General features: G+C 71.8%; 774 protein-coding genes, 4 tRNA genes, 1 other RNA gene and 6 pseudogenes (2 of these 785 cut by a window edge). 319 read left to right on the forward strand and 466 right to left on the reverse strand.

Annotation, left to right across the window (positions count from 1 at the left end; all coding sequences use genetic code 11):
- The 5 genes from BJ981_RS01035 to BJ981_RS01055 all read left to right on the forward strand — a co-directional run.
- Window positions 1–632, forward strand: partial view of an NAD(P)/FAD-dependent oxidoreductase gene (locus BJ981_RS01035; protein WP_184607870.1) — the 3' portion only. 343 nt of this gene lie to the left of the window's left edge; only the last 632 of its 975 coding nucleotides appear in the window; its start codon lies off the left edge, out of view; the stop codon is at window positions 630–632.
- A 221-nt stretch (window positions 633–853) separates the two neighbouring features.
- Window positions 854–2,344, forward strand: coding sequence for an AAA family ATPase (locus BJ981_RS01040; RefSeq protein ID WP_184607871.1), 1,491 nt, complete (start codon window positions 854–856; stop codon window positions 2,342–2,344).
- A 227-nt stretch (window positions 2,345–2,571) separates the two neighbouring features.
- Window positions 2,572–3,813, forward strand: a complete 1,242-nt coding sequence (locus BJ981_RS01045) for a glycosyltransferase family 87 protein (protein ID WP_184607872.1) — start codon at window positions 2,572–2,574, stop codon at window positions 3,811–3,813.
- A gap of 170 nt (window positions 3,814–3,983) precedes the next feature.
- Complete coding sequence (locus BJ981_RS01050) at window positions 3,984–4,862, forward strand: decaprenyl-phosphate phosphoribosyltransferase (RefSeq protein ID WP_204070175.1); 879 nt, start codon at window positions 3,984–3,986, stop codon at window positions 4,860–4,862.
- On the forward strand, window positions 4,855–6,405 hold the full coding sequence (locus BJ981_RS01055) for a DUF2079 domain-containing protein (RefSeq protein WP_239139160.1): 1,551 nt from the start codon (window positions 4,855–4,857) through the stop codon (window positions 6,403–6,405). Before BJ981_RS01050 ends, BJ981_RS01055 begins: the two co-directional genes overlap by 8 nt.
- A gap of 22 nt (window positions 6,406–6,427) precedes the next feature.
- Here the strand turns inward: BJ981_RS01055 and BJ981_RS01060 are convergent, their stop codons facing one another.
- The gene (locus tag BJ981_RS01060) at window positions 6,428–7,351 is read right to left on the reverse strand and encodes an AraC family transcriptional regulator (protein ID WP_184615441.1); all 924 of its coding nucleotides are present in this window, start codon (window positions 7,349–7,351) and stop codon (window positions 6,428–6,430) included.
- A gap of 242 nt (window positions 7,352–7,593) precedes the next feature.
- Between BJ981_RS01060 and BJ981_RS01065 the strand changes: the two genes are divergently transcribed.
- Window positions 7,594–8,505 (forward strand): NADP-dependent oxidoreductase, encoded by a 912-nt coding sequence (locus BJ981_RS01065; protein WP_184607874.1) that lies wholly within the window; start codon window positions 7,594–7,596, stop codon window positions 8,503–8,505.
- Between the two features lie 111 nt (window positions 8,506–8,616).
- Window positions 8,617–9,030: a VOC family protein gene (locus tag BJ981_RS01070; RefSeq protein ID WP_184607875.1), complete on the forward strand. Its 414-nt coding sequence runs from the start codon at window positions 8,617–8,619 to the stop codon at window positions 9,028–9,030.
- Window positions 9,031–9,045: 15 nt separating this feature from the next.
- Here BJ981_RS01070 and BJ981_RS01075 read toward each other — a convergent pair whose 3' ends face one another.
- The gene (locus BJ981_RS01075; protein WP_184607876.1) at window positions 9,046–10,473 is read right to left on the reverse strand and encodes a hypothetical protein; all 1,428 of its coding nucleotides are present in this window, start codon (window positions 10,471–10,473) and stop codon (window positions 9,046–9,048) included.
- Window positions 10,474–10,862: 389 nt separating this feature from the next.
- On the opposite strand from BJ981_RS01075, the gene BJ981_RS01080 reads away from it, so the two are divergent.
- The 10 genes from BJ981_RS01080 to BJ981_RS01125 all read left to right on the forward strand — a co-directional run bounded on the left by BJ981_RS01080 (window position 10,863) and on the right by BJ981_RS01125 (window position 25,808).
- A complete protein-coding gene (locus BJ981_RS01080) occupies window positions 10,863–11,762 on the forward strand; it encodes a hypothetical protein (protein ID WP_204070174.1) in 900 nt (299 codons plus the stop codon).
- Between the two features lie 260 nt (window positions 11,763–12,022).
- Window positions 12,023–13,237: a pyroglutamyl-peptidase I gene (locus BJ981_RS01085; RefSeq protein WP_239139159.1), complete on the forward strand. Its 1,215-nt coding sequence runs from the start codon at window positions 12,023–12,025 to the stop codon at window positions 13,235–13,237.
- Window positions 13,238–13,498: 261 nt separating this feature from the next.
- Entirely contained in the window at window positions 13,499–14,686 is a 1,188-nt protein-coding gene (locus BJ981_RS01090; protein ID WP_184607878.1) for a thiolase family protein, read from the forward strand.
- A complete protein-coding gene (locus BJ981_RS01095; protein WP_184607879.1) occupies window positions 14,683–15,384 on the forward strand; it encodes a 3-oxoacid CoA-transferase subunit A in 702 nt (233 codons plus the stop codon). Before BJ981_RS01090 ends, BJ981_RS01095 begins: the two co-directional genes overlap by 4 nt.
- Window positions 15,381–16,046 (forward strand): 3-oxoacid CoA-transferase subunit B, encoded by a 666-nt coding sequence (locus tag BJ981_RS01100; protein WP_184607880.1) that lies wholly within the window; start codon window positions 15,381–15,383, stop codon window positions 16,044–16,046. Before BJ981_RS01095 ends, BJ981_RS01100 begins: the two co-directional genes overlap by 4 nt.
- 172 nt (window positions 16,047–16,218) lie before the next feature.
- Complete coding sequence (locus tag BJ981_RS01105) at window positions 16,219–19,458, forward strand: DUF4132 domain-containing protein (RefSeq protein WP_184607881.1); 3,240 nt, start codon at window positions 16,219–16,221, stop codon at window positions 19,456–19,458.
- Window positions 19,455–20,531, forward strand: a complete 1,077-nt coding sequence (locus tag BJ981_RS01110) for an ATP-binding protein (protein ID WP_184607882.1) — start codon at window positions 19,455–19,457, stop codon at window positions 20,529–20,531. The genes BJ981_RS01105 and BJ981_RS01110 overlap by 4 nt, the downstream gene beginning before the upstream one ends.
- A 2-nt stretch (window positions 20,532–20,533) precedes the next feature.
- Window positions 20,534–22,777, forward strand: a complete 2,244-nt coding sequence (locus BJ981_RS01115) for a DUF5682 family protein (RefSeq protein WP_184607883.1) — start codon at window positions 20,534–20,536, stop codon at window positions 22,775–22,777.
- The gene (locus BJ981_RS01120; protein ID WP_184607884.1) at window positions 22,774–23,892 is read left to right on the forward strand and encodes a VWA domain-containing protein; all 1,119 of its coding nucleotides are present in this window, start codon (window positions 22,774–22,776) and stop codon (window positions 23,890–23,892) included. Before BJ981_RS01115 ends, BJ981_RS01120 begins: the two co-directional genes overlap by 4 nt.
- Window positions 23,889–25,808 carry a YehQ family protein gene (locus BJ981_RS01125; protein WP_184607885.1) on the forward strand — a complete coding sequence of 640 codons (1,920 nt, stop codon included), beginning with the start codon at window positions 23,889–23,891 and terminating at the stop codon, window positions 25,806–25,808. The genes BJ981_RS01120 and BJ981_RS01125 overlap by 4 nt, the downstream gene beginning before the upstream one ends.
- Window positions 25,809–26,024: 216 nt before the next feature.
- Here BJ981_RS01125 and BJ981_RS01130 read toward each other — a convergent pair whose 3' ends face one another.
- The 3 genes from BJ981_RS01130 to BJ981_RS01140 all read right to left on the reverse strand — a co-directional run bounded on the left by BJ981_RS01130 (window position 26,025) and on the right by BJ981_RS01140 (window position 27,738).
- On the reverse strand, window positions 26,025–26,453 hold the full coding sequence (locus BJ981_RS01130) for an Imm51 family immunity protein (protein WP_311745209.1): 429 nt from the start codon (window positions 26,451–26,453) through the stop codon (window positions 26,025–26,027).
- A 705-nt stretch (window positions 26,454–27,158) separates the two neighbouring features.
- Window positions 27,159–27,230 (reverse strand) — tRNA-Arg (locus BJ981_RS01135).
- 130 nt (window positions 27,231–27,360) lie between these two features.
- The gene (locus BJ981_RS01140; RefSeq protein WP_239139157.1) at window positions 27,361–27,738 is read right to left on the reverse strand and encodes a C40 family peptidase; all 378 of its coding nucleotides are present in this window, start codon (window positions 27,736–27,738) and stop codon (window positions 27,361–27,363) included.
- A gap of 1,450 nt (window positions 27,739–29,188) precedes the next feature.
- Here BJ981_RS01140 and BJ981_RS01145 point away from each other — a divergent pair.
- A complete protein-coding gene (locus BJ981_RS01145) occupies window positions 29,189–29,584 on the forward strand; it encodes a response regulator transcription factor (protein ID WP_239139156.1) in 396 nt (131 codons plus the stop codon).
- Between the two features lie 602 nt (window positions 29,585–30,186).
- Here the strand turns inward: BJ981_RS01145 and BJ981_RS38945 are convergent.
- Window positions 30,187–33,132, reverse strand: coding sequence for a helix-turn-helix transcriptional regulator (locus BJ981_RS38945; RefSeq protein WP_184607887.1), 2,946 nt, complete (start codon window positions 33,130–33,132; stop codon window positions 30,187–30,189).
- A gap of 144 nt (window positions 33,133–33,276) precedes the next feature.
- Here BJ981_RS38945 and BJ981_RS01155 point away from each other — a divergent pair, with 144 nt between their 5' ends.
- Window positions 33,277–33,903, forward strand: a complete 627-nt coding sequence (locus BJ981_RS01155) for a LysE family translocator (protein ID WP_184607888.1) — start codon at window positions 33,277–33,279, stop codon at window positions 33,901–33,903.
- A gap of 3 nt (window positions 33,904–33,906) precedes the next feature.
- On the opposite strand, the gene BJ981_RS01160 is transcribed toward BJ981_RS01155, so the two are convergent.
- From BJ981_RS01160 to BJ981_RS01170, 3 genes are read right to left on the reverse strand one after another with little or no spacing between them, the layout of a single operon-like run.
- Window positions 33,907–35,124: a hypothetical protein gene (locus BJ981_RS01160; protein WP_184607889.1), complete on the reverse strand. Its 1,218-nt coding sequence runs from the start codon at window positions 35,122–35,124 to the stop codon at window positions 33,907–33,909.
- 34 nt (window positions 35,125–35,158) lie between these two features.
- Window positions 35,159–38,428, reverse strand: a complete 3,270-nt coding sequence (locus BJ981_RS01165; protein WP_184607890.1) for a DUF4153 domain-containing protein — start codon at window positions 38,426–38,428, stop codon at window positions 35,159–35,161.
- On the reverse strand, window positions 38,425–39,108 hold the full coding sequence (locus BJ981_RS01170; RefSeq protein WP_184607891.1) for a response regulator transcription factor: 684 nt from the start codon (window positions 39,106–39,108) through the stop codon (window positions 38,425–38,427). The genes BJ981_RS01165 and BJ981_RS01170 overlap by 4 nt, the downstream gene beginning before the upstream one ends.
- An 82-nt stretch (window positions 39,109–39,190) precedes the next feature.
- Between BJ981_RS01170 and BJ981_RS01175 the strand changes: the two genes are divergently transcribed.
- The gene (locus BJ981_RS01175; protein ID WP_239139155.1) at window positions 39,191–40,075 is read left to right on the forward strand and encodes an arylamine N-acetyltransferase family protein; all 885 of its coding nucleotides are present in this window, start codon (window positions 39,191–39,193) and stop codon (window positions 40,073–40,075) included.
- 6 nt (window positions 40,076–40,081) lie between these two features.
- On the opposite strand, the gene BJ981_RS01180 is transcribed toward BJ981_RS01175, so the two are convergent.
- Window positions 40,082–41,743: a class I adenylate-forming enzyme family protein gene (locus BJ981_RS01180; protein ID WP_239139154.1), complete on the reverse strand. Its 1,662-nt coding sequence runs from the start codon at window positions 41,741–41,743 to the stop codon at window positions 40,082–40,084.
- An 89-nt stretch (window positions 41,744–41,832) separates the two neighbouring features.
- Window positions 41,833–42,900 (reverse strand): winged helix-turn-helix transcriptional regulator, encoded by a 1,068-nt coding sequence (locus BJ981_RS01185; RefSeq protein ID WP_184607893.1) that lies wholly within the window; start codon window positions 42,898–42,900, stop codon window positions 41,833–41,835.
- 99 nt (window positions 42,901–42,999) lie between these two features.
- Between BJ981_RS01185 and BJ981_RS01190 the strand changes: the two genes are divergently transcribed.
- Complete coding sequence (locus BJ981_RS01190) at window positions 43,000–44,436, forward strand: carotenoid oxygenase family protein (protein WP_204070169.1); 1,437 nt, start codon at window positions 43,000–43,002, stop codon at window positions 44,434–44,436.
- Window positions 44,437–44,587: 151 nt separating this feature from the next.
- Window positions 44,588–45,544, forward strand: coding sequence for an LLM class F420-dependent oxidoreductase (locus BJ981_RS01195; protein ID WP_184607895.1), 957 nt, complete (start codon window positions 44,588–44,590; stop codon window positions 45,542–45,544).
- Window positions 45,545–45,601: 57 nt separating this feature from the next.
- Here BJ981_RS01195 and BJ981_RS01200 read toward each other — a convergent pair whose 3' ends face one another.
- Both BJ981_RS01200 and BJ981_RS01205 read right to left on the reverse strand, forming a co-directional pair.
- A complete protein-coding gene (locus tag BJ981_RS01200) occupies window positions 45,602–45,793 on the reverse strand; it encodes a tail-anchor membrane protein (RefSeq protein WP_184607896.1) in 192 nt (63 codons plus the stop codon).
- Window positions 45,794–45,994: 201 nt separating this feature from the next.
- Complete coding sequence (locus BJ981_RS01205; protein WP_184607897.1) at window positions 45,995–46,315, reverse strand: DUF3817 domain-containing protein; 321 nt, start codon at window positions 46,313–46,315, stop codon at window positions 45,995–45,997.
- Between the two features lie 310 nt (window positions 46,316–46,625).
- Between BJ981_RS01205 and BJ981_RS01210 the strand changes: the two genes are divergently transcribed.
- The gene (locus BJ981_RS01210; RefSeq protein ID WP_184607898.1) at window positions 46,626–47,501 is read left to right on the forward strand and encodes an SURF1 family protein; all 876 of its coding nucleotides are present in this window, start codon (window positions 46,626–46,628) and stop codon (window positions 47,499–47,501) included.
- A 195-nt stretch (window positions 47,502–47,696) separates the two neighbouring features.
- Window positions 47,697–47,867, forward strand: coding sequence for a hypothetical protein (locus BJ981_RS01215; protein ID WP_184607899.1), 171 nt, complete (start codon window positions 47,697–47,699; stop codon window positions 47,865–47,867).
- A 222-nt stretch (window positions 47,868–48,089) separates the two neighbouring features.
- On the opposite strand, the gene ggt is transcribed toward BJ981_RS01215, so the two are convergent.
- Window positions 48,090–49,919, reverse strand: coding sequence for a gamma-glutamyltransferase (gene ggt / locus BJ981_RS01220; RefSeq protein ID WP_184607900.1), 1,830 nt, complete (start codon window positions 49,917–49,919; stop codon window positions 48,090–48,092).
- A 303-nt stretch (window positions 49,920–50,222) separates the two neighbouring features.
- Here ggt and BJ981_RS01225 point away from each other — a divergent pair, with 303 nt between their 5' ends.
- The 5 genes from BJ981_RS01225 (at window position 50,223) to BJ981_RS01245 (ending at window position 55,122) form a co-directional block, all read left to right on the forward strand.
- A complete protein-coding gene (locus BJ981_RS01225) occupies window positions 50,223–51,389 on the forward strand; it encodes a sensor histidine kinase (RefSeq protein WP_184607901.1) in 1,167 nt (388 codons plus the stop codon).
- Window positions 51,386–52,033 (forward strand): response regulator, encoded by a 648-nt coding sequence (locus BJ981_RS01230; protein WP_184607902.1) that lies wholly within the window; start codon window positions 51,386–51,388, stop codon window positions 52,031–52,033. Before BJ981_RS01225 ends, BJ981_RS01230 begins: the two co-directional genes overlap by 4 nt.
- Before the next feature lie 179 nt (window positions 52,034–52,212).
- Complete coding sequence (locus BJ981_RS01235; RefSeq protein WP_184607903.1) at window positions 52,213–52,482, forward strand: SHOCT domain-containing protein; 270 nt, start codon at window positions 52,213–52,215, stop codon at window positions 52,480–52,482.
- A gap of 140 nt (window positions 52,483–52,622) precedes the next feature.
- Complete coding sequence (locus BJ981_RS01240) at window positions 52,623–53,612, forward strand: sulfite exporter TauE/SafE family protein (RefSeq protein WP_184607904.1); 990 nt, start codon at window positions 52,623–52,625, stop codon at window positions 53,610–53,612.
- An 85-nt stretch (window positions 53,613–53,697) separates the two neighbouring features.
- Complete coding sequence (locus BJ981_RS01245) at window positions 53,698–55,122, forward strand: tetratricopeptide repeat protein (RefSeq protein ID WP_184607905.1); 1,425 nt, start codon at window positions 53,698–53,700, stop codon at window positions 55,120–55,122.
- 94 nt (window positions 55,123–55,216) lie between these two features.
- Here BJ981_RS01245 and ald read toward each other — a convergent pair whose 3' ends face one another.
- Window positions 55,217–56,329 (reverse strand): alanine dehydrogenase, encoded by a 1,113-nt coding sequence (gene ald / locus BJ981_RS01250; RefSeq protein WP_184607906.1) that lies wholly within the window; start codon window positions 56,327–56,329, stop codon window positions 55,217–55,219.
- A gap of 74 nt (window positions 56,330–56,403) precedes the next feature.
- Window positions 56,404–57,795 (reverse strand): aspartate aminotransferase family protein, encoded by a 1,392-nt coding sequence (locus tag BJ981_RS01255; protein ID WP_184607907.1) that lies wholly within the window; start codon window positions 57,793–57,795, stop codon window positions 56,404–56,406.
- A 302-nt stretch (window positions 57,796–58,097) separates the two neighbouring features.
- Between BJ981_RS01255 and BJ981_RS01260 the strand changes: the two genes are divergently transcribed.
- On the forward strand, window positions 58,098–59,489 hold the full coding sequence (locus BJ981_RS01260; protein ID WP_275422293.1) for a M20/M25/M40 family metallo-hydrolase: 1,392 nt from the start codon (window positions 58,098–58,100) through the stop codon (window positions 59,487–59,489).
- Between the two features lie 72 nt (window positions 59,490–59,561).
- On the opposite strand, the gene BJ981_RS01265 is transcribed toward BJ981_RS01260, so the two are convergent.
- Both BJ981_RS01265 and BJ981_RS01270 read right to left on the reverse strand, forming a co-directional pair.
- The gene (locus BJ981_RS01265; protein WP_184607908.1) at window positions 59,562–59,966 is read right to left on the reverse strand and encodes a YbaB/EbfC family nucleoid-associated protein; all 405 of its coding nucleotides are present in this window, start codon (window positions 59,964–59,966) and stop codon (window positions 59,562–59,564) included.
- Window positions 59,967–59,988: 22 nt separating this feature from the next.
- The gene (locus BJ981_RS01270) at window positions 59,989–60,387 is read right to left on the reverse strand and encodes a YbaB/EbfC family nucleoid-associated protein (RefSeq protein ID WP_184607909.1); all 399 of its coding nucleotides are present in this window, start codon (window positions 60,385–60,387) and stop codon (window positions 59,989–59,991) included.
- Window positions 60,388–60,543: 156 nt separating this feature from the next.
- On the opposite strand from BJ981_RS01270, the gene BJ981_RS01275 reads away from it, so the two are divergent.
- Genes BJ981_RS01275 through BJ981_RS01285 form a run of 3 tightly spaced genes read left to right on the forward strand, consistent with a single transcriptional unit; the run spans window position 60,544 to window position 61,995 of the window.
- Entirely contained in the window at window positions 60,544–60,885 is a 342-nt protein-coding gene (locus tag BJ981_RS01275; protein ID WP_184607910.1) for a hypothetical protein, read from the forward strand.
- Window positions 60,876–61,748 carry a DUF4258 domain-containing protein gene (locus BJ981_RS01280; protein WP_184607911.1) on the forward strand — a complete coding sequence of 291 codons (873 nt, stop codon included), beginning with the start codon at window positions 60,876–60,878 and terminating at the stop codon, window positions 61,746–61,748. Before BJ981_RS01275 ends, BJ981_RS01280 begins: the two co-directional genes overlap by 10 nt.
- A 16-nt stretch (window positions 61,749–61,764) precedes the next feature.
- Window positions 61,765–61,995 carry a DUF2283 domain-containing protein gene (locus BJ981_RS01285; RefSeq protein WP_184607912.1) on the forward strand — a complete coding sequence of 77 codons (231 nt, stop codon included), beginning with the start codon at window positions 61,765–61,767 and terminating at the stop codon, window positions 61,993–61,995.
- Window positions 61,996–62,004: 9 nt separating this feature from the next.
- Here the strand turns inward: BJ981_RS01285 and BJ981_RS01290 are convergent, their stop codons facing one another.
- Window positions 62,005–62,904: a LysR family transcriptional regulator gene (locus BJ981_RS01290; protein ID WP_184607913.1), complete on the reverse strand. Its 900-nt coding sequence runs from the start codon at window positions 62,902–62,904 to the stop codon at window positions 62,005–62,007.
- 75 nt (window positions 62,905–62,979) lie between these two features.
- Here BJ981_RS01290 and BJ981_RS01295 point away from each other — a divergent pair, with 75 nt between their 5' ends.
- Window positions 62,980–63,936 (forward strand): threonine ammonia-lyase, encoded by a 957-nt coding sequence (locus tag BJ981_RS01295; RefSeq protein WP_239139153.1) that lies wholly within the window; start codon window positions 62,980–62,982, stop codon window positions 63,934–63,936.
- A 133-nt stretch (window positions 63,937–64,069) separates the two neighbouring features.
- Window positions 64,070–64,711 (forward strand): LysE family translocator, encoded by a 642-nt coding sequence (locus tag BJ981_RS01300; protein ID WP_184607915.1) that lies wholly within the window; start codon window positions 64,070–64,072, stop codon window positions 64,709–64,711.
- A gap of 85 nt (window positions 64,712–64,796) precedes the next feature.
- On the opposite strand, the gene BJ981_RS01305 is transcribed toward BJ981_RS01300, so the two are convergent.
- Both BJ981_RS01305 and BJ981_RS01310 read right to left on the reverse strand, forming a co-directional pair.
- Window positions 64,797–66,380, reverse strand: coding sequence for an acyl-CoA synthetase (locus BJ981_RS01305; RefSeq protein WP_184607916.1), 1,584 nt, complete (start codon window positions 66,378–66,380; stop codon window positions 64,797–64,799).
- 208 nt (window positions 66,381–66,588) lie between these two features.
- The gene (locus BJ981_RS01310) at window positions 66,589–68,145 is read right to left on the reverse strand and encodes an acyl-CoA synthetase (protein ID WP_184607917.1); all 1,557 of its coding nucleotides are present in this window, start codon (window positions 68,143–68,145) and stop codon (window positions 66,589–66,591) included.
- Window positions 68,146–68,443: 298 nt separating this feature from the next.
- Here BJ981_RS01310 and BJ981_RS01315 point away from each other — a divergent pair, with 298 nt between their 5' ends.
- Both BJ981_RS01315 and BJ981_RS01320 read left to right on the forward strand, forming a co-directional pair.
- On the forward strand, window positions 68,444–69,403 hold the full coding sequence (locus BJ981_RS01315; protein ID WP_184607918.1) for a LysR family transcriptional regulator: 960 nt from the start codon (window positions 68,444–68,446) through the stop codon (window positions 69,401–69,403).
- A gap of 224 nt (window positions 69,404–69,627) precedes the next feature.
- Window positions 69,628–70,983 (forward strand): S1 family peptidase, encoded by a 1,356-nt coding sequence (locus BJ981_RS01320; protein ID WP_239139152.1) that lies wholly within the window; start codon window positions 69,628–69,630, stop codon window positions 70,981–70,983.
- Window positions 70,984–71,073: 90 nt separating this feature from the next.
- Here the strand turns inward: BJ981_RS01320 and BJ981_RS01325 are convergent, their stop codons facing one another.
- Complete coding sequence (locus BJ981_RS01325; RefSeq protein WP_184607920.1) at window positions 71,074–71,607, reverse strand: hypothetical protein; 534 nt, start codon at window positions 71,605–71,607, stop codon at window positions 71,074–71,076.
- 351 nt (window positions 71,608–71,958) lie between these two features.
- Here BJ981_RS01325 and BJ981_RS01330 point away from each other — a divergent pair, with 351 nt between their 5' ends.
- The 7 genes from BJ981_RS01330 to BJ981_RS01360 all read left to right on the forward strand — a co-directional run bounded on the left by BJ981_RS01330 (window position 71,959) and on the right by BJ981_RS01360 (window position 80,231).
- Entirely contained in the window at window positions 71,959–73,116 is a 1,158-nt protein-coding gene (locus BJ981_RS01330) for a S1 family peptidase (protein ID WP_184607921.1), read from the forward strand.
- A gap of 209 nt (window positions 73,117–73,325) precedes the next feature.
- Window positions 73,326–74,096 (forward strand): GntR family transcriptional regulator, encoded by a 771-nt coding sequence (locus tag BJ981_RS01335; protein ID WP_184607922.1) that lies wholly within the window; start codon window positions 73,326–73,328, stop codon window positions 74,094–74,096.
- Between the two features lie 43 nt (window positions 74,097–74,139).
- The gene (locus tag BJ981_RS01340) at window positions 74,140–74,367 is read left to right on the forward strand and encodes a 4Fe-4S dicluster domain-containing protein (RefSeq protein WP_184607923.1); all 228 of its coding nucleotides are present in this window, start codon (window positions 74,140–74,142) and stop codon (window positions 74,365–74,367) included.
- Between the two features lie 11 nt (window positions 74,368–74,378).
- Window positions 74,379–75,773 carry an ABC transporter substrate-binding protein gene (locus tag BJ981_RS01345; protein WP_184607924.1) on the forward strand — a complete coding sequence of 465 codons (1,395 nt, stop codon included), beginning with the start codon at window positions 74,379–74,381 and terminating at the stop codon, window positions 75,771–75,773.
- A complete protein-coding gene (locus BJ981_RS01350; protein WP_184607925.1) occupies window positions 75,773–76,618 on the forward strand; it encodes an ABC transporter permease in 846 nt (281 codons plus the stop codon). The genes BJ981_RS01345 and BJ981_RS01350 overlap by 1 nt, the downstream gene beginning before the upstream one ends.
- A complete protein-coding gene (locus tag BJ981_RS01355) occupies window positions 76,618–77,373 on the forward strand; it encodes an ABC transporter ATP-binding protein (protein WP_204070165.1) in 756 nt (251 codons plus the stop codon). Before BJ981_RS01350 ends, BJ981_RS01355 begins: the two co-directional genes overlap by 1 nt.
- Window positions 77,370–80,231 carry a fumarate reductase/succinate dehydrogenase flavoprotein subunit gene (locus BJ981_RS01360; RefSeq protein ID WP_239139151.1) on the forward strand — a complete coding sequence of 954 codons (2,862 nt, stop codon included), beginning with the start codon at window positions 77,370–77,372 and terminating at the stop codon, window positions 80,229–80,231. Before BJ981_RS01355 ends, BJ981_RS01360 begins: the two co-directional genes overlap by 4 nt.
- Here the strand turns inward: BJ981_RS01360 and dprE2 are convergent.
- From dprE2 to BJ981_RS01380, 4 genes are all read right to left on the reverse strand, one after another.
- Complete coding sequence (gene dprE2 / locus BJ981_RS01365; protein WP_184607926.1) at window positions 80,208–80,987, reverse strand: decaprenylphospho-beta-D-erythro-pentofuranosid-2-ulose 2-reductase; 780 nt, start codon at window positions 80,985–80,987, stop codon at window positions 80,208–80,210. The two genes, BJ981_RS01360 and dprE2, sit on opposite strands and share 24 nt — an antisense overlap.
- Before the next feature lie 61 nt (window positions 80,988–81,048).
- On the reverse strand, window positions 81,049–82,374 hold the full coding sequence (gene dprE1 / locus BJ981_RS01370; protein ID WP_184607927.1) for an FAD-binding oxidoreductase: 1,326 nt from the start codon (window positions 82,372–82,374) through the stop codon (window positions 81,049–81,051).
- Between the two features lie 75 nt (window positions 82,375–82,449).
- Window positions 82,450–84,660, reverse strand: a complete 2,211-nt coding sequence (locus tag BJ981_RS01375) for an acyl-CoA dehydrogenase family protein (protein WP_184607928.1) — start codon at window positions 84,658–84,660, stop codon at window positions 82,450–82,452.
- 222 nt (window positions 84,661–84,882) lie between these two features.
- Entirely contained in the window at window positions 84,883–86,079 is a 1,197-nt protein-coding gene (locus BJ981_RS01380; RefSeq protein ID WP_184607929.1) for a hypothetical protein, read from the reverse strand.
- Window positions 86,080–86,448: 369 nt separating this feature from the next.
- On the opposite strand from BJ981_RS01380, the gene BJ981_RS01385 reads away from it, so the two are divergent.
- Both BJ981_RS01385 and BJ981_RS01390 read left to right on the forward strand, forming a co-directional pair.
- The gene (locus tag BJ981_RS01385) at window positions 86,449–87,483 is read left to right on the forward strand and encodes a S1C family serine protease (RefSeq protein ID WP_239139150.1); all 1,035 of its coding nucleotides are present in this window, start codon (window positions 86,449–86,451) and stop codon (window positions 87,481–87,483) included.
- 344 nt (window positions 87,484–87,827) lie between these two features.
- On the forward strand, window positions 87,828–89,654 hold the full coding sequence (locus tag BJ981_RS01390) for a hypothetical protein (RefSeq protein WP_184607931.1): 1,827 nt from the start codon (window positions 87,828–87,830) through the stop codon (window positions 89,652–89,654).
- Between the two features lie 16 nt (window positions 89,655–89,670).
- Here the strand turns inward: BJ981_RS01390 and BJ981_RS01395 are convergent, their stop codons facing one another.
- From BJ981_RS01395 to BJ981_RS01410, 4 genes are read right to left on the reverse strand one after another with little or no spacing between them, the layout of a single operon-like run.
- Window positions 89,671–90,327 (reverse strand): 4Fe-4S single cluster domain-containing protein, encoded by a 657-nt coding sequence (locus tag BJ981_RS01395; protein WP_184607932.1) that lies wholly within the window; start codon window positions 90,325–90,327, stop codon window positions 89,671–89,673.
- On the reverse strand, window positions 90,324–91,622 hold the full coding sequence (locus BJ981_RS01400) for a hypothetical protein (protein ID WP_184607933.1): 1,299 nt from the start codon (window positions 91,620–91,622) through the stop codon (window positions 90,324–90,326). Before BJ981_RS01400 ends, BJ981_RS01395 begins: the two co-directional genes overlap by 4 nt.
- 11 nt (window positions 91,623–91,633) lie before the next feature.
- Window positions 91,634–92,365 carry a hypothetical protein gene (locus BJ981_RS01405; protein WP_184607934.1) on the reverse strand — a complete coding sequence of 244 codons (732 nt, stop codon included), beginning with the start codon at window positions 92,363–92,365 and terminating at the stop codon, window positions 91,634–91,636.
- Window positions 92,362–92,973 carry a hypothetical protein gene (locus BJ981_RS01410; RefSeq protein ID WP_184607935.1) on the reverse strand — a complete coding sequence of 204 codons (612 nt, stop codon included), beginning with the start codon at window positions 92,971–92,973 and terminating at the stop codon, window positions 92,362–92,364. Before BJ981_RS01410 ends, BJ981_RS01405 begins: the two co-directional genes overlap by 4 nt.
- Before the next feature lie 190 nt (window positions 92,974–93,163).
- Here BJ981_RS01410 and BJ981_RS01415 point away from each other — a divergent pair, with 190 nt between their 5' ends.
- The 9 genes from BJ981_RS01415 (at window position 93,164) to BJ981_RS01455 (ending at window position 105,477) form a co-directional block, all read left to right on the forward strand.
- A complete protein-coding gene (locus tag BJ981_RS01415) occupies window positions 93,164–95,311 on the forward strand; it encodes a protein kinase domain-containing protein (protein ID WP_184607936.1) in 2,148 nt (715 codons plus the stop codon).
- Entirely contained in the window at window positions 95,308–96,762 is a 1,455-nt protein-coding gene (locus tag BJ981_RS01420) for a hypothetical protein (RefSeq protein ID WP_184607937.1), read from the forward strand. The genes BJ981_RS01415 and BJ981_RS01420 overlap by 4 nt, the downstream gene beginning before the upstream one ends.
- Window positions 96,759–98,627, forward strand: a complete 1,869-nt coding sequence (locus tag BJ981_RS38950) for an AAA family ATPase (protein ID WP_204070155.1) — start codon at window positions 96,759–96,761, stop codon at window positions 98,625–98,627. Before BJ981_RS01420 ends, BJ981_RS38950 begins: the two co-directional genes overlap by 4 nt.
- Window positions 98,624–99,043 carry an FHA domain-containing protein gene (locus tag BJ981_RS01430; protein ID WP_184607938.1) on the forward strand — a complete coding sequence of 140 codons (420 nt, stop codon included), beginning with the start codon at window positions 98,624–98,626 and terminating at the stop codon, window positions 99,041–99,043. Before BJ981_RS38950 ends, BJ981_RS01430 begins: the two co-directional genes overlap by 4 nt.
- Window positions 99,040–102,396: a CHAT domain-containing protein gene (locus BJ981_RS38955; protein ID WP_184607939.1), complete on the forward strand. Its 3,357-nt coding sequence runs from the start codon at window positions 99,040–99,042 to the stop codon at window positions 102,394–102,396. The genes BJ981_RS01430 and BJ981_RS38955 overlap by 4 nt, the downstream gene beginning before the upstream one ends.
- Before the next feature lie 4 nt (window positions 102,397–102,400).
- Complete coding sequence (locus BJ981_RS01440; protein WP_184607940.1) at window positions 102,401–103,030, forward strand: hypothetical protein; 630 nt, start codon at window positions 102,401–102,403, stop codon at window positions 103,028–103,030.
- 3 nt (window positions 103,031–103,033) lie between these two features.
- The gene (locus BJ981_RS01445; RefSeq protein ID WP_184607941.1) at window positions 103,034–103,684 is read left to right on the forward strand and encodes an RES family NAD+ phosphorylase; all 651 of its coding nucleotides are present in this window, start codon (window positions 103,034–103,036) and stop codon (window positions 103,682–103,684) included.
- Between the two features lie 135 nt (window positions 103,685–103,819).
- Window positions 103,820–104,830: a macro domain-containing protein gene (locus BJ981_RS01450; protein ID WP_184607942.1), complete on the forward strand. Its 1,011-nt coding sequence runs from the start codon at window positions 103,820–103,822 to the stop codon at window positions 104,828–104,830.
- Window positions 104,831–105,075: 245 nt separating this feature from the next.
- Entirely contained in the window at window positions 105,076–105,477 is a 402-nt protein-coding gene (locus tag BJ981_RS01455; RefSeq protein WP_184607943.1) for a helix-turn-helix domain-containing protein, read from the forward strand.
- Here the strand turns inward: BJ981_RS01455 and BJ981_RS01460 are convergent.
- From BJ981_RS01460 to ftsE, 13 genes are all read right to left on the reverse strand, one after another.
- Window positions 105,455–106,138 (reverse strand): alpha/beta fold hydrolase, encoded by a 684-nt coding sequence (locus tag BJ981_RS01460; protein ID WP_184607944.1) that lies wholly within the window; start codon window positions 106,136–106,138, stop codon window positions 105,455–105,457. The genes BJ981_RS01455 and BJ981_RS01460 overlap by 23 nt on opposite strands.
- A 95-nt stretch (window positions 106,139–106,233) precedes the next feature.
- Complete coding sequence (locus BJ981_RS01465) at window positions 106,234–109,002, reverse strand: AfsR/SARP family transcriptional regulator (RefSeq protein WP_184607945.1); 2,769 nt, start codon at window positions 109,000–109,002, stop codon at window positions 106,234–106,236.
- Window positions 109,003–109,039: 37 nt separating this feature from the next.
- On the reverse strand, window positions 109,040–109,540 hold the full coding sequence (locus BJ981_RS01470) for a S26 family signal peptidase (protein ID WP_204070154.1): 501 nt from the start codon (window positions 109,538–109,540) through the stop codon (window positions 109,040–109,042).
- On the reverse strand, window positions 109,537–111,405 hold the full coding sequence (locus tag BJ981_RS01475) for an ABC transporter ATP-binding protein (protein ID WP_184607946.1): 1,869 nt from the start codon (window positions 111,403–111,405) through the stop codon (window positions 109,537–109,539). The genes BJ981_RS01470 and BJ981_RS01475 overlap by 4 nt, the downstream gene beginning before the upstream one ends.
- Complete coding sequence (locus tag BJ981_RS01480; RefSeq protein ID WP_184607947.1) at window positions 111,402–111,935, reverse strand: TlpA family protein disulfide reductase; 534 nt, start codon at window positions 111,933–111,935, stop codon at window positions 111,402–111,404. The genes BJ981_RS01475 and BJ981_RS01480 overlap by 4 nt, the downstream gene beginning before the upstream one ends.
- Before the next feature lie 13 nt (window positions 111,936–111,948).
- A complete protein-coding gene (locus BJ981_RS01485; protein ID WP_184607948.1) occupies window positions 111,949–112,485 on the reverse strand; it encodes a MauE/DoxX family redox-associated membrane protein in 537 nt (178 codons plus the stop codon).
- Window positions 112,486–112,535: 50 nt separating this feature from the next.
- On the reverse strand, window positions 112,536–112,745 hold the full coding sequence (locus BJ981_RS01490; protein ID WP_184607949.1) for a hypothetical protein: 210 nt from the start codon (window positions 112,743–112,745) through the stop codon (window positions 112,536–112,538).
- A gap of 63 nt (window positions 112,746–112,808) precedes the next feature.
- Complete coding sequence (locus BJ981_RS01495) at window positions 112,809–113,018, reverse strand: hypothetical protein (protein WP_184607950.1); 210 nt, start codon at window positions 113,016–113,018, stop codon at window positions 112,809–112,811.
- Window positions 113,019–113,403: 385 nt separating this feature from the next.
- Window positions 113,404–113,781: a transfer-messenger RNA gene (ssrA, locus tag BJ981_RS01500) on the reverse strand.
- Between the two features lie 351 nt (window positions 113,782–114,132).
- Entirely contained in the window at window positions 114,133–116,013 is a 1,881-nt protein-coding gene (locus BJ981_RS01505) for a penicillin-binding transpeptidase domain-containing protein (protein WP_184607951.1), read from the reverse strand.
- Window positions 116,014–116,036: 23 nt separating this feature from the next.
- Window positions 116,037–116,504, reverse strand: a complete 468-nt coding sequence (smpB, locus tag BJ981_RS01510) for an SsrA-binding protein SmpB (RefSeq protein WP_184607952.1) — start codon at window positions 116,502–116,504, stop codon at window positions 116,037–116,039.
- Window positions 116,505–116,527: 23 nt separating this feature from the next.
- Window positions 116,528–117,436, reverse strand: a complete 909-nt coding sequence (gene ftsX, locus BJ981_RS01515; RefSeq protein ID WP_184607953.1) for a permease-like cell division protein FtsX — start codon at window positions 117,434–117,436, stop codon at window positions 116,528–116,530.
- 34 nt (window positions 117,437–117,470) lie between these two features.
- The gene (gene ftsE, locus BJ981_RS01520; protein WP_114029179.1) at window positions 117,471–118,160 is read right to left on the reverse strand and encodes a cell division ATP-binding protein FtsE; all 690 of its coding nucleotides are present in this window, start codon (window positions 118,158–118,160) and stop codon (window positions 117,471–117,473) included.
- Window positions 118,161–118,396: 236 nt separating this feature from the next.
- Between ftsE and BJ981_RS01525 the strand changes: the two genes are divergently transcribed.
- Window positions 118,397–118,588, forward strand: coding sequence for a hypothetical protein (locus BJ981_RS01525; protein ID WP_184607954.1), 192 nt, complete (start codon window positions 118,397–118,399; stop codon window positions 118,586–118,588).
- Window positions 118,589–118,669: 81 nt separating this feature from the next.
- Here BJ981_RS01525 and prfB read toward each other — a convergent pair whose 3' ends face one another.
- A complete protein-coding gene (gene prfB / locus BJ981_RS01530; protein ID WP_184607955.1) occupies window positions 118,670–119,788 on the reverse strand; it encodes a peptide chain release factor 2 in 1,119 nt (372 codons plus the stop codon).
- Between the two features lie 76 nt (window positions 119,789–119,864).
- Here prfB and BJ981_RS01535 point away from each other — a divergent pair, with 76 nt between their 5' ends.
- Window positions 119,865–120,938, forward strand: a complete 1,074-nt coding sequence (locus tag BJ981_RS01535; RefSeq protein WP_184607956.1) for a DUF8094 domain-containing protein — start codon at window positions 119,865–119,867, stop codon at window positions 120,936–120,938.
- Between the two features lie 10 nt (window positions 120,939–120,948).
- On the opposite strand, the gene BJ981_RS01540 is transcribed toward BJ981_RS01535, so the two are convergent.
- On the reverse strand, window positions 120,949–125,859 hold the full coding sequence (locus BJ981_RS01540; protein ID WP_184607957.1) for an NAD-glutamate dehydrogenase: 4,911 nt from the start codon (window positions 125,857–125,859) through the stop codon (window positions 120,949–120,951).
- Window positions 125,860–126,344: 485 nt separating this feature from the next.
- Here BJ981_RS01540 and BJ981_RS01545 point away from each other — a divergent pair, with 485 nt between their 5' ends.
- Window positions 126,345–127,961, forward strand: coding sequence for an FAD-binding oxidoreductase (locus BJ981_RS01545; RefSeq protein ID WP_184607958.1), 1,617 nt, complete (start codon window positions 126,345–126,347; stop codon window positions 127,959–127,961).
- Window positions 127,962–128,044: 83 nt separating this feature from the next.
- Here the strand turns inward: BJ981_RS01545 and BJ981_RS01550 are convergent, their stop codons facing one another.
- From BJ981_RS01550 to BJ981_RS01605, 12 genes are all read right to left on the reverse strand, one after another.
- Complete coding sequence (locus BJ981_RS01550; protein ID WP_184607959.1) at window positions 128,045–130,069, reverse strand: acetoacetate--CoA ligase; 2,025 nt, start codon at window positions 130,067–130,069, stop codon at window positions 128,045–128,047.
- A gap of 775 nt (window positions 130,070–130,844) precedes the next feature.
- On the reverse strand, window positions 130,845–131,552 hold the full coding sequence (locus tag BJ981_RS01555; protein WP_239139147.1) for an HAD family hydrolase: 708 nt from the start codon (window positions 131,550–131,552) through the stop codon (window positions 130,845–130,847).
- A gap of 151 nt (window positions 131,553–131,703) precedes the next feature.
- Window positions 131,704–132,342 (reverse strand): HAD family hydrolase, encoded by a 639-nt coding sequence (locus BJ981_RS01560; protein ID WP_184607960.1) that lies wholly within the window; start codon window positions 132,340–132,342, stop codon window positions 131,704–131,706.
- 61 nt (window positions 132,343–132,403) lie between these two features.
- Entirely contained in the window at window positions 132,404–132,910 is a 507-nt protein-coding gene (locus BJ981_RS01565) for a DUF6912 family protein (protein WP_184615463.1), read from the reverse strand.
- 99 nt (window positions 132,911–133,009) lie between these two features.
- On the reverse strand, window positions 133,010–133,657 hold the full coding sequence (locus tag BJ981_RS01570; RefSeq protein WP_184607961.1) for an HAD family hydrolase: 648 nt from the start codon (window positions 133,655–133,657) through the stop codon (window positions 133,010–133,012).
- 50 nt (window positions 133,658–133,707) lie between these two features.
- Window positions 133,708–135,450 (reverse strand): glycoside hydrolase family 3 protein, encoded by a 1,743-nt coding sequence (locus BJ981_RS01575; protein ID WP_184607962.1) that lies wholly within the window; start codon window positions 135,448–135,450, stop codon window positions 133,708–133,710.
- Window positions 135,451–135,566: 116 nt separating this feature from the next.
- Window positions 135,567–137,225, reverse strand: a complete 1,659-nt coding sequence (gene ptsP / locus BJ981_RS01580; RefSeq protein WP_184607963.1) for a phosphoenolpyruvate--protein phosphotransferase — start codon at window positions 137,223–137,225, stop codon at window positions 135,567–135,569.
- Window positions 137,226–137,244: 19 nt separating this feature from the next.
- On the reverse strand, window positions 137,245–137,502 hold the full coding sequence (locus tag BJ981_RS01585; protein ID WP_184607964.1) for an HPr family phosphocarrier protein: 258 nt from the start codon (window positions 137,500–137,502) through the stop codon (window positions 137,245–137,247).
- 77 nt (window positions 137,503–137,579) lie between these two features.
- Entirely contained in the window at window positions 137,580–138,218 is a 639-nt protein-coding gene (locus tag BJ981_RS01590; protein WP_184607965.1) for an HAD family hydrolase, read from the reverse strand.
- Between the two features lie 101 nt (window positions 138,219–138,319).
- Window positions 138,320–138,766: a PTS sugar transporter subunit IIA gene (locus tag BJ981_RS01595; protein WP_184607966.1), complete on the reverse strand. Its 447-nt coding sequence runs from the start codon at window positions 138,764–138,766 to the stop codon at window positions 138,320–138,322.
- A 65-nt stretch (window positions 138,767–138,831) separates the two neighbouring features.
- Complete coding sequence (locus BJ981_RS01600) at window positions 138,832–139,068, reverse strand: PTS sugar transporter subunit IIB (protein ID WP_184607967.1); 237 nt, start codon at window positions 139,066–139,068, stop codon at window positions 138,832–138,834.
- A 40-nt stretch (window positions 139,069–139,108) separates the two neighbouring features.
- Window positions 139,109–140,143: an SIS domain-containing protein gene (locus BJ981_RS01605; protein WP_184607968.1), complete on the reverse strand. Its 1,035-nt coding sequence runs from the start codon at window positions 140,141–140,143 to the stop codon at window positions 139,109–139,111.
- A 156-nt stretch (window positions 140,144–140,299) separates the two neighbouring features.
- Here BJ981_RS01605 and BJ981_RS01610 point away from each other — a divergent pair, with 156 nt between their 5' ends.
- The 3 genes from BJ981_RS01610 to BJ981_RS01620 all read left to right on the forward strand — a co-directional run bounded on the left by BJ981_RS01610 (window position 140,300) and on the right by BJ981_RS01620 (window position 143,031).
- Complete coding sequence (locus BJ981_RS01610) at window positions 140,300–141,040, forward strand: GntR family transcriptional regulator (protein WP_184607969.1); 741 nt, start codon at window positions 140,300–140,302, stop codon at window positions 141,038–141,040.
- Between the two features lie 31 nt (window positions 141,041–141,071).
- A complete protein-coding gene (locus BJ981_RS01615) occupies window positions 141,072–142,406 on the forward strand; it encodes a PTS transporter subunit EIIC (protein WP_184607970.1) in 1,335 nt (444 codons plus the stop codon).
- 97 nt (window positions 142,407–142,503) lie between these two features.
- Window positions 142,504–143,031, forward strand: a complete 528-nt coding sequence (locus tag BJ981_RS01620) for an Rv3235 family protein (RefSeq protein WP_239139146.1) — start codon at window positions 142,504–142,506, stop codon at window positions 143,029–143,031.
- 78 nt (window positions 143,032–143,109) lie between these two features.
- On the opposite strand, the gene secA is transcribed toward BJ981_RS01620, so the two are convergent.
- On the reverse strand, window positions 143,110–145,911 hold the full coding sequence (gene secA / locus BJ981_RS01625) for a preprotein translocase subunit SecA (RefSeq protein WP_184607972.1): 2,802 nt from the start codon (window positions 145,909–145,911) through the stop codon (window positions 143,110–143,112).
- 307 nt (window positions 145,912–146,218) lie between these two features.
- Between secA and BJ981_RS01630 the strand changes: the two genes are divergently transcribed.
- Window positions 146,219–146,494 (forward strand): HGxxPAAW family protein, encoded by a 276-nt coding sequence (locus BJ981_RS01630; protein ID WP_184607973.1) that lies wholly within the window; start codon window positions 146,219–146,221, stop codon window positions 146,492–146,494.
- A 40-nt stretch (window positions 146,495–146,534) separates the two neighbouring features.
- Here the strand turns inward: BJ981_RS01630 and BJ981_RS01635 are convergent, their stop codons facing one another.
- The 7 genes from BJ981_RS01635 to mtrA all read right to left on the reverse strand — a co-directional run bounded on the left by BJ981_RS01635 (window position 146,535) and on the right by mtrA (window position 154,973).
- Window positions 146,535–147,764 (reverse strand): winged helix-turn-helix domain-containing protein, encoded by a 1,230-nt coding sequence (locus BJ981_RS01635; RefSeq protein WP_184607974.1) that lies wholly within the window; start codon window positions 147,762–147,764, stop codon window positions 146,535–146,537.
- Window positions 147,765–147,835: 71 nt separating this feature from the next.
- A complete protein-coding gene (locus BJ981_RS01640) occupies window positions 147,836–148,537 on the reverse strand; it encodes a response regulator (RefSeq protein WP_184607975.1) in 702 nt (233 codons plus the stop codon).
- Between the two features lie 138 nt (window positions 148,538–148,675).
- Window positions 148,676–149,347: a ribosome hibernation-promoting factor, HPF/YfiA family gene (gene hpf, locus BJ981_RS01645; RefSeq protein WP_184607976.1), complete on the reverse strand. Its 672-nt coding sequence runs from the start codon at window positions 149,345–149,347 to the stop codon at window positions 148,676–148,678.
- 565 nt (window positions 149,348–149,912) lie between these two features.
- Window positions 149,913–150,584 (reverse strand): ComF family protein, encoded by a 672-nt coding sequence (locus BJ981_RS01650; RefSeq protein ID WP_239139145.1) that lies wholly within the window; start codon window positions 150,582–150,584, stop codon window positions 149,913–149,915.
- 139 nt (window positions 150,585–150,723) lie between these two features.
- Window positions 150,724–152,529 (reverse strand): LpqB family beta-propeller domain-containing protein, encoded by a 1,806-nt coding sequence (locus BJ981_RS01655; RefSeq protein WP_184607978.1) that lies wholly within the window; start codon window positions 152,527–152,529, stop codon window positions 150,724–150,726.
- Window positions 152,519–154,261 carry an MtrAB system histidine kinase MtrB gene (gene mtrB / locus BJ981_RS01660; RefSeq protein ID WP_184607979.1) on the reverse strand — a complete coding sequence of 581 codons (1,743 nt, stop codon included), beginning with the start codon at window positions 154,259–154,261 and terminating at the stop codon, window positions 152,519–152,521. Before mtrB ends, BJ981_RS01655 begins: the two co-directional genes overlap by 11 nt.
- A gap of 34 nt (window positions 154,262–154,295) precedes the next feature.
- Complete coding sequence (mtrA, locus tag BJ981_RS01665) at window positions 154,296–154,973, reverse strand: MtrAB system response regulator MtrA (protein WP_184607980.1); 678 nt, start codon at window positions 154,971–154,973, stop codon at window positions 154,296–154,298.
- Window positions 154,974–155,279: 306 nt separating this feature from the next.
- Here mtrA and BJ981_RS01670 point away from each other — a divergent pair, with 306 nt between their 5' ends.
- From BJ981_RS01670 to BJ981_RS01690, 5 genes are all read left to right on the forward strand, one after another.
- Window positions 155,280–156,710 (forward strand): DUF7847 domain-containing protein, encoded by a 1,431-nt coding sequence (locus tag BJ981_RS01670; protein ID WP_184607981.1) that lies wholly within the window; start codon window positions 155,280–155,282, stop codon window positions 156,708–156,710.
- A complete protein-coding gene (locus tag BJ981_RS38960; protein WP_239139144.1) occupies window positions 156,707–157,417 on the forward strand; it encodes a DUF4129 domain-containing protein in 711 nt (236 codons plus the stop codon). The genes BJ981_RS01670 and BJ981_RS38960 overlap by 4 nt, the downstream gene beginning before the upstream one ends.
- Before the next feature lie 98 nt (window positions 157,418–157,515).
- Window positions 157,516–158,694, forward strand: coding sequence for a DUF4350 domain-containing protein (locus tag BJ981_RS01680; RefSeq protein ID WP_260324603.1), 1,179 nt, complete (start codon window positions 157,516–157,518; stop codon window positions 158,692–158,694).
- Between the two features lie 206 nt (window positions 158,695–158,900).
- Window positions 158,901–159,860, forward strand: a complete 960-nt coding sequence (locus BJ981_RS01685) for an AAA family ATPase (RefSeq protein WP_184607982.1) — start codon at window positions 158,901–158,903, stop codon at window positions 159,858–159,860.
- Window positions 159,860–161,221: a DUF58 domain-containing protein gene (locus tag BJ981_RS01690; protein ID WP_184607983.1), complete on the forward strand. Its 1,362-nt coding sequence runs from the start codon at window positions 159,860–159,862 to the stop codon at window positions 161,219–161,221. The genes BJ981_RS01685 and BJ981_RS01690 overlap by 1 nt, the downstream gene beginning before the upstream one ends.
- A gap of 48 nt (window positions 161,222–161,269) precedes the next feature.
- Here the strand turns inward: BJ981_RS01690 and BJ981_RS01695 are convergent, their stop codons facing one another.
- A complete protein-coding gene (locus tag BJ981_RS01695; protein WP_184607984.1) occupies window positions 161,270–164,911 on the reverse strand; it encodes a WD40 repeat domain-containing serine/threonine protein kinase in 3,642 nt (1,213 codons plus the stop codon).
- Window positions 164,912–164,982: 71 nt separating this feature from the next.
- On the opposite strand from BJ981_RS01695, the gene BJ981_RS01700 reads away from it, so the two are divergent.
- From BJ981_RS01700 to BJ981_RS01715, 4 genes are all read left to right on the forward strand, one after another.
- Window positions 164,983–167,718, forward strand: a complete 2,736-nt coding sequence (locus BJ981_RS01700; protein ID WP_184607985.1) for an AfsR/SARP family transcriptional regulator — start codon at window positions 164,983–164,985, stop codon at window positions 167,716–167,718.
- 220 nt (window positions 167,719–167,938) lie between these two features.
- Window positions 167,939–170,167 (forward strand): M4 family metallopeptidase, encoded by a 2,229-nt coding sequence (locus BJ981_RS01705; protein WP_184607986.1) that lies wholly within the window; start codon window positions 167,939–167,941, stop codon window positions 170,165–170,167.
- Window positions 170,168–170,258: 91 nt separating this feature from the next.
- Entirely contained in the window at window positions 170,259–170,735 is a 477-nt protein-coding gene (locus BJ981_RS01710; RefSeq protein ID WP_239139142.1) for an NUDIX domain-containing protein, read from the forward strand.
- A 143-nt stretch (window positions 170,736–170,878) separates the two neighbouring features.
- Window positions 170,879–172,408, forward strand: coding sequence for a discoidin domain-containing protein (locus tag BJ981_RS01715; protein WP_184607987.1), 1,530 nt, complete (start codon window positions 170,879–170,881; stop codon window positions 172,406–172,408).
- Between the two features lie 55 nt (window positions 172,409–172,463).
- Here the strand turns inward: BJ981_RS01715 and BJ981_RS01720 are convergent, their stop codons facing one another.
- Window positions 172,464–173,453, reverse strand: a complete 990-nt coding sequence (locus BJ981_RS01720) for a stage II sporulation protein M (RefSeq protein WP_184607988.1) — start codon at window positions 173,451–173,453, stop codon at window positions 172,464–172,466.
- Window positions 173,454–173,490: 37 nt separating this feature from the next.
- On the opposite strand from BJ981_RS01720, the gene BJ981_RS01725 reads away from it, so the two are divergent.
- Window positions 173,491–174,396 carry an RDD family protein gene (locus tag BJ981_RS01725; protein WP_184607989.1) on the forward strand — a complete coding sequence of 302 codons (906 nt, stop codon included), beginning with the start codon at window positions 173,491–173,493 and terminating at the stop codon, window positions 174,394–174,396.
- Window positions 174,397–174,544: 148 nt separating this feature from the next.
- On the opposite strand, the gene BJ981_RS01730 is transcribed toward BJ981_RS01725, so the two are convergent.
- The 7 genes from BJ981_RS01730 to ahcY all read right to left on the reverse strand — a co-directional run bounded on the left by BJ981_RS01730 (window position 174,545) and on the right by ahcY (window position 183,592).
- Window positions 174,545–175,507 (reverse strand): ABC transporter permease, encoded by a 963-nt coding sequence (locus BJ981_RS01730; RefSeq protein ID WP_239139141.1) that lies wholly within the window; start codon window positions 175,505–175,507, stop codon window positions 174,545–174,547.
- 4 nt (window positions 175,508–175,511) lie between these two features.
- Window positions 175,512–176,507: an ABC transporter permease gene (locus tag BJ981_RS01735; RefSeq protein WP_239139140.1), complete on the reverse strand. Its 996-nt coding sequence runs from the start codon at window positions 176,505–176,507 to the stop codon at window positions 175,512–175,514.
- Complete coding sequence (locus BJ981_RS01740; protein ID WP_184607990.1) at window positions 176,504–177,565, reverse strand: ABC transporter ATP-binding protein; 1,062 nt, start codon at window positions 177,563–177,565, stop codon at window positions 176,504–176,506. Before BJ981_RS01740 ends, BJ981_RS01735 begins: the two co-directional genes overlap by 4 nt.
- Window positions 177,552–178,592 (reverse strand): ABC transporter ATP-binding protein, encoded by a 1,041-nt coding sequence (locus BJ981_RS01745; protein ID WP_184607991.1) that lies wholly within the window; start codon window positions 178,590–178,592, stop codon window positions 177,552–177,554. Before BJ981_RS01745 ends, BJ981_RS01740 begins: the two co-directional genes overlap by 14 nt.
- 117 nt (window positions 178,593–178,709) lie before the next feature.
- Window positions 178,710–180,527 (reverse strand): ABC transporter substrate-binding protein, encoded by a 1,818-nt coding sequence (locus BJ981_RS01750; RefSeq protein ID WP_221314628.1) that lies wholly within the window; start codon window positions 180,525–180,527, stop codon window positions 178,710–178,712.
- Between the two features lie 279 nt (window positions 180,528–180,806).
- Window positions 180,807–182,057 (reverse strand): adenosylhomocysteinase, encoded by a 1,251-nt coding sequence (locus BJ981_RS01755; RefSeq protein ID WP_184607992.1) that lies wholly within the window; start codon window positions 182,055–182,057, stop codon window positions 180,807–180,809.
- Between the two features lie 107 nt (window positions 182,058–182,164).
- Window positions 182,165–183,592, reverse strand: coding sequence for an adenosylhomocysteinase (gene ahcY / locus BJ981_RS01760; protein WP_184607993.1), 1,428 nt, complete (start codon window positions 183,590–183,592; stop codon window positions 182,165–182,167).
- 156 nt (window positions 183,593–183,748) lie between these two features.
- On the opposite strand from ahcY, the gene BJ981_RS01765 reads away from it, so the two are divergent.
- Complete coding sequence (locus tag BJ981_RS01765; protein WP_239139139.1) at window positions 183,749–184,039, forward strand: MerR family transcriptional regulator; 291 nt, start codon at window positions 183,749–183,751, stop codon at window positions 184,037–184,039.
- Between the two features lie 66 nt (window positions 184,040–184,105).
- Here BJ981_RS01765 and BJ981_RS01770 read toward each other — a convergent pair whose 3' ends face one another.
- The 5 genes from BJ981_RS01770 to BJ981_RS01790 all read right to left on the reverse strand — a co-directional run bounded on the left by BJ981_RS01770 (window position 184,106) and on the right by BJ981_RS01790 (window position 188,406).
- Window positions 184,106–185,065 (reverse strand): cation diffusion facilitator family transporter, encoded by a 960-nt coding sequence (locus BJ981_RS01770; protein WP_184607995.1) that lies wholly within the window; start codon window positions 185,063–185,065, stop codon window positions 184,106–184,108.
- 65 nt (window positions 185,066–185,130) lie between these two features.
- A complete protein-coding gene (locus tag BJ981_RS01775; protein ID WP_239139138.1) occupies window positions 185,131–186,252 on the reverse strand; it encodes an SIS domain-containing protein in 1,122 nt (373 codons plus the stop codon).
- A complete protein-coding gene (locus BJ981_RS01780) occupies window positions 186,249–186,422 on the reverse strand; it encodes a Trm112 family protein (protein WP_184607996.1) in 174 nt (57 codons plus the stop codon). Before BJ981_RS01780 ends, BJ981_RS01775 begins: the two co-directional genes overlap by 4 nt.
- 2 nt (window positions 186,423–186,424) lie before the next feature.
- Window positions 186,425–187,837, reverse strand: a complete 1,413-nt coding sequence (locus tag BJ981_RS01785; protein ID WP_184607997.1) for a phosphomannomutase/phosphoglucomutase — start codon at window positions 187,835–187,837, stop codon at window positions 186,425–186,427.
- Between the two features lie 203 nt (window positions 187,838–188,040).
- Window positions 188,041–188,406, reverse strand: coding sequence for a DUF3499 domain-containing protein (locus BJ981_RS01790; RefSeq protein ID WP_184607998.1), 366 nt, complete (start codon window positions 188,404–188,406; stop codon window positions 188,041–188,043).
- 428 nt (window positions 188,407–188,834) lie between these two features.
- Here BJ981_RS01790 and BJ981_RS01795 point away from each other — a divergent pair, with 428 nt between their 5' ends.
- Entirely contained in the window at window positions 188,835–189,230 is a 396-nt protein-coding gene (locus BJ981_RS01795; protein ID WP_184615479.1) for a metallopeptidase family protein, read from the forward strand.
- Between the two features lie 110 nt (window positions 189,231–189,340).
- On the opposite strand, the gene BJ981_RS01800 is transcribed toward BJ981_RS01795, so the two are convergent.
- The 4 genes from BJ981_RS01800 to BJ981_RS01815 form a co-directional block, all read right to left on the reverse strand.
- On the reverse strand, window positions 189,341–190,825 hold the full coding sequence (locus tag BJ981_RS01800) for a DUF5719 family protein (RefSeq protein ID WP_239139137.1): 1,485 nt from the start codon (window positions 190,823–190,825) through the stop codon (window positions 189,341–189,343).
- A gap of 410 nt (window positions 190,826–191,235) precedes the next feature.
- Window positions 191,236–194,316 (reverse strand): glycosyltransferase family 2 protein, encoded by a 3,081-nt coding sequence (locus BJ981_RS01805; RefSeq protein WP_239139136.1) that lies wholly within the window; start codon window positions 194,314–194,316, stop codon window positions 191,236–191,238.
- 288 nt (window positions 194,317–194,604) lie between these two features.
- The gene (locus tag BJ981_RS01810; protein WP_114031515.1) at window positions 194,605–194,847 is read right to left on the reverse strand and encodes a WhiB family transcriptional regulator; all 243 of its coding nucleotides are present in this window, start codon (window positions 194,845–194,847) and stop codon (window positions 194,605–194,607) included.
- A 280-nt stretch (window positions 194,848–195,127) separates the two neighbouring features.
- Window positions 195,128–197,491 (reverse strand): hypothetical protein, encoded by a 2,364-nt coding sequence (locus BJ981_RS01815; protein ID WP_184608001.1) that lies wholly within the window; start codon window positions 197,489–197,491, stop codon window positions 195,128–195,130.
- A gap of 214 nt (window positions 197,492–197,705) precedes the next feature.
- Here BJ981_RS01815 and cofD point away from each other — a divergent pair, with 214 nt between their 5' ends.
- Both cofD and BJ981_RS01825 read left to right on the forward strand, forming a co-directional pair.
- Window positions 197,706–198,632, forward strand: a complete 927-nt coding sequence (gene cofD, locus BJ981_RS01820; protein ID WP_184608002.1) for a 2-phospho-L-lactate transferase — start codon at window positions 197,706–197,708, stop codon at window positions 198,630–198,632.
- The gene (locus BJ981_RS01825; protein ID WP_184608003.1) at window positions 198,629–199,900 is read left to right on the forward strand and encodes a coenzyme F420-0:L-glutamate ligase; all 1,272 of its coding nucleotides are present in this window, start codon (window positions 198,629–198,631) and stop codon (window positions 199,898–199,900) included. Before cofD ends, BJ981_RS01825 begins: the two co-directional genes overlap by 4 nt.
- Here BJ981_RS01825 and BJ981_RS01830 read toward each other — a convergent pair.
- Entirely contained in the window at window positions 199,890–200,552 is a 663-nt protein-coding gene (locus BJ981_RS01830) for a class I SAM-dependent methyltransferase (RefSeq protein WP_184608004.1), read from the reverse strand. The two genes, BJ981_RS01825 and BJ981_RS01830, sit on opposite strands and share 11 nt — an antisense overlap.
- A 136-nt stretch (window positions 200,553–200,688) precedes the next feature.
- Between BJ981_RS01830 and BJ981_RS01835 the strand changes: the two genes are divergently transcribed.
- Together BJ981_RS01835 and BJ981_RS01840 are read left to right on the forward strand one after the other, a co-directional pair.
- Window positions 200,689–201,957 carry a sensor histidine kinase gene (locus tag BJ981_RS01835; protein WP_239139135.1) on the forward strand — a complete coding sequence of 423 codons (1,269 nt, stop codon included), beginning with the start codon at window positions 200,689–200,691 and terminating at the stop codon, window positions 201,955–201,957.
- 7 nt (window positions 201,958–201,964) lie between these two features.
- Window positions 201,965–202,639, forward strand: coding sequence for a response regulator (locus BJ981_RS01840; RefSeq protein ID WP_184608005.1), 675 nt, complete (start codon window positions 201,965–201,967; stop codon window positions 202,637–202,639).
- 2 nt (window positions 202,640–202,641) lie between these two features.
- On the opposite strand, the gene BJ981_RS01845 is transcribed toward BJ981_RS01840, so the two are convergent.
- From BJ981_RS01845 to BJ981_RS01885, 9 genes are all read right to left on the reverse strand, one after another.
- The gene (locus BJ981_RS01845) at window positions 202,642–203,220 is read right to left on the reverse strand and encodes a GNAT family N-acetyltransferase (RefSeq protein WP_184608006.1); all 579 of its coding nucleotides are present in this window, start codon (window positions 203,218–203,220) and stop codon (window positions 202,642–202,644) included.
- Window positions 203,221–203,347: 127 nt separating this feature from the next.
- Window positions 203,348–205,903 carry a bifunctional FO biosynthesis protein CofGH gene (locus BJ981_RS01850; RefSeq protein WP_239139148.1) on the reverse strand — a complete coding sequence of 852 codons (2,556 nt, stop codon included), beginning with the start codon at window positions 205,901–205,903 and terminating at the stop codon, window positions 203,348–203,350.
- A 333-nt stretch (window positions 205,904–206,236) separates the two neighbouring features.
- Window positions 206,237–207,160 (reverse strand): DNA-3-methyladenine glycosylase family protein, encoded by a 924-nt coding sequence (locus tag BJ981_RS01855; RefSeq protein WP_184608008.1) that lies wholly within the window; start codon window positions 207,158–207,160, stop codon window positions 206,237–206,239.
- A gap of 157 nt (window positions 207,161–207,317) precedes the next feature.
- Window positions 207,318–208,445 carry a glycosyltransferase family 4 protein gene (locus BJ981_RS01860; protein WP_184608009.1) on the reverse strand — a complete coding sequence of 376 codons (1,128 nt, stop codon included), beginning with the start codon at window positions 208,443–208,445 and terminating at the stop codon, window positions 207,318–207,320.
- A gap of 142 nt (window positions 208,446–208,587) precedes the next feature.
- Window positions 208,588–209,535 (reverse strand): lysylphosphatidylglycerol synthase domain-containing protein, encoded by a 948-nt coding sequence (locus tag BJ981_RS01865; RefSeq protein WP_184608010.1) that lies wholly within the window; start codon window positions 209,533–209,535, stop codon window positions 208,588–208,590.
- Window positions 209,532–210,380: a class I SAM-dependent methyltransferase gene (locus BJ981_RS01870; protein WP_204070151.1), complete on the reverse strand. Its 849-nt coding sequence runs from the start codon at window positions 210,378–210,380 to the stop codon at window positions 209,532–209,534. Before BJ981_RS01870 ends, BJ981_RS01865 begins: the two co-directional genes overlap by 4 nt.
- A 23-nt stretch (window positions 210,381–210,403) precedes the next feature.
- Entirely contained in the window at window positions 210,404–211,480 is a 1,077-nt protein-coding gene (locus tag BJ981_RS01875) for a glycosyltransferase family 4 protein (RefSeq protein WP_184608011.1), read from the reverse strand.
- A 12-nt stretch (window positions 211,481–211,492) separates the two neighbouring features.
- A complete protein-coding gene (locus BJ981_RS01880; RefSeq protein ID WP_184608012.1) occupies window positions 211,493–212,422 on the reverse strand; it encodes a glycosyltransferase family 2 protein in 930 nt (309 codons plus the stop codon).
- A 407-nt stretch (window positions 212,423–212,829) separates the two neighbouring features.
- Entirely contained in the window at window positions 212,830–214,893 is a 2,064-nt protein-coding gene (locus BJ981_RS01885) for a hypothetical protein (protein ID WP_184608013.1), read from the reverse strand.
- 187 nt (window positions 214,894–215,080) lie between these two features.
- On the opposite strand from BJ981_RS01885, the gene BJ981_RS01890 reads away from it, so the two are divergent.
- The 6 genes from BJ981_RS01890 (at window position 215,081) to BJ981_RS01915 (ending at window position 223,669) form a co-directional block, all read left to right on the forward strand.
- Complete coding sequence (locus BJ981_RS01890) at window positions 215,081–216,688, forward strand: phospholipid carrier-dependent glycosyltransferase (protein WP_239139133.1); 1,608 nt, start codon at window positions 215,081–215,083, stop codon at window positions 216,686–216,688.
- A gap of 145 nt (window positions 216,689–216,833) precedes the next feature.
- The gene (locus tag BJ981_RS01895; protein WP_239139132.1) at window positions 216,834–218,657 is read left to right on the forward strand and encodes an LCP family protein; all 1,824 of its coding nucleotides are present in this window, start codon (window positions 216,834–216,836) and stop codon (window positions 218,655–218,657) included.
- A 217-nt stretch (window positions 218,658–218,874) separates the two neighbouring features.
- Window positions 218,875–220,818, forward strand: coding sequence for an acyltransferase family protein (locus tag BJ981_RS38965; protein ID WP_184608014.1), 1,944 nt, complete (start codon window positions 218,875–218,877; stop codon window positions 220,816–220,818).
- Window positions 220,819–220,898: 80 nt separating this feature from the next.
- The gene (locus tag BJ981_RS01905; protein WP_184608015.1) at window positions 220,899–222,014 is read left to right on the forward strand and encodes a glycosyltransferase; all 1,116 of its coding nucleotides are present in this window, start codon (window positions 220,899–220,901) and stop codon (window positions 222,012–222,014) included.
- A gap of 63 nt (window positions 222,015–222,077) precedes the next feature.
- Window positions 222,078–222,863, forward strand: a complete 786-nt coding sequence (locus tag BJ981_RS01910; protein WP_184608016.1) for an acetoacetate decarboxylase family protein — start codon at window positions 222,078–222,080, stop codon at window positions 222,861–222,863.
- A gap of 38 nt (window positions 222,864–222,901) precedes the next feature.
- Complete coding sequence (locus BJ981_RS01915; protein WP_184608017.1) at window positions 222,902–223,669, forward strand: nucleotidyltransferase domain-containing protein; 768 nt, start codon at window positions 222,902–222,904, stop codon at window positions 223,667–223,669.
- Between the two features lie 5 nt (window positions 223,670–223,674).
- Here BJ981_RS01915 and BJ981_RS01920 read toward each other — a convergent pair whose 3' ends face one another.
- Window positions 223,675–223,971 (reverse strand): DUF397 domain-containing protein, encoded by a 297-nt coding sequence (locus BJ981_RS01920; RefSeq protein ID WP_184608018.1) that lies wholly within the window; start codon window positions 223,969–223,971, stop codon window positions 223,675–223,677.
- A 5-nt stretch (window positions 223,972–223,976) separates the two neighbouring features.
- Between BJ981_RS01920 and BJ981_RS39585 the strand changes: the two genes are divergently transcribed.
- A complete protein-coding gene (locus tag BJ981_RS39585) occupies window positions 223,977–224,534 on the forward strand; it encodes an ATP-binding protein (protein ID WP_372436893.1) in 558 nt (185 codons plus the stop codon).
- Between the two features lie 20 nt (window positions 224,535–224,554).
- On the opposite strand, the gene BJ981_RS01930 is transcribed toward BJ981_RS39585, so the two are convergent.
- From BJ981_RS01930 to BJ981_RS01960, 7 genes are all read right to left on the reverse strand, one after another.
- Entirely contained in the window at window positions 224,555–224,911 is a 357-nt protein-coding gene (locus BJ981_RS01930) for a VOC family protein (protein WP_184608020.1), read from the reverse strand.
- A gap of 123 nt (window positions 224,912–225,034) precedes the next feature.
- Window positions 225,035–225,913, reverse strand: a complete 879-nt coding sequence (locus BJ981_RS01935) for a glycosyltransferase family 2 protein (RefSeq protein WP_372436892.1) — start codon at window positions 225,911–225,913, stop codon at window positions 225,035–225,037.
- 225 nt (window positions 225,914–226,138) lie between these two features.
- Window positions 226,139–226,906 carry a CDP-alcohol phosphatidyltransferase family protein gene (locus tag BJ981_RS01940; RefSeq protein WP_184608022.1) on the reverse strand — a complete coding sequence of 256 codons (768 nt, stop codon included), beginning with the start codon at window positions 226,904–226,906 and terminating at the stop codon, window positions 226,139–226,141.
- Window positions 226,884–227,942 (reverse strand): iron-containing alcohol dehydrogenase family protein, encoded by a 1,059-nt coding sequence (locus BJ981_RS01945; RefSeq protein WP_184608023.1) that lies wholly within the window; start codon window positions 227,940–227,942, stop codon window positions 226,884–226,886. The genes BJ981_RS01940 and BJ981_RS01945 overlap by 23 nt, the downstream gene beginning before the upstream one ends.
- Window positions 227,930–228,664, reverse strand: coding sequence for a phosphocholine cytidylyltransferase family protein (locus BJ981_RS01950; protein ID WP_184608024.1), 735 nt, complete (start codon window positions 228,662–228,664; stop codon window positions 227,930–227,932). Before BJ981_RS01950 ends, BJ981_RS01945 begins: the two co-directional genes overlap by 13 nt.
- Window positions 228,665–228,854: 190 nt before the next feature.
- A complete protein-coding gene (locus tag BJ981_RS01955; protein ID WP_184608025.1) occupies window positions 228,855–229,523 on the reverse strand; it encodes a DUF5941 domain-containing protein in 669 nt (222 codons plus the stop codon).
- A gap of 49 nt (window positions 229,524–229,572) precedes the next feature.
- Window positions 229,573–231,267: a CDP-alcohol phosphatidyltransferase family protein gene (locus BJ981_RS01960; RefSeq protein ID WP_260324604.1), complete on the reverse strand. Its 1,695-nt coding sequence runs from the start codon at window positions 231,265–231,267 to the stop codon at window positions 229,573–229,575.
- A gap of 365 nt (window positions 231,268–231,632) precedes the next feature.
- Between BJ981_RS01960 and BJ981_RS01965 the strand changes: the two genes are divergently transcribed.
- On the forward strand, window positions 231,633–232,922 hold the full coding sequence (locus BJ981_RS01965; protein WP_239139131.1) for a bifunctional cytidylyltransferase/SDR family oxidoreductase: 1,290 nt from the start codon (window positions 231,633–231,635) through the stop codon (window positions 232,920–232,922).
- A 7-nt stretch (window positions 232,923–232,929) separates the two neighbouring features.
- On the opposite strand, the gene BJ981_RS01970 is transcribed toward BJ981_RS01965, so the two are convergent.
- Entirely contained in the window at window positions 232,930–233,970 is a 1,041-nt protein-coding gene (locus BJ981_RS01970; protein ID WP_184615497.1) for a glycosyltransferase family 2 protein, read from the reverse strand.
- Between the two features lie 233 nt (window positions 233,971–234,203).
- On the opposite strand from BJ981_RS01970, the pseudogene BJ981_RS01975 reads away from it, so the two are divergent.
- Window positions 234,204–235,406, forward strand: a pseudogene (locus BJ981_RS01975) (LCP family protein); the annotation flags it as partial.
- Here BJ981_RS01975 and BJ981_RS01980 read toward each other — a convergent pair.
- The gene (locus BJ981_RS01980; protein WP_239139130.1) at window positions 235,355–236,410 is read right to left on the reverse strand and encodes an RNA-guided endonuclease InsQ/TnpB family protein; all 1,056 of its coding nucleotides are present in this window, start codon (window positions 236,408–236,410) and stop codon (window positions 235,355–235,357) included. The pseudogene BJ981_RS01975 and the gene BJ981_RS01980 sit on opposite strands and share 52 nt — an antisense overlap.
- Before the next feature lie 23 nt (window positions 236,411–236,433).
- Here BJ981_RS01980 and tnpA point away from each other — a divergent pair.
- A pseudogene (gene tnpA / locus BJ981_RS01985) lies at window positions 236,434–236,843 on the forward strand (IS200/IS605 family transposase).
- A gap of 120 nt (window positions 236,844–236,963) precedes the next feature.
- Here the strand turns inward: tnpA and BJ981_RS01990 are convergent.
- Window positions 236,964–237,794, reverse strand: coding sequence for a phosphoribosylaminoimidazolesuccinocarboxamide synthase (locus BJ981_RS01990; protein ID WP_184608028.1), 831 nt, complete (start codon window positions 237,792–237,794; stop codon window positions 236,964–236,966).
- Window positions 237,795–237,866: 72 nt separating this feature from the next.
- A complete protein-coding gene (locus tag BJ981_RS01995) occupies window positions 237,867–238,931 on the reverse strand; it encodes a ketoacyl-ACP synthase III family protein (RefSeq protein ID WP_184608029.1) in 1,065 nt (354 codons plus the stop codon).
- Between the two features lie 359 nt (window positions 238,932–239,290).
- Here BJ981_RS01995 and BJ981_RS02000 point away from each other — a divergent pair, with 359 nt between their 5' ends.
- The 15 genes from BJ981_RS02000 (at window position 239,291) to BJ981_RS02070 (ending at window position 261,921) form a co-directional block, all read left to right on the forward strand.
- Window positions 239,291–240,211, forward strand: coding sequence for an AfsA-related hotdog domain-containing protein (locus BJ981_RS02000; RefSeq protein WP_184608030.1), 921 nt, complete (start codon window positions 239,291–239,293; stop codon window positions 240,209–240,211).
- Window positions 240,208–240,867, forward strand: coding sequence for a methyltransferase family protein (locus BJ981_RS38970; RefSeq protein WP_184608031.1), 660 nt, complete (start codon window positions 240,208–240,210; stop codon window positions 240,865–240,867). The genes BJ981_RS02000 and BJ981_RS38970 overlap by 4 nt, the downstream gene beginning before the upstream one ends.
- Before the next feature lie 10 nt (window positions 240,868–240,877).
- On the forward strand, window positions 240,878–243,961 hold the full coding sequence (locus BJ981_RS02010) for a PEP/pyruvate-binding domain-containing protein (protein ID WP_184608032.1): 3,084 nt from the start codon (window positions 240,878–240,880) through the stop codon (window positions 243,959–243,961).
- A gap of 89 nt (window positions 243,962–244,050) precedes the next feature.
- Window positions 244,051–244,932 (forward strand): UbiA prenyltransferase family protein, encoded by an 882-nt coding sequence (locus BJ981_RS02015; protein ID WP_184608033.1) that lies wholly within the window; start codon window positions 244,051–244,053, stop codon window positions 244,930–244,932.
- A 509-nt stretch (window positions 244,933–245,441) separates the two neighbouring features.
- Complete coding sequence (locus BJ981_RS02020) at window positions 245,442–246,542, forward strand: cytochrome P450 (RefSeq protein WP_184608034.1); 1,101 nt, start codon at window positions 245,442–245,444, stop codon at window positions 246,540–246,542.
- A 256-nt stretch (window positions 246,543–246,798) separates the two neighbouring features.
- A complete protein-coding gene (locus BJ981_RS02025) occupies window positions 246,799–247,608 on the forward strand; it encodes a nitroreductase family protein (RefSeq protein WP_184608035.1) in 810 nt (269 codons plus the stop codon).
- A 255-nt stretch (window positions 247,609–247,863) separates the two neighbouring features.
- Window positions 247,864–251,490: a nitrate reductase subunit alpha gene (locus BJ981_RS02030; RefSeq protein ID WP_204070159.1), complete on the forward strand. Its 3,627-nt coding sequence runs from the start codon at window positions 247,864–247,866 to the stop codon at window positions 251,488–251,490.
- The gene (narH, locus tag BJ981_RS02035; protein ID WP_184608037.1) at window positions 251,491–253,116 is read left to right on the forward strand and encodes a nitrate reductase subunit beta; all 1,626 of its coding nucleotides are present in this window, start codon (window positions 251,491–251,493) and stop codon (window positions 253,114–253,116) included. It abuts the gene before it with no gap.
- A complete protein-coding gene (gene narJ / locus BJ981_RS02040) occupies window positions 253,113–253,823 on the forward strand; it encodes a nitrate reductase molybdenum cofactor assembly chaperone (RefSeq protein WP_239139129.1) in 711 nt (236 codons plus the stop codon). The genes narH and narJ overlap by 4 nt, the downstream gene beginning before the upstream one ends.
- Window positions 253,820–254,572 (forward strand): respiratory nitrate reductase subunit gamma, encoded by a 753-nt coding sequence (gene narI / locus BJ981_RS02045; protein ID WP_239139128.1) that lies wholly within the window; start codon window positions 253,820–253,822, stop codon window positions 254,570–254,572. Before narJ ends, narI begins: the two co-directional genes overlap by 4 nt.
- Window positions 254,569–255,600: a tellurite resistance/C4-dicarboxylate transporter family protein gene (locus BJ981_RS02050; RefSeq protein ID WP_221314630.1), complete on the forward strand. Its 1,032-nt coding sequence runs from the start codon at window positions 254,569–254,571 to the stop codon at window positions 255,598–255,600. Before narI ends, BJ981_RS02050 begins: the two co-directional genes overlap by 4 nt.
- Window positions 255,601–255,645: 45 nt before the next feature.
- Window positions 255,646–256,101, forward strand: a complete 456-nt coding sequence (locus BJ981_RS02055) for an ester cyclase (protein ID WP_184608038.1) — start codon at window positions 255,646–255,648, stop codon at window positions 256,099–256,101.
- 319 nt (window positions 256,102–256,420) lie between these two features.
- Window positions 256,421–259,414 carry an AfsR/SARP family transcriptional regulator gene (locus BJ981_RS02060; RefSeq protein ID WP_239139127.1) on the forward strand — a complete coding sequence of 998 codons (2,994 nt, stop codon included), beginning with the start codon at window positions 256,421–256,423 and terminating at the stop codon, window positions 259,412–259,414.
- A gap of 128 nt (window positions 259,415–259,542) precedes the next feature.
- A complete protein-coding gene (locus tag BJ981_RS02065) occupies window positions 259,543–261,153 on the forward strand; it encodes an FG-GAP repeat domain-containing protein (RefSeq protein WP_184608039.1) in 1,611 nt (536 codons plus the stop codon).
- Between the two features lie 126 nt (window positions 261,154–261,279).
- Complete coding sequence (locus BJ981_RS02070; protein WP_184608040.1) at window positions 261,280–261,921, forward strand: M15 family metallopeptidase; 642 nt, start codon at window positions 261,280–261,282, stop codon at window positions 261,919–261,921.
- A 110-nt stretch (window positions 261,922–262,031) separates the two neighbouring features.
- Here the strand turns inward: BJ981_RS02070 and BJ981_RS02075 are convergent, their stop codons facing one another.
- The gene (locus tag BJ981_RS02075) at window positions 262,032–263,399 is read right to left on the reverse strand and encodes an ATP-binding protein (RefSeq protein WP_311745257.1); all 1,368 of its coding nucleotides are present in this window, start codon (window positions 263,397–263,399) and stop codon (window positions 262,032–262,034) included.
- Between the two features lie 147 nt (window positions 263,400–263,546).
- Window positions 263,547–264,710 carry an acyl-CoA dehydrogenase family protein gene (locus tag BJ981_RS02080; protein WP_184608042.1) on the reverse strand — a complete coding sequence of 388 codons (1,164 nt, stop codon included), beginning with the start codon at window positions 264,708–264,710 and terminating at the stop codon, window positions 263,547–263,549.
- A 174-nt stretch (window positions 264,711–264,884) separates the two neighbouring features.
- On the opposite strand from BJ981_RS02080, the gene BJ981_RS02085 reads away from it, so the two are divergent.
- Window positions 264,885–266,204, forward strand: coding sequence for a UDP-glucose dehydrogenase family protein (locus BJ981_RS02085; RefSeq protein WP_184608043.1), 1,320 nt, complete (start codon window positions 264,885–264,887; stop codon window positions 266,202–266,204).
- 94 nt (window positions 266,205–266,298) lie between these two features.
- Here BJ981_RS02085 and purE read toward each other — a convergent pair whose 3' ends face one another.
- From purE to BJ981_RS02100, 3 genes are read right to left on the reverse strand one after another with little or no spacing between them, the layout of a single operon-like run.
- Window positions 266,299–266,781, reverse strand: coding sequence for a 5-(carboxyamino)imidazole ribonucleotide mutase (gene purE / locus BJ981_RS02090; protein ID WP_184615507.1), 483 nt, complete (start codon window positions 266,779–266,781; stop codon window positions 266,299–266,301).
- Between the two features lie 50 nt (window positions 266,782–266,831).
- On the reverse strand, window positions 266,832–268,001 hold the full coding sequence (locus BJ981_RS02095; protein WP_275422291.1) for a 5-(carboxyamino)imidazole ribonucleotide synthase: 1,170 nt from the start codon (window positions 267,999–268,001) through the stop codon (window positions 266,832–266,834).
- Between the two features lie 24 nt (window positions 268,002–268,025).
- Window positions 268,026–268,973 (reverse strand): DUF8094 domain-containing protein, encoded by a 948-nt coding sequence (locus BJ981_RS02100; protein WP_184608044.1) that lies wholly within the window; start codon window positions 268,971–268,973, stop codon window positions 268,026–268,028.
- A 187-nt stretch (window positions 268,974–269,160) separates the two neighbouring features.
- Between BJ981_RS02100 and BJ981_RS02105 the strand changes: the two genes are divergently transcribed.
- On the forward strand, window positions 269,161–269,799 hold the full coding sequence (locus BJ981_RS02105) for a GtrA family protein (RefSeq protein ID WP_184608045.1): 639 nt from the start codon (window positions 269,161–269,163) through the stop codon (window positions 269,797–269,799).
- A gap of 4 nt (window positions 269,800–269,803) precedes the next feature.
- Here BJ981_RS02105 and BJ981_RS02110 read toward each other — a convergent pair whose 3' ends face one another.
- From BJ981_RS02110 to BJ981_RS02145, 8 genes are all read right to left on the reverse strand, one after another.
- Window positions 269,804–271,075 carry a sensor histidine kinase gene (locus BJ981_RS02110; RefSeq protein ID WP_184608046.1) on the reverse strand — a complete coding sequence of 424 codons (1,272 nt, stop codon included), beginning with the start codon at window positions 271,073–271,075 and terminating at the stop codon, window positions 269,804–269,806.
- Window positions 271,076–271,086: 11 nt separating this feature from the next.
- Window positions 271,087–271,755: a response regulator transcription factor gene (locus BJ981_RS02115; protein WP_030451323.1), complete on the reverse strand. Its 669-nt coding sequence runs from the start codon at window positions 271,753–271,755 to the stop codon at window positions 271,087–271,089.
- 205 nt (window positions 271,756–271,960) lie between these two features.
- The gene (gene bfr, locus BJ981_RS02120; RefSeq protein WP_184608047.1) at window positions 271,961–272,446 is read right to left on the reverse strand and encodes a bacterioferritin; all 486 of its coding nucleotides are present in this window, start codon (window positions 272,444–272,446) and stop codon (window positions 271,961–271,963) included.
- A gap of 15 nt (window positions 272,447–272,461) precedes the next feature.
- Window positions 272,462–272,641, reverse strand: coding sequence for a (2Fe-2S)-binding protein (locus BJ981_RS02125; RefSeq protein ID WP_184608048.1), 180 nt, complete (start codon window positions 272,639–272,641; stop codon window positions 272,462–272,464).
- 110 nt (window positions 272,642–272,751) lie between these two features.
- Window positions 272,752–273,387, reverse strand: coding sequence for an MBL fold metallo-hydrolase (locus BJ981_RS02130; protein ID WP_239139125.1), 636 nt, complete (start codon window positions 273,385–273,387; stop codon window positions 272,752–272,754).
- A complete protein-coding gene (locus BJ981_RS02135; RefSeq protein WP_184608049.1) occupies window positions 273,384–274,469 on the reverse strand; it encodes an S-(hydroxymethyl)mycothiol dehydrogenase in 1,086 nt (361 codons plus the stop codon). Before BJ981_RS02135 ends, BJ981_RS02130 begins: the two co-directional genes overlap by 4 nt.
- A gap of 105 nt (window positions 274,470–274,574) precedes the next feature.
- A complete protein-coding gene (locus BJ981_RS02140; RefSeq protein ID WP_184608050.1) occupies window positions 274,575–275,087 on the reverse strand; it encodes a PH domain-containing protein in 513 nt (170 codons plus the stop codon).
- 106 nt (window positions 275,088–275,193) lie between these two features.
- On the reverse strand, window positions 275,194–276,012 hold the full coding sequence (locus BJ981_RS02145) for a biotin--[acetyl-CoA-carboxylase] ligase (RefSeq protein ID WP_184608051.1): 819 nt from the start codon (window positions 276,010–276,012) through the stop codon (window positions 275,194–275,196).
- Between the two features lie 292 nt (window positions 276,013–276,304).
- Between BJ981_RS02145 and BJ981_RS02150 the strand changes: the two genes are divergently transcribed.
- Both BJ981_RS02150 and fdhD read left to right on the forward strand, forming a co-directional pair.
- Window positions 276,305–278,518 (forward strand): FdhF/YdeP family oxidoreductase, encoded by a 2,214-nt coding sequence (locus BJ981_RS02150; RefSeq protein WP_184608052.1) that lies wholly within the window; start codon window positions 276,305–276,307, stop codon window positions 278,516–278,518.
- Window positions 278,515–279,465 carry a formate dehydrogenase accessory sulfurtransferase FdhD gene (gene fdhD / locus BJ981_RS02155; RefSeq protein ID WP_184608053.1) on the forward strand — a complete coding sequence of 317 codons (951 nt, stop codon included), beginning with the start codon at window positions 278,515–278,517 and terminating at the stop codon, window positions 279,463–279,465. Before BJ981_RS02150 ends, fdhD begins: the two co-directional genes overlap by 4 nt.
- A gap of 60 nt (window positions 279,466–279,525) precedes the next feature.
- On the opposite strand, the gene BJ981_RS02160 is transcribed toward fdhD, so the two are convergent.
- The 3 genes from BJ981_RS02160 to BJ981_RS02170 all read right to left on the reverse strand — a co-directional run bounded on the left by BJ981_RS02160 (window position 279,526) and on the right by BJ981_RS02170 (window position 284,731).
- Entirely contained in the window at window positions 279,526–282,312 is a 2,787-nt protein-coding gene (locus BJ981_RS02160) for a phosphoenolpyruvate carboxylase (RefSeq protein WP_184608054.1), read from the reverse strand.
- A 77-nt stretch (window positions 282,313–282,389) separates the two neighbouring features.
- Window positions 282,390–283,946 carry a hypothetical protein gene (locus BJ981_RS02165; RefSeq protein WP_184608055.1) on the reverse strand — a complete coding sequence of 519 codons (1,557 nt, stop codon included), beginning with the start codon at window positions 283,944–283,946 and terminating at the stop codon, window positions 282,390–282,392.
- Entirely contained in the window at window positions 283,922–284,731 is an 810-nt protein-coding gene (locus BJ981_RS02170; RefSeq protein ID WP_184608056.1) for an ABC transporter ATP-binding protein, read from the reverse strand. Before BJ981_RS02170 ends, BJ981_RS02165 begins: the two co-directional genes overlap by 25 nt.
- Window positions 284,732–284,809: 78 nt before the next feature.
- Between BJ981_RS02170 and BJ981_RS02175 the strand changes: the two genes are divergently transcribed.
- The 5 genes from BJ981_RS02175 to BJ981_RS02195 all read left to right on the forward strand — a co-directional run bounded on the left by BJ981_RS02175 (window position 284,810) and on the right by BJ981_RS02195 (window position 289,830).
- On the forward strand, window positions 284,810–286,408 hold the full coding sequence (locus BJ981_RS02175) for an acyl-CoA carboxylase subunit beta (protein ID WP_184608057.1): 1,599 nt from the start codon (window positions 284,810–284,812) through the stop codon (window positions 286,406–286,408).
- A gap of 11 nt (window positions 286,409–286,419) precedes the next feature.
- Window positions 286,420–286,623, forward strand: a complete 204-nt coding sequence (locus BJ981_RS39590) for an acyl-CoA carboxylase subunit epsilon (RefSeq protein ID WP_184608058.1) — start codon at window positions 286,420–286,422, stop codon at window positions 286,621–286,623.
- Between the two features lie 106 nt (window positions 286,624–286,729).
- The gene (locus BJ981_RS02185; RefSeq protein WP_184608059.1) at window positions 286,730–287,677 is read left to right on the forward strand and encodes an NYN domain-containing protein; all 948 of its coding nucleotides are present in this window, start codon (window positions 286,730–286,732) and stop codon (window positions 287,675–287,677) included.
- A gap of 72 nt (window positions 287,678–287,749) precedes the next feature.
- On the forward strand, window positions 287,750–289,333 hold the full coding sequence (locus BJ981_RS02190) for a DNA-3-methyladenine glycosylase 2 family protein (RefSeq protein ID WP_372436891.1): 1,584 nt from the start codon (window positions 287,750–287,752) through the stop codon (window positions 289,331–289,333).
- Window positions 289,330–289,830, forward strand: a complete 501-nt coding sequence (locus tag BJ981_RS02195) for a methylated-DNA--[protein]-cysteine S-methyltransferase (RefSeq protein ID WP_184608060.1) — start codon at window positions 289,330–289,332, stop codon at window positions 289,828–289,830. The genes BJ981_RS02190 and BJ981_RS02195 overlap by 4 nt, the downstream gene beginning before the upstream one ends.
- On the opposite strand, the gene BJ981_RS02200 is transcribed toward BJ981_RS02195, so the two are convergent.
- From BJ981_RS02200 to cutA, 14 genes are all read right to left on the reverse strand, one after another.
- Window positions 289,831–298,194 carry a DUF4951 domain-containing protein gene (locus BJ981_RS02200; protein WP_184608061.1) on the reverse strand — a complete coding sequence of 2,788 codons (8,364 nt, stop codon included), beginning with the start codon at window positions 298,192–298,194 and terminating at the stop codon, window positions 289,831–289,833.
- Between the two features lie 10 nt (window positions 298,195–298,204).
- Window positions 298,205–308,662, reverse strand: coding sequence for a Tc toxin subunit A-related protein (locus BJ981_RS02205; protein WP_184608062.1), 10,458 nt, complete (start codon window positions 308,660–308,662; stop codon window positions 298,205–298,207).
- Between the two features lie 715 nt (window positions 308,663–309,377).
- Complete coding sequence (locus BJ981_RS02210; protein WP_184608063.1) at window positions 309,378–310,352, reverse strand: hypothetical protein; 975 nt, start codon at window positions 310,350–310,352, stop codon at window positions 309,378–309,380.
- Window positions 310,349–311,029: a hypothetical protein gene (locus BJ981_RS02215; protein WP_184608064.1), complete on the reverse strand. Its 681-nt coding sequence runs from the start codon at window positions 311,027–311,029 to the stop codon at window positions 310,349–310,351. Before BJ981_RS02215 ends, BJ981_RS02210 begins: the two co-directional genes overlap by 4 nt.
- A gap of 177 nt (window positions 311,030–311,206) precedes the next feature.
- Window positions 311,207–314,242: a bacterial transcriptional activator domain-containing protein gene (locus tag BJ981_RS02220; RefSeq protein ID WP_239139124.1), complete on the reverse strand. Its 3,036-nt coding sequence runs from the start codon at window positions 314,240–314,242 to the stop codon at window positions 311,207–311,209.
- 67 nt (window positions 314,243–314,309) lie between these two features.
- Window positions 314,310–314,747, reverse strand: a complete 438-nt coding sequence (locus tag BJ981_RS02225) for a pilus assembly protein TadG-related protein (RefSeq protein WP_239139123.1) — start codon at window positions 314,745–314,747, stop codon at window positions 314,310–314,312.
- Window positions 314,744–315,109, reverse strand: coding sequence for a TadE/TadG family type IV pilus assembly protein (locus BJ981_RS02230; RefSeq protein WP_184608065.1), 366 nt, complete (start codon window positions 315,107–315,109; stop codon window positions 314,744–314,746). The genes BJ981_RS02225 and BJ981_RS02230 overlap by 4 nt, the downstream gene beginning before the upstream one ends.
- A gap of 47 nt (window positions 315,110–315,156) precedes the next feature.
- The gene (locus BJ981_RS02235; protein WP_184608066.1) at window positions 315,157–315,384 is read right to left on the reverse strand and encodes a Flp family type IVb pilin; all 228 of its coding nucleotides are present in this window, start codon (window positions 315,382–315,384) and stop codon (window positions 315,157–315,159) included.
- A complete protein-coding gene (locus BJ981_RS02240) occupies window positions 315,385–316,308 on the reverse strand; it encodes a type II secretion system F family protein (protein ID WP_184608067.1) in 924 nt (307 codons plus the stop codon).
- Complete coding sequence (locus BJ981_RS02245; RefSeq protein ID WP_184608068.1) at window positions 316,301–317,212, reverse strand: type II secretion system F family protein; 912 nt, start codon at window positions 317,210–317,212, stop codon at window positions 316,301–316,303. The genes BJ981_RS02240 and BJ981_RS02245 overlap by 8 nt, the downstream gene beginning before the upstream one ends.
- A complete protein-coding gene (locus BJ981_RS02250) occupies window positions 317,209–318,516 on the reverse strand; it encodes a TadA family conjugal transfer-associated ATPase (protein WP_239139122.1) in 1,308 nt (435 codons plus the stop codon). The genes BJ981_RS02245 and BJ981_RS02250 overlap by 4 nt, the downstream gene beginning before the upstream one ends.
- Window positions 318,517–318,547: 31 nt before the next feature.
- Entirely contained in the window at window positions 318,548–319,366 is an 819-nt protein-coding gene (locus tag BJ981_RS02255) for a CpaE/TadZ family protein (protein ID WP_184608069.1), read from the reverse strand.
- Window position 319,367: 1 nt separating this feature from the next.
- Window positions 319,368–320,069: a hypothetical protein gene (locus BJ981_RS02260; RefSeq protein WP_184608070.1), complete on the reverse strand. Its 702-nt coding sequence runs from the start codon at window positions 320,067–320,069 to the stop codon at window positions 319,368–319,370.
- A gap of 375 nt (window positions 320,070–320,444) precedes the next feature.
- The gene (cutA, locus tag BJ981_RS02265) at window positions 320,445–320,798 is read right to left on the reverse strand and encodes a divalent-cation tolerance protein CutA (RefSeq protein ID WP_184608071.1); all 354 of its coding nucleotides are present in this window, start codon (window positions 320,796–320,798) and stop codon (window positions 320,445–320,447) included.
- A 461-nt stretch (window positions 320,799–321,259) separates the two neighbouring features.
- Between cutA and BJ981_RS02270 the strand changes: the two genes are divergently transcribed.
- Window positions 321,260–321,886, forward strand: a complete 627-nt coding sequence (locus tag BJ981_RS02270) for a COG4315 family predicted lipoprotein (protein ID WP_184608072.1) — start codon at window positions 321,260–321,262, stop codon at window positions 321,884–321,886.
- A 102-nt stretch (window positions 321,887–321,988) separates the two neighbouring features.
- The gene (locus tag BJ981_RS02275) at window positions 321,989–326,617 is read left to right on the forward strand and encodes an FtsK/SpoIIIE domain-containing protein (protein ID WP_184608073.1); all 4,629 of its coding nucleotides are present in this window, start codon (window positions 321,989–321,991) and stop codon (window positions 326,615–326,617) included.
- A 9-nt stretch (window positions 326,618–326,626) separates the two neighbouring features.
- Here BJ981_RS02275 and BJ981_RS02280 read toward each other — a convergent pair whose 3' ends face one another.
- A complete protein-coding gene (locus BJ981_RS02280) occupies window positions 326,627–327,136 on the reverse strand; it encodes a TadE/TadG family type IV pilus assembly protein (protein ID WP_239139121.1) in 510 nt (169 codons plus the stop codon).
- Between the two features lie 10 nt (window positions 327,137–327,146).
- Complete coding sequence (locus BJ981_RS02285; protein ID WP_184608074.1) at window positions 327,147–327,419, reverse strand: WXG100 family type VII secretion target; 273 nt, start codon at window positions 327,417–327,419, stop codon at window positions 327,147–327,149.
- 267 nt (window positions 327,420–327,686) lie between these two features.
- On the opposite strand from BJ981_RS02285, the gene BJ981_RS02290 reads away from it, so the two are divergent.
- From BJ981_RS02290 to BJ981_RS02300, 3 genes are all read left to right on the forward strand, one after another.
- Complete coding sequence (locus BJ981_RS02290; RefSeq protein ID WP_184608075.1) at window positions 327,687–329,429, forward strand: acetyl/propionyl/methylcrotonyl-CoA carboxylase subunit alpha; 1,743 nt, start codon at window positions 327,687–327,689, stop codon at window positions 329,427–329,429.
- Window positions 329,430–329,533: 104 nt separating this feature from the next.
- Window positions 329,534–330,946, forward strand: coding sequence for a hypothetical protein (locus tag BJ981_RS02295; protein WP_239139120.1), 1,413 nt, complete (start codon window positions 329,534–329,536; stop codon window positions 330,944–330,946).
- Window positions 330,947–331,253: 307 nt separating this feature from the next.
- Entirely contained in the window at window positions 331,254–332,480 is a 1,227-nt protein-coding gene (locus BJ981_RS02300) for a pentapeptide repeat-containing protein (protein WP_184608076.1), read from the forward strand.
- 15 nt (window positions 332,481–332,495) lie between these two features.
- Here BJ981_RS02300 and BJ981_RS02305 read toward each other — a convergent pair whose 3' ends face one another.
- Complete coding sequence (locus tag BJ981_RS02305) at window positions 332,496–333,890, reverse strand: NAD(P)H-quinone dehydrogenase (RefSeq protein ID WP_184608077.1); 1,395 nt, start codon at window positions 333,888–333,890, stop codon at window positions 332,496–332,498.
- A 220-nt stretch (window positions 333,891–334,110) separates the two neighbouring features.
- Between BJ981_RS02305 and BJ981_RS02310 the strand changes: the two genes are divergently transcribed.
- Complete coding sequence (locus BJ981_RS02310; protein WP_184608078.1) at window positions 334,111–334,563, forward strand: gamma-glutamylcyclotransferase family protein; 453 nt, start codon at window positions 334,111–334,113, stop codon at window positions 334,561–334,563.
- A 15-nt stretch (window positions 334,564–334,578) separates the two neighbouring features.
- Here BJ981_RS02310 and kynU read toward each other — a convergent pair whose 3' ends face one another.
- The 8 genes from kynU to BJ981_RS38975 all read right to left on the reverse strand — a co-directional run bounded on the left by kynU (window position 334,579) and on the right by BJ981_RS38975 (window position 342,321).
- Window positions 334,579–335,763 (reverse strand): kynureninase, encoded by a 1,185-nt coding sequence (gene kynU, locus BJ981_RS02315; RefSeq protein WP_184608079.1) that lies wholly within the window; start codon window positions 335,761–335,763, stop codon window positions 334,579–334,581.
- A gap of 153 nt (window positions 335,764–335,916) precedes the next feature.
- A complete protein-coding gene (locus BJ981_RS02320; protein WP_184608080.1) occupies window positions 335,917–336,429 on the reverse strand; it encodes an RDD family protein in 513 nt (170 codons plus the stop codon).
- Between the two features lie 84 nt (window positions 336,430–336,513).
- On the reverse strand, window positions 336,514–337,665 hold the full coding sequence (locus BJ981_RS02325; protein WP_184608081.1) for an LLM class flavin-dependent oxidoreductase: 1,152 nt from the start codon (window positions 337,663–337,665) through the stop codon (window positions 336,514–336,516).
- A gap of 48 nt (window positions 337,666–337,713) precedes the next feature.
- The gene (locus BJ981_RS02330; RefSeq protein ID WP_239139119.1) at window positions 337,714–338,913 is read right to left on the reverse strand and encodes an SfnB family sulfur acquisition oxidoreductase; all 1,200 of its coding nucleotides are present in this window, start codon (window positions 338,911–338,913) and stop codon (window positions 337,714–337,716) included.
- Window positions 338,914–338,989: 76 nt separating this feature from the next.
- Window positions 338,990–339,544, reverse strand: coding sequence for an NADPH-dependent FMN reductase (gene ssuE / locus BJ981_RS02335; RefSeq protein ID WP_184608082.1), 555 nt, complete (start codon window positions 339,542–339,544; stop codon window positions 338,990–338,992).
- A gap of 124 nt (window positions 339,545–339,668) precedes the next feature.
- Window positions 339,669–340,886: an acyl-CoA dehydrogenase family protein gene (locus BJ981_RS02340; protein ID WP_184608083.1), complete on the reverse strand. Its 1,218-nt coding sequence runs from the start codon at window positions 340,884–340,886 to the stop codon at window positions 339,669–339,671.
- Between the two features lie 47 nt (window positions 340,887–340,933).
- Entirely contained in the window at window positions 340,934–342,064 is a 1,131-nt protein-coding gene (sfnG, locus tag BJ981_RS02345) for a dimethylsulfone monooxygenase SfnG (protein ID WP_184608084.1), read from the reverse strand.
- A 137-nt stretch (window positions 342,065–342,201) separates the two neighbouring features.
- Window positions 342,202–342,321, reverse strand: coding sequence for a putative leader peptide (locus BJ981_RS38975; protein WP_311745289.1), 120 nt, complete (start codon window positions 342,319–342,321; stop codon window positions 342,202–342,204).
- 189 nt (window positions 342,322–342,510) lie between these two features.
- On the opposite strand from BJ981_RS38975, the gene BJ981_RS02350 reads away from it, so the two are divergent.
- The 3 genes from BJ981_RS02350 (at window position 342,511) to BJ981_RS02360 (ending at window position 346,025) form a co-directional block, all read left to right on the forward strand.
- Window positions 342,511–343,437 (forward strand): LysR family transcriptional regulator, encoded by a 927-nt coding sequence (locus BJ981_RS02350; RefSeq protein WP_184608085.1) that lies wholly within the window; start codon window positions 342,511–342,513, stop codon window positions 343,435–343,437.
- A gap of 53 nt (window positions 343,438–343,490) precedes the next feature.
- The gene (locus tag BJ981_RS02355) at window positions 343,491–344,294 is read left to right on the forward strand and encodes a purine-nucleoside phosphorylase (protein WP_184608086.1); all 804 of its coding nucleotides are present in this window, start codon (window positions 343,491–343,493) and stop codon (window positions 344,292–344,294) included.
- A gap of 81 nt (window positions 344,295–344,375) precedes the next feature.
- Window positions 344,376–346,025: a phospho-sugar mutase gene (locus BJ981_RS02360; protein ID WP_184608087.1), complete on the forward strand. Its 1,650-nt coding sequence runs from the start codon at window positions 344,376–344,378 to the stop codon at window positions 346,023–346,025.
- Window positions 346,026–346,080: 55 nt separating this feature from the next.
- On the opposite strand, the gene BJ981_RS02365 is transcribed toward BJ981_RS02360, so the two are convergent.
- From BJ981_RS02365 to BJ981_RS02385, 5 genes are all read right to left on the reverse strand, one after another.
- The gene (locus BJ981_RS02365) at window positions 346,081–346,701 is read right to left on the reverse strand and encodes a PH domain-containing protein (RefSeq protein ID WP_184608088.1); all 621 of its coding nucleotides are present in this window, start codon (window positions 346,699–346,701) and stop codon (window positions 346,081–346,083) included.
- Window positions 346,702–346,777: 76 nt separating this feature from the next.
- Entirely contained in the window at window positions 346,778–347,857 is a 1,080-nt protein-coding gene (locus BJ981_RS02370) for an adenosine deaminase (protein ID WP_184608089.1), read from the reverse strand.
- Window positions 347,858–347,949: 92 nt separating this feature from the next.
- Window positions 347,950–348,303, reverse strand: coding sequence for a cupin domain-containing protein (locus BJ981_RS02375; protein WP_184608090.1), 354 nt, complete (start codon window positions 348,301–348,303; stop codon window positions 347,950–347,952).
- 41 nt (window positions 348,304–348,344) lie between these two features.
- On the reverse strand, window positions 348,345–349,001 hold the full coding sequence (locus tag BJ981_RS02380) for an AMIN-like domain-containing (lipo)protein (RefSeq protein WP_184608091.1): 657 nt from the start codon (window positions 348,999–349,001) through the stop codon (window positions 348,345–348,347).
- A gap of 331 nt (window positions 349,002–349,332) precedes the next feature.
- Entirely contained in the window at window positions 349,333–350,805 is a 1,473-nt protein-coding gene (locus BJ981_RS02385) for an MFS transporter (protein WP_184608092.1), read from the reverse strand.
- A 59-nt stretch (window positions 350,806–350,864) separates the two neighbouring features.
- On the opposite strand from BJ981_RS02385, the gene BJ981_RS02390 reads away from it, so the two are divergent.
- Window positions 350,865–351,254: a MarR family transcriptional regulator gene (locus tag BJ981_RS02390; protein ID WP_184608093.1), complete on the forward strand. Its 390-nt coding sequence runs from the start codon at window positions 350,865–350,867 to the stop codon at window positions 351,252–351,254.
- 97 nt (window positions 351,255–351,351) lie between these two features.
- Here BJ981_RS02390 and BJ981_RS02395 read toward each other — a convergent pair whose 3' ends face one another.
- On the reverse strand, window positions 351,352–351,783 hold the full coding sequence (locus BJ981_RS02395; protein ID WP_184608094.1) for a PPOX class F420-dependent oxidoreductase: 432 nt from the start codon (window positions 351,781–351,783) through the stop codon (window positions 351,352–351,354).
- A 97-nt stretch (window positions 351,784–351,880) separates the two neighbouring features.
- Complete coding sequence (gene rpoB / locus BJ981_RS02400) at window positions 351,881–355,357, reverse strand: DNA-directed RNA polymerase subunit beta (protein WP_184608095.1); 3,477 nt, start codon at window positions 355,355–355,357, stop codon at window positions 351,881–351,883.
- A gap of 391 nt (window positions 355,358–355,748) precedes the next feature.
- Here rpoB (BJ981_RS02400) and BJ981_RS02405 point away from each other — a divergent pair, with 391 nt between their 5' ends.
- Window positions 355,749–357,101: an FAD-binding oxidoreductase gene (locus tag BJ981_RS02405; protein WP_239139708.1), complete on the forward strand. Its 1,353-nt coding sequence runs from the start codon at window positions 355,749–355,751 to the stop codon at window positions 357,099–357,101.
- 85 nt (window positions 357,102–357,186) lie between these two features.
- Here the strand turns inward: BJ981_RS02405 and BJ981_RS02410 are convergent, their stop codons facing one another.
- From BJ981_RS02410 to BJ981_RS02425, 4 genes are all read right to left on the reverse strand, one after another.
- Complete coding sequence (locus BJ981_RS02410; RefSeq protein ID WP_184608096.1) at window positions 357,187–357,915, reverse strand: AfsR/SARP family transcriptional regulator; 729 nt, start codon at window positions 357,913–357,915, stop codon at window positions 357,187–357,189.
- Between the two features lie 364 nt (window positions 357,916–358,279).
- Window positions 358,280–359,476 carry an MFS transporter gene (locus tag BJ981_RS02415; protein WP_184608097.1) on the reverse strand — a complete coding sequence of 399 codons (1,197 nt, stop codon included), beginning with the start codon at window positions 359,474–359,476 and terminating at the stop codon, window positions 358,280–358,282.
- A 99-nt stretch (window positions 359,477–359,575) separates the two neighbouring features.
- The gene (locus tag BJ981_RS02420; protein WP_184608098.1) at window positions 359,576–360,202 is read right to left on the reverse strand and encodes an NADPH-dependent F420 reductase; all 627 of its coding nucleotides are present in this window, start codon (window positions 360,200–360,202) and stop codon (window positions 359,576–359,578) included.
- A complete protein-coding gene (locus tag BJ981_RS02425) occupies window positions 360,199–361,593 on the reverse strand; it encodes an FAD-binding oxidoreductase (RefSeq protein ID WP_239139707.1) in 1,395 nt (464 codons plus the stop codon). The genes BJ981_RS02420 and BJ981_RS02425 overlap by 4 nt, the downstream gene beginning before the upstream one ends.
- A gap of 273 nt (window positions 361,594–361,866) precedes the next feature.
- Here BJ981_RS02425 and BJ981_RS02430 point away from each other — a divergent pair, with 273 nt between their 5' ends.
- Window positions 361,867–363,021, forward strand: a complete 1,155-nt coding sequence (locus BJ981_RS02430) for a LuxR C-terminal-related transcriptional regulator (protein ID WP_184608100.1) — start codon at window positions 361,867–361,869, stop codon at window positions 363,019–363,021.
- A 21-nt stretch (window positions 363,022–363,042) separates the two neighbouring features.
- Here the strand turns inward: BJ981_RS02430 and BJ981_RS02435 are convergent, their stop codons facing one another.
- The 16 genes from BJ981_RS02435 to BJ981_RS02510 form a co-directional block, all read right to left on the reverse strand.
- Window positions 363,043–364,683 carry a carboxylesterase/lipase family protein gene (locus tag BJ981_RS02435; protein ID WP_184608101.1) on the reverse strand — a complete coding sequence of 547 codons (1,641 nt, stop codon included), beginning with the start codon at window positions 364,681–364,683 and terminating at the stop codon, window positions 363,043–363,045.
- Between the two features lies 1 nt (window position 364,684).
- Window positions 364,685–366,544 carry an asparagine synthase (glutamine-hydrolyzing) gene (gene asnB / locus BJ981_RS02440; RefSeq protein WP_184608102.1) on the reverse strand — a complete coding sequence of 620 codons (1,860 nt, stop codon included), beginning with the start codon at window positions 366,542–366,544 and terminating at the stop codon, window positions 364,685–364,687.
- Between the two features lie 21 nt (window positions 366,545–366,565).
- On the reverse strand, window positions 366,566–367,483 hold the full coding sequence (locus tag BJ981_RS02445) for a tyrosinase family protein (RefSeq protein ID WP_184608103.1): 918 nt from the start codon (window positions 367,481–367,483) through the stop codon (window positions 366,566–366,568).
- Window positions 367,484–367,500: 17 nt separating this feature from the next.
- On the reverse strand, window positions 367,501–367,878 hold the full coding sequence (locus tag BJ981_RS02450; RefSeq protein WP_184608104.1) for a tyrosinase family oxidase copper chaperone: 378 nt from the start codon (window positions 367,876–367,878) through the stop codon (window positions 367,501–367,503).
- 68 nt (window positions 367,879–367,946) lie between these two features.
- On the reverse strand, window positions 367,947–369,053 hold the full coding sequence (locus BJ981_RS02455) for a 3-dehydroquinate synthase II (protein ID WP_184608105.1): 1,107 nt from the start codon (window positions 369,051–369,053) through the stop codon (window positions 367,947–367,949).
- A 39-nt stretch (window positions 369,054–369,092) separates the two neighbouring features.
- The gene (locus BJ981_RS02460; RefSeq protein WP_184608106.1) at window positions 369,093–369,905 is read right to left on the reverse strand and encodes a 2-amino-3,7-dideoxy-D-threo-hept-6-ulosonate synthase; all 813 of its coding nucleotides are present in this window, start codon (window positions 369,903–369,905) and stop codon (window positions 369,093–369,095) included.
- A 39-nt stretch (window positions 369,906–369,944) separates the two neighbouring features.
- Window positions 369,945–371,252, reverse strand: coding sequence for an aspartate kinase (locus BJ981_RS02465; RefSeq protein ID WP_311745737.1), 1,308 nt, complete (start codon window positions 371,250–371,252; stop codon window positions 369,945–369,947).
- A gap of 301 nt (window positions 371,253–371,553) precedes the next feature.
- Window positions 371,554–372,831 (reverse strand): thymidine phosphorylase, encoded by a 1,278-nt coding sequence (locus tag BJ981_RS02470; RefSeq protein ID WP_184608108.1) that lies wholly within the window; start codon window positions 372,829–372,831, stop codon window positions 371,554–371,556.
- Between the two features lie 46 nt (window positions 372,832–372,877).
- The gene (locus BJ981_RS02475; RefSeq protein ID WP_372437058.1) at window positions 372,878–373,282 is read right to left on the reverse strand and encodes a cytidine deaminase; all 405 of its coding nucleotides are present in this window, start codon (window positions 373,280–373,282) and stop codon (window positions 372,878–372,880) included.
- Window positions 373,283–373,325: 43 nt separating this feature from the next.
- Window positions 373,326–374,597 carry an ABC transporter permease gene (locus tag BJ981_RS02480; protein ID WP_239139706.1) on the reverse strand — a complete coding sequence of 424 codons (1,272 nt, stop codon included), beginning with the start codon at window positions 374,595–374,597 and terminating at the stop codon, window positions 373,326–373,328.
- Window positions 374,594–375,721 (reverse strand): ABC transporter permease, encoded by a 1,128-nt coding sequence (locus BJ981_RS02485; protein ID WP_184608110.1) that lies wholly within the window; start codon window positions 375,719–375,721, stop codon window positions 374,594–374,596. The genes BJ981_RS02480 and BJ981_RS02485 overlap by 4 nt, the downstream gene beginning before the upstream one ends.
- Window positions 375,718–377,340, reverse strand: coding sequence for an ABC transporter ATP-binding protein (locus tag BJ981_RS02490; RefSeq protein WP_184615533.1), 1,623 nt, complete (start codon window positions 377,338–377,340; stop codon window positions 375,718–375,720). Before BJ981_RS02490 ends, BJ981_RS02485 begins: the two co-directional genes overlap by 4 nt.
- Window positions 377,341–377,451: 111 nt before the next feature.
- Complete coding sequence (locus BJ981_RS02495; protein WP_204070686.1) at window positions 377,452–378,537, reverse strand: BMP family lipoprotein; 1,086 nt, start codon at window positions 378,535–378,537, stop codon at window positions 377,452–377,454.
- A gap of 215 nt (window positions 378,538–378,752) precedes the next feature.
- Window positions 378,753–379,991 carry an amidohydrolase gene (locus tag BJ981_RS02500; RefSeq protein WP_184608111.1) on the reverse strand — a complete coding sequence of 413 codons (1,239 nt, stop codon included), beginning with the start codon at window positions 379,989–379,991 and terminating at the stop codon, window positions 378,753–378,755.
- Complete coding sequence (locus BJ981_RS02505; RefSeq protein WP_184608112.1) at window positions 379,978–381,159, reverse strand: glutamate--cysteine ligase; 1,182 nt, start codon at window positions 381,157–381,159, stop codon at window positions 379,978–379,980. Before BJ981_RS02505 ends, BJ981_RS02500 begins: the two co-directional genes overlap by 14 nt.
- Before the next feature lie 188 nt (window positions 381,160–381,347).
- Window positions 381,348–381,560 (reverse strand): SCO4848 family membrane protein, encoded by a 213-nt coding sequence (locus BJ981_RS02510; protein ID WP_239139705.1) that lies wholly within the window; start codon window positions 381,558–381,560, stop codon window positions 381,348–381,350.
- Between the two features lie 111 nt (window positions 381,561–381,671).
- On the opposite strand from BJ981_RS02510, the gene BJ981_RS02515 reads away from it, so the two are divergent.
- Complete coding sequence (locus tag BJ981_RS02515) at window positions 381,672–382,805, forward strand: D-alanyl-D-alanine carboxypeptidase family protein (protein ID WP_184608114.1); 1,134 nt, start codon at window positions 381,672–381,674, stop codon at window positions 382,803–382,805.
- Window positions 382,806–382,809: 4 nt separating this feature from the next.
- Here BJ981_RS02515 and BJ981_RS02520 read toward each other — a convergent pair whose 3' ends face one another.
- From BJ981_RS02520 to BJ981_RS02530, 3 genes are all read right to left on the reverse strand, one after another.
- A complete protein-coding gene (locus tag BJ981_RS02520) occupies window positions 382,810–383,751 on the reverse strand; it encodes a YihY/virulence factor BrkB family protein (RefSeq protein WP_184608115.1) in 942 nt (313 codons plus the stop codon).
- 97 nt (window positions 383,752–383,848) lie between these two features.
- On the reverse strand, window positions 383,849–384,853 hold the full coding sequence (gene trpS, locus BJ981_RS02525; RefSeq protein WP_184608116.1) for a tryptophan--tRNA ligase: 1,005 nt from the start codon (window positions 384,851–384,853) through the stop codon (window positions 383,849–383,851).
- A 43-nt stretch (window positions 384,854–384,896) separates the two neighbouring features.
- Window positions 384,897–386,213, reverse strand: coding sequence for a hemolysin family protein (locus BJ981_RS02530; protein WP_184608117.1), 1,317 nt, complete (start codon window positions 386,211–386,213; stop codon window positions 384,897–384,899).
- Window positions 386,214–386,369: 156 nt separating this feature from the next.
- Between BJ981_RS02530 and galE the strand changes: the two genes are divergently transcribed.
- Entirely contained in the window at window positions 386,370–387,329 is a 960-nt protein-coding gene (galE, locus tag BJ981_RS02535; protein ID WP_184608118.1) for a UDP-glucose 4-epimerase GalE, read from the forward strand.
- Window positions 387,330–387,462: 133 nt separating this feature from the next.
- Window positions 387,463–387,966 carry a hypothetical protein gene (locus tag BJ981_RS37385; protein WP_204070685.1) on the forward strand — a complete coding sequence of 168 codons (504 nt, stop codon included), beginning with the start codon at window positions 387,463–387,465 and terminating at the stop codon, window positions 387,964–387,966.
- A 37-nt stretch (window positions 387,967–388,003) separates the two neighbouring features.
- Here BJ981_RS37385 and BJ981_RS02545 read toward each other — a convergent pair whose 3' ends face one another.
- Both BJ981_RS02545 and BJ981_RS02550 read right to left on the reverse strand, forming a co-directional pair.
- A complete protein-coding gene (locus BJ981_RS02545) occupies window positions 388,004–388,840 on the reverse strand; it encodes a DUF11 domain-containing protein (RefSeq protein WP_184608119.1) in 837 nt (278 codons plus the stop codon).
- Between the two features lie 126 nt (window positions 388,841–388,966).
- Window positions 388,967–390,469, reverse strand: a complete 1,503-nt coding sequence (locus tag BJ981_RS02550) for an MDR family MFS transporter (RefSeq protein WP_239139703.1) — start codon at window positions 390,467–390,469, stop codon at window positions 388,967–388,969.
- 87 nt (window positions 390,470–390,556) lie between these two features.
- Between BJ981_RS02550 and BJ981_RS02555 the strand changes: the two genes are divergently transcribed.
- The gene (locus BJ981_RS02555) at window positions 390,557–391,099 is read left to right on the forward strand and encodes a PadR family transcriptional regulator (RefSeq protein ID WP_184608120.1); all 543 of its coding nucleotides are present in this window, start codon (window positions 390,557–390,559) and stop codon (window positions 391,097–391,099) included.
- Window positions 391,100–391,114: 15 nt separating this feature from the next.
- On the opposite strand, the gene BJ981_RS02560 is transcribed toward BJ981_RS02555, so the two are convergent.
- The 4 genes from BJ981_RS02560 to BJ981_RS02575 form a co-directional block, all read right to left on the reverse strand.
- The gene (locus tag BJ981_RS02560; RefSeq protein ID WP_184608121.1) at window positions 391,115–392,995 is read right to left on the reverse strand and encodes a serine/threonine-protein kinase; all 1,881 of its coding nucleotides are present in this window, start codon (window positions 392,993–392,995) and stop codon (window positions 391,115–391,117) included.
- 187 nt (window positions 392,996–393,182) lie between these two features.
- Window positions 393,183–394,400 carry an NADP-dependent isocitrate dehydrogenase gene (locus BJ981_RS02565; RefSeq protein ID WP_184608122.1) on the reverse strand — a complete coding sequence of 406 codons (1,218 nt, stop codon included), beginning with the start codon at window positions 394,398–394,400 and terminating at the stop codon, window positions 393,183–393,185.
- Window positions 394,401–394,500: 100 nt separating this feature from the next.
- Window positions 394,501–394,785, reverse strand: a complete 285-nt coding sequence (locus BJ981_RS02570; RefSeq protein ID WP_184608123.1) for a DUF3017 domain-containing protein — start codon at window positions 394,783–394,785, stop codon at window positions 394,501–394,503.
- Window positions 394,772–395,893: a citrate/2-methylcitrate synthase gene (locus BJ981_RS02575; protein WP_184608124.1), complete on the reverse strand. Its 1,122-nt coding sequence runs from the start codon at window positions 395,891–395,893 to the stop codon at window positions 394,772–394,774. Before BJ981_RS02575 ends, BJ981_RS02570 begins: the two co-directional genes overlap by 14 nt.
- 182 nt (window positions 395,894–396,075) lie before the next feature.
- Here BJ981_RS02575 and BJ981_RS02580 point away from each other — a divergent pair, with 182 nt between their 5' ends.
- Complete coding sequence (locus BJ981_RS02580; RefSeq protein ID WP_114031322.1) at window positions 396,076–396,723, forward strand: FHA domain-containing protein; 648 nt, start codon at window positions 396,076–396,078, stop codon at window positions 396,721–396,723.
- 220 nt (window positions 396,724–396,943) lie between these two features.
- Entirely contained in the window at window positions 396,944–397,543 is a 600-nt protein-coding gene (locus tag BJ981_RS02585) for a Uma2 family endonuclease (RefSeq protein ID WP_239139702.1), read from the forward strand.
- Between the two features lie 26 nt (window positions 397,544–397,569).
- Here BJ981_RS02585 and BJ981_RS02590 read toward each other — a convergent pair whose 3' ends face one another.
- From BJ981_RS02590 to BJ981_RS02620, 7 genes are all read right to left on the reverse strand, one after another.
- A complete protein-coding gene (locus BJ981_RS02590; RefSeq protein WP_184608125.1) occupies window positions 397,570–400,491 on the reverse strand; it encodes an AfsR/SARP family transcriptional regulator in 2,922 nt (973 codons plus the stop codon).
- Window positions 400,492–400,749: 258 nt separating this feature from the next.
- On the reverse strand, window positions 400,750–401,106 hold the full coding sequence (locus tag BJ981_RS02595) for a hypothetical protein (protein WP_184608126.1): 357 nt from the start codon (window positions 401,104–401,106) through the stop codon (window positions 400,750–400,752).
- Window positions 401,107–401,185: 79 nt separating this feature from the next.
- Window positions 401,186–402,571 (reverse strand): FAD-dependent oxidoreductase, encoded by a 1,386-nt coding sequence (locus BJ981_RS02600; protein WP_184608127.1) that lies wholly within the window; start codon window positions 402,569–402,571, stop codon window positions 401,186–401,188.
- Between the two features lie 7 nt (window positions 402,572–402,578).
- Window positions 402,579–402,746 carry a hypothetical protein gene (locus BJ981_RS02605; protein ID WP_184608128.1) on the reverse strand — a complete coding sequence of 56 codons (168 nt, stop codon included), beginning with the start codon at window positions 402,744–402,746 and terminating at the stop codon, window positions 402,579–402,581.
- 192 nt (window positions 402,747–402,938) lie between these two features.
- Entirely contained in the window at window positions 402,939–405,863 is a 2,925-nt protein-coding gene (locus BJ981_RS02610; protein ID WP_184608129.1) for an AfsR/SARP family transcriptional regulator, read from the reverse strand.
- A gap of 236 nt (window positions 405,864–406,099) precedes the next feature.
- Entirely contained in the window at window positions 406,100–407,560 is a 1,461-nt protein-coding gene (locus tag BJ981_RS02615; protein ID WP_184608130.1) for a multicopper oxidase family protein, read from the reverse strand.
- Between the two features lie 184 nt (window positions 407,561–407,744).
- Window positions 407,745–408,176: an ATP-binding protein gene (locus BJ981_RS02620; RefSeq protein ID WP_184608131.1), complete on the reverse strand. Its 432-nt coding sequence runs from the start codon at window positions 408,174–408,176 to the stop codon at window positions 407,745–407,747.
- Window positions 408,177–408,863: 687 nt separating this feature from the next.
- Here BJ981_RS02620 and BJ981_RS02625 point away from each other — a divergent pair.
- Both BJ981_RS02625 and BJ981_RS02630 read left to right on the forward strand, forming a co-directional pair.
- Window positions 408,864–409,979, forward strand: coding sequence for a right-handed parallel beta-helix repeat-containing protein (locus BJ981_RS02625; protein WP_184608132.1), 1,116 nt, complete (start codon window positions 408,864–408,866; stop codon window positions 409,977–409,979).
- Between the two features lie 161 nt (window positions 409,980–410,140).
- On the forward strand, window positions 410,141–411,322 hold the full coding sequence (locus BJ981_RS02630; protein WP_184608133.1) for an NAD(P)/FAD-dependent oxidoreductase: 1,182 nt from the start codon (window positions 410,141–410,143) through the stop codon (window positions 411,320–411,322).
- A gap of 79 nt (window positions 411,323–411,401) precedes the next feature.
- Here the strand turns inward: BJ981_RS02630 and BJ981_RS02635 are convergent, their stop codons facing one another.
- The 4 genes from BJ981_RS02635 to BJ981_RS02650 are packed head-to-tail and all read right to left on the reverse strand — an operon-like array spanning window position 411,402 to window position 416,057.
- A complete protein-coding gene (locus tag BJ981_RS02635; RefSeq protein ID WP_184608134.1) occupies window positions 411,402–412,331 on the reverse strand; it encodes an SCO2521 family protein in 930 nt (309 codons plus the stop codon).
- 14 nt (window positions 412,332–412,345) lie between these two features.
- Window positions 412,346–413,302: an SCO2522 family protein gene (locus tag BJ981_RS02640; RefSeq protein ID WP_184608135.1), complete on the reverse strand. Its 957-nt coding sequence runs from the start codon at window positions 413,300–413,302 to the stop codon at window positions 412,346–412,348.
- Entirely contained in the window at window positions 413,299–414,210 is a 912-nt protein-coding gene (locus BJ981_RS02645; RefSeq protein ID WP_184608136.1) for an SCO2523 family variant P-loop protein, read from the reverse strand. Before BJ981_RS02645 ends, BJ981_RS02640 begins: the two co-directional genes overlap by 4 nt.
- Window positions 414,210–416,057, reverse strand: coding sequence for an SCO2524 family protein (locus tag BJ981_RS02650; RefSeq protein WP_184608137.1), 1,848 nt, complete (start codon window positions 416,055–416,057; stop codon window positions 414,210–414,212). The genes BJ981_RS02645 and BJ981_RS02650 overlap by 1 nt, the downstream gene beginning before the upstream one ends.
- A 366-nt stretch (window positions 416,058–416,423) precedes the next feature.
- Between BJ981_RS02650 and BJ981_RS02655 the strand changes: the two are divergent.
- Together BJ981_RS02655 and BJ981_RS38980 are read left to right on the forward strand one after the other, a co-directional pair.
- Window positions 416,424–417,281, forward strand: a pseudogene (locus BJ981_RS02655) (2-hydroxyacid dehydrogenase); the annotation flags it as partial.
- A gap of 56 nt (window positions 417,282–417,337) precedes the next feature.
- Window positions 417,338–418,210, forward strand: coding sequence for a thiamine pyrophosphate-dependent enzyme (locus BJ981_RS38980; protein ID WP_239139701.1), 873 nt, complete (start codon window positions 417,338–417,340; stop codon window positions 418,208–418,210).
- A 21-nt stretch (window positions 418,211–418,231) separates the two neighbouring features.
- Here the strand turns inward: BJ981_RS38980 and BJ981_RS02665 are convergent, their stop codons facing one another.
- The gene (locus BJ981_RS02665; protein WP_184608140.1) at window positions 418,232–419,083 is read right to left on the reverse strand and encodes a bifunctional methylenetetrahydrofolate dehydrogenase/methenyltetrahydrofolate cyclohydrolase; all 852 of its coding nucleotides are present in this window, start codon (window positions 419,081–419,083) and stop codon (window positions 418,232–418,234) included.
- 574 nt (window positions 419,084–419,657) lie between these two features.
- On the opposite strand from BJ981_RS02665, the gene BJ981_RS02670 reads away from it, so the two are divergent.
- Together BJ981_RS02670 and BJ981_RS02675 are read left to right on the forward strand one after the other, a co-directional pair.
- Window positions 419,658–420,872 carry a right-handed parallel beta-helix repeat-containing protein gene (locus tag BJ981_RS02670; protein WP_184608141.1) on the forward strand — a complete coding sequence of 405 codons (1,215 nt, stop codon included), beginning with the start codon at window positions 419,658–419,660 and terminating at the stop codon, window positions 420,870–420,872.
- Between the two features lie 105 nt (window positions 420,873–420,977).
- Window positions 420,978–422,318 (forward strand): NosD domain-containing protein, encoded by a 1,341-nt coding sequence (locus tag BJ981_RS02675; protein ID WP_184608142.1) that lies wholly within the window; start codon window positions 420,978–420,980, stop codon window positions 422,316–422,318.
- A 125-nt stretch (window positions 422,319–422,443) separates the two neighbouring features.
- On the opposite strand, the gene purH is transcribed toward BJ981_RS02675, so the two are convergent.
- Entirely contained in the window at window positions 422,444–423,988 is a 1,545-nt protein-coding gene (gene purH, locus BJ981_RS02680) for a bifunctional phosphoribosylaminoimidazolecarboxamide formyltransferase/IMP cyclohydrolase (RefSeq protein WP_184608143.1), read from the reverse strand.
- Window positions 423,989–424,102: 114 nt separating this feature from the next.
- A complete protein-coding gene (purN, locus tag BJ981_RS02685) occupies window positions 424,103–424,726 on the reverse strand; it encodes a phosphoribosylglycinamide formyltransferase (protein ID WP_184615541.1) in 624 nt (207 codons plus the stop codon).
- An 84-nt stretch (window positions 424,727–424,810) separates the two neighbouring features.
- Here purN and BJ981_RS02690 point away from each other — a divergent pair, with 84 nt between their 5' ends.
- A complete protein-coding gene (locus BJ981_RS02690; RefSeq protein WP_184608144.1) occupies window positions 424,811–425,221 on the forward strand; it encodes a hypothetical protein in 411 nt (136 codons plus the stop codon).
- Between the two features lie 125 nt (window positions 425,222–425,346).
- Window positions 425,347–425,643, forward strand: coding sequence for a UBP-type zinc finger domain-containing protein (locus tag BJ981_RS02695; RefSeq protein WP_184608145.1), 297 nt, complete (start codon window positions 425,347–425,349; stop codon window positions 425,641–425,643).
- A gap of 10 nt (window positions 425,644–425,653) precedes the next feature.
- On the opposite strand, the gene BJ981_RS02700 is transcribed toward BJ981_RS02695, so the two are convergent.
- Window positions 425,654–427,240 (reverse strand): cell division protein PerM, encoded by a 1,587-nt coding sequence (locus BJ981_RS02700; protein WP_184608146.1) that lies wholly within the window; start codon window positions 427,238–427,240, stop codon window positions 425,654–425,656.
- Between the two features lie 440 nt (window positions 427,241–427,680).
- Here BJ981_RS02700 and BJ981_RS02705 point away from each other — a divergent pair, with 440 nt between their 5' ends.
- On the forward strand, window positions 427,681–427,953 hold the full coding sequence (locus BJ981_RS02705; RefSeq protein ID WP_184616454.1) for a hypothetical protein: 273 nt from the start codon (window positions 427,681–427,683) through the stop codon (window positions 427,951–427,953).
- A gap of 404 nt (window positions 427,954–428,357) precedes the next feature.
- On the opposite strand, the gene sucD is transcribed toward BJ981_RS02705, so the two are convergent.
- Both sucD and sucC read right to left on the reverse strand, forming a co-directional pair.
- A complete protein-coding gene (gene sucD, locus BJ981_RS02710) occupies window positions 428,358–429,245 on the reverse strand; it encodes a succinate--CoA ligase subunit alpha (RefSeq protein ID WP_184608147.1) in 888 nt (295 codons plus the stop codon).
- A complete protein-coding gene (sucC, locus tag BJ981_RS02715; RefSeq protein WP_184608148.1) occupies window positions 429,245–430,423 on the reverse strand; it encodes an ADP-forming succinate--CoA ligase subunit beta in 1,179 nt (392 codons plus the stop codon). Before sucC ends, sucD begins: the two co-directional genes overlap by 1 nt.
- Before the next feature lie 438 nt (window positions 430,424–430,861).
- Here sucC and BJ981_RS02720 point away from each other — a divergent pair, with 438 nt between their 5' ends.
- Window positions 430,862–431,722: a hypothetical protein gene (locus tag BJ981_RS02720; protein WP_184608149.1), complete on the forward strand. Its 861-nt coding sequence runs from the start codon at window positions 430,862–430,864 to the stop codon at window positions 431,720–431,722.
- Between the two features lie 94 nt (window positions 431,723–431,816).
- Here BJ981_RS02720 and pcrA read toward each other — a convergent pair whose 3' ends face one another.
- The gene (gene pcrA / locus BJ981_RS02725; protein WP_184615543.1) at window positions 431,817–434,042 is read right to left on the reverse strand and encodes a DNA helicase PcrA; all 2,226 of its coding nucleotides are present in this window, start codon (window positions 434,040–434,042) and stop codon (window positions 431,817–431,819) included.
- Window positions 434,043–434,246: 204 nt separating this feature from the next.
- Here pcrA and BJ981_RS02730 point away from each other — a divergent pair, with 204 nt between their 5' ends.
- Window positions 434,247–434,975 carry a PIG-L deacetylase family protein gene (locus tag BJ981_RS02730; protein ID WP_239139699.1) on the forward strand — a complete coding sequence of 243 codons (729 nt, stop codon included), beginning with the start codon at window positions 434,247–434,249 and terminating at the stop codon, window positions 434,973–434,975.
- On the opposite strand, the gene BJ981_RS02735 is transcribed toward BJ981_RS02730, so the two are convergent.
- From BJ981_RS02735 to BJ981_RS02755, 5 genes are all read right to left on the reverse strand, one after another.
- Window positions 434,939–435,670: a CPBP family intramembrane glutamic endopeptidase gene (locus BJ981_RS02735; protein ID WP_239139698.1), complete on the reverse strand. Its 732-nt coding sequence runs from the start codon at window positions 435,668–435,670 to the stop codon at window positions 434,939–434,941. The two genes, BJ981_RS02730 and BJ981_RS02735, sit on opposite strands and share 37 nt — an antisense overlap.
- 161 nt (window positions 435,671–435,831) lie before the next feature.
- On the reverse strand, window positions 435,832–436,098 hold the full coding sequence (locus BJ981_RS02740; RefSeq protein ID WP_184608151.1) for a WhiB family transcriptional regulator: 267 nt from the start codon (window positions 436,096–436,098) through the stop codon (window positions 435,832–435,834).
- Between the two features lie 158 nt (window positions 436,099–436,256).
- Window positions 436,257–436,967, reverse strand: a complete 711-nt coding sequence (locus BJ981_RS02745) for a neutral zinc metallopeptidase (protein WP_239139697.1) — start codon at window positions 436,965–436,967, stop codon at window positions 436,257–436,259.
- A 40-nt stretch (window positions 436,968–437,007) separates the two neighbouring features.
- A complete protein-coding gene (locus BJ981_RS02750) occupies window positions 437,008–437,640 on the reverse strand; it encodes a response regulator (RefSeq protein WP_184608153.1) in 633 nt (210 codons plus the stop codon).
- 31 nt (window positions 437,641–437,671) lie between these two features.
- On the reverse strand, window positions 437,672–438,853 hold the full coding sequence (locus tag BJ981_RS02755; RefSeq protein WP_184608154.1) for an ATP-binding protein: 1,182 nt from the start codon (window positions 438,851–438,853) through the stop codon (window positions 437,672–437,674).
- Window positions 438,854–438,986: 133 nt separating this feature from the next.
- On the opposite strand from BJ981_RS02755, the gene BJ981_RS02760 reads away from it, so the two are divergent.
- The 6 genes from BJ981_RS02760 to BJ981_RS02785 all read left to right on the forward strand — a co-directional run bounded on the left by BJ981_RS02760 (window position 438,987) and on the right by BJ981_RS02785 (window position 445,282).
- Window positions 438,987–440,528, forward strand: a complete 1,542-nt coding sequence (locus BJ981_RS02760; protein ID WP_184608155.1) for a PspC domain-containing protein — start codon at window positions 438,987–438,989, stop codon at window positions 440,526–440,528.
- A complete protein-coding gene (locus tag BJ981_RS02765) occupies window positions 440,518–440,694 on the forward strand; it encodes a hypothetical protein (RefSeq protein ID WP_184608156.1) in 177 nt (58 codons plus the stop codon). The genes BJ981_RS02760 and BJ981_RS02765 overlap by 11 nt, the downstream gene beginning before the upstream one ends.
- Window positions 440,695–440,762: 68 nt before the next feature.
- Window positions 440,763–441,218: a nuclear transport factor 2 family protein gene (locus tag BJ981_RS02770; RefSeq protein WP_184608157.1), complete on the forward strand. Its 456-nt coding sequence runs from the start codon at window positions 440,763–440,765 to the stop codon at window positions 441,216–441,218.
- Window positions 441,219–441,411: 193 nt separating this feature from the next.
- On the forward strand, window positions 441,412–441,894 hold the full coding sequence (locus BJ981_RS02775; RefSeq protein ID WP_184608158.1) for a (2Fe-2S)-binding protein: 483 nt from the start codon (window positions 441,412–441,414) through the stop codon (window positions 441,892–441,894).
- A 29-nt stretch (window positions 441,895–441,923) separates the two neighbouring features.
- On the forward strand, window positions 441,924–444,317 hold the full coding sequence (locus tag BJ981_RS02780; RefSeq protein ID WP_184615547.1) for a xanthine dehydrogenase family protein molybdopterin-binding subunit: 2,394 nt from the start codon (window positions 441,924–441,926) through the stop codon (window positions 444,315–444,317).
- Window positions 444,314–445,282: an FAD binding domain-containing protein gene (locus BJ981_RS02785; RefSeq protein ID WP_184608159.1), complete on the forward strand. Its 969-nt coding sequence runs from the start codon at window positions 444,314–444,316 to the stop codon at window positions 445,280–445,282. The genes BJ981_RS02780 and BJ981_RS02785 overlap by 4 nt, the downstream gene beginning before the upstream one ends.
- A 48-nt stretch (window positions 445,283–445,330) precedes the next feature.
- Here BJ981_RS02785 and BJ981_RS02790 read toward each other — a convergent pair whose 3' ends face one another.
- On the reverse strand, window positions 445,331–446,635 hold the full coding sequence (locus BJ981_RS02790) for an FG-GAP repeat domain-containing protein (protein WP_184608160.1): 1,305 nt from the start codon (window positions 446,633–446,635) through the stop codon (window positions 445,331–445,333).
- A gap of 278 nt (window positions 446,636–446,913) precedes the next feature.
- Here BJ981_RS02790 and BJ981_RS02795 point away from each other — a divergent pair, with 278 nt between their 5' ends.
- The 3 genes from BJ981_RS02795 (at window position 446,914) to BJ981_RS02805 (ending at window position 451,740) form a co-directional block, all read left to right on the forward strand.
- Window positions 446,914–447,846, forward strand: coding sequence for an SRPBCC family protein (locus tag BJ981_RS02795; RefSeq protein ID WP_184608161.1), 933 nt, complete (start codon window positions 446,914–446,916; stop codon window positions 447,844–447,846).
- 136 nt (window positions 447,847–447,982) lie between these two features.
- On the forward strand, window positions 447,983–450,637 hold the full coding sequence (locus BJ981_RS38985; RefSeq protein WP_184608162.1) for a bifunctional glycosyltransferase/CDP-glycerol:glycerophosphate glycerophosphotransferase: 2,655 nt from the start codon (window positions 447,983–447,985) through the stop codon (window positions 450,635–450,637).
- A complete protein-coding gene (locus tag BJ981_RS02805; RefSeq protein WP_184608163.1) occupies window positions 450,634–451,740 on the forward strand; it encodes a glycosyltransferase in 1,107 nt (368 codons plus the stop codon). The genes BJ981_RS38985 and BJ981_RS02805 overlap by 4 nt, the downstream gene beginning before the upstream one ends.
- Window positions 451,741–451,745: 5 nt before the next feature.
- Here the strand turns inward: BJ981_RS02805 and BJ981_RS02810 are convergent, their stop codons facing one another.
- Together BJ981_RS02810 and BJ981_RS37720 are read right to left on the reverse strand one after the other, a co-directional pair.
- Entirely contained in the window at window positions 451,746–452,792 is a 1,047-nt protein-coding gene (locus BJ981_RS02810; protein WP_184608164.1) for a sulfotransferase family protein, read from the reverse strand.
- 4 nt (window positions 452,793–452,796) lie between these two features.
- Window positions 452,797–454,053, reverse strand: coding sequence for a CDP-alcohol phosphatidyltransferase family protein (locus tag BJ981_RS37720; protein ID WP_239139696.1), 1,257 nt, complete (start codon window positions 454,051–454,053; stop codon window positions 452,797–452,799).
- A gap of 300 nt (window positions 454,054–454,353) precedes the next feature.
- On the opposite strand from BJ981_RS37720, the gene BJ981_RS02820 reads away from it, so the two are divergent.
- Together BJ981_RS02820 and BJ981_RS02825 are read left to right on the forward strand one after the other, a co-directional pair.
- On the forward strand, window positions 454,354–455,073 hold the full coding sequence (locus BJ981_RS02820; protein ID WP_184608165.1) for a polysaccharide deacetylase family protein: 720 nt from the start codon (window positions 454,354–454,356) through the stop codon (window positions 455,071–455,073).
- A gap of 153 nt (window positions 455,074–455,226) precedes the next feature.
- The gene (locus BJ981_RS02825; protein ID WP_184608166.1) at window positions 455,227–455,457 is read left to right on the forward strand and encodes a DUF397 domain-containing protein; all 231 of its coding nucleotides are present in this window, start codon (window positions 455,227–455,229) and stop codon (window positions 455,455–455,457) included.
- Window positions 455,458–455,467: 10 nt separating this feature from the next.
- Here the strand turns inward: BJ981_RS02825 and BJ981_RS02830 are convergent, their stop codons facing one another.
- Window positions 455,468–456,667 (reverse strand): acyltransferase family protein, encoded by a 1,200-nt coding sequence (locus BJ981_RS02830; RefSeq protein WP_184608167.1) that lies wholly within the window; start codon window positions 456,665–456,667, stop codon window positions 455,468–455,470.
- A gap of 94 nt (window positions 456,668–456,761) precedes the next feature.
- Entirely contained in the window at window positions 456,762–458,312 is a 1,551-nt protein-coding gene (gene guaA, locus BJ981_RS02835) for a glutamine-hydrolyzing GMP synthase (RefSeq protein ID WP_184608168.1), read from the reverse strand.
- A 130-nt stretch (window positions 458,313–458,442) separates the two neighbouring features.
- Here guaA and BJ981_RS02840 point away from each other — a divergent pair, with 130 nt between their 5' ends.
- Window positions 458,443–460,638 (forward strand): beta-propeller domain-containing protein, encoded by a 2,196-nt coding sequence (locus BJ981_RS02840; RefSeq protein ID WP_184608169.1) that lies wholly within the window; start codon window positions 458,443–458,445, stop codon window positions 460,636–460,638.
- A 121-nt stretch (window positions 460,639–460,759) separates the two neighbouring features.
- On the opposite strand, the gene glpD is transcribed toward BJ981_RS02840, so the two are convergent.
- Together glpD and BJ981_RS02850 are read right to left on the reverse strand one after the other, a co-directional pair.
- Window positions 460,760–462,460 carry a glycerol-3-phosphate dehydrogenase gene (gene glpD / locus BJ981_RS02845; RefSeq protein WP_239139709.1) on the reverse strand — a complete coding sequence of 567 codons (1,701 nt, stop codon included), beginning with the start codon at window positions 462,458–462,460 and terminating at the stop codon, window positions 460,760–460,762.
- A gap of 395 nt (window positions 462,461–462,855) precedes the next feature.
- A complete protein-coding gene (locus BJ981_RS02850; protein WP_184608171.1) occupies window positions 462,856–463,626 on the reverse strand; it encodes a DeoR/GlpR family DNA-binding transcription regulator in 771 nt (256 codons plus the stop codon).
- A 127-nt stretch (window positions 463,627–463,753) separates the two neighbouring features.
- Here BJ981_RS02850 and BJ981_RS02855 point away from each other — a divergent pair, with 127 nt between their 5' ends.
- The 4 genes from BJ981_RS02855 to BJ981_RS02870 all read left to right on the forward strand — a co-directional run bounded on the left by BJ981_RS02855 (window position 463,754) and on the right by BJ981_RS02870 (window position 467,691).
- Window positions 463,754–464,638, forward strand: coding sequence for an SIS domain-containing protein (locus tag BJ981_RS02855; protein WP_184608172.1), 885 nt, complete (start codon window positions 463,754–463,756; stop codon window positions 464,636–464,638).
- Window positions 464,635–465,768, forward strand: coding sequence for an N-acetylglucosamine-6-phosphate deacetylase (nagA, locus tag BJ981_RS02860; RefSeq protein WP_184608173.1), 1,134 nt, complete (start codon window positions 464,635–464,637; stop codon window positions 465,766–465,768). Before BJ981_RS02855 ends, nagA begins: the two co-directional genes overlap by 4 nt.
- Before the next feature lie 70 nt (window positions 465,769–465,838).
- On the forward strand, window positions 465,839–466,879 hold the full coding sequence (locus BJ981_RS02865; protein ID WP_239139695.1) for a 1-phosphofructokinase family hexose kinase: 1,041 nt from the start codon (window positions 465,839–465,841) through the stop codon (window positions 466,877–466,879).
- The gene (locus BJ981_RS02870; protein ID WP_184608174.1) at window positions 466,867–467,691 is read left to right on the forward strand and encodes a class II fructose-bisphosphate aldolase; all 825 of its coding nucleotides are present in this window, start codon (window positions 466,867–466,869) and stop codon (window positions 467,689–467,691) included. Before BJ981_RS02865 ends, BJ981_RS02870 begins: the two co-directional genes overlap by 13 nt.
- Window positions 467,692–467,825: 134 nt before the next feature.
- Here BJ981_RS02870 and BJ981_RS02875 read toward each other — a convergent pair whose 3' ends face one another.
- On the reverse strand, window positions 467,826–468,944 hold the full coding sequence (locus BJ981_RS02875) for a GuaB3 family IMP dehydrogenase-related protein (RefSeq protein WP_184608175.1): 1,119 nt from the start codon (window positions 468,942–468,944) through the stop codon (window positions 467,826–467,828).
- A 522-nt stretch (window positions 468,945–469,466) separates the two neighbouring features.
- Window positions 469,467–470,945 (reverse strand): IMP dehydrogenase, encoded by a 1,479-nt coding sequence (gene guaB / locus BJ981_RS02880; RefSeq protein WP_184608176.1) that lies wholly within the window; start codon window positions 470,943–470,945, stop codon window positions 469,467–469,469.
- 223 nt (window positions 470,946–471,168) lie between these two features.
- Between guaB and BJ981_RS02885 the strand changes: the two genes are divergently transcribed.
- Window positions 471,169–471,546, forward strand: a complete 378-nt coding sequence (locus BJ981_RS02885) for a DUF5319 domain-containing protein (RefSeq protein WP_184608177.1) — start codon at window positions 471,169–471,171, stop codon at window positions 471,544–471,546.
- On the opposite strand, the gene BJ981_RS02890 is transcribed toward BJ981_RS02885, so the two are convergent.
- From BJ981_RS02890 to groES, 4 genes are all read right to left on the reverse strand, one after another.
- Window positions 471,507–471,713, reverse strand: a complete 207-nt coding sequence (locus BJ981_RS02890; protein ID WP_184608178.1) for a hypothetical protein — start codon at window positions 471,711–471,713, stop codon at window positions 471,507–471,509. The two genes, BJ981_RS02885 and BJ981_RS02890, sit on opposite strands and share 40 nt — an antisense overlap.
- Entirely contained in the window at window positions 471,710–472,336 is a 627-nt protein-coding gene (locus BJ981_RS02895; protein WP_184615551.1) for a sigma-70 family RNA polymerase sigma factor, read from the reverse strand. Before BJ981_RS02895 ends, BJ981_RS02890 begins: the two co-directional genes overlap by 4 nt.
- A gap of 317 nt (window positions 472,337–472,653) precedes the next feature.
- Window positions 472,654–474,276: a chaperonin GroEL gene (gene groL, locus BJ981_RS02900; RefSeq protein ID WP_184608179.1), complete on the reverse strand. Its 1,623-nt coding sequence runs from the start codon at window positions 474,274–474,276 to the stop codon at window positions 472,654–472,656.
- Window positions 474,277–474,384: 108 nt separating this feature from the next.
- Entirely contained in the window at window positions 474,385–474,696 is a 312-nt protein-coding gene (gene groES, locus BJ981_RS02905) for a co-chaperone GroES (RefSeq protein ID WP_055482820.1), read from the reverse strand.
- Window positions 474,697–474,935: 239 nt separating this feature from the next.
- Here groES and BJ981_RS02910 point away from each other — a divergent pair, with 239 nt between their 5' ends.
- Window positions 474,936–476,120 (forward strand): class I SAM-dependent methyltransferase, encoded by a 1,185-nt coding sequence (locus tag BJ981_RS02910; RefSeq protein WP_184608180.1) that lies wholly within the window; start codon window positions 474,936–474,938, stop codon window positions 476,118–476,120.
- A 216-nt stretch (window positions 476,121–476,336) separates the two neighbouring features.
- Window positions 476,337–477,848, forward strand: a complete 1,512-nt coding sequence (locus tag BJ981_RS02915; protein ID WP_184608181.1) for a hypothetical protein — start codon at window positions 476,337–476,339, stop codon at window positions 477,846–477,848.
- Window positions 477,849–477,857: 9 nt separating this feature from the next.
- Here the strand turns inward: BJ981_RS02915 and tsaD are convergent, their stop codons facing one another.
- The 10 genes from tsaD to BJ981_RS02965 form a co-directional block, all read right to left on the reverse strand.
- The gene (tsaD, locus tag BJ981_RS02920) at window positions 477,858–478,889 is read right to left on the reverse strand and encodes a tRNA (adenosine(37)-N6)-threonylcarbamoyltransferase complex transferase subunit TsaD (protein ID WP_184608182.1); all 1,032 of its coding nucleotides are present in this window, start codon (window positions 478,887–478,889) and stop codon (window positions 477,858–477,860) included.
- Window positions 478,882–479,334 carry a ribosomal protein S18-alanine N-acetyltransferase gene (gene rimI, locus BJ981_RS02925; RefSeq protein ID WP_184615553.1) on the reverse strand — a complete coding sequence of 151 codons (453 nt, stop codon included), beginning with the start codon at window positions 479,332–479,334 and terminating at the stop codon, window positions 478,882–478,884. The genes tsaD and rimI overlap by 8 nt, the downstream gene beginning before the upstream one ends.
- Before the next feature lie 20 nt (window positions 479,335–479,354).
- The gene (gene tsaB / locus BJ981_RS02930; RefSeq protein ID WP_184608183.1) at window positions 479,355–480,026 is read right to left on the reverse strand and encodes a tRNA (adenosine(37)-N6)-threonylcarbamoyltransferase complex dimerization subunit type 1 TsaB; all 672 of its coding nucleotides are present in this window, start codon (window positions 480,024–480,026) and stop codon (window positions 479,355–479,357) included.
- Window positions 480,027–480,255: 229 nt separating this feature from the next.
- Window positions 480,256–480,831 carry a class F sortase gene (locus BJ981_RS02935; protein WP_184608184.1) on the reverse strand — a complete coding sequence of 192 codons (576 nt, stop codon included), beginning with the start codon at window positions 480,829–480,831 and terminating at the stop codon, window positions 480,256–480,258.
- A gap of 22 nt (window positions 480,832–480,853) precedes the next feature.
- Complete coding sequence (locus BJ981_RS02940) at window positions 480,854–481,498, reverse strand: hypothetical protein (RefSeq protein WP_184608185.1); 645 nt, start codon at window positions 481,496–481,498, stop codon at window positions 480,854–480,856.
- Between the two features lie 167 nt (window positions 481,499–481,665).
- A complete protein-coding gene (gene tsaE / locus BJ981_RS02945; RefSeq protein ID WP_184608186.1) occupies window positions 481,666–482,151 on the reverse strand; it encodes a tRNA (adenosine(37)-N6)-threonylcarbamoyltransferase complex ATPase subunit type 1 TsaE in 486 nt (161 codons plus the stop codon).
- Complete coding sequence (locus BJ981_RS02950) at window positions 482,148–483,224, reverse strand: alpha/beta fold hydrolase (RefSeq protein WP_184608187.1); 1,077 nt, start codon at window positions 483,222–483,224, stop codon at window positions 482,148–482,150. The genes tsaE and BJ981_RS02950 overlap by 4 nt, the downstream gene beginning before the upstream one ends.
- Window positions 483,225–483,235: 11 nt before the next feature.
- Entirely contained in the window at window positions 483,236–484,381 is a 1,146-nt protein-coding gene (gene alr / locus BJ981_RS02955) for an alanine racemase (protein ID WP_184615555.1), read from the reverse strand.
- Between the two features lie 149 nt (window positions 484,382–484,530).
- A complete protein-coding gene (locus tag BJ981_RS02960) occupies window positions 484,531–486,021 on the reverse strand; it encodes an NAD(P)H-hydrate dehydratase (protein ID WP_184608188.1) in 1,491 nt (496 codons plus the stop codon).
- Between the two features lie 57 nt (window positions 486,022–486,078).
- The gene (locus BJ981_RS02965; protein WP_184608189.1) at window positions 486,079–486,429 is read right to left on the reverse strand and encodes a holo-ACP synthase; all 351 of its coding nucleotides are present in this window, start codon (window positions 486,427–486,429) and stop codon (window positions 486,079–486,081) included.
- A 307-nt stretch (window positions 486,430–486,736) separates the two neighbouring features.
- Here BJ981_RS02965 and coaA point away from each other — a divergent pair, with 307 nt between their 5' ends.
- The 6 genes and pseudogenes from coaA (at window position 486,737) to BJ981_RS02995 (ending at window position 492,137) form a co-directional block, all read left to right on the forward strand.
- Window positions 486,737–487,660 carry a type I pantothenate kinase gene (gene coaA / locus BJ981_RS02970; RefSeq protein WP_184608190.1) on the forward strand — a complete coding sequence of 308 codons (924 nt, stop codon included), beginning with the start codon at window positions 486,737–486,739 and terminating at the stop codon, window positions 487,658–487,660.
- A 29-nt stretch (window positions 487,661–487,689) separates the two neighbouring features.
- Complete coding sequence (locus BJ981_RS02975) at window positions 487,690–488,655, forward strand: DUF389 domain-containing protein (RefSeq protein WP_184608191.1); 966 nt, start codon at window positions 487,690–487,692, stop codon at window positions 488,653–488,655.
- A gap of 132 nt (window positions 488,656–488,787) precedes the next feature.
- Window positions 488,788–489,603, forward strand: a pseudogene (locus BJ981_RS02980) (ABC transporter ATP-binding protein); the annotation flags it as partial.
- Window positions 489,596–490,510, forward strand: coding sequence for an ABC transporter permease (locus BJ981_RS02985; RefSeq protein WP_184608193.1), 915 nt, complete (start codon window positions 489,596–489,598; stop codon window positions 490,508–490,510). The pseudogene BJ981_RS02980 and the gene BJ981_RS02985, both read left to right, overlap by 8 nt.
- Complete coding sequence (locus BJ981_RS02990) at window positions 490,507–491,424, forward strand: ABC transporter ATP-binding protein (RefSeq protein WP_184608194.1); 918 nt, start codon at window positions 490,507–490,509, stop codon at window positions 491,422–491,424. The genes BJ981_RS02985 and BJ981_RS02990 overlap by 4 nt, the downstream gene beginning before the upstream one ends.
- Complete coding sequence (locus tag BJ981_RS02995) at window positions 491,421–492,137, forward strand: ABC transporter permease (protein ID WP_184608195.1); 717 nt, start codon at window positions 491,421–491,423, stop codon at window positions 492,135–492,137. The genes BJ981_RS02990 and BJ981_RS02995 overlap by 4 nt, the downstream gene beginning before the upstream one ends.
- 6 nt (window positions 492,138–492,143) lie before the next feature.
- Here BJ981_RS02995 and BJ981_RS03000 read toward each other — a convergent pair whose 3' ends face one another.
- Complete coding sequence (locus BJ981_RS03000; protein ID WP_184608196.1) at window positions 492,144–492,518, reverse strand: hypothetical protein; 375 nt, start codon at window positions 492,516–492,518, stop codon at window positions 492,144–492,146.
- Window positions 492,519–492,652: 134 nt separating this feature from the next.
- Between BJ981_RS03000 and BJ981_RS03005 the strand changes: the two genes are divergently transcribed.
- Window positions 492,653–493,180 (forward strand): hypothetical protein, encoded by a 528-nt coding sequence (locus BJ981_RS03005; RefSeq protein ID WP_184608197.1) that lies wholly within the window; start codon window positions 492,653–492,655, stop codon window positions 493,178–493,180.
- 85 nt (window positions 493,181–493,265) lie between these two features.
- Here the strand turns inward: BJ981_RS03005 and glmM are convergent, their stop codons facing one another.
- The 3 genes from glmM to rplM are packed head-to-tail and all read right to left on the reverse strand — an operon-like array spanning window position 493,266 to window position 495,646.
- Window positions 493,266–494,627, reverse strand: a complete 1,362-nt coding sequence (glmM, locus tag BJ981_RS03010; protein ID WP_184608198.1) for a phosphoglucosamine mutase — start codon at window positions 494,625–494,627, stop codon at window positions 493,266–493,268.
- A complete protein-coding gene (gene rpsI / locus BJ981_RS03015; protein ID WP_184608199.1) occupies window positions 494,624–495,151 on the reverse strand; it encodes a 30S ribosomal protein S9 in 528 nt (175 codons plus the stop codon). The genes glmM and rpsI overlap by 4 nt, the downstream gene beginning before the upstream one ends.
- A gap of 51 nt (window positions 495,152–495,202) precedes the next feature.
- Window positions 495,203–495,646, reverse strand: a complete 444-nt coding sequence (gene rplM / locus BJ981_RS03020; RefSeq protein WP_184608200.1) for a 50S ribosomal protein L13 — start codon at window positions 495,644–495,646, stop codon at window positions 495,203–495,205.
- A gap of 475 nt (window positions 495,647–496,121) precedes the next feature.
- Between rplM and BJ981_RS03025 the strand changes: the two genes are divergently transcribed.
- The 3 genes from BJ981_RS03025 (at window position 496,122) to BJ981_RS03035 (ending at window position 502,348) form a co-directional block, all read left to right on the forward strand.
- Window positions 496,122–496,862 carry a CAP domain-containing protein gene (locus BJ981_RS03025; RefSeq protein ID WP_184608201.1) on the forward strand — a complete coding sequence of 247 codons (741 nt, stop codon included), beginning with the start codon at window positions 496,122–496,124 and terminating at the stop codon, window positions 496,860–496,862.
- A 152-nt stretch (window positions 496,863–497,014) separates the two neighbouring features.
- Window positions 497,015–498,907 (forward strand): hypothetical protein, encoded by a 1,893-nt coding sequence (locus BJ981_RS03030; protein ID WP_184608202.1) that lies wholly within the window; start codon window positions 497,015–497,017, stop codon window positions 498,905–498,907.
- Between the two features lie 2,316 nt (window positions 498,908–501,223).
- Window positions 501,224–502,348: a hypothetical protein gene (locus BJ981_RS03035; protein WP_184608203.1), complete on the forward strand. Its 1,125-nt coding sequence runs from the start codon at window positions 501,224–501,226 to the stop codon at window positions 502,346–502,348.
- Window positions 502,349–502,411: 63 nt separating this feature from the next.
- Here the strand turns inward: BJ981_RS03035 and truA are convergent, their stop codons facing one another.
- The 49 genes from truA to BJ981_RS03280 form a co-directional block, all read right to left on the reverse strand.
- The gene (gene truA / locus BJ981_RS03040) at window positions 502,412–503,254 is read right to left on the reverse strand and encodes a tRNA pseudouridine(38-40) synthase TruA (protein ID WP_184615557.1); all 843 of its coding nucleotides are present in this window, start codon (window positions 503,252–503,254) and stop codon (window positions 502,412–502,414) included.
- Between the two features lie 480 nt (window positions 503,255–503,734).
- Complete coding sequence (gene rplQ, locus BJ981_RS03045) at window positions 503,735–504,295, reverse strand: 50S ribosomal protein L17 (protein ID WP_184608204.1); 561 nt, start codon at window positions 504,293–504,295, stop codon at window positions 503,735–503,737.
- A 143-nt stretch (window positions 504,296–504,438) separates the two neighbouring features.
- On the reverse strand, window positions 504,439–505,455 hold the full coding sequence (locus tag BJ981_RS03050) for a DNA-directed RNA polymerase subunit alpha (RefSeq protein WP_184608205.1): 1,017 nt from the start codon (window positions 505,453–505,455) through the stop codon (window positions 504,439–504,441).
- Window positions 505,456–505,564: 109 nt separating this feature from the next.
- Window positions 505,565–506,191: a 30S ribosomal protein S4 gene (gene rpsD, locus BJ981_RS03055; RefSeq protein WP_184608206.1), complete on the reverse strand. Its 627-nt coding sequence runs from the start codon at window positions 506,189–506,191 to the stop codon at window positions 505,565–505,567.
- Between the two features lie 20 nt (window positions 506,192–506,211).
- Entirely contained in the window at window positions 506,212–506,616 is a 405-nt protein-coding gene (rpsK, locus tag BJ981_RS03060) for a 30S ribosomal protein S11 (RefSeq protein ID WP_012887860.1), read from the reverse strand.
- A gap of 90 nt (window positions 506,617–506,706) precedes the next feature.
- Complete coding sequence (gene rpsM, locus BJ981_RS03065; RefSeq protein ID WP_184608207.1) at window positions 506,707–507,087, reverse strand: 30S ribosomal protein S13; 381 nt, start codon at window positions 507,085–507,087, stop codon at window positions 506,707–506,709.
- A 198-nt stretch (window positions 507,088–507,285) separates the two neighbouring features.
- Complete coding sequence (gene rpmJ, locus BJ981_RS03070; RefSeq protein WP_003956441.1) at window positions 507,286–507,399, reverse strand: 50S ribosomal protein L36; 114 nt, start codon at window positions 507,397–507,399, stop codon at window positions 507,286–507,288.
- 102 nt (window positions 507,400–507,501) lie between these two features.
- Complete coding sequence (gene infA / locus BJ981_RS03075) at window positions 507,502–507,723, reverse strand: translation initiation factor IF-1 (RefSeq protein ID WP_012887858.1); 222 nt, start codon at window positions 507,721–507,723, stop codon at window positions 507,502–507,504.
- A 545-nt stretch (window positions 507,724–508,268) separates the two neighbouring features.
- Window positions 508,269–508,712 (reverse strand): DUF1707 SHOCT-like domain-containing protein, encoded by a 444-nt coding sequence (locus BJ981_RS03080; RefSeq protein ID WP_184608208.1) that lies wholly within the window; start codon window positions 508,710–508,712, stop codon window positions 508,269–508,271.
- Between the two features lie 66 nt (window positions 508,713–508,778).
- Entirely contained in the window at window positions 508,779–509,621 is an 843-nt protein-coding gene (map, locus tag BJ981_RS03085) for a type I methionyl aminopeptidase (RefSeq protein WP_184608209.1), read from the reverse strand.
- 153 nt (window positions 509,622–509,774) lie between these two features.
- On the reverse strand, window positions 509,775–510,428 hold the full coding sequence (locus tag BJ981_RS03090; RefSeq protein WP_184608210.1) for an adenylate kinase: 654 nt from the start codon (window positions 510,426–510,428) through the stop codon (window positions 509,775–509,777).
- Window positions 510,428–511,735, reverse strand: coding sequence for a preprotein translocase subunit SecY (secY, locus tag BJ981_RS03095; protein ID WP_184608211.1), 1,308 nt, complete (start codon window positions 511,733–511,735; stop codon window positions 510,428–510,430). Before secY ends, BJ981_RS03090 begins: the two co-directional genes overlap by 1 nt.
- Window positions 511,736–511,904: 169 nt before the next feature.
- Window positions 511,905–512,378 (reverse strand): 50S ribosomal protein L15, encoded by a 474-nt coding sequence (rplO, locus tag BJ981_RS03100; protein ID WP_184608212.1) that lies wholly within the window; start codon window positions 512,376–512,378, stop codon window positions 511,905–511,907.
- Window positions 512,379–512,380: 2 nt separating this feature from the next.
- The gene (rpmD, locus tag BJ981_RS03105) at window positions 512,381–512,563 is read right to left on the reverse strand and encodes a 50S ribosomal protein L30 (protein ID WP_020542293.1); all 183 of its coding nucleotides are present in this window, start codon (window positions 512,561–512,563) and stop codon (window positions 512,381–512,383) included.
- Between the two features lie 2 nt (window positions 512,564–512,565).
- On the reverse strand, window positions 512,566–513,198 hold the full coding sequence (gene rpsE / locus BJ981_RS03110; RefSeq protein WP_184608213.1) for a 30S ribosomal protein S5: 633 nt from the start codon (window positions 513,196–513,198) through the stop codon (window positions 512,566–512,568).
- Between the two features lie 49 nt (window positions 513,199–513,247).
- Window positions 513,248–513,628, reverse strand: a complete 381-nt coding sequence (gene rplR, locus BJ981_RS03115) for a 50S ribosomal protein L18 (RefSeq protein ID WP_184608214.1) — start codon at window positions 513,626–513,628, stop codon at window positions 513,248–513,250.
- 2 nt (window positions 513,629–513,630) lie between these two features.
- The gene (gene rplF, locus BJ981_RS03120; protein ID WP_184608215.1) at window positions 513,631–514,173 is read right to left on the reverse strand and encodes a 50S ribosomal protein L6; all 543 of its coding nucleotides are present in this window, start codon (window positions 514,171–514,173) and stop codon (window positions 513,631–513,633) included.
- A 19-nt stretch (window positions 514,174–514,192) separates the two neighbouring features.
- On the reverse strand, window positions 514,193–514,591 hold the full coding sequence (rpsH, locus tag BJ981_RS03125) for a 30S ribosomal protein S8 (protein WP_184608216.1): 399 nt from the start codon (window positions 514,589–514,591) through the stop codon (window positions 514,193–514,195).
- Between the two features lie 140 nt (window positions 514,592–514,731).
- Window positions 514,732–514,917, reverse strand: coding sequence for a type Z 30S ribosomal protein S14 (locus BJ981_RS03130; RefSeq protein WP_114032742.1), 186 nt, complete (start codon window positions 514,915–514,917; stop codon window positions 514,732–514,734).
- A gap of 2 nt (window positions 514,918–514,919) precedes the next feature.
- Window positions 514,920–515,495, reverse strand: a complete 576-nt coding sequence (rplE, locus tag BJ981_RS03135; protein WP_184608217.1) for a 50S ribosomal protein L5 — start codon at window positions 515,493–515,495, stop codon at window positions 514,920–514,922.
- Window positions 515,495–515,809 (reverse strand): 50S ribosomal protein L24, encoded by a 315-nt coding sequence (gene rplX, locus BJ981_RS03140; RefSeq protein WP_204070683.1) that lies wholly within the window; start codon window positions 515,807–515,809, stop codon window positions 515,495–515,497. Before rplX ends, rplE begins: the two co-directional genes overlap by 1 nt.
- Before the next feature lie 9 nt (window positions 515,810–515,818).
- A complete protein-coding gene (rplN, locus tag BJ981_RS03145; protein ID WP_114032739.1) occupies window positions 515,819–516,187 on the reverse strand; it encodes a 50S ribosomal protein L14 in 369 nt (122 codons plus the stop codon).
- Between the two features lie 145 nt (window positions 516,188–516,332).
- Window positions 516,333–516,623: a 30S ribosomal protein S17 gene (rpsQ, locus tag BJ981_RS03150; RefSeq protein ID WP_184608219.1), complete on the reverse strand. Its 291-nt coding sequence runs from the start codon at window positions 516,621–516,623 to the stop codon at window positions 516,333–516,335.
- Window positions 516,616–516,852, reverse strand: coding sequence for a 50S ribosomal protein L29 (gene rpmC / locus BJ981_RS03155; RefSeq protein WP_184608220.1), 237 nt, complete (start codon window positions 516,850–516,852; stop codon window positions 516,616–516,618). Before rpmC ends, rpsQ begins: the two co-directional genes overlap by 8 nt.
- Window positions 516,852–517,271: a 50S ribosomal protein L16 gene (gene rplP / locus BJ981_RS03160; protein WP_184608221.1), complete on the reverse strand. Its 420-nt coding sequence runs from the start codon at window positions 517,269–517,271 to the stop codon at window positions 516,852–516,854. Before rplP ends, rpmC begins: the two co-directional genes overlap by 1 nt.
- Before the next feature lie 2 nt (window positions 517,272–517,273).
- Entirely contained in the window at window positions 517,274–518,116 is an 843-nt protein-coding gene (gene rpsC / locus BJ981_RS03165) for a 30S ribosomal protein S3 (RefSeq protein WP_184608222.1), read from the reverse strand.
- Window positions 518,116–518,484, reverse strand: coding sequence for a 50S ribosomal protein L22 (gene rplV, locus BJ981_RS03170; protein ID WP_184608223.1), 369 nt, complete (start codon window positions 518,482–518,484; stop codon window positions 518,116–518,118). Before rplV ends, rpsC begins: the two co-directional genes overlap by 1 nt.
- Before the next feature lie 27 nt (window positions 518,485–518,511).
- Entirely contained in the window at window positions 518,512–518,790 is a 279-nt protein-coding gene (gene rpsS / locus BJ981_RS03175) for a 30S ribosomal protein S19 (RefSeq protein ID WP_184608224.1), read from the reverse strand.
- Window positions 518,791–518,801: 11 nt separating this feature from the next.
- The gene (rplB, locus tag BJ981_RS03180; protein WP_184608225.1) at window positions 518,802–519,635 is read right to left on the reverse strand and encodes a 50S ribosomal protein L2; all 834 of its coding nucleotides are present in this window, start codon (window positions 519,633–519,635) and stop codon (window positions 518,802–518,804) included.
- 47 nt (window positions 519,636–519,682) lie between these two features.
- The gene (gene rplW / locus BJ981_RS03185) at window positions 519,683–519,985 is read right to left on the reverse strand and encodes a 50S ribosomal protein L23 (RefSeq protein ID WP_184608226.1); all 303 of its coding nucleotides are present in this window, start codon (window positions 519,983–519,985) and stop codon (window positions 519,683–519,685) included.
- A complete protein-coding gene (rplD, locus tag BJ981_RS03190; RefSeq protein WP_184608227.1) occupies window positions 519,985–520,635 on the reverse strand; it encodes a 50S ribosomal protein L4 in 651 nt (216 codons plus the stop codon). The genes rplW and rplD overlap by 1 nt, the downstream gene beginning before the upstream one ends.
- Window positions 520,632–521,285 (reverse strand): 50S ribosomal protein L3, encoded by a 654-nt coding sequence (gene rplC, locus BJ981_RS03195; RefSeq protein ID WP_184608228.1) that lies wholly within the window; start codon window positions 521,283–521,285, stop codon window positions 520,632–520,634. The genes rplD and rplC overlap by 4 nt, the downstream gene beginning before the upstream one ends.
- A gap of 14 nt (window positions 521,286–521,299) precedes the next feature.
- The gene (gene rpsJ, locus BJ981_RS03200) at window positions 521,300–521,608 is read right to left on the reverse strand and encodes a 30S ribosomal protein S10 (RefSeq protein WP_012887830.1); all 309 of its coding nucleotides are present in this window, start codon (window positions 521,606–521,608) and stop codon (window positions 521,300–521,302) included.
- A gap of 268 nt (window positions 521,609–521,876) precedes the next feature.
- On the reverse strand, window positions 521,877–523,070 hold the full coding sequence (gene tuf / locus BJ981_RS03205; RefSeq protein ID WP_184608229.1) for an elongation factor Tu: 1,194 nt from the start codon (window positions 523,068–523,070) through the stop codon (window positions 521,877–521,879).
- A gap of 107 nt (window positions 523,071–523,177) precedes the next feature.
- On the reverse strand, window positions 523,178–525,226 hold the full coding sequence (gene fusA / locus BJ981_RS03210; protein WP_221314638.1) for an elongation factor G: 2,049 nt from the start codon (window positions 525,224–525,226) through the stop codon (window positions 523,178–523,180).
- A 90-nt stretch (window positions 525,227–525,316) separates the two neighbouring features.
- Complete coding sequence (gene rpsG / locus BJ981_RS03215) at window positions 525,317–525,787, reverse strand: 30S ribosomal protein S7 (protein ID WP_184608231.1); 471 nt, start codon at window positions 525,785–525,787, stop codon at window positions 525,317–525,319.
- Between the two features lies 1 nt (window position 525,788).
- On the reverse strand, window positions 525,789–526,163 hold the full coding sequence (gene rpsL, locus BJ981_RS03220) for a 30S ribosomal protein S12 (protein WP_184608232.1): 375 nt from the start codon (window positions 526,161–526,163) through the stop codon (window positions 525,789–525,791).
- Between the two features lie 793 nt (window positions 526,164–526,956).
- The gene (locus tag BJ981_RS03225) at window positions 526,957–530,832 is read right to left on the reverse strand and encodes a DNA-directed RNA polymerase subunit beta' (protein ID WP_184608233.1); all 3,876 of its coding nucleotides are present in this window, start codon (window positions 530,830–530,832) and stop codon (window positions 526,957–526,959) included.
- A 22-nt stretch (window positions 530,833–530,854) separates the two neighbouring features.
- Window positions 530,855–534,322 (reverse strand): DNA-directed RNA polymerase subunit beta, encoded by a 3,468-nt coding sequence (gene rpoB, locus BJ981_RS03230; RefSeq protein ID WP_184608234.1) that lies wholly within the window; start codon window positions 534,320–534,322, stop codon window positions 530,855–530,857.
- Between the two features lie 457 nt (window positions 534,323–534,779).
- A complete protein-coding gene (locus tag BJ981_RS03235) occupies window positions 534,780–535,376 on the reverse strand; it encodes an Rv1363c family protein (RefSeq protein WP_239139755.1) in 597 nt (198 codons plus the stop codon).
- The gene (locus BJ981_RS03240; protein WP_184608235.1) at window positions 535,346–535,864 is read right to left on the reverse strand and encodes an Rv1363c family protein; all 519 of its coding nucleotides are present in this window, start codon (window positions 535,862–535,864) and stop codon (window positions 535,346–535,348) included. Before BJ981_RS03240 ends, BJ981_RS03235 begins: the two co-directional genes overlap by 31 nt.
- A 316-nt stretch (window positions 535,865–536,180) precedes the next feature.
- Window positions 536,181–536,573 (reverse strand): 50S ribosomal protein L7/L12, encoded by a 393-nt coding sequence (gene rplL, locus BJ981_RS03245; RefSeq protein ID WP_184608236.1) that lies wholly within the window; start codon window positions 536,571–536,573, stop codon window positions 536,181–536,183.
- Between the two features lie 107 nt (window positions 536,574–536,680).
- Window positions 536,681–537,220 (reverse strand): 50S ribosomal protein L10, encoded by a 540-nt coding sequence (gene rplJ, locus BJ981_RS03250; RefSeq protein WP_184608237.1) that lies wholly within the window; start codon window positions 537,218–537,220, stop codon window positions 536,681–536,683.
- Window positions 537,221–537,540: 320 nt separating this feature from the next.
- Complete coding sequence (locus BJ981_RS03255; RefSeq protein ID WP_184608238.1) at window positions 537,541–538,431, reverse strand: SCO4651 family lipoprotein; 891 nt, start codon at window positions 538,429–538,431, stop codon at window positions 537,541–537,543.
- 246 nt (window positions 538,432–538,677) lie between these two features.
- Window positions 538,678–539,397 (reverse strand): 50S ribosomal protein L1, encoded by a 720-nt coding sequence (rplA, locus tag BJ981_RS03260; protein ID WP_184608239.1) that lies wholly within the window; start codon window positions 539,395–539,397, stop codon window positions 538,678–538,680.
- 103 nt (window positions 539,398–539,500) lie between these two features.
- Window positions 539,501–539,932, reverse strand: coding sequence for a 50S ribosomal protein L11 (gene rplK / locus BJ981_RS03265; RefSeq protein WP_184608240.1), 432 nt, complete (start codon window positions 539,930–539,932; stop codon window positions 539,501–539,503).
- 180 nt (window positions 539,933–540,112) lie between these two features.
- The gene (gene nusG / locus BJ981_RS03270; protein WP_184608241.1) at window positions 540,113–540,883 is read right to left on the reverse strand and encodes a transcription termination/antitermination protein NusG; all 771 of its coding nucleotides are present in this window, start codon (window positions 540,881–540,883) and stop codon (window positions 540,113–540,115) included.
- Window positions 540,884–540,966: 83 nt separating this feature from the next.
- Entirely contained in the window at window positions 540,967–541,218 is a 252-nt protein-coding gene (secE, locus tag BJ981_RS03275) for a preprotein translocase subunit SecE (protein WP_184608242.1), read from the reverse strand.
- Between the two features lie 75 nt (window positions 541,219–541,293).
- Window positions 541,294–541,366, reverse strand: a tRNA-Trp gene (locus tag BJ981_RS03280).
- 210 nt (window positions 541,367–541,576) lie between these two features.
- Between BJ981_RS03280 and BJ981_RS03285 the strand changes: the two genes are divergently transcribed.
- Complete coding sequence (locus tag BJ981_RS03285) at window positions 541,577–542,782, forward strand: pyridoxal phosphate-dependent aminotransferase (protein WP_184608243.1); 1,206 nt, start codon at window positions 541,577–541,579, stop codon at window positions 542,780–542,782.
- A 77-nt stretch (window positions 542,783–542,859) separates the two neighbouring features.
- Here the strand turns inward: BJ981_RS03285 and BJ981_RS03290 are convergent, their stop codons facing one another.
- Together BJ981_RS03290 and BJ981_RS03295 are read right to left on the reverse strand one after the other, a co-directional pair.
- Complete coding sequence (locus tag BJ981_RS03290; protein ID WP_184608244.1) at window positions 542,860–543,660, reverse strand: hypothetical protein; 801 nt, start codon at window positions 543,658–543,660, stop codon at window positions 542,860–542,862.
- Window positions 543,657–544,157, reverse strand: a complete 501-nt coding sequence (locus BJ981_RS03295; RefSeq protein WP_184608245.1) for a SigE family RNA polymerase sigma factor — start codon at window positions 544,155–544,157, stop codon at window positions 543,657–543,659. The genes BJ981_RS03290 and BJ981_RS03295 overlap by 4 nt, the downstream gene beginning before the upstream one ends.
- Window positions 544,158–544,253: 96 nt before the next feature.
- On the opposite strand from BJ981_RS03295, the gene BJ981_RS03300 reads away from it, so the two are divergent.
- The gene (locus BJ981_RS03300; RefSeq protein WP_184608246.1) at window positions 544,254–545,267 is read left to right on the forward strand and encodes an adenosine deaminase; all 1,014 of its coding nucleotides are present in this window, start codon (window positions 544,254–544,256) and stop codon (window positions 545,265–545,267) included.
- A gap of 105 nt (window positions 545,268–545,372) precedes the next feature.
- Here the strand turns inward: BJ981_RS03300 and BJ981_RS03305 are convergent, their stop codons facing one another.
- On the reverse strand, window positions 545,373–547,010 hold the full coding sequence (locus BJ981_RS03305; RefSeq protein ID WP_184608247.1) for a hypothetical protein: 1,638 nt from the start codon (window positions 547,008–547,010) through the stop codon (window positions 545,373–545,375).
- A gap of 31 nt (window positions 547,011–547,041) precedes the next feature.
- Window positions 547,042–548,775, reverse strand: coding sequence for a sigma-70 family RNA polymerase sigma factor (locus tag BJ981_RS03310; RefSeq protein WP_184608248.1), 1,734 nt, complete (start codon window positions 548,773–548,775; stop codon window positions 547,042–547,044).
- A 213-nt stretch (window positions 548,776–548,988) separates the two neighbouring features.
- Between BJ981_RS03310 and BJ981_RS03315 the strand changes: the two genes are divergently transcribed.
- Window positions 548,989–549,654 (forward strand): hypothetical protein, encoded by a 666-nt coding sequence (locus BJ981_RS03315; protein WP_184608249.1) that lies wholly within the window; start codon window positions 548,989–548,991, stop codon window positions 549,652–549,654.
- A 60-nt stretch (window positions 549,655–549,714) separates the two neighbouring features.
- On the opposite strand, the gene BJ981_RS03320 is transcribed toward BJ981_RS03315, so the two are convergent.
- On the reverse strand, window positions 549,715–550,491 hold the full coding sequence (locus BJ981_RS03320) for a hypothetical protein (RefSeq protein ID WP_184608250.1): 777 nt from the start codon (window positions 550,489–550,491) through the stop codon (window positions 549,715–549,717).
- Window positions 550,478–550,987, reverse strand: coding sequence for an RNA polymerase sigma factor (locus BJ981_RS03325; RefSeq protein WP_221314640.1), 510 nt, complete (start codon window positions 550,985–550,987; stop codon window positions 550,478–550,480). Before BJ981_RS03325 ends, BJ981_RS03320 begins: the two co-directional genes overlap by 14 nt.
- A gap of 257 nt (window positions 550,988–551,244) precedes the next feature.
- On the opposite strand from BJ981_RS03325, the gene BJ981_RS03330 reads away from it, so the two are divergent.
- The 3 genes from BJ981_RS03330 (at window position 551,245) to BJ981_RS03340 (ending at window position 554,266) form a co-directional block, all read left to right on the forward strand.
- Complete coding sequence (locus BJ981_RS03330) at window positions 551,245–551,955, forward strand: class I SAM-dependent methyltransferase (RefSeq protein ID WP_239139754.1); 711 nt, start codon at window positions 551,245–551,247, stop codon at window positions 551,953–551,955.
- Window positions 551,956–552,138: 183 nt separating this feature from the next.
- On the forward strand, window positions 552,139–552,852 hold the full coding sequence (locus BJ981_RS03335; protein ID WP_184608252.1) for a response regulator transcription factor: 714 nt from the start codon (window positions 552,139–552,141) through the stop codon (window positions 552,850–552,852).
- A 58-nt stretch (window positions 552,853–552,910) separates the two neighbouring features.
- Window positions 552,911–554,266 (forward strand): sensor histidine kinase, encoded by a 1,356-nt coding sequence (locus BJ981_RS03340; RefSeq protein WP_184615563.1) that lies wholly within the window; start codon window positions 552,911–552,913, stop codon window positions 554,264–554,266.
- Window positions 554,267–554,332: 66 nt separating this feature from the next.
- Here the strand turns inward: BJ981_RS03340 and BJ981_RS03345 are convergent, their stop codons facing one another.
- From BJ981_RS03345 to BJ981_RS03385, 9 genes are all read right to left on the reverse strand, one after another.
- Window positions 554,333–555,304 carry an NAD(P)-dependent alcohol dehydrogenase gene (locus BJ981_RS03345; RefSeq protein ID WP_184608253.1) on the reverse strand — a complete coding sequence of 324 codons (972 nt, stop codon included), beginning with the start codon at window positions 555,302–555,304 and terminating at the stop codon, window positions 554,333–554,335.
- Window positions 555,301–555,534 (reverse strand): helix-turn-helix transcriptional regulator, encoded by a 234-nt coding sequence (locus tag BJ981_RS03350; protein WP_184608254.1) that lies wholly within the window; start codon window positions 555,532–555,534, stop codon window positions 555,301–555,303. Before BJ981_RS03350 ends, BJ981_RS03345 begins: the two co-directional genes overlap by 4 nt.
- Window positions 555,528–555,956 carry a hypothetical protein gene (locus tag BJ981_RS03355; protein WP_184608255.1) on the reverse strand — a complete coding sequence of 143 codons (429 nt, stop codon included), beginning with the start codon at window positions 555,954–555,956 and terminating at the stop codon, window positions 555,528–555,530. The genes BJ981_RS03350 and BJ981_RS03355 overlap by 7 nt, the downstream gene beginning before the upstream one ends.
- 605 nt (window positions 555,957–556,561) lie before the next feature.
- Window positions 556,562–557,707 carry an acetyl-CoA C-acetyltransferase gene (locus tag BJ981_RS03360; RefSeq protein WP_184608256.1) on the reverse strand — a complete coding sequence of 382 codons (1,146 nt, stop codon included), beginning with the start codon at window positions 557,705–557,707 and terminating at the stop codon, window positions 556,562–556,564.
- 103 nt (window positions 557,708–557,810) lie between these two features.
- On the reverse strand, window positions 557,811–559,370 hold the full coding sequence (locus tag BJ981_RS03365) for a hypothetical protein (protein WP_221314641.1): 1,560 nt from the start codon (window positions 559,368–559,370) through the stop codon (window positions 557,811–557,813).
- 143 nt (window positions 559,371–559,513) lie between these two features.
- The gene (locus BJ981_RS03370; protein WP_239139753.1) at window positions 559,514–560,422 is read right to left on the reverse strand and encodes a class F sortase; all 909 of its coding nucleotides are present in this window, start codon (window positions 560,420–560,422) and stop codon (window positions 559,514–559,516) included.
- Between the two features lie 13 nt (window positions 560,423–560,435).
- Window positions 560,436–561,344 (reverse strand): hypothetical protein, encoded by a 909-nt coding sequence (locus BJ981_RS03375; RefSeq protein ID WP_184608258.1) that lies wholly within the window; start codon window positions 561,342–561,344, stop codon window positions 560,436–560,438.
- A gap of 412 nt (window positions 561,345–561,756) precedes the next feature.
- Window positions 561,757–562,083 carry a DUF397 domain-containing protein gene (locus tag BJ981_RS03380; protein ID WP_184608259.1) on the reverse strand — a complete coding sequence of 109 codons (327 nt, stop codon included), beginning with the start codon at window positions 562,081–562,083 and terminating at the stop codon, window positions 561,757–561,759.
- Window positions 562,074–562,853, reverse strand: coding sequence for a helix-turn-helix domain-containing protein (locus BJ981_RS03385; RefSeq protein ID WP_184608260.1), 780 nt, complete (start codon window positions 562,851–562,853; stop codon window positions 562,074–562,076). Before BJ981_RS03385 ends, BJ981_RS03380 begins: the two co-directional genes overlap by 10 nt.
- A 143-nt stretch (window positions 562,854–562,996) precedes the next feature.
- Here BJ981_RS03385 and BJ981_RS03390 point away from each other — a divergent pair, with 143 nt between their 5' ends.
- The gene (locus BJ981_RS03390) at window positions 562,997–563,482 is read left to right on the forward strand and encodes an ATP-binding protein (protein WP_204070731.1); all 486 of its coding nucleotides are present in this window, start codon (window positions 562,997–562,999) and stop codon (window positions 563,480–563,482) included.
- Between the two features lie 4 nt (window positions 563,483–563,486).
- On the opposite strand, the gene BJ981_RS03395 is transcribed toward BJ981_RS03390, so the two are convergent.
- Window positions 563,487–564,182: a hypothetical protein gene (locus BJ981_RS03395; protein WP_184608261.1), complete on the reverse strand. Its 696-nt coding sequence runs from the start codon at window positions 564,180–564,182 to the stop codon at window positions 563,487–563,489.
- Window positions 564,179–564,448 (reverse strand): hypothetical protein, encoded by a 270-nt coding sequence (locus tag BJ981_RS03400; protein WP_184608262.1) that lies wholly within the window; start codon window positions 564,446–564,448, stop codon window positions 564,179–564,181. Before BJ981_RS03400 ends, BJ981_RS03395 begins: the two co-directional genes overlap by 4 nt.
- 347 nt (window positions 564,449–564,795) lie before the next feature.
- Between BJ981_RS03400 and BJ981_RS03405 the strand changes: the two genes are divergently transcribed.
- A complete protein-coding gene (locus BJ981_RS03405; protein WP_184608263.1) occupies window positions 564,796–565,482 on the forward strand; it encodes a class I SAM-dependent methyltransferase in 687 nt (228 codons plus the stop codon).
- 52 nt (window positions 565,483–565,534) lie between these two features.
- Here the strand turns inward: BJ981_RS03405 and BJ981_RS03410 are convergent, their stop codons facing one another.
- Both BJ981_RS03410 and BJ981_RS03415 read right to left on the reverse strand, forming a co-directional pair.
- Complete coding sequence (locus BJ981_RS03410) at window positions 565,535–566,362, reverse strand: class F sortase (protein WP_184608264.1); 828 nt, start codon at window positions 566,360–566,362, stop codon at window positions 565,535–565,537.
- Window positions 566,359–567,609, reverse strand: coding sequence for a hypothetical protein (locus BJ981_RS03415; RefSeq protein ID WP_184608265.1), 1,251 nt, complete (start codon window positions 567,607–567,609; stop codon window positions 566,359–566,361). Before BJ981_RS03415 ends, BJ981_RS03410 begins: the two co-directional genes overlap by 4 nt.
- Before the next feature lie 356 nt (window positions 567,610–567,965).
- Between BJ981_RS03415 and BJ981_RS03420 the strand changes: the two genes are divergently transcribed.
- The 3 genes from BJ981_RS03420 to BJ981_RS03430 all read left to right on the forward strand — a co-directional run bounded on the left by BJ981_RS03420 (window position 567,966) and on the right by BJ981_RS03430 (window position 570,544).
- On the forward strand, window positions 567,966–569,111 hold the full coding sequence (locus BJ981_RS03420) for an acyl-CoA dehydrogenase family protein (protein WP_184608266.1): 1,146 nt from the start codon (window positions 567,966–567,968) through the stop codon (window positions 569,109–569,111).
- A 232-nt stretch (window positions 569,112–569,343) separates the two neighbouring features.
- Complete coding sequence (locus BJ981_RS03425; protein ID WP_184608267.1) at window positions 569,344–569,508, forward strand: hypothetical protein; 165 nt, start codon at window positions 569,344–569,346, stop codon at window positions 569,506–569,508.
- Window positions 569,509–569,887: 379 nt separating this feature from the next.
- Window positions 569,888–570,544 (forward strand): hypothetical protein, encoded by a 657-nt coding sequence (locus BJ981_RS03430; protein WP_184608268.1) that lies wholly within the window; start codon window positions 569,888–569,890, stop codon window positions 570,542–570,544.
- Between the two features lie 164 nt (window positions 570,545–570,708).
- Here the strand turns inward: BJ981_RS03430 and BJ981_RS03435 are convergent, their stop codons facing one another.
- The 4 genes from BJ981_RS03435 to pdxH form a co-directional block, all read right to left on the reverse strand.
- A complete protein-coding gene (locus tag BJ981_RS03435) occupies window positions 570,709–572,931 on the reverse strand; it encodes a SpoIIE family protein phosphatase (RefSeq protein ID WP_184608269.1) in 2,223 nt (740 codons plus the stop codon).
- Window positions 572,932–573,102: 171 nt separating this feature from the next.
- Window positions 573,103–573,807, reverse strand: a complete 705-nt coding sequence (locus tag BJ981_RS03440; RefSeq protein WP_184608270.1) for an iron-dependent transcriptional repressor DtxR — start codon at window positions 573,805–573,807, stop codon at window positions 573,103–573,105.
- A 235-nt stretch (window positions 573,808–574,042) separates the two neighbouring features.
- Entirely contained in the window at window positions 574,043–575,293 is a 1,251-nt protein-coding gene (locus tag BJ981_RS03445) for an MFS transporter (protein ID WP_184608271.1), read from the reverse strand.
- 71 nt (window positions 575,294–575,364) lie between these two features.
- A complete protein-coding gene (gene pdxH, locus BJ981_RS03450) occupies window positions 575,365–576,018 on the reverse strand; it encodes a pyridoxamine 5'-phosphate oxidase (protein ID WP_184608272.1) in 654 nt (217 codons plus the stop codon).
- Window positions 576,019–576,187: 169 nt separating this feature from the next.
- Here pdxH and BJ981_RS03455 point away from each other — a divergent pair, with 169 nt between their 5' ends.
- A complete protein-coding gene (locus BJ981_RS03455) occupies window positions 576,188–577,294 on the forward strand; it encodes a citrate synthase 2 (RefSeq protein ID WP_184608273.1) in 1,107 nt (368 codons plus the stop codon).
- A 272-nt stretch (window positions 577,295–577,566) separates the two neighbouring features.
- Window positions 577,567–578,679 (forward strand): phosphoserine transaminase, encoded by a 1,113-nt coding sequence (gene serC / locus BJ981_RS03460; protein WP_184608274.1) that lies wholly within the window; start codon window positions 577,567–577,569, stop codon window positions 578,677–578,679.
- Window positions 578,680–578,735: 56 nt separating this feature from the next.
- Here the strand turns inward: serC and BJ981_RS03465 are convergent, their stop codons facing one another.
- From BJ981_RS03465 to BJ981_RS03505, 9 genes are all read right to left on the reverse strand, one after another.
- Window positions 578,736–579,152, reverse strand: a complete 417-nt coding sequence (locus tag BJ981_RS03465; protein WP_184608275.1) for a BlaI/MecI/CopY family transcriptional regulator — start codon at window positions 579,150–579,152, stop codon at window positions 578,736–578,738.
- Between the two features lie 93 nt (window positions 579,153–579,245).
- Window positions 579,246–579,902, reverse strand: a complete 657-nt coding sequence (locus tag BJ981_RS03470) for a rhomboid family intramembrane serine protease (RefSeq protein WP_184608276.1) — start codon at window positions 579,900–579,902, stop codon at window positions 579,246–579,248.
- 171 nt (window positions 579,903–580,073) lie between these two features.
- Window positions 580,074–580,838, reverse strand: coding sequence for a crotonase/enoyl-CoA hydratase family protein (locus tag BJ981_RS03475; protein WP_184608277.1), 765 nt, complete (start codon window positions 580,836–580,838; stop codon window positions 580,074–580,076).
- 18 nt (window positions 580,839–580,856) lie between these two features.
- On the reverse strand, window positions 580,857–581,630 hold the full coding sequence (locus BJ981_RS03480; protein WP_184608278.1) for an SDR family NAD(P)-dependent oxidoreductase: 774 nt from the start codon (window positions 581,628–581,630) through the stop codon (window positions 580,857–580,859).
- 47 nt (window positions 581,631–581,677) lie between these two features.
- Window positions 581,678–582,019, reverse strand: coding sequence for an STAS domain-containing protein (locus BJ981_RS03485; protein ID WP_184608279.1), 342 nt, complete (start codon window positions 582,017–582,019; stop codon window positions 581,678–581,680).
- Window positions 582,020–582,160: 141 nt separating this feature from the next.
- Window positions 582,161–582,904 carry an energy-coupling factor ABC transporter ATP-binding protein gene (locus BJ981_RS03490; protein ID WP_184615569.1) on the reverse strand — a complete coding sequence of 248 codons (744 nt, stop codon included), beginning with the start codon at window positions 582,902–582,904 and terminating at the stop codon, window positions 582,161–582,163.
- 2 nt (window positions 582,905–582,906) lie between these two features.
- Complete coding sequence (gene cbiQ, locus BJ981_RS03495; protein WP_184608280.1) at window positions 582,907–583,671, reverse strand: cobalt ECF transporter T component CbiQ; 765 nt, start codon at window positions 583,669–583,671, stop codon at window positions 582,907–582,909.
- On the reverse strand, window positions 583,671–584,711 hold the full coding sequence (locus BJ981_RS03500) for an energy-coupling factor ABC transporter permease (RefSeq protein WP_184608281.1): 1,041 nt from the start codon (window positions 584,709–584,711) through the stop codon (window positions 583,671–583,673). The genes cbiQ and BJ981_RS03500 overlap by 1 nt, the downstream gene beginning before the upstream one ends.
- 96 nt (window positions 584,712–584,807) lie before the next feature.
- A complete protein-coding gene (locus tag BJ981_RS03505; protein ID WP_184608282.1) occupies window positions 584,808–586,640 on the reverse strand; it encodes a glycosyltransferase family 2 protein in 1,833 nt (610 codons plus the stop codon).
- 140 nt (window positions 586,641–586,780) lie between these two features.
- Here BJ981_RS03505 and BJ981_RS03510 point away from each other — a divergent pair, with 140 nt between their 5' ends.
- From BJ981_RS03510 to BJ981_RS03520, 3 genes are all read left to right on the forward strand, one after another.
- The gene (locus BJ981_RS03510; RefSeq protein ID WP_184608283.1) at window positions 586,781–587,152 is read left to right on the forward strand and encodes an STAS domain-containing protein; all 372 of its coding nucleotides are present in this window, start codon (window positions 586,781–586,783) and stop codon (window positions 587,150–587,152) included.
- A gap of 154 nt (window positions 587,153–587,306) precedes the next feature.
- Window positions 587,307–589,622 carry a HelD family protein gene (locus BJ981_RS03515; RefSeq protein ID WP_184608284.1) on the forward strand — a complete coding sequence of 772 codons (2,316 nt, stop codon included), beginning with the start codon at window positions 587,307–587,309 and terminating at the stop codon, window positions 589,620–589,622.
- Window positions 589,623–589,838: 216 nt separating this feature from the next.
- Complete coding sequence (locus BJ981_RS03520; RefSeq protein ID WP_184608285.1) at window positions 589,839–591,077, forward strand: monooxygenase; 1,239 nt, start codon at window positions 589,839–589,841, stop codon at window positions 591,075–591,077.
- 66 nt (window positions 591,078–591,143) lie between these two features.
- On the opposite strand, the gene BJ981_RS03525 is transcribed toward BJ981_RS03520, so the two are convergent.
- Window positions 591,144–592,256 (reverse strand): winged helix DNA-binding domain-containing protein, encoded by a 1,113-nt coding sequence (locus BJ981_RS03525; RefSeq protein WP_184608286.1) that lies wholly within the window; start codon window positions 592,254–592,256, stop codon window positions 591,144–591,146.
- 145 nt (window positions 592,257–592,401) lie between these two features.
- Entirely contained in the window at window positions 592,402–593,979 is a 1,578-nt protein-coding gene (locus tag BJ981_RS03530) for a glycosyl hydrolase family 18 protein (protein WP_184608287.1), read from the reverse strand.
- A gap of 400 nt (window positions 593,980–594,379) precedes the next feature.
- Between BJ981_RS03530 and BJ981_RS03535 the strand changes: the two genes are divergently transcribed.
- Complete coding sequence (locus BJ981_RS03535; RefSeq protein ID WP_184608288.1) at window positions 594,380–594,700, forward strand: trypco2 family protein; 321 nt, start codon at window positions 594,380–594,382, stop codon at window positions 594,698–594,700.
- Window positions 594,701–594,706: 6 nt separating this feature from the next.
- A complete protein-coding gene (locus BJ981_RS03540; protein ID WP_184608289.1) occupies window positions 594,707–598,315 on the forward strand; it encodes a tetratricopeptide repeat protein in 3,609 nt (1,202 codons plus the stop codon).
- Window positions 598,316–598,451: 136 nt separating this feature from the next.
- Here the strand turns inward: BJ981_RS03540 and BJ981_RS03545 are convergent, their stop codons facing one another.
- Both BJ981_RS03545 and BJ981_RS03550 read right to left on the reverse strand, forming a co-directional pair.
- A complete protein-coding gene (locus BJ981_RS03545) occupies window positions 598,452–599,000 on the reverse strand; it encodes a DinB family protein (protein ID WP_184608290.1) in 549 nt (182 codons plus the stop codon).
- Between the two features lie 118 nt (window positions 599,001–599,118).
- Entirely contained in the window at window positions 599,119–599,790 is a 672-nt protein-coding gene (locus tag BJ981_RS03550) for a hypothetical protein (protein ID WP_184608291.1), read from the reverse strand.
- A gap of 387 nt (window positions 599,791–600,177) precedes the next feature.
- Between BJ981_RS03550 and BJ981_RS03555 the strand changes: the two genes are divergently transcribed.
- Complete coding sequence (locus BJ981_RS03555) at window positions 600,178–601,053, forward strand: hypothetical protein (protein WP_184608292.1); 876 nt, start codon at window positions 600,178–600,180, stop codon at window positions 601,051–601,053.
- A 111-nt stretch (window positions 601,054–601,164) separates the two neighbouring features.
- Here the strand turns inward: BJ981_RS03555 and BJ981_RS03560 are convergent, their stop codons facing one another.
- From BJ981_RS03560 to cuyB, 3 genes are all read right to left on the reverse strand, one after another.
- Complete coding sequence (locus tag BJ981_RS03560; RefSeq protein WP_204070730.1) at window positions 601,165–601,593, reverse strand: GNAT family N-acetyltransferase; 429 nt, start codon at window positions 601,591–601,593, stop codon at window positions 601,165–601,167.
- A gap of 79 nt (window positions 601,594–601,672) precedes the next feature.
- Window positions 601,673–603,193, reverse strand: coding sequence for a flavin monoamine oxidase family protein (locus BJ981_RS03565; RefSeq protein WP_184608293.1), 1,521 nt, complete (start codon window positions 603,191–603,193; stop codon window positions 601,673–601,675).
- 238 nt (window positions 603,194–603,431) lie between these two features.
- Entirely contained in the window at window positions 603,432–604,163 is a 732-nt protein-coding gene (cuyB, locus tag BJ981_RS03570; RefSeq protein ID WP_184608294.1) for a cysteate racemase, read from the reverse strand.
- Between the two features lie 136 nt (window positions 604,164–604,299).
- Here cuyB and BJ981_RS03575 point away from each other — a divergent pair, with 136 nt between their 5' ends.
- Window positions 604,300–605,337 (forward strand): Lrp/AsnC family transcriptional regulator, encoded by a 1,038-nt coding sequence (locus BJ981_RS03575; RefSeq protein ID WP_184608295.1) that lies wholly within the window; start codon window positions 604,300–604,302, stop codon window positions 605,335–605,337.
- Window positions 605,338–605,340: 3 nt separating this feature from the next.
- Here the strand turns inward: BJ981_RS03575 and BJ981_RS03580 are convergent, their stop codons facing one another.
- The gene (locus tag BJ981_RS03580) at window positions 605,341–606,576 is read right to left on the reverse strand and encodes an amidase (RefSeq protein ID WP_184608296.1); all 1,236 of its coding nucleotides are present in this window, start codon (window positions 606,574–606,576) and stop codon (window positions 605,341–605,343) included.
- A 140-nt stretch (window positions 606,577–606,716) separates the two neighbouring features.
- On the reverse strand, window positions 606,717–607,592 hold the full coding sequence (locus BJ981_RS03585) for a LysR family transcriptional regulator (RefSeq protein WP_184608297.1): 876 nt from the start codon (window positions 607,590–607,592) through the stop codon (window positions 606,717–606,719).
- A gap of 112 nt (window positions 607,593–607,704) precedes the next feature.
- Here BJ981_RS03585 and BJ981_RS03590 point away from each other — a divergent pair, with 112 nt between their 5' ends.
- The 4 genes from BJ981_RS03590 to BJ981_RS03605 are packed head-to-tail and all read left to right on the forward strand — an operon-like array spanning window position 607,705 to window position 611,937.
- Window positions 607,705–609,273, forward strand: a complete 1,569-nt coding sequence (locus tag BJ981_RS03590) for an amidohydrolase (RefSeq protein WP_184608298.1) — start codon at window positions 607,705–607,707, stop codon at window positions 609,271–609,273.
- An 11-nt stretch (window positions 609,274–609,284) separates the two neighbouring features.
- Window positions 609,285–610,247 carry an ABC transporter substrate-binding protein gene (locus tag BJ981_RS03595; RefSeq protein ID WP_184608299.1) on the forward strand — a complete coding sequence of 321 codons (963 nt, stop codon included), beginning with the start codon at window positions 609,285–609,287 and terminating at the stop codon, window positions 610,245–610,247.
- A 2-nt stretch (window positions 610,248–610,249) separates the two neighbouring features.
- Window positions 610,250–611,158 carry an amino acid ABC transporter permease gene (locus tag BJ981_RS03600; RefSeq protein ID WP_311745315.1) on the forward strand — a complete coding sequence of 303 codons (909 nt, stop codon included), beginning with the start codon at window positions 610,250–610,252 and terminating at the stop codon, window positions 611,156–611,158.
- Between the two features lie 29 nt (window positions 611,159–611,187).
- A complete protein-coding gene (locus BJ981_RS03605; RefSeq protein WP_184615573.1) occupies window positions 611,188–611,937 on the forward strand; it encodes an amino acid ABC transporter ATP-binding protein in 750 nt (249 codons plus the stop codon).
- Between the two features lie 54 nt (window positions 611,938–611,991).
- Here the strand turns inward: BJ981_RS03605 and BJ981_RS03610 are convergent, their stop codons facing one another.
- Window positions 611,992–612,927 (reverse strand): TIGR03619 family F420-dependent LLM class oxidoreductase, encoded by a 936-nt coding sequence (locus tag BJ981_RS03610; protein WP_204070729.1) that lies wholly within the window; start codon window positions 612,925–612,927, stop codon window positions 611,992–611,994.
- A 97-nt stretch (window positions 612,928–613,024) separates the two neighbouring features.
- Here BJ981_RS03610 and BJ981_RS03615 point away from each other — a divergent pair, with 97 nt between their 5' ends.
- The 11 genes from BJ981_RS03615 (at window position 613,025) to BJ981_RS03665 (ending at window position 626,289) form a co-directional block, all read left to right on the forward strand.
- A complete protein-coding gene (locus BJ981_RS03615; RefSeq protein WP_184608301.1) occupies window positions 613,025–614,224 on the forward strand; it encodes an ABC transporter substrate-binding protein in 1,200 nt (399 codons plus the stop codon).
- Window positions 614,224–615,081, forward strand: a complete 858-nt coding sequence (locus tag BJ981_RS03620) for a branched-chain amino acid ABC transporter permease (RefSeq protein ID WP_184608302.1) — start codon at window positions 614,224–614,226, stop codon at window positions 615,079–615,081. The genes BJ981_RS03615 and BJ981_RS03620 overlap by 1 nt, the downstream gene beginning before the upstream one ends.
- Entirely contained in the window at window positions 615,068–616,975 is a 1,908-nt protein-coding gene (locus BJ981_RS03625; protein ID WP_184608303.1) for a branched-chain amino acid ABC transporter ATP-binding protein/permease, read from the forward strand. Before BJ981_RS03620 ends, BJ981_RS03625 begins: the two co-directional genes overlap by 14 nt.
- Before the next feature lie 15 nt (window positions 616,976–616,990).
- The gene (locus tag BJ981_RS03630; protein ID WP_184608304.1) at window positions 616,991–617,674 is read left to right on the forward strand and encodes an ABC transporter ATP-binding protein; all 684 of its coding nucleotides are present in this window, start codon (window positions 616,991–616,993) and stop codon (window positions 617,672–617,674) included.
- Window position 617,675: 1 nt separating this feature from the next.
- Entirely contained in the window at window positions 617,676–619,238 is a 1,563-nt protein-coding gene (locus BJ981_RS03635) for an amidohydrolase (RefSeq protein ID WP_239139752.1), read from the forward strand.
- 37 nt (window positions 619,239–619,275) lie between these two features.
- On the forward strand, window positions 619,276–619,773 hold the full coding sequence (locus BJ981_RS03640; protein ID WP_184608306.1) for a MarR family winged helix-turn-helix transcriptional regulator: 498 nt from the start codon (window positions 619,276–619,278) through the stop codon (window positions 619,771–619,773).
- Between the two features lie 722 nt (window positions 619,774–620,495).
- Entirely contained in the window at window positions 620,496–621,968 is a 1,473-nt protein-coding gene (locus BJ981_RS03645) for an alkaline phosphatase D family protein (RefSeq protein WP_239139751.1), read from the forward strand.
- 11 nt (window positions 621,969–621,979) lie between these two features.
- Complete coding sequence (locus tag BJ981_RS03650; RefSeq protein ID WP_184608308.1) at window positions 621,980–623,200, forward strand: hypothetical protein; 1,221 nt, start codon at window positions 621,980–621,982, stop codon at window positions 623,198–623,200.
- A 455-nt stretch (window positions 623,201–623,655) separates the two neighbouring features.
- The gene (gene egtD / locus BJ981_RS03655) at window positions 623,656–624,600 is read left to right on the forward strand and encodes an L-histidine N(alpha)-methyltransferase (RefSeq protein ID WP_184608309.1); all 945 of its coding nucleotides are present in this window, start codon (window positions 623,656–623,658) and stop codon (window positions 624,598–624,600) included.
- A gap of 88 nt (window positions 624,601–624,688) precedes the next feature.
- A complete protein-coding gene (locus BJ981_RS03660) occupies window positions 624,689–625,567 on the forward strand; it encodes a class I SAM-dependent methyltransferase (RefSeq protein ID WP_184608310.1) in 879 nt (292 codons plus the stop codon).
- On the forward strand, window positions 625,564–626,289 hold the full coding sequence (locus BJ981_RS03665) for a sulfotransferase-like domain-containing protein (RefSeq protein ID WP_184608311.1): 726 nt from the start codon (window positions 625,564–625,566) through the stop codon (window positions 626,287–626,289). Before BJ981_RS03660 ends, BJ981_RS03665 begins: the two co-directional genes overlap by 4 nt.
- Here BJ981_RS03665 and BJ981_RS03670 read toward each other — a convergent pair.
- The 3 genes from BJ981_RS03670 to BJ981_RS03680 all read right to left on the reverse strand — a co-directional run bounded on the left by BJ981_RS03670 (window position 626,271) and on the right by BJ981_RS03680 (window position 629,530).
- Entirely contained in the window at window positions 626,271–627,530 is a 1,260-nt protein-coding gene (locus tag BJ981_RS03670; RefSeq protein ID WP_184608312.1) for an MFS transporter, read from the reverse strand. The genes BJ981_RS03665 and BJ981_RS03670 overlap by 19 nt on opposite strands.
- Window positions 627,531–627,801: 271 nt before the next feature.
- A complete protein-coding gene (locus tag BJ981_RS03675; RefSeq protein ID WP_184608313.1) occupies window positions 627,802–628,806 on the reverse strand; it encodes a MerR family transcriptional regulator in 1,005 nt (334 codons plus the stop codon).
- 55 nt (window positions 628,807–628,861) lie between these two features.
- A complete protein-coding gene (locus tag BJ981_RS03680; RefSeq protein WP_184608314.1) occupies window positions 628,862–629,530 on the reverse strand; it encodes a HEAT repeat domain-containing protein in 669 nt (222 codons plus the stop codon).
- Window positions 629,531–631,728: 2,198 nt separating this feature from the next.
- Here BJ981_RS03680 and BJ981_RS37390 point away from each other — a divergent pair.
- The 3 genes from BJ981_RS37390 (at window position 631,729) to BJ981_RS03695 (ending at window position 638,084) form a co-directional block, all read left to right on the forward strand.
- Entirely contained in the window at window positions 631,729–635,325 is a 3,597-nt protein-coding gene (locus BJ981_RS37390) for a metallophosphoesterase (RefSeq protein ID WP_239139756.1), read from the forward strand.
- 427 nt (window positions 635,326–635,752) lie between these two features.
- Entirely contained in the window at window positions 635,753–637,084 is a 1,332-nt protein-coding gene (locus tag BJ981_RS03690) for a M20 family metallopeptidase (protein ID WP_184608315.1), read from the forward strand.
- A 184-nt stretch (window positions 637,085–637,268) separates the two neighbouring features.
- Complete coding sequence (locus BJ981_RS03695; protein WP_184608316.1) at window positions 637,269–638,084, forward strand: IclR family transcriptional regulator; 816 nt, start codon at window positions 637,269–637,271, stop codon at window positions 638,082–638,084.
- 75 nt (window positions 638,085–638,159) lie between these two features.
- Here BJ981_RS03695 and BJ981_RS03700 read toward each other — a convergent pair whose 3' ends face one another.
- From BJ981_RS03700 to BJ981_RS03715, 4 genes are read right to left on the reverse strand one after another with little or no spacing between them, the layout of a single operon-like run.
- Window positions 638,160–639,038 (reverse strand): alpha/beta fold hydrolase, encoded by an 879-nt coding sequence (locus tag BJ981_RS03700; RefSeq protein WP_184608317.1) that lies wholly within the window; start codon window positions 639,036–639,038, stop codon window positions 638,160–638,162.
- A 34-nt stretch (window positions 639,039–639,072) separates the two neighbouring features.
- Window positions 639,073–639,963: an alpha/beta fold hydrolase gene (locus BJ981_RS03705; RefSeq protein WP_184608318.1), complete on the reverse strand. Its 891-nt coding sequence runs from the start codon at window positions 639,961–639,963 to the stop codon at window positions 639,073–639,075.
- Entirely contained in the window at window positions 639,960–640,922 is a 963-nt protein-coding gene (locus BJ981_RS03710; protein ID WP_184608319.1) for a DODA-type extradiol aromatic ring-opening family dioxygenase, read from the reverse strand. Before BJ981_RS03710 ends, BJ981_RS03705 begins: the two co-directional genes overlap by 4 nt.
- 42 nt (window positions 640,923–640,964) lie before the next feature.
- Window positions 640,965–642,197, reverse strand: coding sequence for an aromatic ring-hydroxylating oxygenase subunit alpha (locus tag BJ981_RS03715; RefSeq protein WP_184608320.1), 1,233 nt, complete (start codon window positions 642,195–642,197; stop codon window positions 640,965–640,967).
- Between the two features lie 264 nt (window positions 642,198–642,461).
- Here BJ981_RS03715 and BJ981_RS03720 point away from each other — a divergent pair, with 264 nt between their 5' ends.
- Window positions 642,462–643,448, forward strand: a complete 987-nt coding sequence (locus tag BJ981_RS03720) for an NAD(P)/FAD-dependent oxidoreductase (RefSeq protein WP_184608321.1) — start codon at window positions 642,462–642,464, stop codon at window positions 643,446–643,448.
- A 43-nt stretch (window positions 643,449–643,491) separates the two neighbouring features.
- Window positions 643,492–643,836, forward strand: a complete 345-nt coding sequence (locus BJ981_RS03725; RefSeq protein WP_184608322.1) for a ferredoxin family protein — start codon at window positions 643,492–643,494, stop codon at window positions 643,834–643,836.
- 40 nt (window positions 643,837–643,876) lie between these two features.
- Here BJ981_RS03725 and BJ981_RS37395 read toward each other — a convergent pair whose 3' ends face one another.
- From BJ981_RS37395 to BJ981_RS03750, 5 genes are all read right to left on the reverse strand, one after another.
- Window positions 643,877–644,908: a helix-turn-helix transcriptional regulator gene (locus BJ981_RS37395; RefSeq protein ID WP_204070728.1), complete on the reverse strand. Its 1,032-nt coding sequence runs from the start codon at window positions 644,906–644,908 to the stop codon at window positions 643,877–643,879.
- A gap of 163 nt (window positions 644,909–645,071) precedes the next feature.
- Window positions 645,072–645,536, reverse strand: a complete 465-nt coding sequence (locus BJ981_RS03735) for a flavin reductase family protein (RefSeq protein WP_184608323.1) — start codon at window positions 645,534–645,536, stop codon at window positions 645,072–645,074.
- A 29-nt stretch (window positions 645,537–645,565) separates the two neighbouring features.
- Window positions 645,566–646,777 carry an acyl-CoA dehydrogenase family protein gene (locus BJ981_RS03740; RefSeq protein ID WP_184608324.1) on the reverse strand — a complete coding sequence of 404 codons (1,212 nt, stop codon included), beginning with the start codon at window positions 646,775–646,777 and terminating at the stop codon, window positions 645,566–645,568.
- Between the two features lie 40 nt (window positions 646,778–646,817).
- A complete protein-coding gene (locus BJ981_RS03745) occupies window positions 646,818–648,317 on the reverse strand; it encodes an aldehyde dehydrogenase family protein (protein WP_204070727.1) in 1,500 nt (499 codons plus the stop codon).
- A 34-nt stretch (window positions 648,318–648,351) separates the two neighbouring features.
- Window positions 648,352–648,744 carry a YybH family protein gene (locus BJ981_RS03750; RefSeq protein ID WP_184608325.1) on the reverse strand — a complete coding sequence of 131 codons (393 nt, stop codon included), beginning with the start codon at window positions 648,742–648,744 and terminating at the stop codon, window positions 648,352–648,354.
- Between the two features lie 664 nt (window positions 648,745–649,408).
- Between BJ981_RS03750 and BJ981_RS39595 the strand changes: the two are divergent.
- Window positions 649,409–649,587: pseudogene (locus BJ981_RS39595) on the forward strand (transposase); the annotation flags it as partial.
- 1,180 nt (window positions 649,588–650,767) lie between these two features.
- Here the strand turns inward: BJ981_RS39595 and BJ981_RS03760 are convergent.
- The 6 genes from BJ981_RS03760 to BJ981_RS03790 all read right to left on the reverse strand — a co-directional run bounded on the left by BJ981_RS03760 (window position 650,768) and on the right by BJ981_RS03790 (window position 663,619).
- Entirely contained in the window at window positions 650,768–655,675 is a 4,908-nt protein-coding gene (locus BJ981_RS03760; RefSeq protein ID WP_184608327.1) for a LamG-like jellyroll fold domain-containing protein, read from the reverse strand.
- A gap of 1,313 nt (window positions 655,676–656,988) precedes the next feature.
- Window positions 656,989–657,432 carry an ATP-binding protein gene (locus tag BJ981_RS03770; protein WP_184608329.1) on the reverse strand — a complete coding sequence of 148 codons (444 nt, stop codon included), beginning with the start codon at window positions 657,430–657,432 and terminating at the stop codon, window positions 656,989–656,991.
- Between the two features lie 197 nt (window positions 657,433–657,629).
- Complete coding sequence (locus BJ981_RS03775; protein ID WP_184615580.1) at window positions 657,630–658,391, reverse strand: GntR family transcriptional regulator; 762 nt, start codon at window positions 658,389–658,391, stop codon at window positions 657,630–657,632.
- A 4-nt stretch (window positions 658,392–658,395) separates the two neighbouring features.
- Complete coding sequence (locus BJ981_RS03780; protein ID WP_184608330.1) at window positions 658,396–658,944, reverse strand: GntR family transcriptional regulator; 549 nt, start codon at window positions 658,942–658,944, stop codon at window positions 658,396–658,398.
- Between the two features lie 427 nt (window positions 658,945–659,371).
- Window positions 659,372–662,350, reverse strand: coding sequence for a discoidin domain-containing protein (locus tag BJ981_RS38990; protein WP_184608331.1), 2,979 nt, complete (start codon window positions 662,348–662,350; stop codon window positions 659,372–659,374).
- A gap of 66 nt (window positions 662,351–662,416) precedes the next feature.
- The gene (locus BJ981_RS03790; protein ID WP_184608332.1) at window positions 662,417–663,619 is read right to left on the reverse strand and encodes an ROK family protein; all 1,203 of its coding nucleotides are present in this window, start codon (window positions 663,617–663,619) and stop codon (window positions 662,417–662,419) included.
- Window positions 663,620–663,964: 345 nt separating this feature from the next.
- Between BJ981_RS03790 and BJ981_RS03795 the strand changes: the two genes are divergently transcribed.
- The 4 genes from BJ981_RS03795 to BJ981_RS03810 all read left to right on the forward strand — a co-directional run bounded on the left by BJ981_RS03795 (window position 663,965) and on the right by BJ981_RS03810 (window position 669,101).
- Window positions 663,965–665,857, forward strand: coding sequence for a DUF5107 domain-containing protein (locus BJ981_RS03795; protein ID WP_184608333.1), 1,893 nt, complete (start codon window positions 663,965–663,967; stop codon window positions 665,855–665,857).
- A 63-nt stretch (window positions 665,858–665,920) separates the two neighbouring features.
- Window positions 665,921–667,261 (forward strand): ABC transporter substrate-binding protein, encoded by a 1,341-nt coding sequence (locus BJ981_RS03800; RefSeq protein ID WP_184608334.1) that lies wholly within the window; start codon window positions 665,921–665,923, stop codon window positions 667,259–667,261.
- An 8-nt stretch (window positions 667,262–667,269) separates the two neighbouring features.
- Window positions 667,270–668,253 (forward strand): carbohydrate ABC transporter permease, encoded by a 984-nt coding sequence (locus BJ981_RS03805; RefSeq protein WP_184608335.1) that lies wholly within the window; start codon window positions 667,270–667,272, stop codon window positions 668,251–668,253.
- Window positions 668,253–669,101, forward strand: a complete 849-nt coding sequence (locus BJ981_RS03810) for a carbohydrate ABC transporter permease (protein ID WP_184608336.1) — start codon at window positions 668,253–668,255, stop codon at window positions 669,099–669,101. Before BJ981_RS03805 ends, BJ981_RS03810 begins: the two co-directional genes overlap by 1 nt.
- 543 nt (window positions 669,102–669,644) lie before the next feature.
- On the opposite strand, the gene BJ981_RS03815 is transcribed toward BJ981_RS03810, so the two are convergent.
- Window positions 669,645–672,644 carry a galactose-binding domain-containing protein gene (locus BJ981_RS03815; RefSeq protein WP_184608337.1) on the reverse strand — a complete coding sequence of 1,000 codons (3,000 nt, stop codon included), beginning with the start codon at window positions 672,642–672,644 and terminating at the stop codon, window positions 669,645–669,647.
- A 727-nt stretch (window positions 672,645–673,371) separates the two neighbouring features.
- Between BJ981_RS03815 and BJ981_RS03820 the strand changes: the two genes are divergently transcribed.
- The gene (locus tag BJ981_RS03820) at window positions 673,372–673,647 is read left to right on the forward strand and encodes a hypothetical protein (RefSeq protein WP_184616455.1); all 276 of its coding nucleotides are present in this window, start codon (window positions 673,372–673,374) and stop codon (window positions 673,645–673,647) included.
- A 407-nt stretch (window positions 673,648–674,054) separates the two neighbouring features.
- On the opposite strand, the gene BJ981_RS03825 is transcribed toward BJ981_RS03820, so the two are convergent.
- The 4 genes from BJ981_RS03825 to cysS all read right to left on the reverse strand — a co-directional run bounded on the left by BJ981_RS03825 (window position 674,055) and on the right by cysS (window position 677,497).
- The gene (locus tag BJ981_RS03825; RefSeq protein WP_184608338.1) at window positions 674,055–674,801 is read right to left on the reverse strand and encodes a lytic polysaccharide monooxygenase; all 747 of its coding nucleotides are present in this window, start codon (window positions 674,799–674,801) and stop codon (window positions 674,055–674,057) included.
- Between the two features lie 170 nt (window positions 674,802–674,971).
- Window positions 674,972–675,044, reverse strand: a tRNA-Thr gene (locus tag BJ981_RS03830).
- 71 nt (window positions 675,045–675,115) lie between these two features.
- Window positions 675,116–676,081 (reverse strand): 23S rRNA (guanosine(2251)-2'-O)-methyltransferase RlmB, encoded by a 966-nt coding sequence (gene rlmB, locus BJ981_RS03835; protein ID WP_184608339.1) that lies wholly within the window; start codon window positions 676,079–676,081, stop codon window positions 675,116–675,118.
- Between the two features lie 21 nt (window positions 676,082–676,102).
- A complete protein-coding gene (gene cysS / locus BJ981_RS03840; protein WP_184608340.1) occupies window positions 676,103–677,497 on the reverse strand; it encodes a cysteine--tRNA ligase in 1,395 nt (464 codons plus the stop codon).
- A 486-nt stretch (window positions 677,498–677,983) separates the two neighbouring features.
- Between cysS and BJ981_RS03845 the strand changes: the two genes are divergently transcribed.
- The gene (locus BJ981_RS03845) at window positions 677,984–679,216 is read left to right on the forward strand and encodes a DUF2637 domain-containing protein (protein ID WP_184608341.1); all 1,233 of its coding nucleotides are present in this window, start codon (window positions 677,984–677,986) and stop codon (window positions 679,214–679,216) included.
- A 169-nt stretch (window positions 679,217–679,385) separates the two neighbouring features.
- Here the strand turns inward: BJ981_RS03845 and BJ981_RS03850 are convergent, their stop codons facing one another.
- The 3 genes from BJ981_RS03850 to BJ981_RS03860 all read right to left on the reverse strand — a co-directional run bounded on the left by BJ981_RS03850 (window position 679,386) and on the right by BJ981_RS03860 (window position 680,840).
- The gene (locus tag BJ981_RS03850; protein WP_184608342.1) at window positions 679,386–679,655 is read right to left on the reverse strand and encodes a GlsB/YeaQ/YmgE family stress response membrane protein; all 270 of its coding nucleotides are present in this window, start codon (window positions 679,653–679,655) and stop codon (window positions 679,386–679,388) included.
- Window positions 679,656–679,851: 196 nt separating this feature from the next.
- Window positions 679,852–680,340: a 2-C-methyl-D-erythritol 2,4-cyclodiphosphate synthase gene (gene ispF / locus BJ981_RS03855; RefSeq protein ID WP_184608343.1), complete on the reverse strand. Its 489-nt coding sequence runs from the start codon at window positions 680,338–680,340 to the stop codon at window positions 679,852–679,854.
- Window positions 680,341–680,357: 17 nt separating this feature from the next.
- Window positions 680,358–680,840: a CarD family transcriptional regulator gene (locus tag BJ981_RS03860; protein WP_114028347.1), complete on the reverse strand. Its 483-nt coding sequence runs from the start codon at window positions 680,838–680,840 to the stop codon at window positions 680,358–680,360.
- A 263-nt stretch (window positions 680,841–681,103) separates the two neighbouring features.
- Between BJ981_RS03860 and BJ981_RS03865 the strand changes: the two genes are divergently transcribed.
- Window positions 681,104–681,718 carry a copper chaperone PCu(A)C domain-containing protein gene (locus BJ981_RS03865; RefSeq protein ID WP_239139791.1) on the forward strand — a complete coding sequence of 205 codons (615 nt, stop codon included), beginning with the start codon at window positions 681,104–681,106 and terminating at the stop codon, window positions 681,716–681,718.
- Window positions 681,719–681,787: 69 nt separating this feature from the next.
- Here the strand turns inward: BJ981_RS03865 and BJ981_RS03870 are convergent, their stop codons facing one another.
- A complete protein-coding gene (locus BJ981_RS03870; RefSeq protein WP_504747984.1) occupies window positions 681,788–682,468 on the reverse strand; it encodes a response regulator in 681 nt (226 codons plus the stop codon).
- Between the two features lie 5 nt (window positions 682,469–682,473).
- Complete coding sequence (locus BJ981_RS03875; protein ID WP_184615584.1) at window positions 682,474–683,589, reverse strand: sensor histidine kinase; 1,116 nt, start codon at window positions 683,587–683,589, stop codon at window positions 682,474–682,476.
- Between the two features lie 175 nt (window positions 683,590–683,764).
- Between BJ981_RS03875 and phoU the strand changes: the two genes are divergently transcribed.
- A complete protein-coding gene (gene phoU, locus BJ981_RS03880) occupies window positions 683,765–684,424 on the forward strand; it encodes a phosphate signaling complex protein PhoU (protein WP_184608345.1) in 660 nt (219 codons plus the stop codon).
- 58 nt (window positions 684,425–684,482) lie between these two features.
- On the opposite strand, the gene BJ981_RS03885 is transcribed toward phoU, so the two are convergent.
- The 3 genes from BJ981_RS03885 to mshA form a co-directional block, all read right to left on the reverse strand.
- A complete protein-coding gene (locus tag BJ981_RS03885) occupies window positions 684,483–685,226 on the reverse strand; it encodes a phosphoglyceromutase (RefSeq protein ID WP_184608346.1) in 744 nt (247 codons plus the stop codon).
- A 67-nt stretch (window positions 685,227–685,293) separates the two neighbouring features.
- Window positions 685,294–685,782: a type III secretion system chaperone family protein gene (locus BJ981_RS03890; RefSeq protein WP_184608347.1), complete on the reverse strand. Its 489-nt coding sequence runs from the start codon at window positions 685,780–685,782 to the stop codon at window positions 685,294–685,296.
- A 56-nt stretch (window positions 685,783–685,838) separates the two neighbouring features.
- Complete coding sequence (mshA, locus tag BJ981_RS03895) at window positions 685,839–687,077, reverse strand: D-inositol-3-phosphate glycosyltransferase (protein ID WP_184615586.1); 1,239 nt, start codon at window positions 687,075–687,077, stop codon at window positions 685,839–685,841.
- A 304-nt stretch (window positions 687,078–687,381) separates the two neighbouring features.
- Here mshA and BJ981_RS03900 point away from each other — a divergent pair, with 304 nt between their 5' ends.
- Entirely contained in the window at window positions 687,382–688,122 is a 741-nt protein-coding gene (locus BJ981_RS03900; protein ID WP_184608348.1) for an SDR family NAD(P)-dependent oxidoreductase, read from the forward strand.
- A 4-nt stretch (window positions 688,123–688,126) separates the two neighbouring features.
- Window positions 688,127–688,945, forward strand: coding sequence for a class I SAM-dependent methyltransferase (locus BJ981_RS03905; protein ID WP_239139790.1), 819 nt, complete (start codon window positions 688,127–688,129; stop codon window positions 688,943–688,945).
- A gap of 4 nt (window positions 688,946–688,949) precedes the next feature.
- Here BJ981_RS03905 and BJ981_RS03910 read toward each other — a convergent pair whose 3' ends face one another.
- Both BJ981_RS03910 and BJ981_RS03915 read right to left on the reverse strand, forming a co-directional pair.
- Window positions 688,950–689,465, reverse strand: a complete 516-nt coding sequence (locus BJ981_RS03910; protein WP_204070766.1) for an O-acetyl-ADP-ribose deacetylase — start codon at window positions 689,463–689,465, stop codon at window positions 688,950–688,952.
- Window positions 689,466–689,467: 2 nt separating this feature from the next.
- The gene (locus BJ981_RS03915; RefSeq protein ID WP_184608350.1) at window positions 689,468–690,088 is read right to left on the reverse strand and encodes a TetR-like C-terminal domain-containing protein; all 621 of its coding nucleotides are present in this window, start codon (window positions 690,086–690,088) and stop codon (window positions 689,468–689,470) included.
- Between the two features lie 78 nt (window positions 690,089–690,166).
- Here BJ981_RS03915 and BJ981_RS03920 point away from each other — a divergent pair, with 78 nt between their 5' ends.
- The 8 genes from BJ981_RS03920 to BJ981_RS03955 all read left to right on the forward strand — a co-directional run bounded on the left by BJ981_RS03920 (window position 690,167) and on the right by BJ981_RS03955 (window position 696,938).
- Entirely contained in the window at window positions 690,167–691,234 is a 1,068-nt protein-coding gene (locus tag BJ981_RS03920) for a substrate-binding domain-containing protein (protein WP_184608351.1), read from the forward strand.
- Entirely contained in the window at window positions 691,231–692,235 is a 1,005-nt protein-coding gene (locus tag BJ981_RS03925; protein WP_184608352.1) for an NAD-dependent epimerase/dehydratase family protein, read from the forward strand. Before BJ981_RS03920 ends, BJ981_RS03925 begins: the two co-directional genes overlap by 4 nt.
- 106 nt (window positions 692,236–692,341) lie before the next feature.
- Window positions 692,342–692,698 carry a BlaI/MecI/CopY family transcriptional regulator gene (locus tag BJ981_RS03930; RefSeq protein ID WP_184608353.1) on the forward strand — a complete coding sequence of 119 codons (357 nt, stop codon included), beginning with the start codon at window positions 692,342–692,344 and terminating at the stop codon, window positions 692,696–692,698.
- Window positions 692,695–693,621: a M56 family metallopeptidase gene (locus tag BJ981_RS03935; protein ID WP_184608354.1), complete on the forward strand. Its 927-nt coding sequence runs from the start codon at window positions 692,695–692,697 to the stop codon at window positions 693,619–693,621. The genes BJ981_RS03930 and BJ981_RS03935 overlap by 4 nt, the downstream gene beginning before the upstream one ends.
- A gap of 70 nt (window positions 693,622–693,691) precedes the next feature.
- The gene (locus BJ981_RS03940; RefSeq protein ID WP_184608355.1) at window positions 693,692–694,174 is read left to right on the forward strand and encodes a helix-turn-helix domain-containing protein; all 483 of its coding nucleotides are present in this window, start codon (window positions 693,692–693,694) and stop codon (window positions 694,172–694,174) included.
- A 3-nt stretch (window positions 694,175–694,177) separates the two neighbouring features.
- Window positions 694,178–694,627, forward strand: coding sequence for a hypothetical protein (locus BJ981_RS03945; RefSeq protein WP_184608356.1), 450 nt, complete (start codon window positions 694,178–694,180; stop codon window positions 694,625–694,627).
- 258 nt (window positions 694,628–694,885) lie between these two features.
- Window positions 694,886–695,218, forward strand: a complete 333-nt coding sequence (locus BJ981_RS03950; RefSeq protein ID WP_184608357.1) for a DUF2516 family protein — start codon at window positions 694,886–694,888, stop codon at window positions 695,216–695,218.
- Window positions 695,219–695,306: 88 nt separating this feature from the next.
- On the forward strand, window positions 695,307–696,938 hold the full coding sequence (locus tag BJ981_RS03955) for a DUF2207 domain-containing protein (protein ID WP_184608358.1): 1,632 nt from the start codon (window positions 695,307–695,309) through the stop codon (window positions 696,936–696,938).
- Between the two features lie 41 nt (window positions 696,939–696,979).
- On the opposite strand, the gene BJ981_RS03960 is transcribed toward BJ981_RS03955, so the two are convergent.
- The gene (locus BJ981_RS03960; RefSeq protein ID WP_307837862.1) at window positions 696,980–697,915 is read right to left on the reverse strand and encodes an asparaginase; all 936 of its coding nucleotides are present in this window, start codon (window positions 697,913–697,915) and stop codon (window positions 696,980–696,982) included.
- Between the two features lie 233 nt (window positions 697,916–698,148).
- Between BJ981_RS03960 and dtd the strand changes: the two genes are divergently transcribed.
- Window positions 698,149–698,574: a D-aminoacyl-tRNA deacylase gene (dtd, locus tag BJ981_RS03965; RefSeq protein ID WP_184608360.1), complete on the forward strand. Its 426-nt coding sequence runs from the start codon at window positions 698,149–698,151 to the stop codon at window positions 698,572–698,574.
- A gap of 147 nt (window positions 698,575–698,721) precedes the next feature.
- Here dtd and ygfZ read toward each other — a convergent pair whose 3' ends face one another.
- From ygfZ to BJ981_RS03980, 3 genes are all read right to left on the reverse strand, one after another.
- Entirely contained in the window at window positions 698,722–699,825 is a 1,104-nt protein-coding gene (ygfZ, locus tag BJ981_RS03970; protein ID WP_184608361.1) for a CAF17-like 4Fe-4S cluster assembly/insertion protein YgfZ, read from the reverse strand.
- Between the two features lie 218 nt (window positions 699,826–700,043).
- Window positions 700,044–700,538: a Fur family transcriptional regulator gene (locus BJ981_RS03975; RefSeq protein WP_184608362.1), complete on the reverse strand. Its 495-nt coding sequence runs from the start codon at window positions 700,536–700,538 to the stop codon at window positions 700,044–700,046.
- A gap of 393 nt (window positions 700,539–700,931) precedes the next feature.
- Window positions 700,932–701,420 (reverse strand): heme-binding beta-barrel domain-containing protein, encoded by a 489-nt coding sequence (locus BJ981_RS03980; protein WP_184608363.1) that lies wholly within the window; start codon window positions 701,418–701,420, stop codon window positions 700,932–700,934.
- A gap of 99 nt (window positions 701,421–701,519) precedes the next feature.
- Here BJ981_RS03980 and BJ981_RS03985 point away from each other — a divergent pair, with 99 nt between their 5' ends.
- Window positions 701,520–701,882, forward strand: a complete 363-nt coding sequence (locus BJ981_RS03985; RefSeq protein ID WP_184608364.1) for a DsrE family protein — start codon at window positions 701,520–701,522, stop codon at window positions 701,880–701,882.
- Window positions 701,883–701,908: 26 nt separating this feature from the next.
- Here BJ981_RS03985 and BJ981_RS03990 read toward each other — a convergent pair whose 3' ends face one another.
- The 4 genes from BJ981_RS03990 to BJ981_RS04005 all read right to left on the reverse strand — a co-directional run bounded on the left by BJ981_RS03990 (window position 701,909) and on the right by BJ981_RS04005 (window position 708,979).
- The gene (locus BJ981_RS03990) at window positions 701,909–702,622 is read right to left on the reverse strand and encodes a type 1 glutamine amidotransferase (RefSeq protein ID WP_184608365.1); all 714 of its coding nucleotides are present in this window, start codon (window positions 702,620–702,622) and stop codon (window positions 701,909–701,911) included.
- A complete protein-coding gene (locus tag BJ981_RS03995; protein WP_184608366.1) occupies window positions 702,612–703,841 on the reverse strand; it encodes a MurT ligase domain-containing protein in 1,230 nt (409 codons plus the stop codon). The genes BJ981_RS03990 and BJ981_RS03995 overlap by 11 nt, the downstream gene beginning before the upstream one ends.
- A gap of 76 nt (window positions 703,842–703,917) precedes the next feature.
- Entirely contained in the window at window positions 703,918–706,893 is a 2,976-nt protein-coding gene (locus BJ981_RS04000) for an ATP-binding protein (RefSeq protein WP_239139789.1), read from the reverse strand.
- Between the two features lie 157 nt (window positions 706,894–707,050).
- Complete coding sequence (locus tag BJ981_RS04005) at window positions 707,051–708,979, reverse strand: trichohyalin-plectin-homology domain domain-containing protein (protein ID WP_239139788.1); 1,929 nt, start codon at window positions 708,977–708,979, stop codon at window positions 707,051–707,053.
- Window positions 708,980–709,203: 224 nt separating this feature from the next.
- Between BJ981_RS04005 and BJ981_RS04010 the strand changes: the two genes are divergently transcribed.
- From BJ981_RS04010 to BJ981_RS04020, 3 genes are read left to right on the forward strand one after another with little or no spacing between them, the layout of a single operon-like run.
- Window positions 709,204–709,872, forward strand: a complete 669-nt coding sequence (locus BJ981_RS04010) for a hypothetical protein (protein ID WP_184608368.1) — start codon at window positions 709,204–709,206, stop codon at window positions 709,870–709,872.
- Complete coding sequence (locus BJ981_RS04015; protein ID WP_184608369.1) at window positions 709,872–710,531, forward strand: hypothetical protein; 660 nt, start codon at window positions 709,872–709,874, stop codon at window positions 710,529–710,531. Before BJ981_RS04010 ends, BJ981_RS04015 begins: the two co-directional genes overlap by 1 nt.
- A gap of 4 nt (window positions 710,532–710,535) precedes the next feature.
- Window positions 710,536–711,210: a hypothetical protein gene (locus BJ981_RS04020; RefSeq protein ID WP_184608370.1), complete on the forward strand. Its 675-nt coding sequence runs from the start codon at window positions 710,536–710,538 to the stop codon at window positions 711,208–711,210.
- Here BJ981_RS04020 and BJ981_RS04025 read toward each other — a convergent pair.
- A complete protein-coding gene (locus BJ981_RS04025; protein WP_184608371.1) occupies window positions 711,174–712,535 on the reverse strand; it encodes a hypothetical protein in 1,362 nt (453 codons plus the stop codon). The genes BJ981_RS04020 and BJ981_RS04025 overlap by 37 nt on opposite strands.
- Window positions 712,536–712,713: 178 nt before the next feature.
- On the opposite strand from BJ981_RS04025, the gene BJ981_RS04030 reads away from it, so the two are divergent.
- Genes BJ981_RS04030 through BJ981_RS04040 form a run of 3 tightly spaced genes read left to right on the forward strand, consistent with a single transcriptional unit; the run spans window position 712,714 to window position 714,871 of the window.
- Complete coding sequence (locus BJ981_RS04030; RefSeq protein ID WP_184608372.1) at window positions 712,714–713,382, forward strand: hypothetical protein; 669 nt, start codon at window positions 712,714–712,716, stop codon at window positions 713,380–713,382.
- Window positions 713,379–714,038 carry a hypothetical protein gene (locus BJ981_RS04035; RefSeq protein WP_184608373.1) on the forward strand — a complete coding sequence of 220 codons (660 nt, stop codon included), beginning with the start codon at window positions 713,379–713,381 and terminating at the stop codon, window positions 714,036–714,038. The genes BJ981_RS04030 and BJ981_RS04035 overlap by 4 nt, the downstream gene beginning before the upstream one ends.
- Complete coding sequence (locus BJ981_RS04040; protein WP_184608374.1) at window positions 714,035–714,871, forward strand: hypothetical protein; 837 nt, start codon at window positions 714,035–714,037, stop codon at window positions 714,869–714,871. Before BJ981_RS04035 ends, BJ981_RS04040 begins: the two co-directional genes overlap by 4 nt.
- Here the strand turns inward: BJ981_RS04040 and BJ981_RS04045 are convergent.
- The 10 genes from BJ981_RS04045 to BJ981_RS04085 all read right to left on the reverse strand — a co-directional run bounded on the left by BJ981_RS04045 (window position 714,756) and on the right by BJ981_RS04085 (window position 721,037).
- A complete protein-coding gene (locus BJ981_RS04045) occupies window positions 714,756–716,165 on the reverse strand; it encodes a hypothetical protein (protein ID WP_184608375.1) in 1,410 nt (469 codons plus the stop codon). The genes BJ981_RS04040 and BJ981_RS04045 overlap by 116 nt on opposite strands.
- Window positions 716,166–716,363: 198 nt before the next feature.
- Window positions 716,364–716,666 (reverse strand): DUF1416 domain-containing protein, encoded by a 303-nt coding sequence (locus BJ981_RS04050; RefSeq protein WP_184608376.1) that lies wholly within the window; start codon window positions 716,664–716,666, stop codon window positions 716,364–716,366.
- Window positions 716,663–717,502 carry a sulfurtransferase gene (locus tag BJ981_RS04055; protein ID WP_184608377.1) on the reverse strand — a complete coding sequence of 280 codons (840 nt, stop codon included), beginning with the start codon at window positions 717,500–717,502 and terminating at the stop codon, window positions 716,663–716,665. The genes BJ981_RS04050 and BJ981_RS04055 overlap by 4 nt, the downstream gene beginning before the upstream one ends.
- 15 nt (window positions 717,503–717,517) lie before the next feature.
- Entirely contained in the window at window positions 717,518–717,928 is a 411-nt protein-coding gene (locus BJ981_RS04060; RefSeq protein ID WP_184608378.1) for a DUF4395 domain-containing protein, read from the reverse strand.
- An 84-nt stretch (window positions 717,929–718,012) separates the two neighbouring features.
- Window positions 718,013–718,096, reverse strand: coding sequence for a putative leader peptide (locus tag BJ981_RS39600; protein WP_358546035.1), 84 nt, complete (start codon window positions 718,094–718,096; stop codon window positions 718,013–718,015).
- 32 nt (window positions 718,097–718,128) lie between these two features.
- Entirely contained in the window at window positions 718,129–718,560 is a 432-nt protein-coding gene (locus BJ981_RS04065) for a TlpA family protein disulfide reductase (RefSeq protein ID WP_184608379.1), read from the reverse strand.
- Between the two features lie 56 nt (window positions 718,561–718,616).
- Window positions 718,617–719,402 carry an anti-sigma factor family protein gene (locus BJ981_RS04070; RefSeq protein WP_260324608.1) on the reverse strand — a complete coding sequence of 262 codons (786 nt, stop codon included), beginning with the start codon at window positions 719,400–719,402 and terminating at the stop codon, window positions 718,617–718,619.
- The gene (locus BJ981_RS04075; RefSeq protein ID WP_184608381.1) at window positions 719,399–719,911 is read right to left on the reverse strand and encodes a sigma-70 family RNA polymerase sigma factor; all 513 of its coding nucleotides are present in this window, start codon (window positions 719,909–719,911) and stop codon (window positions 719,399–719,401) included. The genes BJ981_RS04070 and BJ981_RS04075 overlap by 4 nt, the downstream gene beginning before the upstream one ends.
- A 31-nt stretch (window positions 719,912–719,942) precedes the next feature.
- Complete coding sequence (locus tag BJ981_RS04080) at window positions 719,943–720,620, reverse strand: LmeA family phospholipid-binding protein (RefSeq protein ID WP_184608382.1); 678 nt, start codon at window positions 720,618–720,620, stop codon at window positions 719,943–719,945.
- Window positions 720,621–720,779: 159 nt separating this feature from the next.
- Window positions 720,780–721,037, reverse strand: a complete 258-nt coding sequence (locus BJ981_RS04085) for a MoaD/ThiS family protein (RefSeq protein ID WP_184608383.1) — start codon at window positions 721,035–721,037, stop codon at window positions 720,780–720,782.
- Window positions 721,038–721,345: 308 nt separating this feature from the next.
- Here BJ981_RS04085 and BJ981_RS04090 point away from each other — a divergent pair, with 308 nt between their 5' ends.
- Window positions 721,346–722,065, forward strand: a complete 720-nt coding sequence (locus tag BJ981_RS04090) for a winged helix-turn-helix transcriptional regulator (RefSeq protein WP_184608384.1) — start codon at window positions 721,346–721,348, stop codon at window positions 722,063–722,065.
- Window positions 722,066–722,132: 67 nt separating this feature from the next.
- On the opposite strand, the gene BJ981_RS04095 is transcribed toward BJ981_RS04090, so the two are convergent.
- Window positions 722,133–723,851 carry a bifunctional metallophosphatase/5'-nucleotidase gene (locus BJ981_RS04095; RefSeq protein ID WP_184608385.1) on the reverse strand — a complete coding sequence of 573 codons (1,719 nt, stop codon included), beginning with the start codon at window positions 723,849–723,851 and terminating at the stop codon, window positions 722,133–722,135.
- A 101-nt stretch (window positions 723,852–723,952) separates the two neighbouring features.
- Between BJ981_RS04095 and mshD the strand changes: the two genes are divergently transcribed.
- Together mshD and BJ981_RS04105 are read left to right on the forward strand one after the other, a co-directional pair.
- A complete protein-coding gene (mshD, locus tag BJ981_RS04100) occupies window positions 723,953–724,861 on the forward strand; it encodes a mycothiol synthase (RefSeq protein WP_184608386.1) in 909 nt (302 codons plus the stop codon).
- A 128-nt stretch (window positions 724,862–724,989) separates the two neighbouring features.
- Entirely contained in the window at window positions 724,990–728,751 is a 3,762-nt protein-coding gene (locus BJ981_RS04105) for a tetratricopeptide repeat protein (RefSeq protein ID WP_184608387.1), read from the forward strand.
- Between the two features lie 13 nt (window positions 728,752–728,764).
- Here BJ981_RS04105 and BJ981_RS04110 read toward each other — a convergent pair whose 3' ends face one another.
- The 3 genes from BJ981_RS04110 to dcd form a co-directional block, all read right to left on the reverse strand.
- A complete protein-coding gene (locus BJ981_RS04110; protein ID WP_184608388.1) occupies window positions 728,765–729,763 on the reverse strand; it encodes an inorganic phosphate transporter in 999 nt (332 codons plus the stop codon).
- Window positions 729,764–730,381 (reverse strand): DUF47 domain-containing protein, encoded by a 618-nt coding sequence (locus BJ981_RS04115; RefSeq protein WP_184608389.1) that lies wholly within the window; start codon window positions 730,379–730,381, stop codon window positions 729,764–729,766.
- A gap of 534 nt (window positions 730,382–730,915) precedes the next feature.
- Window positions 730,916–731,491, reverse strand: a complete 576-nt coding sequence (gene dcd / locus BJ981_RS04120; RefSeq protein WP_184608390.1) for a dCTP deaminase — start codon at window positions 731,489–731,491, stop codon at window positions 730,916–730,918.
- 141 nt (window positions 731,492–731,632) lie between these two features.
- On the opposite strand from dcd, the gene BJ981_RS04125 reads away from it, so the two are divergent.
- Window positions 731,633–731,706: transfer RNA gene (locus BJ981_RS04125), tRNA-Gly, on the forward strand.
- A 6-nt stretch (window positions 731,707–731,712) separates the two neighbouring features.
- Here BJ981_RS04125 and BJ981_RS04130 read toward each other — a convergent pair.
- The gene (locus BJ981_RS04130; RefSeq protein ID WP_184608391.1) at window positions 731,713–731,979 is read right to left on the reverse strand and encodes a PIN domain-containing protein; all 267 of its coding nucleotides are present in this window, start codon (window positions 731,977–731,979) and stop codon (window positions 731,713–731,715) included.
- A gap of 424 nt (window positions 731,980–732,403) precedes the next feature.
- Here BJ981_RS04130 and BJ981_RS04135 point away from each other — a divergent pair, with 424 nt between their 5' ends.
- Window positions 732,404–733,384: an alpha/beta hydrolase family protein gene (locus BJ981_RS04135; protein ID WP_184608392.1), complete on the forward strand. Its 981-nt coding sequence runs from the start codon at window positions 732,404–732,406 to the stop codon at window positions 733,382–733,384.
- 149 nt (window positions 733,385–733,533) lie between these two features.
- Window positions 733,534–734,472 carry a PaaX family transcriptional regulator C-terminal domain-containing protein gene (locus BJ981_RS04140; protein WP_204070764.1) on the forward strand — a complete coding sequence of 313 codons (939 nt, stop codon included), beginning with the start codon at window positions 733,534–733,536 and terminating at the stop codon, window positions 734,470–734,472.
- A 166-nt stretch (window positions 734,473–734,638) separates the two neighbouring features.
- On the opposite strand, the gene BJ981_RS04145 is transcribed toward BJ981_RS04140, so the two are convergent.
- Window positions 734,639–737,431, reverse strand: a complete 2,793-nt coding sequence (locus tag BJ981_RS04145) for an AfsR/SARP family transcriptional regulator (protein ID WP_184608393.1) — start codon at window positions 737,429–737,431, stop codon at window positions 734,639–734,641.
- 180 nt (window positions 737,432–737,611) lie between these two features.
- Here BJ981_RS04145 and BJ981_RS04150 point away from each other — a divergent pair, with 180 nt between their 5' ends.
- Window positions 737,612–738,817 carry a hypothetical protein gene (locus BJ981_RS04150; protein WP_184608394.1) on the forward strand — a complete coding sequence of 402 codons (1,206 nt, stop codon included), beginning with the start codon at window positions 737,612–737,614 and terminating at the stop codon, window positions 738,815–738,817.
- 98 nt (window positions 738,818–738,915) lie between these two features.
- Here the strand turns inward: BJ981_RS04150 and BJ981_RS04155 are convergent, their stop codons facing one another.
- The 10 genes from BJ981_RS04155 to BJ981_RS04200 form a co-directional block, all read right to left on the reverse strand.
- Window positions 738,916–739,980 carry an NAD-dependent epimerase/dehydratase family protein gene (locus tag BJ981_RS04155; protein WP_184608395.1) on the reverse strand — a complete coding sequence of 355 codons (1,065 nt, stop codon included), beginning with the start codon at window positions 739,978–739,980 and terminating at the stop codon, window positions 738,916–738,918.
- 255 nt (window positions 739,981–740,235) lie between these two features.
- The gene (locus BJ981_RS04160; protein ID WP_184608396.1) at window positions 740,236–741,405 is read right to left on the reverse strand and encodes an alpha/beta hydrolase family protein; all 1,170 of its coding nucleotides are present in this window, start codon (window positions 741,403–741,405) and stop codon (window positions 740,236–740,238) included.
- 35 nt (window positions 741,406–741,440) lie between these two features.
- A complete protein-coding gene (locus BJ981_RS04165) occupies window positions 741,441–742,199 on the reverse strand; it encodes a cupin domain-containing protein (protein WP_184608397.1) in 759 nt (252 codons plus the stop codon).
- Between the two features lie 75 nt (window positions 742,200–742,274).
- Window positions 742,275–743,294 carry an ABC transporter permease gene (locus BJ981_RS04170; protein ID WP_184608398.1) on the reverse strand — a complete coding sequence of 340 codons (1,020 nt, stop codon included), beginning with the start codon at window positions 743,292–743,294 and terminating at the stop codon, window positions 742,275–742,277.
- Between the two features lie 12 nt (window positions 743,295–743,306).
- Window positions 743,307–744,881: an ABC transporter substrate-binding protein gene (locus BJ981_RS04175; protein ID WP_184608399.1), complete on the reverse strand. Its 1,575-nt coding sequence runs from the start codon at window positions 744,879–744,881 to the stop codon at window positions 743,307–743,309.
- Between the two features lie 10 nt (window positions 744,882–744,891).
- Window positions 744,892–746,520 carry an ABC transporter ATP-binding protein gene (locus BJ981_RS04180; RefSeq protein WP_184608400.1) on the reverse strand — a complete coding sequence of 543 codons (1,629 nt, stop codon included), beginning with the start codon at window positions 746,518–746,520 and terminating at the stop codon, window positions 744,892–744,894.
- Window positions 746,511–747,344, reverse strand: a complete 834-nt coding sequence (locus BJ981_RS04185; protein WP_184608401.1) for an ABC transporter permease — start codon at window positions 747,342–747,344, stop codon at window positions 746,511–746,513. Before BJ981_RS04185 ends, BJ981_RS04180 begins: the two co-directional genes overlap by 10 nt.
- Window positions 747,341–748,096, reverse strand: a complete 756-nt coding sequence (locus BJ981_RS04190) for a cupin domain-containing protein (protein ID WP_184608402.1) — start codon at window positions 748,094–748,096, stop codon at window positions 747,341–747,343. The genes BJ981_RS04185 and BJ981_RS04190 overlap by 4 nt, the downstream gene beginning before the upstream one ends.
- A gap of 394 nt (window positions 748,097–748,490) precedes the next feature.
- The gene (locus BJ981_RS04195) at window positions 748,491–749,567 is read right to left on the reverse strand and encodes a zinc-dependent alcohol dehydrogenase (RefSeq protein WP_204070475.1); all 1,077 of its coding nucleotides are present in this window, start codon (window positions 749,565–749,567) and stop codon (window positions 748,491–748,493) included.
- Window positions 749,564–750,955 carry a M24 family metallopeptidase gene (locus tag BJ981_RS04200; RefSeq protein WP_184608403.1) on the reverse strand — a complete coding sequence of 464 codons (1,392 nt, stop codon included), beginning with the start codon at window positions 750,953–750,955 and terminating at the stop codon, window positions 749,564–749,566. Before BJ981_RS04200 ends, BJ981_RS04195 begins: the two co-directional genes overlap by 4 nt.
- 256 nt (window positions 750,956–751,211) lie before the next feature.
- Here BJ981_RS04200 and BJ981_RS04205 point away from each other — a divergent pair, with 256 nt between their 5' ends.
- The gene (locus tag BJ981_RS04205) at window positions 751,212–751,937 is read left to right on the forward strand and encodes a helix-turn-helix domain-containing protein (RefSeq protein ID WP_184608404.1); all 726 of its coding nucleotides are present in this window, start codon (window positions 751,212–751,214) and stop codon (window positions 751,935–751,937) included.
- Window positions 751,938–752,067: 130 nt separating this feature from the next.
- Window positions 752,068–753,045, forward strand: a complete 978-nt coding sequence (locus tag BJ981_RS04210; protein ID WP_184608405.1) for an NAD(P)-dependent oxidoreductase — start codon at window positions 752,068–752,070, stop codon at window positions 753,043–753,045.
- Here the strand turns inward: BJ981_RS04210 and BJ981_RS04215 are convergent.
- The gene (locus BJ981_RS04215) at window positions 752,931–753,953 is read right to left on the reverse strand and encodes a LysR family transcriptional regulator (RefSeq protein WP_184608406.1); all 1,023 of its coding nucleotides are present in this window, start codon (window positions 753,951–753,953) and stop codon (window positions 752,931–752,933) included. The genes BJ981_RS04210 and BJ981_RS04215 overlap by 115 nt on opposite strands.
- Window positions 753,954–754,028: 75 nt before the next feature.
- On the opposite strand from BJ981_RS04215, the gene BJ981_RS04220 reads away from it, so the two are divergent.
- From BJ981_RS04220 to BJ981_RS04235, 4 genes are read left to right on the forward strand one after another with little or no spacing between them, the layout of a single operon-like run.
- Window positions 754,029–755,207: an acyl-CoA dehydrogenase family protein gene (locus tag BJ981_RS04220; protein ID WP_184608407.1), complete on the forward strand. Its 1,179-nt coding sequence runs from the start codon at window positions 754,029–754,031 to the stop codon at window positions 755,205–755,207.
- Window positions 755,204–756,379: a CaiB/BaiF CoA transferase family protein gene (locus tag BJ981_RS04225; RefSeq protein ID WP_184608408.1), complete on the forward strand. Its 1,176-nt coding sequence runs from the start codon at window positions 755,204–755,206 to the stop codon at window positions 756,377–756,379. Before BJ981_RS04220 ends, BJ981_RS04225 begins: the two co-directional genes overlap by 4 nt.
- A 42-nt stretch (window positions 756,380–756,421) precedes the next feature.
- Window positions 756,422–757,165: an enoyl-CoA hydratase/isomerase family protein gene (locus BJ981_RS04230; protein ID WP_239139475.1), complete on the forward strand. Its 744-nt coding sequence runs from the start codon at window positions 756,422–756,424 to the stop codon at window positions 757,163–757,165.
- Window positions 757,158–757,997: a 3-hydroxyacyl-CoA dehydrogenase family protein gene (locus BJ981_RS04235; RefSeq protein WP_184608409.1), complete on the forward strand. Its 840-nt coding sequence runs from the start codon at window positions 757,158–757,160 to the stop codon at window positions 757,995–757,997. The genes BJ981_RS04230 and BJ981_RS04235 overlap by 8 nt, the downstream gene beginning before the upstream one ends.
- On the opposite strand, the gene BJ981_RS04240 is transcribed toward BJ981_RS04235, so the two are convergent.
- Both BJ981_RS04240 and BJ981_RS04245 read right to left on the reverse strand, forming a co-directional pair.
- Window positions 757,982–758,608, reverse strand: coding sequence for a GntR family transcriptional regulator (locus tag BJ981_RS04240; protein WP_204070473.1), 627 nt, complete (start codon window positions 758,606–758,608; stop codon window positions 757,982–757,984). The two genes, BJ981_RS04235 and BJ981_RS04240, sit on opposite strands and share 16 nt — an antisense overlap.
- A 46-nt stretch (window positions 758,609–758,654) precedes the next feature.
- Window positions 758,655–759,188, reverse strand: coding sequence for a VOC family protein (locus BJ981_RS04245; protein WP_204070472.1), 534 nt, complete (start codon window positions 759,186–759,188; stop codon window positions 758,655–758,657).
- Window positions 759,189–759,325: 137 nt separating this feature from the next.
- Here BJ981_RS04245 and BJ981_RS04250 point away from each other — a divergent pair, with 137 nt between their 5' ends.
- Window positions 759,326–761,506, forward strand: a complete 2,181-nt coding sequence (locus BJ981_RS04250) for an alpha-ketoacid dehydrogenase subunit alpha/beta (protein WP_184608412.1) — start codon at window positions 759,326–759,328, stop codon at window positions 761,504–761,506.
- Window positions 761,507–761,526: 20 nt separating this feature from the next.
- On the forward strand, window positions 761,527–762,810 hold the full coding sequence (locus tag BJ981_RS04255; RefSeq protein ID WP_204070471.1) for a 2-oxo acid dehydrogenase subunit E2: 1,284 nt from the start codon (window positions 761,527–761,529) through the stop codon (window positions 762,808–762,810).
- Between the two features lie 227 nt (window positions 762,811–763,037).
- Here BJ981_RS04255 and BJ981_RS04260 read toward each other — a convergent pair whose 3' ends face one another.
- From BJ981_RS04260 to BJ981_RS04275, 4 genes are all read right to left on the reverse strand, one after another.
- A complete protein-coding gene (locus BJ981_RS04260; RefSeq protein WP_204070470.1) occupies window positions 763,038–764,234 on the reverse strand; it encodes an alpha/beta hydrolase family protein in 1,197 nt (398 codons plus the stop codon).
- Window positions 764,235–764,504: 270 nt separating this feature from the next.
- Complete coding sequence (locus tag BJ981_RS04265) at window positions 764,505–764,837, reverse strand: hypothetical protein (protein WP_184608414.1); 333 nt, start codon at window positions 764,835–764,837, stop codon at window positions 764,505–764,507.
- 580 nt (window positions 764,838–765,417) lie between these two features.
- Window positions 765,418–765,618, reverse strand: coding sequence for a hypothetical protein (locus BJ981_RS04270; protein ID WP_184608415.1), 201 nt, complete (start codon window positions 765,616–765,618; stop codon window positions 765,418–765,420).
- 45 nt (window positions 765,619–765,663) lie between these two features.
- A complete protein-coding gene (locus BJ981_RS04275; protein ID WP_184608416.1) occupies window positions 765,664–766,224 on the reverse strand; it encodes a GNAT family N-acetyltransferase in 561 nt (186 codons plus the stop codon).
- Window positions 766,225–766,656: 432 nt separating this feature from the next.
- Here BJ981_RS04275 and rph point away from each other — a divergent pair, with 432 nt between their 5' ends.
- Window positions 766,657–769,254, forward strand: a complete 2,598-nt coding sequence (gene rph / locus BJ981_RS04280) for a rifamycin-inactivating phosphotransferase (RefSeq protein WP_239139474.1) — start codon at window positions 766,657–766,659, stop codon at window positions 769,252–769,254.
- A 159-nt stretch (window positions 769,255–769,413) separates the two neighbouring features.
- Here the strand turns inward: rph and BJ981_RS04285 are convergent, their stop codons facing one another.
- Both BJ981_RS04285 and BJ981_RS04290 read right to left on the reverse strand, forming a co-directional pair.
- Window positions 769,414–771,348 carry a primary-amine oxidase gene (locus BJ981_RS04285; protein ID WP_239139473.1) on the reverse strand — a complete coding sequence of 645 codons (1,935 nt, stop codon included), beginning with the start codon at window positions 771,346–771,348 and terminating at the stop codon, window positions 769,414–769,416.
- A gap of 270 nt (window positions 771,349–771,618) precedes the next feature.
- A complete protein-coding gene (locus BJ981_RS04290; protein WP_239139472.1) occupies window positions 771,619–772,449 on the reverse strand; it encodes a VOC family protein in 831 nt (276 codons plus the stop codon).
- An 870-nt stretch (window positions 772,450–773,319) separates the two neighbouring features.
- Here BJ981_RS04290 and BJ981_RS04295 point away from each other — a divergent pair.
- From BJ981_RS04295 to BJ981_RS04330, 8 genes are all read left to right on the forward strand, one after another.
- Complete coding sequence (locus BJ981_RS04295; protein ID WP_184608419.1) at window positions 773,320–774,894, forward strand: pyridoxal phosphate-dependent decarboxylase family protein; 1,575 nt, start codon at window positions 773,320–773,322, stop codon at window positions 774,892–774,894.
- On the forward strand, window positions 774,891–776,432 hold the full coding sequence (locus BJ981_RS04300) for a phenylacetate--CoA ligase family protein (protein ID WP_184608420.1): 1,542 nt from the start codon (window positions 774,891–774,893) through the stop codon (window positions 776,430–776,432). Before BJ981_RS04295 ends, BJ981_RS04300 begins: the two co-directional genes overlap by 4 nt.
- A 45-nt stretch (window positions 776,433–776,477) precedes the next feature.
- On the forward strand, window positions 776,478–776,984 hold the full coding sequence (locus BJ981_RS04305) for a DUF8788 domain-containing protein (protein WP_184608421.1): 507 nt from the start codon (window positions 776,478–776,480) through the stop codon (window positions 776,982–776,984).
- 25 nt (window positions 776,985–777,009) lie between these two features.
- The gene (locus tag BJ981_RS04310) at window positions 777,010–777,792 is read left to right on the forward strand and encodes a hypothetical protein (RefSeq protein ID WP_184608422.1); all 783 of its coding nucleotides are present in this window, start codon (window positions 777,010–777,012) and stop codon (window positions 777,790–777,792) included.
- Window positions 777,793–777,832: 40 nt separating this feature from the next.
- Window positions 777,833–778,291: a DUF8788 domain-containing protein gene (locus BJ981_RS04315; protein WP_184608423.1), complete on the forward strand. Its 459-nt coding sequence runs from the start codon at window positions 777,833–777,835 to the stop codon at window positions 778,289–778,291.
- Entirely contained in the window at window positions 778,288–778,836 is a 549-nt protein-coding gene (locus tag BJ981_RS04320) for a DUF8788 domain-containing protein (RefSeq protein WP_184608424.1), read from the forward strand. The genes BJ981_RS04315 and BJ981_RS04320 overlap by 4 nt, the downstream gene beginning before the upstream one ends.
- Before the next feature lie 145 nt (window positions 778,837–778,981).
- Window positions 778,982–779,734, forward strand: coding sequence for an MBL fold metallo-hydrolase (locus BJ981_RS04325; RefSeq protein ID WP_184608425.1), 753 nt, complete (start codon window positions 778,982–778,984; stop codon window positions 779,732–779,734).
- A gap of 86 nt (window positions 779,735–779,820) precedes the next feature.
- The gene (locus BJ981_RS04330) at window positions 779,821–780,249 is read left to right on the forward strand and encodes a CocE/NonD family hydrolase C-terminal non-catalytic domain-containing protein (protein ID WP_239139476.1); all 429 of its coding nucleotides are present in this window, start codon (window positions 779,821–779,823) and stop codon (window positions 780,247–780,249) included.
- A gap of 18 nt (window positions 780,250–780,267) precedes the next feature.
- On the opposite strand, the gene BJ981_RS04335 is transcribed toward BJ981_RS04330, so the two are convergent.
- On the reverse strand, window positions 780,268–781,173 hold the full coding sequence (locus tag BJ981_RS04335) for a hypothetical protein (RefSeq protein ID WP_204070469.1): 906 nt from the start codon (window positions 781,171–781,173) through the stop codon (window positions 780,268–780,270).
- A gap of 255 nt (window positions 781,174–781,428) precedes the next feature.
- Between BJ981_RS04335 and BJ981_RS04340 the strand changes: the two genes are divergently transcribed.
- Window positions 781,429–782,643: a cytochrome P450 gene (locus tag BJ981_RS04340; RefSeq protein ID WP_184608426.1), complete on the forward strand. Its 1,215-nt coding sequence runs from the start codon at window positions 781,429–781,431 to the stop codon at window positions 782,641–782,643.
- A 111-nt stretch (window positions 782,644–782,754) separates the two neighbouring features.
- Here BJ981_RS04340 and BJ981_RS04345 read toward each other — a convergent pair whose 3' ends face one another.
- The 5 genes from BJ981_RS04345 to BJ981_RS04365 form a co-directional block, all read right to left on the reverse strand.
- Window positions 782,755–783,642, reverse strand: coding sequence for a VOC family protein (locus tag BJ981_RS04345; protein WP_184608427.1), 888 nt, complete (start codon window positions 783,640–783,642; stop codon window positions 782,755–782,757).
- A 54-nt stretch (window positions 783,643–783,696) separates the two neighbouring features.
- Window positions 783,697–784,881, reverse strand: coding sequence for an acyl-CoA dehydrogenase family protein (locus tag BJ981_RS04350; protein WP_184608428.1), 1,185 nt, complete (start codon window positions 784,879–784,881; stop codon window positions 783,697–783,699).
- 165 nt (window positions 784,882–785,046) lie between these two features.
- Window positions 785,047–785,652 (reverse strand): TetR/AcrR family transcriptional regulator, encoded by a 606-nt coding sequence (locus BJ981_RS04355; RefSeq protein ID WP_221314649.1) that lies wholly within the window; start codon window positions 785,650–785,652, stop codon window positions 785,047–785,049.
- 166 nt (window positions 785,653–785,818) lie between these two features.
- On the reverse strand, window positions 785,819–786,031 hold the full coding sequence (locus BJ981_RS04360; protein ID WP_184608429.1) for a hypothetical protein: 213 nt from the start codon (window positions 786,029–786,031) through the stop codon (window positions 785,819–785,821).
- 100 nt (window positions 786,032–786,131) lie between these two features.
- Window positions 786,132–787,292 carry a 3-ketosteroid-9-alpha-monooxygenase, oxygenase component gene (locus tag BJ981_RS04365; RefSeq protein WP_184608430.1) on the reverse strand — a complete coding sequence of 387 codons (1,161 nt, stop codon included), beginning with the start codon at window positions 787,290–787,292 and terminating at the stop codon, window positions 786,132–786,134.
- Window positions 787,293–787,555: 263 nt separating this feature from the next.
- On the opposite strand from BJ981_RS04365, the gene BJ981_RS04370 reads away from it, so the two are divergent.
- Window positions 787,556–788,998 (forward strand): MFS transporter, encoded by a 1,443-nt coding sequence (locus BJ981_RS04370; RefSeq protein ID WP_184608431.1) that lies wholly within the window; start codon window positions 787,556–787,558, stop codon window positions 788,996–788,998.
- A 62-nt stretch (window positions 788,999–789,060) separates the two neighbouring features.
- On the opposite strand, the gene BJ981_RS04375 is transcribed toward BJ981_RS04370, so the two are convergent.
- Both BJ981_RS04375 and BJ981_RS04380 read right to left on the reverse strand, forming a co-directional pair.
- Window positions 789,061–790,560, reverse strand: a complete 1,500-nt coding sequence (locus BJ981_RS04375; RefSeq protein WP_184608432.1) for an MFS transporter — start codon at window positions 790,558–790,560, stop codon at window positions 789,061–789,063.
- Between the two features lie 240 nt (window positions 790,561–790,800).
- Window positions 790,801–792,258: an FAD-dependent oxidoreductase gene (locus BJ981_RS04380; RefSeq protein WP_184608433.1), complete on the reverse strand. Its 1,458-nt coding sequence runs from the start codon at window positions 792,256–792,258 to the stop codon at window positions 790,801–790,803.
- Between the two features lie 388 nt (window positions 792,259–792,646).
- On the opposite strand from BJ981_RS04380, the gene BJ981_RS04385 reads away from it, so the two are divergent.
- From BJ981_RS04385 to BJ981_RS04395, 3 genes are read left to right on the forward strand one after another with little or no spacing between them, the layout of a single operon-like run.
- Window positions 792,647–794,122: an FAD-dependent oxidoreductase gene (locus tag BJ981_RS04385; RefSeq protein WP_184608434.1), complete on the forward strand. Its 1,476-nt coding sequence runs from the start codon at window positions 792,647–792,649 to the stop codon at window positions 794,120–794,122.
- A complete protein-coding gene (locus BJ981_RS04390; protein WP_184608435.1) occupies window positions 794,112–795,656 on the forward strand; it encodes an FAD-dependent oxidoreductase in 1,545 nt (514 codons plus the stop codon). Before BJ981_RS04385 ends, BJ981_RS04390 begins: the two co-directional genes overlap by 11 nt.
- Window positions 795,653–796,024, forward strand: coding sequence for a nuclear transport factor 2 family protein (locus BJ981_RS04395; RefSeq protein ID WP_184608436.1), 372 nt, complete (start codon window positions 795,653–795,655; stop codon window positions 796,022–796,024). The genes BJ981_RS04390 and BJ981_RS04395 overlap by 4 nt, the downstream gene beginning before the upstream one ends.
- Before the next feature lie 165 nt (window positions 796,025–796,189).
- Here the strand turns inward: BJ981_RS04395 and hsaA are convergent, their stop codons facing one another.
- The 7 genes from hsaA to BJ981_RS04430 form a co-directional block, all read right to left on the reverse strand.
- Entirely contained in the window at window positions 796,190–797,389 is a 1,200-nt protein-coding gene (gene hsaA / locus BJ981_RS04400; RefSeq protein WP_239139471.1) for a 3-hydroxy-9,10-secoandrosta-1,3,5(10)-triene-9,17-dione monooxygenase oxygenase subunit, read from the reverse strand.
- Between the two features lie 17 nt (window positions 797,390–797,406).
- On the reverse strand, window positions 797,407–798,429 hold the full coding sequence (dmpG, locus tag BJ981_RS04405) for a 4-hydroxy-2-oxovalerate aldolase (RefSeq protein WP_184608438.1): 1,023 nt from the start codon (window positions 798,427–798,429) through the stop codon (window positions 797,407–797,409).
- A gap of 19 nt (window positions 798,430–798,448) precedes the next feature.
- Window positions 798,449–799,351, reverse strand: a complete 903-nt coding sequence (locus BJ981_RS04410; protein ID WP_184608439.1) for an acetaldehyde dehydrogenase (acetylating) — start codon at window positions 799,349–799,351, stop codon at window positions 798,449–798,451.
- Window positions 799,352–799,361: 10 nt separating this feature from the next.
- Window positions 799,362–800,162 carry a 2-keto-4-pentenoate hydratase gene (locus tag BJ981_RS04415; RefSeq protein ID WP_184608440.1) on the reverse strand — a complete coding sequence of 267 codons (801 nt, stop codon included), beginning with the start codon at window positions 800,160–800,162 and terminating at the stop codon, window positions 799,362–799,364.
- Window positions 800,163–800,229: 67 nt separating this feature from the next.
- On the reverse strand, window positions 800,230–801,264 hold the full coding sequence (locus tag BJ981_RS04420) for a ferredoxin--NADP reductase (protein ID WP_184608441.1): 1,035 nt from the start codon (window positions 801,262–801,264) through the stop codon (window positions 800,230–800,232).
- Complete coding sequence (locus BJ981_RS04425; protein WP_184608442.1) at window positions 801,261–802,934, reverse strand: FAD-binding protein; 1,674 nt, start codon at window positions 802,932–802,934, stop codon at window positions 801,261–801,263. Before BJ981_RS04425 ends, BJ981_RS04420 begins: the two co-directional genes overlap by 4 nt.
- On the reverse strand, window positions 802,931–803,800 hold the full coding sequence (locus tag BJ981_RS04430; protein WP_184608443.1) for an alpha/beta fold hydrolase: 870 nt from the start codon (window positions 803,798–803,800) through the stop codon (window positions 802,931–802,933). The genes BJ981_RS04425 and BJ981_RS04430 overlap by 4 nt, the downstream gene beginning before the upstream one ends.
- Window positions 803,801–804,049: 249 nt before the next feature.
- On the opposite strand from BJ981_RS04430, the gene BJ981_RS04435 reads away from it, so the two are divergent.
- On the forward strand, window positions 804,050–804,652 hold the full coding sequence (locus tag BJ981_RS04435; protein ID WP_204070468.1) for a flavin reductase family protein: 603 nt from the start codon (window positions 804,050–804,052) through the stop codon (window positions 804,650–804,652).
- 12 nt (window positions 804,653–804,664) lie between these two features.
- Here BJ981_RS04435 and BJ981_RS04440 read toward each other — a convergent pair whose 3' ends face one another.
- The 4 genes from BJ981_RS04440 to BJ981_RS04455 all read right to left on the reverse strand — a co-directional run bounded on the left by BJ981_RS04440 (window position 804,665) and on the right by BJ981_RS04455 (window position 808,487).
- Window positions 804,665–805,558: an IclR family transcriptional regulator gene (locus BJ981_RS04440; RefSeq protein WP_204070467.1), complete on the reverse strand. Its 894-nt coding sequence runs from the start codon at window positions 805,556–805,558 to the stop codon at window positions 804,665–804,667.
- A gap of 423 nt (window positions 805,559–805,981) precedes the next feature.
- The gene (locus BJ981_RS04445) at window positions 805,982–806,800 is read right to left on the reverse strand and encodes an enoyl-CoA hydratase/isomerase family protein (protein WP_184608444.1); all 819 of its coding nucleotides are present in this window, start codon (window positions 806,798–806,800) and stop codon (window positions 805,982–805,984) included.
- 172 nt (window positions 806,801–806,972) lie between these two features.
- Window positions 806,973–807,746, reverse strand: coding sequence for an NAD(P)H-binding protein (locus tag BJ981_RS04450; protein WP_184608445.1), 774 nt, complete (start codon window positions 807,744–807,746; stop codon window positions 806,973–806,975).
- A gap of 24 nt (window positions 807,747–807,770) precedes the next feature.
- Window positions 807,771–808,487, reverse strand: a complete 717-nt coding sequence (locus BJ981_RS04455) for a hypothetical protein (RefSeq protein ID WP_184608446.1) — start codon at window positions 808,485–808,487, stop codon at window positions 807,771–807,773.
- A gap of 137 nt (window positions 808,488–808,624) precedes the next feature.
- On the opposite strand from BJ981_RS04455, the gene BJ981_RS04460 reads away from it, so the two are divergent.
- Window positions 808,625–809,758, forward strand: coding sequence for a sensor histidine kinase (locus BJ981_RS04460; RefSeq protein ID WP_184608447.1), 1,134 nt, complete (start codon window positions 808,625–808,627; stop codon window positions 809,756–809,758).
- Entirely contained in the window at window positions 809,755–810,432 is a 678-nt protein-coding gene (locus tag BJ981_RS04465) for a response regulator (protein ID WP_275422318.1), read from the forward strand. The genes BJ981_RS04460 and BJ981_RS04465 overlap by 4 nt, the downstream gene beginning before the upstream one ends.
- Window positions 810,433–810,523: 91 nt before the next feature.
- Here the strand turns inward: BJ981_RS04465 and BJ981_RS04470 are convergent, their stop codons facing one another.
- The 4 genes from BJ981_RS04470 to BJ981_RS04485 all read right to left on the reverse strand — a co-directional run bounded on the left by BJ981_RS04470 (window position 810,524) and on the right by BJ981_RS04485 (window position 813,772).
- On the reverse strand, window positions 810,524–810,766 hold the full coding sequence (locus tag BJ981_RS04470) for a hypothetical protein (protein WP_184608448.1): 243 nt from the start codon (window positions 810,764–810,766) through the stop codon (window positions 810,524–810,526).
- Window positions 810,767–810,899: 133 nt separating this feature from the next.
- Window positions 810,900–811,619, reverse strand: coding sequence for an MBL fold metallo-hydrolase (locus BJ981_RS04475; RefSeq protein WP_184608449.1), 720 nt, complete (start codon window positions 811,617–811,619; stop codon window positions 810,900–810,902).
- A gap of 393 nt (window positions 811,620–812,012) precedes the next feature.
- Window positions 812,013–812,645, reverse strand: coding sequence for a polysaccharide deacetylase family protein (locus BJ981_RS04480; RefSeq protein ID WP_204070466.1), 633 nt, complete (start codon window positions 812,643–812,645; stop codon window positions 812,013–812,015).
- Between the two features lie 641 nt (window positions 812,646–813,286).
- Entirely contained in the window at window positions 813,287–813,772 is a 486-nt protein-coding gene (locus tag BJ981_RS04485; RefSeq protein WP_184608451.1) for a DUF4232 domain-containing protein, read from the reverse strand.
- Window positions 813,773–814,026: 254 nt separating this feature from the next.
- Between BJ981_RS04485 and BJ981_RS04490 the strand changes: the two genes are divergently transcribed.
- Window positions 814,027–814,911: an alpha/beta fold hydrolase gene (locus BJ981_RS04490; RefSeq protein WP_184608452.1), complete on the forward strand. Its 885-nt coding sequence runs from the start codon at window positions 814,027–814,029 to the stop codon at window positions 814,909–814,911.
- Window positions 814,912–815,029: 118 nt separating this feature from the next.
- Here the strand turns inward: BJ981_RS04490 and BJ981_RS04495 are convergent, their stop codons facing one another.
- Window positions 815,030–815,968: a GNAT family N-acetyltransferase gene (locus tag BJ981_RS04495; protein WP_204070465.1), complete on the reverse strand. Its 939-nt coding sequence runs from the start codon at window positions 815,966–815,968 to the stop codon at window positions 815,030–815,032.
- A 264-nt stretch (window positions 815,969–816,232) separates the two neighbouring features.
- Complete coding sequence (locus BJ981_RS04500) at window positions 816,233–817,858, reverse strand: amidase (protein WP_184608453.1); 1,626 nt, start codon at window positions 817,856–817,858, stop codon at window positions 816,233–816,235.
- Between the two features lie 310 nt (window positions 817,859–818,168).
- Here BJ981_RS04500 and BJ981_RS04505 point away from each other — a divergent pair, with 310 nt between their 5' ends.
- Both BJ981_RS04505 and BJ981_RS38995 read left to right on the forward strand, forming a co-directional pair.
- The gene (locus BJ981_RS04505) at window positions 818,169–818,501 is read left to right on the forward strand and encodes a YciI family protein (protein WP_239139470.1); all 333 of its coding nucleotides are present in this window, start codon (window positions 818,169–818,171) and stop codon (window positions 818,499–818,501) included.
- 49 nt (window positions 818,502–818,550) lie between these two features.
- Window positions 818,551–820,695, forward strand: coding sequence for a sigma-70 family RNA polymerase sigma factor (locus BJ981_RS38995; RefSeq protein ID WP_239139469.1), 2,145 nt, complete (start codon window positions 818,551–818,553; stop codon window positions 820,693–820,695).
- Window positions 820,696–820,707: 12 nt separating this feature from the next.
- Here the strand turns inward: BJ981_RS38995 and BJ981_RS04515 are convergent, their stop codons facing one another.
- Window positions 820,708–821,292, reverse strand: coding sequence for a dihydrofolate reductase family protein (locus BJ981_RS04515; RefSeq protein WP_184608455.1), 585 nt, complete (start codon window positions 821,290–821,292; stop codon window positions 820,708–820,710).
- A gap of 248 nt (window positions 821,293–821,540) precedes the next feature.
- Between BJ981_RS04515 and BJ981_RS04520 the strand changes: the two genes are divergently transcribed.
- Window positions 821,541–822,293, forward strand: coding sequence for a peptidylprolyl isomerase (locus tag BJ981_RS04520; RefSeq protein ID WP_184608456.1), 753 nt, complete (start codon window positions 821,541–821,543; stop codon window positions 822,291–822,293).
- 53 nt (window positions 822,294–822,346) lie between these two features.
- Window positions 822,347–823,222: an aminoglycoside phosphotransferase family protein gene (locus tag BJ981_RS04525; RefSeq protein ID WP_184608457.1), complete on the forward strand. Its 876-nt coding sequence runs from the start codon at window positions 822,347–822,349 to the stop codon at window positions 823,220–823,222.
- Window positions 823,223–823,270: 48 nt separating this feature from the next.
- On the opposite strand, the gene BJ981_RS04530 is transcribed toward BJ981_RS04525, so the two are convergent.
- The 8 genes from BJ981_RS04530 to BJ981_RS04565 form a co-directional block, all read right to left on the reverse strand.
- Window positions 823,271–824,794: an alpha/beta fold hydrolase gene (locus BJ981_RS04530; protein WP_184608458.1), complete on the reverse strand. Its 1,524-nt coding sequence runs from the start codon at window positions 824,792–824,794 to the stop codon at window positions 823,271–823,273.
- A 267-nt stretch (window positions 824,795–825,061) separates the two neighbouring features.
- Window positions 825,062–826,615, reverse strand: coding sequence for a multicopper oxidase family protein (locus tag BJ981_RS04535; RefSeq protein WP_184608459.1), 1,554 nt, complete (start codon window positions 826,613–826,615; stop codon window positions 825,062–825,064).
- Window positions 826,616–826,625: 10 nt separating this feature from the next.
- On the reverse strand, window positions 826,626–827,087 hold the full coding sequence (locus BJ981_RS04540; RefSeq protein WP_184608460.1) for a hypothetical protein: 462 nt from the start codon (window positions 827,085–827,087) through the stop codon (window positions 826,626–826,628).
- 192 nt (window positions 827,088–827,279) lie between these two features.
- Window positions 827,280–828,332: an LLM class flavin-dependent oxidoreductase gene (locus tag BJ981_RS04545; RefSeq protein ID WP_184608461.1), complete on the reverse strand. Its 1,053-nt coding sequence runs from the start codon at window positions 828,330–828,332 to the stop codon at window positions 827,280–827,282.
- Between the two features lie 86 nt (window positions 828,333–828,418).
- Window positions 828,419–829,141 (reverse strand): phytanoyl-CoA dioxygenase family protein, encoded by a 723-nt coding sequence (locus BJ981_RS04550; protein WP_204070464.1) that lies wholly within the window; start codon window positions 829,139–829,141, stop codon window positions 828,419–828,421.
- Between the two features lie 55 nt (window positions 829,142–829,196).
- Window positions 829,197–829,658 carry a MaoC family dehydratase gene (locus BJ981_RS04555; RefSeq protein WP_184608462.1) on the reverse strand — a complete coding sequence of 154 codons (462 nt, stop codon included), beginning with the start codon at window positions 829,656–829,658 and terminating at the stop codon, window positions 829,197–829,199.
- 85 nt (window positions 829,659–829,743) lie between these two features.
- Window positions 829,744–830,160, reverse strand: coding sequence for a VOC family protein (locus BJ981_RS04560; RefSeq protein ID WP_184608463.1), 417 nt, complete (start codon window positions 830,158–830,160; stop codon window positions 829,744–829,746).
- 5 nt (window positions 830,161–830,165) lie between these two features.
- Window positions 830,166–830,546, reverse strand: coding sequence for a helix-turn-helix transcriptional regulator (locus tag BJ981_RS04565; protein ID WP_204070479.1), 381 nt, complete (start codon window positions 830,544–830,546; stop codon window positions 830,166–830,168).
- Window positions 830,547–830,835: 289 nt separating this feature from the next.
- Between BJ981_RS04565 and BJ981_RS04570 the strand changes: the two genes are divergently transcribed.
- A complete protein-coding gene (locus BJ981_RS04570; RefSeq protein ID WP_184608465.1) occupies window positions 830,836–832,269 on the forward strand; it encodes an alkaline phosphatase PhoX in 1,434 nt (477 codons plus the stop codon).
- A 59-nt stretch (window positions 832,270–832,328) separates the two neighbouring features.
- Here BJ981_RS04570 and BJ981_RS04575 read toward each other — a convergent pair whose 3' ends face one another.
- Both BJ981_RS04575 and BJ981_RS04580 read right to left on the reverse strand, forming a co-directional pair.
- Window positions 832,329–833,945 (reverse strand): alkaline phosphatase D family protein, encoded by a 1,617-nt coding sequence (locus BJ981_RS04575; RefSeq protein ID WP_239139468.1) that lies wholly within the window; start codon window positions 833,943–833,945, stop codon window positions 832,329–832,331.
- 202 nt (window positions 833,946–834,147) lie between these two features.
- Complete coding sequence (locus BJ981_RS04580; RefSeq protein ID WP_184608466.1) at window positions 834,148–835,245, reverse strand: serine hydrolase domain-containing protein; 1,098 nt, start codon at window positions 835,243–835,245, stop codon at window positions 834,148–834,150.
- A 165-nt stretch (window positions 835,246–835,410) separates the two neighbouring features.
- On the opposite strand from BJ981_RS04580, the gene BJ981_RS04585 reads away from it, so the two are divergent.
- The 3 genes from BJ981_RS04585 (at window position 835,411) to BJ981_RS04595 (ending at window position 837,890) form a co-directional block, all read left to right on the forward strand.
- On the forward strand, window positions 835,411–835,800 hold the full coding sequence (locus BJ981_RS04585) for a RidA family protein (protein ID WP_184608467.1): 390 nt from the start codon (window positions 835,411–835,413) through the stop codon (window positions 835,798–835,800).
- Between the two features lie 251 nt (window positions 835,801–836,051).
- Window positions 836,052–837,350, forward strand: a complete 1,299-nt coding sequence (locus tag BJ981_RS04590) for a PP2C family protein-serine/threonine phosphatase (protein WP_184608468.1) — start codon at window positions 836,052–836,054, stop codon at window positions 837,348–837,350.
- A gap of 246 nt (window positions 837,351–837,596) precedes the next feature.
- Entirely contained in the window at window positions 837,597–837,890 is a 294-nt protein-coding gene (locus BJ981_RS04595; protein ID WP_184608469.1) for a hypothetical protein, read from the forward strand.
- A 71-nt stretch (window positions 837,891–837,961) separates the two neighbouring features.
- Here the strand turns inward: BJ981_RS04595 and BJ981_RS04600 are convergent, their stop codons facing one another.
- The gene (locus BJ981_RS04600; protein WP_184608470.1) at window positions 837,962–838,363 is read right to left on the reverse strand and encodes a DnaJ family domain-containing protein; all 402 of its coding nucleotides are present in this window, start codon (window positions 838,361–838,363) and stop codon (window positions 837,962–837,964) included.
- A gap of 228 nt (window positions 838,364–838,591) precedes the next feature.
- Here BJ981_RS04600 and BJ981_RS04605 point away from each other — a divergent pair, with 228 nt between their 5' ends.
- From BJ981_RS04605 to rnhB, 3 genes are all read left to right on the forward strand, one after another.
- Window positions 838,592–839,704 (forward strand): methyltransferase domain-containing protein, encoded by a 1,113-nt coding sequence (locus BJ981_RS04605; protein ID WP_239139467.1) that lies wholly within the window; start codon window positions 838,592–838,594, stop codon window positions 839,702–839,704.
- A gap of 365 nt (window positions 839,705–840,069) precedes the next feature.
- Entirely contained in the window at window positions 840,070–841,119 is a 1,050-nt protein-coding gene (locus BJ981_RS04610; RefSeq protein WP_204070463.1) for an alpha/beta fold hydrolase, read from the forward strand.
- Between the two features lie 140 nt (window positions 841,120–841,259).
- Window positions 841,260–842,048, forward strand: coding sequence for a ribonuclease HII (rnhB, locus tag BJ981_RS04615; RefSeq protein ID WP_184608471.1), 789 nt, complete (start codon window positions 841,260–841,262; stop codon window positions 842,046–842,048).
- A 28-nt stretch (window positions 842,049–842,076) separates the two neighbouring features.
- On the opposite strand, the gene BJ981_RS04620 is transcribed toward rnhB, so the two are convergent.
- Both BJ981_RS04620 and recQ read right to left on the reverse strand, forming a co-directional pair.
- Window positions 842,077–843,072 carry a sulfite exporter TauE/SafE family protein gene (locus BJ981_RS04620; RefSeq protein ID WP_239139466.1) on the reverse strand — a complete coding sequence of 332 codons (996 nt, stop codon included), beginning with the start codon at window positions 843,070–843,072 and terminating at the stop codon, window positions 842,077–842,079.
- 233 nt (window positions 843,073–843,305) lie between these two features.
- On the reverse strand, window positions 843,306–845,279 hold the full coding sequence (gene recQ, locus BJ981_RS04625; protein WP_184608472.1) for a DNA helicase RecQ: 1,974 nt from the start codon (window positions 845,277–845,279) through the stop codon (window positions 843,306–843,308).
- Between the two features lie 167 nt (window positions 845,280–845,446).
- Here recQ and BJ981_RS04630 point away from each other — a divergent pair, with 167 nt between their 5' ends.
- Together BJ981_RS04630 and BJ981_RS04635 are read left to right on the forward strand one after the other, a co-directional pair.
- Window positions 845,447–845,692, forward strand: a complete 246-nt coding sequence (locus tag BJ981_RS04630; RefSeq protein ID WP_184608473.1) for a hypothetical protein — start codon at window positions 845,447–845,449, stop codon at window positions 845,690–845,692.
- A 128-nt stretch (window positions 845,693–845,820) separates the two neighbouring features.
- Window positions 845,821–847,770 carry a Xaa-Pro dipeptidyl-peptidase gene (locus BJ981_RS04635; protein WP_204070462.1) on the forward strand — a complete coding sequence of 650 codons (1,950 nt, stop codon included), beginning with the start codon at window positions 845,821–845,823 and terminating at the stop codon, window positions 847,768–847,770.
- 14 nt (window positions 847,771–847,784) lie between these two features.
- Here BJ981_RS04635 and BJ981_RS04640 read toward each other — a convergent pair whose 3' ends face one another.
- Complete coding sequence (locus BJ981_RS04640; RefSeq protein WP_184608475.1) at window positions 847,785–848,132, reverse strand: hypothetical protein; 348 nt, start codon at window positions 848,130–848,132, stop codon at window positions 847,785–847,787.
- A gap of 464 nt (window positions 848,133–848,596) precedes the next feature.
- On the opposite strand from BJ981_RS04640, the gene aspS reads away from it, so the two are divergent.
- The gene (aspS, locus tag BJ981_RS04645) at window positions 848,597–849,886 is read left to right on the forward strand and encodes an aspartate--tRNA(Asn) ligase (RefSeq protein ID WP_184608476.1); all 1,290 of its coding nucleotides are present in this window, start codon (window positions 848,597–848,599) and stop codon (window positions 849,884–849,886) included.
- 58 nt (window positions 849,887–849,944) lie between these two features.
- Here aspS and BJ981_RS04650 read toward each other — a convergent pair whose 3' ends face one another.
- Complete coding sequence (locus BJ981_RS04650; RefSeq protein WP_184608477.1) at window positions 849,945–850,418, reverse strand: hemerythrin domain-containing protein; 474 nt, start codon at window positions 850,416–850,418, stop codon at window positions 849,945–849,947.
- Between the two features lie 88 nt (window positions 850,419–850,506).
- Here BJ981_RS04650 and BJ981_RS04655 point away from each other — a divergent pair, with 88 nt between their 5' ends.
- Window positions 850,507–851,517: a zinc-dependent alcohol dehydrogenase family protein gene (locus BJ981_RS04655; protein WP_372436952.1), complete on the forward strand. Its 1,011-nt coding sequence runs from the start codon at window positions 850,507–850,509 to the stop codon at window positions 851,515–851,517.
- Here the strand turns inward: BJ981_RS04655 and BJ981_RS04660 are convergent, their stop codons facing one another.
- From BJ981_RS04660 to BJ981_RS04670, 3 genes are all read right to left on the reverse strand, one after another.
- A complete protein-coding gene (locus BJ981_RS04660; protein WP_204070461.1) occupies window positions 851,518–852,375 on the reverse strand; it encodes an NAD(P)-dependent oxidoreductase in 858 nt (285 codons plus the stop codon).
- Window positions 852,376–852,397: 22 nt separating this feature from the next.
- On the reverse strand, window positions 852,398–852,871 hold the full coding sequence (locus BJ981_RS04665; protein WP_184608479.1) for an HIT family protein: 474 nt from the start codon (window positions 852,869–852,871) through the stop codon (window positions 852,398–852,400).
- 105 nt (window positions 852,872–852,976) lie between these two features.
- Window positions 852,977–854,302: a glycoside hydrolase family 18 protein gene (locus BJ981_RS04670; protein ID WP_184608480.1), complete on the reverse strand. Its 1,326-nt coding sequence runs from the start codon at window positions 854,300–854,302 to the stop codon at window positions 852,977–852,979.
- 262 nt (window positions 854,303–854,564) lie between these two features.
- On the opposite strand from BJ981_RS04670, the gene BJ981_RS04675 reads away from it, so the two are divergent.
- The 4 genes from BJ981_RS04675 to BJ981_RS04700 all read left to right on the forward strand — a co-directional run bounded on the left by BJ981_RS04675 (window position 854,565) and on the right by BJ981_RS04700 (window position 863,996).
- A complete protein-coding gene (locus BJ981_RS04675) occupies window positions 854,565–854,888 on the forward strand; it encodes a DUF1330 domain-containing protein (protein WP_184608481.1) in 324 nt (107 codons plus the stop codon).
- A gap of 94 nt (window positions 854,889–854,982) precedes the next feature.
- Complete coding sequence (locus tag BJ981_RS39000; protein ID WP_311745337.1) at window positions 854,983–858,192, forward strand: AAA family ATPase; 3,210 nt, start codon at window positions 854,983–854,985, stop codon at window positions 858,190–858,192.
- A gap of 1,432 nt (window positions 858,193–859,624) precedes the next feature.
- On the forward strand, window positions 859,625–860,311 hold the full coding sequence (locus BJ981_RS04695) for a class I SAM-dependent methyltransferase (RefSeq protein WP_184608482.1): 687 nt from the start codon (window positions 859,625–859,627) through the stop codon (window positions 860,309–860,311).
- A 247-nt stretch (window positions 860,312–860,558) separates the two neighbouring features.
- On the forward strand, window positions 860,559–863,996 hold the full coding sequence (locus BJ981_RS04700; RefSeq protein ID WP_239139460.1) for a phosphodiester glycosidase family protein: 3,438 nt from the start codon (window positions 860,559–860,561) through the stop codon (window positions 863,994–863,996).
- A 39-nt stretch (window positions 863,997–864,035) separates the two neighbouring features.
- Here the strand turns inward: BJ981_RS04700 and BJ981_RS04705 are convergent, their stop codons facing one another.
- On the reverse strand, window positions 864,036–865,850 hold the full coding sequence (locus BJ981_RS04705; protein ID WP_184608483.1) for an ROK family protein: 1,815 nt from the start codon (window positions 865,848–865,850) through the stop codon (window positions 864,036–864,038).
- A gap of 224 nt (window positions 865,851–866,074) precedes the next feature.
- Here BJ981_RS04705 and BJ981_RS04710 point away from each other — a divergent pair, with 224 nt between their 5' ends.
- The 6 genes from BJ981_RS04710 to BJ981_RS04735 all read left to right on the forward strand — a co-directional run bounded on the left by BJ981_RS04710 (window position 866,075) and on the right by BJ981_RS04735 (window position 872,779).
- On the forward strand, window positions 866,075–867,463 hold the full coding sequence (locus BJ981_RS04710) for an extracellular solute-binding protein (protein ID WP_184608484.1): 1,389 nt from the start codon (window positions 866,075–866,077) through the stop codon (window positions 867,461–867,463).
- 84 nt (window positions 867,464–867,547) lie between these two features.
- The gene (locus BJ981_RS04715; RefSeq protein ID WP_184608485.1) at window positions 867,548–869,446 is read left to right on the forward strand and encodes an ABC transporter permease; all 1,899 of its coding nucleotides are present in this window, start codon (window positions 867,548–867,550) and stop codon (window positions 869,444–869,446) included.
- On the forward strand, window positions 869,443–870,267 hold the full coding sequence (locus tag BJ981_RS04720; protein ID WP_184608486.1) for an aldose 1-epimerase: 825 nt from the start codon (window positions 869,443–869,445) through the stop codon (window positions 870,265–870,267). The genes BJ981_RS04715 and BJ981_RS04720 overlap by 4 nt, the downstream gene beginning before the upstream one ends.
- 19 nt (window positions 870,268–870,286) lie before the next feature.
- Window positions 870,287–871,054, forward strand: coding sequence for an SDR family NAD(P)-dependent oxidoreductase (locus tag BJ981_RS04725; RefSeq protein ID WP_184608487.1), 768 nt, complete (start codon window positions 870,287–870,289; stop codon window positions 871,052–871,054).
- 116 nt (window positions 871,055–871,170) lie between these two features.
- Entirely contained in the window at window positions 871,171–871,995 is an 825-nt protein-coding gene (locus tag BJ981_RS04730; RefSeq protein WP_184608488.1) for an SDR family NAD(P)-dependent oxidoreductase, read from the forward strand.
- A gap of 22 nt (window positions 871,996–872,017) precedes the next feature.
- A complete protein-coding gene (locus tag BJ981_RS04735; protein WP_204070453.1) occupies window positions 872,018–872,779 on the forward strand; it encodes a class I SAM-dependent methyltransferase in 762 nt (253 codons plus the stop codon).
- Between the two features lie 6 nt (window positions 872,780–872,785).
- On the opposite strand, the gene BJ981_RS04740 is transcribed toward BJ981_RS04735, so the two are convergent.
- Window positions 872,786–873,442, reverse strand: a complete 657-nt coding sequence (locus BJ981_RS04740) for a TMEM175 family protein (RefSeq protein WP_184608489.1) — start codon at window positions 873,440–873,442, stop codon at window positions 872,786–872,788.
- 454 nt (window positions 873,443–873,896) lie between these two features.
- Here BJ981_RS04740 and BJ981_RS04745 point away from each other — a divergent pair, with 454 nt between their 5' ends.
- Together BJ981_RS04745 and BJ981_RS04750 are read left to right on the forward strand one after the other, a co-directional pair.
- Window positions 873,897–876,614, forward strand: coding sequence for a M36 family metallopeptidase (locus BJ981_RS04745; RefSeq protein WP_239139459.1), 2,718 nt, complete (start codon window positions 873,897–873,899; stop codon window positions 876,612–876,614).
- 97 nt (window positions 876,615–876,711) lie between these two features.
- The gene (locus BJ981_RS04750; RefSeq protein WP_184608490.1) at window positions 876,712–877,161 is read left to right on the forward strand and encodes a protein-tyrosine phosphatase family protein; all 450 of its coding nucleotides are present in this window, start codon (window positions 876,712–876,714) and stop codon (window positions 877,159–877,161) included.
- Window positions 877,162–877,198: 37 nt separating this feature from the next.
- Here BJ981_RS04750 and BJ981_RS04755 read toward each other — a convergent pair whose 3' ends face one another.
- Window positions 877,199–877,918: a hypothetical protein gene (locus BJ981_RS04755; RefSeq protein ID WP_184608491.1), complete on the reverse strand. Its 720-nt coding sequence runs from the start codon at window positions 877,916–877,918 to the stop codon at window positions 877,199–877,201.
- Between the two features lie 659 nt (window positions 877,919–878,577).
- On the opposite strand from BJ981_RS04755, the gene BJ981_RS04760 reads away from it, so the two are divergent.
- The 4 genes from BJ981_RS04760 (at window position 878,578) to BJ981_RS04775 (ending at window position 883,468) form a co-directional block, all read left to right on the forward strand.
- Window positions 878,578–879,897 (forward strand): MFS transporter, encoded by a 1,320-nt coding sequence (locus BJ981_RS04760; RefSeq protein WP_184608492.1) that lies wholly within the window; start codon window positions 878,578–878,580, stop codon window positions 879,895–879,897.
- 71 nt (window positions 879,898–879,968) lie between these two features.
- Window positions 879,969–880,607 (forward strand): TetR/AcrR family transcriptional regulator, encoded by a 639-nt coding sequence (locus BJ981_RS04765; RefSeq protein WP_239139458.1) that lies wholly within the window; start codon window positions 879,969–879,971, stop codon window positions 880,605–880,607.
- Between the two features lie 350 nt (window positions 880,608–880,957).
- Window positions 880,958–882,058, forward strand: coding sequence for an LLM class flavin-dependent oxidoreductase (locus tag BJ981_RS04770; RefSeq protein WP_184608493.1), 1,101 nt, complete (start codon window positions 880,958–880,960; stop codon window positions 882,056–882,058).
- Between the two features lie 12 nt (window positions 882,059–882,070).
- The gene (locus tag BJ981_RS04775; RefSeq protein ID WP_184608494.1) at window positions 882,071–883,468 is read left to right on the forward strand and encodes an NtaA/DmoA family FMN-dependent monooxygenase; all 1,398 of its coding nucleotides are present in this window, start codon (window positions 882,071–882,073) and stop codon (window positions 883,466–883,468) included.
- Between the two features lie 21 nt (window positions 883,469–883,489).
- On the opposite strand, the gene BJ981_RS04780 is transcribed toward BJ981_RS04775, so the two are convergent.
- Window positions 883,490–884,488: a helix-turn-helix transcriptional regulator gene (locus BJ981_RS04780; protein ID WP_184608495.1), complete on the reverse strand. Its 999-nt coding sequence runs from the start codon at window positions 884,486–884,488 to the stop codon at window positions 883,490–883,492.
- Window positions 884,489–884,639: 151 nt separating this feature from the next.
- On the opposite strand from BJ981_RS04780, the gene BJ981_RS04785 reads away from it, so the two are divergent.
- The 5 genes from BJ981_RS04785 (at window position 884,640) to BJ981_RS04805 (ending at window position 888,795) form a co-directional block, all read left to right on the forward strand.
- Complete coding sequence (locus BJ981_RS04785; protein WP_184608496.1) at window positions 884,640–885,065, forward strand: VOC family protein; 426 nt, start codon at window positions 884,640–884,642, stop codon at window positions 885,063–885,065.
- A gap of 59 nt (window positions 885,066–885,124) precedes the next feature.
- Window positions 885,125–885,307: a hypothetical protein gene (locus BJ981_RS04790; protein ID WP_184608497.1), complete on the forward strand. Its 183-nt coding sequence runs from the start codon at window positions 885,125–885,127 to the stop codon at window positions 885,305–885,307.
- A gap of 109 nt (window positions 885,308–885,416) precedes the next feature.
- Window positions 885,417–886,517 carry a winged helix DNA-binding domain-containing protein gene (locus BJ981_RS04795; RefSeq protein WP_184608498.1) on the forward strand — a complete coding sequence of 367 codons (1,101 nt, stop codon included), beginning with the start codon at window positions 885,417–885,419 and terminating at the stop codon, window positions 886,515–886,517.
- A gap of 78 nt (window positions 886,518–886,595) precedes the next feature.
- Window positions 886,596–887,198, forward strand: a complete 603-nt coding sequence (locus BJ981_RS04800) for an acyl-CoA-like ligand-binding transcription factor (protein WP_184608499.1) — start codon at window positions 886,596–886,598, stop codon at window positions 887,196–887,198.
- Between the two features lie 76 nt (window positions 887,199–887,274).
- Window positions 887,275–888,795 (forward strand): FAD-dependent monooxygenase, encoded by a 1,521-nt coding sequence (locus tag BJ981_RS04805; RefSeq protein ID WP_184608500.1) that lies wholly within the window; start codon window positions 887,275–887,277, stop codon window positions 888,793–888,795.
- Window positions 888,796–889,419: 624 nt separating this feature from the next.
- On the opposite strand, the gene BJ981_RS04810 is transcribed toward BJ981_RS04805, so the two are convergent.
- Together BJ981_RS04810 and BJ981_RS39750 are read right to left on the reverse strand one after the other, a co-directional pair.
- Window positions 889,420–889,695: a hypothetical protein gene (locus BJ981_RS04810; protein ID WP_443729014.1), complete on the reverse strand. Its 276-nt coding sequence runs from the start codon at window positions 889,693–889,695 to the stop codon at window positions 889,420–889,422.
- A gap of 80 nt (window positions 889,696–889,775) precedes the next feature.
- Window positions 889,776–889,871: pseudogene (locus BJ981_RS39750) on the reverse strand (very short patch repair endonuclease); the annotation flags it as partial.
- A 477-nt stretch (window positions 889,872–890,348) separates the two neighbouring features.
- On the opposite strand from BJ981_RS39750, the gene BJ981_RS04815 reads away from it, so the two are divergent.
- On the forward strand, window positions 890,349–891,269 hold the full coding sequence (locus BJ981_RS04815) for an HNH endonuclease signature motif containing protein (RefSeq protein ID WP_184608501.1): 921 nt from the start codon (window positions 890,349–890,351) through the stop codon (window positions 891,267–891,269).
- A gap of 91 nt (window positions 891,270–891,360) precedes the next feature.
- Here BJ981_RS04815 and BJ981_RS04820 read toward each other — a convergent pair whose 3' ends face one another.
- Both BJ981_RS04820 and BJ981_RS04825 read right to left on the reverse strand, forming a co-directional pair.
- Complete coding sequence (locus BJ981_RS04820; protein WP_184608502.1) at window positions 891,361–891,582, reverse strand: DUF397 domain-containing protein; 222 nt, start codon at window positions 891,580–891,582, stop codon at window positions 891,361–891,363.
- Window positions 891,579–892,445 (reverse strand): helix-turn-helix domain-containing protein, encoded by an 867-nt coding sequence (locus BJ981_RS04825; protein ID WP_184608503.1) that lies wholly within the window; start codon window positions 892,443–892,445, stop codon window positions 891,579–891,581. Before BJ981_RS04825 ends, BJ981_RS04820 begins: the two co-directional genes overlap by 4 nt.
- A 197-nt stretch (window positions 892,446–892,642) precedes the next feature.
- On the opposite strand from BJ981_RS04825, the gene BJ981_RS04830 reads away from it, so the two are divergent.
- Together BJ981_RS04830 and BJ981_RS04835 are read left to right on the forward strand one after the other, a co-directional pair.
- Complete coding sequence (locus BJ981_RS04830) at window positions 892,643–893,122, forward strand: ATP-binding protein (protein ID WP_184608504.1); 480 nt, start codon at window positions 892,643–892,645, stop codon at window positions 893,120–893,122.
- Between the two features lie 380 nt (window positions 893,123–893,502).
- Window positions 893,503–894,123 (forward strand): DUF6879 family protein, encoded by a 621-nt coding sequence (locus tag BJ981_RS04835; RefSeq protein ID WP_184608505.1) that lies wholly within the window; start codon window positions 893,503–893,505, stop codon window positions 894,121–894,123.
- A 161-nt stretch (window positions 894,124–894,284) separates the two neighbouring features.
- On the opposite strand, the gene BJ981_RS04840 is transcribed toward BJ981_RS04835, so the two are convergent.
- On the reverse strand, window positions 894,285–896,426 hold the full coding sequence (locus BJ981_RS04840; protein ID WP_184608506.1) for an FAD/NAD(P)-binding protein: 2,142 nt from the start codon (window positions 896,424–896,426) through the stop codon (window positions 894,285–894,287).
- Between the two features lie 122 nt (window positions 896,427–896,548).
- On the opposite strand from BJ981_RS04840, the gene BJ981_RS04845 reads away from it, so the two are divergent.
- Window positions 896,549–897,502: a glutathione S-transferase C-terminal domain-containing protein gene (locus tag BJ981_RS04845; RefSeq protein WP_184608507.1), complete on the forward strand. Its 954-nt coding sequence runs from the start codon at window positions 896,549–896,551 to the stop codon at window positions 897,500–897,502.
- 36 nt (window positions 897,503–897,538) lie between these two features.
- Here the strand turns inward: BJ981_RS04845 and BJ981_RS04850 are convergent, their stop codons facing one another.
- The 4 genes from BJ981_RS04850 to BJ981_RS04870 form a co-directional block, all read right to left on the reverse strand.
- Window positions 897,539–898,216 (reverse strand): response regulator, encoded by a 678-nt coding sequence (locus BJ981_RS04850; RefSeq protein WP_184608508.1) that lies wholly within the window; start codon window positions 898,214–898,216, stop codon window positions 897,539–897,541.
- A gap of 10 nt (window positions 898,217–898,226) precedes the next feature.
- Complete coding sequence (locus tag BJ981_RS04855) at window positions 898,227–899,414, reverse strand: sensor histidine kinase (RefSeq protein ID WP_184608509.1); 1,188 nt, start codon at window positions 899,412–899,414, stop codon at window positions 898,227–898,229.
- A 623-nt stretch (window positions 899,415–900,037) separates the two neighbouring features.
- Entirely contained in the window at window positions 900,038–903,043 is a 3,006-nt protein-coding gene (locus BJ981_RS39005; protein WP_204070451.1) for a YfhO family protein, read from the reverse strand.
- A gap of 339 nt (window positions 903,044–903,382) precedes the next feature.
- The gene (locus tag BJ981_RS04870) at window positions 903,383–904,003 is read right to left on the reverse strand and encodes a TetR/AcrR family transcriptional regulator (RefSeq protein WP_239139457.1); all 621 of its coding nucleotides are present in this window, start codon (window positions 904,001–904,003) and stop codon (window positions 903,383–903,385) included.
- A 53-nt stretch (window positions 904,004–904,056) separates the two neighbouring features.
- Here BJ981_RS04870 and BJ981_RS04875 point away from each other — a divergent pair, with 53 nt between their 5' ends.
- Together BJ981_RS04875 and BJ981_RS04880 are read left to right on the forward strand one after the other, a co-directional pair.
- Window positions 904,057–904,449 (forward strand): VOC family protein, encoded by a 393-nt coding sequence (locus BJ981_RS04875; protein WP_184608511.1) that lies wholly within the window; start codon window positions 904,057–904,059, stop codon window positions 904,447–904,449.
- The gene (locus tag BJ981_RS04880; protein ID WP_184608512.1) at window positions 904,446–904,898 is read left to right on the forward strand and encodes a cupin domain-containing protein; all 453 of its coding nucleotides are present in this window, start codon (window positions 904,446–904,448) and stop codon (window positions 904,896–904,898) included. The genes BJ981_RS04875 and BJ981_RS04880 overlap by 4 nt, the downstream gene beginning before the upstream one ends.
- Before the next feature lie 50 nt (window positions 904,899–904,948).
- Here the strand turns inward: BJ981_RS04880 and BJ981_RS04885 are convergent, their stop codons facing one another.
- The 4 genes from BJ981_RS04885 to BJ981_RS37775 form a co-directional block, all read right to left on the reverse strand.
- Window positions 904,949–905,689 carry an ABC transporter permease gene (locus BJ981_RS04885; RefSeq protein WP_184608513.1) on the reverse strand — a complete coding sequence of 247 codons (741 nt, stop codon included), beginning with the start codon at window positions 905,687–905,689 and terminating at the stop codon, window positions 904,949–904,951.
- A 29-nt stretch (window positions 905,690–905,718) separates the two neighbouring features.
- The gene (locus tag BJ981_RS04890) at window positions 905,719–906,612 is read right to left on the reverse strand and encodes an ABC transporter ATP-binding protein (RefSeq protein WP_184608514.1); all 894 of its coding nucleotides are present in this window, start codon (window positions 906,610–906,612) and stop codon (window positions 905,719–905,721) included.
- A gap of 72 nt (window positions 906,613–906,684) precedes the next feature.
- On the reverse strand, window positions 906,685–906,981 hold the full coding sequence (locus BJ981_RS37770) for a transcriptional regulator (protein WP_184608515.1): 297 nt from the start codon (window positions 906,979–906,981) through the stop codon (window positions 906,685–906,687).
- Window positions 906,978–907,595 (reverse strand): transporter, encoded by a 618-nt coding sequence (locus tag BJ981_RS37775; protein ID WP_184608516.1) that lies wholly within the window; start codon window positions 907,593–907,595, stop codon window positions 906,978–906,980. The genes BJ981_RS37770 and BJ981_RS37775 overlap by 4 nt, the downstream gene beginning before the upstream one ends.
- A 187-nt stretch (window positions 907,596–907,782) precedes the next feature.
- Between BJ981_RS37775 and BJ981_RS04905 the strand changes: the two genes are divergently transcribed.
- From BJ981_RS04905 to BJ981_RS04920, 4 genes are all read left to right on the forward strand, one after another.
- On the forward strand, window positions 907,783–908,559 hold the full coding sequence (locus tag BJ981_RS04905) for an ABC transporter ATP-binding protein (protein WP_204070456.1): 777 nt from the start codon (window positions 907,783–907,785) through the stop codon (window positions 908,557–908,559).
- Window positions 908,523–910,802, forward strand: coding sequence for an ABC transporter permease (locus BJ981_RS04910; RefSeq protein ID WP_221314651.1), 2,280 nt, complete (start codon window positions 908,523–908,525; stop codon window positions 910,800–910,802). Before BJ981_RS04905 ends, BJ981_RS04910 begins: the two co-directional genes overlap by 37 nt.
- 143 nt (window positions 910,803–910,945) lie before the next feature.
- A complete protein-coding gene (locus tag BJ981_RS04915; RefSeq protein WP_184608518.1) occupies window positions 910,946–914,065 on the forward strand; it encodes an ATP-binding protein in 3,120 nt (1,039 codons plus the stop codon).
- A 56-nt stretch (window positions 914,066–914,121) separates the two neighbouring features.
- On the forward strand, window positions 914,122–915,114 hold the full coding sequence (locus BJ981_RS04920) for a DNA polymerase ligase N-terminal domain-containing protein (protein WP_184608519.1): 993 nt from the start codon (window positions 914,122–914,124) through the stop codon (window positions 915,112–915,114).
- A 6-nt stretch (window positions 915,115–915,120) separates the two neighbouring features.
- Here BJ981_RS04920 and BJ981_RS04925 read toward each other — a convergent pair whose 3' ends face one another.
- The gene (locus tag BJ981_RS04925; RefSeq protein WP_184608520.1) at window positions 915,121–915,297 is read right to left on the reverse strand and encodes a hypothetical protein; all 177 of its coding nucleotides are present in this window, start codon (window positions 915,295–915,297) and stop codon (window positions 915,121–915,123) included.
- A 274-nt stretch (window positions 915,298–915,571) separates the two neighbouring features.
- Between BJ981_RS04925 and glnII the strand changes: the two genes are divergently transcribed.
- On the forward strand, window positions 915,572–916,585 hold the full coding sequence (gene glnII / locus BJ981_RS04930; protein ID WP_184608521.1) for a glutamine synthetase: 1,014 nt from the start codon (window positions 915,572–915,574) through the stop codon (window positions 916,583–916,585).
- Between the two features lie 141 nt (window positions 916,586–916,726).
- Here glnII and BJ981_RS04935 read toward each other — a convergent pair whose 3' ends face one another.
- The gene (locus BJ981_RS04935) at window positions 916,727–917,182 is read right to left on the reverse strand and encodes a MarR family winged helix-turn-helix transcriptional regulator (protein WP_184608522.1); all 456 of its coding nucleotides are present in this window, start codon (window positions 917,180–917,182) and stop codon (window positions 916,727–916,729) included.
- A gap of 107 nt (window positions 917,183–917,289) precedes the next feature.
- On the opposite strand from BJ981_RS04935, the gene BJ981_RS04940 reads away from it, so the two are divergent.
- A complete protein-coding gene (locus tag BJ981_RS04940) occupies window positions 917,290–918,135 on the forward strand; it encodes an NAD(P)H-binding protein (protein ID WP_204070450.1) in 846 nt (281 codons plus the stop codon).
- A gap of 140 nt (window positions 918,136–918,275) precedes the next feature.
- Here the strand turns inward: BJ981_RS04940 and BJ981_RS04945 are convergent, their stop codons facing one another.
- Window positions 918,276–918,959, reverse strand: a complete 684-nt coding sequence (locus BJ981_RS04945; RefSeq protein WP_275422317.1) for an ATP-dependent Clp protease proteolytic subunit — start codon at window positions 918,957–918,959, stop codon at window positions 918,276–918,278.
- Window positions 918,960–918,984: 25 nt separating this feature from the next.
- A complete protein-coding gene (locus BJ981_RS04950; RefSeq protein WP_204070454.1) occupies window positions 918,985–919,566 on the reverse strand; it encodes an ATP-dependent Clp protease proteolytic subunit in 582 nt (193 codons plus the stop codon).
- A gap of 756 nt (window positions 919,567–920,322) precedes the next feature.
- On the opposite strand from BJ981_RS04950, the gene erm reads away from it, so the two are divergent.
- Complete coding sequence (erm, locus tag BJ981_RS04955) at window positions 920,323–921,180, forward strand: ErmE/ErmH/ErmO/ErmR family 23S rRNA (adenine(2058)-N(6))-methyltransferase (protein WP_184608525.1); 858 nt, start codon at window positions 920,323–920,325, stop codon at window positions 921,178–921,180.
- 47 nt (window positions 921,181–921,227) lie between these two features.
- Here erm and BJ981_RS04960 read toward each other — a convergent pair whose 3' ends face one another.
- A protein-coding gene (locus BJ981_RS04960; RefSeq protein ID WP_184608526.1) for an FAD-dependent oxidoreductase crosses the window boundary here: on the reverse strand, window positions 921,228–922,746 show its 3' portion. The gene runs 179 nt beyond the window's last position; the window shows 1,519 of its 1,698 coding nt (coding positions 180–1,698); its start codon lies beyond the right edge, outside the window; the stop codon is at window positions 921,228–921,230.

Below are 922,746 nucleotides of genomic sequence, written 5' to 3' on the forward strand. Positions count from 1 at the left end.
TGGTGGACGAGCTGCCGGACGTGCCGGGACTGCGGGACCGGTGGGGCCGGGACGTGCTGCACTGCCCGTACTGCCATGGGTGGGAGGTCCGTGACCGTGCCATCGGCGTGCTGGGCGGCGGCCCGATGTCGGTCCACCAGGCCCTGCTGTTCCGGCAGTGGAGCGACGACGTCACGTTCTTCTCCCACACCGGGCCGCCCGCCGGGGAGGATGCCGAGAAGCTGGCGGCGCGCGGCATCCGCGTGGTGGACGGCGAGGTCGCGTCCCTGGAGGTCACCGGCGACCGTCTCACCGGCGTGCGGCTGAGCGACGGCACGGTGGTCGCCCGCGAGGCGCTGGCGGTCTCGTCGCGCATGGTGGCGCGCGCCGGCTTCCTCGCGGCGCTCGGGCTGCGGCCGCAGGAGCATCCGAGCGGGGCCGGTGAGCACATCCCCTGCGACGCGACCGGCCGTACCGAGGCGCCGGGGGTGTGGGTGGCGGGCAACGCCACCGACCTGACCGCCCAGGTCGGCACCTCGGCGGCGGCGGGCGCGCTGGCCGCGGCCCACATCAACGCCGACCTGGTGGCCGAGGAGACGACCCGGGCGGTGGCCGCGCACCGGGAGCGGACGGCTTCCGCGGCACGCCTCTAGCGTGACGCGCGGCCCCTTTCCGGACTCAGGGGGCGGGTGACGGGGGGAGATATGTTCCATGCGAATAAGCCCATTCCATGGCCATATAGCCTTTCGGTATGAGTTGCGGTGTTACGTAGCTTTACGGCGTTTCACCTGTTCACCCGCCACCCCTCTGCCGCCCGGGCCAATAGAACGGACAATGAGCAGCGATACCGGGTGAAATCTGCCAATGTGAGCGTATGGATCTCAACGACGCCAGGGGGCTGGCGCGGGCTCTCAACGAGCTGTTGAAGAACGCCGGTCAGGCGATCGAAGGGGCGCGCGAGACACCCGAGCTCATCGCGCGGGTCACCGGCCACCTGGGCTGCGAGCTGAACCACGTCGTCAACGTCGTCAGCACCTTCCCCGGCTGGGAGCACGTCAACCTCCAGCGCGGCGTGGACGCCTACCTGGCCGCGCACAGCCCCGGCGCCGAGTGGTTCGGCATCAGCGGGCACGGCCGCGAGCACGAGGAGTTCGTGAACATGCTGGCCAGCCTCGCCCGGGGCTGGGAGCGCTACGAGCCCGGCGCGGTCGACTACGCGACCGCCGCGATCGGGCCGGACGAGACCACCGAGGTCATCTCGCTCGGCCTCGTGCTGACCCGGACCCCGGACGGCGGCCCGGTCGTGGTCGGCCTGCGCGGGTCCCAGGACCACCACGGCCCCCAGTGCCAGGTCGTCGTCCTCGCCCCCGACCGGCCGAGCGCCACGGGCACGCGCGACGAGATCGAGCGGCTGACGCGCGAGCACGACATCTACCGGGGCCAGGTGCTCTCCTTCATGTGGAGCGAGCACCGCGGCAACGACCTCGTCACCTTTCTGCCCCGCCCGGACCTGCCCGCCGACCAGGTGATCCTGCCCGAGGGCGTGCTCGCGGGCATCGAGCGGCACATCGTGGGCATCGCCGAGCACGCCGTGCGCCTGCGCGAGCACGGCCAGCACCTCAAGCGCGGCCTGCTCCTGCACGGCCCGCCCGGCACCGGCAAGACCCACACCGTCCGCTACCTGCTGGGACGCATGCGCGAGTGCACGGTGATCATCGTCACCGGCACCGCTATCCGGTACGTGGCCCAGGCCGCCGGGCTCGCCAGGCGGCTGCAGCCCGCCATCCTCGTCCTGGAGGACGTGGACCTGGTCGCCCAGGACCGGGGGCTGGACGAGACCGGCAACCCGCTGCTGTTCTCCCTGCTCGACGCGATGGACGGCGTAGGCGCCGACGCCGACGTCACCTTCGTGCTCACCACCAACCGCGCCGAGGTCCTGGAACGCGCGCTGGCCGACCGCCCCGGCCGGGTGGACCTGGCCGTCGAGATCCCCAAACCGGACGAGGACGGCCGCGCCGCGCTCATGCGCCTGTACGCGCGGGGTCTGACGCTCCGGGCCGACCTCGGGCCCATCGTGGCCAAGACGGAGGGCGCCACGGCGTCGTTCTTCAAGGAGCTGCTGCGCCGCGCCGTGCTCGACGCGCTGCGCGCCGAGGACGCCACCCCGGTCGTGACCGACGAGCACCTCGGCCGCGCGCTGGAGGACATGCTCGACGAGCGCGAGTCCCTGACCAGGTCGCTGCTCGGCTCGGGAGAGCACGTCTCCGCCGACCGGCCCTTCGGCGACGGCTACGGCTACGGCGGCCCGCCCGCCCCCTCCCCCGGAGCCTCGACCAGCGCCTTCGTCGGCTTCTACGAACCGTGACCGCGGCGGCCCGGCGCGCGGACGACGGCGGAGCGGCCTCAAGAGGACAGCGGGGGCGTGACCAGGGCTTGCGCGTCCTTTAGGTGCGATCTGCGGGCCATTCGCCGTCCTCGCGGCGCCGGGACCGGTACCATCGCGACGCGCGGCCAGTCTCGCCCCGGCTCCCCGCGGGACCGATTCGCCGTCCAGGCACGTGATGTCCATCCGAGGTGAGTAGGTTCCGGCGCGTGCGAGACGAGGCTGATCCGCGACGGGCGAGGCCCGGCACGGCCCTGACCGTGCCCGGCCTCTGGCTGGCCACCCGGGCGTTCCTGCTGCTCACGGTGCTCGACATCGTGCCGCTCTTCCGCACCGTCACCTGGGACGTCACCGGCGTCTACCACGGCTGGCACGAGACCATGCTCGGCGGCAGCTTCCCGGTCGACGACGTCACCTGGCAGTACCCTCCGGCCGCCGCGCTGATCATCATGGCCCCGTCCATGCTGCCCTTCTCCTACCTCGGCGGCTTCCTGGTCATCACCGTGGCCTTCGACGCGCTGACCATGGCGTCCCTCATGCGCGTGCCCGCGGGCGAGGAGGGCCGCACGCACGTGGGGGCCTGGATCTGGCTCGCCGGGGTGCCGCTGCTCGGACCGGTGGTGTACGCCCGGTACGACCTGCTGGTCACCGCGCTGGCGGTGTCCGGCCTCCTGCAGCTGCGGGCGTCCTCGGCGCGCGGAGGGCTGGCGCTCGGGGTGGCGGCCGGGCTCAAGCTGTGGCCGGCGCTGGCGCTGATCGGCACGCCGCGCGGCCGGGAGACCCGCCGCACGCTCGCCGGGGCGGCGGTGGGCGGCGCGGTCTCGACGCTGCTGATGATGACGGCCCTGGACGGCGGCCTCGGCTTCCTCACCGCCCAGCAGGACCGCGGCGTCGAGGTCGAGTCGGTCTGGGCGCTGGCCTTCCACGTCGCCCGGTGGTTCGGCTGGCCGGGCATGGTCAGCTACAGCTACGGGTCGATGGAGATGATCGGCCCGTACGCCGAGGCGGCCGACCGCGTGTCACTGGCCGCCACGCTGCTCGGCCTGTGCTGGCTGGTCCTGTGGCGCCGCCGCGCCCGCGCGTGGACCGCGGCCACGCCCTACGACGCGGCGCTCGCCGCCGTCCTGATCTTCGTGGTCACCAGCCGCGTGATCAGTCCGCAGTACCTGGTGTGGCTGGTGGGCCTGGCCGCGGTGTGCCTGACCGTGCGGGCCTCCACCCAGCGGCCGGTGGCCGCCCTGGTGCTCGCCGCCACGGCGGTGACCATGCTGGAGTTCCCGCCGCTGTTCGAGGACGTCCAGCAGAGCACCGTGCTCGGGGTGACGGTGCTGGTCGTGCGCAACGGCCTGCTGGTGGCCGCGACCGCCGTGTCGTGCCTGCGGCTGTGGCGGGCGACCGTTCCGGGGGCCGTGACCGCCCGCCCCCGCGACCCCGGCCTCGCCACCGCCTGACCATGAGCCGGCCGACCCCACAATCACCCCGAATTATCCCCTTATCGGCTGATATATCGCCTCAATTCAATGTTAATCTTGGTCTTCTTCCGTGGTTACCGGTAAACGAAAACCGTGCCGAACGGCCCCAGTGGGACCCGACGACCCCAGGGAGACCCGCACTCGTGGGCGTGACGCAGATCGGAAGGAAGACCGCCGGGCCATCCCTCGTGTCCGGTCTGCTGCGCACCGCCCGTCCGCGGCAGTGGCCCAAGAACCTGCTGGTCGCCGCGGCCCCCGTCGCGGCCGGCGCCCACGACGGGACGACGCTCGCGGCCACCGGCGTGGCGCTGGCCGTCTTCTGCCTCGCGGCGCCCGCGGTGTACTTCCTCAACGACGTGCTCGACGCGGGCCGCGACCGCGCGCACCCGGTCAGGCGCTTACGCCCGATCGCCGCCGGGACGGTGCCCGAGCCCGTCGCGCTCGCCTGCTCGGCCGTCCTCGCGCTCGCGGCCATGGTCCTCGCCGCCGCCTGGCGCCTGGAGGCCGGCGGGGTGATCGCTATCTACTTACTGGTCAACGGGCTGTACTGCCTCAAGCTCAAGCACGTCCCGATCATCGAGCTGGCCACCGTGGCGAGCGGATTCCTGCTGCGGGCCGTCTTCGGCGGGGTGATGGCGGGGCTGGCGCTGTCGCAGTGGTTCCTGATCGTGGTCGGGTCGGCCGCGCTGTTCATGGTGGCGGGCAAGCGGTCCTCCGAGCTGGCGACGCTCGGACGCAAGGCCGCCACGACCCGCCCGGGCCTCGCCCACTACTCCCCCGGCTACCTGCGGTTCGTCTGGCAGGCGTCCGGAACGGTCGCGATGACCACGTACTGCCTGTGGGCCTTCGAACTTCCCGGCCGCCAGCTCACCGTCATCCCCCTGGCCCTGGCGTTCCTCCGCTACGGCTGGCACGTGGACCGCGGCGAGGCCGGCGAACCGGAAACGGTCGTACTCGGCGACCGGTGGCTGCTCGGACTCGCCCTGGCATGGGCGGTCCTCTTCGTGGTGGGGACGGCACGTGGCTGAACGCATCCAGGAGGCGGCGCCCGGCACCGAGCGCCGCGAACCGGCCGGCGCCGTGCGCGCGGCCACCCGGGACCTGGCAGGACGGCTGCGCGCCCTGCCCCGTCCCTCGCCGCGCGCCCGGCACGTCATCTCGCTGGCCGCGCTCGTCCTGGTCGCGACCGCGGTCTACACGCGGCTCGGCATGGTCAGGTTCGACCTGTACCGGGCGACCAGCCTGGACCTGACGCTCTTCGACCAGGTGGTGCGCGGCTTCTCGCACTTCAGCGCGCCGACGAGCCCGCTGCGCGGGTTCACCCTGGACAAGGGGATGGACTTCAACCAGCTCGGCGAGCACTTCTCGCCGATCCTCGCCGTCCTTGCCCCGCTGTACTGGATCCACGACGGCCCCGAGACGCTGATCTTCGCCCAGGCGGCGCTGTTCGCGCTGGCGATCCCGCCGCTGTGGGTGTTCACCCGGCGGGTGCTCGGCACCGGACCGGCCTACCTCGTCGCCGTCGCCTACGCGCTGTCGTGGCCGCTGGCGCGGGCGCTGAACTTCGACTTCCACGAGGCGGCCTTCGCGCCGCTGATCACCGCCGTGATGATCGAGCGGTACAGCGCGGGCAGGCAGGGCCACGCCGTCACGGCGGCCGCGGCGTTGCTGCTGGTCAAAGAGGACATGGGCCTCATGGTCGCCGGGTTCGGCGCCTACGTCGTGACCCGGGGGCGGCGGCTCGACGGCATCACCTACATCGCGGCCGGCGTGGGCTACACCCTGTACGCCCGGGCGCTGATGATCCCGGCCGTGGGCGGCGACCCGGAGATGTACTGGGCATACGGCCAGTTCGGCCCCGACCTGCCGCACGCCGCGCTCACGGCCGTGAGCGACCCCCTGGGCACCCTCGGCACGCTGTTCAGCCCGCAGGTGAAGCTCGACACCTGGGCGTTCCTGCTGTGGCCGACGCTGCTGCTGTGCCTGTTCTCACCGCTCACGCTGATGGCGGTGCCGCAGTTGCTGGAGCGCATGCTGTCCGACCGCCTGCACTGGTGGATCACCGACTTCCACCACAGCGCCTTCACCGTGGTCGTCCTGCTGTGCGCGGGCGTGGACGGCGCCGCGCGGCTCGGCCGCCTGCTGCACCGCCGCAAGGAGATCCCCGAGCGGTCGACGGCGCTGGTGTGGGCGACGGGCGTCTGCCTGGTCGCGGTCACGCTCGTGCCCCGCTTCCCGTTCGACCAGCTCATCCGGCCGGAGTTCTACGAGAGACCCCCGGACATCGCCGCGGCGGAGCAGGCGGTCGCCACGGTGCCCTCCGGCGTCATGGTGGAGGCCGTCAACCACGTCGGGCCGCACCTGTCCGCCCGCACGACGACCCTCCTCTGGACGGACAAGCCGCCCGCCGCGCCCTGGATCGTCGCCGACACGACCCGCTTCGCCTACCCGTGGGGTTCGGTCGACCGGCAGCGGCAGCGCGTGGACGAGTTGAGGCAGCTCGGCTACCAGACCGTCTTCGAACGCGAGGGTTACGTGGTACTCCACCGCCCCGGCACGGCGCCGCCGTGACGCCGCCCCGGTCCGCGCCCGCTCAGGTGACCCCGCGCCGGTACCTGCCGGGCGAGGCGCCGTGGTGCCGCTTGAAGGTCGCCGAGAAGGCGAACTCGGAGGTGTAGCCGGCCCGCCGCGCCACGGCGCCCAAGGGGACGTCCGACTCGCGCAGCAGGCGGGCCGCCGTCGTCATCCGCCACCAGGTGAGGTAGGCCAGCGGGGGACGTCCGACCATGGCGGTGAAGCGGCGCGAGAACGCCGCGCGGGAGAGCCCGACCCGCTTGCCCAGCGCCTCGACGGTCCAGGGCAGGGACGGATCGCGGTGCATCGCGTCCAGCGCGGCGCCGACCGCCGGATCCCTCAGCGCCGCCGCCCACCCGGTCGCCACGGCCGGGCGCTGCGCGAACCACGCGCGCAGGATGTAGGCGAGCAGCATGTCGAGCAAGGCGGGCACGACGGCGTCCGCGCCCGGGCGGGGGTGCTCCAGCTCCGCGCCGAGCAGGCCGACGGCGGCGCGCAGGTCCGGGTGACGGCCGGGCGCGGCCGGGAGGTGGACCACGTCGGGCAGCTCGCCGAGCAGCGGATGCGCCCGCGTCGCGTCCAGCTCGTAGGCGCCGCACAGCGTCACGGCCGACGGGGGCGAGCCGTCGTCGCCGGCCGACGCGGAGGTGTACCGGGGCCGGTCGGCGAGCGGGTCGCACGCCGGGCCGGCGGGCGGGGCGGCGGGGTCGCCGCCCATGCCGTGCCCCCGGCCTCGCGTCAGCAGCACCACGTCTCCCTCGGCGAGCGCGAGCGGCGGGCCGTCCTCGGGGAACAGCCAGCACCTCCCGCGCAGGACGACCTGGAACCCGGCCGTTCCCGGAACGGAGGGAAACCGCTGCCCCCACGCCCCGTGCCACCGCACCCGGGACGACCGCGGCTCGCCCGTCCGCATCGTGGCGATCACATCGCTGAGCACGTCCACCCGCACACCCCCGACCGACGCCACGGTCAGGACGATCGCCCGGACCCCGGCGCGCCGTGACCGGACACTCCGTACCGTGACCCTAACCCCCCTCGTCGGCCCCGGAAGACGATCGCGCAGGAAATCAAGACGAATCCGCATTGGCCGTCTCGTCCACGCCTCCTACGGTTGCGAGGCAGAAGATCCACCGTCTCTCGGCTTGAGTCCCCGCCATGCGGGTCTCGGGAAGGCAGCCCGCCACCATGAAGGCCGCACGCGTCCACGAGTACGGCAGTCCCGACGTCATCCGCTACGAGGACGTCCCCCGGCCCGTCCCCCGCCCGGGAGAGGTGCTGGTCAGGGTCGCCGCCGCGTCCTACAACCCCTCCGACGCCGGCTTCCGCGCCGGGCTGATGGCGTCCGTCATCCGCATGGAGCTGCCGTTCGTCCCCGGTATCGACCTGTCCGGCACGATCGTCGCCGGCGACACCCGCCGGTTCCCGGTCGGCGGCCGCGTCATGGGCCTGCCCGGCGGCGCCTCGGCCGAGTACGTGGCCGTGCCCGAGCGCTCGCTGGCGAAGGCCCCGGCCTCGATCCCGCTCACGCACGCCGCCGCCATCCCGGTCGCCGCGCTCACCGCCTGGCAGGCCCTCTTCGAGCACGCGCACCTCGCCGAGGGCCGCCGCGTCCTCGTCAACGGCGCGGGCGGGGGCGTGGGTTCGTTCGCCGTCCAGCTCGCCGCGCGCGAGGGCGCGCACGTCATCGCCACGGCCGGGCCCCGCAGCGCCGAGGCCGTCCGGCGGCACGGCGCCCACGAGATCATCGACTACACCGCGACCTCCCTCGCCGAAGCGCTCGACGCGCCCGTGGACGTCCTGCTCAACCTGGTCCCGATCCCTCCGGAGGCCGCCCGCGACCTGGTCCGGCTCGTGCGCCCCGGCGGCGAGATCGTCTCGATCACCGCCCCGTTCGACCCGCCGCCCGGCGCGGGCGTCACCGCCGCGCACTTCGTCACCCGCGACGACGTGGACCAGCTCACCGCCATCGCCGCCCTCGTCGACGACGGCGCGCTCCGTGTGCACGTGACCGCGGCCCACCCGTTGTCCGCGCTCGCCCACGTCCACCGCGAGAGCGAGGCGGGCCGCCTGCACGGCAAGGTCGTCGTCGTTCCGTGACACATGCCTTCTGACCTGGGGATTTCCTTTGCCGCGGGATGTGGAGGGGTGCGTTGCCCGGGCGGGGGCGGTCTGCCAGGATCGACCCCTGGCACCACCGAGGAGGATCCCATGGCCTCTCTTCTCTGCCCGTACCTCAACTTTCCCGGCACCGCGCGGCAGGCCATGGAGTTCTACGAAGGCGTCTTCGGTGGCACGCTCTCGCTGAACACCTTCGGCGACTTCGGGGCCCCGGACGCGGAGCTCGCCGACAAGATCATGCACAGCGCGCTCGAAACCCGCGGCGGCTTCACGCTGATGGCCTCCGACCTGCCGCCCGGCATGGAGCACACCCCCGGCACCACCATCTCGGTGAGCCTCAGCGGTGAGGACGCCGGCGAGCTGCGCGGCTACTGGGAGAGGCTCACCGCGGGCGGCGTGGTCACCGTCCCCCTGGAGAGGCAGATGTGGGGCGACGAGTTCGGGTCCTGCGTGGACCGGTTCGGCATCCCCTGGATGGTCAACATCACCGCCCCGCGTACCTGAGCACGTCTCCGCCTCCTACTGCCGCGACAGCGTCCGGGTGATCGCGGCGACGACGGTGATCGCCAGCAGCCATCCGGCCGCGATCAGCCCGTAGGCGACCCACGCCGCGCCGCCCGCCGGGCGGAACGCGCCCTGCTGCCCGAAGTCCACGACCGGCAGCAGGAGGTCCAGCGCGTACATCACGGGACTGAAGACCAGGCCCTTGCCGGCCTCCGCGGGCGGCGGCGGGTGGCTCGCGAAGAAGACCGCGCCCGCCGCGAGCAGCACCGCCAGCCAGGCCGCGGCGCGCAGCGGCCGGTAGCCGTACCCGGCGGTCAGGTCCTGCAGGTACCCCCAGAGCCGGGGCAGCGGGCCGACCGTGCCGCGCCGGCGCCGCTGCTTGGCGAGCAGGACGGTGCGGGCGTCGGCGTCCTGACCGAGACGGCGGTAGGTGGCCGCGAGCTGCTCGTAGGCGTGGGGCAGGTAGCCGGCCGGGTCCCGGGCGACCCAGTCCAGGCGCCGGGCGGCGGGCAGGTGGGGTTCGAGGGCCTGGTAGACGAGGCCGTCCTGGCTGAGCGTCGCGGGCCAGGTCGCGCGGTCGTCCCGGATGACCCCGATGCGGGCGTGCCGCAGGTCCACGTGGCCGTCGACGGGCGCGGTCACCGGCAGGACGAACTCGTCCGCCTTGAGATGGCGGGCCCGCAGCGCGACGTCGCCGGGGTTGCCGAGGTGCGCCTCCTTGAAGCAGACCTTGCTGCGCACGTCGGCGAACGACAGGTCGATCTTGCCGTCCACGGCGAAGCCCTCGCAGCAGTTCATGATCGCCCCGACCGTCAGGTCCATCGCGCTGAGCGCCGTCCGGCCGGGATGGCTGAGCGCGGCGCCCTCGAACAGCACCGAACCACCGACGTTCGCCCGTTTGATGTCGAGCCGTCCCCGGCAGCTGAACGGAATCCCGTCGTGCCGCGGGCGCGCCACGATGTCGGTGCCGACCTGCAGGCCCGTGGCGTCCAGCCCTTCCAGGCGCGAGCCGTCCAGGATCACCGCGCCGCTGACGCGGGCCCCCGGCAGCTCCGTGCGGCCGGTGATCGTGCAGTCGGCCAGCACGAGGCTGCCCTCGATCTGCGCGGTGGTGGCGTCCAGCCCGGGAAAGGAGCAGGTCACCAGGGTGAACTGGCGTAATCGGGCGCCGTGGAGGTTGATCGGCCGGTCGAAGTCGCAGTCCTCCAGGCGGATGTGGTGGCGCACCTCGGTGAAACGCAGGTCGAAGTGGCCGGCGACGCGCGCGTGGTGGACGTACAGGGCCGGCACCAGCACCGACCCCGCCTCCTGCGCCCCGGCCAGCAACGGCCGCAGCACACCCGCCCGGATCGTCCGATCCCCCCGCCCCGCGAGATCGACATGCCCCCCGGCCGCGAACCCCTCCCAGACGGCCCTCTCGGCCGCACTAAGCTCACCGATCACCTCTGAATCCTCCTCCCGACCGCCGCCTTCCGCCCAGCCCCCTCCGCACCGGCCTCGTCCCCACCGGTCCTCTCCCCGCCGCCATGGCGGACGCGGGAAAACTCAGGCCGCGTTCCGCACCTTCCGCCACTCCATTTCCTGACGACGGTGACCGGCCGTGCGATTCCTCAGGTATTCGATCTCTCTTGTTCCACGTCAGGGATTTCCTACCGCGCCACCATAAAACAAGCCGGCGATAGCACCGCAGACCGGCTTTGGCACCGGCCAGAACCCGCGATCTACCAGCGGCGCTGTCATCCGTGGCAAAAAGCGGTCAGCAATATTGTCAGGACACGGACACAGGCCGACACTCATCGGCAAGAGGCTCGATCCCCATCAATGGAGGCGCAATGAGCCGAGCCATCCTCAAACCCGCCAGACGCTCGAAACCGATGATCCGGCGGCTGATATCAGCCGCCATCGGGATCCTCACCGTGGCCGTTCTCACCGCGCCACCCGCCACCGCCCTGGCCCTGCCCACCCCGAAGGATTTCGTGTCGAACCTCGACCTGGAATGCTTCAAGACCAGCCCCTACCAGCCGCCGGCCACCACGCTCACGCTGCGGCACCTCAACCCCGTCCTCGGCAACCTGCCGACCGAACAGGTCACCCTCGGCCCGCGCGAGCAGTTGTGCGTGCCGGTCGCCAAGAACAACGTCCTCCCGCCGACGCCGGTGCTGGAGTTCATCAGGTACGTCGACCTCGCCTGCTACCGGATCCAGGGCGCCTCGGTGAACACGCAGCTCGTGCTCAGCCACCTCAACCCGGTGCTCCAGACCCTGCCGCGGCAGCAGGTCACCATGAACGCGCCCCAGCATCTCTGCGTGCCCGTCGCCAAGAACAACGTGACGCCTCCCGCCGAAGTGCTGTCGCTGGTCTCGCACATCGACCTCAAGTGCTACGACATCACCCCGAACACGCCGCTGAACCTGCAGCTCGGGCTGCGGCAGCTCAACCCGGTCCTCGTCGACCGGATTCCCGCGCACTCCGCCCAGGTCGCCGCCGCCCGGCAGCTCTGCGTGCCAGTCTTCAAGGCGGGAGACACCGTCCCGAGCGCCGTGGTCAACATCCTCAGGTGGATCGACCTGGAGAAGTACGACATCCTCACGCAGGCGACGCCGACGATCTCCCTGACCCTGCGCCACCTCAACCCGGTGCTCGGCAAGTTGCCGGTCGAGCAGGCGACCATCGGCAGCGCCGTCCAGCTCGCCGTCCCCGTCGCCAAGAACGGCCAGTTCCCTCCGAGCTGACCCGGCGATGACCGACGGGCCCCGGCGGGCCGGCCCGCCGGGGCTCATGGTGTGCCGGTACAGAAGACCAGAGCGCGAAGTGCCGGGGGTTCCTGGCCATAACATCAACGTTCCGCATCTCGGGGGGTAAATCTCTATTGTCATGATCCGATGACGCATGGACACTTGTGGCTTGACCGTTGCCGCCGGACGAAGGAATCCGAGTGCGAGGGCTGCGCGCAAGGCTGACCGTAAGTGTCGTCGCGATCATCGCTGGCGTCGTGCCGGCCACGGCACCCGCGTTCGCCGCGGAGACCGGCGGTTGCGCGGACACGGCGAGACCGCTCACCGTCGAAGAGCAGCGCCTCGCCGGCGCCGTGCCGCAGGAGATCCTGCGGCGCTCCGGCTTCGACTCCGCGGCCCCCCGGTTCGCGCACGCCCTGTGCGGGGCGAGGTCGTACCGCCAGGCGGAGCAGGTCATCACCACGCATGGGCAGCACTTGTGGCAGCGCGCGGTCGACCGGGCGCAGGGACGCGGCGCGCCGGACGGCGACCTGAGCCGGGACGACGACCGGCCGCTGTACTGGGCACGCCTCGGGCTGACCGGCGCGCTGCGGCAGTGGCGGCCCGCGTTCGGCCTCACCGACGCCGGACGCGCGGCGCTGCTCGACCGCCTGGAGCGCGGCTCCCGCGGCCAGGACGCCATCCGCTTCCCCGCCGGGAAGGGCGTGCGGCGAGTGCTGGTCACCGGCTTCGACCCGTTCACCCTGGACCGGGACATCCGCATCAGCAACCCCTCCGGCGCCACCGCGCTGGCGCTCGACGGGACGACCGTGCGGACGGACGCGGGCCCCGTCAGGATCGAGACGGCCGTCTTCCCGGTCCGCTGGGGCGACTTCGCGAACGGCACGGTGGAACGGGCCCTGCGCCCGCACCTGCCGCAGGCCGACCTGTTCACGACGGTCAGCCAGGGCCGGCCCGGCCGGTTCGACGTCGAGCGCTTCAACGGGGCCTGGCGGGGAGGATTCCCGGACAACGAGAACCTGTCCTCGACCGGGCTCGTCCCGGTGTCCGACCCGGCCTCCCAGCCCCAGTGGACGGTGACCACGCTGCCGTACCAGAAGATCGTGGCCGCCCCGACGGGCCGTTTCCCCGTGTACGACAACACCCAGGTGACCGAGATCCCGGCCGGCGCGACCACCCCCGTGGTGCGTCCGGACGGCCCCACCGAGGGCTCCACCGCCCGGAGCGGCAGCGGCGGCGACTACCTGTCCAACGAGATCGCCTACCGGGCCACCCTGCTCCGCGACCGGCTCCACCTGCGCATCCCCGGCGGCCACGTGCACACCCCGGTCCTCCAGTTCGCCCCGGGCAACACCGACCCCGCGACCGGCACGATCACCGACGCCGAGTTCGTGCGCAACCGGCTGGACATCATCGCCCAGGCCCGCACGATCATCCTTGTGGCGGCGGGCACCACTCCCCCGCGAACCTGAGCGACCGGGCGCCGTCGCCGGGCGCCCCCACCTGACCGTCGTTCGGCTCCTCCGCCTCGACGGGCGTATCCGCGGCTCCTGATCCCACCGCGTTCCTTCATGAGCTCGACCCGGTCGATGATCATGTACTGGGTCATGCCTCAAGCTCCCATGGACGAGCCCCGCCTGTCGTGTCGCGTCGTGCATGGATTAGGCTCAAAGGCCGTTCGCTAACGGAACGAGCGTTCGTCTAGCGAACACGGCTCACGAGGAGGAGGCGTCATGGATTCGGCCTTCATCTACGCCGCGGCGCGCACGCCGTTCGGCAGGTTCAACGGCGCGCTCGCCGGGGTCCGCCCGGACGACCTGGCGGCCACCGCGTTGCGCGGCGTCCTGGCCAAGCTCCCGCGGCTCGATCCCGCGAAGATCGGCGACGTCGTCTGGGGCAACGCCAACGGCGCGGGCGAGGACAACCGCAACGTGGGCCGGATGGCCGCGCTGCTGGCCGGGCTGCCGGTGACCGTCCCGGCCACCACGGTGAACCGGTTGTGCGGGTCGAGCCTCGACGCCGCCATGATCGGCTCGCGGACCATCGAGAGCGGCGACGCCGGCATCGTCGTCACCGGGGGCGTGGAGTCGATGACGCGGGCCCCTTGGGTGCTGCCCAAGCCCTCGCGTGCCTTCCCCGCCGGAGACATGACCGCGGTCTCCACCACGCTCGGCTGGCGGCTGGTGAACCCGCGCATGCCCCAGGAGTGGACGGTCTCGCTGGGCGAGGCCAACGAGCAGCTGCGGGAGAGGTTCTCCATCTCGCGCGAACGGCAGGACGCCTTCGCCGCGCGCTCCCACGTGCTGGCCGACGCGGCCTGGAACGCCGGGTTCTACGACGACCTGGTGATCCCCGTCGAGGACGCCGGCCTCACCCGCGACGAGGGCATCAGGCCCGGCACGACGCCGGAGATCCTCGCCGGGCTCAAGCCGGCCTTCCGCCCCGACGGCACCATCACGGCCGGCAACGCCTCCCCGCTGAACGACGGGGCCTCCGCGGTCGTGCTCGGCTCCGAGGCCGCCGCCGACCACGTCGGCGCCGACCCGATCGCCCGCGTCGCGGGCCGCGGAGCCACGGCGCTCGAACCCCAGATGTTCGGGTACGCGCCGGTCGAGGCCGCGAACCAGGCGCTGCGCCGGGCCGGCATCGGCTGGGACGACGTCGGCGCCGTGGAGCTCAACGAGGCGTTCGCCGTCCAGTCGCTCGTGTGCCTGGACGCCTGGAAGATCGACCCCGAGATCGTCAACACCAAGGGCGGCGCCATCGCGATCGGCCACCCTCTGGGCGCCTCCGGCGGGCGCGTCCTCGGCACGCTCGCCCAGGTGCTGCGCGAACGCCGCGAGCGCTGGGGCGTCGCCGCCATCTGCATCGGCGTCGGCCAGGGCCTGGCCGTCGTCCTCGAGAACGTGAGCGCCTCATGACCGCCGTGTTCACCGACCACGACGAGGCCGTCGCCGGGATCGAGGACGGCGCCACGGTCCTCATCGGCGGCTTCGGGCTGGCCGGCATGCCCGTCCAGCTCATCGACGCGCTCATCCGGCAGGGCGCGACGGACCTGACCGTCGTCAGCAACAACGCGGGCAACGGCGACACCGGCCTGGCCGCGCTGCTGGCCGCCGGGCGGGTCCGCAAGATGATCTGCTCGTTCCCGCGCCAGAGCGATTCGTGGGTCTTCGACGGCCTCTACCGGGCGGGGAAGATCGAGCTGGAGGTCGTCCCGCAGGGCACCCTCGCCGAGCGCATGCGCGCGGCCGGCGCCGGCATCGGCGCCTTCTACTGCCCCACCGGCGTCGGCACGCCGCTCGCCGAGGGCAAGGAGACGCGCACCATCGACGGCCGTGACCACGTGCTGGAGTACCCGATCAAGGGTGACGTCGCCCTCATCGCCGCCCACGTGGGCGACCGGATGGGCAACCTCGTCTACCGCAAGACGGCGCGCAACTTCGGCCCCGTCATGGCCACCGCCGCCACCCTGACGATCGCGCAGGTACACGACGTCGTGGAAACCGGCGGCCTGGACCCCGAGGCCGTGGTCACCCCGTGCGTCTACGTCGACCGAATCCTCGACCTGAAGAGCGACCGAACCGAGGACCCGAGCACCACGGAGGCGACGTCGTGAACACGGTGGAACACCTCGACCGCGGCGCGCTGAACCGTGACGAACTCGCCGCCCTCGTCGCCCGCGACATCCCGCGGGGCTCTTTCGTGAACCTCGGCATCGGCCAGCCCACGATGGTCGCCGACCACCTCCAGGCCGGCTCCGGGGTCGTCCTGCACACCGAGAACGGCATGCTCGGCATGGGCCCGGCCGCCCACGGCGACGACATCGACCCCGACCTGATCAACGCCGGCAAGATCCCCGTCACCGAGCTGCCGGGCGCGTCGTACTTCCACCACGCCGACTCGTTCGCGATGATGCGCGGCGGCCACCTCGACGTGTGCGTGCTCGGCGCCTTCCAGGTCTCCGCGCGCGGCGACCTGGCCAACTGGCACACCGGCGCGCCCGACGCCATCCCCGCCGTCGGCGGCGCCATGGACCTGGCCACCGGCGCCAAGCAGGTGTTCGTCATGATGACGCTCTTCGCCAAGGACGGCACGCCCAAGCTCGTCCCCGAATGCACCTACCCGCTCACCGGCCTGGCCTGCGTAAGCCGCCTCTACACCGACCAGGCGGTCTTCCACATCGGCCCGGACGGCATCACCGTCGCCGAAACCTACGGCACGACCGCCCACGACCTCGCCTCCCGCCTGGACGTCCCCCTGCGCACCCTGCCCGAGTGACCTCGACGCCTCCCGGCCGTGGATCCGTCGGCGACGCGGTGAGCGCCGGTTTGTCGGTGCCGCGCGCGATACTCGCCGCTGACGATCACGAGGATGAGACGTCGAAGACGGCGCGGCCGCTCCGTCGCCGAACGACGAGTCTCTCCATCGAACACGGCGTGGAGGTATCGGCATGGAGGACGAGGACCGGCTGACGATGCCGGCCGCCTGGCTGCGCGCTCTTCATCCGCGGCGGGGCGGCGTGAAGGTCGCCGTGAAGCCACTGGACGCGGGCGCGCCCAAGAAAGCCGCCGCGAAACTGGACGAGCACCGGCAGCGCGTCCTCGACTCGCTGGCGGAGTGCCGCGACCCGGAGCTGGCCTCGGCCGGCGCGGCGTACCTGGCCGGGGAGCCCACCGCCACGCCGCTCGGCGCCGCGGTGGTCCTCGAGGTGGTGACCCCGTCCCTGGTATGGGACATACCGCCTCTGTTCGTCGAAGCCTGGCTGGCCGAGCGCGGCCTGGTGTTCGCGGCGCTGGCCGTGACCGAGCTGGCCTCGCTGAACCGCGACATCGACGGGCGGACTCTGCGAGTCCGGCGGCTCGCCGACGATGAACCCCGCGCTCATTGGTTCGGCTGGTACCGGACGGAGCTCGCCACGCGGGTCCGTGCCGTCCTCTCGGCCGCGCCGGACGCCGAGTACGCCGACGTGGTCGCGGCGCTGGCGGTGAGCCGTGCGGGAGGGCTCCACCATCGGATGGTGGCCTCCTACCTGGCGCCCACCGAGACCGAGTGGGTCGCGGCCGACTGCGCCGAGGTGAGCCGCGTCAATCCGAACCTCGCCGTCGGCCTGGTAGCCGCGATCGGCACGCCGGAGCACGCGGCGCTCATCGCGCCCCACGTGCCGGGCCACGTCGTGATGCACTCCCTCGCCCTGCCCGCCACACTCGTCGACGGCGTCGGGGACGCGGCCGTGCCGGTGCTGGCCGGATGGTACGACGATCTCTACGACACCGGAAGCCGGCGGCGACTGCTGGACATGCTCGCCGAACTGCCGGCCGACGCGGCCATGCGGGCCCTCCTCGACCGGATCGAGCAGAAGCACGCCCAGCCGGCGTTCCTGCGCGCGGCGGCCCGCTTCCCGCGCCGGGCGATGCGGATGCTGGCCGCCTCCGACGGCAAGGCCGTGGACCTGCTGCTGCGCGCCCACGCGCTGGCCCACCCCGACCTGGTGGCCGAGGTGCTCGCGAGCGACGACGATGCCGCCGCCGCGCGGATCGACAAGATCACGACTGCCGCGACCGTCCGCACCGCTCCGCTCGAGGCCCTGCCCGAGGTGCTGGTCAGCCCGCCCTGGACCCGTCCGCGCACGGCCCGCAAGCCGGTCGTGGTGAGTGACCTGGTGTGTGCCGATGAGCCGGCCGTGGTGTGGCGACCGGGCGAGCGGGACGGTTGGCGATCCACCCGGCCGGGGCACGAGTCCTGGGTTTGGAGCAGTGAGCGGGACTGGAAACAGATCGCCCGTCAGATCCCCGAGGACGGGCGTGCCTCCTGGTACGACGAGACCGCCCTGTTCGCCGCCGGGCCCGAGGAACTGGCCGGGCCGCTGATCGAGAAGTGGCGTCCGGCCGACCTGTGGGACGCCTCCGAATGGATGCCGAAGGTGGTCGCCAGGTTCGAACTGGCGGCGCTGCCCCTGGCGCTGGACAGCGCGCGGCGCAATCCCGGCGCGATCGCTCCGGCGCTGCTTCCGTTCGCCGATGCACGGGTCGCCGTGCTGATGGCCGAGTGGCTGGCCCGGCTGAAGTCGGTCCGCGCCACCGCGCTGGCCTGGCTGGCACGCCACCCCGAGGCGGCCGCGAGGGCGCTGATCCCGCCGGCTCTGGGCAAGCCCGGGACGGCCCGGCGACAGGCCGAGCAGGCGCTGGCGGTGCTGGCCGCCGGTGGTGGCCGCAGGGCCGTGGCGCAGGCCGCCGCGGCTTACGGCCCCGTCGCCGAGGCCGCGATCACCGGCCTGCTCGCGGCCGACCCCCTCGACGCGCTGCCCGGCAAGCTGCCCGTGCTGCCCGAGTGGACGGAGATCGCGGTCTTGACGCCGGTCCTGCTGCGCGGCGACGCCGGTGCGCTGCCGGCCGAGGCGGTCCGCCACGTGATGACGATGCTGGCGATCTCCAGGCCCGGTGATCCGTGCGCCGGTCTCGCCCTGGTCAAGGAGGCGTGCGACGGTCGCAGCCTCGCGGAGTTCGCGTGGGCGTTGTTCCGGCAGTGGCAGGCCGCCGGCTACCCGTCCAAGGAAAGCTGGGTGATGGACGCGCTCGGACTGCTCGGCGACGACGAGACCGTCCGGCGGCTGACGCCGTTGATCAGGATCTGGCCCGGTGAGGGCGGGCACGCGCGCGCGGTCGCGGGTCTGGACCTGCTGGCCGCCATCGGCTCGGAGGTCGCGCTGATGCACCTGCACGGCATCGCCGAGAAGGTCAAGTTCAGCGGGCTCAGGAAGCGGGCCAGGCAGAAGATGGACGAGGTCGCCGCGGACCTCGGCCTGACGCCGCAGGAACTGGCCGACCGGCTGGTGCCGGACTTCGGGCTGTCCGCCGACGGCGGCATGACCCTCGACTACGGCCGCAGGCGGTTCGTCGTCGGCTTCGACGAGCAGCTCAAGCCCTACGTGACCGACGCCGCGGGAAAGCGGCTCAAGAACCTTCCCAAGCCGGGGGTGAACGACGACACGGAGCTCGCGCCCTCCGCCTACCGGCGGTTCGCCGGGCTGAAGAAGGACGTGCGCGCCGTGGCCGCGGACACCATCCACCGGCTGGAGCAGGCCATGGTGAACCGGCGCCGCTGGAGTGGTGAGGAGTTCAAGCGGCTGCTCGTCGGCCACCCGCTGCTCTGGCACATCGTGCGGCGGCTGGTATGGGGCCTCTACGACCGCTCGGGCCGGCTCACGGGCGCCCTACGCGTGGCCGAGGACCGCGGTTTCGCCGATATCGAGGACGACACGCTGACGCTGCCCGACGAGGCCGTGGTCGGCGTGGCGCACCCGCTGGAGCTGGGCGAGAAGACGATCGCGTGGGCCCAGGTGTTCGCCGACTACGAGATCCTCCAGCCGTTCCCGCAGCTGGCCCGGGAGACCTATGAGCCGGACGAGACGCTGCTGACCGAGATCAGCGCCGTCAAGGTCCCCACCGGCAAGGTGCTCGGCCTGGAACGGCGTGGCTGGCGGCGAGGTTCGCCGCAGGACGCCGGCATCCAGTACTGGATCGAGCGGGACGTGCCCGGCGGCGGCACCATCACGATCGGTCTCGTTCCGGGCGTCGCCGTCGGCTACGCCGACTTCGCCGACGAGCAGACCCTGGAGGGGGTCTCCCTCGACGGCCTCGACCCGATCACCGCCTCCGAGATCCTGCGCGACCTCCGGGAGATCACCCGATGAACGAGCAGGTCCAGCGGCCCCCTGCCGAGGTCCGCTACGCCGGCGAGCTGGCCCGGCTGCGGGAGGACGACACCGACGACCGGCCGCCCGGCTGGGCGCTGAGCCTGCGCGCCGCCCGCCGTTTCGTCCTCGGGGACGAGAAGCTGGGCATCGGCCGCAAGTTCGTGGGCGACCCTTCGCTGATCGACCGATCCCTGGTGACGCTCGCGACCGACCGCGGGCTGATGCTGGTGGGTGAGCCGGGCACGGCGAAGTCGCTGCTGTCCGAGCTGCTCGCCGCGGCGGTGAGCGGAACCTCGACGCTCACCGTCCAGGGCGGCGCGTCCACCACGGAAGACCAGATCAAATACTCGTGGAACTACGCGCTGCTGGTCGCCGAGGGGCCGTCCACCCGGTCACTGGTGGCCGCTCCGCTGCTGCGCGGCATGGCCGAGGGCAAGGTGGTGCGCTTCGAGGAGATCACCCGCTGCCCGCTGGAAGTACAGGACTGCCTGCTGTCGCCGCTGTCGGACCGCGTACTCGCCATACCCGAGCTGACCGGCCCGGAGGCGATGGTCTTCGCCCGGCAGGGTTTCACCGTCATCGCCACCGCCAACACCCGCGACCGCGGCGTCAACGAGATGAGCGCCGCGCTCAAGCGCCGGTTCAACTTCGAGACGGTCTTCCCCATCGCCGACTTCGACACCGAGTTGCTGCTGGTGGAGGCGGAGGCGGCCGCTCTGCTGAAGCGGTCGGGCGTCGGCGCGCCACCACGGCGCGACGTGCTGGAGGTCCTGGTCACCGCGTTCCGGGAGCTGCGCGAGGGGCGGACCGCGCGCGGTGACGCCACCGACCGGCTGTCAGGGGTGATGAGCACCGCCGAGGCCGTCTCGGTCGCGCATGCCGTCGGGCTGCGCGGGTGGTTCCTGCGCGGGGAGCCCGGCGACGCCGCCGACCTGGTCTCCTGCCTGGCCGGCACGGCGGCCAAGGACAACCCGGAGGACCTGGCGAAACTCCGCAGATATCTGGAGCGGAAGCGGCACGGAGACCAGTGGAAGGCCTTGCACGAGGCCCGTCACCTGCTGCCGGGCTGACGATGGCCGTCACGTTCCTCGGCGTGCGGCACCACAGCCCCGCCTGCGCCCGGCTGGTCGCCGACACCATCCGTTCCCTGCGGCCCGCGTACGTGCTGGTCGAGGGCCCGGCGGACATGAACCACCGGATGGACGAGCTCCTGCTGGGGCATGAGCTGCCGATCGCGGTCTACACCGGCTACCGGGATCCGCAACGGCGGCACGGCTCATGGACGCCGCTGTGCGACTACTCCCCGGAATGGACCGCGCTGGCCGCGGGCCGCGACGCCGGCGCCGAGCTGCGTTTCATCGACCTGCCGGCCTGGCATCCGGCGCTGGCGGAGGTCCGCAACCGGTACGCCGACGCGGAGGCCCGCTACGGCGAGGTGACCGGCCGGCTGTGCCGCGCCTTCGCCGTGGACAACGTGGACGCGTTGTGGGACCACCTGTTCGAGATCCAGCCGGCCGACGGGCTCGCCGAACGGCTGGCCGCCTACTTCGACCTCGTGCGCGGCGACACCCCGGCCGGTTCGGACGACATGGCCCGCGAGGCGTACATGGCGCGGTGGATCCGGGCCGCCGCCGCCGACGCGGGCGGCAGGCCGGTGGTCGTGGTCACGGGCGGCTTCCACCGCCCCGCGTTGATCCGGCTGGCCGAGCGGGGTGACCGGAACTGGCCGGAGGTGCCCCGGCCGCCCGCGGACGCGGTCGTCGGCAGCTACCTGGTGCCGTACTCGTTCCGGCGGCTGGACGCCTTCGACGGCTACCAGGCGGGCATGCCGTCGCCGGGCTACTACCAGCATCTGTGGGAGTCCGGCCCCGCCGAGGCCGCCCGCAGGCTCACCGAGGCGGTGACGGCCCGGCTGCGCGCCCGGCGCCAGCCGGTGTCCACCGCGGACCTGATCGCCGCCCGAATCACCGCGGACGGGATCGCGGCGATGCGCGGCCACCCGCGTCCGGCCCGGGTCGACGTGCTGGACGGCCTGGCCGGCGCGCTGGTCAACGAGGCGATCGAGACCCCGCTGCCCTGGGCGACCCGCGGCCCGCTGCGCGCCGGCGCTCATCCCGTGATCGTGGAGATGATCGCGGCCCTCAGCGGCGACCGGGTGGGCCGCCTGCATCCCTCGACTCCGTTGCCACCGCTGGCCCACGCGGTTCTCGCGGTACTGGGCGATCCGGGCGAGGAACGGCTCGACCTCGGCGAGGACGCCGGCCGCGAGCGCAGCCGGTTCCTGCACCGGCTGCGGGTGCTGCGAATCCCCGGCGTGGCGCGCACCTCGGGCCCCCGCCTGGGCGGCGGCACGGAGCCGGTCGAACGATGGACGCTGACCGAGTCGGGCGACCGGCTGCCCGCCCTGATCGAGGCCGGCGGGTACGGCGTGGACCCGCAGGAGGCGGCGGCCGCCGTCCTCGCCGAACGGATCCGGGGCGCGGACCTGGATGAGCTGGCCGACGTCCTGTTCGACACGGCGCTGTGCGGCATCGGCGAGCTGACCGGGCAGGTGCTGGACGACCTGGCGCGGGCCGTCGGCGCGGCGGCCGAGTTGGGGTCGCTGGGCCGCACCCTCACCGTCGCCCTGGCGATGTGGCGCCACGACGAGCTGTTCGGCACCAGCGGCGCCACCACCTTGGCCACGGTGGTCGAGGCCGCCACTCACCGGGCGCTGTGGCTGGCGGAAGGCGTGCGCGGCGGCCCCGCACCGGCCGACCTCCAGCGCGTCGACGCCATGACCGCCGTCCGCGACGCCCTCAGACACGCCGGCCCGTCCCTCGGGCTGGACACGCACGCGGCGCTGGGCGTCGCGGACCGGCTCGCCGCCTGCCAGGAGGCGCCACCCGACCTGCGCGGCGCCTCGATGGGTCTGGCCTGGTCACTGCGCGGCACGGCCGCCGCGGACCCCGCCCGGGCGTTGCGCGGCGCGTTCGTCCCCGCGTCGGCCGGGGATTGGCTGGCCGGACTGTTCGCGCTGGCCAGGGAGGAGGTGCTGCACACCCCCGGCATGCTGGAGTCGCTCGACGAGCTGGTCGGAGAAATGACCGACCACGACTTCCTGGTGGCCCTGCCCGCGCTGCGCCAGGCCTTCGGCTTCTTCCCGCCTCGCGAACGCCACCTCATCGCCACTCGCCTGGTCGAGCGGCGGGCCGGCGGAGGATCCGGATGGGACCTGATGCGGCTGGACGCGGCACCGGAACTGGTGGCCGCCGGAAGGGCACTGGACGAGCGCGTCGAGGCGGCGCTGCGCCGGGAGGGACTGATCGCGTCATGACCGACCCCACGCTCGAACGGTGGCGCCTGCTGCTCGGCGAAGCGGGCGGCGCGTGCCTCGGCGGGCAACGGCTCCACGCGCAGGCCGCGGGCCGTGACGCGGCCATGGACTGGCTCTACGGCCGCGACGAGGATCTGCGCCGGCGCGGTGTACGGCAAGGCGGGACGGGCGAATCGATTCTGACCACCTTCGACTGGCTCGACGACATCACCCGGCTCTTCCCCAAGGAGACCGTCGAACGACTGCAACGCGACGCGGTCGAGCGTTACGAGATCCATGACGTGGTGACCGACCCGGCCGTGCTGGCGCGCATCGAACCCAACCCCGTGCTGCTCAAGGCGGTGCTACGGACCAAGCACCTGATGAACCCGCAGGTGCTGGGGCTGGCCAGACGGATCGTGGAGCAGGTCGTCCGGCAACTGATGGACGAGCTCGCCACCGAGGTCCGCAGCGCGTTCTCCGGCACCAAGGTGCGACGGCCCGGCCGGATGCGGTCCGCCCGCGACTTCGACATGGTCAGAACCCTGCGCGCCAACCTCGGCCGTTACCAGCCCGAGACCGGCAAGGTCGTGATCGAGACCCCGTTCTTCTTCTCCCGCACCCGCCGCCACCTCGAGCAGTGGCAGGTGATCCTGCTCGTCGACCAGTCCGGGTCGATGGCCGACTCGGTGATCCACTCGGCGGTCACCGCGGCCTGCCTGTGGGGGTTGCCCGGGGTGCGCACCCACCTGGTCGCCTTCGACACCGACGTGGTCGACCTGACCGCCGACGTCGACGATCCGGTGGAGTTGCTGATGAAGGTCCAGCTCGGCGGCGGCACCGACATCGCCCGCGCGGCGGCGTACGGCGCGGGCCTGGTGGATCAGCCGCGCCGGGCGATCGTCGTGCTGATCTCCGACTTCTACGAGGGCGGTGATCCGCACCGGTTGGTGCGCGTCGTGCGCGACCTGGTGGCGCAGGGCGGCAAGGTGCTGGGCCTGGCCGCCCTCGACGAGCAGGCCAACCCCGACTACGACCGGGGGCTGGCGCAGCGCCTGGCCGACGCCGGAGCCCACGTGGGGGCGATGACACCGGGCGAACTGGCGTCCTTCGTGGCGGAGCACGTGGGCCGATGAGGACGGATCTGCTCGGGCTCACGGCGGACTCCCTCGCCGCGCTGACCAATCGCGGTCTGGTCAAACGTGCCGGCAAGGAGCCGGCACCGGAGCTCAGGACCGACCCCGACGGCACCGTGCACGGCGGCTTCCCCGACGGCCTGACCGCGACCCTGCCTCCCGGCGGCCTCGACCTGGCCCGCTGCACCTGCGCCGCCACCGGCGTCTGCCGGCACGTCATCGGCGTGATCCTCGCCTACCAACGCCGGCCCGCCGAGGCGGCCCCGCGACCTCTGCCCTGGTCACCGGGAGAGGTGACCGACGAGGAGCTCACCGCCAAGATCGGCGCCCGGTCGATGGCCGCCGCCCGCCGTGCGGAGCGCAGCGGATTCACCGCGCGGGTCCGCCGCGCGACCTCCGGCGATCCGGTACCGCAGGTCGAGCTGACCACCACGACCGTGCGCTTCCTGGTGCCCGGCGACCTCGCGTTCGTCCACACCGGCACCGTCGCCGGTGGTCGCGACGAGGTCATCGCCCTCGCGGTGTGGGCGTTCCGGGTCGCCGACGCCCTGCATCCCGGCGTCCCCGAGGTGCGGGTCGACGTCGGCGGCGAGGTCGAGGCCGGCACCGGATCCGGGTTGGAGCGGGCCCTGGGCCTGGCCGGCACGGTCCTGCGCGAGGGCGCGGCGCATCTCGGCCCGGGCCTCGAGGCCACCGTCGCCGACGTACAGCACCACCTCGACACCGCCGGACTGCGCTGGCCACTGCTGGCCGTCGGCGACCTCGCCGGGCAACTGGCCTCCTATCGCGACCGTAGCTCCCACTACCGTCCCGAGCTCCTCGCGAGCCACATCGCCGAACTGCACGCCCGGCACCGGGCGGTGACGCGGCCGGACGCCACCCTGCGCGGCAGCGTGCTCGGCACCGGCGAGGCCGCCGAGACCCCATTGGGCCGCACCCGGTTGGAAAGCCTCGGCTGCCGGATCCTCGGCCGCGGCGACCAGCGGATCGCCGAGGTCTACCTGGCCCACAGCGACAGCGCCATGGTGCTGGTCCTCCGCCACCAGTGGGACGGGCACGATGACACGGCGCCGGCCAGGCGGCGGATCGCCACGTCCACGCTCGCCGCTCTGGCCACCGGCGACCTGGTCACCGAGTCCGCCATCCGCAGCGCCAGCCGTACCGTGCGGCTGGCCGGCGGGCGGATCTCGAAATCGACGGTCAGCCCGTCACGGGGCGGCTGGGGTGAACTGCCGCCGTCTCTGGTGGTGACCGACTTCGCGGCGCTCAGCCGTGAGCTCGACGCTCTCCCCCTCCGTCCCCTCCGCCCGCGGGTGGAAGCGGAACTGGTCCGGGCCGTCGCCGTCACACGCGTGGAGACCATCACCTACACGCCCGGAGACCAGCGTCTCGACGCCGTCATCGCCGACCAGGCGGGCAACACCGCCACCGTCAGGGCCACCCACACCGGCGCCGCCCCCGGCCGCCTCGACTCGCTGGCCGCCGTACTCGCCGGCGAGGAGGGCGAACCGCGTTTCGTCAGTGGCGTGGTCGGACGAACCGCAGGCGGCGTCGTCATCGAACCGATCGGCCTGGCGGCCGGCGGCCGCGTCATCGTCCCCGACCTCCAGCCCGCCGGTGTGAGCATCAAGCTCGCGGTCGCCGGCGAGGAGCGGCACGACCCCCTCACCACCGCTCTACTCGAGACCCGAAACCTGCTCGCCGAAGCGGCCCACCATGGCCTGTCACACCTGCCGCCGACCTACGACGACCGACTCACCACCGCAGCCCAACGCTTGACCACAATCGGCCTGCACCGCACCGCCCAAGCCCTCACGACCTTCGCGACGACAAGAACCCACGACTCCGCCGAGACCGCCGAGCATGCCTGGATCGACGCTTACCTACGCCTGGACACCGCCCTGGACCTGACCTGACCGCCACGCGGACGCGATGTTCCTTCCCCCGTGTTCATTCACTGCGACATAGGGTTGCGCAGCGAGTCACCGACAGCCGCAAGACAGGACGCCCATCCGACAACCTGCGCGAAGACATGTCGCCGCCTCCTGGTCAGCGAAGACCGGTGATCCTGAAAGCGGAAGACACTGCGGCCGGCCGACGAGCTTGCCGGTCGCCGCTCGGCGGCAGACGAGTCAGTCGTCGAACTCGAAACCATCCGCCTCCGCGGCCACGACGAGCCGCCGCATACGGTCGGCATCCGTCGCGACGACCGCCATCCGGGCACCCAGCTCCTCCAGCGCGCCACGGTCCCTTCCGTACGCGCAGAACATGCCGCCTTCGGGATCATAGGAGAACCGCCCTTCCAGAGCGGCGGCCTCGGTGTCGACGAGTACCCGCGCGACACCTTCCCAGAAATACCCGTTCGGTTCGTGACCAAGCTCCTCGACCACGTCGTCCACCTGCGTGGTCCCCGCGTCCAACAACAGCGAGTACTTCCCCGGAGTCGACTCGACCAGCCTCAATGGATGCACCGGCGCATGCTGCCACTTCCGCAACGAAGCCGCAAGGCGGCTTCGTTGCCCACTTAATCTTCTGCCGCTCAACGCCGTGGTCGTGACCACGGTGGATCGGTGCGGCGCAAAACCGCTCGTCGAGCCAGCGCGTCGCTCCTAGCATGATTTCCCGAACGAGACACGAAACGGGGTGAGAATGCGCCTATCGGAGCAGACATGGTCGACGTTGATCAGCAACGTACGCCTTGGTCGCGACGAGTACCGAGTGGTCCGGCCGGCCCGAGCCGTGAAACACGCGATGCTGTACGAAGGCCGACTCGGCGCGCAACTCAGCCTGGACAAGCCCGCGGCCGTGGTGCTCGCGATGGCCTGGGGACTGGCCGCCCGCTCCCCACACAGCCTCATCTACCTGCCGCTCCGCACGGCTCGCCCGGTCGACTTGGCCGACAACGAACGGCTGCTCGATCTTTCTGATCGGCAGCCGCGAGGCGTTCGAACTGGAGGCGGATCCGGTACGCGCCCTGGCCGAGGACTGCCCTGCCCACCTCGCGACAACCCCCGGCACCCACTGCTGCGCTGAAATCAGCATGGGCGGCCCGAGACCGCGGCACCGCCGCCGTCCATGGGCGGAACTCCACATCGAGCACCGCCGGCGCCACCGCTGATCGCCCGCGTACCCGGCCGTTCCTGGACACGCCCGGGGCCGCCGACAGTGTCGCGGCCGGTTCGACCCCAGCGCGGCCAGCGCTCACAAAGCAAATCGCCGACCCGCTGATAGCGGATCGGCGCCGAAAGGTGTTCCCTTTCGCTGTGTGCCCCCTGCAGGATTCGAACCTGCGCACCCGGCTCCGGAGGCCGGTGCTCTATCCCCTGAGCTAAGGGGGCTCGACGAGTGATAAGGCTACCAGCATCTGGATGTTGTCCGTCACCTGGAATGGGGATCTTGATCAGGAGGTGCCTGGGGCCGGGGCGGTGGGGCGCCGCATCGCCCCGGCCCCAGGAGGGGGTGGGGGTGCTATGGCGTTGGGCGGGTGGCGCCTCGGTAGTGGGAGCGGTAGTAGGGGGAGTGGAGGAAGTCGACTTTGCGGACGACGTCGCCGGTTCTGGGGGCGTGGATCATGACGCCGTTCTTGAGGTAGACGCCGACGTGGGTGGGGGCGCCGGTGGCTTCGCCGAAGAAGACGAGGTCGCCTGGGCGGAGTCGGGAGATGGGGATCTTGGCGCCTTGGGTGAACTGGCTGCCGGTGTAGTGCGGGAGGGAGACTCCCGCGCGGGACCAGACGTAGAGGGCCAGGCCGGAGCAGTCGAAGCCGCCGCGAGTCGGCCCCGCCGCCGATCCCCCTCCCCAGACATACGGTCTCCCGAGTTGCCGAAGCGCCGCTGACGCCGCCACCACCCCGGCCGCCCGCTGAGAGGAGACAGCCGGCCTATTGCCGCGGTGACCGGTGCCGGATATCTCATGGGCGCTTCGCCAGGAGGTACGACCGGGTCTCTTGGCAACGACCACGTGAGCACGGTCGTTGCGGCCAACCATGTGAGGGCCGGAGTGGACCGGGACGGGTTGCGAGCGCGGCTCGGGCCTGGCCGGGGACGGTTCGGGACCGGTTACGGACGGCTCGGGCCTGGCCAGGGCAGGTTCGGGTCCGGTTGGGGACGGCTTGGGCCTGAGCAGGTGCGGGCGGGTCCTGGGGGTGGCTGCGTCTGGGGCGGGGTCGTGTGGGAGGGCGTGAGGGGCGTGGGCGCCGTTGGGGTGCTTTTCGGGTGCGGCGGTGTCCCGCGTGGGGCTGGGTGAATTGGTAGGTGCGGCTTGAGGAGCCTCGGAAGGCGGGGAGAGGAGGCTCGCGAGGTGTTTTAAGAGGGGGGCGGATGTGAGGGCGAGCTTGGCGGTGGGGGGAGCGCTGAGGCTTGTCTTGGTGTTGTCGCTGTTTTGAGGGGTCGGGTCGGGGGTCGGGAGTTCGGGGAGTGGGCGGTGGGAGGTCCAGATGACCCCGGCTGGGAGGGCGGACTCGGTGACGTGGCGGCTGGATGTCGTGCCGTTGAGGGTCAGGAGGGGTGAGAGGTCGTCTTCAGAGGCGGGCGCCTGATCCTGTTGCGGGAGGGCTGGGCGGCGGGTGCGGGTGGGGGCTGCGGTGAGGAGAGGGATCTGGTGGGTGTGGCGGGGGGTGGCGCAGAGGCGGGGTGAGAGGCGGAGTCGTTGGAGGGTGGTGGAGAGGCGCGGAAGCTCGGGGAGGGGGAGGCCGGTGGGCCAGCGGATCTGGACACAGCGGCCGAGTTGGAGGCGCGGGAGGCCGTCGCCGGCGCTCGCCGACAGGGCGGCTCCCGTGACTAGGGCGGTGGTCACGAGCATCGTGATCATGAGTGTCCTCCTGGCTGGATGAGGCGTCGGAGCTCAGGATCACGCCGTGGGCGGTGCGGTTGAGGAACCGAAAGTGGTTCTGTGGATTAGCCGGTCGGACGGATACTCGGGTTGAGGGGCGAACCGTCGTCTGAGCTGGGGCGATGATGAGTCTGCGTGTTGGCCCGCCGGGGAGCTGTGGACAACCGCCCGGCTCCGCGCCGTCCTCACTTCAGGACGTCACGCTTACTACCAGCGGAGACTCGGGATCCCACGACAGACGTGACCACGACGCCCCCGAGGACGCAATCTCGTGGACGCAACCCCGTGGAGTCGCCTGCGTGTACCTGTGATGTACCTGGAGGGCCCGGCGGATGCGGCACACCGGTGTGGTCGTGAGGTGAGAGCGACCGGGGAAGGGAGAAAGGGGACCTTATGGCGAACGCGATTGAGGGAAAGTTCGGGGAAGTGCTCGCGGGCGGCGCTGTGAAGGGTTAGCCTCGCGGCCGTGGATGAGCTTCTGGGGCGCGTGCTGATCGTGGACGACGACGAGGTGATTCGGGAGCTCATCGCCGTGAACCTCAATCTGGAAGGCTTCCAGGTCGAGACGGCCACCGACGGGCAGGACTGCCTCGACCGGGTTCTCGCGGTCCAGCCGGATGTGATCACGCTGGACGTGATGATGCCGCGCCTCGACGGCTGGATGACGGCCACCCAGCTGCGCGCCGACGAGCGCACCAGCCACATCAAGATCATGATGATCACGGCCCGCGCCCAGGAGGACGACAAGAAGAGGGGCCTCGCCATCGGCGTCGACGCCTACCTCACCAAACCGTTCGACCCCGCGGAACTCATCGAGATCGTGAGAGACCTGGCGCTGTCCGCCCGCACCGGTGGCTCGTAAGTACCACGGGCCGCACCGCCAGGAGCCGGTAGGCGAGCTGGCCGCACGGCGAGGGCACCTGCACGTCCCCACCTCCATCCGCCACGGTATGGGGAATTTGCACTTTATATCCCCTGTCGCCGCGCCGGGGATACTCCGAGCCGGATGGGACAGGGAGGTCGCGGCGCCGGGCAGGTCGGGCAGGTCGGGCAGGTCGGGCAGGTATGACGTGAGAAGTGTGCGGCAGGGGTAGCGCGTGAGCATGGGCCCGAGTTCACGTACCGATCAGGCAGGTGGGTGAGGTCGGCGAGGCGATGGATGCGCTGGCTGCGCCTGACCTGTGATCTGGCGGCGTCGGGCGGGTGGAGTCCACCCTGCGGCATGTGCTGTCCGCCTCGATGTCGCCCTTGAGCAGCTCCAGCACCTCGTACCGGCCGGTCGCGGGGGAATCACTTCCGCGGAGTCCTGGTGGCTCGGTTCCCCGGCCGGCCCACGCTGTGCGTCGGCCGTGTGACGAGTCGGTGAAGGGTGGCGCTTGCGGGGGCGCGCTTCTGAGCATGGGGTGGCAGGGGCGGTGGTCGGTGGTCCGGCCGGGAGGCGCCGTCGATGATCGGGTGGGTCGCCTATGTGGTCAGGCCCTCCTGGTGGGCGTAGGCGGCGGCTTGGGTGCGGGAGGAGACGCCTAGTTTGGCGAGGATGTTCGAGACGTGGACGCTGGCGGTTTTCTGGGCGATGAAGAGGCGTTCGGCGATCTCGCGGTTGGACAAGCCGGTGGCGACCAAGGCGAGGACCTCGTGCTCGCGGGCGGTCAGCGTGCTCACGGGGCCGGCGGAGGGAGGCGGCGGAGCGGAGGCGGCGTCCGGCGCTGATACGAGGTCGCCGGAGGGCGGGGACGGCATGGGGAAGCGGGCTCGGCGGGCGAGTTCGGTGAGGGCGTGGGTGAGCGGCACGGCGCCGAGTGAGGTGGCGGTGGTCAGGGCCTGCCGCCATTCGGTGAGCGCCGCTTCGCGGTCGCCGGTGGCCAGCAGGGCCTCGGCGAGCCGCCAGCGTGAGCGGGCCTGCTCGTAGACGGCACCGTAGTCGAACGCCTCGACCACGGCCCGCCACAGGGCGGGGTCGGCGACGCCCTGGGCACGTCGCCACTCGGCCTCGGCGCGGGCCAGCCATGCCTGTCCTTCGACGCCGATGGGGCCGCGGGCGCCGGAGCCGGGGCCGAGGGTGGCCGCGGCGCGAGCGCGTCGTAGCAGGTCGTCGGCTTCGGGGCCGCTCTCGCCGAGATCCGCCAGGGCCCACAGCCCGGTGGCGCAGATCCGGATGAGAACGGGGTCGAAGGGCTCCAGGATCTGGACGATCACCCGGATGTGGTCGATCGCGGCCCGGGGGTCGCCGTTCCAGAGGGAGCGCTCGGCCACGAGCGCCCTGACGATCTGGGTGACGAGCTCGTCGTCCCAGAACGGCTTCAGCCAGGCGAGGCGCTCCTCGACGATCGGGTCGCCGCGTGCCACCTCGATGAACAGGGCGTACCCCGACAGCCACGCCTCGGGCAGCCTGCCGACCCGTACGGCGAAACCGGCCGCGACGGCGGCGGCCTGCTTCCAGTCGCCGCCGGTGTAGTCGATGAGCAGGCGCAGGAAGCTGAGATCGGTGCCGTACGCGCTCCAGGTCAAACCGGTCTCGCGGGCGAGCTTCAGGCCACGGTCGGCGGTGACCTCGGCGGCGGCGAGGCTGCCGCGCTCGTACTGCACCCGGGCGTGGTGGTAGATGGCGCGCAGGTCGATGGACAGGTCGCCGGAGCGGATGGCGCTCGCCTCGGCGAGGAGCCGCTCGGCGCGCTCGGTGTCGCCGTCGATGTCGGCGACCGTGGCGAGGGAGATGAGCGCGCTGGACTCGGCGTCGTGGACCCCCGCCGCGCGCGCCACCCGCAGGGCACGCCCGCAGAGCTCTTCGACCTCGTCGTGCCGCGTGGACCACAGCAGGGTGCGCGCGTAGGTGGCCAGCGCCCTGGCGTGTACGCGAGGGTCGCCCCCGGGGGAGGCGGACGGGGCGGCGCCCGCGGGCACGGCCGAGCACGCGGACGGGGCGGCGGCCGCGGGCACGGCCGAGCATTCGGAGGTGGCGAGGGATACGGCGGACTTGGCGGCGGCTATGGCGGCGGCGGGCTCGTCGGCGTCGGTGAGGTAGTAGGCCAGGCGTTCCCACAGCTCGGCGGCCGGGGTCTCGGTCGCGATCAGCTCGCGCATCTGGTTGACGGCACGGTGCGGGTCGCCGCTTTCCTGGGCCGCGGCGGCGGACAGCAGCCCCAGCCGGACGCGGGAGATGCCGGCGACGCGCTCGGCGTCGGGGACGCGGTGCCACAGGGCGAGCGCCTGGTCGTAGTGGCTGTGGGCCTCGGCGGGGGCGCCCAGGCTCTCGGCGCGCCGGCCGGCCTCGACGGAGGTGGCGAGGGCGCCGGGCAGGTCGTGGCCCGCCAGGTAGTGGTAGGCGAGCTCGGCCGGCGAGCCGTCCAGCAGGCGGGTGAACTCGCCGTGCAGCCGGGTGCGCTCGCCGGGGAGCAGGTCGGTGTAGACGGCCTCCTGGAGGAGGGCGTGCCGGAAGGCGTAGCCGTCGCCGTCGGGCAGAAGCAGCCCGCGCGAGACGATCTCGCGCATCGCCTCTTCGAGCCCGGGCTCGTCGAGGCCGGACACCTTCTGGAGAAGGGCGTGGTCGACGCGGCGGCCCGCGACGGCGGCGGCGCGCAGCACCCGCTGCGCGGGGTCCGACAGCTTTTCGACGCGGGCGAGCAGCAGGGCGGCCAGGCCGTACGGCAGCCCCTCCGCGGCGAGCAGTTCCTCGGCGTAGAACGGGTTGCCCTCGGCGCGGTCGATGATGGCGCCGATGACCTTGGCGTCGGCGCCGCCGAGGGCCACGAGGTGGTCGGACATCTCGTCGGTGCCGAGCGGGCCGAGCTTCAGGGCGGTGACCGAGGGAAGCCGTTGCAGCTCGGCGAGCAGGGGCCTGAGCGGATGGCGCCGGTGCAGATCGTCCGTGCGGTAGGTGCCGATGAGGCAGACGCGCTCGCGCTGGATCATGCGGCTGAGGAAGACCAGCAGGTCACGGGTGGATCTGTCCGCCCAGTGCAGGTCTTCGAGCACGAACAGGACGGGCCTGCTCTCGGAGACCTCGGCGAGGAAGGCCAGGGCGGAGCCGAAGAGCTGCTGCTGGGCCAGGCCGGAGCCGGCTTCGGCCCCGGGGTCGGACGGGCCGCCGGGCACGAGCCTGCGCAGCATGGGCCGGCTCTCGATCGCCTGGACGAGGCCGGCGTCGTCGCGCGCGCCGCGCAGCGCGTCGGCGAGGGGCAGGTACGGCAGCGCGTCGCCGAGCTCCACGCACTGGCCGACCAGGACGGCGAAGCCGCGCGCACGGGCGTGGCCGATGATTTCGGTCACGAGGCGGGTCTTGCCGATGCCGGCGTCACCGCCGATCACGGCGACGCCGGACTGCCCTTGGGAGGCGGATTCGAGGACGCCGGACAGACGGTCGAGCTCTCGCGCCCGTCCGATCAGGGGACTCCGCGTCTCGCGCCATGCCACACCCGTGAGTATTACACGCCCCTCCGACACTCCCGGATGGGTGCGAACGCCCTGCACCCGGCGGGGGAGGAAACGACATTGGATCCATAAACAGGGCCGAAATGGCTCTCTTCATCAGGCACGCGCGAGCCTAGGGTCGAAGGCATGATCGCCCCCTCGACCCTGGTCGTCTTCTCCCTGGCCGCGCTCGCGCTCGTGGCCGTCCCCGGCCCGAACGCGCTCTACATCACCGCCCGGGGCATCGCCCAGGGGCGGGCGGCGGCCATCGCCTCGGCCGTCGGCGTCGAGACCGGCACGCTGGTGCACATCGCCGCCGCCTCGGCGGGCCTGTCCTACCTGATCGCGCGGTCGGCCGCCGCCTTCACCGCCGTGAAATGGGCCGGGGTCGCCTACCTCGTCTACCTCGGCGTCCGCACGCTGGCCGACCGGGGACACCAGGCCGGGCAGGCGACCACGCGCCAGCCGCTCCCCCGCGTGTTCCTGGAGGGCGTCGTCGTCAACGTGCTGAACCCCAAGGTGATCCTCTTCTTCCTCGCCTTCCTGCCGCAGTTCGTCGACCCCGCCGCCGGCTCGCCCGCCGTGCAGATCATCGTGCTGGGCCTGACCCTGCTGACGTTCGGCATCGTCACCGACCTGGTGTACGCCATGGGCGCGAGCATGCTGAGCCAGGTCATGCGCCGCCGCAGCGGCCTGCTCCGGTACGTCAGCGGGTTCGTGTACCTCGGCCTCGGCGTCGCCACCGCCCTGACCGGCGGCGCCCGCTCCCGCTAAGGGTTACGGGCGGAGCGCCAGGGCGGCGGGGATGCGGGTGAGGACGTTGTAGGGGACGAGGCCGTAGGCGTGGAAGTCGACGGCGTCGCCGCCGGCGGCGCGGACGGCGCGGACCTTGGCGGCGAGGCGGTCCTCGGAGTCGGTGTCGGGACGGCCGGGGCGCAGCACCACCCGCAGCTCGCGGTCGTTGCCCACCGAGCGGCGGTAGGCGCCGACGTCGTCGGCCACCCGGGCGGCGTCCCTGGCGTAGGCGAGCACGCCGAAGGAGGGCACCAGGTCGCCGAGCGCGACCAGGTCCACGCCGAACTGCCAGGCGTCGTGCGCCGCGAGCCCCGCCGGGGGCAGGCCGTCGGCGTACCCCTTGGCGTATCCGGTGCCGTCCACGAAGGTGAGCCGGGACCCCTCGGCCGCCACGGCCGAGGAGACCTCGCTGACCAGGGACGTCACGGTCTCGGAGCGGGCGCGGGCGTAGGCCACGACCTCCGGTCCCGCGTAGGCGGTGAGCGCCGCCCGCGTCACCTCGCCCTGCGCGGGCGGGTCGCCGTCCAGCACGCCGCCGACGATCCTCGCGCACTCCTCCCGCGCGACCTCGGCCTTGACGCCGAGGTCGGTGGCGCGCCGCATGCACCAGCCGCAGAAGCACAGGCCGAGCAGGAACTCGTCCATGGGGCCGAGCGGGACGTACGACCGCTCCAGCCGGTAGCCGTGGGCGAACGTCCCGAAGTGGAGGGACTCGGCGACGACGCTGCCCATCCCCTGGCGCGCCACGGCCCTGGCGAGCGCGACCGCGTACCGGCGCACGTCGGGCTGCGCCGGGCACAGCGCCGCGGGCGAGCCGCGGCCGCCGAAGCAGTCCTGCACGGTGAGGTCGAGGTTGGCCAGGCCGAGCGTGACGTTGTTCAGGAACACCGCCCAGCCGTGCAGGGCCATGCCACGGTCGGCGGCGGCCTCGCGCAGCGCGGCCAGCGGCTCGTCGGCCGCGCCCGCCTGTACGGGCGGCGTCAGGCGAAGGCCGGCGAACAGGTCCTCGGGTGGGGCGAAGTGAACGCCGTCGGAGCGGAGGGTCACCCGCGAGGCGCCGTGGGGGGTGATGTCGCGGGCGGCGTGGGAGGCGACGGCCACGGTGACCTCGCGCACGCCGTACCCGGCGATCCTGTCGAGGACCTCACGGGCGCCTTCGTCCCTGACGTCCTCGACATGGACGTGAACCGAACCCTCCAACGCAGCCGTGCCTTTCAGGGTGCCCGCTGTCTGACTATGTCCCAGGCGACCCTATATCTTCACAGCTGAGCAGAGACCGGTCCAGCAGAGGTCGGGCACGGAGCAATTCGCGGGCCTCGCGACGGGCGAGGTTCCAGCCGTTCCACGGGTCCGCCTTCCCGTACCTGGACGCGGCGGCCATCTCCTCCAGCAGGCAGCTGCGGGCCGGCTCGGGCAGCCCGTCGACGGCGGGCACGGCCTCGGCGCCGAGGTCGCCGAGGTAGTCGACGTCGAGCCGTGCGACGCCCCGCTTGTCGATCTGGCTCTCGGCGACGCGCAGGTCGGGGTTCCAGGCGGCGAAGAGCACCAGCGTCAGGGCGGTGACGAGCACGAGCGTGCGGGGCAGCCAGGACGCGCCGCGCCGCGCCACCCGCAACGCGCCCGCGGCCAGGACCAGCGCGAACACCGCGCCGAGCCACCAGATCGCCGCGACCACCGAGGCACGCAGCCGCGACAGCCCGTAGGCGTCGATGTACAGATCCAGGCGGTGCAGGGCGGAGGCGAGGACGACCATGGTGAGCGCGCACAGCAGGCCGAGCAGCCCGGCCAGGGCCCAGCGCGCGCGCCCCTCGGGGGCCAGCAGCCCGGCCGCGACCGCGACGATGGCGAGCACGAAGACGCTCACCGCGACGAGCTCGAAGAAGCCGGACCGCGCGTACTCGGCGTAGGTCAGCCCGGCCGTCTCGACGACCTTGCGGTTGCCGCCGAACAGCGTCGTGATCTGCACGGTCACGAACGCGAGGAACAACAGGTTCACCGCCACCAGCGGGGTCGCCCACAGCGTGGGGTTCACCCGCCTGCGCCGGGCCTGGATCCGCGGCTCCGCCACCGGGCGCAGCGCGACGAGCGTGGCCCCGGCGACGAGCGCGGCGAACAGGACGAACACCAGCAGCCGGAACGGCAGCGTGGCGGCCCAGTCGGGGGCGGTGAACAGGCGTGCCGCGAACGAGGAGAAGACCGCGTCCGCGGAGGCGAACAGCAGCCCGAACACCAGCATCAGCACCAGCGACAGGGCGAGCCCCGCGGCCACCGGTCCGAGGCGGCGGCGGTCGATCGTCCTGAACGGCTTGGCCAGGAACCACGGGACCGGCGGGAGCGCGAGCAGGACCGACATCCCTCCCCTGACGACCCCGAGCCAGCGCCGCCCGCCGCCGGAGACGGCCAGCGCCGCCATGGCGAAGCCGGCGAGGATCATGGGGCCGACCAGCCAGTCGCCGTCCCGGAACAACGCCACCCCCACCAGCGCGTACGCCAGCAGGCCGAACGCCGCCGTCCACGGGGTGACGCGCCGGCGTGCCCACGGCAGGACGGCCGCGCCGACGGCGATCGCCACCAGCACGAACCCGAGGCCGGGCCTGCTCTCGGGCAGCGCGATGGCGGCGAAGAGGCCGACGACCGCCGCGAGCGCGGGGAGGAACCTGGGCGTGTCCGGCAGGGTCGGGCGCGGGAGCAGCGGCGGCGGCACGTACACCTCGCCAGGCCGCGCGCGGCCGTGGTGCGGCGGCGCGGTGGCCTCCGACGATCGGGCACTGCGGTAACTCAGTGACGCGCCCAGCACCGTGCCTCCCGCGGAGAAGAGCAGCGTCGCGACGACCCCGTAGCCGCCGCCGAAGAAGTAGACGAGGAAGAACGCCAGCGAGACGCCGACGACGAACCCCCACACCAGGCCCAGCAGGCCACCGGCGAAGCTCTTCCCCCATCGCGTGGCGGCCTGGGGGGTGCGCTCGGACGGGCCGTAGGGCCCCCGCAGCACGGGGTACGGCGAGGGCGCGGCGCCCTGCGGAGGTGGCGGCACGGCGTGCCCTCCCTGGCCCGGGTACCGCCACGGCCCCGCGCCCGGAATCGCGGCGCCGCCGGAGGCGGCTCCCGGGCCGGTCGCGGCGGGGGTGTCGCCCTCCCGGACGTCCGGCGTGCCGGCCCGCCCGGCCGCCGGGACCGCCGGCTTCTGGACGGGAAGGGCTTCCGGTTTCCGGACGGCCGGGGCTTCCGGCTCGTGCGCGGCTGTGGCGGCGGGAACGTCAGGGGCGCCCGAGGCGACGGCAGCGGTGGCGGGACCGTCAGGGACGGCGGCACGGGTGGCGGGAGCGGCAGGGCCGGCCGCCTCGGCCGGGGAGAGGGGGGCGACGAGGACGTCCGACGTGGTGGCGGCCGCCGTTTCCGCCCCGGCGCGCGGCTCGCCGTGGCCGGGCCGCGGCTCGCCGTGGCCGGGCTTCTCGCCGGATGGGGGCGCGGGGGCGAGGGCTGGCGGGGGGTCGGCGGGGGCCGGCATGGCGGAGGTCCTTTCCGGGAGGTCGACCACCATGTGGCAGCCGGTCGGCGTGTCGGCGACCTTGATCGAGCCGCCGTGCAGTTCGACGATCTCTTTCACGATGGCCAGCCCCAGCCCGGCTCCGCCCGCGTCGGCCGCGCGGGCCGCGTCCAGGCGGGAGAAGCGCTCGAAGACGCGGGGCCGCTCCGGCTCGGGGATGCCGGGCCCTTCGTCGGCCACGCGGAGCCGCACCCCCGTGCCCTCGGCGCGTGCCCGCACCCGCACCCGGCCGCCCGGCGGGCTGTGCCGGACGCCGTTGTCGAGCAGGTTGGCGAGCACCTGGGCGAGCAGCGCCGGGTCGGCGTGGACGCCGAGCCCCGCGGGAACGTCGCAGGTCAGCACCACGTCGTCCCGCTTCAGGCTGGCCTCGCGGACCGCCTGGCCGCAGAGCCCGGCGAGGTCGAGGGGCTCGCGTTCGATGGACCGGGACCCGGAGTCCAGGCGGGACAGGTCGAGGAGCTGGGCGACGAGCCGGCCGAGCCGCTGGGTCTGGGCGAGCGCGGTGCTCAGCGTCGCCGGGTCGGGCGCTGACACGCCGTCCACGACGTTCTCCAGCACGGCCTGCAGGCCGGCGATGGGCGTGCGCAGCTCGTGGCTCACGTTGGCCACGAGCTCGCGCCGCTGCCGGTCCACCTCGCCGAGGTCGGCGGCCATGGCGTTGAAGGCGCGGGCCAGCTCGCCGACCTCGTCGCGGGAGGTGGCGCTGACGCGCATGCCGTAGCGGCCCTTGGCGATGGTCTGGGCGGCGGCGGCCATCTCGCGCAGCGGCAGCGTCATGCCGCGGCCGAGGAGCTGGACCATGCCGACGCTGAGCAGCGCGGCCAGGCCCATGCGCGTGACGGCGTCCACGCCGAGCGCGCGGCCGTACTCGTTGATGGTGAACGCGGTGGCGACCGCGAGCAGGATGACGAGCCCGAGCTTGATCTTGATGCGGCCGAGGAAGTCGAGGGGCCTCATGGCCGCACCAGGGCGTATCCGACGCCGTGCACGGTACGGACGACGCCCGCGCCGAGCTTGCGGCGCAGCGCGCGCACGTGGCTGTCGACGGTGCGGGTCGCGGCGGCCTCGGAGAAGCCCCATATGTCGGAGAGCAGCCGATCGCGCTCGAAGACGTGCCCGGGGCGTTCGGCGAGCCGCCGCAGGAGGTCGAACTCGGTGCGGGTGAGCTGGGCCTCGGCGCCGCGGACGAACACCCGGCGCTCGGCGGTGTTGATCTCGACGTCGCCCACCCGGATCACCGTGTCCTCGTGGACGAGCTGGGCGGCGCGCTCGACGCGGCGCAGCAGCGCGTGGATCCTGGCCACCAGCTCGCGCATGCTGAACGGCTTGGTCAGGTAGTCGTCGGCGCCGACGCCGAGCCCGACGAGCACGTCGGTCTCCTCGGCGAGCGCGGTGAGCATCAGCACCGGGACCGGGCGGGCGGCCTGCATGCGGCGGCAGACCTCCAGGCCGTCCAGTCCCGGCAGCAGCCGGTCGAGGATCACCAGGTCCGGCTCGGCCTTGGCGTACGCCGCCAGCGCCTCCTCGCCGTCCCCGGCGACGCGGACGTCGAAGCCCTCGGCGCCGAGCCGGTCGCGCACGGCCAGCGCGATGGTGGTGTCGTCCTCGACCACGAGGATGCGTCGCTGGTCAGTCACGTCGAGAAGCCTAGGACGGCCCCGTGCAGACAATCCCTGGCGAAATGTGCAGATCTCATGCAGGGCTTGGTTAGCTTGGCCGGTGACCGATTCTCTGGACGCGACCGTGTCGCCCCTGGTTCCGCGGTATCTGCGGCGTCTCCGGCTGGACGACCTCACCGGCCCGCCGAGCCCCGAGTCCCTCGCCCGCCTGCACCGCGCGCACGTCGAACGGGTGCCGTACGAGACGTTCCACATCTGGCTGAGGCATCCGACGACCGTGGACGCCCTGGAGTCCGCCGGCCGCGTGCTGCGCGGCAGGGGCGGCTACTGCTACCACCTCAACGGCGCGCTGGCGCTGCTGCTGGAGGCGCTGGGGTACCAGGTGACCCGGCACATGGCCGGGGTGCAGGGCTCGGCCGCCGACCCGGCGGGCGCCCGGGGCAACCACCTGGCGCTCACGGTGTCCGGCCTGCCGACCGCGGCCAATCCGGGCGGCGGGTGGCTGGTGGACGTGGGGCTCGGGGACGGGCCGCACGAGCCGGTGCCGTTGGTCGAGGGCGTCCACCGGCAGGGCGCGTTCGCGTACGGGCTGCGGCCCTCGGAGGCCGAGCCGGGCGGCTGGCGCCTGGAGCACGACCCCTCGGGCAGCTTCCTCGGCATGGACCTGCGTCCGGGGGCCGTGCCGATGTCGGCGTTCACGGCCAGGCACGAGCAGCTGTCCACCTCGCCGGACTCGTCGTTCATGACGGCGCTGTGCGTGCAGCGGCGCGACGCGGCCGGGGCGGACACCCTGCGCGGCCTGGTGCTGACCAGGACCGGCTCGGGCGCGACGCGCACGACGCTGCCGACTCCGCGCGACTACTTCGAGGCGCTGGCCGACGTCTTCGGCCTCACCCTGGAGGACGTGGACCCGCGGGAGAAGGACGCGCTGTGGGAGCGGCTGACCGAGGCGCACGAGAGCTGGCTCGCCACCAGGGCGTCCTGAGAGGGTTCAGAGCCGGTCGCGCAGCTCCCGCTTGAGGATCTTGCCGACCGCGTTGCGCGGCAGGCCCTCCACGACCTGCAGCCGCTCGGGCAGCTTGTAGGAGGCGAGGCCCTTGTCGCGCAGGAAGGAGACCAGCGCGGGGAGGTCGACGTCGTCCCGGGGCACGACCACCGCGCACACCCTCTCCCCCAGCACCTCGTCCGGGTACCCCACGATGGCGGCCTCCATCACGGCGGGGTGCCCGGCGAGCAGGCCCTCCAGCTCGGCGGCGGAGATGTTCGTGCCGCCCCGGATGATCAGGTCCTTCGTGCGGTCCACGAAGCGCAGGTACCGCCCGCCGGGCCCGGCGATCTCGAAGACGTCCCCGGTGACCAGGTAGCCGTCCTCGTCGAAGGGGTCGGCCGCGGCCGTGCCGGGCAGGTAGCCGGCGAAGACGGTCGGCCCGGACAGGCGCAGCTCGCCCGGCCGCCCCGGCTCGGTGACCTCTTCTCCCGTGGAGGGGTCCACGAGCTTCACGCGGGTGGCGGCGAGCGTGCCCGGCCAGTCGCCGGCGGCGCCGGGCCTGGGGAAGAACCGGGCGCGCTCCTCGGGGTCGGGGATGTGCACCGGGTCCGACAGCAGGGCGATGCCCTCGTTGGAGCCGAAGAAGTTGATGATGGCGATGCCGTGCCGCTCCTGCCAGCCCTTGACCATCCACGGCGGCAGCGGCGCCGAGCCGGAGCCGATGCGCGTCAGCGACGCGATGTCGTAGCGCTCCAGCATCTCGGGCTTCTGCAGCAGCATGGTGAGCAGGGCCGGCGGGGCGAGGGTGTAGGTGACGCGTTCCTCGGAGATCTGGTCGAGGTAGACGAGAAGGTCGAAGGGGTGGTGCTGGACCAGCACGAACCCGGTGCGCAGCCAGGGCAGGAAGACGCCGCCGATGCCGGCCATGTTGACCATGGGGAAGGGGTTGAGCACGACGTCGTCGCCGGTGAGCGCGGGAGCGGCGGTGGTGGTGTTCTCGACGGCGAACCAGTCGTAGTGGCAACGGGGCACCCCCTTCGGGGTGGCCTCGGTGCCGGAGGTCCAGCAGATCGTCACGCAGTCGTTGGGGTCGGTCTCGAGCCCCTTGAGGTGCGCCGCGAGCACGGCCGGGTCGGCGGTCGCCGTCTCCAGGTCCCGCGCCGGGTCGCCCCAGGCCAGGACGACCGGGGGCGCGGGGACCTCCAGCCTGCGGACGATCTCGGCGTTCTCGCGGTCGCCCACCCGGTCGGCGGTGACGAACACCTTGACATCGGCCATGGTGATGACCTGGGTGAGCTCGTACTCGCGGTACTGCACGGGCAGCGGGGTGATCACGGCGCCGATCCTGGCCCCGGCCAGGAAGGTCACGGCCAGCTCCACGCTGTTCGGGAGCTGGACCGCCACCACGTCGCCCGCCGCGGCGCCGGACTCCAGCAGGACCGCGGCGATCCTGTCCACCTCGACGTCGAGCTCGGCCCACGACAGCCGGCGGACCGCGCCGTCCATCAGGCTCGGCTTGTTCGGCGGGTCCACGATCGCGACGGCGCCCGGCCGCGCCGCGACCTTGTCCCGGAACAGCCGGTCGACGGTGTCCCCGGTCCACCAGCCGTCCCTGGTGTACTGCTCGACACGCTCGTGCGGGTGCAGCCCCATCGCGACTCCCATCGCAGGATGGGGGCGACACTATGGAGCCCGGAGCGGGCGGGTCAATGGGTCCGGCGAGATCTTCACCGAGCCGTCTCCGGCGCCGGAATTCAGGCCTGACCGGGGGTGGCGGACAGGTCGAAATGGATCTCGCGCCGGGCCAGCACCTCGTCGCAGTGCCGGCACTGGAGCACCGGGCGCAGCGGCGATCCGCACGGCTTGTGCGTGATGTCCAGGTCGGATCCCTCGGGGCCGGGAAGCTCGCGCTGCGCCCAGTACACGAGGAAGGCGAAGACCTCGAAGAACGCCAGCCCCCTGTCGGTGAGACGGTACTGGCGGCCGGTGGCGGGCTGGAGCACGCCGAGCTCGACGAAGCGCTTGAGCCGGTCGGTGAGCACCGAGGGCGCGATGCCGAGCTCGTTCTGGAAGTCCACGAACCGTCGCACGCCGAGGAAGGCCGCCGCGAGGACGCTGGTGCTCCAGCGGTCGCCGAGGATCTCCAGCGACGAGGGGCAGTAGCCGATGATGTCGGTGCGGAAGTCGCCGCGCGGGGTGGTGCGGCGGTGCTGGCGGGCCAGGCCGACCCGGGAGAAGGTGGCCAGGGGACCGCGCTCGGTGTGGGTGTCGCGGGCGGTCATCGGCTTGTGGCAGGACCCGCAGGCCAGGTACGGGTGCGCGTCGTGGCCGCAGGAGTGGTGGATCAGCGGCAGCAGGTCCTCGCGGCCGGCCCAGTCGCGCTCCCAGCTGTAGATGGCGACGAGCAGGGACCACAGCCGCAGGCCGGCGTCGCTGAGCCGGTACTCCAGGCGGGTGCGGCCGTCGCGGTACGCCTGCTGGACGAAGATGCCGTTCTTGACGAGCTCTTTCAGGCGGGCGGCGAGGACGGACTCGGAGATGCCGAGCTCGTCGCGCCAGCCGGCGAACGTGCGGATGCGGAGCAGGAACGCCCGCTGGAGGATCAGCAGGACCCAGCGGTCGCCGAGGATGGACAGGCCCCGCCCGATACCGCTGAGCTCGGGCGCCTCCTCGGTTCCGGGTCCGCCGATCGTGGTCTCGCCCGCGGGGGCGCCGTCGGCGGCGTTCCCCCCGGGCGCGTCGATCGGGTCGACGGCGCTCACCCCCCGTCCGGCCGCGGCGCGGGTGGCCCCGACCTCGACCGGTGTTTCCTTGGTCTTCACCGCGCCCACTTTAAACACCGCCGGTGAACGGCGGGCCATGGTCGCGCGTTGACTGGCTGACTTTCTTTATCATAGTTTCCTGGAATGAGGGAACAACCGATGGCGGCCGCGACGGTCCTGGACGAGTCCGGCGAGCCGAATCCCTATCTCCTCGGCGTGTACGCGCCCGTACACGAGGAGATCACCGCCGGGGACCTGACGGTCATCGGCGAGATCCCGCGCGACCTGAACGGGGTCTACCTGCGCAACGGGCCCAACGCGCGCCACCCGGTGCGCGGCCGCTACCACTGGTTCGACGGCGACGGCATGGTCCACGCCATGCACTTCGAGAACGGCACGGCCCGCTACCGCAACCGGTACGTCCGCACCCGCGCCTTCGACGCCGAGTCCGCCGCCGGCAGGGCGCTGTGGACGGGCGTCATGGAGAACCCCAAGGGCAACCCCGCCGGCAACACCCGCGGGATCCCCCTGAAGGACTCCGCCAACACCGACCTGATCTTCCATCGGGGCAGGGTGCTGGCCACCTGGTACCTGTGCGGCTCGCCGTACGCCCTGGACCCGCTGTCCCTGGAGACCCTCGGGGCCGAGACCTTCCTGGACACGCTGACCGGCGACTTCATGGCCCACCCCAAGATCGACGAACGCACCGGCGAACTTTTCTGGTTCGACTACGGCCCGCGCCCGCCGTACCTGCGCTACGGCGTCGTCGGCGCGGGCGGGACGGTGGAGCACCTCGTCGAGATCGACCTGCCGGGGGCGCGCCTGCCGCACGACATGGCGATCACCGAGAACCACGCGGTGCTGATGGACCTGCCGCTGTTCCAGGACCCGGAGGCGTTGCGGCACGGACGGTACAAGCTGACCTTCGACCGCGGGCTGCCCTCGCGCTTCGGGGTGATCCCCCGGCGGGGCGCGGCCGGGGACGTCCGCTGGTTCGAGGCCAAGCCCTGCTACATCTACCACGTGGTCAACGCCTGGGAGTCCGGCGACGAGATCGTCATGGACGTGTGCCGGGTGTCGCGCCCGGCCCCGAGCGGCTCCGGCAGCCCGCTGTCGCGCATGCTGTCGTACCTCAAGCTGGACGCCCGCATGTACCGCTACCGCTTCGACCTGCGCACCGGGCGGACGTCGGAGGGGTTCGTGGACGAGGAGCAGAACACCGAGTTCCCCTCCATCGACGCCCGCAGGACCGGGCAGGCCACGCGGTACGCGTACAACGTGACCGTGAAGAAGGCCGACACCAACCTGTTCGACGGGCTCGTCCGGTACGACAACGTGACCGGCGAGCGGCAGCACCACCGCTTCGGCGAGCACCGTTACGGCAGCGAGGCCCCCTTCGCGCCCCGCGACGGCGCCACCGGCGAGGACGACGGCTACCTGGTCACCTTCGTCACCGACGAGCGTGAGGGGACCTCGGAGGTGCAGATCCTGTCCGCCGCCGATCTCACGGCCGGGCCGCTCGCCCGTGTCCTGCTTCCCCGGCGGGTGCCGCTAGGATTCCACGCCACCTGGGTGCGCGCGGACCAGCTCAGGTGAACCGCATCACCGAATGCGGGGGCGAGGGTCCGCACGGGCTCTGGTAGGACCGGCCCCGCATGGGGTTGACTAGGCGTCAGGCATGCCCGGGGTGGTCGGCATGCCTGACGGGGCACGGCGCCTCCCGCGGCCGAGGGCAGGTGTTTCACGGATGAGGCTCAGCGTCTCGCTGGGGCTGTGGCAGGACCGTCCGGCGGACGAGGCGGTGCGGACCGCGCAGATCGCGGACGAGCAGGGCTACGCCGAGGTGTGGGTCGGCGAGATGGCGACGTACGACGCGTTCGCCCTCGCCACGGCCATCGGCATGCGCACACGCCGCGTGGGGCTCACCGTCGGGCCGCTCGCGGTGACCGTCCGCGACCCCATGATGATCGCCATGGGCGCGGCGTCCGTGGCCGGCCTGACGGGCAGGCCCGTCCACGTCGCGCTCGGCACCTCCAGCCCCGTGGTGGTCGAGGAATGGCACGGCAGGTCCCGCGCGGGCGCGAGCACGGCGCTGCGCGAGGCCGTCCAGGCGCTGCGGCCGCTGCTCGACGGCGACAAGTCCGACTTCTCCGGCGATCAGGTCTCCTGCACCGGATACCGGCTGCGGCTCCCCGCGCCCCGGTGCGGGCTGACCGTCGCGGCCTTCGGGCCCGCCGCGGTGGGCGCCGCCGCGCTCGCCGACCGCATGGTGCTCAACCTGCTCACCCCCGCCTCGGCGGCGCGGCTCATCACCGACCTCAGGCTGCTGAACCCCGCCACCCGGGTCGCCGCCTGGGTCGTCGCCGCCGTCGACCCCGACGCCGCCGCCATCGAACAGGTCCGCCGCGGCGTCCTCCCCTACCTCGCCGCGCCCGGATACGGCGAGATGTTCGCCGAGGCCGGGTTCGCCGACCTGGTCGCCTACGCGCGCACCCGGCCGCACCCCCGCGACCTGCTCCCCGCCATCCCGGACGACCTGCTCGAATCGGTCGCGCTGATCGGCGACTCCGTGGAGATCATGGACCGCCTCGACGCCTACGCCGAGGCGGGCGTGGACGAGGTCGCCCTGGTCCCCGTCAGCACCGACACCGACCCCTACGGCGAGACCACGCTCAAAGCCCTCGCCGAAGGCTCCTCCGGCTGAAGGCCCCTGACCGCCCGTCACGCGGCCGTCCGCACGACCGCGTGACGAAAACCCTGGTCAGCGGCCGATCTGGCGGCGGCGGATGCGGCGGAGGCGGGCGCGCTGGGACTCGTCCAGCATGAAGTACACGGCCACCGGCGCGCCGAGGATCGCCACCACGAGCAGCAGGTCGATCGGGGTCGGCAGCAGCAGGAAGACGAGCACGGAGGCGATCGCCGCGCCGACGTAATACTTTCCGAGTGGCGACATGGCCGGGCCTTTCTCTTCGCCGAGCGGGGGACCTCCCCACACGCCATTCTGCGTCGTCACCTCAACGAGCGACCGACGGGCGCGAGTTCCGCCCGCACGACGTGAAGGACCACACCCTTTTCCGGCCGCCACGTGCTCCGACGCGGCCGCGTCCGGCCGGCTCAGAGGTTCGGGTCTCAGAGCCGGCGCGTCAGCGGGTCGTCACGCGGCGACGGCGTCGAGCTGCTCCTGCACGCGCTGGGCGACCTTGCGCTCGATGAAGAACGACAGGAAGGGGATGGTGCCCGCGAGCAGCACTCCCACCGTGTACGGCCAGGACCACCGGGCCTTCAGCCCCAGGTTGAGCGCGGTCAGCAGATAGACGGCGTAGACGAAGCCGTGCACGGGGCTGACGATGGCGGTGGGCGTGGCGTTGCCGAAGCCGTACTTCACGACCATGGCGGCCACGAGGGCGAGCAGCATGCAGCCGACGACGTAGGCCATCACCCGGAAGGGCTTGAGCGCGGATTCCACGACGATCATTACCTCGCTAGCGAAACGGTCCCCACACGATATCCCGCCCCCACCGCGCCCCCTCCCCCGGGACACGTGCCGCCGCCGCTCCCCCACCTGTCCACAGGCGTCCCGCCCCCACCCGTGTGACCAACCCCACGCGGTCCCACCGGCGAGACGCCCCTGGGGAAGCCGCCATAAGGCGGCCAGAGGGCCTGAACCGCGGTCCGCGGACGCTGTCCCCTGCGGAAGGCCGCCGATCTGCCGTGCTTCTCCAGGTGTTCGCCGGGGAGATCGGACCGAGGGCGGGACCATGAGGTGGGGCGGATAGCGTGGAGGCATGCTCCGGACGCTGTTCTCGCCACGCCTCGTGGGACTCCACCTGGTGACGATCGGGGTGCTGATCTCCTTCACCCTCCTCGGGCGCTGGCAGCTCGGAGTCTTCGAGGATTCGGGCAAGCCTCACGCGGCCACCGACCCCGCGCCGGTCGCCCTGTCCACGCTCGTGCAGGAGGGCAAGCGCGTCCCCGTCGAGGCGCTGAGCCGGCGGGTCACGGCGGAGGGCACGTTCGACGCCTCCCGGCAGTTGCTCGTCGCCGAACGCGCGCCCACGGTGGAGACCGGCGGCGGCGCCCAGAAGGACGCGGGCTTCTGGCTGCTCACCCCGCTCAAGCTCGCCGACGGCAGCCTGATGCCGGTCGTGCGGGGCTGGATCGCCACCGCCTCCGACCCTGGGGCGGCCGTCCCGTCCGGCCAGGTCCGGCTCTCCGGGCGCGTCCAGCCGTCCGAGCCGAGCGACTTCGCCAGGCGCAGGACCGCGCCCCTCCCCGAGGGGCAGATCGCCACGGTCACGACCGCCCAACTGATCAATGTCTGGCACGGCGCCCGCCTCCACGACGGCTTCGTGGTCGCCACGAGCCAGGTGACCCCGGCCCCGGCCGGCGGCCCCGGCCAGACCTCGGCCGCGCCCGAGACGCCGGAAAGCGCGCAGGCAGGGAGCCAGGGACGACAGGACCTGCGACTCGTCGCGGTACCAGGGCCGACCGCCTCAGGCGGATTCACCTGGCGCAACCTGGCCTACGCCGCCCAGTGGTGGATCTTCGCCGCCTTCGCCGTGTTCATGTGGTTCCACTTCGTCCGAGACGCCGTACGCACCTCCCGCACCGCCTCAACGGAAACGTCCACCGCCGCGCTCGGCACCTCCCCCCAGGCCTGACCCCCCAGAAGACCATCGGCCGCGAAGCACCCAAGCCACAGCGTGACAATGGTTCGCGGTGAAGGGTTTGTAGATGGGTGAGGGGTGGGGGGCGCGGGTTCGGGTGTGGGGGTTGGGGTGAGGAGTGGGGGGTGTACCTACGCCTAACTGGCATAAAGGGCGTCAAGGGGTGCGTCGGATGGCTAAAGTCGAGGCATGTCCGAACCTCAGATTGACCCTGCCGGGAACACCCAGCAGTTCAAGGCCTTCGCCCAGCGTCAGGAGCCCGAGGCGGCCCCGCCACAGCGGTCCTACCTGGTGCCGGCCATCGTCGCCGTCGCCGCCGTCATCGTCATCGCAGTGATCGTCTTCCTGGTCGTTCGCTGAGTAGCGGTACCTCGACCGTCCCCCGGGAACCCATACCTGCCCGGTCGCCGGGTGGGGAGTTCTTCCGCTGATCGCCCAGCGTGAAGTTCTTCCCGCTGGTCGCCCGGTGACAACCGCCTTCCGCTCAAGCCGCCTGCGCCGCCGGAGTCTCCCGTCGGCGCTCTTTCCCGTGCCCGGACGCCGAAACCGCCCGCCCCGCCCGCCAGGAGCGGGGCGGGGATGTCATGGGCGGGAGGAGAGGACCAGGGCGCTGCCGCCGCCGCGGCGGGTGGGTTCGGCCACTGCCTGGACCTTGCCGCGGCCGAGGAACTCCAACGCCGTGGCGGCGCCGAGTTCGCCGGCGGGCGGGCCGGGGGCGGCCACGAACGTGTGTCCCTTGGCGTTCAGCTCGAGGCCGTAGCGGTCGACGAACGCCTGCTCGGCCTGGGTGTCCCGGATGTTGCGCTGGCTGGCCCTCGGGGCCGCGAGGGCGGCCGGCAGGGTCATGCCGAACTCGAAGCGGTTGACGAGGATCTGCAGCACGGTGGTGATGATCGTCGCTCCGCCGGGCGAGCCGACCGCGAGCAGCGGCCTGCCGTCCTTGAGGACGATGGTCGGGGCCATGGAGGAGCGGGGACGCTTGCCGGGGGCCGGGAGGTTCGGGTCGCCGGGGGCGGGGCCGAAGGTGAAGTCGGTGAGCTCGTTGTTGAGCAGGATGCCGCGCCCGGGGACGACGATGCCGCTGCCGCCGGTCTGCTCGATGGTGATGTTGTAGGCGGCGACGTTGCCCCAGCGGTCGGCGACGACCAGGTGGGTGGTCTCAGGGCCCTCGGGCTTGTCGGGCCCGTCCGGGGTGGGGGTGACGGAGTTGCCCTCGAACTGGCATCCGGTGTAGGAGCCGTCGGGGGATCCGGCGGAGGCGGGGTGCGGCATCGCGAAGTCGCCGATCAGGCAGGCGCGCTCCTTGGCGAAACCGTCGGAGAGAAGCTCTTCGAGGGGCACGTCGACGTAGTCGGCGTCGCCGACGAACACGTTGCGGTCGGCGAAGGCGAGCCGCGACGCCTCCAGGTACTCGTGCAGCCCGACCTTGGGCAGGGCCTCCAGGATGTTGAGGGCCTCCCCCACCGTGGAACCGCCGGAGGACGGCGGCGCCATGCCGTAGACCTCCAGGCCGTTGTAGGAGACCTTGGCGGGCTCGCGCTCCAGGGCGCGGTAGGCGCGCAGGTCGGAGGTCCGCATGAGGCCGGGGCGGACGACGCGGGTGCTGCCCGGCTTGAGCGGGGGCGCCTTGACCGTGGCCACGATCTCGTCGCCGAGCCGGCCCTTGTAGAGCCAGTCGCCGCCGCGGCGGCCGAGCTCGCGGTAGGTGGCGGCGAGGTCGGGGTTGCGGAAGGTGGACCCGACGGGCGGCGGGGCGCCGTTCGGCAGGTAGAGGGCGGCGGTGGAGGTGAAGTCGGCGAAGCGCGCGGCGTTCAGGACGGTCTGGTCGTAGAAGGTCTGGTCGACGGTGAAGCCGTGCTCGGCGACCTCGGCGGCGGGCTTGAGCGCCTGCTTGAGGGAGACCGTGCCGTAGCGGCGCAATGCCAGCTCCCACTGGGCCACGCTGCCGGGCACGCCGACCGAGAGCCCGCTGGTCACGGCGTCGTTGAACGGGATCGGGGCGCCGTTCTCCTGCAAGGAGGTCTCGGTCATGGCCTGGGGGGCCTTCTCACGGCCGTCGATGGACGTGACCCTGCGCCGCTTGGCGTCGTAGTAGACCAGGAAACCGCCCCCGGCGAGGCCGGCGGAGTAGGGCTCGGTGACCCCGAGCGTGGCGGCGCCGGCGACGGCGGCGTCCATGGCGTTGCCGCCCTGTCTCAGGATGGCGAGCGCGGCCTTGCTGGCGTCGAGGTCGACGGTGGCGACCGCGCCGCCGTAGCCCTCCGCGACGGGGACCTTGGCCGGCCCGCCCTGCTGCCGCGACTGGACGGCCTGCGTCTCGCCGGGCGCGGCCTGCGCGCTGCCGGGCGGCACGACGAGAGAGAGGGACGCGGCGACGCCCACGAGCGGCACGGCGAGGCGACGGAAGATCATGGCGGACCCCATTCCCTAGATCGCATCAGCATTGACTCACAGCTTCACAAGAGCGGTCAATCACGACCGGGAACCTTGTGGGAACACCGCGGGCACGGGGCCACGGCGCCCCTGCGGTGGGCAGCGCAACGGTGATGCGGACATGCACGACTCCTCGCCTGTGATCACACGGTCACCATCCGTCATGGAGTGTAACCGCCGCCCCCGGCAGGAGTCCGCCGGGCGTGTACGACGACGAACGTAGGCGGCGCTGCCACGGCGGGACGATGCGGGCGGTCGTCCGGCTGGCATACCGTTCAGGACGTGCGCGCGAAATGTCCCCGTCGGCTCTTCGAACCCCTGCTTCCGCTGGTGGTGGCCGCGTTCCAGCTCATGGGGTCGGTGGGCGCGCAGAAGGTGCAGATCCACCCCTCGGACCCGTACACCCGCGTCCCGCTGGAGTTCCCCGGCTTCGCCCTGCTCGCGGTCGCCCCGATGATGCTGATCATCCGGCACGCGCGCCCGGTCCTGGCGATGTGGGGGGGGATCCTCGCGACGTCGGTCTACATCCACGCCGGGTACTCCTACGGCCCGGTCTTCCTCGGCCCGGTGATCCTCATCTTCAACGCCGTCGTGCGCGGGCACCGCCGTGCCGCGTGGATCGCCTCGGCGTTCCTGTTCGCGTGGGTGATGTCGTACCTGATCTGGGTGGTCGGCAAACGGCCGCTGGACTGGACCCACCACGCGGGGGTGGCGGCGGGCATCCTGGTCGTGCTCACCGCCGCCGAGGTCGTGCGCACCCGGCGCGAGCAGCGCGCCGAGCGCGGGCGCACCGAGGAGGAGGAGTCCAGGCGCCAGGCCAGCGAGGAGCGCCTGACCATGGCCCAGGAGCTGCACGACGTCCTCGGGCACAGCATCTCGCTCATCCACGTCCAGGCGTCCACGGCCCTGCACCTGATGGACGAGCACCCCGAGCAGGCCCGCACGGCGCTGACGACGATCAAGCAGGCGAGCAAGGACGTGCTGACCGAGATGCGGTCGGTGCTCGGCGTGCTGCGCGAGGACGCCCCGCGCTCCCCCACGGCCGGGCTGGCCCAGCTCGACGAGCTGATCGCCCGCAGCGGCCCCGCGGTCGTCAAGAAGACCGTGGGGAGGGCCCGGCCGCTGCCGCCGGGCGTCGAGCGCGCCGCGTACCGCATCGTCCAGGAGGCGCTGACCAACGTCACCAAGCACGCGCCGGGCGCGCGCGCCACCGTGACGCTGATGTACGGCGCGGACGTGCTGACCATCCGCGTGGACGACACCGGGGCGACGGCGCCGAGCGTGTTCGGCGGCGAGGGCGGCGGCGACGGCGTCCCGGGGATGCGCGAGCGTGCCGCGGCGCTGGGCGGCTCCCTGTACGCCGGTCCCCTCCATCCCGGCTTCCGTGTCGAGGCCAGGCTTCCCGTCCCGCCCGTCAAGGGCCCCGATCCTTCCGAGGACACCGAGTGATCAAGGTACTGCTGGCGGACGACCAGGCTCTCGTCCGCGCGGGGTTCCGCGCCCTGCTCGACGCCCAGGCGGACATGACCGTGGTGGCCGAGGCGTCCGACGGCGCCGAGGCGATCCGCCTGGCCGGGGAGCACGGGCCCGACGTCGCGCTGATGGACATCCGCATGCCGGGCATGGACGGCCTCACCGCGACGCGCGAGATGCCCCCGGCGGTGAAGGTCATCATCCTGACCACCTTCGAGCTGGACGAGTACGTCTTCGAGGCGCTGCGCGGCGGCGCGAGCGGCTTCCTGGTCAAGGACACCGAGCCGGCGGAGCTGATCCAGGCGGTGCGCGTGGTGGCGGCGGGCGAGGCGCTGCTGTCCCCGAGCGTGACGCGCCGCCTGATCGCCGAGTACGCCAGCAGGGCCAAGGAGCCGAGCGTGACGGCGGGGCTCGACCAGCTCACCGAGCGGGAGCGCGAGGTGCTCACGCTGGTCGGCGCCGGCATGACCAACGACGAGATCGCCGCGAAGCTGTTCATGGCGCCCGCCACGGCCAAGACCCACGTGAGCCGGGCGATGATGAAGCTCCACGCCCGCGACCGCGCCCAGCTCGTCGTCATCGCCTACGAGTCGGGGCTGGTCAGGCCGGGCTGGCTCTGACTCATGCCACGGGCCCGGTGGGCGCCCGCGTACCACCCGGGGAGTACGGCGGAGGACGCCGGGACCCGCCGTACGCGGTAGTGGGAGACGCGTCGCCAGGCCGATGCCGCGCCCGCCGCGGCGGAGGAAAGTAAGGGCATCGGATGACTCCGACCGACGAGATAGCGAGGAGAACGCAGATGCCCTACGCGCATTGGGGCGCGGCGCCGTGGTGGCCGGTCCTGCCGCTGTTCTGGGCCGCCTTCTGGGTCACGATGGCCGTGCTGTTCCTGAGGGCCCGCGGGCGCGGCTGGAGCCCGCGTACGGCGCCCTGGGCGTCCGGCGGCGGCGCGCGGGTGGCCCCGACGGCGGCGGCCGAGAAGATCATCGCCGAGCGGTACGCGCGCGGCGAGCTGGGAGACGACGAGTACTTCCAGCGCCTGGCGGTGCTCAGGGGCGGCTTCGACTGACGCCCTGGGCCGGTTAGCGAACTGTGACTGGCCGCCTCCCCCGCTCGCGGTTACCCTCCGTAAGGGTTCGCTGACGCGAAGGACGCAGGGAGGACACGGGTGCGCTCGCGAGTACGGTCCGGCCGCGCCGTGGCCGCCCGGTGACGCCCGCCGCGCTGTTCGCCGGCGGGTTCGCCGCCGGGCTGGTGGCGGGGGGCGCGTCGTGCGCGGCGGTCCAAGGGGGCGTGCTGATCGGCCTGGCGCGCACGGGCGGGCGCGCCGCCGTCCCGGCTTTCGTGGCCGGGCGGCTGGTGGCGCACACGGCGCTGGGGGCCCTGCTGGGCGCGCTCGGCGAGGTCGTGCGCATCCCTCCCGTGGCACGGGCCGCGCTGCTGGTGGGCGCGGGCGTCACGGTGATCGTCTTCGCCGTGCGGCTGCTGCTGCGCCGTCGCGGCTCCTGCGCCCCGGACCATGAGCGGACCGATGGTGAACCCGCGCGATCGCGGCCCTGGACGGGGGCGGCCGCGCTCGGCGCGGGCACCATCCTGATCCCGTGCGGGGTCACGCTCGGCATGGAGGCCGTGGCGGTCTCCTCGGGGGGCTGGCTCGGCGGCGCCGCGGTGATGGCCGGTTTCGTCACCGGCACCTCGCCCGCGTTCGCGCTGCTCGGCCTGCTGCTGCGCCGGGTCGCGGCGACCAGGCTGAACGTCCTGGCCGCGGCCGCGGCGATCGCGGCGGGGGCGGTGACGATCGTGGCGGGCCTGCGCCTCGGCGGGTGGCCGCCCGGCCTGGGCGCGCCCGCCGGGGCCGCCGCGGCGGGGGCGCGCGTCCTGCCGGACGGGACGCAGGTCGTGACCGTGTGGTCGACCGGGCACGGCTTCCTGCCGGGGGTCGCCGGCATCGAGGCGGGGCGGCCCGCCGAGATCGTGTTCCGCACCCGGGACAACCAGGGGTGCACGCGCACGCTGACCATCCAGGGGCGGGACGTCGCGCTGCCGGTCACGGGCGAGCGCGTCGTGCGGCTGCCGCCGCAGCGGCCGGGGAGGCTTCGCTATGTATGTGGAATGGGGATGTACGTCGGATTTATCAACATAAACAGACCCCAGCTCTCCGCTTCGGGCACCCCGCCACCAGGCGGTCCAGCCCGCTGACAGGCGGGTCAAACGCGTTCCGCCGGACGGCAAGAAGCCGTCGATTACGTTCCATCTCTTTGGATCACGTGCGACTCTGTCCCCCATGAGGTGGCATGGGGAACAGGAGGCGGCGGTCGCGCGGCCCGCCGTGCCGAGGCCCCGTACGCCCGAACCCCCCGCCGCGCCCGGCGAGGGGGACCTGATCGCCGCCGCCCACGCCGGCGACCCCGGGGCCGCGCACCGGCTCGGCCGCATGTACGCCCAGCGCGGCGACCGGTCGGCGGCCCGCCACTGGTGGGAACGGGCCGCGGGCGCCGGCAACATCGACAGCGCCTACAACCTCGGCGTCTGGCACGAGAAGCACGGGACCCTCGACGAGGCGATCACCTGGTACGAGCTCGCCGCGGGCGCGGGCGACGCCGAGGCCGCCGCCAACCTGGCCATGCTGCTCCTCGAAGAGCGCGGCGACGTCCCCGGCGCGCGCGGGTGGTTCGAGGCCGCGGCGGCGGGCGGCTCCCGCCCGGCGGCACGCCGCCTCGCGCTGCTGTGCGAGGACGCCGGGGACGACGCGGCGGCCCGCGTCTGGCACCAGTACGCGGCCTCGGCCGGCGACCTCGCCTCCGCCCACGATCTCGCGTTCCTCTGCTACACCGCCGGGGAGGAGGCCCAGGCCCGCGCCTGGTGGGAGTACGCCGCGCGGGCCGGGCACACCGACGCCGCGTACCACCTGGGGCGGCTGCTGCACGCCGCCCGCGACCCGGAAGGCGCGGAGGCGCTGTACCGGCTGGCGGCCAAGGCCGAGCATCCGGGGGCGGCCTCGCAGCTCGGCAGGCTGGCGCTGGCACGGCGCGACCTGCGCGCGGCGCGGGCGTGGTTCGAGCGGGCCGCCCATTTCGGCCGGGTCGAGGACCAGCGCATGGCCGGGTTCGTCTGCGTCGAGCTGGAGGATCCGCGCGCGGCCGGCCACTGGTTCGGCCGCGCGGCGGCCGGCGGCGACCCCGAGTCCGCCTACAACTTCGGCCTGCTGCTCATCGTCGAGCACGACGACCTGCGCGGCGGCCGGCACTGGCTGCGCCAGGCGGCCGTGCGGGGCCACCGCAAGGCCGCGGAGGAGCTGGCCACGCTGGAGTCGGTGATGGGCCCGGAGGCGGGCGGTACGGCGCGCTGGACCTCCGGCGTGCCCCCGTTCTGGGACAGGCCCGTGGAGCCGGAACCGGCCGCGCGCGCCGAGCTGGCGGTCGCGGCGGCCTCCCGGCGCGGCGGGACCGCGCCGCGCCTGGCCGACCTGACCGAGATCCTCGGCACGTGGGACCTGCTGACCCGCCGGCTGCGCGAGCCCGCCGACCTGGCGGGCGTCGTCGCGTGGCTGGCCGAGCGCGGCGGTCTGCCGGCGAGCGCGGTGGAGCACCTGGCCTCGGTGCGCATGACGGTGCTCTGCCCGGGCACGGGGCCGTGGCCGGCGCCGGCCGAGGTCGAGCACGTGCTCGCGGCCGCGCGGCGGCTGCGCGAGCGTCTCGGCCCGTCCTGACGCACGGCGAGGGCGGCAGGACGTCTGGACGCACGGTGTGGGAGGCCCGGATCCGGCGGGCCGCCACAGGACGTCGTGGGCCGGAGCCCGTGTGCTAGGCCAGGACGCCGGAGGCCGCGGTGTACGGCAGGCCGTGGGCGTCGGCGACGGGCTGGTAGGTCAGCCGGCCGTCGTGGGTGTTCAGGCCGAGGGCCAGGGCGGGGTCGGCGCGCAGCGCCTCGCGCCAGCCGAGGTCGGCCAGCTTGACCGCGTAGGGCAGGGTGGCGTTGGTCAGCGCGTTCGTCGAGGTGTTGGCCACCGACCCGGGCATGTTGGCCACGCAGTAGAACACCGATCCGTGCACCTTGTAGGTCGGGTCCGCGTGCGTGGTGGGACGGGAGTCCTCGAAGCAGCCGCCCTGGTCGATGGCGATGTCGACGAGCACCGACCCCGCCTTCATGCGCGAGACCAGCTCGTTGGAGACGAGCGTCGGGGCCTTGGCGCCCGGGATGAGCACGGCGCCGATGACCAGGTCGGCCTCCAGGACGGCCTGCTCCAGGGCGTAGGCGGTGGAGACGATGGTGCGCAGGCGGCCCTGGTAGATCGCGTCGATGTGGCGGAGCCTGTCGATGTTGACGTCCAGGATCGTCACGTCGGCTCCCATCCCGACCGCGACCTGCGCCGCGTTCAGGCCGGAGACGCCGCCGCCGATGACGACGACCTTGGCCGGGGCCACGCCGGGCACGCCGCCGGGCAGCACGCCGCGGCCCCCGTTGAAGCGCATCAGGTTGTAGGCGCCGACCTGCGGGGCCAGCCGGCCCGCCACCTCGGACATCGGGGCCAGCAGCGGCAGGGAGTTGCCGACCTGGACCGTCTCGTAGGCGATGCCGGTGACCTTGCGCTCCAGCAGGGCGTCGGTGCACGGCCGGGACGCGGCGAGGTGCAGGTACGTGAACAGCACCTGGCCCTCGCGCATCCGGTGGTACTCCTCGGCGATGGGCTCCTTGACCTTGAGGATGAGGTCGGTCTCGCCCCACACGGCGTCCGCGCCGTCGAGGATCTTGGCGCCGGCGAACAGGTACTCCTCGTCGGTGATCTGCGAGCCGAGACCCGCGCCACGCTGGACGTAGACGTCGTGGCCGTGGCGGACGAGCTCGTGCACGCCCGCCGGAGTGGCGGCGACGCGGTACTCGTGGTTCTTGACCTCGGCAGGCACGCCGATCTTCATCGCGGATTCCCTTCTGATACTCGGATGACCGTCGGCGCGAGCCGGGCGCGGACGTGGGACGGCGAGGCCTGACGCTACAGGCGGTTCCAGGCCTCGGTGAGGACGGAGCGCAGGATCGACTCGATCTCGTCGAACTGCTCCGGGCCGCTGATCAGCGGCGGCGCGAGCTGGACGACCGGGTCGCCCCGGTCGTCGGCCCGGCAGTACAGGCCGGCGTCGAACAGCGCCTTGGACAGGAAGCCTCGCAGCAGACGCTCCGACTCGCCTTCGTTGAAGGTCTGCCGGGTCTCCTTGTCCTTGACGAGCTCGATGCCGTAGAAGTAGCCGGAGCCGCGGACGTCGCCGACGATCGGCAGGTCGCGCAGCTTCTCCAGCGTGGCGCGGAAGACGGGCTCGTTCCGCGTCACGTGGCCGAGGATGTCCTCGCGCTCGAACAGGTCGAGGTTGGCCAGGGCGACCGCGGCCGAGACGGGATGGCCGCCGAACGTGTAGCCGTGGGCGAACATGGCCGTGCCCGACTCGAACGGCTCGAACAGCCTCTCGGAGGCGATCATCGCGCCGATCGGCGAGTAGCCGCTGGTCAGGCCCTTGGCGCAGGTGATGATGTCGGGCACGTAGTCGAACTTCTGCCCGCCGAACATCGTGCCGAGCCGGCCGAAGGCGCAGATGACCTCGTCCGAGACGAGCAGCACGTCGTGGGCGTCGCAGATCTCGCGCAGGCGCTGGAAGTAGCCGGGGGGCGGCGGGATGCAGCCTCCGGCGTTCTGCACCGGCTCGACGAAGACGGCCGCGACGGTGTCGGGGCCCTCCATCTCGATGGCCTTGCCGACCTGGTCGGCGGCCCAGCGGCCGAACTGCTCGGGCGTCATGCCGGGCACGCCGGTGATCTCGTCGGCGCGGTAGTGGTTGGTGTTCGGCACGCGCACCGAGCCGGGGACGAGCGGCTCGAAGAACTGCTTGAAGGCCGGGATGCCGGTGATCGACAGGGCGCCCTGCGGGGTGCCGTGGTAGGCGATCGCCCGGCTGATCACCTTGTGCTTGAGCGGCTTGCCGGTGAGCTTGAAGTACTGCTTGGCGAGCTTCCACGCGGTCTCGACGGCCTCGCCGCCGCCGGTGGTGAAGAACACGCGGTTGAGGTCGCCGGGGGTGAGGCGCGCGAGCCGCTCGGCCAGCTCGGCGGCCTTGGGGTGAGCGTAGGACCACAGGGGGAAGAAGGCCAGCTCCTGGGCCTGCTTGGCGGCCGCCTCGGCGAGCTCGGCCCGCCCGTGGCCCGCCTGCACGACGAACAGCCCCGCCAGGCCGTCGAGGTAACGCTTGCCGTGGATGTCGTAGATGTAGGCACCGTCGCCGCGCACGATGGTCGGCACCTCGCCGCCGCCGTGCGCGCTGTGCCGGGTGAAGTGCAACCACAGATGGTCTTGTGCTGCCTTCAGGACGGCGGCCGTGTCGGTCTCAGGCTGCGTCATGGCTATCTTCCTCAGTGATCTCGGCTCTTCCTCAGTGTGCATGCTTCACACGAGTGATTACAACTGGTTGCGCAGCGACACTATGCAAGAACCTCGGAATCCGCGATAGCGGTATGTAACAACGACGAAATCCGTTTGCGTCGACCAGGGAATCCGTATCCTGCGCCGCGCGCGGGGAATCCGGCCGCGCCATGGGGAGACCCCGATCTTTCGGGGAGTGGCACGTACCGGCGCAGGCCACTCCCGGTCTGTGATGCAATGTGTCGGATCAGACAAAAGACGATGCGGGGTGACATGCAGTCGTGACTCCTGAGGAAACCGGTACCGGGAACGCAGGGGCCTCCGAGGGCTTCCACTACCTGGAGGCCATCGAGAAATCCATCACGGCACAGATGCCGAGGGCCGTCGACGAGTTGATGCGGCTCGTCTCCATCCCCTCGGTCGCCTTCCCCGGCCACCCCGAGGAGCCCGTGCTCGCCGCCGCCGCGGCCACCGAGGAACTGCTGCGCAGCACCGGCCTTCCCCACGTGCGGCGCATCCCCGTCGAGGGCAGCTTCCCGGCCGTGTACGCCGAGGCGCCCGCTCCCCCGGGCGCGCCCACCGTCCTGCTGTACGCGCACTACGACGTGCAGCCCGCCGGGGACCCGGCGCTGTGGCGCACGCCCCCGTTCGAGCCCACCCTGATCGACGGGCGGCTCTACGGGCGCGGCGCGGCCGACGACAAGTCGGGCATCATGGCGCACGTCCTCGCGCTGCGCGCCTTCCAGGGCCGCTTCCCGGTGGGCATCAAGGTCATCATCGAGGGCCAGGAGGAGTACGCCGGCGAGCGCCTGGAGGAGTTCGTCGAGCGGAACCCCGACCTGCTGCGCGCCGACGCCATCATCGTGGCCGACGTCGGCAACCCCGCCGTGGGCGAGCCCGCGGTCACCACCTCGCTGCGGGGCCTGGCGGCGTTCACGATCGAGGTGCGCACGCTGAAGGAGTCCCTGCACAGCGGCTCGTTCGGCGGCGCGGCCCCCGACGCCCTCGCCGCGTTGATCCGCATGTTGGCGAGCCTGCACGACGACAGGGGCGACGTCCGCGTGCCCGGCCTGCCGCGCGGCATCTTCCCCGGCGCGGGGCCCGAGGAGCACGGGTTCCGCCAGGCCGCCGGAGTGCTGGACGGCGCCTCGCTGGTCGGCTCCGGCTCGCTGGCCGACCGTCTGTGGTCGTCCTACGCGATCACGGTCACCGGTCTCGACGTGCCGAGCGTGAACGGCGCGATCAACGCCGTCCAGGCGGTGGCGCGGGCCCGCGTGACGGTCCGCGTCCCTCCGGCGGGCGACCCGGGCAAGGCCGCCGCCGACGTGCTGGACTACCTGCGCAGCGTCGCGCCGTGGGGCGTCCAGGTGTCCGTCACCGACCAGGTGCTCGGCTCGGGCTACCTGGCCGACGGCGGCGGCCGGGCGCGCGCCGCGCTGAACCGCGCGCTGGAGCGGGCGTACGGGCGCACGCCGCGCGACATCGGCGCGGGCGGCTCGATCCCGCTGGTGTCCACGCTGGCCAAGCAGTTCCCCGCGGCCGAGATCCTGCTGTTCGGCGCCGAGGACGAGGCCGCCGCGATCCACGCGCCGAACGAGCGGCTGGTCCTGGACGAGCTGCGCCGCACGGCGATCGCCGAGGCCCTGTTCCTGGCGGACTACGCCGCCTTCTGAGTTCCCGGCCCGCGCGCTCGTCCCCGATGCCCTCGGCGCGGGGACGAGCGCCGTCCTGCGGGCGCCGGGGCGTCAGGGGCGGGTGAAGCAGCGGAGCAGGCGGCGGCACTCCTCCTCGACCGTCTCCGGGCCCGGCGCGCCGGCGGGCAGGATCTCGCCGAGCGCGCCGGCGACGAGGTCGCGGGCCTTGCGCTCGGCGTCGTCCTGGGCGCGGCCGACCGCGAGCAGCAGTTCCTCGGCCAGGGTGCGGCTGTCCGCGCGCGTGGCGCGCGGCGCGAAGACCACCTCGCGCACCAGGCCGTCCGCCGTCGTGGTGACGCGGACGCGGCCGTCCCCGGCCTCGCCCTCGCCGACGATCGCGGCGAGCTCCTCCTCGGCGTCCCGCGCCCACGCGAGGACGCGCGCCGCCCGCTCGGCGTCCTGGTCGATGTCGCCGTCCCGCCAGGCGGCGGGATCGGGGTGCAAGCCGTACACCATCACTCCTTGCCCGCGTGGGAGGTCATCCGGCCTCGCGGGCGATCCGCTCGACCCGCTGACGGACGAAGCGCTCGTCGAGCGCCTCGGGGAGCGGCGCGGCGCGCTCCGCCGCCCGCGCGGCGATGTCCCGGGCGCGCCGGCCCGCGGCGTCCTGCGCCCGGCTGATCGCCGCCAGCGCCTCCCGGCCCAGCTCCTCGGGGCTCAGCCGCATGACGCGCGGGTCGAACCGGACGGACGTGAGCCGCCCCCGGCCGTCGGCGGCCACCGACATGAGGCCGTCCGCGCCCTCGCCCTCCCCGGTGACCCGGGCGATCTCGTCCTGCGCCTCCATGAGGCCGCGCAGGGCGTCCTCGGCGCCGCGGACGATCAGCTCCAGGTGTTCGAGGTCGTCGGTCCACGGGGTCGGCGACGGTGACGACACGGCTGGCTCCCTCCTCGGGGGTCGGCGTCTCGTCAGGATGCTAGCGGCCGATCATCGATCCGGCGGCGAATCCGGACGCTCTCCATCTGAAGCGGGCAGTCCCGACGAACGCCGTAATACCCAGCGAACCCCCACGATCATGGCTAGCCTGCGGGCATGGAACGGGGCTTTGACATGACCCACGAGACCCTGGAGGCGTCCGCGACGCGCCTGCGGGTCCACGGGGCGGAGTACGCGTCCGCGGTCCGGGCGCTGACCGCGCGGGGGGACGGCGCGGCGTCGTGGGGGGACGACGGGCTGATGGGCCCGCTGGTCGCCGCCTACGTCCAGTGCAAGGACACCGCGCTCGCCGCGTTCGCGCACATGGGCGACGTGGTCGGCGCCACGGGCGACGCCATGGGCGCCGCGACCGGGCGGGTCAGGTTCGTGGAGGACGACGTGACCGGCGGCCTGGACGACCTGGGCGGATCGGACGTCCCGGGGGCCACATGGACGTGATGCTGCCCCCGTGGGCCGCGACCGTCCTCAACCTGGCCGGGGTGCCCTGGCCGAACATCCGCGAGAGCGAGCTGCGCGCGGAGGCGCAGGCGTGGCGCGACCTCGGCCGCCTCTCCGGCACCGCGGCGCAGGGCGCGGACGGGACCGTCCTGCGCACCTCGGGGACCTACCAGGGAGCGTCCGCGACGGCCCTGTCCGGCCACTGGGACAGGACGGGCGGCGGCGGGCACCTGGGCCTCGCCGCGCACGCGACCCGCTACGCGCCCGTGCTGCTGGACGGCGCCGCGACCGTCGTCACCGGCACCAAGATCGCGATCATCTCGCAGGCGGCGGTCGCCGCCGTGCGGCTCGCGTCCGCCATGCTCGCCGGCGGCCCCCTGGCGCTCGGGACGGCCACCGCGACCGTGCTGGCCACGCGGTACGCCATGGCGAGGATCCTGCGCGAGGCCGGCGAGGGCGGAGCCCGGGTGCTCGCCCCCGGCCTCACCCGCCGGGTCACCGAGCCGCTGGCGAACATCCTCAGGAGCGCGCGCGGCCCGGGCGGCGGGCCGGCCCTCGCCGGGGCCGGGGGCCGGGTGGCCACGCCGCGGGGGTTCGGCGCGCCGGGGCGTGGCGGGAACCCGCTGGACGACCTCATGATGACGATGGGGCGCGGCAAGAAGGGCGGCGGTGGCGGCACCTCCGGGCACGCGCGCAAGCGCCAGAGCCAGCGAGGCATCAGCGACGACATGGTGCAGCAGGCCATCGCGACCGGGCGGCAGGTTCCCGGGAAGACCGCCGACACGGTGGTGCACCTCGGCCGTCATGTCGCCGTCGTCAGGAACAAGAAGACCGGCAAGATCATCACGACGTACCGCCGATAGGAAGAGGACTTCACCCGTGCGGATCGAATACGACGAGGAGAACGACGTCGCGTACGTCTACCTGGTCGACCACATCGGCCAGGGCGAGGCCGAGACACAGGTCCTCGTCGATGCCGACGCCCTGCGGGGCGAGGCCATCCTGGACCTGGACGCCCAGGGCCTGCTGCTCGGCATCGAGATCATCGGCGCCTCCCAGGTGCTGCGCCCCGAGCTGCTCGCCCAGGCCCACGACCCCGAGGAGCTCTGACCCCGCGTCTCACCGGGCCGCGGCGGCCTCGCGCAGCGCCTCCAGCAGGGCCGTGGTGGCGGGCGGGTCGGGAGGCTCGCCGTAGGTCGCGGCGAAGACCCGCCGGGACGCCCCGGGCAGCGCGGTCACCCGCACGCCCGGGTGCCGGTGCGCGGACAGGGCCAGGGCGGGCAGCACCGTGACCCCGAGACCGGCCGCGACCATGGCCTGCACGGCCACGTAGTCGTCGGTCGTGAACGCGACGGCGGGCTCGAAGCCCGCCGCGGCGCACAGGTCGAGCAGGTGGCCGCGGCAGCGGTCGCACCCGGCGATCCACTTGGCCCCGGCGTACGCGGCCGGCACGTCGTTCCCCGCGTCACGGGCCGCGGGATCCGCCGCGCCCGCCGTCACGAGGAGGGTCGGATCCTCGAAGAGGGGCGTGAGGCGGACGCCGCCGTCCTCGGCGAGGTCCTGGCGGCCGTGGTGGAACGTCACCGCCACGTCGGCCCGGCCCGCCCGCAGCATGGCGAGCGCCTCGGGCGGCTCGGCCTCGGCCAGCCGCAGGTCCAGGCCGGGATGGGCGCGCGCCAGCCGGACGGCGGCCGCGGGGACGAACGTGCCGAGCGCGGAGGGGAACGCCGCGAGCCTGACCCGGCCCGCCCGCATGCCGACGTGCGCCGCCAGCTCGGCCGAGGCCGAGTCGAGCCGTCCGATGATCTCGGCGGCGCGGTCGGCGAGCAGCCGGCCCGCCTCGGTGAGCCGGACGCCACGGCCCGCGCGCCGGATCAGGACGGCGCCCGTCTCGGCCTCCAGCCGGGCGAGGTGGTGGCTGACCGACGGCTGTGAGTAGTTCAGCTCTCTTGCCGCCGCCGTGACCGAGCCGGTCCTGGCCACGGCGTCGAGGACGCGTAGCCGCAGGATGTCGAGCATTCATCAATCGTATCGATGGGTTCGCCCGGGAATTGGCATTGGACTTATGGGTGGACGATGGCCGACCGTGGGAACGTGACCGCCACGCCTCCGTCCATCACCGCCGTCCTCGACGCGGCCCGCCTGGTCTCCGCCCACCTGCCGCGGACCCCGATGTGGTCCTACCCCGTGCTCAACGAGCGGCTCGGCGCGGAGGTCCACGTCAAGCACGAGAACGTCCAGCCCACCGGCGCCTTCAAGGTGCGCGGCGGCATCAACCTGCTCGCCCGGTTGCCGCGGTCCCGGCGCGAGCGCGGGGTGCTCGCCTACTCGACCGGCAACCACGCCCAGTCCATCGCCTACGCGGCGCGCCTGTTCGGCGCGCCGTGCACGATCGTGATGCCGGAGAACCCGAACGAGGCCAAGGTCGCGGCCGTGCGCGCCCTGGGGGCCACCGTCGAGATCAAGGGCGCCACCATGGTCGAGGCGGGCGAGCACGCGGCCGCGCTCGCCGGGGAGCGCGGCCTGCATCTGGTCGGCGTCGCCGACGACCCGGACCTGATCGCCGGGGTCGGCTCGCTCTACCTGGAGATGCTCACCGAGCGGCCCGACCTGGACGTGATCGTCGTGCCCGTGGGGGCGGGCACGGGGGCCTCGGCGGCGTGCCTGGTGACGCGGGCCGTCGCGCCGCGCTGCCGGGTCGTCGCGGTGCAGTCCGCGGGCGCGCCCGCCGCGCACGATTCCTGGCGCGAGGGACGGCTGGTGCGGCGACCGGTGCGGACCGCCGCCGACGGACTGGCCACGGGCTCCGCCTTCGCCCTGCCTCAGGAGATCCTGCGCGGGCTGGACGACTTCGTGCTGGTCTCCGACGACGACATCAGGGCCGCCCAGTGGCTGCTGCTCAGCGAGGCGCACACGCTGGCCGAGATGGCCGGCGCCGCGCCGCCGGCGGCGCTCCTCGCCCGGAAGGACGCGTTCGCGGGCCTCAAGGTGGGCCTGGTCTGCACGGGCGGCAACGCCGGGCCGGCCGAGCTGCGGCGCGTCCTGGCCTGACGGGACGGCGTCCGGCCGCGCAGCCGAGCACGCGTTCCGGCCCCGCAGCCGAGCACGCGCGGCCGGCGCCGAGGGCGACGGGCCGCGGAAATGGCGTGGACGGTGACATGGGCGGCTTCCTAGCATTTGCGGCATGCCATCCGTCACCACGCTCGCGGTGTTCGCCGCGGCGGCGCTCGCGCTGCTGCTCGTGCCAGGTCCCGCCGTCGTCTACATCGTCACCCGCAGCGTGGCGCAGGGCCGCTCGGCCGGGCTGGTCTCGGTGGCGGGCGTCCACACCGGCTCGGCCGTCCACGTGGTGGCCGCCGCGCTCGGGCTGAGCGCGCTGCTGGCCGCGTCGGCCACGGCCTTCACGCTGGTGAAGTACCTGGGCGCGGCCTATCTGGTGTGGCTCGGGCTGCGCAAGCTCCTCTCCCGGCCCGGCGGCGAGGCCGAGCGGGTGACGCGCCCGGCGTCCCGGCCGCGGCTGTTCACGGAGGGGTTCGTCGTCAACGTGCTCAACCCCAAGACCGCGATCTTCTTCCTGGCCTTCCTGCCGCAGTTCGCCGACCCGGCGCGCGGCCCGGTGGCGGCGCAGATCGCGCTGCTCGGCGCGATCTGGATCGTCCTCGGCATGGCCAGCGACGGCACGTACGCGCTGCTGTCGGCCGCGCTCGCCGGCCGCCTGCGCCGCTCCGCGACCGCCACGCGGCGGCTCGACGTGGCGAGCGGCCTCGTCTACCTCGGCCTCGGCGCGGTGGCCGCCCTCGCCGGAGACGGCCCCCGCAAGGCGTGAGGCCAGGCGGCGCGCGGCGGGGCACAGCCGGCGGCGCCACGGGCAGGGCCGTGCCGGGACGGATCTCACGGCGAGGACGGCGTGCTCACGCGGATGTGGCGACGGCCCCGGCCCAGCGGTAGTCGGCCTTGCCGGACGGGGAGCGCACCAGGTTCTCCACGAACGCGTACGTGCGCGGCACCTTGTACCCCGACAGGCGGCCCCGGCAGTAGGCGTCCAGTTCGCCGGCGGTCGGCGCGGCGCCCCGGCGCGGCTCGACCACGGCGGCCACCCTGCTGCCCCAGCGCTCGTCGGGCACCCCGGTGACGACGGCGTCGAACACCTCGGGGTGGCCCTTGAGCACGGCCTCGACCTCCTCGGCGAAGACCTTCGCGCCGCCGCTGTTGATGCACTGGGACCCGCGCCCGAACACCAGGATCGCGCCGTCCTCCTCGACCGTGGCGAGGTCGCCGGTGAGCAGCCACCGCGTGCCCGCCGCGTCGGTGACGAAGGCGCGCGCCGTCTTCTCGGGGTCGTTGTAGTAGCCGACGGCGATGTTCCCCGCCGTGGCGAGCGTCCCGACCTCCCCCGAGCCGGGCCGCACCGGCCGCAGCGCGTCGTCGAGCACGGCCAGCGTCGCGGCCCCGAGGGGCCGGTACCGCAGGCCGGACTCCGGGGACGAGCCGGGGACGGCGGCGGCGGTGAAGCCGGACTCGGTGGAGCCGAAACCGTCGCGGATCAGCACGTGCGGCAGCAGCTCGCCGAGCCGTTCCCGCACCGCGCCGCTGAGGATCGCCCCCGTCGAGCTGATCGCCGTCAGCGACGACAGGTCGTAGGCGCCGCCGGCGATCGCGTCGGCGAGGGGCCGCGCCATGGCGTCGCCGGTGATGGTGACGCCGAACACCTTCTCGCGCTCGATCGCGCGCAGCACCTCCACGGCGTCGAACCTGCGCGTGTAGACGACGGTCCCGCCCATCCACCAGGTGATGAAGGTGGCCATCTGCGCGGCTCCGTGCGCCAGCGGGGCCGCCGGCATCATGACGACCCCGCGCGAGCCGCTCGCGGTCTCGACGACCTGGCGCGGCTCGGTGAGCGGCGGGCCGAACGGGTTGCCGCCGCCGAACGCCGCGAACAGGTCCCTGGTCCGCCACATGACGCCCTTGGGCATGCCGGTGGTGCCGCCGGTGTAGATGATGTAGAGGTCGTCCCCGGACCGGCGGGGGAAACCGTCGCGCCCGTCCGGCCGCCCGGCCAGCGCCCGCTCGTACGGGACGGCCCCGGCGACGCGCGTGGGCCCTCCGACGGCGACGAGGGTGGCGAGCCTCGGGCAGCGGGGCGCGGCCGCGGCCACGCGGTCGTCGAAGTCCACGTCGTACAGCAGTGCGGCGATGTCGGAGTCGGTGTAGAGGTAGACCAGCTCGCGTTCGACGTACCGGTAGTTGACGTTGACGGGGACCGCCCTGATCTTGAGGACGGCGAGCAGCGCCGCGATGTGCTCGACGCCGTTGTAGAGCTGGAGGCCGACGTGCGCGCCGGGGCGCACGCCGCGCTCGGCCAGGTAGTGGGCGAGGCGGTTGGCGTGCGCGTCGAGCTCGGCGAAGGTGAGGCGGCGCTCGCCGCAGACCACGGCGACCCGGTCGCCGATCGCGTCGGCCAGTCCCTCGAAGAGGTCGGCGTGGTTGAACTCCATCGGGGGGCTCCTCGTGTCCTGGGGGATGTCGCGGCTCCGGGCCGTTGGCCCCGGACTCGTCCCGCTCCGTGCCTCGTTCTCCTCCGCGAGCCCCAGGTTCGCCGGCCACTTCGCTTCATATCAGGGGGAAGGCGCATGCGCCCGGACAACAGCCGATCTCCCTGCCGGGACGGGCCGCGCCCGGAGGCCGGGAAGGTCCGGACGCCGGTCAGATGGCACGGTCGCGGCCCGCCCAGTAGGGGTCGCGCAGCTTGCGCTTGAGCAGCTTGCCGCTCGGATCGCGCGGCATCGCCTCGACGAAGTCGATGGAGCGCGGCCACTTCATCCGGGCGACGCGGCCCTCAAGGGACCGGAGGAGCTCGGCGGCGAGTTCCGGGCCGGGCTCGGCGCCGGGCAGGGGCTCGACGACGGCCTTGACCCGCTCGCCCCACTCCTCGTCCGGGACGCCGAACACGGCGACGTCGGCCACCTTCGGGTGGACCATCAGCTCGTTCTCGATCTCGGCGGGGTAGATGTTGGCCCCGCCCGAGATGATCACGTCGGCCTTGCGGTCGTGGAGGAACAGGAAGCCGTCCTCGTCCAGGTGGCCGACGTCGCCGACCGTGAAGTACTCGCCGTCCTCCCTGACCAGCCGGTTCTCGCGGGTCTTGCCGGGGTCGCCCTTGTAGGCGAAGCCGCCCCTGCCGAGCTTCATGTAGACGGTGCCGTGGACGCCCGCGGGGACCGGGCGGCCCTCGTCGTCCGCGACGAGCAGCGCGCTGAACGGCCACGCCCTGCCCACCGTGCCGGGGTGCTTCCGCCAGTCCTCGGGCGTGGCGATCGCGCCGCCGCCCTCGGTCGCCGCGTAGTACTCGTACACGCGGTCGCCCCACCAGTCGAGCATGGCCCGCTTGACCGGGACGGGGCAGGGGGCCGCCGCGTGGATGATCCACCGCATCGAGGACAGGTCGTGGGCGCGCCTGACCTCCTCGGGCAGGGACAGCAGGTGCTTGAAGTGCGTGGGCACCATGTGGGAGCTGGTCACCCGGTACGCCGCGCAGCGCCGCAGCATCTCCTCGGCATCCCATTCATCCATGTAGACCAGGGTGTGCCCCATGTGCAGGGCCGTGCCGCTGAACAGCGTGACCGCGGTGTGGTAGGCGGGCGAGGTGACCAGGTGGACGTTCGGCCTGCCGGAGGTGACGCCGAACATCGTGAGCAGCGCCGTCGTCATCTCCGCCGCGTCGTCGGGGTCGAGGCCGCTCAGCGGGCGCCGGACGCCCTTGGGCCTGCCCGTCGTGCCGGAGGTGTAGTGCATGGTGGCCCCGGCGGTGCGCCCGGGCGGCGGGGTGCCGGGATGCCCGCCGGTCAGCTCCGCGACCGGGCGGAACCCGGGGATGTCGCCGAACGAGAACCGCCGGTCCGGGGCGACGGGCCCGGCGCCGCGCGTGCCCTCGGCGGCGTGCCGTTCGTGGACGAAGAGCGCCTTGGCCTCGCTGTCGGCGACGATGTGGGCGATCTCGGGTCCGGTGAAGTGCCAGTTGACCGGCGTGTAGTACCAGCCCGCCCGCAGGGCCGCGAGGTAGAGCGTGAGGCCGTCGACGCCGTTCGGCACGAGCCCGCAGAAGCCGTCCCCCGTCCTCAGTCCGAGGGCGCGCAGCGCGTGGACGAGCCGGTCGGCGCGGGTGAGCAGGTCGCCGGCGGCGTGCCGCGTGCCGTCGGGGTCGACCGCCGCGATCCATTCCGGGTCCGCCTCCGCGAGCCTCCAGAAGCCGAGCGATCCCATCGGGCCTCCCTGGTCCGGCGTCGATGCCGGTGACCTCCCCGGGATCCGGCGCGGCGAACCGGGCGCGGCCTCCCCGCCCCGGGCCTGACAGGGCGGGCGGATCGCCGGCGGGAAGACGTTCCGGTCCCGGCCGCGCACGCGCATGGGTGATGTGGCGGGAATAGTCCGTTTACCTGGGATGGATGCGCACGAAAGGGGCGGGTGTGGAGGATGCCTTCGGCGTTACCCGACAAATAACTGTAAATTTTCATGACAAGGCGGTATTGCGACCATATCGCGGTGGTCGTACGTTTCCGGTATGGATCTGGAGCTCCGACACCTCAAGATCGTGCGCGCGGTCGCTGAGGCCGGGAGCGTCACCAAGGCGGCCACCCAGTTAGGTCTGGCCCAGCCGTCACTAACCGCGCAGCTGAAACGCATCGAACGCACACTCGGCGGCGCTCTCTTCGAGCGCGACAGGAACGGCGCGCGCCCCACCCCCCTCGGTCAACTGGTCCTCACCCGGGCACGCGTCCTGCTGCCCGCCGTACGAGAACTCCAGGAAGAGGCGGTGCGGTTCGCCAACAGCTACGAGGGAATCCCCGGCTTCCGGATCGGCGCCACCCATGGCCCGATCCTCGGCGGCCTGGTGGAGCGCCTCACCGCCGCGCACCCGAACACCCCCGTCAGCACGAGCACGTCCTGGTCGGCGCGGGAGCTGACCTCGCTCGTCAGCGCCGGGCGGCTGGACTTCGCGCTCATCGGCACCTGCGGCGACACCCCGCCCCCCTCGGCCGAGGCGATGATCTGGAGCGTGGTGGGAACCGACCCCGTCTTCGCCCTGCTCAGCGAGCGCCACCCGCTCGCCGGGGAGAAGGAGCTGGAGCTGGCGAGCCTCGCCGACGAGGGATGGGCCGTGGCCCCCGGGGACGGCTGCTTCGCCGACTGCTTCGCGGGCGCGTGCGCCCGGGCCGGCTTCGTCCCCAAGACGGTGTACGAGACGGACGTGGCGACCTGCCTCCACCTGGCGAAGGTCGGCAAGGCCGCGGTGCTCTGCCAGGCGACGTTCGAGCTGACGGCGGGCCTGGTGATGATCCCGCTCGTGGGGGCGCCGCTGCGCTGGAGGCACCTGCTCGGCTGGCACTCCGACTCGCTCGCCGCCCGGGCCGCGCGGGCCATCGCGCACCACGCGCGGGACGCCCACGACGACGCCATCCGGCGCAGCGCGCCGTACGCCGAATGGTTGGTGCGTAATCCCCATTTTGGGACGGTTCCATAATGCGGCGATAGGACCGAAACGATAGTTCCGCTCGCAACGGGTTCGCGGGCTACGGTGGCGGCGCATCCCCCAAACACCAGGGAGTACTCATGCTCCGTAGCCGCGCGTTCACCGCAGCGTGCGCCGTCACGGCCGGCGTTGTGGCTTTTCTCGCCTCTCCGGCCAGCGCAGAACCCGAATTTTCGGGCCAGTCCGCAATCTCCGCGGTCAAGCCCCCGGCGGGTATGATCCAGGCGCTTCAGCGCGACCTGGGTCTGACCGCCGAGCAGGCCGAATCCCGCCTGCTCAACGAGTCACGCCTGACGAACGTCGAGGCCCGGATCCGCAAGCAGCTCGGCAGCCGCTACGCCGGCTCCTGGCTGAGCGGCCCGACCTCCTCCACGCTGACGGTCGCCACCAGCGATTCGGCCTCGACGTCGTCGGTGTCGGGCGCCGGCGTGCAGGCCAAGGTCGTCAAGCACAGCCTGGCGTCCCTGGACGCCGCCAAGGAGGCCCTCGACCGGGCCAGCCGGAAGGTCTCCACGAAGTCCACCCCGGTGTGGTACGTCGACGTGCGCTCCAACGCCGTCGTGGTCAGGACCCCCCAGGTGGCGGACGCCGAGGGGTTCATCGCGGCCAGCGGCGCCGACAGGAGCGCCATCCGCGTCGAGGTCTCCGACGAGGCCCCGCGGCCGTTGTACGACCTGCGCGGCGGCGAGGCGTACTACATCGGCAGCGGCAGCCGCTGCTCGATCGGCTTCCCGGTCACCCGCGGCACCCAGGGCGGCTTCGTCAGCGCCGGCCACTGCGGCTCGACCGGCGCCTCGACCTCCGGGTTCAACCGGGTCGCGCAGGGCACCTTCCAGGGCTCGTCGTTCCCCGGCAACGACTACTCGTGGATCGCGACCAACAGCAACTGGACCCCGCAGCCGTGGGTCGTCCAGAACGGCGCGAACATCCAGGTCGCCGGTTCCACCGTCGCCGTGGAAGGCGCCTCGATCTGCCGGTCCGGCTCGACCACCGGCTGGCGGTGCGGCAGCGTCCAGCAGCGCAACAGCAGCGTGACCTACCAAGAGGGCACCGTCTACGAGGTGACCCGCACCAATGTCTGCGCCGAGCCCGGTGACTCCGGCGGCTCGTTCATCTCGGGCAGCCAGGCGCAGGGCGTGACCTCCGGCGGGTCGGGCAACTGCTCCTCCGGCGGCACGACCTACTTCCAGCCGGTCAACGAGATCCTCTCGACCTATGGCCTGACGCTGAAGACCACCGGCGGCGGCGGCCCCGACCCGACGGGCTGCACCGGCTACCAGCAGACGCTGAGCGGCACGCTGACGAGCAACCAGAGCCAGTACCAGCCGAGCGGCGGCTCCTACACCGCCAACGCCGGCGTGCACCGTCTCTGCCTCGACGGCCCCTCCGGCACGGACTACGACATCTACCTGCAGAAGCTCAACGGCTCCACCTGGACCGACGTCGCGAGCGGCACCACGCCGAACCCCGACGAGACCGTGACCTACACCGGCACGGCGGGCACCTACCGGGTGCGCGTCCACGCCTACAGCGGCGGCGGCGCCTACACCCTGGGCCTGACCAAGCCGTAAGGCCCCACCCGGCCGCGGCCGGGAAGACCATCGCACGACAAGCGGCGCCGCCGTCCGGCCCTGGACGGCGGCGCCGCGCCTTTCCCGCGCTCAGCCCACGGGCTGGATCTTGAAGACGAGGTGGCGGTCGGAGATCGCGACCTGGGCCGCGCCGGTCACGCCGGCGAACCGGCCGGTGCCGCCGACGATCGCGGCGGTGGTGTTCCACGGCGGCCCGCCGGAACGGTCGTCCATGCCGAGCAGGACGACCTGGTCGCCGCGGGTGCGCAGTACGCGGGTGCACTGCGCGATGACACCATGCTGGGTCACGGCGGCGGCGGAACACCGGGTGGTTCCGTCGCCGACGCGATTCTTACGCAGGTCGTGGAGCGTGAAATAGCTGACCCACGAGTCCCCGGTCTTCGGACGGGCGGGGCGGGTGTTGGTGATTCTGGTGCCGTAGTAAACGAGCTCGGCGGCCTTGGCGCCGGGCTTCGGCACGGAGACGGGGACGCTGGGCAGGGGCTCCGGAGAGGACGCCGCGGCCGAGGCCGATATGGACGGCAGAACCGCGACGGAGGCGCCGGAGAGGGCCGTGACCAGCACGGCAACGGCCTGGCGCCAACGGGGCGTGAATCCTGACATTTCTACTCCAAATCGGAGGAGAGGGAATGCGGGAGGATGTCCATTTCGCCATGAAGAGGCGAAACACGGTGACACATTCTGCCCGCCCCTTCATCGCCCAGGCAACGCCCATATTCGCGACATAGACCCATTCATTTCGCATTCACGGCGGAAAATTCTCCGACCCCGGCGGGTTCCGGTCGCGTAAACCCGAAGCCCTTGGCTTCAGGGAGATATATACGTCCTTGACCGATATGTCCGACAGATAGTAATTGGGCGGGTCATAACTCGATGATATGGGCGAAACGATAGCTCCGCGTCACGCGCGCCGCCGGTTACGGTGACGGCACCCCCCGAACATGAGGAGAGCCCATGCTCCGTAGACGCACGGTCACCGCCGGATGCGCCTTGGCGATCAGCACTCTCACCATCCTGGCCACCCCGGCGCTCGCCGACCGCGACCCCCTGGCGGCCGGCTCCGCCCCGTCGCAGCCCGCGCCGACCATGGTGGACGCGATGAGCCGCGATCTCGGCATCACCAAGGAGCAGGCCGAGTCCCGCCTGCTCAACGAGGCGCGCCTCACCGGCGCCGAGGCCAAGGTCCGGGAGAGCCTGGGCGCCGGCTTCGCCGGTTCCTGGCTCAGCGGGCCCACCTCCGCCACGCTGACGGTCGCCACCACCGACGCCGACGCGGCGTCCAAGGTGTCCGGCACCGGCGTCCAGGCCGTGGTCGTCGAGCGCAGCCTCGCCGAGCTGAACGCCGTCAAGGGCGCCCTGGACAACGCCGCCGCGAAGGCGCCGAAGTCCACGCCCGTCTGGTTCGTCGACGTGCGCAGCAACAGCGTCGTCGTCCAGTCGTCCCAGCCCGCCGAGGCCGAGGCGTTCGTCGCGGCCAGCGGCGCCGACAAGGCCGCCGTCCGCGTCGAGCGGTCGAGCGAGGCCCCGCGGACGTTCTACGACCTGCGCGGCGGCGACGCCTACTACATCGGCAGCGGCAGCCGCTGCTCGATCGGCTTCTCGGTGCGGCGCGGCACCACGCCGGGCTTCGTCTCCGCCGGCCACTGCGGCAGGGCCGGCAACACGACGTCCGGGTTCAACCGGGTCGCGCAGGGCACCTTCCAGGGCTCCTCGTTCCCCGGCAACGACTACTCGTGGGTGTCGGTGAACAGCAGCTGGACCCCGGTCGGCGTCGTCAAGGGCAGCGGCGGCGCCAACGTCGCCGTCCGCGGCTCCACGGTGGCCGTCGAGGGCGCCTCGATCTGCCGGTCCGGCTCCACCACCGGCTGGCACTGCGGCACCGTCCAGCAGCGCAACACCAGCGTGACGTACTCGCAGGGCACCGTGCGCGAGGTCACGCGCACCAACGTCTGCGCCGAGCCCGGTGACTCCGGTGGCTCGTTCATCTCCGGCAACCAGGCGCAGGGCGTGACCTCCGGCGGATCGGGCAACTGCTCCTCCGGCGGCACGACCTTCTTCCAGCCCGTCAACGAGATCCTCTCCACCTACGGCCTGACGCTCGCCACGAGCTAGCACGCCCAACACAAGGCGCCGCCGTCCCTCCCCCCAGGACGGCGGCGCCTTCGTCGTTCCCGGTGGCGGTTCTCCGGCGACCGCCGCCGAACCCGCAGGTCACAGCGCTCCCGTCCGCGCCAGGAGTGGCGCAATCTCCGCGTTATTCACCTTTTCCTACCTGCTAGATAGGTTTGGGTGCGCAGCAGCCGAGACGGACGGGAGACGCCATGGAAGCGAGCCGGGCGCGGGACGTCCCCGTGCTGACCGACGCCGTGCGACGCCGCGCCGACCGGGCCAGGCAGATCGCCGACCTGCTCCGCCGCCAGATCACCCATCGCCACTACGACGGCGGCCACCTTCCGCTGGAGGCGGCGCTCGCCCGCGAGTTCGGCACCTCGCGCAACACCATCCGCGAGGCCCTGGACCTGCTGCGCGAGGAAGGGCTCATCGACCGCTGCCCCGGCGTCGGCACCCGCGTGGCGGCCGAGAAGTACCCGCACGGGCTGCACCGGCTGCTCGGCCTGGCCGAGACCCTGCGCGAGCACGGCGAGGTGACCAACGAGGTGCGGACGATGGGGCTCATCCGCCCGCCCGCGGCGGTGAGCGCCCGCCTGGAGATCCCCGAGGGCGAGCCGGTCGTCTACGTCGAGCGCGTGCGGCGGCTGAACGGGGTGCCCCTGTCCCTCGACCTCACCTACCTGGTGCGCGAGGTCGGCGAGCCGCTGTTCGAGGCCGACCTGGCGCACAACGACATCTTCGTGCTGCTGGAGCGGATCGCCGGACAGCCCCTGGGCATGGCCGAGCTCACGGTCGAGGCCGTCAACGCCGACGCCCACACCGCCGCCGTCCTGGACGCGGCCAGGGGCGCCGCGCTGCTCATGGTCGAGCGGCTCGCGCACCTGGCGGACGGGCGGCCGGTGGACCTGGAGTTCATCCGCTTCCGCGGCGACCGGCTCACCATGCGCGGCCATCTGACGCGGTCCGCCGGCGAGGCGTGACCGGAGAACCCCTGCCACCGGAGAACCCCTGCGAGGAGCGGCGATGACCCTGGCCAACACCCGGCTCGACGTGCCGGTCACGATCAACGAGGCGCTGTGCATCGACGGCTGCACGCTGTGCGTGGACGTCTGCCCGCTGGACTCCCTGGCCATCCACGAGGTGAGCGGGAAGGCGTACATGCACGTGGACGAGTGCTGGTACTGCGGGCCGTGCGCCGACCGGTGCCCGGTCGACGCCGTCACCGTCAACATCCCCTACCTGCTGCGATGAGAGGCCGCCGGATGCGCGTGAGGATCCGCGCCGCCGCCGCGACCGCCCTGGCGGCCGTCGCGTTCCTGCCGGGCTGCTCGGTCGCGGGGAACGCCTCCTCCAGCGACGAGATCACCCTGGTCGTCGGCTACCAGTCCAAGACGATAAACACCGTGACCGCGGGCACGCTGCTGCGGTCGCTCGGCTACCTGGAGCGGCGGCTCGGCCCGAAGTACCGGGTGGAGTGGCAGGACTACGACACCGGCGCGCCGATCACCGCCAAGATGGTCGCCGGGAAGATCGACATCGGCTCGATGGGCGACTACCCGCTGCTGATCAACGCCTCGCGCACGCAGGCCGCCGAGACCGCGCGCACCGCCCTGGTGTCGGTCACCGGCTACAACCTGCGCGGCGGCCTCAACATGGTCGTCGTCGCGCCCGGCTCCCACGCCACGACGCTGGCGGACCTGAAGGGGGGCAAGGTCTCGGCGAGCGTCGGCTCGGCGGGCCACGGCACGCTCGTCCAGGCGCTGCGCCGCGCGGGCGTCGACGGCGTCGAGACCGTGAACCAGCAGCCGCCGGTGGGGGCCTCGGCCCTGCAGGCGGGCGACGTCGCCGCGTACGCGCAGTTCGTGGCCTGGCCGGGGCTGCTGGTCTTCAAGGGTCAGGCGCGGCTGCTGTACGACGGGTCCGCGCTCGGGGTGCCGACCTTCCACGGCGTCGTCGTGCGCAGGGCGTACGCCAAGGAGCGGCCCGAGGTCGTGCGGGCGTTCCTCGGCGCGCAGATCGACGCGACCCGGTACCTGCACGAGCACCCGCTGGAGGCCGCCGAGGCCGTGGCGAAGGCGACCGGGCTGCCCGCCGAGGTGGTCTACCTCTACAACGGACCGAACGGCATCGCGACGTTCGACGTCACGCTCAAGCCCCGGCTGGTCGAGGCGCTGCGGAACGACGTGCCGTACCTGGCCTCCATCGGCGGCGACTTCAAACCCGTCGAGGTGTCGCGCTTCGCCGACGACTCCTTCCTGCGCGCCGTGTACGGCTCCTCGTACGCCGCCGACGTGGCCGCCACCGCGAACCCGGCGCGGATCACCGGCGCCGACCCCGCGTGCGGCGTGCCGGTGGGCGACCCGGGCACGGCGGGCGAGCTGTGGGTCTCGGGGACCACGACCCGGCCCGCCGCGACCCCCACCTGCCTGCTGCGGCAGATCCGGGACCTCGGCGGGACCTACCGCGCCGCCTACGTCCCCGACGCGGCCACGGGCACCCGCTGGTTCGCCGACAAGGCGGTCTGGGTGCGCGACCCCGCCAGGGACGCCGCCTCCCGGTTCCTGCCCTTCACCACCACGGCCGGGGCCGAGGAGTACGTGTCCGGGCACGGCGCGGCGCGGGTCGTGGACTTCCGCACCGCGCTGAAGGAGGCATGATGCCGGTCGGCACGGCGCCAGGCCCGCTCGCCGGGGCACGGCAGGCGCCGCCCGCCAGGACCCGCAGGGCGGGACGGCCGAACCGGCTCCTCAGGGCCGCCTCGCTCGCCGCCGCCGCCGCGCTGTGGCAGCTCCTGACCACCGCGGACGCGCGGCTCTGGCTGCGCTTCGACCGGCTGCCCTCCCCCTCGGAGGTCGCGGGCACGTTCGGGCGGCGGCTGTCGGAGCCGGGCTACTACCTGGACCTGGCGCAGAGCCTGATCCGCATCCTCAGCGGGTTCACGCTGGCGGCCGTGCTCGGCGTCGCCGTGGGCGTCCTGGTGGCCCGCTCGCCGCGCGCCGGCGACCTGCTGCTGCCGCTGCTGGAGGTCGCGCGGCCGATCCCGGCGATCGCGCTGGTCCCCATCGCGATCCTCGTCTTCCCGCGCGACGAGCAGGGCATCGTGTTCATCACGTTCGCCGCCGCCTTCTTCCCCGTCATGGTGAGCACCCGCCACGCCGTGCGGGCGCTGCCCACCCTGTGGGAGGACGCGGTGCGCACCATGGGCGGCGGGCGGCGGCGCGTGCTGGTGAACGTGATCCTGCCGGGCGTGCTGCCCGGCGTGTTCGGCGGCCTGTCGGTCGGCATGGGCGTGGCCTGGATCTGCGTGATCTCCGCGGAGATGATCTCCGGCGAGTTCGGCGTCGGCTACCGGACCTGGCAGGCGTACACGGTCGTCGACTACCCGGGGGTGATCGTCGGCATGGCGACCATCGGCCTGCTCGGCTGGCTGACCTCGGCCGGCGTCGAACTGCTCGGACGGCGGCTCACCCGGTGGCTGCCGCGCGCCGAGGGGGCCTCGTGATGCCGGACACCGCCGCCCGCGAGACGGCGCCGGCCAGGACCGGCATGGGCATCCGCCTCACGGGGGTGTCCCTCGGGTACGGCGGGCGGCGGGTGCTGGGCGAGGTGGACCTGGAGGCGCGGCCCGGCGAGGTGCTGGTGATCGTGGGGCCGTCCGGTTCCGGCAAGTCCACGATCCTGCGTGCCGTGGCCGGGCTGCTCGCGCCGGACGGCGGCACGGTGACCGCCGACGGCGTGCCCGTCACCGGCCCGGGACCCGACCGCGCCATGGTCTTCCAGGACGACGCCCTGCTGCCCTGGCGCACCGTGCGCGGCAACGTCGAGCTGCCGCTGGACATCCGCGGCGTCCCGAGGGCCGCGCGGCGCGCCGCCGCCCAGGACTGGATCGGGCGGGTGGGCCTCGCCGGCTGGGAGGACCGCCTCCCCCGCGAGCTGTCCGGCGGGATGCGGCAGCGCGTCCAGCTCGCCCGTTCCCTGGCGGGCGCCCCCCGCGCCGTCCTCATGGACGAGCCGTTCGGCGCCCTGGACGCCCAGACGCGCGCCGTCATGCAGCGCCTGCTCGCCCAGGTGCTGCGGGACGCGCCCGCCACCGTCGTCTTCGTCACCCACGACGTGGAGGAGGCGCTGCTGCTCGCCGACCGCGTCGCCGTGCTCGGCCGGGGCGGGGTGCACGCCGTCCACGACAACGACCGCGCGCCGGGGGCCGGCGCCGCGCTGCGGGGCAGGATCCTCGCCGAACTGCAGGAGCTTTCATGATGGAGATCCCGTCCCTGGACGACCGGCTGCGCCTGTCCTGCGAGGTGCTCGTCGTGGGCGGCGGCACCGCGGGCACGATGGCCGCCATCACCGCCGCCGAGCGCGGCGCCGACGTGATCCTGCTGGAGAAGGCGCACGTCCGGCACAGCGGCGCGCTCGCCATGGGCATGGACGGGGTCAACAACGCCGTCATCCCCGGCAGGGCCACGCCCGAGGACTACGTCGCCGAGATCACCCGCGCCAACGACGGCGTGGTCAACCAGCGCACCGTCCACCAGACGGCCACCCGCGGGTACGAGATGGTGCGGCGGCTGGAGCGCTACGGCGTCAAGTTCGAGAAGGACGAGCACGGCGAGTACAACGTGCGCCGCGTGCACCGGTCCGGCAGCTACGTACTGCCCATGCCGGAGGGCAAGGACGTCAAGAAGGTGCTCTACCGCGTGCTGCGGCGCCGCGAGATCCGCGAGCGCGTCCGCGTCGAGAACCGGGTCATGCCCGTCCGGGTGCTCGTCCAGGACGGCCGCGCGGCGGGGGTCGCCGGGTTCGACACCCGTTCCGGGCGGTTCGTCACGGTGTCGGCGGGCGCGGTCATCCTCGCCACCGGGGCCTGCGGACGGCTCGGCCTGCCCGCCAGCGGCTACCTGTACGGCACCTACGAGAACCCCACCAACGCCGGGGACGGCCACGCCATGGCCTACCACGCCGGAGCGGAGCTCAGCGGCATCGAGTGCTTCCAGATCAATCCGCTGATCAAGGACTACAACGGGCCCGCGTGCGCCTACGTGGCCAACCCGTTCGGCGGCTACCAGGTCAACAACGAGGGCGAGCGGTTCGTCGACTGCGACTACTGGTCGGGCCAGATGATGGCCGAGGTCGCGAAGGAGATCGGGTCGGCCCGCGGGCCCATCTACCTCAAGCTCAGCCACCTGCCCGGCGAGACCATCACGGCGCTGGAGGACATCCTGCACACCACCGAGCGTCCGACGCGGGGCACCTTCCACGCCGGGCGCGGGCACGACTACCGCACCCACGACGTCGAGATGCACATCTCCGAGATCGGGCTGTGCGGCGGGCACTCGGCGTCCGGGGTGTGGGTGGACGAGAACGGCGCCACCACCGTGCCCGGCCTGTACGCGGCCGGGGACCTGGCCTGCGTGCCGCACAACTACATGATCGGGGCGTTCGTCTTCGGCGACCTGGCCGGGGCCCACGCGAGCCAGGCGTTCACCGAGCCGGAGTCGCTGCCCGAGGACCAGATCGCCGACGCCCACGCGCTGGTCTACCGGCCGCTGCGCAACCCCGGCGGGCCGCCGCAGCCGCAGGTGGAGTACAAGCTGCGCCGGTTCGTCAACGACTACGTGGCCCCGCCGAAGTCCGGTGCCAAGCTGCGCATCGCGCTGGAGACGTTCGAACGCATGCGCGGCGAGATCGCGGCGATGGGCGCGCGGACCCCGCACGAGCTGATGCGCTGCGCCGAGGTCGACTTCATCCGCGACTGCGCCGAGATGGCGGCGCGCGCCTCCCTGGTGCGCGACGAGAGCCGCTGGGGCCTCTACCACGACCGCGCCGACCTGCCCGAGCGCGACGACGAGCGCTGGCTCTACCACCTGAACCTGCGCAAGGACGCGTCCGGCCGCATGTCCTTCGTCAAGCGGCCCGTGGAGCCGTACCTGGTGCCCGTGGAGGGCTTCACGCCCCGCGCCGCCGTCCCGGTCGAGCTCGGCCCCCACGAACCCTCCGGGACGCCGGCCGCCCGTGGTGACGCCGCGTCCGCGCAGGAGGGCGGCGGGCACGCCGGCGGGCCGGGAGCGGGGAACGCGCGCGGGCGGACCGCGGCGGCGCGGCGGCTGGCCGTCGAGGCCATCGGGCGCTCGCCGCGCATCCTCGAACTCGTGCGGCTGGCCGAGGAGCAGCCGCCGCTGTCCCACCTCGCCCCGTACCTGTCGGACCCCGACCCCAAGGTGCGGCGCGCCGCGGTCGTCACGCTCACCGAGACCACGCCGGACGGCGTCGGCGAGGCGCTGGTCCAGGCGCTCGGCGACGCGCACGGCACCGTGCGCCGGGCCGCCGCCACCGGACTCAGGGAGCTTCTGGAGATCCTCCCCTCCTCCCCCGGCTTCGGACGCCTGCTCCGCGGCGCCGCGGCGGCCGGCGACCCCGTGGCGCGCGCCGTCGTCCTGGACGCGCTGCGCGCCCTGCGGCTCGGCGACTCCGAGGTGTTCGCGACCGCGCTCGCCGACCCCGACCCCGGGGTCCGCATCGCCGCCGTCCGCGGGCTGGTCTCGCTCGACGACGCCGTGGCGGTGGCCCGCGCCGCCGCCGACCCCTCCCGCGAGGTCCGCGTCGCCGCCGCCAGGGCCCTCGGCACGATAGCGACGGACGCGCATGCGGACCCTGCTGGGGACGGCGCCGGAGACACCGCCGGGGACATCGGCGGGGACGGGGACGCCAGGTCGCCGGTCGTGGCGGCGCTCGCCGCGCTGGCCGGGGATCCGGAGCCGCTCGTCCGCGCGGCGGCCCTGGAGGCGTCCGCGGGCGCCGGCGCACCCCCGCCGCTCGCCGGGATCGCCGTGCGCTCCCTGGCCGCCGAGGCGAGCTGGGAGGTGCGCGTGGGCGCGGCGCGGGGGCTGTCGGCCGCGCCCGCCGAGGTGGCGATCGGCCCGCTGGCCGCCGCCCTGTCCGACGCGAACCTCGACGTCCGCAAAGCGGCGGTGCTCGCGCTGTCCGACTTCGTGAAGGTTCATCCGGATGCCGCGGCCGCGCTCCGCCCCGCCCTGGACGACTCCGACGCCGACGTCCGCGCCTACGCCCGCCGTGCCCTCGCAACCACGCGGCTAGCGGGGCAGGCGGCGCCATAGCGCGCGGGGCAGCACGCGCATCGCCGTGAACACCAGGCGGAGCCCGCGGGGCGCCCACACGACGGGCGAGCCGTCCCGCAGGCCCTGGACGACGGCGACGGCCACCTCCGCCGGGGTCGTCGCCATCGGGGCGGCCGGCAGGCCCTTGGTCATGCGGCCCTTGACGAACCCCGGGCGGACCACCATCACGCGGGCGCCGGAGCCGTGCAGGGCGTCGCCGAGCCCTTGGGCGAAGCCGTCCAGGCCCGCCTTCGCCGCGCCGTACACGAAGTTCGCCCGCCGCACGCGCACGCCCGCGACCGAGGAGAGCACGACGAGCGTGCCGTGGCCCTGTTCGCGCAGCCGGCGGGCGACCGACAGTCCGGCGGAGACGTGGCCGCCGAGGTTGACGGCCACCGACTCGGCCGCCGAGACCGGGTCGTCCTCGTAGGCGGCCTGGTCGCCGAGCACGCCGAACGCGGCGATCACGACGTCGAGGTCGCCGGCCAGGCGCGCGGCGGTGTCGATCGCCTTGGCGTGCGTCTCGGGACGGGCGGCGTCGAAGTCGATCTCGTGCACCTCGGCCCCGAGCCGCGTGAGCCGCCCGGCGGGCCCGTCCCCGTCGGCGGCGCGCGCCGCCGCGGCCGGGGTCGGGCGGGTCGCCAGGACGACCGTGCGGGCGCCGGCGCGGACCAGGAGCTCGGCCGTGGCGAGGCCGATCTCGCTGCGTCCGCCGAGCAGCAGCACCGAGTCCACGGCGCCCAGGGCGTTCCTCACCGGTCCGGCCTCCTCACCAGGTCACACGTCACGGGCCGAGCCTCCTCGCCGGATGCGCACGTCACAGGCCGAGCCTTCTCGCGAGGTCGGACCGGAAGATCCCCTCGGGGTCCAGGCTCTGTCGTATCCTCGCCCATTCGGCGAGGCGCGGGTACATCACGGGCAGCAGTTCGGCCCGCATGCGGGAGTCCTTGGCCAGGTAGAGACGCCCCCCTGCCTCGGCCACCCACGTGTCGAAGACGCGCAGCAGGCGCGCGAGCCCCGGCAGGCCGGCCGGGACGTCCAGCGCGAGCGTCCAGCCGGGCAGCGGGAAGGAGAGCATGCCGGGCGTGCCGGGCCCGAACCGCTTGAGCACGGGGACGAACGACACCACGCCGTCGGCCGACAGCCGGGACACCACCCGCCGCAATACGTCCTCCGCGCCGAACGGGACGGCGAACTGGTACTGCACGAACCCCCGTGGCCCGTACATCCGGTTCCAGCCCTCCATGAAGTCCAGAGGATGGAAGAACGGCGCGATGTCCTGGATCACCCGCCGCTCGCGGGCCTTGGCGTACCACGCCTGGTTGAACGCGCGCACGGTGGCCCGGTTGAGCAGCCCGTTCGGCGCCCACGGCGGGGCGGCCACCCGCGCCGCCGGGGCGAACGCCAGCGGGTCGCGGGCGCGGGGGATCTCGTCACGGCGGGCGTGGTCGCCGCGCGTCAGCACGCCGCGTCCCGTCCGCGCGCCCCGCGCGAGCAGGTCGACCCAGGCAACGGTGTAGCGGTGGCCGTCGTCGGTCGCGGCCATGACCTCCAGGGTGTGGTCCAGGTCGCGGGTGCGGGTCACCTCCACGCGCACCCGGGAGGTCTCGATGGGCACGCAGCCGAAGCTCGCCTCGACGACCACGCCGGTGAGGCCCATGCCGCCGACGGTCGCCCAGAACGTCTCGTCGGACGGCGTCAGCACGCGGGTCGTCCCGTCGGCCGTGAGCAGCGTGAGCGAGCGGAGATGGGCGCCGAAGGAGGAGTCCAGGTGGTGGTTCTTGCCGTGCACGTCGGCGGCGACGGCCCCGCCCACGGTGACGTGCCGGGTTCCCGGCGTGACCGGGACGAACCAGCCCTTGGGCACCAGGCCGGTCATCAGGTCGTGCAGGCTCGTCCCGCCGGAGGCGGTGACGACGCCGGTGGCGGGGTCGAGCGACCAGCCCGGCTCCAGCCGCGTGAGGTCGGCGACGAGCCCGCCCGCGTTCTGCGCGGCGTCGCCGTAGGCCCGGCCGAGGCCGCGGGCGATGAGGCCGCGCGGCGGCGACCCGGCGACCAGGGCGGCGAGCTCGGCCACGGTGCGGGGCGCGACGAGCGTGGCGGGGGTGGGCGAGGTGCGTCCCCAGCCGGTCAGGAAGGTCATCTCGATGCCACACCCTAGCCCACGCGGGCGGGACGGCGCCCGGCCCCGTGAGCGGGACACCGGCGCGCCGGGGCCCTACTTGCCCGGTTCCGGATCCCGGGGAAGGCCGAGCATGCGCTCGGCGATGATGTTGAGCTGCACCTCGGTGGTGCCGCCGTAGATGGTCATGGCGCGGGTGGACAGCACGGCGCGGTTCCAGTAGCCCGCGTCGCCGAGCTTCATGTCGGCGGCGGTCACCGCGGACGCGCCGAGCAGGCTCACCGCGCACTCGGCCACGTTCTGGGCGTGCGAGGTGGACAGCAGCTTGCGCACCGAGGCGTCGGCGCCCGGCTCGGACCCGGCGAGCTGCTTCAGCGTGACCCGCAGGCTGAGCGCGTTGATGGAGTGGCCCTCGCAGACCACCTCGGCGAGCTGGAGCCGCTCGGCGGGGGTGAGCTCGCGGCCGAGCCGGGAGGCCAGCCCGAGCAGGTCCGGGACCGAGGATCCGGTGCCGCCCGACCCCGACGACAGGGACACGCGCTCGTTGGACAAGGTGTTGCGCGCGACCCGCCAGCCGTCGCCGACCTCGCCCACGACCAGGTCGCCCGGGACGAACACGTCGTCGAAGAAGACCTCGTTGAACAGGTTCTCGCCGGTCATCTCGGTCAGCGGGCGCACGGTGACGCCGGGGGCCTTCATGTCCACGATGAAGTAGGTGATGCCGTCGTGCTTGGGCTTGGACGGGTCGGTCCTGGCGACGCAGATGCCCCATTCGGCGACGTGCGCGATGGACGTCCAGACCTTCTGGCCGTTGAGCCGCCAGCCGCCCTCGACCTTCTCCGCCTTCATCTGCAGCGAGGCCAGGTCGGAGCCCGCGCCCGGCTCGCTGAAGAGCTGGCACCAGATCAGCTCGCCGGACAGCGTGGCGGGCAGGAAGCGTTCCTGCTGCTCGGGCGTGCCGTACGCGGCGATGGACGGCACCACCCAGGCGCCGATGATCATCTGGGGCAGGCGCACCCGGGCGGCCTTCAGCTCCTGGTGGATGAGCACCTGCTCCAGGGGGGCCGCGCCGCGCCCCCACGGGGCGGGAAGGTAGGGCATCACGAAGCCCTTGGCCGCGAGGGCGCGCCGCTGCTCCTTGCCCTCCAGCGCCGCGATCTCGGCGATCTCGCCGCGGATCGCGGCGCGCATCGCCTCGGACTCCTCGGGAAGGTCGATGCGCATCTCGCGGTGGGTGCCCGACAGCGCGTGCGCGGCCACCGCCTCCGCCCACTCGGCGGACGGGCCGAGCAGCGCGCGCAGCGTCAGCGCGCGGCGGTAGTAGAGGTGGGCGTCGTGCTCGAAGGTGTAGCCGATGCCGCCGAAGATCTGGATGGCGTCCTTGGCGCACCGGACGGCGGCGTCGGGGGCCATGACCCCGGCGACGGCGGCGGCGTATGCCAGCTCGGGGCCGGTGGCGCGGGTCGCGTCCCAGACGGTGGCGCGGGCCTGCTCCAGCGCCACCAGCATGCGGGCCGCCTTGTGCTTGACGCCCTGGAACTGGCCGATGGGACGGCCGAACTGCACGCGCACCTTGGCGTACTCGGCGGCGGCCCGCACGCACCAGGCGGCGACGCCGGCCGCCTCGGCGCCGAGCAGGATCGCCGCGGTGTCGCGGACGGCCGCGCCGGTCAGGCCGTCGAGCACCCGCTCCCCCGGCACGCGCACGGAGTGGGCCTCGACCTGGGCGACGCCGCGGGTCAGGTCGAGGCTCCTGACCGGGGTGACGGTCAGGACGTCCTTGGACAGGGCCACCCACTCCTCGCCCCGGTCGGTGCGCACCGGCAGCACCAGGACGTCCGCGAGCGCGCCGCCGAGGACGGGTTCCACGGCGCCGTCCACGGTCAGCACGCCCTCGCCGGAGCGCACGCCGGTCAGCGCGCCGCCGAGGGCGACCGCGCCGGTCAGGGAGCCGCCGGCCAGGCCGGGCAGCAGCTCGGCGCGGGCCTTGCCGTCGGAGGCGAGGATCACCGCGGAGGCGAGCACGGTCGGCGTGTACGGGCCGGGGGCGACGCGCTCGCCGAGCGCCTCGACGGCCACCGCGGTCTCCAGCAGGCCGAAGCCCGCGCCGCCGTACTCCTCGGGAACGTGCAGGCCGAGCAGGCCCTGGCCGGCCAGACCGGGCCAGAAGGCGGGGCGCCGCTCGGTCTCGGCGCCGGCGGCCGCGCCCACCGCCTCGCGCACGGTCTCGGGCCGGATGGCGCGCTCGGCCCAGCCGGCCACGGACTCGCGCAGCGCCTCGTGCTCCTCGCTCAATCCGATCGCCATGACACCCTCCGATTCGGCCCTCAGAACGCGTGACAGAATCATATTCTAGAAGATGCTTCCATGGCCATGACCGTCCACGGGCCGGGCCTCGCCCAACCTACCCACTACACAGCGTCACCACCAGAGGGCCTTGGGCGCCACCTTGCCCGGCGTTTTCCCGCACGCCCGCCCGCCCGCATCCACGCGGCGATCACGGACCGTCAACCATTCCCCGGAAAGGGATCAGAGGGGACGAACCGTCCAGAAGAGCATGTTGAGGTCGTAGTAGAGAGCCTTGCGGGTGTCCGGCACCGTGGCGAACAGCATCCCCGGCTTCTTGCCGCCGTTCGCGAGGACCATCACGAACGCCTGCGCGGACTGCTTCTTGCCCTGCACGACGTAGGTCACCTTGTACCCGAGCATCCACCCGAGGCCGTACGGGGTGCGCTGCGACGCCGTCCAGGCGAACTTCGACCCCGCGGGCTGGTGGCGCAGGCTCCACTTGACGGCCTTGCCCGCCAGCGCGCGGTAGTCCTCGTAGGTGGCGGGCCGCTTCGGCACGGCGACCGGAAGCGGCGCGGAGCCGATCAACGCCTGCCGCCCGGACGTCCCGGTCCGCTGCGCCGCGGAGAAGCCCTCCTGTGCCGCCTTCGCCCACGGGGCGGCGTAGCGCGGGTAGCTGAGGCGCGCCTTCTTGTCCTGCACGTACGAGGCCACCGAGGTGCCGGGGGCCGGGAAGACCGTCATCGGCTTGGCCGCGGGCACCGGAGGCACGGCGATGGGCTTCGGCGCGGGGGCGCGCGACGCCTTCGACGGAGCCGGGCCGCCGCCTCCCGCGGAACCGGCCGGCGCCTGCTCGGGCCGGTCGCCGGAGAACAGCACGAACACCAGCACGACGACCAGCGCCGTGACCAGCGCCGCGCCGACGCCGTACACCGCCCTGACGGGGATGTCGCCGAGCCGCAGGAGCGCCGCCCTCGTCCAGCGGCGCACCGGGCCCACCCTCGCGGGACGCGGCCCCGCCAGGCGGGGGCGAGGCTCCTCGCGCTCCCAGGACGGGAACCCCGGCGACTCGGCGGGCTCGGCGGCCGGGATGTCGTCCTTCGGCCGCGCGACCACGACCGGCCTGCCGGGGACGCGGAGCCTCGGCGTCGTCGGGATGCCGGACTCGTCGGGCGTGGGGCCGGCGGCGGGCTCACGCGCGCCGGGCTCGCGTGCGGCCGGTTCGGCGGCGACGCGTCCGTACGGGTGCGGGAACGATCCACGCCCGCGCCGGACGTCGACCGTGTCATCGGCGCGGCCGGTGTCGCCGGTGTCGCCGGTGGGGTCCTCGCCGTCGTCCGGGACGTCCTTCCGCGCGGCGCGGGCGAGCTCCTCCGCGGTTCGCGCGCCGTTCGCGCCCGCCGCCGCGACGACGGCCGCCAGTTGGTCGGGCGTCATCCGGGGCATCGGCGTGGTGGGCGCCTCATAGGAGGGGACGTACGCCGGAGGCCGCCCTGCACCAGGGCGGTCAGGGATCTTTCCCGAGCCGTCCACCATGTCGGCAGACTACGTCACAAATGCCGATGCATGTGGCGTGCCACCCCACCAATATGCCGCGCCTGAGCAGGTGACGGGCTCGGACCGAGCCCTCGTACGAAGAACGTCACTCCCGTTACCAACGACCACACTTCACCTAAGGCGCACCAAGATCTACTCATTGGTCCGAAATGGCGGGTATCTCAGGTGAGACAGCCGGGAACCACCTCATCCATGGCAATGACACCAGGTATCCGGCGTTCCGGGCGTGCGCGTCGCGCCGCCGCAGCCGTGCCCGCCGTGGCCCTGGTGGTCGGCGGCTGCGCCCTCACCGGGTCGCCCGCCGCGACGAACACGGCCTACACAGGGACGGACACGACGCCGCCGCCCGGCGCCGTGGCCGAGGAGCAGGCGTACGAGCGGACCATCGCGCAGGTCCTGCCGTCGATCGTGCAGATCACCACGCGCGGCGGCCTCGGCTCGGGGGTCGTGTACGACACCGACGGGCACATCCTGACCAACGCCCATGTCGTGGGCAAGTCCAAGAACTTCGAGGTGACGCTCGCCACCGGCGGCAAGCCGCGCAAGGCCAACCTCGTCGCGTCCTACCCGCTCGGCGACCTGGCCGTCATCCGGGTCACCGACCGTTCGGGGCTCACGCCCGCGCGGTTCGGCGACTCGACCAAGCTCAGGGTGGGGCAGATCGTCCTGGCGATGGGCAACCCGCTCGGACTGTCCGGCAGCGTGACGAACGGCATCGTCTCGGCGCTCGGCCGCACGGTGACGGAACCGCAGGGCGAGGGGTCGCCGGGCGCCACCATCACCAACGCGATCCAGACCTCCGCCGCGATCAACCCGGGCAACAGCGGCGGCGCCCTGACGAGCCTCGGCGGTGAGGTCATCGGCATCCCGACGCTCGCGGCGATCAACCCCGACCTGGGCGGCGGCGCGGCCCCGGGCATCGGGTTCGCCATCCCCAGCAGCACGGCCAAGGACGTCGCCGAGCAGATCATCAAGTACGGCCGGGTGACGAACACCCGCCGCGCGGCCCTCGGGATCCGGGTCAACACCGTGGTCGGGCCCGACGGGCAGCCGGTCGGCGTGGGCGTCGCCCAGGTGGACCCGAACGGCGGCTCCGCCAAGGCGGGCATCAGACCGGGCGACATCATCCTGAGCGTCAACGGAAAGCAGACCCCGACCGCCGCCGCGCTGTCGGAGGTGCTCGCGGGACTCATCCCGGGCGCCAAGGCCAGTGTGGAACTCCTGCACCCCGACGGGAAGACCACGACGGTGAGCGTCACCCTCGGCGTCCTCGCCGGAAGCTAGCCGGCACCTCCCCCCACGCCCTCCGGACGAGGCCGCGGCTCCTCTCTGGTCGTAAATAGGTTGTTATTAGGGCGATATCCGGTCTTTGCCAAGAATCGCGCAACTTATGCGCGCCGCCCTGCGTCCTCAGACAGTTACCGGCACGAGACGCAGGCGGCCACATAGCGAGGCGATCCCCCATGGACAGGACCCTGATGGAAATCGGCGTGGCGACCGCGGCCATGCTGCGCGGAAAAGAGTACAAAAAAGTATCCTTAGCCGAAATCGGACGTAATATCCAGAATATCCCGCACACCGGGAAGGGGCGGCGGCCTGCCGAGGGGGACGGCTGGAGCCCCGAGTGGGTGCGCAAGCAGGTGGGCACCAAGGCGTCCGCCGCGCTGCTCGCGGGATGGACCGCCTGGCAGCCCTTCGCCGGGTGCGAGGGCGGCATCGAGGTGCCGGCGTCCCTGACCTCCTTGGTGGAGGCGCGGACCTTCCTCACCGACGCGTTCGCGCGCGTGCTCGCCTTCCTGTCCCGCGAACGCGGCCTGTACCGGGCGGTGCTGCGGGCCGTCCCCGAGGCCGCCGCCGACCTGAACGGTCCGCTGCACCGCGACGCGGTGGTGGGCCCCATCCTCCAGGCCGCCCGCCACGGACGCTGTGGCGTGCTGTCCGACTGGCTGGCGCCGGTCCTGGCGGCCGCGCACAGCCCGGTCCACGTGGTGGGCGGCCACGACCTGCGCCTGGACGCCGACCTGCTGTCCGACCTGGCGGTGCGCATGTCGGCGCAGAACACCGGCGGCCGCGCGGTGCGCGCCGAAGCCCTGTGGAGCTTCTGGTTCCAGCAGTGCGTCGTCGGACGGGCCGGGCCCGCGGCCGAGCAGCGGGAACGCGCCGAGCACGACCTGCGCGCGGGCGACGCGGCCGAGCCCCCGCTGACCCGCCTGGCGCGCAGCATGCTCGACGGCCGCCACGACCTGCCCGCCACGGTGGACGCCTACGTCGAGGCGGCGCGGGAGGCGGCCCGCGCGGAAAACTGGGAACGCTGCTCGGACTCCCTGAGCAGGGCCGGGCTGGCCGCGCTGCGGCTCGGCGACTGGGACAGGGCCGGTGCGCTGCTGGCGGAGTCGGAGCACACGGCCAGGGCCCGGCTGGGCGAGACCGACCCCCGGGTCACCCGTGCCCTGTCCGACCGCGCGGAGCTGTCGGCGCTGAGCGGCCGTCCCGACCGCGCGCTGGCCGAGATCCACCAGTCCCTGCGGGCACACGCCCGCGAGGACGGCCCGGCGCGCGACGCGCGGCTGCGGCCGAGCGAACGCGTGCACGCGCTCGCGCTGGCCGAGCACGGCTACGTCACGCGGGCCCTGAGCCTGGCCTTCCAGCTCGCCGGCGCTCCTGTCGACGCCGCCGGGCACGCGAAGGACCTGCTGCTGCACGCGCGGGTGCTGCGGCGGGCGGGACGGCCGGGCGAGGCCCTGGAGCGCATGACCGCCGCGGAGCACGCGCACCGCGCGACGCCGTGCCTGGAGGACCGGATCGAGCGCGCCCGCTGCGAGCTGGACCTGGCGCGGCCCGCGCGGGCGCGGGCGGTCCTCGCCGAGCCGGTCGACCACTGGTCCTGGTACGCCCGGCGGGTGTCGCCGCGGCTGGCGTTCGAGGCGCTGATCCTGCACGCCGTCGCGGGCGGTGACGCGGCGGCGCTGGCAGCGCGCAGGCAGGAGGCCCTCGACTGGGGGGTCGAGGCCGACGACCAGCTCTTCGACGAGTTCGGCTGGGCCAGGGCACGGCTGCTGCGGGGCGCGCCGGACGTGGCGGGGGCGTTCGAGGAGGCGCGGCGGGTCGGGGACGCCCAGGAGCGGCGCATCGCGGCGGGACGCCTGTTCGCCTGGCATCCCGCCGTCGCCGCCACCCGCCTGGAGCTGGCCGAGTGCGCCGAGGCGGCCGGCGTCCACGAGGACGCCTGGCGCGACTACCAGTGGATCGTGGACGACCCCGCGCTCGACGAGGCGCACCCGCTGCGCCTGGCCGCGGTGCTGGGTCAGGTGCGGCTGGCGCGCCGGGAGGGCGACCCGCGCGCGGTCGCGCTGCTGAAGGCGCTGCCGCCGCCCGGACGGTGGCCGCTGGACGCCGACTTGGAGACCACCGACGAGATGACCCGGCTGCGCCGCCTGCTCCGGCTGGACGGCTGACATCCGGGGCCGCCGCTCAGGGCCGCCACGAGGGCCGGTCCAGGCGCACTCCCCCGGCGCGCAGGGCACGCTCCATGCGTGCCAGCGTGCCGGGGGGCGGCACGCCGATGACCAGCACGCCGCCCCGGCCGTCCGGGACGACCTGCACCGGGACCCGGTCCGCGGGGGTGTCCGCCCGAGCGGCGTAGCGGGCCCGGCCGAGATCGGTCCGCGCGATCAGCCGCTGGCCGGCCGACCCCCGCCACGGCAGCCGGGTCGGGCGCGTCACCTCGTACCTCCCGGTGATCAGGACGTCGGCGTGCGCGACGGCGGCCAGGCGCGGCTCGTCCAGTTCCTCCAGCTCGTAGCCGGTGTAGAGGAGGATGTCCGCCTCCGGGCGTACGGCGTCGCGGACCGCCCGCGCGCGGTCCAGGAAGGCCGCCAGGGGACCGGGCTGGGCGAGCGGCTCGCCGCCTGACACGGTGAGCCCGTCCGCGCCCGCGGCGAGCGCGGCCCGCCACAGCGCCTCCAGGCCGGCGACCGGCGCCGGTTCGCCGCCCGCCGGGTCCCAGGTGTCGCGGGACATGCAGCCCGGGCAGGCCAGCGGGCATCCCTGGGTCCAGACGCCGAGCCTGCGCCCGGGGCCGAGCGCGGTGACCGGGTAGTGGACGCGCCCCACGCGCAGGGCGGTCACCGGGTGTTCTCGCGCGGCCGGAACGGCGTGTCGTCGCGCATCCTCGGCTGCGCGGCGGCCTGGGTGGCGTTGGGCTTGCGCAGCACCGTGGTGACCGCGTCCACGTACGCGGCCTGGGCGGTGTCGTGCGCGGCGCGCGCCTCCCGCTCGCGGTGCTCCTGCGCCCGGTGCCGCGCCGCGCGGCGTTCGTCCATGTCCCCGAGGCGGGCCTCGGCGGCCTCCATGGCGGCGCGGGTCTGGCGCAGCCGTTTGACCAGGGCCTCCTGTCGTCTGGCGGCGCCCCTGTAGGCCGCCACGAGAGGGTGGTCGTCGGCGATGCCGAGCAGGAAGGCGAGCGCGCCGGCGAGCAGGAGCAGCGCGCCGAACATCACGCTGACCGTGAACCAGTCCAGGTGCAGCCGGTCCACCAGCATGGGGACCGGCGTGTCGCCCTCGCGCGGGTCGGTCCCGTACACCGGCGCGAGCAGGACGCGCCGGCGCAGGTCGCCGAAGAAGACGGCCAGCGCGGCCCACGGGATCAGCACGATCATGGCCAGCCCGCCGCTGATCCTCTCGGCCCCGCCGGCGCGGCGCGCCCGGTAGAAGACCCCGGCCAGGTGCGGCAGGAAGCCCATCACGAAGGCCACCGAGACGGCGAACGGCAGCGCGACCCGCCAGTCGGGGTCCATGAGGTGGAAGATCTGCCACTGCACGGGGAACTCGATCGCGACGAGCAGGGCGATCAGCGCCCATTTGAGCCATGGCGGCATCTGCCGGCCGAACGGCCCCTCCCACGCGGGCTCGGGGCTCCCGGCCCGCGCCCGCGCGGCGTCGCCGCCGAGGGCGGGGTCGATCAGCGTCGCGGGCGTCCCGGAGGCGAAGTCGCCGGGCATGTCGGGCGGCCGTTCGGTCTCGCCGCGCCGGCGCCGTGACGCCTCCTGGTCGAGGTCGTCGCGGACGCGGGCCTCGCGCAGCGCCACCGCGTCCATCTGCGCCAGCGCCCGGTCCATGAACGCGCCGGCCCGGCGGATGGCGTCCTCGGTCGGCGCGATGTGGCCGGCCGCGGCCCCGGCCTTGTCCCGCTCCCGGGCCACGCGGTCGAAGTGGCGGGACTCGGCGTCGGCGGCCTCGGCGCGCAGGGAGGCCAGGGTCTGCTCCAGCCTGGCGTCCAGCATGCGCGCGTAGGGCAGCCGGTAGTCGTCGAGGAGGGACCATTCGTCGTACTTGCCGGACCTGCCGCCTCCGCGGCCGTCCTTCCTCGCCCGGCGGATCAGCTTGCCGTACCGTCGCGGGGTCCGCCGTTCACGCTTGGGCATCGCGGTCTCCCTCAGTTTCCCTGGACGGGGGCGGTCCCGTGGCCGGGGCCGGTGACGAGCTCGGCCCAGAAGGCCCGCAGCAGGGCGACCCGTCCCGCCTGCGAGGGGGCGTAGCCCGCGCCGAAGCCGTAGTAGGTGATGGTGGTCCCGCTCAGGTCGGGGATGCGGGCCTTCGCGTTCAGCCTCGCGATGATCATCTCCCGGTCGGCGGGCGCGAGGCTGTCGTGGTAGAGGTCGACGGTCGAGTCGGACTGCGCGAAGTCGCTGATCACGAGGATGTGGTAGGCGCCGGTCCCCTCGGGTCGCGTGCCGACCGCCTTGCTGATGCCGCCGAGGACGTCGGACCCCGGCGCCTCGGTCGCGCCCTCCTTCTTCGCGCAGTCGAGCACGTCCGCGGCGGTCTTCTCCGCCTGCTTGTAGGCGCGCCTGCGCAGGGCCGTGACGTCGGCGCCCGGCACGGCGGCCGGGTCGAGGTCGACGTTGGGATAGTTGCACTTGGTCGACTCCGACGCCCCGGTGATCGGCGAGAACGCCAGCGTGGCGCAGCCCTTGGCGTACAGGAAGTCGGCGAGGTGCTCGCGCAGCAGCCGGGCGGCGTCCAGGCGGGTGCCCGAGCCCGAGCCGTCCACGACGACCGCGCACGGGCTCGTGAGGGCCGGCGCCTCCTCGCCGCAGGCGGTGAGCGCGGCGCAGAAAGCCACCGCGGCGGTCGCGAGCGACGCCAGGTGGTGGATCTTCTTCATGTCGGTTCTCCGGAAGGGCCGCGATCGTCGCAGCCGGCGGTCAGTTCGAGGGCGCGGGTGATGACGCGGATCATCCGCGCGGTGCCGAGTTCGTCGTCCGCGTGGACGCGCAGGAAGAGCAGGACGTCCGGCTTGTCCCAGATCGGGTCGGGGACGATCGCGACGGGGACGGGGAGGGAGCGGACGGCCTTCGCCGCCGCGGGGTGCTCCTGCATGACGTGCGTCCAGTACCAGTGCAGGAGCTGGTTGGCGTGGTCGGCGGCGGCCTGGGCGCGGCGGCGGCCCTGCTCGACCGTGGCCGTCCACCGGGTGAGGGCGCGCAGGAACCGCGCGGCGTCCCCCTCGCCGACCTCTCCCCTGAGCCGGTGGTTGACCAGGAGGGTCTCGGCGAGCCCGTGGACGAGCATGACGTGCTTGACGCCCTCGCGCCTGAGCCGGACCTGGATCTGCTTGGACGCGCGGTGCGCCCGGTGCTCCAGTTGCCGGGAGTACGCGGTGGCCACGGCCTCGCCCGAGCCGGGGATCGGCGGGATGGATCTGCGGCCGTCCCTGCGCCCCATGCGCGCGGCCTCCGTCCGGTCGCGGTACGACAGGCGGGCGCGTCTCATGTCGCCCTGGACGGAGTCGCTTTTCCCGCTTTCCCCGCCAGACCCGGCAAACCACCGCGAATGCATCAACGGAAATGTCACACGCCCCAGAATGCCCACATCCCGGGAATATCGCTGCTTTGGATTTATGGTGGTGCGACTAAATTGCCGGTAGTGCGGGACACGGCTCGCGCGGCCGACAATCGGCCTCGTGATACCAGCCCCTTCTCCGGGATCCGCCCCGCCGACCGTTCCGGACCCGCCGCCGCCCGCCGCGACCGTCGCCGACGAAGGCCACGGCACGCCGGGCCGCGCGACCGTGCCGCCCGAGGCCCTGCGGGCCCGGCTCGGCGCGATCGAGCCGCTGACCGAGCTGTCGGGAGAGGCCCGCGTGTACCTGGCGCGGGAGGGCGGCGAGCCCGTGGTGCTCAAGGTCTACGACGGCCCGTCGGCGGAGCGCGCCGAGGTCTACGCCGCGCTCGCCCGCGTCACCAGCCCCTACGTCGTCAAGCCCCGCGAGTGGGACGCCGACGCCGACCCGCCGTGGGAGCTCGGCGAGTACCTGCCGTACGGCACCCTGCGCGACCTGCTGGTCGAGCACCCGGGCGGCCTGCCGGCGGGCGCGCTGCGCGAGGTCGCGGGCCAGTGCGCCGACGCCCTGCGCGACCTGCACGGCGACTACATCCGGCACCGCGACATCAAGCCGGACAACATCCTGGTCAGGAACCGCGACCCGCTGCGGATCGGCCTCGCCGACTTCGGCGTGGCCCGCCGGACCGAGGACGACCTCGGCCGCGTCGCGCGGGCCTCGGGGACGACCCGCTACATGTCCCCGCAGGCCATCATGGGGCTGGTCTCGGCCGACGACGACTGGTGGTCCCTCGGCGTCACCCTCGCCGAGCTGGCCCTCGGCCGGCACCCGCTGCCCGTCGGCGACAAGGCGTACACCGCGCACGTCGCGGTGAACCCGCTGGACGTGAGCGCCGTCGAGGACCCGGCGCTGCGCCTGCTCTGCCAGGGCCTCCTGCTGCGCAACCCCGACGACCGGTGGAAGTACGCGCAGGTGCGGCGGTGGCTGGACGGCGACCCGCCCGCCCTGGCCCGCGCGCCGGAGCCGACGGCCGCGCACGGTTCCCCGCCGTTCCTCGGCGCCTCCTACTCCTCCCCCGCCGAGCTGGCCGCCGCGCTCGCCCGCGGGTGGACCGCCGCGACGGGCTGGGCCGCCGAGCACCGGGAGGAGCTGGACGCCTGGCTCGCCCACTTCCCCGAGGTGGACCGGCCGGTCCCCGCGCACCCCTCCCCCGACATCGCGCTGCTGTACCTGATCCGGGCGCTCAGCCCGCAGGGCCCGCCCTGGTACCGCGGGCACCCGCTGCTGCCCGAGCACATCCCCGCCATCGCCAGGCGGGCCGTCGCCCACACGGCCCACTGGCCCGCCGTGGTGTCCGACTTGTGGCGGTACGGCCTGCTCACCGTCCTGGACGGCGCCGAGGGCGGGCACGGGCTCGCCGCCTACGACGCGCGGTGGCGGCGGGACGAGGAGCGCCGCCGCGCCCTCGTCGCCGCGCCCGAGTACGCGGGGACGCCCGTGCGCGACCTGGACCCGGCCCTCGCGCGGGCCGAGCTGCTGCTGCTCGCCGCGGAACGGGGACGCGCGGCGGAGGCGCGCAAGGAGGTGGCGAGGACCCGCGCCCTGCTCGCCGAGATGCGCGTGCCCGTCCCCTGGTTCACGCGCCTGGCCGCGCGGGACGACCCGGTGGCCACGCTGGTGGCCGCCCTGCTGTGCGACGCCGCCGAGACCTACGCGCACGAGCGGCACGAGGTGTGGCGGGCCTGGCTGGACGACCGGCGGCGCACGGCGCTGCGCGAGTGGCTGGACCGCACGCAGCGTTCCACGGCGCTCGGCTGGGCGGCCATGGCGGTGGCGGTCCCGGCGTTCCTGTGGGTGATCGCGCTGACCCTCAGCGATCTCGTGGACATCGCCTCGGCGCGGGCCATCGCGGTGTCGTGGCTGTGGGCGGCGCTGTGCGTGCTGGTCATGGCGGTGACCGAGATCCCGTTCGCCGCCTGGCTCGGCCGCGCCTACCACCCGCGCCACTCCCTGGCCGCGACCATGATCCTCGCCGCCCGCCGGGCCCTGAGGCCGCTGCGCGGGCGCAGGTGGGCGTCCCTGCTGGTCCTGACCGGCCTGGTCGCGGCGCTGTCCCTGGCCCTGTCCCTCGCCCCGGTGCTGCTGCCCGCGGGCGCGATCGTCGCCCACCTCGCCTGGCTGGTGGTCCGCGCCCGGCGCCGGCGCGCCGGCGCCGGGCCCGTCACCGCCCCGGCCGACCCGCCGGCCCTTCTCCGGAGCGCCTCATGAGCTCAGCCAAGGCCGGGATCGTCTCGGTCACCAACTTCGTCACCGCCGCCCAGGCCGCGCACACCGCCCAGCTCGCCGCGCTGGCCAACACCGCCGTCGCCAACGCGGCAGGGGTCGCGGGCGGCAAGGCCGGGATCGCCGCGGGCATCGCGGGCGTGAAGGCCGGAGGCGCGGGCGTCGCGGCGGGCCTCGGCGGCCAGGCCGGCGTCACCGCCGCGGTCACGCTGTTCACCCCGATCCTGGCGACGGCCGCCGCGGTGCTCGTCACCTACGGCGCGGCCCGCCTGGTCGGAGCGGGCGTCGACCGGCTCATCGACCTCGGCGACCGCATCGAGCTGGAGCGCGGGACCACGCTCGCCGAACAGGAGGCGCAGGAGCTGTGGGCCGACGCGGTGGCCGCCGTCGCCCAGCGCAACGCGCGCATCGCCGCGCTGAGCGCGTCCCTCGGACCGGACGACCCCGACCTGCCCGCGCCGCGCCGGATCGCCGGGTCGACCGTGCGGCAGCTCGCCGACTGGTGCCGCGCCACCGACCAGGCGCTCGCCAAGGCCGTCCCCGTGGTGGCACGGCGGCGGCGGCGCGCCGCGCTGGACGCGTTGCGGGCCGCGCCGCCGCCGGGGCAGGACGCCGTGTGGGAGGACCCCGGCCGATTCGCCGCGCTCTGGGGCGACGCCGCGAGACCCGCCGCGCCCCCGGCGTCCGACCCGGACCACAAGGTCGCCGCCGCGCTGGCCGGGCTGGACCCCGAGGCCACCGCCCGGGACCTCGCCGCCGTCCTCAGAACGGCCGCCGCCGTCCGCGCGCACGCGGGCGGCCCGGCGGCCGGCGCGTGGCTGATCGAGCTGAACGACGCGATCGCGCAGGCCAACCGCGCCGTGCGCGACGCCAGGCGCGCCGCCGTCTACCTCGGCGCGCTCGACTCCCCCGACGACGACCACACCGCGCTGCGCGACCGGCTGCGGGAGGTGCGCGACGGCCGCGCCCGGCTCGACGAGGACCTCAGGGCCGAGGCGGACCGCGCGCTCGCCGCCGCCACCCGGGCGCGCGAGCAGCGGTACGCCCTCGACCTGGTCCGCGAGACGCTCACCGGGCTCGGCCTGGACGTGGACGTCACGGTGTCCGGCACGCTGCGCGCCTCGCACCCCGACTGGCGGCGGCACGCGGTGGACATCGGCGTGGACCCGCGCATGCGCATGTCCGCGACGCTGCGCGGGCCGTCCGGCTCGCCCGGCCCCGACCCGGGGCACGTCGCCGCGTGGCGCGAGACGTGGCGGCGGGCCGAAGGGGCGCTGACCGTCGCCGGCGTCTCCGCCGCCCTCGTCCCCGAGCACGAGGAGGAGATCAGGGAGGACGTCCGCGCCGCCGTGGACCAGAACACGACACAGGACACCTGGCAGGACGCAGAAGGGAGCGCGGCGACCCACGAGCCCCGGAGGAGGTCCCGCCCGTGACCCGCCCGCCCGGCGAGATGCCGCACTTCGTCAGGGAGCTGTGCGCCACCCTGCCGGTGCACGCGCAGTACATCCTGCACGGCAACATCCGCGACCGGTTCCTCATCACGCCCGCGGGCGCCCGCTCACCGGTGCTGATCCCGATCATCCCCACCCTGTGCGAGGCCCTGTACGCCCACGGCTACGAGTGCGTGATCGTCTTCGACCCCATCGACCGCCTGCTGACCGTCCCGCCGTTCGGCGGCGGCCCCGAGGCGACCAGGAAGGCGGCCGAGGACCTGCTGCCCTCGGCGAAATGGGACCGCCGCCACACCCTGGCCGAGCTGGAGGCGGTGCTCACCGCGGTCACGGGCCGCGGCGCGCGGCGCAGGGCGGCCTTCGTGATGGACTACGCCTCCCGCATCACCGGCGCCCCCGCGCACCCGCAGCGCGAGGAGCAGCAGTTCTTCCGGTTCGCCGAGAAGCTGTCGCAGACGGCGGAGCCGCTCACCGGCCCGCCCGGCCGCCCCGGCCGGCTCTTCAACCCCGTGATCTGGCTGGTCGACGGCGAGCGGGACCTGCCCGCCGGCATGGTGATGGGCAACGAGCGGGTCCGCTCCATCGGCGTCCCGCTGCCCGACCTGGAGCTGCGGCTGCGCGCCGCCGCGCTGGAGGCGTCCCTGCTCGGCCTGTCCGCCGACGACCGCGAGGCCGGGGAGGTGGTCAGGCACTACGCCGAGCAGACCGACGGCATGACGCTGCGGGCCATGCAGGAGGTGCGCACGCTCACCAAGGACCGCGGCGCCGACTACACCGGGCTCGCCGACGCCATCCGCGTGTACAAGTTCGGCGTCGAGAACAACCCCTGGCACGGCGACCACCTGCGCGACATGATCAGGCAAGGAGAGCAGGAGATCGTCCACCGGGTCATGGGACAGGAGCAGGCGGTCACCAAGACGCTCGACATCCTCAAGCGGGCGGTGCTCGGCCTGTCCGGCGCGCAGGCCACCTCCTCGGCCACCCGCCCGCGCGGCACGCTGTTCTTCGCCGGCCCGACCGGCGTCGGCAAGACCGAGCTGGCCAAGGCGATCGCCGCGCTGCTGTTCGGCACCCGCTCGGAGCCGCTGCGGTTCGACATGAGCGAGTTCTCCGCCGAGCAGGCCGCCGACCGGCTCATCGGCGCGCCGCCGGGCTACGTCGGCTACGAGGCGGGCGGCGAGCTCACCGGCGCCGTGCGCCGCAACCCCTTCCGCGTCATCCTGTTCGACGAGATCGAGAAGGCCCACCCGCGCATCCTGGACAAGTTCCTGCAGATCCTGGAGGACGGCCGTCTGACCGACGGGCAGGGGGTGACCACGTACTTCTCCGAGTGCGTGCTCGTGTTCACCTCCAACCTCGGCATCATGGTCCCCGACCCCGACGCCCCCGCCGGCCGGCACAAGGTCAGGAACGCCTCGCCGGAGGACGACTACCCCACGCTCACCGTCAAGGTGCTGGAAGCCGTCAAGCGGCACTTCCTGGAGGAGCTCGGGCGGCCGGAACTGCTGAACAGGTTCGGGGACAACATCGTGGTGTTCCGGTACATCGACCAGGACACCGCCGGCAAGATCTTCGAGCTGCAGCTCGGCAACATCGTCCGGCGCGTGCTCGACACCCAGCACATCACGGTCACCATCGACGGGGCGGTGCGCGACCACCTGCGGGCCCGCTGCACCGGCCCCGAGACGCTGGAGAACGGCGGGCGCGGCGTCGGGACCGTGCTGGAGTCCCGCTTCGTCAACCCTCTCGCCCGCGCCCTGTTCGACGGGGACGCCCGCGCGGGCTCGGCCGTCCACGTCGCCGGCATCCGTGAGCATGCCGGGACCGTCTCCCTGGAGCTGCGATGACCAGGAAATGCCCGTACTGCGACTACACCACCGAGGACGCCTCGGCCTTCACCTGCCCCCACGACCATTCCCCGCTCGCCGAGGTCAGGGTGGCCGCGCTGCGGCTGTCCTTCCAGGACGGCACGGTCGTCGAGGTCGGCCCGGGCGAGGAGGTCAGGCTCGGCCGCGACCCGGAATGGTCCGGGCACGCCGGCTGGCTCGGCGCCTTCGCCCGCGTCTCGCGCCGGCACGCCACGGTCGGCCTGCGCGGCAACGGCACGGCGTACGTCGTCGCCGAGGACGACACCCGCAACGACACCTACGTGGACGGCGCCGCGGTCCGCAAGGGCCTGTCCACCACGCTCGGGGACGGCTGCACGCTGCGCCTGTCCACCCAGCTCTCCGCGCGGGTCTCGTTACCGGAGGAGGCGCGGTGAACGACCGGATCCCGCAGGGGGACCTGCTGCTCGCCGTCCGCTACCTGAGGGACGGCGGCACGCCCGCCGAGCTGGACGAGGTGATCGCCCGGTACGAGGCGCTGACCACGGCGGGCGGCCTCGGTGAGGAGGCCACGGCGGCGGCCCACACGATCCTCGGGCTGATGCTCATGCTGCGGGTGGTCCGCCTGCCCGAGGGCGGCGCCGCCACCCTCGACATGCGCACGCTGTTCGCGTTCCCGCCCACGATCGCCGACGTCTCCGACCCGCGCACCCGCGCCGACCTCGCCCGCGCGCGGGAGGGCCTGGCCCGCGGCGTGAACGCCGGCGACGCGCTGCCCCAGCACGTGCGCGACATGGCCGCCGTCGCGATGACCTCGGCGTCGCTGCTGGAGGCGACGCAGGCCGGCCCCGACATCCCCGCGGTCAGCGGCCTGCTGGAGCAGGCCCTGGACCGCGTCTCGCCCGGCGCCCCCGGCCACCAGGAGCTTTCCGCCCTGCTCGCCTGGGCCCGGGCGAGCATGAGGATCACGGGCGGGGAGGGCCCCGCGGACGCGGTGGAGGAGGCGCGGGAGGCGCTCGAGCCGCTCGGCGACGACCACATGCTGGGCCCGATGGTCCTCACCGACCTGGTGCTGAGCGCCACCGGCGGCCCCGGCGCCGCCACACCCGACGGCCTCGCCCGGATGAACGACGTCATGAAGAGCGCCTGGACGCGCATGGAGCCGTTCGAGCACCACCCGATGTGGGCGCTGTCCCTGCGCAGGGCGGCGGGCGCGGCGCTCACCGCGGCGGCGGCCTGCGGCGACCCGTCCGAGGCCACCGAGGCGCTGCGCATGGCCGAACGCGCCCTCGACCTGCCCGACGGCTCCGCCTATGACCGCTTCGTCGCCGGCATGGCGCGGGTCACCACGGCCTTCGGCGACGGCGCCCAGGAGTCGCACGACGCGGCCGTCGCCGACTTCGCGCGGATGGCCGGCGAGCTGCTGGAGGAGTCGGAGCTGTCCCCCGTCGTGCTGGCGATGCTCGCCATGACGCTCAGCGTCGACTGGATGCGCAGGGGCGGCGTGGAGAACACCGAGGCGGCGGGCGCGTACCTGCTGCTCGCCCGGGAACGCATGCGCGACCAGCTCGCCTCCGGCGCGCAGGGCAACCACGACCTCCTGGTCATCCACGCCCTGTCCGGTCTGCTGCGCGTCCTGCACGGGGACTGGAGCGACACCGGAGGGGACCTGGACACCGCGCTGGCCGACATCGCCGAGGCCGTCGAAAGGCTGCCCCGGGAGCACGTCATGTGGCCGCACCTCGTGATGGCGCTCGGGTTCGCCCGGGTGATGCGCGGCAACCTGTCGTCCGACATGGCCGAGGTCCGCGCGGGCGCGGAGCTGCTCGCCCAGGCGGCCGAGGACCGCGACGACGCGCCGCCCGCCGCGCGGGGCGCCATGCTCGGCACCGGGGGCCTCGGACGGGTGCTCGTCGGGACCATGGACGGCGACGACGCCCAGACCGAGGAGGGGCTGCGGATGCTGAGGGCGGCCGCGGACGGGCCGCGCTCCGTCCTCGGCGAGCGGCTGCACCTGCGGGCCGGCCTCGGCGGCGCGCTGCTCGCCCTGTACGGGTACGGCGGCGGCGCGCACCGGTTGGAGGAGGCGGTCCAGGCGTTCACCCGGGCGCGGGAACTGCTCGCGGAGGACCCGTTCAGCCCGGCCGCGGGCCAGTTGCTGACCGACCTCGCGCGGGCGCTGCGCCTGCGCGACGGCCGCGCCGGCCCCGGGCCCGCCGTCGAGGCGGGCCTGGCCGCGCTGGAGGCGCTGGAGAGGGACGTGCTGCTGCAGACCGAGGTGCGGTACGGCCTGATCGTGGCGCGCGGCAGCGCCGGACTGGCCCGCGAGGTCGCCTCCTGGTGCCTGGAGGCCGACGACCCACGCCGTGCCGTCACCGCGCTCGAACGCGGGCGCGGCCTCGTGCTCAACGCCGCCACGGCCGCCGCCGGCGTCCCCGAGCTGCTCGCCGCGGCGGGCCAGGAGGAGCTGGGCCGCCAGTGGCGGCACTCTGAAGGAGGCTTCCAGGTCGTGCCCTGGCAGCCGCACGGCGCGCGTGCGCAGAACGAACTCTTCGACCGGCTCGTGGCGAGCACGGGCGCGCAGGTGCCGAGCGACCTGCGCCACCGCGTCCTGGCGGCGCTCGACGCGGCCGGACGCCGTCCGCTGCCCCCTCCGTCGGTGGCCGAGATCGCCGAGGCCGTGCGGGCGGCGGGCATGGACGCGCTGGCCTACCTGGTGCCCGCCGGAGACGCGCCGGTCGGGCACATCCTGGTCGTGCGCGACGACGGCTCGCTGCTGGACCTCGTCCCCGGCGAAACGGCGGGCCCGGCCCCCGAGGTGGGCGCCTCCCCCCACCCGGACGCCCTGGCACGGGTCTGCGACTGGGCCGGAGAGGTGATCGCCCCGCTGCTGCGCGCGGCCCGCGCCTGGGCGCCGGACCGGCCGCCGCGGATCGTCCTGGTGCCGATGGACTCGCTGGGCGCGATCCCCTGGCACGCGGCGCGCCGCGACGGCCGGTACGCCTGCCAGGACGCGGTGATCTCGTTCGCCGCGTCCGGGCGCCAGCTCGCCGACGCCCTGCGCAGGCCGCCGCGTCCCTACGACGCCAACCCGGTGCTGGTCGCCGACCCGACCCTGACGCTGAGCCTCGCCCGTCCCGAGATCGCCGCGTTGCGCGCGGCCTTCTACACGACGGCCCGGCTCTACGGCCCGGACCTTCCCGGCGCCTCCGGCGAGGGGCGGCCGGGCGAAGTGCTCGACCACCTGCCCTCCCGCGACGGCCTCGGCGCGTCGCTGCTGCACCTCGCCTGCCACGCCTCTACGGGAGCGGGCCCGGAGTCCTCGCACCTGAAGCTGGCGCCCGCGCCGCCGCAGGACGCCGGCGACGACGCGCCCGACCACGAGCCGCTACCGGCGTCCCGCGTGCTGCGCCGGGCGCTCGGCCGCCCGCCGGACGCGCCCGGGGGGCTGGTGGTGCTCTCGGCCTGCGAGACCGACAGGACGCCCGGCGCGTACGACGAGGCGCTGACGCTGGCGACCGCGTTCCTGGCGGCGGGCGCGGCGACGGTGGTCGGGAGCCGGTGGGAGGTCGGCGACCTGCGCAGCGCGGGCCTGATGTTCATGTTCCACCACCACCTCGCCGCCGCCGCGCCGGCCGACGCGCTGCGGGCCGCCCAGCTCTGGATGCTCGACCCGGACCGCCCGTACCCGGACACCATGCCTCCCGAGCTGCGCGAGGAGCTGCGGCACTCCTCCCTCGACCTGGCGCGCCCGGACGCCTGGGCGGCGTTCACCCACCAAGGAAGGTAGGCGCATGGATCCCGTCTTGACGGCCCTGGCCGATCACTGGGACGACGTACACGAACGGCTCGCGCCCGAGCGGTCGCGGGCGCTGGACGCCCTGGCCGCCGACCTCGCCGCGGCCACCACCGACCGCGCCAGGCGCGGCGTCCGGCAGCGGCTGATCGACGAGCTGCGCCACTCGCTCCCCGTCGACCACCCGGTGCGGGAGGCGATCGTGCGGGGGTCGCGGGCGACCACCGGGACGCCCGTGGAGTGGCACGCGGCGGTCGACCGCCTCACCGAGACCTTCGTCCAGCGTGACGCCCGCCTGGCCAGGCTTGACCTGCTGGCCGAGCCCGGCCACACCCCCGACGAGGTGCGCGGCATGGGGGCCGACCCCGCGACGCCCGGCCTGCTGCGCCTGCCGCTCCCCGAGGGCGGCCACCGGCTGCCGGCCTTCCAGTTCACCGCCGAGGGCCGGCCGCACGCCGTCGTGCTCGCGGTCAACGAGCTGCTCGGCGCGGCCACCGACCCGTGGGGGGTGGCCGATTGGTGGTGCCGTCCCAACAGCCGGCTCGACGCCGTGCCGGCCGCCCTGCTCGGCGTCGTCCCCGACGGGGACCTGTACACCGCGGCGCGCGCCGTGCGGGGAGATGAGTGAGAGATGGGACGACACGACCCGCCCGTCGACTACGACGGACACCCCCACGCCCTCCTGCTCCCCGCCGGGTCGGTGCTGTGGCGGGTGCATTCCCGGCATCGGCCGGCCGAGGCGTTCAAGCCCTACCGGCGCGAGTACGCCTTAGGCCGCTTCGACGGCGGCGACGACGACCCGTACGGCACCCTGTACCTGGCCTCCGACGAGGTCACCGCGGTGGCCGAGGTGCTGATGCGCGGCCTGCCGTACGGACGCACCGGCCACAGGTTCGTGCCGTACGACGCCGTGCGGGGCCGGCGGCTGTCGGCCGTGCGCGTCACCGCGGAGCTGCGGCTCATCGACCTGGTCCGGGGCGCGGCGCTGGGCGCCGTCTGCCAGGACGACTGGCTGATCTACTGCGCGGAGAGCGAGTTCGACAAGACCCGGCGCTGGGCGTCCTGGCTGCGCGCCCAGGACGGGCTCGCCGCCGGGATGATGTGGACGACGCGCCGCAACCTCGTCAACCGCAGCGTCGTCCTGTTCGCCGACAGGGGCGCAGCCCTGGAACCCGCCTCCCTCCCCGCGGTCGACCTGGACAGCGGCCCCGGCCTCGACTGGCTCAACGAGCACCTGCGCCAGTTCCGCACCTCGGTGAACCGCCCCGGCCCGGCCTGGTGATCCTCCGCCGCGCAGGGCGGCGCGCAGCCGGGCGAGCCTCATGCGTCCGATGGAGCCGAGCCCTCCGGGCGGTGGCGGGCTACCAATCGGGCGCATCACGGGTGTTCTCCGCCCGGATGGTGTCACGATGGCGTCGTGGCGCACCCACACCGACCCGACCCTCTCGTGACCGAGCTGCGCGTGTTGCGCGAGCAGGGCCTGCTGCGCCTGCACCGCAGGCCCTACCCCGAGCTGGCCGGCGCCGCCGACTCCCTCGGCCTGCCGGTGGACGTGCTGCTGGAACGCGTCGTGGCCCGGCTCGACGGCGACCTGGCCCACGCCACCGCCTACACGCTCGGCACCGCGCCGGGCACGCGCGACTGGCCGGCCTCCGAGCGTCGCAAGCACGCCGCCAAGGTCTACCGGCTCTCGGTCGAACGCTTCCGCAAGGAGCAGGAGCTGCTGATCCTGGAGAACGTCGCCGCCCGGATACGCGCCATGCTCGGGGCCGCGCGGCCGGCCGAGCTGCCCATGGGCTCCAGCCTGCGGCTGCAGGTCGGCGGCGCGGCCCTCACGCTGCACCGCCGCCCGGTCGAGACGCTCAAGGACGTGGCCGCGATCGCCTCCTCGGAGAACGTCTACCTGGAGATGTCCAAGTCGTTCAAGTCCTCGCTGTCGGCGTCGCTGCGCGCCGCGGCGGCGGCCCGCGACGACGTCGGCGACGTGGTGGACGACGTCCTGCCCCGTGAGCTGCGCGCGTGGATGCGGGCCCACGGCCGCGAGGGCGGCAGGGTGACGGCGGGGACCGTGGTCCCGACCTCACCGGGCGAGCTGCGCAGGCACGGCGTGCGCCGCCTCTACCACGCGGCCATCGCCGTGCCGCTGCCGGGGAGCAACGACTATTCGGTGGAGCCCGCCGCCGTGGACCGCGCCGTGCACGGCATCTTCCGGCTGGCCGCGCACGAGGGGATGGCGTCGGTGTGCCTGCCCATGTTCGGCGCGGGCCGGGCCGGGCTCGACCCGGAGACGGCGTTCGCCTACCTGTGGGGCGCGCTGGCGCACGAGGCGCCGTGGGCCTGCGAGCTGCACATCGTCACGCGCAGCGAACGCGGCACGAACGCCGCCCTGCGCGGTCTGCGCGCCGCGGGCGCCGTCCCGGCCTCCTGACCAGGCCGGGCACGCGGCGCGACGGAGCGCGGACCCGTACGCGCGGTGCGCGGTAGAGCCTGCTGTACCCGGGGTCTCCCGTTGGCGGGATCGCCGGGCCACCTGGTGGATTCGTACGTTCGTAAGCGTGAGGAACGCACCGGACGTCGAACAGGAGCACCGCATGTCCCGTCACAGGCAGGCCGGCCAGGCGAACGCGGCGCGGGGCGGCATCGGCCGCGCCCAGCGGTGAGGCGCGATCGGCCGTGATCGACCCCGACCGCATCAAGACGTCGAAAGAGCTGTCCCAGCAGTTACGCGCGCTGTTCAAGGAGGGACGCTGGAGCCATCGCCGCCTGGCCGAGGCCGCCGGGCTCAGCCCGGCCACCGTGCACGCCATCGTCAGCGGGGCGACCGAGCTGCCCCGTACCGGCACCCTGGTCGCGTTCGTGACCGCGTGCGGCCAGCGGAAGGAGCCGTGGGTCGCGGCGCGCCGCCGCGTGGCCGACGTCACGGCGACGAACCCGACGCGTGAGCAGCTCAGGCGCCAGCTGGACCAGCTTCGGGTCCGCGCCGAACGCGCCGAGGCCGAGCTGGAGGCCGTGCTGCGGGACAGGATCGAGCTCTGCCCCGGCGGCCCGCCCGTCAGCGGCGGAGGAAGGCCGTGACGGCGGTGAGGAACTCCGCCGGACGGGTGCCGTGGATCTCGTGCCCCGCGTCGATCGTGACCAGCTCGGCGCCGGGGACGCGGGCGGCGAGCTCGGCGACCTGCTCCTGCGGCAGGTGGCTCGACGGGCCGCCCGCGAGCACGAGCGTCGGCGCGGTGATCTTCGCCAGCCCTTCCAGCCAGGCCGGGTCGGGGTCGTTGCGCTGCCGGGTCGTCTGCTCGACCATGGCCCAGTCGAAGTCCGGCGGCTCCTCCGGACGCGGCGGGACCGCCACGCCGGCCGGGACGGGCAGCGGCACGTCCTCCAGGACCAGGCGCTCGACCCGGTCCGGGTACTCCTGCGCGACCAGGTAGGCGACGAACCCGCCGAGCGAATGCCCTGCCAGCGACGCCCGCTCCAGGCCGAGAACGTCGAGCAGGCCCACCACGTCGTCGCGCATCGAGGTCAGCGCGTACCTGCCGGGCCGGTCGCTGCGGCCGTGTCCGCGCAGGCTCAGCGCGTGCACCCGGAAGGACTCCGCCAGGGGGCCGATCACCCCGTCCCAGTCGGTGTGGTCGTATCCCCGGCCCGGCAGCAGCACCAGCGGAGGCGCCGCCGGATCACCCTCCGTCCGATACGCGAGCCTGACCCCGTTGACGAGCGCGAACCGAAGATCCCCCATGCCCACCACCGTAAGCGCCGCCCCCGCCCCGCCGGAGCGCGTTCGCGCCAAGAGGAAAACCGCCCCGGAGAACACGCAGGCCCCGCCACGCGGTGCTACAGCTTGGCGCGCACCCGGGCCGCGTCCGGGTCCGCCCACTCGTCGAGGATCGCCAGCGCCTGCCGCCAGGCGGCCCGCGCCTCCGTGGACCGGTTGAGTGCCGCGTACGCGTCGCCGAGGTGGTCGAGGACCTCGGCCTCGTCCAGCCGGGCGCCCAGCCGGCGGGTCAGCGCGAGCGCCCGCTCGAAGCGCGGCACCGCTTCGGCGTGCCGGCCCAGGTGGTGAAAGGCGTAGCCGATGCTGTCCCAGGCGTTCGACTCGCCCGAGACGTTCCCGATGCGCTGGTTGAGCTCCAGCGCCCGCTCGCAGTACGCCACGGCCCGCTCGTGGTCGCCCATCATGGCCGCGCACCAGCCGACCTGGTTCAGCGCCTCGGCCTGGCCGTCGTCGAATTCGTACGCCTGCGCCACCTCCACCGCCCGGAGGGCGTGGTTCAGCGCGTCGGCCGGCCGGCCGGCGCGTTCGCAGAGCCACGACATGCCGCGATGGGCGTTGACCTGGCCCATGCCGTCGCCCGACCGGGCGAAGAAGGCCACCGCCCGCTCGTAGTCGTCCGTCGCCTCGTCGTAGTCGCCCAGCGCCGTGTGGACGAGGCCGAGCGCCATGTGGGCGCGGCTCTGCGCGCCGAGGTCGCCGAGGCGCTGCGCGGCCCCCAATCCGGCACGCTGCACGTCGAGCTGCTCGGGCCAGCGTCCGCGACGGTGCAGGAAGATCTCCACGGCCCGGGCCAGGGGGACGACGCGGCCGTCCAGGCCCGCCGCGGCCGCCCGGCCCACCGCGGCGGCGAGCGCGGGGTAGGCGGCGGTGAACCAGGCGAACGCGGCGTCGATCCCCGTGATCTCCTCCGCCACGCTGCCCGGCTCGGGGGGTCCGATGGGGACCTGCTCGCGGTGCGGGTTGAGCACGGCCGCGGCGGCGTACGCGGTGTGCAGGTAATGGTCCAGCACGCGGCACCGCGCCGCCTGCCGCTCCTCGGCGGACAGGTGGCGCCGCGCCAGTTCGGTGGCGTACGCGGCGAGCAGGTCGTGCATCGCGTACCGCCCGGCGGCGTGCTCGGTCAGCAGGTGGGCCTGGGCGAGCGTGGCGACCAGGCGCCTGGCCCGGTCCCGCGGCAACGCCGTGAGGCTCGCCGCCGCCGCGACGGTCAGCTCCGGCCCGGGCCACACGCCGAGCAGGCGGAACAGCCCGGCCGCCTCGGGGTCCAGGGCCCGGTACGAGGAGGAGAAGACCGCCCGCACGTCCGTGACGGCGTCCTCACCGGACAGCGGGTCCAGTCCGGCGTCCAGCCCGTCCAGCTCATCGGCGAACACCGACAGCGGGAAGTCGGGAAGGTGCGCCGCCCGGGCCGCCACGATCGACAGGGCGAGCGGCAGGCGGGCGCACCGCCGCACGATCCGGTCGACCGCGCCCGGCTCGGCGCCGGCGCGGTTCGCGCCCACGCGGCGGGTGAGCAGGTCGCGGCTCTCCGGCGCGCTGAGCAGGTCCACGATGACCGGCTCGGCGCCGTGCGCGGCGACCAGTCCGGGCAGCCGGTGGCGGCTGGTCAGGACGACCGCCGAACCGGGGCCGCCAGGCAGCAGCGGGCGCACCTGCGCCTCGTCGCGCGCGTTGTCCAGCAGCACCAGGACGCGCCGGCGCGCCAGTTCGGTGCGGTACAGGTCGAGCTGGGCATCGAGGGCGGCAGGGACGCGGCGCCGCGGGACGTTCAGCGCGTCGAGGAAGCGGCGCACCGCCTCGGCGGGCGTGACCGCCGGTCCGCCCGGCGCGAAACCGCGCAGGTCGATCGCGAGCTGCCCGTCGGGGAACCGGTCGCGCACCCGATGTGCCCAGTGGACCGCCAGGGCGGTCTTGCCCACCCCGGCCGGGCCGGTGACCAGCGCCACTGCCGTCGCCGTCGGCTGATCGGCGGCCCTGGTCAGCACCGCGTCAAGGTGGTCGAGCTGCGCCCGCCGGCCGATGAACCCGTAGGCGTCCGGGGGCAGCAGGGCCGGCACGGCGGCCGAAGCGGCGGCCGGCGCGGGCGGCTCCGGCGCGGGCCGGTGGTCCATCTCGCCGCGCAGGATCGCCCGGTGAACCGCCTGGAGTTGGGGGGCCGGGTCGGCGCCCAGTTCCTCGGCGAGCCGCTGGGCGATCGCGGCGTACCGGTGCAGAGCGTCGGCGCCGCGCCCGACGGCGTGCAGGGCCCGCATGAGCAGCGCGGTGACGGGCTCGCACAGCGGGTGCTGGTCGGCCAGGTCGCTCAGCGCCGGTACGGTCACCGCCGCGTTGCCCGCGTGCAGTTCCGTCTCGGCCCAGGCGAGCACGGCGTCGACGTGTTCGCGGTGCAGTCCCTCGCGGACCCGGGCCGCCCACGGACCTGCCACGTCCGCCAGGGGCGTTCCGCGCCACAGGTCCAGGGCCTGCCGTAATCGATCCGCGCGGCGCTCGGGCGGGCCGCCGGCCAGCGCGCGGAAGCGGTGCACGTCGACCCGGTCGCGGTCGCATTCGAGCACGTACCCGCCGGAACGGAAGGGCAGCCTGGGCGCGGTGCCGGCGTCCGGATCGGCCAGGGCCCGGCGGATCCGGGTGATGTACGAGTGCAGCGCCTGCCGGGCCCGTGGTGGCGCCGCCTCGCCCCAGACCCGGTCGATGAGGACGTCGGCGAGCACCGGCCGGCCGGCGTCCAGCGCCAGGGCGGCCAGCACCGCGCGCTGGCGTGGCGGCCCGGCGTCCAGCGGCCCTGCGTCCGTCCAGAGTTCCACCGGCCCGAGCAGTCGTACTTCCAAGTGCCATCCCTCCCCGTACGCCGGGGCATGGCGGCACTCACCCCGGTCGACCCCCGGGGGAAGGATAACCGGCGCCGGTCGCCGGAAGTCGAGGATCCGGCGGCGCGGGTGAGTTCCGGGCGACGGCGATGACGAGCCCGGCCGGCACCCGCCGCCACCGCCGGCTGTCCTCGCTGCGCGGGTTGTCCCCGAGGACCACCACCTCGCCCGGGGGTACCGTGCTGCCCTCCGGCAGGCCGTGCGCCGCGCGGACGGCCTCCGGCACCGGGTCGCCGGCGAGCGCGACGAGGCGCTTGACCCGCCAGGGTCCGAGGCCGGGGCCGCGGGTCGCGCCCGGCGGCGGCTTGAGCAGGACCACCGCGCCACGGTCCCCGGGGCGCACGGCGCGGCGGACCATGAGGATCCGGTCCCCGGGCGCCAGCGTCGGCGCCATGCTGCCGCCGGACACCCGGACCTGAACGAGCCGCGCCCGGGCGGCGCACAGCAGCAGCGCGGCACACGGCAGCGCACCCGCCACGGCCACGGCGGCGGCGCTCACGCGTCCACCTCCGCCGAGGACCGGTCGCGGTATCCGTCCGCCTGCAGGGCGAACAGCCCGGCGTACGTCCCACCGCGGCGGATCAGCCCGTCGTGGTCGCCGCACTCGACCACCCGCCCGCCGGCCAGGACGACGATGCGGTCGGCGTCGCGCAGGGTGCCCAGGCGGTGCGAGATGAGCAGGCTGGTCCGGCCCCGCCGGTACGCCCGCAGGGCCGCGTGCACCTCGTGCTCGGCCCGGGCGTCCAGGCCGGAACTGGGCTCGTCCAGGATGAGCAGGTCGGCGTCGGTGCGCATCACCGACCGGGCCAGCGCGACCCGCTGCCACTGCCCGCCGGACAGGATCGTCCCGGCGCCCTCGCCGTCGCGCTCGTTGGCGAAGAACACCCGGCTGAGCATGGTGTCGTAGCCGGCGGGCAGGTCGCGCAGGAACGCGTCGGCGCCGGCCAGCAGCGCGGCCTCCGCCACGCGCGGGCGGTCGTGCATGGCGTCCGGGTCGCCGAGGCCGATGTTCTCCGCCGCGGTCAGGTCGTAGCGGAAGAAGTCCTGGAAGACCGCGCCGAACCGGGCCCGGAGCGTCTCGGGCCGCAGGTCGCGCAGGTCCACGCCGTCCCAGAGGATCTGGCCGCGCTGCGGGTCGTAGAACCGGCACAGCAGCTTCACCACCGTGCTCTTGCCGGCGCCGTTCTCACCGACCAGGCCGACGGCGCTGCCGAACGGCACGGTGAACGACACCCCGCGCAGCACCCACGGCCCGCCGTCGTAGCGGAACCACACGTCCCGGAACTCGATGCCGTCGCGCAGCGGGCCCGGGCGCCCGTCGCCGACCGGCAGGTCCCGCGGCGTGGCCATCACCTCCCGGTAGTTGCCGAACACGAGCAGCGCCTCGTACGCGGCGGTGACCCGGGAGGCGACGCCGAGCAGCGCGGCCTGCACCCCGGCGACCGCCGCGACGAACAGGACCACGTCACCCGGTGTCAGGTGCCCGGCCGCGGCCCGATGCACGGCCAGGACCAGCCCGCCACCGGTGACGGCGCCGCCCAGCAGCGCGGAGCCGGCCCGCAGCCGGAACACGCGCGCGTCGAAGGCGTTCTCGGTGCGGGTGGTGTCGCGCATCGCGGCCACCATCCGGCCGTACAGGAACCGGGTGGTGCCGAACAGCCGGCCCTCCATCGCGGCCGCCCGGTCGGTGAGCAGCATCTGGTAGAAGAGCCGCCGCCGGTAGCCGGGCGAGGTCGCCATGTACATGCCGGCCCGGCCGCCGGCCAGGCGCAGGTCGGCCACCACGACCGGTATCGCGGCGAGCAGGGTCGCCACCACCATCGGGGGCCACAGCAGGTACAGGGCGGTGACGAACCCGGCGAGCTGGACCAGGCCACCGGCCGCGCCGGCCAGCCCGCCGGTGGTCTGCTGCGGCGCCGCCTCGCCGGCCTGCTGCGCCAGCCGCAGGCGGTCGTAGAGCCGCGGGTTCTCCAGCGGGGCCAGCCCGACGAAGGAGTTGACCTTGCCGAACAGCGTGCGCTGGACCTCGGTGGCGATCGCGCGGCGCAGCACCGGCGTGACGTACTGGTCGAGTTGCCCGAGAACGGTCACCGCGACGGCGGTCACCGCGACGGCGGCGGCGAGCCACCCGGCGGCCTCGAACCGGCCGTGGGCGAGCCGGTCGATGAGGAGCTTGGTCGACCAGGCCACCAGGACCGCGGCCCCGCCGTGTACGGCCGCGCTGGCGAACTCGGCCGCCGTGAGCCACCGGCTGGCGCGCCAGCTCAGGCGCAACGCCGCCGCGGCGCGACGGCCGATCTCGCGTCCGCCGGGCCACCCCGCCGTCGCGGTGGCGGCGTCCGCGGTTCCGCCCGGACCGGTCATGCCGGTACGGGAAGACGCAGGTCCCCGAGCATGTGCGTGGCGGCGACGAGCCGGCCCTGCTCGTACAGCAGGAACGTCGGATAGGCGGACACGCCGAACGGGGCGAAGCGGGCGTCGCTGTATCCCTCCGCCATGATCGTTTCGCAGCCGTCGCCCAGCGCCCGCACCATGTCGTCCGCGCCGGCCGCGACCGGCGCCGACACGACGGCGACCGCGTGGGCCCCGGTCTCGCGCAGGGCGAGCGCGGTCTCCCGCAACTGCGGCAGGCTCTCGTGGCACGGGCCGCAGGTGGCCGACAGGAACGCGACCAGCGCGGTACCCGTGGCCAGATCCTCCGACGACACCGCCCGCCCGCCGTCCGTCCGAGCGGTGAACGCGGGCAGTGCCGCGCCGATCTCCGGCAGGCTGGCGCCGGGCGTGGGCGCGGCGGGCCGTTCGCGGACGATCCTCGCCAGCCGGAGCACGAGGGCGAGGTTGAGCGCGCACGCCAAGGCGAGCACGACGACGGCGACGAGCAGTCCGGTCAGCATGGCAGACTCCGTTTCAGGCACGCCCGGCGAGGAGGCGGGCGTCGTCCCAGTGGATGACGGGGAGGGCGAGCCCGGCGCCGACGACGGCCGCGAAGGCGGCGCACAGCCAGCCGTCGAGCGTCACGGGCGGGGTGGCCGGGGCCAGCTCGGCGGCCAGCGCACCGACGGCCAGCAGGCAGAGCAGGATGTTCCGCCAGAGGTGGTCCCGCCGGAACGCCCCGCCGCCCGAGCCGAAGCACCGGCACGACGCCGGGGCGCCGCGGCGCAGCGCCCGCCACACGACGGCGGTGAACGCCGACAGCAGCACCGCGGCGGCCGCGGGACCGATCCCGTGGCGCGCGCCGTCCGGGGCGGGGATGACGAGCAGCGCCGCCACCCCCACCTCGGCCATGGCCACCCCCGTCCCGAGGACCGTCGCGGTCCGGCCACGGGCGAGGCCGAGATCCCGGATCGACGCGGCGAAGTCCCGCCGTGCGGACGCGGACCGCACCTTGCTCACCCCCGCAACGAGCAGGACGCAGCCGAGCAGCAGGCGAACCGTCACGAGCACGAACCACATGCGGGACCTCACAGGTCGTCAGGGCCGATCGGCCGGCGGGATCAGCAGGCGAAGGTCTCGCAGCGGCACGTCCACGACGTGTAGGTGATCGTGCAGTTGCCCGACTGGGTCGCGACGCGGGTGCAGCGGTTCCAGCTGTTCGGGCCGATCTGGTCGGCCTTGCACTCGGTCCAGCTTTCCTTCGGGCAGACGGCCGAGGCGTCGGCGCGGGCGGCGCCGAGCCCCAGCAGGCGGTCGAGGACCTTGGTCATCTCATCTCTCCGTTCGGTGGGGGCGCCGGGTCCGTCCCGGCGCCGGTCGATGTGCGGTACCGGTCAGCAGGGGTTCAGCGAGCACCCGCAGCCGTACTCCGACCCGCAGCGGACCACGCAGCCCTGGCTGATCTGGCAGTCGCGCTTGCAGCGCGCGGACCAGCCGGTGTGCTGCGTGCAGGTGTACTCGGTCCACGAGTCCGGCGCGCAGCCCGCGCTCGCCTCACCGCCGGCGGCGAAGGCGCCCAGGATGCGGTCGAGTAGCTTCGTCACGACCTTCCTCCGTTCCCATCGATGCCGGGGTGGACATTCGGACGCGCCGTTCCGGTCGGCCCTCCCGGCCGAGCCGACCGGGGACAAGCCTTCATCGCACGCCTTGTTCTCCGCTTGTCGAATCCTTGGCGTGCCGGTCAGCATCGCGATCAGGGCGTCGCCGGACCGGGCGGAGCCGATCGCCCCGGACCGGGACGGGGTGGAGCATGCGGCGGCCGGGCGGTCGAGCGGTTGCCGAAGCGGTCACCTGGCCGGCGGTGTCGCGCCACGGTGGCAGGCGACCGGGACAACGAAAAGCGGCGGTACCCCCCGATCGGGGAGTACCGCCGCTGTGGCCGACATCTTCCGAACCGCCCTGGAAGGGGCTGGTTCGGAAAGGCCGTTCGGGTGGAGGTGGCGGGAATCGAACCCGCGTCCTTCGGCACCGCGTCAGGGCTTCTCCGGGCGCAGCCTGCTGTGATTTTCTCGGCCCCGGTGATCACGCAGGCGAGTCACCGACGGGCCCAGTCACTGTTTGGTTTCCCTACCGACCCCGTGACCGGGTCGATCGGTTTAGCCTCCTAGCGATGCCAGATCCCGGGCCGGAGGCGATCCCGGGCTGACAAGGGCGAGGTCCTCGCTCAGGCGGCGAGGGCCAGCTGGCCCTGAGTGCGCGTGTTATTGGCACTTATTGTGTGCGGTCACAGTGTTAACGAGGTTATGTCCGCAGTCCTCGACCCGCTTCCCCTGGCGTGACATGTCGAAGTCGAAACCGGTCACCCCCTGGAGTGGCAGCCAGGCCCCTGCGGGCCCGGCTACCTCGAAGATACTCTAGACAACACCCTGGGCGTCAACTTGATTCCCCTGCGGCACCGGCGGCCCCGCGGGCCGCCGGGCATGCCGAAACCCCCGGAGACGTGGCACGTGGCGCACGCCCCCGGGGGCCGACCGGCAGGGTCGAGCCGGTCCGGACGGCAGGGCTTCCCCCGAGATGAAGCCCTGGTCTCATCACGGCGACTGAGTCCGCAACCCCCAAGCGGTGCCCAGTCACTCAGGAAGACGCAGGACAGGGCCCGGATGGTTGCTCGCGTCCGCGACATTTTTCCGCGGGTCGCCGGGCCCCCTCCGCGAGGACCTACGACGCCGTGGCCGTCCCGCGGAAGAACTGCCCGGCGATCTTGGCGGACGCGCCCGGATCGGTGGCCTCGGTCACCACGGCGACCGCGACGTCCCCCTGCCACCCGACGAACCACGACAGCGGCCTCGGCCGCTTCTTGTAGAGGTAGGTGACGCCGGACGAGACGCCGTAGACGTCCTCCCCCGGCGCGGCGGCGGCGGCCGACGACCCCGAGGCGACGCCCGCGCGCATGAGCCCGCGCAGGTCGTCCAGGGTGGCCGTGTCCAGCGCCATGGGGCTCGGCTTCGGGGGCGGCGGGGTCTGGGCGGCGGCGTCGGGGGCGGCGGGGGCGGTGACCAGCGTGGGCGGCCGCCAGGTGCCGGACTTCACGGCGGCGGCGACCAGGGCCATCGTCAGCGGGCTGACCCGCACCGTCTGCCCAGCGATGATCTTGGCCTTGGCGGCGTCGCCGGCGGCCTGCGGCACCGTGCCGCTGAAGGACCGCAGCGGCAGCGACCAGCCGACGCCGACGCCGAACCGCGAGGCGGTCTGGGCCAGCTCGGCGGCGTCCACCCGGCGCGCCAGGGACGCCAGCGCGGTCACGCACCCCTGGGCGAACCCGGCCCTGATGGTGAGCGAGCCGCCGGTGGGAACCGACGCCTGCTGGAACCGCGCGCCGCCGACCGTGCGGTCGGCCGGGCACGGCACCTTCTGCCGCAGGTCCGCCCCGGCCCGCAGCAGCGCCTCCAGCGCGATGATCGAGAAGGTGCTGCCGGGCGGGAACTTCCCGGCGAGCCCGTCGCGCTGCTGGTCCATCTCGTGGGCGCCGACGGCGAGGATCTCGCCGGTGGACGCCTTGACCGCGACCAGCGTGGCGGGCGCGGTGCCGCTGACGGCGAGGTCGGCCGCGTGCTGCACGCCCTTGTCGATCGTGGTCTTCACTGACGTCGTCGCCGTCCTGCCCTCCCACTTGGCCAGCTCGGCGACCGGCTCGCTGGTCTTGAGGTCGTAGGTGATGACCTTGGTGCCGGTGGAGCCGGTGAGCTGGTCCTGGTAGGCCTTCTGCAGCCCGCCCTGGCCCACGGTGTCGCCGGCCCGCTGCGGGCCGCCGAGCTGCTGCTCGGTCTCCGGGGTGATCGCGCCGACCTTGCCGATGATGTCGGCGGGCTCGGCGGGGGCGACCGGCTGCGACTTCTTGTCGATCTTCAGGTCGGGAATCTCGTTCAGCTGGTCGAGCAGCTGGGCGTACTTGCGCCCGCCGAAGGTGACCAGCGGCACGAAGTCCTGCGGCGGGGCGGACCTGATGCGGCTGAGCAGGCGGTCCTGGGCGAAGCCGGTCAGGTGGTAGAGCCGCTCGCAGACGCCGACGGGGTCCTTCACCCGGGCCGGGTAGACGCCGGCGACATAGAGCGTGGCCTCCCGCTGGAGGGGGTCGCCGTTGCGGTCCTCGATGGGCTGGCGGCCCTCGGTGGAGACCTCGACGGCGAAGCGCTGGCCCTGGCGCAGCTCGGGGTGGATGACGCTCGGCGACCAGCGGACCTTCCACCTGCCGTCCACCAGGTGCAGCGGCAGCTTGTTGTCGTACTCCCACAGGGGGTTGTTGTCGCCGAGGTCGACCTGGGTGCGGAAGTCGGCGACGGCCGAGTCGCCGTCCATGGTCAGGCCTTTGAGCGAGAAGCGGATCGACGCGGCGTCGAGCTGCAGGCCGGCGTCCTCCAGGGCCTTGCCGACGACCTTGGGGTCGCCGTCGGTGCGACCGGCCGCGTCGGCGTAGTGGCCGGTCTGCCAGCCGACGAGGAACTCGCTGACGGCGTCGTGCGGCGACGGCTCGGCGAAGCAGGCGGACGCCGTGGGGACGAGCACGGCGAACGCCAGCCCCGTCGACAACGTTCTTCTCATGCGCACGCCACGGCTCCCGCGCGTCACCGGTTGCGGTGCCGCAGGGCGCGGGCCATCTCGCGGTTCGCCTGCTTCTCGGCGAGGTCGTGGCGCTTGTCCCAGGTCTTCTTGCCCCGGGCGATGCCGATCTCGATCTTCGCCTTGCCGTCCTTGAAGTACAGGGCGAGGGGGACCAGCGTCAGACCCGACTCCTTCGTCTTGCCGATGATCTTGCCGATCTCTTTCCTGTGGAGCAGCAGCTTGCGCGGGCGGCGCGCGGCGTGGTTGGTCCACGTGCCCATGTGGTACTCGGGGATGTGGACGTTCATCAGCCACACCTCGTCGTCCTTCACCTGGGCGAAGCCGTCCGCGAGGCTCGCGCGGCCCTCGCGCAGGGACTTGACCTCCGTCCCCATGAGGACGAGCCCGGCCTCGTAGGTGTCCTCGATGTGGTAGTCGTGCCGGGCACGCTTGTTCTGGGCGATGAGCTTCCGCCCGGTCTCACGTGGCATAGCTGCGAGCCTACCGGGGCCCGTCACACCCGCAGGTATCGCCGGAGCATGAAGAACGAGGCCAGGATACAGATCAGGACGCCCACCACGGTCGTCAGCGTGATCACCTGGGCGACGTCGCTCCAGCTTAGCTGGGTGGACAGCACGAAGTACTGTTTCATGCCGTCGAACAGCACGATCTTGGCGAACATCAGCAGGACCGCCGAGATCACGCCGCCCACCAGGCCGGCGATCGTCCCCTCCATGACGAACGGCAGCTGGATGTAGAGGTTGGAGGCGCCGACCAGGCGCATGATGCCGGTCTCGCGTCTGCGGTTGTAGGCCGACAATCGCACGGTGTTGCCGATCAGCAGGATCGCCGCGAACACCTGGATCATCGCCACGACGAGCGCGGCCCAGCGCAGCTTGCCCATGAGCCCGAAGAACTTGTCCAGCAGTTCCTGGTCGTTGACCACGTTGGACACGCCGGGCGCGCCGCTGAGCGCGTCCACGACGGCCTTGTAGTCGTTGGGGTCCTTGAGCTTGACGCGGAAGGACTCCGGCATGTCCTCGGGCTTGACCGCGGAGAGGAGGACGTTGTTGCTGCTGAAGGTGGCCTTCCAGTTCTCGTAGGCCTTCTGCTGGCCCTCGAAGAAGACGGTCTCCACCTGCGGCATTCCCTTGATCCGGGCCTGCAGCGCCTGCTTCTCCTGCTCGCTGACGGCGCCGCGCCCCTTGCACGCCTCGAACGGGTCGTTCTTCTTGCACAAGTACGCCGAGAGCTGGACCTTGTCGGTCCAGAAGGTGCTCATGTTCCCGACCTGCGCGTTGATCATCAGCCCAATGCCGAGCAGCGCCATTCCGATGGCCACGGTCACGATGACGGCGATGGTCATCGTGAGGTTTCGGCGCAGGCCGATCCAGACCTCAGAGAAGATGAAGTTTGCCCGCATGCTTTGGGTGTCCCCTGTTGCTCTCGCTTGGTGATCAGTACGCCTGGCCGTAGACGCCGCGCGACTGATCGCGGACGATCTTGCCGTCCTCCAGCTCGACCACGCGCTTGCGCATGGAGTCGACGATGGCGGCGTCATGGGTGGCCATGACGACGGTGGTGCCGGTCCGGTTGATCCGGTCGAGCACCTTCATGATGCCGATGCTGGTCGCGGGGTCGATGTTGCCGGTCGGCTCGTCCGCCAGCAGGATCATCGGACGGTTCACGAACGCGCGCGCCATCGCGACGCGCTGCTGCTCGCCTCCGGACAGCTCGTCGGGCATGCGGTGGGCCTTGCCCTCCAGCCCGACCAGCTCCACGACCTCGGGCACGACCTTGCGGATGAACCGCCGGGGCTTGCCGATGACCTCCAGCGCGAAGGCCACGTTCTCGTAGACGTTCTTGTTGGGCAGCAGCCGGAAGTCCTGGAAGACACAGCCGATGCGGCGGCGTAGGTGGGGCACCTTGAAGTTGGACAGGCGCGCCAGATCCTTGCCGGCGACATGGATGGCGCCCGAGTTGGGGCGCTCCTCCTTCAGGACCAGCCGGAGAAAGGTTGACTTCCCCGACCCCGAAGGACCGACCAGGAACACGAACTCACCCTTGTCGACGTCCACGCTCACGTGGTCGAGGGCGGGCCGGTTCTGGTTAACGTAGACCTTGGTGACATTATCGAAATGGATCACAGGCGCATCACGGCATGCCAGTCTAGGGGTTGGGACGGTCGCGGGAGTGGCCGCGTGAGCCACATCGCATTGCTCGCCGACCGGGGGGCGCCGGTCTTTACCATTGATCGACGTTCCGGTTGGCCGAGGCTCAGTCTAGGGGTAACACTGGCATGGAACGTCCATAACGGAAACAAAACGATTCCACACTCGCTAACGGCCTGGTAAAGCGATCACCGTGGAGAGGGAGATATCCCGTGAGCTGCGAACACCTCATCTGCGCCCAGTGCGCCGGCCCCGTGGTCGAGGGACGCTGCCCGGCGTGCAGGGCGGCGAGGAGCAGGGTGCACCACCATGGGTTCGGTGGCCTGTCGCCCGTGCTCATCGCGATCGTGCTGGTCGCGCTGCTGGTCTTCACGCTGGCGCTCAGGCACCTGTACGGCGCCTGACGGAGCGTTCCCGCGGCGAGGACGGCCCCGCGCCGCCCGCGATGGCGAGGGCGCGCGGACCTCGGTCCGCCGCGCCCGCCGTCACTCGGGGGCGCCGGCCTCCTGACGGCGCATCCAGCGGATCTCGCCCTCGATGAAATCGTCCAGGTCACCGTCGAGGACGGCGCTCGGGTTGCCCGCCTCGACGGAGGTGCGCAGATCCTTCACGATCTGGTAGGGGTGCAGGACGTAGTTGCGGATCTGCGTGCCCCACGAGGTGGTGGACTCGCCGCGCAGCTCCGACATCTTCTCCGCCTCCTCCTGCCGCTTGCGCTCCAGCAGCTTGGCCTGCAGGACGGTCATGGCCGAGGCGCGGTTCTGGAGCTGGGAGCGCTCGTTCTGGCAGGAGACCACGATGCCGGTGGGCAGGTGGGTGATGCGGACCGCCGAGTCGGTGGTGTTGACGCCCTGGCCGCCGGGACCCGAGGAGCGGTACACGTCGATGCGTAGATCGTCCTCGTTGATATCGATGTGGTCGGTCTGTTCGACGACCGGCACGATGTCCACGCCGGCGAAGGAGGTCTGGCGGCGGCCCTGGTTGTCGAACGGGCTGATGCGCACGAGGCGGTGGGTGCCGTGCTCGCCGCGCAGGGTGCCGTAGGCGTAGGGCGCCTTGACCACGAAGGTGGCCGACTTGATGCCGGCCTCTTCGGCGTAGGAGGTGTCGTAGACCTCGGTCGAGTAGTTCTTGCGCTCGGCCCAGCGCAGGTACATGCGCAGCAGCATCTGCGCCCAGTCGGCGGCGTCCACGCCGCCGGCCTGGGAGTTGATCGTGATCAGGGCCTCGCGGGCGTCGTAGGGGCCCGACAGCAGCGTGCGGACCTCCAGCGCGTTGATGTCGCCGCGCAGGGAGGTCAGCTCGCGCAGGGCCTCCTCGCGGGTGTCGGCGTCGTCCTCGGCCTCGGCCAGCTCGTGCAGGACCGCGACGTCCTCCAGCCGGCGGCTCAGGCCCTCGACGCGGTTGAGCTCGCCCTGCAGGTGAGAGAGCCTGCTCGTGACCTTCTGGGCGGCCTCGGGGTCGTTCCACAGATCGGGCGCGGCTGCCTGCTCCTCGAGCTCGGTGATCTGCTTGCGCATGCTGTCGAGATCGAGGACGTCCTGAATGCCCTTCAGGATGCCGTTAAGCTCGCGGATCTCTTCTGAGGGATCGATGGCTGCCACATCTGCCAAGGGTACGCGACACCGCGGGCACCTCGCGCGTCGCTAGCATGGGCGGGGGACTCATCGGGAGGCGAGCGTGAAAAGGACCATGCGTGCCGCCTTCGTGGTGCTCCTTTTCGCCCTCACGGCCTGCTCGCCGGGCGGTTCCGCGCCCGGCCGCACGCCCGCCGCGGCCACCGCCGCCGCCACCCCTGTGCGCGGCGCCGCCGCCACGGCCTCCCTCACCACGTCCCCCTCCCCCACCGCCGAGGCGCCCGCGGTGACGCTGAAGGAGGCCGCCGCGGTCGCCCGTGAGGTGCTCGGGGCCGACGACGCGGCGCGGGCCGCGGGCGCGGAGTCCTACGCCCTCGACCTGACCCGCGACGCGCAGCGCCTGGTCACGGTGACGGCGTTCAAGTCCACCCGCATGAGGCCGCCGCGCTACACCTGGGGCGCGCCGAAGGTCATCGTCCCCCGGCTGGACCGCTACCCGTACTGGTTCGCCGCGTTCGCCGAGCGGCGCGACCCCGGCGGCGAGGACCGCACGGCCGTGCTCGTCTTCATGAAGGAGTACAGCACCTCGCTGTGGCAGCTCGGCTTCTCCTCGCTGCTCTACCCCGGCGCCAAGCCCCCGGCCGTGCTGCTCGACGCCGAGGGGTACGCCACGCCGCTCGCCACCCGGGACGAGTCCCTGGCGATCAGCCCGCACCTGATGGCCCCGCTGCACGCGACCATCGCCGAGGAGGGGCCGGGCGGGTTCGCCGCGAGCCTGATCGCGGCCGGCCCGCAGACGACCGGCTACTTCACCGAGGTCGGCGAGGTCCAGCCCGAGGAGAAGCGCCGCGGCCTGCTGTACGACTCGATCTTCGCCGCGACCACCTACCCGATCTACGCGCTGCGCGCCCCCGACGGCGGCGCGGTGATCATGTACTCGCTGACGCGCACGACGTCGCGGCAGGTCAAGACCGACAACGCGCTCGGCCTGGTGCCCGTGCCGAAGGACGTCCGCTGGGCCACCGACAGCCCGGTGGTGCGGCGCAGGCTCCGTATCGAGGAGACCCAGCAGTACGTCGGCCACATCTCGCGCCGGGGTGCCGTCGAACCCGCCAAGGTGATCGGGTTCGACGGCACCCCGACCGGCGTGTCCAGCGACATGCCGGCCGGGGACTGAGGGGCCGCGCTCAGCCCTGCGGGTAGGGCAGGTTGCTGGTGGCGACCAGCGTGCGGATCGCGCGCAGCGCCACCGACAGCGTCGCCAGGTCGAAGTGCTCGCTCTCCCAGATCTCCGACAGCGTCTGCCGCGCCCGCGCGACCGCCGCCGAGTTCGCCTTCGACCATCCGGCCAGGCGCTCCTCCGGGGACAGCCCCGGAAGGCTGTGGGTGAGCACGTCCCTGGTCAGCGTCGCGTGCGCCGCGTACAGGTCGTCGCGCAGCGCGGCGCGGGCCATGGAGTTCCAGCGGTTGTCGCGCGGCAGGGCGATGACGCGCTCCCTGAGCCGGGCGAGCTGGAGCCGGTCGGCCAGGTCGAAGTAGACCTCGGCCACCTCGCCGACGGGCCGCGACGTCCGGGAGGCGATCTCGACCAGGTCGAAGGTCGAGTACGCCGGCACCATCACCGCCGCCCGCTCGGCCAGGTCGGCGGGCACGCCCCGCGCGACGAACCCGTCACGGCGCTCCTCGAAGGCCGCGAGGTCAGGACCGGCGAGCAGCTTGGGCAGGTGCGGCAGCAGGCCGTCCGCCCCTTCGGCGAAGAACCGCGCCGTGGACGTGAGGTCGATCGGCGGCCTGCGGTTGCCGAGCAGCCACCGCGCGCCCCGCTCGGCGAGCTTGCGGCCCTCCAGGAGCATGGCGAGCTGCGTCGCGGTGTCGACCTTGTTGTCCAGGGCCTCCACGGCCCGCCAGAAGGTCGGCAGCTCGAAGACCTCCCGGGACACCAGGTAGGCCCTGGCGATGTCGGGGACCGAGGCGCCGATCTCCTCGCCGAAGCGGAAGGTGAACGTGGTGCCGCTGGCGTTGACCAGGTCGTTGACCACGCAGGTCGCGATGATCTCGCGGCGCAGCGGGTGGCCGTCCATGGCGGCGCGGAACCGCTCGCGCAGCGCCGAGGGGAAGTAGGACACCAGCCACGATTCCAGGAACGGATCGTCGGGGAGGTCGGAGGCCAGGAGCTGGTGGTCCACGGTGAGCTTGGTGTAGGCGAGCAGCACCGAGAACTCGGGGGCGGTGAGCCCGAGCCCGGCCTGGCGCCGCTCGGCGAGCGTCTTGTCCGACGGCAGCGACTCCAGCTCGCGGTTGATCACGCCTTCCCGCTCCAGCTTGCGCAGGTAGCGGGCGTGGATGTGCAGCATCTCGGGGGCCTGCGCCCGGGCGGCGGCGAGCACGACGTTCTGCGCCTTGTTGTCGCGCAGCACGAGCCCGGCGACCTCGTCGGTCATGTCCAGGAAGAGCTGGTCGCGCTCGCGGTCGCCGAGCCGGCCCTCCCGCACGACGCGGTCCAGGAGGACCTTGATGTTGACCTCGTGGTCGGAGGTGTCGACGCCCGCGGAGTTGTCGATGAAGTCGGTGTTGACGTATCCGCCGTTCAGGGCGAACTCGATGCGGGCGAGCTGGGTGAGCCCGAGGTTGCCGCCCTCGCCCACGACCTTGCACCGCAGCTCGCCGGCGTTGACCCGCAGGGAGTCGTTGGCCTTGTCGCCGACGTCGGCGTGGCTCTCGGAGGACGCCTTGACGTAGGTGCCGATGCCGCCGTTCCACAGCAGGTCGACGGGGGCCTTCAGGATCGCGTTGATGAGGTCGTTGGGGGTGAGCGCCGACACGCCGTCGGGGATGCCGAGCGCGGCGCGCATCTGGGGGGAGACGGGGACGGACTTGGCGGCGCGCGGCCACACCCCGCCGCCCGAGGAGATCAGCTCGGGGTTGTAGTCGGCCCAGGAGCTGCGCGGCAGCGCGAACAGGCGGGCGCGCTCCTCGAAGCCGCGTGCGGCGTCGGGGGACGGGTCGACGAAGACGTGCCGGTGGTCGAAGGCGGCGACCAGCCTGATGTGGCGGGACAGCAGCATGCCGTTGCCGAAGACGTCCCCGGACATGTCGCCCACGCCGACGACGGTGAAGTCGGTGGTCTGGACGTCCACGCCCATGGACCGGAAGTGGTAGGCGACCGACTCCCAGGCGCCGCGCGCGGTGATGCCCATGGCCTTGTGGTCGTAGCCGACCGAGCCGCCGGAGGCGAAGGCGTCGCCGAGCCAGAAGCCGTAGTCCTTGGCGACGCTGTTGGCGATGTCGGAGAACGTCGCGGTGCCCTTGTCGGCGGCCACCACCAGGTAGGTGTCGTCGCCGTCGTGGCGGACGACGTCCTGCGGGGGCACGACGACGTTGTCCACGAGGTTGTCGGTGATGTCCAGCAGGCCGGAGATGAACTGCCGGTAGCAGGCCACGCCCTCGGCCATCAGCTCGTCGCGGCCCCCGCCGGCGGGCGGCCTCTTGACGACGAACCCGCCCTTGGAGCCGGTGGGCACGATGACGGTGTTCTTCACCATCTGGGCCTTGACCAGGCCGAGCACCTCGGTGCGGAAGTCCTCCATGCGGTCCGACCAGCGCAGGCCGCCGCGGGCCACCTTGCCGAACCGCAGGTGCACGCCCTCGACGCGCGGCGAGTACACGAAGATCTCGAACTTCGGCCGGGGCAGCGGGAGCACGCTGATGGCCGACGAGTCGAACTTGACGGATATATACGGCTTGCGCTTGCCGGCCACGCGCTGGAACGCGTTGGTCCGCAGCGTGGCGAGCATCATCTCCAGGTACGCGCGCAGGATGCGGTCCTCGTCGAGCGAGACGACCTCCTCCAGCGCGGCCAGGATCTCCTCGCGCAGCGCCTCGCTCAGGTCCTCGCGGGCGTCGTCGCCGCGGCGCGGGTCCAGCCTGGCCTCGAACAGGCGGACGAGCAGCCGCGCCAGCCGCACGTTGCCGAGGAGCACCTTCTCGATGTACCGCTGGCTGAAGGTCGTGCCCGCCTGACGCAGGTACTTGGCGTACATCCGCAGGATCTGCGCCTGCTCCCAGCTCAGCCCGGCCGCGAGCACGAGCGCGTTGAAGCCGTCGCTCTCGATCTCGCCGCGCCACAGCGCCGCGAAGGCGTCCTGGAACAGCCGCTTGAAGTCCTCGAGGCCGAGGTCCTCGGTGAGAGGGCAGCGCAGGCCGAAGTCGTAGATCCAGCCGGTCTCGTCACCGGCCCGCGCGATCTGGTACGGCCGCTCGTCCACCACCTCGACGCCCATGCGGGACAGCAGGGGCAGCACCTGCGACAGCGACACCGCCGCGCCGATGCGGTACACCTTGAACCGCAGGTCGCACTGGCCGCGGTCCCCCGGCTGGTACAGGTCCATCGCGATGCCGTCCGAGACCGCCAGCTCCTCCAGGCGGCGCAGGTCGGCGACGGCGGTGACCGGCCCGAAGTCGGCCTTGTACCCCTCGGGGAAGGCCCTGAGGTAGCGGCGGGTCAGCGTGGTGACGTCCGCCGCGGCGAGCGCGGGCCCGCCGGACTCCGCGGCCGCCGGGGAGGCGAGCTCGCCGATGGCCGTGACCAGGTCGTCCTCCCAGGACCGGGTCGTGGCGGCGACGGCGGCCTCCAGCGCGGCCAGGTCCACCTCCGGGCCGGCCAGGCGCTTGCCGCGCTCGCCCCGGATCACCACGTGCAGGCGGGCCAGCGGCGACTCGTCGATCATGGTGCTGTAGTCGAGGGTCCTGCCGCCGAGGGCGCGCATCAGGATGTCCTGCATGCGGACGCGCACGTCGGTGGTGTACCGGTCGCGGGGCAGGTAGATCAGGCAGGAGATGTACCGGCCGTAGTCGTCTCTGCGGAGGAACAGCTTCACCTGCTTGCGCTCGCGCAGGCGCAGCACGCCCAGCCCGACCTCCAGCAGCTCGGCGACCGGGATCTGGAAGAGCTCCGAGCGCGGGTAGGTCTCCAGCACCTCGATGAGGTCCTTGCCGTCGTAGCCGTCCGGGTCGAACCCGGCCAGCTCCAGGACCTCCTCCAGCTTGCGGCGCAGCACCGGGATGTGGGAGATCGACGCGCTGTAGGCGACGTGGGTGAACAGGCCGAGGAAACGGCGCTCGCCGATGACCTCGCCCTCGGGCGAGAACAGCTTCACACCGACGTAGTCCAAGTAGGCCGGACGGTGCACGGTGGCGCGGCTGTTGGCCTTGGTGACGATGAACAGCTGTTTCTCCCGGGCCCGCGCGCGGATCTCCGGCGGCATCGCCGCGAAGCTCGCCGAGCCCGCCTTGTCGGCGCGCAGGATGCCGAGGCCGGTGCCCGGCAGCGCGCGCAGGCGGTCGCCGTCCGGGGCGCTCTCCAGGCGGTACTCGCGGTACCCGAGGAAGGTGAAGTGGCCGTCCGCCAGCCAGCGCAGCAGCTCGACGCTCTCCTCCACCCCGCCCGAGGCCGCGCCCGGCGGCAGGGCGGGCGGCTGGGCCTCCAGCTCCATGGCGATGCGCTCGGCCAGGGCCTGGATCTTGGGGAAGTCCTCGACGGCGTAGCGGACGTCGCCGAGCACCCTCTGCAGGTCCTTCTCGACCTCCTCCAGCACGGCCGGGTCGCTCTGCCGGTCGATCTCGACGTGGATCCAGGACTCCTCCAGCACCTGCCCGCCCGCGGCGTCCTCGTCGCGTTCGAGCATGCGGCCGGTGAGGTCGCGGCGGACCCGCATCTGCGGGTGGACGATCAGGTGGACGCCGATGCCGTGGCGGTCCAGCTCCATCGTCGCCGAGTCGACGAGGAACGACATGTCGTCGGTGACGATCTCGACGACCGAGCGGCCGGGGTCGTACCCGTGCTCGTCGGCCGTGGGGTTGTACGCGCGCACCAGCGCCCGTCCCTGCGGACGGTGGCGCGCGAAGCCGCGGTGCGCCATCGCCGGCCGGTACAGTCCGGCGGCGTCGCGTCCGGTCAGCTCCTCGGGCGCGACATGCCGGTAGTAGAGCCGCAGGAAGGCGAGGATGTCCTCTCCGTCCAGGCCGTCGGCGCCGGGGGAACCGGCACACATTTCAGCCGCGGATCGGAGAAGCCGGTCTTTCTCCTCGTCGATGGGCATGTCGCTCTCACTCCTTTGTGAGGGATTCAACGTCGTCCAGATGGTCATGGCAGGCACCGTGCTTCCACATCGGGGGAGGTCGCCACGGCGGTGTGGTCCGGCCATGCCCGTGGTTGAGAGGAGGCTAGAGGAAAAACGCCGCCGGGAAGCGGGGCTCGCGAGCCGGGACGCGCGTCGTCCGGGGCTTTCGCGGGCACGCCTGCGACGCCCCCGTACGTGCTCCCCGACACCGGACACCTCCCCCTGGCGGGCCGGCCTCCCGATCGTCGTTGACCGGGGCCGTGGTCCCGCCTACCCGATACCAGCCCATCACACATAAAACGTCAACCAGCGCGAAACCGCGCATTCCCCGCACCTCCGAGCCTGTCCCGCGTCATCCGCACGCCTTGCCCGATTTGTGATAAACCAACGTTCCTCTGGGGACGTCTGACGTAATGGGCGCGCCACGCGCCCGCCGATGACCGTCCTTTGGGGGCTTCGAGGCGATGCGCGAGATCTTCGACCGGCGGAACTTCCTGCGTGCCGCCGCCGTCACGGCGGCCGGAGCGGCGGCGGCGTGCGGCCGGACGCCGCCGGGCCACACCACCGCGGCGCCCTCCTCCGCTGCCTCCAGTCCCTCCAGTCCGGAAGCCGCCGCCTCCGCCCCGGGAACCGCCCCGTCCGCGACCGCCGCCTCCGCGCCGGCGGCGGGCGCGGCGGCACCCGCGGCCACGGGAGCCAGGACGGCGCCCACCGCCGCCGACTGGAAGGCCCTGGGCAGGGGCCTGACCGGGCGGCTCATCCGGCCCGGCGACGCCTCCTACGACGCCGCGCGCCGCCTGTTCAACACCTCCTTCGACGGGGTGCGGCCCGGCGCCGTCGCCTACTGCGCCGACCCCGGCGACGTCGCCGAGTGCCTCGCCTTCGCCCGGCGCACCGGCGTCCCCGTGACCTCGCGCTCCGGCGGCCACAGCTACGCGGGCTGGTCCACCGGCACCGGCCTGGTCATCGACGTCTCCCGCATGAGCGCCGTCAAGGCCGCCGGCGGGCGCGCCGTGGTCGGCGCGGGCGCCCAGCTCGTGGACGTCTACGCCCGCCTGGCCGCGCGCGGGGTGAGCATCCCCGCCGGGTCGTGCCCCACGGTCGGGGTGGCGGGCCTCACGCTCGGCGGCGGCCTCGGCGTCGTCTCCCGCAAGTACGGGCTCACCTGCGACGTGCTGGAGTCCGTGAAGATCGTCACCGCCGACGGGCGGCTGCGCACGTGCGACGCGAACCACGAGCCCGATCTGTACTGGGCCTCGCGCGGCGGCGGAGGCGGCAACTTCGGCGTCGCGGTGTCGTTCACCTTCCGCACCCACCCGACGCGCGACGTCACCGTCTTCTACCTGCACTGGCCCTGGTCCCGTGCCGCGAAGGTGACGGCCGCCTGGCAGGCGTGGGCGCCGCACGCGCCGGACGCGCTGTGGTCGACGCTCCACCTGAGCCACGACCCCGCCCCGGACGTGCTGGTCGCCGGACTCCACCTAGGGCCGCGCGCCGAGTGCGAGCGGCTGCTCGCCGCGTTCGCCGCCACCGCCGGGGCCCCGTCCCGCCGGTCGGTCCGCCAGATGCCGTACATGGCGGCGATGCTGGACCTCGGCGGCGCCGGGTCCCGCACGGTGTCCCAGTGCCACCGCCGCGGGAACCTGCCCGGGCAGACCCCCGACGGCACGTTCCCGCGCGACTCCTTCCGCGCCAAGTCGCACGTCGCCTACCGGCCGCTGACGTCCACGGGCATCGCCGCGCTCGTCGCCCAGGTCGGGCGCGGCGGGCGCCACACCGTGCTGCTGGACGCGCTGGGCGGCGCCATAGGACGGCAGGCCCCGGACGCGACCGCGTTCCCGCACCGCGCGGCGCTGTTCAGCGTGCAGTACTACGCGCACACGGCCGGGGCGGCGACGTGGGTGCGCGGGGCGCACGCCGCGATGGCGCCGCACTTCGGCGACCACGCCTACGTCAACTACATCGACCCGGAGCTGAAGAACTGGCGCCAGGCGTACTACGGGACGAACGCCGCGCGCCTCGCCAAGGTGAAGGCCGCCTACGACCCCGGCCGCCTGTTCCGCTTCCCCCAGGCCGTCTGAGCGGCCCCCAGAACCTCGGGCGTCCCTGCCGCGTGCGACCGGCAGGGGCGCCCGAGCCCGTCACGGAAGGTGGTGCGGGCGGGTCAGGGCAGGAAGTGTTTCAGCACCTCGGGGTTGGCCATCGCGCCGGTGTTGGCCGCCTTCTCCACCGGGGTGCCGAGCAAGATCTTGCGCACGGGCACCTCCAGCTTCTTGCCGCTCAGCGTGCGCGGGATGCCCGGCACCTCGCGGACCTCGTTCGGCACGTGGCGCGGGGACAGCTCCGTCCGCAGCGCGGCCTTCAGCTCGGCCACCAGCTCGCCGGTCAGCGACGCGCCGGCCGCCATCGTCACGTACAGCAGCAGGCGGCCCTCCTGGCCGAGCTGCCCGGTGTCGATCACGAGGCTGTCCTCGATCTGCGGGAACCGCTCGACGACCCGGTAGAACTCGCTCGTCCCCATGCGGACGCCGCCGCGGTTCAGCGTGGAGTCCGACCGGCCGTAGATCACGCAGCCGCCGTCCGGCAGGATCTTGATCCAGTCGCCGTGCCGCCACACACCCGGGTAGTCGGCGTAGTAGCTCTCGCGGTACCGCTCGCCGTCCGGGTCGTTCCAGAACATGACCGGCATGGACGGCATGGGGCTGGTCAGCACCAGTTCGCCCACCTCGCCGACGACCGGGCGGCCCTCGGCGTCGTAGGACTCCACCGACGCGCCCAGGCAGCGGCACGGGATCACGCCCGCGCGCACCGGCAGCACCGGCACCGCGCCCACGAAACCCGTGCAGACGTCCGTGCCGCCGGAGAACGACCCGAGCTGGACGTCCGGCAGCACGCCGTACAGCCAGGCGAACCCCTCGGGCGGCAGCGGCGAGCCGGTCGACCCGACGCCGCGCAGCCGCTCCAGCCCCGCCGGCTTCAGCTCCGCGCGCATCGACGCGACGATGTACGGCGCGCCGGTGCCGAAGTAGGTGACGCCCTCCTCGGCCACCAGCCGCCACAGCGCGTCCGCCCCCGGATGCGTCGCGCTGCCGTCGTAGAGCACGATCGCCGCGCCCACCAGCAGGCCGCCCACCAGGTAGTTCCACATCATCCAGCCGGTGGTCGTGTACCAGAAGAACACGTCCCCCTCACCGAGATCCTGGTGGAAGCTGAGAGCCTTCAGATGCTCCAGCACGATCCCGCCGTGCCCGTGGACGATCGGCTTCGGCAGCCCCGTGGTGCCCGAGGAGTACACCACCCACAACGGATGCCCGAACGGCACCGCCTCAAAGACCAGCTCGCCGCCCTCGGCCCGCAGCTCCTCCCACGACTCGACCCGCACCCCGCCGGAAACGCCCTCCAACGACTCGACCCGCACCCCGCCGGGAACACCGCCCCCGGCCGTGGCCGGAACGCCGCCGGGAACACCCTCCCCGGCCGTGGCCCGAATCCCGCCGGGAACACCCTCCTCGGGGGCGGTCCGCACGACCACGGTCGCGGCCAGGCCGGGGAGCTTGGCGGCGATACCGGCGACGACCTCCGAGCGGTCGAACCGGCGGCCGTTGTACGTGTACCCGTCCACCGCGATCAGGACCTTAGGGCTGATCTGCGCGAACCTGTCGGTCACGCTGGAGGCGCCGAAGTCCGGCGAACAGGACGACCAGACGGCGCCCAGGCTGGCCGTCGCGAGGAACGCGATCAGCGCCTCGGGGCCGTTCGGAAGATAGGCCGCCACACGGTCGCCGCGCCCGACGCCGAGCCGTACCAGCCCCGTCCTCACCCGCGCGACCTGCTCGGCCAGCTCACCGTAGGTCAGCGTCCGCCGGACCCCCGTCTCGTCGCGGGCGATCACCGCCGGGCGGCCGGGGTCGCCGCGCAGCGCGTTGGCCGCGTAATTGAGGGTGGCCCCGGCGAACCACTCCGCGCCCGGCATCGCCCCACTGAGGACGGGCCCGTCACCACGCTCGCCCGCGACCTCGAAGTAGTCCCAGACCGACGCCCAGAACTCCTCGGGAGACCCGACGGACCACCGCCAGAGCTCCTCGTAGTCCTGCCCGGAGCGCCCGAGCCACGCGGCGAACCGCGTGATCCGCGCGTCCCTGACCACCTCCGCCGACGGCTCCCACAGCAGCGCACCTTCCTCAACCATGCCCCCATCTTCTACGCCCCCCGCCCCCCACGCCACAGGGCCGGGGCGGACCGGCGGCGAGCGGTTTCACCTGGCCCCGCGGCGTTCCGCGATGCGCGTGCGTGGTTCCGGCATGCGGCATGGATTTCGGGGCGGACCGGGGCCGAAGTTTCGGGCTCGAGCGAGTGACGAGGCTCGGCAGTCGCGTTGACCTGCGACGACTCGTCACCTCACCCGGCGGTGCGAAGATTCGGGGCCTGGGCGGCGACAGGCGCGCCCCCTAGCGTGGATCTCGCGACGGGCGAGGGCCGCGACCGGGCGGCCGTCCCCGTCGCCACCTCGCGGCGACCCCGCGAGCCCGACACCATGACGCCGACGCGATCGTCCGGACATCCCCGATCGCCGGCGTGCGCCGCCGAGCCCCCACAGCGTCGTGACCTCGGCGCCGCGAGCCTCGTGGAGCAGGCCCGCGGTATCCCTCACCTCGGGATACCGCGGCCTCCCGGCGCGGCGTGTCCTCACTCCCGACCCCGACAAGCGGACACCTGCGAAGCGTCCCTTGACCGTCCAGCGCACAGGGGCCATTGGCACGGTCGAGGACGCTTCACCCGCACAAAGGCCGAACTCCCCTGCCCTCGCGCCGCGGCTAACGCCTACTCCCCCGCATTCAGACGATCACTGAGTCTCCCTGACGATTTCGGGGAGCGCGAGGGGGGCGGAGCCTCCTGGGAAATACAGCCCGAGCCGGAGGGCCCCCGGGGCCCGGAGGCGAGGACCATGTCCGGAGGGGGCCGGGTCAGGCCGGGCGGGGGGTCAGAGGGGTGGTGAGGTGGGAGATGGCGGCGGCTACCTCTGAGGGGTTTGTCAGGTCGTCCAGGACCAGGTTGGCGCCGGCGTCGCGGAGTTCGGTGGTGGTGGAGCGGCCGGAGGCCACGGCGATCATGGTGGCGCCGGCGATGCGGGCGGCCTGGACGTCGCGGGTGGAGTCGCCGATGAGGACGGTGTTGGAACCGTCGCAGGCGAAGCCGTACATCTGCTTGACGCGGCTCTGGGCGACCTGGAGCAAAGTGGCCTTGGGGTAGACCTCCTCGCCGTAGCCGCCGACCTCGAAGTCCACGAAGGCGTCCAGCCCGAACGCGCGGAGCTTGTGGACGGCGTTGCTCTTGATGGTGCCGGTGAGGACGGACTGGACGACGCCGTCCAGGCGGGAGACCGCCTTGAGGGCGTCCTTGGCGCCGGGCATGGCGCGGCCGTCCTTGTCCAGGCGCCTGCGGCGGCCGGCGAAGGCCCCGGCGAGCGCGTCGATGAACCGGGGCAGGTGATCGTCGTTCGGGACGATGCCGTTGATGGCGAGCGTCTCGAAGATGATCTCCGAGTCGGGGCGGCCCATCGCGGGCGCGAGCTTCACGAGCGGGCGTCCGGTGACCTGCCGGAACGCGTCGGCGTAGGCCTCACGGGTGACGATCGTGACGTCGACCAGGGTGAGGTCGACGTTCCAGAGCACGAGACGGTTAATGGGGGGCCTCCGAAGGCGCGTGACCGGTGCGCTCAGAGTACGACGATTAGCGACCGCGGGCGTCCGCCGATGCCGAACTCGTTTCGGGCGCGGGGCTCCCCGCCGACCCCACGGCCGCGCCGGATCGGGTGCCGGAGGGTCAGCTCGCGAACTCCAGGGCGGCGGTGAGGGATTCGACGACGGGGAAGCCGGAGGCGTTCAGGTCGGCGCGGCTGGTCATGCCGCCCGTGTAGAGGACGGCCGTGGCGCCGACGTGCTCGGCGGCGTGGGCGTCGTCGATGCTGTCGCCGATGACGAGGACCTGGGAGGGGTCGACGCGCAGGGCGGCGATGTGGGCCACCATGTGCTCGGCCTTGGCGCCGCCGGGGGCGCCGTCGTTAAGGCCGTCGATCCGATCGAAGTAACCGGCGATGCCGAGTTCCGCCGCCTTGGCGACCAGGCGGTCGTGCGTCCACATGGACAGCAGGGACTGCGTGCGCCCCGCGTCGGTCCAGGATCGCAGCGCGGTGAGCGCGTCTTCGGCGAGGGCACAGGACAGCATGAGGCGGTGGTAGTGGTCGTGGAAGACCGCGTCCAGCCTCACCCACTCGTCGTCGTCCAGCGGGCGGCCGAGGATGCGCTCGTAGGCGACCCAGATCGGACGGGTGTACGCGGCGCGGAAGCCGTCGGCGTCGAACGCCGCGAGCCCATAGGGCTTGAAGACCTCGTTGGTGGCCTCGACGACGGCGTCGATGTCGTGGAAGAGCGTGCCGTTCCAGTCCCAGATGATGTGCTTCATGGCACGGTCAAGGGTAGACCAGCGCCGGGGAACGCCCCACTCGTTTTTCCGGCACTCCCGCTCAGTCGAGCAGGTCGGGGATCTCCTGGGTGGCGTACCACATCAGCTCGTGGGCCTCGGCGCCGTCGACCTCGAACCGCGCGTCGTCGTCGCCTCCGTCGGCGGCGAAGACGGCGGCCACGGCGGACTCGATGTCCGGGACGGCCTCGGTGTCGTCGACGTGGACCGCCGCGACGGCGGACAGCGGGACGGTCACGGGAACACGGACGCGGGAGCGGTCCTCCAGGTCGACGCCGGCGGTGACGGCGGCGTCGGGGACCTCGGCGGCGACGACGACCCTGCGGGCGGGGACCTCGACGCCGTCGGCGCGGTCGGCGGCCAGCATGCGCAGGGACGCCCGGGCGGCGTCGGTGAGGGCCACGTACTCGAGTTCCTCGGTGTCCCCGGAGACGTACCACTCGATCAGCGCGGGGGTGACCGCGTAGCCGGTCAGCGGGGCCGGGCCGACCTCTCCGGTCGCCGCCGCCCGGGCGAGCCCGGGCAGTGTGCACGGCAGGTAGACGCGCATGCGTTCCTCAATCACGATGGTCACGGGTCGCGGAGAACCCTTGATGCGGGGTGCCGGCGCGTCAGGCGGGCGCCGGCCTCCTAAGAGTGTGCCAGCCGATCATGTGAGGCGGAGACGCACCCGGCACAGCGCCTCCACCGCCGTGATCGTGGCGTCGGCGTCCTGGTGGTGCAGGCCGACCATGCCGACGGCCTGGGCCGCCACGATGTTGGCCTCGATGTCGTCGATGAACACGCACTGCTCGGCGGTCAGGTCCACCAGGCCGAGGGCGTGGTGGAAGATGCGCGGCTCGGGCTTGCGCATGCCGACCTCGCCGGAGATGACGATGGCGTCGAAGCAGGAGTCCCAGCCTTCCCGGAGGTAGTGGTCTCCCCAGGAGTTGGACACCAGGCAGGTGGCGAGCCCGGCGGCCCGGGCGGCGCGCAGCATGGCGTACATGGGCTCGACGGGGCGGAAGCCGGCGAACATGCGGGTGAGGAGCCCTTCCGCGGCCGGTGGCACGCCGTCGAGCGTGAGGAGCCGTGCGGCCAGGTCGCGTTCGAACTCGGCCGCGGTGATCTCGCCGCGCTCCAGCGCGTGGATGGGGTTCTCCCCGTCGCCGCAGTCGTAGGCGTGGGAGATGAGCCGGCTCATCAGGTCGCGATAGTGGGCGGCGTCGATGCCGTCGGCGCTGTGCCACTCGGCGATGGCCTCGTGCAGGCCGGTGGTGAGCACGCCACCCCAGTCGATCAGCACACCCTTCACCACATCTGCCCCCTTTTCACGGGTCGGCCTTTCAGCGTAAGCCGGAACGGGCTCTAGCGCGCCTCCAGCCCCACCGGAAGCCGTCCCTCAGGGGCGAGGTCGCCGGTGAGCGCCTTGGCTGCGGCGCGCAGCGAGGCGTCGGCGTCGGCGTAGACGGCGAGCGCGATGTCGTACCCGCGCAGGCGCGTCAGCTCGTACGGCGCTCCCATCGACACCACCACGACCTTTTTGCCGGTGGCGGCCATCGCGGTGACGAGCCGGGTCTGGGCCGGGCCGGCGTCCTCCGTGGTGACCACGACGGTGTCGGCGCGGGCCGCCGCCGCGCGGGCCCGCGCGATCTCGGACGCCGTCGGGGTGTCCCCCGTGCCCACGGCCGTCGCGTCGTCCAGCATGCCGGCCAGGCGCCTGCCCGCCGGGCCGGTGACCAGGACGTCGCCCTTCACCGGCAGCCGGTCGGCGCCCTTGACCGCCGTGACCGACCGGTCGGCGACGCCCTGCACGGCCTTGCGGTGCTCGGCCGAGCGCAGGACCTCGGCGGCCTCGTCCGCGTCGGCGGCGGGGGCGGTCAGGATGCCGCGGGCCTCCTTCAGCTCCAGCAGGCGGGTGACGGACCGGTCGAGCCGCTCGCCGGAGATGCGGCCGGACCGCACGGCGGCCAGCACCGCGCCGTGGGCCGCGCGGAAGTCGGGGGGCATGAGCAGCAGGTCGACCCCGGCGAGGACGGCGCGGACGGCGACCTCGGCGTCGCCGTACTTCTCGCGCACGCCCGCCATGTCCAGCGCGTCGGTGGACACCACGCCGTCGTAGCCGAGCTTGTCGCGGAGCAGGCCGGTGAGGATCGGCTTGGACAGCGTGGCGGGATCGCCGGACGGGTCGAGCTTGGGCATCACGACGTGGGCGGACATGACGATGTCCACGCCGCGCCGGGCGGCCTCCTCGAACGGCGGGGCGTCGAGCCTCTCCCACTCGGAGCGCGAGTGCCGGATCACAGGCAGCCCGCTGTGGCTGTCGACCTTGGTGTCGCCGTGCCCAGGGAAGTGCTTGGCTGCGGCGCCGACCCCTGCCTCGTGGAAGCCGTCCACCGCGGCGCCGACCATGGCGGCGACCCGTTCGGGGTCCGAGCCGTACGAGCGCGAGCCGATGACGGGGTTCGCCGGGTTGACGTTGACGTCGGCGACCGGCGCGAAGTCGAGGTTGACGCCGACCGCCCGCAACTCCTCGCCGGTCACGCGCGCGGCCGTGCGGGCCGAGGCGGGATCGCCGGTGGCGCCGAGCGCCATGCTGCCGGGCACGTCGGTGACCAGCGAGCCGAGCCGGGAGACCACGCCGTTCTCCTGGTCGGCGCCGATGATCAGGGGGATCTTGGACGCCTTCTGCAGGCCGTTGGTGAGCGCGACGAGCTGGGAGGCCCCCTCCACGTTGCCGGCCCAGGGGAAGATGATGACCCCGCCGGGACGGTACTTCTCGACGACCTCGGCCGGGCTCCCCACGCCGTACCTGGCGCGGTTCTCGGCGTGGGCGGCGCCGGCGCGGGGGCCGTAGAGGACGGGCATGAACAGCTGGCCCACCTTGTCCTCGACGCTCATGGCGGCCAGCGCCGCCGACACGGCCGGGCTCGGCGACGCGCCCGGAGAGGACGGGGAGGACGGAGTCGCGCTCGGGGACGGGCTGGGCGGGGCCGGGGTGGACGGCCGCACGGGCGACGGCGAGGAGGACGCCCGCGGCGGCGCGCCGCCGCACGCGGCCGTCACGATCGCGATCAGGAGCAGCGCCACCGCGCGTACAGGTCCGGCCATGGCGTCAACCGTATCGGCGTCATGACCGAACGGCTCCCGACATTTGACCTAAGACTGAACATAGGCACATCAATCCCCGGTTCGCCGACTGCGAACACACGATCGAAAAGTTCTCCTTAGGGGAGGCCGGGAAGGTGGTCGCACGCGGCGGCGCGGGCCTCGGCGGGCGTGCGGGCGGTCCGCGCGGCGGCGGCCGCCGTACGGCACTGCTCCAGCGTGTGGCGGGCCAGCGCGGCGCGCACCCAGGGCAGCGCCCGTGCGCCCATCGAGAGCGAGGAGACGCCGAGCCCCACGAGAACGCACCCGAGGGCCGGGTCGCCCCCCGCCTCCCCGCAGACCCCGCACGGCACCCCGGCCGCGGCGGCCATGGCGACCAGGTCCAGCAGGGCCGGCTGCCAGGGGTCCTGGAGCGCGGCGAGAGCGCCGGCCTCCCGGTCGGCGGCGAAGGCGTACTGGGCCAGGTCGTTGGTGCCGACCGAGAGGAAGTCGGCGACCGCGGCGATGTCGGCGGCCCTGAGCGCCGCCGCCGGCACCTCGATCATGGCGCCCGCGCAGGTCAGCCCCGCCTCCTCGCAGGCCGCGGCGAACCAGGACGCCTCCTCGGCGGTCGCGACCATGGGCGCCATGACGCGCAGCGCCGCGGAGGTGCCCGCGGCGGCGCGCGCCAGGGCGCGGAGCTGGGCCGCGAGCACGTCCGGGTGGTCACGCAGGACGCGCAGGCCCCGCCGTCCGAGCGCCGGGTTGGGCTCGCGCCCCGGAGGCGGCAGGAAGGAGAGCGGCTTGTCGGCGCCGGCGTCCAGCACGCGCACGGTGACCGTCTTGCCGGGGAAGGCCGTCAGGACCTCGCGGTAGGCGGCCATCTGCTCCTCCTCCGAGGGCGCCTGCCCACGGTCGAGGAACAGGAGCTCGGTGCGGTAGAGGCCGACGCCCTCGGCGCCGTGCCGCAGCGCGGACGGCACGTCGCCGGGACCGCCGATGTTGGCCAGCAGCGCCACCGGGTGGCCGTCCGAGGTGGCGCCGGGAGCGGCGGGCACGGCGGGCACGGTCTCGCGCTCGCGCGCGGCGCGCAGCGTGGCGGCGACCTGCTCCCGCGAGGGCAGGACGCGGACGACGCCGGTGTCGCCGTCGACCAGCAGGGGCGTCCCGGGGGCGATCGAGGCCGCCCCGGCGCAGGCCACGACGGCGGGCACGCCGAGCGCCCTGGCCAGGATCGCGGTGTGGCTGGTGGGCCCGCCCTCCTCGGTGACGAAGGCGGCGACGATCTCCGGGGACAGCAGCGCGGTGTCGGCGGGCGCGAGGTCCCGGGCGACCAGCACGTACGGCCGGCCGGCCGCGCGGGGCAGGCCGGGCATGGGCACGCCGGCCAGCTCGGCGACCACTCGATCGCGGATGTCGTCGAGGTCGGCCGCGCGGGCGCCGAGGTAGCCGCCGATGCCGGAAAGGATGTCGCGATAGTGGAGGAACGCCTCGAAGACCGCGCGTTCCGCGGCGGTCCCGTCGCCGATGAGCGCGGTGACGTCGGCGGACAGCGCCGGATCGCGGGCGATCATGGCCTGGGCCGCGAGCACGTCCTTGGCGTCGCCGCCGGCCGCCTCGCCCCTGGCCTCCAGTTCGGCCGCCACCCGCTCCATGGCGGCCTCGGCCCGCGCCGCCTCCGCGGCGGGGTCCCCGCCGTGCCGCGCACCGGGCGCGGGCTCCGGCACGGCGCCGGTCATGACGTACGCGGGTCCGTATCCGGCGCCCGGGCTGACGCCGGCCCCTGCGAGCCTCTCCATCGCCGCGCGCGCCCCCCGGTCAGGGCACCGAGACGATCGCGGCCAGTTCGTCCAGCAGTTCCTCGGCCCCGTCGCCCTCGGCGTGGATCACGATCGCCTCCCCGTGCCGGACGTCGAGCGCCAGGATGGACAGGATGCTCTTGGCGCTGACCGGCTCGCCGCCCGGCTTGGCGACGGTGACGTCGATGGCGGCCTTGGCGGCGGTCTGCACGAACGTCGCGGCGGGACGGGCGTGCAGCCCCACCTGCGACTCGACGATGACCTTGCGCTCGGGCACGGCTCCTCCTCAGGCGGGGCGGTCCAGACCACCCGCTCGAAGTTGGGTACAAATAGCGGGTTATACCGGAAATATCGCTACAGAGGTAACGGCCATTCCACCCCCGAAAGATCGGCCACCACCATGTCGGCCGCGAACAACTCGCTCGCGTGATGGGTCGTCGCGACCCCGACACAGGTCATACCCGCCGCCTTGGCCGCCGTGATGCCCGCCAGCGAGTCCTCGAACGCGACGCAGTCCTCCGGGCGCACGCCCACCGCCGCCGCGCCCGCCAGGAAACAGGACGGGTCCGGCTTGCCGAGAACGACGTCCTCGGCCGAGACGATGGTCCGGACCACATCCCCCACGCCGACGATCTCCAGGCAGCTCTCGGCCCACCACCGCCGCGCCGAGGTGACGAGCACCACCGGCAGGCCGTGGCCGTCGATCCGCCGCACCAGGTCGGCCGCGCCCGGCACCGGCCCGATCTCGGGCAGCCCGGGGGCGTCCACGTAGGTGGTCAGCTCGGCCAGCAGGTCCTCGACCCGCTTGCCGGGGAACAGCACGGACTTCTCGGCGAGCACGTCCGGGCCCCGGCGTCCCATGAACTCCCTGAGCAGGGAGTCGTCGTGGTCCACCCCATGATTGACGAGCAGGAGCCTCCAGAGCGCCAGACTCCGCCGTTCACTGTCGATGAGCGTGCCGTCGAGGTCGAACAGCGCGGCCTTGGCTCTCACCCGCCCGTCACCCCTTCCCGGGTCGCGATTCCAGCGGTACGTCCTGTCCATCCAACACGTCATTGACCCGCGGAACATCCCTGAGCGGACGAAAAGGCATGTCAATCCCAGGCGAACAGGCGCTCTCCCGCCCTGACCTGCCCGGTCGTGACGAGCGCGACCGCGCCCGGCTGCGCGTCCAGGGCGATCACCGGGCACATGGGGGACCGGCCGCCCGCCTCGACCAGGGCGGGGTTCCAGGCGACGATCGGCGTGCCGGCGCGCACCCGCCGGCCCTCGGTGGCCAGCACGCGGAATCCCTCGCCCCGCAGCTCCACCGTGTCGATGCCGAGGTGGACCAGCACGCCGCGGCCGTCCCCGCCCACGATCACGTAGGCGTGCGCGTGCAGCTTGGCGACCGTGCCGTCGATCGGGGCCACCGCGACGCCCGGCACGCGGGCCGGGTCGATGGCGGTGCCGAGCCCGACCAGCCCGTGCGAGAACACCGGATCGGGCACGGCGGCCAGCCCCACGACGCGCCCGGCCACCGGGGCGAGAACAGCGGTCATGGCAGGTTCACCTTCGGGCGACCCCCGGCGGTGGGCTCGGCGTGGTCAGCGGACCTCGCGCGCGCTCACGACAGGAGGTCGCCGATGTCGGAGGCGATGGTGTCGGCGTCGGGCCCCACCACCACCTGGACCACGTTGCCCGCCGCCATCACTCCGTGGGCGCCCGCCGCGCGCAGGACGACGTGGTCGACCTTGGACGCGTCCCGGACCTCGGTGCGCAGGCGCGTGATGCACGGCTCGATGTCGATGATGTTCTCGACTCCCCCGAGCCCGGCGATGATCGCACGCGCGTCTGCCGACATTTCGGACCTCCTCGATACGCCCGGGGCAACGCTAGTGACGCTAATCGGTCTGCGTCACCTTGTTGAGCCCACGCGGGGAGTCGGGGTCGATGCCCCGCCGGCGGGCGAGCGACTCGGTGAGGAGCTGGGCCGGCACGATCAGGCCCATCGGGGCCACCCACTCGGGCAGCGACGGCCCGTTGAGCGCCGCGGTCGAGGCGGTCGCGAGCTCCGCGCCGCCGCCGATGCCGAAGGCGGACGCGCCCGCGCCGGTCACCCGCCGCGCCAGCGCGACCGTGCCCTGCAGGGTGGGGCCCTCGCCCGAGGCGACGAGCAGCGCCGGGGTGCGCTCGTCCACGACGGCGATCGGCCCGTGCAGCAGGTCGGCGTAGGACAGGCCCATGGCGTGCAGGTAGCAGGCCTCCTTGAGCTTGAGCGCGGCCTCCAGCGCGGTGGAGAAGGCCAGGCCGCGGCCGGAGACGACGACCCCCGCCACCTCGGCGAGGCCCTCGACGACGGCGTCGACGTCGCCCGGGTCGGCGATGAGCCGCTCGACGGCGTCCGGCACCCGCTGCAGGTCGTCGGCGTTCACGTCGGCGTCGAGACCGAGGGCCAGCACGGCGAGCGCGGCGAGCTGGGTGGTGTAGGTCTTGGTGGCCGGGACGGCCTTCTCCTCGCCGGCGAGCGTGCACAGCGCGAGGTCGGCGGCCTGGGCCAGCGGGGAGTCCTCGCCGCCGTTGGTGACCGCGACCGTGGAGGCGCCGCAGGCCTTGGCCCAGACGAGGGTCTCGACGATCTCCTCGGTCCTGCCCGACTGGGACAGGGCGACGGCGAGCACGCCGCTCAGGTCGAGCTTGCGCTTGTAGGTCGTGGCGATGGACGGCGCGGCCAGCGAGGACATGCGCCCGGCGTGGGCCTCGATCAGGTAGCGACCGTACACGGCGGCGTTGTCGGAGGTGCCCCGCGCGATGAAGAGGAGCTGCCGGGTGTCCCGTGCGAGCGCCCTCACCTCGTCCACCCGGGGGACGAGGGCGTCGAGGGTGGCCCGCAGGGCGGCCGGCTGCTCGCCGATCTCGCTGCGCATCTTGGTCGTCATCCGTACCCGTCCTTCAGCTTCGGTAGGGCGAGATCGGGCCGTTATCGATCCGTCGCCGGTCCGTACGTTGACACTGATTTCTGGCGTGTGGTCTAGTCCGGACTAGACCAGCACGAACTTTAACTTATTTCGACATAGAGATCGAGAGGGGAATAGGTGCCGCAGATCGACCCCGACAGTCCCGTCCCGAAGTACTTCCAGCTGCGCGAGATCCTTCTCGACCTCATCGAGAGCAACGAGCTTTCCATCGGGGCGGCGATCCCCTCCGAGCGAGAGCTTTGCCAGCGCTTCGGCCTGTCGCGGATGACTGTACGCCAGGCGGTCGACCACCTCGTCTCCGAGGGTCGCCTTCACCGCGTCGCCGGCAAAGGCACCTTCGTCGCCCGTCCCAAGATCGAGATGGCGCTGCGGCTCACCTCCTTCAGCGACGACATGCGGGCGCGCGGCATGGAGCCCGGCTCCCGCGACCTCGACCGGCGCGTGGTCCGGGCCAGCGCCCACCTCGCCAGGGAGCTCGGCATCCAGCCCGGCGAGGCCGTCCACTTCATCGAGCGGCTGCGCACCGCCGACGGCGAACCCCTGTGCATCGAACGGGCTCACATCCCTGTATCTTTCGCACCGGATCTGGCATCGTTCGACCTGTCCGGCCGATCCCTCTACGCGCTCCTGGAGACGCGGCACGGGGTCGTGCTGGACGCCGGAGAACTGACCATCGACGGGGGCATCGCCGACCCGGGCGACGCCGACCTGCTCAAGATGCCGAGAGGCGGGGCCGTGCTGCTGCTCCAGCGCCGGTCGTTCTCGGGCGGCGTCTGTGTCGAGTTCGGGGTGTCGACCTACCGCGCCGACCGGTACCAGCTCCGCACGGTGCTGGAGATCCCGACACGGCGCAGCTGAGTCCTCCCTTCCCCGACCTGGAGGAAAGCCGATGAGCTCCGCCTCGGCCGAAGCGGGCCTCCCCGCGCCCCCGTCCCCGAGAACCGGCTTCATGTCGATCCTGTCGCGCATCGGCCGCTCGCTCATGCTGCCGATCGCGGCCCTCCCCGCGGCGGCGCTCCTGCGCCGGCTCGGCCAGGACGACCTCCTCGGCCGCACCCACAACGCGGCGCTCGACAAGATCGCCGAGGTGGTCGGCGGCGCGGGCACCGCGCTCTTCGACAACGTCCCCCTGCTCTTCGCGATCGGCGTGGCCATCGGGTACGCGCGGCGCTCCGACGGCTCGACCGGCCTGGCGGCGCTGATCGGCTACCTGGTGTTCGACCGGGTCTCCAAGCTCCTGTTCTTCGACGCCTCCGGCTACGCCGTCCACGACCGCGTCGCCCAGACGATCCTGGACGCCGAGGGCAGGCCCGCCCAGGTGATCAACCTGGCCGCGGGCAACCCCACCGGCGTGCTCGGCGGCATCGTCATCGGCCTGGTCGCCGCCGTGCTCTACCAGCGCTACCACCGCATCAAGCTGCCCACCTGGCTGGCGTTCTTCGGCGGGCGCCGGTTCGTCCCCATCGTCACGGCCTTCGCCGCGCTGGTGATCGGCGTGGTGTTCGGCGTCGTGTGGCAGCCCGTCGGCGAGTGGATGACCGCCTTCGGCGGCTGGATCGGCGACCACTCCACCGTGGGCGCCGGCGTCTACGGCGTCGCCAACCGCCTGCTGATCCCGTTCGGCCTGCACCACTTCCTGAACTCGATGGTGTGGTTCCAGGTGCCCGACTGCGTGGTCGGCGGCCGGCAGTTCGCCGGCGATCTCACCTGCTACCTGCAGGGCAACCCCGGCTCCGGCGAGTTCATGGCCGGGTTCTTCCCCGTCATCATGTTCGGCCTGCCCGCCGCCGCCATCGCCATCTGGCGCGCCGCGCCGCCGCACCGGCGCCGCGCCGTGGGCGGCATCATGATCTCGGCGGCGCTGGTGGCGTTCGTGACCGGCATCACCGAGCCGATCGAGTTCGCGTTCATCTTCGTCGCGCCGCTGCTGTTCGTCATCCACGCCCTACTGACCGGGGTCTCGCTGGCGCTGGTGGCCGCCATGGACGGCCACCTGGGCTTCAGCTTCTCCGCCGGGGTCATCGACGCGGCGCTCAACGCCACCAAGTCCAACACCGACAAGTTCTGGCAGATCATGGTGCTCGGCCTCATCTACGCGGTCGTGTACTACACGGTGTTCAGCTTCCTGATCAAACGCCTGGACATCCTCACCCCGGGCCGCGAGCCGGAACCCGACCCCGACGCCGGGGAACCTGCCGCGCCCGCGTCCAGAAACGGCCCCTGACGGCCGGTATCAACCCCGCGTCCCGAGGTCTCCTAAGTGGCGTCCCGACCGCCGACGACAACCGGAGCCTCCCGCGATGCCCCCGTCCTCCCGACCCATGCCTCTCCCCCATCTGGGCGCGGTCCCGCCGGCCGACCCGCCGTACGACGAGGAGCGCCGCACGGTCCCGCGCGGGCCCGCCGCGCCGGCACACGGCCCCCGGCCGCGCGCCCACGACCCCGCCCATGACCTCGCCCATGTCCGGGCCCGCGCCGCCCCGCGCGAGCGCCGCAGGGACGATCCTGGGGCCATGCGGCGGGCCCGCCGCGCGGACGGCGCCCCGCCCGGCGAGCGGGGGTTGCGCGCGCTCGGGCAGGCCCTGGCCGAGGTCCTCGCCGGACGCCGCCCGCCCGCCGGCGTGGCCGGTCATCTGACCGAGCGCGCCTACGCCGAGCTGGTGCGCGCCGGCCGCATGATCGAGACGCGACGGCCTCCGCTGGCCGGCGCGCCGCACGTCCACCGGCCGCGGGACGGCGTGGTCGAGGCGTGCCTGCTGGTGCACTGCGGCGAGCGCAGCCGCGTGCTGGCGCTGCGCGTGGAGCGCCGGGGCACGCAGTGGCTGTGCACGGAGTTCGAGACGGCCTGAAACGCCGCGGCCCCGCGACCTGCGGAAGGTCGCGGGGCCGGTCGGCGCTCCTCCCCGGCGCGCGGCCGGGGGACGTGCTCAGGCGGAGGCGTTCTTGGGGTCGCCGTGGCAGCGCTTGTACTTCTTGCCCGAGCCGCAGGGGCAGGGGGCGTTGCGCTCGACGTTTCCGTAGGCGGCGCGCTCGGCGGCCGTGGTGCGCACCCGGGTCTGCTCGACCTCGCCGCTCTCGCCCGGCGCGGTGTAGATCATCTCCGTGGGGCGCTGCGGGCGGCGCAGGGCCTTGGAGATGATGGCCTCGGCCTCGCTGACGCCGGCGTCCTGCGGCACCTCCTCGACGATCGGGTTGTCCTGCACCTCGACCTCGAGGTTGAACAGGTACCCGACGGACTCCTCCTTGATGCCCTCCAGCATCGCGGTGAACATGTCGAAGCCCTCGCGCTGGTACTCGATCAGCGGGTCCCGCTGGGCGTAGGCCCGCAGCGCGATGCCTTCCTGCAGGTAGTCCATCTCGTAGAGGTGCTCGCGCCACTTGCGGTCGAGCACCGACAGGATGACCCGGCGCTCCAGCTCACGCATGGTCTCGGAGCCCAGCTCCTGCTCGCGGCGGTCGTAGGCCGCCAGCGCGTCGGCCTTGACCCAGTTGCTCAGCATCTGCGGCGTGAGGCTCTCGCGCTCGCCGCCGGCCTCGCGCTCGATGAGCTCGTCGGCGGTGCCGGAGATCGGGTAGAGCTGCTGGAACGCCTTCCACAGCTTGTCGAGGTTCCACTCCTCGGCGAAGCCCTCGGAGGTCTCGGCCTGGACGTACGCCTCGACGACGTCGGCGACGAAGGTGCGGACCTGCTCGTGCAGGTCGGCGCCCTCCAGCACGCGGTGGCGCTCGGCGTAGATCACCTTGCGCTGGCGGTTCATGACCTCGTCGTACTTGAGGACGTTCTTGCGGATCTCGAAGTTCTGCTGCTCGACCTGGTGCTGAGCCGTGGCGATGGCCTTGGTGACGATGCCCGACTCGATCGGGACGTCCTCGGGGATGTTCAGCCGCGTCATGATCATCTCGACGCGGGCTGCGTTGAACAGCCGCATCAGGTCGTCCTCGAGGGAGAGGTAGAACCGGGACTCGCCGGGGTCGCCCTGACGGCCCGACCGGCCGCGGAGCTGGTTGTCGATGCGGCGGGACTCGTGGCGCTCGGTGCCGAGGACGTACAGGCCGCCGAGGCCGACGACCTCCTCGTGCTCGGTCTTGACCGCGTCGCGGGCCTTCTCCAGAGCCTCCGGCCAGGCCTTCTCGTACTCTTCCGGGGTCTCGGACGGCGACAGGCCGCGCTGCTGGAGCTCGAGGTCGGCGCGGAACTCGGAGTTGCCGCCGAGCATGATGTCGGTGCCTCGACCGGCCATGTTGGTGGCGACCGTGACGGCGTGCTTGCGGCCCGCCTCGGCGATGATCGCCGCCTCACGCGCGTGGTTCTTGGCGTTCAGGACCTCGTGCGGCACGCCGAGGCGCTTGAGCATCTTGGAGAGCTTCTCGGACTTCTCGACCGAGGTGGTGCCGACCAGCACCGGCTGGCCCTTCTCGTAGCGCTCCTTGATGTCGTTGACGCACGCGACGAACTTGGCGTCCTCGGTCTTGTAGACGACGTCGGCCTGGTCCCTGCGGATCATGGGCCGGTTCGTCGGGATGGGGATCACGCCGAGCTTGTAGGTCTGGTGGAACTCGTTCGCCTCGGTGGCCGCCGTGCCGGTCATGCCGGCGAGCTTGGTGTAGAGGCGGAAGTAGTTCTGCAGGGTGATGGTGGCGAGGGTCTGGTTCTCGTCCTTGACCTTCACGCCCTCTTTGGCCTCGATGGCCTGGTGCATGCCCTCGTTGTAGCGGCGGCCGTGCAGGACGCGGCCGGTGAACTCGTCGACGATGAGGACCTCGCCGTCGACGACGATGTAGTCCTTGTCGCGCTTGTAGAGCTCTTTGGCCTTGATGGCGTTGTTGAGGAAGCCGACCAGGTGGGTGTGCTCGGGCTTGTAGAGGTTGTCGATGCCGAGCCAGTCCTCGACCTTCTCGACCGCGGCCTCCAGCACGCCGACCGTGCGCTTCTTCTCGTCGACGACGTAGTCGCCGGTGCTCTCCTCGCCGTCCTTGCCCTCGACGCCCCTGCGGAGGCGGGGCACGATCTTGGCGAACTCCTGGTACCACTTGCCGGACTGCTCGCCGGGGCCGGAGATGATGAGCGGCGTGCGGGCCTCGTCGATCAGGATGGAGTCGACCTCGTCGACGATCCCGAAGTTGTGGCCGCGCTGCACGCACTCCTCCAGCGACCAGGCCATGTTGTCGCGCAGGTAGTCGAAGCCGAACTCGTTGTTGGTGCCGTAGGTGATGTCGGCCGCGTACTGGCGGCGGCGCTCGTCCGACGGCATGTTCGCCAGGATGACGCCGACCTCAAGGCCGAGGAAGCGGTGGATACGGCCCATCGTGTCGGCGTCGCGCTTGGCGAGGTAGTCGTTGACGGTGATGACGTGGACGCCCTTGCCGGAGATGGCGTTGAGGTACGCGGGGAGCGTACAGGTGAGGGTCTTGCCCTCACCGGTGCGCATCTCGGAGATGTTGCCGAGGTGCAGCGCGGCGCCGCCCATGATCTGGACGTCGAAGTGGCGCTGGCCGAGCACCCGGCTCGCGGCCTCGCGGACGGTGGCGAACGCCTCGGGGAGCAGATCGTCGAGGGACTCGCCGTCGGCGTGGCGCTGCTTGTACTCCTCGGTGGTCGCGCGCAGCTCCGCGTCCGTCATGTTCTTGAAGTCGGCCTCGATGGAGTTGACCTGCTCGGAGATCCGCTTCAGCTTGCGCAGAACCTTGCCCTCACCGGCGCGAAGGATCTTGTCGAAGATGGCTGGCACTTTGTGTAAAGCTCCTCGCAGGTCTGTACCGCGGCCCGGCGGCCGGGACATGAGGACATAACAGAGTTCCCCGTAACCATGGTAGGCGGTTTCACCACCGCACACAGCCACCGTCAAAGACGCTGTCGGGGCCCGGAGAGTTCCCGGCTTTCCCCACGCCGGGGACGTTCATCCCGGTTACACCGGTACGGCCTGCGACGACCGGCGGGCACGTTGTATATCGTGCGACGTTAAGGGGAGGGAATCTTTGCCCCGCGGCACACCCCTCCCGGCACACGCGATACCGAAGCGAGATCAAGGAGTCATGATGGCCGAGAGCGCACCGGCGCAGGCACACGGCGGGCAGTCCCACGCGGGGCGTCCGACCTCCTGGCTGGCCGTCACCGTGATGCTTCTTGGGTTCACGATCGGCGGGGTGGCGCTGTGCATGGGACCCAGCTGGTTCCTGTTCTGGATCGGCGCGGGCGTCGTCGTGGTCGGCGGCATCCTCGCCCTGATCTTCGACATCTTCTCCGACGTCATCGAGGACGCCCCGCGCGAGATCGCCGTCCAGGAGCACCACTCCCCCTTCGAGCACCGCTAGCCGCCCGGACCGGGCCCGCCCTGGCCGGCGGGCCCGGACGTCAGAGGGAACCGGCGCGCAGCGCCGACCGGAGGGGCAGGGCGGCCTCGGCGGGCACCACGCGCTCCACGCGGATGTCGTCGCACCCCACCCAGGTGGCCGCCTCCCGCAGGGCCTCGGCCATGGCCTCGGCCGCGTCGGCCCGCACCCGCCCGCCCGGACCCGGCTCGAAGCCGACCTGGCGGGCCACGAACGTCCCGCCCTCGCGCGCGGGGTCGACCCGGCCGATCAGGCGGCCCCCGGCGAGCACCGGCATCGTGAAGTAGCCGTGCACCCGCTTGTCCTTCGGGACGTACGCCTCCAGGCGGTGGGTGAAGCCGAACACCCGCTCGGTGCGGGGACGGTCCCACACCAGCGAGTCGAACGGGGACAGCGGGGTGGTGCGGTGGCGGCCCCGCGGGGCGGACTCCAGCGCCGCCGGGTCGGCCCACGAGACGGCCCCGCCCCGCGCCGCCTCCCAGCCGGCCACCCTGACCGGGACCAGCCCCGCCGAGCCGTCGGCCAGGGCCGTGTCGAGCATCGCGGCGTGCCGGCCCCTGAGCCGCAGGAAGTCGATCAGGTCGGCGCGGGTCGCCACGCCCAGCGCGGCCCCGGCGACGCGGGCCAGCCGCGTGACGCACTCCTCGTCGGTGAGCGTCTCCTCGAGCAGGGACGGCGGCACGACCCGCTCGGCGACGTCGTAGACCCGGCGCCAGCCGACGCGGCGGGTGCAGACGACCTCACCGATGTCCAGCAGGTACTCCACCGCGATCTTGACGTCGGACCAGTCCCACCAGGGGCCGCCGTTCTTGGCGCCGCCCAGCTCGGTGGTGGTCAGCGGGCCCTCGTCGCGGACCTGGGCGAGCACCTTGTCGATGGTGGGCGGCACCTCGTGCCAACGGAAGCGCCGCTCGCGGTAGGCCTGGCGGCGGAACGCGTACAGCGGCCAGTGGTCGATGGGCAGGATGCACGCCGCGTGGCACCAGTACTCGAAGGCCAGGGCGGGCTCGTGCCAGTAGGCCCGCTCGACCTTGGCCCGGCCGACCGCCCCGAGCCGCGCGTACGCCACCAGCTCGTGCGAGCGGGCGAGCACGGAGATGGTGTCGAGCTGGACGGCGGCCAGGCGGCGCAGCACGGCCGCCACCCCGCCCCTGCGGGACTCGGCGCCGAGGAAGCCCTGGGCGCGCAGGATGGCGCGCCGGGCGTCGTCGGCGGACAGTTCGGCCACGGGAACGGGGAGACCACTGGGCATGCGTCGATGGTAGAGCCTGCCACCGACAAACCCACTACGCAGGTGTCACACCGCCACGCCCGCGCGGAAGGTCAGGTGATCTCCAGCAGGCGCTCGCGCACGGCGTAGACCACGGCCTCCATGCGGGAGTGGAGCTGCAGCTTCTCCAGGATGTTGCGGACGTGGTTCTTCACCGTGTTCTCGGAGATGAACAGCTCCTTGGCGATCTCACGGTTGTTCATGCCCTTGGCGACCAGGCGCAGGACCTCCATCTCCCGGTCGGTCAGCCGGGGGACGGGAAGCTGCGGAGGACGTTCGGCCTCCTTGCGGCTCATGTTGGCGAACTCGCTGATCAGCTTGGCCGCCATCGCCGGGTTGATCAGGGACTGCCCTTCGTGGACGCCGCGCACGGCGTCGGGGACCTCGTCGATCTGGACGTCCTTCAGCAGGTAGCCCGTGGCCCCCGCCTTGATCGCCTCGAAGAGGTCCTCCTCCTCGTCGCTCACGGTCAGCATGATGATCCGCGCGCTCGGCACCGAGGCCTTGATCGCTCTGGTGGCCTCGATGCCGCCCTGGCGGGGCATGCGGACGTCCATCAGGACGACGTCGGGCAGGAGGCGGTCGGCGATCTCGACCGCCTCCTGACCATCGCTGGCCTCGCCCACCACATCGATGTCCGGCTCCGCGGCCAGCGCCAGCTCGAGGCTCCGCCGGATCAGCGCGTGATCGTCAACGATCAGCACGCGGATCGGCTCGCGCCCGGAGCGGCCGGCCGTTTCGTCGGTCTGCGTCACGCCTCCTCCTCGTGGGGAGCCAGATCGCGCGGGGTAGGTCGAGCCCTACCGCACGACGCTCCCGCGCCGTCGGAACCGCCATCATTACACGGGTTTCCGGGTCGCGGGGCGGGTCGAGAGGATCTTCGAACGCCTTGGTTACTGTTCTACGAGTCGCAACACTCCGTACGCGTATCCGACACGTCGGTACACGACGCTGGGATGTCCGCTCTCCTTGTCTCTGAACAGGTAGAAATCATGGCCGACGAGTTCCATCTCCAGCAGTGCCTGGTCGATGGTCATCGGGTCGGCCTTGTGGAACTTCTCGCGGACGACGAGGGGACCGTCGCCGTCCATCTCGATGGGAACGATGGGCTCCTCGAAGGCCTCGGCCTCGCGCGGGCCCTTGGCGGCCTTGGCGCGTTCCTTGGCCTGGGGCTCGGCGGGGAGCGGCTCGGGAAGCGGCTCGTAGGTCTCGGCGAGGTCGGAGGTCAGGGCGGCCACCGAGGGGGGGCAGTGGTTGCCGTGGTGGACCTTGCGCCGGTCGGCGATGCGACGGAGCCTGCCCTCCAGCTTGCCGAGCGCGATGTCGAGCGCCGCGAAGCGGTCGTCGGCGGACGCCTCGGCCCTGATGGCGGGGCCCTTGGAGTGGATCGTCAACTCGACCCGTTCACGATCCTCGGTAGCCCGCACGTTCGCTTCCTTGGACACCTCCACGTCGACGCGGATCAGCTTGTTGTCCAGTCGTTCGATCCTGGCCAGCTTGGTCGTCACATGATCGCGGAACCGGTCACTCACACTGGTGTGCCGTCCCTTGACGATGATGTCCACTCAAAGGCCCCCCTTCGTATCGACAGCGAGGAGGACACCCGTCCGGCCGACCTGGTCTTCGTCCCCACATCCGCCTGCTGAGGGTCTCGCGGCTCTGTGCCACTACTGCCCTTCTCTTCTGACGGAGGACATCCGGACCTCCGGGAAGGCAGGACTTACCTCTAAGCCGCACCGTGATCGGTCGACGAAGAGTCGCCTTACGTGGGCCGTTTCGCCTGCGGCTGGCATCGGCTAGCCGGGCCGGCCCTCTTGCGGGGGTCGGTCCGGTGCAACCACGGACCCGAACGGGTGCCATGCTCGAACGCTAGTCGCTGCCGGGCCGAATGTCAGCCGTGAGATCGGCCATACGATCACATTGAGTGACTTCCTTGAGGATTCGAGTCCAGGGGAAGACCCGGCGTTGGCCATGCTCGTGCTCGGCCCGGGCGGTGTTCCCGGCCCGCTGACCTGGAAGGTCGGCATCCGCGGCGCGAGGACGTGGGTGCGTGTGCGGCCGTGGACTTTGACGGAATCATTACCCTTCGTAATCTTTTTGAGTCGGATGTCGCCGGGCGTGTCGGGCGTGTCACAAATGTCGTCGCGGGGCCGCGACGACCACCGCCAGGGGCACCTCGGCGCCCGCCGCGCGCAGCGCCGCCGCGGCCTCCGCCAGCGTGGCCCCGGTGGTCGCGACATCGTCCACCAGAACGGCCGTACGCCCCCTCAGACGGCCGGCGGCGGCGGGGGCGACCTGGAAGGCCCCCGCCACGTTCCGCGCCCGCTCCGGCGCGCTGAGGCCCGCCTGGTCGCGCACGCGGCGGCGGTGCCCGAGCACCGGCGCGCACGCCGCGGCGCGGCCCCGTCCCCGCAGGCCGCGCGCGGCGAGGGCGGCGAGACCCGCCACGGGATCATGCCCGCGCCGCCGCAGGGCCCCGCGGGCGCTCGGCACCGGGACCAGCAGGAACGGCGCCGCGGGCGGGCCCGCCGCGCGGATCGCGGCGAGCAGGCAGGCCGCGAGCGCGGGCCGCAGCGCGGTGCGCCCGCGTTCCTTGTAGGCGAGGATCGCCCGGCGCGCCGCCCCCTCGTACACGGCCGCGGCCCAGCACTCCGGAGGGCCGCCCGGGGCGGGCGGCCTCGCGAACGGGCGGGCGCGCATCGCCCCCAGGCACGCGGCGCACAGTACGGCGCCCGTCCGGCCGCAGCCGGCGCAGCGCGGCGGGAGGATCAGATCCAGCAGGTGGGACAGGAAGGTCGGCACCCGCCCAGCATCGGCCCCGCCCCCGACGAGAACGCCGCCGAACCCCGGTCGTCCACAGCCCGTGGCCGATCCCGGCCACAACGGGCCGTCCGTCCACAGGCATGCCATCGGCGGATCGGCACGCGCGGTGCGCCGGAGGTCACCCCAAGGGGTATTTGGGGGTGGTCGCGCCGTTCCTCTCCACGGAGGTCCACTTCCGCTTCTGCGGGTCCCACATCAGGACCTCGCCGTCCGAGGTGCCCGCGAACACGGGCGCGGGCTCGGGCGCGGCGGTGATCGTCACGATGCGGGCCGCCGCCTTGGGCGTGTCGGACCTGCTGCCCCGGGTGACCGACCAGGTGGCCAGCTCGCGGTCGGACGCGCTCTGCGTGAGCACCAGCAGCGTGCCGGCGTCCCGCCAGGCGATGTCGAGGATCTCCTGTCCCTCGTCGGTGGGCACGAGCGGGCGCACGTTCTTGATCTCCGGCCGCGACCTGTCGATCGACCCGACCAGCACGCGGTCGCCGCCCCCGTCGTCGGCGATGACGGCGACGCGGGCGCCGTCGCGCGAGACGCGGAACGCCTTGACGTCGGAGGACTCCAGGGCAGGGGCGGGCACGCGTTCCGCGCCGGTCGCGTCGCGCGCCCTGAGCACCTGCGATCTGCGCGGCCCCAGCTTGGCCACCGACCAGAGCTGGTCGTAGCGGTCCCAGGAGGGCGCGGTGAGCCCGGCCGCCTGCATCCAGCGCTGCCAGGGGCTGCCGGGCGCCTCTCCGGGGACCCAGACCGCGCCCGTCTTGTCCAGCAACGCCAGCGTCGACAGGCCCTTGCCCACGGCCAGGGCGGTGAACTGCCGCGCGGGCTCGGCGCCCCGGTCGAGCGGCTGGTCGTTGTCCTTGTCGACCAGGTACGGCTTGCCCTGGCGCAGGAAGAGCGCGTCGGACGAGGCGGTCACGACGTTGGGGTCGAAGCTCGCGTAGGCGCGCGGGTCGATGACGAACGGCCCGCCGGGGAACTGCTCCCCGTTGACCCTGACCTCGATGGACCGCGATTCGGTGAGCGGCTTCAGCGTCCAGGAGAGCTGGGCGGACAGGGCCATCCTCTGCGAGGTGACCCGCGCGGAGTCGACGATGCCGTAGGTGAAGTCCACCACGACGGTGTCGTCCTCGACGGTGACGTCGTTGACGTCCACGTCGTGGCCGAACGCCGGGACGACGGCGTCGCGGATCGGGGTGGTCGGCCCGAGGAGCATGCGCTGCACCAGCGACTTGGCGAGCCCCTGCTCGGGGTCGATGGGCACCTGCACCTGGTCGGTGACCAGAACCTTCTGGTCGAAGGCCGGGAAGTACAGATCGTAGGCGCGGTAGGCGCGCTTGAAGTCGTCGTCGGACAGCAGCAGCCCGGGGGGCGCCGCCGAGATGCGCCACTGGCCGCCGACCTTGGTCAGCTTGAACTCCTCGGTCAGCTCGCCGCCCGAGGAGGCGTCGGTGGGCACGTAGTGGCCGTCTGCGTCGAGGGCGCCGAGCTTGAGCGCCTTCATCGTGATGTGGGCCTGCGTCTCCTCGACGACCTGGCCGGGGGACTTCGGCTGGCCGTAGATCACCACCGCGTCGGTGGGGTCCCACGTGCGGCGGGCCTCTTCGGTGAGGTACTGCCGGGCCACGGTGCGCTGAGGGTCGTCGAAGCCGGCCGCGGCGGCCAGGAAGCCGTTGACGATGTCGATCGGCTCGCCGTTCGGCTTCGGCGGCGCCGCGAGGATGCGCACGTACGGCTGGCTGAGCGGGTCCTTGGCGGCCGGGCCGCGCGCCGTGAAGGGGTTGCCGCCGGTGGGCACGGTCGAGCACGCCGAGAGGAACGCGAGGGCCGCGGCCAGCGACGCGCCGAACGTGAGCCGTACGGGCCTGGAGGGGCCCGTACGGCGGGGCGGCCTGACCCGCCTGGCCGGCCGCGACGGGCTAGTCGGCATCGAAGGCCCCCTCGACGGCGGGCGAGAGCACCGGCGTGGCGTGGCCCCGCCAGGTGCGCCGCATCTCGACCTCCGGCGGCACCAGCGGCAGCGGCGAGCCGCGCAGCTCGGACCCTGCCTGCCGGGGCAGCGACAGGCGGAACTGCGACCCCTCCCCCGGCATGCCCCACGCCTGCAGCCACCCGCCGTGCAGCATGGCGTCCTCGCGGGAGATCGCCAGGCCGAGCCCGGTGCCGCCGATCGTGCGGGCCCGGGACGGGTCGGCGCGCCAGAAGCGGTCGAAGACCATGTTCTCCTCCCCGGGCTTGAGCCCCACCCCGTGGTCGCGCACCGCCACCGCCACCGCGTCGCGGTCGGCGCCGAGGGCGACCACGATGTCGCGGCCCTCGCCGTGCTCGATGGCGTTGAACAGCAGGTTGCGCAGGATGCGCTCGACCCGGCGGCTGTCGACCTCGGCCATGCAGGGCTCGCCGGGCAGCCGCAGGTCCAGCCGGGTGGACCTGCGCTCGGCCAGCGGCTGGGAATCGCCGACGGCGCGCAGCACCACGTCGCGCATGTCCACCGAGTCGATGTCGAGCGTGGCCGCGCCGGCGTCGTAGCGGCTGATCTCCAGAAGGTCGGCGAGCATCGACTCGAAGCGCTCGAGCTGGTTCTGCATCAGCTCGGCGGCGCGCGCGGTGGCGGGGTCGAAGTCCTCACGGCTCTCGTACAGCAGGTCGGCCGCCATGCGGACGGTGGTCAGCGGGGTGCGCAGCTCGTGGGAGACGTCGGAGACGAACTGCCGCTGCACCTGGGACAGCTCTTCGAGCTGGTGGATCTTCAGGGCGAGGTTGGAGGCCATCTCGTTGAAGGACGTGGCCAGGCGGGCCAGGTCGTCCTCGCCGCGCACCTTCAGCCGTTCCTCCAGCCGTCCCGCGGCGAGGCGCTCGGCCGCCTGGCGGGTGAGCCGGACCGGCGTGACGACCTGGCGGGTCACCAGGGAGGCCACGGCGGCGAGCAGCAGCACCAGCGCCACGCCGACCACGACCAGCCACTGCTGGACGGCGGACAACGTCTTGACGTCGTCCTCCAGCGGGAAGAAGTGGTAGACCTCGTAGTCGCCGACGAGCGCGCCGATGGCCAGCGCGGGGATCGGCTGCGGCCTGCCGACGTAGTACATCGGGGTGTAGAGCGCGCGGGGCTCGTCCTTGTTCTGCAGCACGGCGTCGCGCAGTTTCCACGTGACGCTCTTGGGGTCCAGGTTGTCGGTGACGCGGTCGCTGCCGACCAGGTCGGCGTTGAGGATCACGACGCTGTAGCGCGAGTCCGCCCGCTGGGCCATGGCGTAGGCCGCCTGGTCGACCGGGTTGGCGAAGGCGGTGTCGGGACCGCCGTCGCGGGCGGGCGCGTCCGGGGGCGTGGCGGCGGACGGCTGCTCCAGGTATCCGCCCAAGGTGGTCACGTTGGCCCGCGCCTCGGAGGTCGCCGAGTCGACCCGGCCCCGCAGCACGGCCGTGTCGATCATCTGCATGAGGAAGAAGCCGAGCACCGCGACCACGGTCATGGAGATGAAGAGGGTGCTGGTGACGACCCTGAGCTGCAGCGAGCGGCGCCAGACCCGGCGCACCCGCCCGGCCGCGCGCCGCGCGCGCCTGCGGACGCCGCGCACGATCTGGCGCGGCGTCCTGCGGGTCTTCTTCTTCGGCTTCGGGCGGGCGGGGCCCGTGCGGCCGGGAAGGGGCGCGGTGGCCATGGAAGGCGTGGAGGTCACGGCGCGGCCGCGCCGGCTACGCCGGCCCGGCCTTGTAGCCGACGCCGCGGACGGTGACCACGATCTCGGGGTGCTCGGGGTCCTTCTCGATCTTGGCCCGCAGGCGCTGGACGTGCACGTTGACCAGCCGCGTGTCCGCGGCGTGGCGGTAGCCCCAGACCTGCTCGAGCAGGACCTCGCGGGTGAAGACCTGGCGCGGCTTGCGGGCGAGCGCGACCAGCAGGTCGAACTCCAGCGGCGTGAGGTTGACCGTGTCCTCCTCGCGCTTGACCGAGTGACCGGCGACGTCGATGGTGATGTCGCCGATCTGCAGCACCTCGGGGGTCGGCTCGTCGGTGCGGCGCAGCCGCGCCCGCACCCGGGCGACGAGCTCCTTCGGCTTGAAGGGCTTGACGATGTAGTCGTCCGCGCCGGACTCCAGCCCCAGCACGACGTCGATCGTGTCGCTCTTGGCCGTCAGCATCACGATGGGCACGCCGGACTCGGCGCGGATGCGGCGGCAGACGTCGATGCCGTCGGCACCGGGAAGCATCAGGTCGAGAAGAACCAGGTCCGGCCGGGTGTCACGGAACGCGTCCAGCGCCTTGTCGCCATCGGACACGAACGACGGCTCGAAGCCCTCCCCCCGAAGGACAATGCCGAGCATCTCGGCGAGAGCGGCGTCGTCGTCGACGACCAGCACGCGTCCTTTCATGGCCCCTCATTCGTTCTGCACAGGTTCGAGAAGGTTGCGGCGAAAGCGGTTAGACCGACCGAAGGTTACCCGTGCGTCAGCACCGGGCGATAAACGGTCGAACATTGGCGTCACCAAAGGCTGAATTTTAGGCGCACGTTACACAACCCGCCAATGATCTGGCTCGATGAGCTTGCCATGTGGCGTGGCGCGGGAGTGCGGCCCCCTCCCCCAAGTGTGCGTCAAGTGGGTCGTATTCGGCCATCCCCTGACGTGATCACTACGGTCAGAACCCCGAAGAGCCGCGCGACATGCCAGGATTGGGATATGTCAGACGGTCACGGCTCCGCGTCCAGCACCCCTGGAGGCTGGGCGCAGAACCAGCCTCCGCCGTACTCCGGTCAGGCCGGCGCGCCGTGGACGTCACCCGGCGACGCGCCCCCCGCCGACCAGGCAGGGCAGGGCCAGGTTCCCCCAGGTCAGAACGCCCCTCCCCAGGACGGCCAGGCGTACGCGCCGGGGCAGCAGGGGCCGTACGGGTACGGGCAACAGGACGGCGGGCAGGCGTACGGCCGGCAGCACGGCGGGCAGGCGTACGGGCAGGACGCGTACGGGCAGCAGTACGGCCGGCAACAGTACGGATACTCGGCGTACGGGCAGGGGGGCCAGGCGCCACCCCCGGCCGCGCCGCGCCCCGGCATCATCCCGCTGCGTCCCCTGGGCGTCGGCGACATCCTGGACGGCACGATCAAGCTGATCCGGTCGAACCCGAAGGCCACGCTCGGCCTGTCGGCCATCGCCGCGGCCGTCGGCACGCTTCCCCTGGCGATCGGCCAGGCGATCTACTTCAACGCGCTCGGCGGCATGCTCGCCGACCCGTCGTCGCTCACGTACGACACCGAGGCGCCGGTCGGCGGCGCGATCGCCCAGTTGGGCGGCGGCGCGCTCTCGTACATCATGCAGTTCTTCCTGGTCACGATGCTGACCGGCGTGCTCACGCGCATCCTCGGCCGCGCGGTCTTCGGCGGGCGCATCACCATCGGCGAGGCCTGGCGGCTGACCCGCCCGAGGCTGCCGGCGCTGCTCGGCCTCGCCGTTCTGACCGCGCTGATCGTGCTGGCCCCGCTGGCGCTCATCGTCCTGCTGCTGGTGGCGCTCGCGGCGATCGGCACGACCCTGGCGGGCGTCGCGTCCGCCGCGTTGCTCCTCGGTCTCGGCTACCTGGTCTACGCGCTGATCATGACCACGCGCCTCGCGCTGGCCCCGGCCGCGGTGGTGCTGGAGGGCCGCGGCGTCTTCGAGGCGCTCCGGCGGTCCTGGGGCCTGGTCGGCGGCGCCTTCTGGCGCACGCTCGGCATCCTGGTCCTCACCATGATCCTGACCGCGCTGATCGGCGGCATCCTGTCGGTGCCCGTGAACGTGCTGACCATGCTGGTCACCTTCACCGGCCGCGACGGCCTGATCGCCACGGTGCTCACGACGATCCTGCTCGTCATCGGCGGCATCCTCACCTCGATGATCACCTACCCGCTGCAGGCGGGCGTCAACGGCCTGCTCTACACCGACAGGCGGATGCGCGCCGAGGCGTTCGACCTCGTGCTGCGCACCGCGGCGGCGGAGCAGTACCGCCAGGGGTGGGTGTCCTCGGCCGCCGACGACCTGTGGCACCCTTCCCACGCGGCGGGCCACGCGGGCGGGTACCATCCGCAGGACCCCCGCCATCATCCCTACGCCCCGGGCGGCCCCGGAGGGCTGTGACCATCTCCACGACCATCTCCGTGACCATCTCCGCGAGCCTCCTCGCGACCGCCTCCTCGGCGATCTTCGGCGACATCGGCCGCGACGAGGCGCGCCGCCGGGCGTTCGAAGAGCTCGTGAGGCCCGAGTACCAGCAGGAATCGCTGCTGGAGCGCCTGGTCAGGATCGTGCGGGAGTTCTTCGGCGGCCTGCTCGACCAGGCGCCGGGCGGCGTGCCCGGCGGCCTCCTGGCGCTCGCCGTCATCGTCGTGCTCATCGCCGCGCTGATCGGCCTGATCGCCTGGCAGGCGCGGAAGGCCACGGGCGGCAGGCGCGCGGCCGAGGGCCTGTTCGGGACGCGCGAGCGCACCGCCGACGAGCACCGGCAGGAGGCCGGACGGCTGGCCGGGGAGTCCCGCTGGGCGGAGGCCATCCGCGAGCGGTTGCGCGCCATCGCCCGCGACCTGGAGCACCGGGCCATCGTCGCGCCGCAGCCGGGCCGCACGGCCGACGAGCTGGCGGAGGCCGCGGGCGCGGAGCTGCCCGCGTTCGCGGGACGGCTGGCCGGGGCCGCGCGGCTGTTCGACGACGTCACCTACGGGCAGCGCCCTGGATCGCCGGAGGACTACGGGACGATGACGGCCCTGGACGAGGACCTGCGCGCCGCCAGGCCCGCCGCGCTCGCGGGGCGGGCGCACGCCGCCCCGCCCGGGACGGCCGCCCCATGACCGTGACCTCTTGCCCGCCCCCGGCCACGGGCGGCTCCGCCGCGGAACCCATGAACGACTCCGCCGCGGCGTCCGTGAGCGGCTCCGCCGCAGCATCCATGAGCGGCTCCGCCGCAGCGCCCCAGAGCGGCTCCGCCGCGGTGTCCCCCACGGCGCGGGGCCTGTGGCGCGGCGCGCGGGGCGCGGTGGCGCTCGGCGTGATCGTGATCGCCGTCGCCGTGGTGACCGCGCTGGTCGTGGGCGGCTCCGGCGAGAGCGGGCGGCTCGACCCCACCGACACCACGCTCTCGGGCGGCAAGGCGCTCGCCCGGCTCCTGGCCGGCCAGGGCGTCCGCGTCGAGCGGGTCTCCACCGTCGAGGAGGTCGAGCGCCTCGACGGGACGGAGAGCCAGATCCTGATCTCCGGCACCTGGTGGCTCACCTCCGACGAGCACCGGCGGCTCGCCAGGACGCGCGCCGACCGCCTGGTCGTCGGGGCCGACCCGGCGCTGGTCACCCTGGCCCCGGGCCTGGAGGCCGCCGGCGAGGCGTCGCTCCGTTCGCGGGAACCGGGCTGCGAGCTGCCCGCCGCCGTCCGCGCGGGCAGCGCCCACATGGGCGGCGCGACGTTCCGCACCCCGCCCGAGGGCGCCGTCGGCTGCTACCCCGGCGAGGACGGGGCGAGCCTGGTGCGCGTGTTCGGCACCGGGGCTCCGACGGTGACCGTGGTCGGCGACGGCGCGTTCATGACCAACCAGCGGCTCGCCGAGGACGGCAACGCCGCGCTCGCGGTCAACCTGGCGGGGGCCAAGCCGGTGCTGATCTGGCTGGTCCCCGGCGGCAGGCCCGCGTCCGCCCCCGGCTCCGGGGACGTCTCTCCCGGCGACCTGATCCCCGCCGGGGTGGTCTGGGCGCTGGTCCAGCTCCTCGTCGCGGTGCTGGTCGTGGCGCTGTGGCGGGGCCGCAGGCTCGGGCCGGTGGTGGTCGAGCGGCTGCCCGTGGTGGTGCGCGCCGCCGAGACCGTGGAGGGGCGGGGCCGGCTGTACCGGGCCCGCCGCGCGCGCGACCGCGCCGCCGCCACGCTGCGGGCGGCCTGCGCGGCGCGCCTGACGCCGAGGCTGGGGCTGACCGGGGACGCCACCCCGGATGAGATCGTCGCCGCGACCGCCCTGAAGTCGGGGCAGGACGCGGTCTGGGTCCGTTCGGTCATGTACGGGCCGGCGCCGGCCGACGACGCCGCGCTGGTCGCCCTGGCGGGCCACCTCGACACCTTGGAAAGGCAGGTACGAGAGTCGTGACCACACCTCCGCCCGGAGGCCCACCCAGCGCTTCGCCCGACCGGCCCCCCACGCCCGTCTCGCCGGGGCAGCGGCCCCCGGAGGGTCCCGGTGGGCCTCCCGCGCCTGCGCCGTCCGCCCCGGCCCCGCCACCGTCCGCCGTCCAGCCGCACCTCCAGGCGCCCGCGCAGCCGCCCGCGCCCGTCCGGCCGCACGGCGCCCCGCCCGTGGGACCCGGCGACGGCGACCCGGCGAGGGACGCGCTCGGAGCGCTGCGCGCCGAGGTCGCCAAGGCCGTCGTCGGGCAGGACGCCGTGGTGACCGGCCTGGTCATCGCCCTGCTGTGCCGGGGGCACGTGCTGCTGGAAGGCGTGCCGGGCGTGGCCAAGACCCTGCTCGTGCGCACGCTCGCCGCCACCCTGGCCCTGGACTTCAAGCGCGTGCAGTTCACGCCCGACCTGATGCCCGGCGACGTCACCGGGTCGCTGGTGTACGACGCCAAGACGGCCGAGTTCGCCTTCCGCGCGGGCCCGATCTTCGCCAACCTGCTGCTGGCCGACGAGATCAACCGCACCCCTCCGAAGACGCAGGCCGCGCTGCTGGAGGCCATGGAGGAACGCCAGGTCAGCGTGGACGGCTCGCCCGTCAAGCTGCCCGACCCGTTCGTGGTGATCGCCACGCAGAACCCGATCGAGTACGAGGGCACCTACCAGCTTCCCGAGGCCCAGCTCGACCGGTTCCTGCTCAAGCTGACGGTCCCGCTGCCGCCGCGCGACCAGGAGATCGCGGTGCTGGAACGCCACGCGCTCGGCTTCGACCCCAAGGACCTCTCGCACATCAGGCAGGTCGCCTCCGGCGCGGACCTGGCGGCGGGCCGTGCGCGGGTCGCCAAGCTGCACGTCGCGCCCGAGGTGCTCGCCTACGTCGTCGACCTGGCCCGGGCGACCCGCATGTCGCCCTCGCTGCAGCTCGGGGTCTCCCCGCGCGGCGCGACCGCCCTGCTCGCGGCGGCCCGCGCCTGGGCCTGGCTGTCGGGGCGCGACTACGTCACCCCCGACGACGTCAAGGCGCTCGCCAAGCCGGCGCTGCGGCACCGCGTGCAGCTCCGTCCCGAGGCCGAGCTGGAGGGGGCCACCTCCGACGGCCTGCTGGACGGCGTCCTGGCCTCGGTCCCGGTACCCCGCTGATGGCGCTGACCGGCCGCGCCGGGCTGATCGCCGCGCTCGGCGCGATCGCCGTGTACTTCGCGCCGCGGCCGGAGTACACGGTGCTCGGCCTCCTGCTGCTGCTCGCCGCGCTGGTCGTGGTGGACCTGCTGTTCGCGGGCGGCGTGCGCCCGCTGCGCTTCCGGCGCGGCGGGGAGCGGCTCGTGCGCCTCGGCGAGTCCGTGGCCGTCGAACTGGTCGTGGAGAACCCCGGACGCCGCCGCGTGCGGGGCACGCTGCGGGACGCCTGGCCGCCGTCCGCGGGCGCGCACCCCCGCCACCTGCGCGTGGACGTCCCGGCGGGCGAGCGCCGCCGCCTGGTCACGACGCTCACCCCGTCGCGGCGCGGCGACCGCGAGGCCGTCAAGGTGACCGTGCGCTCGCTCGGCCCGCTCGGCCTGGCCGCGCGCCAGGGCTCCCACGTGGTGCCCTGGAAGGTGCGCGTGCTGCCGCCGTTCCTCAGCCGCAAGCATCTGCCCGCCAAGCTGGCGAAGCTGCGCGAGCTGGAAGGGACGCACCCGGCGCTGGTGCGCGGGCAGGGCACCGAGTTCGACTCCCTGCGCGAGTACGTGGTCGGGGACGACGTGCGGTCGATCGACTGGCGGGCCACGGCGCGGCGGTCGGACGTCGTCGTGCGGACCTGGCGTCCGGAGCGGGACCGGCGCGTCCTGATCGTGCTGGACACCGGCCGCACCTCCGCCGGCCGCGTCGGCGTCTCTCCCCTGGCCACCCCCACCCCACCCGCCACCCCCGCCCACGGCGCCGGGCGCGGCGCCGCCGGGTGGCCGCGGCTGGACTGGTCGATGGACGCCGCCCTGCTGCTGGCCGCGCTCGCCGCCCGCGCGGGCGACCGCGTCGACTTCCTCGCCCACGACCGGGCCGCCCGCGCCTGGACCTCGGGCGCCTCGCGGACCGGCTCGCTGTCGGCGCTGGTCAACGTGATGGCCCCGCTCGAACCCGAGCTGGTCGAGGCCGACTCCGAGCGCATGGTCGCGACGATCATGGCGAGGGCCGGGCGGCGCTGCCTGGTCGTGCTGATGACCGACCTCAACCCCGCCGCCATGGAGCAGGGCCTGCTGCCGGTCCTGCCGCGGCTCGCCGCGCGCCACCTCGTGCTGGTCGCCGCCGTGGCCGACCCGCGGGTGGCGGAGATGGCCGCGGGCCGCGGCACGCCCGAGCTGGTCTACGACGCGGCGGCGGCCGAGCACCTGCGCGGCGAGCGCGCCCGCCTCACGGCCCGCCTGCGCCGCCACGGCTGCGAGGTCGTGGACGCCACCCCCGACACCCTCGCCCCGGCCCTCGCCGACGCCTACCTCGCCCTCAAGGCCGCCGGTCGTCTGTGACCCCGGCGGCGTCCGGGCCCGCCTCCGGCCCCGGTGGCCGCGTGGTGGTCAGGCGGGGCAGACGTCGGCGTAGTCGATCTCCGGGACGTCTCTTCGCCAGGCCTCGGGGTCGGGCCGGCCCTGCGCACGCGCGCAGATCCGCGCCGCCACGCGGTCACCGTCGAGGTCGTGCGTCCTGAGCACGCCCTCCGGGGTCGCGCTGAGCAGGGTACGGCCGTCGGCGCCGAAGGCGATGGTCATCTCCGGCACCACGAACAAGGTGGGCGCGTCGGGCTCGTCTCCCATCGAGCCGGCGCCGAGCGACGTGCGCCCGTCGAAGACGAGGCCGAGTGGCTGCCGCGTCCGCGTGTCCCACAGCCTGATGCCGTTGCCGTCGCCGTACGAGGCGATGGTGCGCCCGTCGGGCGACCAGATCGGCGAGATGACGCTGTCCAGCTTGGGAAAGGGGCGGCCCAGCGTCCGCCGGAAGCCGGCGTCCCAGATCGAGAGCCGTCCCAGGTTCCCGACGGCCACCTGCCGCCCGTCAGGGCTGAACGAGTACTCCCCTGTGGCGATGCTCCCCGACCCGCCCGGACGCCGGACCGGCACGAGCGTGCGCGGATCCACGAGCGTGAACTCTCGGTCGACGCCGGCCACGAGCAGCCCTCCGTCCGGACGGTACGTCATGGGCGCGGACCCGACGACGCCCCGCGCGACCCGGAAGGTCCCGGTGCGCAGGTCGCGCAGCGTCAGCGGAGGAGGAGGCGTGAAGGGGCCGGCGGCGTCGAGGGCGACGGCGAGGACGGCGCCGTCCGGGCTGAAGGCCATGGCTCGGACGGCGGCGCCGTCGGCGCCGGAGACCTCGAACGCGGAGGTCACGTTCCCCCCGGACACCTCGACGATCGTCACGCGGGGCAGGCCGACGCGCTCGATGCCGGAACGGCCGAGGGGAGGCGCCTCCCCGATGGCCAACCTGCCGCCGTCGGTGCTGAACGCCAGGACGGGCTTCTCTCCGGCTCCGCTCTCGAGGGTCACCGGACCGGCGATCCACCGCCTCCGGCGTACGTCCCACAGCCGCACCGCTCCGGCCCCGTACAGCGCGAGCACACGGCCGCCCGGCGCGAGGAGGGACTGGGCGTCGGGAATACCCGGCAGCAGGGGTCTGTCGAACAGGTCCGCGACGTCCAGCGTGGTCACCGTGCCCGTCTCCGAGAGCAGGACACGCAGGGAACGGTCGGCCTCGTCGTACCGGAGCTTCTTGATGGCGCCGCCGAGATCACGCTCGATGGCCATGCGACCGTCCTCGACGCTCAGCACGCGCAGTCCCGAGGCCGTCGTCGCGGCGACGAACCGGTCGTGATGGAAGAAGGTGACCGACTCCCCGACCGGCCCCGTGCCGTCTCCGGTGAGCGGCGTGCCGGACGGCATGCGTTTCAGCGCCAGGCTCACGCCCGCCCCCTCCGACCCGCTGACCTCGTGGGTGACCGCCAGCGCCCTGCCGTCCTCGCTGAAGCGGACGCTCCCCACGGCGCGCTTCTGCGGCATCCAGTCCGCCGGGACGCGGCGGCCGGATCGCAGGTCCCACAGCTCGGCCCGTCCCGACCCCGTGGAATGCACCACCCCAAGGGACCCGTCGGGGCTGACGGCGTCCACCTGAGCGCCGGACCTGACCGTGATCTTCCGCCGCGTGGCGACGTCCCACCACCGGCCCCGGCCCAGGCCGTCGGCCGCGGGCACGGCGAGCCGGCGCCCGCCGGCGTCGAACCTCAGTTGTTCGTAGGCGGTGGGCGGCGCGCCGGGACCGAAGACCCCGCCCGCCGGGCTGCCCGTGGTCACGTCCCACAGCCGTACTCCCTGCCGGTCCTGGACGGCGAGGATCCTGCCGTCCGGCGACAACGCCGCGTTCGTCGCCTCCGGCGCGACCCCCCGGAACCGGCGGATCTGGCGGTGGCCCCGCACATCCCAGATGGTGACCTCGCCGGAGTGGACGGCGGCGAGGGTGCGGCCCGAAACGCCGAGGGCGTACGCGGTGGAGGCGGTGACGTCGGGGTCGGTGAAGGAGTCGGTGGCGAACTGGGACAGTGAGTCGTAGAGGGCGCCGCGGGACTGCGGCAGAGAGGGGGCCAGGCGCCAGGCGGCCACGCTCATGCGCATCGCCAGCCGCGGGTCGCTCCGGCGCAGGTCGGCGGCGCGCAGGGTGAGCGCGCGGGCGGCGGCGGCGTCGCGTTCGCGTGCGACGGCCCGGCTCTGCTGGACGGCCAGCCCCCCTCCCGCGACGGCGAGCACCAGCAGGACGCCGAGGGCCGCGGCGAGCAGGCCGCGGCGGCGCGAGGTGCGCCGGGCGAGCGTGGTGGCCGCGTCCAGGAAATCGCGCTCCAGCGGAAGGAGCACGATGTTGCGCCGTTCGGCCGCGGCCCAGCGCAGGGCGCGGTCGAGCCCGGAGCCGTGCAGCAGGTCGCCCGGCCTGCGCCCGTCGCGGTCCCAGACGCGCGCGGCCTCGGTGAGCCGCCGGTTGACGGCCAGGCCCGCGCGGTCCTCGCCCATCCACTCGCGTAATCGGGGCCACGCCTGGACGAGCGCGGGGTGGGCCAGGGTGAACGCCGTGCCGGTGTCGACGACCAGGCCCGCCGCGCCGTACACCGTCAGCAGCGAGGCCACCGGGCCCTCGCCGGGGAGTTCCTCGCGGGGCACGTGCCTGACGGTCTCCGCGCCGTCCTCGGCCACGCCGATCATGCGCAGGAACACCTCGGGCGCGACGGCGCGCTCGCTCTCGGACAGTTCCCGGTACAGCTCCTCGGCGATCGTCCCGAGGTCCGGCTCCGGGGCGGGCGCGGCCTCCGGCGGGCGCACGCCGGCCGCGGCGCTGCCGCCGTACGCCAGCGGATCGCCGTCCGCCGGGTCCCGCCCCGGCCCCTTCAGCCCGCCCAGCAGGCCGAGGAGGAGGTCGCGCGCGGAGGGCCGGTCCGCCGGGTCCTGCGCGAGGGCGCGGGCGACCAGGCCGGCGAGCGGCTCGGCCAGGCCGCCGACGTCGGGGCGCAGTGCGAGCACCCGCGTCACGACCGCGAGCGGCTCGCGGTCGGGGATCAGGTCGTGCCCGGTGGCCGCGAACATCACGGTCAGCCCCCACGCCCAGACGTCGGCGGCGGGCGAGGCGGGCCGTCCCGCGAACAGCTCGGGGGCCATGTAGTTCGGCGTGCCCATCATCGGCCCGGTCGTGGTGGCCGGGACCTCCAGCCGCCTGGCCACGCCGAAGTCGATGACGCGGGGCCCGTCGGGGCCGAGGATGATGTTGCCGGGCTTGAGGTCGCGGTGGACGATGCCGACCTCGTGCACGGCCGCCAGCGCGGTGGCGACGCCGATGGCGAGCCTGAGCAGCAGGTCTCCCTCGTAGCGGCCGGACTCCTCGATCACCTGGCGCAGGTTCGGCCCGGGGACGTACTCGCTGACGATGAACGCCTCGGGCACGTCGGTCCTGGCCTCGATCACGCGGGCGGTGCAGAAGGACGCCACCCGCCGCGCCGCCGCCGCCTCCTTGGCGAGCCTGGCCCGCGAGGCGGGGTCGTCCAGCCGGGGCACCTTGACGGCCACGCGCTCGCCGCCCTCGCCGTACGCCTCGTACACGACCCCCTGGCCGCCGGCGCCGAGCCGTCCCGCCAGCCAGTAGCCGCCGAGCCGCTGGGGGTCGGAGGGGGTGAGCGGCGTGAGGGGCATCGAGAACCTCCGCGGTGATATCGGCATTTCCGGTTGTCGGGACCTCTGACGCACGCCAGCATGAGCCTGTCATGGAATTCCAGATCATGGGTGCGTTACGGGCGCGTGACGGCGAGCACGACCGTACTCCGACGGCCCCCAAGCACCGCGATCTTCTCGTCGTCTTCCTGCTGAACCCGCGCCGTCCGCTGACCGTCGCCCGCCTGCGGCGGCTGCTGTGGCCGCGCGAGGACGGGGAGCGGTCGGAGTCGCTGGTCCGCGGCTACGTGGGCGCGCTGCGCCGCCTGCTCGGCACCGACGTCATCACGACCGTGTCGGGCACCTACACGCTGGCCGTCGAGGACGACCGGATCGACGCGCACCGGTTCCGGCGCCTGGTCGAGGAGGGCCTGGACGCGGCCGCCGCGCGGGAGGAACGCGCCCGCGCGCTGCTGGGCGAGGCGCTCGGCCTGTGGCAGGGGCGGGCCCTGGAGGACGTCGACCCCGACGGGCACCGGTGGGTGGAGACCGCCGCGCTGCGCGAGGAGTTGGAGGAGCTGCGCCTGCTGGCCGTCGAGCGGCGCGTCGATCTCGACCTGGCGGCCGGGCTGCATCGGGGCCTCATCGCCGACCTGCGCAGGCTCACTCGGGAGCATCCGCTGTGGCAGCGCTTCCACGGCCAGTACATGCTCGCCCTGTACCGGGGCGGGCGCCGCGCGGAGGCGCTGGAGGCGTACGGACGGCTGCGCGACGCCCTCGACGAGGGGCACGCCATCGAACCCGACCCGGAGCTGCAGCTCCTCTACCACCGCATGCTGCACGACGACGTCTCCCTGCACGTCGCCGCGGGGCCGCCCGTGCTGCTCCCCCACGACGTCACCGGCTTCACCGGCCGCGAGGACCTGCTCGAACACCTGGACCGCCTCACCACCGGCCCCGCGCGGGTCGTCGTCCACGGGCAGGCCGGGGTGGGCAAGTCGGCGCTCGCCGTCCACGCCGCCTGGCGCGCGCGCCCCCGGTTCCCCGATGGAGTGTTCTACGCCGACCTGCGCGGCGACCACGGCCGGCCCGTCCATCCCGCCACGGTGCTCGAGGACCTGCTGCGGTGGCTGGGCTGCCCGGCCCAGGCCATGCCCGCCACCCTGGAACGGCGGGAGTGGCTGTTTCGCACCTACACCGCGAACCGGCGGCTGCTGCTGGTGCTGGACAACGCCGTCGACGAGGGCCAGGTGCGCCCCCTGCTGGCCGCGTGCCCGACCGTCGTGACCAGCCGCTCGCCGCTCGGCGGGCTCGTCGACGCGGTGCGCCTGACCGTGGACGTCCTGGACGACCGCGAGGCGCAGGACCTGCTCGCGGGGCTGATCGGGCCGCGCCGGGCGGGCGAGGAGGCGACGGCGACGCGCAGGCTCGGGCAGGTCTGCGGCGGCCTGCCGATCGCGCTCCGCATCGCGGGCTCGCGGCTGGCGGCGCGCCCGGCGTGGACGGTCGGCCACCTGGCCGGGCTCCTCGACGACGAGCACCGCAGGCTGGACCAGCTCCACTCCGGCGACCAGACCGTCCGCGGCGTGTACGCGGTGGGGTACGAAGGGCTGCCGGACAAGGCCCGGCGCATGCTGCGCGCGCTCGGCGCGCTGCCGTCGCCGGACTTCGCGCACTGGGTCACCGAGCTCTTCGGCGACGAGGCCGAGGCCCTGGTCGACGCGGGGCTGATGGAGACGCACGCCGTGGACGTCGCCGGTCAGGTGCGCTACCGGCTGCACGACCTCACCCGCCTGTACGCGCGGGAGCGGCTGGTCGCCGAGGGCGGCGGCCAGGACGCCGTGCGGCAGACGCTCACGGGGTTGATGAGCGTCGTCACGACGATGGTCCGCGCCTCGCGCTTCCCCCTGCTGTCGGGGGACGGCGCGGGCGCGCGGCACGCCACGACCGACATCAAGCAGTCGGTGAACTGGCTGCTCGCCGAGCGGGTGTTCCTGACCGCGCTCGTGGCGGAGCTGCACAAGGCCGGGCTGTGGGAGCACGCCTGGCGGCTCGCCCACCTGCTCACGCCGTTCCTGGAGCGGTACCGGTTCCTGGACTCCTGGCGGCTCGCCTGCGAGTCAGGGCTGAGCGCGGCGCGGCAGACGGCGGAGGTGCGCGCCGAGGCGCTCCTGCTGCGCGACCTGGGCGACCTGCACCGGGCGGAGCAGCGGTGGGATCCGGCGGCCGAGCGGCTGCGGCTCGCGCTCGGCATGTTCCTGCGCGTGGGCGACGCCAAGAACGCCGTCCACACCCGCCGCCGTCTCGGCCAGGTCCTGCTCGAACTCGACCGGCCCGAGGACGCCGAACGCAACCTCCTGACCTGCCTGGCCGCCTACACCTCCGAGGTCTCCCCGGCCCCCGCCGGCCCCGCTCCCCAGGGCGCCGCGCTCCACGACCCGCAGGAAGAGGCCGAGACCCGGCGGGCCCTCGGCGCCGTCCTCGGGCGTACGGGACGCCTGGACGAGGCGGCGGCGCACCTCGTGCGCGCGGTGTCCCTGCTGTCCTCGACCGGCGACCGGCACCGGCACGCCGACGCGCTGCTCGACCTGACCGCGGCGCGCCTGGCCCAAGGGTCGCCCGACGAGGCGCGGGCCCACGCCCAGCGGGCGAGGAGCATCGCCGTACGGCTCGGCGACCGCCTCCTCAACACCCGGGCCCTCATCGCCCTCGCGGAGGTCCTCCTCGCCGAGGGCGCCGGGGAGCAGGCCCGCGACCTCGCCTCGGAGGCCCTGGCCGCCCTGGAGACCGGCCCCGACCCGGCCGCCCGCGCCCGGGCGCTGCGGATCCTGGACCCGTCCCGCTCCTGACGGGCCACGCGCGGGCCGTTCTGCCTGCTTCGCGGCCGATTTCCGGTACAGGTACGGATGTCGCTACGGATATTCAGAACCCGGCCCGGCACCTAGCGTCACGGGCAAGCGCTGTCTCGTCACCCCCCACGATCCTCCGCACGCCGTCGGCCGCGACGTTCCTCCGCGGCGTGACCGCCGCCCGTGTGCCCGGCGGCGGGCGGTACGGAAAGGAACGCGCATGAGGCGCAGAGCCTTGTTCGCGGCGGCCGTCGGCCTGGCCGTCGTGACATCACTGACATCGGTGACCTCGGCCACGTCCGCCGCGGCGAAGCCACCACCCGGACCCGCCGCACGGGCCCTACCCGCCGACCCCCTCGGCCTGGCCACCCGGGCGGCGGACCAGGCCGCCGCCGCCCGGCTGGACCAGCTGCGCACGGGCGTGGACGAGGTCTGGCACCGCGCCAGGATCACGCCCGGCGCGGGCGGCCTCTACTTCGCCGCCTACGAGCGCACCTACAAGGGCCTGCCCGTGGTCGGCGGCGACGCGGTCGTGGTCGTGGACTCGGCCGGACGCGTCCGGGAGACCATCGCGGCCTCCGGGCCCACCACCGGCGTGCCCACCACGGCCACCGTGCCCGCGGCCAAGGCCCTGGCCACCGCCAGGACACGCCTGGACCGCGTGGACGACACCAGGTCCCCGCGCCTGGTCGTGTTCAACCCCGGTTCCGGGGCGCTATTGGCCTGGGAGGCGACGGTGGCGGGCATCGCCGCCGGCAAGCCCAGCATCCAGCACGTGTACGTGGACGCCCGCACCGGCGAGATCGCCGGCTCCCAGGACGAGGTCCACGCCGGCACCGGCACCGGCTACTACAACGGCCAGGTCACCATCGAGACGTCCGGCTCCGGCGCCACGTACCGGATGCTCGACCCCCTCCGCCCCGGCGTGCAGTGCGGCGGCCAGGACGGCGCCCCCTACGCAGGGCCCGACGACGACTGGGGCAACGGCCTCGGCACCAACCTGGAGACCGCCTGCGTGGACGTGCTGTACGGAGTGCAGCGCATGTACGACATGCTGCGCAACTGGCTCGGCTTCAACGGCTTCGACGGCGCGGGCCACGGCATCCCCGCACGGGTCGGGCTGAACGACATGAACGCCTACTGGAACGGCACCTATGCCAGCTTCGGCCACAACTCGACCAGGCAACGCCAGCTCACCGCGATGGACGTGGTGGCGCACGAGTACGGCCACGCGGTCTTCCACTTCACCCCCGGGAACACCGGCACGAGCCTGGAGGTCCCCGCCCTCAACGAGGGCACCGGCGACATCTTCGGAGCCCTGACCGAGCACTACGCCGCGAATGCCACCGACCCGCCGGACTACGTGGTGGGGGAACTCGACATTGATGGGGGCGGCCCGCTGGAGTACATGTACAACCCTTCGCTGACGGGCCACTACAGCTGCTACTCCTCCTCGATCGACTGGACCAAGGTGCACGAGGCCGGCGGTCCGCTGAGCCACTGGTTCTACCTGCTCGCCGAAGGCTCCGCCCCGGGCGGGGGCAAGCCCTCCAGCCCCCTCTGTTCCGGCGCACCCCCCAAGCTGACGGGTATCGGCATCCAGAAGGCCGGCAAGATCTTCATGGGGGCGCTGCAGCGGAAGACCTCCACCTGGCGCTACTACGACGTCCGCCGGGTCTCCATGGTCGCGGCCGTCCAGCTCTACGGCGCCGGCAGCCCCGAATGCGTCGCCACCCGGAACGCGTGGGCCGGGATCGGCGTCCCGCCCCAGTCCGGCGAGCCGCAGTGCACCTACGTACCGCCGGACTTCTCGCTGGCGCCGCTCCCGGCCTCCGGGTACGTCTACCCGGGCGGCTCGGTCAGCCTCACCATCGCCACGCAGACCGTCACGGCCCCGCCGCAGGCGGTCGCCCTGACCGCCTCCGGCCTGCCGAGCGGCATGACCGCGACGTTCACCCCCGCGTCCGTGACCTCGGGCGACTCCGCGTCGCTGACCATCGCCGCCTCCGCCGCCACGCCCGATGGCAACTACCTCGTGGCGATCAAGGGTACGGGGCCCGCCGCCACCCACACCGTGGCCTACGCCGTGGTGGTGTCGAGCACCTTAGGAGAGCGGACGTTCCGCAACGACACCGACTACCCGATCCCCGACAACGCGACGATCTCCAGCCCGCTCACCTCGACCGCCACCGGAAACGCCCTCTCGCAGGTCCAGGTGATCGTCACCATCGCCCATCCCTGCGCCTCGGACCTGGCGATCCGCCTGCGCGGCCCTGACGGTCCTCCCTACACGATCGTCACCAGCGGCACCGCCGCCTGTGCGCCGTTCGGCACCCGCGCGTACCTGGTCCCGGTCACCCAGCAGGCGGCCGGCACCTGGACCTTGGAGGTATCCGACGACTACCGCAAGGACACCGGCGTCCTGGACGGCTGGAAGATCACCGTCTGACGCGCGTCCCGAGGAGGCGGCCGTCCCCGTCCCCACGACGGGTTCCGCCGGCCCGATCACCGCGACGCGCCGGTTCGGCCAGGATGGGTGCATGCTGAAGAGGTTCCTGGCGCGGGCTTGGCGTGGCATGTCGGGGTCGGTGCAGTGGCGGGTGCTGTGGGTCCGGCACGCGAAGTTCATGGTCGGCGTGACCGGGGTCGTGCGGGACGGGGACGGCCGGGTGCTGCTGCTCAAGCACCGGTTCTGGCCCGAGGGACGGCAGTGGGGCCTGCCCAGCGGGTACGCGAACAAGGGTGAGACCTTCGAGGACACCTTCGCCCGCGAGGTGCGCGAGGAGACCGGCCTGGAGGTGCGGGTCCACCGGCTCAGGCATCTGAAGAGCGGCTTCCAGCTGCGGGTGGAGGTGGCGTTCGAGGCCGAGCCGGTCGGCGGCACGATGCGGCTGAACGCCCTGGAGATCCTCGACGGAGGCTGGTTCCACCCCGACGACCTCCCGGGCGAGCTCCAGCCGGAGCACCGCGCCCTGATCCACACCGGCCCGGGTGCAGGACGCCGTCCAGATATGTGAATGGAATTCACCATCTTGACCTGAATTCCCGGAAGGGGCTACTTTTCAGGTCAACCCGCGCGGTCACCCCCCACGCCCGCGTCCCGGAGCGTTCGACGGCGCCGCTCCGGCGGCCGGACCTTCCTCGAAGGACCTCCGTCACCATGCCCACGCACCGAAGGGCGGCCGTCCTCACGGCCGTCGCTCTCGCCGCCACCGCACTCCTCGCCACGAACGCCGCGATCCATGCCTCCGACGCGGCGGTCCTCCGATCCACCGGGACCCAAGCCGCCCCCGCCGCCCCGGTGGACGTCGTGAACCTGGCCTGCGGCAAGCCGATCACCGCCTCCGCCAACTCCGCCACGGCCGCCCGTGCCACCGACTGCGACGCGACCACGGCGTGGCAGTCGACGACCGTCAAGCCCGCCTGGCTCACGGTCGATCTCGGAGTCGCTCAGCGCGTCACCCGCATCGTGGTGAAGTGGGGCGCCGGGTACGGCACCTCCTACAAGTTCCGCCAGTCGGCCAACGGCTCGGTCTGGTCGACGTTCCAGGACGGCACCGGCCTCGACGGCGGCGCCGACGAGGTCGCGGTGGACGTCTACAGCCGTTACCTGCAGCTCTACCTGAGCAAGTACGCGGGGACCGGCGGCTTCACGGTCAACGAGCTGGAGCTGTACGGCCCGGCCACGCCGACGCCCACGCCCAGCCCCACCCCGACGCCCACGCCCACCCCGACCCCGACGGTCGTGGGCCGCACGGTGCGCGTCTCCACCGCGGCCGAGCTGAAGTCCGCCCTGGCCGGCGCCCGGCCCGGCGACACGATCGCGATGGCCGACGGCGTGTACCACGACGAGTTCGTGATCACGGCGTCCGGCACCCCCGGCGGCCGCATCACGCTCACCGGCTCACGTGACGCGATCATCGAGAACGACCTGACCGGCGGCGGGACCGGCGGCTGCCCGAGCGGGCACCTCGGCTACGGGCTGCACGTCAACGGGGCGAGCCACTGGAACCTGACCGGGTTCACCGTGCGCGACTCCAAGAAGGGCATCGTCATGGACGGCGCCAGGAACACGGTGATCGACGGCGTGTACGTCCACCACATCCAGGACGAGGGCGTGCACTTCCGCAAGGGCAGCGCGGACGGGGTGATCAGGAACTCCACCGTGACCGACACCGGCCTGGTGCAGCCCGGCTACGGCGAGGGCGTGTACATCGGCTCGGCCAACGGCAACTGGGCCTGCTTCGGCGGGCCGGACGGCGTCGACCGCAGCGACAACGTCCAGGTGCTGGACAACACCATCGGCCCGAACGTCACCGCCGAGGCCGTGGACGTCAAGGAGGGCACGAGCGGCGGCGTGATCCGCGGCAACCGCTTCGACGGCGCCGGGCAGAAGAACGTCAACTCCGGAGACAGCTGGCTGGACGTCAAGGGCGACGGCTACCTCGTCGAGTCCAACACCGGCGTGAACCCCTACACCGAGGGCGCGCGCGTCCAGACCGTCTACTCCCCCTACGGCTGCGGCAACGTCTTCCGCTCCAACACCTTCACCCTGGGCACGGCCACCGGTTACGCGATCTTCGTGAACAACCAGCCCGCGTGCGTGTCCAGGAACGCCCCGAACGTCGTCCACGCCTCCAACTTCTCCACCGGAGGCAGGGGCCTGACCAACATCCCCCTCACCCCCTGACGGGCGCCGCCCGGCCGCGGGAGAGCCGCGGCCGGGCGGGTCGAGGTCACCGGGTTCAGGTGGACGGCGCGACGTCGGGGGCGCGTTCCAGGTCGCCGCTCTCCCCCGCGCGCAGGGCGCGACGCCCGAAGTACACGACGTAGGCGAGGAAGGCGGCCTCCGCCACGACGCCGATGCCGACGCGCGCCCAGGTCGGCAGCGAGGACGGCGTCACCAGCGCCTCGATCAGGCCCGACACCAGCAGCACCACGACCAGGCCGAGCGCCACGCTCACCACGGCCCGCCCCTGCTCGGCCAGCGCCTCGGCCCGCCTGCGCGGCCCGGGGTCGATGACGCTCCAGCCGAGCCGCATCCCGGCGGCCGCGGCGAGGAAGACGGCGGTGAGTTCGAGCAGGCCGTGCGGGGTGATGAGGCCGAAGAAGACGTCGAGCCGGTCCCGGGAGGCCATGAGCCCGGCGGAGACGCCGACGTTCGCGGCGTTCTGCCAGAGAATGTACGGAATAGGGAGGCCGAGTAGCACGGACATGGCGATGACCTGCATGGACACCCAGGCGTTGTTGATCCACACCTGCCCGGCGAAGGCGCCCGCGGGATGCTCGGAGTAGTAGTCGGCGAAGTCGTGCTCGACGAGCTGCCGGATCTGCTCGGGCCCGGCCACGGCGGCCTGCACCTCGGGGTTGCGCGCCACCCACACGGCGAGGACGGCGGACACCGCCAGGAAGGCCGCGGACGTGCCCAGCCACCACCAGCGGCCGCGATAGGCCACCACCGGGAAGGACACGGTGAAGAACCGGGCGAACTCCCGCCAGGCCGGGGTGTGCGCTCCGGTCACCGCCGAGCGCGCCCGCGCGACCAGCGCCGACAGGCGGCCGACCAGCAGAGGATCGGACCCGGACCTGACGATGGACAGATGGGTCGCCACCCGCTGGTAGAGGTCGACCAGCTCGTCCACCTCGGGGCCGGTCAGCGAGCCCCGGTGCCGCACCAGGGCCTCCAGGCGGTCCCAGGTGGGCTTGTGCGCGGCGACGAAGGCATCGATGTCCACGCGAAAAGCCTATTGGCCCGGCGGATAGGGTGGGGGCGTGGCAGATGTCGTGACCGGCGAGGCCGTCGTCGTCGAGGTCCGGGTCGCGCAGCTTCCGAGCCGCGCACTGGCGCTCATGATCGACATGGTGGTGCAGTTCGCGGGCGTCTTCGGGGTCGGCCTGCTGCTGAGCATGGTCACGTTCATCGCCGAGGAGGCTCTGGCCACCGCGTTCGGCATCCTGCTCGGCGCGCTGGTCGTCGTGGGCTATCCGGTGGTCTTCGAGACGCTCACCCGGGGCCGCAGTCTCGGCAAGCTGGCCCTCGGGCTGCGGGTCGTCAGCGACGACGGCGGGCCGGAGCGGTTCCGCCAGGCCCTGTTCCGCGGGCTCTCCGGGCTCGTCGAGTTCTGGCTGCTGTTCGGGGCGCCCGCGCTCATCTGCTCGCTGATCTCCGAGCGCGGCAAACGGCTGGGGGACGTCTTCTCGGGCACGATCGTGATCTCCGAGCGGGGCCCGCGCCAGGCCCCTCCGCCGCAGATGCCGCCGGCGCTGGCCGGCTGGGCGGCGACGCTGGAGCTCTCCCGGCTCCCGGAGGAGCTGGCGGCCACGGCGCGCCAGTATCTGTCGCGGTTCGGCGAGCTGTCCCCGATGGTCCAGCACGAGATGGGCGCGCGGGTCGTCGCCCGGTTCGCGGCGTTCGTCTCCCCGCCCCCGCCGCCGAACGTGCCGCCGTGGGCCTACCTCGCCGCGGTCCTGGCCGAGCGGCGCCGCCGCACGGAGGCGCGGCTCGCGCGCCAGATCCAGGGGTACTCCACCCGCCACGGCGCCGCGCCCGCCGTCCCGCACGGCGCGGCGTTCCCGGCGCCGCCGACCGGAGATCCCGTTCCTTTCCCGCCGCCGGTCTTCGCCGCCTCACCTGCGCGGACGCCCGCGACGCCCGGCGGTTTCCAGCCCCCCGCGTAGATTTTTCCTCAAGTCCGCGCATACACGTGGCAATGACGGGCAGAGGGACGTGCAGCGAGCCACTGGGGCATTGGTTTCGCTACGTGGGAACGGGTATGGCCCGGCGCGCGAGGGAGAGGTCGCGCCGGCCATACCCACCCGCACTCGCTCAGCCGAGCCGCACCCGCGCGTCCAGCAGCGCGTACGCCAGGTCCACGAGCAGGTTGGCGACCACCACGGCGGAGGCCGTGATCAGCACGACCCCCATGATGACCGGCAGGTCGCTGCTGACGAACGCCTGCACGACGGCCTGCCCCACGCCGCCGAGGCCGAAGACCGACTCGGTGACCACCACGCCGCCGATGAGCGTGCCGACGTCCACGCCGAGCTGCGACACGACCGGCGTCAGCGCCGAGCGCAGGCCGTGCCGGACGATCACCCGCGGTTCCGGGACGCCCTTGGCGCGGGCGGTGCGGATGTAGTCCTCGCCGAGCACGTCCAGCATGGAGCCCCGGGTCAGCCGCAGGTAGGTGGCGGCCTGCACGGTGGCGAGCGTGACCCACGGCAGGATCAGGTGGCGGGCCCACTCGGCCGGGTTCTCGGAGAAGGGGACGTAGGAGTCGGGCGGGAAGATCGGCGCCCCCGCCTTGGTGAGCTGGAAGAACAGCAGGTAGAGCATCAGCAGGCCGATGACGAATGTCGGCATCGACACCCCGGCCAGGGCCAGGAACGTCATGAGCCTGTCGAGCAGCGACCTGGCCCGGGTGGCGCTCAGCACGCCGAGGCTGACGCCCGCAGCGAACCACAGGACGGCGCCGCCGAGCACCAGCGACATCGTGGGCGGCAGGTCGCTCGCGACCAGCGTGCCCACCGACTCGCCGTTGAAGTACGACTTGCCGAGGTCGCCGCGCACCAGGCGGCCCATGTACTCGCCGTACTGCACGAGGATCGGCTGGTCGAGGCCGAGGTCGCGCCGGATCATCTCGACCTGGTCGGGCGTGGCCTGGCGGCCGGCGAGCGTGCGCGCCGGGTCGCCGGGAGCCACGAAGAACATGAAGAACGTGCCGAGCGTGACCAGCCAGAGCACGACCAGGCCGAGCAGCACCCGGCGGATGAGAAAGCGCCGCAACATGGCCTCAGCCCTCCGTGGTGGTGACGCGGGCGGCCCGGCGCCCGGCCTTCTTGCGGACGATGCCGCGGCGCCTGCTGAACAGCCGCTCGGTCCTGGGGTCGATCGCGTCGCGGATGCCGTCCCCGAGCAGGTTGAACGCCAGCGTGGTGAGCAGCAGGGCGCCCGCGGGGAAGGTCAGGTACCACCAGGCGACGCGGTAGAAGCCCTGCGCCTCGCTGAGCAGGTTGCCCCACGAGGGCGTGGGCGGGGTGATGCCGAGCCCGAGGTAGGACAGCGTGGACTCGAAGACGATGGCGGCCGGGACCAGGAGCGTCACCAGCACGATCACCGGGGCCAGCAGGTTCGGCAGGATGTCGACGAACATGATCCGCGTGTCGCTCGCGCCGAGCGACCGCGCGGCCTCGATGTACTCCCGCTCCTTGATCGACAGGGTCTGTCCCCGGACGATCCTGGCGATCGCCGCCCAGGAGTAGAAGGCGATCACCCCGACCGTCGCCGTCAGCGACGGCCCGGCGATCGAGACGACCGCGATCGCGAAGATCAGGTACGGGAAGGACAGCACGACGTCCATGAGCCGCGACAGCAGCGTGTCCACCACGCCGCCGTAGAACCCGGCGAGCAGGCCCACCGCGACGCCGAGCGCCGCCGCCATCAGCGTGGACAGCACGCCGACCACCAGCGAGACCCGGGCGCCGTACAGGACGCGGATGAACAGGTCGCGGCCGAGGCGGTCGGTGCCGAACCAGAAGGTGCCGTTCGGCGGCACGGGCAGGCCCTGGTCGGTGATGCCGATGTCGCGGAACTGGTCGTCGGGGGCGTGGCCGGTCCACTGCGCGATGAGCGGCGCCGCCGCGGCGAGCAGCAGCAGGACCACGACCACGATCGCCGAGGTCAGCGCGACCCGGTCGGTGCGGATACGGGCCCAGGCCAGCGCCCACGGGCTGCGTCCCGCGATGGTCCTGCCCGGCACCGAATCCGGCCGCATCTCGGTGAGCGTCACCGGGCCTCCCCTTCGTCGCCGCGCGGGCCGGGGCCGGGCGCGGAGGCGGGTCCTTCGAGCGGGAAATGGCAGGCGGTGAGGTGCGCGCCGCCCTCCAGCGGGGGTTGCGTGGTCGCGCACACCTCCTGGGCCCGCGGGCAGCGCGGGTGGAAGCGGCAGCCGGCCGGGGGGTTGATCGGCGAGGGCACGTCGCCGGTGAGCACGACGCGGGCGCGGCGGTCGGCGATGTCGGGGTCGGCCACGGCCGTCGCCGACAGCAGCGCGCCGGCGTACGGGTGGCGCGGGGCCTCGTACAGCTCGTCGGCCCCGGCCAGCTCCACGACCCTGCCGAGGTACATGACCGCGATCCTGTCGCTGACGTGCCGGACCACCGACAGGTCGTGCGCGATGAACAGGTAGGTCAGGCCGAAGTCGTCCTGCAGGTCCTTCAGCAGGTTGAGGATCTGCGCCTGGATCGACACGTCGAGCGCGGACACCGGCTCGTCGCAGATGATCAGCCGGGGGCGCAGGGCCAGGGCGCGGGCGACGCCGATGCGCTGGCGCTGCCCTCCGGAGAACTCGGCGGGGAAGCGGTTGTAGTGCTCGGGGTTGAGCCCGACCCGCTCCATCAGCTCGCCGACGGCGCGCCGCCGCTCGCGCGGGGTGCCGACGCCGTGGATGACCAGAGGGTCGGCGATGATCGAGCCGACGCGTCTGCGCGGGTTCAGCGAGCCGTACGGGTCCTGGAAGATCACCTGGATGTCCTTGCGGACCGCCCGCATCTCCTTGCGGGAGAGGTTGGTGATGTCCCTGCCGTCGAAGACGACCCTGCCGGACGTCACCGGGTGCAGGCCGGCGACGCAGCGGGCCAGCGTCGACTTGCCGCAGCCGGTCTCCCCGACCAGGCCCAGCGTCTCGCCGGGCGCCAGTGTCAGGCCGACCCCGTCCACGGCGTGCACCTGGCCCACGGTGCGGCGGAGCACCGCGCCCTCGTTGATCGGGAAGTGCTTGACCAGGTCGTGTACTTCGAGAAGGTTCGCCGGCCCGTCCGCCGGGGTGGTGGGTTCAGGGACGTTCACTGGGACTCGCCTCCGCCGCGCGCAGCCGTGCCGCCTCGGCCTCCTGGTCGTGGCCGATGGCCTGGTGGGGCAGCCAGCACGCCGAGGCGTGGTCGCCGTCGCCGGTGACCCGGGCGAGGGGCGGCCGCTCGGCCGCGCAGACCGGCATCGCGTACCGGCAGCGGGGGTGGAACGCGCACCCGGCCGGGACCGCGATCATGCTCGGCGGCTGCCCGGGGATCGGCCTGAGCCTGCCCTCGCGGGCGCCCGTGCTGCCGGGGATCGACTCCAGCAGGCCCTTGGTGTAGGGGTGGTGCGGCCGGTAGTAGAGCGTGCGGCGGTCGGCGCGCTCCACCGGGAGCCCGGCGTACATGACCATCACCTCGTCGGCGACGCCCGCGACCACGCCGAGGTCGTGGGTGATCAGCACCAGGGCGATGTCGAACTCGCGCTGGAGCCGGCTGATCAGTTCCAGGATCTGCGCCTGGACGGTCGCGTCCAGGGCGGTGGTGGGCTCGTCGGCGACGACGAGCTTGGGGTTGAGCGCGAGCGCCATCGCGATCATGGCGCGCTGGCGCATGCCGCCGGAGAACTGGTGCGGGTAGTCGTCCACCCGGCGCTCCGGCTTGGGGATGCCGACGAGCCCGAGCAGCTCGATCGCGCGGCGGCGGGCCTGGGCGCGGCTGACGCTCGCGTCGTGGACGTGGATCAGCTCGCCGATCTGCCAGCCGATCTTGTAGAGCGGGTGGAGGCTGGTCAGCGGATCCTGGAAGATCACGCTGATCTCGGCGCCGCGGATCCGCCGCAGCCGCTCCTCGTCGAGCGCCAGCAGATCCACGCCCTCGAACAGCACGCTGCCCGAGATGTCGGCCTCCGGCAGCAGGCCGAGGATCGCCTGCGTGCTCACCGTCTTGCCGCTGCCGGACTCCCCGACGATCGCCAGCGTCCTTCCGGGGTCGACGCTGAACGACAGCCCGCGGACGGCCTGCACCAGGCCGTCCGCGGTCGGGAACCCGACCGTGAGATCTTTCACCTCTAGAAGGCTCATCCACCGGTCCTTCGTCCGTGGTCGTCGCTCACAGGTCCTTTCACCGCTCGCCGCCCCTCCTCGCCCGCGGGTGCGCGGGCGAGGAGGGGCGAGGAGGGGCGGGTCACGCCCGGTCGGTCATGGGGTCGGCGGGTCCAGCCACAGGTTGGTGACGTCGTAGAACTGGAACGCCGTCAGGTAGAGGGCGTTCTTGACCCGCTTGGAGTGGTAGATCGGATAGTTCTGGTTCTGGAAGGGCACGATGACGGCGTCGGCCAGCACCTGCTGGTCCACCTGGTGCCACAGGCCCGCGGCCGTGGCCTGGTCGGACGCGGTCAGCGCCTGCTTGATCAGGTCGTCGACCTTGGGGTTGCTGTAGCAGCCGTAGTTGCTGGTGCCCGGGGAGCAGTTGGTCTGGAACAGCGGCTGGATGATCGCCCGGCCGTTGTTGCCGTACCAGTCCGGGATCCAGCCCGGCGCGGATATGTCCCACTTGCTCGCCTTGGCGTTGGACGGCGTCTGCAGGTAGGCGTAGAAGTCGCCCTGCCGGATCGGCAGGCCCTTGACCGTGATGCCGCACTTCTTCAGGTCGGCGGAGTAGGACTGGTACACCGCCGGGTGGTTGCCCGCGTTGCGGAACGCGCCGGTCAGCGTCAGCCCGTTGGGGTAGCCCGCCTCGGCCAGCAGCGCCTTGCACTTGGCCGGGTCGCCGTTGTCGCCGGGCGTGGGGTACGGGTCGTACTCCTGGTAGCCGATGTTGCCGGGCGGGATGACGGTGTGCAGCGGCGTGTTGAGCTCCTTGCCGCCGTAGATCTTGTTGATGGCGGTCTTGCTGATGGCGTACTCGATGGCCTGGCGCACCTTGAGCTTGCCCATCGCGCCGTTCTCGTTCCCGCTCTGCAGGTTGAAGACGAGGTACGGGTTGGTGACCGCGCCGGGGAAGATCTTGAAGTTGGGGTCGCCGGAGGAGGTCAGGCGGGGAAGCTGCGCGGTCGGGACCGGCAGGTCCCACGACAGGTCGGCGGTGCCGGCCTCCAGCTGCTGCTGCACGCTGTCCGGCTCGGTGACGCTCTCCTTGACCTCGATGGCGTCGACGTACTGGTGCCGGACCGGGTCCGCCTCCTGCTTCCAGGCCGGGTTGCGCTCCAGCCGGATCTCCTTGGTCGCCACGTACTTGGTGATCTTGTACGGGCCGTTGGAGATCACGTTCTGCCGGAACCGCGCGTCGTCAGGGGCGTACCGGTCGTACTCCTGCGGCGCCGCGGAGGCGAAGTTCAGGGCCAGGATGTTGAGGAAGTCGCTCGCCGGCCGGGTCAGCGTGAAGACGATGGTGAGGTCGTCCTTGGCCTTCACGCCCTCGATCTCGTGGGAGTTCTGGAAGTCGGCCAGGCCCTGCGGCGTCGGCTTGGCCGAGGTGAACGCCTTGGCGTAGTCCGCGCAGTAGCCGGCCATCCCCTTGATCGTGCTGGTGTAGTAGCCCGGCGCGCCCGAGCCGGCCACGGGGTTGCAGATCCGCTTGAAGCCGCGGACGAAGTCCTGCGCGGTGACCTGCCGGGGCGGATTCGTGTCCCACTGGACGCCCGGGCGCAGCTTGACGGTGTAGGTGAGCTGGTCGGCGCTGAGGCCCCCGTTGGCCGTCGTCGGGATCTCCGTGGCGACGTCCGGGATGACCTCCAGGGCCTTCTTGGCGTCGTTGGACGCCGGCAGCGTGAAGAGCTGGCGGGCGTAGGCGCGCAGGATGCCGTTGGTGACCGTGTAGTAGGTGCTGGTGGGGTCGAGGTGGTCGACGTCGCCGCCTCCGACCAGGCGCAGCGTGCCGCCCGAGGTGGGCTTGCCCGCCCGCTCCGGCGTGGCGGACCCGCTCGGGCCCGCGACGCCGCTGTCCGTCTGACACGCCGTGGCGAGCAACATCGCCGCGGCCATACCCGCGATGGTGAGATGGCGCCTGTTGGCCATCTTCCCTCCTCATGCCGAGAGTGGGCATTCGTGGTGGCCGGTCTCCATGAAGGAACCCACTCCGGAGGGGTCGGTGTCGAGAGCGGTTACGCAACCGTTGGCGAGGCGCGATCCCCAAGTGATGCCGGTTCAGTGCGGAAACATCAGCGAATCGCGACAAATACCTTCATTGCCGCGCTGTTCTGCGAAGACGCGGCGGGCGCGGTGCACGAACCCGGGCGGACGGACGCGGAAGGAGCCGGACGGCCGGACGTGGAAGGGCGCCGCCGTGGGCGGGGCTCAGGAGCCGAGCCGCCAGGAGCGCAGATAGTCCGTCTGCGCGGGCGTGAGGGCGTCGATGGCGATGCCGGCCGCGGCCAGCTTGAGCCGCGCCACCTCGGCGTCGATGTCCGCCGGGACGTCGTACACCCCGGGGGCGAGGCGGGCGCGCTCGGCGGCCAGCCACGCGACGGCCAGCGCCTGCGCGGAGAACGACATGTCCATGACGGCCGCGGGATGCCCCTCGGCGGCCGTCAGGTTGACCAGGCGGCCCTCGGCGAGCAGCAGGAGGCGGCGCCCGCCGGGCAGGACGTACTCGTCGGTGTGGGGCCGCACGCCGCGGGTGACGTCCTCGGCCAGGCCCTCCAGGGCCCGGACGTCGATCTCGACGTCGAAGTGGCCGGCGTTGGCCAGGACGGCGCCGTCGCGCATCTCGGCCAGGTGCTCGGCCCGGATCACGTCGCGGTTGCCGGTGACGGTGATGAACAGGTCGCCCGCGCGGGCCGCCCGCTCCATGGGCAGCACCTCGTACCCCTGCAGGCTGGCGTCCAGGGCCTTCACCGGGTCGATCTCGGTGACGATGACCCGCGCCCCCTGCCCCCTGGCCCGCTCGGCGACGCCGCGCCCGCAGAAGCCGAACCCGGCGACGACGACCGTGCGCCCGGCGATGAGCATGTTGGTGGCGCGCGTGATGCCGTCCAGCGTGGACTGGCCGGTGCCGTACCGGTTGTCGAACATGCGCTTGATGCGGGTGTCGTTGACCGCGACCACCGGGAAGCGCAGGGCCTGCTCGGCGGCCATCTGGCGCAGGCGGATGATGCCGGTGGTGGTCTCCTCGCAGCCGCCGCCGACCCCGTCCAGCAGGTCCAGGCGCTCGGTGTGCAGGATGTTGACCAGGTCGCAGCCGTCGTCGAGCACCAGGTCGGGCGCGATGTCCAGCGCCTCGTTGATGTGCCGGTAGTAGGTGTCGCGGTCCACCCCGGCGCGGGCCCGCACGTCCACGTCGTAGCCGCGCAGCGCCGCCGCCACGTCGTCCTGGGTGGACAGCGGGTTGGAGGCGGCGAGCGCGATCACCGCGCCCCCGGCCCTGAGCGCCCCCATCAGCACGGCGGTCTCGGCCGTGACGTGCAGGCACGCCGCGATCCTCAGGCCCTCCAGCGGGCGGGTCGCCGCGAACCGCTCCCCGACCGCGCGCAGCACGGGCATCGCGCGCATGGCCCAGTCGATCCGGCGCTCCCCGGCCTCGGCGAACTGCGCGTCGTCGGCTTCCACTGTCGTCGCGTCCTTCGGTAGTGCGGTGGTGCCCGATGTGGCGAAAGGTCCCCGCGCCGACCCGGCGCGGGGACCTCGTGCCCGGCCTCGGCGGCCGGTGCCGCGGATCAGTAGCGGTAGTGGTCCGGCTTGTAGGGGCCCTCGACGTCGACGCCGATGTACTCGGCCTGCGCCTTGGTGAGCGTGGTCAGCTTGACGCCGAGCGCGTCCAGGTGCAGCCGGGCGACCTTCTCGTCCAGGTGCTTGGGCAGCACGTAGACGCCGATCGGGTACTGCTCGGTCTTGGTGAACAGCTCGATCTGGGCGATCACCTGGTTGGTGAAGGAGTTGGACATCACGAAGCTGGGGTGGCCGGTGGCGCAGCCCAGGTTCATGAGGCGGCCCTCGGCGAGCACGATGATGTTGTGCCCGTCGGGGAAGGTCCAGGTGTGGACCTGCGGCTTGACCTCGGTCTTCACGATGCCGGGCAGCTTCGCCAGGCCGGCCATGTCGATCTCGTTGTCGAAGTGGCCGATGTTGGAGACGATCGCCTGGTGCTTCATCCGGCTCATGTGGTCGGCCGTGATGATGTTGAAGTTGCCGGTGGTGGTCACGAAGATGTCCGCGATGCCGACGACGTCCTCCAGGGTGGTGACCTGGAAGCCGTCCATGGCCGCCTGCAGGGCGCAGATCGGGTCGATCTCGGTGACGATCACGCGGGCGCCCTGGCCGCGCAGCGCGTCGGCGCAGCCCTTGCCCACGTCGCCGTAGCCGCAGACCACGGCCACCTTGCCGCCGATGAGGACGTCGGTGGCGCGGTTGAGGCCGTCGATCACGCTGTGGCGGCAGCCGTACTTGTTGTCGAACTTCGACTTGGTGACCGAGTCGTTGACGTTGATCGCCGGGAAGAGCAGCGTGCCGTTCTTGAACATCTCGTACAGGCGGTGGACGCCGGTGGTGGTCTCCTCGGTGACGCCCTTGATGCCCTCGGCGACCCGGGTCCAGCGGCCCTCGGAGGTCACCGTGCGGCGGAGGAGGTCGAGGATGATCTTCCACTCCTCCGGGTCGTCCTCGGCGGCCGTCGGGACGGCGCCGGCCTTCTCGTACTCGGCGCCCTTGTGGACGAGCAGGGTGGCGTCGCCGCCGTCGTCGAGGATCATGTTGGGGCCGCCGCCGCCGGGCCAGCTCAGGGCCCGCTCGGTGCACCACCAGTACTCTTCCAGCGTCTCGCCCTTCCAGGCGAAGACCGGGACGCCCTTGGGGTCGTCCACGGTGCCCTCGGGGCCGACCACGACCGCGGCGGCCGCGTGATCCTGCGTGGAGAAGATGTTGCAGCTCACCCAGCGGACGTCGGCGCCGAGGGCCACCAGCGTCTCGATCAGGACGGCGGTCTGGATGGTCATGTGCAGCGAGCCCATGATCTTCGCGCCGGCCAGCGGGCGCGACGCGGCGTACTCGCGGCGGATCGCCATCAGGCCGGGCATCTCGTGCTCGGCGAGCTGGATCTCCCTGCGACCGAAGTCGGCGAGCGAAAGGTCCGCGACCTTGTAGTCCATCGTGTCTTCTCCTCAACCCGGATCATTCGTCTCTGCGAGTGTAAGAGCCCGTCAGGCCCCAATGCAGCCCCAGAACTGCGAACCTGACACAAGAATGTGAGAATCAGCTCTATGCGTATCACCGAGGCGGCGAAACGACTGGGTATGTCTCCACGAATGCTCCGATACCGGGAGGCTCTCGGCCTTCTCCCCGCGACCCGCAGCAAGGGCGCGCATCGCCGGTACGGGCCCGACGAGCTCGCCGCCGTCACCCAGGCCATGGAACTGGAGCGGCGCTTCGACGTCTCCCCCGCGGAGCTGGCCTTCGGGCTGCGGGTGCTCAGCGAGCCCGCCGCCGCCCAGGCCGTGCGCGAGCTGGGCCTGCGCATCGGGCGCATCCACGCGCCGCGCCGGGCCCTCGACTTCGAGAAGGAGAAGGCGCTGCGGCTGCTCCGCCAGGGACGGTGACCAGCGTACCCGCCACGCCGGAGGCCGGCCGGAAGAGGCCCTGAGGAGGCCTCGCCCGCCCGGGGCTCAGGAACGGTCGGCCGGCGCCGAGTCCGCGGACGCGGAGGACTCCTTGCCCGGCCGATACAGATCCGGCTCCAGGTAGATGACCCGGGCGATCGGCACGGCCTCGCGGATGCGCCGCTCGGCCTCGTCGATGCCCTTGGCGACCTCGGCCGCGGTGTCGTCGTGGTCGACCGCGATCTTGGCCGCGACCAGCAGCTCCTCGGGGCCGAGGTGCAGCGTGCGCAGGTGGATCACCTTGGTCACGCGCTCGCTGGACTCCAGGGCCTCGCAGATCTGGCGCTCGGACTCCGGCGTCGCGCTCTCGCCGATGAGCAGGGACTTGGTCTCGATCGCGAGGATCACCGCGATGACCGCCAGCAGCACGCCGATCATCAGCGTGCCGACGCCGTCCCACATGCCCTCGCCGGTGACCACGGCCATCGTGACGCCGAACAGCGCGAAGACCAGGCCGAGCAGCGCGCCCAGGTCCTCGAGGAGGACCACCGGCAGCTCGGGGGCCTTGGCCCGGCGGATGAACGTGAACCAGGACTCCTCGCCCTTGACCCCGCCGGCCTCCTTGATCGCGGTGCGGAAGGAGAAGCCCTCCGCGACGATCGCGAAGATCAGGACGCCGAAGGCCCAGCCGGGCGACTCGACCGCGTGCGGGTTCGTGATCTTCTCGAAGCCCTCGTAGAGCGAGAAGAGCGCGCCGATCGTGAACAGCACCACCGCCACCACGAACGCGTAGAAGTAGCGCTCGCGGCCGTAGCCGAAGGGGTGCTTGCGGTTCTCGCGCTTGCGCGATCGTTTGCCGCCGAGCAGCAGCAGGGCCTGGTTGCCCGAGTCCGCCACCGAGTGGACCGACTCGGCGAGCATCGAGGAGGAGCCCGTGAACAGGAACGCCACGAACTTCGCCACCGCGATCGCCAGGTTGGCACCCAACGCCGCGATGATCGCCTTGGTACCGCCGCCCGCGCTCACCCGCTGTATCCACCCATCCGTCAGAACATACGATCAGGTGACCGCCAAAGCGGTCACGGCAGATCTTATTGGGAAATTCTCGACTTAAGTTCCCCGATAACGCGCACCGAAGCCGGATCGATGCCGTATCCGAGCGCCAGGTACACGCTCCCGTAGTCGGCAAGGCCGACCAGCGAGGCCAGCCGCTCCAGCGGATGCGCCCCCTCGGCCGTCACCTCGCTGACCGCCACGCCCCGGTCGCGCGCGAGCCCGGCCGACAGCACCCGCCGCTTGGCGACCTGCGGATGCTCGTCGAGGTCGCGCAGGAGGAACAGGCGCAGCGTCGTGGCGGCGGAGTCGGCGAAGATGTCGCGCTCGGCCAGCGGGCCCTCGAACGCCGCCACCTGGTCGTGGCCGGCCTCGGGGATCTCGCCCCAGATGGCCGGGTACTTGGCGTTCACGCCGAGCTGGGACGCCAGGCGGCGGGCGGCCGCGGCCGCGATCGGCGAGGTGCCCCAGATCATCGGGATCGTGCCCGCCAGCTCCAGCGCCAGCGTCTTGCCCGGGTTGATGAACGACTCGCTCGACGGGCGGCAGCGGTGCGCGATGTCCTCCAGGCGCTTGGCCGCGGCCTCGACCGCGTCCTGGCCCACGTCGGCCAGCCCGAGCGCCGCGGCGACCCCCAGCAGCGGCATGGTCACGCCCCACAGGTTGGTGCGGGCCCCGCTCACCGCGCCCGCCACCGGGACGACAGGAAGATGAAGGCCGGACGCCTGCTCGGCGATCGCCGCCAGCGGGGCGCGCGACGGGCCGACGGTCACCAGGCGGCAACCGCGCCGCGCCGCCTCCAGGGCCAGCGTGCGGGTCTCCTCGGTGGCGCCCGAGGACGACACCGCGACCACGAGGTCGGCCGCCCCCACCCAGCCGGGGAGCCGGTAGGACCGCACGGTCACGATCGGGATCGGGACGCCCGGGCCGCACACCGCCGCCAGCATGTCGCCCGCGACGGCAGAGCCGCCCATGCCCGCCACGACCAGCGCCCGCGGACGCCCCTCGTCCGACAGGCGCGCCACGCCCCCCTCCAGCGCGCCCCGGTGGGACGTGCGCACCTGCGCGCCGGAGGTGGCCACGGCGGGCAGCATGCCCGACGGGTCGCCCTCGGTCAGGAACGCCGTGTCGTCCAGCCGCTCCGCCTCGAACGAGCTCACGCCTTGCGCGCCTCGTCGAGCAGCAGCACCGGGATGTCGTCGCGGACGGGGTAGATCAGCCCGCAGGTCTCCGACGCGCACGCCAGCTCGTCGCCCTCGGACAGCGGGGTGAGCGGCGACTTGCAGTTCGGGCAGGTCAGGATGTCGAGCAGCCAGTCGGCGATCTGCACGGTCAACTCCTCACGATGGCGAGGACCTCGTCACGGACCGCCGCCATCAGCGTTTCGTCCGCCCCCTCGGCGTTCAGCCGGAGGAGCGGCTCTGTGTTGGACGGACGAAGATTGAACCACCAGCCGGGACCCGACACCGTGAGACCGTCGAGATCGTCGGTGCTCGTGCCCGGACGGCCCTCGTAGGCGGCGCGGACGCGCGCCACGGTCGCCGCCTGGTCCGCCACGGTGCTGTTGATCTCGCCGGAGGCGGCGTAGCGCGCGTAGCTCGCGAGCATGTCCGACAAGGGGACCTCCCGCTCGCCGAGCGCGGCGAGAAGGTGCAGCGCCGCCAGCAGGCCGGAGTCGGCGAACCAGAAGTCCTTGAAGTAGTAGTGCGCGGAGTGCTCGCCGCCGAAGACGGCGCCCGTGCGGGCCATCTCGGCCTTGATGAACGAGTGGCCGACGCGGGTGCGGACCGGGACGCCGCCGTGCTCGGCGACGATCTCGGGGACGGCCCGGGAGGTGATCAGGTTGTGGATGATCGTGGCGCCGGGGTGGCGGGCGAGCTCGCGCACCGCGACCAGGGCCGTGATCGCCGAGGGCGAGACCGACTCGCCGCGCTCGTCGACCACCCAGCAGCGGTCGGCGTCGCCGTCGAAGGCCAGGCCGACGTCCGCCCCCTTGTCCAGGACGGCCTTCTGCAGGTCGCGCAGATTGTCCGGCTCCAGGGGATTGGCCGGGTGGTTCGGGAAATCGCCGTCGAGCTCGAAGTACAGCGGCGTCAGCTCGACCGGCAGGCCCGCGAACACCGTGGGCACGGTGTGGCCCGCCATGCCGTTCCCGGCGTCCACCACCACCTTGAGCGGCCTGATCCCCGAAAGGTCGACCAGTCCGCGCAGATGAGCGGCGTAGCCGTCGAGCAGGTCGCGCCGGACCACCGACCCCGTACCGGAGCCCCCACGGACGCCCTCCTGAGCGCCCGCGCCGGGGTCGCCGTGCGCCTCTTCGCCGGGGCCGCCCGGCGCTGAGGCGAGGAGCTCGGCCGCGCGGTCGCGGACCTGCGTCAGACCCGTCTCCGCGCTCATCGGGACGGCGCCCGCGCGGCACAGCTTCATCCCGTTGTAGCGCGCGGGATTGTGGCTGGCCGTAAACATCACCCCAGGTAACCCCAGGCTGCCGCTCGCGTAGTAGAGCAGATCGGTCGAGCCGAGCCCCGCGTCGACCACCTCGGCGCCCCGGCCGGTGGCGCCCCGGGCGAACGCCTCGGCCAGCGGGCCGGACGACGGGCGCATGTCGCGGGCGATGACGAGGGCGCCGGCGCCGAGCACCTCGACGAAGGCCGCGCCGACCGCCTCGGCCGCGCGCTCGTCCAGCTCCTCGGGCACGACGCCACGGACGTCGTACGCCTTGAAGATCTTGGGAAGATCGCCCACTGCCGCTCCGCCCCTAGTCACGTCTCATCGGGTCGAGCCTACTGTGTTCCACCGGGCCCGCCGACGAACCCGTGGGCGCCTGTGGACGGCGGCCTCATCCGGCCACGGGCGCGCCGCCCGCCCCGGTGAACGTTTGGGGAAACCATGCGAAGCGCGTAGCCACGCGTGGTAAAGGCCGTGCGCCGGCGCCCCTCGGGACGGCCTCAGCGCTCGCGGTTCTGCTGGGCCGAGCGCAGCACCCGCAGGTGGCCCCTGCGCCCGACCTCGACCCCCTGCCCGACGGGCTCACCCGACGACGGCGCGGGCCTCGCGGCCTCGCGCACCGCGTTGGCCAGCGCCTCGAGATCGTCGGAGCTCGGCTGGCCCGCCTCCGACGGCAGCCGCACGACCTCCCACCCACGCGGGGCCGTCAGCCGCTCCGCGTGGTCCGCGCACAGGTCGTAGCAGTGTGGTTCGACGTACGTCGCCAAAGGGCCGAGAACCGCCGTGGAGTCGGCGTAGACGTACGTGAGTGTGAAGACGGCAGGCTGCCTGCAGGCGGTACGGGAACAGCTGCGGACGGGGCTCACGGAGGGACCGTATCCGGTCCGCGTTCACATTGCCACCACCCGGCACCTCTTAACGAGCGTGTCGCCACAATTCGGACACTTACCTAGCATTTACGGGCCCCTGAAACACCCACGGAACGTCTTTGATCTTGCGCATGGCTGTACCTATGGATGCACGTTCCGTCCCGTTCCCACGATGCTCCGAGACGGACGCACTCGGCCCCCGCACGACCGGTTCGGGGCGCGGCGGCGTTCTGGAGCCGTCGGACGGAAGGGTGAGGAACGATCCCTTCCGTCCGACGGCGGAAGAACGCCGCCTCAAAGGCGCCCCGAACCCGCCGAGCGAAGCGAGGCCATAGGCACTGATCTAGGCTTGCTCTGTGAGTCCTGCCTCAGGCGGCACGCCCCGCCCCAACGGCCCGCGGCGGCGTGACCGGCACGGGCGCGGCATGCGTGGTCCGCTCGCTCCGCGGGAAGTGCCCATCTCGCGAACGCGCAGCGAGCGTTTCGACGACTTCGTGCTGGACGCGGTCGACCGTCTCAAGCCCAAGTGGGGCGGCCAGCTCTCCACGGTCGAGTTCGCCGTCGAGGAGGTCCCGCCGTCCGACGAGCTGCTCGACGGGCCCGGCCGGCTCTCCTTGGACCCGATCCCCTTCGGCCGCGCGCAGCCCGCCGCGGGCGGCTCCCCGGCCGTCGTCGTGGTCTACCGGCGTCCCCTGGAGGCCAGGGCGCGTGACCGCGACACGCTGGGCGCGCTGGTGCACGACGTGGTGGTGGAGCAGGTGGCGAACCTGCTCGGCCTCTCCCCCGACACCGTGGACCCCGGCTACGACGACCGCCACTGAGGCCCGTCCCTCCGCCCGGCGGCGGCACGTCCCGGCGCGGACCTCACGACCAGGGCGTCACGACACGGCCCGGCCACGGGATCTCGGCGACCGGGCCGGGCGAGGTGACGTCACGGCAGGACGACGGCCGTGGACTCGGCGATGGGGGGCACGAGGGCCGAGGTGCGTGCCTGCGCGAGGGGCTGCACGGTCAGGTACAGGCCGTCGGGCGCCTTCTCGTCCAGCACCCTGCCGCCGTACACGGGCCCCGAGCCGGGCAGCGGCAGCACGATCAGGCTGAAGTCGCCTCCCCCGGCGGGGACGACCGGCTTGATCTCCCTGGTCCGGGCGGCGGGGATGTCGACCTCGACGGGCGCGGGGGCGGCGCCCTTGGCGGGCACGACCTGCACGCTCACCTTGCCCGCCGCGGCGGGGGCCGAGAGGATCAGCCGGGAGGAGACCTTCTTGCCGGCCCGGTTGTCGGCGACCACGCTGCCGACGTCGATCGGCGGGGAGCCCGCGCTGAACGCGACGTCCTGCTCGGCGCCCGTACCGGTGGCCATCAGCCCGGCCACGATCGGGACGTCCGCGGTGAGCACGAGCGCCGACGGCTGGCCGCCGATGCCGGTGGTCACGTCGAGCGAGGCGGTGGAGCCCGCGGGCACGTCGAGCGACTCGCGGTTCTTCATGGCGTAGAACCCGTCCGCGGTGAGCGCCTTGATCCGGACCACGGTGTCGCGCTCGCCGGGCGCGGTGACGAACAGCTCCCGGGGGCCGCCTCCGCCGGGGATGCCGGGGACGACGACGCTCGTGGCGGGCGCCGACGAGGCGGGCAGCCAGTCGGCGCCCTTGCCCGCGCCGAGCACGGCGCGCGCGGACGCCGCGACGCGCCCGCTGACGGTGCGCACCTCGACGGCCATCAACAGCGGCGAGGGCGCGAGGTCGCGCATGCGGATCGCGCGGTGCTCCCCGGGCTTGAGCACCAGGCCGTTGCCGGAGTCGCCCAGCACGGGGCCCTCGCCGGCGTACGCCGTGATCGTGACGACGGCCTGGGCGGTGTCGGCGTTGGTCAGGTACAGCGTGACGTCGGCGGCGGCGGGCCCGGGTCCGACGAACCAGGCGCTCGCGCCGGGCTCGGCGCACCGTACCGAGGCCAGCCCGCGCGCCGCGCCGTCCGCCTTGCGGCCGGTCTGCGCGGCCTCCAGCCCCGCGGCCATCGCCCCGGTGCCGTAGATCTCCACGGGGTCGGCCTTGGCGGGCAGCTCACGCTGCCAGAGACTCCCCGGCCGGTCGAGCGTCACCTGCTGGGGCGGCTTCGCGCCGGCCCCGCCGTCCGTGGCGCCGGCCCGCGCCGTCGCGGCGGCGTCCTGCGCCACCGTGGCGGGTGAGACCTCCGTGACGGTGGCGACGCCCGCGCCCTTGCCGCCGGGCGGCGTGATGGCGCTCACGCGCGCCCCCGCGGGGTCGGGGCAGACGGCGCTGACCGAGGCGACGGCGACCCTGCCCGGGGTCGCGGCGGGGGCGGCGACGGCGGCGGGACGGGTGACGAAGGCGACGCCGAACAGGGCGGCCAGGGCGACGATGACGAGCGCCAGGAACCCGAACCGGTTCTCCACGAGCCCCCGGCCCACCCCCGCCGCTCCGGAGCCCCCTCGGCCTCCCGCGGGCTTTCCCACGGCACGTTTCTGCCGCGCCCCTCGCCCCTCGGCCCTCCTGGCCCCGGCCCGCCGAGCCCCGCCTCGTCCGCCGGAGGCGGAGCCCGCCGGGGAACCCGGCCCGGAGGGTGTCGCAGAGCCCGGCCCGGCGCCTGCCCGAGAAGCCCCAGGGCCCGTCATAGGGCCTGCCCCGGTGCCTGACGCCTGGTCCGGCCCGGCGCCCGGCGGGTGACCCGGAACGGGACCTCCGCCCGGCTCCGGCCACGACCCCGATCCGAACACCGGCGCCGGCCCCATGGCGGAGCCCGATGTCCGGCCTGTCGCGGGGCGGAAAGCCTCTGGGAGGTCGCCGGGTTCTTCCTGCCACCCCGTCACCGGACCAGCACTCCCTCCGGTTCGCGTTCCACGGGCGCCTCGGCGTACTCCTCGGCGGCCTCGGCGTCGCGCGCGCCGGGCGCGGCGAAGACCAGCACCAGGGCCAGGAGGGCGAGCTGCGCCCACAGCCAGACCTCGTGCCAGAACGCCTCGTGGCGGATCGTCACGGCGCCGCCCTCCGCGGGCGCCTCGAAGCCCTGCGCCCAGCCGTCCACGACCCGTCCCGCGAGCGCGGATCCGCCCGCCGCGGCCGTCCACCCGTCGGCGGGCTCGGCCAGCACGAGCGCGCGGCCCGCGGGCCCCTTGGGCACGGTGGCCGTCAGCGCGCCGTCCGCCGTCTCGGCGAGGGTGACGGGGGCGCGCCGTCCGTCCGGGCCGAGCAGGTAGACACGCCCGAGCGGCCGGGTCATGCTCCACAGCCCGGCGTCGGCCGACAGGTTGACCCGCGTCAGGGCGGGGTCGGAGTCCAGGGCCCGCTGGATCGCCGGATCGACGGGGCCGGGCACGGCGACGAAGCGGACGCCGTAGGTGGCCAGGGTGAGCGCGTCGTCGCCGCCGCGCCCGGAGAGCACGCCCGCGACGACGTCGGTGAGGCGGGCGCGCATCGCGCCGGGCACGGGCAGGTCGGTCTCGCCGAGCAGCGGCGTGCGGCCGCGCAGCAGGGTGAAGGCGACGCGCCCGCCGGGCTCCCCGCGGATGACCACGGTGCTCTCGGCGGCGCCGCCGGGCGCGGTGGTGGCGGCGGCGTAGTCGCTGATCACGCTCGGCACCCCGCGCCTGAGCGGCCCGCTCACGCCGTCCTTCACCCACAGCCCGGCCACCACCGCGGGGGTGGCGGCGGCGACGAGCACGACGAGGACGGCGGCGGCGCGGCGCAGCCCGCCCGCGGAGGCGAACTCCATGACGCGGTGGCCGGTGAGCGCGGCGGCGGCGATCAGCCCCGTGGCCGCGAAGGCCAGCGGCACCCCTGGCCAGGCGGGGACGCCGTCCACGGGGACGCGGGCGACGACGATGGCCACCAGGACCCCGAACAGCGCGACGCCCCAGCCCACCACCACGACGATCTTGTGCCGCCGGAACAGCAGGGCGGCCAGCGCGGCGGCGATGAGCCCGCCGGTCGCCCACACCGGCGGCACCCCGGGGCCGCCCGGGTTGAGCAGCAGCAGGGCGTCGGCGGGAAGGCGCGGATCGGCCAGGCCGGGGACGTGCAGCCCGGCCTCGAGCAGGATGCGCCCGGGATGGACGACGATCTGCGCGAGCCAGGGGAACAGCAGGACGATCGGCACGGCCATCGCGATGCCGAGGGAGAGCCCGACGCCGCGCCGCACCCCGCCGAACGACACGGCCGCCAGCCCGGCCAGGACGGCGACCAGCACGTAGACCAGGGGTGCGAAGGCGGTGCCGACGGCGAGCAGCAGCCCGAACGTCCAGGCGGCGCGGCGCGCGCGGCGGCGCTCCGCGGTGATGACGCGAGAGGCGAGCGCGGCGTAGGCGGGCAGCAGGACGAACACGACCGCGGTGCCGAGGCGCCCCGCCGCGACGGCTCCCGTGGCGACGGGCAGCAGCGCGTAGGAGGCGGCCAGCCAGACACGCGCCAGCGGGTGGGAGATCATGGAGCGGGTGGCGACGTAGGCCGACAGTCCGGCCAGGGGCACGCAGCCGAGCAGCAGCACCGACACCGCGAGCCAGGTCTTGCCGAGGAAGAGCGCCGACAGCCCCGCCATGATCGCGACGTAGGGGGGCGGCCAGCCGTCCGAGCCGAGCCCGGCGGCGTGGTAGCCGGAGGTGTAGAAGTGCCACAGGTCGGAGGCCCCGCCGACGACGGGCACGAGCGCGCCGCCGCCGAGCAGCCCGCCGGTGACCAGCGCCCGCTCCGCGGCCAGCGTGACGGCCACGAGGGCGAGGCCGAGCAGCACGCCCGGGTTGCCGAGGACGCGTTGCAGCACGCCGGTGTCGGTGAAGAGCTCGTCCGCCTCCTCGCCCTTGGGCTCGGAGATCACCGCGTGGTGCCGCCCCGCCGAGTCGAGCGGGCCGGACCCGAACAGGAAGCCCTGCACCATGTCGGTGAGGCGCCTGAAGGCCATGCCGGGCGGGGTGAACAGCTTCTTCACCCGGGGATAGCCCTGTTTCCTGCCCTGCTTCCTCGCCTTCCTGGCCTTCATGAGCCGGAGCGGCGAGGTGAGGACGGAGAAGAGCGCGACGATCTCGTCCAGCGCGTTGGCCGGCTGCTTGGCGAGCAGCAGCAGGAGCGTGCGGAACAGGGACATCACGGTGTTGCGCAGCAGCGACCACAGCAGGGACCTGAACGGCAGGTTGGCCATGATCACGAACATGGCGTTGCGGCGGTCCAGCCTGCGGGGGTGGTCGGTGCTCGCGGTGATGCGGCGCCTGCGGCGGGCGGCGGCCTCGGCGTGCCAGGCGACGGCGTCGGTGACGTTGAGCACGTGGTGCCCGGCCGAGGTGGCCCGCCAGCACAGGTCGAGGTCGTCACGGAAGAGCGGGAGTCCGGGGTCGAGCCCGCCGAGCTTCTCCCAGACGTCGCGGCGGATCAGCATGCCGGCCGTGGAGACCGACAGCACCTGTCTCACGCCGTCGTGCTGGCCCTGGTCGTACTCGCGGGCCTCCAGGCCGGTGTCGCGGCGGCCGGACCGGTCGACCGTGACGCCCGCTTCGAGCAGGAGGCGGCGGTCGAGCCAGTCGCGCAGCTTGGGACCGAGGATGACGGCCTTCTGGTCCTGGGCGGCGGCCCAGAGCAGGGCCTCCAGCGCGTGCGGGTCGGGCGCGCAGTCGTCGTGCAGCAGCCAGATCCACTCGTCGGCGCCCGCGCGCGGCAGGCGTTCCAGCACCTCGGCGACGGCCTCGCCGAACCCGGTCGAACGGGGAAGGCCGAGGACGCCGCTCTCGCCGAAGGCGTCGGTGAGCATGCGGCGGCTTCCGTCACGGCTGCCGTTGTCGACGCCGACGAGACGGTCCAGGGGACGCGACTGCCGGAGCACGCCCTCCAAGGTCTCCTTGAGCCAGCGTGCGCCGTCATGGGCGACGACGATCGCGGTGACGGTGGCGCGCTGCGGGTGCACGGAGGTGGTGTCCTTGGAGGTTTCGTGTGGCTTGCGCCGATCACGATACGGCACCCCGGGCATGGCGGGTCCGCCACTCCGCCAAACCGGTCGGCCGATCCGCGACGTGGGCGGATGGCACGGTCCACCAGGGGAATCCGGGGAGCGGCGGGACGTCCACGGCGCCGACGATCGAGCCCCCTCGCCGGCGGCCGGTCAGGGTTCCCTCGACCCCGGACCCTCCGCCGTGACCTTGATCGTTCGGCGTCGTCTCAGATGGTGTGCGCGTCGGCGCGGCCTCCGCGGATCTCAGCCGGCCTCACGCTTGATACGGCGGCGCTCCCGCTCGGACAATCCCCCCCAGATGCCGAACCTCTCATCATGCTGAAGCGCATATTCCAGACACTCCGCACGTACTTCACAGGACCGGCACACCTTCTTCGCCTCGCGGGTCGAACCGCCCTTCTCCGGAAAAAACGCCTCCGGATCCGTCTGCGCGCACAACGCGCGCTCTTGCCATCCCAGCTCTTCCGCGCCGAGCACCTGTGCCATGACCAGGTCGGTCACTGCACACCTCCTGCTTATCGCCCGCCCGCCCCGCAACGGAGCCCCCCTTTTTGAACACCTTCCTCAATACCCAGGACGTGAAAGGTGTAACAACACAGCTGTAATTACACGCGTGTGCCGCGTGTGGCGTCAAGCAGCAGGACAGTATCCGGGGAAAGACCAGCTCACCCCGGTATGCGGGCCTCGGCGGGATATGCGGACCCGTGGCCATATGCCGCCACGCAGGGGATCCGTCGGCCTCGTGTGATCCCCGATCTTCGATGGCTCAGCGGTCGGAACCGTACCAAGGCGCTTGCTGGTCCACACCCGACCCGGACTGATCTCTACCTGGACTTTCCTCGGGCCTTGCCGAACGGTCCGGGGCGTAGATGGCCGTGGGGTCGATGGCCTCGTCCTGCCGCGGCCGGGCCGGGCCGGGCGGCGGGCCGTCCAGCACGTCCGGCTGGTAGGTCTGCTGGTCGTAACGGACGGTCCGGTCCGCGGGCCGGTCCTCCCAGGACTGCCCGGCCTGGGAGTAGCCCTGGTCCTGCGGGGGCCGGTACTGCTCCGCCGGGGGACGCGGGTAACCGGGCGTGTCGGCGGGGTTCTGCGGGTGTCCGAGCGGGCCGCCGCCGTACCCGGCGGTGTAGTCCGGCACCCGGACCGGGTGCGTCCCGGTGTCGCCCGCGCCGGAGTACTCCCCCTGCTGCGCCGGGTCGCCCGACTGGGCCTGCTGGTAGCTCTGCGCCTGCTGGTACGCCTGCGCGAGCTGCTGCCGGCGCGCGTCCGCCGGCTCGGCGTACAGCGGGGACTGCTCGTGGCCGGCGTACCCGCCCTGGCCCTGCTGCTCCGTCCAGGTGGGCGCGCCCGCCTGCTGATGGGCGGGCCCCGCGTCCAGCGGGCTGGTCTGCGGCCCGGTCTGACCGTACGACGGAACGTCCAGCGGGCTGACCTGCGGCGCGGTCTGGCCGTAGGCGGGGTCGAGGGGGCTGACCTGCGGTCCGGTCTGACCGTACGGGGCGTCCAGCGGGCTCGCCTGCGGTCCGGTCTGGCCGTACGGAGCGTCCAGCGGGCTCGCCTGCGGCCCCGTCTGCCCGTACGCCGCGTCGAGAGGGCTCACCTGCGGTCCGGTCTGGCCGTAGGAGGGCGCGCCCGTCGTCTGCTGAGGAGCCTGGTCCCCGGCGGAGTGCTGCGGCATGGCCTGGCGCGCGCCGGTCGTGAACGCGTCCGCGTTGGCGAAGTCAGAACCCCCGGGAGCGGCGTAGGGAGAAGGCGCCGGGGGCGTGTGCGAGCCCTGCCCGTACGAGGGATCGGAGGTCTGCGGCGTGTACACCGACGCGGCGGGCTGCCCGAAGGCGCCCATTCCGTGCCCGGGCTGCGCGTCGGCCGGCGGCGCGGCCGAGGGGGGCGAGGAGTAGCTCTTCTCCTGCCGGACGGTCGGCGTGTGGATGTCGATCGGCTGCGAGTGCTGCCCCGCGTACGCCCCGGTCCCGGAGGCCGCCTCGCCCGCGGCGGCGTACGGCTGCGGCTCCCCCTGGCGGCCGTACGCCTGATCGCCCTGCGGGGCGTACGCCTGATCGCCCTGCCGGCCGTACTGCTGGTCGCCCTGCGGCGGGAACTGCCGCTGCTCGCCGGTGAAGCGAGGGTCGCCGTGGTACTGCGGCTCACCCTGCGGCGGGAAAGTCTGGTCGGGCGCGGGGGCGTAGGGCTGGTCGGGCGCGGGGGCGTACGGCTGGTCGCCGGACGGCGGGTTCTGCCGCGCGTACTGCTGCTGGTACGGATCCGGCGCGCCCTGCGCGGCGGCGTAGGTCTCGGCGGGGGCGCCGCCGTAGGGCTGCTGCGGGGCGTGCGAGGCGGGGGGAAGCGCGGGCAGCCCGGTGCCGGGCGCGCTCGCCGCGGTCTCCGCGGGCGCCTGGCCCGGCGGCGTGTGGACCGGAGGGACGTGGCCCGGGTGCGGCCGGCCCGGAGGGACCTGGCCCGGGGGGACCGGAGCGCCGGGGGCCTGTCCACCGGGAGCCGGGGCGCCGGGAGGCGGGGGGAATCCTCCGGCCGGGGCGTTCTGGGGCGCTCCGTAGGGCGGCTGGTCGGGACGCCCTCCGTACGGGCCGTTCTCGCCGGCCGGCGGGCCGAAGCCGCCGGGCTGCTCGGCGAATCCTCCGGGCGGGGGGCCGTAGGCGCCGGGGAAGCCGGCGGGCGCCTCACCGGGACGCGCGCCGTAGGCGCCGGCGCGGGGCCGGGCGGGCTGGAGCACCGAGAGGCCGTGGACCAGGCCCACGGCGACCAGGGCCAGGCAGGCCAGCCCGGTCAGCAGACGCTCGAGCGTGCCGGAGCCGCCGGTGAGCACGCCGATCAGGGTCACCAGTCCGAGCAGCGCCGTGAGCCCGAGCGCCGCGACGGCGACGAGGTTGACCAGGCGGGCGCGCGGGAGCGGGTCGCCGAACCGGGTGACGAGGACGACCGCTCCGACGGCCAGCGCGACGTTGACCGGGGAGACCAGCGAGAGCAGGACCAGGGCGGACCGCAACCCGAAGGACAGTCCCTCAGCACCGATGATCAGGTTCCACGCGCCGGTCAGCACCTCCGCGCACACCACCGCGAGCATGATCCACGCCGCCGGCTCCCGTAGCCGTCCTGGCTCGACTTTGACCACAACTACCCCCCAATGGGTCCATACGGCAGTCGCAGTTTCGCACATGCGCCCACTTTCAGGGCGCCAGACTCAACAACCTCACAAACCACATAAGCCGCCGATCTCCGTCATTCACCCAGGTCATCGGGCGTCTGAGCTGCGATTACGCCCGGCTCGGCGGCCACCTCCCCAGCCCAACACGTGGCGAGAAGAAGGCAATGGAACACTTGACATCATGCGCATCGTGTCCCTAGCCGGGGGAATCGGCGGCGCCCGCTTCCTCCGCGGCCTTCGCGCCGCGGCCCCCGACGCCGAGATCACCGTCATCGGCAACACCGGCGACGACATCACCCTCTTCGGCCTTCGCGTCTGCCCCGATCTCGACACCGTCATGTACACCCTCGGCGGTGGCATCGACGAGGAACAAGGGTGGGGCCGGGCCGGCGAGAGCCACACCGTCAAGGCCGAGCTCGCCGCCTACGGCATGGAACCGCAGTGGTTCGGCCTCGGCGACAAGGACTTCGCCACGCACATCGTGCGCACCCAGATGCTCGACGCCGGCTATCCCCTCTCGGCCGTCACCGAGGCCCTGTGCGCGCGCTGGCAGCCCGGCGTGCGGCTCATCCCCATGACCGACGACCGCGCCGAGACGCACGTCGTCATCGAGGACGAGCGGGGCAGGCGGGCCATCCACTTCCAGGAATGGTGGGTGCGGCTGCGCGCCTCCGTCCCGGCCCTGCAGATCGCCCTGGTCGGCGCCGAGCAGGCCAAGCCCGCGCCCGGCGTGATCGAGGCGATCGGCGCGGCCGACGTCGTGGTGCTCCCGCCGTCCAACCCGGTCGTCAGCATCGGGACGATCCTCCAGATCCCCGGTATCCGCGACGCGCTCGACGCGAAGACCGTGGTCGGCGTCTCCCCCATCATCGGCGGCGCCCCCGTCCGGGGCATGGCCGACGCCTGCCTCACCGCCATCGGCGTCGAGACCACCGCCCAGGCCGTGCTGGAGCTGTACGGCGCGCGGCTGCTCGACGGGTGGCTCGTCGCCGAGGAGGACGCGGGCGTCCGGCTCGACGGCGTCCGCGTCCAGGCCAGGCCCCTGCTGATGAGCGACCTCGACGCCACCGCCGCGATCGCCCGCGCCGCGCTGGAGCTGGCCGGATGAGCGCGGTCACGATACACGCGGTGCCGGGGCTGCCCGAGGTGCGCCCCGGCGACGACATCGCCGCCCTCATCGCCCGCGCCGCCCCCGACCTCGCCGACGGCGACATCCTCGTCGTCACCTCCAAGATCGTGAGCAAGGCCGAGGGCCGCGTGCGGCGCGACGACGACCGCACCCGGGCCATCGCCGAGGAGACCGAGCGCGTCGTCGCCCGGCGCGGTGACACCGTCATCGCGCAGACCCGGCACGGCTTCGTCATGGCCGCCGCCGGCGTCGACGCCTCCAACACCGAGCCCGGCACCGTACTGCTGCTGCCCGCCGACCCCGACGCCTCGGCCCGCCGCGTCCGCGCGGGGCTCGCCGCCAAGGTCGGCGTGATCCTCTCCGACACCTTCGGCCGGCCCTGGCGCAACGGCCTCACCGACGTGGCCATCGGCGCGGCGGGCGTGCGCCCCTTCGCCGACTTCCGCGGCACGTCCGACGCCTACGGCAACCCCCTCGTCGCCACGATCACCGCGCTCGTCGACGAGATCGCCGCCGCGGCCGAGCTGGTGAAGGGCAAGCTCGACGGCGTTCCTGTGGCGATCGTCCGCGGCCTGTCCCACCTGGTCACCGACGAGGACGGCCCCGGCGTCCGCCCCCTCGTCCGCCCCGCCGACGAGGACATGTTCCGGTACGGCTCCGCCGACGTGCTCTTCGCGCGGCGCACGATCCGCGAGTTCTCCGCCGAGCCCGTCGACCCCGCGGCGGTGACCCGCGCCGTACGCGCCGCCATCAGCGCGCCCGCCCCGCACCACACCACTCCGTGGCGGTTCGTGCTGCTGGAGACCGCCTCCACGCGCGAGAAGCTCCTCGACGCCATGCTCGCCGCCTGGGTGCGTGACCTGCGCGCCACCGGCTTCACCGAGGAGTCCATCGCCCGCCGGGTACGACGCGGCGACGTCCTGCGCCGCGCCCCCTACCTGGCCGTTCCCTGCCTGGTCATGGACGGCTCCCACACCTACCCCGACGACCGCCGCAACGCGGCCGAACGCGAGATGTTCGTCGTCGCCACGGGCGCCGGAGTCCAGAACTTCCTCGTCCACCTCGCCGTCGAGGGCCTCGGCTCCGCCTGGGTCTCCTCCACGATGTTCTGCCGCGACGTGGTCAGAGAGGTCCTCGACCTCCCGGAAACCTGGGACCCCATGGGCACGGTGGCCATCGGCCACCCCTCGGCCCCGCCCCCCGACCGCCCCCCACGCGACCCCGCCGACTTCATCGTCACCCGCTGACCGCCGCCCGGCGAGGGACGCCCCCCGCCGGCCTCCTGCAGACGTACACCACCCCGGGAGGGACGTTGCGCCACACCGGGCCGGTGGCCAGCACCTCGTCGAAGGCCGCCCTGAGCCGGGCGCGGAAGGCCCGCGCGCCCGCCAGGGGCATCGCGGGCAGATAGTTCACCGTGGTGAAGGCCCCGCCCGGGGCGAGCACCCGCCCGATCTCGGCGAGCATCCGGGCCTGGCGCTCGCCGGGGAACAGCGACCAGGGCAGCGTGCTCACCACGGCGTCGGCCCGGCCCGCCCCGGCGGCCTCCAGCAGCGCGCCGAGATCGGCGGCGTCCCCGTGGATCACCTCCAGCCACGGCCTGACCCGGCGCAGGTGCGCCACCATCGACGGGTCGATCTCGATCGCGATGTGCCGCCCGCCGGGCGCCATCCTGGCGCGGACGCCCTCGCTGACCGGCCCGGTGCCGGGGCCGAGTTCGACCACGACCGGCGTTCCCATGGCCGGGACCACCGTGGTGAGGGCCCGCGCCAGGACGGCCGAGCTCGGGGCCACGGCCCCCACCACTCCCCACCGCCGCAGCGCCACTTTCATGAAGGCCCGCAGGTCCGAGGCCCCCTCGGGGGCACCGGCCGGTCTGAGCCGGACTGTTCCACTCATGAGCGGCAATGAGATCGCCGCGGCGCCCTCGGGCGCAGGGCGAGGGGACATAGTCTTCCCGGTAGGGCCAGGCATACCCCCGGGGTGGGCCTGGCCGCCTTGGAGGGCCGGCCGGCCAGGCCCTACCGTCGTTCGGGTGCGACCCCGCCAAGCCTGGCGCGCCCTCACCAGGCGCGACCTGATCGTCTCCGCCCTGCCATGGCGCGCGATGGCCTACCTGCTGTCCGGCATCGGCGTCGGCATCGTCGTGCTGGTGCTCTTCCTGGCCTCTCTCGCCGTCGGCGCCGCCCTGACGCTGGTGCTGATCGGCATCGCGCTCGTGCCGGCCATCGCACTCGGCGGCGCGCCGGTCGCCGCGCTGGAACGCCTGCGGCTGCGTCTCGTCGACGGTGAGAGGATCCGAAGCCCGCACCGCAAGCCCGAGCGGCCCGGCCTGCGCGCCTGGGTGGAGTGGCGTTTCAAGGAGCCCGCCACCTGGCGCGAGCTGGGCTACACGGCGTTGCTGATCGCCGTGCTCTGGCCGGCCGAGGCGCTGGTGGTCGTCTACTGCCTGGTGCTGCCGCTCATGATGATCTACACGCCGTTCGGCTTCAGCGAGATCGGCGAGATCAACCTGCTCAAGCTATGGCTGGTGGACAGCCTCCCGGAGGCGCTCCTGGTCGGCGTGCTCGGCGTGCTCGCGCTCACCTTGGCGGTCTACCCTCTGACGGCGGTGGCGTTCGGCCACGCCATGCTGGCCCGGCTGCTGCTGGCTCCGCGCGGCGACGAGCAGGGCGAACGGCTGGCCGAGCTGACCCGCTCCCGCACCCGGCTGCTCGCGGCCTTCGAGTCCGAGCGGCGCCGCATCGAACGCGACCTGCACGACGGCGCCCAGCAGCGGCTGGTCTCCCTCACCATGACGCTCGGCCTGGCCAGGATGATCCGCGGCGAGGAGGCGGCCGAACTGGTCGCCCAGGCGCACGAGCAGGCCAAGCTCGCGCTCGCCGAGATCCGGGACCTGATCAGAGGCATCCATCCGCGCATCCTCGCCGATCGCGGCCTGCCCGCGGCCGTGGCCGACGTCGCCGACCGCTCCCCGGTCCCGGTGGAAGGCTCCATCGACTGCCCCCGGCTCCCCGAGGCGATCGAGTCGGTCGCCTACTTCGTGGTGTGCGAGGCCCTGGCCAACGTCGCCAAGCACAGCGGCGCCGCATCCGTCTCGATCGACGGGCGGATCGAGGACGGGCGCCTCGTCGTCGAGGTCAGGGACGACGGTGTGGGCGGCGCCGACGCGGGTGCGGGCACCGGACTCGCGGGCCTGGCCGACCGCGTCTCGGTGGTCGACGGCAGACTGATGCTGTCCAGCCCGGCCGGCGGCCCGACCCTGCTGCGCGTGGAGATCCCGTGTACGACGGTCGCGGCCTGACGTCGCCATGAACGGAGACCGTGTGAGTGACGATCGCGGCCTGACCGTCGTCATCGCCGAGGACGGCGTCCTGCTGCGCGAGGGGCTGTCCGGGCTGCTGGCCCGGTTCGGCCACCGGGTGGTGGCGTCCGTGGGGGACGCCGACGCCCTGGTCGCCGCCGTCGCCGAGCACGCTCCCGACATCGTGGTCACCGACGTGCGCATGCCACCCGGCTACTCCGAGGAGGGCCTGCGCGCCGCCGTCGCGCTGCGCACCGCCGACCCCGAGCTCGCCGTGCTCGTCCTCAGCCAGTACGTCGAGCAGACCTACGCCTCCGAGCTCCTGGACACCGGGGACGGCACCGGGGTCGGCTACCTGCTGAAAGACCGCGTCGGCGACGTGGCGGAGTTCATCGACGCCCTGCGCACGGTCGCCGCGGGCGGCACCGTGGTGGACCCCGAGGTGGTCAGGCAGTTGCTGCGCCGCCGCCGCGACCCGCTGGCGCGTCTCAGCCCGAGGGAGGGCGAGGTGCTCGCCCTCATGGCGGAAGGCAGATCGAACGCGGCGATCGCGCGGGCGCTCGTGGTGTCGGAGGCGGCCGTCGGCAAGCACGTCGGCAACATCCTCACCAAGCTCGACCTCCCTCCCGACGAGGACCACCACCGCCGCGTCCTCGCCGTCGTCGCCTACCTCCGCGGCTGACCTCACCGCCCGCCCGGCGATTCCTCCGGGGGATTCCACTCACGCCGGAGCATCGCGTAGACCAGTTCGTCGCTCCACTCGCCCTTGAACAGCTCGTTCTCCACGAGGTGGGCCTCCCGTCGCATGCCGAGACGCTCCAGCAGCCTGGCAGAAGGAGTGTTGCGCGCCTCGCAGCGGCCGTAGATCCGGTGCAGGCCGAGATCCTCGAAGCCCAGGCGCAGGATCTCCCGGGACGCCTCGGTGGCCAGCCCGCGACCGTGGTGGTCGGGGTGGAAGACGAAACCGATCTCGCCCTGACGATGCTCGGCACTCCGCCAGAACAGGGTGAGATCGCCGATCAGCACCCCCGTCTCCCGCAGCTCGGCGGCGATGTTCAACGTGTCACCGCCCTCACGCAGCTGCGCCCAGCCGATCTTGTTCTCCAGGGCCGCTCTGGTCTCGTCGCGTGTGCGCGCGTCCCAGTAGAGGAACCGGGCGACGTCGGGGCGCGAGTGGAACGCGTACAAAGCCTCAAGGTCGTCCATGGTGAAGGGACGAAGCGACAGCCGCGCGGTTTCGATGGGATATGAAGGCTTCAGCACCCGACGAGCCTATTCACCCCCCGGCTCACGTGCCTCGGGATATATCTCGCGCCGCACCGAGAGCACGGTCCGGGTGGCGGCCCGGACCGTGGGACGCCTGACCGTGGGGCGCCTCGTCTCGGGTGGTTCAGCCGGTGACCAACGGGAGGGTTCTGCGGACGCTTCCGCAGACGCCGTCGCTGGCGGTGGCGGCCGCTACGCGGTCGGGTGAGGGGATGCCGTAGTCGGTGGTGCGCTGGCGGAGGGGGCGGCCGGTGGGTTCCACCATGGCGGCGATCTGGCTGATCGTCTTGTAGGAGCCGTTCTCCGAGCCCGCCATGCGGCTGATGGTCTCCTCCATCAGGGTGCCGCCGAGGTCGTTGACGCCGCCGGAGAGGACGGCGCGGCACAGGTCGTCACGGAGCTTCACCCACGAGCACTGGATGTTGGCGATGGCGCCGTGCAGCATGACGCGCGCCAGGGCGTGGACGGCGCGGTTCTCGCGGGCGGTCGGGCCGGGGCGGGCGATGCCCGCCAGGTAGATCGGCGCGCTGTGGTGGACGAAGGGCAGCAGCACGAACTCGGAGAAGCCGCCGGTCTCCTCCTGGATGCGGCGGATCAGCCGGATGTGCGCGACCCAGTGCGCCGGGGTGTCCACATGGCCGTACATCATGGTGGCCGTGGTCGGGATGCCGAGCCCGTGCGCGGTGGTGATCACGTCGATCCACTCGCGGGTGGGCAGCTTGCCCTTGGTGAGCACCCACCGCACGTCGTCGTCCAGGATCTCGGCCGCCGTGCCGGGCAGCGAGTCGACCCCGGCCTCGCGGGCGGCCTGGAGCCAGTCGCGGATCGACAGGTCGGTCCGGCTGGCCCCGTTGACGACCTCCATGGGCGAGAAGGCGTGGACGTGCAGGCCGGGGCAGCGTTCCTTGACGGCGCGCGCGATGTCGAAGTAGGCGGTGCCGGGCAGGTCGGGGTGGATGCCGCCCTGCATGCAGACCTCGGTGGCCCCGGCCGCCCAGGCCTCTGCGGCGCGGTCGGCGACCTGTTCCAGGGAGAGGGTGAAGGCGTCGGCGTCGGTGCGGCGCTGCGCGAACGCGCAGAACCGGCATCCGGTGTAGCAGACGTTGGTGAAGTTGATGTTGCGGTTCACCACGTAGGTCACGTCGTCGCCGACCGCCTCCCTGCGCAGGCCGTCGGCGACGCGGCAGAGTTCCTCCAGGTCGGCGCCGTCGGCGGACAGCAGCGTGAGGGCCTCGTCGTCGGTGAGGGCGGCGGGGTCGGTCTCGGCGCGGCGCAGCGCCGCCCGCATGTCCGGGCTCGCGGTCCCGTTCGGCGGGGCGGGGACGGCGGCGGGGACGCGGTCGCGCAGTGCCTCCCAGTCGCCGTACACGTTGTCGAAGTCGTCGCGCCGGTCGGCCGTGCGCCCGGTGGAGTCGACCTCGACGTGCAGGTCGGTGCGGCCCGAGGAGGCGAGTCCCCCGAACCCGCCGTCGGGCTCCTGCCACGGCAGGCCGGAGGGGTCGACGTCGAGGGCGAGCCCGGTGCGCGGGTCGGCCAGGGCGTCGACGTGCGCGCGCAGGCGCGGGTCCAGCCAGGGCTCCCCCGCGAGCACGTACTCGGGGTAGATGGTGAGGCGCTCCTTGAGCGTGAACCCGGCGGCGGCCGTGCGGGCGGCCAGCTCGTCGATCTGGGGCCAGGGACGCTCGGGGTTGACGTGGTCGGGCGTCAGCGGCGACACCCCGCCCCAGTCGTCGATCCCGGCGCGGATCATGAGCGCGTACTCGTCGCCGATGAGGTTGGGCGGGGCCTGGACGCGGGCCTTGGCGCCGAGGACGAGGCGGGTGACGGCGATCGTCGCGGCGAGTTCCCGCAGGTCGGCGTCTGGCATGCCGCGCATGGCCGTGTCGGGCTTGGCGCGGAAGTTCTGCACGATGACCTCCTGGACGCCCCCGTACTCGCGGGCGACCCGGCGGATCGCGAAGATCGACTCGGCGCGGTCGGTGACGGTCTCGCCGATGCCGATGAGGATGCCGGTGGTGAACGGCACGTTGGAGCGCCCGGCGTCCTCCAGCACGCGCAGCCGGACGGCCGGGTCCTTGTCGGGCGAGCCGTAGTGGGCGGCGCCCTTCTCCTCGAACAGCCGCCGCGAGGTGGTCTCCAGCATCATGCCCATGGAGGGGGCGACCGGCTTGAGCCGCTGCAGGTCGCGCCAGGTCATGACGCCGGGGTTGAGGTGGGGCAGCAGGCCGGTCTCCTCCAGCACGCGGATCGCCATGGCCCGCACGTAGGAGAGCGTGTCGTCGTACCCGTGGGCGTCTAGCCACTCGCGGGCCTGGTGCCAGCGGTCCTCGGGGCGGTCGCCGAGGGTGAACAGGGCCTCCTTGCAGCCGAGTGCCGCGCCCTGGCGGGCGATGTCCAGCACTTCGTCGGGGCCGAGGAAGGCGGCGGGGAGCTTTCCGGGCGCCGTGGCGAACGTGCAGTAGCCACAGCGGTCGCGGCACAGGCGGGTCAGAGGGATGAATACCTTGCGGCTGTAGGTGACGACGCCGGGCCGTCCGACCGCGGCCAGCCCGGCGTCCCTGACGCGGCCGGCGTATTCGAGGAGCCGTTCCAGATCGGCCCCCCGGGCGTGCAACAGAACCGTGGCCTCCGTCACGTCGAGCGCCTTGCCGTCTCTGGCCCTGGCCAGCGCCCGCCGCATCGCGGCATCTGTGGGGTTCACGTCCATGGAGGCACATTACGGAACGGGGCGGCGCGCGCCTGCGACCGGGGGCCTGCCGTTCTTCGTGGCTTAAGCAGCACTAAAGGGTATTGGTGACCAATTCTCGATGGACGTTAATACATGCACGCGAACATAATTGAGATGTCACGGAAAGTCCTCCCCGCAAGGAGTCCCCCATGTCCTGGCTGGTCCTCGCCTTCATCGTCGCCGTCGCCGTGCTCGCCCCGCTCTTCGGCGCCGACACCCGCGACGGGCGCGACTGGAAGCCCCGCGCCGTCCACGCTCCCCGGGTGACCGGCCGACTATCCGCGCTCAGAACGCGCGATAGTCGCGTGCCGGCATCCGCGGCCCGCGTGCCGGTGGCCGCCGCCCGCCGAGTTCGAGCAGGCGCGTGACCCGGTAGCGGTGCCCGCGGTAGGGGGCGAGCAGCTCCAGCATCCCGGCGTCGTCGGTCCTGCCGCCGGTGAGCGACCACCCGACCAGTGAGGGCAGGTGGTAGTCGCCGACGGAGACCGCGTCGGCGTCGCCGTGGGCCCGCTGCCGCACCTCCGCCGACGTCCACACCCCCACCCCCGGCAGCGCCCGCAGCAGGCGGTCGGCGTCCGCCGGGGCCGCGGCCTCCAGCTTGGCCGCGTGCAGGGCCGCGTTGACGATCGTCCGGGCCCGCACCGCCTCGGCGCCCGCGCGGTGCCAGTCCCACGACGGGACGCGCCGCCAGACCTCCGGCTCGGGGAACACGCGCATCCCCGCGGGCGCGGGTCCGGGGGCGGGCTCGCCGTAGGCGCGCAGCAGCCACCGCCAGGCCCGGAACGCCTCCCTGCCCACCACCTTCTGCTCCAGCACGGCGGGGACCAGCGCCTCGAACACCCGCGAGGTCGCGCTCAGGCGCAGGCCGCCGTGCCGGGAGGCCAGCTCTCTGACCAGCGCGTAGCCGCCGGACGGCAGGCCCTCCAGCAGCAGCGCGAAATCGGCCACCGGGTCGTCGGCGCCGAGGAGCCGGGGCAGCGTCTCCAGCATCCACCCGGCGCCCGGGCCCCACGCCTGCCCCACGACCTCGCCCCGCCGGGCGTCGGCACCGACCCGCAGCGTGCCCGGCCCTTCCGGGGTGCGGGAGGTGCGCCAGATCGCGCCGTCCGGGGTGGCCTGCCACGCCGGATCGCCCGCCCCACGGCGGTGCGGGGCGAGCGTCGTCTTCACGTCCAATGGCCCGCTCGGCCGCCACCTGCGCTCGCGCACGAGGTCCAGCGTATTGGCCCCGCACCACCCGAGATGTCACATATCCGGAAAAGCGGACAGCAGCCCGGTCGCGTACGGCGGCACGTCGCCGCCGGTCGCATGCCACGGCACGGCCCCGCCGGCTACCGCGGGCGCCGCTCCGTGGCCCGCGGCGGGCTCACCGGTCGGCCGCCCGCTCGTACGAGGCCAGGTGCGCCTCCGCCGACGCCTCCCAGGTGAACTCGCGGGAGCGGGAGATCCCGGCGTCGGCCAGCGCCCGCCGGCGCTCCGGCGACAGCAACAGGGTCTTCAGCGCGTCCCTGATGCTCTCCGCGTCCGGCTCGGTGTAGGCCACGGCGTCGCCGCCGACCTCGGGCAGGGAGGTGCGGTGGGTGGTGAGCACGGGAGCGCCGCAGGCCATGGCCTCCAGGACCGGCAGCCCGAACCCCTCGCCACGGGAGGGGAACGCCACGACGACGGCGCCGCCGAGGAAGCCGGGCAGGTCGGTGAACGACAGGTAGCCGGGGCGGACCACGCGCACCGTCACGGGCAGCTCGCCGATCGCGGTGTCGACCTCGTCGCTCCAGCCCGCGCCGCTGGCCAGCACCAGCGCGGGCGGCTCGGGGAGGTCGCGCACGGCCTGGCCGAAGCCGCGCACCAGGTTCGGAACGTTCTTACGCGGCTCGAAGGCGCCGAGGAAGGCGACGTAGGGACGGCCGTGCAGGCCGAGCCGCCCGGCGGCGCGGGCGACCTCGTCGGAGGACGGCTCGTGGAACAGGCCGCGGTCCACGCCGTGGTAGGCGACGTCGATGCGCGTGGGGTCGGCGGCGAGCACCCGCACCAGCTCGTCCCGCGTGGCCTTGGACGGCACGATCACCCGGGCGCAGTCGCGGACGGCGGTGCGGGTGGCGGCGCGGAAGAACGAGCCCTTCAGGTCGCCGTGGCGGTCGTGCTCGGTGAACCACGTGACATCGTGCACGGTGGCCACGGTGGGCAGGCCCGACTGCAGCGGGATCGAATAGTACGGGGCGTGGATGACCTTGGCCGCCACCTTGCGCGCCAGCACGGGAAGGCCGGTCTGCTCCCAGGCCAGGCGCGCGCCGCGGCTGCCGATCGCGGGCGGCCCCGGCAGGATGCGCGCCGAGGCGGCGATCTTGCCGTACCGGTCGGCGTCCGAGCGCTGGCACACCACCGCGAGATCGGCGCCGGCCCGGTCCAGCGCGCTGAGAAGACCGTCGACGTAGCGGATCAGGCCCCCGCGATCCGCGGGGACCGCTGTGGCGTCGACGAGCACACGGGGCGTCACGAGCCGCGCTCCTTTCGGGTCACCGGTTCACTCTATTGCGAGGCTCCCCGGAATCGGGGGCGTTATCACCGCCCATTTCCCCAAGTGCCCTGCCCGGTGCCATGACCATTAACCTGCGCGACGCCGGCCCCGGGCCGGCGCGTCACTCGTTGCGGGCGGGCACGGGGACGGCACGGGCGCGGCGGGCGGCGGCGCCCGCCAGCGCGGCGCAGACCAGGTCGCCCGCGGAGACCACCAGGCGCGAGCACAGGGCCGCGACGATGGCCGTCCCGCCGTCCAGCACCGGGGCCAGCGCGGCGACCATGGCGACCTCGCGGACGCCCGCCCCGGCGGGGGCGATCACGACGGCGAAGCCGAGGCACCAGGCCAGCGCGAAGGCCCCGGCCGACAGCGCGAACGCCCGTCCCCCGGTGACGCCGAGGCCCGCGACGATCAGCGCCAGGTGGACGCCGTAGGCGGCCCAGCCGGCGAACGCCCACCCGGCCGAGGTGAGCAGGCCGCGGCGGGTCAGGGGACGTTCGAGCGGGGGCCGCCGCAGCAGGCGCAGCCCGAGGCCGAGCGCGGCGTTGACGACCTTGGGATGGAGGCCGGCGACGAGCACCGGCAGCAGCAGGAGCAGCCAGGCGTAGCGGGTGACCGAGTCGCCGGCGAAGACGGGCAGCGTGACCAGGGCGACGAGCAGGCCGCTGGCCAGGTAGATCGGATAGGTCAGGAAGAACGCGGCGGCGCTGCGCGGGCGCGGGACGCCGAGGTCCTTGCCCATCTCCATCTGCGCCAGCACCGGCCACAGCGAGCCGGGGATGTACTTGCCGAGCTGTCCGACGAAGAACACCTTGGCCGCGTCGGCGAACCGCAGCGGCGAGCCCAGGTCGGCGAGCAGCGCCCGCCACATGAGCATGCCCGCGGTGAGCGCCGCGAGCACGGCGACCAGCGAGCCGCCGAGCGCGGGCCACGACAGCCGCGCGAACCCCTCGGCCACCCGGGACCACTGCCCGGCGATCGTCCACGCGCCGAACCCCAGCGCGACCAGCAGGAAGGCGATCCTGACGAGCTTCTTGGGCGTGATCAGGCGGGTCGCCGAGGGGCTCATGGCGTCGGGACGGGCTGCGGGGGCTGCGGCAGGGCCGGCCCGAGCGGCCTGCGCGGCGTCTTGGACGCCACCCACAGGTAGGTGGGCACGACGGGCAGCAGCGCGCGCAGGGCGGCGCGCGGCGCGCGGGCCAAGGTGGCCTGGGCGGCGCGACCGGCGGCGCCGGGGAACAGCTCGGCGCCGGCGAAACGCTCCGGCGAGGCCAGCACGGGCAGCGAGTAGTCCCAGACGTGGAAGCCGGCCAGCATGCGGCGCAGCCCTCCGCGCGTGCGGAACCGCTCGTAGTAGTGGTCGGCGCGGCCGAACGAGCGGACGTAGCGGTCGGCGAGCGCGGGGGGCAGGTACGACAGGAAGGGCAGCTTGTAGTGCGGCTCGATCACGCCGAGCCGGTTGCCGAGCCCGAGGTACAGCACGCCGTCGTCGGCGAGCACCCGGCGCATCTCCCTGATCACGGCGTCGGGGTCGACCACGTGCTCGTAGATGTGGTTGAAGACCAGGACGTCCATCGACCCGTCGGGAAACGGCAGCGCGGTGCCGTCGGCGCAGACGAAGGCCACCCGCTTGCCGAACCGCTCCGCCGCCTTGCGCAGGCCGGGGACGTCGATGTCGATCCCGAAGGCGTGCTCCGCGCCCGCCGCGGCGAGCTCGTCGGCGATGAAACCGGCCGAGCAGCCGATGTCGGCGACGCGCCTGCCGTCGAGGACGGGGCCGTCGCCGGCGTCGCGCCCGAGGAAGTGCGCCAGTACGGCGATGATCTTGGCGGCCTTGCGCCGCCGCTTCGCCTCGTCCAGCATCGCGGCCTGAAACTCGGAGTACTCAAGCTGCGCCACGCGTTCCCTACCCACCCGGCCAAGGGTAGTGGGTGGGATCACGAGCCCGGGGCGAGCAGCGTGCGGACGTACGTCGCCCAATAGGGGGCGGGGTCCACGGCCTTGACGTTCGCGCGGAGACGTTCCGGCTCGCCGGGGGCGTAGAAGCGGGTGACGGCCTCGGCCAGGGCGTCCACCGAGCCGGGGGCCGCGACCAGGCCGTCCACGCCGTCGGTGACGTGCGCGGCCAGCGGCCCCACGTCGGTGACGATGGCGGGAAGGCCGTGCTCGTGGGCGAGCCAGACGTTCTGGCTGGCGGTGGCCGAGCGGTAGGGCATCACGAGCGCGTCCGCCCCGGCGAACAGGGCGGGCATCTCGTCGGCGGGCACGTAGCCGGGCCGCAGCTCGACCCGGTCGCCGAGCCCCAGCTCCGCGATCAGCGCGCGCGTGTCGTCCAGGCCGCCCCAGAACTCGCCCGCGACGGTCAGCGACACGCCCGGCACCCGGGCGAGGGCGCGCAGCAGCAGGTCGAGGCCCTTGTACGGCCGGACGATGCCGAAGAACAGCAGCCGCCGCGTCACGCCCCGCGCGGCGCCCCCGGCGGCCCGGGACGGCAGGTGCGGCGGCAGGGCGGCGACGGAGACCGGCGCGGGGGCGAGCTCCCTGGCGAGCGCGGCCTGCTCCTCCGAGTGCGCGAGCACCCGGTCCACCCGGCGCAGCAGCGCCCGGACCAGCGGCACGTCATAGGGCTTGCGCTCGTGCGGCAGCACGTTGTGGCACAGGGCCACGACCGGGGCCGCGCGGCGCAGGCCGTACAGGATGCCCAGGTAGGCGGGCACCTGGACCGGGCTGAGCAGGGTGAGCACGACGAGCCCCGCGCCGCGCAACCGCCGCCCGCAGCCGAGCCAGCCGGCCGGGTTGCGCCAGTCCAGCACCCGCCGGACGTGCGGGAACGGGTCGCCTTCCGGCGAGGAGATCGTCTGCTGCCCGGGGTACAGGAACGCGGGGTACTGCGCGCGCCAGGACTCGATCACGACGTCGTGCCCGGCGGCCGCGAGGCGGTGCGCCAGCTCGGTGGTGTGCTGCGCCCCGCCCCCCTTGTACGGGTACGTGGGCCCGGCGATCGCGATGCGCATGCGGATACCGGCCTACTCGCCCCGGGAGCGGACGATCAGGTCGGCCAGCAGGGCCAGCGACCCGATGATCAGGCCGGACAGGAACACCATCACGGTGCTGGCCGGGAAGTAGAAGGGGTGGCGGAACATGTCCACGACGCCCTTGACCAGGCCGATCACCACCAGCCAGATCGCGGGCGGCATCAGCACCTTGAGCGGGTTGAAGTACATCACCATCCGCAGCACCTGGAGGATGTAGCGGTAGGCGTCGGAGATGAAGCTGAACTTGGACGTCCCCGCCCGCTTGCTGTACTCGATCGGCATGTACTGCACGTCGTGCTGGTTGGACAGGAACGCCAGCGTGATCGTGGTGACGCAGGAGAACCCGGGGGGCAGCAGCCGCAGGTACGGCAGCGAGACCGACCTGCGGAACGCGCGCAGCCCCGAGTTCAGGTCGGGGATCTCCTGGCCCGCCAGCCGCTCGGCCACCTTGCGGATGAACCACTTGGCGGGCACCCGCAGGAACTTGTGCGACCCCTGCTCGCTGGTGCGCGCCCCGACGACCTGGTCGACGGTGGGGTCCTTCTCCAAGATCTGCACCAGTTCGGGGATGCGGTCGTTGGGGTAGGTCATGTCGGCGTCGGTCCACACGACGATCTCGCCGCGCGCGTCCTGCGTGCCGATGCGCCGCACGGTGCCCGAGCCGCCGTTGCGGTGGAAGGCCACGACGCGCATGTTGGGGAAGCGGGGCGCGGCCTCGCGGAGCCGGTCGAGCGTGCCGTCGGTGGAGTGGTCGTCCACGGCCATGAGCTCGTAGGTGTAGCCGCTGCCGTCCATGGCGCCGCAGATGCGTTCGACTTCCTCGATGACGTGGTCCTGCTCGTTGTAACAGGGAAGGACGATCGTCACATAGGGCTTGGCGTCCACGGCGGGTCCAGTCTCAGGCGTCTCGGTCACACTCACGTCGGGCGAGGATACAGTGCCCGGCCGGCGAGGAAATCCACATCTTCCTCATCAGCACAGTCTTTTCCGCCGCATCCCCACCTCACTCCGCCCGCCCCGCCCCCATGGGGCATGCGGGGGTGACGGCCCTGTCTACCAGGCCGTCCGGTGATTGCGCGGCGATTTCCCCATGCGGACCACGCCGTTGCGCATGCCTTCCCCCTTTTGCCGGAATTTCACCCCGCCCCACAGGCGGCGGGGCGGCTTTCCCCGAAATACGCCCACGCCGCCCCGGCCACGGCCCCCGGGAGGGCTCCGGCGACGCGTGAACCGGCCAGATCACCGGGTTTCCCGCCGAAGCGGCAAAGCTTTGCCCTGCTATACGGCGTGTAGTCACGCTCTCACGTTGAGGAAAGGAACGGCGGAGCCTACGGCGCGGTCATCCACACGGTGACGCTCAGGGACCAGGTGCCGTCGGGGGGGCTGATCAGGGAACGCTCGTCCTGGCGGGTTCGCAGGCGCAGGACCTCGGTGGCGGTGCCGTACGGGGCCAGCTGGCGGCGGTCGGCGGCGAGCAGGACCGGGCGGCGTCCGGCGGCGCGGATCCGCTCGACGAGGCGTTCGACCTCCGCGCGCGGCGCGACGTCGCCCCCGCCGCGGACCATCGCCGTGGGCGCGCCGCACATGCCGCGCACGACCTGGGGGAGCCGGTCGGCCGTCACCCGTTCGACGATCAGCACGGCGGCGTCGCGGGGAAGGGCGGCGCAGAGCCGGGCGACCTGCGCGGCCTCTCCCTGCTCGATCGGGGTGAAGGCCGTGCCGGCGGAGGTCACCGCGGCCGGGACGACGAGCAGCGCGCCCGCCGCGACCGCGCCCGCACGCAGCGCCCGCGCGCCGTACCCGGCGCGGCGCGCCCACGTCCACCCGGCCGCCACGGCCCAGACGGCGAGCACCACGAGGCCGGGTATCACCACCGGTACCAGCCGCCGGGAGGCGAACGGATGGTCGGGGGTGATGGCGGGCAGCCAGAGCGTCGTCACCGTCGTCCAGCCGACCAGCGCGAGCGGCAGCACCCAGGCGAACGCGCGGCCCCGCGCCATGCGGCCCGCGAGCACGGCCGCGCCGATCGTGGCCAGCGCCACGGCGGGCACGCCCAGGTACCAGATCACCCAGTACAGCGAGTCCTCGTAGTAGAGGCGGGTGCTGTCCGGGGGCAGGCCGTTGAACCGCTGCACCGACTCGATGAACGCCGCGTTGAACCTGTCGTCCGGGGTCGTGGGGATTCGGTGCACGGTCTGCAGCCAGGGGCGGGCGGCGAAGCCCGCCATCACCAGGACGACCAGCCCGCCCGCCAGCCCCGGCAGCGCCGTCCTCGCCCGGCGCGCCAGGCCGCCGGACCGGGCGGCGCCCCACGCGATGACCCGCGGGCCGAGCGCCGCCCCCACCGCCGTCAGCGCCAGCACGACCCCGCAGATGACCAGCAGCGGCGCCACCGACCCCGACAGGTATGCCAGGTAGGGACGGGCCAGCAGGAAGGCCGCGCCCAGCCCGGCGCCCGCCCCGGCGACCAGGCCCGCCAGCAGCCACGGCCCCATCGGCGCGTACGCCGCCGCCCGTCCCGGCACGCGGCGCATCGCGATCAGCAGGCCCGCGTAGGCCAGGACCGGCAGGACGTCGCGCAGGCCGTCGATCCTCACCAGGACGGCCAGCCCGAACACCAGCCCCGCCAGGGCCGCCGCGCGCGGGCGGCCGCGCGCGTCCAGGGTGAGCGCGATGCCGCCGAACAGCAGGATCAGCGAAGGGATCTCGCTCAGCGTCGTGCGCGAGGTGTAGAGGATCGGCAGCGCGACGGCGAACAGCAGCGCGCCGAGCGTGGCCCACCGCGCCCCGGCGAGCCGGGCGACGACCCCGGCGACGGTCAGCACGGCCAGCGCCCCGAGCACCGCGGGCGCCACCAGCAGGCCGTCCACCCCGGCGAGCCAGTGGCCGGGGGCGTACAGCAGCGGCGCGCCCGGCATGAACTGCGGCACCACCGCGCCGCCGTGGTCGTAGAGGCCCACGCTGTCGAAGCGCAGCGCCGGGTCGGGGCCGCCGAACGCCTCCGCCTGGTACGGGATGGGCAGCGAGCCGGTCCTGGCCAGCCAGACGGCGTACTGCGCGTAGGTGCTCGGATCTCTGCGGATGAGCAGTTGCTGGCTGTGGAAGAGCGCGTTGAACACCCCCGAGCCGAGCGCCACGGCCACCACGCCCGCGACCTGCCACGGGGCCGCCTCGGGAGCCCCGCGCGAGCGCCGCGCCGCGTACACGCACAGGGCGACGGCCGACGCCCCGCCGAGCACGAACGCGGGCAGCGGCCGGAACCAGCCGAGCAGCAGCAGAGGAAGGCCCGCGAGCAGCCACCCGGCCAGGGTGAGCGACGGCATGATCGTGACCGCGGCGAGCACCCGGCCCGCCGGCGGCCATCGCGCGTGGTCGCGCCAGGTTCCGTCCATGTTGCCGCGAGCCTAACCGCCACCCCGCCCAGGAGAGACCCGGCGCCAGTCCATAGGTCGCCCAACGGACGCCGCGCCGCTCCTCGGCGTACTCACCCGGCTGCTCCTCTCATAGGCTCGCCTCCGGCGACACAGGACGGGACGACGCGAGTACGGGCGCGCGCTCGCCGGAGCAGCGGGGGGATGAGTGGCAGCATCGGGGTGGATCACGGTCGTACGCCGGCGCCTGCGTCCGCGCGCCGCGGCCGCCGTCGCACCCGCCTCTCCCGATGATCCGGCCGCCACGACGACCGGCCCCCGCCCTGCGTCCGCCCCAGGTGGCAAGATCCACGAGCTCCGGGCCGGCGGCGGGCTACGCGCCACGGCCGGCCACCTGGCCGCCCGGGCCCGGCCGCACCGGGTGTTCCTCCTGCTCCTGGCGGTGGGCGCGGCGCTGCGGGCCGTGGCGATGCTCGGGTACCGGCCGGCGTTGTGGTTCCCGGACTCCTACACGTACGTGGTCACGGCGATGCGCCCGCGGCCCGATCTGGTGCGGCCCGCCGGGTATTCGATGTTCCTGCGCCTGCTGGAGCCGTTCCACGGGTTCATGGTGGTGACGGCCGTCCAGCACCTCATCGGCCTGGCGGTCGGGGTGCTGCTGTACGTCACGGTCCTGCGCGCGGGCGGGCCGCGCTGGGCGGCGGCCCTGGCCACGGTCCCGGCGCTGCTGGACGCCTACCAGATCCAGCTCGAACACCTGCTGGTGTCGGACTCGCTGTTCGCCCTGCTGGTCCTCGGGGGCGTGGTCGCGGCGTCGCGTCCCCCGACCTGGCGCTCGGCGTGCGCGGCGGGGCTGCTGCTGGCGGCGGCCACGCTGACCAGGACGGCGGGCCTTCCCCTGATCGGGCTCGTGACGTGCTGGCTGCTGGCGCGCGCGTGGACGTCCCGCCGGGGGGCGCGCCGGCGGCCGGTCGTGCTGGCCGGGCTGGCGCTGGTCGTGGCGCTGGTGCCGGTGGGGGCCTACGCGGGCTGGTTCGCCGCCACCTACCACCGGTTCGGCATCGTGGGGTCCAACGGGGTCTTCCTGTACTCGCGGACGATGGCGTTCGCCGACTGCGCCGTGATGCGCCCGCCCGCGGACCTCGCGGTGCTGTGCGACCCCACGCCCCCGGCGCGGCGCCCCCCGTCGCAGGAGTACATCTGGTCGGCGACCTCCCCGGTCGTGGCGCTGCCCGGCATCACCTTCACCGAGTCCACCGACCGGCTCGCGGGCCGGTTCGCCTCCCTGGCGATCCGCAGCCAGCCCTTCGACTACGCGGCGTCGGTGCTGGGCGAGGTCGCGCGGACGTTCGTCTGGGGCCGTCCGGTCTATCCGGACCGGGAGATCTACGGCTACTACCAGTTCCCGGCCGAGTCGCCCCCTCCGCCGGGGCGGTATCCGGCCACGGTCGGCGCCGAGTTCGCGGCGCGCTACGAGCGGGGGCCGATCGGCACGCGCCTGGTGGAGCCGTTCGCGGGGGTGATGCGGGCCTACCAGGACGTGGCGCGGCTGCCGGGAACGGTGCTGCTGCTGGTCATGCTGGCGCCGCCCGTCGTGGTGGCCGTGCGCCGGCGGCGGGGCGGGCGTACGGGGACGGCGTGGACGCTGCCGTGGCTCGGTTCGCTGGCCCTGCTGGCGATCCCGGCGGCCACGGCGCAGTTCGACTACCGGTACGTGCTGCCGGCGGTGCCGCTGGCGTGCCTGGCCGCGGCGCTGGTGGCGCGCGGCGGGGAGCCGCGGCGTGGCCGTCCTGCCGGATCGGCGAACTTCGAGTAAAGCCACGGATTACGATATTCCACCGAATATCCTCGCCTCAGTAAGCTGGGCCTCCCGGATCGACCCCTCTGGAGTACTCATGATCATGCGTCAATCACCCGATCATGGCCCCCAGAGCCGGGCCGATGACTAACCTCATGACGAAATGAGCGAGTACCGACACGCCCCGGTCAGGGAATACGGGGACGAGCCGCGGCAGCCCGGCCGCAGGAGCCGCGGCCGCACGCAGGCTCCTCCCGGCGCTCCTCCGCCGCCCGGAGGCGAGCGCGGCCGCCGTCACCGGGGCATCTCACAGGACCAGCTCGTCGCCGGCGCCGACGAGCCCCGGCCGTACAACGCCCACCCGCAGCCCGGCGGATACCCGGCGCGGGACTTCCCGCCCACCGACACCACGGTCGAGGCGCCGCGCCGCAGGAGCGGCGGCCCCTCCTTCCCGCCGCCCCCGCCCGAGGAACCTCCCGGGATGGAGAGGCAGGGCCCCGGCGGCGGGGGCCGCATGCGGGTGCTGGCATGGGTGAGCATCGCGCTCACCGGCGTCCTGGTCGCCGTGTCGCTGACCGGCTACACGCTCTACCGCAACGTGCTCGGCGCCGTGCGCACCGAGGACGTCAGCGGCGACCTCAACGCCAACCGCCCGGTCAACAGCAGCGGCGCGCTCAACGTGCTGCTCGTCGGCTCCGACTCGCGCGCGGGCGACAACAAGCGGTACGGCCAGCACATGCAGAACGAGGGCGAGCGCACCGACACGATCATCCTCCTGCACGTCTCGCCGAACCGCGACAAGGCGACGCTGATCAGCTTCCCGCGCGACTCGATGGTCCAGATCCCCGCCTGCAAGCACGTCAGGACCAAGGCGCCGCTCGCCCCACGCCTTGACATGATCAACTCGGCGTTCAACGAGGGCGGCATGGCCTGCACGATCAACACGGTCGAGGCCAACACCAACATCCGCGTCGACCACTACATCAAGGTCGACTTCACCGGGTTCAAGAGCATCGTGGACGCGCTCGGCGGCATCCAGATCTGCGTCCCGTCGGTCGTGAACGACAAGCAGGCCAAGCTGTACCTGCAGCCCGGCAAGCAGATCGTCAAGGGCGAGACCGCGCTCGCCTACGTCCGCGCCCGCCACGGCTTCGGGGACGGCAGCGACATCAACCGCATCAAGCGTCAGCAGATCTTCCTCTCCCAGGTGGTGAAGAAGGCGACCAGCGGCGACACCCTGACCAACCCCACCAAGCTGCTCGGCCTGGTCTCCGCCGCCGCCAAGTCGGTCGTGATGGACCCGCAGCTCGACGTCGACACGCTGATCCAGATCGCGCAGAGCGCCCGCAGCCTCACCGCGAAAGGCGTCAAGTTCGTCACGGTTCCCTGGCAGCCGTACCCGGCCGACAAGAACCGCGTCCAGTGGAAGCAGCCGGACGCCGGGCGCATGTTCGAGTCCCTGCGCAACGACATCGAGGTCACGCCCACGGCCAAGCCGAGCGCCGCGGCGTCGGGGTCCACGGCGCCGTCCAAGCCCGCGATCAAGCCCGGTCAGGTGCAGGTGCAGGTCGTCAACGGCACCAACACCGCGGGCAAGGCCAAGGAGGTCGCCGAGGCGCTGTCCGCCCAGGGCTTCAAGGTGACCCAGGTCGGCGACGCCCGGCAGGCCGACGGCACCGACCGGCCGCAGAGCATGGTCCTGTACAGCAAGAACGCCGCCGAGGGCGCCGACTACGCCGCACCGCTCGCCGCCAAGCTGATGACCAAGGTGACGCCCGCGGCCGGAAAGGTGAAGGCCGCGTCCATCACCCCCTTCACCCCCTCCGCGTCGTCCACTCCCCCGGCCGGCACGGCGGCCACGCCGGAGCCCGGCAGCCCGGTGATCCAGCTCGTGATCGGCGCCGACTTCAAGGGCGTGAAGGTTCCCGTGACGATCCCCGACAGCGCCCGCGTGGTGGACTCCAAGACCGACGTGTGCAGCACCTGAGCCCGCCGGACAGACGGCCCGGTCCCGCCGCGGGGCCGGGCCTTTTCATGATCGGTATCCTGTGAACACGGCTCTGCGCCGCGACAATCGCCGGTGAGGGCGTTATGGTGGATGATCTGGTCGGCCCGCCCCCGACGTTCCCATCCGCCACAAGACCCTAGGCCGTGCCGTCCAGACGCTACCCCTGGTCTCCCGACAGATAGCCGAGCTTTCCCCCGTGAGCGACACCAGATCCTCCTCCTTCCCGGTTCCGGCTCCCCGCGGGGACGACGCCTCCTCCGAGGCCGGTGAGACCACCGCCGCCGGCGGGCCAGAGGAGAGGCGGGCCGGTCCCGGACCGGAACCGTGGGCCGCGGAAGAGGACGCTCCGACGGCCCGCTGGCCCGTCCCCGACTACGCCGAGCCTCCGACCGGCGCCTGGGACCGCCCGCGCCCGCGAGTCGGCGACGACGGCCAGGGAGCGCTGTGGCCGGTCGCCGAGGCCCCCGCCCCGCACGACGACGACCCCGAGACGTTCACCTTCGACCGCCCCTCCTGGGACACCCCTCCGCAGCCTTCCGGCGCCCAGGCATGGGACCACGCCCAGACCTCGGCGCCTGAGGCATGGGACCAGACGGCCGCGCCGCGGCCGTGGGAGCAGCGGCAGGCGTCCGGTCCTCAGGGGTGGGACGCGCCCACCCCGCCCGCGGGACGGCCGCAGGCGCCGCCGCCCATCCCCGCGTGGGAGGCCCCCCCGCCGCGCACCCCCGAGTCCTCCGACGACGGCTTCTCGTACTGGGAGCGTCCCCAGGTCCCGCGAACGTCCGCGTCCGCCCCGCCGGTCCAGGAGGCCGCCCCCGGCGTGCGGGGCTTCCACACCCCGCGCCATGGCGGCGCGCCCGCGCCGTCCGTCCCTGCCGGAGTTCCCGGACCGATGGGCCCGGACGGCGTCCCTGGGCCATACGGCCCGGCCGGAGCCCCGGGACAGTACGGCCCCACCGGAACGCCAGGGCAGTACGGCCCCGCAGGAGTCCCCGCGGCGTACCGCCAGGGCGACGCCCACGCGCCGTACGGCCAGGCCGGCGTCCCCGGGCCGCGCGCCGGGGAGGCCGCGTGGGACGCGCCCGCCCCCGAGGTCGAGCAGGCCGAGGCGGCCGAGCCCCCCGTCAAGCGCCCCCGCGAGCCGTACCTCGACAACGTCAAGTTCCTGCTCATCGCGCTGGTCCCGATGGGGCACGCCCTGGTTCCCACCTTGGCGACGCATTCGTCCCGCTCGGCGTACCTGTTCATCTACGTGTTCCACATGCCGCTGTTCGTGCTCGTCAGCGGCTACCTGAGCAGGAACTTCTGGAACTCCAACGCCAAGACGAACAAGCTGGTCGACACCTTCCTCATGCCGTACGTCGTCGTGGAGGTCGGGTACGCCCTGCTCCGCTTCGCGTTCGGCCACAAGTTCAGCCTGACGATCATCGACCCGGCCTGGCTGAACTGGTACCTGCTGGCCCTGCTGCTGTGGCGCCTTTCCACCCCCGTGTGGAAGCGCATGCGCTATCCCTTGCCGATCGCCGTCGCGGTGTACCTGCTGGCGGGCCTGTCGGACCTGCCCGGCGACTTCAGCATGGACCGCTTCTTCGGGCTGATGCCGTTCTTCGTGCTCGGGCTCCTGCTGCAGCCGCACCACTTCGACATGCTCAACCGCCTCTGGGTGAAGATCGTCGCGGTGGTGGCGCTCGCGGGAGCGGCCGGGGTGGCGATCCTGATCTCCACGAAGGTCCCCCTCGACCCGATCTACTACAAGGACAGCTACGCCGACCTGCACCTGTCGTGGTGGCTGGGCATGGCGATGCGCGTCGGCCTGCTGGTCGCGGCCCTGGTGATCTCGGTGGCGATCCTGGCGCTGGTGCCGCGCAAGCGCACCTGGTTCACCGACCTCGGCACCCGCACCCTGTACTGCTACCTGCTGCACGGCGTGCCGGTGTACATCGCCAAGGAGATGGGCTGGCTGTCGTTCCCGTGGCTGCACGGGCCCCTCGGCGTCATGGCGATCGCGAGCAGCTCTTTCGCCCTGGCCATCGTGCTGTGCCTCCCGGAGACGCGCACGGTCTTCAAATGGCTGCTGGAGCCCCGCCTGACGTGGCTCTACCGCAGACCGTCGGCGCAGGCCAGTGCTCCCGAGCGCTAGGGGCGGATGTTCAGCGGCATTTTCACCCGGATTAACGAGGCGCATCCGGATCGGACGAGAACGGCACCCAACATCTACATATGAAGGTATGTGTCGGCACGATCGTCCACCACCCGGAGGACGCCCGGATCATGCACCGGCAGATCCGCGCCTTGCTCGACGCCGGGCACGCGGTGACGTACGTCGCGCCGTTCACCCACTGCAACGTCACCCCGCCCAGTGAGATCACCGCGATCGACGTGCCGCGCGCCGTCGGCCTGCGGCGGGGCCGGGCGCTGAACGCGGCGCGGCGCGCGCTGAGGAGGGGCGTCAAGGACGCCGACATCCTCCTCGTCCACGACATCGAACTGCTGCTGGCCCTGCCCCGGCGCCGGCCCACCACCGTGTGGGACGTGCACGAGGACCTGGTCGGCTCCCTCGACACCAAGGCGTACCTGCCGGGATCGGTCCGGCGGGCGCTTCCCCATATCGTCCGCCGCATCGAGGGCCGCGCCGAGCGGCGTCTGCACCTGATCCTCGCCGAGGCGGCCTACCGCGACCGCTTCTCCGGCGACCACCCGGTGATCCCCAACACGACGTACGTGCCCGCCACGCCGCCGCCACCGCCCGGCGCCGACCGGCTGGTGTACGTCGGCCACCTGTCCGAGGCCAGGGGCGCCCTGGAGATGATCGAGCTGGCCCGCAGGCTCCGGCCGGAGGGCGTCCGTCTCGACCTGATCGGCGCCGCCGACCCCGACATCCGTCCCGCGCTGCGCGACGGCCAGCGCCAGGGCCTGCTGGACTGGTACGGGTACGTGCCCAACGGGCACGCGCTGCGCATGGCCGAGGGGGCGCTCGCGGGGCTCTCGCTGCTGCACGACGTGCCCAACTACCGGCAGTCGCTTCCGACCAAGGTCATCGAGTACATGGCGCGGGGCATCCCCACGATCACCACCCCGCTGCCCATGGCGGCCTCGATCGTCGGCCGGTCCGACTGCGGGCTGATCGTCCCCTACGGCGACGTCGAGGCGGTCGCGCAGGCCGTGCTGCGACTGCGCGACGACCCCGAGCGCCGCACGGTGATGGGCGCCCGCGGCTACGCCGAGGCCCGCGGCCACTACCACTGGCCCGACCACGCCCGCGACTTCATCGCCCACCTGGAGGAATGGTCCCTCCCGGCCCCCTCCCCCGCCCTCCCTCGCGTCGTCCCCGCCTGACCCGCCCGCGGTCGGCCGGGGTACGGGTGGCGTCGCGCATCCCGGATTGGTGTACTGGGAGTCATGGCTAGCCATCTCGTCCAGGGGCGCGAGGTCACCCTGCCGGTGGAGATCAGAGACGCCACGGTCTGCGCGGCGGTCTACGCCGTCCGCGCCGACGCCGCCCGGGCCGTGCTCGCCTACTCCCCCGACATGGACGTCACCGAGTTCGTCCCCGGCAAGGCCCTGTGCGTGCTCCAGTTCATCCGCTACGACGACGGCGACCTCGGCTCCTACAACGAGTTCGGCGTCGGCTTCATGGTCCGCCCACCACACGCCCACGACCCCGCCTCCGGGGACGGTCCCGGCGCCTTCGCGCGGCGTCCGCGCACGGCCACCGGCACAGGCGTCCTGTCCCGCGTACGCGGCCTGCTCGGCGCGGGCATGTTCGTCCACTGGCTCCCCGTGGACCAACGCTTCACGATGGAGGCCGGCCGCACGATCTGGGGCTTCCCGAAGGAACTGGCCGAGATCGACCTGCGCCTGTCCTCCCCGTACAAGCGGTGCATCCTCCGCAAGGACGGACGCCTCGTCCTCGACCTGCTGATCCGCCCCGGCATGCCGCTCCCGGCCCCCTCCGCCGACCTGACGGCCTACACCCACCTCGACGACACCACCCGCCGCATCCGCTGCACGGCCCGCCCGCGAACCGTCCACGCCCGCCCGGGCGGCGCCCTGATCAGGCTGGGCAACCACCCGATCGCCAAGGAACTCAGCGAACTCGGCCTCCCCAAACACGCCCTCCTGACCGCCACGATCACCCACACGACCGTGACCATCCCCGAGGCGGAACCCCTGCCGCGCATCTGAGCGAACTCGCCATGCCGCACGGCCGATAGCGTGGGCCGATGACGGTTCAGCAGGACGAGGGCTTCGCGGCGCGCGTCGGAGGGCGACTGGCGGAACTGCCATATGTGGAGGCGGTCGCGCTGGGAGGTTCCCGGGCCTCGGGGACGCATGCGCCGGACAGTGACTGGGACTTCGCGGTCTACTATCGCGGGGCGTTCTCGCCAGAGTCGGTGCGGGCGCTCGGGTGGCCGGGCGAGGTGTCCGAGATCGGCGGCTGGGGTGGCGGCGTCTACAACGGGGGCGCGTGGCTGGAGGTGGACGGCCGTCGCGTGGACCTGCACTACCGGGACCTGGACGATGTCGAGTTCCACCTCGCCGAGGCGCGTGAGGGCCGTTTCCGGGTCGAGCGGCTGCTCTTCCACCTGGCCGGGATCCCGACGTACATCGTGGTCGCCGAGCTGGCCCTCGCCCGGGTGCTCCACGGGGAACTCCCCCGTCCCGAATACCCGGAGCCCCTCAAGCGCGAGGCGGCCGAGCGATGGTGGGGCGACGCGCAGGCGACCCTCGCCTACGCCCGTACCGCCCACGCCCCCCGCGGCCACCTGACCGACTGCGCGGGCGCCCTCACCACCGCCGCCTGCCAGACCGCCCACGCCATCCTGGCCTCCAAGGGCCACTGGGTGACCAACGAGAAAACCCTCCTCGACCAGGCCGCCCTGAGACCGATCGACCACATCCTCACCGACCTCACCCCCACCCCGACCGCCCTGACAACCGCCCTCAACGAGGCGACGACGTTCCTCGAAGCCGCGCTCACCCTGCCCTAGTCGGGTCAGGAGAGCCCTGACTTGATCCCAGCCGTGAACTCTCGCCAGCTTGTAGCAGAAACCTTCATCACCGGACCGCCAGGATCCTTGCTGTCACGTACCCCATGATCACCACCTGGTATGTACGCCACCTCGACGCAGTTGTCGCCGGCCGCGCTGAAAGTGCTCTTACGCCACGTCAACGGCTTTGTCGCGTCCACCGCGTCCACCTCTACGGTTTTAGTCGGTCTGCGAGTTGTTTCGTCGTCATCCAGCACCTGGCCCGCTTTGAAGATCGCCAGACGGGCTACGTACCGTCGCATGGGACCTGCCGCATGACCGCGCGGCGGTGGGCAGGGCACGGAAGGTGGCCGGCGAGGTCCTCGTCCGATGGGGCTACGGAGATCTTGCCGACGACGTCATCCTGGTGATCGGCGAACTGCTCGGAAACGCCGTCTCACATGGTGCGCCACCGTTCAGGCTGTCCTTGTGGGCGACCACGAGCGATCTCTGCGTACGCGTCACCGACCATGGCCTTGGCATCCCGCGACGACTTCATCTCACACTGGAGGCCGTGCACGGCCGAGGGCTCTCCATCGTCGCGGCGCTGGCCCACGAGTTCGGTGTGATTCCCCTGCCTGATCCTCCGGGAAAGATCGTGTGGGCGCGCTGGAGAACGCCCTCCGGGAGTGGGAGACCACCTTCGGGCGCCGGATGTCACCGTCCTCAAGTCCCTGCCTCCGGAGACGCCACCTGGCCGTGCGGGGAGCTCGAGGGGCGGCAGCCCCTCGATCGGGGGGTCGAAGGGGGGCGGAGCCTCCCCTGGGAAACGCAGCCCGAGCCGGAGCGCCCCCAGGGCGCGGAGGTGAGGACCGATTGCCGGTGAGGACCGGTTGCCGGGCGGGGTCAGGGGTGGCTGAGGATGTTGAGGATGCGGCCGTTGGGGTCGCGGGTGAAGAAGCGGCGGACGCCCCAGGGCTCGTTTTGGAGGGGGTGGACGATCTCGGCGCCGGAGGCGCGTACGGCCTCGTAGACGGCGTCGACGTCGTCCACCTCGATGCTCACGTCCGCCACTACGGGCGCGGTCTCGTCGTGGGTGAAGACGCTGAGCTGGGCGAGCGGCTCCGTGGGGGAGGCGAAGGTCGCGATCCAGCCGTGGTTCATGACCTCTTGCAGGCCGAGCAGACCGTAGAACTCGGCGCTGCTCGCCAGGGCCTCGGGTGACGACGCGTGGATGTTGGGCACGATCCTGCGGACGGACATCGGCGGAGCCTCCTTGGCGGGTGGAGGACGGTCACGGGGCCGTCCCGTCGCGGGCTCGCACGATCAGGTGCGGGCCTGGATGTGGTGTCCAGGCCCGATCACCGTACAAGCGGCCCCGGAGCGTCAGACGATCGGGGGGCGGCCGAGGCGGAGCATGCGCCAGGCCGTGCGCCAGGCCATGGGGCGGCGTTCGCCCGCGGGCTCGCGCAGGCCCTCCATGAAGCCGCCGAACCAGGCGCGGATCGCCGCGGCGGACCTCTCGCGCAGCAGCGTGAGGAGGATCCAGTTCAGGAGGTACAGCGTGGCCAGCGGCCAGGGGAGGTTGCGGCGGGCCAGCCAGACGCGGTTGCGCGCGTTGAGCCGGTGGAAGCCGGTGTGCCGGGTGGGCGGCGTGCGCGGGTGGTACATGACGGCGTCGGCGTCGTACTCGATGCGGTAGCCCTCGCCGAGCAGGCGCCACGCCAGGTCGGTCTCCTCGTGCGCGTAGAAGAACCGTCCGGGCAGGCCGCCGACCTGGAGGAAGGCCGCGCGCCTGATCGCGCAGGCGCCGCCGAGGAAGGTGGTGACCGGGGAGGACCGCTGCGGGTCGCCGGCGCGCAGCCGGGGGACGTGCCGCCGCTGGCCGCTGCCGCTCTCGGGGTCCATGACGCGGAAGGAGATGACCGCGAGGTCCGGCTCGGCGGCGAACCGCTCGCGGATGTGCGCCGCGAGCTTGTCGTCGGCGTACCAGCCGTCGTCATCGAGGAACATCACGACGTCGCCGCTGCACTCGCGCACGCCGTGGTTGCGTCCCTCCGGGATGCCGACGTTGTCCGGGATGCGGACCGTCCTCACGGAGGCGGCGCCGGTGCGCGGCGCGACGGCGAGGGCGGGGACGTCCGCGCCGTTGCCGACGATGACCACCTCGACGTCGCCGTCGGTCTGCATCAGCACGGACTCGACCGCGCGGTCGAGCTCGGCGACCCTGTTGCCCATGGTGAGGATGACACACGAGATCTTCAACGCGTCATCGCCCCGACGCATGGAGAACGCATGTGCTCATGATCACCGAGTCTGTGTAAGCGGGGGATCCCGATCTTGTCTGCATACTGCGAAATAAGCGTATCGGAACTACCAGGAAACCCCCACCGAACAGTAGATGCCGATCCGGCGGCGACTCTTGACAAGCTTTCACCCGATAGATGTACGACGTCGGTGAGCCGCCGGCGGTTCCGAGACGTTGTCATGTCAGGCGAGCCGCCGGGACGCGAGGATGCTGACCAGGTGAAGGACGGTCTGCAGGCCCGCGAACACCACGCAGGCGACGGTGAGGACCTGCGTCGCGGCCAGGCCGCCCGCGAGGGCGTCCCAGAGCGCGGCGACCACGACCAGGAGCGAGAGCTCCACGGCCTGGAAGATCCGGTGGAAGCGCAGCGCCGCCGCGACCTTGCGCGCCGCGCCGAGCCGCCGGGACCGGAACTGCTCGGCCGCCGCCTCGGTGGTGGCGACCAGCCCGGAGCGGGCGCGGGCGACGTCCACGAGGTCGGTCTCGGACTTGATGAGGATGGCCCCGAGCGCGGCGCCGACGCCGAGCACGGTGTACCAGTCGGGCAGCGTGGCCGAGGCCCGGAAGCCGAGGCCGATCAGCAGGGCCGCCTCGGCGAAGTAGTGGCCGACCCGGTCCAGGTAGACGCCGGTGATCGAGGTGCGGTGCGTCCACCGGGCCAGTTCGCCGTCGGAGCAGTCGAGCAGCAGGTACACCTGGATGAGGAGGGCCGCCGCGACGGCCGCCCACAGCCCCGGAACGGCCAGCACGACCCCGGCCAGCACCCCCGAGACGATCATGAGGCCGGTGACCTGGTTGGGGGTGATCGCGGTGCGCGCCAGCGCCCACGTCACGTAGATCGACAGCTTGCGCATGTACAGCGACCCGGCCCAGTGTTCGCCGGAGTTGCGGCCCATGGTGGTCTGCGGCTGGGCGACCGCGCGCAGCTCAACGACCGACGGCCCGGACATACTGCTCCACCCGGTCGCGCACCTCGGGCCCGGACAGGCGCAGGTGCTCAAGGATCGTGTACCGTCCCGGACGCGTCGAGGGCGCGAGCTCCACGGCGGCGCAGAACTGCTCCGTCGTCAGCCCGACGTCGCCGGGGGTGACCGGAAGGTCGTGGGAGCGCAGGCAGCCGACCAGCAGCGAGAGCGACCGCTCGTCCTCGCGCAGGTAGGCGCAGAAGGCGGCTCCGATGCCGGCCAGCTCGCCGTGGTTGGACGTGCCCGGGTAGAGCTGGTCGATGGCGTGCAGGATCTCGTGGTCGCCGCCGCTGCTCGGCCGGGAGGACCCGGCCACGACCATGGCCATGCCGGAGAGGATCAGCGACTCGGCGAGCACGGTGAGGAAGGCGTCGGACTCGATGGAATCGTCCCGGCCGAGCACGGCCTCGGCGGCGGTGCGGGCCATGGAGACGGCCAGGCCGTCGATCGGCTCGCCGCGTTCCACGTTGCCGAGCTGCCAGTCGTCGATGGCGGACAGGTTGCTCACCACGTCGCCCACGCCGGCCCGCACGAGCCGCCCGGGCGCGTCGCGCACGAAGTCGAGGTCCACGAGCAGGGCCAGGGGCATGGGGACGCCGAACGAGCCCTTGCCGGCCTCGTGCTCCAGGGAGGAGACCGGCGAGCAGATGCCGTCGTGCGAGAGGTTGGTCGCCACGGCGACCATGGGGATGCCGGCGAGCGAGGCGGCGTACTTGGTGACGTCGATCGTCTTGCCGCCGCCGATGCCCACCACGGCCTCGTAGGCGCCCTTGCGCAGGTCGCCGCCGAGCGAGACGGCCGCGTCCACCGAGCCGTCGGGGACGCGGAAGACCTCGGCCTCGCCGAGGGTGGGGGTGATCAGGCCGGTGATGTGGTCGCCCTGGCCCGACCCGACGGCGACCGCGACGCGGCCGGAGGTCGCCACGCGGCTGTCGGCCAGCAGGGCGCCGAGGTGGGCCACCGCGCCCCTGCGGACCTCGACGGTGAGGGGGGCGGTGAGCATGCGGGCTAGTAGAGGCATGCGATCTCCCTGGCCTTGGCGAGGTCGTCGTGGTTGTCGACCTCGACCCAGTCGACCTTGCCGATGGGAGCGACCGCGATCTTCTCGCCGCGGGAGACCATCTCGCCGTAGCCGTCCTCGTAGTAGAGCTGCGGATCGCGCTCGAAGGTGGCCTTCAGGGCGTCGGCGAGCCGCGCGGCGGCGCCGGGGCGGATCAGCGTGGCGCCGATGTACTCGCCGTAGGCCTCGGCGGGGTCCATCAGCTTGGTGATGCGGCGAAGGTGGCCCTCGTCGTCCAGGGTGACCTTCATCTCCTCGTCCGCGAGCGTCTTGACGTCGTCCACGGCCAGCAGGATGTCGCTGGTGACCGGGGCGTCCAGGAGCGTGCGCTCGACCGAGACGGGGTGGACGGTGTCGCCGTTGACCAGCAGCGCGCCCGAGGAGAAGTGATCACGCGCGCACCACAGCGAGTAGGCGTTGTTCCACTCTTCGGCCTTGTCGTTGTGCACGAGGGTGAGCGTCACGCCGTGCCGCCGCTCCAGCTCGGCCTTGCGCTCGTGGACCGCACCCGCGGCGTAGCCGACGATCACCACGACCTCGCGGAGGTCCACCGCCGCGAGGTTCCGCAGCGCGATGTCCAGGATCGTGGTCTCTCCGTCGACCGGCACGAGCGCCTTGGGCAGCGTGTCGGTGTACGGCCGCAGGCGACGCCCGGCGCCGGCGGCCAGCACCATTCCCAGCAACGTGCACTCCTCAGTCTGGCGAAAATCTGTAGGCCAAAGGTTAGTTGCCTGGAGGTGGTGATCGTGTAATCGGGAGTTCACCTATTCGATTACGAGACCCGTTGTTGGCAATGGCCGGCACCACAGGTGCGACGAAAGCGACACAAGGGACGCCTGAGCCGTCCAGGGTGACGTCCGGGCAAAGGACGGATCAGTCCTGGCCGCCGAGATCGGCCGCCTCGACGCCGGACCTGGGGGCGGCGAGCCAGCAGGTGACGCTCTCCCAGAAGAACAGCGCGATCAGGTAGAGCGCGGCGAGCACGAAGACGGCCGTCACGACGCCCAGGAGGGCGCCCATGGCGATCAGCAGCATACGCCCTTCCCAGCCGAGCCCCGCCGAGGCGAGCCAGGCGGGCGGGTAGACGTGCTGGCGGCAGCGGTAGACGACGTCGTAGTGGTGGAAGAGGACGGCGCCGAGCAGGGCGAGCACCAGGAAGCGGGGGACGTCCCACGCGAAGCCGACGCAGGCGATGAAGCCGTACTCGGTGAGGCGGAGGATCGGCGGGACGAGCCAGTCCAGCCGTCCGTCGTGCTGGTGGGAGCTGCCGGGCCCGGCGAGCATCAGGGCCACGGCGGGCGCGAAGACGGCCGGGCCGTCGGCGCCGGCCACCCCGAGGAAGAGCATCACGCCGGTGACGAAGGCCCCCGCGATGGCGGGCGGCAGCGGAGGGAGCTGCCCGGCGACGAGGACGCCCATGCCGCGCGCGAGCACGCCGTCGTCGCGGTAGGTCACCACGGAGCTGCGCGGCACCCGCGTCATGTGCACGGTGTTCGCCGCGCTCTCGTGGCCCGCCGGGCCCACACGGTTCACGCTGTTCATGGGGCGACCTCACGATCCCGCGCCGGGACCGGCGCGGAGACGGGTGACATCAGAAGGACCTCGCGATCCTGCCGGTGAGCGTGTAGAGGGCGGCCAGGCCGCCCCAGGCGAGCAGCGCCAGGAACGTGACCCTGGCGTTGAACAGGGCGGCCGTGACGGCGATCAGGGCCATGCGCTCGCCGATGGGCAGGACGATGACCTGGCGGAGCCGGCGCGCGGCGGTGTTCCCGTCGAGCCGCGCCGAGACGCCCTCGACGGCGCCGCCGCGCCGCCGGGCCGTGCCGCCGGCCTCGGCCCGGGAGTCGGCGAAGGAGAAGTCGACCATGTGGCGCACCGACTGCAGCAGCATGGCGGCGATGGCCATGGCCCAGACGCCCTCCGGCCCGAGGACGCCGCCGTCCACGGCCCCCGCGTAGCCCACGGCGAGCCCGACGTACACGACGTACTCCTTGACGCGGTCGAAGGTGGCGTCCAGCCAGGCGCCGATCGGCGAGAACGTGCGCGTGTAGCGGGCGAGCTGGCCGTCCACGCAGTCGAGCACGAACGACAGGTACAGCAGCGCGGCCCCGGCGACCTGGGCGCGGCGCTCGCCGGCCGAGAACGCCACCGCGGCGAGGCCCGCCAGGCCGACGGACAAGCCGGTCACGGCGTTGGGCGTGAGGCCGAGCCGCGCCGCGGCCCGCACCAGGTGGCCGGACCAGGAGCTGACCAGGTACGTGGCGACGGGACCGTCGTCGGACTTGATGGCGGCCCGGAGGCGCGCGTGGCCCTCGTCGACCTCGCGCAGCCGGGCGATGGCGGCGTCGGCGCCGCTCTGGCCGGTGACGCGCTCGCAGTGGAGCCCGCCGAGCGGCGTCGCGCGCACCGGCACGCCGACCCGCACGAGCCCGGCCAGCAGCAGGGCCGTGACCTCGGCGTCGCCGGCCTCGCCGAGGCGGCGGTCCTGGGCGAGGTTGGCCAGCTCGTCGGCGACGTCGGCGAAGCTGTCCAGGTCGGCCTCTGCGATGTGCACGACGCCGCGGAAGGCGCCGTTCGGGCCGCTGACGGTGTGGAAGGAGTTGCCCGCGGCGACGATCCGGCCGCGCTCGTACCTGACCGGCGGCAGGGTGGGGTCGCCGTCGGCGTACCCGGGGGTCACCAGCGCGCCGGTGCCGTGGGCGGGGTCGGCCAGGAGGAGGGCGAGGGCCTCGGTGTGGGCGACCAGGTCGCCGGGGAGCACGGCGACCGGCCCGGAGCCGGAGCGGGCGAGCGCGGCCACCGCGCGAAGGTCGCCGATGAGGCCGCCGCTGCGGGTGGCCCGCGGCCCGACGCCGTTCAGGGCGACGGGAGGGAGGGCGGTCGCCGGCTCGGCCAGGGGCGCGGTCACCGGCTCGGCGAGGCCGGGCGGCACGGGCGGGGCGGCGGATTCGGTGAGCTCGGACGGCTCGGGGAGCCGGGGCGGCGGAGGCGTCGTGGCGGCGCGCGGCGCCGGGTCGGCCGCGGGCTCGGCGACGAGCACGGCGGGGCGCGCCGGCGCGGGGGCCGTCCGGGGAGGGTCGGCGGACCTGGTGACGATGTGCACCGCGCCCGCGTGTAGCGTGACGAGTTGCCCGGACAGGCGATCGGTCAGGGTGCCTTCCGCGCACGTCAGGCGCGTGGCCGGGGTCGTGGCGAGCACCACGGCCACGGGCGCCTTGGGGCGGGGCGGAGCCGCCTGACCCGATGCCGGGGGCCGCGCGGGGGGCGGGGACGCGGATTCGGGCAACCGGGGTCTCCTTCCGCGACCGGGGATCGTCCACCCCGCAACGTAACCGAGCGCTCACAGCCATGCAATCCAATCCGGCGCGTTCGCCCGGCGCGCCGCTGGTGGTAGCGCCGATCGGACGGCACGGCGCCCGCCGCGGCGGTGACGGAGCGCGACGATCGTCCGGGTTCGGGGGTGTTGGAGCGGGTTGGCCGGTTGGTCACCGGGGTCGTGCATCACCGGAGGAGAGCCGGGCCGGTGACGAGAGCAGGTGTGGAAAGCAGTGGCCAAGACCAGTAATACAGGAAGAACGCGATCAGGGACACAGGCCCCGCGCCGCGCGGACGTCCTGCCCTAGGAACCGGAAGAAACGGAGAACTCTTACCTTGGCCACACCGGGACCGGAACCACGCCGGCGGACCGTAGGAGTCGTCCTCGCGGGCGGCGTCGGGCAGCGGATGGGGCACGGGACCCCCAAGCAACTGCTCCGGCTCGCCGGGCGGACGATCATCGAGCACACGCTGGCCGTCTTCGAGGCCGCGCCGGAGATCGACGAGATCGTGGTGCTGATGACGCCCGGCTTCACCGCCGAGGTGGAGGACCTCGTCGCGCGGCGCGGCTTCCGCAAGGTCGCCGCGGTCGTCGAGGGCGGCGCGACGCGCACCGAGTCCACGTGGCGTGCCCTGCGGGCGCTCGGCCCCGGGGAGTGCGACGTGCTGCTGCACGACGCCGTGCGGCCGCTGGTGGAGCCGCGCGTCATCGCCGGCTGCGCCGAGGCCCTGCGGACGCGCCCGGCGATCGTCGCCGCCATCCCCTCCTCCGACACGATCATGGTGGTGGGGCCGGGCGAGGGGGGCGAGGTGGTCGAGGAGATCCCCGACCGCGCGCGGCTGCGGCGCGTGCAGACCCCGCAGGGGTTCCGGCTGTCGCTGATCCGCGACGCCTACGAGCGGGCGTTCGCCGACCCGGACTTCCCGAGCCGTCCCGCGACCGACGACTGCGGGGTGGTGCTGCGCTACCGCCCGGACGCCCCGATCTTCGTCGTGCCGGGCAGCGAGCACAACATGAAGGTCACCCATCCGGTGGACATCCCCATCGCCGAGAGCCTCCTCCGGCTCGTCCCTGCCGCCCTGCCCCTGCCCGGCCCCGGCGCGCTGGACGGCACGACGGTCGTGGTCTTCGGCGACGCCGGCGTCGCGGCCGTGGCCGGCGGGTGCGGCGCGGACGTCCACGCGTTCTCGCGCGAGGACGTGCGGGTCGAGGACGCCGCCGCGGTGGCGGAGGCGCTGGCGCGCGCGGCCAAGGACGCCGGGCGCGTCGACCACGTGGTGTGCGGCGCGCCGGACTCCCCCGCCGACGCGGTCGCCGTGGGCCACCTGGGCGCCCTGAACGTCGCCGGGGCGGCCGAGGGGTACCTGCGCGAGAGCCGGGGCCACCTGCTGCTGCGCGCGCCCGCCCTGCCCCCAGGAGAGCCCGCGCTGGAGGCGTCCGTGACGGGCGCGGTGACCGCGCTCACCGAAGCCCTGGCGCGCGCGTGGGCGCCGGAGGGGGTGCGCGTGAACTGCCTGCGCCCCGTCCGGGACCTCGCCGCGCCGCGGGACGCCGCGCGGGCCGCCGCCGGCGTGCTGCTGTCGGACCTGACCGGTCAGGTCGTCGACGTCTCCCCCGGCGTCTGAGACGCGCTCAGAGGCCCGCGCCGTCCCGCGCGGGCCTGCTGAGTCTCGGCGGGCTGGTCAGGAAGCCCCAGCCCCAGGACAGGTGCATGGTGGCGTACACGACCGGCAGCCGGGCCAGCGCGGCCGTGGACAGACCACGGCCGGTCAGGACCGAGCCCGCGAGGATCGCCACGGCGTAGCCGCCCGGGATCAGCAGGCCGGGCCAGAAGAACGGCGAGACGACCAGCCCCAGCAGCATCGCCACCACGGCGACGGGCGGCGCCAGGTAGCGCAGGTTGATCGTGCCCTCGTGGGTGCGGGCGACGACCCGGCGCCAGCGGCCGTAGTGGAAGTACTGCTTGGCCAGGGCCTTGACCGTCGGCCGCGGCCGGTAGGACACGCGCATGCGCGGCTGGAACCACACCAAACCCCCGGTCTCGCGGATGCGGTGGTTCATCTCCCAGTCCTGCGCGCGCTGGAAGTGCTCGTCGTACCCGCCGACGCGGGCCAGCGCCTCGCGGCGGAACACGCCGAGGTACACGGTGTCGGCGGGCCCGGGCTCGCCGCCGGTGTGGAACCGGGCGTTGCCCACGCCGATCCTGGAGGTCATGGCGCAGGCGACGGCCTTCTCGAACGGGGTGACGCCCTCGGCGGCCATGATGCCGCCCACGTTGTCGGCGCCGGTCTGTTCGAGCGTCTCGACCGCGACCCGCAGGTAGTCCTCCGGGAGCATGGCGTGGCCGTCGACCCGGGCGATGATGCCGCTCCGCGCCGCGCCGATGGCGGCGTTCAGCGCGTTCGGCGTCCTGCCGGTGGGGTTGGGCACGACCGTCACGCGGGGGTCCTCGGCCGCGAGGGCGTCGGCGACCTCCTGCGTACGGTCATGGGACGGGCCCACGGCGAGGACGACCTCGATGGGGCCGTCGTAGCGCTGCGCGAGCACCTGGTGCACGGCCTCACGCAGGTGGCGCTCCTCGTTGAGCACCGGCATGACGACCGAGATGGGCGGCCAGACGCGCGTGGTGGGGCTTGTCCGGCTTGTTCGTGGCGAGTCGGGGAACTCCTTCATGGCGGCGCTCACGCTACTGTACGAGCGGGTGGGGACGGCAACCCACGGGCGCGCGGGAACGTCCTCACCGGTGACGCGTTCTCGTCCTTGAGGGGGACACCACGGTGAGCGACGACGAGTCCGCCGTCCACGTGGGCGGCGACGCGTACGGCGGGGTGCGGCTGAACCAGCGCCGTACGCGGCGGGCGCGGGCGGGCGCGCGCGCGGTGACGATCACCGGGGCGCTGTCGGCGATGGTGCTGGCCGGGTCCGGCGTGCTGTGGTTCCTCTCGACGTACGCGACCAGCCAGATCAAGTCCGTGAACGCGGGGACGGCCGGGTCCGACCCGCGTGGCGCGATGAACATCCTGCTGGTCGGGGTGGACAAGCGCGACGACCTCACGCGCCAGGAGCAGAACCGCCTGCACCTCGGCCGCGAGGTCGGGCAGCGCAGCGACACGATGATGGTGATCCACCTCTCGGAGGACCACGGCAAGGTCACCGTGGTCAGCCTGCCCCGGGACAGCTGGGTGGACATCCCCGGCAAGGGCTCCCACAAGATCAACTCGGCGTACTCGATGGGCGGCGCGCCGCTGGCCGTCCGCACCGTGCAGAACGCCACGGGGCTGACCATCAACCACTACGTCGAGGTCAACGTCCTCGGCTTCATCAGGGTCGTGGACGCCCTCGGCGGGGTCTCGGTGTGCACACCGGTCGCCATCGACGACCAGCACACCGGGTTCAAGCTCCAGCCGGGCACCTACGAGCTCGACGGGGCCAAGGCGCTGTTCTACGCCCGCACCCGGGCCACCGCGCGCTCCGACCTCGACCGCATCGACCGCCAGCAGCAGGTCATCTCGGCCCTGCTGCACCGGGCGCTCAGCGGCGGCACCCTGGCCAACCCGGCCAAGCTGACCGGGCTGGTCGGTTCGACGCTGAAGACGCTGACCGTGGACGAGAAGCTGTCCAAGGACCTGCTGGGGCTGGCCGACCAGCTCAAGGACGTCTCGACCGACGACGTCGCCTTCGCCACCGTGCCGCTCGCGGACGTGAACTACCGCGCGCCGACCGGGGAGTCCGCGGTGCTGTGGGACAAGGCGGCGGCGCGCGACCTGTTCCGGCGGATCGGCGACGACGTGCCGCTGGTCAAGCCCGTGAAGTCCCAGCGGCCCTCGTCCACGCCGTCCTCGTCTCCCACCGCGGGCGACTCGGCGGGCGACTCCGGCGGCGCCTCCGACGAGGAGCTGACCGTGCCGCCGGAGCGCATCGCGGTCAAGGTGATCAACGGCACGTCCATCGCGGGTCTCGGCGCGCGCACCAAGGCCGAGCTGGTCAAGGCGGGGTTCCAGGTGCCGGCCGCGCCCGGCGACACCGCCACCAGGAACTACACCGACCCCGTGGTCCGCTACCCGGCCGGGCGCGAGGACTCGGCGCGCACGCTGGCCGCCGCCGTCCCCGGCGCCCAGCTGCGCGAGGCCGACGTCACCGGCATCGAGCTGATCGTGGGCACCAAGTACACCGGCGCCAAGAAGGTCACCATCAAGACCACCACGACGAGCACGGCCGCGCCGTCGGCCACGGTGACCCCCGCGGCGCGGACGGCCACCCAGAACATCTGCAAGAATTGACGCGCTCTCCGCCCTGAAGGCCGGGGATTCAGCCCGCACCGCGTCATGCGGCGCCTCTGTGGCTTCCTGTTTCGCCGGCCCACGCTCGCGTGCGCCTTGGCGACCCTGGCGATGGCCTTCTTCCGGTTGTTCGATCCCTTCGCTTTGCGGCTGAGAGCCTGCTGCGCCTTGCGCAGGCGTCGCTCAGCCCGGCGCAGGAATCGGGGATTGTCGATCTTCTGGCCGTCGGACAGTACGGCGAAGTGCGTCAGTCCGAGATCGATGCCGATCTCGCCCGCGACCTGGGGCAGCGGTTCATCGCTGGTGTCCACGACGAAGCTGGCGAAGTACCGCCCGGCCGCGTCCTTGATGACCGTCACCGAGGAAGGGGCCGACGGCAGTTCCCGTGACCAGCGCACCGGCACGTCACCGATCTTCGGCAGGCGGAGCCTCCCGCCCGGCGTGATCGAGAACCGGGCGTTCTTGGTGAACCGGACCGCCTGCCGTCTGTCGTTCTTCGATCGAAACCGGGGAGCGGCGAGTTTCGGCCCCTTGCGCCTGCCGGTGATGGAGGCGAAGAAGTTGCGGTAGGCGGTGTTGAGGTCGGCCAGGGCCTGCTGGAGCACGACAGCAGAGACCTCGCCCAGCCAGGCGCGTCCGGGAGTTTTCTTCGCCTCGGCGATGACCTGCTTGGACAGGTCTGCGTCGGAGAGGTACGGCAGGCCCGCCTCGCGGGCCTCGGTTCGTGCGCGCGGCCCGTCGTTGAACACCACCCGCGCACACCCGAACGCCCGCGCCAGGGCTTGGCACTGACCGGCGGCCGGGTAGAGGCGGTACCGGTAACGGAGCTGCACACCATGATGCTACGGATTGGGTCATGGCCGAGTACGGGAACATCAGAACAGGCAGGAATTGTGGTTTCGTCCTGCATGCCCGCCTTGTCGTCGTGACCAAGTTCCGGCATCCGGTATGCACCGGCCCCCACCTGGAACGCATGGAGCAGATCATGCGCTGCGCCGACTTCGAGACCAAGCCGGCCGAGTTCAACGGCGGGGCCGATCACGTGCACCTGCTGGCGAACCTCCCACCGAAGGTCGCTGTGTGTAAGCTCGTCAACTCCCTCAAGGGCGTGTCCTCCCGCAGGAGCCGCCAGGAATTCCCGAACCGGCCCGCCACTACGCCCAGGCGACCAAGTCGTGGTCGGGTCCTCACCTCGCCGGGTCGGTGGGCGGTGCGCCGATCAGCGTCCTGCGCCAGTACATCGAGCAGCAGAACCGCCCGCTCTGAGCCGGGTGGACGCCTGATCGCCCTGGCGGCGATCCGGCTTTCCCTGCCCTGCTCCGCAGAACGTCCGCCGCACCTCCGGCCTGAACACCAGAGCACCGCGGACGATTTCGGTAGCGCGGCCTACCAGGTCTCGCCGGTGATGAGCTCGTACGCCTGGACGTAGCGGGCGCGGGTGGCCTCGACGATCTCGGCGGGGACCTCGGGCGCCGGGGCCTTCTTGTCCCAGCCGGTGCCGGTGGCCCAGTCGCGGACGAACTGCTTGTCGAAGGACTGCTGCGCCCGTCCCGGCTCCCAGTCGGCGGCGGGCCAGAAGCGCGAGGAGTCGGAGGTCAGCAGCTCGTCGCCGAGCACGAGCGTGCCGTCGGCGGCCCTGCCGAACTCCAGCTTGGTGTCGGCGATGATGATGCCGCGCGCGGCGGCCAGCTCGGCGCCGCGCCGGTAGATCTCCAGGGTGGCGTGCCTGAGCTCCTCGGCCGTCTCCGCGCCCTCCTGGGAGACGACGTCGTCGTAGGTGATGAACTCGTCGTGCTCGCCGAGCGGCGCCTTGGTGGTCGGCGTGAAGACCGGCTCGGGCAGCCGGGAGCCCTCGACGAGGCCGGGCGGCAGGGACACCCCGGACACCGCGCCGCTCGCCTGGTACTCCTTCAGGCCGCCGCCGACGAGGTAGCCGCGGGCGATGCACTCCACGGGCACCATGTCGAGCCTGCGGCAGCGCACGGCCCGGCCCGCGAACTCCTCGGGCACGTCGGTGGCCGAGATCACGTGGTTGGGCACCACGTCCGCCAGGCGCTCGAACCACCACAGCGACAGCCTCGTGAGGACCTTCCCCTTGTCGGGGATCGGCGTGGGAAGGATCACGTCGTAGACCGAGACGCGGTCGGAGGCGACCAGGATGACGTCACCCCGGTCCTCGTAGACGTCCCTGACCTTCCCGGAGTGGAGAAGCCTCACCCTGCCCCCTTGCCCGCGCGCCCGGCGGCCCGCCCGCCGTCCAGCCGGACCAGGCTACCGCCGGCCCGCCCCTCACCCGGCGGGGGGCGTCCGGTCGACCGGGTCGAGGATCTCCACCACCGCGCAGGACAGGGCGACGCCGGCGCCGTTGGCGAGCATGAGGACGTGGTCGCCGGGGCCGACGGCTCCCGTCTCGACCAGGTGGTTCAGGCCCGCGATCTGGTCGTTCACGCTGAGATGGCCGAGACCGCGGCCGTACTCCAGCACGCCACGGGACGGGTCGATGCCCAGCGGCTCCAGGATGGCGCGCACGTACGCCTCGCCGCCGGAGAAGATGTGCGTCGCGCGGGTCACCTGGCCGGGGGCGATGCCCGCGTCGGCCAGGGCGCGCTCGGCCACCTCGACGCGGGCCAGCCGCAGCGTCTCCTTCGCCTCCTCCAGGTCCTTGGGGTTGCGCGCGGCGAACTCGGCCACCCTCGCCCCGATCGCCATGGGGACGCCCGCGGCGCTGCCGGGCGGGAACAGCGGGACGTCGCCCCGGTACAGCTCCTCCAGCTCGGGCAGGGAGGCGGACGCGATCGACCGGAGCCGGGCGAATCCGGCGCGGCGCGACAGGACGACGGCGGTCCCCGCGTCGCCGAGGATGGTGCCCCGGTTGGTGGTGGCCCCCTCGGCGTACCGCCAGCGGTCGACCAGCGGGGCGCCGAAGTTGTCCGCGCCCGTGATCAGCGCCGCCGCCGGGCCCGGTGCCGCGGTGAGGTAGCAGGACGCCAGCTCCATCGCGCCGAGCATCCCGTTGCAGGTCTGGCCGACGCTGAAGGCGGGGACGCGGCCGCCGATCGTGTGGCGCTGCACGTAGTGGTGGGGCGACCAGCCGTCCAGGCCCTGGTGGAACAGGTTGGTGTGCAGCAGCAGGCCGATCTCGGACACGTCGTGGCCCGAGCGTGCCAGCGCCTGGCGCGCGGCGCGCACCGCGAGCTCGGGGGCCGGCACGTCCCCGGCGACCGCCGCGCCGGTCCAGCCGCCGCGCTCGTGCTCGCCGGCGTCGTACATCCCGAGCCGCACGGCCTCGGCCGCGCTGAAGGGTTCGGGGACGCAGGCGCCGAGCCCGGCGACGAAGACACCTTCGATCTTCATGTGGGCCTCACCTCCGGGCACGGATCGTGGTGCCGGCGACGGCGGCGGCGCATCTTCTGGATTGCCCTTCTCACGGCCATCGGCGCGGGCTATGCCGTCCACCTGGGGTGATGAATCTAATCGCGCGAAATTTGTCTTTATCTGAGGCCCATAATTGCAGGTCCCCCCTATTTCGGGCTATCGCCGGTCACGTTTCGCCCGATCGTCGCCGATATGGAGGGCCATCGGCGCCCGCAACGGCGATTTACATCGGATCCATAACTCCGAAAAATGCCCGGGGACAGCAATACGGAAGATGCCCACGCCGACGTGCGCACCTGAGGATCCGATGAATATTCGGCAATCAGGGAGTGGTGCTTATGACCCTGCTTTCCGCACGCGACGCCCACGCGCCGCAGGCGACCCTCCTCCAGGAACATCCGGCCTCCGGGCTGGCCCGGGACATCGACCTGGTGACCGGCACCTGGAGCGCGGCCCTCGCCGTGGACCCCGGCGACCCGTACTTCTTCGACCACCCCCTCGACCACCTCCCCGGGATGGCCCTGGTCAGCGGCCTGCTGGACCTGCTCAGAGCGACCGGCGCCGGCCTGCCGGAACGGGCGGGGTCGCGCATGGCCCTGAGGCTGGCCCTGCCGTCGTTCTGCGAGCTGGACGCGCCCGTCCACCTGGAGGCGACCCGGCTGCCCCCCGACGCCTCGGGGTCGCCGGGCACGCGCAAGGTCGTCGTGCGGGCGCGGCAGCGCGACCGGGCCGTCTGCGAAGGGGAGGCCGCCTTCGCGCCGTCGGCCCCGGTACCCGCGGGCACGGCGGCGGGCGCCGATCACCCCGACCAGCGGGACGGGACGCTGGTCCACCGGCACCGGGCCGAGAACGTGCTCGTCAGCGGCATGATCCCGGACGGCCCCACGCGGACGGTGCGGGTGCGGAGGCCCGAGGAGGGCCATCCGCTCGCGGCCGGGCCCGGAGAGCCGGCGCGCGCCGAGGTGCTCATCGACGCGGCGCGCCAGTTCGGCACCATGATCTGCCACGTCGAGCACAGCGTGCCCGACGACGTGCGGCTGGTGCTGCTCTCCATCGAGGCCGACCTCCCCGGCGGCGTCCTCGGGGACCTGTACCTGCGGTGGACGTGGCGGCCGCCGGTGCGCGGGCGCTCCCGCATGGAGATCGACGTGGTGGCGGGCGACCCGGCGGCCGAGGCGTGCGGCGGGGTCGGGCTCGACTACTACGCCGCCTCCCCGGCGGTGTACCGGCGGCTGCGCGGCGCGGGCGGGCCGGCGTGAGCGCGGCGGGGTCGCCGGCCATGGGGCCGGTCACGCTGCTGACCCGCGTGCTGTTCGTGGCCGCCGTCGCGACCATGGCGGTGCGCGGGATCGGCTACCTGCTCGACGCCTCCGAGGGGGCGAACCTGGTCTCGGGCCTGCTGGTCCTGGGCTACCTGGCCTGGGTGAGCGTCGAGATCCCCGTGACGTTCCGCAAACCGTCCCAGCCCGTCGCCGAGAGCGCGACGCTGGCGGCGTACGCCTCCTCGCGCATGCTGCTGGTGATCGCGGCGGTGCTGCCTCCCGCGCCCTGGGACGGCCCCTCGCCGTGGATGGCGGTGCCGGTCGTCCTGTTCGCCGGGGGCATCGTGCTGCGGACGGTCGCGATCCGGGCCCTCGGCGCGCTCTACACCCACCATGTGCTGCGCCGCGACGAGCACCCGCTGGTCACCACCGGGCCGTACCGGTTCGTCCGGCATCCGGCTTACGCGGGCATGCTGCTGGCCAATCTCGGATTCGTTCTGTACTTCCACCAGGTCTTCGGCGTCGCCGCGCTGCTCCTGCTGACCGCCGTCCTCGTGTGGCGCATCCGTACCGAGGAGCGGGTCCTGTGGACGGTGCCGGGTTATCCACAGTTCGCGGCCGGACGGCCCCGGCTGCTGATCGGGGTGTGGTGAGGTGGCGGACATGCTGATCAGGGCCGGAGACGACCGGCTGACCGACGCCATGCTGACCGGGCACAAGTTCGCCCGTCAGGAACGGCTGCGCAGGGCCGGCTTCCGCGTGCCGCGGTTCTTCTGCGTGCCCGTCACGGTGTTCGACGAGGTCGCCCGCGACCTGGTGTCGCCCCCGCCTCCACTCGCCCGCGAGGCCGATCTGCTGGCGTGGGCCGCCGACGCGGCCGCCGCCCTGTCCTCGGCGGCGCTGCCCGCCGACGTGGCCGCCGAGCTGGCCGAGGCCGTCCGCGACCTGGCGGGTGAGGAGGGTCTGCTCGCGGTGCGCGCCTGCGTGGTCGCCGACGCCGACGGCAACGGCGAGGACGGCGCGACCGACGCCTTCGCGGGCATGACCGAGTCCTACCTGTACGTCCGGCCGCAGGACGTCGCCGGGCTGGTCGCGCGGTGCTGGGCGTCCGGGTTCTCCCCCGGGTCGATCATGTACCGGGCGCGCAGGGACCTGCCGCCGGACTCGGTCCGGGTGGCGGTCGGCGTCCAGGTCATGGTGCCCGGCGCGCGCTCGTTCGTGGCGTTCAGCCGTGATCCGCGCACGGGCGAGGCGTCGTGCGTGATCGCGGCGGCGCACGGCATCGGCGAGGGCGTGGTGCAGGAGACGGCCGACGTCGACCACTTCTTCGTGGACACCGCCTCCGGCGAGATCCGCGCCGAGCTCGTCGTCAAACACATCATGACCACCCGGGGCGACGGCGACGAAGGGCCGGTGCGCCGTCCCGTCCCTCCCGAGTACGCGCGGGCTCCCGTCCTCGCCGACGACGAGGTGCGCGCCGTCACCCGGCTCGCCACCGACGTCGAGACGTTCTTCGGCCTCCCCCAGGATCTGGAAGGCACGATCACCCCCGACGGCGAGATCCACCTCGTCCAAGCACGCCCCGTCGTCTTCTCGCCTCCCCTCCCCACCCCATCTCCACCCCCGGCCTCATCGCCGACACCGGCCGCGCCCCCGTCCACGGCGGCGACTCCGGCGGCGGCGGAAGCGGGCTCGGGGGACGGTCCTCGGGTGCGCTGGACCAACCACAACCTCACCGAGAGCTTCCCCGGCCTGTCCGGCGCGCTGACCTACTCGCAGGCCCGGGTCTTCTACCGGGTGATCTTCCGAGATCTGTACCGCCGCATGGGCGTGCCCGATCGTGGGCTGCGCGCCCGCGAGCACCACCTGAACCGCATGGTGGGCCTGGTCGACGGCCGCGTCTACTACCGGGTGGACGCCTGGCTCGCCCTGCACGGGCAGATCCCCGGGTTCCCGCTGGTCCGCCGCTGGTGGGAGCGCTCGATGGGCCTCGGTGAGGACTTCCGCCCCTCCCGCGCCCAGGTCGCCCGCGCGCTCCTCACCGTCCCGGCCCTGACGGCGCGCCTGGTCCGCCTGCCCGGTGAGGTCCGCGACTTCCTGCGCTGGTGGGACCGCGTGGTGGACCACAGCGCCGACATGGACGGCTGGGCCCCCGAGCGGCTCATCTCCTTCTACCGGCGGCTGTGGGCCGAGGTGGGGCGGCGGTGGGGGGTCACGCTGGTCAACACCTTCTTCCTCCTGGTGTGGACCACCCTGACCTCGGCGGCGCTGCGCCGGTGGGTCACCGACGACGAACAGCGTCTCCTCGGCGGGCTGCTGATGGGCGGGCGCGAGAACCGCTCGCTGCTCGGCGTCCGCTCCGCGATCGCTCTGGCCGAGCTCGTCAGCGCCCACCCCGACCTCGCCCACCGGATCCGGGCCTGCGACCACCACCCCACCCCCGGCCACGCCCGTCCCGAACCTGGGCAGACGTCCGGCCACGGCCAGGGGCACGGCAGCGACCGATCCCGGGAGACGCGCGACCGTGGCGGGCACGGCGACACTCCAGAGGCCATCTGGGCCGACATCACCGCCGGCCGCTACGGGCGCCGCATCGCCGCCGCGGCCACCGCCCACCTGCACCGCTACGGCGACCGCGCCCTGCACGACCTCAAGCTGGAGGAGCCCTCGCCCCGTCAGCGGCCCGCCATGATCGTCACGATGATCAAGCCGATGGTGCACGGCGGGCTGACCGTGGCCGACAGCCGGGCCAGAGAGCTGGCCAGCCGCGCCGAGGCCGAGAGCGAGCTCCGCGAGCGGTGCCCGGGCACGGCGCGCCGCCTGGTGATCCGGGCCCTGGCCAGGGGGCTGCGCTGGTCGGTGAAGACCCGCGAGGACACCCGGTACTGCCGTAGCCAGTTGTTCGGACTGTCGCGTCAGGTGCTGTGGCGGCTCGGCGACCACCTCACCGAGGCGGGCAGGCTCGACCGGCGCGAGGACGTCCTCGACCTGACGGTGGAAGAAGTCCTCGGCGCCTACGACGGCACGCTCGTCGACGCGGACCTGCGCGCCCTGGTGCGCGCCCGCCGCGACGAACGACACCGCGCCACCCACCGCCCCGACCCCGGCTCCGAACTCTCCACCCTCCTCAACCACCCCGTCACCAGCCCGGCACCGCCCCCCTCCACTCCCGCGGCGACCAGCACACCCCCGCCCGAGCCGGCCCAAGGAACGACCACTCCCTCCGGCCACCCCCCGTCCCCCACCGCACCGTCATGTCCCCACCACCCCGGGAACGGCCGCTCTCCGGCCTCATTCGACCGGCCGGGAGAGGGTGGACCGGCGGGGGCGGGTGAGCGGCCCGTGGAGGGCGGCTCCCTGGACGGGGGGACGCCTGGGGGCGGCTCCGGCTCGGGTGGGGGTGCGGCCGTCGTGGATCTGCGGGGGTTGCCGTCCAGCCGGGGTGTGGTGCGTGGTGAGGCGCGGGTCGTGCTGGACCCCTCCATATCCCCTGAATCTTGCCGTGACCGCATCATCGTGGCGAAGGAGACCGATCCCGGATGGCTGTTCCTCATGATGGCGGCGCGGGGCATGGTGGTGGAGCGCGGCACGTTGCTCTCCCACACCGCCATAACCGGACGCCTGCTCGGCATCCCCACGGTCGTCTCCGTCCCCAACGCGACCACGCTCATCCAGGACGGCGCACGAATCGAGGTGGACGGAGCCGAGGGCACGGTGCGGGTGCTGCCTCCCGAGGAGCCTCTCTAGCGGCCCTCCTGCGCCACATCGCCGACGGCTTCCCGCCGAGAGGCCACGTCCGGGACGCGGTGGCATGGGCGAACCGTCTGGGGCGCTACGTGGCGGGGAGTTTTCCGCCGAAGGCCTACGTGCCGTACGCGGTGGCGTGGGCGATCGGCGCGCCGGCGGCGTGCGCGTTGACCGACGCCCGCCTGTCCGGGTGGGTGCCGGACGTGGGGTCGCTGGTCGGCGCCGTGAGCCTTCTCGTGGTGCTGCTGATGATGCGGGCCTTGGACGACATCCGCGACCTCGGCTACGACCGCGAGCACAATCCCGGACGCCCGCTGGCCGCCGGTGCGGTGAGCGTGCGCGATCTCACCGTCATGATCATGGTGGGCACGCCGCTGGTGCTGGCGCTCAACGCCTGGCGCCCGCCGGTCATGGGGGTGCTGGCCGCTCAGCTCGCGTACGCGTACCTGGTCATCTGGGCGGACCGGCGGCTGGGGTGGCCGCGCGGCGACGCGTTGCTGGCGGGCATGCTGGTGAACCTTCCCGTTCAGCTCCTGATCAACGGGTTCCTGTACGCGGGGCTCCTGCACTCCACGGGCCTGGCGCCGTCCTGGCGCGGCGCCCTCGGCATCCTGGTGACGACGCTCGCGTTCCTGCATCTGGAGTTCGCCCGCAAGACGACCCGGCGGCCCCGTCCCGGCGAACGCACCTACGTCACGCTCTTCGGCCCCTCGGGCACCGCCGCCCTCGCCGTGGCCTGCGCGATCGCCTCGGTGGCCGTCCTCGTCACCGCCGTGCTGCTCGGCGACGGGCGGGTCTCGTGGGCGGTGTGGCTCTCGGTGGCCCCGCTCGCCTTCGCGTGCGCCGGCGCGCTGCGCTTCTGGATCCGAGGAGACGTGCGCTGGCCCTACGGCCAGGCGGCGTCGTTCCTCCTGGCGACCTTCGCCGGATACCAGATCATCAACCTCATCCAGAAGGTGACGCCCTCATGACCGACCTCCGAACCTCCCCACCCCCACCCCCCGCCCCCCGACAAACCTCCCCCCGCTCCCAGGACCACCCGGAGTCCGTGAGGCCCCGCACCGCCGCCGACCCGAACACCTCACCTGACCTGGACGCCTCTGCCAAGCTCCGCGTCTCAGCGAACCCTGACACCCTCTCCGATCTCAGCACCGCACCGAAGCCCCGGGGCACCTCCCACCTCCAAGACCCGCCCGATCTGCATGCCTCGCCCGACACCACCCCCTCCCCCGATCTCGACACCTCACCCGACCTACGGGACTCGCCCCTCCTCCACACCTCCCGCGCGGGCCGTGCCTCCCGTGACCTGCGGGACTCCGCAGAGGGGGAGGGTGCGCGTGGGCCCGGCGGCGGGCCGCGGGGAGACGGGTGTCCTGTGAGGGGCGAGGGGGAGCTTCCGGGGTTTCCGTTCGGGATCGGGGTTCGGGGGGAGCCGCCGGGAGAGTACGCGCGGTTTCGGGGGGAGGCGGGGCTGCCGCGGGTGCGGTTGGGCAATGGGCGGGAGGCGCTGCTGGTCACGCGGTATCACGACGTCAAGCTCGTGCTGTCGGACGCGCGGTTCAGCCGGGCCGCGTTCGCGGGGACGTTGTTCGCCAGGACGGCCGAGTCGCTTCCGCTGATCACGACCGACGCCCCCGAGCACAGCCGCCGCCGGGGCGCCGTCGCGCACGCGTTCACCGCGCGGCAGGTGAAACGCCTGCGCCCCATGGTCGAGGACCTGGTCGCGGAGCAGATCGCCGCGGTCGCGGCCGGGCCGCGCCCCGCGGACCTGGTCGGAGGGTTCACGGTGCCGTTCACCATGCGGGTGATGTGCCGCATCCTCGGCGTCCCGGAGACCGAGATGTCCAGGTTCAAACCGTGGGTGGACCCGATGATGTCCATCGGCCGCTTTCCTCCCGAGGTGGTGGCCGCGAGCCACCGTGAGATGCACGACTACTTCGCCGACCTCGTGGACGGCACGCGGGCGGCGCTCGACGAGGGCAGGGAGGTTCCCGGGCTCGTCGCCGAGATGCTGTCCCCTCGCAAGGAGGAGCGCCGCCTCAGCCGTACCGAGGTGATCATCCTGTCGGCGGGGCTGTTCGTGGCGGGGTACGAGACCACCAGCAACGAGATGGCGGCGGCGGTGTACGAACTGCTGCGTCACCCCGAGCTGCTGAGCCGCCTGCGCGAGCGTCCGGGCGACATCGAGCCGGTGATCGAGGAGGTCCTGCGGTTCCTGTGCGGCAACGGCTCCGGCGGCGTGCCGCATGTGGCGACCGCCGACGTGGCCCTGTCCGGCGGGGTCGTCGTGCCGGCGGGCGAGGTGGTGGTGCCGATCCCCGACGCCGCCAACCACGACCCGGACGTGTTCGACGAGCCGCGCCGCCTGCTGCCGGATCGGCCGGACAATCCGCACGTGGCGTTCGGCTTCGGCCCGCACTACTGCCTGGGGGCCGAGCTGGCGCGGCTGGAGATGCGATTAGGCGTGTCGGCGCTGTTCACGGCGTTCCCGTCGATGCGGCTGGCCGTACCGGAGGAGGAGCTCTCCTGGCGCACGGACATGTTCGTCCGCGGCCTGTGGGAGCTCCCGGTCACGTGGTGACCGGCCGGTTCACCACGTCACCGCGGCCATGTGGCACGTCGCCGCCATTCGACGGTTCCTGGCCGGCTTTCGACGGGACCAGAGCCGGAATGGCAAGCGTCGCCGGCCCGGTTGGCGCCGTCCCGACGGACACCTTGATGCGGGCATTTCCGATAAATCCGGAATTTTACCCATGCCGGTAATACCGGAGCCTTCTCCCGCACCAACGGCGGAAAGTACCCCCACACCACCCCAGACACGTCAGGACACCCCCGATATGGTCACGGACTGGCTGCACAACGCCGGATTCCCCACGGACGAGCCCGCTTTCCACGAGCTCACCCCGGACGGCCTTCTCACCACCACACGCTCGGTACGCAGGCGTCTCGACCTGAACCGGCCGGTGCCGCGCGAGCTGATCGAAGAGTGCTTACGCATCGCGCAGCAGGCTCCCTGCGGTTCGGGCCGCAACACCGGCCACTGGATCGTCATCACCGACCCCGGGATCCGCGCGTCCATCGGCGCCCTGTACCGCACGGCGTTCGAGCACAACGCGTCGGCCGCCACGAGAACGGCCCCGCAGGATCGGGCCGCGCAGGCGACGGCCCGCCCTGGAGACCCCGCTCAGCCGGCCGCGAGGCCCGCCGAGTCTCAGCCGCCCGGAACCCCCGCCGAGACCACAGCATCGACCGGTGAACGCCCCGCGTCGGCCGGCGGCCTGGAAGGGAGCAGGAAGCGGTCTCTGGACAGCGCCGCGTACCTCGCGCGGCATCTCGGCGAGGTGCCGGTGCTGGTGCTGGCCTGCCTGCGGACCGGTGAAGACCTGCCGGACGGCAACCAGGCCGGGTTGTGGGGCTCGCTGCTGCCCTCGGTGTGGAGCTTCATGCTTGCCGCGCGGGCACGCGGGCTCGGCACCACGTGGACGACCGTCCACCTGCGGCACGAGCGGGCGATCGCCGACCTGCTCGGCATCCCGTCCGGAGTCCACCAGGCGGCGCTGATCCCGACCGCCTACCACCTCGGCGAGACCTTCCGCCCCGCGCTCCGCCCGCCCCTCCCCCCGACCGTCCACCACGACCGATGGTGACCGTGCCCGGGTGACTTTACGCAAAGAGCACAGACGCTATCGCTGCCCGTGGACCCGATCGGGTGACGATCTCGGGAGAGGAGACGCCACAAGGGACACGCCGTGTCACCGAGGGGAGGGGGCGGGATGTCGTCACCCCCTCCCACCGACCCGGCCCCGCGCCCTGCCGAGGGCGCCCCGCCACGGCCCGGCGCGGACGGCCACGCCCGGCGGCAGGCCGGCGGCCGCGCGGAGGGCGGGAGGCTCCTGCGTACGATGCGGTTCCTGCTCCCGGGAACGCCGTCGAAGGACTACTGGTCGCTGCACCGCTCCGACGGCCGCCAGGCCGAGGAGTTCTACCGGGAACGCTGGCGTCACGACAGGGTCGTCCGCTCGACGCACGGCGTGAACTGCACGGGCTCGTGCTCGTGGAAGGTGTACGTCAAGGACGGCATCATCACCTGGGAGATCCAGCAGACCGACTACCCCTCGCTCGGCCCGGACTCCCCCGACCACGAGCCGCGCGGCTGCCCGCGCGGCGCGTCGTTCTCCTGGTACACCTACTCGCCGTCCCGGGTGCGGTACCCGTACGTGCGCGGCGTGCTGCTGGAGATGTGGCGGGAGGCCAGGGAGCGGCTCGGCGACCCGGTGGCCGCGTGGGCGGAGATCACCGGCGATCCGGAGCGCGCGGCCCGGTACAAGACCGCGCGAGGGATGGGCGGGTTCGTCCGCGCGCCGTGGCCCGAGGTGAGCGAGATGATCGCCGCCGCCCACGTGCACACCATCAAGGAGTACGGCCCGGACCGGGTGGCGGGCTTCTCCCCCATCCCGGCGATGTCGCTGGTCTCGTACGCGGCGGGCGCGCGGTTCCTGTCGATGATCGGCGGCACGATCCTGTCGTTCTACGACTGGTACGCCGACCTGCCGATCGCGTCCCCGCAGGTCTTCGGGGACCAGACGGACGTGCCGGAGTCGGCCGACTGGTGGAACGCGACGTACCTGATGATCTGGGGCACCAACCTGCCGATCACGCGGACGCCGGACGCGCACTTCATGACCGAGGCCCGCTACCGGGGCCAGAAGGTGGTGGTGATCTCCCCGGACTTCTCCGACCACACCAAGTTCGCCGACGACTGGCTGCCGATCGTCCCCGGCACGGACGGCGCCCTCGGCATGGCGATGGGCCACGTGATCCTCACGGAGTTCTTCCGCGACCGGCAGGTGCCCTACTTCGCCGACTACGTCAAGACCTACACCGACCTGCCGCTGCTGGTCACGCTGGAGGAACGCGGCGGGGCCCGCGTGCCGGGCCGGTTCCTGACCGCCGCCGACCTCGGGGACGCCGGCGAGGGCGCCGCGCACAAGATGGTGCTGCTCGACGCGGACGGCGGCCGTCCCGTGGTGCCGAACGGCTCCCTCGGCTTCCGGTTCGCCGAGTCGGGCAAGGGCCGCTGGAACCTGGACCTTCGCGGCGTGGACCCGGTGCTGACGCTGTACGGCCGGCACGCCGAGGCGGTGGAGGTGGACCTGCCCCGGTTCGACACCGGCCCGACGGAGGGCGGCGCGTCGGTCCGCAGGGGCGTCCCGGCGGTCCGGGTGGCGGGGCGCCTGGTGACGACGGTGTTCGACCTGCTGATGGCCCAGTACGCGGTGCGCCGCGACGGCCTGCCCGGCACGTGGCCGTCCGGCTACGACGACCCGGCGCCGTACACCCCCGCCTGGCAGGAGCCGCTCACGACGGTGCCCGCCCAGGCCGTGGTGCGGATCGCCCGCGAGTTCGCCCGCAACGCCGAGGTGTCGCGCGGCCGGTCGATGATCTGCATGGGCGGCGGCACCAACCAATGGACGCACTCCGACCAGGCGTACCGGACGTTCCTCACGCTGACCATGCTGTGCGGCACCCAGGGGGTGAACGGCGGCGGCTGGGCGCACTACGTCGGCCAGGAGAAGATCAGGCCGCTGACCGGCTGGGCGCAGACGTCGTTCGCGCTGGACTGGCAGCGTCCCGCCCGGCAGATGACCGGCACCACGTTCTGGTACCTGCACACCGACCAGTGGCGCTACGACGCGTTCGGCGCGGGCGAGCTGGCCAGCCCGCTCGGCCGGGGCCTGTTCCGCGGCCGGTCGTTCGCCGACTGCGTGGCGCAGGCGTCGCGCATGGGCTGGACGCCGTCGTACCCGACGTTCGACCGCAACCCGCTGGACCTGGCGGACGAGGCGGCGCGGGCGGGGCGTCCGGTGGCCGACCACGTCGTCGAGGAGCTGCGCGCGGGCCGGCTGCGCTTCGCCGCCGAGGACCCGGACGACCCGCGCAACTTCCCGCGGGTGCTGACGGTGTGGCGGGCGAACCTGCTCGGCTCCTCGGGCAAGGGCATGGAGTACTTCATGCGCCACCTGCTCGGCGCGGGCGACGCGGTGCGGGCGGGCGAGACGCCGCCGGACCTGCGTCCGGCCGAGGTGACCTGGCGCGCGGAGGCGCCGCGCGGCAAGCTGGACCTTCTCGTCACCATGGACTTCCGGATGACGGGCACGTGCACGCACTCCGACGTCGTGCTCCCCGCCGCGACCTGGTACGAGAAGCACGATCTGTCCACGACGGACATGCACCCGTTCATCCACTCCTTCAACCCGGCGATCGCCCCGCCGTGGGAGTCGCGCACCGACTTCGACGCGTTCATGACGATCGCCGAGGACCTCTCCCGGCTCGCCGCCGTCCACCTCGGCACCCGCACCGACGTGATCCCCGCCCCGCTCGCGCACGACTCGCCGGACGAGCTGGCCCAGCCGGGGGGCCGTGCCCTGGACTGGAAGGCCGGGCAGTGCCCGCCGATCCCCGGCGTGACGATGCCGAAGCTGGTCACGGTCGAACGGGACTACACGGCCGTCGCGGCGAAGATGGGCGCGCTCGGCCCGCTGGTGGAGGGCCTCGGCATCGGATCCAAGGGGCTGCACTGGGTGCCGGCCGGCGCGGTGGAGGGCCTGCTGCGCGCGAACGGCCCGGTGCGCGGCGGCCCGGCCGACGGGCGTCCCTCGCTGGCCAGGGACGTCCACCTGGCCGAGGCGATCCTCACGCTGTCGGGCACGACCAACGGCGCGATGGCGGCGCAGGCGTGGGAGAAGCTGCAGGAACGCACCGGGACGGGCTTCGCCGACCTGGCCGGCGAGGTGCGGGCCGGGCGGATCACGTTCTACGACACCCAGGTGCAGCCGCGCGTCACGCTCAACTCGCCGGAGTGGTCCGGGGTGCACGACCTGGCGCGCCGCTACGCGCCGTTCACGCTGAACGTGGAGCGCCGCGTGCCGTGGCGCACGCTCAGCGGGCGCATGCACTTCTTCCTGGACCACGACTGGATGGCCGAGTACGGCGAGACCCTGCCGAACTACCGGCCGCCGCTGAACTACGCCCGCCTGTACGGCCCTCCGGCGCCGCCGGGCGGGGAGGTCCCCGAGGTGACCGTGCGGTACCTCACCCCGCACTCCAAGTGGTCCATCCACTCGGAGTTCCAGGACAACCTGCACATGCTGCGGCTGTTCCGGGGCGGTCCCGTGCTGTGGATGAGCGCGAAGGACGCGGCGAAGATCGGCGTGGCCGACAACGAGTGGATCGAGGCGTACAACAGGAACGGCGTCGTGACGTGCCGGGCCGTGGTCTCCCACCGCATGCCCGAGGGCACGGCGTACATGTACCACGCCAAGGACCGCCAGATCATGACCCCGTACTCGGAGATCTCCGGCTGGCACGGCGGCAGCGACAACTCGCTCACCCGGCTGATCGTGAAGCCCACGCACCTCATCGGCGGGTACGGCCAGCTCTCGTTCGCGTTCAACTACTACGGCCCGGCGGGGTTCCAGCGCGACGAGCTCGCCGTGGTCCGCCGCCGTTCGCAGGAGGTGCGGTTCTAGATGCGCGTCATGGCCCAGGTCGCGATGGTGATGAACCTCGACAAGTGCATCGGCTGCCACACCTGCTCGGTGACGTGCAAGCAGACCTGGACCAACCGGCCCGGCCTCGAATACGTGTACTTCAACAACGTCGAGACCAAGCCGGGCGCGGGCTATCCCCGGCGGTACGAGGACCAGGAGGAGTGGAAGGGCGGCTGGACGCTGGACCGCAAGGGCAGGCTGGAGCTCAAGGCGGGCGGCCGGGTGAGGCGGCTGCTGTCGATGTACTACAACCCCCACCTGCCGCCGATCGACGACTACGGCGAGCCGTGGACCTACGACTACGAGACCGTCATCGCCGCCCCGCCGGGCACGCAGAACCCCAGCGCGCACGCGATCTCCGCGCTGACCGGCCGGAGCATGGCGATCGAGTGGGGCAGCAACTTCGACGACGACCTCGCCGGGGCCCCCGACCACGCCGCCGCCGACCCGAACCTCGCCGGCCTCGAGGAACGAGTGCGCATGGAGTTCGAGCAGGTCTTCATGTTCTACCTGCCGAGGATCTGCGAGCACTGCCTCAACCCGTCCTGCGTCGCCTCCTGCCCCTCCGGAGCGCTCTACAAGCGCGAGGAGGACGGCATCGTGCTGGTCGACCAGAACCGCTGCCGGGGCTGGCGGTTCTGCGTGTCGGGCTGCCCGTACAAGAAGGTGTACTTCAACCACCGCACCGGCAAGGCGGAGAAGTGCACGTTCTGCTTCCCCCGGGTCGAGGCGGGCGAGCCGACGATCTGCTCGGAGTCCTGCGTCGGCCGGCTGCGCTACCTCGGGGTGCTGCTGTACGACGCCGACGCGGTCCCGGCCGCCGCCGCGACCCCGGACCCGCGCGACCTGTACGAGGCCCAGCTCTCGGTGTTCCTCGACCCCGAGGACCCGAGCGTGCGCGCCGCGGCGCAACGCCAGGGCGTCCACGCCGACTGGGTGGACGCGGCGCGGCGCTCCCCCGTGCACGCGCTCGCCGTACGGCACCGGGTGGCGCTGCCGCTGCACCCGGAGTACCGCACGATGCCGATGGTCTGGTACATCCCGCCCCTGTCGCCGGTCGCCGACCTGGTGCGCGCGACGGGCTACGACAACGCCGACCGGGTCTTCGCCACGATCGAGTCGCTGCGCGTCCCCATCGAGTACCTGGCGAACCTGTTCACCGCCGGGGACACCGAGGTCGTCCGGGGCGTGCTGCGCAAGCTGGCCGTCGTCCGCTCCTTCATGCGGGCCGTCCGGCTCGGGCAGGACCCGGGCGAGGACCTGCCCGGCTCCGCGGGCATGACGGCCGCCGACGTCGACGACCTGTACCGGCTGCTGGCCATCGCCAAGTACGACGAGCGCTACGTCATCCCGCGGACCCACGCCGAGGACGCCGGGGAGCGCACCGCGCAGCACCAGCGGCTCGCGTGCAGCCTGGAAGGCGAGGGCGGGCCGGGGATGGGCGGCCACGGCCCGGACGGGCACGCGGCGGACGGCGTCCCCGGACACGGCGCTGCGGGGCACACGTTCCGGGGCGCCGACGGACGGCTGCACACCAACCTGCTGGGCTGGAACGGCGCCGGTGACCCGCCGCCGCACCTGTTCCCCGGCAAGGAGACCCCGTGACCGGCCCCGCCGCGGCCGAGCCTGACGGTCGGGCACGTCGGCGGGACGGACACACCGAGACCGTCCCCGACGGGCACGCGGACGGCGCGAACGCCAGGGTCTTCCGGCTGGCCTCGGTCCTGCTGCCGTACCCGGACCGCGAGCTGTTCGACGGGCTCGCCGAGCTGGAGGACGCCGTGCGCGGCGTGCCGAGGGGCGCGCGGACGCGGCTCGGCCGGTTCCTGGACTGGCTGCGCGCCACGCCGCCGCTGGAGGCCGCCCGGCACTACGTGGAGACCTTCGACCTGGAGCGGCGCCGCTCCCTCTACCTCAGCTACTTCCGGCACGGCGACACGCGCCGGCGGGGCGCGGCCCTGATCGCCTACAAGGCCGCCTACCGCGCGGCGGGCTTCTCCCCGCCGGACGATGAGCTGCCCGACTACCTGCCGATGCTGCTGGAGTTCGCCGCGGTGAGCCCCCGGGGCGAGGCCCTGCTGCGCCGCCGCCGCGCCGACCTGGAACCGCTGCGCCGGGCGCTCGCCGAGACCGGCACGCCGTACGCCGACGTGGTGGAGGCGGTCTGCGGGCGGCTGCCCCGGCTGCGCCGCCGGGAGGCGGAGGCGGCGCGCGCCATGGCGGACGGCCCGCCCTTCGAGGAGGTCGGCCTGGAGCCGTTCGCGCCGCCCGAGTACCTGGACCCCTATCCGCGCGGGGAGGCACGCCCGTGACGAACGTGAGCACGCTCGACCTGTTCTGGTGGGTCGTCCTCCCGTATGTGGCGATGACGGTGTTCGTGGTCGGGCACATCTGGCGCTGGGGGTACGACCGGTTCGGCTGGGACTGCTACTCGACCAACCTCCTGGAGCGCCGGCTGCTCAAGTGGGGCGCGCCCATGTTCCACTACGGCGCGTTCGCCGCGATCATCGGGCACGTCATGGGCCTGCTGATCCCGATCTCGGTCACCCGTGCGATCGGCATCCCCGAGGGGGTCTACCGCTGGTTCTCCGCGGCCGGCGGCGCGCTGGCGGCGATCGTCGTCATCGTCGGCATCGCCGTCCTCGCGACCCGCCGCACGCTGGTGCCGCGGGTGCGCGCCACGACCGCGGCCATCGACTGGGTGGCGCTGATCCTGCTGCTGGCCATCGTGCTGACCGGTGTGATCCCGACGATCTTCTGGAACCTGCTCGGCCCCGGCTACAACTACCGTCTCACCGTCGCCCCGTGGTTCCGCGGCCTGTTCACCGGCGCCCCGGAGGTCAGGGCGATGACCACGGCTCCGTACATCTATCAGTTGCACGCCACGGCGGCCTGGGCGATCTGGGCGGTCTGGCCGTTCAGCAGGCTGGTGCACGCCTGGAGTTTCCCGCTGTGGTACCTCTGGCGGCCGTACCAGGTCTACCGCAGCCGGGGCGACATCCTTCCGCCCGAGCCCGGCACCACCGGCCGGAGGTGGCGCAAGATCGGCGCCCCGGAGTGAGCCGCGCCGCCGTCCGCGGCCTCTCCCCGTCGTACTTCGCGCTCGTCATGGCCACGGGCATCGTCGCGATCGACCTGCACGACGCGCGGCTGTTCTGGGCGTCCCTGGCCCTGCTGTGGATCGCGGCCGTCGCCTACGCCGTGCTCATCGTCCTGAACGCCTGGCGGATGGCGGCCTGCCGGCGGGAGATGTGGCGCGACCTGCGCGACCCCGGCCGCGCCTTCGGGTTCTTCACCTTCACCGCGGGCACCAACGTGCTCGGCACACGGCTGGCGATCGACGGTTTCGTCCTCGCGGCGACGGCGCTGCTGGTGGTGGGCCTGGTGAGCTGGACGGTCCTCGGCTACCTGATCCCGTGGGCGGCGGTGCTGAGCCGCACCGGGGAGCGGACCGTCGCGGACGCCAACGGCACCTGGTTCATCTGGATCGTCGCCGGCCAGTCCGTCGCGGTGCTCGCGGCGACGCTGGAGCGCACGGCGGGCGCCGGCCGTGACGAGCTGGCGCTCATCGCGGTCATCACCTGGGCGCTCGCCCTGTGCCTGTACGGGTTCGTGGCGATCTTCGTGGCGTACCGCCTGATGCTGTACGAGATCCGGCCGGACGACCTCACGCCGCCGTACTGGGTGGCGATGGGCGCCGCCTCCATCACCACCGTCGCCGGCACGCAGGTCGCCCGCATGTCCGGCGCGCCCGCCGCGGCGCTCGCCCACGACTTCGCCCTGCACGTCTCGCTGATCTTCTGGAGCCTGGCCACCTGGATCTTCCCCGCGCTGATCCTCGTCGGCTGGTGGCGGCACGTCCTGCACCGCGTCCCCCTGCGGTACGGGCCGGGGTGGTGGAGCATGGTGTTCCCCCTCGGCATGTACGCCGCCGCCTCACACGGCGTCGGAACCGTGGGCCGTGTCCCTCTGATCACGGCGATCGGCGACTACGAGGTGTGGATCGCCTACGCGGCCTGGCTGACGGCCTTCGCCGCCTTGACGACCCGCCTGTTGTCCGGCCGCCGAATGGGGGTGAAGGCCGCGTAAGTGCTGGGTAGGTTGGGTGTAGTCGGCCTGAGACGGGGGGGTCCCATGCCGGAGGCGGCCAAGCGAGTGGACCTGTTCTTCGACGCCTGCAACGCTCACGACCTGGAGGCGGTGGCGCGCCACTACGCGCCCGACGTGATCCTCGTGGCGCCCGGCGGGCTGGCCGAGGGCCTTGACGAGGTGCTCTCCTACCACGACGTGGTCTGGAGGGCCTTCCCCGACGAACGCTTCACCGTCCTGCAGACCATCGCGCAGGGCGAGGAGGTCGCGACGACGGTGCTGCTCAGCGGCACGCACACCGGCCCGTTCCTGCTGGCGGGCGGCGAGGTCGTCCAGCCCACGGGCAGGCACGTCAGCGTCCGCTCGTGCTGGACCTTCACCCTCCAGGACACCCTGATCGCCGACCACCAGCTCTTCCTGGACCAGCTGGAGCTCTACACCCGCCTCGGCGTCCCCCTCCTCGGATCCCTCACCCCGGTCGCGACCGACGAATCCCTGTGACCCACCCCGTACACCAACGCCGGCATGGTGCATGCCTCGGCTTCGGCGCGAACGCGACCGGTGTCGGTCTTCACCGCCGGGCAATTATGGATGGAAAGACCGAAAAGAGCGCGTATATCACGACAATCGCCTGAACCTTGCGCCCGCGGTGGGAACTGTTCATGCTGTCCTAAAGATTCTCTGAACCACCCCCGCCGCGCCGACACCTCGATCCATCGAACCTCTGCTGGCGCCGACGGGCGGGCGCGCCGAATGGGCACGCCCTCACCCTGCTTTTCAGCACCGACACGACGGGGAGTGACCGGTGGAGTTTCGGCTGTTGGGGCCAGTCGAGGTGGTGGCCGCCGGGGGGACGGTGCCGCTGGGGGGAGTCAAACCGAAGATGCTGCTGGCCGCGCTGCTGCTCGAACAGGGGCACGTCGTGCCGACGCACCGTCTGATCGACATCATCTGGCCGGACGATCCGCCGGACACCGCCAAGGCCGCGATACAGACCTACGTCAAGACGTTACGCCAGGCGCTGGCCCGGGCCGGCATGCCCGAGGTGATCGTCACGCGGGCGCCCGGCTACCTTGCCCAGGTCCCCGCCGGAGCCCTCGACGTCGACGTGTTCGAACGGCACGTGGCCGACGCACGGCAGGCGGCCACGCCGGAGCAGACCTCCGGCCTGCTCGAGGCCGCGCTGGCGTTGTGGCGCGGGCCCGCTCTCGCCGGGCTGGGCGACTCGCCGCTGGCCGGGGAGGTCGCCCGGCTGGAACAGCTACGGCTGACCGCCACGGAGGACCGCGTCACGGCCGACCTGGCGCTCGGCCGGCACGGCCGGCTGGTGGCCGAACTGGCCTCGCTGGTCGGGCGCCATCCGGACAACGAGCGGCTGCGCGGCCAGTACATGACCGCCCTGTACCGGCTCGGCCGCCAGTCCGACGCGCTGGCCTCGTTCCAGGAAGGCCGGCGGATCCTGGCCGAGGATCTCGGGGTGGACCCGGGACCGGAGCTGACCGCCCTGCACCACGCGATCCTGCGCGGCGACCCCGCCCTGCTGACGCCGCTGTCCGGCGAGACCGTCCGCGTCGCCGTGCCCACCCAGTTGCCCCTGTTACCGGCCGACTTCACCGGCCGCTCGGCGGAGAGCTCCACCCTGGTGGCGGCGCTGACGACGGGATCGGCCCCGATGGTCCAGATCGTCACGGGCCGCGCCGGCACCGGCAAGTCGGCGCTGGCGGTCCACGTCGCCCACCAGGTGGCGTCCGCCTTCCCCGACGGGCAGTTGTACGCCGAGCTCCGCGGGATGAGCGACGCTCCCGCCGATACCGGTGAGGTGCTCGGGAGGTTCCTGCGGGCGCTCGGGGTCGACCCGGCCGAGCTCCCCGCCGCCACCGCCGAGCGGGCCGAGCTCTACCGCGGCCTGATGGCCGGGCGCCGGGTGCTGGTGGTGCTGGACGACGCCGCCGGGGAGTCGCAGGTGCGCCCGCTGCTGCCGGGGGGCTCCGGCGGCGGCGTGCTGATCACCTCGCGCAACAGGCTCGGCGGGCTCAGCGGCGTGAGCCGTGCCGACCTGGACGTGCTCGAACCGGCCGAGGCCATCGAACTGCTCGCCCGCATCGTCGGAGCCGAGCGCACGGCCGCCGAGGAACCGGTGGCCCGTGAGATCGTCGATCTGTGCGGCCGGCTGCCGCTGGCGATCCGGATCGCCGGGGCCCGGCTCGCCACCCGGCAGCGATGGCCGCTGCGGCTTCTCGCCGACCGGCTGGCCGACGAGCGGCGCCGGCTGGACGAGCTGGCGATCGCCGACCTGGAGGTACGGGCCGGCTTCGCGCTGAGCTACCGGGGGCTGGACGACGACGAACGCCGGGCGCTGCGCCGGCTCGGCCACCTGGGGGCGCCCGAATTCTCCCCGTGGATCGTCTCCTGGCTGTGCGACATCGACGGGAAGCTCGCGGAAGACACCCTGGAACGCCTGGTCGACGCACAGGTGGTGGACTTCAGCCGGGTCGACGACCTGGGCACGCTGCGCTACCGGATACACGACCTGGTGCGCATCTACGGGCGCGAGTGCGCCGAGGCGGAGGAACCGCCCGAGCAGCTCACGGCGGCCGTCGGCCGGGTGCTCGGGGGCTGGCTCGCCCTGGCCGACCAGGTGGCCGCCGACGTCCCGACCGACGAGATCGGCTGGATGCACCCGGCCCTGGCGGCCGTGACGATCCCCGAGGAGCTGACGGCGCAGGTGCTGGCGGCCTCGCACGACTGGTTCGAGATCGAACAGCCCACGCTGGTCGTCGGTCTGGAGCGAGCCGCCGTCCTCGGCCTGCACGACACGGTCTGCCAGTTCGCCTCCGCGCGGCTCGGCTCGTCGTTCCTCGGCGTCAACAGACTCGAGTCGCGTGAGCGCATCAACACGGCGGCGCTGGCCGCGGCCCGCAGGGCGGGCGACCGGCACGGCGAGGCGACGATGCTGGTGGAACTGGGAAACCTGCGTTACCTCCAGGACCGGTTCCCGGAGGCGCGCCAGCTCCTCGGCGACGCGCTCGGCGCCTTCCGCGAGCTGGGAGGCGCACGCGGCCAGGCCGTGGCTCTGGCCGGGCTGGGCGCGACCTGCCGGGAGGCGGGCCGCCTGCTCGAGGCGCTGCACTTCCTCGACCAGGCCGACGTCCTGCTCACCGATCTCGGCGATGATCTCGGGGTCGCCTACCTGCGACGGCTGTCCGCCTCGGTACGGCTGGAACTCGGGGACTACCCGGCCGCCTGGACCGGGCTGGAGGAGTCCGTCGCCGGCTACCGGCGCCTCGGCAGCCGCCGCGGCGAAGGGGTGGCCCTGCGCACCATGAGCCTGTTCCACCGGGCGACCGGCGAGTACGACGCCGCCATCGAGACCGCCGAGGCCGCGAGGGCGATCTTCGCCCAGCTCGGCGACCGGCTGCTCGAGGCGTACGCGATCCGCGCGTGCGCCAAGGCCCGGCTCCGTCTCGGCCAGACCCGGCAGGCCCTCGCCCCGCTGGAGGACGTGCTGTCCACGTGCCAGGCGATGAGAGACCAGTGGGGGCTGGGCCTGGCCCTGCGTACCCTGGGCGAGCTGCACCTCGCCGACGGCAGGCTGACGGACGCCGCCGCCTGCCTGACCTCCGCCATGGAGGTGTGGGCGAGCATGGAGGCCCCGCTCTGGCAGGCCCGGACGGAGCACACCCTGGCCCTGCTGCACGAGGCGAGCGGCGACGCCGAGACGGCGGCGGCGGTCCGGGCGCGGGCCCTGCAGGTCTTCCGCGACCACGGCGCCCGCGAATACGGCGAGCTCAGCGGCAACGCGGCCGCGTTCTGAAGCCTTCTGAAGATTCCTGAAAAGGCCACTGAAAACCATCCACCACGAAGTTTCACCGCGTTTTCAGTGCCTCGCGCGAACCTTTCGGTGCACGGGACGAAATCCCCTCTCCCCACCGGAAGGTTCCCATGACGATCAATCGCCTGATCTCCGGCGCGCTCAGCATCACGGCCGCGCTCTCCCTCGGTTTCGCGGGGGCGACGGTGGCCACCTTCACGGCCGCCGCGCCGGCCGAGGCCGCCTCCACGGCCGGCGGCCAGATCACCCGGTCAGAGGTGCTGGCCCGCGCCCAGTTCTGGGTCGACGACCATGTGCAGTACAACCTCACCCGAAGGTCGAACACCCTCCACAACGACGTCGAAGGGGCCCACAAGTACGGTCCGGACTGTTCCGGCCTGGTCTCCATGGCATGGCACATCACCGCGAACGCCGGCAAGGGCGGCAACAGCACCGACGACTTCGAGTCCTGGAGCGGCAAGGAATATCTGGGCAGTCTGCACGACCTGAAGCCCGGGGACGCGATCCTGAAGTCCGGCCACATGGAGTTGTTCGCCGGATGGAAGGTCCCCTCCGACCACGGCCAGGGCGCGTGGACCTACTCCCTCAACGGCGGGCCCGATCCGGACGGTGACGGTTGGCAGGACGACTGGGCCAAGGGTCCGACGCCGAACTGGAAGGGCAAGAGGGGCGACGAGACGTGGTCGGGCCTGCAGGCCTATCGCCCGATCCGATACAAGAACATCGTCGACGACCCTCCCCCGCAGTCGCCGCCCGCGCCGGTGTATCAGACGTTGGGTGACTTCGATGGTGACGGTAAGAAGGACATCGCCGGGATCGCGGGTGATGGTCTGTGGATTCACCGCAATACCAGTACGCCCGGCAATTTCTCCACCAGCGGGGTCTTCATCTCCAACGGATGGCGCACCGTCAACAAGTTCATGGCCGGTGACTTCGACAACGACGGCAAAGACGACATCCTCGGCATGAACTACGGCGACGAACTCATGATCTGGCGCAGCACCAGCGACGCCAACTCCTTCAGCTTCCAGGCGTACAAGAGCCTCGGCACCACCTGGGGCAACATGAACAAGGTCATGCCCCTGGCCGACTACGACGGCGACGGCAAACTCGACTTCGCCGGCATCGCCGACGACGGCCTGTGGATCCACCGCAACACCAGCACCCCCGGAAACTTCTCCACCAGCGGCGTCTTCGTCTCCAACGGATGGCGCACCGTCACCAGGTTCATCAACACCGACTTCGACGGCGACGGCAAAGCCGACATCATCGGCTTCAACGGCGGCGACGAACTCATGATGTGGCGCAGCACCAGCACCGCCACCACCTTCAGCTTCGAACCGTACAAGAGCCTCGGCCCCACCTGGAGCTACATGAACAAGCTCCTGCCCCTGGCCGACTACGACGGCGACGGCAAGAAGGACATCTCCGGCATCGCCGACGACGGCCTGTGGATCCACCGCAACACCAGCACCCCCGGAAACTTCTCCACCAACGGCGTCTTCATCTCCAACGGATGGCGCACCGTCAGCAAGTTCATCGGCGCCGACTTCGACGGCGACGGCAAAGACGACATCATCGGCTTCAACGGCGGCGACGAACTCATGATCTGGCGCAGCACCAGCGACGCCAACACCTTCAGCTTCGCCCCCTACAAGAGCCTCGGCACCAGCTGGGGCAACTTCGGCTACAAAATCCTCACCTCCGCCCCCACCGACTGACCACCCCACCCCACACCGGTGAGGGGCGTCGGCATGAGCCCCCAGTCCCCACAGCTTCCACGGGCCGTCCGATCGCCGATCGGCGGCCCGTGGAGCCGTACCGGACCGGACCCCGAAGGACACGGCATGATTGTTCTCTCCGATCCCGAGATCAGCCGGATACCGGTCGAGGAGTCCGGTGAGGCGCTGATCGATCTCCGCACCATCCCCGCGCTGCGCCTCGACCCCCGCATGGCCGACCCGGACGGGTACCACGCCCGCCTGCGGCTCAGCGTCGTGGACCGTCTGATCACCGCGCAGACCCTGCTGCGGCCCGGACTGCGCCTCCTGATCGTCGAAGGCTTCCGGCCCGTGGAACTGCAGGCGAAGTACTTCGACGCCCACGTCGACCGTCTCCGGACCTCGGCTCCCGGCCACGACGAGGACTGGTACCGTCGCCAGGCCGGCCGCCACATCTCCCCGCCGGAGTTCGCGCCTCACCCGGCCGGAGCGGCCGTCGACCTGACCCTGTGCGAGACCGGCGGGCACGAACTGTGGCTGGGCACGGAGGTGAACGACACCGGCACCGACGCCTGCCACACCGCCGGCACGGCGATCTCCGCGGAGGCACGGGGACACCGCCGCCTCCTCGGCGAGGTGCTGACCACGGTCGGTCTGGTCAACTACCCCGGCGAGTGGTGGCACTGGTCCTACGGCGACCGCTACTGGGCCCACATGACCGGGGCCCTGGCCGCACGGTACGGCCCGGTGGCCCCAGCCGACCTCTGACGTACCGCCGACCCGCGGACACCCCCGCCGCGCCATGGTGCGTGGTGGGGGTGGGACGCCCTCGGCATGTACGACGCCGCCTCACACGGCATCGGCACCGCCCCGCCTGACTACACTCGGGCGGCCACGCGCAGGTCGCGGCCGAAGGACGTGATGTCCTCGTCGGTCAGTGAGGCGCGGGTGCCCGCGATGGCCGTGAGGTAGTCGGCGGTGACCTGGCCGGGCCCGTCCGCGTCGCCCTCCTCGCCGAGGTACCGCTCGAACGCCGCCTGCGCCGCCGTGCGGGCCGCGTACTCGATGTCGGCGGGCGTGAACCGCGCGCTGGCCGCCACCAGCTCGTCCAGGTCCACGCGCGCGAGCCGCTCCGCGCCGATGTAGCGGGCCCAGATCGCGCGGCGCGCCCCCGCGTCCGGCGGGCCGACAGGGATCAGATAGTCGAAGCGGCCCGGCCGCAGGAACGCGGCGTCCATGCTGGTCACCGTGTTGGTCGCGCAGATCAGCAGCCTGCGGTCGCGGCGGCGGAACACCGGGATCAGCTTGAGCAGCTCGTTGGTGATCCGGTGGGCCGGCGACGTCGGATCGCGCCGCTCGGAGGCGATCTCCTCGGCCTCGTCGAAGAAGAGGACCACCTGCTCCAGGTGGTCGGCGCGGGCGAACAGCCGTCGCAGGCCGCCGGCGACGCCGTGCGGATCCGCGGCGAGCTGGTAGGGAAACACCTCGACGAACGGCCAGCGCAGGCGGGAGGCGACCGCCCGGGCGAACGTGGTCTTGCCCGTCCCCGGTGGCCCGAAGAGCACGACGGCTCGGGGAGGCTCCAGGTTGAAGTGCTCGGCCACGTCGCGGTGCTCAAGCGGCATCACCAGACGGCGCTCGATGATCGACTTCTCGGTCTCCATGCCCGCGATCCGCTCCCACAGCCCCGCCTGGGGGACGATGCCGCCGAGCTGCTCCAGGACCGTGGCCTCCGCGGGCGTGGCGGGCAGGAGCTTCTCGAAGTAGGTCGCGTCCGGGCGGCTCGCGTAGCCGGAGTTGAGGAAGGCCGTCTCGCCCAGCTCGTGCGCGGGCAGCAGCGCCCCGATACGGCGCGCGCCGCGACCGGCCAGCCGTTCCTCCAGCGCGGCCAGCAGGCCCGAGCCGATGCCGTGGCCGCGCCACTCTCGGTCGATGGCCAGCCGCAGCACCCAGGCCCGGTCCCCGGCGACCAGCGACACGGCGGTGCCCACCGGCCGCGCCCCCGCGGCCGCCACCACCGACGGCATACCGCCACGAATCGCCCCCACCGCCTCGGCGAGCGTCACCACCGGCTCGGCCGCCGTGTCCCTGGACTCCTCCAGCAGCCGAACCACCTGATCCAGGTCATCCTCCCGCAGATCGCGCACATGCCATGGCGCCATCGCCGTCCCCCACTCGACATCCGCTTCACGAAGTACGTCCCGCTCTCCCCACCCGCCTCCCACCGAAAACCGACATGACCCCATGCTGACCGCTCGCCGGGGAGAGATCTACCGAGGAGGAGTGAGCCTGATCTCGACATCTTGGGGAACCCGCGGAGGCCGAGCTGCGCAGGCGTGGCGCGGACCCGGCCCGGCCGGCACTGCGGGGGTCGGGTTGTCGCCGTCCGGGGCTTACTTCAGAAGCTGGCGGGCCATGACCAGGCGCTGGATCTGGTTGGTGCCCTCGTAGATTTGGGTGATCTTGGCGTCGCGCATCATGCGTTCGACCGGGTAGTCGCGGGTGTAGCCGTAGCCGCCGAGGAGTTGGACGGCGTCGGTGGTGATCTCCATGGCGGCGTCGGAGGCGGCGGTCTTGGCGGCGCTGGAGAAGAAGGTCAGGTCGGGGATCTTCTCGCCGTGCATGGCCCGTTCGGACTTGGCGGCGGCGGCGTAGGTGAGCTGGCGGGCGGCCTCCAGCTTCATGGCCATGTCGGCGATCATGAACTGGAGGCCCTGGAACTCGGCGATGGACTTGCCGAACTGCTTGCGCTCCTTGACGTACCCGATGGCGTAGTCGAGGGCGCCCTGGGCGATGCCGAGGGCCTGGGCGGCGATCGTCACGCGGGTGTGGTCGAGGGTGGCGAGGGCGGTCCTGAAGCCGGTGCCCTCCTCGCCGATGATCCGGTCGGCCGGAACGCGCACGTTCTCCAGGATCACCTGGCGCGTGGGCGAGCCCTTGATGCCGAGCTTGCGCTCCTTGGCGCCGAAGCTCACGCCCTCGTCGCCCTTCTCGACGACGAAGGCGGAGATGCCGCGGGCGCCGGCGGAGGGGTCGGTCACGGCCATGACCGTGTAGAACTCCGACACGCCCGCGTTGGTGATCCACATCTTGGTGCCGTTCAGCACGTAGTGGTCGCCGTCCCTGACGGCGCGGGTCTTCATCGCGGCGGCGTCGGAACCGGCCTCCGGCTCGGACAGCGCGTAGGAGAACATGCCCTCGCCGCGCGCCACGGCGGGGAGGTACCGCTGTTTGAGCTCCTCGGAGGCGGAGAGAAGCAGGGGCACGGTGCCCAGCTTGTTGACGGCGGGGATGAGGGAGGAGGACGCGCAGGCGCGCGCGACCTCCTCGATGACGATCACGGCGGCGAGCGCGTCGCCCCCGGCCCCGCCATACTGCTCGGGAACGTGGACGGCGTGCAGTTCGGCGGCCACGAGCGCCTTGTACGCCTCCCACGGGAACTCGGCGTTCTCGTCGACGGCGGCGGCGTACGGAGCGATCTTGTCGTCGGCGAGGGACCGTACGGTCTCACGCAGCATCTCGTGCTCTTCTGCGGGCGCGTACAGAGGAAAGCTCATAGACAAATAGTAGGACGTCCAACAATACGGGAGCTGAACCAGGGGTATATGGACAGCACGCTCCGGCGAAATGTCCGGTTTGTACTGTTGCGACGGCCCGGGGGGCCGGTAACATGCCTCGGCAACGTAACGGTAAAGATGGGGTCGACACTGGAACATGGAAGGAGCACGCACGTGTCCTATCGCCTGACGGTCCTCGGGACCGGATACCTGGGTGCCACACACGCGGCGTGCATGGCCGCCCTGGGCTACGAGGTCCTCGGCCTGGACGTGGACCCCGGCAAGATCGCCCGCCTCTCCGCCGGAGAACTCCCGATACACGAACCCGGCCTGGAGGAGCTGCTCCGGCAGGGCCTCGCGTCGGGGCGACTCCGTTTCACCACCTCCTACGAGGAGGCCGCCGAGTTCGGCGACGTCCACTTCATCTGCGTCGGCACGCCGCAGAAGAAGGGCGAGTACGCCGCGGACGTCTCCTACCTGGACGCGGTCGCCGAGTCCCTGGCTCCGCACCTCACCCGCGAGTGCGTGGTCGTCGGCAAGTCGACCGTCCCCGTCGGCACGGCCCAGCGCCTGGCCGACAAGCTCGTACGGCTGGCCCCCGCCGGGGAGCTGGTCGAGATGGTCTGGAACCCCGAGTTCCTGCGCGAGGGCTTCGCCGTGCAGGACACGATGCGCCCCGACCGCATCGTGCTCGGCGTCGTGTCCGACAAGGCGGAGAAGGTCATGCGGGAGGTGTACGAGCCGATGTTGTCCGAGGGCACCTCGCTCGTCATCACCGACTACCCCACCTCCGAGCTGGTCAAGGTCGCGGCGAACGCCTTCCTGGCCACCAAGATCTCCTTCATCAACGCCATGGCCGAGGTCTGCGAGGCCGCGCACGCCGACGTCAAGGACCTGTCGCTGGCGCTGTCCTTCGACGAGCGCATCGGCGGCCGGTTCCTCAACCCGGGGCTCGGGTTCGGCGGCGGCTGCCTGCCCAAGGACATCCGGGCGTTCATGGCGCGCGCGGGAGAGCTCGGCGCCGACCAGGCGCTGACGTTCCTGCGCGAGGTGGACGCCATCAACATGCGCCGCAGGGCCCGCATGGTCGACCTGGCCAGGGAACTGGCCGGGGGCTCGTTCCGGGGGTGCTCGGTCGCGGTGCTCGGCGCGGCGTTCAAACCGAACTCCGACGACATCCGCGACTCGCCGGCGCTGGACGTCGCCGTCAAGATCCGCGAGCAGGGCGGGCAGGTCACGGTGTACGACCCGGTGGCCATGGACAACGCGCGCAGGGCCCACCCCACCCTCGGGCTCGGCTCCTCGGCGCTGGAGGCGGCGCGCGGCGCGCACGTCGTGCTGCTGCTGACCGAATGGCAGGAGTTCATCGACCTCGACCCCGAGGAGCTCGGCGGGGTCGTGTCCGCGCGCAAGATCGTGGACGGCCGCAACGCCCTGGACGCCGAGACCTGGCGGGCCGCGGGCTGGCACTACCGCGCGCTCGGCCGCCCGTAGCCGCGGGCATCGTCGCCCGTGACCACGGGCATCGTCGGCCGTAGGGCCGCTCCGTTACGGAGTGGCCCTTTTCCGCGTCATGCCGGAAATATCGCTACGCGCCCAGGTTCGACGCCTCGGCGCGCAGCCGCTCGCCCTTGGCGTACGCCTGGGCCTTGAGCGCGTCCTGGAACTCCGACATCTTGCCCCGCAACCCCTCGTCGGAGGCGGCCAGAATGCGCACGGCCAGCAGGCCCGCGTTGCGCGCGCCGCCGACCGCGACCGTGGCCACCGGCACCCCGGCCGGCATCTGGACGATCGACAGCAGGGAGTCCATGCCGTCCAGGTACTTCAGCGGCACGGGGACGCCGATCACCGGCAGCGGGGTGACCGAGGCCAGCATGCCCGGCAGGTGGGCGGCTCCCCCCGCCCCGGCGATGATGACCCGGAGCCCCCGCCCGGCGGCGCGCTCGCCGTAGTCGATCATCTCGCGCGGCATGCGGTGCGCCGAGACGACGTCCGCCTCGAAGGGGACGCCGAACTCGGCCAGGGCCTCGGCGGCGAGCCGCATCACCGGCCAGTCCGAGTCGCTGCCCATCACGATGCCGACCACGGGGCCGACCAGGGGGCCGGGCACCGGCGCGGCGCTCACACGTACTCCCCGGTGGCGAGGTGGACGGCGGCGTGCCGGGCCCGGGCGCGCACCTCGTCCAGGTCGGCGCCGAGCGCGGTGACGTGCCCGATCTTGCGGCCCGGGCGGACCTCCTTGCCGTAGAAGTGGACCTTCACGCCGGGGTCGTGCGCCATGACGTGCTCGTAGCGGCGGAAGACGTCGGGATCGGCGCCGCCGAGCACGTTGGCCATGACCACGACGGGCGCGGCCGGCGCGGGCGAGCCGAGCGGGAGGTCGAGGACGGCGCGCAGGTGCTGCTCGAACTGCGAGGTGCGGGCGCCCTCGATCGTCCAGTGGCCGCTGTTGTGCGGGCGCATGGCCAGCTCGTTCACCACGAAGCCGCCGCCGGGGAGCTGGAACATCTCGACGGCCAGCAGGCCGGTCACTCCCAGCTCGTTGGCGATCTTGAGGGCGACGTGCTGGGCGTGGGCCGCGTGCTCGGGGTCCAGGCCGGGGGCGGGGGCGATGACCTCGACGCAGATGCCGTCCCGCTGGACGGTCTCGACGACGGGGTAGCTGACCCCCTGGCCGTGCGGCGAGCGGGCGACCAGCACGGCGACCTCGCGCTCGAACGGCACGAACGCCTCGGCGATCAGCTCGGTGCCGGAGGCGAGCACGTCGGCGGCGTCCGCGGCCGATTCGCAGACCCAGACGCCCCGGCCGTCGTACCCGCCGCGCGCGGCCTTGAGCACGACCGGCCAGCCGTGCTCCGCGCCGAAGCCCTCGACGTCCGCGGCGGAGGCCACCCGGGCCCAGGCCGGGCAGGGCGCGCCGATCGCGGTCAGGCGCTCGCGCATGACCGCCTTGTCCTGGGCGTGCACCAGGGCGGCCGCGCCGGGCCGTACGGCGACGCCTCCGGCGGCCAGCGCCTCGATGTGGCCGGTCGGCACGTGCTCGTGGTCGAAGGTGATCACGTCGCAACCCTCGGCGAACGCGCGCAGCGCGCCGAGGTCGCGGTAGTCGCCGAGCCTGGTGTCGGCGATCACCCGCGCGGCGCTCTCGTCGAAGGAGTTGGCGAGCACGCGCAGGTCGACGCCGAGCGCGATGGCGGCCTGCTGGGTCATGCGGGCGAGCTGGCCCGCTCCCACCATGCCGACGACGGGCCCGGTGGGAGGTACCACCCTCCTGGTCACATCACTGGTCACAAGCCCAAACCCTACCGAGCGCGCTCAGGTGGCCGTGATGTCGGCCAGGGACCTGCGCAGGGCGACGGTCCGCATGGTCCCGTCGGCGCCGGCCTCGGTGGCCAGGACGATCAGTTCGGTGGCGGTGAGGGTCCTCGGATGGGTCTTGCCGGTGAAGTGGCGTACGGCGGCGGCGCCGAAGAGGGGGTGGTCCACCTCGCCGCGACGGCCCCGCTGCCGGTAGGCGATCGTGAGGGCGTGGAAGACCAGCGCGCCGCCGCCCTCCAGGGCCAGGGCCCGGGTCTCGCCGGGCACGAGCCGGACGTCCACGTCGAGCCGGTCGGGCCGCACCCGCGCGGCCTCGCCCGCCAGCTCGTCGCGCAGACGGGTGACCGCGTCCCGCGCGGCGAACCGGACGCCGCTCAGCCCGGCCGGGTCGGTCAGGTAGGCCAGGTGCTTCTGCGGCACGAGCCGGGCGCGCAGGCCGTCCTCCGGGTCGTCGGCGGGCACGGCGCGGACGGTCTCGGCGGCGTCCAGCCGGGGCGCGTCCCGGGTGAGGGGGATCGGGCCGTACGCCAGCCGCCAGGCGTCCTGCTCCTCCGTGAACAGGAAGTAGGCGGGATCGGGGGCGTGGGCGAGGGCGGCGACCCAGGGCCGGTCGCCGGGCTCGTCGGGCACGTAGTAGTCGGCGTCCTCGTAGGCGAGGGAGGCGGGAGCCGGGCGGCCGTTCCGCCTCGCCCGGCAGGCACGGCCGGCCAGCTCGCTCTCGGCGGCGGCCGTCAGGGCGGCGACCTCGGCGCAGTCCCGGGAGGCCCAGGCGTCCTGGAGGCGCGTGAGCAGGCCGAACGCCGCCGCCGCTTCGTCGGCGCCGATCGTGGGGGGCGCCGGGCGGGTGGGGCTCGGCGCGCCGGTGAGCGGTCCGTCCCCCTGGGCGCCACAGCCGGCGAGGAGGAGGACGACGCCGATCGCCGGAGCGGCCATGCGACGCAGCACGCTGGGAGCCACCTCCCGGACATTCCATTGCCGTTTGGCGGCGCAGCCTAGCGCATCACCCCGGTTACAGACCGTTAAATCAACATATTTCAGTAAATAGTCGCTATGGGGAGGTCATGGGACCTCGCCCCCGCCACGCCCCCGCACCGGTAACCTGAAGGGGTTTGCGACCCCAGAGAGGACCGTTGTGCAGCTCATCCGTCGCCTGTATGACAGGTTCTCCTCGCTGGTCCACGAGCTCGCCAAGTTCGGCGTGGTCGGCGCCGTCGCCTTCGTGATCGACCTCGGCGGCACCAACCTCATGCGGTACGGCGCCGAGCAGGGGCCGCTGGCCTCCAAGACCATCGCCACCGTCGTGGCGGCCACGTTCGCCTACCTCGCCAACCGGTTCTGGACCTGGCGGCACCGCGAGAAGTCCGGCCTGGCCCGCGAGTACTTCCTGTTCTTCGTGCTCAACGGCATCGGCCTGCTGATCTCGCTGCTGATCATCGGCTTCGTCGAGTACACGCTGAACATGCGCGACCCGCTCAGCTACAACATCTCGCTCGTCATCGGCACGGCGCTCGGCACGCTGTTCCGCTTCTGGTCCTACAAGAAGTGGGTGTTCCTGCCGCCGGAGCTGCCCCCCGTGGACCCGCACACCGGCCTTCCCCAGGCCGGCGACGGCCCGCAGGCCCCGTCCGCCCCCCGCCCCTCCACGGTCAGCGCCCCGTTCCCGACCACGACGCTGCCGCCGCAGAGCCGCAACGGCTCGACGCCGCACGGCACCACCCCGCGCAACAATCCCGGCGGGGCCGCGTTCTCGCCGACGTCCGCCCGCGACTGACGGCTCAGGCGGGCCCGCTCACCACACGATGGCGTGCCGGGTCGCCGGCGGGCCGCAGGAACAGCGCGAACACCGCGGGACGCGAGCGGACCAGCTCCAGGCGCCCGCCGTCGGAGGCGGTCAGCGCCCGCGCCAGCGTCAGCCCGAGCCCCGTCCCCCCGGCGCCGCTGACGTTGCGGTCGAACACCCGGGCGCGCAGGCGCTCCGGAATGCCCTCCCCCTGGTCGGCGACCTCGATCACGATGGACCTGTCCGAGCTGCCCGTCGTGATGGTCACCGTCCCGGCGCCGTGCTCCAGGGAGTTCTCCAGCAGGGTCGAGACGACCTGGCTCAGCCCGCCCTTGCTGACCATGGCGCACAGGCCGCGGTCGCCGTCGAGGTGGAGCGCGCGCCTGGACCTGCGGAAGGCCGGCTCCCACTCGGTGATCTGCTGGCACAGCACCTCGTCGAGCGAGATCGCCTCCGCCTGGGCATGGCGCTGCCGCCGGGCGGCGGCCAGCAGCTCGTCGATGACGGCCGTGAGCCGCTCCGCCTGGACGATCGCCGCCTCCCCCTCCTCGCGGACGATCACCGGCTGGTCCGCCGCCGCCACGATCTCTTCGAGCCGCATGGTCAGGCCGGTGAGCGGCGTGCGGAGCTGATGGGACGCGTCCGTGGCGAACTCGCGTTCGCGGCTCAGCAGCTCGGCGAGCCGGGTGGCGCTGCGGTCGAGCACCTCGGCGACCCTGTCGAGCTCGGGGATGCCGTACCGGTGCCGGCTCGGCCTGGCCTCGCCGGACCCCAGCCGCTCCGCGATCCTCCCCAGGTCCAGGAGCGGCAGGGTGAGACGGCGCGACTGCACGACGGCGAGCGACACCGCGACCGCGAGGGCCAGCCCGGCCAGGGCCACGATGAGCATGAGCCATCCCCGGATGTTCCGCTCGACGTGCGCGCGGTCCCGCGATATCCGGACATAGACTCCACTCTCCGAGTGGGCCTCCTCGGTCATCTGCCGACCGGTCGGCGGCTCCGTACCGACGATGACGGTCGGGCTGTTGCGGATGAAGATCTGGACGTACCTGTTCGGATACTGCCGCTGCAGCTCCTCGGGATCGATCGGCCGATCCTCGATTCTGGCGTATTCCACCTGGCTGAGCAGCAGCGTCGCCTGTGCCCTGAGCTGCTGGACCGCCTCGTCGTCGATGAGGCGGGTGACCACCAGCCCGAGTGGGACGCCCAGGAGCAGGACCGCGATGGCCGCGACCATCAAGGTCGACGACAGCAACCTACGGCGCATCTAGCTGTGTGCTATTCGCGCTCGAATCGGAAGCCGACTCCACGGACGGTGGTGATGTAGCGCGGCTTGGCGGCGTCGTCCCCCAGCTTGCGCCGCAGCCACGAGATGTGCATGTCGAGCGTCTTGGTCGAACCCCACCAGTTGGTGTCCCACACCTCGCGCATGATCTGCTCGCGGGTGACGACCTTGCCGGCGTCACGGACGAGCACGCGCAGGAGGTCGAACTCCTTGGTGGTCAGGTGCAGCTCCTTGTCTCCCATCCAGGCGCGCCGCGAGTCGGCGTCGATGCGCACGCCCTGGACCACCGGGGTCTCGGACGTGCCGCGCCGCAGCAGCGCCCGCACGCGGGCGAGCAGCTCGGCGAGCCGGAAGGGCTTGGTGACATAATCATCGGCTCCGGCGTCGAGGCCGACGACGGTGTCGACCTCGTCCACGCGAGCCGTCAGGATGAGCACGGGCGTGCCGTGCCCTTCGGCGCGAATACGGCGGGCGACCTCAAGGCCGTCCATCTCCGGAAGTCCCAGATCGAGCACGATGAGATCGACGCCCCCGGACAGAGCCCTCTCCAGGGCCTGCGGGCCATCGGGGCTCACCTCCACCTGGTAGCCCTCTCGGCGCAAGGCACGCGCCAGGGGCTCGGAGATCGAGGTGTCATCCTCGGCGAGAAGTACGCAGGTCATAAAGCGATCGTAGGACCTTAGGCGATCGTTTCCCGGGTACAGCGCGCGGTTTGACTCGTCGTTGACCCACCAATTGACCTGGGCAAAGACGGCGAAACCCGGATGACCCCGCCCGCAGCGACCTGACGTCCCCGCAGTCTCTTCCGTACCCCCCGTGACGGGTTCGACACGCCGGGGATTCACCCCGGCGGCCGGCCACGGGACGCTAGTCGCTGGAGCTCGGCGGCTCGGCGAAGCGCTGGAGGTACAGCCCTTCACCCAGCGTGGCGAGCAGCTCCAGCTCGGTCTCCAGGTAGTCGATGTGGTGCTCCTCGTCCTCCAGGATCTTCTCGAAGATGCGGGCGGAGGTCGTGTCGCCCCGCTCGCGCATGAGCTGGATCCCCGGACGCAGGCGCGCCACCACGCCCAGCTCCAGCTGGAGGTCGGCCTCGAGCTGCTCCTTGACGGTCTGGCCGATGTGCAGCGTGCCGAGCTTCTGGTAGTTCGGCAGGCCTTCCAGGAAGAGGATGCGGTCGGTCAGCACCTCGGCGTGGCGCATCTCGTCGATCGACTCCGAGCGCGTGAACGACGCCAGCTTGGTGTAGCCCCAGTTCTCCTGCATCTTGGCGTGCAGAAAGTACTGGTTGATGGCGGTGAGCTCGGAAGTGAGCTGCTCGTTCAGCAGGCCGATGATGTCCTTGTCCCCCTGCATGGGCGAATCCTCATTTCACGCGGTTACGGCGAGCTCCGTAGGACGGTTCAGGATCGCACAAATCTTACGGACGCACGTCGCGCAATCCTTGCCGGCGCCCGTGATGTCGCGGACCTGACGAGCCGTCTTCGCACCTGCGGCTATACAGGCGTGAACTTCGTTCTCCGTCACAGCCTGACAGATGCACACGTACATGACGAAACGCCTCTCGGGGACGCAGGGGGAAGTAGGTAAGGCTCACCTTAACTCACACAGGTAAGGCTTGCCTATGTGACGTATCCCCTATTCCGGTCCCCGTGAGAGGGTCAGTGACCTCGGGCGATCCAGTCCTCCAGGCCCGGCGCCTCGGCGCCGATGGTGGTCGTGTCGCCGTGCCCGGTGCGCACCACCGTCTCCGGGGGCAGCACCAGCAGCCGGTCCCGGATCGAGTCGATGATCGTCTCGAACGAGGAGTACGACCGCCCGGTCGCCCCGGGGCCGCCGGAGAACAGCGTGTCGCCGGTGAAGACGGCGCCGAGGCCGGGGGCGTACAGGCTGACCGCTCCGGGCGCGTGGCCCGGCGTGTGCAGGACGCGCAGCGCGGTGCCCGCCACCTCGATCACCTGGCCGTCGCGCACCGGCTCGAACCCCCGCTCGGCGTAGACCATGCGCCACAGGACCTCGTCGTCCGGGTGCAGCAGGATCGGCGCGCCCGTGGCGTCCGACAGCTCCCCGGCGGCGTTGACGTGGTCGTTGTGCGCGTGCGTGCAGACGATCGCCACCAGACGGCGGTCCCCCACGGCCGCGGCGATGGCCCGCGCGTCGTGCGCCGCGTCGATCACGACCACCTCGCGCTCGTCACCGACCAGCCACACGTTGTTGTCGACCTCCCAGCTCCCGCCGTCCAGCGTGAACGTCCCCGAGGTGACCAGGCGCTCCACCGTCACCGGGCCACCGCTCACAGGACCACCACCGAGCGCAGGACCTCGCCGCGGTGCATCTTGCCGAAGGCCTCCTCGACCTGGTCCAGCTCGATGGTCTCGGAGACGAACCCGTCGAGGTTCAGCCGTCCCTGCAGGTAGAGGTCGATCAGCATCGGGAAGTCGCGGCTCGGCAGGCAGTCGCCGTACCAGGACGACTTCAGCGACCCGCCGCGGCCGAAGACGTCCAGCAGCGGCAGCTCCAGGGTCATGTCCGGGGTCGGCACACCGACCAGCACGACGGTCCCGGCCAGGTCGCGCGCGTAGAACGCCTGCTTGTAGGTCTCCGGGCGGCCGACCGCCTCGATCACGACGTCGGCGCCGTGGCCGCCGGTCAGCTCGCGGATCGCCTCCACCGGGTCGGTGGTCTTGGAGTTGATGGTGTGCGTGGCGCCGAACTGGCCGGCCAGGCCGAGCTTGCGGTCGTCGACGTCCACCGCGATGATCTTCGAGGCGCCCGCCACCGACGCGCCGAGGATCGCGGCGTCGCCCACGCCGCCGCAGCCGATCACCGCCACCGAGTCGCCGCGGGTCACGCCGCCGGTGTTGAGCGCGGCCCCGAGGCCCGCCATCACGCCGCAGCCGAGCAGCCCCGCCACCGCCGGGCGGGCGTCCGGGTCCACCTTGGTGCACTGCCCGGCGGCCACCAGCGTCTTGGACGCGAACGCGCCGATGCCGAGCGCGGGGCTGAGCGGGGTGCCGTCCTCCAGGGTCATCTTCTGCGTGGCGTTGTGCGTGGCGAAGCAGTACCACGGGCGTCCGCGCAGGCAGGCGCGGCAGTTGCCGCAGACGGCGCGCCAGTTGAGCACCACGTAGTCGCCGGGCGCGACCTGCGTGACGTCCGGCCCCACCGCCGCCACGACGCCCGCGGCCTCGTGCCCGAGCAGGAAGGGGAAGTCGTCGTTGATGCCGCCCTCGCGGTAGTGCAGGTCGGTGTGGCACACCCCGCACGCCTGCACGTCCACGGCCGCCTCACCCGGCCCGGGGTCGGGGACGATCACCGTTCGCAGCGACACGGGCTCGCCCTTGGCGGCGGCGACCACACCCTGGACCTCGTACGGCATACCTGCTCCCTCTCTCGCGGCGTCCCGGACCCGCCGGGCGCACCTGCCGATGGCGGGCACGCCCTCCCGGCTCCGGTGTGACACGTTACGCCACCCCGGCGCCGCTCACTTCCCGTCGATCTCCCCGTCGGAGGCGTCCTCGACGAGCCGGAACAGCTCCGCGCGCACCGTCTGGATCTTCGGGATGTCCCTGAGCACGATCTCGCCCTTGTCGGAGGCCGACTCCACCACGAGCGTGCCGCAGCCGAGCAGCCGTTCGACGAACGTCTGGTCGGAGCTCACGCTGTTGACCTTGGCCAGCGGGATGTCGTCGGTGGACTTGTTCAGAATGCCGGTGCTGATGTTGAAGCGGTGGGTGCTGAGCGTGTACGAGGTCGTCTTCCAGCGCAGGTACGGGATGAACGACCAGAGGGTCAGCGCCACCACGGACACGACGGCGACCGCCAGCCAGGCGAAACGGACGTACTCGTAATCGGTCGGGATGTAGAGGAACGCCAGGCTGGAGGCGGCCACGACGAGAAGCAACGCGAGGAACGGGACGACGAGCCGCTTCCAGTGCGGATGGAACGAGTGGATGACCCGCTCGCCGGTCGTCAAGTGGTGTTCAGGCAGACCCATGGGGCAAATCGTGGCACGACGATCAGCCCCGCGTCTGCCCCATGCCGACACCCCGCCGATCATGGCATTCCCCTTGGCCTCGCCTTGACGCGCGGCCCCCGGAAGCTCAGGTGCGGCGCACGTGGACGACGTCGCCCGCGCTCAGCGCGCGCTCCTCGCCGTCCGCCTCGACGAGCAGGTGGCCAAGGGCGTCCACGCCCGTGGCCCGGCCCGTGAGGACGCGCTCGCCGGGCAGCTCCACCCGGACCTCCTGGCCGACGGTCGCGCTCATGCCGAGGTAGGCCGTGCGCAGCCCGCAGGCGTCCGCGTCGCCCCCGGCCGCCGCCCACTCGCGGTAGTGGGTCTCGACCTCGCGCAGCACCGCGCGGATCAGCGGGTCGCGGTCGGCGCACTCGGCGTCCTCCAGCACCAGGGAGGTCGCGGTGGGAACGGGCAGTTCGTCCTCGCGCACCGAGACGTTCAGCCCCATGCCGATCACCACGGCGCCCTCGACCCGCTCGGCGAGCACCCCGGCCAGCTTGCGCTCGCCGACGAGCAGGTCGTTCGGCCACTTCAGCCGCACGTCCACCCCCGCCACCCGGCGGACCGCCGACGCCGCCGCCAGCCCCACCAGCAGCGGCAGCCAGCCCTGCCGGGCCGGAGGCGCCGAGGGCCGCAGCAGCAGCGAGAACGTCAGGCCCGAGCGCGCCGGCGCCGTCCAGACCCGGCCGAGACGCCCGCGCCCCGCGAGCTGCACTTCGGCGATCAGCACGGCGCCCTCGCGCGCGCCGTCGCGGGCCGACTGCGCGAGGTCGGCGTTGGTGGAACCGGTGCGGTCCACGACGGTCAGCCGGGACCACAGGCCGTCCGGCCGGACGAGCGCACGGGTCAGCGCCGCCTGCGACAACGGCGGCCGGTCGAGATCGGTGTACGGCGAGTCAAGCACGCCTCCATCCTCCCTCCTCCCGCGGAGTGGCGGGTCCCGCCTGCCGTCCGCGGTGCCGGAGACTACCGAACGACTACCGGACGACTACGGAAAGAGCATCGGACGACCACGGTGCGGGCCGCGACTTTGACTGTGACTGACCAACCCGCGTCCGCGAGTGTCCCGGTTGCCGCACCCCACACCCCCGGATCGTCAAAAGGGGACAAGGAGTGATGCTATGGGTAGACCGCACGAGTGAGGTCGGCGGACGGCCAAACGACTGGAAGAACGGCTAGGAAACGGTGAGCCCTCGGTGAGCAAGCGACTGGACCCCCGGAACTGGGCGAGCTGGAAGCCCTTCGGCATCGGCGAGCGCAAGCCCAACAACTACCTCGAACTGTGGAAGGCGTTCCGATCCGTCAAGGGCAACCGCCGCTACGCGTGGCGCATCCTCAACCAGGGCACGTGCGACGGCTGCGCGCTCGGCACCAAGGGGATGCGCGACTGGACCATGCCCGAGATCCACCTGTGCAACATCCGCCTGCGGCTGCTCAAGCTCAACACCATGCCCGCGCTCGACACCGGCGCGCTGGCCCACGTCGCCCCGCTGGCCGGGATGAGCAGCGCGGCGCTGCGCGACCTCGGCCGCCTGCCGCACCCCATGCTGCGGCGCCGCGGCGAGCCCGGCTTCACCCGCGTGAGCTGGGACGAGGCCCTGGACCTCGCCGCCGAGCAGGTGCGCGACCGCCGGCTCGGCGTGTACCTGACCAGCCGGGGCGTGCCCAACGAGAACTACTTCGCCGCGCAGAAGGCCGTGCGGGCGCTCGGCACCAACTCGATCGACAACGCCGCGCGCATCTGCCACTCGCCCTCGACCGTCGCGCTCAAGGAGACCATCGGCGCCGCCGCCACCACCTGCTCCTACACGGACTGGATCGGCTCCGACCTGATCGTCTTCGTCGGCTCCAACCCGTCCAACAACCAGCCGGTCGCGATGAAGTACCTGTACCACGCCAAGAAGGCGGGCACCCGCATCGCGATGGTCAACGCCTACCGCGAGCCGGGCATGGAGCGGTACTGGGTGCCGTCCAACGCCGAGTCCGCCCTGTTCGGCACCAAGATCACCGACCATTTCTTCGGCGTCAACGTCGGCGGCGACATCGGCTTCCTCAACGGCGTGCTCAAGCACCTCATCGAGAACGACTGGCTGGACAAGGCGTTCATCGACGAGCACACCGCCGGCTTCGAGGAGACGCGCGCCGCGGTGGCCGCGCAGTCCTGGGAGGAACTGGAGGCGCTGAGCGGCGCCACCCGCGCCCAGATGTACGAGCTGGCCGCGCTGCTGGGCGAGGCGAAGTCCGCCGTGCTCGTCTGGTCCATGGGCATCACCCAGCACACCTACGGCGAGGACAACGTCCGTGCCATCGTCAACCTCGCGCTGGCGCGCGGCTTCGTCGGGCGCGACAACTGCGGGCTCATGCCGATCCGCGGGCACAGCGGGGTCCAGGGCGGCGCGGAGATGGGGGCGTACGCCACCGGCCTGCCCGGCGGCCTGCCCGTCACGCCGGAGAACGCCGAGACGTTCAGCCGGAAGTGGGGCTTCGAGGTGCCCACCGCCCCCGGGCTGACCGCCACCGACATGATCGACGCCGCGCACGCGCGCGAGCTGGACGCGCTGATCTCCTCGGGCGGCAACTTCCTGGAGGTCCTCCCCGACCCCGGCCACTGCCGCGAGGCGCTGTCCCGGCTGTCGCTGCGCGTCCACATCGACATCGTCCTGTCCAGCCAGATGCTGGTGGAGTCCGAGGGCGACGTGCTGCTGCTCCCCGCGCAGACCCGCTACGAGATGGCGGGCGGGGTCACCGAGACCTCCACCGAGCGCCGCGTGATCTTCTCCCCCGAGGTCGAGGGGCCGCGCGTCGGCGAGGCCTGGCCCGAGTGGAAGATCTTCACCGAGCTGGCGGCCCGCGCCCGCCCCGAGATCGCCGACCGGGTGCGCTACCCCGGCGGCACGCCCGAGATCCGGCGCGACATCGAGGCCGCGGTGCCGTCCTACGCGGGCATCGCCGCGCTCGCCGAGTTCGGGGACAACGTGCAGTACGGCGGGCGGCACCTGTGCCCCGGCGGGCGCTTCCCCACCCCGGACGGCCTCGGCCGCTTCTCCGCCGTGGCGATCCCGGCGCTGGAACGGCCGGACGGCTCGTTCATGGTGGCCACGCGGCGCGGCAAGCAGTTCAACAGCATGGTCCACGAGCGGCGCGACGGCTTCAACGGCGCGACCCGCGAGGCCGTCCTGATCAGCGCCTACGACGCCGACCGGCTCGGCCTGCCCGACGGCGAGCGGGTGGAGCTGACCGGGCCCGCCGGGCGCTTCACCGGACGCGTGCTGCGGGCCCCGCTGACCCCCGGCAACCTGCAGATCCACTGGCCCGAGGGCAACGTCCTCCTCGACCACGCCCGCCGCTCCCCCGACGCCCGCATCCCCGACTACAACGCCGTGGTGACCCTCCGCAAGGCCGGCGCATGACCACCTCTCAGGCCCGCGAGGACGGCCGGGAAGCCGATCCCGGCGTCCTGAGGTCCGGGCGTGGCACTCGTCCCGGGCCCACGACCCGGGTGCGGGTGCGGGAGGTCTCGGGGACGTCCGCGCGCGACCGGCGCGACGACCTCGCCACGGAGGAGCCGCTGGAGATCAGGATCGCCGCGGGCGGCCGGACCCGCACCCTGGCCGTCACCATGCGCACCCCCGGCGCCGACTTCGAACTCGCCGCCGGCTTCCTCGCCGCCGAGGGCATCGTCCACCCCGATCCGCGGCACACCGCCACCTCGGCGGCCATCGCCTCGATCGCCTACTGCACGGACGAGGACCTCCCGCCCGAGGCGCGCTACAACACCGTGACGGTCCGCCTGGACAGCCCGGTGCTGCCCGACCTCCCCAACATGCACCGGCATTTCATGACATCAAGCGCCTGCGGGGTCTGCGGCACGGCCAGCCTGGACGCCCTGCGCGCCCGCCAGGCCGCCCTCCCCCCCACGACGCCCGCCTCTTTCCCGCCCATCCCCGCCGAGATCCTGTACGACCTGCCTCGCCGCCTGCGCAAGGCGCAAGGGATCTTCGGCAAGACCGGCGGCCTGCACGCCGCCGGCCTCTTCACCCCGGACGGCTCCCTGCTCGCACTCCGCGAGGACGTCGGCCGCCACAACGCCGTGGACAAGCTGATCGGCTGGGCCCTCCTCTCGGGCCGCCTCCCGCTCACCTCCTCGGTCCTCATGGTGAGCGGCCGCACCAGCTACGAGATCATGCAGAAGGCCCTCGCCGCCGGCCTCCCCATGGTCTGCGGCGTCTCAGCCCCTTCCTCCCTGGCCGTCGCCCTCGCCCACGACTTCGACCTGACCCTCATCGGCTTCCTCAGAGAAGAACGCTTCAACATCTACACCGCTCCAGACCGCGTGCAGCTCCCCTCGCCCGGATGAACCAGAAGGCGCCCGTACCGAGGTCGGTACGGGCGCCTGCCGTTGTGTGCCGCGCGGCCGTCAGCCGGTGTTCTGGAGGCCGGCGGCCACGCCGTTGACGGTGAGGAGGAGGAGGGTGTCCAGGCGTTCGCGCTCGTCGTCGGGGAGGTCGTCGGGGGCGCGGAGGGAGGAGAGCGCGCGGAGTTGGAGGTGGGAGAGGGCGTCGACGTAGGGGTCGCGGAGTTGGACGGCGCGGGAGAGGACGCGCCGGCTCTCCAGCAGGCGGGTGTGGCCGGTGACGGCGAGGACCAGTTCGCGGGTCAGGTCGTACTCGGCGAGGACCTGGTCGGCGAAGTCCTGGCGGCCGCCGAGGGCGAGGTAGCGGGCGGCGATCTGGCGGTCGGTCTTGGCCAGGGACATCTCGGCGTTGTCCAGGAGCGAGGCGAACAGCGGCCATTCGCGGTAGGCGCGCCGCAGTTCCTCGATGCCCGGCCCGATCTCGGGCCGGTCCGCGCGGCCGTCCGCCTCGGTGGCCCCGGGATCGGACGGGCCGGTGGTGCCGGAGGTGGAGGCCGCCGGGTCCGTGGACGGTGACGTGACGGGCTCGCCGGGGGATCGTGTGGCGGCGAGGAGGCCGCTGCCGAGGCCGTACCAGCCGGGGAGGTTGACGCGGGTCTGCGCCCAGGCGAACACCCACGGGATGGCGCGGAGGTCGTCCAGGGACTTGGGGGCGCCGAGGCCGCGGCGGGCCGGGCGGGAGCCGAGGCGCAGGGAGCCGATCTCTTCCAGCGGGCTGACCAGGCCGAACCACTCGGGGAACCCGGGCGCCTCGGTCAGGGAGCGGTAGGCGCGCTCGGAGGCGGAGGCCACGCGCTCGGCCAGCAGGCGGTAGCGGGCCGCGGCGTCGCCCGTGCGGGCCTCGACCGAGGGGGTGGAGGCGAGCAGGACGGCGTTGGTGACCTGCTCGATGTGGCGCAGCGCGATGGCCGGGTGGCCGTACCGGGCGAAGATGACCTCGCCCTGCTCGGTGACCTTGAACCGGCCCGCGACCGACCCGGGGGCCTGGGCGAGCACGGCGCGGTTGGCGGGGCCGCCGCCCCGGCCGAGCGCGCCGCCGCGGCCGTGGAAGAGCGTGAGCCGGACGTCGTTGGCGAGCGCCCACGCGGCCAGCTCGGCCTGGGCGTCGTAGAGCTTGAGGGTGGCGGCGGCGGGGCCGAGCTCCTTGGCGGAGTCGGAGTAGCCGAGCATGACCTCGAGGCGCCGTCCCCCCTCGGCCAGGCGGCGCTGGACGGCGGGCAGGGCGAGCATGCCGGTGAGCACGTCCGCGGAGTTGGCCAGGTCCTCCCCCGACTCGAACAGCGGGACGACGTCGAGGACGGGCGCGCGGGAGCCGAGGGCGTGCTCGGCCAGCTCGTAGACGGCGGCGATGTCCTCGGAGGACCGGGTGAAGGACACGACGTACCGGTGGCAGGCGCGGGGCCCGAAGCGCTCCTGGATCCAGGCGATCATGCGGATCGTCGCCAGGACCTCCTCGGTGCGCTCGGAGGTCTTCCCCGCCCGAAGTTCCTCAAGGGCGGTGGCGTGGACCTGGGAGTGCTGGCGGACCTCCAGCTCGGCGAGGTGGAACCCGAAGGTCTCGACCTGCCAGATCAGGTGCTGCAGCTCGCCGTACGCCTGGCGCGCGGCCCCGCCGGCGACCAGGGACGCCTGGCAGGCGCGCAGGTCGCGCAGGAGCTCGTCGGGCGAGCGGTAGGCGAGGTCGAGGTCGCGGCGGCGGGTCGCGGCGATGCGCGCGGCGACGAACAGCAGCCACTGGCGGTGCGGCTCGCCGGGCGCGCGGGTGGCCAGTTCGGAGGCCAGCTCGGGGTGATCGTCGGCGGCCTGGGCGAGCAGGCCGGAGAGCTCCTCGCCCGGGGGACCGTAGGCGGCGGCGACGGTGAGGGCGCGCCCGATGCGGGTGGTGGCGTTCTCCAGGGCGGTGAGCACGTGGTCGGCCTGGATGAGCACGGCCTCGCGGGTGACGCGGGCGGTGACGTTGGGGTTGCCGTCCCGGTCGCCGCCGATCCAGCTTCCATAGCGGATGAACGCCCTGGCGCGGGGCTCGCGGGTGCCGGAGCCGCCGGCGAGCGCGGCGTCCAGGGCCCGGTAGACGCGCGGGACCGTGCGGAACAGCGTCTCGTCGAAGGCGGACATGGCGGTGCGGACCTCGTCCAGCGGGTCCAGCTTGGTGTGCCGGAGCTGGGCCGTGCGCCACAGCAGGTCGATCTCTTCCAGCAGGCGGCGTTGGGCCTCCTGGCGTTCCTGGGCTCCGCGGTCGGGGGCGTTGTACTCGGCGAGCTGGGCGCTGACGCGCTGGATGGCCGTGGCGACCGCGCGGCGGCGGGCCTCGGTGGGGTGGGCGGTGAGCACGGGACGGTACTCGAGGTCGGCGATGAGGCGGTTCAGCTCCTCGTCGCCGAGGTCGTGCTTCAGCTCGGCGACGGCCTGGGCGAGGGAGTCGGGCACGCTGGAGTCGCCGGTGTCCCTGGACCTCAGGATGCGGATCCTGTAGTGCTCCTCGGCGAGGTTGACGAGGTGGAAGTAGCAGGTGAAGGCCCGGGCGATCTGCACGCTGCGCTCGATCGGCCACGCGGCGACCATGGCGGCCACCTCGTCCACGGAGACCTCTCGCCTGCGCGCGGCGATCACGGCCTTGCGGAGGCGTTCGACATCGGACAACAGGTCGGGCCCGCCGTCCTCGGCGATCACCCGGCCCAACGATTCACCGAGCATGCGCACGTCGGCGCGCAGCTCGTCGGGCATCTCGGAGACGGCGCTGTTCCGTTCGGCGGAAGAACGGTCTGCCTGCTGGGAAGCGGTGGCGGCCATAGCACGAAGGGTATCCACTCGCCGCGCGCGACCGGACACCGTCTCACCTATTGGACTAGACCAATGTGCCGGCGGGTTCAGGCAGGCCGGGAGACCGCGCCCAGGATCTCCGGCAGCCGGCCGTATCCGATGGAGGCGGCGAGCACCCGCCCGCCGAAGGCGATCCCGACGCCGTAGGCGACCCCGAGGACGGCGACCCAGCTCGCGCCGAGGAAGATCGGCAGCAGCACCGGGAAGGCCAGCAGGCTCGTGGCGGTCATGGCGCCGAACGAGCCGGCCATCGCCACCGGGCCCTGGCCCGGGGCCGCGCCGGAGAAGGCGTTCAGGCGCTCGGGGAAGGTGTACGGCAACAGCACGCTGACCAGCGTGCCCACCCCCAGGCCGATCAGGAGCAGGCTGGTGCCGGCGAGCAGGGCGGGCGGCAGCGCGGGCAGGTCGCCGGCCACCAGCGCGGCGGCGAGGGCCAGCACGGCCAGCAGCGGCACGCCGACGAGCGCGACGGCGAGCTGCCGCCCGGCGAGGTCGGTGCGCAGCTCACGGGCGGAGGAGAAGGCGAGCGCGTTCATCCACAGGGCGCCGCCGTCGGCGCCGAACAGGTTGGCGGACTGGAGCCCGATCATCAGCGCCGCCAGGCACACGGGCCCGACGACGCTCCACGTGGACTCCGGCCCCGCCGCCGCGCCGCCGGCGGTGAAGATGATCACTACGGAGACGCCGATCGCCGCCAGCCAGCCCATGCGGCCCCGGGGCTCGCGGCGCAGGTACTTGAGCTGCTTGGCCACGACGGCGCCGAGCGGCCCGCCGGGCAGCAGCCGCTCCAGGCGGTCGCCGCGCACCGCGCCCGCCTGCGTGGAGGCGTCCGCGGTGACCATGGCGTTCCGGAGGACCCGGATCCACACCCAGGCCAGGACGAGCACGACCACGGCGACGGCGGCGAGCTCCGCCAGGCCGGCCGGCCCGCCGTCCGCGATGGCGTGCGCGGCCATGCCGGGCGGCCCCCAGCGGACCGCTCCGGCGAGCCCGGCGAGCATCGCGCGGGCGTCCTCGCCGTACCCGCGGCTGAGCAGCAGGTTCGGGAGCTGGCTCAGCAGGATGACGGCGACGACGCCGAGGGCGAGCAGGTCGCGGCCCCGCCTGCTGCGCAGCAGGCGCGACAGCGCCGTGGTGACCGCCCGCGAGGCGACCAGGCACAGCGCCCCTTGCAGGACGACGGCGACCAGGCCGATCAGCAGGCCCGTGATCCCGCGGGCCAGCCCCGCCACGACGCCCAGCAGGACCAGCAGCGAGGCGAGCGGCCAGGGCCCGGCGGCGGAGGCGGCGAACATGCCGGCGGCCATCTGCCGGGGCGTCAGCGGGAACAGGGCCAGCCGCGCGGGGTCGAGCGTCTCGTCCACGCCGAAGGCCATCAGCGGGGCGACGATCCAGAGAAGGGTGAGCGCGGTGAACGTCACGACGCCGATGTCGCGCGCGACGTCCGGCGGCGCCAGGCGCAGCAGGCTCATCAGCAGGAGACCGCCGCAGCCGATGAGCAGGGCGGCGACCAGCGTGACCACGAAGCCGACCTGGCGCATGAGGTCGCCGCGCAGGCTCCCCGCGATCAGGCGCAGCTTCAGCCGGACGAAGAGCCGAGCCACGACAGGCCCTCCTCGCCGTTGCCGCGCGCGCCGACCAGGTCGAGGATCGCCGCGTTGAGCGTGCCGCCGCCGCGGATCTCGGCGAGGGGCCCCTGGGCGACGATGCGCCCGAGGTTCATCACCGACACCCAGTCGCACAGCCGCTCGACCAGCTCCATGACGTGACTGGAGAACACGATCGTCGAGCCGGAGGCGGTGTAGCGGCGGAGCACCTCGACGAGCGTGTTGGCGCTGACCGGGTCGACGCCCTCGAACGGCTCGTCGAGGAAGAGCACCTTCGGGTTGTGCAGCAGGGCGGCGGCCAGCCCGATCTTCTTGCGCATGCCGGTCGAGTAGTCGACCACGAGCTTGTCGGCCGCCCCGGACAGGTCCATGACCTTGAGCAGTTCCTCCGCGCGCCGGGCGACCTCGTCCTTGGGGATGCCGCGGATCTGGCCGTTGTAGGAGAGCAGCTCGCGCCCGGACAGCCGCTCGAACAGGCGAAGCCCCTCGGGGAGCACCCCGACCTGGGACTTCACCGCGACCGGGTCCCGCCAGACGTCCATGCCCGCGACCTCGGCGGTGCCGCCGTCCGGCCGCAGCAGGCCGGTGATCATGCTGAGGGTGGTGGTCTTCCCCGCGCCGTTCGGCCCGACGAGGCCGGCGAAGCCGCCGCGCGGCACCGCCAGATCGACTCCGGCGACCGCGACCTGCGCGCCGAACCGCTTGAACAGGCCGCGCGTGCGGACGGCCGGGGGCGACCCGCCGGGCTCCGCGGGGCCGGGCGTGCCGGCGAGGTCGGTCATGCCCGTTACTCTAGCCACGCGCCGCGTACGGCGGCTCCGGGCGACGGCGGCGCCCGCCGGAGGACTAACCTACGGGGCATGAGCGCTGAGCCCGTGCCCCATATCGAAGGCGTCGACCTGCACACCACCGCGGGCAAGATCGCCGACCTGGAGCGCCGCCTCGACGAGGCCGCCCACGCCGGTTCCGCGCGCGCGGTGGAGAAGCAGCACGCCAAGGGCAAGATGACCGCGCGCGAGCGGGTGATCGAGTTCCTCGACGAAGGCTCGTTCGTGGAGTTCGACGAGCTGGCCCGGCACAGGTCGTCCAACTTCGGCCTGGACCGCGAGCGGCCGTACGGCGACGGCGTGGTCACCGGCCACGGCACGGTGGCGGGCCGCCCGGTCGCGGTCTTCGCGCAGGACTTCACGGTGTTCGGCGGCTCGCTCGGCGAGGTCTTCGGCGAGAAGATCGTGAAGGTCATGGACCACGCCCTGAAGACGGGCTGCCCGGTGGTGGGCATCAACGACTCCGGAGGCGCCCGCATCCAGGAGGGCGTGGTCTCGCTGGGGCTCTACGCCGAGATCTTCAAGCGCAACGTGCACGCCTCGGGCGTGATCCCGCAGATCTCGCTGATCATGGGGCCGTGCGCGGGCGGCGCGGTCTACTCCCCCGCGCTCACCGACTTCGTGCTCATGGTGCGCGAGAAGTCGCACATGTTCATCACCGGCCCTGACGTGATCAAGACGGTGACCGGCGAGGAGGTCACGTTCGAGGAGCTGGGCGGGGCGCACACCCACAACTCCAGATCGGGCGTCGCGCACTACGAGGCCGCGGACGAGGCCGACTGCCTGGAGTTCGCCCGCGCCCTGCTGTCGTACCTGCCGTCCAACAACCTGGACGAGGTGCCGGTCTTCGACGCCCCTGCGGACCTGACCGTCACCGACCTGGACCACGAGCTGGACACGCTGATCCCGGACTCGGCCAACCAGCCGTACGACATGCACACGGTGATCGAGCACGTCCTGGACGACGGCGAGTTCCTGGAGATCCACGCCGGGTTCGCGCCGAACATCGTGGTCGGGTTCGGCCGGGTCGAGGGGCACTCGGTCGGCGTGGTCGCCAACCAGCCGATGAGCTTCGCGGGCACGCTGGACATCGCCGCCTCCGAGAAGGCCGCCCGGTTCGTCCGCACCTGCGATGCCTTCAACATCCCCGTGCTGACGTTCGTGGACGTGCCCGGCTTCCTGCCCGGCACCGACCAGGAGTGGAACGGCATCATCCGGCGCGGCGCCAAGCTGCTGTACGCCTACGCCGAGGCGACGGTGCCGCTGGTCACCGTGATCACCCGCAAGGCGTACGGCGGCGCCTACGACGTCATGGGCTCCAAGCACCTCGGCGCGGACGTCAACCTGGCCTGGCCGACGGCGCAGATCGCGGTGATGGGCGCGCAGGGCGCGGTCAACATCCTGTACCGCCGCGAGCTGTCCACGGCCGAGGACCCGGAGAGCGAGCGCGCCCGCCTGATCGCCGACTACGAGGACACGCTCGCCAACCCTTACCTGGCGGCCGAGCGGGGGTACGTGGACGCGGTGATCCGCCCCTCGCACACCCGCGTCCAGATCGTCCGGGCGCTGCGGGCGCTGCGCAACAAGCGCGCCGCGCTGCCGCCGAAGAAGCACGGCAACATCCCGCTGTAGGAGAGCGCCGCATGGATCAGCCCTACCTGACGATCGTGCACGGCGCGGCCACGCCGGAAGAGGTGGCCGCGCTCGTCATCGCGGTCTCCGCAAGAGCCGCCACTTCCCCGCAAGCCCCGCAAAAGCCAGGATTGTGGCGTAAGCCCGCTTACCAGATGAGAACGGCGCTGACCTCGGGCTCAGGGGCGTGGCGAGCGAGCTCACGACCCCATTAGATCTTTGGAAGTGGGTGTCAAGCGAGCCAAGAGTTGGGACTATCTAGAAATGGGGGAATATAGTCAGCCGATCATCGCCTGAGACCCGAGGCCCTGGAGGAGAAGCATGGCAATCCCGGACCTCACACCGCATCCCGTAGCGGCGAAATACGCCGTCCTCGTGGACGTCGGGTACCTCTACGCCGCGGCGGGCGAGGTCCTCTTGGGCGCCAAGGAGCGCAAGGAATACCGCGTCGCCGCCGACGAGCTCATCCAAGCACTCAAGAAGCACGCCATGGAGCGGATTCCGGGAGAGCTCCTGCGCGTCTACTGGTACGACGCCGCCCGCGACCGCGTGCCGACCGTCGACCAGCGGGTCATCGCCCAGCTCCCGTGGGTCAAGGTACGGCTCGGCAACCTCAACGCCCGCGGGCAGCAGAAGGGCGTCGACGCGCAGATCCGCAGCGACCTCGAGGCCCTGGCCCGCCACCACGCGGTGAGCGACACCATCCTGATCGCCGGCGACGAGGACATGGTCCCCGCCGTGGAGGCCGCGCAGACCTTCGGGGTGCGCATCCACCTGTGGGGCGTCGAGCCGCCCTACGGCACCAACCAGGCCGAACGCCTCGTCTGGGAGTCCGACACCGTCGAGGAGCTCGGCGCCGACTTCCTGCGCCCCTACTTCAGCCGCGCCACCCAGGTCGTCCCCGCCGCCCCGCCCGCGCCGCCGTCGCCCGCCCAGGTGTTCGCCGGGCGTACCTCGCTCGCCCCCAAGGCGCCGGTCAAGCAGCCCGGCCAGGTCACCAAGCTCGGCCCGAGCCGCCCGAGGGTCGAGGAGGTCGGCGAGCACGTCGCCCAGAAGTGGATCCTCACCCGCGGGCGCGACAACATCCGCGACCTGCTCCCCGGCCCGCTGCTGCCCACCGTCATCGACACCGAGCTGCTCATCGAGGCGGAGAAGGAGCTCGGCCACTCGCTGCGCCCCTACCCCGAGGCCCGGGTCTGGCTGCGCGACGGCTTCTGGGCGCGCGTCTACCGTGAGTTCGACCTGGGGGTCGGCATCTCCACCAAGTGACGGCGACGTGATCCACGGCGAGGTCCGATTTCCGCCAGCGACCGCCGTGGAGCAGCGCATATCGTCATGTTCGTGACCCCACATCAGATGCTCGACTTCGACTCCTGCTACAGGGCGGTCAGCGCGCGGGACACGCGGTTCGACGGCCGGTTCTTCACGGCCGTGACCTCGACCGGGATCTACTGCCGCCCCATCTGCCCCGCGCGGACCCCGGCGCGGCAGAACGTCAGGTTCTACCGGCACGCCGCGTCCGCGGAGGCCGCGGGCTTCCGGCCGTGCCGCCGGTGCCGTCCCGAGCTCAGCCCGGGCGACCCGGGGTGGGACGTGGCCGCCGACCTGGTGGGACGGGCGCTGCGGCTGATCGACGACGGCGTCGCCGACGAGTGGGGCGTGGCCGGGCTCGCCGGCCGCCTGCACGTGACCGAACGCCACCTGCACCGCCTCTTCACCGCCCGCCTCGGCGCCGGACCGCTGGCCGTGGCGCGCACCCGCCGGCTGCTGCTGGCCAAGCAACTGCTGACCGAGACCTCCCTGCCGATCACGGACGTGGCGTTCGCCGCGGGGTTCGGCAGCGTGCGGCAGTTCAACGCGACCATGAAGGAGGCGTACGGGTTCGCGCCCGGCGAGCTGCGCGCCGCCTCCGGCCCCCTGTCCCGAGCCGCCAGATCCCCCGTGCAGGGCACGCCCGCCACGCTCACGCTGCGGCTCGGCCACCGCGAGCCCTACGACGCCGGGACCCTGCTGGCGTTCCTCGCCGCACGGGCCGTCCCCGGCGTCGAGTACGCGACCGGCACGCTGTACCGCCGGGCCGTTCCCGGGGGGATCATCACGCTGACGCCCGCGGCCGGCCACGTCAAGCTCTCGGTGACGCTGGACGACACCCGCCACCTGGCCAGGATCGTCGCGCGCTGCCGCCGCCTGCTCGACCTGGACGCCGACCCGGGCGCGATCGCCGAGGCGCTGCGCACGACCGCGCTGCGCCCGCTGGTCGAACGGCGGCCGGGGCTGCGTGTGCCGGGCGCGTTCGACGGGTTCGAGCTGGCGGTGCGCGCGGTGGTGGGCCAGCAGGTGTCCGTGGCCGGGGCACGGACGCTGCTCGGCCGCATCGCCGCCCGCGCCGGCTCCCCCGCCAAGCCCTGCGACATCACCCCGGCGGACGGCCCCGACGGCGTCTCGGCCGGGCCCATGGACGGACCGGTGGACGGGCATGCCGACGGGCACACGGACGGGCTCGTGGACGGACCCGCCTACGGGCATGGCAAGGCGGGCGGGGATGTGCCGGCCGCCGACCGGCCGCACCTGTTGTTCCCGAGCGCGGCGCGGCTGGCCGAGGCCGACCTCACCGGGCTCGGGCTGACCGGGCGGCGGATCGAAACCCTCAAGATCCTCGCCGAGAAGGCGGCCACCGGAGAGATCCACCTCGACGGCGGCGCCGACCCGGCCGAGACGGCCGCCCGGCTGATGGCCGTCCCGGGCATCGGCCCGTGGACCACCGGCTACATCGCGATGCGCGCCCTGCGCGACCCCGACGCCTGGCCGGCGGGCGACCTCGGGCTGCGCAAGGCGATGAAGGCCCTCGGCATCACCGAAGACGACATCGAACGGTGGCGCCCCTGGCGGGCGTACGCCGCCACCCACCTTTGGAGCTCGCCATGACGATCGACGCCCAGGTCCTGCCCACCCCGGCCGGCCCGCTGTCGCTGCTGGTCCACGGGGAGGTGCTGGTCGCCGCCGGCTTCACCGCCGACCCCGGCGAGATGTTCGCCCGGCTCTCCCCCGCGCTCAGGGCGCTGCCCCTGCGGGTCGTGGACGACCTCGGCAAGCCCGCCGAGGCCGTGCGGAACTACCTCGACGGCGACCTGTTCGCGCTGGACGCCCTGCCGGTCGAGCAGCCGGGCACGCCCACCCGGCAGCGGCTGCTCACGGCCCTGCGCGCCGTCCCCGCCGGGACGACCGTCAGCTACGCCGAACTGGCCGAGCGCGCCGGGCTGCCGAGGACGGGCGCCCGCGCGGCCGGATCGGCCTGCGCGCAGAACCTGATCGCTCCCTTCGTCCCCTGCCACCGCGTCCTGCCCCAGGGGGGCGGCTTCGGCGGCTACTACTACGGCCCGCACGTCAAGGAATGGCTGCTGAAGCACGAGCGCGCGCTCTGATCAGAACCTGAGTTCCAGGACAGGAGTGGCGGGGGCGGGTTCCACCGCGCGGGGGTTCGGCGTGGTGGCCGGGCCGTTCCAGGTTCCGGGGAAGAGCTGGATCCGGGAGCCGCCCGGGGTGTCCAGGCGGCGGCGAAGCTGGAGCGGCCCCCCGTCGGAGCCGCGCTCGCCCTGGCCCGCCGCACCTCCGCCGCCGGACCGGCCCCCGGGCGTGGCCCCGGGCTGATCCGTCTGTCCGGCGCCCGGCTGACCGCCGCCACCGGGCGACGCCGCGCTCGCCGGACCCGCGGGCGCCGCGCCGTCGTCCTCGTGGCGCTGCGCCCCGGCGGCCACGGCCCCGGCCGCCGCGGGCGTCGCCGCGCCGGCCGCCGCCTGCCCCGGCGTGGGGAAGAACCGCGTCATGAGCTCGTCCAGGAACGCGGCGCGCCCGGGCGCGGTCGGGTTGCGCGGCTCGAACCTCTCCAGGTACCGGTAGAAGGCCCGCCACTGCTCCAGCATCTCCCGCGTGAGCCCGAGCTCCTGGAGCCGTCCCTGCGGGAACGCCCTGGCCAGGGCGCGGGACTCCTCGCGGCTGAGCTGGCTGCCCCAGCCGAACGCCTTCCCGAACTCGTTGAGGTTCTTGAACTGCTCCGGCCACGGCGGCACGCTCGGCTTCGGCGGGATCTCCCCCGCCGCCGCGCGGGTGGCGACGCTACGGGCGCCCGCCCCGCCGCCGCCTCCCGCGGCGCGCCCCGCCGCCGCCTCGCCGCCCGCGGCCGCCCCGCCCGACGCCGCGCCGGACGCCGCGGGAGCGCGCAGCGCCCGTATCCCGGCGCCCGCGCCCTTGATCACGCCGAACGTCACCAGGCCGATGGCCGCGTCCACCACCACGGCCCCCACCGTCTGCCGCTCCCCGTTGATCGCCCGGGTCACGATGCCGCCGGCCGCGGCCCCCACCGCGACCCCGGCCGCCTGCACGCCGAGGCTCGCGCCGCCGGTCAGCCCGGCGATGGCCCCGGTGACGGCGCCGCCGGCCGCCGCGGCCCCGACCCGTCCCCAGTCGCTGATCTTGCCCTCGGTGACCAGTTGCCGGATCGCCTCGACCCCGCCGCCGACCACGGCGCCGATCGCCGCCCCGACCACGGCCTGCACGATGAAGTTGAGGAACGCCCCGTCCGGGTCGTTGGCGATGATCGGCCGCCCTTGGACGTACTCGTACCGGTTCAGCCCGGCGGTGAGGCCCGCCGGGTCGCAGCTCACCCACCGGCCGAGCCACGGGGCGTAGTAGCGCGCCCCGTAGTAGTACAGGCCGGTCTCGGGGTCGCGTTCCTTGCCGGTGTACCGGTACCGCTTGGGCGCCTCGACGCCGGGCGCCGCGGCGAACAGCGCCGTGGTGCCGTACGGGTGGTACTCCTCGGCCGACAGCACGCGCGCCTCGTCGTCCAGTTCCAACCGCGCGGAGCCGAGCTGGTCGTCCATCTGGTACCTGACCAGCCGCACCGGCCCGCGGTCGCGCCCGGCCGCGCGGGTCTCGACCAGCGCGACCCTGCGCTCGCCGTCCAGCACGTGCACGGTGTCGCGCCGCACCTCCACGCCGCCGTCCGGGGTGAACGCGCGGGCGATCTCGTATCCGCCCAGGTAGACGCGCTCGTGTACCGGGCTCGCCGGACCGGAGGACGACCTGCGGATGGTCACCGCGCGAACCCGCCGTCCGCTCGCGTCGTAGACGTAGTGGGTGGTCTGCGTGCCGCCGTCGGCCACGCGCGATACCTGGGAGATCTGGTCCTCGGGCGTCCACGCCAGGTCCCCCACCCCGGGCAGGTGGACGGTATCGCCGTGCTCGTCGTAGGAGAACCTCCGCTCGTCACCGAGGCCGCCGAGCCGGTTGCCCGTGCGGCCGGGCTCCAGGCGGCTGGGCTGGTCGTAGACGTACTCGCGGGTCCAGCCCGTGGCGGAGTCGGCCGCGTTGCGGTGCGTGACGCGCAGCAGGTTCCCGACGGGGTCGTACCGGAAGCGCTGGGTGTACCGGGCGAGGGCCGCGCCGTCGGCGGGGTGCGGGACGGGGCTCAGCCCCGCGCGGGCGGGCGGGCCGCCGATCTGGCCGAGGTGCTCGCGTCCCGTCGCCTCGACGAGCCGGTAGAGCGCGTCGTAGCGGTAGGAGGCGTGCGGCTCGACGTGCCGGTTGCGGAAGAAGACGTCCTGGCGCGCGTGGTCCTCGGCGCGGACGATGTTGCCCGCGGGGTCGTGGAAGAACCGCAGATCCTGCAGAACCTCGCGACCGCGCGCCCCCGCCCCTCCGGCCGCGCTGGTGTGCTGCCGGACCAGCCGGAACGTGCGCGGGTCGTAGGTGTACCGCGTGCTGACCCCGTTGCCGTGCCGGACCTCGACCCGCTGCCCGCGCGCGTTGTACTCCACCCCCGCGACGAAGGTCTCCTCCCGCCCGCCTTCCGCGCCACCCTCCGCGTCCGGACGGCCGCCGGGATCCGGGATGTCCGGAAGGGTGGCGTCCAGGCGTTCCAGGAGGTTGGCGGCGTTGTAGGCGAGGCGTTGGACGGTGCCGTCCGGGAGGGTGAGCTCCACGGGGCGGTTGAGCGCGTCGTGCCGGGTGAGCGACACATGCGGGCGCGCCTCCAGCTCGACGTCGCCGGACCAGTCGGGCAGATCCTGGAAGCCGGCGGTCAGCCGCCGCGTGGTTCTGGCCAGGTTGCCCTGCGCGTCGTAGGCGTCGAAGGTGGCGACCCCCGCGCCGTCGCGGCGTTCGGCGACCCGGGTGCGCAGGTTGCGCCGCTCCCCGCCCGGCACGCTCTCGCCGTACACGACCAGCTCACGCAGGATCTCGCCGGTCAGGGCGCCGCCGGACACCAGCGAGCGCACCGGGCGGCGCAGCGCGTCGAGCTCCACCCGGGTGCGGTGGCCGCGCGCGTCCCAGGTGATCACCGGCACGCCGGTCACGTCCAGGAGTTGCCGGCGCTCGCCCGCGTCCATGTCCCCGGCGAGGCCGCCCCGGGAGAGCAGATCGACGTCGTTGCGCGCCACCGTGCGGCCGAGCGGGTCCACGACCGCCCGCACCGTGCCCTCCGCGTCGAGCAGGTTCCGCGTCGCGTACCACACGTCGACGGCACCCGCCCGGCCGGCGGAGTCCGCGCCGGCCGGGCCTCGCGGGTCCGGGTCGAGGCGGTTGTGGGCGACCACGCGGCAGGCGCGGGCCAGGGCGTCGAAGTCGGTGGTGACCGGGGTCGCGGCGTGCCCGGCCGCGAGCAGGGCGGCGCGCCGTTCCTGCGGCCCGAGCTCGCCGGAGGCGCGCGGCGGGTACCAGCGGCGCCAGCCCGCGCGTTCCTCGGCCCGCACCAGCGGGGCCAGCAGGCCGCCGACGTCCGGGTCCCGGGCCGGGTCGAGGAGCACGGTGTCGTTGACGTCCCACGCGACCTGCCGCCACGGGGCCAGGACCTGCTTGGACCAGGTGCCGTCCGGGTGCAGCAGCGCGACGACGCGTTCGAGGGCGTCGTAGCAGCGCACCGAGCTCACGCCGTGCCGCCGGTCCGGTTCGTACAGGTGGGTCGGGGAGAAGAACGGCTCGTAGGTGCGCAGTGGCTTGCCCTTGGTGGTGAACACGGTCCACCCGCTGCCCGCCCACCGGGCCTGGCCCGGCCGGTCGGGGGCCGGTTCCGCGGGGCTCTTGGTCTGGATCTCGCGCCCGAACCCGTCGGAGTAGGTGAAGGTCTGCTGAACCGGGGACTCCGCGCCGAGGTCGCCCGCGTGCCGCTCGCGGGCCAGCGCGGCGGCGGCCGGAGGATGCGGGCGGACGGCGTCCCGGTCGCGGGCGAAGGCGAACGGGTCGGTCAGCAGGCGGCCGGTCGCCCGGCCCAGCAGCGGCCCGGCCAGGTCGCGCGGGTCGGCGAAATAGCCGAGCACGGTCGCCTCGTCGGGGTCGGGGTCGAACCCGTCGAGCGAGTCCCCCGTCGGGTCGTCGGCGCGGCCGAGGATCGCGGTCCCGGCGACCAGGCCGCGCGCGTCGAAGGCGACGGCGACGCGGTTGCCGTTCGGATCGCTGATCAGGCGCGGCTGGAGCACCCGGTAGTCCAGGCCGCCGCCGCGCACCCGGCCCTCGGCGTCGCGCTCGCCCGCGCTCGCCACGTTGCCCAGCGCGTCGCGGGTGGACAGCGGAAGCAGGTCGTAACGGTCGTAGTCCACCGTGGTCGCCGCGTCGAACGGGTCCAGGAAGACCCTGGGCACGAAGAAGTGCGCCACGGCGGCGGCGAGCTCGTCCTCGCCGGGCGGGGCGTGGCGGGCGCGGCCGGACGGCGTCCACCAGCCGTGCTCGTCGGCGGCGTACCCGGCCGCGGCGAGCGCGGCGCCGTCCACCCGGCCGCCGTACAGGGCGCGGACGACGTCCGGGGTCAGCGCCAGCCGATACGCCTGGTCGGGCAGGCCACGCGACTCCTGAACGCCCAGCGGAAGCCGTCCCCCGAGGTCGTCGGCCCGATAAAAGATCCGAGCCCGCCCAACCTCACGCCGAGCAGGACGCGCGGCCGCTCGCGCGCCAGCCTCCCACGCGGCGGGCAGAACCTCCTCCAGACGTGCCCCGGTGTCCCATCCGGCGGGCGAAACCTCCAGGCGTGCGCCGGTGTCCCATTCCGCGGACGGAACCTCCCCCAGACGTGCGCCGGTGTCCCACTCGGTGAAGGGCACCTCCTGTAGGCGTGACGGGTCGCGGAGTGCGGTGGTCAGCGTTTTTAGCGTGAAGAGCGGGCCTGTGGGGCGAAGGCCGAGGATCTCGGCCTCGCGTCGCTGCGCCGGCTGCGGCGCCCGGTAGGCGTCGGGCCCGTCCACCGCGTTGGTGTACTCCGTCCGCTGCTCCATGAGGTGCGTGCGCTGCTGCCGGGCCACGTCCTCGGGCGACAGCTCCGGCGCGGTGCGCCGCCCGGCGCCGGGGTGGCGGCCGTAGGCGGCGGTGAGGGTGTGGGTGGCCTGGCCGAAGTCGTCCACGGCGAGCACCAGTTCGTGGCCGATCCTGGGGTCGTCGCCGCGCTCGCGGTGCACGGTCACGGTCTCACGGGGGTGGCGGGCCAGCACGGCGTACGGCTGCCCGGCCGTCCTCGGCTGGAGCAACTCGACGGTGTAGGCGGAGTGGACGCTCTCGTACGGCACTTCCTGCGCCGCCGCCCCGTCCAGCCCGTACGTCTCCCGACGCAGAGCCACCCCGCGCAGCGCCCGCCATGCCTGCCGGTCATCCTCCCTGCCCACCGGCCAGGGCACGTCCTGCCCGCCGGGCAGGCGCACCGCGGACGGGATCGCGTGCCGGGGGGCGGGCGGGTCACCGGGGAAGGGATCCGGCAGGGTCAGATCCGGGTCGCCGGTGTGGAACCAGGTACGGGTCAGCACCGGCGGAACCCGTACATATTCAGATATATCCGGCGAAACCTGCTCAGCCATGGCCTCACCAAGCAGCGAACGCTCGCCGCCCAGCGGCCCCCCACTGATCCGCGCATGGCCCGTACCCGGCACAGCCCTACCGGTCCATGCATCGTCCTGATGTGCTGGGTTCTCAGCGAGTTGGGCGTGGTCATTGACCGGCGCGTCGCCAGCGGTGGGCGTGGGGTCCGGGGGCCGGAGTTCGCCGCCGGGGCCGGACGGCGTGGGGAAGGTTTCGTCGTCGTACTGTTCGACCATGCCGAAGCCGGTGAACTCGCGTTCCTCGCCGTCGTAGCGGCCGTCGTGGTAGACGTACCGGCTGACCCGCCGGGTCCGGGTGATCAGGTCGCGTACCTCCACCCTCTCGACCACGTGGACCGGGAACGGCAGGCGCGTGCGCCACGGTCGTCCGGCGGCGCGGTCGGCCAGGCCGAAGCGGGTCGAGGAGGCGTACGTCAGCAGTGTCTCGGCGCCGAGGTTGTTGCGGACCCGGGTGAGCAGGTGGGGCTTCACGCCGCCGGTGAGGTCGAGGTAGCGCAGCCGCCGCCCCGTTTCCACGGGTAGGGGGCTCCACCAGACCAGGCAGGCGGTCCCGCGGCCGAGCAGGTCCAGGACGGCGACGTCGGCCAGGGAGTCGGCGCGCGGGAACCCGGGGCCGAGAACGCGGCGATCGGCGAAGGCGTTGCCCGCGGCGTTGGGGTAGATGTGGACGCCGTCGGCGTGCAGGTAGAGCAGGTCGGTGGTGCCGGACCCGTCCACGTCGGCCAGGCGGACGCGGCGCTGGTCGAACGCGCCGGGCCCGTCCAGCCACGGCGAGTGGTCCATCACCACGGCGGAGCCGAACCGGCCGTACCCCAGGTTCGGGTGGTAGCGCACCTCCCCCGGGCGCACCCGCACCAGGTCGGCCAGCCCGTCGCCCGACATGTCCGCCAGATACACCGCCTCGGTGGGGTCGGTGTGCAGCAGCAACGGCTCCCACACGCCCGTCAGCGGGTCGGCGCCGGCGAAGAAGGCGCGCCGCGCCGGGTCGAAGCCCGCGAGCCCGCGTCCCGGATACCAGGTGACGCCGTCGTCCTGCGTGACCAGCAGGTCGGCGAGGCCGTCCCCGGTCAGGTCGGCCAGTTGCGTGTACGGGGCCGTGACGTCCGCCGTGGGACGGCGTTCGAACGGGGCGAACGCCGACCAGCCGCCCTTGCCGTCACGCTCGACGTACCCGGGCGCGGGGCCGGACAGCCGGACGAACTCCAGGCGGCCGTCCCCGTCCAGGTCGGCGAGCGTGGCCGAGGCGGCGGCCCGGCGCGCGGCCGACCGCAGGGCAGGGCCGGCCGGCCATCCGGGGAGCGCGGCCCCCGACGGCAGCGTGGCCACCTGGCGGGGCGCGGCGAACCGGCCCTCGCCGAGGTTGGCCGCGTAGAACCACGTGCCGCCCTGGTCGGCGAGGATGCCGGGCAGGCCGTCGCCGTCCAGGTCCGCCCACCGGGCCGGGACCGTGCCGGGCGGGACGGACTCGGCGCCGGGCAGGGTGGCGAGGGGACCGGGGTCGGCGACGTGCGGGCCGGTGTCCGCGCCGTGCGTCGCGTAGCCGAACTCGACCGGGGGCATGCCGCGCCGCACGTAGCCGCCGTCGTCCCGGCGGCGGTACCCCCACGGGCGGACGGCCTCCAGGACGGTCAGCACCCGCTCGCCCCGGCCCGGATCGCCCCGGTAGGCCAGCTCGGTCGCCCGGACCAGGCAGTCCTCCCCCACCCCGGGCTCGCCGGGGAAGTGGTGGAACATGAGCACCCGCCGGCACAGCCGGTAGGTCCGCACCTCGAACCCCGCCCGGTAGCTGGAGAACGGATCGGCCCGGCGGCTCCACTCCCGATCCTCACGCGGCGTCGGCGCGTCCCCGTCATGCTCCCCGTAATCGAGCACGACCTCGAACAACCACTCGCCCACATCGCCGCGCGCCAGATCCCCGTCGATCCCGGCCGACGGGGTGGACTCGTGCGGATCAGGGACGGGGGTGGGCGTGTAGGGGGTGCGGTTGCCGTAGCGGACGCGTTTCAGGTAGCGGTTGGCGGTGCGGGCGGCCGGGGAGCGGCGGCGCTCGTGCGGGAGGCCGAGGTCCACGCCGGCGTCGTCCTCGGGCTTGTACTCGTAGAGGACCAGGTTCCCCGAGGTGTCGTGGCTGCGGCTCAGCAGCCAGGTGAAGACGCGCCCCGGCGCGTCGGGGTCGGCGATCCTGCTCCGCGCGGTGAGCCCGAAGTGGTGGGTGACGCCGTCCGCGGTGATCGTGCGCCAGTGCTGCTCGCCGCTCTCGACCGCGGTCCAGCGCTCGACCCGTGCGTACTGCCCCTCGACCCTCGGCCGGTACCGCTCCACCCGATAACGGCGGCCCCCCTCCATGCGGTGCACGGGCCGGCGACGCCACCGGGCGCCGTCAGAGGAGAGGACAGGGACGAGATCCTCCGCGCCGGACAGCACGAACACGTCCTCACCATCGCCGGACAGACCTTCGGACCCCGGCGTCGCGTCCTGGTAGCGGGGCAGGCCCTTGTCCGTCTTGCGGGTGATCATGGGGAGGCCGAGGGTCCAGCCGAGGCCGACGGGGCCGTTGCCCGCGACCGAGTCGTAGTGGAGGGCCAGCCGGGGGCCGAAGCCGGAGCGGCCGGGGGTGGTGGGGATCGGCACGGTGAGGGTGCCGGTGCCGGTGGCCGGGTTGGCGCTGAACTTCTCGCCGAGCCCGCGGATCGCGCCGCCGCCCTTGGGGACGGACAGGGCGGGCGGCGCGGCGGGGCCCTGCGGCCAGGACGGGCCCGGACCGTCCGGCTGGACGGCCGCCGCCGCGGTGCCCGGGGCACCGGTGCCCGGGGCGGTCCCGGAGGTGGTTCCAGAGGCGCTTCCGGAGGTCGTCCCGAAGGCGGTTCCGAAGGCGTCGGTTCCCGAGACGGAGCCGGGGACGGGGGCACCCGGCGGAGGAAGGGGCTGCACGGCGGCCCCCTCAGTGCCCGCAGGGGCGGCCGTCGCCGGGGCAGGCGCAGCGTCCCGGCGCGCACCCCGTCGAGACGTACCCGCATAGCAGCCACACCCGGCAGACCCGGCCGAACGCGTCCGGAACCTCGACCGTGCCCAGCGACGACTCGTGGTCGGTGAGGGTGCCCCGTCCGACCCCGGTCAGCACGCCGTGGAACAGCCCCGGCCAGTCGGCGGAGGCCACACAGGAGACCTCCTCGAACTCGTCGGCCTCACGACGGCCCCGCCGGTGCGGCTCGTCCCCGCCATGATCCCCGTGATCACGGCGACCGTCGGGCCGGCGGCCGTCCGTCCCGTGATCCATGGAGCGGCGGTCACCCGGGGCGTGCTCCGCCGACGAGTGGTCGTGCCGTCCGTGGTCGTCGGAGTGGTGGTCCGCGGGGTGGCGGGGCGGGCGGTAGCGGATGGTGTGGTGGTGGCCGGGATCGGCGTGGGGGGCCTCGATGTAGAACTCGACGGCCTCGACGCGCAGGGCCTCGCCGTCCGGGCGGAACGGGAACATCGCGCGGGACAGGGAGAGCGGCAGGGTGCGCGGCCGGTCGCGGCGCTGCAAGGCGTACCAGGCGTCGGGGAGGTCGTGTTCGACGTCGAAGACGCGCAGGCCGTCGCCGGGCAGCCGGTCGCGGGACTCGCGGGCCGCCGCCTCGCGCAGCGCCTCGCCGCCCTCGCGGGCCGTGTAGTTGAGGTGCAGGATCACGTCGCTGACCGTCGCGAGGTCGAACCGGTTGTTCTCCTGGGGGAGTTCGAGCAGCCACCGGCTCACCGCGCCGTGGTACTCGAAGGGCAGGTACCGCTCGTCGCGGAAGTTGACCTCGAACACGCCCGGGTCGGCCTGCCCGGTGGAGGTCGCGACGGCCTCGCGGGCGGCGTACTCGCGCACCGCGCGCGGGTCGCCGGGCAGGAGCGTGTAGCCGTCGCCGGGCGGTTCGGCGGCCGTCCGGCACCCACACGCCGTCCGGCACCCGCAGCCGGCGCCGTGGCCGCACGACGGGCGTTCCCGGCCGCGGTCGTGCTCCGGCGGGCAGCACTCCCCCGGCGGCCGGATCAGGTCGGGCCGGACGCGGGTCGTGCTGGACAGCAGCGTCAGCCGGGCGTGCACGCCGGTGTACGGGCCCACCACGCAGGGGATGGACAGCGAGACGTTGCGGATGCGGCGCATGTAGTGCCCCGGATAGTCCTGGTCGAACAGCCACTCCGGCAGGTCGATCTCGCACGCCCCGGTGGTCTGCAGCCGCAGGAAGTCCAGGGGACGGTCCAGCCGCAGCGAGATGTGCTTGACCAGCTCGTACTCGCGGACGTTGAGGTCGAGGTAGGTCTGCTCCATCCGGCGGACGGCCAGTTCGAGGCGTTCCCCGGCGAGCAGGCCCTCGTGCAGGCCGTCCCACAGCGGGGTGTCGAGGAACTCGGCGCCGGTGTGGCCGCGCTCGAAGTTGAACGCCCGCTGGGCCTGGCGGGCGCCGCGCAGCGCCAGCTCGTACGCGCGCCAGTACAGCGCGGCGGTCTCCCGCTGGAGCCACAGGTACAGGGCGTGCCCGGTGAGCCGGTCGCGGAGCACCTGTTCGACGTCGAGGGCCTGCTCCAGGCGCAGCCGCTGGTCGTTGAGCTCGTGCAGGGCGGCGTCCCTGCGGCGCTCGGCGCCGAGGATCTGCCGCTCGACCTGCTCGATCTCCAGGTCCAGCACCTCGACCTGGTGGCGCCATTCCTCCTCGCGGCGCTCCCAGCCCGCCTGGGTGAGACGCTCGCCCGCGGTGATCGAGGCGATAGTTCCCACGGTGCCCGCGATGCGGGCCGCGGTGGCGAACACCCCGGCGAGCTTGGTGCCGAGGGGGAGCTGGTTGGCGTTGAGCGGCCCGAGCCCGGCCACGCCGAGCCAGATGTCGGGGATGAACCCGAGCGCCTGGCCGGTCGCCTCCAGCGGGATGCCGGTGCCGTGGCTGGCCACCGACTGCTCGGTGAGCGCCTGGTAGTCGTTCTCGCCGCGGTTCAGGCCGGCCTCGACCAGGGCCGCGTAGTAGCGGCGGTTGGTCTGCGCGATCTGCTTGGTCTTGGCCAGCGCCTGGACCTGCCAGTCGGCGTCGCGCCACTGGGCCTGGCGCAGCGCGATCGCTGAGGCCTGGAGCTGACGCTCGTGGTCGGCGCGCAGGGACTGCAGGTACTCGGCGTCGCCGCGTTCGTACGCCTGCTGCAGCGCGGAGCCCAGCGTGCGGACGTAGGCGGCCAGCTCGCGGGCGCGCGCGATCTGGAAGGCGAAGCGATACGGGCTCGCGGGCAGGCACACGTCGTCGTCCTGGCAGGTGCCGGCGGTGCCCGCGGGTTCGATCCAGCCGTCCACCAGGCCGGTGGCGCCCAGGTAGGGCATGTGCCGGGCGGGCGGCCGCTCGGCGGTCAGGCAGGCGCGGATCAGCGCGAGCCGGTCGGCCACCAGGTCGTACAGCGACAGCAGGCGCGGGTTGGGCGGGGCGGGGTGCGGCCGGAAGTCGTCCACGCGGCCGGGCGCGGACCCGTCCGGTTCGACGACGTGGCGGGGCCGCTCGCCGAGCAGCCGGGCCGCGGCGGCGAAGAGCACGCGGGCCTGTGCGAACGACTCTGGGGACGGCCGGTGGCGCAGCCAGGCGTCTCCCCATTCGAGCAGGGTCTCCAGGTAGTGCAAGGTGATGGACCTGCGGCGGACGCGCTCGGCGGAGGCGGCGGTGCTGTCGGCGCAGCACCGTCCGAGCCGCGCCCGGACCCCGTCCCGGTGGGCGCGCAGCTCGGCCGCCTGCGCCGCCTTGCCGCGCCGCCCGCGCCCGCCGGCGGGCGCGTCCTGCGCGTCATCGTCGCCGGTGGTGTCCCTGCCGCAGTTCAGCCAGGACGCGTCGCCGTGCAGGGGGTCGAACGCCAGCTCGTACCAGCGCAGCGCCGCCTCCGGCCGGCAGTGCGCGCGCAGGGCGGCGGCCACGGCCAGCGCCGGCCCGTACGGGTCGCGGGGCGTGAGCGGGGCGCCGGGCGCGTGGTAGGCGAAGTACGGGTAGGCGGGCAGGCCGCCGGGGTGGACCGGGCCCGTGGGCGGGAGGGGCGGCGGAGGCGGCGGCACCTGCGGGAGCGCGATCGCGTCGTCGGCGGCCAGGTCGTAGCGGAAGCCGGGCGGCGGGTCGGCCGGGTGGCCGGTGGGGGTCTGGCCGTTCTGGACGGCGAAGGTCAGCGAGTCGTCGGCGCGGCCGGTGAACAGCAGCGCGGCCGGGCCGGTGACCTGGACGCCCTCGGCGCTGAAGCGGGGCGTGCCGAACTCGCCGTGGTGGACGCGGCACCAGGCCAGGCGCACCTGGTCGCGCCCGCGCCAGGCGAGCAGGGTCGGCAGCTGCTCGGGGTCGTGCCAGGGCCACAGCGAGTCCTGCTGCGGGGCGGCGAACCAGCGGGCGTCCGCGAGCCAGAAGTAGTACTCGTCCACCAGGGGCCCGTGCTCCCGGCCGCACTCGGCGCAGCACGAGGACGGAGCCGTGTCCGGGAAGAGCAGGCCGCCCGGGACGCCCTCGGCGGGCGGCTCCCCGGCCGCGGCCACCCGCAGGAACCGCGTCCCGAGCCGCACGGCCGCCTCGACCCACCACACGAGCCCGGCCCCGGCCCCCCGCTCACTCCCCTCACCGTCGCCGTTCCCTTCGCCACCCTGGTCACCGTCACCGTCGCCGGGCGGCCGCCCCGGAACGCCGCCGGGCGGGTGTCCGGGTTCGTCGTCGGTGTGGCCGGGTGAGCCGTGGGGGGTTCCGAGGGCGGCCAGCCAGGACGGTCTGGCGTGGCGGTCGGGGGTGCCGAGGAGTTGGAAGCCGTGGCCGCGTGGGTCGACCGCGTGCAGGGTCGAAGGGTCGCGGATCTGGAGGATTTGGACGCCGGGGTGGCCGGGCGCCGGGGGCGCGGCCCAGTACTCCAGGCCGCCGGGCTCGGGCCTGGTCAGCGTGACGCGGCGCAGCCGGTCCTCCAGGAAGGCGAACGCCTCGCTGCGGCGGGCCTCGGCCAGCTCGTCGACGTCCACCCAGTTCTCGCGGTAGGCGCGGCGGCGCTCGCACGCCTCCCAGACGTGGTGGCGGGCGTACCGGGCGTCCCACAGCGCCAGGAAGCCGGGCGCGGGGGTGAAGCCGGGCTCCAGGCCGAGCCGGGCGCGGTTCACGAAGGTCTGGACGGCGCCGATCGCCTCCTCCACCCGGGAGGCCCGCTCGCACGGACCGGCCTCGACGTCGATGAGCAGCAGGCCGGCGAGCTGCTCGGCACGGCGCGCCGCCTCGCCCGTGGGCAGGGTGACGCGGTCCAGGCGGGTCAGGTACGCCAGGAGGGCGGCGCGGCCCCGGGCGCGCAGGCCGTCGGAGAGGGCGGCCAGGTCGGCGTACCTGCGGGGGCGGCCGTTCTCGATCAGCCCGTCGGCCACGAAGCGGGCGAGGTTGGCGTTGCCGGAGGTCTGGTCCGGCGGGGCGGCCGGGTCGGCGTCGGCCCACAGGTCGGGCCGGGCGGCACGGACGTCGGCGACCAGGAAGCGGCGGAGGATCTTCCGCAGGAGAAGGTCGGCGTGCCAGACGCGGACGGGCCACCGCTCGTCCACCAGGTCGTCGGAGGTGATCTCGGTGCTGCTCCCGTCGGTCCGATAGCGCAGCACCAGCGGGGTGCGGGCCGGGGAGACGCCGAGGTACCGCAGCAGGTCGCCCTCCAGGTCGGGGTGTTCCTCGGCGGACTCGTGGAACAGCAGCCAGAGCGGGCGCTCGGGTGAGGTGCGCGCCGCCGCGCGGACGACCGTGTAGTCGAACAGCCGCTCCCACCAGTCGGTCAGCGCCTGCCGCCGGGGCACGCTCGGGGCCGCGCGCTGGTCGAGGGCCGGGTCGGGCGTGAGGTACGGGTCGGCGACCGGCAGCAGGTCGGGGTCGAACCCGGCGAGGTGGACGGCGAAGCCGCCGCCGTCGCGGTGGTAGGCGGCGCCGGAGAAGCGGTCCGGGCGGGCGAGCAGGTGGTCCAGCTCGGAGCCGCCGTCGTCGGCGACGGGGGCGGCGCTCAGTCCGAGCCGGTGGGCCAGCAGCAGGGCCTTGAACGCGCGCTGGTAGGTGCGGCGGATGTCGCGCAGCGAGCCGGTGTACCGGCCGGCCAGCCCGGCGCGCTCGTTGCCGGTCAGGACCTCGATGCCCGCGTCGAGCGTCAGAGGCTCCTGAGAGCGCCGGTAGAGGCGGGTGCGCGGGACGGCGACCGGCTCGCCGCCGGAGTCGGGGCCGGCGTAGGAGAGCTGGAAGCCGGTGGTGGCGGCCACGATGTCGTCGGGGTCGTCGAAGTCCGGGCGGGCGCGCGCGAACTCGATCTCCAGGTCGTAGGCGCCGCGGCGCAGGTCGAGGCCGACGTGGAAGTGCGGGGCGTCCGAGCGGCCGGGCCAGTCCTTGGCGAGGAGCACCCAGGTGCGCTGGCCGCGGCGCAGGACCACCCGCCAGCGCCGTCCCTCGGCGCCGTCCCGGGACGGGATCTCGCCGTCGGGGGCGGGCGCGCCGGCCCAGAAGGCATACCTGCCCGCCTCCTCGACGAGGAGGGAGCCGGTCCAGCGGACGGTGTACCCCTGCGCGCCGCCGAGGGCGTCGGCGGCGGCGTCGCTCATCGCGAACCCGTTGCGTATCACGATGAACCGGCCCTGGGCGTCGCCGGCGGTGACGTCCAGCGCGGGGATCACGCCGGGGACGGGCGCGTTGGTGGCGTCCCGGACGTCGCCGGGCACGCCGAACGCGCGCAGCGGGCCGCGCAGCTCGCGCCAGACCACGCCGGGCGCGCCGGAGGGGACGAACTCGCCGAGCAGGCCGGTGCCGGTCAGGGCGAGCAGGGCGGCGAAGGCCCCTCCGGTGGGGCGGGGCCAGGTCACGGCGGGGGTGTGGCCGTCGGCGGACTCCCAGGGGCCGGTGGCGCGGTTCTCGTCGCCGTGCAGGTGGGCCAGCAGGCGGAACGCCGCCGCGGAGGTGCCCTCGCGCGCGTGGCCGGTGACGGCGTGGACGTGCGCGGCCAGGTGGTCGGCGACGGCCTGACAGCGGGCCACGGTCCGGGCCACCGCCTGCTGGAAGTGCGCGAACCTGCGCCGCTCGTCGGGCTCCTCGGAGAGATGTCGCAGGGACTCCTCGAAGTCCTCGAAGAGGAAGCCGAACGGGGCCAGGACGGCGCGCGGCCCGGCGACGAGCTCGCGCACGGCCGTGCGCTCGGCCGGGTCGAGGCGGCGGACGCGCGCCAGCTTGGCGATCACGTCGGCGGCGCGCAGGGGCACCCCGGCCGTGAGGGCGCCGCCCGCGTAGCGGAACGGCCCGTCGGCGGGGGTGTTCCACATCGCGGGCGGTGACCCCGGGAGGTCCACCCGCCAGCGGCGGTCGGCCTGCGGCACGGGGACGCCCTCGGACTCCAGGACGGAGGGGAAGAAGCGGGCGCCGAGGAGGTAGAGCGGGTCGGATCCGGTCGGGGCGTACCCGAAACGGGTGCGCAGGGTGGCGTCGATCTCGGTCCACGTCCACGTGGCGGCCACGTCCGCCGCGCCGGAAGCGCCGCCCGAATCGGCTCGGTCCCGTGCGCCGGACGCGCCGCGGGAGTCCGTCCTGTCCCCCGCGCTCGTCATGTCTTCGGAACCGGCCGTCTCGTGGCCGGAGCCGGTCCCGTCGCCACCGTCCGCTTCGTGCTCGGTGTCCCGGTTCACCGCCAGCAGGGTCGCGCGCAGGGACCACAGAGAGCCGGGGCCGTCGTCGTCCGGCAGGCCGAGCGGGTCGTCGAGCGCCTCGTTGGGCGGCTGGAGGGGGAACGGGTCGTCCCCTTGCAGGTGGTCGTCGGTGGTGGTGAGGAACAGCAGCTCGCCCACGCCGAGGTCGCTCGCGTACAGCTTGGCGAGCACCTCGGCGAACCGGAGCGTGTGGGCGGGCCTGGCGTGCCAGGTGTCGGCCGGGGTGTCCGGGTCGAACCCGGCCAGGCGGGACAGCGGGCCGAGGTTGGCGGCGAGCACCTCCAGGAACTCGGCCGGGCGCGGACGGCAGCGGTACCGGCGGACGGCGGCCCGGCGGACGGAGTCCAGCAGGGCCCGGACGGCCCAGTCCCAGTGCGGGTCGTCCGGGCCGGTCCACAGGGCGAGCAGCGGCGTGCGGCCGGTCCCGGTCGCGCCGTGGCGCGGCGGGAGGCCCCGCAGCGGGACGCCGAACTCGTCGCGCAGGAGCTGCAAGGCGGCGAGCTGCCGGACGAACGCCGGGTTCACCGAGCCGCCGGAGTCGAACAGGCCGAGCACCTGGATCACGTCCGCCAGCTCGCCGGCCGTCAGGGGAAGCCGCGCGCCGCGCAGGAGGCGCCACAGGCGGATGACGACCGCGATGCGCCGCAGGCCGCCCTCCGGGTCGCGTCCGAAGTCGAGGGCGTAGCGGTCCAGGTGGCAGGGCTCGCACTCGGGGAACGGGTCCTCGCCCTCGCCGCCGTCGCCCTCGCCGTGCGGGGTGAGCCGCCCGAACGGCACGACGCGCGCCCGCCACAGGTCGATGAGGTCGCACCAGGTGATGCCGGTGCGCTCCAGGAACTCGGGGACCTGGACGACGATCCGCGTCCAGGGGACGCGGCCCACGCGCGGGCCGGGGAAGCCGTACACGCGCCACACCCGCACGCCGCCCTCGTCGCCGCCGGACGACAGATCGCGGGCGTAGAAGATCTCGTACTCCTCGCGGGACAGGCACAGGTACTCCAGGGCCAGGTCCAGCCGGAGGGGAAGGCGCCACAGGTGCCTGCGGAAGCCCTCGGGTTCGAGGTCGGGGTCGAGCGCGAGCTCGGTGATGTCCCGGCGGAAGGCGCGCGCCACCTCCTGCCGGCAGGTGCCGAGGGCCTCCAGGTGGGAGCGGTTGACGTCCAGGCCCTGCACGTAGGGCAGCAGGGGGTGGGAGGCGTCCTGGCGCAGCGCCTCGTAGGCGGCGGGGACGGCGACCGGGACCGCGGGCGTGGAGTGCTCGGGCAGCGCGGCGAACAGGGTGGCGGGGTCGTGGCCGTCGTCCCCGCCGAGCGGGTGGCCGGCGAGGTCGCCGGTGGCGGTGTCGTGGACGGCGCCGCGCGCCGAGCCCGGGTCGGCGGCGAGCGCTTCGAGGCACTCGCCGACCAGGTCCACGACGGGCAGCGGCGTCGTGGCGTTGGCGGAGGTCACGGCGAGGTCGCCGAGGGGGCCGCGCCGGGCCGAGACCAGGCCGCCCAGCGTCCCGCCCTCGCCGGACCCGGGGTCGTCGCAGGTGGCGTCCAGGGGCAGGGACAGCAGCGCGTGCAGGTAGGCGACCGGGCCGAACGGCGACCGGTGGGCGGGGGGCACGCAGTCGACCAGGCAGCCGTCCGGGTTCACCGGCGTGAACGGCTCGTCCTGCGGCGACGACTCGCCGGCGGGGCCGCCGGCCGCGTCCATGACGGCGTCGGCGAGATCGAAGGCGACCGTTCCGGTCAGGGCGTCGCGGAAGGCGCGCGCGGTGAGGGCGGCCACCTGGTCGCGCGTGGTGAACCCGCGGGCGTACAGGGCCTCCATGACCGAGAAGCGGACCGGCTCGGGGACGGCCGCGGCGAGCCGGGTCAGCTCGTCGATGGCGCGCAGGGCCGCGTCGAGGCGGCGCGGGGCGCGCGCGTCGCCGGGGAACAGCGCCTGCGCGACGTCGGCCACGGCGGCGTCGCGGTGGCCGGCGTCGAAGGAGCCGCCGAACACGAAGGCGGACCCGGCCCGCGCGGCGTAGGCGGCGGTGAAGCGGTTGACCGGGTCGCCGGAGGGGACGCGGATCAGCGGCGGGGCGCCGGGGGCGTCGGAGGTGACCGGGGTGACGGTGGCGGCGAGCGTGAAGAACTTGCGGACCTCGGCCACGAAGGCGGTGAGGCGTTCCTCGTCGGAGCCGGGGCGGGTGAAGTCGGGGAGGTTGGCCGGCCAGGCCGGGTCGTCGCGGAAGGCGGCCCGCCAGGCGGGCTCCTGGACGGCCGCCGCGGCGGTGGCGCTGCCGATGGCGAGCGCGGCGCGGAGCCTGGTGCGCAGCGGGACGTTCCCGACGGGGACGATGTAGCCGCGCGTGAGCGCGCACAGCACGAGTTCGAGGTGCCCGGAGGGCTGGGTGCCGACGATGCCGTCCCAGAAGGCGGCGTCGATGTCGGCGGCGCCGACGGCCAGCCAGGCGTTCAGCAGGGTCTGGACGTCGCCGGTGACGGGGAGGGAGGCGGGGCCGCCGCCGGTGTCGCCGAGGGCGCGCAGCCGGCGCACGGCCGCCGCGATGCCGACCGGCGGGGCGTCGGCGACGGGCGGCTGCCCGGCGGGCAGGCCGGGCGGGGACGGCGGCGGGGTCTCGGCGATGATGTGGGCGTCGCGGGCGGCGGCGAGCATGGTGCGCAGGCGTTCGTCGTCGGCGAGGATGGCGGCGCGGTACCGCTGGTCGGCGTCGTAGGTGGCGGGCAGCCCGGCGCCGAGGGCGTAGAAGTAGCGGGCGGGGACGGTGAGGCGGGACGCGGCGGGGATCGCGGTGAGGTTGACGCGGACCCGCTGGTGGCGCTCGCCCGTGGCGGTCTGGCCGGGCAGCACGGGGAAGGTGAGGCCGGCCTCGGTGGCGGCGGTGCTGCGCGCCTCGCACTCCACGGCGGTGGCCAGCGCGACGACGTAGGTGGTGAGCCGCTCGGCGTCGGCGTCGCCGGTGGCGTAGTAGGCGGTGAGCGTGGCCTCGAAACGGCCGCGCTCGGCGTTCTCGCCGTCGTCGGTCGGGGTGGTGTAGAGGGCGCCGAGCCGGCCGCCGGTGGGGCCGGGGAGCGGCCGGAACTTCTGGTTCCAGACGATCTCGCGGGCGACGTGGCGGGCCTGGTTCACCGTCAGCGGCGCCAGGGCGAGCGTGCCGGCGGGGTCGTCGCCGAGCACCCGGGCCACGGCGTTGAGCACCTGGTCGTACGGGGGCGCGGAGCCGTCGGCGGGCAGCTCGACGTAGGCGTCGGCCGGGTCGATCGCCCGGCCGGGCCCGGGCAGGCCGAGGTACAGGCTGGTGGGTTCGAGGCCGGGGAACAGGGCCCGGTTCCCGGGGATCGCCGCGCCCGTGGCCTCGGGCACGTTCATGTAGACGCGGCGGTCGACGATCGTGCCGTTCCTGGTGATCTCCAGGCGGATGTCGCGCGTGGCGTGCTCGGGGCGCGAGGCGGGCGGGTTGGGCGGGGCCACCGCGATCACGGCGGTGGCCGCCGCCTGGTAGGCGAAGCCGGTGAGGATGTCGAAGCTCGTGTGCTGGACGATCGTGGTGGACGGGTGCGGGATCTCGGGGTGCGCGGGGTCCTGCGGGGCGGTGTAGGTGGCGGGGACGCCGATCTGCGCCTCGGGCGCGGACACGTTCAGATCGACGGCCCGGATGGTCAGCCCGGTGAGGAAGGCGGCGAAATCGGCGCCGGACATGGCCTCGCCGCCGGCGGGGAACAGGCGCACAACGATCAGTGACATGGGGACCTCTTCACTACGGCGTGAGGCCGCGTGCCGCGGCGGGGCTGGGCGGGATGTCACCACAGGCGCGTGGCTCGGCCTGAAGTTCGTGATCGTCAGTGGGGGGTCGCCGTCCGGGCCGGGAATTCGGTAAATGATCCTTTTTAGCGGATTTCACGCTCACCTTGGGGTCCTTAGCGCCACGCCCCCGAACCCATCAGATGCCTCTCGTACGTTATGGGAAAAGCTTGACGCCGTGAACACCCGAAATGGAGGCTCGACCGCATTGTTATATCGATCACCACAACCGCCCGTGCATTCGCACACGCAACGGGAATATGATCGGATAAGCATGGCTTTGACATCATTCCGCGGGGCGGCCCCACTGGCACCACCTCTGGCCTCAGGCCCACACCCCTCGAAGGTTCCCCTGCTGGGCCCCGGATTCCGGTGCGGACGTGATCCTCGCCGGTCGCACGGACGGCTGACCGCCGGGCACATCCGGAGAGGTCACAGCAGGCCCGTCGCAGCCGTCCGGCGAATGATGAGATCGGCGATCTAGATAAGCGGGATATGCGGCGCTATAAGCGGATAAGTCCGGACATGGGAGCGACCATGGCGCGAGTGACACGAGCATTTCCAGCGATCCCAGCGAGAATAGCGAAAAAGGGCGGCTTATACCCACTCGGCGACGCCCGGTCGACGGGCGCCGCCATGGATGAGCCGCCCTCTTCTGTTACGACCGGTCGCCGCCCCGGACGATGCTCTGCACCTCGCCGACCGGAACGTCCCGCGAGGCCGTGACGCGCACGGGGGCGAACGCGAACCCGACGCCCTCCCCCGTCACCGTCCACTCGGTGGTGACCGTGAGCGTGTACGCCCCGCGCGGCTGGTCGACCGACGCGTGCAGATACCGGACGCCGCAGGTGAACGTGCCACCGGAGACGTACGGACGCCCGGTGGGGCCGCAGTCCGCCTTCACCTCGGCGCGGCTCCCGGACGTGCCGGGGTCGATCTCCAGGCGGGTCAGCCGGGCCGTGACGGTCGCGGACATCACGCCGGGCAGCTCCGCCGTCACCGAGCGGACGGGGGCGCCGATCCCGGTGAGCCAGACCCAGGTGGGCAGGTTGACGTAGCTCCTGACGTCCGGGCTGAGGTTGATCTTCGGCTCCGGGACGGTCAGCGCGGCGCGGGCGAGCTGGTACAGCTCCTCCAGGGTGATCCCGCCCGGAGGCGTGCCGCCCTCGGGCACCCAGACCGCGCCCTGGAGCCCGGACCAGCAGGCCAGGCCGTTCGGGTCGGCGGAGTTGTAGGCCGGGACCCACCAGCGGCCGTCCTCGCCCACCTTGTCCTTGTACTGCTTGAGGAACTTGTCGAAGTCCTGCGCGGTGCCGGTCGGGTTGAGGTGGAACCAGTACTCCCTGACGTCCTCCTGCTTCTTCAGCATCTTGTCGGGGCCGTCGCCGGGCTCGTACCAGCAGGGACGCGGCACCCGGTAGCCGTCCGCCTTGCCTCCGAGGCCGTCGCCGCTGACGACGATCTTGGAGTTGCGCAGGATCACGCCGCTGGTCGGCCCGTCCTGGAAACCGTCACCGAACGGTCGGCCAGGGTCGTCGAGTGCGGCGGCGGGGCTCGTGAACAGGGCGAGCACGGCGAACACGGTGAGCATGGCGAGAACGGCGGCCGGGGCCGGCGTCGGCGGTCTTCTCATCGGCGACATTCCTTCGCGCGCTGATGGGGGTAGGCGGCGTGCATGTACGTCCTGACGCGCCAGGCGCCGTCGTCGCCCCTGCGCACGCCCGCGGCCTGGAGGTAGACCGCGGCCGGAGGCCGGGTCCAGGAGGGCTGGGACGTGACGGGGCGCCCGCTGCCCGCGTCGGTGACCTGGATGCCGGACTCGTCCACGCAGGCGTCGACCTCCGCGCCCCGGCCGACCACCGCCGGCACCCGCAGCGCGTACACCTTGGCCGTGCCGGTGGCGGACTCGCGGCGCTCGCGGAACCCGCGCACCCACGTGTAGGCGTCCCGGGCCGCCTGCTCCTCGACGCTGCCGAGATAGGCGGTGTCCTCGCCGCCGGCGACGGCCTTCCACGTGCCGACGTAGGCGTCGGTGAACGCCTTGGCCACGCCCCGCTGCCCGGCGTCGAGCCCCGCGGGCCACTCGATCGACACGGTGAGGCCGGGGGCGGCCTCGACGGACTCGACCGACCCGGTGGACAGCGGCCGGGCCGCCCCTGGGGACGCGCCGGCCGGGGACGTGCCCGCCGGGGAGGAGACGGCGCCGGGAGAGGACGCCGCGTCGCCGGCCGGGGTGAACGGGCGCTCGGCCTGGGCCGCGCAGCCCGTGACCAGCAGCGCGGCGGCGGCGAGCGCGGCCGGCATCCGCATGCCGACGAGGCTAGTCACGGTACGGGCGCGCCGACCACCGTTTCGCGTGGATCGATATGGTTCGCCGGGAAACGCCGGCCCGGGTGCCACCGTCGCCATCACACCTGTCCGTCCGTCGCTTCCGCCGGGGCCCGCGTCACGCGTCTCCGCCATACGTCTCGGCACACCTCTCCGTGCTCACGCCGACGGCATGGAGTGCAACCGCCAGGACGGCAGCAGCTCGTCGATGAGCGCCTCGGTCTCGGGGGCCATCCCGCCGCCGTAGGGATGCGAGGCCGCCCTGCGGTGCAGGCCGTCCACGACGGCGCGCAGCTGGAGCGGGTCACCGGTGGCGTGCGCGGCCCTGAGCAGGTCGCGCCAGAGCCCTTCGTCGTCGGCGGCCAGCAGCAGGCCGGCCCGCACCGCCGCCACCGCGCCCTCGGCGTCCCCGTGGGCCAGGCGCACCTCGCAGAGCCGGTGCGCGGCGTCCGCCACGCTCGCGGTGACCTCGTACTCCAGCTCGTCGGCGGCCAGCCAGGCGTAGCGCCCGCGCGGCCTGCCGTTGAGCAGCGGCCCGCGCACCAGGCCGAGGGCCCGCTCCAGCAGCATGGCCCGCGCGCCGGGGTCGTTGTGGGAACGGCGCACCAGCTCGCGGAAGAGCTGCCAGTCCGTGCGCACCTCGGGCCCGAGCCTGAGCCTGCCGGTGTCGTCGGTCCTGAGGTTGGGCCTGCCCTGGGCGTCGGCGCCGAGCCAGTCGGCGACCCGGGCGATCGTGGCGTCCCTGACGACGGCCTGCACGCCGCGCGGCCACAGGATGCCGCCGAGCACCACCGGGTGGACGCCCTGCGGGTGGGCGGCGAGGTAGACGACCATCTCGGTGGCCAGCTCCGCCCTGCCCTCCTCCAGCGGCGGCACCGGGCCGATCTCGACGGGCCCGAGGATGCGGACGTTGACCGAGGGCGGGGTGGTGAGCTCCTGGGGCTCCTCCTCGCGCACCGGCTCGCCGTCGCGGCGCCCGGCCGTGCGGAACAGCTCGATCACCGCGTCGTAGTGGCGCCGGGGCAGGAGCTGCGCCGCCACCGTCACGCCGAGCGCGTCGATCTTCGCCTTGCCGTCCTCGGTGATCTCCCACGTCCAGGTGGGGTGCGGGACCTCGCCCGCGATGACGTACCCGGCGGCCATGCGGGCGCCCGCGCGGCCGAGCCTGGCCAGGCGCTCGGCCTCGCCGGGGTCGGGGGCGATCGCCGACAGCAGGAAGTGCGGCGGCCAGGTGGGGTCGGCGGCGCGGCCGTGCACCCGTCCGGTCAGCACCTCGCCACCGGACGCGGTCACCTCCTCGGCCCGGGACTCCAGGTCCGGCAGCGCCTCGGCCAGGCTGCCCACCGCGCGCACCCGGTCGGGGGCGATCATGGTGAGGTCGGCGCCGAAGCCGACGAGCGTGACGCGCATGCCGTCGGACCAGCGGTTGGTGGCCAACTCGACGGCCAGCGCCGCGAGCGCGTCCCGGACGCGGTGCCCGGTGACGGCGATCACGCCGTGCGCGGCCTCCAGGTCGACCAGGACGCGGCCGGACTCGGTGACGCCGAGCGAGACCAGCCCCGGGTACGGGGCCGGGACGTCGGCCAGGGCGTGCTCGTCGATGCCCCGGCCCTCGTGGGCGGGCAGCCGCCAGGTGCGTCCGCCGTCGTGGGACTCCCAGGGCGCGGGCGCGTCCGGCTCCGGCGGGTGGATCCACAGGTCCAGGCCCCGGGCGGACAGGTGGACGGCGTAGATGGTCGGCGGGACGCGGCCCTGCTCGGCCAGCAGCTTGCCCAGCAGGCGCAGGCCGTTGTCCAGCACGCGACTGCCCGGCGCGTCGGACCCGAGGCGCAGCGCGACCTCCGCGCTCGCGGCGTCGCCGCGCGGCCGGGGGAGGCGGTACCCGAAGGCGCGGTTCCAGAGCTGCTCGCGGCGGCGGCGCCCGAGCGCGGCCAGCAGCCCGGCGGCGGCCAGCGAGCCCCCGGCCAGGTAGTCGATCAGGTCCAGGCCCCCGCCGGTGTCCTGGGTCTCGGTCCGGTGCGACCGGTCGGCCTGCGGAGGCCGGTCGGCGTTCTTGACGGACGGCACGGCCGTCTCCTTGGCCGCGGGCAGGTGGTAGGAGCGGTGCGGGGCCGGCACGGGCAGGGCCGTGACCTTCCTGCCCTGCTCGGCGGCGTCGCCCGTGCCCGGCCGTCCGTCCGCGTCCTCGCGCCCGGCCGTCCCGGTGCCGCGGCCCGCCGTGCCGGCGTCATGGCCGTCGGCACCCGTCTCGCCGCCGGTCGTGCCGGTGTCGCGGCCGTCGTGCGTGCCGGTCCCGCCGACCTGGTGGCGGCCCGCGTCCTGGACGATGAACTGCGTGCGGCCGTCGGCCTCGACCGGTTCGCCCGCGTGCCGCCTGAGCGTGGCCTCGCGGGTCTCGTCCGCCGGGACGACGTGGACGCCGCGCGCGTCGTCGGGCATGTCGAGCACCCAGCCGGGCCTGATCAGGTCGGCCATCTGCAGGCGGGCGCCGTCCGGCTGCGTCGTGTGCTGGTTGAGCCGGTAGATCTCCGGGTAGCGCCGTCCGTCCCCCAGGCACTTGTCGGCGATCTCCCACAGGCTCTCGTGGTGGCGGCCGTGCGGGGGCTGCACGACGTACACCTTCTTCACCTGGCGCACCACGTCGAGCGTGGCCGTGGACGCCTCCGTGCTCTGGGAGCCTTCCGCGGCGGCGGCGGCGCCGGCGGGCGCGGCGAGGGCGGCGGCGACCACGGCGGGCCTGGCCGGCGGCGGGGCGTTGCCGAAGGCGGCGATGGGGACCGCGGCGGCCGACACGGTGAAGAGCATCAGCGCGGCCGAGACGAGCCGGTTGGCCAGCGCCTGCGGCCCGCCGGAGAAGGGCACCCGGGCGGGCATGCCGATCCTGCGGATGCCGGCGTACACCTCGACGATCACGCAGACGACGAGCTGGAGCCAGGTGAGCCAGACCAGCAGCACCAGGATCGCGATGGCCGTCCCCATGCCGATCTGCCGGGTGAGCAGGTCGCCGTTGAGCAGCTCGGGCGGCAGGGGCGGCCCGGCGAAGCGCAGGAGCGCGTACGGGACACCGCCCATGAGCGCGGCCAGGGCGACGAGCGCCGCGAGCCCGGCGAGGACGTCGCCAGGGGTCCTGCGCGGCCGGATACGCGTGATCTGCGCCTGCGGTGTCCCTCTGGACGGCGCGCGCGACGCGGTCATCCCAGTTCCCTCCTTCGTCTCCCCGAGCCTGTCTGCGCGCGGTGCGCGGATCCCGCCCGCGGGGCGGTCACGGCGGCTGGTCGCCCGCGTCGGGGCCCGCCGCCGCGGCGCCGGACATCTCCGACCCGGGGAACCCGAACGCGCCCAGGAACACCGCGCTCCAGCGGACGCCGACCGTGACGGCGACCTCGCCCTGCGCCGCGCCCATGGCGCACCGCGTGAGCCGGACGGCGGCGTCACGGTGGGCGGCGACGAGCTCGCGCGCCTTCCCGCAGACGGCACGCTCGTCGCCGAGCAGGCGCACGTTCCCGGTGGCCCGCAGGTGTTCGACGTCGATCTGGTCGGCGGCGGCGCGCGCCGCCTGCTCGGCGATGTCGGACGCGCGCAATCGCGCGTTGATCGCGGCCCCGCCGTCGACCAGCAGCCCGGCCAGCAGGAACACCGTCACCGAGAAGATGACCGTGAACACCGACATCGACCCCGTGTCATCCGGCGGGACGCTCATCGCACCCTCCGGAAGAGTTCGAGCGGCACCACGGAGGCGCCGGTGGTGCGCTTGATCGCGCCGAAGCCGAGGAAGTCCAGGCGCAGCTCGCAGGTGACCTGCGCGCGGACGCTGCCGCCCTCGCGCCAGTCGCTGCCGGTGAGGCTGACGTCGGGACGGCACTGCCCGCGCAGCGCCGAGACCGCCGCCTCCCGCGCCGCGCGCTCCGCCGCGGGGCGCGTGCGCTGCACGGAGGCGGCGCGCGCGGCGTCCCGCGCGGCCCCGTTGACCTCGCCCTGGGCCTCGACCACGCGCCCCGCCCCGACCAGGAAGGTCAGGAAGATCAGGAACAGGGGCGCGAGCATGACGGCCTCGACCGCCATCGATCCCCGATCGCGCGGGCGGCCCCGGGTGAGACGGCGCCGTGCGGTCACGGCTTTCGGTCGCCTCCGCCGCCGAAGTTGGTCTGGATCTCGTTCTGCTTCTGGGTGACCAGGGTCTTGATCAGCGTGGCGAGACCGAGGGCCACGCCCGCGATGATCGCCGTGATGATCACCCACTCGACCGCGGACGCTCCGCGCGAGGGGGCGGTCCGCGCGCGGTGGATCCGCACGTGGAGCACGGCGACCAGGTATTCGAGCCATGGCGGTGTGTACATCTAGGACCCCAACATCTTCATCGCTGCCGGAAAACTGAGAAAGATCACGAATCCCGCGCAGAGCAGGAGCTGGGCGACCAGCATCGACTGGGAGCGCTCGCCGGCCTGGCCCTCGACCTCGGCCAGCTCGCGCCGCCGCATCGTGGCCGCGCGGGCGGTGAGCGAGGCCCGGACCTTGGCGCCGTCGTCCGCCACGAGCCCGAGCGCCGCCGACAGGTCGCGCAGCTCGTCGACGTTGATCTCGTCGCCGAGCCTGCCGAGCGCCTGCCAGGGGGTGATGCCGACGATCCTGGCGTTGGCGAGCGCCTCGCGGATGCGGGCCATCGCCCAGTTGGACGAGCCGCCGTCGCCGACCGAGACCGCCATCAGCAGGGCCTCGGGCACTCCCCTGCCTCCGGCGAGGTTCATCGCCACCAGGTCCAGGAAGGCGCCGACGGCGTGCCGGAAGTCGCGCCTGCGCACGGCGGCGTCCCGGCGGATCTGCAGGTCGGGCAGGAAGAAGAAGACCACCGCGATGATCAGCGCCGCCCACATCGGCACCTGGAGCGACACGCCCCACCCCATGAGGGCGAGCCAGCCCAGCAGCACGGGGAAGGCGAGCAGCCCCGACACCGCGAGCAGGACCTTCGTCGCGAGGTAGCCCTCGAAGGACTTGCCGAGCAGGGTCAGGTCGGCGCGGACGGAGCGGACCTCCCAGCCGCGGGAGGCGTAGAAGCGGGCGAGCCGCGAGCCGAGCTCGCGGCGGAAGGCGCTGACGTCCTCGTCGGGGCTGATGAGCTGGAGACGGAAGGCGTCGCCGCCCTCGCGGACCGAGTCGAGCGCGAGCAGCCGGGCCACCAGGCCGGGGCGGGGCGGGAACAGGGCCCTGACCAGCAGGAACAGGCCCAGCCCTACCGCGCCGCCCGCGAGGACGTTCTCAAGCATGCACGCCTCCCGCGACGGGTTCGCGCTCCACGGGGGCGGAGGCGACGGCGCCGAGCAGGCGCGCGGGCTTGTCGAAGCGGGCCAGGCGCCGCATCCAGGCGAACCCCGCGCCGAACAGCGCGGCCACCACGACCAGCACGGCCTGGCCGAGCAGCGAGTCGTACTCCGCGACGTAGGAGCGGTTGAAGACGACCAGCAGCGCGGCGAAGGCCAGCGCCGTGCCGACCACGATCTGCACGCTGCGGCGGGTGGACCTGCGCTCGGCCTCGACGCGGCGGCGCATGTCGAGCTCCTCGCGCGCCGAGACCGCGAGCGCGCCCAGCACCTCGCGCAGCCCGGGGCCGCGCAGTTTGGCGTTGAGTATCAGGGCGGCGACCACGAGGTCCGCCGATGGGTCGTCCAGTTCGTCGGCGAACAGGCGCAGCGCGTCGGGCAGGGGCATGCGGGTGTGGAGGCGGTCGACCAGCGAGCGCAGGTGCGGCCGCAGGGTGGGGGCCGCCGCGCGGATCGAGGACGGGATCGCCTGCTCCAGGCCCGCGGCCCCGGCGATGGTGTCGCGCAGCGACTCGGTCCAGGCGGCCAGGCCCTCCAGCCGGACCATGGCCGCGCGTTCCTCCGACGCGCCGCCGGTCAGGCCGCGCCAGGCCAGGACGAGCAGGACGGCGCCCGCCGCCATGACCGGCCAGCCGCTGACGACCAGCACCAGGCCGCCGGTGATGGTGGCGACCGCCGACCGCGTGGAGAGCCTGCGCAGCAGCTCACGGCGGCGCGCCCCCCGGTCGGGGGTGGCGGGCTTTCGCCGCACGCCGTAGAGGGCCAGGCCGAACAGGAACAGGCCGCCGCCGGTCGCGGCCCCGGCCAGCAGCGCGAGCCAGTCGAGCAGGCCGGTGGGCATGGGGATCATGACCAGGCCCCCCTCGCCGGGTCGTAGCCGTGCGGGACGAGGTCCTCCAGGCAGGCGATCGGCGCGAGCGGCACGGCGTGGCCGTCCGGGCCCGGGGCGAAGACCTCCGAGGACAGCACCCGGCCGTCCACGCCGGCGACCTCGCGGACGCTGGCGACGAAGCGGCGCAGGCGCCCGCCCTGGTGGTAGTCGTTGCGCTTCTCGATGAAGACGACGAAGTCGATGGCGCCCGCGATGAGCATGTGGGTGGCCTCGACGGGGAGGCGCTCCTCGGCCTGCAGGGCGTAGGTGGCGATGCGGTTGAAGACCTCCATGGAGGAGTTGGCGTGGATGGTCGACAGCGACCCGTCGTTGCCCTGGGTCATGGCGTTGAGCATCGTGACGATCTCGTCGCCCAGCACCTCGCCGACGATCACGCGGCTGGGGTTCATGCGCAGCGACCTGCGGACCAGCTCGGCCATGGTGATCTCGCCCTGCCCCTCGGAGTTGGGCAGGCGGTGCTCGAAGGCCACGACGTTCGGGTGCAGCTCGGGGAACTGGTCGAGGCCCAGCTCGAGGGCGCGTTCGACGGTGATCAGCCGCTCGTGGGGCGGGATCTCGTTGGCCAGCGCCCGCAGCAGGGTGGTCTTCCCCGCGTTCGTGGACCCGGCGATCATGATGTTCTTGCGCGCGGCCACGGCGGCGGACAGGAAGCGGCCCAGCTCGGGGGTGAGGGTGCCGTTGCCGACCAGGTCGCTGAGGAAGACCTTGCCGAGGCGGGCGCGGCGGATCGACACCGCGGGCCGCACGGTGACGTCCATGACGGCCGACAGGCGCGAGCCGTCGGGCAGCCGCAGGTCGAGCTGGGGGTTGGCGGTGTCGAAGGCGCGGCTGGACAGGCCGCTGTAGGCGGCGAGGATCTGGATCAGCTCGATCAGCTCCTCGTCGGAGTCGGCCACGGGGTCGTGCATGACCTCCTGGCCGTCGGCGTATCCGACGAAGACGCGGTCGCAGCCGTTGACGTCGATGTTCTCGACCTCGGGGTCGTCCAGCAGCGGCTGGAGCCTGCCGACGCCGAACAGGGCGGCGTGGATGCCCGCCGCCAGCGCCTCTTCCTCCTCGGCCGTCGGCGGGGTGCGCCCCGAGCCGATCTCGTTGCGGGCGTGCTCCTCGAGGACCTGCGAGATCAGGGCGCGGGCGAACTGGCGCTCGTCCTCGCCGGACATGGGGACGAGGCCGCTCGCCTGGTCCAGGCGGCGCTGGTGGGCGAGGCGGTCGCCGACCTCCTGCCGGAACCGTTTCACCAGCGTGTGGTCGATGCTCACCCGCGCCTCCCCTTCACCGCTCCCGCGACGCTCATCTCGACAGGCCCCCTGAGCGGGGACGCGGCGGCTCGGTGGAGACGCCGCGCGCGCGGGGCGGCTCGGCGGCGGGCGCGCGGCCGGGCGCGACGCGGGCGGCCAGGCGGCCGGCCAGCTCGCGGGCGGTGCGGATGAGCAGGGATCGGTCCAGGCGTCCGCCCCACTGGCCGCGCAGCAGCTCGGCGCCCTTGGGGTCGTAGGCCAGGCCCGCGACGAAGGCGGCGTCGACGCCGGTGGCGGCGACGATGCGCCCGACCTCTTCGATGGAGGACCGGTACGAGCGGGGCTCGGCGATCACCACGACGCCGATCTCGCCGGTCATGAGCGCGAGCCGCTCGCGGAGGTGGGCCACGTGGTCGAGGCTGGGCCGGGTGAACAGCAGCGTCAGCTCGGCCTCGGCGATCAGCTCGTTGATCTGCGGGTGGGCGCCGAGCCTGCCGAGGTCGGCCAGGACGTCGGCCTGCGGCAGCGCGGCCAGGGCGCGGCCGAGCGGGCCCCACAGCCACGTCAGGCCCGCGGCCTGCTCGCCGTGCGTCAGCCCGGTGAGGACGTCGAGGCCGCCCACGAGCTTCTGGGTGTGCTCGTGGACCTGCTCGGGGCGCAGGCCGCGCCGGGCGGTGGCGCCGAGGCTGAGCAGGCCCCGGGACGGGTTGAGCACGGTGCCGTCCATGCCGGGGAGCCGGTAGACCAGGTCGCCGCCGGAGGGGTCGCATTCGGCGAGCAGGACGGGCCGGGGCCACACCGCGCCGAGGGCGGTGGCGGCGGTGGTCACGCCCGGGGCTCCCTTGTCCGCGGCGAGGGCGATGAGCGCCACGTCACCCCGCTCCGGGCAGCTTGCCGACGGCGATCTCGCCGCCGGAGGCGTACATGGCGATCGTGGGCGAGACGGTGGCGTCCACGACGATGGAGACCAGGCCGGTGCTGCTGGTCTCGCCGCCGCCCACGGCGTCGACGAGCGCGCTCGGCGCGAGCACCTTGCCCTGCGCCGCCGCCTTGCCGGAGCCGGGGGCGTACAGGACCTGGACGTGGTCGCCGGCCTTGAGGTCCAGGGGCATCTGGCCCGCCTTGAGCGCCAGGCCGAGGATCACCTTGCCGGGGCCGACCTGCTCGCTGGACCTGCTGACCATCTGCTCGGTGAGGAGCGTGCCGGGCAGGAGGGTGACGCGGGCGAAGGTGGTGGCGACCTCCTGGCGGTGCCGGTAGTCGACGTAGGCGACGCCGGTGTCGGCGATCTGCACCTCTTCCATCGCCTCGGGCGGGATCGGCTGGCCGGGGCCGACCTGCTGGGTGATGCGGATGGCGGAGACGCGGTCGCCGCTGCGCACGACCAGGAGGGTGGTGGCGAGGGCGCCGCCGAGGACGAGTAACAGGGCGAGCGCCGCGAGGGCGGGCTTGCGCTCGCGGGGCGGGACGGGGAGCTTGCGCGACGCGGGGCCCGACAGCGCGCCCGGCGACCCGGGCCGCTCGGCGTTCACCGGGGCTCGGCTGTCGCGGTCGGGTCTCTCGCTGATCCTCATGGGTGGGGGGCTCCCGAATCAGGGACCAGGCCGACGGCCCCCGACCATGCGCTGATATCGATCAACACTGGGCCGATCGAGACGAACCGCATGACCACGGGGCGAAACGGCATGGTCACGGATATGTTAGGACAAGACTTCGGTTATCACCGAAATTCTCGTACGATCGCGTGCCGCTTGCATCAAGCTCCGGCTTGGAAACCGGACCCATGCTCATCCACTATGGATTAGCTGTCAATGGGAGGGTCATCAATCCCATCGGTCCCGGGACATCGCCCACACCGAAATTTCCGTCGATATTCTCCTTTGTATCGACAGTAACGCCAGTAACATCTGTCACCCGCGCCACCCGGGTGTTCCCCGCGGATCGGCATCTTAACCGTTCTCCGCACGAACCCCGCCGGAGGCGGACGAACCGGTTTCCTCGTCGATCCAGCGAAGATAGGCGCCGAGCCCGCCGTCGACGGGCAGGGTGATGATCTCCGGCGTCTCGTAGGGGTGATCGCGGCGGATCAGCTCGGTGAGGGCCTCCGCGCGCTCCCGCGTGGTCTTGACGAGAAGCAGGAACTCCTCGGCGGTCTCGAGCTCGCCCTTCCAGCGGTAGACGCTGGTGACGGGCCCGACGATCTGGGCGCAGGCGGCGAGCCGGGCGCCGACGGCCGAGCGCGCCAGTTCCGCGGCCTTGGCCCTGTCGTCGACGGCCACCTGGACCTGCACGTATCCCGGCATCGGCGCCCCTTTCCGTTAACCGGCCGTACACCTCGCCTGCCGGAGGCGCATGGCCTTGTCCGCTCTTGTCCACATGTTCGTCCACAGTCCCGGCCGGGGACCAGCACCGGACTTTCGCCAGGAATATGGAGAAATATCCGGTTTAGACCTGCCAGCCCAGCGCCGTCCACAGACTTATCCACAGGCGAGGTCGAATTTCCCCGCGCCTGTGGACGGCAGGCCGTGACCGACCGGCAGGTGAACGGGAACCGGCGGCGGGCCCGGCCTCCGGCACGGGGACGCGCGCACCCGGCCACCAAGGTTAGCGCCGTTTCCCATCGGCCTTATCCCAGGAGAACACCGGAAACAAGCATGGATGTACTGAAGCACGGATTGGCGGGAACGATAGCTACGTCTCCCCTCGGCAGATGCATATGTCCGTCTCGGCACGCAGGTGCGGAGCACGTGAGAAGGAGGGGGTCATGGACAGAATCCTGGCGTCGAGCATCGGGCTGGCCACAACGGTCCTGCTGGTGAGCGCTTGCGGCGGTTCGACCACGCCGAACGCCAACTACAGCAGGGCCGCGGCCAACGCCACGGAATCTCCGACCCCGACGGGCACGGAAACCGGCTACCCCGGCACGTCTCCCACCGCCTCCCCGACCGGGACGGCCTCGCCCGGCGGCTCTCCGACCGCCTCGCCCGGCGTCTCGCCCACCGAGTCCGCGAGCCCCATGCCGACGCCCGAGCACGCCAAGGTGCGGGTCGCCGATTCCCGGTACGGCAAGGTGCTGGTGGGCGAGAACGGCAGGGCCCTGTACGTCTTCGACAAGGACACCGACAACACGTCCAACTGCAACGACGCCTGCGCCACCGCCTGGCCTCCGCTGGTCACCCGGGACAAGCCCCGCGCGGGCGAGGGCGTGAAGGAGAGCCTGCTCGGCACCACGACGCGCAAGCAGGGCGAGAAGCAGGTCACCTACAACAAGCACCCGCTGTACTACTTCAGCGGCGACAAGGTCTCCGGCGACTTCAACGGCCAGGGCAAGACCGGTTTCGGCGGCAAGTGGCATCTGATCGACCCCGAAGGCAAGAAAGTGGAGAAGTAGGAGAACGGGCACCCGCGGGTCTAGATGGCGTAAACCTCCGGACCGGGCGGACTCCCGTCGCTACGTTGAAGCGCGGGAGCCGGACCCGGAGGAGAACGCCGCATGCGGATCATGCTTACCGTGGTCTCGGAGCACGGCCACCGCGACGTGGTGGCCGAGGGCGACGAGGAGACCACGGTCGCGGGGCTCGCCGCCGCCCTGAAGGGCGTGCCGGAGGAGACCCTGGGCAACGTCGTACGTCTGGCCCGGGCACGGGCGCCGTACGGCATGGGCGGGCGCCCGCGCCCGGCGGCCAAGGCCGGGCCCGGCCCCGAGGTGCCGTCCTTATGGGTGGACGGCAGGCGGCTCGACCCGGACGCGCCCGTGGTGGCCGCGCTGCGCGACGGCGACCTGGTGACGCTGGACCAGCGGACGGCCGGGGCCACGGTGCTGGCGGAGCCGGGCGGCGTGGCCGAGGTCAGGGTCGTGGGCGGCCCGGCCGCCGGGTCGGTGCACCGGCTGGGCCTCGGCGTGCACGTCATCGGCTCGGGCCCGGCGTGCGCGGTGCCGGTGGACGATCCGGACATGCCCGCGGAGGCCGTGGAGATCCGGGTCACGCCGGACGAGGTGCTGGTGCGGTCGGTCACGCCGCCGGGCAGGGAACCGGCGGAGCGGCCGCGCCGCGGCGCCCGGCGGGCGCGGCGCGCCGCCTCGGAGCCCGTGGACCTCGGCGCGCCGGCCCACGAGATCATCGGCGCCATGGTGCGCGGGACCACCTACTCCGCCGCCCACGTCGCGGGCGAGCAGGTCGGCGCGCCACGCCCCTGGCCGGAAGGCGCCCCGCTGACCTGCGGGAACTCGGTGCTCGTGCTGCGGGCGACCGAGGCGCCCGACGCCCACCTCGACGCGCTGCCCGAGGGCGGGCTCGCCTACAACCGGCCGCCGCGCCTGCGTCCCGCCGAGCGGCGCAGGAGGTTCGAGGTGCCCGCCGAGCCGTCCCGGGGCGAGGGCATGCGCCTGCAACTGCTGGCCGCCTTCCTGCCCGCCGTGCTCGGCCTGGCCCTGGCCTGGGTGTTCCAGATGTGGTTCTACCTGCTGATCGCGCTCATGACCCCGATGATCATGATCGGGCAGTGGATCAGCGACCGCCGGCACGGGCGCAGGAAGTACCGCCAGGACCTCAAGGCGTACAAGGAGCGGCAGGCCGCGTTCAAGGCCGCCGTCGAGAAGGCCAGGGCCGTGAACGAGGTGGAACGCCGCGCCGCCTCCCCCGACCCGGCCGAGCTGCTGCTGACCGCCACCGGCCCCCGCGGGCGGCTGTGGGAGCGCAGGAGCCACGACCCCGACGCCCTGCGCCTGCGCGTCGGCCTCGCCGACCTGCCCGCGGAGATCGAGTTCGTGCCCGAGCGCGGCGCCTCCGCCGACCTGGCGATGCCCGAGCCGCCGACCTCCGGCGCCGTGCCGGTGTCGCTGGCCATGCGGCGGCTGGGCGTGGCCGGCGTGACCGGGCCGCGGGACACCGCGCTCGGCGTCGCCCGCTCGCTGGTCGGCGCCGCCGTCACCCTGCACAGCCCGCGCGACCTGGCCGTGGTCGTGCTCTGCGCCAACGCCGACGGCGCGGCCCGGTGGAACTGGGCCCGCTGGCTGCCGCACTGCGCCCCCCGCGACGCCGACGCCGTCGCGCTGGTCGGCGCCGACCCCGAGGCGGCGGCCCAGCGCGTCTCCGAGCTGGCCGCGCTGATCGCCACGCGCCTCGGCGACGACGACCCGCAAGGGATGCTCGGCGCGGTCAAGTCGTGGGGCCGCTCCTTCCAGCCCGGCGAGGAGCCGCTGTACGCCTCCTACGACGACCGGCCCTACGACGTGCTGGTGATCCTGGACGGCGCCCAGGTGCTGCGCGGCCTGCCCGGGATGCCGCAGGTGCTCAGGCAGGGCCCGCGCGCCGGGGTCTACACGATCGCGATCGACGAGGACCAGCGGCTGCTCCCCGAGGAGTGCGCCACCGTGGTCGACTGCGGCGAGAGCGGCTTCGTCCGGCTGCGGGGCGGCGGCCTGGACGCCATCGGCGAGATCCTCGCCGACCGCGTCTCCGCCGCCTGGTGCGACCGCCTGGCGCGGTCCCTGGCCCCGCTGCGCGACGTGAGCAGGGACGACGCGACCGCCGTCCTGCCCGGCTCGGTGCGGCTGCTGGACCTGCTGGCGCTGCCCGCCCCGACCGGCCGGGCGATCGCCTCCCGCTGGCGCGCCGGCGGCCGTACGACCCGGGTGCCGATCGGCGTCGGGCCCGAGGGCCCCTTCAGCGTGGACCTGCGCACCGACGGCCCGCACGCGCTGGTCGCGGGCACCACCGGCGCGGGCAAGTCCGAGCTGCTGCAGACCCTCATCTGCTCGCTCGCCGTGGCCAACCGGCCGGACGAGATGACGTTCGTGCTGATCGACTACAAGGGCGGGGCCGCGTTCAAGGAGTGCGTGCGCCTGCCGCACACCGTCGGCATGGTCAGCGACCTCGACGAGCACCTCACCCAGCGGGCCCTGTCCTCGCTGGCCGCCGAGATCCGCCGCAGGGAGCGCCTGCTGCTCGCCGCCGGGGCCAAGGACATCGACGACTACCAGGAGCTCGACGGCCCGCGCGCGCCGCTGCCCCGCCTGCTGCTGATCATCGACGAGTTCGCCGCCATGGTGTCGGAGCTGCCCGACTTCGTGGACGGCCTGGTCGACATCGCCCGGCGCGGCCGGTCGCTCGGCATCCACCTGGTGCTCGCGACCCAGCGCCCCGCCGGCGTCGTCACCGCCGACATCCAGGCCAACACCTCGCTGCGCATCGCCCTGCGGGTCACCGAGCCCGCCGAGTCCGCCGACGTCATCTCCGGCCCGGAGGCCGCCCACATCTCCAAGTCCACGCCCGGCCGCTGCTACGTGCGCTCGGGCGCCGCGCCCGCCCAGCCGGTCCAGACGGCCAGGATCGGCGGCAGGGCCGTGGAGGGCGGGAGGACGAGCGCGGGCCCGAAGGTCGTGGAGGTCGGCTGGCGCGACCTCGGCCACCCGCTGCGCACGGCCCCCGAGCCCGTCACCGCCGGGCTGTCGTCCACCGCGCCGGCGAGCGACCTCGCCGTCCTGGTGGACGCGGTCGTCGACGCCGCGCGCGTCGCGGGCGTGCCCGGCCAGCCCAGCCCATGGCTGCCGCCGCTGCCGGAGTCGATGCTGCTGGACGACCTGGACGGCCCGCCGGCCCCGGCCGGCCGGGAGGTGCCGCCGCTGCCGTTCGGCGTCACCGACCTGCCCGCCGCGCAGGACCGCAGGCCTCTCGCCCTCGACCTGCCGCACGGCGGCCACCTGCTGATCGCGGGCACGGCGCGCACGGGCAGGTCCACCGCGCTGCGCACGCTGGCGGCCTCCATCGCGCGGCTCGCCTCGCCGCAGGACGTCCACCTGCACGCCATCGACTGCGGGTCGGGGGCGCTGCTGCCGTTCGTGGCGCTCCCCCACTGCGGCGCGGTCGTCACCCGCGACCAGCTCGACCGCGTCGAGCGCCTGCTGGCCCGCCTGCGCGCCGAGATCGGGCGCAGGCAGCAGGTGCTCGCCGAGGCCGGGTACGCCTCCCTGGCCGAGGCGCGGCAGGCCGCGGGGCCGCACTCGACGCTGCGGATGCCGTGGCTGGTGCTCCTGCTGGACCGCTGGGAGGGCTTCGCCGCCGCGTTCGAGGGCTACGACTACGGGCGGCTGCTGGAGTCGCTGATGCAACTGCTGCGCGAGGGGCCCGCCGTCGGGCTGCGCGCCGTGGTCACCGCCGACAGGTCCGGGCTGCTCGGGCAGATCTCCACGCTCTTCGACGATCGCCTGATCATGCGGCTGGCCGACCCCGCCGACTACGGCCTCGCCGGGCTGCCGCCGCGCGCCCTGCCCACCGTCATGCCGCCCGGGCGCGCGCTGTCGGTCGGCGAGCAGGGCGTGACCGAGAACCAGATCGCGCTGCTCGACGACGACCCGTCCGGGCCGGCCCAGGTCGCCGTCCTGCAGTCCCTGGCCAAGAAGTCCGCCGAGCGGTTCCCCTCGCCCGCCTCGCTGCTGCGGGTGGACGCGCTGCCGATGCGCGTCACCGCCGCCCAGGCGCTCGACCTGGTCGCCGGGTTCACGCCTCCTTCGCCGCTGTGGGCGCTGCTCGGCGCGGGCGGCGACTCGCTGGCGCCGCTCGGCGTCGACCTGCTCGCGCAGGGCCCGGCCGCGGTGGTGGCGGGCCCGTCCAGGTCCGGGCGGTCCTCGGCGCTGCTCACGGCCGCGCGCTCGCTGCTCGGCCAGGACACCCCCGTCGCCGTGGTGGCCCCGCGCCGCAGCCCCCTGCGCGACCTGGCCGGGCAGGACGGCGTCCTCGGGGTGGTCTCCGCGGAGGGGGAGGACCTGCCCGCCGTGCTGCTCGGACACGACCGGTACGTCGTGCTGGTGGACGACGCCGAGCTGATCTCGCCGGACTCCCCGCTCGGCATGGCCCTGGAGAGCACGCTGCGCAGCGGCAGGGACGGCGAGCACGGCCTGCTGGTCGCGGGCACCACGGGCGACCTGGCGACCGCCTACCGCGGCTTCGTGGCCGAGGCGCGCAAGTCACGCACCGGGCTGCTGCTGTCGGTGCAGAGCCCCGCCGACGGCGACCTGTTCAACGTGCGCCTGCCGCGCGGCGCGGTGGGCGGGCCGCCCGGGCGGGGGCTGCTGGTGATCTCGGGCACGGTCACGCCGATCCAGGCGGCCCTGAGCGCGTGAGGCCGGCCGCTACCGGCAGCCCGGGCTGCCGTCGTCCGGGCGGAAGCACTCGATCGGGCCGCCGAACGTCGAGGTGACCGTGAACGTCATGCCGGGCAGCAGGGGGACGGCCGCGACCGCGTTCCCCTGGACCGTCACGCCGCGCTGGTCCCCCCTCTCCCAGGCCCGCACGGTCACCGAACCGAGCATCCTGGGGCCGACGTCGCGCACGATGGCCCGCGCCCGCGCCTCGGCGGCGCCACGCCACCCCGGCGAGCCCGTGCCGGCCGCCCTGGCGATCCTGGCGCCCTCGCGCGCGGCGGCGTCGGCGACCTGCCTGCCGTGGAAGACCAGCGCGAACTGCACGACCAGCAGGATGACGATCAGCACCACGGGCATGATCAGCGCCAGCTCGACCACCGAGGCGCCGCGGTCGCCGTCCCGGGACGGCGCGGCCCGGCCGTGGAAGCCCACCGGCCGGGCCGTGACGCGGAACGGGGACGGCGAGCCGGTCGCCGTCCCCGTCGCGCCGCGTCTCACGTTCGCCGCGCTATCGCGTCGCGGACTCGATGTTGCCGCGGTAGGTGTTGATGATGCGGGACGCCTCGGCCAGTTCCTCCGACATCCGCTGGAACGCCTGCCGGTAGTTCTGCCAGGCGCCGCCGAACCGGGTGGCCCCGGGGCCCGTCCACGCCGTGCCGACCTTCGCGGCCTCGCGGTCGAGCGCCGCCATCGTCTGACGCACCTGCTCGGCCTGCTGCGTGAACTGGGCGGCCATGTTCTGCATTTCCGCGGGGTCGCCGCCGAGCAAGCTCTGGCTCATGCCGGTCTCCTTGAGGGTCGACTGCACACAGGGGGTGGCCAAACGCCCCTACCTTAGACGTCCAACCCCTAAGATGCACTGCTTATATCGACTGGTTATCGCCTTCCCCGCCCGTGCGCCGGCGCCGGGTTCCCCGAATCCCGGGGAGGGGGTAGGGGTCACCTGAGATCAGAGGACGCCTACACTCCGTGGAAGGCGCAACGCCCCCTTGGGAGGACAGAGCCCCCTTGGGGCCCCTTGCGAGGAACAGGAAAGGGACGACCTCGGGTGGAGAAGGTCCTGATCGCCAACCGTGGCGAGATAGCCGTGCGGATCGCCCGCGCATGCAAGGACGCCGGGCTGGGCAGCGTGGCCGTGTACGCGGAGCAAGACCTCGACGCGCTGCACGTCCGCATGACCGACGAGGCCTACGCCCTCGGCGGCCAGACCCCCGCGGAGACCTATCTCGACATCGGCAAGCTGCTGGACGTCGCGGCCCGGTCGGGCGCCGACGCCGTGCACCCGGGATACGGCTTCCTGGCGGAGAACGCCGAGTTCGCCCAGGCCGTGATCGACGCCGGCCTGGTGTGGATCGGCCCGCCCCCCGCGGCGATCACCGCGCTCGGCGACAAGGTCGCGGCGCGGCACATCGCCCAGCGCGTGGGCGCGCCGCTGGTGGCGGGCACCCCCGACCCGGTGTCCGGGGTGGACGAGGTCATCGAGTTCGCCTCCGAGCACGGCCTGCCGATCGCGATCAAGGCGGCGTTCGGCGGCGGCGGGCGCGGCCTCAAGGTCGCCCGCACGCTCGAAGAGATCCCCGAGCTGTACGAGTCCGCGGTGCGCGAGGCGGTGACGGCCTTCGGGCGCGGCGAGTGCTTCGTCGAGCGCTACCTCGACCGGCCCCGCCACGTCGAGACCCAGTGCCTGGCCGACAAGCACGGCAACGTGGTCGTGATCTCCACGCGCGACTGCTCGCTCCAGCGCCGCCACCAGAAGCTCGTGGAGGAGGCGCCGGCCCCGTTCCTCTCCCCCGAGCAGCTCGACCTCCTCTACTCCTCCTCCAAGGCCATCCTCAAGGAGGCCGGCTACGCCGGGGCGGGCACCTGCGAGTTCCTGGTCGGCCAGGACGGCACCATCTCCTTCCTCGAGGTCAACACCCGCCTGCAGGTCGAGCATCCGGTCAGCGAAGAGGTCACCGGCATCGACCTGGTGCGCGAGATGTTCCGCGTCGCCGACGGCGAGCCCATCGGCTACGGCGACCCCGAGGTGCGCGGCCACTCGATCGAGTTCCGGATCAACGCCGAGGACGCCGGCCGCAACTTCCTGCCGAGCCCCGGCACGCTGACCGCCATGCGCGTCCCCGCCGGCCCCGGCGTCCGCCTGGACGCGGGGTACGAGCCGGGCATGACCGTGCCGCAGTCGTTCGACTCCCTGGTCGCCAAGCTGGTCATCACCGGCCGCACCCGCGAGGAGGCGCTGGCGCGCTCGCGCCGCGCCCTGGCGGAGTTCGAGATCGAGGGCATGCCCACCGTCCTGCCGTTCCACCGCGCCGTCGTGACCGACCCGGCCTTCACCGGCGAGCCGTTCGGCGTGCACACCCGGTGGATCGAGACCGAGTTCGCCGGCGCGATCGAGCCCTACGCCGGCGACGTCTCCGCCGAGGAGCCGTCCGAGCGCGAGCGCGTGGTCGTCGAGGTCGGCGGCAAGCGCCTGGAGGTCGTGCTGCCCGCCGCCACCGCCGCGGCCCGGCAGCCCGCGGCCAGGAAGCCGGCCCGCCGCGCGGGCGGCAGGGGCGCGGCGGCGGCCGCCGGGGGCGACGCCCTGGTCAGCCCGATGCAGGGCACGATCGTGAAGGTGGCGGCGTCCGACGGGGACGTCGTGCAGGCCGGCGACGTCATCGTGGTACTCGAGGCCATGAAGATGGAGCAGCCGCTCACCGCGCACAAGGCGGGCGCCGTCACCGGGCTCGAAGCCGCCGTGGGGCAGACCATCACGGCGGGCGCCGCGATCTGCGAAATCAAGGACGTCTGACCGCACCGGACGCGCACGCCGCGTTGTCCAGCGGATACGGTTGCCAATCGAGGAACCTTTGACGACCCCCCATTCGTCCTGTAGGGCGAAGGAGGCATATAGCCGTGACCACTCATTCGGTGCGCCGCGCGGCGGCCACAGTCGTGGCCGCCCTGGTCGGCCTTTTCACGCTGCTCGCGCTGGCGCCCTCGGCGCTGGCCGCGGCCCCGCCCGACCCGAACACGATCGTGGCGGGTTGGAAGAACAGCAAGGACCATCTGTACGTGGGGCCGGGCGTCACATTGAGCTCCGACCAGCAATCCGGCATCCGTGACGCGCTGAAGGGCGCCGACAGCCCGATCTACGTCGCCGCGCTGGCCGACGGGACGGTGACCAGCAACTCGGCCGCCGGCAACCTGATCAGCGCGCTCGGGCAGGCGCTGGCCCGCGAGGGCAAGAACCGCGTCACCGTGGCGATCCTGGACGGCAACTCGCTGTTCGCGGGGTCCTCCGCGATCCGCAGGACCGGCCTCGCCGGGAACATCGCCGAGGCGGCCGTCGCGAACAACAAGGACGTCGTCTCCGGCATGGAGGACTTCGTCAACCGCGTCGACAAGGCGGTCAGCGGCGACACCCGCGGCGCCCTGAAGACCGGCAGCGCCGCGGGCGGCGGCGGTGGCGGCGGCGTCCTCATCGGCATCCTGGTGCTCGCCGTCGCGGGGGGCCTGGGCATCTTCCTGATCTCGCGCAAGAAGAAGCGCGACCGGGAGCGCCGCGAGGCCGCCGAGCTGGCCGCCGTCAAGCAGACCGTCGAGGAGGACGTCACCAAGTTCGGCGAGGAGATCACCGCGCTGGACCTCGACGTCAAGGTGGCGGGCAACCGCGCCTCCGACCAGGACGACTGGCGCCAGGCCCTCGACTCCTACGAGCGGGCCAAGACCGAGCTCGCCGCGGTCAAGCGCGTGGACGAGCTGCGCGGCGTGACCACCGCGCTGGAGGAGGGGCGCTACGCCCTGGCCTGCGTGAAGGCCCGCGTGAACAACCAGCCGCTCCCCGAGCGGCGCGCGCCCTGCTTCTTCAACCCGCAGCACGGCCCCTCGGCCCGCGACGTGCGCTGGGCCCCGCCCGGCGGCGCGCCCCGTGACGTCCCGGCCTGCGCCGACGACGCCCGGCGCGTCGAGCAGGGCTTCGACCCGCAGATGCGCGAGGTCATGATCGACGGCCAGCGCCGTCCCTACTGGGACGCGGGCCCGGCCTACGCCCCCTACGCCTCCGGCTACTACGGCGGCTTCGGCGGCGACCTCATGACCGGCATGCTCATCGGCACCGTCCTCGGCAGCTCGTTCGGCGGCTGGGGCATGCACGGCGGCTACGGCGCGGGCTATGACGCCGGCTACGCCCAGGGCATGGACGCCGGTGCCGGCGACTTCAGCGGCGCCGGAGACTTCGGTGGCGGTGGCGGCGACTGGGGCGGCGGAGGCGGCGACTTCGGCGGGGGCGACTTCGGCGGGGGCGACTTCGGCGGAGGCGACTGGTAGACCCCGGTCCCGGCTGCATCGAGAGATCTCACGGCCAACGTACGACCCACGAGAGCCCCGGCGGACACCCGCCGGGGCTCTCCGGCGTCTCCGGCCGGTCGCGAGGCGCGGGGGGCACCGGACCACGGGGGGCGCCGGAGCGCGGGGGTCCGAGGTCGTGTTCGAGGTTCAGCAGGGCCGCGGAGGCGCACCGGACCGCAGGGGGGTGCGAGGTCGTGTTCGAGGGCGAAAGGGATCTGCAAGGGACGTGCAACCCGGCGTATATGATCACCTGTCAGACTCGGCGTGATCGTCGAGGAGGCATGCGTTGCGTCGTTCCATCCCCCTGGTCCTGGTGTCGGGTCTCACCGGGCTGTTCCTGCTCACCGCGCCCGCGGGGCCCGCGGCGGAGGCCGCCGTGCTGGGGGCGCCCTGCAAGCCGGGTTCTGGCGTGAAGCTGCGCGGCAAGGACTTCACCGAGGGCGCCGCGCTCCCGGTGAACCTGCGGTGCGCCGACCTCACCGGCGCCAAGCTGGACGAGGTGGACCTCACCCAGAAGGACCTCACCGGGGCCCTGCTGAAGAACGCCTCGCTCAAGGAGGCCGACCTCACCCAGGCACGGCTGGAGTACGCCGACCTGACCGGCGCGGACCTCTCCAACGCCGACCTCGGCCAGATGCACGCCAAGCAGGCCACCCTGCGCGGGGCGATCCTGACGGACGCCGAGGCGGGCCAGGCCGAGTTCCCCCACGCGGACCTCACCGGCGCGATCATGGCGAGGGCCGAGCTGACGCAGGCCGAGTTCACCGACGCCACGCTCGTCGACGCCGACCTCAACGAGGCGACCCTCGGCCAGGTCCAGGCCAGGAACGCCGACTTCACCCGCGCCAAGATGCGGGAGGTCAAGCTCGGGCAGGCCAAGCTCCAGTTCGCCGTGTTCAAGGGCGCCAACCTCACCGAGGCGGAGTTCACCCAGGCCGAGCTGCGCGGGGCGGACCTGCACGGGGCCACGGTGCGGGGCGCGTCCTTCATCCAGGCCGACGACGTCAACCTGACCGGCGCGCTCGGCGAGCCGAAGGACGTCCCCGACGACGCGGTGGGCAGCACCTCCGACCTGCCGGAGGAGGACGTCGCCGCGGATTCCGGCGGCGACTCCGGCGACTCCGGCACGGGGGCGTCCACCGGCGGGCGCGGGGGTCTCGGGCTGGTCCTGATGATCCTCAGCGGGCTCGGGCTGAGCCTCACGCTGATCCTCTGGGGGCTGTCGTACCGGCGCAGGGTCGACCGGGCCAACCGGTTCGCCGCGGCCCGGCGCACCGCCGAGGAGGACGTGATCCGGCTCGGCGAGGAGATCGACGCGCTGGACTTCGACTACAAGATCAACCACATGGACGGCGGCAGTGTCGACCAGGACTGGCGCCGGGCGCTGGACGCCTACGAGGCGGCCAAGGTGGCGCTGAGCGGGGCGCAGGACATCCCGCAGCTCGGCGGGGTGGCCGCGGCGATCCACCACGGGCGCGACGCGCTCGGCCGCGTGCGCTCCCGGCTCACCTGAGCGGGGAGCGGGGGGTCAGATGACGGCGGAGGTGACCGGGAGCATGAGCCGCCGGGCGGCCTCGGTGATCGAGCCGGACAGCGAGGGGTAGACGGCGAAGGTGTGCGCGAGCTGGTCCACGGTCAGGCGGTGCTGGACGGCGACCGACAGGGCCAGGATCAGCTCGGAGGCGCGCGGCGCGACGACGACGCCGCCGAGGATGATGCCGGTGTGCGGCCGGCAGAACAGTTTGACGAAACCGTCCTCGAAGCCCTGCATCTTGGCCCGCGCGTTGGTGGCCAGCGGCAGCTTGACGACGTTGGCCTCGACCTCGCCCTGCTCGATCTGCCGCTGGGACACGCCCACCGCGGCGATCTCGGGGTCGGTGAAGATCGTGGAGGCGACGGTCGCGAGGCGCAGCGGCTGGACGGCCTCGCCGAGCGCGTGCCAGACGGCGATGCGGCCCTGCATGGCGGCCACGGAGGCGAGCATGAGCACGCCGGTGCAGTCCCCGGCGGCGTAGACGCCGGGCGCGGAGGTGCGGGAGACCTTGTCGACCTGGACGAACCCGTGCCGGTCGAGGGTGACCCCGCACTCCTGCAGGCCGATGCCGGAGGTGTTGGGGATCATGCCGACGGTCATGAGGCAGTGGCTGCCCTCGGCGGTGCGGCCGTCCTCCAGCGTGACGACCACGCCGTGCGCGGTGCGCTTGACGGAGGCGGCGCGGGACCTGCCCATGACGTTCATGCCGCGGCGCCGGTAGACCTCTTCGAGGACCTCGGCGGCGTCGGCGTCCTCGTTGGGCATCATGCGGTCGCGGGAGGAGACGAGCGTGACCTCCGAGCCGAGCGAGCGGTAGGCGCCGGCGAACTCGGCCCCGGTGACGCCGGAGCCGACGACGATCAGGTGCTCGGGCAGGTCCTTCAGGTCGTAGAGCTGGCGCCAGGTCAGCACGCGCTCGCCGTCGGGCTCGGCGCCGGGCAGCACGCGCGGCGTCGCGCCGGTGGCGACGATCACCACGTCCGCGTTGATCGTCTCGTCGCCCACCCGCACGACCTGCGGGTCGACCAGGCGGCCCGCGCCCTTGACGATGCGCACGCCCTCGGCGGTGAGCCGGGCGGCGATGTCGTGGGACTGGGCGCGGGCGAGTTCCTTGACGCGTTCGTTGACCAGCGGGAGATCGACGTGGACGCCGCCCACGTCGCCGTCGGAACCGCCGGTGAAGTTGACCCCGAGCGACGAGCCGTCCAGCAGGGCCTGCTTGCGGACCGAGGTGGCGATCATGGTCTTGGACGGCACGCAGTCGGTCAGGACGCACGCGCCACCAGGGCCGTCCTGTTCGACCACGGTGACCTCGGCTCCGAGCTGTGCGGCGACCAGCGCGGCCTCGTAGCCGCCGGGCCCGCCACCTATGATCACAATCGTCGTCACATACCCCATTGTCCCGCATGGGGTGGGGTGCCCGGGGTCCAATGGCCAAGCAGAAGCGACGAACATCGGTAAAAACCCCGATACTGCGACGAAAACCCCTACCAAACCGCGGCTGCCGGGGGCGCACACCGGAAGAACGCGCGGCGCCCGCCACACCCCGGCGCGTGTTGCGTGCGGCGCGCCCGATGACCGGGCGGATCTTGGATTACCCTTATATGCCGTGCCTGTTTACGCCGCCTATGGCAGCAACATGGATCCCAAGCAGATGGCTCAGCGCGCTCCGCACTCGCCCATGCGCGGGACCGGCTGGTTGCAGGGCTGGCGCCTGACCTTCGGCGGCGAGGACGTCGGCTGGGAGGGCGCGCTCGCCACCATCGCGGAAGATCCCTATGAGCACGTCTTCGTCGTCCTGTACGACGTGCCCGAATGGGACGAGGAGCCCCTCGACCAGTGGGAGGGGGCCGCCCTCGGGCTCTACCACAAGGTCAAGCTGCGCGTGGCCACCCTCGACGGCGAGATCCTGGCGTGGTTCCACGTCCTGGACGACTACGAGGGCGGCCTGCCCTCGGCCCGCTACCTGGGCATCCTCGCCGACGCCGCCGAGAAGGCCGGCGCCCCCGACGACTACGTCACCGACCTGCGCACCCGCCCCTGCACCTCGCTCGGCGGCTGAGCCGCCCGCCGCGTCTCAGCCCCGTTCGGCCAGCAGGTCCGCCAGGGCGCGGGCGGCGCGCAGCGCGTCCCCGTAGGTCACGTACAGCGGGGCGAAGCCGAAGCGCAGCACGTCCGGCGGGCGGTAGTCGCCGATCACGTCGCGGGCGGTCAGCTCGGCGACCAGCGTGCTCGCGTCGTGGTGGCGCAGCGAGACCTGGTGGCCGCGCCACTCGCCGCGCGGCGTCACCACCTCGACCGCCCTCCCCAGCAGCTCGTCCACGCACTCGATGAAGAACCCGGTCAGCGCCAGCCCCTTGGCCCGCACGGCGGTCATGTCCACGCCGTCCCAGACCTCCAGCGCCGCGTCCAGCGCCAGCAGCGACAAGATGTCGGGGGTTCCGGCGCGGGCCCGCGCGATGCCCGGCGCGGGGGCGTAGGACGACTCCATCGCGAACGGGTCGCGGTGCCCGCCCCAGCCGGGCAGCGGCTGGTGGAATTCCGCCTGCAGGTGGTGCGGCACGTAGATGAACGCGGGCGAGCCGGGGCCGCCGTTGAGGAACTTGTAGGTGCACCCGACGGCCACGTCCACGCCCAGGGCGTCGAGCTCGATCGGCAGCACGCCCACGCTGTGGCACAGGTCCCACACCGCACGCGCGCCCGCCGCGTGGATCTTCTCGGTGGCAGCGGCCATGTCGTGCAGCCGCCCGGTCTTGTAGTCCACCTGGTTGAGCAGCACCACCGCGGTCCGCTCGCTCAGCACGTCGTCGAGCTCGTCCACGACGGCCGGCACCACCATCGTCCCGGTCAGCTCGGCCGCCGACTCGGCCACGTACCCGTCGGTCGGGAAGGTCGTCGCGTCCACGACGATCTCACGGCGCCCCGGAGCCAGCCGCACCGCGCCCACCAGCGCCTTGAACACGTTGACGCTGGTCGAGTCCGCCACGACCACCTGCCCGGGCGCCGCGCCCACCAGCGGGGCGATCTTCTCGCCGACCCGCTCCGGCGCGACCCACCAGCGCTCCGGCCACGACCTGATCAGCCGCCGCCCCCACTGCTCCCTGACGACCTCCTCGACCCGCCCCGCGACCTGCCGCGGCGGCGCCCCGAGAGAGTTCCCGTCCAGGTAGACCACGGCGGGATCGAGATCGAACTCGGCACGCAGGTACCCCAGCGGATCCTCCGCGTCCAGCTTCGCCGCCCGCGCGTTCAACTCCGTCATGTCCCGCACCCTCCGCTCGGGCTCCGGCGGTCCCGGCGCTCCATGGTCGCCGGCTCACCGCCGGAAGACCATGCCGGGACCACGATCCGGATCCCACTTTCCCAGCCGCGCGGCTGATCACGCGCGGCGGCATGCCATGACCTTCGGCGCCGCCTAGTCCTGGATGACGACGGTGCCCGCCAGAAGGTCATGAAGGCACCTCTTGCCCGGGCCGACGATCCACAGCTGGTCGGCGAGGGCGAGCGCGAGCCCGATGTAGGGCACCATCACCACCACCGAATAGGAAGCGGCCCGCACTCCGGCCTGCCGCGACGTCAACGGGCCGCCGTCGAGGGAGACGACCTTGATGCCGCACAGCTTCTTGCCGAGCGTCCGCCCCCAGCGGACGTGCGTCCCCCAGAAGTAGAGCGCCGCGATGACACTCAACAGGAGATCGGTGAACCAGTACGGATCGTGGAAGGGGTTGCCGAAGAAGAGCGCCAGCGATCCTCCGGAGGAGTCCGAATCCGCCCCGGCGGCCGAGCCGCCGAACAACCCCGGCTCCAGCAGGGCGATGAGGACGAGGTTGAGGAGGAAGAGCAGTACGCCGTCGATCAGCATCGCGAGCAACCGGTGTCGCCGGGCGGCCACGGCGGGGCCCGCCATCACGTCGAGGGGGAGCGTCACCGGGCAATTATGGCAGCCCACCGCAGTGTCCCCGGCGCCGTGAGCGGGCCCCGGCATGGGGTACGCGCCGCGTGCCGGACACGCTCACCGGGTGGCGCCGGTGGCGAAGGGGACTTCGAGGGGGGTGTCGGCGGGGGTCGTGGGGTGGGTCCAGTGGCCGGAGGCCGCCAGCAGGGGGAGAACGCCTTCGCCGAACCAGTACGCCTCCTCGACGTGGGGGTGGCCGGAGAGGATGAACTCGTCGATGCCGAGGCGGTGGTATTCGAGGACGCGTTCGGCCACCTCGGCGTGGCTGCCGACCAGGGCCGTGCCCGCGCCGCCGCGGACCAGGCCGATGCCGGCCCACAGGTTGGGTGAGACCTCCAGGTCGGTGGTGGCGCCGCCGTGCAGGGCGAGCATGCGGCGCTGCCCCTCGGACTCGCTGCGGGCCAGCCCGGCCTGGACGGCGCGGACGGCCTCCGGGGAGAAGCCGTCCAGCAGGCGCCGCGCCTCGGCCCACGCCTCGGCCGCGGTGTCCCGGGTGATGACGTGCAGCCGGATGCCGAAGCGCGGCGTGCGCCCGGCCGCGGCGGCGAGCCCGCGCATCCAGTCCAGCTTCTTCTCCACGGCGGCGGGCGGCTCGCCCCAGGTCAGGTAGACGTCGCTGTGCCGGGCGGCGACCTCGCCCGCGGCCGGGGACGAGCCGCCGAAGTAGATCGGCGGGACCGGGTCGGGCAGGCGGGCGAGCCGGGCCTCCTCGACCTGGATGTGCTCGCCCTTCGCGGTCACCGTCTCCCCGCGCCACAGGGCACGGACGATGGACAGGAACTCTCCGGTGCGCGCGTAGCGGGCGTCCTTGTCGAGCCAGTCGCCGTACGCGCGCTGCTCGTGGCTCTCGCCGCCGGTGACCACGTTCAGCAGGAGCCGTCCGGGGGCGTACCGCTGGAAGGTGGCGGCCATCTGGGCGGCCAGGGTCGGGGAGACGACGCCGGGGCGGAACGCGACGAGGAACCTGAGCCGCTCGGTCTCCCGGGCGATCATGGCGGTGGTGAGCCAGGCGTCCTCGCACCAGGACCCGGTGGGGGTCAGCGCGCCCTCGAAGCCGAGCTGCTCGGCGGCGCGGGCGATCTGGGTGAGGTAGCCGAGCGTCGCGGGCCGCTGCCCGCCCGCCGCCCCGGCCGGAAGCCCGTGGCCGCCTCCGACGACATGACGGCTGTCCCCGTAGGTGGGGAGGAACCAGTGGAAGACCAGACTCATGGAGATCTCCTGGAGGAAGAGGGCGGCGGACGGGGCGCGTACCGGAGGTCAGAGGAGGCCGTGGCGGGGCGGGAGCGTGCCGTTGAGGACGTAGCGGCCGATGTGCTGCACCTTCCACCGCACGGGGTCGTGCAAGGTGTGGGTGCGGGCGTCGCGCCAGTGGCGGTGCAGATTGAGGCCGTCCAGGGCCGAGCGCGTGCCGCCCACCTCGAACAGCGCGTCCGCCGTCTCCACGGCGGCGACCGAGGTCTGCGCCTTCGCGGCGGCGACGGCGATCGACGCCTCGGCCGCGGTCGCGTCGGTGAGATCGGCGGTGGCGTCGTCGATCGCGCGGGCCGCCGCGGCGAGCAGGGCGTCGCCCGCGCGCACCTTCAGCGCGAGCTCGCCGAAGCGCTGGATGAGCAGCGGCTCCTGCGCCGCGGTGTCCAGGCCGCTCTCGAACCACGGCCGGCTCTTGGTGCGGACGAACGCGACGGCCTCCTCCAGCGCGGCCGCGGCGATGCCCGCGTCGATGGCGGCGTGCAGCAGTTGCGCCACCGCGCCGTGCACCTGGGGCCCCTGGAAGGTCAGGTGGTGCGGGACGACGCGGTCGGCGGGCACGGCGACGTCCTCCAGGCGGACGGTGCCGCTGGCGGTCGTGCGCTGCCCCATGCCGTCCCAGTCGTCCACGACGGTCAGGCCGGGGGCGTCGCGCGGGACGTAGGCGACGTGCAGCGCGTCGTCCTCGGCGCGGGCCAGGACGGGGATCCAGTGGGCGAACAGCGCGCCGGTCGAGTAGTGCTTGAGGCCGTTGAGCAGGTAGCCGCCGGCCGCCGGGGTGAGCCGGGTGCGGATGTCCTGGACGTGCCTGGTGCCCGCCTCGGACTGCGCGTTGCCGAAGCGGCGCCCGTCCAGCACCTCGCGGAAGAAGAACCGCCGCTGCTCGGGGGTGCCCTGGCGGCGCAGCACGTTGACGTAGACGAAGTGGCTCTGCGGGATCTGCGCCAGGCTCGCGTCACCCGCGGCGAGCAGGCGCATGACCTCGGCGAGGACGCGCGCGGGGACGTCGGCTCCCCCGTGCGCGGCGGGGACCGTGACGCCGAGCAGCCCGCTGGCCGACAGGCGGTCCACCTCGGCGTGGGGCAGCTTACGCTGCGCGTCCCGTTCCGAGGCGCCGGCGCGGAACGCGGCGGACAGCTCGCGGGCGACGGCCAGGGCCTCGGCCTCGCCGGTGATCACGTGGGCGGCCCTCGGGGTCGGCACGGGCACGGTATGCCTCCTGGGGTACGGGTCTGGACGGGCCGGGCGTGGAGCGGGGCGCGCTCGCCGGGCGGGCTCGGGAAGGTCAGCAGACCGGCGCGGCCAGCGCGGAGCGGCCGAGCGCGGCGGAGAACCCGTCGAGGACGTTGTCGAGGGCGAGCTGGGTGTCCGGCTCGACCACGACGCCGCCGCCCTCCAGGACGGTGACGTGCCGGTCCAGCACGAACCAGCCCTGCACGACGTGCGACGCGCCCATGGACGACAGGACGGGCCGCAGCGCGTAGTCGATGGCGAGCACGTGCGCGGTCGTGCCGCCGGTGGCCAGCGGGAGCACGGTCTTGCCCGCGAGCGCGTACTGCGGCAGCAGGTCCAGCAGGCATTTGAGCAGCCCGGAGTACGCCGCCTTGTACACGGGCGTCCCGATCACCAGGCCGTCGGCCCGGTCGATGAGCCTGCGGACCTCGGCGAGCGCCGGATGGTCGAAGTCGGCGCCGAGCAGCGCCTGCGGGGGCAGCAGGCGGACGTCCAGAGGGATCACCTGATGGTCTCGCGCGGCCAGCCCGGCGTCGAGGTGACGCAACAGACGGGCCGTGCGCGAGACCGGGGACGGGCTTCCCGAGACGGAGAGGACGGTGGCCATGGAGGATCACCTCGGTGACGAGCGGAACGGCGGGTGAGACGGCGGGGGGCGAGGTGGTGCGCCGGACCGGCACGCCGTGCGCGCGGCGTGCCGGTCCGGCGTGCGGACGATCAGGAGGCGGTGGTCAGGAGTACCAGGTCGGCTCGGGAAGGTCGCCGGTGAGGACGTACCGGCCTACCTCGCGGCGCTTGTAGGCGACGGGGTCGTGCAGGGTGTGGGTGCGGACGTTGCGCCAGAACCGGTCGAGGCCCTGGCCGGTGGCGGTGGCCCGCGCCCCGGTGACCTCGAAGATCCGGCTGGTGACCTCCAGGGCCACCTCGGTGCTGATCGCCTTGGCGGCGGCGACCCTGACCTCGAACCTGCCGCGGTCGGCCGGGGTGACCGCGTCGGGGTCGTCGTGCAGCGGCTGCCCTTCCTCCGCCACCCGGTCGGCCAGGGCCTCGGCGGCCCACAGCTTGGCCGTGAGGTCGCCGTAGGCGTCGATGACGTACGGCTCGTCGGTGGCCTTCTCGTACCCGCCGTGCAGCCAGGCGCGCGAGCGGGTGCGCGTGTAGGCGGCGGCGGTCTCCAGGGCGCCGGCGGCGATGCCGAGGTAGAAGTTGACGAAGACGAGCTGGATGATCGGCACGTTGAGCGTGTTGTAGACGCGGGGCCGGAACTCCTTGTCCACGTACCCGGCCGCGCCGGCCCACGGCGTGCGCACCCCGTCGAGGGTGACGCTGCCGCTCTCGGTGAGCCGCTGGCCGATGTTGTCCCAGTCGTCGTTGAAGGTCAGGCCGGGGCTGTCGGAGGGGACGATGGCGAAGACGTGCTTGTCGGTGCCGTCGAGCACGCCTTCCAGGACGGTGACGTCGGAGACCTTGCTGCCGGTGGAGAAGGACTTGTGCCCGCTGAACACCAGCGTGTCGCCCTCGTCGCGGACGACCACGTCGTCGTCGCGGGGGTTGACCGCGCCGCCGAAGAACCACCGGTCGCGCGCGGCCGCGGCCTCGACCTGCTCCCACTGCTCGCGGGTGCCGACGAGGCGGGCGGCCCAGTTCCACAGGTAGTGGTAGCCGAGCAACTGGCCGATCGAGCCGTCGGCCTTGGCGACCTCGCGGACCACCTTGTAGGCGGTGGGCCACTTCTGGCCGCCTCCGCCGTGCTCGGCGGGCCCGAGCAGGGTGACCAGGCCGGAGTCCTTGAGCAGGCGGATCTCCTCGTGCGGGGTGGCTCCGGCGCGGTCGCGGGCCGCGGCGTCCACGGCGAGGACGGCGGCCACCTCGGTCGCGCGCTTGATCCAGCCCTCGGGGTCGGTGGGGCCGGGGAGGGTCTTCCAGTCCGCGGGTGCGGCGATGCTCATGCGCGTCTCCTCGGATGTGAGGGGGTGTGAGGGAAAGGGATGGTGTGTCACACGCGCGCCGGCGCGGAGGCGCTTGTCTCCTCGGGAAGCCGTGACTCCAGTTCGCGGACCAGCGGGAGGATCCGCGTGCCGAACTGCTCGACCTCCTCCAGGTAGTGCAGGAAGCCGAGCAGGAACAGGTCGACCCCGAGGCGCTTGTAGGCGACGATCCGCTCGGCGATCTGCTCGGGGGTGCCGATGAGGCCGGTGCGGAAGCCGTCGTTGTACTGGACCAGGTCGTCGAAGGTGGAGTCCTGCCACATGCCCTTGCCGTCGGCCGTGGACCGCCCCGCCTGCCGGACGGCGGCGCCGAAGCCGTGCACGGCCTCGGTGTCGGCCTTGGCCACGATCTCGCGCAGCACCTCGCGGGCCTCCGCCTCGGTGTCCCTGGCGATCAGGAAGGCGTTCAGCCCGAACCGGACGCGGCGGCCGGACGCCGCGGCGGAGGCGCCCACGTCGCGGAGCTGCTCGGTGACGCCGTCGAAGTCCTTGCCGTTGCTGAAGTACCAGTCGGAGACCCGGCCGGCCATGGCGCGGGCGGCGGTGGAGTTGCCGCCCTGGAAGATCTCCGGGTGCGGACGGCCCGGGACGGCGAGCGGCTTGGGCTTGAGCGAGAAGTCGCGGACGCGGTAGAAGTCGCCGGCCAGCTCGGCGTGGTCCTCGGTCCAGATGGCGCGCAGCGCGCGGATGAACTCCTCCGAGCGCCGGTAGCGCTCGTCGTGCTCCAGCCAGGGCTCGCCGAGCGCGGTGAACTCGGCCTTGAACCAGCCGCTGACGACGTTCACCGCGAAGCGCCCGCCCGACAGGTGGTCGGCGGTGGCGCCGAGTTTGGCCAGCACGCCGGGGTGCCACAGCCCGGGGTGGACGGCGGCGATGACCTTGAGCCGCTGCGTGGCGAGCAGCAGCGCCAGGCTGAAGCTGGTCGACTCGTGCTGGTACTCGGCGCCGTAGCTGGCCATGTAGCGGACCTGGCTGAGCGCGTAGTCGAATCCGCTGTTCTCGGCGAGGACGGCCAGCTCGCGGTTGTAGTCGTACCCCCAGTCGGTGCGCTGCTCGATCGTGCTCGTGACCAGGCCACCGCTGACGTTCGGGACCCAGTAGGCGAAGCGCAGGGGCTCTGCGGCCGGCTGGACGGACATGGTTGACTCCCGGGCTGGTGAAGGAGGCATGAGGACGCGTGACGGGCATGCGCGGTGAGACGGCCGGGCGCGGCCGGGCCGCCGGCTCACGGGGTGTGCGCGGCACCGGCGGCGGGCGCGGCCGGGGGCGGGTGAGGTCAGGCCGAGGCGGTGCGGCGCGGCGTTCCGTGCCGGGCGCGGGGACGACAGAGGGCGCTGGAGACGCGGACGAGGTCGACGTGGCGGCGGCAGGTGAGCTGTCGGGGACCCTTCTTCATCGCGCCATCTCCTCGCGGCACATCGGTCGGTCCGGGCCGGCCCGCCTCGCGCGGGGGCTCGGGCTTCCCTGTCGATCTATTTGCCACTTTACCGGTAGGATAGCTTGGTAGTCGATTAGGTATCCGCGAATCGGTGATAGGGCGACCCTTGCACCGGGCCGCGGGCGATCGGCTGAGAGAGGCGGGCCCGTGCGCATCGAGCAGCTTGAGTACATCGCCGCCGTCACCCGCCTCGGGTCGCTGCGCCGCGCGGCCGAGGCGCTCCACCTGTCACAGCCGGCGCTGAGCGAGACCGTGCGCAACCTGGAGCGCGAGCTCGGCGTGGACATCCTGGACCGCAGGAGGTCCGGCGCGAAGATCAGCGACGAGGGCCGCGAGCTGCTGCCGCACATCATCGGCGTGCTGGACGCCGTCGACCGGCTGCGCCGCGCGGCCGGCGAGCAGCACCACAGCAGCCGCATGGTCCGCCTCGGCACGGTGAACGCGGCCACCGTCCCGCTGCTCGTGCCGGTCGTCCGCGAGTTCCGCGCCACGCATCCGCGCACGCAGGTGGAGGTCGTCCAGGCGCAGCAGGCCGACATCCACCGGGGCCTGCTGGAGGGCGGCCTGGACCTGGGACTGGTCAACTACCTGGCGGGCGACGACCTGCCGCCCGGCTTCCACACGACCGAGCTGCTGCGCGGCCGCCCGGTTGCGTGCGTGCGGGCCGGCAGCCCCCTGGCGGCGCTGCCCGCGCTCACCCCGGACGACCTGCTGACCGAGCCGCTGATCGCCATGCGGTCCGGGTACGTCATGCACCGGTACCTCCACCGCCTGCTGGAGGGCCGCCACCCGGCGTTCTCCTACTCCATGGACGGGGCCGAGATGGGCAAGCTGATGGTCGCGGAAGGGCTCGGCGTCACGGTCCTGCCGGACTTCAGCGTCCTGGACGACCCGCTGGAGCGGTGCGGGGCGATCACCTCCCGTCCCATCGAGGGGGACGACACCGAGGTGCTGCTGGTGCTCCAGCGGCCCCTGGCCGGGTCGGCGCCGCGCGCCGCCCGCGACCTGCACGCGATCTTCGTGGCCACCGCCGCCGCGCAGGCCTCCCGTACCGCGCGCACGGCCGCCCCCTGACCGCGCGCGGGTCCCGTGCGGATCGGCGCGATCGCCCGGTAGCCTCGGTGAACGTGAGCAATGACGCGTATGCCCTCGCCGCGGAGGCCGCGGTCGCGCTGAAGGAACTGACCGGGGTCGACTCCTTCGACGTGGCCCTCGTCATGGGGTCGGGCTGGGTCCCGGCCGCCGACGCGATCGGGACGACGATCTCCGAGCACCGGGTGACCGAGCTGCCCGGTTTCAGCGCGCCGTCCGTGGCCGGCCATTCCGGGGTGATCCGCGCCGTGGACACCGAGTCCGGGCGCAAGGCCCTCATCTTCCTCGGCCGCACCCACCTGTACGAGGGCAGGGGCGTGGACCCGGTCGTGCACGGGGTGCGGACCGCCATCGCCGCCGGGGTGGAGACCGTCGTGCTCACCAACGCCGCCGGAGGTCTGCGGCCGGAGGTCCAGAACGTCGGCGACCCGGTGCTGATCAGCGACCACATCAACCTCACCGGCGCCAACCCGATCACCGGGGCGACGTTCGTGGACCTGACCGAGGTCTACTCGCGGCGGCTGCGCGAGCTGGCCCGCGAGGCCGATCCGTCGCTGGCGGAGGGGGTTTACGTCGCGTTCCGCGGCCCGACGTACGAGACCCCGGCCGAGATCCGCATGCTGCGCGCGCTGGGCGGCGACCTGGTCGGCATGTCCACCGTCCTGGAGGCCATCGCGGCGCGGGAGGGCGGGGCCGAGGTGCTCGGCGTCTCGCTGGTGACCAACCCCGCCGCCGGGCTGGCCGGGACGCCGCTCGACCACCAGGACGTGCTGGCGGTGGGCCGGGCGACCGCGGCCCGCATGGGCGTGCTGCTCGGCAAGGTCGTCGGCAAGCTCTGACGCCCTGCCGGACGACGGGGCGTGCCGCGCCTCGGGGCGACCTGTTGCGACATTTGCACATTCATGCGATTAAGGGCGGCGATGACAGATCTCGTGCGGCGGGCCGAGGAGTGGCTGGCGCAGGACCCGGACCCCGAGACGCGCGAGGAGCTGCGCCGCGTCCTCGACGACGGCGACACCGCGGCGCTTCAGGACCGTTTCGGGGCCAAGCTGGAGTTCGGCACCGCCGGGCTGCGCGGCGAGCTCGGCGCCGGGCCCAACCGCATGAACCGCGTGACCGTGATGCGCGCCGCCGCCGGGCTGGCCGCGCGGCTCGGTCCCGGCCGGCACGTCGTCATCGGCCACGACGCCCGGCACAACTCCGACGTCTTCGCCCGTGACTCGGCCGCGGTGCTCACCGGGGCCGGGCTGCGGGTCTCGCTGATGGACGACCACCAGCCGACCCCCGTGCTCGCCTTCGCCGTGCGGCACCTCGGCGCCGACGCCGGGATCATGGTCACCGCCTCGCACAACCCGCCCCGGGACAACGGCTACAAGGTCTACTGGGGCGACGGCTCGCAGATCGTCCCGCCGCTGGACGAGGAGATCTCGGCCGCCATCGACGCGGTCGGCCCGGTCGGCGCGCTGCCGCTCGGCGGCGCGTGGGAGACGCTGAGCGACGCGGCGATCACCGAACCGTACCTGGCCGCCGTCACCGCGCTGCCGCTGGGCGAGGCGCGTGACCTGAGGGTCGCCTACACGCCCATGCACGGCGTGGGCGGCGAGCTGCTGCTGCGCGCGTTCGCCGCCGCCGGGTTCGCGGCCCCGTCCGTCGTCGAGGCCCAGTTCACGCCGGACCCGGACTTCCCCACGGTCGCCTTCCCCAACCCGGAGGAACCCGGCGCGATGGACCTGGCGCTGGAGCTCGCCGCCAAGACCGGGGCCGACCTGGTCATCGCCAACGACCCCGACGCCGACCGCTGCGCCGTGGGCGTGCCGCTGCCCGGCGGCGGGTACCGCATGCTGACCGGTGACGAGGTGGGCGGCCTGCTGGGCGAGTACGTCATCACCCGCACCTCCGGCCCGGGACGGCTGGTCGCCGCGTCCATCGTGTCGTCGTCCCTGCTCGGGAAGATCGCCGAGGCGCACGGGGTGCGGCACGCCGAGACGCTCACCGGCTTCAAGTGGATCGTCAAGGCCGGGGACGGGCTGGTCTACGGGTACGAGGAGGCGCTCGGGTACACGGTCGGCGGCGACGGGGGGCTGCCGGTGCGGGACAAGGACGGCGTCGGGGCCGCACTCATGATCGCCGCGCTGGCGGCCGGGGCGCGGCGCGACGGGCTGACGCTGCTCGACCTGCTGGACCGGCAGGCGCGGGCGTACGGGCTGCACGCGACCGCGCAGCTCTCGGTGCGCGTGGACGATCTGTCGCTCATCGCCGGCGCCATGGCGCGGCTGCGCTCCGCCCCGCCCGCGAAACTCGGCGACCACGTGGTGGTGTCCGCCGAGGACCTCGCCGCGGGCGTCGACGGCCTGCCCCCGACGGACGGCCTGCGCTACCGCCTGTCCGGCGGCGCGCGCGTGGTGATCCGCCCCTCGGGCACCGAGCCCAAGCTGAAGTGCTACCTGGAGGTGGTCCTGCCCGCCGGGAACGCCGGGGCCCCCGGGGGCGCGGTGGCCGACGCCCGCGCCCGCGCGGAGGACGCCCTGTCCTCGCTGCGCGCGGCGGTCGCGGCGACCCTGGCGCTCTGACCGGCCCCGCGGCCAACGCCGCGTGCCGGTGCCCCACCCGGCGCGAGCGAGCCGGTCAGGTGACGATGAGGGCGGCGATGACGAAGACGAAGGCGGCGGCGAGCGCGGACAGGGCCGACGGGGACCAGGACATGGTCAGCGGACGGCGTTCGCCGGGGTCGCGGGACTTCTTCTCTGCCGTCTCGGTGAGCTGCTGGGCCACCCAGTCGGCGTGGGTGCGGCCCGCCATCGCCGTGAGCGCGGCCTGCTCGGCCTTGGAGACCTGCGGCTGACTCGTCGGGTAGCGCCCCTGCTTGGCGGGGGTGGCGACCGTCCCGCGCCGCACGGCCTTGGCCCGCTCGCGCGCCGACGCCTGCGGCGTCCAGCAGCGGACGCTGGTGTCGCCGGACTCGATGGTGATCGCGTGCGAGACCTGGACGCCGTCCACGGCCTTCCACGGCACGAAGACGTTGCGCAGCGGGTTGCGCACGAGGACGCCGTCCTCGCGGGGGACGATGGCCGGGCGCAGGCAGCCGACGAAGACGGCCGCGGTGAGCACCGCGAGGACCGCGCCCGCCACCATGGCCGACGGGATGCGGCCGTTGAGGATCAGGTCGACGCCGTTGAACGCGGCGAAGGCCATCCACACCCAGCCGAGAACCCAGGCCGTCTTGGAACGGAAAATCTGGGGCTTCACCGCTCGCTCACCGTCACCCTTCCGCTTCGCCGTGCGGTCACCACGGTAACGCCTGCGAAGCGATGCTCAGGCCCGCTCACGCCTGCCATTTGAGCTGCGCGAAGCCGGGCTTGATGACACCGTTGATCAGCGCGAGACGCTCGTCGAACGGGATGAAGGCGGACTTCATGGCGTTGACCGTGAACCACTGCAGGTCATCCCACCCGTACCCGAAGGTCTCGACCAGCCGGGCGAACTCCCGGGACACGCTGGTGTCGCTCATCAGCCGGTTGTCGGTGTTGACGGTGACGCGGAAATAGAGCCGGCGCAGCAGGCCGATCGGGTGCTCGGCGAGCGAGGTGGCCGCGCCGGTCTGCAGGTTGGACGTCGGGCACATCTCCAGCGGGATGCGCTTGTCGCGGACGTAGGCGGCCAGCCGGCCGAGCTTGGCCGTGCCGTCCTCGGCGACCTGGATGTCGTCGATGATGCGCACGCCGTGGCCGAGCCGGTCGGCGCCGCACCACTGGATGGCCTGCCAGATCGACGGCAGGCCGAAACCCTCGCCGGCGTGGATGGTGAAGTGCGCGTTCTCGCGCTGGAGGTACTCGAAGGCGTCCAGGTGGCGGGTGGGAGGGTAGCCCGCCTCTGCGCCGGCGATGTCGAAGCCGACCACGCCCACGTCGCGGTACCGGACGGCCAGTTCGGCGATCTCCATGGACCTGGCCTGGTGGCGCATCGCGGTGAGCAGCGCGCCGACGCGGATGCCCCGGCCCTCCGAGCCCTGCCGGAACCCTTCGAGCACGGCCTCGACGACCTGGTCCAGGCTGAGCCCGCCGGAGGTGTGCAGCTCGGGGGCGTACCGCACCTCGGCGTAGACGACGCCGTCGTCCGCCAGGTCCTCGGCGCACTCGGCGGCGACGCGCACGAGGGCGGCGCGGGTCTGCATCACGCCGACGGTGTGGGCGAAGGTCTCCAGGTAGCGCTCCAGCGACCCGGAGTCGGACGCCTCGCGGAACCACGCGCGCAGTTCCTCGACGTCGCCGGTCGGGAGGCCGTCGTAGCCGGTCTCACGCGCGAGGTCGATGACGGTCTCCGGCCGGACGCCGCCGTCGAGGTGGTCGTGGAGCAGGACCTTGGGCGCCTTGCGGATCTCGTCGAGCGTGGGCTGGTGGGTCATCGCAACATCCTAAGCAGTGCCCCCCGGCAGTGCCCCCCACGGCGGCCGCGGACGGCGCGCGGCGTCGCCCCCGCCGTGGCGGACGGGGCGGGTCACGCCTCGCGGCCCGCCGTCTCGGGCGAGAAGGCGGGCAGGCACACCGCGATGTACTCGGCGCCGTCCGGCCCGGCCGAGTAGCGGATCTTCTCGCCCGGGTGGCTGACGAACGCCTCGCCCGCGCCGACCTCGGTCACGCCGTCCTCGTGCTCGACGACGACCATGCCGCGCAGCACGAGGGTGTACTCGGCGAACTCCGGGGTCTGGGCGGGTTCCTCCCAGCCGGCGGGGGCCACCATGCGGGCGATGGACACCTCGGCGTCGCCGCTGTTGACGCGGCCGACGTACTCGTCGATGACCTTGCCGCCGGGCACCGGGACGCGGGTCGCCCCCGCTATTTTGCGCACCACGCGGCCAGTCTAGACCGCGCCCGCGGCCGGTCGCCGCCGCGCTAGTGGGCGACGTCGATGACCAGGCGGTACGGCGCGGCCTGTTCGTCGACCCGGAAGGCCGCGCGGTGGCGCAGCACCAGGCCGATGGTGACGGCGCCCTCGAAGTCGCCGGTCCGCACGACGCTCTGGAGGTTCGGCAGCCCGGCGCGCAGGATCCGCTCCCACGTCGGCTTGCCGTCCTCGGTGTGCGCGCCGGCGGGGCTGAGGGAGACCTGGAGGTAGGCGCCGCCCTTGACGGGGACGGGGTCGCCCGAGCCGTCCTGCAGCAGTTGGGCGACCCAGCGGACGCGGTAGCCGGTGGGGGCGCCCCGCAGGTCGATGACCGCCCGGTCGTACCCCTCGTGGCCGGCGAAGCGGACGCCCGTGACCAGGGGCGGGCTCGCGGGGCTGCGCTTGACCTGGACGGGCTCGCCGCGGGTGGGCGGCGGCTGGTCGGGCGTGGCGGCCGTGTGGCTGCGCGACGGGGTGACCGGCGCCTCAGAAGGGGTCGCGGCGGGGGTCGCGGCGGGGGTCACCGGGGCGCCGGACCCGGAGGTGGAAGGGGTGACGGAGACGGTCGCGGTGACCGTGGCGCCGGGGGGCGGGCCGGCGTTGTTCCCGCACGCCGCGAGGAGCGCGAGCGGGGCGATGGCGATGGCGGCGGCGGTCCTTCTCATGGCCTCGACCTCCTGGGATCGTCGGTCCGTGGGAACGGTCCCGCCGTGTGCGGCCGGGCCCGGACTCCACCGGTGCCGCGACCGCGGGCGGTCCCGTGCGCTGGTCCCCGGGGCGCGGCCGGTTTCCGCTACGTGATTTCTTTGATGCCGAGAATGCCTCAGGCGTTCGGCGGGAAACGTCAGATCCCGAAAATGTGTCCGATGTGCCCGGTAACAAGGGTGGAGCCCCCGGCGCGCGCGGCGCCGGGGGCTCGTCGGTGGCCCCGTGCGGGGCCGGTCGGTGCGGTGACCGTGGTCGGTGCGGTCGGTGCGGTCGGTGCGGTCGGTGCGGTCAGATGGTCTCCAGCACCTTGGCGTCCTCGGCCGCGGAGGCGGTCTCCTTCGCGTCCGGCGTCCGGGTGCGGATCAGGCCGGTGAGGGCGATGCCGAGCCCGGCGAGGGCGATGACGGCGCAGACGACGAAGGATGACCGGACGGCCGTCATGGTGACCGCGCCCCCGTCGGCGGTCGCCACGGCGGTCACGATGGCCAGCACGAGCGCGCCGCCGACCTGGCCCGAGGTGTTGAGCAGCCCGGAGGCCAGCCCCTGCTCGTCGTCCGGCACCCCGGCCGTCGCCTGGATGTTCAGGGACGGGAAGGTGAGCGCGAAGGCGATGCCCAGCAGGACCATGCCGGGGATGACCATCGTGGCGAGGCTCGGGTGGTCGCCGGCGCGCAGGAACACGACGTACCCTCCGGCCAGCGCCAGCGAGCCGATGGCGATCAGCCGGGCGGTGCCGAACCGGTCGGCGAGGTCGCCCATCTTGGTGGAGGTGACGGCGACGAGGAGCCCCGCGGGGAGGAACGCCAGCGCGGTCTGCAGGGCGGACCAGCCGAGCAGGTTCTGGAAGTACTGCATCGCGACGAACTGGAAGCCGACGTAGGACCCGAAGAGGATCACGAGCCCCAGGTTGGCGCGGACGAGCGGGCCGGACCTGAGGATGCCGAACCTGACCAGCGGGTGCTTGACGCGCAGTTCGGCGGCGATGAAGAGGGCGAGCAGGACCACGGCGCCCACGACGCCGCCGAGCGTGCGGGCCGAGGTCCATCCGGCCTCGGGCGCCTGGACGACGGTGAACACGAACAGCAGCATCGAGCCGGTGATGGTGGCCGCGCCGATGAGGTCGTAGCCGCCGGTGGCGCGCTCCTCCCCCGAGTGCCGGGGCAGCAGCTTGAGGCCCGCCACGAGCGCGATGATCGCGACCGGCACCGGCATGAGGAACGTCCAGCGCCAGCCGAGCTCGGTGAGGAAGCCGGACAGCACGAGGCCGAGCGAGAACCCGCTCGCCCCGCAGGCGGTGAAGATGCTCAGCGCCCGGTTGCGCGCCGGCCCTTCGTGGAAGGTGGTGGTGATGATGGACAGCGCGGCCGGCGCGGTGAACGCGGCGCTGATGCCCTTGACGAACCGGGCGGCGATCAGCAGGGCGCCGTCGTCGACGATGCCGCCGAGCAGCGAGGCCACGGCGAAGACGACGAGCGCGATGAGGAACACGCGGCGGCGTCCGAGCAGGTCGGCGGTGCGCCCGCCGAGGAGCAGCAGCCCGCCGTACCCCAGGACGTAGCCGCTGACCACCCATTGCAGGGACGAAGTGCTGAGGCCGAGGTCGGCCTGGATCGACGGAAGGGCCACTCCGACCATAGAGACATCGAGGGCGTCGAGGAAGACGACGGCGCACAGCACGGTCAGCGCCCCCCAGAGGCGCGCATCCCATCGTTGGCTTGGTGAGGAGGGGATCATGGGGAACGACACTACATGCACACGCATTCAATGCACAAGCATTTAATTCGCGTGCATCTATTGTTCGTGCATGCTATAGTCCGGTCATGGAAGACACGGATGTCGTGAACTCCTGGCGCGAGCTGCTCGCCCGCCACGCGACGACGTGGTGCGCGCTGGAGCGTGAGCTGCACGACAGGCACGGACTCGGCGTCAGCGACTTCGAGGTCCTCGACCGGATGTCGGAGTCCGAGCACGGCAAGTACCGTGTCCAGGAACTGGCCGACGCGGTGCACCTCAGCCAGAGCGCGCTGTCACGCCTGATCTCCCGGCTAGAGCGAGCCGGGCTGGTGTGCCGCAACATGTGCCCCGACGACCGGCGCGGGGTCTTCGTCCAGATCACCGAGGACGGCCGCCGCCGCCACGCCGAGGCGCTCCCCACCCATCGCGCCGTCCTCAACCAGAACCTTCCCGCCCGGGACCCGGCCGCCCTCTGAGCCCTCCGGCTCCCCCACGGCGCCCGCCCCGCGCGGGCGGCGTCCGTACCCCTCACGCCACGCCGCCCACGGGTGCGAAACCTCTCCCCGGGCGCCGTCAGCGCAGCTTGCGGCCGTAGACGCGCTCCACCGTCATCGTCATGAGCACCCTGCGGTCGGACACCATCACCGACCGGTACTCCTCCCAGTCCGGGTGCTCCCCCGCGGCGCTGCGGTAGTAGCCCACCAGGGCCTCGACCTCGGGACCGTGCGGGTCGGTCCCCGGCCCGACCAGCGTCGCCGTCCCCTCGGCGGTGGCCCACGACCCGCCGTCCGGGCCGGTGACCTCCAGCGACACCCGGGGGTCCCTGCGCAGGTTCGCCGTCTTGGCGCGTCCTTCGGTCATCGAGACGTAGACGACGCCCGCCTCCCGGTCGTAGTACGGCGTGACCGGGGAGAGCTGGGGACGGCCGTCCTTCTTGATCGTGGCGAGCACGCCCAGCCTGCTCTCGGCGAGCAGCGCGTGCGGGTCGAATGCGGTGGCGGTCATGTCCACGGTCAACCCCCGCCGCGCCGCCGGCTATTCCGCGCGGCGCGCGGCCGAAGTCCGGCCGCGCTCCGCGCGGGGGCCGCGACGGGCCCGTCGCTCACACGTCGTCGATGGTCAGGGCGCCTTCGTTGGGACGGCGGGTGAGGTCGATGCCGAGCTCCTCCGCGGCGCGGAAGACGTCCTCGTCGGTGTCGCGCATCTCGATGGACATGCCGTCGCTGGAGAGCACCTCGACGTTGAGGCACAGCGACTGCATCTCCTTGATGAGCACCTTGAAGGACTCAGGGATACCCGGCTCGGGGATGTTCTCGCCCTTGACGATCGCCTCGTAGACCTTCACCCGGCCGACGACGTCGTCGGACTTGATGGTCAGCAGCTCCTGCAGGGCGTAGGCGGCGCCGTAGGCCTCCAGCGCCCACACCTCCATCTCACCGAAACGCTGGCCGCCGAACTGGGCCTTACCGCCCAGCGGCTGCTGAGTGATCATGGAGTACGGACCGGTCGACCGCGCGTGCAGCTTGTCGTCCACCAGGTGGTTGAGCTTGAGGATGTACATGTACCCGACCGCGATGGGGTGGTCGAACGGCTCGCCGGTACGGCCGTCGAACAGCCGCGCCTTGCCGTTGACGCCGACCATGCGCTCGCCGTCCCGGTTGGGGATGGTGTGGTCGAACAGGCCGATGATCTCCTGCTCCTCCGCGCCGTCGAAGACGGGGGTGGCCACGTTGGTACGCGGCTCCACCTGACCGAACCCCTTGTCGCGCAACCGCTCGGCCCAGGCCTCCTGGATCCCCGAGATGTCCCAGCCCCGCGCGGCGATCCACCCCAGATGGGTCTCCAGCACCTGACCCACGTTCATCCGGCCCGGCACACCCAGCGGGTTGAGGATGATGTCCACCGGCGTGCCGTCCTCCAGGAACGGCATGTCCTCCACCGGCAGGATCTTGGAGATCACACCCTTGTTGCCGTGCCGGCCCGCCAGCTTGTCCCCATCGGTGATCTTCCGCTTCTGCGCCACGTACACCCGCACAAGCTCGTTCACCCCCGGCGGCAACTCGTCGCCGTCCTCACGGGAGAACACCCGCACCCCGATGACCTTGCCCATCTCACCGTGCGGCACCTTCAGCGAGGTGTCACGCACCTCACGCGCCTTCTCCCCGAAGATCGCCCGCAGCAGCCGCTCCTCCGGCGTCAGCTCGGTCTCCCCCTTCGGAGTCACCTTGCCCACCAGGATGTCTCCCGGCGTCACCTCGGCGCCGATGCGGATGATCCCGCGCTCGTCGAGGTCGGCCAGGACCTCCTCCGAGACGTTGGGGATGTCGCGGGTGATCTCCTCGGGACCCAGCTTGGTGTCCCGGGCGTCGACCTCGTGCTCCTCGATGTGGATCGAGGACAGCACATCGTCCTGCACCAGACGCTGCGACAGGATGATCGCGTCCTCGTAGTTGTGCCCCTCCCACGGCATGAACGCCACCAGGAGGTTCTTACCGAGCGCCATCTCACCGTTGTCCGTGGAGGGACCGTCGGCGATGACCTGCCCGCGCTCGACCCTCGCCCCCTCGTCCACGATGGGCTTCTGGTTGAAGGACGTGCCCTGGTTGGAGTGCTTGAACTTGGCCAGGCGGTAGGTGATCCGGGTGGCGTCGTCGTTGTGCACGGTGACGTAGTCGGCGGAGACCTCCTCCACCACGCCCGCCTTCTCGGCGGTGATGACGTCACCCGAGTCGGTGGCGGCGCGGTACTCCATGCCCGTGCCGACCAGCGGCGACTCCGCCCGCAGCAACGGCACCGACTGGCGCTGCATGTTCGCGCCCATCAGCGCGCGGTTGGCGTCGTCGTGCTCCAGGAACGGGATCATCGCGGTGGCGACCGACACCATCTGGCGTGGCGACACGTCGATGTAGTCGACCTCGCCGGCGCGGACCAGTTCGGTCTCGCCGCCCTTGATGCGCACCAGGACGCGCGGCTCGGCGAACGTCCCGTCCGGGGCGAGCAGGGAGTTGGCCTGCGCGATGACGTGCCTGTCCTCCTCGTCGGCGGTCAGGTAGTCGACCTCGTCGGTCACGCGCCCCTCGACGACCTTGCGGTACGGCGTCTCGACGAACCCGAACGAGTTCACCCGGGCGTAACAGGCGAGGTAGCCGATGAGGCCGATGTTCGGGCCTTCCGGCGTCTCGATCGGGCACATGCGGCCGTAGTGGGACGGGTGCACGTCCCGGACCTCCACGCCGGCCCGTTCCCGGGACAGACCGCCGGGACCGAGGGCGGACAGACGCCGCCGGTTCGTCAGCCCGGCCAGCGGGTTGACCTGGTCCATGAACTGCGACATCTGGGAGGTGCCGAAGAACTCCTTCATCGACGCCACCACGGGGCGGATGTTGATCAGGCTCTGCGGCGTGATCGCCTCGACGTCCTGGGTGGTCATGCGCTCGCGCACCACCCGCTCCATGCGGGCCAGACCCAGGCGCACCTGGTTCTGGATCAGCTCGCCGACGGTTCGCACGCGGCGGTTGCCGAGGTGGTCGATGTCGTCGGTCTCGACGATCAGCGTTCCCCCGCCGCCCGGCATCTCGGCCTCGCCCGCGTGGAGGCGGACGATGTACTCGATCGCGGTGACGATGTCGTCGTCGGTGAGGGTGGCCTGCGTGATCTCGGCGTCCACGCCGAGCTTCTTGTTGATCTTGTACCGGCCGACCTTCGCCAGGTCGTAACGCTTGGGGTTGAAGTACAGGTTCTCCAGCAGCGTCTGCGCCGACTCCTTGGTCGGCGGCTCGCCCGGACGCAGCTTGCGGTAGATGTCCAGCAACGCGTCGTCCTGACCGGAGGTGTGATCCTTCTCCAGCGTCGCCCGCATCGACTCGTACTGACCGAACCGCTCGAGAATCTGATCGCTGGTCCAGCCCAGCGCCTTCAGCAGCACCGTCACGGCCTGCTTGCGCTTACGGTCCACGCGGACGCCGACGCTGTCGCGCTTGTCGATCTCGAATTCCAGCCACGCGCCCCTGGAGGGGATGACCCGGCAGCCGAAGAGGTCCTTGCCCGACACCTTGTCCACGGTGCGCTCAAAGTAGACGCCGGGCGAGCGGACGAGCTGGGAGACGACGACGCGCTCGGTGCCGTTGATGATGAAGGTGCCCTTGGGCGTCATGAGCGGGAAGTCGCCCATGAACACCGTCTGGCTCTTGATCTCACCGGTGGTGTTATTGATGAACTCCGCCGTGACGAACATCGGGGCGGAGAAGGTCATGTCCTTGTCTTTGCACTCATCGACCGAGTACTTGGGCGGCTCGAACCGGTGATCACGGAACGACAAGGACATCGTCCCGGAGAAGTCCTCGATCGGACTGATCTCCTCAAAGATCTCTTCGAGACCGGACTGGGCCGGAACGTCCTTGCGCCCGGCCTGGCGAGCCGCCTCCACCCGCGACCGCCATCTTTCGTTGCCCAGCAGCCAGTCGAACGACTCGGTCTGCAGGGCGAGAAGATCGGGAACTTCCAACGGCTCCTGAATGCGCGCGAAAGAAACGCGGCGGGGACCGGCGGGTACGGCGAAGGCGTTGCGCGAGGCTGCCAACAGATGTCCTTCCGAGGGCGCGGACCGGCTGCGCGTGCCGAAAACCTCGCGACGTGGGCAAGCATCGCGGGTCGTCAAAAAGGGCAGCGCGAGGAGTCAATATAGCCCGGAAGGCAAAAAGCCGTCAACACGTTACCATGAGAGTCAATCTCCTGGTCGCCATCAGGATGACAGACGACCAACGAACCGTCAAGCGCACCGGCCCCCGCGATCGTCCGCGCATCCGCCCGTCCAGACCGGCGAGAAGGCCGTCCCCGAGTGTAGACGGCCTGCCCGCGGCCCGGCGCCTAGTGAACTCCTAGTCGGTCCCAAACCATCCACAACCGCGCCGCGAGAGCCTGCGGAGTGAACGGCGCCGACGACGGCGCCCGCAACGAGCAGGAGATCAAGCGTGACATCCATCGGCACCGACCTTCGCCGCGCCGTACGCGGCCGGATCCTCGTGCCCGGCGACGACGCCTTCGAGACCGCCCGGCTGCCCTGGAACCGCGCGGTCGACCAGCGGGTCGCGGCGGTCGTGGAGATCGAGGACGCCGCCGACGCCGCGGCCGTCGTCCGGTACGCCGGGCAGGCGGGGCTCGGCGTCGCCGCGCAGGCGACCGGGCACGGCGCGACCTCGCGCCTGAACGGGACGATCCTGGTGCGCACCGGCCGGCTGCGCGGGATCGAGGTGGATCCGGAACGGCGGACCGCCCGCGTGGAGGCGGGCGCGCAGTGGGGCGACCTGCTGGCCGTGACCGCCAAGCACGGGCTGACCGGCCTTGCGGGCAGCTCTCCGGTCGTCGGCGTCACCGGCTACACCCTCGGCGGCGGGATGAGCTGGTTCGGCCGCCGCCACGGCCTGGCCGCCGACGCCGTGCGCGCCGTCGAGGTCGTCGACGCGGGCGGCGTCCCGGCGCGGGTGACGGCGGAGTCCGACCCGGACCTGTTCTGGGCGCTGCGCGGCGGAGGCGGCGACTTCGCGCTGGTGACGGCGATGGAGCTCGACCTGCAGCCGGCGCCCGCGCTGTACGGCGGGCGGGTGCTGTGGCCGGCCGGCCGCGCCCCCGAGGTCCTGGCCGCGTTCCGCGAGGTGACCGCCTCGGCTCCGGAGGAGCTGACGGTGTGGTTCACCATGCTCGCCTTTCCCCCGCTCCCCCAGGTCCCCGAGCCGCTCCGCGGCCTCACCGCCGTCGCGATCGACACGACGTTCCTCGGCGGGGAAGAGGAGGCGCGGGCCCTGCTCCAGCCCTTCGCGCGCATCCCGGGGGCGCTTCTGGACACCCGCGCGGCCATGGCCGTGGACACGCTCGGCGACATCTGCGCCGAGCCGACCGAGCCGATGCCCGGCACGCAGCGGGGCGAGCTGCTGACCGGCCTCGGCGAGGACGTGGCCGGCGCCCTGCTCGACGCGGTGGGCGCGGTCGCGCCGCTGGCCTCGGTGCAGGTCCGCCACCTGGGCGGCGCGATGAGCCGCCCGGCGCCCGGCTCCGGCGCGAGCGGCCACGTCGCGGAACCGTACCTGCTGGGCATGGTCGGGCCCGCCCCCACCCCGGAGTTCGCCGAGGCGGTCAAGCTGCGGCAGGCGGAGATCGCCCGCGCGCTGACGCCGCACACCACCGGCCGCAAGCCGTTCAACTACCTGGGCAAGGAGGAGACGGCCGCCTCCGCGTTCTCCCGCGACGTGCTGGAGCGGCTGCGCGGCGTCAAGCGCGACCGGGACCCGGCGGGGGTCTTCCGCGCGAGCCAGCCCGTGCTCCCCTAGCGCACCGGGCCGTCTCCGCCCGTGGCGGCGGGCTCCTGCGGTGAGCCGGTCGATCCCCGAGGGCGGCCGGGCTCGCCGAGAGGCGTCACATCCTCACGCCGGCCTTCAGCGGGGACCGGGACTCCTCCAGCAGCCGCGCGGCGCCCTCCCCGTTGAGAATGAGCCGTTGCACCTCGCGGAGGCTTTCCGCAGGTTCGATGCCGAGGTGCTGGGAGAAGCGCCGCCGGAGTTGCCGGTACACCTCCAGGGCGTCCGCCGAACGCCCCGATCCCTGCAACGCGATCATGAGCTGGGCGGCGCCGCTCTCCCGGTACGGGTTCTCCGCGACGAAGCTCGTCAGCTCTCCGGTGATCCGGCGGTGACGTCCCAGTTGTAACTCCACGTCGAAGTATTCCTCGGCCACCAGAAGGCGTTCCTCTTCCTCCTTGCGCGCGATGGACGTCAGCGGCCGGCTTTCCAGTCCTTCGCAGAGCGGACCGCGCCACAGGTCCAGCGCCGTTCTCATGAGGGCCGCCGCCGATTCGAGCGGACCCGTCTCAAGAGCCTTTCGCGCCCGCGCCATCGTGTGGCGGAAGGTGTGGAGATCGAGCGTGCCCTCGGCCACGTGGATCAGGTAACCGGAGGAATGGGTCTCGATGTGTCCCGGCAGCCGGTGCGCGCGCAGCAGGCGGCGGAGGCCGGAGGTGCAGATCCGTAGCTGGCTGCCGACCGAGGCGGGGGGCTCGTCGCCCCAGATGGCGTCGACGAGCCGCTCGCAGCTCACGACATGGTCGGCGCGCACCAGCAGCATCGCGAGCAGCACCTGCATGCGCATGCTTCTGACTTTTATACGGTTACCGGAATTCCATAATTCAAGGGGGCCGAGAACTCTGAACTGATGCTGGACATTCACCTGCGACAACTCCCCGGACGGCCGTGCGACAGATTCTGTTCCACATGTTCCGGTGGGATGGCATCGGTCCCGTAATTCGTCCTTCGCACACGGGTGAACGTCACACCCATAAGAAAACGGTGAGGAAACCCCGTAAGAAATTTTAATGACCGATGACGCCGGACACCCGATTCGAGAAATTAACGTAACCTATCCGAATGTGCATGTCAACGCGCATTGATTTAGGGCCGGTCTGGTTCCGCGACCGATTATGCCGACCGCCGATATCGGCCGCGGCCAATGGGGCTCACCCGGCCCGGGAGGCTTCGGCGGCGGGCTCGGTCACCGTCCTCGCGGCGGCCGGCCGCCTGGTGATCCGCAGGGACACGGCGAGCACGGCGAGTGCGGCCAGGCCGACCGCCAGCGCGGCGTAGCCCACTCCGTGCGCGCCCCCCAGCGTGAATCCCACGGCCCCCGCCACGCCTCCGGTGCTGATGCCGACATAGATCGTGCTCTGGTGGAGTCCGAGAACGAGCGGGGCGGACCCCGGCGCGGCGGCGGCGACCCGGATCTGCTGGGGAACGTTCACCATCCAGTGGAACACGCCCCAGACGACGGCGAGCGCCAGCGCGGCGAGGAAGGTCCCCGACAGCAGCGGGGCCGCCGTGGCGGCGACGACCAGCAGGGGCGCCGCGTACGTGATGGTCCTCGCGGGTCCGAGACGGTCGGTGAGGCGGCCGGTCAGAAGGTTTCCCGTCACCGCGCCGACGCCGAAGCTCAGCAGCACGAAGGACGTCTTCGCGGCGTCCCCGCCGGTCGCCTCCCGGGTGATCTGGTCGACGTAGGTGTAGACGGTCCAGCTCGTGCTCAGGCACAGCCAGGTCGCCATCAGGGTGATCAGCACCGCGGGCCGGGAGAGCGGCGCGAGCCGGGCCCGCAGCGAGGTCGCGGCCTGTCCCGCCAGCGGCGGAAGCGTGGTCGCGATGCCCGCCGCCGCGACCGCGGTGAGCGCGACGACGACCCAGAGGGTCGGCCGCCAGCCCACGTTCGCGCCGAGCCACGCCCCGAGGGGCAGGCCGAGCACGATCGCCGTGGTCAGGCCCCCGACCACGGTCGCGGTGGCGCGTCCGCTCCGTTCGGGGGGAGCCATCGCGCGGGCCACGGCGAGGGCGTTGGCCGTGTACATCGACGCCCCCGCCCCGGCGACGACGCGGCCGAGCATCCCCACCCAGTAGCCGGGCGCGACCGCGGTCAGCACGTTCCCGGCGGCGAACACGGTGAGGGCGGCCAGCAGCAGGGGGCGCGGCGACCGGTGACCGGTCAGGGCGGCCAGCAGCGGGCCGCACACGGCGTAGGCGAGGGCGAACCCGGTGATCAGCCACCCGGCGGTGGTACGGCTCACCGTGAAGTCCCTCGCCATCGGGTCGAGGATCGGAGCGATGACGAAGGTGTCGACACCCATGGCGAAGTTGCCGAGTGCCAGGATGAGCAGGCGAAGACGCATGATCGTCCTTTGTTCTGTCGCGGGTGGGCGGTCTGCCGGCCGGCGCGCGGCGCGCGCCGGCCGGTGGTGGGCCGGCGCGGTTCCCCGGCCGGCCCCGGGTCACCAGGTGGGCAGGAACTTCATGGCGGCCTGCGGGCGCAGGCCCAGCCGGGTGATGAGCTCGACGCAGAGCACCGCCATCTGCTCCAGGGCCCTGGCGTTGCGCAACCCCCCGGAGTCCAGCGCGCGCAGTCCGGTCCGGTCCACGATCTCGATGACCGTGGCCTTGGCGGCGTCGTCGTCCGCGGCGACGAACACGTCCGGCTGGGCGTCGTCGATGCTCCCCGCCAGCAGGGCCGCGGCGCAGAGGGTGTTGAACGCCTTGACCACCGAGGTCCGCGGAGCCGCCCGCGCGAGCCGTTCGGCGACGCTGAACGCGCCGTGCCGGTCCGGCCCGGCGGCGAAGCCGTCGAACGGGTTGGTGGTGTCCACCAGCACCAGGCCGGTCAGCCCGGAGCTGTGCGCGGTGACGAGGTCGAGGGCTTCGCGGTATCCGAGGGCGAGGGTGACGACGTCCGCGCGCAGCGCGGCCCGGACGTCGGTCACCATTTCGGCCCCCGTCTCCGCCGCGACCCGGATCGCGCGGTCGGCCCGCAGGTCCGTCAGGATGACCCGCTCTCCGGCGAGGACGTACCGGTGGGCGATCGCGCGGCCCATGGCCCCGGCTCCGATGACGCTGACCGTCATCGCGCCACCGCGCAGCGGACCGCCGGAGGGATGTTGTGGTTGAGGCGGAACACGTTGTCCGGGTCGTACGCGGCCTTGAGCCCGGCCAGCCGCTCGTAGGTCCCCGGCGCGTAGGCCGCGCGCACGTCGTCGGGGGTCGCCGAGGCGTCCAGGAAGTTGAGGTACCGGCCTCCGGTGGACCAGCGCCGCATCCGCTTCAGCAGCAGGTCGTCCGCGTGCCCGCGTCCGTCGCGTGGCCCGCCGGGCGCGACGGTGAACAGGCAGTACCGCGCCTCGCGGTTCCCCACGGCGTTGCCTCCCGCCGGCGCCCGCCCGAGCGCGCCGCCCAGATGCCGCAGTTCCACGAGCCCGAGGCTGCGGTCGGCTCCGGGGCCGGCGACCCCGAGCAGGACGCCGGCCGCGTCCTGGTCCAGGTCGCGCGTCATCATGGTGCGTTCGTGGTAGGAGTACGGCCGCACCGGGTCCGCGTGAATGGACGCGACGTCGGTGTAGGGCATCTCCGCGACGGTGTCCAGGACGCGCGGGGCGATGCCGCGTAACGGGGCGACCAGCGCCGCGCCGAGGTCCGCGGGGCCGGCGAAGGCGATCCGGACCTGCGTGAGGAAGCGACCGCGCAGCTCCGTCCTGATGCCGGGGTCGTCGGGCAGGCGCACGAGCGCGATCGAGGAGTTCATCTCCTCGGGAACCCCCGCCGTCCATTCCAGCCACCGCCCCAGCACCTCGGGCGCGGACGCGCCGGCGAAGGTCAGCGTCCCTCCGTACAGGCGGCTGACCGGCACCAGCCCGACCTCGATCGAGGTGACGACGCCGAAGTTCCCCTTCCCGCCGCGCAGGCCCCAGAAAAGGTCCGGCTCGCGCTCGGCGTCGACCTGGCGCGGGACGCCGTCGGCGGTCACGATGTCGACGGCGCGCACGTGGTCGGCGGCGTAGCCGAACGTGCGGGCCAGCACCCCGAGCCCGCCGCCCAGCGTGTAGGAGACGGCGCCGACGAGCGGGGACGAGCCGTTGAGCGGGGCCAGTCCGAACGCGGCGGCCTCGTGGATGACCTTCTCCCAGCGCACCCCGGCCTCGATGCGCGCGGTGCGCCGGTGCGGGTCGACGCGCAGGCCCGTCATCCGGCGGGTGGAGACCAGCACGGCGTCGTCGAGCGGCGCGGCGGCCCCGTGCCCGGTCGCCTGGACCGCCACCGGCAGCCCGTGCGCGGTGGCGAAGCGCACGGCGGCCACCACGTCCCTGGTGCCGGTCACGCCGACGATCAGCCGCGGGCGGTGGTCGAGCAGGGTGTTGAACCCCTGCCGCTCGACGTCGTAGCCGTCCCGTCCGGGGAGGAACACCGGCCCGCGGACCTCCGCGGCGAGCGACGCCGGGTCGAGCGAACGAGCGGAAGCCACGCTCCGGACAGCGGTTCCCATGGTCATCGCCTCTCGTGAACAGGTGGCCGTTCGCCCGGACGTCCCGCCCGGGCCGAAGGGTTCGCAACAGACACATGCATGGTCCGGCGGCGCCGGGCCGGCGCGGTATCCCGAGATCGGGCTGTTGCCGGATCGGACGTATCCCTCAAACGGGGGGTGTGCCGGCGGCCGGGGAGTCACGCACCATAGGGAGGGAACGCCGTGATTGCGCGCGAAGGGGCGCCAAGGGCGCCAAGGGGAGGGAACTCGCTCATGAGCGGTAACGGCGGACTGCCCGTGGCCGTGGCGCGGAAGGTGACGGCACTGGCGCGCGAGCTCGACGAGGTGCCCGACGCGCTGACGCTGTTCTCGCGCGCCTCGGAGCACCTGCGCGCGATCGTCCCCTTCGACGCGGCGGTGTGGCGGGCGACCGACCCGATGACCGGCATGATGACCTCGCCGATCCGGGTGGAGAACCTCAGCCAGGACGGCTGCTCGGTGTACTGGGAGTCCGAGCTGCTGACCGAGAACGTCAACCTCTTCAGCGACCTGGCGCGCGCCGAGGTCCCCGCGGCCGGGTTGCACGCGGCGACCGGCGGGCTGCCCGGTCGCAGCACCCTGTACCAGGCGTTCCTGCGGCCGCGCGGCCTCAAGGACGAGCTGCGCGCGGTGGCGCGGACGGACGGGCACCCGTGGGGGCAGATCAGCCTGTTCCGCGCGGACGGCAACCGCGTCTTCGGAGCCGACGACCTGGCCGTCCTGCACCGGGTGTCGGCGATCATGGCCCGCCGGCTGCGGTCGTTCGCCGAACCGCGGGTGGACCCCGAGGCCGGGCCGACGCCCAGCGACGGGCTCGGCCCCGGGTTGCTGTGCTTCGACCCGTCGGGACGGCTGGTGTCCATCAACGACGAGGCGCACGGCTTCCTGCGCGAGATCGCCGAGCTCGGCGCGGAACCGGCCAGTCCCACCGCCCTCGGCGTGACGGTGCCCGCGTGGATCCACAGCACGGTGAGCAAGGCCCGGGCCATCGCCGCGGGCCGGGACAAGGGATGCGCGCGCCTCAGGGTCCGGGGCCGGCACGGCCGGTGGCTGGTGTGCCACGCCTCCTGCCTGCGCGGCGCGGACGGCGAGCTGGGCGCCTCGGTGGTGGTGATCGAGCGCGCTCCGATCTCGGAGGTCGCGTCGTTGATGGTGCGCGCGTACCAGCTCACCGACCGCGAACTGGAGATCACTCAGCTCATCGCGCGGGGCATGGGGACCGTGGAGATCTGCGAGAAGCTGTTCATCTCCCCGCACACGGTCCGCGACCACGTGAAGTCCATCTTCCAGAAGGTGCGGGTCACCAGCCGCGGCGAGCTCGTCGCCAAGCTGTTCACCGAGCACTACGCCCCGCTGAGCGAGGGCAGGGAACAGCGCGTCTTCGGCTGAGACGTCCCCCGCCCCCACCGGTCACGGCCTCGGCGGCCAGCCGATCTCGTCCCAGAAACGCAGCTGCCCGGCCTTCCCTGTCCTCGCCACGCGCGGCCCGCCGGGCTCCCCGAGCACCAGGGTGCTGGGCCGGTCAGGAGAGAACACGGGCCACCGCGGCAGCGATCCCGACGACGGCGTCCCCGTACGGGCGAAGGACGCGACGACGTCGATGAACGCGTCGCTCACCCGCCGTCGCACGGGCCCGTCGCCGCACGCCGCGACGTTCTCGGGAAGGCCGTAGGTCCCGAAGAGGAACTTCGAGGTCGCCTCGTGCGGGGTGCCGGACCACGGGGCGCGGAACGGGAACGCGAACTCCATGACGTACTGCGGTGCGGCGCTCGCGTGGGCGTGCCGTTCGCTCAGCCGCACGATCGGGTGACGGAACAGGGCGTCACCCCAGACCTCCGTCCACAACGAGAACGGGTCGCCCGGCAGGCCGTCAGCGGCCGCCGCCGCCCGGTAGGCGCCGACGCACTCCTCCACCAGGCGCTCCGGCACCCGGTACAGCCCTTTGCCGAGCACGCGCCGCACCGCCGTCCGCAGGGAGGCGTCGTCGACCGGCGGCGGCGACGGGATCGGCGAGCCCGGCCCGGTGTAGAAGGATCCCTCGGTGCGCGTGTAGATCACCAGGAGGGGCCGTCCGGGCGTGGGCGACCGGTGGTCGAAGTCGCGCATCCACCGCCCGTCCGGCACCGGCCCCCGGTACTCGCGGCCGCTCGGCACCACGTGACCGTCCGGCGGACCGGCGAACATCCGCCGCCACTCCCGGTCGATCGCGGCCGCCGGCAGCCCGCGCAGACCCGCGACGGTGACGCCGAGCCGGGAGGCCAGCGTCTCGAACGCGCGCACGGAGTCGCGCCGGGTGAACGCCGTGGCCGGGCTCCAGACGTGACAGGCGCTGATGGGGATCGCCCGGCGCACGAGGTCGCGTGTCTCGGGCAGGAGCGTGAGCTGCCAGGCCGAGGCGCCGCCGGCCGACGTGCCGCACAGCGTGACGTTGTGCGGGTCGCCGCCGAAGGCCGGCGCGTTGTCCCTGACCCAGCGAAGGAGCGCGATCTGGTCCTGCAGGCCCCAGTTCGCGCACGACCCGGTGGCGTCGTCCCCCAGTTCCTCGTGCAGGCCGAACCCGAAGGGGCCGAGCCGGTAGTTGAAGGTGACGACGACCAGGTCTCCCCGGACGGCGAGCCGCGCGCCGTCGTAGGTGGGCAGGCTCCCGGAGCCGACCTGCCAGCCGCCGCCGTGGACGTAGACGAGCACCGGGCGGCGGCCATGCGGGTCCGGGGTCCAGGCGTCGGCGTAGAGGGCGTCCTCGCGGCTGGAGGCGTCGTCCTGCTGGAGGAACGCGGGAGCGGGACGGCTCGCGTCGCGGACCGCCCGCCAGGGGCGCGGGGGCCTCGGCGAGGCGAAGCGCAGCGGCCCGACGGGCGCGGCGGCGTACGGCAGGCCCCGGAACACGGCGCACCCGCCGGCGCGCACGCCCGCCACCGGTCCCGCGGTGGTGCGCACCACCACGGGACCGGTCGCCGCGGCCCGGCCCGGCCACCCGGCGGGGGGTACGGCCGCGGCGGCCGTCGCGCCCGCCGCCGCGAGGAACGCGCGCCGCGGCCATCTCGGCGCCATCTCAGCGGACCCTGCCGGCCGGCCGGACGCCGTCCTCGCGGAACCACAGGTCCAGGTCGATGAGGCGCTCCAGGACGGCGCGTGCGCTGTAGGGCCCGCCGATGGCGAACGCGCCCGGCGGGCGGTCCAGCAGCCCGCGCAGCCCGCGGCGGTCGACCAGGTCGAAGACCGGGGAGTCGCTCGCGGCGAGCGCGGCGACGCGCTCCCGTAACGCGGACTCGTAGGCCACGTCCTGCGTGGAGGGATAGGGACTCTTCTTGCGCTCGACGACGGACCGCGGCAGCAGGTCCTCGGTGGCCGCGCGCAGCAGGCTCTTCTCCCTGCCGTCGAAGGTCTTCATCGCCCAGGGCGCGTTGAAGACGTACTCGACGAGCCTGTGGTCGCAGAACGGGACGCGGACCTCCAGCCCGGTCGCCATGCTGACGCGGTCCTTGCGGTCCAGCAGGAAGGTGACGAAGCGCGTCAGGTGCAGGTAGCCGATCTCGCGCATGCGCGCCTCGTCCGGCGACTCGCCGTCCAGGTCGGGGATCTCCGCGATGGCCTCCTTGTACCGCTGCTCGATGTGGCTCTCCAGCTCCAGGGCGTCCCACAGCCCGATCGCGCGCAGCGCCTCCTGGCCTCCGGCCCGCCGGAACGGAAGGTGCCAGGGGAACGTCGCCGACCGGAGCACCGCGGGGTCGTGGAAGTGGTTGTAGCCGCCGAACAGCTCGTCGGCGGACTCGCCGGACAGCGCCACGGTGGACCTCTTGCGTACCGCCTGGAAGAGCAGGTAGAGGGAGTACTCCATGTCCCCGGTGACCGTGGGCAGGTCCAGTGCCCTGCGCACCGCCCCGCGCACGCCCGGGCTCAGCAGGTCGGCGTTGTCCAGGACGATGTCCTCGTGGTCGGCGCCGATGTGCCGCACCGCGTCCGCGACGTACGGCGCGTCCGGGCTCTCCCACACCGCGTTCGGCCGGAAGCGTTCGCTGTGCCCGGCGAAGTCGACGGAGAAGGTGCGCACCTTCCTCCCCGTCTCGTCGGCCAGGCCGCGCGCGGCCAGCGCGGTCACCGCGCTGGAGTCCAGGCCGCCGGAGAGCAGCGAACACAGCGGCACGTCGGCGATGAGCTGCCGCCGGACGGTGTCCTCCAGGATCTCGCGGACGGTGCGGACGGTGGTGGCGAGGTCGTCGGTGTGCCGGCGCGACTCGAGCCGCCAGTACCGGGTCTTGCGCACACCGCCGCGGGAGACGCGCACGATCCCGCCCGGCCGCACCGCGCGCACGTCGCGCAGGACGGCGTGCTCCGGTGTCATGGTGAGCCCGAACACCTCGCGCAGGCCGTCCAGGTCCACCACCGCCTCGGCCGCCGGATGGGCGAGGATCGCCTTGTGCTCCGAGCCGAACAGGACGCCGTCCTCGGTGACGTGGTAGAAGAGCGGCTTGACCCCCATCCGGTCGCGGACCAGCAGCAGTTCCTCGGTCCGCGCGTCCCAGATCGCGAAGGCGAACATCCCGTTCAGGCGCTCGGCGAAGCCCACGCCCCACTCCAGGTACGCGCGCAGGACGACCTCGGTGTCACTGGCCGTGCGGAAGCCGTGGCCCCGGCGGCGCAGTTCGTCACGCAGCTCGCGGAAGTTGTACACCTCGCCGCTGTAGGTGATGACCGCCGAGACCTGCCCGGCGTCCTCGGCCGCCATCGGCTGCGCGCCGCCCTCCAGGTCGATGACGGCCAGCCGCCGATGCCCCAGCGCGGCGTGCGGGCCGCGCCACACCCCGCCGGCGTCGGGTCCGCGAAGGGCCATCGTCGCGACCATGGCGTCGAGTTCGCCGGGATGCCTCGTCAGATCTCGCGAGTAGGAGACCCAGCCGGCTATTCCACACATCGCAGCCAACCTTTCCGTGAGTCAGGCGTACCTGTAGTACGGGGTGTGGTCGATGAGGTCGCGAACCCTCTTGGTGTGCCACGGGAAGAGCGACGTGGTGACGTCGGGGACCTCCGGGGTCGGCTCCACGGGAAGGTAGTGCGGCACGCCGGGGTGGCGTGCCTGCCAGTCCGCCCAGCACTTGTCGATGAAGCAGTGGTGGAGGAAGAACACCGGGTCGTTGGGCGAGGCGATGTACATCATGTGCCCGCCCACCCACTGGTGGCCGGCGCCGTGCAACTTGCCGGCGGCCGGCTCCCACGGGAAGTTCGTGTACCCCTCCAGATGGTTGCGGAAGCTGTTGTACGGAGCCACCCCGCCCGAGGTGTAGTCCCAGGGGTCGCAGTCGTACACGGGCAGGTCCAGGGTCTGGCCCAACTGCTCGGGGGTGGGAAGCCGGGAGATCTTCTGTCCGATGCGGCGGATCAGGAACTCGCGGTCGTCGACGGTGTAATGGCCGTTGAGCGCCGGGTCCTCGGTCCCGGCGGGCTGCACGTTGACCTTCAGCTTCCAGCCGTTGGGGTAGGCGAACGGGCCGGTCATGACCATGCCGTCCTCGGGCCTGCCGTCGCCGCCCATGAAGTCGTCGGCCCATAAGGGGGAGTCCCTGGACTGGTCCGTGGTCCAGTCCCAGTAGGGAAGCGTGACCGACGGGTCCACCCGGCGGAGCTGGTTCTCCAGCTCCAGCAGGTATTGGCGGTGCCAGGGCAGGAAGCCGGGATTGATGTGCCCGACCCGCTTCCCGGTGTCCTTGTCGATGTAGTCCTTGGAGTTGACGTCGACGTGCAGCTGCACGAACCGGTCGTAGACGCCGCGGCGCTTGATCTCCAGGACGGCGCCGATGAAACGGCGCCGCTCCTCCGGAGTCATGTCCAGGTGGTTCTTGCGAATGCGGCCCATGGCTGCCGTGTCCTTTCTCACGCCGTGTGGGCGCCGTGCCCGGCCCCGAGATCCAGCAGCTTCGCGCCGTCCAGCTCGTTCACCGCGGCCCGCGCGGCCTGCAGGGGGCTGCGGAGGATCTCGTAGTGACACATGGAGCTCAGGTAGGCGCCCTCGCCGAGCCTCATCAGGTGCAGCCGCGTGCCGTCCACGTAGACCTCGGGACCGGACGCCTTCTCGTGGACCTCTATGGCGCGGCCCTTGTACCGCTCCGCGTACACGGGCGCGGAGTGAGCGGCCCGGGGGTCCGCGGCCGCAGGGCCGTCCACGGCCCTGAGGTAGCCGATGGTTCCGATGCCTCCCACGCCGGCCGCCAGCGCGGCCCCCCGCAGGATGACCTCTCGTCTGTTGAGCATGCGAACCGTCCTTCTCGCGATGGGACCGGGAGCGGCGCCGGCTTCGGGGCCGCTCCCGGAGCCGGAGGTCATTTCTCCAGGCAGAACTCGCTGATCGGATAACCGACGTGCCGGTCCTCGCTCGGCAGGTAGCCCAGCACCACGTCGCCCGGCCTGAGCTCGGTGCTGTTGAGGACGGCGCCGCCGGGCCCGAGGACCCGGACGTGCCAGTCGTCCTGGAGGATCAGGTTGACCTCCTGGCCGTTCGGGGCGACCGCGTCGATGGAGATCAGCGGGCGGGTCTCGATCTTGACGCGGCCGACGGTGACCATCCGGGTCTGGCCCTTGACGTCCACGGCCAGCACCTTGCTGCCGGCCTTCAGCTCGCTGAGGTAGTGCGTGCGTTCGTCCTTGGACAGGGTGTAGGAGTGGATCGCGCCGGCGTTGACCCGGAAGGGACGGGTCGGCATGTAGGGCAGAGGGTGGGTCTCGCTGACGCACAGGATCATGCCCTTGGAGTGCGAGCCCACCAGGATGCCCTCGTCCTCCCGGAAGTACGTGCAGGTGTCCACGCAGGCGCGCTCGCCCATGCCGATGTGCTCGGTCCTGCGCACCTCCAGCTCCACCAGGCCGAGGGCCGGGGTCTCGGCCTGGGCGGCGGCCTTGAGCCGCGCCGCGTCGCCGACCTGGGCGGGGGCCATCATGACGCCGTCCGATCCGTGCTCGAGCACGCCGAAGATGATCTCGGCCTCGGGCACGTCCTGGGCGACGGTGACGATGTTGCCGCTCGCCCGGGCCGCCGCCGCGATCACGATCTCCAGCGGGATCTTGGTCGGGTCGCGGAACAGCAGCACGCTCCACTTCTCGGTGCGGGCCGCGTCGTTGGCCTCCTCCAGCGTCGGCGCGTCGACGATCTCCACGAACCGGCCGAACTCGACGTCCGGGTGCCGCACGGCGAGCTCCGCCGGCGTGGTCCCGTGGGTCCTCGGATCGACGATGACGACCGAGGCGTCGCCGAACTCGGCCGGCATCTCCCCCGGGCGGGGGAACAGCACCTTGGTGACCGTCGGGGGCAGGTCCGCCAGATCGGCGGTGTCGTCCGCCACGACGCCGTCGAGGCGGTGGTGCAGGGCCTCCTGCAGGATCGCCTCGCGGGCCTCGCCCAGGGAGCGGATGTCGAGCCAACTCAGCTTCATCGCAAGTCTCCTCAAGTGGTCGGGGGGATCGGCCGGCGTCTACGCCGCCGGTGACGTCACGGCGCCCACGCCGGTGAGCCGGTGCGGGTGGATCCGGTCGGCGATCTTCGCCGCCATCACGCCGGGCTCGGGAGCGAGAAAGATGTTGCGGCCCATCGCGACGCCGGCGGCCCCGCCGCGCAGCGCGTCGTCCACGTACGCCAGCACGTTGTCGGCGTCGGGATCCCGCGGACCGCCGACGACGACGACCGGGATCGGCGACAGGCTCGTGACGGCCCGCATGTCGGAGACCGCCTCGGGGCAGACGGTCTTGACGATGTCGGCCCCGAGGTCCGCGGCGAGCGTGACCGCGTGCGCGACCAGCTCGGCCTTGCGCGGGTCGGCGATGTGCGGGCCGCGCGGGTACATCATCGCCAGCAGCGGCACGTTCCAGCGGTCGCACGCCTCGGCGACGGCCGCCATGTCGGCGATCTGCCGCCGTTCCTCCTCCGACCCGAGGTTGACGTGGACGCTGACCGCGTCGGCGCCGAGCCTGAGGCTCTCCTCGACGCTGGCGACCAGGTACTTGGCGTTGGGATCGGGCGCGTGCACGGTGCTCGCGCTGAGGTGCACGATGAGGGACATGCGCGTGAACCGCTCGGGGGCGACGTAGCGCAGGCTTCCCTTGTGCAGGACCACCGCGTCGACGCCGTTGCCGGCGAGCAGGCCGAGCAGCCGGTCGAGATCGCGTCCCCCGGTCACCGGCCCCTCGGTCACCGAGTGGTCCAGCGGGACGATGAAGAGCCCGTCGTCCCCGCCGCGGTGCATCCGGCGCAGCCGCACCTCACGAGCGAACGGATTGCTCACCCTCATGGTCTTCTCTCCTCACTTGTCCGCCGGGTGGTGGCAGGGTCAGACCGGCACCGGGGAGGTGAACCCCGCGCCGGCGCCGAGCGACTCGAGGCCGAACTCCCGGTGCAGCAGCCGCGCCGCCCGCGCGGCGGCCCCGGCGGGCACGGTCATCGAGATGCGCAGTTGCGAGGTCGCGACCGCGTTCGTGGCGATGTCGGCGCGGCGCAGGCGCCGCAGGGCGCGCGCCGCGCACTCCGGGCTCGTGAGCAGCCCTTGGCCGACGACGGAGACCTTGGCGACGCCGCCGTCGATCTCCGGCGGGCCGCCGTGGAAGGCGGAGGTGACGAACGCCCGCAGCGCGTCGACGTCCGCGTCCGCCACCGTCAGTCCGACCCGGATCCCGTCGTCCACGTCGTGCAGCGTCGCCATGTCGACGAAAATGGATTCGCGGGCGAAGAAATCGAACAACTGTGCCGTCGCCTCCGCGTCGGGCAGAAGCAGGCCGACGCGGGCGACCTTGGTGTCGACCGCGACGCCGGTGACGAATCCGCTGGACTCCAGCATGTCTCTCCTGTCGTCGTCACGGGCCGCGATCACGCTTCCCGGACCCGGTCTCGTCGAATGGAGAACGTGAATGTCCACGCCGTGCACGGCCGCGAGATCGACGGCACGGGAGTGCAGGACCTGGGCGCCCGCCAATGACATTTCGGCCATCACGTCCACGTCGATGAAAGGGACGCGCGAGGCCGACGGGATGAGCCTGGGGTCGGCGGTGTAAACGCCGTCGACGTCCGTGTAGATCTCACACCGGCCGGCGCCGAGCTCCGCGGCGATCGCGACCGCCGTGGTGTCGGAGCCGCCCCGTCCCAGCGTGATGAGGTCGAGCCGCTCGTTCATCCCCTGGAACCCGGCGACCACGGCGACCGCCTCCGAGGCGAGCACGCGGGCGATCGGCTCGGTGTCGACGGCGACGATGACCCCGCGTCCGTATGCTCCGGTGGCGAGGATGCCGGTCTGGACGCCGCTCAGGGAGTGGGCGGGAACCCCGGCTCCGCGCAGGGCGAGGGCCAGCAGCGCCGCCGACGTCGTCTCGCCCGTGCCGAGGAGCTGGTCGACCTCGCGGCCGGTTCGCGCCGCGCCGATCTCACCCGCGAGCCGGAGCAGGTCGTCGGTCGTGTCCCCACGGGCCGAGACGACGACGACAACGGAGTTTTCCACGGCGCTCTCGCGCACGCGGTTCGCCACGGCCTGGATCTGCTCCAGCGTGGCGAGTGAACTTCCACCGTATTTCTGAACGATAGGAACTCTGAGCGAACTCCACTGTTCTGTTCCGTGCGAGCGAGGCATCGGCAGCTCCCTCTTTTCCATCAACGAGGACAACTCTGCCGAAGTACCGCATCACACGTATATCAAGAAAATATTAGCTAATAGCGCAAACTCCGATTTACCACGCCATAACGGCGGAACGCACTCCTCGTGCGGCGGCCTCCCGGCCCGGAACGCGCTGGATGGTTCGCCTCCGCCGGTATTCCCGGGCAGGGCCGACGGTCATATCCGAGGTATAAAGCCGTATGTGCTCGTATCTACCCGGTTAACGGAATAGTGGCGCGTGTTACGTGTGGTGCCGCGCGCCCGCGACGAGGGCGCGCGGCGGTGGAAGCGCCGCCGGTCAGGCGGTGACGCGGTCGATCACCAAGGGCAGCAGGGTCGGGTCCGCCTGGGTCCCGACCTCGTAGGCGCCCTCCAGCGCCTCCAGGGCCCGGGGGAAGCGGCCCGGGTCGTCGGCGTGCAGGGTGAGCAGCGGCCGGCCCTCCTGGACGGTGTCGCCGGGCTTGGCGTGCAGGGTCACCCCGGCCCCCGCGGAGACCGCGTCCTCCTTGCGGGCGCGCCCGGCTCCGAGGCGCCACGCCGCGAGCCCGACCGCGTAGGCGTCCAGCCGGGACAGCACGCCGGACGCGGGCGCGGCGACCTCAACGGTCTCGGCGGCCACGGGCAGCGGCGCGCCGGGGTCTCCGCCCTGGGCGCGGATCATGCGCCGCCAGGAGTCCATCGCCGAGCCGTCCTTCAGCGCGGTCTCGGGGTCCTTGCCGGACACCCCGGCGGCGGCGAGCATCTCGCGGGCGAGCCGCACGGTCAGCTCCACCACGTCGGACGGCCCGCCGCCCGCCAGCACCTCGACCGACTCGGCCACCTCCAGGGCGTTGCCGACGGCCAGGCCGAGGGGGCGGTCCATGGCGGTGAGCAGCGCGACGGTGGCCACCCCGTGGTCGGTGCCGAGGTCGACCATCGTGCGCGCCAGCTCGCGTGCCATGGTGGTGTCCTTCATGAACGCGCCGGAGCCGACCTTGACGTCCAGCACGAGCGCGCCCGTGCCCTCGGCGATCTTCTTGGACATGATGGACGAGGCGATGAGCGGGATGGACTCCACGGTGCCGGTGACGTCGCGCAGCGCGTACAGCTTCTTGTCGGCGGGGGCGAGGCCGTCCCCGGCCGCGCACACCACCGCGCCCGCCTCGCGCAGCACGGCGAGCATCTCGTCGTTGGACAGGGACGCCCGCCAGCCGGGGATGGACTCCAGCTTGTCGAGCGTGCCGCCGGTGTGGCCGAGGCCGCGGCCGGAGAGCTGCGGGACGTAGGCCCCGCAGGCGGCGACGAGCGGCGCCAGCGGCAGGGTGATCTTGTCGCCGACGCCGCCGGTGGAGTGCTTGTCGGTGGTCGGGCGGTCCAGGCCGGACCAGTCCATGCGCGAGCCCGAGCGGATCATGGCGTCGGTCCACCGGCCGATCTCGCCGCGCTCCATGCCGCGCAGCAGGATCGCCATGGCCAGCGCGGACATCTGCTCGTCCGCGACCTCGCCCCGGGTGTAGGCGTCGACCACCCAGGCGATCTGCTCGGCGGACAGCGCGCGGCCGTCCCGTTTGGTGCGGATGACGTCGATCGCGTCCATGAACTCCATGCTCTCCGAAATATCCCCGAGGTCGCGCCGCGGGCGGTCAGGCTCCCCGGGACAGGTCGTCGGGGCCGAAGGCGAGCGGCAGGATCCGCGCCATCGTCCACGGCCCCTCGGGGGTGTCCACGAGCAGTTCGAGGCCGCCGTGCTCGAACAGCAGCTGCCGGCAGCGCCCGCACGGCATGAGCGGCTCGCCGTGCCCGTCCACGCAGGCGAAGGCGACCAGACGGCCCCCGCCCGAGGCGTGCAGCGCGGAGACGAGGCCGCACTCGGCGCACAGGCCGACGCCGAAGGAGGCGTTCTCCACGTTGCAGCCGGTCACCACGCGGCCGTCGTCCACCAGCGCGGCGGCGCCGACGGGGAACTTGGAGTACGGCGCGTAGGCGTGCGTCATCGCCTCCGCCGCGTGGCGGCGCAGCGCCTCCCAGTCGACCTCTTCAGGACTCACCTCTGACCCCCCTCCCATGGGAACGCCTCTTCCTGACCTACCCTCACGTGGCCTGTCCCTTGCGGTACGGCAGCCCGTCGGCGGCCGGCATGCGCAGCCGCTGGGAGGCCAGCGCCAGCACCAGCAGCGTCGTCAGGTGCGGGGTGAACGAGGTGAACTGCTCGGGCACGGTGCTGGTACGGGCGAAGACCACGAACACCGCGACCGCGAAGACGGCCGTCACCAGCGCGGCGCGGTTCCGGTGCTGCCCGGCGAGCTGGTAGACGGCGAAGGCGGCCAGCAGCATCGCCACCACCAGCAGCAGGGCGTGCACCGAGGTGCCGCCCTGGCGCAGTTGCAGCGCGTCGGTGTACCCGAACAGCAGCGCGCCGCTGGCCAGGCCGCCCGGCCGCCAGTTGCCGAAGATCATCGCGGCGAGGCCGATGAAGCCCCGGCCGCCGGTCTGGCCCTGGCGGTAGATGCCCGCGGCGACGATGGACAGGTAGGCGCCGCCGAGCCCGGCGAGCGCGCCGGAGGCGACGACCGCGACGTACTTGTAGAAGTACACGTTGACGCCGAGCGACTCGGCCGCGACGGGGCGCTCGCCGCAGGACCGCAGGCGCAGGCCGAAGGCCGTGCGCCACAGCAGGTAGAAGCTGAGCGGCACCAGCAGCACCGCCACGATCGTGAAGAGGGAGACGCCCTGGGTGAGACCGCGCACGACGCCGGCCAGGTCCGACACCAGGAAGGTGTGCCCGCTCTCCAGGCCCCGCAGCCAGGCGTCGATCGCTCCGACACCGACGTCGCCGGGGGGCACGACGCGCGGGGACTGGGTCTCGCCGCCGCCCGGCATGTCGACGAAGACCAGCTTCGACAGGTAGGGGGTGATGCCCTCGCCGAGGATGTTGATCGCGACGCCGGAGATGATGTGGTCGACGCCGAACGTCACGGTCGCCACCGCGTGCAGCAGGCCGCCGAGGGCTCCGCCGATCGCGCCCGCGAGCACTCCGGCCCAGGGGTTGTGGAAGGTGATCGCGCCCCAGGCGCCGAACCAGGTGCCGAGGATCATCATGCCTTCGAGGCCGATGTTCACCACGCCCGCGCGCTCGGACCACAGCCCGCCGAGCGCGGCGAGCCCGATGGGCACCGCCCAGGCGAGGGCCGTCCCGATCGTGCCGCCGGAGGTGATGTCGTTGGCGCCGGTGACCACGCGCGCGATCGACAGCATGAACAGCAGGGCGATGGCGCCGAGCAGGAGGACCCGCCAGTCCACGCGGAACCGCCGGCGAGCGGCGGAGGACGCGGCGGGCGCGGGGGGCGCTTGGGTGACGGTCACGCCGCCGCTCCTTCCACGGGCGTGGCGAGCCGGCGGCTCACCCGGCGTCGCTCGGCCGTCGCGCGGTAGCGGTGGACGAGCTCGTAGGCGATGACCACCGACAGGACGATCGCGCCCTGCATGATGATCACGATCTCCTGGGGGATGTCGTTGATGCCCAGGATCTCACCGGCGTTGTTCAGGAAGCTCCACAGCAGCGCGCCGAGGGCGATGCCGATCGGGTTGTTGCGGCCGAGCAGGGCGATGGAGATGCCGATGAAGCCGAGCCCCGGCGGGAAGTCCAGGCTGTAGGTGTAGGCCTCGCCGAGGAGTTGCGGCATGCCGACCAGGCCGGCGACCGCGCCGGAAAGGATCATGGTCAGCACGACCATCCTCCCGACCCGCACCCCGCTGGCCACCGCCGCCGTCTCCGAGCGTCCCGTGGCGCGCAGGTCGAACCCGAAGCGCGTCCGGTTGAGCAGGACGTGGTAGCCGACGCCGAGCAGCACCGCGACGAGCAGGAAGCCGTAGACCTTGCTGGGCGAGCCCGGCACCAGCGAGATCCCGGGGACCTGGCCGGACGGCGGGATCGGCTTGGTGCCGATGTTGTTGCTGCTGAGCGACACCGCGAGCCGGTCGGTGGTGAGCAGCCAGGCGCCGAGGCCGGTCGCGACCGCGTTCAGCATGATCGTGGAGATGACCTCGCTGACGCCGCGGGCCGCCTTCAGCACGGCCGCGATGGACGCCCACAGGCCGCCGACCGCCACCGCGACCAGGACGGTGACGCCGACGTGCAGCGGCGCCGGAAGCGAGATCGCGCCGCCGACCGCCGCCGCGAGCAGGGCCGCCAGACGGTACTGGCCGTCCACGCCGATGTTGAACAGGTTCATGCGGAACCCGATCGCGACGGCGAGCGCGGAGATGTAGTAGGTGGTCGCCGAGTTGAGGATCAGCACCTGCGTGCGCGGCGCGGCGCCGTACTCCACCAGCAGCAGCAGCGTGTGCAACGGATCGCTGCCGTTCAGCAGCAGGACGATCGAGGTCATGACGCCGGCGAACACGACGGCGAGCAGGGGGGCCGCGACGGCGAGCAGGCCGCTGAGCCTGACCCTGCCGAGCAGGCGGTCGGTGAACGACGAGCTCATGCTTCCTCCCCGGCCTCGGGCTCGCGGCCCGGCCGTCCGGATGCGGGGGCGTCCTCGGCGAGCGCCACGGACGCGTCGGCGGCGGGGGTGTCCGGCCCCGCGCCGGTCATCGCGGAGCCGAGACGCTCGGGCGTCACCTCGGCCGGGTCGACGTCGGCGACCATGCGGCCGCGCAGGATCACCTTGAGGGAGTCGGACAGGCCGATCAGCTCGTCCAGGTCCGCCGAGATCAGCAGGACGGCGAGGCCCGCGGCGCGGGCGGCGCGCAGGTGGTCCCAGATGGCGGCCTGGGCGCCGACGTCCACGCCGCGCGTCGGGTGGGAGGCGATGAGGACGGCGGGCTCACCGCTCATCTCCCGCCCGACGATCAGCTTCTGCTGGTTGCCGCCGGACAGGGCCGCCGCCACGACGTCGATGCCGGGGGTGCGGACGTCGTACTCGCGGACGATGCGCTCGGTGTCGGCGCGGGCGCCGGACCTGTCGATCCAGAAGCCCCTGACGTTGGGCCTGCGGGTCTGGTGGCCGAGGACGCGGTTCTCCCAGAGCGGGGCCTCCAGCAGCAGGCCGTGCCGCTGGCGGTCCTCGGGGATGTAGCCGATGCCGCCCTCGCGCCTGCGCAGCGTGGACCAGGAGGAGATGTCGCGCCCGCCCAGGTTGACGACGCCCTCCGCGGGCCGCATGCCCATGATGGCCTCGACCAGCTCGGCCTGCCCGTTGCCCTCCACGCCGGCGATGCCGAGCACCTCGCCCTTGTGGATCTCGAACGACACGTCGTCCACGACCGGGCGCCCGTCGGCCGCGCGGACGGTGAGGCCGCGCACGGCGAGCGCGACCTGGTCGGTCACCGTGGACTCGCGGGTCTCCGGGCTCGGCAGCTCGCTGCCCACCATGAGCTCGGCGAGCTTGCCCGCGGTGACCTCCGTGGGGTCCACCTCGGCGACGGTCGTGCCGCGCCGGATCACGGTGATGGCGTCGGCGACCGACAGCACCTCGTCCAGCTTGTGGGAGATGAAGATGATGGTCAGGCCCTCGCGGACCAGCCCGCGCAGGTTGTCGAAGAGCTCCTCGACCTCCTGGGGCACCAGGACGGCGGTGGGCTCGTCCAGGATGAGGATGCGCGCCCCCCGGTAGAGGACCTTGAGGATCTCCACCCGCTGCCGCGCGCCCACGCCCAGGTCCTCGACCGGGGAGTCCGGGCTGACGCCGAGCCCGTAGGCGTCGGAGATCTCCTTGATCCTGCGGCGGGCGGCGGCGAAGTCGACGCCGATCCCGAACCTGCGCGGCTCGCTGCCGAGGATGATGTTCTCGAGGACGGTCAGGTTGTCGGCGAGCATGAAGTGCTGGTGCACCATGCCGATGCCGGCGGCGATGGCGTCGGCGGGGGTGCGGAAGTTGACGGGCCTGCCGTCCACGCGGATCACGCCCTCGTCCGGCCGCTGCATGCCGTAGAGGATCTTCATGAGCGTGGACTTGCCCGCGCCGTTCTCGCCGACGATGGCGTGCACGTGGCCGCGGCGCACGCTCAGGCCGATGTCGCGGTTGGCGACCACACCGGGGAATCTCTTGGTGATGCCCTCAAGCTCGACGGCGGGGCTGGTTGCGGACTCGGTGGCGGGCATCGAAGGTGTCGAGGTGCTGATCACGGCCTCCTCCAAGCGGACGGCCTCGGCGCGGGCGTACCGGACGGCGGCCGAGGGGGCTCGCGACGGCGAGCCCCCTCGGCGCGGCGGTCACTCGCTGGGGACCTTGATCTCGCCGTTGATGATCTTGTCCTTGTACTTGTCGAGGTCGAGCTTGATGTCGTCGACCTTGCCGCCGGTGGTGGAGAAGTCCACTCCCCCGGCCTTGAGGTCGTACACCTTCGCACCGGCCTTGACCGTGCCGTCGGCGAAGCTCTTGAGGAAGTCGAACACCGCGACGTCGACCTTCTTGAGCATGGAGGTCAGGATGACGTCGCGCACGCCCGGGTCCGCCGTGAGGGCCTGGTCGGAGTCGACGCCGATCGCCAGCGCCTTGGCGGCCTTGGCCGCCTCGAAGACGCCGCCCCCGGAGCCGCCCGCCGCCTGGTAGACGATGTCGGCGCCGGCGTCGAACATGCCCTGCGCCGCGGCCTTGCCCTTGGCGGGGTCGTTGAAGCCGGTGAACTCCGGCGGCTGGCTGAGGTACTTGACGTCGATCTTGATGTCCGGCTTGACGGACTGCGCGCCCTTGGTGAAGCCGAGCTCGAACTTCTTGATCAGCGGGACGGCGACGCCGCCGACGAAGCCGATGTGCTCCTTCTTGGTCTTCATCGCCGCCGCCGCGCCGACGAGGAAGGACCCCTCGTTCTCGGCGAACACCAGGTTGGTGATGTTCGGGCCCGCCGCGGCGTCGTCGACGATCGCGAACTTGGTGTCGGGGAACTCCTGGGCGACCTTCTTGATGGCCTCGGAGTAGGCGAAGCCGACCGCGATGACCGGGTTGTAGCCGCTCTGGGCGAGCAGGCGCAGGCGCTGCTCCTTCTGCCCGCCGGTCTCGCCCGCCTTGGCCTCCAGTTCCTTGGTCTCGGCGAGGTTCAGCTCGGCCTTGGCCTTCTCCAGGCCGGCCGCGGCGGCGTCGTTGAAGGACTGGTCGCCCCGGCCGCCGATGTCGTACGCGAGACCGACCTTGGCGCCGGCGGCCGCGGGCGCGGAGGACCCGCCGGCCCCACCGGACGCGGCGGGCGTCGCCGAGTCGGTTCCCGTGCCGGTGTCGCTGCCACCGCACGCGGCCGCGGCCATGAGCATGGCCCCGGCCGCCACCGTGGCGGCCAACTTGCTTGCGTGATCGCGGAGCAAGATGACTCCTTCCGTGTCTTCGCCGTCCGTGTGCACGCGCGAAGGAACGCACGGCAACCCTGCACGGAAGATAGTTGTTAGGCCCGTCTTGGCCAAACCGCAGCCTGGGTCCGAAACAGGTCCGTTATGCAGCTCACTCCACCCTGTGACCTGCGAAACCTCGCCATCTCACGCCGGGGACGCCTGGTCACGGGCCCCCGGCGGAGCGGCCGGGCTCAGGCGGTGACGGGCTGCGCGGCCTCGTCGGCCGGGGCGCGGCAGCCGTCCCACAGGGCCGTGAGCGCGGTGGCGGACAGCACGCCGACCCCGGCCGCGATGCACTTCTCGTCCACGTCGAAGGTGCCCTGGTGGATGTCGACCGTGCTGGTGTCGCCGGGGGTGCGCACGCCGAGCCGGGCGTAGGCGCCGGGGACCGACTCCAGGTACCAGCCGAAGTCCTCGCCGCCGAGGGACTGCGGGGTGGGGACGGCCGCGTCCGGGCCGAGCACCCGGCCGGCGGCGTCGCGGAGCATCTGGACGCTGGTCGCCTCGTTGATGGTCGGGGGGACGCCGCGCACGTAGTTCATCTCGGCCTCGACGCCGTAGGCGATGGCCACCGAGTCGAGCAGCGACTTGAACAGGTCGGGGGCCTCGTGCCACGCCTGCTCGTCCAGGCAGCGGATCGTGCCCTCGGCCACGCCGTCGTCGGGGATGGCGTTGGCCACCGAGCCCGCCTGGACGCGTCCCCACACCAGCGACAGCGACGAGCGCGGGTCCACGCGCCTGCTGAGCGCGGCGGGGAGCTCGGTGACGATCTTGGCGAGGGCGAAGACGAGGTCGGCGGTGAGGTGGGGGCGCGCGGTGTGGCCGCCGGGGCCGGCGACGCGGACGGCGACCTTGTCGCAGGCGCCGGTGATCGGGCCGACGCGCAGGCCGAGCCGGCCGACCTCGAGCCGGGGGTCGCAGTGCAGGCCGAAGATGCGGTCGACGCCGTTGATGCCCCCGGCCTCCAGCACGCGCAGCGCGCCGCCGGGCATGACCTCCTCGGCGGGCTGGAAGATCAGGCGCACCCGGCCGGGCAGCAGGCCGGCCCGTGCCTGCCTGGCCAGGAACAGGCCGGTGCCGAGCACGATGGCGGTGTGGACGTCGTGACCGCAGGCGTGGCAGACGCCGTTGACGGTCGAGCGGTAGGGGACGTCCTTCTCGTCCGGCAGGGGAAGCGCGTCGATGTCGGCGCGCAGGGCGACGGTGGGGCCGTCGCCGTTGCCGATGTCGCAGATCAGGCCCGTGCCGCGGGGCAGGGGAACCGGGTCGAGCCCGGCCTCGGTGAGCCGGGCGGCGATGCGCCCGGTGGTGCGGTGCTCGACGAACCCGAGTTCGGGGTGCGCGTGGAGGTCGCGCCGGAAATCGATGAGAGGGCGCTCGTGCACCCTCAGGAAAGCGTCGAGTTCCCCCCGTAGATCATGTGCCGGCATGGCCGATCGCCCCGTTCGACGTCCTCAGATTGGTGGTGACGAAGCGGTCCTCTTTGAGCTCGGCGATCGTGGCGTCCACGATGTCGTCGAGAGAGCCGCCTCCGGTGAATATCGCGCGCTGGCGCTCGCAGGAGTTCCCCGTTTCCAGCACGTCCGACACGACGGCGAGTTCGTCGGCGCAGCCGAGCCGCTCGGACATGGGGGCCAGCTCGCGGGTGAGCTCGTACAGCATGTCGCGCACGGGCGCGGTGGTCCCGTTGTCGTCGGTGATCACGGTGGCGTCCAGGCCGTAGCGCGTGGCACGCCACTTGTTGTCGCGCACGACCCAGGGAGCGGGGTGGGGCAGGCGGTACCCTCGGTCGAGCTGCTGATCGAACTGCTGGATCAGACACTGCGACAACGCCGTCACCATCCCGACCTCTCTGAGGGTCGGTATGCCGTCGAACATTCGTATCTCAATCGTGCCGAAGTCGGGATGTGGCCGGATATCCCACCACACCTCTTTAATGCTTTTTATGGTCCCCGCTCGTTTGAGCGTGTCCATGTACTCCTCGAACTCGGCCCAGTCCGCAAGCATCTGCGGCGGCCCTGCGGTCGGCAGCGCGCCGAATACTATGGCCCGGCTGGAGGCGAGCCCGGTGTCCTGGCCGCCCCAGTACGGGCTGGAGGCCGTCAGTGCGAGGAAATGCGGCAGGTAGGCCGCGAGCGCGTTGACGATGGGGATGACTTTATCCCTTTCCCGCACCCCGACGTGCACATGTACGCCAAATGTTTGGATCCTCCACGCCAGCCACTGCATCTCTTCGACGAGTTCGGTGTAGCGCTGGACGGGCGCGTACACCGCGTCGCGCCAGTCACTGATGGCGTGGGTGCCGGTGCAGGCGAGCGCCATGCCGCGCGGCTCGACGACCTCCCGGAGCCGGTCGATCGTACGCCGCAGGTCCTCGACGGCCTCCGACGCGGTGTGGCAGACGTCCGTGATCACCTCGAGCTGGGACTGCATCAGCTCGTGCATGACCTTGGGACGCGCGGTCTCGCTCAGCTCGGGAACGGCTTCGAGAACTTTGAGCGCGTCCTGGCGCAGGTGCCGGGTTCGCGTGTCGACAAGCTGGAGCTCCCATTCGACGCCCAGTGTCGGACCGCGCGAGGGGTTGAACTCGATTGTCACCGCACGCCTCCAAGGCCATGGTCCCAGGCCGAGTTTCCGCCAGACGACGTAATCGGCCAACCCGTAGGGTCACCCCAGCACTCCGTCACTTACGCCCCTCCACCTGACCACCGAAGCGGAGATCGTTCGCAAGCATGCACGGTCAACCGCAAAACGGTCGTTCAAGGTCTCTGCCCGCACAGGGCGGCTTATATGCCGCGTTCCCGTCCGGCGGCCCGCCAGGCACGCCAGCCGAGAACCGCGAGCACGACGGCCAGGAGCACATTGACGCCGATGAGGACGCCGTGCACCACATAGAAGCCCGTGGGGTGGCCGTCCGCGAGGTTGAAGCCGAGGTTGATCCACTCGACGACCATGAATGCGGCAAGGACCAGGAGGAACGCGGCGACGCGTCGGGTCATCTTCACCTCCTTCATCCTACCGCCGACGGTTCCTGACCAGCACCTTCGCGATCTTTGTCGTGTCTTGCCCCGCAGGAAATCCGACAAAGCTACGCTGATTTCCCTATGGGGATGAAGCACGTAGCAGTAGCCACTGCGCTCATCGGGGGACTGGCGTTCGTCACCCCCGGTCAGGCCGGCGCGGCGTCGGGCACGCGGGCGTCCGACGACGGCGCGCCCGTCGGCGGCGCGCTGCTCGGACAGCGCGGTGTGATCGTCGGCGCGGGGGCCAAGCCGCCGCCGAAGAGCGAGGCCGCCTCGTTCGTCGTCGCCGACGCCGACACCGGCGAGGTGCTCGCGGCCAAGGACCCGCACGGCCGCCACGCGCCCGCCAGCACCCTGAAGATCCTCACGGCCGTCACCCTCATCCCCCGGCTGAACAAGAACAAGCTCGTCAAGCCCAGCGCCGACGCGTGCAACGTCGAGGGCAGCGCCGTCGGGCTCACCCAGCACAAGATCTACAAGGTCCACGACCTGCTGCGCGCGCTCATGATGGTCTCCGGCAACGACGCGGCCGTGGCGCTGGCCGAGGCCAACGGCGGCCTCCCGCGCACGCTGGCCGACATGAACGCCGAGGCCAAGCGGCTGCAGGCGCTCGACACCGTGGCCAAGACCCCGAACGGGCTCGACGCGCCCGGCCAGAGCAGCTCGGCCTACGACCTGGCGCTGATCGCCCGCGCGGGCCTGGGCGGCGCCGACTTCCGCGAGTACGTGGGCACCAAGATCGCCAAGTTTCCCGCCCCGGCGGGCAAGTACTACGAGATCGCCAACCACAACAGGCTGCTCGGCCGCTACCCCGGCATGATCGGCGTCAAGAACGGCTATACGACCAAGGCCCTCGGCAGCTTCGTCGGAGCCGCCCGCCGCGACGGCCACACGATCATCGTCGCGGTCATGCGCCACGAGGGCTCGTTCTGGGGCGAGGTGCAGGAACTGCTCGACTGGGGCTTCGCGGCGCGCGGGCGCGTCCAGCCCGTCGGCACGCTCGTCGCGCCGGTCCCGGAGCCCAAGCCCACCAAGCCCGTCGGCGGCCCCGCCAAGGTCGGGCCCGCGCCGGGCAAGCCGGTCGAGGTCGCGCACGACTCGCCGCTGGTGGGCATCGGGGCCGGGGTGGTCGCGGTCGCGCTGCTCGGCGGCGCGGCCTGGGTGGTGTACGGCGTGCGCCGCCGCGCGCGGGCGAACGCGATCCCCGGGGACGCGCCCTGACCCTTCACTCGTACCCGCTCGCCGGGGCCGGGGTGGGTTCCGGCGGCGGCGCGCCGTCGGAGGTGGCGGTCCACGCCGCGACGTACAGCGACAGGCGGGCGGCCAGGTTGATCCAGATCAGCAGGCCGACGACCACGGCGAACGCGCCGTAGATCGGGTTGGCCAGCGTGCGGGCCAGCAGAAGCGTGGCGACCTGCTTGAGCGCCTCGAACCCGATCGCGCCGATCAGCGCGCCCGCGAGGATGGCCCGCAACGGCCTGCGTATCCTGGCCAGCCAGCGCAGGATCACCAGGAACACCAGCACGTCGCCGCCGATGCCGATGAGCACGCCCGCCGTGCGGACCAGCGCCGCCGCCACGATCGACTCGCGCGCGCCGAACCACCCGAGGATCGTCCCGGTCGCCTGGACGGCGAACCCGCTCACCGCCACCGACAGCACCAGCGTGAGGCCGATCAGCACCAGCGCCACCAGGTCGCGGAGCCGGGCGACGAACCAGTTCATCGGCGGCTCGCAGCTCACGCACACCTCGTGCAGCGCCTCGCGCAGCGCGTCCACCGCGCCGATGCCCGCGTACGCCAGGCCCAGCAGGCCGATCAGCCCGGCGCCCGCGCGGGCCTCGGCCAGCCGCCTGACCTCCAGCCGCCCGGCCAGTCCCGGGAGCTGCTGGTTGATCGCGGCCTCCAGGGTCTTCAGCGCGTCGGGGTTGACCACCAGGAAGTAGCCGAAGACGGCGAAGGCCAGCGCCATGAGCGGGAAGAACGACAGGAACGCGAAGTAGGTCACCGCGCCCGCGAGCCGGTCGCCCCTGACGCTCTGGTAGCGGTGGACGGTGCGGATCAGATGGTCCAGCCACGGCCAGCGGACACGGGAGCGCGCGGTGACGCCCCTGCCCCACGCCTTTACGGCGTCCACGCGCCGCAGCAGCGCGGCCCACACGCGTCCCATCCTCGCCATCTACCCACCAGGCGTACGGTATGCGGACAGCGGCGGTCATCGGACGGGGAAGAATCCCGTCCGGACCAGGGCGTGGCGGCCGGTGGGCTCAGCGCCGGGGCAGGAACCCGAGGCGGTCGCGGACGACCTCCATGGTCTCGCGGGCGACCGCCGAGGCGCGGCGGGCGCCGACGTCGAGCATGCGGTCCAGCTCGGCCTCGTCGGCGAGCAGCTTCTCGGTGCGCTCGCGGATCGGCGCGAAGGCGTCCGTGATGACCTGGGCCACCTCCTTCTTGAAGGTGCCGTAGCCCTCGCCCGCGTACCGGGCCTCCAGGTCGGGGACCGGGGTGCCGGTCAGGGCGGACTGGATGCGCAGCAGGTTGGTGACGCCCGGCTTGTTCTCCGGGTCGGCGACGACCTCGGAGCCGGTGTCGGTGACCGCGCGCATGATCTTCTTGCGGAGCGACCCCGGCTCGTCCAGCACGTCCAGGATGCCCTGCGGGCTGGAGGACGACTTGGACATCTTCGCCGAAGGGTCCTGGAGGTCGGCGATGCGCTCGACCTCCTGGAGGATGTAGGGCTCCGGCACGGTGAAGGTGGGCCCGTAGCGGGTGTTGAAGCGGCGGGCCAGCTCGCGGGTCAGCTCGATGTGCTGCTTCTGGTCGGCGCCCACGGGGACCTGGTCGGCCTGGTAGAGCAGGATGTCGGCCGCCTGCAGGATGGGGTAGGTGAACAGGCCGACCCCGGCGGAGTTCTCGCCCGAGCGGGCCGCCTTGTCCTTGAACTGGGTCATGCGCGCGGCCTCGCCCATGCCGGTGTTGCAGCTCAGCACCCAGGTCAGCTCGCTGTGCTCGCGGACGTGGCTCTGCACGAACAACGTGCTGCGCTCGGGGTCGATGCCGACGGCGAAGAGCTGGGCGGCCGAGACGCGGGTGCGCCGCCGCAGCTCGGCGGGCGTGGGGCCGACGGTGATCGCGTGCAGGTCGGCGATGAACCAGAACGCCTCGTGCGTCTCCTGCATGCCGACCCACTGGCGCACGGCGCCGAGCAGGTTGCCGAGGTGGAAGGAGTCGGCGGTGGGCTGGATTCCGGAGAGCACGCGAGGTGTGGCCATAGAACATAATTGTGGCAGCCGCCGGCGGTGGTCCGCGAATCCGTCACCCTTCCTGTGGGGGCGCGGGCTCGGGCGGCAGGGGCCGTCTGATCACCCGCACCCGGGCGACCCTGCGGCCGTCCATCTCGGTGACCACGAGCGCGTACCCCGGGCCCTCGACCCGCTCCCCCGCCTCGGGCAGGTGGCCGAGCGCCGCCATGACGTGGCCGCCGAGCGTCTCGTACGGCCCCGCCTGGAGCCGGATCCCGGTCTCGGCCGCGAAGTCGTCCAGGTTGGTCAGGCCCTCGATCTCCATCTCGCCGGCCACGAGCCGCACGGCGTGCCCGTCGTCGTCGTACTCGTCGCGGATGTCGCCGATGAGCTGTTCGACCAGGTCCTCCATGGTGACGATGCCCGCCGTGCCGCCGTACTCGTCCATGACGATGGCCAGGTGCTGCCCATCGTCGCGCATCTCGGTCAGCGTGGCGATGACCCGCTTGCTGGCGGGCAGGAGCTTGACGGGCCTGATGGGCACCAGCTCGCTGATCGGCTCGATGCGGCCGGTCAGCACCGGGTCCAGCAGATCGCGCACGTGGATGAAGCCCACGATGTCGTCGTAGGAGTCGCGGTAGACGGGGAAGCGGGAGTGCGGCATGGCGGCGGCCAGGATCGCCGCCTCCGCCAGCGGCGTGTCCGCGGCCATGAACTCGACCTCGGTGCGGGGCAGCATGACCTCGCGCAGGTGGCGCTTGCCCGCGGTGAACACCTCGGCGATCAGGTCGCGCTCGTCCTGGGTGAGGTCGTGGTGGGCGACGACCATGTCGCGCAGTTCCTCGGTGGTCATCGCGGCGCGGTCGGCCTCGGGGTTGCCGCCGAGCAGCCGCACGATGCCGTCCGTGGACTTCGACAGCACCCAGATGACCGGCCGCGACAGCGCGGCGAGCCGGTCCAGCAGGGGCGCGACCAGCAGCGACAGGCCCTCGGCGCGCTGGCGGGCCAGGCGCTTCGGGGCCAGCTCGCCGAGCACGAGCGTGACGTAGGAGATCGCCAGGGTGACCAGGACCAGCGACACCGGGCGGGCGACGCCCGAGGGCATCCACGACAGGGCGGCGATGACCGGTTCGAGCTGCCCGGCGAGGGTGTCGGCGCCGACGGCGGCGGACAGCGCGGTGGCGACGGTCACGCCGATCTGGACGGCCGACAGGAAACGGTTCGGATCGCGGGCCAGCTTGGCGACGCGCGCGCCGCGCCGCCCTCCGTCGGCGAGTCTGCGAACCTGGCTCTCACGCAGCGAGACCATGGCCATCTCGGCCGCGGCGAAGAACCCGCCGATCAGCACGAAGAGCAGGACAAGGAGGATGTTAGCCGCGACGTTGTGCACGTCGATCGCAGTCCGTTCGCACGAGGCCCAAGTCGATGATCTGGTCAGCGTACCCGCTGAACGCCGTGCCGCCGGTGTTCAGAGCCGCGTAAGCTGGGCAAAGAGCATACAATTTTCAACATCACCCAACATTTTCCAACGAAAGGGACCAGTCGCGTGAAGCTGCTCGTCACCGGGGGCGCGGGCTACATCGGAAGCGCCGTGGCCGCACAGCTCGTCGAGGCGGGGCACGAGGTCACCGTCCTGGACGACCTCTCCACCGGCCACGCAGACGCCGTCCCGTCCGGGGCCGCCTTCGTCGAGGCGCCGCTCACCGAGGCCGGCAAGGTCCTGTCCCCTTCGTTCGACGGCGTGCTCCACTTCGCCGCGCGGTCACTGGTCGGCGAGTCGGTGGAGAAGCCGGGCCTGTACTGGTCCGCCAACCTCGGCGGCGCGCTCGCCCTGCTCGACGCCATGCGCGAGTCGGGCGTGCCGCGCATCGTCTTCTCCTCCACCGCCGCCACCTACGGCGAGCCGGAGGCCACGCCCATCCCCGAGACCGCGCCCACCCGGCCGACCAACCCCTACGGCGCCTCCAAGCTCGCCGTGGACACGGCGCTGACGGCGTACGCGGGCCTGCACGACCTCGGGGCCGTCAGCCTGCGCTACTTCAACGTGGCGGGCGCCCACACCGCCGCCGACGGGCGCGTGTACGCCGAGCGGCACGCCGTCGAGACCCACCTCATCCCGAACGTCCTGGCCGTCGCGCTCGGCCGGCGCGAGTCGGTGAACGTCTTCGGCGCCGACTACCCGACCCCCGACGGCACCTGCGTCCGCGACTACATCCACATCACCGACCTGGCCCGCGCGCACCTGCTGGCCCTGGACGCCTGCCGTCCCGGCACGCACGCCGTCTACAACCTCGGCAGCGGCACCGGGTTCTCGGTGCGCGAGGTCCTCGACGTCTGCCGCGAGGTGACCGGGCATCCGATCCCGGCGGTGCTCGCCGAGCGCCGGCCCGGCGACCCCGCGGTGCTGGTGGCCTCCTCCGAGCTGATCCGGCGCGAGCTCGGCTGGACGGCCGAGCACGCGGACCTGCGCGAGATCGTCGCCGACGCCTGGTCCGCCCTGCGCTGACGGCCCTGCGCGGGCTCGGCGAGCGCCCGGAGACCGTGCCGGTCGGCCGCCCGGCCGGCACGGGTTGCGAATGTGAATCACTCTCCGCGAACCTGACATTCCGGTGCGCGATCTGTGATGGGGTTCCCCCGTGATGCCCGCAGGACGTCGTCTCCCCCCGCTCGCCATCAAGGCCGGCGCCGCGGCCCTGATCCTGGTGTGCGCGGGGCTGGCCGCCGCGGGCGCGGTGTTCGCCACCACGCGGCCGTCCGGCCCGGCGGCCCGCCCCTCCTGCACGGGCTCCCCCGCCCGGTACGGCGACTACAAGAGATACGGCAAGCCCGGCCGGATCCCCCAGGGCCGGCCGCCCTCGGACCGGCCTCCCGGCCACCCGCCCGCCGGCCAGGTCCCCCCGGGCTACCCATCCCCCGAATACCCGCCGTCCGGATACTCCCCCGAATACCCGCCGCCCGGATACCGGCCCCCGCCCGGGTACCCACCGCCGGGGTACCCACCGCCTCCGCCGCCGGGGTACCCGCCGCCATGGCCGCCGCCCGGTTATCCGCCGCCTCCGGGGTACGGCCCGTCCCCGGCGCCGTCCACGGCCCGCCCGCCGTCCACGTCGGCCGGCTACCCGACGCCCGCTCCCCCGACCTAGCCGCGCGGCCCGGGCCGCTCCCGACCTGCCGGGCGGGTCAGCCCCGGCCGGGTGAGACCCGCATGCGGGCCCGGTTGTTGCCGGGCCGCCGGTCGCCGAGCCTGGCCGAGTACACCGTCGCCGCGACCTCGCCCGCGCCGTCGCGGGGCACCTGGAAGACCAGGCTGAGCGTGCCGCCCGCCCCCGAGCCGATCGGGCGCAGCGCGCAGCCGACCTTCCCGTGCCGGGCCGAGCACCGGCCGCCCTTGGCCGACAGGAACCGCGCGCCGTGCTCGGTGAAGTACACCCGCGCGTCCGGCACGCGCCGCGGGCCCTTGTTCCGCACGGCGGCCCGCACCGTGAAGCGCCCGCCCGGCCGCGCCGTGTGGCGGGCCGGGGACAGCCGGACGGCGAGGTCCGCGCCCTCGTCCACCCGCGTGGTGGCCTCCGCGCGGTTGTCGGCCTCGTTCTCGTCCACGACCTCGGACGACAGCACGGCCGAGGCGCGCAGCGGTCCCTTCGCCCCGGTGCGGACGACCCCGAGGATCGTGACCGCGCCGGACCCGCCGGCCCGGATGTCCACCGGGGAGGGACACACCACCTCGTTGCGCGAGCGCCCGGAACGGCAGCTCGCGACGTTCACGGCGGTGATCTCCACCTCGTCCGGCACCCGGATCGTGAGCACGGGCAGCACCGCGTCCCCGGGCCCGGCGTTGCGCACCCTGACCTCGTACGACAGCCACTGCCCCGGCTGGGCGACCCTCGGCGCGGCGGTCAGCCGTACGGACAGGTCGGCCCCTCCCCAGCCGCCGGACGCCCGGGCGGCGTTCGCCACCACCGGGGCGCCGGTGACGAGGAACAGGACGAGACCGGCGGCGATTCCCGTCGAGAACAAACCCATTGCTGTGCGCCCCCCAAGCTTCGCGATCAATTCAAGCCCCGGGACGCACGGCCCGCCCGCCCGACACGCGGGCTCCGGCGCAGGTCAATCCCACGGATGGGCAAAACCTGCGTGCGAGGGTCACTCGGCGAGGACCGCCGCGGGGACGTCCCGCCGGACCCGCGGGAGCGTGCGGTCGGGCAGGAACACCAGCGCCAGCATCGCGACCACGGCGCCCACGGCCGCGAGCCAGGGGATGACCGTGGCCGCGGCGGCCGCGTGCGCGTCCACCAGGCTCGCGTGCCCGGCCGCCCGGTCGTGGACGACCGTGGTGTAGACGGTCCCGGCGACGGCCAGGGCCACCGACCCGCCGATCTGCCGGAAGAAGGTGAGGTTCGCGCTGGCCGTCCCGATGTGCTGGGGCGGCACGGAGGTCTGGACGGCGACGGTGAGCCCCGAGAGCATGGGGCCGACGCCGAGGCCGATCAGCGCCATCCAGGCCGTCAGCGCCCAGAACGGCGTCTGCGCCGTGAGCCCCGCGCACAGCAGCGCCCCGGCCACGCCGAACAGCGGCGCGCCGAGCACCCATGGCTTGTAGCGCAGGGTCCTGGTGATGAGCACGCCGGTCAGGACGCTGCCGGCGAGCATGGCGAGCATGAGCGGGTAGATGTGCAGGCCGGAGGAGGTCGCGCTCTGGCCCTGCGCCTGCTGGAAGTAGCGGGACAGGAAGACGACCCCGGCGTACAGGCAGGCCGCGCTGCAGAACGACGCGACGTTGACGACCGTGTAGGTGCGGTCGCGGAACAGCTCCAGCGGGATGATCGGCTGGGTGGCCCGCCGCTCGACCAGGACGAACGCCACGAGCAGCACCGCCGAGGCGATCAGCGGGAGCACCACCGCGGGGCTGGTCCAGGTGTGGCCGTCCAGGCCGTGCTCGGTCAGGCCGATGAGCAGGGAGCTGATCGCGGCGGTGAACACGGCGATGCCCAGGTAGTCCGGACGCGAGCCTCCGGTGCCGGGCACCCGGGGCAGGCGCCGCACGATGACCGCCAGCAGGACCGCCCCGATGGGGAGGTTCACGAAGAACGCCCACCGCCAGCTCGTGTGATCGGTGAAGAGGCCGCCGAGCAGCGGCCCGGCGACGTAGCTGGCCGCCATGATGCCGCCGAGCGCGCCCTGCACCTTGCCGCTCTTCTCGGGCGGGAACAGGTCGGCGACCAGCGCGAGCGACAGCGGCAGCAGCGCGCCCGCGCCCAGCCCCTGCACGCCGCGGAAGGCGATGAGCTGGGTCATGTCCTGGGCGGCGCCGCTCAGCGCCGATCCGGCCAGGAACACCGTGACGCCGACGAGCAGCAGCGGCTTGCGGCCGTACACGTCCGAGAGCCTGCCGTACAGGGGGACGGTGACGGTCGAGGTGAGCAGGTAGGCGGTGACCACCCAGGTGTAGAGCCCGTTCTCGCCGCCCAGCTCGGCGGTGATGCGCGGGAGCGCGGTGCCGACGATCGTCTGGTCGAGCATCGCCAGGAACATCCCGCCGAGCACGGCGGCGAGCAGCGGACCCGTCCCCTTTCCGCCCGGCGGCGCCCACGTGGGCCTCGCCGGCACGCCGGGCGGCGCGGCGGCCGTGGAGCCGTTCATCGTCATGTCACGCTCCCTCTTCACATGTCAGGGTAAACACGTAGAAGATGACATGTCTGTAGTGACATGTCAATGCGAAGATAGGATGCCGTCATGTCCCTGCGGATCGCGCTTCTCGGCCTGCTCAGCACCTCCGGCCCCGGCAGCGGCTACGACCTGGCCAAGGCGTTCGAGAGGTCGATCAACTACGTCTGGCACGCCGGGCACAGCCAGATCTATCCGGAGCTGGCCAAGATGGCCGCAGACGGCCTCGTCACGGTCGAGGCGCAGGGCACGCGCGGGCGCAAGACGTACGCGATCACCGACCAGGGCTCGGAGGAACTGCACCGCTGGCTCACCGGACACCGGCCCGCGCCGCCCGTGCGCAGCGAGGGCGCGCTGCTGGCGTTCCTGCTCCCGCTCCTGGACCCGGCCGAGGCGATCGGCGTGCTGAGCACCCTGGAGGCGGAGATGACCGCGCGGCTCCACGAGCTGGAGCAGCTCCGCGCCCTCAAGCGGTCGGCCCAGGTCCCGCCGCGAGGCGGCCTCTACGCCCTGGACTTCGGCATCAGGAGCGCCCGCACGGGCCTGGAGTGGATCCGCGCCACCGCCGACGACATCGCCGCCCGGGCCACCCCCGGCGACGCGGGCGCCTGAGCCCGCGCGCGCCCGTCAGTCGCAGCTCACCGGCACGGGCATCTGGGTCTCCGGCGTGAAGTGGACCTTCGAGAAGTACTTCTCGAGCAGCGACCTCACCGTGCCGTCCTGGTACATGCGGTTGATGGCCCCCCGCACCGCCTTGCACGTCCGGGTGTCGCCCCGCTTGATCGCCACCGCGTACCGCTCGTCGGAGAGCTTGGCGCCCATGACGCGGTACCGGATGTTCTCGCGGTCGGCGAACCCGGCGAGCAGCAGGTCGTCGCCGGGGACGGCGTCCACGGTCCCCTGCCGCAGCATGTTCATGCAGTCGGTGTAGTTGTCCGCGGCCACCAGCCGCACCTTGACGACGTCCTGCACCATGCCGATCGAGACGTTCGTCCCCGGCGCGCACAAATTGTGCCCCTTGAGATCCTGGATCTTGGTGAACGGGTCGCCGTCGCGGACCAGGACGTCCACGTGCGCGGTGTAGTACGGGCCGGCGAACGTCACCCGCTCGTCGTCGTTGATCGAGTAGGTCGCGATCACGAGGTCGGCCTCGCCGGAGTTCAGCATGGACACCCGCTCGTTGACGCCGGACTCGGCGAACGTCACGCCGCTCGCCGGCACCCCGAGCTGTCCGGCGATGTAGGCGCCGAGCTCGACCTCGAAGCCGCGCCAGCTGTCCCCCGAGCCGAGCGCGATGCCCGGCAGCATGTTGCGCATGGCGATCGTCAGCTTGTGCGTCTTCGCCGCCTTGTCCACGACGGAGGTGAACCGGGGCGGCTGCGGCACCCTGGCCGAGGAGGTCTCGGTGGGCTCCGGGAGCGACCGGCCCCTCAGCTCGGCCCAGAGGTCGGGCGCGAACCGCCGCACGGCCATGACGCCCCCGCCCGCGAGCACGGCGACCGCGAGCACGGCGGCGATCCACCTGCCGGGGCCGGACCTCCGGGCGGGGACCGGGTTGTCCGCCACCCCGGCGGCGGCCCCGCCGCCGTCCCTGGCCGTCGTCCTTCGCCCCCACACCCCGCTCCGCGGGCGCGTGACCGTCTCGCGGGCGGCCAGTTCGGCGCCCTGGCTGAGCACGGCCGTGGACGCCCCGGCCTCCTCGTGCCGGCCGAGCAGCCGCAGCAGGATGTGGTCGGCGGTCGGGCGTTCCACCGGCTTCTTGTTCAGGCAGGCGCGGACCACGCCGCGCAGCGGCTCGGGGAGTCCGCCGACCTCGACCTCGTCGTTGAGCACGCGGTTCAGCACCACCGCGATGGAGTTCCCTCCGAAGGGCACCTCGCCGGTGGCGGCGAACGCGACCGTCGCGCCCCAGGCGAAGACGTCGGCGGGCGGGCCCACCTCGCCGCCCGAGATCTGCTCGGGCGCCATGTAGGCGGGCGTGCCGACGGCCCTGCTGGTGATGGTGCCCGTCGAGTCCAGGATGCGGGCGATGCCGAAGTCGACCACCCGGGGCCCGTCGGCGGCCATGAGCACGTTGTCGGGCTTGAAGTCGCGGTGGACGATGCCCGCGTGGTGGATCGCCGTGAGCGCGGTGGCCGTGCCGACCGCCAGCCGCTCCAGCGTGCTGCCCGACAGCGGGCCCGAGGTCTCGACGGTCTCGCGCAGCGACCTGCCGTCGATGTACTCGCTGGCGATGTACGGTGTGTCGCCGTCGAGGTCGGCGGCCAGCACCCGGGCCGTGCAGAACGAGGCCACCCGCTCGGCGGCCTTCAGCTCGCGGGCGAAGCGCGACCTCGCGGTGCGGTCGCCGCTGAACTTGACGTGCAGCAGCTTGACCGCGGCGCGCTCCCCCGCGTCGTCCTGCCCGAGGTAGACGACCCCCTGCCCGCCTTCCCCGATGCGCCCGGTGAGTTCGAAAGGGCCCAGCCGCCGGGGGTCTCCCCGTTCGAGCGGCCCGAGTTCCGGCATTCCCCGTCCCCGTGTTCCCGTCAAGTGTCGACCATGAGAACTTTACGACTTGTTGGCGTCTTTACACGGAGACGAGACCACGCCGTGACCTGCCGTGTCGTTTCCGCCGACACGCGGAGCCGCCGGGGGTCTCGGACGCGAAACGGCCCCTGCCCGGCGGGAAACCGCGGGCAGGGGCCGATCGTGACTAGCCCGCCATCTTCTTCTTCAGGTTCTCGTCCAGGGCGGCGAGGAAGTCCTGGGTGGTGAGCCACTTGGCGTCGCCGCCGACGAGCAGGGCGAGGTCCTTGGTCATCTGGCCGCTCTCGACGGTCTCGACGCAGACCTGCTCCAGGGTCTCGGCGAACGCGGTCACCTCGGGCTGGGAGTCCAGCTTGCCCCGGTGGGCGAGGCCGCGGGTCCAGGCGAAGATCGAGGCGATCGGGTTGGTGGAGGTGGGGTTCCCCTTCTGGTGCTCGCGGTAGTGGCGCGTGACCGTGCCGTGCGCGGCCTCGGCCTCGACCGTGCGGCCGTCGGGGGACATGAGGACGGAGGTCATCAGGCCGAGCGAGCCGAAGCCCTGGGCGACGGTGTCGGACTGCACGTCGCCGTCGTAGTTCTTGCACGCCCAGACGTAGCCGCCCTCCCACTTGAGCGCGGCGGCGACCATGTCGTCGATGAGCCGGTGCTCGTAGGTGAGGCCGGCGGCCTCGAAGTCGGCCTTGAACTCGGTCTCGTAGACCTCGGCGAAGATGTCCTTGAAGCGGCCGTCGTAGGCCTTGAGGATGGTGTTCTTCGTCGACAGGTAGACCGGGTAGTTGCGGGCCAGGCCGTACCGCATGGAGGCGCGCGCGAAGTCGCGGATCGACTCGTCCAGGTTGTACATCGCCAGCGCGACGCCCGAGCCGGGGAAGTCGTAGACGTCGAGCTCGATCGGCTCCGAGCCGTCCTTGGGGGTGAAGGTCAGCGTGAGCGTGCCCTCGCCGGGGATCTTGAGGTCGGTGGCGCGGTACTGGTCGCCGAAGGCGTGACGGCCGACCACGATCGGCTTGGTCCAGGTCGGCACGAGCCGCGGCACGTTCCTGATGATGATCGGCTCGCGGAAGATGACGCCGCCGAGGATGTTACGGATCGTCCCGTTCGGAGAACGCCACATCTTCTTCAGCCCGAACTCCTCGACGCGGGCCTCGTCCGGCGTGATCGTGGCGCATTTCACCCCCACCCCGTACTGCTTGATCGCGTTGGCCGCGTCGACCGTCACCTGGTCGTCGGTCGCGTCACGGTGCTCGATCCCCAGGTCGTAGTACTTGAGGTCGACGTCGAGGTAGGGCAGGATCAGCTGGTCCTTGATGAACTGCCAGATGATCCGGGTCATCTCGTCGCCGTCGAGTTCGACGACGGGACCCGCTACCTTGATCTTGGGCATGCTTGGGGTTCCCCTTCTCAACACTTCTTACGACTAGGCTGACCAACCGGTCTGTTGCTGAACAACGCCGGTTGAGGCTACCGGACCGGGCAAATCCGGCTTACTGCCTACCCATGATCCATTGCACGGCGACGCTGACGGCGACCACGCCAAGGGCGACGCCGAGAACCGCGGATATGACGGCGTCGGTGCGCCTGCTGCGTACCGCGAGCAGGCTGTCGCCGTCATGGGGGACGAGCAGACGCAGCACGGCGCCCGCGAGCACCGAGCACGCCACGATGAACGAGCCCGCCCATGCGGGCAGGCCCATCGCGATCGTCCCAAGGCCGGTGGCCGCACCCGCCACGGTGAGCAGGTACGGCCCCCACGCCTTACCGTTCGTCAATCGGTATCCACTTCTGGTCGCGCTCTCCGATGTACTCGCTGTCCGGGCGGATCAGGCGGTTGTCGGCGTGCTGCTCGATCACGTGCGCCGTCCAGCCCGACATCCGGCTGACCGAGAACACCGGAGTGAACAGGTCCGTCGGGATGCCGAGGTAGTGGTAGACCGTCGCGGCGTAGAAGTCGACGTTCGGGTACAGACCCTTCTCCGCGAAGACGACCTCCTCCATCTCCTTCGACATCCGATAGTAGGTGTCGTCCCCGCTCGCCTCGCCCAACTCCTGCGACATCTTGCGCAGGTGCGTCGCGCGCGGGTCCTCGGTCTTGTAGACCCGGTGCCCGAAGCCCATGATCTTCTCGCCGCGCCCCAGCTTGTCGCGCACGGCCTGCGCGACGCCGTCCGCCGGGATGCCCTCCAGCGTGCGCATGACCTGCTCGTTGGCGCCGCCGTGCAGCGGCCCCTTCAGCGTGCCGATGGCCGCGACGATCGCCGAGTGCATGTCCGACAGCGTGGCCGCGCAGACCCGGGCCGCGAACGTCGAGGCGTTCATGGTGTGGTCGGCGTGCAGCACGAGGCAGGCGTCGAAGATCTCGACGGCCCTCGGGTCGGGCTCGCTGCCGGTGATCTGCAGCAGGAAGTTCGCCGCGATGCTCAGCGCGGGATCGGCGTCTCTCGGGGTGACGCCGGTGCGCGCGGCATGGTAGCGGGCGACGAGCAGGGGCTGCTGCGCCGTCAGGCGCGCCGCCTTGCGGCGGTTGGCGTCCTGCTCGTTGGAGTCCTTGTCGGGATCGTCCGCCGAAGCCAGCGAGACGAGCGTGCGCAAGGCCTCCATGGGCGCCTGTGTCTGGGCGATCTCGTCGATGTTGGCCTGGACCAGAGCTCCTAGCTCGCGCCCTCGCACGAGTTCCGCTCCGTAGTCGGCGAGTTGCCGGCGTGTCGGAAGCGTTCCGTGCTGCAGTAGGTGCGCGGTCTCTTCGAAGCTCGTGCGCCCGGCTAGATCATGGATGTCGTAGCCGCGGTAGAAGAGGCGACCGGCTCTGCCGTCGATGTCACTCAGCGCTGTGGACGCGGCGACGACATCGGCGAGACCTTTGGTGGGGTTGTCCGCCATGTGTTGTTTCCTCCGCTTATCTTCGTCCGCAGTCTACCTGTGAGCAGGTAAAACCAGCCGAGGAGGTCCAGACCAATTTCTGCAGTGATTCTCGTTATGGCAAACGAGATTCCCCAACCCCTCGTTTGGGTAAGCCGGAGCTGTAGCGGAAGTAACGGCGGGCTACCTGGGGAGGAACTGCCGTGGAGGGGCCGTTCATACGCGTCGAGGACACCGGCGAGGTCGTCCCGTTGCGCCCCGAAGTCACGACGATCGGCCGAGGCCGAGGCGTCGACGTCAGGCTGGCCGATCCGAGCGTGTCACGGCTGCACGCCGAGTTCGTCCGCCGCGGACCATACCTGTATGTCGTTGACCTGGGCCTGTCCCGCAACGGCACCCGGGTGAACGGGAGGCCGATCGCCCGGAGGGTACTCGACGACGGTGACGTCGTCTCGTTCGGCGCCGCCCGGTGCAGGGTGGGCGGCGTGCCAAGGGAGGACTTCGCCCCCGAGGTCGAGCTGCGCCGGGCCGCCGCGCCCGAGCTCACCCGGCGCGAGGTCGACGTCCTCACGTCCCTGTGCCGTCCCGCGCTGTCGGACGAGGCGTTCGTCGCCCCTGCCACGGCGCGCGAGATCGCCGACGACCTCGTGGTGACCGAGGCGGCGGTCAAACAGCACCTGCTGCGGCTGTACCAGAAGTTCCGCATCCCGGAGGGCATCAACCGCCGAACCCGGCTGGCCAACGAGGTAGTAGCCCTCGGCCTGGTCCGCCCCACCCCGGTGGTCCCCCCGCAACGCACCGCCGGCCCCGGCGAGTCACCCCCGCAAACCGCGGGCCGCCGCGCCTCGTAGCACGAGCGAACACGGCCGTCCGGGCGCGCCTCCGCGCCGGCCACCCGGACGCCCTGTTCCTTCGCTCGCTCGGCACGCGATGCTCATGCGTGGCGCACACCATCCACCGCGGACTGATGGCGGGAATAGCGACCCGCAGCGTGACAGGCCTGTCGCTTTCCGTCTCGGCCTGGCGGGGAAAGTCAGGTGAAGACGCAAGCAGAATTGCTAGCGTGAGGCTATGACAGTCCTGGTCCGGAGCGAAACCATGACAGACCCACAGCTTCCCACCTGGCTGACTCCCCCGCCCGAGGGGTTCTACGCCGAAGACCTCGATCACTTTCCGGATTTGCCCGCACACACAGAGTTGCTCGATGGAAGCTTGGTCTTCGTGAACCCCCAAGCTTCCTTCCACTCTCTGACCATCACGGTCCTGGAACTCGGCCTGCGGCGGCACGCGCCCTCGGGCTTTCGCGTGCGCCGCGAGATGAGCGTCGTCCTCGGGCCGCGGCAGAGGCCGGAGCCGGATCTCATCGTGATCAATGCTGACGCGGATCTCGGCCTCAACGTCACGGCGTACCAGCCCGCCGATGTCCTCCTCGCGATCGAGGTGGTGAGCCCCGACTCGACGACCCGCGAGCGCAAGCCGCAACTCTACGCCGCAGCCGAGATCCCTCATTTCTGGCGGGTCGAGCAGAAGGACGGTCGTCCTACGGTGTACGTCTACGAACTTGACCCCGCCACCCGCTCGTACGCCCTCATGGGCATCCATCACGACAAGCTGCACCTCTCGTCCCCGTTCGAGATCGACATTGACCTCACCGAGGCAGAACGGCTCTGATTCCCGATCTCCCGTGGTCCAGTCGATCAGGGGTTTCTGAGGAGGTCCCTCAGAAAAGCGGTCAGCTCCGGGAGGGACAGTTCGCGTCCCCGAGACGCCGCGGTTTCGTAGCGGTCGGGAGGGAGGGAGTCGCGGACGGCGGCGGCTTCGCGGGGGCCGTCCAAGGGGTCCATCAGTTCTGGGGAGAAGCCCACTCGGCGGCCTACCGCCTCTACGCCGCCCATCAGGATGGCGGCCTCCTGCGCCCGGCCGGTGAGCGTGAGGGCGTGGGCGGCGGTGTGGAGCAGGACCAGGCGGGAGGTCACGTCCTCGTGGCGGTCGAGGGCGTCGACGATGCCGGCGGCGATCTCCAGGGCTCGCCGGCCGTCGCCGCCGTCGCAGGCGGTCTTCATGCCCGCCCACGCCGAGGAGCCCGCGGCCCAGTCGTGCCCGCAGGAGTTCGCCGTCGCCACGGCCTCGGCCAGCACGACGGCCGCCCCGGGAAGGTCGCCGAGGACGCGGGCCAGCATCCCCTGCACCATCAGGGCCTCGGCCACCAGCCAGTCCTCCCCGGCGCGCCGGGCGAGGCCGACGGCGCTGCGGGCCAGCGCCGGGGCGTCGACGGGCACCCCGGCGAGCACGCCGAAGTGCGTCTGGTAAACGCGGGCGGACGCCTCGACGACCGCGTCACCGGCCTCCCGGCCCTCCGCCTCCGCCAGCAGGACGGCCTCGTACGCCTCGCGCGGCCGGCCGGCGAGGTAGCTCAGACCGCTGACGGCGAGCCGGGCACGGCCCCGGACCCCGGGCTCGGCGTCCGGGGCCGCGGCGAAGGCCTTGTCCATCCAGGCCAGGCCCTCGGCGATGTGGCCCATGCGGTACCAGAACCAGTACAGCGCGCCGCCCAGCCGCAGCGCGTAGACCCCGTCGCCCTCCTCCAGCGCGGAGGCGAAGGCCGCGCGGAACTCGGGCTGCTCGCGGGTCAGCCGGGCCAGCAGCTCGGGGGCCTGCGGGCCGTGCAGCCGGCGCTCGGCGCTCTCGGCCCGCGCCAGCGCCCAGGCCCGGTGGCGGCGCCGGGTGCCCGCGAGGTCGGCCACGTCCAGCTCGCGCAGCGCGTACTGGCGCAGCGTCTCCAGCATCCGGTAGCGGCGCGGCGCGGTGCCGGGCTCGACGGTGACCAGGGACTTGCGGACCAGGGCCGACAGCGGGCGCAGGACCTGCGGCTGGCCGCCGACCGCGCCCGCGGAGTCCAGGTCGAACCCGGCGGCGAAGACGCCGAGCCGGTGGAACAGCCGCCGTTCCTCGGGTTCGAGGAGCTGGTGGCTCCAGGCGACGGCGGCCTCCAGCGCGCGGTGCCGCGCGGGCAGGTCGAGCGGGCCGTCGACCAGCACGTCGAAGCGGTGCTCCAGGGCGTCGGCGATCTGGCCGACCGACAGCACGCGGCACTGCGCGGCGGCCAGCTCGATGGCGAGCGGGATGCCGTCGAGGCCGGCGCACAGCACCGGGATCCGGTCCAGGTCGCCGGGGTCGGGGGACCAGGCGGGCAGCGCGGTGGCGACCCGGCTGCGGAACAGTTCGCTGCCGTCCCCGGCGGGGTCGAGCGGCGGCACCTCGTAGACCGCCTCCCCCTCCACGCCGAGCGCCTCGCGGCTGGTGGCCAGCACGCGCAGGTCACGGCAGCGGCTCAGCAGGACGCCGATGAGCGGGGTGACCGCCTCCAGCAGGTGCTCGCAGTTGTCCAGGACCACCACAAGGCGGCGTCCGGCGAGCACGGCGGCCAGTTCTTCGGCGGAGGACGGCCCCGGAACCCCGAGGGCGGCGGCGACGGTGGCGGGCAGCAGGTCGGCGGAGGTCAGAGCGGCCAGTTCCACCATCCAGGGCCCGTCGGCGTCGCCGGTACGGCGCCTGGCGAGCTCCAGCGCCAGCCGCGTCTTGCCCACCCCGCCCGGGCCGGTCAGCGTGACCAGCCGGTACTCGGCCAGCAGGCCCTCCACGGCCGTGATCTCGGCGGCGCGCCCCACGAAGCTGGACAGCGCGAAGGGCAGGTTTCCCGGCACCGGGCGGGCGGCGCCTCGGGCGCCCGTGGCGCCGGATGCTCCCCCGGCGTCCGGCGTCACCCCCGCCTCCTGTGTCCCCCCGCCCCGCTCGGCGCGCCTCGGCCCGGCGGCGCCCCCGAGGCGGGGAGGAGGGTCGAGGCGCGGGTCCTGGGTGAGCACCGCGGTCTCCAGGTCTCGGAGCGCGGGCCCCGGGTCGACGCCGAGCTCGTCGGCGAGCCGTCTGCGCGCCGCGCGCAGCGTGGCGGTGGCGTCGGCGCGCCGCCCCGACCGGTACAGCGCCAGGGTGAGCAGTTCCCAGCCGCGCTCCCGCAGCGGCTGCTCGGCCACCTGGGCCTCCAGCTCGCCGGCGGCCGCGGCGTGCCGGCCGAGGTCGATGGCGGCGGCCAGCCGGTCCTCCTGGGCGCCGGCCCGCAGGTCCTCCAGCCGCGCGGCCTCGGGCACCGCGAAGCCCGCCTCGGCGAAGTCGGCGTAGGCGGGGCCGCGCCACAGGCCGACCGCCTCGGTGAGCAGTTCCTCGGCCTCCCCCGGCCTGCCGCCGCCCAGGGCGCGCTTGCCGGCCACGGCCAGGTCGGCGAACCGCTCGGCGTCCACGGCGGCCGGGTCGGCCCGCAGCGCGTACCCGGGCCCCTCGCGGACGAGGAGCCGGGGCGGCGCGCCGGACGGGCGCCGGTGCTCCAGGGCCCGGCGCAGCTCGGAGACGTACGCGTGGAGGGTGGCCGGCGAGGGCGGGGGTGAGTCCTCCCACACCTCGGCCATGATCCGATCGGCGGAGACCATCCGCCCCCGGGCGATCAGCAGGACCGCCAGGACCGCCCGCTGCCGCGGGCCCCCCAGGCCGGCGGCCCGTCCCTCCACCTCGGCCCGGAGGGGGCCGAGCACTCCGAACCGCACAGCTGCGGGATCGACCCCGGCCATCGGCCTCCTCGCGGCGCTCGTGGAGATCGTGAGATCTTCTGCGAGGGTAACCGAAGGGGCACGCCCCCAGAAGGGGTCGGCCACCGGACGGATCGGGCTTCTGGCGGCGGGCCGGACCGAGACGTGCGTACGCGCGTTCCCCTTGGCGTCCTCGCACGTCCCGCCACGACCGGCCTCTCACTTCCCCCCTTGCCGGGACATCCGCAGGACGGCTCCCCCCTCGGCAACCGTCCTGCCCGATGCGTCACGGCCGTGGTCTCAGCCCGCGCAGGTGGCCTTGACGGAGACGTACACGCGGAGGGCTCCCCCGTTGGTGGCGGTCACGGTGAGCTTGTCGCGGCTGAAGGCGTCGGACGTGGTGTCCAGGCTGGTGCCGACGGACACCGCGGGGCCGGCGGTGACGTTGATCGTGTCGGTCAGCATGGTGGGCGCGTACGACGGGCACATGACGAGGAACGAGCGGGTGGCGCCGGGCTCGACCCAGACCGCGTTGCCGGCGGTGGCCGTCCCCGCCGCGGAGGCCGGGAGGGCGGCGAGGGTCAGCCCGCCCGCGACGGTGGCGGCGGCCAGGGTGACGCCGGCGGCGCAGCGCTTGATCGTGACAGCGTTGATCATGACAGGGTCCTTTCGCTTCGGTCCCGTCCGGGACCATTCGGAATTTCGAGGTCTCCGCTTCGGATTCGGGCGGGGTGTTTCAGTGACCGGCCGGGACACGGTCCCGGGCCGGGGTCTTGTGGCGGGCGCGGCCGGGACGCGGCCGGAGCACCCGGGCGAGGACGCCCGGCGACAGCAGCCGCCGGGGCGGGGCCTGCAGGTTGGCGACGCTCAGGAAGGCGTGCCCGACCACCGGGTCCGCCTCCGCGGCCACGTGCAGGCGTGCGATGTAGTTGTTGAGCAGCTTGAGGCGCAGGGGACGCGGGCCCTCGACGGACGGGAAGCGCAGGTCGCCACCGACCGATATGTCCCAGGCCACGTCGATGATCCGCGCGGCGCGCCCGTGGAAGCGCCGGGCGAGCCCGCCGCGTCCGCCGGGCGCCGCCAGGCATTCGCGCAGCGCGACCGCCTCGCACGCGGCCACGGTCATGCCCTGCCCGTAGGTGGGGTTGAACTGGCACAGCGCGTCGCCGAACACCAGGTAGCCCTCGGGGAAGCGGCTCAGGCGCTCATAGCGGCGGCGGACGCTCACCGGGATGCGCATCAGCCGGGGCTCCCCGAGCGGTTCCAGCCGTTCGAGGAGGCGGTGCAGGTCCGGGACCGGGACGCGGGCGGCGAACCGGTGGTAGCCGTCCGGGTCGGTGGGCGGGATGTCGTCGCCCATGCCGTACAGCGTGACCAGCCAGCGGTCGCCCTCGCCGCTCAGCGCGACCCCGCCCCGCGGGACGGCCGTGCTGTGCCCGACGATCATGGCGACGACGTCGGCGTCGCCCGGCCGGCGCCGGTACTCGCGGGAGACGTACGCCAGCCGCGAGTCGACGCGCTCCTCGGCCGCGGGCTCGTACCCCAGCCGGCGCAGCCACTCGGCCCCCCGGTTGCCGCGGCCGGTGGCGTTCACCACGAGGTCGGCCTCGATCTCCTCGACCTCCCCGGGCCGGCCGGGAAGCGCCACGCGCACCCCCGTGACCGCGCCGGGCCGTCCGGCGACCGGCTCGACCACCTCGCGGCGGTCCTGGATCACCACGCCGGGCAGGGCCTCGACCCGGGACCGCAGGTGGCGTTCGAGCAGCGGCCTGCTCACCGACAGGCCGCGCAGCCGCGACGGCGCCGGGCGCAGAAGCAGCCCGTCGTTGTACCAGCGGACGTCCCGCTGGATGTCGCACGGCACGGCGCCCGCGGCGACCAGGTCGTCGTGCAGGCCGGGGAACAGCTCGTCGAGGATCTCGCGGCCCTGGGAGAGCAGCCCGTGCGCGTGGTGGCCCTGCGGCACACTCCGCCTCGGGACGCCCTCCCCGGGCAGCGCGTCACGGTCGAGCACCGTGACGCGGTCGAAGGTCTCGCCGAGCACCCGGGCCGCGAGCAGCCCGCCGATCCCCGCTCCCACGACGACGGCGTGGCGCTCGGAGGCGCGGCCGCTGCCTGTCACGGCGTCCTCACCCCCACTGGGAGGGGTCGCCAGTGACGGACCACTGCGAAGGGTCGCCCGGCGCGGACCACTGGGACGGGTCGCCGCCGGCGGCCTGGGCGGCGGCGCCCGGGCCCAGCAGGGCTCCCAGGGCGATCCCGGCCACCGCGGCCGTGCGGATGATGCGCTTCCTCACGGTTCACCTCGTTGTCTGAGTCGTCGCCGCCCTGTGCCGGGCGGCGTCTCGTTCACGACAACGAGCATGCGGACGGCCGCTTGGCGGCCGATGGGAACCGGCTTTCCCAGTGCTTCCCAGCGCTTCCCAGTGGATTCCAAGCGCCCCCGGCGATGCTGGGAGGCACGACAGGGGCGCGCCGGGCGCGCGGGATCAGAGGAGGGCGATCAGGTGGCCGAGCAGGGCGCCGACCTCCTGGCGGGACAGCGTGCGGCCCCGGGCGGCGTGGCGCGCGTACTCCTCGGGCGGCAGGGCCTCGCGCACGGCGGCGGCCTCGCGCGGGCCGTCCAGCGGGTCCATCAGCTCCGGCGAGACGCCGGCCCGCGTGCCGATGGCCTCCACGGCCCCCATGAGCACCGCCGCCTCCTCGGCCTTCCCGGCCAGCACGAGCGCGCGGGCGGCGCTGTGCACCGTCACCAGCCAGAAGGAGATGTCCCCGTAACGGTCCATAGTGGCGAGGATGCCCCCCGCGACGGCGAGCGCCCGTGCCCCGTCGCCCCGGTCGCAGGCGGTCTTCATCTCGCACCAGGCGGCCCCGTCGGCGGCCCAGTCGTGGCCGCTGGCGCGGGCCGCGGCGATCGCCCGGCGGAACACCGCCTCGGCGGCGGGCAGGTCTCCGAGGGCCCGCAGGACCATGCCCTGCACCATGAGCGTCTCGGCCTCCACCCAGTCCTGCCCGGTGCGCCGGGCCGACCGGACGCCCTCCTCGGCGAGCGCGGCGCCGTCGCCGGGCCCCCGGGTGAGCACGCCGAGGTAGGCGGTGTACGCGATCGCGAGCGACTCGGTCACCGGGTCGCCGGCCGCACGGGCCTCCTCCACCGCCACGCGGGCGGCCTGGTGCGCCTCGTCCGTACGCCCGGCCACATAGCACAGTGCCGCCACGGCGAACCGGGCCCGCGCGCGGACGTCGGCGGCGGCGTCCGGGGCCGCGGCGAACGCCTCGGACAGCCAGGCCAGGCCCTCCCCCACGTATCCCATGCGGAACCAGAACCAGAAGAGCGCGCCGCCCAGCCGCAGGGCGTACTCGCCGTCCCCGAGTTCCAGGGCCGAGGCGAAGGCGGCGCGGAACTCCGCCTGGTCGCGTCCGAGCCCCTGCAGCAACGCCACCGCCTGCGGGCCGCGCAGGTGGCGTTCGACGTTCTCGGCCCGGGCCAGCGCCCAGGCGCGGTGGCGTTCCCGGGCGGCGTCGTGCTCCTCCGGCGGCAGCGCGGCGACGGCGTAGTAGCGCAGCGTCTCCAGCATCCGGTAGCGACGCGGCGCCGTGCCGGGTTCCACGGTGACCAGGGACTTGCGGACCAACGCCGACAGCGGGCCCAGCACGGGGGCGATCCCGCCGACCGCGGCGGCCGCCTCCAGGTCGAAGCCGCCTTCGAGCACGCCGAGCCGGTGGAAGAGGCGGCGTTCGGCCGGCTGGAGGAGCTGGTCGCTCCAGGCGATGGTGTCCACCAGGGTGCGGTGGCGGTCGGGCCGCCCCGCGGGCCCGGCGACCAGCAGGGTGAAGCGGTCCTTCAGCGCGTCCGCGATCTGGTCCAGGGACAGCGTGCGGCACTGCGCGGCGGCGAGCTCGATGGCCAGCGGGTTCCCGTCGAGCCGCGCGCACACGGTTCTGATCGTCTCCCGGTCGCCGGCCTCGGGGATCCCGCCGGGCAGCGCGGCGGCGGCCCGGCGCAGGAAGAGTTCCGTTCCTTCGGTGGCCGCGTCCAGGGGCGGCACGTCGTAGACGGCCTCCCCGGTGATGCCGAGTGACTCGCGGCTGGTGCACAGGACGCGCACGCCGCCGCAGCGGGCCAGCAGGGTGTGGGCCAGGTGGGCGGCGTGGACCAGCAGGTGCTCGCAGTTGTCCAGGACGAGGAGCGTACGGCGGCCGGCCAGCATGCCGGCGAGCTGCTCGGGGGAACCGGCGGAGGGCAGTCCGAGGGCCGCGGCGACGGTGGGGGTGAGCAGTTCGGGAGCGTGCAGCCCCGCCATCTCCACCAGCCACGGCCCGTCGGCGTCGGCACGGGCGCGGGCCGCCTCCAGGGCTAATCGGGTCTTGCCGGCCCCGCCGGGCCCGGTGAGCGTGACCAGCCGGTGCGTGTCCAGGTACGCGCCGACGGCGGCCAGGTCCCGGGTGCGCCCGACGAAGCTCGACAGGGCGAACGGCAGGTTCCCCTGGCCGGGCGCGCCCCCGGCGGCCTGTCCGGCCGTACCGCCGGAGGCCGGGCGCTCCGGCCCCGTCACGGGCGCGCCGGCGCCCGCGGGTCCGAGGTCCGGACGGGGGCCGGCCTCGGCCGCAGGGCTCGTTCGCCGCGGCGCCGCCGGGCTCAGCGCCGGGTCCTGGGCGAGGATGGCCTCCTCCAGGTCGCGCAGGCCGCGGCCCGGGTCGATGCCGAGCTCGTCGGACAGCCGCCTGCGCACCGCGCGCAGGGCGGCGAGCGCGTCGCCCTGCCGTCCGGACCGGTACAGCGCCAGGGCCAGCAGTTCCCAGCCGCGCTCGCGCAGCGGCTGCTCGGCGACCAACGCCTCCAGCTCGCCGACGGCGGCGGCGTGCCGCCCGGCGGCGATGATCGCGGCGAGCCGGTCCTCGTGGACGGCGGCCCGCAGGTTCTCCAGCCGCGTAGCGTCGGGGGTGGCGAAGGCGGCGCCGCCGAAGTCGGCGTAGGCGGGCCCCCGCCACAGCGCGAGCGCCTGCCCGAGCAGGTCGGCGGCCCGTTCGGGATCGCCGCCTTCCAGCTCGCGCCGGCCGCGCGCGGCCAGGTCGGCGAAGCGTTCGGCGTCGACGGCGGTGGGGGCGGCGCGCAGCGCGTACCCGGGCCCGTCACGGACCAGCAGGCTGGGCGGCGCGCCGGGGGTCCGTCCCGGCTCCAGCGCGCGGCGCAGATCGGCGACGTACCCGTGCAGGGTGGTCGGCGAGGGCTGCCGGGAGTCGCTCCACACGTCGGACAGGATCCGGTCGGCCGAGACGATCCTGCCCCGCGCGATCAGCAGCAACGCCAGCACCGCCCGCTGCCGCGGCCCGCCGAGCCCCGCCGGCCGGCCGCCCACCTCCGCCCGGAGCGTTCCCAGTACCCCGAACCGCACGTCCTCGGCGACGCTCACCGCAGCCTCCCTGATGCCCGCCGTGACGATATCCGAATCGTCTACGTCTGCGAAGAGCCGAGTTCGGACGTGCGTCCGGCGCCGTTCGGGAGGCGTCCGCCGGACCGGCGGCACAGGGATAGGGGCGGACGGCTTCGCGGGGCCTCCGCTCGGTGGCGTACGCCACCGAGCGGGTCGTCTCACCTCCGGCCGACGTCACCGGAGGCGGGCGCGACGACCACCGCCGATCGAGCGGATCAGGGGACGACCTCCATCTGGGCCATCATGCCGAGGGACGAGTGCTCCAGATAGTGGCAGTGGTACACGTACCGGCCCAGGTAGTTGCGGAACGTCGCCTGGACGCGCACGGTCTCGTTGGGCGGGAGCTGGATCGTGTCCTTGAGCCCCGCGTCCCACGGCCGCGGCGGGGCCCCGTTCCGGTCCAGCACCCGGAACTGCACCAGGTGCATGTGGAAGGTGTGCTCGATGCCCTGGTCGCTGTCGCCGTTGGTCAGGGTCCAGATCTCCGTGTCGCCGCGCTTGATCCGGAAGTCCACCCGGTTCGGGTCGAACTGCTTGTCGTTCACCAGCCCGAAGACGTCGGTCTCGGTGTACCCGAAGCGCATCGACACCTCCCGCCGCACCGTCGCCGCCGGCATCGGGGGCAGCGGCCTGAGCACGTCGGGCACGCGGCTGTCGTCCCACGCCTGCCGCACCACGTCGAACCTGAGCACGGGGGCGCCACTGGCGGCGTCGGTGAGGACGACCTGGGTGCCGACCGGGTAGCGCGCGAAGTCGACGACGATGTCCGCGCGCTGCGCCGAGCCGAGAACCAGCTCGGTCAGCGGCACGGGCGCGGGCAGCAGCCCTCCGTCGGACGCGATCTGCTGGAACTCCGCGCCGCCGAGGGTGAGCCGGAAGGTGTACTCGTTGGCCCCGTTGACGAGCCGGAACCGGTACTTGCGCGCCGCGACCGGGAAGTACGGCTGCGGCCTGCCGTTGGCCAGGATCGTTGTGCGATCGTAGGGGCTGAAGAAGACCAGGCCGCCGTTCTCGTCGAACTGGGCGTTGCGCAGGAAGATCGGCACGTCGTAGGGCCCGTCGGGCAGGCGCAGGCGCCGCTCGGCCGGGTCGTCGATCACGTACATGCCGTGCAGGCCGCGGTAGACGTGCTCGGCCTCCATGTGGTGGCTGTGGTCGTGGTACCACAGCGTGGTGCCCTGCTGGGCGTTCGGGTAGTCGTAGCTCCGGAAGCGCCCGGGGTCGATGGTCTCCATGGGGTGTCCGTCGCTGACCGCGGGCACGTGCGCGCCGTGCAGGTGCACGTTGGTCGGCCGGTCGAGCTGGTTGACGAACACGACCTTGGCCGGGCGGCCGGTCCGCGCGCGGATCGTCGGCCCGACGAACGTGCCGCCGTAGGTCAGCAGGGGGGTGGTGAGCCCGGGGAGGATCTCCAGGTTCGCCGGTTTGACGGCGATCTTGTAGAGGTCGTGGTCGGGTCCCGACCAGGCGGGCCGCAGCTCCTGCGGCACCGGCATCCGCACCGAGAACGGAGCCACCGCGGAGCGCGCCGCGGCCCTCGGGGCGCGCGGGATCAGGTCCTGCCTGCGCAGCGGCACCGTGTCGTCGGCGCCCTCGGCGGTGAGCCTGGAGAACGGCAGGACCATCGCACCACCGGTGATGGCGCCGAGCGCCAGTAATCGTCGCCGATTCAGCATCGATCTTCCCCCTATCAGATGACGACCGGGCGGCGGCGCTCCCGGCCGCACGCCGGACCACGCCCAAGGGAATGCGCGTTAGGGAAGAATCTTGCATCGACGCAGGGCGGCGTCTTCTTTCAAAGTGCCTGACCGCTTCGGCGATCTGTCGCCGCACGTCGGTGCCCGGCGCCGGCCGTGCCGATCAGATGGTGGACATCTGAAACCACACGACGTGGCCGTCCGGATCCGCGCGCCAGCCCCAGGCGCTGGCGAGCTGGCACACCAGCCAGAGCCCGCGCCCGCCCTCGGAGCTCTCCCCCACGTCCCTGTGGACGTACGGGTGCGCGCTCGCCCCCTCGTCGATCACGTCCACCTGGATGGCGCGGCCGTGGTCGGTCAGCACGACGGCGAGCCGCCCGTCCGGACGCCGGCCGGAGCCGGAGTACCGGATCGCGTTCGTCACCAGCTCGCTGACCATCAGCACCGCGTCGTCCGTCTCCTGGCAGCGGGTCGTGCGCAGGATCTCCCGCACGAACGCCCGCGCCAGCCCTACCGACGCCGCCCTGCCGGGAAGCTCCACCCGCCCCAGCAGATCCGCCGTCGCCATCACCCCGATCTCCGGCATCGCCGTCATCGCCCCGTCCTTCATTTGCCCCCTGGCGGACCGCGCCATGGTACGCGTGGCCTCGTACTTAGCATGGCATTCTTCATTGAATGGTGTAAATCACTTTGTTTGGCGGATTCACCATCCCCAGGCGACACAAGGGGTCATATTCAAGATCATCAACGAGAATGCGAAAACGGGCCGGAGCTTAACGCGATAGGGGACCCCCCAAAGGGACGCGTGAGCGCACGCACAAGGCGCATGCCCCACCAGTCCGCACCCACCCCGCCTGCGACACCCCGCGGGAGCCTCCCGGGCCCGTGGACCCACAGGCAGCCACCCCGAACCACGGAGAGATGACCCCCTAAGCCGCCCGCCAAACACCGAAATAAAGTCATCAATTGGACAGCGCATCCCCCTCGCCAACCCATACGGCTCTCGCCATACTGAGACGGCCGCCACTAACCCTCTCTATTACCGCAGAGCCCGATTTACCCATCTGGAACGGTACAAAAATTCTCGAACAGCTCGGATGCCGTCAAGTCCCAGATCGCGCACATCCTTCACCGCTATTGACGTTCCAATATGGAATGATCCGCCCCCCACCCCGAAAAAGCGTGAAGAACAACCGTTCTCATCGACAGGAGCACAGTGAACACGATTCGATTAAGCCGGGCAGAGCGTCATCCCCGGCCCGCGCGGCCCCGTCAGCGGCGCATGGGACGGCACCTTGCCGCCGTCCTCCTGGCCGCGCTCCCCCTCGGCCAGGGCCTGCCCGCCGCGGCCGACTCCGTCCCCGGCTCCACCGGCGCCGCCACGGGATGGGGATGCGGCCTCGTCCTCACCACCAGCGTCACCCTCACCGAGGACCTCGTCTGCGACGGCGACGGACCGCTCATCGGCGCCGACGACGTCACGATCGACCTCAACGGCCATGCCGTCCGCGGTCCCGGCTCGGGCTCCGGCATCGGCAACACCGGCTACCGCCGCAACACCTGGAAAAGGCTGACCGTACGCGACGGCAGGATTGAAGGGTTCGCCGAGGCTATCGCGTTCGTCGGGGTCTCCGACTCGGCGATCACCAACGTGGCCGTCGCCGGAGGACGGGTCGGCATCGAGGCCTCCTCCGCGGTGACGATCAGCGGCACACCCGAACAATGTGTCCTGGACGGCTTCGTGGCCCGCGGCCACGCACAGCTGACGATCGATCACTGCACCCTGCGCGGTGACACGTCGTTCTACGATTCGGCGGTGACGCTCGAGAACAGCAGGCTCGTCGCCGGCCACCTGCATCTGGGCCAATCCGACAACAGCGTCGTGACCGGCAACGTCTTCGACGGCTACCCTGTCTCCCTGGGTTACCAGAGCCGTCGCAACGTGTTCAGGGACAACGTCTTCAGTAACGCCGGCGTCGCCGTCAGGACGGACGGCGCGTCCCCCGGCGCCACGTTCGAGAACAACACCTTCCAGAACAACAACGTCGGCATCAACAGCTACATCTTCAGCGAGACCGTCACCGGGAACCGCTTCGTCGGCAACCGGACCGCGGGCATCTACATCCGCGACGTGATCTCCACGTCGAGCATCACCGGAAACGTCTTCCAGAGCAACGGCGGCGCCCCGAGCGGGCTCACCGACCCCTCCGGAACCCCGGTACGCGGCGGCGTCCACATCGGGTCGAGCCAGCCCGAGACCCTCACCCTGACCGGCAACACCGGGGTGGACAACGCCGGTTACTTCATCTTCGCCCGCCCCGGCACCGTGACCGACGGCGGCGGCAACACAGGCAGCCCCTGCGGACCCTCGCCCAATTCCGCGGTGACCTGCCACTGACGCCGGGGTCGTCACGGACCACCCGCGCGACGACGACATCTCCGGGCCCGCGTGGTCCGCGCGCGGTACAGTGCCGCCGAGGCCACGGGTGTGTGACCTCCATGGAGGGCCGCGCCTCGCTTACTGTCGGAGCAGGGGACGGCGAAGCACAGGGAGCCTCGGTGCCTGAGACCTGCGACGTCGCGATCATCGGTGGTGGTGTGATCGGCTGCGCGGCGGCACGCGCGCTCGCCGCGCGGGGCCGCACCGTCCTGATCGTCGACGCGGCCGACCGGCTCGGCTCCGGCGCGTCCAGCGCGGCCATGGGAGGCATCCTCACCCAGACCGAGCCCTCCTGCCTGGGGCCGCTCAGCACGGTCATCAAGCGCAGCCGCGACCTCTACCTCGGCTGGCTGGACGAGCTGACCTCGGTGTCGGGGGTGGAGGTCCCGGTCCTCCAGGGCGGCGACATCCAGGTCGCGCTCGACGAGACCGAGATGCGGCGCCTGGAGGAGGAGGTGCTGCCGCGCTGGGCGGGCTCGCCGTTCGAGGTCGTCCGCCTCAGCGCCGCCGACGCCAGGGAACTGGAGCCGATGCTGAGCGAGGCCGTGGCCGGAGGCTTCCTGCTGCCCGAGGAGCTGGCGCTCGACCCGATGCTGCTCATGGAGGCGCTGACCACGGCGCTGAAGGCCGGCGACCTGCCGATCCGCGTGCGGACGGGCGCGCCCGCGGCGCGGGTGACCTCCACTCCGGGCGGCGCGGAGGTCCACCTGCGCGACGGCGAGCGGGTCACGGCGGACGTGGTCGTGGTCGCCGCCGGCCACCGCAGCCCGGCCCTGCTGCCCGGCCACCGCGCGCACCTGTTCCCGATCAAGGGCGAGGCGTTCGACACCCGCCCGCCCGGCGCGCGATGCTACCCGCTGCGCCACCACGTCTTCACCGAGTACCGGGACGGCGGCTTCGAGGCGTTCCCCTACCTGGTGCCGCGGCACGACGGCCGGGTGGCGATGGGCGTCACCTACGAGCCGTACGTGAGCGACACGACGGCGACCGCCGCGGCCCGCGAGCAGATCATGCGCGGGGTCGCGGCCCTGATGCCCGCGGCGGCGACATGGCCGGTGGTGCGCCACTGGGCGGGCCTGCGCCCCGGCAGCACCGACCACCTGCCGATCATCGGCCACGTCGACGACCACGCCCGCGTCCTCGCCGCGACCGGCCACAGCGGCCTCGGCATCACTCTGGCCCCCGCCACCGCCGAACTCGTCGCCGCCCTGATCACCGGCGACATCACCCCCGAGCTGCGCCCCCTGCTCGCCATCTGCCGCCCCGATCGCGAGTTCGTCCCTGCCTCCGCGGCCGCTTGATCTCGCGTAACGCGCGGACGATCCTGGGCGGTGCGGCCGAACGCGGGGACGGCTTCCACTCGCGGCCTCGATCATTCCCTCAGATGTCCCGGCTTCCCGGCTTCCGCGCCGCGGTCGCGTGGAGCAGGGCCAGCGTGTTCACCGCGACCTGGTCCCGGATGCGGTCGACGAGCGTCAGCCACTGGCGGGTGAACCCGGACCTGCGATCGAGGCTCTCCCAGAAGGGGAGCAGCGAGGGATCGACGTGCGCGGCGGGCATCCACAGGTGGAGCAGGTGGTCGATGGCGGGCGCCAGCCGGGCCGCGGCGTCGGCCCTGACCCCGATGCCGGCCTTCTCCGCCATCCGCAGCACCGTGGTCAGCAGCCAGTCGTGCAGCGCCAGGTCCTCGCAGAGGCTGAGCACGGCCGGGGTGAACGGGCCGGCGTGGACCACGCGCAGGGTGCGCAGGCCGTCCTCGCGGACGGTGAAGCGGATCGCGGGCTCCCCCGTCTCGGCGACCCAGCGCACCAGGGTCCGCGCGGCCTTGAACGAGGCCCGGCGGTCGAGGTGCCGGGACGCCTGGATGAGGTCCACGAGGCGGGCGCCGATCGATCCCAGGTCGAGCCCGTCCGGGGCCGGGTCGCCGCCGAAGCCCTCGGCGACGTCCGCGGCCTTGACCTTCCCGAGCACCTCGACGACCCCGGGGCGGGCCATGTAGTGGGACCACGGGAGCCTGCGGTCGGCGCCCCGCTCGACGCGGGCGTGCGCGGAGCCCTGCACGACACGGCCGCCCGTGATCGTGCCGCGGGCCAGCACCGTGCCGACGCCGCGGACCCGCGCGCGGGACGCCGAGGGAAGCCCGCAGTCGACGCCGGCCAGGCGATCCGGCGAGACGGCGTAGGCGATGGGACGCCAGGACAGCCGCACGGGCTCGCCCGCCGTCAGCGCGAGCACGCTCGCGCACGCGTCGCCGTCGATCTGACCGGAGTTCTGCAGCAGCGCGGTCCTGACCTCTCCCAGCACCAGCATCGGCGTCCCGTCCGCTAGCCGAAGACGTAGAAGACGCGGTCGACGAGCTCGTCGGCGAGCTCGACGCCCTCTTCCCCGCCGCGTTCCTTGAGCTGCCGCAGGACCTCAGGGTCCACGGCGACCTGGCTCAGGATCGTGCGCACGGCCAGCTCGACCGGCAGGAACCGCGGGGACAGCACGGACATGGTGGTGTAGGCGGTGAACGGCGCGGCGTCGTCGCGCAGGCGGACGACGGCGGGCAGGGCGTCCCAGTCCTCGGGCCAGGCGGCCGGCCGCGGCCTCGGACGTACGGGCAGCGCGCCGTTGTCGCGCAGCGCCCCGAGGCGCAGGAGCTGCCAGACCGAAGCGAGGAACGGGCAGGACCAGACGCGCTCGGCGCCCTTCTCGTCCCACAGCTCCACGTCCACGAAGACGGAGTGGCCGCGCTTGGCGTTCTGCACCGGGGGCGCCCACCGCCGCTCCTTGCCCATGGCCTGCGCGCCCGCCCCGGACGGCGAGCGTACTCCGTTGCACAACCAGCCCGACTCCATGACCGGCGGGCGGGAGCCGTTCGTGCCGGGCGGCGGATCCGAGACGATGCGGTCGGCGACCAGCCGCGCGAGGTCGAGCCCGTCGGCGGTCGCGCAGGCGGACTCGCGCGCCAGGTAGTCGACGCGCAGCCCGCACCTCTCGGCCACGTCCAGCACCATGGGGGCCAGCGCGGCCGGGGTGCCGAAGCGGCTGAAGTAGTCGTCGATCAGGAAGCAGGTGCTGATCCGGGCGGACTGGGACCCCACGCGTCCCCGCCAGGCCGAGCGGACGGCCTCCAGCCAGGGCGCGACCCGGCGGAACTGCGCCTCCAGCCGCTCGGGCCCGGCCTGGAAGTCCTCCATGTAGAGATGTCCCAGCTCGACCGAGACATGGGACAACGGGGCGAAGGAGACCCTGCGTTCGGCGGAGGTCTCCCCGAACGCCGCGTCGACGGACGTCACAACCCCTCCCACGCGCTGTCGTCGATGATCTTCTTGGCGAGGTTCTCGAACGCCTCGGCGGTCTCGGCGTTGGCGATCTTGCTGACGAGGACGTCCTCGTCGGTGATGAGCTGCTCGCGCCACTGCAGGACCGGGTCGAGCGGCACCTTCCCCAGCATCGCCGTACGGCCGACGCCGTGCCGTCCCGCCAGCTCGCGCAGCTCGCCGTCACAGGCGCTCAGCCACGCCCGCTGCTCGTCGCGCAGCCCCTCCAGCTCGGCGGCGCCGGCCTCCAGGACCGCGGTCCTGACGAAGCGGATGCGGTCGCGCAGGACCTCGGCGTCGTGGCCGTACCGGGCGCCGACCTCGAGGAGGCCGTCGGCGCCGGTGACGAGGCCGGCGGCCGCGATGATGTGCTGGCGGGTCCAGCGATGGAAGACCAGCCAGCGGAAGGGGAGCTGCGCCCGGGAGGTGACCTTGAGGATCATCTCGGCGGTGAACGAGCGCCCGGCGCTCACGTCCACCATGCACAGGTCGTACTCCTCCTCCAGCAGGCCGAACAACCGCCCGCACCTGCGCACCATCTCGTCGTCCACCGCCGACAGCTCGCCGCCGCCCTCGCTGCCGGGGTAGAGGATCATGCGCCCGGCGCCGGAGGGCCTGCTCCTGAGCCCCTCGCGGTCCGACTCCCCCCACACGTCGACGCGCCGCGGCTCGGCGACCTCCCCGCGCAGGTACTCGTGCAGGCCGCCGGACCTGATGCCGCGTGCCACCGCGCCGACGCCGAAGATGGCGCCCGCCGTCGGCGAGCCGAAGTCGAAGTCCAGGTAGCAGACGTCGTTGCCCTGCAGGGCGTGGCGGTAGACGATGTTGGTCCCGGTGACCGACCGCCCGGTGCCGCCCTTGTCGGAGATCACGAACACCAGCATCAGACGGCCTCCGACGCGCTGTCCCGTGCGGCCGCCAGCCCTTCCAGGGCGAGCAGGGCGTCGTAGATCAGCGCCTGCGCGGTGGCGGGCCTGTCGCCGACGATGGCCCGCGCCCGCTGCAGGCCCGCCTGGATGCCGCGCAGCCTCGGCTGGATGGTCTGGCCGGCCACCAGCGGACGGCTCACCAGCTCCTGGTCCAGCAGGTGCTCGGCCTCGCCCAGCATCTGATGGGCCAGCTCCACCAGGTCGGGGCTGCGCGGCGGCGCGTCACCGCTGGACTTCGCCGCCGACACGAGGACCTCGACCACGCGCTCAGTGACGTACCAGCAGGGCTCGTCGTGGCGGGCCTCGATGTCGGGGAAGACGTTGCCGGGCTGGTCCCACAGCCCGCGCGCCGCGCCGTCGGCGCACCGGCGCAGCTCCACGTGCCGCCAGATGCCGTCGGCGAGCCGCAGCAGCCGTTCGCGGACGGCGGTGTGCCGGGCGACGGACGCGGCCCAGATCGTGTGTTTCAGCAGAGTGGTCGAGAAGTCGGAGAGCATCCAGATCAGGCTCGGCCCGAGCGCGTCCGAGCCGTGCAGGCCGGCGGCGACTCCGGGGTGGTGCATGCGCACGGCGGGGTCGCCCGGGACGGCGCGCCGGGTGATCCGCGCCCGCATGGCGAGCTCTTCCAGCACTCCGGTGATCCGGCCGAGGTCGACATCGGAGGCGGCCCGGCCGCCGGCGTCGTTCACCAGACTCTGCACCACGATGGCCGACACCAGGAGGCTGTAGTAGTCCGACTCCTTCTCGTTGGTCGTCCGCCAAGGGATGTCCTCCAGCGGCCAGGCGCCGCGGCCGAACGTGGCGATCGTGCGCCAGTAGAGGCGGGTCAGGTCCCAGCGGCGCTGGAGCGCCTGGGCCAGGGTGAGCTGCTCGTCGTTCAGCAGGCCGAGGACGCGCGTGCGCTGGGAGAACAGATCGGCGATGCCGGCGAGGGCGTTGACCGTGAAACAGAGGCGCGGGGCGTCGGCGGCGATGCCCTTGGGCTGGGGGCCGATGTCGAGCGAGGTCACGATGTCGGGCGCGTCCTTGACGATGCCCCAGGACCACCCGCACTCGAAGAGCAGGTTGTCGTTGTCCAGATCCACCTGGCTGCCCGAGCCGACGGTGAGGTCGCGCAGGCCCGCGCGGACCGGCCCCAGTCCGCGGCGCAGGTCGTCCAGCACGCGGCGGGTGGGCGCCCCGGTCTGATCGACGGACTTGAGCAGCGCGCGCCCCGCCGCCGAGCCGGGGTCGAAGGCGTTGACCGTGAAGCTGCGCAGCAAGCCCACCATGGCGGCCGACAGCCGCTTGCCGGCCTCCCTTTCGATCAGCGCGATCTCGGCGCGGATCGCCTCCCTGCGCACACTCTGCCGGAAGAGCTTGAGGAAGCCCAGCGTGCCCAGCATGAGCGTGACCGATATGGAGAACGAGTCCACGACGTCGAGCCGGAGCTGGTCGGGGGTGATCTCGGCGTTCTCGTCCACGGCGCGGAAGTAGCCGCCCCCGGAGAAGATCGGCCGGCCGTCCCCGGCGGTGTAGGTGCGGATGTACGCGCCGATCACCCTCAGAAGAAGTCTGGGAATCTCGACGGAGTCCCCGAGACCGGACAACGCGGCGAGAACGTCGTCGGCGGTCTGATCCGGCGTGTCCAACCGGAGGCCGGGAAGTTCCGAGGCCGGATATATGAAGCACAGCAACTGTTCCGCGTCGGAGATCGAGTTGGACCCGCCGTGTCCGCCCCACGTCCATCCCCCGCCGCGGTACGACGTGCGGGCGGCGGCCTCCCATAGCTCCAGAAGCTGCTGGCGGGGCTGCAGTCTCATGTGCGTCCTCCCTATACTCAGGGTCGCGCATAGGCAGCCGAGTGGCGGCGAGTGGATCTTTACCACTCAGCCGGGGTTCGCCATCACGTTTGCCTTCACGTTTGCCTTCAAAAGCGACACGCCCCTTACCCTTATACCATCGCAATGCATTCGCCGCCTGAACGGCCGAATAAGTGCGCGCGCGTGTTCGCAGGCAACAGGAGTGGTTCGACAAAACGGACATCCAGCCTTAGTTGGGAGCACGAAGAAATGCCCTGTGAATCGGCACCCGCGGACGGTCGCGACCACCACGCATCTCAGCCGACGGCCAGAGACAGGCATACCTTCCACGGCAAAAGAGTCCTGGTCACCGGTGCCGCCATCGACATGTCACTTCTGAGCCCCCTGCTGATTCGAGGGCTCGTGCCATGGCGGCCGAGCGAGGTCCTCTCGGAAAAGGATCTCGTGCGCGAACTCGACGGCGCGGTCGCTTACCTGCACGGTGGCGAGGAGCGTGCCACCGAGGCCGCGTTACGGGCGGCCGCGGGCACTCTCAAGGTCGTGGCGTTCCTGGGCGTAGGCTACGAGAACTTCGTGGACGTGGCCGCCGCCGAACGCCTCGGCATCGTCGTGACCAACACCCCGGGCGCCGCCACCGACTCGGTCGCCACATTCGCCGTCGGCCAGATCATCAACGCCAACCTTCGCATCACGCGCCATCTGGGCCGTGTGGTCCCCGAATGGTCGGAGGGTGAGGAACTCCCGAACGAGCTCAGCCAGCTCAAAGTCGGCATCATCGGCTTGGGGGCCATCGGCACCCGCGTCGCGGAAATGCTGCGGCACACTCTCGGCACGAGGGTCGCATATTACAGTCGCACCAGAAAGCCCCACGTCGAGGTCTCCCTCGACATGCCGTATCTCCCGCTCCACGAGTTGTGCGAGTTCAGCGACGCGCTGGTGATCGCGACACCGGAGAACGGCGGGACGAAATCCATGGTGGACTCCTCGGTGATCTCCCGGCTGAGGCGCGGCGCCATTCTGGTGAACGTCGCGCGCCCGGGCATCGTGGACGCGGAGGCGCTGTACAACGGCATGAGGGAAGATCGTGTGGCGGTCGCCGTCTTCGACGGCTTCTACGGCGGCGACTCCTATTTCGGTCTCCGGATTCGCGCGGAATTCCCCGACCGGCTCCTGGTCACCGGCCATATCGCCTCGCACACGCGCCAGGCCATGGATCGAATGACCCGATCCGCGAGCGGGTCGGCGCCCGCGTGGTCACCACCGTCAGCGGCAAGGGCGTGGTGCCGGAGAGCCACCGGCTCTGCCTGGGCGCGACCCTGCACCTGGAGACCGTGCGCCACTGGCTCGCCACCTGCGACGTCGTGCTGGCCATCGGCACCGAACTCGGCCCCGCCGACCTGTGGGAGGAGCGCTTCGCGCTCACCGGCACGCTGATCCGCGTGGACGTGGACCCCGCCCAGATGTACGGCGACCACGTGGCCGACGTGGCGATCGTGGCCGACGCCGCGCTCGCCGTCCAAGGGCTCGGGGATCACCTCCGGGACGTCGCGGGCCCGGCGTCACGGGAAGGGCCGGGATGCGACTACCGCGCCGAACAGGAGAAGCTGACCGGGCGCTGGACCGGATACCTGCGCGCGCTCGGCCAGGCCCTGCCCGAGGACGCGATCATCGTGGGCGACAACTCGATGGTCGTCTACCACGGGGCCCTGGTCGGCATGGTCATCGACCCGCCGGGGCGGTTCCTCTTCCCCGCCGGGTTCGGCACGCTCGGCTTCGCGCTGCCCGCGGGGATCGGCGCGAAGCTCGGCCGCCCGGACCGGCCCGTCGCCGTGCTGGCCGGCGACGGCGCGCTGCAGTTCAGCCTCCAGGAGCTGGCGATGGCCGTGGAGCTGGGCCTGAGCCTGCCCGTGATCGTCGCGCTGAACGGGGGATTCGGGGAGATCAGGGAGGAGATGGTGCGCAAGGGCATGCGCCCGGTGGCCGTCGACCTGCACGGGCCGGACTTCCCCGTGCTCGCCGAGGCCTACGGCGCGCACGGCCGCGCGGTGAAGTCGCCCGAGGGGCTGCGGGAGGCCGTGGAGGAGGCCCTGCGGACCCCCGTCCCCACTGTGATCACCTTCACCGAGCCCTGCGGAGACGACGGTCCCGAGTGACCGGGGGCACCCGGGACACGGTCAGCGGGCGCGGCGTTCCGCGGACTCGACGACGTTGGTGAGGAGCATCGCGCGGGTCATCGGGCCCACGCCGCCGGGGTTCGGCGAGAAGAACCCCGCGACCTCCTTGACCTCCAGGGAGACGTCGCCCGCGAGCTTGCCGTCGAGGCGCGAGACGCCGACGTCCAGGACGGCCGCGCCGGGCTTGACCATCTCGCGCGTGATCAGGCCGGGCACCCCGGCGGCGGCCACGACGATGTCGGCCCCGCGCACGTGGGCGGCCAGGTCCTGCGTGCCGGTGTGGCAGAGGGTGACGGTGGCGTTCTCGGTGCGCCGGGTGAGCAGCAGGCCGAGCGGACGGCCGACGGTGATGCCGCGGCCGATGACGGCGACCTCGGCCCCCTTGATCGGCACGCCGTACTCCTGCAGCAGGGCCACGATGCCGCGCGGGGTGCAGGGCAGCGGGGCGTCGACCATGTGGACCAGACGGCCCAGGTTCACCGGGTGCAGGCCGTCGGCGTCCTTGGACGGGTCCATGCGCTCGATCAGCGCCTGGGCGTCGAGGTGGCGGGGCAGGGGGAGCTGGACGATGTAGCCCGTGCAGGCCGGGTCGGCGTTGAGCTCGTCGATCGCGGCCTCGACCTCGGCCTGCGTGGCCGTCTCGGGAAGGTCCTTGCGGATCGAGGCGATGCCGACCTCCGCGCAGTCGCGGTGCTTGCCGGCGACGTAGATCTGACTGCCCGGGTCGTCCCCGACGAGGACCGTGCCGAGACCGGGCGTGACGCCCTCGGCGGTCAGCCGGGCGACGCGCCGCGCGAGGTCGGACTTGATCTTTGCCGCGGTGGCCTTGCCATCGAGAATCTGCGCGCTCACAACTCGCCATCCTCCCATGCCGCCCGCGCCCGCCACGCGCCGACCGGCCCGATCGGGCGGCCCGTCTCCCGCGCCGCCCCCCTGCTCGGCGGCGGCGGGAATCCCGCGCGCCCCGGCGCCGGTACCGGACGGCTCCCCGCGTGAGAGGCGAACCATCATACGTGGCGGACGGCGAATGTGAAGTCGTGCGCGACGTCGTAAACAGGCGGCCGAAGTCTCTCGTCAATCCGAGATCACTTAGTTCATAATAGCCGCGTTGTCCCTCATATCCGGAGGAACTGCTCGTCAGCATAACGACACGCTGATCCGATTCGGCTGACCACAATCTTCGTGGCCGTAAGCCCGTTACGACGGATACGTGTCCATTGAGCAATCTCGCGATTCCTTCGTCCGGTCGATCGGGCGGGCCGGTCGTGGAACGTGCCATAACCGGCTCCCCTTTCGAGGCCCCTCAACGGCACAGGAAAGGACAAAAGTGCTGCCACACGAGAAAAGGCAGGCGAGAAATCTCCCTTGGCCGGCAGGGTGGCGCCGAGCGGGTTCGGCCCTCTTCCTGCTCACCGCGCTGCTCGGCATGGCACTCGGGCGGATCCCGGCGAGCGCCGCCACCTTGACCGGGGGCGCCGCCGTCGCGCCGCCCGGCCCGGTCGCCGACCCCGCGCCGCCGTTCTCCCTCTCGGAGATCACCATCAGCCCCAGGCCGTCCCTCTTCGCCCCTCCGCCGACCGGTTTCGGCTGCGGGAAGCTGCTGGTCACCAGCGTCACCCTGACCGAGGACCTCACCTGCGAGGGCGACGGCCCGATCATCGGCGCGGCCAACGTCACGATCAACCTCAACGGGCACACGATCTCGGGGTCGGGCACGGGATACGGCATCACGGTCGGCGACCACGCGACCGGATACTGGCCGGGCACCGTCATCCGCAACGGCAGGATCGACGGCTTCCCCGTCGGGATCTACGTGGAGCGTTCGACCGGCACACGGCTCGTCAACGTGACCAACTCCGGAGGCCGCATCCAGGCGCTGCTCGGGGCGGGTCTCGCGATCACCGGCTCGCGCGGCAGATGCGTCATCGAAGGGCTGTACGTCCAGGATTCCGCGCTGACCGTCGACCACTGCACGATTCACGGCGACAACGGCCTGAACCGGGGCAACGGATTCTCCATAACCTCCAGCCGGTTCATCGGCGGAAGCCTCGGCGTCGGCCAGTCGGACAACGGCGTCATCACCGGCAGCGTTCTCGACGACTGGTCGTTGTCCTTCTACGCGGAGAGCCGCGGTAACAAGGTTCACGACAACGTGTTCAAGAACTCCGAGACCGCGCTCTGGCTGGGCGACACCTCGGTGCCGACGGTGGTCGAGCACAATTCCTTCAGGGACAATTCCGTGGCCGTCGAGGGCTACTACTTCAGCGGCATCGTGAAGAACAACGAATTCATCCGCAACGCGACGGCCGGCGTCTACATCCGCAACGCCCAGGGCGTGACGGGCGCGATCGCCGGCAACACCTTCGCCAGGAACGGCAGGGCCCCCAGCGGGCGCACCGATCCGGACGGCAACCCCGTGCAAGGGGACATCCACCTCGGCTGGAAGGACGACCCCAAGCCGATCACCGTCAGCGGCAACGTCGGCACGCGCACCACCGGCTGGTTCATCTGGGCGCCGCACGACTCCGTGATCGACGGCGGCGGCAACCACGGCGCCCCCTGCGGCCCGCCCCCCTACGAGCAGCACACCCCCGGCGGCGGCCCCACGGTCACCATCAACCCGGCCGTGACCTGTAGCTGACGGACCACACCCAAGGGTCCGGTCCCTTCGTTCGATCGGCCGGAGAGCCGGCCATGGACCGTGCCGCTTTCCTTCGATGTCCAGCAACACCATGAAAGGAGAGAAATGCGCCCACACCACGAGATCCGAGCAAAAGCCAGCCCTCGGTCGGCACGACCGGCAGGGTGGCGCACAAGGGGTTTCCTCGCCTTCCTGCTCGTCGCGCTGCTCGGCATGACACTCGGCCAGGTCCCGGCGAACGCCGCCACGCCAGGAGGGGACGCGACAGACGGGGGCACCGCCGTCGCGCCGCCCGATCCGCGCACCGAACCCCTACCACCGATGGTGCCCCTCCCGCCCCGACCGACCCGCCTGGCACCGCCGCCCGTCGGCTTCGGCTGCGGCATGCTCCTGGTCACCAGCGTCAAACTGGAAGAAGACCTCGTCTGCACCGGCGACGGCATCATCATCGGCGCGAACGACATCACGATCGACCTCAACGGCCACACGATCTCAGGGCCGAGCGAGGGAATCAACTTCGGCATCAGCTCCGGACTGCACACACCGGAGAACTGGTCGAACACCGTCATCCGCGACGGAAGAATAGAAGGTTTCAAATACCAGATCTATCTGGAGCAGGCGACGGGCACGAGACTCGTGAACCTGACCAATTCGGGTGGCGGCTCCTACGGCTCTATCTACGCGTTCCACTCGGACCTTACGATCACCGGCTCGCGAAGCAGGTGCCAGATAGAACGAACCTACATGCTGGATTCCCCGCTCACCGTCGACCACTGCACGCTGCATGGAAGCCACGGCATGACCAGGGGCAACAACTTCTCGATCTCGTCGACCAAGCTGATCGACGGCGGTCTCGTCGTCGGCCAGTCGGACAACGGTGTCATCACGAAAAGCGTTCTCGACGACTTCTCCGTCTCCGTCTATGCCTATAGCAATGGCAACAGGTTCCACGACAACGTGTTCAAGAACTCTGACAACGCGCTGGGCCTGGGTGACGCGGCCAGACCGACCGTGGTCGAGAACAACACGTTCAAGGACAACTCGATCGCCATCTACGGCTCCTGGTTCACCGGTATCGTCAAGAACAACGAGTTCATTCACAACCGGACGGCGGGCATCTATATCTTCAAAGCCCATCCGGTGGCCAGCCAGATCACCGGCAACACCTTCGTGAGGAACGGCGCCGACCCCGAGAGCGTCACGGATCCGAACGGCAACACGGTACGGGGGGACATCCACATCGGCTGGCAGGACGACCCCCAGCCGATCACCCTGAGCGGCAACTCCGGCAAGCGGACCAACGGGTGGTTCATCTGGGCCCCGCACGACTCCGTGATCGACGGAGGCGGCAACCACGGCGCCCCCTGCGGCCCGGCCCCCTACGATCGCCCCACCCCCGGCGGCGGCCCCACGGTCACCATCAACCCGGCCGTGACCTGTAGCTGATCGCCCAGGCTCAGCCGGTCGGCGCCGTGCCCCCGCCGGGGACGTCCTCACCCACGCCCGGCGGCGGAACAGCGGATCGACCGGCCCCGGCGCCGGGCGTGACACACGCGCCCGGCGCCGGTCGGTCAGTGGAAGAAGTGCCGTGTGCCGGTGAAGTACAGCGTGATGCCGGCCTTGGCGGCGGCCTCGATCACCTCTTCGTCGCGGATGGAGCCGCCCGGCTCGACCACGGCCTTCACCCCGGCGTCGATGAGCACTTGAAGGCCGTCGGGGAAGGGGAAGTACGCGTCCGAGGCGCCCACCGCGCCCGCGGCCCGCTCCCCCGCCCGGGTCACGGCGAGGCGCGCGGAGTCGACCCGGTTGACCTGGCCCATGCCGACGCCGACCGTCGCGCCGTCCGCGGCGAGCAGGATCGCGTTGGACTTCACCGACCGGCAGGACTTCCACGCGAAGGCCAGGTCGGCCAGCACCTCGGGCGAGGCGGGGGCGCCGGCCTTCAGCTCCCAGGTGGCGGGGTCGTCGCCGGGGGCGTTCACGCGGTCCACCGTCTGGACCAGCAGCCCGCCGTCGATCCGGCGGAACTCGGCGGTGTTGGACGGCCCGGCCGGGCAGCGCAGCAGCCGGATGTTCTTCTTGGTCGTCAGCACCGCCAGGGCCTCCTGGCTGAACTCCGGAGCGACCACGACCTCGGTGAAGATCGGCGCGATCTGCTCGGCGAGCGCGCCGGTGACCTCGCGGTTGACGGCGATCACCCCGCCGTACGCGGAGAGCGGGTCGCAGTCGTGCGCCTTGCGGTGCGCCTCGACGACGTCGGCGCCGACGGCGAGCCCGCAGGGGTTGGCGTGCTTGATGACGGCGACGGCGGGCTCGGGGAAGTCCCACACCGCCCGCCAGGCGGCGTCGGCGTCCAGGTAGTTGTTGTAGGACATCTCCTTGCCGTGCAACTGCTCGGCGCCGGCCAGGCCGTCCTCGGAGCCCGAGTACAGCGCGGCCCCCTGGTGCGGGTTCTCGCCGTAGCGCAGGACGGCGCGGCGCTGCCAGGCCGCGCCCATGAACGTGGGCCAGCCCGCGTCCTCGGGGGCGTAGACGTTGCCGAACCACGAGGCCACCGCGGTGTCGTAGGCGGCGGTGTGGGCGTACGCCTGGGCTGCCAGGCGGCGGCGCTGCGGCTCGGTGAAGCCGCCCTCCTCGACCGCCCGCAGCACGTCGCCGTACCCGCGCGGGTCCACGACGACGGCGACCGTGCCGTGGTTCTTGGCCGCGGCGCGGATCATCGCGGGCCCGCCGATGTCGATCTGCTCGACGCACTCCTCGGGCGAGGCGCCGGAGGCCACCGTCTGCTGGAACGGGTACAGGTTGACCACGACGAGCTGGAACGGCTCGATCTCCAGCTCTTCGAGCTGCTTCACGTGAGAGGGGTTGTTCCCGTCGGCCAGCAGGCCGGCGTGGACCCGGGGGTGCAGGGTCTTGACCCGGCCGCCCAGGCACTCGGGGAAGCCGGTCAGCGACTCGACCGGGGTGACCGGCACGCCGAAGGACGCGATCTTCGAGGCCGTGCCGCCCGTGGACACGATCTCGACGCCGGCGGCGTCCAGCGCCCGGACCAGCTCCTCCAGCCCGGACTTGTCATATACGGTGATCAGCGCGCGCCGGATGGCGATGCGGGTCACTTCGTGCTCCTCCCTGTGTCCGGGCGGCCCGGCGCACCGGGCGGTCCGGAGGTTGCCACTGGCGGGACGTCGCGCGCCGGGACCTCCCGGGCCGCGCGCCTCCGCGCCCTCCCACTACTGTCCGCCGTCGCCCGCTGCCGCGCCAAGGCGGACGTGACGACCGGTGAGCGTCCAGCCGTGCCTGGCCATGCGGCCGACGACGTCGACGAGCAGGCGGCGCTCGACGATCTTGATGCGCTCGTGGAGGGACCGCTCGTCGTCACCATCCTCCACGGCCACCGGCTCCTGCGCGATCACCGGGCCGGTGTCCACGCCCGCGTCGACCAGATGCACCGTGCAGCCGGTGACGCGCACCCCGTAGGCCAAGGCCTGCGGCACCGCGCGGGCGCCGGGGAACGCCGGCAGCAGGGCCGGGTGGGTGTTGACGACGGTGAACGCCTGGAGCACGCGCGGGCCGAGGATCTTCATGAACCCGGCGGACACCACCAGATCGGGCCGGTGCTCGGCGATGCGCGCGCACAGGGCCTCGTCCCAGCCCTCCCGGGTCGCGTGATCGGCCACCTTGACGACGAAGGTGGGCAGACCCGCACGACGCGCGCGGGCCAGGCCCTCGATGTCGTCGCGGTCGGCGCCGACCGCGACGACGCGGGCGCCGTAGCCTTCGTCAGCGGCGGCGTCCATGATGGCCTGTAGGTTGGTCCCTGAACCGGAGACGAGGACCACGAGCCGAGCCGACAGGGCTGCACTCCTTCGGGGCGACGTTGACGGGTACGGCAGTCAGCGTATAGGCCCCGCCACGCTCTCCAACGCAGAGGAGGTCAGGTGCTTCACCAACCCGCGGACGCCTCGGGGGTCGAGATCGGGCGCCGGGCGCTGCTGCTGTCCATCGGCGCGCTGGCGTTGACGCTCATGTTCCCGGTGCTGGGCCTGGCCCTGGGCGTCTTCTCGATCGTCGTCAGCGTGCGCGGCTGGCAGGCGCTGGCGCGCAAGAAGAGGTCCGTGCTGATGCCCGTGCTCGGGTCGCTGATCTCGTCGGCGTCGATCGTGCTGGCCGCTCTGATGGCCTGGTTCCAGACGTACTTCGGCAACGAGCTGAGCTCCTACACCGAGTGCATGAAGGGCGCCGGCACCACCACCGCCCAGCAGATCTGCGCCACCGACCTCCAGCGTGACATGGAGCGCAGGCTCCCCTTCCTGCCGGAGGGCAGCCTGCGGTTCTCCCTGCCCTCGTGAGCCGGGCGCGGGCGCACCGCACCCGGACCTGACCTGGTACGGGCGGGATCCGGTCGTGGCGGTCCCGGGAGGCCGGGAGGCCGGTACAGTGCGGTGGCGGTGCCGTTCCCAACCGAGGAGAAGCCGTGAGCGTCTGCACACACCTGGAACTGCTGCGCGACGTCGAGCCGCGCACCGACCTCGGCTGCGAGGACTGCCTGGCCAGCGGGGGGCGCTGGGTCCACCTGCGGACCTGCCTCAGCTGCGGTCACGTCGGCTGCTGCGACTCCTCGCCGAACCGCCACGCCTCCCGGCACGCCGCGGGGGTGGGCCACCCCATCGCCGAGTCCTTCGAGCCCGGCGAGGACTGGGCGTGGTGCTTCGCCGACCAGGTGCTCTTCGAGCCCTCCCCGAGCGGCAAGGGCATCCGCGCGCACGTGTAGGACGGCCCCGCTAGGCGTCGCGGTCCCAGGCGTAGGGGTCCACGTAGATGACGTGGCCGCCGCGGTCGTCCGACTCGTCGACGATGTCGCGGCGCGGGGGCCGGGCCGCGGCGGGCGCGGTGGTGGCGGCGTGCTCGTCGGTCCAGTCGGCGCGGATGACCGGGATGGGCCCGGTGTCGGCCTCGGTGGCGTCCATCCAGTGGCCGGACGGCTCGGGCGCGGCCGGTTTGACGCGGGCCGCCACGCTCGCCACCTTGGCGAGAGCCTCCCCCGCCTTGCGGACGGGCGCGGGCTCCGCGCCGGCGCCGTGGTAGGTCAGCCACCAGTTGGTCAGCCCGGCCGAGATGCCGGACGCCACGCCGACCTCCAGCGTGGCCGACAGCGCGACCTCCCAGGCGGACGGTCCGACGGCGGACAGGCGCGCGCCGCCGAGCGGGCCGCCGGCCAGGGCCGCGAGCAGCCCCGCCGACAGGCCCGTGGCCAGGCCGCAGGCGAAGCCCCACAGCGGGGCCGATTCGAGCTGGGGGGTCGGGGCGATGCGGGCCATGACCACCCCGGCGACCGCGCCCGCGAGGAACGGCACCGCGAGCACGCTCATCGTCCACGGGGAGGTGACCCCGGGGTCGGGGAGCGCGCCGAGGACCGGCAGGGCGGGCACGTCGCCGAGTTGCACGCCGGTGGGCGCGACCAGCGTGCCCGTGCCGAGCGCGAACCCGGGGCCGCTGAGGTAGGCCATGCCCCAGATGACGAAGTTGAACAGGTAGAGCACCTGCACGAGCACCAGGAGCAGGCCGCCGACGAAGCCGGGCGCCAGCAGTGACGACAGCCGCTGCACGTCGCCGAAGTTGAGGACGACCGCCGCCAGCGCCAGCACGAGCCCGGCGGCCAGCATCGCGGACAGGGCGACGGCCGTGCCCGCCACCACCGACCGGGCGCGCACGGGGAGCAGCCGCAGCATCGACCGCCACGGCCCGATGGTGCGCGCGGTGGCCAGCGACCCGGCCAGGAAGGCCAGCAGGAAGTGGCTGAGCAGCGCCTCGCCGACGAACGGCTGCGTGACGTTGTTGTGGGCCACCAGCGCGATCACGCCCGCCAGCAGCGCGTAGGGCGCGGCCAGCGAGATGCCCGCCTGGGCGATGAGCCTGAGCTGGGCGCGGCGGCGCGCGGCGGACAGGTCCTTGGCGCTGCCCTTGGGCAGACGGGCCGGCAGGCGCAGCCGCAGGTCGGCGTCGCGGGCCATCCACAGGGCGGCGCGGTAGAGCAGGATCGCGGGCAGGAGCATCAGGCCGAGCGGGAGCAGCCCGATCCGTCCGCCGGGGATGGCGAAGCCGGCGTGGTGCGCGGCGAGCCAGACCTGGCAGGCGGCGCGGAAGACGCCGGGGAGTCCCTGCCCGAAGGCGCCGCGCGGGGCGGCGATCCACCCGATGAGGGTGAGGGTGGTCAGAACGGCGAGGCCGGCGCCGAGGGTGGAGGCGGCGGCGAGCATGCCGGAGACGGGCAACGGGCGGCGCGTCTCGTCGTCGTCGCCCCCGCTCCCGGGGATACGCCCGAGTACGGCGCGGGGAGCCGCACGGAGTTGGTCGAAGAGGGCCGTCACAGTAGTCGATGCTCTCAGGCCGGACGGGGCGGGCGAACGTAGGCGCCCCGCGTGTCGCCCCGTTTGTCCCCTCGCCGCCCGATACCTGCACGCCGCTCGTCCCTGGACGGCATGGCGTCCCGGCGCCGGGGTGTCCGTTTCAGGATAATGTCGCGCATTTTCCGGGCGGTTCGCGCTCCTTTCGTGGAGGCCCATACACAGGCCGGTGTCCGCATCCTGCAACGTGCCGTTTCCTGGTCGGGCAGGGGGCAGTCGGGGCGCGGCTGACCTGGGACGACGCGTGGTGGCACGTATATGCGCGACAGTCCGGGAACGGCTGACAGGAAACGGCCACGGCCGTGCAACTTGCTGCCGCGCCCCCGTCTGTCGTGGGGGCGGTGAATCCCGCAGAGTTGTGGGTGAGAGAACGGTCGAGCCGCGAAGGAAAGCGAGAGAAGAAAATGTCGAGCCTCACCGCCCACCCGGACTCCGGCCTCGTTTCCCGGATTTCCACCGTGGTCGTCTCCGCCGCCGTCGCGTTCGGAATCGCCGCCGCCGGGTACACCGCCGTGAATTCGGGGACCACCTGGGACTCCCACTCGCGCGTCGCGGCCCTCGGCACCACCTGGGACGTCGCACCGGCCGGTACGACCTGGGACAGCGCGCCCGCCGACGGCACGGGCACCACCTGGGACTCCGCGCCCGCGCGCACCAACGGCACGACCTGGGACTGAGAAAAGCCCGGCGAAACGCCATCCGAGATCAGCAAGAACCGCACGAATTCGCCGGGACCGGGAATCAACCGATCGACGCGATGAGAATATCGGCCCCGCCGCCACGGCAATGGACGCGGCATCTCCGGCAGGCCGACGGGGAATCGGCCGTCCGCGTGGACACGGCGGACGAGACCGCGCCCCCCGCGCACATCATGACCGCAGCCGCCGCTCTCGCCGACCCGGCCGTCACCCCCCGGCGATCGAGCGCCTGCGAGCCCCTCGCCTTTCTCTGAGGCCCCGCGCCTCTGCCGTCAAGCCCTCCCTCGCCGAGTCCGGAAACGCGGAAGCGCCCGGCGGGTGGCCGGGCGCTTCCGAGGTGGTCACCGCTGGACGATGGTCCGGTGCGGCGTTCCTGATGCCGGTCAGCGGGAACGCATGACCTCGCGCATGAGGCGCGCCGTCTCGCTGGGGGTCTTGCCGACGCGCACGCCGACCTTCTCCAGCGCCTCCTTCTTGGCCTGGGCGGTGCCGGCGGAGCCGGACACGATGGCCCCGGCGTGGCCCATGGTCTTGCCCTCGGGGGCGGTGAAGCCCGCGACGTAGGCGACGACCGGCTTGGTGACGTGCTGCTCGATGTAGGCCGCCGCGCGCTCCTCGGCGTCGCCGCCGATCTCGCCGATCATCACGATCGCGTCGGTGCCGGGGTCGTTCTGGAACGCCTCCAGCGCGTCGATGTGCGTGGTGCCGATCACCGGGTCGCCGCCGATGCCGACGGCGGTGGAGAAGCCGATGTCGCGCAGCTCGTACATGAGCTGGTAGGTCAGCGTGCCGGACTTGCTGACCAGGCCGATGCGGCCCGCCGTGGTGATGTCGGCGGGGATGATGCCGGCGTTGGAGGCGCCGGGCGAGGCGATGCCGGGGCAGTTCGGGCCGATGATGCGGGTCCTGCCGCCCTTGGAGATGGCGTACGCCCAGAACTCGGTGGTGTCGTGGACCGGCACGCCCTCGGTGATGACGACGGCGAGGGGGATCTCGGCGTCGACGGCCTCGATGACCGCGGACTTGGTGCCCGCCGGCGGCACGAAGATCACGGTGACGTCGGCGCCGGTGGCGGCCATGGCCTCGGCGACGGTCGCGAAGACGGGCAGCTCGACACCGTCGAAGTCGACGGTGGTGCCGGCCTTGCGGGGGTTCGTCCCGCCGACGACCTTTGCACCGGCCTTGAGCATGCGCCGGGTGTGCTTGGAGCCCTCGGACCCCGTGATGCCCTGGACGATGATCTTGCTGTTCTCGGTCAGCCAGATTGCCATTACGCACCTACCGCGGCGAGCTCGGCGGCCCGCTTGGCCGCGTCGTCCATCGTGTCAACGAGTTCGACCCGGGGCAGGCCCGCGTCGGAGAGGATCTGCCGCCCCAGGGCGGCGTTGTTGCCGTCCAGGCGGACGACGAGCGGGTGCGTCACGGCCTCGCCGCGGTCACCGAGCAGTTTGAAGGCCGAGACGATGCCGTTGGCGACCGCGTCGCAGGCGGTGATGCCGCCGAAGACGTTCACGAACACCGACTTGACGCTCGGGTCGGACAGCACGATCTCCAGACCGTTGGCCATGACCTCGGCGGACGCGCCGCCGCCGATGTCGAGGAAGTTCGCCGGACGCTGGCCGCCGAACTGCTCGCCCGCGTAGGCCACGACGTCGAGCGTGGACATGACCAGGCCGGCGCCGTTGCCGATGATGCCGACCGAGCCGTCGAGCTTGACGTAGTTGAGGTCCTTGGCCTTGGCCCTGGCCTCCAGCGGGTCCTCCGCGGACTTGTCGGCGTACGCCCCGTGCTCGGTCTGGCGGAAGGAGGCGTTGTCGTCGAGGGTGACCTTGCCGTCCAGCGCCTTCACCTCGCCGTCCTTGGTCAGGATCATGGGGTTGACCTCGACCAGCGTGGCGTCCTCGTCGACGAAGACGGCCCACAGCTTCTCGATGATCTCGGCGGCGCCGTCGAGCGCGGCCTCCGGCAGGCCGCCGGCCTGGGCGATCTCGCGCCCGCGCGCGCGGTCCACGCCGGTCAGCGGGGAGACCGGGATCTGCGCGACCTTCTCGGGGCTCGTGTGCGCGACCTCTTCGATGTCCATGCCGCCCGACGCGGAGCAGATGGCGAGGAAGGTGCGGTTCGCGCGGTCGAGCAGGAAGGAGAAGTAGTACTCCTCCGCGATCGCGCTGGCCTCTTCGACGAGCACCTTGTGAACCGTGTGCCCCTTGATGTCCATGCCGAGGATGTCGGTGGCCTTGCGCTCGGCGTCGGCGGCGTCGTCGGCGACCTTGACGCCTCCCGCCTTACCGCGGCCCCCGGTCTTGACCTGGGCTTTGACGACGACGCGGCCGGTCAGCTGGTCCGCTGCCGCGCGCGCCTCCTCCACGGTGCGCGCGACGACGCCGCGCGGCACCGGGATGCCGTATTCCGCGAAGAGCTCCTTCGCCTGATGTTCGAACAGGTCCACGAGGGTCCGTCCTTGCTTGTCCGGCTGACTTCTTCTCTACGTTGAGGGACCAGACCCCGGGGCACCCGCGAACTACCGGGAAGCCTGGCCTCAGAAGCCTAGCCGCCGCGGGAACGTGAAGCGCCCGCCGGGGGGCCTTTGCCGCCGCAGGACAAGTAATGCGATACGGCAAGTTTCCCCAAAATTCGTGAAACCACGGGCGGCGACGGCGCCCGCCGCCGGGCCGCACCGGGCCGTCCCGGGCCGCACGGGACGGTGACGGAGGGTCGCGTACCGCATGAGCACCGACACCACGTATGCCGATATATCGGGCGGCGGCTGGTATTTGCACCAAAGGCCCTCTCCACCTGGCAATCCGTGATATCAAGCTGATCTTGCACGGCAAGGAAGCCGGGACCCTCGATCGCAGGAGGGTCACACCATGGGAGGAACCCCTAGATGAGGCGATTGATCGCCCTGACCGCGACCGCGCTGGTCGCCCCCGCGCTGGCTCTCGCCGCGTCGGCCACCGCGCACGCCGCCCCCAAGCCCGCCACGACCAGCCCGCTCGACGCCCTGCGGCAGCAGCTGGCCAAGCGCACCACCGTGCGCATCGACGAGCGCACCGACCTCCGGCTCGGCAGGGCCGCCCTGCGCTACCGGGAGACGGGCGTCGTCCGGTTCGGGACGTCAGGCCCGGACGCCTCCGACACCAAGGTGCGGGTCAGCAACGGCAAGGAGACGCAGTCCGGTCGCCTCATCGCGATCGGCGGCAAGGTGTACTACAAGAGCTCGCCCTTTGACGAGGCGCTGCCCGCGGGCAAGACCTGGGTGAGAACGCCCGGCCTGCCGCGAAACCCCCTGCTGCTGGACGTGCTGCAGCCCCAAACCCTCAAGGCGCTGATCACGCACACGAAGAGCAGGACGCCGGGCGGCGTGGTCGGCGGCACCAGGACCACCCTGCTGCGCGGCAGCATCACGCTGGGCGAGCTGGCCAAGGCCGCGCCGTCGGGCACCATCCCGGTGCTGCTCGACGACAAGGAGAAGGACACCGCGCTGCCGTGGAAGCTGTGGGTCGGCGGCGACCAGCTCCCCCGGCGGTTCGCGTCGGACCTGGCTTTGGGACAGAAGTCCTCGCTCGCCGGTCTGCGGGTCGTGGTCGACGCCCGCTACACCGCCTGGGGCGGGAAGGTGACCATCCAGGCCCCGCCGGCCGACCAGGTCATCGACATGAAGGACCTGAACGATGACGAGGACCTGCCCGAGGCACGGCCCGACCTCATCACCACCATCACCGGCCGGGCGGCCCGCCACGGCTGACCACCCCCCGCCGCCGTCCGTGACGGCGGCGCCCCGAGGGCCCGGCGAGGCACGCTCGCCGGGCCCTCGGCACTCACCGCGCCGTACGCGGCGGCTAGAGCTTCTCGATCGGGGCGTACGCCAGCAGCAGGGTCTTCTCGCCGCCGGAGCCGAAGTCGATCTTCACCTTGGCCTTCTCCGCGACGCCCTCGACCGTGACCACGGTGCCGAGCCCGAAGGCGTCGTGCGTGACACGGTCGCCCGGGCTGAGGTTCGGGATCGACCGCCCGCCGCCGCGCGACGACGTGGCCGCGGGGGCGCGCGTCTCGCGGACGGTCGCCGCCGTCCACGCCGACTTCTGCGGGTCGCTACGCCAGTCGAGCAGGTCGGACGGCACCTCGGCCAGGAAGCGGGACGCCGGGTTGAACGCGGGGGACCCCCACGAGCTGCGCACGGCCGCGCGCGACACGTACAGCCGCTGCTGGGCGCGGGTGATGCCGACGTAGGCGAGGCGGCGTTCCTCCTCCAGCTCGCGCGGCTCGCCGAGGGACCTCATGTGGGGGAAGACGCCGTCCTCCAGGCCGGTGAGGAACACGACCGGGAACTCCAGGCCCTTGGCGGTGTGCAACGTCATCAGCGTGACGACGCCCTGGTGGTCCTCCCCCTCGGGGATCTGGTCGGCGTCGGCGACCAGGGAGACCTGCTCCAGGAAGTCCACGAGCGTGCCCTCGGGGTTGGCCTCCTCGAACTCCTGGGCCACGGAGATCAGCTCGTTGAGGTTCTCCAGCCGGCTCTCGTCCTGCGGGTCGCCGGAGGTCTCCAGCTCGGTGCGGTAGCCGGTGCTCGCCAGGACCTCTTCGGCCAGCTCGGACAGCTTCAGCTCCTTGCCCCGCAGATCTTCCAGCAGGGCGACGAACTCCTTGATGGCGTTGAGGGAGCGCGTGGCCAGCCCCGGCGCCTCCTCCGCCCGGCGCAGGCCCTCCCAGAAGCTGACGCGCTCGCGGGTGGCGAACGCCTCGACCATGGCCTCGGCGCGCTCGCCGATGCCGCGCTTCGGGACGTTGATGACGCGGCGCAGCGAGACGGTGTCGTTGGGGTTGGCCAGCACCCGCAGGTAGGCCAGCAGGTCGCGGACCTCGCGGCGCTCGTAGAACCGCACGCCGCCGACGACCTTGTACGGCAGGCCGGTGCGGATGAAGATCTCTTCGAAGACGCGGGAGGCGGCGTTGGTGCGGTAGAAGACGGCGACCTGGCCGGGCGTGACGTCCTCGTCGTCGGCGAGGCGGTCGACCTCCTGGGCGACGAACATGGCCTCGTCGTGCTCGTTGTCGGCCACATAACCGATGATCTTGGGCCCCGCGCCCTGGTCGGACCAGAGGTTCTTGGGCTTGCGGCTCTCGTTGCGCGAGATCACGGCGTTGGCCGCGGACAGGATCGTCTGGGTGGAGCGGTAGTTCTGCTCCAGCAGGATCGTGCGCGCCTGCGGGTAGTCGCGCTCGAACTCCAGGATGTTGCGGATCGTCGCGCCGCGGAAGGCGTAGATCGACTGGTCGGCGTCGCCCACCACGCACAGCTCGGCGGGCTCCACTCCCCCGCCCTCCGCCACCGGCTCGCCGTCCACGGTGAGGCGCTCGGGCAGGCCGACCAGCTCTCTGATCAGCATGTACTGGGCGTGGTTGGTGTCCTGGTACTCGTCGACCATGACGTGGCGGAAGCGGCGGCGGTAGTGCTCGGCGACGTCCGGGAAGAGCTGGAACAACGTGACCGTCAACATGATCAGGTCGTCGAAGTCCATCGCGTCGGCCTCGGTCAGCCGTCGCTGGTAGGTGGCGTACGCCTGGGCCAGCGTGCGCTCCAGGTGGGTCTGCGCCTTGTCCTTGGCGGTGTCGTAGTCGATCAGCTCGTTCTTGAGGTTGCTGACCTGCGCGGAGAACGAGCGCGGCGGGTAGCGCTTGGGATCGAGCTCCAGCTCGCGGCAGACCATCGCCATCAGGCGCTGGGAGTCGGCCTGGTCGTAGATCGAGAAGCTGGAGGAGAAGCCCAGCCGCTTGGCCTCGCGGCGCAGGATGCGGACGCAGGCGCTGTGGAAGGTCATCACCCACATGGCCCTGGACCGGGGGCCGATGAGGCGGTCCACCCGCTCCTTCATCTCTTTGGCGGCCTTGTTGGTGAAGGTGATCGCCAGGACTTCCTGCGGCTGGACGTGCCGCTCGGACAGCAGGTAGGCGATGCGGTGGGTGAGCACCCGCGTCTTGCCCGAGCCGGCCCCCGCGACGATCAGGAGGGGGCTTCCCTCGTGGACGACGGCGTCGCGCTGCTGCGGGTTGAGCCCGTCCAGCAGGGGATGGTCAACGGCGGGATTCGCGGCACGGGTGGACACCCCCCTAGATTATGGCGACTCACCGACAGTGGACGCCTCTTCGCCCCCCATCCCGCCCCTGTTTCCGCGCCCGATGCGGCCGATCGGCTCAGCACTCCGGCAAGTCACTGGAAATATCAAGTTGCCGTGGTTTGTTCATGGCGCAGTGAACCGAGGAGGAACAGCGTGACCCCACTTGACGACGCCGACGTGAGCACCGTTCTGGTGGTGACCGCGCACCCCGACGACGTGGACTTCGGCGCGGCCGGGACCGTGGCGATGCTCACCGACAAGGGAATCCGGGTCGTGTACTGCATCGTCACCGACGGCGACGCCGGAGGCTTCGATCGCGAGCTGGACAACGGCGGCATGGCTCAGCTGCGGCGCGCCGAGCAGACCGAGGCGGCCAAGAGGGTGGGCGTGACCGACCTGCGCTTCCTGGGCTACCAGGACGGCACGGTGGAGCCCACCCTGGGCCTGCGCCGCGACATCTCGCGGGTGATCCGGCAGGTGCGTCCCGACCGGGTGATCACCTCCTCGCCCGAGCGCAACTACGTCCGCATCCAGCCGAGCCACCCCGACCACCGGGCCGTGGGCGGCGCGACGCTGGACGCGGTCTACCCCGACGCCCGCAACCCCTACGCCTTCCCCGAGCTGCTGGCCGACGAGGGGCTTGAGGCGTGGGCGGTCAGGGAGGTGTGGCTGACCGGCGGCCAGACCAACAACCACTGGGTGGACATCACGGCGACCGTCGACCGCAAGGTGTCCGCGCTGAAGGCGCACGTCAGCCAGATCGCGCACATCGCCGACGGCATCGAGCAGTTCGTGCGCGGCTTCCTCGCCGCCAACGCCAAGGCGGCGGGGCTGCCGGAGGGCAGCTACGCCGAGGGCTTCCAGGTCGTGCAGACCGCCTGACCGCCGGGCCGCCCCGCGCGCCGTTCGAGGCGGCGCGCGGCCCGCGCGGCGAAGTAGCCGAGCGTGTTGGTGGCCAGGTGGAGCAGGGACGGCGCCGCCAGCCCGCCGCGCCGCCGCAGCTCGTGGAAGGCGGCCCCGGCCAGGGCGGTGGTGAGCACCGTGCCCGCGACGACCCGGACCGGGCCCTCCGCGGGGCCGTCCTGCGGCTCGCCCGAGGCCAGGCGGCTGAAGGAGGGGTTGGTGGCGGCCATGTCCAGCGCGGGCAGGATGTGCCACAGCCCGAACAGCGCCGAGGCGCCCGCGACGGCCGCCACCTGGCCGTGGGAGCGGCGCAGCGCGGCGGGCAGCACGCCGCGGAAGGCGACCTCCTCCAGCAGGACGGTGCCGAGCGGCACCTGGACCAGGGCCTCCTCCAGCAGGCGGGCCCGGGACACGCCGAGGGCGCGTTCGTCGAGGAACAGCGGGCGGGTGCGCGGCGTGAGCACGCCCGCGGTGTAGACGGCGGCGACGGCGACGGCCAGGGCCCCGCCGATCGCGGCCCCCCGGCGCGGGGTGGTGAAGCCCATCTCGGGCCAGGACAGGCCCGCGCGCCGGCCCAGCGCCACCAGCGCCCCGGCCGCGACGGCCGAGGTCACCGGCGCCAGCCGCCGCGCGACCCGGTTGTTCAGCACATTGGCCGCCGCGAGCACCCCCACGGCCGGCACCACGACCCGGCCGACGACGTTCCCACTTTCCCCGGGGGACCCGGAAGCGGCCGACTGAACTGACTTGCCGGCCCCATCGAGCTCAGTCCACTCCGTCGGCTCGGCGGCGCGTCCGGAGGAGGGGCGCGGCGAGATGGGCGGCTCGGAGGCGTTCACGAGGCGGCCCTGCGGCCCCAGCCCGGGGGGAATCGCAGGCGGCGGCGCTCGTCGGTGGTCAGACCGCCCCAGATGCCGTCGCGCTCCCCCGCCCGCACCGCGTACGCCCGGCACTCCAGGATGACGGGACAGGCGGCGCAGACGGCCTTGGCCCTGGCCTCCTGTTCGGGGAACGGCGCCTCGGGGAAGAACAGCTCGGGATCGGCGCCGCGGCAGGCCCCCCTGCTCGCCCAGCTCGCCTCGCGAACGGCCCGCGTCCCCATGATGCACCTCCCGGCCGCGCGGCCCCCGCGCGTCATGACCGCGCGCGCCGGCCCGTCCGGCCGCGCTCCAATACGCCAGGTTACGGGCCCGCCACGGGTGCCACATCCGCCCACGGGTGTATCCCGGCTCCCCATCACGGCGTAGCCCGCGCGGGCCGTCAGCACGCGTCGGCGGCGTTGTCGTAGCCGCCCGCGAACGCCTGCTGGCGCTGGGCCGGGGTGCCGTGCGCGTCCGGGCGCAGCCACTCGTCGGTGGGGTCGCCGGCCGCGGCGAGGTTGGCGAGCAGTTCCTCGTCGTCGCCCGCCTCGGCCTCGACGGAGCCGGAGTCGATCATGCCGCGCAGCGCGGCGCCCGCGTAGCAGTCGGCCTGCAGCTCGCGCTGGACGTTGAGGCTGAAGTCGCTCATGAGCTGCGCCTGCACGGCGTGCCCCAGCTCGTGCGGGATGATCACGTACACGGCGCCGTCGCCGCCGTTCTCGTACAGCTTGCGCATCCACGCCTCGTCGTAGGCGACGAAGTGCCCGAGCGGGCAGTAGAAGGCGTTCTCGGGCACCGAGGGCTGCCCGCCGCACGCGGGCCCGTTCTCGCCCGAGTACGCCTGGAACCCCTGGAGCGGGCGGTAGACCCGGCCCGCGGCCTCGAACCTCTGCTGCCAGAAGCGCTCGGTGAGCGTGCGGGCGAGCTCGACGTCCTCGTCGAAGTTCTGGCCGAAGGACCGGGGCGAGGCGGAGGCGCTCCCGCCCGAACCGGCGTCGCCGCTCTGGTCGGGGTACCTGCGGGGGAAGCCGGAGGAGCAGCCCGCCGACAACGCCACGGCCAGCAGGACCGACAGGACGGGCAGGACGTACGACTTGGTGCGAGGGGTCACACGTCCCATCCTGACGGAACCGCCCCGCCCGCGCGGAAGGTCACACCAGACGGCGCGCGGTGGCCCAGCGGGACAGCTCGTGCCGGTTGGAGAGCTGAAGTTTGCGCAGGACCGACGAGACGTGCGTCTCGACCGTCTTCACCGAGATGAACAGCTCCTTGGCGATCTCTTTGTAGGCGTAACCGCGGGCGATCAGGCGCAGCACCTCGCGCTCCCGCGAGGTCAGGGAGTCCAGCTCGGGATCGATGGACGGCGCCTCGGTGGAGGCGAAGGCGTCCAGCACGAACCCGGCCAGCCGCGGCGAGAAGACCGCGTCCCCCTCCGAGACCCGGACGATCGCGTCGGTCAGCTCCCTGCCGCTGATGGTCTTGGTGACGTAGCCGCGCGCGCCGCCGCGGATCACGCCGATGACGTCCTCGGCGGCGTCGGACACCGACAGGGCGAGGAAGCGCACCTGCGAGCCGGAGCCGAGCACCCGGCGCAGCACCTCCTGCCCACCGCCCCCGGGCATGTGGACGTCCAGCAGCACGACGTCGGGCTTGAGCTCCTCGATGGCGCCGACCGCCGTGTCGACGTCCTCGGCCTCGCCGACCACCTCGATCTGCGGGCCCAGCTCGGCGCGGACGCCGGACCTGAAGAGCCGGTGGTCGTCCACGATCAGTACCTTGACCATCGTCACAGCTCCCTCACACGCCGGTTGCGGATCACGCCTGCTCCCGCTTCATCGTCAGCATTACCTCGGTCCCGTCGCCCGGTTCCGTCCGCACCCGCGCGCTGCCGCCGTGCCGCTCCATGCGGCCGATGATCGACTGGCGGATGCCCATGCGGTCGTCGGGGACCTCGTCCATGTTGAACCCCTTGCCGCGGTCCCTGACGAACACGGTGACCTCCTCGGGCTCGACCTCCGCGTAGACGGAGATGACAGGAGCCTCAGCGTATTTGGCCGCGTTGACCATCGCCTGCCGGGCCGCCTGCAGCATCGCGCGCAGGCCGTCGTCCAGGTCGCAGTCGCCGACGCAGACGATCTCGATGGGCACGCCGTGCTCGTCCTCGATCTCGGCGGCCACCCGGCGGACGGCCGCCGCCATGGTGGCGTCGGCGTCGGACTTCGGCTGGTACAGCCAGTTGCGCAGCTCGCGCTCCTGCGAGCGGGCGAGGCGGGTGACCTCGAAGGGGTCGTGGGCGCTGCGCTGGATCAGCGTCAGGGTGTGCAGGACCGAGTCGTGCACGTGCGCGGCCATCTCGGCGCGCTCCTCCTGGCGGATGCGCTCCGTGCGCTCCTTCTGCAGTTCCTTCCACAGACCGGTCAGCCAGGGCGCGGCGATGAGGCCGATGCCGCCGACGACGACGCCCGTGAACGCCAGGCCGGGCCGGGCCTCGGCCAGCTTGCCCTGCGCGGCCAGGAAGCCGATCGCGCCGATGACGACCAGGACCAGGCCGATGCCGGTGCGGATCCAGGACCTGCGGACCTGCCGGACGGCGTCGGTCATCCAGCGCGCGCGCCGCCCGGGGTCGGCCTGCTGCCACAGGATCAGCGTGCCGATGCCGCCGACGGCGATCGACCAGGTGCCGACGCCGCCGGTGGACGCGCCGGTGAGCCAGCCGAAGGACGTCAACGCGGCGCCGAGCACACCGTACGCGGTGGCCTGTGCCCAGTCGCGGGGCGGCGCCTCACCGGGCTCGCGCGGGGTGAACATCCACAGCGCGGCGTACGCGAGGACGCCCAGGCCGTCCAGGACGCTGAGCAGCACGAAGGCGAGCCGCAGCACCACGGGGTCCAGCCTGAGCTGGGCGGCGGCCCCTTGGGCGACGCCCGCGACGAGCCGGCCTTTCAGCGGCCGGATCAAGCGCGGGTACGCCTCGGGAAGGGTGGGGGTCTCTGACATCTCCTGAGCATCGTCACACGTGAGAGGGCGGGAACGCATCAGGGCGCTCCCTGACTCCTGCCCTGAGGGCTCGGGGACGAGTCAGGGGTTCCCCGGATGGTGAGCCGGCCCCCGGACCGGCCACGATGGTGCCATGACCGAACCAGGCGGTGCCGGCACGGCGCAGGACACGGGTGCCGACCCGGGCGAGCGGCGCGTCCTCCAGCGTAGCGACGAGGGACGCATGCTCACGGGCGTGTGCGCCGGGCTCGGCCGCGCCACCGGGATGGACCCCGTGATCTTCCGCGTGGGCTTCGCCGTCCTCGTCGTGGGCTCGGGCATCGGCATCATGCTGTACGTCGCGGCGTTCCTTCTCATGCGCGGCGCGAACGGCGCCCCCGGGTACGTCGAGCAGTGGAGCCGCAGGTCCTTCGACACCGAGACCGTGATGGCGCTGCTGGCCGCGGTCTTCGCGCTCGGCCTGGTGATCAACCTGGCGGCCGACGGCATCGGCACCGCCACCGTCATCGTGGGCACCCTGCTCGCCATCGCGCTCCTCGCGGCGCACGCCCGCGGCGTGGACCTGCTGGCCGTGGCCAAGAGCCTGCCCGAGCGGGTCAGGCGGCGGGCCGAGGAACCGGTCGGCGACTTCCAGCTCAGCGGCTCCCTGCTGGGCCGGCCCTTCGGGCAGGCCGCCACGGCCGCCTTCGCCCAGGCCGCCGCTCCCGCGGACGCCCCCGCCGCACCCCCCTCGGACGCCCCGCCCCCGCGCACACCTCCCACGGACGCACCCGTCCGGGACGCGCCCGTCCGGGACGCGCCGTCGCCCGGACCGGGGCGGATGACGCCAGAAGACTTCCGGCAGGCGGCGCCCGGCGAGGCGCCCCGCCCGGCGTACCGGCCCGCCCCGGAGTACCGCCGCCTGTCCGACCTCGCGCGAGAGGCCCGCCCCGGCGGGTTCGACTCCTCCGGCGAGCCTTTCGCCCCGCACGGCCCGTACGGCTTCCGGGGCCCCAACCTGGCGTACGAGCCGCACGACTGGGCTCACGACAGGCGCGCCACCGCCGCGCCGGCGCGGCCCAAGCGCCCGAAGTCGTTCATCGGCGGCATAACGATGCTCGCCGCGTTCGTGGTCGGAGGAATCATGGTCGCAACGCAGTCCCCCCCAGGCACGCTGAACTTCCCCGTCGTCGGGGCCTCCGTCCTGATCACCATCGGCGCGGGGCTGCTGGTCGCGACCTGGTTCGGCAGGGGCGTGGGACTCGTGGCCGCCGGCACGCTGATGGCGGTCGTCCTGGTCGCCGGCTCGACGGTGAGCGACATCCCGAAGAGGATCGGCAGCTACACCTGGCAGCCCACCGACGCCGCGGTGGCCGCGCGCACCTACGAGGTGGGCATCGGCGACGGCACCCTCGACCTGAGCGACACCAAGTTCGCGCCCGGGTCGCGGACCCGGTTCGACGCCTCGGTGGGCATCGGCGAGATGAAGGTGATCGTGCCCCCGACGGCCCGGGTGGAGGTGTTCGGCCGCACCAGGCTCGGCGACGTGAAGATCGAGCACGTGGTGCAGGGCGGCACGGACGTCCAGCACGACAAGGTCCTGGAGCCGGACGCGACGCCTCCGGGCAGCCCCGCGGTCATCGAGCTGCACGTCAAGGCGGGCATAGGCGACGTGGAGGTGCGCCGTGCGGCATAGGACCGACTGGCTGTCGCTGCTGTGCGGCCTGCTGTTCGTCGGCATCGGGGTCCTGTACCTCACCGGGACGGCGCCCGACATGGCGGTCATGGCCCTGGTCCTCGTCGCCGGGCTGGGGCTGGCCGGGTTCGTGGCGGTGCTCGCCAAGGCCGTGCGCAAGCGCTGACACGGCGGCCGTGGACCGCCCGCGCGCGGGTATGCCCAGGTGAGAGCCCACCTGACCGGGGAGTTGCCGTGACCGCACCGCTGAGGCCGCCGTTCACCGAGGAGACCGCGCGGGCGAAGGTCCAGGCCGCCGAGGACGCCTGGAACACCCGCGACCCCGGCCACGTCGCCCTCGCGTACACGCCCGACTCGGTGTGGCGCAACCGGTCGGAGTTCGTGACCGGCCGCGAGGAGATCATCCGGTTCCTCACCCGGAAGTGGGCCAGGGAACTCGGCTACGCGCTGCGCAAGGAGCTGTGGGCGTTCACCGGCGACCGCATCGCCGTGCGCTTCCAGTACGAATGCCACGACGCGGGCGGCCAGTGGTGGCGCAGCTACGGCAACGAGCTGTGGGAGTTCGACGCCGGCGGCCTGATGCGGCGGCGCGAGGCCAGCATCGACGACGTCCCGATCGAGGAGGCCGACCGGCGCGTCTTCGGTTCCAGGCCCGCGGCGGAGCTCGGACTCCCTTTCCCGCTCCGGTGAACGCGCCCGCGGCGGTCCGGAGCGCGCGGGACTGGGGGGACGCGGGGCCACGGCGGCGTGTCCCGGGCCCTGGGGGTTGACCCGGCACGTCAGGGGCGTACGTTCGCAGTTGTCGGTTCACCTCAGCGCGCAGAGACGCGCACGATGCCGCGCACGGCGACGGAAACACACGGCCACCTGTCCTGGAGGTCCAATGACCCGTATCACCGTCACGGTCGACGGCGTCGCCTACGAGGAGGAGGTGGAGCCCCGCCTGCTCCTCGTCCACTTCCTGCGCGACCGGCTCGGCAAGGTCGGCACGCCCGTCGGCTGCGACACGAGCAACTGCGGCGCCTGCACGGTCCTGCTGGACGGCAGGAGCGCCAAGAGCTGCGCCGTCCTCGCCGTCCAGGCCGACGGGAGCGACGTCCTCACCATCGAAGGGCTCGCGGACGGCGACGCCTGGCACCCCATGCAGCGGGCCTTCCACGAGGAGCACGGACTGCAGTGCGGCTACTGCACGCCCGGCATGATCATGGCCGCCCTCGACCTGCTCAAGGACGACCCCGACCCCTCAGAGGAGGCGATCCGCTCGGGCCTGGAGGGCAACCTGTGCCGGTGCACCGGCTACACCAACATCGTCAGGTCCGTGCGCCGGGGCGCGCGCGACATGAGCGGCCGGGAGGTGACGCCGTGACCGAGCTCGACACCGGGGTGGCCGCCGGGATCGGCGACCTCGGCGCGCCCGCGCCCGGCGGGCCGGAGATCGGCGCGGCGCGCAGGCGCAAGGAAGACGCCCGGCTGGTGACCGGGCGCACGCGCTGGACCGACAACATCCAGCTCCCCGGCATGCTGCACGTCGCGTTCCTGCGCAGCCCGCTCGCCCACGCCCGCATCCTGCGCGCCGACGCCTCCGCCGCCCTGCGCAGGCCGGGGGTCGTCGCCGCCTTCACCGGCCGCGACCTCGCCGGCGAACTGGGCGGCCTGCCGTGCGCCTGGCCGGTCACCGAGGACATCGTCATGCCCGACCACCCCCCGATGGCGGCGGACGAGGTCAGGTACGCGGGCGAGGCGGTGGCCTGCGTGATCGCCACCGACCGGTACAAGGCCCACGACGCGCTGGAGCACATCGACATCGACTACGACCCCCTGCCCGCCGTCGTGGACCTGACCGCCGCCCTCGCCGAGGGCTCCCCCACCGTCCACGACGCCGGCAACCGGGCGTACGTGTGGAAGTTCAGCGCCGGCGACACCGAGGCCGCGTTCCGCGACGCGCCCGTGGTGATCGAGCGCACCTACCTGCAGCAGCGGCTGATCCCCGCGGCCATGGAGCCCCGCGCGGTCGTGGCGCAGACCGACGGCGAGACCTTCACGCTGTACTCCTCCACGCAGATCCCGCACATCCTGCGCGTGATGCTGGCCCAGGTCACCGGCATCCCCGAGCACCGGCTGCGCGTGATCGCGCCGGACGTGGGCGGCGGCTTCGGCTCCAAGCTCCAGGTCACGGCGGAGGAGGCGCTGGCGCTCCTGCTCACCCGCAGGCTCGGCAGGCCGGTGAAGTGGACCGAGTCCCGCACCGAGGGCAACCTGTCCGTCCACCACGGCCGCGGCCAGCTCCAGCGCGTCGCCATCGCCGCCGAACCCGACGGGCGTCTGAGGGGCCTGCGCGTCGACCTGCTGGCCGACCTCGGCGCCTACCTCATGCTGATCACGCCCGGCGTGCCCGTGCTCGGCGGGTTCATGTACCCGGGCATCTACAAGATGGACGCCTACGACTTCACCTGCACCGGCGTGTTCACGACCAAGATGCCGACCGACGCCTACCGGGGCGCGGGCCGTCCCGAGGCCACGTTCGCCATCGAACGGCTCATGGACGAGCTGGCCGCCGAACTCGGCCTGGACCCCGTCGAGGTGCGGCGGCGCAACTGGATCGCCCACGAGGAGTTCCCGCACACCACGATCGCCGGCATGACCTACGACAGCGGCCACTACGAGGCCGCCACCGAGAAGGCGCTCACGCTGTTCGGGTACGACGACCTGAGGGCCGAGCAGGCCCGCCGCCGCGACCGCGGCGACCCCGTGCAGCTCGGCATCGGCGTCTCCACGTTCACCGAGATGTGCGGCCTCGCCCCGAGCCGGGTGCTCGGCTCGCTCAGCTTCGGCGCCGGAGGGTGGGAGCACGCCGCCGTGCGCATGCTGCCCACCGGCAAGGTCGAGGTCGTCACCGGCACCAGCCCGCACGGCCAGGGCCACGTCACGGCCTGGAGCCAGATCGTCGCCGACGCGCTCGGCGTGCCGTTCGAGGACGTTTCCGTCCTGCACGGCGACACCGCCGTCGCCCCCAAGGGCATGGACACCTACGGCTCCCGCTCGCTGGCGATCGGCGGGGTGGCGCTGCTCCAGGCGTGCGACAAGGTCAAGGAGAAGGCCCGGCACGTCGCCGCCCACATGCTGGAGGCGTCCGCCGACGACATCGAGTTCTCCAAGGGCGTGTTCCGGGTGCGCGGCACCGGGTCCGGCACGACCATCCAGGAGGTCGCGCTCGCGGTGTTCGCCGCGCACGACCTGCCCGACGGCGCCGAGCCGAGCCTCGACTCCGACGCGACCTACGACCCGGTGAACTTCTCCTTCCCGCACGGCACCCACCTGTGCGCGGTGGAGGTCGACACCGAGACCGGCGCCACCGAGATCAGGTCGTACGTCGCCGTGGACGACGTCGGCAAGGTGATCAACCCGCTGATCGTGGAAGGACAGGTCCACGGCGGCCTCGCCCAGGGCATCGCGCAGGCCCTGTTCGAGGAGGCCGTCTACGACGCCGAGGGCAACCTGCTCACCGCCACGCTGGCCGACTACCTGGTGCCGTCCGCCGCCGACCTGCCCGGCTTCGTCACCGCCAGGACCGAGACGCCCGCGACCAGTAACCCGCTCGGCGTCAAGGGCGTCGGCGAGGCGGGCACGATCGCCTCCACGCCCGCCGTGGTCAACGCCGTCGTGGACGCCCTGCGCCCCTACGGCGTCCACGACGTCCCCATGCCGTGCACCCCCGAACGGGTGTGGCGCGCCCTCCGGGGCGGAACCGACGCAGCCGACGCGACCATCGTCCCGGAGGGTGGCTCATGATCCCCGCGGCCTTCGATTACGTGCGCCCCTCCTCACTCGAGGAGGCCGTCGAGGTGCTGGAGGACGCCGGCGACGAGGGCAAGGTGCTGTCCGGCGGGCAGTCCCTGCTGCCCTTGCTGCGGCTGCGCCTGGCCTACCCGAGCGTGCTCGTCGACATCGGACGGCTGCCCGGGCTGCGCGGCATCCGCGACGAGGGCGGCCACGTCCACATCGGCGCCACCACCACGCACGACGAGATCGTCCGCTCGCCGCTCGTCAACGCCGCCTGCCCGCTGGTCGCGCTGGCCACCGCCACCGTCGCCGACCCCGCCGTACGGCACCGGGGCACCTTCGGCGGGTCCCTGGCCCACGCCGACCCCGCCGGAGACCTGCCCGCCGTCGCCCTGGCCCTCGACATGGAGTTCGTGATCCGGTCCGGCTCGGGCGAACGGGTCGTCGCCGCCCGCGACTTCTTCACCGACTATCTGGAGACCGCCCTCGAACCCGGCGAGATCCTCACCGGCGTCCGCGTGCCCAAGCCGGGCGAGGGCTGGGGCTTCCACTACGAGAAGTTCCACCGCACGGCCCAGGCGTGGGCGATCGTCGGCGTCGCCGCGGCGGTCCGCGTCTCGGGCGACGCGACCGCGCCCCGCGTCGAGGAGGCCCGGGTGGCCCTCACCAACATGGGCCCCACCCCCATACGCGCCACCACCACCGAATCCGCCGCCCGCGGCGCCACCCTCACCACCGTCCCCGCCCTGAACGGCTTCACCCCGGCGACCGCTCCCGGCCGATCCCGTGCTCCCGGCTCGGCCAACGGGCTGCGGGACGCGCTGCGCGAGGCGGCGTCCCACGCCGACGAGGGCACCTCCCCCACCGCCGACCTGCACGCCACCCCCGAATACCGCCGGCACCTGGCCCGCGTCCTGACCTACCGCGCCCTGAGATCCGCCGCCACGGCCGCCCGGCGACTCCCGCCTTCCTGAGCCGCCTCGCCCTTCGGTGACACCCGCGACGGCGGGCGAGGGCTCGCGTCAGGAAGGCTGGCTCCAGCCGAGGCCGGTGGTGGCCCTGAGGGTGAGCTTCCGCGCTCCGGCGCGCCCGCCGCCGGGCAGGACCTCCAGCGCGCCCGCGCCGTACACGCCGGGAAGCCCCACGACGAGATCGGCGCGGGCGTCGCCGGTCACGTTCGCCAGGCGCAGGCTCGTGCCGTACCTGGTCTCGTAGGTGTCGTGCGTGTACGTCCTGACCGGCCGCGCGGTCACGCCGGTGGAGGTGCCCGCGTGCAGGACGGCCCAGTCGTGGTCGCCTTCGCCCGCGACGTGGACGGCGAGATCGGCGCGGCCGTCCCCGGTGACGTCACCGAGCGCGACGCCGGCCGGGTAGCCGTCCCCGTACGCCAATGCCCGCGCGGGCCCGAACCCGGTGCCCGTGCTGAGCTGCACGATCACTTGGAACACCACGTTCCCGGGGTCGGTGGAGGTGACACGGACCAGGTCGGCCCTGCGGTCACCGTTGACGTCGCCCACGGCGAGGGCCCGGGCGGCCCGCTCCGCCGGACTGATCGACCAGGCGTTCTTCAGCGACAGCCCGGCCCTGGACCCGGGCACGACGGTGATCCGCTGCGGCCCCACCGGCTCGGCCGGCGCCGGACGCCGCTCGGTCGCCACGAGGTCGGCGAGCCCGTCGCCGGTCACGTCCCCGGCCGCGAGCTCCGCGCCGAACCGCGGGGCGCCATTGGCGAGGCCGGCCATGCGCAGGCCCGTCCTGCCGCCCCGCAGCACGACGATCCGCTTGTCCCCGGCGACGGCCGCGTCCCCGTACCCGTCACCGTCGAAGTCCGCGGCGGCCATGGCGGGCTCGGTGACCGGCCAGGGGATCACCTGGGCGGGCTTCCCGCGCAGCCCCGCCCGGGAACCCCGGAAGAGCACCAGCCTCTTCCGCGCGGCCGCCAGGACATCGGCGTACCCGTCCCTGTCGAAGTCCGCCGACACGAGCACCCGCCCGAGGTTCTCCTTGGCGACGGGATCACCTGCCGTGACGACCCGCGCCCGCCCGGAGACCGCCTTCGCGCCACCGAGATAGACGACCACACCCCCGGCGTCGCTCTTCCCGTTCACCTTCAGCAGATGAACCCCGGCGATCACATCGCTCCGCCCGTCCCCGTCGACGTCCCCCGCCCGAGCGCTCCGGGCCGAGCCGGCCACGGCGGGCACGGCCGTCGTGATCCCGAGAGGACTCGCCGCGACGGGCACGACCACCCCGCCGGCCCCGATCAGCCCCACGGCGACCGCCGCGACCAGCCCGCCCCTCCCCATGTGCCTGACCGTCACCCGCATGCCCGACCGTCCCTTCGGCGTAGGTAACCAGTCAGACGGCCACCCCGGCCCCGGCGCCGACCCGGTCCCGAAGAGTTCACCTCCCGGCAACCGAATGGCCGTGATCGGCCCGGCCCCGCGCGCGAACGAGCCCGTGCCGGAAGCGTGGAGGGGCGGTGGCGCCGGTCGACGCCGAGGGCGAGGAGTGGGAGGCGGGTAGGGGGTCATAATGGCGCGTGAGCGACGATGGTCGTTCTGTCGTTCTTCGGCTGGGAGTCGTCTGGGACAGGAGCGGCGCGATGGCGATGCGGTTCGAGCACGAGTTCACGGTTCCCGTGCCGGTCGAGCAGGCGTGGTCCGTGCTCCTCGACGTGGAGCGGGTGGCTCCGTGCCTGCCGGGCGCGTCGTTGGACGGCGTGGCGGGCGAGGTGTTCAGCGGGCGGATGAAGGTCAAGGTGGGTCCCATCACCGTGACCTACCGCGGGGAGGCGTCGTTCACGTCGGTGGACAAGGACGCGCGCACGCTGAGCCTCAAGGCGTCGGGCAAGGAGGCGAGGGGGACCGGCACCGCCGGTGCGACGGTCACCGCGACGCTGGCGGGCGAGGGGCCGCGCACGCGGGTCAGGGTCGAGACGTCCTTCACCGTCACCGGACGGCCCGCGCAGTTCGGACGGGGCGTCATGGCGGAGGTCGGGGCCAAGCTGATCGACCGGTTCGCCGAGAACCTGGCCGCCCTGCTCCGCGAGGCACCCGGGGAAGCGGGGGCGGAGACCGTGGCGGCCGACGTCGCCGCGGCCGAGGTCACCGCGGTGGCCGAGGTCCCTGAGGGTGAGGTCCCTGAGGGTGAAGTCGCCGCGCCGGCTCCTGAGGGTGAGGACGCCGCGCTCGGTACCACTCCGTTCAACGCGCCGGCCGTGCCGTCGTCGGCCGAGCCGTCCGGTTTCGGGCCCGAGGAGGTTCCCGTTCCGGCGGCCGAGGGCAGGGAGCCGGGGCAGCGGCATCTCAGTGCCGTTCCGGACGCGCATGGTGGGGCGCGTTCCGGGGAGGCGGCGTCCTGGGAGGCGCATCCGGCGGGGACGATCCGGACGTCTCGTACCGCTGAGGAGGAAGCGCTCGATCTGCTGCGGATCGCCGGCGTGCCGATGCTCAAGCGGGTGGCCCCGCTGGTGGCGGCCCTGACCGCCGTGGTGGTCCTGGCCTGGCTGGTACGCCGGGCCCTCAAGGGCCGCTGACGCCGACAGTAGAGCGTCCGGCTACTTCGGTAAAAGTCGGAAATGAGCTGGTCAGCAGTCCTCTGTGCGGGGCAGCGCGGGGGGTTGTGGGGGAATACACCCGGGCAGCGTCGGTGCGGACTCGGGGGAACGAACCATGCAGCCGGATGTCAGCGTTGTCCTCGTCACGTACAACGACTCGGCCGGCCTGCGGCGTGCGATCGGCTCGGTTCTCGGCCAGTCCCTGCGCGACCTCGAAGTGATCGTCGTGGACGACGCGGGCGGCGGCGGCACGCCCCGGCTGATCGCCCGCCTCGACGACCCACGTGTGCGTTATCTGCGCAGGCAGGCGCCCGGCGGAGGCCCCGGCGCGCCGCGCAACGACGGCATGGACGCGGCCCGCGCGCCGTACGTGATGTTCCTCGACGGCGGCGACGAGCTGCCCCGGCACGCGTGCAAGAGCCTGCTGGAGGAGATCGAGCGCACCGGCGCCGACTTCGTGGCGGGTCAGCTCTCACGGGTTCTGGCCGGGGTGGGCGAGCAGCGCACGGTGACGCGCACCCAGCGGTACCGGCCCGCGCTGTACGGGCGGCGGGTGGTGGAGGGGATCCGTGCCGAGCCGGAGTTCTTTCTCGACGGGTTCGCGACGAACAAGCTGTACCGGGTGGACTTCCTGCGCGAGCACGCGCTGAGGTTCGAGGAGGGCCTCCGGTACGGGGACCACGTCTTCACCGCCGCCGTGTACTGCGCGGCGCGCCGGTTCGCCGTGGTGCCGTGGGCGGTCTACCTGTGGCACGGCGGACCGGGGACGGCGGCCGGGGACGAGATCGAGGACGTGCGGGACCGGGTGCGGGCGGCGCAGCTCGGCGACGCGATCCTGCGCGAGCGCGGCCACGCCGACCTGGTCGGGGCGCGCCAGGACCGTTTCCTGCGGCAGGACCTGCGCGGTCACCTGGAACGGCTCCCCCGGCGCCCGGCGGTGCGGGTGAAGGAGTTCGCCGCGGTGACGCGGCCGTACCTGGACGAGCTGGAGCCGGGCGTGGCGGACCGGGCCGACCCGCTGGTGCGGGTGTGCTGCCATCTGGTCCGCACCGACCACCCGGAGGATCTGGTGGTCGCGGCGCGGTCCCTGACCGGACCCAAGGCGGCGCCCCGGCACGCGCTGCGCGTGGACGGCCGCACGTACTGGGGGACGCGCGCCGATCCGGCGATGGACATCACCGCGCTGCGGCTGGGCGAGCTGCCGTTCTCGGCGGCGCGGGTCCGGCACGAGGTGACGGAGGTGTCGTGCGAGGGGACGGCGGTGTCGCTGACGGTGCGCACCTATGACCCGTTCGCGGTGCTGAGGCGCTGGAAGACGCGGGCCGAGCTGGTGCTCAAGGGGCTGCGCGTGCCGCTGGAGCCGGCGCGGCAGGCGGACGGCAGCTACCTGACGCGGGTGGAGTTCGACCTGGCCGAGGTGAGGCCGGGCAGGGGCCGCCGCGATCCGCGCGTGTCGTACGTCCGCGCGGACGGGCACCGCACGAGCGACCGGCTGCTGGTGGACCCGGCCACGCCGCCGCTGTCGTGCGCCGTGGGCGGGCACGAGGTGACGGTGGGCCCGGTGGGGGACGCCGCGGTGCTGGCGGTGTCCTGGCGACCGGCGCCGCGCCGGGTGTCGCGGCTGCGCGTGGCGGCGTCGGGCGCGGCCCTGAAGCTGTGGGCGTACCGGTGGCTGGTGCGCGTGGTGCCGCGCCGCCGCGACCTGGCGTTGTTCGAGTCGGAGAACGGCGCGGCGTACACGGGCAATCCGCGGTACGTCTACGAGGAGATCCGCGGCAGGGGCATGCCGTTGCGGGTGTGGTGGTCGGTGCGCGGCGAGGCGTCCGGGTTCCCCACGGACGTGCCGCTGGTGCCCCGGATGAGCTGGCGGCACGTCTGGATCATGGCGCGGGCGGCGTACTGGGTGGACAGCCACGGCTTCCCCGCGGGCTTCCCCAAGCCGAAGGGCACGCGCTACCTGCAGACCTGGCACGGGCAGGCGCTCAAGACGGTCGGGTTCGACTCCCCCGCGCTGCGCGGAGACCTGCCCGGGCCGCGCGAGCGGTGGCGCGCGTCCGTGGCGCGGTGGGACGCGCTGGTGTGCCCGGGCGGGGAGTTCGAGCGGGTCTTCGTGCCGTCCAACGAGTACACGGGCACCGTGCTGCGCTTCGGCTCGCCGCGCTGCGACGTGCTGGTGAACGGCGATCCGACGGCCGAGGCCCGGGTGCGCGAGGCCCTGGAGATCCCGGCGGACCGCAGGATCCTGCTGTACGCGCCGACGTACCGCGAGGGGGCGGTCGGCGCGTCGGTGCGGGCCGACCTGGACGCGCTGGGCGAGGCCCTGGGCGGGGAGTGGGTCGTGGTGCTGCGGCCGCATCCGGCCGAGCGGTTCCGCGTGCCGGAGCGGGTGCGCCACTTCGTCCGGGCCGCGGGCTCGTATCCGGAGGTGAACGACCTGATCCTCGCCTCTGACGCGCTGCTGAGCGACTATTCCTCGATCATCTGCGACTACGCGTGCACCGGCCGTCCGATCCTGCTCTACGCCGACGACTACGACGCCTACGCGCGGGTGGAGCGGGGGCTGAACTACGACCTGCGCGAGATCGGGCCGGGTCCGGTGCTCGCCACCACCGAGGAGCTGGTGGCCGCGCTGCGTGACCTGCCGGCGGTGGCCGCCGAGTACGCGGGCCGGTACGCCGACTTCGTCACCCTGTTCTGCGCCGAGGAGACGGGGAAGGCCGCGCCGCGGGTGGTGGACGCCTTCTTCCACGGGACCGGGCCGCGGCCATGACGTCCCGGGCCGCGGCGTCCGGGCGTGGTCAGGCGGTGGTGTTCGCCTGCATGGACGCCGACACGCTGGGCGGGGTGCAGCAGGTGACGCACATCGTCGCCCAGGGGCTGGCCCTGCGCGGCCACGACGTGCACGTGGTGGGCCTGCACCGCTCGCCCGACCCGTTCCGGTTCGTCGAGCACCCGTTGTACGAACACCACGTGGTGCAGCGGCGGCCGCCGGGCGCGGGGCGGCCGTGGGCGGCGCGGGGGCGGGTGTCGCGGCTGCTGTCCTCGCTGGGGCAGGGGTACGCGGTGCTGACCTCGCCCGCGGTGGTGTCGTGGCTGGCGGGCGCGCTGCCGTCCCGGTTCCGGGCGATCGGCCAGTACCACGGCTCCTACGAGCACGCCCGGGGCACCTGGCACTTCGCCTCGGTGCGCCGCCACTACGGCGACCTGGCGCGGTCGGTGTTCCTCAGCCCCGAGGACGCGGCGCGGTTCGCCGAGCAGGCGCTGCTGCCGAACGCCGACGACGTGCCGAACCCGCTGCGGGCCTGGCCGGCGGCGCCGTCGTTCCTGGACGTGCCGCGCGTGCTCGGCGTCGGCAGGCTGGCCTGGGTGAAGCGCTTCGACCGGCTGATCACGGCGTTCGCCCGGGCGGCGCGCACGCGGCAGGACTGGCAGCTCCACCTGGTCGGCGACGGCCCGGAGCTGCCGCGCCTGCGCGCGCACGCGGCCTCGCTGGGCATGGCGGGCCGCGTGGTGTTCCGCGGCAGGGTGCCCGCGGCGGAGATCGGCCGCGAGTACCTCAACGGGGCGATCCTCGGCCTCACCAGCGAGCACGAAGGGTTCCCGCTGGTGGTGGGCGAGGCGGCCTCGTACGGCATGCCCGCGGTGGCGTTCGACGTCTCCGGAGGGGTGCGCGCGCTGGTCCGGCACGGCACGACGGGCGTGCTCGTGCCGCCCGCGGACCTGGGCGCGCTCACCGGCGCGCTGGCGGGCCTGATGGCCGACCACGCGCGGCGGCGGCGGCTCGGCGCGGCGGCACGGGCCCACGCCGAGGCGTTCCGGCTGGAGCGGGTGCTGGACCGCTGGGAGGAGGTCTTCGCGCGGATCAGCCGGTGAGGGCGTCAGCGGTCGACGAGCTCGCTCGAGGCGGCACGGGGACGGGGGACGCCGACCTGGGAGAGCTGCCCGGAGGTGAGCATCGCGGCGAGGGGGCCGGGCTCGCGCATGCGGTTGACCCGGTCGCGGACCACCTGGTCGGCCCGGGACAGCGCGCGCCTGGCGGCGGTTCTCCGATAGGCGAGCAGGTGCCGGACCGACGCCCCCGACCCGGCCGGGACGTCGTACCCGCATGCCCGCAGGCGGCGTCCGAGCACCTCCTCGCACAGCGCGATCTCCCACGGCGCCAGGCGGGTGCTCCAGGTGCCGACCCGGGCCTGGGTGACGGCGCGGTGGGTGTTGCTGTGCCAGACCTTGCGCGAGGGCACCGCGACCTGCGCCAGGTGGCGCGGCTCGCACATGGCGGGGACGTACTCCTCGCCGAGGAACGCGCAGATCTTGGCCAGCTCGGTCGCCGGGTCGGCGGTGAGGTCCTCGTAGCGCAGCTCGTGGTAGGCGTCGGCGGGCAGCCGGGCGGCGTGGCGGCGGCTGCGGTCGATGGTGGCGGCCCAGATGGCGGCGGCGTGGTAGACGTCCAGCGTGAACCAGGGCATCTCCTTGAGCGAGGCGACGCAGTCGCGCCCGTCCCTGATCAGGTGGATGAACTGGGCGTCGGGGAACAGGCGCAGCAGGACGTCCACGTGCTTGGAGTACATCGGCCGCTTGTCCCCCCAGCGGGGCTTGCCGAAGCGCTCGGCGTACGCGCGGAACACCTCGCCGATCACCGAGCCGAGCGAGCCGGGGCCGTCGACGGCCCTGCGGATGTAGGCGTCGGCGTCGATGCCGAGCTCGCGGAACTTGGTGCTCTTGTCGGTGGCGATCCACTCGGCGAGCGCGCGCCGGTTCCCGGGCACGCGCATGTCGCCGTGGATCCGCCGGTGGTAGTAGACCTGGAGCAGGAAGCGCGTCTCGGGCGGCACGGCGATGCGCGGGTGCGCGTGCAGCATGAGCTGCAGCATCGTGGTGCCGGAGCGCGGGCAGCCGATGATGAAGACGGGCCGGTCTGAGCGCATCGATCTACACCCCCGTGAAGAAAGGATCGGTCCGCACGTGCCGCTGGTCGTCCTCGCCGGAGGCGTCCGGCGCGGCCTTTCCGAGCGCCCGGGTGGACAGCCACATGCGGTAGACGAGGAAGATCTCGTTGGCGACGAGCAGGCCGCCCGCGAGCGTGGTGACGGGAAGCAGCGCGGCCGGGCCGATGACCGGGGCCACGACGAACACGGCGGCGTGGAACTCGATGCCGCTCATCAGGTGGGTGCGCACCCGGTGCCGGGCCAGGAAGTGGCCGACGCGCCGGCGCAGGCCCACCGGCGCCTCGCCCTCCCCCGGCGGCTGGGGCGGCGCCTGGTCGTACCCCTCCGCCTCGTACCTGCGGACGTACTCGGGCAGGTCGCCGGCCATGTCCGACTCCTGGTCGTACACCTGGTCGCGGGGCGGGGGCGGGAGGAGGTGGGGAACTCGGCCGGGATCGGGCCCGGGAACGGGGACGGGGACGGGGACGGTGGCGGCGAGGGAGTCCTCGGAGCCGGACGCCTGCCGTGGGATGGCGGGGCCGTCCCACGCGGCGCCGCGGGCCTGGGCCGGCGCCTCGCCGTCGAGGCAGGGGTCGGCAGGGGACGGATAGTCGAGCGGGCCGTGCGGCGGGAGCGGGTAGTCGTGGAACTCCTCGGCGGTCGCGGCGTGGTCGTCGTAGGCGACCACGCCCATGGCGTCGCCGTGGTCCCGGGCGAGCGAGTCGACGGCCATCGCCTCGCGCACCGCGGTGAGTTCGTCGCGGCGGGCGGCGCGGCGTCTGGCCTTGACGGTCTGGCGTACCCGTTTCATCTGCGGGGCGTTGACGTAGCGGAACAGGTCCAGGATCGCGATGCCGGCGCCGAGCAGGACGAAGGCCATGCGGCCGGTGGCGGCGTACTGCCCGTAGGCGATGCCGGCGGCGCAGCAGACGACGCGGATGCGGTCGCCGACGTAGTCGAGCCAGAGCCCGAACGGCGTGCCGGTGCCCTTGAGCCTCGCGATCTTGCCGTCCACACAGTCGATCATGAAGCTGACGTAGAAGAGCGCCGCGCCGAGGGCGAGCCGGTTGGCGGCGAAGCAGGCCGCCGAGGCCATGCCGAGGATCAGGGAGAGGCGGGTCAGGGCATTGGGCGTGATCTCGGTGCGATTCGCTACGAACAGTGCCACCCGGCATGCGACCGGGTCGACCACGAACACCGTCCACCATGAGTCTCTGCGTTTGCGCGTCGCGAGCACGTCATCCAGCGAATAGGACCTCATGGCTGCCAGCATGGCGACGTGAAGCCACCGAAATCCGACCGTCTGTAACTCACATGAGATCTCTAGATGGTTTCTTGACCGCCCCCGGCGACTGGCCCCGGCGGCTTGACCTCCCGCCACACGATCGCTTCCTGGACGCTCGATCGGGCCCCCGTTCTCGAAACGTTTAATACTGATTTGGCGTGATTTTTACGTTCCATTGGAAAGCGGAGTAGGGTTGCGCGGCGTCGGCGAAGGAGGAGGACCATGCGGCCTGCACAGCCAGCACAGCCTGCACAGCCCGCACCGCGAGCCGGGCGGATGATGCGACGGTTCGTCCCGGTCGCCGCGGCGGTCGCCCTGTTGGCGGCGACGCTCCCCGCCTCGGCCGAGGAGCCCGCGTCCGCGAGCGCCAAGGGCGTCGACTGCGCCCGGGTGAAGTGCATCGCGCTGACCTTCGACGACGGCCCCGGCCCGTACACCGCCAAGCTGCTGGACATCCTGCGCGCCCACCGCACCAAGGTCACGTTCTTCCTCATCGGCGGGCGCGTCGAGAAGGACCCGAGGACGGCCCGCAGGATCGCGCGCGACGGTCACCAGATCGGCAACCACACCTACGACCACCCGCACCTCACCACCCTGTTCGACGACGAGATCCGCGACGAGATCGCCCGCGCCCAGGACGCCATCCAGGCGGCCACCGGACGGCGCCCCGACATCCTGCGGCCCCCGTACGGCGACACCGACGCGCGGGTGGGCGCCATCGCCGCCGAGTTCGGCCTGTCGCAGATCGTGTGGAACGGCAGCTCGCGTGACTGGGAGCTGCGGAACGCCGTGGCGATCCGCGAGAAGGTCCTGGGCCTGGCCAAGCGCGACCGCGTCGTGCTGATGCACGACATCCAGCCCGCGACGGTCAAGGCCATGCCGAGGATCCTCACCGCGCTGGAGAAGAAGGGCTACCACGTGGTGACCGTCGAGAAGCTGCTGCGCGGCCGCCGGCTGAGCGCCGGCGAGACGTTCCCGGTCGGCGGCTGGAACTGAGTATCCGCGGAATCGCTTGCGCCGCCGCCCCGCGCCGGTCTTAAGGTGGTACGAGGCCCCGGCCAGGCGCGACGTCGCCCGGATTCCGGCGGCGTCTTCCGCGATCCGTCATGGCCGTTCCCCGGCCGTCACACGAGGAGACCTGGTCGAGCGATGAGCGACGTACAGGAGAAGGCCGAGCTCTACGCCATGGACATCTCGGACGTGACCTGGCTGAGCGCGCCCGGGAGCACCTCCGAGGACCGTATCGAGATCGCCTACCTGCGCGGCGGCGCGGTCGCCATGCGCAACCCGTCCGACCCCGCGGGCACCGTCCTGCGCTACACGGCCGCCGAGTGGAACGCCTTCGTCCTCGGCGTCCGCGACGGCGAGTTCGACGACTGAGCCACCCGCGTCAGCGCCCGGCGGGACGGGAACGCCCCTGCGCGCCGCCCAGGCGGCGCATCGGGCGTTCCACGTACCGGTAGGTCAGCGTGCTCACGGCGAGCACGACCGCGACGAACGCGAGCGCGAGCAGGGCCTGCGCGACCAGCGGGCGCTCGCCCGGGTCGCCGAACAGGGCCACGAACAGCTTCAGCAGCGGCACGTGCACCAGGTACACCGAGTAGCTGATCAGTCCGAGCCAGGCGAGCGGGCGGGGCACGGCGCGGTGGCGCAGGGCCATGCCGGCCGCGAACGTCGCCCCGGCGAGCGCGACCGTGGTCATCCAGACGTGCGGGTACGCCCACCATCCCGTCCGGTAGGCGAAGAACGGCACGATCACCAGCAGCGCCGTCACCGCGGCGACCGCGCCCGCCGCGCCGAGGGCGGACGCCTGTCCCCGCTCCCAGCGGTACAGGACGGTGCCGGTGAACATCACCGCGAGGATCGCCGGGCCGAGCCAGGGCGTCCGGCCGCCGAGCAGCAGCAGCGTCACCCCGAGCGCCCCGAGGGCGAGCGCGCCCGCCGCACGGCCCCGGCCCGTGATCACGCACCAGAACCCGGCCGCGAAGACGGCCAGTGCGACGAAGGCCGCCGGTCCACGGGGCAGCACGGGGGCCGCCAGCAGCAGCCCCACGACGACCGCGGCGCCCGCGAAGACCAGGGCCCACAGGGCGCTGCGCCGGTGCAGCCCGGTCACGAACAGCGCGGTGACGACGAGGTAGAAGACCATCTCGTAGGACAGCGTCCACATCGGCTCGGTGATCCCGCCCGACCCGACCACGTCCAGGAGCATGGTGACGTGCGCGGCGACGGTGGCGAGGTCCGGGGTGACCTCGCGCCGGATCGGCACGAGCGGCGCCAGCGCGAGCACCAGGCAGACGACCACGATGTACAGCGGGTAGAGCCGGAGGAACCTGCCGATCCAGAACCCGCGCACGTCGCCGCGCCGCTCCAGCGACGCGGGAATGATGTAGCCGCTGACCAGGAAGAACACCAGCACGCCGTACATGCCGAGGCTGAACCAGCGGGGGCTGAGCTCGGGCGTGAAGCGGTACAGCATGTGCTCCAGGAGCACGGCGCCGGCGCCCACGCCCCGCAGGGCGTCCAGCCACGCCAGCCTGGAGCTCCTCTGGGCGGCGCTGTGCGGCGCGCCCGTCCCGGCCGTAAGCATTGGACGGAATTTACCGGAGCGTGAACCCGCCCGGCCGCATCACGGACTTATGTCCGGTCGAATCCGATTGACCGGACTCATGCCCTGCCGGGGATCACTCCCACTCGATGGTGCCCGGCGGCTTGCTCGTGACGTCCAGGACCACGCGGTTGATCTCGCGGACCTCGTTGGTGACACGGGTGGAGATGCGGGCCAGCACGTCGTACGGGACGCGGGACCAGTCGGCCGTCATGGCGTCCTCGCTGGTGACGGGGCGCAGCACGACCGGGTGGCCGTAGGTGCGGCCGTCACCCTGGACGCCGACGGAGCGGACGTCGGCGAGCAGCACGACCGGGCACTGCCAGATGTCCCGGTCCAGCCCGGCGCGCGACAGCTCCTCGCGGGCGATGGCGTCGGCCTCGCGCAGCACGTCCAGACGGTCCTGGGTGACCTCGCCGATGATGCGGATGCCGAGCCCGGGGCCGGGGAACGGCTGGCGCCACACCATGGCCGGGGGCAGGCCCAGCTCCTCGCCCGCGCGGCGCACCTCGTCCTTGAAGAGCGTGCGCAGCGGTTCGACCAGGGAGAACCGCAGGTCGTCAGGGAGGCCGCCGACGTTGTGGTGCGACTTGATGTTGGCCGTGCCGGTGCCGCCGCCGGACTCGACGACGTCGGGGTAGAGCGTGCCCTGGACCAGGAAGTCGACCGGGCCGTCGGCGATGATGGCGCGCTGCTCGTCCTCGAAGACGCGGATGAACTCACGGCCGATGATCTTGCGCTTCTCCTCCGGGTCGGTCACCCCGGCCAGCGCCTTCAGGAAGCGCTCCTGGGCGTCCACGACGCGGAGCCTGACGCCGGTGGCGGCGACGAAGTCGCGCTCGACCTGCTCGGCCTCGCCCTTGCGCAGCAGCCCGTGGTCGACGAAGACGCACGTGAGACGGTCGCCGATGGCGCGCTGGACGATGGCGGCGGCCACCGCCGAGTCGACGCCGCCGGACAGGGCGCAGATCGCGCGTCCCTCGGGGCCGATCTGGGCGCGGACGGCCTCGACGGCGTCCTCGACGATGTTGAGCATGGTCCAGGTGGGACGGCACCCGGCCGCGTCCAGGAAGTGCTTCATGACGGCCTGGCCGTGCTCGGAGTGCAGCACCTCGGGGTGGAACTGCACGCCGTACAGGCCCTTGTCCGGATGCTCCATGGCGGCGACCGGCGTGTCGGACGTCCAGGCCGTGACCGCGAAGCCCTCGGGGGCCGCGACGACGCTGTCGCCGTGGGACATCCACACCGACTGGGCCGCGGGCAGGCCGGCGAACAGCACGCCCTCGGCGCCGACGGTGAGCCGCGTGCCGCCGTACTCGGCGATGCCGGTCTGCGCGACCTGGCCGCCGAGCGCGCGGGCCATCTCCTGGAAGCCGTAGCAGATGCCGAAGGTCGGCACCCCGGTCTCGAACAGGCCCTCCGGCGCGGCGGGCGCGCCCTCGGCGTACACCGACGAAGGCCCGCCGGACAGGATGATCGCCTTGGGTTTCTTGGCGAGCATCTCGGACACCGGCATCGTCGAGGGGACGATCTCGGAGTACACGTGGCACTCACGGACCCGCCGTGCGATCAGCTGCGCGTACTGCGCGCCGAAATCGACGACGAGGACCGTGTCGAACTCAGACACCGGAAAGACCCCCCAAAAGACGCCGCGGTCCTCACAGTTTAGCGACGCCCGGAGATGCCGACGCTGCCGGTGATCTACCTCCCGCCGACCCGGCCCTGAACCGGGCCCGCGCGGGATGCGTCGTAGGGGCATGAGGACTTCGATCGGTACGGCAGCGGCCGCCGCGCTGGCCTGCGGGCTCCTGACGGCGGCGTGCACGGGCGGCGGGGCCACGAAGCCCTCCGCCGCCCCGCCCGTCGCCCTGGGGGGGATCAAGCTCGTCTCGTACTCCGGGTGCGACGACATGCTGGAGGGCCTGCGCGGCGCCGCGGCGAAGAACGTGGGCCCCTGGGGTCTCGGCGGCAACATGATCATGTTCGCCCGAGGGGCCGAGGCCACCGCGAGCCAGGACGCCAAGGCCGCCCCGGCGTACTCCACCACCAACGTGCACGAGGCCGGCGTCGACGAGCCGGACATGGTGAAGACCGACGGCAAGCGGATCATCAGCTACGCCGCCGGGGTGCTGCGCGTGGTGGACGTGGCGTCCAAGAAGGAGACCGGCACGCTGCGCCTGGTGCCCGAGGAACAGTACTGGGCGCCCGGCGAGCTGCTCGTCCACGGTGACCGCGCGCTGGTGATCTTCAGCGCGGGCGACGTGGTGCCCCTCGGCGCGACGGTCAAGCGGCCCGCCGTGTTCGGCCCCCGGTACATGCTGGTCGACCTGAAGGACATGAAGCCGCTCGGGACGATCACGCCGAAGGGGTCGCACGTCGACGCCCGGATGACCGGCTCCACGGTCCGTCTCGTGGTCAGGTCGCAGCCGGACATCACCTTCCCCGACTCGCGCCCGAACCAGAGCGAGGACGAGCTCGTCCAGCGCAACCGGGACGTCGTGCGCAAGGCGCCCATCGACGCCTGGCTGCCCACCTACGAGGTGTCGGTGCCCGGGCAGCAGGCCCGCACGGAGAAGCTGAAGTGCGAGCAGGTGAGCCACCCGGACGACTACACCGGCACCTCGCTGCTGAGCCTGCACACCATCGACCTGGAGGCCGGGCTCGCCTCCGACGACCCGATCGCCGTGGCCGCCGACGGCGACACGGTGTACGCGACGCCGACGAGCCTGTACGTCACGAGCAACCCGCGGTACTGGTGGCCGCGCCCGATCGACGCGCGGCCGATCGAGGACACGCCGCCCGTGGACGCCACGCCCGTGCCGGACACGCCCGCCCCCACCTCGTCGGCCCCGGTCTCGCCGGGGGCCGCGCCGGCGGACTCCCCGACCGTCGTCGCCCCGCGCGACCCGGTCACCTCGCCGCCCGCGGAGAAGGTGGAGCCGTCCGCCGATCCCTCGATGCCGACGCTGCTCCCCGAGCCCACCCCGTCGCCCTCGGCCCCTGAGTCCCCCACCGCCACGCCGCCCACGGTGACGCCGTCGCCGGACAAGAGCGGGTCCCGGGAGGACCAGGCGCCGCCGGACCGGACTGAGGTGCACCGCTTCGACATCAGCGGCGTCGGCGCGCCCCGCTACGTCGCCTCCGGCGCCGTCCCCGGGCGGCTGCTCAACCAGTACTCGCTGTCGGACTTCGACGGGCATCTGCGGGTGGCCACCACGGTCGACGCCCCCATGGGCGGCCCGGACGCGTCGGCCGCCTCCAGCGGGGTGTACGTGCTGAAGGCCGACACGCTCGCCCAGGTCGGGCAGGTCACCGGCCTCGGCAAGGGCGAGCGCATCTACTCGGTGCGCTTCATCGGCCCGGTGGGCTACGTGGTGACGTTCAAGCAGGTGGACCCGCTGTACACCCTCGACCTGCGCGACCCGGCGCGGCCGGCGGTGACCGGCGAGCTGAAGATCACCGGCTACTCGGCCTACCTGCACCCCGCCGGCGACGGGCGGCTGCTCGGCATCGGCCAGGAGGCGAGCACGCAGGGCAGGACGCTCGGCATGCAGGTCTCGCTGTTCGACGTCGCCGACCCGGCGGCGCCGAAGCGGTTGTCGCAGTTCCACCAGAAGGAGTCCGCGTCCGAGGCCGAGTGGGACCCGCACGCGTTCCTGTACTGGCCCGACTCCGGGCTGGCCGTGCTGCCGGTGAGCAGTTGGGGCGGCAGCGACGCCGGGGAGTCCGACATGGCGGCCATGGTGCTGAAGGTCGGCGACGACTCGATCACCCAGGCCGGACTGGTCAGGCACCCGAAGCCCGCCAAGAGCCAGGACCCGGTGCGGTTCGACGCCCGGATCCAGCGCAGCCTGATCATCGGCGACACCCTGTGGACGCTGTCCGGCGCGGGTCTCAAGGCGAGCGACACGACGACCCTGGCCGACCAGGCGTGGATTCCCTTCCGGGTATAACGTTTCCAGGGGCTTTTTCCGGCTTCCGGGACGTATCGCGCAGTACGTCCCGGAGCGCCCCGGCCGCGCGGCCCGTGCTTCCCGGTGACGGGACCGAGGCCGCGCGGCCGAGCGGCGAACGTCAGCCCCTCTTGGCCGCCGGCCGCTTGGCGGTCGTCTCGCCGACCGGGACGATCTCGGGCGCGCCGAGGCGGATCGCGTCCGCCTCCTGGTCGGTGTCCTGCTCCTGGGAGGCCCGCTCGGCCTCGACCCGCTTGGTGTAGTACTCGACCTCCCGCTTGACCTGCTCGTCGTCCCACCCGAGCGGCCCGGCCATCAGCTCGGCGGCCTCCTGCGCCACGGCGGTTCCCCGGTGGAAGGTCTCGATCGAGATGCGCGTGCGGCGGGTGAGGACGTCGTTCAGGTGGCGCGCGCCCTCGTGGGTGGCCGCGTACACGACCTCGGCCCTCAGGTAGTCGTCGGCGCCCGACAGCGGGCGGCCCAGCGAGGGATCCTCCCGGACCAGGGCGAGCACCTCGTCGATCAGCGAGCCGTACCGCTGCAGGAGGTGCTCGATGCGGGCGACGTGCAGGCCGGAGGAGCGCGCCAGCCGGTGGCGCTGGTTCCACAGCGCCTGGTACCCCTCGCCGCCGAGCAGCGGGACCGTGTCGGTGCAGGACGGCGGCACGCGCTGGTCCAGACCGTGCGCGACCGCGTCCACGGCGTCCTTGGCCATGACCCGGTACGTCGTGTACTTGCCGCCCGCGATCATCACCAGGCCGGGGACCGGGTGGGTGACGACGTGCTCGCGCGACAGCTTGGAGGTCTCCTCGGACTCGCCGGCGAGCAGGGGGCGCAGGCCCGCGTACACGCCCTCGACGTCGTCGCGGGTGAGCGGCACCGACAGCACGGCGTTGACGTGGTCGAGCACGTAGTCGATGTCCTGGCGGGAGGCGGCGGGGTGGACCTTGTCGAGGGACCAGTGGGTGTCGGTGGTGCCGACGATCCAGTGCCGGCCCCACGGAATCACGAAAAGCACCGATTTTTCGGTACGAAGGATGATTCCGGTGAGCGCGTGGATCCGGTCCCGCGGGACGACCAGGTGCACGCCCTTGGAGGCCCGCACGTGGATCTGGCCGCGCCCGCCCACCATCTCCTGGATCTCGTCGGTCCACACGCCGGTCGCGTTGACCACCTGCCGGGCGCGGATGTCGTACTCGGCGGTGCTCTCCAGGTCGCGGACCCGCACGCCCGTGACCCGCTCCCCCTCGCGCAGGAAGCCGATGACCTGCGTGCGCGAGACGATGTGCGCGCCGTAGGAGGCGGCGGTGCGCAGCATGGTGGTGACGTAGCGGGCGTCGTCCACCTGAGCGTCCCAGTACTGCACGGCGCCGGTGAGCGCAGACTTGCGCAGCGCGGGCGCCAGGCGCAGGGCGCGGCGGCGCGACAGGTGGCGGTGGCCGGGCATGCCCCGGGTGAGGCCCGTCGAGAAGCCCAGCGTGTCGTAGAGGGTGAGGCCCGCGCCCACGTACGGCCGCTCCCACACGTGGTGGGTGAGCGGGAACAGGAAGGGCACCGGGCGCACCAGGTGCGGGGCGATCCGCTGGAGCAGCAGCGCGCGCTCCTGCAGCGCCTCGCGCACGAGGTCGAAGTTGAGCTGTTCGAGGTAGCGCAGCCCGCCGTGGATCAGCTTGGACGAGCGCGAGGAGGTGCCGGACGCGAAGTCGCGGGCCTCGACCAGGCCCACGGAAAGCCCGCGCGTCACGGCGTCCAGAGCGACGCCGGACCCGACCACGCCGCCGCCGACCACGATGAGGTCGAGCTCGTGCGCGGGGTCGGACATGCGGGCCAGCGCGGCCGATCTCTCCGCCGGGCCGAGCCGGGCGGAATGCGTGCCGCCCTCCCTGGCCAGGGGATGGGAGTCCGTACGCCGGGTGCCGGCCTCCCCCTCCCGCGCCGCCCGTTCCCTCGCACCGTCCTGGCTGTCCATCGCGCTCCCCCTGGGGTGCGGTCGTCGCGCCTGCGTCCCGTTCCTACCCGAGAGTAGATACCTACATGCCCGGGCGGGCCCCGGCGGGTACGGCACATCTCGCGGGCGTGAACCGCCGATGACCTGCCTTCTCCTCCTCGAAGAGGGGTCGCCTCACCGCCATCCCCGCACCGGTAGATCTTTCCTCCGCACGTGGGAGCAGGGTACGGCCCCGGCGGCCTACGCGATCTCCGGTCGCCAGGGCGAGGTCACACCCGCAGGACCTCCACGCCCTTGTCGGTGAACTCGGCGACGGCGGCGTCCGAGAGCCCGGCGTCGGTGATCAGCGTGTGGATCCGGTCGATGCCGCAGATGCGCGCGAAGGCGCGGCGGCCGATCTTGGAGGCGTCCGCCACCGCCACGACGCGCCCGGCCCGTCCGATCATCAGGTTGTTGACGCTGGCCTCGCCCTCGTGGTGCGCCGACGCGCCCGCCTCGGCGTCGATGCCGTCCACGCCGAGGAAGGCGATGTCCAGCGTCACCTGCTCCAGCACCCCCGACGCCAGCGGGCCGATCAGCTCGTAGGACTGCGGCCTGGCCACCCCGCCCGTGACGACGATCTTGACGTGCTGCCGCACGGTCAGCTCGGCGGCGATGTTCAGCGCGTTGGTCACGACGGTGAGCCGCGCGCCGGGGTCGGCGCGGGCGGCGAGGGTCCTCGCGACCTCGGAGGTCGTGGTGCCGCCGTTCAGGCCGACCACGCCGCCGGGCCGCACCATCTCGGCCGCCGCCTCGGCGATGCGCTGCTTCTCGCCCTCGTGCCGGGCCGTCTTGTACCGCAGGGGGAGGTCGTAGCTCACGCTCTGCGCGACGGCGCCGCCGCGGGTGCGCATGAGCATCTGCTGCTGGGCGAGCTCGTCGAAGTCGCGCCGGATCGTCGCCGTGGACACGTCGAGCGTCTCCGCGGCCTCCTCGACCGTCAGACGCCCCTGCTGGGCGAGGAGCTCCAGGAGCGAGTTCCAGCGTTCGTAACGGCTCATGAGCACAAAGCGTGGCACAAGAATGCCGCGTGTCATGGCGTCACGGGAGTCCTGGCCCGACACTGCACAAACTTGCTCATTAGTGCTATAAAAAATGCAGAACATGACATGACTGGAGGCTGTGAGCATGACGGCGTACACCGAAAGCGAGATCGCCTCACAACCCGCCTGCTGGCGCCGCGCCGTCGAACTGGCCGCCGCCGCGCCTCTGCCCCGGCCCGGCGAGCGCGTCGCCGTCGTCGGGTGCGGCACCTCCTGGTTCATCGCCCAGTCCTACGCCGCGCTCCGCGAACGCGCCGGCCACGGCGAGACCGACGCCTTCCCCGCCTCCGAGGCCCCCCTCGGCCCGTCGGCGCGGCGGTACGACCGCGTGCTCGCGCTCACGCGGTCCGGCACCACGACCGAGGTCCTCGACGTGCTGCGGCGGCTCGACGGCACGCCCGCCACCGCCGTCACCGCCGACCCCGCCACCCCCGTCATGGACCTGGCCGGCGACGTCGTCGTCCTCGACTTCGCCGACGAGAGATCCGTCGTCCAGACCCGGTTCGCCACCACCCAGCTCGCGCTGCTGCGCGCCCACCTCGGCGAGGACCTCGCCCCCGCCGTCGCCGACGCCGAGCAGGCGCTCGCCGAGCCCCTGCCGTCCGAGCCGGTCGAGGCCGAGCAGATCACCTTCCTCGGCTCCGGATGGGTCTACGGCCTGGCCCAGGAGGCCGCGCTCAAGATGCGCGAGGCCGCCCGCGCCTGGACCGAGGCCTACCCCGCGATGGAGTACCGCCACGGCCCGATCAGCATCGCCGGGCCCGGCCGGGTCACCTGGATGCTCGGCCCCCCACCCGACGGGCTCGCCGGCGAGGTACGGCGGGCGGGCGGCGCCTTCTTCCACCGCGACGCCGACCCGATGGCCGAACTGGTACTGGCGCAGCGCGTCGCGGTGGCGCGGGCGCAGGCCCGCGGACTGGACCCCGACCAGCCGATGCACCTGACCCGATCTGTGATCCTGTCCTCATGAGCATCACACTCGCCGACGCCCGCGTCGTCACTCCCGGCGGCGTGCACGAGGGCTGGATCACCATCGAGGACGGCCGCTTCACCCACATCGGGCACGGGACGGCCCCCAGGGACGGTCTCGGCCTGGGCGGACGGTACGTCGTGCCGGGGTTCGTCGACATCCACACCCACGGCGGGGCGGGGGGCTCCTTCCCCTCCGGGGACCCCGAGGAGGCGCGGCGCGTCGTCGCCTTCCACGCCCGGCACGGCACCACGACGATCATGGCCAGCCTCGTCACCGCCGCGCTCCCCGACCTCGCCCGCGCCACCTCCGCGCTCGCCGACCTGTGCGACGACGGCCTGCTGGCCGGCATCCACTTCGAGGGGCCGTACATCGCCAGGTCCCGCTGCGGCGCGCACGACCCCGGGCTGCTGCGCGACCCCTCCACGGCGGAGCTGTCCGAGCTGTTCAAGGCGGGGCGCGGCCACGTGCGCATGCTCACCGTCGCCGCCGAGCTGCCCGGCGGCATCGACGCGGTGCGCGCGGCGGTCTCCGAAGGGGTGATCGCCGCCCTCGGGCACAGCGACGCCACCTACGAGCAGGCCCTGGAGGCCATCGACGCGGGCTGCACGGTCGCCACGCACCTGTACAACGCGATGCGGCCGCTGCACCACCGCGACCCCGGGCCCATCGCCGCGCTCCTGCAGGACGAGCGGATCACGGTCGAGCTCGTCAACGACGGCGTGCACCTCCACCCGGCGATGGTCCGGCTGGCGCACACGGCCGCCGGGACGAGCCGCACGGCGCTCATCACCGACGCCATGGGCGCGGCCGGCATGGGCGACGGCGTCTACCGCCTCGGCTCCATGGACGTCGAGGTCTCCGGCGGCGCGGCGCGCCTGGTCCAGGGCGGCGCCATCGCGGGCAGCACGCTCACCATGGACGTCGCCTTGCGCCGCGCGGTCGAGCAGGTCGGCCTGACCCTCCCCGAGGCCTCGATCATGGCCTCGCTCACCCCCGCCCGCGTCCTCGGCCTGGACGACCGCGTCGGCTCCATCACGGTCGGCAAGAACGCCGACCTGGTCGTCCTCAACGAGGACCTGACGATCCACTCCGTGATGCACCAGGGCGCCTGGATACCCACGTCATGACCCCCTCTCCCCCCGTGCCCCGGTCCAGCGCCGTCCCCGCCCTCCTCGGGCGGGCCCGGTGATCCTCACCGTGACCTTGAACGCGGCGCTGGACGTGACGTACATGGTGGACGGCGTGGACTGGGACGGGGTCAACCGGGTTCGCGCCGTGCACCGACGGGCCGGGGGCAAGGGAGTCAACGTCGCCCGCGTTCTGCGGACGCTCGGGGAGGACGTCGTCGTCGCGGGCCTCGGCGGGGGGCTCACGGGCGCGGCCATCGAGACCGACCTGTCCGCCGCCGGCCTCCCCAGTGCCCTGACCCGCATAGCCGCCGAATCCCGCACCACCGTCACCATCACCACCTCCCCTCAGCCACCCCGTCCCGAGCCCGTACCACCCTCACCCACCCCGGGAGAGGTACACGGATCGCGCGAAACCCCTGATCCCACGGCACGAACGGCACTGCCCAGCGAACCCGGGCGAACGGCCCTCTTCAACGAGCCCGGACCGGAGGTGACTCCTGAGGAGCTTGGCCGGTTTATGGCCACTTTTCAGGATCTGGCGGCGCGGGCGGACGCCGTCGTCCTCTCCGGAAGCCTGCCGCGCGGCGTCCCTCTCGACCTCTACGCCACGCTCGCCGGGCACGCCCGCGACCTCGGCGTCCCGGTGATCGTGGACTGCGACGGCGCCCCGCTGCGGCTCGCCCCCGCGGGACGCCCCTCGATCCTCAAGCCCAACGCCGGAGAACTCGCCCACGCCCTCTCCCCCGGCGCCCCTGCGACCGGCGACGGCGTCGCCGAGGCGCTCGCGGGAGCCGAGGCCCTGCGCAGGGCCGGCGGCGAGGCCGTGGTCGTGTCGATGGGGCGGGACGGCCTCGTCGCCGTCACCGGCGAGGGCACCTGGCGGGCCCGCATGCCCTACGCGGTGCCGGGCAACCCGACCGGCGCGGGAGACGCCCTGGTCGCCGGGCTCGCCCGCGGCCTCGTCAGAGGAACGCCCTGGCCGGAGCGGCTGCGTACGGCCGCCGCGCTCGGCGCCGCCTCCGCGGCGACCCCCGTCGCCGGCGAGGTCGACCTGCGGGTCTACCGGGCGGTTCGCGATGAGATCGGAGTGGAACCATGCCCCTCGTGAGGACCGGAGACATCGTGGCCGCGGCGCCCGCGGGCGTCGGCGCCTTCAACGTGATCCAGTTGGAGCACGCCGAGGCGATCGTCGCCGGCGCGGAGGCGGCGGGCGCGCCCGTGGTGCTGCAGATCAGCGAGAACTGCGTCCGCTACCACGGAGCGCTCCGGCCGATCGTTCTCGCCTGCCTGGCCGTCGCGGAGTCCTCGGCCACGCCGGTCGCCGTCCACCTCGACCACGCGACCGACCAGGCGCTGGTCGAGGAGGCCGTACGGCTGGGCGTCGGCTCGGTGATGTACGACGCCTCCGCCCTGCCGGACGCGGCGAACGTGGCCGCGACGGCGGAGGTGGCGGCCTGGTGCCACCGGCGCGGCGCGTGGGTCGAGGCAGAGCTGGGCGAGATCGGCGGCAAGGACGGCGTACACGCGCCGGGCGCGCGCACCGACCCGGGGGAGGCCGTGTCCTACGTGGCCGCGACCGGGGTGGACGCGCTCGCGGTGGCGGTCGGCACCTCGCACGCCATGACGTCCAAGGACGCCGTGCTCGACCTGGCGCTGATCGCCGAGCTGCACCGGGCCGTGCCGGTCCCGCTCGTGCTGCACGGCTCGTCGGGCGTTCCCGACGCGTCGCTGCGCGAGGCCGTGCGGCACGGCATGAAGAAGATCAACATCGCGACCCACCTGAACCGCGCCTTCACCGGCGCTATCCGCGACCACCTGGCCGCCGATACCACGGTGGTCGACTCCCGCAAATACCTCTCCCCCGCCAGAACGGCCGTGACCCAAGAGGTCACCCACCTCCTGACCATCCTCACCACCTGACCCAGAACCGCACCACCCCGTCCGACACGGCGTGGATGAGCGCGGCGGAGGATGAGGGCGGGGTGTGGTGGTGTCGAAAGGTCTGTGGCTGACCCGGGCACGTCGTGGGGCGTGCCCGGGTGGTGAGCGCGAGGTCAGTGGAGTTGGGGGGCGACCACGACCTCGACGCGCTGGAACTCCTTCAGGTCGGAGTAGCCCGCGGTGGCCATGGTGCGGCGCAGGGCGCCCATGAGGTTCATCGAACCGTCCGCGACGGTGGACGGGCCGTGGAGGATCTCCGCCATCGTGCCGATGGTGCCGACCTCCACCCGCGCGCCGCGCGGCAGCTCGCCGTGGTGGGCCTCCGAACCCCAGTGGTGTCCGCGCCCCGGGGCCTCGGCCGCCCGGGCGAGCGGCGAGCCGACCATGACGGCGTCGGAGCCGCAGGCGATGGCCTTGGCGATGTCGCCGGAGCTGGTCATGCCGCCGTCGGCGATGACGTGGACGTACCGGCCGCCGGACTCGTCGAGGTAGTCGCGGCGGGCGGCGGCGACGTCGCCGATCGCGGTCGCCATCGGGACGGCCACGCCGAGCACGGTGCGGGTGGTGTGCCCGGAGCCGCCGCCGAAGCCCACGAGGACGCCGGCGGCACCCGTGCGCATCAGGTGGAGGGCGGCGGTGTAGGTGGCGCAGCCGCCGACGATCACGGGCACGTCGAGCTCGTAGATGAACTGCTTGAGGTTCAGCGGCTCGGCACGGCCGGAGACGTGCTCGGCCGAGACCGTGGTGCCGCGGATGACGAAGATGTCGACGCCGGCGTCGATCACGGCCTTGTGGTGCTGCGCGGTGCGCTGCGGCGACAGGCGGGCCGCGGTGGTCACGCCGGCGGACCTGACCTCCTCGATGCGGCGCCCGATGAGCTCGTCGCTGATCGGCGCGGAGTAGATCTCCTGCAGGCGCTTGGTCGCGGCCTCGCCGCGCATCTCGGCGACCTCGGACAGCAGCGACGCGGGGTCCTCGTAGCGGGTCCAGAGACCTTCGAGGTCGAGCACGGCGAGGCCGCCGAGCCGTCCGATCTCGATCGCGGTCCTCGGCGACACGACGCTGTCCATCGGGCTCACCACGACCGGCAGCTCGAAGCGGTAGGCGTCGATCTGCCAGGAGATCGAGACCTCTTCGGGGTCGCGCGTGCGCCGTGAGGGCACGATGCCGATCTCGTCCAGCGCGTAGCCCCGGCGCCCGCTCTTGCCGCGCCCGATTTCAACCTGAGTCATGCTCTCGCCGTTCCCGTCTCAAAAAACCCGTTGTGCTTACGAAGCTTACGAACCCGCCCCAACTCCACCCTCGCCCTACCACCTCGCAGAACGCCCCAGCCGACCTGACCGGCCCGTCCGCGCCACCAGCCCGACCAGCCCGACCGGCCCGTCCGCGCCACCAGCCCGACCAGCCCGACCGGCCCGTCCGCGCCACCAGCCCGACCAGCCCGACCGGCCCGTCCGCGCCACCAGCCCGACCAGCCCGACCGGCCCGTCCGCGCCACCAGCCCGACCAGCCCGTCCGCGCCGCGAGCCCGACCGACTCTCGGCACCGCCGGCCCGGCCAGCCCCGTCGGCACGGTCGGCACCGCGGGGAGGCGGTGGGTCGGCACCCATTGCCGTTCTTCCCGTCACGGGTCCGGCCACCCGGCGATGGGCCGCCCGCCGGCGGCGCGGGCACGTTCGCCGCGAGCGCCCGGACGAGACCCTGACCCTGCCCGTGGCCGTGGCGTGCTGGACGGCCGGGTGGGGTGGAGGGGGTCAGCGGCCGTGGTAGTTCGGGGCCTCCACGGTCATCTGGATGTCGTGGGGGTGGCTTTCCTTGAGGCCGGCGGCGGTGATGGGCATCAGGAGGCCGTTCTCGTGGAGCTCTTCGATCGTGCGGGCGCCGGTGTACCACATGCCCTGGCGCAGGCCGCCGACGAGCTGGTGGGCGACGGCGGCGACCGGGCCGCGGTAGGGGACCTGGCCTTCGATGCCCTCGGGGATGTACTTGTCCTCGCTGGCGACGCTTTCCTGCGAGTAGCGGTCCTTGCTGAAGGATCCGCCGCGCTCGCGGTTGCGCACCGCGCCCAGGGATCCCATGCCGCGGTAGGACTTGAACTGCTTGCCGTTGATGAAGATCAGCTCGCCGGGGGACTCCTCGCAGCCGGCCAGTAGCGAGCCCAGCATCACGGTGTTCGCCCCGGCCGCGAGGGCCTTGACGATGTCGCCCGAGTACTGGAGGCCGCCGTCGCCGATGACGGGCACGCCCGCCGGGCCGCACGCCAGGGACGCCTCGTGGATCGCGGTGACCTGGGGCGCGCCCACGCCCGCGACGACGCGGGTGGTGCAGATGGAGCCGGGCCCGACCCCGACCTTGACGGCGTCGGCCCCCGCGTCGATCAGCGCCTGCGCGCCCGCCCGCGTGGCGATGTTGCCGCCGATGACGTCCACCCGGCCGTTCGCCTTGATCTTGGCGACCATGTCGCAGACGCCGCGTGAGTGGCCGTGGGCGGTGTCGACCACGATCACGTCCACACCGGCGTCGATCAGGGCCATCGCGCGCTGCTCGGCGTCGCCGGCCACGCCCACGGCGGCCCCGACGACCAGGCGGCCGTCGGCGTCCTTGGTGGCGAGAGGATATTGCTCGCTCTTGGTGAAGTCTTTGACCGTGATGAGGCCGCGCAGCCGCCCGTCGGGGTCGACGAGGGGCAGCTTCTCGACCTTGTTGTGGCGCAGGAGGCGGAACGCCTCGTCGCGGGACACGCCGACCGGGGCCGTGACCAGGGGCATGGCGGTCATGACCTCGCGCACCGGCCGGTTGAGGTCGCTCTCGAAGCGCATGTCGCGGTTGGTCACGATGCCGACGAGGACGCCGTCGTCGTCGGTGACCGGCACGCCCGAGATGCGGTACTTGGCGCACAGGGCCTCGACGTCGGCGAGGGAGTCGTCAGGGGAGCACGTCACGGGGTTGGTGACCATGCCCGCCTCGGAGCGCTTCACGAGGTCGGCCTGCTGGGCCTGGTCGGCGATGGACAGGTTACGGTGCAGGACGCCGAGACCCCCCTGGCGCGCCATCGCCACGGCCATGCGGGCCTCGGTCACCGTGTCCATGGCGGCCGACACCAGCGGGACGCGCAAGGTGATCGAGCGGGACAGCCGGGTGGTGGTGTCCGCCTCACCCGGCGCCAGGTCGGAATAGGCGGGCACCAGAAGCACGTCGTCGAACGTGAGCCCGGGCTCGGTGAACTTTGCCATCTGCGACCCTCCTGCCATGGCGCTCTTCGAGACGGGGAAAGGCGCCGGCCCCCGCAGTCAGTTTAGTGGCCCGCACGTGACGGCCTCCGCGTCCTGTGGATAACCTGAGCGCGACCGTATGGTCACCGCTCGCCAACAGGCGGCCCTCATCAGGGTAGGTCGTATCACTGCTACGCCACCACTTGCCCTCATCAGGGTAGGTGGGGGTCATAAGGTGGAAAGCGTGCTGGAAGACGTCCCCCGCGACCCATTCGCGGACGATCCGAACGACCCCGCCGCGGCGATGGGCGAACTCGACGACTCCGACCCGCTGACCTTGGCCGAGCGGGACGAGGCCCTGACCGACCTCGCCGACGTGGAGGTCTTCCGCTCCCTGCTGGAGCCGCAGGGCGTGCTCGGGCTCGTGCTCGACTGCCCGGAGTGCGGCGAGCAGCACTACTTCGACTGGGACCTGCTGCGCGGCAACCTGCGGCAGATGATCGACCACGGCCGTCCACAGGTCCACGAGCCCGCCTTCGAGCCCGACCCGGCCCACTACGTGAGCTGGGAGTATGCCCGCGGCTACGTGGACGGCGTGATCGACACCGAGGAGAGCCGCTGATCGACGTCCTCGGTGAGGGCGCGGAGCAGGCCCACGACGAAGTCGTCCTGCTCGCCGGCCGGCTCCCGGCGCGCGAGCGCGTCGATGACCGCGTCCGTCCTGAGAACCTGGGGGTCGGTCTCGGCCCCGCGTGTCCGCAGTGAACGCGCCGGATGGACGGCGGTCAAGCTATCGACTCCATGTCGGCCATCGCCCGAAGCCTTGCCAGCGCCCGATGCTGGGCCACGCGAACCGCACCTGGTGACATACCGAGTACGTTACCCGTCTCTTCGGCGGACAGACCCGACACCACCCGGAGGATGATCAGCTCGCGCTGGTTCTCGGGAAGGCGGGACAGCAGCTCGCGGGCGTGCGCGGCCTCGATGTACCGCACGACGGTCTCCTCCGGCCCGGGGCCCTGGTCGGGGCCGTCGGGGAGGTCCTGGGTGGGCACGGCCGAGCGCACGGAGCTGCGCAGGGCGTCGGCGACCTTGTGGGAGGCGATGCCGAAGACGAACGAGGCGAACGGCCGGCCCATGTCCCGGTAGCGCGGCAGGGCGGCGAGCACCGCGATGCACACTTCCTGGGCCACGTCGTCGGCGATGTGGTAATGACCGGATACCCGGCCCAATCGAGCACGGCAATAGCGCACCACCATCGGGCGCAACTGCCCCAGCAATGATTCGATCGCGGTGCGATCCCCCTGGACGGCAAGGCTTGTCAGATCCCTGAGGTCGGACTCGTCCGATCTCGTCGCAAGCCTTACCCCAGTCTTGGCGTCGGCGACGCATCCCTCGGTCACGTTAGGCATGATGCCCGCCACGATCGCGCATGTCGTCATGGTGAACGGATACGGATTGGTCACATTGACGCGACGATAACCCTGCGTAATCGAACGCGCACAGTGACGTTTGCGTATTTCCGCCGCGCCCCGAATTCGAGTGATATTCGCCCGATGTCGCCACAGCTCGCGGGCCCGCCGACGCCCCGGCGCCGCGATCGGTTTACCGCCGCCTCAAATCCGCCGAAGTGAAAATCGATTCAACCAAAAAGCACGGCCCGCGCCCCGGGGCGGGACGCGGGCCGTGCTCGGCGCCGAAGCGGCCGGTGGCCGGACCAGAGACCGGATCAGTGGCCGTGGCCGTGACCGTGGCCCTGGCCGGCGGCGGCCGGAGCCTCCTCCTCGGGCTTGTCGACCACGAGGGCCTCGGTCGTGAGCAGCATGCCGGCGATGGACGCGGCGTTCTGCACGGCCGAGCGGGTCACCTTGACCGGGTCGATGACGCCCTGGGCGATCAGGTCGCCGTACTCGCCCGTGGCGGCGTTGAGGCCGTGACCCACCGGCAGGTCGGTGATCTTGGAGGTGACGACGTACCCCTCCTGGCCGGCGTTCTCGGCGATCCAGCGGGCCGGCTCGACGAGCGCCCGGCGGACGATGGAGACGCCGGTGGCCTCGTCGCCGGTCAGGCCGATGTCGTCGAGGTCCTTGGCGAGGTGCACGAGCGCGGAGCCACCGCCGGAGACGATGCCCTCCTCGATCGCGGCACGGGTCGCCGAGATGGCGTCCTCAAGGCGGTGCTTCTTCTCCTTGAGCTCGACCTCGGTGGCCGCGCCGACGCGCAGGATGCAGATGCCGCCGGAGAGCTTGGCGAGGCGCTCCTGGAGCTTCTCGCGGTCCCAGTCGGAGTCGGTCTGCTCGATCGCGTACTGGATCTCGCGGACGCGGTCGGAGACGGCCTGCGGGTCGCCCGCGCCGTCCACGATCGTGGTGGTGTCCTTGGTGACCACGATGCGGCGCGCGGTGCCGAGCACCTCGGTGCCGACGTTCTCCAGCTTGAGGCCGAGCTCCTCGGAGACCACCTGGCCGCCGGTCAGGATCGCGATGTCCTGCAGCATGGCCTTGCGCCGGTCGCCGAAGCCGGGGGCCTTGACGGCGACGGAGGTGAAGGTGCCGCGGATCTTGTTGGTGACCAGGACGGCCAGGGCCTCGCCCTCGACGTCCTCGGCGACCACGAACAGCGGCTTCTTGGTCTGGGCGACCTTCTCCAGCAGCGGCAGGAAGTCGGCGATCGAGGAGACCTTGCTCTGGTGCAGCAGCACGTAGGCGTCCTCGAGGACGGCCTCCATGCGCTCGGGGTCGGTCACCATGTACGGCGACAGGTACCCCTTGTCGAACTGGAGACCCTCGGTGAACTCCAGTTCGAGGCCCATGGTGTTGGACTCCTCGACGGTGATCACGCCGTCCTTGCCCACCTTGTCGAACGCCTCGGCGATGAGCTCGCCGATCTTGGCGTCCTGCGCCGAGATGGTGGCGACGTTGGCGATCTCCTTCTTGTCCTCGACGGGACGGGCCCGCTCGAGGAGGCGGTCGCTGACGGCGCGGGCGGCCAGGTCGATGCCGCGCTTGAGCGACAGCGGGGACGCGCCGGCGGCGACGTTGCGCAGACCCTCGCGCACCATGGCCTGGGCCAGGACGGTGGCGGTGGTGGTGCCGTCACCCGCGATGTCGTTGGTCTTGGTCGCCACTTCCTTGGCGAGCTGGGCGCCGAGGTTCTCGTACGGCTTGTCGAGCTCCACCTCGCGCGCGATGGTGACACCGTCGTTGGTGATGGTCGGGGCACCGAACTTCTTGTCGATGACGACGTTACGGCCGCGCGGCCCGAGGGTCACCTTGACGGCGTCCGCGAGGGCGTTCACGCCACGCTCAAGAGCGCGCCGCGCGTCCTCGTCGAACTCCAGGATCTTGGGCATTTAAGGTCCTCTCAGCGTCAGAGGCCCCGGGGCCTGGGACAGGACCCGGGGCGTGACACGCAAAATTCGTAAGGCTCCGGACTGGTGGTAGCTGGCGCGCTCCGGGGCTTACTTCTCGATGATCGCGAGAACGTCACGGGCGGAGAGCACGAGGTACTCCTCGCCGCCGTACTTGACCTCGGTACCGCCGTACTTGCTGTAGAGGACGACGTCCCCTTCCTTGACGTCGAGCGGGATGCGCTTCTCGCCGTCCTCGTCCCAGTTGCCGGGGCCGACCGCGAGGACCTTGCCCTCCTGCGGCTTCTCCTTGGCGGTGTCCGGGATAACCAGACCGGAAGCGGTCGTCTGCTCGGCCTCAAGCGGCTGGACCACGATGCGGTCGCCGAGCGGCTTAACGGGAACCTTGGTGGCGGTCGTCACGATCGGACCTCCCCTTCAGATATTCGATGATGGCTGAAGAGGCGACCAGCGGCCTGCCGTCGCGGGTGTCAGACCTGCCTCGTCGCATTTTCGTCTTGGCACTCTCAATGGGCGAGTGCCAACACTGAACAGTATGCAAGGCCGCCGACACAGTCAACACGAGCCGTGCCAGTGGCGCGTAAGAGGTCTTCGAGGGCCTCGGACCAGGCCCGCCCCGCAGGGCGGTAGCGTCGGGCGGCGTGGATGTCGATGCCTTTCGTGAGCTCCTGACGCCGGACGGGCAGGAGGCGTTGCGGCGGGCCGCGGCGGGGCTGGCGGCCGGCGAGGAGGGCCTGCGGATCGTGAGCGGGCTGCGCAGGTCGTTCGGCCCGGGGCTCAGCGGGGCGGCGCTCGCGCAGGCGACGCTGCGGGCGCGCGGGGCCGCCAAGTTCGGCGCGGACGCGGCCGTCATGTACTTCACCGGCGACGGCCTGGAGCAGGCCACGCGCGCCGAGGTGGCCGCGCACCGGGCCCGCCGGTTCGCCGAGGGGGCGGCCGAGGTGACCACGGTGGCGGACGTCTGCTGCGGCATCGGCGGGGACATGATCGCACTGGCCCGCGCGGGCCGCCGGGTGGAGGCGGTGGACGCCGACCCGCTCACGGCCGAGGTAGCGCGGGCGAACGCGGCGGTCCTGGGGCTGGCCGGGCTGGTGACCGTGCGGGTGGGCGAGGCGTCCCAGGTCGAGCCGGAGGGGTACGACGCGCTCTTCGCCGACCCGGCGCGGCGCTCGACCGGCAGGCGGGTCTTCGACCCGATGGCGTACTCCCCGCCCTGGCCGCGGGTGCTCGCCCTCGCGGAGCGGGCGCGCGCGGCCTGCCTGAAGGTCGCGCCTGGCCTGCCGTACGAGCTGATCCCCGAGGACGCCGAGGCCGAGTGGGTGTCCTACCGGGGCGAGGTCAAGGAGGCCGTCCTGTGGACGGGCGCCTTCGCCGCGCGGCCGGGCCGCCGCGCGACCATGCTGCCCTCCGGCGACACGCTGACCGCCGACCCTTCCCTGGGGCCGGCCCCGCACGGGCCGGTGGCCCGGTACCTGTACGAGCCGGACGGCGCGGCCGTGCGCGCCCACCTGGTGGCCGAGGTCGCCGCGCTGGTGGGCGGCCACCTGATCGACCCGCACATCGCCTACATCACGGCGGAGTCCCCGGCGTCCACGCCGTGGGCCGCGCGGTACGAGGTGCTGGAGGCGCTGCCCTTCTCGCTGAAGCGCCTGCGAGCGGCGTTGCGGGAACGCGGGATCGGCACGGTGACGCTGAAGAAACGCGGCTCGGCGCTCGATCTGGAGCGTTTGAGGAAAGACCTCCGGCTTTCCGGTGATAAATCGTGTGTCGTGGTGCTCACCCGCATCGGCACGGACCCGTTCGCCTTCATCTGCCGGCCGTCCTGACCTGCCTAAACGCCACAACTCCCCCAAATCCACCGCAATCACGAAGTTTTAAAGTCGGCCCCGAAAGCGTCCCGCCGAGCCACTACAGTTGGCCAGCGCGGGATTTTGGCCTGATCGATGGCCGACCCGCCTTATTCGCCGCGTATTCGTCCCCGCGACGACCAGGACCTACCCCACCGCCGCGCGGCCGACCGCCCGCGAGTGAAGGAGCTTCCGGTGGATCACTCCAACCACGCCCTCCTCCAGGCGGGCGGCCAGACCGCCATCTCCGACCGGATGCGCGAGCTCCTCGCCCGAGCGGCCCAGGACCACGTCTACGAGCAGCGCACGCAGGGCGCGGTCCTCGACGAGATACGCCAGCGCCTCGAAGGCATGGAATGGCTGCTGCGCGAGGTGCGCGAGCGCGAGCTCGGCGGGCTCAACGGCGCGCTGGAAGGGGTGAACGGCCGGCTCGGCGAGCTGGCCACCCGGCCGCCCGCCTGGGCCGAGGGCCTGGCCCAGCACGTGGAGGCGCTGCGCGACCGGGTGGACCTCGTGGGCGACCGGGTGGCGGGGCTCGGCGACCGCGTCGAGGCCGTGGGCGACCGGGTGAAGCCCATCACCGAGCTCTCCGGCCTGTGGACCGACCTCGGCGCCGTGCGCGAGGGGGTCGCCGAGGCCCTCAAGCGGCTCCAGGCCGTCCTGGAGGGCGGCCAGGCGCTCCCCGAGCGCATGGCCGAGTTCGCGCGCCGCCTGGAGCATCTGGCGTCCGGCATGGAAGCCGCCGCGGGCCGGTTCACCCGCGTCGACAAGGCCCTGCACGAGCTCACCCAGCGCACCGAGCGGCTGGAGGGCGGCGTCCTCGACCTCACCGAGGGTCTGGACGAGATGCTGCCCTCGGCCGTCGAACGCCTCAACGGCTCGGTCGAGCGGCTCACCGAGAAGCTGGACGGCATGGCCACCCGGCTGGCCGAGGCCGAGACGCGGCTCGGCGGCCGTCTCGACGGCGTGGACGGGCGGGTCGCGGGCGTCGAGAGCCGGGTGGAGGGCGCCCTGTCCACCGTGTCCTCCCTGTCCGGCCTCTCCACCGTCCCCGGCCGGTTCGACGACGTGGACAGCCACCTGGGGGCCGTCCAGGGGCGCCTGGACACCGTGGACGTCCGGCTCCAGAGCCTGCACGACCGGGTCGAGACCGCCGGGGCCGGCCTCGCGGCCCTGGACGGCCTCGACGGGCGGTTCACCGAGGTGGACAGCGCCCTGACCGGGCTGGACAGCCGCCTGACCGGCGTCGACCAACGGCTCACGGGCATCGACGGCGCGCTGTCCCGGCACGACGAGCGGTTCACCGCGATCGGCGCGAGCTTCGAGGACGTCAGCGAGCGGCTCGACATGGTGGACGACCGTGTGGAGGCCGTCAACCAGCGCGTCGGCCAGCTCCCCGGCCTGCTGGAGGTCGGCGAGGTGCACAAGCGGGTGGGCGAGCTCATCGACGCCCAGGGGGGCGTCCAGGACAAGCGGTTCGACGAGATCGACCGCCGGCTGTCCGAGACCGTCGCCTCCCTGCCGCCGCTGGCCGAGCTGCTGGACCTCGTGCGGGCGCGGCCGGACCGCGGCCAGCTCTCCGAGACCGTCGGCGAGGTGATCCAGCCCGCGCACGACGACCTGACCCGCAGGCTGAGCGCCCTGGAGGAGACGATGCTCGCCCTCGCCGAGGCGCTCCTGCGCCCGGCGCGCCCCGTCAAGGACTGAGGCCGGGCCTCACACGTGGACGGTGGTGATCGGCAGCGAGGAGTCGGCGGGGATGTCCCAGGCGGAGGCCCCGATGCCGGAGGCCACCAGCTCCGACCCCAGCGCCGCGATCATGGCCCCGTTGTCGGTGCACAGCCCCGGCCTCGGCACGCGCAGCCGCACCCCCGCCGCGTCGCACCGCTCCTGGGCCAGCGCGCGCAGCCGCGAGTTCGCCGCGACGCCGCCGCCGATCAGCAGGTCCTCGACGCCGTACTGCCGGCACGCCTGCAGGGCCTTGCGGGTGAGAACGTCCACCACGGCCTCCTGGAAGGACGCGGCGACGTCCGCCACCGGCACGGACCCGCCCTCGCGCTCCTTGGCCTCCACCCAGCGGGCCACCGCGGTCTTCAGGCCGGAGAACGAGAAGTCCAGCGTGCCGTCGTCGTACTTGCCGCGCGGGAAGGCCACCGCCGTCCCCGACCCCTGCGCGGCGGCCCTGTCGATGTGCGGGCCGCCGGGGAAGGGCAGCCCGAGCACCCGCGCCACCTTGTCGAACGCCTCGCCCGCCGCGTCGTCCACCGTGGAGCCGAGCGAGATCACGTCCCTGGCGACGTCCGGCACCAGCAGCAGCGAGGAGTGCCCCCCGGAGACCAGCAGGGCGATGGTGGGCTTGGGCAGCGGGCCGTGCTCCAACTGGTCCACGGCGACGTGCGCGGCGAGGTGGTTGACGCCGTACAACGGCACGCCGAGCCCCATGGCGTACGCCTTGGCGGCGGCGACGCCGACGAGCAGCGCGCCCGCGAGGCCCGGCCCCGCGGTCACGGCGACGGCGTCGATGTCGGAGAACCGCACCCCCGCCTGTTCCAGAGCGCGCTCGACGGTCGGCGTCATGGCCTCCAGGTGGGCGCGCGAGGCGACCTCGGGCACGACGCCGCCGAACCTGGCGTGCTCCTCGACGCTGGAGGCGACGGCGTTGGCGAGCAGCGTGCTGCCGCGGACCAGGCCCACGCCGGTCTCGTCGCACGAGGTCTCGATGCCCAGCACCAAAGGCTCGTCAGCCATCTCGGTCGCCTCCCTGACCGTTCAGCGACCGCATCATCATGATCGCGTCGGTTCCGTCGTCGTAGTAGTCGCGGCGCAGGCCGACGCGCTCGAACCCGAACCTCTCGTACATCGCCTGCGCGGGCGGGTTGTCGGCCCTGACCTCGAGGAACACCGCGGTCGCGCCCCGGCGCACGGCCTCGGCGAGCAGCTCCGACAGCATGGCGCTGCCGATGCCCGCGCGCTGGCTGGCCGTCCGCACCGCGATGGTCTGCACGTCGGCCTGGTCCCCGGCCGCCGCCAGACCCGCGTACCCGACGATCTCGCCCTCGGCCACCGCCACGATGTAGTGGCGGGTGCGCGGCTGGTCGGCCAGTTCGCCGCGCAGCATGCCCTCGCTCCAGGCGTCGAGCGGGAACGTCGCGCGCTCGATGGACAGGACGGCGGGCAGGTCGGCCTCGGTCATCTGCCGGAGCGTGGCCACGCTCACGCCGTCACCTTCTTGGGCGGGCCCGGCTCGCGGGCGTCCGGGCGGCGCAGGTAGATCGGGCGGGGCGAGGTGAGCACGGCGTCGCCGTCCGCGCCCCCCGTGGCGGCCAGGCGTTCGGCGGCCAGCGCGGCCAGCGCGCCCGCCGAGGGGTACTCGGGGGCGTCCGGCGCCAGACGGTGCTCGCCGACGATCGCCGCGTACATGCGCGCGCCCGCCCCGACCAGCGGCGGTCCCGCGGGCAGGTCGCCGGGGTGGTCCACCGCGGGCTCGGTGACGCGGGTGCGCGCGTCGGCGTACTCGGCCCAGAACACCTCTTTGCGCCGCGCGTCCGTGGCCACGACGAACGGCTCGCTCAGGCCCGCGGCGTAGGCGAGCGCGTCCAGCGTGCAGACGCCGTACGCCGGGGCGCCGGCCGTGGCGGCCAGGGCCTGGGCGGTCATCAGCCCGACGCGCAGCCCCGTGTACGGCCCGGGGCCCGCTCCCGCGACGATCGCGGTGACGTCCCCGAGCGCGGCGCCCGCCTCGCGCAGGACCTCGCGGATCGAGGGAACGAGCAGCTCACCATGCCTGCGGGCGTCGATCGTCGTCGACTCGGCGAGAACCCGGTCACCATCGTGCAACGCGGCGGTGACGGCCGGTGTCGCGGTATCAAAGGCCAAGACCAGCACAAACGCCAAGCCTAACGGGTTTGCTGTGTTGATGGCGCCGCCTCCGGCGTCGCGGCCGTGTTCATGGCGCCGCCTCCGGCGTCGCGGCGTGCGGGCGCCTTTGAGCCGGTGCTCTTCCGTCGTCGGTCGGAAGGGGGATCGTTCCTCACCCCCTTCCTCCCTCCTCCTCCAGAGCACCGGCGCGCCCGCACGAGGGCCGGTTGTTCTCAGGGGTCTTCAGGCTGTCGTTCTACGCGGCGGCGGGGAAGGGGGCGCCTATCAGGGTCGTGTAGATGATGATGTTGTCGAGGTATTCGTGGGTCTTGCGGTCGAAGGTGCCGCCGCAGGTGACCAGGCGGAGGCCGTCGTCGGCGTAGACGCGTTCGGCGGGGAAGCGGTCCTTGGCGACCTGTTCGATGGCGTTGACGCGGTACTGGGCGGTCCTGCCGTCGCTGCGTCGGACCTTGACGATCGCGCCCTTCTTGAGCTCGCGCAGGCGGTAGAAGACGGCGGGGGCCGTCTTGGTGTCCACATGGCCGATGATCACCGAGGGGCCCGCGTCGCCGGGGACGACGCTCTGGTCGAACCAGCCCGCCGTGGACGGCTTCTCGAACGGCGGCAGCTCGACCTCTCCGTCGTCGGCGAGGCCCAGTTTCATGAGGGGGGCCTTCAGGCCGAGGGAGGGGATGTCGAGGCGCTCGGGGACGGCGGTCTTGATCCGGCGCGGCTCGGACTCGCGTCCGGGGCCGCCGGTGATCGCGTACAGGACGGCGCCGGTGACGACCCCGGCGACCACGATCCTCAGCCACTTGGGGGTGTCGGCCATGGGGGGAGCGCGGGCGGGACGGTCAGCGGGTCCGGGACCTGTGCCGCGCCAGCGCCACGCCGCCGCCGAGCGCCCCGAGCAGCACCACCACGGTCACCGCCGTGGGAATGCCGCCCGGCTCGTCCGTCGCGCCCGCGGCCGTGCCGCCGCCCCCGGCCCGCGGCGCCCTGGTGGGCACGACGCGGGTCCTGGTGGGGGCGGGCTCTGAGCGCTTGGCGGTGAGGGTGAACGTGGCCTTGCCGGTGTCGTTGGTGCCGTCGCACTTGACGTCGACCTCGTAGCGGCCGGGCCGGGCGTCCTCGTCGACGAGGGCGAAGCCGTGGACCTCCGGCGAGGGGGCCGCCGTGGTGACCGGGGTGGAGGACGCCGCGGGAGTGGACAGCGGCGGCTGGGTCAGCGTGACCACGCCGGTGAAGGAGTTGGACCGCGCCGTCGCCCGGTAGTCGGTGCCGCCCTGCGGAACGGGGCAGAAGGCGCGGACGCGGACCGAGCGCGTCGCCCCGCTCTGCACCTTGCTCGGCACGATCTGGACGCGGATGTCCTGCCTGCTCAGCGTGGGCGCAGGGGTGGGATCGGCCGTCCCTCCGGTCTGGGCCGAGGCGGTGCACGCGACGCCGCCCAAGAGAAGGAACGCACCCGACACCGCGACCCGCCCGACCCTGTGCACCGTCGCACTCCACTTCGCCGTACGATCCGACCCCGCCCGACACGACCACACCTGGGCTTTACCCAACCTGGCATACCCAGAAATGACAGGCCAACCCATTGGAACGATCTTCATTCCGATGATTCACAGGAACTCAGGAGTGCGTCAAGGGAGGCAAGATTACCGGTCTAGATCGGAGAAAGGCGGCCGATCGCCTCGTTCCACCGCGACCCGACCGCGCGCAGCTCGACGACGCGCTCCTCGCCCGCGTCGGCGCGCCGGATCGCGATCTCCAGACGGTCCTCGGCGAGCCCCTCCACCAGGCCCTCGCCCCACTCCACGACGGTCACCGAGTCCTCCAGGGAGGCGTCCAGGTCGAGGTCGTCGACCTCCAGCGCGCCGCCGAGGCGGTAGGCGTCCGCGTGGACCAGGGCCGGGCCGCCGGCGAGCGAGGGGTGGACGCGGGCGATCACGAACGTCGGCGAGGTGATCGGCCCGCGCACCTTGAGCCCCTCGGCGACGCCCTGGACGAAGGTGGTCTTGCCCGCGCCGAGCGGGCCGGACAGCACGACCAGGTCGCCGGGGCCGAACAGGCGCGCGACCTCCTCCCCCAGCGCGCGCATGTCCTCGGTCGTGGGCACGTCTCTGGTCACGTGTCTGGTCACCTGGTTCATACGGCCTCTCCCATCGCGTCTCCGGCGCCGGCCTCCAGGGCTCGCTCGACCAGCCGGGCGATCGCCCCGGTCACGGTCTCGGGCTCCTCCAGCAGTACCAGATGGGAGGCGCCCTCGATCTCGGTGAGCCGCGCGGTGGGCAGGCTCGCGTGGATGGCCCTGCTGTGCTCGGTCGGGGTGAGCCAGTCCTTGTCGCCGACGATGATCTCGGTGGGCACCTTGTCCAGCACGCCGAGGGCGGACAGCTTGTCGTGGGACATCAGCGCCGGGTAGAAGTCGGCGATGACGTCCGTGGGGGTGGAGCGGATCATGGACTCCGCGAAGTCGACCACGGTGGGGCTGATCTTGGTCGCGTCGCCGAACCCCAGGTAGCGCAGCACCAGGAACGACACGTCGCTGCCCGCCTGTCTGCCCTTGTCGATCAGCGCCGCGCGCCGTCCGAGCAGGGTGACCGCGGGCGCGGCGGCGCGGTGGACGACCTTGGAGAACAGGGCGGGCAGGCCCAGGGTGAGCTCGGCGAGCTTGCCCGCGGAGGTGGAGATCAGCGCCACGCCGCGCACCTTGTCCCCGAACAGCTCGGGGTGCCGTTCGGCCAGCGCCATCACCGTCATGCCGCCCATGGAGTGCCCGACGAGCACGCACGGGCCCGGCACCAGCGTCTTCAGCACCTCGGCCAGATCGGCGCCGAGGCGGTCGATCGTGCAGTCCTCGGCGGGGGTGCGGGTGGAACGGCCGTGGCAGCGCTGGTCCCAGAACACCAGCCGGTGGGTGTCGCGCAGGTCGCGCCGCTGGTAGTGCCAGGAGTCGAGGTTGAGGGTGTAGCCGTGGCAGAAGACGATCGTCAGCGGGGCGTCCTCGGGGCCGTCGACCTCGGCGTACAGCTCGACGCCGTCGGAGGTCCGCACGGTGACGGGCCGCCCGCGCAACTCGCCGAAGGGCTCGCTCGCCTCGAGATCCGGCCGCAGGCGGATGCGCCCCACGGCGTACCTCTTGGCCAGGGCGGCCGCCGCCACGCCCGCCGACGCGGCGCCGACGACCGCCCCGGCGATGCCGACCCTGCGGCGTGTGGGCATCCGTACCTCCTTCAACCGGCGCCTTCCATCGGTGCCGTCTCCCGGTGAACGCGCGGCACGCGCGCACCGATCCTCGTCACGATCTCATGAGTGATCGTGCCGAGGGAATCGGCCCATTCCTGAGCGGTGGGCTCCCCGTGGGCGCCCGGTCCGAACAGGACGACCTCGTCCCCCTCGGCGATCGGGTCGTCCCCTACGTCGATCATGAACTGGTCCATGCAGACCCGGCCCGCGACCCTGCGGCGGCGGCCGGCGGCGAGGACCTCCGCGCGGTTGGTGGCGCCGCGCAGCACGCCGTCGGCGTACCCGAGCGGCACCAGGGCCATGGTGGTCTCGCGGTCGGTCGTGTAGAGGTGCCCGTAGGAGACGCCGGTGCCGGCGTCCACGCGCTTGGCCATGGCGACGCGGGCGGTGAGCGTCATCGCCGGGCGCAGGCCGAAGTCGCCGAGCTCGGGGATCGGGCTCAGCCCGTACACGGCGATGCCGGGGCGGACCATGTCGTAGTGGGCGCCGGGCAGCGAGACCGTGGCGGCCGAGTTGGCGATGTGCCGCAGGACGTGCGAGCCGGTGACGCCGGCCTTGTCGGCGACGGCCAGGGCCTCGTCGAACTCGGCGAGCTGGCGGGCGATCGAGGGGTGGCCCGGGATGTCGGCGCAGGCGAAGTGCGACCACAGCCCGGCGATCTCGACGGCGCCCTCGGCCTGGGCGGCCAGCGCGCGGTCCAGCAGCTCGGGCCACGCGCGGGCGGTGGCGCCGCCGCGGGTGATGCCGGTGTCGGCCTTGAGGTGGATCCGCGCGGTGCGGCCGGTCCTGCGCGCGGCGGCGACGATCGCGTCCACCGGCCAGACGGCTCCCGCGGACAGCTCGACGTCCGCCGTCAGCGCCTCGTCCAGCGGCTCGTCCGGCGTGAGGATCCAGGACAGGACGGGCGCGGTGATCCCGGCGGCGCGCAGCTCCAGGGCCTCGCGGACGTAGGCCGTGCCGAGGCGGGTGGCGCCGCCTTGGAGCGCGGCGCGGGCGCAGGGCACCAGGCCGTGGCCGTAGGCGTCGGCCTTGACGGCGACCATCATCTCGGCGGCGCGGGAGTGCTCGCGCAGCACCGACACGTTGTGCCTGATCGCCGACAGGTCGACCCGGGCCTCGGCGGGCGTGGCCACGCGACTGTGGACATCGGGAATAGGGAAGCTCACCCTCTCAGTCTCGCAGTATCGCGCCCGTGCGGGGCAGGTTCCTGCCAGGGCCTCGCGGGCCGTGGCACGTGCCCTGTCCTGCACGGACAGTGCCCTGCCCCTTGCCGGTAAACCTGTCAGCCCACCGTCAGGGAGCGGAGCGCCGCGGGGAGCTCCAGGGCGACGTCGAGCGCCGCGACGGGCGCCTCGCCCTCGCCGGGGCCGCCGGCCGCCATGCGGGCGGCGAGGCCGTGGACGTGGGCCGCGCACGAGGCGGCCTCGTAGCAGGTCATGCCCGCCGCGAGGAAGGCTCCCGCGATGCCGGCGAGCACGTCGCCCGTGCCGCCGGTGGCCAGCCAGGGGGTGCCCGTGAGGTTCGCGCGGACCGGCCTGCCCTCCTCGGCGACCAGCGTAGTCGACCCTTTGACCAGCACGGTCACGCTCAGCTCCTCGGCGGCCCGCCGCGCGTGGCGCAGCCGGGCGGCCTCGATCTCGCCCGAGGGGACGCCGAGCAGGCGGCCGAGCTCGCCGGTGTGCGGGGTGAGGAGCGTGGGGGCCTCGCGGCGCAGCAGGGAGCGGTCCCGGGCGACCAGGGTGAGGCCGTCGGCGTCCACGATCACGGGCACGTCGCTGCCGAGGACGGACCTGGCGAGCGCGTGGGCGTCCTCGCCGGTGCCCATGCCGGGGCCGAGCACCCACGCCTGCACCCGCCCCACCTCGCCGATGCCCTCGCCCGGCGCGAGGACCGTGGTCACGGCCTCGGGCCAGCGGGCCCTGACCCGCGCGACGGGCTCGGCGGAGCTCGCGAAGCGCACCAGCCCCGCCCCCGCGCGCACGGCCCCGCCCACGGTCAGCACGGCGGCGCCGGTGAAGCGGTCGCTGCCGGCGACGACGCCGACCACGCCCCGGCGGTACTTGTCGGACTCCGGGCCCGGCCGCGGCAGGCGGGCGGCGACGTCGGCGCCGGTGAGCGCGACCACGCCCGGCTCGGGCAGCCAGGGACGAAGCCCGATGTCGAAGGGGGTGAGCGCGCCCACGTGGCTCGCGCCCGGGTCGATCAGCAGGCCGATCTTGACCGCTCCGAAGGTCACCGTGACGTCGGCGCGCACGGCCTCGCCCGCGACCTCGCCGGTGCTCGCGTCCACGCCGCTCGGCACGTCCACCGCGACGACGACGCCCTCGGCCCGCCGGCACAGCCGGGCCAGCGTGGCGTACGGCTCGCGCAGCGGCCCGGCGCCGCCGATGCCCGCCAGGCCGTCCATGACCAGGTCGGCCCGGACGATCAGGTCCTCCATCAGGACGGCGTCCCCGGAGCGGGCCTCGGCGACGCGGCCGCCCGCGCGGCGCAGCTCGCCGAGCCCGCCCTCGTGCGCCGTGCGACCGGCGAGGATCGCGTGGACCCGCGCTCCCCTGCGGGCCAGCGCCGCCCCCGCGTACAGGGCGTCGCCGCCGTTGTCGCCGCCGCCCGCCAGCACGACGACGCGCCCGCCGTACACGCGGGGGAGCAGGCCCGCGCACGTGGCCGCGAGGCCGGTGGCGGCCCGCCGCATGAGCGTGCCGTCGGGGAGGCGGGCCATGAGTTCCCGCTCGGCGGCCCTGATCTCGTCGGAGGTGTACGCGCTCAGCATTCCACCGAATCTAGCTTTCCCCGATCACCCGGTGAACGCCACCCGCCGGGGCGCGGGTCACCCTTCCGCGACCACGTACGCGATCGCGAACCCGCCGTCGTGGCTGAGCGAGACGTGCCACCACCGCACGCCGAGTTCGCGCGCCAGCTCGTCGACCCGGCCCTTGAGCCTGAGGATGGGACGCCCGAGGGCCGCCGTGGTGATCTCGGCGTCCTTGTGGGCCAGGCCGGGCGGCGCGCCGAGCGCCTTGGCCGCGGCCTCCTTGGCGGCGAAGCGCGCGGCCAGCGAGGCGATGGGCAGACCGATCTCGACCTCGGTGAACAGACGCTCGCGGAGCTTAGGGGTACGTTCCAACGCGGTGGCGAGGCGGGCGATCTCGACGATGTCCACGCCGATGCCGACGATCACGCCTCGGCCCTCCGGGGCCGGCGTCCGCGACGGGCGCGCGCCGGGACCGGCCCGCGCGGGGCCCGCGCGTCAACGGGAGTGCCAACGCTCCGGCGCACCGGGGCGGCAGGTGGCGGCCAGAGCGTCACGGCACAATCTTGCCCCACTCCGGCGGCGGAGGTCTCCTCGCAGTGCCCCCCGGTATCACTCCGCTTCACCCCCTAGACACCTGGTCACGGGATTGTCACGGCCCCCCGGGCCTTCAGGGGTCCCGCGTCCCGGGGGTGGCCCGGGGCCGACCGCGGGGCGCTCAGTAGAGTTTGCCGCCATGGAGGCACCTAGTCCGTACGTCGAGCTCAGCCGCGAGGAATGGCGGGAGCTGCGCAGGAACACGCCTCTCACGCTGACGGCCGGGGAGCTGGAAGAGCTGCGCGGCGTGGACGACCCGATCGACCTGACCGAGGTCACCGACATCTACCTTCCGCTGACCCGGCTGCTGAACCTGCACTTCACCGGCGCACGGCAGCGCAGCGCGGCGGTCAACACCTTCCTCGGCGACGACCAGGCCCCGCCGCCGTACATCCTCGGCATCGCGGGCAGCGTCGCGGTGGGCAAGTCGACGACCGCGCGGCTGCTGCACACCCTGCTGGCCCGCTGGCCCGAGCACTCCCGGGTGGAGCTGATCACCACCGACTCCTTCCTGTACCCCAACAAGGTGCTGGACGAGCGGGGCATCGCCCACCGCAAGGGCTTCCCGGAGAGCTATGACCGCAGGGCGCTGGTCCGCTTCGTCGCCGAGGTCAAGGCCGGCGTCCCCGAGGTCCACGCCCCGGTCTACAGCCACCTGGAGTACGACATCGTGCCCGGGGCCGTGCAGACGGTGCGCAGACCCGACATCCTCCTCGTCGAGGGGCTGAACGTCCTGCAGCCCGCTCCCCCGGCGGCGCTGGCCGTCAACGACTACTTCGACTTCTCCATCTACGTGGACGCCAGGGTCGAGGACATCCGCACCTGGTACGTCGACCGGTTCCACAAGCTGCGGCGCACCGCCTTCGCCGACCCCAAGTCCTACTTCTCCTACATCGCCGAGCTGTCGGACGAGGAGGCGACCCGCTTCGCGCGAAACGTCTGGCGGGACGTCAACGAGCTCAACCTGGTCGAGAACATCGCCCCCACGCGCGGGCGCGCGGGGCTGGTGCTGCACAAGGGCGCGGACCACGCCGTGCGCAGGGTCCGCCTGCGCCGTACCTAGGGCCAGGCGCCCGGTCATAGGCTTTTGCGGTGCTGCATCTGAGGATCATCTGCCCGTGCGACCGCTCCGCCGAGGTCACCGGGATGCTGGAGTCCGCGACGGGGGTGACCAACGTCGTCGTGCTCCCGGGGGCGGGCCGCCGTCCCGAGGGCGACGTGATCCTCTTCGACGTGGCCAGGGAGGCCGCCAACGAGGTCCTGACCCGCCTGAAGGAGCTCGGCGTGGCCGAGGAGGGCTCGATCGCGGTGGAGCGGGTGGACCTGTCCCTGTCCCGGGTCGCCGAGGAGGCCGAGGCCGAGGCCCCCGGCGCGCCCGAGGACGCGGTGATCTGGGACGAGCTGGCCGGGCAGGTCTCGGCCGACGCCCGCGTCACGTGGGCGTACCTGGCGTTCCTCGTCATCGCCACGCAGCTCGCCGCCATCGGCGTGCTGCTCCCCTCGCTCATCCTCATCGTGGGCGCGATGGTCCTCGGGCCCGAGTTCGGTGCGGTGGCCGCCGTCTCGTTCGGCCTGCTGCGCCGGGACCCGCGGCTGATGCTGGCCGCCGCCCGCACGCTGCTGATCGGGTTCGCGGTCGCGATCGCCGTCACCTGCGCGTGCGCGCTCGCGGTGCGCGGGCTGGGATGGATCGGCCCCGGCAGCCTGAACGGGCACGACGAGGTGACCTTCATCGTGAAGCCGGACAAGTGGGCGTTCATCGTGGCGCTGCTCGCGGGGGCGGCCGGGGTGCTGTCGGTGACGGCGGGCAAGTCGTCCGCCCTGGTCGGCGTCTTCATCTCGGTCACCACCGTCCCGGCGGCCGGGTACGCGGCCGTCGCCGTCGCGCTCGGCAGGTGGCAGGACGTCGCGGGCTCGGCGACGCAGTTGCTGGTGAACATCGCGGGCATGGCGATCGCGGGCACGGTCACGCTGCTCGCGCAGCGGTTCTTCTGGGCCAGGTACGGCCTGCGTATCGCCCCACCCCCCGGGCGGATGAGGCGGAATTCCTCCGTCTGACGGAGGAGCCGGGGTCCGGCCGTTGGATAGTGTCCCGTCATGACCATCCTCGCCACCGAGGGACTCACCAAACGCTTTCCCCGCGTGACGGCGCTGGACCGGCTCACCGTCACCGCGGGGGCCGGCGTCACCGGCCTGGTCGGGGCCAACGGCGCGGGGAAGTCCACACTCATCAAGATCCTGCTGGGGCTGCTGCCGCCCACCGAGGGCAGCGCGACGGTGCTCGGCCTGAGCCCCGCCACCCAGGGGCTGGAGATCCGCAGGTCCGTCGGCTACATGCCCGAGCACGACTGCCTCCCGCCCGACATGTCCGCCACCGAGTTCACGGTGCACATGGCCCAGATGGCCGGCCTGCCGCGCAGCGCCGCCCGCGAGCGCGCCGCCGACACGCTGCGCCACGTCGGGCTGTACGAGGAGCGCTACCGGCCCATCGGCGGCTACTCCACCGGTATGCGCCAGCGGGTCAAGCTGGCCCAGGCGCTCGTCCACGACCCCCGGCTGGTCTTCCTGGACGAGCCCACCAACGGCCTCGACCCGCAGGGCCGCGACGAGATGCTCGCCCTGATCCGGCGCATCGGCGCCGAGTTCGGCATCAGCGTGATGGTGACCTCCCACCTGCTCGGCGAGCTGGAGCGCGTCTGCGACCACGTGATCGTCATCGACGGAGGCCGCCTGCTGCGCTCCTCCGCCATCGGCGAGTTCACCCAGGCCACCCGGTCGATCACCATCGAGGTCGAGGAGGGTCAGGAGGCCCTGGCCGAGCGGCTGACGTCCCTCGGGCGGTCCGTCACCGCGCACGGGCGCCTGCTGAGCGTGGACGCCGGCTCGCCCGAGACCTTCGACCTCGTCCGCGACGCCGTCGTCGACCTGGGCCTGTCCCTGGTCCGGCTGGAGCAGGGCCGCCACCGCATCGAGGACGTCTTCCGGCAGGAGGCCGCCAGTGTCTGAGCCGTCCCCGGCGGCGACCGTCCCCGGGTCCCCCGCCGCGCCCACCGGTGTCATCCACGACATCGGCTACCGCCACTACGAGGGCCGGCGGCTCGGCCGTGGCGCCTCGCTGGCCGCGCTGACCCTCCACAGCCTGCGCGGCCTGTTCGGGCTCGGCCGCACCGCGCGCGCCAAGATCATGCCGTTCCTGCTGGCCGGGATCATGCTGCTGCCGGCCGTCGTGTCCATCGCGATCATGGTCGTGGCGAAGCAGCAGGGCGTCGCCTATCCGACGTTCGCGGTGGCCATGCAGGCCGTGCTCGCGGTCTTCCTCGCCGCCCAGGCGCCCTACCTGGTCGCGCCGGACCTGCGGTTCCGGGTGCTGCCGCTGTACCTGTCGCGCCCGGTGACCAAGGGCGACTACATCACGGCCAAGCTCACCGCCATGACGATCGCGATGTTCCTGCTCGTCGCGGTGCCGATCACCGTCACCTACATCGGCGAGCTGCTCGTCGACATGCCCGGCCCGCCGCACACCAAGGAGTACTTCGCCGCGCTCGCCGGCGCGGTCGTCTTCGCGGTGCTGCTGGGGTGCCTCGGGGTCGCGATCGCCTCGTTCACCCCGCGGCGCGGGCTCGGCGTCGCGGCGGTCATCGCGGTCTACCTGCTGACCTCCGGCGTCTCCGCCGTGCTCGTCGGCGTGCTGATGTCGGTCAGCCGTGACTCCGCCGCGGCCTGGGCGTGGCTGGTCAACCCGTTCTTCCTGGTGGACTGCCTCCAGGTCTGGCTGTTCGGCACCACGCCCAACAACGACGGCGGCTATCCCCCGGACGCCGGCGGGCCCGTCGCCCTGGTGGCCATCGTGGCGTTGATCGCCCTGAGCGTGACCGCCCTCGTCCTCCGCTACCGCAAGGCGGCCGCATCATGATCATCGAACTCCGGCAGGTCTCCCGCTGGTACGGCAACGTGGTCGCGGTCAACGACGTCACGATGACCATCGGCCCCGGCGTGACCGGGCTGCTCGGCCCGAACGGCGCGGGAAAGTCCACCCTGCTCCACATGATGGCCGGCTTCCTGGCCCCCTCCACCGGCTCGGCGACCCTCGACGGGAAGACGATCTGGCGCAACCACCAGATCTACCGCTCCATCGGGCTGGTCCCCGAGCGCGAGGCCGTGTACGGCTTCCTGACCGGCTGGCAGTTCGTGCTGTCCAGCGCCCGCCTGCACCGCCTGCCGTCCCCGGAGGACGCCGCGGCCAAGGCCCTCGCCATGGTCGAGATGGAGGGCGCGAAGGACCGCCGCGTCGAGACCTACTCCAAGGGCATGCGCCAGCGGGTCAAGGTCGCCGCCGCGCTGGTCCACGACCCGAAGGTCCTGCTGCTGGACGAGCCGTTCAACGGCATGGACCCGCGCCAGCGCCTCCACCTGATGGACCTCGTCAAGGACCTCGGCGCCGCCGGGCGCACCATCCTGTTCAGCAGCCACATCCTGGAGGAGGTCGAGCGGGTCGCCCAGCACATCGAGGTGCTCGTCGCCGGACGCCACGCCGCCTCCGGCGACTTCCGCGAGATCCGCCGCCGCATGACCGACCGGCCCCACCTGTTCCGCGTGCGCTCCAGCGACGACCGGCGGCTGGCCGCCGCGCTGATCGCCGACGCCTCCTCGGGCGCGGTCTCCCTCGGCGCGGAGGGCCTGGAGGTCCAGGCCGTGGACTTCCGCAGGTTCACCTGGCTGCTGCCGAGGGTCGCCCGCGACGCCGGGGTCTCGGTCTGGCAGGTCTCCCCCGCCGACGAGGACCTTGAGAGCGTCTTCTCCTACCTGATCTCCGGGAGCACCCGATGAACTCCGTCGTCGCCGGAATCACCTACCGCGCCGTGCTCGGGCGCCGCAGGGTGCTGCTGCTGCTCCTGCTGCCGCTGCTGCTCATCGGCCTGGCGATCCTGCTGCGCGCGCTCGGCAGCACCAGCGAGAGCGCCGCCGTCCGCCTCATGCAGGTGTACGCCGTGGGCACGATGCTGCCGCTGCTCGGGCTGATCGCCGGGACGGGCACCATCGCGCCCGAGATCGACGACGGCACGATCATCCACCTGCTGTCCAAGCCGATCCCGCGGCCGGTGATCGCCGTCACCAAGTTCGCCGTGGCGGCCTCGCTGCTCGCGCTGTTCGCCGCCGTGCCCACCTACGTCGCCGGGTACATCATCCTCGGCGACGAGGCCGGCATCGCGGCGGGCTTCGCGCTCGGCGCGCTGGTCGGCGGCATCGCCTACGCGGGGGTGTTCCTGTTCCTCGGCGTCGTCACCCGGCACGCCGTCACCGTCGGCATCATCTACGCCGTGGTGTGGGAGAACCTCGTCGGCGGCTACGTGCAGGGCGCCAAGAACCTCTCCATCCAGCAGTGGGCGCAGACCATCGCCGCGCAGGTCAGCACGTCGAACTTCTTCGAGGCCACGGTCAGCATGGGCTTCGCCGTGCCCGCCGTGCTGATCGTCACGGTCGGGTCGGTGCTGTGGGCCGGCCGGCGGCTGCGCACCGTCTCGCTCGCCGGCGAGGAGTGACGGCGCTCACCTGCGGAACATCAGGCGCACGCAGACGCCGATGGCGATGCAGCCGACCGCGAAGACCAGCAGCACGCTGGAGGCGGCGAACCCCACCGCCCACAGCCCGGGGGTGTCGGTCGTCCGCGGCGACACCCCCTGCCACACCGCGAGGACGGGCTGGGGCGCCGTGAACGGCACCAGCGCCGCCACGGCGGTCTTGACCGGCACGAACACGCCGAGCACGACTCCGGCGATGAGGACGGCGGCGAACGTCCACGGGTACAGCAGGGAGCGGAAGAAGTAGCCGTCGGTTCCGGTGGCGGCGAGGATCCAGGTCGCGAGCGCCCCCGCGGCGAGCGAGCCGACGGCGATCAACTGATGCCTGTACCGGTGGACCACGAGAATTCACCCTAAGGGACGGCGCCCCACCCCCGAGCCGCCGGTACGGGAGGATATCCACTTGAGTCTCCACCTACTGGAGGGTGGAGGGTTGCTCCTCGAAGGAATGACCTGACCGAGAGGAGATGACGATCATGGCGGATTCCGCGCGGGAAAGACGGCGGATCATCGACGCGTTCGTGGACGAGGCGTTCGCCGGCGTCGAGCCGGACGCGCCCGGGGCGCGCATCGCCGAGGGCATGCGGGTGCTGCCCGACGAGCCGGACGAGCTCGGCCCCGAGAAGGCCCGCGCGTGGGAGGAACTGGCCGGGCTGGTCGCGGACGACGGCTTCCGGCGGCGCGTGCGCCAGATGGCGGTCGAGGGCGCCAAGGGCGGCGACGGCGAGGGGTACGACGCGCAGCCGGTCATCGAGCACGCGGGCGGCGCCGTGGCGGCCGGGGTCGCGCCCGGCTCCCCCGAGGGACAGGAGATCCTCGCCAAGCTCATCCCGGCCGGCACGCCCGCCGCGGAGCGCGAGCGCGTCGCCACGCGGGTGGAGATCTTCACCGACCGGCGGGTCGAGCGGTTCTGGGAGCTGATGGGCGTGCTCAACGACCGCCCGCCCTTTCCGAGCGGCGTCCCGGCGTTCGAATGGTTCGCCGCCGCGCTCCGGGCCCGCTGAGCACCGGACGGACGACGAAAGGCGGGGCCCTCCCCGGAGGGAGGACCCCGCCTTTTCGCACGTCTCCGGGCGGCCCGCCCGAAGGTCAGGCGCAGGTGGCGCGCACGACCTCGGCCAGCCGTCCGGCGATGCGCTCGGCCTCGTCCTGGGACTCGGCCTCGACCATCACGCGGACCATCGGCTCGGTGCCGCTCGGCCTGATCACCACGCGGCCGGAGTCGCCGAGCGAGCTCTCCGCCTCCCGCACGGCGGAGGCCAGCTCCACGGACGTCTCGGCCTTGATCTTGGACACGTCGCGCACGTTGACCAGCACCTGCGGCAGCCGGGTCATGACCGAGGCCAGGTCTCCCAGGGAGCGGCCCGACCGGGCGACCCGCGCGAGCAGGTGCAGCGAGGTGAGGAGGCCGTCCCCGGTCGTCGCGTGGTCGAGCATCACGACGTGGCCGGACTGCTCGCCGCCGAAGTTGTACCCCCCGGCCTTCATCGCCTCCAGGACGTACCGGTCGCCGACCGCGGTCTCCACCATGGTCAGCCCGGCCTTGCGCATGGCGATCTTGAAGCCGAGGTTGGACATGATCGTGGCCACGACCGTGTCCTTGGCCAGCGTGCCGTCCTCGCGCATGGCCAGCGCCAGGACCGCCATGATCTGGTCGCCGTCCACCACCTCGCCGGAGGCCGTCACGGCCAGGCAGCGATCGGCGTCGCCGTCATAGGCCACGCCCGCGTCGGCGCCGCGCTCCACGACGGCCGTGCGCAGCGCGTCCAGGTGCGTGGACCCGACGCCCTCGTTGATGTTGAGGCCGTCGGGGGCGGCGCCGATGGTCTCCACCACGGCGCCCGCGCGGCGCAGCGCCTCGGGGGCGACCATGTGCGCGGCGCCGTGCGCGCAGTCCACGACCAGGCGCAGGCCCTCCAGGCGGCCGTCGACGCTCGTCAGGACGTGCGAGACATAACGGTCGGCCTCGCCGTAGGCGTCGCGCACGCGGCCGACGGCGGCGCCGACCGGACGGTTCCACTTCTCACCGAGCCGCCGCTCGATGTCGTTCTCCACCGCGTCCGGCAGCTTGAAGCCGCCACGGGCGAAGAACTTGATGCCGTTGTCCGGCGCCGGGTTGTGCGAGGCGGACAGCATGACCCCGAGGTCGGCGCCGAGCGCCGACGTCAGGTAGGCGACGGCCGGGGTGGGCAGCACGCCGAGGCGCAGCACGTCCACTCCAGACGACGCGAGGCCGGCGACCACCGCGGCCTCCAGGAATTCTCCTGAGGCGCGAGGGTCCCGGCCCACGACGGCGACCGGGCGGCCACGCCGCCCGACGCTCGACTCGAATGCTCCGGCGTCGCCGAGGACATGAGCCGCCGCGACCGACAGGTCCATGGCGAGCTCGGCCGTGAGGTCGCGGCCCGCGACCCCACGGACTCCATCGGTGCCGAACAGCCGGCCCGTCAACGCTTGCTGTACTGAGGAGCCTTGCGGGCCTTCTTGAGGCCGTACTTCTTGCGCTCCTTCTCCCGGGCGTCGCGGGTGAGGAAGCCGGCCTTCTTCAGCGGCGGGCGGTTGGTCTCGGTGTCCAGCGCGGTCAGCGCACGGGCGAGGCCCATGCGCACGGCGCCGGCCTGACCGGTCACGCCGCCGCCGTCGATGCGGACGAAGACGTCGAACTGGTCCTCGGCGCCGAGCGTCACGAAGGGCTCGTTGACGATCTGCTGGTGCACCTTGTTGGGGAAGTAGTTCTCCAGCGAGCGACCGTTGATGGTCCACTTGCCGGTCCCCGGCACGATGCGGACACGGGCGATCGCTTCCTTGCGACGGCCGGTGCCGTACGAGTTGCCCGTGGTGATGGGCTTACGCGCGGCGACGTCACTGCTCGGAGCGGACTCGCTGGTGTACTCGGACGGGAACTCCTCACCGGAGGGGTCCGCAAAGTCCAGCTCGCCCTCGAAGGGCGTCTCGACACCGGTGGGCTCGGCCACGGTTCTCCTCTAACTTTCGATCTATCGGCGTCAGCGGTCGGCCAACGGTGACTACTGGGCGATCTTGGTGAGCTCGAAGGGGACCGGCTGCTGCGCCTGGTGCGGGTGCTCGGCGCCGGCGTAGACCTTGAGCTTCTTGGCCATCTTCCGGCCGAGGGAGTTCTTGGGCAGCATGCCCTTCACGGCCTTCTCGACGGCGCGGTCCGGCCGCTTCTCCATCAGCTCGGCGTAGGACACCGAGCGGAGGCCGCCGGGGTAGCCCGAGTGGCGGTACGCCTTCTTCTGCTCCAGCTTGTTGCCGGTCAGGGCCACCTTGTCGGCATTGATGACGATGACGAAGTCACCGGTGTCGACGTGCGGGGCGAAGATCGGCTTGTGCTTACCGCGGAGCAGCGTCGCGACCTGGGTGGCCAGCCGACCCAGCACGACGTCGGTGGCGTCGATGACGTACCACTGACGCTCTACGTCGGTGGCCTTAGGGGTGAACGTGCGCACGGTGGTAAGCCTTCTGTCGGATTGACGTCATCTCGGTAGGTCGTGGGCGGGCGCACGACGGCCCAGACCATCCGTCTCCTCGAACAGGGAGATGACGCCGGACGCGCCGCGCATCGGTCACGACAGACCGATCCACACACAACAAATGAGCAGACTACCGGCGACACATGCGCGGGTCAAAACGAGTACGCCACGACGACGGCGCCGGCAGGTCCGTGCGTCCAGCGTACCGGGTGCCGTCGCGAAGTCCCAGAGGACACGAGCGCCGGGCCACGGGAATTCCGGTTTCGCACGCATCGCGGTGTTCGCTGTCCGAAACCTGGCACAGAACCAGATTCGGACGCCCTTTCCGCGACAAAAACCCGTCCCCGGCGTCTCTTCTGTAACATGAGCTGACCTCTCTATATTTGGCAGCGGCATGAGTCAGCGCCCCACCCCCAGAAACGCCCAGAGGTTCCCCCCGAGGCGGACCCACGTGGGCCTGCTGGCATGCCTGACGGCGGCCCTGCTCGCCGGCGTCGTCGTCTCCCGCCTCGACCCGCCAGAGCCCCCCGCCGTCGAGGTCTACCTGCAGACCGGCACACCCGCGCCCACCCCCGCGCGCGGCCGCCTGCTCGCCGCGCCCGAGGCCGCCGCCACCAAGCTGCCGTCGCTCGGCCGCGTGCTGCGCCCGAGCGCGCCCTCCACCGCGGCGCCGCACCCCAGCCCCACGCCCACCCGGTCCGCCAAGCCCCGCGACACCATCGACGGCACCGGGTCGCGCATCCCCGCCGACGCCAACGTGGGCACGGCCAGCGGCAGCGAGGAGACCGGCCCGCCCGAGGGCGCCGTGCCCGCGTCCCGCCTGGAGGCCGCGGCCGTCGCGCTCACCAACCAGGAACGGACCCGCAAGGGCTGCGCGCCCCTGCGGAGCGACCCCCGCCTCGCCCGCGCCGCCCGCGCCCACAGCCGCGACATGGCCGCGCGCAACTACTTCGGCCACACCTCCTCGGACGGCGGCAGCCCGTGGGACCGCATGGCCCGCGCCGGCTACAGCGCCAGCGCCGCCGAGAACATCGCCCGCGGCTACCAGAGCGCGGAGGAGGCCGTGCGCGGCTGGATGGCCAACAGCGGCCACCGCAGGAACATCCTGAACTGCCAGATCAAGACGGTGGGCGTCGGGGTCGCCTACGGCTCGGGCGACATCTGGTGGACCCAGGACTTCGGCTATTCCTGACCTGTTATGTCGCGCCGCCGGGCTACTCTCGGCGCATGGGTTACCCCGGGGATCAGCCACAACGCCGTCAGCCTTACCGCCCGTACGAGCCGCAGGAGCCCTCGGGGTCGCGCGACTCGGAAGAACGCCCCGAAGAGCGCACCGGCCCCTCCGTGCCATGGCCCACCCTCCCGCCGCCCGAGGAGGGCGAGCCCGCGCGACACCCCATGTCCCGCATGGAAGAGCGCCGCAGGCGCGCGCAGGGCCTGCCCATGGACGACCCCCTGGGCGCCCCGCCCTTCGGATCCCCCGCCGCCGGCGAGTCCTCGGACCCCCGCGGCGCCGGCGCCCCCTTCGGGCGCGGCCCCGGCGAGGAATCCACCACGAACCCTGACCTGCACGCCGCCCCCCGCCCAGGCGCGAACACCGGCCCCCACCCGTCCGCGGGCCCGGCCGCCACGCCCTTCGGCACATCCGCCCTCCAGGGGAACACCGGACCAATCGGCCCGTCCGGCCCTCAGGGGAACGCCGGCGCTCTGGGGTCCGCCGGTCTTCCCGGTGGGGGCGGGGCCGGCTCGGGGACGGGAGGCTTCGGGGCTTCCCCGGCGGGCCCGGGGCGTGGCTCCGGCTTCCAGGGTGACCCGCTCTTCTCCAAGGACTTCCGCTTCGGCGACACCCCGTCCGCGAGCGGCACCGGCCACGGACAGCCCGGCCCCGGCGACCAGAGCGCCCCCGGCCCAGGCGCCGGCCCTCTCCCCGCCGATCCCCTGTCCTCGAATCCGCTGCCGCCCAACCCTCTCTCCTCGAACCCATCGCCGCCGAGCCCCCTGTCCTCGAACGCCTCGTCTTCGAGTGACCCGCTGACCGGGAGCCAGAACGGCTTCGGCGGCGGGCGCGCGCCCGGCTCGCCACGGGAGCGTGGCGGCGTCTTCGCGGAGCCGGACGGCCCCACGCCGTTCAACCAGCCCTTCGAGCGCGTCTTCGGCAAGCCCGACTCCCGGCCGTACGAATCCCCTCAGACCCCGGTCTCCGCATCACCCCCGGGCCCGACCTCGGCGTTCGAGCCGCCCCGGGCCCCGAGCCGTCCCTTCGAGTCCGCGCAGTCCCAGCCCGAGTCGTTCGGAGGCGGCCGCGCGCCGAACCGACCCTTCGAGGCGTCGCCGGACAGGCCCGCCGGCTCGCCGGAAACGCCCGGCGCCGAGGAGCGCCCGTTCGAGGCGTTCGCGCCGCAGAGCCCCGGCCTGCTCTCCCGCCCGCGAAAGGACGGCCGTCCGTCCGAAGGCGAACCGCCGCCTCCCCCTATGGAGACGCGCAGGTCGGAGCCCGAGCCCGACGACCGGCGTTCCCGGGCGCCGCTGATCGTCGGCGGCGGCCTGGTCGGCCTGATCGGCGTGGTCGTCGCGGGCGTCATGTTCCTGAACAGCCTCGACGATCCGCCGACGACGGCCGCCGTCCCCAACACTCGCCCGACCGCGCAGGCCCCGATCGTCACGAGCAACAATGACAAGTACGGATTCGCGGCCTCACGGAAGACCGACCCGCAGCCGCTCACGCTGAAGGAGGTCTTCGGCCACAAGACGGTGACCGCGCACGGCCGGTCCTACCTGATGACGGTGCGCCGGACGGACAAGAAGTGCGGCGACGCGGTGCACGGCACGGGCATCCAGAAGGCCCTGAAGGCGGGGGGCTGCACGCAGTTCCTGCGCGCCAGCTTCCGCGACAAGCGGGGCGACCTCATCGGGACGGTCGGCGTGGGGAACCTGAAGACGGCCGCCGCCGCCAAGAAGGCCGGGAAGACCGGGACGGGCAAGGAGCTGGCCGACTACGTGACGCCGCTGCCCGGCAAGGACACGGCGACCAAGCTGCTCGGCGGCCCCGGGGAGTCCTTCGCCGCCGCCTGGCCGCAGGGGCACTACCTCGTCATGCTGTGGTTCCAGTACAAGGACGGGCACAAGCCCTCCAAGAACGAGATGAAGCAGCTCAATCGGGCCGCTCTCGACATCACGGAGGCGACGGTGTTCGCGGCTCTGGACACACGCGCGCTTACCGGAGCGAAAACCAATTGATACTTAATAGCCCCATAAACGCACATAACCACACAGATCGGGTGTGACCTAGACCCGGAAACGCCCATACCGGTATGCCGATCTCCGACTGTGGATACGCTTCCGCGTATGCGTGGCCAGGATTCCGGATCCGAGCACGAGCGAGAGACCGAGAGTTCGGGGGCTCCGGCGATGCCGCCCCCGAGCTTCGGACAGGCGCATCAGCCCGTGCCACGGACCGAAGACGACACGAAGAACCCCGCCTCACCACACCGGCAGGCGAGGTCCCACGACACATCCCCTGACCACTCCCCCTTCCCGGCACCTCCCACGGACGGACAGACGCGCCCAGGCATGCCGAGCAAGCACTCCAAGAAGCCCGACCCCGCCCCGGCACCGCCGCCCCCGGGCGCCCCGTCTCCCATGGACGCCCCCCGCTCCTGGGGCCGCCCTCACTCAGGGACCGGTCAGGTGCCCGCCGAGGACACGCGGCGGGCGTGGGGGCGTGGCGAATCACAGCCGTGGCCCGCCGCCGAGCGGTTCCCCGGCGAGCAGGAGTGGTTCGGACCGTCCAACCCGCTGGACGACACCCCTGCCTCCCGAACCCCGAGCACCCAACCCTGGCCCGGCACCGACCAGAGCCCCGCCGGATCCTCTCCGGCGTCTCCGGCCATGGCCCACCCGGACCAGACCGTGCCCAGGACGGCGAACGGCCCGGCAGCCGACCTCTTCCCGCTGACCCCCTCCCGCGAATCGCAACTGGACCAGACCCGCCCCGGCGGCACACTCCCCGCCTTCCCGCCCGTCGACACACCCCTGCCAACGGCCACACCGGGCGTCCCGGCCACGCCGAGCGCCCCCGCCACGCAGGGCGCTGGGACCCCCACCCCGTCAGCGGCCACGGAAGCCCCCGCGATCCCCGGCGCTTCAGCCCCGACCATGCCGAACGCGTCGACGCCGTCGATCTCACCGGCGGCACCGGCGCCACCGGCGGCACGACCACCGGCAGCGGCACCATCGGCGGCGCCGGGGTCATCGGCGGCATCGGCCAGTCGGTCACAGTCGCCGACCGAGCGGGCGAGACCGACACGGCCCGGCGAGCCGGGAGACGTGCCCGTCTGGCCCCTTGAGTCGAGCCCCGCGGACGACGTCGGCGGTGAGTCGCATGGGCGTGCCGTCGCCGGTGGCGAGCGTTCCCCAGGGGAGCCGTCAGGACAGCCGTCCCAGGCCGGCGCGGAGATCCCGTCGCCGTCGAAGCCCGAGCCCGCCGGGCCGGGCGGGCCCGCGACTCCTGGTCCCAGGCCCTCGCCGGTTCCCGCGCCCTCTCCCGTCCCCACGCCTACGGTGCCCGCGCCGTCGCCTCCGCCGGTCCCCACACCGTCGATCCCGGCACCGCGCCCGTCCGCATCCGCGACGCCGCCCACGACCGACCCTTCGGACTCCCCCTCCGCCCCCCAACTCCCGGCACCCCAGCACGGCGCGCAGGCACCCACACATGAGCAGTCGCCGACCGCCCAGCACGGCGCGCACCCGACAGATGTACGGTTCCCGGCGGCCCAGCACGGTGCGCAGCCACCTGCAGGTGTGCAGTCTCCCCCCGACCAGCACGGCGCGCGGCCGCCGACGGGTGAGCAGTCCCCGGCCGATCGGCAAGAGGAGCGGAAGGGCGTTCCTCTGCTTCCGCGCTCGCAGGCGGGGCCTCCCCCGCCGAAGCCCGCGACCACGTCCGGCAGGGTGCCGGGCACGCCGCTGCCTCCCGCGCCGGTGACGCTTCCTCCCTGGCCCGGTTCGGCCCGGCGAGACCCCGGGGCCGCGCAGACGTCATCCCCCACACCCCCGCCGTCGGCCGCTACGCCAGGAACTCCCCCTGGACCGGCCCCTTCGGCGTCTCCCTCAGGACCAGCCCTCCCGGGGTCTCCGTCCGGGCCGGCCCCCTCGGGACCGGCTCCCTCAGGGCCTCTTCCGCCGCCGGGCACGCCGCTTCCCCCCGCGCCGGTGACCAGCGACGCCCTGACCCGGACGCCGCCGTACTCCGGGTCCGCGGAGACGCCGGCCGCGGCCGGCGCCGGACCCAAGGACGTCCTGGGTCCGGCATCGACGAACAGCGAGATACGAACCGATTCCGGCACGGCACGACTGCGACCCCCGCCGGCCCCTGGCACCCCGCTTCCGCCCGCGCCGCGGAGCCTGTCCCTGGTGCCGCCGCTGGGCTCGGAGCCCCAGGCTGCAGCCATCAGGTCCGCGTCACCCAGTGACGCCACTCCCCTGGCGTCCCCGATCCCCACGGCGCCCGCGCCCTCACCGGCACCCCCCACCGCTCCCGGCCCGAACTCCCCCATGGCTCCGACGGCCGCCCCGCCGGGAACCGGCTCCGCGCCTCCGTCCGCCGCCAACCCCACCGGTCCGAACGCCCTCGCCGCCAACCCCACCGGCCTGATGGGCCCCGCCGTCACACCTGTCACCGGGCCGAACGGTCCCGCCGTGCCGCCCGTCGTGGGGCCGAACGGTCCCGCCGCCGCACCGTCCACCGGCTCGGGCGGGCACTCGTCCGGCAAGGACGTCGTCCCGGCCCGCTCGGCCGTCCTCGCGACGGGGCCGGTCGTGGACGCGAACCGGGCGGCGTCCGGCGCGCAGGCCGGGCAGCCGGGGGCCTCGGGCGCGGTGCAGGAACGGCCCCCGTTCGTCCCGCCCGGCGCGGTTCCGCCGCCGGAGCAGCCGTCCGCGCCGTCCGAAGGGAACTCGCGCAAGCGCGTGGTGCTGGTCGCCGGGGTGGCCGTGGCCGTCGCCGCGGTCGGCACCGCCGCCGTCTTCGGCTACCAGGCGTTCAACCGGGACAACGCTCCGATGAGCCTGCCCGAGCCGCTGCCGTCCGTCGACGTCGTGATCCCCGAGCCCACGGACCTGGCCTCGCCCGAGCCGTCCCCGGTCGTGACCACGGTGCTCAACTCCGAGAAGACCGACCCGAAGAAGCTGACGCTGAAGGAGGCGTTCTCCCAGCAGAAGGTGACGGTCGAGGGCCGCGCCTACGTCCGCGCCAAGGTGGACCTCACCGCCCAGTGGCAGAAGGCCGCGGTCGGGACGTTCGCCACGGCGCTGAAGAAGGCCGGGTGCACGCGGGTGCTGCGGGCGACGTACGTGGACGGCAAGCGGCGTTACGCCGTCACGACCGGCATCGCGGTGTTCCCGACCAAGCAGGCCGCCGTCGCCGTGGACAAGAAGAAGGATCTGGCGAAGACGGTCTGGTTCCGCGGCCTGGCGGGCGACGCGGGCAGCGGCGCGGACAAGGCGGACATCGCCGGCGGGTACGCGTCCGGGCTGGTCTGGGGCCGCTACATCATCTTCAGCTTCGCGACCTACGCCGACGGCCACACCCCCACCGCCGCCGAGAAGGACCTCGCCCCCATCAGCGGCGCCTTCCGCGACCACACCGCCAAAGTGATCCAGAAACGCCTCACCGGCTGAGGAAAGGCCCCCCGCGGCGCCCGAGTAAGGCGCCTCGACCGCTGATCGGCCCATGAGGACGGGTCAGCGGTCGAGGGTGCGGACGCGGCGCGTTCGGCTGGCGCGGGCGCTCAGGTCTTCGGGAGCGGGGTAGCGGACCTCTTCGAGGCAGAGGCCGTGGGCGGGGGCGACGCTGACGCCGGAGTCGCGGACGGCGTTGACGAGCACGGTGCCCGGCCATTCGACGGGCCGGTTGCCCTCGCCGACGGCGAGCAGCGCGCCGACCAGCGCGCGGACCATCGAGTGGCAGAAGGCGTCGGCCACGACCGTGGCCACGAGCAGCTCGTCGGGCTCGCGGGTCCACTCCAGGCGCTGGAGCTCGCGGATCGTGGTGGCCCCCTCGCGGCGCTTGCAGAAGGCGGCGAAGTCGTGCTCGCCGATGAGCCGGGCCGCCGCCGCGTTCATCCGGCCGACGTCCAGGGGCCGGGGGTACCAGAGGATCTCGTTCCTGCGCAGCGGGTCCACGCCGCCGGGCGCGTCGCCCACCCGGTAGGCGTACCGGCGGGACAGGGCGGAGAAGCGCGCGTCGAAGCCCTCAGGAGCCTCCGTGACGGCCCGCACCCGCACATCCAAGGGAAGTACACCCGCGAGCCGCCGCGTCAGCGCAGAGAGCCGCTCAGCCGTGCTCCACGGGGTCGTGGCGCGGCGTCCCTCGACCGCGCTCAGGGAGGCGGCCGGGACGTCGAGGTGGACCACCTGCCCGCGCGCGTGGACGCCCGCGTCCGTGCGGCCGGCGACGGTCAGCGAGGGAGGCGGGTCCAGGCGCAGGACGCGGCCGAGGGCCTTCTCCAGCTCGCCCTGCACGGTACGCAGTCCCGGCTGCCGCGCCCACCCGAAGAAATCCGTGCCGTCGTACGCGAGGTCCATCCGGAGCCGTACGAGCACCTCGTCGCCGCCCTCTGCCGCCGTCGCGCTGTCAGACGCGTGGCTCCCCGGCTCCCGGCCGTCACCGGCGGAGCCCGGCGACTCGACGGCCGGGGAGGTGACGGGCGCGCCGGACACGGGCGCGGCACCGGAGAACGCCTTTGTGGAAGCAACGGAGGTCGCAGGAGCGGTTCCCGGGGAGACGGAAACCGCGGCGGTTCCCAGCGTGGCGGGAACAGGGGAGGTTCCCCCGGCGGGAACAGGAGCGCTCCCCGGGCCGGCGGGAACAGGAGTGGTCCCCGGGGCGGTGGGGACAGGGGCCGTTCCCGGGGCGGCGGGAAGGCGGGGTGGGTTCGTCATCGCGGGCTCCTCTCGCGTGGGGTGCGGCGGAACGCCACGGGCCCAGCACACCGGTGAAGTGCGCTGGGCCCGTGCACGATCGGCCGACGGCCGGGAACAGGCCCCGGCCTCACCACTGCTCGATCAGGCCTCGTCCTTCTTGGACTCGGTCTTCTCGTCCGCGGGCGCCTCGTCGGAGGCGGCGTCGGCGGGAGCGGCGTCCGCCGGGGCCGCGTCGGCCGGGGCGTCCTCGGCGCGCACGTCCTCCGCGGGAAGCTCGACGACCTCTTCGGCGGGCGCCGGCGCGGCGGCGGCCGGAGCCGTACGGGTCACGGTGGCGGCGTTCAGCGGCTCGCTCACCAGCTCGATCAGCGCCATGGGGGCGTTGTCGCCCTTGCGGGGGCCGAGCTTGGTGATGCGGGTGTAGCCACCGGGACGCTCGGCGAAGGTCGGCGCGATCTCGGTGAACAGGTGGTGGACGACGCCCTTGTCCTTGACCACGGTCAGAACCTGGCGACGGTTGTGGATGTCGCCCTTCTTGGCCTTGGTGATGAGACGCTCGGCCACCGGCCTGAGGCGCTTGGCCTTGGCCTCGGTGGTGCGGATGCGGCCGTGCTGGAACAGCTGAGTGGCGAGGTTCGCCAGGATCAGCCGCTCGTGGGCCGGGCTGCCGCCGAGGCGTGCACCTTTAGCGGGCTTGGGCATGGTGTCTCCTTCGGGATAACCCGCACCGGCCGTGTCAGGTACCGGAGTCGGGCCGGGAGGCTCGGTCGCTCTGCGAGCGCGCTCCCGTCAGGTGAAATACGGTGATCGCGGCCCTCCGCGAGCAGAGGGCCGCGACCGGTGGATCAGTACTGCTCGGTCTCGACGTACCGGGAGTCCTCGTCGTCGTAGTCGCCACCGGCGACCGCGGTCGGGTCGAACCCGGGCGGCGAGTCCTTCAGGGCCAGCGACATCTCGTGCAGCTTCTGCTTGACCTCTTCGATGGACTTGGCGCCGAAGTTGCGGATGTCCAGCAGGTCCTGCTCGCTGCGCGCGACGAGCTCGCCCACGGTGTGGATGCCCTCGCGCTTGAGGCAGTTGTAGGAGCGAACGGTGAGGTTCAGCTCCTCGATCGGCAGCGCCAGGTCGGCGGCGAGCGCCGCGTCCGTCGGCGACGGGCCGATGTCGATGCCCTCGGCCTCGACGTTGAGCTCGCGCGCCAGGCCGAACAGCTCGACCAGGGTCTTGCCGGCGGAGGCCACGGCGTCGCGGGGCTTCATCGACGGCTTGGTCTCGACGTCCAGGATGAGGCGGTCGAAGTCGGTGCGCTGCTCGACTCGGGTGGCCTCGACCTTGTAGGTGACCTTGAGCACCGGCGAGTAGATCGAGTCGACGGGAACGCGGCCGATCTCCTGGCCGGGCTGCTTGTTCTGGGCGGCGGAGACGTAGCCGCGACCGCGCTCGACGGTCAGCTCCATCTCCAGCTTGGCCTTGCCGTTCAGCGTGGCGATGTGCAGGTCGGGGTTGTGGACCTCGACACCGGCGGGCGGCGCGATGTCCGCGGCGGTGACCTCGCCGGGGCCCTGCTTGCGCAGGTACATCACGACCGGCTCGTCGTGCTCGGAGGACACGACCAGCGCCTTGAGGTTGAGGATGATGTCGGTGACGTCTTCCTTGACCCCGGGCACGGTCGAGAACTCGTGCAGCACGCCCTCGATGCGGATGCTCGTGACCGCCGCCCCCGGGATGGAGGACAGCAGCGTGCGGCGCAGCGAGTTGCCGATGGTGTAGCCGAAGCCCGGCTCCAGCGGCTCGATGACGAACCGCGACCTGGTCTCCTCGATCGACTCCTCGAGGAGGGAGGGACGCTGTGCGATCAGCATTGGGTTCTCCCCTGGGTTCCGCGGGGCCCGCTATTTGACCACCGCGATGGTTGTTCTCCCCCTCCACCGGGCTCGCGAGACGCGCGCCCGGTGGACGGGCCCCGAGCTCTTACTTGGAGTAGAGCTCGACGATCAGCTGCTCCTGGACCTGCGTGTCGATCTGCTGGCGGACCGGGAGCTGGTGCACCAGGACGCGCAGCTTGTCCGGCACGATGCCGAGCCAGGCCGGGACGGTCCTGTCGCCGACGGTGGCGCGGGCCACCTCGTACGGCATGAGGTTGCGGGACTTCTCGCGCACCTCGATGATGTCGTGCTCCCGGACCCGGTAGGACGGGATGTCGACCTTCTTGCCGTTCACCAGGATGTGGCCGTGGCGCACCTGCTGGCGCGCGGCGTCGCGCGAGACGGCGAGACCGGCCCGGAACACCACGTTGTCCAGGCGGCTCTCCAGGATCTGGAGGAGGTTCTCACCGGTCTTGCCGGCCTTGCGGTTGGCTTCCTCGTAGTAGTTGCGGAACTGCTTCTCGAGGATGCCGTAGATGCGGCGGGTCTTCTGCTTCTCCCGGAGCTGGAGCTGGTACTCCGACTCCTTGGGACGGCCGCGGCCGTGCTCACCCGGCGGGTAAGGACGGATCTCGATGGGGCACTTGGGGGACTCACACTTGGCGCCCTTGAGGAAGAGCTTGGTCTTCTCTCGGCGGCAGAGCTTGCAGTCCGCTCCGGTGTAACGAGCCATTTCTCTGTCTCTCCTGGGCCTCAGACGCGGCGGCGCTTGGGCGGACGGCAACCGTTGTGGGGAACCGGGGTCACATCCTGGATGGAACCCACCTCCAGACCGGTGGCCTGGAGGGACCGGATGGCGGTCTCGCGACCGGACCCGGGGCCCTTCACGAAGACGTCGACCTTGCGCATGCCGTGCTCCATGGCGCGGCGGGCGGCGTTCTCGGCGGCCATCTGCGCGGCGAACGGGGTGGACTTGCGGGAGCCCTTGAACCCGACGTGGCCGGCGCTGGCCCAGGAGATCACGTTCCCGCTCGGGTCGGTGATCGAGACGATCGTGTTGTTGAACGTGCTCTTGATGTGGGCGTGCCCGTGAGCGACGTTCTTCTTCTCCTTGCGGCGCACCTTCTTCGGTGCGCCTTGGCGGCTCTTCGGCGGCATGTAGCGCTATCTCCTGAGGTGATCGGTCCTGCTGCGTGTGCGGAGGCGCGGGGCGGGCCGCCGGGCCCTGTCGCGCGCCACCGGCGAGGACTACTTCTTGCCGGGCTTCTTCTTGCCGGCCACGGTCTTCTTCTTGCCCTTGCGGGTGCGCGCGTTGGTCTGCGTGCGCTGACCATGCACGGGAAGGCCGCGGCGGTGGCGGATGCCCTGGTAGCACCCGATCTCGATCTTGCGGCGGATGTCGGCCTGGACCTCGCGGCGCAGGTCACCCTCGATCTTGAAGGTGGCCTCGATGTAGTCACGCAGCGGCACCAGCTCGGTGTCGCTCAGCTGGTGGACGCGAAGGTCACCGCTGATGCCCGTGGCCTGCAGCACTTCCTGAGCGCGGCTGCGGCCGATTCCGTAGATGTAGGTGAGAGCGATCTCCAGCCGCTTGTCGCGGGGGAGGTCGACGCCAACCAGGCGAGCCATGGTCGGGCATTCTCCTTCGATGTGGCGGAGGTCTTGCGCGTCACTACCCCTCCCCATGCCCGGGGTGAGGGCCCCGGCCTCCGACCGGGGGTCTCCCGCGTGGTTCGGCGTGCGCCGCCTGCGCGGGTGTGATGCGCTACTGCGAGGTGTTCACTTGTTCCTACCCGGCCACGCCCCTGAGGCGTCGCCCGGGCGCGATCAGCCCTGGCGCTGCTTGTGGCGCAGGTTGTCGCAGATCACCATGACGCGACCGTGCCGGCGGATCACCTTGCACTTGTCGCAGATCTTCTTGACGCTCGGCTTGACCTTCATAGTCCTTGTCGTTTCCTCAGACGGCCCGCCCGCCGGCGCCGCAGAGTCGCCCGCCGCGCCTGCGCGCGAGCGGCCGGCCTCTTCCACGCCACCGGGAAGGGCTTACTTGTATCGGTAGACGATCCGCCCACGACTGAGGTCGTAAGGGCTCAGTTCCACGACGACCCGGTCGTCGGGGAGAATCCGGATGTAGTGCATCCGCATCCGTCCGCTGATGTGGGCCAGGACCTTATGGCCGTTGTCGAGCTGCACCCGGAACATCGCGTTGGGCAGCGACTCGACCACAGTGCCCTCGATCTCGATGGCGCCGTCCTTCTTGGCCATGTCCCTCGCGTTTCACTGATCGGTCGTCTGAGGTTTCGGCACACTACGCAGCCGCGACCGCGAGCGCGTGTGAGAGCGGCGGCGGAAGCCGCCGGACGCGCAATGGTCATAGTGAGCCGACAAAGGAGTGTACGACAACCGGCGAGGAATTGCGAAACGCCTGGTTCTTGTCCGGACACAACCGGCCCCCAGTCTACCTCAGAGGTGCCCGCCTACGGGATGGGCGACGTGGGGTGTCTCCGCACGTGGACGCGCCCACCCGGCCGCCGGTACCGCCGATACCCGGCCTGGGTGGGCGCGTGCTCACGAGTGGACACGCTTGAGCCGTCGGCGGCGGCGATCAGATGTCCTCCACGCGCGGACGGACGGTGACGGCGTTCGCTTCTCGCCGGTAACCCCCGTTGTCCGCTAAAGATCACTTACCCCCCGCCAAACCGGGAAACTGCCGTGAGCGGTAAAGCCTGCGTCGAATCCCGTGAAACGAGAACGGCGGGCGCTCCACGCGGAGCACCCGCCCATTTCACCCGGTCCGGTGGCGGCGAGCCCTATCCCTTGGACCTGTGGTTCCTGCCGCCCTCATGGTTCTTGCCGTCCCCACCGAAAATGGTGCTGACCAGCAGGATCGCACCCCACGGCCCCGCCACCCACATCGGCCAGAAGTACCCGCCGAAGTCGCTCAGGGCCCAGATGACCGTGGTGACCGCCAACACCATGGCCCAGCTCGTCCAGGCCGCCTTCAGGCCCTTCTGGGCGTTGCCGGGCCGCGCGCGCTCGGCGGGCGGCGCGGCCGGGCGCGCGTTCAGGTCGATGTCGGGCAGGTCGGCGGTCAGCTTCTGGAGATCGCCGTAGGTCCTGCCCTGATAGACCAGCTCCAGGCGCTCCTGGAACTCCTCCATCGTGAGACGGCCCTGGGCGGCGTGCTCGCGCAGCGCGGCCGCCACCTTGTCCCTGTCGCCGTCCGACGCCCTCATGTCCGGTGTCGCCGCCATCGATCCCTCAACTCCCGCGCTGACGTCCGCCGAGGGGACGGCCTGCCCGCGACGGGTCAAGCGGGCTCAACGTCCCGGCCCGGCACCGGTGTCGGTCTTCCCTCCCAGCAGTTCGCTGAGCCGTGCCTTCCCCCCATCCAGGGCGGTAAGCACCCAAGGACCATTATCGGTGACCGCGACGCTGTGCTCGAAGTGCGCCGAGGGCTTTCCGTCGATCGTCACGACCGTCCAGTCGTCGTCCAGGACGCGGGTGCGGTCGGTGCCGACGTTCACCATCGGCTCGATCGCGAAGCACATGCCCGGCTCGAACCGGGGCCCCTTGCCGGGCCTGCCGTGGTTGGCGACCCACGGCTCCATGTGCATCTCGGTGCCGATGCCGTGCCCGCCGTACTCCTGAGGGATGCCGTAGCGGCCCTGAGAGCGCACGTAACGCTCGACCTCGTGCCCGATGTCGGACAGGTGCCCGCCGACGGTCAGGGCCGCGATACCGCGCCACATGGCCTCTTCCGTGACCCGCATCAGCTCGGTCAGCGCGGGGTCGACCTCGCCCACCCCGACGGTGATCGCCGAGTCGCCGTGCCACCCGTCGAGGATGGCCCCGCAGTCGATGGAGATGATGTCGCCCTCGCGCAGCGCGCGCCGCGCCGTCGGGATGCCGTGCACGACCTCGTCGTTGACCGAGGCGCAGATGGTGGCGGGAAAGCCCTGGTACCCCTTGAAGGACGGGATCGCGCCCTCGTCGCGGATGGCCTTCTCGGCGATCGCGTCCAGGTCGAGCGGCGTGACGCCCGGGCGCACGGACTCGCGCAGCAACTGGAGCGTCCGCCCGACGACCAGGCCGGCGGCCCGCATCTTGTCGACCTGCTCCGGCGTCTTGACCTGGATCCCGTGCTTGTTCTTCTTGAACACTTACTGGCACCCCCTGGGGTGAATCAACGGACGGCGCGGCAGCCCGATTCCCCCGATTGTCCCCCAACACGCCGAACGCCACCCCTGGAGAATGACCCCAGAAGTGGCGTTGGCGGAAATCGCGGGATTCGGGGAACTACGACCCTTGATGCGTTATTCGGCGAAGCGGCGCAGCTCCGCCATCGCCCGCTGCGTGATCTCCTCTACCGGACCGGTGGCGTCCACGCCGCGGAGGATGCCCTCGTCGGCGTAGAACCTGATCAGCGGCGCCGTCTGGTCCTGGTAGACCTCCAACCGGTGGCGGATGGTCTCCTCACGGTCGTCGTCGCGCTGGAACAGGTCTCCACCGCACGCGTCGCAGACCCCCTCGGTGGCGGGGGGGTCGAACACGACGTGCCACACCTTGCCGCAGGAGCGGCAGGTGCGCCGTCCGGCGAGGCGCCGCACGACCTCCTCGTCGTCCACGACCAGTTCCAGGACGAGGTCGAGCGAGGTGCCGAACTCGGCCAGCATCTTGTTGAGGATCTGGGCCTGCGGCACGTTGCGCGGGAAGCCGTCCAGCAGGAAGCCCTCCTGCGCGTCCGGCTCCGAGAGGCGGTCGCGGACCATGGCGATGGTGACCTCGTCGGGCACGAGATCGCCGCGGTCCATGTATTCCTTGGCAAGCTTGCCGAGTTCCGTGCCGCCCGAGACGTTGGCACGGAAGATGTCCCCTGTCGAGATCTTCGGGATGGACAGGTTCGATGCGATGAACTGGGCCTGCGTCCCCTTACCCGCTCCGGGGGGCCCGACCAGGACGACGCGCACTACTTGAGGAAGCCCTCGTAGTTCCGCTGCTGTAGCTGGCTCTCGATCTGCTTCACGGTGTCCAGCCCAACACCAACCATGATCAGAATGCTCGTGCCTCCGAACGGGAAGTTCTGGCTCGCCCCTGCCACCGCCAGCGCGATGATCGGCACCATGGAGATCAGGCCCAGATACAACGAACCGGGAGCGGTAAGCCGCGTGAGCACGTAGTTGAGGTACTCAGCGGTCGGCCGTCCCGGGCGGATGCCCGGGATGAAACCACCGTACTTCTTCATGTTGTCCGCCACTTCAACGGGGTTGAAGGTAATGGACACGTAGAAGTAGGTGAAGAAGATGATCAGCACGAAGAACGTGATCATGTACACCGGGTGGTCACCGCGGACGAAGTTCTGCGCGAGCCACTGGACGACGACGTTCGGCTCCGCGCTGTTGCCGAACAGCGACACCACGAGCTGCGGGAGGTAGAGCAGCGAGGAGGCGAAGATGACCGGGATGATGCCGGCCTGGTTCACCTTGAGCGGGATGTAGGTCGAGGTGCCGCCGTACATGCGGCGGCCCACCATGCGCTTGGCGTACTGCACCGGGATGCGACGCTGGGCCTGCTCGACGAAGACGACCGCGGCGATCATGAACACACCGACCACCATCACCACGGCGAAGGTGAAGGCGTTCTGACGGAAGATGTTCATGAGCTCGGACGGGAAGACCGCGATGACCTGCGTGAAGATCAGGATGGACATGCCGTTGCCGACCCCGCGGTCGGTGATGAGCTCGCCCAGCCACATGATCACGGAGGTGCCCGCGGTCATGACGACCACCATCGTGATGATGGTGAACACGTCGTTGTTGATCAAAATGGGCTGGCGACAGTTCGGGAAGAGCTGCCCGGTGCGCGCCAGCGCGACGAAGGCGGTCGACTGCAGGATCGCAAGACCGATGGTGAGATAACGCGTGTACTGCGTGATCTTGGCGGTGCCCGCCTGGCCTTCCTTCTTCAGCGCCTCAAGACGTGGAATGACCACGGTGAGCAGCTGGAGGATGATGCTCGCGGTGATGTAGGGCATGATGCCCAGCGCGAACACCGACAGCTTCAGCAGCGCACCGCCGCTGAAAAGCTGCACCATGCCATAGATGTTGGCGGCGTCTCCGGCCTGCGCCTCTTTCAGACACTGCTGGACGTTGATCGTGTTGACGCCTGGGGTCGGCAGCACCGAACCCAGCCGGAACAACACGATGATCCCCAGCGTGAAGAGCAGCTTATTGCGCAGGTCGGGCGTACGGAACGCCCGGCTAATCGCGGTCAGCACGGTCCCTCCTGCGCGCCTGTTAGGCGGTATCGGCCAGCGAAGGTCTGGAAGTGATCCATCGGCACATCTCTGATCAACGAGCCCTGGACACCGTTTGTCCAGCGCACTCTAACGCACTACGGGCGCGGCGGCTCTCCTCTGAGCCCCCGCGCCTCGTATTGCCTGCCTCCTACAGCTCGGTGACAGAGCCACCAGCTGCGGCGATCTTTTCCTTCGCGGAGGCGGAGAACGCATGCGCTCGCACGTTCAACGCCACCGAGATCTCACCGGTTCCCAGGATCTTGACCGGCTGGTTCTTGCGGACCGCGCCACGCTCGACCAGCGTCTCGACGCCGACCTCGCCGCCCTCGGGGAAGAGCTCGCCGAGCCTGTCCAGGTTGACGACCTGGTAGGTCGTCTTGAACAGGGCGTTGGAGAAGCCCTTCCGCTTGGGCAGGCGCCGCTGGAGCGGAATCTGGCCACCCTCGAAACCGAAGGGGACCGTGGTACGGGACTTGGTGCCCTTGGTGCCACGACCGGAGGTCTTGCCCTTGGACGCCTCGCCGCGGCCCTTGCGGACCTTGGCCTTGTTGGCGCCGGGGGCCGGACGCAGGTGGTGGATGCGCAGCGGCGCGCCGCCGCCGGAGTTCTCAGCGTTAGCCATGACTAGTCGACCTCTTCCACCTCGACGAGGTGCGTCACCACGGCGACCATGCCCCGGATCTCCGGGCGGTCCTCCTTGACGACGACGTCGCCGATTCGCTTCAGGCCCAGCGAGCGCAGAGAGTCACGCTGGTTCTGCTTGCCGCCGATCTTCGATCGGACCTGGGTGATCTTCAGACGAGCCATCGCTAGCTCACCGCCTTCGCCGCCGCGGCCGCCTCGGCGATGCCCTCGGCGCGAGCCTTGAGCATCCGTACGGGCGCGACGTGCTCGATCGGGAGCCCACGGCGGGCGGCGATCTCCTCGGGCCTGCTGAGGTCCTTCAGGGCCGCCACGGTGGCGTGGACGATGTTGATCGGGTTGTCCGAGCCGAGCGACTTGGACAGCACGTCGTGGATCCCCGCGCACTCGAGGACGGCGCGCACCGGGCCGCCGGCGATGACACCGGTACCAGGCGAGGCCGGGCGCAGCAGGACGACGCCGGCGGCGTCCTCACCCTGCACCGTGTGCGGGATGGTGCCCTGGATGCGCGGCACCTTGAAGAAGTGCTTCTTGGCCTCCTCGACGCCCTTGGCGATCGCCGCGGGCACCTCCTTGGCCTTGCCGTAGCCGACGCCGACCAGGCCGTTGCCGTCGCCGACGACGACCAGGGCGGTGAAGCTGAACCGCCGGCCGCCCTTGACGACCTTGGCGACTCGGTTGATCTTCACAACGCGCTCGATGTACGAGACGCCCTTCTCGGCAGCACCACCGCGGCGATCGTCGCGACGGTCACGCCGCTCACCACCGCCGCCGGCGCCGCGACGCGGAGCTGCAGCCATCAGTGGTTCCTCTTTTCGTTGCTCTTGATTGCGATGCGGGCCGGAGACATCAGAACTCCAGCCCGCCTTCACGGGCGCTGTCCGCCAGGGCCGCGATGCGGCCCGCGTAGCGGTTGCCACCACGGTCGAACACGACCGCGGTGATCCCGGCGGCCTTGGCCCGCTGAGCGACGAGCTCGCCGACCTTCTTCGCCTTGTCGGTCTTGGTGCCCTCGGCCGTGCGCAGCGAGGCGTCCAAGGTGGAGGCGCTGGCCAGCGTGTGGCCCGCGGTGTCGTCCACGATCTGCACGAAGATGTGACGCGCGGAACGATTGATGACCAGGCGCGGGCGGGCCGGCGAGCCGACGACCTTCTTGCGGACGCGGCGGTGACGGCGCGAGCGCGACAGCGCGCGGGCGGCCGTGTGCTTGGCAACCTTGGTGAAGGCCATGACTACTTACCAGCCTTTCCGACCTTGCGGCGGATGACTTCGCCCTGGTACCGCACACCCTTGCCCTTGTAGGGGTCGGGCTTGCGCAGCTTGCGGATGTTCGCGGCGACCTCGCCGACCTTCTGCTTGTCGATGCCGTCCACGTGGAACAGGGTCGGCCGCTCGACGCGGAAGGTGACGCCGTCGGGGGCGTCCACGATCACCGGGTGGCTGAAGCCCAGCGAGAACTCCAGCTGCGTCGGGCCCTTGGCCTGGACGCGGTAACCGACGCCGACGATCTCCAGCGTCTTGCTGTACCCCTTGGTGACGCCGTCCACCATGTTGGAGATCAGCGTCCGGGACAGCCCGTGCAGGGCGCGCACCTTGTTCTCGTCGTTGGGGCGGGTGACGGTGATGGTGCCGTCGTCCCCGCGCTCGACGTCGATCGGCTCCGCGACCTTGTGTGAAAGCGTGCCCTTCGGGCCCTTGACCGTGACATCCCGGCCGTCGATGGCGATGTCCACGCCACTCGGTACGGGGATGGGCAGCCGTCCGATTCGCGACATGCTGTGATTCCTCCCCTCGTTACCAGACGTAGGCGAGGACTTCCCCGCCCACACCACGCTTGCCGGCCTGCTTGTCGGTCATGAGGCCCCCGGACGTCGAGATGATCGCGACACCGAGACCGCCCAAGACCCTGGGCAGGTTGTCCTTCTTTGCATAGACCCGCAGGCCGGGCTTCGACACCCGGCGCAGGCCCGCGATTGACCGTTCACGCGTGGGCCCGAACTTGAGCTCCACCACGAGGTTCTTTCCGACCTTGGCGTCTTCGACGGTCCAGGCCTGGATGTAACCCTCCTGCTGGAGGATCTCGGCGATGTGCGCCTTGATCTTCGAGTACGGCATGCTCACGGTGTCGTGGTATGCCGAGTTCGCGTTACGCAGACGCGTCAGCATGTCTGCGATCGGGTCGGTCATCGTCATGGCCGGTGGCCCTCCTCACCGCGGTTTCCCGACCGGGACCTACGGTGTGGTCGTGGGCGCCTGACTCGGCGCCCGGTTGATATGACTTGGATGTACGGCCGGCAGGGCGCGGGCCCTCGTCGCGAGGGCCCGCACGCGGGCTACCAGCTGGACTTGGTGATGCCGGGCAGCTCGCCCCGGTGCGCCATCTCGCGGAAGCACACGCGGCACAGGCCGAACTTGCGGTAGACCGCACGGGGACGGCCGCAGCGCGAACAACGAGTGTACGCGCGGACGCCGAACTTCGGCTTGCGCTCGGCCTTGGCGATCAGGGACTTCTTGGCCATGCTCAGGCCTCCTTGAAGGGGAAGCCGAGGAGCTTCAGCAGCGCCCGGCCTTGTTCGTCGTTCGTGGCGGTGGTCACGACCGTGATGTCCATGCCCCGCTGGCGGTCGACCCGGTCGGGGTCCACCTCGTGGAACATGACCTGCTCGGTCAGACCGAAGGTGTAGTTCCCGTTGCCGTCGAACTGCTTGGGCGAGAGGCCGCGGAAGTCGCGGATGCGCGGCAGCGCGAGGGACAGCAGCCGGTCGAGGAACTCCCACATACGGTCGCCGCGCAGCGTCACGTGCGCGCCGATCGGCATGCCCTCGCGCAGCTTGAACTGCGCGATGGACTTGCGGGCGTGGGCCACGGCCGGCTTCTGGCCGGTGATGGCGGTGAGGTCGCGCACCGCGCCCTCGATCAGCTTGGAGTCGCGGGCCGCCTCGCCGACGCCCATGTTCACCTTGATCTTGGTGAGCTTGGGGATCTGCATGACGTTCGCGATGCCGAACTGCTCACGCAGCTTGTCCGCGATCTCCTCGCGGTAGCGGAGCTTGAGGCGCGGCGCGGGGCGCTCGGTCTCGGTAGTGGTGGCGGTCATCAGTTGTCCTCACCCGATTCGTCGGCCTCGGCGGCCTTCTTGGCGGGCTTGTCGTCCTTCGTCGCCTCGTCCTTCTTGGCGTCATCCTTGAGCTTCTTGACGTTGCTCACGTGGATGGGCGCCTCCAGGGTCTGCACGCCGCCTTCCTTGGCGCCGCGCGGGCCCTGGTGGGTGACCTTGGAGTGCTTCTTGATCAGGTTCACGCCCTCCACCACCACGCGGTCCTCGCGCGGCAGGGCGCGGATCACACGACCCTTGGCACCCTTGTCCTTACCGGCGATGACCTGGACGAGGTCACCCTTCTTCACATGCAGCTTCGGCATCTACAACACCTCCGGCGCGAGCGAGATGATGCGCATGAACTTCTTCTCGCGCAGCTCGCGACCCACCGGACCGAAGATACGCGTGCCCCGAGGGTCACCACTGTCCTTGATGATGACCGCGGCGTTCTCGTCGAAGCGGATGTAGGAGCCGTCGGGGCGGCGGCGCTCCTTGCTGGTGCGCACCACGACAGCCTTGACCACATCACCCTTCTTGACGCCCGCGGCGGGAAGAGCGTCCTTCACCGTCGCGACGATGATGTCGCCGATACCCGCGTAGCGCCGACCCGAGCCACCGAGCACCCGGATGCACAACAGCTCCTTGGCACCCGTGTTGTCGGCGACCTTGAGCCGCGACTCCTGCTGGATCACGTCAACTCCCGTATGTCACGCCGGTTCTCATTCATTGAGCCTGGCGGAACTAGATTCGGTCTAATGCGCCCCCGGCCGGTCTTACCGGCCCGAGGGGGGACGCCACACGGGAGACCCCCTTCCGGGGGGCCTCCCGCACGGCGACTTACTTGGCCCGCTCGAGGATCTCCACGACCCGCCACCGCTTGGTGGCGGACAGCGGCCGGGTCTCCATCAGAAGGACGCGGTCGCCGACGCCGGCGGTGTTGGCCTCGTCGTGGGCCTTGTACTTGGTCGTACGGCGGATGACCTTGCCGTACAGCGGGTGCTTGACGCGGTCCTCGACGGCGACGACGACGGTCTTGTCCATCTTGTCGCTGACGACCAGACCCTCGCGGGTCTTGCGGTAGTTCCGCGCCTGGGCGGTCTCGGTGCTGGTCTCGGTGGTCTCAGCCATCGCTCGGCTCCTTCTCGACCGTGATGATGCCGAGCTCGCGCTCGCGCATCACGGTGTAGATACGGGCGATCTCGCGCCGGACGGCGCGCAGCCGCCCGTGGCTCTCCAACTGACCGGTCGCCGCCTGGAAGCGGAGGTTGAACAGCTCCTCCTTGGCTTCCTTCAGCTTCTGGACCAGCTCTTCCTGGTCAGAAGTCCGCAGCTCACCGGCGGTCAGGCCCTTAGCCATCACGCCTCACCCACTTCACGCTTGACGAACCGGCACTTCATCGGGAGCTTGTGCATCGCGCGGCGCAGGGCCTCGCGGGCGACCGGCTCGCTGACGCCGGACAGCTCGAACATGACGCGGCCGGGCTTGACGTTGGCGATCCACCACTCCGGCGAACCCTTACCGGAACCCATGCGGGTCTCGGCGGGCTTCTTCGTCAGGGGACGGTCCGGGTAGATGTTGATCCACACCTTGCCGCCACGGCGGATGTGCCGGGTCATGGCGATACGCGCGGCCTCGATCTGGCGGTTGGTCACGTAGTGGTGCTCAAGCGCCTGGATGCCGAACTCGCCGAACACGACCCTGGTGCCGCCCTTGGCGGCTCCGCTGCGGTCAGGCCGGTGCTGCTTACGGTGCTTGACCCTGCGCGGGATCAGCATGGTCAGCTCCCTTCAGCACCCGGCTGCTCCGCCGGGCCACTCTCGGGCGCCCCAGCGGGCGCGGTGCTCTCGGTCTTGGCCCCGCCGCGGCCACCGCGGCCCGCGCCGTCACGGCCACGGCCGCCGCCGCCCGCGCCACGGCCGCGCTGCGGCCGGTCGGTGCGGTCGCGACGCTGGCCGGCGCGCGCGCCGGCGGCCGCCGCCTCGCGCTCCGCGCGGCTGGTCGGGGCCTCGCCCTTGTAGATCCACACCTTCACGCCGATGCGGCCGAAGGTGGTGCGGGCCTCGTAGAAGCCGTAGTCGATGTCCGCGCGAAGGGTGTGCAGCGGCACGCGGCCCTCGCGGTAGAACTCCGAGCGCGACATCTCGGCGCCGCCGAGACGGCCGGAGCACTGGACACGGATGCCCTTGGCGCCGCTCTTCATCGCCGACTGCATGGCCTTGCGCATCGCCCGCCGGAAGGAGACCCGGCTGGAGAGCTGCTCGGCCACGCCCTGGGCGACGAGCTGAGCGTCGACCTCGGGGTTCTTGACCTCAAGGATGTTGAGCTGGACCTGCTTCTTGGTCAGCTTCTCGAGGTCGCCACGGATGCGGTCCGCCTCGGCGCCGCGGCGGCCGATGACGATGCCCGGCCGCGCGGTGTGGATGTCGACCTGGACGCGGTCGGTGGTCCGCTCGATCTCGACCTTGGAGATGCCGGCCCGCTCCATGCCCTTCTGCAGCATGCGGCGGATCGACACGTCCTCGGCGACGTAGGACTTGTACAGCTTGTCGGCGTACCACCGGCTCTTGAAGTCGGTCGTGATGCCGAGGCGGAACCCGTGCGGGTTAACCTTCTGGCCCACTAGCGGGTCCTTCCCTTCGGCTTGCCCTGGCGCTCGGGCCGGGCTTCGACGATCACGGTGATGTGGCTCGTCCGCTTGTTGATCCGATAGGCACGGCCCTGGGCACGGGGACGGAACCGCTTCAGCGTCGGGCCCTCGTCGACCCACGCCCGGCTCACGACCAGCGACTCGCGATCGAGCTTGAAGTTGTGCTCGGCGTTCGCCATCGCGCTCGACAGCACCTTGTAGATCGGCTCGCTCGCCGCCTGGGTGGCGAACTGCAGCACGGCCTGCGCCTCCGAAGCGGGCAGCCCGCGAATAAGGTCCACCACGCGGCGGGCCTTCTGGGGCGTGACGCGGACGAACCGCGCCTGAGCCCTGGCTTCCATCGCTTACTCCTCGTTTCTGAAAGGCGCTTACCGCCGGCTACGCCGGTCTTCCTTGACGTGGCTGCGGAAGGTCCGCGTCGGCGCGAACTCGCCCAGCTTGTGGCCGATCATCGACTCGGTGACGAACACCGGGACGTGCTTGCGCCCGTCGTGAACGGCGATCGTGTGACCCAGCATGTCCGGCACGATCATGGAGCGCCGCGACCACGTCTTGATGACGTTCTTGGTGCCCTTCTCGTTCTGCGTGTCCACCTTCTTCATCAGGTGGTCGTCAACGAAAGGACCCTTCTTAAGGCTACGTGGCATTTAGGCTGCTCCTACCGCTTCTTCTTGCTCCGCCGACGGATGATCAGGCGGTCGCTGGCCTTGTTGGCCTGACGGGTACGGCCCTCGGGCTTGCCCTTGGGGTTCACCGGGTGGCGGCCACCGGAGGTCTTGCCCTCACCACCGCCGTGCGGGTGGTCGACCGGGTTCATGGCGACACCGCGGACGGTCGGGCGCTTGCCCTTCCAGCGGTTACGACCGGCCTTGCCGATGCTGATGTTGGCCTGCTCGGCGTTGCCGACCTGGCCGACCGAGGCGCGGCAGCGCACGTCGACCTGGCGCATCTCGCCGGAGGGCATGCGCAGCGTGGCCATCTGCCCTTCCTTGGCCAGCAGCTGGATCTGCGCGCCGGCGGACCGGCCGAGCTTCGCCCCGCCGCCCGGCTTCAGCTCCACGGCGTGGATGAAGGTACCGGTCGGGATGTTGCGCAGCGGCAGGCAGTTGCCCGGCTTGATGTCGGCCGCGGGGCCGTTCTCGATGCGGTCGCCCTGCTTGATCCCGGTGGGAGCGAGGATGTAGCGCTTCTCGCCGTCCGCGTAGTGCAGGAGCGCGATGCGCGAGGTCCGGTTCGGGTCGTACTCGATGTGCGCGACCTTGGCCGGGATGCCGTCCTTGTCGTGGCGCCGGAAGTCGATGATGCGGTAGGCGCGCTTGTGCCCGCCGCCCTGGTGACGCGCGGTCACACGCCCATGGACGTTACGGCCGCCCTTGCTGTGCAGGGGGGCAAGCAGCGACTTCTCGGGCGTGCTGCGCGTGATCTCGGCGAAGTCCGAGACGCTCGCGCCGCGCCGGCCCGGCGTCGTCGGCTTGTATTTACGGATGCCCATCTTTTTCGTTCATCCTTCGTCGGTGTTGCTTGGCAAAGCGGTGGTGATCAGCCGATCTGACCGAAGATGTCGATCCGGTCGCCTTCCACCAGGCTCACGATCGCCCGCTTGGTGCTCGGACGCTGGCCGTAGCCGAACCTCGTGCGCTTGCGCTTGCCCTGCCTGTTGATCGTGTTCACGCTCGTGACCTTGACGCCGAAGATCTGCTCGATAGCGATCTTGACCTGGGTCTTGTTGGCCGTCTTGCGCACCAGGAACGTGTACTTGTTGTGCTCATCGATCAGGCCGTAGCTCTTCTCGGAGACGATCGGCTTGATGATGATGTCGCGCGGGTCGGCGATCTTCTGCATCAGGCGTCTTCCTTCCCGCCGTTGCCCAGCCGCGCCACGACCTGGTCGTAGGCCTCACGGGTGAAGACCAGGTCGTCGTAGCAGAGCACGTCATAGGTGTTCAGCTGGCCGGCGTCCAGCAGGTGGACCTCCGGCGCGTTGCGCAGGCTCAGCCAGGTGAGCTCGTCGTCGGCGTCGACCACGACCAGGACGCTGCGCGCCTTGGTGATGGTGCGCAGGGCCTCGATCGCCGCCTTGGTCTTCGGGGTCTCCCCCGTGACCAGGCCGTCGACGATGTACACCCGGCCGCCGCTCGCCCGGTCGCTGAGGGCGCCGCGCAGGGCGGCGGCCTTCATCTTCTTGGGCGTCCGCTGCGAGTAGTCGCGCGGCTGCGGGCCGTGGACGGTGCCACCGCCGGCGAACTGCGGCGCGCGGGTCGAGCCCTGACGGGCGCGGCCGGTGCCCTTCTGCCGGTACGGCTTCTTGCCACCACCGCTGACCTCGCCACGGGTCTTCGTCTTGTGGGTGCCCTGGCGGCGCGCGGCCAGCTGGGCGACGACGACCTGGTGGATCAGCGGGATGTTGACCTTGGCGCCGAAGACATCCTCCGGCAGGTCGACGGTGCCGGTCTTCGCGCCGGCCGCGTCGAGGACGTCGATGGTCGTGCTCACTTCTCGGCCCCCTTCTTGGCGGCGGTGCGAATCAGCACCAGGCTCCCGTTGGCGCCGGGAACCGCACCCTTGAGCAGGATGAGGCCCTTCTCGGCGTCCACGGCGTGAACCTTGAGGTTCTGGATCGTGACGCGGGTGTTGCCCATGCGGCCCGCCATGCGCAGGCCCTTGAAGACGCGGCCCGGGGTGGCGCAGCCACCGATGGAGCCGGGCGAACGGTGCTTGCGCTGGGTGCCGTGCGAGGCGCCGAGACCGCGGAAGCCGTGCCGCTTCATGACGCCGGCGAAGCCCTTGCCCTTGCTCTTGCCGGTGACGTCCACGAACTGACCGGCCTCGAAGGTCTCGGCCGTGATCTCCTGGCCGAGGGTGTACTCGGAGGCGTCGGTGGTGCGGACCTCGACGAAGTAGCGGCGCGGGGTGATGTCGTGCTTGCGCAGGTAGTCACCCAGGGGCTTGTTGACCTTGCGCGGGTCTACCTGCCCGTAGCCGAGCTGAACAGCGGAGTAGCCGTCCTTTTCCTCACTGCGGACGCGGGTCACCACGCACGGACCGGCCTCGACGACGGTGACCGGGACGATCCGGTTCCCCTCGTCGAAGACCTGGGTCATGCCGAGCTTCTTGCCCAGGACGCCCTTGATCTGCTTAGCCATGTCAGTGCGTTCCCTCAGAGCTTGATCGAGATGTCGACGCCGGCCGGGAGGTCGAGCCGCATGAGCGAGTCGACCGTCTTCGGCGTCGGATCGATGATGTCAATCAGCCGCTTGTGCGTGCGCATTTCGAAGTGCTCACGGCTGTCCTTGTACTTGTGCGGCGAGCGGATGACGCAGTACACGTTCTTCTCGGTCGGCAACGGCACCGGGCCCGCGACCTTGGCGCCAGTCCGCGTCACCGTCTCGACGATCTTCTTGGCCGAGCTATCGATGACCTCGTGGTCATAGGCCTTAAGCCGGATGCGGATCTTCTGTCCCGCCATAGTGGCCTCGGTGTCCTTCGCTGTCGTCCTGCAAAAGTTTCGTGCGGCCTTGTGCCGCTGTCAGGTTCCCGTGGCTCGCGCCCCGTGACCCGCCTCGTCATTCCGTGATCTTGCAGTCGACTCGGTCGTCTCCGTCCGAGACGACTGCGAGATCACGGGCCTGGATCGGGCTCGGAGCTCGCCGCGGGCTCGGGGGCCTCGCGGCCCCGTCGTGGTGCGGCGGTCGGGCCCGGACTGCTCCGGCCCCGACCGCCGACCCGCGGTCGTGCTACTTGATGATCTTCGTGACCCGGCCCGCGCCGACGGTCCGTCCACCCTCGCGGATGGCGAACTTGAGGCCGTCCTCCATCGCGATGGGCTGGATGAGCTGGACGGTCATCTCGGTGTTGTCACCGGGCATGACCATCTCGGTGCCCTCGGGCAGGGTGACGACGCCCGTGACGTCCGTGGTGCGGAAGTAGAACTGCGGGCGGTAGTTGTTGAAGAACGGCGTGTGGCGGCCGCCCTCGTCCTTCGACAGGATGTAGACCTGCGCCTCGAACTCCGTGTGCGGGGTGGTCGTGCCCGGCTTGATGATGCACTGGCCGCGCTCGACGTCCTCGCGCTTGATGCCACGAAGGAGCAGACCGACGTTGTCGCCGGCGCGTCCCTCGTCGAGGAGCTTGCGGAACATCTCGACACCGGTGACGGTGGTCGTGGTGCTCTTGTCCTTGATGCCGATGATGTCGACGGTCTCGTTGACCTTGACGATGCCGCGCTCGATACGACCGGTCACGACGGTGCCGCGGCCGGTGATCGAGAACACGTCCTCGATCGGCATGAGGAACGGCTTCTCGGTGTCACGAACGGGCTCGGGGACGTTGTCGTCCACGGCGTTCATGAGCTCGATGATCGAGTCGCCCCACTTCTCGTCGCCCTCGAGCGCCTTCAGCGCCGAGACGCGGACGACCGGCAGGTCGTCGCCCGGGAACTCCTGAGCGGACAGCAGCTCGCGGACCTCGAGCTCGACGAGCTCCAGGATCTCCTCGTCATCGACCATGTCGGCCTTGTTCAGCGCGACGACGATGTAGGGGACGCCGACCTGGCGGGCCAGGAGGACGTGCTCCTTCGTCTGCGGCATCGGGCCGTCGGTGGCGGCGACCACGAGGATGGCGCCGTCCATCTGCGCGGCACCGGTGATCATGTTCTTCACGTAGTCGGCGTGACCGGGGCAGTCCACGTGGGCGTAGTGGCGCTTCTCGGTCTGGTACTCGACGTGCGCGATGGAGATGGTGATACCGCGAGCCTTCTCCTCGGGCGCCTTGTCGATCTTGTCGAACGGGGTCGCCTCATTGAGGTGAGGGAAACGGTCGTGGAGCACCTTGGTGATCGCCGCGGTCAGAGTGGTCTTGCCGTGGTCGATGTGCCCAATGGTGCCGATGTTCACGTGCGGCTTGGTCCGCTCGAACTTGGCCTTGGCCACTGCTCTGTCTCCTTAGAGATTCTGACGTGACTTGCTACTCACTCGGGCTCGGAGCCCGATGCCCGGGAGGGCGATCGCTCGCCCCCCGGGCCGTCGGGGTCTCGGACCTATTCGCCCCGAGCCTTCGCGACGATCTCCTTGGCGATGCCCGGGGGCACCTCCGCATAGGAGTTGAACTGCATGCTGTAGACAGCCCGGCCCTGGGTCTTGCTGCGCAGGTCGCCCACGTAGCCGAACATCTCTGACAGCGGGACCAGGGCCTGGATCACCTTGGCCCCGGTACGGTCCTCCATCGCCTGGATCTGCCCGCGGCGCCCGTTGAGGTCGCCGATGACGTCACCCATGTAGTCCTCGGGCGTGGTGACCTCGACGGACATCATGGGCTCAAGGATCACGGCGTCGGCGCGGCGCGCGGCCTCCTTGAAGGCCATCGAACCGGCGATCTTGAAAGCCATTTCGGAGGAGTCGACCTCGTGGTAGGTACCGTCCTGGAGGGTGACCTTCACACCCACCATCGGGTAGCCGGCCAGAACGCCGAACTCCGCGGCCTCCTGCGCGCCCGCGTCCACCGAGGGGATGTACTCCCTGGGGATGCGGCCACCGGTGACCTTGTTCGCGAACTCGTAGCCGTCGTTGCCCTCGCCCAGCGGCTCCAGGTCGATGATCACGCGCGCGAACTGGCCGGAACCACCGGTCTGCTTCTTGTGCGTGTAGTCGACCTTCTCCACCTTGCGGCGGATGGTCTCGCGGTAGGCGACCTGCGGGCGGCCGACGTTGGCCTCGACCTTGAACTCGCGGCGCATCCGGTCGACGAGGATCTCCAGGTGGAGCTCGCCCATACCCCAGATGACCGTCTGGCCGGTCTCCTCGTCCCTGCGAACCTGGAAGGAGGGGTCCTCCTCGGCCAGGCGCTGGATCGCGGTGCCGAGCTTCTCCTGGTCGCCCTTGGTCTTGGGCTCGATGGCCACGTTGATGACCGGGGCGGGGAAGTTCATCGACTCCAGGACGACCTGGTTGGTCGGGTCGGAGAGGGTGTCACCGGTGGTGGTGTCCTTCAGGCCCATGACGGCGACGATCTGACCGGCGATCGCCGACGAGCGCTCCTCGCGCTTGTTGGCGTGCATCTGGTAGATCTTGCCGATCCGCTCCTTCTTGCCCTTCACCGAGTTGATCACCGCGGTGCCGGTCTCGAGCGTGCCCGAGTAGATGCGGATGTAGGTGAGCTTGCCCAGGTGCTGGTCGCTCATGATCTTGAAGGCCAGGGCGGCGAACGGCTCGTTCGGGTCCGCGTGCCGCTCGATCTCCTGCTCCTCGTTGCCGACCGCGTGCCCCTTGAAGGCGGGGATGTCGGTCGGGGCCGGGAGGTAGGCGACGATCGCGTCGAGCAGGGGCTGGACGCCCTTGTTCTTGAACGCGGTGCCGCACAGGACCGGGTTGAGCGCGCTGGACAGCGTCGTGCGGCGGATGGCGGCGACGAGCTGCTCCTCGGTGGGCTCGACGCCCTCCAGGTAGAGCTCCATGAGCTCGTCGTCGTTCTCGGCCACGGTCTCGATGAGCTTGTCGCGCCACTCGCGGGCCACCTCGGCGTGGTCGGCCGGGATGTCGACGGTGTCGTACATCTCGCCCTTGGCCGCCTCGGCGCTCCAGAGCAGGCCCTTCATCTTCACCAGGTCGATGACGCCCTTGAAGTCGGCCTCGACGCCCCACGGAAGCTGGATGACCAGCGGCGTGGCGCCCAGGCGCGACACGATCATGTCGACGCAGCGGTGGAACTCGGCGCCGACGCGGTCCATCTTGTTGACGAAGCAGATGCGCGGGACGCCGTAGCGGTCCGCCTGCCGCCAGACCGTCTCGGACTGGGGCTCGACGCCGGCGACGGCGTCGAAGACGGCGACGGCGCCGTCGAGGACGCGCAGGGAGCGCTCGACCTCGACGGTGAAGTCGACGTGGCCGGGAGTGTCGATGATGTTGATCGTGTGATCAAGCCAACTACAGGTGGTCGCGGCGGAGGTGATGGTGATGCCGCGCTCCTGCTCCTGCTCCATCCAGTCCATGGTGGCTGCGCCCTCGTGGACTTCACCGATCTTGTAGTTGATGCCGGTGTAGAACAGGATGCGCTCGGTCGTAGTGGTTTTGCCCGCGTCGATATGGGCCATGATCCCGATGTTGCGGACCCTGGCCAGGTCAAGAGCGGTCGATGTGGCCACTTCTCTCGCGTCCTCGTCGTCTCGTCGTCGCCGCCGGTGTTACCAGCGGTAGTGGGCGAAGGCCTTGTTGGACTCGGCCATCTTGTGGGTGTCCTCGCGCCGCTTCACGCTCGCGCCGAGGCCGTTGCTCGCGTCGAGCAGCTCGTTCATCAGCCGCTCGGTCATGGTCTTCTCGCGGCGGGCGCGGGAGTACTGCACCAGCCAGCGGAGGGCCAGCGTGGTGCTGCGCGCGGCGCGCACCTCCACCGGCACCTGGTAGGTGGCGCCACCGACACGGCGGCTGCGCACCTCAAGGGTGGGCTTGACGTTGTCCAGCGCTCGCTTGAGGGTGACGACCGGGTCGTTGCCCGACTTGTCCCTGCAGCCCTCGAGGGCGTCGTAGACGATCTTCTGAGCGAGCGACCGCTTGCCGCTCAGCAGCACCTTGTTGATGAGCGCGGTGACGAGCGGCGAGTTGAACACCGGGTCTGCGACCAGCTGTCGGCGCCCGGCGGGACCCTTGCGCGGCATCTCAGCTCTTCTCCTTCTTGGCGCCGTAGCGGCTGCGGGCCTGCTTGCGGTTGCGGACACCCTGGGTGTCGAGCGCACCGCGAACGATCTTGTAGCGGACACCCGGCAGGTCCTTCACACGGCCGCCGCGCACGAGCACGATGGAGTGCTCCTGAAGGTTGTGGCCGACGCCCGGGATGTAGGCCGTGACCTCGATGCCGCTGCTCAGGCGGACACGGGCGACCTTACGGAGCGCCGAGTTCGGCTTCTTGGGGGTCGTGGTGTAGACGCGCACGCAGTTGCCGCGAAGCTGTGGGCTTCCTTTGAGCGCCGGAGTCTTGGTCTTAGTGACCTTGTCCTGTCGGCCCTTTCGGACCAACTGCTGAATTGTGGGCACTACTTCTCCGTTTCGCGTCCTGGCCGGTGATACGTCCTTGGGTCGAGTCCGCTCGGCCGTGGCCGGGCTTCGGCTTCCCGTCGTGCATTTCGCAGGTACTGCCGGTGTCATGACCTGCTGATTTACCTCGCACTCCGACCCCCGCGCTCGGGCGTGTCGCGCCCGGCTCACACCCATGCACGAGGTGCGATCGGACTTTGTGGAGGAGTCGCCGCGCGGCCCCGAATCGGGGACACGCCAGCCAGTGCCCACGAGACCGCAGGCACGAAGACCAAGGCTACCCAGCTCGCCACGGCTCGTCAAAACGACTGCCCGGGGCGCGCCCCCGGTGACCCGCGGACCGCTCGGGCGACCGGGCCGAGCAGGGCCGGAGCCCGCCGAACGCCCGGATGGACCACCCGAAGGTCTTCGCGGCTCCCGGCGCCTGCGCCGGTAACCCGAACCTTTCGATCCTCATGAACCGGACGCCGATGGCAACCGGTCCAGGCAATCATCAAAAGTACCACGTACGAAGGAGTGCCGTCCACGTTCCGGCGACGTGGCGACCCTCCGGCCGTCCTCCGATGATCCGCACGCGATTCGCCGGCCCATCGGCCGCGCCGCCCCTGTGCGGCCTCAGACCCGCGCCGGGCCGGATGGGGTCCGTTACCCCACTCCCCTCCTGGGGGGCCGCAGCGGGCTCTTCAGAGCGTCCTCGCGCCCCCTGCGCCGGCCCACCGGCACGGAGCCGGCCGGCGTGAGAACGCCGGATGCCCGGAGAGCCATGCTCTCCGGGCATCCCGTCGTATCGCGCCTAGCGGTTGTACTGACCGAAGTCGTACTCCTCCAGCGGGACGGCCTCGCCGCTGCCCGTGCCGAAGGTGTAGTCGGTCGCGGAGCCGTCGTAGCCGCCGACGGTGTACATCGCCGCCTTGGCCTCCTCGGTCGGCTCGACCCGGATGTTGCGGTACTGGGACATGCCCGTACCGGCCGGGATGAGCTTACCGATGATGACGTTCTCCTTGAGGCCCAGCAGGGAGTCCGACTTGGCGTGGATCGCCGCGTCGGTGAGCACCCGCGTGGTCTCCTGGAACGACGCCGCCGACAGCCACGACTCGGTGGCCAGCGACGCCTTGGTGATGCCCATGAGCACCGGACGGCCGGAGGCGGGGGTGCCGCCCTCGGCGACGACCTCGCGGTTGACCATCTCGAACCGCGGCCGCTCGACGAGCTCGCCGGGCAGCAGGTCGGTGTCCCCGGACTCCAGCACGTTCACGCGCTTGAGCATCTGGCGCACGATGATCTCGATGTGCTTGTCGTGGATCGACACGCCCTGCGAGCGGTAGACCTCCTGCACCTCGGCCACCAGGTGGAGCTGCACGGCCCGCGGGCCGAGGATGCGCAGCACCTCGTTGGGGTTGACGGCGCCGGCGACGAGCTGCTGGCCGACCTTGACGCGCTGTCCCTCGGAGATCAGCAGCCGCGACCGCATCGACACCGGGTAGGCGATCTCGTCGGATCCGTCGTCCGGGGTGATGACGATCTTGCGGGTCTTGTCGGTCTCGTCGATCCGCACCCGGCCGTCGGCCTCGCTGATCGGGGCGACGCCCTTGGGGACGCGCGCCTCGAACAGCTCCTGCACACGCGGCAGACCGTGGGTGATGTCGGCGCCCGCCACACCACCGGTGTGGAAGGTCCGCATCGTCAGCTGCGTGCCGGGCTCACCGATCGACTGGGCCGCGATGATGCCGACCGCCTCGCCGACGTCCACCAGCTTGCCGGTCGCGAGCGAGCGGCCGTAGCAGGTGGCGCAGACGCCGATCTTGGCCTCGCAGACGAGCGCGCTGCGGGTCCTGACCGTCTCGACGCCGGCCTCGACCAGCGCCGTGACGGTCTGGTCGTTGATGTCGACGCCCGCCGAGGCGACGATCTTGCCGTCGACCTCGACGTCCTCGGCCAGGATGCGGCCGTGCACGTTGCTCTCGGCGTTGTCGGCCTTGACCAGCGCGCCGGCCGAGTCGCGCTCGCCGACGTGCAGCGGGACGCTGCGGTCGGTGCCGCAGTCGATCTCGCGGACGATGACGTCCTGCGCGACGTCCACCAGACGACGGGTCAGGTAACCCGAGTCGGCGGTGCGCAGCGCGGTGTCGGCCAGACCCTTGCGCTGTCCGTGGGTGGAGATGAAGTACTCCAGCACCGACAGGCCCTCGCGGAAGGAGGACTTGATCGGCCGCGGGATCGTCTCACCCTTGGTGTTGGACACGAGGCCGCGGATGCCGGCGATCTGCCGGACCTGCATCTTGTTGCCTCGGGCGCCGGAGTTGACCATCATCCAGACGGAGTTGGTCGCCGGGAAGGCGTCCACCATGTCGCTCTCGACGTCCGCCGTGGCGTGCGTCCAGATCTCGATGAGCTCCTGGCGGCGCTCCTCGTCGGTGATCAGACCGCGCTCGTACTCGCGCTGGACCTTGTCGGCCCGCTGCTCGTACCTGTCCATGATCGCGGCCTTGTTGGGCGGCGCGACGACGTCGTCGATGGAGATCGTGACGCCGGAGCGGGTCGCCCAGTGGAAGCCCGCGTCCTTCAGCGCGTCCAGCGCCGCCGCGACCTCGACCTTGGGGTACTTCTCCGCGAGCTCGTTGACGATCGCCGAGAGCTGCTTCTTGCCGATCTGCTCGTTCACGAAGGGGTAGTTGTCGGGCAGCGTCTGGTTGAACAGGCACCGGCCGAGCGTGCTTTCCAGGCGGTAGGTCTCCCCGGCCTCCCAGCCCTCCGGAGCGGCCCAGCCGCGCGGCGGCGGGACGTCCTTCATGCGGACCTGGATCTTGGCCTGGATGTCCAGCTCGTGACGGTCGAACGCCATCAGCGCCTCGGCGACCGAGCCGAAGACCCGGCCCTCGCCCTTGGCGTCGTCGCGCTGGGTGGTCAGCCAGTACAGACCGATGATCATGTCCTGGGTGGGCATGGTCACCGGCTTGCCGTCGGCCGGCTTGAGGATGTTGTTGGTCGAGAGCATCAAAATGCGCGCCTCGGCCTGGGCCTCCGCCGACAGCGGCAGGTGGACCGCCATCTGGTCGCCGTCGAAGTCGGCGTTGAACGCCGTGCAGACGAGCGGGTGGATCTGGATCGCCTTGCCCTCGACCAGCTGCGGCTCGAAGGCCTGGATGCCGAGGCGGTGCAGGGTCGGCGCGCGGTTCAGCAGCACCGGGTGCTCGGTGATGACCTCTTCGAGCACGTCCCACACGACCGGGCGGGCACGCTCCACCATGCGCTTGGCCGACTTGATGTTCTGCGCGTGGTTCAGGTCGACCAGGCGCTTCATCACGAACGGCTTGAACAGCTCCAGCGCCATCTGCTTGGGCAGGCCGCACTGGTGCAGCTTGAGCTGCGGGCCGACGACGATGACCGAACGGCCGGAGTAGTCGACGCGCTTGCCGAGCAGGTTCTGGCGGAACCGGCCCTGCTTGCCCTTGAGCATGTCGGACAGCGACTTCAGCGGACGGTTGCCGGGCCCGGTGACCGGGCGGCCGCGGCGGCCGTTGTCGAACAGCGCGTCGACGGCCTCCTGGAGCATCCGCTTCTCGTTGTTGACGATGATCTCGGGCGCGCCCAGGTCCAGCAGGCGCTTGAGGCGGTTGTTCCGGTTGATGACCCGGCGGTACAGGTCGTTGAGGTCGGAGGTCGCGAAGCGGCCACCGTCCAGCTGCACCATCGGGCGAAGGTCCGGCGGGATGACCGGGATGCAGTCCAGGACCATGCCGTTCGGCGAGTTGCGCGTCGTGAGGAAGGCCGAGACGACCTTCAGGCGCTTCAGGGCGCGGGCCTTCTTCTGACCCTTGCCGCTGCGGATGGTCTCGCGCAGCGACTCGGCCTCGGCGGCCAGGTCGAAGTTGCTCAGGCGCTCCTGGATGGCCTGCGCGCCCATGCCGCCGCGGAAGTAGCGGCCGAAGCGGTCGCGCATCTCGCGGTAGAGCAGCTCGTCGCCCTCCAGGTCCTGGACCTTGAGGTTCTTGAAGCGGTTCCAGACCTCTTCCAGGCGGTCCAGCTCGCGCTGGGCGCGGTCGCGGAGCTGACGCATCTCGCGGTCGGCGCCCTCGCGCACCTTGCGGCGCACGTCGCCCTTGGCCCCGGAGGTCTCCAGCTCGGCCAGGTCGGTCTCGAGCTTCTTCTGCCGGGCCTCGATGTCGGCGTCGCGCCGCTGCTCGATGTGCTGCCGCTCGACGGAGATCTTCGCCTCCAGCGACGGCAGGTCACGGGCACGCATGTCGGTGTCGACGAACGTGATCATGTAGGCCGCGAAGTAGATGACCTTCTCCAGGTCCTTCGGGGCCAGGTCGAGCAGGTATCCCAGACGGGAGGGAACGCCCTTGAAGTACCAGATGTGCGTGACGGGCGCGGCCAGCTCGATGTGCCCCATGCGCTCACGGCGCACCTTGGCACGGGTCACCTCGACGCCGCAGCGCTCACAGATGATGCCCTTGAAGCGGACGCGCTTGTACTTGCCGCAGTAGCACTCCCAGTCGCGGGTGGGACCGAAGATCTTCTCGCAGAAGAGCCCGTCCTTCTCCGGCTTGAGGGTGCGGTAGTTGATGGTCTCGGGCTTCTTCACCTCGCCGTGCGACCACTGACGGATATCGTCGGCCGTGGCGAGGCCGATGCGGAGCTCGTCGAAGAAGTTGACGTCGAGCACTTGTTATCCCCTCGCTTGAAAATCAGACCTCTTCGACACTGCTCGGCTCACGCCGGGACAGGTCGATGCCGAGCTCCTCCGCGGCGCGGAAGACGTCCTCGTCGGTGTCGCGCATCTCGATGGACATGCCGTCGCTGGAGAGCACCTCGACGTTGAGGCACAGCGACTGCATCTCCTTGATGAGCACCTTGAAGGACTCAGGGATACCCGGCTCGGGGATGTTCTCGCCCTTGACGATCGCCTCGTAGACCTTCACCCGGCCAAGGACGTCGTCGGACTTGATGGTCAGCAGCTCCTGCAGGGCGTAGGCGGCGCCGTAGGCCTCCAGCGCCCACACCTCCATCTCACCGAATCGCTGGCCGCCGAACTGGGCCTTACCGCCCAGCGGCTGCTGAGTGATCATGGAGTACGGACCGGTCGACCGCGCGTGGATCTTGTCGTCGACCAGGTGCAGCAGCTTGAGGATGTAGATGTAACCGACGGAGATCGGGTGCGGGAAGGGCTCGCCGGAGCGGCCGTCGAACAGGCGGGCCTTGCCGTTGACGCCGACCATGCGCTCGCCGTCCCGGTTGACCAGAGTGTTCTCCAGCAGGCCCGTGAGCTCTTCCTCGTGGGCGCCGTCGAAGACGGGGGTGGCCACGTTGGTACGCGGCTCCACCTGACCGAACCCCTTGTCGCGCAACCGCTCGGCCCAGGCCTCCTGGATCCCCGAGATGTCCCAGCCCCGCGCGGCGATCCACCCCAGATGGGTCTCCAGCACCTGACCCACGTTCATCCGGCCCGGCACACCCAGCGGGTTGAGGATGATGTCCACCGGCGTGCCGTCCTCCAGGAACGGCATGTCCTCCACCGGCAGGATCTTGGAGATCACACCCTTGTTGCCGTGCCGGCCCGCCAGCTTGTCCCCATCGGTGATCTTCCGCTTCTGCGCCACGTACACCCGCACAAGCTCGTTCACCCCCGGCGGCAACTCGTCGCCGTCCTCACGGGAGAACACCCGCACCCCGATGACCTTGCCCATCTCACCGTGCGGCACCTTCAGCGAGGTGTCACGCACCTCACGCGCCTTCTCCCCGAAGATCGCCCGCAGCAGCCGCTCCTCCGGCGTCAGCTCGGTCTCGCCCTTGGGCGTGACCTTGCCGACGAGGATGTCCCCGGGCACGACCTCGGCGCCGATGCGGATGATGCCGCGCTCGTCGAGGTCGGCCAGGACCTCCTCCGAGACGTTGGGGATGTCGCGGGTGATCTCCTCGGGACCCAGCTTGGTGTCCCGGGCGTCGACCTCGTGCTCCTCGATGTGGATCGAGGACAGCACATCGTCCTGCACCAGACGCTGCGACAGGATGATCGCGTCCTCGTAGTTGTGCCCCTCCCACGGCATGAACGCCACCAGGAGGTTCTTACCGAGCGCCATCTCACCGTTGTCGGTGCACGGGCCGTCGGCGACGACCTGGTTGACCTCCACCCGGTCGCCCTCGCGGACGATGGGCTTCTGGTTGAAGCAGGTGCCCTGGTTGGAACGCTTGAACTTCGCGACGCGGTAGGTCGTGCGCGTGCCGTCGTCGTTCATCACGGTGACGTAGTCGGCGGAGACCTCCTCCACCACGCCCGCCTTCTCGGCGGTGATGACGTCGCCGGCGTCGGTCGCGGCGCGGTACTCCATGCCGGTACCGACCAGCGGGGCCTCGCTCTTGAGCAGCGGCACCGACTGGCGCTGCATGTTGGAGCCCATCAGCGCGCGGTTGGCGTCGTCGTGCTCCAGGAACGGGATCATGGCGGTCGCCACGGACACCATCTGGCGCGCGGAGACGTCCATGTAGTCGACCTCGTTCGGCCGGATGAACTCCAGCTCGCCGCCCTTGCGGCGGACGAGGACGCGGTCCTCGGCGAAGGCGCCGTCGGAGCGCAGCGGCGTGTTGGCCTGCGCGATGACGTGCCTGTCCTCCTCGTCGGCGGTCAGGTAGTCGATCTCGTCGGTCACGCGGCCCTCGACGACCTTGCGGTACGGCGTCTCGACGAACCCGAAGGAGTTGACGCGGCCGTAGGACGACAGGGAGCCGATGAGGCCGATGTTCGGGCCTTCCGGCGTCTCGATCGGGCACATGCGGCCGTAGTGGGACGGGTGCACGTCGCGGACCTCGAACCCGGCGCGCTCACGGGACAGACCGCCCGGGCCCAGCGCGGACAGACGCCGCTTGTGGGTCAGACCGGCCAGCGGGTTGGTCTGGTCCATGAACTGCGACAGCTGCGAGGTGCCGAAGAACTCCTTGATCGACGCCACCACGGGGCGGATGTTGATCAGGGTCTGCGGCGTGATCGCCTCGACGTCCTGGGTGGTCATGCGCTCGCGCACCACCCGCTCCATGCGGGCCAGACCCAGGCGCACCTGGTTCTGGATCAGCTCGCCGACCGTGCGCAGGCGGCGGTTGCCGAAGTGGTCGATGTCATCGGTCTCGACGACGATCTGGCCGTTCGCCCCGGGCATCTCGACCTCGCCGGCGTGCAGCCGGACGATGTACTCGATCGTGTTGACGATGTCGTCTTCGGTCAGAGTGCCCTGGTTGATGTCGGCGTCGACGCCGAGCTTCTTGTTGATCTTGTACCGGCCGACCTTCGCCAGGTCGTAACGCTTGGGATTGAAGTACAGGTTCTCCAGCAGCGTCTGCGCCGACTCCTTGGTCGGCGGCTCGCCCGGACGCAGCTTGCGGTAGATGTCCAGCAACGCGTCGTCCTGACCGGAGGTGTGATCCTTCTCCAGCGTCGCCCGCATCGACTCGTACTGACCGAACCGCTCGAGAATCTGGTCGCTGGTCCAGCCCAGCGCCTTCAGCAGCACCGTCACGGCCTGCTTGCGCTTGCGGTCGATGCGGACGCCGACGCTGTCGCGCTTGTCGATCTCGAATTCCAGCCACGCACCACGCGACGGGATCACCTTGCAGCTGTACAGGTCCTTGTCGGAGGTCTTGTCGACCGACCGGTCGAAGTAGACGCCCGGAGACCGCACCAGCTGGGAGACGACGACACGCTCGGTGCCGTTGATGATGAAGGTGCCCTTGGAGGTCATGAGCGGGAAGTCGCCCATGAACACCGTCTGGCTCTTGATCTCGCCGGTGGTGTTATTGATGAACTCCGCCGTGACGAACATCGGGGCGGAGAAGGTCATGTCCTTGTCTTTGCACTCATCGACCGAGTACTTGGGCGGCTCGAACCGGTGATCACGGAACGACAAGGACATCGTCCCGGAGAAGTCCTCGATCGGACTGATCTCCTCAAAGATCTCTTCGAGACCGGACTGGGCCGGAACGTCCTTGCGCCCGGCCTGGCGAGCCGCCTCCACCCGCGACCGCCATTTCTCGTTGCCCAGCAGCCAGTCGAACGACTCGGTCTGCAGGGCGAGAAGATCGGGAACTTCCAACGGCTCCTGAATGCGCGCGAAAGAAACGCGGCGGGGACCGGCGGGTACGGCGAAGGCGTTGCGCGAGGCTGCCAACAGATGTCCTTCCGAGGGCTCGCGGACTGACTACACGCACGCCAGACGACCAGGACTCAGAAGTTACCTAGAGAGACGGGTCGTCAAAGGGCAGCGCAAAGGGGCAGTGTAGCCGATAGGCATACACCTGTCCACTCCCGTCTCGCTCTGCGCTCCACGTTGGACGCAGCATCGCCCGTCAGCGCCGAAACGTCAAGCCCGAGAGGCCCGGTTCGCGCGAACCGATGGCCCTCACGCTGGGTTTTCTTCCCTCAGGGAGCCAGGGCCCGAGCCGGATCCAGACGATACCCACGCGATGGATCGGCTAACGCTCTGTCACTCCGAGGGTCGAAGGCTTACCCGCCATCGACGCTGTCGTGCCCTTATCCCTGCCCAGGTTCGCGATCCTCAAACCCAAGCTTTACTAACAATTGAATAACGCACCACGCCCGGGGCGGTGCGGCCCGCCGGACATGTCTCAGTTTGCCGGGGCGTTGCCAATCAAGGTCGACAACTCAGCCACCAACCAGTGGTCCTCGCCTCTGACCAGCACGAACCGGGCACGGCTCTGGAGGACCTGCCGCTGGGGTCGGCTCTCGCCCGGCACCACCTTCGTCGTTCCCATGTTGACGAACAGCAACACCTGGACCCGGTCGGGCGTGGCCGACTCCACGGCGGCCGCGGCCACGACCGCCTGCTGCACGGTCTGCTGACGTTTGACGGTGGGCGCGAGGGTTCGCGCGAGCTCGCGGTAGTTCTCGGCCAGCGTGCCGGTGGCGTACCCCCGCGCCCGGGCGAGGTCGGCGTCGATCGTGCGGTAGTCGTAGGACAGCATGTCCGGCGCGTACGCGCGCGCCGCCGCCAGCGCCTCGGCGGAGGCGGCCTCGCTCGCGCGCAGGTCGCGGAGACGGAGATGCCCGACCACCACCAGAACCGCCAGAACGGCCACCAGGACCGTCGCGACGCCGATCGTGAGCAAGTAGCCCAGAGACCGCCAACGGCGGCGCTCGGGCCGCTCCAGGGCCGCCGAGAGCCCTTCGCCGGTCACGTCACCTGCTCCAGCTTCGACACCCACCACGCTCCACGGGTCTTGGTGACCTCCATGTTCCAGCGGTAGAAGCGCTCCTGCGGCGCCGTCTTGACGCCCTCCCAGCGGATCACCGAGTCGGCCACCACCAGCACCCGGGCGCCGGTACCGGCGGCGTCCATCGACACCAGGCCCGCGGCGCGCACCACGCCGGTCTGGACGGCCTTGTTCCGCAGCGTCGCGGCCTTGAGCCGCCCGGCGTCCCTGGCGTAGTCGGTCCTCGCCTGGCCGACGGAGGAGTCGAGCACCCGCCGCACGTCGCGGTCCACGGTGCGGTGGTCGACGGCCATGAGCGTCAGGGCGTAGCGCTCCGCGGCCTGGACCGCGGCCGAGCGGTCCTTCGCGGCGGCGCGGGCGGCGTCGAGGTCGGCGCCGACGCTCACCCAGGCGACGCCGAGGCCGGCGATGAGCACGGCCAGTGCCGCCAGGACCAGCAGCCGTGTCCTGCGGGGGGAGCGAGCCGCGTGCAGCGCCACCTGTTCCTCCCATCGCCTGGTGGCCGCCCTCGGAGGCGCCACGACGAACGGGGCGCGTCGCGGGCCCCGGGCGGCCGGTCGCCGGATCATAACCCGGTATCGCGATCCCCCGGCGGCGATCACCGTTTTCTCGCGGCCGGGGTGCGGCGGCGGGCCCGAGAGGGGATCCGGACGCCCAGCCTAGGGCGACATATCCGGCCATAACTCTCATAAATGCTGTTGAAGCGCGCGAAGACCCTGGACACGCGGAAGGGGCGGCCCACCCGGCACCTGGGTGGGACCGCCCCTTCTCGGCGTGCGGATCAGTCGCGCGAGGTCACTTGACGGTGACGGTGGCGCCGGCGCCCTCCAGGGCGGCCTTGGCCTTCTCGGCGGCTTCCTTGTTGACCTTCTCCAGGACCGGCTTGGGAGCGCCGTCCACGAGGTCCTTGGCCTCCTTGAGCCCGAGGCTCGTGAGGGCGCGGACCTCCTTGATGACCTGGATCTTCTTGTCGCCGGCCGCGTCGAGGATGACGTCGAACTCGTCCTGCTCCTCGACCTCCTCGGCGGCGGCGGCCGCGCCACCGCCACCGGGGGCGGCGGCGACCGCGACGGGCGCGGCGGCCTTGACGTCGAAGGTCTCCTCGAAGAGCTTCACGAAGTCCGCGAGCTCAAGAAGGGTCATCTCCTTGAACGCGTCGAGCAGCTCGTCGGTGCTGAGCTTCGCCATGGTGGTTCCTCCGTATGAATTGCAAAAACTTGGAACAGGTCCGCGGTACGCGCCTGAATCCCCTGCCGTGACGCTTTCGCGCCGTGCTTACTCCGCTTGCGCCGTGCTCACTCGGCGGCGTCCGCCGGGCCGGCCTCGTCGCGCTTGGCGCGCAGGGCCTCGACCAGGCGGGCCATCTGGGTGGGCAGCGCGTTGAGGGTGGCGGCGGCCTGCGACTGCTTCGCCTTCAGCGCGCCGGCCAGCTTCGCGAGCAGGACCTCGCGCGGCTCCAGGTCGGCAAGCGTGTTGATCTGGTCCGGGGTCATCGACTTGCCGTCGACGACACCGCCCTTGATGATCAGGAGGGGATTGGCCTTGGCGAACTCACGCAGCCCCTTGGCCGCCTCGACCACGTCGCCGCTGACGAACGCGATCGCGGTGGGCCCCTGGAACAGGTCGTCCAGGGAGTCGACCCCGGCCTGGTTGGCCGCGATCTTGGACAGCGTGTTCTTCGCCACGGCGAACTTCGCGTGCTCACCGAGCGAGACGCGCAGCTCCTTGAGCTGCGCGACGGTGAGACCGCGGTACTCGGTCAGGACAGCGGCGTTCGAGCTCTCGAAACGATCCTTGAGCTCGGCGACCGCGGTCGCCTTTTCCGCCCTCGCCATGGGCCTCCTTCCAGATGTGCCGCCGGCGAAGGGCTCAAGGAGTCGGGAAAACGAAAAGCCCCGGCGCAGGCGCACGGGGCTCACACACGGATTCGCGCGGGGAGGCCGCGCGGGACACCATATGGAAACTCACACACCTACGCTGGCCGTCCACGTCGTGGATCCTTGGGCCACCGGGCCATGACAGGCTCGGCGACGACCGGCGGTCTTCGGCACTGGACACTGTACGTCCTCCGGCCGCCTGGCGCCAAATCACGCCCGCGGCCGGACGACGCGCTCCGCGGAGTCGTCCCGCGGAGCACGCCGGAAGCGGTCTCGCGTCAGCTACCGCCGCCGGTGGTGTCGCCGCCACCGGCCGGGATGTTCCCGAGGTTGCTCGGCAGCTCGCCCACCTCGGCGGCCGGCGGGGCCGTGACCTCGGCGGCGCTGTTGAAGTCGCCGAACGTCGAGGTCAGCTTGAAGCTCCCCTCGTTCTGGGCGCCGTTCATCTCGACCTTGCGCGGCAGGTTCTGCGCGTCGATCCAGGCGTCGAACTTCATGTCCTTGACGTTGGAGAGCTGGCCCTCCAGGTTCTGCCGCAGCTCGGGCGCGAGCTGCTTGACCGCGTCGGCGACGACGAACGTGCCCTTGTAGTGCGTCGTCTCGACCCCGCCGACGCTCTCGGTGCCGGCCGTGGTGACGTCCTTGGACGTGGTCAGCATCTTGACGCTGGTCTGCAGGTCGACCTGCTGCGCCTGCCGCAGCAGCTGGTCGACGTCGACGCCGCCCTGCTGACCGGCCTTGGCCAGGTCGACCTTGATCCACGGCTTGGTGCCGCCCATGAGCTTGGTGAGCATGTCCATCTTCACGTACGCCGTGTCGCCGAGGAGGATCAGGCGGACCCCGCCGGGCACGTTCTGCCCGGCCACGCTGATCTGGTCGAGCTTGACGTCCGAGGCGATCTGAGGCTTCTGGTGGTAGACCACCGAGCCCTTGACGGTCCCCGAGCCCCCCGCGCTCCCGGCGCCCTCCTTGGGGGCGGTGAAGTCCACGACGAGCTGGGCGCTGTAGGAGTTCACGCTCTCGGCGCTCTTGGCGCTCTGCTGGAGCGTCTCGGCGGCGGAGAGCTTGACCGCGCCGAGGGACTCGGCCGACTGCCCCTGGGGGGCCTGGCCGCACGCTGATACCGCGATGAGCATGGCCGAGCCCACGGCCGCGACCACGGGTGTCATTCGCCGCTTCACTACCTGTCCCTTCGTTCCCCTGAAAGTGTTTCGACCCTACGCGGGCGCACTACCCCGTGCGGCGCGTTATGCGCGTGAATCGGGGGCCCACCCGGCTACTTCATGCCGTACAGACCCTCTGACCAGCGAAAAAGGGAAATGTAGAAAGAATGTGCAGGAACGCGAAAGGGCCTCCACCCGTCGGGTGGAGGCCCTCACGCTTTCCCGGCGTGCCGGGAGGACGACGTACGGTCGTCAGGCGTCGAGCTCGGCGGTGATGCCCCGCGTCACGTTCGGGTCCACCGGGATGCCCGGGCCCATGGACGTGGAGAACGTCACCTTCTTGAGGTAGCGCCCCTTCGCCGCGGACGGCTTGAGACGGATGATCTCGTCGAGCGCGGCGGAGTAGTTCTCCAGGAGCTGGCGCTCGGGGAACGACACCTTGCCGATGATGAAGTGCAGGTTGGCGTGGCGGTCGACCCGGAACTCGATCTTTCCGCCCTTGATGTCGGTCACGGCCTTGCCCACGGCCGGCGTCACGGTGCCGGTCTTGGGGTTCGGCATGAGGCCGCGCGGGCCGAGGACGCGGCCGAGACGGCCGACCTTGCCCATGAGGTCGGGGGTGGCGACGACGGCGTCGAACTCGTTCAGGCGGTTGCCCTTGGAGATCTCGTCGATCAGCTCGTCGGCCCCGACGATGTCGGCGCCCGCGGCGCGGGCCTCCTCGGCACGGTCACCGGTCGCGAAGACCAGGACCCGGGCGGTCTTGCCGGTGCCGTGCGGGAGGTTGACGGTGCCGCGGACCATCTGGTCGGCCTTGCGGGGGTCGACGCCCAGCCGCAGGGCGACCTCGACGGTCGCGTCGAACTTGGTGACCGAGGTGCTCTTGGCGAGCCGGGCGGCGTCGACAGGGCTGTACAGGTTCTCCCTGTCGACCTGCTGCTCGGCGTTGCGGTAGGTCTTGCTGCGCTTCACGTGCCTCTCCTTGTGGAGTTCGTGGTCGTGGGCCAGCGCGTGGCCCTCCCACGGATGTCCTGTGCTGGTTCGCCGTGCCGCGCTCGGCGGCTCGGGGACGCGGTCAGTCCGCGATGGTGATGCCCATCGACCGGGCGGTGCCGGCGATGATCTTCTCGGCCGCCTCGATGTCGTTGGCGTTGAGGTCGGGCATCTTCGTCTCGGCGATCTGGCGCAGCTGCTCCTTGGTGAGCTTGCCCACCTTGTCGCGAAGCGGGTTGGCGCTGGCCTTGTCGACGCCCGCGGCCTTCTTGATCAGCTCAGGCGCCGGCGGCGTCTTGGTGACGAAGGTGAAGCTGCGGTCTTCGAAGATGGTGATCTCGACGGGGATGATGTTCCCCCGCTGGGCTTCGGTCGCGGCGTTGTACTGCTTCACGAAGTCCATGATGTTGACGCCGTGGGGACCGAGCGCCGTACCGACCGGCGGCGCGGGCGTGGCCTGGCCGGCGGGGAGCTGGACCTTGACCAGGGCCGCGATCTTCTTCTTTGGAGGCATTTCTACTCCGGGTCCTTGACTGCTGCCTGACCCCGCGGAGAGCGGGGGCCCCGAGGGCACGCGCGGGCCACCAAGGGGCCTGCTTCCTCGGGATTTCACCCCGCGGGCGGCCGCACGCCGGCCGCGGGGACGAGTTATCAGTGTATGCGCGCCGTCAGATCACCGAGACCCGACCGTGGGTCAGATCTTGGAGACCTGGTTGAACGACAGCTCCACCGGGGTCTCGCGACCGAAGATGGAGACGAGCACCTTGAGCTTCTGCGACTCGGCGCTGATCTCGCTGACGGTGGCGGGAAGCGTGGCGAAGGGGCCGTCCATGACCGTGACTGACTCGCCGACCTCGAAGTCGACGGTCGCGGCGGCGGCCTTGGCGGTGGTGGTCTTGGCCTGCTCGGTCGGCTCGGGCGCGAGCAGCTTGGCGACCTCGTCCAGGTTCAGCGGGCTGGGCCGGTTGGACAGGCCCACGAAGCCCGTGACGCCGGGCGTGTTGCGCACCGCGGACCAGGACTCGTCGGTCAGGTCCATGCGCACCAGGACGTACCCGGGCAGGACGCGCTCCTTGACCGGGGTGCGCTTGCCCCCCTTGATCTCGGTGACGGTGTGCACCGGGACCTCGACCTGGAAGATGTAGTCCTCCATGTTGAGGGACTGGGTGCGGGTCTCGATATTGGACTTCACGCGGTTCTCGTAGCCCGCGTAGGAGTGGATGACGTACCACTCGCCGGGCAGGCCGCGCATCGCGCGCTTGAACTCTTCGACGGGGTCGACGTCGGGAACGAGATCGCCGTCTTCGTCGGCGGCGCCTGCGGAGGCGGCGGTGTCGCCTGGCTCCTCCACGGCGTCACCGGGAGCGCCGGCCTCGCCGGACTCCTCGGTGATCTCGATCGCCTCTTCCGGCTCTCCCTCCCACTCTTCGTGGGAGGCGCCGGCCGACAGCGGGGACTCGGACACGGTGGCTCTTTCTTCTCTCGACGATGTTGCGATCTTCTGCCGCCCTCGGACTCGGGGCGGCGTGTCGCGTAGCGACGGCAGGATCAGCCGAAGATCGCCAGCACACCCTTCGTGAGCAAGGCGTCCACACCCGCCACGATCCCGACCATGACCAGAACAAAGACGAGGACAATTGTGGTGTAGGAGATGAGATCCTTGCGCGTCGGCCAGATGACCTTACGAAGCTCGGCGACGATCTGCCGATAGAAGAGTGCCGGCGAAGTGCGCTTCTTAGCGGGGCGGCCGGTCGGCTTGCTCGGCCTGTCCGCGGCCTCGCCACGTGTGTCGATCGCCACAGTCCTCACCTGATCCGTCGTTCCTACGCAACTTTGCGGCGGCTTACACGCCATCGGTGCGCGGACCGCACTTCGCAGGGCACGAGGGACTCGAACCCCCAACCGCCGGTTTTGGAGACCGGTGCGCTACCAATTGCGCTAGTGCCCTCTGCCGTGAACCACCTTACCCCGAGCAGTCGGGGGCGCGTCGCTCACTAGTTGCAGAAGTGTACGGGGGAATGGGCCTCACGTCGAACCAACGCGGCAAGCGGGTCACGCCGATCCGTCCCCGCGCGCGTGTCACGGGCGTCGTCCCACGTCGCCGCGGGGGCGGGAATATGCGGCGACGATGGTCCCGGGCGTCTGGAACCATGGAGGTATGACCCGTCCTCGCATCTCAGCGCGCATTTCCGCGATCTCCGAGTCCGCCACGCTGGCCGTCGACGCCAAGGCCAAGGCGATGAAGGCCGCCGGTCGCCCGGTCATCGGCTTCGGCGCCGGCGAGCCGGACTTCCCGACGCCCGACTACATCGTCGAGGCCGCCGTCGAGGCCTGCCGCACCCCGAGGTTCCACAAGTACACGCCGGCCGGGGGGCTTCCCGAGCTCAAGCAGGCCATCGCCGACAAGACCCTGCGCGACTCGGGCGTGGCGGTCGAGGCCGCTCAGGTGCTGGTGACCAACGGCGGCAAGCAGGCCGTCTACGAGGCCTTCGCCACCCTCCTGGACCCGGGCGACGAGGTCATCGTCGTCGCGCCGTACTGGACGACCTACCCGGAGGCCATCAAGCTCGCCGGCGGCGTGCAGGTGGACGTCGTGACCGACGAGTCGACCGGCTACCTGGCCTCGGTGGAGCAGCTGGAGGCGGCGCGCACCGAGCGGACCAAGGTGCTGCTGTTCGTGTCCCCGTCCAACCCGACCGGCGCGGTGTACTCCCCCGAGCAGGTCGAGGCCATCGGGCGCTGGGCCGCCGAGAACGGCCTGTGGGTGGTCACCGACGAGATCTACGAGCACCTGGTGTACGGCGGAGTCCGCTTCACGAGCATCGCGGCGGCGGTGCCCGAGCTCGCCGACCGCGTGGTCGTCCTCAACGGCGTCGCCAAGACCTACGCCATGACCGGCTGGCGGGTGGGCTGGCTGATCGGCCCGAAGGACGTGGTGAAGGCCGCGACGAACCTGCAGTCGCACGCCACCTCCAACGTCTCCAACGTCTCGCAGGCCGCCGCGCTCGCGGCCGTGTCGGGCGACCTGTCGGCGGTGGCCCGGATGCGCGAGGCGTTCGACCGGCGGCGCCAGACCATCGTGCGCATGCTGAACGACATCCCGGGCGTCGTGTGCCCCGAGCCGTTCGGCGCGTTCTACGCCTACGCCTCGGTCAAGGAGCTTCTGGGCAAGGAGATCCGGGGCAACCGGCCGCGGACGTCGGCCGAGCTGGCCGAGCTGGTGCTGGAGGAGGCCGAGGTCGCCGTGGTGCCGGGCGAGGCGTTCGGCACGCCGGGCTACTTCCGCCTGTCCTACGCGCTCGGCGACGACGACCTCGTCGAGGGCGTCAGCCGCCTCGGCAAGCTGCTGGCGGAGGCCCATTAGAGCCGTGCCGCCGCCGCGGCACGCGAGCCGAAGGCCCCGGACCACGCCGGTCCGGGGCCTTCGTCGTGTCGCGGTGGTCAGCGCGTGGCGCGGACGCCGCCGGCGATCGCCTTCAGCTCGTGCCGGGCGCCCTCGGGGCCGATGCGCTCGGCCATGGCCGGGCTCATCATGACCTCGACCGCCGCGCCGGAGCCGAGCGTCCACAGGATCGTCGGCGTGCCCGTGTCGGCCACCTCGGCCCCCTCGCCGAGGCTGGCGATGACGCCGTCGGCGCCGCGCACCGACACCTTCTCGGCCCGCTCGTCCTTCCGGTACGCGGCGAGCAGCGTCTTCATCCGCTTCGCGGCGCCTTTCTCGAAGACGACGATCTGCACGCTGTATTCGCCGGGCGCCTGCTCCGGGGTGACGTACGTGGTCGTGTAACTGGTCGTTCCGAATCCATTTTTGCCCGACCATTTACCCCATATAAGTCCGTCCGGAAGATAACCCACCCGGATTCCGCCGAACGCGCGCCCGTCGCCGAGATCTCCGAGATCCTGCGGCAGCTTCACCTCGCCGGGCGCGGGCGATTCCTCGGCCGGCGGGGGCGTGGCCACCTCCACCCGGTCCGGGCCGCTCTCCGACGGGTCGCCTGAGGGCGTCACCTGCACGGCGGGCGGGCCGCCGGTCGCCGGGCCCGCCGCGCTTCCCGAGGTCAGCGCCGTGTAGGCCGGGAACGCCGCCGCCACCGCCACGGTGAGCGCCGCCGCCCCGGCGACGCGGAACCGCACCAGGTGCGCGCGGCCCCGCCTGCGCACCTCCCGCCCCAGCATCGCCGGGGCGCGCACGTCCGCGACATGGGCGGACATGGCCTCCTTGAGGGCCTCTTCGACGTTCATACCGATGTTCCCTTCAGTACGCCCATGCGCTCCCGCATCCGGGCCAGCCCTCTGGCCGCCTGGCTCTTCACCGTGCCCGCCGAGCAGCCGAGCATCGCGGCGGTCTCGGCCTCCGACATGTCCTCCCAGTACCGGAGGACGACGACCGCCCGCATCCGCGCCGGCAGCCGCCGGAGCTCGCCGATGAGCACGCCCCTCAGGTCGGGGTCGGACTCGGGTGCGGGGGTCTCGGGCGGCCGTGCGAACGTGATCTCCTGGATCACCCTCCGGCGCCGCGACCGGGAGATCGCCGCGTTCACGACGATCTTCCTGGCGTACGCCTCGGGGTTGTCGTGGCGGATGCGCGGCCAGTGCCGGTAGACCTTCTCCAGGGCGCCCTGGGCGAGGTCCTCGGCGTCGTGGGCCGACGCGCCGCAGACGAGAATGGCCGTGCGCAGGAGCGCGGTGCTCCGGGCGGCCAGGAACTCGTCGAAGGCCGCTTCGTCTTCTTCCGTCATTCGAGTCCCCTTTCGCCCTCCCAACGCGCCGGGGCCCTCGGAGGTTGAGTGCCCGAGTGGCGTCGGGACGTGCCGCGCGTACGGCAGGATATGGAGATGGCACGCCCGCTCGACCAGCTCCCCAAGGCCCATCTCCACCTGCACTTCACCGGCTCGATGCGCCATTCGACGCTCCTTGACCTCGCGCGCGAGCACGGAGTGCACCTGCCGGACGCGCTCGTGCAGGACTGGCCGCCGAGGTTGCGCGCGACGGACGAGCGCGGCTGGTTCCGCTTCCAGCGGCTGTACGACATCGCGCGCTCGGTGCTCCGCCGCGACGAGGACGTCTACCGCCTGCTGCGCGAGGCCGCGCAGGACGAGGCGGCCGAGGGGTCGCGCTGGCTGGAGATCCAGGTGGACCCTTCGGGGTACGCCCAGCGGTTCGGCGGGCTCACCGCGACGCTGGAGCTGGTGCTCGACGCCACCGAGAAGGCCGCGCGCGAGACCGGCGTGGGCATCGGCCTGATCGTCGCGGCCAACCGCACCCGGCACCCTCTGGACGCCAAGACCCTGGCCCGGCTGGCCGCCCAGTACGCCGACAAGGGCGTGGTGGGGTTCGGCCTGTCCAACGACGAGCGGCGCGGCCGCGCCCGCGACTTCGACGGGGCGTTCCGCATCGCCAGGCGCGCCGGGCTGCTGGCCGTCCCGCACGGCGGCGAGCTGTCCGGGCCGGCGAGCGTCTCCGAGTGCGTGGACGATCTGGAGGCCGACCGCGTCGGGCACGGAATCCGGGCCGCCGAATCCCCCCGGCTCATGGAGCGGCTGGCCGACCGGCAGATCACCTGCGAGGTGTGCCCCACCTCGAACGTGGGGCTCGGCGTCGCCAAGGGCGCGGCGGACGTCCCGGTGCGGCGCCTGTTCGACGCCGGCGTGCCGATCGCGCTCGGCGCGGACGACCCGTTGCTGTTCGGCGCGCGGCTGCTGCCGCAGTACGAGCTGGCGCGCCAGGTGTACGGCTTCCGCGACGCCGAGGTGGCCGAGCTCGCCCGGCAGTCGATCCGCTTCTCGGCCGCGCCCGACTCCTACAAGAAGGAACTGCTGACGGCGGCCGACGCCTGGCTCACCCGCTGATCCACCTCCCGGCGGACCGGCCGGCCGGCGCAGGAAAAGTCGAAGGCCCGGCGGAGTGCTCCGCCGGGCCGTGCCCGCCCGGCCTTCAGGGGCCGGGCGACCGCGTCACTGCGCGTGGATGTAGATCGTGTCGAAGACCTCGGCGAGCTTGGTCAGGTCCTGCGCGACGCCGCGCTCGGGGTCGCCGGCGTCGAAGGTCACGGCCATCCTGCCGAGCCCCTTGCGGGCCTTGAGGGCCTTCCAGAGGGTGTTGTCCTTGAGCCCCTCGTCGAGGATGCGCCAGACCGCGCCGTCCCAGTCCTGCCGGTGGGTCCACAGCATGACCGTCTGCACGCCCGCCTGCAGCGGCAGGTCGACGCGCAGCTTGGCCGCGGCCTCGGCCTGGGCGGCGGTGAGGTTGGTCGGGCCGCTGTGGGCCAGGCCGACCTCGCGGGCGCCGATGTGCACGCGGGTGTCCCAGCCGCGGGCCCGCACGGTGATCCACTGGTTGCGCAGCGCCTTGTCCGGTGTGACCTTCCACTTGGAGTACTCGCTGGCGAACAGGCCGCTGGAGAGGTTGACGTGGTCCACGTCGCCGGTGAGCACGTACTTCTCGACGTTGGCGCGGGTGATCAGCGGGTACTTGCCGCGCATCGCCGCCTGGCACGGCTCGGAGGCGCCGCAGCCGAGCTCGGGGACCACCACGTCGACGGCGAGCTGCCTGCCCGCCGGCATCGCGGCGCGCAGGGCCGTCGAGGAGTCCTTGACGAACTTGCGGATGTCGTCGGCGGACTTGAAGCCCCAGTAGCCGAGGTCCTGGGCGAACTTGACGCCCACGACGCCGGGCCTGCTCGCCTGCGCGGCCATCGAGGCGACGGCGGCGTCGAACTGCTCCTTGCCCGCCGTCCAGGCCGGGGCCAGCTCGCTCTCGATCCACACGCGCATGCCGAGCTTGACGGCCGCGGCGGCGGCCTTGCCGGTGGCGTCGTTCGGCGGCGTGAGGGCCTGCTTGTCCGGGGTCGTGGTCCGCGGCTGCGGCGCGGTGGAGGCGTCCGGGCGCGGGTCGGCCTGGCCGGTCGGCTCGGGGTCCGCGGGGGCGGACGGCTCCGCCGACGTCTCGGGCAGGGCCCTGGTCTGGTCGTCGGTCTCGTCCGTCGACAGCGGCTGCCCCTCGTCGGGGCCGGTGGAGTTCTCGGCGACCGGCGCCTGATCCTCCTCCACGGGCGCGCCGTTCACGTCGTTGCCCGGTTGCGCGCTCGACGACGGGGCGGGGGTGCCGTCCGGCTTGTCGGAGGTCGTGCTGCCCTCACCGCGCGAGCAGTCGAACTCGCCGCCGAGGCACGCCTTGGACGGAGGGTTGGTGACGTTGCCCTCGGTGTCCTTGCAGACGTACTTGCCGACGCCCTGGTCGTACTTGCACAGGACCTGGTCCTTGTCGGCGCAGTCCTGCATGCCGGGGCCCTTGTTGTTCTTGTCCTTGCAGAACAGCACCGGGCCGGGGAAGGGGACCGCCTCCTCCAGCTTCTTGTTCCCGTCCTTGGTCCAGAAGCGGACGACGTCGAGGGCGTCCTTCGGGGTCTCGGCCATCCAGGAGCAGTACATGTACTCGGGGGTGCCGGAGCCCAGGATGTCGTCACACTGGTTGTTCACGCCCTCGGGCGTGGACGGCGCGGCGAGGGCCATGCCGGTCGGGATGCCTATGGTCAGCGTGAGAAGCACCGCGACGAGCGCGATGATCCATTCGCGTTTGCGAAGTCGGGGCATACGCGGTCTCTCCTCGTTCTTGGCGGGGTTCCTAGCGGGGGATGGGGCAGGGCTTCACATAGGTGATCGTCACGCCGACGTTTCCGGAGCCCGCGGTGCCCTTGTTGTCGCCGGTCCAGGAGATGGACAGGGACGTGGTCAGCGGCTTTCCGCAGTTCTCCTCGCCCGTCCCCGCGTTGACGGAGAACTGGATCGTCGTGCTGTCGCCGTCGGCGACACGTCCGCTGCCGGGTGAGACGCTGACCATCGTGCCCGCGGCCGTCCAGTTGATCGAGCCTCGCTGCGACCGCACGGAGACCGAACCCTGGCGGGTGGTGCCCACGTCCACCGAGCCGGTGGAGGCGGCGAACTGCGGAGGGGGCGGCGGCGGGGGCGGAGGAGGCGGCGGGGGCGCCTGGGTGGACTGCTTGGCCTGCGGCTGGGAGCTCTGCTTGGGCGCCGAGGTCGGCCGTGAGGTCTGCTTGGGCGGAGGGGGAGGGCCGTTCGGGCCGTCCGCCGACGGCGGGTCCGTGCGCCGGGGCTTGCCCGACGGGCTCGCCGAGGGGCGCGAGCTGCTCGACGGCGGCGAGGCCATGGGCGCCGAGGACGTCGGCAGCGTGACGCCGGGCCGCCGGACGCCGCCGGGGCCGGTCGGCGCGGCGGAGCCGACCGGCGTCGCACCGGTGGCCACGGGCGGCGGAGGGGGCGAGTCCACGAGCGGCGGCAGCGACTCGCCCGGCGAGACGACGATCGTGCCGCCGGCCGCCTCGACGTCGACCGGCGCGGTGCCGCTGGGCGCGAACACCAGCGACCAGATCGCGCCCGCGGAGACGACCGCGGCGAGGGTGACGAGCGTGACCCGTCCCCAGCGGATGCGGCTCTCGGGATCGTCGGCGTCGGGGTCGGGCTCCCAGAACTCGGGCTGGGAGGACTTGCCCTCCTCGGCCTTCTTCTCGGGCGTGAACCCCTCTTCGACGGTGAGCGGGGCCTCGGGAGGGGGCGGGTCCTCCAGGGCGTCGGGCTGCACGGGGAAGCCGTCGGGGTGCCAGCTCTCGGTGCGGGTCTCGGCGGCGGTGAAGGAGCCGTCGGCGCCGGAGAAGAGCCGTTCCATGGGGGCCGGGCTGGCGAGGATGGGCATGCGCGTCATCAGCGCCGTCATCGTCACCCCGGGCTTGGCGCCCGCGCAGTCCTTGCACGAGCGGATGTGCCGGGTGATGTGGGCGCGCAGCAGCCGCGTCGGCGACGCGGCCCACGACTTCACCAGGCCGGGCAGCACCGGGCAGCGCGGGTCGGCGCTGCGGGCGTCCACGACGGCGGCCAGCCACTGCTCGGCGTTCTTCCTGCCCGTGCGGGCCGCCGACTCCACGGCGTCGACCGAGATGTCCAGAACCCTGGCGACCTCGTCGGACTTGAGGCCGTGCCGCAGGGTCAGGTCGAGGATCTCGCGTTCGCGGGGCTCCAGGCAGGCGAGCACCTCGACGCCCAGCTCCGGCGAGCCTCCACGCCCCTGGCGGGCGTACGAGCCGGTGTGGGCCACCCCGGCGAGCCGGGACTGGCACTCCGCCCGGGCCAGGGAGTACATCCAGGCGCGCAGGCGGGTGGCGTCGTACAGCCGGTCGGTGTGGGCGACGGCTCCGTGAAGGGCTCCGACCGTCGCCGAAAGAGCGTCGTCGTCGTCCAACAGGGATTGGCAGTAGTCATAGAGATGATCTCCGTACTCACGGCACAGCCGCTCCAGAGCAGCGGGATCATCCCTCCTCAGCACCGGACTCAGCTCTCCTGACATGGTTGCAAATGATAAATCTGGTACCGCCAAAGCAGTCAGAAATATACGGGAGGATGCCTCAGCTTCTGATATCACTTTTGTTACATAACAAACTTCTATACTCTGTTGACTGTCTTGAGGTCTTAACCTCCCCATGAATGCACATGTAGTGACGAATCACCGCATTGTGCGAGAGAAGCCGACGACCACCCCGCCCCCGGAGACGAGAGCACCGTGTCAGACAGCTGGGAGGATCCGCCACGGCGTCGTCCCCCGTACGCCAAGGATTCAACGGGCGGACGTCCGGCGGATGAACGATGGCGCACGTGGGAGACCTCGCTCGACCTGGAGGGCGAAGAGGAGCCGTCCCTGTGGCGCAGGCTCGGCGGCGACCGGCGCGGCGGCATCGTGATCGGCCTGGTCCTCCTGCTCGCCGCGGCTCTCGGGATCTGGTTCGCGCTGCCGGAGTCCTCCGGCGGGCCGAACGTCCCCGCCGCCGTGCGGACCGACCTCCCGGGCCTCCCCGCCGGCTCGGGCGCCTCGCAGACGCCCTCCGCCGGGGCCTCTTTCGGCATCGAGTCCCCGCCTCCCCCGCCGGTGATCACTCCCCCGGCCCCGGGAAAGACCTCGGCCGCGCGCCCGCGCCGTACCGCGGTGCCGCCCCCGCCCGCCTCCGCTGCGCCCTCGCGCCCGCCCGTCCCCCGCGCGAGCGCCACGCCGCGCCGGACGTCCAAGCCGTCCCCCAAGCCGACGCACCGGCGGACCAGGAAGCCCGTACCCACCACCGGGCCCACCGCTCCCCCGCCGCCTCCGACCTCGTCCCGCCCCACCTCCCGGCCGACCCGCACCACGGCCCCGCAGACGGGTCCGAGCGTCCCCCCGCCCCCGCCGGGCGGATGAGGGGCCGCACCGGCAGGAGGTGACGGCCCCGCTGCGGCCCGCCGCGGCCCCTGACGGCCCTCAGCGGAGCGATTCGGCGACGCGGCGGGCCCGGTCGAGCTCGGCGGGGCCTTCCAGGCGGTAGCCGGCCTCGCCGCGCTGCCAGATCAGCGTGGGGGCGGCGGCGCGCGGCAGCGTGCGGGTCGTGCCGTCGGCGGGCAGGTACGTCACCTGGTGCGGCCCGCCGATCCACCAGCCCTTGGCCGTGCCCACCACGACCTCCTCGGGGAACGGCCCGCCGAGGTCCTTGCGCCACAGCGGGGTCAGCACGCCCTCGTAGGCGTCCAGTCGCACACCGGGCCAGAGCAGCGACACCACGCGGCCGCCGTCGCTCACCCGCACGTCCCGTGGCTCGCCGAGCGCGGCCGGGACGGCGAACGGGAACCGCACCGCGCGGCGGGCTTCCTCCAGGGTGACCCGCCGCTCGCCGGGCAGCGGGCTCGGGGCCCCGCCCGGCAGCGGACGCGGTTCCTCGCCGATGTGCGCCTCGATGCCCGCGAAGCGGAGCACCGCCCCAACGGCGGCCTGCCCCTGCGGGGTGAGCCCGGCGAGCAGGGCGACGACCGCCGTCACGCCCGCGGCCACCCACCGCCACGCCCGCCGCCGTCCCGTACGCCCGGGACGGCGCGGTCGGCGCGCTTCGGGCGGCGCGGTACCGGCCCGTTCCCGCCCTTCCAGGCGCGCCCGCACGGCCCGCGCCACGTCGGAGGGCGGCGGCTCGGGAACGCGGAGGGCCTCGCCGAGGGCGCGCAGCTCGGCCTCCAGCTCCTCCGCGCCGGCCTCGTCAGGAGAGTTCATGGCCCACCTCCTTCCGCAGCCTGGCGAGCCCCCGGAACGTGCGGGACTTGACGGAGCCGAGCGGCCAGCCGAGCACCTCGGCGGTCTCGGCCTCGGACAACTGCAGGAGATACCTGCAGACCACCGCCTGTCGTTCCCGCTCGGGCAGCGCCCGCACGGCCTCCAGCAGCCGGGCGCGCCGGTCGCCCGCGATGGCGACGCCCTCGGGGTCGTCGGGCGCCCGGGTCTCCGGCTCGACGCCGATCTTGAGCACCAGGTCGTTCCTGCGCCCGCGCGAGCGGGTGAGGTCGTGGGTCAGGTTGGCGACGATCCTGAGCAGCCACGGCTTGAACGCGGCATCGCTCCGGAAGCCGGACAAATACCGAAATGCTCTGACGAAGGCCTCCTGGACCACGTCCTCGGCCTCGTCACCCGCGCCGAGCAGCGCGGCCGTACGGTGGGCCACCGCACTGTAGCGGGTGACCAGCACCTCGTAGGCGGCGAGGTCCCCGGCCAAGGACCGGGTTATCGCCTCGTCGTCGTCCGTCGGGAGCTCCTCGGAGTGCGCCTTTGCCGCAGAAAGGTAGTTTCCCGGGCCGCCGCTCGCAAAGGAACCGCCGGACCCGTTTCCCGCGCCACTACAGGGGAACTCGGACTTCTCGCGTGAGGGGACCGCTAGACTCGGTGCCCATCCGTGACCGTGGCATCCGACCGGGGCCGCGGTCTTCGAGTGAACGAGGCTGGGCGGGACGCATGTCTGGGTATGACCGCGTGGTGCAACCGGCGGCCGGCGACGAGGCTCTGGAGAACCACCTCGGCGGCGACGAGGCCAAGAACTACCGGCGGTACGAGTTCGACATGGTGGCCCCGCACGTCGGCAGGTCGATGCTGGAGATCGGCTCGGGTCTCGGCCACTTCGCCGAGCAGTTCCTGCCGCGCCTCGACCGCCTGGTGGTGAGCGACTTCGACCCCTACTGCGTCGAGCAGCTCGCCAAGCGGTTCGACGGCCGCGACGACATCGAGGTGCTGCAGTTCGGCCTGCCCACCGAGATCCCGCTGGCCAAGCCGGTCGACACGGTCGTCATGATGAACGTCCTCGAACACATCGAGGAGGACGTCGAGGCGCTGCGCTCCCTGGCCAAGGTGACCGCGCCGGGCGGCCGCATCATCATCTGGGTGCCCGGCTACATGCAGCTCTACGGCGACTTCGACCGCAAGGTCGGCCACGTCACCCGCTACACCCCCGCCACGCTGGGCCGCACGGTCCGGGCGGCCGGGCTGAAGCCCGCGGTGCTCAAGCCGATCAACTTCCTGGGCGGCATCGCCTGGTGGGCGGCCGTCCGCCGCGGCGGCGTCGGCTACCCCGACCCCCGCCTGGTCAAGATCTACGACCGCACGGTGGTGCCGACCACCCGCTTCATCGAGCGCTTCATCCGCCCGCCCTTCGGCCAGACCGTCTTCTGCGTGGCCCGCGTCCCGCACTGACCGCCGTCTCTCGGCGATATCACAGGGTTTCCTCCCCGTTCTCCTAGCGGCGTGCGATGAGCTGCCGCCATGCGACTCATCTCCACGGCGCTCGTCCTCGTCCGGCGGCGCCACGGCCTGACCTCGGCCTGGGCGACGAGCCCGGATACTTGAGTCCGGAAGAACGGTGCGAAGTGGGCAGGCATGAGCGACCAGCAGAACAAGCCGCGCGTCCTCGTCGTCGACGACGAGCGCAACATCCGTGACCTCGTGGGCGTCGCCCTGCGCTTCCACGGGTTCGAGGTGGTCAGCGCCTCGCGAGGGTACGAGGCGCTGGAGCTGGCGCTCTCGGGGGCGCCCGACCTCATCGTGCTGGACGTCATGCTGCCCGATCTGGACGGGTTCGAGCTGTGCCGCCGGCTGCGCGCCCACGGCGACGACGTCCCCGTCATCTTCCTGACCGCCCGCGACACCTCGGCCGACACCGTGCACGGGCTCACGCTCGGCGGCGACGACTACGTCACCAAGCCGTTCTCCGTGGAGGCCCTGGTGGCGCGGGCGCGGGCCGTGCTGAGGCGGGGCCGCCGCGCGGCGGAGGACTCCGGCGCGCCGGACCAGGAGGTGCTGGCCGTGGCCGACCTCGAACTGGACGAGGCCCGCTGGGAGGTCAGGCGCGGCGGCGTCCCGGTCGAGCTGTCCCCCACCGAGTTCCGGCTGCTGGCCTTCCTGATGCGCCACCCCGGCCAGGTGCTCACCAAGGCGCAGTTGCTGGAGCACGTGTGGGGCTTCGGCACGCAGTCACAGGTCGTGGAGACCTATATCTCCTACCTGCGCCGCAAGCTGGACCCGCTCGGCCCGCCGCTCATCCACACCCAGCGCGGTGTGGGGTACGCGCTGCGCCCCGCGCAGGAGTCGTGATGCCGTGCCCTCGGGCGAAGGCGCCCGCACTCCCGGAACCAGGCACGATGGCATCGTGATGACGCTCAGAGGACGCCTCCTCGCCGGCCTGCTCTCGGTGACCCTGGTGGGCCTGGCCGTCCTGTCGGTGGTCAGCGTCCTGGTGCTGCGCAGTCACATGATCGACCGCACGGACGCGGCGCTGGCCGCCGCCGCGCAGGCGTCGGCGGCCCGGCTCGGCAAGGCGACGGGCATCGCCCTGGTCAACGCCAGCCCCACGTACGCGATCGCCATGCTGAACACCTCCACCAACCGCGGCCGGCTGCTGTCCGGCGACGACGCCGAGGCGGCCGGGCTGCCCGCCGTCCTGGAGAAGCTGGGCGCGGCCAAGGTGACGGCGCTCGCCGACGACGGCCGGCCGTTCGCGCTCAGCGAGCGGCTGCGCGCGGCGGCGGCCCACATGCCGAGCGGCGAGCGCGTGATCGTCTTCGCGGTGCCGCTCGACGAGGTGGCCGACTCGATCCGCCAGCTCGTCGTCACCGAGCTGGTCACCGGGGCCGTGCTCATGATCCTGCTCGTGCTGCTCGGCAGGTCGCTGATCGGCAAGGGCCTAGCTCCGCTGTCGCGCATGGCGACGACCGCCAGGCTGGTCGCCGAGGGAGGCGACCTGTCGGCCCGCATGCCCGAGGGCAGGTCCGAGGCCGGGCGCCTCGGCTCGACGATCAACGTCATGCTGACCCGCATCCAGGACGCCTTCGCGGCCCGCTGGGCGTCGGAGGAACGCGTCCGCCGCTTCGCCGCCGACGCCTCCCACGAGTTGCGCAACCCGCTGACGACGATCTCCGGGTACGCCGAGCTGTACCGGCAGGGTGCGATCCCCGACGAGGAGGTGCCGCAGGTGATGCGCCGGATCGAGGACGAGGCGGGCCGCATGACCCGGCTGGTCTCCGAGCTGCTGGAGCTGGCCCGGCTGGACAAGGGCGCGCCGCTCAGCGTCGCGCCCGTCGATCTGACCGCGGTGGCGACGGAGGTCGCCGACGACTTCTCCGCGCTGAACCCCGAGCATCCGGTGCGGGTCGCGGCTCCGGACAAGCTGGTCGCGGTCGTGGACGAGGTGCGGATCCGTCAGGTGCTGGTCAACCTGCTGGCCAACGTCCGCGCGCACACCCCGCCCGGGACCGAGGCGACCGTGCGGCTGGAAGCGCCGGTGGTGCTGGAGGTGAGCGACGACGGCCCTGGCATGTCCCCCGAGAACGCGGCGCGGGCCTTCGACCGGTTCCACCACGCCTCCCCCGGCGACGGCGACGGCAGCGGCCTCGGCCTGGCGATCGTCCAGGCCATCGCGAGCGCGCACGGCGGGCAGGCGACCCTGCGTTCCCTGCCCGGGCAGGGCACCGTGGTCCGCGTCGAGGTCCCCGACCTCGCGGCCCGCTGAGCCGCGCGGCCGCTCCCCCGTCGTCCGGCCATCGCGCAGGAACGTTCCAGCGCCGGTGGCGCGGGGTCAGACGGTGATGACGAACTTGCCGCGGGCGCGGCCTTCGCGCAGGTGGCGCAGGGCCTCGGGGGCCTGGTCCAGCGGATAGGCGCGGTCGATGACGGGCCTGACCGCGCCGGACTCGATGAGGTCGGTCAGGGCCAGCAGGTCCTCCAACGGTTCCGCCGAGAGCAGCGGGCGCAGGGTGTGGCCGACGAACGGGTTCAGGACCAGCGCGACGAGCTGCCGATGGGTGCCCCCGAGCAGGCGGCCCGAGCCTTCGCCGCCGGCGAGGACGAGCGTGCCCCGGGGCGCGAGGGCGGCGCGCATGACCCGCAGTGAGCGGATACCCGCGATGTCGATGGCGACGTCGAACCCGCGCGCCCGGGTGGCGAAGTCCTCGCGGGTGTAGTCGATGACGTCCTCCGCGCCGAGCGAGCGGACCAGGTCCGCCTTCCCGGTACTGCACACGCCGGTGACCTCGCCGCCGAACGCCTTGGCGATCTGCACCGTGTACGTCCCGACGCCTCCCCCGGCGCCGGTGATCAGCACCCGCTGCCCCGGCCGCACCCGTCCGGCGTCCCGGACGGCCTTGAGCGCGGTGCAGGCGGACGCGGGGACGGCCGCCGCCTGCTCCAGGGTGAGGCTCGGCGGTTTGGGCGCCAGCCGGTCCTCGCGGACGGCGGCGTACTCGGCGTACGACCCGTCGCTGGTGCCGAACACCTCGTCGCCGGGGGCGAACCGGGTCACGTTCCGGCCGACCTCCTCGACGACCCCGGCGATGTCGCGGCCCCGGACGGGGAACTTCGGCCTGCGCAGCCCGAACCCCGCCAGCCTCACCGGGTACGGCAGACCGGCCATGAGGTGCCACACCCCCTGGTCCACGCCCGCCGCGTGGACCCGGACGAGCACCTCGCCGTCCCCGGCCACCGGCCGCGCGACGTCCCTTAACTCAAGAGCGTCGAACGAGCCGAATCTGTCCTGCACGATCGCCTTCATGGCGTCTCTCCCTGACTGTCCGGATACTGGAATACGTCGTCGAGCGGTACGTCGAACACCCGGGCGATCTGGAACGCCACCTCCAGCGACGGCGAGTACTTGCCCTGCTCGATGGCGATGATCGTCTGCCGGGTCACGCCGATGCGGTCGGCCAGGTCGGCCTGCGTCATCTCTCCGTGCGCGAACCTGAGGGCTCTGATCGAGTTGGTGATCTTGGTCCGTTTCACCACGGCTGGAAGCCCCAGCGGTAGGCGGCGATCTTGGCGATCGAGCTGAGGATCGCCGACAGGACGAACGCCAGGTACATCGCGTTGGCGATCCAGAACGTGTCCCACTCGGCCAGCGCCATGAGGATCACGGCGACGCCGCCGATGGCCACGAACGACTGGCCGATGTGCTCGCCGAACCGGTAGATCTCGCGGTCACGGACGTCCTTCTTGCCGGCGTCCCGGGGCGAGGCGACGGCGACGGCGATGTTCAGGACGATCCCGGCCACGATGCCGCCGCCGATGGTCCACAGCATCGTCGCCGCGTACGGCACGTCGGCGAGCGGCGCGTCCCCCGCCCGGCCGAGGATGATCACGGCGTAGATCGCGTACGCCCCGATCGCGACCAACCCCATGATCCACGCGTTCTTCTCTTCTGAGGGCATGCGACGAATGTAAAGCAGACGCGACACGATGTCTAGTATTTTTGACATTGCCCAGCTCAGAGCGGGTATCGCCTGCCCCGGGGCGGGCGGCGGATAAATCGGTTGCGGGTGATCCTGGCGGTCTCGTACCGTCAGGGCATGCGCATTTTTCCTTACTGACGGCCTCGATCGGTCCTCGCCGACCGATCCGCCGGCACTCGGCTCCCTGATCCCGTCCATCCAGACGCGGTAGCTGAGCGGCTTCCCGCGGCATGATCCTCTGCCGCGTCGCCATCCGTAAGGAGACCTCTTATGCGTGCTCGTTCTTTGCCCATGCCGGTGTTCCAGCACGGCGCCCAGCCGGGACCTACTCCACAGCCCGGCAGGCGTCAGCCTCCGGCCCCGCGGCGCGTTCCGGTGCCGCGCGCGCCCATCAGGCGCGTGCCGCCTCGCCGCCAGCCGAAGGGACGCTGACCGGCCCACCCACGGGACCGCCCGATCGGACGGCGGCCCCGTGACGGCGACGCTCCGCTCCCCGCGTGCCCGCGCGAACCCCTATCGCCCGCAGGGCCGCGGGGGCGGAGCGCCGCCGCTTCCCTCCCCGGCCGCCGAGCCGGGGCACGCCGTCAGAGGCGTTCGATGATGGTGACGTTGGCCTGGCCGCCGCCCTCGCACATCGTCTGCAGGCCGTACCTGCCGCCGGTGCGCTCCAGCTCGTGCAGCAGCTTGGTCATCAGGATCGCGCCGGTGCCGCCCAGCGGGTGGCCGAGCGCGATGGCGCCGCCGTTGGGATTGGTGCGCGCCGGGTCGGCGCCGATCTCCTTGAGCCAGGCCAGCGGGACCGGCGCGAACGCCTCGTTGATCTCGATGACGTCGATGTCGCCGATCGACAGCCCCGCCTTCTCCAGCGCCCGCCGGGTGGCCGGGATCGGCGCGGTGAGCATGTACACCGGGTCATCGCCGACGAGGGCGAGCTGGACGATCCGGGCGCGCGGGGTGAGCCCGTGGTCGCGAACCGCCCGCTCGGAGGCGATCAGTATCGCGCCGGAGCCGTCGGAGATCTGCGAGGAGGTGGCCGCGGTGATCCGCCCGCCGTCGCGCAGCGTCTTCAGCCCGGCCATCTTCTCCAGCGTCGTGTCCGCCCGGGGGCCCTCGTCGTCCTCGACCCCGTTGACCGGCGCGATCTGGTCCTTGAAGTAGCCGTTGGCGACGGCCTTGGCGGCCCGCTGGTGGCTCTCGTACGCGTACCGTTCCAGCTCGTCGCGCTCCAGGCCCCACTTCTCGCACATCAGCTCGGCCCCGCGGAACTGCGAGATCTCCTGCTTGCCGTACCGCTCGACCCACAGGTCGCCGAAGGGGAACGGCATCCCCTTCTCCAGCGCGGCGGTGACGCTCGACCCCATCGGCACGACGCTCATCGACTCGACGCCCGCCGCCACCACCAGGTCCTGCGTGCCCGACAGCACGCCCTGGGCCGCGAAGTGGATCGACTGCTGCGACGAGCCGCACTGCCGGTCGATCGTGACGCCCGGCACGGACTCCGGCAGGCCCGCGGAGAGCCACGCGTTGCGGGCGATGTCCATGCTCTGCGGCCCGAACTGCATGACGCAGCCCATGATCACGTCCTCGACCGCCGCGGGGTCGACGCCGGTGCGCTCCACCAGGGCCTTGAGCGTGTGCGCGGCCAGGTCGGTGGGGTGGACGGTGGACAGGCCGCCCTTCCTCTTCCCGACCGGGCTACGGACCGCCCCGACGATGTACGCCTCTGCCACGGTGCCTCCTGGGGTTCATCCCGCCTGAAACCGAGCAACATTCGGTAGCTACGAGCGTATTACAGAATAATCCTCTACGGAGCGCCGAGCCCGCTCGCGCGCCTCACCTCACGTACTCGACCTTCTTCCCCGAACGGCCTGGGAAGACCACGATCAGGTGCTGCTCATAGGCCTGCGCCTCGCCCCCGGCATAGACCCGCACCCGATACCGCCCGGGGCCCTTCACCGCGAGGTTCGGCAGGCGCACCGCGGACCCCTCGTCGGCGCCGTCCTCCAGCATGGGCACCACCAGCCGGCCGCTCGTGCTGACCACGCCGACCTCAGTCACCTGCTTCCACCCTTTCAGCCGCAGCGGCGGGGCCGAGTCGAACGCCTTCACGGTCAGGCACATCGGCGCGTTCTCGCTCTCGGTCATCACGGTCACCGCGCCCCCGCCCGCGCCCACGAACCCGTCGTCCAGCGCCGCGTCCACACTCTCCCGGCCGCTCTCACGCTCGGGGTCGTAGATGCCGTACCCGCCCCCCTCGAACAGGAAGTACGCGGACGTGCCCTCGCGCCGGGCCCGCACCCTCGGCCAGGCTTCGCGGCACCGGGCGTTCTCCTCGGCCACGTACCGGTCGGCCTCCGCCCGCTCCTCGGCCTCAGAACGCGGCAGGTCGGGCTGCCGCGCGCCGACCACGTCCGGGCAGGTGGGAAGGTAGTCGCTGGTCCAGCGGTACTCACTGGTCCACTGGTAGCACCTGTCCTCCCGGCCGCTGTAGGTGCGGCGAGGCGTCTGCTCGGCCTCGATCATCGCGATCATCGGCACGAGGACGACCGCCGCCGAGGCCAGCCTGAAGGCGCGAGGCGGCCCGGCGGGGGCGACGCCGACGGCAGCGGGCCCGGCGCCCGGGGCGGCCAGCTCGTGGGCCGAGCGGGCGAGCCACACCGTGTAGAAGACGTTCAGTTCGTCCGACAGCCACTCGATCACCAGGGCCTCGGGGCCGAACAGGGGTACCAGGAGGCCCCCGAAGAACTGGAACCCGTACGGCATCGCCAGGCCGGCGAGGCCGAAGGTGACCGTGGCACGGCTCCAGCGCCCGTCCCGCCGCTGGGCGATGAGGATCATCAGCAGCCAGGCGGAATCGGCCGGCGAGATGAGCCAGCCGGTGTTGGGCCAATGGACCCCCGGGAGTTCGTCGATCACGCTCTCCAGGGAGAGGACCACGCAGACCGAGGCGAGGACGAGGCCCACGGCGCGGAACCGCGAGGACTCACCGGTGAGGACCAGGAGGAACATCACCCACAGCGGGCCCCACACCAGCAGGAAGAATGCCTCGGCGAGCGCGTCGGGAAGCAGCTCGCCCGGCAGCCACAGGACCGCCGAGATGGCGGCGGCCCAGTAGAGCAGCCGCCGCACCCGGATCACTCGCCGGTCGGTGCCCGCGTCCGGGCGTGCGGGCAGGCGCAGGATCTGCCAGAACATCCACGTGTTGAGCACCGCGACCACGGTGAGCCCGGCCGCCATGGCCTTCGGGCCGAACAACGCGTCGTCCAACCGGAATCCAGCGGCCCACTCCCAGACAACGCCCAAGCGGAAGACGCGCAGATCGTCGTTGACGAGGGCGATCACCGCCGCGACGGCTACGGACACCAGGTAGAGCCCGGCCGCGAGTAACCCCAAGTGCCGCCTCAACACACCATCCCCCTCACACGACAGGAAGATGATCTTAGGGTGCAAGACACCACAAAGTGCGCTGAATTGGGCGTTCCACCTGCACCCTTTCCGCGGCGCCGATCAGGTCAGGCGGACCCCGCCTTCTCCGCTCAGCGGGACGAAGAGGACGCCGTCCGGGTGCCCGTCATCCGGGCGTACACGATCACGTTGTCGACGTAGTGGCCGGTCGTCCGGTTGTACGTGCCGCCGCAGGTGATCAGCCGCAACTCGGCCGCGTCCGCGTTGCCGTACACCCGGTTCGTCGGGAACGTCTTCTTGTCCGCCTGCTCGATGCCGCCCACGGTGAAGATGGCCACCGTGCCGTCCATGCGGGTGACCTCGATCGTGTCGCCGTACTGCATCTCGTGCAGCCGGCTGAACACGGCGCTGCGCGTGGTCGTGTCCTTGTGCCCGAGCATCACCGCCGGGCCGGCCTGCCCCGGGGTCGGACCGTACCGGTACCACCCGACCAGGTTGTGGTTGTTGATCGGAGGCGTCTCGATCGCGCCGTCCTTGTCGGTGCCCACCGACTTGATCGGCGCGTTGATCCCCAACTTCGGGATGATGAGCCGCTTCGGGCTGGACGGCTGCATCGGCGGCGCGGGCGGCAGGCTCGGCACCGGAGGCGGCGCCGACGGCACGGCCTGCGTCAGCGGCTGCCCCAGGCCGCCCGGCCCCACCGACGGAGCCAAGGACGGCTCGGACTGCAGGCGCAGCGGCGTACGGGAGTCCTTCAGGCCGTACTGGTCGGGCGCGTTCACCATGAACAGCAGCCCGATCACCACCGTGACCACACCCGCGACCGCCGCGATGATCAGCACGGCCCGCATCATCTGGCCCCGGTCGGAGCGCTGCGGCTGCCCCCACTGCTCCCCGCCGGGGTACTGGTAGTAGAGCTGCGGCGCGTACGGCGCCCCCTGCATAGGCTGTGGATAGCCCTGCGCGCCCTGCGCCCCCGGGTCGGCGTGCGGCTGGCCGCCGTTCTCACCCGGGAACGGGTACTCCGGAGGCGTCGTCATGCCGTGCCTCCGATCAACCCCGGTTCGGGCGCCGGTTCCGGACCAGGAGCCCGCCCACACCCGCCCCGACCACCAGCACCATCCCGGCCACCACGAACAGACGCCCATCAGGCCCCGCGTCCGCACCCCCACCGGTCGCGGCCCCACCGGACGGCTTCCGCTTCACCTGCTCCGGATTGTGCGTCACGGTCTCGTAGACGGTGTGCGTCGGCTTCGGCGTCCTGGTGGCCGTGGGCGTGATGGTCGGGGTCGCCGTAGGCGTCTCGGTGGGGGTCACGGTGGGTGTGGCGGATGGCGACGCGGCCGCCGACTTCACCACCAGAGAAATCTTGGCCGGCGTGGTGGCCGTCCCGGTAGTGGGGACAGTGCACGTGTACATAGTGGTCAAGCTCGGGGCGCTGCCCGTGAGCGCAGTTGGGCCGATCTTGATGTAGATGGTCTTCGCTGAGATGCCGACCGTACCGCTTGCAGTGGGAGTCACGGTGACGACGCCCCCGGTCGCAGGCAGCGACAGCGTCGCGTTGGGCGCCAGCGAAGCGGTCAGCGGGTTCGAGGCGGTAGAAGTCGGCGTGCTAGACGCAATCGGCGTACCCGCGACAGGAGTTACCAGCAGTTCGCCCTCGACCCAGACATAGTCCGTCGCGGCCACCCCTGTGGGTGCGATCAGGGCAGCGCCGGTCCCTGGCAAGACCTTGACCGTGAGCGCGACCGGCTCACTAGGTGTAGGCGTTCCCGGCGAAGCGGACACCTCCACTGTCACAGAGGAGGTCGGTGTACCGGTTCCGGGCACGCAGTTGTAGACGACAGGCGTAGCCGCGTTCGCCGTGAACTGAGGAACTCCGATTAGCAGGGCACCGAGGCCCAACGCTCCGGCTACGGCTGCCTTGGTGGCGATGCGACGGCGTGCTCGCGACTTCAGCACGTAATCTCTCCATTCCAGCGGCGTTGACCGGTTCGCTAGGCGTAACAGGATCCCAGTCTGTGGTTACAGTTCAGTTGAGATCCTACGGAGGCTTCGTCCCGCCTTGCTGTGGTTTGACGGGTCTTCTCGCGCTGTTCATCCATCACCGCAGGTCACAAAGTCGCAGCGCGTCAACTTAATTTGTGAGACCCGTCAACCCGGCCGAGAAACCGTCACTGTACGTGTGCGACGGTGTTGCTCCTGTGACTGGTGAGGTCGAGTCCAGCCACAATGGTTCCGCAAGGATCTTCGTACCGCAATTGGGGTGAACGTCCCTGTCTACGCGACCGACGATGACGGAGTGATCATCGCGATCCGCCGCAGGAGTCGGCGGGCGGGGCGTCAACACCCACCCACCGACCCCACGAACTCTCTACCTACGGCTGAACTCGTCGACCTTCACACCGGAGACGAAGGCAGTCCACTCATCGTGCGAGAAGAACAGCTTCGGCCCGTCCGGGTTCTTGGAGTCCCGAACCGCGACGACCTCATGCGTGACCGGCTGAGCAACTTCCAGGCAGTCGCCGCCGTTGTTGCCGCTGTGGCTGCACTTGTGCCAGGGGTCAGCAACCTCTACGCAGTTACCGCCGTTGCTACCCGTATAGCTCGACTTACGCCACAGCTCTGCGATCTCTACGCAGTTTCCCCCATTGTCACTGGTGTAACTTGACTTACGCCACCGAACGTTACTCAGGTCCATCTCTCGCCTGCCGTTCTCGTGATGAGGTCTAGCGACATACACAGCGGCAATGCTTCGGTGCGAATGGCCTCGAACTTCTGCACCGCCTGATTGACCTCTTCTTGATCGCTGACGATGAGGCCACGAAGAGCCGTGTCCACGTACGCGACATCCGCTCCATCACTCAGGGTCGCGATGATGAATCCACTAGTCAACCCTGAATGCATCCCATGTGGCACTATCTGGATACTCAGCCTGGGATTTACCAGCGACACCAGACGATCCAACTGCTCTCTCATGTCCTCCTTAGACCCGATCGGGCGATGGAGAACCGCTTCATCAATGACGCAGCGGAGCATTGGAGGCGGCGGATCACTACGTGCCAACAGCTCCTGTCGTTCCATACGAGCAGCCAAGGCGATCTCATCACCGCGAAGAACTGCACGCGCATACGCCTCGGTCTGGAGGAGTCCCGGGATGAGAAGAGGCTCGTAAGCACGAAAGCTGCTCGCCGCTTGCTCCTTCACCCGCCACTCACCGAACCACTGGGCGAACGGCTGGGCGCGCCGCCAGTCGAGCAATCGGTACAGCGCCCCGCCCGTGGACAGAGTGGTGTCGCAGGATTTGGCGAACTCCAGGCTCGCCGGGAGCTGGCCCGTCTCGATGCCGCTGATCAGGGACTCGCTGAAGTGGATCTTCTGTGCGAGTTGGGCCTGGGTGAAGCCGGCCACCTGCCGGTAGTGACGAAGCTCCCTGCCCCAGATGGCCTGGGGTGTGTACTTGTCCGCCATCGTGCTCCCAATCGCCGGAGTTCAACGAACCGATCCTGACGTTCAAAGCCATGGACTAGTAATCATTCACCTACGCAGAGTAGCGCTCCCTCGGCACGCTTGGCATGCGAATTCCACACGGCGAGCAAAGATCATGAGGGGTCATGGCGATTCAGATGGCAATGTCCGGCCACGGCATCGAGCAGGACGGCGACATACCGTTGCTGGGGCAGAAGTGGATACCGGCGGACGAGAAATGCGTCGCCTCCGCGCGCCGCTTCGTTCGCGACATCGCCCTCGACTGGAAGGCGGCGGACGAGGTTCCGGCCGTCGCGGAGCTGCTCACCTCGGAAATCGTCACGAACGCCCTCGTCCACGGGATGACGACGCTCCCCGTCTCCTGCACCGTACGCGTCGCGGTCCGCCGGGACGGGCCATTGATGGCCGTCGAGGTGTACGACTCGTGCGTCACCATCCCGCGTATGAGACCGGCCGAGTCGATGGGGACCTCGGGCCGGGGCCTGGCCATCGTCCAGGCCCTCGCCTGCGAATGGGGCTGGCGCCTTCACCCCCGCGGGAAAACGGTCTGGTTCCACCTCACCGCGTGGCCCCGAAGCGAGCCGTCCGTCCCTTTGAAGCTCCTCCCTTAGCCGCCTAGGCGCGGACTCCCCCGTTTCCGCGCACCCGCTTCCGATACTCGGCCTGACGGCACGCGTCCGTACAGTACAAACGCGGCCGGCCGGGAGCGACCCGTTCACTGATAGAGCCGTAGGAGGCCAGCAGCGCTCCGCAGTGCCGACACGGCCTACTGTTGATCCTCAGCCGATCCCGGAACCGGTCCACGAATTCATCAGGGCCGAAAATCCAGAAGACCCCGGCGTCATCCTCGACGAACCTGCGTAACGCCCCGCTGAGCCGCATGAAATCGCGAATCTGGTCGGGCCGGTGACGTTCGACGCAGCCGCACACGCATTTCCCGCGATGGAAGTCCTTGATCACGGGCTTGCAGCGGGTCACCATGCGCAGCACCTCGTCCAGACGGTGGACAACCGGCGGATTGCTCATGGCGATGCCCCTCAGAATCGTCAGGTGAATCGCCGTGTGCGCCGGAAAGGCCGTGAGCTCCTGGCCATCACATACCAGTTCGTACAGGAGACGCCGCTCACGGGCCGAGGACGCGCATTCGACGAGTTCGCGCTCCAGCCGGGCCATCTCACGGCTCCTGGCAAGGTACCTGTGGGAAGGCTGGGAAGACGCGGCCAGTTCCGCCACCAGGAACATTCGGTGGACGGTGCGCCGTTCGATCGGCCGGTCCGCCGCCCTGCGGGGCGGAGGGACGTTGACGCTCATGGCATGTCCTCCGATGCCATCGGCTCCCCGGCACCAGTCTGCCCTCGCGGCGGGTCCACCGGCAGGCGTACGGGCCGCGTACCGAGTGGAGGTCGCGTGACCACGTTCCCGACGCTGTCCACCAGCAACCGCAGGGCGGCCAGCACCTGGGGCAGGTCGTCGGCGTCGGCCTTGTCGATGACGCGTTTGACGATGGCGTACAGCAGGACGGCGACCACGACGAGGGCCGCGAGCGCCACACAGGCCAGTTGGACGGGCCACGGCATGGCCGGGAACGCTGGAGACGCGGTGGCGATCGGAACGGGGGGCATGCCTTCCTCCGGAGAACGCGAGACGGCCCCCGCGTGCGCATGACATGGAGGCCGTCTCGGTTGGGATCGATGGACTTGTCCGTGAACGACAAAAGGCCCTCCCCCCGGCGCAGCCGGAAACGAGGGCCTCAGTGAGGTCGCGGACTTCGGCGCAAGAGTACATCCCGGTTCCGGGCCGCCGAGGCCCAAGAGGTGTAGACCATTGTCGATGGCATGCGTTTCACCAGGTCGCGGGCATGAGGCCGGTCGACGGACATCATTTGGGGTTTCGTAACGCCGCCGGTCTTTGCAGGATGGCAGGCATGAGTGCGAAAAGGGTGTATCACGGCACCGGTCCGGGAGCGATCACACCGGACGGGTGCGCGGTCGACTTCTACGCGACGCTCAAGCCCCGGGGCGAGCCGGAGCTGATCCACGCGGCGATCCCCGAGGGGGCGTCCATTCTGGAGCTCGGCGCGGGCGCCGGACGGATCACGCACAGCCTCGTGGCCCTCGGGCACGAGGTGGTGGCCGTGGACGAGTCCGCCGAGATGCTCGCGCACATCCAGGGCGTCGAGACGGTCCGCTCGCCGATCCAGTCCCTCTCCCTCGGCAGGACGTTCGACGTCGCCCTGCTCATGTCGTTCGTCGTCGAGACGGCGGACGACGACCTGCGCCGGGAGTTCCTGCGTACCTGCGCGCGGCACGTCGCCGCCGGCGGGTGCGTGATCCTGCAACGCCAGCCGCCCGAGTGGTACGACACGATCGAGCCCTTCGAGCGCGTCGCGGATGAGGGTTACCGGGTGCGCGTGACGGAGCTGGAGCGCCCGGGCCCCGGGCTCCTCCTCCTGACGCTGGAGTACACCCTCGGCGACCGGCAGTGGACGCACACCTACCTCAGCAAGCGCCTCCAGGACGACTACCTAGAGGCCCAGCTCAACGAAGCGGGCCTGACCATGTCGGGCTTCCTCGCCGACGACCGCGGCTGGGTACGCGCAGTCCCCCGATGACCCGCGCCCGGCCGACGGAACGCAGGGCATGGGACGCCGGCCGGGGCGCCTGTCAGCGGCGGGTGGCGGAGGTGAGGGTGGCGTAGACGATGATGTTGTCGGTGTAGCTGTGCGCGCGGGGGTTGAAGACGCCGCCGCAGGTGATCAGTCGCAGGCTGGGACGATCCACCTGACCGTAGACGCGCTTGGTCGGGAACCTGTTCTTGCTCGCCTGCTCGGCGCCGTCCACCGTGAAACGGGCCGTGGACCCGTCCGCGCGGACCACCGTGATGGTGTCGCCGCGTCCCAGCTCGCGCAGGCGGCTGAACACGGCGGGGCCGCGGCGCGTGTTCACATGGCCGAGGATCACCGCCGGGCCCATCTCGCCGGGCACGGGACCCAGCCGGTACCAGCCCGCCAGCTTCGGACGGCTCAGCGGCGGCACCTCTATCTCCCGGTTCGCGTCCACGCCCAGGCCGACCAAGGACGCGTCCACGCCGATCTTGGGGATGCGGATCCTCGTCGGGGTGGACTTGCGCAAGGGTTTGACGGTGGGGGCCGCCGGTGACGGCGGCGCCGCCGTGGGCGCGGCCTCCACCAGGGGGACGTTCGCGCCTCCGGGGCCGACCGTCGCCGCTGCCGCGACCGCATTCTCGGCCGCGGGGACTCCGTTCGCGGCAGCGCCTGCGGTCGTGGCCGATCCGCCCGTTACGCCGGCCGGGCCCGTGGTTGCGTCGGCGACCTGGGCGATGACCTGATCCGTGCCCTGCGCGGGTTCCTCGGACGGCGAGAAGTACATGAGCAAGCCCGCCATCACGATGCCGACTCCGGCGAGAGACCCCGCCGTGACCAGCGCTGTCGGCAGTGCGGCCCGCATACGGCCGGGACCGGGGCCGCTCACCCGAGGCTTCCCCGGCCGATCGCCGCACGCGCGGCCCGCCGACGCCTCAGCAGAACGCCGCCCGCGAGGCCACCTACGGTCAGCGCGGCGCCGTAACCGACAAGTAGGAGGGCGGCACCGTCCCGTTCCGGAGCCTCACCCGTATGGGCGCCCCCTCGCGGAGTCACACGCACCTGCGGCGTCGAACTCGTCTTCGCCTTCGCCTTCGGCTTGGGAGTCTGGGTCACAGTAGCCGTCGCCGTGGGCGCCCCATGCCCCTGCCCACCCCCAGACAACACAACAACTCCCCTGGCCGAGTCGTCTCCGTCACTGATCTGTCCGCTGGTGGAAGGACTGCTGGACGTACTGGTGCTCGGCGCAGGCACGATCTCCACGGTCGCCGTCTTCAGGTCGCCGTTGTCCTTGACGCGGCAGGTCGTCCGGAAGTAGTCCGACGGGACCCGGTTGGGATCAGTGCTGACCTTGAAAGCGTCGACCAGCATGTATTTGCCGTTGACAGCCTTGTTGGTGAAGGTGACCGTGTGCTGGCCATAGGTGAAGTCGTTCTTCTGCCAGAGGACTTGCTTGCTCTTGCGAGTATCGACCGGAACCGGGGCCTTGTCTTCTTCGACAGAGGCATCAACGGTCTCGGTGGTGACTCCCGCGCCGGTCACTTCGACCTCGCCCATCGCGGCATGCCGCTCGGTGATGTACTGAAGTCCCGTCCCGAAGAACGTCACCGTTGCCTTGTCACCCTGCTTGGTCGTGTGGTGTACGTCGCCTTGGTAGTCGTCGAACTGGGGCGACGGCCGCTCAGACGGCCCTGACAGTGCCCAACCGCCTTCCGGCGGGGGCGGGGCCGCACCCACATAAGTGATAGGACCATTGGCCCCGGTAGCGGTGTTGTTGAGAAGCGTCTCTTCAGCCGGTGGCTGAAAATCCACCAACAGATCGCCGGGCTTGACGGTGAGCTTGCCTATCTTGCTCGTGGCGACGGCCCCCGTTATCGCCGTAGGCAGTGACACCACGCCACCAGCGGCAAGTTCTCCCTGATCTTTGGTGCCAAGAGAGTCCAACTGTCCCTGCCACAAGCCGCTGACTTGAAGAATTCCCCGGACGGATATTTTTCCGCCGGTCGGAAACTTGCGCGGAACGGCCAATGTGGAGTTCGTGAGCGTCCACTCCACGGGAATTTGCTGGCCAAGTGGCACGGTCTTCGGCACCGCGACCTGGACGTCGACCTTCTTCAGTTCGGTGGCCAGCGACATAGGTCGCAGTGGGCATTCATATGAGTAGATGTAATTGTCCGTGTCGGCGGCGCCAGGGCTTGCCTGCAACGCCACTACGCCCGTGCACGCGGCCAACAGTGCCGCTAATGATCCACGGACCCTGGATCCCCACGCGTTCACGAGCGTCTCCGATCATCCCGGCGGCCGAAGGACGGACCGAAGGTAGATCGTATGACTTTCAACTCAGCCACGTAGGAACAGATAGGGAACGTATAGCTGACGTAGCTGATTCGTGACGTTGGTCGGCTCGGAAGGCAGGCTCGGCAGGCGGGGCGGTGACACCTGAACCGCTAACAGAATTGTATTCTAGTGCGCGAGACCCGAGGAGGATGTGCATGCGGCGAGACCTGTTCGACGAGGAACATCTGCTCTTCCGTGAGACCGTGCGTGAGTTCATGACTCGCGAGGTCGCGCCTCATCACGGGCAGTGGGAGAAGGACGGCATCGTTCCGCGTGAGGTGTGGAAGAGGGCCGGGGAGCTGGGCATGTTCGGGTTCGGGGTGCCTGAGGAGTACGGCGGGGCCGGGATCAGCGACTTCCGGTACAACGCGATCATCGTTGAGGAGATCATCAGGTTCGGCGCGACCGGCCTCGGGTTCGGCCTGCACAACGACATCATGGCGCCGTACCTGGTCGACATGACCAACGACGAGCAGAAGCGGCGCTGGCTGCCCGGGTTCGCGTCCGGCGAGCTGATCACGGCCATCGGCATGACCGAGCCCGGCGCGGGCAGCGACCTGCAGAGCATCAGGGCGACGGCCATCCGGGACGGCGACCACTACGTCGTCAACGGGCAGAAGACGTTCATCACCAACGGCATCAACGCCGACCTGGTGGTGGTCGTCGCCAAGACCGACCCGGCCGAGGGGGCGCGCGGCACGACGCTGTTCGTGGTGGAGCGGGGCATGGAGGGCTTCACCCGGGGCCGCAACCTGGAGAAGATCGGCATGCACGCCCAGGACACCGCCGAGCTGTTCTTCGAGAACGTCCGAGTCCCGGCGGCCAACCGTCTCGGCGACCAGGACGGGCAGGGCTTCTTCCAGCTGATGACGAACCTGCCGCAGGAGCGCCTGTCGATCGCGGTGGCGGCGGTCGCGGCGGCCGAGTCGGTGCTGGAGACGACGATCGAGTACTGCAGGACGCGCAAGGCGTTCGGCCGGAGCATCGGCTCGTTTCAGAACACCCGCTTCGTCCTCGCCGAGCTGTCGACCGAGGTCGAGATCGCCCGCCACTACGTGGACAAGTGCATCCGGGCGCTCAACGCCAAGGAGCTGACCGTCGTCGACGCCGCGAAGGCGAAGTGGTGGACGACCGAGCTGCAGAACAAGGTGATCGACCGCTGCCTGCAGTTGCACGGCGGCTACGGCTACATGACCGAGTACCCGGTGGCGAAGGCGTGGATGGACAGCCGCGTGCAGACCATCTACGGCGGCACGACCGAGATCATGAAGGAGATCATCGGCCGCTCGTTCGGCTTCTGACCGTTTCGCCCTTGATCCGCACGCCCACGGCCGGGCGCGCGGTCGTGGGAACCCGCGCGCCCGGGACACGCCGGCCGCCGCGTGCCGGAAAAACCCGGGGGCGCGGGGCCGCGGAAGCCCGCGCCGGACGGCCGGGGGCCGCATACTGGTCAGCGGAGGATCCCTGAGGCGGGCTCCCCGCGTCGGCCCGGCGGAAGCCGGCCTCACGAGCGAGCTCCCGGAGGCGGTGGCGGTGGACAACGGCGGACTGATCCTGTTGATCTTCCTGGCGTTCCTGTTCGCGTGGGGCCTGAACCGCGTCCGCAAGGCGTTCCGCCTCGGCCCGATGGCCTACACCGGCGTGGTGATCACGTTCGTCATCGTGATGCTCGCCGTGTACACCCAAACTCTGCGCTGACCCGGCCTCTCGTCGTCCCGCCCTCGGTCTGACACCACGGGCGGGTCGCGGCCTTTCACACGCGCATCCGGTTTTTCCCGCGAAACGGATACTCCCCCTGCTCCGCTTCATAGCCAGCCATCATCCTTAATACGTGCAAGCGGGCGAACGACCGCGAGAAACCATATATCACCGGTGATGACGGGCCGAGGAAATTCCTTTCTCCATTTGTCGGCCAATTTTGCGCCGGAACCGCCCGGTCGTGGCCGGGCAGGCGGCCGGGCGGCGGGTAATCATGGGCGAAGCGCCATCGCGATGGCGCGACAAGTCTGATTCACCAGAAACACGTTGACATGGGAGAAACCGAGTGATTTCTCGGGATGAAACGCGGGTTTCGCGAGTGAGCGTACCCTTCTGGACCCTCACGGCGGCGACGCTCGTGACGGGTGGGCTCTTCGCCGTGGCGGCCCCGGCGCAGGCCGGCACCGCCTCCGGCGCGGGCCACCAGAGCACCGTCGGCGCTTCGGTGACGCACACCTGGGCCGACAACTGTCCGAGCGACTCCGACCACGAGCACTGCAAGGACAGGGACAAGGACAAGGACAGGGAGAAGTTCCACAAGAAGAAGTGCAAGATCTGCATCGGACCGGAAGGACCCCAAGGTCCTCCCGGACCGCAAGGTCCTCCCGGACCACAGGGTCCTCCCGGACCTCCCGGGACCTCCGGTCCGCAGGTGGACACCGCCTTCCAGGGCAACACCAAGTTCATCGGCCTCGCCCCCGGTGACGGCAGCACGCTGGTCAGGGACCCGCGCACCACGCCGCCCTGGCACAGCCTCACCAGCCTCGCCGGCTACCCCGGGAACGTGACCGATGTCTCCCTGGCGGTGATGGGCAACGACCTGCACGTCACCGTGGTCAGCTCGAGCGGCGCGGTCGCGCAGACCAGCTGCACCGTCAACCCCACGCCCGGCACGGGCAGCAACCCCGCGTGGCCGGGCAACTGCACCGCCTTCACCAATTTCACTCCGCCGCTCAGGCTGGCGTCACCGCGCTGACACGCGGCCTTCGCTGCGACGTGAGCGCCTCATCGCACGTGCGTCGTGGTGGGCGTCTCGCGAGGAAGCGACGGCGGGCGACCGTGGCCGATTCACGGTCGCCCGCCGGCATGTCCGGGCGTCATGCCTGTGGCGGGACGACCGGCACACCGGCGGAGACGCCGTCAGCGGCCCCTGGTCGGGATCTCGAACCAGACGGCCTTGCCCTCCTTGGTGGGGCGGGAGCCCCAGCGCTTGGCGAGCTGGTCGACGAGGTACAGGCCGCGGCCCCCCTCGTCGTTCTCGCCCGCGCTGCGGATGCGCGGCAGGCGCAGATCCTGGTCGAAGACCTCGACCCAGACCGACTCGTCTCCCCTGCGCAGGCGGAGAGTGAACTCCTTCTCGTTGACGATCTCGGAGTCGAAGCCGGGGACGTCCCACGACTCGTCGAACGGCAGCGGCGGGCCGTCCAGGACGAGCTCGCGGCGCGGGACGCTGGAGCTGGCGGCGTGCAGGACGACGTTGGTGACGACCTCCGACACCAGCAGGCAGGCCATCTCGGCGCTCTCGTCGGGGACACCCCAGCTCGCGAAGGCCTCCGAGGCCATGCGCCGGGCCTCGCCCACCATGATCGGCTGGGCGGGGAAGGTGCGTTCCTCGTACTTGAGCTCTTTGCCCGCCGACCGGATGACGAGGATCGCCATGTCGTCGTCGATCTCGCCGGGCACCGCGACGGTGGCGGCGTCGGCGATGCGCTCGACCGAGTCGCCGGACGCCTCGGCGACCTTCTGCCGCAGGACGGTCAGCGTCTCGTCGTCGCTGAGCGGGGCCTCGCCCCGCGGGGGACGACGGTCGACCAGGCCGTCGGTGTAGAGCAGGAGGGTGGCGCCGGGCGGGAGGACGCGGTTCTCCTCCTTGTAGACCAGGTCGGCGTGCACGCCCTTGGCGCTGACGCCGAGCGGCTGGCCGACCTCGGAGATGTCGAGCTCGCTCACCATGCCGTCGACGATCATCAGCGGCGGCGAGTGGCCGGCGTTGGCGAACGAGAGCTGCCGCGACCAGGCGTCGTACACCAGGTACTGGCAGGTGACGATGGGCGGGGTGCTGACGTCCGCGCCGTAGTCGTCGCGCTCGGGCGGGCCGATGATCCGCGTCCACTCGTCGAGCCGGGCCAGGATGTCGGCCGGGGACTTGTCGTCCTGCGCGAAGGCGCGCAGCGCGGCCCTGAGCTGGCCCATCACGGCGGCCGCCTTGGCGCCCCTGCCCTCGACGTCGCCGATGACGATGCCGACGCGCCCGGCGGACAGGGGGATCACGTCGTACCAGTCGCCGCCGACCTGGGTCTGGATGCCCTGGCCGTGCGAGGCGAGCGGCGCCGCGGGGTAGTAGCGGACGGCGATCTCGAGCCCGTCCAGCTTGGGCAGCTCGCGGGGCAGCAGGTGCTTCTGGAACGACTCGGCGGTGTGGCGTTCCTCTTCGAACAGCAGGGCGTTGTCGACGGCGATGGCCACGCGGGTGGCGATGGCGCCGACGAAGTCGCGGTCGAAGGCGTCGTAGTGGGGCGAGCGGCGGTCGGTGAGGTTGGACAGGCTGAGGTACATCAGCCCGAGCGTCTCGCCGCGGGCGCACAGCGGGGCCACGATGGCCGAGGTCATGCCGATCTCGCCGCAGAGCTTGGCGCTCTCTTCGCTGGCCGAGGGGTAGCTCATCTGCGCGAAGTCTTCGACGATGATCGTTTCCTGGCGGCGCATCGCGATCTCGGCGTAGTGGCCGGCCGGGTAGCGGATCTCGGAGCCGACGGGACGCCAGGTGCCCGGCGGGGGGTTCCACCCCTTGACGTGGGTGGAGACCTTGCGGACGAGCTTGTCGCCCTCGGTCAGCTCGATGAAGCAGTGGTCGGCGAACTGCGGGACCAGCATCTCGGCGACGCGGTTGAGCGTCTCTTCGACGTACAGCGAGCCGGCGAGGCGCTCGCCGATGCGTTCGAGCAGGCCGAAGCGGTCCTTCTCGCGCTCGTTGCTGCGCATGGCCTCGCGGGCCGTGATGACGACGCCGGTGACCGGCCCGGAGGGGTGGCGCAGCGGGACCGCCTGGGCGCGGACGTAGATGATCGTGCCGTCCGCGCGCAGGACGTCGAAGGTGCCCTCCCAGACGCCGCCCTTGAGGACGTGCTTGGCCAGCTCGACGGCGAGCGGGTGGTCCTTCTCCATGATGCCTAAGGACAGCACGGTCTGGTCGCCGTCGACCGTGCGGTCAGGGCGTCCGAAGAGGCGCTCGGCGAACGGGTTCCAGTAGAGGACGTTGCTGAAGCGGTCGGTGACCACCACGGCCATCTCGGCGTTGTTCAGCACCGAGTCGGGCGTGAGGTGATCGGCCGCGTCCTGCGAAAGGTCCCCCCATCGCTTCATCAGGCGGCCACCCCCCGAAGCGGGGGATTTCCGGAGAGAAGGACCACATGCGCTCCTGAAGAGGCCCCGGCGGCCTGCCGCGGGCTTCCCACGAGCCCCGGGAAAACCGGGTTGCCTGACATGGAAAGGGGGAACTTTCTCTCGGGAACCAACCGAACACGCCCTGAAAGATCAGCGTCTGGAGACGAAGACGTGCGCGGCGACATCGCGCGGGAGATCCGCGGGAGTGTTGTCCGCCTCATCGTCACCTGTCACCCGTACACCGTCGTCGCTCGCCGCGAGCGTCACCTCGCGTCCGGGTTGTATCCCAACTTGCTTGAGTTTAAGCATCACGACGGGATCACTTTGCACTTGTTCGCTAATTCGGCGCACGACCACCGGCGTATCGGCGGGCCCCGCGGCGGCGACCATGGCCGAGATCATCTCGTCGGCGGAAGGCGCGACCTTCGCGACGCCGAGCTCGTCGAGGCCGGGAATGGGGTTGCCGTGCGGGCAGACCGTGGGGTTGCCGAGCAGGGCGACGAGACGGGTCTCGACCGACTCGGACATGACGTGCTCCCACCGGCACGCCTCGATGTGGACCTCTTCCCAGGGGAGACCGATTACCTGGGTGAGGAGACACTCGGCCAGGCGGTGCTTGCGCATCACGCGGGTGGCGAGGGCACGGCCGAGATCGGTCATGGCGAGGTGGCGGTCGCCCTCGACCTTGACCAGGCCGTCACGTTCCATGCGGGCCACCGTCTGGCTCACCGTCGGGCCGCTCTGCTGCAACCGTTCGGCGATACGTGCACGGAGAGGGGTGATTCCCTCTTCCTCCAACTCGTAGATGGTGCGGAGATACATCTCGGTCGTGTCGATGAGGCCGTGTGCGGTCAAGGCGTCCTCCCCTCACATTTCCGATGCTACGTCCGGCTTCCTGGGGTTACAGCCATCCGTGATTTGGCCGTGCGCCGTTTCGGAAGCGGAGATCCGTGTAGGAACAGAGCTTACGCAGACCGACTGACAGAACGGTCCGAGATGGGGAACGTGATCGTTCCTCACCATCATCTCAGGCGCCACGCCCCGCGTCGTGCGGCTGTGCGGGGCTCCGCGGCCGGGTCTCGCGGGTGCGTCAACGCTTCTGGCGCGTGTCGTATTTCCAGAAGGACCGCACGGCCAATCCGGTGATCACGACGAGCAGCGCGCACAGGAATCCGCCGCCCGCCCAGGCGGGCACGAGACCGACCGCGCTCGACGTCGCGCCGGCCCTCAGGTCTCCGAGCCTCGGCCCGCCGGCGACGACGACCATGAACACGCCCTGCATGCGCCCGCGCATCTCGTCGGGGGCGTAGGTCTGCAGGATCGTCTGCCGCCACACCGCCGACACCATGTCGATGCCGCCCGAGACGGCGAGCAGGAGCACGATCAGCCAGAGCGGCCCCGCGAAGGCCGCGGCGGCGACGGTCAGGCCCCACAACGCGATGGCCACGGTGAGCGCCACGCCCTGGCGGTGGATGCGCCCGACCCACCCGGACATCAGGCCGGCCGCGACCGCGCCGATGGCCAGGCTCGCCGAGAGCCAGCCGAACGCGACGGCGGACCCGCCGAACCGCTCGGCCGCCATCTCGGGGAACAGCGCCCGCGGCATGGCGAAGGCCATGGCGATGATGTCGACGGCGAAGGACATCATGACGATCGGCTGCCTGGCGATGTAGCGCAGGCCGTCGGTGACCGAGCGCAGTCCGGGCCGGGACACGGCGCCGAGCGGCTCCAGGGCCGGCAGCCGCACCGCCGCGTAGAACCCGGCGCCGAACAGGACCGCGTCGATCAGGTAGGCCGTCCCGTACCCGCCCTGGGCGAGCACGAGGCCGGCGAGCAGGGGGCCGACCACCGAGCCGATGCTGCTGACCAGGTAGTTGAGGGTGTTGGCCGCGGCGACGTGCTCCAAGGGGACGAGCCTCGGGATGATCGCGCCGCGGGTGGGCGAGGTGACGGCGAAGCCGGTGGCCTGGACGGCCGTGGCGGCGAGGATGACGTAGACGTTGCCCCAGCCCGCCGCGGCCTGCACCAGCAGGGCGAGGGTGGCGAGCCAGGCGACGACCGAGCCGGTGAGCAGGAGCTTACGACGGTCGACCGCGTCGGCGACGGCGCCGCCCCACAGGCCGAACACCACGAGCGGGACGAGGTTGGCCGGGCCGAGCAGGCCCACCCACAGCGAGGACCCGGTGATGTCGAACACCTGGGCGCTGACCGCGACCGAGGTGAGCTGGAAGCCGATGAAGGAGACGCCCTGCCCGAGCAGCAGCCGCCGATACGCCGGCCGGCCCATGGGCCGGGTATCGACGGCGATCCGCTTGAGTCCTGCCTGGACGACCCCCGCCATTGCCCACCCCGCCGAACCGGAAACAAGCCAACATCTCCGGGCACTCTACTCAGATGGGTGGGATGACCGGGTCAGGGGGCGAGCCGTTCCAGGGTCCACCCCGCCTTGGTGCGCCGGTAGCGGAGCCGGTCGTGCATGCGGTCGATCTGCCCCTGCCAGAACTCGACCTCCGTGGGGACCACGCGGAACCCGCCCCAGAAGTCGGGCACGGGCGGGTCCTCGGGCCAGCGCTCGGCCAGCTCGCGGAACCGGGCGTCCAGCTCCTCCCGTGACCGGACGACCGCCGACTGACGCGAGGCCCAGGCCCCGACGCGCGAGCCGTACGGCCGGGAGTGGAAATAAGCGGCGGAATCCTCGCGCGGCAATTTTGTGACTTTTCCCTCGACGCGCACCTGCCGGCGCAGGGGGTGCCAGGGGAACAACAGGCATGCGCGCGGGTTCTCGGCGAGGTCGCGGCCCTTGCGTGACTCGTAGTTGGTGTAGAAGACGAACCCCTGCTGGTCGTACCCCTTGAGCAGGACCGTCCTGGCAGTGGGAAGGCCTCCCGCGGAGGAGGTGGCCAGCACCATGGCGTTCGGCTCGGGCAGCCCGGCCTCGACGGCGTCGGCGAACCACGACGCGAACTGCGTGACCGGATCGGGGGCCATGTCGCTCTCGTTCAGAGGACGACCTTCGTATGTACGGCGAAGCCCGGAGAAGTACGGCGGGCTCGATGCGGCATCCACAGACCGGTATTCTTCCGCGTCCGGCGCCGCGAGCGCGCGGTGCCCCCTACCAGCGGGATCGCGTTTCGCAAGGCCCCCACGACAGATCGCCGCCGCGGAGGGGGTTGAATATGACCCGCCGGTATCTCGACATCAAGGCTTTGACTTCAAGAAAGGGAGGCGGCCGCGAATGTCCGACTTCAAACCCGGGTTGGAAGGCGTCGTAGCGTTCGAGACCGAGATCGCGGAACCGGACAAAGAGGGGGGCGCCCTCCGCTACCGGGGCGTCGACATCGAAGAGCTGGTCGGCCGCGTGTCCTACGGGAACGTCTGGGGCCTGCTCGTGGACAACAAGTTCAAGCCGGGTCTGCCCCCGGCCGAGCCGTACCCGATCCCCGTCCACTCCGGTGACATCCGCGTCGACGTCCAGAGCGCCCTCGCCATGCTGGCGCCGGCCTACGGGTTCCGCCAGCTTCTCGACATCGACGAGAACCAGGTCCGCGACGATCTCGCGCGCGCCTCGGTGACCGCCCTGTCCTTCGTCGCCCAGTCCGCCCGCGGGCTCGGCCTGCCCATGGTTCCGCAGTCCCGCGTCGACGAGGCCGACACGATCGTCGAGCGCTTCATGATCCGCTGGCGCGGCGAGCCCGACCCCAAGCACGTCAAGGCCATCGACGCCTACTGGACCTCCGCCGCCGAGCACGGCATGAACGCCTCCACGTTCACCGCCCGCGTCATCGCCTCGACCGGCGCCGACGTGGCCGCCGCGCTGTCGGGCGCCGTCGGCGCGATGTCCGGCCCGCTGCACGGCGGCGCGCCCGCGCGCGTGCTGCACATGATCGAGGAGGTCGAGCGCATCGGCGACGCGGAGACCTACGTCAAGAACGCCCTGGACTCCGGCGAGCGCCTGATGGGCTTCGGCCACCGGGTGTACCGCGCCGAGGACCCGCGGGCCCGCGTGCTGCGCCGCACCGCCCAGGAGCTCAACGCGCCGCGCTACGAGGTGGCGTGCGCGCTGGAAAAGGCCGCGCTGGCCGAGCTGCACGCCCGCAAGCCCGACCGCGTCCTCGCGACGAACGTGGAGTTCTGGGCCGCGATCATGCTGGACTTCGCCGAGGTCCCTTCGCACATGTTCACCTCCATGTTCACCTGTGCGCGCACCGCGGGCTGGGCCGCACACATCCTGGAGCAGAAGCGCACCGGACGCCTCGTGCGGCCGAGCGCGCGTTACGTCGGCCCGCCGCAGCGCTCGATCAACGACGTGCCGGGCGCGGCCGAGGTCGTCGGCAAGAGCTGACCCCCGCGCTTCCCCTTCCGAGCAGATTCCGGGCAGATCCCGAGCAGACCCTCCCCCGCCGTCCCGGCCCTCGCCGGACCGGCGCACACACCCCCGTGCGAGGCCCGCAGCCCCCGGTTGCGGGCCTTGAGCGTGTTCCCGGCCCATCCCGGCCCAGGGCGTGCCGCGCGGACCCACGGCACGCCCACCTGGCCGTTCGCCCGCGGCTCGCCCGTATCTCACGATCCGGACCCTCGGCGTGACCACCTGGCGGGCTCACTACCCTTGGTCAGGTGGCTGACATCGAGATTCCCGCTGACCTCAAGCCCGCGGACGGCCGTTTCGGCTGTGGGCCTTCGAAAGTACGTCCGGAGCAGCTCGCCGCCCTGGCCTCCGCCGGCGCGGGCCTCATGGGCACCTCCCACCGGCAGAAGCCGGTCAAGAACCTCGTCCGCCGGGTCCGCGACGGCCTGACCGACCTGTTCTCGCTCCCCGAGGGGTACGAGGTCGTGCTCGGCAACGGCGGCACCACCGCGTTCTGGGACATCGCGGCGTTCGGGCTGATCAAGGAGAGGTCCCAGCACCTGAACTTCGGCGAGTTCTCCTCGAAGTTCGCCGCCGTGGCGGCCAAGGCGCCGTGGCTGGGCGACCCGTCGGTGATCAAGTCCGAGCCGGGAAGCCACCCGCTGCCCTCGGCCGAGGCCGGGATCGACGTCTACGCGCTCACCCACAACGAGACCTCGACCGGCGTCGCCATGCCGATCAAGCGGGTCGGCGGCGACGACTCGCTGGTGCTGGTGGACGCCACCTCCGGCGCGGGCGGCCTGCCCGTCGAGGCCGGCGAGTTCGACGTCTACTACTTCGCCCCGCAGAAGAGCTTCGCCTCCGACGGCGGCCTGTGGATCGCGCTGTTCTCTCCGCGCGCGCTGGCCCGGGTCGAGGAGATCACCGCGAGCGGCCGGTACGTGCCCGAGTTCTTCAGCCTGCCGACGGCCATCGACAACTCGGCCAAGGACCAGACCTACAACACTCCGGCCGTGGCCACGCTGTTCCTGCTCGCCGAGCAGCTCGACTGGATGAACGGCAACGGCGGCCTGGCCTGGACCACCGGGCGCACGGCCGACTCGGCCTCCCGGCTCTACACCTGGGCCGAGAAGACGTCCTACACCACGCCGTTCGTGGCCGACCCCGCGCAGCGCTCCAACGTCGTCGGCACGATCGACTTCGTCGGCGAGGTGGACGCCGCCGAGGTGGCGAAGGTCCTGCGCGCCAACGGCATCGTGGACACCGAGCCGTACCGCAAGCTCGGCCGCAACCAGCTCCGCATCGCGATGTTCCCGTCCATCGACCCCGACGACGTCGAGGCGCTGACGGCGTGCGTCGACCACGTGGTCGAGCGCCTCTAGCGCCCGGCCCGTCGCGCCCCTGAGGGCGTCGCGCTCCTGAGGGCCTCGCGGGGCTCTCAGGAGGACGGTGGCGGCACCCAGCCGGGGCCGCCACCCCCGAGGTCGCCGTGCCCGGCGGTGCGCCGGGCGAGCTCCTCCAGGAGGCGCAGGGCGTCGTCCAGGTCGACGCTGCGGGCGAAGCAGGACAGCACGGGAGCCCGGTCGGGGCTCGCGGCGAGGGCCTCCAGCATCACGGCGGTGACGTGTTCGTCACGGGTGCGGCTCGCGGAGTAGCGGAACGCCTTGCGCTCGGCGGTGCGCCGCACCAGGCCCTTCCTGGCCAGCCGCTCGGCGACGGTCTGGACCGTGGTGTACGCGAGCGGCTTTTCCGCCCCCTCGTTGAGCAGGCTCAGCACCTCGCGGACGAGCAAAGGGTGCGGGGAATCCCAGAGCACCTCCATGATGGCGCTCTCCAAGGACCCCAGATTGTTCACGCCGCCATTCTCTCCAATCGTCCGGGTCCACGGCCAGGCGAACGGAGAAGGCTCTGGCCCGCCGCGGCCGGGCCTCCCGGACGGCGGCGGGGGTCAGGCCGGGAGCGCGCGCCTCCTCCTGCGGAGCGTCCAGGCGGCGAGGACGCCGCCGATCAGCCCGAACAGGTGACCCTGCCACGAGATGCCGGGCTGACCGGGGAGCACGCCCCAGATCAGGGAGTAGTAGAGGAGGGCGACGCCGAGGCCGAGGGCGATGTCGAGGATGTGCCTATCGAAAAGCCCGCGCGTCACGACATATCCGAAATAGCCGAATACGAGGCCGCTGGCCCCGACCGTGAGCCCGCCCGGAGCGCTGAGGAACCAGACGCCGAGCCCGCTCACCAGGATGATGATCAGGCTGGCGGCGAAGAAGCGGCCGAGACCGCGCAGGGCCGCGAGGAAACCCAGAATGGCGAGCGGCAACGTGTTCGCCATGAGGTGACCGAAGCCCGCGTGCAGGAACGGGGCCATCAGGATGCCCCCGAGGCCGTTGACGTCGTGGGCGACGATGCCGAGCCGGTCGAGGTCCATCGGCATGATGTAGTCGGCGATCTCGACGGCCCATTCGAGCGCCACGAGGAGGGCCACGACCACGGCGGCGGCCGCCGCCCCCGTGACCAGGCTGCCCACGCGCCGTCTGACCGCCTGCCCGGAGTACCCGGACGCTCCGGACGTACGTTCCGGGGTCAGCCCGGTCGCGTAGTCGTTCATCGCTCTCCTCTTGTACCGCCCCGCTCAACTCTCCCTTTACCGTACGCAATGCGGGTTTAACCCGCGATTTCGCGGGAGACACAAAAAAGGCGCATGTTGCCCACATTGAGGCGGCAACATGCGCCGAACGGTGATCATTTATGCGGATAAAGATCACTCAGCGTTCGATGATCATTCTCCGGTCCACCGGGGCGCCCGCTTCTGCGCGAACGCCGCCGCGCCCTCCTGGGCGTCCTTGGAGCCGAACACCGGACCGCTGATCGCCGCCTGCCGCGCGAACATCTCCTCGCGCGGCCAGTCGGCGGACTCCACCACGATCCGCTTGGTCGCCAGCAGCGCCAGCGGCGCGTTCGCGGCGATCTTCTCCGCGACCTCCCTGGCCGCCGCCAGCGCCTCCCCCGGCGGGGTCACCCGGTTGACCAGCCCCAGCTCGCGCAGCCGGTCGGCCGGGTAGAAGTCGCCGGTCAAGGCGATCTCCATGGCGATGTGGTACGGGATGCGGCGGGGCAGCCGCATGATCCCGCCCGCGGCCGCCACCAGGCCGCGCTTCGGCTCCGGCAGGCCGAACCTGGCCTCCCGCGACGCCACGACGATGTCGCAGGACAGCACCAGCTCGAACCCGCCGGCCAGCGCATACCCCTCCACGGCCGCGACGACGGGCTTCCTCGGCGGACCCTCGGTGATGCCGCCGAACCCTCGCCCCTCGACGACGGGAAGGTCACCGCTCAGGAAACCCTTCAGGTCCATGCCCGCGGAGAAGTTGCCGCCCGCCCCGGTCAGGACGTACACCGAGACGTCCTTGCGCTCCTCCAGCTCGTCCAGCGCCGCCGCCACGCCGCGCGCGACCGCCCCGTTGATGGCGTTCCTGACCTCGGGCCTGTTGATGGTGATGACGGCGACGCCGCCGTCCACCTCGACGAGAACCTCGTCGGACATCCTGCACCTCCGCTGGGGTCACTTGGGCTGGAAGCGGATGCCGCCGTCGAAGCGGATGACCTCGCCGTTCATGTAGTCGTTCTCGACCAGCGAGCGGACGAGCCGCGCGAACTCCGACGCGCGGCCCATGCGCTTGGGGAAGGGGACCGGCGCGGACAGCTTGGCCTTGAACGCCTCGGCCTCCGGGCCGCTCCCGTAGATCGGGGTGTCGATGATGCCGGGGCAGATCGTCAGCACCCGGACGCCGATCGCGGCCAGGTCGCGCGCGGCGGGCAGGGTCATGCCGATGATGCCGCCCTTGGAGGCGGAGTAGGCGACCTGGCCGGTCTGTCCCTCGATGCCCGCCACCGAGGCGGTGTTGACGACGACGCCGCGCTGACCGTCCTCGTCCACCGGGTCGGTCTTGGCGATCGCGGCGGCGCCGATCCGCATGAGGTTGAACGTGCCGATCAGGTTGATGTCGATCACGCGCCGGTAGGCGGCCAGATCGTGCGGCGCGCCGTCGCGGGCCACCGTGCGGGCCGCCCAGCCGATGCCGGCGCTGTTGATCACACCGCGCAGGGGCCTGCCCGTCGCCACGGCGGCGTCCACCGCCGCCTGGACCGAGGTCTCGTCGGAGACGTCGGTGTGCGCGAAGACCCCGCCGAGCTCGTCGGCGATCGCCTTGCCGCGCTCGGCGTTGACGTCGGCGATGACGACCGTGGCGCCGATGCGCGCCAGTTCGCGAGCCGTGGCCTCACCGAGGCCGCTGGCACCGCCTGAGATGATTGCTGCTGCTCCGTTCAGGTCCATATCGTGGACCCTAACGGGCACCCGAATGAAGTTCTACTACGGGTGGCTCAAATCTCGCCGGAGATCGCGGCGTCGACGTCGGCGTACACCTTGATGCGGCGGTCGAGGCCGGTCGTCCGTAAGATGCGCGCCACCGGAGGCTGCGGGGCGGCCAGGGAGACGCCGCCGCCCTCGCCGGTCGCGAGGCGCCACGCCTCGATCAGCACCGACAGGCCGCTCGAATCCATGAACGACAGCTTGTCGAGGTCGAGGACGAGGCGGTTGGCGTCCTGCAGGATGGCCTCGCGCACCTCGTCGCGCAGGAACGGCGCCGTGAAAAGATCCAGCTCGCCTTCGACCGCGACCACGACGGCATCGGCGTACACGCGTCGCGCGAGCCGCAATTTCATAGGAACCTCCTCCGCGGGCCCACTTTACTTCGCGGAGACGGGGACGGCGGTCACGCCGCGTGAGATCGCCGAAATCGGCGGCCACCGACGCGGGAGCCGCCGGCCTTCGCGTGCGGACGCGCGAGGCCGGGCGTCACCGGCTCAGGCGGGGCGGTCGGCCACCGCGAAGCCGAACGGCAGCTCCAGGCGGTGCGCGGCGAGCAGGGCGTCGTCGGCGAGGATCTCGCGGGTGGGGCCGTCGGCCGCGATCACGCCTCCGGACAGGATGAGCGAGCGTTCGCACAGCTCCAGGGCGTACGGCAGGTCGTGCGTGACCATCAGCACCGTGACGTCCAGGGACCGCAGGATCTGCGCCAGCTCGCGGCGCGAGGCCGGGTCGAGGTTGGAGGACGGCTCGTCCAGCACGAGGATCTCCGGCCGCATGGCCAGCACCGTGGCCACCGCCACCCGGCGGCGCTGCCCGAAGGACAGGTGGTGCGGCGGCCGGTCGGCGATGTCGGGCAGCCCGACCTGTTCCAGGGCCTCCTTGACCCGCAGCTCCAGCTCGGCGCCGCGCACGCCGAGGTTGGCCGGGCCGAACGCCACGTCCTCGCGCACCGTGGGCATGAACAACTGGTCGTCGGGATCCTGGAACACCAGCCCGACCCTGCGGCGGATCTCGGGCAAGGTGTCCTTGCGTACCGGCAGGCCGGCGACCTCGACGGTCCCGTGCCCGGCGGTCAGGATGCCGTTGAGGTGCATGACCAGCGTGGTCTTCCCCGCGCCGTTCGGGCCGAGCAGCGCCACCCGCTCGCCGCGCCCGATGGTGAGATCGACGCCGAACAGCGCCTGGGTGCCGTCGGGGTAGGCGTAGGCGAGCTCGCCGACCCGCAGCGACGGGGGCACGGTCACGCGAGGCTCCAGGAGAGCGCGGCCGTGACCAGCGCGGCCGCCGGGAGGGCGGCGGCGACGGCCCAGCTCGCCGCCGGGGCCGCGATGTCGTCGATGATGGGCATGGACCCGTTGTACCCCCTGCTGAGCATGGCCAGGTGCACCCGCTCCCCCCGCTCGTAGGAGCGGATGAACAGCGCGCCCGCCGACTTGGCCAGCACGGGGAGCTGGCGGACGTCGCGGGCCGCGAAGCCGCGCGACTCGCGGGCGACGCGCATGCGGCGCATCTCGTCCAGGATGACGTCCATGTAGCGCAGCATGAACATCGCGATCTGCACGAGCAAGGGGGGCAGCCGGAGCCGCCGCGCGCCGAGCAGCATCATGCGCGGCTCGGTCGTGGCGGCGAGCAGGATGCTGGCGACGACGCCGAGCGTCGCCTTGGCCAGGATGTTCCACGCCGCCCAGAGCCCCTCGGCGCTGAGCGACAGGCCGAGGACCTCGACGCGCTCCCCCAGCCCGATGACCGGCAGCGCGACCGCGAAGACCACGAACGGCACCTCGATCACCATGCGCCGCAGCACGAACCCCGCGGGCACGCGGGCCAGGGCCGCCACCGCCGCCAGCAGCAGGGCGTACACCCCGAAGGCCCAGAAGGCGTCCCTCGGGGTGGCGACCACGACGACGGCGAACGCGGCCACGGCGGGCAGCTTGCACTGCGGGGGCAGGCGGTGGACCACCGTGTCCCCCGGCCGGTAGAGCTGGTGGTGGTGCCCGGCGCCCACTACGCGCCCGTTCGCACGACGCTCTCGCCGTGGCGGGCGCGGCGGCGGACCCCGTAGAAGATCGCTCCTCCGGCCAGCACCGTGATGCCCACCCCGGCCACGCCGGCGACGCCGACGGCCAGGCGCTCGTTGCCGACGCCCTTGACGCCGTAGTCGGCCAGCGGCGAGTCGCCGAGGGCGTGGTCGCGCTCCTGGGCGTTCAGGCCCTTGTCGCCGGCGACCTTCTCCAGGCCGTCGGGGCTGCTGGAGGCGTAGAAGGAGACCACCCCGGCGAGCAGGACGGCCACCAGCGCGCCGCCGACCAGCAGAGGGCGCGGGCTCCGGGCCGGCGCGGGCGCGGGCTCGGGGGCGACCTCGGTCTCGACGCCGTCCCTGCGCAGCCTCAGCGGCGCGGTGAGGCCCCGCGCGCCGTACACGAGGTCGGGGCGCACGGCCAGCACGCTGCTCACCGTCAGCGCCGTGATCAGACCCTCGCCGATGCCGATGAGGACGTGCACGCCGCCCATGGCGACCGCGACCGAGGACACGTCGATCGGCGCGGTGCCGCCGATCCAGAACAGCAGCGTGAACACCAGCGCGGAGGCGGGGACCGAGACCAGGGCCCCGGCGAACGCGGCGACGGGGACCGCGGCGCGCCCGCGCGGCAGGGCGCGGGCGACCAGGCGGAACACCGCCCATCCCACGACGGCCGTCACGATCGCCATCAGCGAGATGTTGACGCCCAGGGCCGTCAGGCCGCCGTCCGCGAAGAAGAAGCCCTGGACGAGCAGGACGACGGCGACGCAGAGCACGGCGGTGTACGGCCCGACGAGCACGGCGGCGAGGGCGCCCCCGAGGAGGTGACCGCTGGTGCCGGCGGCGACGGGGAAGTTGAGCATCTGGACGGCGAAGATGAACGCCGCCACGAGGCCGGCCATGGGGGCGGTGCGGTCGTCCAGCTCGCGGCGCGCGCCGCGCAGGCAGACGCCGAGCCCCGCCACGGCGAAGGCTCCGGCCCCGATGGACACCGCTGCGTCGAAGAAACCGTCAGGTACGTGCACGTGGAGCCTCCGGCGATGGTTCGGACCGCCCAACTCTATGCCGATGGGTTGTATTTGCAAAAGACTGGCATTAAGGGCGGTGACGTGAACGTCCCCTCAACGCTCGGTGCGCGCCCGGCGGCGGCCCATGCGCATGGACCGGCGCACGACGGCGCGCGGGCCGGTCGCCAGCACCGTCACCACCAGGCGGCGACGCACCTTGGAGGCCCTCGGCCGCGCCGTCCACCGCCGCCGCCCGCGCCACCACACCGCGCCGGCGCCCAGCCTGCCAGGCTCGGCCTCGGCGATCTGCACCGGGTAGCGCACCGGCGGCCCGCCGAGGGTCAGCTCCAGGTCGGCCTCCCAGACGCCGGGGGCGTCGAGCGTGGCCGTGGCGGTGAAGGCGGCCTCGCCCACCGCGGAGGCCGGCGCCCTGCGCTCGTGGCCCGAGGAGCGTTCGCGCCACACCAGATGGCGCACGCACCGCGCCGCCGGGCACCCCGCCCCGACGCTGACCGTGCCCTCGACGGTGAGCACGCCCTTGCCGCCCCAGGTGAGGCGGGCCAGGCGCGCCGCTCCCCGCACCGTGACGACGTGGCCGCCGACGTCGATGCTGAGGTTGCCGTACTGACGGGTGAAGTACGGCGCCGCGACGGCGTTCACCAGCCGGGGGGCAGGGCGGGCGATCCCGGGGTCGCGGCGCGCGCCGAACCGCGCCACCCGGCGCACGCCCTCGCAGGCGACCACGACGTGGACGTCCCACACCCCCGGGGGAAGGCGCGAGACCTGCACGCCGCCCGCGAAGACGTCGGCCACGGAGGTCACCGGGACGCGCCGCTCGGCGGCGGTGAAGCGTTCGCGCAGGAGCAGGCCGACCGCGACGCCGTTCCAGGAGCCGGTGAGCGCGGCCCGGCCGGAGACCTCCAGCCGGTCGCCGGCCCAGGCGAGCCCGGTCAGGTGGTGGCGCAGGCCGGCCGTCTCGACCTGGGCGATGCGGACCAGCCGCTCGGGGTCGCCGAGGGCGGCGATGCGCAGGCGGTCGATCGGGCGCAGCCGCTCCAGGGCGCCGTCGGTGAGCCAGCCGGCGCACATGTCGGCCACCTCGCGGATCACGGCGTGCCGCGCGGCGGCGTCCAGCGACAGCAGCGGGGCGGCGAGCTGGGCCAGGATGTCGAAGCGGAAGTGCCTGCGCAGCAGATGGTCGCGCAGGGGGCCCGCGGGGACGTGGCGCATCATCAGCTCGACGGGCGTGCGGATCATGCGCAGCCAGGACAGCGGGTCGCGGCTGCCCGGCTCCTGCATGACGCTGGTGCCGTCCGGGCGGGCCACGAGGTGGTAGCAGTCGTGGTCGGCGACCACGGAGATGGTCTCGGCGTGGCAGTAAGCGTGGACGGAGAACACGATGTCCTCGCCGACGCGCAGCGACTCGTCGAAGCGGATGTGGTTGCGCGTGAGCATCTCGCGGCGGAAGAGCTTGAAACAGGTCAGGACGTTGTAGACGGTGGTCTCGCCGAGCGGCGCGCGGTCGCGGTTCTCGCGGAACATCGAGGACGGCACGCGGCGGCCGTGCCCGACGATCTTGCCGAGGACGATGTCGGAGCCGTTGCGGTCGGCCATGGCGAGCATGCGCGGCAGCGCCTCGGGGCCGAGATGGTCGTCGGCGTCGCAGAAGAAGACGTAGCGGCCGCTGGAGTGGGCGATGGCGCGGTTGCGGGGGCGGGCGGCGCCTCCGGAGGCGGGCTGGTGGTAGAGCCGGATCTCGGGGAACCTCGCCGCGTAGTCGGCGAGGAGGTCGCGGCTGCCGTCGGTGGACCCGTCATCGACGATGACGATCTCCTTGCTGACGGCCTGCTTCAGCAGCGAGGCGAGGCAGCGGTCGAGATAGGGGCGGCAGTTGTGGACGGGCACCACGATGCTCACGTCGACAGGCCGGTCACTTTCCGTCTTCATTGCGATTCATTATGTAACCGCCGACCCGTGCGATGAAGGGCAATCATCCGCGATGGCACCACCTGGCCTACCCGGATATTTGCCTTTGTGGGCTTATTGCCTTTTCGTCAGGGTAACGACTGTGCAACGGAGGTGATGACATGGCGTATCCGGCGCGCGAAAGAGGACTGGAGATCCAGCAGAGGCGCCAGGGAACGTGCACGGTGGTCGAGGTCGCCGGCGAGCTCGACATGAACGCCGTCCCGCGGTTGCGCGCCGAACTGGACGTGGCGTTGAAGGCCAGGCGGCCACCGCGCATGGTGCTGGACCTGTCCGCGACGGCGTTCTGCGACTCGCTCGGCCTGGGCCTGCTGGTGAGCACGCTGAACAGGGTTCGCGAGACGGGGGGCACGCTCGCCCTGGTGGTGACCCCGGGAATGATCTCGAGGCTTCTGACGATCACGAATCTGGACCGGCACTTCGCCACGTTCGAGACGGCGGACGAGGCGGTCAGGTGGCTTGAGGCCGCCTGATCCGGGACGGCCGGACGGATCCGGATGGACCGCTCCAGCGGGGAGCGGTGCGGTAAGAGGAGTGCGGGCGGGAGCGGGGGCTGTTACGCTCGCTCGGTTGAGCATCTCCTCGCGATGAGCCGTACACCCTGCCCATAAGGAGTATACCACACCGATGGAGCATCGTGCATCCGAATCCGCCCGCGCCGAGGCGCTGCGCGCGGAGCAGTCCTACGTCTCCATGCTGTACGACCGCCTGGACGCGACCCGCGAACGCGCCGAGGCGTCGCTGCGCGGCGAGCACGGACGCGGCACGGAAGGGGGCACGCACCAGGCGCGGCTGGAGCGTGACGTGTCCGCGGCCGAGCACGCGCGGCAGGTCTCCCGGCTCTCCTCCATCGAGCGCGGGCTGTGCTTCGGCAGGATCGACGACACCGGCGGCGAGAGGTACTACATCGGCAGGGCGTCCCTGCGCGACGCCCGCGACGAGCTCGTGCTCATCGACTGGCGCGCCCCGGCCGCGCGCCCGTTCTACACCGCGACGCCGAGCGACCCCGGCCCGCTGGTGCGCCGCCGGCACCTGCACACCCGGGGGCGCACGGTCGTCCACCTCGACGACGAGGTGTTCGACCTCGCCCGCATGAGCGAGCCCGAGCGGCGCGCGCTGGTCGGCGAGGCCGCGCTCCTGGCGGCGCTGCGGCGCGGGCGCACCGGGCGCATGGGCGACGTGGTGGCCACCATCCAGGCCGAGCAGGACCGGGTCATCCGGTCGGGACTGCCCGGGGTGCTGGTCGTCCAGGGCGCGCCCGGCACGGGCAAGACGGTCGCGGCCCTGCACCGCGCCGCCTACCTCCTGTACACCCACCGCGAGACCCTGGAGCGCCGCGGCGTGCTGGTGGTCGGGCCGAACACCCTGTTCCTGCGCTACATCGGCCAGGTGCTGCCCTCGCTCGGCGAGACCGACGTCGTCCTCACGACGGTCGGCGAGCTGTTCCCCGGCGTGCGGGCCACCGCGCACGACTCCCCGGAGGCGGCGGTGGTGAAGGGCGGCGCGCGGATGGCCGAGGTGGTCAGGGCCGCCGTGCGCGACCGGCAGCGCGTGCCGGAGGGCGACCTGACCGTCATGATCGACGTGCGCACCTCGGTGCGCGACGGGGTCGAGGTCGTCGTGGAACGGATGCCGCTGCGGGTGGACCACGCCACCTGCGTGCGGGCCCGCGACCGCGCCCGCGCCGTCCGCAACCCGCACAACATCGCGCGGAAGCTGTTCGTCGACTCCGCGCTGACGGCGCTGGCGCTCGACGAGGCGCGGCAGCTCGACCTGCCGATGGACGAGGAGGACCTGCGGTACGCGCGGGCCACGCTGTGGAGCCGTCCCGAGGTGCGGGAGGCGCTGGACGCGCTGTGGCCGCTGCTCACGCCGCAGCGGCTGGTGGCGGAGCTGCTGTCCGACCCCGCGCTGCTGCGCGCGGCCTCCTCGGGCCCGGACGGCGAGCCGCTGCTCTCGCCGCGGGAACGGCGGGCGTTGCTGCGCCCGGCGGGCTCGCCGTGGACGACCGGCGACGTCCCGCTGCTCGACGAGGCCGCCGAGCTGCTCGGCGAGGACGACGCCGCGCGCAAGGCCGCCGCCCGCGAGGACCGCCGCCGCCGCGACGACGAACGCGCCTACGCGCGCGGCGTACTGGAGATCAACGAGCTGACCGAGGTGATGGACGCCCGCGCCCTCGCCGAGCGCAATCCGTCCGACGCCGCGACCCTGACCACCGCCGAGCGGGCCGCGGGCGACCGCGAGTGGGTGTACGGGCACGTGATCGTGGACGAGGCGCAGGAGCTGTCGGCGATGGCCTGGCGCACGGTCATGCGCCGGGTCCCCACGCGCTCGCTGACCGTGGTCGGCGACGTGGCCCAGACCGGGTCGGCGGCGGGCGCGCGCTCGTGGGCGCAGGTGCTCGACCCGTACGTGAAGGGCCGCTGGCGCGAGGCGCGTCTCCTGGTCAACTACCGGACGCCCGCGGAGATCATGGCGGTCGCCGCCGACGTGCTGGCGGCCGTCGATCCCGGCCAGGCCCCGCCGATCTCCGTGCGCGACGGCGAGGCGCCGCCGCGCGCGGTGCGCGCCGCCCGGCCGGAGCTGGCCACGGTGCTGCCGGAGCTGGTGCGCGCGGAGCTGGCGCTGGTGACCGGGGACGGCGCGGGCCGCCTGGGCGTGCTGACGCCGGACGCCCGGCACGCGGAGGTCGCGGCCCTGCTGCCGGAGGCGGCGTCCGCGCTGAGCGCCGAGGCGCTGGACGCGCCGTCGGTGGTGCTGACCGTGACCCAGGCGAAGGGGCTGGAGTTCGACGCGGTGATCGTGGTCGCGCCTGACGAGATCCTGACGCAGGGGCCCAAGGGCGGGCAGGACCTGTACGTCGCGATCACCCGGGCCACCCGGCGGCTGACGGTGGTCCACGAGACCGAGCTGCCGCCCATGCTCGCGCGCCTGCGTGATTGATGGCGCATTCGGTGGCATTGGCGGCGAACATCACGTTCGTCTACGACCGTGGCCGCACACGTCCCGGCTCGGCTCAGCCCACGGGATGAGCCGCTTCGACCTCAGGACGGATGCCGGGCGCCTCCCGGAGCGGCGAGGCTGGAAAAGGATCGGCCGGCGCATCCGCGATGCGCGCGCCCGAACGTCTGGAACTTCACGGGGACATCAGGAGGCTCAATGAACAACGCGGCCCGGCCGGCGCGGTGGGTGGGCGGGGTGGCGCTCGCCGTCGCCGGCGCCCTTCTCGTCGCGTCATGCGGAGGAGGGAACAACGCCACCACCACGGGGACACAGGGCAGCGCGGCCCCGTCGTCGCAGCAGGCCGAGACGCCGTCGGCCGGCGGCCACGGCGGGCACGGCGGCACATTCTCCGCGCCGCCACCGGCCCCCTTACGCGAGTCCGAGCGCTTCGTCGACGTCAAGCTGGCCGAGCCCTACAAGCCCGTGGCGCCGAACGGCGGGACCGACGAGTACCGCTGCTTCATCGTCGACCCCGGCCTCACCGAGCGGTCGTTCCTGACCGGCAGCCAGTTCTTCCCGCAGAACACCTCCCTCGTCCACCACGCCATCATCTTCCGCATCGACCCCGACAAGGTGAAGCAGGCCCGCGACCTCGACGCGAAGACGCCGGGCGAGGGGTGGACCTGCTTCGGCGACTCGGGCGTCGACGGCGGCGGCTGGGTCGGCCACTGGGCGCCCGGCGCGAACGAGACGCTGCTCAAGCAGAAGGTCGGCTACCCGCTGCAGCCCGGCAGCATGCTCGTGATGCAGATCCACTACAACCTGCTCGCCTCGCAGGGCAAGGCGGACCAGTCCGACCAGTCGAGCATGCGGCTGCGGCTCACCGACGGCAAGGCCGAGCTCAAGCCGCTGATCACCGGGTTGCTCCAGGCCCCGATCGAGCTGCCCTGCACGAGCGAGGAGTCCGGTCCCCTGTGCGACCGCGACACCGCCGTCAAGGACGTCGCGAGCCGCTTCGGCCAGGAGGCCGGCGAGAACGTCGCCCAGCTCGCGCAGTACTGCGGCAAGGGCAAGCCGCTCACTCCCGGGCCCACCCAGCACTGCGACATGAACTTCGAGAACAAGGCGACCGTCTACGCCGTCGCCGGGCACATGCACCTGCTCGGACGCTCGATCAAGGTCGAGGTGAACCCGGACACGCCCAAGGCGAAGACGCTGCTGGACATCCCGGCCTATGACTTCGACGACCAGCAGATCCGCCCGCTGCCCGAGCCCGTCACCCTCCAGCCCAAGGACAACCTGCGGGTGACCTGCACCCACGACGCCGGCCTGCGCAAGACCCTGCCGGCACTGAAGGGCCAGCCCGCCCGGTACGTGGTGTGGGGCGACGGCACCAGCGACGAGATGTGCCTCGGCCTGCTCATCCTGTCCCCCGAGGGACGCCGCGCGGGCTGAGCGCCACCGGACATATCCCCAGATGGGCCGTGCCGCCCGCCGACACACGGCGGGCGGCACGGGCGGTCAGGAGATCGCGATCGAGATCGGCTTTCCACCGCTCAGCAGGGCGCCGAGGTGGGTCGCCTCGGTTTCGAGCGCGGTGGTGTCCGGCTTGGGGGCGTCCGGGAACAGGGTCACGGAGAGCGCTCCCTCGTCGTTCTCCCACACGCCGGTCACCTTGCCGGCGTGGACGAGGACGGGCGAGATCCACCCCGAGGTCCTGCTGACCTCCCTGCGGTGCGCGGACGGGATCACGCGGGTGTCGTCGGTGCCGACGCCGAGGACGTACTGGTCGAAGGCGGGCAGGAGGCGCAGCATGTCGGTGGGCGCGGCCGAGGCGAGCGAGTCGGCGTCCTCGGTGCGGACCCAGAGCCGCTCCCCCTCGACGTCGACCTCGGTGAGGACGTCGCCGAGGTCGGCGAACCACCGGCGCACGGTGGTCTTCTTCAGCGCGCCCCGCACGAGCCAGCGGTTGAAGGCGTCCGGCCCGGCCGGGCCGTACGCCGACAGGTAGGCGGGGATGGCGACCCGGGCGGCGGCGTCCGGCTCGGGCAGTCCCGGCCAGCCGGGAAGATGGGTCGCCGGGTTGGTGAACGTCACCCGGCCGTCCTCGCCGTCGCCGTTGCACAGATCGCCCAGCCAGGCCAGCGGCTTCAGCACCGTGCCCCAGCCGGACCGCACGGCCTCGCCGATGGTGGCGTCCTTGGTCCGCCTCTCGACGGCCGCGACCAGTTCCTCGCGGGTGAGCACGGCGCCGTCCAGCTCGGCGCGGACGGCGTCGGCGAGCCGCGCCATGCGCGGCGCGTCGAGGAAGGACCGCTGCCAGGCCCCCTTCTCCCAGGTGCGGGCCGAGGCCAGCAGCGACAGGAAGGCGGGCGCGTCGCGGGTCGACAGGGCGTGCAGGGTGCCGCGCATGGCCCAGGTGCGCATCAGCTCCTTGGCGGCGATCCCCCGCTGGACGGCGTCCTTCACCGGGGTGGGCGAACGCACCGCCACCGCGAGTTCGGCGTAGGACCTCACCTGGCTCTGGACCCCGCACAACCTGCGAACGACCTGCTCGGTGGACGTGGACTGCGGGCGGTCCAGGAACTGCCGCCGCATGCGCCAGGCGAGAACGGCGTCCCAGGTCAGCTTCATCGTCAGTCCCCCAATTTCGTGTGCCGGCGGCGCCCGCGGCCGAGGATACCGACACAGACCACCTGCAACCGGACGGCTCACGGCTCCGCCGCACGGGAAAGGGCCGCCCCCGATGACCCGGGAGCGGCCCTTCACGTTCTACCGGCTAGCGGCCCTGCAGCGCCTTGACGTTGTCGCCGAAGCTCCAGCTGCGCGAGCCGTCCCAGTTGATGGACCAGTCCATCAGGCCCTTGAGCTGCCCGTTGAACGCGTTCCAGCTCTGGCTCACCAGCGACGGCGCCATGTAGCCGCCGCCCGCGCCCGCCTGGGCGGGCAGACCCGGAACCTGCTTGTCGTAGGGCACCTTGATGGTCGTGCCCTGGATGGTCAGGCCGTTGTTGAGGCAGGTGGTCTGGACGGTGAAGCCCTGCACCGTACCGGCCTGGTAGGAGTCGCCCGAGCAGCCGTACATGCTGCCGTTGTAGTACTGCATGTTCAGCCACCACAGGCGGCCGTTGTCGACGTACTTCTTGATGATCGGCAGGTACGCGCCCCAGATGGAGCCGTAGGTGACGCTACCGCCGGTGACGTACGCCGTCTCGGGGGCCATGGTCAGGCCGAAGTTGGACGGCATCTGGGCGAGCACGCCGTCGATGATGCGGATCAGGTTGGACTGCGAGGCCGACAGCGTGTTGATGTTGCCGCTGCCGGACAGGCCGGTCTCGATGTCGATGTCGATGCCGTCGAAGTTGTACTTCTTCAGGATCGGCACGACCGTCGCGACGAAGCGGTCCGCGACGGTGCTGGAGCTGAGGTCGATGCCGGCCGTCGCCCCGCCGATGGACATCAGGATCGTGGCGCCCGCGGCCTTGGCGGCGCACATCTCGGCCGGGGTGGAGACCTTCACGGTCGCGTCCATCCCGTCCTCCCACAGCACGGTGCCGTCGCTGCGGATCACCGGGAAGGCGGCGTTGATGACGTTGTAGCCGTGCTGCTTGATCCGCGGGTCGTTGATCGGGGTCCAGCCGAACGGCGGGTGGACGCCGTTGACGGCGCCGTCCCAGTTCTCCCAGTAGCCCTGCAGCACCTTGCCGGCCGGACGTCCCTTGACCGCGCAGGTGGCGTCACCGGTCGGGGTCACCGTGGGAGTCACGGTCGGGGTCACCGTGGGGGTCACGGTGGGGGTCACCGTGGGAGTCACGGTGGGGGTCACGGTCGGGGTCACCGTGGGAGTCACGGTCGGCGTGGAGGTGGGCTGGGTGCCCGGCCCGTCGAAGACGACGTCGTCGGCGTAGTAGGTGCCCTGGCCGTACCAGCCGTTCAGGTAGATCGTGGCGGAGGTCTGGCTCGCGCCGGTGGTGAACGACACCGTGACCTGCGTGTACGCCGAGGGCGACGACACCCAGCGGGACGCGCCGTTCTGCACGCCGACGTACACGAAGTTGCCGCGCAGCCACGCGCTGAGCGTGTACGCGGTGCTGGCCCGCAGGCCGGTCACGGTCTGGGTGCACTGGGCGATGTCCTGCCCGCCGGCCTCGCCGGACAGGGCGCCCGAGCCGGAGTGGACGGGCGTGCTGACCACGGAGCCGTGACCGCTGGCGCAGGTCCACGACGAGAGCCCGGACTCGAAGCCCGGGTTGGACAGCAGGTTGGCCGCGTAGGCGGAGGACTGCGTGACGAAGACGCCCACCGTGGCGAGCAGTAACGAGACTGCCAGCAACAGTAGGCGCAGGGGTTTCTTCATGGGGGGTACAACCCTTCTGTCGCCCGGTCTGGGGGGTGTTTCCGGGCACGACGACGCGGCGGAGGGTTGCGAGGTGCGGGGAAACTCGCAGCTAGCACCAAATTATCGGAAGAAATCCGATCAGTGTCCATCAAATGTTTCATTCCGGCAACGTCACCCCTTGTCCGCTATGCCCCCTACCTAGCGGACCGTCCTCCCCGTCCCCCTCCTGACGTGCGCCGACTCCGTCACATCAGGGGGCCGGAACCGAGGAATGCGGCGCCCGGGCGGGCGAGGACGTGAACGCTCGCGGTGAGCGGTGCGTCTCATTGGGCGCGTGCGCGGTTCTCTGCGGCCGCAGCAATTACATGAAAGCACTCATTGATGACGTTAGTGGGACATTGTGGGCGAGCATGCGTGGGTGGGACTGGCCGATGCGGTGCGCGGGGTCCGGGAGGAGCTGGCCGCGGCGATGGAGTCGGCCGACGGAGAGCGGCTGCGGTTCGAGGTCGGGCCGGTGGAGCTGGAGTTCATGGTCGAGGTGCGCCATGAGGGCCAGGCCGAGGGCAAGGTGAAGGTGTGGGTGGTGGAGGCCGGCGCCTCGGGCACGACCGCGCGCGGGTCCTCGCACACGTTGAAGGTGGTGCTGAACCCCGTCGACACCGGCACCGGCGCCGCTCCCTTGGTGAACGACGCACCGGCGGCGCCACCGCCGCGTCCGGGCCGCGCCGGGCAGAGGTAGGCGCCGGTGAGGCGGCCGGGGCGGGTGGTGGACGTCACCGGGTGCGCGCCCGGCGGCGGGACGGTGTTCGGCTCCGGGTGCCTGGTCGGCGACGGGCTGGTGCTGACCGCCCGGCACGTGGTGGTCGACGCGGCCTCCGGGCGTGCGGTCGAGGGGCTGGCGGTCCGCTCGCTGGAGGACGACCAGGCGTGGCCGTGCGAGGTGACCTGGGCGGGGAGCGCACGGCTGGACGCGGCGCTGCTGCGGGTGGTGGATCCGCGGGGGTTGCGGGCGGGGCCGGTGCGGTGGGGGCAGGTGGCCTCCGCGACCGGGAAGGTGGCCTGTGAGGCGATCGGGTTCCCACGGGCGATGGAGCAGACCCACGGACCGGACGCGGGAGTGCGTGACACCGAGCGGTTCACCGGCAATGTGAACGCCGGGACGGGGCTGCTCGGCGGGCGGTTGCACGTGAGCGCCGACGACCAGGTGCCCGAGCGGGGCGGCTGGCAGGGAATGTCGGGGGCGGCGCTGTGGGCGGGCGAGCTGCTGATCGGCGTGATCGTGGAGGACCCGCCGGCCTGGCGGGCGCGGCGGCTGGTCGCCGAGCCGGTCTCACTGCTGTGGGCCGAGCCGGGGTTCCGCGAGGCGCTGGGACCGGGGGCGGTCCTGGAGTCGGTGGAGTTCGCCGGGCCGCCTCGGGTCGCGGCGTCCTCTCCGGCGTACCTGCTGCGGGCGGACGCGCGGGCGGTACGGTTCCGCTCCCGGGTCAGGGAGCTGGTGTCGCTGACGGAGTGGTGCGGCGGGGGCGGGCTGCGCGTGCGACTGCTGACCGGCCCGGGCGGTCAGGGCAAGACCCGCCTGGCCGGAGAGCTGTGCCGGCGTCTGGAGCAGGCCCCGGAGCCTTGGTTCACCAGCTGGTGGAACGACGGGCCCGCCGTAGGCGAGCACGGGCGGTCGCGGGCGCTGGAACGGCCGGACGGCCCGGTGCTGGTCGTGCTGGACTACGCCGAGACCCGGCCGGACGTCGTGGCGGAGGCGGTGTACTCGGCGCATCGGGCCGCCGCGGCCGGGGCGACGGTGCGGGTGCTGCTGCTGGCCCGTGGCGCGGGCGACTGGTGGCAGCGGCTGATGGAATCGGACGGCCTGCTGGAACAGGTGCTGGACGACGCGCTGGTCGAGGAGCTCGCCCCCTTGGAGACCGACCCCGGCGCCGTTCCCGTCGCCTACGGCGAGGCCCTCGCCGACCTGGACGCCGCGCTCACGACGATGGACTGGCCGCACCACCCGCCGTCCGCCGTCCCACCCCTCGACGACCGGGCGCCGGGACGGTTCACCGGGCCGGGCGCCGCGCTCAGCCTGCAGATGAGCGCACTCGCCGCCCTGCTCGGCGACGACACCGGACCGGAGCCGGCGACCGGGGTCCGCGGCCCCGTGAGCTCTCATCGGGACCCGCCGGTGGAATCCGGGCAGCGGGTCGACCCCGGCGGGCAGGCGGAACCCGGCAGGCCCGCGAAGACCGGCGGACCGGTGGAGGAGGTCATCCTGCGCCATGAGCGCCGGTACTGGAGGAACAGCGCGCGTCACCACGGGCTGACATTGACGGACCTGACGCTGCGGCGGGCGGTGGCCGTGGCCACGCTGTGCGGAGCCGCGGGAGAGGACCAGGCGGTGGCCCTGCTCGAACAGGTGCCCCGGTTGGGTGACCAGAGCGAGGACGTGCGGCTGGCGCTGGCCCGATGGCTGCGCGACCTCTACCCGCCCGCGACCCCGCACGCGCCGGCTCCGCCGTCACCGGCATACCGCACCGCTCCCTCGCCAGGCGGACGCCACGACGGCGGACCGGTCGCCTCCACCGCTCAGAACGCCTACTGGAGCCCGCTGCAGCCCGACCGCCTGGCGGAACACCTGGTCGCCTCGATGGTGAACGAGTTCCCGGGTTGGTTACGCCACCTGGCCGGGCACACCTCCGCCGAACAGGACTACCAGGCACTGACCGTGCTCGCCCGCGCCTGGGTCCGCCACCGAGAGATCCACGCCGAAGTGGTGGGGATGATCGCCGCCCAGCCCGCGGTGGCGGCGATCGCGCTGCGCGTCGCCACCCAGAGCGAAGACCCCTCCGTGCTGCTCTCCGGCCTGACGGCCCTGCTCCGCGACACGGATCTCCCTCTGCTGGAGGCGGCCGCGCTGGTAGACCTGCTGCCGCGGAGGTCCCGCGTCCTGAGCGGCTTCGCGGTGGACATCACGGCGTCCCTCGCCGACATGTTCGAACGCCTGCCCACGAGCCGCCTCGACACCTACCTGCCCCTCCTCGCCAACATCCTCAACAAGCTGTCGGTCCGGCTGAGCGAGGCGGGCCGGAGCGAGGAGGGCCTGACGGCGAACCGGCGTGCCACCTCCATCTACCAGCGTCTGGCCGAGAATCACGTCCACCTCGCCGCGCTCGCCGACGCGCTGAACAACCAGTCGAACCTTCTCAGTGAGCTGGGACGGCACGAGGAGGCCCTGGCCACCATCCGGCGCGCCGTCGAGATCCGCGAGCGCCTGGCGGGAACCGACCCTGACCCCTCCTCCGCGCTCGCCAACTCCCTGACCAGCATGTCCGTCATCCTGGCCTTGCTGGGACGGCACGAGGAGGGCCTGGCCGCGAGCGGGCGCGCCAACGCGATCCATGAGCGGCTCGCCGAAAGCGCCCCGGACACCTCCCTGCCCGACCTCGCCGCCTCGCTCAACATCTTGTCGATCCACCTGGGCGAGCTGGGACGGCACGAGGAGGCCCTGGCCGCCATCCGGCGCACGGTCGAGATCCGCGAACGGCTGGCGGACACCGCCCCCGACGCCCATCTGCCGAACCTCGCCGGTTCACTGGCCATCCTGTCGATCCGGCTGGGCGAGCTGGGCCGGCACGAGGAGGCCCTGGCCCCTGCCGAACGCGCCACCCGGGCCTACGAGCACCTGGCGGAGACCGATCCCGCGGTGTACCTGCCCGGTCTCGCCCGTGCTCTCGACAACCTGACCACCCGGCTCGTCCGGCTCAGACAGTACGAGGAGGCTCTGGAGGCCGGGCAGCGCGCCGTCCACGTCTACGAGCGGCTGATCGAGGCCGCCCCCGGCGCCTACCCGCGCCACCTCGCCGCCTCACTCACCAACCTGTCGGGGCCTCTTCACGTGCTCGGACGGCTGGAGGAGGCACTGGCCGCCGTCCTGCGCGCCGTCCACGTCTACGAGCCCCTCGCCGAGGCCGACCCGGACGCCCACCTGCACCACCTCGCCGGCCTGCTCACCAACGTGGCCGACCTGGCGGGCGAGCTGGGACGCCGTGACGAGGCCCTGACGGCCTTGCGCCGGGCGATCGGCATCTACGAGCCTCTGACGGAGGCCCACCCGGACCGCTTCGCGCCGGACCTCTTCAGGTGCTACCTGATCGCGGACGAGCTGGCCCCGATGACCGATCCCCGCGAGCGCGCCGCCCTGGTGATCACCACGCTGACGATCGGCCTCGACCGAGGCCATGAGCCCCTGGCCAGAGCCGCGGCACAGAGGCTCCGCCACCTCTCCCGCACACACCCCATCATGGTGACCCAAGCCTGGCACGAACTAATGGAAACCGAACCCCCCGACTGGCTCCTCCAGGACTGACCACAATCCCTCGAGAAGAACGGACCGGCACCCGCCAAGCACAGGTCCTCCGCTCCGGGCTGTTCTTCCCAGGGGCCCACCCCCTTCGCCCCCCGAGCTGAGGACCGTGCTTCCGAGATGCACGCGCGGCCAGGTGTCAGCCCATGGACTTGGCGCCGTCCAGGGACTCGCGGAGGATGTCGGCGTGACCGGCGTGCTGGGCGGTCTCGGCGATGATGTGCAGGAGCGCCCGGCGGGCCGTCCACGTCTCTTCCGTGTTCCAGGGGGCCTTGGGCAGCGGGTGCGCGACGTTCAGGTCCGGGAGCGTGGCGACCAGCTCGTCGGTCCGGCGCGCGACCTCGGCGTAGTCCTCCAGGATTCCGGCGAGCGTCTCCCCCGGCAGCATCCGGAACTCGTCCGCGCGCCGCGCCCAGTCCTCCTCGGTCATGGCCGTGAAGTCCCCCATCGCCGCCGGCCCGTTCACCATGAAGTCGGCCCAGTTCCGCTCGGCGACCGTCACATGCTTGATCAGTCCCCCAAGGCACAACTCACTGACAGTGGTCCGCCGCCCGGCCTCCTCATCACTGAGCCCCCGCGTCGTGAACCGCAGAAAATGCCGCTGCTTCCCCAGCATGGCCAACAGATCGGCCCGCTCCCCATCGACCACGACACCCTCCACCCGCTCCACCTGCGCACTGATGGTCATACCCTTCGCCCTTCTCCGGCCGTTCCGTCGTTCCTTCGTAACGCTACGGCCCATAGCGGCCAGTTTCCGACCGCAATCAACGCGAGGTTTCCTCGTGGCAACGTGCGGGGTCCGGCCTTCACCTCGTGATCAGGTCGTAGTCGAGCCGCCAGCGGACGTGCCGGCCCTCCCACGTGGGTGGTCCCGGCGTCAGCGGCGCCGGTCGCGCCGGCGGCTCCGGCGCCACCTCGGCCTCGTAGAGGGTCAGGTACGCGGGGCAGCCGGGCTCGGGGTGCTGAAGCTCCCGCCACAGCTCGAAGCGCACACACCGGTCGTACCCGAACGCTTCGCTCGTCTCGGGCAGGTGGACGCGGGAGGAGAAGTGCTCGAAGTCCGGCCCGGTGGCGCCGTCCGCGGGATCGATGCCGGTCAGCGCGACCGGGCCCGCGGACACCTCGTCCCGGCCGGTCCACGACGTGCGCCGCCAGAGCAGCCGCCACACCAGCGTCGCCCTCCGCCATGCCGGCGGCCCCGGCGGGTACTTGGGCCGCTCGCGGGCGGCGTACCCGCGCGCCGACTCCTCGCCGTCCACGCCGTACACGGCGAGCCAGCGAGGCCCGGCGCCCGGCGGGTCGGTCCGGGCGAGTTCGTACCGCGCCCCGCGGACGAACCCGGGGTTGCGGAACATGACGTCGTCGAGGTGGGCGGCGTAGAACTCGTTGAACGCGTCCAGTTCGGCCTGCGGCTCGTCGGGACGCGTGTCGAACCCGACGGCGTACACGAACGGGCAACTCCACGGCGAAGGCGTCATGGCGCGTCCGTCACCTCTGTTCCCTGCATCCTCATCCTCCAAAAAGCGGGCGACGGAAGGGAACTAAAAGACCCAAGTGCTTACAGCTTACGTAACAGCCAACCTAAAAGGTATAGACGTACCATCCTAAATGAATGACGCCGGCCGCCCTCAAAGAAGACCCGCGCACCGGCCGGCGGCGCCGACCAGCGCGGGACCGTCCAGAACGCTCGGCGTGAACGCCACTCCGGTGATATCGCGGGCCGATGAGCGGTGCCGCCACCCGAGCGCCCCTCTCGCCAGGTTTCCCCTTCGCACGTCAAACCGATCACGGTCATTCGGCGTCTTAGTGTTGTGAACCCGTACAGGTTGGTCAGTCTCGGACTCGCGGCGGTCGGAGTGTGCGCGATGGCCGTGACGGTGTCGGCGTCCTCGCCCGACAGGTCGCCGCCCGTGCCGTCCACGTGCCCGCAACGCTGGGACAGCGACGAGATCGGCGGCTGGGTGCCCGCCGCCGTCCGCGTCGACGGCGCGGCGGAGTCGCTCGTCCCCGGGGCGCCGGTGGCGGCTCTCATCTGTGCCTATCCCGGGGACAACACGCGGCCGGGCGGTGAGCGGCTCGCCGGGTCGCGGACGTTGACCGGTCCGGCGGCGGCGATGGCCCGCGACCTCGCCTATCTCCCGGTCGCCGGCCCCGAGGTGGGCCGCGCGTGCACGCTGATGGGCGGACCGATGACCAACTACCTCGTCCGGTTCGCCTACCCCGACGGCCGCGCCCTGTGGGTGGGCAGCGCCGAGGAGGTCAACCGCTGCGTGCGGACCACGAACGGCACGGCGGTCAGCCACGCCTACCTCGGGCCCGCCATCACCACCGCCTACAAGAAGGGCGTCTGGCGGCCGGTACCGCCGGAGGACCCCTGTCAGGGTCCCGGTGGCCGGCGCGGCCAGGACGAGGCAGTCGTTCCCGGACGACCCGGGCGGGTCACCGTGTGCAGGGACGCCGTCTACCGGCGGCCGCCGTACCGGAAGCGGCACGGCAGGGACGTCGCCCGCCCGCTGGCCGCGGCGCTGAACTCCCTGGACACCCGGCCGAGCCGGAACGGGTGCCACGGCATACCCGGCTCCGACGAACGCGACGTGCGTCTCGTCTTCGACTATCCGCAGGGACCGCCCGCCGCGGTGCGCATCTCCCTGAGCTGCGTCCCCGCCATCGACAACGGCCTCCTCCAAGCCGACCTGACCCCGCAGATCCGCGAGGAGGTCCTCCGCCTCGCCCCACGGTGACGTGTCCCGCGCCGTCACGCCGATCGCTCGGATCAGGACGACCTCACACCGCTTTCACCCGGCCGGCGCCCAAGGGGTACGACTGCCGGATCACCGCGACGCCGGGCGAGGTCAGTCCAGGGGCTTCACCCAGCGGCCCCACTGGGGCTGGCGGGCATAGCCGGACGCCGACCAGGCGTGGTGGGCGAGGGTGTTGTCGTCGAGGACCATGGCGTCGGCGCGGAATGCGCCGAATGTCCTGAACCGCGCCTCTGCCGCCGCGATGAGCCGCGAGCCGATGCCCATGCGCCGATGCCCGGGGGCCACGGCGAGCCGGTAGAGATGGGCGCGCCAGCCGTCCCATCCGGCGATGAGGGTGCCGACCATCCGCCCCTCCAGCTCGGCGACGAGCAACGCCTCGGGATCGCGCTCGACGAGCTGGACGACCTTGTCCGGGTCGTCGTGCCGATCGGTTCCCTCGGCGGCCTCGACCCAGAAGCGGAGCACCGCCTCGATGTCGTCCGACTTTCCGGCGCGTATGGTCAGTTCGGAATTCCCCACAGCCGGGAAGCTACCAGCGAGCCGGTCGGCCCCGCTCCTCCGAGAGCTCACGGGCGGCCCCGGACGAACTCCCGTCACGCTAGTCGGTGTGGGGCTCGGCTCGGGTGGCGGCGGTGCGGGCCTGGATGGCCTGGAGTACGTGGTGGGTCGCGCGGATGGAGCCTTCCTGCCAGCCGTTGATGTGGCTCATGTGCTCGCCCGCGAACCAGTACGGCCCGTCCGGCGGCAGGAGCACGGGGTAGACGTCGCGGCGCGCGTCCGGGTCGCCGCCCCACTCGGCCCACGCTCCCCCTTGGAACGGCACGTTGGACCACGCGATGGAGACGGGCCGCCGGACCAGATCGCGGTAGCCGGGGAACAGGTGCTCGCCGTCGGCGATCGCCGCGGCGGCGCGCCGCGCGGGCGTCATCGCCGCGAAGGAGTTCCCGATCTCGGTCGTCCAGATGTAGGAGCCGACAAGGATGCCTTTGCGGTCGTGGATGCCGTGGCTCGGGTACCACATCTGCGTGATGTCCCGGCCGGTCCACGAGATGCCGCCGTAGATGTGATGGTCCTGCTCCCACCACCGTCGTTCCGACTGGAAGGCGATCTTGACGGCGGGGATGTAGAGCCGGCCGCCCGCTTCCACGGCCGCTTTCACCTTGGGCGAGAAGTCGTTGTCGATGGCGCCGACGACCGGCAGGGGAACCGTCACGATCACGTGATCGGCCTCCCACGCCCGCACGCGTCGCGTGACACGGTCGCGCCAGGTGACGCGGGCGCCGGATCCCAGCCGCTGGAGTCTCGTCACCTGCGCGTTGAGCGTGATGAACTGCCGGGTCCGCTGGTAGAAGGCATGCGCGACGGCGTCCATGCCCCCGGTCGGCTCCATGACGGTGGCCTGCTGGTCGTACCGCTCGGCGAAGATGGCGAACCAGGGCAGCCACGTGCCCTTGGAGATCTCGACGAGGTCGAGCGGCTCCAGCAGGCGGCCCGGCGTGGGCCCTCCCGGTGGCTCCGCGTACCCGGAACTCCACGACCCGCGGTACCGGTACCCCTCGTCGAGCGCGCCGAAGTTCCGGAGGAAGTCACGCACCCGGGCGAGGTCTTCCTCCGACATCTCGCCGTCCAGATCCTGCCGGAGGGCGCGCGCCGCGAGTTCCGCGACCGCCCCGCGCGTATCGTTGATCACGCGGCGCGCGCGCTGCGGTCGTCCGCCGAACGCGTCGCCGTCGTGGAAATAGGCGTTGCGGTTGTCGTTGACGAATACCTGCAGAGGAACTCCGAAGTCGCGGCAGTATCCGAGAATCGCCTCATGATGGTGCGGTATCCGCGCGGGCCCGGCGTTGAAGTAGAGGTTCGGATCGCGGTCCCAGTCGACACGCTGGGCCGAATCGTTCTCGACGACGGTGTCGCCGCCGCGGTAGGTCCTGATCCGGCCGCCGACGCGCTCCTGCGCCTCGAAGACCCGCACCTCGTAATGGGCGGCCGAGAGTTCGAGCGCGGCGACCATGCCGGAGATGCCGGCGCCGATCACCGCGACCCTGACGCCTCGCCCGCCACCACGCCGGGCGAGGTCCGGCCGGCCGGCGTAGGCCTCCGGCACGGGCAGCAGCCCCATCGCCGCCATCGTCCCGTACGCGGCTCCCACGCCACCGGCGCGACCGACCATGTTCACGAACGCCCGGCGGGTCAACCGGCCATTCCGCATGTGCCCTCCGATACAGGGGGTGAGCAAGTCGGGTCTGGTGAGTCTCACCCGATAGCGGAGGATGCTATATGCGAGCCCTTTTGGGGCCTACAAGCTATTTGACCAATATTGACGGCCTATGTAGGCGACGACTTTCCCCGCCCATCGGTCATGCCGCGCCGAGCGCCAGGTCGGCGACCCGGCGGGCCAGCAGGCGGGCCGGGTCGAGGGCCGGGACGGGGACCACGGAGACGTCCAGGGCCAGCACGATCTCCGTGCAGGCCATGACGATCCGCTCGGCGCCCCGGTCCGCGAGGGAATGGGCGACCCGCGCCAGGGCCTCCCTGTGGGACGGCTCGGCGCCGCCGCTCTTGACGGCGGCGATGGCGGCCGTGACCTGCCGCTGGGCGGGCTCGTCCGGCTCGATCACCGTCAGGCCGCGCCGCCGCAGAGCCTCGGCGTACAGGCCCGCGCGCAGGGTGCCGGTGGTGGCCAGCACGCCGGCCGTCCGGACGCCGTCGGCGGCGAGGGCGTCGGCCGTGACCTCGATGATGCTCACCAGCGCCAGCCCGGCCTCGTCGGCCAGGCGGGGGACGAAGGCGTGGGCGGTGTTGCACGGCACGGCGAGCACCTCGCATCCCGCCCGCTTGAGCGCCTCGATGCCGCGCCGCAGGTACGGGGTCGGATCCTCGCCGCGCCCGAGCAGGTTCAGGGAGCGGTCGGGCACTCGGGGGTCGCCCCAGATGACGACGGGAACATGGCCCTGGTCGCAGGTGGCGGCGGTCTCCTCCACGAGCTTGCCGTAGAAGTCGACGGTGGCCGCCGGTCCCATGCCGCCCAGGACGCCGACCAGTCGCGGCCCGCTCACCTGGGCATCGTCACGGTCGGCCGTCAGGGTCATCGCAGGCGTCCTCTCCCTCGCGGCGAACCGGGCGCGGAGCCGGGCGCGAGGATGAACCGGCGACCGCCGCACAAGGATCCAGGTATAAGGTGATCCGGACCTCGAAACGCAGCAAACCGGCATAGAGGGAGCTACTGTGCAGGAATCCGACATCGAGCCTCAGCGGTTGCTGTCGGAGACCGATCTCGAACTCATCGACGCCCTCCAGATCAACCCGCGAGCGAGCTGGACCGAGGTCGGAGCGGCGATCGGCGCGGACCCGGTGACGGCGGCGCGGCGATGGCAGCGCCTGCACGGCCACGGGGAGGCATGGACCACCGTCGCCCTCGGGCCGCGCCAGACCCACGCGATGAGCATGACGTTCCTGGAGATCGACTGCGAGCCGGGCGCCGCGGTCGAGGTCGCCGACGCCCTGGCCGGGGAGGGACACCTCATCACCGTCCAGCACGTCGCCTCCGGTCACGACCTGTTCGCGATCGCCGTCGCCGCCTCACTGCCCGCCCTGGCGCACTACCTGCTCACGGACCTGCCGAAGGTGCCCGGCGTGGCGAAGGTGCGCACCCATGTCGCCACCCGCGTCTTCGAGACCTCGTGCCGGTGGCGGCTGCGTGTGCTCCCGGCCCGGTCCGCCGACGCGCTGGCCAGGCGGCACGCGGCGCCGGTGGGCACCCGGCGGATGGACGAGATCGACAGGCGGCTGTTCAGGGCCCTCGGCACGGACGGCCGCGCCGGCTACTCCAAACTCGCCGGAGCCGTCGGCACGTCCGAGCGCACGGTGCAACGCAGGTTGTCGCGCCTGGTCGCGACCGGCGACATCGATTTCCGGTGCGACCTGGCGCGCGCGCACGCGGGCTGGCACTCGTCGGCGGTGCTGTGGCTCCGGATGCCGGACGGGCTGCTGGAGGAGACGGGCAGAGCGCTGCTCGGCTGGCCGGAGACCCGCACGTGCGCGGCGCTCGCGGGGGCGCGCAACATGCTGCTCACCGTCGGCCTGCACGGGGTGTCCGACCTGCACGCACTGGTCGTGCGTCTCGAGGAGCGGTTCCCGCACGTCAGCGTCGCCGACCGGCAGATCGTGCTGCGGCAGACGAAGCTCTACGGGCGTCTGCTCGACCACTTCGGCCGCTGCACCGGCGTCGTCCCGGTGGACCCATGGAGCCTGCCGGGCCCCTGACGTTCAGCGCGGCGCCGGGATCGCCTCTCCGGCGGCCTCCCAGCACAGGCCCGCGCGCAGCACGTCGGTCTCTCCGCGCCCCACGATCTGCAGGTCCCCGATGGCGAGGGCGGGCAGGCCGAGCGCGGACACGGTGGCGGTGATCCGGCCGACCTCGCCGCGGATCGCGGCCTCGTCGCACCCGACCCGAGGCGCGGGGCCGCCGAGCGTCGGCGCGATCACAAGGTCGACGCCGGACATGTCAGCCATGAACCCGGCCCGTAGCGCGGAAAGCTCGTCCACGGCCCCGCGGTACTCCCGGTGCCCGATCCCGGCGGCGCCGTCCAGCTTCCGCCGCACGCCTTCGCTGTAGGCCGCGGCGTTCCTCGGGTACGTGGCCTCGTGGGTGCGCCGCGCCTGCGCGCCCATGATCGTCCAATACGGAGCGAGGATCTCCCGCGGCAGGGTGATCTCGCGGACCTCGGCGCCCAGGTCCGCGAACCGCCCGGCCTGCGCGCACCCGTCGGCGACGCCGACGACCAGCCCCGACAGCGAGCGCGGCGGCGCGGCGGCCTCCCCGGTGAGCACCCGCCACACGCGCGCGCAGTCGGCGACCGATCCGGCCATCGGCCCGACCACGTCGAACATCGGCGCGAGCGGCGCGACGCCCTCGCCGGGCACGGCCCCGGCCCGGGGGCGCAGCCCCACCACGCCGCAGCAGGCCGCCGGGATCCGCACCGAGCCGCCGGTGTCGGTGCCGAGCCCGAACCGGGCGATTCCCGCCGCGATCGCCGCCGCCGTGCCGCCGCTCGACCCGCCGGAGGTCAGGTGCGCGTGGCGCGGGTTGCCCACGTCCCCCCAGTGCGGGTTCTGGCTGGTGACGCCCCAGGCGAACTCGTGCTGGTTCGCCTTGCCGACCAGCAGCGCCCCGGCGCGCTCCAGCACCTCGACGCACGGCGCGGTGGTGACCGCCTCCTCGCTCCCGTACAGGACCGAGCCGCGGGTCGTGCGCAGGCCGGCGACGTCGATCATGTCCTTGACCACGAACGTCCAGGCCCACAGCTCGGGCGGCGTGGCGGGCGCCGGCCGGTCGCGGCGGGCGAGCCGGTCGACGACCCGCTCGGCGCCGGACTCGATGAGGATGTTGTGCGCACGGTGGAGCCGGATGGCCTCGGCGGACGCGGCGACCGCCGCCTCCCGCTCGGCGGCCGACGCCGCGGACGCGGCCGACGCGGCGGACGCAGGCAACGGGATCGACACGGGGAGGGCCTCCTGACATCCGTCCGGCGGACGGGACGCCTGCCGGTGACACCCGGCGCGACGGGGCGTCACCGGCCGCACACAATCCGGCAAATGCTGACATATCTCCCGATGCCCGTCCAGTCGCCGCCCCTCGCCGATCACACCGTCAGCGCGTCCAGCAGCGACCGCAGGCGGATGGTCTCACGGTCGGGGCGCACGAGGCTGAAGATGCTGCGGCTGGTGTTCAGCCACGGCACGTCGGCGACCACGACGTCCGGGCCGTGCCCGCGCAGCGCGAGGTCGGGGACGAGCGCCGCCCCCATCCCCGCCCCGATCATGTCCATGGTGATCTTGAAGTCGTCGGAGTGGCAGACCACCCGGGGATTCAGGCCCCAGCGGGCGAACACGCCGTCGAAGAAGGAGGCGTCGCCGCTGGCCGGGTGGTGCATGATCCACGGCAGGTCGACGAGCTGCTCGACCCGGTAGGGCTCCAGGTGGCGCCACGCACGCGGCAGGACGACCTTGTAGCGGTCCTCGGCGATCCAGCGCCGGCTCAGCGCCGAGGGCCACGACAGGCCGGAGTTCGCCACCTGGTAGACGATCGCCGCGTCCATCTCGCCGCCGGCGCCGAGGCGGGGAATGAGCTGGGAGCACTCCGCGACGGAGACCCTGACGCCGGCGCGTTCCTCGGGTTCCATCCCCCGCAGGACGTCGGTCAGCACGCCGGCGAAGCTGGGGAAGATGCCGATGTGGATCCGCCGCCCGCTGTTCCTGTGCACGGCCTGGACGGTGGCGACCATGCGCTCCATGTCCATGAGCACGACCTTCGCCTGCCCGGCCAGCACCTCGGCGGCGTTGGTCGGCAGCACGCTGTGGGCGGAGCGCTCGAACAGCTTCACGCCCGTCGCCCGCTCCAGCGCGGCCATCTGCTGGGAGACGGCCGAGGAGGTGTACCCGAGCCGATTGGCCGCGGCGGCGAAAGATCCGAGCTGAACCACCTCCAGCAGTGTGCGTAGGTGTTCTGGCTTCAGCATCAGATTTCCTTGCTCTCAGCGTGGCTAAAAGTCGTGTTTATATCGCTTCATACTTCTTTGCGCCACTCCTACAGTGATGGCCACCGTTCCTACGAGCCCCCCTGAGAGGCACATGAGCATGCGTGTTTACCGCAACGCCGCCATCCGCACCGGACATCGCGGCACCCCGTTGGCCCAGGCCATGGCCGTGGAAGGCGAACGGTTGCTGGCGGTCGGCACGGAGGCCGAGGTGCGTGAGGCCGCCGGCCCGGGGGCGGAGCTGATCGACCTCGAGGGCGCCGCGGTGCTCCCCGGTCTCTACGACGCCCACATCCACACGGCGCAGTACGCCCAGAGCCTGGACGCGGTGGACCTGCGCGACGTGCGCTCCCTGGACGACGCCCTCGCCCGGGTGGCCGCGCACGCGGCCCGGCTGCGGCCGGGCGCCTGGCTGTTCGGCGGCCGGTGGAACAGCAACACCTGGGATCCGCCCGCGCAGCCGGACCGGTACGCGCTGGACTCGGTCTGCCCGGACCTGCCGGTCGCGCTGCCCAGCGTGGACGGCCACACGGTGTGGGCCAACTCCGCGGCCCTGCGGCTGGTCGGCATCGACGCCTCGACCCCGGACCCGGTGGGCGGCGAGATCGTCAGGGACGCGAGCGGGGAACCCACGGGAATCCTGCGCGAGTCGGCCTCCTACCCGCTGCGCGAGCGCATGGTCTCCGCCGACCTGCGCGACCAGCTCCGCGCCGCGCAGGAGGAACTGCTCGCGCTCGGCCTGACCAGCGTGCACGACATCGACGGCGAGGACTGCCGCGCCGCCTACCTGGCGCTGCGGGAGGCCGGCGAGCTGAAGCTGCGCGTGCACAAGGCCATCCCGGCGATCCACCTGGAGGCGGCCATCGCCGAGGGCCGCCGCACCGGGCAGGGCGACGACTGGTTCCGCACCGGACCCGTGAAGATCTTCAGTGACGGCGCGCTGGGCTCGCACACCTGCCACATGAGCGAACCCTTCGCCGGAGAGCAGAGCAACGCGGGCATCGCCGTCACCCCGTACGAGGACCTGGTCGAGCTGTTCGCCAAGGCCGCGGACGCGGGGATCGCGGTGGCCACGCACGCGATCGGCGACCAGGCCAACCACCTGGTCATCGACGCCTACGAGGCCATCGGCCGCAGGGAAGGACTGCGGCACCGCATCGAGCACGCCCAGCACCTGCGGCCCGCCGACCTGGCGCGGATGGCCAGGCTCGGCATCGTCGCCTCGATGCAGCCCGTGCACTGCACCAGCGACATCGACCTCGTCGACTCCCTGCTGGCGGGCCACGACCTGGCCTCCTACGCCTGGCGCGGAATGCTGAACGTCGGCGTCGCGCTGGCCTTCGGCTCCGACGCCCCCGTCGAGCACCCGAACCCCTTCCCCGCGCTGTACGCGGCCGTCACCCGTACCCGCACCGACGGCACGCCGGCGGGTGGCTGGCAACCCGAGGAGCGGCTGAGCATGGGCGAAGCCCTCACCGCGCACACCCTCGGCGCCGCCTACGCCGCGGGCGAGGACGACCACAAGGGGGTCCTCGCGCCCGGCAAGCTCGCCGACTTCGTCGCGGTGGACACCGACCCCTTCGTGGAGTCGCCGGACGCGGTGCTGCGCACCAAGGTCATGACCACCGTCGTCGGCGGCGAAGTCCGCTGGCAGCGAATCTGAAGGAGCCCCCGTTGAACACCCGGATCCTCACCACGCTCGCCGCCGGCGCGCTCCTGGCCGCCACCGCCGCCTGCGGCGGCCAGTCCCTGGACGACGACAACGCCACCGCCGGGACCGGCTCGGCCGCGCCGGCGGAGGTCGTCCTCGACCAGGCTCCCGCCGAGGAGAAGGCGGCCGACGTCATCAACGCCATCACCCCGGACAAGGACCTCGCGGCCAAGGCGGCGCCGAGCCTGAAGTCCGGCGTCCTCAAGGTCGTCTCCTCCATGGGGTACCCGCCGATGGAGCTGTTCGCCAGCGACGGCACGACGGCGATCGGCTTCGACCCGGCCCTGGCCAGGGCCATCGCCAGGAAGCTCGGCGTCAAGGTCACCATCACCGACGAGGAGTTCAACTCCCAGATCCCCGGTGTGCTCACCGGCCGCTACGACTTCGTCATCTCCTCCATGACCGACACCCCCGAGCGCCAGGGCCAGGTCACCTTCGTCGACTACGTGCAGGCCGGCGCGGGAATGCTGGTCAAGTCGGGCAACCCGGCCGGCATCGCCGGGCCGAAGGACCTGTGCGGCAAGACGGTCTCCGTCGTCGACAACGGCTCCTCGATGGAACTGGCCGAGGGCTACGCCGCCGACTGCGAGAAGAGCGGCGGCAAGAGCGTCAACGTGCTGAAGTTCCCCGGTGACCAGGAGGCGCTGCTCCAGGTCACCGGCGGCCGCGCGCAGGCGAGCATCACCGACTTCGTGGTGGCCGCGAGCAAGGCCGCCGACCCCAAGCTCGCGGTCGACGCCGTCCCGCTGGACGGCACCGAGAGCCCGTGGGGAATCGGGATGAAGCCCGACAACAAGGTGCTGATCGACTCCGTGAAGGGCGCGCTCGACTCGCTCATCCAGAGCGGCGAGTACGCCAAGCTGCTCAAGGCCTGGAACCTGGAGAAGCTGGCCGTCCAGTCCGCCGTGGTCAACGGCGGTAAGTGACCGTGCGCACCGAACCGATCACCGGCGCGTCGGGGACGCCCGTCCCCGTCGTACGCACCTGGCACTGGGGCCGCTGGCTGGCCGGGGCCGTCGCGCTGGCGGTCGTGGGCTGGCTGGTCTACCTGCTCGTGGTCAACCCCCACCTGAACTGGGGCAAGGTCGCCGAGTACCTGTTCAACGGCCGCATCCTCGACGGGGTCTGGGTCACCATCGAGATCTCGGTGCTGGCGACCGTGCTCGGGCTGGTGCTCGGCGTGCTGATCGCCATCATGCGGCTGTCGCACAACCCGGTGCTGAGCAAGCTGGCCACGTTCTACATCTGGTTCTTCCGCGGCACGCCGGTGCTCGTGCAGCTCATCTTCTGGTACAACCTCGCCTTCCTGTTCCCGGAACTGGTGCTCAAGATCCCGTTCACCAGCATCGGCCTCAAATGGGACACCAACGAGGTGATGACCGGCTTCACCTCGGCCATGCTGGGGCTCGGGCTGAACCTCGCGGCCTACTTCGCCGAGACCGTGCGCGCCGGCATCCAGGCCGTCGACCACGGCCAGACCGAGGCGGCGTACGCGCTGGGCATGACCCCGGCCAAGAGGATGCGGGTGATCGTGCTGCCGCAGGCGCTGCGCATCATCATCCCGCCGACCGGCAACGAGTTCATCTCCATGCTGAAGACCACCTCGCTGGTCTACGTGGTGGCCGGGCACGACCTGATGACCAACGCCAGCCAGATCTACAAGGCCAACAATCTGATCATGGAGCTGCTGATCGTGGCCAGCCTGTGGTACATGCTCATGACCGCCGTGGCCACCTTCCTGCAGAGCAGGCTGGAACGCCGCTTCGGCGCCGAGGCCGTACGGCTGGTCCGCGGCGGCGGCCTGGCCGCCAGGTTCATGCCGAAGGTGGCCGCGTGAACGCCGTCGTGAGCGCCTCGGGCGTCCGGATGAGCTACGGCGACGTGCAGGTCCTCAACGGCGTGGACTTCACCGTGGCCTCCGGCGAGGTGAGCTGCGTCATCGGCCCCTCCGGGTCGGGCAAGTCCACGTTCCTGCGCTGCATCAACGGCCTGGAGCCGGTGCTCGGCGGCAGCCTGCGGGTGCTCGGCGAGGAGGTCGGCCACGCGCTGCGCGACGGGAAGTACCACCCCTGGACGCCCAAAGAGTTCGCCGCCTTCCGCAGGAACATCGGCATGGTGTTCCAGCGCTTCAACCTGTTCGCCCACCAGAGCGCGGCGGAGAACGTCGCCTGCGGTCCCGTCCACGTCCTCGGCACCCCGGCGGACCGGGCGCGGACGGTGGCCATGGAGCACCTCGACCGGGTGGGCCTGGCCGACCACGCGCACAAGCGGCCCCACCAGCTCTCCGGCGGGCAGCAGCAGCGGGTGGCGATCGCCAGGGCGCTGGCCATGAACCCGGCGCTGATGCTGTTCGACGAGCCGACCTCCGCGCTGGACCCCGAGCTGGTGGACGAGGTCCTGGAGGTCATGAAGGCACTGGCCGCCGACGGGATGACGATGGTCGTGGTGACCCACGAGATCGGCTTCGCCCGGGAGGTCGGCGACCGGCTGACCTTCTTCTCCGACGGCGTGGTCGTCGAACAGGGCCGGCCCCGCGAGCTCCTGGCGGCCCCCCGGCACGAACGCACCAAGGCCTTCCTGTCCAGCGTCGCGTCACGCTCCACGCCGCACGGGTGAACAGGGGCGCCACCTCCGCGTGACCGGAAGGGGACCGGCCACGCGGAGGCGCCCTCACGACGTCAGCGCGGCGACCCGGCGGATCACCTCGCGGCAGAAGTCCCCCACCTTGTCGGGATCGTCGGTGAACTGCGAGGGCTTGATGCAGAACGTCGTGTAGCCCTCGGCCATGCGCGCCGGGATGTGCTCCAGCGCCGGCCCGAGCGGCGCGCACGACGTGCCGTCGGGGAACACCGCCCGGGTGCCGCCGGCGAGTTCCAGCTCGCCGAAGTCGCGTCCGGCCGCCTTCATGCCCTCGGCCAGCGCCTTCATGTCCGCCTCCGGCGGGTAGCCGAGCGGGTTGAAGCCGCTCCCCCACCGCGCCAGCCTGCGCACCAGGTGCTCGCTCGCTCCGGCGCCGCCGAACCACAACACCGGGCCGCTCTCCCGGTACCCCTTCGGCTCGAAGTACACCTCGTCGAAGCGGTAGTACTCTCCGTGATAAGACGCCGGTGAGCCCCGCCACAACAGTTCCCAGATCTCCAGGTGCTCGTCGAGCAGCCGGCCGCGGCGCTCGAACGGCACGCCGAGCGCCGCGTACTCGTCCCTGCTCCAGCTCACGGTGGGCAGCACGATCAGCCGCCCCTCCGACAGCAGGTCGAGCGTGCCGAGTTCGCGGGCCAGCGCGAGCGGGTGCCGCAGCGGCGCGAGCACCGCGGTGGCGGACAGGCGCAGCGTGGAGGTGACCGATGCGATGGCGGCCAGCAGGCTCAGCGAGTACGGCCAGGGCGTGTAGGGGTCCTGGTTGCCGGGCAGCGCGTACTCGCGCGGGTTGGCCATCCGCCCCCGTGCGCCCGCGTCGGGGCCGAGCACGATGTGCTCGCTGATCATGACCGAGTCGAACCCGGCGTCCTCGGCCTCACGCGCCCATCGGACCAGCGTGGTCAGGTCACGGCCGGAGGTCATCGTCCAGTTCTCGGACAGCACGAGTTGCATGCGGGGTTGTTCCATCTTGCCTTCATACCCGAACGATCTTTATCAATCGAGCTCTTGAAACGGGTCGTTTGGAGCCTTACGATCCCCCCACCATTCTCAGAGAGGCTCGCCCATGATTCCGAAGAGGGCACTCGCCGTCCTGCTCGCCGTCTCCCTCGCCGCCACCGGATGCGGCCTGTCCGACGAGCCCACGGACGCCTCCCCCGGCGCCACCGGCGGCACCGGCACGATCAAGGTGGGCGGTGTCAGCTCGCTGAGCGGGGCCGTCACGTTCCCGGACTCCTCCGCCGCCGCCAAGGCGGTATTCGACCGGGTCAACGAGCAGGGCGGCGTCAACGGCCAGAAGATCGAGTACGTCAGCGCCGACGACAAGGGCGACCCCGCCGCGGCCGCCCAGGCCGCCAGGGACGTGGTCACCAACCAGGGCGTGGTGGCGCTGGTCGGCTCGGCCAGCCTGCTCGACTGCGCCGTCAACGCGCCCTTCTACCAGCAGTCGAACATCGTCTCCATCCAGGGCACCGGCGTGGACCCGACCTGCTTCGAGTCGCCGGCGATCTCTCCCGTGAACACCGGGCCCTACCTGAACATGGCCATCAACCTCTACTACGCCTCCGAGGTGCTCAAGCGGGACAAGGTCTGCATGTTCCTGGCGATCCTCGGCAACACCAACGACGCCTACGGCGGGGCCGTCAAGAGCTGGACCGGCCTCACCGGCAAGAAGCTCACGGTCGACGACCGGACCGTCAAGCCGGACTCCGACCCGACGCCGTTCGTGCTGCGGGCCAGGAAGGAGGGCTGCCAGGCCGTCCTGTACAACGGCACCGAGCCGATGGCGATCGCCTGGATGAAGGTCGTCAAGCAGCAGGACATCACCGGCATCGACTGGCTCATGACCACCGCCCCGTACACCGAGGCCGTGGGCAAGGCGCTGGGCGCCGACGGTGACGGCATGTACGCCAACGCCGAGTTCGAGCCGTTCACGGACCCCGACTCGGCCGCGCTCAAGGACTGGCGCACGCTGATGACCGCCAAGAACGTGCCCCTCACCTCCTTCGGCCAGGGCGGCTACCTGGCGGCCACCTACTTCGTGGACGTCCTGAAGAGCATCAAGGGCCCGATCACCCGGCAGTCGGTCGCGGCGGCGTTCAAGGCGCTCCAGCCGATCCAGACGCCGATGACCGGCACCCCGTACGAGTTCGGGCAGGCCGCCAAGCACATGTCCAACCGGGCCGGGAAGATCGTGCAGCTCAAGGGCGGGCAGTGGCAGGTCGTCACGTCCGACTGGGTCAAGTACCCCGGGACGCTCGGCTGATGTTCCAGGGCCTGGTCTCCGGGCTGGCCGCGGGCGGCACGTTCGCCGCCCTCGGCCTCCTGCTCACCGCCATGTACCGGCTGACCGCGACCGTGAACCTGGCCATCGCGGCCACGGGCGTGGCCGGCGTGTACGTGATGGCCGCGCTCGCCGGGGCCGGATGGCCGTACTGGGCCGCGGCCCTGGCGGGGACGGCCGCCGGAGCGCTGGTGTCGGCCGGGTGCGGCCTGGTGATGACGCGGTGGTTCGCCGAGAGCGGGCCGCAGACCCGCACGGCGGTGTCGATCGCGCAGCTCATCGGCATCATCGCGCTCGCCTACATCGCGTTCGGGGACGAACCGCGCGTGCTGCCCAACCCGGCCGCCGGGCGGGTCGCCACCGTCGCCGGCGTGGTGGTCACCCAGGGGGCCGTCGTGCTCATCCTGCTGGCCGTCGTGATCGGCGCGGGCACGTCCCTGCTCCTCACCCGGACGCCGCTCGGGCTGCGCCTTCGGGCCATGGCCGAGCGGCCCGTCACCACCGAACTGCTGGGCATCGGCACCCGCGCGCTCACGATCACCGTGTGGGCGCTGGCGGGGGCGCTGTCGGCGCTGGTGCTGCTGCTGGTGGCGCCGGTGCGGTCCAGCGACATCCTGTCGCTCAGCATGCTCATCGTGCCCTCGTGCGCGGCCGCCCTGGTCGGCGGGCTGCGCCGCCTCGACGGAGCGCTGGCGGGCGGCATCGCGCTCGGGCTGCTGGAGGGCGTGCTCGCGGGGTCGGCGGTGGTGCAGCAGTACCGGGACGTGGTGCCGTTCGTGGCCATCCTGCTCATTCTCGTGTGGAGCCGGCGCCGGGAGGTGTGGGATGCGTCCCGCTGACGAATCGACGACCCCGCGGCCCGCGGCGGCCGGCATCGACCACGGTGACGACCTGGCGCCTCGCGCCGCGCAGGGCGGCGTCCGTGCCTTCGCGGCGCGCGGCGTCGTGCGGTGGAGCGCCGCCGCGGTCGTGCTGGCGGTGCTCGCCTACGCGCTGGCCGCCGGGCTCCCGGTCTACTGGGTCTTCCTCGCCATGTCGGCGGTGATCTCGGGCGTGCTGCTGCAGAGCCTCGGAGTCGTGGCCGGGCAGGCGGGAATGGTCTCGCTGTGCCAGATGGCCTTCGCCGCCATCGGCGCCTGGACCACGGCCCAGCTCAACGTGTGGGGCGTGCCCGGCGGCCTGTACGTGTGGCTGCCCCTCGCGGGCCTGGCCGCCGTGCCGTTCGGCCTGCTGATCGGCCTGCCCGCGCTGCGGCTGCGCGGCGTCCACCTGGCGATCATCACGCTGGGCTTCGCCGCCACCGTGGACATCGTCATGGCCGCCAACTCCTTCCCCGGGGTCAGCCAGGGCATCGTGGTGGGCCGGCCCGCCGGGCTCGGCTCGGACCGGCAGTACTTCCTGTTCTGCTGCGGGGTGTTCGCGCTGGTCGCCGTGGCGCTGGCGCTGGTGCGGCGCACCCGGCTCGGGGCCTCGTGGCGGGCGCTGCGGGAGTCCGAACGGGCCACGGCGGCGGCCGGGACCAGCGTGCCCGGGGCCAAGCTGAGCGCCTTCGCGGTCAGCGCGTTCATCGCGGGCCTCTCGGGCGCGTTGCTCGCCGGGCAGCTCGCGATGGTGGTGTCACGGAACTTCGACCCCGGCCAGTCGCTGGTCGCGTACGCGGTGGCGATCATGGCGGGGGCCCACCTCGCCGAGGGAGCGCTCATCGGAGGGGCGCTGGGGGTGGTGGTGGCCGAACTGCTGCGGCGGTTCGACGTGCCGCAGCAGTGGGCGAACGTGGTGTTCGCGGTCGGCGCGGTGCAGGCGATGACGCAGGGGTCGGGCATGAGCGACGGCCTGCGCGCGGTGCTCCACCGCCGGCGCCGTCCCCGCACCGGCTCCGGCTCGCCGGATTCCGCGGGCTCCGCCGCCCCCGCCGACTCCCCCGCCGCGACACCGTCCCCCTCGGCCGCGCCGTCGCCCTCGTCACCGCCGCCGGCCGCGCCGTCGTCTTCGGAGACGCGCGCGGAGACGGCCGGGTCCGGCAGGGCGGACGCGTTGCGGATCGCCGGGGTGAGCGTGCGGTACGGGCAGGTGGTCGCGGTGAACGACGTCGCGCTCACCGTGCCCGCCGGAGAGGTTCACGGCCTGGTCGGGCCGAACGGCGCGGGAAAGTCGTCCCTCGTGGACGCGATCAGCGGCTTCGTCCCCGCGGGCGGCGGCACGGTGGAGGTCGGCGGCGTGGACGTGTCCGGGCTGGCCGTGCACCGGCGCGCCAGGGCCGGGCTGCGCAGGACGTTCCAGCAGGACCGGGTGCCCGTGGGGCTGACCGTGCGCGAGTACCTGCGCTTCGCCGCCCGCCGCCCCCTCGGCGACGCCGAGCTGGCCGACGGGCTGGCCGGGCTGGCCGCGGTGGCGCCGGGCGACCCGATCGCGGCGCTGGACGTGGGCACGCGGCGGCTGCTCGAGGTGGCGGGCACACTGCTGGCCCGCCCCGCCGTCGCCGTCCTGGACGAACCGGCCGCCGGGCTCGGGCACTCGGAGAGCGAGCGCCTCGGCGCGTGGCTGCGGCAGGTGCCCGCCAGATACGGCACGTCGGTGCTGCTCATCGAGCACGACCTCGACCTGGTCAGGGCGGCGTGCTCGGGCGTGACCGTGCTGGACTTCGGCGAGGTGATCGCCGCGGGGCCACCGGCCGAGGTGTTCGCCGAGCCCCGGGTCCAGCGGGCCTACCTGGGCCAAGAGCCCACGACCTGACCGGAGGAAGACCCTATGGATCTCCAGTTGCGGGACCTCACCGTGGCCAGGGGCGGCCAGCCGGTCGTCAGGGACGTGACGCTGACCGCCGGCGAAGGCCGGGTCACGGTCCTGCTCGGGCCGAACGGCGCGGGCAAGACGACGTTGCTCGAAGCCGTCTCGGGCGTCGTCCCGGCCGTCAAGGGCGAGATCGAGCTGGGCGGCCAGGTGCTCACCAAGTGGCCGCGCACCCGCCGGGCCCGGTACGGGCTGGCGCACGTCGAGCAGGGCCGTGCCGTGTTCGGCACCCTCACCACCCGCGAGAACATCACGCTGGTCGGCGATCCCGCGCGGGCCGTGGAGCTGTTCCCCGAGCTGGAGCGGCGCCTCGACGTGCGGGCGGGGCTGCTGTCCGGCGGCGAGCAGCAGATGCTCGTGCTGGCCAGGGCCATCCTGACCGGCCCCGCCGCGCTGCTGCTCGACGAGATGTCCCTGGGCCTCGCCCCGGGCATCGTGCGCCGCCTGCTCCCGGTGATCAGGCGGCTGGCCGACGAGGGCTGCGCGGTACTACTGGTAGAGCAGTTCGCGCACGCGGCGCTGGCCCTGGCCGACACGGCCTACGTGATGGCACACGGAACCATCACGTACGGCGGCGACCCCGCGCCGCTGCGCGAGTCCGACGCCGCGCTGAAGCGCGCATATCTGGGAGATGATTCGTAACGTGAACAGGGCAGATCTGGTACTGGTCAACGGGCGCGTGGTCACGATGGACCCGGCGCGGCCGCACGCGACGGGCGTGGCGGTGCGCGACGGGAAGATCGTGCACGTCGGCGACGCCGCCGGCTGGACCGGCGCCGAGGTGGTGGACCTGCGCGGCCGCGTCGTGCTGCCGGGCATCAACGACTCGCACCTGCACGCGTGCGGCTACGCCTTGCTCAGCCCCCCGTTGTGCCTGAACGTCGCGGTCGGCTCGATCTCCGAGGCGCGGGAGAAGGTCGCCGAGGCGGTACGGCAGGCCGGGCCGGGCGAGTGGATCCGCGGGACCGGCTGGAACCCCGGCGTCCTGGCCGAGCACCGCATGCCGGGCAAGGCCGATCTGGACGACGTGGCGCCGCACCACCCCGTGGTGCTGCAGGACTTCTCCGGCCACACCACCTGGGTGAACTCCAAGGCGCTGGAACTGGCCGGGCTGGACGGCGACGGGTTGCTGCACCACGGCGAGCAGGGGCTGGTGCAGGGCTTGGTGCCGCCGCCCGCGGGCGGCCTGGCGCAGGTGCTCCGCGGCGTGCTGGCCGAGCTGAACGCCTACGGCATCACCAGCTTCACCGAGCCGGGGCTCGGGCCCGGCGGCGGGTCGACGTTCGCGGGCGGGATGGGCGCCGGGGTGCTCTCGGCGTACGCGGAACTGGCGCGGGCGGGCGAGCTGACCGCGCGGGTGAGCGTGCTCGGCCTGCCCAGCCCCATGTCCGGCGCGTCCGTGGCCGACACCCAGGCGTACCTCGCCGACCTGCCCAAGGACCTGGACGGAGTGGACGAACGGGTCCTGCGCCTGCTCGGCGTGAAGGTGTTCGCCGACGGCATCCCGCCGACGGAGACCGCGTGGATGCGCGAGGCGTACCCCTCGGGCGGGCACGGCTCGCTGTGCACGCACGGCGCGACGGAAACCGAGCAGGTGGCCGAGCTGGACGAGATCCTGCGCCTGGTGCACGTGGCCGGGCTCCAGGCGGGCGTGCACGTGGTGGGCAGCCGGGGCATCGACGCCGTGGTCGACGCGCTGGCGACGATCGCCCGCGAACATCCGAGGCCGGACGCCAGGCACTACGTGATCCACGGCCAGTTCGCCTCCAAGTCCGCCCTGGCCACGCTCGGCGAGCTGGGCTACGGGATCAACCTGCAGCCGGTGCTGCAGGCCATGGAGTCCGGCACGACGCGGGACATGTTCGGGGCCGAGGCGGCCGAGCGGGAATGGCCGGCCAGGTCGGCCATCGACGCGGGCGTGCTGACCGCGTGCAGCTCCGACGCCCCGGTGACCGGCCCGGACTGGCGGGCGGGCGTGGCCGCGCTAGTGGCGCGGGACGGCGAGGGGATCACGCTGGAGGAGGCGCTGGCCACGTACACGGTCGCCGCGGCCCGGCAGGACTTCGCCGAGACGTGGAAGGGCACGATCAGCGAGGGCAAGGTGGCCGACCTGTGCGTGAGCGGCGCGACGGACGCCGCGGACGTCGTCGCGGCGCCGGTCGAGCTGACCGTGTTCGACGGCCGGATCGTGTGGTCCCGTCCTTGAACCGCGATCGTTCACTGCCGGCTCACCCTTCCGCGTCATGACGGGACACCACACGTTGCGCCAGACCGAGGAGGCGATCGGCCAGCGGCTGGGCGGCCTGAACGTCGATTCCGAGGCCATGTGGGCGGTGTCGAACATCTACCGCGCCTCCTCGGCGATCCGCAACCACCTGGAGCAGACCGTGCTGCGGGACACCGGCCTGACCTGGACCGGATTCGTGGTGATGTGGGTGGTGTGGATCTGGGGCGAGAGCGAGCCCCGCCACGTCGCGGCCGAGGCGGGCATCTCCAAGGGCACGCTCACGGGCGTGGTCAAGACGCTGGAGTCCTACCGGCACCTGCGGCGTTCCCCCCATCCCACGGACGGCCGGCGCGTGACGCTGGCGCTCACCGCGACCGGGGAGCGGCTGATGCGGGAGCTGTTCCCGCAGTTCAACCGGCAGGAGGCGTTCGTGGTGAAGGAACTCGACAGTGAACGCCGCCGTGACCTCGCCACCTCGCTCAAGCGAATCGTGGAACACCTGGAGAACGGCTGACCGGTTGCTCGGGATCCGTCCCTGTCGCCGGAACGCGTGAAGAAGGCCCCTGCTGACATACGACGCAGGGGCCTGGGAGTCGACGCGGGAATCGAGCCCCGGGCCGCGCTTCACAAGCCGGCCGAAAATCGGCTCCCCGTCACTCAACGCCCTTCACGTCTGCTTGGAACGTTTAAATCCGCGACCGTCTTCCACCACCCATTGACGTCCATGAACGCGGTCAATACCGCACCGGTGAGATCTACGGAATCGGACTCCATCCACCCAGAAAGTCACCGCGCCGCCCCAGGATATTCATTCCCCGGATTCGCCGGCGACGGCCAGGTCTGCCGTGACCGGCCGCTCGGCCGCCCCGCGCCCAACCCCCCGCTCACCAGCGGATTCTCCTCGTCCGGCCCACAGAACGCCCCATTCAGGCCGATCCGGGTATCGCCCGGACCAAAGACCGCAATTCGCCGCATACCACGGATTTACGCTGCCGATGATCTTCCCGTAAGGGCGATTCGCCGTTCCCATCTGGACTTAAGTAGGGACAACCGCCGTTTTTTATTGAAAAAACATCTCAGTGAACAGTCTATACGATTCTTACACGGGGATGGCCGCCGTTCTGGCGGGAACAAACATCTCAGTGAACACTTTGTGCGGTTATTGGGTTAACGAGAAATGACACGTACGAACTGTGCGTGACTCATTTACATCGACGGACTTTCCTCATCGGCGGGTTGGCCGGCGCCGGCGCGGTCGCCCTCAACGCGGGGCCCGCCCTGGCCCTGGCCTACCCCTTCACCCTGGGCGTCGCCTCCGGTGACCCCGCCTCGGACGGCTTCGTCATATGGACGCGCCTGGCCCCGAGCCCGCTCAACGCCAACGGCCTCGGCGGCATGTCCAGCTCCCCCGTCACCGTCGAGTGGCAGGTGTCCAACGACCAGTACTTCACCCAACTGGCCCGCACCGGTTCCGTCACCGCGGTGCAGGCCTCCGCGCACAGCGTCCACGTCGAGGTGAACGGGCTGCAGCCGGGCCGCGAGTACTGGTACCGGTTCCGCGCGGAGGGCCACATCTCGCAGGCCGGGCGCGCCAGGACCGCGCCCGCGGTGGGGACCTCCCCGGCGATGACCATGCTGTTCGCGTCGTGCTCGCACTACGAGGCGGGCTACTTCACCGCCTACCGCAGGATGGCCGAGGAGAACCCGGACCTCATCCTGCACCTGGGCGACTACATCTACGAGGGCGGCGCCGGCGCCGACGCGGTGCGGACCCACTCGCCGTCGACCGAGATCACCACCCTCGCGAACTACCGCGTGCGGCACGCGCTGTACAAACGCGACACCGACCTGCAGGCCGCGCACGCGGCCGCGCCGTGGCTCGTGGTGTGGGACGACCACGAGGTGGAGAACAACTACGCCAACCTGGTCCGCGCCGACAGCTCCCCCGCCGGTGACTTCCGGGCCCGGCGCGCCGCGGCGTACCAGGCGTACTACGAGCACATGCCGCTCCGCGCCGCACAGGCGCCCGTCGCCGAGAACCTGCGGCTCTACCGCCGGATACGGTGGGGCGGCCTGGCCACCTTCCACATGCTCGACACCCGCCAGTACCGCGACGACCAGGCGTGCGGTGACGGTACGAAGCTCTGCCCCGCCGCCGACGACCCGGCCCGCACGATCACCGGCGCGGCCCAGGAGGCATGGCTGCTGGACGGCATGGGCCAGCACCTGGGCACCTGGGACCTGATCGGGCAGCAGGTGTTCTTCGCGCAGCGGCTCGCGGCCGCCGACGGTTCCAAGAGCATGGACGCCTGGGACGGCTACACCGCCAACCGCGGCAGGATCCAGCAGGGCTGGGAGGCGCGGGGCAACACGAGCACGGTCGTGCTCACCGGCGACGTGCACCGCCACTGGGCCAGCAACCTGATGGCCGACTACACCACGCAGAACCGGATCATCGGCACCGAGCTGGTCACCACGTCGATCACCTCCACCGGCGACGGCAACGCGGCGGACAACGGCCTGTCCAGCCTGAACCCCCACGTGAAGTTCTACAAGAACCTCCGCGGCTACGTGCGCACCGTCACCACGCCGACCCAGATGACCGTGGACTTCCGCGCCCTGGACAGGGTGACCGTCCGCGACTACCCGATCAAGACAGTCCAGAGTTACGTGATCCAGGCCGGCAGCCCCGGGTTGCGGACGCCGTGAACGGGAGAACCATGCGCCGCCTCATGACGATCATCGCGCTGACCCTCGCGGGCGCCCTCGCCCTCACCGGCATGGCGCACGCCGACGGCGCCATCACCTGGACCGTGGCCAACAGCGCGTCCACCGGCGACCAGGACGACGCCGCGGTCGCGGCCGTCCGCACCGGCTACACCGCCGTCGTCTGGGAGGACGACCGCGACACCACCAACCCCGACGATCCCCTGCACAGCGAGATCTTCGTGCGGCTGTACCAGGACGGGGTGTCGCTGTTCGAGAAGAAGCTGTCGGCGGGCGGCACCGGGAACTGGCGGCACGTGCAGCCCGACGTGGCGCTGCACGAGGACGGCACGCTCGTCGTGGTCTGGGCCGACGACGGCGACGGCAACGGCTACTTCCAGATCGCCGTCCGCGCCCTGAACACCGCGGGCACCGTCACCGGGTCCGCCACGGCCAACGCCGACTCGGCCGGCCAGCAGATCGCCCCGGCGGTCGCGGCCGACCCCGACGGCCCCGGATTCGCGGTCGCGTTCGAGGACAAGCAGGGCACGTCCGCGCCGACCGTGCGGCTCTCGGGCTTCGCCTCGATCACCTCGAAGACCTACGAGGCGCAGGTGCACGCCACCGGCGGCACCCACCAGCGCCCGGACGTCGCCATGGGCGCCGCCCAGAACGCGATCGTGGTCTGGGACGAGGACGGCGACGCCAACGGCGCGTTCAACGTGGCGCGCAAGATCTTCACCCCCGCCGGTGGCGTCAAGCTGGCCCAGGCCGTGGCCAACGTGACCACCGCCGGCCAGCAGCGGCACCCGTCCGTGGCGGCGAACTTCAACGGCGACTTCGTCGTCGGCTGGGAAACCGACCACACCGGCGCCCCGCAGATCGGCGTCCGGTCGTTCACCGCCACCGGCGCCGCCGGCTCCACCGTGGACACCTTCGTGCCGGGCGCCGACCCGCAGGTCGGCATCGACGACCAGCGTGCCGCGGTCGTGAACTGGACCGAGGCCTCCGACATCTACGTCCAGGGCCTCAACCCCGACGGCTCCGCCACCGGCCGCCAACCCCGCCTGCGCGCCAACACCACCACCACGGGCCGCCAGGACGAACCCGCCCTGGCCGTCGACCCGTGGGGCCTGATCACCCTGATCTACACCGATGACAACGACGGCAACGGCTTCGACCAGGTCTACCTCGGCACCGGCCTGGTCAACAGCACCTGGGAAGACTTGCGCTGACCCTGTCCCGCCACGGAGGCCCCTTGCCATGACGGCAAGGGGCCTTCGTGTGCCGGGCCAGAGCGGCCGGTCTTCAATTACCCTCAATTCCCGCCTGGGAAATGGATAATTCCTCCCGGCCGGGCGCTCCCGTAGAACGGAACGATCAAAAATTGGAATCGGAGGACCGAAAACGAAGGGTGAGACCTATGTCACTCACCCGCGAATATCATTCGACACCCCCAGGTCGACTAATGCATTTGACTCTGTGTAAATAACCGGTCACGCCGTCGTCCCTTGAATCGTTTGATCACATCGTGCTAGCAATGGAAGCCGCGCCAATGCGCGTCCCGCTCCGGCACCGGCACCGCGAGCTCGATTCGACTAATTCGTCCGGCTCACCGCGCAGATTCCGATTCGACTCCTGTTCACCTTCGCCATGGCGTCGTGTTCCAGCCCAGTCGTCAAGGAGCGTTATGCACGTCTATCTGCAGGACAATGATCTCCACGAGGCACTTCGCAGGGATGTCGCGCTCGGGCTGACCTCCGAGCCCAAGACCCTGCCGCCCAAATGGTTCTACGACGAGCGCGGCAGCGAGTTGTTCGACGAGATCACCCGGCTTGACGAGTACTACCCGACCCGGTGCGAGCGCGAGATCCTCATCGAGCGGGCCGACAACATCGCCCGGGTGACCCAGGCGCGGACGCTGGTCGAGCTCGGTGCGGGCTCCTGCGAGAAGACCCGGCTCCTGCTCGGCGCCCTGCGACTGGAGCGCTACGTTCCCGTGGACGTGAGCGGCGACTATCTGGGCGAGGCCGCGGCGACGATCGCCGCGGAGCACCCGGAGGTGGCCGTTCACCCGGTCGTCGCCGACTACGAACGTCACCTGGAGTTGTTACCCCGCGGCCCGCGCAAGGTCGTCGCGTTCCTCGGCAGCACGATCGGCAACATGTTCCCGTCCGAGCGGCACCGGTTCCTGGCCGACGTCAGGAAGATCCTGGACTCGGGTGACTTCCTGCTGCTCGGCGCCGACCTCGTCAAGGACCAGGACCGGCTCGTGCGTGCCTACGACGACGCGCTGGGCGTGACGGCCGAGTTCAACCGCAACGTGCTCCGGGTCATCAACCAGCGGCTCGACGCCGACTTCGTGCCCGAGGCGTTCGCGCACGTGGCTCTCTGGGACCCGGCCAACGAGTGGATCGAGATGCGTCTGCGCTCGCTGGCCAAGCAGGACGTGCGCATCGACCGCCTGGGCATCACGGTTCATTTCACCGACGGCGAGGAGGTTCGTACGGAGATCTCCACCAAGTTCCGCAGGACATGCCTGGAGGAGGGACTGGCCACGGCGGGCTTCACGCTCCGCGAGTTCTGGACCGACCCGCGCAGTGACTTCTCCCTCGTCCTGGCGCAGCCCAACTGAGCCCGGGTGGTCGTCAGACACCTCGATCCGTCACGCCCCGGCTCATTCGGCACGCCCCCGTCCCTGGACCACCCCCGGAGGTTGGCAGATGACCCGATCGTCGCAGAGCGAGATCACCCGTCGCAGCAACGACTACTACCGTGCGGGCGCGCTGGACCACGAGCGATGGGCGAAGATCGCCGAGTTACCCGACTACGACAGGGTCATCGCCGGCTTCGACTGGGCGAAGGTCCTCGACGCGCATCGCGGAAAAGCCTCCGCCGCCATTCTCGACTGCGGGTGCGGAATCGGATACTTCCCGCGCCGACTCCACGAGAAGGTCTCCTTCCCACCACACGTGGTATTCGACTACGACACCCTGGACCCGTCGTCCTATTCGCTCACCGAGCATCGGAAGAATCTGCCGCCCCCCTTCAGGGCGAGACACTCGCTCAACAGCGGTATCGAGGACTTCCGGCCGGAGTCGTGGCTCGGCGCCTACGAGATCATCTGGTGTATGCATTCCCTCTACACCGTGCCGCGTGAACGCCTGCGCGAAGTGCTGAGCACGCTGGCGTCGCTGCTCACCCCCGACGGCACGTGTTTCATTTATCTGCCGAAGAAGCGGTCGGCCTACATGGCCCTGTTCGACCTCTACCTGGAGGAAACGGGTCACGAGCGGATCCAGCCCTACCTGACCGCGGAGGAGGTTCTGTCGGAGCTGACGGGACCGACCCCCTTCACGGTGGCGACCGTCGACTGCGATTTCGACCACTGGATCGACGCGGCCGAGCCGCAGACGCTCGCCACCTATCTGAACCAGATCTCCCTGCGCCCGGTCCGGCTCACCTTCGACGAGTGGCGACGGCACGCCGCCTTCGCGCCCTACCTCGACGAGGCGTTCGACCCCGCACGGTCGGCGTGGCGCTTCCGGCAGGAGATGAGCCTGATCTCGTTCTCTCGAACGACGGCGAGGGAGGTCCGATGAAGAAGATCGCCTTGTGGGCCATCCCCAGGGCCGTGGGCACGGCCTTCGAGCGTGTCTTCCTGGAGAGGGACGACACCACCGTCGCACACGAGATCTTCATGCCCGCGCACTACTACAGCAGCCACCGGGCCAGCCCACGGTACGACGGGACCGTCGCGCCGAAGCCGGAGTACGAGTACGAGCACATCAAGCGGAGCATCGGGCGGATGACCGGCCGGCCCATCCTCTTCCTGAAGGAGATCGCCTTCCACATGCGGGGCGTCTTCGAGGCGGACTTCTGGGCGGACTTCACCCACACCTTCATCATCCGCGACCCCCGGGTCTCGATACCGTCCCTCTACAAGCTCATGCCCGACGCCACTTCCGAAGAGACCGGCTTCGCGTGCGTCAAGGACATCTTCGACCTGGTGCGGGACAAGTATGGGACGACCCCGATCGTGGTCAACGGCGATACCTTCCGGCGTCACCCGAAGGAGACCCTCGAGTCCTACTGCCGCCTTGCGGGAATCCCCTTCCAGGACACGACCACGTGGCGGACCGGGAAGGTGATTCCCGAGTGGAAACAGTGGGAGGAATGGCACGCCGAGGCGCTGAAGAGCTCCGGCATATTCAAACCGCCGCCCGAACCGCGCTCCGTCGACCTGCCCGCTCATGTGGAGAAGATGATAGCGGACGCACTGCCACACTATGCGGAGATGAACCGTTATTCGATCACCGTCTGATCGGCCCCGCTCCCACTCACTCCCCGATACGAGCGGGCGACCCTGAAGGTGAGTCCGGCGGTGACCGCGATGATGCCGCCCAGAACCATGAGCAGTGCGATCGAGCGGTCGGCGATGACACCGCCCAGCATGGCGGCGGCGATGTTCGAGAGAAAGAACATCGACGCGATGACGCCCATCAGCCTGCCCTGCTCGACGTACGCGTACGCATCGGACAGCCACGCGTTGGAGCTGCTGTTGAATATGGCCAGCGAGACACCGAACACCACGAAGACCGGATAAAGGGCAAGCAGCCGGTCCGGGACCACGAAGAGCGCGATGCTGAAACCGAGCATCAGCATGCTGCAGAAGTACAACTGCCCCGTGTTCCACCTGCGCAGGATCGGCCGCATGCCGACCACGCTCAGGGTGATCATCGTGGCGGTCGCGACAATGGTCGCATAGCCGATCTGCTCGGGCGTCGCATTCCACTTCTCCACCATCAGCGCCGGAAAGAACTCGTGATAGATGTTTATCGTGAACGTGATGAAGAACTGGATGGCGAGGGCCACCACCAGGCCGGGAGCCCTCCAGATCGACACCGAACCCCGCCGAGGGGTCTCCTCGACCCGGAACCGGGTCTCTGGCATGGAGGCCCTGCACGCGACGGCGGCCAGCACGCACAGGCCCGCCGCGAGGAAGAACGGCGTGGCGAAGTGCAGGTGTGACAGGAATCCGCCGAGCAGCGGCCCCGTCAGGTAGCCCGCGTAGCCGGCCGAACTCAGGTAGCCGAAGGCCACCGCTTTACCGGCCCCGAGATCAAGGTCGGCCACCACCGCCCTCGCCACACTGATATTGCCTTCGCAGACACCTGTGAGAAATCGCGCGAGGAACAGCAACCCGTAGTTCTCGGCGAGGATCGCGTATCCGGCGAGCGCGTTGGTGAACACGCCCACGATCAGGGTGGAGAGGATGACCTTTCTTCGTCCCACACGATCGGACAACTGCCCGAGATAGAAGCTCCCGATGAGCGTTCCCAACGGATAAACGGCCACGAGCAGGGCGAAGAGCATGGTCGGACTCAGCACGCCGGACCGCGCGATCGCCGAATCCGTCCCCAGGAACAAAGGGGCGAACACCGGATAGGGCATCGCCGTGCCCACGTACCCGAGCAGGGTCACGACAATGACCGACCAGAGCGCAGGGGTCATCGTTTTCTCAGCGGATCGTTCTTTGCTGACCTTTCGCCGCAAATAACGCATCGACTGATGTTATCAGCTCTTGTCGGAACATCCACCGCACCGGACAGGAGGGTGATGGCGCCTGGTCAACGAGAACGTGTCTTCCACATGAAAACCGCTATGCCCATTCCCAAATAATCCATGCGTGTCTGTTCACATGACATAAATGGCTTATTGCCCGCACCCTCGCCGTCCCCGACGGCGGCGCGGGCTTCGTGGACGGGCCCGGACTCCATCCGTCGCCGACCGCCCGGCGGGCCGCCGAGCCTGACGACGTCCTGGGCGTGCTCCGTCATCGTGCGTCGCGGAGCTTGAGAATGTACGTCGCGGTGAGCGCGACGGCGCGGTCTTCGTCATGTGACAGATCCGCGAGGGCACGTGACGTCGTGGTCCCCGGGACGTCCGCGAGCGCCTGCGTCAGCCGTCGGCGTGCGGACGGTTCTATGGCGCCATCGCCGAGGCGGTGGACGAGCCTGGTGGCGATCTGGTCCGCCAACGCGGGATCATGCGCCAGCGCGCTCAGGGCATCGGCCGCATCGGCGTCGTTCGCCCCGTCGACGATCATGTCGACGAGCGTCGGGACCGCGTCGGCCACTCCCCGTCCCCCGAGCGCCAGAGCCGCATACCTGCGGACCACGAGGTCGGCGTTCGTGAGGGCGTCCCGCAGCAGCGCGGTCGCCGCACCGTCCGGGATCTCGGCGATGGACTGGACGGCACGTTTCCGCACCTCCGCCGCCGGTGAGCCGAGACCCTGCGCCAGCAACGCCAATCCTCCATCGCCCGACTGCGCCAGAGCCCATCGAAGGGCTCCGGCGACGTTCGGGTCCGTCTCACTCAACGCCGCCTCGACCAAGGCTTCCACCGGCACGGAAACCTCTCCGACCGAGGACAACGCCGCGCGCTGACGCCTGCCCGCGCTCTCCGATCCCAGGCCTTGGAGGAGTGCGATGATCTGGAGGACGTCCTCCCAGCCGGCGGGTTCCGCGGCGCCGATCCTCCGAAGCCGGGTGAGCAGCTCCGTCTCGGCCGCGATGCGTTCTCTCGTCCGGCGGATGAGGTCGGCGACGAGCTCCGAGGGCGTGAAGCCGGATTCGTCCAGCGCACGCCCCACTTCACGCAGTGACAGCCCCAACGACCGCAGGCTCTCGATATGGAAGATCCGCTGAATGTCCTCGCCGGAATACTCCCGATAGCCGCCCTCGGTACGACCGGTCGGCCGCACCAGCCCAAGCGCGTCGTAATGCCTGAGCATCCGCGCGCTGACCCCGGACCGCCGCGCCACCTCGCCGATCAGCACCGTCCATCTCCCCTCCTGGCCGGTCGCGCCGAGAACCGGCCGGTCATGCCGAGGGCTACGATCCCTGGCCGCCCGCGCCGAGGGCCACGATGCGCTTCGCCTCCTCGACCGCGAACTCGAACCCGGCATCCGGGTCACGCGACAGCCGTTCCGTGGCGATCGCGTGCTGACGCACGCGAGGGTCGGCGTCCGTCGTCGCCGCACGCACCATCGGCGCGCTCACCTCACCCAGCGCGATCAACGCCCGGCTGAGGCTCAACTGGGTCTCCCGCTCGCCCCGCCCGAGCTGCGTCGCCAACACCCCGGCCAACTCGGCTTCTTCGCCTTCCGGCACCAGGGCGACCGCCGCCCGCCAGGCACTCCGCGCCACCTCGTCATCGGCATCGGCCAGCAACGCCCGCGTGATCGCCGGCCACGCCCGCCGATCCCCGATCTTGGACAACGTGTGCAACGCCTGACTCCGCGCCTGCGCCCCCTCCGCCCGAAGTTCACCGACGACCTTCGGAACCGTCACCGCCGGCGAGTGCCGGGTGAGCGCCCACGTAAGTATCTCACGCACATAGAAATCAGGCTCGACCGCGCACCGCTCGACGAGCTTGTCGACGACCCGCGGATCCGGACCGGTACCGACCGCCAACGCCGCCTGCAACCGCACCGACGAATTACTGCTCTCCAGCCCCTGAAGAGCCCGCTCCGTACTCGTGTCCTCTTCCGGCATGGACATCCGGACCACCTCCCAGGGTCGAGTGAAGACCTTGTCACCGTGTCAAGGTCAAGCGGAACCTGAGACGGGCGGCGTCACTTCTCCGGTGAGCCGATCGGGGACAGGCCGAGCGCTTTGTCGGATTACTCCAAAAATGTGAGCATTGTCAGTGTTTGCTGCTCGTTCGCCTTTGCTCCATGCGTGCGAAGCAAACCGTTTCGCCTGCTGTGGTTTTTGTGATCGGCACACCAGAACCATCCGAAACGGTAGAAACATGACGCGCAGCAGCGCACCACGAACACCTGCCTGGCCCGGTGCGATCACCGCGATCGCACTCGCGGCCGGCGCACTCGTCGTCGCGCCGGCTTCACCGGCCGCGGCGGCCGCCGTGGAACGGCCGGTCTACCTCGGCAAATCCCTGTACACCGGCGAGTTCCACGCGCACACGGGGATGAGCGACGGAGCCGAGAACCCGAACGCGGCGTTCGACCACGTACGCGATGAGACGGACGCGGACTTCTTCGCCCTCACCGAGCATGACGTGATGTGGGACGTCCGCAATGGCGACGACTTCATCAAGGACTGGCGGGACGCCGACTCCGACGAGTGGCGTGCCCTGCACGAGCAGGCGGGCGAGTTCAACGCGTCCCAGAAAGACCTCACCGTGGTCCCCGCGGTCGAGAACACCTGGTACGACGGCACCGGCCACATCAACCTGTTCAACACCAGCTGGCACGCGACGGCCCGGGGTACGGAGAAGGGCACCGTCGACGGGTACGCCAACGGCTTCGGCATCGGCGACATGAAGTACGACTACTTCACCTACCTCGCCCGCCTCAAGCAGGACCCGGACGCGATCGGCCAGTTCAACCACCCGTCGCCCACGGGCAAGGGCGAGTTCTTCGGCTTCAAGGGCCTGGACAGGACCGTCGACGACCGCATGGAGTTGATCGAGGTCAAGTCCGCCGACCAGGTCAAGGAGTTCCAGAAGGCGCTGGACGCCGGCTGGCACCTGGCCCCGGTCTGGAACGGCGACGAGCACTCCGCGACCTGGGTTTCGGGCAACCCGTCGATCACCGGCGTCTGGGCCACGGGCAAGAGCCTGGACGACCTCTACGCGGCGATGCACGACCGCAGCACGTACTCCTCGGGCGACGTCAACGCCGTCCTCGGCTTCGGCGGCGACGCCAAACCGATGGGCTCGATCCTGCCCGCCGGAACCACCACCCTGGACGCCGAGGTCCTGCTGAAGGACCCCGACGCCAAGGACTCCTTCACGGGCGCGCAGCTGATCACCAACGGCGGGAAGGTCGCCTACGACTTCGGCAGGCTCGGCGGCGACGACCTGACGCTGAAGAGGAAGCTGGAGGTCAAGGACGGCGACTTCTACTACGTCCGCGCCGACCAGGCCGACGGCGACCTCCTCATCTCCGCCCCGATCTGGATCGGCGAGACGACGAGCGGCGCGAACTACGCCCCGCAGATCACCGTCGCCGACGTGCCCGCCACCGCCCGGTACGGCCAGACGGTCGCGCTGCCGAAGGTGAGCGCCACCGACGACTCCGGCAAGCAGCCCACCATCGCCTTCGAGGTGTGGGACTCCGCAGGCCAGGTCCCGGTCAAGGACGGCGCCTTCCAGATCCGCTCCTACGACGACACGTTCGTCGTCGTGAAGGCGACCGACGACAAGGCCAACACCAACGCCGAGCTGCGCCGGATCCAGATCGACCAGAAGACGCAGGACCCGGCGGGCGTGTTCCGCTTCACCAACAACGCGGCCGTGGGCGTCGAGCCCGGTACGGCGGGCATCGCCGTCACGAGCGACCGGGACGTCCGGCACGTCTACGCGCAGGTCCTGCCGGAGGGCCAGGCCGACTGGTCCAAGGCCCAGGTCCTCACCTCGACCGGCGACAGCCCGTACGAGACGGAGACCGTCGGCAACGACGAGCCGGTGTTCCAGCACTCCATCACGGGCCAGACGCTGCGCTCCCACGAGTTCCGGCTCACCGGCCTGAAGGTCGGCACGACCTACCGGTACCGTCTCGGCGTCACCCGGGACGGCGCCGCCCCCAAGGCCGCCGACACGGCCGCCTGGACGGACGTCAAGGGCCGATTCCGCGCGGGCGGGTCCGACGGCGAGCCCGTCTACCTCCTCGGCGACGTCCAGGTCCCCGACGGCAGCCGACAGCCTCAAGCTGCCGGGCAAGGTCCTCGACCAGCTGAAGTCCAAGGCGCCCGGCGGCGGCACCGTCGTCCAGCTCGGCGACCTCGTCGAGAACGGCGGCCGCACCAAGATGTGGGACGAGATCGACGACTCGTTCCTGTCCGGCCTCGACACGCAGTACGCGGGCGTCAAAGGCAACCACGAGACCTACGAGGACCCCGACTACAACTCGGTCGCCGGCGAGCCCGCCTCGGTCTTCACCAACATGTTCGCGCTGCCCAAGAACGGCGCCGTGGGCGAGGCCAACTACTCGTTCGACCGCGGGCAGGTCCACTTCTCCGTCCTCAGCTCCACCGCGCGTCTCGACGACCAGCTCTCCTGGCTGGTGAAGGACGTCCGGGCCTCGGACAAGAAGTGGAACGTCGTCCTCGGGCACTACTCCTACTACGGCGGCCGCCACGGGGCCGACGCGGGCATGGACATCGACCGCGAGAAGGTCACGCGCGTGCTCGACCAGCTCGGCGTCGACCTCTACATCGGCGGCCACGACCACGTCTACAAGCGCTCGACGATCTACGACGGCCGGCTGGCCAGGACGCCGGAGGAAACGGCCGAGGGCACCACGTTCGTGACGATGGGCTCGGCCGGCCCCAAGTTCTACGACAACGCGAAGTACTGGTGGGACGACAAGGTCGACGACGAGGACGTCCAGATGGGCGGTGTCCTGACGGTCACCGACGCGGGCCTGCGACTGACGGCGTACAAGATCGACGGCCGTCCGGTCGACGACTTCACCGTCACCAAGCCGCAGGGCACCTGGAAGGTCTCCTCCGCCGAGATCAGGAACCGTGAGCTGGACGGCGTCGGGCTCCTCTCGTCCCCGGGCAGCCTCGACAAGCTGACCGTCACGGCCGCGACGTACGACGCCTCGCAGCAGAAGATGATCGACGTGCGCTCGGCCGACGTCACGCTCGACCACCGCGGCCGTGAGCAGTACGTCCGTTTCGGCGAGCCGCTCGCGGTCGCGCCGAGCTCGACCGTCAAGCTGTTCGTCTGGGACTCGCTGAAGTCCGGCAAGCCGCTGCGGCCCGCCGTGACCCTGCGCGAGGGCCTGGCCGGTGACGGCACCGCACAGACCCCGTACCTGATCGACTCCGCCGACGACCTGGCGAAGATCGACAACGACCCGGCCGGACACTACAAGCTGGCCGGCGACCTCAACCTGAGCGGCCTCGGCCGTTCCCAGATCGGCCGCGCGATCGCCTTCACCGGTGTGCTCGACGGCGCCGGGCACACCATCTCGGGCCTGTCCGCGCTCTCCGGCCAAGGCCCCGGCCTGTTCGCCGACAACCACGGCACGATCGAGAACCTGGTCGTCAACGGCGACGTCACCACCGACCGCACCCCGGCCGGTCTCGTCGCCGACATCAACCACGGCACGATCGAGCGGGTCCGCGCCGACGGGTCGCTGACCGCCGCGAGCTATGCCGGCGGCATCACCGGCCACCAGTTCGGCATCGTCCGCGACAGCGTCTCGACGGTGAACGTCAAGGCCACGACCCAGTACGTCGGCGGCGTCGTCGGCGTCGCGATGGGCGGCTCGGTCACCCAGAACGTGCTGGCCACCGGCTCGGTCACCTCGGCCGGGGCGTCGGCGGGCGGCATCGCGGCCTACGGGTACGACGCGACCGAGGTCAGCCACTCGGTCGCGCTGAACTCGAGCATCTCCGGCACCGGCTACGCGCACGCCATCGTCGGCCGCGTGCTCGCCGGTCAGACGGCCACGCTGGAGGACAACCACGTCAGCCGGGCCGTGCCGATCAGCGGGCAGACGCTGACGGACCCGCCCGCGGCCGGCAACCAGAGAGGCAACGTCGTCTCCCCCACGGAGATCCAGAAGCGGTCCTTCTACGAGGCGCGAGGCTGGGACTTCACCGACGTCTGGCAGTGGAGCGAGACCGGCGCGCGGCCGACCCTGAAGGTGGCGCCCGAGCCCCTGCAGGCCGGTGCGACGCCTCAGCTGCCGAAGGACGACCGGGGCTTCTACGTCATCAAGAGCGCCGACGACCTCACGCAGATCGGTACGCACCTCTCGTATGACTATGTGCTCGGCGCCGACCTCGACCTGAGCGGCAGGCCGTTCACCACCCTGCCGGGCGCGTTCACCGGTGAGCTGGACGGCGCGGGCCACACGATCAAGGGCCTGACCTCCGCCGGCGGCCTGTTCACGCAGGTGTCCGGGAACGTCCACGACCTCGCGATCACCGACGCCAAGGTGACCGCCGCCACCGCGCGCGCGGGCATCCTCGCGGGCGCGAGCACCGGCACCGTCGAGCGCGTGTGGGTCTCCGGCTCGGTGACCGCGGCCTCCCGGGCCGGCGGCCTGCTCGGCGACTCCCAGGGCGTCGTCCGTGACGTCTACTCCACGGCGGACGTGCGCGCGCTGTCCACCGAGGCGGGCGGAGTCATCGGCGTCGCGCTGGCGGGATCGCTCACCGAGCGCGTCTTCGCCACGGGCGCCGTCCGCGCGGACACCCGCAACGTCGGCGGCGTGGCCGGGTACGGCTACACCGGCACCACGATCCGTAACTCGATCGCGCTCAACCCGACGGTCACCGCGCCGTCCTGGGCGCACCGCTTCCTCGGCCGGGTGCTGGCCGGCAACGTCGCCACGCTCGAGGGGAACTGGGCGGTCGAGACCGTCGAGGCCACCACACAGCAGGAGACCACGATCGGCCCGGCGACGCTCAACGGCGCCACCGTGGCCAAGGCCGAGGCCCGCGGCCAGGACTTCTGGACCGGCAAGCTCGGCTTCGACCTCACCACGGTCTGGAAGTGGGACGAGGACGGCAAGCGGCCCGTGCTGCGCGCCGTGCCCGAGGACGTCCCGGCCGTCTCCGACCCCGCGCCCACGGGCCCGCCTCTGGCGACACCCGCCGCGGCGACGGTGGCGGAATCCGCGGCCGCGGGAAAGAGCGGTGACGAGGAAGGGGCGGCGCGGACCACCGCGTTCACCACCGCGGCCCCGGCGGCGGCCGAGGTCGCCCAGACCGGCGGCATCCACCATGAGGCGGTCAAGAACGACGACGGCACCGTCACCGTGACGGTGTCCGCGGGGGCCGCCGCGGCGGCCGGGCAACTGTCGTTCCTCCTGCTGAAGCCCGGCGCCGCGCCGTCGGCCCCGGCCGAGGACGACATCGCCTACCTCGGCGAGGTCCGCCTCGATGATCAGGGCAACGCGACGCTGACCGTGCTCCTGGACCAGCCGGACGGCACGATGCTCGCGCTCAACACCTCCGGCGACACCGAGCGCCACGTCGCCCCGCTCCTCCCGCGCACGCCCGAGACCACGGCGATGAGGGTGCTCCACGACACCGTCACCGCCACGGTCAAGCCCCAGGGGAACGCCCCCGCGCAGGCGACGATCACCCTGGTCTGCACGGGTGCGGACAAGTGCCAGGAGGAGGTCGCCGTCTCCCACGACGGCCGCCCTGTCGACGCCAAGAAGGTCACGCTCCAGCCCGGCAAGACCCGGGACCTGAAGCTCAACCTCCGCGACGAGGCCCGCGCCGCCCTCCTCGCCGGCAGGTCGATCATCCTGGAGGTCCGGATCGGCACGGCCCCGGCGGTCCAGGTGACGGTCACTCCGTGACACGCCGGCCGGAGAGGCTCCCACCTCTGCGGTGACTCCGTGACCCATGGCGCCCGCAGCCTCCTCGGCTGCGGGCGCCATGGCTCATTCCCCGAACCGACCAGGGGCGGTGTCGCATGCGGGCGCATGGCGCGAGCCGGGAGAAGCCCGTCCACCGCACCCGTGAACGCGACCGCGTCCGGGCCCCGGTCCGCTGAGCGGGACGATTTCATGGGCAATGCCTTCCGGGCGGCCGATCATCTCCGCATGGCCGAGGCGACAGGAGTCCGCTGTGAGGCGGGCCGCCGGCGGCGCGATGTGACCCCCGAGGAGATCTCATGCCACGCATTCCGCTGATCCTGTTGGTCTGCGGCGCCCTCGTGGCGGCGCCGGTGCTCTGGCGCTGGTTCGCGCGGGCCAGTAACACCCAGGTTCGCCGGATCAACCAGTGAAGGCCCCGGACGGACTGGACGGCCTCGACCGGCGGCGGCGTGACCAGGTCGCGGCGGCCTGGCGGCACGTCACCGTGGACCGGCTGCGGGAACTGCTCCGCGGTCTGGTGAACGTCACCAGCCCGACCGGTGGGGAACGCCGCCTCGCCGAGCACATCACCGACACCCTGGCGGCCGCCGGCATCATGGCGGCGACCCAGCCGCTCGACGACCGGCAGGCCAACGCGTGGGGGCGGCTGCGCGGCGACGGGAGCGGCCCCGACCTCATGTTGTACGCGCCGCTCGACACGCTGACCACCGGCCGCGAGGACGAGGACGTTCCGTGGACCGGCCCCGGAGCGCGCCCCGACATGCGGCCGGCCGCCCGGGTCGAGGGCGACCTGGTGATCGGACTCGGCGCCGGCAACCCGAAGGGCCACGCCGCCTGCGTGCTGATGGCCGCCGAGGCCGTCCACCGCGCCGGGCTGCCGTTGACCGGGGACCTGCTGGTCGCGTTCGGGGCCGGCGGCATGCCCGTCAACGCGCCGCCCGGCGGCGGGCGGCGCAACGTCGGGCAGGGCGTCGGCTGTTCGTTCCTCCTCGAACAAGGAGTCTGGGCGGACTTCGCGGTGATCGCCAAGCCCGGCTGGACGGTCTCCTCGGAGGAGGTGGGGCTGGCCTGGTTCGAGGTCACCGTCCACGGTGTGCACACCTATGTCGGCTCACGGCATCGCCTGCCGTACGAGAACGCGATCGCCCGGGCGGGCGAGGTCGCCGTGCGGCTCGAGGAGTGGTTCGCCGGCTACACCGAACGGCACACGAGCGGGACGGTCGCCCCTCAGGGCATCGTCGCCGCGGTGGAGGGAGGCCGGCCGCACATGGCGGCCGTCACCCCGGCCACGTGCCGGCTGCTCGTGGACCTGCGCCTGAGCCCGCGCACGACTCCCATGGAGGCCAAGCGGGAGTTCGGCGCCGCGATCGAGAAGATCCGCGCCGAGCTGCCCGGCGCCGCGGTGACGTTCGAGATGGTGCTCGCCATCCCCGGCACCGCCTCCGACCCGCGGAGCTGGGTGGTCCGCAGCGCCACCGCCGCCTGGGAGGCCATGGAGGGGCGCCCGCACGAGGTGATCCGCGGCAACAGCGGCGCGACCGACGCCAACGTCCTGCGGAGCCGGGGAATCCCGACCGTGCGCGTCGGCATGCCCAAGGTCACCGACGCGCCGTTCGAGGTCGACTTCTCCATGGGGATGAACACCGCCGACGTCCGGGAGATGGAACGGCTCACCCGCCTTCTGATCCGCACCGCCGTCACCACGGTCACCCGGTCCCGATCAGAGGTGGGGGTATGACCGGGGCGGTGCCCGGTGCGGGCCCCTTGGACAGCGCCCTGACGACCGTACGCGCCCACCGTCCGGAGCTGGCGTAGACGCACGTCCGTCCAGGTCCCCGTCATGACGGCCGGGGGTGGCGGTTTCGCGTGGAACGCACCAAACTCTTCACAGGTCTCCGAAGCAGCCGGGAGGTCCCCCTGCCATGACAACGCTTCCGTTCGCCCGACCAGGATCGACGGCTCCAGAGGGCACCGGTCCGGCGGGCACCGGCGACGCCGAGGCGATGAACTCCGTCCTGGGCAAAGCGCGCCTGATCATCGAAGCCTTCACGGCGGAGGACGACTCCCTCTCGCTCGCGGAGCTCGTCAAGCGCACCGGGGTGGCGAAGGCCAGCGTGCACCGGCTCGCCCAGGAACTGCTCGGCTGGGGGGTGCTGGAGCGGGCGGGGAACCGCTACCGCCTCGGCCTGCGGCTCTTCGAGATCGGCCAGCGGGTGCCCCGGCAGCGGATCCTGCGCGAGGCGGCCCTGCCCTACATGGAGGACCTGCTGCTCGCCACCCAGGAGACCGTCCACTTCGCCATCCACGAGGGCCTCGACGTGCTGTACGTCGAGAAGCTCATGGTGCACCGGGGCCTGCGGAAGCAGTCCCGGGTCGCCGGGCGGCTCCCCCTGTTCTGCACCGCCACCGGGAAGGTCATCATCGCCTTCTCACCCCCGGCGCTCTTCCACGAGGTCGTCCGGCACGGCCTCACCCCCCTGACCCACAAGACGATCATCCAGCCCGGACGGCTCCTGGCCCAGCTCGACAAGATCCGGGCCGAACGTCTCGCGGTCGAGGTCGAGGAGACCAGGCTCGGCTACACGAGCCTGGCCGTACCCGTCTTCGCGGACACCGGCACGCTGGCCGGCGCGCTGTCGATCACGGCCCCCACCTTCCGGATGAACCAGGGCCGGTTCACGGCCGCGCTGCGCACCGCCGCGCTCGGCATCTCCCGCACGCTCCAGGCGACGGGCTGACCGCCCGGGAGGACGGCCGCCCGCCTGCTCGGCGCCCGCCTCAGCGCGAGCGGTACGCGCGAGAACTCCGCTCCGTCACCTGGTGACCGGATGCTTGGCGAGGAAAGCGAGGCTCAGCTCGTTGTACCGCGCCGCCTGCTCGTGCTGGGGCCAGTGGCCGCACTCGTCGAACAGCACCAGCTCCGAGCCCGCGATGGCCTCGTGCATCGCGGCGGCCTCGGGTACCTCGCCGAACGGGTTGTCACGGCCCCACACGATCAGGGTGGGCGCGGTGATCCGGGCGAGGTCCTCCGGGCGGAGGACGTTGCGCAGCCGGGTCTCCATGTTCTGCAGGCACAGCAGGTTGTCGATGGTGGCGACGAAGTCGGGCCGGTGGTAGATGGCGTGCCTGACCGCGACCAGCTCCTCGGTCGCGTCCTTCGCGTCGGCCATGAGCAGCCGCATCCGCGCCCGGGTCAGCTCGACGTCGTCCCTGGTGACCGCCTCCCGGGTGGTGGTGCGGATGCGCTCCATGACCCGCGGGTTGGCCACGGTGCCTCCGGCGCAGAGCAACTGGAGGGAGGCGACCCGCTCGGGCGCGTCGATCGCCGTACGGGCGCCGGCCCATCCGCCGAGCGACTCCCCCACGATGTGGGCGGACTCGATGCCGTTGGCGTCCATATAGGCGAGCAGGTGGTCGCGGTAGCGGGGAATCTCGTAGGGGAAGTCGGGCTTGCCGGTGTAACCGTGACCGAGCATGTCGATGGCGTGGCAGGCGTACCGCCGGGCGTGGTCGCCGATGTTGCGGGCGAAGGCCTCCAGGTGGCCGCTGGTGCCGTGGAGGAAGATCACCGGTTCGCCGGCGCCCGCCTGGAGGGAGCGGGTCGGAACCCCACCGGCGTCGACGGTGGTGACCCGGAAGTCGACGCCGGCCAGTTCGGTCCAGATGGTGGGGACGATGGTGGGGGAGGTCATGGGTTGCTCCAGTGGTCGAGGGGATGGGGCCGGGTCACGGGTGGTCGACGGAGCGGAGGAACCCGTCGACGACCGCGTGGTAGGCGGCGGGCCGTTCCTCCTGGAGGTGGTGGGAGACGTGGTCCATGACGTGCAGGTTTCCGCGTCTGACCATCCGCGACAGCATGAGCGGGTAGTCGGGGGTGAGGAACGCGTCCTCGCGTCCCCACACGAAGAGCACCGGCGCCTCGATCCGTCCCAGCTCGTCGGTGAGGTCCTGCCAGTCGCCGCGTGGTGAGTCCGACATCGCGGCGAGCTCCCGCTCTCCCGGGTCGAGGCTCTGCCGCCATCGCATCTCGACGGTCTCCTCGGGCAGGCGGGCGGCGTCGTACCACTCCAGCCGGGTGATCAGGTGGCGCATCTTCTCGCGGGTGGGTCCCTCGCCGCCGTAGTAGACGTCCCGGGCGGCGCGGCCGCGGTGGCCGCGTTCGGGCAGGGGCGCGAGCGGTCCGTAGAAGACCGGCATGCTGCCGGTCACCACGAGGGAGCGGACGCGGCCGGGATACCGGGCCGCGAGACACAGCGCGATGGTGCCGCCCCAGGAGTTGCAGATGAAGTCGGCCCGTTCGAGGCCGAGGGTGTCCATGAGGGCGACGGTCTTGGCGGCGTGGAAGTCCCACATCGGGCCGCTGATGCGACATTTGTCGGACTTGCCGTACTGGAGGATGTCCACGATGAGGCAGTGCCGGTCGGCGGCGAAGTACGGCGCGACCGGGCCGAAGTCGCTCCAGCCGGTGCACCCGGGGCCGCCGCCGTGCAGGAAGATCGTGTCCGGGCCGGTGCCGAACTCGTGGAAGTGGTAGGTGACACCGCCGGCGTCGGCGAAGCGGCTCTCCGGCGCGGCGCCGGCCGGGGGTGAGGGGAGGCGGGCGGGCATGATCGTCATCGACGGTCTCCTGAGGCGGGGACGGCGGCGGGGTCGAGCACGGCCACGCCCATTCCGGTGAGCCACTCGGGCATGGGCGCGTAGACCAGCGGTGTGCCCGGCGTGAAGCCGAGGGCGGCCGCCATCACCAGCCACGTGCGCAGTTCCTGGCCGCCGTTCCCGGCCGCGGACTCCACCTCGGCGGTCGTCATCGACGCGTAACGGCGCAGGCGGCCATTCGCGAGGTCGTCGAGGAACTCCCGGTCGAACTCAGGAGAGATCGTCGGGCGGGCGGCCACGATGATCTCCCGGCGCCGTTCGTCGTACCGCTCCCACTCGCCCCGCCCGTTGATCCAGGCGTCCACGAGGAACGCCTCGTCGTCGCCCTGGGGATCGGTCCAGTCGCTCGGCCACGGCAGCCGGTGGGACAGCCCGCCGGAGGCGATCACGACGACGCGGCGCTCCCCGGCGATCCGCCCGACGGCCGCGGCGAGGTTCTCGCCGAGCCGGACGCAGCGCGCCAGCGTGGGCAGCGGCCGGGCGAAGACGTTGACGACCAGCGGCACCACCGGCACGTCCAGGCCGTCGAGCAGGTACTGGATCGCGTGCGACTGCCCGTGGTCGATCTGCAGCCGGGCCGAGATCGCCACCTCGGTCCCGGCCTCGACGAGGTCGGCCGCCAGCGCCTGCGCGAACCCGGGGTCGGTCTTCTGCCGGCCCTTGGGGGTCCCCGCCTCGCCGGTGGCGACGACCTCGCCGACGCCCACGGTGAAGGCGGGGATCAGGTCGAGCCAGAAGCCACGGAAGTGGTTCGACCCGACGATCACCGCCACGTCCGGGCGCGCCTCCGCGACGCGCCGCCGGGCGGTGTCCAGGGCGTCGCGGAAGGCCTCGGCCCGGTCGGTGTGCACGACCTGGTCCCAGTGGGTGTTCATCAGGGTCGAGTGGGACGCCCCCACCCCGAGCACGATGTCGGACATCGGGTCGTCCGGCTCCTTTCCTTGTCCTTGTGGGGCCGCGGTTCAGCCCGCGGTGGCGTCGGCGGGCTCGATGCCCTGGGCGCGCAGCCGTTCCAGCCGTTCCTCGGTGGTGTCCTCGGCGAGCTTGCGCCACTGCAGGAGCGAGTCGTCGGGGCGGTAGAGCTTCTCCGGCGGCGCGTCGGTGACCTCGACCATCCACTTGTCCTGTCCGGAGAACTGACCGTGGAAGAGCCACCGCACCGCGCCGAGGTACTTGGCGTAGAACGGCAGCGTCCTCACGCCCTTCTTGAAGTCGGCCAGCATGCCGACGTACAGGTGGTTGCCGGCGTCCACCGGCACGTAGAACTCGTAGTGGATGAAGGTCGGGTACGCGATCCGCAGGACGCCCGGCATGCTGACGGAGGCGAAGCCGGGGAACTCCTGGGCCGCGATCGTCGGGTTCACCTTGCGGTGCGAGGTGGTGTTGCCGATGTTCCGCACGCCCTTCGGCGGACGGGCCTTGTACCAGGCCGTCCCCGACCAGGGGCCGAGCCCCGGGAAGTCCGCCTCCCAGTACTGCTCCCGCTGCACCCGGTAGATCCAGCGGCCCCGCTTGACGATCTTGGTGGTGTTCCAGACCGGCATCGGCTTGAACAGCCGCCACAGCGCCGTGCGGTGGAGGTACTTGGCGTGCCCCTCGTCGTAGCCGTTCTCGCAGGCGAACCGCCAATTGCCCGCCCGGGCCTGGATCCGCTGGCCCACGACCGCCGGGTTGCCGACCAGTTCCTCGGGCAGCTGCCCGTCGATCGGATGCGGCTCCTCGCCGTCGCCGATGTACACCCAGACCAGGCCGAGGCGCTCCTCGACGTCGTAGGTCGGCTGGGTGACCTTGCCGCAGATCGGGGACAGCGGCCCGTCGGTGATCGCGGCCTTGAGGTCACCGGTCTCCAGGTCGAAGGTCCAGCCGTGGTAGACGCACGAGATCGTCCCGGGGAACTGCTTGTCGCCGTGGCTCAGCGGCACCCCGCGGTGGGGGCACCGGTCCTTCATCCCGTAGATCTTGCCGTTGTCGCGGATGACGAACAGGCGCTCGCCGAGCAGGGTGACGGCGCGGGGCTTGTCTCCGACCTGCGAGGAGAAGCAGACGGGGTACCAGTAGCCACGAAAGCCGGCCTCGGCGGCCTGGTAGTGCGGCCAGCTCGACCAGTCCTGGCGGCCTGGCAGCATGCCCGCGCGGTGTCCGCGGACCGGCTTGGCCGGGGCGGGCGCGGGCTGGGAGTTCACGGTCTCGGTCATGTCTGCTCCACGGGTCCTCACGGCGGCATCTCCCGCTGCGATCGAGATCGCCGTATGCCGGTCCCGAGAGCAGACCATCGGCCGGAACGGCGGGCAACGAGTCCGGTTCGCCCAGCGGAACGCGGTGGCCGGCGGCGCGGACGACGGAGGAATTTCGCGGACGGTTCCGGTGAGCGGTCCCGCTCAGAGGACTGTCCAGGGCCGCCGTTCCTACATTCGACGGCGAAGCGCATCGCCTAACTTCCCCGGAGGCCTGTGGTGACCATGTCCGAGACCGTGTCGACCGACGTCCTCATCGTCGGCGCCGGCCCGACGGGCCTGTACGGCGCCTACTACGCCGGGTTCCGCGGCCTCGCCACCGTCGTCGTCGACGTCCTGCCGCAGGCCGGCGGCCAGGTGACGGCCATGTATCCGGAGAAGGAGATCCGCGACGTCGCCGCGCTCCCCGCGATCAGGGGCCGCGACTTCGTCGCCGCCCTCCTGGAGCAGGCGTCGGCCTTCGCCCCGGCCTACCTCCTCGGCCGGCAGGCGGTGACGCTCGAGCACCGCGACGGCGAACCCGTCGTGACGCTGGACGACGGCACGGTCGTCCACGCCCGCGCCGTCGTGCTGACGTCCGGCATCGGCACTCCGACGCCGCGTCCCCTGGAGTGCGGCGAGGAATGGCTCGGCACCGGCCTGTCGTACTTCGTGGTGGACCCTCGGGCGCACACCGGCCGGGACGTGGTCATCGTGGGCGGCGGCGACAGCGCTCTGGACTGGGCGGACGCGCTCGAGCCGATCGCGCGCTCCGTCACCCTCGTACACCGCCGGGCCGCCTTCCGCGGGCACGCGGCCACCCTTGCCCGGGTCCGGGCCGGGCGGACCCGGATCCACACCGACACGCACGTGACCGCGCTCGACGGAGACCTGGCGGCCGGCCGCCTCGCCAAGGTGACGCTGCGGTCGAGGTCCGGGGACGAGACGGTGCTCGCGGCCGACCACGTGATCGCCGCGCTCGGTTTCATCAGCGACCTGGGCCCGCTGCGCGACTGGGGCCTCGAACTCCGGGCGAGGTCGGTCGCCGTCGACCGGTCGATGCGGACCAACCTGCCCCGCGTGTACGCCGCCGGCGACCTCACCGACTACGAGGGCAAGGTGAGGCTGATGTCCGTCGGCTTCGGCGAGGTCGCCACCGCCATGAACCACGTGGCCGTCGACCTCGATCCCGGGCTCACCCTGTTCCCCGGCCACTCCACCGACGGCGTTTGACCCCGCCCCCTCGGGCGACCACCCCACTCCGGAAAGGACACCCATGAGCTACGTGATCGGCGCCGCCTGCATCGACGTCCTCGACCGCTCCTGCGTCGAGGTCTGTCCCGTCGACTGCATCTACGTCGGCGAGCGGAAAAGCTACATCAACGCCGCCGCGTGCATCGACTGCGGCGCGTGCGAGGTCGAATGCCCGGTCTCCGCGATCGTCGTGGACCGTGTCGCCCGCAGGGACGAGACGTTGAACGCCCATCTGGAGGATTCCCTCCTCTTCTTCGCGCAGCCGCTGCCGGGCCGTGCGCTGCCCCTCGGCGACCCGGGCGGCGCGCGGAAGATCGGCGAGGTGGGCGCCGACACCGCCCTGGTCGCCGGCCACCCCGCCCCGTGACGGCAGGGGAGCCGCCGTTCGAGGCGGCCTGAGGGCCGGTTCAGAACAGCAGCCGGTCGAGCAGTTCCGCGCGCGTGTGCACGCCGAGCTTCGCGTAGATCGACTTGAGATGGTGCTTGACCGTGTGCAGGCTGATGACCAGGTCGGCGGCGATCTCGCCGTCCCGGCGGCCGGTGAGCGCGCGCGTGGCGATCTCGACCTCGCGTGGCGTGAGCAACGCCAGACGGGCCGGCGCGATCGCACGCGACGACGCATCCCGCGTGGCGATGACCGACACGATCACGTCCGGCTGGCTCGGCAGCCGCTGTGAGGTGATCGTGAGGTGCAGCCCGCCCCCCTCGCCGCCGCCGGCCCAGGAGGCCACCGCCCTCTCGTCGTCGTCGCAGTCGAGCAGCCGCTCGACCTCCGGGCGGGCGTCCCCGAGCCGGTCGAACAAGGCGACCGCGGGCGCGTTGAGGTGACGCCGCGCCAACCCCAGGTCGGTCAGCACCACCGGTGTGCTGCATCGGTCCAACGCCTCGGTCAACTGGACGCGCTCACGCTCGGCCGAGGCACGTTCACGCACCGCCGACACGGCGATGCCCAGCACCGTGGCCGCCGCGCGGGCCGCGTCGCGGTCCGCCTCGGTGAACTCCGCCTCTCCGTCCCGCCGGGCCAGGTTCAACGTGCCGGCCACCTCGGCGCCGACGACGAACGGCGCGCAGAGCACCCGCGCCATGGCGTGCGGCGCGAACACGTCATGCACGACCGGGAGCTTCAGCCACTCCTCCCGCGGCATCAGCGAGTCACTGTCGCAGACCCGGCGATCGCGCAGCGCGCTCTGGACGACGGGATCGCGGTCCCGTCCGTGACGTTCGTAGCTGCGCACGTAGTAGTTGCCGAGGCCCCGCACCTCCGCGGCGGCGGGACGCCCGGTCGCGTGGTCGTGCACGTAGACGCCGGCGGCGAAGGAGGCGAGCCGGCGCGGCGCCTCGTCGAGGAAGCGGTTCAGCAGCCGTTCGAGAGAGGGTGAGGTGACCAGTTCGGCGACGAGCGTGGGCGGCAGGACCGGCTCGATGAGGGGATTCCCCATGACGTGCTCCACTCTGGATGCGCTCGGCTGGGCACTCCCGCACCGAGGCGTCCGCCCAGACTAGCTCCGCCCCCACCTTCCAGGAAGACGTCGTCGCACGCCAACCGCCGGGTCCGCTCAGCGGACCCGGCGGGCCGGGGTGTGGGGAACCGTCACCGGTCCGTCATCCGGTCAGGCGGCCACGGAGGAAGAGCAACGACTCGCGACTCGGGTCGGAGGCCAGCGAGACCACGCGCCCGATGAGCATCCAGTGCGAGTTGTTGCGCACCGTCCCGGCGAGTTCGCACTCGAACCGCGCCGCGGTCCCGGCCAGCAGCGGCGCCCCGACCGCACCGGGAACGTGGTCCACGCACCCGAACTTGTCGGGATCCTTCGAGGCGAACAACCGGGCCGTGGACGCCTGGCCGGAGGCGAGCACGTTCACCGCGAACACCCCGGACCGTTCGATCGCCGACCACGTCCGAGACGTCGCCGCCAGGCAGACGAGCACCTGGGGCGGTTCCAGGGTGAGCGAGGTGAAGGCGTTGACGGTGCTGCCGTACGGCTTCCCGTCGAGGGCCGTGGTGACGACCACGACCCCGGTGGGGAACTGGGCGCACGCCGCCCGGAAGGCCTCGGGGTCCGGCATCAGAGCCGGCTCGCAGGACGTGGCCGGGGTCATGACGCTGTGCGCAGGGCAGGCGCCTGGCCCGGATCGAGCCCCATCGAGATCAGACCGGCCATCTCCGCGCAGGCCAGCGCGTTGGGCGGCATGATCGGGCCGGTCATGCCGTCCCGCAGCATCAGCTCGTAACCCCGTTCACGCATCAGCGAGTTGAGTCCGCCGGCGGTCGTGCCGAGGGTGGAGATCGTGTGGATCACCGTGCCGACCATCAGCTTCGCCCGCAGGAACGCGGCACAGGTCTGCAGGCTCGGCCCGCTGTTCTCGTCGGCCTCCCACGCCGCGTGGTACATCATCAGCCGGGCCGCCTCGACCTGGGCCGCGATGTGCCCCATCGCGGTGCTGATCGTCGGGTGGTAGCCCATCGGCTGGGCGAAGCCCTTCGCCGTACGGGTCCCGAGGGCGTCCTGCAGCCACTCCGCCATCGCCTCGGCGACGCCCAGGTAGCAGCCGGTGTATCCGCCCCAGGCGATGTGCGCCTGGGCCACGATCCAGTTGCCGAGGAAGTCGTCGAACTCGCACAGGACCAGCTCCTCGGGCACGAACGCGCCGGTGATCCGCACCTGGTTGCTGCGGGTCGAACGCATGCCCAGCGTGTCCCAGTTGTCGGTGACCGTGATCGCGCCGTCCTGGCGCGTCGGCATCAGGAAGCCGACCACGTGGGTCGGGTCGTCCGCCCACTCCGGGTGGGCGAACATGAAGGCGTAGTCGCTGGCCTCCCAGAGAGAGGCGAACATCTTCGTGCCGCTGATCTCCAGCCCGCCGGGCACCCGGCGCGCCGACAGCGTCGGCATGTAGGTGGCCGGCAGCAGGCTCGACGCGGACGGCTCCGAGAGCGGGGCGCAGATCAGCGCGCCGTCCCGCACCACCAGGTCGGCGACCCGCTTCTTCGCGTCGTCCGGTACGGCGTCGAGTGTGGCGATGATCCGTGTCGCCACGTAGTGCATGTTGAAGCCCAGCGCGGTCGAGGCGTCGCCCTTGGCGAGCGCCTCGACGGTGGCGAGCCACTGCGTCGTCCGGGCCCCGAGGCCGCCGAGGTCGCGCGGGAGCGCGACGGCGTACAGCCCGGCCTCGCGCAGCTTCGCGAAGTTCTCCGTGGCGATGCTGCGGTCACGGTCGTGCTCCCGGGCGTGGGGCGCGAACTCGGCAGCGAGCCGCGCGCCCAGCCCGGCCAGCTCCCGGCTGTGTTCGTCGAGTTCGAAGTGCATGGTGTCCGTCCTCTTGGTCGTTCGGTGTAACTGGTGCGCCTCAGGTCCACATCGGAGGACGCGTGGTGTCGAGGCTGGCGTGGACGACCTTGGTCGCCGTGTACTCGAGGAGGGTCGCGGCGGCCCCCTCGCGTCCGAAGCCGCTCGCCTTGACGCCGCCCTGCGGCTGACCGAGCGGTGTCGCGAACCAGGTGTTGACCCAGACCATCCCGGAGTCGAGACGGTCGGCGAGCCGGTACGCCTGGGCGAGGTCGGCGCTCCACACCCCGTTGGCCAACCCGAACGCGACCCGGTTGACCCGCTCGACCACCTCGTCCTCGGAGGTCCAGGCCTCGACGGTGAGCACGGGCCCGAAGAACTCCTCGCACGAGGCGCTGGTCGCGCCGTCTGGGGAGGCCAGGACGGTGGGACGGTAGTAGCTGCCACCGGCCAGCTCGCCCGGCATCTCCGGCACGCGGCCGCCGGCCCGCAGCTCGGCCCCCTCGGACAGCGCCGCCTGGACCCGTGCGGCGACCAGGTCGCGGTGCCGCGCCGTCACCAGCGGGCCCAGCTGGGTCGCCGGATCGAGGGCGTCGCCCACGACGATCGCCTCGGCGCGCGCGGAGACCCGTTCGAGCAGCTCGTCGTACCGGTCACGGTGCACCATGAGCCGCGAGGACGCGAAGCACACCTCGCCGTTCGCGGCGAAGATACCGGTGAGCACGTCCTCGGTCACGGTGTCCAGATCGGCGTCCGGGCACACCACCATGGCCCCCTTGCCGCCCAGCTCCATGAGGGCAGGAACCAGCCGGTTCGAGACGTCGCCGAGAATGCGGCGCCCGGTCTCGGTGCCCCCGGTGAAGCTCACCTTGGCGACTCCGGGGTGCGACACCAGGGCGCGCCCGGCGTCGTGGCCGAACCCGGTGACGACGTTGACGACGCCGGGCGGGAACAGGTCCTGCACGAGCCGGACGAACTCCACCGTGCTGACCGACGCCAGCTCGGACGGCTTCACCACGATGGTGTTACCCGCCGCGAGGGCGGGCGCCAGCTTGTGCGCGACCGAGATCAGCGGCGAGTTCCACGGAACGATCGCGGCGACGACGCCCACCGGCCGCTGCGTGGTGGACACGTGGGCGCCCGGCCCACAGGGAATGGTCCGCCCGTGCAGATCCCGGACGACACCGGAGAAGAACCGAAAGATCTCCGCCGCCGTCGGCACATCGATCAGCCCGGCCTCCCGGACGGCCCGCCCGTTCTCGGTCGCGAGCAGCGCCGGCCACCGTCCCGCGTCCCGCGTCAACCGCTCGGCCACGGCCCACAGCAGCGCCTGCCGCGTATCCAGCGAGGACTCTCGCCAGGTCTCGAACGCGCTCTGCGCGGCCGCGACCGCCCGGTCCACATCGCCGGCCGTACCCGCCGCGACCTGTGCCCAGATCCGCCCGGTGCTGGGCTCGACGGCGGGGAACGTCTGGCCGGCCCGAACCTCCCGGCCACCGATCAGCAGAGGCTGCGGCTCGGCCAGCGTGAACCGCTCCGTCACGGCTTCGGTCGCGGCCACGTCAGCAGCCGACGTACTGGGAGTCGCGGCCACGTCAGAAGCCGATGTGCTGAGAGTGGAACGGGTTGTCGATGCGGATCCGCCACGTCCCGTCGGCCTGCCGGCAGAAGACGTTGCTGTCCACGGCACCCATCTCGATCGACTCCCCGTCGGGCCCGGTCCCGACCAGATGCCACTTGAGGGCGACCAGGACGACGTCCCCCGCCTCGACCCGGTGCAACTCCTCGATCGTCAGATGAGGCTTGGTGTCGATGAACTGCTGCAGCGCCTCCCGCAGCCCGCCCAGCCCCCGAACGGGCTCGGTCCCCGGCGCCGTCTGAAAGACGGTGTCCTCGTCCCAGCACGACATCGCCAGATCGAGATCTCCGGCATTCATCGCCTCGACGAACAACTCATTGATCTCGGTAACACTGTTGCGCGAACCCATGGTCACTCCTCACGAGGAAGGTCCTGAATCCCCTTCACCGTAGGATTCGCCCACAGGCACCCACATCCCACCAAAACGGGGTTCCACCGCCATCCCCCACCCAGGGGATGCCAGTCACCTTCTCGCCCTACGACACCCAAGTCGCGGCGGCCTCGATCAGTTCCGGCCGCACGCCATCTTCGGCTCTACGGCCCTTGACCTCGGGGTTGAAGGGGCGGACCTTTGGGCAAGGCTGTCCGGATCGGAGAGCCATTTCTCAGGGACGACGCCCGTATCTCGGCTGCTCATGGGACAGGTTCCCCTCAAGAAGGCCCTTGGCGGGTGGGGCAGTGGGCTCGGGGAGCCGAGGGAATCGAACCCCTGACCTATCGCTCACAAGTCGAAAGAAGACCGTTCCCTAACATCTACCGCTGCCCATACCCTCAGCTCAACTCGAAGCATCTCTAGATCAAGTCCCACACACTCCTACAGGGATCCATGGGCGCTGGCGGCAGTCGCGTCAGCAAGATCACCGCACAGAGACACATGCACGAGACCCGCTCAGCGAGCACCGGTATTACTCGATGGCAAGGGCACACGTACCGTCGGGCTGCCAGGCCCGAGGAACGAAAGCCTGCGGCAGCAAAGAAGCACCGCTTCAGGAGAGCGACGGCGATCGCGTCCCATTAGTCTATTGAGCGGCCTGGAGCCGCCGCTATCCGAGGCTGCCCGACAGGGCGGCCGGTGGAATCACCAGCGCAGGACAATCAACGGCGTGTTATTTCGAGCCTGGACCGGGCTGCCCTGGCGTGATCTGCCCGAGCGCTTCGGCCGTGGATCACGGTCTACAGACGGCACCGCCGGAGAGCGGTGCTGCCCAAAGCCGCGCGTCCTGCTCATGCGTGGTGTCCTCCCGAGGGGTCGGCTGATGAGGTGAAACGCCATGCCTGCTTATAGGTTCGACGCTGGCGCTCGCGGATCTGGCGGTGGTCTTGGCGGTGAGCGGTCGCGAAGCGCCTATCAAGGACATTCGTCCCCACGCGGGCAGGGCCTCATATCCGTAATCCACATCCCCGAGACGTTGGGATGTTTCCGCAGCTTCCGAATAGCGGCGGGCGATCCACCGTCAACTATGGTTCCATAAATCAATCCGGCCGTTGCAGCTTGACGCAACTCCGCCACCGAAAGGCCGAATCCATTTAAGGTCGTATCGTCATTAGGCCGCAACTGGGCCACCCAACTTTTGAATTGAGCAAGAGAAGAATAGCTAGCACAGTCACGCTGCGTTGCCGATTTGAAGCAACCCTCTTCCCCGGACCAATAGATGGGATTACCTGTACGCCTCACACCCGATAGCAAAACGGGCGCCGAGGATTCGGATGAGACAAATAAATTTAGGTCTCGCTCTTGTACCGGTTGTCTAAGTTTAATCAGCACGGTCGTCCTCACCCCGGACCCGACACTCTTTAGTACCCGATCGCTTCCATCTCCATTTCTTTCATTTCCGAATTCGCCCATGGCCAGGGAGAGCCTATTCTCCGGCATCTGGTTGATCTCTTGCACATGGCCCGACTTGTCTAGCCGGACAGCGTAAGGTACGCGCGCTGAGGAAAATACTCCACTGGAAGTTGGAAAGAAGACAGATATAGGACGAAACTCATACCCGTCCATACTTTCATCGAGCCTACTTCCGGTCACCGCTAAACGGTCGGCAGGATTTGTCACAGCAACAGCCAGCTTGACTACAGCCTCAAGATGATCCCGCTCTATACGCTCATTCGCTGCGCCGACGATATCAGCGGCGGGCGGGCTTTGGCTGCAACTGACGGAAGCCGTGATCGCAGCCGCTAGAAGAAACACCAATCGACCGGTTCGCATATCTCTCCCTGTCATCGCTGTGCGATATACGTGCCGGTTTCATATTAGCGATATCGACACGTCCTGATGTCTGCCGCATCGGTGGCCATTTTCGGCACGGAAAATCGTAAGGGTAGTCAGTCGCGAGCCGGAGGGTGATCACCCTCCGGCTCGCAACCTCTTCGATCTAGCGATCTCTCCAGAGGGAGGTCGCGGGTAGTATCCTAGCGGTTTTTATCCCCTTCTGCTTGGCCCAGTTGAAGGTTCCGAAGGAACGTTGTTGGTAATGCGATATGGAGCACGTGTTTCCAGTACTCATCCAGCACGTTGCTATTAGCGCGTCCTTGGGCCCCCAAAAGGAGGACCTGAAGGCGACCTTTTCGTTGCCGCCACCTTTTTCGCCGGTAAGACTGTACTCCCCTGGGCAGTCTTTCGAGGCTGTTTGAGTAAAGGTCAAGCCGCCACCGACCTCGCCACCTTGGGGCAGACCAACGTTGCCCTGAACTGCGAGTTGGTAGGTAGTAGTTGTCACCTTGAAGCAAGCCGTGCTCTTTATGTCGACACTCGAGTTATTCAGGATGTAGGCATTCACCTTCTTCGCACTTGCGCCCTTCGGCTTTCGAAATGAAGAAGCGGTGTACAAGGTGGCCACCGCACCGAATTTACTAACGTTCCAGGTTGTGTCGTCATACGGAAGACAGGCATCCCACTTTGACTGTCCTAGAACCTCGAACAGCAGTCCTTTTGCAGGCCGAGTTTTTTCATTTGCATACGCCCTGGCCCAACTCTTGACGTTGCTACGGCAGGGTTCGCCTGCTACGGCCGTCGCCGTAGATGACGCTGCAATCACGTCATCATCCGACGCACGCAGTTTCTGTTCAAGGAAGGAATCGCCATCGATTTCGAAGAAGTCGGTAGAATCCTCCTCTGCGTCATTCGGGACCTGGATAACAGTGATGTTGCCGCAGCGGTCGAATACGAAGATGGAGATGGTGGATTCGCTTGGCTCCACCTGTCCAGATGTCTGCGAGGTGGCGCTGGCTCCCGCCTTGACGGCTGCCCCGGCCATGGCAGAAGCTTCTTCACTCCACGTACGGTTGATGTCGGCGGTCACGCGCACCGTACCGTCGGACATGGCTTGGATTATGGTGTTACTGACCTGCACCTGGGAATTTGTGCGCGTAGTCCCTGCCCGTGTCATCGAAGCGCGCTGCTGAACCAGAGCCGCGTTCACGAGTGACAGCTTGGCCGTGCTTGGTGCGTCAGGGGCCACCCCGGGAGCATCCCAGATGGTGGCGGCGCGGTTTTCTAGGACTGCGTCCTGGGCTTGGTAGTAGCCCTTGACGCGGTCGATGTACGCCTGGGCGCCGGCCCCGGCTGCCGCTGTGACAGTGTGTGTGCCGGTCGGGAGTTCGAGAAGGCAGGCGGTGCCGCCCTTTACAGGTGGTGGCGGGACAGCCTTGGTCGTGGCCGTGGTGGCTTCCCAATCGCCGACCCCGAAGACGGTCTTGGCGCGCACCTTCACTGTGTAGGTGGCATCATTGGCCAGACCGGAGATGGCCACGTACGGTTCCTTGGCCTCCAGCGTCTTGACGACCGCACCACCGTTGTCGATGACCTCGATGTCGTAGCCGTCCAGCATTGCCACGCTGCCATTGGAGTCCGGAAGCCCCCAACTGGCCATAGCACTGGCGTCCCCGCCCGAGGCGGTCAGGTTGAGCACCTTGCTTGGCGGCCCCGCGGGCAGATAGGCGAGTGCCAGGGACGGCTGATCAGCGGCGGACGCGTCGGCGAAGGTGATGACTTCGTCCTTGTTGGACGTGAGCATCAGCCACTGGTACTCGCTGCCGGCGATGTCAGCTTGGGGACCACTCAATGGCAGGGGATAGGAGCTGGTGTTTGGGTCGGCGTCGGCGGCCAAGTCCGAACCTTTGGTTTCACCTGTAACGGGACTCTTCAGCGGCGTCGCGGTGATGATGGCGTCTGCCGGACAGAGACCTGCCGGGCAGATGGGCGTACCAAGTCTGAGGATTGCTTCCGACACGCCTGCGCCGTCGGGCAGTTCGTCGAGCTTAAAGCCGATCACCGTCGCCGTCTTGTCGACACTCGTCCCTCCGATCTGAATCATCGCCGTGTCAGCTACGGTGCAAGGTCCGCCGCTGCAGGCGGTCGGGTCGGTCTTGACGCTCTTGATGACGAAGCTGTCCTTGCCCAGGGTGAGGTGCCGGACGTCCTCAACAGGAGGGGGCGAGGGGGCGCCGGGGGTGGTGAAGGAGACCTGCGCGGTCTTAGATGTGCATACCTCCCCGGCTCCGTTTGAGTCGCTTGCGCAAGCGATCATCTGCCATTTGTAGGTGGTTCCGGGTTGCACCGTGTTAGCCGCGACTTGGAAGGAGGCTCGCTCGCCACCATGCACGCTGCGGGTGCCAAGGGGGGCGGCTCCCACCGGGGCCCCGCTGTTGTCGTAGAGGTAGTACTTGGCCGTGACCGGACCACCGGACGGACGGTTGACCATGCCAGACAGGATCGGCTGAGCTGGGTCGGCCATGCCGGTCTCGGCATCCGTCGGAAGCATCGGCGCGTCGGAAGTGATGCGATAGGCCGGGCTCTCGTTGCACGAAGGCGGCGTGACGCCGCTGCGGCAGGCCTTGACGACAAACTTGAGGCTGGCCGGATTGGAGAGCTCGAAGGTCTGGTTTATGACCTGACCGGAGGGCTTGGCGTTGTAGCTGGTGGCGGCTACTTCGCCGTAAAGGTCCTTGACCTCCTGGACGGTGAGGGCGCGCTGGTAGAGGCGCATGTCGTCGAGAGAGCCCTGCAGGAGATGGATGGGGGTCTGTGCCTTGTCGGCGCCGATGCGGAAGGGGCCGCTGGTGACGCTTCCGGTGGGGGTGTAGTCGCTCTGAGCAGAGAGAACACCGTCGATATAAATACGGATCTTGCCTGCGGCGGCGTCATACATCGCGACCAAGTGGGTCCAGGTGTCGGCCTTGACCAGCTTGGCAGAATCAACCCAGACACCGTAGCCGGTCGACCCTCCGGTACCGGACACTTGTAGGCGTATCTTCTGCCAGCTGCTGCCCAAGTAGTAGATCGACAACCCGAACGGGTTGCCATCTTGGCTGGCTAGCCATTGGATGTCGTCGCTGTCGTGCAGCTTAACCCAGGTACTGATGGAGAAGCTGGTGTTCTGGTTCAGCACGGCTCTACTGGTGCTGGCTGAGGAATCCGGCACGGTACCAGTGCTGCCGTGTAGGTCATTGAGTTTTATGGCCCCGCCGAGCTTGCCGGTGATCGAATGGCGCCGGGAGCCGACGTAGGCGGCGGTGTGACCGTTGCCACTGGCGTCGGCCGCGCTCGTGGCGCCTGCGGCTTCGTCGAACTTCCAGTGGGCGACGTGGCCGGCAGGGAAAGCCGGGGGCGGCTTCATGGTGGAGTCGTTGACCGTGACGGTGTAGTCCAGGTTGGTGGCTTCCGGCACTGCGGACTTGAAGCTCACCTTGACATTCTGGCTGCGGGCGATGGCGTCATTGCCGGACATGGAATCGATGGATTCTGCCGTCACGGTGGGAATCTCGGGTGGCAGCCAGTACGAGACGGTGAGCTTTGGCGGTTTTCCACCCACGCGTTCGGCGGAGTGGTAGTAGATCCAAAAGCCCAGGCCCTGGTTAGGCTGGTGGTCGAAGTCACTGTATGCGGACACTTGGATGCCCTCGCTCTGCGCCCCTGAGGCCCACGCGTTGGCCATCGCCGTAACATCCCACGTGTTCGTGCGAGGGATCCAATTGCCGTTGGGATCGAGTTGCGAGGTGTTAGGACAGATCTGGATGGAGGAGCCGAAACTGGTCACGGACGGCTGGCTCGACCAGCTCACATTGTTGGCATTCCATCCAGAGGTGACGCGCTTGACCTCGACCCCGCCAGGACCGTACCAGCGGCACCCGACGTCCTGTTCCACGTACATTTCCAGTCGGGCATTGCCGACCGCGCGGCCGGCCAGCACGCTGGTGTCGAACTTCAACAACGTGTGGGCATAGGTGATGTGCCCGTCGCCGTAGGTACGTTGCTTGCTGGTCTCCAGTTGCGTGGAGGCGGGGGAGGTGTTGATGATGCCGTCACTGCCGATCACCACATCGCTCAGCAACGGCAGCGTCGTGGTGGGATCCACCGTAAGCGGATAGCGGGTGGCTGGATCGTTCAGGAAGCCGGGATCAGGCTTGAGCACCAACACCTGGCGGCCATTATCCGTTTCCACCCGTGTAGCGATCTTCCCGGTGCGTGATGGTACGGCCTTGCCGGCGTCCGCCTCGGCGGGCTTGGGACCGGCATCGATTGCCACCGGCTCAGCGGCGGACGCGACCTGCTTACCCTTACTGTCAACGAGGGTCAGGCCTTTGTCCTTCTTGCCATCAGCGAGAGTCAGCCCGTCAGTTTCGACCGGGATCCGCAGTTCCACCGGCTTCGTGGGCCGCTTTCGTAGTACGACATCGTGCCGGAAGCCCGTGGGCAGGGCCGTTACGACGAGATCGGCGCCAGGTCCAGCCGCATCGACATAGCGGGCGACGTTCCCGGCGACCTCTGGCTTGGGCAGATCGTGCAGCCAGGAAAGCGCGAAGCGCTGTCCCTTGGCGCGGACCATCGATGCGAACGGGCCATTGCCCCCCAAAGAGAAGGACACATCCGCCTTGGCCAGTTTCGGCTTCAGTACGCCGTCGCGCTCCACGAGCGTCGTGTCGATCCACGCCCAAGAGCCATCGGACCGCTTCAGTTGAGTGGGCCCCGCGTAGGACTGGAGAGTCAAATGCCCATCAGGGTAGGCCCACGTGCGGGAGGTCTCGGTGTAGACGGCCTCGACAGCTACAGGCTCATTCCGCTTTTTGGCCTCTTCGACTGCGGCACGCAGGGGTGCATCGGGGTCGTCAGGGCGAGGGAAAGCAGTCGGCTCGGATGTGTAGACGCTGCGGGTCGGCTTGAGCTGGGCCCACGTTGGATCGGAAGGGCTCGCGATAACCAGCGATGCCACCACCGTGAGCGCCGTTGCCACGGCGAGAGGCCTGCGCGCCTTTCTGGCCGTTAGGTTGACTAACTCGTTCACTTACTACCGTCCAATACGAGTGTGGAAGCCAGGCCCGCGCGCGGTGCAGTGCCCAGGTCCGCCGGTTGCGGGACCCGAGTGGCTTTCGAAGTGAGATTGGCCTTGGTGGGACTGGTAAGCCGTCCTTCTACCGGGCGTGGCCGCCAGCATGCCTCCTGCGTCGCGCAGGGCGCCGCGAGGGTCGACACGGTCACCGAGACGAAATCTGCGTCGCAGCTCACGGGCAGGCGTGGAGGACAACTGAAGGAATTTCTTAATTTCACAACCACCCCAATGGGTTTCATGTTGATCTGTCAAAAGCCTTTTACCTCGAACAGGCTTTCGAGGCAATGTGACGATAAACACGTCCGACACGCCGCCAGTATCCGTAACGTTCCAATGGCCGAAACCGACTGGCCGACCCCGGAAATGACCACCTGCGTAATGCAAAGACCCTGGTCAGACAGTCAAGGGATAGGGACGGTCACCACTGGTGATCAGTTCGGGCTTTCCGGAAGCCCTAAAAATTGACTGCCCCTAATCAGCGCAGAGCTGCATCTGATTCGGCAGATGTAATCGTGCAGAGCCGACCAAGATCGCCGAATTCGCTTCACAAGCGGAAGGTCTGCTCGGCAGGACAGGTAGTTTGTGTCCCAGAGGTCGGCGCCGTGAATGGTCACCGGGTCGTACTCCTAGATGCATTGGTCGGGGAGGCGTGTGTAGCTGGTCAACGTGGGCTTCGACGCGTTCGAGTCGCTTGCAGGCGTGCACCGCCTTCGGCCGGCTGCCAGCGGATGGCCTGCAGTGGGGGAGAACGGCCGTTCTACGGGCGTCGGGGCCCGCTACCGCCCGCCACCGCTGGCTCCCTCCTCGCACCGGGGAGACCTGACCTAAAAAGGGTTGGGTGTGGGAGAAACCAGACGCGCGTTCGATTTGGAGCCCGGGCGGGTGCGGTGCGCGTCATCCGGGAACGGGTGAGTTCATCGCCCAGGTCACCAGGGGCCTTGCTTGATCCTCTACCCCTTCAGGCGCCTGGGCGGGGGTGCGATGTAGACCAAGGTGAGTTCGATTTCGCCGATGCGGTGGGGGCCCAAGTCCTGGATCTGGTTGGGGCTGTGGGTATGCCAGAGGGGGATCATGTCTGCGACGGTTCGGGCTTGGTCGTATGGGTCCCCGTAGCCGTGGGTGACGGTGTTGTGGGGGGTGGTCGACAGGACGAGTCTGAGGCAGTCGGCCGGGCAGGTCGGCGTTATCGCTTCGGGGGGCGTGGGCTGTCGAGGCTGTGTGGTGATGGGTCATGGGTGGGGTTGCACGTCTTGGGGTTTGTATGTCGGTCATGGGCGTGGTGGGGGTAGTTCGGCCCAGACGGTTCGGCTGGTGTGGTCGCCTTTGATGCCCCATGTGGTGGCGAGAGCCGCGATCAGAGGGAGTCCTCGTCCGCCTTCGCTGTGGCAGGTGCGGGGGCCGAAGGTGGCGGGGCCGCCCTGGTCGGTGATCTCTAGGTAGGCGGTTCCGTCCGGGTGGGCGATGAGGGTGACTGTAAAGGTTCCGTCGGGGCGGCCGCTGCCGGTGTAGGTGATGGCGTTGGTCACCAGTTCGCTGGTGATGAGTTCGGCGTCGGGATGGTCGGGCAGGCAGGTGCGGGCGAAGCGCCGGGCTTCGCGTACCTGGTCCTTGTGTCCCGGGAATGACTGGCTCCGGGTTGTCGCGTTCTTTTCGCTGGGCGGTCCGCATGGGGCCGTTGTCGGCTCGTTGGCGCTCATGCCGGTCAGAGCCATGCCTGCATCTGTGCTCCTTTGGCAGGGTTCATGATGCTCGGCCAGCCCTGGACGTACGTGCTTCTGTGGTGTGCGCACGTCAGTGAAGAACTGGTCGCGATGAATCCCAATCTTAGGTCCTTAGCACCTAAGGTAGTAAGGTGATGACACGCATGGAGTACCAACATGTCACTCAGAGCACTAGAGGATGATGCAGGTCAAGCGATGGTCTGGTGGTAGGCCAGCTCGTACAGATGGCCGCCCTTGATCAGGATCTGGACCTCGATAGAACGTGTCTTGTCCGTGTACACGGTCCGGAAGGTGCGGAGGACGGGGACGTCGTCCGGCAGGTTCAGGGTCTCCAGTTCATCGGTAGTGGGCAGGCGGGCTGAGAGGTGGTCGGTCCACTCACGTGGCGGATAGCCGAGGTCTGTCAGGATGCGCGAGGAGCCGCCGGGGATCTTACGGCGCTCGGACAGTGGCGTGCCTTTGGCGATGCTCAGCGGGTGGTAGATCGAGGCCAGCTCGGCCGGCTCGTCGTTCAGCATCAGAAGTTGATGGCGCAGGGAAACCTGTTCGCCCTCGCCGAGGCCGAACACCTCGGCGATCGCCGCCGGCGGACAGACCTCTGCAACCTTCAGCAGCTTGACGCTTCCGCGTTGTGCCCGCTTGGCGGCCTCGGTCATCCATGGATACGGCATGTCTGGTCCGGGTGAGGGCATGTACGCCACCGGCGTGATGATCAGCGGCGCGTCGTCGCGGACGTACACGCCCACTCCAGCACGTCCGACGAGGAATCCTTCCTCCTTTAGGACGTTGAGTGTGCGCTGGACGGTTTGGCTGGTGACGCTGTACTGCGCCATGAGCTGCTGCGTGCTGGGCAGCCGGCTGCCGGGCGTTAGGTCGCCCGACATGATCAGTGTCCGTATCTCGGCAGCGATCTGCTGGTGCCTAGGACGACCATCGGTCTTCCTCGCCACTATGTCAGCCAACCTTCACTCGGTAGCGGAAGCGCCGACCTTCCGGACGCATCGTCATCACACTGACCTCGAACGGTACCCCGTCCACGCCGACCACGATCCGAAACAACACGACCACCAGCGAGCCCGGCGTCAGCGCGAGCCCCTCGGCTTCCCTCTCGGTGGCGGGTCGTACGGTGAGCTCCTCAAGCGCCTCCTTCGGGCGGTATCCGAGTTCGGCCAGGAGCGTGGGAGCACCGCCGGGGATCTTCCGCATCTCCCCCAGCAAGGTCCCGGACGCCAGCCTTGCCGGGTAGTAGGAGTCGGCGAGTTCCACAGGCCGGTCGTCGATCAGCATGACACGACGGCGCACCACGACGTGATCTGCGGACGACAAGCCCAGGGCGTCGGCCACCTCTGACGGCGGTACCAACTCCGCGACCTTGATGAGCCGCTGCGAGCCTGACCGTCTAGTCTGGGCCAGTTCCTCGGTCCACGCATCTGGCCGCCCCTGGGCGCGAGGCGCCAGGTAAGCCGCCGAGTCACCGACGTCCGTCCACGGATCGCGTGTCATGCCCCGACTCCCCACTGCCATAGCACCTTAGGTAGCAAAGTCGTATACATGTGCCACTGTACTGCTCACAGCACTGCTCCTGCGGCGGCCGCGCGGGACCTGTGATCGCACCGTGCGCGCTCTGCGACCAACTCTCCAGCAAGAATCCCGTTTGATACTCGTCGTGAGCCGCAGGTTCGTCCCCTCAGCGTTCCGGGGTCGAAGGGGCGGAGCCTCTGGGAAAACAGCCCTGAGCGGAGCGAAGGACCATTTCTACGGCGGACTGATTGGTTGAGCGAGTTGCTGGCACCCACGGGCTTCCCGGCCGGTTTGCCGAACCGGCCGGGAAGGTGGACGTTCGAAGATTCACAGGGGACTGGGCTCGGCAGTGGCGGGTGCCTCGGGGGTGAGGCGGTGGGGGTGGCCCTGCCGTGTACAGGTTGTTGGGCTAGAGGCCGTTGACGACCATGTTGGTGATGTGGGCGCTGGTGTTGGCGGAGTTGGAGGTTATGGTCACTCGCAGGTAGCGGGCCTGTGCGTTGACCGCGTGGCTGTCTCCGGCGGAGGTGGCCGGGGTGGTGCCGGACTTGGTGGCGATGGTGGTCCAGGTGGTGCCGTCGGTGCTGGCCTGGATGTTGTACTGGTAGGAGCGGGTGTCGCCGTGATAGTTGGTGACGGTGACGTTGCTCAGCTGGTATGTCGCCTGCAGGTCGACCTGCCACCACTGCGGTACCGGGCCGGCGGCCCAGTACGACGCCGGGTCTGTGTCCACGGCCTTGTCCGGGGTGTGACCGCCCTCGCTGCTTTGCGCGGTGGCGGGCTTGCCCAGTGCCAGGTTGGGCGCCTTCTGACCGTTGACGATCACGTTGGTGATGTGGGCGCTGCTGTTGGCGGAGTTGGAGGTCATGTTCACCCGCAGGTAGCGGGCCTGCGCGTTGACCGCGTGGCTGTCTCCGGCAGAGGTGGCCGGACTGGTGCCGGACTTGGTGGCGATGGTGGTCCAGGTGGTGCCGTTGACGCTGGCCTGGATGTTGTACTGGTAGGAGCGGGAGTCGCCGTAGTAGTTGGTGACGGTGACGTTGTCGAGGGTGTACAGGTCTTGCAGATCGACCTGCCACCACTGCGGCACCGGGCCGGCGGCCCAGTACGACGCCGGGTCTGCGTCCACGGCCTTGTCCGGCGTATGACCGCCTTCGCTGCTCTGCGCCGTGGCCGGCTTGTTCAGCGCCAGGTTGAGGGCGGGCACCCCGTTGACGACGACGTTGGTGATGTGGCCGCTGCCGTTGGCGGAGTTGAAAGTCATGGTGACCCGCAGGTACCTGGCCACCGCGTTCAGCGGGTAACTGTCGCCTGCGCTGGTGGCTGGGCTGGTGTTGCTCTTGGTGGCGACTGTCGTCCAGGTGGTGCCGTTGACACTGGCCTGAATGTTGTACTGGTAGGAGCGGGAGTCAGCGAAGTAGTTGGTGACGTTGACGTTGCTGAGCTGGTAAACACCCTGCAGGTCGACCTGCCACCACTGCGGCACCGGCCCGCCGGCCCAGTACGACGCCGGGTCTGTGTCCACGGCCTTGTCCGGGGTGTGACCGCCTTCGCTGCTTTGCGCCGTGGCCGGCTTGTTCAAGGCCAGGTTGGGTGCCTGCCCGACCGTGGTGAGGGTGAGGGTCTGCTCGGCCGCGGTGCGGGTCCCGCCGATCGGGCTGCCGGTGGTGTTGGTCCACGCCCGCACCGGCGTGGTTTCGGCGAGGCGGGTGGCATCCGGCGACATCGCCAGAGCGAGGCCGCTGTAGCGGTTGACCAGCCGGTACGAGGCCGATGGTGAGGTGCTCTTGATGACGAACCACTGCTGCCCGACTGCTCCGGTGAGCGTGCTGACCGTGGGCTTGGTGCCCCAGGCTCGGGTAGCCGTGGTGGCGGAGGCCACGCCGAGTGCCTGGCCGCTGCCGCTGTTGACGATGGTGTAGGCGCCGTCGCCGGTGGGCTGGAAGGTCCAGCTCTCCAGTGCCGAGCCGGTGGGTGAGGCCACCGAGGTGGTCGCCGACGAGCCGGAGACCTGGGCAAGGATGCGCCCGTCTCCGCTGCCGATCCGATATGCCGAGGCGGGGCTGACGGGTGCCGCGGGAGTGGTGCTGTCGATGGTGATGTTGCGCCATTCCGAGCGGCCACTGGGACAGCCGAAGTCGCAGTACTCGCGGAAGGTGCGCCCGGTGATCGTGCCGCTGGCCTTGCCCACCGGATCCACCAGCCAGTGATACCAATAGTCGGCGTACCGGACGCCGCCGGTGTCGCCGATCTTGTACCACTTCTGCGTCGACAGATCATCGGTGGCGAACACCGGCATCGCATTGGCCGAATTGTTGGGGTTGATCGGGTTGGCCGTGGCCAGATACAGGCCCAGATAGGCGTTGTAGGTCACGCTCATGTACAACAACGGCGACTGATCGGGCATCAAGCCCGCGGCGACCTGCTGGTCGATGGAACCGGCATTGAGCGGGTTGTAGTCATTGGCCGGCGGGGTGTACCCGTTGGGGTTGGACGCGGTGACCGGGACGATGTTGCTTTCCTTGCCCCCGATACCGGCCTCGGTCCAGGCGCCGTCGTACCACTTCTGCCACGTCCCCGGCGCCAGCTTGCCCGACATCGGCGCCCTGGCCACATGCTCATTCCGCATGTTCCACCGGCCCGCCTGCCCCGGCTTGTTGATGACCTGCGACCCGTAGAACACATAGAAGTACCCCGAGGCCGGATCAGCGAACAACCGCTGATCACCACCACCGAAGTAGTACGTCTGGTTCGGAAACGCCTGAGTGTCACCCCGCACCGTGCTGTAGGGCGAGGTGATGACATGGTCCTTGATGTCCCACGTCCGCCCCTGATCAGTGGACACCGCGTAATCGATCGAGTCGTAGTGCATGCCGTCCCCGAACGGGAACATCGTGAACTCGTTGTGCACCAACCCGACCCAGTCACCGGTATCGGGATCGACCCAGGTACCGATCAGATCGCAGTAGTTCTTCTGCCATTGGCCCTGGGGCGGGATCGAGGCGATCTTCCCCGTCGGGCTGTTGTTGCACCGCCAGGTGGTGTCGTTGTTCTTGTCCTGTGGGTTGCCCGGGTTGACCGCGTCGCTGATCGCCGACGAGCGGGACGCGTCGTCGAAGTCGGTACCGGTGAAGAACGCCCAGTAACGCTCGTCCTTCGGGCCGTACAGAGCCGCGGACTGCTGGGTGTAAAACGTCCCGTCCTTATCGACGAACGGCGACGCCGGAGAATCGGTCGAGTACTGGTTGGGGCCGGTGGCACCCGTCGTGACGGTGTAGGTGGCAGCAGGGGGAAGCGGAGGAGCCCCCGCTGCCGGCGCGGCCAAGGCGACCATTGTGGTCGCGATGGTGACGCCGAGGACCGCGAGGGCCGGGAGTAGACGTGCCACGAGACCTCCCACTTACAGAGGGCACATAAATAAGTGCCTTCATTTAGAGGCTCGTCCGCGGACTTGTCAAGAGGTCCCCGAGATCGCCGCCGGTGTCAGCGGGGTCGCGCTGTCGAGGGCGGTGATGCGCTGGTCGATGGTGTCCAGGGCGAGCCGCACCGCACCGAGGCCGACCGATTCGTCGCCCAGCTCGGAGGCCTCCAGCCGTGGGGTGTGCGGACAGGTGCCGGCCAGCCGTTGCCGAAGTCGCGGCAGGAGGAGGTCGGCGGCGTGCGCGAAGCCACCACCGATCACGACGAGGTCCGGGTCGATGGTCAGGACCATCGCGGTCAGCCCTCGGGCCACGTCCGTGCTGAACTGCTCGACGGCGCGCAGGCATCCGGCGTCGCCGTCCCGTGCGGCGGCGAAGACCTGCGCGGCGGCCCGGTCGAGGTCCGAGACCGGGCCGGGCGCGGCCGCGGCCAGCCGCTCCGCGGCGTCATGCCAGCCGAACTCCCGGATCTCGCCGATCTCGCCGGCGGCGCCGGCCGAGCCGCGATGCAGCTGACCGCCGATGACCAGCCCGGTGCCGAGCCGGACGCCGGTAAGCAGGTAGATCATGGTGTCGGCACGGTGGCCGTGCCAGCGTTCGGCCAGCACGGCGAGGTTGCAGTCGTTGGTGACCGATACCGGGCAGCGCAGCAGGTGCGCCAGCCGCGCCCCAGGGTCGACTCCGGTCCATCCGGGAAGCACGGCCGACTTGCTGACCACGCCATCCGGGCCGATGATGCCGGTCGATCCCACAGCCGCCGCCCACACACCCGTCCCGTCGAGCCGGGCGGTCGAAAGCGCCGCCCGCAAGGTCGCTTCCGCCGTGGCGAGCCTGTCGGCCGCCGCGTCGCCGGGTGACACCGACACCTGGTGTCTCCCGACGATGGTCCCGGCGAGATCGGCGATGAAGACGCTGATGGCGTGCGCGGCGATGTCGATCCCTGCCACGTGGCCGACATCGGCTCGGAAGCGGTAGCGGCGGGCGGGCCTGCCCAGGCGCTTGCCGTTGGTATCGGCCTCACTGGCCAGCCACCCGTGTGCCTCCAACGACTCGGTCACCACGTTCGCGGTACGCCAGGACAGCCCTGTTTCGTCGGCGATCTCCCGCATGACGCGTGACGTCCCGTCGCGCAGCACCGCGAGGACGGTGAGTTCGTTCGCCCGGCGCAGCATGGTCTGATCCCGCGCGGCACTGGGCATCGACTCCGACACGGCGCTGACCCTCCCGTCCTTCTTCATTCTCGGCCTGATGGCACCTCTTGATGCGGTTACGAAAAGTACACGAGAATCCCCAGGCTTGCCTGATCATGCGCGCCCATGACGCTCCACCTGGGCCGACACTCGCCACCTGTCCACGATAGGAACGAATCGGTAACGGCGCGACCGGCCCCCCTTGACGGCAGCCCACCCCTGAGCCTTTACTTCAAGCACTTATTTACATGCCTATCATAAATAGCGCCGGCTCGCGATGATGATGTCGTGCGCCGGCTCGGGGGGCCGGGCACCCCGGCCGCGAGGAGGCCTGCAGATGAAGACGGAGTTGGCGGCCGGTCGGACGATCCTGGCCGGGACGGAGTCGGGCCGATGAGCACGGTGCGGCTGTCGCACATGGCGATCCCCGTCGCCGATCTCGGCGAGGAGAATCCGCTTCCTTCGCTGGTGACCGCCGAACTGGCGACAAGGCCCCCGCAGGTGGCCGATGCCGATGAGGAGATGGTCGCCAACCTGGCCTACGGGCGTATGTCGTCGATCCTGCCGTACACCATGCAGGACGGGTACACCCGGGATCTGACCGACCGGACGCTGTCCACCGCGGTGGTGGAGAGCGATGTCCTGCGGGCGGAGTTCCTGCTGGGCCTCGGCGGGCGGATGTGGTCTCTGGTGCACAAGCCGACAGGGCGCGAACTACTCCACCGCAATCCGTTCGTTCAGGTGGCGAACCTGGCGCTGCGTAACGCGTGGTTCGCCGGCGGCGTGGAATGGAATCTCGGCACGACCGGCCACACGGCCCTCACCTGCGCGCCGGTACACGCTGCTCGCGTGGTGCGGCCGGACGGCGTCGAGGTGCTGCGGTTGTGGGAGTGGGAGCGGATGCGCGGGTTGGCATACCAGCTCGACATCTGGGCGCCGCCCGGCTCGCCGGTCCTGTTCGTCCAGGTCAGGATCGTCAACCCGAACCAGCACGAGGTGCCGGTCTACTGGTGGTCCAACATCGCCGTGCCCGAGGAGCCTGGCATGCGGGTGCTGGCGCCCGCCTCCCACGCCTGGCGCGGCCACGACGGCACCGGCCTCGACTACGTCACGGCCCCGGACGGCGATCCCTTCGCGATCAAGCGCGCTACAGACCACTTCTTCGACATCCCTCGCGAGAACAGGAAATGGATCGCCGCGCTCGACTCGGACGGCACGGGCCTGGTGCACGTCTCCACCGACCGGCTGCGTGGGCGGAAACTGTTCGTGTGGGGGCAGGGTGCGGGCGGGCGGCGCTGGCAGGAGTGGCTGTCCCCGCCGGGATCGCCCTATCTGGAGATCCAGGCCGGGCTGGCCCGAACCCAGCTCGAGCACCTGGCCCTGCCCGCCGGTGAGAGCTGGTCCTGGGTCGAGGCGTACGGACTTCTGCACGCCGGCGGCGATCCGGAGGCGGCCCTTGAGTCCCTGCTTCCAAGGTCGGCCATGGACGGCGTCGAGGGCTGCCTCGACCGGCCGCCGACCGAGATCCTGCACGCCGGCTCCGGCTGGGGTGCACTGGAATCCCGGCGGCGCCGGCTCACCTCACCCGCCACCCCCTTCCCCGACTCGACGCTGGGCGCCGAGCAGGAGCCCTGGCTGGAGCTGCTGCGGACCGGCCAGGTGCCCGAGGGCACGCCTAACACGGCGCCGGTGTCCTACCAGGTCGGGCCGGACTGGCGGGCGCTCCTCGAGATGGCGCCCCCCACCTGGCCGGGACTGCTCCACCTGGGTGTGGCCCGCTTCCACGCGGGCGATGCCGAAGGCGCGGCGGCGGCATGGGAGTCGTCGCTGGCCCTCGCTCGCAACCCCTGGGCGCTGCGCAATCTCGCTGTCGTGGCACGGCAGGCGGGCGATGTCGCGTCGGCGGCCGTACTGCTGCGCGAGGCGCACTCCATGGCACCCGCGGTTCGCGCACTGGCCGTCGAAGCCCTCGAGGTGCTCATCGAGGTCGATCCGGCGGAAGCGCTCACGTTCGTCGACGGACTCGCCCCCGACACGCGTACGCACGGCCGCATCCGCATGCTCGAATGCGCCGCCGCCATCAGGGCGGGCCGGCTGGAACGGGCACAGCGCGTCGCCGACACCAGCCTGGTCGTCGACGACCTGCGTGAAGGCGAGGACTCCCTCGGCGACCTGTGGTTCCGCTACCACGAGGCCCGGGCCGCCGCAGCCGATCCGGCATCCACCGCGCGGCGCGTGCGGGAGGAGAACCCGATGCCGCGCCCCTACGACTTCCGGATGGCGTGAGACGAGCCCGTTCATCCCGGACCAGAACCCAGGCAGAACAACCTTGAAGGAAGTGCAACAACCATGAACATGGCCTGGAAGCAGCACAAACTGCTCACCGTCGCGGTCGCGGCGATGCTCGCGGCGCCGCTGGCCGCCTGCGGTGCCGACGGCAAGGACAACTCCTCCGGCTCCACCCCCGGTGGTGAGCTCACCTACTGGTCCATGTGGAAGCAGGGCGAAGACCAGCAGAAGGTCCTCCAGGCCGCGATCGACGAGTTCACCGCCGCCACCAAGATCAAGGTCAAGGTGCAGTGGACCGGCCGTGACGTGCTCCAGAGCGTGGCGGCCCGGATGAACACCGGCAACGTGCCCGACCTCACCGACAACGGCGGCGCCGAGATCAGCGGCGCCCTGGTGAAGGTCGACGGGGTGACCGGCCTCGCCGACGTCTACTCCGCGGCCATCGACGGCGAGAGCAAGAAGGTCAGTGAGGTCATCCCGGCCGGCCTGGTCGGTCCGTACAAGACCAGCGGCGGCGAGCCGTGGATCGTGCCATACGAGATCATCGGCAACACCCTCTGGTACAACGGCGCCAACGCCGACAACGGTCTGGCCACCAAGCAGCCCGCGACCTGGGACGAGTTCATGACCTGGCTCGACGCCCAGAAGGGCAGGGGCCGCACCCCCATCGCGCTCGACGGGGACGTCGCGGGCTACGTCGCCGGCTGGACCACCTGGTCGGTCATCCGGCACGGCGGAGTCGGGCTGCTGAACAAGGCGGCGCAGGACAAGACCGGCGCCACCTTCGACGACCCGGCCTTCATCGCCGCGGCCACCGACATGGAAAAGCTGATCAAGGGCGGCTACATCGTCAAGAACTCCAACGCCACGAAATGGCCGGCCCAGCAGAACAACTGGGCGGCGGGTAAGTCTCCCACTGACGTGTTGCTCATGGGCACCTGGGCGCCGAGCGAGACCGGCCCGCAGGCCGCGCCCGGGTTCCAGTATCGCTCCTTCCCCTTCCCCAAGGTCACCGGCGGCAAGGGCGACAACGCCGCCAGCGCCGGAGTCATCGGCTTCGCGGTCCCCGCCAAGGCCAAGCACGCGGCCGAGGCCAAGAAGTTCATCGCCTTCTTCATGAACAAGGACCGCATCGGCAAGATCGCCTCTGAGGCCAAGAACCTCACGCCACGAAGCGACGTCGCCGCGCCGGCGGAACTCGCCGACTTCCAGAAGGAGTTCGTGGCCGCGGGCGAGAACGTCTACCCGCCGAACGACAACGTCTCCGCGGTCGCGCCGCAGTGGGCGACCAACGTGTGGGAGCAGACCAACGCCGACTTCTTCAACGGAAAGCTCGACGCGGCCGGCTTCATCAAGCAGCTCAAGGAAAAGACCATCAAGCTTTACCAGAACGGCCAGTAGAACAGCACATGAGGACCAAGATCGCGGGCGGCGGCGGCGCGACCGCCGCCGCCCGAACCCCACGCCTCATCCGCTCACGGTCTGCTTCGGACCGGTCCAGCGCCCTGAGCCGGCAGCGGAGAAAGCTGTACTGGCCGTTCGTCGCACCGGCGTTGCTGGTCTATCTGGCGCTGTTCTTCGGACCGGCTCTGGCCGGGTTGTGGATCAGCTTCCAGTCCTGGCGGGGCTCCGGCGACCAGATGCGGTTCATCGGGGCGAAGAACTATCAGCGTCTCTGGGACGATCCCGCTTTCATGACGGCCTTCGGCAACTCCCTGAAGATCCTCGTCATCTGCGGCGTGGCCATCTTCGTCCTGGCGTTCCTCATCAGCGCCTTCCTGCGCCAGATGAGATTCCGCAAGGGCCTGCAGGCTCTGCTGTTCCTGCCCTACATCATCTCGCCGATCGCCATCGGGGTCGGCCTGGGGCTCTTCCTTGACCCCGACGGCCTGCTCAACAGCGGTCTGCGAGGAGTCGGCCTGTCCTCGCTGGCCAAGCCCTGGCTGGCGCCGGACCAGATCTTCACGACCATCCTCGTCGGCGTCATCTGGGTCAGCACCGGCTTCTACGTCATGCTCCTCATGGCCGGCGCCGACCGCATCCCGAAATTCTTCTACGAGGACGCGCAGGTGGCGGGCGCGACACGACTCCAGCAGTGGCGGTATGTGACGCTCCCGCTCAGTTGGGACGTCATCGCGGTGGCGGCCGTGCTCTGGGTCATCAACTCGCTGAGGATCTTCGAGTTCGTCTACGCCTTCACCGGCACCGCCGGCAACCCGCCCGAGCAGGTCCGCACGGTTCCGATCTACCAGTTCCTCATGACGACGGGCGGCAAGAACCCCGCCTACGACATGGGTTATGGATGCGCCATGGGCGTGGTGATGGTGGCACTGATCGTCATCCTCGTCGTCTTCATGCGACGGGTCATGCGCCGAGACGCGGTGACCTACTGATGGGAAAGACACTCAGTCCGCTCGTCCGCGCCTTCGTATGGCTGTGGGTCGTATCCAACGTCCTGCTGTTCGTCTGGATCGCGTTCACGTCACTGAAGAGCAGCGGTGAAGTCTTCGGCTCCCCGTTCAAGCTTCCCGCCAGCCCGCGATGGCCCAACTACGAAAGCGCCTGGAGCGTTTCGGAGATGGGCCAGGGCTTCTTCAACTCGGTCGTCATCGTGACCACGGCATCGGTGACCACGATCGTCCTGGCGGCGCCGACCGCGTACATGCTGACCCGGAGCGGTACGCGCACCGCCGGTCCGCTGACCACCTTCTTCGCGGTCGGCATGGGCATTCCGATCCAGGCGATGATCGTTCCGGTCTTCATCCTCATGCAGAAGATCTCGATGACCTTCAACGACGCCTTCGGATGGTGGGACGACCGCATCAGCCTCTCCGCCATCTACGTGGCCACATCGCTACCGTTCGCGATCTTCCTGCTCACCAGCTTCTTCCGCACCCTGCCCACCGAGATCGAGGAAGCCGCCGCCCTCGACGGCGCCGGCGGAGCCCGCATCTTCGCCCAGATCATGCTCCCGCTCGCCCAGCCGGGCCTGATCACCGCGTTCATCCTCACGGTGATCAGCCTCTGGAACGAGACCCTCCTGGCCCTGATGCTCATCACCGACACCGAGCAGTACACGCTGCCCCAGGCACTTCTCGGCCTCTACCAGACCATGCAGTACACATCCAACTGGGGCGGCCTGTTCGCCGGCGTCATCATCGTGATCCTGCCCATCATCGCCGTCTACATCTGGCTCAGCCGCCGAATCATGGAAGGCATGACCCTCGGCGCCGGCAAGTGAACCAAGGGACAGAACCCTTGAGCGGGATCATCGTGGCCGCTCGCTGAACCGCCCCGCCGTGGTGACCGCGGGGCGGTGAGCATGCCCGCCGCGGGATGGCACGCCGGCGTGTCCGGTGTCGAGCCGATCAGCCGTGTCCGAATGGACACGGCTGATCCATTTCCACCAGCACCTCCTTATGCCGCTCAGAGGCGGTCGCCCTCGCGGTTCGCGACGCTGAACTGGCCGGCTACGGCGCCCTCGCGGTCTGGCCGCGGTCGCAGCGAAGGACACCGAGTGGCCTCGCCTTACCATCCAGGGGCGCATGCGCGCCGCGGCCTGCAGGGCCCGCGGCGCGGCAGGCTGAATCAGCACCACCACGCCCGATCCGGGACAAGCACGCGAGCGACAGGATGCGGCGTGACCACGCCCGGCCGAACGCCGCCTGGGTCATCGACCTGCCCCACGTGTTCGGACGAACCCCGGATACGCCTCTGCTCCGCCCCCGTGTCGAACGTTGGGGGCGGAGCAGAGATCTGTCAGGGCTTGTTCTACGACCTCAGGTCAGGCCTTGGTTCCGTTGACGACGACGTTGGTGATGTGCCCGCTGGGGTTGGCGGAGTTCTGGGTTATGGTCACCCGTACGTACCGGGCGGCCGCGGCCAGTGGGTAGCTGTCCCCCTTGCTGGTCGCCGGGCTGGTGGTGTCCTTGGTGCCGACCGTGGTCCACGTCGTGCCGTCGGTGCTGACCTGGACGTTGTACTTGTAGTAGCGGCCGTCGAGGTAGTAGTTGGTGACGGTGATGTTGCTGAGCCGGTAGACGTCCTGCAGATCGACCTGCCACCACCCGGGCAGCGGCCAAGTGGCCCAGTACGACCCGGTGTCGGAGTCGACCGCCAGACCCGCGGGATGCCCGGCCTCGCTGCTCTGCGCGGTGGCCGGCTTGTTCAGGGCCAGATTCGGGGCGGGGATCCCGTTGACGACGACCGTGGCGAGGTGGCCGTCGGCGCCGGCGGAGGCGCCGGTCATGTTCACCCGGACGTACCGGGCGGTCGCGATCAGCGGATAGAGGTCCCCGGTGTCGGTCGCGGGGTCGGTGGTGTCCTTGGTCGCGACCGTGCTCCACTTCGTGCCGTCGGTGCTGACCTGGACGTTGTACTGGTAGGAGCGGTTGCCGCCGGGAGGATTGACGACGGTGATGTTGCTGAGCTGGTAGACGTCCTTCAGATCGACCTGCCACCACTGCGGCAGCGGGCCGTCGGCGGCCCAGAACGAGCCGGTGTCGGAGTCGACCGCCAGACCCGCGGCGTGCCCGGTCCCGCTGCTCTGCGCGGTGGCCGGCTTGTTCAGGGCCAGATTCGGAACGGGAATCCCGTTGACGACGACATCCTCGATACGACCCCCGGCACGCTCAGAACCGCCGGTCATGTTCACCCGGACGTACCGGGCGGTCGCGCTCACCGGATAGCTGTCCCCGGTGTCGGTCGCCGGGTCGGTGGTGTCCTTGGCCGCGACCGTGGTCCACTTCGAACCGTCGGTGCTGACCTGGACGTCGTACTGGTAGAAGCGCTTGGGGCGGTGGTCGTTGGTGATGGTGATGTTGCTGAGCTGGTAGACGCCCTGCAGGTCGACCTGCCACCACTGCGGAAGCGGGCCGTCGGCAGCCCAGAACGATTTGGTGTTGGAGTCGACGGCACGGTCCGCCGCATGCCCGGGCGACTGGATGCTCTGTGCGGTGGCCGGCTTGTTCAGGGCCAGGTTGACGCCTTGGCCGACCGCCTTGAGGGTGACGGTTTGTTCGGCGGCGGTGCGGGTGCCGCCGACGGGGTTGCCGGTGGCGTTGGTCCACGACCGTGTCGGGGTGGTCTCCGCCGGCCGCTCGGCGTCCGACGACATGCCGAGCACCAGGCCGCTGTGGCGGTTGACCAGGCGGTAGGAGCCCGCGGGCGCGACGTTCTTGACGATGAACCACTGCTGCCCGGCCGTGCCGTCCGCGGGGGCGACGGTGAGCTTGGTGCCCCAGGCACGGGAGGTGGTCGTGGCGGAGTCGACGCCGAGCGCCAGCCCGCTGTCTACGTTGACAATGGCGTAGGCGCCGTCGCCGGTGGGCTGGAACGACCACCTTTCCCGCGCCGAGCCGGTCGGTGAGGCCACCGAGGTGGTCGCCGACGACCCGGAGACCTGGGCCAGGGTCCGGCCCGAGGAGCTGGTGATCTGGTAGGCGAGGCTCGGGCTGACCGGCGCGGCGGGACTGCTGCTGTCGATGGTGATGTTGCGCCATTCCGAGCGGCCACTGGGACAGCCGAAGTCGCAGTACTCGCGGAAGGTGCGCCCGGTGATCGTGCCGCTGGCCTTGCCCACCGGATCCACCAGCCAGTGATACCAATAGTCGGCGTACCGGACGCCGCCGGTGTCGCCGATCTTGTACCACTTCTGCGTCGACAGATCATCGGTGGCGAACACCGGCATCGCATTGGCCGAATTGTTGGGGTTGATCGGGTTGGCCGTGGCCAGATACAGGCCCAGATAGGCGTTGTAGGTCACGCTCATGTACAACAACGGCGACTGATCGGGCATCAAGCCCGCGGCGACCTGCTGGTCGATGGAACCGGCATTGAGCGGGTTGTAGTCATTGGCCGGCGGGGTGTACCCGTTGGGGTTGGACGCGGTGACCGGGACGATGTTGCTTTCCTTGCCCCCGATACCGGCCTCGGTCCAGGCGCCGTCGTACCACTTCTGCCACGTCCCCGGCGCCAGCTTGCCCGACATCGGCGCCCTGGCCACATGCTCATTCCGCATGTTCCACCGGCCCGCCTGCCCCGGCTTGTTGATGACCTGCGACCCGTAGAACACATAGAAGTACCCCGAGGCCGGATCAGCGAACAACCGCTGATCACCACCACCGAAGTAGTACGTCTGGTTCGGAAACGCCTGAGTGTCACCCCGCACCGTGCTGTAGGGCGAGGTGATGACATGGTCCTTGATGTCCCACGTCCGCCCCTGATCAGTGGACACCGCGTAATCGATCGAGTCGTAGTGCATGCCGTCCCCGAACGGGAACATCGTGAACTCGTTGTGCACCAACCCGACCCAGTCACCGGTATCGGGATCGACCCAGGTACCGATCAGATCGCAGTAGTTCTTCTGCCATTGGCCCTGGGGCGGGATCGAGGCGATCTTCCCCGTCGGGCTGTTGTTGCACCGCCAGGTGGTGTCGTTGTTCTTGTCCTGTGGGTTGCCCGGGTTGACCGCGTCGCTGATCGCCGACGAGCGGGACGCGTCGTCGAAGTCGGTACCGGTGAAGAACGCCCAGTAACGCTCGTCCTTCGGGCCGTACAGAGCCGCGGACTGCTGGGTGTAAAACGTCCCGTCCTTATCGACGAACGGCGACGCCGGAGAATCGGTCGAGTACTGGTTGGGGCCGGTGGCACCCGTCGTGACGGTGTAGGTGGCAGCGGGGGGAAGCGGGGGTGTCGCCGATGCGGGTGACGGTGCCGTCGCGACGACGGCCGTGGCCGCGATGGTGACACCCAGGGCCGCGAGGACCGGGCGTAGGCGGGGCATGGAGTGGACCCTCCCGATTTTCGGAAGTCACATAAATAAGTGCCTTGAAGTAAAGGAGGCTGATCGCCGGTTTGTCAAGGGCCCTTCGCCGAACGGGCCGTTCCCGGGCGCCATGCTCCACGCACAAACCGGGAAGCGCCGCAGGTCACGCGGTCGCGTCACATTGAGCCGCGTACCGCGGCCGGGTGAGCCAGGTGCCGCCGTCCAGGCCACCGATGCGCCGCCCCACGGGGTCCAGGGCCATCCGGACGCACCCAGCCCGCCCCCTGCTCACCGCATCTGGTGACGGCCTGCCTAGCCGAGCCTGGCGGAACCAGCCGGGGCGTCGGCCTGGGAAGCGAGCGCGTCTCGCGAGCGGTCACGGGCCGGGACCGACATCCGCCGTGACGACATCTGGCAACCTGGGGCGTGCTTTCTCATCGGCCACGCCGAGACAGTCGCACACTCCATCACCAGCCAATCGGGCCCCGCATCGGCCTTGGCCAACGAGTAGTTACCGATCACATGCCGTCGCCGGCCCCGAAAGACACGTCGGGACAAAATAGGAAATATAGGATTTAATAATCCAATAGGCATTTAAGTTGCAGTCAAGATGCAAGAGTGATCGTTTGTCGCATTCAGCGATCGGGAAACTAGGCGGGCAGCGGCAGGTTAAGGCGTCAGCGCGTTACCTGGAAGGCGGATAAACGCTTCCGCTCCGCCAGTCGATCCGTCAAGGGGGAACGCAGTGCGACATATCAAGAAATACGCGGCGATACTGGCCGTCACGGCGGCACTCACCGGTCTCGGTGCCATCACCGCCAGCGGCGCGAGCGCATACACCACCATCGGCACGAACTGGGAGGGGGACGGCGGCTCAGGCGGCTTTGGTGGCTTCGGTGGCTTCGGCGGTGCGGGCGACAGCGTTGTGGACATCGTGACCATCCCGGAGGCCGCCGCCTTCGCATACCCCTTCGTGGGGGTGGGCGGTGTCAGCATCCCCGGCTTCGGCTTCGGGTTCTAACCGACACTCTGATCACGGTTGAGATCTGCGCTGGCGGTATCGGCGGGTGACCGCCTGGTGGTGGTGTCATCCGGCGACCAGCGCAGAATCTCCTTCCGTGAGGGCGGAGAACAGCCGTGAGGATGTCGCCTGGGTGGGGTGCGCGATGGGTTCCGCACCGGCGTAGCAGGTGCCGACAAGGTTCGCTTCAGCCGTCGAGTAGCGCTTGTCTGCAGAATCCGGCGGCAAAAGCCCCTGGCGAGCATGCCGAGGGGCTTTTGGCGTGGGAGCCGACGAGGGGAATTGCAGTCTTAACCAGAGGTATGCAAGCCCGCCGGTTTCCCCCATCTCCAGCTCTGCCGGCAAGTGCCGTCACTTCTCACCGACAGAGCCAGAGGCGGGTATATCTCAAGTCGAACGGCAGCGGATCAGACGCGGGCCCAGAGCGCCGGGACGTTCGGCGGCTCCCAGCCGGGCAGGGCGGTGTGCGACTGCAGGCACCGGTAGGTGGCGCCGTTGTAGGTGACCTGCGAGCCCGGGGTGTAGGCGGTGCCCGCCGTCCACGGACCGTTGGGGACGACCGTCGGGGTCGGGGTCGGCGTCCGGGTCGGGGTGGGCGTGGGGGTCACGGTCGGCGTGGGGGTAGGGGTCGGGTCGGGACCGCCGGAGCCGACCTGCAGGTCGACGCAGTTGTAGAACGCCATCGCCGTGTCGGCGATGTTCCAGATGGCCAGCAGCTTGATGCGGCCGGTCCTGCCACCGAGGTTCACCGTGTGCGAGACCGACGAGCTGGGCACCCTGCCCCTGTCGTCGAAGGACGCGATCTTGGTGCCGCCGACGTAGTACTCCCACGTGCTGGTGGCGTGCGGGACCTTGAGGGACCACTGGAAGGTGATGGAGTCGCCGACCTTGGCCGCCGGCCAGGCCTTGCTGTCGTCGTCCAGCGGCGCCCAGCGGGAGTCGCCGGCGCTGCAGTTGCGCTGCCCCTTGGGCCCCTCGACGCTGTAGGGCTCGTAGATGATGTCGCCGCACTTGGAGACCTTGCCCTGCGCGCAGTTCGCCTGCCGGCTAGGCGGCGACGTGATGTAGCCGTGCGCGGAGGCCGGCGTCGCCACGAACACCACACTGGCCGCGGCGATGGCCGCCGAGGACAGCAACGTGACCACTCTTCGCATGTCATGCTTCCTTCACTGGGGGGATAACTTAATATAAAGGAAAGTTTCCTAACAGTGAAGGCCAACGGTAAGCGTGTCGTCACCACGCTCGGCTGTCTCCTGCCCTGCCGCTGTCTGAGGACAGGTCCGCATGGAGAAGGCCCCTGGCGGGTGGCGCAGGGGCCTTGGGGAGCCGACGAGGGGAATCGAACCCCTGACCTACGGTTTACAAGACCGTTGCTCTGCCGATTGAGCTACGTCGGCGGTGGTGCGTGCCTCTGAGTTTAGTGGGTCAGGGTAGGCGGTGGCACCGAGGTTACGGCGGGGGTGAGGGGTCAGCGGCGGCGGTGGCGGGCTATTTCGTAGAGGGCTATGCCCGTCGCTACGCCGGCGTTCAAGGATTCGGCGGCGGCGCGCATGGGGATGCGGGCGACGACGTCGCAGGACTCGCGGACGAGGCGGGACAGGCCCTTGCCTTCGGAGCCGATCACCACGACGAGGGGCTCGGTGGCGAGGTCGACGTCGGCGATGTCGGTGCGGCCCTCGCCGTCGAGGCCGATGACGAACAGGCCGCGTTCGCGGTACTCGCGCAGGGCGCTGGTGAGGTTGGCGGCGCGGGCCACGGGCATGTGGGCGAGGGTGCCGGCGGAGGTCTTCCAGGCGCCGGCCGTGACGCCGGCCGAGCGGCGGGCGGGCACGAGGATGCCGTGGGCGCCGAAGGCGGTGGCGGAGCGGGCGATGGCGCCGAGGTTGCGCGGGTCGGTGACGCCGTCCAGGGCGATGATCAGGGGGACCTCTGCGGCGTCCTGCGCGTGTTCGACCAGGTCGGCCGGGTGGGCGTAGTCGTAGGGCGGGAGCTGGAGGCCGAGGCCCTGGTGGACGGTGCCGTCGGTGAGCCGGTCGAGCTTGTCGCGGCTGACCTCCAGCAGGGCGATGCCACGGTTGGACGCGATCTTGATGGCCTCGCGGACGCGGTCGTCGTGGTCGATGCGCTGGGCGACGTACATCGCCGTGGCGGGAACCTCGGCGCGCAGGGCCTCGACGACGGGGTTGCGCCCGCCGATGACCTCGGGAGCGTCGTCCCGCCGGGGACCGCGCGCCGGGCGAGCGGGGGCGGCGCCTTCCCTGGGAGAGGGTGCCGCGGCACCGGAGGCGCGCTGGCGGTCCTTGAACCAGTGCCGTTCGCTGGCGGGAGGTGTCGCCCCCTTGCCCGCCAGGCTCCTGCGGCCCTTGCCGCCGGTGCCCCGTGTGGCGCCTTGCCTCTTCGCGGGCCTGCCCGACCCTTTACCCCCACCTGCCATGGTGTCAGCCTACCGTCGCGATCAGTGCGCGATTTCCCATCGCGGACCTTGGGGGGTGTCCTCGACGACGACGCCGGCCGCCGCGAGCTGGTCGCGGATGGCGTCGGCGGCGGCGTAGTCCTTGCGGGCGCGGGCGGCCTGGCGCTGTTCCAGAGCGACCCTGACCAGGGCGTCCACGGTCTCGCGCAGGCCGGAGCCTGCGGAGGACGACCGCCACTGCGGCGAGCGCGGGTCGAGCCCGAGGACGTCGAGCATGTTCTGGGTCTCGGCCAGGAGACGGGCGACCTGTTCCTTGTTGCCGTGGGCGAGGGCCACGTTTCCTTCGCGGACGACCTCGTGGACGACGGCGAGGGCCTGCGGCACGCCGAAGTCGTCGTTCAAGGCGTCGGCGAAGGCCTGCGGGAGCGGCGCGGCGGCGTCGACATCGTGGATGACCTCGGCGGCGCGGGTGACGAAGCCCTCGATGCGCTGGTAGCCGGCGGCGGCCTCGGCCAGGGCCTCCTCGGAGTAGTCGATCGCGGAGCGGTAGTGAGCGGCGACGAGGTAGTAGCGCAGCTCGACGGGGCGCACCTTGGTCAGCATGGCCGGGACGAGAAGGGAGTTGCCGAGCGACTTGCTCATCTTCTCGGCGCCGACCTTCAGCATGCCGTTGTGCATCCAGTAGCGGGCGAAGCCGTCGCCGGCGGCCTGGGACTGGGCGACCTCGTTCTCGTGGTGCGGGAAGATCAGGTCGACGCCGCCGCCGTGGATGTCGAAGGTCTCGCCGAGGTACTTGGTCGCCATCGCCGAGCACTCGATGTGCCAGCCGGGACGGCCCGAGCCCCACGGCGTGGGCCAGGTGGGCTCGCCGGGCTTGGCGCCCTTCCACAGGGCGAAGTCGCGGGGGTCGCGCTTGCAGTCGGTGTCGGTGTCGCCGGCGGCGCGCATGTTCTCGGGGCGCTGGTTGGAGAGTCTGCCGTAGCGCTCGGCGTAGGACATGACGTCGAAGTAGACGTCGCCGCCCGCGGCGTAGGCGTGCCCCTTGTCGATGAGGCGCTGGATCAGCTCGACCATCTCGGGGATGTGGCCCATCGCCCGAGGCTCGACGGTGGGCGGGAGGCAGCCGAGGGCGTCGTAGGCCCAGGTGAAGGCGCGCTGGTTGCGCTCGGCGACGACGTACCAGGGCACGCCCTCCTCCGCGGCGACGCGGAGGATCTTGTCGTCGAGGTCGGTGACGTTGCGGCAGAAGGACACCTCGAAGCCGGAGCGGGTCAGCCACCGGCGGACGACGTCGAAGTTGACGCCCGAGCGGATGTGCCCGATGTGCGGCGGAGCCTGCACGGTCGCGCCGCACAGGTATATCGAGACCCGGCCCGGCTGGACGGGGACGAACTCGCGGACCGCACGGGTTCCGGTGTCGTATAGGCGCAGACTCACGAAGGCAAGGCTAATGCCTCACAGGCCCTGACAGGACGGGTTGCCGTACCTCACCGGCCCTCAAAGCGAATGTGAACGGCTCCGGGTTTCCGGACGCGTGGTCCGACCGCCCGTCTTCTCCCTCTAAGAGCCACTTGCCGGGAATGCTTTGTACGAGAACAGTGGGCGAAGTCCCAGATCTGGCTAAAAATCGGGAATCTTGTGGCATGTCCGGATGCCAGATTTAGTCGGGTAAGGCTCCTGTCAGACCCTGGAGTCGGACCGAGAGCCGTGCCGCGAGCCGGACCGAGCCGCCGCGACCACCACGACCTCGCACGGAAGCCTGGCGTGGCGCGGCCGCGCCGCCCGGTGAGGCGAGCCATGATTCTGTAGGCTCGAAAAGCCATGGACGTCACTCCCCCGCCGCCGGCGACGCGCTCTTCCCGCCGGTCCGAGATCCCGCCTCCACCCGCTCAACACGCAGGAGCGGCGCTGGCGCTGCGCCGTGTGGGCACCGCCGTCGCGGCCCTCGCGGTCGCCGGGCTCGCCGCCACCGCCTGTGTGCTCTCCTTCGAGCCCATCCGCTCCCTCGCCGTGACCGGCGGGGCGCGCGCCGACTTCGCCTACCTCTACCCCGCCGGGTTCGACGCGCTGCTGGCCATCGCGCTGATCAGCGTGCTGCTCCTGCGCCCCGCGCGGCTCCTGGTACGCGCCCAGGCCATGGCGATCCTCGTCCTGCTCATCGTGGCCGCCGCCGCGGCGAACATCGCCGTCGCGACGGGCACGGTGATCGAGCCGGGGCGCGCCACGGTGCCGGTCGCCGTGGCGCCGTGGGTGATGTTCGTGATCGGGCTGTGGCTGTTCCTGCTCCCGGCCCGGCGTTTCCCCGCCTACGAGACGGCGCAGGCGCCGCCCGCGGAACGTGACATCGTGCCCTTCGGCGGCGAGGAACGCGACCCCGAGCTGGCGCCTCCGCTGGAGACGGCCTCGCCCGCGGCCGCCCATCCCGCCCGCGATCACGGCCACGCGACGGCCGCCGCCGAGCCGGACGAACCCGAGGTCACGCCCGTCGTGCCTCCGACGCCCGCCCCGGAGACGCCGACCGTGGACGAGCTTCCGCCGCTGCGGGAGGACGACCGGCTGGACGACCTCCAGGACGACGCGGCCGATGCCGGCGACGCTCACAAGGCCGACGATCAGCACGACGGCCCGCGCGAGACCGGCCCGCTTGAGACCGGCGGGGACGACCCGCACGGACAGGACGGCCCCGAGCACGACGGCCCGGAGCACGGCGGCCCAGAACAGGGCGGTCCCGAGCACGGCGGTCCCGAGCACGTCGTTCCTCCGCCCGAGCCGGAGCAGCGGCTGGTGCCCCAGCCTCGTCCGGGGGCGGCGGGCGGACCGCCGGAGAGGTCTCCTGATCGCCCGGTCCGCTGGGGCGATCTCGTACGGCCCGCGAGCGGCGACGTCCTCGTACATCCTCTTCCCAAGCCGTCCGAGCGCGACCTGGGCGACACGCAGCCGTACCCGCACGTCACCGACCGGGACGAGCCCCGGGACCGGAAGCAGGAGCAGGAGCAGGAGCAGGACACGCAGCCGTATCCGCACCTCCGCGAGGACGCACTCCCCGGGACGGGCGCGCGGGACGAGGCGCCCGAGGCCGGACGCCCGCCCTACGGAGGGGCCGCGGCGCCGCCGTCGGGACGCATGCGCAGCACCCCGCTGCCCCCCGAGGAGTAGACGAAGGACCGCATGGAAAAGACCCGCCCGATCCGTGGGGATCGGGCGGGTCTTTCAGTTTCCGGCGGAGTCATCGCACCGTGCGCGTGACCGCCCGCGGGTCTACCGGGGGCCGCTGCCGCGGATCGCCTCCCGCAAGGGGCGGCGAAGCGGTGCGCTCCGTCCGAGGTCAGACCCTCGTTCGACCGCGGATCCCGGCCACCACGGCGACACCGATGACGGCGACGACGACCTGCAGGATGATCTCGATCCAGTCGATCCCGGAAGTCGTCTCGACACCCAGCACCTGGGCGATGGCGGTACCGATCAGGGCGGCGACGATGCCGACGATGATCGTGACGAGCCACCCGATGGGCTGACGGCCGGGCAGAACAAGGCGCCCGAGAGCGCCGATGATCGCGCCGATGACGATAGCGCCGAGAATGCTTTCAATGGTCATCTTGTGCCTCCACTTGAGGGTCGCACCTTCACGCTGTGAAGACGGCTACCCCCTGGAGGACAACTAATCATAAAAGCCAAAAGTTCCAGGTCAAAGCCTGGTAAAGGAGAACGACGCCCCGCACCGCGCCGGTTGGCGGGGCGCCGTCCTCCGGTCTCGCGGGCCGGTGAGCCCTCCGGATTTCGGGATCCCGCAACTAAGACGTGTGCGAAGCCGGTTCGGTTGGCGCGACCGGGAGAACGAGGGCCGTGGCGATGGCGGCCACGCCCTCGCCGCGCCCGGTGAGGCCGAGCCCGTCGGTGGTGGTGGCGCTCACGCTGACCGGCGCGCCGGCGGCCGCGCCGAGGACTTTTTCCGCCTCGGCACGGCGCGGTGCGAGTTTGGGACGGTTTCCGATGATCTGTACGGCGAGGTTGCCGATCTCGAATCCGGCCGCACGCACGTGCCGGGCCGCCTCTTCGAGCAGGGAGACGCCGGACGCGCCGGCCCAGCGGGGATCGGAGGTACCGAACAGACCTCCGAGATCGCCGAGACCGGCCGCCGACAGGAGGGCGTCGCAGCACGCGTGCGCGGCGGCGTCGCCGTCGGAGTGGCCCGAGAGCCCCGTCTCCCCCGGCCAGTGGAGGCCGGCCAGGTGGAGCTCACGACCCGATGCGAACGGGTGGACGTCCACCCCGACGCCCACCCGTGGATGTTCGATCTTCAGGAGTTGAGAACCTCGTCGAGCAGGGCCTCGGCCTTGTCCTCGTTGGTCTTCTCCGCGAGGGCGAGCTCGCTGACCAGGATCTGCCTGGCCTTGGCGAGCATGCGCTTCTCACCCGCGGAAAGACCGCGCTCCTTGTCTCGCCGCCAAAGGTCGCGCACCACTTCGGCCACCTTGTTGACGTCGCCGGACGCCAGCTTCTCGAGGTTGGCCTTGTAGCGGCGGGACCAGTTGGTGGGCTCTTCCGTGTGCGGCATGCGCAGAACATCGAAGACACGCTCTAGACCCTCTTGGCCTACAACGTCACGCACACCAACGAGTTCGGCGTTTTCTGCCGGCACCTGAACGGTAAGGTCGCCCTTGTCGACCTTCAGCACCAGATAGGTTCTGTCCTCGCCCTTTATCGTGCGGGTTGTGATGGCTTCGATTCGAGCAGCCCCGTGGTGGGGGTAGACGACAGTGTCGCCGACCTGGAAAGTCATGTGACAAGTACCCCTTCCGCTGTCCTCCAGGATACCACGCGCCAGTCCCCTCCCGGAACAGTGAAATCAACATAACTGCAGGTCAAAGCCTCGATTTGGGACTTGACAACCGCTCGACCTCATGAATCCGGGGTTCTGACATACGCGGTGACCTGCGGCTCGGGCGGCCCCGCCGCAGGTGCCGGGGCGCTTCCGGAGGCACGGTATGGCACGGATAAGGTTGCCGTTGGCCATACTCATGTGTATCAAGGAGAGCTCGAACCGTGACCAGCACCAGCCGTCGCAGGGTGATCATCGCCACCGCGCTGCTCGCAGCCGTCCCGGCGCTGGCCGCGTGCGGAGCGGGGTCCGACGCCAACACCAGCACCGCGTACGCCCCGACCGAGGCCAACGTGCTGCTCGACGGTGAGGCCAAGACCTACGGCAGGAACGGCATCAAGATCGCCCAGGCGTTCGCCCTCGGCCCCGACTCCGGGCAGCAGATCGCCTCCGGAGGCTCCGTCCCGCTGTACATCTCGATGCTGAACGACGGCACCGGCGCCGACACGCTGGAGAGCGTGGCCATCAACGACCGCAGCGCCGCCTCCGTCAAGGGCGGGGCCATCCAGCTCCCCCCCGGCCAGTTGGTCAACACCGGCAGGCCGGCCTCCCAGGTCGTCCTGGAAGGCGTCCAGAAGCCGCTGCGGGGCGGCGAGAGCATCTCCCTGACCCTCCGGTTCGCCAAGGCCGGGGACATCGCCATGACGGTCCCCGTGGTGACGCGCAGCCGCGAGTACGCGAGCCTGTCCCCGGCGCCGTCCGCCCCGGCGACGCCGTCGACCACCCCGACGCCGTCCCCGTCGGCCACTCCGTCCACGGACCCCACGGCCGACAGCTGATCTCACGCGCGAAGGCCCGGTGGCGCACGCCACCGGGCCTTCGTCGTCTCCGGCTCAGGCCGGGAAGGCTCACGCCTCCGCGGGGTCGAACTTGTAGCCGAGGCCGCGGACGGTGAGGATGCACCGCGGGTTGGACGGATCGGCTTCGATCTTGGCCCGCAGGCGCTTGACGTGGACGTCCAGGGTCTTGGTGTCCCCGACGTAGTCGGCGCCCCACACCCGGTCGATGAGCTGGCCGCGGGTCAGCACCCGGCCCGCATTGCGCAGCAGGACCTCCAGCAGCTCGAACTCCTTCAGCGGGAGCTGCACCTGCCGGCCGCGCACGGCGACGATGTGGCGGTCGACGTCCATGCGCACCGGGCCCGCGGTGAGCACCGCCGGCTCGACCTCCTCGACGTCGCCCTGCCGGCGCAGGACGGCCCGGATCCGGGCCACCAGCTCCCGCGAGGAGAACGGCTTGGTCACATAGTCGTCGGCGCCGAGCTCCAGGCCGACGACCTTGTCGATCTCGCTGTCCTTGGCGGTCAGCATGATCACCGGGACCTTGGAGCGCTGGCGCAGGGAACGGCAGACCTCCGTGCCCGGCAGGCCGGGGAGCATCAGGTCGAGCAGGACCAGGTCCGCGCCGTTGCGGTCGAAGGTGTCGAGCGCCTCCGGCCCGGTGGTCGCGACGGCGACCTCGAAGCCTTCCTTGCGCAGCATGTAGGACAGGGCGTCGGAGAAAGACTCCTCGTCCTCGACGACGAGCACGCGGGTCACTTCGCGGCCTCCAGAGGGGTTGATGTGGTGCTGGGCACGGCGATCGCCGTGCCGCCGAAAGCCGGTAGACGAAGGGTGAAGGTGGAGCCGGAGCCTTCCTTGCTCCAGACCGACACCTCGCCGCCGTGGGCGACGGCGACGTGCTTGACGATGGCGAGACCGAGGCCGGTGCCGCCGGTGGCCCGCGAGCGCGCGGCGTCGACGCGGAAGAACCTCTCGAAGATGCGCTCCAGCGAGCTCTCCGGGATGCCGATGCCCTGGTCGCTGACGCTGACCTCGACGACGTCCCCGGCGGGCCTGGCGCTGACGACCACGCGGGTGCTCTCGGGGCTGTAGGCCACGGCGTTGTCGATCAGGTTGCGCAGCGCGGTGACCAGCAGTTCGTCGTCGCCCCAGACGCGCAGCCCCTCGGTGCCGCCGGCGACCAGGACGATCTCCTTGGCGGCGGCCTTGGTGTTGCAGCGGTCGATGGCCTCGTGGACGACCTCGTCGACGGGCACGCAGCCGGGGGTCGGGATGGGCTCGCCGCCCTGGATCCGGGACAGGGTGATCAGGTCCTGGACGAGGTAGGTGAGGCGGGCGGCCTCGTGCTGCATGCGCCCGGCGAACCGGGTGACGGCGACGGGGTCCTCCGCGGCGTCCTGGATGGTCTCGGCGAGCAGGCTCAGCGCCCCTACGGGGGTCTTGAGCTCGTGGCTGACGTTGGCGACGAAGTCACGGCGCACGGCCTCGACGCGGCGGCGTTCGGTCTGGTCCTCGGCGAGGACGAGCACCTGCCCGTGCGTGCCCAGGGGGGCGACGCGGACGGCGAAGGTGGTGGCCTCCAGGCCGAACTTGTGCCCGGCGACCTCGAACTCGCTCTCACGGATCTCGCCGTCCCTGCGCACCTGGCGGGCCAGCGCCAGCAGCTCGGCGGCCATCAGGTGATCCCCTTTGACCAGCCCGAAGGCGCGGGCGGCCGAGCTCGCGCGCAGCACACGGTCGTCACGGTCGAGGACCACCGCGGAGGACGGCAGCACGGCGAGCACGGAGGCCACGCCCTGGGGCAGGGTGCTATCGGAGTTCTCGACGACGTCGGTCCGCGCACGGTCGCGCGGACGCACCGCCATCATCGCGATCGCCCCGACAACAAACCCCGCCAGAGCGGCCAGGCTCGTCACGATCTCACTCACGCCTCCCAGGGTAGGCGGGACTCTTCCCTGGCCAGACCCCCCCAAGTGGGTCTTTCCCGGAGAGTTCATCTTTCGGACGTGGTTCGTTCACGGACGCGCGCGTAGCGTGAGCCGCATGCGCGATGCCTTCCACGAAGAACTCCAGGCTCTGAACGACCGGTTGCTGCAGATGACCAACCTGGTACGCTCCGCCATCTCCAGGGCGACCACCGCCCTGCTGGACGCCGACCTGCAGCTCGCCGAGAGCGTGATCTCCCACGACGCCGAGGTCAACCGGCTGTACGCGGAGATCGAGACCTCCATCTTCGAGCTGATGGCCACGCAGCAGCCCGTCGCCGTGGACCTGCGCACGGCGATCACCGCCCTGCGGATGGGCGGCGACCTGGAGCGCATGGGCGACCTCGCCGAGCACGTCGCGAAGATCGCCCGGATGCGTCACCCCGACTCGGCGATCCCCGCCGAGGTGCGCGACACGATCGTGGAGATGGGGCAGATCGCCGAACGCCTGGTCACCAAGACCGGGAGCTGCATCGCGACGCGCGACATCGAGCTGGCCAAGGAGCTCGACGAGGACGACGACGCCATGGACCGGCTGCACCGCCGGCTGTTCCGCGTGCTGCTGGCCAAGGACTGGCGGCACGGCATCGAGCCGGCCATCGACATCACGCTCGTCGGCCGCTACTACGAGCGGTACGCCGACCACGCCGTCCGGGTCGCCCGCGACGTGGTCTACCTGGTCACCGGCACCCGCGAGGACGACGACGCGGCGTCGTGACCCCCTGGACGCGAAAAGCCCCGGACGGCGGCGTCCGGGGCTTTCTCGTGTGCGAGGGCTAGCGGCCCTGGTTGGCGACGGCCTGGATGGCGGCCTCGGCGGCCACCGGGTCGAGGTACTCGCCGCCGGCCTTGACCGGCTTGAAGTCCGCGTCGAGCTCGTAGCGCAGCGGGATGCCCGTGGGGATGTTCAGCTTGGCGATCTCTTCGTCGCCGACGCCGTCCAGGTGCTTGACCAGGGCGCGCAGCGAGTTGCCGTGCGCCACCACCAGCGGGGTGCGGCCGGCGGCGAGCTCGGGGACGATGGCGTCGTACCAGTACGGCAGCATGCGGCCGACGACGTCCTTCAGGCATTCGGTGCGCGGCAGGAGCTCGGGCGGGAGCTGGGCGTACCTGGCGTCGCCGACCTGCGAGAACTCGTCGTCGTCTGCCAGGGGCGGCGGCGGCACGTCGTAGGAGCGGCGCCACAGCGTGAACTGCTCGTCGCCGAACTCCTCGCGGGTCTGCGCCTTGTTCTTGCCCTGGAGCGCGCCGTAGTGGCGCTCGTTGAGCCGCCAGGACCGGGCGACGGGGAGCCACGACAGCCCGGCCGCGCCCAGGGCGTGGTTGGCGGTCTGGATCGCGCGGGTCAGGACCGAGGTGTGCACCACGTCGGGGCGCAGGCCGGCCTCCACCAGGAGCCTGCCGCCGCGCCGGGCCTCCTCCTCGCCTGTGGGCGAGAGGGCGACGTCGACCCATCCGGTGAACAGGCCCTTCGCGTTCCACTCGCTCTCGCCGTGCCGCAATAGCACCAAAGTAGCCATGCGCCCAAGCTTAGGGTCTGCGGCGCGGGCCACGCAGCGGGCGCACACCTGGTGAGACGGGCGGCGCTCAGCCGTCCGATCTGCCGACGACGTGCTCGAAGGCGCGCAGGTTGGCCAGCGACTCGCCCCGCTTCACGCGCCATTCCCACTCGCGGCGGATGGAGGAGGCGAACCCCAGCTCCAGCGCGCGGTCGAACCACTCGTCGGCGTAGGTGAGGACGCAGCCGAGCAGGCGGTCGATCTCGCCGGCGGAGACGGCCTCCAGGGGCAGGCGCCCGACGAGGTGGACGTCGCCGACGGCGTCCAGGGCGAAGTGGACGCCGTACATCGACCCGTTCTTGGTCAGCAGCCAGCGGTAGAACTCGACGTGGTTCTCGTCGGGCCTGCGGCAGAAGAACGCCTCGACGTGCAGGGCCTGCGCCGAGACGGTGAGCCAGGTCATCGTGGCGAGCTTGTGGTGCCCGGGCAGCTTCACCAGGAAGGCGCCGGGCTTGGGGCGTTCGTAGGCGACCTCCGCCGCCTTCAGCGCGGACTCGACGACGGCCTCGTGATCCATGGCGTGCACACTCCCCGCTCGAAACCCGGCCACACCTGTTCTACCCGGACATGTAATCAGGTCCGCGCGGCGGTCAGCAGGGAGCGGTGCCGGGCCAGGGCGGCGGTGTAGACGTCCATGAGGCGGGCGGCGGTGGCGGGCCACCCGAAGCGCGCGGCGTGCGCGCTGGCGTTCGCGGCCATGGTGTCGCGCCAGAGGGGGCGGTCCACGAAGCGGCGCAGCGCGGCGGCCCAGGCGTGCGGCTCGTGCCCGTCGACGAGCAGGCCGGACACGCCGTGCTTGACGGCGGTGCGCAGGCCGCCGACCTTGGCGGCGGCCACCGGCGTGCCGCAGGCCTGCGACTCCAGGGCGACGAGGCCGAAGGACTCGTTGTAGGAGGGGACGACGGTGACGTCGGCGGCGCGGTACCAGTCCGCCAGCTCCTGCTGGGGCGCGGGCGGCGCGAGCCGGACGACGTCGGAGATGCCGAGCTCCGCGGCGAGGTCGGTCAGATAGGACGGGTGGTCGAGCCCGTTGCCGCTCGGGCCGCCGACGCAGGCGATGACGAGGCGGGAGCGCAGCGAGGGGTCGTCGCGCAGCATGCGGGCGGCGGCCCTGAGCAGGACGTCGGGGGCCTTGAGGGGCTGGATGCGGCCGACGAAGAGCATGACGTGGGCGCCCTGCGGGAGGCCGAGGCGGTGGCGGGCGGCGCCCTTGGAGGCGGGCTGGAAGACCTCCAGGTTGACCCCGGGGTTCACCACGGCCACCCGGCCGGCCGGCGCGCCGTAGAGGTCGATCAGCTCGCGGGCCTCGGCGTCGGTGTTGGCGACCAGGCGGTCGGCGACCTCGACGACGTGCTCCTCGCCGGCGACGCGGGCGGCGGGCTCGGGCCGGTCGCCCTTGGCCAGCAGGACGTTCTTGACCTTGGCCATGGTGTGCATGGTGTGGACGAGGGGGACGCCCCAGCGTTCCTTGGCCAGCCAGCCGACCTGGCCGGACAGCCAGTAGTGGGAGTGGATCAGGTCGTAGTGCCCCGGCTCGTGCATGGCCTCGGTGCGCAGGACGCCGGTGAGGAAGTCGCAGAGCTGGCCGGGCAGGTCGCCCTTGTCCAGTTCCTCGTACGGCCCGGCGGTGACGTGGCGCACGGTCACGCCCGGGGTCAGCTCGACGGCGGGCGGGAGGTCCCTGGCGGTCTGCCGGGTGAAGATCTCGACCTCGACGCCGAGGTCGGCCAGCCGTTTGGCGACCTCGACGACGTACACGTTCATGCCCCCGGCGTCGCCGGTGCCCGGCTGGTCCAGCGGGGACGTGTGCATGCTGATCGTCGCGATCCGGCTGATCCGGCGTGCGACCGGCGATCCCGGCACCTGACACCACCTCCAGAGGGGTTATAACCGTCGGAAACTTCACCAGATTCCCGACAGGACCGGCTCACGGGGTCCCGTACCACCTCTGCCCACGGGCGCTGGCAGGATGACGGACGGCGCCCCCGCCGGGGGAGGTGACGCGGCGCGCCGTGGTGGAAGAGCGAGGAGGCGTGCCGGGCGAGAGATCGAGTTTCCGGCGGGCGCGGCCGGCGCACGACGACAGAGCACTTAAAGGCGACCATAAGGACGGCGAATGAGCAAGACAGCGGTGGTGACGGGCGCGAGCAGCGGCATCGGCGAGGCCACGGCGCGCAGGCTCGCGGCGGAGGGATTCCAGGTCGTGGCCGCCGCCAGGCGCAGGGACCGCCTGAACCTCCTGGCGGCGGAGGTGCCGAGCATCCGCCCGGTCACGCTGGACGTCACCTCGGACGAGTCGGTGGCGGAGCTGGCGGCGTCGCTGGAGCGCTGCGACGTGCTGATCAACAACGCGGGCGGCGCGGTCGGGCTGGAGCCCGTGGCCGAGGGGCTGGTGGACGACTGGCAGCGCATGTACGAGGTGAACGTGCTCGGCTCGCTGCGCATGACCCGGGCGCTGCTTCCCAAGCTGGTCGAGTCGGGGGACGGGGTGCTGCTGATGCTGACCTCGGTGGCGGGCCTGGTGTCCTACGAGGGGGGCGGCGGCTACTGCGCGGCCAAGCACGCGCAGACCTCCATGACCGAGACGCTGCGGCTGGAGCTCGTCGGGCAGCCGGTGCGGGTCGTCGAGGTGGCCCCCGGCATGGTGCGCACCGAGGAGTTCTCGCTGACCCGCTTCCGCGGCGACGCCGCCCGCGCCGACAAGGTGTACGAGGGCGTGCCCGACCCGCTGACGGCCGACGACGTGGCCGACGCGATCGCCTGGTGCGTCACCCGGCCCGCGCACGTCAACGTCGACCGCCTGGTGATCCGCCCGCGCGCCCAGGCGGCGCAGCACAAGGTTCACCGGGTGTCGTGACGGCGTGATCGCGGAAGGGACGCGGGGCCGGCGCCGCCCCGTGGGCGAGATCACCCGCGGCACGACCGGGCACAACCGGCTGCGCAGGTCCGACCGCTGGGTCACGGCCGTGTACGGCCCGCTGCTGCGGTCGGCCCCGCGTCCCCTGGTCGTGGATCTCGGATACGGCGCCTCGCCGGTGACGACGGCGGAGATGTTCGCCCGGCTGCGCCGCGTGCGGCCCGACGTCGAGGTGGTGGGCGTCGAGATCGACCCGATCCGGGTCGCGGTGGCCCGGGCGCACGAGCGCGAGGGGCTGTCGTTCGTCCTCGGCGGCTTCGAGCTGCCCGTCGCGCGGCCGCCGCTGATCGTGCGGGCCTTCAACGTGCTGCGGCAGTACGGCGAGGCGCAGGCGTGGCAGGCGTGGGACCTGCTGCGTTCGCGCCTGGCCCCCGGCGGGGTGATCGTGGAGGGCACGTGCTCGGAGATCGGCCACCGGGCCGCCTGGGTGACGCTGGACGCCCGCGGGCCCCGCACGCTCACTTTCGCCACGCGCCTGGCGGGCTTCGCGCGTCCCTCCGACCTCGCCGAGCGGCTCCCGAAGACGCTGATCCACCGCAACGTGCCCGGTGAGCGCGTGCACGCCTTCCTCCGCGACTTCGACCACGCCTGGGACGTGGCCGCGCCGTACGGGGCCTACGGGCTGCGATCCCGGTGGATCGCGGCGGTGGAAGGGCTGGCGGCCGGCTGGCCGGTCGCCGGGGCTCCCCCGCTGGGCGGCCGGGCACGGTGGCGGCTCGGCGAGCTGACGATCCCGTGGGACGCCCTGGCCCCGGACCGGTGAGACCTCAGCCGAGGGCGTCGCGCGCCCGGGCGAACACGGCGTACGCCGCGGCGTCGAACAGGACGAAACGCACCTCGGCCACGCCGGTGGACGCCTGGCGGACGGTGGTCAGGGCGATGCGGGCCGCGTCGTCCATGGGCCAGCCGTAGACGCCGGTCGAGATCGCGGGGAAGGCGACGGTCGCGGCGCCGAGCGTGTCGGCGACCTTCAGCGACTCGACGTGGCAGGAGGCGAGCAGGGCCGAACGGTCCTCCGACCGGGCGTACACCGGGCCGACGGTGTGGACGACCCAGCGCGCGGGCAGCCGCCCTGCCGTGGTCGCGACCGCCTGCCCGGCGGGCAGCCCGTCGGCGTACCGGGAGGCCCGCAGCGCGCGGCACTCCTCCAGGATCGCGGGGCCGCCGCGCCGGTGGATGGCGCCGTCCACGCCCCCGCCGCCCATCAGCGACGAGTTGGCCGCGTTGACGACGGCGTCCACCGCCTGCTCGGTGATGTCCCCGTGGACCAGCGTGATCTCCATGGTCATCCCACTTCCCCGCGGACCAGCCGATCCACGTAGGCGTCCTCGGCGGGCAGCGGGAACCACGGCATCGCCGCGCCGAGGTGGGCGCGCCCGTGCAGGCCGAGCCAGAGCGCGCAGGTCGCCTCGAACGCCTCCTCCGGGGTGGTCTCGCGGCCGGAACGTGCGCGCAGGACCTCGCCGACGGCGTCCTGCAACTGCTGGAACGCCTCGAACCCGGCGCGGATCACCTCTTCGGGCGGGGTCGCTCCCCCGCGCGGCTTGCCGACGTGGAAGACGGCCGCGTAGTGGCCGGGGTGTTCCTCGGCGAAGCGCAGGTAGGCGCGGGCCATCGCGCGCAGGCGGGCGCGCACGTCATCGGGGTGCGGCTCGGCGGCGGCGCGCAGCCGGGCGCCGAGCTCGCGCATGATGCGGACCTTCAGCGTGCGCACGAGCTCGGTCAGGTCGGCGAAGTGCAGGTACAGGGCGGTCGCGCTGACGCCTGTCGCGGAGGTCACCGTGCGCACCGACAGGCTCTCGACGTCCTGGCCGGCGTCGAGCAGCGCGGCCGTCGTCGCGAGCAGCGCCTCGCGCAGTTCCTCACCAGAGCCCCTCTTGCTGCGGGGACGGCTACCAGCGGTCATCGCCCGAAGTCTACCCCCTTGATCTTGCCGGAATCGATAGGTTGACAGTCGTACATTTACGACTGTACACATAGCCCTATGATCACACAGCAGCGGCGCATGGGCCGCACCCTCGGCGCGGCGGCCTGTGCCGTGGCCGCGATCACGGCGACGGCCCCGGCGGCTCAGGCGGCCGCCCCGTCCACCCGGACCACCGCCTCCGGTGCGGACCTGATCGTCGGCGTGGGCAGCGACACCACCGAGGTCCTGTTCGACAGGCTGGCCCGGCACTACGACCGCGGCCCCGCCGCACGGGGCCGCGTCGTGAACCACTGGGCCACCGGCACGCCCGAGATCACCCCCAAGCCCGGGTGCGCGCCGATCCCCCGCCCGAACGGCTCCTCCCCCGGCGTCGCGGCGCTCGCCACGCGCGGCGCCGCCGCCGACGGCAGCCCCTGCCTGGACTTCGCCCGCTCGGTGGCCCCGCGCTCCCCCGGCGCCCCGGCCGACTCGGTCTTCTTCCCGGTCGCGCGGGACGGCCTGTCCTGGGCGTCGAACAAGGCCGGCAACGCGCCGGCCTCGCTGACCGTCCAGCAGGTCGCCGACATCCTGGAGTGCGACGCCGTGCGCTGGGACCAGGTCGGCGGCACCTCGCAGGAGACCATCGACGTCTACCTGCCCGAGCGCGGGCCGGGCCTGGTCGGGCTGCTGCGCCACCTCGTCGGCGTCGAGCGCGTCGGGGACTGCGTCGGCGTCACCCAGCAGGACGACGGCACCACTCCCGAGGTGAAGGACAACCCGAACGCCCTGGTCTTCTACTCGGTCGGCAAGTACATCGGCCAGACCGTCCACCACCGCGCCGACGTCCACGGGGACCTGCGGCTCGGCCTGGTCGGCGGCGTCGCGCCCACCGTGCGCAACCCGGCCACCCGGCGCGTGGAGGTCAACCTCGGCCAGGTGCCCGGCGTGGCGGGCCTGCCGGAGTCGCTGCGGATCACCGAGTGGGTCGCGGTCCGCAAGGACGCCGACGGCGCGGTGCCGCCCAAGCTCGCCCGCCTGTTCTCCGGGCCGGGCGCGTGGCTGTGCGCGAGCCCGGTCGCCCGGCGCGACATCCAGGACCACGGCTTCCTGCCCATGCCCGACGGCGCGTGCGGCGTGCCGTCGTGACCGACACGGTGCTGGTGACGGGCGGGACGGGCTACCTCGCCGGCTGGTGCGTCCGCGAGCTGCTGCGCCAGGGGTACGCGGTGAGGGCGACCGTCCGCGACCTCGCCCGCGCCGATGAAGTGCTCGCCCTGGCGGAGGACCGGTCGCGGCTGAGCGTCGTGCGGGCCGATCTCGGCGCCGACGAGGGCTGGGATCGCGCCGCCGACGGCTGCGCCTACGTACTGCACGTGGCCTCCCCCTTCCCCCGCGTCGCGCCGAAGGACCCCGGCGCGCTGGTGGGGCCGGCGCGCGAGGGGACGCTGCGGGTGCTGCGGGCCGCGGCCGGCGCCGGGGTCACGCGCGTCGTGCTGACCTCCTCCAGCTCGACCGTGGGGCACGGACGGCCGGCGCGCGGCGGCGCGCTGGACGAGACCGACTGGGCCGATCCGGCCCGGAGCCGCGCCTACGTGCGGTCCAAGATCCTCGCCGAGCGCGCGGCGTGGGACTTCGTCGCCGAGCGGGGCGCGCGCGGCTCGCTGGTCACGCTGGCGCCGAGCACGATGATCGGCCCGGTGATCGGCGCGCACAGGTCGTACTCGGTGCTCGCGGTGTCGCGGCTGCTCGACGGGGCGATGCCCGGCCTGCCGCGGCTCGGCTTCTCGCTGGTGGACGTGCGGGACGTGGCGGCGCTGCACGTGCGCGCCATGACCGAGCCCGCGGCGGCGGGCGGCCGGTTCATCGCCGACGCCGGGTTCCGGTGGATGACCCAGATCGCCGAGGTGCTCCGCGCCCGCCTCGGCCCGGCCGCCGCGCGCGTGCCGTCCCGGCGGCTGCCGGACCTCGCCGTGCGGCTGGCCGCGCTGTTCGACCCCGAGCTGCGGCAGGTGATCGACGAGCTCGGCGTGCGCACCGACTACGCGACCACCGCGGCCCGCACGGCGCTCGGCTGGGCTCCCCGCCCGCTCGACGACACCATCGCCGAGTGCGCCGAGAGCCTGGTGACGCGGCGGGTCGCGGCGTGAGCGACCCTGGTCCGCGAGAAGAGAGGCCGGTCTTCCCGCGGGCCGGGGCGCGCGCCCCGGCCGACCCTCTACACGACGTAGTACTACCCAAGGTAGGCTTGCCTGTGTGAAGGGTCTCGGCGAGCTTGAACGCAGCATCATGGACATCCTCTGGGCCCATGAGGGCCCTCTCACGGCCAGGGAGGTCGGCCGCCTCATCGCCGATCGGGATCTCGCCCCGACCACGGTGATGACCGTTCTCGACCGATTGACCCGGAAAGGTTTCCTGAACCGCACCCGCGACGGCCGGGCATGGCGCTACGCTCCGGCGGCGAGCCGTGACGCGTACGTCGCGGAGCTTATGCTGGAGGCACTCGACATGACCGGGGACCGTTCGGCGGCGCTCACGCGCTTCGCCCAGACGGTCTCGGGCTCCGAGGCCGAAATCCTGCGCAAAGCACTCACGGAGCTGGAAGAAGAGTGATCATGGCCGCCGTCCTGACCGCGCTCGCCGTCGCGTGCGCGATCGGAGCCTGGCGACTCACCTCCGCGCGCTGGCCCTGGCGGGCCCCGCGCTCGGCCATCCTGCTCTGGCAGTCCCTCGGCGTCACCTGGGGCCTCGCCACCGTCGGCGCGATGCTCGCCTACGCGCTCGAACCCTACGGCGAGGGCGTCGTGTACGGCCTGCACGCCTTCGCCGACTCGGCGATCTCCTTCGGCATGGGCCTCGGCCTGATCCAGCCCTACGACCTGCCCCGCGTCGCCGCCCTCGTGGCCGGGCTCACGCTGCTGGCCGTGCTCGTGGCCATCCTGCTCGGGGCCGGGGCACAAACCTTGCGCGCCCGGCGGCGGCACCGCGCCCTGCTGTCCCTGATCGCCCGCGACGACCCGGGCGTGCCGGGCGTGCGCGTGGTCGACCACCCGGGCGCGGCGGCGTACTGCCTGCCCGGCCTGCGCTCGGAGGTCGTGGTCAGCGCGGGCACGCTGTCCCTGCTGCACCCGGACGAGCTGCGGGCGGTGCTCGCGCACGAGACCGCCCACGTGCGCGAGCGGCACGATCTGGTGCTGCTGCCATTCGCCGCGCTGCGGTGGGCCCTTCCCTGGTTGCGCGTGGTGCGCGACGCGCACTCCTCGGTCGCCCTGCTGGTCGAGATGGCCGCCGACGACCGGGCGCGCCGCTACTGCTCGCCGCGCCGCCTGGCGACCGCGCTGCTGCGGTTCGGCACGGCGGGCGCCGTCCCCGCGCCGAACGGCGCGCTCGGCGCGGCGGGCGAGCAGGTCATGGCCCGGGTGAACCGCCTGATCAAGCCGGGCGCCGAGCTGCCGAGGCGCTTCCGCTACAGCCTGGTCACGTTCTCCGTGCTGCTGTCGGCCTCGGCGCCGCTTCTGTGGATCTACCCCGGCTGATCCGGCCCGGCGCTTGCAGCCGTTAGCTAACGTGTTTGCAAATGCAAGCAGCGTGATGCAGACTGGAGGCATGGAACTACCGAGGGTCGGCTCGATCGGCGAGTACATCCGCGATCAGCGGAAGCAGGCGAAGATCTCCCTGCGCCAGCTCGCCACTCAGGCGGGTGTCTCCAACCCGTACCTGAGCCAGATCGAACGCGGTCTGCGCAAGCCGAGCGCGGAGATCCTGAACCAGATCGCCAAGGGCCTGCGCATCTCGTCGCAGGCGCTGTACGTGCAGGCCGGGCTCATCGAGGACCGTGAGCCCGACAGCGACGTGCTCGCCGCGATCAGGGCCGACCGCGACCTCACCGAGCGGCAACGCCAGGTGCTGATCGACATCTACGAGTCGTTCCGCAAGGAGAACCGCGCCGAGACCCCGACCCGGACCGGGCAGACGGACCAGGACGCCCAGGCCGGATCGGAGCCTCTGGTGGCCGACGCGGTTCCCGACGAGGAGGGTGCGACCTCCGCGCGGAGCGGCCGCATTCAACCGGAACCCAAGGAAGGTTAACCCATGCCTATCAACGACGAGGTCAAGAGGCTCGCCGAGTCCAAGCCGTTCTACGCCGTCGCCGGCGCCGGCGACTTCGCGGTGGAGAAGCTGCGCGAGCTGCCCGACCAGATCCAGCGCCTGCAGTCCCGCCGCTCCGAGGTGGGCGCCACCGCGCGCGAGCTTCCCGGCATCGCCCGCAAGTACGCCGAGAACGTGCAGGTCAAGGCCGAGGCCGTCGCCCGCGACCTTCCCGGCAAGGCCAGGGAGTACGCCGACACGATCAGCGCCAAGGCCGCCGAGCTGTACGAGGACTTCGCCACGCGCGGCCGCAAGGTCGTCGGCAGGGTGACCGGCGAGGCCGCGCTGGAGCTGGAGGAGGTCTCCTCCAGCGCCGAGCCCGCGGCCGCCGCCCGCACTCAGGGCCAGACCCGCAGGACGACCGGCACCCGCTCCACCGGCGCCAAGCGCTGACACCTGCGCTTCGCGCCGACCGTTCGGCCCGCTCCGGAACTACGGAGCGGGCCGAACGCGTTGACCGGATGTCGTTGTCTCCGTTCTTGCGTTGTCCTGTCCATGCCCTGTCGTCGTCCCCGCACGGTTCTTACGCAGCTCGGCGGTCCTCTCACGCCCGAGCGTCCGGACCAGGTGGCGGTGATCGGCGGGGCCGGTCGGACGTCCTCCGTTCGGGGCTAGGCTGAATCCCGTCGAACACGTGACCTTGGAGAGGCCATGTTTCAGATCTACGGCGCCCTGGACCTCATCTTCCTGGTGCTCGGCATCGCCGCGTTCGGGCTGTGCGCCTGGGCCCTGTTCCACGCGCTCAAGACCCCGGCGCGCGCCTTCGCCCTGGCAGGCAAGCTGAAGAAGCAGATCTGGCTGCTGATCCTCGGCCTCGCCAGCCTGTTCACGTTCGCCTCCGTCGTCGGCTGGGGCGGGCTGACGGTGCTGAGCATCTTCACGGTCGCCTCGGTCATCGGCGCGGGCGTCTACCTGGCCGACGTCAAGCCGGCCGTCAACGAGATCGGCAAGGGCGGCAACAGCGGGCCGTACGGACCGTGGTGATCTGAACCCTCCCTGCCGTCCCGTTCGCGGGCATTCGCCCACGCATGTACCACTCCTGACGCCGTGCGGGCCGCTAGGCTCACACGCCATGGTCCATCTCGCACGTCGGCTGACGCTCGCCCTGGCCACACTGAGCGTCCTCGCCGCCGCGCCCGCCGCCCACGCCGCGGCCGACGGCGTGAACAGAACGGACGTCACCGTCGAGCTGCGCCCGGGCGGCATGCTGCACGTCAAGGAGCAGATCTCCTTCACCGGCCAGGTCCGCCGCACCCTTCTCACCCGCACCCGGTACGACGACGGCAACGACCGCGTGTACCGGATCACCGGCTTCAAGGGCGACGGCGCCCTGTCCGGCGACGTCATCACCCTCAAGGGGAACGGCGCCGCGACCGTCGAGTACGACGTCGCGGGGGCCGTCACGCCGCTCAGCGACGGCGAGGAGCTGCGCTGGTACGCCGTGAACGGCTGGTCCGCCCCCGTCAAGGAGGCCGTCGTCCGGCTGAGCGGCCCCGCCCCCGTGACGAACCTGTCGTGCTTCGCCGGGGACATCACCTCCGCCACCGGCTGCACCGCCGCCTCCATGACGAGCGAGAGCGGCCTGCAGGCGGAGTACCAGCAGTCCGGCCTCGGCCCGTCCCAGGCCCTCACGATCGTCGCCGGGTTCCCCAAGGGGGCGAGCGGCGGCAAGCCCATCCTCGAACGGCGCTTCGACCTCGCCACCGCCTTCACCGTCAGCCCGGTCACCGGCGGCGCGCTCGCCGGGCTCCTGGTGCTGCTGCTCGGCGGGATCCTCCTGCTGCACCGGCTGCGGGGCAGGGACGCCCGCATCATCGACCACGAGTCCGGCGGCCGGGTCACCGCGGTGCGCGACGGCCGGTTCACGCCGCCGGACGGCGTGCGCCCCGGGCAGATCGGCACGCTGATCGACGAGCAGGCCGACGTGGTGGACGTCACCGCCACCATCGTCGACCTGGCCGTACGCGGCTACGTGCGCATCGACGAGCAGCCGCGCGGCGCCTACGACGCCCCCGACTGGATGCTCGTCAAGGTGCCGGACGCCCGCCTGGACGAGCTGCTCGACTACGAGCGCGCCCTGTACCTGGCCATCTTCGACGGGCGCAAGGCCGTGCTGCTGTCCCAGCTGCACGGCTCGTTCGCCTCACGGCTCGGCCGGGTGCGCGACGCGTTGTACCGCGACGTCGTCGCCCAGGGCTGGTTCGCCCGCCGCCCCGACTCGGTGCGCACCCGCTGGACCACGCTCGGCGTGGCCGGCACCGTCCTCGGCGTGCTGGCGACCGTGCTGCTGGCCTGGTTCACCACCTACGGGCTGCTCGGCCTCGCCGTGATCATCGCGGGCGCGGCGCTCGCGGTGGGCGGGCAGTACATGCCGGCCAAGACCGTGCGCGGCTCCACGGCCCTGGCCCACACGCTCGGCTTCCGCGACTACCTGGCCGGCGGCGAGATCGGCGAGGTGCCCGCCGCGCAGCGGATCGAGCTGTTCTCGCGCTACCTGCCGTACGCGGTCGTCTTCGACAACGTGGAGCGCTGGGCGCGGGTCGTCTCCTCGATCGACGGCAACGGGCGGCAGGCCGACCACCTGTACTGGTACCAGGGCCCCGCCGAGTGGGACCTGTCCAAGTTCGCCGACTCGATGCGCACGTTCACGCTCACCACCTCGGGCGCGATCTCCGCCTCCCGCCCGTTCCGCCGCTCACTCTGACCCGATACGACCGGCTGACCGATCCCGCGTCCGGCTCCGGCTCACACCTGGCCGCGGACGCGGATCTCCCCCACCGGCGCCCCGCCGCCGTACTGCGGCGGGGCCGCGAGGGCGTCCAGCTCCGCGGAGTCCAGGCCGAGCCCGAGCGCGCGCAGCACGGCGACCGTCACCGGCACCCGCGCCCGGTTCCCGCCGTCCTCGATCTTCACGGTGGCGGCGCGGCCGTCCTCGAACGCGAACGCGTCGAACGCCTCCGCGCCCGCCTTCACCATCAGGCCGGGCACGGCCCGCATCAGCGCGGCCTCCGGACGCCTGGTCCCGGACGTCCACTCCGGGTGGGCACGCATCGCGTCGGCGATCCGGCGCTCGTGGGTGCCCGGCGCGGCCGTCGGGAACGCGCGGAACGCCCGCGCGACCCCGGCCATGGAGGCGAAGAACAGCGGCGCGCCGCAGCCGTCCACGCCGGTCGCCGCGATCCGCTCGCCCGTGAGGTCCTCGATCGTCGCGCGGATGGCGCGCTGCAAGGGGTGGGCGGGGTGGAGGTAGTCCTCGGTCCGCCAGCCGTTGACGACGCAGGTGGCGAGCATCGCGGCATGCTTGCCGGAGCAGTTCATGGTGACGCGGGCCGGTCCGCCGCCCGCGCGGATCACCTGGTGGGCGGCCTGCGTGTCGAGGGGAAGATCCTCGGGACACCGGAGCGCGCCCTCGTCCAGGCCCGCGCCGGTGAGGATCTTGGCGACCCCCTCGACGTGGAACTCCTCGCCCGCGTGGCTCGCGCAGGCGAGGGCGAGCAGCTCGCCCTCCAGGGCGAGCCCGGCGCGGAGCATGCCGAGGGCCTGCATCGGCTTCATCGACGATCGGGGCGAGGCCGCGGCGGCGACATCGCCACGTGCCACGACCGGCCTTCCCTCGGCGTCCAGCGCGAACGCCCGCGCCCGGTGGACGGACTCCACGAATCCCGAACGGACGATCTCCACAGTCAACGGGTCAAGCGACACCTTTGTCTCCTTCCGCCCGCAAAGTGTACGAAGGAACTATGGCGTAGCCCGAACTCCAGCTCCCCACTGCGTTCCGCCCTACTCCGACGCCTCCACGTTCCCCGCGCACGTTCCGCCCGGCGGGAGTTCATGCTCGTCCCCGCGCGAGGGAAGCCGGCGCCCGCGTGTGCCGGGTTCGCGGGCATCCTCGCTCGATGGGAGAATCGGGGACCATGCGTGCGGTGGTGCAGCGGGTGGCGTCCGCGTCGGTGGTCGTCGACGGGCGGACGGTGGGGGCGATCGACGAGCCCGGCCTGCTCGTGCTGGTGGGCGTGACCCACTCCGACGGCCCGGCCGAGGCGGCGAAGCTGGCCGCCAAGCTGTGGGGCCTGCGCGTCCTGTCCGGCGAGAAGTCGTGCTCGGACATCGGCGCGCCCCTGCTGGTCGTCAGCCAGTTCACCCTCTACGGCGACGCCAGGAAGGGCCGCCGCCCCACCTGGCAGGCGGCCGCCCCCGGCCCCGTGGCCGAGCCCTTGGTCGACGCGGTCGTCGCCGAGCTACGCGCCCTCGGCGCCCGCGTGGAGACCGGCGTCTTCGGCGCCGACATGAAGGTCCACCTCGTCAACGACGGCCCCATCACGCTGGTCCTCGACATCTGACCACGAGCCGGCGGCGGCCGGGCGGTCCCGAAGCGTCGCTCCGGGACGACCCGGCCGTCTCACGACCATGGCGTCATCGCGGGCCATGCCTCCGCCCACGCGCGCCGGTCCCGGGCGTGCCCGGTCGCGCGGCCCGAGAAGCCCGCGTCAGCGGATCCGGCGGCGCAGGGCCGGGTCGATCTTCACGTTCCGGCCGGCGTCCGGGGGGACGATGACCTCCTGGGTCGCGGCGACGCCGCCGGCCAGCAGGGCGATGTCGACCGGCACCGTGCGCTTGACCAGGGCCAGCGCGATCGGCCCCAGCTCGTGGTGACGGACCGCGGTGCCGACGAATCCGATCTGGCCCGGCTCGGCGCTGCCCTCGGTCGCGGCCTCGGGCTCGGCCTCGACGGGCGAGCCGACGCCGAGGGTGACCGGCGCCCCGTGCGGCGGCAGGGTGTCCACGCTGCCGTCCAGGTGCAGGAACACCAGGCGGCGCGGCGGGTGCCCCAGGTTGTGGACCCGCGCGACGGTCTCCTGCCCCCGGTAGCAGCCCTTCGACAGGTGGACGGCCGCGCCGATCCACCCGAGTTCGTGCGGGATCGTCTTGTGGTCGGTCTCGAACCCGGCGCGCGGCAGATGCGCCTCGACCCGCAACGCCTCGTACGCCCACAGCCCCGCCAGGCGCAGCCCCAGCTCCTCGGGCAGCCCCGCCAGCCGCTCCCGAGGCACCAGCAGATCCCCTCCGATGGCGATCACCCCCTCGGGCGCCGAGACCGGCGTCTCCTCCGCCCCGGAGCCGTCCAAGGGGGCCGAGGTGTACGAGCCCGACGCGGGGCGCGGAGGCGCGGCGGTCACGACCGCGTACGCGGAGGTCTCGTCGGTGACCTCCACCCGCAGCATGAACCGCATCTTCTCCAGCCAGGCGATCAACGCCGCCGACGCACCCGGCTCCACATGCCCCCAGACCGACGTCCCGTCGTCCACGAGCGTCAGGTGGTGCTCCACCCGTCCCTGCGCGTCCAGGAACAACGTCTGCGCCGGAACCCCCGGAGCCAACGTGTCGAGCTTCTGCGAGCTGAGATCGTTGAGCCACTTGAGCCGGTCAACCCCGGTGATCCGGATCACTTCCCGATCACTACGATCCACCAGGGCCCGCCCCGCCGCAAGCGCCCGCTGCTCGGCGTACGGCTCCCCATAATGCCCGGCGACGGTCTCATCGGGCACCTCGCCCGCCACCGCCCCCGTCCTGTCCAACAAAGGGCTTCGCATGCCTCAAGGCTAAGCCGCCCCAGCCCTCTCCACGCCACCGGCCACCTTGCCTCCGATCTTCACCGCACGCGCCGGACCCCGGCAACTCCAGCCGTGGACCACCCACACCTACGTCCGCGACTTCGATGAAAGGCCGCACGAGCTCAAGCTCGTTGGTTGACGTGCGGCGACATCAGTGGGGCCGGAGGGGACGGGCGGTTGCCGTTCGGGCTCTGAGGTCAGGGGCGGCAGGTGCGGCAGCGGCCGAAGATGGTGAGGTGTTGGACGTCGGTTTCGAAGCCCAGTTCTTTGTCCAGGGTGGTGACCAGGGGGCCTACCAGGTCGGGGCTGATCTCGGTGATCTCGCCGCAGCCGCGGCAGACCAGGTGGACGTGGTCGGCCTCGCTCGCCAGGTGGTAGGTGGGGGCGCCGTGGCCCAGGTGGGTGTGGGTGACCATGCCGAGTTGTTCGAGCAGTTCGAGGGTGCGGTAGACGGTGGAGATGTTCACGCCGCGCGCGGTCTCCTGCACCTCGGCGCAGATGTCCTCGGGGGTGGCGTGGCCGAGCCGGGTCACCGCCTCCAGCACGAGCTGGCGCTGCGGGGTGACGCGGTAGCCGCGCGCGCGCAGCTCCTCGTGCCATGTCTGCCGTGCCTGATGGGCCTCATGCGACTGGCGCGCCTGCTGGGTCTGCTGCCCGTGCCGCGCCTGACCTGTTTCCCTGGTCCCGGTCATGCACCGAGTCTACGAGCAACGGCCCGGCGGTGAGGTCCCCGCGACGCCCGCACCGGGAGCACGGGCGGGCGGTTAATCGCTTGCCTGTGCGGATGTGCTCGCATAGCCTGCGAAGCACGCAGAAGGGAGGTGGTCCGAACAATGGTTAGTCATTATTGGGCTAGCGAGGTGGCTGTCCGCTAGGACGCGCCAAGTCAGGACCTTCCGTCCAGACGTCGTGCCCTTCGGGCACTGGTGGCGTCCGGCGTAATCCAAGGCAGACACCGGAACCCCGGGCAGCCGGCGGGGCGAGTTCCCCTCTCCCCATGGTCCAGCCGGCCCTTCCCATCGTGACCGATCACGGCGGGGAGGAGCACGCCCGGGGTTCTTTCATGCCCGGAGGGGCTTCGGCGGTCACCCCACCTTCTTCAGCTCCGCCGACAGGTGGGAGGTCAGCTGCTGACCTTCCGCCGCCATGTCGTAGGCGTACATCAGGTTGCCGTCGACCAGGCCGTAGAGCCGGTGCCCCGCCGTGTACTCCTTGGCGGTGGCCGTGCGCGCGACCACGTCGGTGCGCAGCTCGATCTTGTGGAAGACGACCTCGCCGATGTAGATCTCGACGATGCCGGTCGGGTGGGCGAGCAGCACTTCGAGCTGGCGTTCCGGCAGCGCGCGCCAGTACCCCGTCTCGGTGGCGAGCGGGCGCACCATGGTGCCCTCGTCGTCCAGTAGCCAGGTCCTGCTGACGTAGCTGAGGAACGGCTTGCCGTTGTGCTCGAAGGTGATCTCCTGGCCGAACCGGAAGCTCTCGATCGTGGGGTAGCCGCCGACCCCGGCGCCTTCCCACCTGCCGAGGAGGAAGGCGATCGGTTCGAGGTCGGAATGCAGTGACTGGGAGTCCATGGCACATGAGCCTAAATGCCCGGACCGGACGCCACGCCGCCGACACCGGGACCGGCGATGACCTGGTGGAGCGGCCCTGACGGCGCATAGGCTCAGATCATGGCACGATCAATGGTGATAAAAGTGACGGCCGGTTCTGATGCTCCCGAGCGTTGCAATCAGGCCTTCACGGTGGCGGCGGCGGCGGTCGCGAGCGGCGTCCCGGTCTCCTTGTGGCTGACCGGCGAGTCGGCGTGGTTCGGCCTGCCGGGCCGGGCGAAGGAGTTCGGCCTGCCGGAGGCCACTCCCCTCACAGACCTGCTCGACGCCGTGCTCGCGGGCGGCAAGGTCACGGTGTGCACGCAGTGCGCCGCGCGGCGCGGCATCGGCGTGGACGACCTCATCGAGGGCGTGCGCATCGCCGGCGCCCCGACCTTCGTGGAGGAGGCGCTCGGCGAGGGCGTCCAGGCGCTCGTCTACTGACGGACGACCGATCGGGGGGCCACGCCTCAGCGGGGCAGGACGGCCCGCAGGCGCTCGTCGCGGAGCCGGTCGTACCAGGTGTCGTCGATCGGCCCCAGTTGCCCCACGGTCCAGCTCAGGAGGACGTCGGCGAGCCAGGGGTTGCGTGCCAGCGCCGGGCCGTGCAGGTAGGTGCCCACGATCTTGCCGGCGTGGCAGCCTTCGGTGCCGTCGCCGTTGCCCGTGCCCACCACCGTGCGCGAGAGCGGACGCACGCCCGGCCCGAGCCTCGTGACGCCCATGTGGTTCTCGAAGCCGGTGAGCATGTGCCCGCCGAGCCCGGAGTCCACCTCGGCCGCCAGCTCGCCCACGGCGCGCGCGGGGCCCCGGGTGCTCTGGATGTCGAGCAGGCCGAGGCCCGCGACCGGCTGCCCCTCCTCGCCGCCGAACACCGTGCCCATGATCTGGTACCCGGCGCAGACGGCCAGCAGGGCGGCGCCGCCGTTGAGGGCGCGCGGCAGCCCGCCGTCGCGGCGCAGGCGCTCGGCCGCGAGGATCTGCGGACGGTCCTCGCCGCCGCCGATGAGGTAGATGTCCCCCGAGTCGGGCACCGGGTCCGCCGAGCGGACGTAGACGGTCTCGACGGGGATGCCCCGCTTGCGGGCACGCTGTTCGAGGATCAGGACGTTGCCCTGGTCGCCGTACGTGCTCAGAAGGTCGGGGTAGATCCACACCAGGCGCAGGGCGCTGTCAGACGGCACGGCCGAACTCCGCTCGAATCCGCTGGAAGGCTGTGTAGTTGGCGATCACGTCGACGCGGCCGGGAGGTCGCAGGTTCACGGCCGCCTCGAAGGTGTCGCAGAGCTGGAAGGGCACCTCGGCGACGTCCAGCCGCAGGGCCAGGTCGAGCCGCCGCTCGCCGGTGACGTACACCGGGCGGCCGCGCAGCACGCGGTAGTCGACGTCCCACAGCCACGAGGTGTCGCGGCCGTCGGGCCCCTGGGCGTTCACCGAAAGGATGATCGGCAGGGACGGGTCGGAGACCTCGAACGCCTCCAGCCATCCGGCGGGGTTCTTGGCGAGCAGGAGCCGCAGCGCCCTGCCGTCCCGTTCGACGGTGGTGTAGCGCCCGGCCACCGAGCGGACCTCGCGCAGCCGGGGCAGGGCCCGCTCGACGGGCAGGCCGAACGCCTCGCTGGTGGCCAGGGCGATGGCGGCGTTGGCGCGGTTGGCCCGGCCGGGAAGCTGGAGGTCCAGCACCCAGCGCCGCCGGGCGGGGTCGATCACGGCGTCGTCGTCGAGCAGCCACGCGGGCTCGGGACGGCGGAACGAGCACTCACGGCACGCCCAGTCGTCGCCCTTGCGGTCCAGCGGGCCGCCGCAGCGCGGGCAGCACCAGGAGTCCTCTTTCCACGGCTGCCCGCACGAGACCCACGTCACCCGGCTCGCGGTGGAGGCGCCCCAGGTGACCAGCGGGTCGTCGCAGTTGGCGATGACGTGGGTGTTCTTGCCGGTGAGGGCGCGCTGCCACTTCTGGGCCAGCAGCCAGATCTCGGCCGCGCGGTCCATCTGGTCGCGGCTGAGGTTCATCAGGACGACCACGGAGGCGCCGGTCGTGTCGAGAACCTCGGGCAGGTACTTCTCGTCGACCTCCAGGACCGCGAGCGGCGCCTGCTTGGCGTGCGAGAGGGCCGAGACGTGGCCGGCGGGCATGTTGGCGCCGAAGGCGTTGGTGGCGACCTCGCCGAGCTCCTGGAGCGCGGAGGTGATCAGCCGGGTGGTGGTCGTCTTGCCGTTGGTGGCGCTGACCAGCACGAGTTTGCGGTCGGCCGCCAGCTTGCGCAGAAGGTCCGGCTCCAGCATGAGCCCGACGCGGCCACCGATCACCGATCCGTCGCCACGCCCGGTCACCCGGGACAGGGTGGCGGCCGTACGGCCGAGCGCGGACGCGAGCTGAGCACGCAGCGGTAGCTGGGTCATGCCCGAGATCCTAGTGCGGCCCACCCGATGAACACCCAACCCCAACCCAAAGCCGCCCTTTTGCGGAGGGCACGCATCAGTCGATGAAGGACAGCTCGGCGTCGGTGTCGGCGCCGCCCTCGAACGGCAGGACGAACCTGCCCGGCCAGGACAGGACGGTCTCCAGCCAGCCGGCCCCCATCGTCTGGGCGATGTGGCGGACCCGGTCGCGGGGCTCCACGCCGAGGGCGACGGTGGCGAAGTCCTCCTCGACGCGCTCGTGCTCGTCGTCGCCGAGCAGCACCCGCCAGGCGAGCGCCCGGTTGCGCTCCATCTCCATCGACAGCGGGTGGTGGCGCAGCGCCTTGGCGCGGTGGCCGAGCAGCTCCGTGCGCGCGCCGTCGCCGGACCCGTTGAGCCCGGGGTGAGGGTAGGGGCGGCCGGTCTGGTCGGTGCCGAACAGCGGGTACTCCATGGCGGGCGCGGGGCTGCGCAGGTCGGGCGCCTGCCGGCCGTAGGGGAACAGCCGGTCCACCTCGTGCAGCCAGCGCACCTGCGGGATCACCCACGCCGCGCCCGGACGCTCCCCGGCGGGCGAGCGGGACTCGCCGGAGCCGCCGAGCAGCGCCGTGGCGGCCTCGGCGGCCTTCACCGTGAGCAGGGCGGGGTCGTAGGAGCTGCGCAGCGCCCACGCCCGTACGGCGACCGCGCGCTCGACGAGCGTGGCGAGCAGGCACTCGCGGCGCCGGCGCGGCAGCTCGGCCCAGATGTCGGCGAGGACGCGCGGCACGCCCGGCAGCGACCGGTTGGCGCAGAAGGCCAGCACCACGGTGTCGGTCCAGATGCGCAGCCACGCCCATTCGGGGGCGTCGGCGAGCAGGTCGGCCTCGCGCAGCTCGAACAGCGTGCACGCCTTGCCGTCCGCGCACTCGCGCCCGCAGGCGGCGCTGCGGCGGCCCCGGATGGGCGGGATCGGGCCGGCCATGGTGTGCTCCCGGTCCTCGCCGAGCGGCACCTGGATGCGCAGCGGGCGGTCCATACCGTCGGCGAAGACGGCGGCGATGCCCGGTTGCAGGGAGACGACCTGGCGGGACTGCTCCTCGCTCAGGTTGATGGCCGCGCCGACCAGGCGGCGGTCGTCCTCGGCGGGGAGGCGGTGCACGACCTTGAGCGCGGTGTTCTTCACGACGTCGGCGATGAGCTTGGTGGGGATCTGCTCGGCGACGACGATGCCCTCGCCGTAGGCGCGGATCTCGGCCAGCATGCCGGCGAGCAGCTCGACCGCGTGGGTCGCGGCCCGCTGGGACCCGCGGTCGCGCAGCAGGCGGTGGGCCTCCTCGATGACGATGACGTGCTGGAGCCCCTTGGCCTTCTCCTGGCGGGCGCGCATGCGCAGGTGCTCGACGATGCGGATGATCAGCGTGCCCATGAGGAACGCCTTGTCCTCGTCGTTGGCGACGTCCTCGATGGCGAACACGACGTTGCGCTGTAACAGGCCCCCGATGTCGGCGGGGTGGCCGCCCTCGAAGAAGCGGCCCGCCGAGCCGACGCGCAGGCTGCGCAGCCGCAGGCTGATGAAGCCCTCGACGTCGGCCTGCACCTCTTTGCCGTACCCGATCTCCTTGATGACCTCCAGGGCGTGGGTCTGTAACTGCGCCAGCGTGGGCACGGCGGGCCGCACGGCCGCGCCGGGGACGCCGCCGCCGGTGACGACGTCCCACCCGTTGGCCTCGTAGACCCGTTGCAGGGCCAGCGACATGATCTGCGGGAACGGCTCCTCGGCGTCGAAGGCGGCCATGAACAGGGCCCTGACCATGTCGATGTGGGCCTGCACGGGATAGCCGGGCTCGGGGGCCAGCGGGTTGACGCTGAAGGGCACGTTGTCGGGCGCGGACGGGTTGATCACGGTCAGCGGCGCCAGGTGGCCGACCCGCCCGGCCATCGCGGCGTACTCGGACTTGGCCGGCTCGATGGCGAGCCAGGGGATCCCGGCCTGGGTGAGCTGTTCCAGCAGGTGGCGCACGGTCTGCGACTTGCCGGAGCCGGTGGCGCCCGTGACGAAGGCGTGACGGTTGAGCGTGGCGAGCGGCACGCGGAAGGACCCGACCGCGCGGTCCTGCCCGTCGATGATCGCGCCGAGGTCGAGCACGGGCTCGCCGGTGCTGCGGACGTCGGCCTCGCTGGTCACGTCGAAGAAGCCGGCGTCGAGCACGCGGACACCGGGCACCTCGCGGCGGGGCAGCCCGGCGAGCGCGGCCAGGGCCCCGGCCGTGGCGGCGAACGGGGCGGCGGCGCCGTCCGAGGGGTCCTGGAGGGTGACGCCGAGCACCTCGGCGAGGCCGTAGACCGGCTCGACGGCGGAGGTGCGCCCGAAGGTGGGCAGCGACAGGGCGCTGCGCAGGCGGTAGGGGTGGTGGTTTATCTCGACGGAGCCGACGAGCACGGGCGCGATCTGCCGCAGCTCGTCCGGCCCGGCCGCGCCCGCGAGGACGCGGACGTTCCACAGGCCCGCCTCGCGGAAGGCGTCCAGCTCCTGCATGCGCCGCTCGGCGCGCTCGGCGTCGTACCGGCTGCGCTCGGAGGCGTCGCCGTACTGGCGCAGCACGTTGAGCTGGGTGCGGAGGTGGGCGACCTCGGCGTCGAGCAGATCGGTGGGCTCGGCGACGACCAGCCAGGCGAACGGCCGGGACATCAGCGTGACGAGCGTGGACTCGAACAGCGTGGGCCGCAGCAGGTCGTCGGGGCCGGGCTCCCTGCGTCCGTTGAGCGGGGGCGCCTGGCGGCCGGGGCAGGGCGTCCAGGTGAGGTCGGCGAGGTCGGCGAGCCAGTCGTCGGCGATCTCGACGCCGCGCGCGCCGCCGGGGAACAGCAGCGGCTGCGGCCCGTGCGGCGGCTCCTCGACGGCGGCGCCGGCGGCGCGGCGCGGCGCGGCGGGCGCGGCGGCGTGAGCGGGCCGGCGTTGGTGATGAGCTCGAGCGGCGCGCCCGACCCGCGGGAAAGCCAGCCGATGACGAAGGGCCGGTTGCGCTGGGCGGCGGACAGCACCGCGGGCAGGACGGTCACGAAGTCCCACTCCGCCGACGAGCTGCGCGAGGGGGCGGTGATCGCCTGGATGCGGTACCACGGACCGCTCAGCGGGAACGGCGCGCTGGGCGCTGCGGAGGACACGCTTGCCTGCATATCAAGCCCAAATCCCTTATGCCACCGACGTTTGCCAGGGGATTACCTGTTCAATGCGTTCTCCTCCAGTCCAGCCGCTCCGGCGGCGGGCCGAGGTTGGGGGCGAACGACTCCTCCTCGGCGGCCGGTTCGGACTCGCCGGGGCCCAGCATGCTCCGGCGTACCTCCTCGAACTCCCCCAAAGTGGTCTTGGGGAAGGTGAGGATGGCCGGGTTGGCGTCGGCGAGCCGCACCTGGCGGCCCTCGGAGGTGGCGTGGGTGACGATGACCGAGGTGGTGGGGAGCTGCTGGAGCTGGTGCGGCTCGACGAGGAACTCGCGGCTGCGGTGCAGCACGCGCTCCTCGCCCATGGCCTTCCTGGCGCTGCGGCCCCACTCGGTGGACTCGGTGATGCTCTCCTTGAGGTCGGCCTTCTCCTCCTCGGGGTCGCCGCGGTCAGCGTCGTCGCCGACGGTGGAGGTGTAGGTGCCGTTCAGGCCGTCCACGGCCGGGCTGATGGTCTCGGTGAGCTGGGCCAGCTCGAGGCGGTGCTCGGTGCCCATGTGCTCGCTGGCCACGCGGGCGTCCTCGGCGTTGCCGAGGCGCATGAACGCGACGGCGGCGTGGCCGCGGCCGAGGCGCTCCCTGACGGTCGGGGTGAGCGAGCGGTAGGTGAGGACCAGGCCGGTCCTGGAGGTCTCACAGGCGTCCATCAGGCGGTCCAGCACGTCGCCGCGCAGCTTGTCGGCGCCCCCGACGATGATCGTGTGGTACCAGGGCCGCTCGGAGGCCGGGGACTGGCGCAGGATGTGCGTGAGCGCGGTGGCGACGTAGGTGCCGAGCACGCGGTTGCCGAAGACCCCGGCCTGGCGGTCCATCGACACCACGCGCAGCCGGGCGGGCGGCAGGCGCACGGCCTCCGAGCCCAGGGTCTCCAGCTTGCGGAGCTGCGACTCAAGGGCCCAGGCGCGCTCGATGACGACGCGGTCGGTGACGCCCCGGCCGAACAGCGTGCCGATGCGTTCGAGCTGGGTGGCGGTGAGCAGGCCGTACCGCAGGTCGTCGCGCGGGTCGCCGACCTGGGCCAGGGCGCGCAGGGCGGCGGTGACCTGGTTGATGGTGGCGTTCTCGCCGAGCACCTCGAGGACCCGCTCCAGGATGGCGTTGTCGAAGCTCAGGTCGCGGGTGGTGCGGTGCTCCTCGCTGACGCTGACGACGTGCGCGAGGACGTCGGCGAACGCCTCGGGCGGCAGCGTGGCGCCGAGGTCCAGCCGGGGCAGGTCGACGGGCAGCACCCACACCAGCGGGTCGTCTCCGCCGCGCCGGGCCAGCTCGATGAGGTCCTTGGCGATGGCGCCCTCGGACAGGTCGAGGACGGTGAGGTGGCCGCCGCTGTAGAGGCGGGTGGCGCCGAGCAGGGTGATCAGGGCGGACCAGCCGGGCAGGGTGCCGCCGGCGACGTCGATGCGGTCGATCTCGTCGGGGACGGCGACGGCGTACCAGGTGAGCTGCCGGTCGTAGCGCTCCTTCTTGGCCGCCCACTCCCGGTACCGCTCGGCGTGCTCCTCCTGGGCGTTGAACAGCTCGCGCTCGCGGTCCTTGCGCCGGTGCTCGGCGCGCGCCTGCTGTTCCCTGATGCGGGCGCGCAGGGCGCGTTCGCCCCGGCGGACGACGTACCCGCAGATCGCGGCGACCCCGCCGGTGACGACGAGGCCGGCGATGGCGAACGTCCAGCCCATGGTCTCGGTGAGGCCGAGCACGAGCATGACGACCGCCAGGATGATCATGACGGCGCCGACGACCTTCACGGGCCGGTTGAGAAGGTCCTCCTGGAGGCGCTCCCTGCGGACCCAGGCGGGGTCCACGGCGGCGGTGGGCTCCTCGGGGATGTCCTCGGGCGAGGGACGCTTGGGCGGCGGGCCGGGCTCTGGGTACAGCGTCGCGTACTGCCAGCCCAGATAGATCCGGTCAGCTTGAAGCTGCGCATGCTCTGGGTGCACGTCCGCCACCGGACCTCCACCTGTCATTGGTCGCGCTCGCCGGGAGCCGACCGTCTCGTGCCGCTCCTTGCCGCTTGGTCGGCTTCCCAACTGTGACAGCGTATGAGGTGCCCCTCGCATTCGGGCAGGGTTCTCGTCATTCGGCCCGAATTCCTCGCTCCTGGCACCCATTAAAGGGACAAACGAGGCGGATGGGATAGGGCGACCGATTACGATCGTGTGACATGACGTCTCCCGCCCGGCACGGCAGCCGCCGCCGGCGCCCCGTCCTGGTCCCCGCCACCGGCCTCCTCGCCGCCGCGGCCCTCCTCCTCACCGCGGTGCTCGGCGGGTTCCGCGAGGCCCCCGAACCAGGGCCCGAGCAGCGGCAGGCCGGCGAGGACGTGGACCAGGACGTGTTCCGCACCGTGATCGAGGACGCGGTCGCGCACACCGTGCCCGGATCCGGCGACCAGGAGCGGCCCGTCCTGGACCTGAACCTGAAGGTCTACAACGACGCCGGGTCGAGCGTGCCCCTGAGGTTCCTCGACGACTCGCTCCTGCGGGTCGCGGGCCGCCAGGGGGAACGGCTGCTCGACCCCGCGGCGCGCGCGAACGGAGGTGGCTGGATGTACGACCTGACCGTGCCCGGCGAGGGCGCCCCGAGCCGGCTGCTGCCCCCCAAGCGGACCTCCGAGGTCCTGCTCCGCTTCCGCCTGCCGGCGTCCGCCGAGCCGAAGCCGGGCCAGACGTGGGCGGGCTCGTTCCCCTCCCTCCTCGACATCGACCTCGGCCTTTACGAGAACCACGAGGACCCGCTCACCGGCAGGCGCCGCGCCAAGCTCGTCGAGGAGGACGACGGCGCGCCCGCGATCGCCGCCCGGGTCACCGTCCCCGTGCGGAAGGCGGTGTGATGGCCGGGGCCACCCGCTTACGGCGCGCGGGCCACGCGCTCGCCGCGCTCGCCGTCGGCGCCGCCGCCGTCTACGCGCACACCTTCGTGATGGACAAGAAGCGGCTCGACGCCCCGCTCACCGCCATGGCCGCCGCCGGGGCGGCCGCCTCGACCGGCAGGTTCGCCGCGCGGCTCGACGGCGTCGTCGCGGCCAGGTCGCTGCGGCTGGTCACCACGGGCGCCGACGCGGACACCGGCGGCACGACCATCAAGGAGTCCACCTCGATCGGCACCCGCGATCTGTTCCTCGTCGCCACGGTCGGCGCCACCTCGCCCAAGGACCCGACCTACCTGCCCACCGCCTGGCTGCGCACCCGCGACGGGATCGAGTACGCCTCCAGCGACCGGCCCGGGGAGGCGTTCACCCCGCGCAGGCCGGCGCAGCACGGCTGGTGGGCGACGCTGACCTTCGTGTTCGAGGTCCCGCCCGAGGCGGTCCCGGGGGCCTCGGTCGTCATCACCGCGCCGTCGACCAACGGCATCTACGACGACGTCTACCCGGACCGGTACGACCAGCTCCTGCCCGAGGTGCGGCTGCCGCTGACCGCGGGCGACGCGGCGACCCGGCGGCTGCTGGCGGACGTGAAGACGAGCTGGCAACTGACGGCGCGGGGGTGAGGGCGTGACCGAGCAGAACGGCACCGTGGGGAACGACCCCGTGCGGAACGACAGCGTCTGGAACGACACCGTGTGGAACGGCGCCGAGGACGACACCGCCACCTGGGACGCGTTCACCCCGGTGAATCGCACGGCTCCCCCGCCCGAGCCGAGCCCGCCTCCCCTGCCGCCCGAGCCCCCGGCACGGCCGCCGGCGCGCCGGATCGTGCGGGGGATGCTGCTCGCCGTCGCGGCGGTCGCCCTGGCCGCGGTGACGGTCGGCGTCCAGTGGGCCGACCGCGCGGCGTGGATCGCCGACCGGTACCCGGACGAGGCGATCAAGGACGTCGGGCGCGGCGGGACCGGCGCGCTGCACGGGATGAGCTGGGGGGCGGCGCTGGCCGTCCAGCCGCCTCCCCCGGGCGGCGTCCCCGGCGTCACCACGCTGCTGGCCACCGTACGGATGACCCCGGCCTCGGCCGAGGCCGTCCGCGACTACCTCACCCCCCGGTTCGAGGTGCGCGACCGGGCCGGGCACCGCTGGGAGGCGCTGCCCGCGAACACGCCGCTCTCCTCCGACCTCGCGCCGGGCAGGCAGACGTGGTTCCAGGTGGTCTCGGCCGTCCCCGAGACGGTGTCGGGGACGGCGGAGCTGGTGCTGACCTACTCCCCGGCCGAGACGCTGCGCTTCGCCCGCTGACGGGCCGCCGCGATGTCGAACGTCGCGGCGAACAGGCACAGGGTGAGCGTGGTGAACAGCAGGTCGCGGGCGAAGTGCACCGGGATCTGGTACGCCTCCCACCAGAGCTGGCGGTGCGCGGTGCCGATCAGGTAGTACGCCCCGCGCTCGGCGTAGTCCGCGGCCACGGTGAGCAGCACGTAGCACAGGCACATGACCGTGAACAGGGGCGCGCCGGCGCGCAGCGTGAGGCGCAGGGCGTGCAGCACCGGCGGCCACCGGTCGAGGCCCGCCCGGGTGACGAGCATGCCCGCACCGCGGCGGGTCATCCGGTGCGTCCGGTTCTCCAGGGCGTCGGCGGCGCGGTCGGCCGCGGTGCCCCGGATCAGCGCGCGGGCGTCCTCCGAGTAGGCGCCGTAGACGAGGATGGCCAGGGTGAGCCAGGTGAGCGGCACAAGCAGCGCGGCCACCATGTGCGGGCGCGCGTCGCCCAGCCATTCCATGGCGCCCTGCCAGCCCGGGACGGTCTCCTCCAGCGCCGCCCACCGCTCGTTCCACCACGTGGTGACGGCCCGCCGTCCCACCCACGCCGAGCGCTCGTCGGCGAACGTGACGAGGATCGCGGCGGCGTAGAAGGTGTAGGCCAGCTCGCAGAAGGCCACGCCGAACGCGAGCCTCCTGCCGCCCCTGCGCTCGTGCAGCGCCGAGAGGACGTAGCGGGCGACCAGCGCCACCGCCGTGCAGATCAGCGCCACCTTCAGGTCCAGCACGAGGTTGGTCCCCGCGTCCGGGCGCACGGGTTCGGCGGGCTTGGCGCCGTTCCCCGCCAGGGCGTTCATGATGAGCTTGGCCTGGTACACGTCGTACTGGACGGCGTAGCGTTCCATGTCCGCGTCGGAGAACTCCCGCGCGTCGGCCGTCTGCCATCCCCAGGCCAGGTAGATGGCCACGAACACGATGATGGCCCGGCCGAGGCCGGTGAGCAGCGGCTCCGGCTCCTCGCCCCCGGCCCGCCGGACGCGGGTCTCGGTCAGCGCGCCGCGCAGCGAGTGCAGCATGCCGACGGTCACGACCATGAAGAGCATGACCATCAGGATGAAGATCACCATGACGGCGGCCAGCCGCCACTCGCGCAGGGAGCCGTGCGACAGCTGTGAGCCCGCCGTCAGCAACCCGAACCGGCCGAGCTCCCCGGCGGAGAACCACAGCACCAGCGGGACCAGCCGCCGTAGCCACAGCTCCGCCGCGTACATCGGCAGGCCGTACGGCGACCGCCTCCACCAGCGCGGCGACGCCTGCACGGTCGCGGGCCGCGACCCAGCCCCCAAGGTCAACGAATCGGACATCCTACGCATGCTATCGATCATCGACATGAACCGCAGGCGGACCCGCAAACCGCATTGTTCAGGCGCTTTTGAATTATCGCCCAGGTAAGACGGCTTTCCTCATGTTTCGCGGCCCGATCTCACTTCCCTGGGACGAAAGCGACGGAAGGTGAAGAAGCAACGACTACCATCCTGTCCCATGACGTCCGCCGCGCCCGCCCCCAACCGCCGGGCGATCCTCGTCCCGCTGGTGGCCGTCCTCGCGGCGGCGACCCTAGGCGTCAGCGCCGCCTTCGGCGGCCTGGAGGAGGCCCCCGACAAACCGCTCCCCCAGCTCGGCAAGGGCGCGAGCTTCGACCAGGGCCAGGTAAAGACGGTCTTCGAGGACGCGGTGATCCGCCCGGGACGCATAGGACTCGGCGTCGTCGGCAAGCGCTACCTCCAACTCGTGCTGAAGGTCACCAACCAGACGGACGACACGATCTCCGCCCAGGCCATGGACCACGCCCTGCCCACCGTGCGCACCGACACCAAGGTGATCAAGCCCTCGGGCGACCCCGGCGACTTCGGGCCGCGCATCGTGGTCATCGCCGGAGACCAGACCTACGGGCAACTGCACCCCGGCGTGCCGGAGACCGTCGTGATGTCCTTCGAGCTGGCGGCCGGTGCGCCGTTCCCGAAGACCGTGCGCATCGACGCGGGCCGCGTCGAGTGGCACGAGTTCTTCTCCAGCAAGACGCACGCGTGGGTGCCCGTGACGGAGGAGGGGCCGCCGACGCCACAGGACCGCAAGGCCGGCAGGAGGTCGAGCCAGGTCCCGGCCGTCGCCGCCCGGGTCGCCATGCCCGTCAGGGTGGAGAACACGTGATGGTCACCTCACCGGGTCTCGTGCCCGACCCCGTCGCCACGCCGCCGCGGCCCGGCCGCCCGCGCGTTCCGCTCGCGCGCAGGCTGATCGGCGCGGTCGTCGGCCTCGCGCTGGTGTGCGGCGCGGTGTACGTCCAGACGTTCGTCCTAAGCCCGGAGGAGCTGAAGGACCCCCTCACCGCCTCGGGCGGCATGCGCGACGCGCTCGTGACCGATCAGTTCACCACCCGCGTGGAGCAGGTCGAGTTCACCAGATCCGTCCAGGTGAAGCGGACCTACTCGACCGACGACGCGAGGACCGAGCAGATCTTCATGGTCGTCAAGGTGAGCGCCACGGCACCGCGGCGACCGATCCAGCTCACCGCGCGCCTGGTCACCGCGGACGGAGCGCGCTTCGCCACGACCGACCGCGTGGGCACCGCCGCGACCTTCGCCAACAAGTGGGTGCAGCCCGGGTGGTGGGCGTCGGGCCTCTTCTTCTTCGAGGTCCCCCCGGCGCGGGTGGCGGGCGCACGCCTGGTCGTCTCGGCGCCGGGCAACATCCTCTACGGCGACACCTACCAGCCCGAGACGTCCACCGATCTCGGCCTGGACGAGACGGCGGCGGCGCGGATGATCGGCGCGGCCAAGGACGCCTACGAGGTGAAGGGCACATGACCGAGCAGAACCCGGACGAGACCGGCGTGTGGCCGCCGCCCGCCGGCGACCCCTCGTGGTTCACTCCGACCAGGCGTGTGCCCCGGGCGGACGCGCGGGTCTGGCCTCCCGCTCCCCCGGAGGAGCCTCCGGGCAGCTCCACCGTGCCCATCCCCGTGATCGGACGCAGGCCGCTCTACCAGGGCCCTCCCGTCCAGCCTCCGCAGCGTCCCGTTCAACCTCCGCCGGAACCCGTGCGGGACGCGCCTGACCCCTCCGAGGCCCCGGCGGCCTCCCGGTCCGCGCCCGCCGGACCGCGCTCGCGCCGGCGCAGGCGTCCCATGCGCAGAGCGACGAAGATCGGCCTGCAACTGTCCGGCGCGCTGGTGCTGGCGGCGGCGTACCTCGCGGTGCAGGTCCATGACGAGCTCAGCACGTACCGGGAGCAGTACCCCGTCGCCTCGGTGCGCTATGTGCCCCAGGGGCAGTCGGCCCCGCTCGGCGACGCCACCTGGCGGCTGATCAGCGTCAAGCCCGCGCCGGCCGGGTCCCAGACCCCCGAGACCCCCGGCCGGGACATGGTGCAGATCGAGCTGGAGAGCACCGGCCTTACCGCCGACGCGAAGTACTACACGACCACCCTTCCCGGCTTCTACATGGCCGACAAGACGGGCCGCCTCTGGCTGGCCCTGGCGGCGAAGACCCCTGAGGAGCTCGGCAAGGGGGTGACCGGCCGCTTCACCCTGGTGAGCGCGGTCCCGACGGCACTGGAGGACCAAGTGGAGCTGGTGCTGTACCCGACGGAACGGGCTGGGAAGGGCGAGTTCGGGCCGTCTCTGCGGTTCGCCCGCTGACCGCGGTGGCCCGCCGCCTGCGCTCGGCGCCCGCGGCGATGTCGAAGGTCGCCGCGAGCAGGCACGTCGTGAGGACGGTCACCGCCAGATCGATGGCGAAGAACCCCGGCACCAGCAGGACATTCCAGTACAACTGAGGGTGATCGGTGCCGATGAGGTAGAGCAGGCCCCGCCGCGTGTAGTCCTCGCCGACGCGCAGGGCGACGAAGCACAGCGCGAACAGGCCGAACAGGGGCGCGCCGCCCCGGACGGTCAGGCGGACGGTGTGCGCGAGCGGGACCCAGTGGCCCCAGCGGCCGAAGAACCGGGCGAGTATCTGCCGGGTGAGCGAATGCGTACGAGCGGTGATCATGTCCCCGGCTCTGGCCGCCCGGCCCTCCAGCCGCGTTCCCCTGATCACCGTGCGGGTGTCCTCGGCGTAGGCCCCGTACATGAGGATGGCGACGGTCAGCCAGACGGCGGGCAGCACGAGCGCGTCCCAGGCGTACGGCCACACCTCGCCGGCCCACCCCCAGAAGGTCTCCCAACCAGGGATGTGCACGTTCAGGACGCCGCGCAGGTTCTCCCACCAGCCGAAGGCGACCCGGCCGCTCACCCAGTCGCCGCGTGAGGCGATCACCTGGGCGCCGTAGTAGAAGAAGGACAGCTCGCAGAGGGCGAGGCTGAGAGCGGCGGTGCGGCTCTGGGCGCGCTCGTACCAGATGTTGCAGAAGTAGCGGCCGACGAAGGCGCCGACCATGATGGCGAGCGTGACGGTGTAGCTGAGGTCGATGAGCCCTCGGCCCGTGTCCATGGGCGATCCGGTGGCGAAGTCGGCGAACGCCCCCAGCGCGCCGTACTGCGCGCTCTGCCGCTGGACATCGGTGTTGAAGAAGTCCCGGACGTCGTCGGTGTACCAGCCCCAGCTCAGGTACAGGATCACGAACGGGACCATGACACGGCTGAGGCCGTCGGAGAAGCGTTCGTCCTGCTCGCCGTCCGCGCGCCGGGCGCGGATCTCCCACAGGGCGCCGCGCAGCGAGGCGAACATGCCCGCGGTGACGATCAGACTGGCCATGACCATGACGATGAAGACGAGCATCGTCAGGGCCAGACGGAGGTCGCGCATCGAGCCGTGCGACAGTTCGGTGCCGCCGACGAGCAGCCCCATGCGCAGGAGTTGTCCGGCCGAGTACCACATGACCAGCGGCAGGAGGCAGCGCCCGGCCAGCCGCAGGGTGTGCCACGGCAGCGCCCAGACCGACGGCGTGCGAGGGACCTGGGGCGGGTGGGGGCTATGGGGCGATTCGGACATCCGGTGCATCCTATCGACGGCGTACCGTCGATCGCAGCGGCATCGCGCGACGCGCGGGCCCATTTCAAGAAGCGTTGAAAGGCCCGGCCCGACACCCCGGGCACGCGAAAGGGCCGGTGCTCCGCGCGGAGACACCGGCCCTCAGGCGTCAGTGCCCTGCGGCGCGCGTCGGCGGACGCGCGCCGGAGGAGCGACAGGTCAGACGGCGACCTGGAGCTGCGAGACCTCGCCGAGGCGGGCCTCGACCGGAATGTCCCTGGTGAAGCCGCCGCCCGCGATGATGCGAACGGTCCAAGACCCGGGCGCCGCGAAGAAGCGGAAGACGCCCTCGTCGGACACCACGACCTCGCCGGTGAACTCACCGGAGTGGTCCAGCAGGCGGGCGTAGGCGGTGCCGGCGCCGGTGACGACGCCCTGGATCACGGCCTGGCTCGCCAGGTCGATGCCGGCGGGCAGCGCGACGGTCTGCTCCGGCGCGGCGCACCCCTGGATGGTGGTCATCGGGCCTCCCCGAGCTCGATCGGCACGCCCACGAGCGAGCCGTATTCGGTCCATGAACCGTCGTAGTTCTTGACGTTCGCCTGGCCGAGGATCTCGTGCAGGACGAACCAGGTGTGGGCGGAACGCTCGCCGATGCGGCAGTAGGCGATGGTGTCCTTGCCGAAGTCGACGCCGGCCTCGGTGTAGAGGGTGCGCAGCTCCTCGTCGGACTTGAAGGTGCCATCGTCGTTGGCGGCCTTGGACCACGGGATGTTGCGCGCGGTCGGGATGTGCCCGGCACGCTGCGCGGCCTCCTGCGGGAGGTGGGCCGGGGCCAGGAGCTTGCCGGTGAACTCGTCGGGCGAGCGGACGTCCACGAGGTTCAGCTTGCCGATCGCGGCGACGACGTCGTCGCGGTGCGCGCGCAGCGCCGGGTCCTGGTCCTTGGCGGCGTACTGCGTCTCGGGACGCGCGGGCACGTCGGTGGCCAGCTCGCGGGAGTCGAGCTCCCACTTCTTGCGGCCGCCGTCGAGCAGGCGGACGTTCTCGTGACCGTAGAGCTTGAAGTACCAGTACGCGTACGCGGCGAACCAGTTGTTGTTGCCACCGTAGAGGACCACGGTGTCGTCGTTGCCGATGCCCCGAGCCGAGAGGAGGGCCTGGAAGCCCTCACGGTCCACGAAGTCACGGCGGACCGGGTCCTGCAGGTCTTTCTTCCAGTCGATCTTGACGGCGCCACGGATGTGGCCCTTGTCATAGGCGCTGGCGTCCTCGTCGACTTCGACGAGCACGACGCCAGGGGTGTCGAGGTTGGCCTCGACCCAGTCGGCGTCCACCAGTACGGCGGAGCGGCTCATTACGGAACCTCCCGGTTATGGGGTTGCGGCGGGCATTAGACGGCGGATGATCAAGTACGTTTCGCAGCCGAGGCAGAAGCCGAAGGCGGCGTTCAGGAAGGCGGCCAGCAGGGCCGCGGCGGTCGCGCCGAGCGCGAGCGGTGTGATCTGTGCGGCGAGTCCGGCCACACCGGCCAGGGCGAACACCAGGCCCACACCCTGCGCGAAGCGGGGCGGGGCGGCGTCCTCCATGTGGACCGGGGGGCCGAGCTTCGGCCGCACCAACCGTCTGAAGAGCAACCCGTACGGCGAGGCGCCGGCGAGTCCTAGGGCGAAGACGACGCTCTGGGCCAGTAGGAGCCAGAGGTTGCCGGTGACCAGGACCAGCGCCAGGATGAGCGTTGTGACGGCCGCGGCGAACCGCGTACTTCGTGGATCAACCTGCATGGCGGGAAGCTCCTGAAGGGATTCGTGCCGGAAACGCGCGGGCACTATTCAGATCGGTGCGGCGGGAAGGCCGCCAGATCGCCCTCAGGCCATACGACAGAGCGCGGTCGCGACGCGGCAGAAATCGACCGCGCGCCGCTTCGTCAGCAGCTCTGTCGAGGGTGTCATGTCCACGACAGTACCTGTCGTCTCGCCGTCTGTCACGTCCCGTCCGTTTCATGAGATGTCACGAAACCCAGCGCGGCGATCACGTCAACCTTGCGCGGCTGGCCGGACGCCCTTTTGACAACGCGCCCCTCACGGTCGAGGACGAGCACCGTCGGAGTGCGCAGGACGTCGAAGCGCCGGACCAGGTCGAGCCGGGACTCGGCGTCGATCTCGACGTGCCGGACGCCGTCGACCATGCCGGAGACCTCCGACAGGACGCGGCGGGTCGCCCGGCAGGGCTGGCAGAAGGCCGTGGAGAACTGGACGAGCGTCGCGCGGTCGCCGAGCTCGTGCCCGATGTCGGCCGCCCCCATGACGTCCATGTCGCTCCTCGCCTGGCGCACGCGCCCGCCGCGGGCCTTCATCACCACCCCGGTGACCAGGCCCGCGGCGAGCGTGGCGCACAGCACCACCAGTCCTGTCATCGCCTGCGACAACACGCCTCCGCCCCGCGCCATTCCCGCCGCGGGCGGGGAATCGGCTAACTCCTGGACACCGACACCAGCAGTTCGCCGTCGGAGGTGCGGAACTCGAAGGCGCGGATGCGGTCCATGGTCAGGTCGGTGTGCCCGGTGAAGTTGGCCGGCTTCTTCATGCGGTACTCGGATTCGTCGACGGTCCAGCTCCCGGCCGGGGACTCGACGCCGTCCGGCCCGACCGCGACCACGCGGCAGGGGGTGCCCTTGGGAACGCCGGTGATGGTGATGTGGACGGTGGTGCCCGCGCCGCCGGGGACCAGCGTGACCTCGGCGCGGATGCCCTTCCTGTCGCCCTTGAGCACCAAGGGCGTCTCCGTGGCCATCAACGGGGCGTCGGAGGCGGGCGCCGACTCCCCGGCCGCGCCGGGCGCGTCCTGGCCGCGCTCGGGGGCGAAGCCCTGCCCGGTCGTGGGGCTGGACGCGGCGGGGCGCGCCGCGGTGGCGGTGGTCCCGTGGTCGTCGCCCAGGGCCAGCCACGCCGCGCCGCCGACCACGACGACGCCGGCGGCGGCCGCGGCGGACATCAGGATCCTGTTGACCCGGTGGCGCCGGGCGGAGGCGGCGACCAGCCGGTCGAGCACGGCCCGGGGAGGGCTGGCGACCTGCTCGATGTCTCCCTCCGAGACGCGCCCGAGCAGGGCGGTGAGGTCGTTGAGCTCCTCGAACTCCGCCTGACATTCCGGACATGTCGCCAAATGCGCCTCGACGCGGGCGGCCTCGTCCGCCTCAAGCGCCCCCACCGTGTAGGCCCCCAGGGACATCCGAACATCCTCACAGCTACCGCTCATGGCGCGAGACCCCGCTCCTCCAGCGCCAGCTTCAGCGCGCGAAGCGCGTAGTACGTGCGCGACTTCACCGTGCCGGGCGGGATGCCCAGCACCTCGGCGGTCTCCTTGACCGACCGCCCCCGGTAGTAGGTCTCCAGCAGCACCTCGCGGTGCTCGGGACGCAGGGCGGCGATGGCGTCGGCGACCCCCCACGACTCCACCGCGCGCTCCAGCTCGTCATCGGCGGGCAGCACGGCCAGAGCCTCGTCGGTGGTCTCCTGCGGCCGGGAGCGGCGGGCGCGGTGGTGGTCCACGACGAGATTGCGGGCCACCGTGAACAGCCACGCCCGGATCGGGCGGTCGGCCAGGACGTCAGGATGCTTCCACGCCCGCAACAGCGTCTCCTGCACCACGTCCTCCGCCTTGCCCGGGTCGCCCGTCAACCGCAACACGTAACCGTAAAGTGACCCCGCGTGCTCGTCGAAAAGGCTGCGGATCAGTTGCTCGTCGGCGGTTCCGGCGGGGCTCACATCCTCAAGACGTACGGCCCGGCGCTTCGGTTCAGCCACGCAGGGGCACGTCCCGCGCCAGGGCCTCCACCGCCAGCCCTTCCGGCGTGGTGCGCACGCTCTGGATCTTCAGGTTGAGCGGCAGGTTCTTGACCGGCACCGTGAACCCGAGCGCCCGCGTGGCGTCGGGGATCTTGATGCCGTTGACGTCGGACGGCGTGAGCCGGATACCGCCGGTGACCACTTCGATCTTCATCCGGGCGTTGACCGGCATGGAGATGCCCGCGACCGAGACGGTGCCGGTGACGTTGAGCGCGTCGTCGCCGTCGCCCGACAGGCGCAGGCCCTGCGGCACCCGCGCGTCCAGGGTCTTCTTGGAGATCACGATCGTGCCGGTGACCTTGTCGGCCCGGATGTCGGCCGTGGCGGAGTCCTGGATCAGGTCCATGAGCGGGGCGCGCACCCCGTACAGGACGGCGTCGATGCCGGACAGCTCCGCGCCGTCGGGAGTGGTCATCCGCCCCATGTGCACCTTGATCTCTTCGTACCGCCCGGAGACGGCCTGGGTGAGGAAGGGGATGCCCTCGACCTCGACCGTGGGCGCGGGCGACAGATCGTACTTGGCGGCGACCTGACGGGCGACCTCCCGCTCGACGCCGGCGACCGCGACACGGTCCAGCACGGCCAGGAGGACGCCGAGCAGGATGAGGAACACGACGAACTTGCGCATCCGACTCCTCCGGGGGACGTGCCATCCAGACTATCCGCGTCTACTCCCCCGCGTGATTCCAGAAAAACGCGGATTTCGTGGGGTATGCCGGAAAGCACGGTGGACAACCGAACGCATCCATTCACCACGGATTACCGCGAGATTCCCCGGGGAGGGGCCTCACCCCCCGGCGAAGGGCGGCAACACCTCCACCGTCGCGCCCTCGGGCAGCTCGACCGCGCGCCGGTCCCGGGTGCCCGCCGGCCGCCCGTCCACCAGGAACGACGACCGCCCCAGCACCCTCGGCAGGTCGGACCCTCCATGTCTCCTCGTGATCTCCGCCACGAGATCGTCGAGGTTGTCCGCCTCGAACGGCTCCTCCGCCACGCCGGCCGCCGCCCTGGCCGCGGCCCAGAAGCGGACCGTACCCCTCGCCATCAGGCCACCTCCCGATCTCCCGTCCACGCGGCGCCGCACGCGAGCCCGCCCACGTGCCGCGAGGGACCGCTCACGGCCGTCCCCGGCGTGATGGAGCCCTAACCGGCGGACCGCCTATGGGCGCCGACCGCCCGTGGGCTATCCTCACGTACTGACGGGACCTGGGCAGCGTAGCCCCCGGGTCCTTTACGTGTTTGTACGGCTGCCACCGTTACAGCGCGGGGAGGAGGCCGATGCGGTGAGTGAGCGAAGACGCCGTCCCGCCATGTCGGCTCCGTCCTCGACCGGCCTCGCCACGAGGAGGTGCCGTGAGTAACCTGCTCCTGCTCACCAACGCCCTGGAACCGTCGACGGAGATCCTGCCCGCCCTCGGGCTCCTGCTGCACTCCGTGCGCGTCGCCCCCGCCGAGGCGTCCGCGCTCATCGACGCCCCGCCCGCCGACGCCGTGCTGGTGGACGCGCGCCGGGAGCTCGCCCACGCCAAGAGCCTCTGCCGCCTCCTGCGCACCACCGGCGTCCACTGCCCGTTGATGGTCATCGTGACCGAGGGCGGGCTGGCCGCGATGACCGCCGAGTGGGGGGCCGACGACGTCCTCCTCGACACGGCGGGGCCCGCGGAGGTCGAGGCCCGGCTCAGGCTGGCCGTCGGCAGGCTCTCGATCGCCGCCGCCGAGGAGGTGCCCGACGAGATCCGCAGCGGCGACCTGTCGATCGACGAGGCCACCTACACCGCGCGGCTGCGCAACCGCGCCCTTGACCTGACCTTCAAGGAGTTCGAGCTGCTCAAGTACCTCGCGCAGCACCCCGGCCGCGTCTTCACGCGCGCCCAGCTCCTGCAGGAGGTCTGGGGCTACGACTACTTCGGCGGCACCCGCACGGTCGACGTCCACGTCCGGCGGCTGCGCGCCAAGCTCGGCGCCGAGTACGAGTCCCTGATCGGCACCGTGCGCAACGTGGGCTACCGCTTCGTCCCCGACCGCGGCGGCGACCAGAGCGACGACCGCGAGGCCGCGCCCGTCGTCCACTGACCGGCCGCGCCGGGCGAAGGGCCCGCGCCGCACCCCCCGGTGCGGAGCGAGCCCCGTGCCGCGGATCTCAGCTCGCGAGCGTGATGCGCGCGGTGGCGGGCGGGGCCACCGGCGAGTGGGCGCCCAGGTAGGCGACCAGCGCGTCGATGTCCAGCGGGCCGCTCCAGAGGTTCGTGCCCTCCTTGAAGACCGAGAAGCCGTCGCCGCCGCCGACGAGGAAGTTGTTGGCCGCGACGCGGATCGCCTGCGCGTCCGTCACCGCGGTGCCGTTGATCTTGATGTTCGACACCCGCGAGCCGATCGGCTGCGACAGGTTCATCGTGTAGGTCAGCGACGCGGACGGCTGCAGGACGCGCGTGATCGCACCGCCGTTCTGCCACTGCTGCTCCAGCAGCGCGTCGAGCCGGGCGCCGGTGAGCGTGACGACCTGCATGAGGTTGTTGAACGGCTGCACGGTGAACGCCTCGCCGTAGGTCACGACGCCGTCGCCCTCCGACCCGCTCTGCGCGTAGGTCAGGTCGGCGCGCACGCCGCCCGGGTTCATCAGCGCGATCTCCGCGCCGCCGCCCGTCTTGGCGGCCTCCAGCTGGGCGTCGGCGATCACGTCGCCGAGCGGCGTCTCGCCCGTCTGGCCGCCGGCCCTGCCGAGGTCTGCGGTGATCTTGCCGACCGGCTTGTTCGCCACGGTCGCGACCCGGTCCTTCCAGGTCTGCACGAGCGCCGCGGTGGCGGCGTCCGGGGTCACGTCCCGGGTGACGACGTGGTTGTCCGGCGTGACCGAGGAGCGGACGACCTCGCCCGTCTTCTTGTCCACCTGGAAGTCCACCGTGGTCAGCACGCGGCCGAACGACGAGCCCTGGGTGTAGTAGCGGTCCTGCCCGGCGGGGTCCTTGGTCTTGCAGACGTACGCCTGGTGCGAGTGCCCCATGATCACCAGGTCGACGTCCGCGCTGAGGCCCTGGGCGATGCGGGAGCCCGCGCCGGGGGTGACCGGGCAGGCGTCCGGGCTCTGGTTCGGGGTGATCTGGTCCCCCTCGTGGACCAGCGCCACGATGGCGTTCACGCCCGCCTGGCGCAGCAGCCTGGCCGCGCGGTTGCCCGACTCGACCTCCTCGGCGAACTTCAGGCCCGCGATGCCCGAGGCGGTGACGATCGTCGGCGTGGTCTGCGTGACCAGGCCGATGAAGCCGACTTTGACGCCGCCGACCTTTTTGACGGCCACGGGCGGAAGCACGTACCGGTCGTTCTTCTCCTTCAGGACGTTCGCCGCCAGGTATTCGTATTTCGCACCCCGCCACCTGCCCGCGGGAGAGCAGCCGTCGACCGGGTGGCAGCCGCCGTCCTGAATGCGCCTGAGCTCGTCGATGCCCTCGTCGAACTCGTGGTTGCCCACCGAGGAGACGTCGAGCCCGAGCCTGCCGAGCAGGTCCACGGTGGGCTCGTCGTGGTAGGCGGCCGAGATCAGCGGCGTGGCGCCGATCAGGTCGCCCGCGCCCACGACCACGGTGTCGTCGTTCTCGGCGCCCAGCGACTTCAGGTGCGTCGCCAGGTACGCCGCGCCGCCCGCGGGGACCGAGACGCCGCTCTCGTTCACGATCGCGCCGCCGGACCCGGTCGGGGGCTCCAGGTTGCCGTGGAAGTCGTTGACGGAGACCAGCCGGACGGGAACCGTCTTGGGTAATTTGGGCGGCTTGGGGTGCGCCGTCGCGGGGGCGGCGGCCATGGCGACACCGGTCACGGCCACGACGGCGGCCAGGCCGATGCGCATGAGGGTAAGTGCACTCATATTCGTCGACACTAGAGACGCAACCCCAGCACAAAACGACGCGGAGGTAACAATCAGCCCCACTAATTAGTGGCGTCTTTTGCCAGATTAGAGTTCCTTCCATGACGACGCGCGTGGAAATCCTGGAGCGACTGGACGACCGGGCGGCACGGGACGCGACCGCCCTCGCCGACGCCGCCGCCGAGGCGGACGGGGCGCGGCCGCTCAGCGAACACGTCATGCTCCAGCTCCGGTACGGCGTCGCCCCGGGCGGCCGGGCGCTGCTCGTCCACGACGACGGCGCCCTCGCGGGCTTCGCCTGCCTCGACCCGGCCGGCTCAGAAGACCGGGGCGGCGAGCTGGTCGTCCACCCGGCCCGCCGCGGGCGCGGCCTCGGCCGGCTGCTGCTGGAGGCCACGCTCGCCGAGGCCGGCGGCCCGCTGCGCCTGTGGGCGCACGGCGACCATCCGGCGGCGGCGCGGCTGGCCGCGGCCCTGGGGTTCGCGCGGGTCCGCTCGCTCTGGCAGATGCGCCGCCCGCTCGCCGACCCGCTCCCCCCGGCCGTCCTCCCCGAGGGCGTCGCGCTGCGCGCGTTCCGGCCGGGCGCCGACGAGGACGCCTGGCTCGCCGTCAACGCCCGCGCGTTCGCCCACCACCCCGAGCAGGGCGCCTGGACCGGCGAGGACCTCGCGCTGCGCGAGCGCGAGCCGTGGTTCGACCCGGCGGGCTTCTTCCTCGCCGTGCGCGGCGACCGCCTGGCCGGCTTCCACTGGACCAAGGTCCACGACGCCGAGCCCGGCACCGGCGACGCGGCGATCGGCGAGGTGTACGTCGTCGGGATCGACCCCGCCGAGCAGGGCGGGGGCCTCGGCAAGGCCCTCACCGTGGCGGGCCTGGAACACCTGCGCGCCCGAGGGCTCTCCCACGTCATGCTGTACGTCGACGAGGACAACCCCTCGGCCGTCCGCCTGTACGAGTCCCTCGGCTTCACCCGCTGGGCCGTCGACGTGATGTACCGCCACCCCGCCTGAGCCACCCCGGCACATCACTCGCGCTGTCGCAATTGCCACATCCGGCGACCTGAGGAGGCGTCACGCTGGAGGCTGCGCGCAGACCCGCGCGAGCCGGCCCCGCCGCCGACAAGCACAGCGAGGCACACGTGAACAACTCCAACCCCGGAGGGCCGGGGACCTTCTGGTCCCTGCTCGGCCCGATCGAGCGTGACTCCCTGCACGCCATCGGCTGGATCAGGGAGTTCGCCCCCCGCCAGACCCTGGGCGACCGCGACACCCTGCCCGACCGCGTCACCGTCCTGCTCGACGGCTACGCCAAGGAACTGTACGGCTCCGCCGACGGCGACGAGTCGCTGATCGAGATCTTCGGCCCCGGCCACCTGGAGGGCGAGCTGGCCCTGTGGGACTGGCCCTGCCGCGGACGCATCGAGGCCCTCACCCCCGTGCGGACCCTCCAGGTCCCCAAGGACCGGTTCGTGAACTTCCTGGCCGAGGAGCTGCCGGCGGGCGCGGCCCTCATGAAGAGCCTCGGGCACCGCCGCATGCTCGCCGCCCGCCGCCGCGCCCCCGGCCCCGGCGTGCGCGCCCCGGCCAGGATCGCCCTCCACCTCATCGAGCTGGCCCTGCGCTTCGGCCGTCCCTCCGGCGCCGGCGTCGTCATCGGCCCGCCGCTCACCCAGACCGAGCTGGCCAGCTTCGCCGGCGTCGACCGGGTCGCCGTGGCGCGCGCCTTCCACCTCTGGCGTCCCAAGGGGAACGGCGCCACCTGCGTCCACGCCCACCACGACATCGTCGAACACCAGGGCTCGACGATCCGCGTGAAGGACATGGACGCCCTGCGCGCCGCCGCCGGGCCGTGGGCCGCCGAGTGGGAGCCCTCCGCCGTCGCCTCCGCCCCCGGCAGGACGGCGGCCCGGCGGCAGCTCCCGGCCCTGCGGATCCCCGCCTCCGGGACCGCGCCCGCGCAGCTCCCCGCGGTCGGGCCGTGCTTCGCCGGCAGGGACGCCGAGATCCGGTTCCTGGACGGCCTGGTCACCTCGCCCCACCGCCCGCGCGCGGTGATCGTCGAGGGCATGGCCGGGGTGGGCAAGTCCGCGCTCGCCGCCTACTGGGGTCACCTGGTCAAGGGCGAGCACTTCAGCGGCGGCCAGCTTCACCTGGACCTGCGCGGCGCCCCCAACCGTCCCCTCACCACCGCCGAGGCGCTCGGCCAGCTCCTGCGCGGGCTCGGCGTCACCGGGCCCCAGATGCCCGTGGACGAGAACGAGCTCGTGGCCGCCTACCAGCGCAGGCTCGCCGACCGCCGCATGCTGGTCCTCGTCGAGAACGCCGGCGAGGACCCCGAGCTGATCAGGCCGCTGCTGCCCCCGTCCAACCGCTGCCTGCTGCTGGTCACCACGCAGGCGACGCTGGCCGGCCACCCCGGCCTCACCCCCTCCGACGGCGTCGAGCCCCTGCCCCTGGACGTCATGGCCGAGCACGAGGCGCTCCAGCTCATGTCCGCCGTCCTCGGCCCCGGCGACGCGCGGCTGCGCGAGCACCCCGCCGACGCCACGCGGCTGGTGCGGCAGTGCGCGCTGCTGCCGCTCGCCCTGCGCATCACCGCCGCCAAGCTGGTCCAGCACCCCGCCGAGCGCATCGCCGACACCGTGCGCGACCTCGACGGGCAGGACCGCCTGTCCAAGCTCGCCCAGGACGACGAGCCCCGCGCCGCCGTGCGCCCCGCCTTCGAGGTGTCCTACCGCGTCCTGACCGCCGAGCTGCGCCGCACCTTCCGCTACCTCGGCCTCACCACCGGCCCGGACATCGGGATCGACGCCTGCGCGGCGCTCCTGGACGAGACCGTGCCCGACACGCGGCGCCGCCTGCGCGCGCTGAGCGGGCTGAACCTCCTCACCGCCCGGTCCCGCGAGGGCGAGGGCGAGCGGTTCGCCGTCCACGACCTGCTGCGGGTCTTCGCCAAGGAACGGGTGCTGCTGGAGGACAGCGAGGCCGAACGCACGGGAGCCGTCCGGCGCCTGCTCACCCACTACCTCGCCACCGCGATGCGCGCCGGCGACGCGCTCGGCCGTCCCCGGCGCGTCCTGCACGACCGCGCCGTACGGCCGCACGCCGCCTCCGACGCCGAACGCGACCGTCACCTGACCTGGTTCGAGTGCGAACGCCGCAACCTGGTCGCCGCCGCCCACCAGGCCGCCAGGCACGGGCTGCACTCCTTCGCCTTCGACCTCGCCGACGCCGTCTACGACTTCATGACCTCCCGCGGCTACGTCAGGGACGTGATCGGCGTCCACAAGGCCGGGCTGGCGTCGGCGCAGGCGATGGACGACTGGCCCGCCACCGCGCGGATGCTGCACCACCTGGCCATCGCGCACCGCGGCATCGGCCAGAACGTCAAGGCCCTCAGCTACGGCGAGGACGCGCGGTGGGGCTTCCAGCGGCTCGGCGACAGCCGCGGCGAGGCGGAGGCGCTGGACAACCTGGCCGACGTCCGCGGCGTGCTCGGCCGCTACCGGCTCGCGATCGAGCACTCCGAGGCGTCCCTGCGGCTGCACCGCCTCGCCGCCGACAAGGCCGGCGAGGCCGAGGCGCTGGACACGATCTCCCAGAACCTGCGCCGGCTCGGCGAGTACGCCGCCGCCGAGGAGCACGCCCTGCGGGCGCTGCGCATCCGCCGGGCCGTCAAGGACCGGGCCGGGGAGGCCGAGACCCTGCTCAACCTGGCCCGCCTGCACTACTACCGGGGCGCGCCGCGCACGGCCGTCGTCCACGGCCTCGAAGCGCTGTCCCTGCGCATCGACCTGTCCCTGCGCGCCCACCGCGGCGACGAGCCGAACTCGGCCGCCCCCTACCGTGAGCTGGCCCGCATCCACCGCCACCTCGGCCTGCGCGCGCTCGCCCGGCGCGACGCCGAACAGGCCCTGCGCCTGTCGCGCGCCAGCGGCGACCGGCACGGCGAGGGCGAGGCGCTCACCGTGCTCGGCAAGCTGCTGCGCGACGGGGGCGCCCACGCCGAGGCGCTGTCCCGCCTGTGGCAGGCCGTCCGCCTCGGGCACGAGATCGGCCACAAGCGCGGCGAGGCCGAGGCGCGGGCGGCCATCGGCGTCGTCTACTTCAAGCTCGGCCGGTACGCCGAGTCACGCGAGCACCTGAACCTGGCGCTGGAGATCCGCAGGGAGATCGCCGACCGGGCCGGGGAGGCCCACGACCTGGAGAACCTCTCCCGGACGCTGCGCCGGCTCGCCCGCTACGAGGACTCCCTCCAGCAGGGGCTGCAGGCGCTCAAGCTGTGGCGCGAGCTCGGCGTCCCCGCGGGCGAGGCCCGCACGCTCGGCGGCCTCGCCCGGACCTACATCCGCGTCGGCCTCACCGAGGACGCGCTGCGGGCCGCCGAGACGTCCCTGGCCATCCGCGAACGGGGCGGGGACGCCATGGGGCTCGGCCTCGACACCATGGCCCGCGTCCTGCTGCGGCTCGGGCGGCCGGAGCGGGCGCTGGACATGGCCGTCCGGGCCGTGGGAGAGATCCGCGAGATCGGCGACCGGCAGTACGAGGGGTCGGCCGTGAACAACCTGGCCAGGATCCTGCTCGCCCTCGGCAGGCCCGAGAAGGCGGAAGACCACGCGCGCCGGGCCCTGGAGATCGCCAAGGACGCCGGAGACCTGCGCGAGCAGGCCTCGTGCCGGCACACGCTCGGCCTGGTCGCCCAGCACCGCGGCGACCACGCGGGCGCGCTGCGCGACCTGGAGGAGAACCTGCGGCTGCTCCGCGAGACCGGCAACCACTCCCGCCAGGTGGAGGCGCTGCGCGCGCTCCGCCTCTCGCACGAGGCCATCGGCAACGTCCGGGAGGTTCAGGAGTGCGAGCAGCGCGCCCACAACATCCAGCGGTGGCTGGGCGGCTCGTGACGGGGGTCCGGCGTTACTCGACGACCCAGTGGAGGAGGTAGTAGGACAGGGCCGCCACCAGGGCCGCCGCGGGGATCGTCAGGACCCAGGCCGTGACGATGTTGCCCGCCACGCCCCACCGCACCGCCGACAGGCGCTTGGTCGCGCCCACACCCATGATCGCGCTGGTGATGGTGTGCGTGGTGGAGATCGGCGCCTTGGCGGCGATGGCCATCGTGTAGAGCACGAGGGACGCCGCGCTCTCGGCGGCGAAGCCCTGCGCGGGGGAAAGGTGGATGATGCGCCGGCCCAGCGTCCTCATGATCCGCCAGCCGCCGGAGTAGGTGCCGAGGGAGATCGCCGCGGCCGCCGCCAGGATCACCCACTGCGGGATCGGGTCGTGCTCGGCGACGTACCCCCCGGTGTAGAGGGCGAGGAAGATGACGCCCATCGTCTTCTGCGCGTCCTGCAGGCCGTGGCCGAGCGCCATCGCGGCGGCCGAGACGGTCTGCGCGTACCGGAAGCCCCTGCCGGCCTTGTGGGGATTGGCCCGGCGGAAGATCCAGAGGATCGCGATCATGATGAGGGCGCCCAGGAGGAAGCCGATGAGCGGCGAGAGGATCATCGGGATGAGGACCTTCTGCACCACGCCGTTCCACTGCACGACGCTCGACGCGGCCAGGGCCGACCCGACGAGCCCGCCGATCAGCCCGTGGCTGCTCGACGACGGCAGCCCGAAGTACCAGGTGACGAAGTTCCACACGATCGCGCCGATCAGGCCCGCCCCGACGACCACCAGGCCGTGCGTGCCGGACGGCGGCTCGATGATGCCGGTTCCGACGGTCCGCGCCACCTCGGTGCTGATGTGGGCGCCGACGAAGTTCATCGCCGCCGCCATGAACAGCGCGGCGCGAGGGGTGAGGGCGCGGGTCGAGACCGAGGTCGCGATCGCGTTCGCGGCGTCGTGGAAGCCGTTGGTGTAGTCGAACACCAGGGCGATCAAGATGACGCCGACGACGAGTGCGAACTCCACTTAGCTTTCCTTGACCGCGATCGACTCGATCGTGTTCGCCACGTGCTCGAAGGCGTCGGCGGCCATCTCCAGCTGATCGATGACCTCCTTCATCTTCATGACGGTGAGCGCGTCGTACTCACCGCTGAAGAGCTTGGCGAGCAGGCGGCGGTACACCTGGTCGCCCTGGTTCTCCAGGCGGTTGATCTCGATCCAGTACTCGTTCAGGTTGTTCATCGAGCGCAGCCGTGGCATGGCCTCGGCGGTCAGCTCGGCCGCGCGCTCCAGCACCTCGACCTGGCGCACGACCTCCTTGGGGAGATGTTCGATCTTGTAGAGGCCGATCAGGTCGGCGGCGGCCTCCATGTAGTCCATGACGTCGTCGAGATTCGAGGCGAGACGGTAGATGTCCTCGCGATCGAACGGCGTGATGAAGCTCTCGTTGAGACGATTCATGATCGCGTGGGTCCGCTCGTCACCCGCATGTTCGCAGGCGCGCATCTTTTCGGCCAGGGCTTCCCTGTCCGAACCGTCGCTGATGATCTCTACCAGCAACCGGGATGCGGTGACCAGATTGTTCGCCGAGTCGGCGAACAAGTCGTAATAGCTGTCCTCACGCGGTGTGAGACGCAGGCGCACGTCGTTCTCCAGATGTGCGGGGACTGTCCGCAGAGAAGAGTAAGGGGTACCAGCTGAAATGCGAAGTTCGCCGCACGAACCCCGTCTCGTAACCCTCCCTTCGTCCAGGAGTTGCCCATCATTCGCCGAACGACACCGCCCGGCGCCACGGTTCCTCACGAGACCCGCTGGAGCCCCACCTTCGTGGGCGACCGAGGTATCGGCCCCACCGTCCCGCCGGGCCCCGCGACCGAAACCCCCTGCCCCCGTAAGTCGGATTACACGCGGCGCCCTCCACCGAACCTACGCCCCGCCGCCCCTCCCGAACCGCCCAACACCCCAAGAAGCCCCAGAAAGGCCACAGAGGCCACACAGGCCGGGCCAAGACCATCAGAACCCGCGCCCCTGACGGGGGATCGGCGCGCCCGCTGAAGGGACGCCCCCGGCCCCGCCCAGGAGAGCGGACTCCTCCACGGCCGGAAGACAGGCCAGCCACCTCAACCCTCGAAGAGACGGACCTACCTCACCCTCGGGACACTCGGCGAAAAGGACCTCTCAAACCGACGTCCGGTGGAAGTTCAGGAACGAGCGGCTCGGCGTCGGACCACGCTGCCCCTGGTACCGCGACCCGTAGTGCGCGCTCCCGTACGGATGCTCGGCCGGCGAGCTCAGCCGGAACATGCACAGCTGGCCGATCTTCATCCCCGGCCACAGCTTGATCGGCAGCGTCGCGACGTTCGACAGCTCCAAGGTCACGTGCCCCTCGAACCCCGGATCGATGAACCCCGCCGTCGAGTGCGTGAGCAGCCCCAGCCGCCCCAGGCTCGACTTCCCCTCCAGCCTCCCCGCGATGTCGTCCGGCAGCCCGATCACCTCATAGGTGGACGCCAGCACGAACTCCCCCGGATGCAGGATGAACGCGTCCTCCCCGTCCGGCACCACCAGCCGCGTCAACTCGGCCTGCTCGATCGACGGATCGATGTGCGGGTAGCGGTGGTTCTCAAAGACCCGAAAATACCGGTCCAACCGGACATCGACGCTGGACGGCTGGATCATCGTCGCGTCGAACGGGTCGATCCTGACCCTGCCCGACTTGATCTCGGCACGGATGTCACCATCGGATAGCAGCACCTCAGCAACCTACCAACGCCCCACCCCCCCAACCGGCCCCGAGCCGACCCCACCCCCCGAATCCGAACTCGCCCCCCTCCAGGGAGGTGCCCGCCCCCAAGTTCCGCTAGAGTTATCCCCGTCGTCAGTCCCCTGACCGACGCGGGTGTAGTTCAATGGCAGAACATCAGCTTCCCAAGCTGACAGCGCGGGTTCGATTCCCGTCACCCGCTCCAACATCTCTAAGCAAGCACCTCTGCCAGCAGTCTGAACGCTGGCACATGCCGAGGGCGGATCAGGCTGAAGTCTCGCCGGTCGATCGTCGCGATCTGAGTGATGCCCAAGCGCTCCGCGTTGGCGACCACGGACACGTCAGCCGGGTCAAGACGAGCGTCCCTGTAGAACTGGACGAGTTCGGCCATGCGCCGCACATCAGCGGGAAGCAGATCAACCGACTCGAATTCCTCAGTAACAAGATCAAGGAACTGCGCATGTGCGGCAGGACCCATATGCCTGGTGATCGTCCAACCGGCTTCAATCAAGGAGGATGTCGCGCAGGTGGTGCTCGGCCACCAGGCAGTAGTGCGGGAGCCGCCGCCGCGGCCTCGCAGCCGACGAACTCACCGCGAAAGAACGGCAGCGGGTGTTCGGACTGTCCCACGCCTAGCTTACCGGCCGACGCCACGGCGATCGTGTGGTCGCCCGCGTCGATCTCCTCGAGCACGGCCAAACGAAAGCCGTAGGGCGGGGCGGCGGAACGCCGTCATCACATCCCACCTGATCACGGCCCATCCGCTTCCGAGGCAGGCGGTGCCGCTGCCGCGGTACCAGCATGACCAAGTTTCGCTCGTTAGTCCAACTATCGTTTGGCTTACGATAGTTCTTGTGAAGATAAGAGCATGGGTCAAACGGCTCTGGATCACCCTCGCCTGCGTGCTCGCCCTGGCGATCGGGGCCAGTGCGTGGATCGTCGTGCAGAACGATTTCGCCGTGCGCGAGGTGCGGGTGACCATCCCCGGACCGAAGCAGCCGCTGAAGGCGGTGCTCGCGCTGCCGACGGAGGGAAAGGGCCCGCGGGGACTGGTTGTCTTCGCTCACGGGGACGGCGTGGCCGACGCCTCCGGGGATGGGCTCTACCGGCCGATCTGGGAGGCGTTCGCACGTGCCGGATACGCCTCGCTGTCCTGGAACAAGCCCGGCGTCGACGGCGCGCCGGGGAACTGGCTCCACCAGAGCATGAGCGATCGCAGCGCGGAGGTCGAAGCCGCGCTGGACTGGGCGAAGAGGCGACCGGAGATAGACCCGAATCGGCTGGGCGTGTGGGGGATCAGCCAGGGTGGCTGGGTGCTGCCCAAAGTGGCGGGAGACCGTACCGACCTGCGCTTCATGATCCTGGTGGGCGCGGCGGTGAACTGGTTGCGGCAGGGTGAGTACAACCTGCGGGCGCAACTTCATGATGAGGGTGCGCCGGACGGCAGGATCGACGCCGAGCTCCGCCGGCATGCCGCCCGGATCCGCCTTCTGGAGGACGGCGCCGGGTATGACGAATACCTCGCGTCCCGGCTGGGCGACCCGCCGATGAGCGAGGACCGGTGGCGGTTCGTTCTCCAGAACTTCCGCGCCGATGTGACGGACCAGCTTCCGAAGGTGCGTACCCCGACTCTTCTCGTGCTCGGGGGCCACGACCGCAACGTTGACGTCAAGGAAACCGAGGCCGCCTATCGTGCGGGCATCCCCCGGAACCTGCTCACGGTCGAGAAGTTCCGGGACGGCTCCCACAGCGCGGTCGAATACGAACTGGCCAAGCCCGGCAGCGTCTGGGGGCTGATCACGTTCGTCGCCGCGCCCCGCTCGCTCTACGTGCCCGGCTACCTCGACTCGCTCACCGAGTACGTGAAGAAGCACGGGCAGTGACCGCGGGGGAACTCCGTCACCCGCTGACCGCCTCGGCAGAAAGCACAGCAGCTGCTCTCATCTACGAGCACCGATTTCTGGCTCTCCTTCTCGAAGGGAGATCTCCTGCAACGTGATGACACGCTCACCGTTTCTTGGAAGGTCACAGCATGGACGTCCACGTCCCCACCCGGATGCTCGTCGAAGCGCTCATCCGCACCGACCTCACAGTCGACGCCGGCGACCTCTACGCGACCGCGAACCTGCTGGGCATGAACGACCAGCAGGTTCGCCTGTGCGTCAAACGCCTGGTCGCCGAGGGACGCTTCCTCCAGGAGGGACGGGGGCGCAAGGCGATCCTGCGCGCCACCAGTAGCGCCGAACGCGCGATAAGTCTCGACGTCGAGTCGGTCACCCACGCCTTCCACCAGGACGCCGGGCTAGCCCCCTGGGACGGCGCTTGGCACCTCGTCGGCTTCGCCGTACCGGAAAGCGCGCGGCCCGCCCGCGACGCGTTGCGCACCGCCCTCACCTTCCTCGGCGGCGCCGCCATCCACGGGGGCCTCTACCTCAGCGCCAATCCGTGGGAGCCGTACGTCGAGGAGCACGCCCGCCGACTGGACATCCTCGACCACGTCACCTTCCTGACCACCCGGGACCTCCGCCGCGGCGAGGAGACCGATCCCGTCGCGCTCACCCGGGCCATGTGGCCGCTGGACGAGATCGCCGAACGTTACGACCGGCTCGCCGCGGTGGCGGAGCCCCGGCTCGCGCTCATCGAGGATCCCGCCGCCCTGTCCGGGACGCGGCGGCTGACCATCGCGGTGGAACTGGCCGCGGAGTTCACCCGCGCGATGGAGGCGGACCCGCTCCTGCCTCCCGAACTTCTCCCTCAGCCCTGGCCCGGCGCCCGGGCCCGCGCCCTGACCGCGCGCTGCTGGTCGCTGCTGGAGGAGCAGAGCGGCCAGGAGGACAGCGGCATCCGCCTGTTCAGGCTCTACGGCGGCATAAGCCGTCACGACACCTCTACGACGACCTCCACCGACCCGGTCCGCTTGACCAGGCCGGCAAAAGACCGGCCGGAATCGATCGCCACCTCGGGCGGGTGAACGCCGGGTCCCAGGCCGGTGGCGACTTCGACCGCACGTCCGGCCGTGCGGGGATCTGGTCCACCGACGGGGAGCCGGTCACCGGGGCGAGCGCCGTCTGCCGCTTCGGGCGCCGGAACGGCCTCTGGTCGGATGAGTCGTTCGTCCGGCCACGCCGCAACCGCCCTCAGCCGAGGCTTTCAAGCGCGGCGACGGCACGGCCTCGCTCGTCCTCGTCGCCGGTCTCGGCGGCGATCGCCAGGGCCAGCCGATGCCGCTGTGCCGCCTCACCGTCACGGCCCATGGTGCGCAACGTCTCACCGATCGCGTTGAGGACACTCGCCTCGCCGTACCTGTGCTTGGTCGACTGGAAGATCTCCAGCGCCTGTTCCAGGTGCCACAGGGACTCGTCGAACTCCGCCTGATGGCACAGGGCGGTGCCGAGGTTGCTCAGCGCGGTCGCTTCCCCGTCACGGTGCTCGATCTCGCGGAACAGGCTCAGCGCCTCGCGCAGTTTCGCGACGGCAAGCGTGTTCTCACCCAGCAAGCCGTAGCTCTGGCCGAGGTTGGACAGGGCGATGGCCTGCCCGGCACGGTCGCCGAGAGCGACGTAGAGGTCATGCGAGGCCAAGAAGTGCTGTGCCGCCTCGGTGTGCTCGCCGATCGACTCCTCAAGGTTGCCCAGATTGGTCAGCGCCGCCGCCTCCCCGCCGAGGTCGTCGATCTCGCGGTAGAGCGCGACGGCCTGGCCGTGCCGGGCGGCAGAGGAGGCGTACTTGCCGAGGCGTTCCTCGATGATGCCCAGATTGGAAAGCGAGCGGGCCTGGCCGTGGCGGTTGCCGATGCGCCGGCACAGTTCCAGCGCCTCGCTCAGTTCGTCGGCGGCCCAAGCGTACCGGCCGAGCAGCCGCAGGATGACCCCGGTGTTGGTCCGCAGATGCGCCTCGCCCTCCGAGTCTCCCGTCCTCCGCGCGGCGTCGACGGCGCACTCGTAGATCGACAGGGCCTCGGTGCCGTGCCCCGACTCCAGGTAGCGGTGTAACGCGGCGGCGAGGGTGACCGCCCGCTCAGGCCGTCCCTGCCTGACCGCGAACTGGCAGATCGTGCCGAACGACGCCAGCTCGCTGTCCAGCCACGACAGTGCCGCACCCGGCGAGAGGGCGACGCCGCTGGGCCGAAGGGCGAGCCCGGCGTGCCGCCAGCACTCGCTCCACCCGGGGTAGAGGGTGTTGCTCGCCTCGACGGCGGTCCCGCAGTAGTGCTCCAGCAGTCTGTCCGTGGCCGCCTGCCGCTCGGTCTCGCGGTCCACGGCACGGCTCATCTCGGCGGCGTACGCACGCAGAAGGTCGTGAAACCCGTAACGCCCCACGTCATCGCAGCGCAGCAGGTGCGCCGAGGCGAGCCGGTCCAGGAGCCGGGCCGCGCCGATCTCGTCGATGTCCGACAGCGCCGCTACACAGGCCAGTGTGGAGTGCGGCGCCGGGTTCAGGCTCAGCAACCGGAACAGGCGCTGCGCCTCGGCGTCGAGCAGCCGGTACGAGCAGCCGAAGACATGCCGGATCGCCGCCCCACCGCCCAGGTCGAGCAGATCCAGCGGGCCGGCCCGCCGCAGGCGCGTCACCACGCCGGTCAGCGGCAGATGCCCCTGCGCCCCGGCGTACTCGGCGGCCAGGCGCAGCGCCAGCGGCAGGCGGGCGCAGATGGTGGCGAGCGAGTCGACGCTGTCGGGATCGGTGCCCGCCCGCTCGCCCAGCAGCCGGCGCAGCAGGTGGACGGCGTCCGCGCGGGGCAGCAGATCCAGTTCGACGCGGCGTGCGCCGTGCAGGGCGACCAGGGGGGCCAGCCTGTCCCGGCTGGTGATCACCATGAGGGTGTCGTGGGTGCCGGGCAGCAGCGGCCGCACCTGCTCGGCCGAGGCCGCGTTGTCGAGCAGCACAAGCAGCCTGCGGCCGTCGGTCTCAGTGCGCCAGCACGCGGCCCGTGACTGGGTATCGGCAGGAATGTCCTGATCGGACACGCCTACGGCTGTCAGCAGGCGGCCCAGCGCCTCGTGCGGGGACAGTGCGTGTTCGGCGTCGTCGCCGCGCAGGTCGAGATGGATGCGCCCGTCGGGGAACAGCTCGCGGTTGTGGTGACCCCAGTGGACGGCGAGCGCCGTCTTGCCCACGCCCGCGGTGCCGCAGACGACCGCGATCCCCGGTGGGCGGCGGGCGTTCGCGGCGTCAAGCAGGGCCAGCTCGTCGGCGCGGCCGGTGAAGTCCGGCACCGGCGCCGGGAGCTGCCGCGGAATCCGTGGCACACCACGGCCTTCCCGCTCCTCAAGTAGCCGCCGGTGCGCCCGTTCGAGTTCCCCGCTCGGCTCCACGCCCAACTCCTCGGCCAGCACGAGACGGGTGGCCTCGTACCGCTCGAAGGCGATCGTCCGCTGGCCCATGGCCTGGTACGCGCGGATCAGCGTAGCCTGCACCGCCTCGTCGAGCGGGTTCGCCGCGCCCTGCACCGCCAGCGCGGCGATGATCTCCGCGGCGTTGCCCGCCCGCAGCATGAGATCCCAGTAGGAAAGCTGCGCGCGGCGGCGCTCAGCCTTGAGGCCCCACACCTTGGGGTGGTTTTCGAGCGCCGGCACGTCGCACAGGGGATCGTCCCCCTCCCACAGCCGCAGCGCCTCGCGGAAGAGCGCGGCCGCCCGCGCCGGGTCGCCGTCGCTTTCGGCCTGCTGCGCGGTTACCACCGTACGTCGGAAGCGCAGCAGGTCGAGGACGCCCTCGGCCAGGCTCAACAAGTAGCCGTCGCCGACGGTGGAGAGCACGCCGTCCTGGCCGCGCGGACTGTGCCGCGGGTCGAGCAGGCGGCGCAGATGTTTGGCGTGGGTGTGCAGCACGTTGACGGCGCTCGACGGCGGCCGTTCACCCCACAGTGACTCGATCAGCTCCCGGCGGGTGGTCAACCGCCCGGCGTTGAGCGCCAGGACCCCCAGCATCAGACGGCGGGCAGGAGGTCCGGCATCGACTTCAAGATCATCGTGCCACACTCGCAGGCGGCCAAGCACCTGGATGACAAGCACCACCACAGTTTAGTGGCGATGTTCAGTAAACATCCAGAGGCCGTCCAGAGGCCGGAGTTTCCCTTCGCTCAACGCTCTTCCACGAAGGGAGTACCTATGGCCAAATGGAAAGCGGGGATCGCGAGCGTCGCTTTAGGACTGTTGGCACTGCTCGTCCCCACCACCCCGGTGACGGCGGAACCGAAGAAGCCCGCACCGGAACCCGCCGTCGCACAGGAGTGCGGCGCCGACCTCAAACAGCACGCGGCGAAGCTCGCCGCGACCGGGAAGTCCGGGACCGCCACCTGTGTCCGCAAGCAGGCGAGGAAAGCCAAGAAGGACACGACCGGCGCCAAGATCGCCGCCGACATCTGCGGCGGGAGCTCCACGCTGACCCGGACCGCCGCGTGCGTGATCGACGACGGAATCGTGCTCATCTTCACGGTGCCCAACGGAGCCGTCATCGGCACGATCGAGTACACCGTCTCCAGCTTGACCACCCTCGACTACAGTTCGCTGCAATGGAGCCAGTCGTGGCACTACCAGGCCAACTCCGTCGCCGGCCCGTCGATTCCTGCGGTGCTCGACACCCTCGTCTACGCCGAGCCGGAATGCCTCGCCAGTTGCACGGTGTCCAGCAGCGGGCTGGTCGGCGGCTCAGCACTTCCTGGCAGGGTCCACTCGACCACCACGCACTTCACCAGCCCGGTCAGTGGCTATAAATGGGGTGCGCGCGGCGGCATGAAGTACTGGTTCGCCAACGCGGCGTGGGTCAACCCGACGACGAACATCCGGACCACGACGCCGGCGGCGCATCGCTGCGACGACGCGCTGCCCAACTACCCCAAGGGCTGCGTCTACGACTCGGTCCGCCCGGTGCACGACGTCCAGTCATCTCGCTATCCGGAGTATGCCCGCCACCTCCGGTACGCCATCACTTATTACGGAATGCCGAGCATCCTGACCAGGACCCAGAACCAGACCATCATCGACAACAACTACAAAACGGCATGCCCACCGGGGTATCCCAAACCCACGACTCCGGGAACGTGGTCCTGTGACGAGTACCCCTACAAGTCCACCTACAACGGCGCGTCCTCCCAGCCCTACGGCCGAAACATAATGATCATCGATTGGAACACCGGGTACGGGTACGACTGCGGCGCATCGTGGCTGGACATCCGTGGCCTCGGCGACTCCGGCGGTTACAGCGTCTGCATGATTCCCTTGGCGGAGAACAGCCTCGGCGGATCGGACCTGGGCGCCTTCTACTACAAGTCCCGGGTCCTGGACGGAGACCAGTTCCAGGTCCGCGTCATCTGACCCCGATCGGATAACTTGCCTGGCGATACACCGCTCCACCGGCCACGGGAGCGCGACTTGCCAGGCAAGCCGCACGATCATGGCGAGTTCGACTCCCGTCACCCGCTCCCATGCGAAGGCCCCTGTCGGCGTCGGCGTCCCGCGAGAAACCTGTCCTCGGCCGCGTAGTCCAAGAATCGGCTGAAACGCGGGTCGCCCGCCGCGGGCGGGATCCCCGCTCGGTCGCCGTTCCGTGCGGCGTCGACGAGCCAGTCGACCTCGGCGGCGACCGTCGTCGCGTAATCCCCCACCGGCCGGTATCCGAGCTCCGTGGCGGCCGACATGTCAAGCACGACCGGATGCTTCGAGTCCCAGGGAGTCAGACCAAGGTCTGGGTCCGCCGAGTCGTCGAGCAGCACTTCCTCCCGGTCGTGTCCGAGGTGCCGGGCGATCGTGCGAGAGATGTCGAGGGCGCTCGGGACGTCCGGGTCAGCGATGTTGAGGATGCGAGCGCCAGGCGCACGGGCGACGGTCTCGATGAGCGTGGCCACGTTGGCCGCGGCCGTTGGGTGCGCGGTGCCGCTACCGCGGCCGGCAAGCAGCACAGCGGGACGCCGGTCCAGGGCGCGTTTGACGAAAACCCATTCGCGCGGGAAGGCCGCGCCCACGCCGTGGATCAAGGATGGGCGCAAGACGCTGATGGGCAGACCACTGTCGAGCGCGACGTGCTCGGCCGCGACCTTGTTGGCGCCGTAACCCTCCCGGGAGTTGTGGTCGATGTCTCTGGGGGCCATGGTGGCCTGGGTCTCACGGATCGGGCCGTCGTACCGAGGCTTGATGTCCGAGTTGGGGTGATTGCCGTGGGCGTCGACGTAGACGGCCTTGCTGGAGATGAGCACCGTCGAGCCGGCGTCCCTGGCCAACGGCAGCAGGAGACGCGCGTCGGCGGCGGTGTAGCAGATGCAGTCGACGAGCAGCTCCACGCCGTCGGCTAGGGCGGCCTGAAGCTCACCCGCGTCGGCGCGGCCCGCCGAAACGAAGCCGCCTCCCGCGGCAGCGACCTCGGAGGGCATGTTGGCGGGGTTTCGGCCGGTGACGGTTACCTGCCATCCGGCGGCGAGGAGGCGCAGTGCGGTGGCTCGGCCGATCATGCCGGTTCCGCCGAGGATGAGTGCACGAGGCATCGGACGAGCTTAAGGCCGGCCTACCTAATGCGACCCGCGCAGCTTGAGCCGGCGTCCCGTTGCGTGCGGCCTGCATGCCCTCTGACCAGCCGAAACCGGCTCCGTGGCAAGCATCGGCAAGCGCAAGACCTCTCCGGAACATCCGTTACCGCGGCTGCTTGCGCCGGGAACCCGATCTCCGACCGGTCAGGCAGAGGCCTTCATCAACGCTGATCGTGAGGAGCTCGACGTCGAGCCTGCGACCACATCGCTGCGTCAAGTGACAGCCGGCCGGGCTCGGATACTGTCGAACACGTCTGCTGCCCAATCCGCCATGAAGTCGGTTCCGAGCGACATGTTGCCGATGTGGCAATGCTGCTCGCCGCCTTCTTCGGCTGTGAAGATCCGCAACTCCCGACGCGGACTGTTCACGCAGTCCTCGTACGTCGACACGGCCTTGTCGACGGTGATCTGCCGGTCGTTCTCGCCGTGGGTGATCAGGATCGGCACGGTGATGCGGTCCAAGACGCCTCGAAGGGTGAATCCGTCGGCGACCTTCAGACAATCCTCGATCGTGTTCTGGCCCAGAACCCACATGACGTGCTCGAAGATGTGCGGCACGGACTTCTCTGTGCCGGCACCCTCGACGCGCTTGCGGAACTGGGCGCCCCAGTCGTAGTTGGCGCCCCATGCGATGCAGCACTTGATGCGCGGTTCGAAGGCGGTCGCGCGGGGCGCATGGTGTCCACCCATGCTCAGCGCCGCCATGCCTATCCTTTCGGGGTCGACGTCCGCCCGCGTCTGCAGGTAGTCGATGCATGCGCTCGCGGGGATCTCCGCTTCCGGGAAGTTGTGCAACCCGTGTTTGCGGAGCGCCTCACCGACTCCCGGGTTGTCCACGAAGAGCACGGATACGCCGCGTCGGGCCAGCGCCTGGCCGAATCCTGTCAGGAACAGAAACTCCTTGAGCCCATCCAGACCGTTGAAATGGACCAGGCATGGAGCGGGGCCATCGACATCCGCCCGGACCATGAGGGCGGGAAGGATCGAACCCTGGTAAGGGACTGCCACCTTCTCGCAGTTGACGGAGCCGAGCTCGACGTACTTGGAGAATCCGGCGAGCACGCGTTCGTAGGCGTGCGCACGCGCCGGATAGTGATGCTCAGGCATGCGTTCGCCGGTCAGGTACATGATGGTGGCGCGGCGGTACTTCTCTGACGCGCTCAACCGGTGTCCGGCTTCTTCGTCTCTCTGGGCGGCATTCCAGAGTCTGTCTCCCGCGCTGACCCAGGCGTGGAAGAAGGCTCGTGAAAAATCGAGCCCGTCCGGCGTTCCCTCGTCCCGCAGTACTTTGCAGGTGCGGTCGATCTCGTCCATGTTGGCGCCCATGTCGAGGGCCATCGACAACGCCAGATCGGCTGAATAGTCGTCGAAGTAGTTCAGCATGACTCAGAGGTCCTCCTTCATCCGGTCCAGGTTCGTTACGCAGCCGCTACTCCCCCGGGCGCGGACAGGGTGAAGAAGGTGGCCGGCTCGGATGCCGAGATCGTCAACGCGTCATCCGGCGGCCACTGGATGAACGACCCCGTCCCCGCGCTGTGCTCACCGTCGGCGTCGCGGAGCACGATCGTGCCCTCCACCACGTAGACCATGCGGTCCGCCCCACACGCCGCCCCGTTCAGCACAGCGCCCGCGTCCATGCGCGTCCACCTGACCGAGACCCGCTCGCACACCTCGTGCGACATCACCTCCCGGCTACGCACCGTGCCCACGACCCCCGCATCCGGATCATCGAACTCGGCACAATCATCCGGATGAACGAACAGCGGATCGGCCAGCACCGCCTCCTGCGAGGCGACCCCACGACCACCCCAATCCCTGGGCCGGCCCGGCGAAAAGAAACACACGCTGGTCAACGCCTGCGGAATGATCACAAAACTGGTCGACCCCCGCAACCGGATCGCGAACGACCCCTCCCGGACCTCGACCACCTTCCCCGACGCCGTCAACTGCACGTGATCGCCCTTGGGCAGGTAACACACCTCGACATAACCCGGATACACCACCGGACCGGCGACCCGAGGTCCCACGTACTCGTTGTAGCAACCATCCACCGCATCGGCTCCGTCTTCCCAACGTGAGATGACTCGACGGCGGATCGGCGCCGCTGCCAGTCCCACATCCTCGGTGGGGTTCGGCAGCAGGCCGGCGTGGGTGGGTGTCTTTATTGTCAGGCTCACTGGAACTGCTCTCCATCGGTTCTATTCGGAGGTGGGAGAAAAGTACTGGCGACCGGTCGTCGCTTCAGCCCCCGGCTATGACGAGGCGCCCTGCTCGGCGCTGCCCACTCTCGGGTCCAGGATGCCGGCGATGAGATCGGCGAGAATGTTCAGGACGACGACGATGAGGCCGATGATCAGTGCCGTGGCCTGCACCACTGGAATGTCGTGGATTTCCACGGCGTCGAACAGCATCTTGCCGACGCCGGGGTACTGGAAAAGAGACTCGATCACCGCGAGGCCGGTGATGATGTGGGCGAGGCTCAGAGCCATCACGCTGATGGTCGGAGCGAGTGCGTTGGGCAGGATGTGCCGCCGGAGAACTTTCCGAGGGTCGTAACCGATCCTCAGTGGAGCCATGCGAATGAAGTCCTCCCTGTTGACCTCGGCGACGCCGAAACGGACGACTCGCATGAGGATCGCCACGCTGGCCGGGATGACCGTGAGAACGGGGAGAACGAGCGCTGTCACCCATTCGGACAGCGTTGAGTCCGAGTCGACCGCGCTGATGGCGGGAAAGACGGGGATCCATACCGCGAACACGAGAATCAGGAGCATGCCCAGCACGAACTCCGGCACGCAGATGAACACGAACGATGAGCCGTTCGCTGCTTTCGACCACCGGGACTTGGGCCGAAGGCCCGTCATCGAACCGAGTGCGATGGCTACGGGCAGCACGACCAGGAACGCGACACCGGCCAGAACCAGAGAGTGTCCCGCCCGCTCGAGCAGCTTCGGCGCGATGGGGTTGCCGTCCGCGAGCGAAGTTCCGAGATCACCGGTCAGCATGTGCCCGAGCCAGGACACATATCGAGCCGGCAGCGGAGTGTTGAGCCCCAGGCGTTCGGCGAGCGCCGCCCTGTCCTGGGGCGCGGCCTCCGGCCCGAGCAAGGCGTCGACGATGGTGCCGGGGACGGCGTTCGTCGCGGCGAAGACGACGACGGACAGGAAAAGCAGGACACCGAACCCGCTGAGTACTCGCGTCACGAACCAGCGCAACAACCGGTTCGAGTCTTCCCGCCCACTCTTCTTGGCCGATGTCCCTTCGACCGTCACTGATGTCATGGGTTACGCCGACAGTGCTACGTTCCAGAGAGGCTGAGCCTCCATGGTGGTCTTCTGGAATCCGGTGACGCCCTGTGTCACGTGGACGCTCTCCTCGAAGCAACACACGATCAGGTTGCCGTCCGCGGCGAGGAGTTCGGCCAACTCGTTGTAGAGCTCCTTGCGCTTGGTCTCATCGACTTCCCCGCGCGCCTGCGGGGCGAGTGTGTCGAACTTCGGGTTGCTCCACAGTGCGTATGACTTGCCAAGGTCGCCGAACTTGCCGTAGATGACGTCGATCAGGGCGACACCGGGGCGCGCGCCGTACTGCCCGGCATGCATCTGGAACTTCTGACTCAGGATGCCTTGGACCATGGTGGCGCCGGGCTCGGGCACGAGCTTGATGGTGATGCCGGCTTTCGCGGCCTGGGCCTGGTACAGCTGCGCCAGATTGCCGCCTTGCGTGCCCTGCCGCATGTGAAGCTGGATGGTCAGCCCATTGGGATGACCGGCCTCGGCGAGCAGTTTCTTCGCCTGCTCGATGTCGGCTGAGATGGCGGGCAGCTTCGGGAAGACCGGCGAATCTGGCGCGATCGGGTGGTCCTGGGCCACGATTCCCCAGCCCCGCAGAAGGCTCTGGCGGATCTGCTCACGGTCCACCACCAGTTTCATGGCTTGACGCACCCGGCTGTCGGCGAGAGGCCCGCTGCAGAGCATGTTCAGTTGGGTGAACGCGCCGGTTTGCGTTCGGTGGACCACGATGTCGTCGCTGTTGAGAACCGGCTGCGTCGTGACAGGGTCGAGGTTCAGCGCGATGTTGAACTGCTTCGATCGCAAGCCGTTCAGGCGCTGATCGGTCGTGTCAACGTTGGTGATGACGATCTCGTCCGGCTTCGGGTAGTTCTCCCGCCAGTACCCGGCATTGCGATCGCCGGTGAACTTCTCTCCCGCCTTGAAGGACTTGTACTTGTACGCGCCGGTGCCGATGGGGGCGGCCTTGATGTGATCCGTGGTCATCCCAGCCGGCACGATGGAGGTGTAGGTGTGGCTCACCAGGTACGGCAGATCCCAGGCGCCGGCCTTCAGCTTGAAGACGACCGTGTACTCGTCCTCGCCCTGGACGACGCTACCGGGCTCGATCAGAGGTCCCCAGGTCGTCTTGGCCGAACCTGGCGCCTTCGGGTCCAGGATCCGCTCGAAGGTCGCGATGACATCCTTCGCCGTGAGTTCGGCGCCGTTATGGAACTTGACGCCCTTGCGCAGCTTGAACGTCCACGTCTTGAGATCGTCGCTCGACCAGCTCGTGGCGAGCTCCGGCTTCGGCCCCGAACTGTCGGTCAGAGACGTGAGACGGTCGTACAGGCACATGATCATGGCTGAGGAGTAGACGGTGGACAGGGGATCCGGTGACTCCGTGGCGCCGCCCAGGAAGGAAGCGACAGCCAGGGTTCCGCCCGATTTCTCACCGCTCTGCCCCGACGTCTCGTCGGCGGCGCGTCCGTTGCCCTTGTCGTCCGATGAGCATGCGGCGAGAGCTGCGGCGAGCGCCGCACCGCCGGTCACCTGGAGGAATCTCCGTCGAGAGGCTGTGCCGCTCATGAGGGTTCTCCTATTTCTTTGATACTGAGATGTACGCCGCGTTCACGAGCTCGCGGGTGTACGCGCTCGCGGGGTTTTCGATCACTTGTTCCGTGGGGCCCCATTCGACGATCGAGCCCTGATGGAACACAGCGATTCGCTGCGTCAAGGCAGCGACGACGCTGATGTCGTGAGAGATGAAGAGCAGGGTCAGGCCTCGTTCCGACCGGAGCCTGCTCAGCAGTTGAATGACACGTGCCTGCGACTCGACGTCGAGGCCCGAGACCACTTCGTCGCACACCAGCAGGTCGGGATCGCCGACGAGCGATCGTGCGATCGACGCACGCTGCCGCTGACCGCCGCTGAGTTCGGCGGAATATCGGTCGGCATGCGTCTCTTGCAGGCCGACTTCGTTCAGAAGCTGACGAATTCGGGGACGGAGCTCACCCCGGCTGAGGCCTTCGAAGTTCTGAAGCCGGTGTGCGATCGACTGGCCGATCGTCAGGCGCGGGTTGAAGGTGGTGTCAGGGTTCTGCAGGACGATCTGGAGCGACTTGCGAACCTGCAGCGGACGTCGCCGCGCCGTTCCCACCAGTGGAGCGCCGTTGAAACGTACATCTCCAGACCAGTTCGGATGGATTCCCAGCAGGGAGCGCGCGAACGTGGTCTTTCCGCTGCCGCTTTCTCCCACGATTCCGATGGACTCGCCCCGCAGCGCTTCGAGCGACACCTCGTGCAGGACCTCGACCGTTCGAGTCCGGCCTCCCCGCTGGGTGCGGTGCGTGGCCCTCATGTGGTGGACTTCGAGAATCGGTGACGTCTCGCCCGCGACGGTGCGATGGTCCGTCGGCTCGACGCCGGCCAGGGGGCCGACTCGGAACCGCTGGACCAAGGAAGCGGTGTAGTCGTGCTTGGGGGCGTCGAGCAGCTCACGCAGATCCCCGTGTTCGACGATGTGCCCGTCGCGCATGATGATCAGGTCCTCGCAGATCTCGGCGAGAACACGGAGGTCATGGCTGACGGCGACGAGCGTCAGGTCGTGGTCGACCTTCAGACGCTTGATCATCTCGAGCACTCGTCGCTGCGTGATGGCGTCCAGGTCGGTCGTCGCCTCATCGAGGATCAATATCTCGGGCCGGCCGAGAAGCGCCAGACAAAGGTTGATGCGCTGGCGTTGTCCACCGGAGAGCTGGTGGGCGTACCTTTTGATGATTTCTTCTGGATGCTCGAAACCGACCTCGGCGAGTGTGGCGAGTACGCGGTCGTCAGCACTGTCGGGTCCGATGACCGCCGCGGCGACCTCGTGTAGCTGGTGTCCGACGGTCATGATCGGGTCCAGCACCGAGCTCGCCGCTTGTGGAACAAGAGCCAGCCGGCTTCCGCGAACCACGCGGAAGTCGTCCTTGGTGAGCTGAAGGTCGACCACGGCGTCCCGGGTCCAGATGGCGATGCGTCCGTCGGCGAACTCAAGGCCCTCTCGGGCGTAGCCGAGCAGCGCATGGACCAATGCCGTCTTGCCACTGCCCGACTCTCCGGCGATACCCAGGCTGCCACCGCGGCGGAGTTGGAGGCCGGCGTTCTGGACCACACGGACGGCGTCGTCTCCCGCGACGGTGATGCAGATCTCGGCCGCCGACAACAGCGGTGTTTCTACAGCCATCGCTCGCCTACCGAATCAGCTACCACGTTGATCGCTATGACCAGCGCCACGATGGCCGCGGCGGGTGTGAGGCTCACCCACGGTGCGAAGCTCAACACCTCGCGGCCCTGGTTCAGGCTGAGGCCCCAGTCCGCAGACGGCGGGGCGATCCCCACCCCGAGGAAGTTCAGCGCCGCGAGAACGAGAACCGCGATGCTCGACCGCAGGGCCCATTCAAGCGCGATGCGGGCTCGGATGTTCGGCAGGATCTCGCGGATGAGGATCTCCGGAGTCGTGGCACCGGCGGCCTCGGCAGAAGCGATGAACTCTCTCGTCGATATGGGAAGCGTGACCGCTCGGATGATCCGTGCCGCGGCCGGCATCAAGAGAACTCCTACGACAATCGTCAGGACGAATGCCGACCGCGGCAGCACGCTTCCCATGACCAAGACCACCAACAGCGCCGGCGTGGCCAGGAGGAGGTCCACCAGCCTCATCAGCAAGCGGTCGGTCCGCCCTCCGATGTACGCCGCTGAAGCGCCGAGCGCAGTGCCGATCACGACCGCGATGGCACCGGCCGTCGCCGCCATGACCGTGATCGACTGACCGCCGTTGAGCAGCCGCACCAGTACGTCCTGGCCATAGCGATCAGTACCGAGAAGGTGGCTCCAGGACGGAGGACCAAGGGTGAGCGCGGTCTGTTCCGCGTCCGGGATGAAGAAGGGAACCATCGCCACGAAGACGATGAAGCCGAGCGCGATGTAACCACGCACGGGAAAGGGGCGTCGCCGACTTCCCGCCGTGACCTGCTCCGGAGGGAAGAACGGGTCGAGCGTCTCGGTCACGTGGTCGCCTCCGCCGGCGCGGACAGGGTGAAGAAGGTGGCCGGCTCGGATGCCGAGATCGTCAACGCGTCATCCGGCGGCCACTGGATGAACGACCCCGTCCCCGCGCTGTGCTCACCGTCGGCGTCGCGGAGCACGATCGTGCCCTCCACCACGTAGACCATGCGGTCCGCCCCACACGCCGCCCCGTTCAGCACAGCGCCCGCGTCCATGCGCGTCCACCTGACCGAGACCCGCTCGCACACCTCGTGCGACATCACCTCCCGGCTACGCACCGTGCCCACGACCCCCGCATCCGGATCATCGAACTCGGCACAATCATCCGGATGAACGAACAGCGGATCGGCCAGCACCGCCTCCTGCGAGGCGACCCCACGACCACCCCAATCCCTGGGCCGGCCCGGCGAAAAGAAACACAGACTGGTCAACGCCTGCGGAATGATCACAAAACTGGTCGACCCCCGCAACCGGATCGCGAACGACCCCTCCCGGACCTCGACCACCTTCCCCGACGCCGTCAACTGCACGTGATCGCCCTTGGGCAGGTAACACACCTCGACATAACCCGGATACACCACCGGACCGCCGGTCCGAGGTCCCACGTACTCGTTGTAACCCGCGTCCAAGCGAGCTGAGCCACCGGTGTGAGGCCGGAAGATCTCGCGATGCTTGGGCGATACGCCGTGAATCGACGGCTCGAGTCGTGAGGGACCCGGTTCGACGTCCGAGTAGTGCCTGATCGTCAGTCCCATTCAGGATTCCCTGCTTTCGTATCTCGGGTCGGGCTCCAGAGCGTGGAATGACGTCCGGCTGAAAAGAAGTTGGCGTGCTTGGTGAACGGCGCGCTGAGGCTCCGCGAAGCGATGCTCTGGATATCAGGAAGATCGTGTTCAGGTCAGGAGCAGGTCGATGGGGCCGGCGGCGGCACTCGGCCGGCCATCTGCTCCCATCGGGTGCCGGGTCTGCCGAATGGCTGCCCGAACGCTGTGGTCGTACGTTAGGAAGCGCGAGCCACGAATGTCAAGCATTAGCGATCGGGTTGTTCACCATTAGTGCACACTACCGTTGGCAGGCTCGGGGGGCCATGGCACGATGGGGCCTGCCCAGCCACAGCAGGCCCATCGCCGGTCATCGAGGATCAGGACATCAACGTCCTGCCCCCTGGCTCGGGTCGATCAGGACCTTGCCGTCGAGCCTGCCTGCGGCGAGTCTGTCGAGCACGTCGGTGAGCCCGTCGAGAGCCACGACGTCCTCCAGGAGTTCACCCGCCACCTCGCTCCGCGCCAGCAGGTCGAGCGCGGACGGCAGGTCATCGCCGCAGACGTGGGCCATGGTCGTGTCAAGTGTGATCTCGCGCAGCACGAGGGTGTGCACGTCGACTGCGGGCGGGCGCTTGGGCAGGCCGACGGCGAGCACGCGTCCGCCGTACCGTGTCATCGCGATCGCCCGGGACAGTTGATCGGGGGCGCCGCTGCCTTCGACGACCACGTCCGCCCCCGTCGGGCCGATCGCGCCGAGCACGGCGTCCACCAGGTCGTCGCGGGGTTCGACAACCCGTGTGGCGCCGAGCCGGAGGGCCCGATCGAGCTTGGCTCCGGCGAAGTCGATCACCGTGATGTCCAGGTCCGTGAACAGATAACGCAAGCCAAGGAGGACGAAGGTACCGATCGCGCCCGCACCGATCACCACCACGCGGTCGCCGTCGGCGACCCCTGAACGCCGGGCGGCGTGCAGACCTACCGCCAGCGGCTGGGCGAGCCCGGCGGCGTCGAGCGAGAGCGAGGCCGGCACCCGGGCAAGGGCCCCTACCGGGCAGGCGACGTACTCCGCCAGGGCGCCGTCCACGTTCAGCCCGAGCGTGAAGTACCGGTCGCAGATGTTCGTGCGGCCTTCATGGCAACGGGCACAGTTTCCGCAGGACACGCCGGCGCCTGAAACAACGATGTCCCCGGCCGTCAGGCCGCTGCCTTCGGGTGCCGAGACGACTTCGCCGACGAATTCGTGTCCGGGGATCATCGGCCCCTGGTGCCCGCTCACAGGGTGGGTCCGGCGGACCGGGAATATGATCGGCCCGGCCGACCACTCGCTCGCGTCGGTTCCGCAGACCCCGCAGCGCCGCACCCGCAGCAAGGCCTCCTCCGGCGCGGGCGCCGGCACCGGCACGCGCTCTATCCGGATGTCGTGGGCGCCGTAGTAGACGGCGGCGGTCATCATTGCGGTCATCGCGGTGACGCCTCCTTCAGGAGATCCCCTCGTCCTGCGGCGGTGTTGAGGTGGGACTGCGCGTCACGAGTCAGATTCATCGGCCCGTCGACCGTGAAGTAGCGGCGGCCACCCGCCACCAGCAGGTCCTCGGCCGGAAACTTCGTGATCACCTGGCAGCCGCCGGCCGTCACCACGACTTCTTCCTCGATCCGGGCCGCCCCGACGCCGTCGGCGGAAGGCCAGTAGGTCTCCAGGGCGAACACCATCCCCTCCTCGAGGACCTCGGGATGGTCCAGCGAGACCAGCCGGGAGAAGATCGGCTTCTCCCAGATCGACAGGCCCACGCCGTGGCCGTACTGCAGCGCGAACGCCGCCTCCTCGTCCGGGAAACCGAACTCCTGTGCCCTCGGCCAGAGGGAGACGACATCGGCCGTCGTCGCCCCGGGACGCACCGTGGCGATGGCCCGGTCCATGTACTCGCGGGCGATCTTGTAGGCGTCCCGCTGCGCCCTGCTCGCGGAGCCCACCGCGAAGGTGCGGTAGTAGCACGTCCGGTACCCGTTGAAGCTGTGCAGGATGTCGAAGAACGCCGGGTCGCCCGGGCGGATCAGCCGGTCGGAGTAGACGTGCGGGTGCGGCGAGCAGCGTTCGCCCGAGATCGCGTTGACGCCCTCGACGTATTCGGAGCCCAGGTCGTAGAGCTTCTTCGAGACCAGGCCGACGGCCTCGTTCTCGCGGACTCCAGGGCGCAGGAACTCGTAGAGGTCCTCGTACGCGGCGTCCACCATGGAGGCGGCCTGGGTGAGCAGCGAGATCTCGTCCCCCGTCTTCACCCGGCGGGCCTCCAAGAATACCTGCTGGCCGTCCACGACCTTGATGCCGGCGTTCTGGAGGGCGAGGAGGACCGGCAGCTCCACGACGTCGATGCCGAGGGCCTCGTCCGCGAGCCCGAACTTGTCCAGCTCCCGCTTGATCTTCGCCGCGACCGTCTCGGCGATCCCGGCGTCGGGGTGGAAGGCGCCGCGCAGGATGGAGATGCCGGCCCGGGCGCCCGATTCCTCCCTCGGGCGCACGCCACCGCGAGGATGACCGTCCGCTTCGGCGGTGGTCTCGTTGAGCCAGGGGTTGTAGAGCTGATGGTGCTTCGCCGCGGACCCGAAGTCCCATGAGATCGGGTCCGAGTTCCGGGTCAGCAGGCTGAACCGGATGAGTTTGTCCATGGCCCACGTGCCGATGTGGGTGGAGGTCATGTATCGGATGTTGGCGAAGTCGAAGGCGAGGACGGCGCCGAGAGAAGATTTCTCCAGTTCGGCACGGAGCCGTTCCACCCGCTGCCGGCGCAGGCGGTCGAAGTCCACACGCTGCTCCCAGTCGACGCCCATCGCGCCGAAGGTGGCTGTGCCCATGTGAGTCTCCTTCTGGGAGCAGCCCTTACCTGTTCACAGCTGCGTCCCTGTACAGGTAGAGTGAACATCGAGCAGCATAGGTGATCGGTCCTGCTTAAGTGAAGGCAGGAGGTGACCAATGTCGCGGCACCCCCATAGACAAAGATTTTCGCGGCGAAAGAGGCGGTTTCGTGGCCCAACATCGCTTGTTCACCACGAGGTTCCCGACGTCACAGGGACGTTTACAGCGGCTGTTCACCTCAGATAGGTTCCTGCCGTGATCAGCAATCTCGGTCCGGAACTGCGCCGCGCTCGTGAGGCGAAGGGACTGAGCATGCGCAGCGTGGCAGCGGCGGTCGGCATCTCGCCCAGCCTGCTCTCTCAGGTGGAGACCGGAAAGACGCAGCCCTCGGTCGCCACTCTCTACGCTCTTGTGACGCACCTCGCGCTCTCCCTCGACGACCTTCTCGGCACCAGCGGCTCGGGTCCGACCGCGCCGCATGAGAACGAGCCGGGAGAACGCCGCGACGCCAGGCCCGATCCGTCCGGCGGCAGCAACGACGTGGTACAGCGAGCCGAGGACGCACCCGTCATCGAGCTGGAGAATGGCGTGCAGTGGGAGCGACTCGCCGGCATGCTCGGCGGCCTCGTCGACCCGCTCATCACCACGTACGCGCCCGGCGGATCGAGCTCGGTCGAAGGGCGCCTCATGCGTCATCCAGGCATCGAGTACGGGTACCTCATCGAAGGGGAATTGACCCTCAAACTCGACTTCGACACCTACACCCTGCGCGCCGGCGACTCCTTGTGCTTCGACTCATCGCGCCCGCATCTCTACGTCAACCAGACCGATAGGCGGGCCAAGGGGGTGTGGTTCGTCGTGGGCCGCCGGCAGCTCACGTATCAGGCCGCAGAGATCTCAAAGGGCCTTGACACTGCCGGCGCTTCGGCGGCCGAAATGCTGGAAGCGTGGGCGCACAATCAAGGGCACCATCGCGATTAGCACGGACTTCCACGCGACGACGCGGCCGGATTTCGTTCTTGTGATTCACCTGACTGTGATTATCGCCGACCCATGGCCGTGTCTCACGGTGCACGGGTAGTCGAGATCCCATCCACTGAGAAGGAGCGCCATGGGCGCGAGCAACGGCATGCCCCATCGAGCGGATGACACGCGCGGAACCCGTCCGCGCTCGCTCTCCGACATCCGGGTCGGCTGGATCGGACTCGGACGAATGGGCGCACCGATGGCTGCACGCCTGCTGGACAGCGGCGTTGATCTGGCTGTTTACAACCGCACCACGGCCAAAGCCGACCCCCTCGTCGAGCGTGGAGCGACGCGTCTCGGTTCGGTGGCCGAGGCCGGGGAGTGCGAGGTGGTGTTCTCCATGGTGCTCGACGACGCCGTACTCGGGGAGCTGCACGACCCTCGCACCGGCCTCTTCTCGCGAAGCGACGGTCGTCGCATCGCCGTCTGGATCGACGGTTCGACCGTCTCCGCGCAGGCGGCGGAGCGCGCCGCGGACGCCGCCCGCGCCGCCGGCGTGGCTTACGTGTCAGCCCCGGTCAGCGGCAACCCCGCGGTCGTCGAGGCCGGCAACGCGGTCTTCGTGCTATCCGGGGACGAGGCGGGCCTGGATCTCGCCGAGGACCTGACCCGCCGCATCGGCCGCCAGGTATTTCGCGCGGGCGCCGGCGCCGAGGCGAACGTCATCAAGCTCTGCGTCAATGCCGTACTGGCGGTGACCATGCAGGCGCTGGCCGAGGTCGCCGTTCTGGCGGACAAGGCAGGTGTTTCGCGCGCCGCGTTGATGACCTTCCTGAACGAGAGCGCGATCGGCTCGCCGTTCACCCGCTACAAGACGGACAACTTGGTCGCGCTGCGGTTCCCGCCCACCTTCACGCCAGAGGGCCAGCGCAAGGACATCCGTCTCGCACTGGACCTCGCCCGGCGGACGGAGACACCGATGCCGGTGTTGAACACGACCGAGACCGCCTATTCACGGCTGATCTCCGGCGGACTCGGTGAGGGGCGTGACTTCGCCGCGCTCGTGCTGGCGGTCGCCCGTGATGCCGGCCATGCACTCGAGCCGGAAGAGGATCGGGAATGAAGATCCACGGACGGCGGTTCGGCTCCTTCGAACATCAGCAGCTCGTCCAGCACCGCCCGTAACGCGGGGCTGCGATCGTCACGGCGCCATGCCGCTCGCAGGTCGACGTCCTGCGGTGGGGCGTCCAGAGGCACGAACACGACATGTGGGTCGGTGACGTTCCGCGCCACCGACGAGAGCGTCAGATGGCATCCGACCTGCGCGCTCACGAGTGCGAGCGCTGTCTGCGTGTCGGGCGCGATCTGGACGACGTTCGCGACGAATCCCGCGGCGTGGGCCAGGCGCCGCAACCGGTCCGGCAGCACCGCGCCCTCGTACGGCGGCAAGGACACGAAGCCGTCGTCGGCCAGCTGCCCGATCTCCAGCCGGGGGGCGCCGGCCAGGGGGTGGGTGTCCGGGACCGCGACCGAGAGCGCGTCGGGCACGACGACCCGAGCGACCACCTCGGCGGGAATGACGTCCCAGCGGCCGAGGGCGATGTCGGTGTCTCCCTGCACGAGCTTCTTCATCGCCGGCTGCGCGAAGTTCTGGCTCGACAACTCCAGCTGGATCCCTGGGCGCCGCGATCGCACCACGCGGGCGAGCCTCGCGACCAGAGAGTGGGTCGACGCCCCGGCGAACGCGATCCGGACCCGCCCGACCTGACCGTCCCCGGCCGCCCGTACCGCTGCCTCCGCCCGGTATAGGGCGTCCAGGACGTCCTTCGCCGGGCCGATGAGCACCTGCCCGGCGGCGGTCAGGCGGACCGACCGGGTGTTGCGCTCGAACAGCTGGGTCCCGAGTTCGCGCTCCAGTTGCTTGATGGTGCGGCTCAGCGGAGGTTGGGCCATGTGCAGCCGCTCGGCGGCCCGGCCGAAGTGCAGTTCTTCGGCCACCGCGAGGAAGGAGCGGAGCTGCTGTACGTCCATATTTATCGGAAGAGTATCACAGAGCGCTTGATTAGGTATTGGACTGGTCTTAATCGGCGCTCGATAGTGAGAGCTATGTACACCGGCAACCCCGACGTCCCCGATGACGTTTTCACGGACGTCCTCAGCCAGATCAATGACTTCGTGCGCACTCGCGTCATGCCCCGCGAACTGGAGATCATGACGACGGACGCCATCCCCGCCGACCTGCGCGAGCAGGCCGCCGGCATGGGGTTGTTCGGGTACGCGATCCCCCAGGCCTGGGGTGGGCTCGGCCTCGACCTCGTCCAGGACGTGGAAGTCGCCATGGCACTGGGCTACACGTCACTGTCGCTGCGGTCGATGTTCGGCACGAACAACGGCATCGCCGGACAGGTGCTGGTCGGGTTCGGCACCGTGGAGCAGCAGGCGCGGTGGCTGCCCGCCCTCGCGTCCGGTGCGGTGGTCGCGTCCTTCGCGCTCACCGAGCCCGGCGCCGGGTCCAACCCGACCGGCCTCCGGACCAGCGCGAGACCGGACGGCGAAGGCTGGATCATCGACGGCGGCAAGCAGTTCGTCACCAACGCCACCGAGGCCGGTCTGTTCGTGGTGTTCGCCCGCGTCCGGCCCCCGTCGGAATCCGGCACGGGTATCGCGGTGTTCCTGGTGCCCTCGAACACGCCGGGCGTCGAGGTCGGCGCGAAGGACGCCAAGATGGGACAGGAGGGCTCGCGCACGGCGAACGTGACCTTCACACAGGTCCGCGTGGGACCGGAGGCTCTGGTGGGCGGCGACGGAGAGGTCGGGTACAAGGCCGCGATGACGTCGCTGGCCCGCGGCAGGATCCACATCGCCGGCGTCGCCGTCGGCGCCGCGCAGCGCGCGCTGGACGAGTCGGTCGCCTATGCCGCCACCGCCACCCAAGGCGGCACCCCGATCGGAGACTTCCAGCTCGTGCAGGCGATGATCGCCGACCAGCAGACCGGCGTGCTCGCAGGCCGGGCACTGGCACGAGAGGCCGCGCGGTTGTACGTGACCGGCGAGGACCGCCGGATCGCGCCGTCGGCGGCGAAGTTGTTCTGCACTGAGATGGCGGGCCAGGCCGCCGATCTGGCGGTACAGGTCCACGGTGGCAGCGGCTACATCCGTGAGGTCCCGGTCGAGCGCATCTACCGCGATGTCCGGCTCTTGCGGTTGTACGAGGGCACCAGCGAGATCCAGCGTCTGATCGTCGGCGGAAATCTGGTCCGGGCCGAGAAGAGGAGACGGTCATGAACCGCCCGCTCGACGGGTTCACCGTCGTCGCCGTCGAGCAGGCCGTCGCCGCTCCACTGGCCACGCGCAACCTCGCCGACCTCGGCGCGCGCGTCATCAAGGTCGAGCGTGTGGACGGCGGCGACTTCGCCCGGGCCTATGACCACACCGTGCACGGGACCGGGGCGCACTTCGTCTGGCTCAACCGTGGCAAGGAGTCGATCGCCGTCGACCTGAAGACACCCGAGGGACGCGACGTCGTCCGCCGGCTCGTCGCCAAGGCCGACGTGTTCCTGCAGAACCTCGCTCCGGGCGCCGCCGAACGTCTCGGCCTCGGAGATCTCACCGCCGAGCGGCCCGAACTCGTCGCGGTCAACCTGTCCGGATTCGGCGCGGGCGGCCCGATGGAACAGCGCAAGGCCTACGACATGTTGATCCAGGCCGAGGCCGGCGTCATCGCGATCACCGGCACCCCGGAATCGCCGGCGAAGACGGGCATCCCCACCGCCGACATCGCTGCGGGCATGTACTGTTCCCAGGCCGTGCTGGCAGCGCTGCTGCGCCGTTGCCGCACCGGTGCGGGCGCGACCATCGAGGTCTCGATGCTCGAGGCCACCGTCGAGTGGATGGGGTATGCCCTCTACACCCGGATGTACGCCGGGACGCAGCCTGCGCGGATGGGCTTGAGTCACAGTGCGATCGCCCCGTACGACGCTTTCCCGACCCGCGACGGGCAGGTGCTGATCGGAGTCCAGAACGACGCCGGGTGGCGCGCCCTCGTCACCGCCGTCCTCGACGCCCCCGAACTCACCGAGGACCCGCGTTTCGCCACCAACGTCGCGCGGGTGCGCAATCGCGCCGAGTGCGACGCCGCGGTCGCGGCCCGCACCTCTCGCTGGTCCACCTCCGAGCTCGACGCCCGGCTGGCGGCGGCCGGCGTTCCGGCCGCCCAGCTCAAGGAGATCGACCAGGTCATCGACCACCCCCAGCTACGTGCCCGCGACCGCTGGCGGCAGGTCGGCACCGAGCACGCCCGGATCAACGCCCTTCTGCCGCCCGTGACGTTCGCCGATGTCGAGGCCCATATGGGCGACGTCCCCGCGCTCGGTCAGCACACCCGCGCTCTTCTCGACGAGGTCGGCGTCGACGCGGACGACCTGATCTCCCGCGGGATCGCGGCGCAAGCCACCTGAACAGACGTGCCTGACACGTTCATCCCCGCTCCTGGAGCATGTGTGAGAACCCTCATCCTCGACGAGCGCGACGACCGGGTCATCGTCACCCTGAACCGCCCCGCTGCTCGCAACGCGATCAACGCGGCCATGATCGATGATCTGCACGCCGTCTGCGACCTCCTGGAACGCGTCCCCCGGCCGCTGCTGCTCACCGGCGCCGGCGGGGCATTCGCCGCCGGCGCCGACATCGCCGAGCTGCGTGCCCGCGACCGTGACAAGGCCCTGCAGGGCATCAACAGCAGGCTGTTCGACCGCATCGCCCGGCTCCCGATGCCCACCGTCGCCGCGGTCGACGGCTACGCGATCGGCGGTGGCGCCGAACTGGCCTATGCCTGTGACGTCCGGCTGGCCACGCCCGCCACCGTGTTCGGCAACCCCGAGCCGGGCCTGGGCATACTCGCCGCGGCCGGGGCCTGTTGGCGGTTGGCCGAGCTCGTCGGCAGGTCCGTGGCCAAGCAGGTGCTGCTCGCCGGCCGGCAATTGCCCGCGGAGGCGGCTCTGGCCTGCGGTCTGGTCGCCGACATCGTCGCTCCCGAGGAGCTGCTCGGCGCCGCTCATCGGCTGCTGGACCGGATGACCGCGTGGTCTCCCGCGGCGCTGCGGCTGACCAAGCTGGTCCTCGACGCCCCTGGCGTGCACCCGCTTGCCGACGACCTCGCCCAGGCCGTCCTGTTCGAGACCGAGGACAAGCACGACCGTATGACCAAGTTCCTGGAACGGAGAAGACGTGACTCAGATGCCTAAGACCGTCGGCGTGATCGGTGGTGGCCTGATGGGGGCCGGTATCGCTCAGGTATTCGTCGCGGCGGGCGCCGAGGTGTCAGTGGTCGAGACCGGCGATGCGACAGCCGCCCGTCAGCGCGTCGCCGACGGCTTGGCCAAGGCTGCTGAGCGCGGCAAGCTCGCCGACGCCCTGGATGCCGCGCTCACCCGCGTGAGCGTTGTCGACGACGTCTCGGCCTTGCCGCCCGCCGCCGAGCTGGTCGTCGAAGCCGTGCCGGAAGTGCCCGCGCTCAAGGTCGATGTGCTCACGAAAGCGGAGCAGGTCATCGGCGAACATGCCGTACTGGCCAGCAATACCAGCTCGCTGTCCATCGCCGGACTCGGCTCCGCCCTCCGCCGTCCGGATCGGTTCCTCGGGTTGCATTTCTTCAACCCGGTCCCCGCGTCCGGCCTTGTCGAGATCGTCACCGCACCCGGCACGGCAGCAGGCGTCATCGAGCAGGCCCGCGGTTGGGTTCGCGGCTTGGACAAGACGGACGTCGTCGTGCGGGACTCACCCGGCTTCGCGACCAGTCGTCTCGGTGTCCTGCTGGGCCTGGAGGCGATCCGGATGCTCGAGGAAGGCGTGGCCGACGCCGAAGCGATCGACACCGCCATGGAACTCGGCTATCGCCATCCGATGGGACCGCTGCGCTCCACGGACCTGGTGGGCCTCGACGTCCGCCTCGCGATCGCCGAGTACCTGCATGCGACGCTGGGTGACCGGTTCGCGCCCCCGCAACTGCTGCGGGACAAGGTCGCCGACGGGCAACTGGGCCGCAAAACCGGTCAAGGCTTTCACCGCTGGGCCTGAAAGACCTCCGGGTGCCGGGCCAGTTCGATTCTGGTACGGCGGATGTGGCCGCTGAGATGGCGTTCCGCGTCCACGGCGTCCTGGCGCTGCAGGGCATCGAGGAGCAGCCGGTGCTCGGCGTTGACCACCCACTGCCGGCTCGGCCCGATGAGCATCATGAACGCCCGTCGGTAGTGCTGTGTGGAGTTCCACAGCCGGACGACCGTGGAGGAGAGCGGGTCGATCCGGCATCCACTGTAGGTCAGGAGGTGGAACTCCCGGTCCAGTCTGAGGAACTCGCCGACATCCCGGTTCGCTTCGATCCGCTCCTGGATCTGCTCAAGCCGGCGCAGGTCATCCCCGGACAGGTTGGGGAGGCTCTGCGCCAGCGCCAACGGCTCAAGTCGTTCCCGCATCTGGTAGATGACGTCCACCTCGTGCGCGTCCAGCCGCGGGACCCTGGCGCCCTTGTTGGTCTCATGCTCGGTGAGCCCCTCGGCCTCCAGCATGCGCAGGGCCTCCCGCACGGGTAGGCGGCTGGCGCCGAACCGGGCGGCGATCTCCTCCTGGCGGATTCGCTCCCCCGGCGCGATCTCGCCGCGAAGAATCGCCGCGCGCAAATAGTCGGCCACGCGCTGACTCGTGGCACTGGTCGTCGCGGTGTCCGAGGTTCCGGTGTCAAGGTGTCGCACGGGTGGTCCCCCTGCCGTCGGTCGTCTGCCGGTCGAAGGCTTTGCCGTCGGGGTAGGACACTAGCTCGAACTGCATCCCCCAGGGGGCAAGGAAGTAGACCCAGCGCTGCCCCTCGCTCGCTCCCCTGCTCGCCGTCGGTTCGCCCAAGACGCGCACCCCGTGACTCACGAGGTGGTCGATGGCGGCGTCCAGGTCGTCGACGTACAAGGCGATGTGATGGCCGCCGATGTCACTGTTCCTCGGAGGCGTGGTGGCCTGCTCCGGCGCGGAGTACTCGAACACCTCGAAGATCGCTTGGCCGCCGCAGCGGAAGAAGTGCAACCGCCGCATCACCGCCCGCGGGTGGACGTTGAGGTGCTCGAGCATCCATTCTCCGTCGTCATGCCGGAACGGCCCGAGGCTGTACATGTACTCGCAGCCGAGTACCTCCACGAGGAACCGGCTCGCTTCCGACAGGTCGGCGACGGTGAAGCCGATGTGGTCCACGCGGCGCAGGCCTGGAAGTCCGTTGCTGGTCACGCCATCTCCCTTGAAGCCATATTGGATCCAGAACATGGTAACCCTGCCGGTCTTCGACCGATCAGAGCAGAGAAGCTGGATTTTTGGATCCAATATGTGCGAAGCTCGCTCAGCGCACCGACTGCAGGGAGAGAGCCATGACCGATCGCCATCGACTGGAGCCGACGGCGCCATGGGTGGAGGTCGTCTCCACCACCGCCGACTGGGACGCGGCCGATCCTCGCCTGCTGACCAGCATGCTGAGTCATCTCGTGCTCATCCGCGCGTTCGAGGAGTACGTTCTCGATCTGGCCGGTGCCGGCCTGATCCACGGGCCGGCACATTCGAGCATCGGTCAGGAGGGCGGCGCCGTCGGCTCGATCCTCCCGCTCACCAGCGCGGACACGGTCAACGGCTCGCATCGCGGCCATCACCAGTTCCTCGCCAAGGTGTTGGCGCATGTCGAGCCGAAGGGCATCGACCCGACCCGGGAGTTCTCCGACGACGTACGCGCCGTCCTGCTACGGACCTTGGCCGAGATCTGCGGCCTGGAACGTGGATTCGGCCACGGGCGTGGTGGCTCGATGCACCTGCAGTGGAAGCAGGCGGGCGCCATCGGCACCAACGCCATCGTCGGAGGCGGGGTCCCGCTCGCCGCAGGCTCGGCCTGGGCGCACCGCCAGGCGGGCACCGATGCCGTGGCTGTGACGTATTTCGGCGACGGCGCCGCCAACATCGGCTCCACACTTGAGACGTTCAACCTCGCGGCGGCCTGGCATCTGCCGATCTGCTTCTTCATCGAGAACAACCGGTACGCGGTCTCGACCAACGTCTTCGAGGTCACCGCCGAGTCCCGGCTGTCGGCACGCGGACCCGGCTTCGGCATCCCCAGCTGGAAGGTCGACGGGATGGACCCGCTCGCGGTCTACCTGGCGATGCAGGAGGCACTCGCGCACATGCGCGCCGGCAACGGGCCGACGATCGTCGAGGCCGACGTCTACCGCTACTTCCACCAGAACGGCCCGTTCCCCGGCAGCGCGTTCGGCTACCGCGGCAAGGCGGAGGAGAAGGAATGGCGCCAACGTGATCCGATCGAACAGTTGTCAGGCCACCTGCTGCGCCGCGAGGTCCTCAGCCGATCTGACATCGACGGGTCCGTCGAGCGCGCCAAGCGGTTGCTCGACGAGATCGGCGACCTGCTCCTCGAACCGTTGCCCGGTGGCAGGGCGGGCCAGCGCCGGATCAAGCCGCAGGAGTGGCCCGACCCGGCGTTCGTGGACGTGGGAGTGCACGGCGACCTCAGCGAATTCGCCGAGGCGCGGTTCGCCGACCGGGACACGTTCACCGGGGAGATCGCGGAGCAGAAGTTCATCGACGCCGTCGCCGGTGTGATGGCGCGTCGCATGGCGACCGACGACACCGTCGTCGTGCTGGGTGAGGACGTCCATCGCCTCAACGGGGGCACCAACGGCGCGACCCGCGGCCTGAAGGACGCCCATCCGGACCGGGTCCTGGGGACACCGATCAGTGAGAACGCGTTCGCCGGGCTCGGCGGCGGCATAGCGCTCGACGGCCGTTACAAGCCCGTCGTGGAGTTCATGTACGCGGATTTCATGTGGGTCGCCGCGGACCAGCTCTTCAACCAGATCGGCAAGGCACGGCACATGTTCGGCGGCGATGACGACGTGCCGTTCGTGCTGCGCAGCAAGGTCGCCATGGGGACCGGCTACGGCTCACAACACTCGATGGACCCGGCGGGAGTCTTCGCGACCGCGCCGGGGTGGCGGATCGTCGCCCCGTCGACGCCGTTCGACTACGTGGGACTGATGAACAGCGCGCTGCGGTGCAAGGACCCGGTCGTCGTCCTCGAACACACCGACCTGTACACCTCCGTCGGCGAAGGACCGGTCGACGACCTCGACTATTGCCTTGCGGTGGGCAAAGCGGCCGTGCGGCGTACCGGATCCCAGATCACCGTCATCTCCTACCTGGCGATGGCCAACTACGTGCTGGAGGCGGTCGAGTCGCTCGGCGACATCGACGCCGAGGTGATCGATCTGCGCTGGCTCGACCGGGCCAGCATCGACTGGGACACGCTCGGCGAGAGCATCAGGAAAACGAACAACGTGCTGATCGCGGAGCAGGGTGCGGTGGGCACATCGTACGGCGGCTGGCTGGCCGATGAGATCCACCGCCGATTCTTCGACTGGCTGGATCAGCCGGTGCAGCGGGTGACCGGCGGCCTCGCCTCCCCCAGCATCAGCAAGGTGCTCGAGCGTGCCGCCATCGCCAAGAGCGAGGAAGTGGCCGCCAAACTGACCGAGGTCATGGGGTACTGACAATGGCAAAGGTGCTTCGCATGCCGGAGGTCTCCGCCAACGCGGTGGAGGCCGTCCTGCAGGAATGGCAGATCGAGGAGAACATGCCGTTCTCCGCCGACGACACCATCGCCACGGTGGAGACGGAGAAAGCCGTGGTCGACGTCGAAGCCGAGGCCGACGGCGTGCTCCTGAAGACGCTCGTACCGGCCGGCTCGACGATCGAGGTCGGCGCTCCGATCGCGGTGCTGGGTGAGCCGGGCGAAAAGATCGACGACGTCGACGCGCTGCTCGCCCATCTGAGAGTCGCGCTGGGCACGGCCGTTCCGGCGCCCGAGCGACGTACGGTTCCGGAGCCGGCGCGGCCCGACCCGCCGATGATCGCCAACGGCGGCACGGCCACCGTACGGCGGGTCTTCGCCAGTCCACTGGCCCGGCGGCTGGCGCGGGACGCGCACCTCTCCGTCGATCAGATCCGGGGAACCGGCCCCGGTGGCCGGATCATCCGCCGTGACGTCGAGACCGCCGTCGCCGTCCAGGCCGATAGGGCGGCGACCGCCGCACCCACCTCTTCGACCGGCACCGTGCCTGCCACGGCGCCGGTGACGCCCACGCCAGGCGATCGCCCCTCCGCGGGTGGGCGACCGGCGTACGTCGACCGACCGCACAGCAGGATTCGCAAGGCGATCGCCGCCCGGCTGACCGCGAGCAAGCAGACGACGCCGCACTTCTACCTGCGCGGCACCGCCCATGCGGACAAGCTGCTGAAGCTGCGCGCGCGACTGAACGAGGTGAGCCCGACCAAGATCTCGGTCAACGACATGGTGATCAAGGCGGCCGCGGCCGCCCACCTTCTCGTGCCGGCGATGAACGTGGTCTGGACCCCGGACGCGATCCGCTCCTTCTCCACCGTCGACATCTCGGTGGCGATCGCGACCGAGCAGGGCCTGGTCACCCCCGTGCTCCGTTCGGTCGAGCGCCTGTCGATCTCCCAGGTCGCGGCCGGCGTCCAGGACTTCGCCCAACGTGCGAAGGCCGGACGTCTGCGACAGGACGAGCTCGAAGGCGGCTCCCTCAGCATCACCAACCTCGGGATGTACGGTACCGAAGAGTTCGACGCCATCATCAATCCGCCGCAAGCGGCGATTCTGGCAGTGGGCGCGGCGCGGCAGGAACCTGTCGTCACGAAGGGCAGGTTGACGGTCGGCACCGTGATCCGGGTGACGCTCTCCGTCGATCATCGCCCGGTGGACGGTGTGGTGGCCGCGCAGTGGATGAAGGCTTTCGTGTCGCTCGTGGAGAACCCCTTGCGGACGTTCGTCTGATGCGAACAAACCACGTCGCCGGGCCGACCTCGGACGCTCGCACGGTACCGAACTGCCTGGCGCGGCACCTGCCCTTGCGGTTCTGGCACAGCAGCCCGGAAAGGCGGGCTTTGTGGAGGCCTTGTCCGTGGTCCGGTACCTGCGCGATCACGTAGGAGCTGGACGAGTCGCATGCGCTTAGCGCCGATGAGCAGCGGCTCACCCGAAACGATCGCAGCCGTGATTCGTCAGACGAGTGTCTCGGCCAGCCAGTCCGCGATGTAGGAAGTGGTGAAGGTCGGGTTGTCGAAGCCCACATGCTCCACGCCGCCCTCTTCAGGGGTGACGATGTGCAGTTCGCGCCGTGAGCTGTTCACCGCGGCGTCGTACTGCTTCTGGGCGAAGAGGGCAGGAATCTGGCGATCGTTCGATCCGTGAATCACCAGGAACGGCATCGTGATCCGGTGACTGTGCTCGGCCATGCTCATGGTTGCCGCGAACGGCGGGAAGTCCTCGGGAGTCTTCAGGCCGAACACCCAGGCGATGTGCTCGGCGAAGTGCGGCACCGATGGTTCGGTCCCCTGACCGCTCTCCTGCCTGTATGCACCGAGCTCAGGCCATGAGTAGATCGCGCCCCAGGCAACGCATGCTTTGAAACGTGATTCGAAAGCGGCGGCACGTGGCGCGTAATAGCCACCGAGTGACCAGCCGACCACGCCGCACCGGCCGGCATCGCAGTCGTCGCGCGAGGCAAGATAGTCGAGGCCGGCGCCGCCGTACTTCTCGCTCTGATAGGAGCCGGTCATGCCGCGCAGCCGGAGAGCTTCACCGGAGCCGGGATGGTCCATGATCAGTGTAGAGATGCCACGCTTGGCGAGCTTTTGCGCGAGCCCATTCCCGTAGACCATCTCCTTGGTCGAGTCGAGCCCGTTGAACTCCACCACGCATGGTCGCGGGCCGTCGCCCTCTCCGCGGACGAAGAGCCCGGGAAAGCTGGTCTCCCGGCCGTTGGCGCTGTACGGGATCTCGACGAACTCGCAGTTCTCGCGCTCGAATTCGACGCTTCGACGGAAGGTGTCGATCACCTTGCGGTACAGGTCCTGCCGCCCCGCCGCGCCTGGCCGCTGCATGCGTTCCGCGGTCAGGTAATAGGTGGAGGCACGGCCGAGCTTTTCGCCGGCTGAGATCAGGTGGCCTGCCTCCTCATCGACCTTTGCCTGTTGGACCAGGCGGTCAGCGACCGTGCACCAGGCCGCGAGGAATGCCGCGGTCGCCGATTCGTCGTTCCCCTCGGCTTTCGCGGCCTCTACGAGGGGGCGGCACATCTGATCGATCTCGCCGATGCGGGCTCCCGAGACGATCGCGTGGTTGACCGCCATGTTCCAGACGTAGTTGCCGGCAAAGTATTCGAACACCGCGTAGTCCGTCCTGATAACGAAGATCACCAAGCCCAGGCGTACGCCTGCGGCAAGCCGTCGCAGACCCGGGTCACCCCAGTGTCGCCGCAGCGGGACCATCCGCCGGCCAGAACTCGGCCACCTGATGGTACGTCGACGAGGCCGGGGCGGAGGAGTACCGCGTGGCTACTTACAGACCGCTTGACCCACGGCGAGTGGTCTGCCCCCGTGGCGAAGACCCGGCGATGCTTTCGACTGCCGGCCTTCGACCTCGTCGATGCCTTTCGCGTATCCCGGTCGCTTCCGCCTGGTCTGATGTCATACAGGCGTGAACGGAGTCCAGGTGATGGCGAACACGGCGACCAGCAGCAGCGGAAGGATCTGCACCAACGCGATGTCCCTTCGGTGGCGCCGCCACGCCACGGCGGCGATCACCAGCAGGATCAGGGTCACGGTCGCCGATGACGTGTAGGCGACACCAGAACGGAAACTCATTTCCGCCGACCATTCGGCGGGAGTCGGGTCTGCCCGCCCGTCACACCACACACTGGCTCCGTCACAGAGCTCCCCTCGCGAGTGAGCACTGCTTATGATCCATCCCGCCATCACCAGAAGGAGCAGGTCTCCGAGCAGAACCGTGCTCAGCGTCACAACCCGCTTGGTCGCTGGTACTCCCCCGGTTCCTTGATCCCTCATCCTGAGATCGTACGGAAGAGATGCCTCTGCCGGGGGCGCTCCAACTCCAGGATGATCTGAGAGAAGGACCGGCCCTGCCGGGATGGGGGCCGGCCGATGTCGGCGGTCGCACCACGCCCTCACACGTCGCCGATGTGTCGTAGGTCGTGAAGGTTCGTTCCGGGTCGCTCGGGACGGCGACGACGTGCGTCCAGCGGGTGAGCGCTCTCCGTCCGAGCCACCGGCGGTCACGACGGTAAAGGGCGGGCAAGCATCTGGCCCGTGCATCATTCGGAGTAGGGCGGATGGTTCGTGGCGGGGTATGGGGCTAATGTCACTGATATGCATCCGACGTATCCTCCCGTCTCCAAGTGATACGAGAGGGCAGGTGTGCCACCGAATGATTCGTCACCGCGCGGAGAAACCGCGGACTTCGATGGGCATGAGGGTGTGGTCGGCCATGCCTGCTGTCATTTTGATCTTGGCAGCGGGCGTTCTGGCCTCTTCCCCTGCAAGCGCGGACATTGCGGCGATCGCAGAGCACTCCAGAGCCACGTCAACCGACGATCACGGCCCCATCAATATCAACTTGCACGTCGGAAACGGCACCCGCAACAAGAGTGACATGAGAATCTTCAACATGACCACTCAGCACGGACTGCAGAACGTGACCAGCACCAACGTGAGCGGATTGAGCAATATTCGAAGTTATTCCTGCAGAAAGACCTCCCGCCTCTGCAACATCTTCCAGAGGCACCGACACCACCATCGCCGATAGACCGTCGACTTCAGCCCTTGCTCCTCATTCCTGAGGAGCAAGCCGAACATGAACGTGTCCATCGTGGAGGAACGGTGGTCGAGCAGGAACAATCTCTTCCAGGACGTACCCACACTTTTGCGCCACTCGACAGGAAGCGTAGTTGTCCACCTGGTGGAGCAACTTAAGACATTCCAATCCTTGCGGCGCAAACGTCTCAAAAGCCCAGGTCGTCAGCGGCTCAAGGGCCCGGCCGGCGATACCCCGTCCGCGTGCCGTGCGAGTGGTCCAATAACCCACTTCGGCGGAATTCCCGCCGGTGACGCGGCCCTTCAATACCACATTGGCCACCAGGCGAGGGCGATCACTTTCCCCCCTCGACTCCACCACGGCGAAGCTCAGCCGGTCGCCGTCATTCCACCCTTTCCTTTGCAGCTCCACCCACCGACGGGCATCCTGCTCATCGGTGACGTGAAACCTGGTCCATTGGCGCATGACGGGGTCACGGTAGGCGTCGATCAGCTCAGGGACGTCATCTTCTGTCCAGAGCCGGAGCAAGAGAGAGGAACCCTCTTCGTCTGGAGGGCCGTGGAGCACGACAGTCATGCCTCTCCTTGTCGCCTTCGCAATGGGATGTCCATCTTGCCCCTCCGATGGAGGCGGCAAATACGCGGCATGGATCCCGGTCCCGGCCTCAAGAGGCAGGGATTTCAGGGCTTGGCTTGTCCGGGCGATCGGCCTCTGTCCAGGGGACGGACATGACGTGGCCAAGCGGAGGTGGGGAGCAGGTCGGCCGATGACGGGGTGGACGTACTTCCGCTCGTGACGATCAGCCGGGGGCAGCGCCTCGGTGCGACCTCATCGAAGCCCGCGGCGCCAAGGGGGAGGTCGGGGGTGGCTGTGCGCGCGGTGGGTGACACCTGCCGCCACTTTCACTTTATAGCAGACCGGCGCGCCTCATGAGGCTTCGGAAAGTGGTTCATACTTGCCCCTCGCGAACCGACCGGACGAGCGATGGGGGCAACGGAATTGGGTTACGTGACGGCTTTCCAGCAGATCGGCTCGACGGATGTCGCGGAGGTCGGCGGGAAGGGAGCGCACCTCGGTGAGCTCTCGCGGGTCGACGGCGTCCGCGTGCCGGACGGGTTCTGCGTCACGACGGAGGCCTTTCAGCGGGTCGTGGGCGAGGTGCCGTCGATCGGCGCTCAGCTCGACCTGCTGTCGCGCGTGACACCGGATGACCACGCGGCGATCCGCGCCCTGAGCGCGGACATCCGCCGTGTCGTCGAAGGCGTCACGGTGCCCGGCGATCTCGTGGCGGCGATCGGCGGAGCGCTCGCCCGGCTCGGGGAGGGCGACTCCTACGCGGTGCGGTCCAGCGCGACGGCCGAGGACCTGCCGACCGCGTCCTTCGCCGGCCAGCAGGACTCGTACCTGAACGTCGTGGGCCTGGAGGAGATCCTTCTGCACGTCCGGCGGTGCTGGGCCTCGCTGTTCACCGAGCGGGCGGTGACCTACCGGTGCCGTAACGGCTACGACCACCGGAAGGTGCGGATGGCCGTGGTCGTCCAGCGGATGGTGTTCCCGGACGCGGCCGGGATCCTGTTCACCGCGGATCCCGTGACCTCGAACCGCAAGATCGCCACCGTGGAGGCCGGTTGGGGGCTGGGCGAGGCGCTCGTCTCCGGTCTGGTCGCCGGGGACGTCTACACGGTGCGCGACGACCAGGTCGTCGGCACGGCGATCGCCACCAAGCCGCGGTCCGTCCAGGCGTCGCCGGGAGGCGGGACCGAGGACGCGGCGATCGAGCCGGGGCGGCAGACACAGCCGGCTCTGACGGAGGAACAGGTTCTGCGCCTGGTGCGGCTGGGCCGGCGGATCGAGGCGCACTTCGGGCGGCCCCAGGACATCGAGTGGTGCCTGGCCGGCGACGACTTCCACATCGTCCAGAGCCGGGCGATCACCACGCTGTTCCCCGTCCCCGAGACAGACGACCAGGAGAACCACGTCTACGTCTCCGTCGGTCACCAGCAGATGATGACCGACGCGATGAAGCCGCTGGGACTGTCCGTGTGGCAGCTGACGACGCCACGGCCGATGCACGAGGCGGGCGGACGGTTGTTCGTCGACGTGGCCCCCATCCTCGCGACACCGGCGGGCCGCGCCATGCTCATCGGAACCCTGGGGAAGTCCGACCCGCTGATTCGGGACGCGCTCCAGTCGCTCCTGGACCGCGGCGACTTCATCCCCTCGATTTCGGAGGAGAATCCCGGCGCCGCGCCCGCCGGTGCTCCGGCCGCCCCGATCGAGACCGATCCGGCCGTCGTCACCGAGCTGATCCGAGACAGTGAGGCGTCCGTCGCCACCCTGCGGCGCGAGATCCAGGCTCTGTCCGGGCCGGCGCTGCTCGACTTCATCCTGGCCGACATCGCGGAGTTGAAGCGCATCCTGTTCAGTCCGCGCAGCCATCAGGCGATCATGACGGGGATGGAGGCGGCCTGGTGGCTCAATGACCACCTGGAGACGTGGCTGGGCGAGAAGAACGCGGCCGACGTGCTCACGCAGTCCGTCGCCCACAACGTCACCTCGGAGATGGGGCTCGCACTCCTCGACGTCGCGGACGTGATCCGGCCGCACGCGGACGTCGTGGCGTTCCTGCACCGGGTCGTGGACGAAGGCCGCGAGGGCGACGGCTTCCTGGACGAGCTGGCGGGGCTGACGGGCGGACGGGAGGCACGCGACGCCATTCGCGGCTACCTCGACGAGTACGGCATGCGCTGCGCCGGCGAGATCGACATCACCAGAACCCGCTGGAGCGAGAATCCCGCCACGTTGATGCCCACCATTCTCGGCAATATCAAGAACTTCGAGCCGGGCGCCGGCGAGCGACGTTTCGAACAAGGACGCGAGGAGTCACGACGGAAGGAGCAGGAGCTGCTGACGCGACTGCGCGCCCTGCCCGACGGGGAGCAGAAGGCCGAGGAGACCAAGCGGATGATCGACCGCGTCCGCACCTTCGCGGGATACCGGGAATACCCCAAGTACGGCATGGTCAGCCGCTACTTCGCCTACAAGCAGGCATTGCTGCGGGAGGCCGATCGACTCGTCAGGTCCGGCACCCTGCGCGAGAAAGAGGACATCTTCTTCCTCAGGTTCCAGGAATTGCAGGAAGTGGTGCGCACCAACAAGGTGGACGCCGAACTCGTCCGGGAAAGGCGGGAGGCGTTCCGCACGTACGAGGCGCTCACCCCGCCCCGGATCCTCACATCGGACGGCGAGGTCGTCACCGGCCGCTACCGGCGTGACGACGCCCCGCCCGGCGCGCTGCCCGGCCTCCCCGTCTCCGCCGGCACCGTCGAGGGCCGTGCCCGCGTCGTCACGGACATGGCGCGGGCCGACCTCGAGCCGGGCGACATCCTGGTCACCGCCTACACCGACCCCAGCTGGACCCCCCTGTTCGTCGGCGTCGCCGGACTGGTGACGGAGGTGGGCGGCCTCATGACACACGGAGCGGTGATCGCCCGCGAGTACGGCCTGCCGGCCGTCGTGGGCGTGGAGCAGGCCACCCGGCTGATCCGGGACGGTCAGCGGATCCGCGTCCACGGAACCGAGGGCTACGTCGAGATCCTCGCCTGAGCCATCCCGTCGGCAGGGTCGAGGGGTGCGTTCGGGCCGCCTCGCGCCCGGACGCGATCCGATGGCCTTCATGTTCGCGGGGATGGACCCCTGCGGGCGACCGTGCGGCCGCCCGCGGGGAGTGCCCCCCGGCCACCGGTACCTGTCTGTCCTCGCCGCTCAGTCGGCGTGGTGAGGGTGGCCCTCGCAGTGGTCGGTCGTGGTGGCGGGGACGTTGAGGGTGGGGTTGCGGTCGAAGAAGCCGTAGGGCGTCAAGGAGAAGCGGACGTGGTCGACCGGCATCACCGGCCAGTCCTCGGGGCGCGGGAAGTGGGTCACGCCGAAGGTGTGCCACAGGACGACGTCCTCGCCGTCCAGGGGACGGTCGCCCGCGACGTACGCCGGCAGGCCGTCGCCGCCGGGGTTCTGGTTGACGAACTCGCCGGCCGCGTACCGCTCCTCGGGCGCGTACCGGGTGACCCACAGGTCCCGGGTGGTGAACGCCGCCCGCGCGGCGATCGACGAGGAGGGGTCGGCCAGCAGCGTCGGGTTCTGCTCGGCGCGCAGGACGTAGCCGGTCGGCCGGCCGAGCCGGTTGGTGCGCTCGGTGCTCACGACGTGCCAGGTCCGCCCGACCGAGGCGTCCGCGCTGCGCACCCCCTCGGCCTCGCTCGTGATCCGGGTCCTGGCGTAGCTGAAGGCGTTGCCGTACGGGTTCTCCGGCGAGACCGGCACCCGGACCGCGTCGACCTCCTCGACCGCGTTGCGGACGCCGTCGACCATCATGTCGAGGCGAGCGCTGAACAGGTGCTGGTGGAACGGGGCGCCGAGGCCCGGGGCCACCTCGCTGGCGTAGGGCCACTCTTCCAGCCCGCGGTAGGCCGAGGTGAAGAGGATGCCGGTGAGCTTGGCCTCGCACTCGATCCTGCCGTCGAGGTAGAGGTACCAGTAGAAGCCGTAGTCGTAGTTGCCGACCGTGGTGAAGAACGAGATCACCAGGCGGCGCTGGCGGCGGACCTCGGCCGAGTTCGGGGTGTAGATGTCGGTGTGCTTCCAGAGCGTGCCGTAGTCCTCCTCGTGCAGGCAGATCGCGTTGGGGATCCGCTGCACGTCGCCGGCCTCGTCGGCCAGGTCGACATCGACGTAGTGGATCTCGCCGAGGCAGTCGCAGCCCAGGGTGAGCGAGTTCGCGAACCGGCCGAAGAGGTACTCGCCGGTGTCGAAGTAGTTCTGCCAGAACCGGACCGGCGCCGGGTCGCCGTACGGCACCACCATCTCGGCGATGGAGGCGCGGTAGACGATCGGACGGACCTCGCCGTCGTGGTCGGGGTCGGCGTAGGCCAGGTGGTGGAGCACCAGGCCCTCGCGGGCGTCGAACCCGAAGTTGAAGGACCAGTTCGCCCAGGTGATCCGGTCGCCTTCGACCTGGAACGACGGCCCGTCGGGCTGGGTGATCTCGATGGGCCGGAGGGTCTCCAACGGCGCCGGGCGCCCCTGCGGGAGGTGGAACCTGCTCGGCTCCTCCGGCAGCGGGAAGACGCCGACGTCGATGACCTCGGTCGCCTTTCTCCCAACGAGGTCGACGTAGGCGCTCAGCCCGTCCACCGGGTGCGCCCAGATGTGATCGTCGGGGGCGAGGGCGGCGAAGCAGAGCACCCGGATGATCCGCCTGCCCTCCTCGCCGGGCAGGTCGAAGGCGCCGGCGGAGAGCGGCGCGCATCTCACGTGCTCCGGGGTCAGGCCGCGCTTGGCGAGCGCGTCGACCCAGGCCGGCTCCTCGGCGAGGATCCCGTCGACCGACACGAACTCCTCGACCAGGATCGGCATCCCGCCGTGGGCGCCGTCGACCTCGGCGATCGCGGCGACCGCTCCTGCGGTGAGGTCGACGGTCACGTCCCGGGCGGCGCCGGTCGCGGTGTCGAGCAGCAGCACCCGCGCCCGGCGGTCGGGCCTCGGCCCGGTGCCGGCCCGGAACGCGAGCACCTCCTGCTTGTGCGGCTCCAGCAGGCCGACGTAGACGAAGCGGACGCTCTCGCCGGCGAGGCCCGCCTCGCGCACCAGGGCGGTGGTGCGTTCGATCTCGGTCGCGGTGAGGCTGGAAACCGGGGTGGTCACGGTGGTCATGGGATCCTCTCTCGGGGGACCGCGTCGTGCCGCTCGGCTCGACGCTCTCGACGACCGTCGCGGAGGCCATGGGCCGCCCGGCGCGCAGCGAACCGGGGCTTGGACGAGTGGTCTTCGACGCCCATCACGAACTCCCAGCCGGTGAAGGTGCAGAAGAGTGCGATCATGATGACCGCGGCGCAGATGGCCCGCGGGATGGTGCCGGGTCCTTGGCCTCGTCTCGGTGAACCGCCGCCGACGCGAAGCCGACGAGGGTGAACATCAGCCCCAGTGCGGGGGAGCCGTGACCGATTGTCCCCCAGAAGGACGGCGAGCGCGAGAGGCCCCGGCCGCCCGGACACAGAACTCATGGCCATCGGGATCGGCCATGACCGTCCAGCCGACCTCGCCCTGGCCGATGTCGATCCGCGTCGCGCCCAGGGAGATGAGACGGTCGACCTCCGCCCGCTGATCGCCGTCGACGACGAGGTCGAAATGCAGCCGGTTCTTCCCGCTCTTCGGCATCGGCGGCGGGCCGCCCCAGGTGATCTTGGGGCCGCCGTGCGGTGAGCGGATCGCGGTCTCCTGGTCCTGGTCCCAGACCAACGGCCAGCCCAGCGCCTCGCTCCAGAAGTACCCGACCTGCTGCGAACCGTCACACGCGAGAGCTCCGATGAATCCGCAGTCGGCGAGGAAGCCGTTGCCTGGCGCGATGACGCAGAACTCGTTGCCTTCGGGGTCGGCGAGCACGACATGCCCTTCCTCCGGGCGCTGGCCGACGTCGATGTGCCGGCCGCCGAGCCCGAGCGCCCTCGCCACCGTCCGCCGCTGATCCTCGAGGGACGTGCTGGTCAGATCGAAGTGCATCAGATTCTGGCCGGCCTTCTCCTCCTGGCTCGCGAGGAACCGGATCCGGAATCCGGTGTCGTCGCCCGGCAGGAGCGCGACGCCGTCCTCAGGGTCGTCGACCTGTTCCCAGTCCAGCAGGCCGGCCCAGAAGCGCGCGAGCCGGAGCGGGTCGCGCGCGTCGAAACAGAGCGCGTGGAGATGACACTTCATTCTGGCCCGTACCTCCGCCGATCCAAAGCCGCAGACAGGGCCCGTCGTCCGCACCCATGGAGAGAACGAGGTCCCGCCGTGCGGACGGTGAGCACCGGCCATGGTGGCATGCCCGGCGACGGTCCTCCACAGGTTTTGGACGGCGTCGCCCGGCCGGCGGGACGGACACCGCCCGAGACTGCCTGACATGCCCCCTTTCGCGTAGACACGCCGGAGAAGGCGGATATATCACCCCACTGGGCGCTTTACAACATTTCGGCAAATACAACCAGACACGCCGAAGGTGTCCCTTTTACGCGATCAGCCGCCGGGCCGGCGCCCCTGAACACCGAGCTTGATCCAGATTCATGAGAAAATCTCATAAGCTCCGAAAAACCAGGACTAACAGAACATCTCCCCATGTACCGCACCATGTGTGCCAGTGACACGAATCTGTCACTCCATCTGCATCTGAGGACTTGCGTCAGCCCTGTCATCAATGATTAGGTCGTCTACATGACAAGCGTGCCGCCGTGTGCGACAGGTGAGAGTAAGGTCGGATTCACCGTGATTCACCCACGATGGATATCCACCCGGTCCTGATCGTCGACGACATCTCCACCGAACCGGCTCGAACTGCTTGAACGTAGCGTTACCAGAGAGTTAAGACTCCCCTCGCGTCACCCGCCACCGCCGTGGATCGACATTCAGTCCGGACATTGGACCGATTCAACCAGTCAAGGCGGGTCAGCAAGGGCACGAATTGGGCCTCGTGCCTCGAATGCCGAGGAACTTGTCCTCTCTCGACGTTTCACCGCAGATCACCATTTATTCGCGAGAACCTTTATATGATCGCCCGGGAATTGCATTCACCATGCCCAAATTCCCGGCCGAACGCGATCATATGAACGTTTCTCGGCTCCGGATCATTTTGGAGTCCCCTCCGTGACGAGTTCGCTTTCCGATGTCCAGAGTTCCTTTCCGAAGCCGGCGACCGGTGAAAGCACCCAGCCACCCACGCCGGCCCTCACCGCGGCCTTCGACCCCGGACGTTTCCACGACGGCGCCGCGGACATCGTCAGCCGCCTGACGACGTATCTGGGTGACCGGTCGGTCCGGGGACTCGACCTCCAGCACCCGGAGACGCTGCTGAAGGCCGCGCGGGAGCTGATGACCCTCGAACGGCAGGGCATCGCCGACTTCGACGCCGATCGGGTGAACCAGATCGTCGACCTGTACACGGAGACCGGCATCCCGGTCCACTCACCCGGCTACATGGGGCGGCAGTTCTCCGGCGTGGTGCCACTGGCCAGCCTCATGGACCTGGTCGGCTCCGTGGTCAACCAGCCTTCCTCCTTCTATGAGGCCGGGCAGCTCCCGAACGTCGCCGAGCGGCTCATGGCCGAGGAGCTCAACCGGTTCATCGGCTGGGACCGCGACCGGTTCGCCATGGTGACGACCTCCGGGGGCTCCCTGGCCAACATGACCGCGCTGCTGGCCGCCCGCAACCGCGCCTTCCCGCAGATCTGGACGGCCGGCGCCGACAGCACGCCCGGGCGCCCCGCCATCGCGGTCAGCGAGGAGGCCCACTACAGCGTGACGCGGGCGGCGGGCGTGCTCGGCATCGGGGAACGGCAGATCATCCGGCTGCCCGTCGATCGGGCCGGGCGGATACGCCCCGATCTGGCCGCCCCGGTGCTGGACGAGGCGCACCGGCGTGGCCTGCGACCCTTCTGCCTGGTGGCCTCGGCCGGGACCACGTCGATGGGCGCGTTCGACCCGCTGGAGGAGCTCGCGGCCCTGGCGCGCCGGTACGGGCTCTGGCTGCACGTGGACGGGGCGCACGGCGCGAGCCTGCTGCTGTCGGACCGGCACCGGCACCGGCTGCGCGGCATCGAGCAGGCCGACTCGCTGACCTGGGACGCCCACAAGATGCTGTTCATGCCGGCGCCGTGCACGTTGCTCTTCTACCGCGACAAGGCGGCGGCGCGCGGCGCGTTCCGGCAGCGTGCCAGCTACGTCTTCGACGACGAACCGGACGTCTACAGCGCCTACGACAGCGCGGACAAGAACTTCGAGTGCACGAAACGTCCGATGATCATGCCGCTCTGGACGGTCTGGTCGGTCTACGGGCCCGCGCTGTTCGCACAGAAGATCGACCGGCTGTGCGCCGTGACCCGGCAGGCGCACGAGATGGTCGCCGCCGAGCCGGACTTCGCCGTCGCGCACGAACCGGAGTCGAACATCCTGTGCTTCCGGTACCGGCCGGACGGCCTGGACCCGGCGACCGTGCACCGGCTGCAGCTGGAGATCCGTAACCGGATCCGGGACGGCGGGCGTTTCTTCATCTCCAAGGTCGACATCGACGGGACGGCGGCGCTGCGCGTGGTGGTCATGAACCACCTGATCAACGCCGACCACCTGGCCATGCTCATCACCGAAATCAGGGACATCGGGCAACGGGTGCTGCGCGCGAGCGCCACGGCCCGGCACGACCAGCGCAAGGGGAGTCATTCATGACCATGACGGATCTGGACATCGCCGCCGCAGCGGAGCTGGCGGCACGGCTGATCCCGGAGGAGGAGCTGCGGCCCCGCTCCGTGGACGACGTCACACGGCTGCCATCGTTCAGCGACAAGCTGGAGGAGTGCGGGCGGCTCATCGGGACCCCGTACTGCGAGTCCCCGCTCGACCTGCAGAACGCGCTGGTGTTCCGCCGGCTCCAGCAGCTCGTCGGCATCGCCCTGCTCAACCCGCTGTGGCGCGAGCGGCTGCACTACTTCGGGATTCGCGACGCCCCCGCCGACATGTCCGAGTGGGAGCGGATCCCGCTCTCGGACAAGACCGTGCAGCGGGACATGTTCATGGGCGCGCGGGCCGGGATGGTCGTGCCGCTCGACCGCGGCGGGTTCGAGGTGGTCGCGAGCGGCGGCACCGGCGACGGCATGCCCCTGGAGATCGTGTACTCCCTGCGGGAGCTGCGCGACACCTACCGCATCGCCGGGGCGTTCATGGGCGCCTACCAGCTCGGCCGCTACCTGCGTGGCCCGGCGCCGCGCTGGCTGTTCACCACGCTGGCCGACTACCAGATGTGGAGCAGCGGGACCATGGTCGGCGGCGTCCTGTCCCAGGTCCCGGGAGTCAACTACATCGGCGCGGGACCGGTGAGCGCACCGGTGCTGGAGCACATGTTCTCCTACCCCGGTCACAAGGCGCTGATGGGCATCACCGCCAGCATCGCGCTGCTGCCCGAACTCGGCGCGGGACTGACGCCGCAGGCCAGGGCGAGCTTCCGGGTCGCCATGTACGGCAGCGGCTCCCTTCCGCAGCGCAAGCGCGACGAGCTGCAGGCGTTCTTCCCCAACGTGTCGATCCTCAGCTACTTCGCCGCGACCCAGGCCGAGTGCGTCGGGCTCCAGCTCGACCACTCCTCGCCGGCGCTCTCCTCCGTGCCGGGGCTGCACCTGGTGGAGATCGTGGACGAGCACGGCCGTGCCGTCGCCGAGGGCGAGGAGGGCGAGCTGGTCGTCACCCGGCTGCACGCCGACGAGACGCCGCTGCTCCGGCTCAAGCTCGGCGACCGGATGATCCGCCGCCCCGCCCTGGACGGGCCGGGGCTGCGCACCGAGCGGTTCGAGTTCGCCGGGCGCACCGCCGACGTGCTGCACCTCAACGACAGCCAGTACTCGGCGACGCTGGCCTACGCCGCCCTGCGCGCGCGGCTGCGCTCGGCGTCCGGCGTCGACCTGGACCTGGTCGCCCACGAGGTCCAGTTCCACAACCACCGTGAGGACCGGACCCTCACCCTGCTGGCGGCGGTGGACGACGCCGAGGGCACGAGCGCGGCCGTCGAGCGCACCCTCGGCACGAGCGGGACGCGGCGGCTGTTCACGCAGGCGCTGCCGAGCTCTCTGTCGCTCTTCAACGACCGGGAGGCGAACGCGGTGGCCATCGAGCAGACCGGATACGAGTTCCGGCTGGTGTTCGTGCCCCCCTCCTCGCCGCAGATCGAGCGGACCACCGTCGGCAAAACGCCGCTGGTCAGGGACCGGGGCTGAGCACGTGGCGCCCCCCGAGCCCAGGAAATCCGACAAGGAGGATGGATGAAGCAAAAGGTCAGCATCGTCGTGATGGTCGACGCCGTCGGGGCGTTGTCCGACCGGACGCTGCACAACGGCAACATCTCGCTGATCGATGACAGCGTGGCGGGGAGCCGGCACCAGGGCACCCCCGACCTCATCACGGCGGTGGTGCCGGGGCAGGTCGTCCAGTGGACGCCGATCCACGTGGACGTGCAGACGCCGGTCGAGATCCAGGCCATCGAGTTCCTGCCGGGCGCGGCGGTCCCGCCCCCGGCCGACTCGGACGACCCGGCCGTGCCGCCGGCACCGCCCGCACCGGCGTACCCGGTGGAGCCGCCCCCCGCCGTTCCCGCGCCCGACGCCACGGGTTCCAACGGGCACGAGAACCACGACCTGCTGGTGTGGGAGGGCGTCGTGCCCTACTCCATGGTGCCCGGCGTGCCGTACCGGTACCGGCTCTCGCTCAAGCTCCACGAAGGACCCAACAGCGTGCTGCACATCGACTCGCCCGCGCTGCTGCGCGTGTGAGCCAGGTTCTGCGAAAGGCGGTTTCATGGCCCAGCAACACGGGATCATCGTGCTGTTCGACGTCGAGAACGCGCTTCGGACGCGGTCGCTCGACGGCAACACATACTGGTTCGACAACATGAAGTTCCTCGGTTCGACCGGGGAGGGCACCGGCGATCTGGTGACGATCGTGCCCGGCACCTATTTCCTCGACGGGTCGCAGGCGACCGAGCAGGTGCTGAACTGGCTGCCCGCGGCGCTGGGGGCGATTCCCCCGACGGTGCCGCGCAACTACCTGGCCGAGCGGGAACGCGCCCATGACCAGCGCACGCTGCAGCAGTTGGCCGCGCTCGGCGGCGAGGGCGAGGCGAGCGGCGCCGAGCTCACGCGGCTGAAGCAGCGGGTCGGCAGGCGTCCGCGCAAGCAGGCCGGCGGGCGCGGCCTCACCGCGACCAAGCTGCTGGACGTCACCGGGAGTACGACCACCAGCGCCGCCGCGTACAACTATCCGGCCCCGGTGATCACCGACATCACCGGCCAGGCCGTCAGCGAGAAGATCATCTATCCGGCCCAGTACGGGTCGCCCGACATGGTCTACGACGGCTGGTACTGGGCCGCGACCGTGGACACGAGCCGGCCGGGGGTCTACCCGTACACGATGCACGTCCAGCTGCACGAGCTGGTCGAGCAGAACAACGAGCTGGTCTGGCAGTCCGTGGACCTGACCTGCGAGTCCAGCCTCAAGATCACCAGCGACCCCAAGCGCAACGCCTTCACCGGCGCCGGACTGGGCGTCCTCCCCCTCCCCGCCTTCCCTCCCGCCGGCTGACCCGGCCCGAGCCGGAGCATCTTCGAAACAGAGGAGCCGCATGCCCCCGAGGAACCGCCAGTCCGAACACCGGCCCGCACGGCCTGTGACGATCACCGCCGTGGTCGACCCCGTGGCCGCGCTGGCGTCGGAGAACCTGGACGACAACCTCTATCTCTACGACACCAACAAGGCCGCCGGGTCCTCCGGTTTCGGCACTCCCGAGCTGCACAGCCGGGTCCGCAAGGGCGACACCCTGCTGTGGAACGTGATCCCGCTGGAGTGCGAGACCTACGTGGCCCTCGCCGACATCGAGATCGACCCGAAGATCGCCGAGCCCACGCGGAAGGTGTACCCCGACACCGACATCGTGTTCTGGACCGCCGAGGTCAAGCAGGACCTCACCACGCCGGTGCCCTACCGGCTCTCGTTCCTGCTCGGCACCGTCGCCACGCCGTTCACCCCCACCGCACGGCCGGCCCTCACCGGCCACGCCGACGAAGGAAAGGAAGGCCGATGACCCAGGCGTACGCGGCCACGGACTTCGCCGACCGCGGCCAGCTCAACTCCGTCCAGCTGAACGTGGTGACCCTCATCGACATGGAGAAGGCCGCCGCGACCAAGTCCCTGGACGGCTGCCTCTACATGATGGACAACAGCGTCGGCGGGGTCGGGCAGGGCGGCGACCATCTGGAGACCATCTGCAAGCAGGGGCAGGTGATCAACTGGATCATCCGCCCGATCGACATGCACCGCCGTCCGGACGGCACCTGGCCCCCGATGCCGAAGATCAACAACCTGGTCTTCCTGGACATCGAGAAGGGCGACGAGGACGACGTCGCCGAGCGCCGGATCATGACCGAACTCAAGGTCTACGGCGCTCCCGACCGGATGCGCGACCAGTACACCGCCGTCTACTACTACTGGGCCGGAGCGGTGATGAGCGACGCCAAGCCGGGCGTCTACCGCTACCGGTTCGTCCTGGAGCTGGAGAAGGAACACGGCACCGACAAGCTGTACCTGAACTCGGTCCGCTACCCCGCCCTGCGGGTACTGCCCGTCTGACGGTCCCCCGGGATCGGCGAACGTGGCGTGGTGAAGACGGCCGGTCATGGCCACCGCCCGGCGGCGGCCATGACCGGCGGCCCGCGTCCCGTTCGGCTAACGTAGTTCGCACGATGCTCGACGGCGCGGCGAAACGGAGCTGCTCATGACGACGATCATCACCGTGATCGGCGGTCCGACGGCCCTGCTGGAACTCGGCGGGTTGCGCATCCTCACCGATCCGACCTTCGATCCGCCGGGAGACCACTCCGCCGGGCCGCTCACGCTCACCAAGTCCATCGGCCCGGCCCTCTCCTTTGACGACATCGGCCAGGTGGACCTGGTGTTGCTCAGCCACGACCAGCATCCCGACAACCTGGACAAGCTGGGCCGCGAGGCGATGTCCGCCGCGCCGCTGACCCTGAGCACACCCGACGCCGCCGCGAACACCGGCGCCACTCCCCTGCACCCCTGGGAGCATCACGACGTCGGCCGGGTCCGCGTCACCGCCGTTCCCGCCCTGCACGGCCCGCCGGGGTCGGAGCCCATCGTCGGTCAGGTCACCGGCTTCGTGCTCACCGGCGCCGGCCTCCCCACCGTCTACGTCAGCGGGGACAACGCGTCGCTGGAGTACGTGGAGCTCATCGCCGGGCGGTTCCCGGCCATCGACGTCGCGCTGCTGTTCGGCGGCGCCGTCCGCGTCCCCATGCTCGACGAGCGGCTCACCCTGAACGCCGCCGAGATGGTGACCGCCACGCGCCTGCTGAACCCCCGGCACGTCGTGCCGCTCCATGTCGAGGGCTGGAGCCACTTCACCGAGAACACGGCGGACGTGCACACCGCCTTCTCCGAGGCCGGCCTCGACCACCTGCTCGTCTCCCCCGCTCCGGGGCGGCCGGTCACCTTGACGCCCGCCTGACGCCGCGCGCTCAGCGGCGGCCGATCGGCTGGAGCACCGAGCCGTTCGAGGAGTCCACCGAGCTCATCGGCGCCGGCGCGGCGCACCTGTTCGCCGAGATCGACCAGGAGGACACGAACTTCCTCCTGCGCCTGTGGGACGTCGCCCCGAGCGGCGCCCGCCAACTGATCACCACGGGCTTCCTCAAGGCGTCGCACCGCGAACTGGACGACCGGACGACCGAGGGCAACCCGTACCACCCGCACACCCGCGCCGTCCCGGTGGAACCCGGAAAGGTCGAGGAGTACGTCCTCCGCCTCTACCCGTTCGCGGCCACACTCCTCCCCGGCCATCGCCTCCTGGCGGAACTGTCCAACAACGAGCCCCTATCCGACGCCCACAACTCCCTCCTCCCTCCCGACGCCTTCCACCTCCCGGTAGGCCGCCCGGTCACCCACAAGATCCACCGCGACGCCGCCCACCCCTCCCGCCTCGTTCTCCCGTTCACGAAGGGCACCACGACGGCGAACAGGTAGCAGGACACGCGTCCGGCGTCAGATGGTGCAGTTCTTCTGGGCGTCGGTGCGGACTCTGGCGCCGGTGAACTCCTCCAGGATGGCGAGGTTCTCGGGGGCGTAGTTGGTCTGGGTGATCTTGTCGGCGTTGGGGCCGCCCAGCTTGCCGGTGTAGGGGGCCGACTTCTCCAGCCAGTACGCCGTGCGGAGCCACTGGGTGAGGACCAGGGTGCGGAGTTTCGGCTCGTTCTTGATCTTGGTCCAGTAGTCGGGGTGGCGGTCCTTGGCGACGCGGAGGTAGAGGAGGAGGTAGCGCAGGTTGGTGGCGGCGATGTCGCGGGCGTTGCTGGCTCCGATGCCCTTGATGTACTCCTGGACGACCGTCACGGCGGGCAGGCCCATGAGGCCCGCGTTCAGCTCGGCCAGGACGCCTTGCAGGTGGTACTCGCCCTGGGTCTGGTCGCGCAGGTAGATGCCGTCCATGGAGTCGCTGAGCCGGTCCTTGATCAGCGGGAGGATCTCCTTGCGGGGGAAGCCGTCGTACAGCGGCACCGTCGTGTCCTGCCGGGAGGCGTTGATCCAGGCCGCGGTGTACACGTTCCACCTGGTCCGCGCCGGGTCGAGGTCCCACATGTGGGTTTCCTCGTGGATCGCCACCATCATCGACTCGGCGAACGCCTCGAAGCTGTTCTTCTGCACGAACTGGTTCCAGTACTGGTCCCTGACCTGGGCGACGGCCAGCCCCTGGCCGCTCGGCCACCGGCGCTGGTACATCGCCTGCAGGGTCTGCATCCAGTTGGCGGAGGTGAACCTCGCCTTGAGGTCGCTCACGTCCGCGGTGGGCTGCGACGGTTCCTCGTAACAGTAGGGCGCGGCGGAGCGCGTGACAGGCGCCGCGGCGGCGATGGTCGTCGCCGCCGGTGCCAGCGCGAGGAGCACGGTCACGACAGACAGACCGCGTGTTCGACTCACCGGGACCTCATTCCCGAGCGGACGCGCCGCCGGCAAGCACGGCACGGACAGCCGCCGCTCTCTTCGTCGTCACGGTGGATGGTACGGACCGGCGCCTGCCCGCGCCTCATCCCAATTTCGGCATAGCTTCGGCGCACCCCCGGCACGAACGGTGTTGACGGGGGTCACGGCGTCTCATACGTTCCCCGTGGGTCGTCCTCCGGGCGTCCAGGGATCGCGGAGGGTGCGATGACCGGCGAGCCTGACCGAGACGAGACGTGGCCGGACATCGTCCCGGGCCCCCTGGGGACGCCGTCCCCGGAGTTCGCCCGCAGGCGGGAGTCGGGGCCGCTGGCGCCCGCGACCCTGCCGAGCGGCGACCGCGTCCCGGTCGCCGTCGGATACGACGACGTGCGGGCCGTGCTGGCCGCGCCCACCGCCAGCCGTAACCTGCGCTCACCGGGGCTGCCGCGGATGGTGAGCGGCACCGCCATGGACGACGACCCGGTCTCCCTGATCAACCAGGATCCGCCCGAGCACACCCGCTACCGGCGCATCCTGTCCGGCACGTTCACCCCGCGCAGAAGCGAGCCGTGGCGGCCCCGCATCGCCACGATCGCGGGGTCGCTCCTCGACGGCCTCGGCGAGGAGTTCGACCTGGTGCAGGCCTACGCGATGCGGATCCCCGGCCAGGTCATCTGCGAGCTGCTCGGCGTGCCGGCGGGCCATCACGAGCAGTTCATCCGGTGGACCGCCATGTTCCTCACCACCTCCACGGCCACCGAGCAGGCCCGCTATCAGGGCTACACCGACCTGCTGGCCTACGCCGCCGAGCTGGTCGCCCGGCACCGCCGCACGCCGGGCGAGGACCTGGTCGACCTGCTCATCCAGGCCAGGGACGCGCAGGACCGGCTGACGGAGGCCGAGGTGGTGAACGCCGTGTACTCGCTGATCACGGCGGGGTACGAGACGACGGCCGCGATGATCTCCCGTGGTGTCCTGCGGCTGCTCCTGCACCCCGCCCAGTGGGCCGAACTGGTCGCGGATCCGGAGCTCGCGGCCACCGCCGTGGAGGAGGTCCTGCGGTACGACGGCCCGCCCGCCAACCCCTTCATGCGCCGGATGACACGGGACACCGACATCCCCGGCGGCACCCTTGCCGAGGGCGCCGTCGTGCTGCCGCTCATGAACGCGGCCAACCATGACCCGCGCGCGTTCCCCGATCCGTCGAGGTTCGACATCCACCGTTTCGCCGGCCCCGCCCCCCGCGCCCATCTGGCCTTCGGGCACGGCCCGCACCGCTGCCTCGGCGCCGCCCTGGCGAAGATCGAGCTGACCGAGGCCGTCCGGGCGCTGGCCGTCCGGCGCCCGGCCCTGCGCCTGGCCACCCCGCCCGAGTCGATCCCCTGGACCGACGGCCTGGTCCTGCGCCCGCTCACCCTGCACGTCACATCGGCCGGTTGACGGCGACCTGTTCGTCGAGATTTCCCCAACGCGACGGCCCCGAAGGCTCTCTGCCTTCGGGGCCGTGGTGTGTTCGTCAGGGTGCGGTCGTCCGGGCGGACGGGCGCGAGGTCAGCTCCAGTCCCACTTGTGACCCCAGTAGCTGTCGGCGGTGATCTCCTCGGCGGTGTAGGAGGTCTCGTCGACGAGCATCCCTTCGCAGCCGACCTCCAGGTCCCACCCGCCGGGGGTCCGCACGTAGAAGGAGACCATCTTGTCGTTGGTGTGCCGGCCCAGCGTCGAGGAGAGGTGGTAGCCCTTCGCCATGACGCGGTCGAGGGCCTGGCCGACCTCGTCGAGGGTCTCGCACTCGACCATGATGTGCACGAGCGCCGGCGCCTTGAGGTCCGGTGTCGGCATGATCGCCAGGCTGTGGTGGCGGGCGTTGACCCCCATGAACCGGATCCGGACCGGGCCGTACTCGGGCGGCGTCGGCAGGCGGAACCCGCCGCGGGGCAGGAAGCCGAGGGTCTCGGCGTAGAACCGGTAGTCGGCCTCCAGGTCCCGCACCGGCACCACCGCGTGGCCCATGCCGAGCTCACCGCTGACGAAGCGGTTGCCGAACCTCGTCCCGAGCGGGCTGTGGTCCAGCGCGGGACCGTGGAAGATCTCCAGCCGGGTCCCGCCCGGGGTCTCGAAGGCGATGCCCGCCTCGATCCGGCGGATGTTCGCGTCCTCCTGCGACAGCGGCTTGGTGGCGATGCCCGCCGCCTCGACGGCCTCCTGGACCCGCCGCAGCGCCAGATGGTCGCGGACCTCCCATCCGATGGCCTCCACCCGGTCCTCCTCGCCGGGCAGCAGCACGATGCGGGCGTGCCGCTCGTCCATGCGCAGGTACAGGGCGTCGGATTCCGGCCCGGCGCCTTCGGCGAACCCGATGGTGTCGAAGGCGAACGCGCGCCACGCGTCCAGGTCGGTCGCCCGGACGCGCACGTAGCCGAGCGCACTGATGTCGGTCATGCCCATCTCTCCTGATTCGGTTGAGGTGTTGGTCGAAGGTCGGCCCGGCGCGGGTCAGATCATCATGCGCAGCGCGCCCTGCGGCTCGAGGCCCATCTGCACTTGGGCCGTCGCGTGGTAGGTGGTGCCCGGGATGTGGATGGCGTGCTGCAATCCGACGTGCGCGTCGCGCCAGAACCGCTGCAGCGGGTTGCCGCGGCGCACGGCGTTGCCGCCGGAGCGCGCGAAGATCTCGTCGACCGCCGAGACCGCCCGCCAGGCGCAGCGGATCTGGTTGCGCCGGACCACGGCCCGGTCCTCGAAGGTGATCGGCTTTCCGGAGTCGGCCAGGTCGTAGAGCCGGCTGATGCCGTCGAGCAGTTGCAGCCGCGAGGCCTGGATCTCGGAGGCGGCCTCGGAGATGGCGAACAGCGTGTACGGGTCGTCCTTCACCTTCGTGCCGGCGGCCATCACCCGGTCCCGCTGGTAGTCCAGGTGCGCGGCGAGCGCGCCCTCGCAGATGCCGACCACCGCCGAGGTGATACCCAGCGGGAACATCGACCAGAACGGCAGCCTGTACACGGTCTCGGTGCGGCCGGCGCGCTCGGCGGCGATCTCGCCCGCCGCGACCTCCTCGGAGTCGATCGTCCGGTAGGCGGGGATGAACGCGCCGTCGACGATGACGTCCTTGCTGCCGGTGCCGCGCAGCCCGATGACGTCCCAGGAGTCCTCGACGATCGTGTAGTCGGAGCGGGGCAGCACCACGTGCATCGCCTTCATCGGCTGCGCCGGCCTGCCTTCGGCGTCCCCGACCAGCGCGCCGAGGAAGATCCAGTCGCAGTGGTCGGTGCCCGAGGAGAACTGCCAGCGGCCCTTGAGGATGTACCCGCCGTCGGTGGGGGTCGCCACGCCGCTCGGCATGTACGGCGAGGCGATCCACGTGTTGGAGTCGGAGCCCCACACCTCCTGCTGGAGCCTGCGGTCGCACAAGGCCATCTCCCAGGGGTGCACGCCACCGACCCCGCACACCCATCCGGTCGAGCCGCACGCCTTGGCCACCGCCATCACGGCCTCGGCGAAGTCCCGCGGGTGCGCGGCGTACCCCCCGAAGTCGGTCGGTTGCAGCAGTCGCATCACCCCGGCCTCGCGGATCAGCTTGACGCTCTCGTCGGCCAGCCTGCCCAGGCGCTCGGTCTCGTCCGCGACCGCGGCCAGCCGACCGGCGATCTCCTCTACTCGGGAAACAACTTCATGCGCCATCAAGGCACCTCCGGACTGGTTCGAGAGGGTCGCGACCCGCCGTCTCTGTGGCGGCCCGCTGACGCTAAGCCGCGTGCGGCGACCTGGTCCACGGCACATCCCGCTGGCCGGGACTGCGCGAGGAGAACGGCTTACGACGTGGGGAAAGGGGCGCGACCCGCCCGGTCAGCGGCCGGAGTACGGCGCGAGGAGCAGCCGGGCGGCCAGCTCGATGTCGGCCTTCGCCTTCTCGGGCGTGGTCTGGCCGCTGAGCGTGGAGACCAGGGCGCCCCACCAGCAGTGGGCGAGCAGCCGGACCACGCTCACATCCTGCTCGTTCGGCTTCTCCGCGCCGATGATGCGCAGCAGTATGCGGCCGAGCGCGTCCTTGGTCGGCTCGACGTCGTCCATCGCCGCCGCGAAGTACTCGGCGGTGGACGCCTGGATCATCGCCGCGGCAAGCACCGGCCGGGCCAGCAGGTGGCGGCTCAGCCCCACCAGCAGTTCGGCGGCCTGGGTGACGGGGTCCGTACCCCGTCCACGCGGCCGTCCCGCGTCGAAGGCGCCGACCTCCATCTTGAGGAGGGCGGAGAACAGGGCGTTCTTGGAGGGGAAGTAACGGTAGAGGGTCGCGATCGCCACGTCGGCGTTCTTGGCGACCTCGTGCATCTGCACGGTTTCGAACTTGTCGCGGGCCCCGAGTTCGGCGGCGGCGCGCAGGATGCGTTCGCGCCGGGCGATCTGGCGCTTGGAGGTCGGCGACGCCGGAGCCCGGGGTTCGGCGATTCTCACCAGGAAACCCCCCGTCCGTTCTTTCCGTCCACGCGCGCCGGAACGCCGGGTTCCTGCCGACCACAGGATATCGGCCGTCCAACGGGCATGGGCTCCACCCCGGCGTCGGAGGGGAGCCCATGCCCGGCTCGCCGCCTCTCGCGGGTGGGCGGCCTGGTCCGTGGTCTCAAAGGTCGGGGACCGGGACGGCCCCGAGGCGGACGGAGTTCTCGATGCTGTCGCGCAGTCGCGTGCAGGTCGGGACGAGGCCGGGCTCGGCGTGCCGGCTCAACTCGACGCACTGCTCGGTGTCGGTGGTCCACTGGACCAGCGTGTGCGCCAGGCTGTTCTTCTTGACCAGGACGCACGTACCGCAACTGCTGCAGGACACGGGACGCACGGGACATCTCCTCGGTTGCGATCGCTGAGGTGTGCGACGGTGACGGCGCGTCGTCGCGAGGCGCCGTCACCGTCCGAACCGGCCGGGCGGCCGGGATGGGCTAGGCCGGGGCCGAGGTGATGGTCCGGCCGGCGGCGATGTTGTCGTCGACTTCTTTCTGCCAGAACTGGTTGGCCCGCTCGGTGTCGATCTCGAACTCGAACCGCTGGGTCATCTCCGGGGTGACGTCCTCGACGTCGACGTAGAACTGGTCGTACCAGCGGCGCAGCTGGTAGACGGGGCCGTCCTCCTCGCACAGCAGCGGGTTGTCGATCTTGGCCTTGTTCTTCCAGATCTCCACGTCCTGCAGGAAGCCCGTCTCGACGCCCGCCGCGAAGCCCTCCGCCATCGCCTGCGCGTGCTCGTCGGAGATGCCCTGCGGCTTCTTGACCATCGCGCCCCACTGGAGCACGAAGCTGGTCGGCGACACCGGGTAGTGGCAGTTGATCAGCACGGACTCGATCGTCTGGTCCCCCACGGTGTTCCACAGGTAGTCGATCATGTACGACGGCCCGTAGTACGCCGCCTCCGAACGCCCGTCGGTCTTGTCGCCGGAGTAGTTCGTGCCGAGCTGGACGTCGGGACGGGCCCGGCTGTTCATGTTCTGCGCGGCGATGTGCCCTTCGAAGACGTTCTTGAAGTACGTCGGGAAGGCGTAGTGAATGTAGAAGAAGTGGGCCATGTCCACGACGTTGTCGACGATCTCCCGGCAGTTGGAGCCCTCGATCTTGATCCGGTTCCACGTCCACGCGGTCCACTCGGACGTGCCCACGCCGGCGATGTCCGGGATCGTCACCTCCGGCGGGGGCGGGTTGCCCTGCGGGTCGTGCCAGACGAAGAGCTGCGCGTTGCGCTCCAGCGTCAGCCACGTCCTGGTGCGCGCCCGCGGCGGCACCCGGCGGGCGTAGGGGATGCTGGTGCACCGGCCGTTGCCCGCCCAGCGCCAGTCGTGGAAGGGGCAGGCGATCGTGTCGCCCTTGATCTCCCCCTGGCTGAGGTCGCCGCCCATGTGCGGGCAGTAGGCGTTGAGCACCTTGAGTTCACCGGCGCTGTCGGCGAACACCACCAGCTTGGTGCCGAACGCCTCGATCTTGTGCGGTTTGCCGTCCCGGAACTCGTCCGCCAGGCCGAGACAGTGCCAGCCCCGCGCGTAACGCGCCGGGGGCGGGGCCGCCTCGATCACGCGAATCTCGTCGTCACCGGCGGTGTGTAGCGACGTCATGAAGTCTCCTTGCCGTCCCATGCGCCCGGGCCGAATCTCCCTGCCCGCGGACTTCTCATCATGCGAAGACGGAGGTGTGCGTCACCGCCGGTTTCCCACTGACCGGGACCTGCTCTCCCAAAGGGCCGTGCCCCGTCCCGTCGGGCGGGCCGGGCCGGCGACGAGGTCGTCCCGCTCGCCGGGAAGCCGGTTGTGGCGAAGCCGCGGGCGCCGACACCGTGGGGTCGACCGTTCGGGGCGCACGAAGGAGACCCAAGGCCGCCATGACGACTCACCAGATCTTGACCGGGCCCGGAAGCGAGAAACCGGCACGAGCTCCGGCCGGGGCGAGGCACCCGGTGCGGGTGGCCCTGGTCGTCGCCTTCGCGGCCCTGGTGACCACGCTCAACCAGACGCTGGTGGTCCCGGTGCTGCCCGGGCTGCCCGCCCGCTTACAGGTGACGCCGTCCGTCGCCGCCTGGCTGGTCACCGCGACGATCATCGCGGGCGCGGTGGCGCACCCGGTGCTCGGCCGGCTGGGCGACCAGTTCGGGATGCGCAGGATGATGATCGTGGCGCTCTGCGCGATGGTCCTCGGGTCCCTGCTGTGCATGGTGAGCGACGACATCGCGGTCCTCATCGCCGGGCGGGCGCTCCAGGGGCTCTCCAGCGCGACGATCCCGCTCGGGATGAGCCTGGTGGCGGTGGTCCTGGAGCCCCGGCGCCGGGCCGCCGCCATCGCCACCGTCAGCGCGATGATGGGGGTCGGCGGCGCGCTCGGGCTGCCCGCCGCGGGGCTGGTCTCCCGGTTCTGGGGATTTCACGGCCTGTTCGCCGTCTCGGCGTCCGCGGGCGTCGTCGCGATGGCCGCCCTCCTGCTCGCGGTCCCGGCGCCGCCCCGGCGGGCGCGGGCACGGCGGGTCGACCTCGCCGGCGCGGCGCTGCTCACCTGCTCGACCGTCGGCCTGCTGGTCGGGCTCGACCGCGGCGGCGAGTGGGGCTGGACCAACGCGCTGACCATCGCCTGCTTCGCCGCGGCGCTGGTGGCCGGGTGCCTGCTGACCCTGGTGGAGCTCCGCCGCCACGATCCGCTCATCGACCTGAGGGCGGCGGTGAGCCGCTCGGCCGCCGCGATCAACGGAGGGTCCGTCCTCATTGGTTTCGCGCTGTTCGCGAACTTCCTGGGGATCGTCGGACGCCTCCAGGCCCCGGCGGCGACCGGGTACGGGCACGGCCTGTCGGTGCTGGCGACCGGCCTGTGCCTGCTGCCCGGAGGGTTGCTGGCGGCGACCGTGGCGCCGCTGTCGGCCAGGCTGAGCGCGGCCGCCGGCCCGCGGGTGACGATCGTGTCGGGCTGCGCCGTCTCCGCCGCCGGGTTCGCGGCCCAGATCCCGCTGGGGCACGGCGCGCTGTGGGGGCTGATATGCGTCGTCGCCGTCATCTCGGCGGGCAACGCGATGGTCATGGCGGCCCTGCCCGCGCTGATCCTGCGGGTCACCCCGGAGACGGACATCGGCGTCACGAACGGGCTCAACGCGCTGGCCCGCGCCATCGGCATGTCCGTGAGCAGCGCGGTGTTCGGCATCGTGACGACGGTCCCGGCCGGCGCGGCGTTCGTGGCGCGTGGCGCGTTCGACGCGTTCACCGTCGCCGGCGGGGTCGCGACGCTGGTCGCCCTCGCCCTTTTCCTCCTGCAGCGCTCCGGGCACGACACCGGCCGCGCGTGACGAAGGGAGCGGCCGCTCCGCCGATCAGGAGATCGCCGGAGCGGCCGCCGGGCCCGTGAAGGTCAGCGCCTGCCGTCGGGGCCCGCCGCCACGGTGGCGGCGGACGGCTCGGCCAGGGAATCGGGGAGCGGGTCGATCATCGAGTCCTGCTTGCGGCCGCGCAGGACCGTCGAGGCGAGCAGCAGTCCGACGACGATCAGGATCCCCATGAACACGGCGCCCGCGTTGATGGAGGACTCGGGGTACAGGACGGTGCCGTCGGGGGTGCGGGTCGCGAACTGCCCCATGATGACGAACAGGACGACCGGCGTGGTGCTGGCGAAGCCGCTGTAGCTCACCTGCACCATCCCGGCGATGGAGCCCTGCTTGTCGGCCGGGGCTCCGGCGATGACCAGACCGGGGATCGAGCCGTAGGCCAGGCCCGTGCCGGCGCCCAGGAACAGGGCGGCGACGAGGACCGGCAGGTAGTCACCGTGGTAGAAGCCGAGGAGCAGACCGCCCACGCCCAGGAGCAGCAGGCCGGTCCGCATCATGGTCGCGCCGCCCACACGGTTGAGCAGCTTGCCGACGACGACGCCCATGATCACCGTGGCCACCGCCTGCGGAGCGGTGACCGCCGCGAACTCCGACGCGGTCATCCCCAGGCCGTAGCCGAGCCTGGCCTCGCCCGGCGTCAAGCCGATCATGGCGGAGAGCGAGGAGGCGATGGCGGTCGATCCGTACGCCGTGGCGGCGGTCACCGCGGCGAGCACGATCGGCCGGCGGGTGAAGATCCGCAGGTCGACGAGGGGATCGGGGAAGTTCAGCGACCGCACGACGAACCCGGCCATGAGCGCCAGGCCGACGACGAACGCGCCGAGCGTGTTGACCGAGCCCCAGCCCCAGGTGCTGCCGAAGCTGATCCCCAGGAGCACGGTGCCGAGGCCGAAGCCCAGCATGCCGGCGCCGAGGAAGTCGACCCGCGCGGGGACGCGCAGCGGCGTCTCCTGGGTGGTCGCCAGCAGCAGCGGGGTGAGGATCGCCATCCACAGCACGTCGAAGGCGAACAGGCCGCGGAAGCCCCAGGTGTCGAGCAGCCACCCGATGAGGAACGGCGTGCCGATGGAGAACACGCCGGTGCCGGTCATCGTGACCGCGCTGGCCAGGGGCAGGATCCGCCGCGGGTACACATCACGCATCAGGGAGTAGCTCAGGAACATGGTGGGCAGCACGGCGCCCTGCAGCAGCCGGCCCGCGATGAGGACGCCGAAGGTCGGCGCCACGGTGGAGACGACCGAGCCGACGGTGCTCACCAGCAGGCAGGCGATCATCATCCGCCGCTTGCCGTGGATGTCGGCCAGCTTCCCCACCAGCGGGCAGAGGATGGCCCCGGAGAGAATGAAGCCGGTGAGGAGCCAGCCTCCCTGGTCGGTCTTGAAGTGGGTGGTGACGGCCGGCAGCGCCGTCGTGACCAGGCTGTAGCCCAGCGCGGTCCCTTCCAGGATCATGACCATCGTCACCGTGGAGAGGACGAGCCGTGGGGTCCACCCGCCCGCCTCCGCCCTTGTGTCTGTCGTACTCATCGTCTGGCCTCCAGAAGAACGTGGTGTTTCGTGGATCTCGGCGTGGCCGGGGATCCGGCTCCTCGCACGGGTCCCCGGCGGGGGGATGCGGTTCCTCCTTGGCACCGCGCGGACACCGTGGTGTCACGCACGTCTTACGGTTGGTGACGGACCGTCCCCGGCGTCGGGGAGCGGTCACCCGAGCCCGGCGCGCTCGCCGGGCCCGGGGAGATCATGGATGGATCGCGCCGGCCGGTTCTTTCAGGCCGTCGCGACGGCCCGTCCGGCGCGGCGGCCGAAGAAGGTGCTGTCGCCCAGCGAGGTGCCGCTGCAGTACCCCCAGGACGGGATTCCGCTGGTCGTCCGGCCCGCGGCGAACAGCCCGGGGATCGGGTCGCCCTCGGCGTTGAGGACCTCGCCCCGCGTCGAGGTGTGCAGCCCTCCGATGGTGAAGACCCCGTACGGCGCCTCCCGCAGGTCCAGCACGCCGTACGGCGGTTCGAGCGGCCGCAGCCACTGCGCCGCCTTGTGCCACTCGGGGTCCTCGCCCCGCTCGGCGCCGGCGTTGTACACCGCGACGGTGCCGGCGAGGACGCCGGGGGCGATGCCCATCTCCTTCTCCAGCTCGCCGAGGTCGTCGGAGACCCAGGTGGGCTGGACGACGTGCTCGGCCAGGCGCGCGGCCTCCTCGTTCGTCGTCTCGTCGTAGAGCAGGAACGCCTTGCGGTCCTGCTGGAACACCGTCGCCTGCCCCACCCGTCCGGGATAGGTGTCCTCGTTGATGAACCGGTGCCCGCGTCCGTTCAGCAGCAGGGACCGGTACAGCAGGGCGGGGTCGGCGGGAAAAGCGGCCAGCCCGGCGTCCATGTGCCGGACCGCCGCGCCGACCGCCTGGCCCATGCGGATGCCACGGCCGTCGTCGTTGTCGGTGCCGACCAGGAAGGTGCCGGTGGCCAGCCTCGGCGCGTGCTGGGACAGCATCGCCGGGTTCGCCGCGAAGCCGCCCGCCGCCAGGACGACCCCGCGCCTGGCCCGCACGAAGTAGCGCTCGCCGAAGGTGACGACCTCGGCTCCCACGACCCGCTCGCCGTCGACGACGAGCCGCTCGGCACGGGTGTTGTAGCGCACCTCGACCCCGGCGCGCTCCTGCGTCGCCGTCAGATTCTTGATCAGCATCCAGCCCGCGGACCGCTCGCCGGGCAGCTTGTCCTCCATGTGCACGATGTGGCCGCGGGGAGCGGGCGGGACCAGGCCGGCGAAGGGGTAGGCGTTCTCCCCGCCGGTGTACATCAGGCCGTACCCGGTCGGCGCCTCCCAGGACGGTTCCGTCCACAACTTGGGCACGAACGTGACGCCGCAGCGGACGAGCCAGTCGAAGTGCTCCAGGCTGCCCTCGCAGTAGACGGCGAGCTTGTCCTCGGCGGGGTCCGGCCCGGTGGCGAGCTTGAGGAAGGCGTACATCGCGTCCACGCTGTCCTCGAAGCCGCACGCCTTCTGCACGGAGGTCCCGCCGCCGAGGTAGATCTCGCCGCCGGACATGGCCGTGGCGCCGCCCCAGCCGCCCGCGGCGTCCACGACCAGGACCTCGGCCCCGGCCGCCACGGCCTCGATCGACGCGCTCGCTCCGGCGCACCCGTTCCCGGCGACCAGCACATCGGCCTCGGCGGCCCAGTGGTGGACCCGCGACACCGGCACCGGCGCGGTACTCGCCGTGCTCACGCGCTCCCCTCGCTTCCGGGTTCGGCGCCGCCGGTCGCGCGGGTCGGCGAATCAGTACCATCCGTGATCAATTTCGGTCTCCGTTCGGCATGGCCTCGCCCTTCACCGGTTGTGCACGGTGAGAGGCATCCTGTGCTGGCGCCGACGTTAAGAGCACAGTGGGATGAGTCACATGAGGCGTCCCGATGAGCGGGACCACGCCGTGCGAAGTCCGTAACACGGGGCCTGTCCTCCGGCGACGCCGGCCGCCGGCCGCCTGCCCGGCGAACCCGCGCGTCCTGCTGAGCGGGACGACCTCAGGAGCGTCGCGAGCCCGTTGATTACCGTCCGGTTACCCGAAAGAGCACGCTCTCCGGAGCCCGGAGGGCCGATGCGGACGGAAGTGACGATGCCGTCATCCCCCCAACGATATGACCGGCAGACCGATGTGCTGGTCCTCGGCGCGGGCGCGGCGGGTCTCGCCGCCGCCATCTCCGCCCGCGAGGCCGGCGCCGAGGTCCTGATCCTGGAGAAATGCCCGCCCGAAACCGCGGGCGGCAACACCCGCGTGTCGGGCGGAAGCTGGTTCGAGAACCTCGACGCGGACCAGGCCGCGACCTATCTGCGCAGCCTGTGCGGGGACTTCCCGCTACCCGAGGCGGTCCTCAGGACCTGGGCGGAGGAGACACGGCACACCACCGGGTGGCTGCGGAGCCTCGGCGCGAACGTGGCCGTGAACGGCGCCTACACCCCGGAGTTCCCGCACCTCGACGGCGCGGACTGCTACGGCGGCTACCGCAGCGTGGACGGCAGGATGGGCGACCAGCTCCTGTACCGGTTCCTGGTCGACGCGGCGCTCGCCCACGGCGCCGAGATCCGGTACGCCACGCCCGGCCGGGAGTTGGTCCTCGACGGCGGGGCGGTGACGGGCGTGCTCGCCGAGTCCGCGGACGGGCCGCTGCGGGTGCGGGCCAGGACCGGCGTGGTGCTGGCGACCGGCGGGTTCGAGAACGACCCCGCCATGGTCCGCGACTACCTGCGGCTGGCGCCGTGCCCGGTCTGGGGCACCCCGGCGGCCACGGGTGACGGGCATCGGATGGCGCAGAAGGCCGGGGCCGACCTGTGGCACATGGGCAACATGACCGCGTTCAGCGGCATCCGCGTGCCCGGCTCGGAAACCGGGTTCTTCCTGGCGCCGCCCGCGGCGGGCCACATCTGGGTCGCGCCCGACGGGCGGCGCTTCGTCGACGAGGCCCCGGCGCTCGGCGGCCACGGCCAGCACCGGATCCGGGGCCGGGACGAGCTGCACCCGGCGCAGCCGGCGTACGTCGTCTTCGACGAGCGCACCCGCCGCGCCGGGCCGCTGTGCCCGCCCCGCACCTACCTTCCGGTCGGCTGGAAGGTGCTCATGGAGGGGTACGACTGGAGCCCCGACAACCAGGCCGAGATCGACCGCGGCTGGATCCGGCGCGCCGAGACCGTCGAAGGGCTGGCCGCCGAGCTGGGCATCGCCCCGGAGGTCCTCGCCGAGACGGTCCGCGACTGGAACGCGGCCTGCGCCGCCGGCTACGACGCCCGGTTCGGCCGCCGTCCGGAGAGCCTCACCCCGCTGGACCAGGGCCCCTACTACGCGTTCGAGCTGGCCCCGCTGCTGGGCTGGACCAGCGGCGGGCCGCGCAGGGACGAGCGCTGCCGGGTCCTGGACCCGTTCGGCGCGGCCATCCCCGGCCTGTACGCGGCGGGGTCGGTGAGCTCCACCTACAGCTGGGCGAAGGACGGCGGGTTCCACATCGCCGACGCGCTCGCCTTCGGACGGGTCGCCGGCCGCACGGCCGCCGCTCCGTCCGCCGACCTGAACGATCTGGAGGAGATCAATGCCGGTTGAGTGGGATGAGACGGCCGACGTCTGCGTCGTGGGCTCCGGAGGCGCCGCGCTGACGGCGGCCTACACCGCGGCGGCGAACGGGGCGCGCACCCTGGTGCTGGAGAAGACCGGGTACTTCGGCGGCACCAGCGCCTACTCGGGGTCGTGCCTGTGGCTGCCCGGCAACCACGTCCTGCGCCGGGCGGGCGTCGAGGACAGCGTGGCGCGGGGTCTTGAGTACTTCCGGGCCGTCGTCGGCGACCGCACCCCGGCGGCGCTGCAGGAGGCGTACGTGTCGACGGCGCCCGAGCTGGTGGAGTTCCTGGACCGCGACCCGGTGCTGGAGTTCGAGTTCCTGCCGTTCCCCGACTACTTCACGGCTCCGGGGCACGCCCCCGGCGGCCGGGGGATCGTCCCCAAGCCGCTGCCCGCGGCCGAGCTCGGCGACAGGCTCGGCCAGGTGCGCCCGCCGGTCTCGGTCGACCAGTACGGCGTGGCACAGGACCGGGAGACGCTGACCGGGGGTCAGGCCCTCATCGGGCGGCTGCTGCTCGCCCTGGACCGCACCGGGAACGCCACCATGCGGACCGGGACGCGGATGCGGTCGCTGGTGGTCGAGGACGGCCGGGTCGCCGGTGTGGAGGTGGAGCACGAGGGCCGCACCCTGTTCGTCCGCGCGGAACGCGGCGTGATCCTGGCCGCCGGCGGGTTCGAGCGCGACGCGGAGCTGCGGCGCGAGCTGCAGGGCCTGCCCGGCGCGGACTGGTCCTCGGCGGCGCCCGGTTCGAACACCGGGGACGCGCTCGCCGCGCTCCGGGCGGCCGGCGCCGCGATCGACCTCACCGACGAGTCGTGGTGGTGCCCGGCCGTGCTGTTCCCCAACGGCCACGCCGCCTTCACCCTGGGCCTGCGTGGAGGCGTCTTCGTGAACGCCGCGGGCGAGCGCTTCGCCAACGAGTCCCTGCCGTATGACCGGATGGGCCACGAGATCCGCGCCGGTCACGCCACCGGCGTGTCGCACCTGCCGGTCTGGTGGATCTTCGACGCCCGCTTCACGAGCACCCCGGGGATCACCCAGCCCGCGCCCGATCCCGGGACGTTCCAGGCGGCCGGCCTGTGGCGCACCGCCGGCACCCTCACCGGTCTCGCCGAGCTGATCGGCGTGCCCGCCGACGTGCTCGGCAAGACCGTCACCCGGTTCAACGGGTTCGCCGCCTCCGGCGTGGACGCCGACTTCCACCGCGGCGAGGCCCCCTACGACCGGTTCTTCGCGGCCGGTGACGGCCCGAACCCCTCCCTCGTCCCGATCGACCGGGCCCCGTTCCACGCGGTGCAGGTCGTGCTCGGCGACCTCGGCACCAAGGGCGGCGCCCGGATCGGCGTGGACGCGCAGGTGCTCGGCGAGGACGGCGCCGCGATCCCCGGCCTGTACGCCGTCGGCAACTCGGCCGCCTCGGTCGCCGGGCACGTCTACCCGGGCCCCGGCGTCCCGCTCGGCTCCGGGATGACCTTCGGGTACCGCGCCGTCAACCGGATCCTGGCGGAGACCCGATGAGCACCGAGAAGATCACCGGCGCCGTCGTCCGTTACCTGGACGCCGTGGCGAACGGAACCGCGGACGACATCGCGGCGTGCTACGCGCCGGACGGGACGCTGGAGGACCCGGTGGGCAGCGAGCCCCGCCGGGGCCACGCCGCGATCCGCGAGTTCTACGCGGGACTGGCGGGCGCACGGCGGCGCACCGAGCTGCTGGCCATCCGGGTCGCCGGCGACAGCGCCGCCTTCCACTTCCATGTGCGGACCGAGCTGGCGGACCAGACGTTCGAGGTCGAGCCGATCGACGTGATGACCTTCGACGAGGAGCAGCGGATCACCAGCATGCGGGCGTTCTGGAGCCCCGGCGACATGCGGGTGGCGCGGTGACCGCCCGGCGGCGGTGAGGCGGGCTCGTCCCGCGAAGAAGCCCGGCACGTCCGCGAGCCGGGCTTCGGCTCGCCGCGCGCCGGGCTTCTCCGTCGCCGTGGAGAGGGCGGTCAGGTCGTCGCGGGGCGGGTTCCCGGCCGTCCGGGGTGGACGGCGGACCTGCCGTCAGACCAGTTGGTCCTCCACGGTGAGGCCGAACTCGCCCTTGCCGTACATGACCAGGGCGCGTTCGACGTCGTTGGCGACGTGCACGCTGCCCGCGTGCGCGTCCCGCCAGGCCCGCTCGATGGGGTTGCCGCGGGCGAGCGAGTTGCCCCCGGCGGTCTTGAAGAGGATGTCGACCGCCTCCAGCGCCCGCTCGGTGGCGCGGACCTGGTCCCTGCGGACGCGCAGCCGCAGCTCCATCGGGATCCGCTCCCCCCGGGCGGCGTGCCGGTACACCTCGCGCAGGTTGTGGTCGGTCTGCAGCACCGCGGCGTCGATCTCCGAGGCGGCCCTGGCCACCGCGACCTGGGCGAACGCGTCCTCGGCGAACCGGCCGCCGCCCAGGCTGAGACGCACCCGGTCGCGCATGGCGGTGACGTAGGCCCGGTAACACCCGGCCGCGACGCCGACGACGGGAGCGGTGACCGCGTTGGTGAAGACGCTGCCGAACGGCATCCGGTAGAGCGGGCCGGTGTTCACCTTCTGCCCGGGGCCGCGCAGCCGCGCCTGCTCGTGGCCGCGCAGGACCCGGTGCCCGGGCACGAACGCCCGCTCGACGATGATGTCGTTGCTGGCGGTGCCGCGCAGCCCGACCACGTCCCACACGTCCTCGATGGCGTAGTCCGCGCGGGGGACGAGCGCGGTCATGAAGTCCACCGGCCTGCCGTGGCTCTCCACCACCAGGCCGCCGACCAGCGCCCACGACGCGTACTCGCAGCCGGAGGAGAAGCGCCACCGGCCGGAGAGCTCGTACCCGCCCTCCACCGGGACGAGCCGCCCGACGGGGGCGTAGGAGGAGGACACGAGCGCGTCCTGATCCGGGCCCCACACCTCCTCCTGCGCGGCCGGGTGGAACAGGCCGAGCTGCCACGGGTGGACGCCGAGCACGGAGACCACCCAGCCCGTGGAGCCGCAGGCCGCGGAGATCTCCCGGACGACCCGGAAGAAGTCGGCGGGCTCGCGCTCGGCGCCGCCGTGCCTTCTGGGCTGAAGCATCCGGAAGACCCCGGTGCCGAGCAGTTCCCGGATCGACTCCCGCGGCACCCGCCGGTTCTCGTCCGCAGACGCGGCACGCGCCGCGATGCCCGGCAGCAGCGCGCGGACCGCCGCCAGGACGTCGTCGCCCTCCGGCGGGACGCGTCCCCCACGACGGTCCCGCACGTGTGCCGCGCCCGCGCTCATCGCCGTGCCGCGAGGGCGACCGCGATCTCGATGAGCTGGTCCTCCTGGCCGCCGACGAGCTTGCGGCGCCCGGCCTCGATGAGGATCTCGGCGCCCGACACGCCGTACTTCCTCGCCTGGCGGTCGGCGTGCTTGAGGAAGCTGGAGTAGACCCCGGCGTACCCCATGGTGAGCGACAGCCGGTCGAGCAGGCACTCGCCGTCCATGACGGGCCGGACGACGTCCTCGGCGGCGTCGATGATCTTCAGGGTGTCGACGCCGGTGCGGATGCCGAGCTTCTCGGCGACCGCGACGAAGCCCTCCACCGGCGTGTTGCCGGCGCCCGCGCCGAACCTCCGCGTCGAGCCGTCGATCTGCAGCGCCCCCGCCCGCACGGCGATCACCGAATTGGCCACGCCGAGGCCGAGGTTCTCGTGGCCGTGGAAGCCGACCTGGGCGTCGGAGCCGAGCTCGGCCACGAGCGCGGCGATCCGGTCGCCGGTCTCCTCCATGATCAGCGCGCCGGCCGAGTCGACGACGTACACGCACTGGCATCCGGCGTCGGCCATGATGCGGGCCTGCCGGGCCAGGACCTCGGGCGGCTGGCTGTGCGCCATCATCAGGAACCCGACCGTCTCCAGGCCGAGCCGCCTGGCCAGGCCGAAGTGCTGGACGGAGATGTCGGCCTCGGTGCAGTGGGTGGCGATCCTGCAGATGCTCGCGCCGTTGTCGGCGGCCTCGCGGATGTCGTCCTGCAGTCCCAGTCCGGGCAGCATCAGGAACGCGATCCGCGCGCGCTTCGCCGTCGCCACCGCGGCCTTGATCAGTTCCTGCTCGGGGGTGTGGCTGAAGCCGTAGTTGAACGACGAGCCGCCGAGCCCGTCGCCGTGGGTGACCTCGATCACCGGCACGCCCGCGTCGTCGAGCGCGGCGACGATGGACCGGACGTGCTCGACCGTGAACTGGTGCTGCTTGGCGTGCGAGCCGTCGCGCAGCGACGAGTCGGTGATCCGGATGTCGAGGTCGGCGCTGTAAGGCATGGAATGGATCCCCCTGGGACTAGGAGCGCTCGGCGAGCAGGCGCCGCGCGAGGCCTTCGCCGACCTTGGCGGCGGCGGCGGTCATGATGTCGAGGTTGCCGGAGTACGGCGGGAGGAAGTCGCCCGCGCCCTCGACCTCGATGAACACGGCGACCCTGGCGAGCCCGCCGCTCACCGGCGTGGGGTCGTCGAACTGCGGCTCGGCGCGCAGCCGGTATCCGGGCACGTACGACGCCACGACGGCGGCCATCTCCTTGATCGAGGTCGCGATGGCCTCGCGGTCGGCGTCGGGCGGGATGGCGCAGAACACGGTGTCCTGCATGAGCATCGGCGGCTCCGCCGGGTTGAGGATGATGATGGCCTTGCCCTTGCGCGCGCCGCCGATCGTCTCGATGCCCCGCGCGGTGGTGCGGGTGAACTCGTCGATGTTGGCCCGCGTGCCGGGGCCCGCCGACGGCGAGGCCACGCTGGCGACGATCTCCGCGTAGGCCACCTCGGTCACCCGGGAGACAGAGTGCACGATCGGGATCGTCGCCTGGCCGCCGCAGGTGATCAGGCTGACGTTGGGCGTGTCGAGGTGCGCCCCGAGGTTGACCGCGGGCACCACCGCCGGGCCGAGCGCGGCCGGGGTCAGGTCGACGGCGGGGATGCCGAGCGCCTCGTACTTGGGCGCGTTCTCCTTGTGCACGTACGCGGAGGTCGCCTCGAACACGATGTCGGGCCGCACGGTCTCGGCGAGCAGCCGGTCGACGCCATCGGCCGAGGCGATCAGGCCCGCCTCGCCGGCCCGCTTGAGGCCGGGACTGTCCGGATCGATGCCGATCATCCAGCGCGGCTCGATGACGTCGGAACGGAGCAGCTTGTACATCAGGTCGGTCCCGATGTTGCCCGAACCCACGATCGCGGCGGTCGCCTTGGTCACGGTGTCACCTTCATTCGAATCGAGCGGTCACGGAGCCGAGCCCGGCGAACTCGGCGCGGAAGACGTCGGCGGCGCGCGCGTCGACGGCCCGGGTGCAGGACCCGGGGAGGATGACGTGCCCGGCTTCGAGCTTCACGCCGAAGGAGGCCACCTTCCTGGCCAGCCAGGCGACGGCGGTGGTGGGGTCGCCGAGCACGGCGCTGGTGTTGCCCCTGGTGATCTCGGCGTCCCCGGCGTACAGCACGACGTCGATGTCGGCGATGTCCATGCCCGCGGCCGTCAGCTCGGCCGGGCTCATCCGGGCCTCGCCGAGGATCACGCCGGCCGAGGAGGCGTTGTCGGCGATCGTGTCGGCCAGGCGGATCCGCCAGTCCCGGACACGGCTGTCGATCAGTTCGATGCTCGGCACGACGTACTCGGTGGCGGCGAGCACGTCCTCCTCGGTGCACCCTTCACCGGGGAGGCTCGCGCCGAGCACGTAGCCGATCTCTACCTCGATGCGGGGGTAGCAGTACCGCCCGGCCGGGATCGGCGCGTCCTCAGGCAGCACCATCGTGTCGAGCAGATGGCCGTAGTCGGGCTCGTCCACCCCCATCATCCGCTGCATCACCGGGGACGAGAGCCCCACCTTGTGCCCGTACACCCGGGCCCCGGCGGCGAGGCGGCGGCGGATGTTGATGAGCTGGATCTCGTAGGCGTCCACCACGTCGATGCCGGGGAAGGCATTGGTCGGCGGTTCGATCGGCACGCGGTCCCGCTCGGCCTCCCAGAGCCGTTCGGCCACGGACGCGCGTTGCGTCCCATCCAGCATCAGGTCCTCCTGCGGTCGTGTCCCGCGTCCGCGCCGGGGCGGAGCGGGTGGTCGATGGCGACGGGGCTCACCCGTCGTAAGTGATCTTGATGTGGTCGCTGACCGGGGTGGCCTGGCAGGACAGGGTCAGCCCGTCGGCGAGGTCCTGGTCGTCGAGGATCGAGTTGCGCTCCAGCGCCACCTCGCCCTCCAGCAGGACACAGGCGCAGGCGCTGCACGACCCTTCGCGGCACGAGTACGGCGCCTCCATGCCGGCCGCCAGCATCACGTCGAGCAGCTTGGCGTCCTTCGGCCAGGCCAGCGTCCGCTTCTCGCCGTCGAGCTCGACCTCCACGGTGCTGCCGGGGCCCGAGGGGTCGATCACCGGCTCGGGCGCGGCGAACGGGTCGGCGGCCAGCGACTCGAAACGCTCGACGTTGACCCGCCGCCGCGGCACGCCGAGGCCGGTGAGCACCTGGACGGCGAGGTCCATGAACGGGCCGGGGCCGCAGACGAACGCCTCCCGGCCGGCGTACGGCCGGGTGAGCGCGGCGAGGGCGGCCGGGGCGGGCAGGCCCTGCACCGACTCCAGCCAGTGGACGACGGTGAGCCGCTCGCCGTGCTCGGCGCTCAGCGCGATCAGCTCGTCGCGGAAGATCACCGAGCTCTCGTCCCGGTTGGCGTACACCAGGGCGACCGCGCCGGTCCCGGCGCGCAGGCACGACTTGAGGATCGACATGACCGGGGTGATGCCGCTGCCGCCGGCCAGCAGCAGCAGGTCCTCGTCCAGCGAGGCGGGGACGAACGTGCCCGCCGGGCGCAGCACCTCCAGCACGTCGCCCTCGGTGACGTGGTCGCAGATCCAGTTGGACCCGTAGCCGCCCCGGGTGCGCTTCACCGTCACCTTGAGCTTCTCGTCGCACAGCGGGGAGCTGCTCAGGGAGTAGCAGCGCGCCGCGCCCTCCGGACGGGTGGTCGGCACCCGGATGGTGAGGAACTGGCCCGGCCGGTAGCCGAAGCGGGCGTGGTCGCCGTCGGCGGGTTCCAGCACCAGCGAGTGCGCGTCGGCGGTCTCCCTGATGACCTCGACGACGCGGGCCCGCAGTGTTCCCGCCCTGGTCACGTCCGGGACTCCGCGGCGGCGGTACGGGACCGCAGGGCGGCGTGCCGGGCGGCGATGTACCCGAACACGATGGAGGGGCCGATCGTCGCGCCGGGACCGGCGTACTCGTTGCCCATGACCGAGGCGGAGGTGTTGCCGGTGGCGTACAGCCCCTCGATGACCGAGCCGTCGGGCCGCAGCACCCGGCTGTGCTCGTCGCAGACCAGCCCGCCCTTGGTGCCGAGGTCGCCGGCCTCGACGCGGAAGGCGTAGAACGGCGCCTTGTCGATCACGTCCAGGTTCGGGTTCTTCAGGGTGGGGTCGCCGTAATAGCGGTCGTAGGCGCTGTCGCCGCGGCCGAAGTCCTCGTCCTTGCCCGCCCTGGCGAACCCGTTGAACCGCTCGACGGTCTCGGTCAGCGCGCCGGCCGGGACGCCGATCTTGCCGGCCAGCCCGGCGAGCGTGTCCGCCCGGAAGGCCACGCCCTTGTCGTAGAAGGCGTCCGGGATCGGCATCCCGGGGAGGATCTGCGCGAACGGGTACCGCGCCCGGGCCTTGGCGTCCATCACGAACCACACGGGCACGTGCCCGCCGTCGAGCTGGTCGTGCACGAAGTTGACGTACGGAGAGGACTCGTTGGTGAACCGCCGCCCCTCCGAGGACACGATGACCGACGGCGGGATGCACCGCTCCGACACCAGCGGGATGACCGCGCCCGCCGGGTGCCGCACGGCGGGCATCCACCAGGCGTCGTCCATCAGGCCGAGGGCCGCGCCGGCCCGCTCCCCCGCCAGGATGCCGTCGCCGGTGTTCTCCGCGGCGCCCATGCCGAAGTCGGCCTGGCCGCCGTAGGGCAGGTACTTGTCGCGCATCTCCTGGTTGTGGTCGAAACCTCCGGTCGCCAGCAGCACGCCGTACCTGCCGCGGATCCGGACGGTCTCGCCGTCGCGCCGGGCGACGATGCCGGTGACGACACCGTCCTCGACGACGAGCTCGGTCATCGGCGTCCGCAGCCACAGCGGGATCCGCGCGTCCTTCAGGACCATCCGCAGCCGGGCGACGAGCGCGCGTCCGCCGGTGGACATGTGGCGGCGGCGGACCAGGTTCGAGGAGACCCGCCAGGCGGCCACGACCGTCGTCCAGCGGCCGCGCCAGGTTCGCTTGACCATGGCCAGGTCGTGGTAGTCCTTGCTGGTGACCCACAGGCCCAGCGGGCCCTTCATGCCGTTGGGGCGCTGGTACTTCTCGTCCTCGCCCAGCGCCCGGGTGTCGAAGGGCACCGGCTCGATGGACCGGCCGAGCGGCCTGCCGCCCTCCAGCTCGGGGTGGTAGTCGGCGTATCCCTTGGTCCAGAAGAACCGCATCCACTTGCTCTTGGCGAGCAGTTCCATCGCGGCGGGCCCGTTGTCCACGAACGCGTCGAGCCGGGCCGCGGGGATCCTGCCCTCGGTCAGCAGGTCGAGGTAGCGGCGGATGGACTCGCGGCTGTCGTCATGGCCCTTGGCCCGCAGGGTGGGGTTGTTGGGAATCCAGACGCCGCCACCGGAGATCCCGGTGCTGCCGCCGAAGACGGCGCCCTTCTCGACCACCACGGCGGACAGGCCGGCGTCGTGCGCGGTGAGCGCGGCCGTCATGCCACCGCCGCCACTGCCGACGACGACGAGGTCGAACTCGTGGTCCCAGCCGCTCACCGCTCGGCCTTCCGGGTGAGGAAGGACAGGACGACGCTCTCCCAGGCGGCCTTCTGCTCGATCATCGCCCAGTGGCCGCAGTCGGGGAAGATGTGCAGCTCGACGTCGGGGATGGCCCGCATCGGCAGGATCGCCATGTCGACCGGGCTGACGCGGTCGTCGCGGCCCCAGGTGATCAGCGTCTTGGCCTTGATCTTGTGCAGCATCGCCCAGTACGGCGGCGTGTCCGAGACGGCCGCGGCCGCCATGGCGGCGGTGAACGCCGCCCTGCCGTACATCCGGCGGGCACTGGCCAGCGTGGCCGGTTCGGTGGCCAGCGCCCAGCGCTCCTCGATCAGCTCCTCGGTGATCAGGGACCGGTCGTAGACCATGGAATGCAGCCACTGGACGAGCCGCTCGCGGGTGGGGGCGTCGGTGAACTCCATCAGCAGCTCGATGCCCTCACCGGGCGACGGGCTGAACAGGTTCCTGCCGACGCCGCCGATCGTGACCAGCCGGCGCACGCGGTCGGGATGGGCGATCGCCACCTGGGCGCCGACCCCGCCGCCCATGGAGTTGCCGATCACGTCCACCTGCCGCAGCCCGAGTCCGTCGAGGAAGGGGACGACCGCGGCCTGGGCGGCCACCGCGGGATGCAGGTCGGTGGGGTGGCTGACCCCGAAACCGGGGAACTCCAGGACCAGGCAGCGGAAACGCTCGGCCAGGACCGCGAGGTTGCCGCGGAAGTTCCGCCACCCTGTGACTCCGGGTCCCGAACCATGCAGAAGCAGCAGCGGCGGGCCGTCGCCGGCCTCGTGGTAGCGCAGCACACCCTGGTCGGTCGCAAGTTCCCGCGCCGTCGAATCATAGGTCAGCTCGGTGAGCATTCGTCCGTCCCGTTCATCGGAGTATCGGCTTCGGGGAAGGTAGCCCGCGGAGCCGGGCGAACGGGGCGTCCCTCCCGATGAGTGAGACCCGGCCCGCTCCCCGCCCGGAACGGGGCCGCGACACCGGACGGCGCGCGACGGCACTTCCGCTCAGCGGGATCCGGCCCGGATGGGGCGCCCGATGGCCCGTAACTTCGTCACCCCGGGCCGCCGATGGGGCGGCGTCCGACGTTTCCCGAGGTGAACCACATGACAGCCGAGCCCGCGCTCGTTGTGGAGGCTAACGGCGTGACCCCTCCAGACCCCACGGAGATGCGGCGGGCGATGAGCCTGTTCGCGAGCGGCGTGACGGTCATCACCGGCATCGACGAGGGAGAGCCGGTGGGATTCGCGTGCCAGTCGTTCGCGTCGGTGTCGCTCGAACCGCCGCTGATCCTGTTCTGCGCCGGGCACGGGAGCCGGACCTGGCCCAGGATCAGGAAGTCCGGACGGTTCACCGTGAACGTGCTCGGCGAAGACCAGACCGACCTGTGCGCCCGGTTCGGCTCCGGCGCGGGCAGGAAGTACGACGGGCTCGACTGGGAGACGTCCCGCTGGGGCACTCCGGTGTTGCCCGGCGCGCTGCTGCGCGTGCACGCCGAGGTCGGCGACGTGCACACCGCCGGGGACCACGATGTCGTGATCGGCCGGGTGCTGGAGGTCGAGCGGGGCGCCGAACGGCGTCCCCTGGTGTTCTACCGCGGCCGGTTCGGTGTCGACCACGACGGGGACGCCGATCAGGCGCTGTTCGCTCCCGGCCTGTGGGGCTGGGCGGACCACTGGGACTGGAACCGCGTGGGCCAGGGGGAGTGAACCGGCCGTGCCTCACAGCCAGCCGTCGGCGCCGCCCATGCTGAGCCAGCGGTTCATGGTCTCCGTCGACCAGGTCCGGCCCGGCACCCGGGTGGCCTGACGGGAACGTCCCCGCTGGTCGTCCTCACAGGAGAAGAGGGCGAGCGACGCCTGCCGGGCGGCGTCCACCACCAACGGGGCGACGTTCTCCAGCGGCGTCTGGCTGTCGCCGACGAGAGAGATGCTCGCCACGGGGCCCTCCTGGCCGCGGATCGCCGCGGCCGCGCAGGCGATGGCGGGGAAGCTCTCGCCGCGTTCGAAGGCCAGCCCTTGGCGCCGCCGGATGCGGTGGAGTTCCTGGTGCAGGGTGCCGATGTCGCCGATCGTCCGGCTGGTGAGCCGGCTGATCCTGTCGCGGACCAGTTCCTCGACCCGCTCGGGCTCCAGCCAGGCGAGGATCGCCTTGCCCAGCGCGGTGGAGTGCGCCGGGGCCCGGCCGCCGACGCGTGAGGGCACGGCGAGGGCGAAGCGCCCGCCGACCTTGTCCAGGTAGAAGACCTCCGGGCCGTCCAGGACCGCGAGGTGGACCACCATGCCGGTTCTCATCTGCAGGTCGTGCAGCAGCGGCGCGGCGGCCTCGCGGATCTCCCCGTGGCTGCCGTCGCCACCGCCGAGCCCGAGGGCCCGCTTGCCCAGGCTGTAGCCGGAGGAGGTGTGCTCCAGCCACTGGAGTCGTACGAGTTGGTCGAGGATGCGATGCGCCGTCGAGCGCGGCAGGTGCGTGCACCGGGCCACGTCCTCCAGCGTGAGGTGGGTGAAACGTCCATCGAACGCGTCGATGATCAGCGTCATCCGCTCGACCATCGACGGCGGGAGCTCTCGCCGCGCGGACGTCGCTTGGCCTGGCTCGGCAGAGAGAGCGGTCATCACATCTCCCCAGAACTGAAATGAATTCTTGTTTTGAATGTAGCAACGAGATGGACATCAGGGAAGAGAGTGAAGAAGATCACAGAAAGCGAGCTTTCGCCGGATTCGTCCCTAGTCGTGAGCTGCCAACCGCACCCGCCTGCACCCGAGAGGAGTTCCGGGTGGCGGGAAGCGCCCCGCCACGCCGCCTGGGGACGTGTTCCACTGAACTGAATGGGATTCAAGCCATGTGTAACATCCACCCGGTAGTGCGTCAACGGACACAGAGCCGTCACAGGACCGAAACCAGCCGAGGGCGGCCGGGTACCGCGACCACACTGCCATCCACGGGCGCGTTCCGCGCGACGCGAGTCCGAAACCCGAAACGGCGACGGTCCACATCGGAGACCGCCGCACAGTGAACGCCCTTCAGATGTGAGGCTCTCAGCCCGGAGGGCGTGGCCTTTCCTGGCCGCGGGTCCAGGCGGGGTCGCGACGCTCGGCGAAGGCCCGGGGCCCCTCGGCGGCGTCCGCGCTGCCCCCCATCACGAACTGGAACATCTCCGCGAAACGCCACTGCTGCTCGACGCTCAGCTCCCGGCCCTCGCGCACGACGCGCTTGATGAACCGCACGGCCAGCGGCGAGCCCCGCAGGATCTGCCCGACGACCTCGTCGACCTGCGCGTCCAGCCCCGCCGCGTCGTCGGCCAGCGCCTGCACGAGCCCGATCTGGTGCGCCCGCTCCGCGGTCATCCGCGCGCCCGTCAGGTGCAGCCACAGGGCCTCGCCGAGCGGGACGGCCCGCGACACGTGGGCCAGACCGGCGCCGCCCATCAGGCCGCGGCGCGGCTCGGGCAGCCCGAACGTGGAGGAGCGGGTCGCGACGCGCAGATCGCACAGCATCGCCAGCTCCAGCCCTCCGCCCAGGCAGTAGCCGTCGATCGCGGCGACGACCGGCGCGGCGCACCTCGCCACGGCGTCGAACCCGGGAAGCCGGCCCGGGCGGGGGACGTCCGGGTAGGCGCGCGGACCCCGCCGCGCCGCCCCTCCCCCGGCGTCACGCAGGTCGAACCCGGAGGAGAAGGCCCGCCCGCCCGCACCACTGATCACGATGACGCCGACGCCGTCGTCCGCGTCCAGCTCGGCCACGACCCGCTCCAGCTCCGCCAGCACCGTCACGCTCAGCGCGTTGTGCACCTCGGGCCTGTTCAGCACCACCCTGGCGCAGCCCGCGTCCCGGTGAACGGTCAGTTCGTCTCCCATGCACCCTCCAGGTGTACGCGGCGACAGGCGGACCGCGGCGCCCGTGCCGCGGTCCGCCCCGCCATTCCGCGCGACCCAGTTCAGCAGCGAACCGCCCCCCGGCGTGCGCCCAGTCCCGCTGAGCGGGCGTCCCCCGCCCACCCGACGTCCTCGGCGGCGAGCCCGCCCCGTCTCAGCGAGCGCCGGCGGGACGATGAAACGTCACACGAGAGACGACGCTCTCGGCGGGCCTGCCCAGAACCTGTTCCAGATCGGGCGTCTGCCTCTCCAGAGCGCCGGCGCGCACCTGCGCGGTGAGCCGGCTCATGGGGCCCGAGCCGGTGTCCGGCACTTCGCGGTACGGCACACCCAGCGCCTCGGCGACCTGCGGGTAGCTCCACACGGGGCCGGTGAAATCGTAGGCGCGGCCCAGATGCCCCTCGCCGGTCAGGACGTTGGCCGCCGCCTCTGCCAGGTCGGACCGGAATGCCGTGTTCAGACCGCGGCCTCCGGTGGAGCTGGTCAGCTCCCCGCCGGAGACCCTCGGGACGAACGCGTCGCCGTAGAAGGGGTGCCGCACGATGGTGTACGGCAGGCCGCTGCGCAGCACGGCCTGCTCGGTGGCGTGATGCGCCTCGGTCATCCCGGTCGGAACGGTGTCGGCGTCCAGGAAGCTGGTGTAGACGATCGCGCCGACGCCCACGTCCACCGCCGCGGCGATCGCGGCCAGGTGCTGAGCCGTCCTGCGAGCGGAGTCCAACTCCGGAGACGAGATCAGCAACAGCCTGGCGGCACCGTCGAACGCCTCGCGCAGACTCGCCGGGTCGTCATAGTCGCCCCGCCTGACGGTGACCCCCTCAGGCGCCCGCCCCGGATCACGCACCGCCGCGACGACCTCCCCCCGCCCACGCAACCGTTCAACCACAAGACGCCCGAACGCCCCCGACGCGGCCGAGACAACAATCATGAGACTCCCTCTGGTCGAGACCCGTCACAGTGAACCGCCGGCGGGCGACGCGACGCCACTCCTTTTCCCGTCCACCAGGGGCGATCCGTCCTGCACCGCCGACCATTCGGCGTCCGGCATGCGGATGAGGGAGACGCCGACGATGCCGAAGACGAGCAGCAGGAGGACGGGGCCGCCCAGGCCGAGGATGAGGTTCCAGGAGCCGGCGCCGATGAGCCAGATCACGATGCCGGCGAGTACCCCGGCCGGGAACCACCAACCGGCCCGGCCCGCCCTGGCATAGGCGACGGCGACCAGGACGAGGCCGAGGAAGGAGCCGATCATGCCGGGCAGTTGCCAGGCGGCGATCATCGCGGGCTGGGCCGCGTCCTGCATCAGCTTCTCGGCCTGGTCGACGGGCAGGTTCTGGAACAGGACGATGTCGAAGAAGTCGGAGATCATGAGGCTGGAGAAGTTGATGAGGCCGAGGACGGCCACCACGCCGGCGATGTGGGCGAGCACGACGCCCTTGCGGCGCACCAGGTGGACTAGCCCGATGACCCCGGGCACCCAGAGCACCCACGCGTAGTGCAGGAGCGTCGCGCTGACGCCGACCGGGGCCGGGTTGTGCGCGTACACCAGGGGGTCGTCCACGCCGGGGCGGGTGGGGTCGACGGCCATGCCGAGGAGCAGGCAGAGCGGGGCGAGGACCAGGCTCGCGCCCGCCGCGACGCGGCGGAACGAGTTCGCGTTGGAGAACATGCGCCAGACCGTAGAAATCGATGCCCCGTTCCGTCGTCAAAGCACTCTTTGATCCGGGGTCCACCTGGAGGCGGAGGATCGGGCGGTACGGGTGGCCGCCTGGAACGGTACGGCGACGGCCGGGCTAACCTTCGCTCATGTTCCGTCGCCATCCCCCCACGCTCGTCGACTGGCTGGTCGCGGGCGTTGTGGGCCTGTTCGCGATCGCCGAGGAGGTCAGCGGGCGCACGGCCTCCCCGTCCCGTGAGCACCTCGCGCCGTGGGTCGTGGTCGGCGCCGCGGCCGCGGTCCTGGTGCTGTTCCGGCGCCGGGCGCCCTTCGCCGTCCTGCTCGTCTACTCCGGCGCGAGCGTCGTCTCGTTCGCCCTGCTGCGCGAGTCCCCCGCCGCGTGGCAGTTCTACACGCAACTCGTGCTGCTGTTCACGCTGCTGTCGGAGGCGCCGTCGCGCGGCGCCAGGGCCGCCACCGGGATGGCCGCGACCGGGGCCTATCTGTTCTTCATGTTCACCAACTCCACCCCTCCTCCGGGGTGGGGCGACGTCGCCGTGGGGCTGGTCATGTGCGCGATCGCCGGCGGGGCCGGGGTCGCGGTGCGACGCCACCGGGTGCTCGCCGTACAGGCCGCCGAACGCGGGGAGCTGCTCGCCCGCGAGGCCGTGGCGGAGGAGCGGGCCCGTATCGCCCGCGAACTGCACGACATCGTGGCGCACAGCGTCAGCGTGATGACGATGCAGGCCGGCGGCGTACGGCTGATGCTCGGCGAGGAGAAGGAACGTGAACGGCGGATGCTCGCCACCGTCGAGGAGACGGGCCGGGAGGCCGTCGACGAGCTGCGGCGCATGCTGGGTCTGCTGCGCGGGCCGCACGACGACGGGCTCGACGGGCGGCCCCGGCTCGACCGGCTGGACGACCTGCTCGACCAGGTCCGCGCGGCCGGGCTGGAGGTGACGCTCGACGTCCAGGGCGAGCCGGTACGGCTGCCCGCGGGACTCGACCTGTCCGCCTACCGCATCGTGCAGGAGGCGCTGACCAACACCCTCAAGCACGCGGGCCCGACGAAGGCCGCGGTGACCATCGGATACCACCCGCACGAGCTGCGCCTGGAGGTGGTGGACCAGGGGCCGCGCGGGACCCCGGCGCGGGCCGGCGTCCGGGAGGGCGGGCACGGCCTGATCGGCATGCGGGAGCGCGCCGCGCTGTTCCAGGGGACGCTGACCATCGGGCCGCTGGGGTCCGGCGGGTTCGCGGTGCGGGCGGTGCTGCCCCTGTGACCGGGCCCGCCGCGGGCGGCGTCGGCATCCTCATCGCCGACGACCAGGCGATGATCCGGGCCGGGCTGCGCCTGGTCATCGGCACCCAGCCCGATCTGTCCGTGCTCGGCGAGGCGTCCGACGGGGAGCGCGCCGTGGAGCTGGCGAGAAGCCTGCGGCCCGACGTGGTGCTCCTCGACATCGCGATGCCGCGCGTGGACGGTTTGGAGGCGGCCCGGCGGATACTCGCCGCGCCGGAGCCACCCCGGGTGATCATGCTGACGACGTACGACACCGACGAGAACCTCGACCGCGCGCTGCACTCCGGGGTCAGCGGCTTCCTGCTCAAGGTGTCGCCGCCCGAGCACCTGTTCGCGGCGATCCGCAGCGCGGCGCGCGGGGACATGCTGCTCGACCCGACCGTCACGCGGCGGGTCATCGACGCCTACCGCCGGGCCCCCGCGCCCCCCGCGACCGACTCCGGGCTGACCGCGCGGGAGGAGCAGGTGCTCCGCCTCGTCGCGCAGGGCCTGTCCAACGCCGAGATCGCCACGGCGCTGTTCATCAGCCACGCCACGGTGAGCACGCACATCAACCGGCTGCTGGCCAAGCTCTCCCTCCGCGACCGCGCCCAGGCCGTCCGATACGCCTACGAGTCGGGCGTCGTCCGCCCCGGCGCCCCCGAGCCGGATTAGGCCGGCGGCTCGTCGGCGCCCACGACACACCGGCACGAGGCGAGGCCCCCGAAGCGGTCGCGCTCCGAGGGCCTCGCCGGTGTGCCGGTCGTCACGGGACGTACACGTACCAACGGCCGTTCCGCAGGAAGCAATAACCGCCGGACGCGGAGGCCGCCACCGAGCACTGGCGCAGGTCCCAGTAAGGGCCGGAGGTGGCCGCCGTGGTGACGGAAGCCTTGGGGGCGGAGGACGGCGCGGTGGCCGCGTGCGCCGTGACGGGGAGGGCGAGAGCGGCGATGACGAGGCTGGCGCCCACGGCCGCGCGGCGGATCGGATTCACGGTGAACTTCATGGACTCGAAGGTAGGAAACCGACCCGTCCCCGGTCGTCAAAGCCGTCCTTGATTCCCCGTCCACCGCCAGGCGGACATCCGTCGGTCGGGACGTCCTCCCCTCGGCCCATCGCCACCTGCCACCGCCGACGCCTCACAGCCAGTCCTTCTCCGGAGTGGACGCCTTCAGCAGGACGCCGGCGCCTTCCATGACCGGGTCGCCATGGGGCACGCACAGTGTCTCCACGTCCAGTTCCGCCAGCCTGCGGAAAGACGCGACGGCCTCGTCCCTGGCCACGTTGAACGGGCCGAGGAGCACGCGTCCCTCCGCGGCGGCGACGTTGTCACCCGGGAAGAGCACGCCGCTGGAAGGCAGATGGAGCGCGACGCTTCCCGGGGTGTGCCCGGGCACGTGCAGGACACGGACGCTCTCCCCCCAGCCGTCGAGGACGTCGCCGTCGCGCAGTTCCACATCCACCTCCACATGCCGCAGAGGCGGAATGCCCGCCGCGGCGAAGCCCGCCATGACCTGCTCGTTGAGGACGCGTTCGGCATCGGTGTACGTCGCCTCCGGTTCGGGGCGCAGACCACGGATGACGAAGGCGTCCGCGGCTCCGGCCAGCACGCGCGCGCCGGTCGCCTCGACCAGATCCGCGGCCGATCCGGTGTGGTCGATGTGGCTGTGGGTCAGCACGATCTGCCGGACGTCCTGGGGCCGGGCACCGAGCCGTGCCAGCGCGTCGAGGACCTGCGGGGCGGATCCCGGCACACCGGTGTCGATCAGCGCGTACCCGCCGGGTATGCGCACGAGGTAGACGTGTCCGACCGAGAAGGGAAGCTGCCATATCGCCGGTGTGACCTGAATAGGACGCATGGCGCGACGCTAGAAGACCGGCACGAAATTATCGATGCTTCTCCGCTGAAAGCGGAGCCCCTCCGCCGAACGCGAAAGCAACCGCCGAACGCGACAGGACCGCGCTATCGGATGCTTGTCACGCGGCGGGGGGTTCGCCGGTCGCGCGGCGCGGGAGTCGCTGGTCAGACGGCACGAGGTTCGCCCAGGAGTCCTACCGCGAGGGCCGGCTCATCATGGCGCAGGACTGCGACCTGATTCCGCGAACCTACGAGACGAAGAGGGGCGAGGGCGAACCGGTCGTACGTGCCATGCTCAAGGTGATCGCCCCGATCTCGGGCCGGCTTCTCGCTACGGCCCGGTACGCGAGGGCACCGCCGGGTTCACTGCGGCACTCGCCCCTCAATGTCGGCATCACCATCTACCGATGTACTCCCGCAGTGGGGCGGGCTTCAGCCCGGCCGCGGCCGCCGCGTCCAGGACCCTTCGCAGGTCCCCCTCCACGGTCCCGTTGAAGTGCAGCAGGATGATGTCGCCGGCCTTCAGGCGAGGCACCGGGACGGGGTCCGTTCCCCAGGTGGTGAGATCGTACGTCCACGTGACCAGGGCTTCCGCGCCGCAGGCACGAGCGGTGGTCCGGGTGGTCTCCGAGTACGTCCCGTACGGAGGACGCAGCAGACGCGGGCTGTCGCCGAACTTGGCGAGATGCTGGTCGCGCGCCCCGCAGATTTCCGCCCGCTGCCCGGCGGCGTCGAGCGTGGACAGGTCGGGGTGGCTGACGCTGTGATTCTCGACTCGGACAGGTCCATTGTTGAGCAGGGTGCGGAAATAGCCGTCATCGTAGGAGTACGCACCCGGCAGCAGAAACAGCGACGCGGGCACCCGGCGGTCGAGTAGCAGCTTCGCGGCAGCCGGATCGTGGTTCCAGCCGTCGTCGATGGTGACGAACACGACCGGATCGGCGGTTCCCACGTGGGAGACGACCGGAACGGGCTCGGGCCAGGCGGCCGACGACTGCGACACCGACGCGTGCACTGGGCCGGTCATCGCGCCAATGAGCGCTAATGGAACGAGGGCGGCAAGTGCACCGCGTAGGGCGCAGCACAGCTTTGATCTTGGCATGGTGCCATATTGGCCTCGGCAAACTGGCCTGTCCATATATAGGTCGGACCTATTCAGTGATCGGTGCATCTCAATTTGAATGGGTCTAGCGGGCACTCGGGGTCAGCCGGTCTTCGACCAGCCCTAGGAGCTCGGCCTGCTGAACAAGTCGGCGCAGATCAAAGGCCCGACCGGCCGTGGGTGACTTCCAGGTTCAGGCGGAGGTTTTCCGCTGTGAGAACCCAGATGATCGCGACTCCTAGGTGATTCTTCATCCCGTCGGGATGGGCTCCTCCAGGATCCGCGCTCTCGCACTGGTGGGTGGGATCGCGACGCTCGGCCACGACGGCGCGGCACGGGTGGGCTCCACACACCTCGACCACTACAACCATTTCCTCATCGACCCTGCCCATTCAAGCGGCCGCTCAGAGGTCCGCGCACAAGGATCGAAGTGATCGAGCCCACCCGTGCGGGTCCGTCGTGGCCGACCACCGTAAGCCCGCCCGGCAAGCGCGCAACCCCCAGTCGCCCGAGAACGACGACCGCCCCAGGTGAACACGCGCGCGGTCACCGGCGGCAGGGAGTGGTCAGCGGAAGGGGGTGGCGTCGATGCGGCCGTCGTCGCAGACGGTGGCGGTGAAGGGGATCTCCAGGTGGGCGACCTCGTCGGGGGGGATGATCATGAGGCGGGCGGCGGGTGGGCAGGTCCCCTCGTCGCCGACGGGCATCACGGTCCAGTGCAGGGTGGATCGCGCCGCGCGTCCGGGGCGCAGGGTGACGCGGTGCGGGACGACGTTCGCCCGGCGGGTTCTGGTGCGAAGGACGTCGCCCTTGGCGTCGATCATGACGAGCCCGACGAAGCCGTAGACCCAGCAGGTCTTGGCCGAGGTGTTGGTGAACACGAGCGGCACGTACCGCTGGCCGGCCCCGGAGTCGAGCCGGCCGAGGCTCGCCTTGAGCTGGGTCGTACGGCAGCGCGCCGGAGCGGCGGCCTCCGTGGAGGCCTGGGCCTGGAGGCCGGAACCGGCTACCGCCGCGAGGAGGGCGACGGCCAGGACGAGTGGTGTGCGCATCTTCACATCAGGTTGGACGCCTATCTCGGGCGCCTTGTTCGCAGAGGACTCCTCATATCTCGGGTGCAGGGGCCTCTTATTTCTCACGGCGCGACCGTTGTCCGTATCGGAGCCATGAGGCCCTCTACAAACCTTGTGCGCGGGAAGCCGAAGGATCGTTTCCCCAGAATCGTCGGGAGCACATCGGGCGCTCTCGAACTGGTGTACGATTCCGCGGCATCAGGAGCATGGAGTTCGGAATAAGGACTGATCACATGACCGATCCCCAGAGCCACACCCTCGAGGTGCCCGGCTGTGTTCTCCACTACGACGTGCGGGAGGCCGCGGCGGCGAGCGCGGACCCGGTTCTGCTCATGATCGGCTCGCCGATGGACGCGAGCGGGTTCACCGCCCTGGCCGGGCGCTTCCCGGACCGTACGGTGGTGACCTACGACCCGCGGGGAATCGGGCGGAGCAGGCGCACCGACGGCGCCGACGAGTCGAGTCCTGAGCTGCACGCCGACGATCTGCGGCTGCTGATCGACGCGCTCGGGGGCGGGCCGGTGGACATCTTCGCCAGCAGCGGCGGCGCCGTCAACGCGCTCGCGCTGGTGGCGCGGCATCCGGAGCAGGTGCGCACGCTCGTGGCGCACGAACCGCCGGCCGCCCAGACCTTGCCGGATCGGGAGCGGGTGCTGGCCGCGATGGCGGACATCCGCGAGACGTACGACCGGGACGGCTTCGGTCCGGCGATGGTGAAGTTCATCGCCGTCACCGGCCTGCGCGGCGAGTTCCCCGCCGACCTCGCCGACCGGCCGGTTCCGAGCCCGGCCGAGTTCGGCCTGCCCACGCAGGACGACGGCTCCCGCGACGACCCGCTGTTCCGGCAGAACCTGCTGACCTGCGCGAGCCACGAGCACGACTTCGACGCGCTCCGCGCCGCTTCGACCCGCGTCGTCGTCGGGGTCGGAGCGGAATCGGAGGGCGAGCTGGCCTACCGCGCGGGCGTGGCGGTCGCCGGACGGCTCGGCACCAAGCCCGTGATCTTTCCCAGCCACCACAGCGGCTTCGTCGACGTCATGTTCGGCAAGAAGGGAGACCCGGACGCCTTCGCCGCCACGCTGCGTCAGGCACTGACCGAGGACGGCGGCTCCGTTTGAGCGACCAGGACCCCACCCGGTAATCCGCCGCCCCGATGGACGCTGGTCCGCCTCGACCGGTCCGCCTCCTCAGAGGACGTTCCGGTCTCGGGGTGACGGCCATCGGAGGGCGGGTCGATCAGGGCCAGGTCATGGTGATGAGCCGCTGGTAGGTGACGTAGCCCGCGCGGTGGAAGGCGTTGGCCATGGGGACGTTGCCGACGTCCGTGGCGGCCCGGACGCGGGGTGCGCCCTCGGCGGCGAGGACGCGGGTGCCTTCGGCGAGGATCTCGTCGATGTGGCCGTTACCGCGGTGGCGGGGCAGGACGCCGATGTAGGCGATGATCGGGTTGTAGTCGTTGCGGGCCGGGAAGACGAACCCGACCGGCTCGCCGCCCGGCAGGGTCGCGACCCGCCACCAGTCTCGCGGCGTCGGATAGCGGGCGAGTTCGTCCTCGTAGTGCCGGGTCGCCGCCTCCCTGGGCGACATCCGGGTGAGGTCGTGGCGGCCGTGGGCGTCCAATGTCCCGTCCAGGACCGAGGTCATCAGCGACACGATCTCGTCGCGGCCGGCGAAGGGCCGGAAGGCCAGCCGTCCGCCGGGCTCGGGCACCGGCGTCCCGGCGCGCCATTCCAGGGAGAGCCGCTCGACGAACAGGCGGGCGCCGGTCCGCTCCAGTGCGGTCATGCGGGCGTGGACGGCGTGCCGGGTCGCGGTCTTCTCACGCCAGTCGGACGGGGCGAAGCAGATGTATTCGGGCGCGGGCGTCCCGGCCGGCAGGACGCCGGCCATGGCCGTCCGCAGGAGCAGTACGCCGGTGTCGAGGTCGCCGGCGTCGTCGAGGTCGAAGACGTCCAGGCAGTACGGCGTGTCGGCGCCCGCCCGCCCCCACCAGGCGACACGCCCGGCGAGGCGGTCACCCCGCAGCGCCACCCACATCCATTCGGGACGGCGGCGACCGGCGTCGAGGTCGCCGGCCAGTTCGTCGTTGAGGACGTAGGGCAGCCGGTTGAAAAGGCCGAGTTCTTCGCGTCCGGTGATCGGGCGCATGGTCAGGTCGTGCTGTTCCACGGTCAAGGCACACTCCGGGTGAGTGCGCCGCGTCCGCGCGAGGGTCAGGACAGGTCCGCACCCCGGGAGGACGTCGGCGCGGTGAGCTTGGGGTTCATCGGCTCGTCCCTCCTCTCGTGATCGGGCGCCCGGCACGTGTGCCGGGGCGTCTCGCTGAGATTTGTATCCGGGCCGCGGGCGTGTCGGCAACCGGTTTCTCACGACCGTCGCCGGCGCGCACGCCGCCCCCTCCGCGTGCGACGGGGCGGCGTGCGGCGAGGACGCCGGGGCTCAGGGCAGGGTGCGCAGGTAGGTCGGGGGCTTGCGCACGTGGGCGGCCTGCTCGAAGGCGTAGCCGAGGGCGATCAGGGTCGGCTCGGAGAGCCGGCCGCCGAAGAAGGTGACGCCGAGCGGCAGCACGCTCCTGGCGTATCCGCCGGGGACCGTGATCGCCGGGTAGCCGGACATGGCCGAGGGCGAGGAGGAGGCGACGAAATCGGTGAAGTCGTCGCCGTTGGTCAGGCTGGTCACCCAGGCCGCGTTGTTGGTCGGCGCGAGCACCGCGTCGAGCCGGTTCTCGGCCACCACGGAGTCGATCGCCTTACGGGAGAGCGAGGTCGCCTTCTCCCTGAACGCGCGGTACTCGGGGTCGTTCAGGTCGCCGGTGGTCGCCTGCGCCTGTTCGAACAGTTCCTGCCCGAAGTAGCGGAGCTCGGTCGAGGCGTGCCGCTTGTTGAACTCGATCAGCCCGGCCAGGTCGGCGGGGTGCCGTCCGGGGGTGGCGGCCAGGTAGGCGTTCACGTCGTGCTTGAACTCGGTGAGCAGCGCCGGGTACTCGGCTTCGCCCGCCTGGTCCATGCCCGCCAGTTCGAGGCCGTCGACGACGGTCGCGCCGCGTGCCCGGAGCGTGGCGACGGCGGCGTCCAGGGCGGCGATGGCCTCCTGGTTGTCGCCCGCCGCCGAGCGCCAGACGCCGATGCGCTTGCCGGCGAGCGCGCCGGGCTTGAGCGCCTTGAGGTAGTCGCGGTCGCCGTCCCGCACGGTGGCCGGGTCGCGCGGGTCCACGCCCTGGATGACCGAGAGCACGGCGGCCGCGTCGGTGACGTTCCTGGTGATCGGGCCCGCGGTGTCCTGGGCCAGGGACAGCGGCACCACTCCGCCGCGGCTGACCAGGCCGAGCGTGGGCTTGATGCCGACGACGCCGTTGACGCTCGCCGGGCAGACGATCGAGCCGTCGGTCTCGGTGCCGATGGTGACCGCGGCGAGGCTCGCGGCGACGGCGACCGCCGAGCCGCTGCTCGACCCGCACGGGTTGCGGTCCAGGACGTAGGGGTTGTTGGTCTGGCCGCCGACACCGCTCCAGCCGCTGGAGGACGGGCTGGACCGGAAGTTGGCCCATTCCGACAGGTTGGCCTTGCCGAGGATCACCGCGCCCGCGTCGCGCAGCCGCTGGACGAGGAACGCGTCCCGGGCCGGGCGGGCGCCGGTCAGCGCCAGCGAGCCGGCGGTCACGCCGAGCGGTCCCGCGGTGTCGATGTTGTCCTTGAGCAGGACCGGGATGCCTTCCAGCACGCCGTGCGCGCCGCGGCGGCGCCGCAGGTCGCTCTGCCGCGCCTCCTGGAGGGCGGCGGGGTTGGTGGCGATGACCGCGTGCAGCAGCGGGTCCACCGCGCGGATGCGGTCGAGGTAGAACCGGGTGAGCGTCACCGCGTCGAAGTGTCCCCGGTCCATGGCGCGCTGCATGTCCAGGACGGTCGCGCGGTCGAGGTCGAGGCCGCGCAGGACGGTGCCGGTGGACGCGGTGGTGCTTGAGGAGGGGGGTGCGGCCGCCTCGTGGGCGTGTGCCGGAGCCGCCACGGACAGCCCCGCGGCGAGTGATAACGCCGCCAGCCATCGCGCGGGATGCGTGAAAGTCATGAACGATCAGCGTAGCGATCGGACTCAGAACTGAAAACATTCTTAACTGAAGAGAAGGAAGGCCGCCGTCACCACTCCGGCCCGTCCTCCTCGGCGCGGGACGCGCATTACCTGTCACATGCGCGTTACCTGTCACATCGATGGCATAATCCCAGGTCACAGTGGTCCGGCAGAGGGACCCGTCGAATTCGGCCCCGCCCGTGCGACGTGTAGGTGAAGGCAGGGGCGAGCGAGCCCCGGCCGACACGGAACGGGGGACGACCCCCGGCCGTGACCACGACGGGAAGAAAGAGAGACGATCATGCGGTTCATGCTGACGACCTGGGACGACGGCGCCGGCCAGCCGGACGAGGCGATGATGGCGGAGATGGGCGCGTTCATCGAGGAGATGGCCAAGGCCGGCGTCCTGCTGGCGACGGGCGGCCTGGAGCCGGGCGGCGTGCACATCAGCTCCTCCGGCGGCCAGATCACCGTGACCGACGGCCCGTTCGCCGAGGCCAAGGAGGCCATCGTCGGGTTCGCGCTGATCGAGACGCGCTCGCGGGAGGAGGCCGTGGAGCTGTCCCGGCGCTTCTGGAAGATCGTCGGCGACGGGCACGGCTACATCCAGCAGGTCTTCGGCCCCGACCTGGACCCTCGCTGAGCCCGCCTGAGGTTGCGGAGCGCGCGGAGGCGGTGCTCTCATCGGTGGCGTGACGTCCGGGGACGCCCATCGCGTGATCGACGCGGTCTGGAAGCTCGAGTCCGCGAAGATCGTCGCCGGCCTGGCGCGGATGGTCGGCGACGTGGGCCTGGCGGAGGAACTGGCCCAGGAGGCGGTGCTCGCCGCGCTGGAGCAGTGGCCGGAGTCGGGCACCCCGGACAACCCGGGTGCCTGGCTCACGGCGATCGCCAAGCGCCGCGCCATCGACCACCTGCGCCGGGAGGACCGCCAGGACCGCGGCCGCGAACGGCTCGCGCACGATCTCGCCACCCGCCCGGACGAGGGCACCCGGGACGTGGACGCCGCCCTGGACGCCCTCGACGGGGAGGTCGGCGACGACGTCCTGCGGCTGATGTTCGTCTCCTGCCACCCGGTGCTGTCCACCGAGTCCCGGGTGGCGCTGACGCTACGGCTCGTCGGCGGCCTGAGCACCGACGAGATCGCGCGGGCCTTCCTCATCTCCGAGGCCGCCGTGGCCCAGCGGATCGTCCGGGCCAAGCGGGCGCTGTCCGAGGCGGGCGTCCCCTTCGAGGTCCCGGCGGCGCCGGAGCGGGCCGTCCGGCTGGGATCGGTGCTCGACGTCATCTACCTGGTGTTCAACGAGGGGTACGCGGCCACGGCGGGCGACGACCTGATGCGCCCCTCGCTGTGCCTGGAGGCGCTGCGCCTCGGCCGTGTCCTCGCGGGCCTCGCCCCCGGGGACGCCGAGGTGCACGGCCTCGCCGCGCTGATGGAGCTCCAGCAGTCGCGCGCGGCGGCGCGCACCGGCCCGTCCGGCGAGCCCGTGCCGCTCCACGAGCAGAACCGGGGCCGCTGGGACCCGCTGCTGATCCGGCGCGGCTTCGCGGCGCTGCTGCGGGCGCGGGAGGCCGGCGGCCCGCTCGGGCCGTACGTGCTGCAGGCCGCCATCGCCGCGTGCCACGCGGGGGCCGGCAGCGCGGCGGACACCGACTGGGCGCGGATCGCGGCGCTCTACGGGGCCCTGGTACAGGTGCTGCCGACCCCGGTCGTCCAGCTCAACCGCGCGGTCGCGCTGGCGATGGCCGACGGGCCGCGGGCCGGTCTGGACCTGGCGGACACGCTGGTCGGCGAGCCCGCCATGAAGGGCTACCACCTTCTGCCGGCCGTGCGCGCGGACCTGCTGGCCCGGCTTGGCCGGCACGCCGAGGCACGCGCCGAGTTCGAGCGGGCCGCGTCCCTGACCCGCAACGGCGCCGAGCGGGCGATCCTGCTCACGCGTGCGGCGTCCGCCGCGAGGGCCGCCGCGGCGCCCGCGGGCGTCACGCTGGCCGAGGCGGTGCGCGGGTTCCTGGCCCGTCAGGACCTGAGCGCCGACACCGCGCGCTCGTACGGCAAGACGCTGGCCCGGCTGGGACGCCACCTGGGCGAGGACGTGCCGCTGGCCGAGGTCGCGCCCGCCCGGGTCGCGGAGGTCTTCGCCGCGGCCTGGGGGACGGCGGCCGGCGCGACGTGGAACCGGCACCGGGCCGCGCTGCGGTCCTTCGCCGCGTGGGCCGCGGATCAGGGCTGGACCTCCCCCGACCTCGCGGCCGCCCTGGACCGCAGGCCCGAGCCGCGCGGGCGTACCCTGCCGATCGACCGGGAGCGGCTGGCGGCGCTGTGGGAGCGTCCCGGGATCGCGCCGCGCGAGCGTGCCCTGTGGCGGCTGCTGTACGAGAGCGCGGCCCCGGCGGAGTGGGCGCTGTCGCTGGACGTGGAGGACCTGGACGTCCCCGGCATGCGCGGCCGGGTCAGGGCCAGGGACCGGTGGTTGCGCTGGGAGGCGGGGACGGCCGCGCTCCTGCCTCTTCTGGTGGAGGGCCGCCACCGCGGCCCGCTGTTCCTCGCCGACCGCAGGCCCGGGCCCGGCCGGGTGCCGCCCGCCGCGGATCTCTGCCCGCACACCGGCCGCGGCCGGCTGTCGTACGAGCGGGCGGAGTACCTGTTCAAGCGCGCCACCCGGGACCTCGATCCCGGCGGGAACGGGTACACCCTGCGCCGGCTCCGCCACTCCCGCCTGGCCCACCTGGGGGAGGACGGCTGGCCGGCCCCGATGCTCATGTCCCTGTCGGGGCACGAGAGCATCCGCAGCCTGCACCCCTTCGTCACCCGGGCGACCGGCGCCACGCCCTGAGCGCGGCGGGCGCTAGGCGCGCTGGTAGGTGCACACGTTCACGCCCGCGTCGCTGGTGACCGTGGAGACCAGCTTGAGCGTGTGGAGCACGCCGCCGTCGGGGAAGATCCGCTTGCCGCCGCCGAGCAGCACCGGCATGATCACGAGCCGCAGTTCGTCGAACAGGCCCTCCTGGAGGAGGGTGCGGGCGAGCGTGGGGCTGCCCATGACGACCAGGTCGCCGCCCTCGGTCTCGCGGAGCTCCCGGATCCGGGCGACGGCCTTGTCGCCGGGGATACGGGTGGTGTTCCAGGCCTGCTCGCCGTCGCCGAGCGTGTCGGACACGACGTACTTGCGGATCGCGTTCATCTGGTCGGCGAAGGGGTCGCCGGCGCGCTCGGGCCACGCCGCGGCCATGTTCTCCCAGGTACGGCGCCCGTACAGCAGGGCGTCGGCGTTGGCCAGCGTGCCGGCGAAGGCGCCGCCCACGATCTCGGGGTCGAAGAACGGGTGGGTCCAGCCGCCGTGGGCGAAGCCGCCGTCGGTGTCCTCGCCGGGGGCGCCGGGGGCCTGCACGACGCCGTCGAGGCTCATGAACTCCACGATCACGATACGCATGGGACTCGCTCCTTCAGGGGTTGACGGCCGGCGCTCCGCCGGGTTCCGCGGTGCCGCCCGGCGGCCGGTGTCCCGTCCGCCGTCTGGCATGGCTCCACCGTAGCTACCGACAAACTTTTTTGTCAAGCACATCTTCTCTGTCGGTGGTTCGCCCGTGTCCCGGCCGGGCGAAATTCCGGGCCCTTGACGCCCCCTGTCAGATGGAATAGATCACAGTAAGCCTGTGGATCATCTCCTGGAGGGGCACCATGTCCGACAGAGCGTTGTTACGGCTGGCGGCGCGTGCCGTGGTGGCCGCGTGCACGATCGGCTCCCTGGTCGCGGTCGGAGCCGTGCCCGCGTCCGCCGACAAAGCGGCGGACAAGCCGCCGCGGACGACCAAGGGCCCGTGCCACTACACCGAGACGCCCGACGAGCCGGCCGCGCGCAAGGTCCCGCTGCCGCCGGACCCGCACCGCACCCCCACCCGGCGGACCTCCGCCGTGCTCAAGACCAACCACGGCGACATCGGGCTCACGCTCGACGCGGCCAAGGCGCCGTGCACCGTGCAGAGCTTCGTCCACCTGGTCAAGCACCGGTTCTACGACGCCACCTCGTGCCACCGGCTGACCGCCTACGACCGGCTGAAGGTGCTGCAGTGCGGCGACCCGACCTTCACCGGCGAGGGCGGCCCGGGATACCGGTACAAGGACGAGCTGCCGACCGACCTGCCGCCGTGGCCGGGCGACACCACCGGCACCCGCAAGACGTACGCGCGCGGCGTGCTGGCGATGGCCAACGCCGGCCCCGACACCAACGGCAGCCAGTTCTTCCTGGTCTACGGCGACTCCGGGCTCCTGCCCAACTACACCGTCTTCGGCACGGTCGACGCCGCCGGGCTCGCCGCGCTGGACCGCATCGCCGCCGGGGGCATCCAGCCGGCGCCGGACGGGCCCACCCCGCCGGTGGACGGCAAGCCCGTGCTCCCCGCCGACATCAGGGACGCCCGCGTCTGCCACTGAGCACGCCCGGATATCCGCGTGCGGACGCGGCCGTCCGCGCGCAGACTGAAGCGATGATCGACATCGACGCCGGGCTCGTGCGCGGGCTGGTCGCCGGGCAGTTCCCCGAGTGGAGCGACCTGCCCGTCGAGCCCGTCCCCCGTCAGGGCTGGGACAACCGGACGTTCCGGCTGGGCCGCGAGCTGTCCGTACGGCTGCCGAGCCACGAAGTGTACGTGGCCGCGGTCGAGAAGGAGGACCGGTGCCTGCCCGCGCTGGCCGGGCGCCTCCCGGTGCCCGTGCCGGTGCCGGTCGCGACGGGGCGGCCGGCGGACGCCTACCCGTTCCCCTGGTCGGTACGGCGCTGGCTCGCCGGGGAGACCCTGGACACCGCCGCGCACGTCGACCGGGCCGGGCTGGCGCGGGATCTCGGCGGGTTCCTCACCGCGCTCCGGGCCGCTCCCACGCGGGAGGGACGGGCCTGCGGGCGGCATTCCTTCTTCCGCGGCTGCCACCCCAGCGTCTACAGCGACCAGGTGCAACAGGCGCTGGAGGAGCTCGAGGGCGTGGTCGACACCGCCGCCTGCGCGGCCGTCTGGGCGGACGCGCTCACCACGGCCTGGACGCGCCCCCCGGCGTGGTTCCACGGCGACATCGCCGCGGGCAACCTGCTGGTCGCGGACGGGGCGCTGTCCGCCGTGATCGACTTCGGCACCTGCGGCGTCGGCGATCCGGCCTGCGATCTGGTGATCGCCTGGACGTACTTCCGCGGCGACGAGCGCAAGCTCTTCCGCGAGTCCGCCGGGCTCCCGGACGACGCCTGGCGCCGTGCCCGCGGCTGGGCCCTGTGGAAGGCGCTCGCCACCATGTCCGGCCTCTCCAGCCCCGACCCCGGGGGCTTCCAGGCCCGGGTGCTCCCCCACGTCCTCGACGACCCGGTCATCGCCTGACGGGGCCTCTTCCGGCCGGAACGCGCCGGAAGAGGCCATGAACGGAGGTCAGAAGAGCGACGGCCAGCCCGGGAGGACGGGCGTGGGGGCGAGGCGAGGCGTTCGCCGGTCGGCGGTCAGCGACGGGAACGGCTCGACGGCGGGACAGCGGGCGCCGGGGGGCGGGAGCGTGCGGGAGATCAGGTACCGGTCGATCGTGCCGGTCGTGCAGTCACTCCAGCCGTAGATGCCGTGGCCCCAGCCCTCATAGGTGAGCACCCTGGCGTACTTGCCGAGCTGGCGGGCGGCGCCGAGCGTCCACTGGTAGGGCGACGTCGGCTCGTGCAGCGAGGAGCCGAGCAGCAGGGGAGCGCTGCCGCGGACCCGCAGGCGCTCCTGGGGGTTCGGGATCGGCGTGGGCTGGGAGAAGCAGACCGGGGTCACCCGGACGTTGACCGGGCCGTACCGCATGTCGGGCGCCAGCTTGGCCGACCGGCGCAGGATCGCGGTGTACTCCTTGAACGAGGACACGTTGAAGTCGAAGTCCTGGCACAGGATCGGGATCGGGAAGTTCGCCACGGCGCCGGGTGCGCCGCCGCCCGGCACTCGGGTGGGAAGCGGGAGCGGCAGGGGCGCGCCGGTGTCGAGCGCCGCCATGATGACGGCGAGAAGGTCCCACTCGGGGAGGTAGAACAGCAGGTGCGCCAGGCTGATCAGTTCGAGCGACGTCACCGGGACCGTCGGCTGGTCCGGGTCGAGCAGCTCGCCGCGGTCGGCGCGGGCGAGCAGGCGGGCCCAGACGGGACGCACTCCCTCATCGTGCAGGGCGCACCTGTCGGACCGCTCGCACCAGGACGCGAACGCGTCGAACGCGTCCTGCGCGGCGGCGGCCGTGGTGTCGTAGAACTCCCCGATCCGCAGGCTGTGGTCCATGTTGCCGTCCAGCGCGAGCGCCCGGACGCGGTGCGGGAACATCTCGGCGTACAGCTGGCCGATCAGCGTGCCGTAGGAGATGCCGTAGTAGGTGAGCTTGTCGTCGCCCACGGCGGCCCGGATCGCGTCGAGGTCGCGGACCACCTCGCGCGTGTTCACGTGGTCGAAGAGGGGGCCGGTCCTGGCCCGGCAGTCGGCGCGCAGCTTCGCGCTGAGGACGCGCAGCTCCGCGAACTGCGCGGCGTTCTCGGCGATCGGGTACTGCATGGGGGACAGCAGCTCGGCGGAGCAGACGATGGGGTGGCTGCGCCCCACGCCGCGCGGGTCGAAGCCCACGATGTCGAAGCGGCGCTGGAGCTCGGCGCTCGGCCAGCCGGGCACGTTCACGACCAGGTCGACGCCGGACCCGCCGGGGCCGCCGGGGTTGATCAGGAGCGAGCCGATCCTGGCGGCCGGGTCGGTGGCCTTGCGCCGGGCCAGGGCCAGGTCGATCGACGGCCCGCCCGGCCTGCTCCAGTCGATGGGCACCGACAGCGTGCCGCAATCCACGGCCGGGTTCTGCTCGCACGGCGACCAGGCGACGGCCGGCGGCCGGGTCGGCGTCGCCGGGGCGGCGGTGGCGGTGGCGGTGGCGGTGGCGGGGACGGACGGTAACAGCACGGTGAGGACGAGAAGGGTGATGCCTAACAGGGCTGACAGGGACGGTGTTCTGCGCAATTTTCCTCCGCGCGGTGAGGGAGTCCCGGCGCACCGCGCCAGCCCGGGGTACCCAAGGGCCGGACGTCGGATGCGAGGGCTCCTGCGTGCCCGGCTCGATGGTGCGAGCCACCTGAATTCTCCGGCACGCCACCCATGCCGACATATAGGGCATTGGGAGGAGATATCACCCCGTAATCCTTCATGAGTCTGACCCGTCCCGCCCCTAAATCATTCCGGCACGTTCCCCGCGGAGTCGCCCGCCAGGAACGGGGTGGTGACGCCCTCGTACATCAGGTGCGCGACCAGCCCTTCCGTGGCGTGCGGGAGGTTGTGGCAGTGGTCCATCCAGATGCCCGGATTGTCGGCCACGAACGCGATGTCGTACGACTCCCCGTTGCCGACCTCCAGCGAGTCCACCCACCACGGCGCGCCCGTCGCCGGGACGCCGTCGCGGGCGAGCACCACGGCGTGGTGGCCGTGCAGGTGCATGGGGTGGGTCTCGCCGCTGTGGTTCGAGACGCGCATCCGGACCACGTCGCCCTCCGCGACCACGAACATCGGCACGTCCGGGTACATGTGCCCGTTGACCGTCCACCACACCCCGGGACGCCCGTCGAGGAAGCCGGGCCGGCGCCCGATGTCGTAGGTGAACCGCCGGTCGGCCTTGGCCGGGTCGAAGCCGATGGGCGCGGGCTTCCCGTAAGAGAGCAGGTCCAGCGTGGCCGCGGGCCGGGGGACGGCGGGCGCGTCGGAGGAGCGCGAGCCGAGCACGACGCCGGTCGGGCCGCCGATGTGCACCCGCACCGGGGAGCCGTCCGCGGGCATGGTGACCTCGAAGTCGGCCCTGCCTCCCGCGGTCACCAGGACGGCGGTGTCGCGCACGGGAGCCGGGCCGTTCAGGTCGGTGCCGTCCACGGCGAGCAGCCGGAACGGCGCGCCGCCCACCCACACCGGCGTCTGGCCGTTCTCGGTGTTGACGACGCGGACGCGCACGCGGTCGCCGGGACGTGCCTCGGCGCGCAGGTCCCCCTCGCGCCCGTTGAGCGTCCGCGCGCCGTCGTACAGGTGCAGCAGGGCCACGACGTCGGCCGTCCCCGCGGGCGGCGGCGCGGCCGGGGACACCACCAGGGCGCCGAGCAGCCCGCGCCGCACCTGCTCGTGCGACATCTGGTGGGAGTGGTACCAGAACGTCCCGGCCTGGTCGGCGACGAAGCGGTAGGTGTACGAGCGGCCCGGGGTGACCGCGTCCTGGGTCACCCCGGCGACGCCGTCCGCCGCGTTCGGCACGTCCACGCCGTGCCAGTGCAGCGTGACGCCGTCCGGCACCGAGGCGTTGACGAGCCGGACCTCGACGAGCTGCCCGGCGCGGGCGCGGATCACCGGGCCGGGCGACGTGCCGTTCAGCGTGTACCCGTCGACGGACCGGCCGGTGGCCAGCCGGAACCGTTCGCGCCGCGCGACGAGGGTGACCGCGACGTCGGCCGGGCGGCCGGGGTCGGCGGTGAGCGAGGTGACGCTGCGCGCGCCGCCCGTCGCGCCCGTCCCGTGCTGGGCGCCGTGTCCCGGCGCGCCGGTCGCCGCGCCGTGTCCGGCCGCCGCGTGGGCCTGGTGGCCGGCGGGGCCGGGCGGACGGCCGCCGTGGTCGGCGTACCCCATGTCCATCACGGAGTACGCCGACGGCATCAGGCTGGCCTGCCAGAACCAGGCCAGCGGACCGAGGATGGCCAGGGTGGCGGCGCCCGCGACGGCGAGGCGGGCGCCGCGCCGGCGCGTCGCGTTCATGACGGCGCCGTCAGCTGTAGGCCCCGGCACGCGGCCGCGCGGCGACGGCCTGCGCGGCACGGTCCCGGCGGGCGGCGTAGAGGGCGGTGGCGAACAGCAGCAGCGCGTTGAGGCCGTGCACCGCGCCGAGCGCGGACACGTCGTGACCGAGGATGCCGAGCGCGATCTGCACCACGACCAGCAGCAGGACCAGGCCCGCCGCCTTGACCGCTCCGGGGACCTTCGTGAAGAACGAGAAGATCAGCAGGAGCAGCGCGGCCACCGGGATCACCATCATGCCGTTGATGCCGTGGATCATGAAGCCGACGATCTCGGGGAACGGCGACGCGTCGCTCTCCATGGTCGCCTTGTCGAACACGCCGCCCTGCTCGACGTACTTGCTGAGGCCCGCGTCGGCGAGCACGATCATGGCCGCCTGCACGGCGACCTCCACGGCGATCAGGTAGGCCATCACCTTGTATGCGAGTTTCACGGGATTCTCCCCATCGAGGCCACGAGGGGCCCGGTCGTGCCGCGGGGCATGCGATCCTCCGCCTGCGTCGGACGGCGTCCGTCTCCGGACGCCGGTTGCTTACGCGGGCGACGCTAGGGAATCCGCCTTGGCGGGCACTTGTCGATGAGTTGGACCGGCGGCCACTCGCGGGGCCGCGCGGGCGAATCGGGCCTAACCCGTCGTGACCGGGGCCTCGGACAGCAGGCGCCGCACCCGGGGCACCACTTCCTCGCCGTAGAGGCGGATCGTGGTCATGAGCTTCTCATGGGGAAGCGGGCCGGAGCTGTACTTGAGCTCGAAGCGGTCCACGCCGAGCCCGCGCACGGTCTTGGCGATCTTGGCGGCGACCGTGTCCGGCGCGCCGACGTACAGCGCCCCCTCGTCGGCCTCGGCCTCGAACCGCTCGCGGGTGGTCGGACCCCAGCCGCGCTCGCGGCCGATGCGGTCGTGCATCGCCTTGTAGTGCGGCCAGAGCTCCTCGCGCGCCTGCGCGTCGGTCTCGGCGATGTGGCCGGGCGAGTGGACGCCCACCGGCAGCGGGTCCGCCTTGAGCTGCTTGAGCGCGCGGTGGTACAGGTCGACGTACGGCGCGAAACGCTCGGGCGCGCCGCCGATGATGGCCAGCATGAGCGGCAGGCGATAGCGGGCCGCGCGGATCACCGACTCGGGGCTGCCGCCGACGCCGACCCAGGTGCGCAGCCGGCCCGACTCGGTCTTCGGGTAGACGTGCTGGTCCTTCAGGCCGGGGCGCAGGCGGCCGCGCCAGGTGACCGGCCCCTCGTCGAGCAGGTGCGAGAACAGGTCCAGCTTCTCCTCGAACAGCTCCTCGTACTGGGCGAGGTCGTAGCCGAACAGCGGGAACGACTCGGTGAACGAGCCGCGGCCGAGGATGATCTCCGCGCGGCCGTCGGACACCGCGTCCAGCGTCGCGAACTTCTCGAACACCCGGACCGGGTCGTCGGAGCTGAGCACGGTCACCGCGGTGCCGAGGCGGATGCGCTCGGTGCGGCCGGCGATCGTGGCAAGCACGATCTCGGGGGCCGAGATGGCGAAGTCGTCCCGGTGGTGCTCCCCGATGCCGATGGCGTCGATGCCCACGCGGTCGGCCAGCACGGCCTCCTCGACGACGTTGCGGATCACCTGCGCGTACGGCAGCCGGTTCCCGTCCGCGTCCAGGGTGACGTCCCCGAACGTGTCGACCGCGAACTCCAGTGGTGCGGACATCATTCGCCTCTTTCTCTTCCAGCCTGAGCCGTACACCGGCAACCATGGCGGCCGTCCCGGAATTCCGGCGACGGCTCAGGCGGGGGTCACGCGATGGCCCGGGCGAGGGCGTTGGTCCCCTCGGACGTCAGCGGCTCGGCGAGGAAGATCGGGCCCTGCGACATGAACCTCGGCTCCGCGCCGCGATGCTCGTCGGCGGCGTGCACGGTGAAGGGGTGGACCAGGTACATGTCGCCGGGGACGCCCGTGGCGTAGGCGAGCGGGCGGTGCGCGGAGGCGGCGTCCACCAGCGGGCCGGCCTCGAACGGGTCGATCGCGAGCCCGGCCATCGCCGCGGCGGCGTCGCGGTGCGAGCCGACCCGGATGCGGGTGGGCGCGTCGTCGGGGCCGACGTCCGACAGCAGGACCAGCAGCAGCATCGACTCCGGCCGCCCGCTGCACAGGTAGCCGCCGCCGGGCTGCGCGGCGTTGGCGTCGATGTGCCAGCCCCGGTCGTCGACGACCGGAGGGAGAGGGAAGCGGACCGGGATCATGCCGAGCGCGCCGCGCGGAGTCCAGCCGCCCGGGCCGCAGATCTCGTCGAGGGCCCCGGCCAGCCGCGGGCTCCGCATGAGCTGCCCGAACGGGCCCACGCCCGTGAGATCGGACGCCCACACGACCGGCTGCTTCCAGCCGGCGCTGTCGTCCGCGGACAGGCCGATCTGCCCCCACAGCAGCGCCCTGGCCGCGTCGCCGACCTCACGCGGCGCCGCGGCCTCCAGCTTGACGAACCCGTCGGCGATGAACCGGTCGACATCGATGATGGCCATGCCGTGCACGCTAACAGCGGCGTCCACCGGTTTTCCCGCCCGCGTTCGGGGGCCGCTAGCCCTCGGCGGGCACGTACAGCAGCAGCACCTCGGCCGTGCAGGCGGGACGGCGCTCGCCCTCGACCTCGACCGTGACGTTCAACGTGGTCAGCCGCCCGGCGGGCGAGTTCTTGACGGCGGCGAGCTCGGCCGTGGCGCGGACGCGGGCGCCGACGGGCACCGGTCTCGGGAAACGGACCTTGTTGAGGCCGAAGTTCACCGCCATCTGGATGTCCTTGACCTCGACCAGTTCCTGCAGGAACGCGGGCAGCAGGGAGAGGCTCAGGTACCCGTGGGCGATGGTGCCGCCGAAGGGGCCCTCCGCCGCGCGCTCGACGTCCACGTGGATCCACTGGTGGTCGTCGGTGGCGTCGGCGAACAGGTTGACCTGCTCCTGGGTGACGGTCCGCCACTCGGTGGGGCCGAACGTCTCCCCGACGCTCTCCTTGAGTTCCTGCACGTTCCCGAATATCCGCATGCGCGAAACCCTACCCGCGCGGGCCGCGCCCTGATCGCCACGACCGCGGGGGCGCCGTGGCGGCGGGCCACGGCGCCGCCGAGGACTACCGCGCGGGCTGCTGCGCGAAGCGGAGCATGTTGCCGGCCGGGTCGCGGAAGGCGCAGTCGCGCACGCCGTAGGGCTGGTCGATCGGCTCCTGGACGACCTCGGCGCCGGAGTCGCGGATGTGCGCGAAGGCGGCGTCGCAGTCGTCGGTGGCGAACACGGCGCCGCCGAGCAGGCCCTTGGCCAGCAGCGCCGTGAGCGCCTCCTGGTCGGCCGGGGAGGCGTCCGGGTGCACGCCGGCGGGGTGCAGGACGATCTCGATGTCGGGCTGGGCGGGCGGGCTGACCGTGAGCCAGCGCATGCCCTCGAAGGAGACGTCGGTGCGGACCTCGAACCCGAGGACGTCGCGGTAGAAGTGCAGCGCCTTGTCGGAGTCGTCGACGGCGAGGAAGAAGTTCTGAAGCTTGAGCTGCATGTTCGTCACGCTATGTGACGCGATGCGTCTTTCGCTGCCTGATGCCTGACCGGCCGCGTAAAGATCTTGGCGTAGCAGGCCGGGATGGTCGCTCCGGCGTCGTGGCGGCGGGCCCGGTAGGCGCTGGGCGTCTCCCCCACCAGCTCGGTGAACCGCGAGCTGAACGACCCCAGCGACGAACACCCGACCGCGAAGCAGACCTCCGTCACGCTCAGATCGCCTCTGCGCAGCAGCGCCTTGGCCCGCTCGACGCGGCGCGTCATCAGATAGCTGTACGGCGTCTCGCCGAAGGCGGCACGGAAGCTGCGGGAGAAGTGCCCCGGGGACATGAGGGCGGTGCGCGCCAGGGCCGGGACGTCGATGGGCTGGGCGTAGTCGCGGTCCATCTGGTCACGAGCCCGGCGCAACCGGGTCAGATCATCTGGTGTCACCGGCCCAGCATCCCACATGCCACCGACAGATCCGCAGCTCAGCGCCTGTCACAGCCGCCCCGTGACAGGGCGGCGCCGTCGCCACCGGGACTTCCTCGGCGCGGGCCGGCGTGCGAGGCGATCGGCGGGGTTCATCATCGTTGGTCGCACGTTCACCCGGTCGTGGGTGTCAGGGAAGGGCGCGTTCAGCCATGAGGAATTAGGTCCTACTGCTCACCTATGTCTGCCGAAGAGGTGCTTTTAAGTGACTTCTCCTATTTCTCGCCGCGACCTGCTGCGTTCCAGCGCCGCGGGCGGGCTCGGCATCGCGATCGCCGGCAGCATCGAGGCCATCGCGGGCCCCGCCGCCGCCCAGGCCGCGCAGGCCGGCCTCGGCAGGACCGTCGGCTACGGCCCGGTCGTCGCCGACCCCGCCGGGCTGCTCGCGCTCCCCAAAGGCTTCACCTACAAGATCGTCGCCCAGGCCGGCAAGACCGTCCTGGAGACCGGCGAGCCCACCCCCAGCGACGCCGACGGCACCGCCTGCTTCCGCGGCCCCAAGGGCTTCGTCCTGGTCAACAACCACGAGATCGGCGGCGGCGAACCGTACGCCGTGCCCGCCCTGGAGGGCCTGACCTACGACCCGGGCGCGCACGGCGGCTGCACCAACATCGAGGTCGACTCCCGCGGCGAGCGCGTCCGCGAGTACGTCAGCGTCGCCGGCACGCACAACAACTGCGCGGGCGGCGTGACGCCGTGGGACACCTGGCTCACCTGCGAGGAGACCGAGCAGAAGGCCGGCGGCGCCTACCAGAAGGACCACGGCTACGTCTTCGAGGTGGACCCGTTCGACCGTGAGGCCAACCGCGACCCGGTCCCGCTGAAGTTCCTCGGCCGCTACTCGCACGAGGCCGTCGCGGTCAACCCGCGCAACTCCGAGATCTACCTGACCGAGGATGCGAGCGGCCCCAACGGCCTCTACTACCGCTGGACCCCGCCGCGCGGCTTCCGCGGCCGCAAGGGCGCGCTGCGGCGGCTCGCGCTGGGCGAGGGCGGCGACACGGCGGGCACGCTGGAGGCCCTGAGCGCCTTCAAGGGCGGCAAGCACGTCAAGGACCTGTCCGAGGCCACCCAGCCGGGCACGAAGTACAAGGTCAGGTGGGTCGCGGTCCCCGACCGTGACGCCAAGGCCGTGTCCACGCGCAAGCAGTTCACCGACGACCAGATCACCCGCAGCCGCAAGCTCGAGGGCGCCTGGTGGGGCGACGGCGGCGCCTACTTCGTCGCCAGCTACGCCCGCCACACCGACGGCAGCCTCAACGAGCACGACGGCCAGGTCTGGTTCTACGACCCCGAGTCCGAGACGATCACGCTGAAGACCATCTTCGGCGTCAACCCCGACCCGGAGGCCGACACCGACTACGACGGCCCCGACAACATCACGGTCTCCCCGTACGGCGGCGTGATCCTCGCCGAGGACGGCGAGGGCCTCTCGCACCTCGTGGGCGTCAGCGACTCGGGCAAGACCTACCCGATGGCGCGCAACGAGCTGAACGACAGCGAGTTCACCGGCCCGACGTTCAGCCAGGACGGGAAGATCCTCTTCGCGAACATCCAGACCCCCGGCTACGTCTTCGCCATCACCGGCCCCTGGGGCGGGCGGCACGGCGACGACCACGGGCACGGCGGCCACCACTGACGGCCCGCGCGTCCGGCGGCTCGCGGGGGAGCCGCCGGACGCGTCCACGTCCCCCGGCGCTACGCGACCGGGCCGGACGCCTTCGTGAGCCTGCGGCTGCCGTAGGCGCTGGCGTACGAGCTGAACCACGTGGCGCGCGCGTCCGCCTGCGTGCGGCCGGAGACCTTGTACCAGTCCATCTGGACGCGCTCGGGGCGCACGTCCAGCACGCCGTACCCGTGCGAGTCCAGCTCCACCGCGCGCACGTGGCCGTTGGTCGCCTTGATCAGGGCCTCGGCGGTCAGCGACACCGTCCGCGCGGGGACCTTCAGGATGTCGTCCACGTTGTCGCTGGTCACCGAGGGCACCACGAACTCCACCGCGACCGGAGGAGTGGACGGGTAGGTCGCGGCGTTCAGCGGCACGTCGTTGGCCCAGGTGGTGTGGATGTCGCCGGTGAGGAAGACGGTCCCGGCCGGCAGGACGGCGAGCAGCTCCTTGCGGTCGTTGGTGTAGCCGTCCCACTGATCGCTGTTGAGGCCGTAGCCGCCCTCGGGGACGCCGAGCAGCTCGCGCAGCGGGCCGAGCACGCTCGCGGGCAGGGCTCCGAGGGCGAGCGGGCTGATCATCACCGAGTTGCCGATCAGCCGCCACCGCGCGTCGCCCGTGGTCAGGGTGTTCTTCAGCCAGGCCATCTGCGCGTCTCCGGTGATCGTCCTGGACGGGTCGTCCACGGCGGTGCCGGAGGTCTGCTGGGAGCGGTAGCTGCGCAGGTCGAGCATGGTGAGGTCGGCGAGGGTGCCGAACCGCAGGTTGCGGTGGATCTCGCCGGACGGGCCGGTCCGCACCGGCATCCACTCGAAGTACGCCTGCCGGGACGCCGCCAGCCGCGCCGGCCACGGCCCCTCGGTGGCGGGGGTGTGGTTCTCCGCGCCGCCCGACCACGCGTCGTTGGCCACCTCGTGGTCGTCCCAGACGACCATCCAGGGCACGGAGGCGTGCAGGGCCTGCAGGTCGGGGTCGGTCTTGTACTGGCCGTGCCTGATCCGGTAGTCCGTCAGCGTGAGGATCTCGTGGGCGGGCGCGTGCGGCCGCACGACGACGCCCCGCGCGGCGTACTCGCCCGTGCCGTACTCGTAGATGTAGTCGCCCAGGTGGACGACGCCGAACAGGTCCTCGCGGGCCGCGAGGTGACGGTAGGCGGCGAAGCGCCCGGCCTCCCAGTTCGAGCACGAGACCACGCCCAGCCGCAGCCCGGCGACCGTGTCGCGCGGGCCGGGGGACGTGCGCGTCCGGCCGGTCGGCGAGACCTGGCCGCCGGACAGGAACCGGTAGTGGTAGGTGGTCGCGGGCGCGAGGCCCTGGACGTCCACCTTGACGGTGTGGTCGCGGTCGGGGCCGGTCGCCAGCGTGCCGGAGGCCACCACCCGGCCGAAGCCGGGGTCGGTGGCGACCTGCCAGGCGACCTCGGCGGCGGGGCCGGCGCCGCTGCCGGGGGTCGCCTCGGGGACGGGCGTGATCCTGGTCCAGATGATGACGGCGGTGGGCAGCGGATCGCCGGAGGCGACGCCGTGCCGGAAGAACGAGGCGTCCGCCGAGGCGTCGGCCACCGCTCCTGTGGTCAGACCGGCCACGGCGACGCCGGTGCCGGCGGCGGCGGCCTTGAGGAAGTCACGGCGCATGATCGTCTGGGTCACGACCGGAAGTTACTGCCGGGTAGGAAGCCGGGCAACCCCTCGCCGCAACCGTTCACCCAACGTTCCCGGCGTCGCCGGCCCCCGGTCCCTCCCGCCGCCACCGCCCGGCACGGCGCGGCGTGCGTCAGGGGTGGCGTGACGTCGGGCGCGGCGTGGATCGGGCGTGGCGTGGCGTGGCCGTGGCGTCAGACGCGGCGCGGTGTCAGGCGTGGCTCATGACGGTCTGGGCCACGCGTTCGACGGTGGAGAAGTCGCCGGCGGAGATGCGGTTCTTGGTGACGCCCACCGCGAAGCCGCTGGCGGTGTCGGCGAAGCCCGCCGTGCCGCCGCTGCCGGGCATGCCGAAGACGGTCGGAGCGGGAAGCGACGACGTGAGGCCGACGGAGTAGCCGAGGCCCCAGCTCGCGGGCATGCCGGTGATCTCGTCCGTACCCGACACCGCCACCGTGGAGACCTCGCGCAGCCGCTCCGGCGAGATCAGCCCGTTCAGCAGCGCGTCGTACACGCGGGCGAGGGCCCGCGCGCTCATGGTGGCGCCGGAGTCGGCGGTCAGCACGTCCGGCCGGTTGCTGAAGGCGGCGTCGGGCATGGCCTTCAGCGGCCCGGCGGTGTAGCCGTCGACGACCCGGAAGAAGGGAATGGACTCCAGCATCTCGGGCGGCAGCTCCATGGGCGGGGCGCTCTCTTCGATGACGGCGAGGCGGGGCAGCTCCTCCGGCGGGACCGCGAGGAACAGCTCGTCGGCCACGCCGAGCGGCTCGCCGATCTCTTCGCGCAGGACCCGCGAGATGGACTTGCCGGTGGCGCCCCGGACGACCTGGCCCAAGATGAACATGAACGTCTGCGGGTGGTACCCGATCTTGGTGCCCGGCTCCCACCACGGCTTGGCCTCGGCGATGGCCTCGCACATGGCGTCCCAGTCCGCGAAGCGCGCGGCGGTGGTGTCGGCGGGCAGGCCGGGCACGCCCGCGGTGTGCGTGAGCGCGTGGCGGACGGTGGCCGTGTGCTTGCCGTGGGCGCCGAAGCGCGGCCAGTAGGTGGCGATCGGCGCGTCGTAGCCGAGCACGCCGCGCTCGGCGAGGAGATGGACCAGCGCGGAGATCACCCCCTTGCCCGTGGAGGTGACGTAGACGGGCGTGTCGGAGGTGAAGGCGCGGCCGGCCAGCGGGTCGGCGACGCCCGCCACCGCGTCGGCCAGCAGCTCGCCGTGCCGGTAGACCGCCACCTGCGCGCCGCGCTCGGCGCCGGATTCGACCAGCTCGTCGAGCAGGGCCTGCACATCACTCTGAAGGTCGGACATGGGCTTCCCTTTCCATCGCGCTCCCTGGATGGACACGGCGGCCCGCCCGACGCCGCCACGCCATTGCCGATCACGTACGGCCCAACGTTAGAACACACGTCCGACAAAACCCGGCCTTCCGCCGCCCGATGGACATCCGCCGGCACCGCTGTGAGGATGCGGAGCATGACGGAACGGCGGTTGATCAGCAGCGGGTCGGCGTTCGAGAAGGCCATCGGATACTCCCGGGCGGTCGTCGTCGACGGCTGGGTGCACGTCTCGGGGACCACGGGCTTCGACTACACCTCGATGACGATCGCCGACGACGTGGTCGCGCAGGTGGAGCAGTGCATGCGCAACATCGAGGCCGCCCTGCGGGAGGCCGGCGCGTCCCTCGCCGACGTCGTGCGCGTGCGGTACATCCTGCCGGATCCCGCGGACTTCGAGCCTTGCTGGCCGACTTTGCAGCGCTGTTTCGGTGAGGTCCGGCCGGCCGCCACCATGATGTCCTGCCGGCTCCTGGACCCGCGCATCCGGATCGAGATCGAGGTCACCGCGCGCGCCGGCGGCGCGTGAGCTCTCGCGGGCCGGAAATCCGCAGAACACGGCCCTGTCGGCGAAGACGGGACAGGTGACGCCCCGGCATCGTGCCGATCACCTGACATCACAGGTCAGAAAAGCTCCCCCTCCACACGCGGCGCTCTGCGAAATGGCGCGATATACAGGCTTATTCTTGAGGCTTCTCAAGGACGAGGCCCGCACAATCGGGAGGACACTGCCCGGTGAATCCTGATCTGGTGTTGAAAGACCCGCGCGATCGTGCCGCGTTGCGACTCAAGGGAACGGCCGGATCCGAAGAGCGGCTCGCGTTTTTCCATGACGCGAACAAGCGCATCGGCAACACACTCGACCTGACCCGGACCTGCCGCGAGTTCATGGACGTCGCCGTCCCCCGGCTCGCGGACTGCGGCGCGATCAACGTTCCCGAGAGCATCATGACCGAAGGTGAGTTCCCCGCGCATCCCGCCGCGTCGCCGGTCCGGCGGGTGGCCACCGCGGTGGCCACCGACAACCCGTGGGCGTGGGACACCGCCTTCCCGATCGGCGAGATCGTCCGCTACCCCGGCCACGTGCTGCCCCAGGGGCAGGCCATGGCCATGCGCAAGCCGATGCTGGTGCCGAGGCTCGACCAGGCCGCCGCCGACGACAGCGCCCAGGCGTTCGGCCGCGAGATCATCTCGCGCCTTCTGCCGGGCTGCTCCCTTCTGGCGGTTCCCTTGCTCGCACGCGGCGACGTCCTCGGCTTCTTCGTGCTGACCAGGCTGCCGCACAGCGCGCCGTTCGCCGAGGCGGACGTCGCCGTCGTCGAGGAGCTGGCCGCCCGCACCGCGACCTGCATCGACAACGCGCGGCTCTACATCCGCGAGCGGTACACCGCGCTCACCTTGCAGCGCAGCCTGCTGCCCTCCTGCCTGCGGCACCCGCCGGGCCTGGAGGTCGCCCACCGCTACCGGCCCGCCAGCGCCCTGGCCGCGGTGGGCGGAGACTGGTTCGACGCGATCCCGCTGCCGGACGACCGCACGGCGCTGGTCGTGGGCGACGTCATGGGCCACGGCGTCCAGGCCGCCGCGACGATGGGCCAGATGAGGACGGCCATCCAGACCCTGGCCAGCCTCGACCTCGACCCGGGCGAGCTGCTGGCGCGACTCGACCACGTCTCGCACCGCCTGAACCCCGACCAGTTCGCCACCTGCCTCTACGCGCAGTACGACCGGGCGGACGGCGCCCTGAAGGTCGCGAGCGCCGGACATCTGGCGCCCGTGCTCGTCGACCCCGCCGGCAAGGCCGCCCTCGTCCCCGTCGTCCCGGGGCCCCCGCTCGGCGCGGGCGGGGATGGCTACGAGATCTGCGAGGCCGCCATGCCCGCGGGCAGCATGCTCGCCCTGTACACGGACGGGCTCGTGGAGAGACGGGGACACGACATCAGCGAGGGAATCGTCACGCTGTGTTCTTTGCTGAGCGGCGCGCCCCGCGGAATGGAGCGAATCTGCGACCTTGTCGTCGAGTACCAGCGCCCGGTGGACGAACACGACGACATCGCTTTACTACTCGCCAAGGCGGTCTAAGGACATAACAACCGCGATCCGGCACCGTGACGAACCTCGGAGTCTTGTCTGGGGCAACCGACCCCGATATCTAGTTTCAGCGGAATAAATCGGGGTCTGGGGCTTTCAGCGACACAAAAGAGGACTCCATGAACAGAATGCACCTATGTCTGATTCCACCCTCGGGGTAGCTGGAAGTCGGAGGTTGTCCGAATCCGCCCAGGAACGTCGCGCCGGAATCCGCCACCTCGGCGTACGCTGGCCCGCATGACTCACGGACACCGCGCCGCGCCCATGCCCCGCGGCTACACGCCCATGCCGCTCACCTCGGAGGAAGAGGTGCGGTTCCAGCGGAACATGACCGAATGGGTGCGCGAGATGATCCTCACGAAGGGCTCGGTGAGCGTGTCGGCGGACACCGAGCAGGACCGGCGGCGCTGGCAGGAGGTCGCGCACAACGTCGGCGAGATGCTGGGCCGGCCCGTGGTCAGCTACGCCACCCCCTGGCGCATCACCATCACCGTCGACCGAGGCGAGCACCAGCCCACCCTGGACTCCTGACCGCGCGGGCCGGGCGGGCCATGTGAGCTAGGCGAGCCGGCTACGCGGACGAGGTGGGCGGGCCAGGTCCACTACTCGGCGTGCCGCTCCCGCCATTCCCGGGCGACGCGGTCCACGTCGAACGGCATGAGGTTGAGCGGCGGCCCCGGCAGGCCCGTCCTGATGGCCTTGCGGATCTTCTCGTTGACGGCCTCGACGATCCGGCGCGCCTCGGCCTCGGAGTCTGCCCGCGCGGCGGCGGCGAGCGCGTCCTCAGCCTCCTTGCGCAGCACGAGCGTCGGCGGCAGCATGGACGCGCCCTCACGGCGCAGCTTCTGCTTGACCCACCACAGCTCGTCGTAGGGCTTGTCGATGTCGGGAATCGGCTTGCCCGCGCCGGGCAGATCGTCGAACTCGCCCCGCTCCATCGCCTCGGTGATCTGCCGGTCTATCCACGACTCGAAGCCGACCCCGGGTGGTTTGCGCTCTGTCATGAAAGATGCCCCCACCTCTCGCATCCGGCACGTCCGCGCGGTCTCATGCTACCCACGCCGCCCTGATCACCCGCCCCTCGGCCACGTAAACCTGTGGCGCGCGCCGCGCGGCGGCCGGTACGGTCGCGCCGTGTTCTTCTTCTTCCTGCGCTGACGACCCGCCGGCGGGCCGCGGCGTGACCCACCGCCGGTGATGCGGGACGGCGACGCGCCGCCCCGGGTCGCGACGTGGGAGAAGAACAGGTGCGCAACCACGCGATCACGCGTGCGAACATTTCCCCCGGGCCGTCCCTGCTCGCGCGCGCGACGCGCGGCATCGAGCCCCTGCTGGCGGCCGAGATCGGCCGCGCCGGCGTCGTCACACGCCTCCGTCACCGCGAGGTGTGGTTCCGGCTCCGCGAGCCCGGGCCACACGTCCTGCGGTTGCGGACCGCGGACGACGTCTTCGTGCTCGCCGCGGTGGCGTGCGGCGTCGGCGCGTCCAAGGCGTCCCTCGCCCGGCTGACGGCCGCCGTCCGGGACGCCGACCTGAAGGAGGCGCTGGCGCTCCGCGCGCGGTGCGGCGGCGGGCGGGCCACCGGCGTGGACGTGTCGGCGTCCTTCCTCGGCCGCCGCGCCTACACGCGCCACGACGTCGAGGACGCCGTCGGCGCCGAGGTGGCCCGCGCGCTCGGCGCCCGCTACCACTCCCGGCGCGGCGGCGGCGCGCCTCCGCCCGGCACGCTGTCGTGGCGGGTCGCCGTCGAGGACGACCAGGCGACGCTCGCGGTGCGGATCGCCCCGCGCCCGCTGCACCGCAGGCCGTACAAGCAGGCGTCGGTGCCCGGTACGCTGCACCCGCCCGTCGCCGCCGCCATGGCCCGCCTCGCCGGGCTGGACGGCGCCCGTACCGTCCTCGACCCCTGCTGCGGGGCCGGGACGCTGCTCGCCGAGGCGCGCGCGGTCGCGTCACTGCCCCGCCTGCTCGGGGTCGACCACGATCCCGGCGCCGTGCGGGCGGCGGCGCGCAACGCGGCGGGCGGCACGCGCGTCGGGTGGGCGGTCGCGGACGCCGGACGCCTGCCGCTGCCGTCCGGGCACGTCGACCGGGTGCTGGTCAACCCGCCGTGGGGGCGGCAGGTCCGCGGGGCGGGCCTGCTGTCGCGCGGCGACCGCGCGCTGTGGGACGAACTGGCCAGGGTCGTCGTCCCGGGCGGGGTGGTGGTGGCGCTGCTGCACGACCCCGAGGCGAAGGCCCGCACCGCGGCGCCGGCCGCGGCCGGGTTCGGGCTGCGGGAGGCGATCGAGGTGAGCCTGTCGGGCGCGCATCCCGTGATCGGCGTGTTCACATGTTCACGCTGATGGCCGGTCATCCGGGTGCGGGCGGGGCTGGCCGCGCGGGACTTGTACGGATATTTCGGCATGACCGCTACACGCCGTCCACTCTCGGCGCGGCGAATCCGCAGCCCGCGCCCTATCAACTGATCACACTGACTCTGTTGTGACCAACGATGTCGATGTGAATAGCACGCTCGAAGAAGACGCCGCCGTCGTGCGGAGTGCAGGCTTCATTTCGGACCACACGGTCACCTCAGGTGGCCGTCCGGCTCCGCCGTCGTTCGCGCAGGCGGCCCGCGGCCGGGGTTCGGTGCGCCAACCAAGTGGACCCTCGACGCTCGAAGCCGGACCGGCCAGTGGTTCCCCGGGTCCACGGAAAGGAAGTTGCTATGCCGCAGGAGAACATCATCCCGCGCGACGCCGGGCGAGCTCCGAGAAGGCGCGGCCTGAGGGCCGGGCGCGTCCTCAGCGCCATGGCCGCCGTGCTGATCGGCCTCTTCGCCATGACCGCGGGCGCGGGCGCCAGCACCGCCCAGCCCGAGCCGTCCACAGGACAGGCGCGCTTCTCCCCGATCTTCACCCATGGCAGGGTCGCCGTGGACGGCGGCTCCACCCTGCACTACGTGCGCGGCGGATCCGGCCCGGCGATCGTGCTCCTGCACGGCTGGCCACAGACCTGGTGGATCTGGCGCAACGTGATGCCGCAGCTCGCGCGCACGCACACCGTCATCGCGTTCGACCTGCCGGGACTCGGCGACTCCACCGCGCAGAACGGCGGCTACGACAAGGCCACCACCGCCAAGCGCATCCGCCAGGCCGTCAACAAGCTCGGCTTCCGCCAGGTCGGCCTGATCGGCCACGACCTCGGCGCCCTCATCGCCTACCCCTACGCGCGCGACTTCCCGAACGAGGTCACCAAGCTCGCGGTCCTGGAGACGCCGCTCGCCGGGTTCGGCCTGGAGAACCTGTACGGCATCAGCTTCCACTTCAAGTTCAACATGGCGCCGGCCCCGGTCCCCGAGACCATCCTCGACAACGACGACGTGCCGGCCTACCTCGGCTTCATGTTCGGCTTCAGCCAGCATCCCGAGCTGGTCGACAAGGACACCTACTACCGGGCGTACGCGGACCCGGCCAAGCGCAGCGCGGGCTACGAGTACTACCGCGCGTTCGCCGCGGACGGCACCAACAACACCGCCAACGCCTCGCGCCGGCTCACCCAGCCGGTGCTGGCCCTCGGCGGTGCGGCGTCCTTCGGGCCCGGCGTCGCCGACTCCTTCCGGCTGGTGGCCGACGACGTCCGGCCGGTCGTCGTCCCCGACTCCGGCCACTACATCGCCGAAGAGAACAGCGGCTACCTGACCGACTGCGCCGAGCTCTTCTTCGGCCCGCCCACCACCACCCCGCCGCCGGCGTCCCTGGCCGGCTGCGCCCCCTGAGATCCGTAACACCGCACACCCACCACGAGGCCCGGAGCCGCGACGGCTCCGGGCCTCGCCCTTTTCCCCCGCCCGCCGTGTCGCCGCGAGGTTCCCGTGGCCGGCCGACGCGAGGTCACCGGACCTGCGATGATGATCCGATGCCGACCCCGCGCACCCCAGAGGACCCCTCCCCCGAGACCATCCCCGGTCTGGAGAGCACCGAGGGACCCACGAGGGCCGCGCCGCGCCGCGAGGCCGGGTACGAGATCGAACGGGAGCTGCGCGCCGCGGGGTCGGCCGTGATCGCCGGCGTGGACGAGGTCGGCCGCGGCGCGTGGGCGGGGCCCGTGGTCGTCTGCGCGGCGGTCACCGACCTGTCCGCGCCGCCCGAGCTGCCCGGCCGGGGCGGGCGTCCGGTGCGGCTCACCGACTCCAAGCTGCTCACCCGCGCCCACCGGGAGGCGTTCGCCGAGGCGTTGCCCTGCTGGCTCTCCTGCCACGCCTTCGGCGAGGCCGGCGCCGAAGAGATCGACGAGGTCGGCATGACGGAGGCGCTGCGCCGCGCCGCCGAACGCGCGCTCGCGTCCCTGCCGCGGCGGCCGGACATCGTCATCCTGGACGGCGCGCACGACTTCCTGCGCGGGGCGTGGCGGGTGAGGTGCGAGGTCAAGGCCGACCAGCGGTCGGTCACGGTGGCCGCCGCCTCGGTGCTGGCCAAGGTGCGCCGCGACCGGCTCATGGAGGCCCTCGGCGCGGGGCACCCGGCGTACGGGTTCGCCGAGAACGCCGGCTACCCCTCGCCCGCGCACCAGCGGGCGCTCGCCGAGTCGGGCCCGACGCCGCACCACCGGCTGAGCTGGTCCTACCTGGACGACCTCCCCGCCTGGCGCCACCTGCGCAAGCACCGCGACCCCCTGGCCCCGTCCGGCCAGATGACCCTCCTCTGAGCCCCGACGCCTCGACGCCGCAGGTCGGTCACTGGTCGCCCGGGCGCACGGAGCTTCGCGCGTCCTCCGCAGCGGCGTCCGTGGCGGCGGCGCTCCAGGGGAACGCGGGGAGGCCGTGGCGGGTGCGCAGGAACATCCACAGCAGCGGCGTGGCGACCAGCACGCCGACGAGCAGCCAGGCGGTGGCGACCGTGCTGACGCCGAACATCTTCAGCGCCGAGGCCAGCAGGACGAACGCGAGCGCGCGGCGGATCAGCGTGCCGGGGGCGCGGGAGGAGATGCGCGAGCCGATGTAGACGCCGGGGATCGAGCCGACGAGCAGGGCCGCCGTCACCGAGAGCTGGAAGTCCCCGAAGAACAGGTGGCCCAGCGCCGCGGACATCACCAGCGGCACGGCCTGCACCAGGTCGGTGCCGACGAGCTGGTTGGCCTTGAGCACCGGATACAACGCCAGCAGGGCCACGATGATCAGCGAACCCGACCCCACCGAGGTCATTCCGACCACCAGGCCGCCGACGATTCCCACCAGGACGGTGGGAAGGGGGCGGATGGTCACCTCGGGGATGTCCGTCGCGGCCGGCTCGCCGGGGAGCGCGGTGCGGGAGGCGCCGGGGGTGGCCCGTCCCTGCGCGCGATCCCTCAGGGCGAGGTAGCCCCGGATGCCCAGCCCCGCCGCCGCGATGAGCAGCGCGACGCCGAGCGCCTTCTGGATCACGTTCTGGACGTCCTCGCCGTCGCCGAGCGCCTTCGCCAGCAACACGCCGCAGAACGCCGCCGGGACCGAGCCCGCGCACAGCCACCCGACCAGCTTGAGGTTGACGGTCCCGCGGCGCAGGTGGACGAGGCTGCCGACCGGTTTCATCACGGCCGCGGCCACGAGATCGCTGGACACGGCCGTGAGCGGCGGCACGCCGAAGAACGTCACCAGCATGGGCGTCATCAACGCGCCCCCACCCATACCGGTCAGCCCCACGACGATGGCGACCAGAAATGACCCGATCGCCATGGTGAAGTCAAATTCCACGCCCCTCAACCTACCCAAACCATAGGAATACCAGGACATTACCCCCGCCCCAACCACCCCACCCCAGCTCACGAAGAACTACCCGCCCCCAACCACCCCCCGCCAGCCCCCTCCCCCGCCGACCCCATGGGCGCGCCGGGCCTGTGCGGCGGGCGCGCGCGGCTGTGCTTGGCCGCGCGGGCGCCGTCCGGCGCGCGGGTTCGTCGGGGGCGTGGGGGCTCGGGCGGTGGGGGCTATGAGGCGTCGCTGTCGAGGGTGGGTTGGGTGGGGTGGGAGGTGGTCAGGGTGGCGAGGACCTGGTCGCCGTATTTGGCGAGTTTGTTCTCGCCGACGCCGCTGATCTCGCTGAGGGCGGCCAGGGAGGACGGCATGGTGGCCGCGATCTCGCGCAGGGTGGCGTCGTGGAAGATGACGTACGCGGGGACGCCCTGTTCCTTGGCGGTCGCGGCGCGCCAGGCGCGCAGGCGCTCGAAGACGGCGGTGGCCGCCTCGTCGAGCTCGGCGGCGGGCGAGGCCGCCCGGCGGGCCTTCGCCGCGCGGGCGGGCTTGTCGGGATCACCCAGCCCCAGCGCGTCGGGCTCCCCCGTTCCGCGGGCGTCGGGCTCGCCCGGGCGGCGCGCGCCAGAAGCGGACATCGGCCGGGCGGGCTTCTCGGGCTCGCGGCGCAGCAGGACCTCGCGACGGCGGCCGAGCACGTCACCGCTGGCCTCGGTCAGGACGAAAGTGCCGTAGTCGCCCTCGACGCCGAGGAGGCCCTGGGCGATGAGCTGGCGCGCCACGCCGCGCCACTCGGCCTCGCTCAGCTCGGTGCCGACGCCGAACACCGTCAGGGAATCGTGCCCGAACTGGGCGACCTTGGGGGTGCGCCGGCCGAGCAGGATGTCGATGATCTGGCCCGCCCCGAACTTCTGGCCTCGCTCGCGCTGGAGCCGGAACACCGTGGACAGGAGCTTCTGCGCCGCGATCGTGCCGTCCCAGGACTTCGGAGGGTTCAGGCAGGTGTCGCAGTTGCCGCAGGTGGTGGCCTGCTGTCCGAAGTAGTCGAGCAGGCGGGCCCTGCGGCACTCGATGGTCTCGCACAGCGCGAACATGGCGTCGAGGTGGACGCCGAGGCGGCGGCGGTGGGCGTCGTCCCCCTCGGAGGTGTCGATGAGCTTGCGCTGCTGGACGACGTCGCTGAGGCCGTAGGCGAGCCAGGCGGTGGAGGGCAGGCCGTCGCGCCCGGCCCTGCCCGTCTCCTGGTAGTAGCCCTCGACGGACTTGGGCAGGTCGAGGTGGGCGACGAACCGGACGTCCGGCTTGTCGATGCCCATGCCGAAGGCGATGGTCGCGACCATGACGAGGCCGTCCTCGCGCAGGAAGCGGGCCTGGTTCTCGGCGCGGGTGCGGGAGTCGAGCCCCGCGTGGTAGGGCAGGGCCGGGATGCCGTTCTGGACGAGGAACTCGGCGATCTTCTCGACGGAGGCCCGGGACAGGCAGTAGACGATGCCCGCGTCGCCGGGATGCTCCTGGCGCAGGAGCTTGAGGAGCTGACGCCTGGGCTCGTTCTTGGGGACGATGCGGTACTGGATGTTGGGGCGGTCGAAGCTCGCGACGAAGTGGCGGGCCTCGCGCAGGCCGAGCCGGGCCGCGATCTCCTGCCGGGTGGCCTCGGTGGCGGTCGCGGTGAGCGCGACGCGGGGCACCTTGGGCCAGCGTTCCTCGAGCACCGACAGGGCGAGGTAGTCGGGACGGAAATCGTGGCCCCACTGGGCGACGCAGTGGGCCTCGTCGATGGCGAAGATCGAGACCTCGCCGCGGGCCAGCAGCGACAGCGTGGACTCCAGGCGCAGGCGCTCGGGAGCGAGGTAGAGAAGGTCCAGCTCGCCGGCGAGGAACGCCTGCTCGACGAGACGGCGATCCTCGGGATGCTGGGTGGAGTTGAGGAACCCGGCGCGCACCCCGAGGGCCATGAGGGCGTCGACCTGGTCCTGCATGAGGGCGATCAGCGGCGAGACGACGACGCCGACGCCCTCGCGGACCAGCGCGGGGATCTGGTAGCAGAGCGACTTCCCGCCGCCGGTCGGCATCAGCACCAGCGCGTCGCCGCCCGCGACGACGTGCTCGATGATCTCTTGCTGGCCCTCGCGGAAGGAGGGATAGCCGAAGACGCGGTTCAGCACGCCGAGCGCGTCGCCGGGCCGGATGCCAGGGTCAGGGGAAGTCACCGCGCCAGTTTACGAGCCCGTCCGGGCCCGTCCCGGCGTCAACGGCCCTGTCTGTGGACAACGATTCCGTCGTCCACAAGACGGCCGTCCCACGAAGTCGCCATGACTCATATTCAGCATGGAAGATTGGCTTTCCTGAAATATCTCGATATGCCATGCTTCGGGCCATGAGCGATCCGGAAACAGCGCCTTCGGACGGCGTGGGCGACCTTTCCGACCCCGAGGCGATCCGCGACGCCCGGACCGTACGCTCCTTGGGCACGCTCACCCTGGTAACCGGCCTGGCCATCGTCCTGATCTCTCTGCTGTCCACGCGGGAGATTCCCCTGCCCCTGCTGGGCGGCGTGCTCATCCTCGCGGTGGTCGGGGTGGGATTGCGCGTCGAGGCCGCGATACGACTCCGGGGCCGGTAGAGCGTCCGATTCCGGCCATACATGTAGGAGTGTGCCGGTATTTACACATTTTGTCCGGTGGGATAACTGTTGCCGTACATGATCCGTGCTGATCCCCCCGGAGGCACCCCTTGCGGCGATCAACAAGATTGCTCTGGGCCGTCGGCGTCACTCTCGCGCTGACGGCCACCACGGGCGGCGTGGCGTCCGCCCAGGCCGCCCCCGCGATCGACGTCGTGAACGGCAGGACGCGACCCGTCTTCTCCTACGCCGACGCCATCCGCGAGCACGTCAGCGTCGAGACCGCCGTCGACAGCGACGGCGACGGCAGGAAGGACCGCGCGAACGTCGACATCATCAGGCCCCGCGAGACCGACCGGGGCCTCAAGGTGCCGGCCATCATCGACGACAGCCCGTACTACGACAGCGTCGGGCGCGGCAACGAGTCCGAGCGCAAACGGTACGACGACGCGGGCCGCCCGGTGAAGTTCCCGCTGTTCTACGACAACTACTTCGTGCCCCGCGGGTACGCCGTCCTGCTGGTCGACATGGTGGGCACCAACAGGTCCGACGGCTGCCCGGACGTGGGCGCCGCCGCCGACATCGCCGCGGGCACGGCCGTGATCGACTGGCTGAACGGCCGGGCCAGGGCCTACGGCGCCGACGGGGCCCCGGTGACGGCGCGCTGGGCCACGGGCAGGGCCGGAATGATCGGCAAGTCCTACGACGGCACGCTCGCGAACGCGGTCGCCGCCACAGGGGTCAAGGGCCTGGAGACGATCGTCCCCATCTCCGCGATCACGAGCTGGTACCGCTACCGGCGCATGAACGGCGTGCGGTACAGCGACGACTACATGCCCTGGCTCGCCGACCTCGTGGACACCGACCCGCCCGCGAAGTGCGCGGCGACGCGGCAGGTGCTGCACGACGGCCAGGACGACGCGACCGGCAACTACAACGCGTTCTGGGACGAGCGGAACTACCTGTCCGGCAGCCTCGCCGACGTGGGCAAGGTGCGCGCCAGCGTGTTCGCCGTGCACGGGATCGGCGACCTGAACGTCAAGCCCGACCAGTTCGGCACCTACTGGCAGGCCCTGGCCAGGCGCGGGGTGCCCCGCAAGCTGTGGTTGTCGCAGTACGGGCACGTGGACCCGTTCGACTACAAGCGCGAGGAGTGGATCGACGCCCTGCACGGCTGGTTCGACCGCTGGCTGTACAAGATCGACAACGACGCGGCGCGCGGCCCGAAGGCGGACCTGCAGCTCGCCTCCGGCCAGTGGGTGAAGCTGCCCGACTGGCCGTCGAGGTCGCTGGACGTGCCGCTGTGGCTGCGCCCCGGCGAGGAGGGTCAGGGCGGCGGCCTCGGCCTGCGTCCCGCTCCCCAGGGTTCGACGCTGAGCTTCACCGACGACCCGTCCCAGACCGAGGACCGCATGGTCTCCGACCCCACCGCCGCCTCTCCGAACCGGCTGGTGTTCCTCACCCCGCCGCTGAAGCGGGCCGTCCGGTTCTCCGGCACTCCGGTCGTCGACATCCGCGCCAAGCTGGACCGGACGGACGCCAACCTCACCGCCCTGGTGGTCGACTACGGCGATGACCTGCGCGTGGACCACTACGCCCCCGCGGGCGGCATCAGGACGCTCGCCGAGGAGAGCTGTCACGGCGACAGCACCGCCGACGACGACGGCTGCTACCGCCGCACCGAGACCGCGATGGCCACCAGGCCCCTGGAGATCGTGGCCAGGGGATGGCTGGACGCCGGCAACCGGCGTTCGCTGACGACCACGGAGACGCTGACCCCCGGCAAGGACTACCGGTTCTCGTGGAGCACGCTGCCCGCCGACTACGTCGTGCAGCCGGGGCACCGGCTCGCGGTGATCCTCGCCGCGAGCGACCTGACGCAGACGGTCCCCGACCAGCCGGCGGCGGCCACGGTGACCGTCGACCTGGCGGCGAGCAAGGTGTGGCTGCCGCTCGCCTCGGTCGAGGCGGTCCAGGACGCCGCGCCGCCGGCCACGCTGGAGTTCGCGCCGGCGCCCGAGCAGTGGCGCGGGCCGAAGGACGTGGTCCTGCCGAAGCAGTCGCGCGACTTCTTCTGATCCCTGCCCGCCCGCTACCCGCCCGCGGGGGACGCGGTTCCCGTCCCCCGCGGGCAGGCGGGCCCGCGGAAGACCCTCCCGCCGATGTACTCGGCGAGCGCCCGCGCGGCCCCGGGGGCGTCGCGGACGGGGTGCCGCTTCTCGGCCGACTGCCAGGAGTAGTAGGCGCCGCCGTATCCGACGAAGACCCACAGCGGCAGGCCGACGTCCGGGCGCTGGAGCAGCAGCGCGGTCCCGGCGGGGCACAGGTCGGCGCTCAGGCCGAGCAGCCTCAGTTGGTCGCGCAGCCGCAGGAGCCCGGCCCCCTCGACGGGGGCCTCGGGTCTCTCCTCGCGGTCCGCCCGCACGTCGATCGTCTCCATGCCACGCCCCTCCGACCCGCGGCGCCGAGACGGCGTCCCGGGGAACGCACGTCACCTGATTCCAGACAAACACCGCGTCTCTCGCGAAGCACCCCACACCCCACCCCTCACCCGGATTCCCGGGTGCCCCTACGGCGCCGCCGGCGCGGAAACCGGAAGGCCCGCGTGGCCGTAACCAGGTAAGATCCGGTGCAACGCGATGACGGAGACGAGTAGCTCCGGGGTACGCGCGAGCCAGAGAGCCGCCGGCAGCTGGAAAGGCGGCCTCGCGTCCCGGGGTGAAGACCCTCCCGAGCGCGGGGAGGAACGGCGCGGCCACGGGCCCGCCCAATGCCCCGCCGGCCGGCCCCCGTCACCGGGCCTTCGAGGCCGCCGCCCAGGCGGCGGCGAAAGCGCGGTGGCACCGGGAGTCCCCTTCTCCCCCGCGCTCCCAAGGGATCGCTCATGACCCGAAAGGGATTGTGATGATCTCACGCGTCCTCGCCGCCGACCTGCCCCAGCACGTCGGCGGCCGTGTCCGTCTCGCCGGGTGGCTGCACCGCCGGCGCGACCTGAAGTCCGTCTCGTTCCTGGTCCTGCGCGACCGCTCCGGCCTCGCCCAGATCGTGCTGAGGGAGCCCGTGCCGGCGCTCGCGGAGGAGACCGTGATCGCCGTCACCGGCACGGTCGCCGCGAACGCCCAGGCCCCCGGCGGCGCCGAGGTGACCGGCCCGGAGATCGAGGTGCTGTCGGCGCCCGTCGCGCCGCCGCCGTTCGACCTGTACCGGCCGGTGGTCGGCGGCACGCTGCCGACCGTCCTGGACCACGCGCCGGTCGCGCTGCGGCACCCGCGGCTGCGCGCCCCGTTCGAGATCGCCGCCGCCGGGGTGGCCGGGTTCCGCGCCGCGCTGGACGGGCTCGGCTTCGTGGAGACCTCCACGCCGAAGATCGTCGCCTCGGCGACCGAGTCGGGGGCCAACGTCTTCGGCATCGACTACTTCGGCGCGCCCGCCTTCCTCGCCCAGTCGCCGCAGTTCTTCAAGCAGGCGCTGGTGGGGGTGTTCGAGCGGGTGTACGAGGTCGGGCCGGTGTTCCGCGCCGAGCCGCACGACACCGCCCGCCACCTGGCGCAGTACACCAGCCTGGACGCCGAGCTGGGGTTCGTGACCGACCACCGGGACGTCATGGCGGTGCTGACCGTGGCGGTCGCGGGCATGCACGCCGCGGCGGCCGAGCGCGCCGGGGCCGCCCTGGACCTGCTGGGACTGACCCTGCCGCCGGTCCCCGAGGAGATCCCGTCGATCCACTTCGCCGACGCCCAGGAGCTTCTCGCCCGGCACACCGGCGAGGACCCGCGCGGGGAGCCGGACCTGGCGCCCGCCCACGAGCGCTGGCTCGGCGAGTGGGCGCGGCGCGAGCACGGCTCGGAGTTCCTCTTCGTCACGGGATATCCCATGGTCAAGCGGCCGTTCTACACCCATCCCGACCCGAGCGCGCCGGAGTTCTCGCAGAGCTTCGACCTGCTGTTCCGGGGGATGGAGCTGGTCACGGGCGGCCGGCGCCTGCACCGGCACGAAGACTACGTCGCCGCGCTCGCCGCGCGGGGCGAGGACCCGGCCCCCTACGCGGGGTACCTGGCCGCCTTCGCCCACGGCATGCCGCCGCACGGCGGGTTCGCCCTCGGGCTGGAACGCTGGACGGCCCGCCTGACCGGCGCGGCCAACGTGCGCCAGACGACCCTGTTCCCGCGTGACCTGCACCGCCTGACCCCCTGACGGCCCCGCAGGGGGATCACGTCGCCGCGCGAGTGCGGCGTGATCCCCCGGGCGCCGCCTACTGGTGGGCGCTGGACACGGCGAGCGGGTCGGCGGGGGCCTTGGCCTTGGCCTTCTCCATCCGCTCGCCGAGCTCCCGCAACTGGTTGCGTCCCAGGGCCTCCCGCACCTTCGGGAACCACTCCTGTTCCTCTTCCTCCACGTGGTGGCGGACGTTCTCGATCAGGACGGTGACCTTGGCGTCGTACCGCTCGTCCTCGGGCTCCAGCTTCTGGAGCTCCGACAGCATCCAGACCACCACGTGGTGCTCCTCGACGCTCTCCAGGACGTGGTCCTCGGTCTCGGGGACGGCGGCGCGCGCGGCGGGGTAGAAGATCTCTTCCTCGATGTAGGCGTGCGTGGTGAGCTCGTGGACGATCTGCTCGACGATCCGCTGCTTCTCCTTGTAGGCGCGCTCCCCCGCGTTCTCGAACTTCTTGAACAGGCCCTCGACGGTCTTGTGGTCGTCCTTCAGCAGCACGATGGCGTCCATCGGCGGCTCCCCTCTCGTCACGTTCCGATACCAGCAGAGTTCCGCGTGGGAGGGATTTAAACCGGCGCGCCCGTGTGAGCATGGGTGCGTGGCGGAGACGATGAGCGCCTGGGTGGTGGAGCGGCCCGGGCCCATGGAGAGCCGGCCGCTCCGGCACGCACGCCTGCCCGTGCCGGAGCCGGGGCCGGGAGAGGTCCTGGTCAGGGTGGAGGCGTGCGCCGTGTGCCGGACGGACCTGCACCTGGCCGAGGGCGACCTGCCGCCGCGGCGTCCGGGCACCGTCCCCGGCCACGAGGTGGTCGGGCGGGTGGCCGGGCACGGCCCCGGGGCGGGCCGCCTGGCCGCGGGCGCGCGGGTGGGGGTGGCCTGGCTGCGCCACACCTGCGGCGCGTGCCGCTACTGCCTGCGCGGCCTGGAGAACCTGTGCCCCGGCTCCCGGTACACCGGCTGGGACGCCGACGGCGGCTACGCCGAGTACACCACCGCGCCGGAAGGCTACGTCTACCCGCTGCCCGAGGGCGTGCCCGCCGAGCGGCTCGCGCCGCTGCTGTGCGCCGGGATCATCGGCTACCGCGCCCTGACCCGCGCGGACCTCCCGCCGGGCGGCAGGCTGGGCGTCTACGGCTTCGGGGCCTCGGCGCACCTCACCGCCCAGGTGGCGATCGCCCAGGGCGCGACGGTGCACGTCCTCACCCGCTCGGCCCGCGCCCGTGAGCTGGCGCTGGAGCTCGGCGCGGCCTCGGCCGGGGGCGCCTACGACGCTCCTCCCGAGCCGCTGGACTCGGCGATCCTGTTCGCTCCCGTCGGCGACCTGGTCCCCGTGGCGCTGCGCGCCCTGGACCGGGGCGGCACGCTGGCGATCGCGGGCATCCACCTCACCGACGTCCCGCCCCTGAACTACGAGGAGCATCTGTTCTACGAGCGCGCGGTGCGCAGCGTCACCGCCAACACCCGCGAGGACGGCCGCGCGTTCCTGGAGCTGGCGGCGCGGCGCCCGCTCAGCGTCACCACCGTCCCCTACCCTCTCGACCGGGCCGGCGAGGCCCTGGCCGACCTGGCGGCGGACCAGGTGAACGGCGCGGCGGTCCTGCGCGTCTGATCAGGGCTCGCGGGGGCGGACGAGCTCGACGACGGCCGTGATGTCGTCGTCGCGGTGCCCCTGGGCCGCGGCCTCCTCGTAGCGGCGCTCGACCAGCCGGGCGATGGGCAGGACGACGCCCAGGGACTCGGCCGTCTCGGCGAGCAGGCGGACGTCCTTGGCGCCGAGCCGGGTCGTGAACCACCCGTCGTGGTCGCCGTCGAGCATGCGGCCGAGCCGGTCGCGCAGCGCGGGGGCGATGGTGGGCAGGGGGAAGAACACCTCGCGCAGCAGCCGCGGGTCCAGCCCCGCCGCCTCGGCCGCGGCCAGCGCCTCGGCCACGACGGCGATCCCCGCCATCATCTGGTAGTTGCTGAGCAGCTTGACGGTCGTGGCGTTCCCGGGGTCCGCGCCGCAGTACCAGTGCCTGGCGAACAGCGACGCCCAGACAGGTTCCAGCGTCTCGGCGAGCCGCCGCTCGCCTCCGAGCAGGCCGGACGCGGTGCCGTCCCCGACCGCTCCGGGAGCGCCGAGCACGGGGGCGGCCAGGAAGCGGCGGCCGGGGGCGACGTCGCGCAGGCTCCGCGAGGTGTCCGGGGCCACGGTGCTGGTGTCCACGATCACCGGCGGGTCCCGGTCCTCCTCCAGCTCGATCAGCGCGCGCATGACGTTGAGGACGGCGGCGTCGTCGGACAGCGACATCAGCGCGGCGTCCGCGCCCCGCGCGGCCCCGAGCGGCGAGGACGCCTCGGCGGCGCCCGCCCGCGCCACGTCCGCGGCCTTGCCGGGGGTGCGGTTCCAGACGGTGACCTGGTGCCCCTGCCCCAGCAGCCGCAGGGCGATCGCCCGGCCCATGTGTCCCATTCCCAGCACGGCCACCCGCATCACGGCACGCCCCCTCTCACCGGCCGGACGGGGCGTGGCGCGGGAGCGACGCGAGCGCGAGCCCGCGCAGGGCCTCCCTGAGCACCCACGCCTCCTGGTCGAGCAACCGGCGGTCCCGGGGCTCGCAGTCGGCGTCGATCACGAAGTTGTCCTCGGGGAAGCGCGGGAACACGTGGATGTGCGTGTGGGGGACGTCCTGGAGCGCGGCCTCCCCGTCGCCGAGGTACATGGTCACGCCCTCGCAGCGCAGCCCGCTGCGCCGCAGCCCGCGGGCCACGCGGTGGGCGATCAGCCACATGTGGGCGCCGGCCTCCTCGGCCAGGTCCTCGAGGCCGGGGGCGTGGACGCGCGGGATGACGACGGCGTGCCCGGGGTTCACCGGGTTGCCGTCCATGATCACGACGGTGGTGTCGTCCTGGAACGCCAGGCTGGCCTCCACCCTGCCCGCGCAGATGTCGCAGAACGTACAGGTACCGGCAGGCATCTCCATCTTTCAATGATGCCCCCGGCCCATCCGATCACCTCGCGGGGTGGAGCAGGAAAGGCGAGGGCCCGGCCTCCCCCCGAGGAAGGCCGGGCCCGGTCCAGGGGTCCGTCAGCGCAGGATCTTGTACAGCGCCGTGGTGAGGGACGCCTTGGCGTCGTCGCCGTCGATCGACCACATCATCGAGCCGCCGAGGCCCTTGAGCCTGATGTAGGCCGCCTTCTGCGTCAGCGACGCGGGGTCGTCGTAGGACCAGAACTCGTTGCCGTCGTAGGACCACATGGCGCCGGTGAGCAGGTCGTGGTACCGCTTGCCGGGCTTGGCCGCCAGGACCTTGTAGTCCTCGGTGCCCGCGGCCCAGGTGGCGGGGGCGGGGCCGGCGGACTGCGCCCAGAGGCCGTTGCCGGTGGACTTGACGCCGGTCCAGCCCTGCCCGTACGCCGGGACGCCGATCACGAGCTTGCCGGCGGGGGCGCCGCGCTTGAGGAAGTCACGGACGGTCGTGTCGACGCTGAACTTGATCGGCCGCGGGTCCTTGCGGTCCGGGAAGAGGTTGCCGTTGTGTCCGGTCATCGGGTCCCAGGTGCCGTGCAGGTCGTAGCCCTGGATGGTGGCGAAGTCCAGGTTGCGGAACACGGCGGGCACCTCGAAGCCGGCGTCGATCTTCGCGGCGGCGGCGGGCAGGAAGGCCGTCAGGATGCTCTTCCTGCTGAAGGCGTCGAGCTGGCGGCGCAGCTCGGCGACGAACAGCGTGAAGTTCTTCTTGTCCTCGGGCCTGACGATGTTGCCGGTGTTGCCCTCGGAGCCGGGCCACTCCCAGTCCAGGTCGATGCCGTCGAAGACGCCGAGGCCGCTCCCGGCCGGGGTGCCCGGCAGGTTGCCCTTCAGCCACAGGTCGACGCAGGAGGCGGCGAGGGTGCGGCGGGACTCGGGCGTGAGGACGGCGTCGGAGAAGTACTTGGAGCCGGTCCAGCCGCCGAGCGAGATCAGCGCCTTCAGGCCCGGGTGGAGGGCCTTGAGCTTCTTGAGCTGGTTGAGGTTGCCGTTGAGCGCCTGGCCTTCCGCGTCGGCGACGCCGTCCACGCTCTGCTCGGCGGGCACCGGGCGCTGCCAGTCGGCCCAGGAGTCGGACGACACGCACTTGAGCGAGGCGTCGACGTTGCCGAAGGCGTAGTTGATGTGGGTCAGCTTGGCGGCGGCGCCGCTGGTCTCGACGTCCTTGACGTGGTAGTTGCGGCCGTAGACGCCCCACTGGATGAAGTACGCGACCCGCTTGAACCGGTCCTCGCGCCCACGGTCGTTGCCGTGGTCGGCGGTCGTCTGGGCCTTGGAGGGCGTGGTCACCGTCGGCGATGCGAGGGCCTGGCCCGGCACGGCGACCGCGGCGAGCCCGGCGGCGAGCGCCGCGGTGAGGAGGTGTTGGAAAGGTCGTCGCACGGCCGTCTCCACTCGCTGCTCGGGGGGTTATTCATAGGAAAGTTTCCTATAAGTTTCACCGGATCGTAGAGCCCTCCGTGCGCGGCGTCAATGCCCGATCACAGGTCCGCGTCCCCGGTCCTGCACTCGGGCGGCAGCGCTCGCCCCGCCGGACGGCCTCTCGGGGGTAAGTGGACGCGTTACCTACGGCGTAATCGCTTCCCGTGACGGCGGCTGCGATTCTCGTACGCGTCAGTCCGGTACGAAGCCACCAGGAGGGTCCATGTCCGCCTACGCCGTCGCCACGCTGCGCGATGTCAAGATCGGGCCGGAGATCACCGAGTATCTGGAGAAGATCGACGCGACGCTGGAGCCGTTCGGCGGGCGCTTCCTGATCCACGGCGGCCGCAAGGAGATCCAGGAAGGCGCCTGGCCCGGCACCCTCATCGTCATCGGGTTCCCCGACATGGAGCACGCGCGCGGCTGGTACGCCTCCGAGGCCTACCAGCGCATCCTCGGCCTGCGCACCGGCAACTCCGTCGGCGACGCCATGCTGGTCGACGGCGTCTCGGAGGACCACAAGGCCACCGACGTCCTGGCCAGATGAGATCACGGACGACCGCGAGCGCCGGCGCGCGGCCGCGACGATCTCGGACGTACGGCCCGCGGTTTTGTCGTCGCCGAATGGCATGCTGGAAGGCGTGACGGTGCACATGGTCAGCCCCCTGTTCGTCGGGCGCGAGCGCGAGCTCGAAACGCTCGGACGCGCGCTCACGCGTGCGCGGGAGGGCGCGGCGACCACGGTGTTCGTCGGCGGCGAGGCCGGGGTGGGCAAGACCCGGCTGATCCGCGAGTTCTCCCAGCGTGCCGGCGACGCCCGCGTGCTGGTCGGCGGCTGCCTCGAACTCGGCACCGACGGCCTGCCGTTCGCGCCGTTCACCGCCGTGCTGCGCCGGCTAGTCCGCGACCTCGGCCACGACGGCGTCGCGGCCCTGGTGCCCGGCGGCAGAACGCGCGCGCTCGCCCGCCTGCTGCCCGAGTTCGGCGAGCCCGACGACGACGGCGGTGAGGCGCGGGCCCGGCTGTTCGAGCAGGTCCTCGGCCTCATGGAGCGCCTCGCCGAGATCGGGCCCACCATCCTGATCATCGAGGACGCCCACTGGGCCGACCGTTCCACGCGCGACCTTCTGTCGTTCCTCGTCCGCTACCAGCGCCCCACCACCCGCCTGGTCATCCTCGTCACCTACCGCTCCGACGAGCTGCACCGCACCCATCCGCTGCGCCCGCTGCTGGCCGAGCTGAGCCGCATCGACTGGGTCATGCGGCTGGACGTCCGCCGCCTCAGCAGGCGCGAGGTCATCCTGCAGGCCGCGAGCATCCTCGACAGAGAGCCCACCATGCTCGACGTCGACCTCATCTACGCCCGCAGCGAGGGCAACCCCCTGTTCGTCGAGGCGCTGCTGGACGGCGGCGAGGCGGCCGCCATGCCCGACTCCCTGCGCGACCTTCTGCTCGTCGGCGTCGAGCGCCTCCCCGAGGACACCCAGGAGCTGCTGCGCGTCGCCAGCGCCGGCGGCGACAGGATCGAGCACGCCCTGCTGTCCGCCGTGGCCGGCCTCGACGACGCCGCGCTGTCCCAGGCCCTGCGCCCGGCCGTCTCCGGAAACGTGCTCGTCGTCGACGGCGAGGGGTACGCCTTCCGGCACGCCCTGATCCGCGAGGCCGTCCACGACGATCTGCTGCCCGGCGAGCGCGTGCGCCTGCACACCCGCTTCGCCGAGACCCTGGAGCGCGACCCCGGCATCCTGCCCGACCCGCGCGGCGCCATCGAGCTGGCCCACCACTGGTACGCCGCGCTCGACTCCCCCTCCGCGCTCCTCAGCGCCTGGCGCGCCGCCGCCGTGGCCCGCAAGTCCACCGCCTACGACGAGCAGCTGCGCATGCTGACCCGCGTGCTCGAACTGTGGGACCGGGTGCCCGACGCCGCCGAGAAGATCGGCGCCGACCACGTCGACGTCCTGCGCCAGACCATCACCGTCGCCCACCTGGCCGGCGAGTTCGAGCGCGGCATCTCCCTCGCCAAGGCCGCGCTCTCCGAGATCGACACCGAGACCGATCCCGTGCGCGCGGCCCGCCTGCTGCGCCAGCGCGGCCTGGTCCGCTACGACCTCGGCCGCGAGGGCTACCTGGACGATCTGCGCACCGCCGTCCGGCTCGTGCCCGCCTCTCCGCCGTCCCGGCTGCGCGCCCAGGTCCTGGAGAACCTCGCCCGTGTCATCCACGACCCCAACGCCTGGGCCGAGAAGGAGGCCCTCGCCGAGGAGGCCATGGCGATGGCCCGCGAGGTCGGCGACCCGGAGACCGAGGCGCACGCCCTCACCTCGCTCACCTGGGCGCGGTGCCGCTACTCCGCCATGCAGGACCAGGCCGGCGCGTTCGGCCAGGCCCGCGAGATCGCCACCCGCGGCAACCGCTACAGCGCGCTCATGCGCGTCGCGATCTCCGAGTCCGACGCCTACGAAGGCGCCGGATGGCACGAGAAGGCGGCGCAGGTCGCCCGCCGGGGCATCGCGGACGCCGAGGCGTTCGGCCTCGCCCGCACCTCCGGCGCGTTCCTGGCGATCAACCTGTCCGAGCCGCTGATGTCGCTCGGCCGCTGGGACGAGGCGCTGGAGGTCATCGACCGCGCGCTGGACGTCGTGCCGCCCGCCCCCTACCGCGCCAGCCTGCAGGGCTACGCCACCGACATCGCCCTCGCCCGCGGTCAGATCGACCGCGCCGAGTCGCTCTTCCACTCCTCGACGCACGTCCTGAACCGCGGGTACTACCGCGACCAGTCAGTGCTGCCGCACCTGCGCCGCGAGATCGAGATACGCCTCGCCCAGGGCCGCGCCGACGACGCGCACGCCCTGGTGCAGCGGGCCGTGCGCGAGTACGAGTCGGAGGCCGCTCCCCGCTACGTCTGGCCGGTCCTCATCACGGCCACCGAAGCGGCCGGCCCGCTCCTCCCCGAACTCCGGGTGATCGCCGCGAAACTCCCGGTAGAGGGCGACCTCCAGGAGGCCCAACGCCTGACCTTCGCCGCCCGCTACCTCCAAGCCTCCACCACCCCACCCTCCTTCGCCCGCCCCCTCCACACCCCCAACACCCCCTCCTCCGCCACCCCCCACCTCCACCCCCTCAACGCCTCCGCCTCCGCCTCCGCCTCCGCCTCCGCCCGAGCCTCCAACGACCTCACCTCCGCCCGAGGCTCTGACGACCCCGCCTCCGCCCGCGCTTCTAATGCCCCCGCCTTCTCCCGCGCTTCTAACGGCCTGTCCTCCGCCGCCACCTGCACCGGCGACGGCTCGCCCGCTGCCGATGGCCTTCCCTCCCCGGATGAGCTTCTGTCGGCCACCTGGCTGGAAGGCCGGGTTCCCCCGGCCGCCGTGTCGGCGTTGTGGGACAAGGTCGTGGCCGCGTGGGCGGCGCTGCGCCAGCCTTACGCCGAGGCCCGGGCGCTGTTCGGCGCCGCTCAGGCCGCCGTCACCGCCGGAGACCGCGACCGGGCCGCCGAGCGGCTGTCCCGGGCGGCCCGCCTGGCCGAAGAGCTCCGCGCGGCCCCGCTCTCGGCCGAGATCGACTCCCTCGCCCGCCGGGCCCGCCTTCCCCTCGCCGGCGAGCCCGCCTCGGCCCACTCCTCCAGCCCACCCGCCGAGACCGGCCTCGGCCTCACGGCCCGCGAACGCGAGGTGCTCCGCCTGGTCGCCACCGGCCGCAGCAACCGCGAGATCGCAGCCGCCCTGTTCATCTCCGCCAAAACCGTCAGCGTCCACGTCAGCAACATCCTCGCCAAACTAGGCGCGACCTCCCGCGGCGAAGCCGCCGCCACAGCCCACCGCCTCCACCTGTTCGACGACCACCCATCCTGACCCGAGGCGTGCGCGGTTGGTGGGCTGCTGGTCGGTGGACAGCTGGTCGGTGGACTGTGCTGTCGGCGCCTTGGTGTGTCGAGCCGCTCGACACCACACGGCCAGCCCGTCGAGCCACGCGGCGACGCGCGCGTTCATGGGTGGGAGCGCGGTGCTCGGCCACAACGGTGCGGCACGGGTGGGGTCAACACACCTAAGCCACCACAACCACCTCGCCATCCCACCGTTCCACACCACACGGCCAACCCGTTGAGCCACGCGGCAACGCGCGCGTTCATGGGCGGGAGCGCGGCGCTCGGCCACAACGGACCAGCACGGGCGGGGTCAACACACCTAAGCCGGGACAACCACCTCGCCATCCAACCGCTCAACACCACACGGCCAACCCGTTGAGCCACGCGTGGACGCGCGCGTTCATGGGCGGGAGCGCGGCGCTCAACCACAACGGTGCGGCACGGGTGGGGTCAACACACCTAAGCCGGGACAACCACCTCGCCATCCAACCGCTCAACACCACACGCCCAACCCGTCGAGCCACGCGGCAACGCGCGCGTTCACGGGTGGGAGCGCGGCGCTCAACCACAACGGACCAGCACGGGCGGGATTAACACACCCAAGCCGGGACAACCACCTCGCCATCCAACCGCTCGACACCACACCACTGACCAGTCGAGCCGCTCTGGAGATGCGCGCGTCGTGGGGGGATCACGGTGCTCGGCCACAACGGTCCGGCAGGGGTGGGGTCAACACACCTAAGCCCCACAACCACCTCGTCATCCAACCGTTCCACACCACACGGCCAACCCGTCGAGCCACGCGTGGACGCGCGCGTTCATGGGTGGGAGCGCGGTGCTCGGTCATGGTGGCGCGGCGCGGGTGGGATCGGCATACCTAAGCCGGGACGACCGCCTCGTCGGCGAATTGTTTGGGGGCCGCCTCGTCACAGAGGTGGGTCGAGCGTTTGTGGTTGTTCGGCGAGTCGTTGGGGCGGCCGCGGATTCATGGTCGGGGGCGGGTTGGTCGGGCGTGACCGGGTGAACCGATCTGTATATAAGGCGGGTTTGCGGGTTGGCTTTTTCATGGGTGATGGTCATGGGCGACCTCGTGCGGCGGCATGGCTTGGATGAAGGTTTTTTCCGTGTTGTTTCGTGGTTAGGGAGCCGGGCTTCGAGGCGGGGAGCGAGGGGACGTTACGTGTTGTCGTCCTGGGGTGGCGACCGAGGGGTTGGGGGTGGCTTGACCAGGTGTAACGGCTTCGGGGTGATGCCCAGCGACCCGAAATGGAAGGTGGAATGCCTTTATATTAATGGACATCCCGTTATTGCTGGTTGCGGAGCCCGAGTCCGGAATACCGAGCAGCCGGGAAAACATCGCCTGACCATCTGGTGAAAGCGTCTATTTCGCGGTGTGGGGGCTCGGTTAATCTCCTCGCATGAGCGCTCAGGTGAACAGCGGAACGGGGCCGGGGGCCATCACGCCCGATGGGTCGCCCGTGGAGTTCTACCGGCGGATGCGGGCCAGGGGCGAGCCCGATGTGGTGGCGGCCGTCGTGCCCGCCGGAGGGGTGATCCTGGACCTCGGCGCGGGCACCGGCCGTCTGGCGCATGCCTTGCTGGAGGCCGGCTACAAGGTCGTCGCGGTGGACGAGTCGGCCGAGATGCTGGCGCACATCGAGGGCGCCGAGACGATCACGGCCCGTATCCAGGGCCTCCGGCTCGACCGGCTCTTCGACGCCGTCCTGCTGCCGTCCTATCTCATCAACGTGCCCGACGACGTGCTGCGCCGCGAGTTCCTGGCCACGTGCCGCCGTCACGTCCGGGAGGACGGCGCGGTGCTGGTCCGGTGGGAGCCGCCCGAGCAGTACGCCCGGTGGCGGGTCGGCAAGGGCCGCGCCTGGGAGGACGGCGCGGTCATGATGACCGCCTTGGACCGGCCGGGTCCGGAGCTGTTCAGGGCCACACTGCGGTACCAGACGGGCGATCTGGTGTGGACACAGACGTTCACGCAGCGCCGCCTCACGGACGAGGAACTGGAGTCCCACCTCGCCGAGGCCGGGCTGACCCTGTCCGGCTTCCTGACCGCCGACCGCGGGTGGATACACGCCGTCCCCCATCCCTGACCCCGTGCCGTCACCTCTGACCGCGGACTCGCCACAGGCCGCCACCCGGATGCCGAGTCCGCGGTCACCCCGGACCGCGGCTGGACACACGCCGCCTCCTCCCCGTGACGCTGGATCTTGTCGTCTGAGGTTCACCGGACATGCGTGGAATTGTCCAAATGTGACGGATTTACTGCGCACTGTCGATATTGATCGCGGACCTTCGGAGGAACCCCTGTCCACCATCCGTCCGGACCGGAGACGCGGGGTGGCGCTCGCGGCGCTGCTTCCCGCTCTGGTTCTCGGGCTCACCGCACTTCCCGCGCACGCGGCCCCCGCCGACCCGGTGTCCGACCCGGTCGCGCTAACCGCGCCGGAGGCCCGCCGCGCCTCCTCCTATCCCCCCGTCACGACGCCGCTGCCCGGCACGACCGAGGCCCCCGGCCCGGCCGCACGGACCGCCGCGGCCCCGGGCGGCCCGATCGAGACCTACCGCACCGGCCGCCCCGTGGCCCCCGGCGTCCGGCTGGACTCGCTCGACACCCTGGACGCCAAGGGCTGGCAGCGGGCCGACACCCTCACCGTGGACCTGACCAAGGGCGCCACCGTCGGCTACCTCGACGCCGGCCGCGTCGCCAAGGGCGGCAGGATCTCCCAGATGGCCGAGGCCAAGGGCGCCGTGGCGGCCGTCAACGGGGACTTCTTCGACATCAACAACTCCACCGCCCCGATCGGCCCGGCCATCGCCGGCGGCGAGCTGCTCAAGTCCGCCTCGGGCCGCACCACCGCCGTGGGCTTCGACGCCTCGGGCGCCGGTCGCGTGCTGGACATCCTGTTCGAGGGCACCGTGCGTCTGCCCGGCCAGACAGGCACCACGCCGCTGGTCCGTCTGAACAGCCCGGACCTGCCCCGCGACGGCATCGGCGCCTACACCCCGCTCTGGGGCGCCTACCCGCGCACCCGCGCCGTGCAGGACGCGGGCCAGGTGACCGAGGTGCTGGTGTCCGGCGGCAAGGTCGTCAGCGTCGCCGCCAGACCCGGCGAGGGCGAGCTGCCCACCGGCACCACGGCACTGGTCGGCCGGGAGGCCGGGGCCGCGCTCCTCGCCGGGCTCGTCCCCGGCGACCCCGTCGAGATCGCCTACCGTCCGAGGACCTCGGACGGCTCCGCGCTCGCCACCGCGATCGGCGCCAACCACCTGCTCGTCAAGGACGGCGTGGCCCAGCCGATCGACGACACGACCGTCGCCGCGCGCATGGCCCTCGGCCTCACCGCGGACGGCACGAAGATGTTCCTGGTCACGGTGGACGGCACCCGGACCATCCACAGCCGCGGCGCCACGCTGCGCGAGATGGCCGACCGGCTCGTCGCGCTCGGCGCGCACTCCGGCGTGGAGATCGACGGCGGCGGCTCCGCCACCATGGTCACCCGCAAGCCCGGCGCCGACCGGCTGCGTGTCGACAACGAGCCCAACGACGGCGAGGAGCGCGTCGTCTCCAACGGCCTCGCCGTCTACCGGCCGAAGGGCAGCGGCAAGGCGCGGGGCGTGTGGGTGGAACCGGCCGTGGACCCGGCCGCCGCGCCGGGCACCGGCCCCGTCGCGGGGGGCCGTCCCGACCGCGTGCTGCTCGGCCTGACCCGCACGCTGACCGCCACCGCGTACGACGAGGTGTACGGCCCGGTGCGCGACCGGACGCCCGTCCGCTGGTCGGCCACGCACGGCGCCGTCGCGAACGGCGTGTTCCGCGCGGCCCTGCCCGGCGCCGCGACCGTCTCGGCGTCCGCGGGCCGGGCCAGGGGCGAGGCCGAGGTGGAGGTGCTCGGCCCGGCCGTCCGCCTGGACACCACCCAGCCGACGCTGAACGTCGCCGACGCCTCCTCCACCGCGTCCTTCGGCGTCGTCGGGTACGACCGGTACGGCGACTCGGCACCGGTCGAGCCCGGCGACGTGCGGCTGGAGTACGACGCCGGCCTGCTGAAGGTCACCCCGGACGCCGGCGGCGGTTTCACCGTCGGCGCGGCGCGGGAGTCGGGCGCGGGCCTCATCACCGTCAAGGTGGACGGTCTCACCACGTCCGTCGCGGTCAGCGTGGGCGTGACGAAGACCGTCCTGTCCACCTTCGACGACGCGGCCCGGTGGACGGCGGGCTCGGCGCGGGGCACGGCCACCGTCACCCCGGTCGCCGAGGGCCGGAACGGGCCGGGTCTCCGGCTGTCCTACGACTTCACCCGGTCCACCGCGACCCGCACCGCGTACGCCATCCCGCCCCGGCCGCTCGGGGTGGCCACGCGCGCGCAGGCGTTCGGCGTCTCGGTGTACGGGCACGGCCAGGGCGAGTGGACGGCGTTCACGGCCGTGGACGCGACCGGCAAGTCCTACTCCATCTACGGCCCGTACATCACCTGGGACGGCTGGCGGGAGGTGGAGATCCCGGTGCCGGCGGCGCTGCCCCAGCCGGTCACGGTCAGCAGGTTCTACACGATCGAGCTGAAGGCCGACCGTCAATACCAGGCCGAGGTGCTGCTGGACGACCTGTACGTGAAGGCCGCCCCGGCGATCGACCCGCCGCCCGCGCCCCGCGTCCAGGACCCCGTGATCGTCCCCTCGGTGGACGGCGAGCCGTGGCGCTTCGCGGTCATGTCGGACGCCCAGTTCGTCGGCCGCGCTCCGGACTCCCCGCTGGTCGCCGCCGCCCGCCGCACCCTGCGCGAGATCAGGGCCGCCAGGCCCGACTTCATGATCATCGCTGGAGACCTGGTGGACGAGGCGTCCGAGGCCGACTTCCAGCTCGCCAAGCGCGTCCTGGACGAGGAGATCGGCGACGCGCTGCCGTACTTCTACGTGCCGGGCAACCACGAGGTCATGGGCGCGGCCATCGACAACTTCAGGAAGTACTTCGGCGACACCAGCCGCACGTTCGACCACAAGGGCACGCGGTTCGTCACCCTCGACACCTCGCGCGGCACGATCAGGGGCGGCGGCTTCGACCAGCTCGAACGCCTGCGCGCGGCCCTGGACGGCGCCGCGTCCGACGACCGGGTCAACTCGGTCGTGCTGGTCGAGCACCACCCGCCGCGCGACCCGACCCCGGCCAAGGGCAGTCAGCTCGGCGACCGCAAGGAGGCCGCGCTGGTGGAACACTGGCTGGCCGCCTTCCAGCACGACACCGGCAAGGGGGCGGCGTTCATCGGCGGGCACGTCGGCACGTTCGACGCCGCGCGCGTGGACGGCGTGCCGTACCTGGTCAACGGCAACGCGGGCAAGACCCCGGCGACCACGCAGGGCGGCTTCACCGGCTGGACCCTGCTCGGCGTCGACCCGGTGTCGCGCGCGGAGCAGGCCGCGGCCCGCCTGCTGCCCTTCACCGGCGGCCCGCGCTGGCTGGCCGCCGAGACCCGCCCGCACGTCGACGCCCTGACCCTGGACGCCCCGCCGACGGCGACGGTGGGCACTCCGGTGAAGGTCACCGCGACGCTCACCCAGGACGGCCGCGCGGTCCCGGCCGCCTACCCGGTCAGCGCCCTGTGGACCGCGAGCCCGAACGTCCACGTCGGCGACCCGAGGCGGGCCCGCGGCCACGACGTCGCCGCGTTCGACCCCGCCACCGGAACCCTCACACCCCGCCGCCCCGGCGAGATCACCCTCTCGGTCCGCGTCAGCGGCGTGACCCGGCAGGCCCGGATCACCGTCGTCAAGCCCGCCTGAACCTGTTTCCGCGCCGGGGGCGGAGGTCCGCCCCCGGCGTCAGGCGAGCAGGTCCAGGGACTGGGAGAGAACCAGGCCCGCCGCGCCGAGCATGGTCATGTCGTCCTCGACGTCGGCGAAGGTCACCCTCGGCTCTCCGCCGGGGTGGCTCGGCGTGCCTTCCAGCAGGTAGCGCTGGACCAGGGTCCGCAGCTCCTCGCCTCCCTCGACGACGTCCCCGTGCAGGATGAACAGGCCCGGCGCGAGTACCTGCTGCAGGTTGATGAGGCCGACCGCGAGGTTGCGGGCGTACCGGTCGAGCAGCGCGCGGGCGCCCGGGTGGTCCTCGGCGGCGAGGCGCGCCAGCGGCCCGGCGGTGAGGGAGCGCGCGCCGGGCAGCCCGATCGCGCTCGCCTGGCTGCGCAGCCACCGGTGCGTCGCGATCGTCTCCCAGCATCCGCGGCGCCCGCAGCGGCACACCGCGCCGTTGAAGTCGACGATGGTGTGCCCGGCCTCGCCGCCCGCGCCGGCCGCGCCGCGGTGGACGGTGCCGTCGATGACGAACCCGACGCCGATCGCCTCGGCGCAGTACACGGAGGCGAAGGACGAGATGCGCCGGCCCGAGCCGAACCAGCGGTCGCCGATGGCCTGGATGCGCGGGTGGAGGTCGATGTGGACGGGCAGGCCGAGACGCTCCGAAAGCTCGGGGCCGATCCTCAGCCCGGCGAGCCTCGGGGCGAGGTTCACCTCGACGACGCGTCCCTCGTCGGTGTTCACGACGCCGCCGACGGCGACGCCGACGCCGAGCACGGCCGTGCGGTCGTCGGGGAGCACCTGTTCGACGCAGGAGGCCACCCGGTCGATGATCGCGGGGTGGTCCAGCTTGACGGCGGAGAAGCGCGCGGACGCCTGCTGGACGATCGCCCCGGTCGGCCGTACCAGCGCGGTGTGCACGGTGCCCGGCCCGAGGAACACCGACGCGATCGGGCGGCCGTGTGGCGAGAACCACAGCGGGCGGGCCGGCTTGCCGCCCTGCACGCTGCTCGGCTGCGGCGGCCCCTCGATCAGGATGCCGTCGTTCAGCATGGGCTGGACGATCGTGCCGATCGTCGTCTTGGTCACTTCCGAGATGCGGGCCAGCTCCGCGCGGGACACGGGGCCGACGTCGTAGAGAATCTGCAGGAGCCGGCTGCGGTTGAGCCGTCCGGTGCCGGTCGGAGAGATGAGCCGCGGCGCCGAGGACGCCCGGGCCGGCGCCCGGTACGCGCCGCCGGACGCCGTCGCGTCGGAGTCCCCCGTGAGATCTTCTGCGTGCTTCATCACTCGGGGTGGTGGGGGTTGGTCAACACGGATGCTCTCTGCTCTCGCGCCGTCGGCGGCCGTCAAGTTCGTCCACTTACTGGACGATGTTCTACACGACTCGCCCCCCGGCGTAAATAGCCTTCCAGGCCGGGCGGCCCCGTCGCCGGCGCTCGAAGCCGCGGCCGGCGCGCCCGATGGAGGGTCGCCGGCGACGCCGGGCCCGGCCTGGTCAGGGGGCTTCCCGCCGGGGGAGGACGCCTCCGCGAGGTAGGCCGGGCGCAGCTCACGCAGCCGGGCGCGCAGGACCGTGGCCGAGCGCGTCCAGCCGATCCGCGCCGCGATGACCGTGGCGGGCGCCGTGGGGTCGCGTGCCAGCTCCGCGCGGATCAGCGGTTCCGCCGCGTCCGCGATGGATCCGGCCACCGTCCGCGTGTACTTGGGCGGTTCCTGCGCCGCGAGCGCCCGGCGCACGGTGTTGCGGGAGACGCCCATGCGCGTGGCGATCGCCCGGACGGATATGCCGTCGACTTGGTGTAATCGGCGGATCTCCGCCCAGTCGTCCACACTGATCATGCCCCTCTTGTGTCACAGGTCGTGACAGGGGTGGGTCAGTTCGCAGATTTTGCCGGTGGGTCATTTTTCACCCCTCGCGACCCTTGACACTCCCCACGTAAGTCATGAAGGTGTACATACCTAGTCCGCTGAGCCCATGGCATACGCGACCGCCCGGCCCCCACCGGCGCGCGAGCCGTCTGCGGTCGCTCGCGTCTCCCACCTGTCCTGGACTTGGAGTGTCAATGAAGAGAACGGTCAAGAAGCCCGCCGTCCCCCTGCTGGCGGGGGTCGCCGCCTCACTTCTCCTTACCGCGTGCGGTGGCGGCGGCGGCTCCACGGGTGAATCGAACGCTCTCACCCAGGAGAAGTGCGACGCGCTCATCTCCAAGGCGCCGGCCCCCACCGCGGCCGCCGCCGCCCCGTCGTCCCCCGCGGAACCGGCGCCGTCCGCCTCCTCCGGCGGTGGCTCCGGCGCGCCGGCGGCCGGCGGGAAGAAGGAGATCACCTTCGTCGCGGGGTCCTACACCTCGACCACGGCCGCGTTCTGGAAGGACCTGATCGGCAAGTTCGAGAAGGCCAACCCCGGCTTCAAGGTGAAGCTCCAGATCGTGGACTGGAACAACATCGACCAGCAGGTCGCCACGCTGGTGCAGACCAAGCAGTACCCGGACATCCTCAACCAGAACAAGTTCTCCGGCTGGGCGGCCAACGGCATCCTGCAGCCGGCCGCCGACCTGGTGTCCCCCGAGGTCCAAAGCGACTTCATCCCCGCGTTCAAGAACGCCAGCGTGTACGAGGGCGTCCAGTACGGGCTGCCGTTCATCACGAGCACCCGGGCGCTGTTCTACAACAAGGACGCCTTCGCGAAGGCGAACATCACCGCGCCGCCCACCACGTGGCGCGAGCTCGTCGACGCCGCCAAGAAGCTCCAGGCCGCCGGCTACACCGGCTTCGGCCTGCCCCTCGGCTCCGAGGAGAGCCAGGCCGAGTGGTCGATCTGGCAGTGGGGCAACGGCGGCGACTGGGAGTCGGCGCCCGGGAAGTTCACCATCAACAGCTCCAACAACGTCAACACGCTGAACTTCCTGAACTGCATGACGAACGTCTACAAGGTGACCCAGCCCAACGCCGGTCAGACCAACCGCACCGACGGCGTCTTCCGCCCGTTCGCCGACGGCAAGGTGGGCATGATGTCGGGGGCCAGCTTCGCGCCCGCGCTGTTCAAGCAGTGGAACTCCACCGTGAACTACGGCGTCGCGCCGCTGCCCGTCAACGGCGACGTCCCGCCGTTCACGCTCGGCGTGCAGGACTACCTGATGTCCTTCAAGAACCCCGGCAACACCGAGGCCGTCAGCAAGTTCCTCAACTTCGTGTACCAGCCCGACAACTACCAGAGTTTCCTCACCAGCCAGGGCTTCCTGCCCGCGACGCAGAGCGCCTCGACCGCGCTGGCCGACAACGCCGACTTCGGGCCGTTCCTGAAGCTCCTGCCCACCGCGCGGTTCTACCCGGCGACCGACCCCAAGTTCCCCCTGGTCCAGGGCGCCATCCAGAACCAGATCGGCACCGGCATCGCCCCCGGAGCCGACGCCAAGAAGATCCTCGACGCCATCAACGCCGCCGGCAAGTAACCCACCCCATCGCGGTCCCGCCCGCCCGCGCGTCACCGGGCGGGCGGGACCGCGAGTCACCCAGTCAGGAAAGTGGAAATGCCCATGGCGGACGTGCTACCCCGGGCCACGCCCTCCCCGCAGGCGGAACCGGAGCTCACGCGGGGCGCCTCGATCCGCGCGACGCTGAGGTCCCTGCCGTGGACCGGGCCGGCGACCCTGCTCATCGCCGCCGTCATCGTGATCCCGATCGTCATCATGGTCCGGTCGTCGTTCATGGTGACCGACTCCTCCGGCGTCACGCACGGCTTCGCGGGCCTCGCCAACTACCGGGAGCTGTTCGCCGAACCGGCGTTCGCGGAGGTCGCCCTCCACACGCTGACCTGGGTGGTCGTCGTCGTCGGCGCCTCGCTGGCGATATCGCTCGGCCTGGCCCAGTTCCTGAACAAGAACTTCGCCGGACGCCGGTTCGTCCGCTGGTCGCTGATCGTCCCGTGGGCGGCTGCGCTCGTGATGACCTCGACGGTCTGGCGCGTCATCCTCGAATACGGCAACGGGATCCTGAACCGGCTGCTCATGGACCTCGGCCTGATCGCGCAGCCCATCGGCTGGTACCAGGACCCCGCGTACGCGTTCACGTCCGTCATCGTCGTCGGCATCATCGTGACGGTGCCCTTCACGACGTACGTCATCCTGGCGGGCCTGCAGACCATCCCCGGGGAGGTCTACGAGGCGGCCAAGACCGACGGCGCGGGCGCGTGGCGCACGTACTGGGGCATCACGTTCCCGCTGCTGCGCCCGTCCCTGGTGATCGCCACGATCCTCGTCGTCGTCTACGTCTTCAACTCGTTCCCGGTCATCTGGGTCATCACCGGCGGCAACAGCGGCAACGGCACGGACACCACGATCACGTGGGCGTACAAGATCGCCTTCCGCCAGCAGCTCGACACCGGCGAGGCGGCGGCGTTGTCGGTGCTGAACGTCGTCTTCCTCTGCGTCGTCATCTTCTTCTACTTCTCCGCCATCGCCGCCAAGGACGGCCGGCGCCGCCCGCTCACCGCGGCCGTGGCACGCCTGCTCGCCCCGGTGGCCGAACGCTGGACGGCGTTCACCGCGCGCCGCGGGGACCCGCGGGCCCGCCGGCGCAGGGAGGGCCCGGCGCGCGGCGCCGGGGTGTGGCGCGCCGTCCGCCCGGTCGGCATGCCGGTCATCGGGCTGCTGATCTCCCTGTTCTTCCTCGCCCCCTACGTCGTGATGTTCCTGTCGACGTTCAAGACCTCCACGGAGCTGTTCGCCTCGCCCGCCACCTACCTTCCGGAAACCTGGATGTGGAGCAACTGGGCGGACATCTGGACGGAGCTGGACCTGGCCGCGTTCATCAAGAACAGCCTGATCATCTCGGTCGCGTCGACCGCGCTCGTGCTGCTGGTCTCGGTGCCGGCCGCCTACTACAGCGCGCGCAACCGGTTCGCCGGGCGGGCGCTGTTCATGAGGCTGGTCCTGGTCACGCAGGTGATCGCGCCGGTGTCGGTGGTCGTCGGCCTCTACCAGGAGTTCGTCTGGGTGGGGGCGGTGAACCAGTACTGGTCCATCATCCTCACCAACGCCGCCTTCAACCTGGCGTTCTCCATCTGGGTGCTGAACGGCCAGTTCGAGTCCGTGCCGATCGACGTCGAGGAGGCCGCGAAGCTGGACGGCCTCGGGCAGCTGCGCACGATGGTCCGCATCGCCCTGCCCCTGGTCCGCCCCGGCCTGGTGACCGCGCTGATCTTCTCGTTCATCCAGGTGTGGAACGAGTTCCCGGTCGCGCTGACCCTGTTCAACAACCCCACCGAGGGTCTGCAGACGCTGCCGGTCGGCATCCAGCAGTTCGTCGGCCTGGCGCAGACGAACTACCAGTACCTGTTCGCGGCCTCGCTCATCGCGATCGTCCCGGTGGTCCTGCTGTTCGTCGTCATCGAGAAGCACCTGGTCGCCGGTCTGACGGCGGGGGCGGTCAAGTGAGCGCGGCGGGCCGCTTCGAGGACCTCGGAGCGGGAATCGTCGGCCTGCGCACGCCGCGGTCCTCGATCGCGATCGACCCGGGCGACGGCGGACGGCTGGTCTCCCTCCGCGTCCACGGTCACGAGATCCTCGGGTCGACCGCGCCGGTGCCCGGCCGTCCCGCGGACATCTTCCACGGCTCCTTCGTCATGGCGCCGTTCGTGGGACGCACCGCGCACGGGCGGTTCTCCTTCGACGGCGTGGACCACGCGGTCCCGGTGAACTTCGGCGCGCACGCCATCCACGGCTTCGTCTTCGACCGTCCGTGGCGGGTCGAGGACGACCTGCTCGTCATCGACCTCGACGAGCGGTGGCCGTTCGGCGGACGGGTGAGCCAGCGCTTCGACCTCGGCCCGGACCACCTCACCGTCACGGTGACGGTCGCCAACGACAGGCGCGCCATGCCCGCGCTCGCCGGCTTCCACCCGTGGTTCCGGCGGCGGCTGGCCGACGGCACCGAGGCGGACCTGGACTTCCGCCCCGGCACCCGGTACGTGTGCGACGACTCCGGCATCCCGGTGGGCACCGCTCCCGGCGGAGGCGACCGGCCGTGGGACGACTCGTTCACCGGCGTCGCGCGCCCGCCCGCGATTCGCTGGGGCGACCGGCTGGAGCTGCGCGTCGAGACGACCGGGACCCATTGGATCGTCTGCGAGACGATGCCCGACGCGTTCTGCGTCGAACCTCTCTCCGGCCCGGTGAACGGACTGGCCACCGGGCGGTACACACGTGTCGAGCCGGGAGATCCGCTGCGTCTGTCGATGACGCTGCGCTGGAAATGACGAGCGATTGGAAGGGCCCATGAACGCTCTGGAGAAGTTCTCACTGGAGGGGAAGACCGCGCTGGTCACCGGGGGCAACCGCGGTCTCGGCCGCGGGATCGCCCAGGCCCTCGGCGAAGCGGGCGCGGCGGTCGCGGTGACCGCCAGGACGGAGGAGGCCGCCAAGGCCGCCGCCGCCGAGCTGGGCGAGCTCGGCATCCGCGCGTACGGCCTGCGCCTGGAGGTCTCGGACATGGACGACGTCGAACGGGCCGTGGCGACGATCTCCGCCGAGTTCGGCGAGATCGACGTCCTGGTGAACAACGCGGGCGTCAGCATCGGCGCCGCCGCCTTCGACGCCCCCGACAGCACCTGGCGCGAGGTGATGTCGACGAACGTGGACGGCGTCTGGTACTGCAGCCGCGCGGTCGGCCGCCGGATGCGCGAGCGTTCCGGCGGGACGATCGTGAACATCGGCTCGATCTCCGCCGAGATCGTCAACCAGCCGCGCTGGCAGGTCTCCTACCTGACGTCCAAGGCCGCCGTCCACCAGATGACCCGGGCCCTCGCCGCCGAGTGGGCTCCCTACGGCATCCGGGTCAACGCCGTCGCCCCCGGCTACTTCCTGACCGAGGCGTCGCCGGTGGACCAGCCCGAGTACAAGCCGTACTGCGTGGACCCCGCGGCGATGAAGCGGTACGGCGAGCCGGACGAGCTCGGCCCGACGATCATCTACCTCGCGAGCGACGCGTCGAGCTTCATGACCGGTTCTATCGTCAAGATCGACGGCGGCTATACGCTCTTCTGAGCAGACACTCCCCTCTCGTCCGTGTGCACGTCGTTCGACACGGACGAGAGGATCGTCGGCTTCGCGCTCGCCGGCAGCCGGGCTTCCGGCCGGATTCGAGAACCAGGAAGGGAGACATGTCCGCGCTGCGTCGATTCGACGGCCACATCGTCGTCGTCACCGGAGGGGGACGCGGCATAGGGCGGGCCACGTCGCTGCGCTTCGGCGCGGAGGGCGCGCACGTCGTGGTGGCGGACGAGGCGGTCACGTTCGCCGACGAGGTGTCCGCCGAGATCCTGGAGCGCGGCGGATCCAGCGAGTCGTGGGGCGTCGACGTGGCCGACCCCTCGTCCGTCGGGCGGTTCTTCTCCGAGGTGGGCGAGAGGTGGCAGCGGCTGGACGTCCTCGTGAACTGTCCGGGCCACGCCACCGACACGCCCTTCGAGCGCGTCACCGAGAGCGAGTTCGTGGAGGACCTCTCGGTCACGCTGAAGGCGCCGTTCCTGTGCATCCAGGCCGCGATCCCCTACCTGCTGCGCTCCGACAGGAACCCGAGCGTCGTCAGCATCGGGTCGGTCAACGGCTTACGGGCGTTCGGGAACGAGACGTACGGGGCCGCCAAGGCCGGGCTGATCAACCTCACCGAGAACCTCGCCATCCGCTACGGGCCGCGCGGCCTGCGCGTCAACGTCGTGGCGCCCGGGACCATCGCCACCCGCCTCTGGGACGCCCGCGTCGCCGAGGAACCGGCGATCCTGGACCGGGTCACGACCCTGTACCCGCTGCGGCGGCTCGGCACCCCGGAGGACGTCGCCGCCGCCTGCCTGTTCCTGGCCTCGTCGGACGCGAGCTGGATAACCGGTCACACGCTCACCGTGGACGGCGGCATCACCGCCGGCCACGGCGCCTTCATCGACACGGTCTTCGGCGACGCCGGGCCCTTCGCGCCCGGGGATCGGTGAGGCCGTCCCCGCGCCTCCGCCCATGGCCGGGGAGAATGTCCTGGTGCTGAACTACGACGCCGAAGCGTCCACGTACGACCGCACGCGCGGCGGAGACGCCCGGGCGGTGAGCGCCGCCGCCGCGATCGGGGCACTCCTTCCCCGTCAGGTCACGCTGGTCGCCGACCTGGCGTGCGGCACCGGCATCGTCACCGCCCGCGTCGCCGCGCCCCGGGTGATCGGCATCGACCTCTCGCACGGCATGGCGCGCCTCGCGGCGGCCCGGCTCCCCGGCCGCGTCGCGCGCGGCGACGTCACCGCCGTGCCGCTCGCGGACGGCTCGGTGGACGCCGTCGTCATGATCTGGCTGCTGCACCTGCTGGACCACGCGGCCTCGGCCCGCGCCCTGGCGGAGGCGGCGCGCGTCCTGCGGCCCGGCGGCACGTTGCTCACCACGGTGGACAAGGACGAGGCGTACTACGTGACGCCGTCCGACGTGGCGGAACTGATCGTCCCGGTGCGCGCCCGCCACGTCCCGCCGCCGTCCGACGCCCACGACCGCGTCACCGGCCTGGCCACGGCCCTGGACCTGTCGCCCGCCGGCCGGACCACCTTCCCCGGCGACGGCCAGGGCCACTCGCCGCGCGGGTGGGCGGAGCTCATCCTCACCCGGCGGATCCCCTGGACGAAGCGGGCCGACCCCGGCACGCTCGCCGCCCTGACCGGCCGTCTCCATGCCCTGCCGGGCCAGGACCGGCCGCGCGCGGACCCGGTGTATCGGCTGGTGAGCTTCACCAAGGGCTAGCCGGGGTCAGGCGGGCAGGAGGCGACGGGCCGTGCGGAGGGTCACCACCGCGACGAGCGGCGTCAGCATCCACAGGAACGCCACGCCCTCCATGAGCCAGGCCAGCCCCGCGGTGAGCGCCCAGAACGCGGCGATACCCCCGAGCATGACGGACACGACCCGCAGCCGCCGGGCGTCCGCGCCGGGGCGCAGCACGCCGCCGCGGACCGCGGCGGCCACCAGGAGGCTCTGGCAGAGCAGCAGCACGGCCTCCGACCCGGCGAACAGCGTCACCGACAGGGGGTTGGCCGTCGATTCCCCGATCAGGGCGGTCGGGTAGGGCAGCAGCACCACGAAGATCAGCAAGGGGATGTGCAGGAAGGACATCCACCGGGTCATGCGCGTGATCTGGTCGAGCAGCCGGTGGTGCTGACGCCAGGTCGCCCAGAGCATCAGGAACGCGATCACGAAGGCCAGGAACGCGCCCGAGTTCTCGCCGAGGAAGTGCCACAGCTCACGGGCCGCGGCCATCCGGTCGCCGCCCTCGCCGCCCCCGCCCTCGGGCCGGGGGATCTCGATGACCAGCAGCGTCATCGCGATGGCGAACACCGCGTCGGCGAACATCCCGAACCGCTCGTGGGTCATCCCCGGAGCGACGGGGTCCCCCTCATCCGTCCGCGACACGTGTCTCCCATACGCCAACCGCCACACGAACTACCGCAAGCGCCGCAATCCTCGCACAGTCCGGCCGACGCAGGAGCGGCCTCGGGAACGCGGGCGCAGGGACGATGCCACGGCGTCCGCCGCTGGCGCGATCGCCGCCGGATATCCGTCCCGTATATGACTCTTTTTCGCTGTTTGCAAGATCTTGTCAGCATTTCTTGCTGGTGTTACCACTATCGCAGCAGATGGGACGTCGCCAACGACGGCGCCGTCCCTATTTCAGGAGGCAACCGTGTCGTCGTCCCACCCCCCATTACGCACGATAGGCGCCGTCATCGCCGCGGTCGCCGCGGCCGCCCTCGCCCTTTCCTCCGCCGGAACCGCCCAAGGCGAGCAGCGCCACGAACCGCGGAAATCCGCGACCGTCCAGGGCGACGGGCAGGGTGAACCGGATAAGGACAACAGGAAAGGCCGAGTGGCACCGCCGATTTCGGCCAGGAATTTCGCCGGCGCGACCGTCCGATGGAACGACCTCGGCACTCCCGCCCTCGTCACCGCGGACAAGCCGCTCGCCGAAGGGCTCGCCGCCGACCCCGTCCAGGCGGCCCGCGCCTACCTGAAGGCCAACACCGGCCTGTTCGGTCTCGGAGCCGACGCCGTGGACGCGCTGGAGACGGTCGCGGCCAATCCGATCGGCGCGGGGTACGCGGTGCTCCTGCGGCAGAAGTTCGGCGGCCTGCCCGCCGGCCACGACGGCCTGGTCTCGGTGGGCGTGCGCGAGGGCAAGGTGCTGTACGCCTCCTCGACGCTGTCCCGCGACACCGGCGCGCCGCCCGCCGCCGCCATCACGGCGCAGCGGGCCCTGGAGATCGCCGCCCGCGACGGCGAGATCGACCTCGCCACGGCCACGGCCAAGCGGGCGGACGAGGTGGCGATCCCCGCGCCCGACGGCGTGCACCGGGCCTTCCAGGTCACGCTGATCGCCGCCGGCCAGGAGGACGAGCCCTCCGCCTACACCACCTACGTGGACGCCGTCAGCGGCGAGATCCTGATCCGGGAGAACCTCGTCGACCAGTTCGACCCGGACACCCCCTCCTGGTCGGTGTTCCCGGCCACTCCCCCCGGGGACTACTCCTCCACCGACACGCGCCGCACCTGGTGCGCCGCCCCCCGGCCGGGGTGCGACCTCGTCGTCGGCGGCGACGCGGCCACCGGCACGCCGTGGGACGTCGACCACGGCACGAACGCGCCGACGAACACCAGCCTCGGCAACGCGGCGCGCACCTACGAGAACCGCGCCAGCGGCGACGCCGCGTCCGTCGGCACGCGCACCAACGTGACCACCCCGAGCCGGAACTACCGCTTCCCCTGGCAGAACCAGTGGTTCACCGCCAAGTGCGACCCGGCCACCTTCGACCAGCCCGGCGAGGCCGACCTCGAAGCGGCGATCTCCAACCTGCACGCGATGCACAACCGCATGCACGACTGGGCGTACCGGCTCGGCTTCACCGAGACGGCCTGGAACATGCAGGCGAGCAACGGCGACCGCGGCGGCCTCGGCGGCGACCCCGAGCAGGGCAACGCCCAGGCGGGCGCCCGGGTCGCGTCGATCCGCAACAACGCCAACCAGATCACCCCGGTGGACGGCGTCGCGCCGATCACCAACATGTACCTGTGGCAGCCGCAGGCCGGCGCGTTCTACGCCCCGTGCGTGGACGGCGACTACGACATGTCGGTCATCGGGCACGAGTACACGCACGCCATCTCCAACCGCATGGTGGCCGGGCCGAACGCCGGGCTCAGCGGGGCGCAGGCCGGCGCCATGGGCGAGAGCATCTCCGACCTGTTCGCCATGGAGTACCTCTACGAGAACGGGTTCCGCCCGCGAGGCGACACGCCGTACGTGACCGGCGGCTACGTCACCGGCGACGCGGAGCGGGGCATCCGCAACTACGACATGTCGAAGTCGCCGCTGAACTACAGCGACATCGCCTACGACGTGGTCGGCCAGCAGGTACACGCCGACGGCGAGATCTGGTCGGCGACCCAGTTCGACGTCCGCGACGCCTTCATCGACCGGTACGGCAAGGGCTCCGCCGAGCTCCAGCGGGCCTGCGCCGCCGGCCGGAAGCCGATCGACAGGTGCCCGGGCAACCGCCGCTGGGTCCAGCTGCACTTCGACGCCTTCCTGCTCACGACGGCCGGCAACCTCAGCATGGTGGACATGCGGGACGCGATGCTCGCCGCGGACAAGATCCGGTTCGGCGGTGCGAACCAGGACATCCTGTGGAATGAGTTCGCCGAGCACGGCCTCGGCGAGGGAGCGGCCAGCAACGGGCCCGCCGATCCCGACCCGAAGCCCGGCTTCGCCTCCCCGAACGGCGGCAACGCCACGGTGACCCTGCGCCCCGCGGGCGAAGCCGCCGCCGCGCCCATCCGCCTGTACGTGGGCGACTACGAGGCCCGCGCGGTCCCGGTCGCGGACACCGACCCCGCCACCGAGCTCGGCGCGACCTTCCAGATCGTGCCCGGCAGGTACTCCTTCATCGCGGTGGCCCCCGGGTTCGGGCACAAGAGGCTCGAGTTCACGGTGAAGAAGAAGCAGGTCAGGGACCTCCCCGTCCAGATGTTCCGCAACCACGCCGCGGCCGCGGCGGGCGCGGCGGTGACCGGCGACGGAACCGACCGGGACAAGCTGATCGACGAGACGGAGGCGACGAGCTGGGACGTGTTCACTCCGATCGCCGGCCGTTCCGCCATCGTGGATCTGGCGGGCGACAAGGCCGTGAAGATCCGCAGGGTTCAGGTCAGCGCCATGATCGGGCCCGGGGCCGTCGCGCAGAACCGGTTCACCGCGCTCCGCGCCTTCGAGGTCCTGGCGTGCGACGCGACCGCCGGCGCCGACTGCACCGTCCCGGCGAACTTCACCAAGGTCTACACCAGCGCCGATGACGCCTTCGACGCCCGCCTCCCGCGTCCGCGCGGCGCCGACCTGATCATCAAGTCCTTCGACATCCCGAAGACCACCGCCACCCACCTGATCCTGCGCACGGTGTCCAGCCAGTGCACCGGCAACCCGCTCTACGCCGGCGAACAGGACAACGACCCGAGGTACCGGACCGACTGCGCCACCGCCAGCGCCGCCGGCTCCATCGAAGTCCGCACCGCCGAGTTCCAGGCCTTCTCCCACTGACCCACGCGACACCACCGGGGCGGCCCGGCCGACCGGGCCGCCCCGGTGACGCCCTGTATAAGGGGTGAGCTCCGCGCCCATAAGGGACAATCACCACATGAGCTCTCCGCTGCCCGGCTCCATCCAACTCCCCGACGGCACCTGGATCCGCGGCCGCGGCCTGCGCAACCCCACCCCGTCAGGACCGGTCCCTGACTTCGCGCTCTACCTCGGCACCTCCCGCCTCCGGCGCCGCCACGCCCCCGCCCTCACGTGGCCGCACGAATGGGTGGACTGGCCCGACTTCCTCCTCCCCCGCGACGCGAAGTCCGCCGCCGAATCCCTGAAGGCCCTCCACACGCGCGCCGAGTCCGGCCAGGCGGTCGAAGTGGCCTGCGGCGGCGGCGTGGGCAGAACCGGCACCGCCATCGCCTGCCTGACCACCCTGACGGGCCTGTCCCCCTCCGAAGCCGTCACCTGGACCCGCGCCCACTACGACCACCGGGCGATCGAAACCCCCTGGCAACGCCGCTGGGTGACCTGGTTCGCCACCCACTCCCCAAGGTGACCGGCGAAACGGCGCACCCGCCCCCTCGCACGCGGGCTCACCCCGTCCAGAGCCTGAGCCGGCCCTCCTTCGCCAGGCGCCGCCGCAGGACGATCTGGTACCAGGCGGTGACCAGCAGTGCGAGCCCGGCGGCGGGAATCCACCACTGACCCGTGGCGTTCAGCTCCTCCTCGGACACCCTCGCGATCAACGCCCCGGCGAACGCCCCCACCGTGACGTAGGCGACGAGCAGGTGCGCGACAAGGAGACGGCTCAGCCGGAAAGCGCGTCGCACCGTACGCGGACCGACCATGACGCCGGCCCACCACACGATCGCGGCGGAGACGCCCAGGCTCCAGCCGGCGATGAGCCACCCGCCCATGGCGTTCATCCCCACCGCCATAATGGGCGGCCCCAGGGCCATCATCGGGGAGAAGGGCAGCAGCACCGCGACCGAGCCCGCGTACAGCCGGATGTTGTCATCGTCCAGCCCGGCCGCGAAGGCCCGCAGGTCGGCACGCCGGCGCGCCCGCTCCCGCCGGCTCCTACGCCCGGTACGCAGCCGCTGGACGCCCCACCACAGCAGGGCCACCCCTCCGACCAGGACCAGCAGGCCCAGCAGCGAATGTCCGTCCACACGAGGCCCGCCGAGCCCGAGGACCAGGGCCACCCGATCCCCGCCGGCCTCCATCAAGCGCTCCCAGGCGCGCTGCGCCACCCCCACCCCCACCAGGGCGAGCAGTACCAGCAGACACCCGGCGCCGTCCTTGAGCCGCAACTTCTCCTCACCTGTCCGGCCTCCGGCGACAGACCCCGGCCGCTCCGGTCGGCCACGTCGTCGATGGTTGCGCGAAGGCCGGGATGGCTGCCCGGTCCGAGCTCGTCGGCCAGCGCCAGGGACGCGCGGCAGGCGTCCGCGTCCCCCTGGTAGGCGTGGATCAGCGCCTCCAGCAACAACGGAAACGGATCTCGGGGATGATCGGCGCGCAGCCGTGCCGCGTAAGCACGCGCCCAGGGGAACCGGCCCTCCCGGCACCGTCTCGTCACATGCGCGAGCGCCTCCGCCTCACCCACCATGGCGAACCCGGCACGTGTCCGGCGCGCCGATTCGCCGCCTCGTCTTCGCGTTCTCCCGCACCCGAATCACGGGCCAACCTGAATCACCAAAAGCGGTATCGATAGCAGCGCCCCGCCCGCCGTGACGAATGACCTTCCCGGCCCAGTATGGGCGTTCATCACCTGCTCGGTACGGAAAGCCGCCGCACCACGAACGGGCGCGATTCATACGCCCCCCTTTCGTGTGAGCACCGACCCCTATGTCGTTCACGGCGACCACTATTGCGCGTTCATAGCCGTCGCCCCGATCGATCGATCGTTAGATTGACCTGACGATCGATCGATCGGGCTCTCTGTTCCGACTCCTTGAGGGGGAGGCCCATGTCCGTCACCTCGGCCGGCCCGTCCACCACCAGTCCGCCGCGCACGAGCCCGCCGCAGGCGTCGCTCGGCCGCGTGACGGCCGCCGGGTTCGCCGGCACCGTCATCGAGCAGTACGACTTCCTGCTCTATGGCTTCATGTCCGCCCTCGTCTTCGGCGCGCTCTTCTTCCCCAGCGCCGACCCCACGGCCGGCACGCTCGTCTCCTTCGCCGCGTTCGCCATCGGCTTCGTGGCCCGGCCGGTCGGCGCGGTCGTCGCCGGCCACTACGGCGACCGGATCGGCCGCAAGAAAGTGCTGGTCACGACGCTGCTCGTGGCGGGGATCGCCACCACCCTGATGGGCTTCCTGCCCGCGTACGCGGACATCGGGGTGTGGGCGCCGATCCTGCTGGTGACGCTGCGCCTCGTCCAGGGCTTCTCGTACGGCGGCGAGATCACGGGCGCGGTGCTGATCACCACGGAGTCCGCGCCCCGCCACCGGCGCGGCTACTACGGGGGCTTCATCTCCGCCGCCGGCTTCGCGGGACTGCTCCTCGCCACCCTGGCGATCCTCACCGTCAGCGGGATGGACCGGCCCGCGTTCCTGTCCTGGGGCTGGCGCATCCCGTTCCTGCTGTCGATCGTCCTGGTGGTGGTCGGCCTGGCCATCAGGATGGGCGTTCCGGAGACGCCCGCCTTCGCCGCGGCCCGCACGCGGCACAGGGCGCCGCTGCTGGAGGTCTTCCGCCGTCACACCCGGCAGGTGCTGCTCGGCGTCGGCACCGGGTTCGGCTTCTATGTCACCTTCTACGTGCTGCTGGTCTTCTCGGCGTCGTACCTCACCGTGCAGCTCAAGCTCCCGGCCACCGTGCCGCTGGTGGCGGTGGCGATCGGCTCGGTGGTCGCCCTGGCCGTCAGCCCGTTCTGCGGCCGGCTGTGCGACCGCTTCGGCCGCCGGCCGATGCTCGTCACCGGGTCGGGGTTCCTCGCGGTCTTCAGCTTCGGCTTCTTCCGCATGCTGGACAGCGGCAACGCCCCGCTGATCTACCTGGCGTACGCGCTGGCGTTCGGCGGCGTGATGATCATGTTCTCGCCCCTGCTGACCTTCATCGCCGAGCAGTTCCCCACCGGCGTGCGCTACAGCGGCTCGTCCATGGCGGGCCAGCTCGGCGCCGTCCTCGGCGGCGGCCTGGCCCCGCTGGTGGCGACCGCCCTGCTCACCGCCTCGGGCGGCAGGTCCTTCAGCGTGGCCGCGTACGTGAGCGCCGCGATGCTCGTCACGCTCGGGTCGGCGCTGGCGCTGCGCGAGACCAACCAGGCGGACATCACCGAGGGCTAGGTTCCTAGGGGTGGTCGGGGCACCCCTAGGGCACAATAAGGGGGAGGCTGGACGATCGATCGGCAGGAAACGTGGCCATACCCCTGGAACAGCGGCGGATCGCGGCCGACGAAGTACGGCTCCCGGCCGGCGTCCCGCTGGAGGGCACCAAGGGCCGCATCCTCCAGGAGGCGCTGCGCCTGTTCGCCGAGCGCGGCTTCCACGGCACCTCGATCCGAGACCTGGCCGACGCGTGCGGCATCCGCTCGGCCACGCTGTACGCGCACTACCCGACCAAGGAACACGTCCTGGCGGAGCTGATCCGCATCGGCCACGAGGACCACCGCGACCGGCTGCTACGGGCGGAGGGCGCCGACCCCGTCTCCCGGCTGCGCGCCGTGGTCCGCGCACACGTCCTCGCGCACGCCGAGCATCCCCTGCTCGCCGTCGTCGCCACCAACGAACTGCACGCCCTCTCCCCGGAAATGGCCGCCCCCGCCCTGCTGATCCGCGCCAACGCCCGCCAGATGATGTACGACGTCCTGGACGAGGGCCTCGCCCAGGGCCTGTTCGAGATGCCCGACACCTTCCTCGTCCTGAACGCCATCAGCGGCATGGGCATCCGGGTCGCCAACTGGTACGGCACCGACGTCCCGTACACCCCGCAGGAGATCGCCGACGCCTACGCCGACCTGGCCCTCCGCATCGTCGGCGCGACCGTCCCACGCTGACCCCAGGGCTTGACCGGGCGGGGTTCCCCATCGCACGCCCGCCGAGCCTGGCCTTCGGCCTCGCCCTCGTCCCCGGCGGCCGGCTGGGCGTCCGGATACCGTCCGGCCTCCTGGCACGCGGCCCCGGCCTGCGCGGGCGTCGCCGCGTTCGCGCTGGTCGTCTCGCCGCTCGGGACGCGCGGCCGTGCGGCTCGACCATCCGTCGTCCCGCGAGAGGTCACCGGAGCCGGGACGCCCGCCCGCCGGGAAGCGGGCTGTCCGCGCCAGGCGGGAACAGATCGAGATTCTCCAGCCTTCCTACCAATAATGTCGCTTATACCGTGGCGGCAGGAGGAAGGGAGAGCCGACTGATGAGCGACCGACGCAGCCTGCTGATCGCCGTCGACCTGGACGGGGACGGCGCCCACCCGGCCGCCTGGCGCCATGCCGGCCGTCCACCCGCGCAGGCCCTGACCCCCGCCGCGTTACGCGCGACCGTCCGCGCGGCGGAGGCGGCGGGGTTCACGCTGGCGACCTTCGCCGACGCCCCGGTGCCGCCGAGCCGCGGGCCGGACGCCGCCGGGCGACTGGAGGCGGGAATCCGGGCCGCGTTCGCCGCGCCGCTGACCGATCGCATCGGGCTGGCGCCCACCCTGCACGTGACCACGACCGAGCCGTTCCACCTCGCGACCCAGTTGGCCAGCCTCGATCACGCCGGCCGGGGCCGTGCCGGGTGGGTGGTCGGCGCGGCGCACGGCGCCGGCGACCTCGCGACGATCGGCGCGGACCCCCTGACGGCCGATGCCGCGCGGCGCGAGGCCGAGGACGTGGTCGACGTCGCGCGCCTGCTGTGGGACTCCTGGCAGGACGACGCGGTCATCCGGGATGTCGCCACCGGCCGCTACCTCGACCCCGGCCGCGTCCACCACGTGAACTTCACCGGGTCCACGTTCACGGTGACGGGACCGCTCATCACGCCCCGGCCGCCGCAGGGGCAGGTCGTCGTGCTCGCCCCGGCCGAGCTGGAGATCGACGCCCGCGCCGACGTCGTCCTCGTCGGCGACCCCGACCCCGGCGCGCTCGCCCGGCGGGCGGACCAGGCCAGGAACTCCGGCGCGGCGCTCGCCTTCGCCGAGGTCGAGGTCGTCCTCGACGCCGAGGAGACAGGGGCGCGGCGGCTCGCGGCCCTGGACGCGGCCACGCCGTGGCCGGACGCGGGCCGGCTGCGGTACGCGGGGCCGGCGAGCGGGCTCGTGGACCTGCTGCGGTCGCTGGCGCCGGACGTCGACGGGGTGCGCCTGCACCCGGCCGTGCTCGCCGCCGACCTGCCGGTGCTCGCCGGGCAGGTGCTGCCGGCGCTCGCCGCCGCCGGGCTGCATCGGGCGCCCGAGCCCGGCGCCACCCTGCGCGCCACGCTCGGCCTGCCCCGTCCCGCCAACCGCTTCGCCGCCCCCGCGACCACGACCGCCTGAGGTGACATGCCGATGACCTCCCCCACCGCCTCCACGACAGGCGCCGGCCCGAGCGGCGCCCCGTACGACCCGCACGCCCAGGTTCACCTCGGCGTCTTCTACACCGGGGTCGGCCCGCAGCTGATCTGGACCGACCCGGCCACCGCGCCGCACGTCGCCATCGAGACCGTCGTCCAGGTGGCGCGGTTACTGGAACGGGGCCTCTTCGACGCCTTCTTCCTCGGCGAGGGCCTGCGGGTGCGGGAGAACCGCGGCCGCGTCTACGACCTCGACGTCGCCGGACGCCCCGACGCCATCACGCAACTGTCCGCGCTGGCCGCCGTCACCGAGCGCATCGGCCTGGTCGCCACCCAGAACACCACCTACAACTACCCCGCCGACCTCGCGCGGCGCCTGGCCGGCCTGGACCTGCTCTCCGGCGGGCGGGCCGGCTGGAACATCGTCACGACCGACAACGCGTGGACCGGCGCCAACTTCCGGCACGGCGGCTGGCTTGCGCACGAGCGGCGCTACGAGCGGGCCACGCAGTTCGTCGAGGCCGCCAAGGAGCTGTGGGCGTCCTGGGAGCCGGACGCGATCGCCGAGTCCGGCGATGCCGCGAGCTGGGCGCGGACCGGGGCGATCCGCGAGGTCGAACGGCACACCGACCTGGTCCGGCTGCGCGCACGCGCCACCGTGCCGGCCAGCGCGCAGGGCCGTCCGGTGCTGTTCCAGGCCGGGGACTCGAGCGGCGGGCGCGAGCTCGCGGCGCGGCACGCCGACGTCGTGTTCTCCGCCAACACCGAGTACCACAAGGCCGTCGCCTACGCCGCCGACCTGCGAACCCGGTTGGCGCGCCACGGCCGCTCGCCCGACTCGCTGCGGATCCTGCCCGGCGCCTCGGTGATCCTCGGCGACACTCCCGACGAGGCCCGCGAGCGCGCGGAGTGGGTGCACAACGAGCAGGTCTCGCCGCCGCGGGCGATCGCGTTCCTCGAACAGTACTGGGACACCGACCTGTCGGCCTACGACCCGCACGGCCCCCTGCCCGACATCGAACCCGGCACCGGGGAGCTCGACCCGTCGCGCGGCACGCTCCCGATCGACCTGCGCACCGGCAAGCTCGCCACCATCGCGAGATGGCGCGAACTGGCCGCGGCCGAGAACCTGTCGATCGTGCAGCTCGTGCGCCGCGTCTCACCGAGACAGCGCTCCTTCGTCGGCACGCCGTCACAGATCGCCGACGAATGGGTCCACTACGTCCGCACCCGCGCCGTCGACGGCTTCAACATCAGCCCGCACCTGCTCCCCTCCTCCCTGGAGGACATCGTCGACAAACTGGTCCCCGCACTCCAGGAACGCGGCGCCTACCGCACCACCTACGAAGGAACAACCCTTCGCGACCACCTCGCCCTCCCCCCGCCGACATGACGACGAGGCGTCGAGCCGCCCTCAGCGTTCGATCCGCGCGCCGTCCACCTGTCCCGGATCGCCTGCGGCGTCGGCGTAGCGGCGGGCCAGGTGGGCGAAGGCGGCTCTGAGCTCGGGCGGGCCGACGACCTCGATGCCGGCGTCGAACCTGCCGAGGGCGGCGGCCAGTCCGGCCCATGACCACGAGCCCTGGACGAGGCGGCAACGGTCCGGGCCGAGTTCCTCGACGGCTCCGTCGCGGGTGTAGCGGGACACGGTGGCGGCGGGCAGATCGAGGATCACCTCACCGACGCACGGCCAGCCGCCGGACCCGCCTCGGAACAGCCCCGTCACGAAGGCGGCCACCTCACCGCCGGGCACCTCGCGCGGGGTGAAGCGGGGCCCGGCGGGGGTGCGCGGCCTGATCCGGTCCGCGCGGAACGTGCGCCAGTCCTCGCGGTCGAGGTCCCAGGCCACCAGGTACCAACGCCCGCCCCACGTGACGAGGTGGTGAGGCTCTACACGGCGCGGCGTCTGATCGTCGTCCGCCGCTGCTGCTCCATAGTCGAAACGCAGGACCTCGCGGGCGTGGACGGCGGCGCTGATCGCCGTCAGCACGCCGCTGTCGACCCGCGGATCCGGCCGGCTCACGGGTGGTTCGACGGCGGCGATCCGGAGGGTGTCGATCCGCCGGCGCAGGTGGGACGGCATGACCTGCCGTACGGTGTTCAACGCGCGCGCCGCGGCCTCCTCGATGCCCGCCCCCGCGGTGGTGGCGAGCTGGAGCGCGATGGCCAGCGCGACCGCCTGCTCGTCGTCGAACAACAACGGCGGCAGCTCCGTGCCGGCGTCGAGCCGGTAGCCGCCGTCGGGCCCCTTGACCGCCATGACGGGATAGCCGAGCTCGCGCAGGCGGTCCACGTCACGCCGCACGGTACGCGGGCTGATGCCCAGCCGCTCGGCCAGCAGCGCCCCCGGCCAGTCCCGGCGCACCTGGAGCAACGACAGCAACGCCAGCAGCCGCGCCGAAGTCTTCGGCATGGCCCCATATTGCCCCAGGTAGCGGCCACATCCTGTCCTCTTCCCCTGCCACTGTGGTGACCGGGCGAGAGCTGGACGAGTCGTTCGTGATCGCTGACGGCGACGCGTAAGCCCGCCCAGATGGCAGACACCTGAAGACAAGGACCGCATTATGTCCGTCAACGTTGTGACCCACCTGAACTTCCGGGGCGACGCCCGCGCGGCGCTCACGTTCTACCAGTCCGTGTTCGGCGGCGACATGGCCGTGATCACGTACAAGGACGCCGGGAACGTCCAGGAACCGTCCGAGGCCGACCAGGTGATGTGGGGCCAGGTCGCCGCCGGCAACGGCTTCCGCGTGATGGCCTACGACGTCCCCTCCCGCCTCCCCTGGAACCAGGGCGAGAACGCGTTCTTCATCTCACTGCGCGGCGAAGCGCCCGAGGAGATCACCACGTACTGGGAGAAGCTCGCCGACGGCGCGACCATCCTGCAGCCGCTGGGCCCCGCGCAGTGGTCCCCCCTCTACGGGATGCTGAAGGACCGCTTCGGCGCCACCTGGGTCGTGGACGTCGTCAACGAGTACAACCCCTCCTGACCCTCGGGGCGGCGGGGGCCGCCCCACCCACCCCCCCGCTCGAAGGCAAGGAGACAGCGGTGAAGACGCGCCCACCCGGCCGGACCGGGATCCAGGTCAGCCCCCACTGTCTGGACACCATGATGTTCGGCCAGGTCGGCGACCCCGACCACGGCGCCCGCGTCCGGATCACCCACCGCAATCACCGAAACCACACCACACCGACGATCACCCACCACACGCCCTCCTGCCTGGGCCGATGAACACCCTCAGCACCCGGCCGACCGGCCGCCCCACGCGCCGCGGGGACAAGGCGATGACCGCCCTCCCCACCCGATCGAACGGCCACTGCACAAGCCACGGGATACGACGATGACCGTTCTCAGCACCCGGGCGCTCAACCGCGCGACGCTCGCCCGGCAGTTGCTCCTCGACCGCGCCGACCTGCCGGCCCGCCACGCCGTCGCGCACCTGTGCGGTCTGCAGGCCCAGGAACCGCAGGAACCGTTCGTCGGCCTCTGGTCCCGACTGCGCGCGTTCCCCCCGGCGTCACTCTCGGACCTGCTCAGCGAGCGCCACGTGGTCCGTACCCACCTCATGCGCCGCACCGTGCACCTCGTCACCGCCGACGACGCCCTCGCCTGGCGATCCCGCCACGGCCCCATGCTGCGCCAACGGGTCCTCGGGACCTACCGCCGCGAACTCGACGGAGTAGACCTCGACGAGCTCGCCGCCGCGGGCCTCGCGGTCATGTCCGACGGCCATCCTCGCTCCATGGGCGACCTCGCCCGAGCACTCGCCCCCCGCTGGCCAACGCCAGGACCACGGGCCTTGGGCGAGATGCTGGTCGCCGCCCTCCTCCCGATGGCCCAACTCCCCCCACGCGGCCTCTGGCGAACAAAGGCAGGCGTACGCAACGCCCTGCTCTCCTCGTGGTTGGGCCGCGAGGTCGACCCACCCGCCACAGACGGCTCCGACCCGGTCGGCCAAACCCTGGTACGCCGCTACCTGGCCGCCTTCGGCCCCGCCGCCACCGCCGACCTACGCGCCTGGTCCGGCCTCACCGGCCTGCCGGCCGCGGTAGCCGCCATCCGCGACGAACTGATCACCTTCCGCGACGACCGCGGCCGAGAACTCCTGGACCTCCCCAACGCCCCCCGCCCGGACCCCGACACCCCCGCCCCCGTCCGCTTCCTCCCCGCCTTCGACAACGCCCTCCTCGGCTACCACGACCGCACCCGAATCGTCGACGACCTCCACCGCGGCCTCTCGGTCACCGGCGCCCGCGTCGTCCTACTAGACGGCCGAGTAGCCGCCACCTGGACCACCGCGCCTGCCACCGTGACCATCACCCCACTCCGCCCCCTTTCCCGATCCGACCGCACCGCCATCACCGAGGAAGGCCGGTCCCTGTCGTCATTCCTGTCCGACGGCCAGAGCGACCGCGTACAGATCGACGAGCCTTCCCCCTGAGCGTCAGATCTGCGAGCCACGCAGATTTGCGTCTCTCGCATATTTGCGTGGCTCGCAACTTCATGTAGGCTGTCTCCCATGGGGCTGCGAGAGCGCAAGAAGGAAGAAACCCGGATCGCGCTGAGCTGGGCGGCGATCAAGCTGACCGCCGAGCGTGGCTTCGACAACGTCAAGGTGGAGGACATCGCCGCCGAGGCGGGCGTCTCCCACCGCACGTTCAACAACTACTTCTCCAGCAAGGGCGAGGCCATCGCGGCCAGGCACTTCGACCGAGCGGCTCAGATCGCCGACGAGCTGCGGTCCAGGCCGGACGACGAACCCCTGTGGGAGGCCATCACCAACGCCGTCTTCGCCCGGTTGGCGCTTGGCGTGCGAACGCCCGAGCGCCCGGCCGACGAGCGCTGGATCGCCGGGATCAAGGTGATCACCGAGCATCCGGAGTATCGGGGCGAGTTCCTCAAGGCCCACATGGCCGCGGTGGATGCGCTGGCCGTGGCGGTCGCCGAGCGCACCGGCACCGATGCCGATCGTGATCTGTATCCGCGCCTGGTCGCCGGCACGGTCGGCACCGCCCTGCTCGCGGCCATCCATCTGTGGCTGCACGGCGATGCCCGGGCACCGTTCGAGGAGCTGCTGCGCGACGCGCTCGGCCAGGTCGCCGCCGGCCTTCCCACGCCCTGACCCTCCCAGCCTCCCCTCTTCCCTCCAGGATCAGCCGGCCTGCCGCCGGTCGATTCGTCATGCCCGAAGGAGCGTCATGATCGCCGATGTCGTCATAGCCGGAGCCGGGCCCAACGGCCTGATGCTGGCCTGCGAACTCAGCCTGGCCGGAGTCCGCCCCCTGGTCCTGGAGCGTCTGCCGGAGCGGACCGAGGAGAGCCGCGCCAACGGGCTGGCCGGCCAGGTGGTACGGATGCTCGACCGGCGAGGCCTGTACGAGCGGCTCACCGGAAACCAGGACCCACCCCGGCCCGCTCCCGGATTCGTCTTCGGCGCGTTGCCCATCGACCTGAGTGCGCTGGACGACAACCCGCTCTATGTCCTCCTGGCCCCGCAGCGCAGGATCGAGCAGATGCTGGAGGAACGGGCCGTCGAGCTGCAGGTCGAGATCCGGCGCGGCCACGAGCTCACCGGATTCACCCATGACGCGGACCGCGTGACTCTCCAGGTCAGCGGGCCGGCTGGGCCGTACACGATCGAAACGCGTTACCTCGTCGGCGCCGACGGCGGGCACAGCATCGTACGCAAGCTGGCGGGGATCGCCTTCCCCGGCGTGACGACCGACAAGACGATCTCGCGCGTCGCGCACGCCGTCGTGCCGGCCGAGCTCGTCGATCCGGCGACCGGCGCCCTCGACATTCCCGGGTACGGACCCATCCCGCCGTTCCTGCACCACCGCACCGAGCGCGGGTTGTTCGTGTACGCCCCCCTCCCGGACGGCCCCGCACCGCTGATCTCCACCATGGAGTGGAACGCGCAGGACGCCGAGGGGCCGCTCACGCTCGAGGAACTGCGGGCCAGCGCCCGCCGCGTGCTCGGCGTCGACCTCGCCTTCGGCCCGCCCGACGGCCACGGGCCGCACCTGCTGCGCAAGCTCAACGGCGGCAACACCCGCCTGGCCGGGCGTTTCCGGGACGGCCGGGTGCTGCTGGTCGGCGACGCCGCCCACGTGCACTCGGCGATCGGCGGGCCGGGGCTCAACCTCGGGCTCCAGGACGCGGTCAACCTCGGCTGGAAGCTCGCGGCCGAGGTGCGCGGTACGGCCCCCGCCGGTCTCCTGGACACCTACGAGTCCGAGCGACGCCCGGTCGCCGAGCGGGTGGTGCTGTCCTCACGCGCCCAGTCCGCACTGATCGCCCCAGGCAGCGAGGTCACCGGCCTGCGCGCCCTGTTCACCGAACTGCTCGACGACCCACACAACGTCCGCCACATCGCCGACCTCATGTCAGGCGCCGACATCCGCTACGACGTGGCCGTCGACCATCCCCTAGCCGGCCGCTGGGCCCCCGACCTGAACCTCAAAAACGGCACCCGCCTCGCCGAGCTCACCAGAGACGGCCACCCACACCTAATCGACTTCACCGGCGGCGACTGGGGATACCCCGCAACCGCAGGACTACCCGGACACCCCGCCCCGTGTACGGCCCTGCTGTTGCGCCCCGACGGATACGTGGCATGGGCCACCGACGCCCCACAGCCGGACACGGAGTCTCGCACATCGCTGCGGGCGGCGATTCAACGATGGCTGGGAGAACCGAACGAGGACATCTCGTCCTGAGTGATCACCTGAACTGGGCTTTTATGGTCGCTTGATCGAAAAGTCGCCCTCTATCGTGGTTCCAGCCACAAGAGACGGCGGTGGCGATGGCTTCGCTGCATCAGAACGGAAAGCCACAATAGCCAGCCTTAGCTTGGGACCTTCGTTCTTCTTTCGGACGCTTACCACCCTCGCGCGATCCGAATCCACCGGCCGAACTCGGCCGCACCCGACAGTCCGGGATACGATCAATCCCAGTCAGGGAAGCGATCTCAGAAGGGTCTGCCGCGCCCAATGTCATGAGCACTCGTCAATGCGACGTTTGGGCCGCTTCCGCTCGGGAGCCGTGAGTCCGGTGTGCCGCCTGGATGGACCGAAAGTCGGGGACTCGGACAGCCGGCGGCACCCATGCCCTAATGTGCTCGGCTATGCGCTGTCGAGCGCCCAGGAACGGGGCATGCCCATCGTCCGCAGCGGGCGACGAGACGGCCGCCCTCGACGAGCTGATCGCGTCACAACGGCGCGATGTCCCGAGCCCCGACGGTCCCGCTGATCCGGCCGAAGACACGACCCGAGGTGATCGGGAACTCAGCGACCTGGCAGGTCACTTCGACGCGGCCGTACCCCGCCGCCGCCCAGTTGCGGCTAAGGCGTACGGATCTCCATGTCCCCGCCACGGATCCTATGTACCCGCTCGGCGATGTGAACGGCGGCCTGTCTGGGATCTTCGTGCTCCCAGACGCGGACGACCAACCAACCGGAGTCAGCGAGCGTCCGATCCGTCTGAGCATCTCGCTCTCGGTTCCAAACCACCTTCTCCGCCCAGTACTCCGCGTTGGTGGCGGCCTTGGTGTGGTGCTGTGGACACCCATGCCAGAAGCACCCGTCAAGGAACACCGCGACCTTCGCCTTGGTGAACACCAAGTCGGTGTACGGCGCACCTTCGGAAGCGGACGAACCGAGACCCGGTACCGGAGCCCGAGCGCATGCACCGCCCGCCGCAAGGCGAGTTCTGGTTTAGTGTCCCTCCCCCTGTTCGACTGCATGCTCTTGCGAACGCCCTCACTGGACGCGCCGACAGGTCTCGCGGTCGCCATACGTCTACCGTACGAGCGCTACGCCCGGGCCCGGATCGGAGCGGCACTGTTGATCTCCGCCGCCATGTGCTGATCCGACGCTGCCTGATCCCGAACGCCAAAAGTGTCCGCAAGATGGAAGATGACATTCTACCTGCGCTTCGTCCCCTCTGATAAGTCTCCGCCCTGACCGCCACCTAACCGGCGGTACCGGCCCCGACCACGCCGCTACCGTGCTGACCGCACTGGCGAATTTGTCCCCCAGTCGAGTCGACCAGGGGACTGAAAGGCTAGCGGCGGCAACTTCGGCAAGAGCCCCACCCCTGCGAACTACCATCGCTCACCCTGTCGGCTTCGGCCTGCTGCGTGGACAGAGCGGCACCCTCTCTTCGCCAACCGAAGTAAGCGCGCCAACTGCCAGCAATGTCCGATATATTACCCGCACACTTACGTACTTCCTATGACATGCACGCATAGGACCGTTCTGCGGGCGGGTAGATGTCAGCTTGGTTGGTCATCGCTGCGGAGGAGCACAAGCGAGCCGGTGACAGGTACGACGACGACCCTTCTCGCCACTACAGCTGGGACGACCGAGTCCCAAATGCAACGGCGGTCAAGGTCGGCGATGTCATCGTACTATGGGACAAAGAGGCTCTAATCGGACTATCCGTCATCCAGTCCATCGAAGTGGGTAGCGGCGAAAAGGACTTGAAATCCTGCCCGTTTTGCGGTCGCGCCGACGTTGCGGCCCGTAAGACCATGAAGCCAGAATACAAGTGCTGGAAGTGTAAGAAGGAATTCGACCATCCGCTCAGCAGACGAGTGACAGTCAAAACGTTCCGAAGTCACCATGAAGCCGGATGGACCGATCTTCGAGGCAGTATGTCCGGGGCAGAACTGCGCCAACTATGCGAGGAGCCTAAGTCACAGCTCAGCCTAAGACGTCTGCGATGGAGTGACTTCCGCACCCGAATCGAACAAGGACAAACAAAAACACCATTGACCATAGTTGACAATACACGAGAAATAATCGGGGGCCACCGCAAAGCCATTGTTCGTGTACGCAGAGGACAATCAGAGTTCCGCAGGAAACTGCTTGACACCTTCGGCGCAGTGTGCGCCTTCACCGGGCCCAGCCATGAGCAAACATTAGAAGCCGCCCACCTGTACAGCTACGCAGCCAATGGCAGGCATCACAAGGACGGCGGTCTGCTGCTTCGTTCGGACCTCCATCGACCATTCGACCTTGGACTCATCGCAGTCGAGCCAAGGACCGGGACGATCGACATATCGGCAGAACTTGCAAAATTCCCTGCATATTCGGGCCTACAGGGCAAGCCACTCAGTATCGAGATCACGGCGGACCACCTGAAGTGGCTCGCCGAGCACTGGAACGTGCACCGATCCCGTACAGAGTGACAACAAGCTGGCGCACCAAGAGCACTACACACGCACGACATGGCCTCAGTTGTACAGCGGACCAACAGGCCTGACGATGCTTCAATGCGAGTTACAGCTCCCCTGATCGCAAGCTCTCTCGAAGAGAAACCCACTGCGTGGCGGTAAGTCGAACAGGAAGACAATAAGGGTTCTTAGAGTCACGGAAAACTCTGGAACCGTCAGGAAGGGTCGCTACCTCCACGCAATTGTGTTCAGCGCCGCTGGCGGAGGACTTGCGCCACGTCGCGTTGGTGAGGTCGTACGTGTAGAGGTCATCGGGGGGAAGGTTCACGATCTGCTGCCTTCTTCCAGCCGTGCGATGAGTGCACGAGAGTCCTCCATTGATAGCGCGGAGGCTCGGATGCGTTCAATGGCTTTTGTGAAGGGTGTTGTGTCGTCTCCCTCGATGTAGGTGGCGCCGCTGAGGTTCTCGAAGAGGACCAGGTCGGGGATGGGGCGGGGGAAGCTGACGAGGCTGAAGCCGCCCAGAATGCCTGGGTGTGCTGTCGAGTTCAGCGGCATGATCTGGACGGTGACGTTGGGCAGTTCGGCGGTGTCCAGTAGACGGCGGAGCTGCTCGCGCATGGTCATGGGGCGGACGGCGAAGCGCTGGTGTAGTGCGGCCTCGTGAATGATCGCCCAGAGTTCGAGTGCGTTGCCGGGGCGGCTGAGGACTGACTGTCGGGCCTGGCGGACTTCCACCAGGGCGGCGATCTCGTCAGGCGTACGGAAGTGGGTGATACCAGTGATGGTTTCGCGGGCGTACGCCGCAGTCTGAAGAAGACCAGGGACCAGCAGGGGTGACCATTCGCAGATCCGCTCGGCATCCGATTCGAGTGAGATGTAATCCGCGTACGCGGGCGAGACGATACCGCTGTAGGTCTGCCACCAGCCCTTCTTGCCTGCGTCTCTGGCCAGGTTCTCCAAGGCAGCGAGAACTTCTCGATCGCTCACGCCGTACACCTTGAGCAGTGTCGCGACCTCTGTGGGCCGGATGGTGGCGGAGGCGTTCTCCAGCTTGGACATCTTCGGGGCCTTCCAGCCCATGGCCGCAGCCGCTTCGTCCAGGGTCAGGCCGGCTTGGTTGCGGAGGCGTCTCAGCGTAGAGCCGAGACGGCGTCGCCGGACAGTCGGCACTACAGGGGCGTTGGGCATGCGCGCAGTCTGTCACCGCGTGACCTTGCGAGAGACAGCTTCCGTGGCGGGACACCAATCTCGGTAGAAAGGTTGCGCCCAACAGAGGAAAGCCTCCATCATCAAGGCCACGAAGGCTCACTCTCAGTGTGTGAGCGAGTTCGGAAAGTCACAGATCGGTCGACACCTAGGTTCTCTACTTGCAGAAGGGACCAACCATGCCGGAAGAGCGGATAGCAGCTTCCCTCGGGTTCTACCTCACGACTCGCGCCAGTGGGTTCGTTGTGCACATGAATGTGTGTGAGGAGAACCTTCGGGCGGTGCGGGAGGTTACGCAGGCGGTGTTGGGGGCCGCCGGGGTCGATGTGGAGGTCGTCGAGTCGGCGCGGTTGGTGGCGTCTGAGCTGGTCGGAAACGCGGTGCGGGCGTGCGGGCACTGGGCACCGGTCGTGGTGGAGGTTGAGGCCGACAGTCGGGGGGTGTGGGTGAGGGTTCATGACCCGTGTCCGGATCGGCTGCCGGTGCGGACGGGTGTCGCGGGTGGTGACGATCAGGCGGAGTCGGGGCGGGGGTTGTGGCTGCTGGACGCGCTGGCGCCGGGGTGGGATGTGGCGTTAACGCCTATCGGGAAGCAGGTTCGGTGTCTGCTGCCGAATCCGAGGAGCGTGGGAGTTCGGATCGTTAGACGTAGTGCCTGACCACGCATGACCGGCGCCCGATCGCACATGACCGGTCCGGCGGAGCTTGACCCCACGAGACCGGCCCGGCCAAATCTGAGATTGCATGACCAGTTCCGACGCCGCAGTGCCGGTGCCGTCGCTCCAGGGGCTGACGTCAGCCAATTCGTTCGGGGCCTCGCTGCCTGGCTGTCGTAATGACGGCGCGTGGGCGGGCGATGAGGAGATCGTACGTGTTACGACCTTGCGCGTCGGGAGACACGGACACATCATTGTGGTCTGAAGAGATGTCACGGCGAGTTATGTGGGCAGGCTCCCTGACGGTGTGACCATTCACGCGGACGAACGCGTTGCGCTGATTCCACGCTTTCTACCCATGACCGCGAAACCGGATATTTCAGGTGATTGAGCAGCTCGGTGACATCCCCGCACAGCTTCTAGCCCTAGACGGTGACAAGGAGGACTTCCGGCTTCATTTTTGGGAGGTTGACGCATCCTGGAAGCTGGAGCGGCAGCTTACCTTCAAGGAGCCCGGCACCCCGAGCTGGCTGGCCATGGCTGAAGGGGATTGGGACAAGTCGTTGAGGCTGGCCGGCGAGATGCGTGCCGGCCGGAGGGAGCACCAGCGCGAGCTCGACCGGTGCGGGATCGTCCAGCGGCGCATCCGGTTCGTGTGCGAGCCACCGACTCCCTACCTTCAGTGGGAGCTGCACCTGCTCATGATGTGGGCCGAGTTGGGTGAGGCGATTCGGATACTGCCTGTGGAGGCCGCCGCGCCTCGTGAGACGCGGGCCGCTCTGCCCGAGGTCGTGGTCCTTGGACACCACTCCGCCTCCCCCGTGATGTACGACATCCAGTACACGGACGGCGTTCTGTCGGGTGCGCGTAAGTTCACCGACGGAGATCTCATTGACGTGTGCCGTCGTGAGATCGTCGAGTATTGGGAGATGGGCGAAGACCTCCTTCAATACTTCCCCAGAGAGATCGTGAACCTTCCGCCTCCCACTCCTCAAGGGGTATGAAAGGCGGTATGACCGCCCGGATTTCCGGGCGTCCCGCCAACCTCGTATCACTGACAGACACCAGGGTCGCCTGGTTGGTCTGGCGATCGGCGAGCCACCGTACACGGGAGGCGGCGTCACCGCTGCCTGCGGACCTGCACCGACCAGACGGACGACAGGCTTCAGCGAATTATGCAGTCGGCGGTTTTCGAGTAGTCGCCGACGGTTTGTAGGGCACCGTTCGTGGTTGGAGGGATCGGGGCGGGTGGGCGGGCTATTTCGGTGAGGATTTGGCGGGCCAAGGTGTCGGCGGTGCGGAAGGGGAGGGCGTTGGTTCCTGGGCGGGCGAAGCCGGTGATGGTGAAGCCGCGGCCTACCCAGTGGCCTAGGGCGAAGCGGCGGGGGTGGGTTTGGCCGGAGGCGTCCACCAGGCGGCTGTTATCGACGCGGAGGCGGCCGAGGGGGTAGGTCTTGCCGTCGGGGGTGGTCAGGATTTCTTCGGTGATCTCGCCGTTGTCGTACAGGGAGCGTAGGAGGGGGTCCTGTACGCGGGCGATGCTTGCGGCGGGGAGGCGGGACTCGATCAACGTCCGGGCCTCGATGTGGCCGGGGATTTGGGTGCCTTGTGCGCGGAACAGGGCGGATTCTGGGTCGGGGGTGATCGTGATGCCGCCGCCGAGGAAGTGGACGATGCCGGCTCGGGACAGGGCTTCCAGTTCCAGGAGTCGCTGGGGTGGGGGGCCGGAGGCGTAGTAGCTGAAGACGCTTTGGAACCACTCCATGAGTTCATCGGCGTGGGATCTGGCGGAGAGTAGGCCCCGGTTGATGACGTCGATGATCAGGCCCAGCATCACCAGCATGCCCTTGAAGAGGGCGAGGTCGGCGCTGTGGGCGGGGTCGGCGTGGCGTGCGACGTTGGTGATGATGTAGGAGCGGAGCCACTGCTGGAGGTCTTCGGGGTCGTCGAAGCGGAGGCTGTTCAGGGGTGACAGTAGGTTCGCCAGGTCGAGGCGGTCCTCGGGTCTCGGGACGGCCTCCGCCACGAGCGCGGCCTCCGGCGTGAGCACGGCCTCCGGCAGGAGCGGGGACTCGGTCGCGAGCGCGGCCTCCGGCGTGAGCACGGCCTCCGGCAGGAGCGGGGACTCGGTCGCGAGCGCGGCCTCCGGCGTGAGCACGGCCTCCGGCAGGAGCGGGGACACCGGCAGGAGCGCGGACTTGGTCATGAGGGGGCTACTGTCGTTGTTCTGGAGTGGCGCTTCGGGGGGCTTTGGGGGGTGCTCGTCGCTGGGCCAGGTGGTCTTGTCGTATCGGTTGAGGAATTCCTGCCAGGGCAGTGTGACGCGGTCGGGGTGGGCGTTGAACAGTTCGTGGTAGTAGAAGTGGCCTAGTTCCTTGGCGATCAGGGGCCATAGGTGGCGGTAGAGGTCGAGCGGGCCGTGGCGTTCGTGCAATGCCGTGATCGTGTCGGGCACGAAGTAGCGGGGGCTGGGCAGCGGCGAGCCGAGGGCGGTGTAGGTGATCTTGGAGTGGTTGGGGACGCCTCGGCGGGAGCCTACGTACATGATCGGCTCGGCGCCGGAGGGGTGGTAGACGTATCCGCCGCCGGGGCGGGGCTCGAAGCGGCCGCCGCGGCCCTGGGCCAGGAGGACCATGGTGTCGATGAAGCCCAGGCCCATGCCGCGCAGGATCACCGGCTCGCCGGCGGGGATCGCGTCGAGGTCCACGTCGGCGACGTAGTTCGGCGGGATGTACACCAGGCCGTGCGCGGCGGCGAAGTCGGCCAGCTCGCGGTGGACGCCGCCCGGGGCGGCGTCGAGGTAGCCCTGGACCAGGAGGACGGCGTCGGCGTCGAGGGGCTCGCTTCCGTCGTCCAGCCAGACTCGTTGACGGCCGCCGGCCTCGGTGAGCGCCTCGGCCGTGGCGCGGTGGACGCGGACGGTGACCTCTGGCGGCGCCGACGTCACGATGTGCGTGAAGCACCACGACAGGTAGGCGTTCTGGATGACCCTGGGGGTGAACGTGGCTGGGGTGACGTCGTGGCCGTGCTCGGCCGCCCACTCGTAGAGGGCGGGGCCCGGGCGGATCGGCCCGTCGATCCGGACGCTGGCGTCGGTGAACAGGCTCACGTCCGCGGCCGGGGAGTTCATCCACATCAGCTCGGACTGCGCGCGCCGCCAGGTCCGCCCGCCGCCCGGCGGGTGCGGGTCGACCACGTGGATCTCCAGCGGACGGCCCGGGGGTGCGTTGGCGATGAGGCGCTCGACCATGACGGTGCCGCCCGGTCCGGCTCCCACGACCACGATCGTCAGAGGTTCGCTGCCCACAGCATGGAGGTTTGCATCGGTTCATGGCATAGTCAATATTCCCTACCGGTAAAAGCGAGAATATCCGGGCGACCTCGGCCGCGCCCTTCCTCGGCTGAGGGGCTCCATCGAGGAGGAAGAGCGTGTCTCAGTACGCGGGTCCCGTGGACCACGACACCTACGGGCAGTACGGCCCCGGCAACGGGTTCGAGCGGGGCGACGGCCCCGTCTACCCGTTCCAGGGACGCGTCACCGCCGACGGCTCCAGCGGGTTCCAGGCCGAGCCGGGCCGCTACCACCTGTACTCCGGCTGGTTCTGCCCCTGGGCCCAGCGCGCCGTGATCGTCCGCACGCTCAAGGGCCTGGACGACGTCGTCTCGCTGTCGTACGTCGACGAAGGGCGCGACTCGCGCGGCTGGGCGTTCCGCGAGCGGCGGGGCGCCGATCCGGTCAACGGCTTCCGTTTCCTGCGGGAGGCCTACGAGGCGACCGAACCCGGCTACCCCGGGCACATCTCGGTGCCGGTGCTCTGGGACCGGACCACCGGGAAGATCGTCAGCAACGACTTCCCCGACATCACCCTCGACCTGAACGCGGCGTTCGGCGCGTGGGGCAACGACCTCGACCTCTACCCGGAGGCGCTGCGCCCGGAGATCGACGCGCTCAACGCCCAGGTGTACGACACCGTCAACACGGCGTCCTCCCGGGTGGCCGGGGCCACCACCCCGCAGGAGTACGAGGAGCGCAGGCAGGCGCTGATCGCCACCTTCGAGCAGTTGGACGCGAGGCTGGCCGACCGGCGGTTCCTGTTCGGCGACCGGATCACCGAGGCCGACGTCCGGCTGTGGACGACGCTCGTCCGGTTCGACCTCAACGACAATCCGTCGGCCAGGATCAGCGAGCGGCGCCTGGTGGACTTCCCGAACCTCTGGGCCTACGCCCGCGACCTCTACCAGCACCCCGCCTTCCGGGACACCACCGACTTCGCCTCGTTCACCTACGCCGGGGACGCGCGCACGCGGGAGCCGTGGCGCATCGCGGTGGAGCCCTACCAGGCCGACTGGGACGCGCCGCACGGCCGCGAGAAGCTCACGTGAGCGTGCGGCGGTGAGCGGCCGCCGCCGTGCCGGGCGTCAGGCGCGGTCGTGGTCGCCGGGGCGGACCAGGCCGCTTTCGTAGGCGAAGACGACCGCCTGGACGCGGGTGGTGAGGTTGAGCTTCATCAGGACGCGGGACAGGTGCGTCTTCACGGTCGCCTCGCCGAGGTAGAGGCGGGCGGCGATCTGGGTGTTGGTGAGGCCCTGGGCCAGGAGCTTCAGGACGTCGGTCTCGCGGGCGGTGAGGGAGTCCAGCTCGGCCGGGCGGGGCGGCGTGCGGGCCGGGTCGGGCTGGGTGGCGAAGGCGGCGATCACGCGGAGGGTCACCGCCGGGTGCAGCAGGCCCCCGCCGGCCGCGACGGTCCGCACCGCCTCGATGAGGTGCTCGGGCGGGGAGATCTTCAGCATGAAGCCGCTGACCCCGGCGCGCAGGGCGGCGGCGACGTGCTCGTCCTCGTCGAAGGTGGTGAGCACGATGACCTTGGTGTCCGGGTGGTCCCGGACGAGCCGCCGCGACGCCTCCAAGCCGTCCATGTTGGGCATGCGGACGTCGATCAGCACGACGTCGGGCCGGGTGCGGGCGACCAGGGCGAGGGCTTCGGCGCCGTCGGACGCCTCGCCGACGACCTGGATGTCCGGCTCGCCGCTGAGCACCATCCGCAGGCCGACGCGCACCATCGCCTCGTCGTCGGCGAGTGCCACGGAGATGGTCATGTCGCTTTTCCTACCAGACGCGGGGAATCGGGAATCGGGCGCGGACCGCGAAACCGCCGTCCGGTTCGGGGGCGGCGTGCAGGGTGCCGCGGACCATGGCGAGCCGTTCGCGCATCCCGACCAGCCCGTGGCCGCCGCGCCGAGGGGTGGTTCCGGCCTCATGCCGGACCTCGCCGCCGAGCCGGATCGCCGCCGGTTCGGGGGCCGGGTCGTTGCGGACCTCCAGGGTGAGGGCCTGGGCGGTGTAGTCGATGGTGACCACGGTCGGCACCCGCCCGGCGTGCCGCAGCACGTTCGTCAGGGCCTCCTGCAGCACCCGGTACGCCGTGAGGTCCAGGACCGGCGGCAGCCGCGGCGGTTCCGCCGGGGAGTTCAGCGTGACGTCCAGACCGGCGGCGCGGACGTCCGAGATCAGCTCGCCGACCCGGGCCAGCGACGGCGCGGGCGTCGGCCGTTCGCCGTCCACGCGCTCGCGCAGGATGCCGACCAGGCCGCGCATCTCCTCCACCGTCTGCCGTCCGAGCTGCTCCAGCCCGGCCACGACCTCCAGCTCGACCGGGCGGTCGGCGAGCATCCGGCGCAGGCCGCCGAGCTGCAGGGTGATCACGCTGACCGAGTGGGCCACGGCGTCGTGCACCTCGCGGGCGATGCGCGTGCGCTCCTGGGCCACCGCGGCCTGGGCGTTGGCCTCGCGTTCCGCGTCGAGGGCGGCGGCCAGCTCGGCGAGCTTGACCGCGCGTTCGCCGCTGCGCCGCGCGAGCAGCCCCATGAACCAGCCCGGCAGCAGCACCGCGGGCACGAAGAACAGCTCCCACAGGGTGCCGCCGGCCGCGATCGACATGCACGCGAAGGACACGCCCGCGACGCACAGCGCGATGGCGGAACGCCGCGGCGGCTCGCGCCAGCCGGTCCACGCGACCACCCCGATCAGGCCGATCATCGCCGCGCCGCCCACTCCGGGCGCGTCGAACGCGACCACGGCCACGGGCAGGCAGGCGGCGGCGATGGCCGTGCCCGCCAGCGGATGCCGGGCCGCGACCACGACTCCGAGGCCGAGCGCCACCCCGGAGATCCAGGTGGCCGTGGCGCTCGCGCCGAAGGAGTCGTCGAGCCGGGTCTCCAGGATGGCCAGGAAGGCGATCAGCGGTCCGAACGCCAGCGGAATGAGCCGGACGTCCCTCAGCCGGGTCATCGTCATGGCAGCCGATCGTAATCACGCGCGGCCCGCGGCGACTCCGCCGGATGACGGACCCGCGCAGCTCACCCGGTCCGCCGAACAGCGGACCCCGGGGGCGGCCGTTCCGCCGGAGCGAGGAGCGATCACGGTGCGCGATGGCTGATCCGGCGCGGCCGGCCCCGGCGGGAGAGTTCTCCCCGTAAGCGACGACCCACCGCGGCCTACGGAGCGGTCACCAGGGTCGCGACCTCTCACGGGTCCACGAACGGCCCGCAGGACGGAGACACGCCATGACCTCTCTCACCCACGGCGCCACGACCGGCACCGGGCCGCGCGCCGACCAGGCGAACCTGACCGGCGGCTTCCTGTGGCGCGCCGGCGGCGGCGCCCTGATCGCCGGTCCCCTGCTGATCCTCGGCGGGATGATGACCTGTCCGCCGCAGGACTCCGGCTCGACGGTGGACTACATCACGTCACTCGCCCGCGACAGCTCCCTGACGGAGCTGTCCGCCATGCTGCTCCACTACGGGCTGATCGCCTGCGCCCTCGGCGCGCTGGCCGTGCCCGCGTTGGTGCGCGGCCGCAAGGGCCGGTGGCCCGTGCTGCTCGGCGCGCTCGCCACCGCGCTCGGCCTGCTGAACGTGTCAGGGGCCGTGCGCGACGACTGGTGGCGGATGGTCACCGCGCAGCAACTCCCGATCGACGTCGCGGCGCGGATCTCCGACACCGTGGACGCCTCGGCGTTCATGCCCCTGTGGAGCGGCACCGAGATCCTCGCCTTCCTGGGCCTGCTCTCGCTGAGCGTCGGTCTCGCCCGGTCGGGCGTCGCCGGTTGGTGGACGGCCGCCGTCTTCCTCGGCGCGTTCGCCGGGATGACGGTCATCCCGGTCGGCATGACGTACGTGGTGGGCGGCGCGTTCGCCCTGATGTACCTGCCGCTCGCGGTCGCCGGGGTCCGCGTCTTCCAGCGCGAGCGCGCCGCCGCGTGACCCGGCGGGGCCTGGCCGCGTCCGTCTCCTCCGGCGCAGGAGGGGACGGACGCCGTACAGCGTCCCGATGGCCACCAGCGCGACTCCCGCGATCAGGAGGCCGGGCTTGAGCCCTGGTGGGGTGAAGGAGCAGGTCAGGGTGGTCGCCGTGCCGGTGAGGGGGACGGCCAGCAGGCCGAGGTAGCGGCCGGGGCGGCGGGGCCGGGCGTGGTCGAGGGAGCAGGTCCAGCCCTGGATGGCGGGGGCGGCGATGACGGCCGTGCCGGTGGCGCCGGGGGGCAGGGTGGCCGCGACGGTGTGGCCGGTGACGCGGACGGCGGTCGGGGCCGTGGCGCGCAGGTGGTCGACGGCCCTGGTGAGGCGGGTCGGGTCCAGGCAGGCGACGGCGCCGGCGGGCACCCGGCCGGTGTGGCGGGGGCGCAGTTTGATCTTCAGTTTGCCGCCCGGCGGGGCGACGCCGAGGAGCTGGACGGGGGCCCGGCTCTGGCCCGCGACCCCGGAGAAGGGGACCGGGTCGTCCCCGGCCAGCGTCGCGACGCCGGAGAACTCGGGGGCGTGCAGGTAGACCTGCTCGCCCGGACGGCAGGTGGCGCGCAGGGCGTAGGGGTAGGAAGCGGTGGGAAGCGGGTCCGGGGTGGTCGTGAGCGAGCCGTCGGGGGCGGGGCTGAGCTCGGTCTCGTCCTCGGTCAGATAGCTGGTGTCGGGCAGCTCGTACACCTGGGCGCCGAGCAGGAGCTCCTGGTTGCGGTACGGGGAGACGGTGAAGGTCGGCGAGGCCCCGGGCCGTACGGTCACCAGTGGAGCGGCCTGCCGGTACGTCAGCGACACCTCGTGCCGCCCGGATTCCCCCTGGCGGGAGTGGGCGCGGGCGCCGACGCCGAGGACGGCGTCCGTCACCGGGTTGTCCATGCTGCGCGGGGCGCGGCCCCGGGAGGTCCAGCCGAAGCCGAGGTGGGCGAGGGCGTCGACGAAGACCGCCGAGGTCATGCTGCTGTAGTACTCCGCGCCCTCGCCGCCGACGAGCTGGGGGTCGTTGGCGGTCATGCGGGACTCGCCGGGGTCGGTGCGGTAGGCCGGCCAGCGGTCGGCCGCGCGGACGGCGGCGCGCAGGTCGTCGCGCCAGGCGCCCGAGGTCTCGTGGTCGTCGAGGAACGCGGCGCGCCTGAGCTCGACGTACGCGACGTTGGCGGCGGCCTCGACGGTCTGGACGGCGGCCAGCAGGGCGAGCAGGACGGTGGCGGCGTGGCGGTGCGCGTGCGGGCCACGGACGAGGGTGTGCGCGCGGTAGAGGACGATTCCGGCGATCACCGTGATGAGCGACCATCGGACCATCTCCGCGGTGGCGTACGCCTGGCCGGAGGCCGCCCAGATCACGGCGCCGAGGACGGCGGCGGCGCCGAGCAGGGCGTACGGCCGTGGCAGGCCCGCGGCGAACGACCGCCGGCCCGCCATCACGAGCAGGCCGCACAGGACGAACGCCTGCCGGTAGTAGCTGCCGTTGGGGTTGGTGGAGGCGTACCAGAGGTGGACGGCCGGCTCCCACAGCGTCGAGGCCAGGACGAGCGCGATGGTCGCCGTCCAGACCGCGCGGGCGCGCCGCGGCACCGCCGGGTTGAACGGGAGCGTCAGCGCGGCGAACAGGGCGAACGTGCCGACGAAGAGCGCGGGCGAGTTGAACTGATAGCTGCCGGGCAGCAGCCGGCCGAGCAGCGGCCCGGCCTGGACCGGGACGAACGGGCGGGGATCCACCGGCCACGCGTCCTTGGCGCCCTGGTAGACGACCAGGACGATCGGCGCGGCGAGGCCCACGCCGAGGGCGGTGTGCAGGAGGGCGCGGCCTGAGGTGCGCAGGTGGCTCACGACGCGCGGCGCGGGCGCGTGAGTCGGTTCGGTGGCCGGCCTTTGTTCGGCGGTCAGTCTGATGATCAGGACGGCGGCGGCGCCGATGGTCGCGAAGTAGGCGGTGTAGAAGTTGGAGGTCCAGGCGTACGCGACGCACACGGTGGCGAGGAGCGGGTGGCGGCGGGCGATCGTCCACTCGACGGCCAGGCAGAGCAACGGGAAGGCGATCAGGCCGTCCAGCCACATCGGGTTGTAGGCGGCGTCGGTGACCGTCCAGCCGCAGAGGGCGTACGCGGCGCCGAAGACGGCGGCCAGGCCGGAGCGGAGGCGGCCACGGCCGGGGAGGCCGCGCAGATACCAGGCCATGACGGCCGCCGCCACGGCGATCTTGGCGACGGTGATCACGTAGACGGCCAGGTCGATCCGGTCGCGGGGGAACATCGCCGCGATCAGCGAGAACGGGCTGACCAGGTAGTAGAACGCGTCGGGGAGGTAGCTGGACCCGAAACCGGACGCCCAGTTCACGAACAGGTCGCCGCGCGCCTGACCGTGCAGGACGTCCCAGAAGTAGGCGTAGAAGGGGACGTACTGGTTGCCGAGGTCGCTGACGCTGCGCGCCGTGTCCCCGAAGGGGTAGAACCCGGCGGCGGCGTCGCCCCCGCACAGGCCGGCGACCGCCAGGATCGCGGCCATGAGCGCCGCCCCCGCCCGAGGGACCGCGGTGGCCATGGCGGGAGGACGCCGGCCATGGCCCTGGGGCGCGGCGGTGACCACGGCGGGAAGAAGCCGGTCACGGACCCAGGAAACGATCGTGACCACGGTGGGAAGAGTCCGGTCACGGCCCCGAGGCGCGGCGGTGGCCAGGGCGGGGAGGGTGCGGTTACCGACGGTATGGGCTGAGGGCCGGTAGGAGGCAGCAGCGGGCCGGGGGTCGGCCGTGTTCCTGGGCGGTGGTTCTCGCGTTTCCTGGGTGGTCACGGATCCTCACGGCGTCACGGGACGTCGGCTACGCGGACGGCGCCTGCGGCCAGACGGCACGATAGCCGATCTTCGTCGGCTCCGGTGGGTGGTGTGAACGAGTGAGTATGTCCTGATGGCCATTCCTTTATTGGGGATAGCCGGGAACATCAACTTAGGCGGGCGCCGTGGTTCGCGAGATCAAGCGGGGCGCAGGAGGGCGTGGGCCAGTTGGGCGGTCGTCCAGGACTGCCATCGGGGGGTGGGCCAGGCGCATTCGCGGGTCAGGATGAGGAAGAGCTCCGGGGAGAGGAGGCCGATGGTGATGTCGGTGGCCTCGTGGGCGGTCAGGCCGGGGCGCAGGGATTCCAGGCGGGTGAGGACGGCGACGAACGCCTCGTGGGCCGCGCGGCGCTGTCCGCTGTTGACGGCCCACTGCGCGGCCATGTCCGGGTCGGAGCCCGCCGCGTCGCGGACCACGGCGAGGACGGGGGCGACCCGGTCCAGGATGGCGGCGCTGGTCTCCACCCATCCCTGGACGACGGCCTCGGCGTCGTCCAGGGCCGCCAAGTCCGTGAATTCCGGACGGTCGAGCAGCGCGACCGGGGCGTCGTCCCCCACCGAGGCCGTGTCGATGACCTCTTTGAGCAGCTTGCTCTTGCTTCCGTAGTGGAAATAGACCGTCTGCACGGAGACGCCCGCCGAGTCGGCGATGTGCTGGAAGGTGGCCCCGGCGTACCCGTGGACGACGAACAGGTCGTGCGCGGCCCGCACGATTCGGCGGCGTGTCGCCGCCGACCTCCCGCTCTTGACCTCCGCCACAAAATTAGAGTACCACTTTAGAGTGTGACTCTAATTTCGAGGGATGGGAACCGATGACGGCCCTGCGCGGGTACCACCACGTCAAGCTGCCGGTCTCCGACCTGCGCGCGAGCATCGACTGGTACGGGCGCGCGCTGCGCCTGGAGGTGGCCATCGAGTTCGAGGAGGACGGCGTCCTGCGCGGCGTCGCCCTGCGCGATCCGGGCGCGACGCTCATGCTGGCCCTGCGCGAGGATCCCGGCCGGGCCGGCGCGCTCAGCGGGTTCGACCCGGTGGCCCTCGGCGTGCCCACGCTGGCCGACCTTCGGGACTGGTCGGACCACCTGGACGCGGCGGGCCTCGCGCACGGCGAGATCGCCGAGGGCAGCGCCGGCTGGCTGATCACCGGTCTCACCGACCCCGACGGCATCGAGGTCCGCCTCTACACCCTCGAAGGACGGTCATGACCGCGATCTTCCTGCCCCCGGACGCGGGGACGCTCCTCCCCTTCCTCGGCACCACGATGACCGTGAAAGCGGGCGGCGAGGAGACGGGCGGCGCGCTGAGCGTCATCAGATCCGACTGCCCGCCGGGGTTCGCCACGCCCCGGCACGTCCACCACAACGACGACGAGGCCTTCTACGTGCTGTCCGGCACGGTCCAGGTCCACTGCGAGGACGAGACGTGGGAGGCGGGCCCGGGGGGCTTCATCCTGCTGCCGCGCGGACGCCCGCACGCGTTCGTCAACCGCGGGGACGGCCTCCTGAGCATGCTCCAGCTCACCTGGCCGTCGGGATTCGAGCACTTCGCCGCGGAGGTCGCCGCCCTGCCGCCCGGCGCCCCCGACCCGGCGCTGCTCGCCGAGGTGGGGGCGCGCCACGGATACGAGATCCTCGGCCCGCCGCCGCCGCGCTGACGGCCCCCGCCGTCGTACATCAGCGCGGCCGCGGCCGGCCAGGCGGATGGTCAGGAGAACCTGCGGCCCTCGTCGCGGCGGTAGGCCCAGGTGGACAGGGCGCCGAAGACGGCGATCCACACGGCCAGCATCACGAGGGACAGGAGGTTGGGCGAGAACGACGTGCTGGCCGCCCAGACCAGTTCGACCGCGCCGCGGGTCGGCAGGTAGGGGGCGATGGCCTTGATGAAGTCGGGGGCGACGTCCGGGGGGCCGGTGAGCAGGCCGCCGCCGACGGCCATCGGGAAGAAGACGACCTGGGCCACGACCACGGCGGCCTTGGACGGCAGCGCGTATCCGATGAACAGGCCCATCAGCGTGAACGGGAGGGATCCGACGAGTACGGCGACCAGGCCGAGGAGCAACTGTGCGGGGGTCACCGTCGCCGCGGTGAGCAGGGCGGCGATGACCAGGACGGGGACGATCGCGATCAGCATGATGCCCATGACGGTGACGATGCGCCCGGCGAAGCGGGCCAGCGGCCCGGCGGGCAGCGTGCGCAGGTAGGGGTCCCAGGGCTGGGCCCGGTCCTCCGCGACGCCGATGCCGTAGGTGAACAGGCAGGCGGACATGATCGCGAAGATGAGCATCGCCCCGGTGGCGTAGGTCGCGGCGACCGCGTCGTCCCCGGTGAACGGCACGACGAAGAAGAGCATGGCCGCGGCGGGGAAGAACGCGCTGCCGATGATGGCGATGGGGACGCGGATCGTCTCCAGGAACAGGTAGCGGGCGTGGACGAGGACGAGGGACATCGCGAAGGCTCCTGTGGGGTGGCCGGGCGTCAGGCGACGGGCTGCCGCTGGGCGGTGACGGTGAGGAACGCCTCTTCCAGAGAGGTGGGCCGGACCTCCAGGCCGGAGAAGGGCACGTCGGCCAGGACCAGCTCCCGTACCAGGGTGTCGGCGTCCGCGGTGAGCAGGTGGGCGCGCGCGCCCTGGTGCTCGACCCCGAGGACGCCGGGCAGGCCGGTCACGACGGAGGGGTCGGGGACGCTCACCGTGACGCGGTGCACGGAGACCAGGCCGCGGACGGCCGCCATGGTGTCGTCGGCGAGGACACGGCCTTCGGCGATCACCACGACGCGTTCGGCCAGCGCCTCGATCTCCTCCAGGTAGTGGCTGGTGAGGACGACGGTTCCCCCGGCGGCGTGGAACCGGCGGATGCCGTCCCACAGCGCGTGGCGGGCCTCGACGTCCAGGCCGGTGGTGGGCTCGTCCAGGAAGACGAGCCGGGGCTCGCCGGCGAACGCCAGCGCCACCGCGAGGCGCCGCTTCTGGCCGCCGGACAGGCCGCCGATCTGGCGGCGGGCCAGGTCGGCGAGGTCGAAGCGCTCCAGGAGCGCCTGCCGGCCGAGCGCGCCGGGATAGTGGGCGGCCACGAAGTCGACGCACTCGCCGACCCGCAGCGTCGGCGGCAGGCCGGTCTCCTGGGGGGTGACGCCGATGCCGCGGCGCCGGGCCGGGTCGCGGGGCGAGCCGCCGAACAGCTCGACGGCGCCCGAGGTGGGCCGGCGCAGGCCGGCGAAGAGGTTGATGAGCGTGGACTTGCCCGCGCCGTTCGGGCCGAGCAGGCCGACCAGTTCTCCGGCGTGGATGTCCAGGCTGACCCGGTCCAGCGCGGTGACCGCGCCGTAACGGCGGGTGACCTCCACGGTGCGGGCAAGGATCTCGGGCATGGCGGATTCCTCTCTGGGGCATGGCGGACGATCCCTCGGCGCGCCGAGGGCTTCGAGGTCCTTGCGCGGGTCCTACGACAGGTCGAGCAGTTCGCGGATCGCGGCCGTGTAGTCCTCCAGGGCGCGGCGTCCCTGCCGGGTGAGGGTGATGTACGTCGTCGGCGTACGTCCCTTGTGGGTCTTGACGATCTCCACGTAGCCGGCCTCCTCGAGCTTGCCGAGGTGGACCGACAGGTTTCCGGCCGTCATCTGGAGCAGGTCCTTCAGGCCGGGGAAGGTGATCTGGTCGCCGTGGGCGAGGGTGTTGAGCGCGACGACCACCCGCAGCCTGGCCTGGGCGTGGATGACCGGGTCGAGCTCGCGGCTCACGTGGCCCGCCGCAGTCGCCGGGCCACGCCGACGACGAGGAACCCCCCGCCGCCGGCGCACATGAGCAGGGCGTGCACGGTCGGACCCGCGACCGCGCCCACCAGGTTGAGCACCGCGATGCCCGTGCCGAGGAAGAACATCGTCCAGTCCCGCCAGATCGCGCCGCCGGCGACGTAGAGCGCGGCGACGAGCGCCATGGACGTCACCGCCCAGAGCAGGCCGACCTCGTCGGGCGGCAGCAGCGGGCTGAGGCGTATGTCGATCGCGATGACGGAGGCGTAGCCGAACCCCCAGGCCAGGCCGTACATCATGCCGCGGTGGGAGGACTGGCCGCGCACCCGGCCCGCCATCCTGGACTGCGCGTACGCGGTGACGGCCATGGCGAGCATCATGCCGGCGAACAGCACGGTGATCGCCGCGTTCGAGGAGATCACGCCGTACGCGTAGTGGGCGAACAGGGCGCCGAACCCCGTCAGCCAGGCCACGCCCCAGGGCGCGTGCATCAGCAGCGGATCGCCGCCGAGCCGCCTGACCGTCGAGGCCCGTTGCTCCTCGATGATCCGGAGCGTCTCTTCCGGGGTCAGGGGCCCGTCGTCGTCCTCAAGCCGGTTCATGCTCGTTCCTTCAAACAAGTTTGATTGGTAAACCTCTAGTTTGAACTGTAAACCACACTGCGCCGCCAACTCAAGCCCCTGTCAGCGTTCGGTGCTGAGGCTGTCAGCCCCGGCGCGCACCGTGGACGGCATGAAGCGAACGAGGCCGCGCGGGAGGCGGGCCGCCGACGGGGAGGCACGGGTGGACATGCGGGCGCGGGACGGGAACGGCGAGGCGGTCCGGCTCGACGACGTGCGGAAGGTGTACGGCCAGGGCGACGGCTCCGTCGTGGCGCTGGACGGACTGACCATCGGCATCCGCGCGGGGACCTTCACCGCCGTCATGGGCCCGTCGGGGTCGGGGAAGAGCACGTTCCTGCAGTGCGCGGCGGGCCTGGACCGCCCGACGTCCGGCTCGGTGCGCTTCGAGGGGACCGAGATCACCCGCCTCGGCGAGGTCGCGCTGACCAGGCTGCGCCGCGAGCGGATCGGCTTCGTCTTCCAGGCGTTCAACCTGCTGCCCGCGCTGACCGTCCGGCAGAACGTGACGCTGCCGCTGCGGCTGGCCGGGCGCGAGGCCGACCCCGCGCACGTGGCCGAGGTGATCCGGCGCGTCGGCCTGGCCGACCGCGCCGGCCACCGCCCGCACGAGCTGTCCGGCGGCCAGCAGCAGCGGGTCGCGATCGCGCGCGCCCTCGTCACCCGTCCCGCCGTGGTCTTCGGCGACGAGCCGACCGGCGCGCTCGACACCCGTACGGCGCTGGAGGTGCTGGCGCTGCTGCGCGAGTCGGTCGCGGAGACCGGCCAGACGGTCGTGATGGTCACCCACGACCCGGTCGCCGCCTCGCACGCCGACCAGGTCGTGTTCCTGGCCGACGGCCGCTTCGCCGGCACGCTGGACCGGCCGACCGCCGAACAGGTGGCCGACCGCATGACGCACCTCGGCGCGTGGGAGACCAGGAGCGGGATCGGCGGTGGCCGCTGATGTGGAGCCTGGCCCTGAGCACCCTGCGCCACCGCGCGAGCGCGTTCGCCGCGGCGTTCGTCGCCATGCTGCTCGGCGCGGCCATCGTCTCCGCCTGCGGCGGCCTGATGGAGACCGGCATACGCCTGGCGGTCCCGCCGCAGCGGCTGGCGGGCGCGGCCGTCGTGGTGACCGGCGACCAGTCGTACGCGCTGCCGAAGGCCGACCCCGAGGACGAGGAGGAGGACGTCCAGTACGGGCTGCTGCCCGAGCGGGTGCCGCTGGACCCCGGCCTGGCCGGCAGGCTGGCCCGGGTGCCGGGCGTGGCGGCGGCCGTCCCCGACACCTCGGGCGCCGGGGCCGTCCAGGCCGTGGCCGTCACGGCCGAGGACGGGACGGACACCCGCGAGCTGGCCGAGCGGGTCGAGCGCGCGGTGGCCGGGTCGGCCGTGGTGCTGACCGGGGACGAACGCGGGCTGGCCGAGTTCCCCGAGGCCCTGGCCGCCCGCGAGAACCTGATCGTCCTCGCGGCCGTGTTCGGGGCGATGGCGATCATCGTGTCGATGTTCGTCGTCGCGGCGACGCTGGCCTTGTCGGTGCAGCAGCGGCAACGCGAGATGGCCCTGCTGCGCGCCATCGGCACCACTCCCGGCCAAGTGCGCCGCATGGTGGTCGCCGAGACCATGGCGCTGTCGATCGCCGCGGCCGTCCCCGGCGGCCTGCTCGGGCCCGTCCTCGGCGGATGGCTGTTCGACCGGCTGGTGGACAACGCGGTCGTCCCCGGGGTCGTGGTGTACGGCCAGGGGTGGCTGCCCGCGGCCGTGGGCGTCGCGGTCTCGCTGCTGTCCGCCCTGATCGCGGCCCTGGTGACCGCGAGGCGCGCCGCGTCGGCCCGCCCCGCGGAAGCCCTGGCCGAGGCCGCGGCGCCGCCCGTACGCACAGGGGCCGTACGGCGGGCCGCGGCCGTGACCTGCTTCGCCGGCGGCGTCGCGCTGGCCCTGGTGACGGTGCTGTTCATGCACGGCCCCCTGGTGAGCAGCACCGCGGGCCCGGCGGTGCTGCTCTGGGCGATCGGCCTGGCGCTGGTCGCCCCCACCCTGGTCAAGGCCGTCACGTCCGTGCTGGCCAGGCCGGTGCTCGCGCTGAGCGGTCCCGCGGGCTACCTGGCCGTGCTCAACACGCGGGCGGGGACGGCCCGGCTGGCGGCGGCGGTCGTGCCCGTCCTGCTCGCCACCGGCATGGCCACCGCGAACCTCTACATGCAGACGACCCAGACCGGCGCGGCCGGCCGCGCGTACGCCGAGAGCCTGCTCGCCGACCTGGTCGTCACCCCCGCCACCCCGGACACGCTGGACCAGGTGCGGGCGGTCGAGGGCGTCGCCGCGGCCTCGGAGTACGTGACGAGCACCGGCTACGTCGACGCCCCGCACGACGCCTGGCAGCGCGAGGAGGGCTGGCCGCTGCGCGGCGTCAGCGCCGAGGGCGTCGAGAAGACGGTCGCGACGACCGTGATAGGGGGCGACCTGCGGCAACTGAAGGGCGACACGGTCGCGCTGACGGCCGTGCACGCCCGCAACATCGGGCGCGGCGGCGTCGGCCTGGGCGACACGGTCACGATGCGGCTCGGCGACCGCGCCCAGGTGAAGCTGCGCGTCGTGGCCCTGCTGAGGGTCGAGACGGGGAACGAGATGGCGCTGCTGCCCGCCTCGACCCTGGCCCCGCACACCACGGCCGGGGCGCCCTCGCGGATCCTGGTCCGCGCGGCCGACGGCGTCACCCGGGAAGCGCTGACCGGCGAGCTGCGCCGGCTCGGGCTGGAGGTCCAGGGCCGCGACGCGCTGACCGCCGCCTTCGGGGCCGCGCAGAACACCCAGGCGTGGGTGAACTACCTGCTCGTCGGCGTCATCGTCGCCTATACCGCGATCGCGGTGGTCAACACGCAGGTCATGGCGACCGCGCGGCGGCGGCGCGAGTTCGGCCTGCAACGGCTCACCGGCTCCACCCGGGGCCAGGTCCTGCGCATGACCGGCGTCGAGGCGCTGATGGTCGCGGTCACCGGGATCCTGCTCGGCACGGTGGCCTCGGCGATCAGCCTGGTGCCGTTCGCCATCGCGGTGGACGGCTCCCCTCTGCCGTCCGGGCCGTGGGGGATCTACGCGGGCGTCGTGGGGGCGGTCGCGGTGATCACGGTCGGCGCGACCTGGCTGCCTGCCTGGCTGGTGACCCGGTCCCGGCCCGCGGAGGCGGCCGCCGCCCTGACCTGAACCGCCCGCCCGGCATGTCCGCCTCCGTGCCGGCCGCCGCCTGACCCGGTGACCGCTCGGACGCCCCTGATACGCGCCTTTCGATCTCGCGAAGGCGCGTATCTTGTGGCGTCTCCAATAGGGATGACCCGATACTCGGGATCATGCACTTCGGCCTCCTGGGTCCCACGGAAGTCCTGCGCGACGGACGCCATGTCCCCGTCGGCGGGCCCATGGTGCGCGCGCTGCTCGCCCTCCTGCTGCTGGACGCCGGGCGGGTGGTCGGCGTGGCGCGGCTGATCGACGGCCTGTACGGGGAGAGCGCGCCGTCGGCGAACGCGCTGCAGTCCCAGGTGTCCCGGCTGCGCCGCATCCTCGGCGACGGGCTCGTCGAGTCCCATCCGCTGGGATACCGGCTCGCCGTCGCGCCCGGCGACGTGGACGTCCACCGGTTCACGGAGCTGGCCCGGCAGGGGCACGAGGCGCTCGCCGCCGGGGACGCCGGCACCGCCGCGGCCGTGCTGCGCGAGGCCCTGGGGTTGTGGCGGGGCGCCGCGCTCGCCGACGTCGGCGGGGCGCCGTTCGCGTCCGTGCAGGTCACGCGGCTGACCGAGCTGCGGGTCACCGCCACGGAGGACCGCGTCGAAGCCGACCTCGCGCTCGGCGCGCACCACACGCTGGTCGCCGAGCTGCGCGACCTGGTCGCGGCGCACCCGCTGCGGGAGCGGCTGTGGGGCCAGCTCATGCGCGCCCTGTCCGCGTGCGGGCGGCAGGCCGAGGCGCTGGCCGCGTTCGCCGAGGCCCGCCGGACGCTGGCCGACGAGCTCGGCGCGGACCCCTCCCCCGAGCTGGCCGCCCTCCACGTCCGCCTCCTGCGCGGCGAACAGACCGCCGACCGAGAGAAGAGCGACGTGCCGTCCGCGGTCGCGCCGGGGCCGCGGACGGCGCTGCCCGCCGCGCTGACCGGCTTCGTCGGGCGGGAGGAGGAGCTGGCGCGCGTCCGCGAGCTGATCGGCCGGGAGCGGCTGGTCACGCTGAGCGGGCCGGGCGGCACCGGCAAGACCCGCCTGGCCGTCGAGGCCGCGCGGCAGGTCGCGGCGGCGGGCGGGGAGGTCGGGTTCGTCGAGCTGGCCCCGCTCGGCGACGGCGCCGAGGCCCCGCAGGCGGTGCTGGCCGCGCTCGGGCTGCGCGAGGGCGGGCTGCGGCCGCCGTCCCCCGCCGACGCCCAGGCGCGCACGGCCACCGACCGCCTTGTCACCGCGCTGGCCGGACGCGAGACCCTCCTCGTGCTCGACAACTGCGAGCACGTCCTGGACGAGGTCGCCGCCCTGGCCGGCCACCTGCTGGCCCGCTGCCCCGGCCTGCGCGTCCTCGCCACCAGCCGGGAGGCGCTCGGCGTGCTCGGCGAGACCATCCACCCCGTCCCCCAGCTCGGGCTGCCGCCCGCGGACGCCACGGCCGAGGAGGCGGGCGCGTACCCGGCGGTGCGGCTGTTCGCCGAACGCGCCCGCGCCGTACGGCCCGGCTTCCGGCTGGAGGAGGCCGGCGCGGGCGAGGTCGCGCGGATCTGCCGGGTGCTGGACGGGCTGCCGCTGGCCATCGAGCTGGCCGCCGCGCGCCTGCGGTCGCTGACCGTGGAGGAGGTCGCGGCGCGGCTGGACGACCGGTTCGGCCTGCTCACCCGGGGCAACCGCGCCGCCCAGCCCCGGCACCGCACGCTGCGCGCGGTCGTCGAGTGGAGCTGGGACCTGCTGGACGAGGACGAGCGGACGCTGGCCCGGCGGCTGACCGTGTTCTCCGGCGGCGCGACCGTGGCCGCGGCCGACCGCGTCTGCGGGCCCGGGACCGTGGACCTGCTCGCCTCGCTCGCGGACAAGTCCCTGGTCGAGCTGGTCCACGGGCGGTACCGGATGCTGGAGACGATCCGGGCGTTCTGCGCCGAGCGGCTGGCGGAGGCGGGCGAGGAGAAGGCCCTGCGGAGTGCCCACCTGGCGTACTACCTGGACCTGGCCGAGACGGCGGAGCCCTTCCTGCGGGACGGCGCGCAGCTCACCTGGCTGGAACGGCTCGACGCCGAGCGGGGCGACCTGCACGCGGCGGTCCGCTGGGCGGCGGAGGCGGGCGAGCACGCGGCGGCGGTCCGGCTGGTCGCCGCGCTGTCCCCGTACTGGCTGCTGCGCGGCCGGCGCAGCGAGGGCGGCAAGGCGGCGGCCGAGGTGCTGGCCGCGACCGGCGCGGCGGCGCCGCACGGGCTGGAGGAGGAGTACGTGCTGTGCGTGCTCGACGCCGCCGCGACCGGGGCGGCGGACAAGGCCGCGCTGGAGACCGCCGAGGCGCTGATGGCGGGACGCCCGGTCGTCCGGCCGTTCCTCACGCTGCTGTGGGGCAGCTTCTCCGGCATGTCCACCGGCACGGCCGACCCGCGTGACGCCGCGGACCCGTGGGCGCGGGCGCTCACCCATCTCGGCCTCGGGTACCGGTCGTGGTGGGCCGAGGGCGACCTGGCGGAGGCCGACCGCACGTTCTCGCTGGCCCTGGCCGGGTTCCGCGGCGTCGGAGAACGCTGGGGCATGGCCACCGCGCTCGGCGCGCTGGCCGTGCTCGCGGACCTGCGCGGCGACGCGGAGCGGTCCGCGGCGCTCGCCGACGAGGCCCTGGAGCTGACGGGCGTGCTCGGCGCGACCGAGGACATGGCCGAGCTGCTGCACCGCCGCGCCGACGCGGGCCTGCGCCGCGGCGACCTCGACGCCGCCCGGGGCGACTACGAACGCGGGATCGACCTCGGGCGCCGCGCGGGCATGCCGGACGCGCTCGCCCGGGGGCACCACGGCCTGGCGGAGGTCGCCCGCCTGCGCGGGGACGTCGCCGAGGCGCGGCGGCTCTGCCACGAGGCGCTGGCCGAGTGCCCGGCGGGGTGGATCACCACCGAGCAGACCCGGGCGCGCGTCTCGGTCACCCTGGCGCGGCTGGCCGTGGCCGAGGGCGAGACCGCGCAGGCCAAGGGGTGGCTGCGGCGCGCGCTGTCCGGCGGCGCGGCCACCCAGGACCTCGGCGTCGCGGCCCTCGCCGTGTGGACGTTCGCCGAGGTCGCGCTGACCGACCACGAGGACGAGAAGGCCGCCCGCCTGCTCGGCGCGCACGCGGCCCTGCGCGGCGAGCCGCCGGACCCGGCGCTCGCCGCGCGGTGCCGGTCCCGGCTGGGCGACGCGGCCTACGAGCGGGCGTACGAGAGCGGACGGCGCATGTCGCCGGAGGAGACCCTCGCCATCCTCTCCCCCGCCTGACCGGACCCTGTAGCGCAGGCTGGTGCGCCCGTGCCGCAGGCGGGTACGAAACCGCAATGCGGGCCGACAAACTGGACACCTATCGGAGCAAGCGCCACGCCGCCCGCACGCCGGAACCGGTGCCGGGCCCGGGCCCGCTCCCCGAGGGCGACGACGACACGTTCGTGATCCAGGAGCACCACGCCCGTCGCCTGCACTGGGACTTCCGCCTGGAGCGCGGCGGCGTGCTGGTCTCGTGGGCGGTCCCGAAGGGGCTGCCGCTGGACCCGAAGACCAACCACCTCGCCGTGCCCACCGAGGACCATCCCCTGGAGTACGCGGCGTTCGAGGGAGAGATCGCCCCCGGCGAGTACGGCGCGGGGCTGGTGCTCATCTGGGACCGCGGCCGCTACGAGACCGAGAAGTGGACCGGGCGCGAGGTCAAGGTCGTGCTGCACGGCTCACGGGTCTCCGGCCGCTACGTGCTCTTCCCGACCGGCGGCAGGAACTGGATGATCCACCGGATGGACCCTCCACCGCCCGAGCCCCCCACCTTCCTGCCGGGCCTGCGCCCGATGCTCCCCGAGGCCCGCAAGCGGCTCCCCCGTGACCAGGCGGCGTACGGCTTCGAGTTCGACCTCGGCGGCGACCGCGCCCTCGTCGCCGTCCGCGACGGCGAGACCCGCCTCATCAGGTCCGACGGCACGGCGGACGGCCCCGACCTCGGCGGCCTGCCGAAGGCGCTGCTCGACCTGCCCGCCGTCCTGGACGGCCAGATCGTCACGGTGGGCGGCGCGCGGGTCTACATGATCACCGACATCCTGCACCTGGACGGCGGCGAGCTGCTGGACCGCCCCTACCGGGACCGCCGCCGCACCCTCGACCACCTCAAGCTGAACGGCGCGCACTGGCAGACCACCCCGTGGTTCCCCGGCGACGGCAGGTCCGTCATGAAGGTGGCGCACCGGCGCGGCCTCCCGGCCGTCCTCGCCAAGCGCCTGGACAGCCCCTACCTCCCCGGCGCCCGGACGGCCTCCTGGCTCCGCGTCCCCGTCCCCCCGGCTACCTGACGGCCGCTACCGGACGCCATGGTCGGGGTACTGCCGCTGGAGGGGCATGGACTTCGGCCGGAGCGGGGCGGTCCTCGGCCGCGCCTCACTCCGGTCGCGCAGAAGCCGCTCGGCCTCCTCGTGCAGGGCCGCGACGAGCAGCAGCTCGAAGCCGAGCTCATGATCAAGCGCAGGATCGTCCATGGTGGTGCCTCCACCTACTAGACGCACCAAACCCCCCAAAGGGTGCACGACCCGACCATCTCCATATGAGTCCGAGGGCCTGGCCCGCGCGTATGTCCGCCATACCTGGGCAGAGGGGACATGTGACGAACGACACGCGCATCCGGACTTGATTTCACATGGCGTTTATAAACGGGCAACAGATCAGAAATCGCCGGTTGGCAACGTCGGTGTCGCGGGGGACGCGGATCGCCTGCTCACGTACGCACAGCCGAGCCATGCCGAGGGGACCGAAGTGACCTACAGGGCCGAGTACATCTGGATCGACGGCACCGAGCCGACCGCCCGCCTCCGGTCGAAGACGAAGATCCTCGCCGACGGCGCCGAGCTGCCGGACTGGGGCTTCGACGGGTCCAGCACGAACCAGGCGCCGGGCAAGGCGTCCGACTGCGTGCTCAGGCCGGTCTTCACCTGTCCCGACCCGATCCGCGGCGGCGACGACGTCCTCGTGCTGTGCGAGGTGCTGCTCCCGGACATGACCCCGCACAAGACCAACACCCGGGCGCAGCTCACCTCCGTCGCCGAGCGTTACGCCGGCCAGGACTCCTGGTTCGGCATCGAGCAGGAGTACACGTTCTTCAAGGACGGCCGCCCGCTCGGTTTCCCGGTCGGCGGCTACCCCGCCCCGCAGGGCTTCTACTACTGCGGCGTCGGCGCGGACGAGGTCTACGGCCGCGACATCGTCGAGGCGCACCTCGACGCCTGCCTGACGGCCGGTCTGGCCATCTCCGGCATCAACGCCGAGGTCATGCCCGGCCAGTGGGAGTTCCAGGTCGGCCCCGGCGGCCCGGTGGAGGTCTCCGACCAGCTCTGGATCGCCCGCTGGCTGCTGTACCGCATCGCCGAGGACTACGACGTCTCGGCCACGCTCGACCCCAAGCCGGTGAAGGGCGACTGGAACGGCGCCGGCGCGCACACCAACTTCTCCACGCGCGCGATGCGCTCCGGCTACGACCCGATCATCACGGCCTGTGAGGCGCTCGGCGAGAAGTCCGGCGAGCACATCGCGGGCTACGGCGCCGGGATCGAGCGCCGCCTGACGGGCATGCACGAGACCGCGCCCTGGAGCGAGTACAGCTACGGCGTGTCGGACCGCGGCGCGTCGGTCCGCATCCCCTGGCAGGTCGAGGCCGAGAAGCAGGGCTACATCGAGGACCGCCGCCCGAACGCCAACTGCGACCCGTACGTGGTCACCCGCCTGATCGTGGGCACGTGCTGTGAGGCTCTGGAGAAGGCCGACCAGGTCTGACCGGCCCCGCCGGCGCCCGCCCCGCCGCGTTGACACCGCCGGCGAAGTAGATCGAGACAGCGGCCCCGTGATCACGTCTGTGATCACGGGGCCGCTGTCTTCGTTCTCGCTCGCGGATGGAGTCGCGGGCCGATCGCGGCGTCAGGTGCCGGCCGAGTCGCGTCGATCGACGGGGGCGTCCGGCAAGGCCGTCGCCGAGCGGTGGATCTTCGTCAGCGCGCTGAGGAGATGTTCGCGTTCGGCATCGGTGAGGTCGGCGGTGACCCGCTCTTCGAGCAGCCGCCGTTCCTTTTCGATGGGAGCTTGCAGGGCGCGTCCGGCGTCGGTGAGCCACAGCCGGACCAGCCGGTTGTCCCGGTCGTCGCGGCGCCGGGTGAGCAGGCCGGCCGCGGCCATCCGGGTGGCCGCCTTGACCACGTTGGGAGTGGTGACGTTCAGCGCGGCGGCGACCTCGCCCGGGGTGCGGCCGTCCTGCCGCCACAGCACCGCGAGCAGGTGGTCTTGCCCTAGGTGCAGCCCGTGCCGTCGCACGGCCGTCTCGGCCGCCACACGCAGCGCCTTCGACGCCTTGCTGTGCAGGTCCAGGAACTCGGGCACGTCGAGGCCTCCGTGATGTCGCGGTGCGGTTGACAGCAAATCGTGTACCGGTTAACGTCCTTCTCAATCATTAACCGGTAAACGAACTCGGGGTCCTCATGATACTGGTGACCGGTGCCACCGGAAACGTCGGCCGCGAGCTCGCCCGCGAACTGGACGAGCTCGGCGTACCGTTCCGCGTCCTGGTCCGCGACCCGGCCCGCGCCACCACGTCGCCTGAGCGGGCCGAGCGGGTCGTGGCGGATCTGAGCGATCCGGCGACGTTGCCGCCCGCCTTCGCCGGCGTCGACCGGCTGTTCCTCCTCACCCCCGGCATCGGCCTCGACCACACCAGGCACGCCGTAGCCGCCGCCCGGTCCGCGGGGGTGCGCCACATCGTGCACCTGTCCTCGTTCAACGTGCTCGGCGACCCCATGCCCGCCATGGGTCGCTGGCACCACGAACGCGAGCAGGCCATCCGGGCCTCCGGCATCCCGGCCACCTTCCTGCGGCCCGGCGGCTTCATGACCAACGCCTTCGACTGGCTGCCCACCATCCGCCAGGGGGGCTACGTCCTCGATCCGGCCGGCCCCGGCCGATACGCGCCGATCGACCCCGCCGACATCGCCGCCGTCGCCGCCCTGGCTCTGACCGGCGACGGCCACCAAGGCCAGGAATACGTTCTCACAGGCGAGGAGCTGTTCACCGTCGTCGACCAGGTCAAGATCCTCGCTGCGGCGGCCGGCCGGGACATCGCGGTCCGGGCGGTGAACACCGCGGAGGAGGCCGTCGCCTCCCGATTCCCCAACGGGGCGCCCCCGGCGCTGGCCGAGGCCATCATCGAGGGGTTCCACCTCATGCGCGCCGACACCGCCGGATTCCGCACCGACACCGTGGAGCGCCTGCTCCAGCGCAAGCCCCGTACCTTCGCCGCCTGGTGCGCACGCAACGCCGACGCCTTCCGGACCACCTGATCCGCAGGTACGCGTCCCGGCGACCGCGTGGCCTCCCGGCACCGCGACGGCCCCGTGATCACTCACGTGATCACGGGGCCGTCGCCGTCGGATCTACTTCGCCGGCGGTGTCCCGTGTTCGGGGCGGGCGCCCTCGCGTCTCAGCGCACCGGGGCCGGCTCCTTGGCCGACACCCGCTTGCGGGGCAGGAACACGTCGTCCACCAGGCCGTAGGCCTTGGCCTCGTCGGCGGTGAGGATCTTGTCCCGGTCGATGTCGCGGCGCACCACGTCGATGGGGTTGCCGCTGTGCAGGGCGATGAGGTCCTCCAGCAGCGCGCGCAGCCGCAGGATCTCGCGGGCCTGGATCTCCATGTCGCTGGACTGCCCGAAGGTGCCCTCGATGGCGGGCTGGTGGAGCAGGACGCGGGCCTGCGGCAGCGCGAACCGCTTGCCGGGCGCGCCCGCCGCCAGCAGCACGGCGGCGGCCGACGCCGCCTGGCCGATGCACACCGTCTGGACCTCGGGCCTGACGAACTGCATCGTGTCGTAGATCGCCGTCATGGCCGTGAACGAGCCGCCCGGCGAGTTGATGTAGATGCTGATGTCGCGGTCGGGGTCGATGGACTCCAGGGTCAGCAGCTGGGCCATGACGTCGTTGGCCGAGGTGTCGTCGATCTGCACGCCGAGGAAGATGATGCGGTCCTCGAAGAGCTTGTTGTAGGGGCTCATCTCCTTGACGCCGTACGTGGTGCGCTCGGTGAAGGACGGCAGCACGTACCTGGCCTCGATGGGCGCCACGCCGGACGGGAAACCCTGCCCGCCCCGGGAGATCGGGTCGTTCACGCTGGCTCCGTTCGCGGGGTGACGGTCATTGCGGGCTGGGCGAGGAGACCGGGCCCTCGGAGGGGACGTCCCTGGCGCTCGGCACCACCTGGTCGATCAGGCCGTAGGTCTTGGCCTCCTCGGAGGTGAACCACCGGTCGCGGTCGGAGTCGCGCTCGATCTGCTCGACGGGCTGGCCGCTGTGGAAGGCGATGCGCTCGGCCATGAGCCTCTTGGTGAAGAGCATCTGCTCGGCCTGGATCTTGATGTCGGCCGCCGTGCCGCCGATGCCGCCGAGCGGCTGGTGCATCATGACGCGGGTGTGCGGCAGCGCGTACCGCTTGCCGGGGGTGCCCGCGGTCAGCAGGAACTGGCCCATCGAGGCGGCGAGGCCGATGCCCACCGTCGCGACGTCGTTGGGGATGTACTGCATGACGTCGTAGATCGCCAGCCCGGCCGACACCGAGCCGCCGGGCGAGTTGATGTAGAGGAAGATGTCGCGGTCGGAGTCCTCGGCGGTGAGCAGCAGCAACTCCCCGCAGATGCGGTTGGCGATCTCGTCGTCGACCTCTTTGCCGAGGAAGATGATGCGCTCGCGCAGGAGGCGCTGGCCCAACGGGTCGATCAGCGAAGGCCGGACGTCGACGGGATGCGAATCCGTCTGGTGGGCGGCCGTGAGGGGGTCACGGGAAGAACGCCTCGGGGTCACCTTTGGTCACCTGCTCCCATATATAAGTCGCCGGGGTCATGACGCTTTTGTCCACGTCACAAGATGACCTTCACGCTGCCAGATATTCCTGCCACGGGACAGACTTTTCACTCTAGGCACATTCCATCCCGATGATTACGCTCTTAACGAATTTCGCTGAGAACGTATTCTCCGGCGTTTGAACGAGTGGTTTCTGTGCTAGGCGGGCCCTCGGCGCCCGGCGTGGCTCGTGCCCGCACGCCGCCGCGCCCGGTCCGGCGCGACCGTCCCGACAGGGCCGTCCCGGCCGGGGACTCCCCGAGGTGGCGGATAAATCGGTTGCCGATCCGGTGGGGCGGTTCCTAGGGTCGAGGCGTGCTCCAGTGGTCCCTCATCTCGGCCGACCGGCCGGTTCGCCGCGAACCGTGCCTGGTCAAGCGCCCCCGCGTCCTGCCGGCCCTGGCCCGGCGGGGACGCGAGACCTGACGCGGCGTCCCGGCGGACGCGTTCCGGTGTGACCGCGCGTGACGGCACGCGCGCGCCACCGTCGTCCTCCCACCGCGTCGGCGACTCCGATCGTATTCACGCTCGCCTCCCACACGCCTTTCCCGCGGATCACCGCGGGGACCGGCGTCGTCGCCGCCTGCCCAGGGCCTCCGAGACCTGTTTCCTCTCGGACCCGAAGGGGCATTCACAATGGCGCGTTCTTTCGCCCACGGCGATTTCTCTCACACGCAGAAAAGGCACACCGGCCGGCAGGACGGCCGCGGCGGCGGCCGTACCGAGCGCGACCGCGCGCGGCGCGAGTTGTCGCAGAACTTCCTGATCGACCGGGACGTGGTGGCCCGGATCGTCGAGACCGCGGGCCCGCGGCCCGGAGACCTGGTGCTCGAACCGGGCGCCGGGGAGGGCGTCCTCACGCGGGCGCTGGCGGCGCGCGCCGGGAAGGTGGTCGCGTACGAGATCGACGTCCTGCTCGCGGGCAGGCTCGCCGCCCGTACCAGGGACGACGCGCGGATCGAGGTGGTGCGCGGCGACTTCCTGGCCGCCCGCGCGCCGCGCGAACCGTTCGCCGTGGTGGGGAACATCCCGTACGCGGCCACGTCCCGGATCGTCGACTGGTGCCTGCGGGCGCCCGCCCTCACCGGCGCGACTCTGCTGACGCAACTGGAGTACGCGCGCAAGCGCACCGGCGACTTCGGCCGCTGGAGCCTGCTGACCGTGCGGACCTGGCCGTGGTTCTCCTGGAGCCTGGCGGGCCGCGTCGGCCGGGAGGCGTTCCGCCCGGTCCCGGCCGTGGACTCGGCCGTGCTGCGCCTCGACCGGCGGCCCGCGCCGCTGCTCCCCCCGGAGGCGGCGGCCGGGTACGACGCCCTGGTGGACCTGGGCTTCCAGGGGGTCGGCGGCACCCTGCGCGCCTCCCTGCTCACCCGCCACACCCCCGGGCACGTGGACGCGGCCCTCGCCCAGGCGGGGATCCCTCCGGCCACCGTGGTCGCCCACGTTCACCCGGACCGGTGGACGACCCTCTGGCAGGTCCTCCAGGACCGCTGAGCCGCCGCCCCCGGCCCGCCCGCCCCCCGTGACGACGGAGGACGCGGTCAGGCCGGGGGGTGGCCGGTCGTCTTCAAGTGTTCGTCGATCAGGTGGACGGCCACGCACCCTTCGCCCGCGGCCGACGAGATCCGCTTGACCGAGCCCGCGCGCACGTCGCCGGCGGCGAACACGCCCATCAGGCTGGTCTCCAGGAGGAAGGGACGGCCGCGCTCGTGCCAGGGCTCACCGCGGGCGGCCGTCCCGGACGCCGGGAGGCGCGCCACGTCGGGGCCGGTGAGGACGAAGCCCTGCTCGTCCAGCGCGACCTCGCCCGACAGCCAGCGGGTCTGGGGCTCGGCGCCGATGAGGACGAACACCGCCACGGCCTCGATCTCGCGGCGCTCGCCCGTGCGCGTGTCCTGCGCGACGACCGCGCGCAGCTCGCCGCCCGCGTCGCCGACCAGCTCCCTGACCTCGGTGTTGAGGAGGATCCGCACGCCGGGGTCGCGCCGCAGCTCGTCCGCCAGATACCGCGACATGCTCCTGCCGAGGTCGGCCGAGGGGACCAGGAGCCGGACGCGGGCCGCGCGCCGGGCGAGATAGATCGCCGCCTGCCCGGCGTCGTTGCCCCCGCCGACGACGACCACCGGGGCGCGCAGGCAGAGCTTGGCCTCCGTCAGGGTGGCCGCGTAGTGGAGGCCCGCCCCCTGGAACTCGGCGGCGCCGGGCACCTCCAGCGTGCGGTAGCGGACGCCGGTGGCGACGACGACCGTGTGCGCGTTGACGGACCTGCCGTCCTCCAGGCCGACGACGTAGTACCTCTCGCGCCGGTTGAGGGACACGGCCCTGGCGGGCACGGTGAACTCGGCGCCGGCCTCCCGGGCCTGGTCGGCCGCGCGCTCGGCCAGCTCGCCGCCGGAGATCCCGGCGGGGAAGCCGAGGTGGTTCTTGGTCCGCGCGCACGCCGCGGCCTGGCCGCCGGTGGCGACGGCGTCGACCACGACCGTCGACAGGCCCTCGGAGGCCGCGTAGAGGGCGGTGGCCAGCCCGGCGGGCCCCGCGCCGACCACGACGAGGTCGCCGACCATCTCCCTGGCCAGCGGCGCGGGTATCCCGCCCGCCCGCGCCACCTCGGCGTCGCCGGGCGCGCGCAGCACCTTCTCGCCGTGCAGGATGACCACCGGCACGTCGGCGGGCGTGAACCCGAGGTGGTCGAGCAGCTGCCGGGCCTCCTTGTCGTCCTCCAGGTCGATCCACTTGTGCGGGAGCCGGTTGCGCGCCGCGAACTCGCGCAGCCGCCGCGACCCCGGCGCGTGGCGTGAGCCGAGGATGCGCAGGCCCGACTCCAGCTCGGCGAGGACGCCGCGCCGGATCAGGTAGGCCCGCAGGATCACGTCCCCGATGCCGGGGTGCTCGTCCACCACCCCCCGCAGGTCCGCGACCGGCACCGACAGCACCACGCCCGGATCGCACGCGACGGCCCGCAGATCCTCGGCCTGCCCGGTGAGCAGTCCCAGCCCGCCGAGGAAGCGGCCGGGCCCGTGCACGGCGCGCACGCGTTCCTCGTGCCCGGAGGCCTCGATC

Origin of the sequence: Sphaerisporangium krabiense, assembly GCF_014200435.1 — a bacterium.
Lineage (GTDB): Bacteria > Actinomycetota > Actinomycetes > Streptosporangiales > Streptosporangiaceae > Sphaerisporangium > Sphaerisporangium krabiense.

What these genes read in the sequence shown, in the direction of transcription:
- BJ981_RS01040 (WP_184607871.1), top strand. Translation starts at nt 854, where the DNA reads ATGGATCTCAACGACGCCAGGGGGCTGGCGCGGGCTCTCAACGAGCTG.
- BJ981_RS01065 (WP_184607874.1), top strand. Translation starts at nt 7,594, where the DNA reads ATGAAGGCCGCACGCGTCCACGAGTACGGCAGTCCCGACGTCATCCGC.
- BJ981_RS01070 (WP_184607875.1), top strand. Translation starts at nt 8,617, where the DNA reads ATGGCCTCTCTTCTCTGCCCGTACCTCAACTTTCCCGGCACCGCGCGG.
- BJ981_RS01080 (WP_204070174.1), top strand. Translation starts at nt 10,863, where the DNA reads ATGAGCCGAGCCATCCTCAAACCCGCCAGACGCTCGAAACCGATGATC.
- BJ981_RS01090 (WP_184607878.1), top strand. Translation starts at nt 13,499, where the DNA reads ATGGATTCGGCCTTCATCTACGCCGCGGCGCGCACGCCGTTCGGCAGG.
- BJ981_RS01095 (WP_184607879.1), top strand. Translation starts at nt 14,683, where the DNA reads ATGACCGCCGTGTTCACCGACCACGACGAGGCCGTCGCCGGGATCGAG.
- BJ981_RS01105 (WP_184607881.1), top strand. Translation starts at nt 16,219, where the DNA reads ATGGAGGACGAGGACCGGCTGACGATGCCGGCCGCCTGGCTGCGCGCT.
- BJ981_RS01110 (WP_184607882.1), top strand. Translation starts at nt 19,455, where the DNA reads ATGAACGAGCAGGTCCAGCGGCCCCCTGCCGAGGTCCGCTACGCCGGC.
- BJ981_RS01115 (WP_184607883.1), top strand. Translation starts at nt 20,534, where the DNA reads ATGGCCGTCACGTTCCTCGGCGTGCGGCACCACAGCCCCGCCTGCGCC.
- BJ981_RS01120 (WP_184607884.1), top strand. Translation starts at nt 22,774, where the DNA reads ATGACCGACCCCACGCTCGAACGGTGGCGCCTGCTGCTCGGCGAAGCG.
- BJ981_RS01125 (WP_184607885.1), top strand. Translation starts at nt 23,889, where the DNA reads ATGAGGACGGATCTGCTCGGGCTCACGGCGGACTCCCTCGCCGCGCTG.
- BJ981_RS01155 (WP_184607888.1), top strand. Translation starts at nt 33,277, where the DNA reads ATGATCGCCCCCTCGACCCTGGTCGTCTTCTCCCTGGCCGCGCTCGCG.
- BJ981_RS01165 (WP_184607890.1), bottom strand. Translation starts at nt 38,428, where the DNA reads ATGAGGCCCCTCGACTTCCTCGGCCGCATCAAGATCAAGCTCGGGCTC.
- BJ981_RS01180 (WP_239139154.1), bottom strand. Translation starts at nt 41,743, where the DNA reads ATGGGAGTCGCGATGGGGCTGCACCCGCACGAGCGTGTCGAGCAGTAC.
- BJ981_RS01190 (WP_204070169.1), top strand. Translation starts at nt 43,000, where the DNA reads ATGGCGGCCGCGACGGTCCTGGACGAGTCCGGCGAGCCGAATCCCTAT.
- BJ981_RS01195 (WP_184607895.1), top strand. Translation starts at nt 44,588, where the DNA reads ATGAGGCTCAGCGTCTCGCTGGGGCTGTGGCAGGACCGTCCGGCGGAC.
- BJ981_RS01200 (WP_184607896.1), bottom strand. Translation starts at nt 45,793, where the DNA reads ATGTCGCCACTCGGAAAGTATTACGTCGGCGCGGCGATCGCCTCCGTG.
- BJ981_RS01205 (WP_184607897.1), bottom strand. Translation starts at nt 46,315, where the DNA reads ATGATCGTCGTGGAATCCGCGCTCAAGCCCTTCCGGGTGATGGCCTAC.
- BJ981_RS01210 (WP_184607898.1), top strand. Translation starts at nt 46,626, where the DNA reads ATGCTCCGGACGCTGTTCTCGCCACGCCTCGTGGGACTCCACCTGGTG.
- BJ981_RS01215 (WP_184607899.1), top strand. Translation starts at nt 47,697, where the DNA reads ATGTCCGAACCTCAGATTGACCCTGCCGGGAACACCCAGCAGTTCAAG.
- ggt (WP_184607900.1), bottom strand. Translation starts at nt 49,919, where the DNA reads ATGATCTTCCGTCGCCTCGCCGTGCCGCTCGTGGGCGTCGCCGCGTCC.
- BJ981_RS01235 (WP_184607903.1), top strand. Translation starts at nt 52,213, where the DNA reads ATGCCCTACGCGCATTGGGGCGCGGCGCCGTGGTGGCCGGTCCTGCCG.
- BJ981_RS01245 (WP_184607905.1), top strand. Translation starts at nt 53,698, where the DNA reads ATGAGGTGGCATGGGGAACAGGAGGCGGCGGTCGCGCGGCCCGCCGTG.
- ald (WP_184607906.1), bottom strand. Translation starts at nt 56,329, where the DNA reads ATGAAGATCGGCGTGCCTGCCGAGGTCAAGAACCACGAGTACCGCGTC.
- BJ981_RS01255 (WP_184607907.1), bottom strand. Translation starts at nt 57,795, where the DNA reads ATGACGCAGCCTGAGACCGACACGGCCGCCGTCCTGAAGGCAGCACAA.
- BJ981_RS01265 (WP_184607908.1), bottom strand. Translation starts at nt 59,966, where the DNA reads ATGGTGTACGGCTTGCACCCCGATCCCGCCGCCTGGCGGGACGGCGAC.
- BJ981_RS01275 (WP_184607910.1), top strand. Translation starts at nt 60,544, where the DNA reads ATGGAACGGGGCTTTGACATGACCCACGAGACCCTGGAGGCGTCCGCG.
- BJ981_RS01280 (WP_184607911.1), top strand. Translation starts at nt 60,876, where the DNA reads ATGGACGTGATGCTGCCCCCGTGGGCCGCGACCGTCCTCAACCTGGCC.
- BJ981_RS01290 (WP_184607913.1), bottom strand. Translation starts at nt 62,904, where the DNA reads ATGCTCGACATCCTGCGGCTACGCGTCCTCGACGCCGTGGCCAGGACC.
- BJ981_RS01300 (WP_184607915.1), top strand. Translation starts at nt 64,070, where the DNA reads ATGCCATCCGTCACCACGCTCGCGGTGTTCGCCGCGGCGGCGCTCGCG.
- BJ981_RS01305 (WP_184607916.1), bottom strand. Translation starts at nt 66,380, where the DNA reads ATGGAGTTCAACCACGCCGACCTCTTCGAGGGACTGGCCGACGCGATC.
- BJ981_RS01310 (WP_184607917.1), bottom strand. Translation starts at nt 68,145, where the DNA reads ATGGGATCGCTCGGCTTCTGGAGGCTCGCGGAGGCGGACCCGGAATGG.
- BJ981_RS01315 (WP_184607918.1), top strand. Translation starts at nt 68,444, where the DNA reads ATGGATCTGGAGCTCCGACACCTCAAGATCGTGCGCGCGGTCGCTGAG.
- BJ981_RS01320 (WP_239139152.1), top strand. Translation starts at nt 69,628, where the DNA reads ATGATCCAGGCGCTTCAGCGCGACCTGGGTCTGACCGCCGAGCAGGCC.
- BJ981_RS01325 (WP_184607920.1), bottom strand. Translation starts at nt 71,607, where the DNA reads ATGTCAGGATTCACGCCCCGTTGGCGCCAGGCCGTTGCCGTGCTGGTC.
- BJ981_RS01330 (WP_184607921.1), top strand. Translation starts at nt 71,959, where the DNA reads ATGCTCCGTAGACGCACGGTCACCGCCGGATGCGCCTTGGCGATCAGC.
- BJ981_RS01335 (WP_184607922.1), top strand. Translation starts at nt 73,326, where the DNA reads ATGGAAGCGAGCCGGGCGCGGGACGTCCCCGTGCTGACCGACGCCGTG.
- BJ981_RS01340 (WP_184607923.1), top strand. Translation starts at nt 74,140, where the DNA reads ATGACCCTGGCCAACACCCGGCTCGACGTGCCGGTCACGATCAACGAG.
- BJ981_RS01345 (WP_184607924.1), top strand. Translation starts at nt 74,379, where the DNA reads ATGCGCGTGAGGATCCGCGCCGCCGCCGCGACCGCCCTGGCGGCCGTC.
- BJ981_RS01350 (WP_184607925.1), top strand. Translation starts at nt 75,773, where the DNA reads ATGCCGGTCGGCACGGCGCCAGGCCCGCTCGCCGGGGCACGGCAGGCG.
- BJ981_RS01355 (WP_204070165.1), top strand. Translation starts at nt 76,618, where the DNA reads ATGCCGGACACCGCCGCCCGCGAGACGGCGCCGGCCAGGACCGGCATG.
- BJ981_RS01360 (WP_239139151.1), top strand. Translation starts at nt 77,370, where the DNA reads ATGATGGAGATCCCGTCCCTGGACGACCGGCTGCGCCTGTCCTGCGAG.
- dprE1 (WP_184607927.1), bottom strand. Translation starts at nt 82,374, where the DNA reads ATGACCTTCCTGACCGGCTGGGGACGCACCTCGCCCACCCCCGCCACG.
- BJ981_RS01375 (WP_184607928.1), bottom strand. Translation starts at nt 84,660, where the DNA reads ATGGCGATCGGATTGAGCGAGGAGCACGAGGCGCTGCGCGAGTCCGTG.
- BJ981_RS01380 (WP_184607929.1), bottom strand. Translation starts at nt 86,079, where the DNA reads ATGACGCCCGACCAACTGGCGGCCGTCGTCGCGGCGGCGGGCGCGAAC.
- BJ981_RS01400 (WP_184607933.1), bottom strand. Translation starts at nt 91,622, where the DNA reads ATGCCCAAGCGTGAACGGCGGACCCCGCGACGGTACGGCAAGCTGATC.
- BJ981_RS01405 (WP_184607934.1), bottom strand. Translation starts at nt 92,365, where the DNA reads ATGAAGAAGATCCACCACCTGGCGTCGCTCGCGACCGCCGCGGTGGCT.
- BJ981_RS01410 (WP_184607935.1), bottom strand. Translation starts at nt 92,973, where the DNA reads ATGAGACGCGCCCGCCTGTCGTACCGCGACCGGACGGAGGCCGCGCGC.
- BJ981_RS01420 (WP_184607937.1), top strand. Translation starts at nt 95,308, where the DNA reads ATGAGCTCAGCCAAGGCCGGGATCGTCTCGGTCACCAACTTCGTCACC.
- BJ981_RS01430 (WP_184607938.1), top strand. Translation starts at nt 98,624, where the DNA reads ATGACCAGGAAATGCCCGTACTGCGACTACACCACCGAGGACGCCTCG.
- BJ981_RS01440 (WP_184607940.1), top strand. Translation starts at nt 102,401, where the DNA reads ATGGATCCCGTCTTGACGGCCCTGGCCGATCACTGGGACGACGTACAC.
- BJ981_RS01445 (WP_184607941.1), top strand. Translation starts at nt 103,034, where the DNA reads ATGGGACGACACGACCCGCCCGTCGACTACGACGGACACCCCCACGCC.
- BJ981_RS01460 (WP_184607944.1), bottom strand. Translation starts at nt 106,138, where the DNA reads ATGGGGGATCTTCGGTTCGCGCTCGTCAACGGGGTCAGGCTCGCGTAT.
- BJ981_RS01475 (WP_184607946.1), bottom strand. Translation starts at nt 111,405, where the DNA reads ATGACCGGTCCGGGCGGAACCGCGGACGCCGCCACCGCGACGGCGGGG.
- BJ981_RS01480 (WP_184607947.1), bottom strand. Translation starts at nt 111,935, where the DNA reads ATGCTGACCGGACTGCTCGTCGCCGTCGTCGTGCTCGCCTTGGCGTGC.
- BJ981_RS01490 (WP_184607949.1), bottom strand. Translation starts at nt 112,745, where the DNA reads ATGACCAAGGTCCTCGACCGCCTGCTGGGGCTCGGCGCCGCCCGCGCC.
- BJ981_RS01505 (WP_184607951.1), bottom strand. Translation starts at nt 116,013, where the DNA reads ATGAGAAGAACGTTGTCGACGGGGCTGGCGTTCGCCGTGCTCGTCCCC.
- smpB (WP_184607952.1), bottom strand. Translation starts at nt 116,504, where the DNA reads ATGCCACGTGAGACCGGGCGGAAGCTCATCGCCCAGAACAAGCGTGCC.
- ftsX (WP_184607953.1), bottom strand. Translation starts at nt 117,436, where the DNA reads ATGCGGGCAAACTTCATCTTCTCTGAGGTCTGGATCGGCCTGCGCCGA.
- BJ981_RS01540 (WP_184607957.1), bottom strand. Translation starts at nt 125,859, where the DNA reads ATGCCCATCGACGAGGAGAAAGACCGGCTTCTCCGATCCGCGGCTGAA.
- BJ981_RS01545 (WP_184607958.1), top strand. Translation starts at nt 126,345, where the DNA reads ATGCGCGAGATCTTCGACCGGCGGAACTTCCTGCGTGCCGCCGCCGTC.
- BJ981_RS01550 (WP_184607959.1), bottom strand. Translation starts at nt 130,069, where the DNA reads ATGGTTGAGGAAGGTGCGCTGCTGTGGGAGCCGTCGGCGGAGGTGGTC.
- BJ981_RS01560 (WP_184607960.1), bottom strand. Translation starts at nt 132,342, where the DNA reads ATGAAGCACATCATCTGGGACTGGAACGGCACGCTCTTCCACGACATC.
- BJ981_RS01565 (WP_184615463.1), bottom strand. Translation starts at nt 132,910, where the DNA reads ATGCGCGTCTACCTGCCGTGCACACTGCCCGGGCTCGCCCGGGCGGCG.
- BJ981_RS01575 (WP_184607962.1), bottom strand. Translation starts at nt 135,450, where the DNA reads ATGGCCGGACCTGTACGCGCGGTGGCGCTGCTCCTGATCGCGATCGTG.
- ptsP (WP_184607963.1), bottom strand. Translation starts at nt 137,225, where the DNA reads ATGGAGAGGCTCGCAGGGGCCGGCGTCAGCCCGGGCGCCGGATACGGA.
- BJ981_RS01595 (WP_184607966.1), bottom strand. Translation starts at nt 138,766, where the DNA reads ATGACCGCTGTTCTCGCCCCGGTGGCCGGGCGCGTCGTGGGGCTGGCC.
- BJ981_RS01600 (WP_184607967.1), bottom strand. Translation starts at nt 139,068, where the DNA reads ATGTCGGCAGACGCGCGTGCGATCATCGCCGGGCTCGGGGGAGTCGAG.
- BJ981_RS01605 (WP_184607968.1), bottom strand. Translation starts at nt 140,143, where the DNA reads ATGACGACCAAGATGCGCAGCGAGATCGGCGAGCAGCCGGCCGCCCTG.
- BJ981_RS01615 (WP_184607970.1), top strand. Translation starts at nt 141,072, where the DNA reads ATGAGCTCCGCCTCGGCCGAAGCGGGCCTCCCCGCGCCCCCGTCCCCG.
- BJ981_RS01620 (WP_239139146.1), top strand. Translation starts at nt 142,504, where the DNA reads ATGCCTCTCCCCCATCTGGGCGCGGTCCCGCCGGCCGACCCGCCGTAC.
- BJ981_RS01630 (WP_184607973.1), top strand. Translation starts at nt 146,219, where the DNA reads ATGGCCGAGAGCGCACCGGCGCAGGCACACGGCGGGCAGTCCCACGCG.
- BJ981_RS01635 (WP_184607974.1), bottom strand. Translation starts at nt 147,764, where the DNA reads ATGCCCAGTGGTCTCCCCGTTCCCGTGGCCGAACTGTCCGCCGACGAC.
- BJ981_RS01655 (WP_184607978.1), bottom strand. Translation starts at nt 152,529, where the DNA reads ATGCCGACTAGCCCGTCGCGGCCGGCCAGGCGGGTCAGGCCGCCCCGC.
- mtrB (WP_184607979.1), bottom strand. Translation starts at nt 154,261, where the DNA reads ATGGCCACCGCGCCCCTTCCCGGCCGCACGGGCCCCGCCCGCCCGAAG.
- mtrA (WP_184607980.1), bottom strand. Translation starts at nt 154,973, where the DNA reads ATGAAAGGACGCGTGCTGGTCGTCGACGACGACGCCGCTCTCGCCGAG.
- BJ981_RS01670 (WP_184607981.1), top strand. Translation starts at nt 155,280, where the DNA reads ATGTCAGACGGTCACGGCTCCGCGTCCAGCACCCCTGGAGGCTGGGCG.
- BJ981_RS01680 (WP_260324603.1), top strand. Translation starts at nt 157,516, where the DNA reads ATGAGCGGCTCCGCCGCAGCGCCCCAGAGCGGCTCCGCCGCGGTGTCC.
- BJ981_RS01690 (WP_184607983.1), top strand. Translation starts at nt 159,860, where the DNA reads ATGGCGCTGACCGGCCGCGCCGGGCTGATCGCCGCGCTCGGCGCGATC.
- BJ981_RS01695 (WP_184607984.1), bottom strand. Translation starts at nt 164,911, where the DNA reads ATGCCCCTCACGCCGCTCACCCCCTCCGACCCCCAGCGGCTCGGCGGC.
- BJ981_RS01700 (WP_184607985.1), top strand. Translation starts at nt 164,983, where the DNA reads ATGGAATTCCAGATCATGGGTGCGTTACGGGCGCGTGACGGCGAGCAC.
- BJ981_RS01705 (WP_184607986.1), top strand. Translation starts at nt 167,939, where the DNA reads ATGAGGCGCAGAGCCTTGTTCGCGGCGGCCGTCGGCCTGGCCGTCGTG.
- BJ981_RS01710 (WP_239139142.1), top strand. Translation starts at nt 170,259, where the DNA reads ATGCTGAAGAGGTTCCTGGCGCGGGCTTGGCGTGGCATGTCGGGGTCG.
- BJ981_RS01715 (WP_184607987.1), top strand. Translation starts at nt 170,879, where the DNA reads ATGCCCACGCACCGAAGGGCGGCCGTCCTCACGGCCGTCGCTCTCGCC.
- BJ981_RS01730 (WP_239139141.1), bottom strand. Translation starts at nt 175,507, where the DNA reads ATGTTGCGGCGCTTTCTCATCCGCCGGGTGCTGCTCGGCCTGGTCGTG.
- BJ981_RS01745 (WP_184607991.1), bottom strand. Translation starts at nt 178,592, where the DNA reads ATGAGCCTTCTAGAGGTGAAAGATCTCACGGTCGGGTTCCCGACCGCG.
- BJ981_RS01750 (WP_221314628.1), bottom strand. Translation starts at nt 180,527, where the DNA reads ATGGCCAACAGGCGCCATCTCACCATCGCGGGTATGGCCGCGGCGATG.
- ahcY (WP_184607993.1), bottom strand. Translation starts at nt 183,592, where the DNA reads ATGGACTACAAGGTCGCGGACCTTTCGCTCGCCGACTTCGGTCGCAGG.
- BJ981_RS01765 (WP_239139139.1), top strand. Translation starts at nt 183,749, where the DNA reads ATGCTCCGATACCGGGAGGCTCTCGGCCTTCTCCCCGCGACCCGCAGC.
- BJ981_RS01795 (WP_184615479.1), top strand. Translation starts at nt 188,835, where the DNA reads ATGCGTGGTCCGCTCGCTCCGCGGGAAGTGCCCATCTCGCGAACGCGC.
- BJ981_RS01810 (WP_114031515.1), bottom strand. Translation starts at nt 194,847, where the DNA reads ATGGCACAGGTGCTCGGCGCGGAAGAGCTGGGATGGCAAGAGCGCGCG.
- cofD (WP_184608002.1), top strand. Translation starts at nt 197,706, where the DNA reads ATGCGCATCGTGTCCCTAGCCGGGGGAATCGGCGGCGCCCGCTTCCTC.
- BJ981_RS01825 (WP_184608003.1), top strand. Translation starts at nt 198,629, where the DNA reads ATGAGCGCGGTCACGATACACGCGGTGCCGGGGCTGCCCGAGGTGCGC.
- BJ981_RS01830 (WP_184608004.1), bottom strand. Translation starts at nt 200,552, where the DNA reads ATGAGTGGAACAGTCCGGCTCAGACCGGCCGGTGCCCCCGAGGGGGCC.
- BJ981_RS01840 (WP_184608005.1), top strand. Translation starts at nt 201,965, where the DNA reads ATGAACGGAGACCGTGTGAGTGACGATCGCGGCCTGACCGTCGTCATC.
- BJ981_RS01850 (WP_239139148.1), bottom strand. Translation starts at nt 205,903, where the DNA reads ATGCGGCGGGCGCTGGCCAGGGCCAGAGACGGCAAGGCGCTCGACGTG.
- BJ981_RS01865 (WP_184608010.1), bottom strand. Translation starts at nt 209,535, where the DNA reads ATGAGCCCCTCGGCGACCCGCCTGATCACGCCCAAGAAGCTCGTCAGG.
- BJ981_RS01875 (WP_184608011.1), bottom strand. Translation starts at nt 211,480, where the DNA reads ATGCGCATCGCGATCGCCGGGCCCACGTACCCGTACAAGGGGGGCGGG.
- BJ981_RS01885 (WP_184608013.1), bottom strand. Translation starts at nt 214,893, where the DNA reads ATGGACGGAACCTGGCGCGACCACGCGCGATGGCCGCCGGCGGGCCGG.
- BJ981_RS01895 (WP_239139132.1), top strand. Translation starts at nt 216,834, where the DNA reads ATGAGCGAGTACCGACACGCCCCGGTCAGGGAATACGGGGACGAGCCG.
- BJ981_RS01905 (WP_184608015.1), top strand. Translation starts at nt 220,899, where the DNA reads ATGAAGGTATGTGTCGGCACGATCGTCCACCACCCGGAGGACGCCCGG.
- BJ981_RS01910 (WP_184608016.1), top strand. Translation starts at nt 222,078, where the DNA reads ATGGCTAGCCATCTCGTCCAGGGGCGCGAGGTCACCCTGCCGGTGGAG.
- BJ981_RS01915 (WP_184608017.1), top strand. Translation starts at nt 222,902, where the DNA reads ATGACGGTTCAGCAGGACGAGGGCTTCGCGGCGCGCGTCGGAGGGCGA.
- BJ981_RS01920 (WP_184608018.1), bottom strand. Translation starts at nt 223,971, where the DNA reads ATGCGACGGTACGTAGCCCGTCTGGCGATCTTCAAAGCGGGCCAGGTG.
- BJ981_RS01930 (WP_184608020.1), bottom strand. Translation starts at nt 224,911, where the DNA reads ATGTCCGTCCGCAGGATCGTGCCCAACATCCACGCGTCGTCACCCGAG.
- BJ981_RS01940 (WP_184608022.1), bottom strand. Translation starts at nt 226,906, where the DNA reads ATGTCCGGGCCGTCGGTCGTTGAGCTGCGCGCGGTCGCCCAGCCGCAG.
- BJ981_RS01945 (WP_184608023.1), bottom strand. Translation starts at nt 227,942, where the DNA reads ATGCCTCTACTAGCCCGCATGCTCACCGCCCCCCTCACCGTCGAGGTC.
- BJ981_RS01955 (WP_184608025.1), bottom strand. Translation starts at nt 229,523, where the DNA reads ATGAACAGCGTGAACCGTGTGGGCCCGGCGGGCCACGAGAGCGCGGCG.
- BJ981_RS01970 (WP_184615497.1), bottom strand. Translation starts at nt 233,970, where the DNA reads ATGAAGGAGTTCCCCGACTCGCCACGAACAAGCCGGACAAGCCCCACC.
- BJ981_RS01995 (WP_184608029.1), bottom strand. Translation starts at nt 238,931, where the DNA reads ATGAAGATCGAAGGTGTCTTCGTCGCCGGGCTCGGCGCCTGCGTCCCC.
- BJ981_RS02000 (WP_184608030.1), top strand. Translation starts at nt 239,291, where the DNA reads ATGACCCTGCTTTCCGCACGCGACGCCCACGCGCCGCAGGCGACCCTC.
- BJ981_RS02010 (WP_184608032.1), top strand. Translation starts at nt 240,878, where the DNA reads ATGCTGATCAGGGCCGGAGACGACCGGCTGACCGACGCCATGCTGACC.
- BJ981_RS02025 (WP_184608035.1), top strand. Translation starts at nt 246,799, where the DNA reads ATGGTCACGGACTGGCTGCACAACGCCGGATTCCCCACGGACGAGCCC.
- BJ981_RS02030 (WP_204070159.1), top strand. Translation starts at nt 247,864, where the DNA reads ATGCGGTTCCTGCTCCCGGGAACGCCGTCGAAGGACTACTGGTCGCTG.
- narH (WP_184608037.1), top strand. Translation starts at nt 251,491, where the DNA reads ATGCGCGTCATGGCCCAGGTCGCGATGGTGATGAACCTCGACAAGTGC.
- BJ981_RS02055 (WP_184608038.1), top strand. Translation starts at nt 255,646, where the DNA reads ATGCCGGAGGCGGCCAAGCGAGTGGACCTGTTCTTCGACGCCTGCAAC.
- BJ981_RS02065 (WP_184608039.1), top strand. Translation starts at nt 259,543, where the DNA reads ATGACGATCAATCGCCTGATCTCCGGCGCGCTCAGCATCACGGCCGCG.
- BJ981_RS02070 (WP_184608040.1), top strand. Translation starts at nt 261,280, where the DNA reads ATGATTGTTCTCTCCGATCCCGAGATCAGCCGGATACCGGTCGAGGAG.
- BJ981_RS02075 (WP_311745257.1), bottom strand. Translation starts at nt 263,399, where the DNA reads ATGGGGTCATGTCGGTTTTCGGTGGGAGGCGGGTGGGGAGAGCGGGAC.
- BJ981_RS02080 (WP_184608042.1), bottom strand. Translation starts at nt 264,710, where the DNA reads ATGAGCTTTCCTCTGTACGCGCCCGCAGAAGAGCACGAGATGCTGCGT.
- purE (WP_184615507.1), bottom strand. Translation starts at nt 266,781, where the DNA reads ATGGGCAGCGACTCGGACTGGCCGGTGATGCGGCTCGCCGCCGAGGCC.
- BJ981_RS02110 (WP_184608046.1), bottom strand. Translation starts at nt 271,075, where the DNA reads ATGCGCCGTAGGTTGCTGTCGTCGACCTTGATGGTCGCGGCCATCGCG.
- BJ981_RS02115 (WP_030451323.1), bottom strand. Translation starts at nt 271,755, where the DNA reads ATGACCTGCGTACTTCTCGCCGAGGATGACACCTCGATCTCCGAGCCC.
- bfr (WP_184608047.1), bottom strand. Translation starts at nt 272,446, where the DNA reads ATGCAGGGGGACAAGGACATCATCGGCCTGCTGAACGAGCAGCTCACT.
- BJ981_RS02125 (WP_184608048.1), bottom strand. Translation starts at nt 272,641, where the DNA reads ATGTACGTGTGCATCTGTCAGGCTGTGACGGAGAACGAAGTTCACGCC.
- BJ981_RS02135 (WP_184608049.1), bottom strand. Translation starts at nt 274,469, where the DNA reads ATGCCGTACGAGGTCCAGGGTGTGGTCGCCGCCGCCAAGGGCGAGCCC.
- BJ981_RS02140 (WP_184608050.1), bottom strand. Translation starts at nt 275,087, where the DNA reads ATGGGTCTGCCTGAACACCACTTGACGACCGGCGAGCGGGTCATCCAC.
- fdhD (WP_184608053.1), top strand. Translation starts at nt 278,515, where the DNA reads ATGACCACCTCTCAGGCCCGCGAGGACGGCCGGGAAGCCGATCCCGGC.
- BJ981_RS02160 (WP_184608054.1), bottom strand. Translation starts at nt 282,312, where the DNA reads ATGGCCGCCACCGCTTCCCAGCAGGCAGACCGTTCTTCCGCCGAACGG.
- BJ981_RS02170 (WP_184608056.1), bottom strand. Translation starts at nt 284,731, where the DNA reads ATGACCGACCTCGCCGGCACGCCCGGCCCCGCGGAGCCCGGCGGGTCG.
- BJ981_RS02175 (WP_184608057.1), top strand. Translation starts at nt 284,810, where the DNA reads ATGAGCGCTGAGCCCGTGCCCCATATCGAAGGCGTCGACCTGCACACC.
- BJ981_RS39590 (WP_184608058.1), top strand. Translation starts at nt 286,420, where the DNA reads ATGGATCAGCCCTACCTGACGATCGTGCACGGCGCGGCCACGCCGGAA.
- BJ981_RS02185 (WP_184608059.1), top strand. Translation starts at nt 286,730, where the DNA reads ATGGCAATCCCGGACCTCACACCGCATCCCGTAGCGGCGAAATACGCC.
- BJ981_RS02195 (WP_184608060.1), top strand. Translation starts at nt 289,330, where the DNA reads ATGACGATCGACGCCCAGGTCCTGCCCACCCCGGCCGGCCCGCTGTCG.
- BJ981_RS02205 (WP_184608062.1), bottom strand. Translation starts at nt 308,662, where the DNA reads ATGTCACTGATCGTTGTGCGCCTGTTCCCCGCCGGCGGCGAGGCCATG.
- BJ981_RS02210 (WP_184608063.1), bottom strand. Translation starts at nt 310,352, where the DNA reads ATGAGAAGACCGCCGACGCCGGCCCCGGCCGCCGTTCTCGCCATGCTC.
- BJ981_RS02215 (WP_184608064.1), bottom strand. Translation starts at nt 311,029, where the DNA reads ATGCGGATGCCGGCCGCGCTCGCCGCCGCCGCGCTGCTGGTCACGGGC.
- BJ981_RS02220 (WP_239139124.1), bottom strand. Translation starts at nt 314,242, where the DNA reads ATGACCGCGTCGCGCGCGCCGTCCAGAGGGACACCGCAGGCGCAGATC.
- BJ981_RS02225 (WP_239139123.1), bottom strand. Translation starts at nt 314,747, where the DNA reads ATGAGCGTCCCGCCGGATGACACGGGGTCGATGTCGGTGTTCACGGTC.
- BJ981_RS02230 (WP_184608065.1), bottom strand. Translation starts at nt 315,109, where the DNA reads ATGGCGGTCGAGGCCGTCATGCTCGCGCCCCTGTTCCTGATCTTCCTG.
- BJ981_RS02235 (WP_184608066.1), bottom strand. Translation starts at nt 315,384, where the DNA reads ATGTACACACCGCCATGGCTCGAATACCTGGTCGCCGTGCTCCACGTG.
- BJ981_RS02240 (WP_184608067.1), bottom strand. Translation starts at nt 316,308, where the DNA reads ATGCTTGAGAACGTCCTCGCGGGCGGCGCGGTAGGGCTGGGCCTGTTC.
- BJ981_RS02245 (WP_184608068.1), bottom strand. Translation starts at nt 317,212, where the DNA reads ATGATCCCCATGCCCACCGGCCTGCTCGACTGGCTCGCGCTGCTGGCC.
- BJ981_RS02260 (WP_184608070.1), bottom strand. Translation starts at nt 320,069, where the DNA reads ATGAGGATCAGCGAGAGACCCGACCGCGACAGCCGAGCCCCGGTGAAC.
- cutA (WP_184608071.1), bottom strand. Translation starts at nt 320,798, where the DNA reads ATGCCGGGATACGTGCAGGTCCAGGTGGCCGTCGACGACAGGGCCAAG.
- BJ981_RS02270 (WP_184608072.1), top strand. Translation starts at nt 321,260, where the DNA reads ATGGACAGAATCCTGGCGTCGAGCATCGGGCTGGCCACAACGGTCCTG.
- BJ981_RS02275 (WP_184608073.1), top strand. Translation starts at nt 321,989, where the DNA reads ATGCGGATCATGCTTACCGTGGTCTCGGAGCACGGCCACCGCGACGTG.
- BJ981_RS02285 (WP_184608074.1), bottom strand. Translation starts at nt 327,419, where the DNA reads ATGAGCCAGAGCTTGCTCGGCGGCGACCCCGCGGAAATGCAGAACATG.
- kynU (WP_184608079.1), bottom strand. Translation starts at nt 335,763, where the DNA reads ATGACGGAGTTGAACGCGCGGGCGGCGAAGCTGGACGCGGAGGATCCG.
- BJ981_RS02325 (WP_184608081.1), bottom strand. Translation starts at nt 337,665, where the DNA reads ATGAGTCTGGTCTTCCACTGGTTCCTCCCCACCTACGGGGACAGCCGT.
- ssuE (WP_184608082.1), bottom strand. Translation starts at nt 339,544, where the DNA reads ATGGCCACCGTCCTCTCCGTCTCGGGAAGCCCGTCCCCGGTCTCGCGC.
- BJ981_RS02340 (WP_184608083.1), bottom strand. Translation starts at nt 340,886, where the DNA reads ATGAGCATCGCCGCACCCGCGGACTGGAAGACCCTCCCCGGCCCCACC.
- sfnG (WP_184608084.1), bottom strand. Translation starts at nt 342,064, where the DNA reads ATGTCCGTCCAGCCGGCCGCAGAGCCCCTGCGCTTCGCCTACTGGGTC.
- BJ981_RS38975 (WP_311745289.1), bottom strand. Translation starts at nt 342,321, where the DNA reads ATGAAGAAGGGTCCCCGACAGCTCACCTGCCGCCGCCACGTCGACCTC.
- BJ981_RS02360 (WP_184608087.1), top strand. Translation starts at nt 344,376, where the DNA reads ATGACAGATCTCGTGCGGCGGGCCGAGGAGTGGCTGGCGCAGGACCCG.
- BJ981_RS02370 (WP_184608089.1), bottom strand. Translation starts at nt 347,857, where the DNA reads ATGACCCACCAGCCCACGCTCGACGAGATCCGCAAGGCGCCCAAGGTC.
- BJ981_RS02380 (WP_184608091.1), bottom strand. Translation starts at nt 349,001, where the DNA reads ATGAGAAGGACCGCCGCCGCCATCGCCATCGCCCCGCTCGCGCTCCTC.
- BJ981_RS02385 (WP_184608092.1), bottom strand. Translation starts at nt 350,805, where the DNA reads ATGCGTGTGCATGTAGTGTCGTTCCCCATGATCCCCTCCTCACCAAGC.
- BJ981_RS02390 (WP_184608093.1), top strand. Translation starts at nt 350,865, where the DNA reads ATGGAAGACACGGATGTCGTGAACTCCTGGCGCGAGCTGCTCGCCCGC.
- BJ981_RS02395 (WP_184608094.1), bottom strand. Translation starts at nt 351,783, where the DNA reads ATGACCGCCACCGCATTCGACCCGCACGCGCTGCTCGCCGAGAGCAGG.
- BJ981_RS02410 (WP_184608096.1), bottom strand. Translation starts at nt 357,915, where the DNA reads ATGCGCATGCAGGTGCTGCTCGCGATGCTGCTGGTGCGCGCCGACCAT.
- BJ981_RS02415 (WP_184608097.1), bottom strand. Translation starts at nt 359,476, where the DNA reads ATGCGTCTTCGCCTGCTCATCCTGGCACTCGGCAACTTCGCCATGGGT.
- BJ981_RS02420 (WP_184608098.1), bottom strand. Translation starts at nt 360,202, where the DNA reads ATGACGGTCAGCGTCATCGGAGCCGGGGCCATGGGCCGCGCGATCGCC.
- BJ981_RS02430 (WP_184608100.1), top strand. Translation starts at nt 361,867, where the DNA reads ATGAGCGGTAACGGCGGACTGCCCGTGGCCGTGGCGCGGAAGGTGACG.
- BJ981_RS02435 (WP_184608101.1), bottom strand. Translation starts at nt 364,683, where the DNA reads ATGGCGCCGAGATGGCCGCGGCGCGCGTTCCTCGCGGCGGCGGGCGCG.
- asnB (WP_184608102.1), bottom strand. Translation starts at nt 366,544, where the DNA reads ATGTGTGGAATAGCCGGCTGGGTCTCCTACTCGCGAGATCTGACGAGG.
- BJ981_RS02445 (WP_184608103.1), bottom strand. Translation starts at nt 367,483, where the DNA reads ATGGGCCGCATTCGCAAGAACCACCTGGACATGACTCCGGAGGAGCGG.
- BJ981_RS02450 (WP_184608104.1), bottom strand. Translation starts at nt 367,878, where the DNA reads ATGCTCAACAGACGAGAGGTCATCCTGCGGGGGGCCGCGCTGGCGGCC.
- BJ981_RS02455 (WP_184608105.1), bottom strand. Translation starts at nt 369,053, where the DNA reads ATGAAGCTGAGTTGGCTCGACATCCGCTCCCTGGGCGAGGCCCGCGAG.
- BJ981_RS02460 (WP_184608106.1), bottom strand. Translation starts at nt 369,905, where the DNA reads ATGAGGGTGAGCAATCCGTTCGCTCGTGAGGTGCGGCTGCGCCGGATG.
- BJ981_RS02465 (WP_311745737.1), bottom strand. Translation starts at nt 371,252, where the DNA reads ATGGAAAAGAGGGAGCTGCCGATGCCTCGCTCGCACGGAACAGAACAG.
- BJ981_RS02470 (WP_184608108.1), bottom strand. Translation starts at nt 372,831, where the DNA reads ATGGACGCGATCGACGTCATCCGCACCAAACGGGACGGCCGCGCGCTG.
- BJ981_RS02485 (WP_184608110.1), bottom strand. Translation starts at nt 375,721, where the DNA reads ATGAGCTCGTCGTTCACCGACCGCCTGCTCGGCAGGGTCAGGCTCAGC.
- BJ981_RS02490 (WP_184615533.1), bottom strand. Translation starts at nt 377,340, where the DNA reads ATGCCCGCCACCGAGTCCGCAACCAGCCCCGCCGTCGAGCTTGAGGGC.
- BJ981_RS02500 (WP_184608111.1), bottom strand. Translation starts at nt 379,991, where the DNA reads ATGCCGGCACATGATCTACGGGGGGAACTCGACGCTTTCCTGAGGGTG.
- BJ981_RS02510 (WP_239139705.1), bottom strand. Translation starts at nt 381,560, where the DNA reads ATGACCCGACGCGTCGCCGCGTTCCTCCTGGTCCTTGCCGCATTCATG.
- BJ981_RS02515 (WP_184608114.1), top strand. Translation starts at nt 381,672, where the DNA reads ATGAAGCACGTAGCAGTAGCCACTGCGCTCATCGGGGGACTGGCGTTC.
- BJ981_RS02520 (WP_184608115.1), bottom strand. Translation starts at nt 383,751, where the DNA reads ATGGGACGCGTGTGGGCCGCGCTGCTGCGGCGCGTGGACGCCGTAAAG.
- trpS (WP_184608116.1), bottom strand. Translation starts at nt 384,853, where the DNA reads ATGGCCACACCTCGCGTGCTCTCCGGAATCCAGCCCACCGCCGACTCC.
- BJ981_RS37385 (WP_204070685.1), top strand. Translation starts at nt 387,463, where the DNA reads ATGCCCGCAGGACGTCGTCTCCCCCCGCTCGCCATCAAGGCCGGCGCC.
- BJ981_RS02550 (WP_239139703.1), bottom strand. Translation starts at nt 390,469, where the DNA reads ATGACGATGAACGGCTCCACGGCCGCCGCGCCGCCCGGCGTGCCGGCG.
- BJ981_RS02555 (WP_184608120.1), top strand. Translation starts at nt 390,557, where the DNA reads ATGTCCCTGCGGATCGCGCTTCTCGGCCTGCTCAGCACCTCCGGCCCC.
- BJ981_RS02560 (WP_184608121.1), bottom strand. Translation starts at nt 392,995, where the DNA reads ATGCCGGAACTCGGGCCGCTCGAACGGGGAGACCCCCGGCGGCTGGGC.
- BJ981_RS02565 (WP_184608122.1), bottom strand. Translation starts at nt 394,400, where the DNA reads ATGCCCAAGATCAAGGTAGCGGGTCCCGTCGTCGAACTCGACGGCGAC.
- BJ981_RS02575 (WP_184608124.1), bottom strand. Translation starts at nt 395,893, where the DNA reads ATGGCGGACAACCCCACCAAAGGTCTCGCCGATGTCGTCGCCGCGTCC.
- BJ981_RS02585 (WP_239139702.1), top strand. Translation starts at nt 396,944, where the DNA reads ATGACAGTCCTGGTCCGGAGCGAAACCATGACAGACCCACAGCTTCCC.
- BJ981_RS02590 (WP_184608125.1), bottom strand. Translation starts at nt 400,491, where the DNA reads ATGGCCGGGGTCGATCCCGCAGCTGTGCGGTTCGGAGTGCTCGGCCCC.
- BJ981_RS02595 (WP_184608126.1), bottom strand. Translation starts at nt 401,106, where the DNA reads ATGATCAACGCTGTCACGATCAAGCGCTGCGCCGCCGGCGTCACCCTG.
- BJ981_RS02615 (WP_184608130.1), bottom strand. Translation starts at nt 407,560, where the DNA reads ATGCTGAATCGGCGACGATTACTGGCGCTCGGCGCCATCACCGGTGGT.
- BJ981_RS02620 (WP_184608131.1), bottom strand. Translation starts at nt 408,176, where the DNA reads ATGACGGCGATGCCGGAGATCGGGGTGATGGCGACGGCGGATCTGCTG.
- BJ981_RS02625 (WP_184608132.1), top strand. Translation starts at nt 408,864, where the DNA reads ATGGGACGGCACCTTGCCGCCGTCCTCCTGGCCGCGCTCCCCCTCGGC.
- BJ981_RS02635 (WP_184608134.1), bottom strand. Translation starts at nt 412,331, where the DNA reads ATGCTGGTGCTGGGAGAGGTCAGGACCGCGCTGCTGCAGAACTCCGGT.
- BJ981_RS02645 (WP_184608136.1), bottom strand. Translation starts at nt 414,210, where the DNA reads ATGCTGGTGTTCGTGATCTCCGACAAGGGCGGCACCGGGCGGTCGGTC.
- BJ981_RS02650 (WP_184608137.1), bottom strand. Translation starts at nt 416,057, where the DNA reads ATGAGACTGCAGCCCCGCCAGCAGCTTCTGGAGCTATGGGAGGCCGCC.
- BJ981_RS02670 (WP_184608141.1), top strand. Translation starts at nt 419,658, where the DNA reads ATGGCACTCGGGCGGATCCCGGCGAGCGCCGCCACCTTGACCGGGGGC.
- BJ981_RS02675 (WP_184608142.1), top strand. Translation starts at nt 420,978, where the DNA reads ATGCGCCCACACCACGAGATCCGAGCAAAAGCCAGCCCTCGGTCGGCA.
- BJ981_RS02705 (WP_184616454.1), top strand. Translation starts at nt 427,681, where the DNA reads ATGTCGAGCCTCACCGCCCACCCGGACTCCGGCCTCGTTTCCCGGATT.
- sucD (WP_184608147.1), bottom strand. Translation starts at nt 429,245, where the DNA reads ATGGCAATCTGGCTGACCGAGAACAGCAAGATCATCGTCCAGGGCATC.
- BJ981_RS02720 (WP_184608149.1), top strand. Translation starts at nt 430,862, where the DNA reads ATGAGGCGATTGATCGCCCTGACCGCGACCGCGCTGGTCGCCCCCGCG.
- BJ981_RS02740 (WP_184608151.1), bottom strand. Translation starts at nt 436,098, where the DNA reads ATGGGGACGCGGGCCGTTCGCGAGGCGAGCTGGGCGAGCAGGGGGGCC.
- BJ981_RS02750 (WP_184608153.1), bottom strand. Translation starts at nt 437,640, where the DNA reads ATGGTCAAGGTACTGATCGTGGACGACCACCGGCTCTTCAGGTCCGGC.
- BJ981_RS02755 (WP_184608154.1), bottom strand. Translation starts at nt 438,853, where the DNA reads ATGTCAGAGACCCCCACCCTTCCCGAGGCGTACCCGCGCTTGATCCGG.
- BJ981_RS02760 (WP_184608155.1), top strand. Translation starts at nt 438,987, where the DNA reads ATGACCGAACCAGGCGGTGCCGGCACGGCGCAGGACACGGGTGCCGAC.
- BJ981_RS02775 (WP_184608158.1), top strand. Translation starts at nt 441,412, where the DNA reads ATGACCCGTATCACCGTCACGGTCGACGGCGTCGCCTACGAGGAGGAG.
- BJ981_RS02785 (WP_184608159.1), top strand. Translation starts at nt 444,314, where the DNA reads ATGATCCCCGCGGCCTTCGATTACGTGCGCCCCTCCTCACTCGAGGAG.
- BJ981_RS02790 (WP_184608160.1), bottom strand. Translation starts at nt 446,635, where the DNA reads ATGCGGGTGACGGTCAGGCACATGGGGAGGGGCGGGCTGGTCGCGGCG.
- BJ981_RS02795 (WP_184608161.1), top strand. Translation starts at nt 446,914, where the DNA reads ATGGCGATGCGGTTCGAGCACGAGTTCACGGTTCCCGTGCCGGTCGAG.
- BJ981_RS38985 (WP_184608162.1), top strand. Translation starts at nt 447,983, where the DNA reads ATGCAGCCGGATGTCAGCGTTGTCCTCGTCACGTACAACGACTCGGCC.
- BJ981_RS02805 (WP_184608163.1), top strand. Translation starts at nt 450,634, where the DNA reads ATGACGTCCCGGGCCGCGGCGTCCGGGCGTGGTCAGGCGGTGGTGTTC.
- BJ981_RS02810 (WP_184608164.1), bottom strand. Translation starts at nt 452,792, where the DNA reads ATGCGCTCAGACCGGCCCGTCTTCATCATCGGCTGCCCGCGCTCCGGC.
- BJ981_RS37720 (WP_239139696.1), bottom strand. Translation starts at nt 454,053, where the DNA reads ATGAGGTCCTATTCGCTGGATGACGTGCTCGCGACGCGCAAACGCAGA.
- BJ981_RS02820 (WP_184608165.1), top strand. Translation starts at nt 454,354, where the DNA reads ATGATGCGACGGTTCGTCCCGGTCGCCGCGGCGGTCGCCCTGTTGGCG.
- BJ981_RS02825 (WP_184608166.1), top strand. Translation starts at nt 455,227, where the DNA reads ATGAGCGACGTACAGGAGAAGGCCGAGCTCTACGCCATGGACATCTCG.
- BJ981_RS02830 (WP_184608167.1), bottom strand. Translation starts at nt 456,667, where the DNA reads ATGCTTACGGCCGGGACGGGCGCGCCGCACAGCGCCGCCCAGAGGAGC.
- BJ981_RS02840 (WP_184608169.1), top strand. Translation starts at nt 458,443, where the DNA reads ATGAGGACTTCGATCGGTACGGCAGCGGCCGCCGCGCTGGCCTGCGGG.
- glpD (WP_239139709.1), bottom strand. Translation starts at nt 462,460, where the DNA reads ATGTCCGACCCCGCGCACGAGCTCGACCTCATCGTGGTCGGCGGCGGC.
- BJ981_RS02850 (WP_184608171.1), bottom strand. Translation starts at nt 463,626, where the DNA reads ATGAGCCGTTACGAACGCTGGAACTCGCTCCTGGAGCTCCTCGCCCAG.
- BJ981_RS02855 (WP_184608172.1), top strand. Translation starts at nt 463,754, where the DNA reads ATGACGGCGTACACCGAAAGCGAGATCGCCTCACAACCCGCCTGCTGG.
- nagA (WP_184608173.1), top strand. Translation starts at nt 464,635, where the DNA reads ATGAGCATCACACTCGCCGACGCCCGCGTCGTCACTCCCGGCGGCGTG.
- BJ981_RS02870 (WP_184608174.1), top strand. Translation starts at nt 466,867, where the DNA reads ATGCCCCTCGTGAGGACCGGAGACATCGTGGCCGCGGCGCCCGCGGGC.
- BJ981_RS02875 (WP_184608175.1), bottom strand. Translation starts at nt 468,944, where the DNA reads ATGACTCAGGTTGAAATCGGGCGCGGCAAGAGCGGGCGCCGGGGCTAC.
- guaB (WP_184608176.1), bottom strand. Translation starts at nt 470,945, where the DNA reads ATGGCAAAGTTCACCGAGCCCGGGCTCACGTTCGACGACGTGCTTCTG.
- BJ981_RS02895 (WP_184615551.1), bottom strand. Translation starts at nt 472,336, where the DNA reads ATGCCTAACGTGACCGAGGGATGCGTCGCCGACGCCAAGACTGGGGTA.
- groL (WP_184608179.1), bottom strand. Translation starts at nt 474,276, where the DNA reads ATGCCCAAGATCCTGGAGTTCGACGAGGACGCGCGGCGCGCTCTTGAG.
- tsaD (WP_184608182.1), bottom strand. Translation starts at nt 478,889, where the DNA reads ATGGCTGACGAGCCTTTGGTGCTGGGCATCGAGACCTCGTGCGACGAG.
- rimI (WP_184615553.1), bottom strand. Translation starts at nt 479,334, where the DNA reads ATGACCGAGGCCGACCTGCCCGCCGTCCTGTCCATCGAGCGCGCGACG.
- BJ981_RS02935 (WP_184608184.1), bottom strand. Translation starts at nt 480,831, where the DNA reads ATGGCCGACACCCCCAAGTGGCTGAGGATCGTGGTCGCCGGGGTCGTC.
- tsaE (WP_184608186.1), bottom strand. Translation starts at nt 482,151, where the DNA reads ATGAACCAGGTGACCAGACACGTGACCAGAGACGTGCCCACGACCGAG.
- BJ981_RS02950 (WP_184608187.1), bottom strand. Translation starts at nt 483,224, where the DNA reads ATGCCCACACGCCGCAGGGTCGGCATCGCCGGGGCGGTCGTCGGCGCC.
- BJ981_RS02960 (WP_184608188.1), bottom strand. Translation starts at nt 486,021, where the DNA reads ATGCTGAGCGCGTACACCTCCGACGAGATCAGGGCCGCCGAGCGGGAA.
- coaA (WP_184608190.1), top strand. Translation starts at nt 486,737, where the DNA reads ATGGAGGCACCTAGTCCGTACGTCGAGCTCAGCCGCGAGGAATGGCGG.
- BJ981_RS02990 (WP_184608194.1), top strand. Translation starts at nt 490,507, where the DNA reads ATGATCATCGAACTCCGGCAGGTCTCCCGCTGGTACGGCAACGTGGTC.
- BJ981_RS02995 (WP_184608195.1), top strand. Translation starts at nt 491,421, where the DNA reads ATGAACTCCGTCGTCGCCGGAATCACCTACCGCGCCGTGCTCGGGCGC.
- BJ981_RS03005 (WP_184608197.1), top strand. Translation starts at nt 492,653, where the DNA reads ATGGCGGATTCCGCGCGGGAAAGACGGCGGATCATCGACGCGTTCGTG.
- BJ981_RS03035 (WP_184608203.1), top strand. Translation starts at nt 501,224, where the DNA reads ATGGCTCCGACGGCCGCCCCGCCGGGAACCGGCTCCGCGCCTCCGTCC.
- truA (WP_184615557.1), bottom strand. Translation starts at nt 503,254, where the DNA reads ATGGACCTCGCGTACGACGGCACGGATTTCTTCGGGTGGGCGCGGCAG.
- rplQ (WP_184608204.1), bottom strand. Translation starts at nt 504,295, where the DNA reads ATGCCCAAGCCCGCTAAAGGTGCACGCCTCGGCGGCAGCCCGGCCCAC.
- BJ981_RS03050 (WP_184608205.1), bottom strand. Translation starts at nt 505,455, where the DNA reads ATGCTGATCGCACAGCGTCCCTCCCTCCTCGAGGAGTCGATCGAGGAG.
- rpsD (WP_184608206.1), bottom strand. Translation starts at nt 506,191, where the DNA reads ATGGCTCGTTACACCGGAGCGGACTGCAAGCTCTGCCGCCGAGAGAAG.
- rpsK (WP_012887860.1), bottom strand. Translation starts at nt 506,616, where the DNA reads ATGCCGCCGAAGAGCCGCCAAGGCGCACCGAAGAAGGTGCGCCGCAAG.
- rpsM (WP_184608207.1), bottom strand. Translation starts at nt 507,087, where the DNA reads ATGGCTCGCCTGGTTGGCGTCGACCTCCCCCGCGACAAGCGGCTGGAG.
- rpmJ (WP_003956441.1), bottom strand. Translation starts at nt 507,399, where the DNA reads ATGAAGGTCAAGCCGAGCGTCAAGAAGATCTGCGACAAGTGCAAGGTG.
- infA (WP_012887858.1), bottom strand. Translation starts at nt 507,723, where the DNA reads ATGGCCAAGAAGGACGGCGCCATCGAGATCGAGGGCACTGTGGTCGAG.
- BJ981_RS03080 (WP_184608208.1), bottom strand. Translation starts at nt 508,712, where the DNA reads ATGGCGGCGACACCGGACATGAGGGCGTCGGACGGCGACAGGGACAAG.
- rplO (WP_184608212.1), bottom strand. Translation starts at nt 512,378, where the DNA reads ATGGCTAACGCTGAGAACTCCGGCGGCGGCGCGCCGCTGCGCATCCAC.
- rpmD (WP_020542293.1), bottom strand. Translation starts at nt 512,563, where the DNA reads ATGGCTCGTCTGAAGATCACCCAGGTCCGATCGAAGATCGGCGGCAAG.
- rpsE (WP_184608213.1), bottom strand. Translation starts at nt 513,198, where the DNA reads ATGGCTGCAGCTCCGCGTCGCGGCGCCGGCGGCGGTGGTGAGCGGCGT.
- rplR (WP_184608214.1), bottom strand. Translation starts at nt 513,628, where the DNA reads ATGGCCTTCACCAAGGTTGCCAAGCACACGGCCGCCCGCGCGCTGTCG.
- rplF (WP_184608215.1), bottom strand. Translation starts at nt 514,173, where the DNA reads ATGTCGCGAATCGGACGGCTGCCCATCCCCGTACCGAGTGGCGTGGAC.
- rpsH (WP_184608216.1), bottom strand. Translation starts at nt 514,591, where the DNA reads ATGACGATGACCGACCCGATCGCAGACATGCTGACGCGTCTGCGTAAC.
- BJ981_RS03130 (WP_114032742.1), bottom strand. Translation starts at nt 514,917, where the DNA reads ATGGCCAAGAAGTCCCTGATCGCCAAGGCCGAGCGCAAGCCGAAGTTC.
- rplE (WP_184608217.1), bottom strand. Translation starts at nt 515,495, where the DNA reads ATGACCGCCACCACTACCGAGACCGAGCGCCCCGCGCCGCGCCTCAAG.
- rpsQ (WP_184608219.1), bottom strand. Translation starts at nt 516,623, where the DNA reads ATGGCTGAGACCACCGAGACCAGCACCGAGACCGCCCAGGCGCGGAAC.
- rpmC (WP_184608220.1), bottom strand. Translation starts at nt 516,852, where the DNA reads ATGGCTAAGGGCCTGACCGCCGGTGAGCTGCGGACTTCTGACCAGGAA.
- rplP (WP_184608221.1), bottom strand. Translation starts at nt 517,271, where the DNA reads ATGCTGATCCCGCGCAGGGTCAAGCACCGTAAGCAGCACCGGCCTGAC.
- rplV (WP_184608223.1), bottom strand. Translation starts at nt 518,484, where the DNA reads ATGGAAGCCAGGGCTCAGGCGCGGTTCGTCCGCGTCACGCCCCAGAAG.
- rpsS (WP_184608224.1), bottom strand. Translation starts at nt 518,790, where the DNA reads ATGCCACGTAGCCTTAAGAAGGGTCCTTTCGTTGACGACCACCTGATG.
- rplB (WP_184608225.1), bottom strand. Translation starts at nt 519,635, where the DNA reads ATGGGCATCCGTAAATACAAGCCGACGACGCCGGGCCGGCGCGGCGCG.
- rplW (WP_184608226.1), bottom strand. Translation starts at nt 519,985, where the DNA reads ATGCAGAAGATCGCCGACCCGCGCGACATCATCATCAAGCCGATCGTC.
- rplC (WP_184608228.1), bottom strand. Translation starts at nt 521,285, where the DNA reads ATGGCTAAGCAGATCAAGGGCGTCCTGGGCAAGAAGCTCGGCATGACC.
- rpsJ (WP_012887830.1), bottom strand. Translation starts at nt 521,608, where the DNA reads ATGGCGGGACAGAAGATCCGCATCCGGCTTAAGGCCTATGACCACGAG.
- fusA (WP_221314638.1), bottom strand. Translation starts at nt 525,226, where the DNA reads ATGGCCCATATCGACGCGGGCAAAACCACTACGACCGAGCGCATCCTG.
- rpsG (WP_184608231.1), bottom strand. Translation starts at nt 525,787, where the DNA reads ATGCCGCGCAAGGGTCCCGCCGGGCGCCGACAGCTGGTCGCAGACCCG.
- rplL (WP_184608236.1), bottom strand. Translation starts at nt 536,573, where the DNA reads ATGGCGAAGCTCAGCACCGACGAGCTGCTCGACGCGTTCAAGGAGATG.
- rplJ (WP_184608237.1), bottom strand. Translation starts at nt 537,220, where the DNA reads ATGGCGAGGGCGGAAAAGGCGACCGCGGTCGCCGAGCTCAAGGATCGT.
- BJ981_RS03255 (WP_184608238.1), bottom strand. Translation starts at nt 538,431, where the DNA reads ATGACACCCGTGGTCGCGGCCGTGGGCTCGGCCATGCTCATCGCGGTA.
- rplK (WP_184608240.1), bottom strand. Translation starts at nt 539,932, where the DNA reads ATGCCTCCAAAGAAGAAGATCGCGGCCCTGGTCAAGGTCCAGCTCCCC.
- BJ981_RS03285 (WP_184608243.1), top strand. Translation starts at nt 541,577, where the DNA reads ATGACCCGTCCTCGCATCTCAGCGCGCATTTCCGCGATCTCCGAGTCC.
- BJ981_RS03290 (WP_184608244.1), bottom strand. Translation starts at nt 543,660, where the DNA reads ATGAACGTCGAAGAGGCCCTCAAGGAGGCCATGTCCGCCCATGTCGCG.
- BJ981_RS03295 (WP_184608245.1), bottom strand. Translation starts at nt 544,157, where the DNA reads ATGACGGAAGAAGACGAAGCGGCCTTCGACGAGTTCCTGGCCGCCCGG.
- BJ981_RS03300 (WP_184608246.1), top strand. Translation starts at nt 544,254, where the DNA reads ATGGCACGCCCGCTCGACCAGCTCCCCAAGGCCCATCTCCACCTGCAC.
- BJ981_RS03305 (WP_184608247.1), bottom strand. Translation starts at nt 547,010, where the DNA reads ATGCCCCGACTTCGCAAACGCGAATGGATCATCGCGCTCGTCGCGGTG.
- BJ981_RS03310 (WP_184608248.1), bottom strand. Translation starts at nt 548,775, where the DNA reads ATGTCAGGAGAGCTGAGTCCGGTGCTGAGGAGGGATGATCCCGCTGCT.
- BJ981_RS03320 (WP_184608250.1), bottom strand. Translation starts at nt 550,491, where the DNA reads ATGAACTCTCCTGACGAGGCCGGCGCGGAGGAGCTGGAGGCCGAGCTG.
- BJ981_RS03335 (WP_184608252.1), top strand. Translation starts at nt 552,139, where the DNA reads ATGAGCGACCAGCAGAACAAGCCGCGCGTCCTCGTCGTCGACGACGAG.
- BJ981_RS03340 (WP_184615563.1), top strand. Translation starts at nt 552,911, where the DNA reads ATGACGCTCAGAGGACGCCTCCTCGCCGGCCTGCTCTCGGTGACCCTG.
- BJ981_RS03345 (WP_184608253.1), bottom strand. Translation starts at nt 555,304, where the DNA reads ATGAAGGCGATCGTGCAGGACAGATTCGGCTCGTTCGACGCTCTTGAG.
- BJ981_RS03355 (WP_184608255.1), bottom strand. Translation starts at nt 555,956, where the DNA reads ATGCCCTCAGAAGAGAAGAACGCGTGGATCATGGGGTTGGTCGCGATC.
- BJ981_RS03370 (WP_239139753.1), bottom strand. Translation starts at nt 560,422, where the DNA reads ATGACGACGCCTCCGGAGTACCCGTTCCCGGGTGAGAACGGCGGCCAG.
- BJ981_RS03380 (WP_184608259.1), bottom strand. Translation starts at nt 562,083, where the DNA reads ATGGACCTGAGTAACGTTCGGTGGCGTAAGTCAAGTTACACCAGTGAC.
- BJ981_RS03385 (WP_184608260.1), bottom strand. Translation starts at nt 562,853, where the DNA reads ATGGCGGACAAGTACACACCCCAGGCCATCTGGGGCAGGGAGCTTCGT.
- BJ981_RS03390 (WP_204070731.1), top strand. Translation starts at nt 562,997, where the DNA reads ATGGCGATTCAGATGGCAATGTCCGGCCACGGCATCGAGCAGGACGGC.
- BJ981_RS03395 (WP_184608261.1), bottom strand. Translation starts at nt 564,182, where the DNA reads ATGAGCGTCAACGTCCCTCCGCCCCGCAGGGCGGCGGACCGGCCGATC.
- BJ981_RS03400 (WP_184608262.1), bottom strand. Translation starts at nt 564,448, where the DNA reads ATGCCGTGGCCCGTCCAACTGGCCTGTGTGGCGCTCGCGGCCCTCGTC.
- BJ981_RS03405 (WP_184608263.1), top strand. Translation starts at nt 564,796, where the DNA reads ATGAGTGCGAAAAGGGTGTATCACGGCACCGGTCCGGGAGCGATCACA.
- BJ981_RS03415 (WP_184608265.1), bottom strand. Translation starts at nt 567,609, where the DNA reads ATGTCGCTGGCCACCGAACTGAAGAAGGTCGACGTCCAGGTCGCGGTG.
- BJ981_RS03420 (WP_184608266.1), top strand. Translation starts at nt 567,966, where the DNA reads ATGCGGCGAGACCTGTTCGACGAGGAACATCTGCTCTTCCGTGAGACC.
- BJ981_RS03435 (WP_184608269.1), bottom strand. Translation starts at nt 572,931, where the DNA reads ATGAAGCGATGGGGGGACCTTTCGCAGGACGCGGCCGATCACCTCACG.
- BJ981_RS03445 (WP_184608271.1), bottom strand. Translation starts at nt 575,293, where the DNA reads ATGGCGGGGGTCGTCCAGGCAGGACTCAAGCGGATCGCCGTCGATACC.
- BJ981_RS03455 (WP_184608273.1), top strand. Translation starts at nt 576,188, where the DNA reads ATGTCCGACTTCAAACCCGGGTTGGAAGGCGTCGTAGCGTTCGAGACC.
- BJ981_RS03470 (WP_184608276.1), bottom strand. Translation starts at nt 579,902, where the DNA reads ATGAACGACTACGCGACCGGGCTGACCCCGGAACGTACGTCCGGAGCG.
- BJ981_RS03475 (WP_184608277.1), bottom strand. Translation starts at nt 580,838, where the DNA reads ATGTCCGACGAGGTTCTCGTCGAGGTGGACGGCGGCGTCGCCGTCATC.
- BJ981_RS03480 (WP_184608278.1), bottom strand. Translation starts at nt 581,630, where the DNA reads ATGGACCTGAACGGAGCAGCAGCAATCATCTCAGGCGGTGCCAGCGGC.
- BJ981_RS03485 (WP_184608279.1), bottom strand. Translation starts at nt 582,019, where the DNA reads ATGAAATTGCGGCTCGCGCGACGCGTGTACGCCGATGCCGTCGTGGTC.
- BJ981_RS03505 (WP_184608282.1), bottom strand. Translation starts at nt 586,640, where the DNA reads ATGAAGACGGAAAGTGACCGGCCTGTCGACGTGAGCATCGTGGTGCCC.
- BJ981_RS03510 (WP_184608283.1), top strand. Translation starts at nt 586,781, where the DNA reads ATGGCGTATCCGGCGCGCGAAAGAGGACTGGAGATCCAGCAGAGGCGC.
- BJ981_RS03515 (WP_184608284.1), top strand. Translation starts at nt 587,307, where the DNA reads ATGGAGCATCGTGCATCCGAATCCGCCCGCGCCGAGGCGCTGCGCGCG.
- BJ981_RS03520 (WP_184608285.1), top strand. Translation starts at nt 589,839, where the DNA reads ATGAACAACGCGGCCCGGCCGGCGCGGTGGGTGGGCGGGGTGGCGCTC.
- BJ981_RS03525 (WP_184608286.1), bottom strand. Translation starts at nt 592,256, where the DNA reads ATGAAGCTGACCTGGGACGCCGTTCTCGCCTGGCGCATGCGGCGGCAG.
- BJ981_RS03530 (WP_184608287.1), bottom strand. Translation starts at nt 593,979, where the DNA reads ATGAAGAAACCCCTGCGCCTACTGTTGCTGGCAGTCTCGTTACTGCTC.
- BJ981_RS03545 (WP_184608290.1), bottom strand. Translation starts at nt 599,000, where the DNA reads ATGACCATCAGTGCGCAGGTGGAGCGGGTGGAGGGTGTCGTGGTCGAT.
- BJ981_RS03550 (WP_184608291.1), bottom strand. Translation starts at nt 599,790, where the DNA reads ATGACGCCTTCGCCGTGGAGTTGCCCGTTCGTGTACGCCGTCGGGTTC.
- BJ981_RS03555 (WP_184608292.1), top strand. Translation starts at nt 600,178, where the DNA reads ATGGCCGTGACGGTGTCGGCGTCCTCGCCCGACAGGTCGCCGCCCGTG.
- BJ981_RS03565 (WP_184608293.1), bottom strand. Translation starts at nt 603,193, where the DNA reads ATGGGGCTGCTGCCCGTGCCGGAGGCCTACGCCGGCCGGCCGGACCTC.
- cuyB (WP_184608294.1), bottom strand. Translation starts at nt 604,163, where the DNA reads ATGACCCTGACGGCCGACCGTGACGATGCCCAGGTGAGCGGGCCGCGA.
- BJ981_RS03585 (WP_184608297.1), bottom strand. Translation starts at nt 607,592, where the DNA reads ATGCTGAAGCCAGAACACCTACGCACACTGCTGGAGGTGGTTCAGCTC.
- BJ981_RS03590 (WP_184608298.1), top strand. Translation starts at nt 607,705, where the DNA reads ATGAGCATGCGTGTTTACCGCAACGCCGCCATCCGCACCGGACATCGC.
- BJ981_RS03605 (WP_184615573.1), top strand. Translation starts at nt 611,188, where the DNA reads ATGAGCTACGGCGACGTGCAGGTCCTCAACGGCGTGGACTTCACCGTG.
- BJ981_RS03610 (WP_204070729.1), bottom strand. Translation starts at nt 612,927, where the DNA reads ATGGAACAACCCCGCATGCAACTCGTGCTGTCCGAGAACTGGACGATG.
- BJ981_RS03615 (WP_184608301.1), top strand. Translation starts at nt 613,025, where the DNA reads ATGATTCCGAAGAGGGCACTCGCCGTCCTGCTCGCCGTCTCCCTCGCC.
- BJ981_RS03620 (WP_184608302.1), top strand. Translation starts at nt 614,224, where the DNA reads ATGTTCCAGGGCCTGGTCTCCGGGCTGGCCGCGGGCGGCACGTTCGCC.
- BJ981_RS03625 (WP_184608303.1), top strand. Translation starts at nt 615,068, where the DNA reads ATGCGTCCCGCTGACGAATCGACGACCCCGCGGCCCGCGGCGGCCGGC.
- BJ981_RS03630 (WP_184608304.1), top strand. Translation starts at nt 616,991, where the DNA reads ATGGATCTCCAGTTGCGGGACCTCACCGTGGCCAGGGGCGGCCAGCCG.
- BJ981_RS03640 (WP_184608306.1), top strand. Translation starts at nt 619,276, where the DNA reads ATGACGGGACACCACACGTTGCGCCAGACCGAGGAGGCGATCGGCCAG.
- BJ981_RS03650 (WP_184608308.1), top strand. Translation starts at nt 621,980, where the DNA reads ATGCGCCGCCTCATGACGATCATCGCGCTGACCCTCGCGGGCGCCCTC.
- egtD (WP_184608309.1), top strand. Translation starts at nt 623,656, where the DNA reads ATGCACGTCTATCTGCAGGACAATGATCTCCACGAGGCACTTCGCAGG.
- BJ981_RS03660 (WP_184608310.1), top strand. Translation starts at nt 624,689, where the DNA reads ATGACCCGATCGTCGCAGAGCGAGATCACCCGTCGCAGCAACGACTAC.
- BJ981_RS03665 (WP_184608311.1), top strand. Translation starts at nt 625,564, where the DNA reads ATGAAGAAGATCGCCTTGTGGGCCATCCCCAGGGCCGTGGGCACGGCC.
- BJ981_RS03670 (WP_184608312.1), bottom strand. Translation starts at nt 627,530, where the DNA reads ATGCGTTATTTGCGGCGAAAGGTCAGCAAAGAACGATCCGCTGAGAAA.
- BJ981_RS03680 (WP_184608314.1), bottom strand. Translation starts at nt 629,530, where the DNA reads ATGTCCATGCCGGAAGAGGACACGAGTACGGAGCGGGCTCTTCAGGGG.
- BJ981_RS03695 (WP_184608316.1), top strand. Translation starts at nt 637,269, where the DNA reads ATGACAACGCTTCCGTTCGCCCGACCAGGATCGACGGCTCCAGAGGGC.
- BJ981_RS03700 (WP_184608317.1), bottom strand. Translation starts at nt 639,038, where the DNA reads ATGACCTCCCCCACCATCGTCCCCACCATCTGGACCGAACTGGCCGGC.
- BJ981_RS03705 (WP_184608318.1), bottom strand. Translation starts at nt 639,963, where the DNA reads ATGACGATCATGCCCGCCCGCCTCCCCTCACCCCCGGCCGGCGCCGCG.
- BJ981_RS03710 (WP_184608319.1), bottom strand. Translation starts at nt 640,922, where the DNA reads ATGTCCGACATCGTGCTCGGGGTGGGGGCGTCCCACTCGACCCTGATG.
- BJ981_RS03715 (WP_184608320.1), bottom strand. Translation starts at nt 642,197, where the DNA reads ATGACCGAGACCGTGAACTCCCAGCCCGCGCCCGCCCCGGCCAAGCCG.
- BJ981_RS03720 (WP_184608321.1), top strand. Translation starts at nt 642,462, where the DNA reads ATGTCCGAGACCGTGTCGACCGACGTCCTCATCGTCGGCGCCGGCCCG.
- BJ981_RS03725 (WP_184608322.1), top strand. Translation starts at nt 643,492, where the DNA reads ATGAGCTACGTGATCGGCGCCGCCTGCATCGACGTCCTCGACCGCTCC.
- BJ981_RS37395 (WP_204070728.1), bottom strand. Translation starts at nt 644,908, where the DNA reads ATGGGGAATCCCCTCATCGAGCCGGTCCTGCCGCCCACGCTCGTCGCC.
- BJ981_RS03735 (WP_184608323.1), bottom strand. Translation starts at nt 645,536, where the DNA reads ATGCCGGACCCCGAGGCCTTCCGGGCGGCGTGCGCCCAGTTCCCCACC.
- BJ981_RS03740 (WP_184608324.1), bottom strand. Translation starts at nt 646,777, where the DNA reads ATGCACTTCGAACTCGACGAACACAGCCGGGAGCTGGCCGGGCTGGGC.
- BJ981_RS03750 (WP_184608325.1), bottom strand. Translation starts at nt 648,744, where the DNA reads ATGGGTTCGCGCAACAGTGTTACCGAGATCAATGAGTTGTTCGTCGAG.
- BJ981_RS03770 (WP_184608329.1), bottom strand. Translation starts at nt 657,432, where the DNA reads ATGGCTCTGACCGGCATGAGCGCCAACGAGCCGACAACGGCCCCATGC.
- BJ981_RS03780 (WP_184608330.1), bottom strand. Translation starts at nt 658,944, where the DNA reads ATGACACGCGATCCGTGGACGGACGTCGGTGACTCGGCGGCTTACCTG.
- BJ981_RS03790 (WP_184608332.1), bottom strand. Translation starts at nt 663,619, where the DNA reads ATGAAGAAGGACGGGAGGGTCAGCGCCGTGTCGGAGTCGATGCCCAGT.
- BJ981_RS03795 (WP_184608333.1), top strand. Translation starts at nt 663,965, where the DNA reads ATGAGCACGGTGCGGCTGTCGCACATGGCGATCCCCGTCGCCGATCTC.
- BJ981_RS03800 (WP_184608334.1), top strand. Translation starts at nt 665,921, where the DNA reads ATGAACATGGCCTGGAAGCAGCACAAACTGCTCACCGTCGCGGTCGCG.
- BJ981_RS03805 (WP_184608335.1), top strand. Translation starts at nt 667,270, where the DNA reads ATGAGGACCAAGATCGCGGGCGGCGGCGGCGCGACCGCCGCCGCCCGA.
- BJ981_RS03810 (WP_184608336.1), top strand. Translation starts at nt 668,253, where the DNA reads ATGGGAAAGACACTCAGTCCGCTCGTCCGCGCCTTCGTATGGCTGTGG.
- BJ981_RS03815 (WP_184608337.1), bottom strand. Translation starts at nt 672,644, where the DNA reads ATGCCCCGCCTACGCCCGGTCCTCGCGGCCCTGGGTGTCACCATCGCG.
- BJ981_RS03825 (WP_184608338.1), bottom strand. Translation starts at nt 674,801, where the DNA reads ATGCGAAGAGTGGTCACGTTGCTGTCCTCGGCGGCCATCGCCGCGGCC.
- rlmB (WP_184608339.1), bottom strand. Translation starts at nt 676,081, where the DNA reads ATGGCAGGTGGGGGTAAAGGGTCGGGCAGGCCCGCGAAGAGGCAAGGC.
- BJ981_RS03850 (WP_184608342.1), bottom strand. Translation starts at nt 679,655, where the DNA reads ATGACCATTGAAAGCATTCTCGGCGCTATCGTCATCGGCGCGATCATC.
- BJ981_RS03860 (WP_114028347.1), bottom strand. Translation starts at nt 680,840, where the DNA reads ATGACTTTCCAGGTCGGCGACACTGTCGTCTACCCCCACCACGGGGCT.
- BJ981_RS03875 (WP_184615584.1), bottom strand. Translation starts at nt 683,589, where the DNA reads ATGATGGCGGTGCGTCCGCGCGACCGTGCGCGGACCGACGTCGTCGAG.
- phoU (WP_184608345.1), top strand. Translation starts at nt 683,765, where the DNA reads ATGCGCGATGCCTTCCACGAAGAACTCCAGGCTCTGAACGACCGGTTG.
- BJ981_RS03885 (WP_184608346.1), bottom strand. Translation starts at nt 685,226, where the DNA reads ATGGCTACTTTGGTGCTATTGCGGCACGGCGAGAGCGAGTGGAACGCG.
- BJ981_RS03890 (WP_184608347.1), bottom strand. Translation starts at nt 685,782, where the DNA reads ATGGATCACGAGGCCGTCGTCGAGTCCGCGCTGAAGGCGGCGGAGGTC.
- mshA (WP_184615586.1), bottom strand. Translation starts at nt 687,077, where the DNA reads ATGCACACGTCCCCGCTGGACCAGCCGGGCACCGGCGACGCCGGGGGC.
- BJ981_RS03900 (WP_184608348.1), top strand. Translation starts at nt 687,382, where the DNA reads ATGAGCAAGACAGCGGTGGTGACGGGCGCGAGCAGCGGCATCGGCGAG.
- BJ981_RS03910 (WP_204070766.1), bottom strand. Translation starts at nt 689,465, where the DNA reads ATGGAGATCACGCTGGTCCACGGGGACATCACCGAGCAGGCGGTGGAC.
- BJ981_RS03915 (WP_184608350.1), bottom strand. Translation starts at nt 690,088, where the DNA reads ATGACCGCTGGTAGCCGTCCCCGCAGCAAGAGGGGCTCTGGTGAGGAA.
- BJ981_RS03920 (WP_184608351.1), top strand. Translation starts at nt 690,167, where the DNA reads ATGATCACACAGCAGCGGCGCATGGGCCGCACCCTCGGCGCGGCGGCC.
- BJ981_RS03940 (WP_184608355.1), top strand. Translation starts at nt 693,692, where the DNA reads ATGGAACTACCGAGGGTCGGCTCGATCGGCGAGTACATCCGCGATCAG.
- BJ981_RS03945 (WP_184608356.1), top strand. Translation starts at nt 694,178, where the DNA reads ATGCCTATCAACGACGAGGTCAAGAGGCTCGCCGAGTCCAAGCCGTTC.
- BJ981_RS03950 (WP_184608357.1), top strand. Translation starts at nt 694,886, where the DNA reads ATGTTTCAGATCTACGGCGCCCTGGACCTCATCTTCCTGGTGCTCGGC.
- BJ981_RS03955 (WP_184608358.1), top strand. Translation starts at nt 695,307, where the DNA reads ATGGTCCATCTCGCACGTCGGCTGACGCTCGCCCTGGCCACACTGAGC.
- dtd (WP_184608360.1), top strand. Translation starts at nt 698,149, where the DNA reads ATGCGTGCGGTGGTGCAGCGGGTGGCGTCCGCGTCGGTGGTCGTCGAC.
- ygfZ (WP_184608361.1), bottom strand. Translation starts at nt 699,825, where the DNA reads ATGCGAAGCCCTTTGTTGGACAGGACGGGGGCGGTGGCGGGCGAGGTG.
- BJ981_RS03975 (WP_184608362.1), bottom strand. Translation starts at nt 700,538, where the DNA reads ATGACCGGGACCAGGGAAACAGGTCAGGCGCGGCACGGGCAGCAGACC.
- BJ981_RS03980 (WP_184608363.1), bottom strand. Translation starts at nt 701,420, where the DNA reads ATGGACTCCCAGTCACTGCATTCCGACCTCGAACCGATCGCCTTCCTC.
- BJ981_RS03985 (WP_184608364.1), top strand. Translation starts at nt 701,520, where the DNA reads ATGGCACGATCAATGGTGATAAAAGTGACGGCCGGTTCTGATGCTCCC.
- BJ981_RS03995 (WP_184608366.1), bottom strand. Translation starts at nt 703,841, where the DNA reads ATGACCCAGCTACCGCTGCGTGCTCAGCTCGCGTCCGCGCTCGGCCGT.
- BJ981_RS04010 (WP_184608368.1), top strand. Translation starts at nt 709,204, where the DNA reads ATGACGTCTCCCGCCCGGCACGGCAGCCGCCGCCGGCGCCCCGTCCTG.
- BJ981_RS04015 (WP_184608369.1), top strand. Translation starts at nt 709,872, where the DNA reads ATGGCCGGGGCCACCCGCTTACGGCGCGCGGGCCACGCGCTCGCCGCG.
- BJ981_RS04025 (WP_184608371.1), bottom strand. Translation starts at nt 712,535, where the DNA reads ATGTCCGATTCGTTGACCTTGGGGGCTGGGTCGCGGCCCGCGACCGTG.
- BJ981_RS04030 (WP_184608372.1), top strand. Translation starts at nt 712,714, where the DNA reads ATGACGTCCGCCGCGCCCGCCCCCAACCGCCGGGCGATCCTCGTCCCG.
- BJ981_RS04040 (WP_184608374.1), top strand. Translation starts at nt 714,035, where the DNA reads ATGACCGAGCAGAACCCGGACGAGACCGGCGTGTGGCCGCCGCCCGCC.
- BJ981_RS04045 (WP_184608375.1), bottom strand. Translation starts at nt 716,165, where the DNA reads ATGTCCGAATCGCCCCATAGCCCCCACCCGCCCCAGGTCCCTCGCACG.
- BJ981_RS04050 (WP_184608376.1), bottom strand. Translation starts at nt 716,666, where the DNA reads ATGACCACCATCCAGGGGTGCGCCGCGCCGGAGCAGACCGTCGCGCTG.
- BJ981_RS04055 (WP_184608377.1), bottom strand. Translation starts at nt 717,502, where the DNA reads ATGAGCCGCTCCGCCGTACTGGTGGACGCCGACTGGGTCGAGGCCAAC.
- BJ981_RS04060 (WP_184608378.1), bottom strand. Translation starts at nt 717,928, where the DNA reads ATGCAGGTTGATCCACGAAGTACGCGGTTCGCCGCGGCCGTCACAACG.
- BJ981_RS39600 (WP_358546035.1), bottom strand. Translation starts at nt 718,096, where the DNA reads ATGACACCCTCGACAGAGCTGCTGACGAAGCGGCGCGCGGTCGATTTC.
- BJ981_RS04065 (WP_184608379.1), bottom strand. Translation starts at nt 718,560, where the DNA reads ATGACAGGACTGGTGGTGCTGTGCGCCACGCTCGCCGCGGGCCTGGTC.
- BJ981_RS04070 (WP_260324608.1), bottom strand. Translation starts at nt 719,402, where the DNA reads ATGAGCGGTAGCTGTGAGGATGTTCGGATGTCCCTGGGGGCCTACACG.
- BJ981_RS04080 (WP_184608382.1), bottom strand. Translation starts at nt 720,620, where the DNA reads ATGCGCAAGTTCGTCGTGTTCCTCATCCTGCTCGGCGTCCTCCTGGCC.
- BJ981_RS04085 (WP_184608383.1), bottom strand. Translation starts at nt 721,037, where the DNA reads ATGGCGAGGGGTACGGTCCGCTTCTGGGCCGCGGCCAGGGCGGCGGCC.
- BJ981_RS04095 (WP_184608385.1), bottom strand. Translation starts at nt 723,851, where the DNA reads ATGAGTGCACTTACCCTCATGCGCATCGGCCTGGCCGCCGTCGTGGCC.
- mshD (WP_184608386.1), top strand. Translation starts at nt 723,953, where the DNA reads ATGACGACGCGCGTGGAAATCCTGGAGCGACTGGACGACCGGGCGGCA.
- BJ981_RS04130 (WP_184608391.1), bottom strand. Translation starts at nt 731,979, where the DNA reads ATGGGTCCTGCCGCACATGCGCAGTTCCTTGATCTTGTTACTGAGGAA.
- BJ981_RS04140 (WP_204070764.1), top strand. Translation starts at nt 733,534, where the DNA reads ATGGACGTCCACGTCCCCACCCGGATGCTCGTCGAAGCGCTCATCCGC.
- BJ981_RS04145 (WP_184608393.1), bottom strand. Translation starts at nt 737,431, where the DNA reads ATGCTGGGGGTCCTGGCGCTCAACGCCGGGCGGTTGACCACCCGCCGG.
- BJ981_RS04150 (WP_184608394.1), top strand. Translation starts at nt 737,612, where the DNA reads ATGGCCAAATGGAAAGCGGGGATCGCGAGCGTCGCTTTAGGACTGTTG.
- BJ981_RS04155 (WP_184608395.1), bottom strand. Translation starts at nt 739,980, where the DNA reads ATGCCTCGTGCACTCATCCTCGGCGGAACCGGCATGATCGGCCGAGCC.
- BJ981_RS04160 (WP_184608396.1), bottom strand. Translation starts at nt 741,405, where the DNA reads ATGCTGAACTACTTCGACGACTATTCAGCCGATCTGGCGTTGTCGATG.
- BJ981_RS04175 (WP_184608399.1), bottom strand. Translation starts at nt 744,881, where the DNA reads ATGAGCGGCACAGCCTCTCGACGGAGATTCCTCCAGGTGACCGGCGGT.
- BJ981_RS04180 (WP_184608400.1), bottom strand. Translation starts at nt 746,520, where the DNA reads ATGGCTGTAGAAACACCGCTGTTGTCGGCGGCCGAGATCTGCATCACC.
- BJ981_RS04190 (WP_184608402.1), bottom strand. Translation starts at nt 748,096, where the DNA reads ATGGGACTGACGATCAGGCACTACTCGGACGTCGAACCGGGTCCCTCA.
- BJ981_RS04195 (WP_204070475.1), bottom strand. Translation starts at nt 749,567, where the DNA reads ATGACCGCAATGATGACCGCCGCCGTCTACTACGGCGCCCACGACATC.
- BJ981_RS04200 (WP_184608403.1), bottom strand. Translation starts at nt 750,955, where the DNA reads ATGGGCACAGCCACCTTCGGCGCGATGGGCGTCGACTGGGAGCAGCGT.
- BJ981_RS04210 (WP_184608405.1), top strand. Translation starts at nt 752,068, where the DNA reads ATGGGCGCGAGCAACGGCATGCCCCATCGAGCGGATGACACGCGCGGA.
- BJ981_RS04215 (WP_184608406.1), bottom strand. Translation starts at nt 753,953, where the DNA reads ATGGACGTACAGCAGCTCCGCTCCTTCCTCGCGGTGGCCGAAGAACTG.
- BJ981_RS04220 (WP_184608407.1), top strand. Translation starts at nt 754,029, where the DNA reads ATGTACACCGGCAACCCCGACGTCCCCGATGACGTTTTCACGGACGTC.
- BJ981_RS04225 (WP_184608408.1), top strand. Translation starts at nt 755,204, where the DNA reads ATGAACCGCCCGCTCGACGGGTTCACCGTCGTCGCCGTCGAGCAGGCC.
- BJ981_RS04235 (WP_184608409.1), top strand. Translation starts at nt 757,158, where the DNA reads ATGCCTAAGACCGTCGGCGTGATCGGTGGTGGCCTGATGGGGGCCGGT.
- BJ981_RS04250 (WP_184608412.1), top strand. Translation starts at nt 759,326, where the DNA reads ATGACCGATCGCCATCGACTGGAGCCGACGGCGCCATGGGTGGAGGTC.
- BJ981_RS04255 (WP_204070471.1), top strand. Translation starts at nt 761,527, where the DNA reads ATGCCGGAGGTCTCCGCCAACGCGGTGGAGGCCGTCCTGCAGGAATGG.
- BJ981_RS04275 (WP_184608416.1), bottom strand. Translation starts at nt 766,224, where the DNA reads ATGACTGTCGTGCTCCACGGCCCTCCAGACGAAGAGGGTTCCTCTCTC.
- BJ981_RS04300 (WP_184608420.1), top strand. Translation starts at nt 774,891, where the DNA reads ATGACCATGACGGATCTGGACATCGCCGCCGCAGCGGAGCTGGCGGCA.
- BJ981_RS04305 (WP_184608421.1), top strand. Translation starts at nt 776,478, where the DNA reads ATGAAGCAAAAGGTCAGCATCGTCGTGATGGTCGACGCCGTCGGGGCG.
- BJ981_RS04310 (WP_184608422.1), top strand. Translation starts at nt 777,010, where the DNA reads ATGGCCCAGCAACACGGGATCATCGTGCTGTTCGACGTCGAGAACGCG.
- BJ981_RS04315 (WP_184608423.1), top strand. Translation starts at nt 777,833, where the DNA reads ATGCCCCCGAGGAACCGCCAGTCCGAACACCGGCCCGCACGGCCTGTG.
- BJ981_RS04320 (WP_184608424.1), top strand. Translation starts at nt 778,288, where the DNA reads ATGACCCAGGCGTACGCGGCCACGGACTTCGCCGACCGCGGCCAGCTC.
- BJ981_RS04325 (WP_184608425.1), top strand. Translation starts at nt 778,982, where the DNA reads ATGACGACGATCATCACCGTGATCGGCGGTCCGACGGCCCTGCTGGAA.
- BJ981_RS04340 (WP_184608426.1), top strand. Translation starts at nt 781,429, where the DNA reads ATGACCGGCGAGCCTGACCGAGACGAGACGTGGCCGGACATCGTCCCG.
- BJ981_RS04345 (WP_184608427.1), bottom strand. Translation starts at nt 783,642, where the DNA reads ATGACCGACATCAGTGCGCTCGGCTACGTGCGCGTCCGGGCGACCGAC.
- BJ981_RS04350 (WP_184608428.1), bottom strand. Translation starts at nt 784,881, where the DNA reads ATGGCGCATGAAGTTGTTTCCCGAGTAGAGGAGATCGCCGGTCGGCTG.
- BJ981_RS04365 (WP_184608430.1), bottom strand. Translation starts at nt 787,292, where the DNA reads ATGACGTCGCTACACACCGCCGGTGACGACGAGATTCGCGTGATCGAG.
- BJ981_RS04370 (WP_184608431.1), top strand. Translation starts at nt 787,556, where the DNA reads ATGACGACTCACCAGATCTTGACCGGGCCCGGAAGCGAGAAACCGGCA.
- BJ981_RS04375 (WP_184608432.1), bottom strand. Translation starts at nt 790,560, where the DNA reads ATGAGTACGACAGACACAAGGGCGGAGGCGGGCGGGTGGACCCCACGG.
- BJ981_RS04385 (WP_184608434.1), top strand. Translation starts at nt 792,647, where the DNA reads ATGCCGTCATCCCCCCAACGATATGACCGGCAGACCGATGTGCTGGTC.
- BJ981_RS04390 (WP_184608435.1), top strand. Translation starts at nt 794,112, where the DNA reads ATGCCGGTTGAGTGGGATGAGACGGCCGACGTCTGCGTCGTGGGCTCC.
- BJ981_RS04395 (WP_184608436.1), top strand. Translation starts at nt 795,653, where the DNA reads ATGAGCACCGAGAAGATCACCGGCGCCGTCGTCCGTTACCTGGACGCC.
- dmpG (WP_184608438.1), bottom strand. Translation starts at nt 798,429, where the DNA reads ATGCCTTACAGCGCCGACCTCGACATCCGGATCACCGACTCGTCGCTG.
- BJ981_RS04415 (WP_184608440.1), bottom strand. Translation starts at nt 800,162, where the DNA reads ATGCTGGATGGGACGCAACGCGCGTCCGTGGCCGAACGGCTCTGGGAG.
- BJ981_RS04430 (WP_184608443.1), bottom strand. Translation starts at nt 803,800, where the DNA reads ATGCTCACCGAGCTGACCTATGATTCGACGGCGCGGGAACTTGCGACC.
- BJ981_RS04435 (WP_204070468.1), top strand. Translation starts at nt 804,050, where the DNA reads ATGACAGCCGAGCCCGCGCTCGTTGTGGAGGCTAACGGCGTGACCCCT.
- BJ981_RS04440 (WP_204070467.1), bottom strand. Translation starts at nt 805,558, where the DNA reads ATGACCGCTCTCTCTGCCGAGCCAGGCCAAGCGACGTCCGCGCGGCGA.
- BJ981_RS04445 (WP_184608444.1), bottom strand. Translation starts at nt 806,800, where the DNA reads ATGGGAGACGAACTGACCGTTCACCGGGACGCGGGCTGCGCCAGGGTG.
- BJ981_RS04450 (WP_184608445.1), bottom strand. Translation starts at nt 807,746, where the DNA reads ATGATTGTTGTCTCGGCCGCGTCGGGGGCGTTCGGGCGTCTTGTGGTT.
- BJ981_RS04455 (WP_184608446.1), bottom strand. Translation starts at nt 808,487, where the DNA reads ATGTTCTCCAACGCGAACTCGTTCCGCCGCGTCGCGGCGGGCGCGAGC.
- BJ981_RS04460 (WP_184608447.1), top strand. Translation starts at nt 808,625, where the DNA reads ATGTTCCGTCGCCATCCCCCCACGCTCGTCGACTGGCTGGTCGCGGGC.
- BJ981_RS04470 (WP_184608448.1), bottom strand. Translation starts at nt 810,766, where the DNA reads ATGAAGTTCACCGTGAATCCGATCCGCCGCGCGGCCGTGGGCGCCAGC.
- BJ981_RS04475 (WP_184608449.1), bottom strand. Translation starts at nt 811,619, where the DNA reads ATGCGTCCTATTCAGGTCACACCGGCGATATGGCAGCTTCCCTTCTCG.
- BJ981_RS04480 (WP_204070466.1), bottom strand. Translation starts at nt 812,645, where the DNA reads ATGACCGGCCCAGTGCACGCGTCGGTGTCGCAGTCGTCGGCCGCCTGG.
- BJ981_RS04485 (WP_184608451.1), bottom strand. Translation starts at nt 813,772, where the DNA reads ATGCGCACACCACTCGTCCTGGCCGTCGCCCTCCTCGCGGCGGTAGCC.
- BJ981_RS04490 (WP_184608452.1), top strand. Translation starts at nt 814,027, where the DNA reads ATGACCGATCCCCAGAGCCACACCCTCGAGGTGCCCGGCTGTGTTCTC.
- BJ981_RS04500 (WP_184608453.1), bottom strand. Translation starts at nt 817,858, where the DNA reads ATGACTTTCACGCATCCCGCGCGATGGCTGGCGGCGTTATCACTCGCC.
- BJ981_RS04505 (WP_239139470.1), top strand. Translation starts at nt 818,169, where the DNA reads ATGCTGACGACCTGGGACGACGGCGCCGGCCAGCCGGACGAGGCGATG.
- BJ981_RS04515 (WP_184608455.1), bottom strand. Translation starts at nt 821,292, where the DNA reads ATGCGTATCGTGATCGTGGAGTTCATGAGCCTCGACGGCGTCGTGCAG.
- BJ981_RS04520 (WP_184608456.1), top strand. Translation starts at nt 821,541, where the DNA reads ATGTCCGACAGAGCGTTGTTACGGCTGGCGGCGCGTGCCGTGGTGGCC.
- BJ981_RS04525 (WP_184608457.1), top strand. Translation starts at nt 822,347, where the DNA reads ATGATCGACATCGACGCCGGGCTCGTGCGCGGGCTGGTCGCCGGGCAG.
- BJ981_RS04535 (WP_184608459.1), bottom strand. Translation starts at nt 826,615, where the DNA reads ATGAACGCGACGCGCCGGCGCGGCGCCCGCCTCGCCGTCGCGGGCGCC.
- BJ981_RS04545 (WP_184608461.1), bottom strand. Translation starts at nt 828,332, where the DNA reads ATGTCCGCACCACTGGAGTTCGCGGTCGACACGTTCGGGGACGTCACC.
- BJ981_RS04550 (WP_204070464.1), bottom strand. Translation starts at nt 829,141, where the DNA reads ATGGCCATCATCGATGTCGACCGGTTCATCGCCGACGGGTTCGTCAAG.
- BJ981_RS04555 (WP_184608462.1), bottom strand. Translation starts at nt 829,658, where the DNA reads ATGCGGATATTCGGGAACGTGCAGGAACTCAAGGAGAGCGTCGGGGAG.
- BJ981_RS04560 (WP_184608463.1), bottom strand. Translation starts at nt 830,160, where the DNA reads ATGCAGCTCAAGCTTCAGAACTTCTTCCTCGCCGTCGACGACTCCGAC.
- BJ981_RS04565 (WP_204070479.1), bottom strand. Translation starts at nt 830,546, where the DNA reads ATGGACCGCGACTACGCCCAGCCCATCGACGTCCCGGCCCTGGCGCGC.
- BJ981_RS04580 (WP_184608466.1), bottom strand. Translation starts at nt 835,245, where the DNA reads ATGTCCGACCTTCAGAGTGATGTGCAGGCCCTGCTCGACGAGCTGGTC.
- BJ981_RS04585 (WP_184608467.1), top strand. Translation starts at nt 835,411, where the DNA reads ATGACGGAACGGCGGTTGATCAGCAGCGGGTCGGCGTTCGAGAAGGCC.
- BJ981_RS04595 (WP_184608469.1), top strand. Translation starts at nt 837,597, where the DNA reads ATGACTCACGGACACCGCGCCGCGCCCATGCCCCGCGGCTACACGCCC.
- BJ981_RS04600 (WP_184608470.1), bottom strand. Translation starts at nt 838,363, where the DNA reads ATGACAGAGCGCAAACCACCCGGGGTCGGCTTCGAGTCGTGGATAGAC.
- BJ981_RS04610 (WP_204070463.1), top strand. Translation starts at nt 840,070, where the DNA reads ATGCCGCAGGAGAACATCATCCCGCGCGACGCCGGGCGAGCTCCGAGA.
- rnhB (WP_184608471.1), top strand. Translation starts at nt 841,260, where the DNA reads ATGCCGACCCCGCGCACCCCAGAGGACCCCTCCCCCGAGACCATCCCC.
- BJ981_RS04630 (WP_184608473.1), top strand. Translation starts at nt 845,447, where the DNA reads ATGAGCGATCCGGAAACAGCGCCTTCGGACGGCGTGGGCGACCTTTCC.
- BJ981_RS04640 (WP_184608475.1), bottom strand. Translation starts at nt 848,132, where the DNA reads ATGGAGACGATCGACGTGCGGGCGGACCGCGAGGAGAGACCCGAGGCC.
- aspS (WP_184608476.1), top strand. Translation starts at nt 848,597, where the DNA reads ATGATCTCACGCGTCCTCGCCGCCGACCTGCCCCAGCACGTCGGCGGC.
- BJ981_RS04650 (WP_184608477.1), bottom strand. Translation starts at nt 850,418, where the DNA reads ATGGACGCCATCGTGCTGCTGAAGGACGACCACAAGACCGTCGAGGGC.
- BJ981_RS04665 (WP_184608479.1), bottom strand. Translation starts at nt 852,871, where the DNA reads ATGGAGATGCCTGCCGGTACCTGTACGTTCTGCGACATCTGCGCGGGC.
- BJ981_RS04675 (WP_184608481.1), top strand. Translation starts at nt 854,565, where the DNA reads ATGTCCGCCTACGCCGTCGCCACGCTGCGCGATGTCAAGATCGGGCCG.
- BJ981_RS04695 (WP_184608482.1), top strand. Translation starts at nt 859,625, where the DNA reads ATGAGCGCTCAGGTGAACAGCGGAACGGGGCCGGGGGCCATCACGCCC.
- BJ981_RS04705 (WP_184608483.1), bottom strand. Translation starts at nt 865,850, where the DNA reads ATGATCAGTGTGGACGACTGGGCGGAGATCCGCCGATTACACCAAGTC.
- BJ981_RS04710 (WP_184608484.1), top strand. Translation starts at nt 866,075, where the DNA reads ATGAAGAGAACGGTCAAGAAGCCCGCCGTCCCCCTGCTGGCGGGGGTC.
- BJ981_RS04715 (WP_184608485.1), top strand. Translation starts at nt 867,548, where the DNA reads ATGGCGGACGTGCTACCCCGGGCCACGCCCTCCCCGCAGGCGGAACCG.
- BJ981_RS04725 (WP_184608487.1), top strand. Translation starts at nt 870,287, where the DNA reads ATGAACGCTCTGGAGAAGTTCTCACTGGAGGGGAAGACCGCGCTGGTC.
- BJ981_RS04730 (WP_184608488.1), top strand. Translation starts at nt 871,171, where the DNA reads ATGTCCGCGCTGCGTCGATTCGACGGCCACATCGTCGTCGTCACCGGA.
- BJ981_RS04735 (WP_204070453.1), top strand. Translation starts at nt 872,018, where the DNA reads ATGGCCGGGGAGAATGTCCTGGTGCTGAACTACGACGCCGAAGCGTCC.
- BJ981_RS04750 (WP_184608490.1), top strand. Translation starts at nt 876,712, where the DNA reads ATGAGCTCTCCGCTGCCCGGCTCCATCCAACTCCCCGACGGCACCTGG.
- BJ981_RS04760 (WP_184608492.1), top strand. Translation starts at nt 878,578, where the DNA reads ATGTCCGTCACCTCGGCCGGCCCGTCCACCACCAGTCCGCCGCGCACG.
- BJ981_RS04770 (WP_184608493.1), top strand. Translation starts at nt 880,958, where the DNA reads ATGAGCGACCGACGCAGCCTGCTGATCGCCGTCGACCTGGACGGGGAC.
- BJ981_RS04775 (WP_184608494.1), top strand. Translation starts at nt 882,071, where the DNA reads ATGACCTCCCCCACCGCCTCCACGACAGGCGCCGGCCCGAGCGGCGCC.
- BJ981_RS04780 (WP_184608495.1), bottom strand. Translation starts at nt 884,488, where the DNA reads ATGCCGAAGACTTCGGCGCGGCTGCTGGCGTTGCTGTCGTTGCTCCAG.
- BJ981_RS04785 (WP_184608496.1), top strand. Translation starts at nt 884,640, where the DNA reads ATGTCCGTCAACGTTGTGACCCACCTGAACTTCCGGGGCGACGCCCGC.
- BJ981_RS04795 (WP_184608498.1), top strand. Translation starts at nt 885,417, where the DNA reads ATGACCGTTCTCAGCACCCGGGCGCTCAACCGCGCGACGCTCGCCCGG.
- BJ981_RS04800 (WP_184608499.1), top strand. Translation starts at nt 886,596, where the DNA reads ATGGGGCTGCGAGAGCGCAAGAAGGAAGAAACCCGGATCGCGCTGAGC.
- BJ981_RS04805 (WP_184608500.1), top strand. Translation starts at nt 887,275, where the DNA reads ATGATCGCCGATGTCGTCATAGCCGGAGCCGGGCCCAACGGCCTGATG.
- BJ981_RS04815 (WP_184608501.1), top strand. Translation starts at nt 890,349, where the DNA reads ATGTCAGCTTGGTTGGTCATCGCTGCGGAGGAGCACAAGCGAGCCGGT.
- BJ981_RS04825 (WP_184608503.1), bottom strand. Translation starts at nt 892,445, where the DNA reads ATGCCCAACGCCCCTGTAGTGCCGACTGTCCGGCGACGCCGTCTCGGC.
- BJ981_RS04830 (WP_184608504.1), top strand. Translation starts at nt 892,643, where the DNA reads ATGCCGGAAGAGCGGATAGCAGCTTCCCTCGGGTTCTACCTCACGACT.
- BJ981_RS04850 (WP_184608508.1), bottom strand. Translation starts at nt 898,216, where the DNA reads ATGACCATCTCCGTGGCACTCGCCGACGACGAGGCGATGGTGCGCGTC.
- BJ981_RS04855 (WP_184608509.1), bottom strand. Translation starts at nt 899,414, where the DNA reads ATGACGATGACCCGGCTGAGGGACGTCCGGCTCATTCCGCTGGCGTTC.
- BJ981_RS04875 (WP_184608511.1), top strand. Translation starts at nt 904,057, where the DNA reads ATGACGGCCCTGCGCGGGTACCACCACGTCAAGCTGCCGGTCTCCGAC.
- BJ981_RS04880 (WP_184608512.1), top strand. Translation starts at nt 904,446, where the DNA reads ATGACCGCGATCTTCCTGCCCCCGGACGCGGGGACGCTCCTCCCCTTC.
- BJ981_RS04885 (WP_184608513.1), bottom strand. Translation starts at nt 905,689, where the DNA reads ATGTCCCTCGTCCTCGTCCACGCCCGCTACCTGTTCCTGGAGACGATC.
- BJ981_RS04890 (WP_184608514.1), bottom strand. Translation starts at nt 906,612, where the DNA reads ATGCCCGAGATCCTTGCCCGCACCGTGGAGGTCACCCGCCGTTACGGC.
- BJ981_RS37775 (WP_184608516.1), bottom strand. Translation starts at nt 907,595, where the DNA reads ATGAACCGGCTTGAGGACGACGACGGGCCCCTGACCCCGGAAGAGACG.
- BJ981_RS04905 (WP_204070456.1), top strand. Translation starts at nt 907,783, where the DNA reads ATGCGGGCGCGGGACGGGAACGGCGAGGCGGTCCGGCTCGACGACGTG.
- BJ981_RS04915 (WP_184608518.1), top strand. Translation starts at nt 910,946, where the DNA reads ATGCACTTCGGCCTCCTGGGTCCCACGGAAGTCCTGCGCGACGGACGC.
- BJ981_RS04920 (WP_184608519.1), top strand. Translation starts at nt 914,122, where the DNA reads ATGCGGGCCGACAAACTGGACACCTATCGGAGCAAGCGCCACGCCGCC.
- BJ981_RS04925 (WP_184608520.1), bottom strand. Translation starts at nt 915,297, where the DNA reads ATGGACGATCCTGCGCTTGATCATGAGCTCGGCTTCGAGCTGCTGCTC.
- erm (WP_184608525.1), top strand. Translation starts at nt 920,323, where the DNA reads ATGGCGCGTTCTTTCGCCCACGGCGATTTCTCTCACACGCAGAAAAGG.